Source organism: Vibrio sp. SS-MA-C1-2, assembly GCF_021513135.1.
Classification (GTDB): Bacteria; Pseudomonadota; Gammaproteobacteria; order Enterobacterales; family Vibrionaceae.
In genome coordinates this window covers 576,716-1,499,461 of the sequence record NZ_CP090981.1, presented here as the reverse complement: position 1 = coordinate 1,499,461, position 922,746 = coordinate 576,716, and the positions used below count along the sequence as shown (strand labels likewise).

The 922,746-nt window shown below is 40.1% G+C and carries 730 protein-coding genes, 52 tRNA genes, 25 rRNA genes, 34 pseudogenes, 1 riboswitch and 1 other annotated feature (1 of these 843 running past the window's edge); of the genes and pseudogenes, 318 read left to right on the top strand and 523 right to left on the bottom strand.

All coding sequences use genetic code 11. The features are described from left to right. Window positions 1-65 precede the first annotated feature (65 nt). Both L0B53_RS11400 and L0B53_RS11395 read left to right on the top strand, forming a co-directional pair. A complete protein-coding gene (locus L0B53_RS11400; RefSeq protein WP_235062145.1) occupies window positions 66-512 on the top strand; it encodes a DoxX family protein in 447 nt (148 codons plus the stop codon). A gap of 193 nt (window positions 513-705) precedes the next feature. Then, the gene (locus tag L0B53_RS11395) at window positions 706-1,689 is read left to right on the top strand and encodes a glutathione S-transferase family protein (RefSeq protein WP_235062144.1); all 984 of its coding nucleotides are present in this window, start codon (window positions 706-708) and stop codon (window positions 1,687-1,689) included. Window positions 1,690-1,888: 199 nt separating this feature from the next. Here the strand turns inward: L0B53_RS11395 and L0B53_RS11390 are convergent, their stop codons facing one another. Continuing rightward, window positions 1,889-2,806, bottom strand: a complete 918-nt coding sequence (locus L0B53_RS11390) for a LysR family transcriptional regulator (protein ID WP_235062143.1) — start codon at window positions 2,804-2,806, stop codon at window positions 1,889-1,891. A 253-nt stretch (window positions 2,807-3,059) separates the two neighbouring features. On the opposite strand from L0B53_RS11390, the gene L0B53_RS11385 reads away from it, so the two are divergent. Both L0B53_RS11385 and L0B53_RS11380 read left to right on the top strand, forming a co-directional pair. Then, the gene (locus L0B53_RS11385; RefSeq protein ID WP_235062142.1) at window positions 3,060-3,266 is read left to right on the top strand and encodes a hypothetical protein; all 207 of its coding nucleotides are present in this window, start codon (window positions 3,060-3,062) and stop codon (window positions 3,264-3,266) included. Window positions 3,267-3,498: 232 nt separating this feature from the next. After that, window positions 3,499-4,536: an AbrB family transcriptional regulator gene (locus L0B53_RS11380; protein WP_235062141.1), complete on the top strand. Its 1,038-nt coding sequence runs from the start codon at window positions 3,499-3,501 to the stop codon at window positions 4,534-4,536. A 152-nt stretch (window positions 4,537-4,688) separates the two neighbouring features. Here the strand turns inward: L0B53_RS11380 and L0B53_RS11375 are convergent, their stop codons facing one another. From L0B53_RS11375 to L0B53_RS11360, 4 genes are all read right to left on the bottom strand, one after another. Continuing rightward, on the bottom strand, window positions 4,689-5,636 hold the full coding sequence (locus L0B53_RS11375; protein WP_409202836.1) for an FUSC family protein: 948 nt from the start codon (window positions 5,634-5,636) through the stop codon (window positions 4,689-4,691). A gap of 422 nt (window positions 5,637-6,058) precedes the next feature. Then, window positions 6,059-6,676 carry a DUF1440 domain-containing protein gene (locus L0B53_RS11370; RefSeq protein ID WP_235062139.1) on the bottom strand — a complete coding sequence of 206 codons (618 nt, stop codon included), beginning with the start codon at window positions 6,674-6,676 and terminating at the stop codon, window positions 6,059-6,061. 331 nt (window positions 6,677-7,007) lie between these two features. After that, complete coding sequence (locus tag L0B53_RS11365; RefSeq protein WP_235062138.1) at window positions 7,008-8,609, bottom strand: BCCT family transporter; 1,602 nt, start codon at window positions 8,607-8,609, stop codon at window positions 7,008-7,010. Window positions 8,610-9,212: 603 nt separating this feature from the next. After that, complete coding sequence (locus L0B53_RS11360; protein ID WP_235062137.1) at window positions 9,213-9,824, bottom strand: DsbA family protein; 612 nt, start codon at window positions 9,822-9,824, stop codon at window positions 9,213-9,215. Between the two features lie 184 nt (window positions 9,825-10,008). Between L0B53_RS11360 and L0B53_RS11355 the strand changes: the two genes are divergently transcribed. Together L0B53_RS11355 and L0B53_RS11350 are read left to right on the top strand one after the other, a co-directional pair. Then, window positions 10,009-10,551: a heme NO-binding domain-containing protein gene (locus L0B53_RS11355; RefSeq protein WP_235062136.1), complete on the top strand. Its 543-nt coding sequence runs from the start codon at window positions 10,009-10,011 to the stop codon at window positions 10,549-10,551. A 41-nt stretch (window positions 10,552-10,592) separates the two neighbouring features. Continuing rightward, window positions 10,593-12,317 carry an ATP-binding protein gene (locus L0B53_RS11350; RefSeq protein ID WP_235062135.1) on the top strand — a complete coding sequence of 575 codons (1,725 nt, stop codon included), beginning with the start codon at window positions 10,593-10,595 and terminating at the stop codon, window positions 12,315-12,317. 44 nt (window positions 12,318-12,361) lie between these two features. Here L0B53_RS11350 and L0B53_RS11345 read toward each other — a convergent pair whose 3' ends face one another. Beyond that, a complete protein-coding gene (locus L0B53_RS11345) occupies window positions 12,362-13,114 on the bottom strand; it encodes an RraA family protein (RefSeq protein WP_235062134.1) in 753 nt (250 codons plus the stop codon). A 241-nt stretch (window positions 13,115-13,355) separates the two neighbouring features. Here L0B53_RS11345 and L0B53_RS11340 point away from each other — a divergent pair, with 241 nt between their 5' ends. After that, a complete protein-coding gene (locus L0B53_RS11340) occupies window positions 13,356-13,958 on the top strand; it encodes a hypothetical protein (RefSeq protein WP_235062133.1) in 603 nt (200 codons plus the stop codon). 109 nt (window positions 13,959-14,067) lie between these two features. Here L0B53_RS11340 and L0B53_RS11335 read toward each other — a convergent pair whose 3' ends face one another. From L0B53_RS11335 to L0B53_RS11325, 3 genes are all read right to left on the bottom strand, one after another. Further along, on the bottom strand, window positions 14,068-15,672 hold the full coding sequence (locus L0B53_RS11335; protein ID WP_235062132.1) for a BCCT family transporter: 1,605 nt from the start codon (window positions 15,670-15,672) through the stop codon (window positions 14,068-14,070). Window positions 15,673-16,538: 866 nt separating this feature from the next. Beyond that, a tRNA-Ser gene (locus tag L0B53_RS11330) sits at window positions 16,539-16,629 on the bottom strand. Between the two features lie 153 nt (window positions 16,630-16,782). Next, window positions 16,783-17,550, bottom strand: coding sequence for a 5'-methylthioadenosine/adenosylhomocysteine nucleosidase (locus L0B53_RS11325; protein ID WP_235062131.1), 768 nt, complete (start codon window positions 17,548-17,550; stop codon window positions 16,783-16,785). Between the two features lie 324 nt (window positions 17,551-17,874). Between L0B53_RS11325 and L0B53_RS11320 the strand changes: the two genes are divergently transcribed. Next, window positions 17,875-18,540, top strand: a complete 666-nt coding sequence (locus L0B53_RS11320) for a Bax inhibitor-1 family protein (protein ID WP_235062130.1) — start codon at window positions 17,875-17,877, stop codon at window positions 18,538-18,540. A 264-nt stretch (window positions 18,541-18,804) separates the two neighbouring features. Here the strand turns inward: L0B53_RS11320 and L0B53_RS11315 are convergent, their stop codons facing one another. Continuing rightward, on the bottom strand, window positions 18,805-20,397 hold the full coding sequence (locus L0B53_RS11315; RefSeq protein ID WP_235062129.1) for an ABC-F family ATPase: 1,593 nt from the start codon (window positions 20,395-20,397) through the stop codon (window positions 18,805-18,807). Between the two features lie 179 nt (window positions 20,398-20,576). On the opposite strand from L0B53_RS11315, the gene L0B53_RS11310 reads away from it, so the two are divergent. After that, window positions 20,577-20,906, top strand: a complete 330-nt coding sequence (locus L0B53_RS11310) for a TusE/DsrC/DsvC family sulfur relay protein (RefSeq protein WP_235062128.1) — start codon at window positions 20,577-20,579, stop codon at window positions 20,904-20,906. Window positions 20,907-21,017: 111 nt separating this feature from the next. Here L0B53_RS11310 and yccX read toward each other — a convergent pair whose 3' ends face one another. Next, window positions 21,018-21,290, bottom strand: coding sequence for an acylphosphatase (yccX, locus tag L0B53_RS11305; protein WP_235062127.1), 273 nt, complete (start codon window positions 21,288-21,290; stop codon window positions 21,018-21,020). 192 nt (window positions 21,291-21,482) lie between these two features. Here yccX and L0B53_RS11300 point away from each other — a divergent pair, with 192 nt between their 5' ends. Both L0B53_RS11300 and L0B53_RS11295 read left to right on the top strand, forming a co-directional pair. Then, a complete protein-coding gene (locus L0B53_RS11300; RefSeq protein ID WP_235062126.1) occupies window positions 21,483-22,673 on the top strand; it encodes a class I SAM-dependent methyltransferase in 1,191 nt (396 codons plus the stop codon). Window positions 22,674-22,894: 221 nt separating this feature from the next. Next, a complete protein-coding gene (locus L0B53_RS11295; protein ID WP_235062125.1) occupies window positions 22,895-23,599 on the top strand; it encodes a DUF2057 family protein in 705 nt (234 codons plus the stop codon). Window positions 23,600-23,816: 217 nt separating this feature from the next. On the opposite strand, the gene L0B53_RS11290 is transcribed toward L0B53_RS11295, so the two are convergent. From L0B53_RS11290 to uvrY, 11 genes are all read right to left on the bottom strand, one after another. Then, window positions 23,817-23,903 (bottom strand) — tRNA-Leu (locus L0B53_RS11290). Window positions 23,904-24,321: 418 nt separating this feature from the next. Next, window positions 24,322-26,457 carry an alpha-galactosidase gene (locus tag L0B53_RS11285; RefSeq protein WP_235062124.1) on the bottom strand — a complete coding sequence of 712 codons (2,136 nt, stop codon included), beginning with the start codon at window positions 26,455-26,457 and terminating at the stop codon, window positions 24,322-24,324. A gap of 439 nt (window positions 26,458-26,896) precedes the next feature. Beyond that, window positions 26,897-26,983: transfer RNA gene (locus tag L0B53_RS11280), tRNA-Leu, on the bottom strand. Window positions 26,984-27,098: 115 nt separating this feature from the next. After that, window positions 27,099-27,174 (bottom strand) — tRNA-Gly (locus tag L0B53_RS11275). Window positions 27,175-27,199: 25 nt separating this feature from the next. Next, window positions 27,200-27,273: transfer RNA gene (locus tag L0B53_RS11270), tRNA-Cys, on the bottom strand. 38 nt (window positions 27,274-27,311) lie between these two features. Then, window positions 27,312-27,398: transfer RNA gene (locus L0B53_RS11265), tRNA-Leu, on the bottom strand. A 79-nt stretch (window positions 27,399-27,477) separates the two neighbouring features. Further along, window positions 27,478-27,553 (bottom strand) — tRNA-Gly (locus tag L0B53_RS11260). 26 nt (window positions 27,554-27,579) lie between these two features. Then, window positions 27,580-27,653, bottom strand: a tRNA-Cys gene (locus L0B53_RS11255). A 212-nt stretch (window positions 27,654-27,865) separates the two neighbouring features. Beyond that, the gene (gene pgsA, locus L0B53_RS11250) at window positions 27,866-28,435 is read right to left on the bottom strand and encodes a CDP-diacylglycerol--glycerol-3-phosphate 3-phosphatidyltransferase (protein ID WP_235062123.1); all 570 of its coding nucleotides are present in this window, start codon (window positions 28,433-28,435) and stop codon (window positions 27,866-27,868) included. A 59-nt stretch (window positions 28,436-28,494) separates the two neighbouring features. Then, window positions 28,495-30,321 carry an excinuclease ABC subunit UvrC gene (uvrC, locus tag L0B53_RS11245; protein ID WP_235062237.1) on the bottom strand — a complete coding sequence of 609 codons (1,827 nt, stop codon included), beginning with the start codon at window positions 30,319-30,321 and terminating at the stop codon, window positions 28,495-28,497. Window positions 30,322-30,327: 6 nt separating this feature from the next. Then, window positions 30,328-30,972, bottom strand: a complete 645-nt coding sequence (uvrY, locus tag L0B53_RS11240; protein WP_235062122.1) for a UvrY/SirA/GacA family response regulator transcription factor — start codon at window positions 30,970-30,972, stop codon at window positions 30,328-30,330. A gap of 471 nt (window positions 30,973-31,443) precedes the next feature. On the opposite strand from uvrY, the gene rihA reads away from it, so the two are divergent. Next, the gene (gene rihA / locus L0B53_RS11235) at window positions 31,444-32,385 is read left to right on the top strand and encodes a pyrimidine-specific ribonucleoside hydrolase RihA (RefSeq protein ID WP_235062121.1); all 942 of its coding nucleotides are present in this window, start codon (window positions 31,444-31,446) and stop codon (window positions 32,383-32,385) included. 126 nt (window positions 32,386-32,511) lie between these two features. Here the strand turns inward: rihA and L0B53_RS11230 are convergent. From L0B53_RS11230 to L0B53_RS11220, 3 genes and pseudogenes are all read right to left on the bottom strand, one after another. Continuing rightward, a pseudogene (locus L0B53_RS11230) lies at window positions 32,512-34,671 on the bottom strand (zinc/cadmium/mercury/lead-transporting ATPase); the annotation flags it as partial. A gap of 337 nt (window positions 34,672-35,008) precedes the next feature. Then, entirely contained in the window at window positions 35,009-36,484 is a 1,476-nt protein-coding gene (locus tag L0B53_RS11225; protein WP_235062120.1) for an MATE family efflux transporter, read from the bottom strand. A gap of 258 nt (window positions 36,485-36,742) precedes the next feature. Beyond that, window positions 36,743-37,159, bottom strand: coding sequence for a CBS domain-containing protein (locus L0B53_RS11220; RefSeq protein WP_235062119.1), 417 nt, complete (start codon window positions 37,157-37,159; stop codon window positions 36,743-36,745). 464 nt (window positions 37,160-37,623) lie between these two features. Here L0B53_RS11220 and L0B53_RS11215 point away from each other — a divergent pair, with 464 nt between their 5' ends. The 3 genes from L0B53_RS11215 (at window position 37,624) to L0B53_RS11205 (ending at window position 40,982) form a co-directional block, all read left to right on the top strand. Further along, window positions 37,624-39,594: an ATP-binding protein gene (locus tag L0B53_RS11215; RefSeq protein WP_235062118.1), complete on the top strand. Its 1,971-nt coding sequence runs from the start codon at window positions 37,624-37,626 to the stop codon at window positions 39,592-39,594. Window positions 39,595-39,637: 43 nt separating this feature from the next. Further along, complete coding sequence (locus L0B53_RS11210) at window positions 39,638-40,138, top strand: response regulator (protein WP_235062117.1); 501 nt, start codon at window positions 39,638-39,640, stop codon at window positions 40,136-40,138. 289 nt (window positions 40,139-40,427) lie between these two features. Next, complete coding sequence (locus L0B53_RS11205) at window positions 40,428-40,982, top strand: hypothetical protein (protein ID WP_235062116.1); 555 nt, start codon at window positions 40,428-40,430, stop codon at window positions 40,980-40,982. An 80-nt stretch (window positions 40,983-41,062) separates the two neighbouring features. On the opposite strand, the gene L0B53_RS11200 is transcribed toward L0B53_RS11205, so the two are convergent. Both L0B53_RS11200 and L0B53_RS11195 read right to left on the bottom strand, forming a co-directional pair. Further along, entirely contained in the window at window positions 41,063-41,701 is a 639-nt protein-coding gene (locus tag L0B53_RS11200) for a TfoX/Sxy family DNA transformation protein (RefSeq protein WP_235062115.1), read from the bottom strand. A 433-nt stretch (window positions 41,702-42,134) separates the two neighbouring features. Then, window positions 42,135-42,809, bottom strand: coding sequence for a hypothetical protein (locus tag L0B53_RS11195; protein ID WP_235062114.1), 675 nt, complete (start codon window positions 42,807-42,809; stop codon window positions 42,135-42,137). A gap of 548 nt (window positions 42,810-43,357) precedes the next feature. Between L0B53_RS11195 and L0B53_RS11190 the strand changes: the two genes are divergently transcribed. Beyond that, the gene (locus tag L0B53_RS11190; protein WP_235062113.1) at window positions 43,358-44,257 is read left to right on the top strand and encodes a lysine exporter LysO family protein; all 900 of its coding nucleotides are present in this window, start codon (window positions 43,358-43,360) and stop codon (window positions 44,255-44,257) included. Window positions 44,258-44,411: 154 nt separating this feature from the next. On the opposite strand, the gene punR is transcribed toward L0B53_RS11190, so the two are convergent. Then, window positions 44,412-45,311: a DNA-binding transcriptional activator PunR gene (gene punR / locus L0B53_RS11185; protein ID WP_235062236.1), complete on the bottom strand. Its 900-nt coding sequence runs from the start codon at window positions 45,309-45,311 to the stop codon at window positions 44,412-44,414. Between the two features lie 109 nt (window positions 45,312-45,420). On the opposite strand from punR, the gene punC reads away from it, so the two are divergent. Then, window positions 45,421-46,614: a purine nucleoside transporter PunC gene (punC, locus tag L0B53_RS11180; protein ID WP_235062112.1), complete on the top strand. Its 1,194-nt coding sequence runs from the start codon at window positions 45,421-45,423 to the stop codon at window positions 46,612-46,614. 174 nt (window positions 46,615-46,788) lie between these two features. Here punC and htpX read toward each other — a convergent pair whose 3' ends face one another. Continuing rightward, complete coding sequence (gene htpX / locus L0B53_RS11175) at window positions 46,789-47,673, bottom strand: protease HtpX (RefSeq protein WP_235062111.1); 885 nt, start codon at window positions 47,671-47,673, stop codon at window positions 46,789-46,791. Window positions 47,674-47,932: 259 nt separating this feature from the next. Between htpX and L0B53_RS11170 the strand changes: the two genes are divergently transcribed. Further along, the gene (locus L0B53_RS11170; RefSeq protein ID WP_235062110.1) at window positions 47,933-48,151 is read left to right on the top strand and encodes a hypothetical protein; all 219 of its coding nucleotides are present in this window, start codon (window positions 47,933-47,935) and stop codon (window positions 48,149-48,151) included. Window positions 48,152-48,300: 149 nt separating this feature from the next. Here L0B53_RS11170 and ribA read toward each other — a convergent pair whose 3' ends face one another. Further along, a complete protein-coding gene (ribA, locus tag L0B53_RS11165; protein WP_235062109.1) occupies window positions 48,301-48,900 on the bottom strand; it encodes a GTP cyclohydrolase II in 600 nt (199 codons plus the stop codon). Between the two features lie 414 nt (window positions 48,901-49,314). Between ribA and L0B53_RS11160 the strand changes: the two genes are divergently transcribed. Further along, the gene (locus tag L0B53_RS11160; RefSeq protein WP_235062108.1) at window positions 49,315-50,220 is read left to right on the top strand and encodes a manganese-dependent inorganic pyrophosphatase; all 906 of its coding nucleotides are present in this window, start codon (window positions 49,315-49,317) and stop codon (window positions 50,218-50,220) included. A gap of 213 nt (window positions 50,221-50,433) precedes the next feature. On the opposite strand, the gene L0B53_RS11155 is transcribed toward L0B53_RS11160, so the two are convergent. Next, entirely contained in the window at window positions 50,434-51,642 is a 1,209-nt protein-coding gene (locus L0B53_RS11155) for a patatin family protein (RefSeq protein WP_235062107.1), read from the bottom strand. A 695-nt stretch (window positions 51,643-52,337) separates the two neighbouring features. Here L0B53_RS11155 and L0B53_RS11150 point away from each other — a divergent pair. Continuing rightward, window positions 52,338-53,825, top strand: coding sequence for a sodium-dependent transporter (locus L0B53_RS11150; protein ID WP_235062235.1), 1,488 nt, complete (start codon window positions 52,338-52,340; stop codon window positions 53,823-53,825). Beyond that, the gene (locus L0B53_RS11145) at window positions 53,822-53,926 is read left to right on the top strand and encodes a MetS family NSS transporter small subunit (protein WP_235062106.1); all 105 of its coding nucleotides are present in this window, start codon (window positions 53,822-53,824) and stop codon (window positions 53,924-53,926) included. Before L0B53_RS11150 ends, L0B53_RS11145 begins: the two co-directional genes overlap by 4 nt. 199 nt (window positions 53,927-54,125) lie before the next feature. On the opposite strand, the gene L0B53_RS11140 is transcribed toward L0B53_RS11145, so the two are convergent. Beyond that, window positions 54,126-54,695 carry an acetate uptake transporter gene (locus tag L0B53_RS11140; RefSeq protein WP_235062105.1) on the bottom strand — a complete coding sequence of 190 codons (570 nt, stop codon included), beginning with the start codon at window positions 54,693-54,695 and terminating at the stop codon, window positions 54,126-54,128. A 144-nt stretch (window positions 54,696-54,839) separates the two neighbouring features. Beyond that, entirely contained in the window at window positions 54,840-56,087 is a 1,248-nt protein-coding gene (locus L0B53_RS11135; RefSeq protein WP_235062104.1) for an iron-containing alcohol dehydrogenase, read from the bottom strand. A 272-nt stretch (window positions 56,088-56,359) separates the two neighbouring features. On the opposite strand from L0B53_RS11135, the gene L0B53_RS11130 reads away from it, so the two are divergent. Continuing rightward, the gene (locus L0B53_RS11130; RefSeq protein WP_235062103.1) at window positions 56,360-56,623 is read left to right on the top strand and encodes a GrxA family glutaredoxin; all 264 of its coding nucleotides are present in this window, start codon (window positions 56,360-56,362) and stop codon (window positions 56,621-56,623) included. 922 nt (window positions 56,624-57,545) lie between these two features. Continuing rightward, on the top strand, window positions 57,546-59,228 hold the full coding sequence (locus L0B53_RS11125; RefSeq protein ID WP_235062102.1) for an aspartate:alanine antiporter: 1,683 nt from the start codon (window positions 57,546-57,548) through the stop codon (window positions 59,226-59,228). Between the two features lie 101 nt (window positions 59,229-59,329). Here L0B53_RS11125 and tyrR read toward each other — a convergent pair whose 3' ends face one another. From tyrR to pspA, 6 genes are all read right to left on the bottom strand, one after another. Then, window positions 59,330-60,865, bottom strand: a complete 1,536-nt coding sequence (gene tyrR, locus L0B53_RS11120; protein WP_235062101.1) for a transcriptional regulator TyrR — start codon at window positions 60,863-60,865, stop codon at window positions 59,330-59,332. A 344-nt stretch (window positions 60,866-61,209) separates the two neighbouring features. Continuing rightward, a complete protein-coding gene (locus tag L0B53_RS11115) occupies window positions 61,210-62,256 on the bottom strand; it encodes a YcjF family protein (protein WP_235062100.1) in 1,047 nt (348 codons plus the stop codon). Further along, a complete protein-coding gene (locus L0B53_RS11110; protein WP_235062099.1) occupies window positions 62,253-63,650 on the bottom strand; it encodes a YcjX family protein in 1,398 nt (465 codons plus the stop codon). Before L0B53_RS11110 ends, L0B53_RS11115 begins: the two co-directional genes overlap by 4 nt. 158 nt (window positions 63,651-63,808) lie before the next feature. Further along, window positions 63,809-64,189 (bottom strand): envelope stress response membrane protein PspC, encoded by a 381-nt coding sequence (gene pspC, locus L0B53_RS11105; protein ID WP_235062098.1) that lies wholly within the window; start codon window positions 64,187-64,189, stop codon window positions 63,809-63,811. Next, on the bottom strand, window positions 64,186-64,416 hold the full coding sequence (gene pspB / locus L0B53_RS11100; RefSeq protein ID WP_235062097.1) for an envelope stress response membrane protein PspB: 231 nt from the start codon (window positions 64,414-64,416) through the stop codon (window positions 64,186-64,188). Before pspB ends, pspC begins: the two co-directional genes overlap by 4 nt. Before the next feature lie 9 nt (window positions 64,417-64,425). Next, entirely contained in the window at window positions 64,426-65,097 is a 672-nt protein-coding gene (pspA, locus tag L0B53_RS11095; protein ID WP_235062096.1) for a phage shock protein PspA, read from the bottom strand. A 333-nt stretch (window positions 65,098-65,430) separates the two neighbouring features. Here pspA and pspF point away from each other — a divergent pair, with 333 nt between their 5' ends. From pspF to L0B53_RS11065, 6 genes are read left to right on the top strand one after another with little or no spacing between them, the layout of a single operon-like run. Then, window positions 65,431-66,546, top strand: a complete 1,116-nt coding sequence (gene pspF, locus L0B53_RS11090) for a phage shock protein operon transcriptional activator (protein ID WP_235062095.1) — start codon at window positions 65,431-65,433, stop codon at window positions 66,544-66,546. A gap of 34 nt (window positions 66,547-66,580) precedes the next feature. Beyond that, a complete protein-coding gene (sapA, locus tag L0B53_RS11085) occupies window positions 66,581-68,242 on the top strand; it encodes an ABC transporter substrate-binding protein SapA (RefSeq protein ID WP_235062094.1) in 1,662 nt (553 codons plus the stop codon). Window position 68,243: 1 nt separating this feature from the next. Further along, window positions 68,244-69,206 (top strand): ABC transporter permease subunit, encoded by a 963-nt coding sequence (locus L0B53_RS11080; RefSeq protein WP_235062093.1) that lies wholly within the window; start codon window positions 68,244-68,246, stop codon window positions 69,204-69,206. Continuing rightward, complete coding sequence (gene sapC, locus L0B53_RS11075; RefSeq protein ID WP_235062092.1) at window positions 69,193-70,080, top strand: putrescine export ABC transporter permease SapC; 888 nt, start codon at window positions 69,193-69,195, stop codon at window positions 70,078-70,080. Before L0B53_RS11080 ends, sapC begins: the two co-directional genes overlap by 14 nt. Further along, on the top strand, window positions 70,080-71,081 hold the full coding sequence (locus L0B53_RS11070; protein ID WP_235062091.1) for an oligopeptide/dipeptide ABC transporter ATP-binding protein: 1,002 nt from the start codon (window positions 70,080-70,082) through the stop codon (window positions 71,079-71,081). The genes sapC and L0B53_RS11070 overlap by 1 nt, the downstream gene beginning before the upstream one ends. Then, on the top strand, window positions 71,078-71,908 hold the full coding sequence (locus L0B53_RS11065) for an ATP-binding cassette domain-containing protein (RefSeq protein ID WP_235062090.1): 831 nt from the start codon (window positions 71,078-71,080) through the stop codon (window positions 71,906-71,908). The genes L0B53_RS11070 and L0B53_RS11065 overlap by 4 nt, the downstream gene beginning before the upstream one ends. A 106-nt stretch (window positions 71,909-72,014) precedes the next feature. On the opposite strand, the gene pyrF is transcribed toward L0B53_RS11065, so the two are convergent. From pyrF to cmk, 6 genes are all read right to left on the bottom strand, one after another. Next, window positions 72,015-72,716: an orotidine-5'-phosphate decarboxylase gene (gene pyrF, locus L0B53_RS11060; RefSeq protein WP_235062089.1), complete on the bottom strand. Its 702-nt coding sequence runs from the start codon at window positions 72,714-72,716 to the stop codon at window positions 72,015-72,017. 94 nt (window positions 72,717-72,810) lie between these two features. After that, window positions 72,811-73,980, bottom strand: coding sequence for a lipopolysaccharide assembly protein LapB (gene lapB, locus L0B53_RS11055; RefSeq protein WP_235062088.1), 1,170 nt, complete (start codon window positions 73,978-73,980; stop codon window positions 72,811-72,813). 7 nt (window positions 73,981-73,987) lie between these two features. Then, window positions 73,988-74,275 (bottom strand): LapA family protein, encoded by a 288-nt coding sequence (locus L0B53_RS11050; RefSeq protein ID WP_235062087.1) that lies wholly within the window; start codon window positions 74,273-74,275, stop codon window positions 73,988-73,990. A 189-nt stretch (window positions 74,276-74,464) separates the two neighbouring features. Then, window positions 74,465-74,752 carry an integration host factor subunit beta gene (gene ihfB / locus L0B53_RS11045; protein ID WP_235062086.1) on the bottom strand — a complete coding sequence of 96 codons (288 nt, stop codon included), beginning with the start codon at window positions 74,750-74,752 and terminating at the stop codon, window positions 74,465-74,467. A 73-nt stretch (window positions 74,753-74,825) separates the two neighbouring features. Then, on the bottom strand, window positions 74,826-76,496 hold the full coding sequence (gene rpsA / locus L0B53_RS11040; RefSeq protein ID WP_235062234.1) for a 30S ribosomal protein S1: 1,671 nt from the start codon (window positions 76,494-76,496) through the stop codon (window positions 74,826-74,828). 101 nt (window positions 76,497-76,597) lie between these two features. Beyond that, on the bottom strand, window positions 76,598-77,281 hold the full coding sequence (gene cmk / locus L0B53_RS11035) for a (d)CMP kinase (RefSeq protein ID WP_235062085.1): 684 nt from the start codon (window positions 77,279-77,281) through the stop codon (window positions 76,598-76,600). Window positions 77,282-77,480: 199 nt separating this feature from the next. Between cmk and yegQ the strand changes: the two genes are divergently transcribed. The 6 genes from yegQ (at window position 77,481) to L0B53_RS11005 (ending at window position 85,056) form a co-directional block, all read left to right on the top strand. After that, window positions 77,481-78,842, top strand: a complete 1,362-nt coding sequence (gene yegQ / locus L0B53_RS11030; protein WP_235062084.1) for a tRNA 5-hydroxyuridine modification protein YegQ — start codon at window positions 77,481-77,483, stop codon at window positions 78,840-78,842. A 226-nt stretch (window positions 78,843-79,068) separates the two neighbouring features. Beyond that, window positions 79,069-80,205 (top strand): thioredoxin domain-containing protein, encoded by a 1,137-nt coding sequence (locus L0B53_RS11025; protein ID WP_235062083.1) that lies wholly within the window; start codon window positions 79,069-79,071, stop codon window positions 80,203-80,205. A 337-nt stretch (window positions 80,206-80,542) separates the two neighbouring features. Next, a complete protein-coding gene (locus L0B53_RS11020) occupies window positions 80,543-81,121 on the top strand; it encodes a DUF2913 family protein (protein WP_235062082.1) in 579 nt (192 codons plus the stop codon). A gap of 302 nt (window positions 81,122-81,423) precedes the next feature. Then, window positions 81,424-82,077, top strand: coding sequence for a vancomycin high temperature exclusion protein (locus L0B53_RS11015; RefSeq protein ID WP_235062081.1), 654 nt, complete (start codon window positions 81,424-81,426; stop codon window positions 82,075-82,077). Window positions 82,078-82,324: 247 nt separating this feature from the next. After that, the gene (locus tag L0B53_RS11010) at window positions 82,325-83,701 is read left to right on the top strand and encodes a DASS family sodium-coupled anion symporter (RefSeq protein WP_235062080.1); all 1,377 of its coding nucleotides are present in this window, start codon (window positions 82,325-82,327) and stop codon (window positions 83,699-83,701) included. Window positions 83,702-83,952: 251 nt separating this feature from the next. Continuing rightward, window positions 83,953-85,056: a ketoacyl-ACP synthase III gene (locus L0B53_RS11005; RefSeq protein WP_235062079.1), complete on the top strand. Its 1,104-nt coding sequence runs from the start codon at window positions 83,953-83,955 to the stop codon at window positions 85,054-85,056. A 120-nt stretch (window positions 85,057-85,176) separates the two neighbouring features. On the opposite strand, the gene serC is transcribed toward L0B53_RS11005, so the two are convergent. Continuing rightward, window positions 85,177-86,262, bottom strand: a complete 1,086-nt coding sequence (gene serC, locus L0B53_RS11000) for a 3-phosphoserine/phosphohydroxythreonine transaminase (protein ID WP_235062078.1) — start codon at window positions 86,260-86,262, stop codon at window positions 85,177-85,179. 250 nt (window positions 86,263-86,512) lie between these two features. On the opposite strand from serC, the gene L0B53_RS10995 reads away from it, so the two are divergent. Further along, entirely contained in the window at window positions 86,513-87,802 is a 1,290-nt protein-coding gene (locus L0B53_RS10995) for a DEAD/DEAH box helicase (protein ID WP_235062077.1), read from the top strand. Window positions 87,803-88,023: 221 nt separating this feature from the next. On the opposite strand, the gene L0B53_RS10990 is transcribed toward L0B53_RS10995, so the two are convergent. From L0B53_RS10990 to gyrA, 5 genes are all read right to left on the bottom strand, one after another. Then, window positions 88,024-89,109, bottom strand: a complete 1,086-nt coding sequence (locus tag L0B53_RS10990) for an ABC transporter ATP-binding protein (protein WP_235062076.1) — start codon at window positions 89,107-89,109, stop codon at window positions 88,024-88,026. Window positions 89,110-89,232: 123 nt separating this feature from the next. Next, window positions 89,233-90,048: a carbohydrate ABC transporter permease gene (locus tag L0B53_RS10985; RefSeq protein WP_235062075.1), complete on the bottom strand. Its 816-nt coding sequence runs from the start codon at window positions 90,046-90,048 to the stop codon at window positions 89,233-89,235. Between the two features lie 2 nt (window positions 90,049-90,050). Then, window positions 90,051-90,974: a carbohydrate ABC transporter permease gene (locus tag L0B53_RS10980; RefSeq protein WP_235062074.1), complete on the bottom strand. Its 924-nt coding sequence runs from the start codon at window positions 90,972-90,974 to the stop codon at window positions 90,051-90,053. 120 nt (window positions 90,975-91,094) lie between these two features. After that, window positions 91,095-92,354, bottom strand: coding sequence for an ABC transporter substrate-binding protein (locus L0B53_RS10975; RefSeq protein ID WP_235062073.1), 1,260 nt, complete (start codon window positions 92,352-92,354; stop codon window positions 91,095-91,097). Between the two features lie 438 nt (window positions 92,355-92,792). Further along, window positions 92,793-95,462: a DNA topoisomerase (ATP-hydrolyzing) subunit A gene (gyrA, locus tag L0B53_RS10970; RefSeq protein ID WP_235062072.1), complete on the bottom strand. Its 2,670-nt coding sequence runs from the start codon at window positions 95,460-95,462 to the stop codon at window positions 92,793-92,795. Window positions 95,463-95,813: 351 nt separating this feature from the next. On the opposite strand from gyrA, the gene ubiG reads away from it, so the two are divergent. From ubiG to yfaE, 4 genes and pseudogenes are all read left to right on the top strand, one after another. Next, a complete protein-coding gene (gene ubiG, locus L0B53_RS10965) occupies window positions 95,814-96,524 on the top strand; it encodes a bifunctional 2-polyprenyl-6-hydroxyphenol methylase/3-demethylubiquinol 3-O-methyltransferase UbiG (protein ID WP_235062071.1) in 711 nt (236 codons plus the stop codon). A gap of 455 nt (window positions 96,525-96,979) precedes the next feature. Beyond that, entirely contained in the window at window positions 96,980-99,256 is a 2,277-nt protein-coding gene (gene nrdA, locus L0B53_RS10960; RefSeq protein ID WP_235062070.1) for a class 1a ribonucleoside-diphosphate reductase subunit alpha, read from the top strand. 78 nt (window positions 99,257-99,334) lie between these two features. Continuing rightward, window positions 99,335-100,467 (top strand): annotated as a pseudogene (gene nrdB, locus L0B53_RS10955) (class Ia ribonucleoside-diphosphate reductase subunit beta). Next, window positions 100,436-100,714 carry a class I ribonucleotide reductase maintenance protein YfaE gene (gene yfaE, locus L0B53_RS10950; protein ID WP_235062069.1) on the top strand — a complete coding sequence of 93 codons (279 nt, stop codon included), beginning with the start codon at window positions 100,436-100,438 and terminating at the stop codon, window positions 100,712-100,714. The pseudogene nrdB and the gene yfaE overlap by 32 nt, the downstream one beginning before the upstream one ends. Before the next feature lie 108 nt (window positions 100,715-100,822). On the opposite strand, the pseudogene rsgA (L0B53_RS10945) reads toward yfaE, so the two are convergent. From rsgA (L0B53_RS10945) to L0B53_RS10905, 9 genes and pseudogenes are all read right to left on the bottom strand, one after another. After that, window positions 100,823-101,877, bottom strand: a pseudogene (gene rsgA, locus L0B53_RS10945) (ribosome small subunit-dependent GTPase A). 170 nt (window positions 101,878-102,047) lie between these two features. Beyond that, window positions 102,048-102,902, bottom strand: a complete 855-nt coding sequence (locus tag L0B53_RS10940; protein WP_235062068.1) for a TPR end-of-group domain-containing protein — start codon at window positions 102,900-102,902, stop codon at window positions 102,048-102,050. Between the two features lie 242 nt (window positions 102,903-103,144). Continuing rightward, window positions 103,145-104,092 (bottom strand): NAD(+) diphosphatase, encoded by a 948-nt coding sequence (gene nudC / locus L0B53_RS10935; RefSeq protein WP_235062067.1) that lies wholly within the window; start codon window positions 104,090-104,092, stop codon window positions 103,145-103,147. Between the two features lie 210 nt (window positions 104,093-104,302). Continuing rightward, entirely contained in the window at window positions 104,303-104,689 is a 387-nt protein-coding gene (locus L0B53_RS10930) for a DUF2750 domain-containing protein (protein ID WP_235062066.1), read from the bottom strand. A gap of 210 nt (window positions 104,690-104,899) precedes the next feature. Further along, window positions 104,900-106,285, bottom strand: a complete 1,386-nt coding sequence (menE, locus tag L0B53_RS10925; RefSeq protein ID WP_235062065.1) for an o-succinylbenzoate--CoA ligase — start codon at window positions 106,283-106,285, stop codon at window positions 104,900-104,902. Window positions 106,286-106,288: 3 nt separating this feature from the next. Further along, window positions 106,289-107,272: an o-succinylbenzoate synthase gene (gene menC / locus L0B53_RS10920; protein ID WP_235062064.1), complete on the bottom strand. Its 984-nt coding sequence runs from the start codon at window positions 107,270-107,272 to the stop codon at window positions 106,289-106,291. Between the two features lie 36 nt (window positions 107,273-107,308). Next, window positions 107,309-108,103, bottom strand: a complete 795-nt coding sequence (menH, locus tag L0B53_RS10915; protein WP_235062063.1) for a 2-succinyl-6-hydroxy-2,4-cyclohexadiene-1-carboxylate synthase — start codon at window positions 108,101-108,103, stop codon at window positions 107,309-107,311. 171 nt (window positions 108,104-108,274) lie between these two features. After that, window positions 108,275-110,008 carry a 2-succinyl-5-enolpyruvyl-6-hydroxy-3-cyclohexene-1-carboxylic-acid synthase gene (gene menD, locus L0B53_RS10910; protein ID WP_235062062.1) on the bottom strand — a complete coding sequence of 578 codons (1,734 nt, stop codon included), beginning with the start codon at window positions 110,006-110,008 and terminating at the stop codon, window positions 108,275-108,277. Between the two features lie 13 nt (window positions 110,009-110,021). Continuing rightward, complete coding sequence (locus tag L0B53_RS10905) at window positions 110,022-111,314, bottom strand: isochorismate synthase MenF (RefSeq protein ID WP_409202829.1); 1,293 nt, start codon at window positions 111,312-111,314, stop codon at window positions 110,022-110,024. Between the two features lie 403 nt (window positions 111,315-111,717). Between L0B53_RS10905 and L0B53_RS10900 the strand changes: the two genes are divergently transcribed. Then, a complete protein-coding gene (locus tag L0B53_RS10900; RefSeq protein WP_235062061.1) occupies window positions 111,718-112,932 on the top strand; it encodes a pyridoxal phosphate-dependent aminotransferase in 1,215 nt (404 codons plus the stop codon). Window positions 112,933-113,144: 212 nt separating this feature from the next. Here L0B53_RS10900 and L0B53_RS10895 read toward each other — a convergent pair whose 3' ends face one another. Together L0B53_RS10895 and L0B53_RS10890 are read right to left on the bottom strand one after the other, a co-directional pair. Continuing rightward, window positions 113,145-115,172, bottom strand: a complete 2,028-nt coding sequence (locus L0B53_RS10895; RefSeq protein ID WP_235062060.1) for an FAD-dependent oxidoreductase — start codon at window positions 115,170-115,172, stop codon at window positions 113,145-113,147. A gap of 142 nt (window positions 115,173-115,314) precedes the next feature. After that, complete coding sequence (locus L0B53_RS10890) at window positions 115,315-116,325, bottom strand: AraC family transcriptional regulator (RefSeq protein WP_235062059.1); 1,011 nt, start codon at window positions 116,323-116,325, stop codon at window positions 115,315-115,317. Window positions 116,326-116,610: 285 nt separating this feature from the next. Here L0B53_RS10890 and L0B53_RS10885 point away from each other — a divergent pair, with 285 nt between their 5' ends. From L0B53_RS10885 to L0B53_RS10870, 4 genes are all read left to right on the top strand, one after another. After that, a complete protein-coding gene (locus L0B53_RS10885; protein ID WP_235062058.1) occupies window positions 116,611-117,927 on the top strand; it encodes an acetyl-CoA hydrolase/transferase family protein in 1,317 nt (438 codons plus the stop codon). 28 nt (window positions 117,928-117,955) lie between these two features. Further along, window positions 117,956-120,097, top strand: a complete 2,142-nt coding sequence (gene fadB, locus L0B53_RS10880) for a fatty acid oxidation complex subunit alpha FadB (protein ID WP_235062057.1) — start codon at window positions 117,956-117,958, stop codon at window positions 120,095-120,097. A 13-nt stretch (window positions 120,098-120,110) separates the two neighbouring features. Then, complete coding sequence (fadA, locus tag L0B53_RS10875; RefSeq protein WP_235062056.1) at window positions 120,111-121,277, top strand: acetyl-CoA C-acyltransferase FadA; 1,167 nt, start codon at window positions 120,111-120,113, stop codon at window positions 121,275-121,277. A 96-nt stretch (window positions 121,278-121,373) separates the two neighbouring features. Beyond that, window positions 121,374-122,585, top strand: coding sequence for a CaiB/BaiF CoA-transferase family protein (locus L0B53_RS10870; RefSeq protein WP_235062055.1), 1,212 nt, complete (start codon window positions 121,374-121,376; stop codon window positions 122,583-122,585). A gap of 138 nt (window positions 122,586-122,723) precedes the next feature. On the opposite strand, the gene L0B53_RS10865 is transcribed toward L0B53_RS10870, so the two are convergent. After that, the gene (locus tag L0B53_RS10865; protein ID WP_235062054.1) at window positions 122,724-123,365 is read right to left on the bottom strand and encodes a YchE family NAAT transporter; all 642 of its coding nucleotides are present in this window, start codon (window positions 123,363-123,365) and stop codon (window positions 122,724-122,726) included. Window positions 123,366-124,120: 755 nt separating this feature from the next. Between L0B53_RS10865 and adhE the strand changes: the two genes are divergently transcribed. Next, a complete protein-coding gene (gene adhE / locus L0B53_RS10860) occupies window positions 124,121-126,793 on the top strand; it encodes a bifunctional acetaldehyde-CoA/alcohol dehydrogenase (protein ID WP_235062053.1) in 2,673 nt (890 codons plus the stop codon). A gap of 183 nt (window positions 126,794-126,976) precedes the next feature. Then, window positions 126,977-127,729 carry an enoyl-CoA hydratase-related protein gene (locus L0B53_RS10855; RefSeq protein ID WP_235062052.1) on the top strand — a complete coding sequence of 251 codons (753 nt, stop codon included), beginning with the start codon at window positions 126,977-126,979 and terminating at the stop codon, window positions 127,727-127,729. Between the two features lie 81 nt (window positions 127,730-127,810). Here the strand turns inward: L0B53_RS10855 and L0B53_RS10850 are convergent, their stop codons facing one another. Continuing rightward, complete coding sequence (locus L0B53_RS10850) at window positions 127,811-128,770, bottom strand: lytic transglycosylase domain-containing protein (protein ID WP_235062051.1); 960 nt, start codon at window positions 128,768-128,770, stop codon at window positions 127,811-127,813. A gap of 22 nt (window positions 128,771-128,792) precedes the next feature. Further along, window positions 128,793-129,062, bottom strand: a complete 270-nt coding sequence (locus tag L0B53_RS10845; protein ID WP_235062050.1) for a YcgL domain-containing protein — start codon at window positions 129,060-129,062, stop codon at window positions 128,793-128,795. A 213-nt stretch (window positions 129,063-129,275) separates the two neighbouring features. Here L0B53_RS10845 and minC point away from each other — a divergent pair, with 213 nt between their 5' ends. Genes minC through minE form a run of 3 tightly spaced genes read left to right on the top strand, consistent with a single transcriptional unit; the run spans window position 129,276 to window position 131,049 of the window. After that, a complete protein-coding gene (gene minC / locus L0B53_RS10840) occupies window positions 129,276-129,950 on the top strand; it encodes a septum site-determining protein MinC (protein ID WP_235062049.1) in 675 nt (224 codons plus the stop codon). A 22-nt stretch (window positions 129,951-129,972) separates the two neighbouring features. After that, window positions 129,973-130,782, top strand: coding sequence for a septum site-determining protein MinD (gene minD / locus L0B53_RS10835; protein ID WP_235062048.1), 810 nt, complete (start codon window positions 129,973-129,975; stop codon window positions 130,780-130,782). Between the two features lie 6 nt (window positions 130,783-130,788). Beyond that, entirely contained in the window at window positions 130,789-131,049 is a 261-nt protein-coding gene (minE, locus tag L0B53_RS10830; RefSeq protein WP_235062047.1) for a cell division topological specificity factor MinE, read from the top strand. Window positions 131,050-131,148: 99 nt separating this feature from the next. Here minE and rnd read toward each other — a convergent pair whose 3' ends face one another. The 4 genes and pseudogenes from rnd to L0B53_RS10810 all read right to left on the bottom strand — a co-directional run bounded on the left by rnd (window position 131,149) and on the right by L0B53_RS10810 (window position 137,408). Further along, window positions 131,149-132,276, bottom strand: coding sequence for a ribonuclease D (gene rnd / locus L0B53_RS10825; RefSeq protein WP_235062046.1), 1,128 nt, complete (start codon window positions 132,274-132,276; stop codon window positions 131,149-131,151). Between the two features lie 238 nt (window positions 132,277-132,514). Further along, a complete protein-coding gene (fadD, locus tag L0B53_RS10820) occupies window positions 132,515-134,200 on the bottom strand; it encodes a long-chain-fatty-acid--CoA ligase FadD (RefSeq protein WP_235062045.1) in 1,686 nt (561 codons plus the stop codon). A 270-nt stretch (window positions 134,201-134,470) separates the two neighbouring features. Further along, entirely contained in the window at window positions 134,471-135,172 is a 702-nt protein-coding gene (gene tsaB / locus L0B53_RS10815) for a tRNA (adenosine(37)-N6)-threonylcarbamoyltransferase complex dimerization subunit type 1 TsaB (protein WP_235062044.1), read from the bottom strand. A gap of 266 nt (window positions 135,173-135,438) precedes the next feature. Then, window positions 135,439-137,408 (bottom strand): annotated as a pseudogene (locus L0B53_RS10810) (ATP-dependent DNA helicase). 224 nt (window positions 137,409-137,632) lie between these two features. Here L0B53_RS10810 and gspS2 point away from each other — a divergent pair. Continuing rightward, complete coding sequence (gene gspS2 / locus L0B53_RS10805; RefSeq protein WP_235062043.1) at window positions 137,633-138,028, top strand: type II secretion system pilot lipoprotein GspS-beta; 396 nt, start codon at window positions 137,633-137,635, stop codon at window positions 138,026-138,028. Window positions 138,029-138,090: 62 nt separating this feature from the next. On the opposite strand, the gene L0B53_RS10800 is transcribed toward gspS2, so the two are convergent. Both L0B53_RS10800 and L0B53_RS10795 read right to left on the bottom strand, forming a co-directional pair. Beyond that, window positions 138,091-139,038 carry a class I SAM-dependent methyltransferase gene (locus L0B53_RS10800; protein WP_235062232.1) on the bottom strand — a complete coding sequence of 316 codons (948 nt, stop codon included), beginning with the start codon at window positions 139,036-139,038 and terminating at the stop codon, window positions 138,091-138,093. 165 nt (window positions 139,039-139,203) lie between these two features. Continuing rightward, window positions 139,204-139,875, bottom strand: coding sequence for a TIGR01621 family pseudouridine synthase (locus L0B53_RS10795; protein WP_235062042.1), 672 nt, complete (start codon window positions 139,873-139,875; stop codon window positions 139,204-139,206). Between the two features lie 155 nt (window positions 139,876-140,030). Between L0B53_RS10795 and cls the strand changes: the two genes are divergently transcribed. Together cls and L0B53_RS10785 are read left to right on the top strand one after the other, a co-directional pair. Beyond that, on the top strand, window positions 140,031-141,500 hold the full coding sequence (gene cls, locus L0B53_RS10790) for a cardiolipin synthase (RefSeq protein ID WP_235062041.1): 1,470 nt from the start codon (window positions 140,031-140,033) through the stop codon (window positions 141,498-141,500). Window positions 141,501-141,785: 285 nt separating this feature from the next. Beyond that, window positions 141,786-141,995, top strand: a complete 210-nt coding sequence (locus L0B53_RS10785) for a cold-shock protein (protein ID WP_235062040.1) — start codon at window positions 141,786-141,788, stop codon at window positions 141,993-141,995. Between the two features lie 267 nt (window positions 141,996-142,262). Here the strand turns inward: L0B53_RS10785 and L0B53_RS10780 are convergent, their stop codons facing one another. The 15 genes from L0B53_RS10780 to yceD all read right to left on the bottom strand — a co-directional run bounded on the left by L0B53_RS10780 (window position 142,263) and on the right by yceD (window position 155,635). Further along, window positions 142,263-142,826 carry a PhnA domain-containing protein gene (locus L0B53_RS10780; protein ID WP_235062039.1) on the bottom strand — a complete coding sequence of 188 codons (564 nt, stop codon included), beginning with the start codon at window positions 142,824-142,826 and terminating at the stop codon, window positions 142,263-142,265. Between the two features lie 404 nt (window positions 142,827-143,230). Then, window positions 143,231-144,661: a PTS glucose transporter subunit IIBC gene (gene ptsG, locus L0B53_RS10775; RefSeq protein ID WP_235062038.1), complete on the bottom strand. Its 1,431-nt coding sequence runs from the start codon at window positions 144,659-144,661 to the stop codon at window positions 143,231-143,233. A gap of 453 nt (window positions 144,662-145,114) precedes the next feature. Then, on the bottom strand, window positions 145,115-145,885 hold the full coding sequence (locus tag L0B53_RS10770; protein ID WP_235062037.1) for a TatD family hydrolase: 771 nt from the start codon (window positions 145,883-145,885) through the stop codon (window positions 145,115-145,117). Then, complete coding sequence (holB, locus tag L0B53_RS10765; RefSeq protein WP_235062036.1) at window positions 145,886-146,875, bottom strand: DNA polymerase III subunit delta'; 990 nt, start codon at window positions 146,873-146,875, stop codon at window positions 145,886-145,888. Window positions 146,876-146,877: 2 nt separating this feature from the next. Continuing rightward, complete coding sequence (gene tmk / locus L0B53_RS10760) at window positions 146,878-147,519, bottom strand: dTMP kinase (RefSeq protein ID WP_235062035.1); 642 nt, start codon at window positions 147,517-147,519, stop codon at window positions 146,878-146,880. Between the two features lies 1 nt (window position 147,520). Further along, window positions 147,521-148,570 carry an endolytic transglycosylase MltG gene (gene mltG, locus L0B53_RS10755; protein ID WP_235062034.1) on the bottom strand — a complete coding sequence of 350 codons (1,050 nt, stop codon included), beginning with the start codon at window positions 148,568-148,570 and terminating at the stop codon, window positions 147,521-147,523. Then, a complete protein-coding gene (gene pabC / locus L0B53_RS10750) occupies window positions 148,564-149,271 on the bottom strand; it encodes an aminodeoxychorismate lyase (RefSeq protein ID WP_235062033.1) in 708 nt (235 codons plus the stop codon). Before pabC ends, mltG begins: the two co-directional genes overlap by 7 nt. 198 nt (window positions 149,272-149,469) lie before the next feature. Beyond that, window positions 149,470-150,708: a beta-ketoacyl-ACP synthase II gene (fabF, locus tag L0B53_RS10745; RefSeq protein ID WP_235062032.1), complete on the bottom strand. Its 1,239-nt coding sequence runs from the start codon at window positions 150,706-150,708 to the stop codon at window positions 149,470-149,472. Window positions 150,709-150,793: 85 nt separating this feature from the next. Continuing rightward, entirely contained in the window at window positions 150,794-151,027 is a 234-nt protein-coding gene (gene acpP, locus L0B53_RS10740) for an acyl carrier protein (protein WP_235062031.1), read from the bottom strand. Between the two features lie 148 nt (window positions 151,028-151,175). Continuing rightward, window positions 151,176-151,910: a 3-oxoacyl-ACP reductase FabG gene (gene fabG / locus L0B53_RS10735; RefSeq protein ID WP_235062231.1), complete on the bottom strand. Its 735-nt coding sequence runs from the start codon at window positions 151,908-151,910 to the stop codon at window positions 151,176-151,178. 18 nt (window positions 151,911-151,928) lie between these two features. Next, window positions 151,929-152,852: an ACP S-malonyltransferase gene (gene fabD, locus L0B53_RS10730; RefSeq protein WP_235062030.1), complete on the bottom strand. Its 924-nt coding sequence runs from the start codon at window positions 152,850-152,852 to the stop codon at window positions 151,929-151,931. Window positions 152,853-152,928: 76 nt separating this feature from the next. Next, window positions 152,929-153,882, bottom strand: coding sequence for a beta-ketoacyl-ACP synthase III (locus L0B53_RS10725; protein WP_235062029.1), 954 nt, complete (start codon window positions 153,880-153,882; stop codon window positions 152,929-152,931). Between the two features lie 5 nt (window positions 153,883-153,887). Beyond that, the gene (gene plsX / locus L0B53_RS10720; RefSeq protein WP_235062028.1) at window positions 153,888-154,913 is read right to left on the bottom strand and encodes a phosphate acyltransferase PlsX; all 1,026 of its coding nucleotides are present in this window, start codon (window positions 154,911-154,913) and stop codon (window positions 153,888-153,890) included. An 8-nt stretch (window positions 154,914-154,921) separates the two neighbouring features. After that, on the bottom strand, window positions 154,922-155,095 hold the full coding sequence (gene rpmF, locus L0B53_RS10715) for a 50S ribosomal protein L32 (protein ID WP_235062027.1): 174 nt from the start codon (window positions 155,093-155,095) through the stop codon (window positions 154,922-154,924). Between the two features lie 18 nt (window positions 155,096-155,113). Beyond that, window positions 155,114-155,635, bottom strand: coding sequence for a 23S rRNA accumulation protein YceD (gene yceD / locus L0B53_RS10710; protein WP_235062026.1), 522 nt, complete (start codon window positions 155,633-155,635; stop codon window positions 155,114-155,116). A 332-nt stretch (window positions 155,636-155,967) separates the two neighbouring features. Here yceD and L0B53_RS10705 point away from each other — a divergent pair, with 332 nt between their 5' ends. Then, window positions 155,968-156,579, top strand: coding sequence for a nucleoside triphosphate pyrophosphatase (locus L0B53_RS10705; protein WP_235062025.1), 612 nt, complete (start codon window positions 155,968-155,970; stop codon window positions 156,577-156,579). 262 nt (window positions 156,580-156,841) lie between these two features. Here the strand turns inward: L0B53_RS10705 and rluC are convergent, their stop codons facing one another. Beyond that, entirely contained in the window at window positions 156,842-157,870 is a 1,029-nt protein-coding gene (rluC, locus tag L0B53_RS10700) for a 23S rRNA pseudouridine(955/2504/2580) synthase RluC (RefSeq protein ID WP_235062024.1), read from the bottom strand. Between the two features lie 556 nt (window positions 157,871-158,426). On the opposite strand from rluC, the gene rne reads away from it, so the two are divergent. From rne to cobO, 3 genes are all read left to right on the top strand, one after another. Continuing rightward, on the top strand, window positions 158,427-161,543 hold the full coding sequence (rne, locus tag L0B53_RS10695; protein ID WP_235062023.1) for a ribonuclease E: 3,117 nt from the start codon (window positions 158,427-158,429) through the stop codon (window positions 161,541-161,543). Window positions 161,544-161,844: 301 nt separating this feature from the next. Further along, window positions 161,845-163,401, top strand: coding sequence for a SulP family inorganic anion transporter (locus tag L0B53_RS10690; RefSeq protein WP_235062022.1), 1,557 nt, complete (start codon window positions 161,845-161,847; stop codon window positions 163,399-163,401). Window positions 163,402-163,549: 148 nt separating this feature from the next. Then, window positions 163,550-164,149, top strand: coding sequence for a cob(I)yrinic acid a,c-diamide adenosyltransferase (gene cobO, locus L0B53_RS10685; RefSeq protein WP_235062021.1), 600 nt, complete (start codon window positions 163,550-163,552; stop codon window positions 164,147-164,149). Window positions 164,150-164,237: 88 nt separating this feature from the next. Here cobO and L0B53_RS10680 read toward each other — a convergent pair whose 3' ends face one another. From L0B53_RS10680 to apbC, 4 genes are all read right to left on the bottom strand, one after another. Continuing rightward, a complete protein-coding gene (locus tag L0B53_RS10680) occupies window positions 164,238-166,370 on the bottom strand; it encodes an AsmA family protein (RefSeq protein ID WP_235062020.1) in 2,133 nt (710 codons plus the stop codon). A gap of 160 nt (window positions 166,371-166,530) precedes the next feature. Beyond that, window positions 166,531-167,121 carry a dCTP deaminase gene (gene dcd / locus L0B53_RS10675; RefSeq protein ID WP_235062019.1) on the bottom strand — a complete coding sequence of 197 codons (591 nt, stop codon included), beginning with the start codon at window positions 167,119-167,121 and terminating at the stop codon, window positions 166,531-166,533. 104 nt (window positions 167,122-167,225) lie between these two features. After that, window positions 167,226-167,870, bottom strand: coding sequence for a uridine kinase (udk, locus tag L0B53_RS10670; protein ID WP_235062018.1), 645 nt, complete (start codon window positions 167,868-167,870; stop codon window positions 167,226-167,228). A gap of 134 nt (window positions 167,871-168,004) precedes the next feature. After that, window positions 168,005-169,087, bottom strand: a complete 1,083-nt coding sequence (apbC, locus tag L0B53_RS10665; protein WP_235062017.1) for an iron-sulfur cluster carrier protein ApbC — start codon at window positions 169,085-169,087, stop codon at window positions 168,005-168,007. Between the two features lie 148 nt (window positions 169,088-169,235). Between apbC and metG the strand changes: the two genes are divergently transcribed. Both metG and L0B53_RS10655 read left to right on the top strand, forming a co-directional pair. After that, the gene (gene metG / locus L0B53_RS10660; RefSeq protein ID WP_235062016.1) at window positions 169,236-171,287 is read left to right on the top strand and encodes a methionine--tRNA ligase; all 2,052 of its coding nucleotides are present in this window, start codon (window positions 169,236-169,238) and stop codon (window positions 171,285-171,287) included. Between the two features lie 432 nt (window positions 171,288-171,719). After that, entirely contained in the window at window positions 171,720-173,027 is a 1,308-nt protein-coding gene (locus L0B53_RS10655) for a dicarboxylate/amino acid:cation symporter (RefSeq protein ID WP_235062015.1), read from the top strand. A gap of 120 nt (window positions 173,028-173,147) precedes the next feature. On the opposite strand, the gene L0B53_RS10650 is transcribed toward L0B53_RS10655, so the two are convergent. After that, window positions 173,148-173,777: a TetR/AcrR family transcriptional regulator gene (locus tag L0B53_RS10650; RefSeq protein ID WP_235062014.1), complete on the bottom strand. Its 630-nt coding sequence runs from the start codon at window positions 173,775-173,777 to the stop codon at window positions 173,148-173,150. 409 nt (window positions 173,778-174,186) lie between these two features. Here L0B53_RS10650 and L0B53_RS10645 point away from each other — a divergent pair, with 409 nt between their 5' ends. The 5 genes from L0B53_RS10645 to L0B53_RS10625 all read left to right on the top strand — a co-directional run bounded on the left by L0B53_RS10645 (window position 174,187) and on the right by L0B53_RS10625 (window position 181,354). After that, a complete protein-coding gene (locus L0B53_RS10645; RefSeq protein WP_235062013.1) occupies window positions 174,187-175,593 on the top strand; it encodes an APC family permease in 1,407 nt (468 codons plus the stop codon). Window positions 175,594-175,668: 75 nt separating this feature from the next. After that, window positions 175,669-176,769: an agmatine deiminase gene (gene aguA, locus L0B53_RS10640; protein ID WP_235062012.1), complete on the top strand. Its 1,101-nt coding sequence runs from the start codon at window positions 175,669-175,671 to the stop codon at window positions 176,767-176,769. A gap of 65 nt (window positions 176,770-176,834) precedes the next feature. Then, on the top strand, window positions 176,835-177,881 hold the full coding sequence (gene argF / locus L0B53_RS10635; RefSeq protein WP_235062011.1) for an ornithine carbamoyltransferase: 1,047 nt from the start codon (window positions 176,835-176,837) through the stop codon (window positions 177,879-177,881). Window positions 177,882-178,667: 786 nt separating this feature from the next. Continuing rightward, the gene (locus tag L0B53_RS10630) at window positions 178,668-179,525 is read left to right on the top strand and encodes an HlyD family secretion protein (RefSeq protein ID WP_235062010.1); all 858 of its coding nucleotides are present in this window, start codon (window positions 178,668-178,670) and stop codon (window positions 179,523-179,525) included. Window positions 179,526-179,581: 56 nt separating this feature from the next. After that, window positions 179,582-181,354, top strand: coding sequence for an FUSC family protein (locus tag L0B53_RS10625; RefSeq protein WP_235062009.1), 1,773 nt, complete (start codon window positions 179,582-179,584; stop codon window positions 181,352-181,354). 137 nt (window positions 181,355-181,491) lie between these two features. On the opposite strand, the gene L0B53_RS10620 is transcribed toward L0B53_RS10625, so the two are convergent. From L0B53_RS10620 to lrp, 6 genes are all read right to left on the bottom strand, one after another. Then, window positions 181,492-182,364 (bottom strand): LysR family transcriptional regulator, encoded by an 873-nt coding sequence (locus L0B53_RS10620; protein WP_235062008.1) that lies wholly within the window; start codon window positions 182,362-182,364, stop codon window positions 181,492-181,494. A gap of 342 nt (window positions 182,365-182,706) precedes the next feature. Further along, window positions 182,707-183,999, bottom strand: a complete 1,293-nt coding sequence (gene serS, locus L0B53_RS10615) for a serine--tRNA ligase (protein WP_235062007.1) — start codon at window positions 183,997-183,999, stop codon at window positions 182,707-182,709. 172 nt (window positions 184,000-184,171) lie between these two features. Further along, window positions 184,172-185,521, bottom strand: a complete 1,350-nt coding sequence (locus tag L0B53_RS10610; protein WP_235062006.1) for a replication-associated recombination protein A — start codon at window positions 185,519-185,521, stop codon at window positions 184,172-184,174. Window positions 185,522-185,719: 198 nt separating this feature from the next. Then, on the bottom strand, window positions 185,720-186,337 hold the full coding sequence (gene lolA / locus L0B53_RS10605) for an outer membrane lipoprotein chaperone LolA (RefSeq protein ID WP_235062005.1): 618 nt from the start codon (window positions 186,335-186,337) through the stop codon (window positions 185,720-185,722). 42 nt (window positions 186,338-186,379) lie between these two features. Further along, the gene (locus tag L0B53_RS10600; protein ID WP_235062004.1) at window positions 186,380-189,562 is read right to left on the bottom strand and encodes a DNA translocase FtsK; all 3,183 of its coding nucleotides are present in this window, start codon (window positions 189,560-189,562) and stop codon (window positions 186,380-186,382) included. Between the two features lie 446 nt (window positions 189,563-190,008). Beyond that, entirely contained in the window at window positions 190,009-190,503 is a 495-nt protein-coding gene (gene lrp / locus L0B53_RS10595) for a leucine-responsive transcriptional regulator Lrp (protein ID WP_235062003.1), read from the bottom strand. 172 nt (window positions 190,504-190,675) lie between these two features. Between lrp and ald the strand changes: the two genes are divergently transcribed. The 7 genes from ald (at window position 190,676) to infA (ending at window position 198,526) form a co-directional block, all read left to right on the top strand. Continuing rightward, the gene (ald, locus tag L0B53_RS10590; protein ID WP_235062002.1) at window positions 190,676-191,791 is read left to right on the top strand and encodes an alanine dehydrogenase; all 1,116 of its coding nucleotides are present in this window, start codon (window positions 190,676-190,678) and stop codon (window positions 191,789-191,791) included. 211 nt (window positions 191,792-192,002) lie between these two features. Then, on the top strand, window positions 192,003-192,983 hold the full coding sequence (gene trxB / locus L0B53_RS10585; protein ID WP_235062001.1) for a thioredoxin-disulfide reductase: 981 nt from the start codon (window positions 192,003-192,005) through the stop codon (window positions 192,981-192,983). Window positions 192,984-193,088: 105 nt separating this feature from the next. Continuing rightward, window positions 193,089-194,876, top strand: a complete 1,788-nt coding sequence (gene cydD / locus L0B53_RS10580; RefSeq protein WP_235062000.1) for a heme ABC transporter permease/ATP-binding protein CydD — start codon at window positions 193,089-193,091, stop codon at window positions 194,874-194,876. Further along, a complete protein-coding gene (cydC, locus tag L0B53_RS10575; RefSeq protein ID WP_235061999.1) occupies window positions 194,869-196,608 on the top strand; it encodes a heme ABC transporter ATP-binding protein/permease CydC in 1,740 nt (579 codons plus the stop codon). Before cydD ends, cydC begins: the two co-directional genes overlap by 8 nt. 31 nt (window positions 196,609-196,639) lie before the next feature. Continuing rightward, window positions 196,640-197,371, top strand: coding sequence for a leucyl/phenylalanyl-tRNA--protein transferase (gene aat, locus L0B53_RS10570; protein WP_235061998.1), 732 nt, complete (start codon window positions 196,640-196,642; stop codon window positions 197,369-197,371). Between the two features lie 66 nt (window positions 197,372-197,437). Continuing rightward, window positions 197,438-198,139, top strand: a complete 702-nt coding sequence (locus tag L0B53_RS10565; protein WP_235061997.1) for an arginyltransferase — start codon at window positions 197,438-197,440, stop codon at window positions 198,137-198,139. Between the two features lie 168 nt (window positions 198,140-198,307). After that, window positions 198,308-198,526, top strand: a complete 219-nt coding sequence (gene infA / locus L0B53_RS10560; RefSeq protein ID WP_005298441.1) for a translation initiation factor IF-1 — start codon at window positions 198,308-198,310, stop codon at window positions 198,524-198,526. A 133-nt stretch (window positions 198,527-198,659) separates the two neighbouring features. Here the strand turns inward: infA and clpA are convergent, their stop codons facing one another. From clpA to L0B53_RS10545, 3 genes are all read right to left on the bottom strand, one after another. Then, window positions 198,660-200,924: an ATP-dependent Clp protease ATP-binding subunit ClpA gene (gene clpA / locus L0B53_RS10555; protein ID WP_235061996.1), complete on the bottom strand. Its 2,265-nt coding sequence runs from the start codon at window positions 200,922-200,924 to the stop codon at window positions 198,660-198,662. Window positions 200,925-201,032: 108 nt separating this feature from the next. Continuing rightward, the gene (gene clpS, locus L0B53_RS10550) at window positions 201,033-201,353 is read right to left on the bottom strand and encodes an ATP-dependent Clp protease adapter ClpS (RefSeq protein ID WP_235061995.1); all 321 of its coding nucleotides are present in this window, start codon (window positions 201,351-201,353) and stop codon (window positions 201,033-201,035) included. Window positions 201,354-201,749: 396 nt separating this feature from the next. Continuing rightward, a complete protein-coding gene (locus L0B53_RS10545) occupies window positions 201,750-203,984 on the bottom strand; it encodes an NADP-dependent isocitrate dehydrogenase (RefSeq protein ID WP_235061994.1) in 2,235 nt (744 codons plus the stop codon). Window positions 203,985-204,171: 187 nt separating this feature from the next. Here L0B53_RS10545 and L0B53_RS10540 point away from each other — a divergent pair, with 187 nt between their 5' ends. From L0B53_RS10540 to L0B53_RS10515, 6 genes are all read left to right on the top strand, one after another. Continuing rightward, window positions 204,172-204,903 carry a pseudouridine synthase gene (locus L0B53_RS10540; RefSeq protein WP_235061993.1) on the top strand — a complete coding sequence of 244 codons (732 nt, stop codon included), beginning with the start codon at window positions 204,172-204,174 and terminating at the stop codon, window positions 204,901-204,903. A 124-nt stretch (window positions 204,904-205,027) separates the two neighbouring features. Beyond that, complete coding sequence (gene mnmA / locus L0B53_RS10535) at window positions 205,028-206,131, top strand: tRNA 2-thiouridine(34) synthase MnmA (protein WP_235061992.1); 1,104 nt, start codon at window positions 205,028-205,030, stop codon at window positions 206,129-206,131. A gap of 11 nt (window positions 206,132-206,142) precedes the next feature. Then, window positions 206,143-206,760, top strand: coding sequence for a high frequency lysogenization protein HflD (hflD, locus tag L0B53_RS10530; RefSeq protein WP_235061991.1), 618 nt, complete (start codon window positions 206,143-206,145; stop codon window positions 206,758-206,760). Window positions 206,761-206,781: 21 nt separating this feature from the next. Next, window positions 206,782-208,149 (top strand): adenylosuccinate lyase, encoded by a 1,368-nt coding sequence (gene purB, locus L0B53_RS10525; protein WP_235061990.1) that lies wholly within the window; start codon window positions 206,782-206,784, stop codon window positions 208,147-208,149. Between the two features lie 128 nt (window positions 208,150-208,277). After that, window positions 208,278-208,607, top strand: a complete 330-nt coding sequence (locus L0B53_RS10520; RefSeq protein WP_235061989.1) for an MGMT family protein — start codon at window positions 208,278-208,280, stop codon at window positions 208,605-208,607. A gap of 87 nt (window positions 208,608-208,694) precedes the next feature. Next, window positions 208,695-209,765, top strand: a complete 1,071-nt coding sequence (locus tag L0B53_RS10515) for an endonuclease/exonuclease/phosphatase family protein (RefSeq protein ID WP_235061988.1) — start codon at window positions 208,695-208,697, stop codon at window positions 209,763-209,765. A gap of 123 nt (window positions 209,766-209,888) precedes the next feature. On the opposite strand, the gene L0B53_RS10510 is transcribed toward L0B53_RS10515, so the two are convergent. Further along, window positions 209,889-210,305: a YbaY family lipoprotein gene (locus L0B53_RS10510; protein ID WP_235061987.1), complete on the bottom strand. Its 417-nt coding sequence runs from the start codon at window positions 210,303-210,305 to the stop codon at window positions 209,889-209,891. Window positions 210,306-210,441: 136 nt separating this feature from the next. Between L0B53_RS10510 and tesB the strand changes: the two genes are divergently transcribed. After that, the gene (gene tesB, locus L0B53_RS10505; RefSeq protein WP_235061986.1) at window positions 210,442-211,311 is read left to right on the top strand and encodes an acyl-CoA thioesterase II; all 870 of its coding nucleotides are present in this window, start codon (window positions 210,442-210,444) and stop codon (window positions 211,309-211,311) included. Window positions 211,312-211,335: 24 nt separating this feature from the next. Here the strand turns inward: tesB and L0B53_RS10500 are convergent, their stop codons facing one another. The 3 genes from L0B53_RS10500 to L0B53_RS10490 form a co-directional block, all read right to left on the bottom strand. Then, a complete protein-coding gene (locus L0B53_RS10500; protein ID WP_235061985.1) occupies window positions 211,336-211,794 on the bottom strand; it encodes an Lrp/AsnC family transcriptional regulator in 459 nt (152 codons plus the stop codon). 119 nt (window positions 211,795-211,913) lie between these two features. Beyond that, entirely contained in the window at window positions 211,914-215,036 is a 3,123-nt protein-coding gene (locus L0B53_RS10495) for a multidrug efflux RND transporter permease subunit (RefSeq protein WP_235061984.1), read from the bottom strand. Continuing rightward, on the bottom strand, window positions 215,036-216,172 hold the full coding sequence (locus L0B53_RS10490; protein ID WP_235061983.1) for an efflux RND transporter periplasmic adaptor subunit: 1,137 nt from the start codon (window positions 216,170-216,172) through the stop codon (window positions 215,036-215,038). The genes L0B53_RS10495 and L0B53_RS10490 overlap by 1 nt, the downstream gene beginning before the upstream one ends. Before the next feature lie 213 nt (window positions 216,173-216,385). Between L0B53_RS10490 and L0B53_RS10485 the strand changes: the two genes are divergently transcribed. The 7 genes from L0B53_RS10485 to L0B53_RS10455 all read left to right on the top strand — a co-directional run bounded on the left by L0B53_RS10485 (window position 216,386) and on the right by L0B53_RS10455 (window position 220,534). Next, a tRNA-Tyr gene (locus L0B53_RS10485) sits at window positions 216,386-216,470 on the top strand. 98 nt (window positions 216,471-216,568) lie between these two features. Next, window positions 216,569-216,653: transfer RNA gene (locus tag L0B53_RS10480), tRNA-Tyr, on the top strand. A 62-nt stretch (window positions 216,654-216,715) separates the two neighbouring features. Then, a tRNA-Tyr gene (locus tag L0B53_RS10475) sits at window positions 216,716-216,800 on the top strand. 116 nt (window positions 216,801-216,916) lie between these two features. After that, a tRNA-Tyr gene (locus L0B53_RS10470) sits at window positions 216,917-217,001 on the top strand. 184 nt (window positions 217,002-217,185) lie between these two features. Beyond that, a complete protein-coding gene (gene xthA, locus L0B53_RS10465) occupies window positions 217,186-217,995 on the top strand; it encodes an exodeoxyribonuclease III (RefSeq protein ID WP_235061982.1) in 810 nt (269 codons plus the stop codon). Window positions 217,996-218,235: 240 nt separating this feature from the next. Further along, complete coding sequence (gene rnt, locus L0B53_RS10460; RefSeq protein WP_235061981.1) at window positions 218,236-218,916, top strand: ribonuclease T; 681 nt, start codon at window positions 218,236-218,238, stop codon at window positions 218,914-218,916. Window positions 218,917-219,241: 325 nt separating this feature from the next. After that, window positions 219,242-220,534, top strand: coding sequence for a Na+/H+ antiporter family protein (locus L0B53_RS10455; RefSeq protein ID WP_235062230.1), 1,293 nt, complete (start codon window positions 219,242-219,244; stop codon window positions 220,532-220,534). 123 nt (window positions 220,535-220,657) lie between these two features. Here L0B53_RS10455 and L0B53_RS10450 read toward each other — a convergent pair whose 3' ends face one another. Next, the gene (locus L0B53_RS10450; RefSeq protein ID WP_235061980.1) at window positions 220,658-220,990 is read right to left on the bottom strand and encodes a Grx4 family monothiol glutaredoxin; all 333 of its coding nucleotides are present in this window, start codon (window positions 220,988-220,990) and stop codon (window positions 220,658-220,660) included. Window positions 220,991-221,513: 523 nt separating this feature from the next. Between L0B53_RS10450 and sodB the strand changes: the two genes are divergently transcribed. Continuing rightward, window positions 221,514-222,098 carry a superoxide dismutase [Fe] gene (gene sodB / locus L0B53_RS10445; protein WP_235061979.1) on the top strand — a complete coding sequence of 195 codons (585 nt, stop codon included), beginning with the start codon at window positions 221,514-221,516 and terminating at the stop codon, window positions 222,096-222,098. A gap of 245 nt (window positions 222,099-222,343) precedes the next feature. Here the strand turns inward: sodB and asd (L0B53_RS10440) are convergent, their stop codons facing one another. The 3 genes from asd (L0B53_RS10440) to yejK all read right to left on the bottom strand — a co-directional run bounded on the left by asd (L0B53_RS10440) (window position 222,344) and on the right by yejK (window position 225,255). Further along, entirely contained in the window at window positions 222,344-223,459 is a 1,116-nt protein-coding gene (gene asd, locus L0B53_RS10440; protein ID WP_235062229.1) for an aspartate-semialdehyde dehydrogenase, read from the bottom strand. A gap of 308 nt (window positions 223,460-223,767) precedes the next feature. Beyond that, a complete protein-coding gene (locus L0B53_RS10435) occupies window positions 223,768-224,127 on the bottom strand; it encodes a nitrous oxide-stimulated promoter family protein (protein WP_235061978.1) in 360 nt (119 codons plus the stop codon). Between the two features lie 114 nt (window positions 224,128-224,241). Then, entirely contained in the window at window positions 224,242-225,255 is a 1,014-nt protein-coding gene (gene yejK / locus L0B53_RS10430; protein WP_235061977.1) for a nucleoid-associated protein YejK, read from the bottom strand. Window positions 225,256-225,327: 72 nt separating this feature from the next. Here yejK and L0B53_RS10425 point away from each other — a divergent pair, with 72 nt between their 5' ends. Then, entirely contained in the window at window positions 225,328-225,543 is a 216-nt protein-coding gene (locus L0B53_RS10425; protein WP_235061976.1) for a DUF1414 domain-containing protein, read from the top strand. Between the two features lie 85 nt (window positions 225,544-225,628). After that, on the top strand, window positions 225,629-227,482 hold the full coding sequence (locus L0B53_RS10420) for a DUF3413 domain-containing protein (protein WP_235061975.1): 1,854 nt from the start codon (window positions 225,629-225,631) through the stop codon (window positions 227,480-227,482). Window positions 227,483-227,546: 64 nt separating this feature from the next. Here L0B53_RS10420 and L0B53_RS10415 read toward each other — a convergent pair whose 3' ends face one another. The 6 genes and pseudogenes from L0B53_RS10415 to L0B53_RS10390 form a co-directional block, all read right to left on the bottom strand. After that, complete coding sequence (locus L0B53_RS10415; protein ID WP_235061974.1) at window positions 227,547-227,948, bottom strand: hypothetical protein; 402 nt, start codon at window positions 227,946-227,948, stop codon at window positions 227,547-227,549. 201 nt (window positions 227,949-228,149) lie between these two features. After that, the gene (locus tag L0B53_RS10410; RefSeq protein ID WP_235061973.1) at window positions 228,150-230,105 is read right to left on the bottom strand and encodes a DNA topoisomerase III; all 1,956 of its coding nucleotides are present in this window, start codon (window positions 230,103-230,105) and stop codon (window positions 228,150-228,152) included. Window positions 230,106-230,238: 133 nt separating this feature from the next. Beyond that, complete coding sequence (gene mnmH / locus L0B53_RS10405; RefSeq protein WP_235061972.1) at window positions 230,239-231,333, bottom strand: tRNA 2-selenouridine(34) synthase MnmH; 1,095 nt, start codon at window positions 231,331-231,333, stop codon at window positions 230,239-230,241. Further along, on the bottom strand, window positions 231,333-232,370 hold the full coding sequence (gene selD, locus L0B53_RS10400) for a selenide, water dikinase SelD (RefSeq protein WP_260115584.1): 1,038 nt from the start codon (window positions 232,368-232,370) through the stop codon (window positions 231,333-231,335). Before selD ends, mnmH begins: the two co-directional genes overlap by 1 nt. Before the next feature lie 280 nt (window positions 232,371-232,650). After that, the gene (locus L0B53_RS10395) at window positions 232,651-233,199 is read right to left on the bottom strand and encodes an NAD(P)H nitroreductase (RefSeq protein ID WP_235061970.1); all 549 of its coding nucleotides are present in this window, start codon (window positions 233,197-233,199) and stop codon (window positions 232,651-232,653) included. A 120-nt stretch (window positions 233,200-233,319) separates the two neighbouring features. Next, a pseudogene (locus L0B53_RS10390) lies at window positions 233,320-235,326 on the bottom strand (FAD-dependent oxidoreductase). A gap of 349 nt (window positions 235,327-235,675) precedes the next feature. Here L0B53_RS10390 and sppA point away from each other — a divergent pair. Beyond that, a complete protein-coding gene (gene sppA / locus L0B53_RS10385; RefSeq protein WP_235061969.1) occupies window positions 235,676-237,526 on the top strand; it encodes a signal peptide peptidase SppA in 1,851 nt (616 codons plus the stop codon). A gap of 262 nt (window positions 237,527-237,788) precedes the next feature. Then, on the top strand, window positions 237,789-238,799 hold the full coding sequence (ansA, locus tag L0B53_RS10380; protein WP_235062228.1) for an asparaginase: 1,011 nt from the start codon (window positions 237,789-237,791) through the stop codon (window positions 238,797-238,799). Window positions 238,800-239,042: 243 nt separating this feature from the next. Here ansA and L0B53_RS10375 read toward each other — a convergent pair whose 3' ends face one another. Both L0B53_RS10375 and msrB read right to left on the bottom strand, forming a co-directional pair. Beyond that, complete coding sequence (locus tag L0B53_RS10375) at window positions 239,043-239,318, bottom strand: YeaC family protein (protein WP_235061968.1); 276 nt, start codon at window positions 239,316-239,318, stop codon at window positions 239,043-239,045. 19 nt (window positions 239,319-239,337) lie between these two features. Beyond that, window positions 239,338-239,742: a peptide-methionine (R)-S-oxide reductase MsrB gene (gene msrB, locus L0B53_RS10370; RefSeq protein WP_235061967.1), complete on the bottom strand. Its 405-nt coding sequence runs from the start codon at window positions 239,740-239,742 to the stop codon at window positions 239,338-239,340. Window positions 239,743-240,116: 374 nt separating this feature from the next. Between msrB and gap the strand changes: the two genes are divergently transcribed. Continuing rightward, a complete protein-coding gene (gene gap, locus L0B53_RS10365; RefSeq protein ID WP_235061966.1) occupies window positions 240,117-241,112 on the top strand; it encodes a type I glyceraldehyde-3-phosphate dehydrogenase in 996 nt (331 codons plus the stop codon). 124 nt (window positions 241,113-241,236) lie between these two features. After that, window positions 241,237-242,106, top strand: coding sequence for a D-hexose-6-phosphate mutarotase (locus tag L0B53_RS10360; protein WP_235061965.1), 870 nt, complete (start codon window positions 241,237-241,239; stop codon window positions 242,104-242,106). Window positions 242,107-242,230: 124 nt separating this feature from the next. Here the strand turns inward: L0B53_RS10360 and L0B53_RS10355 are convergent. Beyond that, window positions 242,231-243,108: pseudogene (locus L0B53_RS10355) on the bottom strand (MipA/OmpV family protein). Window positions 243,109-243,415: 307 nt separating this feature from the next. Here L0B53_RS10355 and L0B53_RS10350 point away from each other — a divergent pair. From L0B53_RS10350 to L0B53_RS10340, 3 genes and pseudogenes are all read left to right on the top strand, one after another. Then, on the top strand, window positions 243,416-245,350 hold the full coding sequence (locus tag L0B53_RS10350; protein WP_235061963.1) for a PrkA family serine protein kinase: 1,935 nt from the start codon (window positions 243,416-243,418) through the stop codon (window positions 245,348-245,350). Between the two features lie 131 nt (window positions 245,351-245,481). Further along, window positions 245,482-246,758, top strand: a pseudogene (locus tag L0B53_RS10345) (YeaH/YhbH family protein). A 26-nt stretch (window positions 246,759-246,784) separates the two neighbouring features. Continuing rightward, window positions 246,785-248,299: a SpoVR family protein gene (locus L0B53_RS10340; protein ID WP_235061962.1), complete on the top strand. Its 1,515-nt coding sequence runs from the start codon at window positions 246,785-246,787 to the stop codon at window positions 248,297-248,299. Between the two features lie 71 nt (window positions 248,300-248,370). Here L0B53_RS10340 and fadR read toward each other — a convergent pair whose 3' ends face one another. Then, entirely contained in the window at window positions 248,371-249,216 is an 846-nt protein-coding gene (gene fadR / locus L0B53_RS10335; RefSeq protein ID WP_235061961.1) for a fatty acid metabolism transcriptional regulator FadR, read from the bottom strand. Between the two features lie 313 nt (window positions 249,217-249,529). On the opposite strand from fadR, the gene nhaB reads away from it, so the two are divergent. Continuing rightward, complete coding sequence (nhaB, locus tag L0B53_RS10330) at window positions 249,530-251,122, top strand: Na(+)/H(+) antiporter NhaB (protein ID WP_235061960.1); 1,593 nt, start codon at window positions 249,530-249,532, stop codon at window positions 251,120-251,122. 165 nt (window positions 251,123-251,287) lie between these two features. Continuing rightward, on the top strand, window positions 251,288-251,809 hold the full coding sequence (gene dsbB / locus L0B53_RS10325) for a disulfide bond formation protein DsbB (protein WP_235061959.1): 522 nt from the start codon (window positions 251,288-251,290) through the stop codon (window positions 251,807-251,809). Window positions 251,810-251,996: 187 nt separating this feature from the next. Here dsbB and L0B53_RS10320 read toward each other — a convergent pair whose 3' ends face one another. Then, complete coding sequence (locus L0B53_RS10320) at window positions 251,997-252,620, bottom strand: UPF0149 family protein (protein WP_235061958.1); 624 nt, start codon at window positions 252,618-252,620, stop codon at window positions 251,997-251,999. A 521-nt stretch (window positions 252,621-253,141) separates the two neighbouring features. Between L0B53_RS10320 and dusC the strand changes: the two genes are divergently transcribed. Then, on the top strand, window positions 253,142-254,095 hold the full coding sequence (gene dusC / locus L0B53_RS10315; RefSeq protein ID WP_235061957.1) for a tRNA dihydrouridine(16) synthase DusC: 954 nt from the start codon (window positions 253,142-253,144) through the stop codon (window positions 254,093-254,095). Between the two features lie 18 nt (window positions 254,096-254,113). Here dusC and L0B53_RS10310 read toward each other — a convergent pair whose 3' ends face one another. From L0B53_RS10310 to L0B53_RS10300, 3 genes are all read right to left on the bottom strand, one after another. After that, the gene (locus L0B53_RS10310; RefSeq protein ID WP_235061956.1) at window positions 254,114-254,551 is read right to left on the bottom strand and encodes a YcgN family cysteine cluster protein; all 438 of its coding nucleotides are present in this window, start codon (window positions 254,549-254,551) and stop codon (window positions 254,114-254,116) included. Window positions 254,552-254,677: 126 nt separating this feature from the next. After that, window positions 254,678-254,932, bottom strand: coding sequence for a TIGR02647 family protein (locus tag L0B53_RS10305; RefSeq protein WP_235061955.1), 255 nt, complete (start codon window positions 254,930-254,932; stop codon window positions 254,678-254,680). A gap of 152 nt (window positions 254,933-255,084) precedes the next feature. Then, window positions 255,085-255,984, bottom strand: coding sequence for a Tim44 domain-containing protein (locus L0B53_RS10300; RefSeq protein ID WP_235061954.1), 900 nt, complete (start codon window positions 255,982-255,984; stop codon window positions 255,085-255,087). Window positions 255,985-256,265: 281 nt separating this feature from the next. Between L0B53_RS10300 and L0B53_RS10295 the strand changes: the two genes are divergently transcribed. Both L0B53_RS10295 and L0B53_RS10290 read left to right on the top strand, forming a co-directional pair. After that, entirely contained in the window at window positions 256,266-256,673 is a 408-nt protein-coding gene (locus tag L0B53_RS10295; RefSeq protein ID WP_235061953.1) for a TM2 domain-containing protein, read from the top strand. A gap of 50 nt (window positions 256,674-256,723) precedes the next feature. After that, on the top strand, window positions 256,724-257,080 hold the full coding sequence (locus L0B53_RS10290) for a DOPA 4,5-dioxygenase family protein (protein ID WP_235061952.1): 357 nt from the start codon (window positions 256,724-256,726) through the stop codon (window positions 257,078-257,080). Between the two features lie 144 nt (window positions 257,081-257,224). Here L0B53_RS10290 and L0B53_RS10285 read toward each other — a convergent pair whose 3' ends face one another. Then, the gene (locus L0B53_RS10285) at window positions 257,225-258,418 is read right to left on the bottom strand and encodes a methyltransferase (RefSeq protein ID WP_235061951.1); all 1,194 of its coding nucleotides are present in this window, start codon (window positions 258,416-258,418) and stop codon (window positions 257,225-257,227) included. Between the two features lie 53 nt (window positions 258,419-258,471). Next, window positions 258,472-259,446, bottom strand: a complete 975-nt coding sequence (gene cysB, locus L0B53_RS10280; protein WP_235061950.1) for an HTH-type transcriptional regulator CysB — start codon at window positions 259,444-259,446, stop codon at window positions 258,472-258,474. A 73-nt stretch (window positions 259,447-259,519) separates the two neighbouring features. Between cysB and miaE the strand changes: the two genes are divergently transcribed. From miaE to L0B53_RS10260, 4 genes and pseudogenes are all read left to right on the top strand, one after another. Next, window positions 259,520-260,320, top strand: a complete 801-nt coding sequence (gene miaE / locus L0B53_RS10275; RefSeq protein ID WP_235061949.1) for a tRNA isopentenyl-2-thiomethyl-A-37 hydroxylase MiaE — start codon at window positions 259,520-259,522, stop codon at window positions 260,318-260,320. Between the two features lie 33 nt (window positions 260,321-260,353). Then, the gene (locus L0B53_RS10270) at window positions 260,354-261,322 is read left to right on the top strand and encodes a phosphotransferase (RefSeq protein ID WP_235061948.1); all 969 of its coding nucleotides are present in this window, start codon (window positions 260,354-260,356) and stop codon (window positions 261,320-261,322) included. A gap of 235 nt (window positions 261,323-261,557) precedes the next feature. Next, a pseudogene (locus L0B53_RS10265) lies at window positions 261,558-261,728 on the top strand (permease); the annotation flags it as partial. Between the two features lie 253 nt (window positions 261,729-261,981). After that, window positions 261,982-262,317 carry a hypothetical protein gene (locus L0B53_RS10260; RefSeq protein ID WP_235061947.1) on the top strand — a complete coding sequence of 112 codons (336 nt, stop codon included), beginning with the start codon at window positions 261,982-261,984 and terminating at the stop codon, window positions 262,315-262,317. A gap of 186 nt (window positions 262,318-262,503) precedes the next feature. Here the strand turns inward: L0B53_RS10260 and topA are convergent, their stop codons facing one another. After that, complete coding sequence (gene topA, locus L0B53_RS10255) at window positions 262,504-265,152, bottom strand: type I DNA topoisomerase (protein WP_235061946.1); 2,649 nt, start codon at window positions 265,150-265,152, stop codon at window positions 262,504-262,506. Between the two features lie 402 nt (window positions 265,153-265,554). Here topA and L0B53_RS10250 point away from each other — a divergent pair, with 402 nt between their 5' ends. After that, window positions 265,555-265,797, top strand: a complete 243-nt coding sequence (locus L0B53_RS10250) for a DUF2498 family protein (RefSeq protein ID WP_409202828.1) — start codon at window positions 265,555-265,557, stop codon at window positions 265,795-265,797. A 116-nt stretch (window positions 265,798-265,913) separates the two neighbouring features. Here the strand turns inward: L0B53_RS10250 and sohB are convergent, their stop codons facing one another. Continuing rightward, complete coding sequence (sohB, locus tag L0B53_RS10245; RefSeq protein ID WP_235061944.1) at window positions 265,914-266,975, bottom strand: protease SohB; 1,062 nt, start codon at window positions 266,973-266,975, stop codon at window positions 265,914-265,916. 333 nt (window positions 266,976-267,308) lie between these two features. On the opposite strand from sohB, the gene L0B53_RS10240 reads away from it, so the two are divergent. After that, entirely contained in the window at window positions 267,309-268,052 is a 744-nt protein-coding gene (locus tag L0B53_RS10240) for a YciK family oxidoreductase (protein WP_235061943.1), read from the top strand. 669 nt (window positions 268,053-268,721) lie between these two features. On the opposite strand, the gene L0B53_RS10235 is transcribed toward L0B53_RS10240, so the two are convergent. From L0B53_RS10235 to rnm, 4 genes are all read right to left on the bottom strand, one after another. Further along, entirely contained in the window at window positions 268,722-269,396 is a 675-nt protein-coding gene (locus L0B53_RS10235; protein WP_235061942.1) for a hypothetical protein, read from the bottom strand. 373 nt (window positions 269,397-269,769) lie between these two features. Beyond that, the gene (gene rluB, locus L0B53_RS10230) at window positions 269,770-270,744 is read right to left on the bottom strand and encodes a 23S rRNA pseudouridine(2605) synthase RluB (protein WP_235061941.1); all 975 of its coding nucleotides are present in this window, start codon (window positions 270,742-270,744) and stop codon (window positions 269,770-269,772) included. Between the two features lie 144 nt (window positions 270,745-270,888). Next, a complete protein-coding gene (locus tag L0B53_RS10225; RefSeq protein ID WP_235061940.1) occupies window positions 270,889-271,509 on the bottom strand; it encodes an L-threonylcarbamoyladenylate synthase in 621 nt (206 codons plus the stop codon). A gap of 42 nt (window positions 271,510-271,551) precedes the next feature. After that, complete coding sequence (rnm, locus tag L0B53_RS10220) at window positions 271,552-272,424, bottom strand: RNase RNM (RefSeq protein WP_235061939.1); 873 nt, start codon at window positions 272,422-272,424, stop codon at window positions 271,552-271,554. Window positions 272,425-272,788: 364 nt separating this feature from the next. On the opposite strand from rnm, the gene L0B53_RS10215 reads away from it, so the two are divergent. The 6 genes from L0B53_RS10215 (at window position 272,789) to trpA (ending at window position 279,516) form a co-directional block, all read left to right on the top strand. Further along, entirely contained in the window at window positions 272,789-274,345 is a 1,557-nt protein-coding gene (locus L0B53_RS10215; protein ID WP_235061938.1) for an anthranilate synthase component 1, read from the top strand. Window positions 274,346-274,356: 11 nt separating this feature from the next. Continuing rightward, window positions 274,357-274,980, top strand: coding sequence for an aminodeoxychorismate/anthranilate synthase component II (locus L0B53_RS10210; RefSeq protein ID WP_235061937.1), 624 nt, complete (start codon window positions 274,357-274,359; stop codon window positions 274,978-274,980). Window positions 274,981-274,994: 14 nt separating this feature from the next. Then, window positions 274,995-275,993, top strand: a complete 999-nt coding sequence (trpD, locus tag L0B53_RS10205; RefSeq protein WP_235061936.1) for an anthranilate phosphoribosyltransferase — start codon at window positions 274,995-274,997, stop codon at window positions 275,991-275,993. Window positions 275,994-275,995: 2 nt separating this feature from the next. After that, complete coding sequence (trpCF, locus tag L0B53_RS10200; protein WP_235061935.1) at window positions 275,996-277,390, top strand: bifunctional indole-3-glycerol-phosphate synthase TrpC/phosphoribosylanthranilate isomerase TrpF; 1,395 nt, start codon at window positions 275,996-275,998, stop codon at window positions 277,388-277,390. A 126-nt stretch (window positions 277,391-277,516) separates the two neighbouring features. After that, entirely contained in the window at window positions 277,517-278,707 is a 1,191-nt protein-coding gene (gene trpB, locus L0B53_RS10195; RefSeq protein ID WP_235061934.1) for a tryptophan synthase subunit beta, read from the top strand. After that, entirely contained in the window at window positions 278,707-279,516 is an 810-nt protein-coding gene (gene trpA, locus L0B53_RS10190) for a tryptophan synthase subunit alpha (protein ID WP_235061933.1), read from the top strand. Before trpB ends, trpA begins: the two co-directional genes overlap by 1 nt. A gap of 120 nt (window positions 279,517-279,636) precedes the next feature. On the opposite strand, the gene L0B53_RS10185 is transcribed toward trpA, so the two are convergent. Next, the gene (locus L0B53_RS10185) at window positions 279,637-281,676 is read right to left on the bottom strand and encodes a S9 family peptidase (RefSeq protein WP_235061932.1); all 2,040 of its coding nucleotides are present in this window, start codon (window positions 281,674-281,676) and stop codon (window positions 279,637-279,639) included. Between the two features lie 380 nt (window positions 281,677-282,056). On the opposite strand from L0B53_RS10185, the gene L0B53_RS10180 reads away from it, so the two are divergent. The 11 genes from L0B53_RS10180 (at window position 282,057) to hisIE (ending at window position 291,533) form a co-directional block, all read left to right on the top strand. Then, on the top strand, window positions 282,057-282,629 hold the full coding sequence (locus tag L0B53_RS10180) for a septation protein A (protein ID WP_235061931.1): 573 nt from the start codon (window positions 282,057-282,059) through the stop codon (window positions 282,627-282,629). Between the two features lie 206 nt (window positions 282,630-282,835). Next, window positions 282,836-283,234, top strand: a complete 399-nt coding sequence (gene yciA / locus L0B53_RS10175) for an acyl-CoA thioester hydrolase YciA (RefSeq protein WP_235061930.1) — start codon at window positions 282,836-282,838, stop codon at window positions 283,232-283,234. A gap of 158 nt (window positions 283,235-283,392) precedes the next feature. Continuing rightward, window positions 283,393-283,692: a YciI family protein gene (locus L0B53_RS10170; RefSeq protein ID WP_235061929.1), complete on the top strand. Its 300-nt coding sequence runs from the start codon at window positions 283,393-283,395 to the stop codon at window positions 283,690-283,692. A gap of 183 nt (window positions 283,693-283,875) precedes the next feature. Beyond that, window positions 283,876-284,000, top strand: a sequence feature (His leader region). 120 nt (window positions 284,001-284,120) lie between these two features. Beyond that, the gene (gene hisG, locus L0B53_RS10165; RefSeq protein WP_235061928.1) at window positions 284,121-285,014 is read left to right on the top strand and encodes an ATP phosphoribosyltransferase; all 894 of its coding nucleotides are present in this window, start codon (window positions 284,121-284,123) and stop codon (window positions 285,012-285,014) included. A gap of 4 nt (window positions 285,015-285,018) precedes the next feature. After that, window positions 285,019-286,329 carry a histidinol dehydrogenase gene (hisD, locus tag L0B53_RS10160; RefSeq protein WP_235061927.1) on the top strand — a complete coding sequence of 437 codons (1,311 nt, stop codon included), beginning with the start codon at window positions 285,019-285,021 and terminating at the stop codon, window positions 286,327-286,329. Beyond that, window positions 286,330-287,379, top strand: coding sequence for a histidinol-phosphate transaminase (gene hisC, locus L0B53_RS10155; RefSeq protein WP_409202827.1), 1,050 nt, complete (start codon window positions 286,330-286,332; stop codon window positions 287,377-287,379). 33 nt (window positions 287,380-287,412) lie between these two features. Then, window positions 287,413-288,483, top strand: a complete 1,071-nt coding sequence (gene hisB / locus L0B53_RS10150) for a bifunctional histidinol-phosphatase/imidazoleglycerol-phosphate dehydratase HisB (RefSeq protein WP_235061926.1) — start codon at window positions 287,413-287,415, stop codon at window positions 288,481-288,483. Further along, window positions 288,480-289,082: an imidazole glycerol phosphate synthase subunit HisH gene (gene hisH / locus L0B53_RS10145; RefSeq protein WP_409202835.1), complete on the top strand. Its 603-nt coding sequence runs from the start codon at window positions 288,480-288,482 to the stop codon at window positions 289,080-289,082. The genes hisB and hisH overlap by 4 nt, the downstream gene beginning before the upstream one ends. A 236-nt stretch (window positions 289,083-289,318) precedes the next feature. Continuing rightward, on the top strand, window positions 289,319-290,089 hold the full coding sequence (hisA, locus tag L0B53_RS10140; protein WP_235061924.1) for a 1-(5-phosphoribosyl)-5-[(5-phosphoribosylamino)methylideneamino]imidazole-4-carboxamide isomerase: 771 nt from the start codon (window positions 289,319-289,321) through the stop codon (window positions 290,087-290,089). Further along, the gene (gene hisF, locus L0B53_RS10135) at window positions 290,086-290,904 is read left to right on the top strand and encodes an imidazole glycerol phosphate synthase subunit HisF (RefSeq protein WP_235061923.1); all 819 of its coding nucleotides are present in this window, start codon (window positions 290,086-290,088) and stop codon (window positions 290,902-290,904) included. The genes hisA and hisF overlap by 4 nt, the downstream gene beginning before the upstream one ends. Continuing rightward, a complete protein-coding gene (gene hisIE, locus L0B53_RS10130) occupies window positions 290,901-291,533 on the top strand; it encodes a bifunctional phosphoribosyl-AMP cyclohydrolase/phosphoribosyl-ATP diphosphatase HisIE (protein WP_235061922.1) in 633 nt (210 codons plus the stop codon). Before hisF ends, hisIE begins: the two co-directional genes overlap by 4 nt. Before the next feature lie 151 nt (window positions 291,534-291,684). Here hisIE and L0B53_RS10125 read toward each other — a convergent pair whose 3' ends face one another. Together L0B53_RS10125 and L0B53_RS10120 are read right to left on the bottom strand one after the other, a co-directional pair. Then, window positions 291,685-292,899 carry a hypothetical protein gene (locus L0B53_RS10125; protein WP_235061921.1) on the bottom strand — a complete coding sequence of 405 codons (1,215 nt, stop codon included), beginning with the start codon at window positions 292,897-292,899 and terminating at the stop codon, window positions 291,685-291,687. A gap of 280 nt (window positions 292,900-293,179) precedes the next feature. Further along, a complete protein-coding gene (locus tag L0B53_RS10120; protein WP_235061920.1) occupies window positions 293,180-293,578 on the bottom strand; it encodes an H-NS family nucleoid-associated regulatory protein in 399 nt (132 codons plus the stop codon). Window positions 293,579-293,954: 376 nt separating this feature from the next. Then, window positions 293,955-294,169, top strand: a riboswitch (Lysine riboswitch). Between the two features lie 114 nt (window positions 294,170-294,283). Between L0B53_RS10120 and L0B53_RS10115 the strand changes: the two genes are divergently transcribed. Further along, complete coding sequence (locus tag L0B53_RS10115) at window positions 294,284-295,870, top strand: Na+/H+ antiporter NhaC family protein (protein ID WP_235061919.1); 1,587 nt, start codon at window positions 294,284-294,286, stop codon at window positions 295,868-295,870. A 309-nt stretch (window positions 295,871-296,179) separates the two neighbouring features. Continuing rightward, window positions 296,180-296,758 carry a thymidine kinase gene (locus tag L0B53_RS10110; protein WP_235061918.1) on the top strand — a complete coding sequence of 193 codons (579 nt, stop codon included), beginning with the start codon at window positions 296,180-296,182 and terminating at the stop codon, window positions 296,756-296,758. A gap of 408 nt (window positions 296,759-297,166) precedes the next feature. Here the strand turns inward: L0B53_RS10110 and L0B53_RS10105 are convergent. The 5 genes from L0B53_RS10105 to zipA form a co-directional block, all read right to left on the bottom strand. Next, window positions 297,167-297,242 (bottom strand) — tRNA-Glu (locus L0B53_RS10105). A 6-nt stretch (window positions 297,243-297,248) separates the two neighbouring features. Next, a tRNA-Ala gene (locus L0B53_RS10100) sits at window positions 297,249-297,324 on the bottom strand. 334 nt (window positions 297,325-297,658) lie between these two features. After that, window positions 297,659-299,083: a glutamate--tRNA ligase gene (gene gltX, locus L0B53_RS10095; protein WP_235061917.1), complete on the bottom strand. Its 1,425-nt coding sequence runs from the start codon at window positions 299,081-299,083 to the stop codon at window positions 297,659-297,661. Between the two features lie 177 nt (window positions 299,084-299,260). Next, complete coding sequence (locus L0B53_RS10090) at window positions 299,261-301,204, bottom strand: BRCT domain-containing protein (RefSeq protein WP_235061916.1); 1,944 nt, start codon at window positions 301,202-301,204, stop codon at window positions 299,261-299,263. Between the two features lie 441 nt (window positions 301,205-301,645). Continuing rightward, window positions 301,646-302,725, bottom strand: a complete 1,080-nt coding sequence (gene zipA / locus L0B53_RS10085; protein ID WP_235061915.1) for a cell division protein ZipA — start codon at window positions 302,723-302,725, stop codon at window positions 301,646-301,648. A 372-nt stretch (window positions 302,726-303,097) separates the two neighbouring features. Between zipA and cysZ the strand changes: the two genes are divergently transcribed. The 5 genes from cysZ to crr all read left to right on the top strand — a co-directional run bounded on the left by cysZ (window position 303,098) and on the right by crr (window position 308,266). Next, window positions 303,098-303,853 carry a sulfate transporter CysZ gene (gene cysZ, locus L0B53_RS10080; protein ID WP_235061914.1) on the top strand — a complete coding sequence of 252 codons (756 nt, stop codon included), beginning with the start codon at window positions 303,098-303,100 and terminating at the stop codon, window positions 303,851-303,853. 524 nt (window positions 303,854-304,377) lie between these two features. Next, window positions 304,378-305,346, top strand: a complete 969-nt coding sequence (gene cysK, locus L0B53_RS10075) for a cysteine synthase A (protein ID WP_235061913.1) — start codon at window positions 304,378-304,380, stop codon at window positions 305,344-305,346. 334 nt (window positions 305,347-305,680) lie between these two features. Next, window positions 305,681-305,938 (top strand): HPr family phosphocarrier protein, encoded by a 258-nt coding sequence (locus L0B53_RS10070; protein WP_235061912.1) that lies wholly within the window; start codon window positions 305,681-305,683, stop codon window positions 305,936-305,938. A gap of 55 nt (window positions 305,939-305,993) precedes the next feature. Continuing rightward, window positions 305,994-307,721 carry a phosphoenolpyruvate-protein phosphotransferase PtsI gene (gene ptsI, locus L0B53_RS10065; protein WP_235061911.1) on the top strand — a complete coding sequence of 576 codons (1,728 nt, stop codon included), beginning with the start codon at window positions 305,994-305,996 and terminating at the stop codon, window positions 307,719-307,721. A 35-nt stretch (window positions 307,722-307,756) separates the two neighbouring features. Further along, window positions 307,757-308,266, top strand: coding sequence for a PTS glucose transporter subunit IIA (gene crr, locus L0B53_RS10060; RefSeq protein ID WP_235061910.1), 510 nt, complete (start codon window positions 307,757-307,759; stop codon window positions 308,264-308,266). Between the two features lie 282 nt (window positions 308,267-308,548). Here the strand turns inward: crr and L0B53_RS10055 are convergent, their stop codons facing one another. Further along, the gene (locus L0B53_RS10055; protein ID WP_235061909.1) at window positions 308,549-309,457 is read right to left on the bottom strand and encodes a Dyp-type peroxidase; all 909 of its coding nucleotides are present in this window, start codon (window positions 309,455-309,457) and stop codon (window positions 308,549-308,551) included. 453 nt (window positions 309,458-309,910) lie between these two features. Here L0B53_RS10055 and L0B53_RS10050 point away from each other — a divergent pair, with 453 nt between their 5' ends. From L0B53_RS10050 to L0B53_RS10020, 7 genes and pseudogenes are all read left to right on the top strand, one after another. Next, window positions 309,911-310,234 (top strand): DUF2956 domain-containing protein, encoded by a 324-nt coding sequence (locus tag L0B53_RS10050; protein WP_235061908.1) that lies wholly within the window; start codon window positions 309,911-309,913, stop codon window positions 310,232-310,234. A gap of 143 nt (window positions 310,235-310,377) precedes the next feature. Further along, the gene (locus tag L0B53_RS10045) at window positions 310,378-310,824 is read left to right on the top strand and encodes a DUF1499 domain-containing protein (RefSeq protein ID WP_235061907.1); all 447 of its coding nucleotides are present in this window, start codon (window positions 310,378-310,380) and stop codon (window positions 310,822-310,824) included. Between the two features lie 441 nt (window positions 310,825-311,265). Further along, on the top strand, window positions 311,266-311,490 hold the full coding sequence (locus L0B53_RS10040; RefSeq protein ID WP_235061906.1) for a response regulator transcription factor: 225 nt from the start codon (window positions 311,266-311,268) through the stop codon (window positions 311,488-311,490). A 177-nt stretch (window positions 311,491-311,667) separates the two neighbouring features. Continuing rightward, window positions 311,668-312,027 carry an arsenate reductase gene (locus tag L0B53_RS10035; RefSeq protein ID WP_235061905.1) on the top strand — a complete coding sequence of 120 codons (360 nt, stop codon included), beginning with the start codon at window positions 311,668-311,670 and terminating at the stop codon, window positions 312,025-312,027. A 47-nt stretch (window positions 312,028-312,074) separates the two neighbouring features. Continuing rightward, a pseudogene (dapE, locus tag L0B53_RS10030) lies at window positions 312,075-313,207 on the top strand (succinyl-diaminopimelate desuccinylase). A 183-nt stretch (window positions 313,208-313,390) separates the two neighbouring features. Then, window positions 313,391-314,068 (top strand): M15 family metallopeptidase, encoded by a 678-nt coding sequence (locus tag L0B53_RS10025; RefSeq protein ID WP_235061904.1) that lies wholly within the window; start codon window positions 313,391-313,393, stop codon window positions 314,066-314,068. A gap of 12 nt (window positions 314,069-314,080) precedes the next feature. Beyond that, the gene (locus L0B53_RS10020; RefSeq protein ID WP_235061903.1) at window positions 314,081-314,374 is read left to right on the top strand and encodes a DUF2897 family protein; all 294 of its coding nucleotides are present in this window, start codon (window positions 314,081-314,083) and stop codon (window positions 314,372-314,374) included. A gap of 118 nt (window positions 314,375-314,492) precedes the next feature. On the opposite strand, the gene bamC is transcribed toward L0B53_RS10020, so the two are convergent. Together bamC and dapA are read right to left on the bottom strand one after the other, a co-directional pair. Beyond that, a complete protein-coding gene (bamC, locus tag L0B53_RS10015; RefSeq protein WP_235061902.1) occupies window positions 314,493-315,533 on the bottom strand; it encodes an outer membrane protein assembly factor BamC in 1,041 nt (346 codons plus the stop codon). A 13-nt stretch (window positions 315,534-315,546) separates the two neighbouring features. After that, window positions 315,547-316,425, bottom strand: coding sequence for a 4-hydroxy-tetrahydrodipicolinate synthase (gene dapA, locus L0B53_RS10010; protein ID WP_235061901.1), 879 nt, complete (start codon window positions 316,423-316,425; stop codon window positions 315,547-315,549). Window positions 316,426-316,605: 180 nt separating this feature from the next. Between dapA and L0B53_RS10005 the strand changes: the two genes are divergently transcribed. Both L0B53_RS10005 and bcp read left to right on the top strand, forming a co-directional pair. Further along, a complete protein-coding gene (locus L0B53_RS10005) occupies window positions 316,606-317,139 on the top strand; it encodes a glycine cleavage system protein R (RefSeq protein ID WP_235061900.1) in 534 nt (177 codons plus the stop codon). Between the two features lie 53 nt (window positions 317,140-317,192). Further along, the gene (gene bcp / locus L0B53_RS10000) at window positions 317,193-317,660 is read left to right on the top strand and encodes a thioredoxin-dependent thiol peroxidase (protein ID WP_235061899.1); all 468 of its coding nucleotides are present in this window, start codon (window positions 317,193-317,195) and stop codon (window positions 317,658-317,660) included. A gap of 260 nt (window positions 317,661-317,920) precedes the next feature. Here bcp and L0B53_RS09995 read toward each other — a convergent pair whose 3' ends face one another. Both L0B53_RS09995 and L0B53_RS09990 read right to left on the bottom strand, forming a co-directional pair. Continuing rightward, window positions 317,921-319,033 carry an AI-2E family transporter gene (locus L0B53_RS09995; RefSeq protein ID WP_235061898.1) on the bottom strand — a complete coding sequence of 371 codons (1,113 nt, stop codon included), beginning with the start codon at window positions 319,031-319,033 and terminating at the stop codon, window positions 317,921-317,923. A 14-nt stretch (window positions 319,034-319,047) separates the two neighbouring features. Next, window positions 319,048-319,227 (bottom strand): sulfurtransferase TusA family protein, encoded by a 180-nt coding sequence (locus tag L0B53_RS09990; protein ID WP_235061897.1) that lies wholly within the window; start codon window positions 319,225-319,227, stop codon window positions 319,048-319,050. Between the two features lie 184 nt (window positions 319,228-319,411). Between L0B53_RS09990 and L0B53_RS09985 the strand changes: the two genes are divergently transcribed. From L0B53_RS09985 to L0B53_RS09975, 3 genes are all read left to right on the top strand, one after another. Beyond that, window positions 319,412-320,872 carry a M48 family metalloprotease gene (locus tag L0B53_RS09985; RefSeq protein ID WP_235061896.1) on the top strand — a complete coding sequence of 487 codons (1,461 nt, stop codon included), beginning with the start codon at window positions 319,412-319,414 and terminating at the stop codon, window positions 320,870-320,872. A gap of 117 nt (window positions 320,873-320,989) precedes the next feature. Continuing rightward, window positions 320,990-321,337: an arsenate reductase (glutaredoxin) gene (arsC, locus tag L0B53_RS09980; RefSeq protein WP_235062226.1), complete on the top strand. Its 348-nt coding sequence runs from the start codon at window positions 320,990-320,992 to the stop codon at window positions 321,335-321,337. 2 nt (window positions 321,338-321,339) lie between these two features. Continuing rightward, complete coding sequence (locus L0B53_RS09975; RefSeq protein ID WP_235061895.1) at window positions 321,340-321,744, top strand: DUF2069 domain-containing protein; 405 nt, start codon at window positions 321,340-321,342, stop codon at window positions 321,742-321,744. A 91-nt stretch (window positions 321,745-321,835) separates the two neighbouring features. Here L0B53_RS09975 and L0B53_RS09970 read toward each other — a convergent pair whose 3' ends face one another. From L0B53_RS09970 to upp, 3 genes are all read right to left on the bottom strand, one after another. Continuing rightward, the gene (locus L0B53_RS09970; RefSeq protein WP_235061894.1) at window positions 321,836-323,104 is read right to left on the bottom strand and encodes a DUF2066 domain-containing protein; all 1,269 of its coding nucleotides are present in this window, start codon (window positions 323,102-323,104) and stop codon (window positions 321,836-321,838) included. Window positions 323,105-323,194: 90 nt separating this feature from the next. Further along, the gene (locus L0B53_RS09965; protein ID WP_235062225.1) at window positions 323,195-324,400 is read right to left on the bottom strand and encodes a uracil-xanthine permease family protein; all 1,206 of its coding nucleotides are present in this window, start codon (window positions 324,398-324,400) and stop codon (window positions 323,195-323,197) included. 153 nt (window positions 324,401-324,553) lie between these two features. Further along, window positions 324,554-325,180, bottom strand: coding sequence for a uracil phosphoribosyltransferase (upp, locus tag L0B53_RS09960; protein ID WP_235061893.1), 627 nt, complete (start codon window positions 325,178-325,180; stop codon window positions 324,554-324,556). Between the two features lie 187 nt (window positions 325,181-325,367). Between upp and purM the strand changes: the two genes are divergently transcribed. Together purM and purN are read left to right on the top strand one after the other, a co-directional pair. Beyond that, window positions 325,368-326,408: a phosphoribosylformylglycinamidine cyclo-ligase gene (gene purM, locus L0B53_RS09955; protein ID WP_235061892.1), complete on the top strand. Its 1,041-nt coding sequence runs from the start codon at window positions 325,368-325,370 to the stop codon at window positions 326,406-326,408. Next, window positions 326,405-327,040, top strand: a complete 636-nt coding sequence (purN, locus tag L0B53_RS09950; protein ID WP_235061891.1) for a phosphoribosylglycinamide formyltransferase — start codon at window positions 326,405-326,407, stop codon at window positions 327,038-327,040. Before purM ends, purN begins: the two co-directional genes overlap by 4 nt. 104 nt (window positions 327,041-327,144) lie before the next feature. On the opposite strand, the gene L0B53_RS09945 is transcribed toward purN, so the two are convergent. Both L0B53_RS09945 and lpcA read right to left on the bottom strand, forming a co-directional pair. After that, window positions 327,145-327,945, bottom strand: a complete 801-nt coding sequence (locus L0B53_RS09945; RefSeq protein WP_235061890.1) for a class II glutamine amidotransferase — start codon at window positions 327,943-327,945, stop codon at window positions 327,145-327,147. Between the two features lie 26 nt (window positions 327,946-327,971). Beyond that, complete coding sequence (lpcA, locus tag L0B53_RS09940; protein ID WP_235061889.1) at window positions 327,972-328,550, bottom strand: D-sedoheptulose 7-phosphate isomerase; 579 nt, start codon at window positions 328,548-328,550, stop codon at window positions 327,972-327,974. A gap of 301 nt (window positions 328,551-328,851) precedes the next feature. Here lpcA and fadE point away from each other — a divergent pair, with 301 nt between their 5' ends. Continuing rightward, a complete protein-coding gene (gene fadE / locus L0B53_RS09935) occupies window positions 328,852-331,377 on the top strand; it encodes an acyl-CoA dehydrogenase FadE (RefSeq protein ID WP_235061888.1) in 2,526 nt (841 codons plus the stop codon). 143 nt (window positions 331,378-331,520) lie between these two features. Here fadE and dnaQ read toward each other — a convergent pair whose 3' ends face one another. Next, a complete protein-coding gene (gene dnaQ / locus L0B53_RS09930) occupies window positions 331,521-332,243 on the bottom strand; it encodes a DNA polymerase III subunit epsilon (RefSeq protein WP_235061887.1) in 723 nt (240 codons plus the stop codon). 51 nt (window positions 332,244-332,294) lie between these two features. Here dnaQ and rnhA point away from each other — a divergent pair, with 51 nt between their 5' ends. Further along, a complete protein-coding gene (gene rnhA / locus L0B53_RS09925) occupies window positions 332,295-332,759 on the top strand; it encodes a ribonuclease HI (protein WP_235061886.1) in 465 nt (154 codons plus the stop codon). A gap of 44 nt (window positions 332,760-332,803) precedes the next feature. Here the strand turns inward: rnhA and L0B53_RS09920 are convergent, their stop codons facing one another. Further along, entirely contained in the window at window positions 332,804-333,586 is a 783-nt protein-coding gene (locus tag L0B53_RS09920; protein WP_235062224.1) for a methyltransferase domain-containing protein, read from the bottom strand. A gap of 33 nt (window positions 333,587-333,619) precedes the next feature. Between L0B53_RS09920 and gloB the strand changes: the two are divergent. The 3 genes and pseudogenes from gloB to L0B53_RS09905 all read left to right on the top strand — a co-directional run bounded on the left by gloB (window position 333,620) and on the right by L0B53_RS09905 (window position 336,716). Further along, window positions 333,620-334,377, top strand: a pseudogene (gene gloB / locus L0B53_RS09915) (hydroxyacylglutathione hydrolase). 70 nt (window positions 334,378-334,447) lie between these two features. After that, a complete protein-coding gene (locus L0B53_RS09910; protein ID WP_235061885.1) occupies window positions 334,448-336,019 on the top strand; it encodes a LysM peptidoglycan-binding domain-containing protein in 1,572 nt (523 codons plus the stop codon). A gap of 4 nt (window positions 336,020-336,023) precedes the next feature. Next, a complete protein-coding gene (locus tag L0B53_RS09905) occupies window positions 336,024-336,716 on the top strand; it encodes a YIP1 family protein (protein ID WP_235061884.1) in 693 nt (230 codons plus the stop codon). Between the two features lie 38 nt (window positions 336,717-336,754). On the opposite strand, the gene L0B53_RS09900 is transcribed toward L0B53_RS09905, so the two are convergent. From L0B53_RS09900 to lon, 5 genes and pseudogenes are all read right to left on the bottom strand, one after another. Next, a complete protein-coding gene (locus tag L0B53_RS09900) occupies window positions 336,755-337,615 on the bottom strand; it encodes an endonuclease/exonuclease/phosphatase family protein (protein ID WP_235061883.1) in 861 nt (286 codons plus the stop codon). A 160-nt stretch (window positions 337,616-337,775) separates the two neighbouring features. Further along, window positions 337,776-338,090: a ComEA family DNA-binding protein gene (locus tag L0B53_RS09895; protein WP_409202826.1), complete on the bottom strand. Its 315-nt coding sequence runs from the start codon at window positions 338,088-338,090 to the stop codon at window positions 337,776-337,778. Between the two features lie 149 nt (window positions 338,091-338,239). Next, window positions 338,240-340,135, bottom strand: coding sequence for a peptidylprolyl isomerase (gene ppiD, locus L0B53_RS09890; RefSeq protein ID WP_235061882.1), 1,896 nt, complete (start codon window positions 340,133-340,135; stop codon window positions 338,240-338,242). 197 nt (window positions 340,136-340,332) lie between these two features. Further along, window positions 340,333-340,605, bottom strand: coding sequence for an HU family DNA-binding protein (locus tag L0B53_RS09885; protein WP_235061881.1), 273 nt, complete (start codon window positions 340,603-340,605; stop codon window positions 340,333-340,335). A 141-nt stretch (window positions 340,606-340,746) separates the two neighbouring features. Further along, window positions 340,747-343,094, bottom strand: a pseudogene (lon, locus tag L0B53_RS09880) (endopeptidase La). Between the two features lie 475 nt (window positions 343,095-343,569). Here lon and dctP point away from each other — a divergent pair. Next, window positions 343,570-344,619 (top strand): TRAP transporter substrate-binding protein DctP, encoded by a 1,050-nt coding sequence (dctP, locus tag L0B53_RS09875; protein WP_235061880.1) that lies wholly within the window; start codon window positions 343,570-343,572, stop codon window positions 344,617-344,619. Window positions 344,620-344,956: 337 nt separating this feature from the next. Here dctP and L0B53_RS19395 read toward each other — a convergent pair whose 3' ends face one another. The 4 genes from L0B53_RS19395 to tig form a co-directional block, all read right to left on the bottom strand. Then, entirely contained in the window at window positions 344,957-345,082 is a 126-nt protein-coding gene (locus L0B53_RS19395; RefSeq protein ID WP_260115578.1) for a hypothetical protein, read from the bottom strand. Window positions 345,083-345,461: 379 nt separating this feature from the next. After that, on the bottom strand, window positions 345,462-346,736 hold the full coding sequence (gene clpX / locus L0B53_RS09870; RefSeq protein WP_235061879.1) for an ATP-dependent protease ATP-binding subunit ClpX: 1,275 nt from the start codon (window positions 346,734-346,736) through the stop codon (window positions 345,462-345,464). A 97-nt stretch (window positions 346,737-346,833) separates the two neighbouring features. Continuing rightward, entirely contained in the window at window positions 346,834-347,463 is a 630-nt protein-coding gene (gene clpP, locus L0B53_RS09865) for an ATP-dependent Clp endopeptidase proteolytic subunit ClpP (RefSeq protein WP_235061878.1), read from the bottom strand. A 100-nt stretch (window positions 347,464-347,563) separates the two neighbouring features. Beyond that, the gene (gene tig, locus L0B53_RS09860) at window positions 347,564-348,871 is read right to left on the bottom strand and encodes a trigger factor (protein ID WP_235061877.1); all 1,308 of its coding nucleotides are present in this window, start codon (window positions 348,869-348,871) and stop codon (window positions 347,564-347,566) included. Between the two features lie 419 nt (window positions 348,872-349,290). Here tig and L0B53_RS09855 point away from each other — a divergent pair. The 3 genes and pseudogenes from L0B53_RS09855 to L0B53_RS09845 all read left to right on the top strand — a co-directional run bounded on the left by L0B53_RS09855 (window position 349,291) and on the right by L0B53_RS09845 (window position 352,998). Then, window positions 349,291-350,438: pseudogene (locus L0B53_RS09855) on the top strand (sugar diacid recognition domain-containing protein). Between the two features lie 123 nt (window positions 350,439-350,561). After that, complete coding sequence (locus tag L0B53_RS09850; RefSeq protein ID WP_235061876.1) at window positions 350,562-351,827, top strand: GntP family permease; 1,266 nt, start codon at window positions 350,562-350,564, stop codon at window positions 351,825-351,827. 31 nt (window positions 351,828-351,858) lie between these two features. Beyond that, the gene (locus L0B53_RS09845) at window positions 351,859-352,998 is read left to right on the top strand and encodes a glycerate kinase (protein ID WP_235061875.1); all 1,140 of its coding nucleotides are present in this window, start codon (window positions 351,859-351,861) and stop codon (window positions 352,996-352,998) included. A 286-nt stretch (window positions 352,999-353,284) separates the two neighbouring features. Here L0B53_RS09845 and L0B53_RS09840 read toward each other — a convergent pair. Further along, window positions 353,285-353,361, bottom strand: a tRNA-Arg gene (locus L0B53_RS09840). 165 nt (window positions 353,362-353,526) lie between these two features. Here L0B53_RS09840 and folD point away from each other — a divergent pair. Next, a pseudogene (gene folD, locus L0B53_RS09835) lies at window positions 353,527-354,385 on the top strand (bifunctional methylenetetrahydrofolate dehydrogenase/methenyltetrahydrofolate cyclohydrolase FolD). 45 nt (window positions 354,386-354,430) lie between these two features. Here folD and L0B53_RS09830 read toward each other — a convergent pair. Further along, window positions 354,431-355,053: pseudogene (locus L0B53_RS09830) on the bottom strand (tRNA-uridine aminocarboxypropyltransferase). Window positions 355,054-355,056: 3 nt separating this feature from the next. Between L0B53_RS09830 and rrtA the strand changes: the two are divergent. Next, window positions 355,057-355,617, top strand: a complete 561-nt coding sequence (rrtA, locus tag L0B53_RS09825) for a rhombosortase (protein WP_235061874.1) — start codon at window positions 355,057-355,059, stop codon at window positions 355,615-355,617. Window positions 355,618-355,786: 169 nt separating this feature from the next. Here rrtA and L0B53_RS09820 read toward each other — a convergent pair whose 3' ends face one another. From L0B53_RS09820 to gmhB, 15 genes are all read right to left on the bottom strand, one after another. Continuing rightward, window positions 355,787-356,416: a DUF1440 domain-containing protein gene (locus tag L0B53_RS09820; protein WP_235061873.1), complete on the bottom strand. Its 630-nt coding sequence runs from the start codon at window positions 356,414-356,416 to the stop codon at window positions 355,787-355,789. Between the two features lie 418 nt (window positions 356,417-356,834). Next, window positions 356,835-356,911 (bottom strand) — tRNA-Trp (locus L0B53_RS09815). Between the two features lie 38 nt (window positions 356,912-356,949). Next, window positions 356,950-357,026, bottom strand: a tRNA-Asp gene (locus tag L0B53_RS09810). 44 nt (window positions 357,027-357,070) lie between these two features. Next, window positions 357,071-357,186: ribosomal RNA gene (gene rrf / locus L0B53_RS09805) — 5S ribosomal RNA — on the bottom strand. A 149-nt stretch (window positions 357,187-357,335) separates the two neighbouring features. Then, a 23S ribosomal RNA gene (locus L0B53_RS09800) occupies window positions 357,336-360,230 on the bottom strand. A gap of 333 nt (window positions 360,231-360,563) precedes the next feature. After that, window positions 360,564-360,639, bottom strand: a tRNA-Val gene (locus L0B53_RS09795). A 31-nt stretch (window positions 360,640-360,670) separates the two neighbouring features. After that, window positions 360,671-360,746: transfer RNA gene (locus L0B53_RS09790), tRNA-Lys, on the bottom strand. A 31-nt stretch (window positions 360,747-360,777) separates the two neighbouring features. Next, window positions 360,778-360,853, bottom strand: a tRNA-Glu gene (locus tag L0B53_RS09785). 90 nt (window positions 360,854-360,943) lie between these two features. After that, window positions 360,944-362,489, bottom strand: a 16S ribosomal RNA gene (locus L0B53_RS09780). The 16S, 23S and 5S rRNA genes sit together here with 5 tRNA genes alongside, the layout of an rRNA operon. Before the next feature lie 556 nt (window positions 362,490-363,045). Then, entirely contained in the window at window positions 363,046-364,104 is a 1,059-nt protein-coding gene (locus L0B53_RS09775) for an ABC transporter ATP-binding protein (RefSeq protein ID WP_235061872.1), read from the bottom strand. Between the two features lie 9 nt (window positions 364,105-364,113). Beyond that, the gene (locus L0B53_RS09770) at window positions 364,114-365,088 is read right to left on the bottom strand and encodes an ABC transporter ATP-binding protein (protein ID WP_235061871.1); all 975 of its coding nucleotides are present in this window, start codon (window positions 365,086-365,088) and stop codon (window positions 364,114-364,116) included. Between the two features lie 25 nt (window positions 365,089-365,113). Next, window positions 365,114-366,979 (bottom strand): extracellular solute-binding protein, encoded by a 1,866-nt coding sequence (locus L0B53_RS09765; protein ID WP_409202834.1) that lies wholly within the window; start codon window positions 366,977-366,979, stop codon window positions 365,114-365,116. A gap of 160 nt (window positions 366,980-367,139) precedes the next feature. After that, window positions 367,140-368,180, bottom strand: coding sequence for an ABC transporter permease (locus L0B53_RS09760; protein ID WP_235061869.1), 1,041 nt, complete (start codon window positions 368,178-368,180; stop codon window positions 367,140-367,142). Between the two features lie 12 nt (window positions 368,181-368,192). After that, a complete protein-coding gene (locus L0B53_RS09755) occupies window positions 368,193-369,221 on the bottom strand; it encodes an ABC transporter permease (protein ID WP_235061868.1) in 1,029 nt (342 codons plus the stop codon). Between the two features lie 217 nt (window positions 369,222-369,438). Then, window positions 369,439-369,987: a D-glycero-beta-D-manno-heptose 1,7-bisphosphate 7-phosphatase gene (gene gmhB, locus L0B53_RS09750; protein WP_235061867.1), complete on the bottom strand. Its 549-nt coding sequence runs from the start codon at window positions 369,985-369,987 to the stop codon at window positions 369,439-369,441. Window positions 369,988-370,401: 414 nt separating this feature from the next. On the opposite strand from gmhB, the gene metN reads away from it, so the two are divergent. From metN to L0B53_RS09735, 3 genes are all read left to right on the top strand, one after another. After that, window positions 370,402-371,436, top strand: a complete 1,035-nt coding sequence (gene metN / locus L0B53_RS09745; RefSeq protein ID WP_235061866.1) for a methionine ABC transporter ATP-binding protein MetN — start codon at window positions 370,402-370,404, stop codon at window positions 371,434-371,436. Continuing rightward, window positions 371,426-372,112, top strand: coding sequence for a methionine ABC transporter permease (locus L0B53_RS09740; protein ID WP_235061865.1), 687 nt, complete (start codon window positions 371,426-371,428; stop codon window positions 372,110-372,112). Before metN ends, L0B53_RS09740 begins: the two co-directional genes overlap by 11 nt. A 124-nt stretch (window positions 372,113-372,236) precedes the next feature. Next, a complete protein-coding gene (locus L0B53_RS09735; protein ID WP_235061864.1) occupies window positions 372,237-373,049 on the top strand; it encodes a MetQ/NlpA family lipoprotein in 813 nt (270 codons plus the stop codon). A gap of 149 nt (window positions 373,050-373,198) precedes the next feature. Here the strand turns inward: L0B53_RS09735 and L0B53_RS19390 are convergent, their stop codons facing one another. Both L0B53_RS19390 and L0B53_RS09720 read right to left on the bottom strand, forming a co-directional pair. After that, window positions 373,199-376,309, bottom strand: a complete 3,111-nt coding sequence (locus tag L0B53_RS19390; protein WP_260115577.1) for a GEVED domain-containing protein — start codon at window positions 376,307-376,309, stop codon at window positions 373,199-373,201. An 888-nt stretch (window positions 376,310-377,197) separates the two neighbouring features. Continuing rightward, on the bottom strand, window positions 377,198-377,377 hold the full coding sequence (locus L0B53_RS09720; protein ID WP_235061863.1) for a hypothetical protein: 180 nt from the start codon (window positions 377,375-377,377) through the stop codon (window positions 377,198-377,200). Between the two features lie 488 nt (window positions 377,378-377,865). On the opposite strand from L0B53_RS09720, the gene L0B53_RS09715 reads away from it, so the two are divergent. After that, a complete protein-coding gene (locus L0B53_RS09715) occupies window positions 377,866-379,155 on the top strand; it encodes an NCS2 family permease (protein WP_235061862.1) in 1,290 nt (429 codons plus the stop codon). Between the two features lie 357 nt (window positions 379,156-379,512). On the opposite strand, the gene L0B53_RS09710 is transcribed toward L0B53_RS09715, so the two are convergent. Both L0B53_RS09710 and L0B53_RS09705 read right to left on the bottom strand, forming a co-directional pair. Next, complete coding sequence (locus L0B53_RS09710; RefSeq protein ID WP_235061861.1) at window positions 379,513-380,040, bottom strand: phosphoribosyltransferase; 528 nt, start codon at window positions 380,038-380,040, stop codon at window positions 379,513-379,515. A 27-nt stretch (window positions 380,041-380,067) separates the two neighbouring features. Then, the gene (locus L0B53_RS09705; protein WP_235061860.1) at window positions 380,068-380,652 is read right to left on the bottom strand and encodes a hypothetical protein; all 585 of its coding nucleotides are present in this window, start codon (window positions 380,650-380,652) and stop codon (window positions 380,068-380,070) included. 424 nt (window positions 380,653-381,076) lie between these two features. Here L0B53_RS09705 and L0B53_RS09700 point away from each other — a divergent pair, with 424 nt between their 5' ends. The 7 genes from L0B53_RS09700 (at window position 381,077) to L0B53_RS09670 (ending at window position 390,611) form a co-directional block, all read left to right on the top strand. Further along, window positions 381,077-382,666 (top strand): AbgT family transporter, encoded by a 1,590-nt coding sequence (locus L0B53_RS09700; RefSeq protein ID WP_235061859.1) that lies wholly within the window; start codon window positions 381,077-381,079, stop codon window positions 382,664-382,666. Between the two features lie 151 nt (window positions 382,667-382,817). After that, window positions 382,818-383,420, top strand: coding sequence for a flavin reductase family protein (locus tag L0B53_RS09695; RefSeq protein ID WP_235061858.1), 603 nt, complete (start codon window positions 382,818-382,820; stop codon window positions 383,418-383,420). A 411-nt stretch (window positions 383,421-383,831) separates the two neighbouring features. Then, the gene (locus L0B53_RS09690) at window positions 383,832-385,391 is read left to right on the top strand and encodes an AbgT family transporter (protein WP_235061857.1); all 1,560 of its coding nucleotides are present in this window, start codon (window positions 383,832-383,834) and stop codon (window positions 385,389-385,391) included. A 403-nt stretch (window positions 385,392-385,794) separates the two neighbouring features. Next, a complete protein-coding gene (locus L0B53_RS09685) occupies window positions 385,795-387,285 on the top strand; it encodes a SulP family inorganic anion transporter (RefSeq protein ID WP_235061856.1) in 1,491 nt (496 codons plus the stop codon). A gap of 9 nt (window positions 387,286-387,294) precedes the next feature. After that, window positions 387,295-388,146 carry a universal stress protein gene (locus L0B53_RS09680; RefSeq protein WP_235061855.1) on the top strand — a complete coding sequence of 284 codons (852 nt, stop codon included), beginning with the start codon at window positions 387,295-387,297 and terminating at the stop codon, window positions 388,144-388,146. A gap of 743 nt (window positions 388,147-388,889) precedes the next feature. After that, window positions 388,890-389,681: a DeoR/GlpR family DNA-binding transcription regulator gene (locus tag L0B53_RS09675; RefSeq protein ID WP_235061854.1), complete on the top strand. Its 792-nt coding sequence runs from the start codon at window positions 388,890-388,892 to the stop codon at window positions 389,679-389,681. Window positions 389,682-389,726: 45 nt separating this feature from the next. Continuing rightward, window positions 389,727-390,611, top strand: a complete 885-nt coding sequence (locus L0B53_RS09670) for a class II fructose-bisphosphate aldolase (protein ID WP_235061853.1) — start codon at window positions 389,727-389,729, stop codon at window positions 390,609-390,611. Window positions 390,612-390,743: 132 nt separating this feature from the next. Here L0B53_RS09670 and L0B53_RS09665 read toward each other — a convergent pair whose 3' ends face one another. From L0B53_RS09665 to L0B53_RS09655, 3 genes are all read right to left on the bottom strand, one after another. After that, window positions 390,744-391,142 (bottom strand): OsmC family protein, encoded by a 399-nt coding sequence (locus L0B53_RS09665; protein ID WP_235061852.1) that lies wholly within the window; start codon window positions 391,140-391,142, stop codon window positions 390,744-390,746. A gap of 297 nt (window positions 391,143-391,439) precedes the next feature. Then, on the bottom strand, window positions 391,440-391,985 hold the full coding sequence (gene sigZ / locus L0B53_RS09660) for an RNA polymerase sigma factor SigZ (protein WP_235061851.1): 546 nt from the start codon (window positions 391,983-391,985) through the stop codon (window positions 391,440-391,442). A 46-nt stretch (window positions 391,986-392,031) separates the two neighbouring features. Then, window positions 392,032-392,739 carry a glutathione S-transferase family protein gene (locus tag L0B53_RS09655; protein ID WP_235061850.1) on the bottom strand — a complete coding sequence of 236 codons (708 nt, stop codon included), beginning with the start codon at window positions 392,737-392,739 and terminating at the stop codon, window positions 392,032-392,034. 196 nt (window positions 392,740-392,935) lie between these two features. Here L0B53_RS09655 and L0B53_RS09650 point away from each other — a divergent pair, with 196 nt between their 5' ends. The 5 genes from L0B53_RS09650 to L0B53_RS09630 all read left to right on the top strand — a co-directional run bounded on the left by L0B53_RS09650 (window position 392,936) and on the right by L0B53_RS09630 (window position 399,023). Then, the gene (locus L0B53_RS09650) at window positions 392,936-394,258 is read left to right on the top strand and encodes a DEAD/DEAH box helicase (protein ID WP_235061849.1); all 1,323 of its coding nucleotides are present in this window, start codon (window positions 392,936-392,938) and stop codon (window positions 394,256-394,258) included. 294 nt (window positions 394,259-394,552) lie between these two features. Beyond that, window positions 394,553-394,831, top strand: a complete 279-nt coding sequence (locus tag L0B53_RS09645; RefSeq protein WP_235062221.1) for a c-type cytochrome — start codon at window positions 394,553-394,555, stop codon at window positions 394,829-394,831. Window positions 394,832-394,842: 11 nt separating this feature from the next. Then, a complete protein-coding gene (gene ccoN, locus L0B53_RS09640) occupies window positions 394,843-396,252 on the top strand; it encodes a cytochrome-c oxidase, cbb3-type subunit I (protein WP_235061848.1) in 1,410 nt (469 codons plus the stop codon). Window positions 396,253-396,255: 3 nt separating this feature from the next. After that, complete coding sequence (locus tag L0B53_RS09635) at window positions 396,256-396,867, top strand: cbb3-type cytochrome c oxidase subunit II (RefSeq protein WP_235061847.1); 612 nt, start codon at window positions 396,256-396,258, stop codon at window positions 396,865-396,867. Beyond that, complete coding sequence (locus L0B53_RS09630) at window positions 396,867-399,023, top strand: c-type cytochrome (protein WP_235061846.1); 2,157 nt, start codon at window positions 396,867-396,869, stop codon at window positions 399,021-399,023. The genes L0B53_RS09635 and L0B53_RS09630 overlap by 1 nt, the downstream gene beginning before the upstream one ends. A 140-nt stretch (window positions 399,024-399,163) precedes the next feature. Here the strand turns inward: L0B53_RS09630 and L0B53_RS09625 are convergent, their stop codons facing one another. The 5 genes from L0B53_RS09625 to L0B53_RS09605 form a co-directional block, all read right to left on the bottom strand. Continuing rightward, window positions 399,164-400,375 (bottom strand): DEAD/DEAH box helicase, encoded by a 1,212-nt coding sequence (locus L0B53_RS09625; RefSeq protein WP_235061845.1) that lies wholly within the window; start codon window positions 400,373-400,375, stop codon window positions 399,164-399,166. A 241-nt stretch (window positions 400,376-400,616) separates the two neighbouring features. Further along, a complete protein-coding gene (locus tag L0B53_RS09620; RefSeq protein ID WP_235061844.1) occupies window positions 400,617-401,876 on the bottom strand; it encodes a hybrid-cluster NAD(P)-dependent oxidoreductase in 1,260 nt (419 codons plus the stop codon). Between the two features lie 228 nt (window positions 401,877-402,104). Continuing rightward, window positions 402,105-403,763: a hydroxylamine reductase gene (hcp, locus tag L0B53_RS09615; RefSeq protein WP_235061843.1), complete on the bottom strand. Its 1,659-nt coding sequence runs from the start codon at window positions 403,761-403,763 to the stop codon at window positions 402,105-402,107. Between the two features lie 650 nt (window positions 403,764-404,413). After that, window positions 404,414-405,019: a YhgN family NAAT transporter gene (locus tag L0B53_RS09610; protein WP_235061842.1), complete on the bottom strand. Its 606-nt coding sequence runs from the start codon at window positions 405,017-405,019 to the stop codon at window positions 404,414-404,416. Window positions 405,020-405,517: 498 nt separating this feature from the next. Further along, window positions 405,518-406,624, bottom strand: coding sequence for a permease (locus L0B53_RS09605; RefSeq protein WP_235061841.1), 1,107 nt, complete (start codon window positions 406,622-406,624; stop codon window positions 405,518-405,520). 181 nt (window positions 406,625-406,805) lie between these two features. On the opposite strand from L0B53_RS09605, the gene yjjX reads away from it, so the two are divergent. Continuing rightward, window positions 406,806-407,324 carry an inosine/xanthosine triphosphatase gene (gene yjjX, locus L0B53_RS09600; RefSeq protein WP_235061840.1) on the top strand — a complete coding sequence of 173 codons (519 nt, stop codon included), beginning with the start codon at window positions 406,806-406,808 and terminating at the stop codon, window positions 407,322-407,324. Window positions 407,325-407,398: 74 nt separating this feature from the next. On the opposite strand, the gene trpR is transcribed toward yjjX, so the two are convergent. Beyond that, window positions 407,399-407,698, bottom strand: a complete 300-nt coding sequence (gene trpR, locus L0B53_RS09595) for a trp operon repressor (protein WP_235061839.1) — start codon at window positions 407,696-407,698, stop codon at window positions 407,399-407,401. Between the two features lie 108 nt (window positions 407,699-407,806). Then, entirely contained in the window at window positions 407,807-409,750 is a 1,944-nt protein-coding gene (locus L0B53_RS09590; protein WP_235061838.1) for a transglycosylase SLT domain-containing protein, read from the bottom strand. A gap of 155 nt (window positions 409,751-409,905) precedes the next feature. Between L0B53_RS09590 and ettA the strand changes: the two genes are divergently transcribed. Further along, a complete protein-coding gene (ettA, locus tag L0B53_RS09585) occupies window positions 409,906-411,573 on the top strand; it encodes an energy-dependent translational throttle protein EttA (RefSeq protein ID WP_235061837.1) in 1,668 nt (555 codons plus the stop codon). Window positions 411,574-411,770: 197 nt separating this feature from the next. Here the strand turns inward: ettA and L0B53_RS09580 are convergent, their stop codons facing one another. From L0B53_RS09580 to serB, 3 genes are all read right to left on the bottom strand, one after another. Continuing rightward, window positions 411,771-412,763 (bottom strand): M23 family metallopeptidase, encoded by a 993-nt coding sequence (locus L0B53_RS09580; RefSeq protein ID WP_235061836.1) that lies wholly within the window; start codon window positions 412,761-412,763, stop codon window positions 411,771-411,773. A 384-nt stretch (window positions 412,764-413,147) separates the two neighbouring features. Then, complete coding sequence (gene radA / locus L0B53_RS09575) at window positions 413,148-414,539, bottom strand: DNA repair protein RadA (protein ID WP_235061835.1); 1,392 nt, start codon at window positions 414,537-414,539, stop codon at window positions 413,148-413,150. 256 nt (window positions 414,540-414,795) lie between these two features. Further along, window positions 414,796-415,656 (bottom strand): phosphoserine phosphatase SerB, encoded by an 861-nt coding sequence (serB, locus tag L0B53_RS09570; RefSeq protein WP_409202825.1) that lies wholly within the window; start codon window positions 415,654-415,656, stop codon window positions 414,796-414,798. Window positions 415,657-415,855: 199 nt separating this feature from the next. Here serB and L0B53_RS09565 point away from each other — a divergent pair, with 199 nt between their 5' ends. Then, window positions 415,856-416,455 carry an AhpA/YtjB family protein gene (locus L0B53_RS09565; RefSeq protein ID WP_235061834.1) on the top strand — a complete coding sequence of 200 codons (600 nt, stop codon included), beginning with the start codon at window positions 415,856-415,858 and terminating at the stop codon, window positions 416,453-416,455. 173 nt (window positions 416,456-416,628) lie between these two features. Here L0B53_RS09565 and deoD read toward each other — a convergent pair whose 3' ends face one another. The 7 genes from deoD to prfC all read right to left on the bottom strand — a co-directional run bounded on the left by deoD (window position 416,629) and on the right by prfC (window position 425,565). Continuing rightward, entirely contained in the window at window positions 416,629-417,348 is a 720-nt protein-coding gene (gene deoD / locus L0B53_RS09560; RefSeq protein ID WP_235061833.1) for a purine-nucleoside phosphorylase, read from the bottom strand. A 66-nt stretch (window positions 417,349-417,414) separates the two neighbouring features. Then, window positions 417,415-418,635 (bottom strand): phosphopentomutase, encoded by a 1,221-nt coding sequence (locus tag L0B53_RS09555; protein ID WP_235061832.1) that lies wholly within the window; start codon window positions 418,633-418,635, stop codon window positions 417,415-417,417. Window positions 418,636-418,651: 16 nt separating this feature from the next. Then, on the bottom strand, window positions 418,652-419,983 hold the full coding sequence (gene deoA, locus L0B53_RS09550) for a thymidine phosphorylase (RefSeq protein ID WP_235061831.1): 1,332 nt from the start codon (window positions 419,981-419,983) through the stop codon (window positions 418,652-418,654). Window positions 419,984-420,192: 209 nt separating this feature from the next. Next, window positions 420,193-420,966, bottom strand: coding sequence for a deoxyribose-phosphate aldolase (gene deoC / locus L0B53_RS09545; RefSeq protein ID WP_235062220.1), 774 nt, complete (start codon window positions 420,964-420,966; stop codon window positions 420,193-420,195). A gap of 417 nt (window positions 420,967-421,383) precedes the next feature. After that, window positions 421,384-422,649 (bottom strand): NupC/NupG family nucleoside CNT transporter, encoded by a 1,266-nt coding sequence (locus L0B53_RS09540; RefSeq protein ID WP_235061830.1) that lies wholly within the window; start codon window positions 422,647-422,649, stop codon window positions 421,384-421,386. A 196-nt stretch (window positions 422,650-422,845) separates the two neighbouring features. After that, entirely contained in the window at window positions 422,846-423,658 is an 813-nt protein-coding gene (locus tag L0B53_RS09535) for a TatD family hydrolase (protein WP_235061829.1), read from the bottom strand. 317 nt (window positions 423,659-423,975) lie between these two features. Then, entirely contained in the window at window positions 423,976-425,565 is a 1,590-nt protein-coding gene (prfC, locus tag L0B53_RS09530; protein WP_235061828.1) for a peptide chain release factor 3, read from the bottom strand. Between the two features lie 454 nt (window positions 425,566-426,019). On the opposite strand from prfC, the pseudogene L0B53_RS19505 reads away from it, so the two are divergent. Both L0B53_RS19505 and L0B53_RS09520 read left to right on the top strand, forming a co-directional pair. Continuing rightward, window positions 426,020-426,346: pseudogene (locus tag L0B53_RS19505) on the top strand (winged helix-turn-helix domain-containing protein); the annotation flags it as partial. 311 nt (window positions 426,347-426,657) lie between these two features. Continuing rightward, the gene (locus L0B53_RS09520) at window positions 426,658-427,752 is read left to right on the top strand and encodes a hypothetical protein (protein WP_235061826.1); all 1,095 of its coding nucleotides are present in this window, start codon (window positions 426,658-426,660) and stop codon (window positions 427,750-427,752) included. Between the two features lie 36 nt (window positions 427,753-427,788). Here the strand turns inward: L0B53_RS09520 and rimI are convergent, their stop codons facing one another. Then, complete coding sequence (rimI, locus tag L0B53_RS09515; protein ID WP_235061825.1) at window positions 427,789-428,232, bottom strand: ribosomal protein S18-alanine N-acetyltransferase; 444 nt, start codon at window positions 428,230-428,232, stop codon at window positions 427,789-427,791. After that, the gene (locus tag L0B53_RS09510) at window positions 428,225-428,635 is read right to left on the bottom strand and encodes a DNA polymerase III subunit psi (RefSeq protein WP_235061824.1); all 411 of its coding nucleotides are present in this window, start codon (window positions 428,633-428,635) and stop codon (window positions 428,225-428,227) included. Before L0B53_RS09510 ends, rimI begins: the two co-directional genes overlap by 8 nt. Before the next feature lie 347 nt (window positions 428,636-428,982). On the opposite strand from L0B53_RS09510, the gene L0B53_RS09505 reads away from it, so the two are divergent. Then, the gene (locus L0B53_RS09505; RefSeq protein WP_235061823.1) at window positions 428,983-429,237 is read left to right on the top strand and encodes a hypothetical protein; all 255 of its coding nucleotides are present in this window, start codon (window positions 428,983-428,985) and stop codon (window positions 429,235-429,237) included. A 167-nt stretch (window positions 429,238-429,404) separates the two neighbouring features. Here L0B53_RS09505 and L0B53_RS09500 read toward each other — a convergent pair whose 3' ends face one another. After that, on the bottom strand, window positions 429,405-429,905 hold the full coding sequence (locus L0B53_RS09500) for a GNAT family N-acetyltransferase (RefSeq protein ID WP_235061822.1): 501 nt from the start codon (window positions 429,903-429,905) through the stop codon (window positions 429,405-429,407). Beyond that, entirely contained in the window at window positions 429,877-430,419 is a 543-nt protein-coding gene (locus L0B53_RS09495; protein ID WP_235061821.1) for an SCP2 domain-containing protein, read from the bottom strand. Before L0B53_RS09495 ends, L0B53_RS09500 begins: the two co-directional genes overlap by 29 nt. 391 nt (window positions 430,420-430,810) lie before the next feature. Here L0B53_RS09495 and L0B53_RS09490 point away from each other — a divergent pair, with 391 nt between their 5' ends. Further along, complete coding sequence (locus tag L0B53_RS09490; RefSeq protein WP_235061820.1) at window positions 430,811-431,806, top strand: peptidase U32 family protein; 996 nt, start codon at window positions 430,811-430,813, stop codon at window positions 431,804-431,806. A 10-nt stretch (window positions 431,807-431,816) separates the two neighbouring features. Further along, a complete protein-coding gene (locus tag L0B53_RS09485) occupies window positions 431,817-432,692 on the top strand; it encodes a U32 family peptidase (protein WP_235061819.1) in 876 nt (291 codons plus the stop codon). Between the two features lie 95 nt (window positions 432,693-432,787). Here the strand turns inward: L0B53_RS09485 and nlpI are convergent, their stop codons facing one another. The 14 genes and pseudogenes from nlpI to rlmE form a co-directional block, all read right to left on the bottom strand. Beyond that, a complete protein-coding gene (gene nlpI, locus L0B53_RS09480; RefSeq protein WP_235061818.1) occupies window positions 432,788-433,732 on the bottom strand; it encodes a lipoprotein NlpI in 945 nt (314 codons plus the stop codon). A 75-nt stretch (window positions 433,733-433,807) separates the two neighbouring features. Beyond that, window positions 433,808-435,922, bottom strand: a complete 2,115-nt coding sequence (pnp, locus tag L0B53_RS09475) for a polyribonucleotide nucleotidyltransferase (RefSeq protein WP_235061817.1) — start codon at window positions 435,920-435,922, stop codon at window positions 433,808-433,810. 272 nt (window positions 435,923-436,194) lie between these two features. Beyond that, window positions 436,195-436,464, bottom strand: a complete 270-nt coding sequence (gene rpsO, locus L0B53_RS09470) for a 30S ribosomal protein S15 (RefSeq protein WP_235061816.1) — start codon at window positions 436,462-436,464, stop codon at window positions 436,195-436,197. A gap of 112 nt (window positions 436,465-436,576) precedes the next feature. After that, complete coding sequence (truB, locus tag L0B53_RS09465) at window positions 436,577-437,515, bottom strand: tRNA pseudouridine(55) synthase TruB (RefSeq protein ID WP_235061815.1); 939 nt, start codon at window positions 437,513-437,515, stop codon at window positions 436,577-436,579. Then, window positions 437,515-437,910, bottom strand: a complete 396-nt coding sequence (rbfA, locus tag L0B53_RS09460; protein WP_235061814.1) for a 30S ribosome-binding factor RbfA — start codon at window positions 437,908-437,910, stop codon at window positions 437,515-437,517. The genes truB and rbfA overlap by 1 nt, the downstream gene beginning before the upstream one ends. Before the next feature lie 101 nt (window positions 437,911-438,011). After that, window positions 438,012-439,754, bottom strand: a pseudogene (infB, locus tag L0B53_RS19585) (translation initiation factor IF-2); the annotation flags it as partial. A gap of 146 nt (window positions 439,755-439,900) precedes the next feature. Then, window positions 439,901-440,774: pseudogene (locus L0B53_RS19580) on the bottom strand (translation initiation factor IF-2 associated domain-containing protein); the annotation flags it as partial. Between the two features lie 24 nt (window positions 440,775-440,798). Next, window positions 440,799-442,283, bottom strand: a complete 1,485-nt coding sequence (gene nusA / locus L0B53_RS09450; RefSeq protein ID WP_235061812.1) for a transcription termination factor NusA — start codon at window positions 442,281-442,283, stop codon at window positions 440,799-440,801. A 20-nt stretch (window positions 442,284-442,303) separates the two neighbouring features. Then, window positions 442,304-442,759, bottom strand: a complete 456-nt coding sequence (gene rimP, locus L0B53_RS09445; protein ID WP_235061811.1) for a ribosome maturation factor RimP — start codon at window positions 442,757-442,759, stop codon at window positions 442,304-442,306. Window positions 442,760-443,173: 414 nt separating this feature from the next. After that, a tRNA-Leu gene (locus L0B53_RS09440) sits at window positions 443,174-443,260 on the bottom strand. 12 nt (window positions 443,261-443,272) lie between these two features. Then, on the bottom strand, window positions 443,273-443,620 hold the full coding sequence (gene secG, locus L0B53_RS09435) for a preprotein translocase subunit SecG (protein WP_235061810.1): 348 nt from the start codon (window positions 443,618-443,620) through the stop codon (window positions 443,273-443,275). Window positions 443,621-443,880: 260 nt separating this feature from the next. Then, the gene (gene folP / locus L0B53_RS09430; RefSeq protein ID WP_235061809.1) at window positions 443,881-444,717 is read right to left on the bottom strand and encodes a dihydropteroate synthase; all 837 of its coding nucleotides are present in this window, start codon (window positions 444,715-444,717) and stop codon (window positions 443,881-443,883) included. 181 nt (window positions 444,718-444,898) lie between these two features. Next, on the bottom strand, window positions 444,899-446,836 hold the full coding sequence (gene ftsH / locus L0B53_RS09425; RefSeq protein WP_235061808.1) for an ATP-dependent zinc metalloprotease FtsH: 1,938 nt from the start codon (window positions 446,834-446,836) through the stop codon (window positions 444,899-444,901). Between the two features lie 49 nt (window positions 446,837-446,885). Continuing rightward, window positions 446,886-447,454 (bottom strand): annotated as a pseudogene (gene rlmE, locus L0B53_RS09420) (23S rRNA (uridine(2552)-2'-O)-methyltransferase RlmE). Between the two features lie 193 nt (window positions 447,455-447,647). Here rlmE and yhbY point away from each other — a divergent pair. Further along, window positions 447,648-447,944, top strand: coding sequence for a ribosome assembly RNA-binding protein YhbY (yhbY, locus tag L0B53_RS09415; protein ID WP_235061807.1), 297 nt, complete (start codon window positions 447,648-447,650; stop codon window positions 447,942-447,944). 136 nt (window positions 447,945-448,080) lie between these two features. Here yhbY and greA read toward each other — a convergent pair whose 3' ends face one another. Next, window positions 448,081-448,554 (bottom strand): transcription elongation factor GreA, encoded by a 474-nt coding sequence (gene greA, locus L0B53_RS09410; RefSeq protein WP_235061806.1) that lies wholly within the window; start codon window positions 448,552-448,554, stop codon window positions 448,081-448,083. Window positions 448,555-449,073: 519 nt separating this feature from the next. Then, window positions 449,074-450,153 carry a porin gene (locus L0B53_RS09405; protein WP_235061805.1) on the bottom strand — a complete coding sequence of 360 codons (1,080 nt, stop codon included), beginning with the start codon at window positions 450,151-450,153 and terminating at the stop codon, window positions 449,074-449,076. Between the two features lie 423 nt (window positions 450,154-450,576). On the opposite strand from L0B53_RS09405, the gene L0B53_RS09400 reads away from it, so the two are divergent. Both L0B53_RS09400 and dacB read left to right on the top strand, forming a co-directional pair. Further along, the gene (locus L0B53_RS09400; protein ID WP_235061804.1) at window positions 450,577-450,825 is read left to right on the top strand and encodes a hypothetical protein; all 249 of its coding nucleotides are present in this window, start codon (window positions 450,577-450,579) and stop codon (window positions 450,823-450,825) included. Then, entirely contained in the window at window positions 450,759-452,039 is a 1,281-nt protein-coding gene (dacB, locus tag L0B53_RS09395; protein ID WP_311197318.1) for a D-alanyl-D-alanine carboxypeptidase/D-alanyl-D-alanine-endopeptidase, read from the top strand. Before L0B53_RS09400 ends, dacB begins: the two co-directional genes overlap by 67 nt. Before the next feature lie 137 nt (window positions 452,040-452,176). On the opposite strand, the pseudogene carB reads toward dacB, so the two are convergent. The 8 genes and pseudogenes from carB to murJ all read right to left on the bottom strand — a co-directional run bounded on the left by carB (window position 452,177) and on the right by murJ (window position 465,470). Then, a pseudogene (gene carB, locus L0B53_RS09390) lies at window positions 452,177-455,403 on the bottom strand (carbamoyl-phosphate synthase large subunit). A gap of 16 nt (window positions 455,404-455,419) precedes the next feature. After that, window positions 455,420-456,559 carry a glutamine-hydrolyzing carbamoyl-phosphate synthase small subunit gene (carA, locus tag L0B53_RS09385; protein WP_235061803.1) on the bottom strand — a complete coding sequence of 380 codons (1,140 nt, stop codon included), beginning with the start codon at window positions 456,557-456,559 and terminating at the stop codon, window positions 455,420-455,422. A gap of 517 nt (window positions 456,560-457,076) precedes the next feature. After that, complete coding sequence (gene dapB / locus L0B53_RS09380; RefSeq protein ID WP_235061802.1) at window positions 457,077-457,886, bottom strand: 4-hydroxy-tetrahydrodipicolinate reductase; 810 nt, start codon at window positions 457,884-457,886, stop codon at window positions 457,077-457,079. Window positions 457,887-458,229: 343 nt separating this feature from the next. Continuing rightward, the gene (gene ispH / locus L0B53_RS09375; protein ID WP_235061801.1) at window positions 458,230-459,177 is read right to left on the bottom strand and encodes a 4-hydroxy-3-methylbut-2-enyl diphosphate reductase; all 948 of its coding nucleotides are present in this window, start codon (window positions 459,175-459,177) and stop codon (window positions 458,230-458,232) included. A 304-nt stretch (window positions 459,178-459,481) separates the two neighbouring features. Next, window positions 459,482-459,991, bottom strand: coding sequence for a signal peptidase II (lspA, locus tag L0B53_RS09370; protein ID WP_235061800.1), 510 nt, complete (start codon window positions 459,989-459,991; stop codon window positions 459,482-459,484). Next, on the bottom strand, window positions 459,991-462,810 hold the full coding sequence (ileS, locus tag L0B53_RS09365) for an isoleucine--tRNA ligase (protein WP_235061799.1): 2,820 nt from the start codon (window positions 462,808-462,810) through the stop codon (window positions 459,991-459,993). Before ileS ends, lspA begins: the two co-directional genes overlap by 1 nt. 40 nt (window positions 462,811-462,850) lie before the next feature. Continuing rightward, window positions 462,851-463,780, bottom strand: a complete 930-nt coding sequence (gene ribF, locus L0B53_RS09360) for a bifunctional riboflavin kinase/FAD synthetase (RefSeq protein WP_235061798.1) — start codon at window positions 463,778-463,780, stop codon at window positions 462,851-462,853. A 130-nt stretch (window positions 463,781-463,910) separates the two neighbouring features. Further along, on the bottom strand, window positions 463,911-465,470 hold the full coding sequence (gene murJ / locus L0B53_RS09355; RefSeq protein ID WP_260115576.1) for a murein biosynthesis integral membrane protein MurJ: 1,560 nt from the start codon (window positions 465,468-465,470) through the stop codon (window positions 463,911-463,913). A gap of 209 nt (window positions 465,471-465,679) precedes the next feature. On the opposite strand from murJ, the gene rpsT reads away from it, so the two are divergent. Next, window positions 465,680-465,940, top strand: coding sequence for a 30S ribosomal protein S20 (rpsT, locus tag L0B53_RS09350; RefSeq protein ID WP_235061797.1), 261 nt, complete (start codon window positions 465,680-465,682; stop codon window positions 465,938-465,940). Between the two features lie 286 nt (window positions 465,941-466,226). Here the strand turns inward: rpsT and nhaR are convergent, their stop codons facing one another. The 5 genes from nhaR to rppH form a co-directional block, all read right to left on the bottom strand. Continuing rightward, window positions 466,227-467,117 carry a transcriptional activator NhaR gene (gene nhaR, locus L0B53_RS09345; protein ID WP_235061796.1) on the bottom strand — a complete coding sequence of 297 codons (891 nt, stop codon included), beginning with the start codon at window positions 467,115-467,117 and terminating at the stop codon, window positions 466,227-466,229. A 135-nt stretch (window positions 467,118-467,252) separates the two neighbouring features. Beyond that, on the bottom strand, window positions 467,253-468,443 hold the full coding sequence (gene nhaA, locus L0B53_RS09340; RefSeq protein WP_235061795.1) for a Na+/H+ antiporter NhaA: 1,191 nt from the start codon (window positions 468,441-468,443) through the stop codon (window positions 467,253-467,255). Window positions 468,444-468,676: 233 nt separating this feature from the next. Continuing rightward, complete coding sequence (locus L0B53_RS09335) at window positions 468,677-469,528, bottom strand: thymidylate synthase (protein WP_235061794.1); 852 nt, start codon at window positions 469,526-469,528, stop codon at window positions 468,677-468,679. 111 nt (window positions 469,529-469,639) lie between these two features. Then, window positions 469,640-470,434 carry a prolipoprotein diacylglyceryl transferase gene (lgt, locus tag L0B53_RS09330; RefSeq protein ID WP_235061793.1) on the bottom strand — a complete coding sequence of 265 codons (795 nt, stop codon included), beginning with the start codon at window positions 470,432-470,434 and terminating at the stop codon, window positions 469,640-469,642. Window positions 470,435-470,617: 183 nt separating this feature from the next. Then, on the bottom strand, window positions 470,618-471,130 hold the full coding sequence (rppH, locus tag L0B53_RS09325) for an RNA pyrophosphohydrolase (protein ID WP_235061792.1): 513 nt from the start codon (window positions 471,128-471,130) through the stop codon (window positions 470,618-470,620). Window positions 471,131-471,740: 610 nt separating this feature from the next. Here rppH and mutH point away from each other — a divergent pair. Together mutH and L0B53_RS09315 are read left to right on the top strand one after the other, a co-directional pair. Continuing rightward, window positions 471,741-472,433 (top strand): DNA mismatch repair endonuclease MutH, encoded by a 693-nt coding sequence (gene mutH / locus L0B53_RS09320; protein WP_235061791.1) that lies wholly within the window; start codon window positions 471,741-471,743, stop codon window positions 472,431-472,433. A 72-nt stretch (window positions 472,434-472,505) separates the two neighbouring features. After that, the gene (locus tag L0B53_RS09315) at window positions 472,506-473,537 is read left to right on the top strand and encodes an NADP(H)-dependent aldo-keto reductase (protein WP_235061790.1); all 1,032 of its coding nucleotides are present in this window, start codon (window positions 472,506-472,508) and stop codon (window positions 473,535-473,537) included. 108 nt (window positions 473,538-473,645) lie between these two features. On the opposite strand, the gene L0B53_RS09310 is transcribed toward L0B53_RS09315, so the two are convergent. Further along, window positions 473,646-474,989, bottom strand: coding sequence for a sigma-54 dependent transcriptional regulator (locus L0B53_RS09310; protein ID WP_235061789.1), 1,344 nt, complete (start codon window positions 474,987-474,989; stop codon window positions 473,646-473,648). 647 nt (window positions 474,990-475,636) lie between these two features. On the opposite strand from L0B53_RS09310, the gene L0B53_RS09305 reads away from it, so the two are divergent. Continuing rightward, a complete protein-coding gene (locus L0B53_RS09305) occupies window positions 475,637-475,918 on the top strand; it encodes a hypothetical protein (protein WP_235061788.1) in 282 nt (93 codons plus the stop codon). A gap of 317 nt (window positions 475,919-476,235) precedes the next feature. Beyond that, window positions 476,236-476,769: a hypothetical protein gene (locus L0B53_RS09300; RefSeq protein WP_235061787.1), complete on the top strand. Its 534-nt coding sequence runs from the start codon at window positions 476,236-476,238 to the stop codon at window positions 476,767-476,769. Window positions 476,770-477,023: 254 nt separating this feature from the next. On the opposite strand, the gene rrf (L0B53_RS09295) is transcribed toward L0B53_RS09300, so the two are convergent. The 8 genes from rrf (L0B53_RS09295) to xerD all read right to left on the bottom strand — a co-directional run bounded on the left by rrf (L0B53_RS09295) (window position 477,024) and on the right by xerD (window position 488,978). After that, window positions 477,024-477,139 (bottom strand): 5S ribosomal RNA (gene rrf, locus L0B53_RS09295). A 149-nt stretch (window positions 477,140-477,288) separates the two neighbouring features. Then, window positions 477,289-480,183, bottom strand: a 23S ribosomal RNA gene (locus tag L0B53_RS09290). A gap of 312 nt (window positions 480,184-480,495) precedes the next feature. Continuing rightward, window positions 480,496-482,041, bottom strand: a 16S ribosomal RNA gene (locus L0B53_RS09285). Window positions 482,042-482,649: 608 nt separating this feature from the next. Next, a complete protein-coding gene (lysS, locus tag L0B53_RS09280; RefSeq protein ID WP_235061786.1) occupies window positions 482,650-484,152 on the bottom strand; it encodes a lysine--tRNA ligase in 1,503 nt (500 codons plus the stop codon). 20 nt (window positions 484,153-484,172) lie between these two features. Continuing rightward, window positions 484,173-485,271, bottom strand: a protein-coding gene (prfB, locus tag L0B53_RS09275) for a peptide chain release factor 2 (RefSeq protein WP_235061785.1) whose coding sequence is annotated in 2 segments (ribosomal slippage) — window positions 484,173-485,195 and window positions 485,197-485,271 — 1,098 coding nt in all. Because the reading frame shifts where the segments join, the coding sequence is not laid out codon by codon here. 128 nt (window positions 485,272-485,399) lie between these two features. Beyond that, window positions 485,400-487,127, bottom strand: coding sequence for a single-stranded-DNA-specific exonuclease RecJ (gene recJ / locus L0B53_RS09270; RefSeq protein WP_235062217.1), 1,728 nt, complete (start codon window positions 487,125-487,127; stop codon window positions 485,400-485,402). A gap of 159 nt (window positions 487,128-487,286) precedes the next feature. Next, window positions 487,287-487,985, bottom strand: coding sequence for a bifunctional protein-disulfide isomerase/oxidoreductase DsbC (gene dsbC / locus L0B53_RS09265; protein ID WP_235061784.1), 699 nt, complete (start codon window positions 487,983-487,985; stop codon window positions 487,287-487,289). A 96-nt stretch (window positions 487,986-488,081) separates the two neighbouring features. Continuing rightward, window positions 488,082-488,978, bottom strand: a complete 897-nt coding sequence (gene xerD, locus L0B53_RS09260) for a site-specific tyrosine recombinase XerD (protein WP_235061783.1) — start codon at window positions 488,976-488,978, stop codon at window positions 488,082-488,084. 135 nt (window positions 488,979-489,113) lie between these two features. On the opposite strand from xerD, the gene fldB reads away from it, so the two are divergent. Then, complete coding sequence (gene fldB / locus L0B53_RS09255) at window positions 489,114-489,635, top strand: flavodoxin FldB (protein WP_235061782.1); 522 nt, start codon at window positions 489,114-489,116, stop codon at window positions 489,633-489,635. A gap of 132 nt (window positions 489,636-489,767) precedes the next feature. Here fldB and brnQ read toward each other — a convergent pair whose 3' ends face one another. Next, window positions 489,768-491,063: a branched-chain amino acid transport system II carrier protein gene (gene brnQ, locus L0B53_RS09250; protein WP_235061781.1), complete on the bottom strand. Its 1,296-nt coding sequence runs from the start codon at window positions 491,061-491,063 to the stop codon at window positions 489,768-489,770. Window positions 491,064-491,402: 339 nt separating this feature from the next. Between brnQ and L0B53_RS09245 the strand changes: the two genes are divergently transcribed. After that, entirely contained in the window at window positions 491,403-492,116 is a 714-nt protein-coding gene (locus tag L0B53_RS09245) for a tRNA1(Val) (adenine(37)-N6)-methyltransferase (RefSeq protein WP_235061780.1), read from the top strand. Window positions 492,117-492,262: 146 nt separating this feature from the next. Next, window positions 492,263-493,528 carry an ATP-dependent RNA helicase SrmB gene (srmB, locus tag L0B53_RS09240; protein ID WP_235061779.1) on the top strand — a complete coding sequence of 422 codons (1,266 nt, stop codon included), beginning with the start codon at window positions 492,263-492,265 and terminating at the stop codon, window positions 493,526-493,528. Window positions 493,529-493,804: 276 nt separating this feature from the next. On the opposite strand, the gene yaaA is transcribed toward srmB, so the two are convergent. Beyond that, window positions 493,805-494,578: a peroxide stress protein YaaA gene (gene yaaA / locus L0B53_RS09235; RefSeq protein WP_235061778.1), complete on the bottom strand. Its 774-nt coding sequence runs from the start codon at window positions 494,576-494,578 to the stop codon at window positions 493,805-493,807. Between the two features lie 18 nt (window positions 494,579-494,596). After that, on the bottom strand, window positions 494,597-496,021 hold the full coding sequence (locus L0B53_RS09230; protein ID WP_235061777.1) for a sodium:alanine symporter family protein: 1,425 nt from the start codon (window positions 496,019-496,021) through the stop codon (window positions 494,597-494,599). Window positions 496,022-496,389: 368 nt separating this feature from the next. On the opposite strand from L0B53_RS09230, the gene L0B53_RS09225 reads away from it, so the two are divergent. Beyond that, window positions 496,390-496,569, top strand: coding sequence for a DUF3545 family protein (locus L0B53_RS09225; RefSeq protein ID WP_235061776.1), 180 nt, complete (start codon window positions 496,390-496,392; stop codon window positions 496,567-496,569). 95 nt (window positions 496,570-496,664) lie between these two features. Here L0B53_RS09225 and ung read toward each other — a convergent pair whose 3' ends face one another. Both ung and nfo read right to left on the bottom strand, forming a co-directional pair. Beyond that, complete coding sequence (gene ung / locus L0B53_RS09220; RefSeq protein WP_260115575.1) at window positions 496,665-497,339, bottom strand: uracil-DNA glycosylase; 675 nt, start codon at window positions 497,337-497,339, stop codon at window positions 496,665-496,667. 104 nt (window positions 497,340-497,443) lie between these two features. Beyond that, a complete protein-coding gene (gene nfo / locus L0B53_RS09215; protein ID WP_235061775.1) occupies window positions 497,444-498,292 on the bottom strand; it encodes a deoxyribonuclease IV in 849 nt (282 codons plus the stop codon). Between the two features lie 371 nt (window positions 498,293-498,663). On the opposite strand from nfo, the gene grcA reads away from it, so the two are divergent. Continuing rightward, entirely contained in the window at window positions 498,664-499,041 is a 378-nt protein-coding gene (gene grcA, locus L0B53_RS09210; protein WP_235061774.1) for an autonomous glycyl radical cofactor GrcA, read from the top strand. A 181-nt stretch (window positions 499,042-499,222) separates the two neighbouring features. On the opposite strand, the gene thrC is transcribed toward grcA, so the two are convergent. From thrC to thrA, 3 genes are read right to left on the bottom strand one after another with little or no spacing between them, the layout of a single operon-like run. After that, window positions 499,223-500,497, bottom strand: coding sequence for a threonine synthase (gene thrC, locus L0B53_RS09205; RefSeq protein WP_235061773.1), 1,275 nt, complete (start codon window positions 500,495-500,497; stop codon window positions 499,223-499,225). Between the two features lie 22 nt (window positions 500,498-500,519). After that, window positions 500,520-501,464 (bottom strand): homoserine kinase, encoded by a 945-nt coding sequence (gene thrB, locus L0B53_RS09200; protein WP_235061772.1) that lies wholly within the window; start codon window positions 501,462-501,464, stop codon window positions 500,520-500,522. A 1-nt stretch (window position 501,465) separates the two neighbouring features. After that, window positions 501,466-503,925 (bottom strand): bifunctional aspartate kinase/homoserine dehydrogenase I, encoded by a 2,460-nt coding sequence (gene thrA / locus L0B53_RS09195; protein ID WP_235061771.1) that lies wholly within the window; start codon window positions 503,923-503,925, stop codon window positions 501,466-501,468. Between the two features lie 703 nt (window positions 503,926-504,628). Here thrA and arcA point away from each other — a divergent pair. Then, entirely contained in the window at window positions 504,629-505,348 is a 720-nt protein-coding gene (gene arcA / locus L0B53_RS09190; RefSeq protein ID WP_235061770.1) for a two-component system response regulator ArcA, read from the top strand. 101 nt (window positions 505,349-505,449) lie between these two features. Here arcA and arcB read toward each other — a convergent pair whose 3' ends face one another. Next, on the bottom strand, window positions 505,450-507,795 hold the full coding sequence (gene arcB, locus L0B53_RS09185) for an aerobic respiration two-component sensor histidine kinase ArcB (RefSeq protein WP_235061769.1): 2,346 nt from the start codon (window positions 507,793-507,795) through the stop codon (window positions 505,450-505,452). An 18-nt stretch (window positions 507,796-507,813) separates the two neighbouring features. Then, window positions 507,814-508,755: a TIGR01212 family radical SAM protein gene (locus tag L0B53_RS09180; RefSeq protein WP_235062215.1), complete on the bottom strand. Its 942-nt coding sequence runs from the start codon at window positions 508,753-508,755 to the stop codon at window positions 507,814-507,816. A 621-nt stretch (window positions 508,756-509,376) separates the two neighbouring features. On the opposite strand from L0B53_RS09180, the gene gltB reads away from it, so the two are divergent. The 4 genes from gltB to L0B53_RS09160 all read left to right on the top strand — a co-directional run bounded on the left by gltB (window position 509,377) and on the right by L0B53_RS09160 (window position 517,261). Continuing rightward, window positions 509,377-513,915, top strand: coding sequence for a glutamate synthase large subunit (gene gltB / locus L0B53_RS09175; protein WP_235061768.1), 4,539 nt, complete (start codon window positions 509,377-509,379; stop codon window positions 513,913-513,915). Beyond that, window positions 513,908-515,377, top strand: coding sequence for a glutamate synthase subunit beta (locus L0B53_RS09170; protein ID WP_235061767.1), 1,470 nt, complete (start codon window positions 513,908-513,910; stop codon window positions 515,375-515,377). Before gltB ends, L0B53_RS09170 begins: the two co-directional genes overlap by 8 nt. Window positions 515,378-515,730: 353 nt before the next feature. Continuing rightward, window positions 515,731-516,429, top strand: coding sequence for a 5'-methylthioadenosine/S-adenosylhomocysteine nucleosidase (mtnN, locus tag L0B53_RS09165; RefSeq protein WP_235061766.1), 699 nt, complete (start codon window positions 515,731-515,733; stop codon window positions 516,427-516,429). Window positions 516,430-516,649: 220 nt separating this feature from the next. Beyond that, entirely contained in the window at window positions 516,650-517,261 is a 612-nt protein-coding gene (locus L0B53_RS09160) for a TRIC cation channel family protein (protein ID WP_235061765.1), read from the top strand. Window positions 517,262-517,404: 143 nt separating this feature from the next. On the opposite strand, the gene tyrS is transcribed toward L0B53_RS09160, so the two are convergent. Further along, window positions 517,405-518,592 carry a tyrosine--tRNA ligase gene (tyrS, locus tag L0B53_RS09155; protein WP_235061764.1) on the bottom strand — a complete coding sequence of 396 codons (1,188 nt, stop codon included), beginning with the start codon at window positions 518,590-518,592 and terminating at the stop codon, window positions 517,405-517,407. Between the two features lie 259 nt (window positions 518,593-518,851). Here tyrS and L0B53_RS09150 point away from each other — a divergent pair, with 259 nt between their 5' ends. Next, a complete protein-coding gene (locus L0B53_RS09150; RefSeq protein WP_235061763.1) occupies window positions 518,852-520,195 on the top strand; it encodes a peptidoglycan DD-metalloendopeptidase family protein in 1,344 nt (447 codons plus the stop codon). Window positions 520,196-520,342: 147 nt separating this feature from the next. On the opposite strand, the gene erpA is transcribed toward L0B53_RS09150, so the two are convergent. Together erpA and clcA are read right to left on the bottom strand one after the other, a co-directional pair. Beyond that, the gene (gene erpA / locus L0B53_RS09145) at window positions 520,343-520,684 is read right to left on the bottom strand and encodes an iron-sulfur cluster insertion protein ErpA (RefSeq protein WP_235061762.1); all 342 of its coding nucleotides are present in this window, start codon (window positions 520,682-520,684) and stop codon (window positions 520,343-520,345) included. A 100-nt stretch (window positions 520,685-520,784) separates the two neighbouring features. After that, a complete protein-coding gene (gene clcA, locus L0B53_RS09140) occupies window positions 520,785-522,200 on the bottom strand; it encodes a H(+)/Cl(-) exchange transporter ClcA (protein ID WP_235061761.1) in 1,416 nt (471 codons plus the stop codon). Between the two features lie 290 nt (window positions 522,201-522,490). On the opposite strand from clcA, the gene hemL reads away from it, so the two are divergent. Next, a complete protein-coding gene (hemL, locus tag L0B53_RS09135; protein ID WP_235061760.1) occupies window positions 522,491-523,771 on the top strand; it encodes a glutamate-1-semialdehyde 2,1-aminomutase in 1,281 nt (426 codons plus the stop codon). Window positions 523,772-523,947: 176 nt separating this feature from the next. Here the strand turns inward: hemL and mrcB are convergent. Beyond that, a pseudogene (gene mrcB, locus L0B53_RS09130) lies at window positions 523,948-526,328 on the bottom strand (penicillin-binding protein 1B). 129 nt (window positions 526,329-526,457) lie between these two features. Then, window positions 526,458-529,063, bottom strand: a pseudogene (hrpB, locus tag L0B53_RS09125) (ATP-dependent helicase HrpB). A 246-nt stretch (window positions 529,064-529,309) separates the two neighbouring features. Here hrpB and sfsA point away from each other — a divergent pair. From sfsA to panC, 6 genes are all read left to right on the top strand, one after another. Next, window positions 529,310-530,017 (top strand): DNA/RNA nuclease SfsA, encoded by a 708-nt coding sequence (sfsA, locus tag L0B53_RS09120; RefSeq protein ID WP_235061758.1) that lies wholly within the window; start codon window positions 529,310-529,312, stop codon window positions 530,015-530,017. A 152-nt stretch (window positions 530,018-530,169) separates the two neighbouring features. Further along, window positions 530,170-530,619: an RNA polymerase-binding protein DksA gene (dksA, locus tag L0B53_RS09115; RefSeq protein WP_235061757.1), complete on the top strand. Its 450-nt coding sequence runs from the start codon at window positions 530,170-530,172 to the stop codon at window positions 530,617-530,619. A gap of 119 nt (window positions 530,620-530,738) precedes the next feature. Then, complete coding sequence (gene gluQRS / locus L0B53_RS09110; protein ID WP_235061756.1) at window positions 530,739-531,611, top strand: tRNA glutamyl-Q(34) synthetase GluQRS; 873 nt, start codon at window positions 530,739-530,741, stop codon at window positions 531,609-531,611. A gap of 139 nt (window positions 531,612-531,750) precedes the next feature. After that, the gene (gene pcnB / locus L0B53_RS09105; protein WP_235061755.1) at window positions 531,751-533,055 is read left to right on the top strand and encodes a polynucleotide adenylyltransferase PcnB; all 1,305 of its coding nucleotides are present in this window, start codon (window positions 531,751-531,753) and stop codon (window positions 533,053-533,055) included. A gap of 6 nt (window positions 533,056-533,061) precedes the next feature. Then, window positions 533,062-533,553 (top strand): 2-amino-4-hydroxy-6-hydroxymethyldihydropteridine diphosphokinase, encoded by a 492-nt coding sequence (gene folK / locus L0B53_RS09100; RefSeq protein ID WP_235061754.1) that lies wholly within the window; start codon window positions 533,062-533,064, stop codon window positions 533,551-533,553. Window positions 533,554-533,608: 55 nt separating this feature from the next. Further along, entirely contained in the window at window positions 533,609-534,484 is an 876-nt protein-coding gene (gene panC, locus L0B53_RS09095) for a pantoate--beta-alanine ligase (protein ID WP_235061753.1), read from the top strand. A gap of 98 nt (window positions 534,485-534,582) precedes the next feature. Here the strand turns inward: panC and L0B53_RS09090 are convergent, their stop codons facing one another. Both L0B53_RS09090 and L0B53_RS09085 read right to left on the bottom strand, forming a co-directional pair. Continuing rightward, the gene (locus L0B53_RS09090; protein WP_235061752.1) at window positions 534,583-535,353 is read right to left on the bottom strand and encodes an ABC transporter permease; all 771 of its coding nucleotides are present in this window, start codon (window positions 535,351-535,353) and stop codon (window positions 534,583-534,585) included. Beyond that, window positions 535,353-536,276: an ABC transporter ATP-binding protein gene (locus tag L0B53_RS09085; protein ID WP_235061751.1), complete on the bottom strand. Its 924-nt coding sequence runs from the start codon at window positions 536,274-536,276 to the stop codon at window positions 535,353-535,355. The genes L0B53_RS09090 and L0B53_RS09085 overlap by 1 nt, the downstream gene beginning before the upstream one ends. Before the next feature lie 124 nt (window positions 536,277-536,400). Here L0B53_RS09085 and can point away from each other — a divergent pair, with 124 nt between their 5' ends. Then, on the top strand, window positions 536,401-537,051 hold the full coding sequence (can, locus tag L0B53_RS09080; protein ID WP_235061750.1) for a carbonate dehydratase: 651 nt from the start codon (window positions 536,401-536,403) through the stop codon (window positions 537,049-537,051). 125 nt (window positions 537,052-537,176) lie between these two features. Here the strand turns inward: can and hpt are convergent. Then, window positions 537,177-537,722, bottom strand: a pseudogene (gene hpt, locus L0B53_RS09075) (hypoxanthine phosphoribosyltransferase); the annotation flags it as partial. Window positions 537,723-537,891: 169 nt separating this feature from the next. On the opposite strand from hpt, the gene L0B53_RS09070 reads away from it, so the two are divergent. Further along, on the top strand, window positions 537,892-538,533 hold the full coding sequence (locus L0B53_RS09070; RefSeq protein WP_235061749.1) for a TetR/AcrR family transcriptional regulator: 642 nt from the start codon (window positions 537,892-537,894) through the stop codon (window positions 538,531-538,533). 31 nt (window positions 538,534-538,564) lie between these two features. Here L0B53_RS09070 and L0B53_RS09065 read toward each other — a convergent pair whose 3' ends face one another. From L0B53_RS09065 to ampD, 12 genes are all read right to left on the bottom strand, one after another. Next, entirely contained in the window at window positions 538,565-539,623 is a 1,059-nt protein-coding gene (locus L0B53_RS09065; RefSeq protein WP_235061748.1) for an ABC transporter ATP-binding protein, read from the bottom strand. A gap of 2 nt (window positions 539,624-539,625) precedes the next feature. Continuing rightward, the gene (locus tag L0B53_RS09060) at window positions 539,626-541,254 is read right to left on the bottom strand and encodes an iron ABC transporter permease (protein ID WP_235061747.1); all 1,629 of its coding nucleotides are present in this window, start codon (window positions 541,252-541,254) and stop codon (window positions 539,626-539,628) included. Between the two features lie 217 nt (window positions 541,255-541,471). Beyond that, window positions 541,472-542,485 (bottom strand): Fe(3+) ABC transporter substrate-binding protein, encoded by a 1,014-nt coding sequence (locus L0B53_RS09055; protein ID WP_235061746.1) that lies wholly within the window; start codon window positions 542,483-542,485, stop codon window positions 541,472-541,474. 273 nt (window positions 542,486-542,758) lie between these two features. After that, complete coding sequence (locus L0B53_RS09050; protein WP_235061745.1) at window positions 542,759-544,000, bottom strand: ammonium transporter; 1,242 nt, start codon at window positions 543,998-544,000, stop codon at window positions 542,759-542,761. A 67-nt stretch (window positions 544,001-544,067) separates the two neighbouring features. Continuing rightward, a complete protein-coding gene (gene glnK / locus L0B53_RS09045) occupies window positions 544,068-544,406 on the bottom strand; it encodes a P-II family nitrogen regulator (protein WP_235061744.1) in 339 nt (112 codons plus the stop codon). Window positions 544,407-544,669: 263 nt separating this feature from the next. After that, window positions 544,670-545,056 (bottom strand): YacL family protein, encoded by a 387-nt coding sequence (locus L0B53_RS09040; RefSeq protein WP_235061743.1) that lies wholly within the window; start codon window positions 545,054-545,056, stop codon window positions 544,670-544,672. A gap of 244 nt (window positions 545,057-545,300) precedes the next feature. Beyond that, window positions 545,301-547,898, bottom strand: a complete 2,598-nt coding sequence (gene acnB / locus L0B53_RS09035) for a bifunctional aconitate hydratase 2/2-methylisocitrate dehydratase (protein WP_235061742.1) — start codon at window positions 547,896-547,898, stop codon at window positions 545,301-545,303. 593 nt (window positions 547,899-548,491) lie between these two features. Further along, a complete protein-coding gene (lpdA, locus tag L0B53_RS09030; protein ID WP_235061741.1) occupies window positions 548,492-549,922 on the bottom strand; it encodes a dihydrolipoyl dehydrogenase in 1,431 nt (476 codons plus the stop codon). Window positions 549,923-550,105: 183 nt separating this feature from the next. Further along, window positions 550,106-552,004, bottom strand: a complete 1,899-nt coding sequence (aceF, locus tag L0B53_RS09025; RefSeq protein WP_235061740.1) for a pyruvate dehydrogenase complex dihydrolipoyllysine-residue acetyltransferase — start codon at window positions 552,002-552,004, stop codon at window positions 550,106-550,108. Window positions 552,005-552,015: 11 nt separating this feature from the next. Further along, entirely contained in the window at window positions 552,016-554,682 is a 2,667-nt protein-coding gene (aceE, locus tag L0B53_RS09020) for a pyruvate dehydrogenase (acetyl-transferring), homodimeric type (RefSeq protein WP_235061739.1), read from the bottom strand. A 57-nt stretch (window positions 554,683-554,739) separates the two neighbouring features. Continuing rightward, complete coding sequence (gene pdhR, locus L0B53_RS09015) at window positions 554,740-555,519, bottom strand: pyruvate dehydrogenase complex transcriptional repressor PdhR (RefSeq protein ID WP_235062213.1); 780 nt, start codon at window positions 555,517-555,519, stop codon at window positions 554,740-554,742. Window positions 555,520-555,754: 235 nt separating this feature from the next. Then, complete coding sequence (gene ampD, locus L0B53_RS09010; protein ID WP_235062212.1) at window positions 555,755-556,291, bottom strand: 1,6-anhydro-N-acetylmuramyl-L-alanine amidase AmpD; 537 nt, start codon at window positions 556,289-556,291, stop codon at window positions 555,755-555,757. A 299-nt stretch (window positions 556,292-556,590) separates the two neighbouring features. Between ampD and nadC the strand changes: the two genes are divergently transcribed. The 9 genes from nadC to yacG all read left to right on the top strand — a co-directional run bounded on the left by nadC (window position 556,591) and on the right by yacG (window position 563,926). Next, on the top strand, window positions 556,591-557,484 hold the full coding sequence (nadC, locus tag L0B53_RS09005; RefSeq protein WP_235061738.1) for a carboxylating nicotinate-nucleotide diphosphorylase: 894 nt from the start codon (window positions 556,591-556,593) through the stop codon (window positions 557,482-557,484). Window positions 557,485-557,799: 315 nt separating this feature from the next. Continuing rightward, on the top strand, window positions 557,800-558,252 hold the full coding sequence (locus L0B53_RS09000; RefSeq protein ID WP_235061737.1) for a pilin: 453 nt from the start codon (window positions 557,800-557,802) through the stop codon (window positions 558,250-558,252). Then, window positions 558,252-559,976, top strand: coding sequence for a GspE/PulE family protein (locus L0B53_RS08995; protein WP_235061736.1), 1,725 nt, complete (start codon window positions 558,252-558,254; stop codon window positions 559,974-559,976). The genes L0B53_RS09000 and L0B53_RS08995 overlap by 1 nt, the downstream gene beginning before the upstream one ends. 50 nt (window positions 559,977-560,026) lie before the next feature. Next, entirely contained in the window at window positions 560,027-560,983 is a 957-nt protein-coding gene (locus tag L0B53_RS08990; RefSeq protein ID WP_235061735.1) for a type II secretion system F family protein, read from the top strand. Beyond that, window positions 560,926-561,309, top strand: coding sequence for a type II secretion system F family protein (locus L0B53_RS08985; protein WP_311197317.1), 384 nt, complete (start codon window positions 560,926-560,928; stop codon window positions 561,307-561,309). The genes L0B53_RS08990 and L0B53_RS08985 overlap by 58 nt, the downstream gene beginning before the upstream one ends. Window positions 561,310-561,414: 105 nt before the next feature. Then, the gene (locus L0B53_RS08980) at window positions 561,415-562,287 is read left to right on the top strand and encodes an A24 family peptidase (protein ID WP_235061734.1); all 873 of its coding nucleotides are present in this window, start codon (window positions 561,415-561,417) and stop codon (window positions 562,285-562,287) included. Beyond that, window positions 562,288-562,902, top strand: coding sequence for a dephospho-CoA kinase (coaE, locus tag L0B53_RS08975; RefSeq protein WP_235061733.1), 615 nt, complete (start codon window positions 562,288-562,290; stop codon window positions 562,900-562,902). Window positions 562,903-562,925: 23 nt separating this feature from the next. Beyond that, window positions 562,926-563,666 (top strand): cell division protein ZapD, encoded by a 741-nt coding sequence (locus tag L0B53_RS08970; protein WP_235061732.1) that lies wholly within the window; start codon window positions 562,926-562,928, stop codon window positions 563,664-563,666. 56 nt (window positions 563,667-563,722) lie between these two features. Continuing rightward, the gene (gene yacG / locus L0B53_RS08965; RefSeq protein WP_235061731.1) at window positions 563,723-563,926 is read left to right on the top strand and encodes a DNA gyrase inhibitor YacG; all 204 of its coding nucleotides are present in this window, start codon (window positions 563,723-563,725) and stop codon (window positions 563,924-563,926) included. A gap of 169 nt (window positions 563,927-564,095) precedes the next feature. Here yacG and mutT read toward each other — a convergent pair whose 3' ends face one another. Both mutT and secA read right to left on the bottom strand, forming a co-directional pair. Continuing rightward, a complete protein-coding gene (gene mutT, locus L0B53_RS08960) occupies window positions 564,096-564,491 on the bottom strand; it encodes an 8-oxo-dGTP diphosphatase MutT (RefSeq protein ID WP_235061730.1) in 396 nt (131 codons plus the stop codon). Between the two features lie 102 nt (window positions 564,492-564,593). Continuing rightward, window positions 564,594-567,320 (bottom strand): preprotein translocase subunit SecA, encoded by a 2,727-nt coding sequence (secA, locus tag L0B53_RS08955; protein ID WP_235061729.1) that lies wholly within the window; start codon window positions 567,318-567,320, stop codon window positions 564,594-564,596. Between the two features lie 310 nt (window positions 567,321-567,630). On the opposite strand from secA, the gene L0B53_RS08950 reads away from it, so the two are divergent. Further along, entirely contained in the window at window positions 567,631-568,086 is a 456-nt protein-coding gene (locus L0B53_RS08950; protein WP_235061728.1) for a DUF721 domain-containing protein, read from the top strand. A gap of 321 nt (window positions 568,087-568,407) precedes the next feature. Here L0B53_RS08950 and lpxC read toward each other — a convergent pair whose 3' ends face one another. From lpxC to L0B53_RS08865, 17 genes are all read right to left on the bottom strand, one after another. Beyond that, complete coding sequence (lpxC, locus tag L0B53_RS08945) at window positions 568,408-569,325, bottom strand: UDP-3-O-acyl-N-acetylglucosamine deacetylase (RefSeq protein WP_235061727.1); 918 nt, start codon at window positions 569,323-569,325, stop codon at window positions 568,408-568,410. A gap of 115 nt (window positions 569,326-569,440) precedes the next feature. Next, a complete protein-coding gene (gene ftsZ / locus L0B53_RS08940; RefSeq protein WP_235061726.1) occupies window positions 569,441-570,619 on the bottom strand; it encodes a cell division protein FtsZ in 1,179 nt (392 codons plus the stop codon). A gap of 32 nt (window positions 570,620-570,651) precedes the next feature. Beyond that, the gene (gene ftsA, locus L0B53_RS08935; protein ID WP_235061725.1) at window positions 570,652-571,908 is read right to left on the bottom strand and encodes a cell division protein FtsA; all 1,257 of its coding nucleotides are present in this window, start codon (window positions 571,906-571,908) and stop codon (window positions 570,652-570,654) included. An 18-nt stretch (window positions 571,909-571,926) separates the two neighbouring features. Continuing rightward, a complete protein-coding gene (locus L0B53_RS08930; RefSeq protein ID WP_235061724.1) occupies window positions 571,927-572,688 on the bottom strand; it encodes a cell division protein FtsQ/DivIB in 762 nt (253 codons plus the stop codon). 238 nt (window positions 572,689-572,926) lie between these two features. Next, the gene (gene murC, locus L0B53_RS08925; protein WP_235061723.1) at window positions 572,927-574,387 is read right to left on the bottom strand and encodes a UDP-N-acetylmuramate--L-alanine ligase; all 1,461 of its coding nucleotides are present in this window, start codon (window positions 574,385-574,387) and stop codon (window positions 572,927-572,929) included. 2 nt (window positions 574,388-574,389) lie between these two features. After that, window positions 574,390-575,439, bottom strand: a complete 1,050-nt coding sequence (murG, locus tag L0B53_RS08920) for an undecaprenyldiphospho-muramoylpentapeptide beta-N-acetylglucosaminyltransferase (protein ID WP_235061722.1) — start codon at window positions 575,437-575,439, stop codon at window positions 574,390-574,392. Next, window positions 575,436-576,704 carry a cell division protein FtsW gene (gene ftsW, locus L0B53_RS08915; RefSeq protein ID WP_235061721.1) on the bottom strand — a complete coding sequence of 423 codons (1,269 nt, stop codon included), beginning with the start codon at window positions 576,702-576,704 and terminating at the stop codon, window positions 575,436-575,438. The genes murG and ftsW overlap by 4 nt, the downstream gene beginning before the upstream one ends. Window positions 576,705-576,907: 203 nt before the next feature. Next, the gene (murD, locus tag L0B53_RS08910; RefSeq protein ID WP_235062210.1) at window positions 576,908-578,197 is read right to left on the bottom strand and encodes a UDP-N-acetylmuramoyl-L-alanine--D-glutamate ligase; all 1,290 of its coding nucleotides are present in this window, start codon (window positions 578,195-578,197) and stop codon (window positions 576,908-576,910) included. A 60-nt stretch (window positions 578,198-578,257) separates the two neighbouring features. Further along, entirely contained in the window at window positions 578,258-579,340 is a 1,083-nt protein-coding gene (gene mraY, locus L0B53_RS08905; RefSeq protein WP_235061720.1) for a phospho-N-acetylmuramoyl-pentapeptide-transferase, read from the bottom strand. Next, complete coding sequence (murF, locus tag L0B53_RS08900; RefSeq protein ID WP_235061719.1) at window positions 579,337-580,713, bottom strand: UDP-N-acetylmuramoyl-tripeptide--D-alanyl-D-alanine ligase; 1,377 nt, start codon at window positions 580,711-580,713, stop codon at window positions 579,337-579,339. Before murF ends, mraY begins: the two co-directional genes overlap by 4 nt. Beyond that, window positions 580,710-582,197 (bottom strand): UDP-N-acetylmuramoyl-L-alanyl-D-glutamate--2,6-diaminopimelate ligase, encoded by a 1,488-nt coding sequence (gene murE, locus L0B53_RS08895; protein WP_235061718.1) that lies wholly within the window; start codon window positions 582,195-582,197, stop codon window positions 580,710-580,712. Before murE ends, murF begins: the two co-directional genes overlap by 4 nt. A gap of 8 nt (window positions 582,198-582,205) precedes the next feature. Then, window positions 582,206-583,936 carry a penicillin-binding transpeptidase domain-containing protein gene (locus L0B53_RS08890; protein WP_235061717.1) on the bottom strand — a complete coding sequence of 577 codons (1,731 nt, stop codon included), beginning with the start codon at window positions 583,934-583,936 and terminating at the stop codon, window positions 582,206-582,208. After that, on the bottom strand, window positions 583,933-584,253 hold the full coding sequence (gene ftsL / locus L0B53_RS08885; protein ID WP_235061716.1) for a cell division protein FtsL: 321 nt from the start codon (window positions 584,251-584,253) through the stop codon (window positions 583,933-583,935). The genes L0B53_RS08890 and ftsL overlap by 4 nt, the downstream gene beginning before the upstream one ends. Then, window positions 584,250-585,203 carry a 16S rRNA (cytosine(1402)-N(4))-methyltransferase RsmH gene (rsmH, locus tag L0B53_RS08880; RefSeq protein ID WP_235061715.1) on the bottom strand — a complete coding sequence of 318 codons (954 nt, stop codon included), beginning with the start codon at window positions 585,201-585,203 and terminating at the stop codon, window positions 584,250-584,252. The genes ftsL and rsmH overlap by 4 nt, the downstream gene beginning before the upstream one ends. A gap of 567 nt (window positions 585,204-585,770) precedes the next feature. Beyond that, window positions 585,771-585,886: ribosomal RNA gene (rrf, locus tag L0B53_RS08875) — 5S ribosomal RNA — on the bottom strand. Between the two features lie 163 nt (window positions 585,887-586,049). After that, window positions 586,050-589,082 (bottom strand): 23S ribosomal RNA (locus tag L0B53_RS08870). Window positions 589,083-589,429: 347 nt separating this feature from the next. Further along, window positions 589,430-590,975: ribosomal RNA gene (locus tag L0B53_RS08865) — 16S ribosomal RNA — on the bottom strand. Between the two features lie 538 nt (window positions 590,976-591,513). Between L0B53_RS08865 and L0B53_RS08860 the strand changes: the two genes are divergently transcribed. Continuing rightward, complete coding sequence (locus L0B53_RS08860; RefSeq protein WP_235061714.1) at window positions 591,514-591,816, top strand: hypothetical protein; 303 nt, start codon at window positions 591,514-591,516, stop codon at window positions 591,814-591,816. Window positions 591,817-592,005: 189 nt separating this feature from the next. Here L0B53_RS08860 and L0B53_RS08855 read toward each other — a convergent pair. Continuing rightward, window positions 592,006-592,090: transfer RNA gene (locus tag L0B53_RS08855), tRNA-Leu, on the bottom strand. 231 nt (window positions 592,091-592,321) lie between these two features. Between L0B53_RS08855 and L0B53_RS08850 the strand changes: the two genes are divergently transcribed. Further along, window positions 592,322-592,840, top strand: coding sequence for an RDD family protein (locus tag L0B53_RS08850; RefSeq protein ID WP_235061713.1), 519 nt, complete (start codon window positions 592,322-592,324; stop codon window positions 592,838-592,840). 95 nt (window positions 592,841-592,935) lie between these two features. Here L0B53_RS08850 and lptG read toward each other — a convergent pair. Both lptG and lptF read right to left on the bottom strand, forming a co-directional pair. Further along, window positions 592,936-594,005, bottom strand: a pseudogene (lptG, locus tag L0B53_RS08845) (LPS export ABC transporter permease LptG). Further along, window positions 594,005-595,105, bottom strand: a complete 1,101-nt coding sequence (lptF, locus tag L0B53_RS08840) for an LPS export ABC transporter permease LptF (protein ID WP_235061712.1) — start codon at window positions 595,103-595,105, stop codon at window positions 594,005-594,007. Before lptF ends, lptG begins: the two are co-directional and overlap by 1 nt. Window positions 595,106-595,299: 194 nt before the next feature. Between lptF and pepA the strand changes: the two genes are divergently transcribed. From pepA to L0B53_RS08825, 3 genes are all read left to right on the top strand, one after another. Next, window positions 595,300-596,811 carry a leucyl aminopeptidase gene (gene pepA / locus L0B53_RS08835; RefSeq protein WP_235061711.1) on the top strand — a complete coding sequence of 504 codons (1,512 nt, stop codon included), beginning with the start codon at window positions 595,300-595,302 and terminating at the stop codon, window positions 596,809-596,811. 224 nt (window positions 596,812-597,035) lie between these two features. Continuing rightward, window positions 597,036-597,488, top strand: coding sequence for a DNA polymerase III subunit chi (locus tag L0B53_RS08830; protein WP_235061710.1), 453 nt, complete (start codon window positions 597,036-597,038; stop codon window positions 597,486-597,488). Window positions 597,489-597,508: 20 nt separating this feature from the next. Next, window positions 597,509-600,370: a valine--tRNA ligase gene (locus L0B53_RS08825; protein WP_235061709.1), complete on the top strand. Its 2,862-nt coding sequence runs from the start codon at window positions 597,509-597,511 to the stop codon at window positions 600,368-600,370. Window positions 600,371-600,547: 177 nt separating this feature from the next. On the opposite strand, the gene murA is transcribed toward L0B53_RS08825, so the two are convergent. From murA to L0B53_RS08790, 7 genes are read right to left on the bottom strand one after another with little or no spacing between them, the layout of a single operon-like run. After that, the gene (murA, locus tag L0B53_RS08820) at window positions 600,548-601,813 is read right to left on the bottom strand and encodes a UDP-N-acetylglucosamine 1-carboxyvinyltransferase (RefSeq protein WP_235061708.1); all 1,266 of its coding nucleotides are present in this window, start codon (window positions 601,811-601,813) and stop codon (window positions 600,548-600,550) included. 13 nt (window positions 601,814-601,826) lie between these two features. Beyond that, the gene (gene ibaG / locus L0B53_RS08815; RefSeq protein ID WP_235061707.1) at window positions 601,827-602,084 is read right to left on the bottom strand and encodes a BolA family iron metabolism protein IbaG; all 258 of its coding nucleotides are present in this window, start codon (window positions 602,082-602,084) and stop codon (window positions 601,827-601,829) included. Window positions 602,085-602,088: 4 nt separating this feature from the next. Next, window positions 602,089-602,439: a lipid asymmetry maintenance protein MlaB gene (locus L0B53_RS08810; protein ID WP_235061706.1), complete on the bottom strand. Its 351-nt coding sequence runs from the start codon at window positions 602,437-602,439 to the stop codon at window positions 602,089-602,091. 6 nt (window positions 602,440-602,445) lie between these two features. After that, a complete protein-coding gene (gene mlaC / locus L0B53_RS08805) occupies window positions 602,446-603,159 on the bottom strand; it encodes a phospholipid-binding protein MlaC (RefSeq protein WP_235061705.1) in 714 nt (237 codons plus the stop codon). Between the two features lie 2 nt (window positions 603,160-603,161). Further along, window positions 603,162-603,632, bottom strand: coding sequence for an outer membrane lipid asymmetry maintenance protein MlaD (gene mlaD / locus L0B53_RS08800; RefSeq protein ID WP_235061704.1), 471 nt, complete (start codon window positions 603,630-603,632; stop codon window positions 603,162-603,164). 2 nt (window positions 603,633-603,634) lie between these two features. After that, window positions 603,635-604,378: a lipid asymmetry maintenance ABC transporter permease subunit MlaE gene (mlaE, locus tag L0B53_RS08795; RefSeq protein WP_235062209.1), complete on the bottom strand. Its 744-nt coding sequence runs from the start codon at window positions 604,376-604,378 to the stop codon at window positions 603,635-603,637. Between the two features lie 51 nt (window positions 604,379-604,429). Further along, window positions 604,430-605,275 (bottom strand): ATP-binding cassette domain-containing protein, encoded by an 846-nt coding sequence (locus L0B53_RS08790; RefSeq protein WP_235061703.1) that lies wholly within the window; start codon window positions 605,273-605,275, stop codon window positions 604,430-604,432. Window positions 605,276-605,638: 363 nt separating this feature from the next. Between L0B53_RS08790 and L0B53_RS08785 the strand changes: the two genes are divergently transcribed. The 11 genes from L0B53_RS08785 (at window position 605,639) to mgtE (ending at window position 614,612) form a co-directional block, all read left to right on the top strand. Further along, window positions 605,639-606,604 (top strand): calcium/sodium antiporter, encoded by a 966-nt coding sequence (locus L0B53_RS08785; RefSeq protein ID WP_235061702.1) that lies wholly within the window; start codon window positions 605,639-605,641, stop codon window positions 606,602-606,604. 1 nt (window position 606,605) lies between these two features. After that, window positions 606,606-607,577 carry a KpsF/GutQ family sugar-phosphate isomerase gene (locus L0B53_RS08780; protein WP_235061701.1) on the top strand — a complete coding sequence of 324 codons (972 nt, stop codon included), beginning with the start codon at window positions 606,606-606,608 and terminating at the stop codon, window positions 607,575-607,577. Next, entirely contained in the window at window positions 607,577-608,131 is a 555-nt protein-coding gene (kdsC, locus tag L0B53_RS08775) for a 3-deoxy-manno-octulosonate-8-phosphatase KdsC (protein ID WP_235061700.1), read from the top strand. Before L0B53_RS08780 ends, kdsC begins: the two co-directional genes overlap by 1 nt. Continuing rightward, entirely contained in the window at window positions 608,128-608,688 is a 561-nt protein-coding gene (lptC, locus tag L0B53_RS08770; RefSeq protein ID WP_235061699.1) for an LPS export ABC transporter periplasmic protein LptC, read from the top strand. Before kdsC ends, lptC begins: the two co-directional genes overlap by 4 nt. Then, window positions 608,669-609,241: a lipopolysaccharide transport periplasmic protein LptA gene (gene lptA, locus L0B53_RS08765; RefSeq protein ID WP_235061698.1), complete on the top strand. Its 573-nt coding sequence runs from the start codon at window positions 608,669-608,671 to the stop codon at window positions 609,239-609,241. The genes lptC and lptA overlap by 20 nt, the downstream gene beginning before the upstream one ends. Continuing rightward, window positions 609,241-609,966, top strand: a complete 726-nt coding sequence (gene lptB, locus L0B53_RS08760; RefSeq protein ID WP_235061697.1) for an LPS export ABC transporter ATP-binding protein — start codon at window positions 609,241-609,243, stop codon at window positions 609,964-609,966. Before lptA ends, lptB begins: the two co-directional genes overlap by 1 nt. Before the next feature lie 48 nt (window positions 609,967-610,014). Then, window positions 610,015-611,502 carry an RNA polymerase factor sigma-54 gene (locus L0B53_RS08755; protein WP_235061696.1) on the top strand — a complete coding sequence of 496 codons (1,488 nt, stop codon included), beginning with the start codon at window positions 610,015-610,017 and terminating at the stop codon, window positions 611,500-611,502. A 29-nt stretch (window positions 611,503-611,531) separates the two neighbouring features. Beyond that, window positions 611,532-611,819 carry a ribosome hibernation promoting factor gene (hpf, locus tag L0B53_RS08750; RefSeq protein WP_235061695.1) on the top strand — a complete coding sequence of 96 codons (288 nt, stop codon included), beginning with the start codon at window positions 611,532-611,534 and terminating at the stop codon, window positions 611,817-611,819. 2 nt (window positions 611,820-611,821) lie between these two features. Further along, on the top strand, window positions 611,822-612,289 hold the full coding sequence (gene ptsN, locus L0B53_RS08745) for a PTS IIA-like nitrogen regulatory protein PtsN (protein ID WP_235061694.1): 468 nt from the start codon (window positions 611,822-611,824) through the stop codon (window positions 612,287-612,289). A 21-nt stretch (window positions 612,290-612,310) separates the two neighbouring features. Beyond that, the gene (gene rapZ, locus L0B53_RS08740; RefSeq protein WP_235061693.1) at window positions 612,311-613,159 is read left to right on the top strand and encodes an RNase adapter RapZ; all 849 of its coding nucleotides are present in this window, start codon (window positions 612,311-612,313) and stop codon (window positions 613,157-613,159) included. A gap of 97 nt (window positions 613,160-613,256) precedes the next feature. Beyond that, entirely contained in the window at window positions 613,257-614,612 is a 1,356-nt protein-coding gene (gene mgtE / locus L0B53_RS08735; RefSeq protein ID WP_235061692.1) for a magnesium transporter, read from the top strand. 127 nt (window positions 614,613-614,739) lie between these two features. Here the strand turns inward: mgtE and pmbA are convergent, their stop codons facing one another. Continuing rightward, a complete protein-coding gene (gene pmbA / locus L0B53_RS08730) occupies window positions 614,740-616,083 on the bottom strand; it encodes a metalloprotease PmbA (protein ID WP_235061691.1) in 1,344 nt (447 codons plus the stop codon). A 131-nt stretch (window positions 616,084-616,214) separates the two neighbouring features. Between pmbA and yjgA the strand changes: the two genes are divergently transcribed. The 3 genes and pseudogenes from yjgA (at window position 616,215) to rluA (ending at window position 620,887) form a co-directional block, all read left to right on the top strand. Then, entirely contained in the window at window positions 616,215-616,739 is a 525-nt protein-coding gene (yjgA, locus tag L0B53_RS08725) for a ribosome biogenesis factor YjgA (RefSeq protein WP_235061690.1), read from the top strand. A gap of 334 nt (window positions 616,740-617,073) precedes the next feature. Beyond that, a pseudogene (rapA, locus tag L0B53_RS08720) lies at window positions 617,074-619,991 on the top strand (RNA polymerase-associated protein RapA). A gap of 107 nt (window positions 619,992-620,098) precedes the next feature. Further along, on the top strand, window positions 620,099-620,887 hold the full coding sequence (rluA, locus tag L0B53_RS08715; RefSeq protein ID WP_235061689.1) for a bifunctional tRNA pseudouridine(32) synthase/23S rRNA pseudouridine(746) synthase RluA: 789 nt from the start codon (window positions 620,099-620,101) through the stop codon (window positions 620,885-620,887). Window positions 620,888-621,155: 268 nt separating this feature from the next. Here rluA and djlA read toward each other — a convergent pair whose 3' ends face one another. After that, complete coding sequence (gene djlA / locus L0B53_RS08710; protein WP_235061688.1) at window positions 621,156-621,974, bottom strand: co-chaperone DjlA; 819 nt, start codon at window positions 621,972-621,974, stop codon at window positions 621,156-621,158. A 169-nt stretch (window positions 621,975-622,143) separates the two neighbouring features. On the opposite strand from djlA, the gene lptD reads away from it, so the two are divergent. From lptD to L0B53_RS08690, 4 genes are all read left to right on the top strand, one after another. Further along, the gene (lptD, locus tag L0B53_RS08705) at window positions 622,144-624,471 is read left to right on the top strand and encodes an LPS assembly protein LptD (RefSeq protein WP_235061687.1); all 2,328 of its coding nucleotides are present in this window, start codon (window positions 622,144-622,146) and stop codon (window positions 624,469-624,471) included. An 89-nt stretch (window positions 624,472-624,560) separates the two neighbouring features. Continuing rightward, a complete protein-coding gene (gene surA, locus L0B53_RS08700; RefSeq protein ID WP_409202833.1) occupies window positions 624,561-625,853 on the top strand; it encodes a peptidylprolyl isomerase SurA in 1,293 nt (430 codons plus the stop codon). Window positions 625,854-626,013: 160 nt separating this feature from the next. Further along, window positions 626,014-626,829: a 16S rRNA (adenine(1518)-N(6)/adenine(1519)-N(6))-dimethyltransferase RsmA gene (gene rsmA, locus L0B53_RS08695; protein WP_235061686.1), complete on the top strand. Its 816-nt coding sequence runs from the start codon at window positions 626,014-626,016 to the stop codon at window positions 626,827-626,829. A gap of 76 nt (window positions 626,830-626,905) precedes the next feature. Beyond that, window positions 626,906-627,739, top strand: coding sequence for a symmetrical bis(5'-nucleosyl)-tetraphosphatase (locus tag L0B53_RS08690; protein WP_235061685.1), 834 nt, complete (start codon window positions 626,906-626,908; stop codon window positions 627,737-627,739). Between the two features lie 164 nt (window positions 627,740-627,903). Here the strand turns inward: L0B53_RS08690 and folA are convergent, their stop codons facing one another. The 6 genes from folA to rplU form a co-directional block, all read right to left on the bottom strand. Beyond that, window positions 627,904-628,401: a type 3 dihydrofolate reductase gene (gene folA / locus L0B53_RS08685; protein WP_235061684.1), complete on the bottom strand. Its 498-nt coding sequence runs from the start codon at window positions 628,399-628,401 to the stop codon at window positions 627,904-627,906. 71 nt (window positions 628,402-628,472) lie between these two features. Beyond that, complete coding sequence (locus tag L0B53_RS08680) at window positions 628,473-628,937, bottom strand: threonine/serine exporter family protein (protein ID WP_235062207.1); 465 nt, start codon at window positions 628,935-628,937, stop codon at window positions 628,473-628,475. After that, the gene (locus L0B53_RS08675) at window positions 628,937-629,725 is read right to left on the bottom strand and encodes a threonine/serine exporter ThrE family protein (RefSeq protein WP_235061683.1); all 789 of its coding nucleotides are present in this window, start codon (window positions 629,723-629,725) and stop codon (window positions 628,937-628,939) included. The genes L0B53_RS08680 and L0B53_RS08675 overlap by 1 nt, the downstream gene beginning before the upstream one ends. A 170-nt stretch (window positions 629,726-629,895) precedes the next feature. Further along, window positions 629,896-631,071 carry an Obg family GTPase CgtA gene (gene cgtA / locus L0B53_RS08670; protein WP_235061682.1) on the bottom strand — a complete coding sequence of 392 codons (1,176 nt, stop codon included), beginning with the start codon at window positions 631,069-631,071 and terminating at the stop codon, window positions 629,896-629,898. Between the two features lie 238 nt (window positions 631,072-631,309). Next, the gene (rpmA, locus tag L0B53_RS08665; RefSeq protein ID WP_235061681.1) at window positions 631,310-631,567 is read right to left on the bottom strand and encodes a 50S ribosomal protein L27; all 258 of its coding nucleotides are present in this window, start codon (window positions 631,565-631,567) and stop codon (window positions 631,310-631,312) included. An 18-nt stretch (window positions 631,568-631,585) separates the two neighbouring features. Next, a complete protein-coding gene (gene rplU, locus L0B53_RS08660; RefSeq protein ID WP_235061680.1) occupies window positions 631,586-631,897 on the bottom strand; it encodes a 50S ribosomal protein L21 in 312 nt (103 codons plus the stop codon). 294 nt (window positions 631,898-632,191) lie between these two features. Here rplU and ispB point away from each other — a divergent pair, with 294 nt between their 5' ends. Next, window positions 632,192-633,163: an octaprenyl diphosphate synthase gene (gene ispB, locus L0B53_RS08655; protein WP_235061679.1), complete on the top strand. Its 972-nt coding sequence runs from the start codon at window positions 632,192-632,194 to the stop codon at window positions 633,161-633,163. A 168-nt stretch (window positions 633,164-633,331) separates the two neighbouring features. Here the strand turns inward: ispB and mdh are convergent, their stop codons facing one another. Continuing rightward, the gene (gene mdh, locus L0B53_RS08650; RefSeq protein ID WP_235061678.1) at window positions 633,332-634,273 is read right to left on the bottom strand and encodes a malate dehydrogenase; all 942 of its coding nucleotides are present in this window, start codon (window positions 634,271-634,273) and stop codon (window positions 633,332-633,334) included. A gap of 345 nt (window positions 634,274-634,618) precedes the next feature. Between mdh and argR the strand changes: the two genes are divergently transcribed. From argR to L0B53_RS08635, 3 genes are all read left to right on the top strand, one after another. Next, complete coding sequence (argR, locus tag L0B53_RS08645; protein ID WP_235062206.1) at window positions 634,619-635,089, top strand: transcriptional regulator ArgR; 471 nt, start codon at window positions 634,619-634,621, stop codon at window positions 635,087-635,089. A gap of 506 nt (window positions 635,090-635,595) precedes the next feature. Beyond that, a complete protein-coding gene (locus tag L0B53_RS08640) occupies window positions 635,596-638,157 on the top strand; it encodes a TRAP transporter permease (RefSeq protein ID WP_235061677.1) in 2,562 nt (853 codons plus the stop codon). Window positions 638,158-638,260: 103 nt separating this feature from the next. Continuing rightward, window positions 638,261-638,698, top strand: a complete 438-nt coding sequence (locus L0B53_RS08635) for a universal stress protein (protein WP_235061676.1) — start codon at window positions 638,261-638,263, stop codon at window positions 638,696-638,698. Window positions 638,699-638,788: 90 nt separating this feature from the next. Here the strand turns inward: L0B53_RS08635 and mpl are convergent, their stop codons facing one another. Beyond that, a complete protein-coding gene (gene mpl, locus L0B53_RS08630) occupies window positions 638,789-640,144 on the bottom strand; it encodes a UDP-N-acetylmuramate:L-alanyl-gamma-D-glutamyl-meso-diaminopimelate ligase (protein WP_235061675.1) in 1,356 nt (451 codons plus the stop codon). A gap of 309 nt (window positions 640,145-640,453) precedes the next feature. Here mpl and fbp point away from each other — a divergent pair, with 309 nt between their 5' ends. Continuing rightward, complete coding sequence (fbp, locus tag L0B53_RS08625; RefSeq protein WP_235061674.1) at window positions 640,454-641,479, top strand: class 1 fructose-bisphosphatase; 1,026 nt, start codon at window positions 640,454-640,456, stop codon at window positions 641,477-641,479. Between the two features lie 138 nt (window positions 641,480-641,617). Here the strand turns inward: fbp and L0B53_RS08620 are convergent, their stop codons facing one another. Further along, a complete protein-coding gene (locus L0B53_RS08620) occupies window positions 641,618-642,187 on the bottom strand; it encodes a hypothetical protein (protein ID WP_235061673.1) in 570 nt (189 codons plus the stop codon). A gap of 190 nt (window positions 642,188-642,377) precedes the next feature. On the opposite strand from L0B53_RS08620, the gene L0B53_RS08615 reads away from it, so the two are divergent. Continuing rightward, window positions 642,378-644,336, top strand: a complete 1,959-nt coding sequence (locus tag L0B53_RS08615; protein ID WP_235061672.1) for a bifunctional 2',3'-cyclic-nucleotide 2'-phosphodiesterase/3'-nucleotidase — start codon at window positions 642,378-642,380, stop codon at window positions 644,334-644,336. Window positions 644,337-644,480: 144 nt separating this feature from the next. Continuing rightward, window positions 644,481-644,939 carry a GNAT family N-acetyltransferase gene (locus L0B53_RS08610; RefSeq protein WP_235061671.1) on the top strand — a complete coding sequence of 153 codons (459 nt, stop codon included), beginning with the start codon at window positions 644,481-644,483 and terminating at the stop codon, window positions 644,937-644,939. A gap of 41 nt (window positions 644,940-644,980) precedes the next feature. Here the strand turns inward: L0B53_RS08610 and L0B53_RS08605 are convergent, their stop codons facing one another. Beyond that, a complete protein-coding gene (locus L0B53_RS08605; RefSeq protein WP_235061670.1) occupies window positions 644,981-645,613 on the bottom strand; it encodes a LysM-like peptidoglycan-binding domain-containing protein in 633 nt (210 codons plus the stop codon). A 684-nt stretch (window positions 645,614-646,297) separates the two neighbouring features. Here L0B53_RS08605 and L0B53_RS08600 point away from each other — a divergent pair. Further along, window positions 646,298-646,918: an FKBP-type peptidyl-prolyl cis-trans isomerase gene (locus L0B53_RS08600; RefSeq protein ID WP_235061669.1), complete on the top strand. Its 621-nt coding sequence runs from the start codon at window positions 646,298-646,300 to the stop codon at window positions 646,916-646,918. A 203-nt stretch (window positions 646,919-647,121) separates the two neighbouring features. On the opposite strand, the gene L0B53_RS08595 is transcribed toward L0B53_RS08600, so the two are convergent. The 4 genes from L0B53_RS08595 to dusA form a co-directional block, all read right to left on the bottom strand. Then, complete coding sequence (locus L0B53_RS08595; protein ID WP_235061668.1) at window positions 647,122-647,349, bottom strand: thymidylate kinase; 228 nt, start codon at window positions 647,347-647,349, stop codon at window positions 647,122-647,124. A 284-nt stretch (window positions 647,350-647,633) separates the two neighbouring features. Beyond that, on the bottom strand, window positions 647,634-648,272 hold the full coding sequence (locus tag L0B53_RS08590) for a TIGR04219 family outer membrane beta-barrel protein (RefSeq protein WP_235061667.1): 639 nt from the start codon (window positions 648,270-648,272) through the stop codon (window positions 647,634-647,636). Window positions 648,273-648,363: 91 nt separating this feature from the next. Beyond that, complete coding sequence (gene pspG / locus L0B53_RS08585) at window positions 648,364-648,600, bottom strand: envelope stress response protein PspG (RefSeq protein ID WP_235061666.1); 237 nt, start codon at window positions 648,598-648,600, stop codon at window positions 648,364-648,366. Between the two features lie 215 nt (window positions 648,601-648,815). Then, window positions 648,816-649,793, bottom strand: a complete 978-nt coding sequence (gene dusA, locus L0B53_RS08580) for a tRNA dihydrouridine(20/20a) synthase DusA (protein WP_235061665.1) — start codon at window positions 649,791-649,793, stop codon at window positions 648,816-648,818. 210 nt (window positions 649,794-650,003) lie between these two features. On the opposite strand from dusA, the gene zur reads away from it, so the two are divergent. Beyond that, complete coding sequence (zur, locus tag L0B53_RS08575) at window positions 650,004-650,453, top strand: zinc uptake transcriptional repressor Zur (RefSeq protein ID WP_235061664.1); 450 nt, start codon at window positions 650,004-650,006, stop codon at window positions 650,451-650,453. A gap of 83 nt (window positions 650,454-650,536) precedes the next feature. On the opposite strand, the gene pgi is transcribed toward zur, so the two are convergent. From pgi to L0B53_RS08555, 4 genes are all read right to left on the bottom strand, one after another. Beyond that, window positions 650,537-652,186, bottom strand: coding sequence for a glucose-6-phosphate isomerase (gene pgi, locus L0B53_RS08570; protein WP_235061663.1), 1,650 nt, complete (start codon window positions 652,184-652,186; stop codon window positions 650,537-650,539). 164 nt (window positions 652,187-652,350) lie between these two features. Beyond that, window positions 652,351-653,610, bottom strand: a complete 1,260-nt coding sequence (locus L0B53_RS08565; RefSeq protein ID WP_235061662.1) for a BamA/TamA family outer membrane protein — start codon at window positions 653,608-653,610, stop codon at window positions 652,351-652,353. A 175-nt stretch (window positions 653,611-653,785) separates the two neighbouring features. Further along, window positions 653,786-654,871 carry an alanine racemase gene (gene alr / locus L0B53_RS08560; protein WP_235061661.1) on the bottom strand — a complete coding sequence of 362 codons (1,086 nt, stop codon included), beginning with the start codon at window positions 654,869-654,871 and terminating at the stop codon, window positions 653,786-653,788. Window positions 654,872-654,940: 69 nt separating this feature from the next. Further along, window positions 654,941-656,335 (bottom strand): replicative DNA helicase, encoded by a 1,395-nt coding sequence (locus tag L0B53_RS08555; RefSeq protein WP_235061660.1) that lies wholly within the window; start codon window positions 656,333-656,335, stop codon window positions 654,941-654,943. Between the two features lie 169 nt (window positions 656,336-656,504). Here L0B53_RS08555 and L0B53_RS08550 point away from each other — a divergent pair, with 169 nt between their 5' ends. Further along, entirely contained in the window at window positions 656,505-657,302 is a 798-nt protein-coding gene (locus L0B53_RS08550) for a YdiY family protein (protein WP_235061659.1), read from the top strand. 217 nt (window positions 657,303-657,519) lie between these two features. Here the strand turns inward: L0B53_RS08550 and rplI are convergent, their stop codons facing one another. The 17 genes and pseudogenes from rplI to tsaE form a co-directional block, all read right to left on the bottom strand. Continuing rightward, on the bottom strand, window positions 657,520-657,972 hold the full coding sequence (gene rplI / locus L0B53_RS08545) for a 50S ribosomal protein L9 (RefSeq protein ID WP_235061658.1): 453 nt from the start codon (window positions 657,970-657,972) through the stop codon (window positions 657,520-657,522). A 39-nt stretch (window positions 657,973-658,011) separates the two neighbouring features. Beyond that, the gene (gene rpsR / locus L0B53_RS08540; protein WP_235061657.1) at window positions 658,012-658,239 is read right to left on the bottom strand and encodes a 30S ribosomal protein S18; all 228 of its coding nucleotides are present in this window, start codon (window positions 658,237-658,239) and stop codon (window positions 658,012-658,014) included. A 16-nt stretch (window positions 658,240-658,255) separates the two neighbouring features. Beyond that, entirely contained in the window at window positions 658,256-658,558 is a 303-nt protein-coding gene (gene priB, locus L0B53_RS08535) for a primosomal replication protein N (protein ID WP_235061656.1), read from the bottom strand. A gap of 6 nt (window positions 658,559-658,564) precedes the next feature. Next, the gene (gene rpsF / locus L0B53_RS08530) at window positions 658,565-658,951 is read right to left on the bottom strand and encodes a 30S ribosomal protein S6 (protein WP_235061655.1); all 387 of its coding nucleotides are present in this window, start codon (window positions 658,949-658,951) and stop codon (window positions 658,565-658,567) included. A gap of 402 nt (window positions 658,952-659,353) precedes the next feature. Continuing rightward, entirely contained in the window at window positions 659,354-660,097 is a 744-nt protein-coding gene (gene rlmB / locus L0B53_RS08525) for a 23S rRNA (guanosine(2251)-2'-O)-methyltransferase RlmB (RefSeq protein WP_235061654.1), read from the bottom strand. A 28-nt stretch (window positions 660,098-660,125) separates the two neighbouring features. Next, the gene (rnr, locus tag L0B53_RS08520) at window positions 660,126-662,585 is read right to left on the bottom strand and encodes a ribonuclease R (protein ID WP_235061653.1); all 2,460 of its coding nucleotides are present in this window, start codon (window positions 662,583-662,585) and stop codon (window positions 660,126-660,128) included. Window positions 662,586-662,683: 98 nt separating this feature from the next. After that, window positions 662,684-663,109 carry a nitric oxide-sensing transcriptional repressor NsrR gene (gene nsrR / locus L0B53_RS08515; protein WP_235061652.1) on the bottom strand — a complete coding sequence of 142 codons (426 nt, stop codon included), beginning with the start codon at window positions 663,107-663,109 and terminating at the stop codon, window positions 662,684-662,686. A 236-nt stretch (window positions 663,110-663,345) separates the two neighbouring features. Next, window positions 663,346-664,644 (bottom strand): adenylosuccinate synthase, encoded by a 1,299-nt coding sequence (locus tag L0B53_RS08510; protein ID WP_235061651.1) that lies wholly within the window; start codon window positions 664,642-664,644, stop codon window positions 663,346-663,348. A 186-nt stretch (window positions 664,645-664,830) separates the two neighbouring features. After that, entirely contained in the window at window positions 664,831-665,025 is a 195-nt protein-coding gene (locus L0B53_RS08505; protein WP_235061650.1) for a DUF2065 domain-containing protein, read from the bottom strand. Between the two features lie 128 nt (window positions 665,026-665,153). Then, complete coding sequence (hflC, locus tag L0B53_RS08500) at window positions 665,154-666,044, bottom strand: protease modulator HflC (protein WP_235061649.1); 891 nt, start codon at window positions 666,042-666,044, stop codon at window positions 665,154-665,156. Between the two features lie 2 nt (window positions 666,045-666,046). Continuing rightward, a complete protein-coding gene (gene hflK / locus L0B53_RS08495) occupies window positions 666,047-667,222 on the bottom strand; it encodes an FtsH protease activity modulator HflK (protein WP_235061648.1) in 1,176 nt (391 codons plus the stop codon). 41 nt (window positions 667,223-667,263) lie between these two features. Continuing rightward, window positions 667,264-668,573, bottom strand: a pseudogene (gene hflX / locus L0B53_RS08490) (ribosome rescue GTPase HflX). A gap of 18 nt (window positions 668,574-668,591) precedes the next feature. After that, the gene (gene hfq, locus L0B53_RS08485; RefSeq protein WP_235061647.1) at window positions 668,592-668,864 is read right to left on the bottom strand and encodes an RNA chaperone Hfq; all 273 of its coding nucleotides are present in this window, start codon (window positions 668,862-668,864) and stop codon (window positions 668,592-668,594) included. An 84-nt stretch (window positions 668,865-668,948) separates the two neighbouring features. Continuing rightward, window positions 668,949-669,884, bottom strand: coding sequence for a tRNA (adenosine(37)-N6)-dimethylallyltransferase MiaA (miaA, locus tag L0B53_RS08480; RefSeq protein WP_235061646.1), 936 nt, complete (start codon window positions 669,882-669,884; stop codon window positions 668,949-668,951). Continuing rightward, window positions 669,877-671,904 carry a DNA mismatch repair endonuclease MutL gene (gene mutL / locus L0B53_RS08475; RefSeq protein WP_235061645.1) on the bottom strand — a complete coding sequence of 676 codons (2,028 nt, stop codon included), beginning with the start codon at window positions 671,902-671,904 and terminating at the stop codon, window positions 669,877-669,879. The genes miaA and mutL overlap by 8 nt, the downstream gene beginning before the upstream one ends. Window positions 671,905-671,959: 55 nt before the next feature. Next, window positions 671,960-673,705: an N-acetylmuramoyl-L-alanine amidase gene (locus L0B53_RS08470; protein WP_235061644.1), complete on the bottom strand. Its 1,746-nt coding sequence runs from the start codon at window positions 673,703-673,705 to the stop codon at window positions 671,960-671,962. Further along, window positions 673,706-674,164, bottom strand: coding sequence for a tRNA (adenosine(37)-N6)-threonylcarbamoyltransferase complex ATPase subunit type 1 TsaE (tsaE, locus tag L0B53_RS08465; protein ID WP_235061643.1), 459 nt, complete (start codon window positions 674,162-674,164; stop codon window positions 673,706-673,708). Window positions 674,165-674,656: 492 nt separating this feature from the next. On the opposite strand from tsaE, the pseudogene queG reads away from it, so the two are divergent. Continuing rightward, window positions 674,657-675,777, top strand: a pseudogene (gene queG / locus L0B53_RS08460) (tRNA epoxyqueuosine(34) reductase QueG). A gap of 518 nt (window positions 675,778-676,295) precedes the next feature. Here queG and L0B53_RS08455 read toward each other — a convergent pair. The 13 genes from L0B53_RS08455 to orn all read right to left on the bottom strand — a co-directional run bounded on the left by L0B53_RS08455 (window position 676,296) and on the right by orn (window position 678,747). Beyond that, window positions 676,296-676,372 (bottom strand) — tRNA-Met (locus L0B53_RS08455). Between the two features lie 124 nt (window positions 676,373-676,496). Continuing rightward, window positions 676,497-676,572, bottom strand: a tRNA-Gly gene (locus tag L0B53_RS08450). Between the two features lie 35 nt (window positions 676,573-676,607). Further along, window positions 676,608-676,684 (bottom strand) — tRNA-Met (locus L0B53_RS08445). Between the two features lie 124 nt (window positions 676,685-676,808). Then, window positions 676,809-676,884, bottom strand: a tRNA-Gly gene (locus L0B53_RS08440). 35 nt (window positions 676,885-676,919) lie between these two features. Then, window positions 676,920-676,996, bottom strand: a tRNA-Met gene (locus L0B53_RS08435). 123 nt (window positions 676,997-677,119) lie between these two features. Continuing rightward, a tRNA-Gly gene (locus tag L0B53_RS08430) sits at window positions 677,120-677,195 on the bottom strand. Between the two features lie 35 nt (window positions 677,196-677,230). Further along, window positions 677,231-677,307, bottom strand: a tRNA-Met gene (locus L0B53_RS08425). A gap of 123 nt (window positions 677,308-677,430) precedes the next feature. Then, window positions 677,431-677,506, bottom strand: a tRNA-Gly gene (locus tag L0B53_RS08420). 35 nt (window positions 677,507-677,541) lie between these two features. Next, window positions 677,542-677,618: transfer RNA gene (locus tag L0B53_RS08415), tRNA-Met, on the bottom strand. A gap of 124 nt (window positions 677,619-677,742) precedes the next feature. Further along, window positions 677,743-677,818: transfer RNA gene (locus L0B53_RS08410), tRNA-Gly, on the bottom strand. Between the two features lie 35 nt (window positions 677,819-677,853). After that, window positions 677,854-677,930 (bottom strand) — tRNA-Met (locus L0B53_RS08405). 64 nt (window positions 677,931-677,994) lie between these two features. Continuing rightward, window positions 677,995-678,070 (bottom strand) — tRNA-Gly (locus tag L0B53_RS08400). A 131-nt stretch (window positions 678,071-678,201) separates the two neighbouring features. Continuing rightward, window positions 678,202-678,747, bottom strand: coding sequence for an oligoribonuclease (gene orn, locus L0B53_RS08395; protein ID WP_235061642.1), 546 nt, complete (start codon window positions 678,745-678,747; stop codon window positions 678,202-678,204). Window positions 678,748-678,825: 78 nt separating this feature from the next. Between orn and rsgA (L0B53_RS08390) the strand changes: the two genes are divergently transcribed. From rsgA (L0B53_RS08390) to L0B53_RS08380, 3 genes are all read left to right on the top strand, one after another. Next, the gene (gene rsgA, locus L0B53_RS08390; RefSeq protein ID WP_235061641.1) at window positions 678,826-679,869 is read left to right on the top strand and encodes a small ribosomal subunit biogenesis GTPase RsgA; all 1,044 of its coding nucleotides are present in this window, start codon (window positions 678,826-678,828) and stop codon (window positions 679,867-679,869) included. Between the two features lie 212 nt (window positions 679,870-680,081). Further along, on the top strand, window positions 680,082-680,930 hold the full coding sequence (gene asd, locus L0B53_RS08385) for an archaetidylserine decarboxylase (RefSeq protein WP_235062205.1): 849 nt from the start codon (window positions 680,082-680,084) through the stop codon (window positions 680,928-680,930). A 160-nt stretch (window positions 680,931-681,090) separates the two neighbouring features. Continuing rightward, entirely contained in the window at window positions 681,091-682,506 is a 1,416-nt protein-coding gene (locus tag L0B53_RS08380) for a DASS family sodium-coupled anion symporter (protein WP_235061640.1), read from the top strand. A 193-nt stretch (window positions 682,507-682,699) separates the two neighbouring features. Here the strand turns inward: L0B53_RS08380 and epmA are convergent, their stop codons facing one another. Then, the gene (epmA, locus tag L0B53_RS08375; protein ID WP_235061639.1) at window positions 682,700-683,683 is read right to left on the bottom strand and encodes an elongation factor P--(R)-beta-lysine ligase; all 984 of its coding nucleotides are present in this window, start codon (window positions 683,681-683,683) and stop codon (window positions 682,700-682,702) included. A gap of 420 nt (window positions 683,684-684,103) precedes the next feature. Here epmA and frdA point away from each other — a divergent pair, with 420 nt between their 5' ends. Genes frdA through frdD form a run of 4 tightly spaced genes read left to right on the top strand, consistent with a single transcriptional unit; the run spans window position 684,104 to window position 687,422 of the window. Further along, on the top strand, window positions 684,104-685,921 hold the full coding sequence (gene frdA, locus L0B53_RS08370; RefSeq protein ID WP_235061638.1) for a fumarate reductase (quinol) flavoprotein subunit: 1,818 nt from the start codon (window positions 684,104-684,106) through the stop codon (window positions 685,919-685,921). Continuing rightward, entirely contained in the window at window positions 685,921-686,661 is a 741-nt protein-coding gene (locus L0B53_RS08365) for a succinate dehydrogenase/fumarate reductase iron-sulfur subunit (protein ID WP_235061637.1), read from the top strand. Before frdA ends, L0B53_RS08365 begins: the two co-directional genes overlap by 1 nt. Window positions 686,662-686,663: 2 nt before the next feature. Beyond that, window positions 686,664-687,047, top strand: coding sequence for a fumarate reductase subunit FrdC (gene frdC / locus L0B53_RS08360; RefSeq protein ID WP_235061636.1), 384 nt, complete (start codon window positions 686,664-686,666; stop codon window positions 687,045-687,047). A 12-nt stretch (window positions 687,048-687,059) separates the two neighbouring features. Next, window positions 687,060-687,422 (top strand): fumarate reductase subunit FrdD, encoded by a 363-nt coding sequence (frdD, locus tag L0B53_RS08355; protein WP_235061635.1) that lies wholly within the window; start codon window positions 687,060-687,062, stop codon window positions 687,420-687,422. Window positions 687,423-687,541: 119 nt separating this feature from the next. Here frdD and efp read toward each other — a convergent pair whose 3' ends face one another. Then, window positions 687,542-688,108, bottom strand: a complete 567-nt coding sequence (efp, locus tag L0B53_RS08350; protein ID WP_235061634.1) for an elongation factor P — start codon at window positions 688,106-688,108, stop codon at window positions 687,542-687,544. Window positions 688,109-688,139: 31 nt separating this feature from the next. Here efp and epmB point away from each other — a divergent pair, with 31 nt between their 5' ends. Further along, window positions 688,140-689,162, top strand: coding sequence for an EF-P beta-lysylation protein EpmB (epmB, locus tag L0B53_RS08345; RefSeq protein ID WP_235061633.1), 1,023 nt, complete (start codon window positions 688,140-688,142; stop codon window positions 689,160-689,162). Window positions 689,163-689,171: 9 nt separating this feature from the next. On the opposite strand, the gene L0B53_RS19385 is transcribed toward epmB, so the two are convergent. From L0B53_RS19385 to L0B53_RS08335, 3 genes are read right to left on the bottom strand one after another with little or no spacing between them, the layout of a single operon-like run. Further along, window positions 689,172-690,698: an efflux RND transporter permease subunit gene (locus tag L0B53_RS19385; RefSeq protein ID WP_260115583.1), complete on the bottom strand. Its 1,527-nt coding sequence runs from the start codon at window positions 690,696-690,698 to the stop codon at window positions 689,172-689,174. After that, window positions 690,653-692,281, bottom strand: coding sequence for an efflux RND transporter permease subunit (locus tag L0B53_RS19380; RefSeq protein ID WP_260115572.1), 1,629 nt, complete (start codon window positions 692,279-692,281; stop codon window positions 690,653-690,655). The genes L0B53_RS19385 and L0B53_RS19380 overlap by 46 nt, the downstream gene beginning before the upstream one ends. Further along, window positions 692,278-693,519: an efflux RND transporter periplasmic adaptor subunit gene (locus L0B53_RS08335; RefSeq protein WP_235061632.1), complete on the bottom strand. Its 1,242-nt coding sequence runs from the start codon at window positions 693,517-693,519 to the stop codon at window positions 692,278-692,280. The genes L0B53_RS19380 and L0B53_RS08335 overlap by 4 nt, the downstream gene beginning before the upstream one ends. Before the next feature lie 293 nt (window positions 693,520-693,812). On the opposite strand from L0B53_RS08335, the gene uvrA reads away from it, so the two are divergent. The 3 genes from uvrA (at window position 693,813) to lysC (ending at window position 700,203) form a co-directional block, all read left to right on the top strand. Continuing rightward, entirely contained in the window at window positions 693,813-696,638 is a 2,826-nt protein-coding gene (uvrA, locus tag L0B53_RS08330; RefSeq protein ID WP_235061631.1) for an excinuclease ABC subunit UvrA, read from the top strand. A gap of 264 nt (window positions 696,639-696,902) precedes the next feature. Further along, window positions 696,903-698,681, top strand: coding sequence for a PglL family O-oligosaccharyltransferase (locus L0B53_RS08325; protein WP_235061630.1), 1,779 nt, complete (start codon window positions 696,903-696,905; stop codon window positions 698,679-698,681). Window positions 698,682-698,847: 166 nt separating this feature from the next. Next, window positions 698,848-700,203, top strand: coding sequence for a lysine-sensitive aspartokinase 3 (gene lysC / locus L0B53_RS08320; protein ID WP_260115571.1), 1,356 nt, complete (start codon window positions 698,848-698,850; stop codon window positions 700,201-700,203). Window positions 700,204-700,316: 113 nt separating this feature from the next. Here the strand turns inward: lysC and L0B53_RS08315 are convergent, their stop codons facing one another. Both L0B53_RS08315 and metH read right to left on the bottom strand, forming a co-directional pair. Next, window positions 700,317-700,685 carry a MazG nucleotide pyrophosphohydrolase domain-containing protein gene (locus tag L0B53_RS08315; protein WP_235062203.1) on the bottom strand — a complete coding sequence of 123 codons (369 nt, stop codon included), beginning with the start codon at window positions 700,683-700,685 and terminating at the stop codon, window positions 700,317-700,319. Window positions 700,686-700,776: 91 nt separating this feature from the next. Further along, window positions 700,777-704,460 (bottom strand): methionine synthase, encoded by a 3,684-nt coding sequence (gene metH, locus L0B53_RS08310; protein WP_235061629.1) that lies wholly within the window; start codon window positions 704,458-704,460, stop codon window positions 700,777-700,779. Window positions 704,461-704,783: 323 nt separating this feature from the next. Between metH and L0B53_RS08305 the strand changes: the two genes are divergently transcribed. Next, window positions 704,784-706,073, top strand: coding sequence for a sodium:proton antiporter (locus L0B53_RS08305; protein ID WP_235061628.1), 1,290 nt, complete (start codon window positions 704,784-704,786; stop codon window positions 706,071-706,073). 157 nt (window positions 706,074-706,230) lie between these two features. Here the strand turns inward: L0B53_RS08305 and metA are convergent. From metA to L0B53_RS08285, 4 genes and pseudogenes are all read right to left on the bottom strand, one after another. Continuing rightward, a pseudogene (gene metA, locus L0B53_RS08300) lies at window positions 706,231-707,168 on the bottom strand (homoserine O-succinyltransferase). An 82-nt stretch (window positions 707,169-707,250) separates the two neighbouring features. Beyond that, a complete protein-coding gene (locus tag L0B53_RS08295) occupies window positions 707,251-709,737 on the bottom strand; it encodes a translocation/assembly module TamB domain-containing protein (protein WP_235061627.1) in 2,487 nt (828 codons plus the stop codon). Then, window positions 709,704-711,041: a hypothetical protein gene (locus tag L0B53_RS08290; RefSeq protein ID WP_235061626.1), complete on the bottom strand. Its 1,338-nt coding sequence runs from the start codon at window positions 711,039-711,041 to the stop codon at window positions 709,704-709,706. The genes L0B53_RS08295 and L0B53_RS08290 overlap by 34 nt, the downstream gene beginning before the upstream one ends. Before the next feature lies 1 nt (window position 711,042). Further along, window positions 711,043-712,785, bottom strand: a complete 1,743-nt coding sequence (locus tag L0B53_RS08285) for an autotransporter assembly complex family protein (RefSeq protein WP_235061625.1) — start codon at window positions 712,783-712,785, stop codon at window positions 711,043-711,045. A 198-nt stretch (window positions 712,786-712,983) separates the two neighbouring features. Between L0B53_RS08285 and msrA the strand changes: the two genes are divergently transcribed. From msrA to L0B53_RS19575, 3 genes and pseudogenes are all read left to right on the top strand, one after another. Next, on the top strand, window positions 712,984-713,565 hold the full coding sequence (gene msrA, locus L0B53_RS08280; RefSeq protein WP_235061624.1) for a peptide-methionine (S)-S-oxide reductase MsrA: 582 nt from the start codon (window positions 712,984-712,986) through the stop codon (window positions 713,563-713,565). Window positions 713,566-713,680: 115 nt separating this feature from the next. Beyond that, window positions 713,681-714,241 carry a YtfJ family protein gene (locus L0B53_RS08275; RefSeq protein ID WP_235061623.1) on the top strand — a complete coding sequence of 187 codons (561 nt, stop codon included), beginning with the start codon at window positions 713,681-713,683 and terminating at the stop codon, window positions 714,239-714,241. A 94-nt stretch (window positions 714,242-714,335) separates the two neighbouring features. Further along, window positions 714,336-714,644 (top strand): annotated as a pseudogene (locus tag L0B53_RS19575) (hypothetical protein); the annotation flags it as partial. Between the two features lie 71 nt (window positions 714,645-714,715). Here the strand turns inward: L0B53_RS19575 and brnA are convergent. The 8 genes from brnA to L0B53_RS08230 form a co-directional block, all read right to left on the bottom strand. Then, entirely contained in the window at window positions 714,716-714,961 is a 246-nt protein-coding gene (gene brnA / locus L0B53_RS08265; protein WP_235061622.1) for a type II toxin-antitoxin system BrnA family antitoxin, read from the bottom strand. Beyond that, the gene (locus L0B53_RS08260; RefSeq protein WP_235061621.1) at window positions 714,948-715,214 is read right to left on the bottom strand and encodes a BrnT family toxin; all 267 of its coding nucleotides are present in this window, start codon (window positions 715,212-715,214) and stop codon (window positions 714,948-714,950) included. Before L0B53_RS08260 ends, brnA begins: the two co-directional genes overlap by 14 nt. Before the next feature lie 166 nt (window positions 715,215-715,380). Beyond that, a complete protein-coding gene (locus L0B53_RS08255) occupies window positions 715,381-715,911 on the bottom strand; it encodes a GNAT family N-acetyltransferase (protein ID WP_235061620.1) in 531 nt (176 codons plus the stop codon). Beyond that, complete coding sequence (locus L0B53_RS08250) at window positions 715,908-716,177, bottom strand: DUF1778 domain-containing protein (RefSeq protein ID WP_235061619.1); 270 nt, start codon at window positions 716,175-716,177, stop codon at window positions 715,908-715,910. The genes L0B53_RS08255 and L0B53_RS08250 overlap by 4 nt, the downstream gene beginning before the upstream one ends. 240 nt (window positions 716,178-716,417) lie before the next feature. Next, complete coding sequence (locus L0B53_RS08245; RefSeq protein ID WP_235061618.1) at window positions 716,418-716,912, bottom strand: hypothetical protein; 495 nt, start codon at window positions 716,910-716,912, stop codon at window positions 716,418-716,420. 11 nt (window positions 716,913-716,923) lie between these two features. Then, on the bottom strand, window positions 716,924-719,365 hold the full coding sequence (locus L0B53_RS08240; protein ID WP_235061617.1) for a hypothetical protein: 2,442 nt from the start codon (window positions 719,363-719,365) through the stop codon (window positions 716,924-716,926). A gap of 676 nt (window positions 719,366-720,041) precedes the next feature. After that, entirely contained in the window at window positions 720,042-721,691 is a 1,650-nt protein-coding gene (gene groL / locus L0B53_RS08235) for a chaperonin GroEL (RefSeq protein WP_235061616.1), read from the bottom strand. Between the two features lie 42 nt (window positions 721,692-721,733). Further along, on the bottom strand, window positions 721,734-722,024 hold the full coding sequence (locus tag L0B53_RS08230; protein WP_235061615.1) for a co-chaperone GroES: 291 nt from the start codon (window positions 722,022-722,024) through the stop codon (window positions 721,734-721,736). A gap of 199 nt (window positions 722,025-722,223) precedes the next feature. On the opposite strand from L0B53_RS08230, the gene L0B53_RS08225 reads away from it, so the two are divergent. Beyond that, window positions 722,224-723,576: an MATE family efflux transporter gene (locus L0B53_RS08225; protein WP_235061614.1), complete on the top strand. Its 1,353-nt coding sequence runs from the start codon at window positions 722,224-722,226 to the stop codon at window positions 723,574-723,576. 51 nt (window positions 723,577-723,627) lie between these two features. Here the strand turns inward: L0B53_RS08225 and L0B53_RS08220 are convergent, their stop codons facing one another. Then, window positions 723,628-724,149, bottom strand: a complete 522-nt coding sequence (locus tag L0B53_RS08220) for an FxsA family protein (RefSeq protein ID WP_235061613.1) — start codon at window positions 724,147-724,149, stop codon at window positions 723,628-723,630. Window positions 724,150-724,485: 336 nt separating this feature from the next. Between L0B53_RS08220 and aspA the strand changes: the two genes are divergently transcribed. The 3 genes from aspA to L0B53_RS08205 all read left to right on the top strand — a co-directional run bounded on the left by aspA (window position 724,486) and on the right by L0B53_RS08205 (window position 728,187). Beyond that, window positions 724,486-725,925, top strand: a complete 1,440-nt coding sequence (aspA, locus tag L0B53_RS08215; protein WP_235061612.1) for an aspartate ammonia-lyase — start codon at window positions 724,486-724,488, stop codon at window positions 725,923-725,925. A gap of 196 nt (window positions 725,926-726,121) precedes the next feature. Beyond that, window positions 726,122-727,423 (top strand): anaerobic C4-dicarboxylate transporter, encoded by a 1,302-nt coding sequence (locus L0B53_RS08210; protein ID WP_235061611.1) that lies wholly within the window; start codon window positions 726,122-726,124, stop codon window positions 727,421-727,423. A gap of 278 nt (window positions 727,424-727,701) precedes the next feature. Continuing rightward, complete coding sequence (locus L0B53_RS08205) at window positions 727,702-728,187, top strand: protein-disulfide reductase DsbD domain-containing protein (RefSeq protein ID WP_235061610.1); 486 nt, start codon at window positions 727,702-727,704, stop codon at window positions 728,185-728,187. A 68-nt stretch (window positions 728,188-728,255) separates the two neighbouring features. On the opposite strand, the gene L0B53_RS08200 is transcribed toward L0B53_RS08205, so the two are convergent. Continuing rightward, entirely contained in the window at window positions 728,256-729,869 is a 1,614-nt protein-coding gene (locus L0B53_RS08200) for an NAD(P)/FAD-dependent oxidoreductase (protein WP_235061609.1), read from the bottom strand. Between the two features lie 179 nt (window positions 729,870-730,048). On the opposite strand from L0B53_RS08200, the gene L0B53_RS08195 reads away from it, so the two are divergent. Further along, on the top strand, window positions 730,049-730,783 hold the full coding sequence (locus L0B53_RS08195; protein WP_235061608.1) for an RNA methyltransferase: 735 nt from the start codon (window positions 730,049-730,051) through the stop codon (window positions 730,781-730,783). A gap of 184 nt (window positions 730,784-730,967) precedes the next feature. Here L0B53_RS08195 and fdxA read toward each other — a convergent pair whose 3' ends face one another. From fdxA to L0B53_RS08175, 4 genes are all read right to left on the bottom strand, one after another. After that, window positions 730,968-731,291 (bottom strand): ferredoxin FdxA, encoded by a 324-nt coding sequence (gene fdxA / locus L0B53_RS08190; protein ID WP_235061607.1) that lies wholly within the window; start codon window positions 731,289-731,291, stop codon window positions 730,968-730,970. Window positions 731,292-731,912: 621 nt separating this feature from the next. Further along, window positions 731,913-732,028, bottom strand: a 5S ribosomal RNA gene (rrf, locus tag L0B53_RS08185). Between the two features lie 149 nt (window positions 732,029-732,177). Further along, a 23S ribosomal RNA gene (locus L0B53_RS08180) occupies window positions 732,178-735,073 on the bottom strand. Between the two features lie 314 nt (window positions 735,074-735,387). After that, a 16S ribosomal RNA gene (locus tag L0B53_RS08175) occupies window positions 735,388-736,933 on the bottom strand. Window positions 736,934-737,497: 564 nt separating this feature from the next. Between L0B53_RS08175 and L0B53_RS08170 the strand changes: the two genes are divergently transcribed. Further along, window positions 737,498-737,995 (top strand): peptidylprolyl isomerase, encoded by a 498-nt coding sequence (locus L0B53_RS08170; protein ID WP_235061606.1) that lies wholly within the window; start codon window positions 737,498-737,500, stop codon window positions 737,993-737,995. Between the two features lie 211 nt (window positions 737,996-738,206). Here L0B53_RS08170 and L0B53_RS08165 read toward each other — a convergent pair. After that, window positions 738,207-739,108 (bottom strand): annotated as a pseudogene (locus tag L0B53_RS08165) (DMT family transporter). A 215-nt stretch (window positions 739,109-739,323) separates the two neighbouring features. Here L0B53_RS08165 and L0B53_RS08160 point away from each other — a divergent pair. Next, window positions 739,324-739,947, top strand: a complete 624-nt coding sequence (locus L0B53_RS08160) for an HD domain-containing protein (protein ID WP_235061605.1) — start codon at window positions 739,324-739,326, stop codon at window positions 739,945-739,947. 110 nt (window positions 739,948-740,057) lie between these two features. On the opposite strand, the gene L0B53_RS08155 is transcribed toward L0B53_RS08160, so the two are convergent. The 48 genes from L0B53_RS08155 to L0B53_RS07920 all read right to left on the bottom strand — a co-directional run bounded on the left by L0B53_RS08155 (window position 740,058) and on the right by L0B53_RS07920 (window position 773,746). Further along, the gene (locus L0B53_RS08155; RefSeq protein ID WP_235061604.1) at window positions 740,058-740,684 is read right to left on the bottom strand and encodes a deoxynucleoside kinase; all 627 of its coding nucleotides are present in this window, start codon (window positions 740,682-740,684) and stop codon (window positions 740,058-740,060) included. A 988-nt stretch (window positions 740,685-741,672) separates the two neighbouring features. Then, window positions 741,673-741,788 (bottom strand): 5S ribosomal RNA (gene rrf / locus L0B53_RS08150). A 149-nt stretch (window positions 741,789-741,937) separates the two neighbouring features. Next, a 23S ribosomal RNA gene (locus L0B53_RS08145) occupies window positions 741,938-744,833 on the bottom strand. Between the two features lie 333 nt (window positions 744,834-745,166). Beyond that, a tRNA-Val gene (locus L0B53_RS08140) sits at window positions 745,167-745,242 on the bottom strand. Window positions 745,243-745,273: 31 nt separating this feature from the next. Beyond that, a tRNA-Lys gene (locus L0B53_RS08135) sits at window positions 745,274-745,349 on the bottom strand. A gap of 31 nt (window positions 745,350-745,380) precedes the next feature. Then, a tRNA-Glu gene (locus tag L0B53_RS08130) sits at window positions 745,381-745,456 on the bottom strand. Between the two features lie 90 nt (window positions 745,457-745,546). Then, window positions 745,547-747,092 (bottom strand): 16S ribosomal RNA (locus L0B53_RS08125). 374 nt (window positions 747,093-747,466) lie between these two features. Then, window positions 747,467-747,582, bottom strand: a 5S ribosomal RNA gene (gene rrf / locus L0B53_RS08120). A gap of 16 nt (window positions 747,583-747,598) precedes the next feature. Next, a tRNA-Thr gene (locus tag L0B53_RS08115) sits at window positions 747,599-747,675 on the bottom strand. Between the two features lie 37 nt (window positions 747,676-747,712). Continuing rightward, a 5S ribosomal RNA gene (gene rrf / locus L0B53_RS08110) occupies window positions 747,713-747,828 on the bottom strand. A 149-nt stretch (window positions 747,829-747,977) separates the two neighbouring features. Further along, window positions 747,978-751,011: ribosomal RNA gene (locus tag L0B53_RS08105) — 23S ribosomal RNA — on the bottom strand. Between the two features lie 333 nt (window positions 751,012-751,344). Beyond that, a tRNA-Ala gene (locus tag L0B53_RS08100) sits at window positions 751,345-751,420 on the bottom strand. 44 nt (window positions 751,421-751,464) lie between these two features. Further along, window positions 751,465-751,541: transfer RNA gene (locus L0B53_RS08095), tRNA-Ile, on the bottom strand. A 71-nt stretch (window positions 751,542-751,612) separates the two neighbouring features. Then, window positions 751,613-753,158: ribosomal RNA gene (locus L0B53_RS08090) — 16S ribosomal RNA — on the bottom strand. 780 nt (window positions 753,159-753,938) lie between these two features. After that, on the bottom strand, window positions 753,939-754,319 hold the full coding sequence (rplQ, locus tag L0B53_RS08085; RefSeq protein ID WP_235061603.1) for a 50S ribosomal protein L17: 381 nt from the start codon (window positions 754,317-754,319) through the stop codon (window positions 753,939-753,941). Between the two features lie 40 nt (window positions 754,320-754,359). Next, the gene (locus L0B53_RS08080; protein ID WP_235061602.1) at window positions 754,360-755,349 is read right to left on the bottom strand and encodes a DNA-directed RNA polymerase subunit alpha; all 990 of its coding nucleotides are present in this window, start codon (window positions 755,347-755,349) and stop codon (window positions 754,360-754,362) included. Window positions 755,350-755,372: 23 nt separating this feature from the next. Beyond that, the gene (gene rpsD / locus L0B53_RS08075; RefSeq protein ID WP_235061601.1) at window positions 755,373-755,993 is read right to left on the bottom strand and encodes a 30S ribosomal protein S4; all 621 of its coding nucleotides are present in this window, start codon (window positions 755,991-755,993) and stop codon (window positions 755,373-755,375) included. A 27-nt stretch (window positions 755,994-756,020) separates the two neighbouring features. Beyond that, a complete protein-coding gene (gene rpsK / locus L0B53_RS08070; protein WP_235061600.1) occupies window positions 756,021-756,410 on the bottom strand; it encodes a 30S ribosomal protein S11 in 390 nt (129 codons plus the stop codon). Between the two features lie 21 nt (window positions 756,411-756,431). Continuing rightward, a complete protein-coding gene (rpsM, locus tag L0B53_RS08065; RefSeq protein ID WP_235061599.1) occupies window positions 756,432-756,788 on the bottom strand; it encodes a 30S ribosomal protein S13 in 357 nt (118 codons plus the stop codon). Between the two features lie 147 nt (window positions 756,789-756,935). Further along, window positions 756,936-757,049, bottom strand: a complete 114-nt coding sequence (gene rpmJ, locus L0B53_RS08060; RefSeq protein WP_000868186.1) for a 50S ribosomal protein L36 — start codon at window positions 757,047-757,049, stop codon at window positions 756,936-756,938. A 25-nt stretch (window positions 757,050-757,074) separates the two neighbouring features. Beyond that, a complete protein-coding gene (gene secY, locus L0B53_RS08055) occupies window positions 757,075-758,400 on the bottom strand; it encodes a preprotein translocase subunit SecY (protein ID WP_235061598.1) in 1,326 nt (441 codons plus the stop codon). Between the two features lie 21 nt (window positions 758,401-758,421). Further along, window positions 758,422-758,856 carry a 50S ribosomal protein L15 gene (gene rplO, locus L0B53_RS08050; protein WP_235061597.1) on the bottom strand — a complete coding sequence of 145 codons (435 nt, stop codon included), beginning with the start codon at window positions 758,854-758,856 and terminating at the stop codon, window positions 758,422-758,424. A 4-nt stretch (window positions 758,857-758,860) separates the two neighbouring features. Continuing rightward, window positions 758,861-759,040, bottom strand: a complete 180-nt coding sequence (rpmD, locus tag L0B53_RS08045) for a 50S ribosomal protein L30 (RefSeq protein WP_235061596.1) — start codon at window positions 759,038-759,040, stop codon at window positions 758,861-758,863. 4 nt (window positions 759,041-759,044) lie between these two features. Further along, window positions 759,045-759,542 (bottom strand): 30S ribosomal protein S5, encoded by a 498-nt coding sequence (rpsE, locus tag L0B53_RS08040; RefSeq protein WP_235061595.1) that lies wholly within the window; start codon window positions 759,540-759,542, stop codon window positions 759,045-759,047. 13 nt (window positions 759,543-759,555) lie between these two features. Beyond that, on the bottom strand, window positions 759,556-759,909 hold the full coding sequence (gene rplR / locus L0B53_RS08035; RefSeq protein WP_235061594.1) for a 50S ribosomal protein L18: 354 nt from the start codon (window positions 759,907-759,909) through the stop codon (window positions 759,556-759,558). Window positions 759,910-759,918: 9 nt separating this feature from the next. Then, window positions 759,919-760,452 carry a 50S ribosomal protein L6 gene (rplF, locus tag L0B53_RS08030; RefSeq protein ID WP_235061593.1) on the bottom strand — a complete coding sequence of 178 codons (534 nt, stop codon included), beginning with the start codon at window positions 760,450-760,452 and terminating at the stop codon, window positions 759,919-759,921. A gap of 10 nt (window positions 760,453-760,462) precedes the next feature. Further along, on the bottom strand, window positions 760,463-760,855 hold the full coding sequence (gene rpsH / locus L0B53_RS08025) for a 30S ribosomal protein S8 (RefSeq protein WP_235061592.1): 393 nt from the start codon (window positions 760,853-760,855) through the stop codon (window positions 760,463-760,465). 32 nt (window positions 760,856-760,887) lie between these two features. Then, on the bottom strand, window positions 760,888-761,193 hold the full coding sequence (rpsN, locus tag L0B53_RS08020; RefSeq protein ID WP_235061591.1) for a 30S ribosomal protein S14: 306 nt from the start codon (window positions 761,191-761,193) through the stop codon (window positions 760,888-760,890). Window positions 761,194-761,208: 15 nt separating this feature from the next. Next, a complete protein-coding gene (gene rplE / locus L0B53_RS08015) occupies window positions 761,209-761,748 on the bottom strand; it encodes a 50S ribosomal protein L5 (protein WP_235061590.1) in 540 nt (179 codons plus the stop codon). Window positions 761,749-761,764: 16 nt separating this feature from the next. After that, window positions 761,765-762,079, bottom strand: a complete 315-nt coding sequence (gene rplX, locus L0B53_RS08010) for a 50S ribosomal protein L24 (RefSeq protein WP_235061589.1) — start codon at window positions 762,077-762,079, stop codon at window positions 761,765-761,767. Window positions 762,080-762,090: 11 nt separating this feature from the next. Next, window positions 762,091-762,462, bottom strand: a complete 372-nt coding sequence (rplN, locus tag L0B53_RS08005) for a 50S ribosomal protein L14 (protein WP_235061588.1) — start codon at window positions 762,460-762,462, stop codon at window positions 762,091-762,093. A 175-nt stretch (window positions 762,463-762,637) separates the two neighbouring features. Beyond that, entirely contained in the window at window positions 762,638-762,892 is a 255-nt protein-coding gene (gene rpsQ / locus L0B53_RS08000; protein WP_235061587.1) for a 30S ribosomal protein S17, read from the bottom strand. Beyond that, window positions 762,892-763,083, bottom strand: a complete 192-nt coding sequence (gene rpmC, locus L0B53_RS07995) for a 50S ribosomal protein L29 (protein ID WP_235061586.1) — start codon at window positions 763,081-763,083, stop codon at window positions 762,892-762,894. Before rpmC ends, rpsQ begins: the two co-directional genes overlap by 1 nt. After that, on the bottom strand, window positions 763,083-763,493 hold the full coding sequence (rplP, locus tag L0B53_RS07990) for a 50S ribosomal protein L16 (protein WP_235061585.1): 411 nt from the start codon (window positions 763,491-763,493) through the stop codon (window positions 763,083-763,085). The genes rpmC and rplP overlap by 1 nt, the downstream gene beginning before the upstream one ends. Before the next feature lie 11 nt (window positions 763,494-763,504). Beyond that, window positions 763,505-764,197, bottom strand: a complete 693-nt coding sequence (gene rpsC, locus L0B53_RS07985) for a 30S ribosomal protein S3 (RefSeq protein WP_235061584.1) — start codon at window positions 764,195-764,197, stop codon at window positions 763,505-763,507. 19 nt (window positions 764,198-764,216) lie between these two features. Continuing rightward, on the bottom strand, window positions 764,217-764,549 hold the full coding sequence (rplV, locus tag L0B53_RS07980) for a 50S ribosomal protein L22 (protein WP_235061583.1): 333 nt from the start codon (window positions 764,547-764,549) through the stop codon (window positions 764,217-764,219). A gap of 10 nt (window positions 764,550-764,559) precedes the next feature. Beyond that, window positions 764,560-764,838 carry a 30S ribosomal protein S19 gene (gene rpsS, locus L0B53_RS07975; RefSeq protein ID WP_235061582.1) on the bottom strand — a complete coding sequence of 93 codons (279 nt, stop codon included), beginning with the start codon at window positions 764,836-764,838 and terminating at the stop codon, window positions 764,560-764,562. 18 nt (window positions 764,839-764,856) lie between these two features. Next, window positions 764,857-765,681 (bottom strand): 50S ribosomal protein L2, encoded by an 825-nt coding sequence (gene rplB, locus L0B53_RS07970; RefSeq protein WP_235061581.1) that lies wholly within the window; start codon window positions 765,679-765,681, stop codon window positions 764,857-764,859. A gap of 17 nt (window positions 765,682-765,698) precedes the next feature. After that, on the bottom strand, window positions 765,699-766,001 hold the full coding sequence (rplW, locus tag L0B53_RS07965; protein ID WP_235061580.1) for a 50S ribosomal protein L23: 303 nt from the start codon (window positions 765,999-766,001) through the stop codon (window positions 765,699-765,701). Continuing rightward, window positions 765,998-766,600, bottom strand: coding sequence for a 50S ribosomal protein L4 (rplD, locus tag L0B53_RS07960; protein ID WP_235061579.1), 603 nt, complete (start codon window positions 766,598-766,600; stop codon window positions 765,998-766,000). The genes rplW and rplD overlap by 4 nt, the downstream gene beginning before the upstream one ends. 15 nt (window positions 766,601-766,615) lie before the next feature. Next, the gene (gene rplC / locus L0B53_RS07955; protein WP_235061578.1) at window positions 766,616-767,245 is read right to left on the bottom strand and encodes a 50S ribosomal protein L3; all 630 of its coding nucleotides are present in this window, start codon (window positions 767,243-767,245) and stop codon (window positions 766,616-766,618) included. Between the two features lie 17 nt (window positions 767,246-767,262). Continuing rightward, entirely contained in the window at window positions 767,263-767,574 is a 312-nt protein-coding gene (gene rpsJ / locus L0B53_RS07950; RefSeq protein ID WP_235061577.1) for a 30S ribosomal protein S10, read from the bottom strand. Window positions 767,575-768,327: 753 nt separating this feature from the next. Continuing rightward, window positions 768,328-768,443: ribosomal RNA gene (gene rrf, locus L0B53_RS07945) — 5S ribosomal RNA — on the bottom strand. Between the two features lie 149 nt (window positions 768,444-768,592). Then, window positions 768,593-771,488 (bottom strand): 23S ribosomal RNA (locus L0B53_RS07940). A 332-nt stretch (window positions 771,489-771,820) separates the two neighbouring features. Beyond that, window positions 771,821-771,896, bottom strand: a tRNA-Val gene (locus L0B53_RS07935). A 31-nt stretch (window positions 771,897-771,927) separates the two neighbouring features. Then, window positions 771,928-772,003: transfer RNA gene (locus L0B53_RS07930), tRNA-Lys, on the bottom strand. A 31-nt stretch (window positions 772,004-772,034) separates the two neighbouring features. After that, window positions 772,035-772,110: transfer RNA gene (locus L0B53_RS07925), tRNA-Glu, on the bottom strand. Between the two features lie 90 nt (window positions 772,111-772,200). Beyond that, window positions 772,201-773,746 (bottom strand): 16S ribosomal RNA (locus L0B53_RS07920). A 791-nt stretch (window positions 773,747-774,537) separates the two neighbouring features. Here L0B53_RS07920 and L0B53_RS07915 point away from each other — a divergent pair. Further along, window positions 774,538-774,999: an RNA-binding protein gene (locus tag L0B53_RS07915; protein WP_235061576.1), complete on the top strand. Its 462-nt coding sequence runs from the start codon at window positions 774,538-774,540 to the stop codon at window positions 774,997-774,999. On the opposite strand, the gene murI is transcribed toward L0B53_RS07915, so the two are convergent. Next, a complete protein-coding gene (gene murI / locus L0B53_RS07910; protein WP_235061575.1) occupies window positions 774,962-775,789 on the bottom strand; it encodes a glutamate racemase in 828 nt (275 codons plus the stop codon). The genes L0B53_RS07915 and murI overlap by 38 nt on opposite strands. Before the next feature lie 309 nt (window positions 775,790-776,098). On the opposite strand from murI, the gene trmA reads away from it, so the two are divergent. After that, the gene (gene trmA / locus L0B53_RS07905) at window positions 776,099-777,205 is read left to right on the top strand and encodes a tRNA (uridine(54)-C5)-methyltransferase TrmA (RefSeq protein WP_235061574.1); all 1,107 of its coding nucleotides are present in this window, start codon (window positions 776,099-776,101) and stop codon (window positions 777,203-777,205) included. Between the two features lie 189 nt (window positions 777,206-777,394). On the opposite strand, the gene L0B53_RS07900 is transcribed toward trmA, so the two are convergent. Beyond that, window positions 777,395-777,769 (bottom strand): YijD family membrane protein, encoded by a 375-nt coding sequence (locus L0B53_RS07900; RefSeq protein WP_235061573.1) that lies wholly within the window; start codon window positions 777,767-777,769, stop codon window positions 777,395-777,397. 101 nt (window positions 777,770-777,870) lie between these two features. After that, on the bottom strand, window positions 777,871-778,479 hold the full coding sequence (fabR, locus tag L0B53_RS07895) for an HTH-type transcriptional repressor FabR (RefSeq protein WP_235061572.1): 609 nt from the start codon (window positions 778,477-778,479) through the stop codon (window positions 777,871-777,873). Between the two features lie 268 nt (window positions 778,480-778,747). Between fabR and sthA the strand changes: the two genes are divergently transcribed. The 3 genes from sthA (at window position 778,748) to L0B53_RS07880 (ending at window position 780,773) form a co-directional block, all read left to right on the top strand. Beyond that, window positions 778,748-780,166, top strand: coding sequence for a Si-specific NAD(P)(+) transhydrogenase (sthA, locus tag L0B53_RS07890; protein ID WP_235061571.1), 1,419 nt, complete (start codon window positions 778,748-778,750; stop codon window positions 780,164-780,166). A gap of 14 nt (window positions 780,167-780,180) precedes the next feature. Continuing rightward, window positions 780,181-780,411, top strand: a complete 231-nt coding sequence (locus tag L0B53_RS07885) for a hypothetical protein (RefSeq protein WP_235061570.1) — start codon at window positions 780,181-780,183, stop codon at window positions 780,409-780,411. Between the two features lie 110 nt (window positions 780,412-780,521). Next, window positions 780,522-780,773, top strand: a complete 252-nt coding sequence (locus tag L0B53_RS07880; RefSeq protein WP_235061569.1) for a hypothetical protein — start codon at window positions 780,522-780,524, stop codon at window positions 780,771-780,773. A gap of 147 nt (window positions 780,774-780,920) precedes the next feature. On the opposite strand, the gene cysQ is transcribed toward L0B53_RS07880, so the two are convergent. The 14 genes from cysQ to gspC form a co-directional block, all read right to left on the bottom strand. Further along, a complete protein-coding gene (gene cysQ, locus L0B53_RS07875) occupies window positions 780,921-781,736 on the bottom strand; it encodes a 3'(2'),5'-bisphosphate nucleotidase CysQ (protein ID WP_235061568.1) in 816 nt (271 codons plus the stop codon). Window positions 781,737-781,786: 50 nt separating this feature from the next. Next, window positions 781,787-782,338, bottom strand: coding sequence for an ADP compounds hydrolase NudE (gene nudE, locus L0B53_RS07870; protein ID WP_235061567.1), 552 nt, complete (start codon window positions 782,336-782,338; stop codon window positions 781,787-781,789). Between the two features lie 247 nt (window positions 782,339-782,585). After that, window positions 782,586-783,365, bottom strand: coding sequence for a type II secretion system protein N (locus L0B53_RS07865; protein WP_235061566.1), 780 nt, complete (start codon window positions 783,363-783,365; stop codon window positions 782,586-782,588). Then, window positions 783,365-783,835, bottom strand: coding sequence for a type II secretion system protein GspM (gspM, locus tag L0B53_RS07860; RefSeq protein ID WP_235061565.1), 471 nt, complete (start codon window positions 783,833-783,835; stop codon window positions 783,365-783,367). The genes L0B53_RS07865 and gspM overlap by 1 nt, the downstream gene beginning before the upstream one ends. Before the next feature lies 1 nt (window position 783,836). Beyond that, window positions 783,837-785,156: a type II secretion system protein GspL gene (gene gspL / locus L0B53_RS07855; protein ID WP_235061564.1), complete on the bottom strand. Its 1,320-nt coding sequence runs from the start codon at window positions 785,154-785,156 to the stop codon at window positions 783,837-783,839. Then, entirely contained in the window at window positions 785,125-786,183 is a 1,059-nt protein-coding gene (gene gspK, locus L0B53_RS07850; protein ID WP_235061563.1) for a type II secretion system minor pseudopilin GspK, read from the bottom strand. The genes gspL and gspK overlap by 32 nt, the downstream gene beginning before the upstream one ends. Further along, complete coding sequence (gene gspJ, locus L0B53_RS07845; RefSeq protein WP_409202824.1) at window positions 786,176-786,907, bottom strand: type II secretion system minor pseudopilin GspJ; 732 nt, start codon at window positions 786,905-786,907, stop codon at window positions 786,176-786,178. Before gspJ ends, gspK begins: the two co-directional genes overlap by 8 nt. After that, window positions 786,894-787,292 (bottom strand): type II secretion system minor pseudopilin GspI, encoded by a 399-nt coding sequence (gene gspI / locus L0B53_RS07840; protein ID WP_235061562.1) that lies wholly within the window; start codon window positions 787,290-787,292, stop codon window positions 786,894-786,896. Before gspI ends, gspJ begins: the two co-directional genes overlap by 14 nt. 12 nt (window positions 787,293-787,304) lie before the next feature. Beyond that, window positions 787,305-787,898 carry a type II secretion system minor pseudopilin GspH gene (gspH, locus tag L0B53_RS07835; RefSeq protein ID WP_235061561.1) on the bottom strand — a complete coding sequence of 198 codons (594 nt, stop codon included), beginning with the start codon at window positions 787,896-787,898 and terminating at the stop codon, window positions 787,305-787,307. After that, window positions 787,898-788,347, bottom strand: a complete 450-nt coding sequence (gene gspG, locus L0B53_RS07830; RefSeq protein WP_235061560.1) for a type II secretion system major pseudopilin GspG — start codon at window positions 788,345-788,347, stop codon at window positions 787,898-787,900. The genes gspH and gspG overlap by 1 nt, the downstream gene beginning before the upstream one ends. A gap of 132 nt (window positions 788,348-788,479) precedes the next feature. Further along, complete coding sequence (gspF, locus tag L0B53_RS07825) at window positions 788,480-789,703, bottom strand: type II secretion system inner membrane protein GspF (protein WP_235061559.1); 1,224 nt, start codon at window positions 789,701-789,703, stop codon at window positions 788,480-788,482. After that, complete coding sequence (gene gspE, locus L0B53_RS07820) at window positions 789,703-791,178, bottom strand: type II secretion system ATPase GspE (protein WP_235061558.1); 1,476 nt, start codon at window positions 791,176-791,178, stop codon at window positions 789,703-789,705. Before gspE ends, gspF begins: the two co-directional genes overlap by 1 nt. Next, window positions 791,178-793,202, bottom strand: a complete 2,025-nt coding sequence (gspD, locus tag L0B53_RS07815; protein ID WP_409202823.1) for a type II secretion system secretin GspD — start codon at window positions 793,200-793,202, stop codon at window positions 791,178-791,180. Before gspD ends, gspE begins: the two co-directional genes overlap by 1 nt. A gap of 163 nt (window positions 793,203-793,365) precedes the next feature. Further along, window positions 793,366-794,259, bottom strand: coding sequence for a type II secretion system protein GspC (gene gspC / locus L0B53_RS07810; protein WP_235061557.1), 894 nt, complete (start codon window positions 794,257-794,259; stop codon window positions 793,366-793,368). A gap of 279 nt (window positions 794,260-794,538) precedes the next feature. Between gspC and hslR the strand changes: the two genes are divergently transcribed. The 4 genes from hslR to L0B53_RS07790 all read left to right on the top strand — a co-directional run bounded on the left by hslR (window position 794,539) and on the right by L0B53_RS07790 (window position 800,156). Further along, window positions 794,539-794,958: a ribosome-associated heat shock protein Hsp15 gene (gene hslR / locus L0B53_RS07805; protein WP_235061556.1), complete on the top strand. Its 420-nt coding sequence runs from the start codon at window positions 794,539-794,541 to the stop codon at window positions 794,956-794,958. Window positions 794,959-794,974: 16 nt separating this feature from the next. Continuing rightward, window positions 794,975-795,838, top strand: coding sequence for an Hsp33 family molecular chaperone HslO (gene hslO / locus L0B53_RS07800; protein ID WP_235061555.1), 864 nt, complete (start codon window positions 794,975-794,977; stop codon window positions 795,836-795,838). A gap of 336 nt (window positions 795,839-796,174) precedes the next feature. Then, entirely contained in the window at window positions 796,175-797,809 is a 1,635-nt protein-coding gene (gene pckA / locus L0B53_RS07795) for a phosphoenolpyruvate carboxykinase (ATP) (protein WP_235061554.1), read from the top strand. A gap of 298 nt (window positions 797,810-798,107) precedes the next feature. After that, window positions 798,108-800,156, top strand: a complete 2,049-nt coding sequence (locus L0B53_RS07790) for an AsmA family protein (protein WP_235061553.1) — start codon at window positions 798,108-798,110, stop codon at window positions 800,154-800,156. On the opposite strand, the gene L0B53_RS07785 is transcribed toward L0B53_RS07790, so the two are convergent. From L0B53_RS07785 to typA, 4 genes are all read right to left on the bottom strand, one after another. After that, a complete protein-coding gene (locus L0B53_RS07785; RefSeq protein WP_235061552.1) occupies window positions 800,081-801,031 on the bottom strand; it encodes a bifunctional GNAT family N-acetyltransferase/thioesterase in 951 nt (316 codons plus the stop codon). The two genes, L0B53_RS07790 and L0B53_RS07785, sit on opposite strands and share 76 nt — an antisense overlap. A gap of 130 nt (window positions 801,032-801,161) precedes the next feature. Beyond that, window positions 801,162-801,599 carry a D-aminoacyl-tRNA deacylase gene (dtd, locus tag L0B53_RS07780; RefSeq protein ID WP_235061551.1) on the bottom strand — a complete coding sequence of 146 codons (438 nt, stop codon included), beginning with the start codon at window positions 801,597-801,599 and terminating at the stop codon, window positions 801,162-801,164. Beyond that, window positions 801,596-802,516 carry a virulence factor BrkB family protein gene (locus L0B53_RS07775; RefSeq protein WP_235061550.1) on the bottom strand — a complete coding sequence of 307 codons (921 nt, stop codon included), beginning with the start codon at window positions 802,514-802,516 and terminating at the stop codon, window positions 801,596-801,598. Before L0B53_RS07775 ends, dtd begins: the two co-directional genes overlap by 4 nt. Before the next feature lie 284 nt (window positions 802,517-802,800). Continuing rightward, on the bottom strand, window positions 802,801-804,627 hold the full coding sequence (gene typA, locus L0B53_RS07770; RefSeq protein ID WP_235061549.1) for a translational GTPase TypA: 1,827 nt from the start codon (window positions 804,625-804,627) through the stop codon (window positions 802,801-802,803). 525 nt (window positions 804,628-805,152) lie between these two features. On the opposite strand from typA, the gene glnA reads away from it, so the two are divergent. The 3 genes from glnA to glnG all read left to right on the top strand — a co-directional run bounded on the left by glnA (window position 805,153) and on the right by glnG (window position 809,351). Continuing rightward, window positions 805,153-806,562: a glutamate--ammonia ligase gene (gene glnA, locus L0B53_RS07765; RefSeq protein WP_235061548.1), complete on the top strand. Its 1,410-nt coding sequence runs from the start codon at window positions 805,153-805,155 to the stop codon at window positions 806,560-806,562. Window positions 806,563-806,835: 273 nt separating this feature from the next. After that, window positions 806,836-807,882, top strand: a complete 1,047-nt coding sequence (glnL, locus tag L0B53_RS07760; RefSeq protein WP_235061547.1) for a nitrogen regulation protein NR(II) — start codon at window positions 806,836-806,838, stop codon at window positions 807,880-807,882. A gap of 62 nt (window positions 807,883-807,944) precedes the next feature. Further along, a complete protein-coding gene (gene glnG, locus L0B53_RS07755) occupies window positions 807,945-809,351 on the top strand; it encodes a nitrogen regulation protein NR(I) (protein ID WP_235061546.1) in 1,407 nt (468 codons plus the stop codon). A 132-nt stretch (window positions 809,352-809,483) separates the two neighbouring features. Here the strand turns inward: glnG and hemN are convergent. The 5 genes and pseudogenes from hemN to L0B53_RS07730 form a co-directional block, all read right to left on the bottom strand. Next, window positions 809,484-810,856 (bottom strand): annotated as a pseudogene (gene hemN / locus L0B53_RS07750) (oxygen-independent coproporphyrinogen III oxidase). 167 nt (window positions 810,857-811,023) lie between these two features. Next, window positions 811,024-811,476 (bottom strand): DUF2489 domain-containing protein, encoded by a 453-nt coding sequence (locus tag L0B53_RS07745; protein ID WP_235061545.1) that lies wholly within the window; start codon window positions 811,474-811,476, stop codon window positions 811,024-811,026. A gap of 4 nt (window positions 811,477-811,480) precedes the next feature. Continuing rightward, window positions 811,481-812,047, bottom strand: coding sequence for a Der GTPase-activating protein YihI (yihI, locus tag L0B53_RS07740; RefSeq protein WP_235061544.1), 567 nt, complete (start codon window positions 812,045-812,047; stop codon window positions 811,481-811,483). Further along, a complete protein-coding gene (locus L0B53_RS07735; RefSeq protein WP_235061543.1) occupies window positions 812,044-812,691 on the bottom strand; it encodes a class I SAM-dependent methyltransferase in 648 nt (215 codons plus the stop codon). Before L0B53_RS07735 ends, yihI begins: the two co-directional genes overlap by 4 nt. Before the next feature lie 901 nt (window positions 812,692-813,592). Next, complete coding sequence (locus tag L0B53_RS07730; protein WP_235061542.1) at window positions 813,593-814,213, bottom strand: cytochrome c; 621 nt, start codon at window positions 814,211-814,213, stop codon at window positions 813,593-813,595. Window positions 814,214-814,360: 147 nt separating this feature from the next. On the opposite strand from L0B53_RS07730, the gene yihA reads away from it, so the two are divergent. Further along, the gene (gene yihA, locus L0B53_RS07725; protein WP_235061541.1) at window positions 814,361-815,026 is read left to right on the top strand and encodes a ribosome biogenesis GTP-binding protein YihA/YsxC; all 666 of its coding nucleotides are present in this window, start codon (window positions 814,361-814,363) and stop codon (window positions 815,024-815,026) included. 362 nt (window positions 815,027-815,388) lie between these two features. Here the strand turns inward: yihA and polA are convergent, their stop codons facing one another. Then, window positions 815,389-818,196 (bottom strand): DNA polymerase I, encoded by a 2,808-nt coding sequence (polA, locus tag L0B53_RS07720; RefSeq protein WP_235061540.1) that lies wholly within the window; start codon window positions 818,194-818,196, stop codon window positions 815,389-815,391. Window positions 818,197-818,618: 422 nt separating this feature from the next. Next, entirely contained in the window at window positions 818,619-819,284 is a 666-nt protein-coding gene (locus tag L0B53_RS07715) for a 7-cyano-7-deazaguanine/7-aminomethyl-7-deazaguanine transporter (protein ID WP_235061539.1), read from the bottom strand. A gap of 448 nt (window positions 819,285-819,732) precedes the next feature. Between L0B53_RS07715 and glpX the strand changes: the two genes are divergently transcribed. The 3 genes from glpX to L0B53_RS07700 all read left to right on the top strand — a co-directional run bounded on the left by glpX (window position 819,733) and on the right by L0B53_RS07700 (window position 822,472). Beyond that, on the top strand, window positions 819,733-820,740 hold the full coding sequence (gene glpX, locus L0B53_RS07710) for a class II fructose-bisphosphatase (protein ID WP_235061538.1): 1,008 nt from the start codon (window positions 819,733-819,735) through the stop codon (window positions 820,738-820,740). Between the two features lie 346 nt (window positions 820,741-821,086). Then, window positions 821,087-821,710 (top strand): metalloregulator ArsR/SmtB family transcription factor, encoded by a 624-nt coding sequence (locus L0B53_RS07705; RefSeq protein ID WP_235062200.1) that lies wholly within the window; start codon window positions 821,087-821,089, stop codon window positions 821,708-821,710. An 18-nt stretch (window positions 821,711-821,728) separates the two neighbouring features. Then, complete coding sequence (locus tag L0B53_RS07700) at window positions 821,729-822,472, top strand: ferredoxin--NADP reductase (RefSeq protein WP_235061537.1); 744 nt, start codon at window positions 821,729-821,731, stop codon at window positions 822,470-822,472. 109 nt (window positions 822,473-822,581) lie between these two features. Here L0B53_RS07700 and L0B53_RS07695 read toward each other — a convergent pair whose 3' ends face one another. Both L0B53_RS07695 and L0B53_RS07690 read right to left on the bottom strand, forming a co-directional pair. Beyond that, window positions 822,582-823,136 (bottom strand): DUF805 domain-containing protein, encoded by a 555-nt coding sequence (locus tag L0B53_RS07695; RefSeq protein WP_235061536.1) that lies wholly within the window; start codon window positions 823,134-823,136, stop codon window positions 822,582-822,584. A 219-nt stretch (window positions 823,137-823,355) separates the two neighbouring features. Then, a complete protein-coding gene (locus L0B53_RS07690) occupies window positions 823,356-823,673 on the bottom strand; it encodes a 5-carboxymethyl-2-hydroxymuconate isomerase (RefSeq protein ID WP_235061535.1) in 318 nt (105 codons plus the stop codon). Between the two features lie 212 nt (window positions 823,674-823,885). On the opposite strand from L0B53_RS07690, the gene tpiA reads away from it, so the two are divergent. Continuing rightward, window positions 823,886-824,656 (top strand): triose-phosphate isomerase, encoded by a 771-nt coding sequence (gene tpiA, locus L0B53_RS07685; protein WP_235061534.1) that lies wholly within the window; start codon window positions 823,886-823,888, stop codon window positions 824,654-824,656. Between the two features lie 114 nt (window positions 824,657-824,770). On the opposite strand, the gene pfkA is transcribed toward tpiA, so the two are convergent. The 3 genes from pfkA to L0B53_RS07670 form a co-directional block, all read right to left on the bottom strand. Then, a complete protein-coding gene (gene pfkA, locus L0B53_RS07680) occupies window positions 824,771-825,742 on the bottom strand; it encodes a 6-phosphofructokinase (RefSeq protein ID WP_235061533.1) in 972 nt (323 codons plus the stop codon). Between the two features lie 192 nt (window positions 825,743-825,934). Continuing rightward, the gene (gene fieF / locus L0B53_RS07675; RefSeq protein ID WP_235061532.1) at window positions 825,935-826,828 is read right to left on the bottom strand and encodes a CDF family cation-efflux transporter FieF; all 894 of its coding nucleotides are present in this window, start codon (window positions 826,826-826,828) and stop codon (window positions 825,935-825,937) included. Window positions 826,829-826,973: 145 nt separating this feature from the next. Then, window positions 826,974-827,528, bottom strand: coding sequence for a Spy/CpxP family protein refolding chaperone (locus L0B53_RS07670; RefSeq protein ID WP_235061531.1), 555 nt, complete (start codon window positions 827,526-827,528; stop codon window positions 826,974-826,976). A 225-nt stretch (window positions 827,529-827,753) separates the two neighbouring features. On the opposite strand from L0B53_RS07670, the gene L0B53_RS07665 reads away from it, so the two are divergent. From L0B53_RS07665 to L0B53_RS07655, 3 genes are all read left to right on the top strand, one after another. Further along, a complete protein-coding gene (locus L0B53_RS07665; RefSeq protein WP_235061530.1) occupies window positions 827,754-828,437 on the top strand; it encodes a response regulator in 684 nt (227 codons plus the stop codon). Between the two features lie 12 nt (window positions 828,438-828,449). Beyond that, complete coding sequence (gene cpxA / locus L0B53_RS07660; RefSeq protein ID WP_235061529.1) at window positions 828,450-829,862, top strand: envelope stress sensor histidine kinase CpxA; 1,413 nt, start codon at window positions 828,450-828,452, stop codon at window positions 829,860-829,862. 68 nt (window positions 829,863-829,930) lie between these two features. Beyond that, window positions 829,931-830,395: a tRNA (cytidine(34)-2'-O)-methyltransferase gene (locus L0B53_RS07655; RefSeq protein ID WP_235061528.1), complete on the top strand. Its 465-nt coding sequence runs from the start codon at window positions 829,931-829,933 to the stop codon at window positions 830,393-830,395. 193 nt (window positions 830,396-830,588) lie between these two features. On the opposite strand, the gene yigB is transcribed toward L0B53_RS07655, so the two are convergent. The 6 genes from yigB to lptM all read right to left on the bottom strand — a co-directional run bounded on the left by yigB (window position 830,589) and on the right by lptM (window position 835,221). After that, on the bottom strand, window positions 830,589-831,320 hold the full coding sequence (gene yigB / locus L0B53_RS07650; RefSeq protein ID WP_235061527.1) for a 5-amino-6-(5-phospho-D-ribitylamino)uracil phosphatase YigB: 732 nt from the start codon (window positions 831,318-831,320) through the stop codon (window positions 830,589-830,591). Window positions 831,321-831,341: 21 nt separating this feature from the next. Then, a complete protein-coding gene (xerC, locus tag L0B53_RS07645) occupies window positions 831,342-832,256 on the bottom strand; it encodes a tyrosine recombinase XerC (protein WP_235061526.1) in 915 nt (304 codons plus the stop codon). Between the two features lie 6 nt (window positions 832,257-832,262). After that, a complete protein-coding gene (locus tag L0B53_RS07640) occupies window positions 832,263-832,940 on the bottom strand; it encodes a DUF484 family protein (RefSeq protein WP_235061525.1) in 678 nt (225 codons plus the stop codon). Then, window positions 832,937-833,767, bottom strand: coding sequence for a diaminopimelate epimerase (dapF, locus tag L0B53_RS07635; protein WP_235061524.1), 831 nt, complete (start codon window positions 833,765-833,767; stop codon window positions 832,937-832,939). Before dapF ends, L0B53_RS07640 begins: the two co-directional genes overlap by 4 nt. Window positions 833,768-833,783: 16 nt before the next feature. After that, window positions 833,784-835,037: a diaminopimelate decarboxylase gene (gene lysA, locus L0B53_RS07630; protein WP_235061523.1), complete on the bottom strand. Its 1,254-nt coding sequence runs from the start codon at window positions 835,035-835,037 to the stop codon at window positions 833,784-833,786. Between the two features lie 76 nt (window positions 835,038-835,113). Next, entirely contained in the window at window positions 835,114-835,221 is a 108-nt protein-coding gene (gene lptM, locus L0B53_RS19570; RefSeq protein ID WP_409202822.1) for an LPS translocon maturation chaperone LptM, read from the bottom strand. 79 nt (window positions 835,222-835,300) lie between these two features. Between lptM and cyaY the strand changes: the two genes are divergently transcribed. After that, the gene (gene cyaY, locus L0B53_RS07620) at window positions 835,301-835,618 is read left to right on the top strand and encodes an iron donor protein CyaY (RefSeq protein WP_235061522.1); all 318 of its coding nucleotides are present in this window, start codon (window positions 835,301-835,303) and stop codon (window positions 835,616-835,618) included. Between the two features lie 139 nt (window positions 835,619-835,757). On the opposite strand, the pseudogene L0B53_RS07615 reads toward cyaY, so the two are convergent. Then, window positions 835,758-838,315 (bottom strand): annotated as a pseudogene (locus tag L0B53_RS07615) (class I adenylate cyclase). 343 nt (window positions 838,316-838,658) lie between these two features. Here L0B53_RS07615 and hemC point away from each other — a divergent pair. The 4 genes from hemC to L0B53_RS07595 are packed head-to-tail and all read left to right on the top strand — an operon-like array spanning window position 838,659 to window position 842,853. Continuing rightward, a complete protein-coding gene (gene hemC / locus L0B53_RS07610) occupies window positions 838,659-839,591 on the top strand; it encodes a hydroxymethylbilane synthase (protein WP_235061521.1) in 933 nt (310 codons plus the stop codon). Window positions 839,592-839,597: 6 nt separating this feature from the next. Next, window positions 839,598-840,359, top strand: a complete 762-nt coding sequence (locus tag L0B53_RS07605; RefSeq protein ID WP_235061520.1) for a uroporphyrinogen-III synthase — start codon at window positions 839,598-839,600, stop codon at window positions 840,357-840,359. Next, complete coding sequence (locus tag L0B53_RS07600; RefSeq protein ID WP_235061519.1) at window positions 840,356-841,675, top strand: uroporphyrinogen-III C-methyltransferase; 1,320 nt, start codon at window positions 840,356-840,358, stop codon at window positions 841,673-841,675. Before L0B53_RS07605 ends, L0B53_RS07600 begins: the two co-directional genes overlap by 4 nt. Next, window positions 841,672-842,853, top strand: coding sequence for a heme biosynthesis HemY N-terminal domain-containing protein (locus L0B53_RS07595; protein WP_235061518.1), 1,182 nt, complete (start codon window positions 841,672-841,674; stop codon window positions 842,851-842,853). Before L0B53_RS07600 ends, L0B53_RS07595 begins: the two co-directional genes overlap by 4 nt. A 92-nt stretch (window positions 842,854-842,945) precedes the next feature. On the opposite strand, the gene fre is transcribed toward L0B53_RS07595, so the two are convergent. The 5 genes from fre to trxA form a co-directional block, all read right to left on the bottom strand. Then, window positions 842,946-843,656, bottom strand: coding sequence for an NAD(P)H-flavin reductase (fre, locus tag L0B53_RS07590; protein ID WP_235061517.1), 711 nt, complete (start codon window positions 843,654-843,656; stop codon window positions 842,946-842,948). Between the two features lie 97 nt (window positions 843,657-843,753). Next, window positions 843,754-843,996 carry a 2Fe-2S iron-sulfur cluster-binding protein gene (locus L0B53_RS07585; RefSeq protein WP_235062199.1) on the bottom strand — a complete coding sequence of 81 codons (243 nt, stop codon included), beginning with the start codon at window positions 843,994-843,996 and terminating at the stop codon, window positions 843,754-843,756. 59 nt (window positions 843,997-844,055) lie between these two features. Further along, window positions 844,056-845,525 carry a 4-hydroxy-3-polyprenylbenzoate decarboxylase gene (gene ubiD, locus L0B53_RS07580; protein ID WP_235061516.1) on the bottom strand — a complete coding sequence of 490 codons (1,470 nt, stop codon included), beginning with the start codon at window positions 845,523-845,525 and terminating at the stop codon, window positions 844,056-844,058. 257 nt (window positions 845,526-845,782) lie between these two features. Continuing rightward, the gene (gene rho, locus L0B53_RS07575; RefSeq protein ID WP_235062198.1) at window positions 845,783-847,042 is read right to left on the bottom strand and encodes a transcription termination factor Rho; all 1,260 of its coding nucleotides are present in this window, start codon (window positions 847,040-847,042) and stop codon (window positions 845,783-845,785) included. Between the two features lie 201 nt (window positions 847,043-847,243). Continuing rightward, window positions 847,244-847,570: a thioredoxin TrxA gene (trxA, locus tag L0B53_RS07570; protein WP_235061515.1), complete on the bottom strand. Its 327-nt coding sequence runs from the start codon at window positions 847,568-847,570 to the stop codon at window positions 847,244-847,246. Between the two features lie 113 nt (window positions 847,571-847,683). Between trxA and rhlB the strand changes: the two genes are divergently transcribed. Further along, a complete protein-coding gene (gene rhlB, locus L0B53_RS07565; RefSeq protein WP_235061514.1) occupies window positions 847,684-848,976 on the top strand; it encodes an ATP-dependent RNA helicase RhlB in 1,293 nt (430 codons plus the stop codon). An 8-nt stretch (window positions 848,977-848,984) separates the two neighbouring features. Beyond that, window positions 848,985-850,466: a guanosine-5'-triphosphate,3'-diphosphate diphosphatase gene (gppA, locus tag L0B53_RS07560; protein ID WP_235061513.1), complete on the top strand. Its 1,482-nt coding sequence runs from the start codon at window positions 848,985-848,987 to the stop codon at window positions 850,464-850,466. 163 nt (window positions 850,467-850,629) lie between these two features. Here the strand turns inward: gppA and dinF are convergent, their stop codons facing one another. Both dinF and lexA read right to left on the bottom strand, forming a co-directional pair. After that, window positions 850,630-851,964: an MATE family efflux transporter DinF gene (dinF, locus tag L0B53_RS07555; protein WP_235061512.1), complete on the bottom strand. Its 1,335-nt coding sequence runs from the start codon at window positions 851,962-851,964 to the stop codon at window positions 850,630-850,632. A gap of 277 nt (window positions 851,965-852,241) precedes the next feature. Continuing rightward, entirely contained in the window at window positions 852,242-852,862 is a 621-nt protein-coding gene (gene lexA, locus L0B53_RS07550) for a transcriptional repressor LexA (protein ID WP_235061511.1), read from the bottom strand. A gap of 217 nt (window positions 852,863-853,079) precedes the next feature. Here lexA and plsB point away from each other — a divergent pair. Continuing rightward, window positions 853,080-855,586 (top strand): annotated as a pseudogene (plsB, locus tag L0B53_RS07545) (glycerol-3-phosphate 1-O-acyltransferase PlsB). Window positions 855,587-855,705: 119 nt separating this feature from the next. Here plsB and asnC read toward each other — a convergent pair. After that, on the bottom strand, window positions 855,706-856,167 hold the full coding sequence (gene asnC / locus L0B53_RS07540) for a transcriptional regulator AsnC (protein WP_235062197.1): 462 nt from the start codon (window positions 856,165-856,167) through the stop codon (window positions 855,706-855,708). 330 nt (window positions 856,168-856,497) lie between these two features. Between asnC and L0B53_RS07535 the strand changes: the two genes are divergently transcribed. Beyond that, a complete protein-coding gene (locus L0B53_RS07535; RefSeq protein ID WP_235061510.1) occupies window positions 856,498-857,253 on the top strand; it encodes a class I SAM-dependent methyltransferase in 756 nt (251 codons plus the stop codon). A 114-nt stretch (window positions 857,254-857,367) separates the two neighbouring features. Here the strand turns inward: L0B53_RS07535 and prlC are convergent, their stop codons facing one another. Next, window positions 857,368-859,407, bottom strand: a complete 2,040-nt coding sequence (prlC, locus tag L0B53_RS07530; RefSeq protein WP_235061509.1) for an oligopeptidase A — start codon at window positions 859,405-859,407, stop codon at window positions 857,368-857,370. A gap of 154 nt (window positions 859,408-859,561) precedes the next feature. Here prlC and L0B53_RS07525 point away from each other — a divergent pair, with 154 nt between their 5' ends. Then, window positions 859,562-860,401, top strand: coding sequence for a 23S rRNA (adenine(2030)-N(6))-methyltransferase RlmJ (locus tag L0B53_RS07525; RefSeq protein ID WP_235061508.1), 840 nt, complete (start codon window positions 859,562-859,564; stop codon window positions 860,399-860,401). A 144-nt stretch (window positions 860,402-860,545) separates the two neighbouring features. Beyond that, window positions 860,546-861,901 carry a glutathione-disulfide reductase gene (gene gorA, locus L0B53_RS07520; RefSeq protein ID WP_235061507.1) on the top strand — a complete coding sequence of 452 codons (1,356 nt, stop codon included), beginning with the start codon at window positions 860,546-860,548 and terminating at the stop codon, window positions 861,899-861,901. Between the two features lie 131 nt (window positions 861,902-862,032). Here gorA and guaD read toward each other — a convergent pair whose 3' ends face one another. The 16 genes from guaD to L0B53_RS07440 form a co-directional block, all read right to left on the bottom strand. Then, on the bottom strand, window positions 862,033-863,385 hold the full coding sequence (gene guaD / locus L0B53_RS07515; RefSeq protein WP_235061506.1) for a guanine deaminase: 1,353 nt from the start codon (window positions 863,383-863,385) through the stop codon (window positions 862,033-862,035). Between the two features lie 110 nt (window positions 863,386-863,495). Then, window positions 863,496-864,305 (bottom strand): xanthine dehydrogenase accessory protein XdhC, encoded by an 810-nt coding sequence (gene xdhC / locus L0B53_RS07510; RefSeq protein WP_235061505.1) that lies wholly within the window; start codon window positions 864,303-864,305, stop codon window positions 863,496-863,498. Window positions 864,306-864,344: 39 nt separating this feature from the next. Further along, window positions 864,345-866,729 (bottom strand): xanthine dehydrogenase molybdopterin binding subunit, encoded by a 2,385-nt coding sequence (gene xdhB, locus L0B53_RS07505; RefSeq protein WP_235061504.1) that lies wholly within the window; start codon window positions 866,727-866,729, stop codon window positions 864,345-864,347. Then, entirely contained in the window at window positions 866,722-868,170 is a 1,449-nt protein-coding gene (xdhA, locus tag L0B53_RS07500; protein WP_260115570.1) for a xanthine dehydrogenase small subunit, read from the bottom strand. The genes xdhB and xdhA overlap by 8 nt, the downstream gene beginning before the upstream one ends. 325 nt (window positions 868,171-868,495) lie before the next feature. Then, a complete protein-coding gene (locus L0B53_RS07495) occupies window positions 868,496-869,116 on the bottom strand; it encodes a TetR/AcrR family transcriptional regulator (RefSeq protein WP_235061503.1) in 621 nt (206 codons plus the stop codon). 404 nt (window positions 869,117-869,520) lie between these two features. Beyond that, window positions 869,521-870,840: a serine dehydratase subunit alpha family protein gene (locus L0B53_RS07490; RefSeq protein WP_235061502.1), complete on the bottom strand. Its 1,320-nt coding sequence runs from the start codon at window positions 870,838-870,840 to the stop codon at window positions 869,521-869,523. A 359-nt stretch (window positions 870,841-871,199) separates the two neighbouring features. Further along, window positions 871,200-872,207 carry a peptide ABC transporter ATP-binding protein gene (locus tag L0B53_RS07485; RefSeq protein WP_260115569.1) on the bottom strand — a complete coding sequence of 336 codons (1,008 nt, stop codon included), beginning with the start codon at window positions 872,205-872,207 and terminating at the stop codon, window positions 871,200-871,202. Next, the gene (dppD, locus tag L0B53_RS07480; protein ID WP_235061501.1) at window positions 872,204-873,184 is read right to left on the bottom strand and encodes a dipeptide ABC transporter ATP-binding protein; all 981 of its coding nucleotides are present in this window, start codon (window positions 873,182-873,184) and stop codon (window positions 872,204-872,206) included. Before dppD ends, L0B53_RS07485 begins: the two co-directional genes overlap by 4 nt. A gap of 10 nt (window positions 873,185-873,194) precedes the next feature. After that, a complete protein-coding gene (gene dppC / locus L0B53_RS07475) occupies window positions 873,195-874,136 on the bottom strand; it encodes a dipeptide ABC transporter permease DppC (RefSeq protein WP_235061500.1) in 942 nt (313 codons plus the stop codon). A gap of 29 nt (window positions 874,137-874,165) precedes the next feature. After that, complete coding sequence (locus L0B53_RS07470) at window positions 874,166-875,179, bottom strand: ABC transporter permease subunit (RefSeq protein WP_235061499.1); 1,014 nt, start codon at window positions 875,177-875,179, stop codon at window positions 874,166-874,168. A 67-nt stretch (window positions 875,180-875,246) separates the two neighbouring features. Further along, a complete protein-coding gene (locus L0B53_RS07465) occupies window positions 875,247-876,842 on the bottom strand; it encodes an ABC transporter substrate-binding protein (protein ID WP_235061498.1) in 1,596 nt (531 codons plus the stop codon). Between the two features lie 721 nt (window positions 876,843-877,563). Beyond that, window positions 877,564-877,640, bottom strand: a tRNA-Pro gene (locus tag L0B53_RS07460). A 46-nt stretch (window positions 877,641-877,686) separates the two neighbouring features. Then, a tRNA-His gene (locus L0B53_RS07455) sits at window positions 877,687-877,762 on the bottom strand. Window positions 877,763-877,840: 78 nt separating this feature from the next. Next, window positions 877,841-877,917 (bottom strand) — tRNA-Pro (locus L0B53_RS07450). A 46-nt stretch (window positions 877,918-877,963) separates the two neighbouring features. Further along, window positions 877,964-878,039 (bottom strand) — tRNA-His (locus L0B53_RS07445). A gap of 29 nt (window positions 878,040-878,068) precedes the next feature. After that, a tRNA-Arg gene (locus tag L0B53_RS07440) sits at window positions 878,069-878,145 on the bottom strand. 319 nt (window positions 878,146-878,464) lie between these two features. On the opposite strand from L0B53_RS07440, the gene L0B53_RS07435 reads away from it, so the two are divergent. Beyond that, window positions 878,465-878,872, top strand: a complete 408-nt coding sequence (locus tag L0B53_RS07435) for a cytochrome c5 family protein (RefSeq protein ID WP_235061497.1) — start codon at window positions 878,465-878,467, stop codon at window positions 878,870-878,872. A gap of 112 nt (window positions 878,873-878,984) precedes the next feature. Here the strand turns inward: L0B53_RS07435 and L0B53_RS07430 are convergent, their stop codons facing one another. Both L0B53_RS07430 and uspB read right to left on the bottom strand, forming a co-directional pair. Further along, window positions 878,985-880,187 carry an NAD(P)/FAD-dependent oxidoreductase gene (locus L0B53_RS07430; protein WP_235061496.1) on the bottom strand — a complete coding sequence of 401 codons (1,203 nt, stop codon included), beginning with the start codon at window positions 880,185-880,187 and terminating at the stop codon, window positions 878,985-878,987. 128 nt (window positions 880,188-880,315) lie between these two features. Further along, entirely contained in the window at window positions 880,316-880,642 is a 327-nt protein-coding gene (gene uspB, locus L0B53_RS07425) for a universal stress protein UspB (RefSeq protein WP_235061495.1), read from the bottom strand. 387 nt (window positions 880,643-881,029) lie between these two features. Here uspB and L0B53_RS07420 point away from each other — a divergent pair, with 387 nt between their 5' ends. Beyond that, window positions 881,030-881,452 carry a universal stress protein gene (locus L0B53_RS07420; RefSeq protein ID WP_235061494.1) on the top strand — a complete coding sequence of 141 codons (423 nt, stop codon included), beginning with the start codon at window positions 881,030-881,032 and terminating at the stop codon, window positions 881,450-881,452. Between the two features lie 96 nt (window positions 881,453-881,548). Further along, window positions 881,549-882,430: a carboxylate/amino acid/amine transporter gene (locus L0B53_RS07415; protein ID WP_235061493.1), complete on the top strand. Its 882-nt coding sequence runs from the start codon at window positions 881,549-881,551 to the stop codon at window positions 882,428-882,430. A 115-nt stretch (window positions 882,431-882,545) separates the two neighbouring features. On the opposite strand, the gene hemB is transcribed toward L0B53_RS07415, so the two are convergent. The 9 genes from hemB to rmuC form a co-directional block, all read right to left on the bottom strand. Beyond that, the gene (hemB, locus tag L0B53_RS07410; protein WP_235062195.1) at window positions 882,546-883,544 is read right to left on the bottom strand and encodes a porphobilinogen synthase; all 999 of its coding nucleotides are present in this window, start codon (window positions 883,542-883,544) and stop codon (window positions 882,546-882,548) included. A 124-nt stretch (window positions 883,545-883,668) separates the two neighbouring features. After that, entirely contained in the window at window positions 883,669-884,430 is a 762-nt protein-coding gene (locus tag L0B53_RS07405; RefSeq protein WP_235061492.1) for a TatD family hydrolase, read from the bottom strand. A 293-nt stretch (window positions 884,431-884,723) separates the two neighbouring features. Continuing rightward, on the bottom strand, window positions 884,724-885,467 hold the full coding sequence (gene tatC / locus L0B53_RS07400; protein WP_235061491.1) for a twin-arginine translocase subunit TatC: 744 nt from the start codon (window positions 885,465-885,467) through the stop codon (window positions 884,724-884,726). Window positions 885,468-885,469: 2 nt separating this feature from the next. Continuing rightward, window positions 885,470-885,841 (bottom strand): Sec-independent protein translocase protein TatB, encoded by a 372-nt coding sequence (gene tatB, locus L0B53_RS07395; RefSeq protein ID WP_235061490.1) that lies wholly within the window; start codon window positions 885,839-885,841, stop codon window positions 885,470-885,472. Between the two features lie 3 nt (window positions 885,842-885,844). After that, window positions 885,845-886,099, bottom strand: a complete 255-nt coding sequence (tatA, locus tag L0B53_RS07390) for a Sec-independent protein translocase subunit TatA (RefSeq protein WP_235061489.1) — start codon at window positions 886,097-886,099, stop codon at window positions 885,845-885,847. 116 nt (window positions 886,100-886,215) lie between these two features. Continuing rightward, complete coding sequence (ubiB, locus tag L0B53_RS07385; RefSeq protein WP_235061488.1) at window positions 886,216-887,847, bottom strand: ubiquinone biosynthesis regulatory protein kinase UbiB; 1,632 nt, start codon at window positions 887,845-887,847, stop codon at window positions 886,216-886,218. After that, window positions 887,844-888,449 carry an SCP2 domain-containing protein gene (locus tag L0B53_RS07380; protein ID WP_235061487.1) on the bottom strand — a complete coding sequence of 202 codons (606 nt, stop codon included), beginning with the start codon at window positions 888,447-888,449 and terminating at the stop codon, window positions 887,844-887,846. The genes ubiB and L0B53_RS07380 overlap by 4 nt, the downstream gene beginning before the upstream one ends. Window positions 888,450-888,464: 15 nt before the next feature. After that, window positions 888,465-889,220 carry a bifunctional demethylmenaquinone methyltransferase/2-methoxy-6-polyprenyl-1,4-benzoquinol methylase UbiE gene (ubiE, locus tag L0B53_RS07375; RefSeq protein ID WP_409202832.1) on the bottom strand — a complete coding sequence of 252 codons (756 nt, stop codon included), beginning with the start codon at window positions 889,218-889,220 and terminating at the stop codon, window positions 888,465-888,467. 63 nt (window positions 889,221-889,283) lie between these two features. After that, window positions 889,284-890,777, bottom strand: coding sequence for a DNA recombination protein RmuC (gene rmuC, locus L0B53_RS07370; protein WP_235061485.1), 1,494 nt, complete (start codon window positions 890,775-890,777; stop codon window positions 889,284-889,286). A 440-nt stretch (window positions 890,778-891,217) separates the two neighbouring features. Between rmuC and L0B53_RS07365 the strand changes: the two genes are divergently transcribed. Then, entirely contained in the window at window positions 891,218-892,105 is an 888-nt protein-coding gene (locus tag L0B53_RS07365; RefSeq protein ID WP_235061484.1) for a DMT family transporter, read from the top strand. A 118-nt stretch (window positions 892,106-892,223) separates the two neighbouring features. On the opposite strand, the gene L0B53_RS07360 is transcribed toward L0B53_RS07365, so the two are convergent. Continuing rightward, window positions 892,224-893,426, bottom strand: a complete 1,203-nt coding sequence (locus L0B53_RS07360) for a multidrug effflux MFS transporter (protein WP_235061483.1) — start codon at window positions 893,424-893,426, stop codon at window positions 892,224-892,226. Between the two features lie 362 nt (window positions 893,427-893,788). Between L0B53_RS07360 and L0B53_RS07355 the strand changes: the two genes are divergently transcribed. Continuing rightward, a complete protein-coding gene (locus tag L0B53_RS07355) occupies window positions 893,789-895,576 on the top strand; it encodes an aminopeptidase P family protein (RefSeq protein ID WP_235061482.1) in 1,788 nt (595 codons plus the stop codon). A 77-nt stretch (window positions 895,577-895,653) separates the two neighbouring features. Here L0B53_RS07355 and L0B53_RS07350 read toward each other — a convergent pair whose 3' ends face one another. From L0B53_RS07350 to dprA, 16 genes are all read right to left on the bottom strand, one after another. Beyond that, window positions 895,654-896,847, bottom strand: coding sequence for a thiamine phosphate synthase (locus L0B53_RS07350; RefSeq protein WP_235061481.1), 1,194 nt, complete (start codon window positions 896,845-896,847; stop codon window positions 895,654-895,656). A 148-nt stretch (window positions 896,848-896,995) separates the two neighbouring features. Then, window positions 896,996-897,379 carry a fluoride efflux transporter CrcB gene (crcB, locus tag L0B53_RS07345; RefSeq protein WP_235061480.1) on the bottom strand — a complete coding sequence of 128 codons (384 nt, stop codon included), beginning with the start codon at window positions 897,377-897,379 and terminating at the stop codon, window positions 896,996-896,998. Window positions 897,380-898,390: 1,011 nt separating this feature from the next. Further along, window positions 898,391-898,467, bottom strand: a tRNA-Asp gene (locus L0B53_RS07340). A 105-nt stretch (window positions 898,468-898,572) separates the two neighbouring features. Beyond that, window positions 898,573-898,688 (bottom strand): 5S ribosomal RNA (gene rrf, locus L0B53_RS07335). Window positions 898,689-898,851: 163 nt separating this feature from the next. After that, window positions 898,852-901,747: ribosomal RNA gene (locus tag L0B53_RS07330) — 23S ribosomal RNA — on the bottom strand. Between the two features lie 333 nt (window positions 901,748-902,080). After that, window positions 902,081-902,156, bottom strand: a tRNA-Val gene (locus tag L0B53_RS07325). A 31-nt stretch (window positions 902,157-902,187) separates the two neighbouring features. Further along, window positions 902,188-902,263, bottom strand: a tRNA-Lys gene (locus L0B53_RS07320). 31 nt (window positions 902,264-902,294) lie between these two features. Then, window positions 902,295-902,370 (bottom strand) — tRNA-Glu (locus L0B53_RS07315). A 90-nt stretch (window positions 902,371-902,460) separates the two neighbouring features. Then, window positions 902,461-904,006: ribosomal RNA gene (locus tag L0B53_RS07310) — 16S ribosomal RNA — on the bottom strand. Window positions 904,007-904,737: 731 nt separating this feature from the next. After that, window positions 904,738-905,007: a DUF1488 family protein gene (locus L0B53_RS07305; protein ID WP_235061479.1), complete on the bottom strand. Its 270-nt coding sequence runs from the start codon at window positions 905,005-905,007 to the stop codon at window positions 904,738-904,740. Beyond that, the gene (gene aroE / locus L0B53_RS07300; protein WP_235061478.1) at window positions 905,007-905,831 is read right to left on the bottom strand and encodes a shikimate dehydrogenase; all 825 of its coding nucleotides are present in this window, start codon (window positions 905,829-905,831) and stop codon (window positions 905,007-905,009) included. Before aroE ends, L0B53_RS07305 begins: the two co-directional genes overlap by 1 nt. 40 nt (window positions 905,832-905,871) lie before the next feature. Beyond that, window positions 905,872-906,429 carry an L-threonylcarbamoyladenylate synthase gene (locus tag L0B53_RS07295; RefSeq protein ID WP_235061477.1) on the bottom strand — a complete coding sequence of 186 codons (558 nt, stop codon included), beginning with the start codon at window positions 906,427-906,429 and terminating at the stop codon, window positions 905,872-905,874. Window positions 906,430-906,624: 195 nt separating this feature from the next. Next, window positions 906,625-907,131, bottom strand: coding sequence for a 5-(carboxyamino)imidazole ribonucleotide mutase (gene purE / locus L0B53_RS07290; RefSeq protein ID WP_235061476.1), 507 nt, complete (start codon window positions 907,129-907,131; stop codon window positions 906,625-906,627). 113 nt (window positions 907,132-907,244) lie between these two features. After that, complete coding sequence (locus L0B53_RS07285) at window positions 907,245-907,814, bottom strand: type I DNA topoisomerase (protein ID WP_235062194.1); 570 nt, start codon at window positions 907,812-907,814, stop codon at window positions 907,245-907,247. 29 nt (window positions 907,815-907,843) lie between these two features. Further along, on the bottom strand, window positions 907,844-908,323 hold the full coding sequence (locus tag L0B53_RS07280; protein ID WP_235061475.1) for a DUF494 family protein: 480 nt from the start codon (window positions 908,321-908,323) through the stop codon (window positions 907,844-907,846). Next, complete coding sequence (dprA, locus tag L0B53_RS07275) at window positions 908,323-909,447, bottom strand: DNA-processing protein DprA (protein WP_235061474.1); 1,125 nt, start codon at window positions 909,445-909,447, stop codon at window positions 908,323-908,325. Before dprA ends, L0B53_RS07280 begins: the two co-directional genes overlap by 1 nt. 172 nt (window positions 909,448-909,619) lie before the next feature. Between dprA and def the strand changes: the two genes are divergently transcribed. The 5 genes and pseudogenes from def (at window position 909,620) to L0B53_RS07250 (ending at window position 915,392) form a co-directional block, all read left to right on the top strand. After that, complete coding sequence (gene def, locus L0B53_RS07270) at window positions 909,620-910,132, top strand: peptide deformylase (RefSeq protein ID WP_235061473.1); 513 nt, start codon at window positions 909,620-909,622, stop codon at window positions 910,130-910,132. A gap of 11 nt (window positions 910,133-910,143) precedes the next feature. Further along, window positions 910,144-911,091 carry a methionyl-tRNA formyltransferase gene (gene fmt / locus L0B53_RS07265; protein WP_235061472.1) on the top strand — a complete coding sequence of 316 codons (948 nt, stop codon included), beginning with the start codon at window positions 910,144-910,146 and terminating at the stop codon, window positions 911,089-911,091. A gap of 155 nt (window positions 911,092-911,246) precedes the next feature. Beyond that, a complete protein-coding gene (gene rsmB / locus L0B53_RS07260) occupies window positions 911,247-912,530 on the top strand; it encodes a 16S rRNA (cytosine(967)-C(5))-methyltransferase RsmB (protein WP_235061471.1) in 1,284 nt (427 codons plus the stop codon). Between the two features lie 38 nt (window positions 912,531-912,568). After that, entirely contained in the window at window positions 912,569-913,945 is a 1,377-nt protein-coding gene (trkA, locus tag L0B53_RS07255) for a Trk system potassium transporter TrkA (protein ID WP_235061470.1), read from the top strand. 2 nt (window positions 913,946-913,947) lie between these two features. Next, a pseudogene (locus L0B53_RS07250) lies at window positions 913,948-915,392 on the top strand (TrkH family potassium uptake protein). 158 nt (window positions 915,393-915,550) lie between these two features. On the opposite strand, the gene trhA reads toward L0B53_RS07250, so the two are convergent. The 3 genes from trhA to L0B53_RS07235 all read right to left on the bottom strand — a co-directional run bounded on the left by trhA (window position 915,551) and on the right by L0B53_RS07235 (window position 917,802). Beyond that, a complete protein-coding gene (trhA, locus tag L0B53_RS07245; protein ID WP_235061469.1) occupies window positions 915,551-916,222 on the bottom strand; it encodes a PAQR family membrane homeostasis protein TrhA in 672 nt (223 codons plus the stop codon). An 81-nt stretch (window positions 916,223-916,303) separates the two neighbouring features. Next, on the bottom strand, window positions 916,304-917,068 hold the full coding sequence (locus tag L0B53_RS07240; RefSeq protein WP_235061468.1) for a sporulation protein: 765 nt from the start codon (window positions 917,066-917,068) through the stop codon (window positions 916,304-916,306). Between the two features lie 65 nt (window positions 917,069-917,133). After that, complete coding sequence (locus tag L0B53_RS07235; protein ID WP_235061467.1) at window positions 917,134-917,802, bottom strand: FadR/GntR family transcriptional regulator; 669 nt, start codon at window positions 917,800-917,802, stop codon at window positions 917,134-917,136. A 278-nt stretch (window positions 917,803-918,080) separates the two neighbouring features. Between L0B53_RS07235 and L0B53_RS07230 the strand changes: the two genes are divergently transcribed. The 4 genes from L0B53_RS07230 to L0B53_RS07215 all read left to right on the top strand — a co-directional run bounded on the left by L0B53_RS07230 (window position 918,081) and on the right by L0B53_RS07215 (window position 921,858). Continuing rightward, window positions 918,081-918,350: a YihD family protein gene (locus tag L0B53_RS07230; protein ID WP_235061466.1), complete on the top strand. Its 270-nt coding sequence runs from the start codon at window positions 918,081-918,083 to the stop codon at window positions 918,348-918,350. 350 nt (window positions 918,351-918,700) lie between these two features. Further along, complete coding sequence (gene ccoG, locus L0B53_RS07225; protein WP_235061465.1) at window positions 918,701-920,098, top strand: cytochrome c oxidase accessory protein CcoG; 1,398 nt, start codon at window positions 918,701-918,703, stop codon at window positions 920,096-920,098. A 137-nt stretch (window positions 920,099-920,235) separates the two neighbouring features. Further along, window positions 920,236-921,222 (top strand): serine/threonine protein kinase, encoded by a 987-nt coding sequence (locus L0B53_RS07220; protein WP_235061464.1) that lies wholly within the window; start codon window positions 920,236-920,238, stop codon window positions 921,220-921,222. 33 nt (window positions 921,223-921,255) lie between these two features. Next, window positions 921,256-921,858 carry a thiol:disulfide interchange protein DsbA/DsbL gene (locus L0B53_RS07215; protein WP_235061463.1) on the top strand — a complete coding sequence of 201 codons (603 nt, stop codon included), beginning with the start codon at window positions 921,256-921,258 and terminating at the stop codon, window positions 921,856-921,858. Between the two features lie 123 nt (window positions 921,859-921,981). On the opposite strand, the pseudogene L0B53_RS07210 reads toward L0B53_RS07215, so the two are convergent. After that, window positions 921,982-922,746, bottom strand: a pseudogene (locus L0B53_RS07210) (YifB family Mg chelatase-like AAA ATPase); it runs 776 nt beyond the window's last position.

The window sequence follows — 922,746 nt, the reverse complement described above, 5'->3', positions numbered from 1 at the left end:
ATGTATTACCTCTATTTGAGCGATATTTCAGCTTCAAACAGAAAATCAATTATTAAGGATCAATAATGTCTAACTCAATAATGAACAAAATCTTTTCATCTAATTCCACACTTGCACCCTTGGTTTTACGCATTCCCGTTGGTATCACTTTTATGTTGCACGGTAGTCAAAAATTATTTGGTTGGTTTGGTGGTTATGGACTTGAAGCTACTGGGCAATGGATGGCATCTATCGGTTTAGAACCTGGATATTTAATGGCACTCTTAGCCGGTGGTGTTGAGTTCTTTGGCGGCATAGTATTGATTATTGGATTACTCACTCGTCCTGCCGCATTTGGGCTTGCGATGACGATGCTTGTTGCCATTGTTACCACTCACTTAGCCAATGGATTCTTTATGTCCAATAATGGTTATGAGTTTGCTTTAGCGCTTCTTGCTGCTTCAACTTCATTAATATTTAGTGGTGCAGGAAAGGCATCCATTGATCAGTTAATCAATCAACGAGCGAATTAACTCGGAGGCAATATGACCCAAGGCTATCAAAAAGTCTCTGCATCTGAACTCTATTGTCGGCTATTCCGAGCTCAATGAAAAAGAGAGTTTCGAGATCACGGAATCAACCACTTTAACCTTTAAAGCTAAAGATCATCACGCGCACTTTATTATTATTGAAATGAAACAGTAAGCCAGAAAAAAGGAGCACAGCATGACTGAATTAAAATCCACATGGAATAGCAGTATAAAAGAAGGAGAATATCGTCGAAAAGAGTCTCAATTTCGCCATTGGATAACCGATGATGGCAGTGCTGGACCCACGGGTGACGCCGGATTTAAAGCAGAAGCAGACCGATATCATCTCTATGTTTCTTTGGCTTGCCCTTGGGCTCATCGTGCATTAATTTTTCGTCAATTAAAAGGACTTGAAGCACTAATTACTGTCAGTGTTGTTCACCCTGATATGCATGGTAATGGTTGGAGTTTTACGCATAATATAGAATCTGAGGCTGAATTTGAAACCACTGGCGATACACTATTTCATGGTCAATTTCTTTCTGAGCGTTACCGTCAAAATGTGCCTGACTATAACGGTGTAGTCAGTGTTCCTCTGCTTTGGGATAAGAAATTACAAGTTGCGGTCAATAATGAATCGTCAGAAATCATTAGAATGTTCAACTCCGCATTTAATGATTTAACGGGCAATATGGATGACTATTACCCGGAAGAGTTACAACCTGAAATCGATAAAATTAATGAACTCGTTTACCATACGGTGAATAACGGTGTTTATAAATCAGGGTTTGCGACAAGCCAAGAAGCTTATGATAAAAATGTCACTCCGCTTTTTGAAAGCTTAGAATATCTTGATCAATTACTGGGTACACAACGCTATTTGGTTGGATCTACATTAACGGAAGCAGATTGGCGATTATGGACAACCTTGATACGATTCGATTCGGTTTACCATACTCATTTCAAATGTAATTTAAAGCTATTAAAAGAGTTTGATAATATTTACCACTACATGATTGAGCTATATCAAATGCCCAATATTGCCAAAACCGTCAACATGGCACACATTAAACGTCATTATTATGCCAGTCATTTAGCGATTAATCCTTATGGTATTGTCCCCGCTGGACATCAACAAGATTGGTCTATTCCACATAACCGAGAAAAAATGAGTGATTAATCTTTTATATTCTCAGTCTATCTGCGATATCAGTGATACCTAAAATAATTGGCGTTGCTAGTTGGCGGCAAGTGAATGAGGCCCCATGAGTATAGGTGTACTATATGATTGGGCCGAGCAAGTGCAGCCATTTTTGTTATAAACCTAGCCTAGCAACTTCAACTATGAAGGGTATAGGCTGAATTAATTAGCCTTTGAATCAGCCAACTGATTGAATAAGTAATTCCTGACAATTGGCCGTCTTAAGTTTATTTATAAACCAAGCGAGTGCCTTTCCTTTATTCTTTTTATTCCAAATAGCGTAGAGCTCGCTTTCTCTTGCTTCTCCTTTTTCAACCAATAATGTGACTAACTCACCCGATACTAATTCATCTGATATACGATGCATCGGCAAGTAACCCACACCCATTCCTTTAGCTTGTAGTGCTATTTTAGTCTCAATATTGGGGACGGTAATACGAGGCTGTCCATCTAGTAAGCCCACTGAACTTAACTTTAAAACTCTTGAACTATCGGCAACAACAATAGAGGGGTATTGTTTAATACTCTGAAGTGACAGTGGTTGTTGTTCTAAACAAAGAGGATGGGATTTTGCCACGGTAAAAAGAAAATGAACATTTCCAAGCTTATAACTTTCAAAATTTTTATCGCGAGTATCCCCTGTTGCACCAAGTACTAAATCGCAACGATGACTTGCAAGTGCATCCCATGTTCCACCAAAAGATTCTTCGAGTACTTTAATATCTACCCAAGGATATGCAGCGCGGAATTCAGAAATGAGTCGATATATGGGTTCGCTTCTGAGCACCGAATCAATCGCAATACTCAACTCCAGCTCCCACCCATCGGCTGACTGTTTCGCTCTATTTGTAAGTTCTTCTGTGGCAATTAAAATCAGTCTTCCCTGTTCTAATACCATTTTTCCAACATCGGTTAATTCTGCTTTTCGTTTGGTTCGATCAAACAATTTAACACCAAGATCATCTTCCAACTTATTAACCGTATAAGAGATAGCTGACGGGACACGAAAGAGTGCATCTGCCGCTGCAGCAAAACTTTTCTTTTTCTCAATGGCATCTAAAACTCTTAATGCATCAAGGGTGATTGGCGATTCCATCGATAAACCTTCATTGTGATTTTTATCGATTAATTATGGCAAAGTCAGCTTAAATAAAATAGAGTCGCAACTAAAAATTAAAGAGGCAGTGACATTTTATTTTTTATAAAACAACAAGATATTGAGCCAGATTAAAGTAATTACAATTTAATGTTCCAATGAATCTCTATCAAGATATTTCTATTGCAAATATGCGCATAGTTATTTTAATATTCAAATTTTCTCAATTTAGTTCATATAATTAGGAAATGACATGTTTAATAAAATAACAAATAAAAAGACTCAAGACATTGATTTTGAAAATTTAATCATCGAACTAAAGGAAGTGATAGCCCATCACTATCAATCAAAAGAAGTCGAGTTTTCTCATATTGAAACTCAGGATGAAGTAACTAAACTCTGTTTCAATGTAGAAAATGAAGAACCAGTTTCATTCAATTTCTGTAAAAAATCAGCTTAATGACACCGCTATAATCCGCGATGCTTTCGTAAAAACGGGTGTCGCAGTCTATTTTAAAACCTAAGATAAAAAATTCCCATTGACTTTGCTAGTCGACTGTAAATAAATAGGTTTTCTACATTTTCCACTGAAATTGTGGAAAACTTTTTTCTCATTTATACCTAGGTAAATCCTCAAAATAATGCCTACCGTGGTAATATACAATCTCCCATATTTAAAGGATTAAATATTCATGCTGTTTTTAATAACAACAATTACCATTGCAATGTTTGGTGCGTATCTAGGTCTCTTAACAACGTTACCTCTTGCCCACCTATTTGGTGCTGCCCTTGCTGTTATTACTTATTTAAAGGTATCGAATAAACAAATCACACTGCCCAAACCATTCATCACTATTATTCAACTCTTCCTTGGGCTTAGCATTGGCATTACCGTCGATATATCGACATTATTAACGGCATTTTCACCAATTATTATTGTCGGGTTACTACTTTGTATCATCAGCCAAATCACCGTGAATTACTTTTGGCTAAGTAGAATAGAGAAATGGAACCCTTTTGATTCTTTGTTAGGTTCAATTCCAGGGGCATTAGGCGCAATAATTTCCGTTGTTGAGGAGCGAGGAGCGCCCGCTGAAAAAATTATTTTCTCCCATTCGGTTAGATTATTGATTTTAGTCTGTTTAGCTGGGTTTATCGCGCAAGCGTCGCCCCCAACAAATATCGTCACTCACTTTCAGTCGCAATATATTATTGATTTAATTTGTATCTTAATAGTAAGCCTATTGGGTGGTAACTTATTAAAACGTATAAAAATTCCTGCTTCTTATATTTTATCTAGTTTAATCACCACTATTCTTTACCTTCATATTTTCTCAATTAACGATATGATTTTACCCCCAGAGTTTATGTTGATCATCACTGCAATTTTAGGCCTTATTATTGGGGTAAGATTAGCGGATACAACGCTAAAAAATGCAATCAAATACTCAAAATCAGGCATAATTATTACTTTACTTGCTGTTTTAGTTTCAGTGATATTTGCTTTACTTTTTTCATCGTTAACTGGATTAGATTGGAAGGTTCTTCTATTAGCTTGGTTACCAGGCAGTGTTGAGGCAATGGTTGCTGTTGCGCTATTATTGAATTTAGAAGCCGCCTTTGTTGCAATCAATCATGTAATGCGTCTGCTGGTATTGTTCTTTTTACCTTTGATATTCAAAAAACAATTACAGACAATGGACTCGATTAATCAAGTTAATGAGTCTTGATTGGACGATACCTAAAATAATTGGCGTGGCTAGTTGGCGAACGAGTACAGTCAACAACCTAGCGACTTCAAGTATGAGGAATATACCTAAAGTAATGAAGGTTGCGAGTAAGTTAAGCTAGCAATTCCTATTAAGAAAGAGTAAATCTACTTTTAAATTAATTGATGTTGTTTTAATACCGCTGAAATATGAGCATCCATTTTTCTAAATTCATCAACAAGTTGAATGTTTAACCACAGATAACTTTGCGACGACAAGGTGAGATCTGTTTTATGGATATGGCTTATCTCATTTAATTCAACAATCAACAAAGAAAATCTCTGCTTATCCATCTGATTCTCACTTGTTCCGGTTGTTAATAGCTTAATTAACTGGCTAAACTCAACAACTATTTGTTGTTGGTATCCGACTAAAGTATCGTATAAATGACTAGGCAGCCTTTCCTGTTGCTTATTCAATTGAGGCATGAGTTCTAATATATGAAGAATATTTTTTAAACTAAGTTGAATTCCATCAATGAAATCAGGCTTTATTTTTGTCTCTTTTACTACCGCTGAATTAAGCTCTTGAATTTTAGTCAAATATTTCATTAATTTTTGACGATCTGTAGAAGATTGAATGCTACTGTCTGCAAATAAATGATACTGTTTTTGATACTCTTGTAAAATATGAATAATGCGAATTCGCCAATGAATAAACGCATTTTGCGGAATAATCTGACAAAAAATAAGTGCTAATATACTCCCAATTAAAATATCTACTCCTCGCCATACGCCAATCGCAAAACCTTGATGTCCCTGAGAACCAATAACAAAAACAGAAGTAATCCCGCATATAACACCAATTTGGGAATATTTACCAACAGAGAGATAAGCACAGATAAAAATAATGATAACAAACCAAACTATCATTAACGTAGATGAAAGTGTGGAGAGATAAAGGGCGATAGCGCAAGAGGCTAATCCACTTAATGTTCCAATAATTAAATTTGAAGTTTTAAGAAGAATATTACCCAAATATGACGTCGGAAGTAATATCGCCAATAAGGTAGCTAAAATCCAGCCTGTTTTTGCCATATCCAAATGACTCTTAAAAATCATCAATACTATATATGTCACTAAAAAGGCAAGAATAACATGCAGACTATGAATCAATCGATAGTGATTAAAAGAGAGGTAGTTGAGTTTTGAGATAGTGATACTTTTCATTTGGATTTTTAATACGTATTATTTTTCCTTTAACAAGTATATCCTCAATTCTTTTTATTACAGGTTTATCTCCTCTAAACTTAAATCATATATACCCTCCATACTTGAAGTCGCTAGGTTGTTGGCGTCGCTCATTCACCTCAATCATAGAGTATACCTATACTCATGGGGACTCATTCACTTGCCGTCTACTAGCAACGCCAATTATTTTAGGTATAAACAAAAAACCACCAATATGACCACTCTTTAAATTAAGAGGATATTGGTGGTTTTATTATCACTTCAAATTTACCGCTTCAAACTTACAGTTTCAATTAACGAAACTTAGTATCTAAAGGAATTTCCGCATCAGGTTCATGTGTCATACGGTTACGTAGATCACGACGGATAATTTCAATCGACCAGAACCAAATTAGGTGACCAACAATTTCAGAAATCCACTCATAAGTAGGTAAATCTGTTAGCGGTGGTGTTAAGTGCATTAATGGGAAAGAGACCATATGTACAAAGAATTGAGCTAATGCACCAGCAAGTAAACCCTGCCATAACTTAAATTTAGGGAAGACTTCAACAACGAGACAGTAACCAATACCAAATACAATAGAGAAGGTAATATGCGTAACGCCAACCCAGTTAAATACGTGACCAGCAAAAGTATAAACAGCTGCATTTGGATCCGCAACATGTAACCAATCTCGTAAGAAAACGTACGGAGGATTTAAAAAGTTTCTTGAACAATCAATCTGATCAGCCGCACGAATTAACTTTTCAGGGATACAACCCGCATTCCACATATCAAATGGACTACGTGGTGCTAATGGATTTTCTGCTCCCCATTTTACAAAAGCAGAAACGATACCACTAATTAAACCAATAAATGCTGCTATTAGATAGTGTCTTCTTGATGGATCAGTTTGCTGGAAAAATTTCATTATTTGTTACTCAAAAATGTAAATAAACGTTGGCAGTAATAATTTCAAAATTAATAATTATTGCTGCCCCCAAAAGATAGATACTACTATATGGGTATATTCGTGTTATTTATATGTTTCATTTATAAACCTAATTTTTCACTGCAATGTAAATTAATATTGCATTTTTATTGGTTAGTTAAGTCTTACTTAACCTACTGTTTTGTATAATTTATACCTATTTAGTCTCAATTTTTAACCATAAAAAAAGCCCGATAGATAAATTTTCTATCGAGCTTAGTCTTGATTTTTTAAGTAATTTACACTCGTATATTGAGTGTCATATCGCCGATTACGCTAACTTATTGGTCACTGGTGCTTTTTCTCGCTCCGTTAGCATACCTTTCACTAAACTCACACAACCAATTAAAAGAATAATGGTAAATGGTAGTGCGGCAATAATGGTAATTGACTGTAACGCCTGAATTGATTGTGTACCACCAATCCACAACATCACCATTGCAATCAGGCCAGAGATAATCGCCCAAACCACTTTCTGTGCAACCGGTACTTCTAATTTTCCACCCGCCGTCATGCTATCAATAACAATTGAACCTGAATCTAATGTTGTGACAAAGAACACAATAATCAATGTAATAGCAATTAGCGAAAGAATATTACCCATTGGATAAGCATCTAACATATAGAATAAGCTCAATGACACATCAGTAATACCTTGATCGATGCCTAACTGGCCCATTTTGTCGATAACTTGCTCAATTGCAACACCACCAAAAATAGACATCCAAGCCGTTGTTACTAATGTTGGAATAATCATGACACAAACAAGGAACTCACGAACGGTACGCCCTTTTGAAATACGCGCTACAAACATACCAAAGAACGGTGCATATGCTACCCACCAAGCCCAGTAGAATACAGTCCAGCCATGTAACCAAGTCGTATCTTCACGACCACTGGTTTGACTCAATGGGATGATATTTTTCACATATCCCACAACAGCTGTCGCAACTGAATCAAGAACCGTAGTAAAGTTCAACACAGCAATAAAGCCTAAGAATACAAATGCGATAACCATGTTCAAGTTACTTAAGAACTTAACACCGCCATCCATACCACGTAATACCGAAATAATCGCCAGCCCCATGATCAGTACAATAACTAATTGCTGAAGGAATAAATTATTTTCGAAACCGAAGACATAACTGATACCACTTGCAGCCTGAGTACCACCTAAGCCTAATGATGTTGCAAGACCAAATAAGGTAACAAGTACTGTCATCACATCGATAACATCACCGGTTCTACCCCAAACACGATCACCTAGAATTGGGAAGAAAACCGAACGCATAGAAAGAGGAAGACCTTTGTTATAAACAAAATATGCTAAACAAAGTGCTGCCATGCCATAAATAGCCCAAGCATGTAATCCCCAGTGGAAAACAGTCGCACCCAATGCGGCTTCACGCCCAGCTTCCGTGTAAGCTTCTGCATTTAGAGGCGTACCAAACCAGTTAGTAAAGAAAGCAGTTGGTTCTGCAACCCCCCAGAAAATCAGTCCAATACCCATACCTGCTGCAAACAGCATCGTAATCCATGACATGGTTGAATATTCTGTTTTTGCTTCATCACCACCAAGGCGAATTTTACCTAGAGGTGAAAATGCTAAACCGACAGCAAAAAGTAAAAATAAGTTGGCTCCCCACATAAATAAGAAGTCAAAATTTGAAAGTACGGCGCCTTTAACTGAGTCAATGGCCGCTTTGGCATCTGCGGGATTTAATACTAAGAGGGTAACAATAAAAAGAATGGATAAGCCTGCAGAAGCAGTAAAAACTGTGTTGTGGACGTCTAAGCCCCATTTGTTGATGTTATCTTGACCAACTTGATAATCTGTAGATTCAATACTATATTTTTTTGATTTAAAACTCATAAACTAGAGGCAAACATATTCGATTTTACGAATATAAAGACCAACTCCATAGTCAATTAATATTCAATTAGGCGGCTCATATCATACAAAAAATATGATAAAAAAATTTCTTTTATAAGAAAAATCTTGGCTTCTCACCCAATCTCCACGTTCATAATCTAACATAATCAGAATTAAACTGCTAATTTAAATTCTTAGCCTAAATTCATCAAGAAATAATAAAACATTATTTCATACTAAAAAACTTAACTTTATACAAATATATTAACCCTGAAATCTCAATATATAACAACCAAAAAATATACCACTTAAACAGTTGATTAATAACAAATAAATCATAAAATCTAGGCGAGATAAAATTAATAATAAAATTAGATAATATTAAAATAAAAAAGTTGTTTAAATATGTTAAAGCACGAAATTTTCTCTGTGTAATTTAACGGGAATTCTAGTCAGATATCAGAGAGGAAATTCAGATTATGATATATTCAATGTGACAAATTTTAAGGTTTCTAGCCCCCTTTTTTCAGATACAACAAATCAATTAACCATATATAAAAAAGGGGAAAGTGATAGCTTAAATAACAACCGCTAAAACACGTTTTATATTAGTTGTTTTATTTTATCTATTGTTGATTTTGAGTTGATATAATCAAGAGGTAACGATAAAAACTGACCGTTAAAGTCAACAATTAATGATGGGAAGGAATTACCACCAATAGAACGAGCAAATTTCAGTTCATCACCAAACTCTTGATTCAATGTTTCTGAGTAATAATCCAGTTTAAAACACTCAATATCTAACGCTATCGAAGCCGCGGCTGCAATCAATATTTCATCATCACTCGGGTTTTTTGCTTGTAAATAATAGGCTTCTTGAATAGCCGCATACATCTGCAATTCTCTATCTTGTTTCCTAGCAGCCAAAACCGCACGACAAGAAGGATAAGTTGAACGGCGAGGAGTGTTTAATTGCCAAAATTGATGATTAAACTCTGTCCCCAGTTTTTCTGTTATGGTATACCAATAACTTTCTATCGCTTGTCGTTGCTGGATTGGCATTGGTTGATCTGAATCTGGCGCTAATCCTCCCAGTACATAAATAACGTCACACTGCTTCGGTAGTTGTGCTTTGATTTTCTGCCACGTTGGTTTAAACCCCCAACACCAAGCACACATTGGATCATAGACATAATAAAGTTTAATTTGACTCATCTTCTTACTCCTTTCAATTCAATTATCATCGATAACAAATAGATAATAAGAGCGTAACATAAGAGTTTATCTTAAATCTTGAGTTTCCTTCTATTATTGCCTATTTTTATGAAAGAGATATGCATACTGATCCACCTTTGCTTTTACTGGTTTAACAAGTTTAGTCATGTAATAAGGGATATATATGAAAGGTATAATTTTTACTGAGTTTATGGATCTCGTAGAGCAGACATTTGGGCTCGATATTTTAGATAAAGTCTTAGACGACGCCAAAGATGAAGGGATCTATACATCCGTAGGGAGTTATGATCATCGTGATCTGGTTAAATTAATTATCCATTTAAGTAAAACGACCAACATATCTCCTGAACAGCTTCAAGAGGTATTTGGTGAAGCCGTTTTTTTAAATTTGTTAAATACAGTGCTGCCCGATATTCAGTTAAGAGAGAGTGACTCTTGCTTCCAGTTTATTCGTCATGTTGAAGAGTATATTCATGTTGAAGTCAAAAAACTCTATCCTGATGCAAAGCCTCCTTGTTTTAAGTTTATCTCAGAAAATGAAACACAATTAGTGATGGAGTATGCCAGCGCTCGCTGTATGTCCCATGTCTGTTTAGGCTTAATAAAAGGGTGTGCTAAACATTTTAACCAAAAGGTTGACGTTCAATTGGACCCCGTCACTCAAGATGGCAGCCAAGTACAATTTACTATCACCTTGATTAACTAACTGATTGAGCTAGTTTGAGCCCGATCTAAATGGCTAAAATTATGAGTGAAATTGACAATACGCCGTCACCCAAAGCCTTGATGCGAAAAATCGCACGTGAGTCGGGTGCTCGTAAGCAAGCAGAGCAACTACTAGAACAAAAAAGTCGCGAGCTTTTCGATAGTAATAAGCAACTCGAATTAGCCATTCAACAGTTAGAGAAATCATCGGCTGAAAATTTAATTAAACTCGACTTTCAGCAGAATATTGATAAGTTATTGATCTATTTTGGTCGTGTCTTCCTAAATACCAATATTGATGATCACTTATTAACTCGCTTTATATCTCGTTTACAAGAAAATAGGCTCATTACAGGTGCCAAATTAACGGTTAATCCCAACCTAGGATTAGAACTACATCACCGCTTTTATGGCGGTGAAAAGTTTCATACCCCTTCTATTTCACAACTGAATCCACAATGGCAAGATGGTGAGTTATTTCTTCCTTTAATAATTAATGACGAACAAATTGGAACGTTGACGGTCGAAGTCTCTACAGAGTTTATCGAAGCCGAATTTGTAGAAGGATCACTAAAATTAGTCAGTGATATATTATCTTCAGCACTGAATCGGCAACACGTTATTTATCGCAATATTGAATCGCGTAAGATGGCAGAAAAATCTGAACGTTCAACTCGAGATTTCTTAGCGATGATAAACCATGAGTTAAGAACGCCACTCAACGGTTTGTTAGGCAGTTCCGAATTACTCAAAGAGTCACCTCTCAACTCAGAACAACAGCTTCTACTTAATAATATATCCCAATCAGGGGAATTATTACGTGCCATTATCAATGATCTCCTTGATTACAGTAAGATTAACTCTGGTGTCTTTGAGTTGATTATGGGTAACTTCAAACTTAACGCCCTACTTCAAACTATCGACAGTATTTTTCAATCTAAAGCAAAAGAGAAAGGCATTCAGCTCATTATTATTAATCATTGTCCACAAGCGATGATTTTACAGGGAGACCTTGAACGTTTAACTCAAATTATGGTCAACTTAATCGGCAATGCGGTTAAGTTCACTGATAAAGGTTCAGTCACCATAAGTCTAAGCTGGGAAAGTGAAAGACTTAACTTTGCCGTCAAAGATACCGGCATTGGAATCAGTAAAGAGGCACAAACGAAACTTTTTCGACCCTTTACTCAAGTCGATCGTTCTAGCTCCCGAAACTATGAAGGGACAGGACTTGGACTGGCTATCTGTCTGCAATTAGTTCAATTAATGGAGGGAGAGATTTCATTAACCAGCAAGGTTGATCAAGGTAGCGAATTCTTTGGTTCAATTCCGATTAAAAAAGGAGTACTTGAAGAGACGGATTTACAGATCGCCAATCCCCTTCAGCCAATCACTTTTGAGCATCTCTCACTCCTTGTTGTAGAGGATGTAAAAATGAACCAAATCGTCATCAAACGTATGTTAGGTAAATTAGGTATCACACCAGACTTAGCCATCAATGGAGTAGAAGCAATATCTTATTGCGAAAATAACACCTATGATCTGATTTTAATGGATTGCCGAATGCCAGAAATGGATGGATTCGAGGCGACATCTACCTTGAGGTCACAAGATTTTAGCAAGCCGATTATTGCACTGACAGCGGGAACAACATTACCAGAACGGGAGCAATGTATAGAATCAGGGATGGATGATATTTTGACTAAACCCTACAATATTGAGGATTTGCGAGCAATGTTAACAAAATGGGGATCTACACACCAATAGTCAGCATCAAAACCAATCCCCAACAGCTTTACCTTCTAATTAACTCAACAAAGACGATCATTCGACTCGACCAACTTCGTTACCTCTTTTCGCGCTTCTTCCATTGCTAAACGCCACTCTTTTAGCTCATCAACCGTTGGCATTCGTTGATCTTCTATCGCTTGCCGACATGGTGTTAAAACAGGCATTTCTGCCGCGATTATCCGCTCACAAGCCAAATGGATCACGGAGAGAAATTGAGGTGGAATAACAACCACGCCATGATGATCGCAAAACAATAAATCACGAGGGTTAACAACTAATCCACCAACCAAGACAGGACAATTAGAAGTCTCTACATGAATATAAGCATGACTCGACATCACGTATTTTGAGTACATTGAAAAGCCTAAATTAGCACACTCTTTAATATCTCGAACCCCACCTTCTGTTAATGTTCCAACAGAACCTAGAGATTTATGAACCGTGGCTTGAACTTCCCCCCAAAATGATCCAATGGGTTCTGGGTCGATATCCTGAATGACAGCAATCGTTGGCTTACTCATTTCACGGACATGATGATAATAGTCCATTAATGGAGCAATCTTGTCGCCTTTTCCTGCTAATTGAGCACTGACTTTTGCGGTCGCTGCGTAACCAACCATTGGCACTTGATAAACACCTCCTGTTCTCGGCAGCATCCCAGGCTTCATAAAACCACCCAGCCGATCCCCCGTTAAGGCTTCTAATGCATTACAGACGGTTGGTACATCAAATTTCTTTAATTCATCAATCCATTGCTGAGTAACTATATCCATGTTTTCCCTGCTATAAAATTTGAGTGGATTTTAATATATATGAACTAAGCTAAATTCATTTTCATTTAATGTAAAAGTAATTGTTACAAAATTGTTAAGTTGAACCGGTTTTTTGTTGAATTAAAACGTAAATAAGCCAAATTACGATTTAAATTTTTTTTAGTTTATATTATCAATAGGCTAGATATAATATCGTTGTTAATGTCACTGAAGTATCGTTAACCAACAGTAAGGGCAAGGATTGAATATTAAATTGTTAACCATTGGGTTGAGTATTGTTTTACTCGCAGGCTGCTCCACTGCTCCACCTAAAAATCAAGAGGATATCTGTGAGATCTTCCGTGAAAAATCAGGTTGGTATGATGATGCTACAGATATGGAAGATGAATGGGGTACGCCAATTAATGTTGCGATGGCCATTATAAAACAAGAGAGCAGCTATCGCCATGATGCCCGACCACCTAAAGATTATGTATTAGGCTTTATTCCTTGGGGAAGAGTCAGCAGCGCTTATGGTTACGCTCAAGCTCAAGATCCTGCTTGGGAAGACTTTCAAAAAGCGACTGACCAGGGTGGATCGAGGACTAGTTTTGATGACGCTATGATGTTTGTTGGTTGGTACACTCATGAAACTCGTCGCCAATTAGGTGTTTCATTATGGGATCCTTACAACCAATATCTAGCTTATCATGAAGGTCGCGGCGGCTATAAACGTGGCAGTTATAAAGGCAAACCAACGCTAATTCGGATTTCTCGCAAAGTAGAAAAACAAGCTAAAACCTATGGCTGGCAATTAAAGCAATGTCGTGAAGAATTAGAAGATAATCGCAGTTGGTTCTTTTAGCGTTACTTGTTAATAAAAAATAACGTTATCTCATCGAAAAAAGCCTGGTCACTCTCTAAATATCTAGAGGTGAATCAGGCTTTTATTTTTACTGTGATTGAAAAATGACTTAACGATTCATTTTCAATGCTGATCTTTTATATTCAGGCATTTCAGATAACAGCCCTTTGGTTAAACTGACACACATCATTAATAACACAAAGGCAAAAGGAAGTGCTGTTGCCACAACCCCAGATTGCAATGCTTGAAGTGCATCTTTACCACCAACCCAGAGCATAACAGCCGCTATCGCACCACCAATACACGTCCAAAAAACGCGTTGTGGCGCAGGTGAATCGACCTTACCGCCCGCTGTAATACTATCAATAACTAAAGCACCAGAGTCTGCTGAAGTAACAAAGAACACAAGAATTAAAGCAATTGAAAGAACAGAAAGCACCGAGCTAAACGGTAATGCATCAAAGACATAAAAGAGCGTCAAAGAGATATCCGTTAATCCATTAGCACCAAGCAGACCTATTTTATTCACGACTTGATCAATAGCAATACCACCAAAAATGGACATCCATATCAACGTTACAGACGTTGGAATTAAAACAACGGCAATTAAGAATTCACGGACTGTACGACCTTTAGAGATACGCGCAATAAACATCCCAACAAATGGTGACCATGATATCCACCAAGCCCAATAGAATACAGTCCAGCCATGCATCCAACTGATATCTTCACGTCCATTAGGACTACTTAGTGTGATGAAGTTAGCTGCATAACTGGTTAACGTTTCCCAAATAGACGGTAATACGGTACGCCAGCCAACTATCGTAATGAAAACTAATAATCCAAAAGCGGCAACCATATTAATATTACTTAATAGTTTAACACCACCATTAATCCCTCTAATTACAGAAATTGAAGCAATAATAGTGACAATGGCAATAATCACTAGTTGTAAACCAATGCCACCTTCTAAACCGAAGACATGGTTCAAGCCGCTCGTTGCCTGTTGAGCCCCTAAACCAAGAGATGTCGCTAAACCAAACAACGTAGATAATACAGCCAAAATATCAATAACATGACCTAACCATCCCCAAGATCGATCACCAAATATAGGGTAAAAGGTAGAACGAATAGAGAGAGGTAGACCTTTGTTATAAGCAAAGAATGCGAGTGATAAGGCAACGATGGCATAAATACTCCAACCATGTAGCCCCCAATGGAAAATAGTCGCGCCTAATGCAAGTGATTTAGCCTCTTCACTATAAGCTTGGACGTTTAATGGTGTTCCCCACCAATCCGTAAAGTATGCAACAGGTTCTGCAACACCCCAGAATAAGAGTCCAATCCCCATACCAGCAGCAAAAAGCATCGCTAACCAAGATAAGCGGCTGTGCTCAGCATTCGCATTTTTACCACCAATACGAATTTTACCTAATGGTGAAAGAATAAGAAGAAATGCAAAAAGAAGAAATAAGTTGGTTGACCACATAAAGAACGAATCAAATTGTTCTATGATGCTATTTTTGACTGCATTCAGGGAAGTTAAAGCAATTTCAGGTCCAACATATAATAGGCTGGCTAAAGTAAGTATAATTAAAATCGCACTGGTTCCAAATACTGGATTATGTATATCAAAACCCCATTTTTGGATATTATCTTGACCAACTTCATAGTCAGTCGTTTCTATACTGTATTTTTTATTTTGATTACTCATGTATATTAAATTAGGTTGTTTTCAGCATCTAAAAATAGCCACCAAAGTAACAACAGAACATACCTCCGTTTAGGTTCCGCATAAAATCATGCGGGGATATACTAACAAAAAAATTAAACTTAACAACAAGCAATGATGCTATTAAATATGAATAGTAAATTTCATTGTGATTTACACAACATTGGAAATAGTATATCCGCAATAAAATATTAAAAATAAAAAACACAAAAAAGCCACACAACAAAAATGAAAATAACAATAAAAAACAACAAATTAGATTAACCCAGCTTTCCATTATCAAATTGAAAAATATAGATAAATTTCAAAAAAAACATTTTAAGTACACGATGAAAAATAAAAATTAAAAAATTCGTATATTTTATTTTTATGTCTACTTTTTATTAAAAGCATCAAATAAACCAGCCGATATCAACAATTAAAATATGGTTATTATATCTATTTACTACTTCCTCGCATTGATTAAAATATACCTCAGATCTGATTCCATATAGAGTCATTAAAAATAACCATAAGATGAGTTTAAATTAAGTTTTAAAGTTCCAGACCTAAAATAATTAGAGTTGCAAACAAACACAGCCAACAGCCGAGCAACATCAAGTAATAAAAGTAATAAAAGTAAATATGGATGAGGTCAACGGATATGACCAACAATCTAACAGTTTCAAATATGAAGGATATACCAGTGATATAACAGAGATAGCGGCAGGGATTAATCAAAGAGACTCAATAAATAAAAGATCATTCTAACAAGTATACTTGGCTAAAAGATTACTTTTTAGATGAGTTCACAGTCATTCCGATAAAACGCAAAAAAGCCACTGATAAATCAGTGGCTTTTTTAAATGTGGCGGAGAGATAGGGATTTGAACCCTAGAAGGGCTACAAACCCTTGCCGGTTTTCAAGACCGGTGCTTTCGACCACTCAGCCATCTCTCCGCGGAACAGGGCGAATAATACGGAGTTCTTATTCTATTGTAAATAGTTTTTTTACTACTTTAAATCAAGTGACTAAAAATAGATCAAACTACCGCTTTTTTAAGCAAGAAATCGGCTAATCATCCACCTCTACCTCGAAAAGCATAAGTGACACTACAGACCTTGTAGCATTTTTAATGTAATTGCTGCAGAGTTATCCGCCGTTGCTTTTTTCAGTTCACTATAAACCATATGAGCAGAACCATCCGCTTTATCTGAAATTGTTCGAATGACAACAAAAGGGACGTTAAAGTTAAATGCTGCTTGAGCAACAGCTGCGCCTTCCATCTCTACGGCCATTGCATTGAATTCAGTATAAAGATGATGAACAACCTCTTTATTGGCAATAAATTGATCACCTGTTGCAATCACGCCTTGGTAAACCGCATGTTTTTCTGTCGAATCTTGAACTACTGCACTTGCTGCATCAAACGCAATTTTATTTAATGCTTTGTCACTATAGAAAAAACGGTCATCATATTCAGGAAGTAGACCTTTTGGACGGTTAAATGCCGTTAAGTCAACATCGTGTTGTACAAGTCCTGTAGAGACAACCACATCAAGCGGATTTAATTTAGGATCAACGGCTCCCGCAATGCCTGTGAAGATGATTTTATCGGCATTAAACTCACGAATAAGCACAGTCGTCGTAATAGCAGCATTGACTTTCCCCACCCCTGAACGAGTCACAACGACATTTTTATCTTCAATCATTCCGGTATAATAGCTGTGTCCACCAATTGTCTTCTCTTGGCTATTCTGAATACTAGGAAGTAAAGCTTCAATTTCAACATCCATCGCTCCCATTATCGCAATCGTTTGCGTAGCGTGAGCAAAAAAAGAGGTACTAAATAAAATAAAAGATAAAAGGTATTTTTTCATTGGGGTAATTTCCATATTACTGATTGAGAAGCCGAACAGTGTATAGATTTTTTCAATAAAGTGAACCAAATTAGCCTGTAGGTTGTATAATTTGTTATAAACTATTATTTATAAAATGATAATTTGTGAACCATCAGCGAGTTGAAACATTCTTTTACAAAATGGCTATCACAACCTTTAGAATATTGAGTATCATTGCTAATAGACTTATCACAAATAATCAACAAGCCATTTATTATTAGAGGTTGAAAATTGAACTTTTGACCCCATAAATGTCTTAATACTTAGTTAGATTTAATAATAAAACCCTAAAGGGGGAGTAATATGTCAGATCGTATAGTTTCACATGGTTCTTCAGGCCAGAGTGTACTTGCTACCAATAAGGTGCTTCGTAATACCTATTTCCTTTTATCGTTGACACTATTATGGTCAGCGGCAATTGCAGGTATCTCAATGGCACTTAACCTTCCTCGTCCAGGGTTAATCATTATGCTAGTCGGCTTTTACGGCTTACTTTTCTTAACGGAAAAAAACCGTGACTCTGGATTAGGTATTGTCTTTACGTTCCTATTTACCGGTTTCTTGGGCTATACCTTAGGGCCAATCCTAAACATGTATGTTAGCGCGGGTCTTGAAGAGTCTATCATGTTAGCTCTTGGTGGTACTGCATTAACGTTCCTAGCATGTTCAGCTTACGCACTAACAACTAAGCGTGACCTCTCGTTCTTAAACGGTATGCTACTTGCTGGCTTCATCGTATTAGTGATCGGTGTCGTTGCGAACATCTTCCTACAGCTTCCTATGCTTTCATTAGCAATTAGTGGCTTATTTGTCCTTTTCTCTACCGGTTCAATTCTTCTGACCACTCAGTCGATTGTACGTGGTGGCGAGACAAACTACATCTCAGCAACCATTACGCTGTATGTATCAATCTACAATCTATTTATCAGCCTACTTTCAATTCTAGGTATTATGGGTAGTGACGATTAATTACCACTTTAGAAAATATTCTAATATGTAATTAATTATGGATAATAAAAGCCAACAGAGTTAACTAGCGATAGTTAATAATGTTGGCTTTTTTGTGCTTTTTATTCACTAAAAACACCGAGCTCAACTTGAATAAAACGTTTAAAGATAAGTATGACTATTTCTAATCATACAGACATAAAAAAAGGCAAGAGCAATGCCCTTACCTTCTTATTCATTTATTGATTAGCTATGTATTTTAATCAGATAATCATTAACGAATAATTAATCAGCAATACCTTTCGCGGCTAAGAACTCACTGTAACTTCCTTTGAAGTCAACAATCTTGTCCTTTTTAATTTCAATAATACGTGTTGCTAGTGAATCAACAAAAATACGGTCATGCGAAACGAAGAATAACGTTCCTTTGAACTCTTCTAACGCCATATTTAATGATTCAATCGATTCCATATCCATGTGGTTGGTTGGTTCATCCATTAATAGGATATTTGGCTTATGCATTTGGATTTTACCCAATAACATACGGCCTTGTTCACCACCAGAAAGAACTTTAATCGACTTGTTGATATCATCTTGAGAGAACAACATACGACCAAGGAAACTACGAACAGTCTGCTCATCATCGCCAGTCTGACGCCATTGCCCCATCCAGTCCATTAAGTTCATGTCAACGGCAAACTCTTCAGCATGATCTTGCGCATAATAACCAATATTGGCATTATCAGACCACTTATATTCGCCAGATCTTGGTACAAGGTTACCGGCTAATGTATTCAGTAAGGTTGTTTTACCTACCCCATTCTCACCGATAATCGCAACACGTTCACCCACTTCAAAAATCGCATTAAAGTCAGTAAATAGATCGTCTTCAAAACCTTGAGTTAAGTGTTCTAAAACTAAAGCATTACGAAATAGCTCTTTCGTCTGTTCAAAACGGATAAATGGATTCTGGCGGCTTGATGGTTTAACTTCATCAAGTTGAATCTTATCAATCTGTTTAGCACGAGATGTCGCTTGTTTTGCTTTTGATGCATTTGCCGAGAAACGAGCAACAAACTGTTGTAAATCAGAAATTTGTGCTTTTTTCTTAGCGTTGTCAGAAAGTAGACGTTCACGCGCTTGTGTCGCCGCTAACATATACTCATCATAGTTACCGGTAAATAGACGTAGTTCACCATAATCAAGGTCAGCCATATGAGTACACACTGAATTCAAGAAATGACGGTCATGCGAGATGATGATCATCGTACAGTTACGTTCATTCAGCGTATGTTCTAACCAGCGAATGGTATCCATATCCAAGTTGTTGGTTGGTTCATCAAGAAGTAAGATATGCGGGTCAGCAAAAAGTACCTGAGCCAATAGTACACGCAGTTTCCAACCTGGCGCGACTTCGCTCATTAAGCCGTAATGTTGCTCCTCTGGGATACCAACGGCTAATAAAAGTTCACCTGCTTTTGAATCGCACATGTAGCCATCCATCTCAGCAAACTGAACTTCTAGGTCTGCCACTAGCATCCCTTCATCTTCAGTCATCTCAGGTAAACCATAGATGCGATCACGCTCTTTTTTTACTTCCCACAGCTCTTTATAGCCCATGATTACCGTATCAATAACGGTAAATTCTTCATACTCAAACTGATTCTGGTTAAGCTTTGCAACACGCTCATTAGGATCGGTACTGACATTACCACCGCTTGGTTCCAGCTCCCCACTCAAAATTTTCATAAAAGTAGATTTACCACAGCCATTTGCGCCGATAAGACCATAACGGTTACCTTCACCAAATTTTACTGAGATATTTTCAAAAAGTGGCTTCGCGCCAAACTGTTGTGTAATGTTAGCTGTAGAAATCAATGTTTATAATCCTAATATTTTTTCGAAAAAAAGCTGCGCAAGCCTACAGGGACTCGGTTCAATGTGCAAGGTGATTGGCAACTATTTAACCAATAAACTCGCCAAATTGATAACAAACTTGCGTCGATATAGAGAAATCTCTATCCTATCTTAGTCAAAATTTCGCTTTGAGAGTAAAAATGCTGCTATTTAATGGTCAAGAAATTGAAACCGATGCCCACGGCTATTTAAAAAACGTTATCGATTGGCAACCAGAGATGGTTGAACTGCTAGCCCTAGAAGAGAGTATTGAGTTAACGCCTTCACATATTGAAGTGGTCAACTTTGTTCGTGATTTCTATTTAGAATATAAAACCTCTCCTGCGATTAGAATGCTCGTAAAAGCGATGGAGAAAAAGTATGGCCCAGAAAAAGGCAATAGCCGTTACCTCTATCGTTTGTTTCCAAAAGGACCAGCAAAGCAAGCGACAAAGTTAGCAGGATTACCCAAGCCGGTTAAGTGTATTTAAGCTCAATGTTGATTAAGTACAGTTAATATTAAAGAAGAGAAGAGGCTTTATGTTATTCTACTCTTCTTATTACTTTTCATATTGAAGAACCATCTATTCCATTCAGAGAGGCTACTTTATTGTAAAACTCTTATAATGCAGCCATTCAATCGACTCAATATCAATGTTATCGACACGAGCGGTTATAGGGCCTTCTTCTAACCACTTCACTAATATCTCTATCTGAGCAACGTCACCAAATGCTTGAACTTCAACACGCCCATCGACAAGATTTTTAGCAAACCCTGTTAAATCAAGTTTTAACCCTTCATGAGCAGTATGGTAACGGAACCCAACACACTGCACATGACCCGTTACTAAAACTTTTACGCCAACTTTTGACATATTGTTCTCCTTTTTAATCCATTATTTTATTGTTTATAAAATAATTCATTAAGTATAAATAAGATAAATCAAAGCTAAAATAGATACCAGCTCATCAATTACGAAATACAATAAAGTCAGCGGTAAATTTGCTTTTTATCACCATAAACATCACAATACGCCACCTTATTTGTGAGCTACTGGATAGATATTATGACTGCTTCAATTCACCTTGTTAAAGGTCGAGAAAAATCACTGCGCCGCCGCCATCCTTGGATCTTTTCACGAGGCATTCAAAAGGTAGAAGGTAATCCTGAACTGGGTGAAACAGTTAGTGTCTTTGATGCTCACGGAAATTGGGTTGCTTATGCCGCTTTTTCTCCAAAGTCACAAATTCGTGCTCGCGTTTGGAGCTTCAAAAAGAAAGAGAAAGTCGATAAAGCATTCTTTATTAACCGCCTTAACCGAGCTCAACAGTTGCGAACAACCCTTGCTGATCGTGATGGATTAACAGGTTACCGTTTAATTGCAGCTGAATCTGACGGTTTACCAGGTATCACCATTGATCGCTATCAAAACTTTTTAGTCTGTCAGCTATTGAGTGCTGGTGCAGAATTCCAGCGTGAAACCCTTATTGAAGCATTAAAAGAGTGTTATCCAGAGTGCAGTATTTATGAACGCTCTGATGTTTCGGTTCGTAAAAAAGAGGGATTGAAAGAGCAGGTTGGCGTACTGCACGGTGAAGAACCACCAAAATGGGTTGAGATTGAAGAGAACGGTATCAAAATCAGTGTTGATATTGTTGGTGGTCATAAGACAGGTTTCTACCTTGACCAGCGTGATAGCCGTTTAGCTGCCATGAAGTATGTTAATGGTAAACGTGTACTTAACTGTTTCTGTTATACCGGTGGTTTTGGTCTATATGCCTTAAAAGGAGGGGCGGATGAAGTACAAAATATCGATGTCTCGCAGCCAGCTTTAGACTGTGCAGCACGTAATGCAGAAATTAATCAGCTAGATAGCAGTAAAGCGCAATTTATTAATGCAGATGTCTTTAAATTACTACGTCAATATCGTGATCAAAATGAACTGTTTGATGTGATTATTATGGACCCACCTAAATTTGCTGAATCTAAAGCGCAATTGAACGGTGCATGTCGTGGTTATAAAGATATCAACATGCTCGCAATGCAGTTACTAAAACCAGGCGGTACGCTATTAACTTATTCTTGTTCTGGTTTGATGGATCAAGGATTATTCCAAAAGATCATTGCCGATGCGGCACTAGATGCGGGTCGTCATGCTCAGTTTATTGAGCGATTTGGTCAAGCTGCCGATCATCCTGTCGATACTGCTTACCCTGAAGGTTTTTACCTAAAAGGTTTTGCTTGCCAAGTTAACTAATTTTATTTGAACGTCATTGGCGCTATTTTCTTAATTTTAGACACAGAAAATAGCGCTATTAATATAACCAATAATTTTTATTCTCACCAAAACCGCAAACTGATTTACCATCTTTAAAACCAAAGATACTAACCATTCCAGCACTCTATTGTAGAATTCACACAATCTAATGTTATAATTTCATTATAATATGACGCTATTAAGCTATAGGAATATCCATAATGAACCTAAAAAAGCTCTCTCTACTTTGTGCTTCACTTACTGCTATTACTTCTTTCTCAAGCCTTGCTGAAGTAGAATTAAAATTGCCAACCAGTGCTGATATTCTAGTGATTAATGGCCATAAAGCATCTAATGACTTCTTCAATACCAAATCTAAATTAAAACTTCCAGATGGTACTCAACAAATTGTCTTTCGATATGATGACTCTTATGGTCGTGGTGATAATGCCGAGCAATTTACGTCTGATACTATTATTATCAAATTCCAAGCGACAAATGATACGGTAAAACTAGCCCTTCCTAGAATTAATGACAATTTTGATTTTACTGCCTTTAATAAAAAACCATCAGTGACTTTAACGGACTCTTCTGGTCAAAATATTCGTTATGAAGTGAATAAACTAATGCAGAGTGGTTTTCAGTTAAACCGTAACTATCAACAAGAGATGTTAGCATTCAATCAGACAGCCGCTTCTGCTGCTGCACCGAGCTTTGTGACAATGCCTGTAGCGACAGTCCCTGTTGCAACAGCAACCGTTGCGACAACTGCGGCAGTGACCACATCAGCGGCATCGACAGCGCCAGTAGTTCAACAAGTACCGGCTTCAGCACAAACAACGGAAGAGCAGATGCTTCACTTTTGGTACCAGAAAGCAGACGCAGCAACTAAAGCGCGTTTTAAAGCGTTTGTTAATGGTCAGTAATTACTGAGCTACCTCACGTTCTGACGTTATCTAGATTCTATTTAAATAATATTAAGCCTACTTTCTTTTCACTCTATATTTGAGAAAAAAGTAGGCTTTTTTACACCCAGAATATTCGATACTGGAAAAATAAGACAAAAAAGAGAGAGGGGAATAAAAATAGAAAAACAACAGACGAAAAAAAACCTCAACATGACTGTTGAGGTTTCTTAATAGATGGTGCCCCGGGCCGGACTTGAACCGGCACAGCGCGAACGCCGAGGGATTTTAAATCCCTTGTGTCTACCAATTCCACCACCAGGGCACGCAATTCTTTGCGATGCACCCAACTCTGTTAGTTAGACACCATCTTAAATATTGATGACTCAATATTTTTTAAATTGTTATCTCAAATTGGCTTTGCCTTGAGAACGAGATGTACTTTACCTGATTACAGAAATGAGTCAATAAAAAATTAATCTTTTCAATTCAAATGATTAAAAACTCTACGAGTTGGGTGAAATCACATCAAATAACCGGTTTAAGCCCTCCTCCCTTGAAGTCAATTCCCAAAGTCATTGGCGTTGCTAGGCGATAACAAGTAAATGAATACAGCCTAGCAACGTCAAGTAAGAAAGTGATACTCTTTTTACCATAAGTTGCTAGGTTAGATTGATATTACCCTAATATCTTAAATATGAAGAGTAGAACGTTTATCCGATCAGCAGGTACAACACGTTATTTTACACCGCTTTTAAATGGATCAACATTGCAGACTCGGGATCAAGCAAAGGTAAAGAAAGTCCAACTTCATTTAACCATTCTCCACTAATCACGACGGGCTCATTAACCCAATCTGGGCGCTTTTTCATTAGCTGGAAGCTTGCTGTTGGTTCATCAATAATTGTCACCTGATACTGTTTTGTCGGATCAAGCAAACCAAAACGTAGAGGTTCTGCAATCGCATAATCTGGCATAGTTAACTGGCAAACCGTGACTAACGCTTCATTTTCAGATTGAACACCATAGACATTACGAGAAGGATCATAAGAGTCTAAACGGAAGCTAGTTCCACTATGTAGTAGTTCTCGATACTGTTTATGAAGCGCAATATAGTGTGCAAAGCCTTGCTTCTGCTCTTCACTCTCTTTAACAGGATCAAGCTCAACCCCCATATGACCACCTAATGCTGTCACACCGCGTAAATTGATGTGATGACTACGGCGAGTTGTATGACTCTCTTGTGGACCAATATGCGCACCCATGACTTCGGGTGGGAAGAAATATCCCATGCCTTTCTGAATAGTCTGACGTTCTAATGCATCGTTACAATCAGATGCCCAAAAACGATGAGTACGTTTCAGTACTTCAAAATCGATGCGACCACCACCTGAAGAGCAAGACTCAATCTCAACATTCGGATGACGATCACGAAGCTGATCGACTAAATCGTAATATCGCTTAGTTTGTCCATGTACTGCCGCTTTATGGTTATGTGCAGGCTGAACCAGTTCGCGATTCATATCCCACTTAAAGTAACCAATATTGTACTGAGTCAACAGATCATCCAAACACGTTAGTAAGTAATCGAAACAGTCATCATTTTGTAGGTTTAAAACATATTGATAACGACCTGTTGGCTGCTCATAACCCTCTAGTGCTAATAACCACTCTGGATGTGCACGAAAAAGATCAGAATCTGGATTCATCATCTCTGGCTCAACCCATAAACCAAACTCCATGCCACGGTTATTAACATGCTCAATAACCGGCTCTAATCCATCAGGGTATTTCGTGGTATCAAGGAACCAATCCCCGAGTGCGGCTTTATCGTGATCTCGTCCTTTGAACCAACCATCATCGATAATAAAACGTTCAACACCAATTTCTGCTGCTTGCGTCGCCATATCCATAATATATTTAGGATCATGTTGGAAATAGATCCCTTCCCATGTATTAAGATGGACAGGGCGAGGTTTTGGCTGATTCGTTTTTGGATCAAGAGGGAAACGCACAATATGATCACGAACAAACTGATGGAAGCTGGTTGTAATGCCATTTAACCCTTGCTGACTATAGCAAGCATAAAGAGTCGGTGTTGTGAACGATTGATTCTGTTCAAGCACCATTTCACCCGGATAGAACAGCTCCCCTGCTTGCATAAAACGGCGACCATCACTTTTCACTTCAGCACGGATCTGGTGGTTACCACTCCAGCCTAAATGGAATCCCCATACTTCACCTGTTTGCTCAGTAAAGTTTTTACTTCCTGCCATAAAGCCAGGAAAATATTCATGTGATGTACGACCACGACGGTTCTCTTGAACAAAAGCACCATGAGTAATATTAACGCGATTTGGTTGAAACTCACGGCTCCAGCGTCCATGGAATGTTTGCAGTTCCATCACGTTTGCTGGCAGCGTTAATGTCGACACCAGTTTATCTAATTGATATGAATGTTTAGAAAGGTTAGTAACAGAAATCGACTTCTCTAACACACCTGAGATTTTGTCGAGTTTAAGCTTAATGATTAGCGCCAGTTGAGCTACATCATCTTGGCAGATAAACTCAACGTCTTGACCATTTAGTTTTACTTCATTGCAAGTAAACACAGGCGCCCAATCTTTACTTTCCCGGTGTCCTTCAATACCCGGTGAGCTATAAAGGCCTCGACTATTTTCAGGACAAAGTGTAACTGCGATATCATTATCAATACGCGCTTGAGGAATGGCACGGTTTGTTGTTAATTGCATCGCCTGTGAAGAATCAGGATCAAAGTGGTTTAAACGTTTTCCCCAGTACAGAATTTCTGGCATAGGAAGTGGCTGAATAACAAGGCTTGAAGTGGCACTTTGTAGATGAATAAGCTGATTTTTCATTTTCAAATCTCTATTTTTTATCAAGTAATCTTTATTCGCAATAATCTATAAAATAACAGCTATACCTTTCATACTTGAAGTCGCTAGGTTGTTGGCTGTACTCGTTCGCCTACTAGCAACTCCAATTATTTTAGGTATATATCCCCATTTCACTTGGGTATAACCAATGTTAGTTCAAGACGCTAAGTTCAAAATAAACACTCTGATTAACCTCAGAGGAAGCAATTGTAAACGTTTACAATCCAATGGTTGAACAATACTCGCTATCGATAATAACGGCAACTCTGTTGATAATAATTTTATTGTGAGATCACACTTTATTTAGAGCTGGTTAATAAGAGATTGTTCGTAATAAAACAATAGAAACAAGACAACGTTAGGTAGGACAAATTGCAGACGAAAAAAAGGCTCAACATTGCTGTTGAGCCTTCTTAATAGATGGTGCCCCGGGCCGGACTTGAACCGGCACAGCGCGAACGCCGAGGGATTTTAAATCCCTTGTGTCTACCAATTCCACCACCAGGGCACGCAATTCTTTGCGATGCACCTAACTATGTTAGTCAGACACCATCTTGAAATATTGAATAGTCAATACTTCTTATTTAGTTTCATTATCATCAAAAGACAATAACGATTTAATTTGGAGCGACACACGAGGTTCGAACTCGTGACCTCGACCTTGGCAAGGTCGCGCTCTACCAGCTGAGCTAGTGTCGCTAAATACCATTTCTTAAAAAGAAATTGGAGGCGCGTCCCGGAGTCGAACCGAGGTCCACGGATTTGCAATCCGCTGCATAGCCACTCTGCCAACGCGCCTTATTTTTTATTCGCTAAATATAATTTAGCAAATTAGATGGTGCCCCGGGCCGGACTTGAACCGGCACAGCGCGAACGCCGAGGGATTTTAAATCCCTTGTGTCTACCAATTCCACCACCAGGGCACGCAATTCTTTGCGATGCACCTAACTATGTTAGTCAGACACCATCTTGAAATATTGAATAGTCAATACTTCTTTAATTTGGAGCGACACACGAGGTTCGAACTCGTGACCTCGACCTTGGCAAGGTCGCGCTCTACCAGCTGAGCTAGTGTCGCTTAAATACCATTTCTTAAAAAGAAATTGGAGGCGCGTCCCGGAGTCGAACCGAGGTCCACGGATTTGCAATCCGCTGCATAGCCACTCTGCCAACGCGCCTTTGTTTTACTTAGTTCCGTTTGGGAACAGGACGCATTCTACGGATTAGAGCTTCATAGTCAACATAAAAATGTTGTTTTTTAACTGCTTGCTGTTTTTTCAAGCAACAGATTCTATTTTTTAATCAACTTGTTCAAACAAACAACAGTTAACTACAAATTTAAGCTCAATTTTATAGAATGTTATTCTCTAATATTTCAATCAGATATCGATTATGAATTAAGAGAGTCATCTTCTGAGTTAAGAAGATCATCTTTTGCAGCTTTAATATACTGATACATGGACCAGTAAGTCAACGCTGTTGCGATATACAAGAATACATACCCAGCCCAAGTCACATAATCATGAGGATGCCAAAGTAACAGAACAAGCGCAAACATCTGAGTCGCTGTTTTAAATTTTCCAATCCATGAAACAGCAACACTTGAACGTTTACCAATTTCTGCCATCCATTCGCGAAGGGCTGAAATAATAATTTCACGAGCAATCATCGTTATCGCAGGAATAGTCACCCAAATAGAAGCATAATGCTCTGTCACTAAAACCAAAGCAACTGCAACCATCACTTTATCAGCAACGGGATCTAAAAAAGCACCAAATCGTGTCATCTGCTTCAGTTTTCTTGCTAGATAACCATCGAACCAATCGGTCACAGCAGCGATAACAAAAATCAATGAAGCAACAAAGGCTGACCACGGATAAGGCAAGTAAAAAACAACAACAAAGCACGGTATAAGTGCAATACGTATAAATGTTAAGATATTTGGGATATTCAAGCGCATGATAATCGTTCTGTTATGAATCACCCGACCATGTTGCCGTATTGTCGGTGATCATGCAATCAGTGTTTGAGATTAGCATGAATTTTTTCCGCTAATTGATAACTTATGCCAGGAACTTTAGCGATTTCATCGATACTCGCTTTCTTAAGTTCTTGCATACCACCTAAATACTTTAACAACGCTTGACGTCGTTTAGGTCCAACCCCTTCGATCTGCTCTAACTGACTCTGCTTTCTTGCTTTATCACGTTGTGCTCGATGCCCACCAATGGCATGGTTATGACTCTCATCTCGAATGTGCTGAATCAAATGCAGTGCGGGGGAATCTTCTGGCAGAGAGACCATTTTTCCAGAAGTGAAAACTAAAGTTTCAAGTCCTGCTTTACGTGTCACTCCTTTTGCAACACCAATTAAAAGCGGACGTTTAGGCCAGTTATCCATATAAGGCGTCACAATTTCATCTGCACGATTGAGCTGCCCTTTGCCACCATCAATAAAGATAATATCTGGGATCTTTTCAGGTTCCATCTGCTTGCCATAACGACGAGTTAAAACCTGCCCCATTGCGGCGTAATCATCTCCTCCGGTGATCCCTTCGATATTATAACGACGGTACTCTTTTTTCAGTGGCCCTTCTTGATTAAAAACCACACAAGAGGCAACGGTTTTCTCCCCCATGGTATGACTGATATCAAAACATTCCATTCGCTGTAAGTTATCAAGAGAGAGCTGCTTGGATAAAGCACTGAAACGCTGTTGAATGGTCATTTTATGATGGAGCTTACTCACTAGCGCCGTCATCGCGTTAGTTTGTGCTAATTTCAGGTAACGCGCTTTTTCACCACGAGGCTTTAATAGAATAGAGACTTTCCGTCCTGCCACTTCCGAAAGTGTCGCTTTGAGTAAGTTGAGATCTTCAATGTCGCTATTACCCACCAGCACTTGAGACGGCATCGTTCTTCCTTGCTCTTGACTGAGATAAAACTGCCCCATAAAAGTGGTCATAATTTCGGATGGCTCAGTATTGGCTGGAACTTTTGGAAAATAGCTGCGACTTCCCAAAATTTTGCCTTGTCGTAAAAATAGCACATGGATACAAGCCATCCCATTTTTAAAACCAACCCCTAATACATCAAGATCTTCGTCATCTCCAGAAACAAACTGCTGCTCTTGCACTCGCCGTAAAGCTTGGATCTGGTCTCGATAGGTTGCGGCTTTTTCAAACTCAAGGGTATTACTCGCCACTTCCATTTTATTCACCAACATATCGATGATCTGACGATCTCGGCCTTGCAGAAAGAGACGCACTAATTCTACTTGCTCTGAATAGTCTTGATCTGAAATGGTATCTTTAACACAAGGGGCATTACAACGTCCAATTTGATGCATCAAACAAGGGCGACTTCGATTGCTGTAAACTGAATCTTCACATTGACGAATAGGAAATATTTTCTGTAATAGATGAAGACTTTCTCTGACTGCACCAGAATCAGGGTAAGGGCCAAAGTAATCACCTTTACGATATTTAGCACCACGATGTAGGGTTAGCCGTGGATGTTTATGCTTGGTAATTAATATATAAGGGTAGGATTTATCATCTCTTAATAAAACATTATATTTTGGTCGATACTGTTTTATTAAATTATGTTCAAGGAGTAGCGCTTCCGTTTCACTGTGGGTAACCGTCACCTCAACTTTAGCGATATGGCTAACAAGGGCTTCCGTTTTTTTATTATTTAACTGTTTACGAAAATAGCTTGCCAGTCGTTTTTTGAGGTTTTTTGCTTTACCAACATAGATAACATCATCAACCTGACTATACATCCTGTACACACCAGGCTGATCTGTTATTGTCTTTAAAAAGCTATCTGCATCAAAAGTGGAAATTGACAATTATAATTTCTCTGTATTTAGCATACCGTGACGTATGGCTAAATGTGTTAACTCAACATCACCACTAATATTCAACTTATTAAACAGTCGATAGCGATAACTATTTACGGTTTTCGGACTCAGGCTTAACTGCTCAGAGATATCGGTCACCTTCTCTCCCTTAGTGATCATTAACATGATCTGGAGTTCACGCTCGGATAACTCTTTAAATGGATTTTCAGCTGCGGTTGTAAATTGACTTAATGCCATTTGTTGGGCTATTTCTGGTGAGATATAACGTTGACCAGCATTGACCATTCGAATTGCATTAATCATTTCATCTGGTGCTGCACCTTTTGTTAGGTAGCCTGCTGCGCCAGCTTGCATTACTTTAGTTGGAAATGGATTTTCAGTATGGATCGTTAACACAATCACTTTTACATCTGGGTTAAATCGCAATATCTTCCTCATTGCATCTAAACCACCAATACCAGGCATATTCATATCCATCAATATGACGTCTGTGAGATTCGCACGGTTCCATTTTACCGCCTCTTCACCACTTTCTGCCTCACCAACAACTTTAATACCACGGATGTCTTCAAGTATACGCCTTATCCCTGTGCGAACCAGTTCATGATCATCTACCAGGAATACATTTATCACTCTTGTATCTCCGTCATATACACATTTTGTTCGATCACCTGATCAAACATATTTAGTGACATATTACCCAAGTTTGCCCAAAACTGAAATCATCATCTTGATTGAATTTGTGCTCTATCTCAAAAAACTCACTAGTCGCTGTTTTTTTGAACAAAATAATTCAAAAAATGCGATTTTATCTCACTTTTAATAGGCGCTTGAAAATTAATCATAAAAACAGCATGGATCATATTTGTTATCTATATCACCTTTATTAATGATAATGCATGCTAGTTTATATTTTTATTTTTGATTCGCCCAAAGTGATTGGAGTTGCGAGTAAGCAAACATACGCTGAAACATCTTAGCAACTTCAAGTAAGTAGGGTATATACCTAAAATAATTGGAGTGACTAGTAGACGGCAAGTGAATGAGCGACGCCAACAACCTAGCGACTTCAAGTATGAAGGGTATACGCAGTTTGGAGGATGTATGAGTAGACCAATAATTATCGATTGTGATCCAGGGCATGATGATGCTATTGCTTTAATATTGGCAGCAGCAAGTCCTGAACTAGAAGTGTTAGCAGTAACCACCAGCGCAGGAAATCAAACACCTGATAAAACACTCAATAACGCATTACGCATCTTAACACTGCTTGGAAGAACGGATATTCCGGTTGCCGGAGGCGCAGCAAAACCATTAGCCAGAGAGTTGATCATTGCGGATAGCGTACATGGTGAAACTGGATTAGATGGTCCAATACTTCCATTACCAAGCTTTGCTCCACAACCTTGTGATGCAATTACATTAATGGCTGAAAAGATCAGTCATTCACCAGAGCCTGTAACGCTGGTTCCTACAGGACCTTTAACCAATATCGCGCTATTCTTAGCGGCACACCCAGAGCTGCACGATAAGATCGAGCGTATTGTATTGATGGGAGGAACTGCTCGAGAAGGAAACTGGACACCGGCGGCAGAATTTAATATTTACGTTGATCCTGAAGCTGCTGATATTGTCTTTAAATCAGGGGTTCCTATCACCATGTGTGGCTTGGATGTCACTCATAAAGCTCAAATCATGCATCATGATATTGACTTGATCAAAGAGATAGATAATCCAATATCGACCGTTGTTGGTGATCTTTTAGACTTTTTCATGATCTACCACCGTGACCCTAAATGGGGCTTTAAAGGCGCTCCATTACACGATCCTTGTACTATTGCTTGGTTAATTGCGCCCGAGTTATTTGTCACTCACGACTGTTGGGTTGGCATTGAAACAAAAGGTGAGTTCACTCAAGGGATGACGATTGTTGATTATTATGAATTAACCGATAACCCAGCCAATACAACAGTGGTAATGGATATTGATCGCCAAGGGTTTGTTGATTTACTGATTGATCGTCTGCGTTTTTTTGATCAAGAATAATACGTGACCTAAAATGGTTCTAATAAAAACCACGTAACTATTTTTTATTCTCATTCATTAAAAATAGAGAGAGTTACGTGGTCTATTTTTTACATTTTATGTTCCAGTAAAAATTGAACATTAATTTCACTTATCATCAATAATTTTCAGTAGCCTTAATGCATTCATTGTCACTATCACTGTTGCACCAGTATCTGCCAATACCGCCATCCATAAACTTACCATTCCAAAAAGTGTCATCACTAAAAATAGCCCTTTTAACCCTAATACAATGGTGACATTTTGTCGAATAATCGTAAGCGTCGCTTGTGATAACTTCACCATCGATGAGAGTTCAGATACTCGATTATGAGTGATCGCTGCATCTGCAGTTTCTAATGCGACATCTGTTCCACCGCCCATTGCAATACCGACTGTCGCCGTTTTCATCGCAGGTGCATCGTTAATCCCATCCCCTACCATGGCCGTTGACTCTTTTTCTGTCAGTTCTTGAACATAACGAACTTTATCTTCAGGAAGTAGGCTTGCTTTAAACTCAATATTCAATTCATCAGCAATGGCGTGTGCCGCTCTTGGGTTATCTCCCGTTAACATAATAGAATTAACGCCCATGCTATCTAGCTGTTTAATGGCTTGCTTAGCATCTGAGCGGATCTCATCTCGCCACGCAATTACACCCATTACCATGATTTGTTGTCCGATATTGCCATAGAGTGCAACAACCAATGTTTTTCCTTGTGACTCCAACTTAATCACCTCAGCCTGCTGTTGCTCAGATAACTCAACACCTTCAGGTAGACGATCAGCGGCACTGAGTCGTAACAGTACGCCATTCACCTTACCTTGAATGCCTTTACCAACAATGACTTCTCGCTCCTCAGCCTCAACAACGTTGATTGATTGCAGTTCTGCTCGATTAATGACCGCCTGAGCTAAAGGGTGATGAGACCCCATCTCAACAGCCGCTGCATCCGCTAACAATTGATCGTCAGAAACCCCCCAGCCATTAAGATCAGTCACGATTGGTTTACCTTCGGTTAAAGTCCCTGTTTTATCAAAAGCGATATTTTTAATATTACCAATCTGCTCTAGTGTTGCTCCGCCTTTAATCAAAACACCCCGTTTTGCTGCTGCCGCTAACCCTGATGTAATCGCAGCAGGAATTGAGATAACCAAGGCACAAGGACAAGCAATTAATAGTAGAGTCAATCCACGATAGAGCCAAACATCCCACAAACCACCAAATAATAAAGGTGGAATAATCACAACCATTAACGCTAACACCATCATCATTGGCGTATAAATACGACTAAACTTATCAATAAATCGTTCAAGTGGTGCTTTTCTGAGTTCAGCCTCTTCAATTAAGTGCAGAATACGATCAATGGCATTTTCTCCTTGCTCAGAGACAATTTTTATCTGAACAACACGATCGGCAACCATTGCTCCTGCCATCACTTTATCGCCAATATTTTTCTCAACAGGCAGTGACTCCCCTGTTAATGCACTCTCATCAAAACTGGCATAGGTATCAAAGAGCAAACCATCAGCAGGTAATCGGGATCCTGGAGAGATTTCAATAATATCACCTGGAATTAATGACTCGGCTGCAACACGTGTTTTTACTCCATCGACGACTTTATCTACCTCTTCTGGAACCAGATCCATTAAGGCTTTAACCCCTTGACGAGCTCGTCCCGCTGCAAATGCTTCTAATTGCTCTCCAATCATAAAGAGCAATAGCACTAAAGTCGCCTCAGCCGTTTCCCCCAAATAAAGTGCGCCAATCGCAGCCACACTCATCAAGGTTTCAATAGCAAACGGGGTATCACTTTTAATTAAACTGATCGCTTTCTTGCCTACGGGATAGAGTCCCCATAATGTTGCAGCAATAAATGTAATACTTCCTAACTTGTCAGAGAACAATGAACAGAAGAAAGCGATGATGACAAACAGAGTATAAGAGAGGATCCCTCGGTATTTATCAATAAAGTGACGTTTAGAGCCATTATCATTTTCTCTGCTCATCGACGATTTAGTCTCTAAAAACTGAAAACCTAAACTTTTTGCGACGCTTTTTATCTCAAGTTCAGCTTCATCATTATAGTCAGAAAAGCTCACCACTAACTTCTCTGTTGCAAACTTTACTTGAGCACCTTCAACCCCCTCAACAGAAAGTACGGCATTCTCAATTTTCTGCGCACAACTAGGACAATCCATTCCTTTAATAAACCAACTACGGGTTGCTTGTCCTTCTGAAATATCCGTTTTTTCTCTGTCATCTGTTGATGATTATGCTGACATTGTTTGCTACCCATCGTTTTACTCCTTCAAGCGATTTAACGTAAGAATCCTCACTTTAAACATTGGAGTTAACTTCAAGGTCAATAACAGATATAAAAAAACAGACTCAATGGGTCTGTTTTTAATATTTAAAAATGTTTTGTAACTACTCTATACCCAAAATAATTGGAGTTGCTAGTCGGCGGCAAGTGAATGAGGCTCAATGAGTATAGGTTTACTATATGATTGGGGCGAACGAGCGTAGCCAACAACCTAATAGCTTCAAGTATGAAGAAGGCAGTTGATGTAAAAACAGATCACGCCACACTGGGGTTTCAAACTATTTAATGTTAACAGGTTTCTTTTCTGACGCTAAAACTTGCATATCTGCGGCTGCCATATAAGCCCTTGAAGAACAATAAGGGGTCATTGGCATTCCGGTTTCTAAACAGGTTTTTCTCTCTTTCTCTTTTTCTCGTTCATGCTTATCAGTCATTCTTTTCACTCTATAACGCACTAAGAAATAACCAATAATACCAAAAAGAATCCCTCCAATCGCTTGCCCAATTAAAATACCAATCGCGCCATACCATAACCCACCAAAATAAACAAAAGGGAGGGTACCAATGGTTGCTTTTCCGATATTTAATAGCATTGACCAAGCAGGACGTTGTAAATTATTAAAAACGGCATTGGCAATAAATAACATCCCATTAAAGATAAAAGTCACCGCAATATAAGTACAAAAAACAGTTAACACTTCAGCCGCATCTCCTGTTAAGTCAAAACCAATAATAATAAAATCTTGCACAAAGTAGAGAATGATTGAAACGCCGATACAATAAAGTGAAGTAAAAATCACCGCATCATTTAATGCCTGACGAACACGATCCCAGCGTTCTGCACCAAAATTTTGCCCGATAATAGGACCAATAGCGCCAGATAACGAGAAAATAATCGCAAAACAAACTGGCATGATCCGCCCCATTACGGCAAAGCCAGCGACATAATCATCACCAAAAACAGCGACACTTTTTGTCACATAAGCATTGGCGATAGGCGTTGCCACATTGGTAAGAATTGCGGGAAAGGCTATTTTAACAATTAAACGTTGGTGTTCGATAAGATGAGAAAAAGAGGGAGGCGCTACCAACTTATGGTAAGAGAGCAACTTATATAACGCAAAGAAGAGAACAGTAAATCTAGCAATAACAGAGGCAATCGCTGCACCTTCAACATTGAGATTTAAAACAAAAATAAAAATAGGGTCAAGTACCGCATTAACCGCTCCACCTGCCAACGTCGCATACATGGCATTTTTAGCATCACCAACACCACGAAGTGCTGCCATTGCCGCCATTGAAATCGCAATCACCGGTGAACTAGGCAATAAAATATAGAGATAGTCTAAAGCTTTTTGATGAGCTTCCCCTTTTGCGCCTAATAGCGTCACTAATTCAGGAAGAAAATAAAGCATGATACTGACAATAATAATATTAAAGGTCACGGCAAAGACCAAGACACTGCCAGCTAACTCTCTCGCTTTCTCTCTATTTCCAGCCCCTAATTCCTTAGAGACCAATGCACCCATTGCAATAGAAGATCCAATCGAAATAGACGTCGAGAAAAAGAGTAATGACCCCGCATAACCAATCGCAGCCGCAAGTTCCACATGACCAAGTTGACTAATAAAAAACATATCGAGCAAATCAACAGCAAATAGCGCCATCAAACCGATAGCGCCAGTTCCTGACATCACCATAATATGTTGCATTAAAGATCCGTCTAAAAACTTCGCTTGATTTTTATTAGCCATAAAGAACCTTATTGAAAACAATAAAAAAGAGAGGTGGTTACCCTATCCTCTCTTACTTACAATCACAGACTAAAACATGCAACTGAGCTCTAAATTATTTTAAGTTACAAGAAAAGATCGTTGCAACGTTTAATAGAAGAGTCTTTATATTGTAGTGCAATCTTGCATAAAAATAGCAATTAAATGTGACAAAGATCACCACTATCTATTATACAGAATTGATCACACAGCTTAACGACGAATAAAATCAGCGTTTAATTAGACTGGTTGCTTGAAACAGACCTTAATTTGCTCTGAAATCGCTTTTAGCACATCACGACGAGTAATCACGCCTACAACAAAGCCATTATCAACGACTGGGTAAACTTTTGGTTTTTCTCCCGTCATTGTTTCAGCCAAATCGACAATAGATGAATCAGGTGTTGATGATAAAACATCTGTTCGCATACATTCACTGACCAATGTCGTGTCTTCACAGTGATAACTCATTTTTAAGAGTTTATGCAACATATCTTGTTCAGAAAGGAATCCAATTAAGCGATTATTTTCATCAACAACTGGACCACCTGTTTGATTTGAGTTCAGTAACTTTTCTAATGCAATAGCAACGGAAGTGTTTGGGTTAAATGTTACTGGACGAGAATTCATATATTCTTTAACTTTTAATGATTGCATAATTCACCTCTTTGTTTATGGCGACTCACACCATAAATCCATTTATTTCAACCAAGTACAGAACTGCACTCGTTAAAGTTCCAATTTTATAGTTGGCAATAAATGATAATGTGTATCATTTATCACTTACTGTTAACTCAATTATTAACCAACTATCGCCACTTCGCCAATTGTTAAATCCTATTTTAAGAATAGGTGAAACTTTACTTATTAGATATAGCACCTTGTTTCAGTGAATACGGTGTATCTCTATCATTCCAATTATAGAGACATCAAAAATCATATTTATTATGGAACGATCTCAATTATCCGCTCCAACTATTGACGATAATTTTTGTTAAAAAAGAAAAAATTACTGTGTTATGTCGAGGATCTCTCAGACTCTACACTATTATTTAAGCTAAACTAATAAAGAAAATAATGATAATAATCAATGAACTCTCATTACTAAAAGGGGCAGCCTAGTGCATAAGTTTGCGATTATTTGTCTTGATGATGACCCTATGGTTGTTCATCAACTTACGGTTGATCTCACTCCATTTTCCTCTCTCTTTGACGTTATTTGTGCATATACCATCGAAGAGGCTGACTTAAAAATAGAAGAGATTGAACAAAAAGGGCAACATCTCGCCTTAGTTATTTGTGATAATGAACTCAATCAACAGCGGGGGGTGGACTTTTTAATTAAACTCTCTCACCAAGATAAAACTCGCCCAGCACGAAAAATTCTTCTCAATGATCTGCTACAACTGGAAACAATTATGGCGGCGGTCAATGAAGGACGGTTAGATCACTGTATGACCAAACCCTGGCAGCCAGAAGATATTCAACCCGTTATTCGCCGAGAATTAACTAACTTTATATTAAAATCTGCCCCTGATAATTGGTTAAAGTACAGTCCGATTTTAGATACTCAGAGAATATTAAAAAGTTACTTTGAACAAAAAATGGCCAACTATCGTTCAGGCTTTCTTAACTATCATGATTTAGATGATCAAGACTTATCCAATCAAGTCATCTCTGCACTTTATGACTTTTTCGATGGTAACGATGACGGCCATGCTTGTCGAACTTACAGCAAAAATCACCACTTAACGATTGAGGGTGATCCCAACTACTATCTCTGGTTTATTGTTGAAGGTTCCGTCGCACTTTTTAAACAAGATAACCATGGTGAGAAACATGAAGTTATTCGTCATGGTAGTGGTGCTTTAGTAGGAGGAATGTCTTTTATTTCTGGTGAGCCCTCTTTTTCCACAGGAATTACACTTGCTCAGACCAAAGTGATTAAATTAGATAAAAAGCTATTCGCTAAAGTCATGCATACTCGTAGTGAATTACTACCGCTATTTACTAACTTACTGTTGCGTCACTTTAACCGTCGAATCAAAAGCAGTATTACGACGGAAATGGCATTGCAATCCACGTTAAAATCTTTAGAAGTTGCTCAACAAGAATTAATCAATAAAGAAAAAATGGCGATGCTCGGTCAATTAGTGTCAGGCGTTGCTCATGAACTCAATAATCCTATATCGGCCATTCTTCGAGGTGCAGACACCTTAAAAAAGAGTATTCCCTCTTTGCTGAATAACACGTTAAACGAGCAACAACAACAGCAAGGAATTAATATATTACAACAAGCCTTAGTGTCAAAACCAATATCAACAATGGTCATGAGAGAAGAATCGAAAAAGCTCACACCGATTATAGAAGATCGCCACTTAGCAAAAAAAGTCGTATTAATGGGATTAAGTCGTGACCAACAAATAGAACATTGGATAAAACCACTGGGTAGCCAACGTAATCAGGTGATCCAGCAGTGGCATGAATTTTATCAAGCAGGAAATTTTCTTCGTTCAATAAATGTCTGCTCTCAACGTATCTCTGATCTGGTAAAAAGCTTAAAGAGTTATGCTCGACAAGATTTAGAGATGATATCAACCATAGATATCCATGAAGGGCTAGAAGATACGCTCACCATTTTTGATAATCAGTTAAAAAAAATAACGGTCATCAAAGACTATGCAGATCTTCCTTTAATCGAATGTCACCCCATTGCTTTGCAACAAGTTTGGACCAACTTAATTTCCAATGCACTTGATGCGATGAACGCACTTAAACGATCCAATTTGCAAGAAAATATTTTAACTGTGTCCACTCAATATATCCATGACTCTCTTTCACCAAGATTAGTCATCATAATTGAAGATAATGGTGAAGGTATTTCTCCTGAAAAAATTGAACGTATTTTTGAGCTCAATTTTACCACAAAGAGTGAAGGTAATTTTGGTCTCGGTATTGGCTTATCGATTTGTCAGCAAATTGTTCATCAACATAACGGTTCGATTACCGTTCATTCTAAACTCGATCAATTTACAAAAATGGTGGTCACTCTTCCTCTGCAATCGAATATCTTTAACCAACCAGAGACCTAAGTCACAAAACTTAACCTAAATTTATAATTAATAAGGAGCTCGTATGAATAAATATTTAATTATCTGTATCGATGATGAAAGAGAAGTTTTAGACAGTGTATTACATGATATCACCGACCTTGAGGCTCACTTCATGCTCGAAGCTGCAGAGTCTGTTGCTGAGGCAAGAGAGGTTATTATTGATGCTCAAAAAGAAGGGGTGACACTCGCTCTTGTTCTTTGTGATCATCAAATGCCAAAAGAGACCGGTATTGATTTTTTAATTGAACTAACAGAGAAAGATGAAACGAAAAATGCCCAAAAGATCTTATTAACTGGGCAAGCAGGACTACCAGAAACAATTACCGCAATTAATAATCATAGTATCGACTACTTTATCGCTAAGCCTTGGAATAAAGATGAACTAAAAGCCGTTGTCATCGAGCAACTCACCGAGTTTGTTATCCAACATGATAAAAATCCAATGACATGGGCAAGTACGCTTGATACCGGTAAAATTTTGAATGCTATTAGCCAAAATCGTCAAAGCTTATCTGATTATTAAGTCGAATAAAATGTGGGGGAGCAAGACCGTCCCCCTCTCTTTAATCTATTTACATACAAGGTCGATATAATTTATCTAAATAGCACATCGATATTGATGGGATCTCACTGACCATTTGTATAAAAAATCCAATTTTTTGAACATATAATAATATTAACCACACCACATTATTAATTAAAAATTTACAATTTCTTGCCTTTTACCCTCTTTCATATTTACCAAAAATTAACCTATACTATTGAGAGTAAAGATAATATTTAAAATAACCATTCAAGGAATAGAATCCCCTATGCGTAAATCGCTAATAACGACGCCTCTAATGATCGCCCTTTTCTCTTCAGCTGCGGTTGCTATGGATGACCATCAAGCCCCACAGATGAGTAACTTCAATTATGACTATGTTGATGCTCGAATTGGTGCGAGCCCATTAACCTACGGTGCTGAAATCAGTAAATCTATTCACCCAAATGCTCACGTTGTCGCTCGATTTGACTCAAAGTTTGATAATGATTGGGATTTTGCTGCTGGTGCTGGTTTTCATGCCCCAGTCACAAATTGGGCCGATATCACCGGAGAATTGTTAGCTAGAGGGTTAAAAACCCGTATGAGTGACCATGATGATGCTTACGGTATTGAAATTAACTTAGGTTATCGTCAATGGTTAGGTGCTCAAATAGAAGTTGGCGGTAAAATTGGTCACCTATCTGCGGATGATGTAGAAGAGACTACTGGATCTATTTTTGGACGGTTTCATACCTCTGAACTATTCTCCTTAGGTGCAGAATTCCGAATCAATGAAGCTTACAATGAACAACTTATGTTTACTGCACGCTTTAAGATTTAAGATTTAAGATTTATTATAACAATAACGAAAAACCATCATTAAAACTCCATGAATACTCTATGAAAATAGATAACATATACTCATGGAGTTTTTATTAACTTGTCTTTCTGTTGAAGCTCTATCATTAACTCAGCCTTGATTTCATTAGGTAGTAGTTGCCAATGATAGTTGTAACATGCTCCCGCGAACTTCCACAACAATTCTCTATTTGCACCTCTTCCATAGATCTTCTTGACTCTCAGGTAAGACTCTAAAGGCCCTAATGATTTAAAGCTCTGACAATCTGTTATTTTAGCTCGAATCAACATGCGCTCTAAAGAGAGTTGTAGATTAGGTAAATCTCTAAGTCGACTCCCCTCATTTCGCTCTTCAACACACTTATCAACTCGAGATATTATAATGGCTGTCAATACCCAAGAGTTAACTCTAATCTGGCAGCTAAGAGCGGTATCATTAAAATAACGACTAATATCATAATACCTTACTCTGGTTATTGTGGATTTCTTTTTAAAATCAAAAGCTTCACAATCATGTTCAAGCAATAGTTGATCAAGTCCGCCTCCTCCACGTAAATAGAGCCTGTCTTTATGGTGCCAAAAATAAATTGCACCATGAATAAAAAAACCCGTATCACCAAACATCGTCCGAGTCTGAACTGGACCAAATTGATGACAATATCGACTTACTCTTTCTTTGGTAATCTTATTTATATTAATCATAACTTCTCCTTAAGTTCGCTTATCTTCCTTAATTGAGACTGGTTTACAGTAGAAAATAAATTCAAGTCAGGTATCTATTTACGACAACAAGTACTTTAAATAGAATAAGTTAACACACTATTTATTCTGTCGCGTTAAAAGTATACTTACCATAAATATTTACATTTATTGCAATTTCAACCTCACATATTTAATGTAATAAATAGGTATTTGTCATTATATTGCATGAGCACTTTCCATTTTAAAATCATTATTCCAATTAAATCCCCTCGTATTCTTATTATTAAGAATATATCATCAAGGTTATTCTCGGTTACGTATCTGAAAGGTTCCCTATAAAACCACCACTAAAACTTATATATCAGACATAAAAAAAAGAGCCCAATTAATTATTGGACTCTTTCTATTAATTAATAATTAAATATTTAAATGATTAATTAAGTATTTCTACTTTCACAATGTCAGCACTCACATAACAACCACGACTCAACTCTTTTATATTGCTCGATTCTGATTTAACTAAACGCTGATGACAATTCACTGGGTAGCCAACATAACTTCCATGACTGACAGAATAAAGCTCTGCATTACTAAGAGTAAAATAGACTCGCTCTTGATGATTTAGTATCGATTGCTTAACATCTTTAGATACCACATGATGTGTGGAGTTTTCCTCAGTGTTAATTTTTTTCTTGTTATGCCAGTATTTTGAGTCATTATCAAAAACAACATAGTCATTAGGATCAGTAATTAGAGCCTGTTTACCTTGCTGTTCTTTTGTAATAGGCTGATTAGTGACTGCAATTGAGTTTTTAATAAAATAACCATCACCTGATTTTTCATTTAACTGATGCCACTCATCTTGAGTAAAAGTAGTATCAATATAATAAATATTATCATTATCTATATAGTGAGCGTACTCAGCAGTGAAATCATTATAACCATTATACTTAGGTGCATTAGTCATTAGCTGTTGAAACTTTTCAACGCTCATTTTTTGAGCATTGGTTGTGTTTACTTGGCTATCATTATTTGAATGGTTTGTTGTTTGGCAGCCAGCAAGTAATAATGTTGCAGAGATGCATGTTGTTAGAAGTACTTTTTTCATTTTTGCTCCTAACTTCAAATATAGACTCATCGTTATATTAGGTAAATATTATATTTGAAGTTCTTTATTACAATTTATAATTATTCATCCTTGTTGCTATATCTCCCTTTGGTTATCATTTTTATCTATTTTGATTATCACTGCAATTTATTTATATGGTTTTGTGATTCAAATTCCAGTTCCAATATTGAGGCCAATTAGTTAAATCACTCTAACTTATGAAATCAACTCTTTAACTTTATAATTTCATTGTAAAAATAAGGGGAGTTTTTAGTTGACGACAAGTAAATCACAGTCTATGAGCATATACCTAAAATAATTGGAGTTGCTAGTAGGTGGCAAGTGAGTGAGGTTCCATGAAAATGATTTTTCTATATAATTGGAGCTAACACAGTCAACAATCTAGTCGCTTCAAGTATGACGATGATATAGCAAAAAGCATCATAAATAGAAATGATTCGATATCAAATAAGTTAATGATTGACCAACTATTTAACTGACTGTTACCCTGAAATCACTATCCATCTATCAACCAATAAGCGACAATTATGTACACAGGGATGCTATACATTTTTTTACCACTGATTATTGGGTACCTCATTCCAATAAAACAAAAAAACCATCTTGAGCAGATTAATAGTTTAACTAGCCGACTGGTTTTTATCATTTTAGGTTTAATGGGACTAAGCCTTGCGAGCTTAGATAACTTAACCGAAAACCTCAACCAGATCCTCACTTATACATTAGTTTTCTTTAGCTGTATTACATTGGCCAACTTTGCAACCTTACCCCTGATCGATAAAATCATGCCGATGGATACCGAACAACATCATAAACAACTGCCTATTCTCACAATGGTAATGGAGTCGCTGAAATTGATGTTTGTTGTTATTGGTGGTCTATTTATTGGGCTATTTATTCCAGATCATCTGGGATGGGTTGATGCAGCCAGTGAAATGGTATTATTAATTTTACTTTTTTTAATTGGCATTCAGCTTAGAAATAGCGGTATGACACTAAAACAGATCATCTTAAATAAGCATGGTCTTGCGATCGCAGTGGTGATTATCCTTAGTTCTTGGATTGGTGGTTTAGTTGCTGCAAAATTTTTGTCTATTCCTTATAACCACGGTTTAGCGATGGCTTCAGGCTTTGGCTGGTACTCTTTAGCGGGAATATTAATGGGTGATGGATTGGGCCCCATTTATGGCGGTGCATCATTTATGAATGAACTCTTAAGAGAATTAGTGGCAATTGTGGTCATTCCTTTACTTATTCGCCGCTACCCTCATACCGCTATTGGTTATGGCGGCGCAACAGCAATGGATTTTACTCTTCCTGTTATTCAGAATTCAGGCGGCGTTCGCTGTATTCCTGTTGCAATTGTTAGCGGCTTCTTATTAAGCTTACTTGTTCCTGTTTTTATTCTCTTTTTCTTATCACTCTAATCAATATTTACACCTAAAATTATTGGCGTTGCTAGTAGGCGGCAAGTGAGTGAGGCTCCATGAATATAGATGTGCTATATAATTGGGGCGAACGAGTGTAGCCAACAACCTAGCAACTTCAAGTATGGAGGGTATAGACGTCGGATCAAAAAAGTTATAACCACTCATCTTGCAACTTTGAACTATCACCTAAATAGTTTAATAGCCACTCGATGGGTGGATTAATCTTGTCTAAATTCCAAGCTACACAACATGGACTATCAGGGCAAGGCACCGCTAACTCTTTCTCAACCACCAGCCCACTTGCAATCAATGGTTCAGCGATATGAGCAGGCATTACACCAATGCCTAATCCTGCATTAAAACATTGAATTGCACTATACCAATTAGGTACAGTCAAACGGCGTTGATTATCAAATAACCACGTATTTCGTTTTGGCAGCCGACGACTGGTATCTTCTAAAGTAATCGCTGGATATTGATACAGCTCATCTTCACGTAAAGGTTGTTGGTGGTGGGTTAATGGATGGTGTTGACTCACAACAAATTTCCATTTCAAATAGCCCATCTCACGATAAGCAAAGTTTCCACCAACAGGTATGGCTGTCGTTGCACCAATGGCTAAATCTACACGCTTATCTGCTAATGCATCCCAAACCCCATTAAATACTTCCATCGTAATGGAGAGTTCAACATTAGGAAATTGAAGATAGAAGTCCCGCACTAAAGCACTGACTCTATCCTCTCTAACCACATTATCTAATGCGAGAGAGACAGTATGCTCCCAACCATTTGCAACTCGCTGAGTTTGTCGACGAAGATCATCCATCGATTTCATCATTTTTCTTGCCTCTTTGACAAAGTAGTCTCCGGCAGGGGTTAACTTAACTTGTCGATGAAGCCTTTCAAATAAATTGACTGATAAACGCTCTTCAACCAATTTAACGGTATAACTAATTGCACTAGGTACTTTATGAAGTTCCTCTGCCGCAGCAGAAAAGCTTTCACGCCTAGCAACCACGTCAATAACTTGTAATTCTTGATATGAAAACATACGCATCAAATTTTTTGAAACCATGCATCAAATAATACTGTTTCACACGGGAAACATCTAGCCCTAGAATAGCGCCGATTATAATTAATAATGAAAAGAGTATGATTTAATGAGAGTAGCAATAAACACATTTACTTTTATCTGGTTTGCTGGTTTGAGCATGTTAGGTTTTATCGCCACTGATATGTACCTTCCAGCGTTCCATTCTATGCAACAAAGTTTAATGACAGATAAAAGCATGATCGGCTGGACAATGAGTATCTTTTTACTTGGTATGGCACTCGGTCAATTGGTCTATGGTCCGTTATCAGATCGTATTGGTCGTAAAAAAGCACTAATTTTTGGTTTAACCCTTTTTGCTATTACGAGTTTTGTTTGTGCGACAACTGAATCTATCTATGTTCTTCTGACAATGCGATTTTTTCAAGCATTGGGGGCATGTAGTGCTGCAGTTATCTGGCAGGCTGTTGTTATCGACCGTTACGATAGTATTCAAAGTCAGCGTATCTTTGCGACTATCATGCCACTTGTTGCGCTATCACCAGCGTTGGCTCCACTTTTAGGTTCATTCCTTGATGCTCACTTAGGCTGGCGATCAATCTTTTATACTTTAATTGGACTTGGTGCTTTATTAGCTTTAGCAACTGCTTTCCAGCCAGAATCTTTACAGAAAAAAGCCATTTCTCAATCTTGGTTTAAGCAGTTAAAACAAGATTATCGTGAAATCTTCAGTTCAAGCAATTTCAAAGGTAACATGCTGATTTATGCGGGCTGTTCTGCAGCATTCTTTGCATGGTTAACAGGTTCACCATTTGTCATGTCTGCGATGGGCTATTCTGGTGCAGATATTGGCTTAAGCTATATTCCACAAACAATTGCATTCATTATTGGTGGTTATGGTTGTCGTTCTTTATTAAATAAAATTGAGGGACCAAAACTTCTCCCTTGGCTATTACTTGTTCTAGCGGTAAGCATCTTATCAATGGTGGCGATTGCATTAACTCAACCAACAACCATTGTTTTAGTGTTAATTCCATTTTGTGTCATGGCAGCATGTAATGGTGCTATCTACCCGATTGTTGTTAACCAAGCCTTAAGCGAGTTTAAACACTGTAGTGCAACGGCAGCGGGATTATTAAATGTCCTACAGACACTGTTAAGTTTTGCTGCAAGCGCGTTAGTTTCTAGTTTAGCTAATACCGGTTTAATCGGTGTGACATTCGTAATGGCAGGGCAATTACTGTTTATTACTTTTGGTTTCTCGCTATTTAAAAAAGGACGTAAACAAGCGGCTATCGCTTAAACTTACCCCCAACTGATAACGATGAATCAAATAAAAGGCCACCTATTACTGTTCGAAATTATCGCTCAGTTTAGGTGGCCTTTTTAGAACCAAATAACAGAATCAATTTAAATGGTAATTGATCATTTCAGTTGTATTGGTACTCTTCTCTTTAATACTGTTTACACTCTTTAATTAAAGATGATCTTCATTACGTAATGCATTAATACGCTTATCAAGAGGTGGATGGCTCATAAATAGCTCACTTAAAGAGCGCTTACCATTAATACCGAATGCCATCATAGAGCCTTCTAATTGAGGTTCGTGACTTATCTTTAAACGCTCAAGTGCAGCGATCATCTTCTGCTTACCAACCAAATGAGCAGAACCTGCATCGGCTTTATATTCACGGTAACGGCTAAAGTACATCACGATTGTGCTTGCTAAGAAGCCAAACAAGATTTCCATGATAGAAGAAACAATAAAGTAAGTTATATAGCTACCGCCACTCTCTTCACCATCATCGTTATTGCTCATCACACCACTAACAAGACCAGCAACTAAGCGAGCAATAAAGATGACAAAGGTATTAACGACACCTTGAATCAACGTCAATGTCACCATGTCGCCATTAGCAATATGACTAATCTCATGAGCTAATACTGCTTCTGCTTCATCACGCGTCATGTTTTGCATCAATCCAGTTGAAACAGCAACTAAAGCTTCATTCTTTTTTGCACCGGTGGCAAAAGCATTGATATCCGCTGATTGATAAATCGCAACTTGAGGCATACCAATACCAGCTTGCTGAGCCTGTCTTGCTACCGTTGTCATTAACCAATGTTCCGTCTCATTTCTTGGTTGTTCAATCACTTGACCACCAACAGAGCGAAGAGCCATTGATTTGGACATAAAGAGTGAAATCAACGATCCACCAAAACCAAATATAACGGCCATCACCAGTAAACCAGATAAGCTACCAGCTTGAATGCCAGTAAAAGCATAGACAATATTTAATACGATACTGAAAACAATCAATACGGCAAAATTGGTCGCTAAAAATAGAGCGATACGTTTCATAGCTGTTTATATCCTTTCATTAATCATTGGTAATCAACTAAATGTTTTATTACCGGTTATCTCACCCTGCTATAATATAAAGGCTCAGAAGTAATACAAGAGAATGTAGCATTTTGTTACGTTTCTTTAATGAATTAAGGAAGTTTTTTATTTTATAGCAAATACTGATATAATTTCACCTTTATGAATAAGGTTTATTTTATTAATGAATCAAGTAAGCATATAAACCTTATAACCACTTTTAATATAGTGAAACTTTATGAGCGATAATAACGACAATATTTATCAGAAGTTCATGGAAAAATATCAGTTATCTGGTACTGAATCGGCGAAGGTACTTGGGATTAAACCAAGTAAATTTAGTGAGTTTAAATCGGGTGCTAGAGAGAGTAGAACCTATATTCTTCACCATATTGATACATTTTTTGCGCTCAATGATGAGATTGCACAAGAGATAATAAAGCAAAGACTTAAATAATATCAATCTACGCGCTAAAAAATAGAAAAGCCTCTGATTAATAACTCTATTCTGTCTATTAATCAGAGGCTTTTTTTGTCTTTAACTGTTCGTATCATCAAATTTATGACGAATAAAATGAAATGAGACAAGGTGAATAAAGTCGTCGCTTATTCATCGATATCAAGATCGTGATGACCGTGAGACTTTTTCGCCTTTAAATAACCTTCATTACCGTCTTTAATATGGACACCTGTACCAACAACCTCTTCAATCTCAATTCCATACTCTTGAATTTCAGTGATTTTTTTAGGGTTATTGGTGATTAAACGAATTTTATTGATGCCCATCGCTTTAAACATTTGCGCCGCTTCAGAGAAATCTCGTAGATCATCCCCAAAACCTAAATGATTATTCGCTTCATAAGTATTCATTCCTTGGCTCTGTAGCTGATAAGCATCAATTTTATTATAAAGACCGATACCACGCCCTTCTTGGCGTAAATAAAGTAGCACACCACCCTCTTGGCCCATACGCTCAATGGTTTCATCAAGCTGTTCGCCACAATCACAACGAGATGAGTGGAATACATCACCGGTTAAACATTCAGAGTGCATTCTAACTAGAGGGGCAGCTTCACTATCCGCGCCTTTAAAAACCATCGCAATATGTTCTTTATCTGATGACAACCCATGAAAAGATGCAATCTCAGCAGGAATGTGGCTGCGCTTTCCAACTTTTAATCCAATGCGCGCTCGTACTTTTGCCATATCTGTTTATACTCATTCTCAATAAAATTTATGCTAGGGCGATTATAAAATAAAACCCACTCATTTTCTTCTTAATGTTATCAAGGCTATTAAGACAATCTAATCAGCACGTTTTTTCTCTCAAATAAAAATAGCTCATCCATATCATGAGACAGAAAAACGTAGTCAAAAATAGCGGTTAATGTAACTATATTAATTAAGGAAAATAAGAGGGTTAAGCATATTCATTACTCATGATCCCAGCGATTATGCTCTCTATTATATTTTCCTTTTTACCAGATCGTTAGTTTTTTTTACTCTTTTTTTGTTAAGTTAATATTTATTTTCCGTAAAAGTGATTACAATAGTTAGGTGATATTGACTCCAAGCTGAGAGAACATTAACTCAGAAACTAAGAATTGAAAGGAAAAAACGATGATCCAAGTGGTTGGTCACAAAAACCCAGATAGTGATAGTATCTGTTCTGCACTTGTTGCAACAGAACTTCTTAAAGCACGCGGCCTAGAAGCAAAAGCTGTTCGTCAAGGCGAGTTAAACCGTGAAACTCAGTTTATATTAAACAAAGCTGGTGTAGAACAGCCAGAGATGTGTCACGGTGTTGCTGGGCAATCTGTTTGGCTTGTTGACTATTCAGACCTATCTCAAGCACCTGACGATATCGCTGATGCAGAAATTTTAGGTATTGTTGATCACCACCGTTTAGGTGATGTGACGACAACTCATCCATTAGAAGCATGGATTTGGCCTGTAGGTTGTACTTGTACTATTTTATTTAATCTATTCAAAATGGAAGAAGCGACAATCACTCGTGAATTAGCAACATTAATGATGTCTGCAATTTTAAGTGATACCGTTGGTTTTGCTTCTCCGACTTGTACGCAAAAAGATAAAGATGCAATCTACGAGTTAGCTCCCATTGCTGAAGTCACTGATCTTGATCTATTCATCAAAGAGCTACTTATTGCAAAGACCGATATTGAAGGTTTAACTGCGACTCAACTTGTTGATAAAGATCTTAAAGGTTATCCGTTCAATGGTCGTGACGTTATTGTTGGTCAAATTGAATTAGCAACACTAGAGCAAGTTGATGGCATGATCGCAGAGCTACACGCAGATCTAGAGCGTCGTTGTAAGGAAGAAAACTTTGCTTTTGCTGCACTAATGCTAACAGACATTACCACGAGCACAACTCGCCTGCTATTCTGTGGTGAATGGGCTGAGAAACTGGCTTCTCATGTTGTTGATGGCCAGCTAATGATGGAAAATACCCTAAGCCGTAAAAAGCAGGGTTGGCCTTGGCTACAAGAAATATTAGCGTAAGACATATTAAATAAGAGGCTTATACCTAAAATAATTGGAATTGCTATTAGGTGGCGAACGAACGTAGTCAACAACCTAGCAACGCCAAATATAAAGGGGATAAACTGCTTTAGTTAGCGCGCTGAAAACCAATTAAGCTCAACGATAATCATTGTATCGTTGAGCTTTTTTCAATATCACAACACTTATCCATGATCATTACCCCCCTCCTCATTAAATAACAGTATTAGGTTGAAGAACCGAAGAGAGAATGTGTAAAAAATTTTCTCCCACATCTTTACCTAACTGATAATCTAGATCTAACCACATAGATTGACTAAGCAGTGCTCGACTCTGTAACTCTGCAGAAGGAGCTAACTCAATTATCGTTAAATCATCGGGTGGGTTAAGTAGAAACTGTTGTGTCTCACGATAACTTACATAGTGGACCCAAAGCATGTCCAAAAAATCTGCCATCGCTGGACGATTATTTAAAACAGCGAGACGATAAATTTTATCTTGACCAAATAGCCAACGCTCCCCATTTAACAACGCTTGTTCAATAAATTTAGGCGTTTGAGGGATCGGTATAGGCTCACTATTCTGTTTTTTTTGCTCGCCTTGAAACTGTTCCATCTTCTGGCTTAACTCTTGATGAAAGCGCTGCCAGCGTGTTAGGTTATCACTCAAGTTTAAACGTTTTAAATAGTTAGGAAGATGTTGTTCAAACTGATGTTGTAATTGTTGAATAAATTCTAAGTCCCCATCGTATTGATTAGCAGGTTCTGTACGAACAACCACAATGATATTCGCGCCTTGCTTATAGGCTTCTTGCGCTGGAATTCCAGCAGATACGCCTCCATCAATCCAGCTGTAGCCTCTCATATTGACGGGTTCAGGGTAGAGAATCGGAATCGCACTGGTCGCCTTGAGCACCTCTTGCCAATCGCTTTGATAAAGAGGGAAATAATGATCATGTAGAGAATCCACACGAGTCGCACTAGCAAAGGCTTTTTTTCCTTTCAAAACCTGTCGTGCAGTGGAAACATCAAGAGCAAATTCCCCTGCCTGTTGACTCAGACCAATAGCCCAATCTAAATCCATCGCTTGGTTATGGCGAATAAAACGAAATAGATCAAAGAAACGCTTATCGCCAATCACTTCTCGTATAAAGCGATAGCCGTACCCTTGCTGTCTCGATAAGAAAGCACTCAAATTTAATGCACCTGCCGATGTTCCAATATAGAGTTCAAAGGGATCAAATTGTTGCTCTAAAAAAGTATCCAGAACACCGGCAGTAAAAATACCCCGCTCACCGCCACCTTGAGTCACCAATGCAACTTTTTTTGGTATTGCTCCTCTCTCTTCTTTTAATTTTGCAAGGGTGTTGAGCAGCTCAACTGTTTTTTGATCTTTTTCAGTAATAACTACTCTTTGTCCCATCCGATATACTCCGATCAAATATCTAAGATTTACTCACCTAATAATCTAAAGTTAAGCGACTGAAACTTCAAGCATTATGAGAGGCTATCGTTAATTAAAAAGCGTTAATAGACTATAAATACCGATTGATAATAGAGCTGCAGTAACGATAATAAGTGCAATTTTAAGATCACTATCTAACATTATATTTCCTTATATCAACGTTAATCAATTGAGAATACATGTCGTCTTTGAGTGGACGTTGCTAGGTTGTTGGCTATAGCCATTCGCCCCTACCATATAATTCATGGGACCTCATTCACTTGCCGTCGACTAGCAACTTCAATTACTTTAGGTATATATGAGTAAGAATAAAAGGAGGACGATCACAATATAAAATGAATTGAATCGAAATAACCATTCAACGTTTATCTCAGACTCTTTTGTCTTATTTTTAATATTCAATAGAAATAACAATAAATAAGAGAACAATAAAGACAAACTAAAAATCAATAAATACACAGTGTACTCCACCACCATTCTTCCTATTACAAACCAAGTTACCTTTTATTGCTGAGGACTCCATCACATTAAACTAAACGACCATTTTTTCTCAAAAATTAGACATTATTGATCTCGACACTTCAGCTCGTTAACCTTAGTTTTTCACCTAATATTCTGGTCAGAAAAAAAACAAATATAAGGATATAACTATGATAAAACGAGAACAGTGGGGCTCTCGGATCGGCTTTATTTTAGCCGCTGTTGGATCTGCAATTGGATTAGGGAATATTTGGCGCTTCCCTTATATGGCTTATGAAAATGGAGGTGGTGCGTTTTTTATTCCTTACTTGGTTGCAATGCTAACCGCTGGCATTCCCTTTATGATTATTGAGTTTGGATTAGGTAATAAGTTTCGCGGTTCTGCACCTAAAATCTGGAGTAACATTCACAGTAAATTAGAGTGGCTAGGTTGGTTTCAGGTCTTTATTGCTGCCGTGATTGCTGTTTATTATATCGCGATTATTGGCTGGTCTATCTCATTTTTTGGCTTTGCTTTCAATCAAACATGGGGAACAGATACTAATGCCTTCTTCTTTGGTCAATATTTAAAGTTAGGGGATGGTCACTCGCCAAGTCAGTTAGGCTCAATTCAAATCCACATCGCACTGCCGATGGTTTTAGCTTGGGGAGTAACTTTTATTGCGGTGTTTAGAGGGGTTAAATCAGGTATTGAGCGTGCAAACAAGATCATGATGCCTCTGCTCTTCTTAATGATCTTAGCGCTAATTTTACGGGTTCTATATTTACCTGGAGCCATGACCGGATTAAATTATCTGTTTGAACCTGATTTCGATAAGATTTGGGATATCAACGTTTGGGCCGCTGCTTATGGACAAATATTTTTTACTCTTAGTGTCGGTTTTTCCATAATGCTAGCTTATTCCAGTTACCTTCCTGACAAATCAGATATCAATAATAACGCCTGTATGATCGTATTGATCAATTGTGGTTTCTCTATCATATCTGGGGTCTTAATTTTTGCCGTTTTAGGCTATATGGCGCAAGATCAAGCTAAACCTATTACTGATGTTGTCAGTGCTGGTGTTGGGTTAGCTTTTGTCACTCTGCCTGAAGCAATAAACCTTCTTCCTATCCCTTATGTTTTAGGTCCTTTACTCTTTTTAACCTTAATGATGGCAGGACTCAGCTCGCATATTTCAATCACTGAAGCGGTGGTTTCTGCGATCATGGATAAAACGGGCTGGCAGAGAAAGAAAGTCGCTTTCACCACCTGTGGCGTAGGCCTTGTTGTCTCATTAGCCTTTGCTTGTAATGGTGGTCTGTTATTACTTGATTTAGTCGACTATTTCATTAATAACATTGCGATTCTAACCAGCTGTTTAGTTGAGCTCATTCTTATTGGTTGGGTATTTAAAAATATTGATATCCACAATTATGTTAATCAACAATCGGAATTTACATTGGGTCAAGGTTTTGCGCTCTGCTTCCGTTTTATTAGTCCGTTGATCTTAACGTTTATCGTTATTAGTAAATTTGTCAGTACCATCTCAACTGGTTATGGCGGCTATGACCATTTAGACTTACTCATTTTAGGTTGGGGAGTCCTTGCAGTGATGTTACTGGTTGGACTATTTATCAACTCAACAACCAAACCGATTACCATGGAGGAAGAAATATGACAACTAGCGCAATTGTGATGATGTTCATTGGATTGGGGGTGACTTGGGGCGGTGCAGTTTACTGTATTAGGAAGGCGATGCGCTCATCAATAAAATCCTAACATCTCATTTTGACGATAATTAAAGACCAAAAGTTTAACGCTAAAAGAAAAAATGGCGAACTGAATACGTTTAATATTATTCATATTCGCCATCTTTATTCATTACTTCACTATTATTGATAGATAACAGTGGATATCACGGCTTTACCGGTTATTAATCAACTTATACTTCAAGTAAGAAGGGAGTAAGTCGCTTAAATTACTTCTTTAGTTCACCAATTGGTAGCACAGTACGACCTAGCTCACCATTGATTACAGTTGCAACTGCTAAATAAATAGCACTTGCTCCACAAATAATACCTTCAAAACCAGCGATACGACCAATTATTGCGCTACCAGTAAACTCACTTAGAGCTAATAGTGCAAAAAGAACCGTCAAGCTTGCAAAAATAAATTGTTTTGCACGAGGTAAACGTAATGTACCAACAAACATAAATGCAGTGAAGATGCCCCACATTAACAGATAGAAACCCATGCCTGTCGCAGATGTCGCTGCACCAAGACCTAATTCAGGAAGAAAAATTAAAGCAACAAGAGACAACCAAAATGCGCCATAAGAAGTAAATGCGGTTGTACCAAAAGTGTTACCTTTACGGAATTCTAGGATACCAGCGATAATTTGTGCAATACCGCCATAAAAAATTCCCATAGCAAGAATCATTGAATTCAAAGGCATGAATCCAGCATTGTGGATATTAAGTAGAACAGTTGTCATCCCAAATCCCATTAAACCTAAAGGACCAGGATTTGCATATTGGTTGGTTGACATGTGAAACTCCATAAAAATTGAATAATTAAAATATCTGCGCATAAGCAAGCGCGTCATTATTCATTTTATTGCACAAGAGTCAACCAATTATTCCAATATTCAATAACAAGAATGAAGTTTTACAATAGTTGTAAATCAGCTAGACTAAATGTTACCAAGTTGTGGCGTTGAATCATGGTTTATCACTTGATCTTTTTTGCACTGTTGAGCACTACTTTGTTCTTGATTTCGTTCAAATGGACACAAAATTGAAGCCTGTTGTAGAATGTTTTTTAAACGTTGTTGATTTAATGGAATCGGATTTCCTCGAATAGCATTCGCTCTAAGTGCATCATTAGCGACTTGATCTAAATTGACTTCACACAAGCCATACTCCACTAAAGTACCTAACTCTAACCGTTTTAATAATCGCGATGTCCATAAAATACAATCATCAACATCAGCATCCATGCGTCCGGTCAACAACACGGATAATTGACGGTAGCGATTTAAAATATCGCTTCTCCCTGCTTCTGTTGCTGCATCAATGTTCTCTTGCATGACATAAGGCGATAACTCTGCTGTGATCAGGCCATGTGGTGCTGATATACGTCCCCCTAATGAAGATGCAAGGGCATGAGCAGCTCCTAATTTAGCATTTGTAAGCGCCATTCCACCTAACATTGCCACAAAAGACATATCAGATCTCGCTCTAGGATTATCATCCTCACAAGCAAGCAGTATCGCAGAAGAGAAACGTCTTAATCCTTCTTCGCAAATCATATCAGTAATTGGATTTGGTTCACCGCAAACATAAGATTCAACCAAATGAACAAAGGCATCCATCCCTGTTCGCCCACTAAGGCTCTTATCCATACCATAAGTTAATGTAGGGTCAATAATCGCTAAATTAGGTAGCATTTCGGGGTTTCGAATACTGACCTTTACATTTTCTTGTGCTGATTTCAAGACCGCATTTTGTGTGACTTCTGCTCCGGTTCCTGCTGTCGTTGGAATCGCGATAAACGGAAGCGGTTCTGCTCGTAACGGCATATTTCGCCCAACAACTTCAATATAGTCATACACACTACCTTGATTGGGAATTAACCCCGCAAGGGCTTTTCCCGCATCAATCACGCTTCCACCGCCAATCGCAATTATCATTTCTGGGTTTAGTTTACGTCCTTTTGCTGCTAGCTCTTCAATCATTGCAATCATAGGTTCACCTAAAATGGCAACCTGTTGATAACGAATATTTTGTTGTTTAAAGTAGCGAATAATTGACTCACTACGTTGACTATCTTCTCCTGTTAACAATAATGCGCTATAACCAAATTGGTTTAATAAGGTTAATGAGTTATCAAGCGAGCCTTCGCCAAAAACAATTTTTGTTGATGTCATAAATTGAAACATAGCTATCCTTAAATGTTTTAATACCCTTTTGACTTGAAACAGCTCAGTTGTTAGTTACATCATTAACCTATTAACAGTTTTAATAACTAAAGGGTACTTAGTAAATATTAAGTCCTATGCACTACCAATCATAAATTCCAACCTCTTAACTGCTGTTTTTTAGCTGAAAATAGATTAATTGGTTTTATCTATTAAATTAAAAGGCAGTGCCTACTATAATATTAGACCCATCTAGGGCATAGTAAGACTATTATATGTAAGGAGATTAAAAAATGTTTGTCGTTATTTTTGGCCGCCCAGGCTGCCCATACTGTGTACGTGCAAAAGATCTAGCTGAAGACTTAAAACAGAGCCGTGAAGATTTTAATTATCGTTATGTTGATATTCATGCAGAAGGTATCTCTAAAGCAGATTTAGAGAAAACAGTTGGCAAACCTGTAGAAACCGTTCCACAGATTTTTGTTGACCAAGATCACGTTGGCGGTTATACCGAATTTGAAGCTTATGCAAGAGAGAACTTAGGTCTTTTCCAATAAGCTTAATGACTTAATCGTAATGTTGAATTAACCTAACCTTACGATATGCCTAAAGTCATTGACGTTGTTAGTCGGTGGTAAGCAAGTACGACCCCATAAGTATAGGTGGACTATATGATTGAGGTGAACGAGTGCAGCCAACAACTTAGCGACTTCAAGTATGAAGGGTATATACCTAAAATAATTGGTGTTGCTAGTAGGCGGCAAGTGAGTGAGGCCCCATGAGTATAGGTGTGCTATATGATTGGGGTGAACGAGTGTAGCCAACAACCTAGCGACTTCAAGTATGAAGGGTATATACCTAAAATAATTGGTGTTGCTAGTAGGCGGCAAGTGAGTGAGGCCCCATGAGTATAGGTGTGCTATATGATTGGGGTGAACGAGTGTAGCCAACAACCTAGCGACTTCAAGTATGAAGGGTATATACCTAAAATAATTGGTGTTGCTAGTAGGCGGCAAGTGAGTGAGGCCCCATGAGTATAGGTGTGCTATATGATTGGGGTGAACGAGTGTAGCCAACAACCTAGCGACTTCAAGTATGAAGGGTATATACCTAAAATAATTGGTGTTGCTAGTAGGCGGCAAGTGAGTGAGGCCCCATGAGTATAGGTGTGCTATATGATTGGGGTGAACGAGTGTAGCCAACAACCTAGCGACTTCAAGTATGAAGGGTATAGTTATTTAAACTCAAAATGGTAGGTAAATAAGCATTTTTATTTCTCTACCATTTTTTCACATCAACTATTCTACAAATCAGCAACACTTCTTGAAAAATAATCACTTAAATAAAACACTTCTATTTTAATCACGTTTTTTACCAGAAAACTGACAAAAAATAGTGGCTTTATCAAGATATCAAGCATACCCTACTCGCAAATTTGTCCTATTATTTATTTTACTCTAACCATTCTGGACCACTGCTTTGAATATTGATATTGGCGCACTACTACACCAAAACAATACCCTACTACTTTTTGTTGTTCTCACTTTAGGGCTCTCTATCGGAAAGATCCGTTTAGGAAGTGTTCAATTAGGAAGCTCAATTGGTGTTTTAATTGCCGCACTGTTAATGGGAAATCTGGGCTTTCAATTTGATGCCGAGTCACTCTCTATTGGCTTTATGTTATTTATCTACTGTGTTGGCATTGAAGCTGGCCCTAACTTCTTTGGTATTTTCTTCCGTGACGGTAAGCATTATCTTATCCTCTCATTAACCGTCATTCTTTCTGCTGTGGCTCTAACAATAGGATTATCGCACTACTTAGAGTTAGGCATTGGTATCTCAACAGGGATGATGGCAGGAGCATTAACGGCGACACCTGTATTAGTCGGTGCAAAAGATGCATTAAACTCTGGGTTATTAAACTCAGCAGGACAACAACAACTCGCCTCTATCATTAATGATCTAAGTGTCGGTTATGCGATGGCTTATTTGGTCGGCTTGGTCAGTCTAATTATGATGGCTCGCTTACTACCAAAATTACAAAAAGAGAGTTTAGAAGACAGTGCTCAACAGATCGCCAGAGAACGTGGTCTTGATGCATCCAGCAAGCGTAAGGTTTATCTCCCAATTATTCGCGCTTATCGAGTCGGTGAAGATCTTTTAAAATGGACGGATGGGAAAAATTTAAGAGAGCTCGGAATCTATCGTCAAACTGGCTGTTATATTGAACGTATTCGACGCAATGGTATTTTAGCTCACCCAGATGGTGATGCCATTTTGCAACAAGGCGACGAAATCGCTTTAGTTGGCTATCCTGACAGCCATGCTCGCTTAGACCCAAGCTTTAAGAATGGCAAAGAGGTATTTGATCGCGATCTGCTCGACCTCCGTATTGTTGATGAAAGTATTGTCGTGAAAAATGATAATATTTCCGGTAAACGTCTCTCTGAGTTGAATTTGTCTGATTATGGTTGTTTCTTAAATCGAGTCATTCGTGCCCAAATTGAAATGCCTCTTGATCATAATATCGTGTTAGATAAAGGAGATATCCTGCAAGTCAGTGGCGAAAAATCTCGCGTATTAGCGCTAGCAGATAAAGTGGGATTTATCACTATTCATAGTCAAATCGCTGATCTTCTTGCCTTCTGTTCATTCTTCATTTTTGGCTTATTAATGGGAACCGTCACCGTTACTTTTGGTCAATTTAGTGTTGGGTTAGGAAATGCTGCCAGTCTATTAATCGCGGGGATTACATTAGGATTTCTACGAGCAAACCACCCGACATTTGGCTATGTCCCTCAAGGAGCATTAAACCTGCTCAAAGACTTTGGTTTGATGGTGTTTATGGTTGGGGTTGGCTTAAGTGCTGGAACCAAGCTATTAGATTATTTACCATTAATCGGTGTCGATGTTTTAATTGGCAGTTTACTCATCAGTATTGTTCCTGTATTAATTGCCTATTTGGTTGGTGCTTATATCTTAAAAATGAATCGCGCATTACTCTTTGGTGCCATGATAGGTGCCCGAACTTGTGCTCCAGCGATGGATATGATCAACCACTATGCACGTAGCTCGATTCCTGCTTTAGGTTATGCAGGAACCTATGCCATCGCCAATGTCTTACTTACCTTTGCTGGAACCTTAATCATTATTTTCTATTAAGATTGAATGCAGACAGATACTGGAAGATCAATGACAAGGATGTCAGATCTCACTGTTCAGATATTTAAAACTTTGAAGACCTTAAATATCTCGTCATTTATCTATTTCTTATTTATCCCATACTCACGTAGTTTATTGGCAATCGCAGTATGAGAAACACCTAACCGTGTTGCTAACTTTCGTGTTGATGGGTAATTTTTATAAAGATTACTCAGTACACTTCTTTCGTGCCTTTTCATTATATCATCAAGAGAGCCATCAATATTATCTGACGTTGTCGAACTAATAGTGTCAACATCCGGTAACTGAATATGTTCAACACGCATGACATCATCGGTAAGTTGCGTTAATGCTCGGTAAATAACATTTTTTAACTGTCGAACATTGCCTGGCCAAGAGTAATGACTAAGGAAATCAACTAACCCTGCATCCAACCTTGGTTGTTTAATTTTCATCTCTAGGCTAATTTGACTAATAAAGAGATTTAACAGAGATTCAATATCACTCGCACGCTCTCGAAGTGGTGGAATTGTTAACGTTAATACATTTAAACGATAAAAGAGATCTTCACGAAATTTCTGTTGCATAACCAATTCAGTTAACTGCTTTTTAGTTGAACAGATCACTCGGACGTTGACATGAATTTCATGTTCTTCACCGACACGACGGAAAGTACTATCTTGCAAAAAACGAAGTAACTTCTCTTGTAGGTGTGATGACATCTCCCCCACTTCATAAAGAAACACCGTCCCACCATCGGCTTGTTCAAAAATGCCTTTCTGTACCACACCATCTTGAATGGAACCAAAAATCTCACTTTCTGCCGCAGAATCGGGCATTGATATACAGTTTAAGACTAAAAAAGGCGAGCTTCTGCGCTCTGAACGTTGATGGCAAGATCGAGCCAACATCTCTTTGCCGGTTCCTGTCTCACCTTGAATTAAAAGAGGAGCATCAAATAAAGCTAGCTTTTTCGCTTGATTGATCAATTGAAAATGTCGATTGGAGTTACCAACAAAATGTTCAAAGCCCAAATTAATATCTGGATTAATCATATATTGGCTCGTTGCTTTTTGAGCGTTTACAGGCTTGAGAGTGATGATAATATTCGCTAAAACTTTGTGCTGACTCTCTTCATCGATAAATAGTGGTCGCGCTGTTAATAAGTAGTCTTCCCCGGCAACTTCTGTCGCATAAGACTCACTCTTCACTAACTTAGAATCTAACCAACGGGCAAACTGAGGTTGAGGAATATAATGCTGGATCATTTTACCGATAATCTGTTGTGGACTCTCTGTGAAGGCCTGACAAGCAGCGAGATTAACAAACTCTATTTTGCCACTCGGTGTAATAGTGAAAACAGGCTCATTAAACGTATTTAAAAGTAGCTCAACGCCGGCCTTATCACGCTCAGAAGGCATAAACACGACTTTCTTAACATCATTAACACCTGGGATTAAACGAATGGCTGACATTAAATGACTAAAGAGATCAAAATCAATTTCAGGGAAGTGAATATAAACAATACCTTGTGAATTGACTTCCATTCCCAATAGATCGATCTGTTTTTTGACTAGAAGCTCGAGCAACTCTTGAGCTAAGCCTAAACGTTGAGTACAAAAGACTTCCAGTTTCATTTATTACCACCACAACACAATGTTACACATTAGAGTAAACCGTCAACAAATATTGACACCTTAGTAAATTGTGCGATAGCGATAGATCATCGTCAAGCCATTCTCTTTGTTTTTATCGATGAAAGAGAGCTAAACCACAAATAATGGGCTCTTGTTCACTTAATTGCATTGAAATTAAGCAATTAACGCATTTATTAGTAACAAAGTACTGTTACTCTACCCAAAGTAATTAGAGCGGCGAGTCGGCTGCAAGTGAATGAGGCACCATGAATATAGATTAACGATATGATTGAGGTGTATGAGTGCAGCCAACAAGCAAACAACTTCGAGTAAGAAGGGGATATCTATTCTACATCATGCCGCTTTTTAGGTACTAACTGTCCAATTAATTGCTTTCTAATATCACTCAACTTCGGTTTATTCTCAGAGAGCCATGGTAGAGGACGAGTCAGTCCCATTGCTTTATAACCTAAACGTGCGGTCAATAGACCCACACCGACGCCTTGTGCGACACGAGTTGATACCCGCCCAACCACATCCATTGAGACCATATCCATACCAACATCAGCCACCAGATCAGAGACCCCAACAAAAGCTAAATTAACCATCACTAAACGGAACAGTCGAATACGAGACCAATAACCGAGTTCAACGCCATAGACCTGAGCGATCTTTTCAATTAAAACAAAATTACGCCATGCAACCAATAAAATATCCAAGATTGCCAATGGGCTAACGGCGACCATCATCGCTGATTCATTGGCATATTTAGTGATCATTTTTTGCGCCAATTTATCTTGTTGACTGACAACAAAATCATCATAAAGGGTAATGACTTCATGGTCTGTGTGACTATCTATTACAGCATGTTGCCAACGGTCAAACCCTACATTTTCTGGAGAAACACCTCCCTGTTGAGCTAACTTTCGGCAAAAAGCCTGAGCAGAACCTAATCCATCTTTCTCTAATAATTTTTCGGCTTCATCTCGTTCATTTTGACGCTGTTTTAATCGACGGAGTCCTATTAACTCTTTAACTATCGCCGCAGCACCTGCCATGGCAAAAATAGTACAGATCCCAGCCCAACCCAAAGATAACCAGCTCTGTTCTTGAATAGCCGTAGAGACATAGCTCACCAATTCGGCAATTGAAAGCCCAACACCGGCAACCAATGAAAAACCGATCCACTTTTTCCAACGACTAGGCTTCTTATGTTGACTTAAAAATTGAGCGAGTTCTTCCTCAGCTTGACTCTCGCTTTCTGTTTGTACTTCAACTTCAAATTGTTGCTTCTCATTAAATATTTGGTTACCGGCTAACTCTTCAGGTTCTTTAGGGCGAGAGCTAAACTGCTGTTGCTCGAATAACTGTTGCTCTTTCAATTCGGTCATACTAATTTATCCCCTAATAAAAACTGTAAAACTTTATCAATTCGGTAATGAGGTAACGGCTCATCATGTTGATAAGGCAGCGGTCTAAAGCTATTAAACTTAAATCCTTGTGCATTCCAAAATGCCTGACTAGGTAGTCGTTTCGGCACATCTCCAGGATAAACCGTTAATGGGAGACCTTGTAAACTAGTCCCTCGAATAGCGGGAACCGGTTTTCCTTGCTGATCAACATATCCAGCTTGAGTCGCTGCAATAGAGGCAATGCTTTGACACTCCATTTTGATCCCTTCAAACGAGGCGGTATTCCATGCTTCTTGAGTCATCTGTTGTAATAAACTGACTAAATTACTATGTTGATCGGGAGTAATATGGTCAGCTTTAGTCGCCGCAAACAGCAACTTATCAATTTTAGGTGAAAATAGACGGCTTAATAATGAACTGCGGCCATATTTAAAGCTCTGCATGAGTTGCTCTAAAGCTTGTCTCATATCATTAAAGGCTTCAGCACCACTATTTAAAGGCTGAAGACAATCGACTAAAATAATCTGGCGATCAAACTGAGAAAAGTGTTGATTATAGAACTGTTTCACTACCTTTTTTTGGTAATGACGATAACGTTTATTTAAGATCCCATACATGCTCTCTTTATCCGCTTTAGCCAATTGATCTTCGCTGTATTGTTCAAGCCAAATAAAGGGGAAAAATTGCAATACGGGTGCCCCTTCTAACTCTCCAGGAAGCACAAAACGTCCCGGCTGAACCCAATGAAACTCGCCTTTATCTTTACAGTCATGAAGGTATTGGGTAAATAGTGCAGATAGTTCAGCAAGTTTAGATTCATCGACTGCCGCTAAAGGGTCGAAATCTTTACAAGCTTCTAACCATGGTTGAGCATATTGACCTCGACCACCAGCAAGAAGCTTTTGTTGTTGTTTAGACCAAGTGAGATAATCTAAATCTAACAATGGAAGATCTAATAACCACTCTCCAGGATAATCGACAATATCAACATACAAAGTAGAAGTATCTTGCAGATATTTCAGTGCTCCTGATTTTGCTTTATAACGAAGAGCAAGTCGGATCTCACTAACATCACGAGTGGGTTTTGGCCATTCAGGTGGATCTTTTCTCAATGAATTCATTGCTGAATCATAATCAAAACGAGGAGTACAGAGATCAACTTGAGGAATACGTTTAGCCCCAATCAATCGTTTATCTCTCGTAGGAGCAAAAAGCGGCAATTGTGAATGACGACTACTATGAAGAAGTTGATTAACTACTGAGGTAATAAATGCTGTCTTTCCTGCTCGAGATAGCCCTGTCACAGCTAATCGAATATGTCTATCGAGTCCTCGGTTAACGATATTATTTATCTCATTAGTGATACTTTTCATTGTCATTCCTAAATTGCGCTAAAATAAACATGCTCAATAGTAAAAGCCCAGCATCTTGCTGAGCTTTCTATACCCTTCATACTTGAAGCTGCTAGGTTGTTGCCGTCGCTCGTTCACCTACTAACAACTCCAATAATATTAGGTCTAGTTTAATTATATTATAAGTTCTTAAACTCACGATTAACTTGGAATGAAGTTGACGTTACATAACGCTCAATTTGGCGCACTGAATCTTCAACATCATTTAATACTTTTTCTGTTTGCTGTAATGATTGCTGTGGTGTATTACCATTTTGCCATGGCTTTTTCTTCACCGTATGTTGACGTTGATACTCTGTTTGAGAGTACTCCTCTTCGGGCATTTTATCTAACATCAAACTGGCAACAATGTAAGCCAAAATAACAATAAAACTTCCCCCTAGCAAAAGGGCACTAATGGCTAAGATTCTGACTAGCCAGACTTCAATACCCAATTTAGCAGCAATCCCTGCACAAACCCCTTTAATTTTGCCATTTTTTGTGTCGCGATATAGATTCATTTCCGTCTCCAATCTGGCACTTCAGCATCTAAAATCTTCTCTAAGGATTGAACACGTTGCTGCATCATTTCTGCTTTTTCTGTTAATGATTGCAACTTTTCATAATCTTCGTTATTTAATCCTTTTCCCATCTTATTTTGACTACGGTAGTAAAGCACTAACCACAGTGGGGCGACAAAGATGAAAAAGACCATTAATGGTAGTGCAATCATAATCCCCGTTGACATAACAACTCCTTATTTATCCGTCGATGATTTCATTTTAGCTTTCAGTTTCTCGAGTTCTTTCTCGATCTCATCTTGAGCTTCTAATTCTGCAAATTGATCTTCTAATTTTTGCTCTTTACCCAAGCTATAACTATCAGCTTCTGCTTCTAAATCATCAATTCTACGCTCATATTGGGCAAATTTCGCCAGTGCTTCGTCAGTTTTATTGGTATCTAGGTGACGTCTGACATCTTTACGATTACTTGCTGCTTTGTGTCGTATAATTAGAGACTGTTGACGGGCACGAGTTTCATCTAATTTACCTTCAAGCTCATTAATTTCAGTTGTTAATTTATTAATAGTCTCGGCTAATAATGTATGTTCTTGTTCCAGTGTTTCTAATGTTTCACTCATTTTTTGCTTTTCAATCAAGGCTGCTCGTGCCAGGTCTTCACGTCCTTTTTGAATAGCAAGTGATGCTTTGTCCTGCCAAGTTGACATCTGCTTTTGGTAATAATCTATTCGACGTACCAGTTCTTTTTGATCGGCTAATGCTTTTGCCGACGTAGAGCGAACTTCAACTAATGTGTCTTCCATTTCTTGGATTATCAAACGTACCATTTTTTGAGGATTCTCAGCTTTATCAAGTAGAGAGGTGATGTTTGCATTTATAATATCGGTAAAACGTGAAAAGATGCCCATGATAATTCTCCTAACTATTTTTATCATTTTTAATTATTTTAAGATTCAGATTTTGAGAATGAAAGATAATCATCTGTAATCTGTAACTACAAATACTATATAGCAGATTACATGCCAACTTTTAAAACCATTTGTTATCAATAATTTATAGATTCACATGAATTCAGCCAATAAAAAAATGCTCTATAAAACCAATTTATGGTAAAAAAAACCATTTATTGGTTAAATTAACATTAATGCCATTTAAACTGATTGAAAGCTTCACAATAACAGCGTAATTTGAATCGATAATACGTGAAAAAACTCAAATCGTTTTCATTAACAGAGAAGATTATGGCAAAATTAGATAACTTACTTGGTGAGTCTGAAAGCTTTTTAGCGATTTTAGATGATGTATCCCGATTGGCTAAACTCAACCGCCCGATTCTGATTATTGGTGAACGCGGTACGGGTAAAGAACTCATAGCAAAGCGTTTACACTACTTATCAAAACGTTGGGATCAGGCATTAATTACCATCAACTGTGCCGCATTGAGTGAAGGTGTCTTAGATTCTGAACTATTTGGTCATGAAGCGGGATCATTTACAGGAGCAAAACGTCGACACCAAGGGCGTTTCGAACGAGCTCAACATGGTTCTCTATTTCTGGATGAGCTGGCAAACTCCCCTTTAGCCGTACAAGAGAAGTTATTGCGTGTGATTGAATATGGTGAGTATGAACGTGTAGGCGGGAACCAAACCTGCTTTGCTGATGTTCGTCTTATTTGTGCGACTAATGCAGACCTTCCTGAAATGGTTGAAAAGGGGAAGTTTCGTGCTGATCTACTTGATCGCCTCGCTTTTGAAGTAATTCATATCCCCCCATTAAGAGAACGAAAAGAAGATATTTTATTACTCGCTGAACACTTTGCGATTAATTTATGCCAAGAGTTAGATCGAGATTACTTTCCCGGCTTTACCCTACTGGCAAAACAGCAACTTTTATCTCATCACTGGTCAGGCAATGTTCGTGAATTAAAAAATGTTGTCGAGCGCTCTCTCTTTCGTCATGAGCCAGAACAGATGGTTGAGACCATTACCATTAATCCTTTTAACTCTTCGAACCCAGTTCCCCAAGCAAACGCGCTTAGCACAAATATCCTTAACGCTGATATTCTTAAAACCAATAGCCCCGATTTATCTCCAGAAAAGACAGTGATGAATGACGATTCAACTCGCATCAAAACCAGTCACACTTATCCCCATTCATTAAGTTATCAGCAACCGGAATTACCTATTGATTTAAAAAAGCATATTCAACAGCAAGAAATTGAGTTAATCAAATTTGCATTAAATGAGGCTCGCTATAATCAAAGAATTGCCGCTGAATCGCTAGGATTGAGCTATCATCAATTAAGAGGATTATTACGAAAACATCAATTAGTTGGCGATGGTAATAGTGATAGTTAAAGATAAGTAATTAAATAGACCTCAAGGTAGGAAAATGGAAAATAAAACGAGAAATAGAGCAACAACTTTCATTCATACTTCCATTTTCCGGTTTTTTATTGCTGTTTATAGTTTACTGTTATTAACAGGCTGTAAAGAGTCAGAGCCTAATCAACATGTCAAAGAACGGGGATTTATTTACTGCACTCAAGGTATCCCAAACACCTTTAATCCCCAGTTAGTCGATGGGGGGATTGTTATCGATACGTTATCACTTCAATTATATAATCGTCTACTCGACTTCGATCCAGTGACACTTCAGCCAACGCCGTCATTGGCAAAAAGTTGGGAGGTATCCTCCGATGGCTTAACCTATACTTTTCAACTTCGTCAAAATATCACCTTTCATACGACACCGTGGTTTAAACCAAGCAGGTACTTTAATGCTGACGATGTCGTTTTTTCATTTCAACGTATTCTTGATAATAAAAGCCCTTATCATAATATTTCAGGTGGTCGCTACCCATGGTTTGAAAGTGTCGGATTAACCACTCTGATCAAGAACGTTACCGCTTTAGATGAAAATCATGTTCAATTTCAATTAGAGGAGGCGAATAATAGCTTCCTCTCTAATCTTGCAACTCATTTTGCCGTTATCCATTCACAAGAGTATGCTCAACAAATATTACGAACTGGGCGTGCTAATGATCTTGATAATAAGCCGATCGGAACAGGACCTTTTAAGTTAGATGACTATCAACAAGGTTACCTTATTCGCTTAAAAAGGCATTGGGGGTACTGGCAGCAATCGGTTTCTCTTGAGCAAGTCGTTATCGATATTTCAGCCAGAGGGACTGGATCATTAGCGAAATTGATCCGTCATGAGTGTGATGCTTTGGCTTCCCCTCTGGCTAACCACTTACCGACCATTAATCAAAGTGAAGACATCACTTTAGTTTCTGCGCAAGGATTAAACACAGCCTACTTAGCATTAAATACTCAGCACCCAATATTAAAAAAACATCAAGTTAGAGAGGCTATTCAGCTGGCGATTGATAAACAAGCCCTCATTAATTCAGTTTTTTATCGCCACGCTTCGGTGGCCAGTTCATTGCTTCCATTAGAACGCGCGATTGATAATATTCAATCCATTGATATCCGATCAAATATCGCTCATGCTAAACAATTAATTGATGATGCAAATATTAAGAAACCGATTAACCTTACTCTTTGGTACCCGATAGATTCTAGACCTTATAATCCACAACCCAAAAAAGCAGCTGAAATAATCCAACAACAGCTAGCCAAAATAAGTATTAATGTCACCATTAAAGGTATTAATTTATCAACATTAAGCTTAAGCCATAAGAATAAAGATCATGATATGACATTAAGCGGTTGGATTGCTGATAATAATGAACCTGAAAATTTTTATCGTCCACTTTTAGCATGCCCGACTAAAAAGAGTAGCCTTAATTATGCCAATTGGTGCCAACCAAAATTTGACCAATTGTTGAATAAAGCGATTACCACAACCTCAACAACAGAAAAAAATCATCTTTATCGTCAAGCAGAAAAGATAATTTCACAAGATATCCCTATCATCCCTCTTGCGCATGGATTACAATTTCTCACCTATAATAATTCAATCAAAGGGTTAACAATGAGTCCATTAGGTACAAACTCATTTGTTACGGTTTCTCGGAGTTTCGAGTAATATGCTGATATATACAATTAGGCGTTTAATCTTATTTATTACCACACTGCTATTAATCACAGTGGTTGGATTTAGTATTTTAAGACTAGATACCGAGTCACCTTGGTTTTATCAATCGGCAGTCTCTGGTTGGTGGAACTATCTCCTACAAGTGTTGCAAGGAAATTTTGGTCGTTACCCTAATGGAGTTCCTGTTGTCAGTGATATCATCGTTTTGTTTCCAGCAACATTAGAGCTGATATTTATCGCTTTCTGTGTTTCATTACTAATCGGGATCCCTGTTGGTACCCTTGCAGGCATGTCTCGAAATAGTTTGCTGGATAAAGTCATTACGTCAATTTCTTTAGTCGGTTATTCGATTCCAATATTCTGGTTAGCCATTATCTTAATCCTTTTTTTCTCAATCAATCTAGAGTGGCTCCCTGTCTCAGGTCGTTATAATTTACTGTATGATATCCCTCATATTACAGGGATATCGATCATTGATATCTTATTGTCCGATATTCCTCATAAACAAGAATTATTACAAAATGTGATTGAGCACCTTGTTCTGCCTACCATTGTATTAGCCGTTGCTCCAACCACTGAAGTGATCGGCCAAATGCGCTCTTCAGTGGCCGAGGTCATGACTCAAAACTACATTAAAGCTGCAGCAACAAAAGGCTTATCGCGTTTTAACATCGTCTTCCGCCATGTGTTAAAAAATGCAATTCCACCAATAATTCCTTCGATCGGAATTCAATTATCAACGATGCTAACGTTGGCAACACTCACTGAATTTGTATTTAACCGACCAGGAATTGGTCGTTGGCTATTAGATGCAGTTGCCCAGCAAAACTATCTCGCTATTCAAGCTGGAATTGTAACGGTTGCAGTATTTATTCTTGTTGCAAGCATCATCTCTGAGTTGGTCGGCGCTATTGTTAATCCATTGCTTAGGAAAGAATTTTATGCCATCCGATAATATCTATGCTGAAAATAGAATTCCAACTCAACGTCAACGTTCTTGGTTATTATTTCGTAAAAACTCACTCAGTATGTTTGGTTTTTGGTGCTTGCTCTTGATTATTGCTTTAACAATTTTTGCACCACTATTCGCTCCTTATTCACCTTTTGAACAACACCTTACCCCACTAACGCCGCCATCTTGGAGTAACGATGGTCATATTGAATACTTTTTAGGTACTGATGATTTAGGGCGAGATATTCTCTCTCGTCTTTTATATGGTGCACAAATTACCTTTGGATACACGGTCCTGATTACACTTGCAGCAGCAGTGGTTGGCATATTAATTGGTGCTGCAGCAGGAATGACTCAAGGTGTAAAATCAAGCATTTTAAATCACTTACTTGATACTGTTCTATTTATCCCGTCACTGTTATTGGCGATTATTCTTGTTGCGTTTATGGGGGCAAGCCAAACAACCGTATTAATCTCTATTTGGTTAGCTTTAATCCCTCGATTTATTCGTTCAACCTATACCGCCGTTCATGAAGAGATAGAAAAAGACTACACGGTAGCGGCAAAACTCGATGGTGCGAGTAGTTTTTATATATTCTACCACTCAATTTTGCCGAATATTCTTCCCGCTATTGCAACCAATGCAACTCGCGCTTTTTCTATTGCCATTTTAGATTTTTCTGCCCTTGGATTTTTAGGATTAGGGGCACAGTCACCCTCTCCTGAATGGGGAACGATGTTGGGAGATTCGATTGAACTAGTCTACAACGCACCTTGGACTGTCACGCTTCCGGGCTTTAGTATTATGCTTACAGTTTTAGTGATTAATTTAGTCGGTGACGGGATTCGTCAGGCAATTAATGCAGGAACAGATTAATGCCATTATTAGATATTAAACATTTAACGATTGAAATTGATACCCCACAAGGTCGAGTCAAAGCGGTCGACCGAGTAAGTTTAACCCTTGCTGAAGGGGAAATTCGTGGCCTAGTGGGTGAATCAGGTTCAGGTAAAAGTCTGGTTGCCAAAGCGATTGTTGGTATTACTAAAGATACTTGGAAGGTAACAGCTGATCGCATGCAGATCGGTAATATTGATCTATTAAAATTGTCAGCCAGAGAACGTCGTAAAGTTGTTGGTCGTGAAATGGCCATGATTTTCCAAGAAGCTTCATTAACGTTAGATCCTTCAGAGAAGATCCTTGAACAGTTAGAAGAATCAATTCCTATTTCTGTATTTAAAGGAAAATGGTGGCAACGTTGGCGCTGGCGGCGTCGACAAGCCATTACTTTGCTCCATAAGGTAGGGATAAAAGATCATAAGAGCATCATGAATAGCTACCCTTATGAATTAACTGAGGGACAATGTCAGAAAGTCTGTATCGCGATGGCAATCGCTAACCGTCCTCGCCTATTAATTGCTGATGAACCAACCAATGACCTCGATGCGCTGACTCAAAGTCAGATTTTTCGTTTATTAAGTAATATGAATCAACTTAATAATACTGCAATATTGTTGATCAGCCATGATTTAACCGCCGTGACTCACTGGGCAGATCGAATTACCGTGATGTATTGTGGCCAATCCGTAGAGTCGGGAAATAGAGAACAGTTAGTCAATAATACTCGCCACCCTTATACCGCTGCGTTATTGGCGGCCAATCCTGATTTTGATAATGAAACAGAGATTGTCCATAAATCAAAGTTACCAACACTGCCGGGGTCTATTCCTCCCTTGCAACATTTACCTATCGGTTGTCGCTTAGGACCTCGTTGCCCTTATGCACAACGAAAATGTGTTGAGGTTCCTTACCGCGTGATAGATAAGAATCACAAGTATAGTTGCCATTTTCCACTCAATATGGAGGCTGAAAAATGAGTGCATTACTTGAAGTTGAAAACTTAGCCAAAGACTACCATTATCGATCGGGTCTCTTCCATCGTCGAGTGATTCAAGCGGTGAAGCCCCTCTCATTCTCTCTCAATGCAGGAGAGACCATCGCGCTGATAGGTGAAAATGGCTCAGGTAAATCTACCTTGGCAAAAATGTTAAATGGCATGGTTGATCCAAGTTCAGGATCGATTAAAGTAAATGGCGAGAGGCTTCATCCTAAGGATTATAGTACTCGTTGCAAACTGATCAGAATGATCTTTCAAGATCCCAATACATCACTAAACCCAAGACTACGTATTGGGCAAATACTGGAAGGCCCACTCAAAAGAAATACCAATATGTCACCTCATGATAGAGAGCGTCGTATCGCGGCAACCTTAAAGCGAGTTGGATTATTGGAAGAGCATGCTTACTTTTATCCTCAAATGCTGGCAACAGGACAAAAGCAACGTATAAATTTAGCTCGAGCTCTAATATTACAACCTTGTATTATCGTTGCTGATGAAGCATTTAATGGCTTAGATATGTCAATTCGATCGCAGATACTCAACTTACTGTTAGAGCTGCAAGAAGAGATGGGGCTGGCTTATGTCTATGTATCTCAACACCTTGGTTCAGTAAAACATATATCAGATAAAGTTTTGGTGATGCAAAACGGTCATGTTGTGGAACAAGGAGAGACACGAGATATTTTTGCAAACCCTCAACATAAGCTCACTCAGAAATTGATTCAAAGTCATTTTTCTCCGCCAACCAGAGATAATAAAAAGCAAATTCGTCGAGATATGTATACGCCTAAAATCGAAATCTAGAGAGGTATAAAGAATAGGGCGTAGAGAATAATAAGTAAGAAATAACAAGTAGAGTTAGGAGCTAATCTCTCCTCCTCAACTCTACTTATTAAAACTTTAAAGATGATTAAAGTGCGGCGAGCTGTTGGTTGATTGTTGCCAGTACTTTATTAGGTTGTTCTGATTGAGTAATCGGGCGTCCAATCACTAAATAATCAGAACCTGCAGTAACCGCTTCAACCGGTGTCATAATTCGACGTTGATCACCACTATCACTTCCTGCTGGACGGATCCCCGGAGTTATCAATTGGAAATCTGCGCCTAATTCCGCTTTTAATAGTGAAGATTCATGGGCAGAACAAACCACACCATCTAACCCACTATTTTTAGTTAATGTCGCCAGATTCATAACTTGCTGCGCAGGCGTTACTTGAATACCAAGACCTTGCAAGTCTGACTGCTCCATACTGGTTAAAACCGTTACAGCAATTAATAGCGGGCGTTGTTCACCATAAGGCTGTAGCGCCTCTCTTGCTGCAACCATCATCCGCTCTCCGCCACTCGCATGTACATTGACCATCCATACACCTAGCTCTGCAGCAGCCGCCACCGCTTTTGCCGTTGTATTCGGAATATCGTGGAATTTTAAATCAAGAAAAACAGAAAAACCACGTTGATGTAATTGTCTTACAAATTCAGGCCCATAAAGAGTAAACATCTCCTTACCTACCTTTAAACGGCAGCTTTTAGGATCAATGCTATCGACAAACTGTAGTGCCTCATTTTGGTTATCATAATCTAAGGCAACAATAATTTTAGAATTATTCAATTTATTCATCCTTCTTTAACAACTGAATTTACGTCTTTATTTTTAATGTATCTTTACTTTAAGAACTAAATGTTATGCGCTTAATTTAAATTCTTTACTCGCCATCTAATCCTCGAATTGGCTTTACTGTTCCCCAGCCTTTACAAGATGGGCAGTGCCAATAAAGAGAGCGAGTTGAAAATCCACATTTAACACACCGATAATGTGGCTTGATTTTTAATTGCTCTCCAACAAGTTTTCGTAACGTGGTTAAGCTTTCTTTTGCTCGACCATCTTCCGCCTCTTCCAAATGATAATCCATCAAATGATAGAAGCCTTTCATTGTTGGGTTTTTGACTAACTGCTTAGTTAAAAAGCTCTGAGCAACACCAACCCCTTGGGTGTGATCAATCATCTCTGCAAGTTGTAATTCAGCGGTTGCTCCAGCTTTTCCATCAATACAGCGTTGCAGGAATTTAATATATGCCAACTCTTTATCCATCTTGGCATAACAGATCTCAATCAATGGTAATGCTTCACTAATAAACTCTTTATTTAACTCTAAAATCGGCTCTAAGTATTTTAATGCTAATTTAAAATCTTGATTATCAATCGCTAATTGCGCAGAAATAAGTGCAGCACGCACACACGCTTTATCGCTATTTATCGCTTTCTTTAAACGCTGCTTCGCTTGTGGGATATCATTGACATCTAAGCTTTGAATGGCAAGCTCGCAATAAAAGTGAGCGATATCCATTTTTAAAGCACTTTGCCCTAATTTAATGAGCTTATTGGCTACCTCAATAGCTTTGTCCCAATCGCGCATTTGTTGATAAATAGTCAGAAGTTGTTGAAGAGAAGATTTTTGATGTTCGGGCTCATCGACAAGCTGATCGAGAATAGAGACCGCTCGATCGAAAAATCCAGCAACAAAGTAGTCTTTTGCTAACTGTTCTAAAGCTAGGTTTTTTTCATCAATAGAGAGGTTGGTACGTGCTATTAGATTTTGATGAAGTTTAATCGCACGATCGACCTCACCTCGGCTTCGAAAAAGATTTCCAAGTGCCAAGTGAGTATCAATAGTTTCACTATCGACCTGAAGAAGATCGATAAAGTGATCAACAGCCTTATCAGCTTGATCAGACAATAGTAGGTTTAAACCTGCCACATATTGTCTAGACATGTGATTAGACTGCTGTTCTTTTTTCTGATGAGCACTTCGGTAACCCATATACCAACCGTATGCGGCAGCAATAGGTAACAGAAGAAATAACAGCTCTAGCATTTAACGGTTAACCTTTTACCGCCGGTTCAGTACGTAAAGTATCGATCTCTTTTTGTTGTTTTAATACTTTTTTACTTAAGCGACGACGATCATATCTTGCTTTGAGATAAAGTAGGCCACATAAAATGCCTCCAAGAACGAAGCCACTACCAAATGCACCACCTAATAAAGTCGATAATTGGAAGTCACCTTGAGCAAACAGGTAATTAAAATTCACCAGCTCTTGATTTTGAGAACCTAGAGCTAGGGCTATAACAAAAATGGCAGTTAAAATTATGATGCCTAAGATTTTCACTATAAATTCCTCTTTTTTTAATAACTCTAAGATTATGCAGTAAATCCGAGTTTCACACTACGATTTTTCATCAAAATATTTTTTTAAAGCAAAAACTCTTATCTATATCAAATTCAGTCCACTAAAAATGGGATTTTTAAGCAAAAAAAAACGACATGCAATTGCATGTCGTTTTTATTCTAACAGTGTTTAGCGATTATACACGTCTACACGTTCGCGTAATTCTTTACCTGGCTTAAAGTGAGGGACGTATTTACCATCTAACTCAACTTTTTCACCCGTCTTAGGATTACGACCTACACGAGGTGCTCGATAATGTAGAGAGAAACTACCAAAACCGCGGATCTCAATACGTTCATTACCGTCTAAGGTTGAAGCCATCTGCTCAAGAATTTCTTTTACAGCGTCATCAATTTGCTTAGTTGATAAATGTGGTTGTTGAGTACATAGTCGTTCAATTAATTCTGACTTGGTCATAGACCCTCCGTTTATTTAGCCTGTTACATTCAGTATAATCGCATTAGGGGAATTTTCTTCCCCTAAACACAAATTATTCGCTTTTTGCTGCTTTAAATGCGTCAGCCATAGCGTTGCCGAATGAACTTTCATCTTTCTTGTTCAGGCTAGCCATTGCTTCTTGCTCTTCAGCTTCATCTTTCGCACGGATAGATAAGTTGATTACGCGGTTCTTACGATCAACGCCAGTGTACTTAGCTTCAACTTCGTCACCAACATTTAGGATAAGAGCTGCATCTTCAACACGGTCACGTGATACTTCAGAAGTACGGATGTAACCTTCAACACCTTCACCTAGCTCAACAGTTGCGCCTTTAGCGTCTACTGCTGTTACCTTACCTTTAACAAGAGCATTTTTCTTGTTGTCAGCTAGGTAGCTATTGAACGGGTCGTCTTCCATCTGCTTAACACCAAGTGAGATACGCTCACGCTCAGCATCAACCTGTAGTACAACAGCTGAAATTTCGTCGCCTTTCTTGAATTCGCGAACAGCATCTTCACCTGTAGCATTCCAAGAAATGTCAGATAGGTGAACAAGACCGTCAATACCGCCTTCAAGACCGATGAAGATACCGAAATCAGTGATAGACTTGATCTTACCAGTTACGCGATCACCCTTGTTTTGGGTTTCTGCGAATGACTGCCAAGGGTTCAGTTTACACTGCTTAAGGCCTAGAGAAATACGACGGCGTTCTTCGTCAATCTCAAGAACCATAACTTCAACTTCATCACCTACGTTAACAACTTTAGATGGGTGAATGTTCTTGTTAGTCCAATCCATTTCAGATACGTGTACTAGACCTTCAACGCCTTCTTCGATTTCTACGAAGCAGCCGTAATCAGTTAGGTTAGTTACGCGACCAGAAAGTCTTGCACCTTCAGGGTAACGCTTAGCGATTGATACCCATGGATCTTCACCAAGTTGCTTAAGACCAAGAGATACACGAGTGCGCTCGCGATCAAACTTAAGAACTTTAACGTTGATTTCGTCACCAACATTAACGATTTCACTTGGGTGCTTAACGCGTTTCCAAGCCATATCAGTGATGTGAAGTAGACCGTCAACACCGCCAAGATCAACGAATGCACCGTAGTCAGTAAGGTTCTTAACGATACCTTTAACTTCCATGCCTTCTTGTAGTGATGCAAGAAGTTCGTCACGCTCAACACTGTTTTCAGATTCGATAACAGCACGACGAGAAACAACAACGTTGTTGCGCTTCTGATCAAGCTTGATTACTTTGAACTCTAGCTCTTTACCTTCAAGGTGCAGAGTATCACGTACTGGGCGAACATCTACCAATGAACCAGGTAGGAACGCACGGATGCCGTTAAGTTCTACGGTGAAACCACCCTTAACTTTACCGTTGATAACACCAGTAACTGTTTCAGCTTCTTCGTATGCTTTTTCAAGAAGAATCCAAGCTTCGTGACGCTTAGCTTTTTCACGAGAAAGTTGAGTCTCACCGAAACCATCTTCAACAGCATCAAGAGCTACATCAACTTCAGAACCAACTTCAACTTCAAGTTCGCCTTGAGCGTTCTTGAACTGTTCTGCTGGTACAGCTGATTCAGATTTAAGGCCTGCGTCAACAAGAACGAAACCGTTCTCGATAGCAACAACAGTACCTTTTACAATAGCACCTGGGCGTGTTTCAATTTCGTTTAGCGACTCTTCAAAGAGTTGAGCAAAAGATTCAATCATATTAATCTTCATAAGTTAAACTACCATGGGTATCCTACCGCATGGGGTTGATAAAAAAGTCGGAATGCAATCCTTGCGACCAACGCCGTTATACGAAAGAATTAACGTATAACTAGCTTTTCAGTAATATATTCATATGCCTGATTCACCACCTCTTCAATAGAAAGTGATGTAGAATCAAGCACAAGAGCGTCATCAGCAGGACGTAATGGAGCAACCGCGCGATTGCGGTCACGAAAATCACGTTCTTGGATTTCACTCAGAAGTTCGTCAAATTTACCATCAAAGCCTTTCGCTTGCAACTGCTTCAAGCGTCTATCGGCTCTTTCTTCTGCACTAGCATCGAGAAATATTTTCGCCGTTGCGTTAGGGAAGACTACCGTTCCCATGTCGCGACCATCAGCAACAAGGCCTGGTTCCATAGCAAATGCTTGCTGTCGTTCAAGCAATGCAGATCGAACTAAAGGAAAGGCTGCAACCTTAGATGCCGTCATACCGACTTTTTCGGTACGAAGCGTCCTTGAAACATCTTCACCCTCTAAAATAACTTTAACTAAATCGCCTTCCGCCACAAACTCAACATTGAGATTTTGAGCCACTGGAACCAGCGAAGCTTCATCTTCAAGGTCAACTTGCTGGTTTAATGCAGCTAGCGACAACACACGATAAATAGCACCAGAGTCGAGTAATTTCATCCCCAACTTATCAGCTAATAACATACATAAGGTTCCCTTCCCGGCGCCACTCGGGCCATCTACCGTAATTACCGGTGCATTAGAGGACATATTTTTCTCCAGCAAAGTGTTGATTATTTAATCTGCAAATTTTTATATTTCCAGATTATACTCGAAAAATGACGGGTTCGCGGAAATTAATTTTTTGTGATTATTTGCTATTTACAGGCCGATCACTATAGAATCGCCGCCTCATCTACACCATTTGGTGGTGTAGCCTGACTTACAATCAGATATAAGAAGATAAAAAATGACTTTTACACCTGAATTACTCTCTCCTGCTGGTAGCCTTAAAAATATGCGTTACGCCTTTGCTTATGGTGCTGATGCCGTTTATGCAGGACAGCCACGTTATAGCCTTCGTGTGCGTAATAATGAGTTTAACCACGAAAATTTACAGATTGGTATTAATGAAGCGCATGCTCTAGGTAAAAGACTTTATGTTGTTTGTAATATCCAACCGCATAACTCAAAACTAAAAACCTTCATTCGTGATCTTAAACCAATCGTAGAAATGGGTCCAGACGCACTGATTATGTCTGACCCAGGCCTAATTATGATGGTTCGTGAAAACTTCCCTGACATGCCAATCCATTTATCCGTTCAAGCTAATGCGGTTAACTGGGCAACAGTAAAATTTTGGTCAACGCAAGGTATTGAGCGTGTCATTCTTTCTCGTGAACTATCATTAGAAGAAATCCAAGAAATCCGCGAAAAATGCCCTGAAACAGAGATTGAAATCTTTGTTCACGGTGCGCTTTGTATGGCGTATTCAGGTCGCTGCCTACTTTCTGGTTATATCAATAAACGTGATCCAAACCAAGGTACTTGTACTAACGCATGTCGTTGGGATTACAAAGTTCACAAAGCAGAAGAGAACGATGCAGGTCAAATCGTTGAAGTTCAAGAAGCAGTCAAAACTGTTGAGCCAACGCTGGGTGTTGGTGCACCGAGTGATGAAGTGATCCTACTTGAAGAAGGTAAACGTCCTGGTGAAATGATGGCAGCTTACGAAGATGAACATGGTACTTATATCATGAACTCTAAAGATCTTCGCGCAATTCAACATGTTGATCGCTTAACTAAGATGGGTATCCACTCACTAAAAATTGAAGGGCGTACTAAGTCATTTTATTACTGTGCGCGTACTGCTCAAGTATATCGTAAAGCAATCGATGATGCCGTTGCAGGTAAACCATTCGATGAGAGCCTAATGTCAACACTAGAGAGCCTTGCTCACCGTGGTTATACTGAAGGTTTCTTACGTCGTCACACTCATGACCAATACCAAAACTACGATTATGGTTACTCGATCTCTGAACAGCAGCAGTTCGTGGGTGAATTTACAGGCAACCGTAAAGGCGATTTAGCTGAAGTTGAAGTGAAAAACAAATTTATCATTGGTGACAGCTTAGAACTGATGACTCCACAAGGTAACATTGTCTTCCCATTAGAAACAATGGAAAACCGTAAAGGTGAAATCGTTGAATCAGCCAAAGGTAATGGACACTTTGTCTTTATCCCGGTTCCAAACGATGTTGATCTTGAGTATGCGCTTCTAATGCGTAACTTGAATACAGGTCAAGATACTCGTAATCCGCACGGAAAATAATAAAACAGAAATAAGCTAAAATTCGTTTTTCAGTAAAGCCTAATAATATTTATTAATAAACATCGAGTCCGTTTTATTAATGAAACAATTATTAGGCTTTTTTCTTTTAAAAGATTAAATATGATTATTAATCAACGTATTTATGGCTACTAAATCTGAAATTCATGTTTAACTTTACGGTGTTTCACGCCACACGTATGTTAAATATCATTCATAAGGATTTAGTATGAAAAGTTCACTCTTAGCCGTGACATTAATGGCTCTCTTATCAACAACCAGTTACGCCAATCCAGCTAATAATCAAAACGACAATAGTCAGGCGGCCGTCAAACTTACCGCGGCAAAAAAAACACAAACCACAGATAAAAGAGATGAAGACGGACTCACTGATCTCTTCACTTCAGCTCAACAAGACGCGATTGCTCAAATAGCGACCGAATACCTAATCAATAATCCTGAATTCCTCGTTAAAGCCAGTAATAACTTGCGAAAAAAAGAGGCTGAGAAAAAAGCCGTTCAACAGAAGCAGAAAGTTCAACTATTTAAAGATATGCTACTTAATGACAAAGAGACCCCTTATAAGGTAGAAAAAGGAAGCTCAGAAGAGAGTACCAATGTCGCTGTCATTAAATTTCTTGATTATCAATGTTCTTACTGTATTAAATCGGTACCGATTGTCGATAACATTCTAGCTGCCAATAAAAACGTTAAATTGATCATTAAAAATTACCCCGTTCTAGCTGGACGATCTCCTCTTTCAACGACATTAGCTCAAGCCAGTTTAGAAGCTTATAAACAAGGAGGTGTGGAAGGTTTTACACTATATCATGATAAAATCATGGCATTAAAACTTGCCAATACACCAGTGAATGAAGCTGAAATTCAAACAGCAATGGAAACCTCTAATCTCATCTATTCCCCAGAAGCACTAAAAAATTGGGCTAGTGAGATCAATCAAAACAACCAGATAGCAAAAGCGCTCTATTTTTCTGGAACTCCGGCTTATATCATTATGCCATTGAAAAATATTACATTTGAAAATACAACGATTATTCCGGGCTTTGCAACCCAAACTCAACTACAACAAGCGATCAAAAAAGCGACACCGCAGAAAACGACTAACTCTGCCGTTACCTTTACCCAAAGTAAGCATGAACCACAAAAAGGGGTTCGCGTTCAATTTAAAGATGGCGTAAAAATTATTCCAATGACGCCTGCGAAAGCAACCTATCAACAAGCTAAGCCCGAAAATAAGCCACAGCAGCAACCACAATCGAAACCAGTTAAAATAGAAAAACCGATCCCAATGACAGAACAATTAAAACGTCAAGTTGATAAAACAGGCATCAAGTTAGCAAACTGATCATAGCTAATTTAACATTTAGAGTTACTGGTATACCCAAAGTAATTGGCGTTGCTAGTAGACGGTAAGTGAATGAGGCCCCATGAGTCTAGGTTTTCTATATGATTGGGGCGAATGAATATAACCAACAACCTAGCTGCATCAGGTAAACAGAAAATACATTTATTGATAACTCTATCTCATAAGTAAATAAAATTAGATATTGGGTTAAGTTATTCAAAGCATGGTTAATCACGCTAGATGTTACTTTCAAAGGCACTCAGAGTGTTCTATAATAAATTAAATATCATACAATTATCTTGATATATCATCTGCACTCCTATCTAATTTGGATATTATGAATTACTCCCAACAGCTAAACCAACTTGCTCTTTATGCTCTGCTTCATATGAATAGTTTGCGAGTAACCACGTCTAAATATAATACAATTACAGCAACAAATACCCTGATAATAAAATACTTAAAAAAGCAGCAGCTAAATCAAAAATACAACTTAATTAATAAAGATATTAAAAAATTAATTAAAAAAGGACGTCATGGATCCATTAATTTAGAGCAACGCCTAAATGAAATTTTAACCATGAGTTTTTCATCAGGAAAGACCGATGTCGAACTGTTTGTTACATTAGTGCAAGAGATTGAGTCAGACCTGTCGGTCGCAGTTAACTATTTCGATCAAGCCAGCCAATCCTTATCTCATACTCAAGATGATAAAACGATTTTTATCTATGTCGATGAACTTACGGCTGCTTTTGACGGTAAAATAATGGTTAAACCTCTTACATTCATCTTTACCAGTTCACTAACTAGGCAGCAACAGTTAGTTGATTTGATGGAAGAGTCACCATTCTTTAGCTCAACGATAAAATCTCAATCATCACAACGCATTGCTCTCTCTATCTTCGTTGTCTCTTAATCAACTATTTCATTCAAACCATTAGAAATATTCTCAAACGTATGATTTTCATTGTTAATAAAAAAGCCCTTCTTGATTAGCTTAACGAACTAAATTACGATAGATGTATTATATGATTAGGGTAAATGAGTACTATCGTTACGACTATACCCAAAATAATTGGAGTTGCTCGTCGGCGGCAAGTGAATGAGTATAGCCAACAATCTAGCAACTTCAAGTAAGAAGGGCATTAAGTCTGCCTTATCACCTCAAGTAAAGGGTATTAAACCCTTATCAGGACAACGAAAGAGGAGTAATATTTTATGATTATCAAAAAATTAGCTCTCTCAATAACGGTTCTATTCATCACGGCTTTCTTGACATTACTTGCGATTGATAGAGCATTTAGCTGGCAATCCTCAGAGAAGATCTATACCGATATAAATACACTTCCTTCTCGTCCTGTTGCATTGATATTAGGAACCAGTAAATATGTAAAAGGTGGAAATATTAATGCCTATTATTACTACCGAGTAAAAACTGCCACTGATCTTTATAAAGAAAAAAAGGTAAATTATCTACTATTGAGTGGTGATAATGCCCATCGCTCATATAATGAACCCTGGACAATGAAACGAGATTTACTAAAAGCGGGAATTCCCGAGCAAGCGATCTATTTAGATTATGCAGGGTTTCGTACTTTAGATTCGATAGTAAGAGCAAAGCTAGTATTCCAAAGTAATAACTTTATTATCGTGACTCAACGCTTTCATTGTGAGAGAGCTCTTTTTATTGCTAAGCACCGAGATATCGATGCTATTTGTCTTGCGGTTCCAGGCCCACAAGGTTCTTCTGGGTTAAAGGTTAGAATTCGTGAAGTTTTTGCCCGAATTAAAGCAATTCTCGATATTTATATCCTCAATCAACAACCTAAATTCTTAGGTCCTAGTGAACCAATTGGTCAACAACCTCAATAGATACTCTTTTATCTATTATTTTCTTCGCATAACACTTTTCACTTATCTTTCACCTTTCACACCAATAATAATTTTCCAATTTTTATTTTATCCACCCAGATCACGTTTATTAATACCATACAACTTATAATACAAAACAATCACATAGATGTGACAAGACAATAATTTTATAGCAACAAATAGAACCAAGAAATACAGACTAGTTCGATCTGGCATTTAATTTAACGAATAATAAAAAGGAATGTTTATGCAATCATCACCAACTCCCACAACAACAAAAGAGTGGTTTTTACAAAAAAACACCTTAATCTTTCTTGCTGACTGTTTACTGTTGATTATTCTATTAACAACACTGCCTTTTGAGCCAGATGTCGTTAAAGGGCTAAGTATTTTAGTCTTTGTTGCTATTCTTTGGTTAACCGAGGCAATTCATGTCAGTATCACGGCTATTTTAGTCGCAGTACTTGCCGTCGTTCTCGGAGTATTTAAAACGCCTCAAGCATTAGCAAATTTCTCCAACCCCATTATATTCCTCTTTTTAGGTGGATTTGCTCTTGCTGCGGCGCTCCATAAGCAGAAGCTTGACCAAGTTATTGCTGATAAAGTTCTGGTTGTTGCTAAAGGAAAAATGTCTGTCGCCGTATTGATGCTTTTTGCTGTCACTGCGGGTTTGTCGATGTGGATAAGTAATACGGCAACAACAGCGATGATGCTACCATTGGTATTAGGTGTTCTGAATAAAGTGGATGCTAAAAATGAACGTAATACATTAGTCTTTGTATTACTAGGAATTGCTTATTGTGCCAGTATTGGTGGAATTGCAACTATCGTTGGTAGCCCACCAAATGCGATTGCAGCAGCCGAAGTTGGCTTAACCTTTACAGAATGGATGGCATTTGGACTGCCGATATCTTTAATTCTTCTTCCTCTTGCGGTTGGCGTTCTTTACCTACTACTAAAACCAAATTTAAATCATACATTTGAATTAGACCACACTCCAATTGAATGGAATAGCCAACGTAAGATTACCCTCGCGATCTTTGCACTGACTGTTTTCATGTGGATATTTAGTAAACAGATTAATGGATTCTTAGGTGGAATTAGTAAATTCGATACTATTATTGCCCTAAGTGCCATTGTACTTTTAGGTATTGCCCGAGTCGTTGAGTGGAAAGATATTGATAAATCGACGGAATGGGGAGTTTTAATCCTATTTGGTGGAGGTATCTGTTTAAGTAATGTTTTAAAAGCGACGGGGGCGAGTCTATTTCTTGCGCAGAACTTAAGTGTATTCCTTGATCAAGCAGGGATGTTAATTACCATTATCGCCGTTGTCACCTTTGTGGTTTTCTTAACGGAATTTGCCAGTAATACCGCCAGTGCCGCGTTATTAATTCCGGTCTTTGCCACAATTGCAGAGGCGCTAGGTATCTCTCCAATTATTTTATCTGCATTAATTGCAGTGGCCGCATCTTGTGCATTTATGTTACCTGTTGCAACGCCACCAAATGCGATTGTCTTTGGTTCTGGGCACATTAAACAAAGAGAGATGATGCGTGTAGGTATCGTATTGAATGTTATCTGCATTATTGCTCTGACACTTTTTGCTTGGTTATTTTGGTAAACTAACGTCGATCTATACCTAAAATAATTGGCGTTGCTAGTCGGCGGCAAGTGAGTGAGTGAGGTCCCATGAGTATAGCTGTACTCTATGATTGGGAGAACGAGTACCGCCAACAACCTAGCGACTTCAAGTATGAAAGGTATATATGTCTAAGGTGAACGAGTACAAGCAATGCTGTAATAAACCTAAACTAGTAACTTCAAGTATGACGGGTATAAACTAGACTTAATTTTATTTAAACGAGTATCAATATGAACCAGACTAACTACTTTGCAGAAATCACAGGTTGGGGTAAGTGCCTCCCTCCAACCAAGTTATCAAATACTGAGTTAAGTACTTTTGTTGATACTTCAGATCAGTGGATTACCTCACGAACAGGGATTGAATCTCGCCGTGTTAGTCATGTTGAAACATCTGAATTAGCTTATGTCGCTGCTCAAAATGCCATCAATTGTGCAGGCATTAAAGCAGAAGAGGTGGATTTACTAATTATTGCGAGTTGCACACCAGATACCATTATTCCGAATATCGCATCAAAAGTACAAATCAAACTTGGTGCAAAAAATGCGGCGGTATTTGATCTTAATGCCGCTTGCAGTGGGTTTATCTATGGTTTAGAAGTCGCCACTCGAATGATTCAAGCGGGTAATTACCGTAACGCCATCATTGTTGGTGCCGAGCATTTAACTTGGCTCTTATGTTGGGACAAAAGAAAAACTGCGGTTCTTTTCGGAGATGGGGCTGGAGCCGTTGTCCTTAGTCGAACAGATAAACCGAGTGGTCTTTTACAAGCACAGCTAGGTTGTGATCCCTCTGGTCGAGAGTCGCTTTGTATTCCAGATTTTGGGACAGGAATGGATCGTTTTGCTAAAGATAACGGTTTATACACCTTCCAATTCAATGGCAAAGATATCTTTAAACGTGCCGTTAAAGGAATGGCAACCGCAGCTCATATTGTCTTAGAAAGAGCAAAGATAACCAATGAGGATATTGATCTCGTTCTTCCTCATCAAGCCAATAAACGGATTATCGAAGCGCTTTGTGATCATGCCAAGATTCCATTAGAAAAAGCCTTTATCAATATTCAGCAATATGGCAATACTTCGGCAGCAACAGTGCCAATTGCTTTATGTGAAGCGGCAGAACAAGGTCGAATCACACCTAATAGCAATATCCTGTCTGCCGCATTTGGTGCGGGATTAACTTGGGGAGCCGCTTATATTAAGTGGGGTGACCGAGTGATGCCTATCAACGCTGAGATTGTTGAATTACCACCGTGTGATCAAAGTGCATCAGAAATTTTAGCCGAATCTATCGCGGTTTATAGAAACCTTAAAGAGCAAGCGACTGATTAGATCAATCTCCTTCTGGCTTGACGTTATTAGGTATATAAAAAATATGAATAAGCCCGATAAATTCATCGCTATTTACAGCGTATTTATCGGGCTTATTGATCTAATTAATGGCAATATCAATTATTTATGATGACGTCTTTCAAACTCTACCATAAAGTTGACTAATGCCTGAACACCTTCAATTGGCATCGCGTTATAAATAGAAGCTCGCATTCCTCCTACCACGCGATGTCCTTTTAATGCATGAAGCCCGGACTCGGTCGCCAGCTTTAAAAATTCACCATCAAGTTCTGGATCGCTCAACTGAAAAGGGATATTCATCAACGATCGGTTATCAGAGTGGACAGAGTTATGATAGAAGTCAGAGTTATCAATATAGTGATAAAGTAAATCGGCTTTTTGCTGATTCTTCGCTTCAATAACCGGTAAACCACCCTGCTCTAATAACCATTTAAACACTTCGCCTGCTAAATACCATGCAAAAGTGGGTGGCGTATTGAACATTGACTCTTTATCAACAGCGACTTGATAGTTAAGAATGGTTGGAAGATGCTGCTGAGCTAACCCAAGAAGATCATCACGCACAATCACAATGGTTAAGCCTGCGGGACCAATATTTTTTTGTGCCCCGGCGTAGATGATGCCGTAACGACTTACATCAATCTGTCGAGATAAGATAGTTGAGGACATATCAGCAACAATCGGCTTATCTGTCACGGGAAGATCACGGATCTCAATGCCATCAATCGTTTCATTAGGGCAGAAATGAAGATAAGCCCCTTGATCGGAAATAGGCCATTCTGAGGCAGGAAGAATCGCTTTTTTTCCATCTCTCATACAGGTGATATCGCTGCGAATGGGGGTGCAATATTTTTCTGCTTCGATGATTGCACTATGAGCCCAGAAGCCGCCATCCATATAATCTGCACATTGTTTATCACCCAGAATATTCATTGGTACAGCGGCAAACTGTGCTCTTGCTCCACCTTGAAAAAATAGCACACGATAATTATCAGGAATCGAAAGCAGAGTTCGAAGATTTTGTTCCGACTCTTCAGCCACCTTCATAAAAGGTTGGCTACGGTGGGAGATCTCCATCACCGATGTTCCTAAACCTTGCCAATTAACTAACTCTTTTTGAGCTTGTGCCAAAACAGCACTCGGTAGCATTGCGGGTCCTGCGCTAAAGTTATATACCTTGTCCATTGTTTATTCTGCTCCTATTTGTTAATTATTGCCTTTATTGAGTCTACCACGCTTTAATGAATATAAAACCTTGAATTCAACTTGTTAATTCGTTAGTTAAAGCGGCTAAGTTGTGGGTTATACTCATAGAACTTATTTCACTGCCGCTTACTCGGCGTTTCAATTATTTGGGATGTACTCTTTTGCTTGTCGCAGAACTGACTCTGATTTGCTACACTTGCCGCCTATTTTTGCTATAGGTTTGCTGATAATGTCTAACTCCATCCCCTCTTTTGACTCTCTAGGTTTAAGTTCTCAACTACTGGAAAATATTACTCAAGCAGGATTTAAAGTACCAACTGAAATTCAACTTACAGCTATTCCTCATGTATTTTCTCATCATGACCTTTTAGCCGGTGCACAAACAGGAACAGGAAAAACAGCCGCTTTTGGATTACCAATGATCCAAATGCTTGCACAACTTAACCAGCAAGAAGAGAATCAATCAACGCTAAAAAATCGAGTTCAAGGCCTTATTTTAGTACCAACCAGAGAACTGGCTCAGCAGGTTTACGATAGTCTAAAAACCTATTGTGGTGAAATCGAGCTGATCATTGAAGTTGCTTACGGCGGAACTAGCCTGAATGTCCAGAAGTCACGACTACGTCAAGGTGCAGATATTCTAGTGGCAACACCAGGACGACTAATCGACCATATCTTTACCAAAACCATTTCACTTGCTGAGCTAAAGATGTTGGTCATTGATGAAGCTGACCGTATGTTAGATATGGGATTCCTTCCTGATATTCAACGTATTATGCAGCGCCTTCCTAAACAGCGTCAGACCCTATTCTTCTCTGCGACCTTTGAAGAACAGATCAAAAAATTAGCTTATAAGATCTTAGATAACCCTAAAGAAGTTCAAGTTTCACCGCAAAACAGTACGGCAGATACTGTCTCTCATATTGTGTATCCTGTCGACAGAAAAAGAAAATCAGAGCTTCTGGCCTACCTGATTGGATCAAGAAATTGGCAACAAGTTCTGGTCTTTACAAAAACAAAACAAAGTACTGATGCGTTAGTCAAAGAGTTGAAATTAGATGGCATCAAAGCCGCCTCTATTCATGGTGATAAAAGCCAAGGCGCACGCCAGAAGGCATTGGATGATTTTAAGTCAGGAAAAGTTCGTGCACTTATCGCCACGGATGTTGCTGCCCGAGGTATTGATATTATTGAGCTAGAACATGTGATTAATTATGATCTGCCTTATAAAGCTGAAGATTATATCCATCGTATTGGACGTACAGGGCGAGCAGGAAAAGCTGGGAATGCGGTTTCCTTTATGGCTCATCATGAAGAGTATTTGCTAAAAGCTATCGAAGATCTATTAGAGAAACCTTTACCACAAGAGTGGTTAAAAGGGTTTGAGCCAAGTTTACTCGAAGATATCGTGGAAGAAACCGAGCAGCCACGCCGTAAATTAAGCCGTTCTGAAGAGAAACGAAAAATGAAAGCGAAACTCAATATTCATAAGAATCGTGGCAAGAAAGCCAAGAGATAAGCAGATAAATAAAAAACCCGATGGTTAACGAGAAAGAGGTTAACATCGGGTTTTTTATACTTTGTAACGTTGAAAATGTCTAACGTCTATACCCTTCTGACTTAAAGTTGCTAGGTTGTTGGCGATATTCATTCACCCCAATCATATAGAAAACCTATACTCATGGGCCTCACTCACTTGCTGTCGACTAGCTACGCCAATGACTTTAGGTATAAATCAGTTTAAAGATTTGAAATACACTTTTGATTGAAGAACAAGTGGCAATCGTCAACCTGGAAGCTTAAAGAGATCTTATCACCACGACCAACCTCTTTATCACCAGACACATGAACTTTAAAGTTTTCTTGCCCACCAACACGACCGAATAGATAAGTACTCGCCCCTAAACGCTCAACCGCATCCGTCACAAACTCTAACTTTTGCTCACCTTCACCATTCACTTCCATATGTTCAGGACGTAAACCAAACATCACTCGATCACCATTTGAAAGCGCCGTAGCATCAACAGGAATGGTCACCACTTGTTGATCAGGTAATTGAACTGTCGCAGTATTGCCGCTGATTTCAACCACCGTTGCGGGTAACATATTCATTTTTGGTGAACCAATAAATCCAGCGACAAATTCATTCGCCGGACTATTATAAAGCTCTAAAGGTGAACCGACTTGCTCAATTCGACCATCACGTAATACCACAATCTTATCCGCTAAGGTCATCGCCTCAACTTGATCATGGGTAACATAAACCATGGTTGTTGCAAGCTCACGGTGAAGACTTGAAATCTGCAAACGCATATCGACACGCAGTTCTGCATCCAAGTTAGACAATGGCTCATCAAATAGGAATACTTTAGGATCACGAACAATTGCTCGACCTATTGCAACACGTTGACGCTGACCACCTGACATATCTTTTGGCTTACGATCCATCAATTTTTCAAGTTGCAGTGCCGTTGCAGCACGAGTGACTCGTTGTTTAATTTCATCTTTCGGGAAGCCATTCATTTTCATCCCAAAGCCCATGTTCTCTTCCACTGTCATATGTGGATACAGCGCATAAGATTGGAATACCATCGCAATACCACGTTCAGCGGGATCAACATGGTTAACGACTTTATTATCAATCTCTAATTCACCATCAGTGATCTCTTCAAGACCGGCTACTAGTCGCAATAACGTTGACTTACCACAACCTGATGGTCCAACAAAGACCACAAACTCGCCATGTTTAATATCGAGATCTACACCATGGATTACTGTGGTATCACCGTAACTTTTTACCACATTTGAAAGTTTAATATCCGCCATGATTATTACCTTAAATTCCTAAATTTTCATCTTTTGCTCTTTATTCAAAAAATTAATAAGCAAAAGGAATCGTTATTTTTTCTCACGCCTTATCGACGCGAGCATATTTAATTTTTTATTCGACTATTTAACTGAGCCCGTCATCCCGGCAACAAACTGTTTCTGCATTAAGAAGAACACAGCCAGTGTCGGTATTGTTGCTATTACTGTTCCTACCATAATCATGCCAAAATCAGGGAAATAGGCAGAAGATAGAGAAGATAGCACTAAGTTAATGGTTTTTAGCTCAGCCGATTGCAATACAATCAATGGCCATAAAAATGCATTCCATGACGCCATAAAGACAATAATAAATGCGGCTGCATAGGTCGTTTTCATCACAGGCATATAGATATAAAGATAAATTTTCCAATCTTTAACACCATCAACTCGTGCTGCATCAATCAATTCTGCAGGGAATGCTTTAGTACACTGTCTAAAGTAAAAGACAATAAATACTGAAGCAATTGTTGGCAACATAACCGCTAAATGGGTATCTAATAAGCCAATTTTTGCCATTAAGGTAAACAGTGGAATCATCAGCGCCGCAAATGGGATCATCATGGTCAATAACATCGCGCCATAGACACGGTCACGATTTTTGCTTTTATAAACTTCAAATCCATAACCTGCCATTGAAGAGATCAGCAGTGTGAAAATGGTGCTAATAATCGCAATTTTAGAGGTGTTATAGAAAATAGTGCCCAAATCAACTTGTTGGCTTAATCGGGTAATATTCTCAATTAATTGGTCACCAAAGGTAAACTTACCCGTATTGATATCCGTTGTTGTATTGGTGCTTGATACAACCATCCAATAAAATGGGAACAGTGAAATCACAGACATCCCAATTAAGAACAGATACATACAAATGCGAGAGATTCGATTCTTATTATTCATGCTTATTTATCCTTCGCGACTTTGAATTGAAGTAATGCTAAAACAGCAGCAAAGAAAACAATCACATAAGAAACCGTTGATGCATAACCAAAGTTTGGTACAAACTTAAATGAAAGATCATAGATGTACATCGAAAGTGTCATTGTCTCATTTGCAGGGCCACCTTGAGTAATATTCATCACTTCATCAAATAGCTGCAGTGTCCCGATCGTTGACATCACCGTGGTAAAGAGAATGACAGGTTTTAATAACGGCACGGTAATAAATAGAAATTGTTTTAGAGGGCTAACACCTTCGATTCGCGCTGCTTCATAAATCGACTTATCGATATTTTGCATCGCTGATAAATAGAAGATCATATTATAGCCAGTCCAGCGCCAAGTGATTGCGATAATAATCATCACCTTAGCCCAGAAAGGATCCGCCATCCAAGGGATCGGATCCGAAACGATGCCACTCCACATTAAGAAGGTGTTAATGATCCCTTCGTAAGCAAACATACTCTTAAATAGAATCGAGTAAGCCACTAATGAAGTGACACATGGCAGGAATATCGCTAATCTAAACAGACCGCGAAACTTTAAATTGGGTGAATTCAAGCACGATGATAAGATCAGTGAAAGTAAAATCATGATCGGCACTTGAATAATTAAAAAGATAAACGTATTAGAAAGTGCTTTTAAAAATACCGGATCATGGAACAATCGTTCTATATTGCCAAAACCGACAAACTCAACTAAGACACCACGTCCAGAATGAAGGGAGATCCAAAGTGAATTAGCTATCGGATAAAGCATAAAAACAGCCACTAACAGAACAGCAGGTAGAACAAAACCCCAACCATTAATATCATAGAAACGCTGAAAACTGTTTTTATTATTTTTTAGAGACTTTACCTTGTCTCGTTTTTCGACGCCTGTCGACATAATAAATACCAAATATAATGAAAGTGAAAAACCAATAATATTGCTTTCGATTCAAACTAAAAATAGAGGTTAAGATGAAAAGAAAGCAAATATAGTCGGTCGATTTATTGAAATACCAAATTAACGAATTTGATATTCAAGTTGTTGCTGAACAGCAGTTAGAGCTTTATCTATTGGCATGCCTTGCATAATCGCTGGGATCTGAGCAGCTAATGCCGCATCAACTTCTGCAGTAAACATCCCATAGTTAACCGCTGGGATTTGAGTCATCCATTTGCTAAAGTCAGAGTAAATTTTCTGTCCACCAAAGAACTGATCTGAATATTGGTAAGCTTCTGTTTTCTCTGCTGGCAAATACGATGCCACCGCACCACGCTCTTTTAAGATTTGATTATATAAACCAACATCTTCACCAAATGTTTTAGCAAGAAAGTCAACGGCAGTCGCTTTCTCTTTTGATGCTTCTAATACGTACCAGCTAGAGCCACCTAAGTTTGATGCATTGACGGCACCTTCGGTTTCTAAACGAGGTACTGGCGCTATTTTCCATTTACCGGCTTGATCCGTTGCAGCTGTCACTGATGGTGTAATCCAAACACCGGTGATCATTGAAGCAACATTGCCTTTATTCGCTGCACCCACCCACTCAGACCAACCGATAGTTGCACGAGTAATTCCAGTTGCGTAAAGCTGCTTATAATCCTCTAATGCTTGTTTAAGTGCAGCATTATTTTCAATATTTAACGAACCGTCATTATTAAAATACCACACACCCGCACTTTGAATCATAATGCGAATTAACCCCATATCCGATGGGTTATTACCTAACATAGAGATGCCAGTTTTTGCCTTAACTTGTTGGCCAATTTTTATAAACTCTTGCCAAGTGATATTCTCAAGATCTTCCGCTTTAAAACCAGCTTGCGCTAAAATATCGGTACGGTAATAGAGGCCAGCAACCCCTGAATCAAAAGGAACGCCGTAGTTTTCTGTCCCTACTTTTGTTAAATCAACTTTATAAGGGGCAAAATTGTCGTAATTAATTTTTCCGGAAAGAGAAGCAAATGAACCAGGATAAGATTGTAGGTATTTCTGCGCGCTATAATCCTCGATAAGGGTAATATCAGGCAGTGATGAAGTAACACCAGAAGCGAGCATGGTATGGAGTTTTTGCTCAATATTTTCACGAGCAAAATCGACAACTTTAATCTCTACATCAGGATGTGTTGCTTCGTAACGAGTCGCCGCTTCTTCCATAATTGCAACGTTAAAATTAGGATCCCACGCCCAAACAGTTATCTCTTCTGCATTTACTGTTGATGTAAAACATCCCATTGCCACAGCAGCCGTTAACAACCCTTTAGCTAGAACTTTACTCATTAATAACTCCATCCATCAATACATTCACTTAATAAGATCATCTTCATTTACATAACCTCATCTATTAATGTAAACGTTATCATTTATATTACAAGTAATGCTATGACCAATATCTCAAAAAAGAGAATAAGAACTTTAATTCATGCATTCGCTGTCTATTTTTGTAGGTTATCGCTCATTTTAGATATAAAAAATACACATAATTAAACACTATATACCTAAAATAATTGGAGTTGCTAGTAGGCGGAAAATGAGTGAGGCCCCATGAGTATAGATGTATGATTAGGGCGAACGAGTGCAACCAACAACCTAACAACTTCAATATGAAGAGTATAAATGACGTAAATACAGCGAATGACGGGCATAAAAAAAGGCTCACCTATTTCTAGGTAAGCCTTTATTCGTTACGTATTTTTATTTTTCAGTTACAACGTGATATTACTCACTGTCTGAACTTGGCTGATCTTTAGACTCATCGTCTGAAGCTTGTTCATCGTTCTCTTGTGAACTTGGTTCTTGTGATACAGCTACCGAGTTTTCTTCAGAGAGCTCTTCAGATTGATCTTCTGATAAAATCACTTCATCAGGCTCATCGATACGTTGTAAACCAACAACCAGCTCATCTTTAGTGGTTCGAATTAGCGTCACACCTTGAGTGTTACGTCCAACTTGACTCACTTCAGAAACACGAGTACGAACAAGTGTGCCACCATTAGTAATCATCATGAACTCATCGCCTTCGTCAGCTTGGATTGCGCCAACAACACGACCATTACGCTCACTTACCTTAATAGAGACAACACCTTGAGTTGCACGCCCTTTCTCTGGATATTCGCTTAACACGGTACGCTTACCATAACCATTCTCTGTAACAGTTAGAATATCGCCTTCACTGTTTGGAATGATTAAAGAGACAACGCTATCGGTCTCATTAAGCTTCATACCACGAACACCTGCTGCTGTACGTCCCATTCCACGAACATGCGATTCAGCAAAACGCACCACTTTACCAGCTTCAGAGAACAGCATGATATCGTTTTCACCATTGGTAATATCAACACCAATCAGCTCATCATCATCACGTAAGTTAACCGCAATAATACCGGCACTACGCTGGTTACTAAATGCAGTTAATGGCGTCTTCTTCACGGTACCGTGAGCGGTTGCCATAAAGACGAACTTATCTTCTTCATACTCTTTAACCGGAAGAATTGCGGTAATACGCTCATTTTCTTCAAGAGGAAGTAGATTAACAATTGGCTTACCGCGTGCAGTTCGACTTGCTAATGGTAATTGATACACCTTCATCCAATACATACGTCCACGGCTTGAGAAGCAGAGAATCGTATCGTGAGTATTGGCAACCAGAAGTTTATCGATGAAGTCTTCATCTTTCATGCGAGTAGCAGCTTTACCTTTACCACCACGACGCTGAGCATCATAGTCGCTAAGTAACTGATACTTAACATAGCCTTCATGAGAAAGCGTGACAACCACGTCTTCTTGGTTGATCAGATCTTCAAGATCAATATCATGAGTTGCAGCAGTAATTTCAGTACGACGCGAATCGTTAAATTGCTCTTTCACCGCTTCTAACTCTTCACAAATTACTTCCATTAGACGTTCAGCACTACCTAGGATATAAAGTAGTTCTTTAATAACGTCTAAAAGACCTTTGTACTCATCAAGAATTTTCTCATGCTCAAGCCCAGTTAACTTCTGTAGACGAAGATCTAGGATTGCTTGTGCTTGTTGTTCCGTTAAGTAGTACTCACCTTCGCGAATACCAAACTCGGGAGCTAACCAATCAGGGCGAGCCGTATCAGTACCTGAACTTTCAAGCATTGCAGCAACGCTACCCAACTTCCAACCGCGAGATTGTAGTTCAGTACGAGCAACCGCTGGCGTTGGTGCGTTACGAATAAGTTCAATAATCTCATCAATGTTCGCTAATGAAATAGCTAAACCTTCTAAGATATGAGCACGGTCACGGGCTTTCTTCAATTCAAAGATAGTACGACGTGTTACCACTTCACGGCGGTGGTTCACAAAGCACTTAAGGATCTCTTTTAAGTTGAAGAGTTTAGGCTGACCATTATCTAGGGCAACCATATTGACACCGAATGTCGTTTGAAGCTGAGTCTGACTATATAAGTTATTTAAAACTACTTCACCCACAGCATCACGTTTACATTCGATAACAATACGCATGCCATCTTTATCAGATTCATCACGTAGCGCTGAAATGCCTTCAACTTTGCGATCTTTCACTAGATCGGCAATTTTTTCAATCAAGCGAGCTTTATTAACTTGGTATGGTAACTCAGAAACAATAATGGTTTCACGACCATTTTTTGCCTCTTCTATATCGGCTTTCGCACGCATATAGACTTTACCACGACCAGTCTTATAAGCATCAACAATCCCTTTACGGCCGTTGATTTGAGCTGCTGTTGGGAAATCAGGACCTGGAATATACTCGATCAATTGATCAATAGTAATATCTTCATTGTCGATATACGCTAAACAACCATCAATCACTTCACCTAGGTTATGCGGTGGGATGTTAGTTGCCATACCAACAGCGATACCTGAAGAACCATTGACTAATAAGTTAGGTACTTTAGTCGGCAGAACTTCTGGAATTTGCTCTGTACCATCATAGTTTGGTACATAATTTACTGTGCCTTTATCAAGGTCTGCCAGTAATTCATGGGCAATTTTAGACATTCTGACTTCGGTATAACGCATTGCTGCGGCAGAGTCACCATCGATAGAACCAAAGTTACCTTGGCCATCAACAAGCATATAACGCAATGAAAACGGCTGCGCCATACGGACAATAGTGTCATAAACAGCAGTGTCACCATGGGGGTGATACTTACCAATAACGTCACCAACCACACGGGCTGATTTTTTGTAGGCTTTGTTCCAATCATTACCTAATACATTCATAGCGAATAGTACGCGGCGATGAACCGGTTTTAAACCATCACGCACATCTGGAAGAGCACGACCAACGATAACGGACATCGCATAGTCTAGGTAGGAACCTCTTAATTCTTCTTCAATGTTGACGGGCGTAATCTGTTGTGCAATATCGCTCATAGAGCCAAATTCCCTCAGCTGATTTTTGTCGTATTTTTATACGTGCAAGGAGCCAGAATATACCACAAATCAACCGTTGAGCGTATACCTTTACGTAACAAACATCGGTTATTTCGGGATTCTATATTCAAATAGTCAATTTATTAGATTAATTCTCTTTTAACTTTACTTCAAGATGCAAAATATAACTAGTTTTGCTCTAAAATAGTCAATTTTGCTTGCTTTTTAAACAGCAGCTAAAATCTGAAATAACTCAATTTTTCTACTTTATTGTTTCTATCTCATCTCTCTTTTTAGATTGCTGCTTTTTATATATACTGTGAAAAAATCTTATTATCAATAGTAAAAATTATGACTCAAAATGTAGATCCTGCTGAAATAAAAAAATTTGAAGATATGGCGTCCCGCTGGTGGGATTTAGATGGCGAGTTTAAGCCGCTTCATCAAATCAATCCGCTTCGCCTAAATTATGTCATCGATTGTAGCCAAGGTATTTTTGGTAAAAAAGTGCTCGATGTGGGCTGTGGCGGCGGAATTCTTGCAGAAAGTATGGCAAAAGAAGGTGCCGATGTAACAGGGCTTGATATGGGCGCAGAACCATTGAATGTTGCCCGACTTCATGCATTGGAAAGCCAAACACCATTAAAGCTTGAATATATCCAAAAAACTATCGAAGAGCATGCAGAGCAGTTTCCTCAACGATATGATGTTATCACCTGTATGGAGATGTTAGAGCATGTTCCAGACCCTCTCTCTATCATAAAATCGTGTGCTAAATTAGTGAAACCTGGTGGTCAAGTCTTCTTCTCAACGTTAAATCGAAATATCCAATCTTACTTATTTGCGATTGTTGGTGCTGAGCAGTTATTGAAGATTGTTCCACAAGGGACACATGATCATCAAAAGTTTATCCGTCCATCAGAGTTAATGCGGATGATTGACCAAACAGAGTTAAAAGAACAAGGGATTACTGGGCTGCAATACAATCCACTGACCGACCATTACTCATTAGGTAAAAGTGTTAAGGTCAACTACATTGTTCATACCACATTAAAACAGTAACGATTACAACCCGACACAAAAAGATAAGTTGCATAGGCTCTGAAGGCGAGCAATTAACCTTCAGAGTGATTACTCTATCAACTGTATAATTTACAAACAATTGCGCTAACAATAATCAACTTGTTCTCTTCTCATTCAGTTTCTAGATATTCACCAAAAAGCAAGAAATTTAATTTTTATTTCTTTTCAATCAATCCTCTTTTTATCCTTATTTATCTAAGTTAATTCCCCCTTAGCGAGAGAAGTTAGCAAATACTAACTTATAGCAAGAAAAGTAAAAAAAATGCTAAATCCATCAATATGACGCCCTTGCATTACTTAGAATAAAGATCTATCTTTTATCTCGCAGATTAGAAATAGTTACTACATATAGTGTCAATATGGATTTTGAGTCACTATTTATTGTATTTTTGATGTCTGCAAGAATCGCCACGCTCTTTTAGGAATTTATAAAAATGAACCAACAACTGTTAGTTACTAAGCGTAATGGTCGTCAAGAAAGTATCGACTTAGAAAAAATTCATCGTGTAATCACTTGGGCAGCTGAAGGACTAGAAAATGTCTCGGTATCACAAGTCGAACTTAAATCTCATATCCAATTCTATCAAGGTATCAAAACTGAAGATATCCATGAGACTATTATCAAATCAGCCGCAGATCTGATTTCAGAACAGTCTCCAGACTATCAATACCTTGCTGCTCGCTTAGCTGTTTTTCATCTTCGTAAAAAAGCTTATGGCCAATTTGAGCCACCAGCACTTTATCAACATGTTTCCGATCTGGTTGCTAAAGGTAAATATGACGCTCATTTACTTGAAGATTTTAGTGAGCAAGAGTTTGCTGAAATGGATGCGATCCTTGACCACTCAAGAGATATGAACTTCTCTTATGCTGCAGTTAAACAGTTAGAAGGTAAATATTTAGTTCAAAATCGCGTTTCAGGTGAAATTTATGAGAGTGCTCAGTTCTTATATATATTAGTCGCTGCTGCACTTTTTTCTAAATATCCAACAGAAACAAGAATGGGATATATTCGTCGTTTCTATGATGCGGCCTCGCTATTTAAGATCTCATTGCCAACCCCAATTATGGCCGGTGTTCGTACCCCGACTCGTCAGTTTAGCTCTTGTGTTCTTATTGAGTGTGACGATAGCCTTGACTCAATCAATGCAACAGCAAGTTCAATTGTTCGTTATGTTTCTCAACGTGCAGGTATCGGGATTAATGCAGGGCGTATTCGTGCGCTAGGCAGTCAAATTCGTAATGGCGAAGCTTTCCATACCGGATGTATTCCATTCTATAAATACTTCCAGACAGCAGTGAAATGTTGTTCTCAAGGTGGTGTTCGTGGTGGTGCAGCGACTCTATTCTATCCACTATGGCACCGTGAAGTTGAATCACTGTTAGTGTTAAAGAATAACCGTGGTATTGAAGAGAACCGTGTTCGTCATATGGATTACGGCGTCCAGATCAACAAATTGCTTTATACTCGCTTAATCAAAGGTGGCAATATTTCGCTATTTTCACCGTCTGATGTTCCGGGTCTTTATGATGCCTTTTTTGCTGACCAAGATAAATTTGAACAGCTTTATCTTCAATATGAACAAGATTCATCTATTGAGAAAACGACAGTAAAAGCGATTGAACTATTCTCATTGATGATGCAAGAACGTGCATCAACGGGTCGAATTTATATTCAAAATGTCGACCACTGTAATACCCATAGCCCATTTAATGCTGAAGTTGCACCTATTCGTCAATCTAACCTCTGCATGGAGATTGCGCTACCAACCAAACCATTAACCAATGTTGATGATCCTGATGGTGAGATTGCACTTTGTACCCTATCTGCATTCAACTTAGGGGCAATTAAAGATCTTGACGAATTAGAAGAGTTATCAGACTTAACGGTTCGTGCATTAGATGCATTACTGGATTATCAAGATTATCCACTGCCTGCCGCACGCAGAGCAACGATGGAGCGTCGTACTTTAGGTGTCGGTGTTATCAACTATGCCTACTATCTTGCTAAGCATGGTGTTCGCTATTCAGATGGCAGTGCTAATAATTTGACACACCAAACCTTTGAAGCCATTCAATATTACTTATTGAAGGCATCGATGAAATTGGCAAAAGAACAAGGTAAGTGTCCATCATTTGATGAAACAACTTATGCTCAAGGCATTTTACCGATTGATACTTATAAAAAAGATATCGATAAAATCTGTAGTGCCGAGCTTTATTATGATTGGGAAAGCCTACGCAGTGAGATTCAAAAATACGGATTACGTAACTCAACATTAACCGCGTTAATGCCATCTGAGACCTCATCACAGATTTCAAATGCAACGAACGGTATTGAGCCACCACGTGGTTTCGTCTCAATCAAAGCGTCGAAAGATGGAATTTTAAAGCAAGTTGTTCCTGATTTCGCGAAATATAAAAGTAATTACCAGCTACTTTGGAACCAAGGTGGTAATGATGGTTACCTTCAGTTAGTCGGAATTATGCAGAAATTTGTCGATCAATCGATATCGGCTAATACGGCTTATGACCCAAGTATCCAAGCTAATGGCAAAGTGCCAATGAAACTGCTCCTTAAGGATCTCTTAACAGCCTATAAATTAGGGGTTAAAACTCTTTATTATCATAATACTCGTGATGGCGCAGATGATAGCCAAAACGATATTGAAGCAGAAGATGATTGTGCAGGCGGCGCATGTAAGATCTAATCTTGCGTCAAACAGAACGATTTAAATTTTGGAAAAGGAAGTGTTCACTTCCTTTTCCATGGATAACTGGAGGAAATAATGACTTACAGTACTTTCTGTCAAAAGAATAATGACCAACTACAAGAACCAATGTTTTTTGGCCAATCTGTAAACGTTGCCCGCTATGATCAACAAAAGCACCCAATATTTGAACGCTTGATTGAAAAACAACTGAGTTTTTTTGGCGTCCAGAAGAGGTCGATGTTTCTCAAGATCGTATTGATTACCATGCGCTACCTGAGCATGAAAAGCACATTTTTATCAGTAATCTAAAATACCAAACCTTACTCGATTCAATTCAAGGACGTAGCCCGAATGTCGCGCTTCTACCTTTAGTTTCACTGCCTGAGCTTGAAACGTGGATCGAAACTTGGTCTTTCTCTGAAACGATCCATTCACGTTCATATACCCATATTATTCGTAATATTATCAATGAACCTGCAACGATCTTTGACGATATTGTTGCCAATGAGCATATTATTAAACGTGCGACCGATATCGCTTATTACTACGATGATCTCATTGAAGGCACTCGCCTATTTCATCAGTTTGGCGCTGGAACTCATCAAATTAATGGTGTAACAGTTAAAATCAGTGAGCGAGAACTTAAGAAAAAGCTCTACCTCTGCATCATGTCAGTGAATGCCTTAGAAGCGATCCGTTTCTACGTTAGCTTTGCCTGTTCATTTGCCTTTGCTGAACGCGAATTAATGGAAGGTAACGCCAAGATCATCAAACTTATCGCTCGTGATGAGGCCCTTCACTTAACCAGCACCCAGCATATGCTCAATATTATGGGTAGTGGTGAAGATGATCCAGAAATGGCTGAAATTGCGAAAGAGTGTGAACAGCAAAGTTACGCGATATTTAAACAAGCGGCCGAGCAAGAGAAAGAGTGGGCAGAGTATCTCTTTAAAGATGGCTCAATGATTGGGCTGAATAAAGATATTTTACGTCAGTACGTTGAGTACATTACTAACTTACGTATGCAAGCTGTCGGACTTGTACCCGCATATGAAGGTGTCACTAATAACCCAATTCCTTGGATTAATACTTGGCTCTCTTCTGATAATGTTCAAGTTGCACCCCAAGAAGTTGAAATCAGCTCTTATTTAGTCGGTCAAATTGACAATGAAGTCGATGCTGAAGACTTCGGTGATTTTGAACTTTAAGATGCCAGTGATTAATGTGAAGGGTTCGAACTTTAATACTTCAGGTAATAAAACCATTCTTGAAGTGTTAGAGGTAAATCAGGTTCAGATTGAGTCCCAGTGTCGAGAAGGTTTTTGCGGTGCTTGTCGCTGTAAACTGATTAAAGGTGAGGTTAAATACATTAATGAACCTATCGCCTTTCTCAAAAAAGGAGAGTTTCTTGCTTGTAGTACGATTCCTTCTTGCGATATTGTCATTGAAATCTAATACATTGTATTATTCTCATATTGTTTGTATAAAAAAGGCCACCGATTAGGTGGCCTTTTTTATCTTTAAACTAAAGATTTAATATTAAGTAAGTTTAATTATCATAACTTAACTTCGTCCTTGTTTCATTGCTCGTCCAGCGGATTGCACACTACTGTACATTTTGCTTAACGCTTTCCCTTTTGCTCGCTTTTCTGCGATCGATGCACTGTTGATCTCTTGCTCACGCTGTAATTTTAAATAGTTATTAAAACGACGCGGATCAAGCTCACCACTCTCTAAGGCTGACACCACGGCACATCCCGGTTCATTACCATGATGACAATCATTAAAGCGACACTGCTGAATTAATTCAACAATATCAGAAAAAGTCTGTTCTACTCCTTGCTCACAATCAGCAAGTTGTAACTCACGCATTCCCGGAGTATCGACCAAAATAGCCCCAGACTCAGTCCAATGCAGTGAACGAGAAGTCGTGGTATGCTTACCTTTACTATCATCTTCACGAATCGCACCAGTTAGCTGAGTTCCCCCCCCAACAAGGTATTAATCAAGGTTGACTTGCCGACGCCAGAAGAACCGAGAAATGCGATAGTTTTCCCTTTACCACACCAACTTTCTAAAGGCTGAATAGAGTCAGAGTCTAAACCGTTAACCGCTTCAACCATCAACATTGAATCAATACTACGTACCTGATCGATAAACGCGTAGGGATCATCGACACAATCCGCTTTTGTTAATACCACGACGGGCTCAACTTCGGCTTCATTGGCTAATGCTAAATAGCGCTCAATACGGCTCAAGTTAAAATCATCATTCATTGAGCAAACGATAAATACCGTATCAATATTGGCAGCAATCCTCTGCTCTGCCACTTTACTTCCAGCGGCTTTTCGGCTGAATAACGAGAATCGCTCCAGTAGTGTCTCTGCTTGGGGCTGTTCTTGCTCTGTAATAAGCACCCAATCGCCAACAGTTGCTTCACTCAATAGCTCACTCATTGGAATTGAAAACTCACCTTGCTCATTAATCAGAACCATCGATGATCGATGATGAGCAATGATTCGAGCGGGTATTAATAGAGAGTCCCATTCAACTTGTTGTTGAAAATAAGGGCGCCAACCAAGTTGAGGTAAATTATATGTTGTCATTGTTTTTTCCATAAAGTACCGATATTGCTATACTTGAGTATATTGTACCGGTGATAATAATAAAATCATTCGTTGTTCCTTAAACAAAAACGTTTATTACTATATCCTTCTGTTTTCTCATTAATTTCGTGTTAAGCATAAAATTTAAACCTTCTTTTTATTTTTCAATTGCGCCCTTTTTACTAACTCTCTGATGATAAGATCTTTTCAAAGCGTTCATTACCATGAAGTTGCTCAAAGTCTGCTTCTTCAGCAACTAACTCTTTCAACGATGTACTAAAGTGAATCGCCTGTTCTAAATCAGTTATCGCTTGTTCTTCCCAACCTAAACAAGAGTAAGCACAAGCACGCTGATAATAAGCATAAGCATTGTTATTATCGACATCTAACACGCGATTACAGAGACTTAAGGCCCAGTGAAATTCTCGCATCTCCATCGCTGCATCTGCTTTATGGGTCAAAGCTTCTAAATCTCCGGGACGAATAACCAGTATTTCATCATAAACTTCCATTTTTTGCTCTGCAGTTTGTGAGTTTTGTGCTCTAAGCCACAGATTATGGATCTCATTGATGATCTCTATCTCTTTATTATTTTCAGCGATAATGCGAGTTTTTCGTTTCAGGTCTCGCTCTAATGCTTGGAATTTTTTCTCATATTGCTGGGTAATTCCATTTAATTGCTGTTCAGCCATCTTTTTAGTATTAATCTTTATTTCTTTAAATGATTGCCAACCCACTAATGCAATTAATGAAGCAGCACCAGCAATGAGGTAGAAAAAGTAGGTAACTGTCACATTAGCATAATTCATCGATTTATCGGCAACCGCCAGTTCACGGTCGGTCATTTCAATCACTAAACGGCGTTCCAGATCTTGCTGATCAGTACGTAATGACTTAAGTTCATCAAGTACATAGCGTTCCATTAAGGGTTTATCATAAAGACTTTGTTGAGAATAGGCGATATCCTCTGTAGCAAAGGTCATCGATGACAAAAAGACAGAGAGAAGCGTAAACAATAGTAAATATATTTTTGTCATAATGACTCCATTAATAGGGTGAAAAAGTACCCTATTAATTATAGCCATAGAAAGAATAAATACTGTTTATACCCAAAGTAATTGGCGTTGCTAGTAGGCGCCAAGCGAATGAGGCCCCATGAGTATAGATGTGCTATATGATTGGGGCGAATGAGCGACGCCAACAACCTAGCAACTTCAAGTAAAAAGGGTATAGCCGTTCTTTTTTAAGCAAGTATAATCAGTTGAATAGCGTTAGGTCATTATGCTTGATCAAGCCACATTTCGATAAGAAGACGAGAAATTGATATTTTTGAAGGTAGTTTATAGCATTCTGTTCCGTCATGCTCATTGGCCGAAGAGACTTCACCAAATGTCTTCACCTCTTCTCGAGTAAACCATTTTGCATCTGCAAGTTCATCTTTATCGACCTGAATCTCTTCACTTGTCGCTTCAGCAAAGAATCCTAACATTAAGCTTGATGGTAATAACCAAGGCTGTGAGGCAATATAATGAACTGCGCCAATCTCAATACCTGACTCTTCTTTCACTTCACGTTTAACGGTTTGCTCTAATGTTTCACCTTGATCAACAAAACCAGCCAAACAAGAATACATTCCTTCAGGCCAACTGCTTTGTCTTCCCAATAAAACACGTTCAATACCATCAGAAAAAATCCGTTTAACCACCATGATGACAGCGGAATCAGTACGTGGGAAAACTTGATATTCACAAGAAGCATTTAGACATTGACGAGAATGTCCTAAATCATAGGTTTCAGTTTCTTCTCCACATGCACCACAAAACTGACTGTGGCGATGCCAATGGAGTAAACCTCGTGCTAGCATTAATAGCGATGCAGTTTGGTTATCAAGATTTGGTGCAATCTGACGAAGCTCAACCCAGATCTGTTTTTCTGTCTCTAACGGTTGCGGTATAGAAGAAGATAATGTCTCTCTTTCGGTTAGATCGAGAGCAAAGATATTTTGACTTTCGTTTGCGCCTAAAAGATAACGAGGGTGCTCTGTTAATCCTAATTCTAAAACTTGTTCCCAACCCAAAAAAACAGGCTGAAATGTGTCACTATTGACCAAGTGCTGATTTTTTAAAAGAAGTAAGAATTGCCCATTTCGATGGCTATTATTCACCCATTCGCTATTTTTGCGTTGAGAGAAACATCTATCTAACTCCATCTGAGTAAACTTCAACAATTCTAACTCCTTTTTATTAAAACAGCTTTAATATAACTAGCCTATAGCATTGATTAACTTGATTATTGACTAGCTTATCCCTTCTTACTTGAAGTTGCTAGGTTATTGGCTACTAGCAACTCCAATTATTTTAGGTATAGACGATTAAAAAGAACATATAACAATAAGTCTAGCGCAATTTATCGCCATTTTAATTATCGATTTAAATGATTATTTCTTACTTTGCTTTCTTAATTCAAAATCAAGTTCATCAGGAGAAATAACTACACCTTCTTCACTTTGATTCGGGAACACTGCGACTGCAAGCTCATCATCTTCTAAACCCACAGTCCAACGACTATGCCATTTATTTAAAGAGATTGATTTTGGCTCACACGCTTTCCAATCACCGGTTGCCCACAAGCTAGCAAATTGCTCTGAAGGCCAAACAGGTACGCAATCTTCGTCATCACTATTTAACATCACGCAGCCATGCTCATCGGTTAAAATCCAAACTTCAGAATGAGTAACCACTTCTTTAATAAAGTAGCTTAAACGTTTTTCTGAGTCATAATTTTGGATTTTCGTTAGCTGTTCTGGAGATAATATTTCTGACATTGTATATCCTCGATAAAGGGGGAAATTCATCGCTCAGCCATACCAAGCGAATTGAATAATAGTATACCCTTCTTATTTGAAGTTGCTAGGTTGTTGATTATGTCCATTCGCCTCATCTATTCTCATGAAGCCTCACTTTCTTGCTACCTATTCACAACGCCAATTACTTTGGGTGTCAATATCCGTCTTACTTAAAACTGGTTATCATTATCACTGTTTACTCAGCCACTCTTTGATCTGAAAACGAGAGGGCTTAATTCCTCCAGCTAACAAGCGCTCTGGTAAAATATAATAATGGTCAGGATGCATAAAACGAACAAGTTTTCCTTCTAACCATGTCGATAACTGCTCGGTTAATTGATGGTTTTGAGTACTTATGACTGCGACTGGACGTTGACCAAACTGCTCACTCTTTATTGGAAAAACAAATGCTTGTGATATTTCCGGATGACTCAGTAATACTTTTTCAATATCTTCAGGCTGGATTTTCTCACCACCTGACTTAAACATATTATCAATTCGACCATGAATATGAAGCTGACCATCAATGATCTCACCACGATCTTTGGTTTCAAACCAACTATGTTCATTAACAACAGGCAGAATAATTCCTAAACGATAATATCCCATACAGAGTGAATCACCGCGTACAAGGACTTCTCCCTCTTTCAACATCAGTTCTCTATTTGGTAACACGAGTCCAACGCCATCTAAACCATCAGCAGGTTTTGCAGTTACCGTTGATGCCATTTCCGTCATTCCATAACCAGACCAACAACTAATTCCTAGCTTATTAGCCTTATCTGTTAATGAGACAGGGATCGCAGCACCACCTAATAGAACCTGTTTGAGTTGAGTCTTATTTTCACCACTCTCTAACAGCTTAATTAACTGGGTCGGAACTAATGAGGCGTGAGAAACTTGATTGATTTCTGGTTGTAAATGGCGGCTTTCTGGAATAACTAAGGTTGCTCCTTTTAATAAGCAGCGCCAAATGATAGCTAATCCTGACACATGAAAGAGAGGTAATGAAAGTAACCAACTGTCTGTCGCTTCAAATGGGAGTTTTTGTAATAACCCCTCAGCACTCGCTAAATGATTATCGATACTATGAACAACGGCTTTTGGTCGCCCACTGGACCCAGATGTCAAAACAAACGTCGCTGGACGATTTGAACGCCATTTAACAGGAACCGTAATCGGTTCATGTGTCTTACATTCACATTCTGATAATGTTAATGACGATAATGATATACCTATATTCTCATTGTCTTCAGGCTGCCAAAAATGACGAATATTAAGTTGTTTTATATGTCCTTCAACATCATTGGTGGTCAATCTTGGGTTTAAAGCGATAAAACGTGCACCCAAACGTAACGTTGCTAAAAATAACCAATATTGCTCAATACTATTATGACAATACGTTGCGACTAAATCGTCACGTTGCACTCCCTGATCAGCAAAATTTTTCGCCATGCATTCGACTTTATTACTGATCTGTTGCCAAGTGTACGTCTGCGCCTCAAATTTCAATCCAATCGCATCAGGTGTTTTTTCTGCCCAAACTTGCCAAGGCCAATTAGAGAAATGCTTCATAGCTTAAACCGTTTCATTCTGTTGGTAAGCGAGCGTTAATTGCTCTAGTGTGGTAATTGGCAGAGAGCAATCAGGCCACGCAGTCACAAGCTGTGATTGGAAAAGTTGCATAGTATCCAATCCAGGAACCATTTCAGGTAGCTGCCATTGAGCAAAACGCGCTAATTGAGTTAAACCAAGACTAGACTCTAAACTTGAGCTAATCACAACGTCAAGTCCTAGTGATTTCGCTTGTTCAATCAAAGTTAAACAGTATGCGATTGAGCCTACTAATGTTGGTTTAATCACAATAGCTGAGACTCTAGGATCTGCTTTTACAATAAACCCTTCATCACGAACCGTTTCATCCCATGCAATGGCAATACCGGTCTCTTCTGCAAAATGAAGACTCTGTTCAGGGGTATGGCATGGCTCTTCAATGAAAGCGATACGATCTCGATATTGAGGGTTCACGTACTTTGCAAACTGTTGCGATTTTAATGGCGTCCAACCACGGTTAGCATCTAAACGTAATTTTAGTTCAGGTATTGCTTCCAGAAACATATTTGCGACCATTCCGTCACGAACCGCTTCATACATACCCACTTTAATTTTTGCAACTTTATCTCCAGACATTTCACTTAGTCGTTCCACCAGTTCATCAGGATCGCCAGAACAAAGAGGGGCAACTCGGTAATTCGCTTCCGCGGGTAATCCATTAGCCAATTCTAACTTTGCCATACTAAAGCCAAAAGCAACAGAAGGATAAAGATCCGTTAATTCTGGCTGACGATTTACCCATTGATTTAAAATCTGTTGTAACTGCTGTCCAGCTTGTTCAAAAGTCTCTTCACTAAATTCGGGAAGAGGTGCAACTTCACCAAAAGCCTGCATATCTCCATCATTAAGCTCAATAATCCAGCCCTCGCGAGTTGCAAGGCGCTGATTACGGAGAATGACTCCACTGTCCATAGGTAAGGAGTATTGATATAGCTTAACACTGCGCATGAATTGTCTTCCTAATCAATTACGAAAACCGTAATTTTATCGATGAATAAGTTGAAGAATAACGCTAGAAAATAGCGATGGTTGTTCACTATGGGTATTATGTCCAGCCTCTTCAATGACACGAACAGAGAGATGAGACTGCTCTGCTAATGCTAGAAATTTTGTGTCCCGATTGCCAACTATATAATCGACAAGGTATCTTAATTGTTTGAGAGGTAATAATAGCTCGGGTTGTCGAGCTAATGAAGTAGAACACAACATTTTTGCGATCTTTTCGCCACTATTATGAGTACGTTTCGCTACTTGTTGCTGTTTTTGTTGTAAATCTAAAGAATTAAATACTGGTTGATGATACCAATCTATTAACACTTTGTTGATCGCTTCATTTTTGAAGCGTAATGCCCAACCATTATCATTACTCCAACGTAAATCTCTCTCGGCTTTAGTCGCTAAACCAAAGTTTCCACCTTCAATAATTAACTGTGAAATAGGAAATGAAAAAAGGTGAAAAGCCGCCCCAAACATCGCGATACGCGCACCTAATGAGTAACCAATCACCACCACATTCGTTAATGAATAACTATCAATGGTACAATTGATTAAATCAACGGTTTGTTCAAAACTATCTACTTCAATATCACGGCTCACACCATGTCCAGGAAGATCGATAGCGATACAATGATAACGATCACTGAGTAAATCAATCACTGCTTTCCAATCTTGATGATCGCCAAGTAAACCATGAATAAACAGCAATGTTGGGCGTTCTGAATTAAAAATACCAAACTCTACACTGAATAGTGACATGCCTATTTGAGATTGATTGCTCATAATAACTCCAGAGTAAATTCTAAATCAGAGAAAATACTCAATATAAAATGGAGTACTCTCTGTTGAATTAAAGAAGCGAGAAGTGTCGTTCAAATGAACCGACACCAAAAGATGTCGATCAAGTGATCAATTTACATCCAACCGTAAGGTATATTGGATTAAAAAACACGATTAAGAGATTGGCAGCAGTTTGATCTCTGTAACCAGTTTAGCCAACTCTTGATTTGCTTCCCCCGCAGGCGTCACAACCTCAATCAATGTCGTTTTATTTTCTAACAATGATGACTGCAACATACTTTGATACTGCGAGCTATTTTGTGGCTGTAAATAATCAAGACCAAACATCGAAGCGGCATCTTTAAACTGCAGCCCATGAGGCATTTGATAAAGTGACTGCTTTTGCTCATGTGGCACGGGCAATAGATCAAAAATAGCCCCACCATCATTATTGGTGACAATCACGACAATGGGTTTATGCTGCTGTCTAAGTAAAGCAAGAGAATTTAAATCGTACAGTAGCGATGTGTCTCCAATCATAATACAAATCGGGTCATCATCTCCTGCTGAAACACCAGCACTGGTCGCAATTAAACCATCAATCCCTGAGGCACCTCGGTTGCTGTAGACCTTAGGAAGATCAATGGAAGCGACCATATCCAATAAACGCACAATTAAGCTATTACCAATAAACAGTGTGCAGTTTTCACCCAATAATTTAGGTGTCACTTTAGCAACCACCAGCTCAGTTAACTTATCAAAACTGAGTAATTGTTGCTGATTTATCTGCTCAACTTGCTCAATAAACGGTAATAGCGTATCGGCCCAACCAGAATTTTTCATTTTCAACGCTGATTGTTGAAAATCAAGCTGTTCAATCCACGTAATAGGTGAGCTTTCAACTTGAGTTAACGCTAAATGATGAGGATCTAAGCGTCCAGATTGTGTTGAGATCAACCAATAGTTTTGGTGCTGATTATCTGCACTACTATCGATCTCGGCTTGACGATGTTCAATAAACTGTAACGCTCTTTTTGAGACTAAACGGCAACCCAATTGCAGCACCACTTCCGCTTTGTTTAATTGTTCATAAGCCTCGTTATTTTGTAGCCAAAGATCAGAGTAGTGCCAAAGGGAAGAGATCCCACTTTGGGGATCGACCAATAAAGGCCAACCCAACTGCTTCGCTAACGTCATTATCGGCTGTTGATCCTCTGCATCGATTTGACCAACAATAATCACTCCACGTTTATGCCAAAAGTTAGATTCTGGTTGTGCATCACAAACAGCATGTTTCACTTTATGACAATAGCTAGCGTTCCCTTTTAACCAATGTTGGATCGGTTTTAGGTAATCAGTAAATGCGTCTTCTTCACCATATAGTGGCTCAGGAAAGGCACAGTTAATATGAATGGAGCCTCCCTGCTGTTGCTGCTCAGACAAAGCTTGTTCTAAAGTTGTTAATAACCAGCGTGGAGAAATATCTAAACTTGGCGTAGGAAGGTAAATATCAGAAGTAACATGGGAACTAAAAATACCCTGCTGTTGAATTGCTTGATTTGCACCACAGCCAACTAACTCAACGGGTCTATCCGCCGTTAATGCAATCAGTTTCTCTCTTGTTAAACCAGACTCAACTATCGCAGGGAGAAGATTTGCCACCGCCGTTCCCGATGTGACAACAATGGCAACAGGACGCTGAGTGCGCTTCGCTAAACCTAATGCAAAAAAGCCTAAGCCGCGTTCATCAAAATGAGTATGGATCGTTAACTTTTGTTGCTGTTGAGCTTCTAAAGTTAACGGTGTTGAACGAGAACCCGGTGCAATACAGATATCACTAACACCTTGACGAACGAGCACCTCTAAAGTTAATTTCGCCCATAATCGATTTAAACTTGCACGACTCATTTTCTACTCTCAATTACATTAAATTATTTTTTAACAAGCTATAGAGGGTGGCTGTTTTTTTATTCAGCTCTTGCCACTCGGACTCAGCTTCTGAACCAGGAACAATGCCAGCGCCAGCAAAAAGGTGAAGCTCATCACTTTCGATAACTGCACTTCGAATAGCAACACAAAATTCACTATTTTCTTTACCGATCATCCCAATTGCCCCACTGTACCAACCTCGGGAAAAGGGCTCATTTTTAGTAATGAAATTCAGGGCTGCACTTCTTGGTAACCCAGCAATCGCTGCTGTGGGTTGTAGTTTTTGTAAAACATCACTGTCTTTTGCCGCCAGATTAAGTTCAGCATTAATGGGACGTTTAAGGTGTTGAACTTTTCGTAGTTGATAAAGCTCCGTTTCATCTGATGGCGTTACACTGACACAATCATTACTTAGACGATTTAAGATATCCTCAACAACGAGGCGATTCTCATAACAGTTTTTTTGATCATGAAGTAACCAATCCGCAAGTTTGTTATCTTCCTCAATCGTATCACCACGGCCTGTTGTTCCAGCCAATGCTTCCGTTTTAATTTTTCGCTGGTCTCTGCGGAATAAGCGCTCAGGAGTAGAACCTATAAAACCGTGATGTTGATCAAATGAGACTAAAAAATGAAAGCTGTTTTGATTCGCTTCTCGGCTCGCTTTTAAAAGTTGTGTTGCAGAAATTGCTTTTTCAAGAGTCAGTGTGGTTTTTCTTGCCAAAACAACTTTAACAAATTCTCCTTTATCGATCTCAGAAAGTGCTTTATCCACCATCTTTTTCCAACCAAGGAAGTCTGGACTATAACGTTGGTTAATAATGTCACACTCAAGTTCAGCAAGAGGAACAAATGTTGTTTTTAACTGTTCGAGCTCTAGTAAAACACGTTGTAAATCATGTTGAAGGTTAACAGAGAGTGTCCACTCATCATTTTGACGCTTTAATTCAATACGAGGAAGGCAGAAAAATGATTTTAAAGGGTGTTGATTACTCGCCATCTGACAATCAAAAGAGCATCCCCCCCAAACAAACTGACCTTCATCAACAACAAATTCGGCATATCGAATATCATTAAATATTTCAACCTGCCCAAGAGCAATCGTCTCTTCTTCACCATCTCTAGATTGCCAATAAAACTTAGGAAATAAGGTTTGATCGGCTAACCAATCGATAGGATCGACATCACCAGACTTTTTAAGTGATGCTGTAATTCGACTTGGTAGCTCTTCAGCTAGCTTTAATTCTTCAATAATGGCATTAATTGCATTTGATAACGCTATCAAAATCACCTCTCTCAACTTGCGCCATTTTTCTAATACTTTCAATATCTCAGCAAGGAAATAGAAATTAAATTAGATGTTCTATTTAAGATTAGAAACAAAAAAGGCATTCTACATGATGTTGTTTCATTTATAAAAATGATATGGTCAATTAACCCTTAAAATTAACTATTTTAAGATTGCTATATAAATTATAGACTGACAATTGCCCAAGCTTTTATCTATTCGTTAATATAGTGTAAGTTTATACCCAAAGTAATTGGCGTTGCTAGTCGGCGGCAAGTGAATGAGGCTCCATGAGTATAGGTGTACTCTATGATTGGGGCGAATGAATATAGCCAACAACCTAGCAACTTCAAGTAAGAAGGGTATAGTGTTGAAATTCATATAAGGTAGGATAACCGTTATGCAAAATGTAGGGATGTCATCAAAGCTCAGCAGTGTCTGCTATGACATTAGAGGCCCAGTATTAAAAGAGGCAAAACGCCTTGAAGATGAAGGTCATAAAATTCTAAAGCTCAACATTGGTAACCCTGCCGCCTTTGGTTTTGAAGCCCCTGATGAAATTTTAGTTGATGTGATCCGTAATATGCCTGAATCTCAAGGTTATTGTGATTCAAAAGGGATTTACTCCGCTCGTAAAGCCGTTATGCAGCATTATCAAAAAAAGGGCGTTTTCTCTTTAAGTGTGGATGATATCTATATTGGTAATGGTGTTTCTGAGTTAATTGTCATGGCAATGCAGGCACTACTCAATAGTAATGATGAGATGTTAATTCCCTCCCCGGATTATCCACTTTGGACAGCGGCAGTTTCACTCTCTGGTGGCAATGCGGTGCACTATGTTTGTGATGAGCAATCGGGATGGATGCCAGATATTGATGATATCAAAAGTAAAATCACCCCTAATACCAAAGGGATTGTTTTAATCAACCCAAATAATCCAACAGGTGCCGTTTATAGTCGAGATTTGCTACTAGAGATTATTGAAGTTGCTCGCCAACATAACTTAATTATCTTCGCTGATGAGATTTACGATAAAATTCTTTATGACGGTGCTCAACATACCTCAGTTTGTACGCTTGCTGATGATGTATTGGTAATGACCTTTAATGGCTTATCAAAATCGTACCGTGTTTGTGGTTTTCGAGCAGGCTGGATGTTTATCTCAGGTCCTAAACAGCGAGCAAAATCATACATTGATGGTTTAGATATGCTGGCATCGATGCGACTTTGTGCCAATGTGCCGATGCAACACGCTATCCAAACAGCCTTAGGTGGTTATCAAACAATTAATGATCTGGTATTACCCGGTGGTCGTCTATTAGAGCAGAGAAATAAAGCGTGGGAGTTGATCAATCAGATCCCCGGTGTCTCTTGTGTGAAACCTAAAGGTGCACTTTACCTGTTCCCGAAGTTAGATCAAAAAATCTATAACATTCAAGATGATCAAAAAATGGTTTACGACTTCTTAATGCAAGAGAAGGTTTTATTAGTACAAGGTACTGGCTTTAACTGGAAAACCCCAGACCATTTCCGCATTGTCACTCTACCATCAGTTGATCTATTAGAGACAGCCATTGGACGTTTAGAGCGTTTCTTGCATAATTATCGTCAATAGTGATCATGAACCGGCATTGTATATAATCTAAAAAAGCGAATTAAAAAATAAAAGCCCCAGATAAGTATTCACTATTTAGGGCTTTATATCCAAAGTAATTGGCGTTGCCAGTAGGCAGCAAGTAAATGAGCGTAACCAACAACCTAGCAACTTCAAGTATGAAGGGTATATATCTTTTGTACTTGAAGAGAATATTAATGATTTAAGGATATTTATAAGCTACGAGCAACCTCATAACCATCCCAAATGGCCGTCATAATGGTTCTTGCTGACTGGCTATCACCAATATTATAAATTTCATTAGCCTCTAATTGATTGGAGAAGTTATCATAAAAATCTCTATCTGATTGATACCCCATGGCTATAATCACATGTTCACTTTCAATTAAAGAGAGATGAGTAGGCTCACCAGTTGGGTACACATTAACACCACTTGTAGTAATGCTCTCTAGCCATGTTGAGGTTTTTACGTCAACTTGTTCATCAACTAATAACTCTTTTAGCATTTGATAATTAGCAAAACAAGTACCATGAGGTCCACCAATAATATCGTCATCGGCTTCAACTAAAGTGACATTTTTTCCTTTTTGAGCAAGCCATAAAGCGACTTCAGACCCGACTAAACCCGCACCAACGACTGTGATATTTTTACCGCTAACCACATCGATGTTCATTAAAGCATCTTCAGCAATCATGACATTAGGCAATGTCATCCCTTGAATATTAGGGAAAGAAGGACGAGAGCCTGTCGCCATAATGACGCTATCAGGATTTTCGGCGTTAATTTTTTCTACAGTCGCTTCAGTATTTAAGCGTAGATCAACAGATTTTCGCTTTAACTCTCCACTAAACCAATTAATTAGTGTTGCATCATCATGTTTAAATGGTGCTTGACTACCAGGAATCACATTGCCGCCTAACTCACATGATTTCTCCATTAAAATCACCTGATGACCACGCTCTGCACTAATTCTTGCCGCTTCCATTCCAGCGACACCGCCACCGATTACAACGACTTTTTTGATCTTATGAACTGGCTTTAAACGATACTCTTCTTCACGGCCACAGACAGGGTTAACAGCACAAGAAATATTTCCAACTTCAACCATTCGCCCCAAGCAACCAAGATGACAAGAAAGGCAAGGACGAACTTCATCAAACCGACCCGCTCTTATTTTATTAACGACATCAGGATCTGCCAGCAATGGTCGTCCCATTGAAATACCATCGGTTACTCCATCGTTAACAGCTTTGGCAGCCAAATCCGGATTTTCCATTCTTCCCGCCATAATAACCGGAATATCTACAACCTCTGACACCGATTTACAATGCGGTTGATACATTCCAGGAGAAAAATAATTAGGCGGGTGATTCCAGTACCAAGAGTCATAGGTGCCAGCATCCACATTTAAGGCGTCAAAGCCGACGTCTTGTAAATATTTAGCCGCTTTGATCCCCTCTTCAATATTACGACCCACATCTTTTGCGGTTTCACCAGGTAAAATACCTTCACCCACAGCCTTCATATGGCTTTTTGCTGAATAACGAACGCTAACTGGAAAGTTTTCGCCACACACTGCTTTTATGCCTTGAACAATTTCTGCAGCAAAACGGTAACGATTTTCGAAACTGCCACCATATTGATCTGTTCGTTGATTAAAGAACTCAAGAGCAAATTGGTCAAGAAGATACCCTTCATGAATGGCATGAATTTCAACACCATCAAAGCCCGCTTTTTGTGCAATCGCTGCAGACTCAACAAATTTTGTAATATAGTGTTGAACCTCTTCTGTTGTTAACTCTCGGTGCTCAATAGCTGGATCAAAACGATTAACGGCTTTTGATGGTGCAATGGCTGATTCAGGTTTAATAAAACCAGGTAAGCAGGAGCGCCCCCAACCTGCGGTTAACTGAGCAAAAATCTTACAGTCATGCGCATGCACACGTTCCGTCATCTCTCGAGCGCTACAGATATAAGAAAAAGGGTTCAAGGTTGGACTAGGTAATGAAGGGAGTGGAAAGGCTTCCACGTCATTTTCTACCATATTGACGCCCGTAATAATTAAGCCAACACCACCTTTGGCTCGCTCGACATAATATTCTATTCCTCGTTGATTATAAGCACCAAGGGCATCGACACAGCCTAACGTCCCCATTGGCGCCATTGAATACCGGTTTTTCAATTTGAGCTTGCCAATATGCATCGACTCAAAAAGAACACCGTGTGACTTATCTAACATAGTACTTTCTCCATTTTTATTAAGGTTTCCCTCATTGGAATCTGGCACTATTAAAACAGCTAACTAATCACTATTTTGTACAATCACCGCCATTATTTAGGCTATATCAGCCATGATATTAAGATGAGATTTAAGTCACATTTTAAATCTCTTTATCCATAAGACGCCTAGGGGTACTCCCTGTCCACTTTTTAAAAGCTCGAGAGAATGCACTAACATCAGAGAAGCCTAATAAATAACTTATCTCACTGATACTCTTATTCCTAAAATTCAGGTAATAAATCGCTTTTTCTAATTTATACTTTTCTAAAATATCTCGATATGAGGTATTTAAAGCCATTAGTCGCCGATTTAACGTTCGAACACTCATGGATAAAGACTTGGAAATGTCTTCTATCGTAAAATACTCGGTTAGACTTCTATCATCAAGTTGCTTATAAATTTGTAATATCGTATCGTTCTCTTCAATCTCAGCTGCTTGATGACGCAATAATTCTAGTGCGTAATGGTAGATATCTGGATCGTGGTTTTTGAGGGGATGATGCAGATATTTCTTATCTATGCAAACCTTACAAATCATTGAATCTAAAGTGATTTCACACTGCATCAGGTTTTCAGCTTTATTTTGATAACCATCATTGTAAGGCCAATGATTCATCTTAACCGCCAGATTACCCATTTTATATTCCGTTACTTCATGAATAATATGAATGATAGTCGCTATATATAACGTAGAACCATAATGGGTCACTTTTGCATCTTCTTCATTTCTTTCGTAATTATTAATCCATAACTCTACATTGCCTTTTATGGTGTAATTTAAATGCAACCGTATTGGAGAAGCTATCGCAACACAATATCGTTGAGCATTTTCTAATAATGCCAGTAGTGTTGGAGAACTCCACAATGTCAAACTGAAGCTCCCTAAACTCAGTGCCGTGACTCTTTTAGCGGCATAGAATGAGAATGAAATATCCTCCGCCTCCAACACCATTTTACTCTGTATTTCTCGTATCACCCTTATATCTGACTTACTCTCCTCACTTAATGAGTTGATACACTCATTAAAATCTAAATCAAACTGTTTTGCCGTGACTTCTAAAATATTTAACCAACCCCGATGGATATAAAAAGAAGAATTGAGCAGTTTCATTATCAACTCCTTAATTAAAAAAAATCATAAAACTCAAACTTTTAAAATATTTACCATCTCTTATGAATATTTAATTCATGCATAAGTGTGAACGACAGCGCAGTTTGAAGTCTTGACCAACATTGAACAATTTTTGGCGTGAAATGTACAAAAAACAGTCTGATTTACTTCTATTCTACCTCCTCTCTTTCGTTATACCTCAATATAAAATAACGAAAAAAATGACGGCAAAGAATACTCTTCCATGATTTATAAAACTTAATAATAAATAGGAGTGCAAGGTATATGAATACATTAAGTAACTGGCAAGATAACTTCCAATGCAAATTACTACCAATGATTGAAGCTGTTGATCTCATTCAATCAGAAGATGTTATCTGGGCTGGTGGGTTATTAAGTTCCCCTATTCACTTTCTGCTTGAATTAGAGAAGCGTACTTCAAAATTAAAAGAGTGTGTACTTTATACCGGTTTACTGACCCACCCTTTTAAATTTCTACAACCAGAATATAAAACAAGTCTTAAACATAAAAGTTTATTTATGGGGCCTCTCGAGAGAAAACTACAAAAGAGTGGCAACATTGAAATGCTTAATTTTCATTTCTCTCAATTTGCAGAACTATTTGATCACATAAAGCCAAATGTCACCGTCATTGAAATGACACCCCCTAATGAGCATGGCTATATGAGTATGGGAGCATGTGGTGGAATCGCCAATAATGAAGCAATTCGTCACTCTAAAACAGTCATTGCTGTTATCAATAAACATCAACCCTTTCTCTATGGAAAGGACAACCTAATCCATGTTGATGATATTACTGCGGCAACAGAAGGACATCACCCTATTGCCGCACCAAGATCTGAAGAAAAAATATCTGACTTAGAACAAAAAATCGCAAGTAACGTTCTGCCATATGTAAACAATGGAATGACAATACAAATTGGTATCGGAACAATATCAAACGCCATTGGCTTTGCCTTAAAAGACCACAAAGACTTAGGCATCCACACTGAAATGTTTACCGAATCAATGATGGATCTGTGTAAGTCAGGTGCGGTAAACAACAGTAAGAAAAATCATCTACCGAATAAAATAGTCACGTCATTTACTGCAGGTTCACAAGAGTTAATCGACTTTGTCAATAACAATAAAGAGATTGAAATCGGCAATGTTATTGATGTTGTGAATGCTCAAGAGATAGGAAAGAACGATAATTTTATCTCTATAAATACCTGCGTCATGGTCGATGTAACAGGTCAAGTTGCTTCTGAAGGCGTAGGGCATCATCAAATATCTGGTTCTGGTGGACAACTCGACTTTGTTCGAGGAGCGGGGTTATCTAAAGATGGTATTAGTATTATCGCTTTATCATCAACCTTTAAAGGTAAAAATGGTATCGAGTCGACAATTAAAGTCGCACTTCCATCGGGAACACCAATCACAACACCTCGTAATGACACTCAAGTTATTGTCACTGAATACGGCAGTGCTGATCTTCGTGGCCTTTCTGTTCCTGAACGCGTTGAAGCACTATCCGCTATCGCTCATCCAGATTTTCGTCAAGCAATAAAAGATGAATCTCTCGCTGTTGGCCTCTGTTAATTATCATTAGATAACTAGGAAGAATAATATGTATCAAGGTAATAGTTTTCAAGTAAATCAACGTGGCGTCTTCGCTGAATTAGTTTTTAATGACCTCAATGATCCTGTCAATACACTAAGAAAATCAGCGCTTGAGGAGTTAGAAAAGTGTGTTTCTCTTCTTGCGAATAGTGATATTAAAGGGTTAATTATTCGATCAGGGAAACCGTTATTTAGCGCCGGCGCTGATGTAAAAGCCTTCAGAGAATTATTTAAAGAGGGTGAGCCTGCGATTTCTGAGTATCTGACTTGGGCTCATAGCATTTACAATAAACTCGAAGATCTCCCATTCCCTAAAGTGGCTATCGTTAATGGTGTCGCTGCCGGTGGTGGTGTCGAACTGTCACTACTTGCAGAGTACCGCCTAGTCACCGAAGATGTTAAGGTCAGTTTACCTGAAGTAAAGTTAGGAATTTTACCGGCTTGGGGAGGCGCTACTCGACTACCTCGTATTTTAGGGGTTGATACGGCCTTACAATGGTTAACCACGGGGAAAACCTTTAAAGCAACCTCTGCATTAACATTGCACTATGCTGACGGCATAATCAGTCGAGATGCAGACCCTATCGCACAAGCTGAGAAATTATTAACGTCATGCATCAATAACGAGTTTGATTGGAAAGCTCGTCAGAAAGAGAAGGGGGAGCCATTAACCCTTAATCAACATGAGTTGGCACTTTCAATCAATACTGCCAGAGGAATGACAGCCAAAGCAGCAGGAAAACATTATCCTGCACCTTATATTATCTTAGATTGTATAGAGCACTCCGCTTATTGTCATCGTGATGAAGCACTTTCTATCGAGAGAAAAAGTTTAAATCAGTGTGTAGAAAGTGGGGTTGCTGATGCACTTGTTTCCATCTTCTTAGCTGATATGGCCGTCAAAGGTAAAAGCAAAAAACTATCTAAGAACGGTGAAAAAACTGACGTTGTCGGTGTCATTGGCGCAGGTATTATGGGCGGAGGCATTGCTTATGTTTCAGCTTATCGCAAGATGGACATTGTATTAAAAGATATCAATAAAGCCGGTTTAGATTTAGGGTTAAATGAAGCCAACAAGCTACTTGCAAAACAAGTCACCCGAGGTAAAAAAAGCCCTCGACAGATGGGAGAAACTTTAAATCGTATTCAACCAACACTTCACAATGAGCCATTAGAAATAACCGACTTAATTATTGAAGCTGTTGTTGAGAATCCAATGGTTAAAGAGAAAGTCCTCGCTGAATTAGAGACGATTGCCCCTAATGCAATGATCGCATCCAACACCTCAACATTGATGATCAGTGGTCTCGCTCAAGCGTTGAAAAAGCCAGAAAACTTCTGTGGTATTCACTTCTTTAACCCAGTTCCAAGAATGCCTCTGGTTGAGGTTATTCGAGGAGAAAAAAGTTCAGATCAAACCATCGAAAAAGCCGTTAAATATGTCACCTCATTAGGTAAAACACCGATTGTTGTCAATGACTGTGCCGGCTTCTTGGTCAACCGTTGCTTGACACCTTATTTCTTAGGGTTTAATCAATTATTAATCGATGGTGGTGATATTCCAACCATTGATAAAGTCATGAGTAAACAATTTGGTTGGCCAATGGGACCTGCGCTCCTACTTGATGTTATCGGTCTCGATACAACAGCACATTGTATTGATGTGATGGATGATGCCTTCCCTAATCGTTTAACGAAGCCTGAGGTAAATATCTTCACCGCCCTACTTAATAACGGTAAGCAAGGACAGAAAAACAGTGAAGGTTTCTATTCTCATGTTACCGATAAACGCGGTCGATTACGCCCACAAACCTCAGAGTCAAGCCATCAACTTATTGAATCACTTCGTCATGGTATCAAAGAGTTCTCCACCGATGAGATCACGATGCGTCTTATGATTCCAATGATGTTTGAAGCGATTCGTTGTTTAGATGAAGGGATTGTTGCCTCACCAGAAGAAGCGGATATTGCGATGATTTATGGCACAGGATTCCCTGCATTTAGAGGCGGCTTGTTCTATTACATGGATCTCTATGGTTTAGATAAGTTAGCTAACGTGGCGAAAACTTATCAGCATCTTGGCGCACTGTATCATCTACCTGAAGGTTTAATCTCTCGTATCAACAACAATCAAAAATTCTACGCATAATTGGGGTATTAAAATGAAAAATGTTGTAATTATCGATGCAATCCGTACCCCAATGGGGCGTTCAAAAAATGGAGTTTACCGTCATATTCGCGCTGATACACTTTCAGCTCACTTAATGAAAAGCATGATCCACCGTCACCCAGAAGTGTGTGAAGAGAGTATTGATGACATTATTTGGGGCTGTGTGCAGCAGACAGGTGAACAAGGGATTAATGTTGCAAGAAACGCCGCATTACTGGCTGGATTACCGGTAGAGATCCCCGCAGTCACCGTTAATCGTTTATGTGGCTCATCAATGGAAGCATTACACTCAGCAACAAGGATGATTAAAGCTGGAGATGCCGATACTATTTTAGTCGGTGGTGTTGAGCATATGGGACATATCCCAATGACAACCGGTATTAGTCTAAACCCAGCCACAGATAAAAAGGTTGCTCAAGCATCAGCAATGATGGGGCTTACTGCAGAAAAATTAGGACAAATGTATAATGTCACACGTCAAGAACAAGATAGGTTAGCAGCCCGTTCTCATAAACTGGCTCACCAAGCACCAATTGAGGGACGTTTTGATAATGAGATCATACCCACGATGGGTCATAACGAAGAGGGTCTACCAACCTTAGTTAAAAGTGATGAGGTTATCCGCCCAGAAACAACTGAGAAATCACTCTCTCAACTGCGCCCAGCATTTGATCCTATCAATGGCACGGTTACCGCAGGAACCTCTTCAGCTTTATCAGATGGTGCGTCTTGTTTACTGGTGATGAGCGAAGAGAAAGCATTAGCACTCGGACTCAAACCTAGAGCCAGAGTTATTTCACTGGCCGCCGCAGGCGTTCCTGCCGCAATTATGGGATATGGTCCTGTTCCTTCAACAGAAAAAGCACTGAAAAAAGCGAATCTAACGATTGATCAGATCGACTTTGCTGAAGTCAACGAAGCTTTTGCAGCGCAAGCAATCCCTTGCTTAAAAGATCTCGGTCTTTGGAATGAAATGGACAGTAAAGTCAATATGAATGGCGGCGCTATCTCTCTAGGACACCCATTAGGCTGCTCTGGAGCTAGAATCATTGGAACCTTAATCAATGTCATGGAGCAACGAGGTGGCAAATATGGTTTAGCCACAATGTGTATCGGTATGGGACAAGGAATCTCAACGATTATTGAACGAGTCGAATAAATTTCATTCGTACATAACCTCCCTCTTCATCATTGATATAACAATAATAATCACATCAGGTAGAGAGGGAACCTAATATAGTGAGAGATAACTCTAATGAATAATAAAAAACCACTAGATGGCGTCAGAATTATAGAAATGTCCACCTATGTTGCAGCTCCCGTTGCAGCAAAAATGTTAGCAGATTGGGGGGCTGAAGTGATCAAGATAGAGCCTAAGTTTGGCGATGAATATCGTATTATTGGTCGCAGCTTAGCCATGCCTACATTTGATGATCAAAACCCCTGCTTTGATTTAGAAAATGCCAATAAAAAAGCGATCTCTATCGATATCAGAACGCAAGAAGGACAAGAGATCCTTCATAAGCTCCTAAAAACGGCTGATGGGTTAATTACAAATTATCGAAATCAAGCACTAGAAAAACTACATTTAACCTATGAAGAGATCCATCAAAAGCACCCAAGTTTAGTCTACGGTATCGTTGCAGGATATGGAGAAAAAGGACCAGATAAAGATAAACCCGGCTATGATCTTACTGCCTTTCTTGCTCGCTCAGGCATGATGATCGATACCGTAGAAAAAGGGGGAAACCCAATGAGCATTTACGCCTCATTTGGTGATCACATAACAGGCACAAGCTTAGCAGCAGGAATGTGTGCTGGGCTATATAAAAGAAGTAAAACCAATATAGGCGACAAAGTGATATCTGGCCTCTATCAAAATAGTCTTTACTGCTTCTCGACCATGTTAGCCGCCACAAGCTATGGTTTAAAATACCCAATTAGTCATAACAACTCTCCAACTCCAATTGTTAACTCCTACCAATGCAAAGATGGTGAGTGGTTATTACTCGCCGCCACAAACTTTGAACGTCAATGGACCCAAGTCTGTAAAGGTGTTTTAAAGCGCCCAGATCTAGCTGAAAATGAGAATTACAGTTCAATAAAGGGGATGTTGAAAAACAAAAAAGAGATCATTGACATATTCGATGCTGAATTTGCAACAAAAGATCGTCAAGAGTGGGAAGTGTTACTTATCGAAAATGACATTGCTCATGAAAAGATATTACATTGGGAAGATGTCTTAAACGATCGACAAGCATGGGAAAATGATTACTTAATGGAAGTCGAGCATAAAAATGGAACAAAGAGCGTTTTAGCCAATACGCCCGTCTCATTTAGCTCAATAGAAAAACCTACCTTTACTCAAGCGCCAAAAATTGGTGAGCATACGAATGAAATCTTACAAAGTTTAGGTTATCAATCCGAACACATTAATCAGTTAAGAGCTAACAATAAAATTCATTAATCAGCTTAAAAATTGAAAGTTGACAATAATTTGAAGACAAAAAAGCCACAATACTCATTCATTAACTCTTTCTAGTTAAAAACAGAGTGTGGCTTCTTCTTTACAGTTTCATTATTTAGCTGAATATTCGCGTCTTAACTAACCACCTAAGCCTGGCAACAAAACTTTCAAGCCTGTCGTAATAAACTCAATTCCTAGTGCTGCAAGAATCAAACCCATGATACGGGTAATCACGTTGATCCCCGTTTGACCTAGAAAGCGAACAATCAAAGGTGCTGCACGGAACAGTAACCAGACACAAAATGCAAACAATAAAATGGTACCGGCTAACCCCATTAAATTTAAAGGCTGTGGATAGCGTGCAGCATAAACAATGGTTGAGCTGATCGCACCAGGGCCTGCCATTAATGGCATTGCAAGAGGAACGACACCAATTTGTTCACGACCAATCGATTCTGACTCTTCTTGTTTGTTCTGCTTATCTTCACCTAGCTTACCGCTCATCATTGAAAATGCGATACTTAATAGCAGAAAACCACCCGCAACGCGGAAAGAGTCGAGAGAAATACTGAACATATCCAGTAACATCTGCCCAGCAAGCAGTGAAATGGTCAAGATCACAGCAACGGCAAGATTAGCAATATAAGCGGTATGATTACGTTCTTTCACCGACATAGAGCTACACAGAGAAACAAAGACAGGCATTACACCTACCGGATTCACCGCAGCCACTAAACCAAGAAAAAATTGTAGAAAAATTGCAAAATTAAGTGTTTCCATTTAGCCAAATACCAAAAGATTAATAAGAAAAAGTGTGTATTTATTAGCAAATAAATTTATTAATACACTTTAATCTAAAATAATTCACTAATCCAATCAATTATATTGAATGAGATCGTTAGTAAAACTAATGCTAAAGAGCTTATGTTAACTATATGCTTAAAGCCATTGCAATAACGAGTAGATGACAACTGAATTCCCCTTATATATGTATACCCTTCATACTTGAAGTCGCTAGGTTGTTGGCTGCATTCGTTCGCCTACTAGCAACGCCAATTATTTTAGGTATAGCAGCCCTGTTCTATATGATTGGAGTGATTAAAAGTAACCGTGCCGTCATAAACCTAGTCTAGTCCTTTAAGCACGAAGGAGATAAAACAGAGACATATCAATCATCAACCTTTTTTATTTTATGGTTATTTTCTTACATTATGAGGTTTAAGTTCATAGCAAAATTTGAACCAACTATGAAATAAAAGGAGAATTACCCACATTTACAATAAACATTATACCCATAAAGTGATATGGATCATAAAAATCATCAGTTCCTGAAATATTATTACAGAAAAGTTGAATTGAGGGATATAATAACTGCCATAGAACGAAGCTTAATTACAGAATCGTTTTAAAGCAATAATTTAAGTGTTATAAAAGTACAAATATGTAAGAAACTATAATCAATAAAAACCTTTCAATAAATAAGTACCTATAATTAGGTTGTTTATTAAAAAGTTTTCATAAAATTAGGAGTTACCATGCCTGTTACAAATTTAACTGAATTAGACGCTTTAGTTGCTCGTGTAAAAGCCGCACAGAAAGAATTCTCAACGTTCTCTCAAGAGCAAGTTGACAAAATCTTCCGCGCTGCCTCTCTTGCTGCTAACCAAGCGCGTATCCCTCTAGCTCAACAAGCTGTTGCTGAGTCAGGTATGGGTATCATCGAAGATAAGGTTATTAAAAACCACTTCGCTTCAGAATTCATTTATAACAAATATAAAGATGAAAAAACTTGCGGTATCTTAGAAGAGAACGAAGAGTTCAATACGATGACAATCGCGGAACCTGTAGGTATTATCTGTGGTATTGTTCCAACAACAAACCCAACCTCTACAGCGATTTTTAAATCTCTTATCTCTTTAAAAACACGTAATGCGATTATCTTCTCGCCACATCCACGTGCTAAAAACTCAACAAATGATTCTGCAAAACTTGTTCTTGATGCGGCAGTCGCAGCTGGTGCACCAAAAGATATCATTGGTTGGATTGACCAGCCTTCAGTTGAATTATCAAATGCATTAATGAAGCATGACGATATCAACCTTATCCTTGCAACTGGTGGTCCAGGCATGGTTAAAGCGGCTTATTCATCAGGTAAACCCGCTATCGGTGTTGGTGCAGGTAACGTTCCTGTTGTTATCGATGAAACCGCTGATATCAAACGTGCGGTTGCTTCTATTCTTATGTCTAAAACATTCGATAACGGTGTTGTTTGTGCATCAGAGCAGGCTGCTATCGTTGTTGATGAAGTTTATGACGAAGTTAAAGAGCGTTTTGCTTCTCACAAAGCGTATGTTTTAAGCAAATCAGAAGCAGATAAAGTACGTAAAATTCTTCTTATCGATGGTGCATTAAACGCAAAAATCGTTGGTCAACCAGCTTCTGCTATCGCTGAAATGGCGGGTATAACTGTTCCTTCAGATACTAAAGTATTGGTTGGTGAAGGTCTGGGTAAAGTTTCTTATGACGACTCATTCGCTCATGAAAAACTATCTCCAACACTAGGTCTATTCCGTGCAGATAACTTCGAAGATGCCGTTGCTCAAGCAGTAACCATGGTTGAAATCGGTGGTATCGGTCATACATCTGGTCTATACACTAACCAAGATACGAATGCAGACCGTATTCGTTACTTTGGTGATAAGCTAAAAACAGCACGTATTCTTGTTAACATCCCAACCACTCACGGCGGTATCGGTGATCTGTACAACTTTAACGTTGCACCATCACTAACATTAGGTTGTGGTTCATGGGGTGGTAACTCTATCTCTGAAAACGTAGGTCCTAAGCACCTTATCAACAAGAAAACAGTAGCGAAGCGAGCTGAAAATATGTTGTGGCACAAACTACCAAAATCAATCTACTTCCGTCGTGGTAGCCTTCCAATCGCAATGAGTGATTTAGAAGATAAGAAACGTGCATTCCTAGTAACAGACCGTTTCCTATTCAACAATGGTTATGCTGATGAAGTGGTATCTCTACTTAAAGCACAAGGTATCGAAGTTCATACTTTCTTTGATGTAGAAGCAGATCCAACGTTATCTGTTGTTGAAAAAGGTGCTGCAGCAATGCAGAGCTTCCAGCCTGATGTTATCATCGCGCTAGGTGGTGGTTCACCAATGGATGCAGCGAAGATTATGTGGGTTATGTACGAGCACCCAGAAACTCACTTTGAAGAGCTTTCTATGCGCTTTATGGATATCCGTAAACGTATTTACAAGTTCCCTAAAATGGGTAAAAAAGCGGAGCTAGTCTGTATCACAACAACATCGGGTACAGGTTCTGAAGTGACACCATTTGCGGTTGTTACTGATGACAAAACTGGCGCTAAATACCCATTAGCAGATTACGAATTAACGCCAAATATGGCAATCGTTGATGCTAACCTTGTGATGAACATGCCTAAGTCACTAACTGCATTTGGTGGTTATGACGCAGTGACTCACGCACTTGAAGCTTATGTTTCTGTTCTTGCGAATGAATACTCTGACGGCCAAGCGCTACAAGCACTTAAGATGCTAAAAGAGTACTTACCATCAAGCTACGCAAATGGTGCTGCTGACCCAATTGCTCGTGAGAAAGTACATAATGCAGCAACAATCGCAGGCATCGCGTTTGCTAACGCATTCCTAGGTGTATGTCACTCAATGGCTCACAAAATTGGTGCTGAGTTCCATGTACCACACGGCCTAGCTAATGCACTACTTATTTCTAACGTCGTTCGTTATAACGCAAACGACAACCCAACTAAGCAGACTGCATTCTCTCAGTATGACCGTCCACAAGCACGTCGTCGTTACGCTGAAGTTGCTGACCACTTAGGTCTAAGCCAAAAAGGTGACCGTACTGCTCAGAAGATTGAACGTCTATTAACATGGTTAGACGAGCTAAAAGTGGCTCTAGATATTCCAATGTCTATTCAAGCGGCTGGTGTTAATGAGTCAGACTTCCTAGCGAAGCTTGATGATCTTTCTGTTGAAGCGTTTGATGACCAGTGTACGGGTGCAAACCCTCGCTACCCATTAATCTCTGAGCTAAAAGAAGTATTAACGGCTGCTTACTATGGTAAAGCTTATGTTGAAGGTGAGACATTCGAAGGCACGACAGTTATTAAGAAAAAAGCTGACCAGAAAAAACCAGCTAAAAAATAATGTTTTTATAGCAGATTAATCAGCTAAAGAACAAAAAATTAAAACGCCCTGAACTATTCATTAGTTTGGGGCGTTTTTTATTAATATATTCACAGAGTCATGAGAAAACGACCCCATCTTATTGAATTCACCTCAAACCAAGCTTACATTGAGACAAGAGTCAATAAGTAAAGGGATACCATCATGAGCTTGATTCAAGTTAAAGATATAAATAACATTCGTGTTATTACAATTAATCGACCAGAAAAGAAGAATGCGATCAACTTTGAGATGTATGATCTTTTAACTCAAGCATTACAATCTGGAGAGCAAGATCTAAGTATCAACACCTTTGTTCTTCAAGGCCAAATAGACTGTTTTACGTCAGGTAATGATTTAACGGACTTTTTGAGCCATAGCCAGAAAGAAAATGCTCAGATTGATCAACATCACCCCGCTTTTAATTTTCTTTTTACCCTATTAGATCTAACTAAACCTATTATTGCTGCGGTCACTGGACTTGCAATTGGTATTGGCACTACAATCTTGTTGCATTGCGATTTAATCTACAGTGGGCCCAATACTCAATTTCAACTTCCTTTTGTTAAGTTATCTCTCTCACCAGAAGCAGGGGCTAGTCAGTTGTTACCTCAAATAGTCGGTCAAACTAGAGCTAATGAGCTGTTAATGTTGGGAGAACCATTCTCGGCACAACAAGCCCTTGATGATGGTTTAATCAATAAGATCATTGAAACAGAGCTAGTTTTTCAATTTGCTTTTACTCAAGCTGAAAAGTTAGCCTCCCAACCACAAATCGCATTAGCAGCAACAAAACAGTTAATAAAATATAATAAAGAAGAGATCAGAGAACAGATGAAAAAAGAGTTAATCATTTTTGACAGACTATTAAAAAGTAAGGAAGCAAAAGAGATTTTTGCTAAATTTCTTCGCCATTAAATGAATCAAAAAAGATATATTATTCATGTTTGAAGCTGCTAGTGCAGTTAAATCCGCCTAGCAACCTCAAATAAGACAAGACTACTTAATATTATCAGCAAGATTACTTACTGCTAATGCAAAATAGTGAGAGCGATTCCAACGTAATAACGCTTCATAATTACCATAAACAAGGTAAGAAACGCCATTTCCACCGTCAGGTTGAATCAAACGTGCTTCAATATCCGCTTTAGGCAATACCATTTTATTTGAGCGACGCACACCTAAATATTGCCACTCCACCAATTTTTTCGTCTCATTTTTAAGATGATTGAGACGTTCAGGTACGATAACTTGTCGTCCCCAAATATATTTATCATCCCACCCCACTTGCTTTAAGTAGTTAGCAGTCGAAGCAAAGACATCGGCTTTATTATACCAAATGTCCATTTTACCATCGTTGTCACCATCAACAGCATAGTTTAAAAATGAACTTGGCATAAACTGATTCTGTCCCATCGCACCAGCCCAAGATCCTTTTATTTTTTCGACAGAGATATGTTTTTGTTGAACGATATCTAATGCTGAAAAGATCTCAGATCGAAAAAATGCTTCACGACGCCCTTCATAAGCTAAGGTCGTTAATGCTTGAAAGACATTATGATTTCCCATTAAACGACCAAAATTACTCTCAACCCCCCATAAAGCAACAATAAAACGAGGTTGAACCCCATACTCCTTTCCAATTTCCTGGAGTACCTGATAGTTTTGTTGATACAGCTGGTTTGCTTGCTTTATTTTCCAAGCAGGAACCGCTTTAGGAATATATTCTTGTAGGGTTAAACGCTTTTCTGGTTGATTTCTATCTGCTTTTACCACTTTTTCTTTATAGGTTAAATTAGCAAATGCCTGATTAACCAATATATTAGAGTACCCTTTATCTAATGCTTCTTTTTTTAATTCTGAGACATACTGCTCAAAAGTTGTCGCGATCGAGACAGTGGGCGTTAACAAAAACGAAAACCCCACACTTAGTACCAATGCTATTTTTTTTATTCTCATTGCGACTCCTTTCTATAAAAAATCACTGTTTTGATTTTTTATACTCTTCTAAATAATTTACTGGTGGTGGCGGTAATTGTAAATAATAGCCTTTTTCATCCAGTGCTTTTTTAACCACTTCAATATCAGCTTGCGCTAATTTTCGCTCTCCCATCAGTTTTATCAACATTGTAAACTCTGGACGACCAAAAGTTTTCATCAATTCAGCCGGGACAGCAGAGAAGTCATCTCTCTGTTTGACGTATAAATATGTAGATAGTTTCTTTGGACTACGATAAATCGCACAAATCATAATTATTACCTAAAAAGTTTAAAAAATTTTAAAAAAAACTGTATTATTAATATATAACGATGTTTTTTTAATGTCTCAATAAAATAACAACTACTTCATGTTTTAAAAAGTAAAATAGTATTATTCAACCAGTTGTTAGCTAGAATATAGCACGCTCAATTGACAGTAGGAAATTTTTGCATTTTATCACTAAAGTAAATGGATATTTAAACCATGACAACACCTGCAGAGCTAAAAGGAAGTAGTTTCACACTATCTGTCCTTCATTTACACAATACTGATATGCAACAGACAAAAGAGATGCTCACAAAAAAAGTTGCACAAGCTCCGCTTTTTTTTCAAGGTGCTCCAGTTGTCATCAATATTGAAAAAGTCGACACAGAGATTAATAGTAAAATTGACTTCGTTTCATTAAAAGAGGTGGTCACTGAGGCAGGCTTTATCCCTGTTGGTATTTCTGGCTGTTCAGACCAAGAAAGGCAAGCTGAAGCGAAATCAGCTGGATTTGCCATCATGAATACGGCAAAAGCCATAAAAGAACAACAGAATACAATGACACCAACCAAGGTTATTTCAACGCCAGTGCGCTCTGGACAACAGATTTACGCGAAAGATAGTGATCTAGTTATCTTAACGCATGTAAATCCTGGGGCTGAGATCATTGCAGATGGTAGTATTCATATCTATGGATCATTACGTGGTCGAGCAATTGCTGGTGCATCAGGGCAAGAGCAAGCTTCTATTATTTGTAAAGATATTCAGGCAGAGCTCGTTTCAATTGCGGGTCAATATTGGCTCAGTGATAAGATACCAAAAGAATTTTGGAAGAAAAGTGGTCGATTTCAATTAGTTGACGATCAAATAAAACTCACGCCTCTCGTATTATAGGTTTCATCAATAAGGAAAGAATATGGCACGTATAATTGTCATCACATCAGGCAAAGGCGGTGTTGGTAAAACCACCAGCAGCGCTGCCATCGCTTCAGGATTAGCAATGGCGGGAAAGAAAACAGTTGTTATCGACTTTGATATTGGTTTACGTAACTTAGACCTTATTATGGGATGCGAGCGTCGAGTTGTTTATGATTTTGTTAACGTAATCAATGAAGAGGCAAATCTCAATCAAGCTCTAATCAAAGATAAGCGCACAGAAAACCTCTTCATTCTTCCAGCGTCTCAGACTCGAGACAAAGATGCCCTAACCCAAGCGGGTGTAGAAAAGGTGCTGAATGACATGGATGAAATGGGATTCGACTTCATTATCTGTGATTCCCCGGCAGGGATTGAAACCGGTGCTTTAATGGCACTCTATTTTGCGGATGAAGCCATTGTGACCACAAATCCAGAGGTGAGCTCAGTACGCGACTCTGACCGTATTCTAGGTATCCTTGACTCAAAATCTCGCCGAGCTGAAGCGGGTGAGCAAGTTAAACAACACCTTTTATTAACTCGATATAATCCAGCCCGTGTGAACCAAGGCGAAATGCTAAGTGTTGAGGATGTTGAAGAGATCCTACATATTCCATTATTAGGTGTGATACCTGAAAGCCAAGCGGTACTGAACGCATCAAATAAAGGGGTTCCTGTTATTTTTGATAATGAGTCAGATGCAGGCTTAGCATATACCGATACTGTTGCTCGCCTTTTAGGTGAAGATGTTGCTTTTCGTTTCTTAGAAGAAGAAAAGAAAGGCATTTTCAAACGTCTTTTTGGAGGATAATACATTATGGCACTATTAGAGTTTTTTCTTCCTCAGAAAAAGAAAACAGCAAATGTAGCAAAAGAGCGTTTACAAATTATCGTAGCAGAACGTCGTGGTATGGGCAGTACTTCACCTGCATACTTACCTCAGTTGAAAAAAGACATTCTGGAAGTGATTCAAAAATATGTTGAAATCACCCCTGAACAAGTTTCAGTATCATTAGAGCAGAAAGAAGATGATCTTTCTGTACTAGAACTGAATGTCACATTACCTGAAGATAAGTAAGCTCAAAGGTGATAAAAAAGGCGTACAGAAAGTTTAAACTAGGATTAGTTAAAAAACCTCTGTACGCCTTTTTGAGCATCAGATAAAGATGAAAACGACTTATTCCTCCGGTGAGAGTAATTCTAAAAGCTCTCGACCCACCAATTCTAATCGCCACCCTTTAATCACTTCAGGGCGCTTATCATCCGCACATTGGTACTTCCACGCCCAACTTAACAACTGATTTAGCTGACGCTTTGATGCAATAAACTCAGGTGCTAACTGATACTTTGTAGCAACAGTCGAAACTATTTGGCGCAGTTTTGTCATCAACTCTTTGTAGTTTGGATAATCAATAATTCGTGTGATTTTTTCTGGATACTCACTTTCCGGTAAAATTTTACCTTGTTCAACCATCTGTAATAGGCGACCACCATGGTAATGGATCTCCATCTTTTCAAAACCTAACTCAAACAGTTCAGACTTATTGGTTGGTTGATAACGAGCTAATTTCCATAAATTTGCCTCTTTTACGACAAAATTCAATGCCAAGTTACGCTTTCTTGCTTCTAATTGTCGCCATTTTGCAACAATCTTCAAAATAGCCAGTTCCTTTGGATCAAGTTGCCAGCTATTTTTAATATCTAAATAGGCACAATCTAAATCTGCAACTTTACGCTTTTTATCGAGCATAGCCTGACATTCATAATCTAACGCCTGCTTTTTACCTTCTTTATTCACTTTTTGTTGTAACACTTCAAAAAGTGGATACAGATAATAAACATCTGCCGCGGCGTATTTTAACTGCTTATCAGACAGGGGACGTGCCATCCAATCAGTACGAGACTCCCCTTTATCTAACTCTACCTCAAAGTATTCTTTAACAAGAGCAGCAAACCCTGTTGATAATCCATGACCAAGAAATGCCGCCATAATTTGAGTATCAAACATTGGTGTTGGTAATTGACCACACTCATTAAGAAAAACTTCTAGGTCTTCACTACAGGCGTGCAACACTTTTAATACATCAGGGTTAACCAAAAGATCCCATAGCGAAGACATATCTTCAATTGCGATCGGATCAATCAAAGAGAGATTTTCACCATCATAAAGCTGAATCAGCCCTAAGCGAGGATAAAGTGTTCGAGTTTTTACAAACTCAGTATCGAGCATAATGGTTGGATGCGTTGATGCAGTTAAACAGGCTCGATTGAGCTGCTCTGTATCCGAGATAATTGTAAAATTCACACTTAATACCTATATTATTTAATGGCTATATCATTGAAAGTTTATGTTATTTAACACCAAGATTAGCTTTAGTTTATTGATAAACAGCGCAATATCATTGTTAAATATCAACAGCCTGACTAGATTATTATTAAAAAGCCAGCAATAACGCTGGCTTGAATAAAGATGTTACCGTATTACAGGAGTGGTTATCATCAATCTCCAATAATACGAATACAGACAGTAGAACTAAAGTTAATTACTTTTTCTCTTTGGCTGCAATATTTTCATCTCGTAATAATCGACGTAAAATCTTTCCGACATTCGACTTTGGTAATTCATCATAAAACTCAACGGCACGAGGGATCTTATAGCCTGTTAAATACTCACGACAATGAGCAATTAACTCCTCTTTCGTTAAGCTATCATCTCGCTTAACGACACAAAGTTTAACTATTTCACCAGAAATATCACTCGGCTCACCAATCGCAGCCACTTCAAGTACTTTACCATGTAATGCGACAACATCTTCAATTTCATTCGGGTAAACATTAAACCCAGAGACTAAAATCATGTCTTTTTTACGATCAATAATTTTGATGTAGTTATCGTCACTCATTATGACAACATCGCCCGTTGACAACCAACCATCATGAGTTAATACTTCTCGGGTTGCTTCTGGTCGTTGCCAATATCCTTGCATCACCTGAGGACCTCGGACTTGAAGCTCACCAGGTTGATCAAATGCCACTGGCTCGCCTTCATCATCAACCCAACGAACTTCCGTTGAAGGAACGGGTAAGCCAATAGATGAAGTGAATGCTTCTACATTAAATGGATTTACAGCAACTAAAGGTGAACACTCGGTTAATCCATATCCTTCTAGTAATCGCTGCCCCGTCGTCTGTAGCCAGTTCTCAGCAACGGACTGCTGAACGGCCATGCCACCGCCAATTGACAGTTTTAAACGAGAGAAATCAAGCTCTTTAAAGTCTTCATTATTCAATAAACCGTTAAATAATGTGTTAACACCGGTTAATACGGTAAATGGAACCTTTTTAAGTTCTTTAATAAAGCCCGGCATATCTCTTGGATTCGTAATCAATAAGTTACGCCCACCAATTTCGATAAATAACAAACAGTTTACCGTCAAAGCAAAAACATGGTAAAGCGGCAATGCAGTAACAACATACTCTCGACCATCATCTAATACAGGGTTATACATCGATTTAGCCTGCATCACATTGGCGATCATATTACGATGGGTTAATACAGCACCTTTTGCTACCCCTGTCGTTCCACCCGTATATTGTAAGAATGCGATATCTTCGGCATCAATAAAAGGTTTCACATACTGCATGCGATAGCCTTTACGTAATGCCACTCTCATTGAAGTCGCATGTGGTAGGCTATATTTAGGCACCATTTTTTTGACGTATTTCACGACAAAATTAACGATTTTACCTTTAGCTGTTGGTAGTTGATCGCCAAGCTTAGTTAAAATAACGTGTTTTACCGCAGTTTTATCAACAATTTGTTCTAATGTATGAGCAAAGTTAGAGACAATAACAATTGCTGCGGCACCGGAGTCATTTAATTGATGCTCTAACTCTCTAGGGGTATACAATGGATTAACATTAACTGCAATACAACCAGCACGAAGAACACCAAACAGAGCAATGGGATATTGCAGTAAATTTGGCATCATTAATGCGACACGATCGCCTTTTTTCAGTTTCAATTCATTCTGTAAGTAAGCAGCAAAAGCACGACTGCGCTCCTCCAACTTACGAAATGTCATCACTTCACCCATATTAATAAATGCTGGCTGATCAGCGTAACGTTGTACTGAACGCTCAAACATTTCGACTAATGATGAATAACAATCAGGGTCGATTTCTGCGGGCACACCTGCTGGGTATTGGTCAGTCCAAATTTTATCCACTGCACTCTCCTTATCTTCTTTTTTATATATTGTATTTAAGGGACAATGATTTTATTCGATCATCAGATAAATACTATCCTACCAGTGAAAATTTGTGTTATTAACAACAACTTTATTGCTAACGCAACAATAACGAAGCTTTGTTATTTCAACATACTTGATATTTTTTTATTTCCTAATAACAACTGGTATCATACCTACACGATTAAAATTCATGATAAAAACACCGACAGTCATAGAGCCCGGTGCTATTTAACATATTGACCGACTCTATTCTCGACCAGGAAGCTTTTTCCAAGTAACCGTATCTCGAAGGTAAACAGGTGTTGCATCCTCAGCAGAAACCACTTCTCCACGAGCTAGAGCAAATTGTGCTAAATGCACCATATCTTGTGCATCAGGGTAAAGCAGTTCAGTAGTTACGCTATTTTTCGCTAACGTAGATAAATCGGGATAAGCTTGCCAGCCTGTTCCAACTTGAAACCACTCTCTCTCTTGATCAAGAGAGACCCGCTCTAAAATTAACTCTGGCGTTGAGACAACTTCTTGCTCATTTAACTGCCAATCGCCATTGATTAGACGCTGGTATTGCCCCCAATAGATTTCTGACATACGAGCATCAATCGAAGATAGCACATGCTCAGCGCCAAATTGACGGTAAGCCCCTTGCGCCATCGCTGCAAGTGTAGAAACACCAATCATTGGCAGATCAGCACCAAATCCTAGACCTTGAGCAATACCAATCCCAATACGAACCCCAGTAAAGCTACCGGGACCACGACCAAATGCCAAACCATCTAGCTGAGAAAGTGAAACTTCTGCTTCAGAGAGAACTTGATCCACCATCGGCAAAATTTTAATGGTATGTTCTCTTGGGGCTAACTCAGAACGAAAAATGATTTGATCATCAATCAAAAGTGCTACAGAACAGTTTTCAGTTGCAGTATCTACCGCTAAAATTTTCTTTGTCATAGGTATGCCAATGTTGGTTTTATAAAAAATCATATACCCTTCTTACTTGAAGTTGCTAGGTTGTTGGCTATGCTCATTCGCCCCAATCATATAGTACGCCTATACTCATGGGCTCTCATTCACTTGCCGCCTACTAGCAACTCCAATTACTTTAGGTATACATCTTGATGATGCCTCTAAATCGAATCATCAATCAATTTGGTTCAGCATTAAAAAGAGTCTTTACTTTTAATACAGTGACTTGTTAATACTATCATTTATTAATACTATAGCTCGATTTCTCGTTGCCCTTTTTGTTTAAGGTTCTTTTCTTTTTCTGGTTCAGGTATTGCTGCCAAGAACTGTATTGCTAACTCCAAATCTCGCGTACGAGGGATCGGAGGCAAACTGGCTAAAAACGTTGCGCCATACTGACGAGAAACCAATCGATTATCACAAATAATCAACACACCGCGATCGGATTCATCACGAATCAGTCGCCCAACCCCTTGCTTTAAGGTGATCACCGCATCAGGGATCTGAACTTGTTGAAAAGGATCACCGCCATTGAGTCGACACTCCTCTATCCGTGCTCGTAATAAAGGATCATCAGGAGCCGTAAAAGGAAGTTTATCAATGATAACACAGCTTAGTGCTTGCCCTCTAACATCAACGCCTTCCCAAAAAGCCCCAGTTGCCACTAATATCGCATTGCCATGTTCAAGATACTCATTGAGCAGTTTGTGTTTTGGCATCTCTCCTTGAGCCAGAACGGGTAGAGATAATTTTTCTCGAAACCCCTCAGCAAGCTCTCGAACCATTTGATGAGAAGTACATAAAAAGAAACAGCGACCTTGATTCACTTCAACAATCGGTTGCAGCATTTCAATCAATTTATCCGCTAAGCCGTAACTGTTCGCCTCAGGTAAAAAACGAGGAACACAGAGCAAAGCTTGAGATTGGTAATCAAATGGACTCAACAGAGAGAGTTGCTGCTTAGGCTTTAATCCTAATCGTTGATTAAAATGGTTAAAATCATCATCGACGGTTAACGTTGCTGAAGTAAAAACCCAACTTCCGGCATAATTGGCAATCTGTTGACTGAACTTTTCGGCCACAGATAATGGTGTAATATTAAGGCTAAAATGACGGTTATAACACTCATACCAATAGGAGTAGCCCATAATCGACGTATCACACACTCTGGCTAATTGAGCTTTTAATTGGGTAGCACGATCAAAGGCACTATCAATTAATTCACTTCTTCCTACCACCAGCTTTAGCACATCGTAAGTTAACGACAAAACATCGGTTAAACGTTCGACTTCTCGACTAATGGCACTGTTATTTAGCGCCTGTCGCCAATTTCCTCGATAGCCCGGCTCTCCTAACACAATCTGCATCTCCATTGACGCTTGAAGAAGTCGATCTGCGGTTTTCTGTAATTGTCGAACATCTCTTGCTTCGGTTCGATATGCTAATTCGATATCTTTTGCTAGGGCTTGCAGTTGACGACTGCTAAACGTAGAACCAAAGTATTGACTGGCAATGTCGGGAATTTGATGGGCTTCATCAAAAACAAACAGTTCTGCTTCTGGAATTAACTCGCCAAAGCCCGTCTCTTTAATCGCCATATCCGCTAAGAAAAGATGATGATTCACCACCACTATGTCCGCTTCCATCGCTTTAGTTCGAGCTTTAACAATAAAACAGTCACTAAAACTTGGGCACTCTTTACCTAAACAGTTATCGTTCGTTGAGGTAATGGTACGAATAACCGGACTATCTTCAGGTAAACTTTCACATTCAGACAGATCACCATTTTTACTTTCTGACTGCCAACGACGAACCTGAGTTAATTGATGAAAAAGAGTTCGATCCGCTTGAGGACGATGACTTTCTGCCAACTCTCGATCTAAGCGTTCAATACAAAGATAATTGGATCGTCCTTTTAGTAGCGCAATCACCCCGGTATACCCCAAGGAGGAGACCATCAACGGTAAATCTCGATGAAATAGCTGCTCTTGTAAATTTTTTGAGCCTGTACTGATAATACTTTTTTTCCGCTCATTAAAATTGGAACTAAATAAGCGAAGGTTTTCCCTGTTCCCGTTCCCGCCTCAATCACCAATTGGGATTGGTCTTCAATCGCCTGAGCAATTGCTTCTGCCATTTCAGTTTGCGAGGTTCGAGGCTGAAAGCCCTTAATTGCTTGGGCTAAGACGCCATCTGATGAAAAATAGTTTTTTATATTCATTATTAATCCGTTGTATACCCTTCATATTTGAAGTCGCTAGGTTGTTGGTTGTACTCGTTCGCCCCAATCATAGAGTACATCTATATTCATGGGGCCTTACTTGCTTACCGCCTACTAGCAACTCTAATTATTTTAGGTATATACCTATACTTTCTATTCAGAAACCTTGGCGGATAACCCAAATACATGGCACAATCTCTTTTTTAGGGACTCAGAATATTATTATGAAATTATCTTATATTATTACATTTTTTATGGCTTTTTTTCTGCTTAGTGGTTGCGCCAATAAAAACAGTGAAGCAGAAGCATTAGCTAGCCATCGAGCTAGTGTATTAAAAAATCTACCAATGCCGATGGATCTGGGTCCATTTAAGCTCTTAGATGTTAAATCTAAAGAGACGATGGTCGAGTTGATTATGTTAGATACAGGTAATGATCACAACGGTATTTATGCGACAGAAAGTGCCCTAAACTATTGTCGAGATCCCGAGCTTCGCTCTCTATTAACAAAAGGGGTCACTTACCGAATTATTATCAAAGATAATCGTGGCCGAACGATTGTTGAGCGCAATATTGCAGAAGCTGATTGTCAGAAGCTTCAACAAGATAAGATGCTATAAGAAAAAGGGAGTACCTGACTCCCCTTTGCTAATTATTAACAATCACTATCGATTTTTGTTAGTTAAGCTTGATCCTTAAAGAGTAAAACTTTTAAAGCGGCTTCAGAGTCAATATCAGCAAAGATAGCTGGATTCTCTAACCGACGAATAAAGGTTAAATCAGGTGCTTCTCGCGCCATTTCATCGATTAGAAATTGAGATGTTAGTGACGGTGCATTGACACAAGCCAGAACGTGTCCTCCCGCATTAAGTAGATCTGGCAAGCGACGTAAAATACGCTGATAATCCTTAGTTGCCGCAAAACTGCCTTTTTGGAAAGAGGGCGGATCGATAATAATCAGATCATAGCCGCCTAATTTTTTAATCTTTCCCCACGATTTAAAAATATCATGCCCCAAGAAAGAGACTTTCCCGCTAATATCATGTTGATTTAATTTGTGGTTATCACGACCACGGCTGAGGGATGATTTAGCCATATCAACATTAACAACACGATCCGCTCCTCCTGCAATTGCAGCGACTGAAAAACCACACGTATAAGAGAAAAGATTCAAAACTGCGCTATTTTTTGACTGTGACTTAACCCAACTACGGCCATCAACCATATCTAAAAACAGACCAATATTTTGGTTCGTCCCTAAGGAGAATTTATAGTTGAGTCCGCGCTCTTGCGCCACAAGTGTCGAAGGGATCTCACCAACTAAGGTATCAATAGTAATTGGATTTTGATAGCGATGTTGAATATAAAGCCCTTGCCCATGAATTTGTGGCCATAATGGGCTATTACTCAACTCAAGAAGCTGTGCTTTTAAACTATTAAGAAAATCATCTTCACAGGGTTTAAACAGTGAAACTTGCAAATATCCACCAATCCAGTCAGCAGTAATCTGCTCTAACCCAGGCCAAACTTGTCCTCGACCATGAAAAACCCGAACAACTTCATCTGGTTGAACTGAATTTAAATGACTGGTTAAATGTGTGATAAAAAGTGGAAGTTGTGTTGAATTCATCATCATTAATCTACTACGGTAATCTACTAAAAGTGGAGGAAATTATTTTATATTTAAGGCGAACAAGTTAATACAATGATTCCTAAAGTAATTGATATTGCTAGTCCGTGTTAAAATGTGATTAACACCCTAAAAATCTCAAATAAAAAATAAAACAGATTAAATTTACTTATTCAGTTTTGGCCATGGTAACTGTATTGGATTTGCCCATTCAGCTAATTGTTCTTTTGTTGGCCAGTGTTCTCCATCGTCTGGGATCTCAACAAAACAGTACGCTTTATCTAAGTAGTTAAATGAGAGGCTATACGCATGAAGGTAACCGCGATCAGCTTTCGCACCAGCATAGGTTTCATCACCTAATATTGGCGAACCTACACTTTTTAAAGCAACACGAATTTGATGGGTTTTTCCAGTATGAGGACGACAAAGGAAAAGGCGTTCACCTGCTTTCACACTAAGACTATAGAATTGAGTAATTGCAGGGTTCTCTTTACTACTGATCAACTTCCAGCCACTACGGCGACCTTGAGCCATATCACCAATGACCACTCCTTGCTTTTTCTTCGGTTTTTTACCACTAATTGCAAGGTAATATTTTTCAACTTGGCGGTTGGCAAATAATTGAGAGAGTATCGAGGCTGCTTGTTTATTACGCCCAATCAATAAAAGGCCAGAGGTCATTTTATCTAAGCGATGAATCAAATAAAGTTGCTTATCACCCAATTGTTGACGCATACGATCTAACAACCCACATTCAAGCTCATCACGATGCACACTCACGCCTGCTTGCTTATTAATTAAATAAAAATCGGTGGTTTGAAAGACGACTTTATACATGTCATGCTCTTTTAGTTAATTGAGAACGATATTATAACGAATAACCATAATTTATCGAAATTTATTACAAAACATACCATTTTTTCATCTACATATTTTATATTTCCAATTATACTAAAATTTAATATTAGTGATTAATGGTAACAAACTTTACTATGGAACAATTTTATCAAGTTCTTGCATGGATTGCTCTTTTTGCCTACTGGTTAATGGTTGCCTCTGTCACGCTTCGTATCGTATTCAAACGCCGTGCTATTGGTGTCTCTTTAGCATGGTTAATGATTATATATATTCTTCCTATTGTCGGTGTGATCTGTTACCTCCTATTTGGTGAACTTAACCTCGGCAGTAAACGAGCAACCCGTTCTAAAGAGATGATTCCCCCTTTTGCAGAGTGGTTCAAACAATTAAATACCTGCGCAGTGCATAAACCTGAACGTATGAGTTTTCATGCTCGCCCTATCCACCAACTCTGCCTTAATCGTACTGAAATTCCGAGCCTGACAAATAATCAATTAACCCTAAAACAAACCCCTGAAGACATCATTCGTTCAATGATCGCTGATATTCAACAAGCGACCACGGCGGTTCATCTGGAATTTTATATCTGGCATCATGGCGGGCTTGCTGATGATATGGCGGCAGCCTTAATTCAAGCAAGTAAACGCGGTGTCAATGTTAAATTACTCCTTGATGGCGCAGGAAGCCGACAGTTTTTAAACTCTCATTGGCCAGAAATAATGAGGAAATCGGGTATACAATTAATTGAAGCACTCTCAGTTTCACCATTTCGCGCTTTTTTTCGCCGTCTTGATCTACGATTACATCGTAAAATTGTCGTTATCGATAATCACATAGCCTATACAGGCTCAATGAATATGGTGGATCCCCGCTTTTTTAAACAAGATGCCAATGTCGGTCAATGGGTGGATATCATGGTCCGTTTAACAGGACCGACAGTATCAGCTTTAAACTGTATCCAAGCCTGGGATTGGGAAGTTGAAACGGGCGAACGCGCATTCCCTCCACTTCCAGATTGTAGTAAACCCATTATTCAAAATAAAAACGATGATGCCGATTCAACCATTCAAGTTATCCCTTCAGGTCCAGGCATGCCAGAAGGAATGATCCAACAGGTTCTGTTATTAGCTATTCATCAAGCGAGAGAATCTCTGGTTATTACCACACCTTACTTTATTCCGAGTGAACAACTCTTACTTGCCTTAACGACATCAGCACAACGCGGTGTACAAGTTGATATTATTGTTCCCGATAAAAATGACTCATTAATGGTTGAATGGGCTAGTCGTTCGTTCTTCACAGAGCTATTTGAAGCTGGAGTCAATATTCATCGTTTTAAAGGTGGATTATTACATACAAAATCCGTCGTTATTGATAATGAATTTTGCTTAGTTGGTACGGTTAATTTGGATATGCGGAGTTTATGGTTAAATTTCGAAGTGACGCTAGCGATTGATGAGCCTGAATTCTGTCATCAATTTACTCAACTACAACACCAATATCTAAAGCAGTCAGAACAAGTTGACCCTCGAACATGGCAACAACGAGCATTAATAAATAAACCTGTTGAGCAGTTTTTCTATCTTTTTGCCCCGTTACTTTAACAATAAATAGTCACCGAGATCATATTATTGCAGGTTGAAAATTACCTTTCTGCTTAAAAATATTTCGGTGCATCACACTTTAGAGTAAATAGCAGCAAAAACAGCAACTTTATATTGGATAACGATTGACATGACTAGCGCCTAACGTAAAATAGTTACTACTTGAGAATCTTCTTATTTGTAGTGTGTTTCATTTCGAGTTTTCGGTCTGTCATTCATTAAATGTAATAAGAGTTATTTTGCAAGTCCATATACATTTTTTATTAATAATGACAGGACAATATCATGTCTAACACAGTTACTGGCGCAGTTAAGTTTTTCAACGAATCTAAAGGTTTTGGTTTCATCACTCAAGATAACGGACCTGATGTATTCGTACATTTCAGCTCTATCCAATCTGATGGTTTCAAAACTTTAGCTGAAGGCCAAAAAGTAGAGTTCACTATCGGTTCTGGCCAGAAAGGTCCACAAGCTGAGAACGTTCGTCCACTATAAGGCTTGCCTCGTAGCTACACGAATAAAGCAAAAAATCGTACATATTAATGTGCGATTTTTTTATTTATATAAGATAAAAGTATAATTAAATCTCCTCTTCTATCCATATTATTTATTTTTAATAATAAAAAACACGCAACTTTAACTTTTATCGCCAGATAAAAAATCAAAAATGCGTGCCTCTACATCTAAAGTAATTGGAACTGCTAATAGCCAATCAGTGGATGATCCCAAATAATACGACAATATACGCTTATCAAAAAGACCTTACTTCTTACGAGAATATTCCGCAATAATATACATAGATTGACCATTTGCTTTGCCAGAGACAAGTTTAGGATCATCACTTAAACGAATTCCTCGTACTACTGTCCCCTGTTTGATCACTTGGTTAGTGCCTTTAACCGGAAGATCTTTAATGATAGTAATATCATCGCCTTTCTTCAGTTCAACACCATTAACATCGCGCGGCTTCTCTGCATCATCATCAACAAGACCTGCGGCAGCCCAAGTTTGAGCGTCATCATCAAGATACATCATATCCAGCAGATCAAGTGCCCATGATTCAGAAGAAAGGCGTTTTAGCATACGCCAAGACATGACTTGTACCGCTAATTCTGGCGACCACATACTATCATTTAAACAACGCCAATGATTAGGATCTAGCTCTACAGATGGCTCCATCTGTCCACGACATGTCGCACAAGCTAAAATGGCTTCATTTGCAGTGCCATCACTTGGTGAAACTTCAAATACTGCTAAATCAGAATCTGCACCACAAAGTTCACATTTAGCGCCACTGCGCTCCATTAATATCTTTTCAACTGCCATGATAGTTATAACCTTAACATTTATGAGAGCATTATTATAAGATCGATTCTCTTCAAATGAAAATCAGATCGAGGTTACTTGCAAAATCAATTTCAAATCAGAAGAGAATATAGTCAAAGTCATTGACGTTGTTAGTTGACGATAAACAAATATATCCCCTTCATACTTGAAGTCGCTAGGTTGTTGGCTGTAAACGTTCGCCCCAATCATAGAGTACACCTATACTCATGGGACCTCACTCACTTGCCGCCTACTAGCAACGCCAATTATTTTAGGTATAGTCAACATCTTAACAACTGCAAGTAAGAAAGGGATAAATAGTAAAAGGGAAGCTCAAAATAGAGCTTCCCTTTTATGTTAATTAAAATATCTATATCTTAATTAAGTGATGTGTTAATCCACAATTAGTTATTGCGAATCCACTCATCCATATCTGTTTTAAGGTTGTCAGATTTAGTACCGAAGATAGCTTGAACACCACCGCCAGCAACAACAACACCTGCAGCACCTAGCTGCTTAAGACGGTGTTGATCAACTTTGTCAACACTTGCTACAGCAACACGTAGACGAGTGATACAAGCATCAAGACCAGTGATGTTATCTTTACCACCAAACGCTTCAACAAGATCTTTCGCCATTTCAGAATCAGAACCTACAGAGATGACTTTCTCTTCTTCATCTTCACGACCAGGCGTCTTAAGGTCTAGTGCTTTGATAACTACACGGAATACAACGTAGTAGATAACAGCATAAACAAGACCACAAACAATCATTAGGCCTAATTTTTGTGCATGGCTTGATAGGACTAAGAAGTCAATCAGACCGTGAGAGAAAGATGTACCGTGTACGATACCTAGTGCGTTAGTCACCATGAATGCAGAACCAGCGAGTAGTGCGTGGATTGCATAAAGAACTGGAGCAACGAATAGGAAAGAGAATTCGATTGGTTCAGTAATACCTGTCAGGAATGAAGTTAACGCAGCAGATGCCATGATACCCATTACTTTCGCGCGGTTTTCTGGCTTAGCAGAGTGTGCGATTGCGATAGCAGCAGCAGGAAGACCAAACATCTTGAACATGTAACCGCCAGCTAGCTGACCGAAACCATTACCAGCTGCACGAGATGCATCATCAGCAGATAGGTAACAAGTTAAGATACCGTGAAGTTCTTTACCGTCAAGGTTAGTACAAGTACCCGCTTCGAAGAAGAACGGTACGTTCCAAACGTGGTGTAGACCAAATGGGATTAAAGAACGCTCAACAACACCGTAAATACCGAATGCTAGAACTGGGTTCTGGTGTGCAGCCCAATCAGAGAATGCTGCGATACCGCCACCAATTGGCTGCCATACGAATGCAAGGATGATACCTAGTGCAATAGATAGGAAACCTGTGATGATTGGCACAGCACGCTTACCAGCGAAGAAGCCTAAGTATTCAGGAAGTTGAATACGGTAGAACTTAAGGAAAGTCCACGCTGCAACACCACCCGCTAGGATACCACCAAGTACGCCAACATCAATGTTATCTACACCTAGAACAGTAGACATCACTTTCAGTGTTGCCGTCATGATACCGTAACCAACAATCGCTGCTAGAGCAGCAACACCGTCGTTATTTGTAAAACCTAAAGCAACACCAACTGCAAATAGTAGTGCCATCTGGCCGAATACTGAACCACCCGCTTGTTCCATCATGTTAGAAACAATATCTGGTAACCAGCTAAAGTTGGCAGCACCAACACCTAATAGAATACCCGCAACTGGCAATACCGATACAGGCAACATTAGCGCCTTACCGACTTTTTGCAAGTTTGCAAACAAGTTCTTAAACATTATTAACTCCTAATTAATACTTAAATTTACTTAAAATAAAACTAACTTGATGCTTATTTGTTATTCCATTCACATCAAGTGAGAAAAATGTGCTCTTTAAAAGATTAGGTATATGGTAATCGATATTGTCTTATTTGTTTGATTCTTTATCTCAAAACCTAAGATAGATCACATTTTTTCGCAGCGTAAAATAAAGAAAAGGCAAAGATACAAACACTAACAAAACAATATAACACCATGAAATAAAAGAAATTAGATTGTTAAAGCATTATTAATTCATAGCGTGAAATAAAAAACAGATAAAACCACCACTTAATTTGCAGCGTGAAATTAATTTTCATCTCAAGATTGAAACAATCATAACAATAGAGCAAGAATCAACCATAAATAGGAAGAAAAAAGGGAAATAAAAGATCCATTTCACACTATCTATTATTTCCTCTAAAAAGTTATTTATCGATTAAAAAAAAGATTCTTGAAGTTTTCGCTAGTTTGTTCAGCAACCTCTTCAAAGGAGATCCCCTTTAATAGCGCGACATACTGAGCGACCTCTTTAACATATGCTGGTTGATTCTCTTTACCGCGATAAGGAACCGGTGCTAAATAGGGTGCATCAGTTTCCACTAATAGGCGCTCTAAAGGCAGACGACTGACCACATCTTTTAACTCTGAAGCTTTATTAAAGGTCACAATCCCTGAGATAGAGATATAAAAACCTAGAGCCATTGCTTGTTGAGCAAACTCCCAATCTTCGGTAAAGCAATGAATAACGCCACCAACTTGATCGGCTCCTTCTTCACGCAATAGACGTAAAGTATCTTCACGAGCTTGTCGAGTATGAATGATCAGCGGTTTGTTTAACTCTTTGGCAATCCTAATCTGTTGACGAAAGGCATGCTGCTGAATTTCCGCATGTTCAGGATGATAATGGTAATCTAACCCCGTTTCACCAATAGCAATCACTCTTGGATTACTGGCCAACAGTGAGAGCATTTCAGCATCAAAACCATTTTCCAAATCTAAAGGATGAACACCACAAGAGGCAAAAACCTCTGGATAAGGTTCAATCATCTCCAACATTGCAGGAAAAGAGGCCAACGTCACCCCAACAGAAAGGATATTAGTGACCCCTTGCTGTTTTGCTTTCTCCAGTACATCATCAATGCCTGTGTGTAATTCGTCATAATTTAATTTATCTAAATGACAATGTGAATCGATTAACACCTATTGCTCTCCTGTAATACCAAGTAGCCACTCACCAATGAGTAATTCACTGTTTAAGCCTGAATTTGTCACTAATGTTCGTTGTAACTGATTGAGTGTTCGTATTTGATTGAGAATATCAATAGAACTAAATTTCATGGTGATCTGAACTAATGCTTCAGTCATATCACAATGAACTAAACCTTGATTAACCCCTTGCTGCCATTTAGTAACATCAAGCAATAAATAGGATAGCCACTGTAATGAATCAGGATAAAACTTCGCTAAGACACTCGTTAATAGCTGCCACCCTTGGCCATTATTAATCAAATACTGAGAAAAAAGTTCAACAACCTGTTGGTGTTCGCTCTCTTTACCTTGCTCCAAAAAAGAGAGTGTTGCCAATGGTGCGCCACGATTCAATCTTAATAATTGTAGACTAACTGACGCATTTCTGTTGGCTTCTACCCAATTTTTTATCTCAACTTCATCAGGTTGAGGAAGGTGCCAACGGTTGCAGCGACTAACGATAGTTGGTAATAGACGATCTAAATGGTGACAAGAAAGCAAAAAGTAACACTGTTCTGGTGGCTCTTCTAAGGTCTTTAATAATGCATTTGCTGCTGCTTCACCTAACTGCTCCGCTTGAGAGAGCAAAATAACTCGCGCTCCCCCTAGTTGAGACGTTTTTCTCGCTAACTCGTTACTTTTTCGAATAGTATCGACAGCGATCTGTTTGACACTATTTTCAGACTCAATCAAATGAAAGTCTGGATGATTATTGGCATCAAACAGCTGGCAACTATGGCACTGTTGACAAGGTTCAACCGTAGAGTGAGGACAGAGTAGCGTTTTCGCTAAATAGCTTAATAACACCTTCTGCCCCATTCCTTCAACACCAGACAACAAAATCGCATGATGAAGACGCTGCTGTTGTAATAACTGCTGCCATTGACTCAATAATGTCTGCTGCCAAGGATAAGGAGATACCGGAGAGACTTGATTGCTCATTATCATAAGCTTGTTAACCATTTCGTCAGCGCAGCTTTAATATCTCTTGTCACATCATCAAGAGATTGCTCAGCATTAATAATTACAATCGTTGGATCATCTTGTGCCAACTCTAAGTAACGTTGACGGCTACGTTGGAAGAATTCAATATTCATCTGCTCAATGCGGTCAAGTTCTCCACGACTACGAGCTCGTTGTAAGCCAACTACAGGGTCAATATCCATATAAATAGTAAAGTCCGGATAAAAATCCCCTAGTACCATATCTCGCATATTTTGCATCAATTGCTGGTCAAAACCTCGCCCTCCACCTTGATAGGCTTGCGACGAAAGATCATGACGATCACCAACGACCCATTGACCACGATTTAACGCAGGTTTTATAACGTTATTGACTAACTGAATACGAGCAGCATAAAGAAGCAGTAATTCAGCCATATCTGTTAATGGTTCATTATCATCCCCCTCTTTAACTAGCGCTCGCATCTTTTCAGCTAACGGCGTTCCTCCAGGTTCTCGCGTTGTCACTGGTGATGAAATATTAAACTCAGCCAGTAATGAAAGTACTTGGCTAATGGCGGTACTCTTTCCAGCACCTTCTAACCCTTCAATGACGATAAACTTGGCTTTTTCTGTATTGATCATATTATTTCTTTTTTAATGTTTTTAAATATGCACGTACAGCTTGGTTATGCTGTCGTAATGTTGTAGAAAACTTATGCCCACCGGTTCCATCAGCAACAAAATAGTAATAGTTACTCTTTTCTGGATTTAAGGCGGCGATTAATGAGGCTCGACTCATCATCGCAATCGGTGTTGGTGGCAGTCCATTAATGACATAAGTATTATAAGCAGTTCGAGTCCGTAAATCTTTACGAGTAATATTCCCGTTATAGCGCTCTCCCATGCCATAAATAACCGTTGGATCAGTCTGTAATCTCATCCCTTTTTTCAAGCGGTTATTAAATACAGACGAAACAAGGCCTCGTTCGCCACTGATTCCGGTCTCTTTTTCGATGATAGAGCCTAAAATAAGCGCTTGATAAGGTGTTTTAACTCTCGCAGTATTTTTACGCTTTTCCCACTGTTGTTGTAGTAAGCGATCCATCTGTTGATAGGCTCGCTTTAAGATCTCTAAATCTGAAGTCCCCATGGTGTAATGATAGGTCTCAGGCAAGAGTAATCCTTCCAGTTTTTTATGAGAACTCCCTAGATACTGCGCAATATCAGCTTCACTCATGGTGTCCGTTTTATGTTCTATGGAGTCCACACCTTTAAAATATTGACGCCATTGTTTGAATGTTTCCCCTTCAACTAACGTCATTGTAAACTGATACTCTTGCCCCTTAACCAAGGTATTAAGTGCTTGTTGTACACTCCCGCCAGTTTCAATAGCAAAAGTGCCCGCTTTAAATTGAGTCAGTTCAGGATGAATATAGCGTATTAACACTTGCGTTAAGTTTGGGTGTAGCCATTGGGTCACCTGATCTAATTTTGGCGAAGAGATAACTTTCTGCTGTTCCAATTGAGAAAGTAACTGGTTAAACGATGTTCTTGGTTTCACCGTCATTAATGCTTGTTCAACGTTCAATGTTGGTGATGAAAGGTAGTTATCAAACTGAGCTTTTCCCCAAAATAGAGCGCCAGCAACAAGTAAAGTAATAACAACAAACATCCAAATGAGTTTTTTTAACATTGAATCAGTTCCTTTTGTATCTGTAATGTTCTTTTCATTGAAAATGAGTAATGACAATTTTGTTGATTAATAAAGGTATTAACGGGCACAATCCCCATTAGTGCATTAGTGATAAATATTTCATCACATGCATCAAGGGTTTCTATTTGACGATTAACAATCTTAATCGTCTGATTTTGTTGCGCTAAATAATCAATAACTTGCTGTCTCATTATGCCTAATACACCCGCCAATTCTAGATTAGGAGTATAGAACACATTATCCTTTAACCAAAAGATATTACTGGCACTAGTTTCGATAATATTGCCCTTAAAATCACAGACAACGCTATCATCATGAGGGGTTTGTTCTAATTTCTGTTTAATCAATACTTGCTCTAAACGATTACAATGTTTATAGCCTGCAAGTTCTGGATTTTGTCCTAATCGGTAGCTGTTAACCCCCAGTGTAATCCCTTTTTTCTGCCAATCGTGATAATAAGAGGGCCAAACAGATTGAGAGATAATGATTGTCGGTTGATGACACCCTATTGGACTATAGCCTCTGCCTCCAATACCACGAGTTAATGTTACTTTTAAAACGGCAGGTTCAATACATTTTTGGGCTTTTTCGCTGATAAATAGACTTAATTTATTCCAATCTATTTCGCCAAGTTGTAAAAATTGTGCACTTTTTTTAATCGATTTAAGTGAGCAGACCAATTAATCGCTATTTCTTGGCAACAATAAATCGTTGTAAAACAGCCATCGCCATATTGAGTTCCACGATCAAGTGGATTGATGCTGTCATCTTGTCGGTAATTCACCCAAATTGTCATAAGCCTCACATTCAATTCATAGGTATAAAAAAAGGTTCGCTCTGACAACCAGACCGAACCTTTTTATAATATCAGTGCCGTATTAGATTTTCTTCAGCAGAAGAGAACCATTTGTACCACCAAAGCCAAAAGAGTTACACATTGCATACTCTAAGTTAGCTTGACGCGCTTCACCTGGTACATAATCTAAATCACACCCTTCGTCTGGGTTTTCTAGATTAATGGTTGGCGGCACAGCTTGATCAACCAGTGACATCGCAGTGATAATCGATTCAACAGAACCTGCAGCACCCAATAAGTGACCGGTCATTGATTTGGTTGAAGAAACCATAACACGATTTGCAGCATCACCCATTGCACGTTTAATGCCTAGGGTTTCTGCAACATCACCGCTTGGTGTTGAAGTACCATGAGCATTGACATAGCCAATCTGCTCTGGAGAGATACCTGCATCACGAATCGCTGCTTCCATGGCTAACGCACCACCAGAACCATCTGGCGTTGGTGTTGTCATGTGATAAGCGTCACCACTCATACCAAAACCAACGATTTCACAATAGATATTTGCACCACGTGCTTTTGCATGCTCATATTCTTCAACAAACATCATGCCAGCACCGTCACCCAGTACGAAACCATCACGGTCACGATCCCAAGGGCGAGATGCGCCTTGTGGGTCATCATTACGAGTAGAAAGTGCTTTAGCGGCAGCAAATCCACCCATGCCTAGTGGCGTAGAGGCTTTTTCAGCTCCACCCGCTAGCATGGCATCAGCATCACCATAAGCAATCATGCGCGCTGCATGGCCAATGTTGTGTAAGCCTGTTGTACATGCTGTAGAGATAGCAATATTTGGACCACGAAGACCATTCATAATAGAAAGGTGTCCAGCAATCATATTGACAATGGTTGATGGAACAAAGAACGGACTGATCTTACGAGGACCTTTTTCAATAAGGTTATGATGATTTGCTTCAATTAAGCCAAGACCACCAATACCAGAACCGATAGCTACACCAATACGGTGAGCATTTTCATCTGTCACATTAATGCCAGAATCGTTTAGGGCTTGAATACCAGCAGCAACACCATATTGGATGAATAAATCCATTTTACGAGCATCTTTTTTTGACATGTAGTCTTCGCAATTGAAGTCATTAATAAGACCTGCAATGCGGGTTGCGAAACCAGTTGTATCAAAATGATCGATTGTTGTAATTCCGCTTTTGCCAGCTAAAAGTGCTTGCCAAGAAGATTCAACAGAGTTGCCAACCGGGGACAACATACCCATGCCTGTAACTACTACGCGACGTTTGGACACGATAACTTTCTCCGGAGTGAGAGAGGGGGAGTTTTGAAATATAAATAGAACTCAGGCGATCATGTTGATCGCCTGAGTGATTTTATTACTGTTGGCTGTTTACGTAATCGATAGCAGCTTGAACAGTGATGATCTTCTCAGCGTCTTCGTCTGGAATCTCAGTATCAAATTCTTCTTCTAGAGCCATTACTAGTTCAACTGTATCTAGAGAGTCAGCACCAAGGTCATCTTGGAAAGAAGATTCATTTTTCACTTCTTCTTCTTTAACACCTAGTTGCTCAATGATGATTTTTCTTACGCGTTCTTCGATATTGCTCATGCTATTTTTTTCCTTTCAAGATTCGCAGATGCGATTACTTATGATATTTTATTCAATACTGATAACTTTGCAACAACCATGATTCTGGTCGAACCAGGTTTTTCCCAACAGAGTTTGACCTTAGTTGGCAATAATTGCAACTTTTTATCTACACCATGTACATTCCACCGTTCACATGCAGAGTTTCTCCTGTCATGTATGCGGCTTCGTCAGCAGCTAAAAATGCAACTACTGATGCAATTTCACGCGGATCACCTAAGCGACCAGCAGGAACTTGTGACAGAGTCGCAGCACGTTGTTCATCGTTTAGCGCCTTTGTCATATCTGTTTCAATAAAACCAGGAGCCACTGTATTCACGGTAATACCTCGTGATGCGACTTCTCGTGCTAATGATTTAGTAAAGCCAATCACGCCTGCTTTTGCCGCAGCGTAATTTGTTTGACCTGCATTACCCATCGTGCCAACAACAGATCCGATATTGATAATACGACCAAAACGTTTCTTCATCATTGGACGAAGTACCGCTTTAGAAAGACGATAAATTGGCGTTAAGTTAGTATCAAGGATATCTTGCCACTCATCTTCTTTCATGCGTAACATCAGGTTATCACGCGTAATACCGGCGTTATTAACCAAAATTTCAATATCACCGAACTGTTCTTTAATCGCTTTAAGCACAGATTCAACCGATTCTGGTGATGTCACATCTAACATCATACCTTTACCGTTATCACCAAGGTAAGCACTAATAGCTTCAGCACCTTTCTCTGATGTTGCTGTACCAATAACTACCGCACCGCGCTCAACAAGCAGCTCTGCTGTTGCACGACCGATACCACGGCTTGCACCTGTAATTAGGGCGATTTTACCTTCTAAACTCATCATCAATCCTTACGATTTTTATTTAGCCGCATCTAACGCTTCTGGAGTATTCACAGCAACGCTACTTAAGCTACGGTTAATACGTTTGGTTAATCCAGTTAATACTTTACCTGGACCTTGCTCTACAAGTGTTTCAATACCTTGTTGTGCCATATACTCAACACATTCTGTCCAACGAACAGGGCGGTAAAGTTGACGAACAAGCGCATCTTTAATTGCTGCTGGATCCGTTTCAACAGCAACATCCACATTATTAACAACAGGGATAGTGGGTGTTTTAAATTCGATTTCAGCCAATGCTGTAGCCAATTTTTCAGCAGCAGGTTTCATCAGTTCACAATGCGATGGCACAGAAACTGGAAGCGGAAGAGCACGTTTAGCGCCAGCTTCTTTACACAGTACGTTTGCACGTTCAACTGCCGCTTTGTTACCCGCAATAACCACTTGACCTGGTGAGTTATAATTAACAGGAGAAACCACTTCACCTTGTGCTGCTTCACTACATGCTGTCGCAATCGCATCATCAGCTAAACCAATAATAGCTGACATTGCACCAATACCTGCTGGTACTGCTTCTTGCATGAAATGTCCACGTTGCTCAACAAGTTTAACCGCTTGTTCAAAGTCAATCACATCCGCACAAACTAATGCAGAGTATTCACCTAAACTGTGACCTGCTAGTAATTCAGGTTGTGGTAATTCTTGCTGTTGCCATACACGCCAAATCGCGACAGATGCTGTTAATAGAGCTGGTTGAGTACGGAACGTCTCACCTAATTGCTCAACTGGGCCATCTTGAACCAATGCCCATAAGTCATAACCTAGTACATCAGAAGCTTGTTTAAATGTATCAATAACAATCGGATACTGTTCAGCCAACTCAGCTAACATACCTACCGTTTGAGAACCTTGACCCGGAAATACCGCAGCAATCTTACTCATTTCATTATCCTTATAATCTCGAAATTTCTTGCAACAATAGACAGTTTTCACTCTGCACTTAGAGATAAACCAGCTCTTAGAAACGAACCAGCGCAGAACCCCAAGTGAATCCACCACCAAAGGCTTCTAATAAAATCAGCTGTCCTCGTTGAATACGACCATCACGTACCGCTTCATCAAGAGCTGCCGGAACAGATGCTGCAGAAGTATTGCCATGGCGATCTAATGTGATGACAACTTGCTCCGCTGACATACCCAGTTTTTTCGCCGTCGCATTAATAATTCGAACATTTGCTTGATGAGGAACAAGCCAATCTAACTCGGTTTTATCAAGTTGATTATGGGCTAATGTCTCTTTTACAATATTAGACAGTTGAGTGACAGCCATCTTAAAAACTTCGTTTCCTGACATATGCAACCAAGCATCATCGCCACTCTCACCACGAGATGGAGTAGGAAGGCTTAATAAGTCACCATATCGGCCATCGGCTTTTAAATGCGTCGAGATAATTCCCGGCTCTTCACTTTGGCCAATAATACAAGCACCAGCACCATCACCAAAGATAATGATCGTTCCACGATCTTCTGGATTACAGGTTTTAGATAGAGCATCAGACCCGATCACGAGGGCATTTTTCACCGCCCCACTTTTCACATACTGATCGGCAACGCTTAAAGCATAACTAAAACCGGCACATGCCGCACCAAGATCAAACGCAGGGCACTCACCGAGGCCTAACATACCTTGAACTTGACATGCAGAGGATGGGAAAGCGTGACTTCCGCTCGTGGTTGCAACAATGACTAAACCAATTTCTGACTTATCAATATTCGCCATTTCAATCGCTTTTAGGGAAGCTTCATAAGCCATTGTCGCAACAGTCTCATCTGGGCCAGAGATTCTTCTCTCTTTGATACCCGTGCGCGTTACAATCCACTCATCGCTTGTATCTACCATTTTCTCTAAATCGGCATTAGTGCGGATTTGAGACGGCAAGTAGCTGCCTGTACCTAGAATTTTACTAAACATGAAGACTAATAATGCCTCTCAATTAAGACGGTTTCTAAACGGTCTCTGATTTTATCAGGAATTTTCCGTTCCACTTCTTGTATCGCTTCTTCTATTGCATTAAAAAATGCACTATGGTCTGCACGTCCATGGCTCTTTACAACAATTCCCCGCAATCCTAACAGACTTGCACCGTTATACTGGTCGGGGTTCAACTGTTCTATCTCCTTAAATAGTTCACTAAACAGCCATTTAGCAATAATTCCTTTGATTTTATGCCTATTTAAGTGATTTCTAAATTTATTAACAAAAAGATCGGCAACGCCTTCACTGGTTTTTAAACAGACATTTCCAACAAATCCATCACAGACAATCACATCAACTTTATCGTTATAGATATCATTCCCTTCAATATAACCAATATAGTTAATATCTTTAGTTTCTGAAAGCAATTGACTACAGTGACGAATCGTATCATTACCTTTATTCTGTTCAGAACCAATGTTAAGTAACCCAACTCTTGGTTGATAATTCAGGTGTTCCTCAGCTAATACCGATCCCATCAATGCAAATTGATAGAGCATATCAACATCACAATTTACATTTGCCCCTAAATCTAATAGCCAAACGCGTTTATTATCATTGGTTGGCAGTACAGAAACTAAAGCTGGACGCTCGATAATTGATAATGATTTAAGTTTTAGACGAGAAAGTACCATTAATGCACCAGTATTACCTGCACTAACACACGCATCCGCATGACCACTTTCAACATAATCAAGGGCAAGAGACATCGAACTATTTTTACTGGATCTTAAGGCTTTAGAGGGTTGCAACTCATCGGCAATAACCTGTTCGGTATGCACAATAGTTAATCGTTCAAGAATAGAGGAATCGTCAGCAATTAGCTGCTCAGTAATCAGGGAGTGATCACCAATAAGAATGATTTTGAGCGAAGGGAAATGTGATAATGCCTGCACAGAGGCAGGCACTATAACTAAGGGACCATGATCCCCACCCATTGCATCAATAGCAAGGGTTATACCAGTCAAGGTTCAACCTACTTGTTGATTACCTTGCGGCCACGGTAGTAACCGTCAGCAGTCACGTTATGACGAAGGTGAGTTTCGCCAGAAGTGCTGTCTACAGACGTTGCTGCAGTGTTAGTTAGCGCATCGTGTGAACGACGCATGCCACGGCGTGCGCGTGACTTTTTACTTTTTTGTACGGCCATTGACCCTACTCCTACTAATTACTTTGTTTTCAATGTTTCCAAAACAGCGAATGGATTTGGTTTCTCTTCGACTTCTGGAATAATTCCAAACACCATGTCACCTTCATTCACTGAACAATCGCTCAGTTTATGCATAGCAACTTGTGGTAGTGCGAGTAGTAACTCATCCTCGATGATTTCTAGTAAGTTAATCTCACCATTTTCATCAAGATCCGTCGGCTCGTAAGCTTCTGGTAAATCCTCAATCTGTTCAGGCTTAAACAGCGGACTGTATATGAATTCAATTTTATAGTTATGAGTAAAACCTTTAGTACAACGCTGACATGTTAACGTCACTTCTGCTTCCGCTTTACCACGCATCACAGTTAGTTTCTGTTCATCAACATCGAACGAGAGTGTTACACTCACATCACTATTTACGCTCTGGACTGATTCATTAAGGCGCTTAAAAAGTGATGACTTAACAATACCATTATAGTCAAGTCGCTTTTGAGCAGCTTTTATCGGATCAATCGTTAGCGGTAACTTTACCTTTTGCATAGGGCGCGCATCTTATCTTTCTCTGTCAATTTAGTCAAAGGAAATGGAAGAAATTCTTCTCTTTTTTTCATTCTCTCTGCTGGTGATATAAAATATTAATCATCGATCAAACTATAATCAACCTGTAATCATCGAATAAATGATCAATAATCTAGAGATAAATACTGATTGTTGATAAGTTAACCATATTTATTACTATCAAACAGCCGTATTCTCAGTATCAGAATATCAATATATCACCGGATTATCATTGTTAGATCAATAATGATAAAAATTTAAAAGTACTTATAAAATCATTAAAAATAATACCCCAAATAAAAAAGAGGTCTCATTTGCAATATCATCTTATTTTAGCATCGACATCCCCTTTCCGTCGTCAAATATTGGAAAAGTTATCGATTCCTTTTGTTTGTCAAAACCCTGAAACGGATGAGACAGTAAAAGAAAGTGAATCCGCAGTGGATCTCGTCACTCGCTTGGCAAAAAATAAAGCCTTAGCGGTTGCATCTACCGTTAAAATTCATTCAACTAAACAAACAACCTTAGTGATCGGCTCAGATCAAGTTTGTGTCATAGATGAGCAAATTATCGGTAAACCCCACACCACAGAAAAAGCATTTCAACAATTGAAAAATGCCAGCGGTAAAACGATCACATTCTATACGGGTTTAGCATTACATAATTGTAAAACCAATCAAACAGAAACCAGATGTGAACTTTTTCATGTCCACTTTCGAATATTAACTGATAATGAAATCCATCGCTATATCGCACAAGAACAACCCTTAAATTGTGCTGGTAGCTTTAAATCTGAAGGGTTAGGAATTACCTTATTTGAACGTCTAGAAGGCAAAGATCCAAATACATTAATTGGTCTCCCATTAATTACACTCACTGAATTATTGAGAAATCAGGGCTTTAATGTGTTAGAACAGCTAAATTAACCCCATTTAAGATTGATACCCTTCATACTTGAAGTCGCTAGGTTGTTGGCTGTATTCGTTCGCCCCAATCATATAGTACATGGGGCCTCACTCACTTGCCGCCGACTAGCAACGCCATTTATTTTAGGTATAGATTAACGTCTTGACGATAAATATAGCTTATTCAGCCAACTATCAATGGAGAGAAGACACCTAAGAAAAGCGTTCTAAAAAAGTGAATCCTCAAACTCACTCTTTTTATTATTAATTAAAGCCGTAAAAATTAACGCTTTTTCTTGGTTTTAATTCTAGCTCTTAACGCGGCAGCAGACTTAGTTGATGTAGATTTAGCGTTTTCTTTCATTGGACTTTGTTCGCGTAACTTATCAATACACCGCAATAGTGTTGCTTCCATTGGCGCTTCAATGGTCATTACCTCTTCCGTTGAAGGATGAGTAAATCGAATGGAATGAGCATGTAAAAATAGTCTCGTCATGCCTGTTTTTTTCGTATAAGCGTCAAAACGAGGATCACCATAACGATCATCCCATGCAATAGGATGCCCTTTATATTGGCAATGAACTCGGATCTGATGAGTACGTCCAGTAATTGGACTTGCTTCAACTAATGTTGCGTGTTCAAAGTTTTCAATAATTTTATAACGCGTTTCTGACTCTTTACCATTAGGATTGACACGAACAATGCTGTTAATTTCATTCTTCAACAATGGCGCATTCACACGACGGTCTTTTGGATCCCAATGACCTGCCACTAATGCATAATAGTATTTTTGTACCGTTTTATTACGAAACGTCTCTTGTAAACGACGAAGTGCTGAACGTTTTTTTGCAATCAACAGAATACCAGAAGTATCTCGATCGATTCGATGAACCAATTCAAGATAATGAGCTTGAGGGCGCAGAGCTCGCATTGCCTCAATGACGCCAAATTTCAATCCACTTCCGCCATGAACTGCAGTTCCTGAGGGCTTATTTAAGATTAGCAAATGCTCATCTTCATAAATAACACAGCTTTCTAATTCAGAAACTTTATCTAACTTTGTACTTGGTAATTCCGTTTCAACGGTGTCAGGAATTCGCATGGGCGGCACGCGAACGACATCTCCCGGTTGCAATTTATATTCCGGTTTTATTCGTTTTTTATTCACTCGCACTTCGCCTTTACGCAAAATACGATAAATTAAACTTTTCGGAATATTTTTTAGTCTTGCTCGTAAGAAGTTATCTACTCTTTGACCTTCAAAATCATCGCTAACTTCAACAAATTGTACTGCTGATTTTTGTTCATTCATCGCTTTTCATTCATCTCAATACTATAATGCTGATTGCCGCAAAAATGCGACCCTGTTATAGTTGCACCGAAAGTGGCAAAATATCCACTTTTTAAGCTATTACGTATAAAAACACGCCAATAGCCGACTAAATTTCATCCAGAGTCACAAAAGTTCGATGATATTAGCATAAGGTTGAGAAAAAGTGCTCACTATAAATAAATATGAGTATACTCTTAATTAGTATCAATCTATCGATAACTTTTGCGATTTTAAATAAACCGCTTTGATTTTACTTCGCTGCAGTTGGCATAAGACGAAGAATTTCAAAGTACCGTCTATTTTTGACATCACTCTCTCCAATGATAGGAGAGACAGCCGCAAAAAGTGCGGAAGAACAATTGTTGGTAAGGACAGCCACTTCGTCTTCTCAATTGATTCTGAATTGGATGCTTATCGAGCGCCTCTAATACCCAGCCGTGAGGTTGCGTTAGTGAAGACTTGAGGTCATAGCACCTATTATTGGATGTGTGATAGAAAAAATAGAACTACAACGTATGATATGAGTAGATAACGAATGAAAAGAATGTTAATCAACGCCACTCAAAAAGAAGAGTTGCGCGTTGCTTTAGTTGATGGGCAACGTCTATATGATCTAGACATTGAGAGCCCAGGTTTTGAGTCAAAAAAAGCCAATATTTATAAAGGTAAAATCACCCGAATTGAGCCAAGCTTAGAAGCCGCTTTTGTTGATTATGGTGCAGATCGCCACGGTTTCCTTCCTTTAAAAGAAGTCGCTCGTGATTATTTCCCTGCGAATTATACCTACAAAGGTCGTCCAAACATTAAAGAAGTGTTAACCGAAGGCCAAGAAGTGATTGTTCAAGTTGATAAAGAAGAGCGTGGCAATAAAGGCGCAGCTTTAACAACTTTTGTCTCTCTAGCTGGTAGTTATTTAGTGCTGATGCCAAATAACCCTCGTGCAGGTGGTATTTCTCGCCGCATTGAAGGTGATGAGCGTACTGAGCTAAAAGCGGCATTAAGCTCACTTGAACTTCCTCAAGGTATGGGGTTAATTGTTCGTACCGCAGGTGTAGGAAAATCGGCTGAAGAATTAGATTGGGATTTAAAAGTTCTATTAAATCACTGGGCTGCGATTAAACAAGCATCAAAAACAAACCCAGCACCATTTCTAATTCATCAAGAAAGTAACGTGATTGTTCGTGCAATTCGCGACTATTTACGTCGTGATATTGGCGAAATCTTAATTGATGATCCAAAAATTTATCAACGTGCACTTTCTCACATCAAGCTAGTACGCCCTGACTTTGTTAGTCGCGTAAAACAATATGATGGTGAAATCCCACTATTTAATCACTACCAAATTGAAACTCAAATTGAGTCAGCATTCCAGCGTGAAGTTCGTCTACCATCTGGCGGTTCAATTGTTATCGACCCAACAGAAGCACTAACTTCTATCGATATCAACTCAGCGAGAGCAACAAAAGGCAGTGATATCGAAGAGACAGCTCTTCACACTAACCTTGAAGCGGCAGAAGAGATTGCTCGCCAGCTACGTCTACGCGACTTAGGTGGTTTAGTGGTGATCGACTTTATCGATATGACACCGGTTCGTAACCAACGTGAAGTTGAGAATCGTCTACGTGAATCTGTTCGAATGGATAGAGCCCGCGTTCAAATCGGTCGTATATCTCGCTTTGGTCTATTAGAGATGTCTCGTCAACGTTTAAGTCCTTCTTTAGCTGAAGCTAGCCATCATATCTGTCCTCGCTGTACAGGTACTGGGGTTATTCGTGATAATGAATCACTATCTCTATCTATTCTTCGTCTATTAGAAGAAGAGGCATTAAAAGATAATACGGCGCAAATTTTAGCGATTACGCCGGTTGAAATTGCCTCTTACCTATTAAATGAGAAGCGTAAATCAATCCAGCATATTGAGTCTTATCACAAAGTTAATATTGTGATTGTGCCAAATGCAAATATGGATACACCACACTTTGAAGTATTACGTGTAAGAGCTGGCGAAGAAAACAACGGTTTATCGTATGCCATTCCACAGAAACTAGAGCAACTTCGTGAGGCTGAAAGTCGTGAAGATGTTCAACAAGAGCGTGTACAGCGTAAACGTGAAGAGCCAGTATTACACGGTTTCTCTGCACCAACTCAGCCAGCACCCGTATCTGAACCTGAAGTTAAAAAAGTAGAGCCTGTAGCTGCACCAACCGCTGCAGTAACACAGCCAAGCTTCTTTACTAAGCTATTTAGTGCGATTTCATCTTTCTTCTCTGGCGCTCCAGCTCCTGAGAAAAAAGAAGAGAAAGTGGTAGAGCCGGTAAAACCAGCAGCAGAAAAACGTGCACCTCGCCGTGATCTTGATGATAACCGCCGTAACCGCAATAATCGTAACCAACGTAATAATCGTAATAATCGCAATGAAAACCGTAACGACAGTCGTAATGACAACCGTAACGCTCAAAATGCCAATAAACCTAACGGGACACCACTAAAAGAGAGTGTTGTTGACGCGAAAGCTGAAGAGCAGCAACGTCCAAGAAAAGAGCGCCAACCTCGTCAGGATAAAAATCGTCAAAACCAAAACACCAAGCCGCAAGAAAATGCTGCTCAAGCGCCGAAAGCTGAAAAGCCACAAGTGAAAAAACAAGAGCAAGAGCAGGTTGTTAAGGTAAAGCAACGTCGTCAACGTCGTCAGCTACAACAAAAAGTTCGTAGTGCCGATGCTGAAGCTGAAATATTAGCGAAGAAGCATGAAGAACAGCAAATGGCAACGAAAGTGACCATTATTCCTGCATCAGACGTTGATAAAAAGACGCCTAAGCAAGATGATCTGAATGTAGTTGAAAATAACGGCGAACAGAAATCAGATAATCAAGAGCAAGGCCGTGACTCACAGCGTCGCAATCGTCGTTCACCACGTCACCTGCGTGCAAGTGGGCAGCGTCGCCGTCGTAACCGTGATACCCATAAAGAGCAAATCACTCAACCTATCGTGATTACTTTGCCAGGTGTCGCCTCTCCTGAAGCTGCAATGGGTAAAGTATGGCCAATCGCAACCCCTAAAGTTGCCAATGCCGTTGTTCCTGTTCCTGTGACAAAACCGGGTAAAGTTTTTATCCCTGTCGCTGAACAAGCAGAAGCTGAAGCTGAAGTTGAAGCGAAGACACAGGTTAAGGTGAAAGCTGAAAAGCCAGCTCAAGCTTCTACGCAAGAAACATTAGCGTCTACAACATCGGCTCCAACAACACCAGCTCCGACAACGTCGACTCCAGCAATCAGTGGTGTGGCTATTCCTGAAGCAGCAATGGGCAAAGTATTACCATTATCTGAGAAAACAGAAGAGAATAGTGAAGCGCCAGTGATTGAAGCACCTGTAGTTGAAGTTCCAGTAACCGCACCTAGAGTTAAGGTTGAAGCAAAAACTGAAGCTAAGGTTGAAACTAAGCAAGAGGTTAAAACATCTGCTCCGGTTCAAGCGAAAATTCACGTAACTGCACCAATGACTAAAGCAAGTGCGATTGTCTCAGAGAGTTCAACGCCGTTAGTGATTACTGCAGCAAGCTTTAATCCTAAAAATAGCAATGCGAAAGCAGCGGGTAGTCAAACAGCAACTAGCTCAGCTCAAGCGGGAATGACTAAACCTAGTGGATACTAAACTAGCGAGAGTCTATTTTCTCAACTAAGCTACTGAAGGTCACACTTATTTAGTGTGACCTTTTTTTATACTCCTTATTGCTTTGCTTGCCATCTCCGTATAGGATGCCGAGCTTTGTTTTACCTTCTTTTACACAGATGTTATTTATATACCCTAGATAATTGAAATTGCTGATAAGTGGTCAATATGTAAATCCCAAGAACATAGATGTATTATCTTCTCATAGGGGTGAGCAAACACATCAACACTCTAACGGCGTCAAATATGAAAGGTATAATTCATAAGGATTTAATTTAAAACTATGTTTGATATTACCTCAAACCCCAACCAAAGCATCAAAAATGATCTTTTATCGGGCTTAACCGTTGCTTTGGCACTTGTTCCTGAAGCTGTGGCATTTGCTTTTGTTGCTGGCGTTGACCCAATGGTTGGTTTATATGCCGCTTTTATCATGGGGTTTGTCACCTCATTAATCGGTGGTCGTCCCGGAATGATCTCTGGTGCAACCGGTGCAACGGCCATTGTTATGGTGAGCTTAGTCGCCATTCATGGTGTGCAGTACTTGTTTGCCGCCGTCATGTTAGCCGGTGTACTACAAATTATTGCTGGGCTATTTAAATTAGGTAAATTTATCCGTATCGTGCCGCACCCGGTAATGATCGGATTCGTCAATGGTTTAGCCATTGTTATCTTTATGGCGCAATTGGGGCAATTTAAAGTTCCTGATATAAGTGGAAGCCTCGTCTGGATGCAAGGTTCACAACTCTACGTCATGTTAGGGCTTGTGGTATTAACCATGGCGATTATCCATTTCTTGCCTAAGTTTACAAAAGCAATTCCATCCTCTTTAGCTGCGATTGTGACGGTTACTCTTTTAGTCCACTTTTTAAACTTAGACACTCGCAGTGTTATCGATTTTGTAAAATCAATGAGTGGTAACGTAGAAGCAACGCTTGCGGGTGACCTTCCCTCGTTCTCTATTCCATCGGTTCCATTCAACTTAGAAACATTACAGATCATCTTTCCTTATGCCTTAATTATTGCTGCAATTGGCTTGATTGAATCACTATTAACACTCACTGTTGTTGATGAAATGACCAATACTCGCGGTCAAGGTAACCGTGAATGTGTCGGTCAAGGTATTGCGAATATGACTTGTTCTGTATTTGGTGCAATGGGGGGTTGTGCAATGATCGGTCAATCGATGATCAACATTAACTCTGGAGGCCGTGGTCGTCTATCTGGTATTTTTGCTGCCGTTGCTTTACTACTATTTATTTTATTCGGTTCAACCCTGATCGAAATGATCCCACTAGCCGCATTAGTAGGTGTCATGTTTATGGTGGTCATTGGCACGTTTGAATGGGCAACCTTTAAACTGGCTCGTCGTGTACCAAAACAAGATTTCTTTGTCATTATATTAGTAACCGTAGTCACCGTATTAACCGATTTAGCTGTTGCCGTTGCAGTGGGGGTTATCGCTTCAGCACTGATGTTTGCATGGCAACACGCTAAGCATATCTACGCAAGCAGTGAAACCAATGCAGAAGGCAGTAAAGTTTATAAAATCAATGGCCCGATCTTTTTTGGTTCTGCAGCTAACTTCTTAGAATTATTTGATGCCTATAATGATCCATCGGATGTAATCATCGACTTTGGTAACTCTCGTGTTGTTGACCATTCAGCCATCGAAGCAATTGAGACATTAGCGGAACGTTACAGCTCTCAAGGTAAAAAATTACACTTATTACATCTAAGTCAAGATTGTCGTGCCCTACTTCATAAAGCCGGTAGTCTTGTTGAGATTAATGTAAAAGAAGATCCAAGCTATAAAGTGGCAACCGATATTTTAGGTTAATGCACTCTTCCTATTAAAAGAGTTTTATATAAAATCTAACTCTAAAATAGAGTAAAAGGCTCATCATTTCGGTGAGCTTTTTTTTACTTCACTTTTTAGTTATTTCCCACTACTCTAGATTTCTATCATTTATTGAGTAAGGAATACCATGTCTGAACAAAGTCAAGATCGCCACCAGCAACGCCAACAGCGACTAAAAGAACAGGTTGATGAAAAGATTGCTCAGGCGCAAGAAGAAAAGAGTTTACTTTTAGTCATTACAGGCAATGGTAAAGGAAAGTCAACGGCAGGATTTGGTATCATTACCCGCGCCGTAGGTCACGGTCAAAAATGTGGTGTTGCCCAATTTATTAAAGGAACCTGGGAGTGCGGTGAACGAAACCTACTCCAACAACACGACGTCGATTTTCATGTCATGTCTACCGGCTTCACTTGGAATACGCAAGATAAAAGTACCGATACCGCAGCGGCACAAGAGGTATGGCAACAGTGTAAGTTAATGCTTGCTGATGATCGCTATGATGTCATATTACTTGATGAGCTGACTTACATGGTAACTTATGGTTATATTGAACTTGATGACGTTGTCGCTGCACTCAATAACCGCCCTAAAGAGCAGAGCGTCATCATTACTGGCCGAGCTTGTCACCGTACCTTAATTGAGATGGCAGATACCGTCTCTGAAGTAAAAAACACCAAACATGCATTTGAGTCCGGCGTTAAGGTTCGTAAAGGAATTGATTGGTAATTTATCACCGATTTAAAAACAGACCAGTAATAAAAAGCGTCAGAAAAACCTTTTACCTGACGCTTTTTCTATTTTGATCCGCTAGATATTAAAACAGTTTATTAAATAGGCTCTCGACGGCTTTATTAACCTTCTCATCTTTACTCTTATCACCAATAATTTTTTTCAGCCCTCGCTCTGCCTCTTTTTCCACTTTCTTTTTGAGTAGATCATCAATCACAATGCTGTATTTTGGATTTTGCCAAGTATTGGTCACTTTAATTGGAATCGTGATCCCTTTTAACTCATTAAGATCACGCCCTTCTTGCCCTTCAAGGGTGCCAACAATCGAGGTTTTCATCACCATATTAACCGTTTCATCAACAATATTAGTCGTTCCACTTCCCTTCACTCTCAATAGCGGTGAAGCCATATTGATATTACTTACCGTTGCAATCCCTTTATTTAAAGTTACATTAGCAGTTAAAGCACTAAAGTCGGTTTTCTTCTCAGACTTCTCTTCAGGTGGTAGGGTTTTTCCTTTTAGTTTCGCTTGAGCATGACGAATCATTTGAGGGATATTAACCCCATAAATAGCACCATCAGTAAACTTAGCTTCAACTTTCCCCTTACTGTCCCCTTTTAATCGCGCTTCACTCAACCCTTGTCCAGAAAGGGCTGCAGAGATATTCATGGTACCCGCAAGATGATCAAAATCTGCTAAATCGATCAATAGCGGACGAGCATTGACTCCAATCAACTGTTTATTAACGGTATAAGTGGCTAATTTTCCATTACTGTTTAATGTTGCCTTGGTGACAACCTTTCCACCATATAAGTTGGCACTCAAGTTCTCCAGTTTTGCGATCCCCTGATCTAATGTCATATGACTTTGGATATTATTGAGTTTTAGGTGATTAGCGATAAGCTGTTTGATCTGTAATTTAAGATCCAGATCAACCAATTTTAATCCTGCTAAATCGGGCTCTTGGTTAGATTTAACGACTGTCGTATTTGTAGGTTTGTTACCTTGATTATCAGGAGAATGAGATTTTCCTGTCGTCTCAGGAGATGCTGATATCGCTAACAATTTATTTAAATCAATTTTTTCACTGGCTAAATTTAATGTCACCCTTGGGCGAGACTTCGATTGAAAAGAACCTGAACCTGTAATCGTTGTATCATCAATATTAATAATCAAACTTGAAAGTTGTGCTAGCTGTTTGTCTAGTTGATATTGAACATTAGTTGATAGGTTTAGTGCCGTTTTACCGTTAGGGACCGAATCTCCCGCTACATGACCATTAATAATTAGCTGCTTTAAATTAACGTCATTTTTATTCTCATCCAGTTGAATATTAGTTTGAGTTTTAATATCAAAGGTTAAATCATTACTTATCCCATTGACCTTCATTGCAATCGTTGCTGGTGAATTAGGATTAATCAGATCGGCTGTCGCTCTAAAGTTTTCAAGATTGAAACCTTGATTATCATTAAAGCTTCCTTCAATCTCAATGTTTTTAAACGTGGCACTTTTTAAGTCTTCAGCAATATTAATCTCGCCAGTACTGCTGATAGAAAAGGTCGATAAGTTTTGCTTACCTTGAGCAGAAAAGCTCACTTGACTCCATTCTCCGGGTAAGAAATGACTTAAATTAAAATTAACTTGTTTAATCTCTGTCGACATATTAGTACGATCATCTTGGATTTTTAGCTGACCATCAACCACAGAGATCCCTGCTATCATGATCTTCCATTTCGAATTCTTGGTGTTTTTTATCTCTGTTGTCTCTTTACTCTTGATATCTTGAGTGGCGCTTTTATTCTGCTGTTCTTTCGAAGAGTCGTCTTGATTGGTTAAATTATCAAGGTTAGAGCGTCCATCACTTAATGTATGAAGAGATAGATTAGCCCCCAATAGCTCAACATTTCCGACTTCAAGCTGTTTTGAGAATAATGGCAGTACTGAAACACTCAGCTCCATACTCTTTAATGCTAATAAGTTAGGATCACTGAATTCACTGCTATTTTTCAATATCGTTTCACCGACATTGATCCCTAAACTGGGAAAAAATCGCCAACTTAAATCACCAGTGATAATCAACTCTTGTCCAGTTGATTTTTTAACTTGCTCCACCAACATTGGCTTAAACTGATTAGGATTCACTAACGTCACTAATGCAACAGCCGCACCTCCAACAATGAAGATAACCGCTAAGATAAAATAGAGTAATTTTTTCATGATGTTCCTTTCCCTGTTCTATGCCTGTATTACTGATTCAAATAGAGTCGCTGTAATAATAGATAAAAAAATAGCGCTTTGATCTACACTTTCAAATTGAAAGAATATAGATACAACGCGCTACCTTCAATGTAAATATAATTATGCTAAATCGCTAAACTTACGACTCTTTATCTTCACTTATGCGACTTGCAACTGCACCTTGCTGGTCTTTATATTTTGCATCATCACGCTTATTATAAGGACGGTCGGCAGAACCTGAAAGTGTCTCAAAACTTAACGCTCCAATTGGCATCTCTGGGCGTAATGCTAAAGGTAAGCGACCGCTATTATAAAACTCTAAAACAATTTTTCCCGACCAGCCCGGATCAATTCGGTGAGCGGTCACATGAACCATTAAACCCAAGCGAGCAAGGGATGAGCGCCCATCTAACCAACCCACAATATTATCTGGTAATGTCACCGACTCATGAGTCACCGCTAACGCAAGTTCGCCAGGGTGAAGATAAAAAGCTTCATCATTTTGAATAACAATTTCATCACTCATGATCTTTTCTAACTGCGCATTAACGGTCTCTTTAGGGCCAGACAGGTCGATATAAGGCGCTTTATGATCAGTAAAAACACGGAAACTATTCCCCAGTCTCACATCCACAGTTAGGCCACTAATCGCATCATCGGATGGACGAGGAGACATCTCTATTAATCCGTCATTAAGGTGCTTTTTAATATCTCGATCACATAGTCTCACTGTTCTTTCTCCGTTGTCGATGAAGCCATATAGCTAATCAATAAATTGGATCCCATCTTAAATTGCAGATATAAAAAAGGCTAATTAAATTAGCCTATTTTTTATTATGATTTTAGCTCTTTAGCAATATGCGCTTTGAGAACATCAATCGCAATTCGGTTTTTACCGCCGCGAGGGACGATAATATCGGCATACTGTTTTGATGGTTCAATAAATTGCATAAACATTGGACGAACGGTCGTTTGATACTGAGTCAATACCGAATCCATTGTACGACCACGTTCTTCAACATCACGTTGAACACGACGCAGTAGACAAACATCAAGAGGCGTATCCATAAAGATACTGGTATCCATAATCTTACGCAGACGTGGATCCGTTAATAATAGGATACCTTCTAGAATAATCACTTTTTTTGGTGTTAATTCTGTTGTTTCAGTAAGACGGGTATGCTCTGTATAACTATAATTAGGAACTTGGATTGTCTCGCCGTTCACTAATGCCGTTAAGTGCTCACAAAGCAGGTCATGATCGAGTGCACTTGGATGGTCGTAATTGGTTTTTACGCGCTCTTCCATACTCAAATCACTTTGATCTCGATAGTAACAATCTTCCGTAATTACACCAATCTGATGATCACCAACTTGTTCACGTAGCTCATCATAAATAGTGGTTGCAATTAAGCTCTTGCCTGAAGCAGATGCTCCTGCAATTCCGATAATAATGCACTGATTCGAGTTGTCTGACATAATTTAGCACCTAAAAATGGGTCGTTAAGTATAAAACCGAGCAAGTATAAGGAGTAACGTGTAGTGATTCCAGAATTAATCGCGTTTATTATAATAAACTTTAATTTGACTGGAATCATGTTACCAACTTGCAACTAAACCGCAGTAAAACTGATCTGATCTGCAACAACTTCACCTTGCCAATAGAGACGTGCAGCAATCGTTGCAGCGAGTCCTAGATAATGAAGAGAAGCTTCACTTTCAGGAGCTGCAATCACGGTTGGCTGACGCGCATCAATATCACTACGGATCTGAATATCAAGCGGAAGTTGTGCCAATAATGGAAGATCCATTGCTTTTGCCATCTTAATCGCACCGCCTGTACCAAAAATGGCTTCTTGATGACCACAATGACTACAAATATGGTAGCTCATATTCTCAACCACCCCTAAAACTGGGACTTCGACCTTATCGAACATGGTAACGCCTTTAATCGCATCAGCCAGAGCTAAGTCTTGCGGTGTCGTAATAACAACCGCACTGGTGACTGGGATATTTTGTGAAAGCGTCAACTGAATATCACCGGTGCCCGGTGGCATATCAATAATTAAATAGTCTAAATCAGGCCAAATGGTTTCACTCAACATTTGATGAAGTGCTTTTGATGCCATTGGTCCACGCCAAACCGTTGCATTATCAGCAGGAACCAAATAGCCAATCGAATTGGTATACAGTCCATATGCCTCAACTGGGTGCATCCCTTTTTCACTCTTCGCTGGCTGTGGTTTCAACTCTTCCGCATCTAACATCATAGGAACAGATGGGCCATAAATGTCCGCATCTAACATTCCTACTTTAGCACCTTGCAGTTCTAAAGCTAAAGCAAGGTTGACTGCGGTTGTTGATTTACCGACACCACCTTTAGCAGAACTAATCGCAATGATATTTTTAATCCCTTTAACGGCGGGGGTTCCATGTACGGCAAGAGTAGCAACTTTAGTTGAAACAGAAAATTGAATACCGTCAGGATATTGTCCAGCTTCTTTTTGTGTCTCTAACCACTCGGTTAAACGTAAATTTAACTCTGCATCAGCAAAAGGGATTTCAATGTTAAATGTTCCATCAGCTGTAACACGCACCATATTTTTAACGGATGCCCACTGTTCAATCAGATGGGGATGACTAAATTGATTAAGCCATTGTTGAAGCTGTTCCATGTCTTTAAATGTCTGTGTCATAAATCGTCATAACCTTTTCTATTTTTTATTGGCAATAATATGTTCACTAATCCCTTTTGATAGGATTAGTCGCTAGGCATTACTGTAACTATAAGGTAATATTCTCACTATTAAACCTATTCTTTATCAAAAAAAGCGAAATTATAAAATGGCTGCTAATCCAAGAAAAATTCTGGTTACTTGCGCCCTGCCGTATGCCAACGGATCTATCCATTTAGGTCACATGCTTGAGCATATCCAAGCGGATATTTGGGTGCGTTATCAACGTCTAACTGGCAACGATGTCAACTTTATCTGTGCAGATGACGCTCACGGGACACCTATTATGCTGAAAGCTCAGCAACTAGGTATTGAACCTGAAGAGATGATCGCTGAAGTCAGTAAAGAGCACCAAGCTGATTTTGCTGGTTTCAATATCAACTTCAATAACTATCACAGCACTCACAGTGAAGAGAACCGAGAGCTTGCTAGCCATATTTATACTCAACTTAAAAACAATGGCTTTATCACGTCTCGCACTATTTCTCAGCTTTTCGATCCTGAGAAAGAGATGTTCCTACCTGATCGCTTCGTAAAAGGCACATGCCCTAAATGTAAAGCTGAAGATCAGTATGGTGATAACTGTGATAACTGTGGTGAAACTTATAGCCCAGTTGATCTGATTAACCCTAAGTCTGCTGTTTCTGGTGCAACCCCAGTGATGAAAGATTCACAACACTTCTTTTTCGATCTGCCACAGTTCGAAAGCATGTTAAGTGAGTGGACCAAATCAGGTGCACTACAATCAGAAACTGCAAATAAAATGCAAGAGTGGTTTGAGTCTGGTCTGCAGCAATGGGATATCTCTCGTGATGCCCCTTACTTTGGTTTTGAGATCCCAGGTGAAACAGGCAAGTACTTCTACGTATGGCTAGATGCTCCTATCGGCTACATGGGCTCATTCAAGAACCTATGTGATAAGAGCGATAACCTAGACTTTGACGAGTACTGGAAAAAAGATAGCACCACCGAACTTTACCACTTCATCGGTAAAGATATTGTCTATTTCCACAGCCTATTCTGGCCTGCAATGCTAGATGGTGCTGGTTACCGTAAGCCAACTAACGTTTTCGTTCACGGTTATGTGACAGTCAATGGTGCGAAGATGTCTAAGTCTAAAGGGACATTCATCAAAGCGAGTACTTATCTCAATCACTTAGATCCTGAATGTCTACGTTATTATTATGCTGCTAAACTTAACAGCCGTATCGATGATCTCGACCTTAATCTTGACGATTTCACTCAACGTGTAAACAGCGATGTGGTGAACAAGATTGTTAACTTAGCCTCTCGTAACGCTGGCTTTATTACTAAGCGTTTTGATGGTCAGTTATCTGAGACTTGTGCCGAGCCTGAATTGTATAATGAGTTTGTTGCCGCTGCCGATAAAATTGGTGAGTTGTACAATACCCGTGAATTCAGTCGTGCTATTCGTGAAATTACTGCACTTGCAGATAAAGCAAATCAGTATATTGATGATAAAGCCCCGTGGGTTCTGGCTAAAGAAGAAGGCAAAGAGCAAGAGCTACAAGATGTTTCTTCTGTCGGTATCAACTTGTTCCGCGTATTAATGACTTATCTGAAGCCAGTAATGCCAGAACTAACTGCTCGTACTGAAGCGTTCTTAAATGAAACTCTCACTTGGGATGGCATAAAAGCTCCCCTTGTTGGTCATAAGATTACTAAGTTTAAGGCGTTATTTAGCCGCATCGACAGCAAAAAAGTTGAAGCTATGGTTGAATCTTCTCGAGAAGAAGCTGCAGCGGAAAAAGCAAAAGCAGATGCTGCCGCAGCAAAACAAAATTCAACACCATTGACAGATGAACCAATCGCCGATGAGATTGAGTTTGATGACTTTGCTAAAGTCGATCTTCGTGTTGCTAAAATCATTAGCTGTGAAGAAGTCCCTAAATCTAAGAAGTTACTAAAATTCCAATTAGATCTAGGTGGTGAAACTCGCCAAGTCTTCTCTGGTATCAAGTCTGCTTATAAACCAGAAGATCTAGTTGGTAAGCATACCGTGATGGTGGCAAACCTTAAGCCGCGTAAAATGAAATTTGGTCTATCTGAAGGAATGATCTTGGCAGCAGGCCCAGGTGACGATGAGATCTGGCTACTTGAGCCTCACGAAGGTGCTCAAGCTGGTATGCGTATTATGTAATAAATAGCGAATCGTTATTAACTATTTTCGATATCCCAAAAAACAGAAGTTCAATTACCTTTTATGCTCAAATAAAAAGAGTGAAAATGGATAACTGATAACTTCTGTTTTTTTTCGCTTAAAAAATAGCAAAAATACGCCTTAATCTCTCATCTTTCAGTCCCCCTGTTGTTCAACAAATAACCTTGTAATTACATATTGTTATCTTTTTATTGTGTAAAACCTTTTTTAAAGTGTGGGGATAAAACAACCTTAATGTAAGTAACTATGTTGTTTTTATGTAAAACAGGTCATATTCTTCTTATGTGTTTATGTGATATTTATCGCACAAATACTCATTCGTTACATTTAGACACACTTATTTACAGATTCAACTGCTAGGCTTTCCTCGACTTTGAGGAGTTTTCATTGTCATCACAGAAAGGAAAATCCATGAATAAAACAAAGAAAAAAATGACATTAACCGGTCGCGTCATCACAGGGATGATCGCTGGTATATTGACAGGTTTTGCAATTCAAGCCTTCTTTTCAACTAACTCTTTTGTTGATGCATACCTTGTTAACGGCCTATTTGAAGTCGGTGGTAAAATCTTTATCGCCAGTTTAAAAATGCTTGTTGTTCCTTTAGTGTTTGTCTCACTGGTGTGCGGTACTAGCTCATTAAAAGATATTAGTACTCTTGGTCGCTTGGGTGGAAAAACTCTCGCGTTCTATATTGTCACAACAGCGTTAGCGATCTCTTTAGCTATCGGTATGGGTGTACTATTCCAACCCGGTGCAGGTGCAGATCTGACTGCCGCTTCATCATTTGCGAGCACAGAAGCGCCATCATTAGGTAGCGTCATTGTTGGCATGTTCCCAACCAACCCAATTAGTGCAATGGCGGAAGGTAATACGCTTCAGGTTATTGTCTTTGCTGTCCTATTTGGTATCGCAATCAGTGCTGCTGGTGAACCCGGTCAACGTATTGCAAAAGTCTTTAGTGATCTTAACGAAGTGATCATGAAGTTAGTGGCACTATTAATGAATATTGCCCCTTACGGTGTTTTCTTCTTAATGGCTAAATTGTTCACTGGCTTAGGTGTCCATGCCATTGTCAATTTAGGCTCTTACTTCTTAGTATTAACAGGCGCATTATTAATTCACGGTTTAGTCACATACAGTGTGATGTTAAAAGCCTTTTCTGGTCTAAGTCCAATTACCTTCTTACGTAAAATGGAAGATGCGGTGATGTTTGCTTTCTCAACCGCATCATCAAATGCCACGATTCCGGTCACCATGGAAACCGTTACGCACCGTTTAGGGGTTAAAAATAGTATCGCCTCTTTTACGGTTCCATTAGGGGCAACCATCAACATGGATGGTACGGCTATCATGCAAGGGGTGGCAACCGCATTTATTGCTCAAGCATTCAATATCCCATTGACCATGAATGATTACTTAACCGTGATTATGACAGCTACTCTTGCCTCTATTGGTACGGCGGGTGTTCCGGGTGTTGGCTTGATTATGTTAGCAATGGTACTAAACCAAGTAGGTCTGCCGCTTGAGGGTATTGCATTGATTATGGGTGTTGACCGTCTATTGGATATGATTCGTACTGCGGTAAATATCACCGGTGATAGTGCAGTAAGTTGTATTGTGGCAAAGTCTGAAGGTAAGTTTGATGTTAATGTCTTCAACGATCCAAATGCCGGCGAAAAAACCGAGCATGTTGATTTTCATAATGTGAAAAATTAATTAGGCAAATTAACGTTCAGATAAATTTATAGTTCAAAAATACCTAAAAAGTTAATACAAAAGTCACCTTACTTACTTTTACGATAGCCGACAATTCAATAATAGTCTGCTATTAAAAAGCTAAGTAAGGTGACTTTCTTGTTTTACTTCCACCCTAGGTAGATAACAAGGTAAATATAGCCCTAAATACGCTTGAGTGACCTTAACAGCCTCAGAAGCAAGATCATCACTAATCTCACCATATTCTCGATAACTCAGACTGTAGACCTTGTCAGCCACTTGCAGCGCAATAGCAAAGATATTAATCTGCTTAGGTAACGCCGGTAAAATAAAGTATTGCCGATATACAGCTTCAACCTCTTTCGCTAATCGAAGATCATTTTCACAATCCGCGTGTCGAATCGATTTAAAAACATGCTGGCTCAATAAGAGTTGCTGTGCCATTCGATTATCACGGTAGTAAGTGACATAACTGCTCTCAATCATGCGATTAATATCTTGCCAAACATTCACTTTAGTCGGCTCAATTGCCTCCGCTAATACCAGATCAAAGTCATTAAATACTTTTTCTATTTGGGTATAAAAAAGTGACTCAATATTAGGGTAATGATGGTAGATCGTCGATGTGGCGATTGAAGCTTCTTTAGCGATATCATAAATTGAGATCGTATGAGCGAGTCGTCTTTGCAGCAACTGCTCTACCGCATGATCAATTCGATTTAACTTCTCAGTAGTACTCTCTTTTTTCATGACTGTTTTCCCTCAATACCCTCACCCATATCAACCGTTAAAACTGACTTATATCAACAAATAAAATGTACTTATCATTTCACAAAACATTAATTATTATTCATTTCATAAAGTTAACAACCAATCTATCGTAAGGCTATCACCATAAAACAGTTGATAAAAATCAAAAATCGGCTTTTCCCTCTTATCTCCTCTCTATTTTGAATAGTGCCTCACAAATAAGTCATCGCTTTTTCATCTTCAGTCGACATGTGATTTCAATAACTCCATTCATGGTTTTTATTTGTGAAAATAGATTTATTCAAAAAAGATCAAATGATCAATAACCCAACGTTCAATCTACATGATCTGCGGTTTTTTATCGGAATATCTATTTTTAGTATTGAAATTTAATCACATCGGAGGATGTATGGAATTCCCTGAACAAAGTACCAATCAAACACAAGGAAAGATGGGAGTCACCAGTATTGCACTGTTTACACTTTGTGCCGTATTGGTGGTTGATACCCTAACCGCATCAGCAAGCATTGGTGTCAGCGCCATTGGTTGGTGGTTGGTCATGCTGATATTTTTTGTTATTCCTTATGGATTAATGACCTCAGAACTCAGTACCACTTACCCAGGAGATGGCGGGATTTATGACTGGGTAAAAGCGGCATTTGATTTTAAGTGGGCGGTTCGAACCACCTGGTTTTACTGGATCAATGTCGGGCTTTGGATGCCTGCGGTCTATATCCTTTTTGCTGGAATGTTTGCCGAGCTCTTTATTCCAGATCTTTCTCTCTGGTGGCAAATCGCGATCTGTATTCTTCTAACGTGGTTTACCATCGGAATCTGTAATGTCTCATCAGATATTGGGGTTTGGGTCACCAATATTGGCGCCATTCTTAAAATTATTGTTATCTCGGTGATTGGGATCGGCGGATTTATCTATGCGATGAAGAATGGGGTTGCCAATGAATTTTCATTTGTCGCAATGATGCCAACCCTTGATTCTGCCGTCGCCTTTTTACCGGCGATTGTCTTTAACTTAATGGGATTTGAATTGGTTGCTACCATGACCAAAGATATGAAGGATGTCAGAGATATGCCGAAAGCGGTTTTCCTCTCGATTGCTATCACTGCCTTTCTTTATATCTTCGGCACACTTGGAATTTTACTTGCGCTTCCTGTTGAGAGCATCGGTTTAGTCTCAGGCTTAATTGACACCTTTAAAACTTTATTTGGTGACAGCGCATTCGGCTCAGCGATGGTCTATCTATTTGGTACATGTGCCATGTTAACCCTAATCGGAAATATGGTCAGTTGGACGATGGGAGCCAGTCGAGCAGCAGCCGAAGCGGCACAAGAAGGAGAACTGCCCGCGCCTGTCGCCAAAATGTCTGCCAACGGTTCTCCTATTGGCGCCAACAATATTACAGGGGCAATCTCGACCATTGTTATCGTCTCTTATGCGCTATTTGCCCAAGCTAATGATGATCTTTTTTGGTCTATTTTCGCGTTCTCTAGCTGTATTTTTCTCCTTCCTTACCTCTTTATGTTTCCAGCCTACCTCAAACTGCGTCTAAAAGATGGGGAGAGAGAACGCCCATTTAAAGTACCCGGTGGCATCGCGGTGCAGTGGCTAATCACCATTGTCTGTTTCTTGATTGTTCTGCAAGCGGTGGTGCTATTTATTTTCCCTGAAGCGTTAGAGTTTACGGTCGCCAATTGGGGTTACACCGCGCCAGTCTTAATCGGTGTCATCATTACGGTATTGGTTGGTGAGTGGATATTACTCGGTGCACTGAAACGTAAAAAAGAGTCAGCTCATTGAGAGTCAAACACATAAAAATCATTACTGACCAAATAGTTAAATATCAATAATTAAAATTCGATCAAGGAGATGATAATGAAAATTAATAAAAAATTACTCTCAGGTTGTCCCAAAAATGATGGTTTTAGAATGCCAGCAGAACATGAAGCACACAGTGAGATCTGGATTGCATGGCCAGAAAGAAGCGATAACTGGAGAAACGGAGCCAAGCCAGCTCAACAGACATTTATCGACGTCGCAAAACAGATTAGTCGAACAACGCCCGTCACGGTATTAGTCAATGCTAACCAATATGACAATGCGGTATCACGTCTACCTGAACATATTCGAGTCATTGAAATCTCAACGGATGATGCTTGGATGCGAGATATTGGTGCGAGTTATGTGGTTAACGATCAAGGCGAGCGTCGTGGCGTAGACTGGGAGTTCAATGCTTGGGGCGGATTGGTTGATGGTCTCTACTTCCCTTGGAATCGAGATGATCAAGTAGCACAAAAAATGTGTGAAATCAGTGGCGATTCTCGCTATCCCGCACCGATTGTTTTAGAAGGTGGCTCAATTCATGTCGATGGTGAAGGCACGCTGTATACCACCGAAGAGTGTCTGCTCCATGAAAGTCGAAATCCGGATCTTAGTCGTGAAGAGATAACTGCGATACTTTGCGATTATCTCAATATTGAAAAAGTTATCTGGCTACCACAAGGGCTTTATAACGATGAAACCAATGGTCATGTCGACAATATTATTCATATCGTCAAACCCGGAGAAGTCGTCTTGACTTGGTGTGATGATCCAAGCGATCCGCAATATCAAATTAGCAGAGATGCATACGACTATTTAACTCAACAAACGGACGCTAAAGGTCGAAAAATTGTTGTCCATAAACTGCCTATGCCGGGCCCGCTATTTATGACAGAAGAGGAAGCAGCTGGCATCGACATTGCCGAAGGAATGGAGCGAGAAGCGGGTGAACGTTTAGCTGCATCTTATGCCAATTATCTGATCACCAATAATCAAATTGTCTTGCCGCTACTCGATGAGCGATACGATAACGATGTCAAAGCCATTTTATCTCACCTCTATCCCGGCTATCAAATTAATGGTATTCCCGCCAGAGAGATCTTATTAGGTGGTGGCAATATTCACTGTATTACCCAACAAGTTCCAAAAATTTAATCTCTGACTCATTAAAGAAAAAATGAAAGAGAAAGAATCAAATAAAAATTTAACAGGAGTTTACGATGAAATTACCCTCTTCAAGTGCAACTGACCTTAATAAAGCTCATCTTGAGCATATGGTTTCAATGAAAGATTTCTCGGTAAAAGAGATGAATAACATGATGGAGTTGATGACCTACTTAAAACAGGCTCGTCAAGATAATGCGATTCCTCCACTCTTCAAAGATAAATCCGTAGCGATGATTTTTGAAGCTGGCTCAACTCGAACCCGTGTCTCTTTTGAAGTTGCCGCAACACTGCTGGGTGGGCATGCTCTCTTTTTATCACCTAAAGATATTCACCTCGGAGGCAAAGAGTCCATTGATGACACTTCTCGCGTACTCTCAAGAATGTGTGACATTATTATGGCGCGCACCAATAGCCCTGAAACCTTAGATGGTCTATTGTCCATGTCGACAGTTCCTGTGATTAATGGCTTAGATACTCGCTTTCACCCCACTCAGATGCTAGCGGATCTTTTCACCATCCAAGAGCACATTACCGATGGTCGCAAGCTGTCGGATCTGACCCTCGCCTTTATGGGGGATGCAACGGATGTCTGTCGCTCGTTAATGTTAACCTGCGCTAAATATGGCATGGGCTTTAAACAGATTGGCCCGAAAAAATATCAGATGGAGCAAGAGTGGATCGATTTAGCCGAGGCATTCTGTCAAGAATCAGGTGGGAAAATTGAAATTACGGATGATGTAGAAAAGATTTCAGAGTGTGATGTGGTGTATGGCGATAGTTTCTACTGGGTCACTCAGATGGATGAGAAACAAGAGCGTCTCAATGCCTTTATGCCAGATTACGTCATTACTGAAGAGTTAATGGCAAAAGCGAAACCCGGAGCAATGTTATTGCACTGCTTACCCGCCAATGATAAAGAAGAGGTAACACGAGGGGCGCTAGAGAGCCAATATTCCGTTGCATTTGATGAAGCCGAAAATAGATTAACTGCACAGATGGCGATTTTGGTCTACTTTACCCATAAAGATGCCATCAATCCAACACCAGAGACCGTGGCATACCACCAGCAGAAGATCGATGATTTTTTAGCTAAATTATAAAGATCTATACCTAAAATAATTGGAGTTGCTAGTAGGCGAATGAGCGTAGCCAACAACCTAGCAGCTTCAATTAATAAGACAATATCAATCAATATTATTGCTTTTTCTTTACCTAGAAATTACATTTAACCGACTAAAATATTACTATCAAATGTAAAGTTAACATAAATACAACGAGTTATAACTCTCTCCTTTAGTAATTGCAAAAATAGGATTACTACTCTTATTACATCCCATATACCCTCTATTTTCATCACGGTAATATATCCCTTCAGACATGAAGCGGTTAGATGGCTGGCTATGTTTATTTATTCCAATCACATAAAACACCGGCGCGATACCCTTCTAATTTGAAAATGCTAAGTTGTTAATATTGTTCACTTACTACCGACTAGCAACTCCAATGACTTTAGATATACCCTTCATACTTGAAGTCGCTAGGTTGTTGGCTGCACTCGTTCGCCCCAATCATAGAGTACACCTATACTCATGGGGCCTCACTCACTTGCCGCCTACTAGCGACTCCAATTATTTTAGGTATAGACATAAATATCAACTGAAAAGAGGCATTATGCTTGACTGGATTATAGATGGAGATTATTACCTCCCACCACTATGGCGATTGATGTTATTAAGCTTAGGGATATGGATGTTAATAAGAAATGCGTATAAAAAGAAACTGTATTCAGGGAATCACTGGCACCCTCATTTATCTGAGTTAGCTATTTACCTTCTAATTTTAAGCTTTTTAATTTTAAAAATTTAAAACACTTTATTGGTTCCTATATGAAAAAATTAATGCCTTTTATCTTTCCAGTTATTTTAATTTCAACTTCAGTGTTCGTTGGTAACCAAGCTATCAATAAATATATGAATTCACCATGGACAAGAGATGGTCGAATTCAAGCTGAAATAACTCAAGTAACGCCTTTAATTAGTGGACAGGTTATCGATCTAAAAATAAAAGATAACCAACTCGTTAAAAAAGGGGAACTACTTCTTGAAGTTGATCCTACAGATTTCCAATTAATCGTTAATGAAAAAGAGCAAGAACTTGAAAGTAGTCAAATTGCCTTAAATGTGGCTCTTGATGACTACCGTCGAGATACCGGTGCAAAAAAATTCATTACGAATAAACAGCTAACTATCGATAAATTTAATATCCAAAGTGCGAAGGTTTCGCTCAATTTAGCTAAAAATAAGTTAGACACTGCAAAATTAAATCTATCAAGAACAAAAATATATGCAAAATCTGACGGTTACATTACAAATCTATCACTTCGTAGTGGCAATTATATCCATGCTGGAACCCCTATTTTTGCATTAGTAGAAGAACACTCATTCTATGCTATTGGATATTTCTCGGAAAGTCAGATGAATAGAATTCATATTGGAGATCAAGCCGTGATCTCTTTAATGTCTGGAAACAGTGAAATCAAAGCTAAGGTTGAAGGATTTGGTCGCGCCATCTCTAATGCCAGTGCTAATAATTCAGGTTTAGTTGCATCGATAAATCCCACTGTTCCATGGATTCGTCTGAGCCAACGTGTACCAGTCAGACTTACATTCAATGCTATTGATAAAACTATTCCGATTATTGCAGGTTCGACGGTATCCGTCGTCATTAAAGAAGATAATCAATAATTCAAAACGAGTGAATAGCAACACCAGTCTCTCTATCGATACATAAGGCGATTATCATGTTACAACGAGGATTCATCAATCCAATAACAATATTACAGAATGAACCTGTAAGACAAGCCATTAGAGTCGGTGTTGCATCAATGATCTGCTGGTTAATGAGCATGGAACAAGGCTCTAGTTTTGCGACGAGTTCAATTATTAGTTCGGTTATATTTTTACAAGAGTTGAATAATGGTGCTCGTTTAAGCCGAATCACCTCTCGCTTATTAGGAACAACCACTGTTTCAATCTTTTTAATCAGTATCAGTGGATTAGTTTTTATCGATATCTATCTTTATAATATTATTATTGTTATTGCCTTAACTATCACCGGAATGCTGGCATTTCTCTTTAAACATCGCACCTACTTTGGTAGTTTCTTCTCTATTCAAGGATTAACACTCTGTTTTGTTGGCTTTCCATCCACTTTTAATCCAACCATTATGTCAATGTGGGATCATGGTTTTGCGAGAACAACTGGCGTCTTTATTGCGATAGTCACTGTTGAGCTGGTTATGGCATTAATTCCCATAAGAAAAAGCAATCAAAGTCATATAGACACTAACCAACTGCATCAAAATATGCTTAGTTTTGCACGGCACCGCCTTGTTAATAATAATATTGACTACAAGGAGCCAATTGAAATAAATAAAAAATTATTGCATCTGTCGAAGTCAATTTCTGAATACAGTATATTCTCTACATTAGGAATGGGAGTAACATCTGTTACCAAAACTCAAATTGATAACGCGATAGAACTCTTATCTCTAATTGAGTCAATCAATAATGATGATTACCGCGACCTTAGTCAGATACAAATTGATCAAATTAATCAATATTTCTCTCGAGTATTAAATAATCAAGAAAGTAATATTAATACTCAGTTACTTGATATTCCAAAGCCAATAAAAAAGAAGTGTCAACGAATAACTCGATTACTCAACAAAGAGCTAAAAACAGAAACTGGCAATTATTTTGAAACGCTATTCTTAGCATTAAATTATAAAGAAACGATGATCTATGGGCTTCGTGCTTTCAGTACTCTAACTTTAATCACCCTACTTTGGCAGTTTGGTCAGTGGGAATTAGGGGCTTCAGTTATGATGATAGCTGGTACGTTTTTCGTCATGAGTGCCACGATTCCAGCTCCAAGTTTAATGTTAAATAAAGCCGCTTTTGCTGGCCACTTACTAACCGCGTTATTAATGTTTATTGTGCAGTTTGGGTTAATGCCAATGATTCACTCCCCTTTCGTTATGTTAATTTCTATGGGGATATTAACGGCATACTTAACTTATAAAGCAAAGACAACCGGTCCACTAGTCGGGATTTTATATTTCTTTATTACAATATCTTGGCCTGCATACCTAAATCTCAATAATGTGATGACTTATGATATCAGTAGTTATATTAATGGCTCTATGGCTAATTTATTTGGCATCATATTTGTTGTAATTTCATTCATACTGATCCCAGATATGACTAAGTCTGATGAAAAGAATAAAATGTTTACTCAAATCAAGCAGAATCTAGTCACCAGTATAAAGCACCAATCCCCATTAGATTGGAATTTGATTGCATCTCAATTTTCTTATCAATTTTCACAAATAGGTGAAAATCATCTCGATGAAAATTTAAAGAAGATCAGAGATATTGGCTTAAAGATCAATCAGATTATTGCGTTAAATCAGGGCGCTCAGAGTAAAGATCTATTTAATACTCATCAGTTATTGCCATTAATCGAAAATGAACAGTGGACATCAGTCAATGACTATTTATGCCTAAAATAATTGGAGTTGCTAGTCGGCAGCAAATAAATGGGAGCCCATGAGTATCGGTTTTCTATATGATTGGGGCGAATGAATATCGTCAACAACTTAGCGTCTTCAAGTATGACGTTTATATTCAAATAAAGAGGTTCTGAGTTTTAAATAAATATATCATTTATTGCTTTTATCACCACTTTTTGAGCTTGAGATTGAAGATCTCGGTTTCTATACATAATAGAGATCTTCATTTGAGACATATTTAGATCAGGAAATACATTAATAACAGAGTCGCCTAAATCATCCTGACACAGTAGTTCGGGGAAAAGCCCATACCCAGCCCCTTTCTTAACGGCATCATAGGCGAGATGGAGATCCATTAATGACAATTTCAAATGTGGTTTTATCTTAATTTGTTTATTAGACTTCTGGTCATAAAAAGTAAACTCTGGGTGTGCCCACGTCGTCACATAAGGAAGTTCCTCGAGAGAATCAATCTTTTTATCTTGGTATTGTTGATGTAAATGAGGCGCAGCGATAAATAGTACATTAACATCAGTCAAACGTTTGGCAATTAAATTGCTCGAGGGTAAGTTCCCCATAACAATCGCAATATCAACCCCTTCATTAATTGAAGATGAAGTGGTTGGACTATAGATTTCAAGGCTCAACTTTGGATATTGACGCAGTAGTTCAAGAAATGTATCTGATAAATACTGAGCATAAAAATATTTAGGCACCGTCAATACAACTTTACCTGTAACTTCACCTAATTCATCATTTATCGTCTGAATTGACTGATAAAAAGAGTCACACTGCTCAACAACGCGTTGATAGTATTTTTGACCTTCATTGGTCGGAATGATCTTATTTTTTGTTCTAATAAAAAGTTTCACATCTAGATGCTCTTCTAAAGCACCAATTCTTCGACTTACCGTTGAAATAGGTAAATCTAATAATTCACCGACTTTTTTCATACTGCCAAACTTAACAACTTGGCAAAAAACATAATAATCATCTAAAGGGTTTTTCATTATTGATATCTATATAAAATCACTCATCCTATTACTGTAGATAAGATTGAGAAAAAAAATAGGATTAATGAGCTGAAATCTATTTATATACCCAAAGTAATTGGCGTTGCTAGTAGGCGGCAAGTGAATGAGGCCCCATGAGTCTAGGTTTTCTATATGATTGGGGTGAATGAATATCGCCAACAACCTAGCAACTTCAAGTAAGAAGGGGATACACAAAAGAATTGAAGTTGTTATTCAATGGAACTGAGTGAGGGTTCATTATTAGGGTGATCTCTACTCATAAAAAAAGCCATTAGAGCAAATTACTCTAACGGCTTGTATACAGAAAATAATATTCGACTATTTAATTTCAAGGTGAGTCGCGTCACCCATGTACTTACGCAGTACTGTTGGGATAACTATGCGACCATCTTCTAACTGGTTATTCTCAAGAATGCCTACTAGAGTACGGCCAACCGCAAGGCCAGAACCATTTAGGGTATGAACTAACTCAGGCTTCTTCTCACCTTTACGGCGGAAACGAGCTTGCATTCGACGTGCTTGGAAGTCACCACAGTTAGAACATGAAGAGATCTCACGGTAAGTGTTTTGTGCAGGGACCCAAACTTCTAGATCGTAAGTCTTGGTTGCGCCAAAACCCATGTCGCCAGTACAAAGAATCACTTTACGGTATGGTAATTCTAGTAACTGAAGCACTTTTTCAGCATGACCTGTTAGCTCTTCTAGTACATTCATTGAATCTTCTGGTTTAACAACCTGAACAAGCTCAACTTTATCGAATTGGTGCATACGGATTAGACCACGAGTATCACGACCATAAGAACCCGCTTCAGAACGGAAACATGGGGTGTGCGCTGTCATACGAATTGGTAGATCAGCTTCATCGATAATCTCATCACGTACCAAGTTAGTTAATGGTACTTCAGCGGTTGGAATAAGAGACATACCAATGCCCTCTTCCGTTGCTGGTTGAGTATGGAATAGATCTTCACCAAACTTTGGTAACTGACCTGTTCCCATTAAGCTATCTTGGTTAACAAGGTAGGGAACATACATCTCAGTATAACCATGCTCTGTTGTATGTAGATCCAACATGAATTGAGCAATTGCACGGTGTAGACGCGCCATTTGACCTTTCATTACGATAAAGCGAGAACCAGACAGTTTAACTGCGCTTGCAAAATCAAGACCACCAGAAAGTTCACCAAGATCAACATGATCTTTGACTTCGAAGTCGTACTGCTTAGGTTCACCCCAAGTTAATACTTCAACATTTTCATTTTCATCACGACCAGAAGGTGCTGAGTCATCAGGTAAGTTAGGTACTAATAACGTAATGTTTTGTAGCTCAGCTTGTAGCTCAGACAGCTCAGTTTTCGCGTTATCTAATGCATCACCTAGATTCGATACTTCAGCCAATAAAGGGGCGATATCTTCACCACGTGCTTTTGCTTGACCAATCGACTTAGATCGGGAGTTACGCTCAGCTTGTAGCTCTTCTGTTTTAACTTGTAATGATTTACGTTTCTCTTCTAGAGTACGTAACGCCTCAACATCAAGAGTAAAGCCGCGACGGGCTAATTTTTCAGCGGTGGCGTCAAGCTCGCTTCGTAGTAGTTTTGAATCTAGCATGCTTATCCTAGCTCTATATTATGGAAATTGAACAACAATCTAGCGTGATGAAAATGTCTCTTATTGAACTTAGCAAAGTCCAATATTGAATCGCTTCAGCACGCGAATAAATTCTACCGTTTAAACGTCAAATTAAAATTGACGGAGATCTGTAAACAATACCCAAATTTACTCACTTTTCATAGCGCTTTAATCGGCTTTTCTGGTCTAGATCGGCGAGATAATCTAATTTATCACTAATTTTGGCTTCTAAGCCTCGATTTGAAGGGAAATAGTAACGACTCTCCTTCATTTCAGGTGGAAAGTAACACTCCCCAGCAGCATAAGCACCGGGTTCATCATGAGCATAACGATACTCCGCACCATAGCCCATCTCTTGCATTAAGGTAGTTGGCGCATTACGCAAATGGATCGGAACATCATAATCAGGATGATTCTGCGCATCGGTTAATGCCTGTTTCCATGCGCTATAAACGGCATTACTTTTGGGCGCACACGCTAGATAGACGATGGCTTGAGCAATGGCACGTGTTCCTTCCGCAGCTCCAACTTTCGCAAAACAGTCCCAAGCAGAAACCGCCACTTGCATCGCTCTTGGATCAGCATTGCCTACATCTTCAGAGGCAATCGCTAATAAACGACGAGCAACATAAAGTGGATCACATCCAGCAGTAATCATTCTAGCAAACCAATACAGCGCAGCATCAGGATTTGAACCTCGAATCGATTTATGAACCGCCGAGATCAAGTCGTACCAAAGATCCCCTTTATTATCAAAACGCGCTTGCTTCTCTCCTGCAATGTCTGCCAACAGTTCCGTTGTTAACTGCTTAATACCTTGTTGATCGGTATGCGCCATATCCATCATCACTTCAAGATAATTCAGCGCCATACGTGCATCACCGGCCACAAATGCCGCTAACTTCTCTTTGACGGAATCAGGGCAGTAAAATGACTCACTACCAAGCCCGCGCTCTTTATCATTCAGCGCTTGTTCAATTACCTGCTCAATATCTTGTTGTGTTAAAGATTGCAGCTTATAAACTCGGGCACGAGAAAGCAGGGCATTATTGAGTTCGAATGAAGGGTTTTCGGTGGTTGCGCCAATAAAGGTGATCGTCCCATCTTCGATATGAGGTAAAAAGGCATCTTGCTGGCTCTTATTGAAACGATGGACTTCATCAACAAAGAGAATGGTTTTTATGCCCGCTAAACGGTGCTCTTTCGCCCGTTCGATAGCGAGGCGAATATCTTTAACCCCAGATGTTACCGCAGAGACCCGTTCGACTTCAGCATTCGCATAAAAAGCAGCAACTTCTGCTAACGTGGTTTTTCCTGTCCCCGGAGGTCCCCAAAGGATCATTGAGTGTAAATGTCCGGCTAAAATCGCCCTAGCAAGGGGTTTATCTTTCCCAAGAATATGTTGTTGACCGATATATTCTTCCAACCGAGTGGGGCGCATTCTTGCTGCGAGAGGTCGGAAATCGTTGTCTGAAGAGAAGTCGAGGGAGAAGTTATTCACTATCAGGTCACCATCTAAAATTCACACCTATACCCTTTATATTTGAAGCTACTAGGTTGTTGGCATCGCTCACTTGCCACCGACTAACAACTCCAATTATTTTGAGTATATAACAAAAGAGAGTAGCCTTTGGTTTTTATCAGGGCTACTCTCCAACTCTTTTTATTGTAATTTAAATGCACAAATGCAGTTAATCAACTAATTACGCTGATCGTCTAGCTCAACACCTTCTGGCGGTGTAAAGATAAATTTATCTTGAGCAATCTTCATCGCGTTAAATGCCGATAAGGTAAAGTTACTCTCTTGACCATCTTGCTCTTTAATTGAGAAACGCTCAACCTCACCTTTATCCGTTACCGCAATGGTAAAGCTCGCTAAGTTAGTTGCTTGATTTTTCGCAATCAAAGTAAATTGATCATCCGTTTGAGTAACATTATATTTATTCCACTCTTGCGGATCATTCTTAGTGATCAAAGTAAAAGGTGTTTCTGCTGTCGCACTATCAAGCCACATTGCGGTGACTTGCTCGACAAACGGATTGTAATACCATAATGTCTTGCCATCAGATATTAACAGGTTTTCATCAGGTGTGACTGTATGCCAACGGAAAAAACTAGGGCGCTGTAACCAAAACTTTCCCGTACCGCTATTAACTAGCTCACCATCAGGGCTAATTACATCTTGCTTAAAATTAGCACTAAAACTGTTAACTAAATCTAAACGCTCACTCAAATTCTGTTGCGGCGTCGCAGCAAAGGTCAGTTGAGATGTGAATAGTACAATTGCAACTGCGCTTAATTTAAAAAATATTTTCATTTGTTTTCTGCCTATTCTCTGCCTGTTTCATTCAAGCAATTTTTATTCTGCTGGTGGCGGTGGTGGAGCAAGAACTTCACGATTACTATTATGTCCTGGTGCACTGACAATGCCATGCGCTTCAAGTTGCTCAACAATGCGTGCCGCTCGATTATACCCAATCTTAAATTTACGTTGAACCCCTGAAACTGATCCTCGTCGAGTTTCTGTCACATGTGCGACAACTTGATCAAACAGGGGATCAATATCTTCATCGTCACTGCTGGTTTCACCCGGTAGTAAGGTATCAGCCCCCTGCTCACCACTTAAGATAGCTTCAATATATTGTGGCTTACCACGCCCTTTCCAATCATTAACCACGTTATGAACTTCATGATCATCAACAAAAGCACCATGAACACGAATGGTATGCCCCGACCCTGGAGGAAGGTAAAGCATATCCCCCATCCCAAGTAGCGATTCCGCACCGCCCTGATCAAGAATGGTTCTTGAATCCGTTTTGGTTGAAACCGTAAAGGCCATACGAGTTGGAATATTCGCTTTAATCAAACCGGTAATCACATCAACCGATGGACGCTGTGTGGCTAAAACTAAATGAATACCCGCAGCACGTGCTTTTTGAGCTAAGCGAGCAATCAGTTCTTCAACCTTCTTCCCCACCACCATCATCAAATCAGCAAATTCATCGACGATTACCACAATAAATGGCAACTTTTCTAACATTGGCGCGGTTTGATCCATGCTATCACCCGGCTGCCAAAGTGGATCTGGAATCGGATGACCGGCATCGTTCGCTTGTTGAATTTTATCATTAAAGCCTTTCAGGTTACGAACCCCTAATGCTGACATCAACTTATAACGACGCTCCATTTCACCCACACACCAACGCAGTGCACTGCCAGCATCTTTCATATCGGTAACCACTTCAGTAAGAAGATGTGGAATCCCTTCATACACCGATAACTCAAGCATTTTAGGATCGATCATAATAAATCGAACCTCTTCTGGTGATGCTTTATAAAGGATACTAACAATCATCGCATTGACACCAACAGACTTACCCGATCCTGTTGTACCCGCAACTAAAAGGTGCGGAGTTTTTGCTAAATCAGCAACTTCAGCTTCACCTGATATATTCTTCCCTAATACAATGGCCAATGGGGACTTAGCATTAATAAACTGTTCACTGCCAATCACTTCTGACATATAAACCGTCTCTCGATTGACATTAGGAAGCTCTAAGCCGACATAAGGTTTACCAGGAATGACCTCAACAACACGTACCGCAATAGCAGAAAGAGAGCGCGCTAAATCCTTTGATAAATTAGAGATTCGACTCACTTTGACACCAGGAGCAAGATCAAGTTCAAAACGAGTAATCACGGGTCCAGGATAGATACCAGCAACCCGAGCTTCAATTTTATAATCAGCCAATTTTGATTCCACTAAACGAGCGGTTAACTCTAACTCTTCTCGACTTACTGGCCTTACCGATTTATCAGGGCGATCAAGCAGAGATAAAGTGGGTAATGGCGTGGTTGGAACCGGTAAATTTTGTTCTTTTTTCATCAAAAATGGATGTTGCTCTGCAGCGACGTTCTGTTTAGCACTATTAATTTGCGCCATTAATGCTTGGTGAGCAACATCTTCATTCCCGCTATCTTCGGCTTCTTTCATCGCTAGTTCAGCCAACTCTAACTCAGACAGCTCTGTCACCACAGGTTCCGACTGCTGACTAGGTAGCCCAACATTTTCAGCGACAACTGTAGGTATCACCGACTCAAAAGCAGCAACATCTGGAGCCACTAAATCATCTTGTGGCTGTTGTTGCTGTTGAGCGTCAAACTCATTCAGTGGGTCTTCACTATTTAGTTGGCTATTAAACTGGTTATCTAAAGCTGGATCTGAGCCAGCAAATGAGCTCTCTAAACGATCTAACGCCGCATTAATATTATCAGATGCGGTTGCTGCCTCTGCGGAGCTCTGATTAATGATGGACTCAACAGGTTGGTCAGCGTTTATCTGCTCTTGATTTTGGATAATGTCGGCTTGAGGTTCAATTTCAAAATGAATAGTGGGTTCTATCTTTTGTGATTCACAACTAACCGTATTAGCCAACGTATCGATGCTATTCTCTGGCTTACTTTCGGATTGAGGTTGAGTAAATAAGCTCAAATCTAAAGGTGACTCATCGAGGTTTGACTGACTGGCTGCTGTTGATGCCGTTGCACTCAACGCTGTTGCGCTTAAAACAGCCTCACTTGAAACGTTGCTTGCAGACGCTGGATTAATTGTCGATGAATGAGATTGATTGGCAGCAGAAAACGTTGATGGATGGAGGAGAATATCATCAAAATTATCACTCTCATCTAACGCAGACTTGCCTTGCTTCCCCTTATTTTTAGCGTCTAGAGGCATTGTTCTTTGAGGATTATTCGCTTGATGAGCAAAATTAACCCGACTCGATTTAGAACGATTAGCCCTATCACCAATGAATGGATCGACTTGAGTATCATCATTCTCTGACTCAGAATCGAGTGCAGAGAACTGCTTAGGTTGTTCACCTTTAACTTTATTACGTAGCCATAAACAACTATTTAAGGCTGTTTCACCTAAGGTATCAACAATAGTTAACCACGATATTCCTGTAAATAGCGTAAAACCTGCAGCCCAAGCAAACATAAATATCAGCATTGAACCCAACAAATTAAACAGAGGAATCGCACTATTCGCAATCACATCACCAATCACACCACCAGATGAAAAATACCAAAAATCATCAAAATTAACAGTCGCCAAACTACAACTACTTAAAAACAGTAATAAAATACCGATGATCTTAGTAGCCAAAATCATGAAATCAATCTGCTCACTCTGTTTACGTCGACGGAAAAAGAACCATGCTGCAAGCGTAAAGAGAAAGGGAATCAAATAAGCTAATAAGCCAAATGCAAAAAAGAAAATATCCGCGATATAGGCACCAAATGCTCCACCAGCATTAGAGACACCTTGTTGCCATCCCGTTTGAGACCAAGAGGGGTCAGCAGGGTTGAAACTAATTAAGGAGACCATTAGAAAAATGGAACTAAGGATGCCTAAAATATATAAGCTTTCAAGCAGTCGTTGACCGCCAGATAGTCTGCGTTTGATATTGTCAACAGACTCTACAATAACCGAAGAGGGGGAAGGGGTGATATTTTTATCGTCTGTGGTCTTCTGTTGCAAGGTAATTATCCGTCATAAAAGAGTTATCGTGCTAACAGATAGCACTAACAAAAAAGCGTCGCGCTGATAAAAGAGTTTAAGCTTGAAAAATGATTGCGCTAATCAGTAGTGTAATCCAAAAATAATATTTATTGTTGTTTTACTGTCAGTTACAAGTAACTATCATCAGTTAAAGGTGATTAATTTCATTACACTCTATTTTGCTATTATAATGAATTAAAACAAGAGATAGTGACTAAAAAGCAACCAAGTGGATTTGATTCTACTTGGTTTCTTCAAATAGAGACGACACCCTTCTTATTTGAAGTTGCTAGGCCCAATTTATGGCAGTAACAGTTCTGCGTATTCACCCCAATCACATAGTACACCTATATTCAGGGGGCTTCATTCACTTGCCGCCGGCTAGCAATTCCAATTATTTTGAGTATGCGTATTGATATGAAAGGTTATCGCGTTTTGATGACCAGTTGGTTAGTCTGTTTAACTTCTTCCATAACGACATAAGTTCGAGTGTCATTGACACCTGGAAGTCGTAATAGTGTTTCACCTAATAGCTTACGGTATGCTGACATATCAGATACACGTGTTTTTAGCAGGTAATCGAAATCCCCTGAAACTAAGTGACACTCTTGAATCTCATCTAACTGTTGAACAGCTATATTAAACTGTTCAAACACATCAGGAGCACCACGGTTCAAAGTGATCTCAACAAATACTAATAAAGAAGCATCAAGATATTGTGGGTTTAACAGTGCTGCATAGCCGTTAATGTAACCTTGTCTCTCTAAACGTCGAACACGCTCTAAACATGGTGTTGGTGATAAACCGACACGTTTTGAGAGTTCAACATTTGAAACACGGCCGTCTTTTTGTAATTCATTTAAAATATTACGGTCTATTCGATCCAATTCCTTGGATGGTCGTTTGTTATCTTCTAGCATTTTATTTCCGTCCTTTACGTCCATGCAACAATATACACTATATTATCTGAAAATTAAGAATAAATCACTAGCAACAAAGGTATATACTAGTGAATAATTAATAATAAAAAGCAAAGCAGTAGCATAAAAAACCAATAAAAACATTAAACTAACCCCGAGACGGAGATTCATTATGATTATTGGAATACCTAAAGAGATTAAAAACCACGAATACCGCGTAGGTATGATTCCTGCTAGCGTTCAAGAGCTAGTTTCTCACGGTCATCAGGTTTATGTTGAATCTGATGCTGGGATAGGTATCGGTTTCTCCAATGATGATTATATTAATGCTGGTGCGTCAATTTTAGCTACTGCACAAGACATCTTTACTAAATCTGAGATGATTGTCAAAGTTAAAGAGCCACAATCTGTAGAAAGATCAATGTTGAGGGAGGGACAAATCCTATTTACCTACCTTCATTTAGCTCCAGACTTGGCTCAAACTGAAGATTTAATCAACAGTAAAGCGATTTGTATTGCTTATGAAACCGTCACTGATCATAAAGGTCAATTACCACTTCTTGCCCCAATGTCAGAAGTTGCTGGTCGTATGTCGATTCAAGCGGGAGCGCAAACCTTAGAAAAATCTCATGGTGGCAGAGGTATGCTATTAAGTGGTGTTCCTGGTGTTGAACCCGCTAAAGTTGTCATTATCGGTGGTGGTGTTGTCGGTTCTAATGCAGCACGTATGGCTGTTGGCATGCGTGCTGACGTCACAATATTAGATCGCAATATCGATACATTACGTGAACTTGATTCTGAATTTCAAGGTCGAGCAAACGTTGTTTACTCCACTAAAGAAGCACTTGATCGCTTAGTCTTGGATGCTGATCTGGTGATTGGTGCGGTATTAATCCCTGGAGCGGCCGCACCAAAACTTGTTACAAAAGAACATATTAAAAACATGAAATCAGGTGCTGCAGTTGTGGATGTCGCCATCGACCAAGGTGGTTGTTTTGAAACATCAACAGCGACAACACACGCAGATCCGACTTACATTGTTGATGATGTTGTCCATTATTGCGTTGCTAATATGCCCGGTGCGGTTGCTCGTACCTCAACTTATGCGTTAAATAACGCGACGCTACCTTATATCATTAAGTTAGCAAATTTAGGCTATAAAGAAGCGCTACTATCAGACCAAGGTCTATTAAATGGCTTAAATGTCATTGATGGTAAAGTGACAATTAAAGAGGTCGCAGAAGGCTTTAACTTCGACTACTTTGAGCCACGCGAGCTTCTGAAGTAATAAAAATACGAGGGCATTATCAAAATGCCCTTTCTTTCCCTTGTTAATTTCCCTAAAATCCTTCCTTAGTAAAGAAAAATCTTAATTTATCTATTCAAAGTAATCCGTGTTGAGAACAAGCCAATGCAAACCATTACGGTCATGAACCTCGACTCACTTACTTCAACTAAATAAAATACTATCTGATTCATTTTTAACATTCGGAGACGTCATGAGCAACACAAGACATTGCAATCTACTCATTCTTGGTTCTGGTCCAGCAGGATATACCGCAGCCGTCTATGCGGCTCGTGCAAATCTAAACCCAGTTCTTATCACAGGCATGCAGCAAGGTGGTCAGCTAACCACAACCACAGATATCGAAAACTGGCCAGCGGGAGCAGAAGGCTTAACAGGCCCAGACCTAATGGAAAGCATGAAAGAGCATGCTGAACGTTTTGAAACTGAAATCATCTTTGAGCACATTAATGAGACCGATTTTTCATCAAAGCCTTACCGCTTAAAAGGTGATAACTGTGAATATACTTGTGATGCTCTGATTATTGCAACCGGTGCATCGGCTCAATACTTAGGTCTTGAATCAGAAGAAGCCTTTAAAGGTCGTGGTGTTTCTGCTTGTGCAACTTGTGATGGATTCTTCTACCGTAACCAAAAAGTGGCCGTTGTTGGTGGTGGTAATACCGCTGTAGAAGAAGCATTATATCTTGCTAACATCGCATCAGAAGTACATTTAGTTCACCGTCGTGATACCTTCCGCGCAGAAAAAATTCTGGTTAAGCGTTTAATGGATAAAGTCGCGACAGGTAATATCGTTCTGCATACTGATCGTACCCTTGAAGAAGTTACAGGTGACGAGATGGGAGTAACAGGCATGACGATCAAAGACACGCAATCTGATCAATTAGAAAATGTTGATGTTATGGGGGTCTTTATCGCCATTGGTCATAAACCAAATACCGATATATTCAAAGATCAACTAGAGATGAAAGATGGTTACCTAAAAGTACAATCAGGTACTGAAGGTAATGCGACACAAACAAGTGTTGAAGGTGTCTATGCTGCAGGTGATGTTACTGACCATATCTATCGTCAAGCCATTACGTCAGCTGGAACAGGTTGTATGGCTGCACTCGATGCTGAACGTTATCTCGACGCATTAGCTGCTGATAATTTAGCGAATAAAAACGCTTAATATCGCGTAAAAGATTATAAGCTGAATATCAATTATTCAGCTTATTTTTTATCAACAGTATCACCTCACCCATTTATTATTTCTTTATTACTCTTGGTCTACTCGATGGATAAACAACAAAAAAAAGCCCTATCACAATGGCTTAAAAAGCAGAGTATCCCCGCTAAACGTTGGTTAATGTTTAGTGTTATATTAGGTACAATATCAGCTATTCTTTTAATTTCTCAAGCTGGATTGTTAGCTCATATTCTTCATCAATTAATTATTGAACATGCTGATAAAGCAACATTATTGACCAGTTTTATTTTATTAGTTGTCATTGTTCCACTACGTGCGCTCTGTAGTTGGGGACGAGAAGTAACAAGTTATCGTGGTGGAGAGCTAATCCGCCAACAGATTCGAGAACTATTACTACAACGATTGGAACTCCTAGGCCCCGCTTATATCAAAGGCAAACCAGCTGGAACATGGGCGACTTTATTATTAGAACAAGTTGAAGAGATGCAAGACTTCTTCTCTCGTTACCTTCCTCAAGTCTCATTAGCTGGTATTATTCCACTATTAATTTTGGTCACGGTTTTTCCTATTAATTGGGCTGCCGGATTAATCTTACTGCTTACCGCACCTTTAGTGCCGCTATTTATGGCCTTAGTTGGCATGGGTGCTGCAGATGCGAATAAACGTAATTTCACCGCACTTCAGCGATTATCTGGGCATTTTCTCGACCGTTTACAAGGTATCGCCACCATTAAGCTATTTAATCGTGTCGACGCAGAAACGGAGCATTTAACCAATGTTACGACCGCATTTCGTAAACGTACCATGGAAGTGTTACGTCTGGCTTTCCTCTCTTCTGCTGTGCTTGAATTCTTTACCGCAATCTCGATTGCCATCGTGGCTGTTTACTTCGGCTTTAGCTTGATCCATGAGTTGAATTTTGGTCACTATGATAGCGGAGTCACCCTTTTTACGGGTCTGTTTATTTTGATATTGGCACCTGAGTTTTATCAACCATTGCGAGATTTAGGAACGTTTTATCACGCCAAAGCTCAAGCTATGGGAGCAGCAGAATCCATTGTTGAGTTTTTAGAAGCAGAGGTGGAATATCCACAACAAGGCACAGAAAAACTGTCACAAACCGCAACCATTTCAATAATAGCCGACCAATTTGAAGTGCTCAGCCCGCAAGGGACATCTTTAACTCAGCCTCTATCTTTTACTATTTCACCACAACAGCATATTGCAATCGTTGGTTCAAGTGGTGCGGGAAAAACATCCTTAGTGAACGGGCTTTTAGGTTTTTTACCTTACAAAGGATCATTAAAAATTAACGGCCAAGAGTTACGTGGATTAAAAGCAACCTCATGGCGTCAACAAGTCAGTTGGATTGGACAGAATCCAAAACTACTGCACGGCACAATTGGCGAAAATATTGCACTTTCACAACCAGAACTATTAAAAAGTGCCAATGATAGAGAAAAAGTTCAACAGATAACTAAACTTGCTCACGCTTATGAATTTATTGAATTGTTACCTCAAGGGTTAGATCATCCCGTCGGTGATGGATCTGCAGGCCTTTCTGTTGGACAGGCACAACGTATCGCCTTAGCTCGTGCACTGTTACAACAAGGTCAATGCTGGATCCTTGATGAGCCCACCGCAAGTCTTGATGCCAATAGTGAACGCTTAATCACTGAAACTATTGCTCAAGCGACCAAGAACACCACAACAATAATGATTACTCACCGTCTTGATCAATTGAAAAAACAAGATCTTATTTTAGTTATGGATAAAGGTGAAATCGTTCAAGCGGGACATTTTGAGCAATTAAGTCAAACTGGTCGTCTTGCTGAAATGTTACAACATCAACAAGGAGGCGATTTCGATGCGTAGTCTATTGCCACTTTTAAAACTCTATCGTCATCACTGGTTTAGTCTCTCACTTGGGATCATTTTGGCAATCGCCACCTTAGCTTCAGCGATTGGATTGTTGACTCTTTCTGGTTGGTTTATTGCTGCCTCCGCTGTGGCTGGACTTTCTCCTGTTCTACTAAAAACCTTTAATTATATGCTTCCTGCAGGTGGTGTACGTGGGCTTTCGATGTCCAGAACCGCAGGTCGCTGGGGAGAGCGCGTTGTTAGCCATGATGCGACTTTCCGTTTATTGGCTCGATTACGCGTCCACTTCTTTAGTCAATTAGCACCATTGATGCCAAGCCGTAATAAAACATTACGACAAGGCGATCTATTAAATCGTTTGGTCGCTGATGTTGATGCAATGGATCAAGTTTATTTACGCTTAGTCAGCCCACTCATCGCTGGCGTGATCGTTATTGGTTTATTGACGCTATTCATTAGTGCATTTGATCCTCGCTTAGGGGTGACCTTAGGCGGTATTCTTTTAGCTTTAATGCTGATCTTACCGATTATTTTCTATCAACTGGGTAAAAGTGCTGGGGTTGATTTAACCCTAGAAAAAGCGAACTACCGAATTAAATTACTCGATTGGCTGCAATGCCATAGTGAGTTAGTGATCTTTGGTGCTGAGTCTCGTTACCAAAGCCAGCTAACGGAACATCAACAAAAACTGTTTAATGCTCAACGAAAAATGGCCTCGATCACCGGATTTGCAACGGCTACTCTGGTACTTTTCAACGGTTGGACATTAATCTTCATGTTGTGGCTGGCTTCAGACGGTGTTGCTGGCAATGTTCCTGATCCTAAAATTGCAATGATCACGTTTGCAACGTTGGCCAGTTTTGAATTAATGGCTCCCGTTGCAGGTGCATTTCAATATTTAAGCCAAACACTGACCTCTGCTCGTCGTCTCAATGAGATAACCGAAGCAAAGCCTGATGTTGAATTTGTTCAAGATAAGCAACAAAAGTCCGCTCAAGGATCTATCCAGATTGAAAATGTTAGCTTCAGTTATGATGATCAACATCAAGTGCTTAACCAGATATCCTTAACTGTAGAACAAGGCAGCAAGATTGCCCTTTTAGGTAAAACAGGCTGTGGTAAATCGACGCTACTACAGTTATTAACTCGTAGCTGGGATCCACAACAAGGCGCGATTTCTATCGATCATCGTCCATTGACGGCGTGGTCAGAAAAAGCATTACGAGACTCAATCAGTGTCGTCAGTCAGCGTGTTGATCTTTTCAATGACTCATTACGTGAAAACTTACTATTAGCTTCCCCTTCTGCCAATGATCAACAGCTTGAAATTGTCTTAACTGAAGTCGGATTAGCACATCTTCTTTCTGATGAAGGTTTATCGGCATGGATCGGTGATGGTGGTCGTCAACTTTCTGGTGGTGAGCGTCGTCGTATTGGTATTGCACGAGCTATTCTTCATGATGCGCCCATCCTACTAATGGATGAACCAACTGAAGGACTCGATCAGCAAACTGAGGTTGAAATCTTACAATTGCTTACTCGTCATGCTCAAAAAACGGATCACAGACAAGCAAAAACCGTTCTCTATATTACTCACCGCTTAGTTGGCTTAACGAGTATGGATCAGATATATGTGATGGAAAGTGGTCAAATTGTTGAGTTTGGCAGCCATCATGACTTAATCGATCAACAAGGACGATACGCTCAACTACAGCAGTCAATTTAACACGTAATTATCTAAAAAATAGCGAGCAATAATGACCATCTATTTAACTCAATTATCTCCAATCTCCGTTGATTTCCCCAACGTAGAAACAGCAGTTGACGATCCTGATGGTCTGCTTGCTTTTGGTGGCGACCTTAAGCCTGAGCGTTTAGTTTCGGCTTACCGTCATGGTATTTTCCCTTGGTTTAGTGAACAAGATCCTCTGTTATGGTGGAGCCCTTCCGTTCGCGCCCTGATCAATCCAACCAGCTTTAAACCAAGTAAAAGTTTACGAAAGTTTATTCGAAAAACCAATTATAAGGTAACAGTTAATCAACAAGCGCGTGATGTTATTCGCTTATGTGCTGAGACCCGCAGTGCGGATCAAACATGGATAACAGAAGAGATGCAAGAAGCTTATTATCAACTCCACCAGCAAGGTCACTGTCACTCGATTGAAGTTTGGTCTGATGATCAATTAGTCGGCGGTCTGTATGGCATTCTGGTTGGTGAACTGTTTTGTGGCGAATCGATGTTCTCGTTAAAAGATAATAGCTCTAAAGTTGCGCTTTGGGCGCTTGCGGTTCAACTACTGAAACATGGTGGTAAGATGATTGATTGCCAAATGATCACTCCTCACCTCACCTCTTTAGGAGCTGAAGCGGTACAAAGAGAACCGTTTATTACTCAACTTCAACAGTGGCGAGAAAACCCAATCGACTCACATTGTTTTCAACCACAACAGATAACGATTAAATCATTATTAGAATTCAGTACAAATTAATGAGAAATCGAAAACGAATCACCGATTATCTTAAACTCTCAATCATCAACAAAGAGTCAATACCCCGTGCCTGATAGTTATTCTTTGCAAGTTGGATTTACACCGCCGTCACCATGCTCTTATCTGAAAGAACAGCAGCAACGTCTGGCTATTATTATGGAGGCATCATGGCACTCATCGGATGGTTATAATTTGTTGCTGGCCAATGGTTATCGACGAACCGGTAAAAACATCTATCGTCCAATGTGTGAAAAGTGTCGAGCTTGTCAATCATTACGTGTCGATTGCGAAGCTTTCACACCCAGCCGTAGTCAAAAGAGGCTGCTCAACAAAACCAAACATTTGCGTTGGGAGATGAAAACTGAACTCGATGATAATTGGTTTGAGCTCTACTCCGATTATATCACCATACGACACGCTACAGGTTCGATGTTTCCACCTAATAAAACGGACTTTTTACAGTTCATTCAAGTTGATTGGTGCCCTACTCAATACTTACATATTTACGATCAAGAGAGGTTAATTGCCGTCGCAGTGACTGATACTTTTTCTGATTCAGCCAGTGCGCTCTATACTTTCTTCTCACCAGATTCTTCACTCTCTTTAGGTACGATGGCTGTACTTTTGCAGTTAGAGTGGGCAACAAGTTGCGGAAAAAAATGGCTCTATCTAGGATTTCAGATCGATCAATGCCGAGAAATGAACTATAAAGTCAATTACAGCCCCTACCAACTACTGAGTATAAATGGTTGGATAACAGCAGATTAACAACAATAAAGTAAAATAATGGTCGATTTTTCAGTTAATTTTTCATCAAAAGCTGACAAGTTGGCTATCGGGATGTAGAATAGCGCCCTAAACTTTATACTAAGCGATTTCAGGCATTATAAGCTAACCACTATCTTAAATAGGGTTAAGCAGCCTATAGAGGATTAAATGGCAAAAGAAGACGTAATTGAAATGCAAGGTACCGTACTTGATACGTTACCAAATACTATGTTCCGCGTAGAGCTAGAAAATGGCCACGTTGTTACTGCACACATCTCTGGTAAAATGCGTAAAAACTATATCCGTATTTTAACTGGCGATAAAGTAACTGTGGAGCTGACTCCTTACGATCTAACGAAGGGACGCATCGTCTTCCGTGCTCGCTAGTCTATAAATTTTTAATGTATTAATCTTCACTATCAATTTTCCATGATTAAGATTAATAGATAAAAAAGAGACATAAAAAAACCCCAGTCAATCGACTGGGGTTTTCTTTTACTACTCATTTCACGTTGAACGTCTAATTAACGCTAACCGTTTCAGGTAGATATTCAAACGTAACCTGATTATCAACACAATCTACACGTACCGTACCACCACTCATCAATGAGCCAAATAACAACTCATTGGCTAATGGTTTCTTCAAGGTATCTTGAATCACTCGTGTCATTGGACGAGCACCCATCGACTTATCGTAACCCTTCTCGGCCAACCAAGCTCTGGCAGCTGCAGTCACCTCCATAGAGACACCTTTGGCATCAAGCTGAACTTGAAGTTCGACAATAAATTTATCAACAACTAACGAGATGACATCTCGATCAAGGTGCTTGAACCATAAGATGTTATCTAGACGGTTTCTAAATTCTGGCGTAAATACAGACTTAATTGCGGACATCGCATCGTGGCTATGATCTTGTTGGATCAGACCCATCGATTTCTTAACCGTCTGCTCAACACCCGCATTGGTTGTCATCACCAATACAATATTGCGGAAATCGGCTTTACGACCATTGTTATCGGTTAATGAACCATTATCCATCACCTGAAGAAGGATGTTGAAAACATCTGGGTGTGCTTTCTCAATCTCATCCAATAAAACAACAGCATGCGGGTTTTTGATTACGGCATCCGTTAACAAACCACCTTGTTCATAACCAACATAACCTGGAGGTGCTCCGATTAAACGACTGACCGTATGTCTCTCCATGTACTCTGACATATCAAAACGTAGCAGCTCAATCCCCATCGCTTTTGCTAGCTGAACCGTCACTTCGGTTTTACCAACCCCAGTCGGGCCTGCAAATAAGAAAGAACCAACTGGCTTATTATCCGCAGATAATCCAGCACGATTTAGCTTAATCGCTTCACTTAGCACATCAATCGCTTCATCTTGACCAAAGACCAGCATCTTCAACTTGCGACCTAATTTCTCAAGAATATCACGATCGGTGCTTGAAACAGACTTCTCAGGAATTCGTGCCATTTTCGCAATCATGCTCTCAATATCAGCAACATTAATCGTCTTTTTTCGGCGACTAATTGGCATCAAACGACAACGAGCTCCTGCTTCATCAATGACATCAATTGCTTTATCTGGCAGGTGACGTTCATTAATATACTTAGCGGATAACTCAACCGCTGAACGAATCGCTTTATTGGTATAACGAACTTCATGATGCGCTTCGTATTTGCTCTTCAAGCCCATCAAGATTTTAGTGGTATCATCCAGCGATGGTTCAATGACATCAATCTTCTGGAAACGACGAGCCAATGCTCGCTCTTTTTCAAAAATTGAGCTGTATTCTTGATAAGTCGTTGAACCGATACAACGTAATTTACCACTGCTTAAAAGCGGTTTAATTAAGTTTGCAGCATCGACTTGACCACCTGATGCTGCACCAGCACCGATAATAGTATGAATTTCATCGATAAATAAAATTGCGTGCTCTTCTTGCTCTAGCTGCTTTAAGATCGCTTTAAAACGCTTCTCAAAATCACCACGATATTTAGTACCCGCTAATAGAGAGCCAATATCAAGCGAATAGATCACACAATCTTTGATAATATCTGGCACTTGTTCTTCAACAATACGCCATGCTAACCCTTCTGCAATCGCAGTTTTACCAACCCCAGCTTCACCCACTAATAATGGGTTATTTTTGCGACGACGACACAAGACTTGCACGGTGCGCTCTAACTCTTTATCACGACCAATCAGAGGATCAATGCCGCCCACTTTAGCGAGTTGATTCAAGTTAGTTGCAAAGTTTTCTAACTGATCTTCACCTGCGGTTTCACCGGCTTGTCCAGCTTGTGGTTGTTGTCCAGTCATCCCTTCAGAGTGCTCATCCCCCTTTGAAATGCCATGAGAGATAAAGTTCACCACATCTAAACGACTAATATCATTTTTCTTCAATAAATAAGCAGCATGGGATTCTTGCTCGCTAAAGATGGCAACCAGTACATTTGCACCAGCAACTTCACTACGACCAGAAGATTGAACATGGAACACTGCGCGTTGTAATACACGTTGGAAACTCAATGTTGGCTGAGTTTCTCGAGTTGTATCATCTACAGGAATGAGTGGAGTAGTTTGCTCGATAAATTTACTTAGCTCTACTCGTAGATTATCTATGTCTGCATGACATGCTTTTAACGCTTCATGAGCAGAGCTGTTATCTAACAATGCAGTTAGTAGATGCTCTACCGTCATGAATTCATGGCGCTTTTCTCTTGCAGTTGCAAATGCGCTATTTAGACTAGCTTCAAGTTCTTTATTTAACATTGGGCGCCTCCGTTTACTCCACTTAATCTTGCCTCGACATCGATGGCCTCAATCGAACTCCGATAAAATCACCCTGTTCTTTACTCAAGCATTAGGCTTTTTTAAGGGCTAAGCTTTTTCTAAAGTACAGAGTAACGGATGCTCGTTCTCTTTTGCATATAGATTAATTTGAGCGACTTTCGTTTCTGCAATTTCAGCACTGTATGTACCACAAATTGCTTTGCCTTTATAATGGACTGCTAACATAATCTGAGTTGCGCTATCTATATCCATAGAGAAATAACGTTGCAAAACATCTATCACAAAATCCATCGGTGTATAATCGTCGTTATTAATAATAACGTTGTACATTGCTGGCGGTTTGACTTCTGACTTTACCGCTTCAGCTAAATCCGTGTCCGGTGTAATCCATTCGTATAACTTGCTCATATACTCACATTCCAAACCATCAACGCTATTTTTGCTTAAGCCATCCTCTTTCAAGTGACCAAAAAAGCAACATTTGATGGTTTCTACTATTAGGTTAGTTAATAGATTGATTGTATTCCACCCCTAACCTCATATCTATTCAATATATCGGATCTTTCTTAATTCTTTTTAAAAATGTCGGAAATAAACGAGAAACAGGCGATAAATTCGTATGATTAATGAAAAACTGGCCGAATCCCTAAATATTTTAACGACTAAAATAAAAAAAGCTCATCAACCATACTCACCTGAGTGAATGGTTGACGAGCTTTTTTAAACAAAACTGATAAACAATACTAGAAATCATCATTAAGATAATTGACAGATCATCACATCACGTTTTGGATATGATTTAAATTAGCGATTTAAAGCATCAATAATTGTATTAAGCTTTTGGCTTGGACGCATAAGAGATGACGTTTTTTGCTCATCAAATGCGTAATAACCACCTAGCTCACCAACCACACCTTGTGCTTGATTTAGCTCAGCAACAATTTCATCTTCTTGATTGTTTAACTGCTCTGCAACTAATGCAAATTGCTCTGCAAGCTCTGCACTCTCAGTTTGTTGAGCAAGCTCTTGCGCCCAGTAACTCGCTAAGTAGTAATGGCTACCACGGTTATCAATCTCACCGACACGACGAGAGGGTGAACGGTCATAATCTAAGAACTTGCCTGTTGCACGATCTAACGTATCCGCTAAAACTTGTGCATTACTATTGCCTGAAATCGTACTTAAATGCTCAAGAGATGCTGCTAGAGCTAGGAACTCACCTAATGAATCCCAACGTAGATGATTCTCTTTTTCAACCTGCTGAACATGTTTAGGCGCTGAGCCACCCGCCCCTGTTTCAAACAGACCGCCACCGTTCATTAATGGTACGATAGAGAGCATTTTTGCAGAAGTCCCCAACTCTAGAATTGGGAATAGATCCGTTAGGTAATCACGTAATACGTTACCCGTTACCGAAATCGTATCTAAACCTTGCTTAATGCGCGTTAATGAAAGCTTCGTTGCTTCGACTGGTGAAAGGATCTGAATATCTAATCCTTCGATGTTGTGCTCTGGCAGGTAAGCATTCACTTTCTTGATTAACTCAGCATCATGATCACGATTTTGATCTAACCAGAAAATCGCAGGAGTTTGAGTGGCTGTTGCACGATTAACCGCTAACTTAACCCAATCTTGGATCGGTGCATCTTTTACCTGACACATACGGAAGATATCGCCTTCAGATACGGTTTTAGCTAATAAAACCTCACCTGCGCTATTTACCACACGAATCGAACCTGCACCTGATGCAATAAACGTCTTATCGTGAGAACCATACTCTTCCGCTTTTTGTGCCATCAAACCAACATTTGGCACGGTTCCCATTGTGGTTGGATCAAATGCTCCGTTCTCTTTACAGAAATCAATCACAGCTTGATAAATGCCAGCATAGCTACGATCAGGGATCATCGCTTTGGTATCTTCTAGTTGGTCGTTAATATTCCACATCTGACCTGACGAACGCAGCATCGCAGGCATAGAAGCATCAACAATCACATCACTTGGTACATGAAGATTAGTAATACCACGGTGAGAGTCCACCATTGCTAATGCAGGTTGTTGTTGATAAACCGCTTCAACCGCTGCTTTAATCTCTTGCTGTTGAGCTTCTGGCAATGAAGCTATCTTAGTATAAAGATCGCCAATACCATTATTAACATCCACACCTAACTCAGCAAATAATTCAGAATAGTTCTCTAATACCGAGCGGTAGTAAACACTAACTGCATGACCAAATATAATCGGATCTGACACCTTCATCATGGTCGCTTTTAGGTGAAGTGAAAGTAGAATATTTTGCTCTTTCGCTTCTGCAATCTGCTGTTCAAAGAAAGAGACTAATGCCGACTTACTCATGGTCGAAACATCAATGATCTCTTTATCTTGTAATGGGAAACTCTCTTTCAATGTTGAAATTTCACCATTATCTGAAACAAATTCAATTTTAACTTCCGTTGCACCATTAAGCGTTAATGATTCTTCACTTGAGAAGAAATCGCCTTCTTGCATACTAGCAACGTGAGAGCGAGAATCAGAACTCCATACACCCATTGAATGAGGATTCTTTTTCACGTAGTTTTTAACCGAAAGTGGTGCTCGGCGATCCGAATTACCTTCACGAAGAACTGGGTTTACGGCACTACCTTTCACTTTGTCATAAGCCGCTTGAATTGCACGGTCTTCATCAGTGATAATTTCTGAAGGGTACTCAGGAAGGGCATAACCTTTTGTTTGAAGCTCTTTAATTGCCGCTTTTAACTGGGGAACTGAAGCTGAAATATTAGGCAACTTGATAATATTCGCTTCTGGTGTTTGCGCTAACTCACCTAATTCAGTAAGTGCATCACCAATTTTCTGCTCTGCGGTTAAGTAAGATGGAAAGTTAGCCAAAATACGACCAGCTAAAGAAATATCACGAGTTTCAACATTAATATTAGAAGAGCCAGTAAATGCACGGATAATAGGCAATAATGAATAAGTAGCTAAAGCGGGTGCTTCATCGGTAATCGTATAGATAATCGTTGGTTTATCTTGATGCATGATATTTCCCTATATAATAACGTCTTTTGAATTATCTGAGTAAGAGCGGTAAAATCTGATACTAATCTTAGTAAAGTTGTTAGCATCACCTCTCTATCCTTTTATTTGTGGCTAAATGATAGCCTAATTAATAAAATGATTAAATGTCAAAATTACACTTTATTTACAAAACACTACGGCACTTAACATGACTTCTCATTCTAATAACAGTAAGAGCAAAAAGAACAAAGCCAGTAAAAATAGAGCCTCATCTCAAAATAGAGGGGGAACTCAAGGTCAAGCAAAAAACCAACGTTCCGCTCATTCCCCTTCTTCATCCCGTGATAGAAAACGTGCACTCAGTCACAAAAAACCAGTAAAACTGACTGTAGAAGAGCGCAAGATTATTATCTTTAATAAGCCATTTGACACCTTGAGTCAGTTTACGGATGGCGATGGCCGTAAAACCTTAGCGGATTATATCCCAATAAAAGAGGTGTATGCCGCTGGGCGATTGGATCGTGATAGTGAAGGATTAATGGTATTAACCAATGACGGCGCGCTGCAAGCTAAAATCACTCAACCTAAATCTAAATCGAGTAAGATTTACTGGGTACAAGTTGAAGGAGAACCAACGGAGGAATCATTAGCCCAGCTTCGTAAAGGGGTAGAGCTTAAAGATGGCATGACACTACCCGCAAACGTTGAAGTGATGGAAAGCCCTTTGATTTGGACACGCATTCCCCCGATTAGAGAAAGAAAAAACATTCCAACCACATGGCTACAAATTTCGATTATTGAAGGACGAAATCGTCAAGTTAGGCGTATGACGGCCCATATCGGCTATCCAACTCTTCGCTTAATCCGTTATCAAGTCGCAGGCTTTCAATTAGGTGATTTACAGCCGGGAGAGTGGCGAGATATCTCGCAGGTAGAATAGTTATTCTGCACAATAAATCAGGGCGAGAAATGGGGTTAATTAATTTTCCATTTCAGCTCTCTATTTACTGCTTAATAATTCTGATAGAATCCCAACCAAGATCTCAATAAAGTGTAACGTTATTATGTCAAACAACAGCAATAAAAAAGTCATCGTCGGTATGTCTGGTGGTGTGGATTCCTCTGTTTCAGCCTACCTATTACTAGAACAAGGCTACCAAGTTGAAGGCCTGTTCATGAAGAACTGGGAAGAAGACGACACGGATGAATACTGCTCTGCTTCAGAAGACCTTGCGGATGCTCAAGCTGTCTGTGATAAGTTAGGTATCACCCTACACACCATTAACTTTGCAGCTGAATATTGGGATAATGTTTTTGAACATTTCTTAACCGAGTATAAAGCTGGTCGTACACCAAACCCAGATATTCTGTGCAATAAAGAGATAAAATTCAAAGCATTTCTTGCCTTTGCGGATGAAGTGTTAGAAGCAGACTATATTGCAATGGGTCACTATGTTCGCCGAACTTTCCCTGCTGCGGGTGAAAAACCACAAATGCTACGTGGTATCGACAACAACAAAGATCAAAGTTACTTCCTCTATACATTAAGTCATGAGCAGGTAGGGAGAAGTCTATTCCCTGTTGGTGAGCTAGAGAAACCAGAAGTACGTCGTATTGCTGAAGAGCAAGATCTTATCACCGCGAAGAAAAAAGATTCAACAGGAATTTGCTTTATTGGTGAGCGTAAATTTACTGAATTTTTAGGTAAATATCTACCCGCACAACCAGGCCCAATTGAAACTGACAAGGGTGACGTAATTGGCGAACATCAAGGTTTGATGTACCACACTTTAGGTCAACGCAAAGGCTTAAAAATTGGTGGCTTAAAAAATGCCTCTGAAGAACCATGGTATGTGGTAGATAAGGAAGTGGCTCGTAATGTGCTTGTTGTTGGTCAAGGTCATGACCACCCTCGCCTGCAATCTCATGGCTTACTTGCCAAGCAGCTTCACTGGGTGGATCGTACACCAATTAAAGAGCCGGTAACCTGTACTGTTAAAACTCGCTACCGCCAGCAAGATTCTGCTTGTACTATCATTCCTGTTGATGATGAGACAATTAAAGTAATTTTCGACCAGCCTCAAATCGCAGTAACACCGGGGCAATCAGCCGTATTCTATCAAGGTGAGGTTTGTCTTGGTGGCGGCATTATCGAACAACGATTTTAAGGAGTAATATCGTGGCTAACCGTCTACTGGATCAAACAATGGCCTTCGCTGCTATCTGTCAATCTGTGAAATTAGTTCAACAGGTTGCTAGAGATGGTAGCTGTGATCAGGACGCTTTAACTGCTTCATTAAATAGTATTTTGGTGACGGATCCAAAATCGACAATGGATGTCTGTGGTAATGAAAGAGATCTTGCTATTGGTTTAAAGGCAATGGTTGAAGAGCTAAATAATGGCCAGTCGGGTAATGAGTTGACTCGTTACTTAGTCAGCTTGATGGCACTTGAGCGTAAGTTATCTGCCAACAAAGAGGCAATGTCTCTACTTGGTAATCGCATCTCTACCGCTCAACATCAACTTGACCACTTTGAGCTACTCAACCCTCAAATGGTTTCAAACCTAGCTTCAATCTACCTTGATGTCATTAGTCCATTAGGCCCTAGAATTCAGGTCACTGGAACCCCGGCTTATTTACAGCAAGAAGGCGTTCAGCATCAAGTTCGCTCGCTTTTATTAGCCGGAATCCGAAATTCAGTATTGTGGCGTCAAGTAGGTGGCAAACGTCGTCATCTACTCTTTAGCCGTAAAAAAATCATCGAACAAGCCAACATTCTTTTAGCGCGCATTTAACACTCATTAGGAGAGAGTATCATGGAGCTGTCAGCACTAACTGCTGTATCACCAATTGACGGTCGTTATGGAAGTAAAACCGCTCAATTACGTCATATTTTTAGTGAATTTGGTCTATTAAAATACCGTACTATCGTAGAGATCCGCTGGTTACAAAAGCTGGCTGAATGCGACCAAATTAGTGAAGTTCCAACTCTTAGCGAAGATGCTAATCAGTATCTTGACCAAATTGCGGCTAACTTTTCAGAGCAAGATGCCAATCAGATCAAACTGATCGAACGTACAACCAATCACGATGTAAAAGCGGTTGAGTACTTCTTAAAAGAGAAAGTTGAAGCTCATCAAGAACTGGCTGCATTAAGTGAATTTATCCACTTTGCTTGTACGTCAGAAGATATTAACAACCTATCTCATGCCCTAATGTTAAAAGAAGCGCGTGATACCGTATTGCTTCCAGAGGCACGTAACGTTATTAATGCGATTCGCAACCTTGCAGAGCAGTATCGTGATATTCCACTATTATCAAGAACCCATGGTCAACCAGCCTCTCCTTCAACATTAGGGAAAGAGATGGCAAATGTTGCTTACCGTCTGGAACGTCAATTTAAGCAGATCACTCAAGTTGAGATGCTGGGTAAAATCAATGGTGCAGTAGGTAACTATAATGCTCACATCTCTGCTTACCCAGAGATTGATTGGCATCAGTATAGTGAAGAATTTGTGACGTCATTAGGCATCGATTGGAATCCATACACCACTCAAATTGAACCACATGATTACATTGCAGAGCTATTTGATGCTTTTGCTCGCTTTAACACCATCTTAATCGATTTCGATCGTGATGTTTGGGGGTATATTGCGCTAGGTCACTTCAAACAGAAGACCATTGCCGGTGAAATTGGTTCATCAACCATGCCACATAAAGTTAACCCAATCGATTTTGAAAACTCAGAAGGTAACTTAGGTTTAGCCAATGCCATCTTTGGCCATTTAGCCACTAAACTGCCAATTTCTCGTTGGCAGCGTGACTTAACCGATTCAACGGTTCTACGTAACTTAGGTGTTGGTTGTGGCTACTCAATCATAGCTTATACTTCAACCCTAAAAGGGATTAGCAAGTTAGAAGTTAACCAAGCTGCATTAGAAGCTGAACTTGATAAGAATTGGGAAGTATTAGCAGAGCCGATTCAAACTGTTATGCGTCGTTATGGTATTGAAAAGCCCTATGAGAAACTAAAAGAATTAACTCGAGGTAAGCGTGTTGATGCTGAAGGCATGGCGATCTTTATTGACGGTTTAGCACTACCTGAAGACGAAAAGGTTCGTTTAAAAGCAATGACACCAATGAACTATATCGGTGATGCCGTCAAGTTGACTGATCAGCTTTAATCCATCTAATTATCAGTAGCTTAAATGAGCAGCTGTGCACTTACTATTTGGGAGTCCCATAGTTTAAGTGTCATCTGCTCTTTTTTTGTCTTCAAATGAGATAAATAATCTGAAACAAGTGAGCTCAAATGAGTCTTAATCATCGTGAATTTGCTGAAAAGATCTATGCTACCCTCAATGCGATTCCCTTTGGTAAAGTCACCACTTATGGGACAGTCAGCCGTTTAGCAGGTTATCCCAAACATGCTCGCCATGTAGGAAAATTACTCGCTAACCTCCCCTCAAACTCTTCATTGCCTTGGTATCGCGTTATTAATAGTCAAGGTAAAATCTCACTAACGGGTGTTGATTTCGAGAGGCAAAAAACCGCATTAATCGTTGAAGGGATTACTGTTTCTCTTGAAGGAAAAATCAAATTAAAACAGTATCTTTGGAAAATTGAAGATAATGGGAGATAACGGTATTAATTTGTTCTAATAATCTCAAATATATACAATAAAACTCAGTTATACTGTAAGAAACACACTCTCTTATTAGGTCTCTTCTTGTCTTTTAATTCATCATCTAGCATTAAAATTGCCACGCTAAATCTATTTAACTTTATTGAGCCACCTAATGCTTTTTATGACTTTGCCAATATTTATGGTCGAGATGAGTGGGAGAAAAAACAGACTTGGATTAAAAATCTACTCGATGGTGCTCAACCTGATATTATTGGTTTCCAAGAAGTTTTTAGCCCTGAAGCACTCAAAACATTAATGGCTTCTATTGGCTACCCTTATTTTTCCACACTCGATACACCCACCGCCATTGATGATTATATCTACCGCTCTCCTGTCGTTGCCTTTGCATCAAAATATCCAATATTAGAGCAAGAGCTAGTTCAGCATAGCCCTGAATTAAGCCAAGCTCTGTGTCTCTCAGAAGATTTCTCATTTAGCCGTCAACCACTAAGAGTCGCGATCAATTTACCAGAAATAGGGATCTGTGATTGTTACGTCATTCACTTTAAATCTAAGCGTGCACTATTTGATGTTGAATTAATTGATGAACCAAAGACGAACAAAGAAGATAATCCCACTATTTTAAATACCAAAAAGACGGTATTAGAAAAGTTGGCGATTGAATCTGCTGCAAAATGGGGAGCATCAATGCTTCGTGGTTGGGAGGCATCACAATTAAAATATGCAATGATAAAACAGAAAAGTAACACTCGCCGCCCAATGATATTAATGGGGGATTTTAATGATGAGTTACACTCAGATCCATTATCACCATTAATCAGCAGTGATAGCTTTCTTAAACGCTCGGTGAGTGAGAGTACTTTTGAGAGCCAACGTCTTTTTAATAGCTTTTCACTCAATCAACATAATGAGAGTGAAAGTGAACATAAACAGCAAAATATATGTCCGCCAACTCATTATTACTTCGCAAAAGGAAGCGTTCTCGATTATATATTGCTATCTAATGAATTTAATCGTGGCAATGTATCAAGTATCGCTGAAGTGACGAATTACCAAACCTTTGATAAACATCTCATCAATCCGATCTTCTCTGAAGATAGTCAAGCCAGTGATCATGCGTGTGTGATGATTACCCTTCAGACTAGAAAGTAACCTGTCATTTATCTCTGATGGTTTCAATAACCTCAAAAAGTAACTGACAGGTTTTTTATGATTGGGACGAATGAATATACATTCAACAATCTAGCAGCTTCAAGTACGAAGGGGATAACAGACTTAACCTCGAGGAGCTCGTACTAACACAAGTTCAACCTTATCTGTATTACTTGGATCATTAATAACAGGATAAGCTTTGTCAGTGGTAAACATCAATTTGTCATTCATGGTAATCGTTGCACGAACCACGTAACGATTATTTTCTTTAATCTGAGATTTATCATACTGAAGTTCAAATGGAAATGGTGACTGCTTTCCATCGCTATTAAACACTAACGCTGTTAACTCTTCAGCCGGCGCATCGACACGAGACACATCTGATAATGTGACAGTAACAACCGCCTCGGCAGGAATGGCGATCTTTGATAAATAACTCACTTCACCAGAGACTGTACTCATTTCCACTTTATCTTCACTGCCACACGCAGTAACAAACAGTGCAATAAATGCTAAAAATAGATAACGAAAACCTTTCATCTTTACTCTCTCAGTTTACAAATCGAAAAAGGGATAGTAACGTGTTTATCTGAATAGATTTGTCTCATCTATGAGCAAATAATGACAATATACCCAAGTATGAAGGGTATAAAACAAATTATGGATAAATAAAGCGATGAGCAAACCCTTAAATGATTTACTTTCCCTGCTAAATTTAGAGCAAATTGAAAAACTTATTTTCCGAGGCCAAAGTGAAGATCTAGGTTTTCCTCAAGTCTATGGTGGTCAAGTTATTGGACAGGCACTTTCTGCGGCAAAAAAAACCGTTCATGATGGATTAACCGTTAATTCATTTCATAGTTATTTTTTACGTCCCGGCGACTCTGCTAAACCCATTATTTATGATGTCGATATTCTTCGTGATGGCCGAAGTTTCTCAACTCGTCGTGTTAAAGCGATTCAAAATGGCATGCCGATATTTTATCTCACCGCCTCTTACCATATTCAAGAGGAAGGATTTTATCACCAAGAGAGCCAAATGCCCGATGTACCCGCACCTGAGACTTTACAATCAGAACAACAATTGGCTCAACAGCTTTCCACCTATTTACCTGAGAAATTAAAAGCCATCTTTTGTGGTGAAAAGCCGATTGAAGTGCGTCCAGTGGTTGTTCAAAACCCACTAAATCCTGAGGTTAAAGAAGCAAAACAGTACCTATGGATCAAAGCGAATGGCGATATGCCAAACGATCCTAGAGTTCATCAATATCTCTTGGGTTATGCTTCAGATTGGGGTTTTTTACCTACCGTACTCCATCCCCATAGAGCGAGTTTATTAACACCTAAGTTAAAGATTGCCACCATTGACCATTCAATGTGGTTTCATCGACCGTTTAAGATGGATGAGTGGCTACTTTACTCTATCGATAACTCAATTACTAATGGTGCTAGAGGGTTTGTACGCGGAGAAATATTTAATCAACAAGGTGAACTTGTGGCATCAGCAGCTCAAGAGGGCTTAGTTCGTCCACCTCGTAAAGATTAAAGTATTCATTATCTTATTTGAATATTAAAGCTCAAAAGCCGTTGTATATTTCAGCGGCTCCATCGCAAAACTAGAGGTGACATTGGTTAGCCCTTCAATGCTATTGACCAACTTTTTATAGAAATAGTCAAAGGCTTGCATATCTTTTACCTGTACCTTCATCATGTAATCATACTCACCTGCCATTCGGTAAAATTCCATCACTTCTGGCAATTCTGTCACGGTATTAACGAATTGATGATACCAATCTTTTGAATGATTACTGGTCTTAATCTGCACAAAAGCGGTAAATGAGAGATCGAGTTTTTGCGGGTCGAGTAACGCAACTCTCTCCCTTAAGACTCCAGAATTCTCTAATTTCCGTAGTCGTTTCCAACAAGGTGTCGTCGTTAAGTTTACCGCTTCAGCAAGATCATTAAGAGACAAAGAGGCATCTTTTTGTAGCAATCTCAATAGTGTTTTATCTATTGTATCTAATTTCATCTTCTTTCACCTAAGATAACCAACATTCTGTTTTATATAGCTATATAATAAAGAGGATACTCAAAAGATTGTCTATCCTCTCAATATCCCCTTCTTACTTGGGTATATTATTATATGATTTAGCCTTTTTTCAGATTTTTCTCTTTTTCAAATTGAACCAATTGCTGATTTAATTGATCTTCAACATAGCCCGGTGAATGTGTTTTCGCTGCAATTAAACGATACATCGCAGGGATAACAAACAGAGTCACTAGAGTAGCAAATGCCATTCCACTAAAGACCACAACACCAACAGAGATTCGACTTTCAGAGCCTGCACCTGTTGAGAAGATTAATGGTAAAGCACCAAATAAAGTGGTGAATGCTGTCATTAAGATCGGACGTAGACGACGCGCTGACGCATCAATAATCGCTTGCTCAAACTCGATACCACGATCTCGTAATTGGTTAGCAAACTCAACGATCAATATACCATTTTTGGTTACCATCCCGATCAACATCACCATCCCAATTTGGCTATAGATATTAAGTCCTTGCCCAGTTAACCAAAGCCCAGCAAAGCCACCAAAAATCCCCATAGGTACCGTTAACATCACAACCAATGGATTAATAAAGCTTTCAAACTGAGCAGCTAACACTAAATAAGCCACTAACAAAGCAAGACCAAAGACAGCCAAAATACTGCTCTGATTTTCTTTATACTCTTTTGACTCTCCCGCATAGCTAATCGAGATATCCGCTGGTAGTTGCTCTTTTGCTTTACTCTCTAAGAAATCTAGAGCTTCACCCAAGGTATAGCCAGCCCCAATTGAGGCACTCAAAGTAATAGATTTTTGTTTAAAAGTATGGCTTAAACGAGTAGCTGAAGCGACCTCTTCAATTTTGGTAACGGAATCCAAAGAGATCAAATCACCACGATTGGTACGCATATAGATCTGACTTAAATCAGCAACGCTATTAAAGCTATCCTCATCACCACGAAGATAAACATCATATTCCTCACCGCGCTCAACAAAGGTCGTTTCACTGCGTCCGCCCAACATGACTTCTAGAGTCTCAGCGACCTCTTCAACACTCACACCTAACTCAGCGGCACGTTGACGATCGACCTCAACCACTAATTCTGGTGTAGTCTCAGCATAATCAAGATCCGCATTTTCAATAATAGGTGAATGGTTGGTATCTTCTTGTAACACCCGAGCCCAATGATTTAACTCTTGATAATCCGAGCCACTCAATACAAACTGAATCGGATCACTTGATCGTCCTCGGAAACCCGGCATAAATGGACGAACCATGACATCAGGGATCCCAGCCAGCTTTTTACGTACTAAACCTAACGCTTGTTGTGCATTGATATCACGATTTTCCCACTCCTCAAGCTGCATAATAACATAACCAGTCTGATCTCCAGCTCGCCCTCCAAACGCAGGCGTCTGAATACTAAAGGATTTTAAAACACCTTGGCCAAGCATTGGAAGAAGTCGCTGTTCAACAATATCCATATTATGAACCATTCGATTATAACTGGTTCCTTCAGCGCCTTTAATAAAGGCAAGTAAGACACTACGATCTTCTTGAGGGGCAAGTTGAGATGGGATCATCTTCATCAGTCCCACACTGCCACCAATACAGAGAATAATAACAATAGGCGCCGCATAACGTAACTTAACCGCAACAGTAACAACCCGACGGTACCCACTCTCTAATCTAGTAAAGAGTACCTCAACCACACGATTAAATGCATTCATCTTAGTTTTTGAGTGACTACGTAAGATTTTACTGCCGAGAACAGGAGTCAGAGTTAGAGCTATAATCGAAGAGAAAACCACTGACATGGCTAATAAAACCGCAAACTCTGTAAATAATTTACCGACCATCCCTTCCATAAACGAGATAGGCAAAAATACCATGACTAGGACAAAGGTGGTTGCAACAACCGCAAAACCAACCTCACGCGTCCCTTTATACGCTGCAACTAATGGCGTTTCACCGCGATCTAAATGGTGAAAGATATTCTCAACCACCACAATCGCATCATCAACGACTAACCCAATGGCCAGAATCAGTGCCATTAATGTCAATAAATTGATTGAGAAACCAAAAAAATAGGCAGCCATAAATGCCGAGATCAATGAAACAGGTACGGTCACCGCAGGGATTAATGTTGCTCGTAATTGACCAAGGAAGATATAGAGGATCAGAATCACTAATCCAGCAGTCATTAATAGGGTTTTATAAACCTCATCAATGGAGCGATCAATAAAGACAGTGGCATCATAATCCACCACTAACGTCGTCCCTTTTGGTAAGAAGCTTTGCATTCGCTCAACCTCTTTTCTTACCCCTGCCGCCACCGTTAATGGGTTGGCATCCGATTGAGCAATCACCGCTAAACTTAAATTATTAACGCCATTACTTTTAAATGTCGAATTCTCATTTTCAGCACCAATATAAACAGACGCCACATCTTGTAAATAGATAGGTGAACCATCTGATGCGTAACGTACTACCAGATAATTAAAGTCTTGAGGATTGGCATAAAGGCGCTTAGTTCTAACCGACATGACAATACTGTCATTTCGGACCTCACCTCCTGGATTTTCAACATTTTCTGATTTTAATGCCGAGAGAATATCGGCAACCGTGACACCTCGCCCAGCCATCATTTCAGGCTTAAGCTTTACATACATTACTTTATACAGTGCGCCACCAAGATCAATCGAACTAACACCATTAATCAGGTTAAAACGATCGACTAAAACACGCTGAGCATAATCGGTTAGCTGAGTTCTGTCCATTTCAGAAGACGCAAGATTGACATAAACAGAGGCTTCACCTGAGCCATTATCTTTGGATACCACAGGATCATCTGCTTCATCGGGTAAGCGTCGCTGTCCCCGAGCAACCGCATCGCGAACATCACTCACCCCTTCAGTGAGATCCCAATTAAGAAAAAATTCCACTATAATTCGAGAAGATCCATTACGACTGACCGAGGTAATATCTTTAATACCACTAATTCCAGTTAACTCATCTTCTAAAACTTGAGTCACCTGACTCTCCATAATCGAAGCTGATGCCCCTTCATATCGAGTACTGATTGAGACGACTGGGTTTTCAACATCAGGCATCTCTCTAACAGCAAGCTTAGTAAAAGAGACATAGCCAAAAACGGTTAACAATAAACTCAGAACGATGGCAACAACCGGGCGTTTAACGGAAACATCTGAAATCCACATTAGCTATTCCCTGCTTTATCTGTCACTACTGACTTATCTATTTTTGATGGTTTGTCTGTTTCTGATGTAGAGTCTGTTGTTAACGTTGATTGCTGAGTAAGATCTTTAATTTTTAACCCATCACGCATATTGACCAAACCTTGAACAACAATACGATCCCCCTCTTTTAAGCCTTCTTCAATGACGACTTGATTATCAACTCGAGCACCTAGTTTCACTTGAGTTCGATTAGCAATATTCATTTGATCGACAAGATAAACAAAACGTTTAGTCCCAGAATACTCTAACGCTTGAGCAGGAATAATGACATTAGTCTCAGCAGCAAATCTCGCCTTCGAGCTCATTAACATACCCGGTTTTAGTTGGTTATTTTTATTTTCAAATAGAATTCGAACACGAACATTGAGTGAATCGGGGTCAATACGAGTATCAATCACTGAAATTTTGCCATGAAAGATAATGCCTGGCCAAGCTTGTGTCGTCGCCGTCACATCCATCCCTCGATGAAGTTGGGAAAGATAACGAGCAGGGACAGGAAGATCCAATCGCATAATCGAGAGATTATCTAAAGTAAATAACTCTTCACCTGTTGTAATTAATTCGCCACGACTAAAGTCAATTAACCCTAAGGTCCCCGCAAAAGGCGCTCGAATATAGTGATCTTGTAACTGAGCTTCCGCCGCTGCAAGACGAGCTTTGGCTATATCAACACTGGCTTGTTGTGCATCTAATGCCGTTTGAGTTATCGCTCCTTTAGTCACCAACGTTCGATACTCATTTAAAATTCGGATTTCATCTTGTAAGAAGGCTTTTGCCTCAATCTGTACAGCCTTTGCCTTGTCATCTTCAAGTTGAATCAGAAGTTGCCCTTGTTTCACATTGCTATTGGCTTTAACTAAAATTTCATCAACTTTAGCTGAGGTTTCAGAGGCAATATTCACTGACTGTTCAGCATTTAATTTACCAATTAAAGAAAGCGATTGACTCATCGATTTAGTGCCAACGTCCGCTGTTGTTACAGGAACAGTACGAATTTTAGCCGGTTTTACAGAGGGTTTAGCTGCGTGAGTTGGATATTGGCTATAACCAACAACTGCTGCAACAAGAATAAGGGCGGTAAATAGAATTTTTTTCATTACAAATAACCATAATCCATTAAGTATTTACATCATACATAAATAAATAAAATCTATTCGTTAATTACTGTGCATTTGAAGTAAAGAAGTGTAAATATTACTATGATTGCTTAATAATCCGCTAATTCGTTGAAAAAAGCGACAAAAGAATTTTTTTCTAACTAAAACACTTTACAGAAGCGTCAAGTTTGTTATTATGCGCTCCGCACTTGTGGAGGGGTTCCCGAGTGGCCAAAGGGATCAGACTGTAAATCTGACGGCTCCGCCTTCGAAGGTTCGAATCCTTCCCCCTCCACCATCTTCTCTTCTGCCACGAAGTGATGGTGTATAAAGAACATGTTCTTCGTTATGTGCAACTGATTTGAGAAAATCATACAATGTAAAGATAGACCCCGTGGAGGGGTTCCCGAGTGGCCAAAGGGATCAGACTGTAAATCTGACGGCTCCGCCTTCGAAGGTTCGAATCCTTCCCCCTCCACCATCTTTAACGTCAATCTTTTATTTATATAATTATCTTAAACAGAACAATTTGTGATACCCCGTGGAGGGGTTCCCGAGTGGCCAAAGGGATCAGACTGTAAATCTGACGGCTCCGCCTTCGAAGGTTCGAATCCTTCCCCCTCCACCATCATTTAATAAAATGCTTAATTATCTATTCTAAATAGTAATAAGGATTTTAGACCATAGTGTCATTAATTTTCAAATAGTTAATGAGCTAAAAAAGTACAATTAGTAAGACCCCGTGGAGGGGTTCCCGAGTGGCCAAAGGGATCAGACTGTAAATCTGACGGCTCCGCCTTCGAAGGTTCGAATCCTTCCCCCTCCACCATCATTTAAAGCCAGTTGCATTTGCAGCTGGCTTTTTTCATGCTTCCAATTCAATCTCGCAAGTAAAAAGAAAAAGACGCCTGCCATCAACAGATATCTTCATCGAGAGATTGACTTTCATGACAATCATTTCTATCTTGTAACGTTACGTTAACCATCAACTTTAACAACAAGTCGAACTAAAAATGAAAATCATCTCTTTTAATATCAATGGGCTTCGCGCAAGACTTCATCAACTTCAAGCTATTATCGATAAGCATCAACCTGATGTCATTGGTCTGCAGGAGATCAAAGTTCATGATGATGCATTCCCTTTAGCCGATGTTGAAGCTATGGGTTACAAGGTTTTTCACTTTGGACAGAAAGCACACTACGGTGTCGCGATGTTATGCAAAAATGAACCTCTTTCCGTTCAACGAGGGTTTGATAGCGATGATGACGAGGCTCAACGTCGAATTATCATGGCAACGTTTGAGCAACCTAATGGCAAACCTTTAACAGTGATTAATGGATATTTCCCACAAGGTGATAGCATTAAACATGAGACGAAATACCCAGCAAAACGTAAATTTTACCAAGACTTAATGACTCATTTAGATACTCACCATACACCTGAAGATGATGTAGTCGTCATGGGAGACATTAATATTAGTCCATTGGATCTCGATATTGGTATTGGTGAAGTCAATGCGAAACGTTGGTTAAAAACAGGAAAATGTTCTTTTCAACCAGAAGAGCGTGAATGGTTAAAACGTTTGATGGATTGGGGATTTATCGATACTTATCGTCAACTTTATCCAGAGGTCAACGATCAGTTTTCATGGTTTGATTACCGTTCAAAAGGTTTTAATGACAATCGCGGTCTTCGTATTGATGTGGTGTTAGCAACCAAGCGTTTTGCTGAGCGCTGTACTGATGCTGGTATCGATTATCCATTACGTGGGATCGAGAAGCCATCAGATCATGCCCCAATTTGGTCAACGTTTAGCGAATAACCCCCTCTTTTCTTACTTTAAACTTATCCCCTTCTTACTTTGGGTATATAAATAAAGAAGACAAAAAGGCCAGAAAAGTAGAGAGCATACAATCAAACTCTCTACTTTTATTACCGCCAATTAAACAAAAGAAACATCATGACTACCAACCCAGCCAAGTAATTTGTCGATAATCTTTTGCCGACAGTTCCTTTCTGGCATAATAGCCGCCCTAATTCCAGTAATGCTTAGAGCTAATGAATGAACGACGATAATTCAGCAAACTTACTAAAAAACCGTTTCCGTGGTTACTTCCCAGTTGTGATTGATGTAGAGACGGCAGGCTTCAATGCCAAAACAGATGCATTACTTGAAATTTGCGCGGTTACTTTAAAAATGGATGATGATGGTTGGCTATCCCCTGCATCAACAATTCATTTTCATGTTCTCCCTTTTGAAGATGCCAATATTGAACAAGCGGCGTTAGATTTTATCGGTATTCGCGACCCATTTAGCCCATTACGTGGTGCAGTCACTGAAGATATTGCCCTTAAAGAGATATTTAAGCTAGTTAGAAAAGAGCAAAAAGCGGCAGGTTGTCAACGTTCGATGATGGTTGCCCATAATGCTAATTTTGATCTTAGCTTTGTGATGGAAGCGGCTGAACGCTGTAAATTAAAGCGTATCCCTTTCCACCCATTTGGTAGTTTTGATACTGCAGCACTCAGCGGTGTTGCTTTTGGTCAAACCGTATTAGCAAAAGCTTGTGCGACGGCAAAAGTCGAATTTGATAACAAAGAGGCTCATTCTGCTCTTTATGATACAGAAAAGACCGCTGAACTCTTCTGCAAAATTGTTAATAAATGGAAAGCATTAGGCGGTTGGCCGCTTTTTGATGAAAATGACGAACAACCCGATGATAATCGTGAAAAAGATAACTAAACAGTTCATTCAATAGAATCAATAAAAATAAGCGCAGTTAACTTACGACTCAATGTAAAGTGGCTGCGTTTTTTATTATTTTGAAACAACACCTTACTTCCAAGCTCACTATAAAACCACAAAACACTCAGTTTTATTACTAATAAAGCTACTCTTTTACCCATTTCAAAACAAATCTACTATAAAAGCCTCGAATATAAAATTAAATGAAAATTTCACTCGACTTTTATAAAAATTTAAGCAAACTGTGATCTAGTTCATACGAAAATAAAAAATAAATAAAGGAGCTATTTTGACAAATCCAATTGTAATATCAGTATGTGTGATGTTATTCCTCTCATTAATGAGAATAAATGTAGTTATTGCCCTTACCTTCAGTGCTATCTTGGGTGGCGTTGTGAGTGGCATGAGCATCAATGAAACTATTTCAGCCTTTGAAGGTGGATTGGGTGGCGGTGCGACTATCGCCTTGAGTTATGCGATGTTAGGAACATTTGCAGTTGCCATCTCTCGTTCCGGTATCACAGACTTGCTTGCTCAATCAGTGATTAAACGTATAAATGGTAAAGAGAATGCAAGTGCTGCCACCGGTCTGAAATACACAATTTTAGCTGTACTTGTTCTCATTACTATCTCATCACAAAATGTGATTCCTGTTCATATCGCATTTATCCCCATTATTATCCCACCGCTATTACATGTTTTTGCCAAGCTTAAGCTAGATCGTCGCCTAATTGCTTGTATCTTAACATTTGGCTTAGTCACTCCTTATATGGTGTTGCCGATCGGTTTTGGTGGGATTTTCTTAAACAATATTTTGTTAGCCAATCTTCACAGCAATGGTTTAGATGTCAATGCAAGTCAAGTGCCGATGGCAATGTTGCTTCCAGCATTAGGAATGATGACAGGATTATTAATCGCAGTCTTCTTCAGTTACAGAAAACCTCGTGAATATAATATTATTGAGATTGAAGAAAAAACTGAGAGCCATAAAGCAATTAACATGCGTCACGTGGCGATTGCTGGTATTGCTATTGTTGCAACCTTAGCGGTACAGCTATCCACAGGATCGATGATTATTGGTGCGTTAGCGGGCTTTATGGTCTTTACGTTTGGTGGTGTTATCAAATGGAAAGAGACTCAAGACGCTTTCTCTCAAGGTGTACAAATGATGGCAATGATCGGATTTATTATGATCTCAGCCGCTGGATTTGCCGCTGTGATGAAAGCGACAGGTGGTGTTGAGACGTTGGTTTCATCGCTATCTCATAGTATTGGGCACAACAAACCATTAGCTGCGTTATTGATGCTGATTGTTGGTTTATTAGTGACAATGGGGATTGGTTCATCATTCTCAACAATTCCAATTATTGCGACTATTTATGTTCCTTTAGCGATTGCATTTGGTTTCTCTCCAATGGCAACCATTGCGCTTGTTGGTACGGCTGCAGCCCTAGGAGATGCAGGTTCGCCGGCATCAGATTCAACCTTAGGTCCAACATCTGGCTTAAATGCTGATGGTCAACATGAACATATTTGGGAAACGGTGGTTCCAACCTTTATTCATTATAACCTCCCGCTCATTGCAGCTGGTTGGGTTGCGGCGATGATTTTATAACCCACTTTTCACCTAAATAATTCAAATAAAAAAGAGCCTGGCATAATAATGTCAGGCTCTTTTGATATGCTTCACTTTTTTGTATTAATAAATAGTGTTATTAACTAAAAAAGAGTCAATTAATTACTCTGGTTGAGCGTATTTAGCGGCAGTCTCTTTAATTAATGACTGCAACTCACCCTTTTGGAACATCTCAAGAATGATGTCACAACCACCGATTAGCTCACCGTCAATCCATAGTTGTGGAAATGTTGGCCACTGTGCGTACTTAGGAAGTTCAGCACGAATATCTGGGTTTTGTAAAATATCAACAAAAGCAAATTTTTCGCCACAAGACATTAATGCTTGAGATGCTTGAGAAGAGAAACCACAGCTTGGTAGCTTTGGAGAGCCCTTCATGTAAAGTAGGATTGAGTTCTCGCCAATTTGTTGCTTAATCTTATCAATCGTTTCCATAATTCCCTCAGTTTTAATTCTATTTGTGTTGCAGATACTCAAACTAATTGATGCTGTTAGTCGATAGCAAATGAATGTCACACCATAAACATAGGTCTTCTATGAGAGTGGATCCGACGAACACAGTTAACAGCCTAGCAGCTTCAAATATGAAGAGTATATACAGTTTATAGATAAGTTCTAGATGTTCAGATAGATTCTACCTAGCAATTCAATCAAAAAAAACACCTATATTTCTTATGGATATAGGTTATATTAATAATAAGGCTGCTTTTCGAACAGTTGTTAAACTTGTTACAACATAAGAATAGATTAGTATATCTATTTTATTTTTATTGATAAAAGCCTTTTAATAAAGGAAAAACTTTATTAATATAGTCACCAAGATAAGGCTTCCTTGGGATTTTTCTTAAAAAACAACAAGGATAGCTGAAAAACCTCAAGTAATAGACGTAATGTCTGTACTTTTTAAACCTAGCTTATAGGGAACACTTTCCCTTTTACATTAAATGGAGTGTCAGTAATGGCTTTTGAACTTCCTGCTCTACCTTTTGAGATGAATGCATTAGAACCACATATTTCTGCAGAAACTCTTGAATATCACTATGGTAAGCATCACAACACATACGTTGTTAAATTAAACGGTTTAGTTGAAGGTACTGAACTTGAAAATAAATCACTAGAAGAGATCGTTAAAACTTCTTCTGCTGGTATTTTCAATAACGCAGCTCAAGTATGGAACCACACGTTCTACTGGAACTGCCTAAGCCCGAACGCGGGTGGTGAACCAACTGGCGAAGTTGCTGACGCAATCGCTAAATCTTTCGGTTCATTTGCTGAATTCAAAGCAAAATTCACTGATTCTGCAATCAACAACTTCGGTTCATCTTGGACTTGGTTAGTGAAGAATGCTGACGGTTCTCTAGCAATCGTAAATACTTCTAACGCAGCAACGCCTCTAACAGAAGAAGGTGTAACACCACTTCTAACCGTTGACCTGTGGGAACATGCTTACTACATTGACTACCGTAACCTACGTCCGTCTTACATGGATGGCTTCTGGGCACTAGTTAACTGGGAATTCGTTGCTAAAAACTTAGCTGCTTAATCTCAAGATAACCAAGATGAGGCTATTCATCATCATTTAATAGCCAAATCTAGTTATAAAAAAACCGCAACTCATTGAGCTGCGGTTTTTTGTTTTTATCCCCTTCTTACTTGAAGTTGCTAGGTTGTTGGCTACGCTCATTCGCCCCAATCATATCGTACACCTATACTCATGAGGCCTCATTCACTTGCCGCCGACTAGCAACGCCAATGACTTTGGGTATATGACCTAGTTATAGGGGATAATTACTCTTTTTCAGCCAAGATAATGCGAAGTGTACGACGTAGAGGCTCTGCTGCGCCCCATAATAGCTGATCACCGACAGTAAAGGCATTTAGGAAGTCGTTACCCATTGCCATTTTGCGTAAACGTCCAACCGGTACAGAAAGCGTTCCAGTGACTTTTGCTGGGCTAAGCTCTTGCATCGTGATATCACGATCATTTGGAATCACTTTAACCCACTGGTTGTGGGAGGCAATGATCTCTTCAATTTCATCCATTGGCACATCTTGCTTTAACTTGATGGTTAATGCTTGAGAGTGACAACGCATCGCACCAATGCGTACACAAGTCCCATCAATCGCAACAGGGTTATCTTGTAGACCTAAAATCTTATTGGTTTCAACCGTTCCTTTCCACTCTTCTTTACTTTGTCCATTATCAAGCTTCTTATCGATCCATGGGATCAATGAGCCAGCTAATGGAGCCCCAAATTCTGAAGTTGGAAAATCGGAACTACGAATGGTCTCTGCAACACGCTGATCAATATCAAGTATCGAACTTGCAGGGCTTGCTAACTGTTCAGAAACAGAGTGCTGAATCGTTCCCATTTGAGCGATTAACTCACGCATATTTTTTGCGCCTGCACCAGACGCGGCTTGATAAGTCATGGCACTAACCCAATCAACCATACCTGCTTGATATAGACCGCCTAGCCCCATCAGCATTAAACTCACGGTACAGTTACCACCAGCAAAGGTATTACTACCAGAGCGAATACCTTGTTGAATCTGAGTTAAGTTTACGGGATCAAGCGTAATAATCGTATCTTGCTCCATACGCAGTGAAGAAGCAGCATCAATCCAATACCCTTTCCACCCGGCTTGGCGAAGTGATGAATAAACAGCTGTCGTATAGTCACCACCTTGACAGGTAATGATAATGTCCATTTGCTTTAAGCTATTAAGATCGTAAGCATCTTGCAACAAACCTGCATCTTTGCCTAAATTAGGCGCAGGAATACCGACTTGTGAAGTCGTGTAAAAAACAGGATCAATATGGTCAAAATCTCGCTCTTCAACCATTCTCTGCATTAAAACAGAACCCACCATTCCACGCCAACCAACTAAACCCACCTTCATCATAGCTACTCTCCATGTTATTCATTTATTCAGTAATAAAATTATATAACTACATCTATAAAAGTTTAAGCACCGATTTACAAGTAAAAATTAACAATTTGTTATTATTTATATAAAAATCATCAACAAAAGTATTTGTGAGGTTGGTCACGCCTCCTCTTATTTTTAATATAAAAAGTGAGGAAATAAGTAAGCGAGTAGTTAAATAGAGAATAAAAGAAGTGTTAAGTGGAATTTTATACTATTAAAAAAACAAAAACTCACGATAATCTATAAAGTTATCGTGAGTTTTCAGAAGTGTGGCATTTTTACGCCCGAGTAGCAGTCACTGATTTACTCGATGTTAAGGACCAATGTTGATTAAGGCGAATTGATAACGCTTTAATTGGGTGCTTTTTCCATAATCGTGGTTCAGCCCACTGTGTAATATGTCGAATCTCCAAACGTTTTGCTGCTTGATAGCAAGAGTTAGAACAATTATTACAGCTCGGTTTCGCCTGTTCAGATTTACACTGCTCAATACGCTCTAACGCATAATTTAACAGTGCATCACAATCTGGGCATAACTTCGCGCTTCGATGTAAAGTGTGGCAATAGAGGTTGAATTTAGCCTTCAACGCAATTTGTTCCTGCTTTACTAAATTAGGACGTAATGTATATGCTTTCATAGCCGCTTATTATCTAGATTTTTAACCACAATAAAATGATCAAGATCACACTTTTTTGTCACAATGTCGCCTTTAAAACCGTAAAAATGGCTATTTGAACAAAAAAAGCGCGATTTAATCCTCTGCAGTCAAACGTCGTTGTAGCTGATCTTTCAAATTTGGCGGTGTTCCTTTGATCGTTAGCGTGTCTGTTTCAGGATCATAGCTAATACGTTCATTTAGCAATTCAGCATCAAAACTGATTGATAAGCCACCACCACCACCCACGTATTTGGTCAGTTTACGGACGGCTGCACGATCAACAGGAAATGATTCTTCTAACTCATAGCCTTGTTGATTAGCAAATTGATAAAAGTCCGTACCTTCATCACCAACGGGGAGAGTATCTGCTAGCTCTTTTACGATAAGCTCTTCACCAGACTTTAACTGTTCATTACAGTACTGATGCACATTCTTCATGTATTGCTGCTTTTCTTCACGATCAAGACGAGAATCAGTGCAGTAATCATCAACAGCTTGGATTAACACTTGGTTCTGAACTTTGCTATCCATTCCAACATCAGCTTGTAAGAAGTCTAAAAAGAAATCTCCAACCTTACGACCAACCCGCCCTTTTATGAACGTCAGATAACGGTTTGATTCAGGGTCGCTATTCCAAGTAGAAAGATCAATACGTGCCGCAATATCCATTTTTGCCACATCAAGGTATTCGGTACTGCTGACATCAAGCTGCTCTGTCACTTTCATACTTGGACATGAGCTTAAAAGACCAATAAATAGATAATCAGTCGCCAGTGATTGATACTCTGCCAACACGAGAATCCCCTCATCAGCAAAAGGGTATTTAATTAACTCATCTCTTAGTTTTGCAGCAGATTGGCTAGAAAAATCAACAAAGTTAAGTTGTTGCTGCTGTAGGTCGACTAATAGTTGCTTAACTTCGCTTTGTGGTGCAAAATTAGCAAAACCTTTTGCTGGCTTAGCGCTGTATACTCTATGTATTTCAGAGACTAAGTGTTCACTTGATGGAGTCAGTTTTAATAACTCCGGACGTAATTGGACTTGTAATTCGCCCTGTTCATCACGCTTGATTTGGTGAAGAATTATATTTGCAACAGAAAGAGTCATGAAAGTATTACCCAGAATTGTAGAGTGTAGGGTATTATAGTCAGCTAAAATAATTATTGAACAAGTTTATTTATGCCTATTACATCAAAATACAACAACAAAGACGTCGAGCGAATTCTAGATCAACTGGTTGACGTACTCGAAGAAAATAACGCAACAGCAGAATTATCACTGATGCTGGTGGGGAATATCGCCACGAATATCTTAAATCAAAATGTACCGCAATCACAACGTAAAGCGATTACAGATAAGTTCGTGCAAGCACTACTAACATCAATTGACGATTAAGTGTTTAGTTGATTATTAAACGAAATTTAAAATTAATCTGATACAATTTAGAGAGATGAGATCATTAAAAAATGAATAGGTTCGAATGGTAGCACATCCAACGCCCTACAAGGACAAAGTATCCCGACTGATTAGTTGGGGACATTGGTTTGCATTTTTTAATATTATTATCACTATGTTACTCGGAACACGATACATCATCGGTTCTGAGTGGCCTGCTACCTTTTTAGGCCAGTTCTATCTGATTATTAGTTGGTTTGGTCATTTCAGTTTCCTGACCTTTGCTATCTATATTCTGATTATTTTTCCTGCAACATTTTTACTGCCATCGCAACGACTGCTTCGACTATTTAGTGTTTTTATCGCCACCTTAGGTGCAACAGCACTTCTACTGGATAGTTATACCTATAATACCCTTCATTTACATTTAAGTATGATTGTTTGGGATCTACTCAATAGTGGTGAAAACACAGCTCAGAATAGTAATTGGCAACTTATCTTTATCGCTGTACCTATTATATTTATCGTTCAACTGGTACTTTCTGAATGGGTGTGGCGTAAACAGCGAAAACTCAGCGCTAAACATATTGGTGGCACATTAACCATCATCTTAGGTATCTGTTTTGCTACTAGTCATATTATCCATATCTGGGCAGATGCCAATTTATATCGTCCGATTACCGTCCAAAAGTCGACCTTCCCGCTCTCCTACCCTATGACAGCAAAATCATTTATGGAGAGACATGGCTTACTCAATAAGACTGAATACCTTGAGCGAGAAGCCAAGCAAGGAAGTATAGATAGCGAAAAGATGAACTATCCATTAACTCGCTTAAGTTTTAATGATCAGGGTGTGAAAAAAAATCTATTAATCATTATGGTTGATAGTCTACGCAGTGATGCTATATCTTCATTTATCACACCAAACCTGAATAGTTTTGCTGCAGAAAACATCAATTACACTCAACACTTTAGTGCCAGCAATAGCAATCAAGCTGGTGTATTCAGCCTCTTTTATGGCCTTCCTCCAACGTATATGGAAAGCTCAAAAGCAGATAACTTAACGCCAGTATTAATTCAAACATTGCATAAAAGAAATTACCAATTTGGTCTTTTCAGTGGCGATGGGTTTGATGATTCTGTTTACCCAACAGCAATATTTAATCATAAAGAGCTTGTTCAATCGTCAACTGAAGAAAAAACTGAAAAGCCAAATACTCAGCAGTTCAATGACACAATGGCAATAGATGACTGGAAATCATGGTTAACCCAACAAAAAGAGAATAAATGGTTTGGTTATATCGACCTCAAAACAGTTTCTCATTACGATGATCAATCTTCTTCGACTGACACTATCTCAGGTAACTCTCAAAGTAGTACCACTGCAAAACTGAAAGAGCACTACTTAAAAGCCGTTTCAACGGTAGATAACGACTTCCAACAGATTATCGATACATTAAAATCACAAGGTCAGTTTGAGAATACGATTATTGTCGTAACCTCAAACCATGGCATTGAATTTAATGATACCAAGAGCAACAGTTGGGGTTCAAAAGGTAACTATAGTCGATATCAAATCCAAGTTCCGATGATGATCCATTGGCCAAATCAACAACCTCAGGTCGTAACACGAAGAACCAGCCATCTCGATCTTGTTCCAACATTGATGGAGAATATGTTCCATACTTCGTCTTCGAGTCGTAATTACAGCAGTGGTGTTAACTTATTTAATAGCAACAGTGAACGCCCTTGGTTACTGGCTGGTGATAAGAAAGATATTGCAGTATTAGCGGAAGATAAAACAACGGTTGTCGATCAGTATGGTAACTATAAGGTTTATGACCAAAATTTCCAGCAGCTCAAAGATGAGAAGACCAAACTGTCCACTCTTTTGCAAGTGATCCAAGAGTTAAAACGCTTTTACCACTCAGAGAAATAAGACTTTTTTAGATAAAACTTGAAGTTGTCAATCACAGTGCAACTTCAAGTTAAAAAACTAAAGACTAAAAGCGATAACGAACACCTAAAACACCTTCGACATCAATATCAACATCTTCAACCACATAAAGTGTCGGTCCAATCTCGGCATAAAGCTCAAAACTCTCAATTGGAAATTGTGCTCCAATCCCAGATCTGACTCCCACTTTATGATGGTGCTGATCAACATACTGTACCCCAGCAAAAAGATAAGCAGGATTTAATTTTTGATTATTAACCAGTGATCCTAAATTAAAAACTTTATCGACAGCTAACCCAAAATCATCAAGCCCGACAGAAAACCGTAAATCATTATGCTTATATTGAACACCCGACATCGGCGTACCTAAAAAACCACCAATACTATCAGCAAAAGCTGGGGTAGAAAGACTCGAAATGAGTAGAGTTGTGAACGCTATTTTTTTCATTATTACCATTCCTTTGTAACGTCGAGTGCCAAGTAAAATATAATACTGAGCAAAATAGCGCATAACTTAACGCAAGAAACAAAATAGTGATAGTGAAAATCTGATAACTAACAGTAAGTTGACATATCTCTAGACTCTTATTATTAGAACTATCTAGTAAGCTGAATCGAAAAGAACAAGGTTAATATTCAAATTAAATATCTATTTACCTGTTGGCTTTTTCTTTGATGCCACTCGCCTTTTCTTTTTAAAACTTTTTACAGGCGCTTGATTTTTTAAGCCTTGAAAAACATCAGGAACCGGGTTTGATTTTACGTTGCTAATCATGCCATTAAGTTTTAAGGTCAAATTATCAATGAAGGGGGCATAAGCACACTTTTTATCTGTAATATCTTGTAGTTGATGCTCCCAATGCGCTGTCATATCAGGATAAGTCACTTCATTTGGCAGCGCAGTAATCAAAGCAATCGCAGCATCAGAGGCGTTAATCACTTTTCCCTTTCGTAATAACAGTTGACGCTTAAACAGCAGCTCTAATATATGTGCTCGGGTCGCTTCCGTCCCTAACCCATCGGTATCTCGAAGGATCTTCTTGAGCTCGCTATCCAAGACAAAACGACTGATTCCAGTCATTGCTTGCAACAGTGAGGCATCAGTAAACATTTTTGGTGGCTCAGTCATCTTATCTAACACTTGACCTTCAATGCAGTGCAGCTCAGTTCCCTCTTTTAACGCTGGGACTTTTGGTTGTTCTTCCTCTCTATTATTCTGAGATTTTACTGTCTGGCTTCCGCTCTTTGTCAGTAACTCTCGCCAGCCCGCTTCGATTAAATCTCGTCCTTTGGCAATAAAATGACCATTAGCGATAATAAAAACTAAACTCGAATCAGCATATACAGCCGCTGGATAAAACTGAAACAGATATTGTCGAGCAATCAATCCATACACTTTAGCTTCAGTGGCATTAAGTGTTGATGATGAGACTTTTTTAGGGGTTGGAATAATTGCGTGGTGAGCTTCGACTTTTTTATCATTCCACGCCTTAGAGCGAAGAGTTAAATCTGCAGAGTTGACTGCTGAAGTTAGTTCCGTATTATTACTACTAATCGCTGAAACAACCTCTTTTGCCTGTTTAAAGTGCTCATTAGGTAAGTAACGACTATCACTTCTCGGATAAGTGATCACTTTATGTCTTTCATATAATGATTGGCAGCTCGTTAATACATCAGCAGCATTGATCCCGTAACGTTTTGCCGCATCAATTTGTAACGCAGAGAGAGAGTATGGTAATGGTGGGGCTTGTTGACTGTTCTTCTGCTGGCTTTGACTCACCACCGCAGGTTGGTTGGTAATTCTTTCGGCAACATTCTCTGCTAATTTACGGTTTAATACTCGCCCTTGTGGATCTTGCCAAGGTTGACAAGCTTCACTAGGTTGCCACTTCGCAATAATATTTACATTCTGATAGGGGATCACCGCTTCCACTTGATAATAGGCTTGTGGAATAAAGTTAGCGATCTCTTGATCTCGACGAACCACGAGCCCCAAAATTGGTGTCTGTACCCGACCCACGGAGAGAACGCCTCGATAACCACTTTTCTGCCCCAATAAGGTATAGGCTCGCGTCATATTCATGCCATATAACCAATCGGCACGAGAGCGTGCTAATGCAGAGACAGAAAGAGGTATAAATTCACTGTTACTCCTCATCTGCCCTAACGCTTTTTTTACGGCGCTGGGGTTAAGATCATTAATCAGCAGGCGTTGAATTTCGGTTCGTTTTTTTACAGGATATTTAAGATGTGAAATCACCTCATCTACCAGCAATTGTCCCTCTCGATCAGGATCTCCTGCATGAACAACAGAGCTCGCCTCTTTAAGCAGCTTTTTGATCACCGTAAGTTGCTTACTAGCACCTTTGCGGGCTTTCAGTTTCCATTGCTCAGGAATGATAGGAAGATCATCTAATCGCCACACTTTATATTGCGGATCATAAGCATCAGGTTCTAACTGTTCAAGTAAATGCCCAACACACCAAGTCACAATATCACCATTACCCGTCGTAATATATCCGGTATGGTTTTTATGAGGTCGAGGTAGAACATTGGCAATCGCTCTGCCTAAACTCGGTTTTTCTGCAATAAAAAGGCGTGACATAATTCGTACAGCTTAATAATCAAGAATAGAAATCAAACTGTACAGGAGTTTAGATTAGACAGCAATAAAACACTGTGTAAATCAACAGTGTTAAATCAAAAAAAGAGTATTGATCTTAATACAGATAATTTAATTATCCGAGTAAATGACACTCAGCTTTCACTTGCTGATAATCGCCAGTAAATATCACGCGCTCAGCTTTTCGACTCAACTGATATTGATACATAGGATCATAATACTCGGACAACAAGGGTTCTAACCATCCTAAGTGACCATCAATCGATCCTGTTGCTTGATGTATATGCACTGCAGAATCAATATTCTTAATTAATGTATCGTGGCGTTCAACACCTAATCGACGTTTAATTCCAGAGATGCCAGACTTCAAATAATCAGAAAATTGTTGCCAACCTTGTTCCTCTCCAGAGAGAGCAATAAAGTCATGCTGCATTCTAATCACATAATCATCTAACAAACGTTCAAGGCGAATATCTAAAGGATCAGCTATCACCATAACAGGGGCACTCTGCATCGCTTTGTAAATAGAGTGCGGCAGATGAAGTGCGCCGATATTGCGTCCTTCATCCTCAATAATTAGCTGAGAAAAACCCGCATCTTCTTTTTTCAATAACTCAACCGCTAAATTATTTTCAAAGTTTATTTGAGTGGGTTGCTCAGTCACGTAGCGACCAAACGACGAGCCTCGATGATTAGCAAAACCTTCTAGATCGACACCTTGAGCGACTTGATTAATCAGGGTTGTTTTTCCACTACCAGTATTACCGGCAATAATAGTCATCGGTTTTTGAGCTGCAATTTCAATCTGTTCAAGTAGGTAATTACGCAGTGCTTTGTAGCCACCTTGAACATATTTGCACTCAACGCCCGCCTCTTTTAGCCATTGCTGACTAATTCGACTACGTTGACCCCCTCTAAAACAGTAGATAACTAAATCAGGGTTATGCTTATAATGCTCAACCCATGCATTTACACGTTGCGTTTTAATGCATCCGCTCACTAATTGATGTCCGAGTTTTACCGCTGCGTCAGCACTTTCTTGCTTGTAGCAAGTACCGACCGCTTTGCGCTCTTCATCATTCATCAAAGGTAAATTCACTGACGATGAAAAAGTACCTTGAGTAAATTCAATAGGTGCTCGAAGATCAATAAGAGGTGTTTGGTTCAAAAATAGAGATTTAAAATCATCTACGGTTTCAGTGTGTGGCATTAAATAACCTTAACGAGTAAAGAGTCTTGTTTCTCAACCATCTTCCCGATTGGTTGTAGTAACAAGTTATGTTCTTTTGCGATAGCTTGTACTTGCTCATCGCCATCGGCAGAAACTGCCAATAAAAGTCCACCAGACGTTTGTGGATCACAAAGTAGAGATCGTTGTTCTCTACTCATTTCAGACACTAAATGCCCATAACTGGCAAAGTTGCGATCAGTTCCACCAGGGACACAACCTTCTGCAATGTATTCCATAACAGCAGGAAGAGTTGGCACTTTATCAAACCACAGCTCTGCCGTTAAGTCACTTCCTTCACATAACTCGGTTAAATGTCCTAATAGCCCAAAACCGGTCACATCTGTCATCGCTTTAACACCAGCGACATTTGCAAAATCACTACCAACACGATTTAATTGACACATCCAGTCACGCGCAACACCTTGGTGCTCTTCTCTCAGCTTACTTTTCTTTTCTGCTGTGGTTAACACACCGATACCCAATGGTTTAGTCAAATAAAGTTGACAATCAGCTTCAGCCTGATCATTTTTCTTCACTCGATCGGTCGGAACCATACCTGTAACCGCAAGACCAAAGATAGGTTCAGGTGCATCAATAGAGTGACCACCAGCAAGGGTGATTCCCGCCTCTTTACAAACTTGGCGTCCACCTTCTAAGACTTGCTGACCAATTTCTGAAGAAAGGAGATTAATCGGCCAGCCAAAGATAGCGATAGCCATGATTGGCTTCCCACCCATAGCGTAAATATCACTGATCGCATTAGTGGCAGCAATACGGCCAAAATCAAATGGGTCGTCCACGATAGGCATGAAAAAGTCAGTCGTACTCACAACCGCTTGTCCATTACCAATATCATACACCGCCGCATCATCTTTACTTTCATTTCCGACCAGTAAGTTTGGATCAATCACTGGGCTAATATCTGAGTGAAGAATTTTTTCTAGCACTTGAGGGGATATTTTACAGCCACAACCTGCACCGTGACTATATTGAGTAAGACGAACCTTTTCCATAATAACACTCCAATAAATAGTAATAGCAAGATACTACTCTGCCAATTGAGTATTGTCATGACATCAATCAATTGAGTTTGAATTTAAGGGAAATTTAAGCAAGAATTGTTACACATAAAACATAATTACATGTTTTATAAGGGAAAACAAAATCCTATTATATACGCTATTTTTAATGGAAGAGATAAACCAATTATTCAATAACACGAGAGGGCATCCATGATAAGAGAAGTTGTAGATAAAAAATGACAACTTCAATTATCAAGAATATAGATAAATATGGTTATAAATAGGAGACAAACTTATCTAGCTCTTTTTCTTTTAGTGCCGATGGTGTGCAAGTTGGTGTTCCTAGGTAGAGAAAACCTATTATCTCATCATCTTTTTGTAGTGAAAAAGCATGACGAACAGAACGGTCATAAGTCCATTTCCCGGTACGCCAAAAACCAGAAAAACCTTGAGCAACCGCAGCCATCTGCATCGATTGAGTAGCACAACCCGCTGAGACATATTGTTCAATTAAAGGCACTTTTTCATGTTCAGTCACTTTTGCGATAACCACTATAATCATTGGTGCTCGAAAAGGGGCATTCTTGGCTTTCTCGATCACTTTTTGCTCCTCACCAGAGGCGATGGCAGCTTCAGATAAAATCGTAGAAAATCTGTCTAAGCCTTCACCTTCCACCACAACAAATTGCCATGGCATTAATCCACCATGATCGGGGGCTCTTAATCCAGCTTGTAGGATATTTTTTAACTCTACACCTTTAGGAGCAGGTGCGGTTAATTTTGCAATAGAGCGGCGAGTCAATAACAGGTTTAACGCATCCATACGAAATTCCTCAATCTAATAAATGATAATAATTTATATTAACATTTATCATCAACATTGAATAGTGATTGGATAATAACTGAATAATGATTGTCTACTGAAACCAAGCAAAGTTACAAGTCATAATGAAAGAGCGCATTTCACACCTGATCTAATCGCATATTTCGCATCAATTTTTGTTGATTTTTCAGCACCACCTATTAAATGAACATTCTCTTGTTGTTCGCTTAATTGCTGATAAAGGTCAGCCACAGATTGTTGACCCGTACAGATAACAATGTTATCTACTGGGATAATCTGATGCTCTAAGTGGCGAATGATATGCAAGCCTTGATCATCTATTTTCCTAAACTCAACACCATCTAATAATTTAACACCACGATGCTCTAAGGTTTTTTTATGGATCCAGCCCGTAGTTTTACCTGGCCCTTTACCCACTTTTCCAACTCTTCGTTGTAGTAACCAAACATCCCGAGAACTGTTATATTTTTGATTAGGAAAAACCCCTCCCGGTTGCGCTATCGTTGGGTCAATTCCCCACTCATCAAGCCAATCGCTGAGTTGTCTATCTTCCGGCTCCGTCAACATGGTGGAAACATCAACTCCAATCCCCCCGCGCCAATCACTGCAACTTTATACCCTAAAGAAATCTCATTGCGAATCAAACTCTGATAATCAACAACTTTAGGATGTTCAATACCTTCAATTGGTGGCATTTGGGGTTTTACACCAGAGGCAATCACCACATGTTGATACTCTTTTAGCTGTTCAGGGGTCGCTCTGGTATTAGTTAAAATATTGACACCAAAACGCTGCAGCTGACTCTGATAATAACGAATGGTCTCTTTAAACTCCTCTTTCCCCGGAATCTGCATCGCTAACCTAAACTGACCACCAATCTTAGAGCTCGCTTCATAAAGATCAACCTTGAAGCCCCGCTCCGCCGCTGTGACCGCACAAGCTAATCCCGCGGGTCCAGCACCAATCACCGCAATCCGACGATGTTTATCTTCGTCAGCTAACGGTTTTATTTGGAGTTCAGTCTCATAACAGGCAAAAGGGTTAACTAAACAACTTGCTCGTTTTCCCTTAAAAACATGATCCAAACAGGCTTGGTTACAGCCAATACAGGTATTGATCTCATCACTACGATTCTGTTCAGCTTTCGCGATAAAATGCGGATCAGCTAAAAATGGACGCGCCATCGAGACCATGTCTGCTTGCCCTGACGCTAATATTTCTTCAGCAACTTCAGGGGTATTGATTCGATTACAAGCGACAACAGGAATAGAGATATGTTGTTTAACTTTCTCTGTTACCCAACTAAAAGCGGCTCGTGGAACTTGAGTTGCAATGGTGGGTACTTGTGCCTCATGCCAACCAATTCCACTGTTAATAATCGTCACACCGACCTGCTCTAAGGTTTGAGCTAAGGAAATAACTTCCTCAATAGTACTTCCTTGTTCAACCAGATCTAACATTGAGAGTCTGAATATGATAATAAACTCTTCACCAACTTCTGCTCTCACCTTTTTAACCAGTTCAACAGCAAAACGGATACGATTTTGATAACTTCCCCCCATTCATCGTAACGATTATTAGTGCGAGAACAGATAAATTGATTAATCAGATAACCTTCTGAACCCATTAACTCAACCCCATCATAACCTGCTTTTTGGGCTAGTTTCGCACTGCTAGCAAAATCATCAATAGTGGCAAGAATTTGACGTTCGGACATCTCCGATGGAGTGAACTTAGAGATAGGGGCTTTAATCGCTGATGCACTTTGAGAAAGCGGATGCATTGCATAACGTCCCGCATGAAGCAGCTGCAAGACAACTTTCCCCCCTCTTGATGTACTTGCTCTGTTAAATATTGATGGGAAGGGAGGTGATAAGAAAAACTAAATTGAGCACTAAGAGGATGAAGGCGACCTCTAAAATTAGGTGAAAATCCACCCGTAATAATTAAACCAACCCCACCTTTTACCCTTTCAACATAAAAAGCCGCTAATTTTTCAAAACTATCGTTGAGATCTTCTAACCCAGTATGCATCGAGCCCATTAATACTCGATTGGGGAGTTGAGTAAAGCCTAAATCAAGAGGCGCTAATAAGTGGGGAAATATACTCATTACAAATCCTTATTTTTTAGAGATCATCAATAATAGAAATAGAAACCTTATAATTATTCATACTTTCATTAGTTTTAATTTGTCGATTCCTCAAAAGGAAAAGGGTTATTATCTATTTAGAATAAACTGGTCTGAGCTGTTTTTCAAACCATAAAAAACAAAAAGATAACAAAAAATAAACATTTTCAATCAATGTAAAAGGAACAACACTCACTAAAAAAATAATGCTTTGCCTTTACGTTTAGATAAAAAAGATCACTATTTAACAAATAGATGCTGTATTTATTATTCGACAAACTATTATACTCTCTATAATACGGAACTTTTATTATCTTGGAATATTATGAAAAAACTCTTTCGCGGCATTGGCTGGATACTAAAATGTATCTGGGGTGTCATTAACTTTTCCCGTAAATTAATACTTAACCTTGTTTTCTTCTCATTTCTTGCAGTCGTGCTCTATATGCTCACTAGTGAAGTAGAGACACCAAGCCTGCCAGCCAAATCCGCTTTGGTGGTCAAAATTTCAGGCCCACTTGTTGAGCAAGCCAGTATTAAAGACCCAACCACCGAGATTTCAAACTCATTATTAGGGAAACCTGAGCGTAAAGAGGTGGTTATCAGTGATCTCATTTCGACATTAAGACACGCTAAAGATGATCCAAATATTACAGGTTTAGTACTTAGCTTAAGTAAAATGCCAAGAACCAGTATAAGTAAACTTTCTTACGTGGCTCAAGCTGTGAACGAGTTTAAAGAATCAGGAAAACCCGTCTATGCCGTGGCGGATAATTACTCACAAAGCCAATATTACCTAGCGAGTTATGCCGATCAAATCTTAATGAATAAAGGCGGTGCAATTTTACTGGAAGGCTATGGTAGTTATCGTCTCTATTATAAGACATTGTTAGATAAGCTTGATGTCACCACCCATGTATTCCGCGTTGGTACTTATAAATCCTTTGTTGAACCATTCATTCGTGACGATATGTCCGCGCCAGCAAAAGAAGCGACATTAAATTGGCTTAATCAACTGTGGCAAAGCTACCTTCAGACCGTAGCAAAAAATCGTAATATTACCCCTGATACTTTATCTCCAGAGGTTGATACTCTACTCAGCAACCTTAAAGAAGCCAATGGTAGCTTTGCCGATATGAGCCTAAAATTGGGTTTGGTCGATCAACTAGCCACTCGAAATGAGATGACAAGCACTCTGGCTAAAGCGTTTGGCTATCAAGATAACCATAGCTTTAAACAAGTCTCTTATTCTCAATATTATGCAGCGATTAAGCCGACATTAATTAAGCCACAGGCAGATAAAATTGCTGTTGTTGCCGTCAGTGGTGCAATTGTTGATGGCCCTACTCAGCAGCCAGGTAATGCAGGTGGTGATACTGTTGCATCACTATTACGACAAGCCCGATTAGATAAAAATGTTAAAGCGGTTATTCTTCGTGTTGATAGCCCAGGGGGCAGTGCCTTCGCTTCTGAGATTATCCGTAATGAAGTAACGGCTCTTCAAGCGGCAGGCAAACCGGTTATTGCTTCGATGTCTAGTGTTGCTGCCTCTGGCGGTTATTGGGTTTCCGTCAGTGCCGATAAGATCATTGCTCAGCCCACAACGATTACCGGTTCAATTGGTATCTTTGGCTTATTTGCAAGTTTTGAAAATATCTTAACTGATGTGGGTGTAACCAGTGACGGTGTAGGTACCACTCCATTTGCAGGTTTGTCCGTGACTCGCGCGCTACCAGAACAAGTCGGTGACGTGATTCAGCTTAGTGTAGAAAATGGTTATCAACGTTTTATTGGTTTAGTGAGTCAATATCGTCACATGTCTTTAGCTGATGCAGATAAAATTGCTCAGGGTCGAGTGTGGACAGGTAAAGATGCTAAACGTTTAGGGTTAGTCGATCAATTAGGAAACTTTGATGATGCTATCACCTCCGCCGCTGCATTAGCAAAAGTTGATACCTATCAAGTTGAATGGATGAAAAAACCATTGACGCCATTAGAAGAGGTAATGCAGGAGTTTAATCAATCTGCGAGTAGCTTTATTGGTCAAAATATTGATATTCAATTACCAAGTATCTTTGCTCCTGCGATCAAAGCAGCATCAAATGAGCATTCATTCTGGCAAAGTTTTAATGATCCAAAAGGGCAATATACACTCTGCTTAAATTGTGTGAATTAGATCCTTACCCCTTCTTTACTTTAGGGATATTTTCACTCTCTCTTAATTTTTTCACCGTGCTTTAATCCAAACGCCTCAGCCCATCATCCAACTGATGGGCTGTTTATTTTAGCACGTAGATATTCACTTCAAGGTTGAACCTACATATTGATTTAAAGCACGATTAGCGCAAAATTTCAGATTAAAGCTTTTATCTATATTTTCCATCTGACAAAAGCGTCGTATACTAGTGACAACTACTATTATAAAGATGCTAAACATGATGGAAAAGAAATCTATTTACATCGCCTACACTGGCGGTACTATCGGTATGGTCAAATCAGATCACGGTTATATTCCTAAGTCAGGGTTTATGCCTAATCAATTGGCGATTATGCCTGAGTTCCATCGTCCAGAAATGCCCTCTTTTACCATCCATGAGTATGACCCTTTAATTGACTCTTCAGATATGACGCCTCTTGATTGGCAACGTATCGCCGATGATATTAAAGCTAATTATGATAAGTATGATGCCTTTGTCATTTTGCACGGTACAGACACCATGGCATATACCGCATCTGCACTCTCATTCATGTTTGAGAATCTAGATAAGCCAATTATTGTCACAGGCTCACAGATCCCGATTGCTGAATTACGTTCCGATGGTCAAAGTAACCTATTAAATTCACTTCACATTGCGGCAAATTATCCCATTAATGAAGTTACTCTTTTCTTCAATAATAAGTTAATCCGTGGTAATCGTAGCACCAAAGCTCATGCTGATGGTTTTGATGCCTTTATCTCTCCAAATATCCCACCACTTTTAGAGGCTGGGATCAGCATCAAAGTCAATGATATTGAGTTAGACAAAAAACCAGAAGGTCACTATCAGGTTCATCGCATTACCCCACAACCGATAGGAATCGTAATGCTCTACCCTGGGATATCGCCAGATGTCATTCGTAATGTGCTTAGACAACCGGTTAATGGTTTAATTTTACTCACTTTTGGTGTCGGTAATGCACCTCAAAATAGAGATATTTTGGATGAACTCTACGCAGCTCATCAACGTGGCGTAGTCGTGGTTAATTTGACTCAGTGCTTCTCGGGTAAAGTCGATATGGATGGTTATGCTACGGGTGCTGCCCTAGCAGATGCAGGCGTTTTAAGTGGTTTAGATATGACGCCAGAAGCAGCTCTGGCTAAGTTACACTATTTATTGAGCCAAGAGCTTCCCATTGAAACAGTTCGTGAGATGATGAAACAGGACTTACGTGGTGAACTTTCACTGTAATTTATAACTAATTCATCCCTATACCTAAAGTAATTGGCGTTGCTAGTCGGCGGCAAGTGAGTGAGGCCCCATGAGTCTAGGTTTTCTATATGATAGGGGCGAATGAATATAACCAACAACCTAGTAACTTCAAGTAAGAGGGGGATAAAAAAGAAAAAGAGCGTAAAATAATAATAGTTATTATCTTGCCGCTCTTTTTTTGGATACTGATTTTTTTAGATAATCACAGAAGTGAACAATCAACTACACTTTGACACGTACAATATCTTCTTCTTTTTGGCTAAACTGCTGCACCAATTCACGCTTTGATTTCAGCACCATCTCCCCACCTTTAGCGATAGACAAATGCTGAGGATCAACATTATTTCTTGATTGATAAAGCATTACACCTTGCATACAAGCATCTATCTGCTCTTTCGTTAATTTTTCACCGGTTGGCCACTTGCCAATTTCAACGGCTAGTTGCAAAGCTTGGTACACTTCAGGTGTCATTGAACGACACAATTTTTCAATATCCATATCATGAGATCCTTGTTATTTATTTTATATCATCTTGTTTAGGAAGAAAATTCAGCGAAATAGAGTTAACACAAAAACGCTCTCCCGTTGTCTCTTGGGGGCCATCAGGGAAAATATGCCCTATATGACTATCACAATTAGAGCAACGTACTTCAATACGTCGCATACCATGACTATTATCTTCTAAGTAACGCATCGCTTCTGTAGAGATCGGCGCATCAAAACTTGGCCAGCCACAACCTGAATCAAATTTTGCATCAGATTTAAACAGAGGTTGCTGACAACAAGTGCAGTTATAAGTACCTTGCTTACTATTATGAAGTAGTTTACCAGAATAAGGGGCTTCGGTACCTTGTAAGCGACAAACTCTGTACTCTTCTTCCGTTAATTGCTCTTTCCACTGTTGCTCGCTGTTTTTATTCATTCTAACTCTTCTTTATTTATAATTAACATCTATCTGATTGACTTGAACATGAATAATGAGATCAATGATTTCAGATATTTATATAAGTATTATAATATAATTTTAAATATTCTTTATATGCATATAATTTAGCCTAGCATGTACTATATTATATACTTCGTTAATAAAAAATTAGACTTATTGAATAATCAGTCTAATCTAAAAATGATTTAAATTTGCTTATATATTGAGCTTAAAATGTAATGTGTAACTAAAATTCATGTTTTTTTTGACATTACGCAACTAAATAACCAATTTAGCTTGCAGAAAGCGTCAATATTTTGTAATTTTACACCAGTTTCATTTAATCAAATATTAAATTGTGGAGCAACATCATGACTATTAAAGTAGGTATTAACGGTTTTGGCCGTATTGGACGTTTCGTTTTCCGTGCAGCACAAGAGCGTAACGACATCGAAGTTGTTGGTATCAACGACCTTATCGACGTTGAATACATGGCTTATATGCTTAAGTATGACTCAACTCACGGTCGTTTCAACGGAACTGTTGAAGTTCAAGACGGTAACCTAATCGTTAATGGCAAAACTGTACGCGTTACAGCTGAGCGCAACCCAGAAGATCTTAAGTGGGATGCTATCAATGCTGACGTAGTTGCAGAAGCTACTGGCCTATTCCTAACAGATGAGACTGCTCGTAAGCACATCACTGCTGGTGCTAAGAAAGTTGTTCTTACTGGTCCTTCAAAAGATGCAACTCCTATGATCGTTATGGGCGTTAACCAAGACACTTACGCTGGTCAAGATATCGTTTCTAACGCTTCTTGTACTACTAACTGTCTAGCGCCTATCGCTAAAGTACTTAACGACAACTTCGGTATCGTTTCTGGTCTTATGACTACAGTACACGCGACTACAGCAACTCAAAAAACTGTAGATGGTCCTTCAGCTAAAGACTGGCGTGGCGGTCGTGGTGCTTCTCAGAACATCATCCCATCATCAACTGGTGCTGCTAAAGCTGTAGGTGTTGTACTTCCTGAGCTAAACGGCAAACTAACTGGTATGGCTTTCCGCGTACCTACTGCTAACGTTTCTGTAGTTGACCTAACAGTTAACCTTGAAAAAGGTGCTTCTTACGAAGCTATCTGTGCAGTAATGAAAGAAGCTTCTGAAGGCGCTCTTAAAGGTGTTCTTGGTTATACTGAAGATCAAGTTGTATCTCAAGACTTCATCGGCGAAACTCAAACTTCTGTATTTGATGCAAAAGCGGGTATCGCACTAACTGATAACTTCGTTAAAGTTGTATCTTGGTACGACAACGAAATCGGTTACTCAAACAAAGTTCTTGACCTAATCGCTCACATCTCTAAGTAATTTTTACTTAGTTAAGTGATATGAAAGGCGGCTAATTAGCTGCCTTTTTTTATACCTACAATACACTGATTCATTAAGTCTCCCACCTATTTTTATCTTTTTAATGACTTTGGAGCTCAGCACTATGGATATTTTTTCTCTGCCTACCCTGACCTATCTTTCAGATAATGTCACTATTTGCCAACTAAATGACATTAAAGTTGTTCGCGTTAACCATCCGTTAGCTCAAGCAGCAATCTCTCTTCATGGTGGTCACCTCATCGCTTATAAACCAACAGATCAAAATGATATTATCTGGTTAAGCGAAAAAGCAGATCTAGATAGCCAACACGCAATTCGTGGTGGTATTCCAGTTTGTTGGCCTTGGTTTGGTAAGGTAGCAACCCCTTCTCATGGTTTTGCTCGTAACACTGAATGGAAATTAAACCAGCATCGTGAAAATGAAGAAGGGGTAATCATCAGCCTTACTTTAGAAAGTAACGATGAGACACTCGCGATTTGGCCACATCAATTTAGTAATGAACTGCAATTTGAGATCGGATCAAAATTGAACGTCTCTTTAATCACTAAAAATACCGATGAAACCCCTTGGTCTTTTAGTGGTGCATTGCACAGCTATTTTAATATTAGTGATATTAGCCAAATTTCGATTACCGATATGGGACAAACATACCAAGACAGTACTCAAAACGGTAAATCGATGACCGGAGATACAGAACTCACATTTGATGGTGAAGTTGACCGTGTTTACAGTAACCCAGCAGAAATCGTCAATATTCATGATGTAAATCGTACGATTGCAGTGAAAAATAGTGGTTCAAATAGCGCGGTAATTTGGAATCCGTGGAAAGATCTTAGCCATTCGATGGCCGATATGGCTGATGATAGCTACCAAACGATGGTCTGCGTTGAAGCAACAGTAAGTAGCGAATCTCCGATTGAGCTAGCACCGCAACAGACTCATATCTTATCAACCGAGATTTCAATCAAGTAATCTCTAATTAAAATGTTAAAAAGTTAAAAAGTTAAAAAGCCACTGAAGTTTTATTTCTTTGATGAATGAAATAAAGATTTAGCGGCTTTTTGTTTATCTTCTCTTTTTTCGTTATCTATCAAAATTAAAAAGAGTAAGTTAAACCAAGGTATCCCGTATACGCGGTTGATTTTGTCACCATTGGACTATCAGCAATTTCTGAGTCTAAATTGGTATAACGGACTCCCCCATTAAACGAACCCGTTCACCTAACATAATGTAGCTGTTCAAACTGATAAAAAATTGCCCTGATGATCCTGGAGAGTAAGAATCAAAGCCACTTTTTTCTGATTCAGAATCTGAAATCCCATAATAACGCGCGTTTAAATCATCATTATTATAAGAGTAACCAATCTCTGGTGTGACTCCCCAAAACCCGTGATAGATAGAATATTTCCACCCAACTTGGCCATAAACACCATTATTGAGACCAGAAAGATCAATCCCTCCCCCTAACTCAATGGTTCCTAGTTCAATTTGGTTATAGCGAATGCGTTGTTGATAATTGAGATAACCTAATCCTGAAGCATCACGCTTATCGAGTTTTTTCATCATCTCATTATCACTATCATCGGGATCGAAACGACGAGGATCATAAATGGCCCCAAGAGTTAAATTGTATCGACTCTCTCGAGGGAAGATTCGATAGCCCGCAACCAGTCCCCGTAAGAAGAAGTGCTCACCTTCGTAGCCAACCGCAGGCACAACTAAAACCGCATTATCCGTATCTCGATAAGGACCTGGAGAAAACGCAGCTAAAACACCCAATGACCACTTTCGTGGCACATAATTTCCCTTAGTTGCAGAGGTATAGCCGTCGACATCTAAATTATTCTTCTCTTGAGGCTCAGAGCTCTCTCCTGTAGAGAGTGGTGGGTCTTCATTCGCGCTAACAGGCAGAGTAACTTGAGTGATAAATAATAACGATAAGAACGTTACCACTATTTTGCTGATCTTTTCCATGTCTTCCCCATTATGAAATAGCAAGCAGATAAGAATATATTCCCTCTTTACATTATTAGCCAAGTTATTTTTTTTATCCTGCTTGATCGGCTAATTAATTGGGATTGCACGATTTTTTTTGTATTTTTTTTAAGCAAAGTTCAAAAAACGTTCAAAAGTATGCCTAGACTATATTTGATAAAGAGATGTATCTCACAAGTCACAAAAAACATATTGACTGAATCAGAAATAGACTGCTCGACATAATAATTGTGGTTCTTTGATCGAGGCATAGATTCAGTAATCTTTAATTAAGGAGAGTAAAGCTATGAGTATTTTTGATTCCTATCGTCAACGTTATGAAGAAGGCAAGGACGAAGAACTATCTATTCAGGAATTTCTAGAGTTATGTCGTGATGATCGTAGTGCCTATGCTAACTCTGCCGAACGCCTGTTAATGGCTATCGGTGAACCTGAAATGATTGATACTGCACAAGACCCTCAATTAAGTCGCCTATTCTCAAACCGTGTTATTTCTCGTTATGAAACATTCAAAGATTTCTACGGGATGGAAGAAGCGATCGAACAAATTGTCTCTTACCTAAAGCATGCTGCTCAAGGGTTAGAAGAACGCAAACAGATTCTTTATTTATTGGGTCCAGTCGGCGGCGGTAAGTCATCATTAGCTGAGAAATTAAAAAGTTTAATGCAGCAAAAACCAGTCTATATTCTGACAGCAAATGGTGTCCGGAGTCCGGTTAATGACCACCCTTTCTGTCTTTTTGATGTTAATGAAGATGGGCGCCTCCTTGAAGAGGAGTATGCAATACCAAACCGTTATGTTCGCTCAATTATGTCGCCATGGGCTGCAAAACGCCTAAAAGAATTTGGTGGTGACATCACACAATTTAAAGTAGTAAAAGTTCGTCCTTCTATTTTAGATCAGTTAGCAATCGCCAAAACTGAGCCAGGAGATGAGAACAATCAAGATATCTCAGCATTGGTTGGTAAAGTCGATATTCGTCAGTTAGAACATTTCTCTCAAGATGATCCTGATGCTTATAGCTATTCAGGTGCATTATGTCGAGCAAACCAAGGCTTGATGGAGTTTGTAGAGATGTTTAAAGCACCGATTAAGGTATTACATCCCCTACTAACAGCAACTCAGGAAGGCAACTATAACGGTACAGAAGGGCTTTCTGCACTACCTTATGACGGTATGATTTTAGCTCACTCTAATGAATCTGAGTGGCAGACATTCCGAAATAATAAAAACAATGAAGCGTTTTTAGACCGTGTTTACATTGTTAAAGTCCCTTACTGTCTACGTGTTTCTGAAGAAGTTAAAATCTACGAGAAACTGGTTCAAAGCAGTGAATTAGCCAATGCGCCTTGTTCACCAAGTACACTTGAAACCTTGGCACAATTTGCCATTTTATCGCGCCTAAAAGAGCCTGAAAACTCAAATCTATTCTCTAAAATGCGTGTTTATGACGGTGAAACATTAAAAGATACCGATCCAAAAGCGAAATCTTATCAAGAGTATCGTGATTATGCCGGTGTTGATGAAGGAATGAACGGTCTTTCAACGCGTTTTGCATTTAAGATTTTATCTCGTGTTTATAACTTCGACCATGCAGAAGTGGCCGCAAACCCAGTTCACCTATTCTTTGTTCTTGAACAACAGATTGAGCGTGAACAATTTCCACAAGAAATTGCAGAGAAATACCTAGAATTCTTAAAAGGTTACCTTGTACCTAAATATGTGGAATTCATTGGTAAAGAGATCCAAACCGCTTATTTAGAGTCTTACTCTGAATATGGTCAAAACATCTTTGATCGTTATGTTATGTACGCTGATTTCTGGATTCAAGATCAAGAGTATCGTGATCCTGAAACAGGCCAACTATTTGATCGCAGTGCACTAAATAGTGAGCTAGAGAAGATCGAAAAACCAGCGGGGATCAGTAATCCAAAAGATTTCCGTAACGAAATCGTTAACTTTGTTCTTCGAGCAAAAGCCAATAATTCTGGCAGAAATCCAAACTGGACCAGCTACGAGAAACTTCGCACCGTTATTGAGAAGAAGATGTTCTCAAATACCGAAGAACTATTGCCAGTTATCTCGTTTAACGGTAAGACCTCAACGGATGAACAGAAGAAGCATGACGACTTTGTCGCTCGTATGATGGAGAAAGGCTATACCCAGAAGCAAGTTCGTCTACTATCTGAATGGTATTTACGAGTGCGCAAATCTTCTTAATCAATCATAGGTCTCTGTGCCTAAATAGTTGAAGTTGCTAGTAAGCGAAATAACGCCAACAACCTAGCAACTTCAGTAAGAAAGATACAAGAAGAGTTGGTAAACCTTAATTAACGAATATACGAGGGCATATGGCGCATTTTATCGATCGCCGGCTCAATGGGAAAAATAAAAGTACTGTCAATCGACAGCGTTTTTTACGACGTCATAAGCAAAAGATTAAAGAATCGATTGCGGATGCCGTCAATAAACGCTCGATTACCGACATTGAGAGTGGAGAGGATATCTCTATTCCATCCCATGACATTATAGAGCCGAGTATTTATCAAGGGAAAGGGGGGATCGTCACATGGTTCACCCCGGTAATGACCAATTTACCGCAGGAGATCGTATTGAACGTCCACCGAGCGGCGGTGAAGGTGGTGAAGGTCAAGGTGATGGCGATGCCAGCCAAGATGGTGAAGGTAACGATGAGTTCACTTTCCAGATATCGAAAGAAGAATACCTCGATATGCTATTTGAAGATTTAGAACTTCCTAATATGGAGAAAAATCAACAAAATAGACTAGTCGAGTATCAGACATTTCGTTCTGGATTTAAGTCTAGTGGCGTACCATCGAATATTTCTATCGTTCGTTCTCTACAAAACTCTGTGGCACGTCGAACGGCAATGACCGCAGGAAAAAAACGTCAGTTACATGAGTTAGAAGAAGAGTTAGAACGCTTACAAAATAGCGAACCCGCTCTATTACTAGAAGAAGAGAAGATCAAGAAAGAGATTTTAGCACTACGTAAGAAAATTAGTGCGACCCCTTTTATTGATACCTTCGATCTTCAGTTTAAAAATTATGATAAACGTGCGATACCAAGTAGTCAGGCTGTCATGTTCTGTCTAATGGATGTTTCAGGTTCGATGGATCAGGCGACCAAAGATCTAGCAAAACGCTTTTATGTTCTGCTCTATCTTTTCTTATCACGTAAATATAAAAATATTGATGTGGTATTTATTCGTCACCATACCCAAGCAAAAGAGGTCAATGAGCAGGAGTTTTTCTACTCTCAAGAGACTGGAGGCACCATTGTGTCGAGTGCATTAAAACTAATGGATGAGATTATCAAAAAACGATACTCACCCACAGAGTGGAATATCTATGCAGCTCAAGCTTCCGATGGTGATAACTGGGCAGATGATTCTCCGACCTGTAAAGCGATACTGGAAAAAGAAATTTTACCGGCTTGTCGTTATTACACTTATATCGAAATCACACGCCGAGCACACCAAACATTGTGGCGAGAATATCAAGAGTTAACCAAGAGTCATCACAACTTTGCGATTGAGAATATCCATAGTGTTGATGACATTGTTCCGGTATTCCGAGAACTATTCAAACAGCAGATAATGCAATAATAGTCAATGAAATGAGGGAGGTATCGATGGCTACAGCAACAAAAACCAAGCGTCTTAGCGATGGGCCTGATTGGACATTCGATCTATTAGAGCAATATCACACTGAGATAAAACGAATTGCGGAAGGGTATCGTTTAGATACCTACCCAAATCAGATTGAAATAATCACTGCCGAACAGATGATGGATGCTTACTCAAGTGTCGGTATGCCCATTAATTATAGTCACTGGTCTTTTGGTAAGAAATTTATCGAAACTGAGCGTAACTATAAGCATGGTAATATGGGGCTTGCATATGAGATCGTGATCAACTCAGATCCTTGTATCTCCTACTTAATGGAAGAAAATACCATCACAATGCAAGCATTAGTTATTGCTCATGCTTGTTATGGTCATAACTCATTCTTTAAAGGAAATTACCTATTTAGAACGTGGACTGATGCCAGCTCAATTATCGATTATCTTCTATTTGCTAAGAAATACATTAGTGATTGTGAAGAGAAGTACGGTATTGATGAGGTTGAACCGTTATTAGACTCGTGTCATGCCTTAATGAATTATGGGGTTGATCGGTATAAACGGCCACAAAAGATCTCAATTCAAGAAGAGATAGCGCGTCAGAAAAGCCGAGAAGATTATCTTCAAACGCAAGTCAATGCTCTATGGCGCACAATTCCTACCCGCGAAGAGAATATGCAGAAAGCTGAAGCTCGTTTTCCATCAGAGCCTCATGAAAACATTCTCTACTTTATTGAGAAGCATGCACCTCTATTAGAACCTTGGCAACGAGAGATCATCCGTATCGTTCGTAAAGTGAGTCAATATTTCTATCCGCAAAAACAGACTCAAGTGATGAATGAAGGCTGGGCAACATTTTGGCACTATACCATCATGAATCATCTCTATAGTGATGGCTTAGTGACTGAGAGCTTTATTATGGAGTTCTTACACAGCCATACCAATGTTGTCGCGCAGCCTGCTTACAATAGTCCTTATTATAGTGGAATAAATCCTTATGCTTTAGGGTTTGCTATGTTCCAAGATATTCGTCGTATTTGTGAAAACCCAACAGAAGAAGATCGTCGATGGTTCCCTGAATTTGCGGGATCAGATTGGCTTGAAACCGTTCACTTTGCGATGGAAAACTTTAAGGATGAAAGCTTTATTAGTCAATACCTATCACCAAAAGTGATGCGAGACCTAAAACTGTTTGCCGTTCATGATGATGAGCGAAATAACTTTGTTGAAATTGATGCAATTCACAATGATGAAGGGTATCGTCAAATTAGAGAGCGACTATCCGCGCAGTATAACTTAAGTAATTTAGAACCAAATATTCAAGTTTGGAATGTTGATATTAAAGGGGATCGCTCAATGGTGTTACGTCATGTTCCTCATAATCGTATTCCACTTGCAGATAGCTACCATGAAGTGTTAAAACATTTGCATCGCTTATGGGGATTTGAAATTCAATTAGAGGAAGAGATGCCAAGCGGTAAAACGCAAATTATTGGTAACTGTCCACCTCGAACTTCATCTTAATATCTGGCTTAATCAAGCATAAAAAAAGAGAGGCTAACACCTCTCTTTTTTTGAATAGTCACGAATATCAATTAATCTTCATCAAGAATATATTTGGTAATCTGTTCTTTATTTTCATCCCAAATCACCGCACTAGCACGACCATATTGTCGAAGCAGTGCTGGTACATTAGTAAAGTCATTGTTATTACATAATGTCGCCATATCACGATAAAATTGCATCGCTAGCTTTCTAGCTTCAGGTAACATGAAGTAGTAACTACCAATACGGGAATAAATTTTACGCATTCCATTAATTGTTAAAACATACACTTTATTACCAGAATTAAATGCTAACCCTTGGAATAGTAGATAATCATAATAGTTAAATGCTTTTGCTAAACAGATTTTTTCACAAAGCTCAGGATTGTCCTTATACTGCTCAGTGATCTTCTTAACTTCTTGTAATAAATCAAGCTTCTCTGGACGCTGTTGAATAAAGTCAGAAAATGAGGAACTTGCTGTTAATTCTTCACATGCTGAAATCACATCATTAATTGTTATTGCAGCATCTTCTGAGTGACGCTGAATCGCATGACGCATATAGATAGAGCTAATGTCTGTTCTTGCCACTAACAGATCTTCAAGTACCGAGGTAACATCTTGCCCCTTTAACGTAATCAAAGTATCTAAGATATTTAACCCAGAAGTATGCATAAAATCATTCACACGAGTCGGTTTACCATGTTGAATAGTTAACCAACCATCTCTGGATAGACGCTGTAACACCTCACGCAAAGTCGTACGTGTGACGCCAATAAGCTCTGAAAGTTCACGCTCTGCTGGCAAAATTGAGCCTTGAGGGAAATGGTCATTCCAAATACTTTCAATAATATACTTTTCTGCAAAGGTAGCAGGGCTGTTCGCCTTTATAACCATGATAATCAACTTCCACGTTAGGTGTTTTTCTCTATATCTTTACTGATCATACCACTTCTAAGAATAACAGAGAACCCATGATTATTAACAATATAAATATCCCCTCATTTATTGATTGATAATTAATCATAATTCTTTGATCATAAACAACAATAATAATAATTTAATCTTTTAATTATTAATAAATACATAGATAATGTAAATAAAGGTTTCATAAAATAAGCCAGAGTGGCAAAGGTTATTACTTTTATCGTTAAAGTTTTAAATCTAAAACCCGAAAATTTTACTTATTTTTCTAAATACTTGGAGAGTTATGCATCATGTATCGCTAGGGAGAGCATTTATCAAGAATTTTCTTGGTAAAGCCCCAGATTGGTATAAAATCGCTATTGTTGCTTTTTTAATTATCAATCCAATCGTATTCTTTTTTATCAATCCTTTTGTTGCTGGTTGGTTACTGGTTGCTGAGTTTATCTTTACTTTAGCGATGGCGCTAAAATGTTACCCTCTCCAACCAGGCGGTTTATTAGCGATTGAAGCCGTTGCCATTGGAATGACAAGTGCAGAGCATGTAAAGCATGAGTTATCGGCAAATATAGAGGTGTTGCTACTGTTGATCTTTATGGTGGCTGGCATCTACTTTATGAAACAACTGCTGCTGTTTATCTTCACTAAGTTACTTATCAATATCCGCTCAAAAACTTGGCTTTCTCTGGCATTCTGTTTCTCTGCTGCTTTCTTATCTGCATTTTTAGATGCATTAACTGTGATTGCGGTAGTTATCAGCGTCGCAGTAGGCTTCTATAGTATTTATCATAAAGTCGCTTCAAATAGTCATGGTAATAATCATGACTACACCAGTGATAAAGACATTAAGCAGATCAGTAAAGATGATTTAGAGGATTATCGCGCATTTCTTCGTAGTTTAATGATGCATGCTGCTATCGGTACCGCGCTTGGTGGGGTGATGACCATGGTGGGTGAACCGCAAAACTTAATTATTGCAGAACAAGCGCACTGGTTTTTTATTGAATTTATGCTGCGAATGTTGCCTGTTACTTTACCCGTACTTATCTGTGGCCTATTAACTTGTGTGGTTGTCGAGAAGTTTAAGATCTTTGGTTATGGAGCAAAACTACCGCAGAATGTACGTAAGATCTTAGTCGATTTTGATGAAAATGAAACAAAGCGCAGAACTAATCTTGATTACGCTAAATTGATCGTGCAAATCATTATTGGGATCTGGTTGATTATCGCATTAGCATTACATTTAGCGGCGGTCGGTTTAGTGGGCTTATCGGTCATTGTTTTAGCCACGTCATTGACGGGAATTACCGAAGAGCACGCACTGGGTAAAGCATTTGAAGAAGCATTACCATTTACCGCCTTATTAGCTGTTTTCTTTTCAATTGTTGCGGTGATAATTGATCTCCAACTGTTTGCTCCGATTATCGACTGGGTGTTGCATATGGAAGGAACCAGCCAATTAACCATGTTCTACATCGCTAATGGTCTGCTTTCGATGATTTCAGATAATGTCTTTGTCGGCACGGTTTATATCAATGAAGTAAAAGCGGCATTACAGCATGGCGTAATCACCGCGAATCAATTTGATCTGCTCGCCGTTGCCATAAATACTGGAACGAATCTTCCATCGGTGGCGACACCCAATGGTCAAGCCGCATTCCTATTTATGCTAACTTCAGCAATTGCACCGCTTATTCGTCTCTCTTATGGAAGAATGGTCTGGATGGCATTGCCGTACACCCTCGTTTTAACGGTTGTTGGCCTGCTTGGTATCCAACTGTTTTTAGTACCAGCCACCGAGTTAATGTATCACTGGGGCTGGTTATCTCACGCTTCAGAAGTGATTCAGCATGCCGCTCCTGTGGTAACCGGTCACTAATAACTTAACAAGGCCGTGCACTTAATTAAAAAGTAGTTGATAATAATCATAAATAATGAAAAGTCTCCTTTATCGGGGACTTTTTCACGATATACTACTGGTTTTACAAGTGTGTTCTCTTCTTTGAGGCCGATCCAACATCAACTAATCAAATGGAATTTAGTCATGGCTATTTTGTATTACTTTAACACTCTTTCAAAAGGCCGTGCCGCATGGCTTCTGCTTTCTTTAACAGCTCTATTTTGCGAGTTATCTGCCCTTTTCTTCCAACATATTTTAAAACTTGATCCTTGTGTTATGTGTATCTATGAGCGTGTCGCAATGGCTGGGCTTATTTTTAGTGGCTTAATTGGTGCAATAGCTCCTTACTGGACTCGTTTTCCAGCTTTAATACTTTGGCTAGTCAGCTCAATTTGGGGCGCTCAACTGGCGTGGGAGCATGTGGGCTATCAGTTTGATCCATCACCATTTAATACCTGTGATATGTTCGTCACCTTCCCAGATTGGCTACCATTGAATCAATGGATGCCTAATATTTTTGAAGCAACAGGAAGCTGTAGTGATATTGTTTGGAATTTTGTTGGTTTATCTATGCCACAATGGTTACAGATCATCTTTTCAGTGTTTATTATTGCTGCAATTATCGTAACAATTTCACAGTTAACCTCTCGTCATTCGCAAAAATAACAAGAAAGCCCGTTCGTTTTCATCCACTGACTTTTTTAGTTAGCGAGATCTAAATTAACGGGCTTTATACCCTTCACACTGAAGAGGCTAGGCCTATACATAAAGAAAGGTGAGACAGCTTTAGCTCACTTTCCACCAGCTAGCAACGCCAATTATTTTAGGTATATTTGAGTGGAGATATAAGGAATTATTTACCACAGCACTGTTTGAACTTCTTACCACTACCACAAGGACAGGGATCGTTACGACCAATCTCTTTATAAGGATTAACGCTTTGTGCTTGAGCTGAACCAATAATTAACTCATCCGCAGCTTGTGCAACTTCATTAAGCATCATAGGGAGCTGCTGATAGAGTGTCGATAACTCAGGATAAGCAAACTCTGCGGCTTCCATTTGAGCAATCGTCCCCTCTTCATCCCACCACAACATAATTGTCATCATTAATGCCGATAGCATATTGGTCGTGCCATCACTGACGGATTTTTCATGCCACTCTGGCTCAACAAAAGGCCATACTAAGAGGAACCCTTCTGCAAACTCATTATGTTGAACTTCTAAAACCTCATTCAATGCTAACTCAGCAGGAAGCTGATACTCACCGACTTTTAATGCTTCATATTGAGCTTGAAGATGATCGATGATCGCACGATTTAGTTCTGGCGAAAGGCTCTCAGCCCCCTCAGTTAGCGCTGGTAGCCAAAGTTCTGGAACTAAAGGTGTTGGTGAGCAGTTTGCTGCTAATAACGCACCTTCTAGCTGAATGGCACTACACCCTTGCCATTGCTCTGGAAATTGATTAAACAAATTCATCTTTACTACTCCAAATGACTCTTACACTATTTATTTTTGCTCGTTAACTGTCTATACCTAAAATAATTGGCGTTGCTAGTAGGCGGCAAGTGAGAGGGGCCCCATGAGTATAGGTGTACTATATGATTAGGGCGAATAAGCGTAGCCAACAACCTAGCGACTTCAAGTATGAAGAGTATATCTAGTTAAAGCGAATGAACCTTGCCATTTTAGCTTTTTTTGCTCGTAACTACTATTGTATCCACTATACCCAAAATAATTGGAGTTGCTAGTAGGCGGCCAATGAGTGAGGCCCCATGAGTATAGGTGTACTATATGATTAGGGCGAACGAATGCAGCCAACAACCTAGCGACTTCAAGGATGAAGGGTATAAACCTTATTTAAACCTCTCACCTTTTTATTTTTCAGATCAAAACGAGAGAAGATTAATCAATGAAATAATCGTGACAATCTTTCTATTACTCACTAGAATCGCAGCTACTTTTTAGCCCCAATTGATTAATAACGGTAATATAGATAAATGCGAGTAATATTAGGTCCAATGGAGGGAGTGATTGACGCTTTAATGCGTGAACTTCTCACTGAGATAAATGACTATGATCTCTGCGTCACTGAATTTATCAGAATCGTTGATCAACGTCTGCCAACTCGAGTATTTAAACGCTTTTGCCCTGAATTAGATCATCACTGTCTGACCCCTTCAGGCACGCCAGTCCGTATTCAATTGTTAGGTCAAGATCCCATCTGGATGGCTGAGAATGCAGTTAAAGCATTGGAACTTGGATCTCATGGTATTGACCTTAACTTTGGTTGCCCGGCTAAAACCGTGAATAAAAATCGGGGCGGTGCCGCTCTACTTAAGGATCCTGAAGCGATCTATAACGTCATTCATTCAGCGAGAGAAGCCATTGGTAAAGAAGCGACGTTGAGCGCGAAAGTCCGCTTAGGTTGGGATGACCCCGCAGATGCTGAAGAGATATATGATGCAGTTGCCAATGCAGGTGCGTCTGAGATAGTTGTTCATGCTCGAACTAAGGAAGATGGCTACAAAGCCGAGAAAATTAAATGGGAGCGTCTTGGAGAGCTAAATAAAAACCAGCGTTTACCTTTAATCGCCAATGGTGAGATTTGGAACTATCAAGATGGCCAAAAATGCCAACAAATGACCAATTCTGAAGATTTAATGATCTGCCGTGGTGCCCTTGCAACGCCGAATCTAGGCAATGTAGTTAAAAATAATCAACCACCAATGAGTTGGTCTGAGCTGCTTGAATTGCTTGATAAGTATTCACAATATGAGCTTGCAGGCTATAAGAGCCTCTATTTCCCAAATCGCTTGAAACAGTGGTTATCTTACCTAAAACGTAGCTATCCAGAAGCTCATACGCTATTTTCCGATATTCGACGCTTAACGACTCAAGAAGCGATACTGCCAATTTTACAGCAGCATCGAGAGAAAAATAGCGATATCTAATTACTTTTTAATTAAATATTACTTATTCGGGTGGTTGATGATGTGATTTTCCCAATCAATCACCTCAATTTCATACACTGCTTTATTGCGGACAGACATACCTGCCGCATGCATCGCAGATTTTGAACCCGTGATCAGAGGGTGCCACTCAGGAAGCTCGCTACCCTCAGCAAGTAGACGGTAAGCACAGGTTTCAGGCAACCAGACAAATTCATCGATCTTATCTCGTGTTAGCTTTAAACACTCTTCTCCAGACTCAAAACGGTTAGGATAATCTTTGCATGAACAGGTTTTTAAATTGAGTAGGCTACAAGCAACATTGGTATAATAGATTTGATCGGTATCATCATCGATTAACTTATGAAGGCAGCACTTTCCACAGCCATCACAAAGGGATTCCCATTCAGAATCTGTCATTTGCTCTAAAGATTTTTGTTGCCAGAAAGGTGTGGTCATTGACGTGCTCTCATGAATTAACGTGTTCAAAGCGCCGTTATAACCATGATAGAGCAAAAGTGCAAGTGTAATTTATCAAGAAAGGTCACTCCTGCACTGATGTGGATTGCATTTCGTCGTTAGAATTTACTCAGGTGTATGCTCTGGACGACTAGTCAGGATTGAAATCATTGTTTGTGCATGTTCTGCTGCATCAATACCTAAATTAGTTAGATAACCGCCATCCTTTTCTGTCACTAGCCCTTTTTCAAAAAGACTCTCAACCGCTGCAACCATCTCTGGAGATGCGCTACTTCCAACTTTCAAACCTTGCTGACTATTATTGATATCAAACTTGATAAGAAGATTTAATTCGTCAATCATTTTATTGTTAAATGGCATCACATGTTCTCCGATTTATAGATTAACTTTAGCCTATCCCTATTTGGTTAGAAGTACAAATAGAAACATTGCGCCAGATAACAAAAAGCCGCTAAAGTTAGCGGCTTTGGTTATTATATCAGCACTCGCGACCTTGATTGGTCAATAAGTGATTAGCTATTTTCAATACCGACGATTAACCATGGTGCATTTGGCGCCAACAAATCACGCTCAAGATGCCAGATATCTTTAATACCTTCTTCCACTTTTTCTACCGTATCACGGTAACGACCAGAGAATTGGATACTCACTTGAGCAATACTTGTATCATGTTCAGCACGAACAAGCTCAGCATCAACAAACATCACTTCTGTATGTTGTTCACCTTCTAAGCTTTGACGCTCCTCTTTAAGGGCTGCAAATAGCTCAGGAGAGACATATTCTTGAATCGTATCAATCTGGTTAAAGTTCCATGCTCCTTGGATAATACGGTAATGTTCACGGGAACCATTAAGGAAAGCCGTTAGATCAAAACCAGGAGGCAGATTAAATGGAACATCACTGGCTGGTTGACCAAAGCCAGCTGAATTATTTTGTTGACCAAAACCGCCAGATGGCTGGTTAAAGTCGGCGTCTTTAGTATTGTTAAAGTCAGGCTGTTTGTATTGTTGCTGATTGCCGTGAGCGTATGCCTGCTTCTGTTGTCGCATTGAATCAAATTTCGCTCGATTCAGGTGCTTAAATAGTTTGAATAAAGCAAATGCAATTAGACCAAAGATCAGAATGTCCATGAATTGAATGCCATCAAACGCACCACCAAACATAGCAGCTAATAAGCTACCTGCCAGTAGACCGCCTAATAGACCACCGATTAACCCTTTCTTACTACTTGCTGGTTTCTGGGTTTTGCCATTTAAGCTTGACGTATTAGTCGTTTTAGCTGCTGGCGCAGGAGCTGTTTTAAAGCTCTTACCAAAAGACTTACCACCACCAAACTTTTTTGCATCTGCATGAGGAGTCGTCACAAAGACCAATGCCATAACGACGGTAAAGAGTGTAAGGAAACGCTTCATTAATTTTTAGCCCTGTAGTTAATATTTACACCTTAGATGCTAGTATCCTCAGCTCTAAAGTCAATTGTTTGCTTATTGTTAAATTGTAACTATATATTTTCTTTTTAAATATCACATTGCTGCGACAACCATTACTATTCACTTTCCTGACTAAAAAGCAATTTTTTCATTGGTAACTGTTAACCATCCAGCATATTATCTATTTTATTACACCTATTTCCTTACCCAGCTATCTTTTTTGAATAGGTACATTTTTCCCTTTAAGATGAAGGAATTTTATTATGAATAATGATAATCAGACTCACAGTCGAATTATTGGTTATCTTCTTTGGATTTTTGGTTTTACTGGCGCTCATCGTTTCTACTTCGGTAAACCAATAACGGGGACTTTATGGTTCTTTACCTTCGGGTTATTCGGAATCGGCTGGTTAATTGATATATTCTTAATCCCAGCGATGGATAGAGAAGCCGAATCACGTTTTGTTGCAGGGGAGATTGATTACAATATCGCGTGGTTATTGCTGGGGTTCTTAGGTATTTTAGGGATTCATCGTATGTATATGGGGAAATGGCTCTCTGGTATCTTATATTTATTCACCGGAGGCTTTTTCTTAATCGGTTGGTTAGTCGATTTCTGGACGTTAAATGATCAAGTTTCAATTAAAAATAACGAAAATCGATTTAACTAAATCAAGCCATTTACCAATCAAAAGTTTAAGTAGAAATATAAGGGTATTAGATGAGCAAAAAACAAGACAAAACACCTAAAAATAGCCACCAACACTACCACGCTCATCTCTATTTTGATCAGAAAACTCAAGATCACGCTAAAGAGTTACGTCATTTATCTGAAGAGATTTTTGGTTTAAAAGTGGGACGTTTTCATCAAAAATTAGTGGGACCACACCCTTGCTGGAGTTGTCAAATTGAATTTAATGCTGAAGATTTTGACCAATATATTGCATGGCTAGAAAGTCAGCGTCAGCAGTTATCTGTGCTTATTCATCCTGTGACCGGTGATGACCTAATAGATCACACAGATTATGCTTACTGGTTAGGCCAAGAGATCCCGCTCAATTTAGCGCTTTTCCGATAATAAGAAAAAATCTATACCTAACATAATTGGAGTTGCTAGTAAGCGACAAGCGAGTGAAGCCCCATGAGTATAGGCGTTCTATATGATTGGGGTGAACGAGCGACGCCAACGACCTAGCAGCTTCAAGTATGAGAAGTATAAAGATTAACGGACGCCTTGAATAATAATATTTCTTGGCGTCATCTCTCTTTGACAAAATGTTGCTAACGACACCTGATAGCCATGCTGCTGGAGATAATTAGCACGATCTAACGCTAGCCAGATCTCTAATGGTCGTCGGAAAAGTTGTCGAATTAACTCTATTTTATCGATTAATAATACTCGTTCTTCGCCAATTTTTAACCACTCTCCCACATCAATATCATCAGGAAGATCAATCCTCTTTTTCTCCGCAGCCCATTCGACAAACTCAGTAAAACCTCGAGTTAAAATTGCTTTAGGAAAACTCGGGACTGGCAGATAATCATCGCTTCCCGTTAGATGACGCTGCAAGCTATCAAAGCCAAGGCGAAAACTCAGTTCCAGTTCACGCTTTCGACGCACACCTGCGCCTGCGGTCACCGTCTCATGAAGCGGCATTTTAAGATCTAATTTAGATAACAATAATGGGCTCGCTTTAGCTAAATCACTCAATGGCTGATAATGACTGTCTTGAATTAAATGGTAACAGCAAGGTGAGATCGAAACCGCGAGAGTCTGCTTATCACAACAGTGTTGCAATAAGGTTTTATGAAGATCACCACAGGCATGAAGCGCAACGGCATGCTGGTTTGATTTAACATATTTTTTCGCGCTATCACTAAAAGCGTCAGCCTGAATAAAGTGCATTGGTAAAGCAAATTTATCCGCTAGTAACCTTCCCTCCTCACATAACACTTGTTGCCATTCAACACTATCAACCGACTGTTGAGAACTTGCCGCTAATACGCGTCCTAAATGACCTTTACCTGCACACCACTCAAGCCAAGGAGCTTGACGATATGAAAGTGCTTGATTGAAAGCGGTAATCTGTTGCCATTTTCGTCCCGGAATATTGCTATCTAAAAAACGAGGGATCGATTCATCTAATGATAATTTTTCTACTTCGGAGAGCTGCGATAGCTGATAAATAGCCATCGCATCTGGAATAAAAGTAGCTAACTGTTCCGCCAGCTTTTTTGGTTCATTAACTAACTCAGCAACATCATTTTCAGAAAGGCGTTCAAGCCACAGTGAGAGTTGAGGGTAACTTTGTAACCACGGTAACTCAGTCATAGCAAAAGGCTTTAATTGCCAAAGATCTCGATACTGAGTTAAATAGTTATCTAAGGCGGTAAACCACGGCTTAATATCCTGCACACTGTCTCTCTTTTTACGATAATACCCATCTTACTTGGGTGATATGACTAACTTTAACGTAGAGGAAGGTTAAGCGATGAGAATATTTCCATCGCTTCACTACAATCTCGCGCTAACATCACCTTCTCAATCTGATTTTTCGTTAAATGTGGTGCAAATTGAAAAATAAACTCATACATATAGGAGCGTAAATAAGTGCCACGACGAAAATAGAGGTAGGTGGTTGAAGGAGGGATTATATGGCTAGTATCAATAAAAACCAACTCCCCATGGTGGTCATCATTCACCGCCATATTGGCAATCAAACCAATTCCAACGCCAAGTTTAACGTACGTTTTGATCACTTCAGCATCTGTCGCAGTAAAAGCAAGATTCGGCTCTAATCCTTTATCTTTAAAGATACGATTCAATCCTTGGCTACTTTCAATACTAAATGCATAGGTAATCAGAGGATAATTAGCTAAATCCGTCAAGGTGATCCGCTTTTTCTTTGCCAGTGGGTGATTTTTTGTGACCACCAATGAACGACGCCACTGATAACAAGGCAACATCATGATCTCTTGGCTATTATCAATAATCTCTGTCGCTATCGCAAACTGCACTCGCCCTTTGGTCACTGAGTCTAAAATTTGTTTTGTTGTACCTTGATGCATATTAAGGCGAACATCAGGATACTTTGCTTTAAATACTTTAATGGTTTCAGGCAGTGCATAACGTGCTTGCGTATGAGTCGTTGAGATAGAGAGCTCACCTTGTTCTGGTGCAACTTCTTCTTCAGCAACTCGCTTAATACTGTCGACTTTTGCTAGAACTTCTCGCGCTAACTGGATCACTTTCTCACCAGACGCGGTCACTTCCGTTAGATGCTTTCCTGTTCGCATAAAGATCTCAATACCGAGCTCGTCTTCTAATATTTTTATCTGTTTGCTAATTCCAGGCTGCGAAGTAAACAAATGTTCTGCCGTTGTTGAGACATTTAGTTTATTATTACTCACTTCGACAATATAGCGTAACTGTTGTAGTTTCATTGATTACTCTCTGCTGTCCCTAACCAAATAGATGAGTACTCATTCGATATTAACCATCAATAAGAAAAAAACAATGACTAAAGCTGAATTACTTCAACCTATTCTGCAATTTCTTCAAGCACCTACGCCTGATCAATGGATTGACAAAGCGCGCCAACCAGAAAATCTTGCTGTCATTTTACAGGATCACCTACTCTGTGAACTTAAAGCGGCGCAAAGTGCGATGTTTTTAATCCGCAAATATGCCGTGGATGATGAAGGGAAACAGCAATTAGCGCAGTGGATTAAGCCTTATGAAGACTTTGCTTACAAATATATTGGTGACCTCAATACCTTGAAAGGAAAGAGCAATATTTCAAAAAAGATCACTGCAAGAACAGACTCCCCTTATAGCCAAGACCTGATCGATAAAATGGTGTTGCTGATCAAAGAAGAACTGCATCATTTTTATCAAGTCCTTGAGATCATGGATCGTAAAGCGATTCCTTATCAAGGTTTAAGTGCAGGACGCTATGCCAAAGGGTTGATCAAACAAGTTAAAACTTATGAACCTGATGCTTTAGTGGATAAATTAATTATCGGTGCTTTTATTGAGGCGCGTTCTTGTGAGCGTTTTGCAAAATTAGCCCCTTACTTAAGTGAAGATCTAGAGCGTTTTTATATCTCGTTACTACGTTCAGAAGCCCGTCATTACCAAGATTACCTGACATTAGCAGAACAAGTTGCGGGGAAAGATATTACAGAACGCATCAACCATTTTGCACAGGTTGAAGCCGAGTTGATCAGCGCACCAGATAGTGATTTTAAATTCCACAGCGGTTGTCCTATCGATGAGAGTATAAGCGCAGCAGATCAAATAACAGCAGAAGCTTAATCCCAAAATAAGACAACTTAGTGAGGCGAGGTAATGAAGATAGAGTGGCATCAAGCCTGTCAGTTAGAGCCGAGTTTACAAACACTCAACTCTTACTTTTCTGCGCCTCACTTATTATCACCAAGTGATCAGCACGCCACTTATTATCATCCTAAATATGCAGAACCACTTTCTGGTGGCCTCACTAATCGTTGTTGGCGCATTGATCTCCAAAAAAGCGATGAAGAAAACACCAATCAACACGTTATCTCTTTTGTGTGGCGCCCTCACTCAGCAATATTAACCGCTTTTGATATTTCAAGAACCCAAGAGTTTGAAATATTGAAACAACTTAGCGAACATTCAACTTTCCGAGCACCACGGCCACAACTGCTCAATAACCAAGGTTTACTCGTCGAGTGGATCATGGCTGAGACTGCATCAATAAATCCACATTCGTTGACTCTAACGTCTATAGTAAACACCATACCTTCTGTTGATGAGCAATTACAACTTTTGGCAAGATTACATCAAGTTAAATTGAATCCGCAAAATCAAGATCAGTTAAGACAATTTAGCTTTACCGATCGCGTCGACCATTATTGGCATCAACTAACTGAGAAGTATCAACAGACTCGTTTTTCAGATCTCTATCATGCCTACCGTCAACTCCCTTTTGAGATCGAATCTACCGCACTTTGTCATTTTGATTTAGGGGATCACAACTTAATTGCTCACCATAATAGATGGGTTGCTATCGATTGGGAGTACGCAGCCATTGCCGATCCTAAATTAGATTTAGCCATCACATTAAGTTTGCTTGATATTCCATTAGAAGAAGGTGTTGAGCGTTATTGTCACTTTGCTAAAATTGATGACTCACAATCTTGGATAAAAAAAGTCAATGCGTATCGCCCTCATCTTAATATGATGGTGATGCTCTGGTATTTAATTCATGCCGAGTTTTATCCTCAGCAAGAGGGGATTAAAATGGCCAACTATTTTGCCGACAAATACTCTTAAACTCTCTTATTCAACAATTGTCTCAGGTCTTTCATTAACAAATATTTTTAATTATACAAAATTATCTCTGAGAACAAAAATACACGAATCAAATTGAGATAATAGGTTAGCAATAAACATCAATCTTAATCTACTTTTAAAATTAATTATTTCGATAATAATGGAAATGCATAGATTAACTCAAATCCATATCAAGCCTATAATTCTACATATACTGAAATAAGAGGTTGATCACATGAGTCCTGAAATTATTGAAATGGCCAAAAGCGCCGGTCATATGTTCCTATTTTTAGCAACAGAATTAGTTATTTTATTTATCGCTGTCAGTTATTTAGTCGGCATCTTACAAGAGTTTCTTACCCCTAAAAAAATCCAATCAATCCTAAGCTCACGTAAAGGAAAAGGGGATATAGAAATAAAATAGGCTATTTGCATTTAAATATAATGAACTAAGCTCTTGATAATCATAAAGTTGATATCAAGAGCTTTTTTACAGCTACCCAACCAGTTTCCTATCTATTGATAAAGTGACATTTGCTGCTAATAATTTACTCTATACCTAAAATAATTGGCGTTGATAGTAGGCGAACGAATATAGCCAGCAACCTAGCAACTTCAAGTATGAAGGGTATACCTTATCAAAAATAAAGGATTATAAAGTGAGTGTGAAAATTGAATGTTTATTCGTTATTATCATGAGTACCTTACTGTTAATTACCGCTCAACTCTCTATCTATACCACTGCAATATCACTTAGCATCAGTTTTGTCGTGATCTTATTCGGATTAATGCTTTATATCTTAATCAACAATAGAGCTGTAACAACTATTTATGGCATAATTATTTTAATAAAGCTCAGTTATGCTTTGTATTACGGTTATCACCATGGCGTATTACAGACTCCGTTAAGAATGACAATTATCACCCTATTTTTTATGACCGTTTTGGGCCTTGCCACTTGGGCTAAGTTGAAGTTGTGGCGCAAACAACAATAAATAATCCTAGTTCCTCTTTTAATACTTAAAACTGATAGGCCGTTGGTTGTTGGTTGTTGGCGTTTGATTCTCTGACCGACGATAGGTAACGCTATTTATTTTAATAATATTCTTTATTTGAGAGATATAAAAAAACCACAACAAACGTTGTGGTTTCTTGTTAGTTATCAAAGAGAAGCCTTTTAATTACTTCTTCTTATCTTCACTTTTCTCTTCTTTAGGCTTTTTACGCTTATCGGTAATCTGCCATTTTCCATCAATAAATAGCCCAGTCCAACCACTTGGCTTACCATCGATCTCAGAACGAATATAGTTCTCTTTGGTTTTACGACTAAAGCGAACAACGCTATCTCGACCATCAGGATCCGCCAATGGAGCATCAGCTAAGTATTTAAACTTATCAGAGATACGATCTTTATACTGAGCAAGCTCTTTGACTAATGGTGCACGAGTTTCACGAGATTTAGGGAAGTTACTTGCCGCCATAAATAGGCCTGAAGCGCCATCTCGTAACACAAAATAAGCATCTGAGTTGCTACAAGGAAATTCAGGGAAGTGAACCGGATCTTCTTTTGGTGGAGCAACTTCACCATTTTTAAGGATCTTACGGGTATTTTTACACTCTTCACTGGTGCAATCCATGTACTTACCGAAACGGCCGTTTTTCAACACCATATCAGAACCACACTTATCACACTCAACCACAGGGCCATCATAGCCTTTTAGTTGGAACTCCCCTTTTTCGACGATATAGCCATCACAATCAGGGTTATTACCACAAACATGTAGCTTGCGTTCTTGGTCAATCAAATAAGCATCCATTGCGGTGCTACAAATTGGACAACGCTTTTTCGCTCTTAATGCCGCAGTTTCTACATCTTCTTCAAGAACATTAATAATTCCATCTTCATCACCTAAGTTGATGGTGGTCTTACAACGCTCTTTTGGTGGTAATGCATAACCAGAACAACCAAGGAATACCCCTGTTGTTGCAGTACGGATACCCATAGGACGAGAACAAGTTGGACACTCAATATCAGTGACAACGATATGATTTGGACGCATACCGCCTTCAGAGTCATCAAGTTCTGCTTTTTCTAACTCTTGGGTAAAATCAGTAAAGAAGTCATTTAATACCTCTTTCCATTTCTCACCGCCTTCAGCCACTGAATCTAAGTGACCTTCAAGGCGAGCCGTAAAATCAAAATCTAATAGATCTTCAAAACTTTCATTCAGACGATCGGTAACAATTTCACCCATCTTTTCGGCGTAAAAACGGCGTTGTTCAACTCGAACATAACCACGATCTTGAATGGTTGAGATTATGGCAGCATAGGTCGATGGACGACCAATTCCACGTTTCTCTAACTCTTTCACTAACGCCGCTTCAGTAAAACGTGCTGGTGGCTTAGTAAAGTGCTGTTTAGGATCGATAGTGAGCAGTGATAACTCTTCACCGACAGCAACATCAGGTAGAATGACATCATCGATTTTACCTAATGGACGTTGTACACGCGTCCAACCATCAAAACGTAAAATACGTCCTTTGGCTTTTAAGCTAAAGTCATCCGCACTCACTGTAATCGTACTTGAATCGTATTTCGCAGGAACCATCTGACAGGCGACAAACTGATTCCAAATTAACTGGTACAGTTTATGGGCATCGGGATCCATGCTCAGTAAGTCACGCTCAAGAACAGCAACATCTGAAGGACGAATCGCTTCGTGCGCCTCTTGGGCATTTTTTTTGCTACCGTATACGATCTTATCTTTTGGCAGATAGTTATTGCCGTAGTTGTCAGCAATATACTCTCTAGCAGCCTCTACAGCCTCAACATTCAAGTTAGTTGAGTCTGTACGCATATAAGTGATGTAACCGCCCTCATAGAGGCGCTGAGCTAACATCATGGTCTTTTTCACCCCATACCCTAAACGAGTACTAGCTGCTTGTTGCAGTGTTGAGGTGATAAAAGGAGCAGAAGGCTTACTTTGAGTCGGGCGATCTTCACGCTTTGCAACTTTGTAAGTGGCATTTTCTAACAACGCAACCGCAGCATCAGCTTCCGCTTTACTGGTCGGCTTAAATGGATTACCCGCCTGCTTTTTTACTTGCAGGCGAAGATCATCTTGCGCCGTTTTTAGATCAGTATGAACATCCCAGAATTCTTCAGGAATAAACGCATTGATTTCACGTTCACGCTCAACCAACAGTTTAACTGCGACAGATTGAACTCGACCCGCTGATAATCCTCGCGCCACTTTTTTCCAAAGCAGTGGCGAAACCATAAAACCAACAACACGATCTAGAAAACGTCGAGCTTGTTGTGCATCCACCATAAATTGGTTTAGTTCACCGGGAGTTTCGAAAGCTTGAGTGATCGCATTTTTAGTTATTTCGTTAAAAACAACACGTTTGTAGCGCGACTCATCTCCACCAATGATCTCTTTCAGATGCCATGCAATTGCTTCCCCTTCTCTATCCAAATCGGTTGCGAGATAGATATAGTCGGCTTTTTCAGCAAGTGCTTGTAATTCGTTAACGACTTTCTCTTTGCCTGGTAATACTTCGTATTTGGCATTCCAATCGTTATAAGGGTCAACTCCCATTTTATTAATTAGAGATTTGCGGTCTTTCTCTTTTTTAATTCGAGCTTTTTCTTCAGGACTCATCCCTGCTGTTGAAATAGCAGGCGCTTTTTTTCCGTTGCTACGAGAACCCGTAGGTAAATCACGGACATGACCGACGCTTGATTTAACAACGAAGTCTTTACCAAGGTACTTATTTATCGTTTTAGCCTTAGCTGGAGACTCCACAATAACTAGAGATTTTCCCATAGTGACTCTCAATTATCCTCGTATTCACATCAAAAAAGTAAGTTAACTATTAAACAGTTTAAACTTGTCGTTATACCGTAGAGGTATCGTATCTCTAATATAATATTGAGCCTGTAGCCAATAAGGTCAACCTGTTTTTATAAATAAATATCTAACTGTTGCTGTTTTATCCAATAATCACGACAAAGTGAGCATAATTAACACTTATCAACAAGATGAGTCGACTACAAATAAAAACAATCAGTTACAAATCATTCTTGTGTCATCCATCGTGGTTTAACGGGCATTTTTATTAATAATCTAAATTAATCAATAAAAATGAAAATTTAATTTCTCATCTTGCTCATCATTATGAAACGGGTAAAATATATTCATTATGGTTAATTAAGTATGGTATTCCTAATGAGCAAACAAGCTATTTCATCACAAGATTTATTAATGATCGCAAACCAATTAATCCAAGATCACGACGCTTATATAGAGGGAATGAGAACAACCTCTGTTGAAGAAAAAGAGGGTGTTCTCGTCTTTAAAGGCGAATATTTTTTAGACGCGGAAGGCTTACCAACCATGCAAACAACCGCCGTATTTAATATGTTTAAGTTTTTAGCACATAAACTTTCACCTGAATTTACGATTAAATAAATAGATTCATTGATAGAAATTACAGGTTAAAATTTATCGAAGAACAGCCATTTAATCACAAATAGAAAAGGAGCTATTTCAGCTCCTTTTTTCATTTAATGTATACTTTTTTCACACTACATAAATGGGCGTTGACCACGACTAATCCACTTAAGTAAAACCGTATCAACCACTTCCGAACCAACTCCAGCTAACTTTTCAGTCAGCTTTTTAGGTTGCTGATAATTAACACTTAAAACCTCACGATCTTGGCACGCTTTAATCAAGAAATCATCGCTGGTATTAATCTCATCAACTAAACCTAAATCCGCAGCTTGAGTACCAAACCAATGCTCACCTGTCGCGACTTTTTCCAGATCTAAAGCAGGACGATTTTGATGAATAAAGTCTTTAAAAAGTACATGAGTCTCTTCTAACTCTAACTGGAATTTTTCACGGGCTTTATCGGTATTTTTACCAAACATCGTTAACGTTCGCTTATACTCACCGGCAGTTAATTGTTCAAACTCAATATTATTTTTCTTTAATAGCTTACTGAAGTTCGGTAATTGAGCAACAACCCCAATCGAACCGACAATAGCAAAAGGTGCTGAGATAATATGATCGGCAACACAGGCCATCATATAACCACCACTCGCTGCGACTTTATCAACAGAGATAGTCAACTTGATATTTGCGTCACGTAAACGTTGAAGTTGAGATGAAGCAAGACCGTAACCATGCACCATACCACCGCCACTCTCTAAACGAACAAGCACTTCATCATCAGCAATCGCAACCGCAAGGATAGCACTCACTTCTTCTCGTAGTTCAGTGACTTCGCGAGCGTCAATACTGCCTTTAAAATCTAACACAAACAGGCGAGGTTTGCGGCTATCACTCAGATTCCCCGCTTTTGCTGCCTTTTTAATTTCCGCTTCTTTTTGTTTATTTTGCTCTTTTTCTGCTTTTTTCTCGGCTTTCTCTTTCGCTTTTAAATGCGCTTTATCATAAAGATGCTCTTCAAGCTGTTCAACACGATCTTTATATTGTTCGGTTAAGTTTTTAACTTTTAACTCGCCTTTACTACCACCAGACTTACCACCGACAATTTTAACTAACACAATTGTGCCAACTATTGCGATGACAAAGGTAATAATTTTGGCTAAAAATAGTCCATATCCACTAATAAATTCCAATGTTGTCTCCTGTTAATGATCAACGTCTGCTCTAAAATAAAAGCAGAAAAACTGACGTAAGCTTATTTTATCGACAGTTTTCTATTATTTATACTCAAAGTAATTGAAACTGCTAATAGGCGGTAAGTGAATAAGGCCCCATAAACATAACGGTACTATGTCATTGGAACGGATGCTGGCAACAACCGAGCAGATTCAACTAAAAAGGGTATTTACCTGCCATTGTAACCATCTTCTTAGCTTCTTCGCTACGATAATCTATCAGATACTCGCAACTGAGCCCAATTTCAGTATAAAATAGAGGTTAATCTCCCATTAATAAGGAAAATAAAGGTGAATTATCAAGTTGCAACAGACTGTTTAGCAGGAAAAATTATCTTAGTCACTGGCGCGGGTGATGGGATTGGAAGAGAAGCGGCATTACAGTACGCTAAACATGGCGCAACGGTGATCTTGCTAGGTCGTACCGTAGCAAAATTAGAAGCAGTTTATGATGAGATTATCGCATTAAATTTACCTCAGCCAGCAATTATTCCTCTTGATTTAATGGGAGCAACGGCTCAAAACTATATCGATATGGCGGATACCATTGAAGGTCAATTTGGTCATTTAGATGGTGTGCTTCACAATGCCGGACTTTTAGGCACACTGGAACCTTTCGAACAGATCGATGAAAAAACCTTTGATGAGTTAATGCAGGTCAATGTTAAAGCTGAATTTTTAATGACTAAAGCACTGCTTCCATTAATTCGCCAATCAACCAATGGTCGTATTATTTTTACCACCTCAACGGTGGGTCATATTGGTCGTGCTTTTTGGGGAACTTACGCAATTTCTAAATTTGCGGTTGAAGGAATGATGCAAGTTTTAGCGGATGAATTAAGTGATACCAATATTCGAGTTAATGCGATCAACCCTGGCGGCACTCGTACCAAAATGCGCGCTCAAGCTTTCCCTGCTGAAGATCCAGGTTTACTATTAACCGCTGCAGATTTGATGCCTCTTTATCTATTCCTGATGGCACCAGAGAGCCAAGAGGTGAATGGACTCTGTATTGATGCACAACCGAAAAAGTAACCTATGATTTTGATGTTAATCTAAATACTATTTTAATCATAAAACGTTTATTCGTTTGACTATACCTAAAATAATTAGCGTTGTTAGTATGTTAGTAGGCGGCAAATGAGTGAGGCCCCATGAGTATAGGTGTACTATATGATTGGGGCGAACGAGTGCAGCCAACAACCTAGCGACTTCAAGTATGAAGAATATAGTTACTAACTTCTTTTACAATATTGGAGTATTCTCTTATCCAAACTTATTAATCTAAGTATATTCTCATTAGGGAAATCTATTTTATTTTCATACACGCCATAAATATCCGCATACTCTACCTTCATATCATTAATAAAATAATTAAAAGTATCAGAAATAACATAATACATTATATCTTTATAATTTGACTCGAACAAAATGCCTCTATCTTTCAATTCCCAGTCACCTTTAAAAGTCAAGCCATACTCACCATTAAAATCATCATCTGCAAAGGTGTATTTTGCATTATAAATAAATGTCCCATCAATTAAAAACTCTTGAGTCGCATTAATGGTAAGAACCTCTGAATATTTAGACTGGCACTCCCAACTACCTAATAATTTATTTTAATACTCATTATGGCTATATTGTTCACAACCAGATAAAAATATAATCACTGAAAAAATTAAACATTTAGTAGCATATGAGCGATTACTGATCGTCCTTATCAAAGTAATAGTTATAAACATTTTTTCTATTATTTCCTCCCTTACAATTGGCGTTATCACCAATAGAATATGAATACGATATATCTTCTATTGGCGCTGACTCAACCATAATTGAAACTTTATTACCACAAATTGAAAATTCATTATGAAACGCACCAGACAAGTGACCAGACTCATGCTCAAGAATATGATCATCAGCATTAGCATCAATTATAATAGAGTAAGGGTACACCGTCGGTTTTGTATAGCCAAGGAGTTCACTTTCATCTGATAAATCCATAATATAGACCATTAAACTCCACTTAGATAACAATATAAATTTCTCATCTTTAATTTCATCCATTAATAGGAAACCAATAGATGGATTTCTCTTATTTACATAATCACTAATACTATTTTCATTAAAATAAATACTATTAACTCTTTTATGTATAGGTATACAAGAATTAGACAGTATATCGTTTGATGTTCTTAACCATAAATTTACTTTCTCTAATACTTCTACATTATTTAAACCATCGTCAACTATAAAGTTTAAATTAACAATTTCTTTCGTGTTATTGCAATAATTATTTAAGGTATTACCTTTTAACTCATCAACACCTGAAAATAAAAAAAGGAGAAATAAAAAAGCACCTCTATTAATATGACTCCACATATACCCACCTATTTTTTATATTACACTACCGAATAACTCGCTATACACTTCATACTTTAAGCGACTAGGTTGTTGGCTATATTTGTTCCCCCCTATCATATCTTCTACCTATACTCATAGAAACTCACTTATTTACCGACTACTAGCAACTGCAATTATTTTAGGTATAGATGTAATTAATGCATAGATTTAATATAATAAAAAGTAAAAAACATGAATTATTAATATTTATGCTTAATATCTCAATTTCAATACGAGCTACCAGACTGAACATACTATGATAAAAAATAGACAAAAAAATAGCCAATACTGATTAACTAATCTTAGTTAAAAATGTATTGGCTATCTTAATTCACCTAATCAGAACAGCGAATTATGCTTGTCCTGCACGGCTCTTCGGTTTATTCGAAGGCTTACGACGATTCGTTGACTTAGGTTTTGCTGCTACAGCTTGTCCACGACGTGCTGTACGCTGCTTATCTTTCTTATTACGTCCTGATTTCTCAGAATCAACGCGTTCTTCATGACGACGTACCGCACGGCGGATCTGTTGAACACTACGTTTCTTACGCTGATCTTTACGCTCAATTAGCATCGTTTCAGTTTCATCAGGTAATTCAACTAACCCACGTAAGTAGTTCACATCAGGAAGCTCTAACTCTTTCCAACCACCACGAGGAAGCTCGCTGTTTAGGAAAATATTACCGTAACGAACACGTTTTAGACGGCTTACTGTTACACCTTGAGATGCCCATAAACGACGAACTTCGCGGTTACGACCTTCTGCAATCACAACGTAGAAAGTGTGGTTCATTCCTTCACCACCCGCATAAACCACATCTTCGAAGCGACCTACACCATCTTCCAATTCAACACCTTTAACGAGGTTTTGAACCATTTTATCGTTGATTTCACCAAATACACGAACCATATATTCACGTTGAATTTGATTTTTTGGGTGCATTAAGCGATTAGCTAGTTCACCATCGGTAGTAAATAACAGTAGACCACCGGTATTAGCATCAAGACGACCAACAGAGATCCAACGAGAATCTTTCATGTGTGGTAAACGATCAAAAACGGTACGACGACCTTCTGGATCGTTACGAGTACAAAGCTCACCTTCAGGCTTATTGTACGCTAAGACACGACAAACTTGTTCAGCGCTACCACCAAGGTTGACATTGTGCCCATCAATACGAACTTGGACATGAATATTTTCTAAACGATCGCCCAACTTAGCCACTTGACCATCGACAATAATACGACCTTTTTGGATCATATCTTCAATTTCACGGCGAGAACCATGTCCTGCTCGTGCTAATACTTTATGTAATTTTTCGCTCATTTTTAGACCTTTGTCGCCTTCACAGGCGTCGAAAACCATTCACTGTCAGTGGATTACTTCAATTAGCATCCACTAACTCATATAGATTAATCAGATATTTCGTGATTAGAATCACATTATCTCATTAAAAGCGTTAATTCTCTACTATAAAAATGGGGCTGTATCACCCGCACCTTCTCGTAAAATCTCAATTCCATCTTCACTAAAGTCGATAACCGTTGTCGGTTGCTGACCTAAATACCCACCATTAAGGATGACATCAACGACATTATCCAGCTGATCACGAATATCTTCAGGGTCTGACTCTGCAAAATCATTGCCAGGCAGAATCAAGGTTGTCGACATTAATGGCTCACCGAGGGCTTCTAATAATGCTAACGCAATAGCATTATCTGGAACTCGAATACCAATCGTTTTACGTTTAGGATTTAATAGACGACGCGGCACCTCTTTCGTTCCTTTCAAAATAAACGTATAAGCACCGGGGGTATTATTACGGATTAATCTGAACGCATCATTATCAACCCGTGAATAAAGTGATAACTCTGATAAATCTCGACATAGCAGAGTAAAGTTATGTTTGTCATCTAACTTTCTAATTCGACAAATACGCTCTAGTGCTGACTTATTTCCCATCTGGCAGCCAAGAGCATACCCAGAATCGGTTGGGTAAATAACAACACCACCATTACGAATAATCGCAACCGCTTGGTTAATTAAGCGAACTTGTGGTGTTTCAGGGTGTACATAAAAAAACTGACTCATATTTCCTCCAAAAATGGTTGAGTATCATGACTCAAACCACCGTTAATTCTCAATATTTGATTGCTGTGGCTCAATCACCTTAGGAAGATTCCAATCATCCCAAATTGCGGTTGCTCCCGCAGGAAGCCATAAATTCCGGCCTAAATCAGACCAAGCAGATGGATAATGGAAATCAGAACCTTGTGACGCTAATAAGTTATAGTCGTTCGAGTATTGCACTAATAGTCGTCGATTATCTTGTGTCTGTTGAGGTAGTGCGACTTCCATTCCATCACCGCCCGCTTGCGAAAAATCATTTAATAGTCGTTTTGTCCACTTAGGCGTTAGCTTATAACGATGAGGGTGAGCAAGAACTGCTTGTCCTCCCACTTGATGAATAATCTCAATGGCTTCAGAAATCGAACACCATTGTGGTGGAACATAACCGATTTTTCCACGACCTAAATATTTCTTAAATACGTTTTGCATTGTATTTGCATAGCCATGTTCAACGAGCCATTGAGCGAAGTGTGAGCGGGTTAAACTTCCGTCACCTGCGAGTTTTTTTGCCCCTTCATAGGCACCTTCAATATTGGCTCGCGCTAACCGTTCACCCATAAGTATAGCGCGCTGATCTCTTCTTTCAGCTTGCTCAACGATAAACGATTGTAAAATAGGATTGTTTTCATCCACATTTAATCCCACAACATGAATATCTTTATTTTCCCATACTGTGGAAATCTCAATTCCAGCAATAAGATGAAGGGGAAGGTTATGCTTTTTAATCGCCTCTCTCGCACTCGGCAAACCAGCAACGCTATCATGATCAGTAATCGCAAGCACTGAAACTCTATGTTCTACCGCTCTTAATACCAATTCTTCAGAAGTAAACTTTCCATCAGAAGCAAGAGTGTGGCTATGTAAATCAAAAATCATTTATTGGTGGCCTTTACTACTAACTTAAAAATAACGAATAAAAATACAAAAAATAAGATTGACACCCAAGCCAAATACTAGTTAACTAGTACATGAATTATCTATCTCTCTTTTTAACATAGGTTTTGTATGATACAGCAAAATAACCGCAATTGTTCAATTAACAAAAGTTGGTGGTGGCCATCCTAATAACTAGGCGGCTGAATTTTGTGTATCTAATACCTTGTACAGTCCGCTTATTGCGGGCTTTTTTTACAAAAAAATAGACAGTTCTAACGATATGTTGTAATAGTATTAACCAAACTAACAACAACTTAACCTGACTTAGCGTTGATAATGATTAATTATGGAGTCTCTTAGTACCATGCCTACAAATACTATCGGTCAATTGGATGTTATTCATTTAACAATTCCTTACTACTCAGATCCAACCGAACTCTACTTTAATCTTTGTAATGACAGTAATTGCAGTTTATTACTTGAATCAGCAGAAATTGAGTCAAAAGAGAATTTACAGAGCTTAATGCTCATTGATGCCGCCGTTCGTATCACTTGTCGTGGTAAGCAGATAATACTAACAGCCTTAACAACCAATGGTGAAAATGTATTAACTCACCTGCAACAAAGCATCAATTCATTATTTAATCCAATATTAGAAGGTACAACCTTACAATTAACGGTACCGAATATTGAACCCGCTTTAGATGAAGATAGCCGTTTAATACAATTGTCTGCTATGGATCCACTGCGTGCGATTCGTCATTGTTATCAACTTGCAGGGCTACCAGATAAAGCACTCTTCCTTGCTGGGCTGTTCGCTTACGATCTGGTTGAAAATTTTGAACCAATGCCGACCATTGCAGAAGGAAATAACTGCCCTGATTACCTTTTCTATATCGCAGAGACTTTATTAACGATTGATCATCAAAAGCAGACATCAGAATTACAAGGTACACTGTTCTCTGGTGAAAATGAGCAATTAAATCGTGAAAAGTTAACCTTACGTCTTGAGCAAATTAAGTCAACTCAAGTGACTGAAATTCCACCAGCAACAATTGTTGAAGATATCAGTGTCGAAACCAATATTTCAGACTCTGATTTCTGTCAAATTGTTGATGACTTAAAACAATCAGTGATTAAGGGCGATATTTTCCAAGTGGTTCCTTCTCGTCAATTTACACTGCCTTGTCCATCTACATTACAAGCTTACCGTACATTGAAAGTACAAAATCCAAGCCCATATATGTTCTATCTAAAAGATAGTGATTTCACACTCTTTGGCGCCTCTCCTGAAAGTGCATTGAAATATGATGCCAAAGATAATCAAGTGGAAATTTACCCTATAGCGGGTACTCGTCGTCGCGGCAAAAACAGTGATGGTTCTATCAATAAAGATCTTGATGGCCGTATCGAGTTAGAACTACGTTGTGATAAAAAAGAGCAAGCAGAACATATGATGTTGGTCGATTTAGCTCGTAATGATGTCGCTCGAATTAGCCAAGCAGGCACTCGTCACGTAGCAGAACTGCTAAAAGTTGACCGTTATAGCCACGTTATGCATTTAGTCTCTCGCGTTGTTGGTCAGCTTCGCCCAGAATTAGATGCGCTGCATGCTTATCAAGCCAGTATGAACATGGGAACACTAACGGGTGCACCAAAAATTCGTGCGATGCAGTTAATCCGTCAAGTCGAAGGCCAACGTCGAGGCAGTTATGGCGGTGCGGTGGGTTATTTAACCGGAACAGGCAGTATGGATACCTGTATTGTTATCCGATCTGCTTATGTTGAAGATGGTATGGCAACGATTCAAGCGGGTGCAGGTGTGGTTTATGACTCAATACCTCAAGCCGAAGCCGATGAGACCCGAGGTAAAGCTCAAGCCGCGATTAACGCGATTAAACATGCGCATTCAATCAACTAGGAGTCAACATTATGTCAGCCCAACAACAAATTATTTTACTCGATAACTTTGACTCTTTTACCTATAACCTTGTGGATCAGTTCCGCTCTTTAGGTCATAACGTTGCGATTTATCGTAATAACTTACCTGCCGAAGATATCGTTAAAGCTATTCAAAGCTTAGAAAATCCAATACTGGTTCTTTCACCTGGCCCTGGAGCGCCATCAGAAGCGGGCTCTATGCCTGAAGTAATTCATCGTTTAAAAGGTCATGTACCTATGATTGGTATCTGCTTAGGTCATCAGGCAATTGTTGAAGCTTATGGTGGCAAAGTTGCGGGTGCTCAAGAGATTATGCACGGCAAGCCCTCTTTAATGGAACACAATAGTGAAGCGATGTTTAAAGGGTTAGATCATCCCTTACCGATTGGTCGCTATCATTCACTCGTGGCAACAGATCTAGGAGATGAACTTGACTGTGTGGCATCGGTAGATCAACTGGTTATGGCCGTTGTTCATCCTAAAGATCGCGTTTGTGGATTCCAATTCCACCCGGAATCAATCTTAACCACTCAAGGTGCTGTATTACTAACCCAAACATTAGCATGGGTAACAGAACAACAAACGACAAAAAACAATCAAACTGCTGCTCATTGATAAGGAGAGTCAATATGGAACAGATTATCGAAAAGTTATACCAACAACAGTCACTCTCTTTTGCGGAAAGTAATCAGCTGTTTGACGCGATTATTAAAGGTAATGTTGAACCGATTCTTTTAGGCGCTATTTTAACTGCTCTTAAAATTAAAGGAGAGACACCAAGTGAAATTGCTGGTGCTGCAAACGCATTACAATTAAATGCTAGCCCTTTTCCAACACCTGATTATGACTTTGCCGATATTGTCGGTACAGGGGGAGATGGTGCGAATACTATCAACATTTCGACAACGTCGGCATTTGTAGCGGCGGCTTGCGGCTTAAAAGTCGCTAAACATGGTAATCGTGGTGTTTCAAGTAAGTCAGGCTCTTCTGATCTTCTTGATGCTTTTGGTATTAATCTGGCGATGGATGCAGAAAGTTCTCGTCAAGCTTTAGATGATTTAGGTCTATGTTTTCTATTTGCCCCTCACTATCATCAAGGGGTACGCCATGCAATGCCTGTTCGTCAAGCCATGAAAACACGCACCATCTTCAATATCTTAGGTCCACTCATCAATCCTGCAAAACCAAAAATTGAGTTGATGGGTGTTTATGATCCCGCCCTTATCGATCCCATTGCACAAACCATGGTTGAATTAGGCATGAAGCGAGCAGCTGTCGTCCATGGTTCAGGACTTGATGAAGTGGCAATTCATGGTGAAACCCACGTTGCAGAGATCATTAATGGTGAAATTAACCGTTATAGCGTTAAACCTGCTGATTTTGGATTAAAAGAACACTCTCTGCTTTCCATTGCGGGTGGTACACCAACAGAAAATCGAGTAATTACTGAAGCGATTCTGCAAGGTAAAGCGTCAGATGCCCAACAAAGTGCAGTCGCAGCCAATGTGGCATTATTAATGCGTCTGTTTGGCCACCAAGATTTAAAAGCCAATGCAGAACAAGCGATCGAAGTGATGCGCAGTGGTAAGCCTTTAGAATTAGTTTCTCAATTAGCAGAGCGAGGATAGAAATGGAAACGGTATTAGCAGAAATTGTTGCAGATAAGAAGATCTGGGTTGCCGCACGAAAAGAGGCTCAACCACTAGCCAGCTTCCAAGATGAGATAACACCAAGTGATCGTGATATGTATGCCGCACTGGGTGAATCTCAAACCAGTTTTATCCTTGAGTGTAAAAAAGCCTCGCCTTCTAAAGGTTTAATCCGCGACCATTTTGATCTTGATTATATCGCAGGCATCTATGGTCGTTACGCCACGGCGATTTCCGTCTTAACCGATGAGAAATACTTCCAAGGTGATTTTGAGTTTATCAATCAAGTCCGCTCTCAAGTTAATGTTCCCGTTATTTGTAAAGACTTTATGGTAGATCCTTATCAAGTCTATTTAGCTCGCTATTATCAAGCCGATGCGATTTTATTGATGCTTTCGGTACTGGATGATCAACAGTATCGTGAGTTATTCGATCTTGCTCACTCTCTCAATCTAAATGTTTTAACCGAAGTGAGTAATCAAGAAGAGCTTGAACGTGCCATTGCCCTAAAAGCTCCGTTGGTAGGAATTAATAACCGAAACTTAAGAGACTTGTCCGTTGATCTTAATCGCACCAAAGAGTTAGCGCCACAACTGCCTGAAGGTGTCATTGTTATCTCTGAGTCTGGGATTAATAATCATCAACAAGTTCGCGATATTGCTCAATTTGCTAATGGCTTCTTAATCGGCAGCTCATTAATGGGTGAACAAGATTTAGAGCGTGCGGTTCGTCGTGTTCTTTTAGGTGATAATAAAGTCTGCGGTTTAACTCGCCCTGAAGATGCCATTACCGCTTATCAAGCTGGGGCGAACTACGGTGGATTGATTTTTGTTCCACAGTCAAAACGTGTTATCAGCGTCAATCAAGCCAAAGAAATTAAAGCTGCTGCACCATTGAGCTATGTCGGTGTTTTTCAAAATCAAGAGATTAATGAAGTATCACAAATTGCTGCCGCATTAAACCTTAATGTGATTCAGTTACATGGCGATGAAGATCAACAATATATCGATCAACTTCGAGACTTATTACCGAAAAGTACTGAGATTTGGAAAGCCCTTGCTGTTTCTAAGCAGCTACCTGAGTTCAATTACCAACAGGTTGACCGTTACCTATTAGACAGCAAAGTCACTCAGGTTATCGATAACAAAACCGTAACCCAAACCGGTGGTACTGGTGAAGTATTTGATTGGCAGTTGATCTCAGAAGAGAACAAAAAGCAGATAATGTTAGCGGGCGGCATTTCACCAGAAAATGCCAAACAAGCGAGTCAATTAGCCTGTTTAGGACTAGATATAAACTCAGGGGCTGAGAGTGCTCCAGGAATCAAAGAGTCAGAAAAATTAACTCAAATATTTAGTCAGATTAGAGCTTACTGAAACATAAAGTAAATAAATTAAACAGAATTTCAACCCAAATGTCTTAAAGCTAAATTGAGAATCATCGATAAACCTCTAACTTCAAGCATAATGGGTATCAACAAATTAAAATTTAAAGGAAAAGTCATGAGTCAGTTAGATGCCTATTTTGGTGAATATGGTGGTCAATTTGTACCACAAATCTTAGTTCCAGCTTTAGACCAACTTGAACAAGCATTTATTGATGCTCAAAAAGATCCTGAGTTTCAAGAAGAATTTATTACCCTATTAACCGAATATGCTGGTCGTCCAACGGCATTAACGCGTTGTCAAAATTTAGCGTCTCACAGTAAAACTCGTCTTTACTTAAAGCGTGAAGATCTCCTCCACGGCGGTGCTCATAAAACAAACCAAGTTCTGGGTCAGGCACTTCTTGCTAAACGTATGGGTAAGAAAGAGATCATTGCTGAAACAGGGGCTGGACAACATGGCGTAGCTACAGCGCTAGCGTGCGCACTATTAGGATTAAAATGTCGTGTCTACATGGGTGCAAAAGATGTTGAACGTCAAAGCCCGAACGTATTCAGAATGAAACTGATGGGTGCTGAGGTAATTCCTGTTCATGCAGGCTCAGCAACCTTAAAAGATGCTTGTAATGAAGCACTACGTGACTGGTCGGCAAACTACGACACAGCACATTATCTATTAGGCACGGCTGCGGGCCCTCACCCATTCCCAACTATCGTTCGTGAATTCCAAAAAATGATTGGTGAAGAGACTAAACGCCAAGTCTTAGCAAAAGAAGGGCGCCTTCCTGATGCGGTTGTAGCTTGTGTTGGCGGTGGTTCAAATGCTATCGGTATGTTTGCTGATTTTATCGATGATCCAGAAGTCCGCTTAATTGGTGTCGAGCCAGCAGGTAAAGGGATCGATACCCCGATGCATGGCGCACCATTAAAGCATGGCAAGATGGGGATCTTCTTTGGAATGAAAGCACCACTAATGCAAGATAAAGATGGTCAAGTTGAAGAATCTTACTCAGTTTCAGCTGGACTTGATTTCCCATCTGTTGGTCCTCAACATGCTTACCTAAATTCAATTGGTCGTGCTGAATATGGTTCAATCACCGATGATGAAGCATTAGAAACATTCCAATTACTGGCTCGTAAAGAAGGTATTATTCCAGCACTTGAGTCTGCTCATGCTTTAGCTTATGCCCTTAAATTGATTGATGAAGAACCAGAAAAAGAGCAGATCATGGTGGTTAATTTATCCGGTCGTGGAGATAAAGATATCTTCACTGTTCACGATATCCTACAACAACAAGGAGTGATGTAATGGATCGCTATCAAACCCTATTTGCTGAATTAAAACAGAAAAATGAAGGGGCTTTTGTCCCATTCGTCACGTTAGGTGATCCCTCACCGGAAGTTTCATTGCAGATTATCGATACCCTTGTTGCCGCAGGTGCAGATGCTCTTGAGCTAGGGATCCCATTCTCTGATCCTTCAGCAGATGGCCCAACGATTCAAGGGGCAACGATTCGCGCATTAGAGGCTAAAACAACCCCAACGGTTTGTTTTGAAATGCTGACTAAAATTCGTGAAAAACACCCTACCGTCCCAGTTGGCCTATTGATGTATGCTAACTTAGTTTATACCGATGGTATTGATAACTTTTACGCTAAATGTCAAAAAGCCGGCGTTGATTCAGTATTGATTGCGGATGTTCCGACCGGTGAATCTGAAGTGTTTGTTGCTTCTGCGAAAAAGCACAATGTACATCCTATCTTTATTGCGCCGCCAAATGGTGATCGAGAAACCCTGTCTCAAGTGGCTAAATTAGGTGGCGGGTACACTTACTTGCTATCAAGAGCTGGCGTAACAGGTGCAGAAACGAAAGCGGGTAAACCAATTACTGCATTACTTGATAACTTACAACAGTTTGATGCACCACCTCCTCTGCTTGGCTTTGGTATTTCAGCACCAGAGCAAGTGAAAGAAGCGATTGAAGCGGGTGCAGCCGGTGCAATTTCTGGTTCTGCGGTCGTGAAAATCATCGAACAGAATAAAGATAATACGCCTGTGATGCTTGAAAAATTAGCGGCTTTTATCACCCCAATGAAAGCAGCAACAAAGAAAGCTTAAGAACGTAAACTTCAAAAAATTAAGTGCTAAAACATAATATCTACAAAAAGCCCATTACCCACCAGCTGCCTAAATATCTATTTAAGCGGCATAAGGGAAATGGGCTTTTTATTACTAAACTTACTTTAATCCATAAACCTTAAGAATAAAGCTATAGACCATCGCCTCTTCTACCAAGTAAGCAAAGCGTCCCGTAGCTCCTCCATGACCACCTTCCATATTGGTATGCAGTAGCACCATATTATCTGAAGTCACCGTATCTCGAACTTTCAGCGCAAACTTAGCCGGTTCCCAATAGGTCACTCTTGGGTCAGAAATCCCCGCCGTTAACAGTAGATGAGGATAATCATTGTGAGGAATATTATCGTAAGGTGAATAGCCTTTAATATAGTGATAATAATCCATCTGCTCAGGATTACCCCACTCATCGTACTCTAATTGAGTTAAAGGAAGATCGGGATCTAACATCGTCGTCAAGACATCAACAAAAGGTACTTCGGCTACAACGCCACAGTAAAGATCAGGTCGACGGTTAGCTGCAGCCGTAACTAATAGTCCACCTGCACTACCCCCCATTATCATCACTTGCTCTTTAGCGCCGTAATTACGCTTAACTAAGGCTTCAGCACAGCAATTCAAATCATCAAAACTGTTCTCTTTTTGCTTAAATTTACCGGTTTCATACCACGCTCTGCCAAGGGTCGAACTACCTCGAACATGACAGATTGCGTAGACAATCCCTCGATCAACTAACGATAAAACATTCGCCGAAAAATCAGGCTTAATATTGACACCATAAGCACCGTACCCATAAAGCAACAAGGGCGCCTTACCATCAACTTTTGTCTGTTGGTGATAAAACAGTGTGACCGGAATATCGACACCATCGAGACTTTTTACCACGGTTCGTTCGACCTTATAATCTTCAGCACAAAATCCAGCAATCGGTTCTTGTTTTAATCGTTCTGAACGTCGCTCTTGTCGGTGATAGTGGTAAAGTGATGGCGGCGTCGCAGGAGAGGAGTAACCATAACGCAACTGTTGAGTATCAAATTCTGGGTTATCACCTAAATAGCACGAGTAAGCTTGTTCAGGAAACTCAATATAATGGCGTTCGCTGTACCCTTCTAACAGACTAATCTGCGGTAGTCCCTGATACATTTCAGTGACCGCCATAAACTGCTTAAAACAGATAAAACTGGTCAACATTCTTTCTGAAGATGGTGCAATAAGCTGCTGCCAGTAAGCGCTGTGACTTTGCGTCACGCTGGTTTTCACCATTCTAAAGTTAGGATCGATATCATTGGTTTGAATATAAAAGTAACCGTCACAATGATCGACATAATACTCATGTCCGATTCGACGAGGTTCAATGACCGTGGGTACTTGCTGTGGGTCATTAGCATCAATCCAATGAATTTCGGTACTGATTGCTCCTTCCGCCTCAATCAACAGATACTTTTCATCTTGCGTTTTATCTAAACCGATAAAAAACTCACCGACTTGCGCTTCACAATAGATAGTAGGATCAAGTTCCTTCGGCTGCCCTAATGTGTGGGTTTTTACTTTATACGGGCGATGATGTTGATCTAAAAGTACATAAGCTAACGTTTGACTATCAGCAAACCAAACAAATGAACTTGATGCGCCTTCGATAACCTGATCAAATTCATTTCCCGTTGCTATATCCATAAAACGAATCTGATAACTCTCATCCCCTTCGGTATCAACAGCATAAGCTAATAATGTTTGATCTGGCGTCACTTCAAAACCAGCGAGATCAAAATACGGATGATCTCCTGCCAATTTATTTTCATCTAAAAAGAGATGCTCATCATTTAACTTACTATCAATCGCAGCACGCCAATGCTGCGGGTACTCTTGACCTTTTACATAACGCTCAAAGTAAGAGAAGTTACCCCATGTGACTGGATACGTTGTTTTCTCCTCCTGAATTCGAGATCGTAACTCTTTATAGAGCAATGTCTGTAATTCACGGCAATCACTTAACTGATATTGAGTATAAAGATTCTCTTGCTCTAAATGAGCTCTGACATCAGGATCTTGTTCTAAATTTCGTAACCAATAATAAGGGTCATGACGAGAATCCTGATGTTTTTCCATCAAATGGGGGATGCGTTTTGCTGTGGGTGATATCACAAGATGCCTCTTTAATTGCGGTGCTTATTGATTATGATACTTGAATCATCTTTAATATGCAGAAATGAACATGAAGATTCATGATTATTTATTATATATCCTTCTTACTTGATATATATACTCAAGATAATTGGCGTTGTCAGTAGGCGGCAAGTGAATGAGGCCTCATAAGTATAGGTGTACTATATGATTGGGCGAATGAGCGCAGCCAACAACCTAGCAACTTCAAGTATGAGGGTATGAAGGGGATAAACGGTACCCACGGATAACGACCAACGTTAGCTATGCTTAGTTATGTTTAACTATATTTAGGCACGTTTAGCTAGGAAATCGTTGAGTTGTTGGGTTAGACTATCAAAAATTTATGGACAAGGTCATACATGAAACAACTAATTGAATTTATACCACTCGTTATCTTTTTTACTCTATATAAGATGTACGATATCTATGTTGGAACCGCGGCATTAATTGTTGCAACGGCACTTCAGCTTATTTTTACTTGGTATAAATATCGTAAAGTAGAAAAAATGCAGTTGATTACTTTTATTATGGTGACTGTATTTGGTGGCTTAACCATTTTCCTTCACGATGATAATTTCATTAAATGGAAAGTGACGATTGTCTACGCTATTTTTGCTATCGGTCTACTCGTTTCACAATTAATGAATAAACCGGCAATTAAAGGGATGTTAGGGAAAGAGATCACTCTACCAGATTATGTTTGGAATCGTGTTAATGGTGCTTGGGTTCTATTCTTTGCGATTTGTGCTGTCGCCAATATTTATGTTGCTTTCAAACTTCCATTGGATGTTTGGGTTAACTTCAAAGTTTTTGGTTTATTGATTATTACCTTCATCTTTACCATTCTAAGTGGAATTTATATGTACAAACATATGCCTAAATCCGAAAAGGGTGAAACAGAAGAAAATGAAGCAGATAAAAAAGAGTCATAAAAGTTAACAAGACAGATTGCGGCTTACTTTCTTAATTAATGACTCGTTCTCTCAATATTGATCGCTTAAAAATACTCATAAAAGCTGTCATCAAAAGTCAATGATTTAAAAGTAAGCAGCTATAATCTAATAAAGGCTCTAATTACGATGATGTTCGATCTTTCTCTTTCATAACACAAAAGAGTCGCTCGAAAAAAGGAACAGAAATGAGTACTGAAGATTTACCTAAAGGTGAAACCCTACTTCGCACCCTTGCTATGCCTGCAGATACTAATGCCAATGGTGATATTTTTGGCGGCTGGATCATGTCTCAACTGGACTTAGCCGGAGCAATTTTAGCTAAAGAGATTTGCCAAGGGCGAGTTGTCACTGTTTCAGTGGATAATATTACCTTTTTAGCCCCTGTTACTGTGGGGGATGTTGTCTGTTGTTACGGTGAATGCTCTCGTATTGGTAATACCTCTATCAGTATCGATCTTGAAGTATGGGTTAAGCCTGTCGCTTATGATAAGGTCGGTGAACGTTATAAAGTTTGTAACGCTAGATTTAATTATGTAGCAATCAATGAGCACGGTCGCCCGCGCCCTGTGAAACCTAAAGCCTAAAAATTATCTATACCTAAAATAATTGGCGTTGCTAGTCGGCGGCAAGTGAGTGAGGCCCCATGAGCATAAATGTACTCTATGATTGGGGCAAACGAATACAGCCAACAACCTAGCGACTTCAAGTATGAAGGGTATAATCCCCAATTAAGGAGTTCGTTATGTGGTATGTGATTTTTTCTCAAGATGTTGAAGATAGTCTAGCGCGTCGCCTTTCTGTTCGAGAAGCGCACCTTGCTCGTCTCAATGAGTTACAACAAGAAGGACGTCTACTGGTTGCAGGCCCCAATCCTGCCATTGATAGCGAAGCGCCGGGTAGTGCTGGATTTACAGGTTCTACTGTTATTGCGGAATTTGGCAGTCTAGAACTCGCTCAATCTTGGGCAGATGCAGACCCTTATATCGCTGCTGGGGTTTATCAACAGGTCATTGTAAAACCGTTCATTAAAGTACTACCATAACTTTTTTGATTTATCGTAAAAATAAGGTTGCAATGTTGTGCAACCTTAGTTAAGTTAAATACCTATAAAATGAAGCTTTATTAGGTAGCTTCAGTTTGATAACTAAAGTAACTTAACTAAATAAAAGCATCTTAATCAAATTAAAAGTGAATTTAATCCAATGCGTATTCTTTCTCTATTTTTAAATCATCATCATCCTGATTAAACTTTCAGGAGAATACGTTCACCTGGAAGAAAAGAGACTTCCAGTGGTTAAATAGAACAAATTAGAACCCCTGGAAGCACAAAACTTCCAGGGGTTTTTTACTTTTTAGAATCAAATTATGAATACCCAATGTTATGAATACAGCGACTCAATGTCTCCGTATCGTCAAATAACAAAGGGATAAATCCTCTTAACAGGACAGCGATAAAACAAGGAATTAGATATGACAAACCGTTTACGAATTGCAATTCAAAAGAAAGGACGCTTAAGCAAAGAGTGTCAGGAACTCCTAAAGCGCTGTGGCGTTAAAGTTAACCTTCAAGGCGAGCGTCTGATTGCTCATTCTGAAAATATGCCAATCGATCTACTATTAGTTCGTGATGACGATATTCCAGGTCTGGTGATGGATGGTGTGGTTGATCTCGGTGTAATCGGTCAAAATGTATTAGAGGAAGAGTGCTTAGATCGTGCACAAAGTCAGCAACCTTGTAGCTATAAATTACTTCGTCGCCTTGATTTTGGTGGCTGTCGTCTATCTATCGCAATAGAAAAAGAGCTCGACTACAACGGTCCTCAAGACTTAGAAGGCAAGCGTATCGCAACTACTTATCCTGAATTAGTTAAACGCTTCCTGAATGAGCAATCGATCAATGCAACAACATGTATGTTAAATGGTTCTGTTGAAGTCGCACCTCGTGCGGGTTTAGCCGATGCGATCTGTGACTTAGTATCAACTGGTGCAACACTAGAAGCGAACGGCCTAAAAGAGGTTGAAGTTATTTATCGTTCAAAAGCGGTATTAATTCAACGTGAAGGTGAACTAGAGCCAGAGAAAGCGGCACTTATCGACAAACTCCTTCCTCGAATCCAAGGTGTGATTCAAGCAAAAGAGTCAAAATATATTATGCTTCACGCACCCAAAAGTCGTTTAGACCAAGTTATTGCACTTATGCCTGGTGCTGAGCAACCAACAATTTTACCGTTAGCGAATGAAGATGATCTTGTTGCGGTACACCTTGTCAGTAGTGAAAAGCTATTCTGGGAAACCATGGAGCAACTAAAAGAGTTAGGCGCGAGCTCTATTCTTGTATTACCAATTGAAAAAATGATGGAGTAAGCTGATGAAAACTCTATCTTGGCAGACATTAAGCACTGAGCAAAAACAGCAAGTTTTAACTCGTCCGGCAATCACTAATGAATCAAATATCAATAGCAGTGTCTCTGCAATTATTGACCAAGTAAAGCGACAAGGCGATGAGGCTGTTTTAGCACTTACCGAGCGTTTTGATGGCGTTAAACCCGATGCTTTAATGGTCTCTCTAGCTGAGATAGAGGCTGCATCTGCACGCTTACCAGAAAATATTAAACAAGCACTGCAACAAGCACATAAAAATATCACCATGTTTCACCAAGCCCAGCAACCTCAACCTATTCGTGTTGAAACCCAACCGGGTGTTGTTTGTGAGCAGGTTACTCGACCAATCCGCTCTGTTGGACTTTATATTCCTGGCGGCAGTGCACCATTACCATCAACGGTATTAATGCTCGGTACGCCTGCTCAGATCGCGGGTTGTGGTGAAGTTATTTTAGCGTCACCGCCGCCGATTGCTGATGAGATTTTATACGCCGCATCACTCTGTAATATCGATAAGATCTACAATGTGGGTGGTGCGCAAGCCGTTGCTGCAATGGCTTATGGAACAGAATCAATCACCAAAGTGGATAAGATTTTTGGTCCAGGTAATGCCTTTGTTACCGAAGCGAAACGCCAAGTTAGCAATGACTTTATGGGCGCAGCTATCGATATGCCAGCAGGCCCTTCTGAAGTGATGGTGATTGCTGATAAGAGTGCAGACCCAGACTTTATTGCGGCTGACCTTCTCAGTCAAGCAGAGCATGGTCCAGACTCTCAAGTGATTTTAGTTACGCCATCGAAATTTATCGCGGAAGAAGTAAAAGAAGCGGTTTGGAAACAACAAGCTGAACTGTCACGAAAAGAGATCGCTGAACAAGCACTCACCTCAAGTACCATTGTCGTGACAGACTCGATCCAAACCTGTATCGATATCTCAAACCAATACGGACCTGAGCACTTAATTATTCAAACGCTTGATGCTCGAGAGTTACTGCCTCAATTAGATAACGCAGGCTCAATCTTTGTCGGTCACTGGTCTCCAGAATCTGTCGGTGACTATGCCTCTGGAACGAATCACGTTTTACCGACTTATGGTTATACGCGTACCTACTCTAGTCTTGGTTTAGCTGACTTTAGTAAACGAATGACGATTCAAGAACTCACCCCACAAGGGCTATTAGATATCTCAAATACCGTAGAAACCATTGCGGCAGCTGAAGGTCTTGATGCTCATAAAAATGCCGTCACGCTACGAGTGAAAAAGTTACGAGCAGAGCAAGAATCAAGGGAGTCATAAATGGATATTATCAAATTGGCTCGGAAAAATGTGCAACAACTTACCCCTTACCTTTCTGCGCGACGTATTGGCGGAAGTGGCGACATCTGGCTCAACGCGAATGAATCTCCATTTAATAACAGTGAGCGTTACTCTGGTTCACCACTCAACCGCTATACCGAGTGTCAGCCAAAAGCGTTAATCAATGCTTATGCCGAATACGCAGGAGTCAAACCAGAGCAAGTGATCGCCTCACGAGGTGCTGATGAAGGGATTGAATTACTGATCAGAGCATTTTGTGAACCAAACCAAGATGCAATCCTTTACTGCCCACCGACTTACGGCATGTACTCTGTCAGTGCTGAGACATTTGGTGTTGCACAAAAAGTGGTGCCTCTAACAGCTGAATGGCAACTTGATATTACTGCGATAGAGAAAAATCTTGATAACGTCAAAGTGGTATTTGTTTGTAGTCCAAATAATCCAACCGGTAACTTATTGAAGCGCCAAGATATAGAAACGCTTTTAAAGACGACTAAGGATCGCGCATTGGTGGTGGTTGATGAAGCTTATATCGATTTTTGTCTTGATGCTTCAACCAAAGATCTCCTCGCGACTTATCCAAATTTAGTGATTTTGCGAACCTTATCAAAAGCCTTTGCATTGGCTGGCTTACGTTGTGGTTTCACCTTAGCAAACCGCCAAGTGATTGAGTTACTGCTAAAAGTGATTGCACCTTATCCGGTAGCCGTACCTGTGGCTGATATCGCGACAGACGCTTTGAGCCAAACGGGTATCGCTAAAAAAGATCAGCAAGTTGCAGAGTTAAACCGTCAACGAAGTTTATTACAACAATCACTAGAAGCGTTAGCAGCGGTCACGGTTTACTCTGGCTACGGTAACTATCTACTGGTGAGATTCCCTGATGGCGATCGAATGTTTAAAGCGCTATGGGATAGTGGCATGATCCTTCGTAACTCACCGATTGAAGATTGTATTCGAATCTCAATTGGAACAGAGCAAGAGAATCACGCGGTTTTACAGTTTATTAAGCAACAAATTAACGATTAAGAATTATTGGAAAGTTTCATAAGGAGATGCCCCGTGGCACAACAGAAAATACTATTTATCGATCGTGATGGAACATTAATTGAAGAGCCACCTATCGATTTTCAAGTTGATCGTTTAGACAAACTGAAGTTAGAGCCCAATGTTATCCCTGCTCTATTGTCGTTACAAAATGCAGGCTATCAATTAGTGATGGTCACTAACCAAGATGGTCTCGGTACCGATAGTTACCCACAGGCTGATTTCGATCTTCCTCATAATATGATGATGGAGATCTTCAGCTCTCAAGGGGTTACATTTAGTGATACCTTAATTTGCCCTCATTTTGAAGAGCAGAACTGTAGCTGCCGTAAACCTAAACTTGGCATGGTTAAAGAATATCTCCAACAAGGTCGCGTTGACTTCAAAAATTCAGTGGTGATTGGCGATCGTCAAACCGATCTACAGTTAGCTGAAAACATGGCGATTTCCGGTATTCTTTATAATCGAGAAACACTAAACTGGCAGCATATTGTTGAGAAATTGACAACTCACCCACGAATTGCAAGCGTCACTCGCACCACCAAAGAGACGGATATCTCAATCTCTGTCAATCTAGATAAAAGCGGCGGCAATGAGATCCATACAGGGCTAGGCTTTTTTGATCATATGTTAGATCAGATCGCCACACACGGCGGTTTCCAGATGATTGTTAACGTCTCTGGCGATCTTCACATTGATGATCACCATACCATTGAAGATACTGCCCTCGCTCTTGGTTCTGCATTAAAAGAGGCTTTGGGTGATAAACGTGGTATTGGTCGTTTTGGCTTTTCTTTACCAATGGACGAATGTTTAGCTCAATGTGCTCTTGATCTTTCTGGTCGTCCGTACCTTAAATTTGAAGCAGAGTTTGGTCGTGAGCAAGTCGGTGATCTATCAACAGAGATGGTAGAACACTTCTTCCGCTCTTTAACGGATACCTTAGCGTGTACCTTACACCTTAGCTCTAGTGGTCATAATGATCATCATATTGTTGAAAGCCTATTTAAAGCTTTTGGTCGAACTCTACGCCAAGCAATTGAGATCAAAGGTAATGAACTACCAAGTAGTAAAGGGGTTTTATAATGGCAAATGTTGTAATTATTGATACCGGTTGTGCCAATATATCCTCGTTACGGTTTGCTATTGAACGCTTAGGTTTCTCCGTTGAAATATCTCGCGATCCCGCAACGATTCTAGCCGCCGATAAGTTATTTTTACCCGGTGTAGGCACTGCGTCTGAAGCGATGAAAAATCTAGAACAGCGAGATCTGATCTCTCTGATCAAACAAGTCGAGAAACCGCTACTTGGTATCTGTTTGGGTATGCAACTTCTAGGTCAAATTTCTCAAGAAGGTAAAAGTCCCATTACCTGTTTAGGGATCTGTCCTGCACCAATTAATAAAATTCAGTCGGGTGATCTTCCACTTCCACATATGGGCTGGAATAAAATCTCAGTTAAAGATCAGCATCCTCTATTTGCAGGTATCGACAGCGATAGTTACTTCTATTTTGTTCATAGCTTTGCAATGCCAACTAGCCCTGAATATACCATTGCAAGCTGTCAATATGGTCAGGATTTTACGGCCGCAATTCAGTGTGGTAACTACTTTGGCGTGCAATTTCACCCAGAGCGTTCAAGTAAAGTTGGCGCAAAGCTGATTCAAAACTTCTTACTTATGTAATGAAACTCAGAATTAAAAATAGATTAATCATGTAATTTGAAACCATATATACCTAAAATAATTGGCGTTACTAGTCGGCGGCAAGTAAGTGAGGCCCCATGAGTATAGCTTCTCTATATGATTGGGGTGAATGAATACAGCCAACAATCTAGCGACTTCAAGTATGAAAGGGATAACATTAAGCCAACATTGGCTTTGATTACATCGATACACCAAATTTAAAATAAGGAACACGGATGATTATTCCAGCATTAGACCTTATCGATGGCAAAGTAGTTCGCCTTTTCCAAGGAGATTACGGCCAAAAAACAGAATATCAAGTTGATCCTGTTGAGCAGTTTAATCTCTACTATAATGCAGGTTCAAATTGGCTACATTTAGTTGATCTGACTGGTGCAAAAGATACCTCAGCTCGCCAACTCGACCTGATCGCTGAACTGATCTCAAAAACCCCAGCCAATATCCAGATTGGTGGCGGAATTCGTAGTGAAAAAGATGTCTCAGACTTACTAAAAACTGGTGCTAAACGTGTCGTTATCGGTTCATTAGCCGTCAAAGAACCAGAGTTAGTTAAAAGCTGGTTTGAAAAATATGGCGCAGACTCTATTGTCTTAGCATTAGATGTCAAAGCCGATGGTATGGGTAATTTCAATGTCGCAGTATCAGGTTGGCAAGAAGATTCCGGTATCAGTATTGAGAAATTAATCAATGATTTCCAAACAGTTGGCTTAAAACATGTCCTTTGTACCGATATCTCTCTAGATGGCACATTGGCGGGATCAAATGTCGATCTTTATCGCTACCTTTGCCAGCAATACCCTGATATTGCATTTCAATCCTCAGGAGGCATCGGCGATCTCAATGATATTGCAGCCTTAAAAGGGTTGGGATTATCTGGCGTCATTGTTGGTCGTGCTTTACTAGAAGGTAAATTTACCACCGAACAAGCGATTGATATATGGCAACAAGGGCAGTTATCAAATGAGCAACAAGAGGTAACGTCATGAGTTCAGATCCTTTAAAAACAGGCTTGTTAAATAAAACAAGCCAATTAGCAAAACGTATTATTCCTTGCCTAGATGTTCGTGATGGCCAAGTGGTTAAAGGAGTTCAATTCCGCAACCACGAAATTATTGGCGACATTGTTCCACTGGCAAAACGTTATGCTGATGAAGGTGCGGATGAATTGGTCTTCTACGATATCACCGCTTCGAGTGATCAACGAGTGGTTGACAAAAGCTGGGTTCAAAAAGTTGCAGAAGTCATTGATATTCCTTTTTGCGTCGCAGGTGGGATAAAAACGGCTGAGGACGCAGCAAAAATCCTTCAATATGGTGCCGATAAAATTTCAATCAACTCCCCGGCTTTAGCTAACCCTGAATTAATTACCGAACTGGCTGAAAAATTTGGTACTCAATGTATTGTTGTCGGTATCGACTCTTATTTTGATAAAGAGACAGGTAAGTACCAGGTTTACCAATTTACCGGAGATGAAACTCGCACCCAATTAACACAGTGGGAAACCGCAGATTGGGTAGAAGAAGTTCAGAAGCGTGGTGCCGGTGAAATTGTATTAAACATGATGAACCAAGACGGCGTGAAAGGTGGATATGATTTAACTCAACTTGGCATGGTTCGTCCCATCTGTCATGTTCCACTAATTGCTTCTGGTGGTGCCGGTGCTATCGAACATTTTGTTGATGTATTTAAACAAACCAATGTTGATGGTGCACTTGCCGCTTCCGTATTCCATAAACAGATTATTGAAATCCAAGCGTTAAAACAACAATTAGACGCTGAAAATATTGAGGTAAGATTATGAGTTCATTTGATGTAAGCCAGATCAATTGGGAAAAAGTGGATGGTTTGATCCCTGCGATCATCCAAAATAGCAGCAGTGGTCAAGTATTGATGCTCGGTTATATGGATCAAGCCGCGCTAAATAAGACTTTAGACTCAAAGCTAGTTACCTTTTTCTCTCGTACCAAGCAACGTCTATGGACCAAAGGTGAAAGCTCAGGTAACCATTTATCATTAAAGAGTATTGCTGTCGATTGTGATAATGATACTTTATTGATCCAAGCGGAGCCAAAAGGCCCAACTTGTCATACTGGAACAGAGAGCTGTTTCGATCAGCAACAAGACTCAATCACTGAGAATAACCACTCTTCTCTGCTATTTTTAAGTCAACTAGAGCAGCTATTAAAAGCACGAAAAGGGAGCGATCCTAAGTCATCTTATACCGCCAGCCTTTTTGAACGAGGCACAAAACGTATCTCTCAAAAAGTGGGTGAAGAAGGCGTTGAAGTGGCGCTTGCTGCAACATCGGGTGATAAGCCTGAACTGATCTGTGAATCTGCCGATCTCATCTACCATTTATTAGTGCTCTTACAAGATCAGGATCTTTGTTTAGATGATGTAATTGCTAAATTGAAAGAGCGTCATCAATAATAAAGATTTCTATTCTTAATAGTTATTGAACAACACGGTTTTAAGGGATGATAGGGATCATCCCTTTTTATTTTATCTTTTCCTTCAAGATAAGTACCAAACTAATTAGAATTTCTACTCGATAGCAAGTGAATATAAATAGGCAACTATACTAAATAAAATCGATAACGATTCCTTTCTTTATTGATTTCAACTTATTTAATCGTTCTCTCTGTCCTTCATTACTATATCGAAAGTAGCACGTCTTTAGTGATGTATTCATCCCCTCAATGAGAGTTAACAACTGTTCAAAAGAAGCATACCGTTGACTACCTGCTATTGTATAATTTTCGGTTCGAACAGGAATAGACTGATTAAATATCTCTATTTTTTGTTGTTTATTTTGTATTTGTAAAGCAATTTTATTCTTTGACTTATCGCCAACGAATATAAACTGGCTATTGTTTTCTGGTAACAATCTGACAAGATAATCAATCATTCGTCCATAAAGACTGCGGTCTAAATTAAGGAAGATAAAATAGTTCTCTTGCTGTTTTTTAATTTGATTCGCTAATAATAGATGTTGAGAATAGAAAGAGATCGGTACCAATTCATCAATTGAGTATTGTGTTAACTCTGTTAATTGCACCTCTTGCTGCCAAAACCAAGCTTTTAACTTCTTCAACCAAAGAGCAACGTTATCTAACACATATTTCTCTGTTTTAATTGGTATATTGAATCCAAAATCTCTTATATCATTATCATTATTTATGATATTTTCAATATCGAATAACAACTCAACCAAATCGGCACTTGACGATAAACAAAATATAGCGCTCTGCTTTTGATATAATGTCTGATAAATAACTTTATGGAGAATTTCATTTCGATCTTGATAACAAAAAGGTAGGTTAAAAGCTCTATTCTCTAATACTAACAGATCAGCTTGTGTCGGCAGGGTTAAATTATAAAAGTGAAGCTTATCGATATCTCCGAGTCCATGAACAAACAATGCCTTCTTATTGTCAGGAAATTTAAGTTCGATATAAGAAGCATCTGCACTATAGCCGTTTAGATTAAAACGGTAATAGATTGGATAATTGGGGGTATGTAAGAGAAGGCTCCAGAGATTATAAGAAGCATGAATAACTTGAGCGTCAATATAGCCTAGAATACTTTTTATCTTTGATGGTGAAAATTGATACTCTGATAATAACTGAAATAGCAATTCTGGTAACCTTGCTGCTGTTACATGATTACAGTAGATTGGGATGTGAGAATTCATAGCAAGAAGCCATGGAAGACCACCTATGGATTCTAGTGTTGCTTGGGTCACAAATAACGCATCAATCTGGTTGATCACCTCATTCGTTAAGCATGGGCTCATCCCCGAATCCCCCGCATAACCACAATCTATTAGTAGTCGTGTGTTCAAATATCTCAGTTCATAACAAGAGTAAATGTGACTATTTGAAGTATTATGATTAATTAATTCCATGCAGACCTCTTACGTTAATTAACGGATGAAGTTTCACAGTGGCAAATTATCGAAAGTAAAGCTTAAAAAAAAGCAAGTTTTGGGAAATAGTTCAATGATAAACACAAAAAAGCTGATTATTGTCATCAATAATCAGCTTTCATTAATTTAATCTAATTTTTAATTAATATTAAAGAAGGAAATCATCTAAAGATTGACCAGCATCTAAAATAGTTTTTAAAGCTGATGGAGTACGGCCTTGACCAGTCCATGTTTTCTCTTCACCATTTTCATCGATGAATTTATATTTAGCTGGACGAGGTGCACGTTTCTTTTTAGGTTGCTTTTCAGTTGCAGCCGCTAGTAATTCTTCTGGATCAATTCCATCTGCAATTAACATTTCACGGTACTGTGCAAGTTTAGCATCACGTTCTTTATTATTTGCAGCTTCAGCAGCTTCTGCTTCTTCACGCTCAGTAACAACTGATGTTAGTTTTTCTAACGCTTCTTGTAACTGCTCTAGCGTTAATTCACGAGATAATGCACGTAGGCTACGTAGATTAAGTAATGCTTTTAATGTTTCGTTCATTTCAATATTCCTTAACGTTTACTGTAAATTTATCGCAGACTTTTCTATTCATCAGAGCTTTAATTCTTAAGAACTTTCAAAATTAAGGAAAGAAGCTGCTTTATATAATCAATCAATGCCCAAATTCTAGCACTTAATAATTGGAACTCAAATAAATTTAATTAGATTTTTAATAAATAAAAGTTAAAGTTATTAAGAGTGAGATTTAAATCATGTGCAATATACCGAATATTAGGTATTAACTCGAATAACTATCGCCTATTTTTTGATATTAAATCTTGAGATCAGTCAATTTTTAAGCAGTTAATGAAATATTAAATAATCTGTAATTATCCTGTTGCAATACAATTAAATATACGTAGAATGAAAATCCCTTAACAAAGGTAGAGGTGCATTAGCTATCAGTCGTAACTCTTAGGGTGAAACCAGAGAGGAGTTATTAAAGGAGTTAATGCCGAAGTTGGAACCATGGTCACATGCCCAACTGGGGTGGTCTTCGAATAGAAACCACACTGTCATAGTATATAACTTTTAAGTCTCTTTGGTTTGAGCTTAAATAGAAAATAATAACTATGGGGCGCTACTGTAAGTTAGGATACATCCAAATTATTACTATTAAAATCATATGGATAGTGGACTAACAAACCAAAAACGGACTTCGTTTAACAGTAGATCTCCAACCTAATACAGGTATTTTTTGAGATCATGGACATTACAAATTACTCTCAATCCGCACTATCATTACTCCCCCCAATCATTGCTCTAGGTTTAGCGATCGCGACTAAACGCGTAATCCTTTCACTTGGTGTTGGTATTTTACTTGGCTCACTTTTATTAACTGATTTTTCCATTGTAAATACTGCGACCTACATTTTTAATTCGGCAACGGGTCTATTTATTGATGACGGAAGCATTAATAGTTGGAATATGAGTATTGTTGCTTTCCTTATTTTACTTGGAATGATGACTGCACTATTAACTTTATCTGGTGGTACTCGCGCTTTTGCTGAGTGGGCACAAACAAAAATAAAATCGAAACGAGGAGCCAAACTTCTTGCCGCTTTCTTAGGGATGTTTATTTTTGTAGATGATTATTTTAACAGTTTAGCGGTAGGTTCTATCTCTCGCCCAGTAACTGATAGTTATAAAGTTTCTCGCCCTAAATTAGCCTATATTTTAGACTCTACTGCTGCACCTATGTGTGTTATTACGCCAATTTCTAGTTGGGGTGCCTACATTATTACCATTATTGGTGGCATTCTATTAAGCCACGGAGTAACAGAATATAGTCCTCTTGGTGCTTTCTTAATGCTTGCGCCTATGAACTTTTATGCCATTTTTGCACTATTAATGGTATTTGCCGTTGCTTGGTTCTCAATTGATGTTGGTCCAATGCGTCGTCATGAACAACTTTCGACGACAGATCAAGAGACAGCAAGCAGCCAAATTGCCCACGATTTAAATGATGAATTAGATATTGAAGAGAGCCAAAATGGCCAAGTCAAAGATCTGGTTAATCCAATTATTGTTTTAATTGTTGCGACTGTATCTGCGATGATCTTTACTGGCAATCAATCTCTGGCTGCTGACGGTAAAGCTTTTTCGCTACTTGGGGCATTTGAAAATACAGATGTAGGTATGTCTCTTTGCTACGGCGGTTTAATTGGTCTGATTGCAGCGGCAATTCCAGTTGCTCGTCAACGTATACCATCAACTCAAGTATTTAATGCATTATGGTTAGGCGCTAAGTCGATGTTTGGCGCAATTCTAATCTTATTCTTTGCTTGGACAATTGGTGGCGTTATTGGTGACATGGAAACCGGTAAGTTCTTATCAACATTAGTGGAAGGTAATATCGATCCTCGCCTACTTCCTGTTATTCTATTTGTGTTATCTGGCATCATGGCATTTTCAACAGGTACCTCTTGGGGCACATTCGGTATCATGCTACCTATCGCGGGAGATCTTGCAGCGGCAACCGACATTGCACTTATGCTACCGATGTTAGCGTCAGTACTTGCAGGCTCTGTATTTGGCGACCACTGTTCACCAATCTCAGATACAACAATCCTCTCTTCAACGGGAGCGCGTTGTAACCATATTGATCACGTATCAACTCAGTTACCTTATGCACTTTCTGTAGCCGGAATTTCAATCTTCGGTTTCTTAGTACTTGGCTTTACCGATTCGCTACTCATCTCGTTCGTTAGTACTTTTGCTGCGTTTGCTGTTGTTGTGGTCCTACTAACAAAAAGCAGTCGTCGTATGGCGGTTGTTCAGAGTAATGCTTAATCGTTACCTATTGATTATCATAGCTTAATGTAATCAATAAACAACTCAGAAAGTAAAGCGAAAAAAGATCGATAAAATAGACTCAAACCGACAGCTTGAGTCTATTTTTTTGTCTAAATTTAAGCGCTATATTTTGACTTTCATCGACCGTAAAAACAGATAATCTACCGACTAAATCCTTTGGATAAATCCGGCTTCAACTTCACAAATTTCATTTAATTTATCTCTAATATCTGCGTGTTGTTCTTTCTATTTGCTCGGTAATTCTGTAGCATTATTAATTATTATCATCACTACTGAGACACTGCTGTGGCGCAAATGTACTTCTATTACTCTGCAATGAATGCAGGTAAATCAACAACATTATTACAATCATCGTTTAACTATATAGAAAGAGGTATGAACCCTCTTATTTTTACCGCAGCAATTGATACTCGTTATGGTGCAGGGAAAGTCAGCTCTCGAATTGGTTTAGAAGCAGATGCAACATTGTTTAACCCTAGCGATGATCTTTTCGAAAATATATCTCAACTGAATGAAGAGAATAAAGTTGATTGTGTATTAATCGATGAGTGCCAATTTTTAACCAAAGAGCAAGTTTATCAGTTAACAGAAGTTGTCGATAAGCTTCACATCCCAGTGCTTTGCTATGGTTTACGTACCGATTTTGTTGGTGAATTATTTGAAGGTAGCCGCTATTTACTGTCATGGGCAGATAAATTAGTTGAACTAAAAACTATCTGTCACTGTGGTCGTAAAGCCAATATGGTTATTCGTCAGGATGAGAATGGCAAAGCAATCGCTGCTGGCGATCAAGTCGCTATTGGTGGCAATGAGTTATATGTTTCAGTATGTCGTAAACATTATAAAGAAGCCTTAAATAAATAAGGGTTTTCTCCTCTGCATCATAAAGTAAAAAAATACTTAAGGTCTGATTCATCAGGCCTTTTTCTTATCTCATTTTTATACCTAAAGTAATTGCCCAAATTAATTGACCACTACACTAGTAGCGGGCAAATGAGTGAAGATCTATAAATATAGACTCAAAGTAATTGGAGTTGCGAGTAGGCGGCAAGTGAATGAGATCCCATGAGTATAGATGCGCTATATGATCGGAGCGAATGAGCGTAGCCAACAACCTAGCAATTTCAAGTAAGAAGAGTATATATGATCGGGGCGAATGAATGATGCCGTTACTGTTATAAACCTAGCCTAGCAACTTCAAGTAACAAAGGTATAAGAATAAAAAGGTATAAAAGCAAAAAAGCCTTGTCATAACGACAAGGCTTTTTTATTTGGCGTCCCGTAGGGGAGTCGAACCCCTGTTACCGCCGTGAAAGGGCGGTGTCCTAGGCCTCTAGACGAACGGGACAGAATTTGGTGGAGCTATGCGGGATCGAACCGCAGACCTCTTCGCTGCCAGCGAAGCGCTCTCCCAGCTGAGCTATAGCCCCAAATGCTGATAAGTTATAGAGTTAACTCAAACAACGGAAGAGATTTTATGCGTTAACGAAAAAAGTGTCAATATCATTTTCAGTAAATTTAGACTGATTAATCACTGAATAGCTAAAAAATAGTCAACCGAAGCGTTAACTGTTTATTTTTTATCCATATATTATCACTAGCATAAAAAAACTCTAATAAATTACTGCCTTATCTCTATAAGATATCTCAGAATTTATTAGAGCTAATCATCAATAGGTGATAAACACTCTATTATCACCTATTTATATTCTCTACGTTGATCAACCAAATACATCTATTTAGTTAGCACTTCAAAGTGAAAATTTATTGAGCAGCTTCTCGCGCTTCAATAAATGCAATCGCTTTCTCGATACGTGCAATGCTGTTATCCTTACCTACTAGGTGGATAACGGCATCAATTGAAGGAGACTGACCAGCGCCAGTAGCAGCAACACGTAGTGGCATACCCACTTTACCCATGCCAACTTCAAGTTCAGCTGCACTGTCTTGAATCACTTGATGAATCGCTTCAACAGTCCATTCAGTCAATCCAGATAGTTTCTCTTTTACTGTTAATAAAGGTTGTTTAGCGACAGGACGAAGGTGCTTTTTCGCTGCTGCTGCATCAAACTCTTCATAATCATGGTAGAAGTAACGACATTGTGTAGCCATCTCAACCAAGGTATTACAACGCTCTGCAACAAGAGTAATCACCTCTGTAATTGCTGGGCCAGATGTAATATCAACATTCTGTTGAGCTAAATGCCACTCAAGATGCTTAGCCACTTCTTCTGCAGATTCAGTTTTTAGATAATGGTTGTTTAACCAAAGCAACTTATCCGTATTAAAAGCGGATGCTGACTTACTAATTGACGTTAATTCAAACAGTGAAATCATCTCATCCATAGAGAAGATCTCTTGATCACCATGAGACCAACCTAAACGAACAAGATAGTTTAATAATGCTTGTGGTAGATAACCTTCATCACGATATTGCATCACATTTACCGCACCATGACGCTTAGATAGTTTTGCACCATCATCACCAAGGATCATTGCACAGTGAGCAAATACTGGAACAGGTGCGCCTAATGCATTATAGATATTGATCTGACGAGGTGTATTGTTGATATGATCTTCACCACGAACAACATGAGTGATCTCCATATCCCAATCATCAACGACAACACAGAAGTTATAAGTTGGGCTACCATCGGTACGACGAATAATAAGATCATCTAATTCACTGTTTGCGATCTCAATTTTACCGCGCACTTGATCTTCAAATACCACCGTTCCTTCTTTAGGATTACGGAAGCGGATAACAAAAGGTGAATCTTCAGTTGCAGCCGCATTCGCTTTAATGATCTCAGGGTGATTCGCATCATAACGAGGTTTAACACCTGCCGCCATCTGCTCTTCACGAATTTCATCAAGTAGATCTTTTGGACAGTAACACTTATAAGCTTTATCTTCGGCTAATAACTGATCAACAAGTTGGTTATAACGGTCAAAGCGTTTAGTCTGATAATAAGGACCTTCATCCCAATCCAGGCCTAACCACGACATTCCTTCTAAGATCGCATCAATAGCTTCTTGAGTTGAGCGTTCAATATCAGTATCTTCAATACGCAATACAAATTCACCGCCAAGGTGTTGTGCATATAACCATGAATATAGGGCAGTACGAGCACCACCTACGTGAAGAAAACCTGTTGGACTAGGCGCAAAGCGTGTTTTTACCGTCATTCTATTTGCCTTTATTGATGATAAAACAGCAATCAAATACTGCTGCTTTAATGTTTATTTCAAGTAAAATTGATTATTCTTGTTCTATTCTAACATTAGATAGCTAATACCTGTCTATTGTCTTAGACAAATTATCTTCTATTCAAAATAAATAACGAGAAAAAATTAAAGCCCCCATTAGTCAATCATCTCCAAATATTGAGCTTCACTGATCACCGTCACACCTTTCGCTTCAGCGGCATTAATCTTATTCGCGCCTACTTTTGCTCCAGTGATCAAATAATGGGTTTTGCCTGAAACAGACTTTGCAACTTTAGCACCAAGCTCTTTGGCTTTTTTCTCCATATCACCACGGCTGCCACTGCTCATCGCGCCAGTAAAGACCACAATTTTTCCTGCAATGACTGAACCTAATTGCTGAGAATCTAAAATATTTGGCGTGATCTGTAAGTTAAAACCTAGACCATAAATCGCATCAAATTGTGATTTAATTTCAGCTAAGCCAGCAACAACTTGTAACGCGGTCTTTTCAGCAAAGCCATCAATCACTTTGATATCATCAACACTCAAAGAGAATAGCTGCTCGATACCATGATGCTGTAATAGTTTTTCTGCAACCCCTAACCCTAAACGATTGACACCAAATGCCGCTAAGAAACGCCAATCTTCAATTTCTATTTGACGACTCTTATTGAGTGCATCAACTAAATTATTTACCGTCTTCTCTTTATAACCCATCTCAACTAACTGTTGGGGATCATCAGCAAATTGATAAACATCAGCAATAGTACGGATCTGGTGGTCAAATAAGATCGAAATTGTCGCGGGACCAAATCCATCATTATTTCCAAGCGTATCAAAGAAGTGGATGATGCTCTTTTCGATCTGGTCACGACAACCTTGTGTATTAAGACAAAATAAGTTGTCATCGACCCACGTTAAAGGTTGATCACAACAAGGGCAATTATCAGGAATATCAGGTGTCGCAGGTTTGAGTACTTTCTCTATTTTAGGTATAACCAAACCACTTCTCACTAACTGAATAATGGTTCCCTTGCCAATTCCTTTTTCACGTACCATGCCATAGTTGTGCGCTGTTGCTCGCGTAATTTCAGCACCAGAAAGACGAGTAGGTTCTAATTGAGCAACAGGGGTAATTTTACCATTACGAGACGTTTGAGGGATCACGGCTAAAATTTTCACTTCCGCTTTCTCATCATTAGATTTTAATGCTATCTGCCAGCGATGATGATGGCGTGTTGCCCCCATCTCCTCTTTTATGGCTTGATGGGTGGTTTCAATAATCACACCATCAACATCATAATCACTAGAGGTTAAAATATCATTAGTAATAGAGGTGAAATTGGCGATGAAATCAGCGATCGAACCTTGCCAGTTAGGCAGTTTTGCAAAAGGAAAGAAAACAGCTGCGCCACAATTCACCGCTTGCTGAACACGTTCATCGACATTTTTTTCTGCAATAATTGAGGCTTGAATATTACGAGAGTTCTCAAAATGCTCCGCCAAATTTTCAGCAAAATAGCTTTTCGAGATAACAATTTCTCCTGCTCCTAAACCACGCTCATTACCTTCTGCTGTCATTAAGCCACGATTAAAAACAAAAGAGATATCTCGACCTTGTAAGCCATTACCTCGAGTATAAAGAATATTACCGTCATCGTAAGCGGCATAACCATCGAGTTTTGGCGTTACTCGAAGCTCAATATCACGCTCTAGGATCTTTAAAGAGAGCGCAGCTTTTTTAATACGCTTTATCCACTGTTGGATCTCTTTTTCACTATAAGCTTTATCTGTTGATAACATTTTAACGGGTAATGCAACGGTTTTACCCTCAACAATCACCTCGTCTTCAACTTGATTAACAAAAGGGTGATCTGGATTATTGCTCTTAAAATAATTTTGGTGAGCATCATAACTAATATCATCCAACAACGGATAACCTGCTCGATATAAACTATTTGTTAGTTTAAGAACAGCCAGTTGCTGACCATTATCTAAAGACTCAAAACTCTGGTTACCATTTGTTACTTCAATAAGCAGTGTTTCACTGATAGTTGGATCTAGTTGCTTGAATATCTCTTGCTGTTGGCTATTTAACACAATCACATCTCTCTAATCTAGTCGACCTAATGAATAATATAAGCCCTTCATACTCGAAGTTACTATCCCCTTCTTACTTGAAGTATAGGTTGTTGGCTGTACTCGTGCGCTCCAATCATATAGGACGCCTATATTTATGAAGCCTCACTCACTTGCTGCCTACTAGCAACTCCAATTACTTTAGGTATATACCCTTCTTACTTGAAGTTGCTAGGTTGTTGGCTGCGCTCATTCGCCCCAATCATATAATTCACCTATACTCATGAGGCCTCATTCACTTGCCGCCTACTAGCAACTCCAATTACTTTGAGTATAAGTACACGCTTGAAACCTTATTGAGGCACAAAATTATCCACCATAAAATAAGGCTCCCTAATTGGAGCCTTATTTCTAATTTTTCTATTGTAACTAATTATCAGATTTTCTTTAAGTCACTGTCGATTAATAGGACTTAATTTTATGCCTAATTTCATCTAACTTTTGCGATGAAATAACGTGACGCTTCTCATCCATAACCAAACCACCCATATCATCGGCAAGTTGTTGTGCGGTTTGTAGCATCAGTTTGAAGTTTTGCTCTGCATTCCCATAGCAAGGAACAGACATAAAGAAGGTAACACCAGGCGTAGTGAAAGTCTCGACTGAATCAGTAATAAATGACCCTGGATTTACTGAGTTAGCGACACTAAAGAGCACTTTCCCAGCCCCAACTAAATCGGCGTGCCGATGGTAAATCGCCATTTCGCCCAAATGAAGACTATGTTGCTCCATGGCATTAAATAGTTGAGCTCCATTAAATTCCATCCCCTTACTAGCATGGACATTTAAGATAATAACTAGAGGTTCTTTCTCTTCTGGCTCAGTAACTATAGGCTGCTCGGCCATTGGCTGTTCAACCACAATTGCGTCAGCCGTTTCATTTACGGTATCGTCAACTCGTTCATCAATAACAGACTCTTGAGTTACAGCAGAAAATTCCATCAACTCTTGATTTGGATGACGATTCACTGGTTGAGGCTGTTGTGCGTCAAACTCCATCGTTAAAGCGTTATTTGTTGATGATGTAGCTACAGATGAAAAGTTTTCATTCTTATTTAAATTCATCGCCGTTTGATTCGCAACTTCTTGCTCTTCAGCTGAAAAGCTTGGTTGAGCTGCACCAGTAAATGTGACATCCGCTGCTGACGAACTCTGACTATTTAGAAGTGGATCATCAGTAACAAGATCATCGGAAAAGTTAAAACCAGGTTCTTTTCTCGCACTTTTTTCTGGGGAGACTGCCTTCTTTTCTGGTGGCACATTGGATTCAGAAGAATTAGCACGACTCACGACACGTACTTCACCGATACCATCATCATCAAAACCTGTATTATCTTGAGATTTATCTGCAAATTTCTTTAATGGTTTCTCACTGAATTTTGTTGGTTTATCTTTTCTGTTTGTCCATAACCCATGAAAAAGAAGCCCTGCAATAGCAAGCGCTCCCACTATAACTAAAACCAACCGTAAATCTTCTTGCATTGACGTCATCTCTGCTTATCGATTACCCAACAGGGGTAAATTAATTTCCATTGTTAACAATCCATTTTTAGTACTGTAATGCTCTTTAAATGAAGAGAATTTAAATTTGATTGCTAACAGCGACTTTTATAAATCTATTTTTATACCCTTTTATTTTAGGTACATACTATCAATGTATCAAATTTTAAAGCAAAATCTGTCTTATATTAGCTGTTGTTTTCTATTATTTTTAACAAATTTGATTTTTTTACCTATTTTTAACTTAACTACGATCTAATCTATCATAAATTTTAACTCCATTTAGAAATCAATTTGCAATTGGCTATAACAAAACAGTAATATCGCAAAATAATTTTCAATAACGAGAACCCTATGAAGAGAGCAAAATTAATCACAGAACCAGCAAGTGGAGCTGGGTACCTACTGCAAGGGTTCAAACTTGCTTTGCAACCTGGAGTGAGGCGATTTATTTTAATCCCGCTATTGATCAATTTTCTCCTTTTCGGTGCTGCTTTTGGCTTTCTATTGACGCAACTTGGAGGGTGGATTGACTATTGGCTTTCGTATCTACCAACATGGATGGAGTGGCTTTCTTATCTTTTATGGCCACTTATTACCATTTCTATTTTGGTGACCTTTTCTTACTTCTTTAGCATGGTAGCGAATTGGGTTGCCGCCCCTTTCAATGGTCTGCTATCGGAATACCTTGAATCTCGCTTAACCGGAGAACAAGCTCCGGATACTTCAATGGGTGCATTAATCAAAGATATACCTCGTGTATTTCGTCGTGAATGGCAAAAACTTTGGTATTACTTACCGAAAGCTCTAGGCTTATTGATTTTATTATGGATCCCAGGCATAGGTCAGACGATTGGTCCCGTACTGTGGTTCTTGTTTAGTGCTTGGATGATGTCAATTCAATACAGTGACTATCCATTCGATAACCATAAAGTTCCTTTCCATAACATGCGTAAAGCGTTAAGAGAACAGAAAGGGACTTCAATTAGCTTTGGCAGTTTGACGATGTTGTTTGCAATGATTCCATTTGTAAACTTAATTATCATGCCAATTGCGGTGTGTGGTGCAACAGCAATGTGGGTAGATAAGTTTCGACATCGCGTTTTATAACCTTCATTAAATTAGTTTTCTTGATAAATAAAGACTTCAAAAAACAATCTTAAAGCAAACTGGCTCAAAGAGTCAGTTTGTACCTCCCTTTATTAGTCAATCTATTCAGAATTGTGACTGCATTAAGACTCATCATCGACAAACTATAATTCAACATACTCTTAGTTTTTGTTAAATTTAAATAAATCCCCTTCTGACCTGAAGACGCTAAATTGTTATCTGTATTCATCAGGTATAATCATATACACCCAAAATAATTGAAGTTGCTAGTAGGCGGCAAGTGAGTGAGGCCCCATGAGTATAAATGTACTATATGATTAGGGCGAACGAATGCAGCCAACAACCTAGCGACTTCAAGGATGAAGGGTATAGTACACCGCTAACCATTGGGGTTCTACTCACTTGTCACCAACTCGTAACGTCAATGACTTTAGATATAAGATATAACGTTTTAGATGTTTTACTCTTTGCAGAATAGAACTAAGCTATAACTCTATCAGTATGAATAAAAAGGAATTGAAAAAATGAGTCGCATTTATGATGATAACTCCTACACGATTGGTCATACCCCATTAGTCCGTTTAAATCATGTCAGCAATGGAAATGTTTTAGCTAAAGTCGAAGCAAGAAACCCAAGCTTTAGTGTGAAGTGTCGTATTGGTGCCAATCTAATTTGGGATGCAGAAAAGTCAGGTAAATTAAACTCAGATATAGAAATTGTTGAACCAACCAGCGGAAATACAGGTATTGCTCTAGCCTACGTTGCCGCGGCGAGAGGCTATAAGCTAACATTAACAATGCCTGATACTATGAGCCTAGAGCGTCGAAAGCTACTTGCAGCTCTTGGTGCAAACCTTGTTTTAACTGAAGGTGCAAAAGGAATGAAAGGGGCCATTGCTACAGCCGAAGAAATTGTCGCATCGGATCCAAGTAAATACCTGCTTCTTCAACAGTTCAATAACCCTGCTAACCCAGAAATTCATATTAAAACTACAGGCCCAGAGATCTGGCAAGACACCGATGGTGAAATTGATATCTTTGTTGCCGGCGTGGGGACTGGTGGTACTATTTCTGGTGTCACTCAATACATTAAAAATGAGCAAGGCAAAGCGATTAGCGCCATTGCCGTTGAGCCGACAGAGTCACCCGTAATTACGCAAGCCTTAGCAGGAGAAGAATTAACACCTGGCCCTCATAAAATTCAAGGTATCGGTGCTGGATTCATTCCTGGTAATCTCGATCTATCACTGCTTGACGGTGTAGAACAGGTAACATCAGATGAAGCGATTGAAATGGCACAACGCTTAATGAAAGAAGAAGGTATTCTGGCGGGGATCTCATCTGGTGCTGCTGTTGTTGCGGCAAACCGTTTAGCGGCACGTCCTGAAAATAAAGGTAAAACTATTGTCACAATATTACCGAGTTCTGGTGAACGTTATTTAAGTACCGCACTTTTTGCAAATATATTTTCTGAAAAAGAATTACAGCAATAATGTAATCTTATTAATCTAAATCGAAATTATGGCTCAAGATAACAACATATCTTGAGTCATATTTATGCAATTGAAATAATACAACCAAATAAAGCATGACCCAAATCACATTTTCGGCTTATTTATAGAAATACGCAAAATAAAATGTAATAAAACTACCTTTTTTCATTATACAAGAGGGGTATATTTCAGATAGAATTGATCTCAAGAAATATCTTTACGCTATTATGTATTATAGTACCTATGCGTATAGCTACTTTGTAGAAATACATAAAATTAATAGCTAGATTAAATTAAGTTTAAATATTAATAGTAAATTTCATTGAGGTTCAATATGTATCAGAAAGATGTAGTAATCACAGCAGAAAACGGTCTTCACACTCGCCCAGCAGCACAGTTCGTTAAAGAAGCAAAAAGCTTTGACGCGAAAATCACTGTAATTTCTAACGGTAAAAGTGCAAGTGCAACAAGCCTATTCAAGCTACAAACTTTAGGTCTAACTAAAGGTACTGAAATCACTATCTCTGCTGAAGGCGCTCAAGAGCAAGAAGCAGTTGACCATTTAGTAGCTCTAATGGATACGCTGGTTTAATATCTAGCTTATATTCATCTAACTCTTTATGTTCAATTAACTTTAAGGTATCGCTATGACTTCAGGTATTCTAGCATCCCCAGGTATTGCTTTCGGTAAAGCTCTACTCCTTGCTGAAGATGAAATTGTAATCAATAAAAATTCGATCTCTGCAGATCAAATTGACACTGAAATTCAGCGTTTTATTGACGCTCGAAGCAAATCAGTTGCGCAATTAGAGGTTGTAAAACAGAAAGCTCTTGAAACTTTTGGTGAAGAAAAGGAAGCTATCTTCGAAGGGCATATCATGCTGCTTGAAGATGAAGAGTTAGAAGAAGAGATTATTGCTCACATCAAAGACAACAAAGCTTCTGCTGATGCGGCTATTTACGCAATCATCGAAGAACAAGCGGTTGCTCTTGAATCTCTAGATGACGAGTACTTAAAAGAACGTGCTACAGATATCCGTGATATCGGTTACCGCGTTGTTAAAAATGCGTTAGGGATTGAGATTGTATCTTTAAGCTCAATCAATGAAGAAGTTATTCTGGTTGCTAACGATCTGACCCCATCAGAGACTGCACAGATTAACCTAAACTACGTTCTTGGCTTTATCACTGATATTGGTGGTAGAACATCGCATACTTCAATCATGGCACGTTCATTAGAACTACCTGCTATTGTTGGTACTGGTGACATTACACAAACAGTTAAGAATGGCGATATGCTCGTTCTTGATGCGATCAATAACAAAATCATCGTTAACCCTTCTGAGCAAGAGTTAGCCGATGTTAAAGTGATTCGTGATCAGTTCATTGCTGAAAAAGAAGAACTAGCAAAATTAAAAGACCTTCCAGCCATTACACTTGATGGCCATCAAGTAGAAGTTTGTTCAAACATCGGTACACTGAAAGATTGTGACGGTGCTGAGCGTAACGGTGCTGAAGGTGTTGGTCTATACCGTACAGAATTCCTATTTATGGATCGCGATAGCCTGCCAACTGAAGAGATTCAGTTCCAGTCTTATAAAGCTGTCGCTGAAGCGATGACTGGTCAAGCAGTCATTGTTCGTACGATGGACATCGGTGGTGATAAAGATCTGCCATATTTAGATCTTCCTACTGAAATGAACCCATTCCTTGGATGGCGCGCAATTCGTATCTGTTTAGATCGTCGTGAAATTTTACGTGACCAGTTACGTGCAATTCTACGTGCATCTGCATACGGTAAGCTACGTATCATGTTCCCGATGATCATCTCTGTAGAAGAGATTCGTGAACTAAAAGCAGCGCTAGATACTTACAAAGCAGAATTACGTGCTGAAAATATCGCATTTGATGAAAAGATTGAAGTTGGTGTCATGGTTGAAACACCAGCAGCAGCGGCAATTGGTCATCACTTAGCGAAAGAAGTAGACTTCTTTAGTATTGGTACTAACGACTTAACACAGTATACTCTAGCAGTAGACCGTGGTAATGAACTTATTTCACACTTATACAACCCACTATCACCTGCAGTATTAACTGTAATCAAGCAAGTGATTGATGCCTCTCATAAAGAAGGCAAGTGGACTGGTATGTGTGGCGAATTAGCTGGTGATGAGAGAGCAACTCTTTTATTATTAGGTATGGGATTAGATGAATTCAGCATGAGCTCAATTTCAATTCCACACATTAAGAAGATTATTCGCAATGCGAACTTCGAAGATGTTAAACTAATGGCTGAACAAGCATTAGCGATGCCAACAGCGGCAGAAATCGAAGCCCATGTTGATAACTTTATCGCTGAAATGACAAACTGCTAATTTGTAATATAGACAATAAATTTGAGGAGTAAGATATGGGTTTATTCGACAAACTGAAGAAAATGGTTTCAGACGATAGCAACGATAGCAACGTAATTGAGATTATTGCACCTCTTTCAGGTGAAATTGTAAATATTGAAGATGTGCCAGATGTTGTTTTTGCTGAAAAAATCGTTGGTGACGGTATTGCTATTAAGCCTGCTGGTAACAAAATGGTTGCTCCAGTAAACGGCACAATCGGTAAAATTTTCGAAACCAACCACGCATTCTCTATTGAGTCTGATGATGGTATTGAGCTGTTTGTTCACTTCGGTATTGACACAGTAGAACTTAAAGGCGAAGGTTTCACTCGCATCGCTTCTGAAGGTCAATCTGTAAAAGTTGGCGATACAGTTATCGAATTTGATCTTGCTGTTCTTGAAGAGAAAGCAAAATCAACACTAACGCCTGTTGTCATCTCTAATATGGATGAAATCAAAGAGTTAAATAAACTTTCTGGCGCTGTAACTGTTGGTGAAAGCCCAGTAATCCGCATCAAAAAGTAATCAATCACCTAGCTTAAGTGACTAACGATGTATCGTTAATCTAACTTAGATAGTGATCAAAAAAGCCGCTTATTTGCGGCTTTTTTATGTTTGCTATTTAGCTGTTGCTGCAATATATACTTCAAACAATATGAGCATATATACCCTTCTTACTTGAAGTTGCTAGGTTGTTGGCGATATTCATTCGCCCCAATCATATAGAAAATCTATACTCATGGAGCCTCACTCACTTGCCGCCTACTAGCAACGCCAATTACTTTAGGTATAAGCATTCGATAGAAATTATGACTTAATTGATAAGTTATCTAATACTGTCAACGATGGAGCAAATAAATAGCTACCTGTCACCGCTTTAGTGTAGTTCAATAACTGATCACACTGCCCATCCTCACCTTCACCATACATACTCTTTAACATCGCATCAAAGTTATGAATAGAGTGACAATAAGCAATAAAGAGTAAACCATGATCACCACTGACCGTACCATACGGCAAACTATGACGAACAATTTTTAACCCTTTGCCATCTTCTTTCAGATCAACACGTCCAACATGCGAACAAGGTGGAACATCCTCTAACTCAACTGAATCATCTTTGGTGCGTCCAATCACTTGTTCTTGATGCTGTTGGCTCTCTTGACTCCACGGACTCAACGTATGAATAAAACGCTGTAGCATGACATAACTACCACCAGCATGCTCACCATCAGCAACCAATGCGACATCTCTACGCTGTTGCTCAATCGTTGGATTCTCAGTCCCATCGATAAAATCCGTCATATCACGAGAATCTAAATAACGGAACCCATAAGTCTCATCTTCTATTTTAACTTTATCGCTAATTGGCTCGATAAATTCCTTTAAAAGAGCAAAATTCAAGTCATGACGAACAGAGTGAACATGCAATAACAGATCGCAAGATGTCGACGGTGCAACAATCTCTCCAGAGCCGTAAGCTGGGAATGGAATTAACTCGGCAGGCATTGCCACATTAAATTGCTGCCAAAAAGCATGACTAAAAGCAACAGATGCTGAAAGCTCACTGCCAGAAAATCGTTGATTAAATGTAGACACTTGAGCAGCTAAAGCCTGACACTGTTGCAGAACGGCTTTACTATCCTTAATCACACTCATTGTTGCATAGAGAGCAAACGGGCTTGCGAGAGGTATAATACCTGACTGTTCATTCATATAATTAACTCCACATAATGTTATATTATTATCACTATTTTGCACGTAATCACCTTACCCTAATTACTTAAAGCATATTCCCTTCATACTTGAAGCTGCTAAGCTAGGTTTGTAACAGTAACACCTACATTCGTTTATCCCAATCGTATAGCACACTGATACTCATCAAACCTTACTCACTTGCTACTTATTAGCAATTCCCATTATTTTAGGTCTATAATTGCTGAAAAGTATCAATTGATCGATATATTCAATAAAACAAACAACCTTAGCAACAATAAGTTAAAGAAATTTAAAAATAACTACCAACAGTTATCCAGATCACCTTTATCAATAGAATCGGTTGAAATCTAAAGCCGTTAGAATCATGATACGGTCATAAAAGTGTTAAGATATGCTTTCACTCTTATATTTCACCAGTTTATCACTATAGTAAAAAAGATTGGATCTATCATGGCGCAAAACAGTTCACCAGAAACACAGTCAGAAGCCTTAAATATTGCAAAAGCAACTCAAAAGCCGGGACAAACTAAAGAACAGACAAAACTGATTGCTCAAGGCGTTCAAAAGGGGATCGATCTCTATAAAAAGCAGCAAAAAGCAAAAGCTAGAGAACGTGATAAACTTAAGAAAAAAGAACAAAAACAAAAATTAAAAGCGGAAGATAATATTCAAACTCCTACCATCAATGAACCAGAAGAAGTGAAACAGCACTGGTTACCTTGGGTTTTATTGTTGGCAAGTTGGGTTGGGTTCTTTTTTATATACCCAAAGTAATTGGAGTGGCTAGTAGGCGGCAAGTGAATGAGGTCTCATGAGTATAGGTGTACTCTATGATTGGGGCGAATGAGCGTAGCCAACAACCTAGCAACTTCAAGTATGAAGGGTATAATGGGTAATAAATAGCACAGGATGAAGCAATGAGCAGATACTTACTACTCCCTTTAATGCTGGTACTGCTAACGGGATGCAGCAGCCAAAGCCAAGAAATCAAAGGTGATAATATCAAAAATCAATTATCAGAGTGTCAAGGTGATCCCAACTGTATATCAAGTAGCGATAAGCGTGAAAAGTTTTACTTTGAGCCACTAACCTTGAAAAAAGACAGTTATGATAACTGGCGTAAACTGTCAGTTGCCATAGAAAGTATTCCCCATGCCACATTAGTTTCATCTTCAAATGAGTATCTTCATTTTACCTTTACTAGCCAAGTCTTCGGTTTTGTCGATGACTTTGAGTTATTAAAAAAAGGAAAAACTGTTGAGGTAAGATCAGAGTCTAGAACAGGAAAGTATGACTTTGGGGTTAACCGTAAACGTGCAGATAGCATCAAGAAAATGCTAGAGAAAAAAGCACTGATTCAATAAGGTTAAAATAGATGATAAAAACGCAGTTATGCTACACGCATCACTGCGCTTTTTTATCCTCTGTAACTACGCTCTCAACTTTAACGGCGCACTTTTTAAACTCTCTCTCTTTTCCTCAAGATAAATATAAAGCACGTCCCCACCTCTTTGTTCTGCCCACATTACCATCGGTAAAATCAGATCACATCTATGAGTAAATTCGAAAATATTAATGACCAATAACAAATGAAGAGAAAAACAATAGGAAATTCTCACTTTTAAAGCGAAATAGAACCAATCAGATAGAGAAATAAAGATATAGTAGATCAGTAAAACCAGCGCAGTCAGATATTTTTTAATTTCATTTTTCTTAATTTAGAAAGTCTATTTTTACTCAAAATTATTGGAGTTACTAGTAGACGGCAAGTATGAAGGGGATAATGACAATCAATGAGTCGCTTTATGATTAATCGTAAAAAGATCACAGCTCAAGAATTACTTCAGCAACTAACCTCTCGAGAAAAAGAGGTTTTAGAAGCATTATCTCTAGGGCTAAATAATCGAGAAATTGGGCAGGAACTGTTTATTTGTGAAACAACGGTTAAAGTACATCTTAGGCATATCTTTAAAAAATTAAAAGTAAAGTCGAGAACCGAAGCCCTTTTGTTCTATCTACAATATAAGTAATCAATGCACATCTACTAGCATAAAACTCTGTATGGGTATTAATGTCAGCCCTTTGACTTAAACCCTATATTATTAATAAATGAAATTTTCCCCATTAACAACAGTAACAACTGCTGATAATTCTATCTGAGTATGATTTAATAACTCATCATTAAATATTATTTGGAAAATGAAAAAATGAGTGATATCACCCTCTATGGATTGAGCGCATCAACCTGCGATACCATGAAAAAAGCTTGCAAATGGCTAGAGAACAACGGTAATAGTTATTCTCTCCATAATTACCGTGTTGAGGGTTTAACGTTAGAACAATTGACGATATTTGAGGCAAGTATTGGTTGGGAAACACTGGTCAATAAACGCAGTACAACTTATCGTCAGTTGAGTGATGCACAGAAAAAAGGATTAAATAAAGAGAGTGCGATAACATTAATGTTAGAACAACCGACATTAATCAAGCGACCATTATTATCTTATCAAGGCAATTATTACGTCGGCTTTAAAGCGGATCAATATAATTCAATTTTCAATGGATAATCACCATTAACCCCCACCTCTTTATCTTTTAGTAAAAGGATTTATTTATGCAAGATAGCCCAGTACTCCAACTAGCTAAACAACTGATTAATCAAAAGTCAGTCACCCCTGATGATGCTAATTGCCAACAGATGATGATTGAACGACTCGAAAAACTTGGTTTTATTATTGAAACCATGGTATTTGAAGATACCACCAACCTTTGGGCTCGTCGTGGTACTGAAGCCCCCTATTTACCTTTGCCGGGCATACCGATGTGGTTCCCGCTGGTAATTTAGCAGACTGGAACACTGACCCTTTTCAAGCAACCATTATTGATGATGTTCTTTATGGTCGTGGTGCAGCGGATATGAAAGGCTCATTGGCTGCGATGATTGTTGCGGTTGAAACTTTTGTCACAGAGAACCCAGACCATCAAGGATCTATTAGCTTTCTTATTACCTCAGATGAAGAAGGTCCCTTTATTAATGGTACAACTCGCGTAATTGATACTTTAATGGCGCGTAATGAGATCATCGATATGTGTATTGTCGGTGAACCATCAAGCACAAACGTCGTCGGTGATGTGATCAAGAATGGCCGTCGAGGTTCTATTACCGGTGACTTGATCATTAAAGGAATACAAGGGCATGTAGCCTACCCTCATCTTGCTAGTAACCCAATTCATAACGCGTTAAAAGCTCTCTCCGAACTAGCAGAATATGAGTGGGATAAGGGAAATGAATTTTTCCCACCCACTAGCTTTCAAATTCCAAATATTGCCGCAGGGACAGGAGCTTCAAATGTCATCCCTGGGGAGTTATCCGTTCAGTTTAACCTTCGCTTTAGTACGGAAGTAACGGCAGACCTTATTAAAGAGAAAGTGCAGCAAATTCTTGATAACCACCAACTCGATTATCAACTAAAATGGACATTAAGTGGCAATCCATTTTTAACGTCAAGTGGCTCGCTGGTTGATGCTGCGGTTAAAGCCATTAATGATGTTAATCAACAACAACCTCAACTTTTAACAACCGGTGGGACTTCTGATGGTCGCTTTATCGCAACAACAGGGGCACAGGTTATCGAATTAGGACCAACCAATGCAACGATTCATAAAGTCAATGAATGTGTTGCGGTTATTGAGCTTGAAAAACTCACTGTAATGTATCAAAAAACGTTAGAAAACTTATTAAAGTAATCTTATTTTGAATCCAAAAACATTGGCTTATACCTAAAATAGTTGGAGTTGCGAGTAGGCAACAAGTGAGTGAGGCCCCATGAGTATAGGTGTATTATATGATTGGGGTGAACGAGTGCAGTCAACAACCTAGCGACTTCAAGTATGCAGGGTATAATAACCGACTTAAAAAAGTAGCCAAAAATGAAGCGATTAACCACTAAAGAATTAACCGGACAAACTGAACAGCACATTGATCCAGATATTGGATTGCATCATGATGTGATACCTGCTTTCTTAGCGTTAAAACAAGCCGCAAAAGAGGCAGGATTTGAGTTAGCTATTGCCAGTGGTTTTCGCTCATTTGAACGACAAAAAGTCATTTGGAATGCCAAATTTAATGGTCTGCGTCCAGTTCTTAACAATCAAAGCCAACCTATTGATATTAGAACACTATCCGAGATAGAACTGATTCACGCTATTATGCGTTGGTCAGCCCTACCAGGTGCAAGTCGCCACCATTGGGGGACAGATTTTGATATCTACGCCAAAAACTTACTGCCCGAAGGAGAAAAATTAGCATTGGAACCTTGGGAGTATCAATCTGGTGGGCATCAGTTTCTTTTTTCACAATGGTTAAACTCTTATCTTCAAGATTCTCCTTTTTTCCTTCCTTATATCAAGGATAAGGGCGGTGTAGCGACGGAGCCTTGGCATATCAGTTATGCGCCTATCGCAAAAAAAGCACTACAAGATATCGATATAAAACAACTTACTACCCTATTTTCAATCGAAGATGTTGCTGGGAAATCGCAAATAATCAAAAATATTGATATCCTATATGACAGGTATATATCCAATATAAATAAAACATATAACTAAAAAGGTAAATAGATGGAATGGTTAACTAACCCTTGGGTTATCGGTATAGTTGTATTTAGTTTTATCCTTAGCCAGATGATGACTTTTTTAAAAGCGCCGAAGCCAAAACTTCCTCAAAGCTATATTGATCGAAAGAAAAAAGAAGCGGAAGAGTTAGAACAGCAGCAGATAGAGCAAGCAAATCGACGTGAAAAGTTTGCGCAGCAACAACAAACAGAACAACAAGCTCAAGAGGCTTTAAGCCAGCAAGGAAAGAAAAACTTTGCACAAGAACAGAAACGTGCTGAGCAAAAGAGTGATAAATAACGATCGTTAAGATCATCAATAAAATTGAATGAAAATAGAAAAAACCATACTAAACCCAATATCGATAAGTGGTTAGTATGGTTTTTTTATATTCAGATTACGTTGATAAACTCAAATTCTATTTTGACTTATCTTTGCTATTTTCACGCTCAACAACAGCAGATAAAATAGGTGCTAAAGACTTTAAGATCTCTTCATTTACAGGCTTGCCATCTTTATCCGTCACATTTAATGACGTTCGGTTGCCTAAATCTCCTAACTGGATTTTATATTCATTATTATCCAATTGAAGTGGTGAAGTCCCTAACTCCTGCCAAAACTCATCATCTGGTGATTTATATTTAACATCAATCATACCTTGTGAGCTATTTCGACTGGTAATCTCAAAACCAAAATTATCAAGTAATTTAGGTAGGCGAGCCCAGAAAATATTATAAGGGGCACGCGCAATAATAACAGGTAAACCACTACGATCATGCCCTAATGAAATCGGGATCCGTTTAATTAACTCATCCGCTTTCTTTTGAGCAATGATACGTTGTTGAGTATCATAATATGAGGTCACCATATTTGCCATTTGAATACTATAACGATCTCTAGAAAGTGTATCCGCAGAGGTCTCTTGACCATTACGCTGCCACTCTAACGTACTAAAACGTAACCCTAGTTGGTCATCTTTATTAATACGTTCAATTAAATAGCGCACACCATATTCAAGATCTTCATCTTCAATATTCCAACGAACCCAATCGGTTTCAATTTTATCGATTGACTGACTACGAATCTTAATTTTCTTATTCGCAATGGCTTTAATAATCGAGTTCCAGATATCATTGGTCTCTTGCTCTCGAATAGTCCAGATAGTGACAACACCATCTTGCTCTTCTGAACGCGCACCTGGAATTAACTCCAAAATCTGTAATGGCGGGCGAATGTCAACTTGCTTACCAACAAACCCACTTTTCTCACCTGATGGAATCATATAATGAGTTGAAAAATAAACAGGCTCATCTTGAGGAACAACCAAAGGCTTTAAATTAGGTGTATCCATGTATTTAAAATCTTGCTTTGCTTGACGACGCTGTTCCGCACCACCTGAACAGGCTGCTAGAGTACCTGCAACGGTAAGACAAAGTGCGACTCGATAGAAAGAGTTCATGAATGCTCCTGCATTACAGTAAATTGGCTTTTTTCAAGGCATCTCTCACTGTTTGATGATAACCATCTTGCAGTGGTGTTAAAGGAAGGCGTAACGTACCATTAGTGATAAGTCCTAACTCTTTTGTTGCCCACTTAACTGGAATTGGATTCGCTTCAATAAACAGATCTTGATGGAGTCCCATTAATCGGTCGTTAATCTCTTCGGCTTTAGTGAACTCACCTTCAAGAGCAGCTTGGTAAAGCTTAGCCATATCTGATGCCGCTACATTAGCAGTAACAGAGATAGTTCCATGACCACCGACACGCATAAATTCAAGACCCGTTGCATCATCACCTGTTAATTGGACAAAGTCATCGCCACATAATTCACGGGTTTTTGCCACTCGACTTAAATCCGCAGTCGCATCTTTGATACCAACAATATTATCTAATTTCGCTAAACGAGCTGCCGTTTCAGGTAATAAGTCACAAGCCGTTCGACCTGGAACATTATAAAGAATAATTGGCACTTCTGATGCTTCAGAAATCGCTTTGAAATGAAGATAAAGACCTTCTTGAGTTGGCTTATTGTAATAAGGTGTCACACTCAAACAACCAGCCACGCCGGTACCATTAAATAATTTAGTAAATGTCACTGCTTCGTGAGTTGCATTCGCGCCAGCACCCGCAATAACAGGAATACGACCAGCAGCAAATTCGAGAGTCTTCATGACGACTTTAACATGTTCATCAACCGTTAATGTTGCTGACTCTCCTGTGGTTCCCATCGCTACAATACCATCAGTGCCCGAAGCAATATGGTATTCGACAAGTTTTTCTAAGCTTGCATAGTCAACTTCGCCAGAAGAATCTAATGGGGTTACCAGTGCAACAATACTTCCTGAAAACATCTTTACTCTCCTTTAAACTAGATTTCTCATGTTACTTTTGCTCTTAAGTAAAAACAAGTAGAGATCTAATTTTAAACAACAATATTCAGTAATATATTGGTTATTTTGTCATTAACTCTACAGTGATACTGTTACTTTGCTGTGATACTATAAATTATCTCGTTTCTCGTAGAGCATTTTATGGAACATTATCTAGTTATTACCGCCGTTGGAACTAATCGCCAAGGAATATCAAATCAGATCACTCACCATATCAGTGAGTGCAACTGTAATATTGTTGATAGTCGAATAGCCAATTTTGGTGCAGAATTTACTTTAATTATGCTACTTTCTGGCAATAATAATTCACTTTCGAGAGTAGAAGCGACATTACCTCTTGTCGGTCAGCAGCATGACTTATTAATTGTCATGAAGCGTACCAGTAAACATACAGCGATAGACTCATCTCATCGTGCCGTGATTAAAGCGCAACTTGACGATACTCCTGGAATTATTCAGCAGTACACGGAATTTCTTGCATCAAGAACGATAGATATTTCAACATTAAAAACGGATACTGAACAATCTAATCAAGAACACTCTGCCCCTCAGCTTCATATCGAGATCACGACTCGGCTTCCCGATTCAATTGATTTAGATAAGTTGGAGCAAGATTTTATGGCTTTAGGTGAAAAGCTCAATGCCACAAGCTCGATTAATTTTATGCCTCGATAATTAAACATCGCCATATCATTATCTCTAAGTAGACAATAAATAGGAAAAACCAGATGGATACTCTAGTTGCAGGAAGTGTAGCGCCTAACTTTACACTTCAAGATCAAAATGATACCTCAGTCACCCTGTCTGATTTTGCAGGCAAGAAAGTACTGATCTATTTTTACCCAAGAGCTTCAACTCCGGGTTGTACCACACAAGCTAAGGGCTTACGTGACAGTAAAGCTGAACTAGATGCACTGAATGTTGTTGTCCTTGGCATCAGCCCTGATACTCCAAAAAAATTGACTAACTTTATTAATAAGCAAGAGTTAAATTTCACTCTGCTTGCTGATGAGGATCATGCAGTTTGTGAAAGCTATGGTATATGGCGATTAAAGAAATTTATGGGCAAGGAATTCATGGGCGTTGTTCGCACCAGCTTCTTAATTGATGAAAAAGGCAAGATTGAACATGTCTTTGATAAGTTCAAAACTAAAGATCATCATCAAGTCGTGTTAGATTATCTGAACGCGAAATAAGCGTTAACTTGTCTTATACCCAAAGTAATTGGCGTTGCTAGTCGGCGGCAAGTGAGTGAGGCCCCATGAGTAATAGGTGTACTCTATGATTAGGGCGAATGAGCGACGCCAACAACCTAGCAACTTCAAGTAAGAAGGGAATATACAAAAAAGCGAGAAGGTTAACTTGATAAGCTAACCCTCTCGCTTTTTAATTTGTCATCTTCACTTTTAACAGCTCAGCCAACTAACGCCCCCCACCTAAGGTAAGCCGCAACGTCTTACTTCTCTGAGTTATCACTAATTCTTGCTAAGACTTTCTGCTCATGGCTAAGTGGTTTTTTTTCATCATGAACTGACAAGGCAGTCCAAACCGCTTTTACCAATGTCGCGAGTGGAATAGCGAAGAAGACACCCCAAACACCCCACAAACCACCAAAGAATAACACCGCTACAATGATCCAAACTGGATGGAGATTTACCGCTTCAGAAAAGAGAATCGGCACTAACACATTGCCATCTAATATTTGAATCAGCATATAAGCAGAAAGTAACCACCAAAACTCAGGTGAAATACCCCACTGGAAAAGAGCCACCATAGCAACCGGAGCGGTAACTGCCGCCGCACCTATGTAGGGGATCAGAACAGATAAACCAATAGCGACACTTAATAACGCCGTATAGCGAAGATCCATCACAGAGAAAACAACATAACTCACACCACCAACAATAATTATCTCCGTCACTTTACCGCGAATATAATTAGAGATTTGTTGATTCATTTCACTACCAACACGGTTAGCTAAACGACGATTTTTCGGTAATAAGTCAGTTACGTTCCTTAGCATCTCATTTTTATCTTTTAATAAGAAGAAGGCGAGAAGAGGCACTAAAATCAGGTATACACCTAATGAAGCAATATTAATCAATGAAGAGACAGACCCTTTCACCACACTTTCGCCTAAGCCGAGCAGTTTATCTCGAGCAGTATCCATTACAGAAACAACAACATGAGGCGCAATCAATTCGGGGTAACGTTCAGGTAAGCTAACTGCAAAATGTTGAAGATCATTAAACATATTGGGTAAATCAGCGATAAAATTAGCAACTTGATGCCAAATAGTTGGAACTAAACCAAAGACGGCCAACAACATAACCCCAACAAAAAGAAGTAACGTTAATGTTGTTGATAGAGAGCGAGGTAACCCTAGTTTACTCAGCTTTGCTACTGGCGCTTCGAGTAAATAAGCTAAGACAATCGCAGCAAACAATGGAGCCAGTAAGCCACCTAAGAAATAGACAACTAAGGCACCAACTAAAATAATAAGCACGAGTGCAACCGCATCTGGATCAGAGAAGCGGCGTCGATACCAACGAGTAAACATTTCCATCATAGTGAATTCACATCTTATTTAATTATAAAAATAGACATAATGCCTTCAACATCATGTTGTACTTGAACAGAAGAAACGACGGTGTGCAGGTAACGAGGTATATCTTGCTTTGCACCACTATCAGCAACCAGAATGGTTAACGATTCCCCTTTTGAAAGTTCTGCTACGCGTCGTTTCGCTAACAAAAGAGCCATAGGGCAACGTTGATTTATTATATTCAGTTCCAATTTAGTCATAATAGCATGTACACTCTAAGGAAATAATAGTTATTGTCATTAAGATGAGTTAAATGAGAAATGAACAATATAAATTAATTTAACTCTAAATATTGTTTACACTTCTTAAATAGAATTTTATTAAACGGTTGGATAAAGTTTAATGTTTATATTGAAAAAAATAACATCATATCTACTGATTGGAAGCTTGTTAACCCCCTCTTTCGCTTTTTCAGCACCTGGGGATTATAATCTGCCTGATATAGGGACAACAGCATCAGGAACGCTATCAATCAGTAAAGAGCTTGAATATGGTGATGCTTATATGCGGATGCTACGAGCCAGCAGCCCCTTAATTACCGATCCGGTATTAAGTGAATATATTCAAAATTTAGGTCATACCTTAGTCGCTAATGCTGATGGAGTAAAAACCCCTTTTCACTTCTTCTTACTCAATAACAGCCAGATTAATGCGTTTGCCTTTTTTGGTGGGTATATTGCTATTCACTCAGGACTGTTCTTATATACCAAAGATGAAAGTGAATTAGCTTCAGTGATGGCGCACGAAATCGCCCATATCACCCAACGCCACCTTGCTCGACATATGGAGGACCAAGCGAAGAAAAATCCAGCGACAATTGCAGCGTTGGTTGGCTCTCTCATGTTAGCGATTGTCTCTCCTCAAGCTGGTATTGCAGCACTGCAAACGACAACGGCAGCTTCAATGCAGAGTCAAATTAACTACACAAGAAGCAATGAAAAAGAGGCCGATCGTATTGGTATTCAAACCTTAGCGCGATCCCATTTTGACGTTGAGGCTATGCCAACCTTTTTTGGTCGTTTAGCTGATCAATACCGTTTCGCGAGCAAGCCACCTGAGATGCTGTTGACTCACCCCCTTCCAGCTTCTCGTTTAACTGACAGCCGATTACGAGCGGGGCAATATAAGCGCTTTATTCCTGCTCTATCTGAGCCTTTCCATCTTGCTCAAGCTCGAATTATTGCCCGCTATTCTCCTTACAGTCAGCAAGCTAAATTTGATTGGTTTAATCGTCGCATAAAAAGCAGTCAATCATTTTCATTAACAAACAGCTTAAATTATGGCAAAGCGTTGCTCTATATCGATAGCCGTCAATATGGAAAAGCAAGAGATCTACTTGCACCATTGATTGCAAAAGAGCCATTGAATCATTTTTATCTCGATAGCATGACTGATTTAAGTCTTGGTGAGAAAAAGTACGATCAAGCGATTAAACGGTTGAAACATGCCTTAAAAACTCAACCTGATAATAGCGTCATCCAGTTAAATCTTGCTAATGCATTATTGGATAAAGGTAAAGCACGAGAAGCAGAAACAATTTTAAATCGAGAAACACATAATAATCCCCAAGATATTAATGGTTGGTCACTGCTAGCTAAAAGCGCAGCAATACAAGGAAATCGAGCTGGAGAGCTTGTTGCACGTGGTGAAATATTTGCACTGAGAGCTCGATGGGATGATGCAATAAATAATTACATAAATGCGAGTCAGTTAAGCCCGTTAGGAAGCTTAGATCAAGCCAGATATGATGCCAGAATCGATCAACTTCGGCAGCAAAGACAGCGATTTCTTGCATTAAAGTAAACAAAAACAGTAAAAAAGTCACACTCATCACTCATGAGTATGACTTCTTTACTTGTAGCTAAACTATTTTTCATTACAATACAGCAAAATTAATCGGTAAAACTCAAGGAATAGATGATGCCTGTTACTATTTATCACAACCCTCGCTGCTCAAAGAGTCGTCAAACACTCGCTCTACTAGAAGAAAAAAATATCCAGCCAACCGTTGTGCTCTACCTTGACATAAATCCAACAGCGGATGAGATAAAAAACCTGATTCAACAACTTGGTTTTGATTCAGCTCGTCAATTGATGCGCACCAAAGATGAGCTCTATAAAAGCTTGAACTTAAAAACAGTTGAAGATGAAGGGCAACTGATTGAAGCGATGGCAAATAACGCAAAGCTGATTGAACGTCCAATTGTTGTGACAGAGAAAGGGGCTCGCATTGGTCGTCCACCAGAGCAAGTATTGGAAGTTATTTAATAATGGCGAGTAAAGGAAATAGCCCACTAACAAGGCAGATTTATTATATTTCATTAGCCAGCACATTAGGCTTATTGGTCTGGGTAGTGTTGTGGCATATTTTTATCTCTCCACCTGCAGAGCTTAATCCTTATGTTTTAGCGGCAGTTTGGACCATTCCCTTGCTTTTTCCTCTCCCGGGAATCATCAAAGGAAAACCCTATACTCACGCTTGGATTAACTTCTGTTTAATGCTCTATTTTCTTCACAGTTTAACTCTACTTTATACCGATGAAGGTGAACGTTGGTTAGCAGCGATAGAATTAGTCTTAACCAGTATCGCTTTTGTCAGCCATAGTTTTTATGCGAAAAAAAGAGGCCAAGAGTTAGGGTTAAGTATTCGTAAGAAGAAAAAGAAGAAAGAATAGAATCAATAAAAAAGAACAAAATAATCAAATAAACAAAAAAAACCGACAACATAAGCTGTTGTCGGTTTTTTATTACTGCATTAAAAATTGATTAACTCTGCCATTGATAAAGTGGTGATATTTTCACCTCTTCTTGTATTGCTGTGGCATCGGGACTGTCTATCTCCGCTTGCTCATCAGTTATTTGAATCGCACTATCCGGTGCAGTATCACTCATAGTAAGGCTTTGTTGTGAATCTGAAGCAATGGCATTGCCTTGTATTCCGGTTGAAGGTGTATTATCTGCCGGTGAACCATTCACAATTTGACTCGTGCTAGCGACATCACTTTCTTCAATCTCAGGTATGCTCTCTTCTTTAACAAAGATTAAACGAGGATCCAGTAATAACTCACGAGCAAACTCTTCTTTATTTGCCAACAAACTGACGGTTAATGTCAATTCATCAGCTTGGAAGCTATCAACACTTAACGTAGCAACTGCCTCTAGATTGGTAATAAGCTGCTCTAACTGATAATAATCTTCACTTGATTCAATGTGATTAACACGTAATGTCAATTTAGACTGCGAGTTATCAGCTAGAGAGATCGAGTACTTTTGAGCAAAGTGCTGAGTCACATTACCCATCACCTCTTTCACACTATTGGCAGTAACACCTCGACTTTGACCTGAAATAGGCAATGTCTGTTCTGCCATAATTTTTGTCGGATTATTATCGAATAGTTGCCAATCGAGTACGGTGTTTTGTCCCTGTTTTTTCGCTTTAATGAGTAAAATGGCATCGGGTGAATAACGCTCACTCGCTTTAGCAACAGGGTTAATAAAACCGCCCCAAAGATCAGTTACGTTCACTGATGTCACATCGGTTAAATCACCAATTGGAGAGATTACCGGTAATCCTCGTTGATCGGCTTGGTCAGAGATAGCCTGTAAAATAGAGTCACTGCCTTGATCCCACGCAATGGATCGAGAACCATTCTGATCCTCAACTAACCAAACTAAAACGAGCGGACGATTGCTGCCCCATAAATTAGCTTTAGCTTGTGAAAGAAGCACTCGAATAGGGGTGTCATTAAATGTAAGCTGCACTGAGCGCTGATTGTCAGCATCATCTTGATAGCTTACTGAACTAATGTAGGAGTTTGGATTACGAAGTGCTTTTTGAACAATAGGATTAGAGATAATCGCTGATTGCCCAGAAACTTTTATCAAGACTTGTTGCAAGCCTTGAACTTTGGCTGTAGCTTCTGCCTGCTTATCATTACTTGATAACAGTACATTGGCGTTATAGAGATCATTTACCTTTGCCGCTTGAGTTGGCAAGGAGAAAAGTATTAATAGCAAATATCCAATTCGTTTCATAACTGATTACCAAATAGAAAAACCTCACCTGATCATAAGCTGAACAGGTAAGGTTGGGCAACAGTAGTTATCAATTAATTTTAATTATTCTTAATGTTCAACACTCTTCGGTAAGAATAAGTTAAGTAATACCGCAAGAACCGCACACAAAGCAATGCCTTGCATCTTATAATCACCAATATTGACAACCATGCCGCCAATGCCGAAAACTAGAATAACCGAGACGATACACATATTACGTGGATCAGTTAAATTTACTTTAGAGCGAATCAAGGTATTCATCCCAACAACCGCAATTGAACCAAACAATAGAGTCATGATGCCACCCATTACCACGACAGGAATGGTATGCAAAAAAGCCCCCACTTTAGCGGTAAATGCAACAACGATAGCAATACATGCAGTCCACGTCATAATCACAGGATTAAAAGATTTAGTTAGCATCACTGCGCCAGTCACTTCAGAGTAAGTGGTATTTGGTGGTCCACCAAATGCTGAAGCTGCCATCGTCGCTAAACCATCCCCTAATAAGGTGCGATGTAAGCCTGGCTTTTTAACATAATCTTTGCCCGTTACAGAACTAATTGCTAACACATCACCAACATGCTCAATAGCTGGCGCAATAACCACCGGAATCATGAACAGAACCGCTTCCCACTGAAATGTTGGTGCTGTGAAATTTGGTACTGCAAACCATGCAGCTTCTTTGACCGGTGAGAAATCAACAATCCCAAAGAAGAGAGAAAGTATATAACCAACAACAATCCCCCCCATGATGGGAATTAGCTTGAAAATACCTTTCCCCACTATCGCAATTAATAATGTCGTAATTAAGGTCGCCAAAGAGATAATCAATGCCACATTAGTTGGAAACATCGGTTGACCATCACCACCCAAGCCTAAAGCCATATTTACAGCTGTAGGTGCTAGATTTAAACCAATCACGATAATAACAGGTCCAACAACCACAGGTGGTAATAGACGATGTAAAATCTCAACACCACGCAGCTTTACTAGTAGACCAAAGAGTGGGTACATTGCCCCTGCCGCCATTAAACCACCAAGGGTTGCTGATAATCCCCAGGTTTGTACGCCATAAAGAATTGGTGCAATAAAAGCAAAAGAAGAGGCGAGAAAAACAGGGACCTGTCTTTTAGTGCACACCTGAAAGATTAATGTTCCGATACCGGCAGTAAAAAAGGCAACGTTTGGATCTAACCCTGTAATTAAGGGAACTAAGACTAAAGCACCAAAGGCAACAAATAGCATCTGCCCCCCTGTTAATGCATCCTTCATTGTTCGCCTACTCATAAATGCCATGAGTTATCTCCTCTCTTTTATCGTTATTTTTTATTTTTATTTTTTATTTTTTATGAACATTAAGCATTGTACTCACTGCCCATTTTATTTTGCTCAAAAAAAACCGGCTTTCGCCGGTTAATTAAAAACTTATTGAGTACCGAAGATCTTATCGCCGGCATCACCTAAGCCAGGGAGTATGTATCCCTTGTCATTTAGGCAGTCATCAATCGCAGCAGTAAAGAACTCTACATCTGGATGCGCTTTCTCAAGGGCTGCAATACCTTCAGGTGCAGCAACCAAAACCAACACTTTAATCTGGTTACATCCGTTCTCTTTTAGAAGATCAATCGTTGCGATCATCGAACCACCTGTCGCTAACATTGGATCAATAACAAGCGCAACACGCTCTTCAATATTTGGTGCTAGCTTATGGAAATAAGGTACTGGCTCAAGTGTCTCTTCATCACGATAAATACCAACAACACTAATACGTGCACTTGGAATGTGTTCTAACACACCATCCATCATACCTAGACCAGCACGTAAAATAGGAACAACTGTTACTTTTTTACCTTTAATTTGGTCAATTTCAACAGGGCCATTCCAGCCTTCAATCGTTACTTTTTCAGTTTCAAAGTTTGCAGTTGCTTCATAAGTTAGTAAGCTACCAACCTCTGTAGCAAGTTCACGGAAGCGTTTTGTACTAATATCACCTTCGCGCATTAATCCAACTTTATGCTTAACCAGTGGGTGTTTCACCTCTACGACTTTCATATATAGCTCCAATCCTGCAAAAAAAAATCGATGTATTATATATAAATAAACGGATAACGGATAGCATTAATATTGCGATGATTATGATCATTTAATCGTTTGCGTCTTTTTTACGCAAACGTTTCCCTTTTGATTCACAGCTGTTAATATAATGTGGTTTTTTCTTTCTATTCTGGTAGGGAACACCATGGAATCCAATAAAAAATCGTTAAGTTATAAAGACTCAGGCGTTAACATTGATGCCGGTAACGCGCTAGTCAATAGAATTAAACATGTGGTAAAGAAAACCCACAGGCCGGAAGTGATGGGTGGATTTGGTGGTTTTGGTGCACTATGTCAATTACCCACTAAATATGAAAAGCCTGTACTGGTTGCAGGTACTGATGGCGTTGGTACTAAATTACGTTTAGCGATGGATCTTAACCAACATCAATCTATTGGTATTGATCTGGTCGCTATGTGCGTCAATGATCTGATTGTTCAAGGTGCTGAACCCCTCTTCTTCCTTGATTATTATGCAACAGGCCAATTAGATGTTGATACCGCGACAACCGTTGTCACCGGAATCGGTGAAGGTTGTCAGCAATCAGGTTGTGCACTGATTGGTGGGGAAACCGCTGAAATGCCGGGGATGTATCACGGTAATGACTACGACTTAGCTGGTTTTTGTGTTGGTGTCGTTGAAGAGAGTAAAGTGATTACAGGGCAAAATGTACAGCAAGGTAATCACCTTATCGCCCTTGCTTCATCAGGCCCTCATTCAAATGGTTATTCTTTAGTTCGTAATATCATCAACCACAATAACAGCGATTTGAATCAAGAACTCGAAGGGCGCACGCTAGCAGAGCATCTACTCGAGCCGACAAAAATCTACGTTAAATCCATTCTTTCCCTACTCGAACAACATACTGTCCATGCAATATCACATATTACGGGTGGCGGATTTTGGGAGAATATCCCTCGTGTTCTACCAGAAGAGACCAAAGCTGTCATTAATGGGGAGAGTTGGCAGTGGCCAGTCATCTTTAATTGGTTACAACAACAAGGCAATGTGACTACCCATGAAATGTATCGTACTTTCAACTGTGGTGTGGGGCTTATCTTGGCTGTTTCTGTGGAAGATAGTGAAGCAATAATTGAACAACTTAACCAGAGTGGTGAAAAAGCATGGTTAATTGGCCACGTTGCCTCTCGCGTAGAAAATGAAGAGCAGGTAGAGATCCAATGAAAAAAATCGTGGTACTGATTTCAGGTGGCGGATCAAACTTACAATCGATTATTGACCACCAAGCCAGTGGCAAAATTGATGGCGAGATCTGTGCCGTTATCTCAAATAAAAGTGATGCTTATGGATTGGAAAGAGCAAAAAAAGCAGGAATAGCGACTCATGTATTAACAAGAGATGATTATAGTGATCGTCAAGCTTACGATGCCGAACTGCTCTCATTAATCAAACAACAGCAACCACAGCTGATTGTGTTAGCCGGTTTTATGCTGATATTACCTCCAGTTATTGTAGAAGCTTTCGAAGGTAGAATTCTCAATATTCATCCTTCTTTGTTACCTAAATACCCAGGTTTAAATACCTATCAACGGGCAATTGAAGCTGGCGATAAAGAGCACGGTACTTCGGTTCATTTTGTTAATCAAGAATTGGATGCGGGAGCGGTCATCCTTCAAGCTAAAGTCCCTATTTTTGATGATGACACCCTTGAAGAAATCCAGACCCGGGTCCAGCATCAAGAACACTTGATCTATCCACTTGTTGTTAGCTGGTTTATGGCTGGTCGTCTAATCTGTGAAAATGGCTATGCCGTTCTAGATGAGAAAATCCTCCCTGAAAACGGCTATGCTGATTAATTTAAAATCTAAAAATTAAAGCCAATAAAAAGCTAAGTCCGTCTTTCAATTTAAAATTAACGGGTTTAGCTTTACTCTCTCATTCTTAACCAAAGAGAAATGACTTAACTCGCTTTAGCTTGAAGCTCTTCTTTATTCGTTAGCAGACGCTTACCAAAATGGAAAAGATTAAATTCCCCCTCAACCATTTTATGCCACTGCTCATTATCCGTTAATGGTTGTGTGGTAATAACTGTCACCACATCATTGTCCGTGGTCTCTTTACTAAAATCGATTGCGACATTATCGTCAATTAATGATGCTTCACCAAAAGGCGCACGACGAGTAATCCAATGCAAATTATTACTACAATAAGTCATGACATACTCGCCATCACTTAACAGCATATTGAAAATACCCAACTCTTTTAATTGGTCACAGCATTGAGCAATAAAATGGTATAACTGATCTTTATCTTCAGGATAACTAGGAAAACGCTGTTGCATTTGAGCAAGTAGCCAGCAAAAAGTCATTTCACTATCAGTTTCTCCAACTGGCTGATAAATACCTGTATCTAAATTTTCATAGCCACTCAATTGACCATTATGGGCAAACGTCCAATAACGCCCCCAAAGCTCTCGAGTAAAAGGATGCGTATTTTCAAGTGAAACATTACCACGATTAGCCTGACGAATATGACTAATAACAGAGCAGCTCTTAATTGGGTAATTTTGCACTAACTCAGCAATTTTAGAGCGATAACTTGGTTGAGGATCTTTAAAAGTACGAAAACCTTTCCCCTCATAAAACGTAATTCCCCACCCATCACAATGAGGCCCAGTATTACCACCTCGCTGGACTAAACCTGTAAAACTAAAACAGATATCAGTAGGTACATTTGCACTCATGCCAAGTAACTCACACATTGCTGATTTATCTCCTATTTACGATGCTATTTTTCCATTTCTTTTTCAATCAATTGAATTAAGATATGGATAATTTTGATATGGATCTCTTGAATTCTATCTGCATAACCAAAGTGAGCAACTCGAATCTCGATATCAGCCAATCCAGCCATCGCACCACCATCTTTACCGGTCAATGCAATCGTCTTAATGCCTTTATTTTTTGCCGCTTCAATTGCTTTAATAATATTTTTCGAGTTACCGGATGTTGAAATACCCAGTAGCACATCACCTTGGCTACCAACCGCTTCAAGGTAACGAGAGAAGACAGACTCATAGCCAAAATCGTTACTCACACAAGATAAGTGACTTGGATCTGAGATAGCAATTCCAGGGTATCCAGGACGATCTTCACGGTAACGACCGGTCAATTCTTCTGCAAAATGCATCGCATCACAATGAGAACCGCCATTACCACAAGAAAGAACTTTTCCCCCTTGTTTAAATGAGTCAGCAATCATCACAGCAGCCGCTTCAATATCGGCAATATTTTTATTATCACTCAGAAATTTATTCAGCACATCGGCAGCTTCTTGTAGCTCATGATGAATCAGATCTTGATACATAATATCTATCTCTATTGTTATTATTTGTCGGGAATGACACTTTTTATATAGTAACGCTAATTAAATAGCATAATAAAGCCTTAGAGAGGAAATTTCTCTCTTTTTTGCTACGATTACAAGCAACAAGTTGTTAATAATTTACCCCTCTCTTCTGCTTCACTCTTCACTCTCAATATAATAATGGTCACATTTCAAACAAAAAAATGTTAATTAATTTTACATTTACGCAAGATTAGAGCTACAATTTAACTACTGGTATGACCTCGTACCATTATTTATATCTAATGATAAGGAGAATCTTATGACTGTAACGGTATATCTACTTCTATTTATATTGATGCTTGGGGTGCTGGCTTACCATCATTCAAGTTTAAAGTTCTTTACCGCAGCTATCACTATTGCGTTATCTATCGGCTCTGTCTTGGGTATCGTCGGAGTGATAAGTTGGGCACTGTTTGTTTCCGTGGCTATTATCCTCAATACACCTTCGCTGCGTAGTAAACTCATCACCTCTTACTTGTTAGGTAAATTCAAAGCCGTGATGCCAGAAATGTCGAGAACAGAAAAAGAAGCGATCGATGCTGGAACAGTTTGGTGGGAAGCCGAATTATTTAAAGGTTCTCCCGATTGGAAAAAAATGCATGCGATCCCTAAAAATTCACTGACCATTGAGGAGCAAGCATTTTTAGATGGTCCCGTTAATGAAGTTTGTCGAATGGTCTCTGATTTTGACACCACGCATACTAATGCCGACCTCTCTCCTGAAGTATGGCAATACTTAAAAGATAATAAATTCTTCGCCATGATCATCAAGAAAAAATATGGTGGCTTAGCGTTTTCAGCTTATGCCCAATCTTTAGTCTTACAACGCTTAACGGGTGTATCAGGCGTACTATCATCAACGGTCGGTGTTCCAAACTCTCTTGGGCCCGGTGAATTACTCCAGCACTATGGGACAGAAGAGCAACAAGATTACTATCTTCCTCGGTTAGCTGAAGGTACAGAGATTCCCTGTTTTGCTCTAACAAGTCCTGAAGCGGGTTCAGATGCAGGTTCGATCCCAGATTTTGGTACCGTCTGTTACGGGCAATGGGAGGGTGAAACAGTTTTAGGTATGGAACTAACGTGGAATAAACGTTATATCACTCTGGCTCCTGTCGCAACAGTATTAGGGTTAGCATTTAAACTCTTTGATCCGAATAAATTACTGGGGGAAACCGAAGAGCTCGGGATTACTTGTGCCTTAATCCCAACCGATATGGAAGGGGTTGATATAGGTCAGCGCCACTTTCCCCTAAATGTTCCCTTCCAAAATGGTCCAACTCGTGGCGAAAAAATATTTGTACCATTAAGCTTTATTATTGGTGGGCCAGAGATGGCTGGACAAGGCTGGCGTATGCTTGTTGAATGTTTATCTGTTGGACGAGGAATTACATTACCGTCAAACTCTACCGGTGGATTAAAGTCCTTAGCAATGGCAACAGGTGCATATGCCCGTATTCGTCGTCAATTTAAGATGCCAATTGGTAAAATGGAGGGTGTCGAAGAGCCTTTAGCTCGTATTGCAGGTAATGCCTATATGATGGATGCTGCAAGTGCGTTGACAGTAGCAGGTATCGATCAAGGCGAAAAACCCGCAGTTATCTCTGCAATCATTAAGTATCATTGTACTCATCGTTCACAGCAATCGGTCATTGATGCGATGGATGTTCTGGGTGGTAAAGGGATCTGTATGGGGCCAAATAACTTTGCTGCCCGTGCATATCAAGGCGCTCCTATTGCCGTCACCGTTGAAGGAGCCAATATTCTGACCCGCTCAATGATTATATTTGGTCAAGGGGCGATTCGTTGTCACCCGTATGTTATTGAAGAGATGAAAGCAGCTTATAACCCAGATAAGGTACAAGCCACCAGCCAATTTGATTCTGCTCTATTTAGTCATGTCGGGTTTGTCATTAGTAACCTAGTTCGTAGTATCTGGTTTGGTATTACCGATGGTCGAGGTTCATCTTCGCCATTTAATGACCAAACAAAACGCTATTATCAGCAGCTCAACCGCTATAGTGCCAATATTGCCTTATTAAGTGATTTATCAATGGCGTTACTAGGTGGTTCATTAAAACGTAAAGAGCGCCTATCAGCTCGCCTTGGTGATGTATTAAGTCAGCTCTATTTAAGTTCAGCTACGTTAAAACGTTATCATGATGAAGGGCGAAATAGTGAAGATTTAGCCTTACTTGAATGGAGTATGCAAGATTCACTTTATCAAGCTCAACGAGCAATCGATCAATTCTTGGTGAATATGCCATTTCGATTTATCGCATCAACGTTAAGAGTATTACTATTCCCACTCGGCCGTAATCGTCGTCAACCAAGTGATAAATTGGATCATAAAGTCGCGCAGATTATTCAAACACCGTCAGAAACCCGTAGCCGTTTAGGCCGAGGACAATTCTTAGAAGCCTGTGCTAATAATCCTGTAGGGAATGTCGAACTTGCTCTGCATGATATTTTAACCGCAGAGCCTATTTACGATAAAGTCTGTAAAGCAGCAGGTAAACGCCTACCCTTTATGCAACTAGAAAAAGTCGCAAAACAGGGTTTAGATCTCGGTGTCATTACGCCTCAAGAGGCAAATTTATTACAAATTGCTGAACACAGCCGTTTAAAAACCATCAATGTTGATGACTTTGATCCAAGAGAGTTAGTCACTCAAGCCGCAGCAGATAAACAGATAGTACAATCAAGTAGCCATCACTCTGCCAACGGAGAAGTGAATGAGGCAGATAAACAGAAGAGTAAAAAAGGGGTCCATCACGCAGCTTAATCTAATATTCTCAAGATTAAAGGTGAACCTTTGAATCAAAAATACCCCAATCCTCGCTATCGAATAGATAAATGATGATTGGGGTATTTTCTATTTATGGCTTAATATTTTCTTATTTAATAATCTGCTCACTCAAAAGCAGATTAGCGCCATAAACAGCTGCCACTCTTTTCAACTAAATCGAGTCGACTTTGGTGCTCGGCTAACTCACTGTCAGTAGCTTTTTGTACTTTTAAATTCTTTCTATTCTTATCTAAACGACGAATTGCACCAGAATCTGCACCTTCTTCACCTTGAGATAATGCCAATTTAGTCTGTCCACCCGTCATTAACAGGTAGACTTCTGCTAGGATCTCGGCATCCAACAGTGCGCCGTGGAGTGTACGGTGTGAATTATCGATACCGTATCGATCACAGAGAATATCTAAATTGTTACGTTTTCCCGGAAATAGCTTACGCGCCATTGCCAAAGTATCTGTCACGGTACAGTAATCGGTTGTCTGACCAATACTTGGATCAAGCATACGAAACTCATGATCCATAAAGCCGACATCGAAGGGGGCATTATGAGCCACTATTTCAGCGCCTTTAATAAACGCTAAAAAGCTGGCATGAACCTCTTTATATTCTGGCTTATCCGCTAAAAATTCATCTGTTAAACCATGTACACGAATTGCTTCAGGATCAACTTCACGATCAGGCTTTAAATAGACATGAAAATGATTACCGGTTAAACGGCGATTTACAATCTCTACCGCACCGATTTCAATGATTCTATGTCCTTCATAATGAGGACCACCACTGGTATTCATACCGGTTGTTTCGGTATCAAGGACAATTATTCTTTGATTCTGGCTAGTATTCATAATTCAATCTATGTCAAACTGGTCAATTAAGTTCATTGTATATTAATCGATATGATAAAACAGGTAGAAATTTTCACAGATGGTTCTTGTCTCGGAAACCCAGGACCAGGTGGTTATGGTGTTGTAATGCGTTATAAAGAACATATCAAAGAGTTAAAGGGCGGCTATACGCTTACCACCAACAATAGAATGGAGTTATTGGCTGCGATTGAAGGTCTAGCAACGCTGAAACAGCCATGCCACGTCTCACTTACCACTGATAGCCAATATGTTCGCCAAGGTATTACTAAATGGATCATTAACTGGAAAAAGAGAAACTGGCAAACTGCAGCGAAACAACCGGTTAAAAATGCGGATCTCTGGCAACGTCTAGATAAAGAGAGTCAACGTCATACTGTCTCTTGGTTCTGGGTTAAAGGTCATGCTGGTCATCCAGAAAACGAGCGTTGTGATCAACTCGCACGAGCAGCAGCAGAGTCGCCAACACAAGAAGATAATGGATATATACCTAATTAAACCGTTATCCTTGCTGATTCTCTATTAAAATCGGTAACGTTCAATTAACGACGTAATTTTAACTGTTCGCAATAACAGTGTTGACGATAAAAAAACTGTTGGCTAAATCCGACTCTAAAGTTAGCACTGGCTGGTTTAAAGTTTTTTTGAAATATCCATTTAGACTTGATCGGCTTTATCGGTAACGTTCGTTTTCTCGCGACAATAAAATAGAGTCCACCAAAACGAGAAAAATAATCAGAGAGTAAATTTTCAGCCCATGTGGCACACGGCCAATATTTAGTTGTCGGTAAAATGGCAAAGGTATCATGACAACTAATCTCATAATTGAGCAACTGTAACCAATCAACAACACGTCCAGGTGTAAACATTCGACCTTTCCATGGATATTTTTTTCGCCTCCATGGTAAAAATCGCGATAAACCACCTAAACTCATAGGATTAAAACCAGTAAGAATAAGATAACCATCTGCCACTAACACACGATCAACCTCTCTAAGTAGTTGATGTGGATCTTCAGAAAAATCTAATTGATGAGCTAATAAACAGGCATCGATCGACTTATCCGTTAAAGGTAGATGATCTAGCTCTGAGGTAATATTTCGTAATGGATTGAGTTTATCGACACAAACTTGATGACGAATGCTACAATGACAGCTTGCTAACTCAGCACTAAGTCCACCGAGTTTCAGCAGATGAAAACCAAAAAGACGAGGCCACCACTCATCGAGTCTGGTTTGAAGTTGATCTGCAACCCATTCACCATTTACAAGCTCTTGCCAACTTGATGGGGGAACCATTTTCTTAGTCATTCGTGCTGGTTTTATCACAATAAAAAATCATCCATAGTGGAGAAAACAATGCTTACTATTAAAAGCATACCCGCATTTTCAGATAATTACATCTGGGCGATCACAACTAATGAAAATCATTGTGCCGTTGTTGATCCAGGTGACAGTAAAGTGGTTCTTAAATGGTTACAAGACAACGAGATGACCTTAGATGCGATTCTATTAACTCACCATCATCATGATCATATTGGTGGGGTTGCAGAACTATTGCATCAATACCCTACAATCAAGGTGATCGGCCCAGAAAAAGAGCCAATCTCTGGCGTTAACATCACCGTTTCTGACGGCGAACAAGTCGAACTCTTTGATGAACGTTTTATGGTACTTGATCTACCTGGCCATACTGCTGGACACATTGCTTATATTGGTGATGGTAAGCTTTTTTGTGGTGATGTTTTATTCTCGGGTGGCTGTGGCCGTTTATTAGGGGGACTGCCGAACAGATGTTTTCATCATTAGAGAAAATCTTAACGCTACCATCGGAAACAGAAATTTATGCGGCTCACGAATATACCGCAGCAAATCTAGTTTTTGCCTGTGCCGTTGAACCAGAAAATGAACATTTATTAAAATATCGTGATGAAGTAAACCGCTTACGAGCAAATAGCGTGATGACATTACCTTCAACACTAAGCAGAGAAAAACTAATCAACCCATTCTTACGTTGTGATCAACCACAGTTGAAATCAGCAGTGACTAACCGAGCTAAAAATAGTAGCGATGTTGCGACCTTTACCGCACTTAGACAATGGAAAGATGAATTTTAACCTTATTTTACTTGTAAATTAGTCGACCTACCCCTTATTATCAGCCTCTTGTTTAATAAGGGTAGGTGAAATGAAGTTCAAAATTGTATGTGCTAGTGCGCTGTTATTAGCCGGTTGTCAGTTAACGCAAGTTCAAAGTCAAAATATAAAAGAGACCAATAGTCCAGCAACAGCAAAAGATAATTCAACACCGCTAGCAGAGCAAAATACAACAATAAAAACCGTTGTAGCTGAACCTGTTGTCGTCACTCCCCAACAACAGCAAGATGTTTGGCGTCGTATCGGTATGCAACTGGATATGACCGTACCAGAAAATAGTCGTGTAAAGTATTATCGAAATTGGTACCTAAAGCACCCGAGCCACCTTTATACCGTTTCTAAACGTGCTCAGCCTTTCCTTTATATGATCACTGAAAAAGTCGAAGCACGAGGATTACCATTAGAATTAGCCTTACTTCCGATTGTGGAAAGCTCATTTGATCCTTTTGCTTATTCCCATGGTCGCGCTGCAGGCTTATGGCAATTTATCCCAGATACAGCAACTCGCTTTGGACTAGACCAAAACTGGTGGTATGACGGTCGTCGTGATGTCGATAAAGCTACCGATGCCGCATTAGATTTAATGGTTTACTTAAATAAGAAGTTTAATGGTGATTGGTTATTAGCATTAGCTGCTTATAATACCGGTGAAGGTCGAGTATTTAGAGCAATAAGAAAGAATAAGGCACTAGGCAAACCTACCGATTATTGGTCATTAGACCTACCTAAAGAGACGAGCGGTTATGTACCAAAATTATTAGCGTTAAGTGATATCATTGCGCATCCAAATAAATATAAACTCGATATTCCTGCCATCTCGAATAAACAGCAATTAGCTTCTGTCGATCCCAAAATTCAAATGGATCTCGCTGTCGCCGCCTCTTATGCCGGCATTTCAACCACGGAATTACAAAGCTACAACCCAGGCTATAACCGTTGGGCAACCGCACCATCAAAACAGACTGCTTTCTTATTGCCGGTAAGAAGTGTTAGCCGTTTCAATCAACAATTAGCCAGTCATAATAATCAAGGCCTTAATGTTATTCGCTATAAAGTTAAGTCTGGTGATACGTTAAGTGTGCTTGCTGAAAAACATAAAACAACAACGGCTCTAATTAAAAAAGCCAACCAATTAAGCAGCAACAATATTCGTGTTGGTCGATACTTAATGATTCCAGTATCAACACAGAGTCTTGATAGCTACACATTGAGCATGTCTCAACGTTTAGAGAAAATTCAATCCACCAACCGTGGTGGAAAAATTAAGATGACGCATACCATTAAATCTGGTGATAGTTTCTGGACAATTGCGAAGAAATATAATGTCTCTTACAAATCAATACCTAAATGGAATGGTATGAGTCCAAGAGATCCATTAAAAGTGGGTCACAAGCTGGTTATTTGGCAAAAAGCCCCGAAAGGTGGAATTATTCGTCCTGTCACCTACAAAGTCAGAAATGGTGATTCATTAGGTGCAATTGCGAATAAATTCAAAGTATCTGTCAGCAACATCATCAAATGGAATCAAATTAAACAAGATGCCTACTTACAACCTGGGCAAAGATTAAAGCTGTATGTTGATGTCACAAAGGTAAGTATTTAATCAAATGAATCAAGTATCAAAAAATCCATTTACTCTATTAAGAGATGTCGTTTTAGCGCCCTCATCGGCTTTTGCGACGGTTTACCATGCGCCAAAACTGACATGGCTGCCCTATTTCTTACTACTTCTATCATCCTTTATTCTCTGGAATAACTATTTTCAGGATGTCAATTTTCACTGGCTTCATGGCGTGCTATCCCAGCAATTAAGCATGACGCCAGAAGAGCAAAGTAAGTGGTTAGTTAAAGGGGTATTATTGGCAAGTGAGTTCATTAAGGACTTTATTGGCCGTACCGCGATGATCCTGTTAATGGCCGCATGGTTAAAAATTGCGACAAAGCCAAGCCAGCATCAGCATAGTTACTGGAAATGGGTAGCAGCCAGTACCCTCATTTTCTTGCCGATGTTGATTGGTGATTTAGCGAGTTACGTTAATTTTAGCCTTAGCAACGACAATATCACCATGGCAGCGATGGATCTAAACAGCTTAAATGGGCTACTAAAATTAGCTCCAACCAGCCATTGGATTGCCTATTGCAGCAGCTTCCCGTTATTAATGCCTTGGTATATAGTTTTAACTTATGCCGCGTTAGGGACTTGGACTGATTTTGATAAAGCAAAATCTCTGGTTATCGCTGCGCTACCTTGGTTATTCATCTATACCTTGTGGCCTATCGTGATCCTATTTAGTTACTAACATCACGGTAGCAAAAGGATACGGACAGAGATGTAAGATTAATGCGGTAACATAAAACTGGCAATCAATGGATTATGATCGGAAGTTTCTAACATGGGAACTTCCGATTTTTTTAACATTAAACCTCGATAATATAGGTGATCAAGGGGAAACTTAAATACTTTAATCCGATTATCTTGCTGAAAATCAACCTGTATTAATGACAGAGATTCAACCATGTTATTTAAAACGGAGACTCTCTCATGACGCCAAGTATTAAAATCACCACTCAATAACATCGGCCCATGATGTAGCGCCAATTCTGATTTAACTTCATTTAACTGACGAGAGAACTCTTTTAATCCCATCGAAAAATTAATTCCATGAAGATTTGCCACCATGATCGTCTCGCCATTGGAAAGTGGATAACTAGAAATAAGGGCAGACTTGGGTAACCTTAACCAAGGTTCTTTAACTCGATAGGCACAACTCTTTAATGCAGGAATTGTTGCTAGTGTCATCACTCCAGCGGTTATCCCTTGAATATCAAAAGCACGAGCCATATTACCATTTAACTGGTGTTGCTCAATAAAGCCTTTCATTTTATGCGTTAAGCTCGCTTCTTGTAACAACGTAATCTGACTTTTAGCCGTAAACTTCTCAAGTGAACGATATACCCCAGGACGTTTCTGCTTATAGATATTCCAGACGGTAACATCAAGCTGACCATCAAGATCAAGAGGGACTATCTGTTGACGATCAGCCTGACATTGCTGCTGAGGCTGATTCGGTTGATAAGGCATGTTTAATACTTGCGTTGTACTCGGTACGCTAAAGACTCTTTCAAACCCCACTCCTGTGATGACGATAAAAACCGTGACAATCCCTGATCGTTTAAGCCATGATTTTAATTGATTCATTCAGTAATAATTCTTAGTGAGTTAATATCGATAATAAAGGCATTAATATGGTGAAGGATTGTACTATTAAAAGTTGTTAAAAGGAAAGTCACAAATGTGAGTTTCCTTTTTACATTATTGAAATACAATAACCACTTAAACTAAAATTATTTTATAACAACTAGTTAAGCTTAATTCTCTCTCTGTTCTTTTCAATGGTTGCTTTGCCTATTCCACTGACTTCCGCTAATTGATCAATAGAGATAAATTCACCATTTTTCTCCCGCCAATCAATAATAGCATCCGCTTTTGATGGACCAATACCTAATAACAGCTTATCTAGCTCTTCGCTATCCGCTTGATTAATATTAACGGTAATTTCAAATTCTTGAGTTGAAGACACTTCCTTTTCAGCATGAAGCATAGGTGAAAAGAGTAAGGTTGTCCCCAACAACAATGTCGCAATTGATTTAAATGATAATAGATAGTGTTTCATTATCTCTCCTATAGAATATTTTATTCTTAACTAAATAAATGATATGTGCAGAGATAGTTAAACAGAAACAGAGTTGAGATAGCATTTATGGGGGCAGAAATAGAACGAGCCACATAAAGTGGCTCGTTAATTATGACATATAGCTTAGATTACTGTGCAGTACCTTCCAGTATATCTGAGTTAATTGATGCCGCTTTCTTCATGGACTCTAAAGAATAAGTCAAATCTGATTGAGCTTGCATTTGACCAACTTGTTGACCAAATTGTGCTTGCTGCTCAGCCGTTAATGGTTGAGGATCATTCACTTGGTTAAGCTCAATAACCACGCTATCACCTTGTTGGTTCTGCGTCATACCATATGTCGCTTTACCTTCAACAGGTTTCGCTAAACGATATACCACTTGGCTAATTGCAGCTTCAATACCACCTTGACGAGTGACTGTTTGCTCTTCACCAAAACTAACATGATCAGCTTTTAATAGTTCAGTTGCATCTCCAGCTTTTAAAGCTGCAAGTAATTTACCGGCAGTATCAACGGCCATATCATGTGCTTTCGTTGCGGTTAAGCGTGCTTTTACGTCTGCTTTAACATCAGTAAAAGGGCGTACAGAAGCCGCTCTAGAGTCATCAACACGAACAACAATCACGTGCTCAGAACCTAAATCGATCACATCAGAATTTAGCCCTTGATCTCGAACATCAGAGCTAAATGCAGCACTCATTACTTTAGAGTCAGCTAGCGTACCTTTTGCACTTTCAGGTGAAATAAAGTCTGTCGTCTCTACTTTAGCATTAATGGCTGCCGCTGCATCATCTAGACTATCTGGAGATTCAAACGCTTTATCCGCCAGTTTTGTTTGTAGCTGATAGAACTCATCAATTGCTTTCTTATCTTTAATTTGAGCAATAATAGATTCTTTCACTGACTCAAATGGTTTAGCGTCAGGCGCTTTAACCTTGTTAAGCTCAATAATATGATAACCAAAATCAGACTTAACAACGTCAGTGAAATCACCGGCATTCTTTAATCCAAATGCTGCTTTTTCAAAGGCAGGATCGGTTACACCACGCTCAATCCAACCCAAATCACCACCATTTTTAGCACTGTAGTCATCTGAATTATCTTCTGCTAAAGTCGCAAAGTCTGCACCCGCTTTTAATTCAGTAAGTAGCTTTTCTGCTTTTGCTTTCGCATCACTCGAATCGCCTTTAATTAAAATATGGCTAACATCGCGCTCTTCGGTTGTGCTGTATTTACTGATATTTTCATCGTAATACGTTTTAGCTTCTTTATCCGAAACAGTAACAGTATCTTTTAATTTATCAGCAGAAAGTTCAATGTAGGCCATTTTAACTTGATCTGGACGCATGAACATTTGTTGATTATCGTCGTAAAACTTTTGAATTTCATCATCATTGACAATCACTTTATTGTTAAAGTCATCACTCTTAATGATCGCAGTACGAATAGCACGCTCTTGGCCTTGTAGTTTAAATACATGGTCTGTTTCACTTGGTAGTGTGAACTCTGAGCCTTCAACTGCAGCAATTAACTGATTACGGGTCATATCAAGGCGCATCTGCTCAGCAAACATATCAGGCGTCATGCCCATGTTGCGGATGAGTGCCATATAGCTATCGTTATTAAACTTACCATCAACCTGAAATTGTGGAGTTTGGAAGATAGCTTGCTTAATCTGCTCATCACTCACACGTAAACCTAAATCACTGGCTTGTTGATCAAGAAGCAAATTGTTGACCATCTGATTTAAGACACTTTTTCTCAATTGCTGAATATAAGCTGGATTTCCTGCAAGTTGATTGAATGCATCACCATATTGCTGCTGCATACGGTTACGATCATTTTGATAAGTTCTTTCAAATTGACGTTGCGTGATCTTTGTCCCATTAACGTTTGCTGCAATCTGTTCTGAGCCGCCACCTAAATAGCTTCCTACACCAGCAAAAACAAAGGAGAAAATAATGATGCCCAGAATAATCTTAATAACAAGACTATTAGCACCCTCTCTTAGTCGATCCATCATAACGTGACGTTACTCCTATATTGGACGCGAAAAATAAAAATAAAAATAAAGTTTAAGATGACTTATACAACAAAATGACTACTAATTTTGATCACAGTATAAAAAAGCGCATCGGTTATTGATGCGCTATTCTCATTCTATGGTGTAGCTTCTAAAGAAGATAATTAAGATCACCGTACATCGGTGTCTATTTTAACTTAATTTAGCGCATCTTTTAATGCTTTACCTGCTTTAAAACCAGGAACTTTTGCTGCCGCGATCTCAATCTCAGCACCTGTTTGTGGATTACGACCAATTCGAGCCGCACGATCTTTAACAGAGAAAGAACCAAAGCCAACAAGTGAAACCTGCTCACCTTCTTTTAATGTGTCAGTGATTGATTCAATAAAGACGTCAAGTGCACGTCCTGCCGCTGCTTTAGAGATATCTGCTTTTTCTGCGATTTGATCAATTAATTGAGATTTATTCACACTATCCATCCTATCTAGTTATAAAGTTCAAAGTTATCAATAATTAAAATCATCTTTATAAATTATTAATAATTAACAATCTTGATACGCTGAACCTATCTTAATATGGTTCAGCCTATCTTTCACTGTTATTTTTACGCGTTACTTACTCTCAAGCTCAATTCCTAACGGATTATTGACTAATGCAAGCTCTAAAACCTCATCAATCCAACGAACAGGCTTCACTTTCAGATCAGCAATCACATTTGCAGGAATCTCTTCAAGATCACGTTCGTTCTCTTTTGGAATAATAACAGTCTTAATTCCCCCCGATGCGCAGCTAATAATTTCTCTTTTAAACCACCAATTGGGAGCACTTCACCACGTAATGTAATTTCACCTGTCATCGCAACATCTGCACGAACAGGGTTACCCGTTAAGCTTGAAACTAGCGTAGTACACATGCCAATGCCGGCACTTGGGCCATCTTTCGGCGTTGCACCTTCAGGAACGTGAACATGGATATCGCGTTTCTCATAAAAACTCTCATCGATACCCAGTTTCTTCGCTCGACTACGAACAACGGTCATTGCGGCTTGAATCGATTCACGCATTACATCACCTAAAGAGCCCGTTTGCGTCATTTTACCTTTGCCTGGCATAGATTCAGCTTCAATCGTCAATAGATCGCCACCGACTTCAGTCCAAGCTAGGCCAGTTACTTGACCAACACGGTTCTCTTCGTCAGCTTTGCCGTAATCACAACGCTGAACACCTAAGTAATCTTTTAGGTTATCTAGATTAATTGTAACTTGTTTCAACTCTTCATTGAGTAAGATCTCTTTAACCGCTTTACGACATAATTTTGAAATCTCACGTTCAAGACTACGTACACCAGCTTCTCGAGTATAGTAACGAATAATGCCAATCAATGCTGAATCTTCAACCGTGATTTCACTCTCTTTTAGACCGTTACGCTTAATCTGTTTATTTAACAAGTGGCGCTTAGCAATATTGAGTTTTTCATCTTCGGTATAACCACTTAAGCGAATCACTTCCATTCGATCAAGTAGCGGTCCGGGAATATTCATTGAGTTAGAGGTCGCAACAAACATCACATCAGAAAGATCGTAATCAACTTCAAGATAATGGTCATTAAACGCACTATTTTGCTCAGGATCTAGTACTTCAAGTAACGCTGAAGAGGGATCACCACGCATATCTGATGACATCTTATCGATCTCATCCAATAAGAATAATGGATTTTTCACTTCAACTTTTGCCATCTTCTGAATCAACTTACCCGGCATCGAGCCAATATAAGTACGACGATGACCACGGATCTCAGCTTCGTCACGAACACCACCCAGCGCCATGCGGGTATACTTACGTCCTGTCGCTTTAGCAATAGACTGACCTAATGATGTTTTACCAACACCAGGAGGCCCAACTAAACAGAGGATTGGACCTTTCAACTTATTGATTCGAGCTTGAACGGCTAAATACTCAAGAATACGTTCTTTAACACGCTCTAAACCGTAATGATCTGAATTTAAAATTTCTTCAGCTTTAGCTAAACTCTTCTTCACTTTAGATCGTTTAGTCCAAGGTACAGAAATCATCCAATCGATATAACTACGAACAACCGTTGCTTCTGCCGACATCGGAGACATCATCTTAAGCTTTTGCAGCTCTTGTTCTGTCTTCTCTTTTGCCTCTGCAGGCATTTTGGCGTCTTCGATCTTCTGTTTTAACGCTTCAAACTCATCAGGTGCATCATCAAGATCACCCAACTCTTTTTGAATCGCTTTCATCTGTTCGTTAAGATAATATTCGCGTTGAGATTTTTCCATCTGTTTCTTCACTCGACCGCGAATTCGCTTTTCAACTTGAAGTAGATCAATCTCAGACTCCATCTGCGCCATTAAGAACTGTAAACGTTCTGCTGCATCAACCACTTCTAATGCTTTCTGCTTATCTTCTAACTTAAGCGGCATATGGGCAGCAATGGTATCGGCGAGGCGTGTTGCGTCGGTAATCCCATTTAATGAGGTAAGGACTTCTGGTGGAATCTTTTTATTGAGTTTAATAAAAGACTCAAATTGGCTGATCGTCGAACGAATTAATGCATCTTCTTCACGATCATCAATTTCAGGTGTTACTTGAAAATGCGCTTCTGCAATGAAGAACTCATCTTCTTTTAAATTATCAACATAAGCGCGTTGCTGACCTTCAACCAACACTTTAACGGTACCATCAGGAAGCTTTAATAATTGTAGAATCGTCGCAACAGTACCAACAGAATACAAATCATCAATGGTTGGCTCTTCTGTCACGGCTTCACGCTGGGCTATTAACAGAATCTGTTTATCATTATTCATCGCAGTTTCTAGGCAATGAATCGACTTTTCTCGCCCCACGAATAGGGGAATGACCATATGGGGATATACAACAACATCTCGGAGTGGTAATACCGGGATTTCAATGCGCTCAGAACGCTCCAAGTTCATATAATTATCTCTTTCCGTTTTAGGGGGTATTATCGAGTATATGGGGGTTAAGTGGATTTATTCAACGATAAAGTGATTTTTATTTAGTAAACAGTTAAAAAATTGGCTGATAGATGAAAAATAAGGCAATTTTTACATTTTTCAGCTCTTTATGACTATTTTTATCACTATCAAAAAAAGTCGCTATTCGAAACTAAAAAATAGTGCCTAGATTGACAAATCTATGATGACCTATTCGATGACTTCCCCTTCATACTTAAAGATAGTCAGTCATTAATTAATGAGAAAATACCCGAGAATTAAAGAGAATCTTGTTATTGATATGAGATTAAAATCATAATTCATTATGTAACCGACATCTCAAGCTTGAGAATAAAACAACAATAAAGATCAAAATGAGACATCAAGCCTATGTGAAACTGATCGCCAATGTCAAAATTAATTCACAAATGATCAACGCATCAAAGGGAATGATATGAAATTACAAAAAATGACACCATTACTTCTCGGGTTACTTGTTTCAACATCAGTGACGGCGGCTAAATACCAATTTAATGTCCCGCATTTAACTAACCCAGAAGGGTATAATCATCAATCGTTATTGGTTTTTAAAAACCATGTAGAAACTCGATCAAATAATCTAATTGAAGTTAATATTTACCCAAGTGGGCAAGTTTGTGGTACCGGTAAAGAGTGTATTGCTGGAGTACAAGCGGGGATTTTTGATTATTTCCCAACAACGGTGTCAGAAATTGCTCATTATTGGAAGCCTGCAGAAGCTTTTGATCTTCCTTATTTATTACCTAATGACCGTGTTGCTGAATGTGTTTATAACAACAAAGAATTTATTAAAGATGTACGCCAGAATATTTTAAATCAAGCTCCTAATGTCCGATTAATGATGGTATCTAACTCTGGAGGCTGGCGTAGCTTTGCTACCACAGATAAGCAGATAAAATCACCAGAGGATATTAAAGGACTTAAGCTAAGAACTGTTCCAGCAAAAATTCAACAAGACTTGGTCGCTTCTTTAGATGGCGCACCCACACCCATCGCTTTTCCCGAAGTTTATACTGCTTTATCAACAGGTGTTGTTGATGGGACTAAAAATGGGATTGTAGATATAATTCAGAGTCGATTACATGAAAGTCTAGATTATCTAATTCTAGATGGTCATGCATATATGGGCGGAGCGTGGGTAATGAATGATACTAAGTTCAAGTCTATGCCAAATGAATTACAACGCATTGTGCTTGATGCTATTGATGCTCAAAATCAATACCTTTTATCTTATCCAAAGCATAATGAGTACACCGCTTATCAAGCATTTATAGAGAAAAATGGCACAATTTATAATCCTTCACAAAGTGAAAAACAGGCTTTTAAACTATCAAGTGACAATGTCATAAAAGATTGGTCAGATAATGCATCGAAAGACCAAAAAGTCTGGCTTGACCGTTTTCAGACTGAAATCAAAACCTGTGAATCTCAAATTAACTTAAGCTATGAGATAGAACAGCTTTAACCTTTATGATTTAAAATAATCGATGGATGCCTAAAATAATTAGAGTTGCTAGTTGACTGCAAGTAAGTGAGGCCCCGTGAGTATAGGTGTACTATATGATTGGGGCGAGCGAGTCCAGCCAACAACCTAGTGACTTCAAGTATGAAGGGTATATATAATTGGGGCGAATAAAAGCAGAGCGAATTACTATCAATCTAGTCGAGCCACTTCAAATAAGAACGAGGGTGTTTTTATTGATCAAATGGTTTATTGACAACTATTTAGCCGATTATTCATTTAACGCTGAGCTTAATTTGTAATTTACATTACAAATTAACAGCACTAGATTATCAATTGATTATTCTTGTTCATCAGATTTTTTAGTGTAATTTTCACTGACATACAAACCTGCCTCTAATGAATCCAAGGACTCTAACGTCTCTTCAGTACTGGCTTTGTTTAACTTCATTTCTTCTTTCTGCATGATAATAAACTCCTTTTAATTATTCTAAATTATCATTTGTATACTCTTAAAGTAAAAAGTATATCCCTTAATCACTACAATCCAATAGCTGATGATAAATTGTGCCGTGTAACTTCACGCTATACTCACAATAGCATAAACTCAATCTAGCACAATAAAAGAAATCATCACGACACTTAACTAAATAATATCAATTAGTTAAGAAACAAAGAAAGGATAAAATAGATAGGAGTAAAAAGGAGGCTAATGCCTCCTTTTCTATACCTAAAATAATTGGAGTTGCTAGTAGGCGAACGAGTACAGCCAACAACCTAGCGACTTCAAGTATGAAGGATATATTTAAGATAAATTAAACAAGCATGTTCAGCTTATCTTAGCGTTATTCCGCTTGACTGATTTGAGCTTGCTCTTCTTCTTTATAAATAAGCAGAGGTTCTGATTCGCCATTGATCACTGAAGCATCAACAACAACCTTACTCACATTATCGGCAGAAGGTAGATCAAACATCGTATTCAGTAGTGCTGCTTCAACAATTGATCGCAATCCACGAGCACCTGTTTTACGATCCATGGCTTTTTTAGCAATCGCATTTAATGCATCATCACGAAACTCAAGCTCAACACCATCAAGATCAAGAAGCGCTGCATATTGTTTAGTCAATGCATTCTTAGGTTCTTTTAGGATCTGAATCAATGCGGTTTCATCAAGCTCAGTTAACGTTGCGGCGACAGGTAATCGGCCAATAAACTCGGGAATCAAGCCATATTTAACCAAATCTTCAGGTTCAACTTGCTGTAACAGATCGCCGACTTTTTTCTCTTCTGATTTAGAACGAACTTCCGCCCCAAAACCAATGCCAGAACCTTTTTCAACACGTTGCTCTACGACTTTATCAAGACCCGCAAATGCGCCACCACAGATAAATAGAATCTTAGAAGTATCAACTTGTAAGAACTCTTGTTGAGGATGCTTACGTCCACCTTGTGGCGGAACAGAGGCAACAGTACCTTCAATCAACTTCAATAATGCTTGCTGAACACCTTCACCTGAAACATCACGGGTAATAGATGGGTTGTCAGATTTACGAGAAATCTTGTCAATCTCATCGATATAAACAATACCGCGCTGTGCTTTCTCAACATCATAATCACATTTTTGAAGAAGCTTCTGAATGATATTCTCAACATCTTCACCAACATAACCGGCTTCAGTTAATGTAGTTGCATCAGCCATTGTGAATGGTACATCCAGTAGACGCGCTAACGTCTCTGCCAGTAACGTTTTACCACTACCTGTTGGACCAATTAGCAAAATATTACTTTTACCTAGTTCTACACCATTATTAGTATCACCATGACGTAAGCGTTTATAGTGATTATAAACGGCTACAGATAATACTTTTTTCGCGTGCTCTTGACCGATAACATAATCGCCCAAGTGAGTGCGAATCTCTTGTGGTGTAGGTAGCTCGCTACTTTCACGCTTAGGCATCACATCTTTAATCTCTTCACGAATAATGTCATTACACAACTCGACACATTCATCACAGACATAAACAGATGGACCCGCAATCAGTTTACGAACTTCATGTTGGCTTTTGCCGCAGAAAGAGCAGTAAAGCAATTTGCCACTGTCTTTACTCTTATCTGTCATTCGCTAACCTCATATAGAAGACTTTAATTATTTTAGTTTACCGTTATCAGTTATAGATGAGTGACTCAAATAGAGCCACTTCAAAGAACAATTAACGTTAAACTAAATCTCGTTTATTTAATACAGAATCGACTAAACCATACTTAACAGCCTGATCTGCAGACATAAAGTTATCTCTGTCTGTATCTTTCTCGATAATGTCAAGCGGTTGACCGGTATGACCAGCAAGAATTGTATTTAATGTTTTCTTGATATGCAGAATCTCTTGAGCATGGATCTGAATATCTGAAGCTTGACCTTGGAATCCACCTAATGGTTGGTGAATCATCACTCGTGAATTTGGTAAACAGTAACGCTTACCTTCAGCTCCACCAGCTAATAAGAAGGCACCCATAGAACAAGCTTGCCCCATACATACTGTACTCACGTTCGGTTTAATATACTGCATAGTGTCATAAATAGACATGCCTGCAGTCACTGAACCACCAGGAGAGTTAATATATAAGAAGATATCTTTATCTGGATTCTCTGACTCTAAAAATAGCAACTGAGCAACAACTAAGTTTGCCATGTGGTCTTCGACTTGACCGGTCAGAAAAATAACACGTTCTTTTAATAGACGTGAATAGATGTCATAAGAACGTTCACCTCGCGATGTCTGCTCGACAACCATTGGTACTAATGCATCAACAATTGGTGACATTGCGTTGTTTTCTTGGTAGCTCATATTTTTTATATCCCTCTTAAAATAAATGACTCGAGTGAAATACTCACACGAGTCATTGTAAGCAGATGATGTTCAGTAAATCGCTACTTAAAAAAACAAATTATGCTTGCTGTTGGTTCATAAGTTCTGTGAATGGAACTTCAACATCAGATACTTCTGCTTTTTCAAGGATTGCGTCAACCGCTTGCTCTTCTAGAGCGACGTTACGCATGTTACCCATCATTTGCTCGTTGTTCTCGTAGTATTTAATCACTTCTGATGGATCTTCGTAAGCTGACGCCATTTCAGCGATCATTGCTTTAACACGCTCGTCATCAGCTTTAAGCTCATTAGAAGAGATAACCTCTCCTAATAATAGCCCAACTTTCACGCGACGTACTGCTTGTTCTTCAAACAATTCACGTGGAAGCTCAGGTTTTTGACCTTCAGGCATTTGACCTGCAAAGCGTTGATATGCTTGCTCACGCAGTGCATTAACTTCTTGCTCAACAGCAGCAGAAGGAACATCTAGTTCGTTAGCATCAACAAGACCGTTGATTGCTTGCTCTTTGATGCGAGCTTGAACAGCTTGCTTCATTTCGCGTTCCATGTTCTTACGAACTTCAGCTTTAAGACCTTCAACATCGCCGTTCTCTACGCCGAAACGCTGAACAAACTCTTCAGTTAGTTCAGGAAGCTCACGCTGCTCAACTTTAATCACTTTAACTGCGAAAGATGCTGCTTTACCTTTTAGGTTTTCAGCGTGGTACTCTTCAGGGAAAGTTACTTCAACAGTTGTCTCTTCGCCTGCTTTCTTACCAACAATACCGTCTTCGAAACCCGGAATCATGCGACCAGCACCCATCTCTAGTGGGAATGCTTCTGCTTTACCGCCTTCGAATACTTCACCGTCGATAGTACCAGTGAAATCAATAGTTACACGACTATCTTCTTTCGCTGCTTCTTCAACTTCAGCCCAAGTTGCTTGTTGCTTACGAAGAGTTTCAATCATCTCTTCAACATCAGCATCTTTAACTTCAACAACTGGCTTCTCAACTTTGATTGTTTCTAGACCAGCTAGAGCAATCTCAGGGAATACTTCATAAGTTGCTGTAAATACAAGTTCTTCACCTGCACCAAAAGATACTGGCATGAACGTTGGAGCACCAGCAGGGTTGATCTGCTCTTTAACGATAGCATCGATAAAGTTACGCTGCATAGTTTCGCCTAAGATATCTTGACGAACAGATTGACCAAACATTTGATCAACCATTTTCATTGGAACTTTACCTTTACGGAAACCATCAAAGCGGCGGTTCTTAGCAATGTTGCGTAGTTCCTTTTGAACTGCTTTTTCAACAGCTTCAGATGGAACAGTAATTGTCATACGGCGCTCTAGGCCTTGAGTGGTTTCTACAGAAACTTGCATTTTAATTAACCTCAAAACGGACTCAGTTTAAGCTGAGTTGTATTGCCAGACTAGCCTATTGGCGAAAGTGGCTTTCTTATTATATTACGATATAACAGCCGTAATACCTGAATTTGATTTCATCCCCCTACAATGAGGGTAGAAATAAGACGCAGCATTATAACGATGCTTGCCCTATGAGTCGAGAAGCACTCGAAGAAACATAAGTTAACTGTGAAGTATGGTCACCTTTTATCATTTTCAAGGCATAAACTAAAATAAAGTTAAATTTTTATCGATTTGAATAAAAAAACGCATCCTCTACAGTAAAACAGGATTAATTAGCTGAAAATATAACCGTCATTTCAGCGTCTTTTCTTAAAATCGTATAAAATGAAATAAATCTTTTATTTATAGTTTTCTTTAAAAGCGAGCCAACAATGCAACTAACTTCGACTATTGCCAATCAAATTGTTGAACGTTCAATGAAGATCATTAAGCACTCAATTAATGTGATGAACGAAAATGGAATTATTATAGGGTCAGGAGAAGGTGCTCGTTTAGGTTATCGTCATGAAGGCGCCATTATTGCAATCAATGAGAACAGGGTTGTTGAAATTGATCAAGCGACAGCACAGCAACTGAGAGGAGTGAAGCCGGGAATCAACCTCCCTATTCTCTTGAAAGGTAAAATTATCGGTGTTGTCGGTATTTCAGGATCACTTTCTGAAGTCGAACAATATGGTGAATTAGTTAAAATGAGTGCAGAGCTCATTATTGAACAAGCCGCTCTTATCTCTGAATCTCAATGGAAAAAAAGACATGAAGAAGAGCTAATTCTACAATTAGTTAACCGTGAATTAAGCGAAGATAAGCTGACATCAATTGCAAATCGTTTAGATTTCAATATTGAACAGCCTCGTGTAGCTTGTGTCATTAAAATAATATCAGTAAAAGGACAAGCACTTTCACTGAACCACCTGCAACGATTAGTCGAACTGCTTGAGTATCCCAAGCGAAATAATTTAGTTGCCATTAGCTCAGTAATGAATAATGAAGTCATGGTATTAAAACCGGTCACACTCAAAAATGGTGAGTGGGAAAAAGAGCGAGAAATAAAAAAAACGACCCAACTGATCAATCAAATTGCAAAACAAGAAAAATTCACTATTAATATCGCTATGGGTGGCTACTTTCCTGGGCTCAAAGGGCTTGCCCTCTCCTATTTAACTGCCAAAGCGACCATGACAATGACATCAGAAAAAGATCGAGTGATGTTTTATGAAGATCACTCCCTTACTGTCCTACTTTCTGGCTTAAAAAAAGCTCATGGCGTTATCCTCAATTACTCATTCCTTTGGCAAAAATGGATGATACCAATGCAAATCGGGTCTTAATCAAAACATTGAAAGTTTTTTTCGATCAGAACTGTGACACAGCTCAAACTTGCAAAGTGCTACATATTCACCGTAACACTCTCCGTTATCGACTAGACAAAATAACCGAAAAAACCAACTTGGATATCAACAAGATACATGACAGAACTCACCTTTACATTGCAACATTAATGTCAGGTGAAAAAGAATAAAAATGTGCAACTTGCACAAAAGTAGAAACTATCCTCTCTTAACATTTGTTCATATGCCTAAAGACTGTTTCTTGATTCACGGATAAATTAGTTGTCAGTTTATTCATTATCGGAAATAAGAACATGGTTGAAGTATCCATTTTAGGCGCATTAGCTGCACTTGTTGTTGCCATCGTATTAATTTTGAAAAAAGTCCCACCTGCATACGGTATGATTATCGGTGCACTTATCGGTGGTATCGTTGGTGGTGTATCGTTAACAGATACCGTTCAACTAATGATTGGGGGTGCTCAAGGCATTGTCACTGCAGTACTTCGTATCTTAGCAGCAGGTGTTCTAGCTGGTGTCCTTATTGAATCAGGCGCAGCAACCTCTATCGCTGAAACGATTGTAAAGAAAGTTGGCGAAACACGTGCTCTATTAGCTCTAGCAGTAGCAACAATGATTCTAACTGCAGTTGGTGTCTTTGTTGATGTTGCTGTTATCACCGTTGCACCAATCGCATTAGCAATCGCTCGCCGTGCTGATCTATCAAAAATGGCAATCTTACTTGCGATGATTGGTGGTGGTAAAGCCGGTAACGTTATGTCACCAAACCCAAATGCAATTGCCGCTTCTGATGCATTCCATGTTCCTCTAACTTCTGTCATGGCTGCGGGTATCATTCCGGGTTTATGTGGTATGTTCTTCGCTTACTTTATTGCTAAAAAATTAGTCAATAAAGGAACTAAAGTAAAAGAGCATGAAGTTGTCGCTGTTGATACTAGCCGTCTGCCTGGTTTTGGTCCATCAATCGTTGCACCTTTAGTGGCTATCGGCCTACTCGCATTGCGTCCTCTAGCTGGTATCAATGTTGACCCACTTATTGCCTTACCTCTTGGTGGTCTGTTAGGTGCCGTTGCAATGAAGCGCTTTAAAGATGTTAACCACTTCGCAGTATCTGGTTTGTCTCGCATGGCTCCCGTTGCCGTTATGTTATTGGGTACAGGTACTCTTGCTGGCATCATTGCTAACTCGGCACTAAAAACCGGTCTTATCGACGTATTAACTGTCTCTGGTTTACCTTCATACTTATTAGCTCCTATCTCAGGTGCAATGATGTCTCTTGCAACCGCATCGACAACCGCAGGTACAGCCGTTGCTGCTAGCGTCTTTAGTCATACTATTTTAGAACTTGGTGTTCCAGCTCTAGCGGGTGCAGCAATGATTCATGCGGGTGCAACAGTACTTGACCACATGCCTCACGGTAGCTTCTTCCACTCAACGGGAGGTTCAGTTCACATGGATATCAAAGAGCGTCTAAAGCTTGTTCCTTATGAATCTGCCGTTGGTCTGGTTATCGCAACAATCTCGACACTAATCTTTGGTGTGTTTGGTTTCTTCGTTTAAGTCACTTGATTAAAGTTAAAGGTTTTTAGTTATGAAAATTATTATTGCTCCAGACTCATATAAAGAAAGTTTAACCGCAATGGAAGTTGCAACCGCGATCGAAGCTGGCTTTAAACAAGTTTTACCCGATGCTGAATATGTAAAACTACCAATGGCTGATGGTGGAGAAGGGACCGTTCAATCTCTTGTTGATGCAACTGATGGTCAAATTATTGAACAACAAGTAACAGCACCACTTGGCAATCAAGTCACAGGCTTTTATGGCTTAATGGGTGATGGCGAAACAGCCATTGTTGAAATGGCTGCCGCATCTGGTTTACATCTTGTTGAACCAGAAAAACGTAACCCATTATATACAACAACTTACGGCACAGGTGAGCTAATTAAAGCAGCACTTGATCGTGGTGTAAAACATATTATTGTCGGTATTGGTGGTAGTGCAACAAATGATGCTGGTATCGGTATGGCACAGTCATTAGGAATTAAATTCTTAGATGCTAACGGTAAGGAGCTGGGGTTCGGTGGTGGTACATTATCTGAACTTGCAACTATCAATACTGATGGTTTAGATCCTCGTTTAGCCAATGTGAAACTAGAAGTGGCTTGTGATGTTGATAACCCACTTTGCGGTGAAAAAGGAGCATCTCATGTGTTCGGCCCTCAGAAAGGTGCGACTCAAGATATGGTTCAAACACTCGATAATAATCTTGCTCATTTTGCAAACGTCATTAAGTTCCAGTTAGATAAAGATATTAAAGATGTTGCTGGTGCAGGTGCTGCAGGTGGTTTAGGTGCAGCTTTAATTGGCTTATTTAATGCTACGTTACGACCAGGCATCGAAATTGTCATGGATGCAGTTAATCTATCTGATGTTGTTGCAGATGCCAACTTAGTTATTACGGGAGAAGGTCGCATTGATAGCCAAACAATCCACGGCAAAACACCGATTGGGGTGGCTCGTACTGCTAAGAAATTTAACCTACCAGTCATCGGTATTGCTGGGTGCCTTACTGATGATAGTTTCGTTGTGCACGATCACGGTATTGATACCATATTTAGTGTTGTACCTCGTTCAGTTTCTTTAGAAGAAGCATTGAAAGAGGGGGCAATAAATGTTGAGAATACCTCTCGTAATATCGCAGCAATGTATAAATTAACTCATAATTTATAATTGAACAATTAGTGCTAGAGTCTCAGTAAACAACACTAGCAATTCAGTAAATAAAAAATTAACCGCAAATTCCTTAGTCCAATAGACTAATTCAGGGGTTTGCGGTTTTTTTCTATTCGCTCATTCAGTACTTGTGAGATGGCTTAATATACCGAAAACCCTGATTAAAAAAGGATAGGAAAAGTATCAGGATAAATATTAGGAAGGAAAAGAGTTCATAGGTTGTACTATCAGAAACAACAAACCCCTGACAACTCAAAGAGTAATCAGGGGTTTGTCACCAAAATGGCGCGCCCTACAGGATTCGAACCTGTGACCCACGGCTTAGAAGGCCGTTGCTCTATCCAACTGAGCTAAGGGCGCACTGTTTGGTACATGGCGATTATACGGAGCTGAACCTTTTCGTCAATAGATAACTTAAATCATTTTAACTACTTGCTTAATCTGTAATCGATATTAAACAACTACTGACAGCCTTGTTACTTTCTGCGACAATCACACCCTCCACGTCATTAAAATAGGAATTGTATGTCTGCTCATATTATTGATGGAAAGTTAATTTCAAAAACAGTTAGGGAGGAAGTAGCGGCACGAGTAAAAGCTCGCCTAGAAAGTGGCCATCGAGCGCCGGGACTTGCAGTTATCCTTGTCGGTGCAGATCCAGCATCTCAAATTTATGTAGGAAGTAAAAGAAGAGCCTGTGAAGAAGTTGGGTTTATCTCTAAATCTTACGATCTTCCGATCCAGACTAATGAGAGAGATCTTCTCGCTCTGATCGATGAATTAAATAACGATGACACTATTGATGGAATTTTAGTTCAACTACCGCTTCCAGCTGGGCTTGATTCTGTAAAAGTATTAGAGTCGATCTCCCCAGAAAAAAGATGTCGATGGCTTCCACCCTTATAATGTCGGTCGCCTCTGTCAACGTATTCCTAAATTGCGCTCATGTACACCCAAAGGCATCATCACATTACTTGAACGCTATAATATTGAAACTCGAGGTAAGCATGCTGTTGTGGTTGGAGCTTCAAATATTGTTGGACGACCAATGAGTTTAGAGTTTCTTCTTGTAGGTTGTACGACAACAATTTGTCATCGCTTTACCCAAGATCTAGAAATGCATGTTCGCCAAGCAGATATTCTTGTTGTTGCTGTTGGTAAGCCTAACTTTATTCCGGGTGAATGGATTAAACCTGGAGCCGTTGTATTAGATGTCGGGATTAACCGTGGTACAAATGGTAAATTAATTGGTGATGTTGAGTTTGATAAAGCCAAAGAACGCGCTGGCTATATTAGTCCTGTTCCCGGTGGTGTAGGCCCTATGACGGTGGCTACATTAATAGAAAATACCTTAATGGCATGTGAACAATTCCACTCTAAATAAAGAGTATTAGGCTCAATTAATGCCCATTATATAAAATCAGCAAGGTTATTTTTTTAAATAGTTTTGCTGATAAACTTTTTCTGGCATCGCTGAAATTTGAAAGTTAATCATCTTTTCAAATACGGATAATAGCGGCTGAAATTGAGCTTTATTCTTTGGTTCTAATTCAACTAAAGCTTGATACCCAGCCTCTACCGTTGAAAAGCTATCATCTCGCTTCGCTTTTCTAATTCGATATTCTGTCGTAACATGACTTGCAAAGGTCACTGTGGGTAGGTGATGTAAATTAGTCGATAATAGCCAAATCTTGTAAGCTTTTTTCCACGTTCCATCTAATAGTATTACCGCTTTTTTCTCTTATCTTCAAATTGAGAATAATAGTCAGAGATCGATAGTGCTTTATCATCAGGATAAAGAATAGAAATTTCATAATTAGGATTATTAAGTAATTGATTCAACGCTTGATGCTCAGAAAAATCCTCTCCAATAAATAGCTGACAATTAGTTAATGAAAGGCTCAATATTCTCGCTGTGCCAATTGCTCTTTTCACCTCGCTAGGATGCTGTAATATAATCAATTCAGTCGTTGGTTTAATTGACTCTATCCAAGGACAAATACAAGCAACTTCAGCTTTACCGCATTTTTGACATATTTTTCGGGTGGACATATTTTGCCTCTTATTATTACAACATTACTGATTGCTCTAACTTCAATTCTCGCTCAATATACTGCACTGTATAATGTACTCATTTGGCAACGAAGTGCTATTTATCAAGGTGAGTGGTGGAGGATCATAACAGGAAATATGGTTCATACCAACGGCTGGCATCTGATAATGAACCTTGCTGGTCTATTTTTATTAGTCATCCTTTTTCAACGCTACTTAACAGCAAAAAGGTTGCTTTTATTGTTACTTTACTTCTCTACTGTTATTGGATCTTTATTATTAATTACACAACTCAACTGGTATGTTGGTTTGTCTGGTATGCTTCACGGTCTCTTTTTCTGGGGAATTGGCTTAGATATCAAAAATAAGCTAAAAGGTGGTTGGCTATTTTTAATCGCAGGCATATTCAAAGTCGTTTGGGAACAAATTTATGGTGGTAGCAGTTACTCTTCAGAGTTAATCAATGCCCAAGTTGCGACACAAGCTCATTTTGCAGGAATGGCGGCGGCATTTTTCTTGTTATTATTTACTCGATTAAAAGAAAAAAGTCATAACCTTTTATAAGTATACCCAAAGTAATTGAAGTTGCTAGTAGGCGGCAAGTGAGTGACGCCCCATGAGTATAGGTATACTCTATGATTGGGGCGAATGAGCGACGCCAACAACCTTGCAACTTCAAGTAAGAAGGATATAGAGGCTATGACTCTTATAATAAGTACCTTCAGTTTAATGTTTATCTAAAAGGTGAATCTAACGGTACTTCAGGATCAGGTTCTTTTGTCCATCGATTACGAAGATCACGACGCATAATTTCTATCGACCAGAACCAAATTAAATGCCCTACAATCTCAGAAATCCATTCATACGTAGGCAAGTCAGATAATGGTGGTGTTAGCCCCATTAATGGGAAAGAAACCATATGAACAAAGAATTGAGCTAACGCACCAGCTAACAGACCTTGCCAAAGTTTAAATTTAGGGAATATTTCAACAACAATACAATAACCTAAACCAAATACAATGGAAAAAATAATATGTGTGACACCAACCCAGTTAAAGATATGCCCTGCAAAGGTATACACAGCTGCATTTGGATCTGCAAGATGTAACCAGTCACGCAAAAAAACATAAGGTGGATTTAAAAAATTACGAGAACAATCTATATGCTCTGCAGCACGAATTAACTTTTCAGGAATACATCCTTCAGCCCACATATCAACAGGGCTTCTAGGTGGTAGAGGATTTTCAGCACCCCATTTCACAAATGCCGAAACAATACCTGTAATAACCCCAATAATAGCAGCAATACCAAAACGACGTCGAGTCGGATCGGTTTGAACAAAAAACCACTTAAAAAACCCCATACAATCAACTCCTATTAATTAGACAACTTCTTTAGCCTAGTTGATTATTTTCATAATACTCACCTAATTGAATATTTTTATTAAAATAATATAAAGTATTTATCACCTTAATATTCTCCCAACACGCCTGATCTTCGGTATGGTGGGATCCGCTGCTCTGCCAATATCCCCTCACTTTATACATCTACCCATATTTTTATTTACACGTTTAAACGCAAAAAAGGCTTAATCCGAAGATTAAGCCTTTCTTTAAAATGATAGAGGTTGAGAGATTCAAACGCCTAACACGCCTGATCTTCGGTATGGTGGGATCCGCTGCTCTGCCAATATCCCTTCACTTTATACATCTACCCATATTTGTATTTACACGTTTAAACGCAAAAAAGGCTTAATCCGAAGATTAAGCCTTTTTCTAAAGTGGCAGGGGTGGAGAGATTCGAACTCCCAACACGCGGATTTGGAATCCGCTGCTCTGCCAATTGGAGCTACACCCCTAGCGTATAATTTTTAAGAGTTATACAACTCTAAATAAGTGGCGGAGCGGACGGGACTCGAACCCGCGACCCCCGGCGTGACAGGCCGGTATTCTAACCAACTGAACTACCGCTCCACTCAAGTTAATGTGTGTTCAAAGCACAAAAACTTAAATTTGAAGCCTGGCGATGACCTACTCTCACATGGGGAGACCCCACACTACCATCGGCGCGATTGTGTTTCACTTCTGAGTTCGGAATGGAATCAGGTGGGTCCACAATGCTATGGTCGCCAAGCAAATTTTGTTGTTAACCGCGAATATTCGCGTTTAACGAAATTTGGAAAGTCTGATAAATCGTAATAATATTCTCAATACTTCATTCAAGTATCTTTTGACTCGTCGAGTCGTATTCTTTTGAGTCCATCAAAACCCTTTGGGTGTTGTATGGTTAAGCCTCACGGGCAATTAGTACAGGTTAGCTCAACGTATCGCTACGCTTACACACCCTGCCTATCAACGTTCTAGTCTCGAACAACCCTTTAGGACACTTATAGTGCCAGGGAAGACTCATCTCAGGGCTCGCTTCCCGCTTAGATGCTTTCAGCGGTTATCGATTCCGAACTTAGCTACCGGGCAATGCCATTGGCATGACAACCCGAACACCAGTGGTTCGTCCACTCCGGTCCTCTCGTACTAGGAGCAGCCCCCTTCAATCTTCCAACGCCCACGGCAGATAGGGACCGAACTGTCTCACGACGTTCTAAACCCAGCTCGCGTACCACTTTAAATGGCGAACAGCCATACCCTTGGGACCGACTTCAGCCCCAGGATGTGATGAGCCGACATCGAGGTGCCAAACACCGCCGTCGATATGAACTCTTGGGCGGTATCAGCCTGTTATCCCCGGAGTACCTTTTATCCGTTGAGCGATGGCCCTTCCATTCAGAACCACCGGATCACTATGACCTGCTTTCGCACCTGCTCGAATTGTCATTCTCGCAGTCAAGCGGGCTTATGCCATTGCACTAACCTCACGATGTCCGACCGTGATTAGCCCACCTTCGTGCTCCTCCGTTACTCTTTGGGAGGAGACCGCCCCAGTCAAACTACCCACCAGGCACTGTCCGCAATCCCGATTAGGGACCAACGTTAGAACATCAAGCATACAAGGGTGGTATTTCAAGGTTGACTCCACCGCATCTGGCGACGCGGTTTCAAAGTCTCCCACCTATCCTACACATGTAGGGTCAATGTTCAGTGCCAAGCTGTAGTAAAGGTTCACGGGGTCTTTCCGTCTAGCCGCGGGTACACAGCATCTTCACTGCGATTTCAATTTCACTGAGTCTCGGGTGGAGACAGCGTGGCCATCATTACGCCATTCGTGCAGGTCGGAACTTACCCGACAAGGAATTTCGCTACCTTAGGACCGTTATAGTTACGGCCGCCGTTTACCGGGGCTTCGATCAAGAGCTTCTCCGAAGATAACCCCATCAATTAACCTTCCGGCACCGGGCAGGCGTCACACCGTATACGTCATCTTTCGATTTTGCACAGTGCTGTGTTTTTAATAAACAGTTGCAGCCACCTGGTATCTGCGACTGCCAGCAGCTTAGGGAGCAAGTCCCATCACCGCCGGCAGCGTACCTTCTCCCGAAGTTACGGTACCATTTTGCCTAGTTCCTTCACCCGAGTTCTCTCAAGCGCCTTGGTATTCTCTACCCGACCACCTGTGTCGGTTTGGGGTACGATTTCTTACGACCTGAAGCTTAGAGGCTTTTCCTGGAAGCATGGCATCAATGACTTCACTACCTTAGTAGCTCGACATCGTGTCTCAGCGTTAAAAAAGGTCCGGATTTACCTAAACCTTCCGCCTACGCACTTGAACCTGGATAACCATCACCAGGCCCACCTAGCCTTCTCCGTCCCCCCATCGCAGTCGTAAAAAGTACGGGAATATTAACCCGTTTCCCATCGATTACGCTTCTCAGCCTCATCTTAGGGGTCGACTCACCCTGCCCCGATTAACGTTGGACAGGAACCCTTGGTCTTCCGGCGAGGGGGCTTTTCACCCCCTTTATCGTTACTCATGTCAGCATTCGCACTTCTGATACGTCCAGCATACCTCTCGATACACCTTCAACCGCTTACAGAACGCTCCCCTACCCAATATAGCAAGCTATATTGCCGTAGCTTCGGTGTGTGATTTAGCCCCGTTACATCTTCCGCGCAGGCCGACTCGACCAGTGAGCTATTACGCTTTCTTTAAATGATGGCTGCTTCTAAGCCAACATCCTGGCTGTCTGAGCCTTCCCACATCGTTTCCCACTTAATCACAACTTTGGGACCTTAGCTGACGGTCTGGGTTGTTTCCCTCTCCACGACGGACGTTAGCACCCGCCGTGTGTCTCCCGGATATTACTTACTGGTATTCGGAGTTTGCAAAGGGTTGGTAAGTCGGGATGACCCCCTAGCCTTAACAGTGCTCTACCCCCAGTAGTATTCGTCCGAGGCGCTACCTAAATAGCTTTCGGGGAGAACCAGCTATCTCCGAGTTTGATTGGCCTTTCACCCCTAGCCACAAGTCATCCGCTAATTTTTCAACATTAGTCGGTTCGGTCCTCCAGTTGATGTTACTCAACCTTCAACCTGCCCATGGCTAGATCACTCGGTTTCGGGTCTATATCCAGAGACTGTGTCGCCCAGTTAAGACTCGGTTTCCCTACGGCTCCCCTAAACGGTTAACCTTGCCACTGAATATAAGTCGCTGACCCATTATACAAAAGGTACGCAGTCACCCCATAAAAGAGGCTCCCACTGCTTGTACGTATACGGTTTCAGGTTCTATTTCACTCCCCTCACAGGGGTTCTTTTCGCCTTTCCCTCACGGTACTGGTTCACTATCGGTCAGTCAGGAGTATTTAGCCTTGGAGGATGGTCCCCCCATGTTCAGACAGGATACCACGTGTCCCGTCCTACTCGATTTCACTTAATTAGACTCTTCGGCTACGGGGCTATCACCCTCTATCGCCACGCTTTCCAGCGTGTTCACCTAACTCTAACTATGCTTAAGGGCTAATCCGAGTTCGCTCGCCGCTACTGTCGGAATCTCAATTGATTTCTTTTCCTTCGGGTACTTAGATGTTTCAGTTCCCCGAGTTTGCCTCCTATAGCTATGAATTCACTATAGGATACCTAGCTTATGCTAAGTGGGTTTCCCCATTCGGACATGGTTGGTTAATAACGCTTCTTACCAGCTCACCAACCCTTTTCGCAGGTTAGCACGTCCTTCATCGCCTCTGACTGCCAAGGCATCCACCGTATACGCTTAGTCACTTAACCATACAACCCGAAAGGGTCTTTATGTATGTTCAAACAACCAAGGTTTTTGATTGTTGATAATCAACAGGGTAATGTTAATTATCGTTTGCCGGACTCAATATAGAATTAACATCAATGATGTTAATTTGAATACAAGACACTTGAATGTGTATTGTGTTGAGAACTCGTTTATTCTTTCGAATAAACAATTATTACTTTTCAACTTATTAATGATTAAAAAATCACTAATGAGTTTACTAGTCAGCTTTCCAAATTGTTAAAGAGCATGTCTTTTTCAAGACCGTGATAATAAATACCACTTTTTAAATATTCTAAATAAAAACACTTAGAAAGTGGTGGGCGATACTGGGCTCGAACCAGTGACCCCCTCCTTGTAAGGGAGGTGCTCTCCCAACTGAGCTAATCGCCCACGATAGTTTTAATTCCATCGTGAGATAGAATGGTGGGTCGTGCAGGATTCGAACCTGCGACCAATTGATTAAAAGTCAACTGCTCTACCAACTGAGCTAACGACCCTTCTTTATTCAGGCCAAAAGCCAGAAGAAAGTGGCGTCCCGTAGGGGAGTCGAACCCCTGTTACCGCCGTGAAAGGGCGGTGTCCTAGGCCTCTAGACGAACGGGACTAAGTGTTTTGATGTGTTGGGCACATCTTCTCTTTAATTTTTTAACTTAATTCAATCTGTGTGGGTACTCATCACGAAATATCAAATCGTTAAGGAGGTGATCCAGCCCCAGGTTCCCCTAGGGCTACCTTGTTACGACTTCACCCCAGTCATGAACCACACCGTGGTAAACGCCCTCCCCGAAAGGTTAAGCTATCTACTTCTGGTGCAGCCCACTCCCATGGTGTGACGGGCGGTGTGTACAAGGCCCGGGAACGTATTCACCGTGGCATTCTGATCCACGATTACTAGCGATTCCGACTTCATGGAGTCGAGTTGCAGACTCCAATCCGGACTACGACGCACTTTTTGGGATTCGCTCACTATCGCTAGCTTGCAGCCCTCTGTATGCGCCATTGTAGCACGTGTGTAGCCCTACTCGTAAGGGCCATGATGACTTGACGTCGTCCCCACCTTCCTCCGGTTTATCACCGGCAGTCTCCCTGGAGTTCCCACCATTATGTGCTGGCAAACAAGGATAAGGGTTGCGCTCGTTGCGGGACTTAACCCAACATTTCACAACACGAGCTGACGACAGCCATGCAGCACCTGTCTTACAGTTCCCGAAGGCACACCTGCGTCTCCGCTGGCTTCTGTAGATGTCAAGAGTAGGTAAGGTTCTTCGCGTTGCATCGAATTAAACCACATGCTCCACCGCTTGTGCGGGCCCCCGTCAATTCATTTGAGTTTTAATCTTGCGACCGTACTCCCCAGGCGGTCTACTTAACGCGTTAGCTCCGAAAGCCACGGCTCAAGGCCACAACCTTCAAGTAGACATCGTTTACGGCGTGGACTACCGGGGTATCTAATCCCGTTTGCTACCCACGCTTTCGCATCTGAGCGTCAGTCTTTGTCCAGGGGGCCGCCTTCGCCACTGGTATTCCTTCAGATCTCTACGCATTTCACCGCTACACCTGAAATTCTACCCCCCTCTACAAGACTCTAGCCTACCAGTTTCAAATGACCTTCCGGAGTTGAGCTCCGGGCTTTCACATCTGACTTAATAGGCCGCCTGCATGCGCTTTACGCCCAGTAATTCCGATTAACGCTCGCACCCTCCGTATTACCGCGGCTGCTGGCACGGAGTTAGCCGGTGCTTCTTCTGCAGCTAACGTCAAGTGGCAAGCGTATTAAGCTTACCACCTTCCTCACTGCTGAAAGTACTTTACAACCCTAAGGCCTTCTTCATACACGCGGCATGGCTGCATCAGGCTTTCGCCCATTGTGCAATATTCCCCACTGCTGCCTCCCGTAGGAGTCTGGACCGTGTCTCAGTTCCAGTGTGGCTGATCATCCTCTCAGACCAGCTAGGGATCGTCGCCTTGGTGAGCCATTACCTCACCAACTAGCTAATCCCACTTGGGCGTATCTTAATGCGCAAGGCCCGAAGGTCCCCTGCTTTGCTCCGTAGAGAATTATGCGGTATTAGCTATCGTTTCCAATAGTTATCCCCCTCATTAAGGCAACTTCCCAAGCATTACTCACCCGTCCGCCGCTCGTCAGCAGAGTAGCAAGCTACTCTCTGTTACCGCTCGACTTGCATGTGTTAGGCCTGCCGCCAGCGTTCAATCTGAGCCATGATCAAACTCTTCAATTAAAGTTTTGTTGTTTCTTTCGAAACGGCTCAACGAATACTGACTTCAAAACTAAATCCAACCTTATAAATAAAGTTAGACTGTAATCTTAAAGCTACTATCATTCCAACAGAATGATAGTGAATTGACTGTGCCAGTATAATTCATAATAAATTATGTCTTACACTGTATTGGTCACTCAGTTCATTGAGTAATCTTTTTGTTGATTCTCGATAACGAGTGCCCACACAGATTGAATAAGTTAAATTGTTAAAGAGCTTGCTAGCTTTGCCAGCGAGAAAAGGATTCTACTCACTTTTCATATTGAGTCAAGAACTTTTTAAAAGTTTCTTAATCAACGTGTTATCAGCGAGCTTCCCCGTGACAACGAGAGCGCATTATAGAGATCCATTTCACTTTGGCAACTACTTTTTTTAAATAAATTGTACTTTTTTATCGTTCGAACAAATAACCACCAAAAAGGTGAATATAGCAACAAAAAATATATGAATCATGTGGCGCTTCATACTAATTATAAGAGAATGAAGCCGATTCTAATGATTCAATCATCTAACCACTTTAAGTACAAAGAGAAGATAATGGATAATGACAAGCAACATTGTGTTGTTTATCTAACTTAGCTCTATTGTGGTCTGGCTCATCGTTTCTCTCTTTACTGCGTTGTTCTAAGCCTAATAATGTCGGTGATTCACTTCGACACTTATCTGTCGCATAACGGCAACGTGGATGAAAGTGACAACCTGTCGGTGGATTGAGTGGAGAAGGCACATCCCCTTGCAGAATAATTCTTTCTCGCCCACGATCTTTTGGATGCGTAATTGGAATAGCAGAAAGCAGTGCTTCAGTATAAGGGTGCTTGGGGTAATGAAAAATATCCTCTGTCGTTCCTGTCTCTACAATTCGTCCTAAATACATTACAGCAATACGATCAGACATATGTTTAACGACAGAGAGATCATGTGCAATAAAGATCATCGCTAATGATAATTCCTGTTGTAGAGTAAGCAGCAGATTGAGAATTTGCGATTGCACTGAAACATCTAATGCTGACACGGCTTCATCACACACCAATAATTTAGGTTTTAACGCTATCGCCCGCGCAATACCAATCCTCTGGCGCTGACCACCAGAAAACTCATGAGGATACTTCTCTTTTGCTGCCAGATTCAAACCTACTTTTATTAATAACTGCTCTATCCATTGCTGGCGCTCTTCAGTTGTACCGACATTATGAATGATAAAAGGCTCTTCTAAAATCTGATAAACCGTTTGTCGACTGTTTAATGACTCTAGCGGATCTTGAAAGACAATTTGTACTTTCTGTCTTAGATCCCTCATCTCTTTATTATTCAGTTTGGTTAGATCTCGCCCTTCAAAACAGATTTCACCTTTTGTGGCTGCATGAAGATTTAATATCGTTTTTCCTAACGTTGATTTACCGCAGCCCGACTCACCAACAATACCGAGAGTTTCACCTACATTGACATGAAGTGAAACATCATCAACAGCATGAACCACTCTCTTCGGTTGCAAAAATCCCCCGCCACTCACAAACTGCTTTTCTAAACCATCAACAACCAATAGAGGTGACGATGATTTTATTTCTGTTTCACTCATAATCACCTCTTAATGAATATGCCAACATGCCACTTGATGTTGCGCTGCATATGATTCGGTTATCGGCTGCTGCTTACATTGTTCAGAGACTTTTTGACAACGATTAGAGAAACGGCACCCTTTTGGCATTTGGTCTAAACTTGGGACAGTCCCTTGAATGGTATTAAGCTGGCTCTTCTCAATAGTCGTCAATTTAGGGATTGAAGCGTGTAACCCCTGGGTATAAGGATGTAGCGGCGAATCAAACAGAGTGACAACATCCGCTTTTTCAACGACTTTCCCCGCATACATCACCACTACGTCATCACACATCTCAGCTATCACACCAAGATCATGGGTAATAAAAATAATCGCCATCCCAGTCTCTTGCTGCAATTGGCGCATTAACTCTAAAATTTGAGCTTGAATCGTCACATCCAGAGCTGTAGTCGGCTCATCGGCAATCAATATATCGGGTTTACAAGCGAGGGCGATCGCAATCATCACCCTTTGTCTCATACCACCAGAAAGTTGATGCGGATACTCAGACAAACGTGCTTGAGGAGAAGGAATACCAACTTTCGTTAATATCTCCACCGCCTGTTGTTCACGAGCTTGCTTGGATAACTTAGGTTGATGAAGTTGGTACACCTCAAAGAGCTGTTGTCGAATCGTTTGAACCGGATTCAATGCGGTCATCGGATCTTGAAATATCATCGCAATTCGATTTCCCCGCAACTGATATAGATCCTTGAGCGACAATTTCAACATATCTTGCTGATGAAATAGGATCTCCCCCGATTCAACTCTCCCCGCAGGTTGAGGCAGTAGACGCATGATCGACATCGCCGTGACACTTTTGCCACAACCTGACTCACCTACAATTCCTAATGTTTTTCCTGCTTTTAAAGAGAAACTCACGCCATCTAAGACATTCACCACCCCATTGTCAGTGGCAAATGAAGTCGTCACCTCTTTTATTTCCAATAAAGGTAAGTCAGTCATACTCGACTCCTTTCGTTTTATCACCTTACAGAGCCTCTTGGTTCAAATAAGTCTTATCAATAATCAAAGAAGCCGGAAAGCTTTTACCTTCATCCATTGCTTTTAACGTGGCGCGTTTTTCATCTTCATCAAACCAAAAGGTTGATGGCGTCCCACTAAAACCACCCTCATAGAAAAGGGTCGTTGATAATTTCGTTGCTGGCTCTTCAGGCAGCTTGACCCAACGCCAGTAAGCGGCACGCGAATACGGCACGCCATAACCCGGTACAATAACGGCCGCATCTGTCACTAACTGTTGAATTTGCTGTGAGAGGTTTTGTTTAGTATCAATATCAAACTCATTACGATACTGCTCAATTAATTTATCCATTTCTGGCGAGCTGTAATTAGTGAAATTATTTGATTGAGGTTTATTGGCATTAGCCGAGTGGAAATATTGCCAATAAGCTGGAATTAAACCTCCATTCATACCAAGCAAAGCTAATTGATGCTTCTTCTCTAAAATATACTTAAAGCCTGTTGAACCTTCCACTAGCTTCAACTGCAGATCTAATCCAGCCAGTTTTGCTTGTTCTCGTAGTACCACCACTCGTGGAGTATGAATTTTAGCTAGATAAGTTAATTCAAACGCTAAACGTTGACCTTTTTCATTGATTCTTATGCCATCAGAGTCAATTTTATTAAATCCCGCTTTAACAAAATACTCCGCCGCTAATTTTGGATCAAATTTCGGTGGGTGATTATTCGGATTATCATATTTTCCATGTCCAGACCCTAAACCATGAGGTTTTTGAACATAATCCCCTCGTAGCACGGTTTTTATCATCGTCTGAATATCGATGGCATGCATCACTCCTTGACGAAGATCAATATTATTTAATAATGGTTGCGCGGTATTCATCCATACGCCACCAGCACCATCGGGCGCTTGATTATAGAGCCACGCTTTATTGATATACCCTTTGTCGTAGCGTTCACCTTTGGCTTTTTCATGCCAAATCGAAGGGAATAACATACTAAAGGTGTCAAATTGACCTTTTTCAAAATACTTTAATGCTATATCTCGATCTCGAACGATTTTGATATTAATTCGTTCAAAGTTATAACGGTGTTGAAAATAGCGGTTTTCATATCCCCACCAATTTTGTCCCACATGCTTTAACTCGATACTTTTGCCTTTTTTGATTTTGCTCACATAATAAGGGCCAGTAACCGGTTCAGCTTTAAAGTTGTAATAACGAACATATTTATCTTCAATGCCATCCTTGTTTTTATCATTTTTCGGATTCGCATAGAAATGGGCTGGACGAGGAGTCATATTGACAAACATCATTAATTCATCGCGATTACGAGGTTTCGAAGAGACCACGGCCAAGGTATGCGGATCAAATTGAATAATCTCTTCCAGTTCTGAGCGATAAAAATCATTATACCAAGGAGCAACAATATCTTTAGAGCGCATAAATTTGAGCATAAATTGAAAGTCGGCAGCAGTAACAGGTTTGCCATCACTCCACTTTGCATTAGGATTTAACTTAAAATAAACCGTTTTATGATCATCACCATATGCCCAGCTACTGGCTAGTGCAGGTAACCACTTACCATTATTTGGATGCATATCAACAAGGGCTAAATTCCCTCCGGTTAACCAAGCTCGAAACGATCCATTAGAATCCGGTCCAACTGTTCGAAATGTTTGCGGAAAGCTGGTATCAAAAGTACGATAAACACCTCCAAATTTGGCTTTATCAGAAGAGAATAACGGCTCATTCAAATTACTGATCCATGTTAGATGACTTGGAAGTGTATTATTAGTTGGAACCGTTGTTTTGGATCCCTCTGTTGTCCCTTCCGCAGCCGAAACTTGAGAGCTCAGGAACAGTAACGTCAATATTGCACCGCCTATGGCTGAAGGCGAAAATTTTATTAAAGACAAAAATGGTATTAAAGGCCAAAGTCGTTTATTCATTCTACTCTCCTTGCTGTTTTACTTATCAAGACCGATTGTTGAATATATTTCACTGTTTTATCGATTGAGTATTGATAATAGATTATTGATAGCGGGTATACCTTTTGGGATCGAAAGCTTCACGCAGCGCTTCACCAATAAATGTCACCATCATTAATACTAAAATGATTGCCGCAACCACCGAGCTAACAATCCACGGTGAATCTAAATTGGATTTGCCTTGTTGCAACAGCTCTCCCCAACTGGGTGTCGGTGGCATCAAACCTAACCCTAAGTAATCTAATGCCGTTAATGCCGAGATATTTGCCACTAAGGTAAATGGCGCTAAGGTCAAAATCATGACTGCCGTATTAGGTAAAATATGTTTAAAAATAATCCGAAAACTCGATGCACCGATTGCTTTCGCTGCCATCACATATTCTCGTGCTTTCTCTTTGTAGGTCATGGTTCGCATATACCATGTCATTCCCATCCAACCAAACAGCACATTAATCAGTACGAATAACATAAACGTCGGCTGCATAATCGAGACTAAAATCATAATCACATAGAGAAATGGCACCATCGACCACACTTCGATAAAACGCTGAAAAAAGAGATCAAACTTACCACCAAAAAATCCCATGGCAGAGCCAATTGTCACCCCAATTAAATAGGAGATCGCCATGGTTAACACTGCAAATGCAATCGCAATACGGAAGCCATAAATCAAACGGGCTAAAATATCTCGCCCAATGGTGTCTGTCCCTAGGTAATGTTTGGCTTTTGCATCGGGAGCTGTCGGAGGAAAGTCACCATTAAAATCTTGTTGATAAGGATTCCATGGCACTAACGGCATCAAGACAAATCCGTCATTTGATTCTTGATTTAACTTTTTTGCTAACTCTCGATAATTCACTTCAGATTGATAGTCATAACCAAAATCTGTTCCGAGATAGACATCACTATAAGTGGGAAAAAACCACTGTTGATTGTATTTCACCACCAGCGCACGGCTATTGACAAACAGTTCAGCAAACAGTGAAAGGACAATTAATAGCGATAATAAAATAAAAGACCAATAGCCACGGCGAATGCTCTTAAAGCGGTTAATTTTCTTGAGGGTTAATGGATTCAGTTTCATGTTTTATCCCTATTATGAAAACTTAACGCGCGGATCAACCAAGGCGACACAGATATCTGACAAAATATTTCCTATCATTAACATCACCGCATTGATGGCTAAAATCCCCATCACCACCGGGTAATCACGTTCCATAATCGATTCATACGCCAATAAGCCAATACCATCGATATCAAAAATAACTTCGATTAAGAAAGAGCCGCTCATAAAGAACATTAAAGAATTACCAAAATGGCTAGCGATAGGAATTAAACTATTACGCAATGCGTGACGACGAACCGCTAAAGAAAAAGGCAAACCTTTAGCTAGCGCAGTTCGAACATAATCTGCGGCGAGGTTTTCCATTAAATTATTTTTCATCGTCATGGTTAAGAGGGCAAAATCCCCCAACAGATAACAGATCAGCGGCAAGATACTGTGCCAAAGTAGATTTTTAACTTGCTCAAATGTCGAGAGGTAATCAAAATCATCCCCAACAAACCCACCCATCGGAAACCACTCTAATTGATAAGAGAAGTAACTAATTAATAGAACGCCGACGACATAACCGGGCAGTGCAAAACCGATAAAAATAAAGATCGACGAGATCGCATCAAATGAGCCACTGTGTCGCAACGCTTTAAAGTAACCAAGAGGAATTGAGATCAAATAACTGATAAAGAAAGTCGTAAAACCATAGAAAAGCGAGATCGGCAGTCGTTCTGCGATCATATCAATAACGGGTTCGTAATATCGTGTCGATTCACCAAAATCAAACTTAACCAATTTACTAATCCAATCGATATAGGCAGGGATAATGGGTTTATCTAGACCATAAAATGCATTAAGTTCGGCAAGTTGATCTTCAGAAAGGGCACTTTGGCTATTTGATGGGCTGCTAAAAGAACTCGATTGGCTGTCTGCACTTTGCATTTGAGCGGCGAGTAACATTCGCTCCACCGGACCACCGGGCACAAAACGTGTCATCGCAAAAACCAGCAATGTAATCCCAATAAATGTTGGAATCACCAACAACAGTCGGCGAACTAGATAAGCTTGCATCTCTGATTAGGCTCCTTCCTGAATGCAAAGTATCAACAAAAATTGCTGATATAAAATAAATAGCATGAGAAAAATCAATTACATCTATTCATTCTAGTGGTCTATTGTTGATCTTTTTTGCTTTTCCTCTTTTATCGCATAAAAAAGCCACAATATCGATAACAATCATATGATTGAGTCAACATCATGGCTAATCTTTATCAGAGATAAACGTCGATTATTTTAATTGCCCAGCAACATCAACAATACTGTCAACCACTGCAGTAGCTAGCGCTTCACCCTCTTCTGTTACCGCTTTTCCTGTACGAACTAGGATTCGAGTACCGACATTTGCCGCCTGAGCTGCGCGCATATCATCGGCTTTATCACCAATCATGACCGATTTGTCCATATCGATATCTAAAAATGATTGTGCCGATAGCAGCATACCTGGGTTTGGTTTACGACAATCACAGGTTTGGCTATATTGTGCAACTGAACCGTCAGGGTGATGTGGACAGTAATAGATACCATCAAAATCCACGCCTTTGTCAGCGAAATTCCAATCCATCCATTCCGTTAATGTCATAAACTGATCTTCGGTGAACATACCTCGTGCAATCCCCGACTGGTTAGTCACTAAAACTAAGAGATAACCCATCTCTTTTAGCTTTTTACACGCTTCAAAGACACCATCAATATACTCAAATTGATCCACAGTATGCACATAGCCATGGTCAACATTAATGACGCCATCACGATCGATAAAAATTGCAGGATTAGACACAGTTTAGCCTTAAGATAATTAATTCTATTATCTTATGAGTATATCAACTCTTAACGGCTAATTCTCTTTTCATTTAAAATCGCGATTTCAACTGCTCCGATCTATCCCCGTTTAGACGTCTAGACGTAAAAAATAGTTGACTTAGACGTCTAGACTCCTTAACATCCAGAACATAAACACAATCTATTTACGGAAACGTCGAGCCGTTATCATTAATGCAACAATCATTAGTGTTATAAACAGCGACAATATATACCTAAAATAATTGGAGTTGCTAGTAGGCGGCAAGTGAGTGAGGCCCCATGAGTATAGGGGGACTATATGATTGGGGCGAACGAGTGCAGCCAACAACCTAGCGACTTCAAGTATGAAGGGTATAATAGATAACAATAATAATAAGAATTAGGGTAAGCGATGATCTCGATTGGAGCTGTAAATAAAATTTTTGATCAAGGGGAGCAACAAATCCATGCTCTTCGTGATATTAATCTCACGATTGCTGAAGGCACGATTTTTGGTGTTATCGGCTCTTCGGGTGCAGGTAAAAGTACATTAATCCGTTGTGTTAATTTACTAGAACGCCCGACAAGTGGTGATGTCATCGTTGATGGTACTAACTTAATGAGACTCTCTTCTCAAGAGTTAACCCTTGCTCGTCGCAAAATCGGGATGATATTCCAACATTTTAATCTTCTCTCTTCTCGTACCGTTTTTGACAATATCGCATTACCATTAGAGCTGGCAAATATGCCAAAAGAGACCATTGAAAAGCGTGTAACTTCTCTGCTTGAATTAGTTGGTCTCTCAGATAAGCGTGATGTTTATCCAGCAAATTTAAGTGGTGGACAAAAACAGCGTGTTGCCATCGCTCGTGCATTGGCGTGTGAACCGAAAGTTCTGCTTTGTGATGAAGCCACCAGCGCACTTGATCCCGCAACCACTCAATCCATTTTGAGACTGCTAAAGAAAATTAACCAAGAACTGAACATTACTATCTTGATCATCACCCATGAGATGGAAGTGATTAAACGTATCTGTCATGAAGTTGCTATTATTGGTGGCGGTGAGTTGGTCGAAAAAGGGGCGGTGAGTGAAATCTTTGCTCACCCTAAAACGGCACTAGCAAAAGAGTTTATTCGCTCTACCTTGGATCTTTCTGTTCCAGATGATTATCTTAACCGTCTTTCTGGAGAGTATATTCCTCAAAGCTACCCATTAGTGAGATTAGAGTTTACTGGTGCGTCAGTGGATGCGCCATTAATAAGCCAAGTTGCACGAGAGTTTAATATCGACATTAGTATTTTAAGTTCAAATATGGATTACGCTGGCGGCACCAAGTTCGGCATTATGTTAGCGGAGTTTTTTGGTACTCAGCAGTCATTTGAACAAGCGATCGATTTCTTACGTCAACATAAAGTACAAGTGGAGGTACTCGGCTATGTCTCTTAATTTAATCACTGAATGGTGGATGAATAATGAACGCCTTGTTGCGCTACTTATCGATGCATTAATCGATACATTAGTGATGGTTTTCTCATCAGGTATTATCGGTTTTCTATTTGGTATTCCAATTGGCGTGATTCTACACACCACGAAAAAACGTGGCTTACTTGAAAATAAAACATTAAATAAAATGCTTGGTGCGGTCGTTAATACCGGTCGCTCGATTCCATTTATTATTTTAATGGTGGCGATTATTCCATTTACTCGTTTAATTGTTGGCAGTTCAATTGGTACAGCAGCCGCCATTGTTCCTCTCACTATTGGTGCGATTCCTTTTATTGCTCGCTTAGTCGAAGGCGCACTATTAGAAGTGCCAAATGGTTTAGTTGAAGCCGCTCAAGCAATGGGTGCTAAACCGAAACAGATAATTACTAAAGTCTTACTACCAGAAGCTCTACCGGGCATTTTAAACGGCGTCACCATTACCCTTGTGACGTTAGTGAGTTATTCAGCAATGGCGGGAGCTGTTGGTGGTGGTGGTTTAGGGGATGTTGGTATCCGCTATGGTTATCAGCGCTTTGATGGCACCGTGATGGCAATTACCATTGTGATGCTGGTTATCCTTGTACAAATTATTCAATCCGTGGGTGATCACTTCGTTAAGAAATACGATTACAGATAAAAAATAAGCATCAATAAATATGATCAGTGGCTAATATCCCACTGAAACAGTTGAAAATTAAACGTAATAACAAACAGATTTAATAGATTTGACACCTAGTCAGTCAACATTATGGAGAAATACGATGAAATTAGGCTTAAAGAAACTTATTAGCATTGCCGCATTAGCAACAACGGTTCTACTTGCAGGTTGTGGCGAGAAAGAAGCAGAGAAAAACTCAGTGTTAAAATTGGGTGTAATTGCAGGCGCTGAAGCACAGGTGGCAGAAGTGGCGGTTAAAGTTGCAAAAGAGCAATATAACTTAGATGTAGAGTTAATCACATTTACAGATTATATCTCACCGAATGCCGCGCTAGACGAAGGTTCTATCGATATTAATGCCTTCCAACACAAACCATACCTTGATCAGCAGATCAAAGATCGTGGTTATAAATTTGCTATTGCTGGAAATACCTTTGTTTACCCAATCGCAGCTTACTCAAGTAAGATTAAATCTCTTGATGAACTACAAGCAGGCGCACAAATTGCGGTTCCTAATGATCCAACTAATCTTGGCCGTTCACTGGTACTTCTTGAAGCTCAAGGCTTAATTGGTCTTAAAGAGGGTGCGGGTATCCAAGCAACGGTACTGGATATTGTTAAAAATCCAAATGATTACCAAATTGTAGAATTAGAAGCGCCACAGCTTCCTCGCTCATTGGATGATGTAGAACTAGCAATTATCAACACCACTTACGCAAGCAGCATCAACTTAACGCCAGAGCGTGATGGTATCTTCGTTGAGAGCAAAGAGTCTCCTTACGTTAACTTAATTGTTGCTCGTGAAGATAACGTCAATGCTGAGAATGTTCAGACGTTCATCAAAGCGTACCAAACGGATGAAGTTGCTGAAGCAGCGAAAAAGATCTTTGATGGTGGCGCAGTAAAAGGCTGGTAATAATTTACCGTGACTAAACAGTAATAACGCCCAGAATAGATAATCAATAACGGCCTCGCGATCTTATCGTGAGGCCATTTTTTCACTTAACGTTTTCTTTTACTTATCATTTCCTTTTATTTACTGTTTTCACTTAGTTAGCACTGTCATTAATTATCAATCCTCACTCGGAAAACCACGTACCCCTTCTCTCCCGCTTCAATTCTACCGCCAATAATCCACTCTAATTGACCTTGATAGCCCGTTGTTACCGATGCTGGGATCACACGGCAACTCAATGTATCAGGGACATTATCGGTTGTTGGTGTATAAGGATCATCGCAAGATGCGCCGCCTTCTAATTGAGAGAATTCAGGGACATAATCATAAATATTTAAGTCTTTAATAAATTCTGATGTCCCATTCTCGAAGTAAAGCCGATACTCCAACACATCACCTGATTTCCCACTATTATCGGTGGTTTCTATGCCGTTTTGCGTGATATTTTTGACGGTTTTTCTTAGGGTGACTAAACCACTTCCGGTTGTTCCTGCAATATTGATCCGGTCTTGATTTGATTTATTGTCACTTTGGCTGTGCCCTGTACCGCTACCGTCTAAAAAGTCACTTAATGCTGCTATCTGATAATGAACTTCATCGGCCAAATGAATATCATTCGACAGATCCACTTTAGATATCAGACAGTATTCTTGATTATCAATCAGCACAGCAACAGGCACCTCAACCTCGGTTCCTTCTAACTTTCCGTTACAGTTTGAATCATGATAAAGGGTGGTTACAAAATTCTGTTCACTGGAGGTTTTATTCATCGAAAACGTGACGTTTGCTGGGCTAAAGTTGGTATAAACATGAGGAATATATAACGTCCCACCTTGGTTGCCATTCTGTTGAGTATTGGCCGTTAACAAGGGTTGATAAATTTTACCAAAGTTAATGTTTTTAATTTGGTCGCCCGATGAAACATTAAGAGGGATCTCACTGTCTGTCACGATGCTGTTTGAAGGGAAGTTCACACCCGTCGCTTCACTAATGGCGATGGTATTACTTTGCGGAAGAACTTTAATTGTGAAAGCTTGATCCGTCAATCGCCCTTCTAAGTCAAATTGATAGTAGCCAGCCCCATCACTCCTTGTCGTTGCAAATAAAACGTCATCACGATAAAGATCAACAATATAATGAGTTAACCCTGATTCATTCGTGTTTTTGATACCATTGTGAGCCGTTGTTCCTCCATCTATTCCATTATCATTAAAGACATACCCTGATAACGTTGTTATCGCAATAATAGGAAAATAGTAATCCTCTACCTCGCCATTCTCAGCAGGGCTACCTTGAGCCTGATCTGTTGGCTCATTACACATATCAACCATTGAACAGAAACGAACTCGTACCAAAGCGGCATCTGAATAGTTCGCTTTGGTGACATTAATCGTCACGCTATTCTCTCCTGCATTGACAGGTTGATCGCGAATAACCTGTCGCCAAACCCCATCGCCATTATCATCAATCCAGATATTAAGTACACCTTGTTGACTCACTGAGAGCGTTACTGGGTTATCCCCTAACAGTAAATCTGAAACATGATTTAAACTGTCTTCATCATCCATTCCCTCTTGGTCATCACCCAGCGCTTGATCATCATGGTGTTGATTTTTGTCAGGCTCCCATGTCTGGCCTAAATAATAGGTAGTTGGAAAGTTACCCGCAGGAGAAAGGGGGTCATTATGAGGATTATAGTAGTAGTGAGAAACCTCACCATAATTGAGTGCGGCATCACCTAAATCTCGAGTGTAGGCGGAAAAAGAGATAATTTTAAAGTAACCATCATCACCATCTGACGCGGGCTCACTGCCATGACCATCTTTACCCGTAATCATTTGAGTCAAGATTCCGAAATAGCGCTTATCCTTTTGATCATATTCATAAGTCTCTCTATCACGGAAAAAAGAACCACCACCGCCACCAGCCCCAGTAATGATTCCAGCACCATTATCGGAGAAGGTATAACCAGTATAGTCTTCACAGCGGTTCTTCATTTCCGCAACATTAACAGATCCGCTTGGCCCTACACCACTGGCACAGGAGTTACCCCCGCCACCTCCACCAGAAAATCCACCACCGCCACCGGCAAGTTTGCGCCCTGCACCGCCTCCACCAGTAAAGCCACTACCGCCATCTCCTGCAATTTTACCCGCCCCCTGATCGGTATATCCTTCACCACCAGAAGCGATAGGTAATAAGCCGTTTGGATCGGTAAATGAAGTGATTAAGCTATTCGGTGTAAAGTTTTTTCTCGCCTTGCCTCCTCCTCTGGCAGGAGGTGACGCTGCAAAAGGTCGAGTGCCTCCATCGGTTCTAAAACCTCCCCACGCATTCACTTCCCCCCCCTTAGAGAAAACTCCGCCACCTCCAGCTGCACCCCAGTCAAAAGCGCCTGAATTTCCTCCACTATCAAAAATAAAAATAGATTGCCCGCCCCCTTCACCACCTAAACCGCCAGCTCCTCCTCCGCCATAAGGATAATAGCCATGAGCATCAGTCGGTCCAACATCAGGCCAATTACCAAACATATTGCCAAGACGAATGTCTACAGGAGTAGTTCCACGCACTGGTAGTTGTTGTCCAGCTGGAATATTAACAATCGGATCACTGGTTGCTCGACTCTCTCCTGTTCGTCCATCTTTCGTTTCTGAAGCACCTAAACCATGTTGATTTAGCTGGTTATCCGCTCCACCGCCTCCCCCTGCGACCATTGCCAGATAGTTATCGATAGTCACTGCAGAACTGCCTCCCCCTCCCGCCGATGAACCTCGTCTTAAAACTCGAATTAATTTAGGATGAATCTTTTCACCACCACTCTCGCTGCGATAATCAGCAAGTTTTGTCGTTGGAGACATTTTGCCACCCTCACCAAGGAGATAGCGGAGAACTTGGTTATGCTCTATGAGAAAATACCCACTAACAGTCGCGCCTTCCCCTCCTTTATTAACATCGGTGGCATTAAGGGTTGGACTACCTAATGTACCTGTTCCTCCACCATAACCAATTCCCCCGCCACCAGCGCCTTTTATTTCGACATGAACCACACCTTTTACTTTTGCTCGGCATAAGCCAGACTGACTATGATTCGATGTACCATCATCAGTACAGGTAATATATTGTGGAAATAGGTTATCAGTCATGAATGCGGTGGCGGAAAATGTGGGCAGTATGAGTAATGGGAATACAGGCCATAGTTTATCTATTTTTATTCGGTTCATAGAAACCTCTTTATTTATTATTCAGAATATTATTTAAATAACGTCAAAATTCATAAAAAATCATTATTCACTTTTTATTTTTAATTAGTCATTTTAAAAAGTAATCATGATATAAGTGGTCATTACGTTTGATTTATTAAGGAGGTGAGATTTCGATGTAGTAAAGAATAAAAAAGACAGAAATAAAAAGTATAAAAATAATTAATAATAATCCCATCGGGCCATCGGGCCATCGATTCCCAATTCCCAATTCCCAATTCAACTCCATTTGGTATTGTCTATTCATAAACGTCCTTTACCCACTGACTCATTTGAGGTTACTAGGCTAAGCTGATAACAGTCACGGCTATCTTGGTTCGCTCCAGTCATATCGTACATCTATACTCATGGGTTCTCATTCACTTGTCGCCTACTAGCAACGCCAATTATTTTAGATAGAGTTAAAGTAACTGTTATTTTTTTAACTAACAATTAGCAACGAAATTTATAATGCTTAATAAATAAAAATTATTTCCAAAATATATACTTTGAAAAACTTAACGTTTATTCAGTTCAATAAATAGGCGTAAATGTTACAAAAGTAATCTATGACGTGCTGTATAGACCGAAAGTAATTATACCCTTCATACTTGAAGTCGCTAGGTTGTTGGCTGTATTCGTTCGCCCCAATCATAGAGTACACCTATACTCATGGGGCCTCACTCATTTGCCGCCTACTAGCAACGCCAATTATTTTAGGTATAGAATTGCCAATAGGTGAACGAACTAGCAACGCCAATGATTTTAGATATAGAATTGCCAATAGGTGAACGAACTAGCAACGCCAATGATTTTAGGTATAAGGGGATAGGGAAATAAGAGAATAAGGAAATAAGTTATGTGAGCGGATTATGCACTCAAGCAATGCTTATCATCACTCTGTTGTTTGATCAGATCAATGCGATAGATATCAGAAGGGTAAAAACCATACTCTTTGACTTTTGCTTTTAGCTCTTTCTGATCATTAGCAAATATGGTCGCCGATGTCATTTTCATACCGTCAAAGTAGATTACTTGATATTGATTCACATCGCCCCCTTTAATTAGTCGAATAAAACTTAAGATAGAGTGAAATTTCAAAGAAGATAAAAACATAATACTATCAGTTAGAAACAGAACCTAATGTCATATCTAAGCAAGAGAGATGTTAAATTATCAACAGGTTTAATACATATGTACTTGATTTAATGTTTCCTTTCCCTCGATCTTAAAGCATTACAATAATAAATAAAGTATTTTAAATCAACATATTGACTATTTAAATCACTTTTTTGTCTAACATCACGCAGTTTTGTTTAGTTATCCAGCAAATCAACAAGCAACTAAATATTATCTTATTTTAAATTAGTTAGTTAACCATCTTAATTATCTACAAATAGATATATAACCATAAAATAACTAAAATTATTAAAATTTATAAAGAACAAGGCTAGTAATTCTTTTTTTAACGCTCTATAATCCGCACCAATCGATTGCGCAATCGATTGCTAATAATTTAATCTATATAAGGAAATATCATGTTAGAGAAGCTGTTTAAGCTTACGGAACATAAGACAACGGTAAAAACTGAAATTATCGCCGGTCTCACAACATTCTTAACCATGGCTTACATCATTTTTGTTAATCCTTCAATTTTAGCCGCTACGGGCATGGATCGAGATTCAGTGTTTGTGGCAACGTGTGTCGCTGCGGCAATTGGTTGTTTCATTATGGGCTTTGTTGCTAACTTTCCAGTTGCTCAAGCACCAGGAATGGGATTAAACGCCTTCTTTACTTATGCGGTTGTTCTAGGAATGGGCTACACATGGGAAGTGGCGTTAGCGGCGGTATTCTGTTCTGGTGTTCTCTTCATTTTATTAAGTGTTTTCCGTATTCGTGAATGGATTATTAACTCAATTCCTTTAGCATTACGTGTCGGTATCTCTGCGGGTATCGGTCTTTTCTTGGCTTTTGTTGCTTTAAAAAATGCAGGCATTATTGTTGCTAATCCCGCGACATTTGTTTCAGTGGGTGATATCTCTTCTATCCACGCGGCATTAGGTGCATTGGGTTTCTTTATTACCGTTGCCCTTGCTCATCACAATGTCAAAGGTGGCGTGATGATTGCCATCTTAATCATTACGGCGCTAGGTCTACTTTTTGGTGATGTGCAGTATGCTGGAATCATGAGCACGCCGCCAAGTGTCGCCCCTACCTTCTTACAACTCGACTTCTCAGCCATTTTTGAAGTGGGTATGTTGTCGGTTATTTTTGCTTTCTTATTTGTTGATCTCTTTGATACCGCAGGAACGTTAGTTGGTGTTGCTCAAAAAGCCAATATGATCGATAAAGATGGTCGCATTCCTGGCATTAATAAAGCTCTTCTTGCTGATTCAACAGCAACAACAATCGGTGCATTATTCGGAACATCAAACACCACCTCTTATATTGAGAGTACTGCGGGTGTAGCAGAAGGTGGACGAACGGGTTTAACCGCTGTGACTGTGGGTGTTTTGTTCTTATTAGCGCTTTTCTTCGCACCATTGGCAGGGATGATCCCCGCTTATGCCACGACTGGCGCACTTTTTTACGTTGCTGTATTAATGCTCTCTGGCTTAAAAGATATCGATTGGTCTGATTTAACAGAAGCAGCACCCGTTGGCGTGACTTGTCTATTAATGCCGTTAACGTTCTCTATCGCGGAAGGTATCTCTCTTGGTTTTATCACTTACGCAGCAATTAAAGCGGCAAGTGGTCGAGGAAAAGATGTTTCGTTAAGTGTTTGGATTCTGTCTGCGATTTTTGTTCTTAAGTATATCTTTGGTTAACATTGACATGATAGGTACTCTCATATCTGAAGTTGTTTGGTTGTTGGCTACTAGCATCACCAATGACTTTAGATATATTCAGACTCTATTTAACCATTAATGTCAGACCTAGAAGTATAAAAAGACGATGCGAATTTAAGGTATATCTTAAACTCACATCGTCTTTTTTATTCTTTCTTTTTTGTATCACCATCTTACAAAAGATAGACATCAAATGGGATGAAATTAAAAGTTTGTTATACCCTTCTTACTTGAAGCTGCTAGGTTGTTGGCCGCCCCAATCATATAGAAAACCTAGACTCATGAGGTCTCATTCACTTGTCGCCTACTAGCAACGCCAATTACTTTGGGTATAAATTAACGAATCAACTTAGAGATATAAGGCATATTTCTTAGTTTGTCTTGCCATGGTAAACCATAGCCAACAAGCAATTCATCCGTTTCCATTTCATACGCGTAATATTGCGTGATTGGAATATCTACTCTGCCCGGCTTAACAAAAAGAGTCGCAATAGAAAGTGATTTAACTGCAAAATTAGCGGCTAAATACTCAACCAAACGTTTCATTGTTCCGCCTGACTCAATAGCATCATCAATAACAATCACATCTTTACCTTCTATATTAATATTTTGATGGTAAACAATCGTTGAGCTGTTATTACGATCTCCAGGCGTATGAGGACAAGAGATATAGTCCATTGCAATATCAAAATCTAATGCTCGAACTAAATCAGCGGTAAATAGAATTCCACCAGGAACAACGCTAATAATCACTGCATCTTTAAATTGAGCATTTAATTTTTGCGCAACGATTTTGACACCGTCCTGAATATCCAATTCACTTAAAACCAAATCACCAATAGGATCATTTTTTTTATTTTCCATTTTCATATTCCTATTAAAAATAAAAGGTTACTTCTTCAGTTCATAATTATCTTTCATTTCTTGTGGTGCAATGCCGTATTCATAATCAGCAAGGTAACCATTTAGGTAAACCTTCATCCCATTCACGTCCCAACCGATTTTAATTGTCGCTGTCTTACCATCAGTGCTTCCTAATAGTGTCAGTAACTCTTTATCAATTTTAACTGCTTTAATCGCTTTAGTGCGTTTGAATGGCTTAAATTCGGTTGTTGAGGTTGGTAGCTTGCCATAAAGTTCTTGCCAGATATCGTTTTTGATCAACCATTGATTATAGACATCACCAACAATCGGTTTTGGCATACTGGCAATGACAACATTATCTGTCATCATATTTTTGGTCTCTTCTTTATAGCCACCCTCACCATTTGAAACATAGGTAATAAATTCTTTACCCATTTCATCTTTAGTTGGAAGGCGTCCTAAAGTGACACTTTTTTTGACATATAACTGAGCGTTATTTTCAAACATATTCATCACTTGAGGGATTTTTTGAAATTCAATAGGTTGTGCAGCATAAGCAAATGGTGAGCTCACTGCGATAAAAAGAAGTAGGGATTTTAATAACTTATTCATTTTTAGCTCTATTTATTCCGTTAAAAAAAGAACGGTTATTATAATTAATTTTATCTATAAAGTAACCAGAATATGCAATACCACACCAATATCCCGATACCTAAAATAGAGATAAATATTAACTATAAAAGAATCAACCGGTTAAATTTCGAAGAATCAATCAAGACAAAAATCATCAACCAAACAATAATTCACTCTAATTACCTTGATTTACATCACGTTATTACATTATGTTACAAATACAGCTAACATAATGATAATAAATAAAAATAACATCTAATAATCATTAATTTTTACACTTTATTAACTAGTTTATCGACAAATAACAACACGAAAAACTTTAAAATCTTCTTTTTATCGAGTAATCTCTTGCCGCAATCACATGTAAGTGATGTTTATAATAAATATAACAAGGAGGAAACAGATGAGTTCATCTGCTTCAATAAAACAAACACAACCTAAAAAACCTCTTTTTACTCGATTTTTAGATGGCGTTGAATATTTAGGGAATCTTCTACCTCACCCTATTACCCTATTTGCAACGTTCTGTTTAGCGATCTTGATTATGTCTGGCATTGCTGGATATTTCGAAGTTGCTGTTGTTGACCCACGCCCAGAAGGTGCAGCAGGTCGCGCAGCCGATGGTATGATTCGCGTTGTTAGTCTATTAAATGCTGAAGGCATCAGCTTAATTGTGACTAGCCTTGTGAAAAACTTTACTGGATTTGCACCATTAGGTACCGTACTTGTTGCGATGCTTGGTGTTGCGATTGCTGAGTACTCAGGTCTTTTATCTGCTGCAATGCGTGGCATGGTAATGGGTGCATCTCACCGCATGGTAACTGTGACGGTTGTTTTTGCTGGTATCATCTCAAACACGGCATCTGAATTAGGCTATGTTGTTCTAATTCCACTTTCTGCCATGTTATTCCACTCTTTAGGGCGTCATCCTTTAGCGGGTCTAGCGGCTGCATTTGCGGGTGTTTCTGGTGGTTACTCTGCAAACCTACTCATCGGTACGGTTGATCCACTGCTTTCTGGTATTACTCAGACTGCGGCACAGATGATTGATCCAAATTATACCGTTGGCCCAGAAGCTAACTGGTACTTTATGTTTGTTTCAACCTTCTTCATTGCTATTGCTGGTGCATTTGTTACTGAGAAAATTGTTGAGCCAAAACTTGGCAAGTATAACGATGAAGATGCAGCTGAAGATTTATCAAATGATAAGATGGGCGGCTTAACGGCAACAGAGAAACGTGGTCTTAAATTTGCCGGTATCTCAATTGTTATCGTTGGTGCAATCCTAGCTTATACTATCGTTCCTGAAGATGGCATTTTACGTAACCCAACAACAGGTCTAGTTGCTGGCTCACCATTCCTGAAAAGTATCGTGGCATTCATCTTTGTCTGCTTTGCGATTCCAGGTTTTGTATACGGTCGCGTAACGGGTTCAATGAAGAATGATCGTGATGTTATCGACGCAATGGCAAAATCTATGTCATCAATGGGTCTATACATTGTATTGGTCTTCTTTGCAGCTCAGTTTGTTGCATTCTTTAAGTGGACTAACTTCGGCCAAGTCTTTGCCGTTGGTGGTGCAGACTTCTTACAGTCTATCGGTTTAACTGGTCCATCTCTATTCTTCGCATTTATCTTAATGTGTGGTTTCATTAACTTAATGATCGGTTCAGCATCTGCACAGTGGGCAGTAACCGCACCTATCTTTGTACCAATGTTAATGCTTGTGGGTTATGCACCAGAAACGATTCAAGCGGCTTACCGTATTGGTGACTCAACAACTAACATTATTACGCCTATGATGAGTTACTTCGGCTTAATCCTAGCCGTTGCGACACGATATATGAAGAATCTAGGGATTGGTACGCTGATTGCTACCATGGTTCCTTACTCTATCGTCTTCATGTTTGGTTGGAGTATTCTGTTCTATGTTTGGGTATTCGTATTTGGCTTACCTGTAGGACCGGGTTCAGAGACGTTCTATACGCCTTAGCGCTAACGAGTCGAACAATAAAACTGAATAACAAGTAAGAAGGAGGCCTCACAAGGGTCTCCTTTTTTTATGACTAACTTCTACCCCCTTTTTTACTTTGGGTCTATATTACAAATAATTAAAGACTACATACTTTAAAGGTAGAAGTATTATGATTATCGATCCCAAAAAGATCACGCCACAGGAAACGTATAAACTATTAATTGGTGGTATTACCCCTCGCCCGATAGCTTGGGTTTCATCTATCTCCTCTGAAGGTATTGTGAATCTCGCGCCTTTCTCTTTCTATACCGTTGCCAGTGCTAACCCTCCTGTTCTTTGTTTTAATCCTATGTACAACAATGATGCAGAAGCAAAAGATACTCTACGCAATATTCGCGAACAGAGAGAGTTTGTCATTAATAGCGTCAGTGCGAAAGATTTAGAAACGATGAACATGACTTGTCATGATCTGCCTTTTGAACAAAATGAATTTCAATATGCTAGTGTTGAGCCTGCTAATTCGTCATTGATTAGACCTCCAAGAATAAAAGATGCCGTTGTCAGTTATGAGTGTCGCTTAAATCAAATTGTCGATCTTGGTGATGATGCACTGTCAGGACATTTAATATTAGGAAATGTCGTTGCCATTCATGTTCAAGATAGTGCTTTCGATAACTACCGTATTTCATCTGATGAATTAGATAGTATTGGGAGAATGTCAGGGAATGATTACAGTCGAACTCGGGATCGTATTCAGCTTTCACGTAAATAGATGCTCGTCAGTCATCAAATATATTATGACCAAGCAGTAGGGTGTTGATGCTATCTTCTCGCCCTCTCCCATCAAGAAAAGCGGCCGACAAATTTATTCGGTTTATCCTATTCGAGCTTTAACGCATCGGCTGAAACTTACAATTTGACACACTTTATCTTATTCAGTAACAGCTATTGCAACCTTCCTTACTATTTGTATGTAAAATTTTAAAATCTTGCTAATAAACAGACGTTATCACTACTCATTTTTGCAATCTAAGTCTTAATTTTTGATAAATACCTCATCATGCAATATATCCCCCCTCTTCTGAACGGTATAATTATCACCGCAAAACGTTAACTTTTTAACGCTTAGTAATAACTATAAAAATATAACTCTAAAAATTACAAACAATAAAGTGAATGAATTATGAACAGTGAAGCAATTAAAGATTCATCAGTTCAAAAGCAGAGTGGTATGGACCGCTTTTTAAATGCGATTGAACGCGCTGGTAATAAAATACCAGATCCTGCCCTACTCTTTTTATGGGGCTTAGTTATTGTATGGGTAACATCAGCACTACTTTCTCACGTATCTTTTGATCTGGTTAACCCAAGAACTAACGCACCTTTAGAAATAAGTAATCAGTTAACTGGTGAAGCGCTGGCAACTTTCCTTGCGAGCATGGTTAAAAACTTCTCAGGATTTGCACCTTTAGGTATCGTATTGGTTGCGATGCTAGGTATCGGTGTTGCTGATGCTTCTGGTTTCATCAATACTGGCCTGAAAAAGATGCTACGTGTGACACCAGCTAAACTATTAACACCAATGTTAATTTTAGTGGCTATCGTTTCTCACACTGCAGCAGATGCTGGTTACGTATTAGTTATCCCTCTTGGTGGTATTATCTTCCATGCGGCAGGTCGTCATCCATTAGCGGGTATTGCTGCGGCATTCGCTGGGGTATCAGGCGGTTTCTCTGCAAACTTTATCCCTTCTGGTATCGATCCGCTACTTGCTGGCTTCACACAAACTGCAGCTCAAGTTCTTGATCCAAACTATGTGATTAATCCATTGGCGAATATTTTCTTCACTGGTATCTCTTCAATCTTAATCATTGGTATTGGTTGGTATGTGACTGAGAAAATCATCGAGCCTCGTTTAGCAAGCACACCCATTGATGAAGATGCTGAAGAAGCACCAGACTTAGGTACGTTTACTCAAACAGAATCAAAAGCTTTCCGTTTTGCGGGTTGGGCAATGATGGCTGGTATCGCACTTCTTATCCTTGCGATTATGCCTGAAAGCTCAGCGCTTCGCTCTCCTGATGGTGAAATCACCGCGTTCTCTGCACCACTGATGAAGTCAATTGTTCCATTGATCTTTATTCTGTTTGTTATTCCGGGTGTAGTTTACGGTCGTATCTCGGGTACATTTAAGAACAGCAACGATATAATCAAGTCAATGTCTGCCACCATGTCGACAATGGGCGCATACATCGTAATGTCATTCTTCTGTGCTCAGTTCCTATTTGCATTTGGTCAATCCAACATCGGTACCATGCTTGCACTTTATGGTGCAGAAGGCTTAAAAGCACTTAACCTTCCAGGACAGTTCACCATTGTTGGTATGATTCTACTAACAGCATCTGTTAACCTTCTGGTTGGTTCTGCATCAGCGAAATGGGCACTAATTGGTCCAATTCTAGTTCCAATGTTAATGGCTGTTGGTATCTCTCCAGAGCTATCTCAAGCGGCTTATCGTGTCGGTGACTCTGTCTCTAACATCATTTCGCCTATGATGGTCTTCTTCCCATTAGTGGTGGTCTACTGTCAGCGTTATGTTAAGACAACAGGTATCGGTACACTGGCTTCATTAATGATGCCATTCTCAATTGCAATGTTAATTGGCTGGACAGTATTCCTACTACTTTACTGGACACTAGGTATTCCTCTAGGTATCCAAGCGCCGTACACATATACAATGTAATTGATCTTAAAGCTGATTAATTACAGATAAACTAGACAGCGCACATGGCATGTCACCTGATTCTTCTCTTAATTGAATCGCGTGGCATGCCATTTTTTATACCAATGCTAATCAATAAAAAACTCATCTCTCTTTTTTATTTCCAGAAACACAAAAGTAAATATACATATTCAATCATAATTAATGTAAAATGCGCACCATTATTAACCAGTTCAGGAGCAGTTTTGACACTTACGCCGCCTTAGCGCATCCCCTCTCCCTTTTTTGTCATTTACATTGAATGACACCTATATCACTGGATCTTTTCCAGTGGGACTGAACACATCAAAAAAATTTAATTGTCATGGAAAATTTACACCCTTTAACTGGGCGGTTTTTGACGATCTAAATTTATGGAAATTACATGTTAACTCAATTAAAAAAAGAATGGTTTTCAAATACCAAAGGCGATCTTTTAGCCGGAACGGTTGTTGCACTTGCCCTTATTCCTGAAGCAATAGCTTTCTCCATTATTGCTGGTGTTGATCCAAAAGTTGGCTTATATGCCTCATTTTGTATCGCGGTGGTGATATCAATTGTTGGTGGACGCCCAGGAATGATCTCCGCGGCAACTGGCGCAATGGCACTGTTAATGGTCACTTTGGTTAAAGATCATGGATTACAATATTTATTAGCCGCGACGATATTAACGGGTGTATTACAGATACTTGCCGGTTACCTTAAGCTCGGCAGTTTGATGCGATTTGTTTCTCGCTCAGTTGTCACAGGTTTTATCAATGCATTGGCTATATTAATTTTTATGGCGCAACTTCCAGAACTGACGAATGTGACATGGCATGTTTATGCAATGACCGCCGCAGGTCTCGGTATTATTTATCTATTTCCTTATGTCCCTGTTATTGGTAAATCCATTCCGTCACCGTTAGTCTGTATTATTACCTTAACCGTTGTCGCAATTGGTCTCGACCTTGACATTCGAACTGTCGGAGATATGGGACAACTGCCTGATACTTTACCGATCTTTTTATGGCCTGAAGTGCCTCTAAATATTGAGACGTTATTGATTATTCTTCCTTATTCAGTTGGTCTTGCTGTTGTCGGTCTACTAGAATCAATGATGACGGCAACAATTATTGACGATTTAACCGATACTAAAAGTAATCGTAATAAAGAGTGTAAAGGGCAAGGTATCGCCAATATTGGTGCGGGTTTACTTGGTGGTATGGCGGGTTGTGCCATGATAGGCCAATCAATCATTAACGTGAAATCGGGTGGTCGAGGTCGATTATCAACCTTTACAGCCGGTCTGTTCTTGTTGATCATGGTGGTCTTTTTAAGTGACTGGTTAAAACATATTCCAATGGCAGCCTTGGTTGCTGTGATGATTATGGTTTCAATCGGTACGTTCTCTTGGCAGTCGGTTGTTGATTTAAAAAAGAACCCGTTATCCAGCAGTATTGTGATGATCACAACGGTTATTATTGTGGTATTTACCCATAATTTGGCGATTGGTGTGCTAGTGGGTGTATTATTGGCGAGTTTATTCTTTGCTCATAAGATCAGCCGTTTTATGGTGATCAAAACAGAACAATCACAGCCAGAAACAACGCGTACTTATCAAGTAATAGGACAAGTATTCTTCGCCTCATCTGAACGTTTTATCGACTCATTTGATTATAAAGAAGTGGTAGAAACGATTTATATTGATCTGTCACAAGCTCATTTTTGGGACATTACATCGGTATCGGCATTAGATAAAGTCGTCATCAAATTTAGACGAGAAGGTGCAGATGTCGAGATTATCGGAATGAATGAGGCAACAACGACGGTTGTCGATAAATTTGGTGTTCACAATAATCCAGAAGAAGTTGAAAAATTACTTAACGGACATTAAGAAGGTTTTATGAATAAAATTATTACATGCATCGACGGATCGATCACGACTAACGCAACCTATAATGCTGCAACTTGGACAGCGGAACAGTTGCAAAAGCCGATTGTTTTTCTTCATGCACTAGAGAAGCAACAACAACATGGTGCCGATGATTTTACCGGCGCTATCGGTTTAGGCGCACGCTCTGCTCTACTTACTGAAATGGCGAGCCTTGACGCTAAAAAATCTAAACTGCAACGACAACACAGTAAAGAGATGCTTACGGCTCTACAAAGTAAAGCCATTGAACAAGGACTCACTGAGACTGAAATCAAACAGTGTCATGATGATCTGATTGATGCATTAGTCGATTTAGAGCCTGAAACTCGCCTTGTTATTGCAGGGCGAGCAGGTAATCACGGTTCTGCGGGTGTCGGTTCTCACATTGAAACCCTCGTTCGCTCAGTAAAAAGCTCAGTCCTGTTAGTACCTAGTCATTTTACGGCACCAACAAGCTTTATTTTGGCATATGATGGCAAAGAGACCGCAGATAAGGCAATTATCAAGATCATTAATAGCGATCTACTTAAAGGGTTAACTTGTCATCTTGTGATGGTGAAACCGACTGAAAATAGTCAAGACGTCGATGTAACTAAACTACCATTAGCACAACAGCAGCTAGAAGAGTGTGGCTTTAAGGTTGAAAGCAATATCCTTGAAGGCGATATCTTTGAAGTATTAAACCACTATAAAGATCAACATCAGATTGATATGGTGGCGATGGGCGCATTTTCTCACAATAAGATCCGCCAGCTATTCTTGGGAAGCAATACCATGAAGATGATTGAGAGTATTAATACACCATTGATCATTTTGCAGTAATACATGACTTAATCCACGAATTCAGTCAATAACCAATAAGCGAAAGCCGACACTATCATTCACTATGTTGAGTGATAGTGTCGGCTTTTTGTTTCAAAGACTCTTCAACCCTTTGGTTATATACCCGAAGTAATTGGCGTTGCTAGTAGGCGGCAAGTGAGTGAGGCCCCATAAGTATAGGAGTACTCTATGATTGGGGCGAATGAATATAGCCAACAACCTAGCAACTTCAAGTAAGAAGGGGATATTCTCAATGTCACCGCGATCCGATTCCTCTCTATTTATCGATACCATCAATAAAAAAGACAAAACTGTGATCCCTGTTAATCCCTAATGGAAAATAATTAATTATTACTTTTATTTTAACATTTCGATTCTTTCTATACCTAAAGTAATTGGAGTCGCTAGTAGGCGGCAAGTGAGTGAGGCCCCATGAGTATAGGTGTACTCTATGACTGGGGCGAACGAGTGCAGCCAACAACCTAGCGACTTCAAGTATAAAGGGTATATTTCATTGTTATATCTTAAGGGGGGTTATTGATAGACCACTCAATAACAACTTTTTTAGCGCTTTCGATTCCATAAATCGAAAGCAAAACTTTCAAATTTCTCACTAAAGCTAACTTGTGATCGCACTTTTATTTTTTTGTTATTGGGCATGATTGAATAACCATGTTTGATAGAACGGCGTATGGATATATCAAGAACATCGATAAAGAGAGAAAATAATCGGGTCAGAAGAGATGAATAGACACTCAGTAAGTAAACTAAAAACGAATGAACGTAGAGAGCAAATTTTAGCTACCATAAAAAAACAAGGTTCAGGTCGAGTCTCTCATTTATCGAGATATTACGCCGTTTCATCAGTCACTATTCGCCAAGATCTTGGTATTTTAGAGCAGCAAGGAAAAGTGATTCGCTTCCACGGCGGAGCAAGGATAAATCCAGAATATCTCTTTCCTCCCGACTTCTTGCCTCTCAAAGAGTCAATATTACAGGAATCTAGCCGATCTTTAGCACTAGTCGCAGCAAAGCTATTAAAACAAGGAGATCGTGTTTTTTTAGATTCTGGTCATGCAATACTGAATTTGATTCCTTATATCAACAAAAACGTAAAAATTACCGTCATGACTTATGATCTGGCCGTGGCTTTTCAACTTAGTTATTTAGATAACATTCAGTTAATTGTGCTCGGAGGAGAATTACAGGAAAAAAGTCACGCATTAATTAGCAAAATCGGAGAGTCACAACTCAAACATTATCGTTTCAACAAACTCTTTATATCAGCAGAAAGCATTGACTTGAACACAGGTGTGACTTCATCTAAACCATATAAAGCACGATTACTGCAAGAAGCAATAACCCTCTCTCAGCAACTAATTGTCCTTTTTGACACGACAACCTATGACCATAGACAACTGTATCAAGTCGCATCATTTTCAGAAATAAGCACGTTAATTAGTTATCATTATCTACCACTTAAATATAAAGAAGCCTGCTTAGCATCTGGAATCGAGCTAATAATGTCTCATTAATCGCTATTGAATCCATTAAATTTATTTCAGCCTAAGGATTGAGTTATGTTCCTTGTTTCATCAAAAGAGATGCTAAAAAAAGCCCAACGAGAATATTATGCAATACCATCATTTAATATTTATAATTTAGAAATGATTCAAGTGATTACAGAGACGGCATCAGAAATGCGTTCCCCTGTGATTATCTCCGTTTTACCTTCAACAATTAAGTATATTGGATTAGAGTTCTTAATCGCTATTTGTCAACAAGCCGCTCATAAACATGCTCTACCTTTAGCTCTTCATTTTGAACAACAACAAAGTTATCAAGATGCCATCTATTATATTCAAAAAGGGATCCGCTCAATAAGCTTAACGATCCCTCAAGCTACGTACCAAAAACATGTCGATAAATTACAAGAAGTCGTCAAACTCAGTCGTGATTATGAAGCCAATATTGAAGTTGAGATAAGCTTAAACAACGCATTACTCAAGAAGAAATCATTACATGAAGATCAATCATCCTTAGATAAACCCAGCCCCCTTGATACTGAGAAACTAAATATTAAGATCATCAATCAATTAGCGAATCAGATAGATATTGATGCCATTTCAATTCCTATAGGAGAGCATCAAGGTCTACATCAATTTAAGCCAACCTTAAATTTCATCACATTACGTAAACTACAATCTCAAATTACTCAACCATTAGTACTATCGAGTATTTCAAACTATCCAGATTCAATGATCAGAAAAGCAATCTCTTTAGGCATTTGTAAAATCAATATACAGGAGGAGTTATCTATCGCTTTTTCGGATGGAATTAAACGCCACTTTATGGAGCATCCAAACTCGAAGGATCCTCGCTTCTATTTAGTCCCCGCTAAATCAGTAATGAAGCGTGTTGTGATTGATAAAATAAATCTTTGTCAGAGTGCGGGAAGGATTTAACGGTGGGTTTAAATCACTAATGAATAGAGTCAAAGATTATAAATAAAAAAGAAGAACAAAGAAAATTCATTGAAAAAAGTGAGTAATTAATACATTACTCACTTAATTAAACGATGTAATTAAAGAAGTCAGCTAAACGATTTCCCAGCTATGCCCCATTTCAATACCTGCACCTAGCATTAAACAAACAGAGCAATATTTTTCTAATGAATCTTTACAAACTTGAGCCACGATTTCAGCATCAAGGTTATCACCACTCACTTCAAAGTGAATGTTAATATGCGTAAATAATTTAGGTGCAGTTTCACGACGTTCTGAAGAGAGTTTAGCCACACAGCTCGTAACTGCTTGATTCGCTGATTTCAATCCATCAACCACATCAACAGAACTACAACCACCAGCAGCCATTAAAACCGCTTCCATTGGACTTGGGGCTGTTGCACCGCCACTGCCATCCATGACCATTGAGTGGCCTGAATTAGACGTGCCTAAAAACTTAAAACCTTCAACCCATTTAACTTCTGCTTTCATGATACTCATCTCTATTTGTCATATGAATATACTCTTCATACTTGAAGTCGCTAGGTTGTTGGCTGTATTCGTTCGCCCCAATCATAGAGTACACCTATACTCATGGGGCCTCACTCACTTGCCGCCTACTAGCAACGCCAATTATTTTAGGTATAACAAGCAAACTACGCTTAATAGCTATCGTTATCAACTCAAAATCTGATTAAAATCCTGCTAAAATACATTAACTGATTAATATCAAAGCAAGATTTATTGAATCACGTTTTCTCACACTCGACCCACTTTATGAATGAACCGTCACCGACAATAATGACACTCATTTCCTTTACTCTCAATCTTGATTAAATTGCCCTTTTCATCAAGAGATAATGCACAACATTCATCAAACAACGAGAAGAGAGAGCGACGTCCTTTTTGTACTCGTGATTTTAAAGTGGAATAGTTTATCCCACTCTGTTTTGCATACTCTTTTTGAGAAAGCCCATTAATCTCAATCGCAGTTAATATTTCAGCTTCCTCTTTGGGCATAGCATCAATAAAAGGTTCAACACAGGAGGACAATTGCTGTAAAAGATCTGGATCATCATCTTTATACCAAAGATCATCTTCAGATAACTCTCGTTGAGATCCTCGTTTACGATAAAAGTCGATAATTGTATTATTCGCGATTTGAAATAACCAAGACTTAATTTTTTTACTCTCTTTTACTGAATCTAATTTTTGATAGACCTTAATTAAGATTTCCTGAAGAAGATCATCAACATCCGCAGAATTTGAAACATTACGATGTAAAAAAGCCTTTAAGCTTGCTTGATATTCTTGCCAGATCGTTTCAACATTCATCAACCTATACCTTTTGATTATCTATTTTTTATTTTTAAAATAGAGATTAGCCACAACATGAAGACATTGGCTTATTTTTACATTGCTGAGAATGATCCTCCAGTAAATCTCCCGCTAAAAAGGTATTGATAAGATAAAAATCACAAAACATTGGCTCAAAATCATCACTAACACTTTTTTCAACTAATCCGGTATCAAGTAATGCCGCTTGCCACGCTTGCATTTTTGGCATACCGTCAAGAAAATCAAACCCACTTTTATTGCTAATAATAGCGGCACGATGTAAAAGAGGTAACCATGCAATATCAACAGTTCCAATTTCATTAGAACGGAAAAATTGGGTATCACCAGATAATTCAGCCTCTACTTTAGCGAAATCTTTTAATAATTTAACCTTTTTCTCATTAAATTGTTGTTCGCTTTTGCTCGACATCACACCACATTGCACCAAATAATTCTTTGCAGCTAAGTAACTCCATGCACGCTCCAAGGCACGTTGTTCATGGCTTATTTTAGCGTCAAAGGCACCATATTTATCGCTGATGTATTCAATAATTGCATCAGATTCAAAAAGTACCGAATTATCTTCAGCAATAAGGATGGGAACTTGCCCATTTGGAGAGACATCTAAAAACCATTGTGGCTTATCCGATAAACTAATGTACTCAATCTGATAAGGGATATTCTTTGCTTCTAACGCTGCAGTCACTCGTTGTACAAATGGACAAATTTTAAAGCTAACAATTTTGATCATTTTTCTACTCTCTATTCGATTCAGAATATTGTTTAAATTCAGATGCGCTTTGAAAAGAGATAATCATCCATCAAAGTACAATTCTTTTACCTATAAGACGAGCATTCTTGAAAAAAGACGACGAGATACAAAATTTTTTTGCATTATTTAAAAGAGGGGTTAGACTGCCGATATTATTTTGTTACGAGCCTTGCTTATGTCATTTTCATCACTTTCTCTCAATACGACACTTACCACCCAGCTGCCAGCAACGTTGACAAAAACAACCCCTATTCAGCAGCAAGCGATTCCAGCCATATTAAAGGGTGATGATCTCATTGCATTAGCGCAAACAGGGAGTGGTAAGACTTTTGCTTATCTTTTGCCGATATTAAATCGTTTACTCAGCCACAATACTAACGCTGAATCAGTAAAAGACATTCAAGCGATAATTATTGTGCCAACACGAGAACTGGCTAGCCAAGTAAGTGGTTCCTTACTTTCACTCATTCAATCTCTTAATATTACCAGTGCAATTTTGTCTGGTGGTATACCGCTAACGGAGCAACAGCAGCAGTTAGACAGTCAGCCTCAAATTATCGTTGCAACACCCGGACGTCTGCTTGATCTGCTTAACAATGAAATCATCTCGGTCGACACGGTCAATTGTTTAGTGCTGGATGAAGCGGATCGCTTGTTAGAGATGGGGTTCTTGCCAGACATTGAAAAGATTATTCACTCTCTTCCCAATCAGCGACAAACCCTGCTATTTTCAGCGACCTTTGCCGAACCATTACAAAAGCTAACAAAACAAATTTTCACCAAAACGCCAACTCGAATTGAATTAGCTAACCAAATAGAGCTTAAGCCTGAAATTAATGAAACCTGTTATTTAGTCAATAAAGGGAGCAAACCTCAAGTACTGATCTCTCAGCTTAAGAAACTCGATCACAACTGCCAAGCGCTAGTCTTTATCAATAGTAAAAGTGATGTTGATAAGCTGACAAAACGGATGATTAAAGCCGGTTTTTCTGTTGCAGCACTTCATGGTGATAAAGAACAAATAGTACGTGAACAAACACTTACAGACTTTAAAAACCGCAAGATAAATTTTCTAATCACTACCGATCTATTAGCGAGAGGGGTTGATATTGAGGCTCTGCCTTTAATTATTAATCTCGAACTACCAACTCAAGCCGAAAATTATGTTCATCGAATTGGACGTACAGCAAGAGCTGGAAAGTCAGGGGAGGCAATATCATTAGTCTCTCACAGTGAAATGGAATACTTCACTGCGATTAAAAAATTGACCCAGAGAGAGCTGCCACTGTTAGAGTTAGATGATTTCCCTGTAACAGATAAACCGACGTCGGGTGAAAGTAAACGCTCACCTAGAGATAAAAAAGCCAACCGTCGAACCGCTCAAAAAAGTAGTATTAAGCAGTTTTCTAATAAGAAGAAAGTCTCCAGTAATAAAGCGGTTTCTAGTAATAAACCGGTCTCTAGTCATAAAAAAGCCAATGGAAATCGTTCAAAATAATACCTAATATTCACGGTAACCAACGCTGAGTAACGGTCAATTTTAACAATGAGTTAAGCCTGTTTTAGTTTATCCATAACTCAACAATAAGCAGGCGTCTCATCACCTATCCATGAATGAAAATACGAATCCATATCAACTAGCCATTAACAACAGATAAACAACCCATTCACCTTGAATTTACCCAGTTTCTTTATTATACCTTATATATAAATCTCATTATTGATACTGGAACTTATCATGAAATATTCTGTTTTAAGTACGCTACTATTCGGATTACTTTCATCTCATGTCATGGCTGATCAATCTAAACAGTTTGAAATAGGAAAGCAGAAAGCTAAAGTCTGCATGACCTGCCATGGTGTCGATGGAATATCTCTTTTAGATCCCTACCCTAATCTTCGAAGCCAAAAGCAAGGTTATATTGTCTCTGCTCTCAAAGATTATAAAGCTCGTGAACGCACCAGTGGATTGGCGGTATTAATGCAACAACAAGCCGATGCACTGACAGAACAGGATATGCAGGATATTGCATTCTATTACTCGAAGCTAGGCAGCGAATTAGATAAGTAGGGAACAATACTATGACGCAATCCGACACTATGTATGACACTAAAGTTGTACGTTATTTTATTATTGCTGCCGTTATCTGGGCTGTTCTTGGGATGACCATTGGGGTTATTCTTGCGGCACAGCTCTATTGGCCAGTGTTAAATTTTGATTCAGAATATTTTCAATTTGGACGCTTACGCCCACTTCATACCTCTGGGGTGATTTTTGGTTTTGTCGTCAACATTTTGATGGGTACCTCACTCTATATTGTTCAACGCACAGGAAATACGCCACTCTTCAATAAAAGCTTATCTTGGATGGTTTTTTGGGGCTGGCAATTAGTTCTTTTCTTAGCGTTGATCACCCTCCCTTTAGGTTACACCACATCAAAAGAGTACGCTGAGCTAGAGTGGCCAATCGACATCTTAATTGTTTTAGTTTGGGTGCTTTATGCGGTCTTATTCTTTGGCACGATAGCGATTCGACGCGTTCACCATATCTTTGTTGCTAACTGGTTTTATGCTGGATTTATCATCGTTATCGCGATGATATTTATCTTAAATAACTTAGCACTGCCTGCTTCAGCTATGAAATCTTATTCTGTATTTGCAGGGGCTCAGGATGCTGTTATCCAATGGTGGTGGGGACATAACGCGGTAGGTTTCCTATTAACTGCGGGTGTAATTGGGATGAACTACTATTTTATTCCTAAAATCACTGATCGACCAATCTACTCATATCGTTTATCGATTATTCACTTTTGGGGTTTAGTCGGTTTCTATACTTGGGCGGGTACTCACCATCTTATCTACTCTTCCGTTCCTGTTTGGGTTCAGAATATCGGGATCGTGATGTCATTGATTCTTTGGCTCCCTTCCTGGGCAGGCGCATTTAACAGCTTTATGACACTGCTATCGAATAAGCAGAAGTTGAAAAATGATTACATTATGTTGTTCTTCTTCTCTGCGATTGTTTACTACTGTTTAGCAACCTTTGAAGGTCCTCTGCTTGCGATTCGTTGGTTCAATATGCTGGCTCACAATACGGAGTGGGTAATTGGTCATGTACATTCTGGGGCTTTAGGCTGGGTGGCACTTTCAGGTATTGCTGTCTTCTACTATTTCATACCTCGTCTCTGGAATAAAGAGCAATTGTGGTCAAACAAACTACTGAAACTTCACTTCTGGCTCGCCCATATTGGTATTGCACTGTACGCTATTGCACTCTGGGTTGCGGGTATCGGTGAAGGTTATATGTGGTTAGCTCAAGATGATAATGGCGAGCTTCTGTATAGTTTTGTACAAGCGATGGACTTTAAAGCGCCATGGTTATTTGTACGCTTCTTTGGTGGCGCACTGTTTGTATTAGGACTATTGGTTATGGTGTTCAATATCTATAAAACGGTCACTTCACCAAAAATTACTGCGGTAAAGGAGGCGTAAATTATGTTTAATAAAGATTTTACGCAATCGGTATTTATCTTAATTGTCTCAACCATCGTGGTTGCAAGTTTTTCTGTACTGAGTTGGGTTGTGCCTAACTTATTAAAAACAGAGGAGCTACACGCTAAATCGACGGCAAAGCCTCTGACCCCTATTGAGTTGGAAGGCCGAGATATCTATATCAGTGAAGGGTGTCATGTCTGTCATACTCAGATGGTTCGCCCTTTAGATCCTGAAATTAAACGTGATGGTGAACCGAACCAAGAGGCGGATGATATTTATGAATTCCCTAATCTGTGGGGATCGAAGCGAACAGGGCCAGACCTAACAAACTTAGGACGTAAGTATTCTGATCGCTGGCATGAATTGCATCTTTATAATCCAAGAGATGTCGTTCCAACTTCAATTATGCCTTCTTATCCGTGGTTATTTGAGCAACGTTTATCCGGTGATGATATCCAGAGTAAGATGGAGACACTGCGTACTTTAGGGGTTCCTTATACCGATAAAGAGATTGCAGATGCACGTATTGAAGTTCGTGGTAAAACCAAGGCGGAAGCACTGGTTCGTTACCTACAGAGCTTAGGTGTTGATACCGCAGAGGAGATGAAATAATGGGTACTATTTTAAATTTTGTCGTCGTTATTTTAATCCTGCTGTTTTTAGCCATCATGTTCTATGTGATTCTAAAATACTGGCGTTCAAATAACACCGCAGATAAAAATAAGGTACTGGATACGTTTGATGGAATTGGAGAAACCGATGCTCCACCGCCAAAATTGTTCTTTATCTCTATGTTTATCGCCTTTGCTATGGCTGTGGGATATTTAATTCTCTATCCGGGACTAGGCAATTGGAAAGGATTGGTGGAATGGCAGCAATCTGATGATAAGTTAAGTGCCCCAACCACCACCTTAGATCATCAGATGGCACAGCTCTCTAATCACTCTTTATCAGCCTTAGCTAATGTTGAAGAAGTTGTACGAAGTGGTGAAGGACTATTTCAGACCCATTGTGCCGCTTGTCACCGCGATAATGCACAAGGACAGAAGCACTTCCCTAACTTAATTGATAATGATTGGTTATATGGCGGCAGTGATGCTGAGATCATTCACTCAATCAAGCATGGTCGTAATGGTGCAATGCCAGGTTGGGAAGAGGTATTATCTAATGAAGAGGTAACCAATGTCTCTTATTACCTAGCCGCTCTGGATAATCGTCACATCAATGCACCAAGCGTCAAAATTGCTCAAGGCAAAGAGACCTTTATCCAAAATTGTTCAAGTTGTCACCACGATGGTACGGTCGCTAACCCATTAATTGGCGCTCCCTTATTATCGGATGATATCTGGTTACATGGCGGAAGTATCGAAGAGATTCAAACGACAATTCGCGGTGGTTTAAACAATGTAATGCCCGCATTTGGTAATCAACTGTCTGATAATAAGATTTTAGCGATTGGTGCTTATCTTAATCGAAGTAAAATTGATTATGAAACTCGTATGTCCGCATTAGATCAAGAACAGATTAAACGTGGTGAATATCTTGCCTATGCTGGTGACTGTGTGGCTTGTCATAGTTCAGAAGGCGGCGAACCTTTTGCTGGTGGCTTGCCATTTGTGACACCATTTGGTACCGCTTATTCCACCAATATAACTCCACATGTTAGTGAAGGTATTGGTGATTATAACTACCAAGAGTTCAAAGATGCCTTGTATAAGGGGAAAGGAAAGCACGGTTATCTCTACCCTGCGATGCCTTATACCTCTTATCAGTATGTGACTGAGGAAGATGTTCAGGCTCTGTGGGCTTACTTGCAATCTATTACACCAGTTGCCCATAGAAACAGCACAAACCAAATGATGTTCCCATCAAATATTCGTTTAGGGCTTCTTGGTTGGAATATTGTCTTTATGGATACTGACCCACTAAATATTGATATTCCGACGGAATTAAATATTCCTGAAGATAAGCAAGAATTATGGCAACGTGGTAAATATTTTGTGATGGGGTTAGGTCACTGTTCTGAGTGTCATACACCACGAAACCTTGCTCAAGCGTTAGAGTCAGACAAAATCTTCCAAGGTAATATCATTGATGGTTGGAATGCGCCAAACATTACGGCTAACGAGCTTTATGAAGATGCATGGGATCTTAACTCTCTCTCTGATTTCTTACATACCGCTCACTCTGACAAAGGGACTGCTTTTGCTGGAATGGCAGATGTTGTTAAGAACAGTACCAGTAAGATGACCAGAGATGATGTCGAAAGTATGGCTTATTACCTACTAAAAGGGGATAAAGGTAATACCCTAGATCCAACTATTAAGCAGTTAAAACCATCTGGATTTACTGCTGAAGCCCTTCAGTCACCGCAATATGCTCTTTATAAAGAGACCTGTGGCGCCTGTCATGGTGCAGATGGTAAAGGTCGAGACCCAATCGCACCAACATTGCTGCATAACGGTATTATCATGCATAGTGATCCGTTTAATACCATTGCGGTAGCGGTACGTGGACTCTCTCCAACTTATATTGATGAAGAGCGTAACTTCATGCCAATGGTTAGTTTTGAAGATATCTTATCTGATAAAGAATTGGCCGATATGATTAGCTTTGTTCGTTATTATCTTGGTGACCGTAAAGACCCAGTCACAGAACAACAGGTAACTGATGTTCGTGAGCGTCTTGAAAAAGCCGGATACACTCAAGGTCTACACAGTACCCCTGATATGTATGAACAGCGTGATGGAAATATTAATGTCGATTAATTATATCAATTAATTATATCAATTAATTCATTCGATAATTCCAATAAAAATGCCACCTCAATGACTAATCATTAGGTGGCATTTTTTATTTGCATAACTTTACTTTCTCAAGCCAATTAAAATTCAAACAAAAAGTTTCATTATTTCTCTTGTTTTGGCTTCTGATTTGAACGCTTTTCTTTGCTTTTATGATAATTCAAGATCGAGATTGGTAGCTCTTTACGCGGTTCAAAACCTTCAATTTCACGACGCTTAATTAAATGCCCTAAGCGGCTTTCTATCATACAAAGGTTTTTAAAGTTATCTCTAGATACCAAAGAGATTGCCTCCCCTTTTGCCCCTGCACGACCTGTACGACCAATACGGTGAACATACTCATCAGCAGGATATGGCAGATCGTAATTAACGACACGAACTAGGTTTTCAATATCAATACCACGAGCAGCAACACCTGTTGCCACTAAAAATTGAAGTTTTCCTGATTTAAAATCTTCCATCAGTTGAGAACGAATTGCTTGGCTACGTCCACTATGGAATGATTCCGCTTTAATGCCACGTTTCTCTAATTGAGTCACCAACTTAGCTGCACCATGTTTAGTCTCAATGAAAATCAACGCTTGTTGCCATTCACCGTCTGTAATGAGATGACTTAATAGTGCCGATTTCTGATCTTTGTCGACACCAACTAGCCATTGATCAATTTCAGATTTAGATGCGGCATTGGCTGCAATTGAGATTTCTACCGGATTCTCAATTGCCGTTTTAGCAAGATCTCTGACACGAGTCGATAACGTTGCTGAAAAGAGCAAATCTTGACGTTGATCAGGTAGGCGAGCAATGATCTTGTTAATATCTTCGATAAAGCCCATATCCAACATACGGTCAGCTTCATCTAATACCAAAACTTCAAGTTCATCAAAATGCATTGCACGTTGACCATACATATCTAACAGACGTCCCGGTGTCGCAACCAGAATATCCACCCCATCAATCAAACGTTGCTTCTGAGCTTGATACTCAACGCCACCATACATCGCGAGAGAGGTAATATCTAAATAACGGCTATATTGGGCAATGTTCTTTTCTACCTGCACCACAAGTTCACGGGTTGGCGCTAAGATCAATGCGCGAACTCGTTTTGCTCGCACTTTTTTACCATCACTAAACTTCTCTAGCAAAGGTAAAACAAAGCTCGCGGTTTTTCCGGTTCCGGTTTGCGCCGCTGCCAATAAGTTATTCCCCTTTAAAATCTCAGGAATCGCTTTGTTTTGAATGGTGGTTGGCTTTTTATAGTCTGAGTCAGCAATCGCTTTTAAAATCGGATCGCTTAATCCTAAGTGGCTAAATGGCATCTAAAATCTCTTTAAATAGGTCAATTATCGTTAAGGCGACAGCCAATAACAGGATAGAAGTGGCGCTATTCTAGCATGAATTATTGTTTATATAAGACAATCTCTTCTATACCGAAAGGAATTGGAGTTGCGAGTAGGCGGCAAGTAAAAGGAATAAACAAAAACAGCAGAGAAGAAAAACCACCCTGCTGTCTGATATTGATATTTCTATTTATATTTATATTTATATTAAAAATAAAAGTTAACTCGCAGAGTCTTCCAACTCCACCGTCACATCGCTTTTCACTCGACTAGAACAAGCAAGTACATAACCACCAGCAATCTCTTCTTCCGTTAATGTTTCAGTGCTCGTTGAGGTCACTTTACCTTTGGTCACTTTACATTTACAAGAGCCACAAACACCAGTACGACATGCACCAATAATCGGTAAACCATGTTTTTCAAGATCATCCAGTAATAGACTATTTTCACCGACTTCTTCTGCAAGATCGTAACCATTAACGGTCATTGTGACTTTTTCATCACTCTCCAGCTCTTCAGCTGCAGGGGTAAAGCTTTCATGAAAAAAGTGATTAGCCGATAAACCTTGTTCATCTGCCATCGTTTTAATGTTCTCCATAAACTCAACAGGTCCACAAAGGAGCAGAGAACGATCAGCAAGATCTGGGCAGATTACTGCCATTTTCTCGCGATTAATTCGCCCTTGAGTAACTGGCAATTGAACTTGATTATCAGGATCAGCGATATCGCGCAGAACGAGTGCAACATGGAACTGAGGGTATTGCTCACTTAACGCTAAAAGCTCTTTATGGAAGATAATATTATCTTTATCGCGAGCACAATGAAGGAAAGTAATATCTAACTCTGGTGATTTCACTTTTGCCGTTAACAGTGCTTTGGCCATCGATAAGACCGGTGTGATGCCACAACCTGCACTCACTAATAATAACTTCTCTTTGTGGGTGTTATCGCTTAAGTTAAATTGCCCTGCGACGTTAAATACCGTAATTTGATCATCAATGGCTAAATGGTCGATCATCCAATTAGAGACGACTCCATCTTCAACACGTTTGATCATTAACTGAAGTTGTTTGGTTTTTGGCGCAGAGCTAATCGAGTAAGCGCGATAATGTGTTTTACCTTCAATTTCAACGGAGATAGTAACAAATTGCCCCGCTTTGAAGTTAAAACTGTGCCCCTCTTTTGTTTCAAAGATAAAGCTAACAGAGTCATGCGTCTCATCATTTCGCTGTTTTAATACTAAAGGGGCTTTTTCAGGTGACCAGATTGGTGCAACCGTTGATTTGGCAAATTGGAACTTGCCTTTTTTCGGACTATTGCCAGAATCGTTACTCTCACTGGTTTTTTTACCACCTAACGTTAGTCCACCTAATGGTGATCCACCAAGCGATGATTTTCCACCTAAACCGCCAGTAGAAAGTTTCAATGGCGATAAACTAGGCTTTGAAAAAGGAGATTGAGTCGGTTTTGATGATGACATGAAAAAGTACCTATAACGTTCGATACTGAAAAATACCGAGAACAGAAACTAAAAAGAAAAAACCGCTGTCACTTAATGATTTATCCCCTTCTTACTTGGGTATACATTGTGACAACGGTGATATATTAACTAAATAATGACTTATACCCACCTTACTTGAAGTTACTAGGTTGTTGGTTGCACTCGCTTGCTACCTACTAGCAACTCCAATTATTTTAGGTATATCGATTAGCCTAGCATTTCAGCAAGATCTGTATCTACATCAGTAATACCACGTAGACCGAAGTTATCTTGAAGTGCTTGCATTAAATTATCAGTTAGGAATGCTGGCGCTGTTGGTCCAGTACGAATTCCTTTAACACCCAGTGCTAATAGCGTTAATAATACAACGATTGCTTTCTGTTCAAACCAAGAAAGAACAATGTTTAATGGTAAATCGTTAATGTCACACTCAAAAGCTTCTGCAAGAGCAAGAACTAACTGAATAGCAGAGTAAGTGTCATTACACTGACCGATATCAAGTAGACGAGGGATACCGTTGATATCGCCAAAATCTTTCTTATTGAAGCGGAACTTACCACAAGCCAGTGTTAATACAACGCTATCTTCAGGTACATTCACCGCTAAGTCAGTGAAGTAGTTACGCTCTGCTTTATCTCCGTCACAACCACCGATTAGGAAGAAGTTTTTGATGTTACCTGCTTTCACTTCTTCAACAACGGCTGGAGCAGCTGCCATTAGTGCGTTTCGACCAAAGCCAACGGTGATGAAGTGTTCAATCTCTGTGTGTGCAAAACCAGCTTGAGCTTGTGCACATTCGATAACTTGGCTGAAGTCATCACCTTCAATGTGAACAACACCCGGCCAACCTACGATGCTACGCGTAAAGATACGGTCAGCATAAGCACCAACTTCTGGGTTAATCAGACAATTAGATGTCATCACGATTGCACCAGGAAATTTAGCAAACTCTTCTTGCTGATTCTGCCAAGCACTACCGTAGTTACCTACAAGGTGCGGGTATTTTTTAAGTTCTGGGTAGCTGTGTGCTGGAAGCATTTCACCATTAGTATAAACATTGATGCCTTTACCTTCAGTCTGCTGAAGAATCTTCTCTAAATCGTGAAGATCGTGTCCAGACACTAGGATACATTTACCCGCAGTAGTCTTAACGTTGACTTGAGTTGGTTCAGGGTGACCAAATGTCGCTGTCTCACCGTGATCAAGCATTTCCATGATACGGTAGTTTAACAGACCAATTTTCATTGATGTTTCAAGTAGTGCATTAGCATCGGTAGGATCAGTACCTAACCATGCCATAATTTGGTGGTATTCAGCATAAACATTCTCATCAGTTTGACCAAGAACGTGGGCATGTTCCATGTATGCCGCTGCGCCTTTAAGACCGTATAGGCATAATAGACGTAGACCAATAATATCTTCATGTAACTCTTCGTGACCACGATTTACCGCAACAGAAGGTGCAATTTCTAATAACTCTTCTGCTGTTTCTGGTAAAACAAATGCTGCTGCAGGAGAAAGTTTAGGTAGTTCATCACCTGCCGCTAAAGCCGCTTCAATCACTTGGTCTTTTAGCTTGTTCTTATAAACTTCAGCCGTTTGAGTGTACTCAGTGATGCGCTCAGGAACAAAGTTAACATTGGTTAGTGTTGAGAAGAATGCGCGAGGAGCCCATGCATCAATTTCACTATCAACGATATTGTATGTGCGAGCAAGTTCAGCCCAAAAAGAGACACCCTGAAGGTTATAAACTAGCACATCTTGTAAATCAGATACGTCAGCAGTTTTACCACATAGGCCTTGAGCGAAAGTACAGCCTTTAGCTGTTGGTGTTTCAGCAGTTTGTTCACATTGAATACAAAACATTAGATAGACTCCGTTAAAATCATTATTGGTCAGCCCATTTAGACTAACAATCAACCATGATCATATACAAGCACTTTTTATGCCAATTTTAAACAATCAATGATAAGCCACTAATTTAAAACACTAAATAAATCAAAATAACTTTAATCCACTTTATAAAGGCCTAAATTGATGTATATATGACAACAACAAAAAACCCAGGCGATGTAAAAAAGACATCGTAAATTTATTCGCAAAAATGGTGTATTTTTTAATGATAAAAAAGGGAAGTAAAAATGATCGAGATCAAATTGAAGTGAATTGGTTTTAGCAATATCTATGTTTGAGACTGTTTTAGCAATGACTCTGCGCTCTAAAATATCCATCTAATGATGTAAAATAAACATCAAGAAAAATTAATCTTATTCTGCTTAGACTAATTAGGATAAATTTTGATATCTATCGGTAAGGTAAATAAAAAAATGACCACCAGAAAAATGGCAGTCATTATTGATTAGTCTATTTATTGTTTATTTATAAGCCAATCTAAACTTTAAAACTTGAACCCTCTTACTTGAAGTTGCTAGGTTATTGGCTTCATTTATTTGCCAATTAGCCACTCCAATTACTTTCGTTATCGATATTCAAAAACAATAAGCAAAAGAGTTCACCTATAACGCAAGATATTTAATATAACTCTCAATCGCATTCAGGAACATTTGAATAGAGATCATAAGTAGCACCATTCCCATTAAACGTTCTAAAGCCGTTAAACCTTTTTCCCCGACAAGCTTTTCAAAGAACTCACCTAGAGAAAGAATGACAGCTGAAGCTCCCCAAGCTAGAACAACGGCAATCGTCCAATCCCCCATTCTAGTCGTATCTTGGTGAGCAAATAAAATAAGGGTTGCAATAATAGATGGGCCAGCAAGCATAGGCATTGCTAATGGCACAATTAATGGTTCTTCACCTGCCGCACCACCAAAACCACCTCCCTCAGAGTCACCAGAAGGGAAAATCATTTTTAGCGAAATGATAAACAGTATAATGGCACCAGATAGAAGTATCGCTTCCTGTTGGAGGCCTAAGAAAGATAATATTGCTTCGCCTCCATATAGAAATACAAGCATGATCACTAATGCAATCAACAGCTCTCGTATCAATACAATACGGCGACGTTTTTTGGGTAGATGCCTTAGAACAGAGGAAAAAATAGGTAAATTACCCATTGGATCCATAATCAAGAAAAGTGTAACGGCAGCAGATAAAATATCCATTAATTCGACCTTAAACTGTGTATAAAAAGGAGTTTGTCAAATGACAATAAAAATCAAGAAAGATGGAGTGATTCCCTAATCATAAAGCCTAAAGCTCTATGTCTCACAATGACGATAAATCTATATTTATCTGCCTATTTTTCACGGACACTAAATAGATAATCAACCATTCCAATGGTTTTCGTCTTCTATACACAAATGACTTGGAACGACCGAAACTGAGAGTTGAACAGGTTCAGCATGAAGCAGCTACAAGTACCAAGGTATGTTGATCTTACTTTGCCACGCATACTACATTACTTTACTTAAAGAAGTCTTACTATATTGTCCTTTCTATTTAGATTAGTCGACTTATCTCTAAAATATAAAAAAATAGCCATACTCTCGAACTAAAAGTGATAATTCACTTTCAATTGAGACCATGGCTATTATTAGCATTGCAAATAACTCACTGATTAATTAACTAGTTATACCCTGAATAATTGAAATAAATTATTTTTATCCAAAGATGAACGTGTAAAGGTAACCTGCACCAATTGCCATAGAAATAATGACAAATAAGAATGCTGCTATCATCTGGTTTTTAAAGATAGACTTCAGCAAGATAACTTCCGTCAAACTTGCTCCGGCACTACCAATAATCAACGCCATAACTGAACCTAATGCCATCCCTTTTTGCACTAAAGCTGCACTTAATGGAATCACTGCTTCAGCACGAATATAAAGTGGGATACCGATAATCGCTGCCACTGGAATTGCATACCAATTACCTTCACCAGCATATTTAGCAATCAAATCAGTTGGAATAAAGCCATAAATAAATGAACCTAGTAAGATACCAATTAACAAATAAGGAAGTACCTGTTTAAAGTCACTCCAAGTACCTTGCCAAATGCGTAACCAACGACCAACAGGTTTTGCTTCTGAAGCCGCTGCTGGAGTATCGCCACAACAACTGGTTTCAACAGGGGCTGGTTCACTGGTTCCACAACAGCTTGTTGCTGCTACTGGCTCTGGCTTACTTGGTGCACAACAGCTCGTTGCCGCTACTGGCTCTGGCTTGCTTGGTGCGCAACAGCTTGTTTCAGCGACAGGTTCTGCTTTTTTAGCTGGCGTGCTATCACAACAGCTTGGCTCAGCAATTGAAGAATCATAAGCCTCTTTGCGTACATAACGCTCAAAACCTAATTTTTCTAGCACATAGCCTGCAGTTACTGACACAATCAGGGCGATAGCAAAGTAAAATACCGCAACTTTCCAGCCAAATGTCACCACAAATAGACCGATAATAATTGGGTTAAGTAGTGGACTTGAGAACAAGAAGACCATCATTGGGCCAAAACCCGCTCTTGCACGTAATAACCCTTTTAAGAATGGAATGGTTGAACATGAGCAAAAAGGGGTAATCGCACCAAGAAGGGCAGCAATGATATAGCCTTTGCCTTTTCTTGAGCTTAAAATTGATTGCACTTTTTCTGGGGTAATAAATTCTTGTAGGATACCCACTAAATAACTAATACCCAAGAATAGGATAATTAATTCAGTTGCTAAGAATGCAAACATATTGGCTGCATTTTTAGCCATTTCGATAAATTCAGGACTCATAACTGGCTCTCAAGTAAAATTCTTAATTTCTAAGTTGATGGAATTATATATGTGAGTCATAAATAGTCAACATTTACTTCCAATATTTTGGAAATAAGGTAATAGTGAAATACCTAGTCATAATTAACACCATATTGTATAAAGGGATTCTCCTTTATTAACCTTTAGAGTCATCATTTTTATGTTTAATATTGTCGTCTCATCCCTTAATCCCGCAAAATTTTCAGCTGTTGAAGCGGCTTTCAAACAGGTATTTCCAGATATTGAGCTCAATATCGAAGGTGTGAGTGTGAATAGTGGCGTACCTGATCAGCCCATGAATAATGAAGAGACGTTATTAGGTGCCAATAACCGAGTAGATAATGCCATTTTAGCGAAGCCAAATGCTGACTTTTATGTTGGTTTAGAAGGCGGTATAGATAATCAGACCACATTTGCTTGGATGGTAATTGAATCTGCAACAAAAAAACGCAGTCAATCTCGTTCAGCGTCTTTACCTTTGCCCCCTAAGGCCATTGATATGGTTCATGGCGGATTAGAACTTGGTGACGTAATGGATATTATGTTTCAGCAAAAAAACATCAAACAGAAAGGTGGTGCGATGGGATTGTTGACCGATGGCGTTCTAAGTCGCAGTGCCGTTTATCATCAAGCACTTATTTTGGCTTTAGTGCCATTTATTCATCCGGAACTATTCTAATTTACACTCCCTTCATTCATTCATTTATTAGGCATAAGCTTTTTCCAATGAATAAGGGAGCATTAATCTGGCCGTTATTTACTCTCATCTAACAGTTGAGATAACCACGCTTTAGATTGATCAGATTGCTGTTTTAACTCATTTGAACCACGAGTAATCGTCGCAACACCAACACCAAGCATCTGGCTAATTTGACGTTGGCTTAATTCACCTCTTAATAACTCATTAATGATATTAATCCGAGTGATTAAAGCTGAGCGCTCATCTTGAGTCATCAAAACTTTAAGAAAGAGATCCTCCTTCTCTTCTGCAATTGCTGTTTTTAACAGTGTCGATATCTGTTCCCATTCTTTATATGTTGGTTCAGTTGACATGCTAATTCACTCCTTTTATTACCGATTAACTCTGTTATCTTAAAGTAATTTATCGCTACTTCACAGAAGAAGAAGATGATTAAGTCCTTATTTACTTCAATATTTCAATTAATAGCGTCGTTTTAACTCGGAGTTAGAGAGAAATTGATGATCTAAACCAAGTCGGCGACTGTAATAAAGTTCAAACATCAGCACATTTTGTACATAACCTCGCGTCTCTTTATAAGGAATTGACTCGATAAAACTATAAATATCCACTTGGCTATCGGTACGTTTTAACCAACGACTTACTCGTCCTGGCCCAGCATTATAAGAGGCAAAAGCCAAAATACGATTATCATCATAACGACCGAGCATCTCTTTAATATAGGCACTCCCTAAACGAATATTTTCTGTTGGGTCCCTTAGGCTTAATGGTCCTTTATAAGGGTGTTTGAGTTTTTTAGCGGTCTCTTTTGCCGTTGCTGGCATCAACTGCATTAAGCCTCGAGCTCCAACATAAGATTGTGCATGGCTATATAACGCACTCTCTTGACGCGCTAATGCCATAAGCATAGGTGGAGAAAGTTGGTTCTCTTTCGCAAAAAAATCAAATAACCAGTGGTAACCAAGAGGGAAACGAAGATCCATATAATCCCACATTTTTCCACGAATCGTTGCTTGTACTGTAAAGTGGGACCATTTTTGTTCCGCAGCATAAGCAGCTAACTCAACCATCTCCTCTGATGTACTTAACGTTAATAAATATTCCCACTCTCTTTTTGCTGCCAAAATTTTATTTGCATCAAGCAGTTCATCAACACGAGCCAGTGCATTAACTTTATCTGGATTTAATAAAATACGGCTTTTTTTATTAATTAACGGTGCCAGCTGGATTGGATATTCAATAGGCTTATTTAAAATAAATGCCGCCATCGCACTATAAAAATTTCGCTCACCCAACATCGATTGATAAAGTATGGTTGCCGTTTTTATATCATTATTTGTTTCTGCTGCTTTTGCTTGCCAAAATGTCCAACGGAGTGAACTTTGCTCTTTTTCTGGTAGTTTATTAATCCATGTTTTCGCCTCTAAAAGCTCACCTTGTTCAATCGCCAACCGAATACGCTGCTCAATTAAAGGTAGGGACGACGTTTTTGTAATCGCCTGATCACGCCACGCAATTAATTCAGGCTCCTCAGCCCTTATTAATTGGCGAGCTAGGTAATCATTAATATATTGTTTTTGCTTACTAGTGAGTTGTTGTTTCGTAGCAACTTGATCAAACAGATCAACCGCAACTTGAGGCTTTTGACGAGAAAGGCGCTTAAACGCAGTGAGTGTTAATTCTTGAGTGAAAGGCGTCACTTGATTATCGCTCGCAAACTCCCCCACTAAGCTTGGATTGGTAAATAACCTTTTAGTCTGATCACCTTGCTCCTTTTGCTGTTGAGATAACATTTTAGAGAGATATTTTAAGCGGCTACTGTTTCCCTCATTAAAGACTAATAGCATACGCTCAAGGATAATATCATCATCTCGCTCACCGGCTTTGCTCCAGAGATCGAATAACTGATTGCAGGTTTTATTCGTCGACTTTCCCGTTAACCACAGTTTTTCCGCGCCTTGCCACGCTTGATCGAATGCCCCTGTTTCGGCTTTGGCTTGATAATAACGACACTTAAGCCAGCCACTTGTCGGTTCCTTCGGTTGAAAAGCGAGGAACTCACTCCATTTATCTTCCCGCACTAATTGAGCAAGATAACTTTGACGCAATGAATTAATAAAAGGCATTGTCCGATGCTTTTCGATAAAAGCTTCAACCTCTGGGCGATCAACACTACCTAAACGAGTTAAAAGCTCTCGGTATTCCAAATACGGGGTTAATGGGTAACTTTGTAAGCGCGTTAATTGAGTTTGATAGGTTTGATAATCACCCGCAGAGATAGACTCAATGGCTTGATGATAAAGATCACGATAATGCTGATTTTTATTGATGCTTGAAGTCGCACTAGGAGAAAGAATAATCGCGCTCGTCAACAATGCTTTTATCAATGTTCGGTAATGTCTCACTAATACATCCTTGAGTCATAAGTAAATAGAAAACAACAAATAGAAAAACTTGATGCCTCTTTCATAATACTCACGATTTTTAATTAATACTGTTAAACTTTTAACTAATAGAGGTAAAATAACCAATTCGTTCCTGATATGAGATTAAATTAGCGATGGCTGAATACGTTTATACAATGTCTCGGGTGAGCAAAATCGTGCCACCTAAACGACAAATTATTAAAGATATCTCCCTTAGTTTCTTTCCTGGCGCCAAAATCGGTGTTTTAGGCTTAAATGGTTCAGGTAAATCAACCTTACTTCGCATAATGGCGGGTATCGACTCTGAATTTGAAGGTGTGGCTCGTCCACAATCTAACCTTAAGATCGGTTACCTTCCTCAAGAACCAGTACTAGATGAAGAAAAAACGGTTCGTGAAATTGTTGAAGAAGCGGTTGCGGATGTAAAAGATGCATTAACGGCATTAGATCAAGTTTATGCAGCGTATGCTGAACCTGATGCTGACTTTGATGAATTAGCTAAAAAGCAAGGTGAACTTGAAGCGCTGATTGAAGTGAAAGATGGTCATAATTTAGAGAATGCGCTAGAGCGTGCCGCAGATGCACTTCGTCTTCCTGAGTGGGAGACTAAAATTAAAGTACTTTCTGGTGGTGAACGTCGTCGTGTGGCGATCTGTCGTCTACTGCTTGATCATCCAGATATGTTACTTCTTGATGAACCAACCAACCACTTAGATGCAGAATCTGTTGCTTGGCTTGAACACTTCTTATGTGAATATAACGGCACGGTTGTGGCGATCACCCATGACCGTTATTTCCTAGATAACGCTGCGGGTTGGATCCTTGAGCTTGACCGTGGTGAAGGTATTCCATGGGAAGGAAACTATAGCTCTTGGCTTGAACAGAAAGATGAACGTTTAAAGCAGGAATCTTCTCAAGAGCGAGCGCATCAAAAAACCATCGAGAAAGAACTTGAGTGGGTTCGCTCAAACCCTAAAGGTCGTCAAGCGAAAAGCAAAGCACGTATGGCACGTTTTGAGGAGTTAAATACCTCTGACTACCAACGTCGTAATGAGACCAATGAACTGTTTATTCCACCTGGCCCACGTCTAGGCGATAAGGTTATTGAAGTCAATAATCTAACTAAATCATTTAATGATCGTGTCTTGATCGATGATCTATCATTTAGTATGCCAAAGGGTGCCATTGTCGGTATTATCGGTGCCAACGGTGCAGGTAAATCGACGCTTTTCAACATGCTTTCTGGTACTGAACAACCTGACTCAGGTTCTATTGTATTAGGTGAAACTGTACAGCTTGCTTCTGTTGAGCAGTTCCGCGATAGCATGGATGACAGCAAAACTGTCTTTGATGAGATCTCTGAAGGTCAAGATATTCTACGTATCAATAACTTTGAAATTCCGGCGCGAGCTTATGTCTCTCGCTTTAACTTCAAAGGCTCAGATCAACAGAAGCGTATTGGCGATCTTTCTGGTGGTGAGCGTAATCGTGTCCATTTAGCGAAACTGCTAAAAGCGGGCGGTAACGTCTTGTTACTCGATGAACCGACTAATGACCTTGATGTCGAAACGCTACGAGCACTCGAAGAAGCGCTACTTGAGTTTCCTGGTTGTGTCATGGTTATTTCGCATGACCGTTGGTTCCTTGACCGCATTGCTACTCACATTATCGATTACCGCGATGAAGGTGAAGTGAGCTTCTACGAAGGTAACTATTCTGAATATATTGAATGGTTGAAGAAAACTCACGGCGCACAAGCTGCTGAACCTCACCGTATCAAATATAAGCGTATTAAGAAGTAGTATTTTTTGCTCTTATTTTAAGCCTGAAAGCTTAAGTTAAAATAATTGGAGTCGCTAGAACGTAGCCAACATCCTAGTAACGTCGATTAAAAAGAGTATAAAATATAAAAAAAGCAGTGGCAGGTGACTCATCACCACTGCTTTTTTATGTTTAGTTCAAGTCGAAACGGATGAAAGAAAAGAAAACAGAAAACGTATTACTTCGTCACAGTGTCAAACTCAGTTGCATTTTTTACTAAGAAGCCATTTAACTCGGTATAGTCAGTTAATGAATTCAACATGCCATTCCAATCAAACGCCAGTTTTGAATCCAGTACCGATTTAACCCCTTTATCTTCAACTAAGATATAAGGTACAGGGTCAATTGCACGGTTATTCCAACGAAATTCTAAATGAAGATGGGAAGCAGTAGAGCGCCCTGTATTGCCACACTGAGCAATAACATCCCCTTTCTTAATAAATTGTCCGCGTTTAACCAATGCTTTATTTAAATGAGCATAAACCGAAGTAAAACCAAAACTATGACCTAATTTTACCGTACGTCCATAACCACCGCGCTGATAATTTACCGTTGTCACCACACCATCAGCTACCGCTTTCACTTCATCTCCGACCTTACAGCGATAATCGAGTCCCTTATGGAATTTTTCTTCGCCCAATACAGGGTGCTCTCGCTTACCATAACCGGAAGTCACAACACTCCCTTTAGGCAATGCTCTGGCACTTGGAATTAACGATAAAAACATCTCATTTAATGTTGCAGAAGACTCTAAATAACTGATTCGTTCATCTAAATTATCGAAATTATTACCTGATTCATCAATCGTTAAATTTTCAGCAATATTTGCATTCTCGAAATCAAGTACGCCTTCAACATCACCAATTCGTTCAGCTAATTTCTCAATAACAGCTTGTTCATCAGCATAAGTATTCGCTAATTGTTGATAAGTGCTTTGAGATTCAGATAACTCATCTACCGTTCTTAAGTAATTATTTTCTAGATGATCGTAATTATTGACCAATTTCTTATATCGAGACTGAAGATCTTGATTGTTCATATATGAGTAACTAGAAAAACCAATGACACCAACGAACAAAGTACAGATAGCGCCCACCACTAACTTTATTTGTTTGGTGGAGATAACCGCTCCTTTACTGCCCTTCGTGGATGAAATTGAAATTCTGTACATAAAAACAAATTACCTTCTAACGCATGACTAAGCTAAAAATTTAAATTCATAACTATACCTAAAGTCATTGCAGTTGCTAATCAGCGACAAGTGAATGAGGCGAGCAAACGCAGAAACAATCTAGCAACTTCAAACAAGTCGGGTATAAATTAAAAATGATATGATTATCCACACTCACAACTAAAAAAAAACAGAAATATTTCATAGTTGATAAATCAATCAACATTTACTGTTATGTGTTAATTTTGTGTTTATGGAAGCCAGCAAATATTGTAGTGCATAAGTTAAAAATTACTGCTTATTGGGATGAAAAGTTAAAAAAAGAGCGTTCTTTTATCATTGTTCATTAGCTCGCTGTTTCAAATGTCATGTATATAACCCGAATTAATTAATCAATTCAATCAACTCATGGATGGTTTTTACTGGAGTGATTTTTGCACCTAGACCTTCCATCGATTTATGGTAATTACGAAATGGAATAAATATTTCAGTGAAACCATGTTGTGCGGCTTCTTTTACACGAGGCACCCCACTATCAATCGGTCGAACATCACCATTTAGACTCAACTCTCCCATAATGCAGGTTGTTCGTGGCACAACGAATTCATTTAGGCTGCTTAATAGTGCTGTCACCAACGCTAAATCAATACACGTTTCTGACTCATCAATCTTTAAACCACCGACAATATTAAAAAAGGTATCGTGAAAGATCTTGGTTTTAGTATGTTTACGCAAGATCCCCGTCAGCATTTTAATTCGGTTCATATTTAAACCGACGCAGACTCGTTGGGGAAATTCTGACTCTGTATCAGTTGTTAGACACTGAATTTCTAATAAGATATTGCGATTCCCTTTACGGATACAAGTAATCGCAGAACCTGAAGATTCCGTCGTAGAACCAGAAAGAAAGATCTCACTTGGATTATCAACACTGAGCATTCCCCGCTCGCTCATTCTAAAGATCCCCACTGTATCTACGTCACCAAAACGGTTTTTGTTCGATCTTAAGGTTCTGACTTGTCCATCATTAGTATCAATATGAAGCAGTGAGTCGACAATATGAACTAAGGTTTGTGGCCCAGCTATCTCATTGTTTTTATTGACATGAGCGATAATAAACATAGTGACATTATTCTGTTTACAGTATTGAGTCAAAGCTTGCGCTGCACTTTTCACTTGAGAAGGGGAACCAGGACTACCGTTAGCATTTTCTGTCACAACCGCTTGAATTGAGTCAATCACTGCAAACTTTATCTTTTTCGCCTCAAGTTCTTCAATGATCGCTTCAACACTGGTTTCTGAAAGTAGATAAAGATTCTCTTCGTTATAATTTAGTTTAAGGCGATTGACGCGATTTTTAAACTGAGAAAGGGACTCTTCAGCAGTACAGTAGAGCGATGCCATTTCTTGTGAGAGACGAGCCACCAAGTCAGAAAGTAGTGTTGTTTTACCCGCCCCAGGATCGCCAGAGATGATGTTGACTGACCCTGTCGTTAAACCACCACTGAGAACACGGTCTAATTCTCCAATCCCCGTTAAGCGCTTTTCTGCTTCGATTGACTCAACTTCACTAAGTTTCTTAGAACCGCCACCCGATACCCCTGCATAGCCAGCTGACGCAGCGCTACGAGTTGCCGTTCGGCTGTTACTTTTAGTTGCTGACAGTTTTACCTCAACTAAGGTATTCCATGCACCACAGCGACATTGACCTTGCCAACGAGGAAAATCCATTCCGCAATCATTACAGACGTATGCCATTTTTGGAGCTTTTGCCATTTGAATTTCCTACTCTCTTCTTTTATTATTTCTGCGTGCTTTTTTCTTTGTTTTTGGTAAGCCAGACAGCTTTATTAAACCAATAGTTTTATTGCATTAATGGCTTTATTACATTTATAGCTTTATTACATTAATAGCTTTATTACATTAATAGTTTTATTACTTCAGTGGCTTCATCATAATAGATGCCGATAAAATAGCTAAAATTGCCGTGAGATCGGTAAACTTAACCGCAATATCAGCTTCTAATTCCACTTTAGGTTTCGCGTGGTAGGCAATTCCCCCCCGCAGTTGACATCATCGGCAGATCATTGGCGCCATCTCCCACCGCAATGGTATTACACATTTCAATATTTAATTGTTCCGCGAGTTGCAACAAAATATCACTCTTTGTTTGGCTATCGACAACCTTTCCGATCACTTTTCCTGTTAACTTGCCATCAATGATCTCAAGTTCATTCGATTGAGCAGAAAAGAGCTTTAATTGGTCTTTTAAATAGTCTGAAAAATAGGTAAAACCACCCGACGCAATGGCTGTTATCCAACCGTAATGTTGGAGTGTTGCAAAAAGCGATTCTGCACCCGGCATTAAGGGAAGATTATCTCGAACTTCGGATAAAATCTGTTGATCACTCCCCGCTAACAGTGCCACACGTTGCCTTAAACTCTGTTCAAAGTCTAATTCACCTTGCATTGCTCGTTCTGTAATCTCAATCACTTGCTCGCCAACACCAGCTAACTCTGCGATCTGATCAATACACTCAATCTGGATAGTTGTTGAATCCATATCAAAAAGAGCAATTCCCGGTTGATTCAGATTTGGTAACATTGAATAGTTTGAGTATTCAATCGACTTTTCGGTTAACGCTTTCAATACGTTTTCCGTCGGCTGACCTGAAAGCGCAACAACTCTAAACTCGCCAGCGTGCCAAATATTTAGACAATCAATAGAATCAGATTGAGAAATTAAGCGAGCCAAGTCACTATAGGAGAGCCCCTTACCATAAACTAACCAGAAACTATCATTTATTTGTTGGGGATCATCCGTATAACTCAGCTCTTTTAATAAATGAATATCTTCTGGTGTCTGAATAATCTCTAGCACTTTGTTCTTCATAACAATCCTTGTTAGCCATCACGACTATTGCCAATTCATCGTATCATATCAAAGTGCAGCCATTAGGTTGACGGCAACTCCAATTACTTTAGGTCTCTTTTATGTATATAATAAAGAGATTGGCAATAGATCTTATCTTTCAAACCATAATAGACAACCTAGCCATAAGATCAAAGGAAATGATGATTAAGGAGTAGCAATGCGATTCTCTCAAATGCGCTGGAAAAATATATTTCGATTGATATCACTATTGATTATAGTCGGGTTAGTGGCGGTAATGATGCAGTTATCAATTCAGATAACCAAAGCCAATCAACAAGAGTTAAATCAACAAACTGATAAAATGGCAGCTTTGGTCTTAAATCAAGCAAGCCTCTCTGCCAGTGATCTTATTCGAGAAAAGAAACAGAAACAGTTAGGTCAGTTAACAGAGCAATTGGCGTCGAGTGAGTTATTATTGGATGCCACAATTTATGATTCCACCGGTGTTATTTTGGCTCAATCACATTCAGCACGTCCACTCGACTCTCTACTTGGCCTTGCTACGCCTCTTGGTGTTGAAGGTTATGGACGGCAGCAACTCGCTAAAGATGTGATCAGTGACGGTGAGTTAATTGGTTTTATTCGACTAACTTTAAATCATCATTTAGTTGTCAGCCAAACAGAAGCTCAGCTTGAAAAGAATAGCCAATCGACTCAAGTAATGATCATCATTGCACTGATTTTAGGTTTTTCAATTTCTCGAATATTTATTCGTAGAAACAGAAATCTAACCATTCCATTGCAGCTTTCAAAATAGCAGTGTTAATGACTAACGATATGTGATGAGTCAATACTGGTCAATTCACTAAATTAAAAGCATAAAAAAGGGCTTTATCGCAATAACTCAACGTTATGACGATAAAGCCCTTTTACTTTTTTATCAACTGAAGCAGAATGACAACGTCAGATTGATAAAGAAATGGTCATTAATTATTCAGCATCGCCAAGTAATACAGACTCAAGCGCAATCACCATCATTTCATTAAATGTAGTTTGACGCTCGTCAGAAGAGGTTGCTTCACCACGTAAAATGTGGTCAGAAACCGTACAGATAGTTAAAGCTTTAGCGCCAAACTCAGCAGCAACACCGTAGATACCTGCCGCTTCCATCTCAACACCTAAGATGCCGTACTTATCCATCGTTTTGAAGAATTCAAAATCTGGGTTGTAAAATAGGTCAGCAGAGAAGATGTTGCCCACACGAACATCAACGTTCAGTGCTTTTGCAGCATCAACTGCGTTTTTAGTCATATCAAAGTCAGCAAGTGCTGCGAAATCGTGACCACCAAAACGCATACGGTTTACTTTAGAGTCAGTTGAAGCACCAACACCGATAACAACATCACGTAATTTAACATCATCACGTACTGCGCCACAGCTACCTACACGGATAAGTTTCTTCACACCAAAGTCTTTAATTAACTCTGTTGCATAGATTGAACATGAAGGAATACCCATACCATGTCCCATTACAGAAATTTTACGGCCTTTATACGTACCCGTAAAACCTAACATGCTACGAACATTACAAACTTCTACCACATTCTCTAAGAAGTTATCAGCAATATATTTAGCACGTAGCGGGTCACCCGGCATTAGTACTACGTCAGCAAAATCACCCATCTCAGCATTAATATGTGCAGTTGCCATTTTTCTTTCCTTTATGTTGATTCAACAATAAAAGTGGCCAGTTCAAACAACTAACCACTAAATTTTTTATAAGAATGACTTACCATAAGCCATGTCTGTTGTGCCAAAGTATTCTGCTAAGCTTTGACCAATATCTGCAAATGTTTCACGGCGTCCTAATGAGCCAGCAGCCACTTTATGGCCATAAACAAGTACAGGGATATGCTCTCTTGTGTGGTCTGTACCCGGCCAAGTTGGATCACAACCGTGGTCAGCAGCAAGAATTAACACATCATCTTCTTTCATCATTGCTAAAATTTCTGGTAGACGACCGTCAAAATATTCCAATGCCGCGGCATACCCCGCAACGTTACGACGATGGCCATAAGCAGAATCAAAATCGACAAAATTAGTAAATACGATACTGTTATCGCCTGCTGCTTCAATCTGCTCTTTGGTTGCATCAAAAAGATCAGCAATACCCGTCGCTTTCACTTTTTGAGTGATACCACAGTTCGCATAAATATCAGCAATCTTACCAATTGAGATCACTTCACCTGCTTTTTCGTCAACTAGCTTCTGTAACACCGTTACAGCTGGCGGCTCGACAGAAAGGTCACGACGATTACCGGTACGAGCAAACTCACCGCTCTTAGGTCCTGTAAATGGACGAGCGATAACTCGACCAATGTTGTAATCTTCTAGCTCTTCACGAACAATGTGGCAAAGCGTCATTAGGTTATCTAAGCCATACGTCTCTTCATGACAAGCAATTTGGAAAACAGAATCTGCTGAGGTGTAAAAGATTGGCTTACCTGTTGCCATATGCTCTTCACCTAAATCATCCAAAACTTGTGTTCCTGATGCGTGACAGTTACCTAAATATCCCGGCAAATTAGCACGTTTAACGATACGATCTAGCAGTTCTTGAGGAAAGCTATTTTCAAGATCCGTAAAGTAACCCCAATCAAACAGAACCGGAACACCGGCCATTTCCCAATGTCCAGACGGAGTATCTTTACCTGAAGATAACTCTTTAGCATGACCATAAGCACCAATGATTTCAGCATCGTTATCAAGACCAATCGGGAATGAACCTGTCGATTCTTCCGCTGCTTTACCTAGCCCTAAACGAGAAAGGTTGGGTAATGTTAAAGGGCCATTTCGATCAGCATTATTGGCTTTACCTTCTGCACAATATTCAGCAATATGTCCTAATGTATCAGAACCAACATCACCAAACTTGACTGCATCTTCTGTTGCACCAATACCAAATGAATCTAAAACTAAAATAAATGCACGTTTCATTTTATTGCCTCTTAAATTAGATATCTTCAGGTCGAACTTGACGATAAACTTCTGGAGTCGCTTCTGGTTTTGACTCCGCAATTGTCACCGCATCACGAACAGCTTGTGCTGCTTGCTCCCACTGCTCTTCATTTCTTGCATGAATAACAGCTAATGGTTGCTGATTATCAACCTGGTCACCTAAGCGAATCATATCACTTAAACCGACTGCATAATCTATTGTATCAGAGGCAACACGGCGACCGCCACCCATACCGACAACTGCCATTCCAAGATCTCGAGTATCCATGGTATTAACAAAGCCAGTTTCTGTTGCAAATACAGGTTTTACAATCTCTGCATTCTCAAGGTAATTATCATAATTCTCAACAAAATCAGTTGGACCATTTAAGCCTGCAACCATTTTACCAAAACATTCTGCTGCTTTACCATTATCTAATACGTCTTGTAAGCGTTGACGCCCATGAGCGGTATCAGTCGCTAAACCTGACAGGACTAGCATTTCAGCACATAATGCCATTGTGACTTCATAAAGACGTGGATTTCGATATTCACCAGTTAAGAACCTGACTGCTTCACGCACTTCTAATGCATTACCTGCCGTAGAAGCAAGAACTTGGTTCATATCCGTTAACAGTGCCGTTGTTTTAGTACCGGCGCCATTGGCTACCGCAACAATTGACTTTGCTAGATCTTCAGAAAGCTCATACGTTGGCATAAATGCACCAGAACCGACTTTAACATCCATCACCAAAGAGCCTAAGCCCGCTGCCAATTTTTTAGATAAAATAGAGGCTGTAATTAATGAGATGTTATCAACCGTTGCCGTCACATCACGCGTTGCATAAACACGTTTATCTGCAGGTGCAAGATCTCCTGTTTGACCAATAATGGCGACACCAGCATCTTTAGTCACCTGACCAAAAACCTCATTGGTTGGTGTAATGTCATAACCAGGAATAGACTCTAATTTATCTAATGTTCCACCAGTATGTCCTAAACCACGACCAGAGATCATAGGAACAAAACCACCACAAGCAGCAACCATCGGACCTAACATTAAAGAAGTCACATCACCGACACCACCTGTTGAGTGCTTGTCGACAATAGGCCCATCAAAATTCATATGTTCCCAATTAATGACCATCCCAGAGTCTCGCATTGCACATGTCAAAGCAACACGCTCATCCATTGTCATATCATTGAAATAGATTGCCATCGCAAATGCAGCAATTTGACCTTCAGAGACAGTATTGGTCGTGATACCTTGGATGAAGAAGTTGATCTCTTCTGCCGTTAATACTTCCGCATCACGTTTTTTTCGAATAATTTCTTGAGGTAGGAACATATCAATTTTCTCTACATTAAGTAAAAGAATAGTTATGACGTCTTAATTATTTATTTTACATTGTCTGTAATGTATCGCCATAAGGAAAGAGAGCTAAAAGTCAGCTTCTAGCTCTATACTCTTGATACTTGAGGTTGCTAGATTATTGGCTACAATCGCTCATCTGCTAGCAACTTCAATTATTTTAGGTATAACTTAGAGTAGGTTGATTAGTAGCCGCCTTCCGCAGCTTTATCACCCTCACCTAGAGTGTGAAGAAGGTTTGCTAATAAGCTAGATGCACCGAAACGATAATGCATATTATCAGCCCAATCAGCACCTAAAATGCGGTCAGCCATATCAAGGTAAGCTTTAGCATCATCAGCTGTACGAACGCCACCAGCAGGTTTAAAACCAACTGTTTTAGCTACGCCCATATCTTTAATCACATTAAGCATGATTTCAGCAGACTCAGGCGTTGCATTAACCGGCACTTTACCTGTTGATGTCTTAATAAAATCAGCACCAGCTTCAATTGATAGCTCAGAAGCGCGTTTAATTAATGCTTCATCTTTCAGCTCGCCCGTTTCGATAATCACTTTTAATAGTTTACCGTCACACGCTGCTTTACACTGCTTAACAAGCTCAAAGCCACAGGTTTCATCACCCGCAATCAACGTACGGTATGGGAATACCACATCAACTTCATCAGCACCGTAAGCAATCGCCGCTTTAGTTTCAGCAACAGCGATATCGATATCATCATTACCATGAGGGAAGTTAGTTACCGTTGCAATGCGAACATCAGGTGTACCTTGTTCACGAAGTGCTTTTTTCGCTACTGGAATAAAACGTGGATAGATACAAATCGCAGCTGTGTTACCAACAGCAGTTTTAGCATTTCGACAAAGTTCAATAACAATTTCATCAGTATCATTGTCATTTAAAGTTGTTAAATCCATTAATTTTAACGCTCGTAATGCTGCTGCTTTTAATTCACTCATCATTATCTCCAGTATAATTTTTAATGTTACTTTCAAATTAAATAGGTTTTATCTCTTAACGAATGGGCAGACCTTGATGTAATAACTCATGTCATCAATGATGGTCATTTAGCCCTAACATTATCATAGTCTAAATATATTCAATTTGATTAGTATTTTATCTTATCTATCATTAACAGTAATTATAACAAATGAGAAAAGAAACAAATAGACATCATTGTTTCCCTACGGAAAAACAGAGTATTTAAGCAAACGTTCAAATTACAATAAAAACAAACATAAATGTTAAAAAACAGAAGCTTAATGTTAAATGCAATTTGTTAGACAATAAAAAAGGCATAATGAGAAAACTCATTATGCCTTTTATAGAAACAGTTAAGAAAGAAACTTGCTCAACTATCGCCTATTATCTAGCGATTAACCTAGAGAGATAAATAGACCTGCAATTGTTGCAGCCATTAAGTTAGATAGTGTACCTGCAGCAACAGCTTTCATACCCATCTTAGCGATATCACTACGACGATTTGGCGCAATGCTACCTAAACCACCAAGAAGAATCGCGATAGAAGAAAGGTTAGCAAAACCACATAGAGCAAATGATACGATAGCTTTAGTCTTCTCAGTCATCTCAACACCCGTTGCAGCAACAACTTGTGCATTATCACCAACGTACTTAACGAAATCTAAGTAAGCAACAAATTCATTAACGATAGTTTTCTGACCGATGAATGAACCAGCAAGAACCGCTTCGTTCCATGGAACACCAATAACCCATGCTAAAGGAGCAAACACATAACCAAGCAGTAACTCAAGCGTGATATGTGGCATTCCGAACCAACCACCGATACCGCCAAGCATACCGTTAATTAGTGCGATTAAACCGATGAATGCAAGAAGCATTGCACCAATATTTAATGCTAATTGTAGACCCATTGCAGCACCACCAGCAGCAGCATCGATAACGTTAGCTGGCTTATCGTCGCCACCATCGATATCAGACTCTAGCTCTTCAACTGGCTTATCTGTTTCAGGAATAATAATTTTAGCAAACAGTAGACCACCCGGTGCAGCCATGAATGATGCAGCAACTAAGTATTCTAGTGGAACACCCATTGCAGCATAACCTGCAAGAACACCACCAGCAACAGAGGCTAGACCACCACACATTACAGCAAATAGTTCTGATTTAGTCATACGTGCGATAAACGGACGAACAACTAAAGGCGCTTCTGTTTGGCCAACAAAGATGTTTGCCGCAGCAGATAGTGACTCTGAACGTGAAGTACCTAATACTTTCTGAAGACCACCACCAAGGATTTTGATAACCCACTGCATGATGCCAACATAGTAAAGTACAGCAATAAGAGATGAGAAGAAGATTACTGTTGGTAAAACTTGGAAAGCAAAAATGAAACCAACGCCTTCAACAGAGAAGTTAACTAGGCTACCAAATAGGAATCCAATCCCGTCTTTACCGTAATCAATTACACTTTGAACACCTGCTGAGAAACCAGCAAGCAAGTCCTTACCCCATGGAACATAAAGAACGAAAGCCCCTAAACAGAACTGAATAATAAAAGCACCGATAACAGTTCTAACGTTAATCGCTTTGCGGTTTTCAGAAAGTAGGTAAGCAATAAATAGCAATACCACCATTCCGATTAAACTCATTAGCACGCTCATGATTTATAGCATCCTTAGTTATAAATTAAGTAAAATCTAAATTAGATAAAAAGTCAGTAGCTATTATACGCCTCAACATCGGGATATAGTGAGTATAACTTCACGTTTATATATCCTTTTACCGTATCAATACCACCAAATTGTGATGCGCATCTCACTTTGCTATTTTAAAGAAAAGATAAGGGGAACTTAATTCTCAAAGATTAAACAACCTCCTACCATTTTCGAACAATAAATATGCAACTTGATTATCCTCTTCATCACGAATCGATAGCAAAGCCTTAAATGTCATTACAACCCTTTCACTTCGATTCGCTTCGCCTTGAAAACCATTAACGGGCATATCAGGGGCGTCACTTTCCAGTAATAAAGCAGTTAAAGGGAGATTTTTTATTGTCGAAATGGTTTTTTTAGCTCTTGGATAAGTAATGGTTCCACCAACACCAATATAAAAACCTAACTCAATAAACTGTTCAGCTTGTTGTAAACTGCCAGAAAAGCCATGAATAACGCCCCCTCGCGTAACAGGATGACGACGTAATAATTGAATTAATTGGTGGTGGCTCTTTCTCGAGTGGCAAATCAAGGGTAATTGGTATCGGTTGGCGATCTCTATTTGATAAATTAACCACTCTACTTGCTGATCATGTGTTTCTTGAGGAAGAGAAAAATCTAGACCACTTTCCCCGATGGCAACACAACTAGAACGATATTCATTGTTTACCAGGCTTGCTATTAGGCTCTCAAATTCAGTCTTTTGTTCTACACGATGCTGGTCAATATAATAAGGATGAAAACCAAGTGCACAATAAATACCTATATTTAGATCAGCTAACTGTATGACTGAATGCCAATTTTTGGCACCAATACTAGGCACCATGATAAACTTAACTCCCCCCGCTCTTGCTCGCGCTAGAGTTTGTTGGAGATCATCACAAAAAGGAGGAAAATCAAGATGGCAGTGGGTATCAAAAAAGGTATATTCACTTTCGACTTTATATTCAAACATACAGCATCCTTATTATAATCACAGTAGCGATCAAAAAACGCATTTAAATGATAAACAAAAAGCCACCCTAATTCATTGAATAAAAATGAATTAAAGTAGCTTTAGAAAGTATATACCCAAAGTAATTGGAGTTGCTAGTAGGCGGCAAGCAAGTGAGGCCCCATGAGTATAGCTGTACTATATGACTGGGGCGAACGAGCGTAGCCAACAACCTAGCAACTTCAAGTATGAAGGTATATCTCATCTTTTTTGAAGCAATAGCAATATTGAATTCAATAGAAGAGAATCGGTAAATTTACCGGCACAATATCCACTAATTAATGTTCACGTGTACTACGGAAATTAACTTCAGGAAAACGCTCATGAGCAAGGTTTAAATTAACCATTGTTGGTGCGATATAAGTTAAGTTATCACCGCCATCTAATGCTAAGTTTGACTGACATTTACGTTTGAAATCTTCAAACTTCTTCACATCATCACACTCAACCCAACGAGCAGTCGCGACATTGACTGACTCATACAATGCTTCAACGTTATATTCGGCTTTTAATCGTGCAACAACGACATCAAACTGAAGAACACCAACAGCACCCACAATCAGATCATTATTCTGCAGTGGACGGAACACCTGTACCGCACCTTCTTCTGATAGCTGAACCAAGCCTTTTAATAGCTGCTTCTGCTTTAGAGGATCGCGTAGGCGGATACGACGGAATAGTTCAGGTGCAAAGTTAGGGATACCACTAAACTTCAATTTTTCGCCTTGAGTAAAGGTATCACCAATCTGAATCGTACCGTGATTATGTAAACCAATGATATCCCCTGCATAGGCTTGTTCAGCTCGCGCACGATCCCCTGCCATAAAGGTTACTGCATCCGAGATACTGACATTTTTGCCCGTTCTCACATGGTTCATCTTCATACCTTGATTATAAGTACCCGACACAATACGCATAAACGCGATACGATCTCGGTGCTTAGGATCCATATTCGCTTGAATCTTAAAAACAAAGCCAGAGAATTTCTCTTCAGTGGCAACAACTTCACGCTCATTTGCTTGACGAGGCATTGGTGTTGGCGCCCACTCCGTTAAGCCATCAAGCATGTGGTCTACACCAAAGTTACCCAGTGCCGTACCAAAGAATACAGGGGTTAATTCACCTTCAAGGAATAGCTCACGATCAAACTCATGCGCAGCCCCTAAAACTAATTCTAATTCTTCACGAACAGATTCAGCTAATTCATCACCAATCGCTTGATTAAGATCTGGATTGTCTAATCCTTTGATGATCTGCTTCTCTTGAATCGTGTGGCCTTGACCTGTTTGATAAAGGATCGTCTCATCACGGTGGATATGGTAAACCCCTTTGAACTCTTTACCACAACCAATCGGCCATGAAACTGGCGCACAAGCCATATTTAGCTCGCTTTCAACTTCATCAAGCAGTTCCATTGGATCACGAGTATCACGGTCACACTTATTCATAAAAGTGACGATTGGCGTATCACGAAGACGAGTGACTTCCATCAATTTTCGAGTACGATCTTCGACACCTTTGGCTGCATCAATCACCATAAGACATGAATCAACTGCGGTTAGTGTACGATAGGTATCTTCTGAGAAATCTTCGTGTCCGGGGGTATCCAAAAGATTAACTAAACAATCATTATACGGAAACTGCATCACAGAAGTTGTTACGGAGATACCACGCTCTTTTTCCATCTCCATCCAATCAGACTTTGCATGCTGCTTAGATCCTCGACCTTTAACAGTACCCGCCGTTTGAATGGCGTTGCCGAATAACAGTACTTTTTCTGTAATTGTCGTTTTACCTGCATCGGGGTGAGAAATAATCGCAAACGTTCTACGTTTCGATACTTCAGTGGTCATTACACTATTGGTCATAATTCAGGATCTTCTAATTAATAAATATATACCCTTCACACTTGAAGTCGCTAGGTTGTTGGCTGCACTCGCTCTCCCTAATCATATAGTACATCTATACTCATAGGGCCTCACTCACTTGCCGCCTACTAGCAACTCCAATTATTTTAGGTATAGATAAACAGTGTCGACAGTTATTATTTAGTAACTATTGACGCCCTCAGGCCATTTTTATCTCAACATTATACAAGGCAACTGTACAAAACGGCGGTTATTGGCTGGCATTTTACAAACAGCTGCATTAAATCTCAACTATCAAAGTTAATAACTCGATAACTATCGAAGACGAATAAACTAAAATCACGATTAAGTTGCCATCTTTTTGATTAAATATCAGCGCCTGCAATGCTTTTTAAAAACATTGAGTCATACTGAAATAAGATAATAAGAAATCTCATTAAGAAAGGTTTAAGTAATGCCCAAGTATCAATATCGCTATCAGATCAATGATTGGCTTGTAAAAGCTAACGAAAACAAGCTCGAAAGAGAAGGGAAAGAGATCTCGGTAGAGCCAAGAATTATTGATTTACTCTGTTACCTTGCGGAGAACAATGGGCATGTTATCTCTCGTGATGAACTTATTGAACATATTTGGAAAGGTGCTATTGTTTCAGATCAGGTTGTCACCCAATCTATATTTGAATTAAGAAAAATCCTTAGAGATGGACGAGATGATCAACAAAAATATCTTGCGACGATTCCTAAACGAGGCTATCAACTCAACGCCAACATTACAAAGTTACCATTACCACAGCAAGAGCCTAAAATTGATTCACCTCTAAACCAAAAAAGTGAGAGCGTGCAGGATGATGAGATGAATCAGTTCTCATCGCCGACCGAATCACAAAACTTAAATGAGAAAAAAGACGATAATACAATTCTCCCCACGAATGTTGCTACAAATACTCATCATCAAAAAAAAACTATTCAGCATAACGACAGTTTTCTTGGGTTAATCAAAACTGAATTAACGTTCTTTTATCAACTTATTCATTTAAATATTAAGACATCGACTCGTCTGATGGTTTTTTATTTGATGTTATTATTTTCTTATTGATAGCAACCATTGGCTATCAAGGATATCAATACTACAATCCTAAACTTGATCATATTGTTGATGTTAATGATATTGAGTTTATCACACTACCTTCAGATAAAGAGCTCTCTTACGGTGCGATTGCTGGCGGAGTGACTCAAAAATTAATTGCTGATATTGTTTCGATTACGGATTTAGAGATATCGCCAAGTGGATTAAATTTTGATAGTAATAACATTCCGGGAAAAAGTGTTTATATACATATATCTGAAAAGAATCATAAGCAATATTTACATATAAAGTATGTTAATAACGCTTCTCAACGGATCTCTTATTCACACCACTATTTATTGACTGAAAGTAATATCAAAGAGACGATAATTAACGCCTCTCAAGATTTACTGATTGCAATGGATATTCAGCTCACCGATAAACAGAAAGCATTAATGAGTTATGGGATTATCGATGATCAAAAAGCCCTTATTGATCTCCTTAGGATCAGTGAGTTTAGTCTATTTTCCAATCATGGCGATAATTCGCTTATTCCTTTCAAGGAGCGTATTGAGGTTCTGGATAAATTGACCGCAAAGTATCCTAATAACAACTATATTCTGGCGCAAAATTATCTCTACCATAATATTTATGCATTAACCTCCGAAGGAAGTGACGATAAAACTAAAGCTCAAACGATTAAACTAGGTGAAATGTTAGTCACAAGATATCCAGGGCACGTTGATGGGATCATCAAACCGACCATTATTGAAGCCATAGCCCTTCAAGCTTTAGTCACTGGTGATAATAAGCGAGCCAACTTTTATATTAATGGATCACTGAAAAGTCGTAACTCATTTCTCTCTTTAGTTTTGAGTGGGAAAATGGCAGAATTGAGAGCAAATTTTGAGTTAGCAGGCAATTTCTACAGTGAAGCGTTTTATATCCGTCCCTCAAAAATCACCTACCAATTTATTCAGAACATTGTTTTTTATACTGAACTAGATGTCGTTGCACCAACCATAACTAAAAACTTAGAAACTTATGGTTCTATTTATAATCGCACGTCATTATGTTCTCTTGCAAATATAGTAAGTAATCAAAAATGCGGTAGTAAGTAGTAATTACCGCTTAAGTAAACTGCTCATCATATAGACTTAAAAATGAAGATACGACATAACAATCGCATCTTCATGTCCATTTTCTGTTGGATAATAGTCATAACGACGAGTCACTTCATTAAACCCCTCAGCTTCATAAAGTGCAAAGGCTGCAAGATTACTTGAGCGAACTTCAAGCCAAGACGAATCAGCCTTTAAGCTCTCAACTGTCTCAATGTAGCCTTGTAAGAGCTGACGACCAAACCCGTTACCTTGTTGGCTTGGTTTTACGGCAATATTCAATAATGTTGCCTCACCAACAATACATTGCGCATAGAAATACCCCACAACGTTGCCATCAACCACAAGCACTCGGTGACAATGAAACTTGCCATTGATATCGTCTAAGTGACGATTAGACCATGGGACAAGATGTGCTTGTTTTTCAATTTCTTTTACTTGTGGTAAGTATTGCTCAGTCAGCTTTTCTAAATTAGTCATTATAAGAACAGATCTTTTTCCATAGTTGCTTTTTATCAGCAGGGTTATCATTTAACTGTTGCAGTGATGGAGATCTCAGCACTTTACAGTCACTAAATGGATGTTCAATAGGCTCCACACCACAAAACCAACACCACTCTATCTGTTGAACTGAAAGTCGATTTAATCCTGCTAATGGAACATAGAAGACATCTTCCGGTTGTAACTTCATACTTTTAATAATCCGTCCCAACAACCATGCTTGATGTCCTTCTGGTTTATTTTCTGCAATAAAAGCTACTCGACAATGCTCAGGAAGCATACCTTCACTCTCATCACTTGCTTGTCTGTCTTGATACAGTTCAGGACGACGAAGCTGCCAAATGGGAATCCCCATCTCCTGTAACAGTGCAAAGTTTCGCATAATATTCATTCCAATAAAGGGGATACAATACCCTCACGCTAAAAGCAGTTAGGTTGCTGATTATATTCACTCATCCCAATCATATAGCGCACCTATACTCATGAAACCTCACTCGCTTACCGCCAATGATCAACGCCAATTATTTTAGGTCGACACTTATTTATAGCCGTTATGCTAACAAACTTTATCACGTTATAGCCAATAATTATCATCGTAAGTAAGGTCAAAAAAAGAAGATGCTAATCTAACTTAAATAATCGAAAAATAATATTACAACGATGCAATATCAATACGCTGCTTTTTTGACTACTCTGTATAGAGTTATATTATCAAAAAGGTGAATGAAAATGGAATACAAAGCTGGAAATCTAGATTATCGTGGAAAAGTGAGTGGCGTACATACATGGCTTGTTGATGGTAAGAATTCACTGTATTGGCACCCAGATTGGCTAAGTATTGCAGAAGATCAAATGGGATTACACCCAAAGCAACCTCTTGAAGTTGGTGAGAATGAACAACCAACAGAGCATCATGCCGTGTCTGCAATTTTAAAGCACTTAAATGATAAACTTGTTGATGGGATCAATAAGATCAACAAATAATCATAACCTAATATACCAATATTCTTCATATTTGAAGCTGCTAGGTTGTTGACTGCATTCACTTGTCACCGACTAGCAACGCCAATTATTTTAGGTATATGTAATTGGGGCTCACGTAGCCCCTATGTTAATCTTATCAGCCATTCAGTATCTAGCAAATACCGGTGTTATAGAGAAAACTCTTCGCTATATTCAATGGTTCCTTGATGACAACTCAGATCGATATCTAATATATTCTTCAACATAAAATAGTCCGAAGGAATATCCCATTGAGACTGTAAGTTTTCATTGGTTGTGGTCACAAAACCAAAGCGATGATAATAAGTCGGTTCACCTAAAACGACAGCTAACGGATAACCAAATTCAGCCAACATAGTTACCCCTTCATTGATTAACGCCGCAGCCACACCTTGCTTTCGATATTCTTCTTTGACAGCAACAGGCGCTAACCCTTGCCAACCAATATCTTCACCATTGACGGTAACAGGAGTAAATAAAAGATAGCCAATTAACTCCCCTTCATCATTTGCGGCCACCATAGAGAGAGTAAATCGACTATTTTCTCTCAATTTCATCACTAATAAAGCTTCTTCATCCGTTGGAAAAGCGTTTTTTAACAGCTGATTGATCGGTAAAATATCAGCTGGTGCTTCGGTTCTGATTAACATATTGATGATTCATCTCATTATTGGATAAAGGGGTCAGTCCTTGTTGGACAAAACTGGAAAATTTATCTAATACTACCGTTAATGAGGAGGGAAAGTTATCAAATTCAATCGCACCAATTAGATTTTTAATCTCTAACCCAAGTTCAGTATCACCTTCAATACAGAGGCGACGTTGGAAAAAGAGGGTATCAGGATCTTCTTTGCGTCCGGCAATTAAGATTAAATCATTAAGTTCGGCGCTAAAAGTAACATCTGGTGCAACACACTGCTCAGCCATCACTAATTTACCCTGTTGGCTGCTAATATGCCAGACCAGATTAAGATCTCGAACCTCAACTTTAAGCCATTTACCCTCTAAGAACTCAAAATCTCCATCTTCAATCGCCTCTTTAAAGACTAACGCTAGCGATTCTAACATCACCTTTTTTTGTACAGAGAAAGGCATAAGCTGTGCAGGATGACGCAAAATCTTTGGTGCAGAACTGACTAATAAATGTTGTATTTGATGTAGCATGAATCAAGTCCCTATTATTCAAGATAAGGCATCATTTTAAAGCGAATGAGACAATCTAAAGGCTGTTTTAAATCAAAGTTTGGCTAAATATACGCCCCTAACGTTGCTATTATCGATTTTTTCTTCTTCAATGTATTTTTCATTAAATAAATACTTAAATTTATTTTAATTTCTCATCTACTGATCATCGAATCACAACACCTATGATTTGTTGTATATTATTTATTTTTCAATAAAAATATTGTAATACATCAATAAAATGACCGGCTTCAACCATTACAATTTATTACTAATTTTAATTCATATATACGCTGAATATTTGAAACTAAAGAAAATCATCAATGATTAGGTTTTAGTATTAAGAGTATACCTCGCTTAGGATGGCAACAATATGGAGCTACTTTGCCCCGCTGGTAATTTACCTGCATTAAAAACGGCAATAGATAATGGCGCAGATGCTGTTTATATTGGTTTTAAGGATGATACAAATGCTCGTCATTTCGCTGGCCTCAATTTTACGGGTCGTAAATTAGAAAAAGCCGTTGAGTATGTTCATCAAAACAATAAAAAAATTCATGTCGCTCTCAACACGTTTGCCCACCCTGATGGTTTTGATCGTTGGACAAAAGCAGTGGATAATGCCGCACAACTTGGTGTAGACGCTTTAATTGTCGCAGATATTGCGGTTTTAGAGTATGCCTCGACTCACTATCCAGAATTAGAACTCCATTTATCAGTGCAAGCATCGGCAACCAATGCAGCTGCGATTGATTTTTATAAACAAAACTTCAATATTCAGCGAGTTGTTCTTCCTCGTGTTCTCTCTATTCATCAAGTGAAGCAACTTTCTCGTCACTCCAATGTTGATCTAGAAGTCTTCGCTTTTGGTAGTCTCTGTATCATGGCTGAAGGTCGTTGCTATCTCTCGTCTTATTTAACGGGCGAATCACCTAATACAGTCGGGGCTTGCTCACCAGCTAAATACGTTCGCTGGCAGGAAACTGATAACGGTTTAGAGTCTCGTCTTAATGATGTGCTGATCGATAGTTACAGTCATGGCGAAAATGCAGGCTACCCGACACTCTGTAAAGGGCGATATGATATTGGAGATAAACGCTTCCATACATTAGAGGAGCCAACTAGCTTAAATACGCTTTCATTGCTGCCTGAACTTTTTGCCGCGAATGTCAAATCTGTCAAGATAGAAGGACGTCAGCGTAGCCCTGCTTATGTAGAGCAAGTGACAAAAACATGGCGAGCCGCGATCGACCGTTATTTAACTGATCCTGACAATTACCGTGTTGAAGAGTCATGGAATAGCACCCTAGCAAATCTTTCTGAGGGGACACAAACAACCCTTGGCGCATACCACAGAAAATGGCAATAAGGAGCCAATTATGAAATATTCCCTTGGCCCTATTCTTTATTTCTGGCCAAAAATGGATGTCGAAAACTTTTACCATCAAGCAATGAAAAGCGACACGGATATTATCTACCTTGGTGAGAGTGTCTGTTCAAAAAGGCGAGAGCTAAAAACCAAAGATTGGTTAGGGCTAGCGACTGAACTAGCTCAAAGTGGAAAGCAAGTCACCTTATCAACTATGGCGCTGTTAGAAGCTCCCAGCGAAGTTAATTTGATGAAGCGTTACATTGATAATGGTGAGTTCAGTATTGAAGCTAATGATGTCTCTGCTATCCAACTAGCCAGTGAAAAGAAAATCCCTTTTGTCGTAGGCTCAGCGGTTAACTGCTACAATGCACAAACCCTCAAACTGTTTAGCCAAAAGGGGATGATTCGTTGGTGTATGCCCGTTGAATTGTCACGAGATTGGTTAGTCAAAACCCTCAATCAATGTGATGACCTCAATATTCGAAATCAGTTTGAAGTTGAGTTATTTAGTTATGGCTATCTGCCTTTAGCTCTTTCTGCTCGTTGTTTTACAGCACGCTCAGAAAATAGAGCCAAAGATGAGTGTGAGACCTGCTGTATTGATTACCCAACTGGCATTCAAGTGGCCAGCCAAGAGGGGCAAACGGTGTTTAACCTTAATGGCATTCAAACTCAATCGGGCTACTGTTATAACTTGATTAATGATCAGCCATCAATGGCAGGTTTAGTCGATGTTATTCGCTTAAGCCCACTGGGTATAGAGACACTGGATACCCTTGCGCAATTTAAAGCAAATCAACACGCGAATAAACGCTACCCATTACAAGATCAACATCAATGTAATGGCTATTGGCATCAAATCCCAGGATTAGAGTCAGTTTAATTAAACCAACAAACTAGCTCTATCAAAAAAATGGACTAAATAAGCCGTCATCAAGCTTATTTAGTCCACGTCTTTTTTCTTTATGACTTAAGTGACTACTTGGTCTTTTTAGGTTTAACGCCTTCAGGAACCACAGTAGAGATTGGTTTTTCGGGTGCTCTTGCGGTTACACTTTCACGACTCTTATTGTAAATTAAACTCTGCAACTCTAATAACGCATAGCGATGCTCAATAAAATCATAAACATTACCTGCTAACGCCATTTTATAGAGCTTAACGGCATATTGATGATTCCCTTTCGCTTGCTCACGTTTAGCAATATAGAAATAAGCTTCTGTCAAACGCTCCGCTAACTCTCGATTACTGCTCACATCAGAGACTAAATCAGACATGATCTCTTTATCTGAACGATCTTGAGTCAAAAATTCAGTAATCAACCAATGCCAACTATCACCATAATTCGCATTATATTCTGCTTTAAGTTGCGTTAATGCCGTTTCTGGCTTTAATTTTAATTCTGAAAAATAGAGCCAAATTAAACTATAAGGATCACTCTTATCTTGTTGATAAACTGTATTCAGATCTTGAAAGGCAAGATGAGGTCGACCGCCGTAATAAAGTGCAATACCACGATTACGCTGAGCGAACTTATGCTGTTCAGGATTAAGATCAATCGCTGAATCAAAGGACTCATAAGCTAAGTCAAACTGCATACTCTGAGTATAATAGACACCAATAGCATTAAAAACATTCGACTGATCAGATTTATATTTCAGCGATTGCTCAAAGTCTAGTTTAGCAAGATCACGCAGACCAATACTGTCACGTAGCAAGCCTCGTTCATAAAAGATCGAAGCCAGAGTTTGATCATCAAACTTTTTGTCAGAGTATAGCGCTTGCTCAATCTGTGCTAATTTAATTTCTTGTTTTAGCGTCGGTTGAATAGGAACAGCTAAAAGAGGGGGACTTATTTGTTGGCTTGCACAACCAGATAACAACAATAAGCTAAAACTAATAAATATATGATTCCATCTAATCAACGCATGTCACTCCTATAAAAAATGGGGACATTTTTCAATGCCCCCATATTTATATCATATTTTTAACAAAAAGCATTATTCTGCTTTTGGTTCAGCCGCTTTAGCTACATCAGCATTTGCTTCTTTCATGCTTAGACGGATACGACCTTGGCGATCAACTTCGATAACCTTGATTTTAACTTCTTGACCAACTTTTAGGTAATCAGCCACTTTCTCTACACGCTCTTCAGCGATTTGAGAAATATGAACCAGACCTTCTTTAGGACCAAGAACGGTAACGAATGCACCGAAATCAACAACACGGGTAACTTTACCCGTATAGATACGGCCAACTTCAACTTCAGCAGTTAGCTCTTCAATACGAGCAATCGCTGCGTTTGCCGCTGTACCTTCAGTTGCTGCAATCTTGATTGTACCATCGTCTTCAATTTCGATTGTTGTGCCAGTTTCTTCAGTAAGCTGACGGATAACCGCGCCGCCTTTACCGATAACATCTTTGATCTTCTCTGGGTTGATCTTGATAGTATGGATACGTGGAGCAAACTGAGAAATCTCTTCACGGTGACCACCGATAGCTTGATCCATAACGCTAAGGATATGAACACGAGCACCTTTCGCTTGGTCTAGTGCGATCTGCATGATCTCTTTAGTGATACCTTCAATCTTGATATCCATTTGCAGAGCAGTCACACCTTCAGATGAACCTGCAACTTTAAAGTCCATGTCGCCAAGGTGATCTTCGTCACCAAGGATGTCAGAAAGAACAACAAAGTCATCGCCTTCTTTAACAAGACCCATTGCGATACCAGCAACAGAGCGTTTGATTGGAACACCAGCATCCATTAATGCTAGAGATGTACCACAAACAGACGCCATTGAAGATGAACCATTTGATTCTGTGATTTCAGAAACAACACGCACAGTGTACGGGAATTCTTCAACTGTTGGCATTACAGCAGCAATACCACGCTTAGCTAGCTTACCGTGACCAATTTCACGACGCTTAGGTGAACCTACAAAACCAGTCTCACCTACACAGTATGGAGGGAAGTTATAGTGTAGTAAGAAGTGCTCTTTACGCTCACCGGTTAGCTCGTCAATGATCTGAGCGTCACGTTGTGTGCCTAAAGTTGCTGTTACTAATGCCTGAGTTTCACCACGAGTAAATAGTGAAGAACCGTGAGTACGAGGAAGAACACCAGTACGTACGTCTAGTCCACGAACCATATCTTTCTCACGACCATCGATACGTGGGTGACCCGCAATGATGCGACCACGTACAACGTTCTTCTCTAGAGAACCCAGCATACCTTTAACTTCATTAGCGTTTAGTGTTTCATCTTCTGCTAATAACTGCTCAGTGACTTCTGATTTTAGTGCGCCAACTTGCTCGTAACGCTCCATCTTTTCAGTGATCTGGTATGCTTCTGACATACGAGCTTCAGCTAATTCAGCAACGCGTGCTTTTAGTGGTTCGTTAACTACAGGTGCAGTCCAATCCCACGCCTCAGTTCCCACTTCTTCAGCAAGTTCTTTAATCGCATTGATAACAACTTGTTGTTGGTCATGACCATAAACAACCGCCGCTAACATTTGCTCTTCGCTTAATTGGTCAGCTTCTGACTCAACCATTAATACTGCGTTATCAGTACCCGCAACAACAAGGTCTAGCTTGCTTTCTTTTAGTTCTGTAACACTTGGGTTAAGTACTAATTCTTCGTTGATGAAACCAACACGAGCAACACCGATAGGACCATTGAATGGAATACCAGAGATAGACAATGCAGCAGACGTACCGATCATAGCGACAAGATCAGGGCTAACATCAGGATTTACAGAAACAACCGTTGCAATAACTTGAACTTCGTTTTTGAATGCGTTAGGGAATAATGGACGAATTGGACGGTCAATTAGACGAGCCGTTAATGTTTCGCCTTCAGAAGGACGACCTTCACGCTTGAAGAAACCACCAGGGATTTTACCTGCAGCATAAGTACGCTCTTGGTAATTAACTGTTAGTGGGAAGAAGTCTTGACCTTCTACTGCTTGTTTTTTACCAACAACAGAAACGAATACTGAAGTATCGTCCATGCTAACCATAACAGCAGCAGTTGCTTGACGTGCGATAACGCCAGTCTCGATAGTGACAGTATGGTTACCATACTGAAAGCTTTTTACGATTGGATTCACAAATATTTCCTTTTAATAAACTTACTCACAGAGGTAAGTAAATAGATAACACTCTACTCAATCTTGGCCACAAATCGCGACTAATGATAAGAAAATAGTATTAAATTCCTATCATTAGCCGCGACCTTAAGGTCGACAGTGGTGACTGTGGTCAAATTAAATAAAGACTACGTTCACCATTATACACGAGTAATCAGTAAATATGTTCAATTGCTTTATTTTAGATAAAAAAAGGGACTCCATAGGAGTCCCTTTTCAGCAATAAAACGATATTAGCGACGTAGGCCAAGACGTTTGATTGCAACGTGGTAACGATCAAGATCTTTACCTTTTAAATAATCAAGAAGCTTACGACGGCGAGAAACCATACGTAATAGACCACGACGGCTGTGGTGATCGTGTTTGTGATCAGCGAAGTGACCTTGTAGGTGGTTGATTTGTGCAGTTAGCAAAGCAACCTGTACTTCTGGTGAACCAGTGTCATTTTCGCAAGTTGCGTATTCAGCAACGATTGCAGCTTTTTTCTCAGCGCTCAGAGACATAATCTCTCCTAATATAAGAGTAAGTTTTAAATTTGTGTCAGCCAATCTCTGATCCAGCCGACACCCAAGACGCAGGATTCTAACCGTATCCTAGCGATAACGCAAGTGGATTTTAATCTCTAAAAACCACAAGTCGACGTGGCGCGACTAAACCTTCTTTATCAATCTCACCGACACCAATAAATTGATGTTCTTCACCACGCGTCATACGAACTAAACCTGACTCTGGTACTTGTGAGATTTGAACCGGTTGACCATTTAGCACATAACCTGCTAGTACCGGAAGCATGTTCACTTCAGGTAGGTCTTGAACCGCAGAATCCATTGGTAATAACAGTGGATCAAGCAATTCTTTTGGCTGAATATCTTGCTCTTTAGCTTGCTCAAGTAACGCTTCAAGTTCATCAAGCGTCACGACTTTGTCCATTGGATAATTAGATACGCCAATACGACGAAGTGCAGTAACATGAGCGCCACAGCCTAGCATTTCACCCAGATCATCAGTAATCGTACGGATGTAAGTGCCTTTTGAGCAATGTACTTCCATCTCAATTTCATCACCAGTAAAGTTCAGTAATTCAATAGAGTAGACCGTAATCTTGCGAGACTCACGAGGGACTTCAATGCCTTCACGAGCATACTCATACAGTGGACGACCTTGATATTTCAATGCAGAGTACATTGACGGGATCTGATCGGTTTCACCACGAAACTTAGCAATACAACGCTCAAGTTGACCACGATCAACTTTAACATCACGACGACTAATGATCTCACCATCAGAATCAGAGGTATCCGTTCTTTCGCCGAGTTTAGCGACAACTTTATAACGCTTATCTGAATCTAATAGATATTGTGAAAACTTGGTAGCTTCACCAAAACAGAGAGGAAGCATACCTGTTGCTAATGGATCTAGCGCACCAGTATGTCCAGCTTTTTCAGCAAAATAGATGCGTTTTACTTTTTGCAGCGCATCATTTGAGGTGATACCAGTTGGCTTATCGAGTAGGATAATTCCATCAACTGGACGTCCTTTTCTACGACGAGCCATTATTTATCACCTTCCACGCTATCATCTTGATGACGATCTTCATCATCTTTAATCACTTGGCTTACAAGGTTTGACATACGCATACCTTCAACCAAAGATTGATCGTAGATAAAAGTAACTTCAGGAACGATACGTAGGCGCATTGCTTTACCTAGTAATGAACGAATATAACCTTCCGCTTCATTAAGCGCTTCTAAACCTTGTTCAGGTGTCTGATCACCAATGGTTAAAAAGGTTACAAATACTTTTGCATATGCGAGATCGCGTGAAACTTCTACGTCAGAAATGGTTACCATTCCAATACGAGGATCTTTAATTTCACGTTGCAGGATAACTGCTAACTCTTTTTGAACTTGCTGTGAAACACGCTGAGTTCGACTAAATTCTCTTGCCATACCAATATCTCTCTATGAAAGAATGGGGGGCTAAACGCCCCCCATGGTGTATTAAAACAACCTTGAGTAAAGGTTATTGTCGATAATTACAACGTGATCGATTAATCGATAGTACGTTTGATTTCAACAATTTCAAATACTTCGATCTGGTCACCAACGCGAACATCATTATAGTTCTTAACGCCGATACCACATTCGTAGCCACTCTTAACTTCTGCAACGTCATCTTTGAAGCGACGTAGCGACTCTAACTCACCTTCGTAAATTACAACGTTTTCACGTAGTACACGAATTGGGTTATTACGCTTAATTGTACCTTCAGTAACCATACAACCAGCGATTGCGCCAAGTTTAGGTGACTTAAATACATCACGAACTTCAGCAAGACCAATGATCTCTTGCTTAAATTCTGGCGCAAGCATACCGCTCATTGCTTGTTTAACTTCGTCAATTAACGCATAGATAACTGAGTAGTAACGTAGATCTAGGTTTTCGTTATCGATCATACGACGCGCCGTTGCATCAGCACGAACGTTGAAGCCAAGGATGATAGCGTTAGAAGCTGCTGCAAGTACTGCATCAGTTTCTGTAATACCACCAACACCAGAACCCACAATCTTAATCTTAACTTCATCAGTTGAAAGTTTAAGTAGAGAATCTGTGATTGCTTCAACAGAACCTTGAACATCACCTTTTAGTACGATGTTCAGTTCAGCGACATCACCTGCAGTCATGTTGGTGAACATGTTCTCAAGCTTCGCTTTCTGTTGACGTGCCAGTTTAACATCACGGAACTTACCTTGACGGTAAAGTGCAACTTCACGAGCTTTACGCTCATCACGTACAACCGTTGCTTCATCACCAGATTGTGGCACACCAGATAAACCTAAAATCTCAACCGGAATCGAAGGACCCGCTTCAGTAATTTCTTTACCTAGTTCATCACGCATTGCTCGAACACGACCGTACTCTAGACCACAAAGAACGATATCGCCTTTGTTTAGTGTACCTTCTTGAACAAGAACAGTTGCAACAGGACCACGACCTTTATCAAGACGAGATTCAACAACAACACCACTAGCCATACCTTCTTTAACAGCAGTCAGTTCAAGAACTTCAGCTTGTAGAAGAACCGCTTCTAGTAATGCATCAATGTTTAGACCTTCTTTTGCAGAAACGTGAACAAACATGTTCTCGCCGCCCCACTCTTCAGGAATAACATCATACTGTGCAAGTTCGTTCTTAACTTGATCAGGATTAGCCGCTTCTTTATCGATCTTGTTTACTGCAACGATAAGTGGAACGCCTGCTGCTTTAGCATGCTGTACCGCTTCTACAGTTTGTGGCATTACACCATCATCTGCTGCAACAACTAGGATTACGATATCCGTCGCTTGAGCACCACGAGCACGCATAGCGGTAAACGCGGCGTGTCCAGGAGTATCAAGGAACGTGATCATACCATTGTCAGTTTCAACGTGGTAAGCACCGATATGCTGGGTAATACCACCCGCTTCGCCGCTTGCTACGTGAGCTTTACGAATGTAATCAAGTAGAGATGTCTTACCGTGGTCAACGTGACCCATGATAGTTACAACAGGAGCACGTGGCTCTTTCTTCGCTGTATTATCACGATCAGATAGAACAGCTTCTTCTAGCTCATTCTCTTTACGTAGAACAACTTTGTGTCCCATCTCTTCAGCAACAAGCTGAGCAGTCTCTTGGTCAATCACCTGATTGATGGTTGCCATGATGCCCATCTTCATCATTGTCTTGATAACTTCAGTTGTTTTCACAGACATCTTGTTAGCAAGTTCTGCAACAACGATAGTTTCGCCAATCGCAACATCTGCTTTTGCAACGGTCGCTGTTTTATCAAAACCGTGCTGCATTGAAGTTGGCTTAGCTAACTTGCTCGTGTTATTACGATTATTTCTGCCGCGACCGTTACGATCAGCTGCTTTCTTCTTACCACCACGACGGCGACGAGGAGCTTGCTCTTCACGACGATCAGCTTCATCTTCAGCTGCGCGAGCATGTTGAGATGTTGTTGTATGGTGGTCAACTTTAGCCATAACATCAGCAGTAGTATTCTGCTCTGACCAACGCTCTTTATTATTTTCTGCCATTTTGCGTGCCTCTTCTAGCTGTCGCTGACTTTCTGTTTCGGCTTTACGCTTGGCTTCCTCTTCCTGTCGACGCTTCAGCTCTTCAGCTTCTTTTGCGGCGGCGAGCGCTTCTACCTTTTCATGTTTTTCTTTCTCAGTTGCTTCGGCTTTCTGCTGTTTCTTCAGCGCATTTTGTGCTTCTTTTTCAGCATTTGCTTTCGCATCTGATTCACGTTTAGCTTCATCCTCAGCCGCACGTTTTACTTGTTCTTCAGCATCACGTTTCGCTTTTTCCTCAGCGTCACGTTTTGCTTGTTGTTCAGCTTCTGCTTTCGCTTGCTCTGCTGCTACTTTATCTTCAGCGTCACGAGCTTGCTTTTCTGCTTCACGGACTTTTTCTTCCGCTTCACGAGCAACCGCTTCTTCACTTTGTCGTTGTTCATCTTCCAATACACTACGTTTAACGTAAGTACGTTTCTTACGAACTTCAACTTTCACGTCTTTACTTTTACCACCTGCACCCGCAACACTTAATGTACTACGAGTTTTACGTTGTAATGTTAAACGAGTTGGTGCACTTGATGTATCTTTCTCACCGTGTTCTTTCTTTAGGAAAGTTAACAATGATTTTTTTTCATCTTGTGTCACGCTATCTTCTGCAGACTTTTTCATACCTGCATCTGAAAATTGTTGTAATACACGCTCTAGTGGCGTATCAATCTCAGCGGCCAATTCTTTTACAGTGACTTTTGTCATCTAGCCCTTCCTTGTTGATTTTTATTAATCGTTAAACCAACAGATGTTACGAGCAGCCATAATTAATGCGCCAGCTTTCTCTTCCGTTAAGTCTTCGATATCCATTAGGTCATCTGTTGCTTGTTCAGCTAAGGCTTCAAGATCAGCAATACCTTTTGCAGCAAGTTTAAATGCTAAATCACGCTCTAGACCTTCAAGGCTTAGTAGGTCTTCAGCTGGCTCTAAACCATCAAATGATTCTTCTTGTGCAAGTGCTAACGTCGTCAATGCTTCTTTTGCACGAGAACGTAGCTCATTTGCTAAATCTTCGTCTAAACCATCAATCGTTAATAGCTCAGAAAGAGGAACGTAAGCAATCTCTTCTAGTGTTGTGAAGCCTTCTTCTACTAATAACGTTGCAAAATCATCTTCAATAGATAGATGTTTAACAAACGCATCAATAGAACCTTGAGCTTCTTCTTGGTGTTTCTTATGTAGCTCTTCAACGGTCATCACGTTTAGTTCCCAACCCGTTAGTTGAGAAGCTAAGCGTACATTTTGACCGCTACGACCAATGGCTTGAGCTAGGTTGTCAGCTTCTACTGCGACATCCATTGTATTGTTATCTTCATCAACAATAATTGATGCAACTTCTGCGGGTGCCATTGCGTTAATAACAAGTTGCGCTGGGTTATCATCCCAAAGTACGATATCAATACGCTCACCGCCTAGTTCACCAGAAACGGCTTGAACACGAGCGCCACGCATACCAACACAAGCACCGATTGGATCAATACGCTTATCGTTTGTCTTCACGGCAATTTTTGCACGAGAACCTGGATCACGAGCAGCCGCTTTAAGCTCAATCATCTCTTCGCCAATTTCAGGCACTTCCACTCGGAATAACTCGATTAACATCTCAGACTTAGAACGAGTCATAAACAACTGGAAACCGCGAGCTTCAGGGCGTACTGCGTACAAAAGACCACGAACTCGGTCACCTGGACGGAAGTTTTCACGAGGAAGTTGATCATCACGTTGGATAACGGCTTCTGCGTTGTTACCAAGGTCAACAATCACTGCATCACGGTTTACTTTTTTAACGATACCGGTAATTAGCTCACCTTCGTTATCAATAAACTGCTCAACAATCATCATACGTTCAGCTTCACGAACTTTTTGTACGATAACTTGCTTCGCTGTTTGAGTCGCAATACGGTCAAACTTCACTGAATCAATTTGATCTTCAACGAAACCACCTAGCTCTGCCGTTTCATCATCAAAAACCGCAGCATCTAGTGTCATTTCCAATGTTGGTTGTGTTACTTCATTCACAATAACCCAACGACGGAAGGTATCGAAATCACCGGTTTTACGGTCGATCTCTACACGGACTTCAACTTCAGATTCGTACTTTTTCTTAGTTGCTGTTGCTAATGCTATCTCTAACGCTTCAAAGATCTTCTCACGAGGAACACCTTTTTCATTAGATACCGCTTCAACAACGGCTAATATTTCTTTGTTGTTCATGATTAAATGCCTTATTAACCTTAAAACTTCGGTACTAGGTTTGCGTTAGAGATATTACTAAGCGCAAATTCTTGTAATCCACCATCCACATCAAGGGTGATTGTTTCACCTTCTACAGCAGTGATAATACCTTTCCACTTACGACGATTATCCATCGCCATCTTTAATACGATTAACACTTCACTTTCGATGAACTGTTGATAATGCTCCACTTTAAATAGTGGACGCTCAAGACCTGGAGAAGATACCTCTAAGCTATATGCTACTGTAATTGGATCTTCAACATCCATAACAGCGCTAACTTGATGACTTACTTCTGCACAACCGTCTACGGTAATGCCGTCTGGATGGTCAATATAAACACGTAACGTAGAGTGCTGACCTGCACGAATAAATTCAACGCCTACTAATTCAAAACCTAAAGCAATAACTGGAGATTCCAGCATTTCTGTAAGTTGTCTCTCTAAACCCGTCATTTATAACCCCTAAAAACAAAAAAAGGGCCTTTATTAAGCCCAGTTGGTACCCGAATGGTCAGTTTCAGATAATAAAAAACCCCAAATTGGGGCTCTATATAACTGGACCCTGATAGCTGACTGTCTTAGAGTATAACGCTAAAACAGACACTTGGTCATGACTCTAAAAAAAAGATTTAACTCTTTAAATTTAAGAGAGATAACGCAATGCAATCAAACCCAACAAGATTCATTCGATTACAAATTATTTTATTATGATTATCAATATGGCGATGCTTATTGTAAATGAGCAGCAGAGATAACAACAATAAAAATCAAATTCGCAGTCAAAAATGCGCGCGAATTATACCGCTAACGGTAGTTTTCTTCAAGAAAAAAGGAGAAATCATCGCTGATTTCTCCTTCTTAAAAGTATGGTGCCGAGAGCGGGACTTGAACCCGCACGCCTAAAAAGACTCTACCCCCTCAAGATAGCGTGTCTACCAATTCCACCACCTCGGCTTAACTCTTTAATTACTGAGGAATATCACTATTCGGTGCAGCTGGAGCTGCTGGTGTTTCCGCAGTTTTCTCAACAGACTGAGTTGTCGCCGGTTGAGTCAAATTTTCCCAACCTGATTCCACATCACCATGGTTAGTGCTTAAGTTGCCAAGCGCCAAACTAATGATAAAGAAAACGGTTGCTGATACAGCTGTCATTCGGGTTAAAAAGTTTCCAGAGCCGCCAGCGCCAAATACTGTATTTGATGCACCAGCCCCAAATGAGGCTCCCATGTCTGCGCCTTTACCTTGCTGAACCAAAACTAGGCCAATTACTGCCAGTGCGGCCAACAGGTAAATCACAAGTAGAATTTCGTACATTTGTTCCACCTATGTTCCAATTTGTTGAGCCAGCTTCATCTTAATTCGACAGGCCAGCGAGCACTCCCACGAGAGAGACCGATGCATACTAACGAAAGAATCGTTGTATCTCAAGTAGATTTGCTAAAAAAAAGCAAGATTAATGTTAACTGTACAACAAAACAGCAATATCACTCTATTTTTAAAGAATTGTCTTTTAAAAGAGAGTCTTTGCTTCCCTGCTTGCTTAAGTATTTGCATCGTTTAATTTAATCAGCACTCTATTCATTTAATTGTTCTTGAGTCGCTCGGCAAATGGCTAATGCATCCAATGTCTCTTTTGCATCATGGACTCGGATTATCTGAGCCCCTTTTAATGCCGCGATGGTTGCACAAGTTACACTGCCAATTAAGCTTTTCTGAGGTGTTGTCTCTAATAAATTATAGATCATCGACTTCCGAGACATACCAACCAATAAAGGTAAACCAAAACGATGAAACTGTTCTAATTTTGCCAATATTTGATAATTATGCGCCAAAGTTTTACCAAAGCCAAAACCAGGATCTAATAGCAGCTGACTCTTGTCGATTCCCACGGCTTGGCATGCGGTTACTCGTTCTGTTAAAAAATCAGAAACATCATCAATAATTGAGTAATAATCTGGATTATCTTGCATATTTTTTGGTGAACCTTTCATATGCATTAAACAGACAGGAACCCCCATTTCAGCAGCCACTTGTAGCGCATTAGGCTCCTGCAGTGCACGAACATCATTGATCAGATCCGCACCTGCATTCACAGCATGTCTCATCACATCAGCTTTACTGGTATCGATGGAAATCCAATGATCAAAACGTTGATTTAATGCTTCAATAATCGGAATGACACGATCTAACTCTTGCTGTAATGAGACTTCATCAGCACCTGGACGTGTTGACTCACCACCGATATCCAATAAAGAGACACCAGCCTTAACCATGGACTCTGCATGATAGAGTGCATGATCTAGCTGATTAAATTTACCACCATCAGAGAAAGAGTCAGGTGTTACATTAATAATGCCCATAACATGACTTTGCGTTAAATTTAATGATTTTTTTTTGCTGATTAAATTCACTCTGTTGCTCTCCTTATCCTTATTAAATCAATACCTTTTCATTTACTATCAACTAAAAACCACAATGACTCGGTATACATAATTATTTCGGCTGAATATTTCCTAACCAACCATAACAAAAAACCCCACTATAATAGCGGGGTTTTTATCAATCACAATTCAATGTTAAGCGATTACACGATTATGCGTCTGGCTTATCATTTGAATCTGATTTACTCTCTTCAGCTTGAGGCTCTGCTTTAGCTTCTGGTTCGGTTTTAGGTGCTTCTTGAGCTGGCTTAGCCGTGCTCTCTTCACCCCAACCTTGTGGATCTCTAATTTCAGTTTTACGTTCCATCAAATCTTCAATTTGACCAGCATCGATGGTTTCAAACTTCATTAGTGCATCTTTCATGCTATGCATGATATCCATGTTATCCATCAAGATTTGGCGTGCACGTTCATAGTTACGGTCAACCAGAATCTTAATTTCAGCATCAATCAGCTTAGCTGTGTCATCAGACATATGCATTGATTTTGATGATGAACGTCCCATGAAGACTTCACCCTCTTCTTCAGCATATAGCATTGGACCTAACTTCTCAGAGAAGCCCCACTGAGTCACCATCTTACGGGCAATTTCAGTTGCTCGTTCGATATCGTTTGATGCACCAGTAGAAACCTTATCAACACCATAGATAATCTCTTCCGCTAAACGGCCACCATAAAGGCTTGAAATCATCGACTCTAAATGCTGACGAGACATGCTAACACGATCTTGTTCTGGTAAGTACATGGTTACACCAAGGGCACGGCCACGAGGAATAATCGATACTTTATAAACAGGGTCATGTTCTGGCACTAGACGACCAACAATTGCGTGACCTGCTTCGTGGTAAGCGGTTGAAGCTTTAACTTCTTCAGACATAACCATTGATTTGCGCTCAGCACCCATCATGATCTTATCTTTTGCTAATTCAAACTCAACCATAGAAACAACACGCTTGTTACTACGTGCAGCAAATAGTGCCGCTTCATTCACAAGGTTGGCTAAATCAGCACCAGAGAAGCCCGGAGTACCACGTGCAATTAAGTCTGGAGCAACATCGTTACTCACTGGAACTTTACGCATGTGAACTTTCAGAATCTGCTCACGACCACGTACATCTGGAAGACCAACCACAACTTGACGGTCAAAACGACCCGGACGAAGTAATGCAGGGTCAAGTACGTCTGGACGGTTGGTTGCAGCGATAACGATAATACCTTCATTACCTTCAAAGCCATCCATCTCAACCAGCATCTGGTTCAATGTCTGCTCACGTTCATCGTGACCACCACCAACACCAGCACCACGTTGACGACCGACTGCATCGATCTCATCGATAAAGATGATACAAGGTGCAGATTTTTTCGCTTGTTCGAACATGTCACGCACACGAGATGCACCAACACCAACAAACATTTCAACGAAATCTGAACCTGAAATAGTAAAGAATGGAACCTTCGCTTCACCAGCAATCGCTTTTGCTAATAATGTCTTACCCGTACCTGGAGGACCGACAAGTAGAATACCTGTTGGGATTTTACCACCCAGCTTCTGGAAACGGCTTGGATCACGTAGATAATCAACAAGCTCTTTAACATCTTCTTTTGCTTCATCACAGCCAGCAACATCCGCAAATGTTGTCTTGATCTGCTCTTCAGACATCATGCGCGCTTTACTCTTACCAAACGACATAGCGCCTTTACCGCCACCGCCGCCTTGCATTTGACGCATGAAGAAGATCCAAACACCAATCAGTAGCAGCATTGGGAACCAAGAGATAAAGATTGATGCCAATACGCTTGGCTTCTCTGGTGGTACACCAATTACGCGAACTTTAGCGCTAATTAGATCATCAAGTAATTTAGGATCTTGAGCTACAGGCATGTAGGTAACATAACGAGTATTATCACGTTTTTGCACGTGAATCTCTCGCCCGTCAAACTTTACTTCCTGTAATTGCTGTTGACCAATCTCATTTACAAATGTTGTATAGTCAGTACGGTTTCCATTATTGTCATTTGGACCAAAGCTTTGGAAAACCGACATCAATACAACGGCTATTACTAGCCACAAAATTAAATTTTTTGCCATGTCACTCAAGGTGTTAGCCTCGCGAAAACTAAAAGATATGAATAGGGTACTACAGTTTAAAACCTGTAGCTACAATATAGACCTCACGAGAACGAGCTCGCGATGAATCTGGTTTACGGATCTTTACTACATTAAACATACTTCGAACTTCATTCAAGTATTGATCAAAGCCTTCGCCCTGAAAAACCTTTACAACAAAGCTCCCTTTTGGTGCCAAAACTTGACGACACATATCTAATGCTAGTTCAATAAGATATAAAGCTCTAGGTTGATCTATCGCTACATTTCCACTCATGTTTGGTGCCATATCAGACATTACAACATCAACCTTGTTAGGTTCAATACGTTGTAGTAGTGCATCTAACACCGCTTCTTCGCGAAAATCACCTTGTAGAAAACTAACACCTGCGATGGAGTCCATCGGCAGAATATCACAAGCGATGACTTGTCCTTCATCACCAACTGTTTTAGCTGAATATTGAGACCACCCACCAGGAGCTGCCCCCAAATCAACAACTAACATGCCTGGTTTCAGCAGCTTATCTTTTTTTGAATCTCTTCAATCTTAAAGATAGCCCGAGAACGATAGCCTTTTTTCTGAGCTTCTTGGACGTAAATATCATCAAAATGTTCTTTTAACCAACGTCCAGAGCTGGCTGAATGCTTTTTTTACTCATTTATTACCTAATAAAGCAAATATAGATGCAAACAAAAAATTAGTCATCCATGATAGATGGGGTTAGAATACTAACTTTTCAACCCTTGTTAATAAACTTAGTTAATAAACTTAGTTTAAATCTATCGAGTTATTATGAACCTTAGTACCAAACAAAAGCAGTTTTTAAAGGGCCTTGCTCACGATCTTAAGCCTGTAGTATTAATGGGTGCAAACGGTCTAACTGAAGCGGTTATCGCTGAGATCGAAATTGCCCTAAACTACCATGAACTGATTAAGATAAAAGTTGCCGCCGAAGAGCGCGAAACTAAGCACTTAATTGTTGATGCTATCATTCGTGAAACAGAAGCTGAAAAAGTTCAAGTCATCGGTAAAACATTGGTGTTATATCGCCAATCTGAAGACAAGAAAATCGAGCTGCCACGTAAATAAACTGATGCTATTTGTTATCCAACAGGTAACTTATCATATTGTTTATCATCACTATACAAAAGAAGGTCGCTTGCGACCTTCTTTCATTATAACCTAAGTTTTTAATATTTTAGCGTCTGAAATTGATTTATATCAACTATATATATTCAACCGCATCAATTTCAAACTCTTTTACACCACCAGGGGTCGTAATTGTCACTTCATCCCCTTCCATTTTGCCGATTAAACCACGTGCAATTGGAGAGTTAATTGAGATTAAGTTCTTCTTAATATCTGCTTCATCATCACCGACAATACGATAGGTCACTTCATCTTCAGTATTCACATCAACAAGTGAAACCGTTGTTCCAAAGATCACTTTTCCGTTGTTATTCATCTTAGTGACGTCAATAACCTGCATATTTGACAGTTTATATTCGATATCTCTGATTTGAGCTTCACACACACCCTGCTCTTCACGTGCTGCGTGATATTCAGCATTCTCTTTTAAATCACCTAGCTCACGTGCTTCACCAATAGCAGCAGAGATAATAGGACGTAGCTTCATTAGACGCTCAAGCTCTTCTCTTAGCTTTAGCTCGCCCTTCACAGTCATTGGGATGCGTTCCATAATTTTTTAACCTCAAAGCTTAACTGGCTCTATAAATAAGCCAATTTAGAAAAAAAGAATACCGACCTACTTTCAGTAAGTTGGCTAATTTATCTATTTATTACTAATAAATTCGATGATTGATAGTTATTCTAAACAAAGTTGACATTAAGATCACCTCCAATTCAGAATAAAAATTATATCTCTATTTTATAATCTTACAGGAGGCAATGGTTAAAAAAGCCCTCTACGACCACCGTTGCATAATATGACGTCAAAGAGCAAAGGTATATAAAGGTAGGATAACCAATTCAATGAGGCAACTCTAAACAATGCCCTCCTCTATATTTGGATCAATTAGGTTGTTTATTATTAGTCACTCCAACGATTTTAGCGATAAAAAGTGGAACTAGAGATAGAGATAAAAATAGGGATAATAATAAGAATAGAGATAATACCAAGATCGAAAAAGCCACCGCATAGTGCAGTGGCTCAAAAGTATAAGGTGCTTAAATTTACACTTTTAAATCTAGAAACATCTTAGAATGTGAAGTAAACACCCATGATACCAAATTGTTGAGTGGTATCTTCTTGATCAATATCGTAGTCGTAATTTGCTTGAGAGTATTCAACAAATGCCGTTAGGTTGTTAGTGATTTGGTAATCCGTACCGACAGTAAAGAAGCTCAAATCAGTATCACCTTGAGATAGCTCGTTACCCTCGGTATCAACAGCATCAGCCGATGCTAAACCGCCAGAGAAGTAAACGCGAGCATTTTGAATTTGGTAGGCAGCTGATAGACCGACTTGATTACCTTCGGCATTATCAGCATTAGCCGATTCACCATTAGCAAAACCATAACCTTCAAATGCGACATAGTTTACTTTCGCAGAGAAGTTACCAATCGCATAACCGACAGCAACACCGGTGTTATAGTAATCAACATCAGCAACCTTTTGACCACCTTGGTATGTTGCACCTACTGTAAACCCTGCAATATCATATTCGGCAGAGATACCATAGCTCTGGTCAACATCAGTATCTTGGTTAAAATAAGTATCAGCAACAACGGTTACACCAGCTACTTTACCTTTAACACCGATAGCGTGACCACGAGACTCAACAGAAGCTGCGTTATAGTCATCCATGAAACCTAAACCTTCATTGGTGTTATCGATAGTAATTGCATCTAAAGAGTCACCCACATCACCAATCTCACCAGCCGCAGCAACCCAGTTGTCACCCATTGATAAAGCTACATAAACATCATCAGCTTTCATGCTGTTACCTTTATCTTCACTTAGGTCTGCGTTAGATAAGTTGTACTTAGAGAATGGGTTCGAATAACCAGAATCTGATTCAATTTCGAAAGAACCTTTTAAGCCAAAAGTATCATTGATCTTGTGGTTGATATCCATCTGGATTTTTGCCCACATATCAACATCAGCATCTAAGTCATCTTTTGCACCAGCTTCTGCACCATCGATACTAGACTTACTCATTGTTGCATCAATTTCACCTTTAAGGCCAACTGATGTTGTATCGTTTTGGTAGATGTTTGCTGCCATTGCGTTTGAAGCTGTTGCTGCGACTAAAAGTGCTAAAAGTGTTCTTTTCATCTTAAAATCCTATGACTACTATTTATGTAATTATTTATAATTTTTATCTATGCAACCTTGTAAAAAGTCGCTAGTTATAGGTATCGACTTGTTATTATTATTATCGATAACTAATATTCCGTTTCCTTGTTGAGATGAAATATGCATGGATTCAAAACTAAAAACACAAAAGTTCCGTAAAAGATCGTGAAAAAATGTTTTTTTATATAAAAAATAACTAAAAAGGTGACCTGAATCCCAACTTTTGATTGACTTCGGCGCTATTCAGGTGTCGGTCAAGTAAAGAAATCAGAAAAAATACGCATCACTTCATCGATAAATGTTAGTTTTTAACTCAGAATTACGTCATTCTCATTTCTAAGCAAACCAAGAAAGAGTAAGGTAAACTATACTTTCGCTTCTTTTTCTGGATGGATTATCAATATGCAAACCTTTGCGAAGACTTTTTTTATCTTTTTAATCACGCTTTTTTCGGTAGTGAGTTATAGTTCAGCATCATCGAGAATCGATAATAGTCGATTAAATGAACTTGCAACGCGTCTTCCAGAAGGTAGTGATTTCGCCCTTATTGTGATGCCATTAACTCAACAAGTTGAAAAAAAACTATTGATGATCTCTACACAAGCCAACGTCAAAAGCTACTACCACCAGCCAGTACCCAAAAACTGCTGACGGCACTAGCAGCCAAACTCTATTTAGGGGAACAATTTCAATTCCAAACCTCACTGATTCCATTAGCTAACGATGATCTACAGCTACGTTTTAGTGGTGACCCGACGTTGACAAGCAAAGATATCCGAAAACTGTTTTCACAATATAAAGCTCAATATGGCAATGAAATTTTAGGGGATATTTGGTTAGATAACTCAGCATTTAGTGGTTATCAAAAAGCCAGTGGTTGGCCGTGGGATATTACTGGGGTTTGCTACAGTGCACCAAGCGCTGCAATTAGCCTTGACCATAACTGTGTTCAAGGAGCTATTTACAGTGATAATGCAGTTGGAAAGTTAACTCGAGTACATGTACCAGACTTTCAACCGATTACGGTAACCAGCACAGCGAAGATTACGGCCAAACAAGAAAATACACCTCAATCCCCCCAACCTGAATGCCAATTAGAACTCACTCCTTCCCCTGATAATCACTACTTAATTTCAGGCTGTTTACAACAACGAAAAAAACCGCTGCCTTTAAAATTTGCCATTCAAAATACAGAAAAATATAGCCAGTTTGTGATAAGTCGTGAACTAAAATCACTCAATATCCAATGGCGTGGTCATTTCAAATTAGGTCAGCCACATAGTGAATCAATAAACCAAGCAATCACTCACCACTCAGCACCGTTACCTGAGTTACTTTCTGTGATGCTAAAAAAGTCAGACAACCTTTATGCCGACAATATAACGAAAACTATCGGTGCGAGGTTTTATCAACAAGCAGGCACATTTAGTAATGGTATTGCTGCAATCAAAGCCATTTTACAACAACATCATATTGACCTAAGTAATGCGGTAATCGCTGATGGTTCAGGGCTTTCACGAAATAATCGCTTAACCGCCCAACAACTCAGTGACGTAATGAGCTATATCTATCACCATGACCAACAACTCAAACTGATCGATTTATTACCAGTTTCAGGAGTGAGCGGAACGTTAAAATATAGAAAGTCTATTAACCAAGCGCCATTTAAAGGTCAAATTCAAGGAAAGAGTGGCACTATCTACGGTAGCCATAACTTAGTCAGTATTGTTACGTCAAAAAATGGAGAAAAATACTTAGTGGTACAATTGGTGAGTAATTACTTCCCTTCTCAACCCGAAGAGCCAAGAAATTGGCAGTTAATTAATTTTGAGCAAAGCCTTTACCGCTCTCTAATTAATCATTAAATACAGACAGAAGAAGTAAACAGAAAAAAAGCCCCTTTAACTATCGCAAGTTAAAGGGGCTTTTTTGTGGCTTAAATTAAGAGCTGATTAAATCAGATTCAAACAGCGCTCATTAAGCATTGCCAAAGAAAGAGGCTTTATTTATTTGCTTCAATCTGAGCATGTAACTCTTGAACCGAAGTCACATTCGCACGTGCATCAGCGGTATGACCCATACAAGTAGCAAATGCTGCATTCAATGTCGTTGTATAGTTAACTTTTTCAGCAAGTGCGCCACGACGTAATACTTTTGAATCCTCAATCGCTTGACGACCCGCAGCAGTGTTGACGATATAGGTGTACTCATTATTCTTAATACGGTCAAGAATATGAGGGCGGCCTTCATGCACCTTGTTAACTAAACGTGGGTTGATACCTGCTTCACCAAGAACAATCGCGGTACCGTGTGTTGCATCTAACTGATAACCTAACTCAATTAACTTAGATGCGACATCAACTGCACGCTGCTTATCACCTTCACGCACAGAAAGCAGTGCGCGCCCCCTTCAGGATAAACATTGCCACAACCTAGCTCTGCTTTAGAGTAAGCTTCAGCAAACGTTGCACCAACCCCCATCACTTCACCTGTTGAGCGCATTTCTGGCCCTAACAATGGATCAACACCTGGGAATTTATTGAATGGTAACACCACTTCTTTTACTGAGTAATAAGGAGGAATAATCTCTTTAGTGAACCCTTGAGACTCTAAAGATTGTCCCGCCATGACGCGAGCTGCAATTTTCGCTAGTGGTGCGCCTGTTGCTTTTGATACAAATGGAACAGTACGCGCAGCACGTGGGTTAACTTCGATAAGATAAACTTCATTATCTTTAACTGCGAACTGGGTATTCATTAGTCCACGTACACCCAATTCAAATGCTAGTTTTTCAACTTGTTGACGCATTTTGTCTTGGATTTCTTGGCTCAATGTATAAGCTGGCAGTGAACATGCTGAGTCACCTGAGTGAACACCCGCTTGCTCGATATGCTCCATGATACCGCCGATAACCACGCGCTCTCCATCACAGATAGCATCGACATCAACTTCAACGGCATCATCTAGGAAGCTATCAAGAAGAACCGGTGATTCATTCGATACACTAACCGCTTCATTAAAGTAGCGACGTAGATCTTGCTCATCATAAACAATCTCCATCGCACGACCACCTAAGACATAAGATGGACGAACAACCAGAGGAAAGCCAATTTCACGTGACTTCTCAATCGCTTGCTCCATTGTTGTTACGGTTGCATTTTCTGGCTGTAATAAACCTAAACGGTCAACTGCGACTTGGAAACGCTCGCGATCTTCTGCTCGGTCGATAGCATCCGGACTTGTACCAATAATTGGAACACCAGCGGCTTCAAGTGCACGTGCCAATTTCAATGGCGTTTGACCACCGTATTGAACAATGACCCCTTTTGGTTTTTCAACACGAGCAATTGCCAATACATCTTCTAATGTTACAGGTTCAAAGTAGAGGCGATCTGACGTGTCATAATCGGTAGAAACAGTTTCAGGGTTACAGTTAACCATGATCGTTTCGTAACCATCTTCACGTAGAGCCAATGATGCATGAACACAGCAGTAATCAAATTCGATACCTTGACCAATTCGGTTAGGACCGCCGCCCAGAACCATGATCTTATCTTTATCGGTTGGGTTTGCTTCACACTCATCATCATACGATGAGTACATGTAAGCGGTATCTGAAGAGAATTCAGCAGCACAAGTATCAACGCGCTTATAGACTGGATGAATATCATGCTGGTCACGAAGACGACGAATTTCACTTTCAGCCACGCCAAGTAGCGCAGAAAGACGACTATCTGCAAAACCTTTACGTTTCATCATGTGAAGAACATCTTTGGTTAAGCTAGCAAAACCGCCCGCTTTAACTTGTTCTTCTAGACGTACAATCTCTTCAATCTGAACCAAGAACCAACGATCAATTTGAGTAAGATTAAAGATGCCATCCACTGACATACCTGCACGGAAAGCATCAGCGATATACCAAATACGTTCAGCACCCGCCTCTTTTAACTCATGACGAATGGTTGTTAATGCATCAGGAGCATCTAGATCGACCATTTCATCAAAGCCAGATACGCCAATTTCTAATCCGCGAAGTGCTTTATGTAAAGACTCTTGTTGGTTACGACCAATTGCCATTACTTCACCAACAGACTTCATTTGAGTTGTTAGTCGATCATTGGCACCGGCAAATTTCTCGAAGTTGAAGCGAGGGATCTTAGTGACAACATAATCGATAGTCGGCTCAAATGATGCTGGAGTTGCACCGCCAGTAATATCGTTCTGAAGTTCATCAAGGGTATAGCCAATCGCTAATTTCGCAGCGATTTTTGCAATTGGGAAGCCCGTTGCTTTAGAAGCAAGTGCAGAAGAACGTGAAACACGTGGATTCATCTCGATGATAACCATACGGCCATCTTCAGGATTAATACCAAACTGAACGTTAGAGCCACCCGTTTCAACACCGATTTCACGAAGTACCGCTAAAGATGCATTACGCATTAGCTGGTACTCTTTATCCGTTAATGTCTGAGCGGGTGCAACGGTAATGGAGTCACCGGTGTGGATTCCCATTGGGTCGAAGTTTTCAATGGCACAAACGATAATACAGTTATCTGCCTTATCTCGAACCACTTCCATCTCGTACTCTTTCCAACCGATAAGCGATTCATCAATCAGAAGCTCATTGGTTGGTGAAAGGTCAAGACCACGACGACAGATCTCTTCAAACTCTTCTTTATTATAAGCAATGCCGCCGCCTGTGCCGCCCATCGTAAATGAAGGACGAATAATACAAGGGAAGCCAACCATATCAAGAACGCCATAAGCTTGTTCCATGGTTTTTGCTGTATCGGCACGAGGACACTCAAGACCGATAGATTTCATTGCTTTATCGAAACGAGAACGATCTTCTGCTTTGTCGATTGCATCAGCGGTTGCACCGATCATTTCAACATTAAATTCAGCTAATACACCGTGCTTTTCAAGCTCAAGAGCACAGTTTAGTGCCGTCTGGCCACCCATAGTTGGAAGCACGGCATCTGGACGCTCTTTAGCGATAATATTGCGAACAACTTCCCACTCAATTGGTTCGATATAAGTCGCATCGGCCATATCAGGATCAGTCATAATCGTTGCAGGGTTAGAGTTAACAAGAATAACTCGGTAACCTTCTTCTCTTAATGCTTTACATGCTTGAGCACCAGAGTAATCAAACTCACACGCTTGACCGATAACAATTGGTCCTGCACCAAGGATTAGTATGCTTTTAATATCATTACGTTTAGGCATTTTTCAATTCTCTTTATTAGGCTTTAGCAGCTTTAATTAAATCAATAAAGTGGTCAAAAAGTGGCGCAGCATCATGCGGGCCTGGGCTTGCTTCTGGGTGACCTTGGAAACTAAATGCAGGCTTATCCGTACGGTGGATGCCTTGCAGTGTTCCATCAAACAATGATTTATGCGTCGCACGTAATGTTTCTGGAAGTGTTGCTTCATCCGCAGCAAAACCGTGGTTTTGGCTGGTGATCATCACAACATTTCGATCTAAATCTTTAACTGGGTGGTTGGCACCGTGATGGCCAAACTTCATCTTCACTGTTTTAGCGCCGCTTGCTAGGGCTAAAATTTGGTGACCTAAACAGATACCAAAGATAGGAAGATCTTTTTCTAAGAATACTTTTGTTGCTTCGATAGCGTAGTCACATGGTTCTGGATCACCAGGGCCATTTGATAAGAAAACACCATCAGGATTCATTGCTAATACTTCTTCTGCTGAAGTTTGAGCAGGAACCACAGTTAACCGACAACCGCGATCCACTAACATTCTTAAAATGTTACGTTTTGCACCAAAGTCATAAGCAACAACATGAAATGGCAATTCAGAATCAGGCTTCGCTTCAGGTAAGCCACCCGTTAATGTCCATGAACCTTGTTTCCACTGATACGCTTCTTTAGTGCTCACTTCTTTCGCTAAATCCATTCCTTTTAAACCCGGAAAAGCTTTGGCTTTTGCTAGTGCTAATTCTGAATCTAAATTATCACCTGCAAGAATACAGCCGCTTAATGCCCCTTTCTCACGCAATAAACGTGTTAATTTACGGGTATCAATATCAGCGATGCCAACAACATTTGAGGATTTAAGATAATCAGAGAGAGATTTTTCAGAGCGGAAATTACTAGCGATTAAAGGAAGGTCACGAATAATGAGGCCTTGAGCGTGGACAGATGAGGATTCACAGTCTTCGCTATTTGTTCCAGTATTGCCAATGTGGGGATAAGTGAGAGTCACGATTTGTTGAGAGTAGGAAGGATCAGTAAGAATTTCTTGATACCCTGTCATCGAGGTATTAAAAACAACTTCACCAATTGCCGCGCCATCAGCTCCGATGGATATACCTTTAAACACTGTCCCATCTTCTAGGACTAAAAGTGCTGAGTTAGTCAAAACAACCTCCAGTTGCATTAATCTTGCACATTCACTGAATAAATAACACTTATCCATTCTTATCGTTATGTCTTGCCATTTTTATCAAATTTTGACAAATTGCGCGAATTCTAGAGATCTTAGCTTTCTTTGTCAACAAGTGATAAAAGTTATTTTGCAATTAACTCCACCTTACAAGCCAAAAGAAATGAAAGCAATAAAAACAACACAAAAACAGATGAATACTTACAATATGAAATTAAAGTGATATTAAATAGAAAAAAACAAGAATGGAAATGAGATAAAAAACAAAACAAGGTAAAAAAGAAGGGACAAACGAAAGATAACAACCAATTTTACTTATTACAACTGGAAATTAGAACAAAAGGCTAAAAATAAGCAATAAACTAAAGTGAAAAAATCGGAACAAATCTTCACTAAATATTATATCACATCAATATAACATAATTAAAACACAACCAAAAATGCATACTTATGCATTTCTGGCTATTTTTTAATTTAGCCGTTTAAAGCAGAGTTAAAGTTGCTCTAAACCTAAAACATCCGTCATGTTATAAAGGCCTTTTGGTTGTGCTTGTAACCAAATAGCCGCTTTAACTGCACCATTTGCAAACGTCATTCGACTTGAAGCTTTATGAGAGATTTCAACTCGCTCACCAATATCAGCAAAAATAGCAGTATGCTCTCCGACAATATCACCCGCACGAATAGTAGCAAATCCGATCTCTTCTTGTTTACGTTCACCGGTAATACCTTGGCGAGCTGTAACCGCAACATCATTCAGATTTTTTCCCATCGCGCCAGCAATCGCTTCGCCCATTCCTAATGCAGTGCCAGAAGGTGCATCAACTTTATGACGGTGATGAGCCTCAACGATTTCTATATCACTATAATCACCCATAATTTTCGCGGCTTTTTCTAGTAACTTAAAAACGAGATTAACACCGACACTATAATTTGGAGCGAGCACGACTGGCGTCGTTAAAGCAAACTCTTCAATCTGCTTTTTCTCTTCATCACTAAAGCCTGTCGTTCCAATTACGACCATTTTTTGCTCTGCTGATGCTAAAGCAAGGTGAGTTAACGTCGTTTGTGGAGTTGTAAAATCAATAATAAGGTCAAATTGCTCACTCACAGAGGCTAAATCATCAACAATAGAGACATCTAAACAACCAACTCCAGCGAGTTCACCAGCATCTGCACCTATTAAAGTTGAACCTGGACGTTCACTTGCTGCTGCAACATAAGCACCTTCACTGTTTGTTACTGCTTCAATTAAATTACGTCCCATGCGACCAGCTGCGCCCGCAATTGCTATTCTTATCATTTCAATCTCCATAATATGATTACTTGTTCTCCTAGCTTTACTCTAACAACCTGAATCAAAAAATCTATACTAAATTACCCAATAACCAAAACTTTACCACTTAAGGTTGCTATATACCCAAAGTAATTGGCGTTGCTAGTAGGCGGCAAGTGAATGAGGCCCCATGAGTATAGGTTTTCTATATGATTCGGGCGAATGAATACAGCCAACAACCTAGCAACTTCAAGTAAGAAGGGTATAGAAGTCATATAAAAAAAGCCTCTGATCGATAATAGACAATCAGAGGCTCTCTTTAATATTCAATTTATCTTTGGTAGCTTAGTTAGCAAGCTCTCTTCGGAAGTTAAAGCTGCTTAACTTGCAATTCCTTTGGTACTTCGAAGAACATATTCTCTTCTCGTCCGGTTAGCTCTTCAACTTCACCACCAACCTGTTCTTTTATTCCGGCAATAATTTGATTCACTAACTCTTCAGGAGCAGATGCGCCAGCTGTCACACCAATGGTTTTACAACCCGAAAACCAACTTGCTTTTAAGTCGGTTGCACAATCGATAAGGTAACTAGACGTCCCTAACTTTTCTGCTAACTCTTTTAAGCGTGTGGAGTTTGATGAATTTTTCGATCCAACAACGACTAAGCAATCGCACTTTTCAGCCATTTCACGTACTGCATCTTGACGATTTTGCGTTGCATAGCAGATATCATCTTTACGTGGCCCTTGAATCGTTGGAAATACTCGACGTAACTCAGTAATAACATCAGCAGTTTCATCAACAGATAAGGTTGTTTGACTTACATAATGCAAATTATCCACTGATTTTACGGTATCAATAAGTTTGATGACATCGTCTGGCTTCTCGACTAAATACATTCCACCGACATCACTTTGATACTGTCCCATCGTACCTTCAACTTCTGGGTGTCCAGCATGACCAATTAAGATCACTTCTCCGCCTTTACGACTTGCGCGGGCAACTTCCATATGAACTTTAGTCACCAAAGGACAAGTTGCATCAAAAACCGTTAATTGACGAGCCTTCGCTTCTGCTCGAACTGCTTGAGAAACACCGTGGGCTGAAAAAATCACAATATTATCATCCGGCACTTCTGAGAGTTCTTCAACGAAAACAGCCCCTCTTTCTTTTAAGCCATCAACAACAAAACGATTATGTACAACTTCATGACGAACATAAATAGGAGGCTGATACATATCTAGCGCACGCTCGACAATACTGATTGCTCTATCTACGCCAGCACAAAAGCCGCGAGGGTTAGCGAGAACTATTTTCATGGGGGTTACTCTCTCTATTTATTATCTAATCACAAAAATATTTATTAACATTAATTTATACCCCAAATAATTGAAATTGCTAGTAGGCAATAAATCAATGAGATCCCATGAGTATAGGTGTTCTATATGATTGAGGCAAACGAACATAACCTTTACTTTATTCATCTCGGGGCCTAGCAATTTCAAGTTGGAGGGGAATAACAAGCTTATCTATATAATAAAAAAAACGCTACTCGTTATAACGAATAGCGCCTTAATATCTTACTACAATCTAGAGATAGATCCAGCATCTCTCAGGTCGTGATTATTTCTTATCCTTACTCGGAGAAATAAAACCTTCAAGAATTAATAATGCTGCGCCAATACAAATTGCCATATCGGCAATATTGAACGCAGGCCAATGATAACTTCCAGCATAAAAATCCAGAAAATCGATCACAAAGCCATGCACGGTTCGATCATAAAGATTGCCAATTGCTCCACCAATCACTAATGCATAAGCGATATTCGGTAGTTTATCGGTTGCAGGCGTTTTTCTCATCCACCAAAGCAGAAGTACGCAGACTGCCACCGCGATCCCAGTAAAGAACCAACGTTGCCAGCCACCAGCATCACTTAAAAAGCTAAACGCAGCACCGTAATTATGAACATAGGTCAGATTGAAAAAAGGCAGTACCTCAATTCGATTATTCCAACCATAGGTCATGGTATCGAGTACAATCAGTTTGCTGACAAAATCGAGAACAAACGCCAGAATCGCCAGCCAAAGCCAGCGTATTCCAGATTTTTTGATAGAAAGTTGGCTACTGCTCATTAAGCAAATTGGCGAACTTCGCCTTCACCGTCAATGTTACTAGCACAGCGACCACAAATCTCTTCATGCCCAGCAATAGTGCCTACATCAGCAACATGGTGCCAACAACGCTCACACTTCTCAGCTTCAGAAGCAGAGATTGATAACCATAATCCTTCAACTTCAGTTGCTTGACTATTTTCTGGTTGAGCATCAACAGCCACAACGTTTGCTTTTGATGTTAATAATACAAAGCGTAGTTCATCATCAAGTAGTGCCAGTTTTTCTGCTAGCTCTTTCGTTGCATACAGAGTCACTTCAGCTTGTAGTGCTCCACCGATCTCTTTGTTACTACGCGCACTTTCTAATGCTTTATTAACAACACCACGAACCGTTTGAACCTGCTGCCAGAATTCATTGTTCATCGCTTCGTCATTATCTAGACCAAATAGACCTTGATACCACTCGCCCGTAAAGACGAATTCGCCACGTTCACCCGGCATTTCATTCCAGACTTCATCTGCTGTGAATGAAAGAACAGGTGCCATCCAACGAACCATCGCTTCAACAATGTAGTAAAGCGCTGACTGACAACTACGGTGAGCAAGGCTACCTTTCTTCGCCGTATATTGACGATCTTTAATGACATCTAAATAGAAAGAACCCATTTCAATTGAACAGAATTGCATTAACTTCTGAGAAACTTGTAAAAAATTATACTCTTCGTAAGCAGTTACAATATCTTGTTGCAATGCTTCTGCACGACCTACAGCCCAACGATCAAGCACAACCATCTCTTCTGGCGCAACAAGATCAGTCTCTGGATTGAAGCCATTCAGGTTAGCTAATAAGAAACGTGCCGTGTTACGAATACGGCGGTATGAATCGGCACTACGTTTTAAGATCTCATCCGAAACGGTCATTTCACTCGTATAATCGGTAGAAGCAACCCATAAGCGTAGAATATCGCCACCTAGCTTGTTCATCACTTCTTTAGGTGCAATAACATTACCTAAAGATTTAGACATCTTACGACCATTGCCATCTACGGTAAAACCATGAGTCAATACTTGGTTATAAGGTGCTTTATTATTAATCGCAACCGAAGTTAACAATGAAGATTGGAACCAACCACGGTGTTGATCCGATCCTTCGAGGTAAAGGTCAGGTGCATGACCATTAAACTCTTTACGTTGGCCAACCACTGAGTAGTGAGTAGAACCTGAATCAAACCACACATCTAAAGTATCTAATACTTTTTCGTAGCTATCAGCTTCATCACCTAATGCATCTGCAAGATCAAGATCCCACCATGCTTGAATGCCTTTTTCTTCAACACGTTGAGCCACTAATTCAAAGAGCTCTTCAGTGCGAGGATGCAGTTCTTGTGTCTCTTTATGAACAAACAGAGTGATTGGCACACCCCATGTTCTTTGACGAGAGATACACCAATCAGGACGACCATCAACCATCCCTTCGATACGGTTTTGACCCCACTCAGGGATCCATTGTACACGCTTAATTTCATCTAATGCTTTGCTACGTAAGCCCGCTTTCTCCATAGAGATAAACCACTGTGGCGTTGCGCGGAAGATAATTGGCGTCTTATGTCTCCAGCAGTGTGGATAACTGTGCTCATACTCAGCATAATGAAGCAGTGCATCATGCTCTTTTAACACTTCAACCACTAATGGATTGGCTTTAAATACGTGTTGACCTGCAAATAGTTCAGTATCAGGTAAGAATACACCGTTACTGCCTACTGGGTTTGCAATTTCTAAACCGTACTGTTGACCAACCACGAAATCTTCTTGACCATGGCCAGGGGCTGTATGTACACAACCTGTACCTGATTCAGTCGTTACGTGCTCACCTAAAATCACTGGTACGTCGAATGCGTAGAATGGGTGATTAAAGCGCAATAGTTCTAAATCACTGCCTTTACAGAAACCTAATGAACGGTAGTTTTCAATACCTGCACGCGCCATCACTTGAGATGCTAATTCATTCGCAAGAATTAAACGAGATGGTTTATCACCTTCAACCTGAATTAACACATATTCAAGGTCAGCAGCAACGGCAACCGCACGGTTAGCTGGAAGAGTCCATGGTGTTGTTGTCCAGATAACAATTGAGATATCACCTTCACCTTCAGTAGAGCCAAATTTAGCAGCAACATCTTCAGGATTCACTGCGCTAAATTTAACGTCAATTGATGGCGATTTTTTGTCGTAATATTCAACTTCTGCTTCTGCTAGTGCCGAACCACAATCCGTACACCAGTGAACAGGCTTGAAACCTTTATGTAGGTGATCATTCTTAGCAATGTTACCTAGGGCGCGAATAATATTTGCTTCGGTGTTAAAGTCCATTGTTAGGTATGGGTTTCCCCAGTCACCTAATACACCTAGACGCTTGAAACTCTCTTTCTGACCTTCAACTTGCTTTGCTGCGTACTCACGACACTTTTGACGGAACTCAGCGGCTGTCACTTTATGACCAGGCTTACCAACTTTCTTTTCCACCATTAATTCGATTGGTAGACCATGACAGTCCCAACCTGGAATATAAGGTGCATCGAAACCCGATAACGTTTTAGACTTAATAATAATGTCTTTTAAAATTTTATTAACTGAGTGACCAATATGAATATCACCGTTTGCATAAGGAGGGCCATCATGCAAAATAAATGATTTTTGACCTTTTTTCGCATTACGGATTGCACCGTAAAGATCTTGATCGTACCAGCGTTTAAGCATTTCTGGCTCACGCTTGGCTAAGTTGCCTCGCATTGGAAATTTAGTTTCCGGGAGGTTTAAGCTATCTTTATAGTCACTCATTGTTAATTCCGTTCCAAGACGTCTTAGACATTAATAAAATTTAGTGGGAGGAGAGCCAATCTCTAGCTTCCTGTGCATCTTTGACAATTTGATCTTTGAGATCATCGAAAGATGCAAACTTGATTTCGTCACGCAGTTTATAACGCAACTGGACTTCAATTTGTCGACCATAAAGATCTTCATTGAAATCAAAAATATGTACTTCTAACTGTTGGCGTAGACCATTGACGGTAGGTCGACTGCCAATATTGGCGACACCATTAAGAGGCTTGTCACCTAAACCAAGGATATTCACAGCAAATACGCCAGATACTGGAGAAACTCTGCGTTTTAATGGGATATTTGCTGTAGGAAATCCAATGGTTCGCCCAAGCTTTCGTCCATGAGCAATACGACCACTGATACTATAAGTTCGGTCAAGCATCTGTTCAGCTGTCGATAGATCACTATTCGCTAACGCATGACGAATTGCCGTACTGCTAATTCGTTTATCTAATAAACGGAAGCTTTGAGTACTTGCCACCTCAAATCCAAACTGTTCTCCAGCTTGTTTGAGAGTAGAGAAATTACCCGCTCGTTGACGACCAAACTGAAAATCATCACCAACAACTAGAAATTTAACACCCAACCGTTCAACCAACAAGTGTTGAATAAAATCATTTGGTGCCATTTCTGCAAAGTGAGCATTAAAATTGATACAAAGTAAACGTTCAACCCCTAACTTCTCTAACTGAACACATTTATCTCGTAGTCGTGTCAGCCTTGCAGGTGCGCTATTGCCAGCAAAAAACTCACGGGGTTGTGGCTCAAAGATCATCACAACAGCGGGCAAGTTAAGCTCTTTCGCTTTTGCTAAGACTTTTTTTAGTACCTCTTGATGACCTAAATGTACGCCATCAAAATTACCAATTGTCAGTACACAACCTTGATGATAAGGCTGTATGTTGTGAATTCCTCTAATGAGTTCCATAACCCTGCTTGCTGTCAATAATAACCAAACTAACGGATTATATACTTAAATCCTATTAAGTTGCGAGTATCAAGACCATTTGATCTTGTTTTGAGATTAAATATTACTAAAAATAGCGCTTCTATCACAACTAAGCGATTGATTTAAGATGCTTAGTGCGAACACCTAATAATAGAGCGACAAAAATATAACTGATCGCCCCTGCACCAATTAAACCAAAGAGATGCAATGTTCGCTCAAGAAGTGTCCATTCTTGCCAAGCTAAGATGTCAGGCATTAAATAACCAAGTAAACACGCCATTGAAATCCCAGCAATCACCAGACGCAATACAAACAACAAAGTGGTCTTTGATACTTGATAAACATTCGCTAAGTGTAATCCTCGGTACAATAATCCAGCATTGACTAATGCCGAAAGTGACGTGGCCATCGCTAAACCAACATAACCATAAAACCATGCGAAAATAGCGTTAAAAAACATATTAGTGACCATCGCTATAATTCCATATTTTACTGGCGTCTTGGTGTCTTGGCGTGCGTAATAACCAGGGGCTAATACTTTAATCAGCATGAAACTCAATAGACCCGACGCATAAGCAAACAAAGATAACGACGCCGCATTAACATCATGCAAGCCAAACTCACCACGCATAAAAAGAACAATTAACATCGGTTTAGCTAAGATAATTAAACCAATCATTGCTGGAATACCGAGCAACATAATCATTCTTACTCCCCAATCCATGGTTTCTGCAAATTGATTGCCGATCTTCTCTACATGCTTTTTAGAGAGTGTAGGCAAAATTACCGTTGCAATCGCAATACCAAATAAACCCAGAGGAAATTCCAATAAGCGATCAGAATAATAGAGCCAACTGATTGAACCTGTCGCAAGAAAGCTGGCAATAAACGTATCAAACAGTAAGTTAATTTGACTAACAGATACCCCAAATAGTGCAGGGATCATTAATTTTCTGATTTTTACGACACCAGGGTCACTCCATCCCCATTTAGGGCGAACTAGCATACCTTCTCGTTTTAAAAACGGAATTTGAAATAGAAACTGAACTAAACCACCAGCAAAAACACCAATCGCTAATCCAACTTCAGGCTCAGCTAAATACGGAGAGATAAAAATCGCCGCAATTATCGTGGTGATATTGAGAAAAACAGGGGTAAACGAAGAGACCGCAAATTTACCTAAGGTATTTAAGATCGAACCAGAAAGTGCAACAAAAGTGATAAACCAAAGGTACGGGAAGGTGATCTTCAACATAAATGCCGCTAATTCAAATTTTGCACCATCTGGGCCACCATTTAGCCAATCCATGAACCAACCCGCACCAAATAGAGCCGCAAGCACTGGAGAGGCAATCACGCCAATTAAAGTCACAATAGTCACGATGACTCCTAACGTACCTGAGACCTTGGCTATCAATTGTCGAGTCTTATCGATATCACCTTGCGCTTGGTATTCTGTCAGTACAGGAACAAAAGCTTGAGAAAAAGCCCCTTCAGCAAAAAGTCGACGTAAAAAGTTAGGAATTTTATTTGCGAAGAAAAAAACATCCGCAGCGGCTCCTGCGCCAAGTAGGTTTGCAACCACCACATCTCGGACTAAACCTAGCACTCGAGAGACCAATGTCATGGTACTTACAATCAGTCCTGAACGTATCAGACGTTTACTCACAAAAAAACCTCAAAAATAGGGACCAATAAAAGCTTACTTACTTGGTCGAATACTGTTAGAATTGGCCGCTATATTAACCGTGATAGCTCGCAAGTGCCAATTTTGTATCGGCACGGCGGTTATTTGCACAAATAAGTTGACAATTTGTTCAGAAAGAGGCATATTCCTCGGCCTTAAATTGTCACCGAACTAGATTTGGGAGTTAACCCTTGGCAAATATCAAGTCTGCTAAGAAGCGTGCAATCCAATCTGAGAAGCGTCGCCAGCATAATGCAAGCCGCCGCTCTATGATGCGCACTTATATCAAGAAAACTATCGCCGCTATTGCAGCTGGTGATAAAGCAGCTGCAACTTCAGCTTTCGCTGAAATGCAGCCAATCGTGGATCGTATGGCATGTAAAGGCCTACTTCACAAAAACAAAGCTGCACGTTATAAATCACGTCTAGCTGCTAAAATCAGCGCTCTTTAATTTTTTAAAGAATACTGATTTTCTAATAAAAAACCGGCCTCGGCCGGTTTTTTTATATCTGAAATTTGGCAGTCTTATAAAATTTCATCTCAATTCAATATAAAAAGCATAAAAATATTATAGCTTGTCTTCCCTTTTCTACCTGACAAAGCGCTGTCATTTCCACAGTCACCCCTCGCTGCATCTAATATAATTGGCATGACTAGCCAGCTAAAAGTGAGTGAGTTATGCCTCAGCAATAAAAAAACAACCTAACAACTTCAGGTAAAAGCAGAATGAGTATCGATTAATAATGACCAAAAATTGTTGAAAAATTGGCATCATAAATACGTTGAACCGCAGGGTGCTTAATCATTCGCTCCGCAAAAATTAGATAATACTCTTCACTAATCGAAGGAAGTTTGGTCACCAATTGGATATTTGACTTAACAATTAACTCTTCTGCATAAATATCAGGCGCAATAAATAGAGCAGGATAATCCATGGCAAAGGCTTTCATCAATGCCGCATCATCAAACTCCCCCATCACATTGAGTCTCAAACCTTGCTGATCAAAGTATTGATGAATTTTACGTCCCATTGCCGCTCGACGACTAGGAAGTAACACGCTATATAGTTCTAAACATTGAGGGTAGGCAAGTTCTTCACCAACAGAACTAAAAATACTCATTCCACACTCACCTAACTTCTTGCTGAAGAGACCGGCATTTTGCGTCGAGTCAACAGGACAGTCTGAAATAATCATATCTAGTTTATGTTGCGATAATTGCTCTAGGAGTAACTCATGGGTCGATTCGAAGCAACAAATATGGAGGTTGTCTTCCTCTGTCATCGCTTCTTGTAGCACTTTACTGACAAGGCGTTTTGATAAGCCATCAGCTACACCCACTTCTAATAAAATATTATCTCGTTGGCTGTAATTAACAATATCAAGCATCTCATAGCTTAAACCAAACATCTTATCGGCATATTTAAAAACCATCTGTCCTAGTTCAGTGGGTTCGATATTACGTCCAGCTCGTTTGGTTAACTTGCCATTAAAGCGCTCTTCTAGTGCTCTAATTTGCCCTGTAACGGTTTGAGGAGCTAAAAACAGAGCTTCGGCTGCCTTGGTGACGGATCCTTGCTTGCAGACCATCCAGAAGTAGTAGAGGTGATTATAATTGAGATGGGACATAGCTTCCTTTAACAAAAAAAGTCCAGAGTCGCAGATTACTCCGCCACTCTGGACTCATCAATCACTATTTTAATAAATCAGAAAAATAGCGTCTTTTTTTATTAAAGTTACCTGCTTATCAGATAATGTTTGCAGTTAAGCGACTTTCGCAGGCTCTTTAGGCAGTGTCTTATGTAATAAGAAGTAACCAATCACTGCAGCTAACAAGGAACCAATCAAGATACCTAAACGAGAATAGGTGCCAAAATCTGCCGATGCCTGTTCAAATGCTAATGATGAGATAAACATCGACATGGTAAATCCGATACCACACAGTACAGAAACCGCAACAATATGAATAAAGGTAACACCTTCAGGTAATTTCGCCATGCCTGATTTCACCGCTAACCAGCTCGCTAAAGTGATACCGATCGGCTTACCGAATAACAAACCAAAAATAATCCCGAGTGGTAACATTGAGGTTAATCCGCCCATCGAAACGCCTTGTAATGAGACCCCCGCATTAGCAAACGCGAAGATAGGCAGAATAAAATACGCGACATACGGGTGTAGTGCATGTTCCATCGTTTTTAGTGGTGAATACTCTTTATCTTTTTTGCTATCGCCCTTCAGAGGAATAGCGAAACCGATAACAACACCTGCTAATGTTGCATGAACACCTGACTTTAATACACTGACCCAAAGGATAATACCAACCACAACATACCAAGATATCTTAGTTACATCTTTTATGTTCATCCAAAATAGCAGTGCTGTAGCTGCAAACGCAATAACTAATGCCATCACAGAAAGATCACTGCTATAGAAAAGCGCGATAATCACAATTGCGCCTAAATCATCAATAATTGCCAATGCTAATAAAAAGATTTTTAAACTAATTGGCACACGGCTGCCTAATAGCGCCATGATACCTAATGCAAACGCAATATCAGTTGCAGCAGGAATAGCCCAACCGTCACGAGCGATATCGTCACCAAAGTTAAACATTAAGAAAACAAGCGCAGGGATGACCATACCACCAACTGCAGCCACAGCGGGGAAGATTGCTTGTTCTTTGGTTGCTAACGAACCTTCTAACAGCTCTCGTTTAACTTCCAAGCCAATAACAAGGAAGAACACCGCCATTAATCCATCGTTAATCCATAAGATAAGAGGTTTATCGATAACCAACGCGCCAACTCCAACTGTCACTGGCGTGTTTAAAAATCCATGATACAAGCCTTGGAAGGCGGTGTTAGCGAAGACCATTGCAAGAATGGAAGCGATAATCAGCAGAATGCCACCCGCTGATTCTAGCTTTAAAAATTGACGAATAGCGTCCTTCATAAACAAACTCTCTTTCCTAAAATAAATACTCCTAACAATATAATAGGATAGTTGAACTTTAAAAAATCGTTTGTTTAGAAACAAAACCTCGGAAAAACCGAGGAATATGTAGGTATTGTCGTATTATATCCGTGCAATACTCAGTAATAATTGTCAATGAACTCTAAAATACCGAGTATTCACTCTTTTAATTGTAACTATTTAATACTGAGTAATACGTTATATTATTAATATTACACTGAAAAAGGATACTTTATTGGCTCATGATGCTGATAACCTTCAACTTCAAAGTCATTTGTCGTCACCCAAGTCTCAACATCTTCTAATGTTTTAATTTTAGGATTAATCTTGAATGTTGGTAAAGGAAGAGGCTCGCGTGTTAACTGTACATCACGCATCAACGCTAATTGATCTTCATAAATGTGAGCGTTAACTAACTTATGATAGACCTTTCCCGCTTTATGACCGGTAATTTGTGCCATTAATGCTAAAAACACATAACATTGCACTTGATTGAAGTTAATCCCTAATGGAACATCCGCAGAACGTTGAGTGCTATTTAAATAAAGCGTATCACCCAATAATGAGAAGTGATGAGTATGCATACAAGGACGCAAACAACCTAACTCAAACTCTCCTGGATTATAAAATGTAATAATTTCACCACGATCATCAACACCTCGTTTGAGATCATCATAAACTTTCTTTAGTTGATCAAGATGAGTGCCGTCTAATTTCGCCCATGAGCGTCCTTGAACACCATAAACACGCCCCATATCATCTTCACCTTTACGATGCGGGTTATTCAGCCATACCGGATTGTCATTGGCGTTTGCATTCCACGTATTACAGCCTATTGCACGAAATTGCTCTGCATTATCATATCCTCGAAGATAACCTAATAATTCTGCAATCGCTGACTTCCAAAAGCTCTTACGCGTCGTAATAAGAGGAAATTGATTATTTGCGACATTATACTCTAAATCGGCATTAATAACGGTTAAACAGCGTTTACCTGTTCTTTCATTGGTTACCCAAACACCGTTATCTATGATTCGCTGACAAAGATCTAAATACTGTTTCATCTGATATACCTTCGATGATAAATGATAGAAATAAGGAATAAAAAGAAAAAAGAGGCACGAAAATCATCTCATACCTCCATCGTTAATATGATAAAAAAGAGTGTATTTAATTTAAACCGTTTTTCTCTTGTATGCCCACACCAAGATTGCAATACCACCAATCACCATAGGTAAAGATAAAATCTGCCCCATACTAATGAATCCACCGTACAACCCTAATTGAGCATCCGGTTCGCGGAAATACTCAATGATAAATCTAAATGAGCCATAACCGAGTAAAAACAGACCTGATACAGCCCCTAATGGGCGAGGTTTCCGAATAAATAGATTTAAGATCAGCAGTAAAACCACGCCCTCTAAGAAGAATTCATATAACTGCGATGGGTGTCGAGGTAATGGTCCTCCGGTAGGAAAAATCATTCCCCAAGGCATATCCGTTACTCGCCCCCAAAGCTCGCCATTGATAAAGTTACCTAAACGACCTGCACCTAGACCAAATGGAACAAGCGGTGCGATAAAATCAGCAATGGTGAAAAATTTACGGCTGGTTTTTCGACCAAACCATAACATTGCGGTAATAACACCCAATAACCCGCCATGGAATGACATTCCCCCAGTCCAAACTTTAAATAAATAAAGAGGATCAGCTAGAAAAAGATCAAAGTTATAAAAAAGTACATAGCCAACTCGACCACCCACGACGACACCTAAAAAGCCAGCAAACAGTAGATCGCTCACTTCATCACGTGTCCAGCCACTGTTAGGCTTATCTGCTCGACAATTTGCTAACCAAATAGCAAAGGCAAAACCCAATAAATACATCACGCCATACCAATGAATAGCGAGAGGTCCAATAGATATTAATATAGGATCAATAGTTGGAAAGGTTAAAAAGTGTTGTGACATGCCAAATTCCCATTAAGCAAAAAAATAAATTAAGATTGCATATACAATGAACGCTACCTTTAACAATAGAAAAGAGAGTATATTTCAATTCATTACTGTTAAAGATAGCGTATTCATTATATCTATTCGGTCATAAACGAATCAATTGCATAATATATGACAATAACATTGGAAAAAGTTGCACTATTTTTTGCCTTTCGTCTTCCTAAGTTGACGTTCACTAAAAGGCATAGCGACAGAAGCAAACTCTTTCATTGCTCGTCGATAGACATCACGTTTAAATGAGACAACTTGACGTACTGGATACCAAAAGCTTACCCAGCGCCAACCATCAAACTCAGGCGTTTTGCCTCTTTTCATATTAACTTTTGATTCATCACATTCTAAATGGAGTAAGAACCATTTTTGTTTCTGTCCAATACAGACAGGTTTAGAGTCCCAACGGACAAGACGTTTTGGTAATTTATAGCGTAACCAATTACGGCTACTCGCTAAAATTCTCACATCATCTTTTGTTAACCCAACCTCTTCAAACAATTCTCGAAACATGGCTTCTTCAGGAGTTTCTCCATCATCAATGCCACCTTGAGGAAATTGCCAAGAATGCTGTCCATATCTTTTAGCCCAGAATATTTGACCATGATCGTTACAGATAACAATCCCTACATTTGGACGGTAACCATCGCTATCAATCACTGGATTTCCTCGATAGTAAATTTAATTAATCTAATTTTTTCACAGTGCGGCGTTGCGGTAAACCATTAAGCGAAAAAAGTAGCAAAAAGAGAGAAAAAAGAACAAGATCCAATCACCCGATAAATGTTGATTAAATGATCTTGCAAATACAAGTTATTAACAATTATTTTAATAATACAAAAAATTATACACTAAATCTGTGGATATCTTTGTGTGAAAGATCGGGATTTAAGAATATTATGAATAACATTTCATTTTATATTTTTATAAACAATTAAATAAAATTAAAAAAAGCTTATTTATCATTAATTAATCGCCATCAATTCGATATAAAAAGATCTTCTATTGTCCATTTTAGCCTTTAAAATAAGATCGGTTAAAGATCCACCACAAAAGATGTTATCCACATTCAATCTAATTACAATCGATTAAATTTCTAATTTTTGTGTATAAAACCCCATCAAACCTCTGTATGCATGATCAGGTAGTGATTTATGTCACTTTTTCAATCGATTCCTTATACTTTAGTTGTGGATATCTTTAAATGATCCAGACTAGAGGATCCTTTCGAGATAAATTATACTTTCTCTCTCCACTCTAATCCGAAATATTGAAAAGAGAACTGTGCAATGAAGCCATCCCCCCGATTAATGCTCAACAACTCATCGATCGAGCAGAAGGTATCGCTGGTCTTACTTTTGGTGAATTAGCAGCAATCAACAAAATACCAGTGCCTAATGATTTAAAGCGAGATAAAGGTTGGGTTGGTCAACTAATAGAGTGGCATTTAGGCGCTTATGCTGGAAGTCGTGCTGAACCAGATTTTCCGCATTTAGGCATTGAACTAAAAACGATCCCGATTGATCATAACGGCAAGCCCTTAGAAACAACATTTGTTGCCGTTGCCCCTTTAGTGAGTCTTCATGGTTTAACTTGGAAAAACAGTTACGTAAAGAAAAAGTTATCACACGTGCTTTGGGTGCCAATTGAAGGTATTAGGGAGATCCCATTAGCAGATCGACGAGTTGGGATGCCTTTTCTCTGGTCACCGAACACAGAACAGGCGTTCGCGCTACAACAAGATTGGGAAGAACTCGTTGATATGATTGTATTAGGCCGAGTTGAATCAATTACAGCTCGCATGGGAGAGTACTTACAAATCCGCCCTAAAGCGGCCAATAGTAAAGCATTAACAGAAGCTTATGGTATCAACGGAGAATCAATAAAAACACTTCCTAGAGGATTTTACCTAAAAACTCGATTCACACACCAAATTTTAAAAGATCATTTTGATCTAATTTAGTGCTATTATCGTTAATATAATTAAAGGAATGATAATTAATAAGATTTAATCTAGTTTAGAAAAGGAGCTTAAATGAAATATCAAACTTTGGCAGGAACACAGTTAAATGTTAGTAAAATCTGTTTAGGCACCATGACCTACGGTGAGCAAAATAGTGAAAAAGAGGCTCATCAACAATTAGATTTTGCAATAGAAAAAGGGATCAACTTCATCGATACAGCCGAAATGTATCCTGTTCCTCCAAAACAAGAAACTCAAGGTTTAACTGAGCAATATATTGGTAGTTGGCTGAAAAAATCAAGAATGCGTGAAAAAGTGGTGTTAGCAACCAAAGTTGCAGGTCCACAACGTAACCCTTATATTCGTGAGAATATGGCTCTTGATCATAGAAATATTAATGATGCGATTAATGATAGCCTTCAACGTCTACAAACAGATTATATCGATCTGTATCAACTTCATTGGCCACAACGTGAAACAAATTGCTTTGGAAAATTAAACTATCAATACAGTGATGAAGCGTCAGATGTCTCTTTATTGGATACTCTAGAAGTGTTAGATCAACTAGTTAAAGCAGGAAAAATCCGTCACATTGGTGTATCAAATGAGACACCATGGGGATTAATGAGTTATTTAGCACTCGCTGAAAAGCATAATTTACCAAAAATGGTTTCCATACAAAATCCATACAGTTTATTAAACCGCAGTTTTGAAATTGGTCTTGCAGAAATTAGTCAACATGAAGAGATCGGCCTACTCGCTTACTCGCCAATGGCATTTGGTGCACTCTCAGGAAAGTATATCAATCAACAACCTGCAGATGCTCGTTGTACGCTTTATCCTAGATTCTCACGCTACTTTAATGAACAAGGGAAAAAAGCAACGGAAGCTTATGTTAATTTAGCTCGAGAGTTCAATATCTCTCCTGCTCAAATGTCTTTAGCCTTTGTCAATCAACGCCCCTTTGTTGCTTCAAATATTATAGGCGCCACAACAATGGCGCAACTGGACGAGAATATTGAAAGTATCAATCTAACACTCTCTGATGAGTTAATGAGTGAGATTGAAAAGATTGGTGTAGAGTTTTCAAATCCTTGCCCTTAGCCACCAAGTTTGACCACCTTAGATCTTATTAGGCGCTATTTTATTTGCTTCAATAAAATAGCGCCTTCAAGTATGAATGAATATTAATGCTATCAATAATGATTAATGTTAAATACTCACTTTTTTAAACACGTCATTAGATTCTGTAATTAATTGATGCTTATTCAATAGTCTATACATTGTCGCTCGAGAAACACCTAGCTCTTTAGCTGCAGCAGACACTTGACCATCATGAGACTCAAGTACCGATATTAATGCATTTCTTTCAGTATCTTCTCTTATATCTCGCAAACTTAGCCTTGCTTCAGGTTGAGAAGGAAGATCTAAATGCCAACTTTCAATCATATTACCATCAGCCAATAAGACGGCTTGTTTAATTTGATTGACTAACTCTCTAACATTCCCAGGCCAAAGATGAATCATCAATTTCTGCTTCGCATCTTCTGTAAAATAACGTGCTTGAGTATTATATTGTTGGGAAAATTTAAACAGATAGTGCTCTGCTAATAACATAATATCCGAATTCCTCTCACGCAGTGTTGGCACCTTTATTCTTAAAACATTTAAACGATAGTAGAGATCTTCACGGAACCGCTTTTCGACCGTCAATTTGGCTAAATCAAAATGAGTTGCAGCAATAATACGGATATCAATAGGCTCTTTCTGTTGATGATGATGATCAATTGAACGATCTTGTAAAATCTGAAGTAAATGAGCTTGTTGCGAATAAGTTAAGTCCGCAATCTCATCAATAAATAACGAGCCATTATTGGCTAATTTAATCGCTTGATCGAGAGTTTCATTACTCTCTAATTGGTAACTGTGCTTAAATGATCGCTGACGACAGTTTAGAGTGATGAATGGGGCTTTATTCCTTACCGAATTTTTATGGATAGCACGAGCTACCAATTCTTTTCCTGTCCCGCTTTCTCCTAAAATTAAAACTGAAACATCCGTTGGAGCGACTCTTCGAATTTGATCTTTCACTTTTCTAATCACAACCGAATTACCTAAAATACCTAAGTCATGATGAACATCAATTTGTGGCCAGATTTTACATTTCAGCTCGAGCATGGCTAGTTGATGCCCAATCGAACTCAATAATAAGGAATCAGCAACAGGATGAACAAAATAATCGACACAGAAATTGACAATAAACTGGCAGACAGCATCAGATTTAAGCTGCTCCTGACGAATTAGAGCCAACCAGCGAACTTGACGGTGGCCATGAGCTAATTTAGCCATTCCATCAATACTGAAGTCGTCATGGCTCATATCCATAATACCAATGCAAGAGCCAACCTCATTAAAAAAAGCTTGTGCCGCTCTTAAATCATAACAGCGATGATAAGACCAACCAGTTTGATCTAATAACGTTAACCAAGGTTCATAGACACCACCCACAATAATTAATGGTCGAGTATAACGTGAGCCAGTTTTTTTAACGTTCATTTATAGACACCTATATATTCAGCCTTATTTAATAATAATAATTAAAATCAAATAAGAATCTTCAAGAAAAGTAATTAAACAAAATAAGTTAATTCCTATTTTTAAGGATTCTCAAAAACAGGTCATATTTATACTTACATGCTATAGGTAAATAATAAATTATCAATAATGAAACACTCAGCGGCTAGTTAAATAATATTTAATAAAAATCCACCATGAAATTTAAAATAAACTATTATTAATATTTCATTGATAGTTAACTATCATTGAATACTTTTGTAACTGTTGCCCTGTTTATTATTAGTGAAGCATTTAAATAGAAATAATAATTAAACATTCAATCATTTGGTATAAGTTAACTTTTAAATATAAATAATCTTTAATAAGAGGTCTTATTTAAGGAGTAAGGAAAATGAAAATAACCTACTTAATTCCATTATGTTTGCTCATTGCTATAACTGGTTGTCGTGATACCTCCTCATATCACCCCTGATCCTGATGGTTAAGGTAAACGAACTATCGAAGGTGTAGACAGCAATAACAATAGATTTCGTGATGATGTAGAACATAAGGTTTATCGCTTATTCCCTGATAATCCTGAGTATCAAGAGAATTTAAATTTAGCGAGTGTTATTGAGACTAGACTAATGCTAGCTGGCGAGAGTGGTAATATTAATGCTGGGCTAAAAGCAATTGAATACTTAAATCATTCATATGCATGTATTCATCAAGTAATTTTTAATAATGACTTTGGTACAATAAGGAATGGTTATAATATAAATGATATATATATTAAAATTGATCTTTTTAATTATGACACGAGTAAACGTCGTAATGCATTAGATAAATTTGGTGAAATGATCAGTGGCCAAGTTATCAGTACTATTTCTAAGGAGGATGCATGCGAGCTTATCAAAAAAAGTATGTAGTATGGCCTTTAAATGCCAACCACATCGATAATAGGAAGTTTTCTCTACTTTATCACTCTATTTATATTTATAACCTCACTCTGCCTTTCTATCTTATTTTAATTAATTATTTATTTAATCTTAAAAAATACTATTAATTAACTAACTGCCACCTTGCTTCAGGTTATTTATTGAACAATATGTAATCTACGCTTACTCAATAAGATCTATTTATTTGTATCAACTTACAGCTATATACAGCCATCATCAGAAACCGAAAAGGTGCATATAACAAGAAAATTTATTTTTAAGATCATTAATTAATAAGGAATATTAATATGAAAAAAATCAAAACGACTCTCCTCATTACTTTGCTCATCATACTGTCTGGTTGTCGTGATAGTGGAGGCTTTTATCCTGATTACCTTCCTCCCGATCCCGGAGAAGCAGGAAAAGCAGCACTTGAAGGAGTAGACAGTAATAACAATGGATTCCGTGATGATATAGAAAGAGCAGCTTATCGCCTATTTCCTGATAATCAGGATTATCAAAAAGCAATTAATTTAGCGAGCGTCATTGATACACGATTAATGCTTGCTGGTGAAAAAGGTGATTTTAACGAGGCTTTTCAACTGATTGAGTATTTCTTTCACGCTAAAACATGTGTAAGTAAAACTATTTTTAATCTTAATATTGATAAAAAAGTTAATGACTTAAACTTTGTAGATATTTTAGATTTTATAAAAAAAGAGAATTACAACACTTACCAAAGAAGAAAAGCATTAGACAAATTTGGCGAGCTGATGGATGGGCAACAATTAGGGGTTATAGTTAAGGAGGATGCATGCGAATTAATCGAAAAAAGTATGTAGTTCTATTTATCACATTTATCTGAAATAAAAAACTGACACAATAATGAATATTACATAAGGTTTAATTAAAAATGAAATATCAAAGAAAAATTAATTGGTACGGCAGTAAAACATTATTTTTTATAGCGATAAAAATACTTATTTTAATAAATACCCAAACGCAAAAAACCCAGCCAAAGGCTGGGTTCTTTACTGTCTGCATAAGCAGAACTGGTTTGCTTTCAGATATCTAAAATCTGAAGACATAAAGCGAAGCCTGGCGATGACCTACTCTCACATGGGGAGACCCCACACTACCATCGGCGCGATTGTGTTTCACTTCTGAGTTCGGAATGGAGTCAGGTGGGTCCACAATGCTATGGTCGCCAAGCAAATTTTGTTGTTAACCGCGAATATTCGCGTTTAACGAAATTTGGAAAGTCTGATAATTCGTAATAATGTTCTCAATACTTCATTCAAGTATCTTTTGACTCATCGAGTCGTATTCTTTTGAGTCCATCAAAACCCTTTGGGTGTTGTATGGTTAAGCCTCACGGGCAATTAGTACAGGTTAGCTCAACGTATCGCTACGCTTACACACCCTGCCTATCAACGTTCTAGTCTCGAACAACCCTTTAGGACACTTATAGTGCCAGGGAAGACTCATCTCAGGGCTCGCTTCCCGCTTAGATGCTTTCAGCGGTTATCGATTCCGAACTTAGCTACCGGGCAATGCCATTGGCATGACAACCCGAACACCAGTGGTTCGTCCACTCCGGTCCTCTCGTACTAGGAGCAGCCCCCTTCAATCTTCCAACGCCCACGGCAGATAGGGACCGAACTGTCTCACGACGTTCTAAACCCAGCTCGCGTACCACTTTAAATGGCGAACAGCCATACCCTTGGGACCGACTTCAGCCCCAGGATGTGATGAGCCGACATCGAGGTGCCAAACACCGCCGTCGATATGAACTCTTGGGCGGTATCAGCCTGTTATCCCCGGAGTACCTTTTATCCGTTGAGCGATGGCCCTTCCATTCAGAACCACCGGATCACTATGACCTGCTTTCGCACCTGCTCGAATTGTCATTCTCGCAGTCAAGCGGGCTTATGCCATTGCACTAACCTCACGATGTCCGACCGTGATTAGCCCACCTTCGTGCTCCTCCGTTACTCTTTGGGAGGAGACCGCCCCAGTCAAACTACCCACCAGGCACTGTCCGCAACCCCGATTAGGGGCCAACGTTAGAACATCAAGCATACAAGGGTGGTATTTCAAGGTTGACTCCACCGCATCTGGCGACGCGGTTTCAAAGTCTCCCACCTATCCTACACATGTAGGGTCAATGTTCAGTGCCAAGCTGTAGTAAAGGTTCACGGGGTCTTTCCGTCTAGCCGCGGGTACACAGCATCTTCACTGCGATTTCAATTTCACTGAGTCTCGGGTGGAGACAGCGTGGCCATCATTACGCCATTCGTGCAGGTCGGAACTTACCCGACAAGGAATTTCGCTACCTTAGGACCGTTATAGTTACGGCCGCCGTTTACCGGGGCTTCGATCAAGAGCTTCTCCGAAGATAACCCCATCAATTAACCTTCCGGCACCGGGCAGGCGTCACACCGTATACGTCATCTTTCGATTTTGCACAGTGCTGTGTTTTTAATAAACAGTTGCAGCCACCTGGTATCTGCGACTGCCAGCAGCTTAGGGAGCAAGTCCCATCACCGCCGGCAGCGTACCTTCTCCCGAAGTTACGGTACCATTTTGCCTAGTTCCTTCACCCGAGTTCTCTCAAGCGCCTTGGTATTCTCTACCCGACCACCTGTGTCGGTTTGGGGTACGATTTCTTACGACCTGAAGCTTAGAGGCTTTTCCTGGAAGCATGGCATCAATGACTTCACTACCTTAGTAGCTCGACATCGTGTCTCAGCGTTAAAAAAGGTCCGGATTTACCTAAACCTTCCGCCTACGCACTTGAACCTGGATAACCATCACCAGGCCCACCTAGCCTTCTCCGTCCCCCCATCGCAGTCGTAAAAAGTACGGGAATATTAACCCGTTTCCCATCGATTACGCTTCTCAGCCTCATCTTAGGGGTCGACTCACCCTGCCCCGATTAACGTTGGACAGGAACCCTTGGTCTTCCGGCGAGGGGGCTTTTCACCCCCTTTATCGTTACTCATGTCAGCATTCGCACTTCTGATACGTCCAGCATACCTCTCGATACACCTTCAACCGCTTACAGAACGCTCCCCTACCCAATATAGCAAGCTATATTGCCGTAGCTTCGGTGTGTGATTTAGCCCCGTTACATCTTCCGCGCAGGCCGACTCGACCAGTGAGCTATTACGCTTTCTTTAAATGATGGCTGCTTCTAAGCCAACATCCTGGCTGTCTGAGCCTTCCCACATCGTTTCCCACTTAATCACAACTTTGGGACCTTAGCTGACGGTCTGGGTTGTTTCCCTCTCCACGACGGACGTTAGCACCCGCCGTGTGTCTCCCGGATATTACTTACTGGTATTCGGAGTTTGCAAAGGGTTGGTAAGTCGGGATGACCCCCTAGCCTTAACAGTGCTCTACCCCCAGTAGTATTCGTCCGAGGCGCTACCTAAATAGCTTTCGGGGAGAACCAGCTATCTCCGAGTTTGATTGGCCTTTCACCCCTAGCCACAAGTCATCCGCTAATTTTTCAACATTAGTCGGTTCGGTCCTCCAGTTGATGTTACTCAACCTTCAACCTGCCCATGGCTAGATCACTCGGTTTCGGGTCTATATCCAGAGACTGTGTCGCCCAGTTAAGACTCGGTTTCCCTACGGCTCCCCTAAACGGTTAACCTTGCCACTGAATATAAGTCGCTGACCCATTATACAAAAGGTACGCAGTCACCCCATAAAAGAGGCTCCCACTGCTTGTACGTATACGGTTTCAGGTTCTATTTCACTCCCCTCACAGGGGTTCTTTTCGCCTTTCCCTCACGGTACTGGTTCACTATCGGTCAGTCAGGAGTATTTAGCCTTGGAGGATGGTCCCCCCATGTTCAGACAGGATACCACGTGTCCCGTCCTACTCGATTTCACTTAATTAGACTCTTCGGCTACGGGGCTATCACCCTCTATCGCCACGCTTTCCAGCGTGTTCACCTAACTCTAACTATGCTTAAGGGCTAATCCGAGTTCGCTCGCCGCTACTGTCGGAATCTCAATTGATTTCTTTTCCTTCGGGTACTTAGATGTTTCAGTTCCCCGAGTTTGCCTCCTATAGCTATGAATTCACTATAGGATACCTAGCTTATGCTAAGTGGGTTTCCCCATTCGGACATGGTTGGTTAATAACGCTTCTTACCAGCTCACCAACCCTTTTCGCAGGTTAGCACGTCCTTCATCGCCTCTGACTGCCAAGGCATCCACCGTATACGCTTAGTCACTTAACCATACAACCCGAAAGGGTCTTATGTATGTTCAAACAACCAGGTTTTTGATTGTTGATAATCAACAGGGTAATGTTAATTATCGTTTGCCGGACTCAATATAGAATTAACATCAATGATGTTAATTTGAATACAAGACACTTGAATGTGTATTGTGTTGAGAACTCGTTTATTCTTTCGAATAAACAATTATTACTTTTCAACTTATTAATGATTAAAAAATCACTAACGAGTTTACTAGTCAGCTTTCCAAATTGTTAAAGAGCTAAAACTTATGTTATCTGTGTGGGTACTCATCACGAAATATCAAATCGTTAAGGAGGTGATCCAGCCCCAGGTTCCCCTAGGGCTACCTTGTTACGACTTCACCCCAGTCATGAACCACACCGTGGTAAACGCCCTCCCCGAAAGGTTAAGCTATCTACTTCTGGTGCAGCCCACTCCCATGGTGTGACGGGCGGTGTGTACAAGGCCCGGGAACGTATTCACCGTGGCATTCTGATCCACGATTACTAGCGATTCCGACTTCATGGAGTCGAGTTGCAGACTCCAATCCGGACTACGACGCACTTTTTGGGATTCGCTCACTATCGCTAGCTTGCAGCCCTCTGTATGCGCCATTGTAGCACGTGTGTAGCCCTACTCGTAAGGGCCATGATGACTTGACGTCGTCCCCACCTTCCTCCGGTTTATCACCGGCAGTCTCCCTGGAGTTCCCACCATTACGTGCTGGCAAACAAGGATAAGGGTTGCGCTCGTTGCGGGACTTAACCCAACATTTCACAACACGAGCTGACGACAGCCATGCAGCACCTGTCTTACAGTTCCCGAAGGCACACCTGCGTCTCCGCTGGCTTCTGTAGATGTCAAGAGTAGGTAAGGTTCTTCGCGTTGCATCGAATTAAACCACATGCTCCACCGCTTGTGCGGGCCCCCGTCAATTCATTTGAGTTTTAATCTTGCGACCGTACTCCCCAGGCGGTCTACTTAACGCGTTAGCTCCGAAAGCCACGGCTCAAGGCCACAACCTTCAAGTAGACATCGTTTACGGCGTGGACTACCGGGGTATCTAATCCCGTTTGCTACCCACGCTTTCGCATCTGAGCGTCAGTCTTTGTCCAGGGGGCCGCCTTCGCCACTGGTATTCCTTCAGATCTCTACGCATTTCACCGCTACACCTGAAATTCTACCCCCCTCTACAAGACTCTAGCCTACCAGTTTCAAATGACCTTCCGGAGTTGAGCTCCGGGCTTTCACATCTGACTTAATAGGCCGCCTGCATGCGCTTTACGCCCAGTAATTCCGATTAACGCTCGCACCCTCCGTATTACCGCGGCTGCTGGCACGGAGTTAGCCGGTGCTTCTTCTGCAGCTAACGTCAAGTGGCAAGCGTATTAAACTTACCACCTTCCTCACTGCTGAAAGTACTTTACAACCCTAAGGCCTTCTTCATACACGCGGCATGGCTGCATCAGGCTTTCGCCCATTGTGCAATATTCCCCACTGCTGCCTCCCGTAGGAGTCTGGACCGTGTCTCAGTTCCAGTGTGGCTGATCATCCTCTCAGACCAGCTAGGGATCGTCGCCTTGGTGAGCCATTACCTCACCAACTAGCTAATCCCACTTGGGCGTATCTTAATGCGCAAGGCCCGAAGGTCCCCTGCTTTGCTCCGTAGAGAATTATGCGGTATTAGCTATCGTTTCCAATAGTTATCCCCCTCATTAAGGCAACTTCCCAAGCATTACTCACCCGTCCGCCGCTCGTCAGCAGAGTAGCAAGCTACTCTCTGTTACCGCTCGACTTGCATGTGTTAGGCCTGCCGCCAGCGTTCAATCTGAGCCATGATCAAACTCTTCAATTAAAGTTTTGTTGTTTCTTTCGAAACGGCTCAACGAATACTGACTTCAAAACTAAATCCAACCTTATAAATAAAGTTAGACTGTAATCTTAAAGCTACTACCATTCCAACAGAATGATAGTGAATTGACTGTGCCAGTATAATTCATAATAAATTATGTCTTACACTGTATTGGTCACTCAGTTCATTGAGTAATCTTTTTGTTGATTCTCGATAACGAGTGCCCACACAGATTTCATAAGTTTTAAATTTTTAAAGAGCATATCGACAGTAAAGGTTAGCTTCTAACTAACTCTCGGTCACTTCGCTAACCGTTGTTTGCGTTGTGCCCCGTGTCGATGGATGTGCATTATAGGGAGTTCTGATCAGTTGGCAAGGGCTTTTTTGAAATAAATCACACTTTTTTAATCAAGCGGTTAAAAAAGGGGCGTAACGCTGTTTTTTACAACAAAAAGCACGGTTTTTCTATGATTTTATCGAAGAAAAGTAATAAAAATAAAAAGCCGCTCATTTAAACCTTTCAATTAAGGCTCAAATAAAGCGGCTTTTTTATATAATATTGAATGGCTAATGCAAAAATTTTACAGCAATCATTCCTTATATCGATTCCATTATGCTTGAGGACGCATTGCTGGGAATAGAATTACGTCACGAATAGTATGTGTGTTAGTTAACAGCATCACTAAACGGTCAATACCGATTCCTTGACCCGCTGTTGGTGGTAAACCGTGCTCTAATGCAGTGATATAATCTGCATCATAGAACATCGCTTCATCATCACCAGACTCTTTTGCTTCTACTTGTGCTTTAAAGCGTGCATCTTGATCTTCTGCATCATTAAGCTCAGAGAAACCATTTGCAACTTCACGACCACCAATAAAGAACTCAAAACGGTCAGTAAAGAATGGATTGCTATCACTGCGACGAGCCAGTGGCGAAATATCCGCTGGGTAACCTGTAATGAATGTTGGCTGCATCAGTTTAGGCTCTGCCGTTTCACCGAAGATCTCTTCTAACAGCTGACCACATGTCCAGAATGGTTCTACGTCAACATGAACAGATTTAGCAATCGCAACCATTTTGTCACGATCCTGAATATCTTCTTCTGTTAATGCTTGGATTTCTGTATGGTCTGGATTGTACTGTTTAATCGCATCAAACATGCTTAAACGCGCATAAGTTCCACCAAACTCAACAGTATCTTCACCATAAGGCATAGACGTTGAACCTAATACATCTTTTGCTACTGAGCTTAATAGCGCTTCAGTGAAATCCATCAGATCATTATAATCTGCATACGCCATATAGAATTCCATCATGGTAAATTCTGGGTTATGACGAGGAGATAGACCTTCGTTACGGAAGTTACGGTTAACTTCGAATACACGATCAAAACCACCGACAACTAAACGCTTAAGATATAGCTCTGGAGCAACACGTAGATACATTGGCATATCTAGTGCGTTATGATGCGTGATGAATGGACGAGCAGTTGCGCCACCCGGGATCACGTGCATCATTGGCGTTTCAACTTCCATGAATTGATTGTCATTCATGAAAGTACGAATTGATGCGATCACTTTAGAGCGAATAATAAATGCTTCGCGTGAATCTTGATTAACAATCAGGTCAACATAACGCTGACGGTAACGCATCTCTTGGTCAGTTAAACCATGGAACTTTTCAGGTAATGGGCGAAGTGCTTTGGTTAATAGCTCATACTCTTCCATATTAACGTAAAGGTCGCCTTTACCAGACTTATGCAAAGTACCTTTAACACCGATGATGTCACCGATATCTAAACCTTGATACTTATCTTTAAGTACTTTCTGCACATCTTTTGCCGCGTAAGCTTGAATACGACCTGATGTTTCTTGGATAGCAAGGAATGGACCACGCTTAGCCATAACACGACCAGCGATAGCGACTACGTGTTTGAGTTCTTCTAGCTCTTCTTTAGTTTTGTCACCAAATTGAGCTTGAAGATCACCGGCAAGTGAATCACGACGGAAATCATTTGGGTGACCATTTGCTTTACATGTTTGACGAATGGCAGTTAATTTTCCGCGACGCTCACTAATAAGCTTGTTTTCATCTTGTACTTGTTCAGTCATTTTTTTTAACCTTACCTATCTTATAAACCTGATTTAAGACTAGCTTCGATAAAGCGGTCTAAATTGCCATCCAGTACGGCTTGAGTATTACGATTCTCAACACCTGTACGTAGATCTTTAATTCTTGAGTCATCTAATACGTATGAACGTATTTGGCTGCCCCAGCCAATATCTGATTTTGCATCTTCGTTTGCTTGCTTCTCTGCATTCTGCTTTTGTAGTTCAAACTCATACAGTTTAGCTTTTAATTGTTTCATTGCTTGATCTTTGTTCTTATGTTGAGAACGATCATTCTGGCATTGAACAACTATATTTGTTGGTACGTGGGTAATACGGACCGCTGATTCCGTGGTGTTTACGTGCTGACCACCAGCTCCTGATGCTCGATACACATCGATGCGTAGATCCGATGGGTTAATATCAACATCTATATTGTCATCAATCTCTGGATAGATAAATGCAGAGGCAAATGAAGTATGACGACGACCACCTGAATCAAATGGTGATTTTCTAACTAGACGATGAACACCGGTTTCGGTTCTTAACCAACCATAAGCGTATTCACCACTGATACGTACTGTTGCTGATTTTAAACCGGCAACATCACCAGCAGAAACTTCAATAATTTCTGTTTTAAATCCTTTATCTTCTGCCCAACGTAGATACATACGAAGAAGCATAGACGTCCAGTCTTGAGCTTCTGTACCTCCAGAGCCCGACTGTAAATCGAGGTAACAATCAGCGCTATCGTGTTGACCTGAGAACATACGACGAAATTCAAGTTTAGCGAGTTTCTCTTCTAACATCACTAATTCTGGTTCAATCTCATCAAACGTCTCTTGATCTTGCTCTTCAATAGCAAGTTCAAGTAAGCCCTCAATATCATCAATACCTTGAACCAGTTGGTCTATGGTATCAACAACCGCTTCTAATGATGCACGTTCTTTACCTAACGCTTGCGCTCTTGCTGGTTCATTCCAAACATCTGGTTGCTCTAACTCTGCATTAACTTCTTCTAGATGCTCTTTCTTTGCATCGTAGTCAAAGGTACCCCCTAAGAATTTCTCTTCTATTAGAGACATCCTCAAGTCGATTTTTAATAGGATTTATTTCGAACATTATTACTCATCTTAATTAAAATAAGCGATAAAACAGTCATTCTGTTTTACCTCAGTCTAAAAAAATATCATAGTCGTAAAAAAGTAATCTAATTATACGCACTTCATCGTTATATCAACACTTATTCACTATTTCGCTTCAATATAATCAACCAGTAATTGAACAGTTTGATTACCTCTAAAACGATTAATATCTAATTTATAAGCTAAATAGACTGATTTAACAGAAAAATCAGGCCATAATTTTAAATCTATATTAAACGCGATGGCATCTAACATTGCACCACCTTGAACAGGTTCTAACATCAATTTTAAATGTTTCTCTCCCACAAGGCGTTGCTGTAATACTTTAAACTCGCCTTCAAAGATAGGTTCTGGGAAACCTTGCCCCCATGGACCACCAGCTTGAACTTCATCAGCTGTCTCTAAAGTTAATAGATTTGGGGCTAACTCACCATCCGTTAATATCACGCCCTTTAATGCATCAGCATCCAGAGATTGACGAACTGCACTATCAAACGCATGATTAAAACGCTCTAAGTCTTTTGCTGCAATCGTTAACCCTGCCGCCATGGCATGACCACCAAACTTTAAAATTAAACCAGGATTACGGGTATCAATCAGATCTAAAGTATCTCTCATGTGAAGACCGGGAATAGATCGACATGATCCTTTGATTAAACCTTCATTACCATCAGCAAATGCAATGGTCGGACGGTGATACTTATCTTTAATTCTTGAAGCGACAATACCAATGATACCTTGATGCCAATCAGATTGAAATAGCACCAATCCATATGGCATCTCTTCTTGCTCATTAAATTTTAAGCGTTCACAAATCGCAATCGCTTCTTGCTTCATCCCTTCTTCAATCTCTTTTCGAGACTGATTCAAACTATCTAATTCACTGGCCATACGACGTGCAGCTTCGATATGGTTTGAAAGTAACAGTTCAATACCAAATGACATATCATCTAATCGGCCAGCCGCATTGATTCTGGGCCCTAATGCAAAACCCAAATCACTTGATGTTAGATGTGTAATTTCACGATTAGAGACTTCAATTAATGCTTTAATACCGGGACGACATTGACCCGCACGAATTCGTTGTAGACCTTGATGAACAAGAATACGATTATTTTTATCTAATGCTACTACATCCGCAACTGTCCCTAATGCGACCAGATCAAGTAATATCGCTAAATTTGGTTTAGGTATACCTTTTTCAATGAACCATCCTTTTTTCTCTAAATGTGCACGTAATGCCAGCATTAAATAGAAAGCAACGCCAACTCCTGCAATCGATTTTGAAGAGAAAGCACATTGAGATAAGTTAGGATTAACAATAGCTGCTGCATCAGGTAACGTAGAGCCAGGTAGATGATGATCGGTGACAAGGACTGGAATATTTTCACGCTTAGCTTCTTCGACACCATCGATAGAAGAAACGCCGTTATCCACGGTCATGATAAGTTCTGCACCTTTCACTTTTGCTTGTTGTACCACATCAGGACTTAAACCATAGCCATCTTCAAAACGATTAGGCACAAGATAATCAACATTACTGCACCCTAACGTTCGTAATGCTTCAACAGAAAGCGCCGAGCTTGTCGCACCATCAGCATCAAAATCACCCACCACAATAATACGTAAATTCTTTCGTAACGCATCTTCAAGTAACTCAACCGCAGTTTCAATATTGGCAAGATGATTGTAGGTAATTAAACCTTTTGCCGTTTTCTCTAATTGCTGCTCAGAGCTTAATCCTCTTGCTGCATAAATACGCTGCATTAAAGGAGGCAAAGAGTCAGAAAAACCTGAGGTATCTCCAACAGAGCGGCGCTTTATTTCAATCATCATCACTATTTTGTCCCAAAAAGTTTAACTGGTAAGAAACATAACAAAAAGCTCGAATAAAACCGAGCTTAATCGACAGTTTGTAGCAAAATCTAACCAATAAGATGACTCAATTGAATAACAGGATTCAATATTATTTTAAATTGTAGTCAGTCAAATTTAGTCTTTTTCCTTAAGTAGGGTTAATAACTCATCGCTCGTGTAGTAACCCGGTAGAACCGTACCATCTTTAAGTATCATCGCGGGTGTTCCTGCTAATCCCATTTTAAGCCCTAAATTAAATTGCTCAGTTACCCATCTCTCACAAACTAAGCCATCGTTTCTTGGGTATTTGTCATTTTTAGCGTCGGTTAATGCTTGGTTTTTATCTGTTGCACACCAAACTTGACTCATCACTTTAAAGGATGATGACTCTAATCCTTCACGAGGAAAAGCAAGATAACGGAGGGTAATTCCTGCGTCATTGTATTGGGCAATATTATGGTGTAACTCTCGGCAGTAACCACAACTAATATCAGTAAATACGGAGACGACATACTTTTCATTTTTAGCCGGATAAGTAATCATCTGCTTGGTCATTGTCTCAATCTGTTTTGCAAAACTCTTCGCGGTTAAATCAACCAGTTTCTCTCCCTGAGCTTGGTATAGCTGACCATAAAAAAGATATTTTCCATCGTCAGTCAGATAAAACAATCCATCGGTTGTTTGAACCTCTTTAAAGCTCACTAATGGTGAGTCATCGATAGACTCCACAGTCATACCTAACTGTTCCATCGCTTGATGAATTTTACTGTTATTTGCTAAGGCAGAACTAGAAAATATGAAAAGTATAAAAGAGATAAAAATATTAAGATGCATAAAAGGATCCTTGTTGAGTGACTGTGTGATTAATACAAGTAACTCAACATTTGATACCATAAAAACGGCAAGATCCAATTAAGTTCTATTAAAATTTTATGCCCTTGGGTGATGTTCTTGGTGCAAGCTTTTCAAACGCTCTGTCGCAACATGGGTATAGATTTGAGTGGTAGAAAGATCACTATGACCCAAAAGCATCTGTACTACACGAAGATCGGCACCATGATTTAATAAGTGGGTGGCAAACGCATGCCTTAAAACATGTGGTGAAAGTTTTTCAACATCAATATTTGCGCGAATAGCGTAGTGTTTAATCCGATGCCAAAACGTTTGACGGGTCATCATATTGCCACGACGACTAGGAAAAACCACATCCGAAGTTTGATCCGATAATAAAGCTGGGCGTCCATTTGCCATAAACTGTTCAATCCAATCGACTGCATCTTCCCCCATAGGAACCAGACGTTCTTTATTCCCTTTACCAATAATACGTACCACACCCTGTCGTAGACTTAGATTTTCAGTGGTTAAACTGACTAATTCTGTCACACGTAGACCCGTCGCATATAGAAGTTCAATCATTGCACGATCACGGAGCTCAATCGGTTCATTAGGATCGGGGGCTTCAAGCAGATCATCAATCTCTTCTTCTGAGATCGCTTTAGGGAGACGTTTGGCTAATTTAGGGCTGATCATCGTGGCACTAGGATCATCATCACGCATTTTTTCTCGGAACAAGTATTGAAAAATCCGACGAATTGCCGACACCATCCGAGACTTACTACTGGCTTTATAGTCTAGATCTGATAACCAAAGCTGATAACGTTGAAGATCATCGGCTTTGGCTGTTAGAAAGCTCAGGTTTTCTTGCTCTAACCAATTCGTTAATTTTACCAAATCAGTTCGGTATGAACTTAAGGTATTTTCAGACAAACCACGCTCCATCCACATGCTATCTAAAAATTGCTCTAACAGTAATTGATCGCTCTCCATATCCGCCTCAATATTCTTCTAATTATTATTAGCATTACGGTAACCTAATTAAACAAAAAGGCAAGCTTGGCGAATAACGTGAACAGAGGTAACATATTGTCCATTAATCATAAGAGCAGAGATAGGTACACCGCGATGAATATTGGTTTATTTTACGGGTCATCGACCTGTTACACAGAGATGGCTGCAGAGAAGATTCGCGACCATATCGGGAAAGAGATTGTCGACATCTATAACATCAAAGATATTAATAGCGATAAAATGCTCTCTTATGATCTGCTTATTCTTGGAATTTCAACCTGGGACTTTGGTGAAATTCAGGAGGATTGGCAAGAAGTTTGGCACCAACTTGATGCATTAGAATTGAATAATAAAGTAATCGCCCTTTTTGGTCTTGGTGATCAAGAAGGCTACGGCGAATGGTATTTGGATGCAATGGGATTACTTCATGATGAACTTGCCGCAACTGGCGCTTCATTTATCGGCTACTGGCCAAATCAAGGTTATGAGTTTACTGCCTCAAAAGCTTTAACCCAAGATGAAAGCCACTTTGTCGGCTTAGCACTTGATGAAGATAGTCAATATGAGTTAAGTGATGAACGTATTACGACTTGGTGTGACCAAGTTCTCGTCGAAGCGGCAACAATTTTAGAATAACACTCGACTTCCATTCATCATACTTTTCCTAAGCTAAAATAATTCACAGATAAAAAAAGCCTAATAAGATCAATCTTATTAGGCTTTTTTATTATCAACATCACATCATTACGATGAGATATCAATAAGTCATTATGCTTGCTCTCGCTTACCAATAAAGCATGATGCAATAATCGCAACCGCCGTTGGAATTAACCAACCTAATCCCTCTTTAAATAGTGGTAGGAAGTTAAAACCACTCACATCAATACCGACAATTTTAGCTGCATCAAGCAAGGCTAGTAATAAAGCAATCGTCAATACTGAGCGATAAGCCACACGAGGATTTGGAATAAACTTGCGAACTAATGCTAGAACCACTAATGCAATTGCAACCGGATAAAGTGCAAATAGTACCGGAATAGACAAACTAATTAACTGATTTAAGCCAACGTTGGCGACAACCGCACTAACCACGGCAACAACAACTGCCCACGTTTTATATGAAACGTTCTTAGTTAATGAGCTGAAGTAATCTGCACATGCACTAATAAGACCAATTGCTGTGGTTAAACATGCTAACAATACAATGATTGAAAGAATCACCTGTCCAGCCTGACCAAACAATGCCTGAACGTAGATAGATAAAATTGCGCCACCATTACCCGCATTAGCAGCAACAGAAGAACTCGTCGCACCTAAGTAGAATAGTGAGATATAAACGAATGACAGACCAACAGCGGCAATTAAACCAGCAATGATGAGATATTTACATGTTGCTTTACCGTCAGTGACACCTTTTTTACGTAGGATATCAACCACCAGCATACCAAACATTAATGCACCAAAAGTATCCATGGTGTTATAACCTTCAAGGAAACCTTTTGTTAATGGTTGAGCAATATATTCACCTTGAGCGGCTAAAATATCACCTTGAGGATGCATAAAGACTGCAATCGCTAATACCGTTAATGCAACAAATAGTGCAGGCGTTAAAATCTTACCAATATAATCAATTAATTTACCACTTGACCATGCAAAGTAGAGTGCCACACTAAAGAAGATAATTGAAAAAACCGTTAAACTTGTTTGTCCGGGTGCGGTTAAAAAAGGTTTTACCGCCATTTCATAAGCGACTAAACCTGTTCGAGGTGCAGCAAATGCAGGGCCGATAATAATAAAAATGAGTACAGCAATAACAGCAGCAATCTTAGGAGGTAAGTCACGAGTTAATCCCTTCCAACTACCACCAGCAACAGCGATAGCAATAATACCAGAAAGAGGAAGACCCACTGCCGTCACTAAGAAACCTAACATCGCAGGAATAAAGTGATCACCGGCTAGCTGTCCAGCTTGAGGAGGAAATATGATATTACCTGCACCAAGGAAAAACGCGAAGGTCATAAAACCTACCGCTAATATATCAATTGCTTTCAACTGTTTACTCATTTATAACCTCGATCGCACATGTTGTTTGTTCTATATTTATCATCATAATTTAGCATAATCATCTAAGTGTGATTACTATCACAAAATAATGAACAATATCCAGCTAACAAGCAATAGCAGAGACTAAAACACTCGTATCTTTTGCATTTGGTGTTAAAAAATGGAATAAAAAACCAAATATATAGGTATAAAACAAAATAAAACACTTCAAAATAGACAGTTATAAAAATAAAAGAAAAAGATAAAAAAATATTAAAATCACAATTTAACCCATAATTAACAGAATTAAATATCGATTTAACACCATTGAAACACAGTTTAGTCTAAGAGGTAAATTTAATGACAAGATGTTTTAAATTTAAACAATTTTCCATCGATGATAAAGGGTGCGGTATGCCAGTCAGTACTGATGGGGTACTATTAGGATCATGGGCAGCAATCCCCACTAAAGGGATGTTACTTGATATTGGCACAGGAAGTGGATTACTCTCATTAATGGCAGCTCAGCGAGAGAGTGATATTAAAATAACCGCCATCGATATTGATGATGCTGCAATAAAAGCCACCCAGTACAATATTTCTAATACATCATGGAGCGATCGTATTACCGCCATTCAACAAGATATTACTCTCTGGGCAAAGCAACAACCAAAAGCCAGTTTTGATGGCATCATTTGTAATCCCCCCTACTTTGTTGCAGGTGAAAGTGCGCAATTAGAAAACCGAGCGATAGCTAGACACACCCTAACCCTCACTTTTTCTGCATTAATTGAGGTAACTGCTTATTTATTAAAAGATCGAGCTGAAGCTTCATTCATCCTCCCTACCCTTGAAGCTAAACTATTTATTGAACAGCTTTCTCAACACCACCTTTATTGTTGTCGACAGTTAGCCATTCAAACTACAGAGAAAAAAGCGGTATCACGTCTTCTCTTTACAGTGACAAATCAGCAATGTGATAACCAAAAACCTTTCACTTTAACCATTCAAAAATCTGGTCAATATAGTGATGAATTTAAAGCATTAACTCGGGATTTTTATTTAAAGTTTTAGCATGTCAAAAGCGATCTATAATATAAGACAGATAATATATTGATGAGATCGCTAGGATCTTGCCGTTATTATCTCTATAATGCCGCTCTTTGTGATATTTTGTATAAACAAGTACCATTATTTAAATCTCGGTATGGAGAAAACCTGTGAGAGAATTTGCTGATCTAGAGCTCGATCCATTACTACTTAAAGCCATTGAAGATATTGGTTTTAGCCGACCAACTGCCGTACAAGCAGAAACTATCCCTTATGCAATGGACGGTCGTGATATTTTAGCTTCTGCTCCAACGGGTACGGGTAAGACAGCGGCATTCGTACTGCCAATGTTACAACACCTTATCGATTTCCCACGCCAAAAGCCGGGACCAGCTCGCGTATTGGTATTAACACCAACTCGTGAACTTGCGATGCAAATTGCTGAACAAGCACAAGCATTAGCTAAGTACACCGATCTGAAAATCACGACAGTGACTGGCGGGATCTCATACGATGCCCACGCAGAATGGTTAGGTAAAACGCAAGATCTTGTGGTTGCGACTCCAGGTCGTCTGACTGAATATATCAATGCAGAACGTTTCGATTGTCGTGCAATCGAGTGTTTAGTGCTTGATGAAGCTGACCGTATGCTAGATATGGGTTTCACCTCAACAGTAAATAAACTGTCTGATGAGTGTCGCTGGCGTAAACAGACTCTTTTATTCTCTGCAACCTTAGAGGGTCGTGGTGTTGACGGGTTTACCGCTGATCTACTCAATGATCCAGCAAAAGTTGAAGCCGATGCATCACGTCGTGAGCGTAAAAAAATTAACCAGTGGTACTACCGTTGTGACAATATGGAGCATAAAATTGCAATCTTGAAAAATATTATTCAAGAGCAAGCTCAACGTACTATTGTTTTTGTTAAGACTCGAGAACGTCTTGCTGAACTGCGTAGCCTTCTTGATGCTGAAGGGGTTAAGCAGTCTTGGATCCAAGGTGAAATGCAGCAAGCAAAACGTAATAATGCGATTCAGCGCTTTAAAGATGGCGAAGTGAACGTATTAATAGCAACGGATGTTGCCGCTCGTGGTATCGACCTTCCTGATGTTAGCCATGTTGTGAACTACGATATGCCAAGAACTGCTGATGTCTATGTTCACCGTATTGGTCGTACTGCTCGTGCGGGTAAGAAAGGGGCTGCAATTTCATTAGTTGAAGCTCATGACCAACCAATGATGGATCGTGTTCAACGCTATACGGATGAACAGATCAAAGAGCGTTATATTGAAGAATTAAAGCCTAAGCACAAGAAACCAACCTTTGTGAAGAAAAAGAAAAAATCGAGCAAAGATAAAGTGAAAAGTGCCGCTAAAAAGAAAAAAGTGAAGAAGAACGTCGGTAAACGTCGTACTGCAAATAACGAAAGTAAATAGCACTATAGCCAAAGTAATTGAAGCTGCTAGTAGGCGACAAGCAAGTGAGGCTCCATGAGTATAGGTGCGCTATATAATTGGGGCGAACGAGCGTAGCCAACAACCTAGCAACTTCAAGTAAAAAGGGTATATCAATAACGACGGCTCTAGATTCACCGAGTCAACAATAAAAAAGCGAACTCACTTTCTGACTATTTCAGAAACGAGTTCGCTTTTTTGTATCAGTCGATTTTCAATAAGGGTTTGTATCAATCAAATTTAAGCAAGAAAGAAATTTTATTGCTCTTCACGTTTAAAGACAAACTCTGTCTCATTTGACTCGGCAGGAACAAAGTAGTAACCCGCGGTATCAAACGCTTTTAACTGCTCAACATCGGTTAACTGATTTTCAATGATATAACGTGACATCATGCCTCTGGCTTTTTTAGCGTAAAAGCTGATCACCTTATATTGTCCTTTTTTACAATCTTTAAAAATAGGGGTAATGATTTCTGCCGCTAGTTTTTTACTGTTTACCGCTTTAAAGTACTCATTAGAGGCGAGATTAATTAAGGTATTATCACCTTGTAGATCTAATGCTTCTCGTAGCGTATCGGTAATAATATCGCCCCAGAATTGATAAAGATTAGTCCCTCGTTCATTACTTAAGCGAGTCCCCATCTCTAAGCGGTAAGGTTGCATCAAGTCTAAAGGTCGCAGTAGACCATAAAGTCCAGATAACATACGAAAGTGCTGCTGTCCCCACTCAATCTGTTGATCACTCAATGAGTAAGCATCTAAGCCACTATAAACATCTCCTTTGAATGCAAATAGTGCAGGTCTGGCATTTGCAGATGTAAATAGAGGCTGCCACTCAGCAAATCGAGCAGCATTTAAACCGGCAATTTTATCACTGACCTTCATCAGTTTAGCGATATCCATTGGAGTTAACTCACGACAACGCTCAATCAGAATCTCACTTTGTGGTATCAACATCGGTTGAGTGAATTTTTCTGTGGTTAGCGGTGTTTCATAATCTAGCGTTTTGGCTGGTGAAACGACGATCATCATAACGTTAATCTCCTTAATCTATTTTTTTCCATCCCAAATCCCGTCTTCTAACTGGTTATAAAGCTCAGGATATTGGCTGCGGTCAAACTTAGGAACTTTTCCGAGTTTGAGCTGAGTATTATAATCTTTGGCTAATTTAATCACAGTACCAGATAGCAGCATAATTGCCATTAGATTAATAATAACCATCGCTCCCATCGAGAGATCAGCAAGTGCCCATACTGTTGGTAATTTTGCTAAAGCACCAAACATCACCATACCTAAAACTAAAATACGAAAAACATTAAAACCGAATCGTTTATTTAAGTTAAGAAAAATAAAATTGGTTTCGGCATAAAAATAATTAGCAATAATCGAAGTGAAAGCGAAAAAGAAAATAGCAACCGCAATAAATACTGCGCCAAAATGTCCAATTTCACTACTTAAAGCTAATTGTGTAAGTTCAATACCTTTCATATTAGAATCCGTATCTAATTGTCCAGAAAGAAGAATCACCGCGGCTGTGGCAGTACAGATTACAATGGTATCGATAAAGACCCCTAACATCTGAACATACCCTTGAGAGGCAGGATGATGAGGATAAGGGATTGCGGCGGCAGCAGCATTAGGAGCCGATCCCATCCCTGCTTCATTAGAGAATAGACCTCGACGAATCCCATTAATCATCGCCTGTCCAATGGTATAACCAATCGCTCCTGATGCCGCTTCATTGAATCCGAATGCACTTTTAATCACTAATACAAAAACATCGGGGATCTTTTCTATGTTCAAAAAAACCACAATTAATGCCATTAATAGATAAGCGATCGCCATAAATGGCACAACTAACTCAGCCACTCTCGCAACCTTTTTCATACCGCCAAAAATAATAAGACTGGTAAATAAGACTAACCCAATGGCGATGTAAAGCGGTTCAAAGCCAAATGCAACATGAAGGGCAACACTGATCGAATTTGCTTGTACGGAATTAAAGATAAGACCAAATGCGATAATAAGAAGAACAGAAAATGCCGCGCCCATTCCATGCATTCCTAATCCTTTCGACATGTAATAAGCTGGCCCTCCTCGAAAGCGACCCTCTTTATCTTTAACTTTATAGAGTTGAGCTAAAGTACTTTCTGCGAACGCCGTCGCCATTCCAAGAAAAGCAATGACCCACATCCAAAAAATAGCTCCTGGCCCCCCCAAGGTTAAGGCAACAGCAACCCCTGCCATATTTCCTGTACCAACTCGAGCAGCAAGGCTGGTACACAGCGCTTGGAAAGGTGAGATTCCTTCATGATTAGCACGACGACTATTTTTCATCACTTTAAACATATAGCTAAAGTGTTTTATTTGAATAAAGCCCAACTTAACGGTAAAGAATATGCCAATACCAAGCAATAAATAAATCAAAACCGACCCCCAAAGCAGGCCGTTGATGATAGTAATTAGGCTTAGCATATCCTCTCCTTAGATGATTAAGTCATTTTTACAGATAAGTAACAAAATAGTGTGCGTATAGTAGTCGTTATGAGTTAGAGGTGAAAGAAAAAAGATCTCGAATTAACTCAATAAAATGATGAGTTAAACCCTTCAATTTGTTTAATCCACATTAAAAAATTATTTTTTTGTGAGCTCTGCCTGCAAAATTTTTTCTTACAATTCACAATTGAGAATTAGGTCAACTTTTTTATCCTCAACTTTATGGTACTTAATAGGCACACAAAATAACAACTCTGTTCTAAACTGAAAAGAAGCACGATGATAACATCACAAATACATTGCTAACGTTTAGATAAACAGACCAATAAAATAGATAGAGGTTTAAGATGGACGAAACAATATTTGATGAAATTCTAGCTGGAAAGAAAAACGGTGGGGAGAAAGGTAAACCACAAAAGCGTGTTTGGCGTGAAATTGAAGCACTAAAAGATAAGCAACGTCTACGTAAAGAACTGGCTGATATTGATCTTTTTGATGATATTTATGATGAAGACTTAGACTACTGAACTCCGCATAATTAAATTAGTTGAAGAATCTAATCTCTCTTCAACTAATTTTTATTGAGGTAAGTAAACTTTCTCTCTAGCTTCAAAACGCTCGATTAAATTGGTGCAACTTGCCAGTTAATCTCAGTTTTACCTTGCTGCTTTAACAATACATTACTTTTTGAAAAATGTTGGCAACCAAAGAAACCTCGATATGCCGAAAGTGGCGATGGGTGAACCGACGTTAAAACATGATGTTTATCACGATCAATTTTAGCGCCTTTCTTTTGAGCATGTGCGCCCCATAATAAAAATATCACACCACTATTTTGTTGATTTATTAACTCAATCACCCCACTAGTAAAGCGCTCCCATCCCAATTTAGCATGAGAATGAGCATTTCCTTGCTCGACGGTTAAAACGGTATTGAGCAACAAAACCCCCTGTTCTGCCCATGACGTTAAATAGCCGTGATTAGGTACTTCAAAGCCATCAATATCTTGAGCTAGCTCTTTATAGATATTAACCAGAGAAGGCGGAACCTTTATTGATGGTTGAACAGAAAAGGAGAGCCCATGAGCCTGTCCTTTACCATGGTAAGGGTCTTGGCCTAAAATCACAACTTTGACATCAGTCAGTTCGGTATAGTGAAAGGCATTAAAAATATCTTTATCTTTAGGATAAATAGTGACACCTGAAGCACGCTTCTCTGCAATCGTCTCTTTGATATGTTGAAAATATGTTTCTGTCTGTTGCTGTTCAATAAATTCAGCCCAATTTCTTATTGTCACTTCTGTTATCCTTAGCGACTAATTTTAAAGTCAAAGTGGTTTAAAGTATTAAAAAATAGTACGTTGACACTATTCCTAATGTCATTAAAGTTGCTAGTAGGCACTTAACTTTCTTCAGCTAACTTTTTTAAATAGCTAATCTCTTGCTGCCAAATATCGGGGTTTATGGTTTCTAACACCAAAGGAATACCGTCAAACCGAGAGTCTTTCATAATAAATTCAAAGCAGGCCAATCCAATATGTCCTTCTCCTAACGAGTGATGACGATCAACTCGACTACCTAATGGTGTTTTAGAGTCATTCAGATGCATCCCACGTAAGTATTCAAATCCAATCAAGCGTTCAAATTCAGCGAAGGTTTTTTCACATGTTTCCGTTGTAGAAAGATCATATCCCGCAGCAAACGTATGGCAGGTATCAATACAGATCCCAACCCGACTTTTATCTTCAACTTGGTCAATAATGGTTGCCAACTGCTCGAAACTCCACCCTAGATTAGAACCTTGCCCCGCTGTGTTTTCTATTACTGCACAGACAGTGGGAACTTGTTGATGAGCTAAATTAATAGATTCTGCAATCAGAGCTAAACAAGCTTCAGGATCAATTTTCTTTAAGTGGCTACCAGGATGAAAATTAAGCAACGTTAAACCTAACTGATTACAGCGCTCCATCTCATCAATAAATGCGGCACGAGACTTATCTAATTTCTCTTGTTCTGGGTGCCCTAAATTAATTAAATAAGAGTCATGAGGAAGGATCTGTTCTGGCTTAAAGTTATATTTTTTACAATTCGTTTTAAACTCTGTAATCATTGAGCCTGTCAGTGGTTTCGCAACCCATTGGCGCTGATTTTTAGTAAATAATGCAAAAGCAGTCGCGCCAATTTTTGCCGCATTTAACGGAGCATTTGCAACACCGCCAGCGGCGGATACATGAGCACCAATAAACTTCATTTTTATACTCTCTATATTCTAGTTATCACTAAATAGATAGTTATTATATCTATCATCTATTTAGTGAATCAATTCATTAAAACCTCTATTTTACTCTAAATAACAGGTGACACAACAAAGGTTAACCACTAGTTTCCACGTGGTTATAAAAACATCAAAAAGATGATAACCAATTGATAAAAAAGATTATTGAAAATAATAAATGCAAAAAAATTGATTCAACTCAAAGAAAAACCCTATTGAACTAATGGTTAATCTGGTGTAAATTGACCCACATCAAAATAATTCTTCCGAAGTTAATGTAAGTGAAAATGTTCAGTTCGTTGACTTTAAATATAAATTAATTACCCCGATAGGGATGGAGATTCAAAATGGTTAAAGGTATTCAAATTACATCAGCAGCAAACACTGATCTAGTTAACTCAATCTGGTTACTGGACGAAGAAACTAAGCAAGCTCGTTGTGTGGCTGCACTATCTGGCTTCACAGCCGATCAAGTTGTTGCTGAATCAGATCTTGGTGATATCGAATATCGTGAAATTGCAATCGAAACACCTGCAGTTGTTGAAGGCGGTCAGCACTTAAACGTGAACGTTCTTAAGCGTGAAACTCTTGAAGATGCCGCTAAGCACCCTGAAAAGTACCCACAGCTAACTATCCGTGTTTCTGGCTATGCAGTACGTTTTAACTCTTTAACTAAAGAGCAGCAACAAGACGTAATCTCTCGTACATTCACAGAAAGCCTATAATTTATAGTCGCAAAATTCTGTTAATCACTAGCTCCACCAGCGAGCTAGCGATAATAAAAGAGACTTATCCCTCAAAATTTTGAGAGGTAAGTCTTTTTTTTCAACGATTTTGGATATAAAAAAAGAGACCTAGAAATGGTCTCTTTTTATTGATTTAGAAAGTTAAATATTACTTAGAAAGTTAACTACGTAGTAGCGTCACCAACTGAGAAAAATCATTATCTAATTCAACAGAAAGCAGCGGCAATTTCGCATGCTTTGCTAATGGTGCAGGTAATGGAATGTCTGAAGCTAATATCTCATCAACGACTTCTTTGAACTTCGCTGGATGAGCAGTACAAAGGAATACTCCCGTTTCCCCCGCTTGAAGGTTCTCTTCTAATAGACGGAAAGCTATCGCTCCGTGTGGTTCAGAAAGATAATCAATCGCCGACAACTGTTTCACCGTCTCAGCCGTCTCTTCATCACTGACTGAACCAGAAACAATAGAGCTCAAATCCCAACCTTGTAAACGACACAGCTCTTCAATACGTGGCCAATTATTTGGCTGGCTCACATCCATAGCATTGGAGATCGTCGCAACGGTTTTATTGGGTGTCCACTCACCGGTTTCCAAGTAACGAGGCACAGTATCATTAGCATTAGTTGCTGCAATAAAACGCTTAACCGGTAATCCCATCGCTTTTGCAAATAGCCCTGCTGTTAAGTCACCAAAGTTACCACTTGGTACACTAAATACCACGTCATTACGCTTCTCTTTGGCGATTTGAGCAACCGCTTCAAAGTAATAACAAGTTTGAGCGAGTAAACGACTGATGTTGATTGAGTTTGCAGAATTCAAACCGATATCTTGGCGTAATGCTTGATCATCGAACGCTTGCTTAACCAGTGCTTGGCAATCATCAAATGTTCCATTAATGGCAACAGTACGAATATTTTCACCCAATGTACAAAATAGCTTCTCTTGCAACGGACTGATCTTGCCTTTTGGATAAAGAATAACAACTTCTATATTTTCCATACCTAAAAAAGCATGAGCAACAGCCGCCCCAGTATCACCAGAAGTTGCCGTCAAAATCGTAATCTTTTCACCATTTGACACAGCCGCTAAAGATTGCGCCATAAAGCGACCACCAAAATCTTTAAATGCTAATGTTGGGCCATGAAACAGCTCTAATGCATAGATATCATCGGTAACCGATACAATAGGTGCTGGAAATTGGAAAGCAGTGCTAACCATTTCAGCTATTTTTTCAGGGGATAACTCATCACCAATAACGGCACTTAAAATCTGACTACTACGCTCAACAAAGCCAAGCTCAAGCAGTGCATCCATATCATCAAATTTTGGCAATTCGGTCGGATAAAATAAGCCTTGCTGACGGCCTAAACCTTGACGTACAGCTTGAGAAAATGAGACCTGCTCTTGATTGTCTTTTAAATTATATAATTTCATCTTAAATATCCTATCTAATCCATTAAAGTACTTTTGATCCTTGACGATCCAAGTGACAAATATGGACAAACCCTTCTTGGTTCTGTACGTAGTTTTCTGTTAACCAGCGACTTACTCGCTCAGCAATCTCTTTTGTAGGACAGAGGCTGAATAGCGTTGGCCCTGAGCCTGAAATACCGGTTGCGACGGCTCCTGCACTTTTCGTGTAACGACGAGCTTCGGCAAAATTCGGCAGTAACTTTTCACGATATGGTTCAGCAATCACATCATTAATCATGGTGGCCGCTAAATCAGGTTGATTGGTGTGACAAGCGTGAATAAAGCCGGCTAAGTTACGTCCATGAGCAATCACATCTTGGCGAACATATTGAGCGGGCAAAATCGCTCTTGCTTCTGCTGTTGGGACTTTAATTCCCGGATACGCCATCACCCAATACCACTGTTCAAAACAAGGAACTGGCTGACTGATATAGCCTAACTCTTCAACAATAAGCTGCAAACCGCCTAAGTAACATGGTGCGACATTATCAAAGTGAATACTGCCGGAAATCTCACCTTCCATCTCACCCATCAATTGCAGTAACTCTGTCTCTGATAGTGGATTGTCATGGAACTGATTTAAAGCATCTAATGCTGCAACCACAGAGCATGCGCTTGAGCCTAAACCGGATCCAATTGGCATGTTCTTCTCAAGCCGCATTGCTAATGGCTTTAGCGCTAACGCCTTAAGATCTAACTCACGAGCAAATACCTGCCAGCAGCGATAGACGATATTCTCTTCCGCTTTTTCTGGCAGCTTATCAACAAACTTCCCTTCACATTTAAGAGAGAAAGCTTGGTCACTCGCTGAAACAGTGACTTTATCCCCTAGCAACGAACCATCGATAGGCGAAACCGCAGCACCTAGAACATCAAATCCAACACTCACATTGCCAATAGAGGCCGGAGCATAAACAGAAATTGTCATTTTACACCCCTAATTTCCAGCCTAGAGTACGCATTAAGTCAGAGAAAACACCTGCAGCAGTTACTTCAGTACCCGCACCGTAACCTCGAAGAACTAGCGGAATTGGTTGATAATAACGACTATAAAAAGCAAGGGCATTTTCACCATCTTTGACTTTATACATCGGATCATTGGCATCAACTGCTTGAATACAAACACGACACTTACCATTATCAATTTCACCCACATAACGTAGTACTTTATTCTCAGCTGCCGCTTCAGCAACACGCTGTTTAAAGTATTCATCCGCTTCAGGAAGTCGCGCTAAAAACTCAGCCACACTACCTGAATCATCAAAACCTGGTGGTAATGCTTTTTCAACCACCACATCATCAAGCTCTAAAGATAAACCTGATTCACGAGCAAGGATCAATAATTTTCTTGCTACATCCATACCAGAAAGATCATCTCGAGGATCCGGCTCAGTAAAGCCATTATCATCCGCCACTAATGTTGCTTGGCTCAAGCTCATACCTTCATCAAGTTTGCCAAAGATATAAGAGAGTGAACCAGAAAGGATTCCGTTAAATCGCTCTAATTCATCACCTGCAGCAATTAAGTTTTGAAGATTTTCCATCACAGGGAGACCTGCACCAACCGTCGTTTCATACATAAATTTACGACGAGAAAGACGAGCAGCATCACGCAACTGATGATAATAAGCCATGGTATCCGTATTGGCTTTCTTATTTGGCGTGATCACATGGAAACCTGCCAATAAGAAATCAGCATACTGACTAGCAATCGCTTGTTCTGATGTACAGTCAATAATCACCGGATTAATAATGTGATTTTCTTTAACTAATTTAGCAATCGTTGGAAGATTAAAGCCTTCTGTCGCAGAGTTAATCTGATCACTCCAGTGATTAAGGTCGATCCCTTTAGGGTTAACTAACATTTTACGACTGTTGGCTAAACCACAAACACGGATTTCAATGCCTTTTTTCGCCAATACTTTTTGTTGACGACGGATTTGATCGACCAAGGCTCCACCTACACCGCCAACACCAACCATAAATACATCAATAAAGTGCTTACTATTAAATAGATTAATATGACAAGCTTGTACCGCTTCTGAGACTTTATCTTCAGGAATAACCGCAGAGATTGCGCGTTCAGATGAACCTTGGGCAATCGCGATAATATTAATATTCACTTCAGCAAGAGAGCTAAAGAACTGTGAAGCGATACCTTGAGATGTTCTCATCCCATCACCAACCAGAGAAACAATCGCTAACTGATCAATAAATTCAACAGGATCTAATAGGTTATCTTTTAGTTCTAGCTCAAATGCCGCATGAAGCGCTTTTTCGGCAGCCTCTTTCGCATCACTTTCAATGCAGAAGCTAATGCTATATTCAGAAGAAGATTGAGTGATTAAAACAATGGAGATACCTGCTACCGACATCGCACCAAAGACACGAGAGGCCATGCCTACCATTCCCTTCATACCTGGGCCTGAAACATTAACCATAGTTAAATTATCAAGGGTCGTAATTCCTTTAACCGCTAAGTTGTCGCTACCCGAATCAACACCAATTAATGTGCCACGAGCTTGAGGATTAAAGCTATTTTTAATAAGACATGGAATATGGAATTGTGCGATAGGAATAATAGTTTTTGGGTGCATCACTTTAGCACCAAAATAAGAGAGCTCCATCGCTTCTTGATAGCTTAATGATTTTAATAAACGCGCATCAGAGACTAAGCGAGGGTCACAATTATAGACACCATCTACATCTGTCCAGATTTCACAACAGTCCGCGCGTAAACATGCCGCTAATACTGCCGCAGAGTAGTCAGAACCATTACGACCTAGAGTAACGAGTTCACCTTTTTCATTACCAGCGGTAAATCCAGGCATAAGACCAATATGGTTTTCAGGAATCGGATTAGCTTGGAAGCGCTTAGTAGACTCATCAATATCAACCATAGACTCTAAATAATCATCACTACCTGTAAGATAACTAACAGGGTCGATAACATAAACGTTATGTCCTTTTGCTTCTAATACCGCACTCATGGTGGCAATCGAAAGGCGCTCACCTTTGCTAACTATGCGGGCATAAACATTATCAGGACAAACCCCTAATAGCTCGATACCATGAAGATATTGCTTAAGTTGGTAGGTTAATGCATCTAACTTGACAAGAAGCGCTGACTTATCAAAGTTTTCTAAATTTTGATCTAATCCATTAAACAGGTCAGTAAAAATGTTCTCAATTGTTGCTAATTGCTGCAACGCATCTTGTTTTTCAACAACCTGATTAATCACAGCAACCAAACTATTGGTAATTTTAGCGGGTGCAGAAAGTACTGCAGAAACTCCACTTTGTTCACCATTATTAGCAATAATATCTGCCGCTCTTAAAAAGCGTTCTGTATTTGCTAAAGAAGTACCACCAAATTTTAGAACTCGCATCCTTTCCTCCAAAAAATCCCTATTTAGCTCACTTATTTTGCTACAAAAAAAGCCCGCACCAACGATTGGCGCGGGCTTTTTCAGTTTGTTTACTTATTAGCCCGCCCAAACATGTAAAATGCTTGTCATAATCATCATGATGGTGGTACCAATGTAACGTTTCATCAAAAAAGTTGCTCACTAAAAATTACATTTATAAAATATTTTTTCAACCTGCCTATATCAATACCCTATCATTATTTTTTAGTCAATAAAGAATTACTATTTAATGACGACAATTGAAATTTATTTTGAATTTTAACCGTCCTTTTTTATCAGCCACCCTCGCTCATAGTTATTATCATTATTGCTTATAGCTGTAATAAAATGACGTAAATAAAGACAAAAGGTTATCAAAAATTGACCTCAATCAACAACAATGTAAAAATATCACCATATAAAATATGCTACTCCTTGTTAGCGAGCTGTTAAATGCGATATAATTGACTCAGGATATTATGGATATATATATGCCACCTCCTATTAACTTATAGGGCTTTTGCGAAATAGAATGATTATACTCTGATCGCGGTTGTGGACGGCAAACTGATGACGATTTCAAATATATATGTTAAGATATTGTTAACAATATTAGAATTGTCACTTTAACTCAAAATTTAACCGATGGTACGAGATAAGCTCTCGTCAGATTTTAGGTAACGTCATGCAAACCCCTCAAATATTGATCGTTGAAGACGAACATGTAACACGTAATACATTAAAGAGTATCTTCGAAGCTGAAGGTTATACCGTTTTTGAAGCAAATAACGGTGATGAGATGCACTCTATCTTATCTGAAAACTCTGTAAACTTAGTTATTATGGATATCAACCTACCAGGTAAGAATGGTCTTCTACTTGCTCGTGAGTTACGTGAGCATGGAGATATGGCACTTATGTTCCTAACTGGGCGTGATAACGAAGTTGATAAGATTCTAGGTCTTGAAATTGGTGCAGATGATTACATCACAAAACCATTCAATCCACGTGAATTAACGATCCGTGCTCGTAACTTGCTTCAACGTTCTATGAACAAAAACAAGCAAACTGAAGAGAAACTATCTATTGAGCGTTATACGTTTAATGGTTGGATCCTTGATATCAACAGTCGCTCTTTAGTTAGTCCTCAAGGTGATTCTTTCAAATTACCTCGTTCTGAGTTCCGTGCACTACTTCACTTCTGTGAAAATCCAGGTCAAATCCAGACTCGAGCTGAACTACTGAAGAAGATGACAGGTCGTGAGCTTAAGCCACATGATCGTACTGTTGACGTAACTATTCGTCGTATCCGTAAGCATTTCGAGTCAATGACAGATACGCCAGAAATTATTGCAACAATCCACGGTGAAGGTTACCGTTTCTGTGGAGAAATCGAAGAAGCATAAGCTTTTACGATAATTGATTACAATAAAAAGCCCCGAATTAATCACTCTCTATTGAGAATAATTAATTCGGGGCTTTTTTATTTTATCCCAATCAAGTCAGCTTATTGTTTATTGGCAGCATAATCGGCTAACCATACTTTAAGCAAATTAATGTCATTCTGATATTCGTTTTTGATCTCATCAATCCAATCATCAATATTTTCCCACCATGTTGGAATATTTGGCGATTGTGCTTGTTGAGCCACTTGTTGAATACGCTTCAACCCAATAGAACCTGCAGCTCCTTTGATCTTATGTGCTTCAGAGACAATACTATCTTGATCTTTGGCGATTAAGTTCGACTCAAGGATATCAACGTAACCTTCCATCATCTCTTCAAATAGAGAAATACTACCGAGGACAGGATCGACACCAACAATATCGATATATGAAGTTAGCATCTCGACATCTAACACAGATTCTTCATTAATTAACGACTCAGGCTCCTCCTCTTCAGGTGCCTCTAAATGACAAATTAGCGCATGATTTTTAATCACCTCACTAATTGCTTTAACACTCAATGGTTTACTTAGCGCTTCATCCATACCTTGCTCTAAGTATTCATTCTTATCTTTCAATACATTCGCTGTTAGTGCAATGAGTGGCGGTAAATTATCGTAATCTTGACGTAGCTTTTGTGCAATATCAAAACCTGTCATATCTGGAAGCTGAATATCCAATAGTACCAGATCAAATTTATTTGGCTCGAAGCAAGCGAGGGCATCCTCACCGCACATTGCAACCGTTACTTGGTGCCCTAAATTTTCCAGCAAGGTTTTAGCGACCAAGACATTCAGTTCAATATCTTCAACCATTAATATACGCAAACTTGATTGTGGTAACGCTGGCATCGCCTCTTCATCTTTCGGCATATCGACCAACGGCACTTTAATGGTAATAATAAAACAACTACCTTCACCTTCATCACTTCGGACAGTAATATCCCCATCCATCAATTGTATGATCTCACGAGAAACAGCCAAACCAATCCCAGTTCCTACCGCATGAAGATTGTCTTTACCACTCTTCACTTGATAATACATCGCAAAGATATTTTCAATTTCCTCTTCTGGAATACCTATCCCAGAGTCTTCTACCTCAAATTCAATTTCAGCATAGTCATCATAAACATCAGCACCAACTCGGAGCCAAACTTCGCCCTCTTTAGTGAATTTCACGGCATTACTTACAATATTCCATAACACCTGACGTAAACGAGTTCCATCAACACTAATGTACTGCGGTAAATCTGTTAATCGATCAAGGGTAAATATCAGCCCTTTTTGTTCCGCCATCAATCCGACTAAATTTTCAATTTCACTAATAAATTCAATAAAATCCATCGGTGTATTCATCAATTCAAGTCGACGACGATCAAACTTATCCATATCGATAATGTCATTAAAGATATGACCTAAAGTAATTGCACTGACATTAATCGTACGCAGGTAATCTCGCTGTTCATCATTCAATTTAGTATCAAGTAGCATGCGACTTAATCCAACAATACCATTAAGTGGAGTACGTAACTCATGGCTAATTGTTGAGATAAATGTCGTTTTATCTCGGCTCGCTTTCTCTAAAGCATCTTGGTAGCGATGACGTTCAGTAATATCTCGTCCAAAACCAACCAATCCAAGACGGGTGCCATTTTTATTATAAAATGGCACCTTACGAAGTTCGAAGTAGGCTTTTCGTCCATCGGTATACTCTAACCACTGCTCATAGGTAACGGCAATATCGCCGCTAAATACTTGTTCATCCGTCTCTACAATCTTCTCTGCAATCTCTTTTTTATAAAGATCCCAAGGCGTCAAACCAATCATTTGATCTTGAGCCATTCCTGTCAGCTCTTCCATCGCCTTATTCGCACCAGATAGCTGTCCTTTCTCATTACGATAATAGATAAGATCAGGGGAAGCATCGATAAATGAACGTAATAAAACCGTCTGCTCATTTAACTCTAATTGCGCTTTTTCTCTCTCATAAACCTCATTTTCAAGATCGATAATCGCCTCATTTCTGGCAATTTCTGCTTTCTTTCTCTCATCAATCTCAAGGTTTAATTGATTAATATTTTCTTGTAATTGATCATTAAGATCCATGTCTCGGGATCGCATCTCTTCAAGTTTTCCGACTAATTTAGAGAGTCGCTGACGAGATTCTTCTAATTGATCCACCACGATCGAGAGGAAGTAGACAGCCCAAGGGGTAATTAAAAGACCAAAGAAAACCGAACGAACAATATCGATATCTTCAATCACACCTTGGAGTGCGAGGGTTATCCCTATCTGTACAATTAAAGCTAAGGCCACTAACCCTAATGCTAATAATAAGCTAAATCGCACAATCCCAAGCTTAACCAATAAATCGACATAATATTGGGCCAATAGTTTTATCTGCTTCATCTGTTAATTAACCACCTACTACAAATTATTTTTAACTGGCGAAAAGATAAATGAGTCATCAATCGCACTTCCTTGCACACCATCTTTTGTTAAATTCCTGCCGATCTCAGTCATTGCTGCCCAACGATTTTCACACCATAACGGCGCAAGCAAAGTCGGTCTCCTCGCCGCAGCCGATACTCGATGATAAACCACATCAGCAGGAGTATTCCTGATCATTTTTGCCGCTATATTACTATAAGTCTCTAGAGATAACTCATTCATGCGCCCAGCTTGCCACGCTTGTCCCATTTTACTCCCTTTAACAATGTGTAAAGGGTGTAATTTAATGCCATCTGTACCTGTCTCAAGTACTTTCTGTAACGTGTTCATATTGTCTTGTTCACTATCACCAGGAAGCCCAACAATTAAGTGGGTGCAGACTTTTAATCCTAGAGCACGGGCTCGCTGAGTAATATCATGATAACACTGATAGTTATGGCCCCGATTAATACGTTTTAAGGTTTTGTCGTTAGCCGTTTGTAAGCCTAATTCTAACCACACTTCATAACCTTGCTGTTGATAACCAGACAGAAGTGATAATACAGAATCAGGAACACAATCAGGGCGAGTTCCAACGCAAAGACCGACAATATCACTAGTTTCTAATGCTTGTTGATACATTTTCTCTAGTAACTGCACTTCGGCATAAGTACTAGTATAGGCTTGAAAGTAAGCTAAATAACGTTTTGCTCGATTTACGCCTTTCGCTTGTTGCTGCAGTTGTTCTGAAATAGAAAGGTGTTGCGCTTGCTCATCAGAAAAAGAGGCAACATTACAGAATGTACAACCTCCTCGACCGATCGTTCCATCACGATTGGGACAGCTAAAGCCACCATGCAACGTGAGTTTATGTACCTTTTCCCCATAACGGCGCTGAAGGTCTTGACCAAAGGTATTAATATAGTGATGTAACTGCATAAATTTAAAGTGCCAATATAAAAGAGGAGACGTCACTATTTTAGCACTTTATTAAACACAATAGAAAATTGAACCGTAACTCATAAAAACTCAAGATTTCACCCAATCACATCAAAGAGCTAATCAACCAATAAAAGCCACAAAGACAAGATTTCACCCCAGAAAAGTGAAAATATAAGTCACTTAAACTGCCAAAGTTGAGCTTGAAAGTATAAACAACCTAAAAAAGCAATAATAAACACCACATTTATTTTCATCATATTTACATTTTTATCACCTAATAGTTGAAATCTACCTGTGATATTGGTATTTATTGAGTAGGTATGTAGGAATTTCACTCAATAGATCGTAATCAATGCGAAAAAAACACTAATTTTCCCTCTCAATCCATGAGCAGAAGATTAATTTCGCCTTTATCAGAATAAATATAGCCAAGCGTAAAGGCAGCTCTGATACCGAAACCACAATTACGATATACCTGAAATAATTAGAGTTGCTAGTAGGCAAACGAATGTAGCTAGCAACTTTAAGTTATGAAAGGTATAACCAAAGAATTAATTACATTATTTAAAGGACTAAGGTACCGCAATTGGTATCTGATTTTTATAGGAAGGACACTCTATGTCGCATGTCGATTCAAAGACTCAAGGATTATATGTCCCAGAAATGGAACATGATGCTTGTGGTATCGGATTTGTTGCCCATCTAAAGAATAGAAAATCACACCGTATTGTTACTGAAGCACTTGAAATGCTTGCTCGAATGGAGCACCGAGGTGGTCAAGGTTGTGATCCAAGTAGTGGTGATGGCGCTGGTATCTTACTGCAAAAACCGCATGAATTTTTATTAGAAGAGACTCAGAAGTTGAATATTAAACTTCCCTCTTTTGAGAAATATGGTGTCGGTGTTGTACTTTTCCCTAAAGATGAATATAAACGTCAACAGTGTCGCGACATTTTAGAGCGTAATGCTAAACGTCTTGATCTAGATATTATTGGCTACCGTGTTTTACCTGTCGATAATTCAATGATCGGTGATGATCCAAAGAGCACAGAACCTCAGTTTGAGCATGTATTTGTCACTGGCGGTAGCTCTATGGAACCAGAAGTACTAGAGCGTAAACTTTATGTCCTTCGTAATTACACCATTCGTGTCTGCCTAGAAAGCATCTCTGACATTGGTGAAGATTTTTACATTAACTCACTCTCTTATAAAACTTTAGTTTATAAAGGCCAGTTAACGACAGAGCAAGTTCCTCAGTACTTCCTCGATCTCAATAGTCCAACAATGGTAACGGCATTAGCGCTTGTTCACTCTCGATTCTCGACAAATACATTCCCGAAATGGCGTTTAGCGCAACCATTCCGTTATATTGCTCACAACGGCGAGATCAATACTGTTCGTGGTAATATCAACTGGATGAAAGCTCGTGAAGCGATCATGCAGTCAGAGCTATTTACTGAACAAGAGATGAGCATGCTATTACCGATTTGCCAAGATGGCAGCTCGGATTCAGCAAGCTTTGATATGGCACTAGAGCTATTAGTTCTATCTGGTCGTTCTCTTCCACATGCCTTAATGATGCTAATTCCTGAAGCATGGCAAGAAAATGAACAACTGAGTAACCAACGTCGCGCTTTCTATCAATACCATGCCAATATCATGGAACCTTGGGATGGCCCTGCGTCAGTCTGTTTTACCGATGGTGTACAAGTCGGGGCAACATTAGACAGAAACGGCCTGCGTCCTTCCCGTTATACCATTACAAACGATGATTTCCTTATCATGGCATCTGAAACCGGTGTTGTTGAAATCGAGCCAGAAAATGTGCGTTACCGTGGCCGTTTACAGCCTGGGCGTATCTTTGTTGCCGATTTAGAGCAAGGTCGCATCATCTCAGATGAAGAAGTCAAAGAGTCTGTTGCCTCATCGAAACCTTATGAGCAATGGATCACTGATAACCTATTAAGCTTAAACAAGCTGCCAGAATCAGAGACAGGCCATCAACTACCATCAGAAGAGCGTCTACTTTGCCACCAGCAAGCCTTTGGTGTCAGTCGTGAAGAGATCAATGAGATCATTCTCCCAATGGCAAAAGATGCTAAAGAGCCACTCGGCGCCATGGGTGCAGACTGGCCATTAGCGATCTTATCTCACCAGTCTCAACACTTATCAAACTACTTTAAGCAGCTGTTTGCTCAGGTCACTAACCCGCCGATCGATCCAATTCGTGAGCGTATGGTAATGTCACTAAAAACCTATTTAGGTCGTGACCATAACTTACTGACTGAGACACCAGAACACTGTCAAAAAGTTGAGCTAGAGAGCCCAATTCTAAGTAATTCTGAATTAGAAAAACTGCGTGCTATCGATAACGATCATCTACAGGCAAAAGTATTAGATATCGTATTTAGAGCAAGTGGTGAAGAAGGGAAGCTTGAGCGTGCCTTAAAACGTATCTGTCAGTACTCAGAAGATGCGGTTGTTGATGGTTACTCAATCATTATCCTAACTGACCGAGCAGTGAACTCAAACCACGCAACGATCCCTGCAATGTTGGCGGTTGGTGCAGTTCATCACCACCTAATCCGTAAAGGTTTGCGTGCTAAGTGTGACATCGTGATTGAGACGGGTGATGCGCGTGAAACTCACCACTTTGCCACTCTATTAGGTTATGGCGCAAATGCGGTTAACCCATACTTAGTGACCGAGACATTAGCACAATTACAAACAACGGGTCGTTTGGATCGTGAGAAGCCATTAGATCAACTATTTGATAACTACCGTAAAGCGATTAATGCGGGCTTGTTGAAGATCTTCTCAAAAATGGGTATCTCGACACTACAGTCTTATCATGGTGCTCAAATCTTTGAAGCGCTAGGTATTAGCCGCTCAGTGGTCGATAAATACTTTACTGGCACCGTTTCTCGTATTGAAGGTTTGACTATCGACGATATCGCCAAAGAAGTATTAATCCGTCATCGCTTCGGTTATCCAACCCGTGAAGTTCCATCGCAAACATTAGATGTCGGTGGGGTTTATCAGTGGAAACAACGTGGTGAAAAGCACCTATTTAACCCTGAAACTATCTCTCTACTTCAAGAATCAACTCGTGAAAAGAGCTACGATACGTTCAAAAAATATTGTCAGACTGTCGATTCACAAGGCGACGATGCAGCAACATTACGTAGCCAGTTAGACTTTATCCGTAACCCAGCAGGTTCAATCCCTATCGAAGAGGTTGAGTCAGTTGAAGGGATCTTAAAGCGTTTTGCTACTGGCGCGATGAGTTTTGGTTCAATTTCTCATGAAGCTCACTCAACCTTAGCGGTTGCGATGAACCGTATTGGCGCGAAATCAAACTCGGGTGAAGGTGGTGAAGACCCAATCCGCTTTGAGAAGAAAGAGAACGGTGACTGGGAACGCTCAGCAATCAAACAGGTAGCTTCTGGCCGTTTCGGGGTAACGTCTTACTACTTAACAAATGCAGCTGAACTACAAATTAAAATGGCTCAAGGTGCAAAACCGGGAGAAGGTGGTCAGCTTCCAGGTCATAAAGTGGATGATTGGATCGGTGCAACTCGTCACTCGACGCCGGGTGTAGGTCTAATTTCACCACCACCTCATCACGATATCTACTCTATCGAAGATTTAGCTCAGCTAATTTATGATCTGAAAAATGCGAACCGCGAAAGCCGTGTTAACGTTAAGCTGGTATCAGAAGCGGGTGTTGGTACTATCGCCTCTGGTGTTGCTAAAGCAAAAGCTGACGTTGTTCTGATTGCAGGTTTTGATGGTGGTACTGGTGCTTCACCAATCTCATCTATCCGTCATACCGGTCTGCCATGGGAATTAGGTCTAGCTGAAACCCACCAGACACTGATCAAAAATGGACTTCGTAACCGTATTGTTGTTCAGTCAGATGGTCAGATGAAGACCCCTCGTGACCTTGCAATTGCAACGTTACTGGGTGCGGAAGAGTGGGGTGTTGCAACCGCTGCATTAGTCGTTGAAGGTTGTATCATGATGCGTAAGTGTCATCTAAATACCTGCCCTGTCGGTATCGCAACCCAAAACAAAACATTACGTGAGCGTTTTGATGGTCGTGTCGAAGATGTTGTTACTTTCTTCAATTACATGGCTGAAGGTCTACGTGAAATGATGGCTGAGCTAGGTTACCGCACTATCAATGAGATGGTGGGTCAATCACAACGCTTGAAGATCCGTGACGATATCAAGCATTGGAAATATCAAAACTTAGATCTTTCTCCGGTTCTACATAGAGAGAAGCCGCGTGAGCAAGATGGTTTATACAACCAGTGTTCCCAGCAGCATGGTCTTGAAGATGTGCTTGATCGACAACTAATAAAGAAGGCACAACCGGCACTGAAAAGTGGCACCGCAGTTAATGCATGCTTCCCTATCGTTAATACCGATAGAAGTACAGGTACCATGCTCTCAAATGAAATTTCAAAAGTCTATAAAGACCAAGGCTTACCACAACCAATGCAAGTTAAGTTCAATGGTTCTGCGGGTCAAAGCTTTGGTGCATTCCTCGCTAAGGGCGTAACCTTTGAAGTTGAAGGTGATGCGAATGACTACTGGGGTAAAGGTTTATCTGGCGGTAAGTTAGTACTTTATCCAAGTAAGACAAGTAACATTGTGGCAGAAGATAACATCATCGTAGGTAACGTCTGTTTCTACGGTGCAACATCAGGTGAATCTTATATTCGTGGTGTCGCAGGTGAACGTTTCTGTGTTCGTAACTCGGGTGCCAAGGTTGTTGTTGAAGGTATTGGTGACCACGGTTGTGAATATATGACAGGGGGTATCGCTGTTATCCTTGGTCAAACTGGTCGTAACTTTGCCGCAGGTATGAGTGGTGGTATTGCTTATGTTTGGGATCAATTTGGTGACTTTGATCAGAAAGTAAATCAAGAGTTAGTTGATCTTGATCCACTAGATGCCGAAGATATCACGTTATTGAAGACGATGATCCAAGAGCATCACACATTAACTAACAGTCACGTTGCAGCTACATTCATAGATAATATCGAACATAACCTACAACAAATCGTTAAAGTTATGCCGAGAGATTATAAAGCTGCACTGAAAAAGAAGCAGCAGTCTGAGCTAGATATGGAGGTCGTAAATGGGTAAGCCAACAGGTTTTCTAGAGGTCGGTCGCGAGCTACCAGGGAAGCGCGACCCTCAACAACGTATTCAAGACAATAAAGAGTTTGTCTTAAACCAAGATTTTGGTGAGAAAATCACTGACCAAGCGTCTCGTTGTATGGATTGTGGCGTACCGTTTTGTCATAACGGCTGCCCAATCGGTAATATCATTCCTGAATTTAACGATGCGGTTTATCGTAAAAGCTGGAAAGAGGCCTGGAATATCCTTAGTAGCACCAATAATTTCCCAGAGTTTACAGGTCGTGTCTGCCCTGCACCTTGTGAAAGTGCGTGTGTGTTAGGGATTAATCAAGATCCAATTACCATCTGTAATATTGAAAAGACCATTGTTGAAACTGCTTACGAAAAAGGATATGCACAACCGAAAATCCCTAAACGTCGTAGTGGAAAAACTGTTGCTATTATTGGTTCAGGCCCGGCAGGTTTAGCCGCTGCTGAACAGTTAAATAGTGCAGGTCATTGCGTCACTGTTTTTGAACGTGATGAAAAAGTCGGTGGCCTACTTCGCTTTGGTATTCCTGATTTTAAACTTTCGATGGAAGTGATCGATCGTAAGATTAATATCATGGAAGAGGCGGGGATCCAGTTTAAAGTTAATGCCCATGTTGGTGTTAACATCAATGCTCGTCAACTTCGTCAAGATTTTGATGTCATCCTACTAACGGGTGGTTCAACAGTACCTCGTGATCTACCCATTAAAGGTCGTGAGCTAAATGGCGTTCATTTTGCTATGGAATTCCTTGGCCAAAACAACCGTCGTGCCAATGATATGGATCTAAAAACAACGCCGATTCATGCCAAAGGTAAACATGTTGTTGTTATTGGTGGTGGTGATACAGGTTCTGACTGTGTTGGTACTTCAAATCGTCATGTTGCAGCATCAGTCACCCAAGTTGAAATCATGCCTTGTCCACCAGAGAAACGTCCAGCATCTCAACCATGGCCAAGCTACCCAATGATCATGAAAACCACGACTTCTCATGAAGAAGGTTGTGAGCGTCACTGGAATATTTTAACCAAAGAGTTTATTGGTGATGAAAACGGCAATGTTAAGTCATTAAAGATTGCGGATATTGAGTGGCTACCAGCAGAAAAAGGAGCTCGTCCAGAGTTCAAAGAAGTTGAAGGTAGTGAACGTATCATTCCATGTGATCAAGCATTCCTTGCCATGGGCTTTTTACACCCAGAACCAACAGGTGTTTTAGCTCAACTGGATATTAAACTTGATGAGCGCGGTAATGTAGCGAGTCAAGGTTATGCCACTAACCAGAAAGGTGTTTTTGCTGCGGGTGATATGCGTACTGGTCAATCACTCGTTGTGCGTTGTATTAATGAAGGTCGTGAAGCGGCAATTGAGATCGATACCTATCTAATGGGTAACTCAAACCTTGAAGCGAAAGCAGACTCGTTAATGCTTGCAAACTAAGATCCATAATGAGTTTAAGTTGCGCTACTAATTAATGGTTGAATAAGCATAATTAATAGATAGCAGCATCAAGTAAACAAGAAATAAAGACCCATCCCTTTAGTGAAATAATCACGCTCAAGGGATGGGTCTTTTTTATTGTTGATAAAATAGCGCATTAAGTACTTCAATCACTCAAAACAGTTATAAACACCATATAACTAAACAAAAAGATCACATTTAATATAAGTTAATTTAAAAGTAGTGCAAAAAACACCCATTTAAAAATAGTAAACTCCCCGTTTTTGATGATCTGATCTTGTTTTCTATGTGCTACAATTCTGGGCATTATCGCGTTACTAGAGAAAATAAAGATGAAAATTGCTATTATCGGTGCAATGGAACAAGAAGTTTCTATCCTAAAAACTAAAATTGAAAACCTACAAACAGATAACCGTGCTGGTTGTAACGTCTATACGGGGCAACTCAATGGTCAAGACGTTGTATTACTCCAATCAGGTATTGGTAAAGTTGCTGCCGCAGTGGGTACTTCAATGCTTCTTGAAAGCTACAAGCCAGATATGGTTATCAATACGGGCTCTGCTGGCGGCTTCGATGCCACACTTTCTCTTGGTGATGTGATTATCTCAAATGAGGTTTGTTACCATGATGCTGATGTAACCGCGTTTGGTTATCAGATGGGGCAATTACCGGCAATGCCGCCACGCTTTAGTTCTGATGAAAACTTAATGACTATCGCTGAAAAAGCATTAAAGATGATGGATGAAGAAACGCATGCCGTGCGTGGCCTAATCTGTACCGGTGATGCTTTTGTCCATACTACTGAACAACAACAATATATCCGTACTCACTTCTCTGATGTTATTGCTGTTGAGATGGAAGCGGCTGCAATTGCTCAAGCTTGCCATCAATATAAAATACCCTTTGTTGTTGTTCGTGCTATTTCAGATGTCGCAGATAAAGAGTCACCAATGAGCTTTGAAGAGTTCTTACCCCTTGCGGCTAAAAGCTCATCCGAGATGGTTGAAAAGATGGTTGAATTGCTAAAATAAATAACATTAAATAGCAATCAGAGCAAATAAAAAGGGCTAAGTTTGTCTAATAAACTTCGCCTTTTTTGTTGTTCGAAGTGCAATAAGTTTCTTATTATGCCAGTTATATATTTTTTAAGTGAGTATCATCACATTTTAACGGTTATTAGTGGAGATGCTTTTTTTTAATCGTACAATCCCCTCCTTATTAAAAATATTTTTCTCTTTTTAGGTTTTCGTTATGCTTATCTACATGCTTGATCTTTTCGGCACCGCTATTTTTGCGGCATCTGGAGTCCTAGTTGCTGGGCGTTTGAGAATGGACCCTTTTGGGGTTGTCGTTCTAGCTAGTGTAACCGCGATTGGCGGTGGAACTATTCGAGACATGGTTTTAGGGGCAACGCCGGTATTTTGGATCACCAACCCGATGTACCTTTGGGTCATTTTTATCACTTGTCTTTTTACTATGGTATTGGTTCGACAACCTAAACGCCTTCCTTGGTATATTTTACCGGTTTCCGATGCGATAGGTTTAGCGGTTTTTGTTGCGATTGGTGTAGAAAAAGCGCTGAGATTTGGCGCATCGCCACAAATAGCTGTTGTGATGGGTGTATTAACAGGCTGTGGTGGCGGTATTATTCGTGATGTTCTTGCTCGTGAAGTACCGATGGTATTAAGAACAGAAGTTTACGCAACAGCTTGTATTATCGGAGGTACGGTACACACCGTCGGTCTATCTCTTGGTTTAGATACAACAGTTGCGACACTTGCTGGTATTATCACAACATTAGCAATCCGTTTAGCCGCTATTCGTTGGCATTTATCGTTACCTACTTTTGCCTTATCACGCTAATGTAATTCCACTCCCATATGAAATAAAAAAGCCCTGAGTTAAACGATAGATATTCATCATTTTACTCAGGGCTTTTTAATAACGGCGACTTATTCGTTGAGTATATAATCTGTTATTTATACTTTTCGAACTTAAAGTAGCAATTAAGCAATCGTTACGCGAGCAAACTTACGCTTACCCACTTGATATATAGCTTGACCTGCTGCTGGTGCAAGTTTGGTATCAGTAACCTTCTCGCCATCAATTTTCACCGCGCCTTGGCGGATCATACGCATGGCATCTGACGTCGAATTAACAAGACCCGCATCTTTTAGTAAGTTTGCAATCGCGATGCCTTGAACCATTTCAAACTCAGGCATTTCATCTGGCATTGCACCCTTTTGGAAACGATTGATAAACTCTTGCTCTGCCGCTTCTGCATCTGCTTCTGTGTGAAAGCGAGCGATGATCTCTTTTGCCAGTAAGATCTTCACATCACGAGGGTTCGTTCCATTTTCAACATTTTGCTTTAACTGAGCGACTTCTTCCAGTGGACGGAAAGAGAGAAGCTCATAGTAACGCCACATTAGGACATCAGAGATCGACATGATCTTACCGAACATCTCACTAGGTGCTTCACTCACACCAATGTAGTTATGCTTAGATTTAGACATCTTATCAACGCCATCTAAGCCTTCAAGTAGTGGCATCATTAAGACGGTTTGTTGTGATTGACCATGAGATTTTTGTAGCTCACGTCCCATCAATAGATTAAAGCGTTGGTCAGTTCCCCCCAACTCCACATCCGCATCTAGTGCAACTGAGTCATAACCTTGTAGTAATGGATAGATAAACTCATGGATAGCAATTGGTCGATTTGAAGCAAAACGCTTTTTAAAATCATCACGCTCAAGCATACGAGCAACCGTTGAGCTAGCCGCTAGACGAATCATCCCTTCTGTACCCAACTCGGATAACCAAGTCGAGTTAAATTCAATGCGTGTTTTAGCAGGATCTAGAATTTTAAAGATCTGTTCTTTATAGGTTTCAGCATTTGAAAGAACTTGTTCACGTGTTAACGGTGGACGAGTTGAATCTTTACCACTCGGATCACCAACAGTTGCAGTGAAATCACCAATTAAGAAGATAACTTCATGACCTAACTCTTGGAATTGACGAAGCTTATTTAAGATAACCGTATGGCCTAAATGAATATCAGGGGCTGTTGGATCTGCACCTAGCTTAATACGTAGAGGACGATTTTCTTTTAATTTCTCAATCAGCTCACTCTCAGGAATAAGGTCTTCAACGCCTCTTTTAATCTCTGCTAAAGCAGCTTCCATGGTTGTCATTGCTATCAACTCCAAATAATAAAAAATATTCCTCTATCATACCAATAGATAACTCGGATTGCTTTAGTTGTTTACGATAATCAACACCACCTCTGATGACAACATGCATCATTATCGTTAGGTTTAGTGAGAATCAGGTTAAAGATCGTCAAAAAAAGGTTAATCAATGACAATTTTAATCCTATGCCTCATAAATAATATTATTACTCTACTCTTAATAGAGATATCCAATTAAAGAAGTTACAATCAAATATAAATTATGCACTTATTAAACTCTTTATTATCCATGTCATCACAAAAATATAAAAAAGCATTGCCTCATTTTCATCGTAAACTTATCGCTATTATTGGCTTATTGTTAATCGTTATTTTAATTTTTCCAACCATGGATATTGAAAAGCCAGAAACCAAATGGATTATTGGTAAAGCTTACTCCCTTCCAATTTCACCATTAACAGAAAAAATAACCGAAGTAGAACAACCATCAGAGATACTTAGTTGGAAAACGATTACCATCAAGTCTGGGGATAGTTTAGCGCTACTTTTTGAGCAACAAGGGCTATCCGCGAATACCCTTTATCGTTTAGTTAATGCTGATAAAAAAAATAAAGCTCTCACTCGTATTAAACCCGGTGATACCTTTAAATTAGGATTAAATTCTGATAATCAGTTAATGACATTAATTAAACCGCTTTCCAAGACATCTGAATTAGTCATGATGAAACATGGTGATAGCTATCAAACGGAAACAGTGAATAGTGAAGTAGAAACAAGAGATAATTTTGCTCAAGCCACGATATCATCAAGCTTTTGGGCAGCCGCAGAAAATATTGGCTTAACACCAAATCAAATTATGGAATTAGCCGGTATGTTTGGTTGGGATATCGATTTTGCACTTGATATTCGCAAAAATGATCACTTCTCAGTGCTTTATGAAGAGCGTTATGCTGATGGTAAATATATTGGCCCTGGTCATATCTTAGCGGCACAATTTACCAATCAGGGAGAAACATTCACCACGATTCGTGATAAGACAGGTAAATATTACACCCCAGAAGGAAAAGCGATGCGTAAAACCTTTTTGCGCTCTCCTGTCAATTTCCGATATGTGAGCTCAGGGTTTAATCCTCGTCGTTTACACCCTGTAACCGGCAAAGTACGCTCACATCGAGGAACAGATTATGTCGCTCCGAGAGGTACACCGATTTGGGCGGCTGGCGATGGTGTCGTGATGAAAGCCGGCTATAACCGCTTTAATGGTAATTATGTCTTTATTAAACACAGCTCCACCTACATCACTAAATACCTTCATTTAACGAAAAGAATGGTTAAAACAGGGCAGCGAGTGAAACAGGGACAAACAATTGGAACATTAGGCAGCACGGGACGTGTTACCGGTGCTCACCTACATTATGAGTTTTTAGTTAACGGTGTTCACCGTAATCCAAGAACCGTCAAGTTACCTCAAGCAGCCTCGCTTAAAGGTGAGAAGAAAAAAGAGTTTCAACTACTCGCTGCGAAACAACAAGCACAATTTGAGCAGTATAAAAGCATCTCAACAAACTTAGTCTTATCCCGCTTAATTGTGTCGGAAGAAGGTTAACACTCAACATAGTATCTTAACTTTCTCATTTATAGATGAGTAAAGTTGCTGGCACAAAAAAGCCTCAAGTAAGATGACTCATGTCGAGTTATTCTTACTTGAGGCTTTTTTTATATTCTATTTTGAATTTAGTATTAAAAAAGGTTTTTAAACACTAAATGATGCACCACAACCACAAGTTGTTGTTGCATTTGGATTATCAACGAAGAAACGTGCACCTTCAAGACCTTCTGTATAATCAACAGCTCCGCCCATCAGATACTGAAGACTCATTGGATCAACAACCAGAGTCACCTCTTGGTTTTCAATAACCATATCACCTTCATTGACTTTTTCATCAAATGTAAAGCCGTACTGGAAGCCACTACAACCACCACCTGTGATATAAACACGTAGCTTTAAATTTGGGTTTTCTTCTTCTGCTATCAATGTCTTCACACGTAGCGCCGCTTTATCAGTAAAACTTAGCGGTATAGGAGCATCGCTCATCTCAACCTCACATCAATATTAACTTATATCGAATTATCTAATACCTGAGTGATTCGTTCAAGTACTATCCATCAATCTATTGTCATGATAGAGCAATTGATCACAATTTACTTGCTTCTTCCGCCAATTCTTTCTCTTTTCTCGCCTTCGCTTCATTATCTAACGTTCTTTCAAGTAACTGGGAGTATATTGGTTTGCCACCTAACGCTTGCGCCAAAATTGTCGCACCAATTGTGGTAATAATAAGAGGGAGAATCAACTCATAATTCCCTGTCATCTCAATAACTAATAGGATTCCAGTCACAGGTGCACGTACTGTCGCAGTAAAAAGCGCGCCCATTCCTGCAATAGCAAACATCCCTGGCTCAAGTCCTAAAGATGGAAAGAAGTGAGAAGCAACGACACCAAATACCGTACCAAACAGAGTACCTAGTGCCAGCATGGGTGCAAAAATGCCTCCCGGTGCACCAGAACCAAAACTGATTAATGTTACGGCTAAACGTGCTAAAAAGAGCATTAATAGTAATGAAATAGATAAATTACCCGCAGCAACTTCAGGAATTAAGAATATTCCACCATTCGTTAATTGAGGTAAATAGATGATCAGTAGACCAAAGAATCCACCAATTGATGCAGCCATAATCAAGTAACGTTTAAAATCATGACGATGGAACTTAACAAATCCATCCAAGGTCATGACCACTAATTTATTAAATAGCACGCCAAAAACACCAAATAACACACCAAGTAACAAAAATAGCCATAAAGACTCTAACTGAGGGGCAATATAAGATGGCATTGAGATAATAGCTTCTTGTCCACGTAGAGAACGAAAGACAACAGTAGAAAGTACCGCCGAGATGGTGACACATTTAATTGAAATTAAACTGTACCGAAATTGAGGACGCATCTCCTCAACCACAAACATAATCCCCGCAAGTGGTGCATTAAATGCTGCCGCTAAACCACCCGCAGCACCGGCTGCAAGGAGTGAGTGACGACCTTCTTTATCTCGAAGACGAAAAATATCAGAGATCATACTCCCGATATTCCCCCCCATTTGTACGGTTGGCCCTTCACGTCCCAGTACCATGCCTGAACCTAAAGCCCCTAAACCACCAATAAATTTCGCAGGAAGAACACGCCACCAACGCACAGGCCGAATCTCATCCATCGCACCTTCGATTTCAGGAATACCTGAACCACCAGACTCAGGAGCCATATGACGAACTAAAACAAAACCAATAACCGCTAAAACTGCACTGACTAAAATAGATGCCAGAACCAAATACAGATGATCTCCAACGCTCTCTTTTAATAGTGAGGTTCTATTCTCAGAGATCCAAGAAACCGCCATTTCAAAGAAAGTACCTATATAACCAGTGACAACACCAACAACGGCAGATAGCAGTAAAACCGAGATAGGAGTTCTATCCCGACTTAAAAAACGGCGCACTAAACCACTAGGATGTAGTTGCTCTTGTTGAACGGAATGAGTCTTAGTTGAGTTAGTCATCTGGGTTTGGCCGGCATAAAAGATTAAATGGAGAACTAGATAAAAACAATTGATATTAAACAAGCACTTAAAACAAATTAACATCTTAAGTAAAGACCTAAATGAAAGGCGATCAACTATCCATAAATAGATAAGGCGATATTATGACCTGTTCATGTCACTTTTTAGACAGGAAATAATAGAAAATTAGGTTCCATTAATATATTTTCCTCTTTAACTTAGCTGCATTAATTTCATTTCAGTATAGAATAGCTATAAAATTTATTTGCATTTAAATAGGAAAATAGAAAATGTCTAAATCATCAGTGTTATTTCACCAAGCACAAGAAATTATTCCAGGTGGCGTAAACTCTCCAGTTCGCGCTTTTGCTGGTGTAGGCGGTGATCCCGTATTTATCGATCATGCTGATGGAGCTTACCTATACGATGTAGATAAGAACAAATATATCGATTATGTCGGTTCTTGGGGACCAATGATTTTAGGTCACAACAACCCGAAAATTCGTGACGCCGTGATTAAAGCCGCGCAAAATGGTTTAAGCTTCGGTGCACCAACTGAAGTTGAAATCACAATGGCAAACCTTGTTTCTAAGATGGTACCGTCGATGGAACAGCTACGTATGGTGAGTTCAGGTACAGAAGCAACCATGAGTGCAATTCGTCTAGCGCGTGGTTTTACCGGTCGTGACAAAATTATTAAGTTTGAAGGTTGTTATCATGGTCATGCTGATTGCCTATTAGTAAAAGCAGGTTCAGGCGCATTAACACTTGGTCAACCTAACTCTCCAGGCGTTCCTGCTGATTTTGCAAAGCACACACTAACTTGTACTTACAATGATATCGAATCAGTTAAACAGGCATTTACAGAATACCCAGGTGAAATTGCTTGTATCATTGTAGAGCCAGTTGCCGGAAACATGAACTGCATTCCACCCGTTGATAATTTCCTACAGAAGTTACGTGAAGTCTGTGACCAACAAGAGTCTCTATTAATTCTTGATGAAGTGATGACTGGTTTCCGTGTCGCTCAAGGTGGCGCTCAAGATTACTACGATGTAAAACCAGATCTAACCACACTAGGTAAAGTGATTGGCGGTGGTATGCCGGTTGGCGCATTTGGTGGTAAGAAGGAAGTGATGCAGTATATTGCTCCGACGGGCCCTGTTTATCAAGCGGGCACACTTTCTGGTAATCCAATCGCCATGGCTGCTGGTTTAGCATGTCTAACTGAATTAGATGGTAAAGAAGCGCAATTAGCTGCCCTGACCAAGAAATTAGCCGATGGCTTTGCAACCGCTGCAGAGAAACATAACATTGATCTGCTTGTTCATGTGGTTGGTGGTATGTTTGGTTTCTTCTTTACTGACCAAAAACAAATCACGTGCTACCAAGATGTCGCTAAATGTGATGTTGATAAGTTTAAAACCTTCTTCCACCTAATGTTAGATCAAGGAATTTACCTAGCACCATCAGCATTTGAAGCCAGCTTTTTATCACTCGCTCATACTGATGAAGATATTGAAGCGACACTTGTTGCTGTCGATCACGCTTTTGCTGAGATGGCGAAGTAAGTTAAAACCGATAAAATGACAAAATTCAAAATCGGTGAAACAACATCATAACCGTTGTTGATTCATACAAATAAAAGTGAGGCAAAATGTCTATAAATCATAGATAAAAGCCTCACTTTTTCATTTCAATACTCCGACTAACCAGATCAGTTTTTTATCCGCCTTTATCAACAAAATCAGTCACCAATATGAAAAATAGACTTGATCCATTTTAACGGTTTACGTTCGCATTTTTTCTTCCAGTGATTACTCTCATCCCAGACTGGTAATGATGTTGTGCCGCTACAATCTTCAATTAATGTATTCTGACCATTCAAATGATACTTATAGGTTTTAATTCCTTGTGGCCAACCTATTTGGAGTGGTGTCGCCCCTCGTAAAGAAAGATATTCACGGTAAATTTTGAGTGCACCAGATGCCCCTGTTAATTTCGTTGGTTTATTATCATCTCGCCCCACCCAAATGGTCGCGACTTCTTTACCATCAATGCCAACATACCAACTATCACGGTTATTATCCGTTGTCCCCGTCTTTCCAGCTAACTGATAAGAGGAAAATTTACTCTGTAATGAACGAGCTGTTCCTTGCGTCACCACTTTCTTCATTCCGTATAGGGTTAACCATGATGCTTGCTTAGCAACAACCTGTTTGCTTTTCGGCCAATACTGATAATGACTAATGCCATCTAAACCCACCACTGAACGTAATGCCGTTAATTGACTACGCCCACCAAGATTACCAATGGTTTGAAACATTTGGCTTACCTCCAATGGTGTCAAAGTATAAGAACCTAATAGAATTGACGGCACATCAGGGATCTCTTTACGATCGACGCCTAACTTGGTTAACGTCGAAATGACATTATCTAAACCATCGCTCATCCCTAAATTTACTGAGGGAACATTTAATGATTTAGCTAATGCCAAATAAAGAGGAACTTCACCTTGATATTTACGATCATAATTTCGTGGCGTCCACGTTTCGCCATTATCCATTTTTATCGACAAGGGTTTATCTTGCAATGACGTCGCCAATTGGTATTTTTTCGGCTGACTCAATGCTGATAGATAAACAGCAGGTTTGGTTAATGAGCCTATCTGACGGCTGGCATTAATAGCGCGATTAAATCCAGCATAGCCCGGCTTACTACCTCCAACAATGGCTCGAATCTCTCCAGTTTGACGATCGACAATCACCCCTGCGGTTTCGATTCCTTTGCCCGATCGACGTTCAAGTTGTGGAATCATCATTGAAACAGATGAATCAAGCGCTTCTTGAGAAATCGGATCAAGTGTCGTAAAAACTCTAAAACCCTGCCCAGGTTTAAATATACTGCCTAATTTCTCTTTCAATTCATTTTTAACTAATTGAAAGTATGCTGGCTGGCGACTCGCCACTTTTGGTGATGATTGAATATCAAGAGGGCGAACCACCGCTGATTCGTATTCATTTGGCGTTAAAATATTCTGTTGTAACATCAGCTTTAACACTAAGTCACGACGATTAAGCGCACGTTCTGGGTAGCGCCATGGGTTATAAAATGAAGGCCCTTTCACTAAGCCGACTAAAAAAGCCAACTGATCAATTCGTAATTCTTGGATTGGGCGTCCAAAATAGAGGCGTGCCGCCAAACCAAAACCATGTACTTCACTGCCTCGATTTTGCCCTAAGTAGACCTCATTTAAGTAAGCTTGAAGAACACGATCTTTGCTATAACGATGATCAATAACAACAGCGATATAAGCTTCTTGCAACTTACGCCAGATTGTTCTGTCACGAGTTAAAAACAGATTTTTTGCTAACTGTTGAGTAAGAGTGCTTCCCCCTTGTACCGTTCTACCTGCTTTTAAATTCACAACCATAGCACGTAAAATAGCTAGAGGAGAGATGCCATCATGCTGATAAAAACCACGATCTTCCGTCGCAATCAAAGCATCCACTAAGATCTCAGGGAATTGCTCTCTTGGAATAAAGATCCGTTGCTCATCACTGCCTGTATTTAGCATCCCTAACATTTTAGGTTCAATACGTACAAAGCCTAATGGTTTCTCATTAGTCACGCTTTTTATCGATTGTAATTGATGATCGGCAAAGATCAGCATTACATGACGAGAAGGTGAAGGCCCATCTTCAAAATCAAAGGGACGACGGATCAATTCAATCTTTGTTTTGGAAGAAGAATACTCTCCCGGACGACGAGGATGTTGAACTTTTAAGTATTTTAGAGAATCTAATTCACGCTTCACATCGGCATGACTAATATTCATACCTGGTTCAAGATAAAGTACACGTCCATAAACGGTGGCAGGAAGCTGCCACATTTGACCATCGAACTTATTTCGCACCATGCTATCGAGGTAGACACCAACTGCAAATAAAATCACGATGACTACCACCGAAAGTTTTAAACCTAATATAGAAAGTCGAAAAAGTCGGCTTCTTGCTGGTTTACTTTTTTTCTAGTACTTCTTTTATTAGTATTGGCTTTTTTAGTCGGCGCTTTCCTGGTCGTTTTAGGCTTACTAGTTTGCGTCGTACTCGGTTTTTTGGCAGTCATATACGTTCTAATTAATATTCAACAAATAAGGGGCGTAACTCGTTCAAAACGCGCCATAGAGGATGATAACTCTAACACTGTTCTCACTATAAATTGTCTTTTTTCTGTCATAAGGCACTAAATACCCCGTTAATGACGTTGAAAATTTCGTTTCGTTTTCGCCGTTGGTTGATGCTCTGCGGGGTTATCTGGCCAAATATGTTTAGGATAACGTCCTTTCATCTCTTTCTGCACCTCTTTGTAGCTCCCTTGCCAAAATGCGGCTAAATCTTGAGTAACTTGTAATGGTCGTTGAGCAGGAGAAAGAAGCTCTATCACCAATTTAACTTTTTTATTGGCAATACTTGGGGTTAACGGTTCACCAAACATCAACTGCAATCGAACTGATAATGTTGGTGCTTGCCCAAGCTGATAACGAATTCTCATCCGATCCCCTGTTGGAACTTGGTAATGGGTCGGTAAGAGTTTATTTAGTTGCTGAACACGATCCCAACCAAACCAATTCTCTAGAGCTTGATAAATATCAACCCCCTTTAATCCTTTTAACGAATTAACACCATTTAAATAAGGGAGCAGCCACTGATCTAAATGATCTAATAACCATTGATTATTGATCTTATCCTTTGTCTCTTTCGTTTTGTCTAGGATCTCTTCGGGCACCCAATCACACGCACATTGATAACGTAACCATAAGCTTTCACTCTTATCTTGCCAATTGAGCACTGATAACCCTTTACGTCGAACCGCTTTAATTAACGCGTCAGCGACAAGATCTTGACTCGGATTATTTAACGCTTTTTTACTGATCACTAATGTCCCTAATTGCTCTCTTTTTTCAGCAATCAGGCGGCCTCGTTTTTCGTCCCATTCTGCAACTTCTTGCCATTTAATCAGATAAGGAAAAGCGGCATTTAACTGCTCAAGGTCAACCGCTGCAGCAGTAAATATTTTGCTCTCACTTCGCCCTTGGTTAAGCATTAAATGATTAACCACGATTATCTTTTCTTGTGCTAGTCGCGCCGTCTCATCTAATAACGCACCTTGACCATTTGCCAACAAGTAATGAGAAAACTGATCCTGATTATTTTGTGATCGCTGTTGAGCAATACGATCGGGGAAACCTACCGCTAACAATAGACCAATCCACTCAGCAGAAATTTGCCACTTTTTATTTAAAGGTGCTTGGCTATTTAAACGATGATGAAGCTGCTCCGCTCGACGATAGATTAGCTCTTTCTGTGGAAAATAGTGCCCACTTGAATGAGTTGTGAGTTGTTGCAACTGAACAACAAGATCAACGGAAGAGTGTGATAAATTTTGTTCCAGCAGCGCCACCAACAACAATGCAGAAGTTAAAATAATCGGATTTTTTTCTGCTGAGATAAACGTAATCCCTGAGTCAAAATAACCCCGAATCGAGGATCACTACCAATCTCAACCACCTGACGACCAATCGTCGTGATCTTTCTTTGCTGATCAAGAATACCAAGTTGAATTAATAACTGATAACCCTGATCCAAAGCGCGACCATTTGGTTGATCTAACCATTGTAATTCATCAACGGAAGTACATCCCCACTGAATAAGATCTAAAGCGAGAGATGTGAGATCAGAACGTAAAATCTCTGGAGAAGCGACTTCAGGTTGGCGTTCAAATTGATCGATACTGTAGAGACGTAAACAGTATCCCGGCTCAATACGTCCAGCACGACCTGCTCGTTGAATCGCCGATGACTTAGCAATGCGTTTGGTCTCCAATCGAGAAATACCACTTTTTGGATCCCAGCTTGCTATACGTTCCAATCCGCTATCAACCACTAATCGAATACCTTCAATGGTCAAACTAGTTTCAGCAATATTGGTCGCTATCACTACTTTCCGTTGACCTTTTTTAGACGGTTCAATCGCTTGCTGTTGTTGCTTTGAGGATAACTTGCCATACAAAGGAGCGATGATCACGTCGCGTTGTAGTTGAGCATTCTGTTTTATACACTCAATTAATCGCTGTTCTAATTGTCGGATCTCATAAGTCCCCGGAGCAAAGAGTAATAACGATCCTTCTTGAGTTAGTAGTAACTTTTCCACCGCTTTAATGGTTTGATCAAAACGATAACTTTGCGAAAGGTTTCGAGAAAGATTTTTATCTCCAGTGATCGTTTGATACGCAATCTCTACGGGATAACTGCGCCCTTCTGATTCAATATAACTAGCCTCAGGAAGAAGAGATTGTAATGCCTGTTGATCAAGGGTTGCAGACATCACCACCAATTTAAGATCATCTCGTAATGCAGCTTGAACATCGAGAGAAAAAGCTAATGACAAATCAGCATGAATACTGCGTTCGTGAAATTCATCAAAGATCACCATGCCAATACCAGATAACTCAGGATCCTGCTGTAGCATTCGAGTCATCACACCCTCGGTAATAATCTCGACTTGGGTATTACCACTAACTTTATTCTCCCCTCTAACCCGAAATCCAATCGAATCACCCACCATTTCACCACGTTGAGAGGCTAGGTAATTCGCAATATTCTTTGCTGCTAAGCGACGGGGCTCTAAGATTAATATGCGCCCATTTAATGTTAATCGACCATGATTAACCGCATCCAATAAAGCAAGAGGCAAGCGTGTTGACTTACCCGCGCCTGGAGGTGCTTTGATAATTAATTGAGTATTGCTCGCTAATTGAGCAATGATTGGATCTATTACTTGATCAATCGGTAATGTCGTCACAAAAACACCTTAAAAGTCAGAGTTATCTCGGTTATTTTACTGCTATTCGATGGATAGCTAAACATTTATACCTAAAGTAATTGGAGCCCCTAGTCAGCGGTAAATGAGTGAGGCTCCATGAGTATAGGTGTATATTATATAATTAGGCCGAACGAATGATGCCAATACCCTAACAACTTCAAGTAGGAAGGAGATAGGATAAAATAATTACACGCTGATGATTAGAAGATTTAATAAAGGATGACTATGTATTTTTCACCACCACTTCAAGCTGCAAAATTGATAAAACGCTACAAACGTTTCTTAGCCGATATTGAACTAGAAAATGGCGAAATCACCACGATTCATTGCGCTAACACAGGAGCAATGACGGGATGTGCTACCCCCGGTGATACCGTTTGGTATAGTGACTCTAACAATCCTAAACGTAAATACCCTTACAGTTGGGAACTCACCGAGACTCAAGAGAGTGCATTTATCGCCATTAATACGGTTAAAGCAAACAGTTTAGCAGAAGAGGCGATTCTCAATGGTGTGATTCCCCAACTACAAGGGTATGACACCCTTAAACGTGAGGTAAAGTATGGGCAAGAAAATAGTCGAATTGATATACTTTTGACAAACCCTGAACGTCAAGATTGCTATATTGAAATTAAGAGCGTCACTTTATTAAAGGATCAAGGTCATGGTTATTTTCCTGATGCTAAAACGGAGCGAGGACAAAAACACCTTCGAGAACTAACCGATATCGCACAACAAGGAAAAAGAGCCGTTTTGCTCTATACTGTTTTACATTCGGCTATCAAAGATGTTGCCGTTGCTAAGGAGATAGATCCTCAGTATGCCACTCTGTTAGGTTTAGCCATAAAAGCAGGAGTTGAAGTCATTGCCTACAAAGCAGAACTCTCTCCAAGTGGAGTATCTCTCACTCATGAAGTGATTTTTATTAATTAATGAAAACCTTAATTTTTGCAAAAACGTTCACAACAGTTAACTTAATTAACAAGAATAATTTGCTTATACTGTTTGTTTCTGATATAGATACCGCCCTATTTTGACCCTAGGTCAAAAAGCCTAGGTAAAAAAGAGTTTAGGAGAAGAGCTATATGCCAGGTACAACGTTAAAAAAATCGCTTGGAATTATGGCGATTGCTGGAGTTAGTCCTTACCAAGCGAAAGCCGGTGAGGAATATATGAATGAAGCACAAGTTGCTCATTTTTATAAAATATTAGACGCATGGCGCAATCAACTTAGGGAAGAAGTTGAACGTACTGTAAACCATATGAAAGACGAAGCAGCAAACTTCCCTGATCCAGTCGATCGCGCAGCGCAAGAAGAAGAATTTAGTCTTGAACTACGTAACCGCGATCGCGAACGCAAGTTAATTAAAAAGATAGAAAAGACATTATTGAAACTAGAAGACGATGACTTTGGTTTCTGTGACCAGTGTGGTATTGAGATCGGTATTCGTCGCCTAGAAGCGCGTCCTACCGCAGATCTTTGTATCGACTGTAAAACTCTTGCTGAGATTAAAGAGCGTCAAATGGCGGGCTAAGCTATTTTGTTTTTTATCTCATCAAATGAAAAAGGAGCATTAGTGCTCCTTTTTTGTCTTTTATTTATACGTTCATTTGTTTTATTATTCTATTATTGTTGATAAGTTGTTTATCTTTTATGTCATATATTGGTCGCTTTGCACCATCTCCATCTGGTGCGTTACATTTTGGTTCTCTTGTCGCTGCTTTAGGAAGCTACCTTCAAGCTAAAGCCAATAACGGATTATGGCTCGTTCGGATGGAAGATCTTGATCCACCTCGAGAACAACCAGGAGCCGCTGCAGACATTCTTTCAACATTAGAAAAATTTGGTCTTCATTGGGATAAAACTGTTGTCTATCAAAGTCAGCGTCACGACCTTTATCAACACTATATTGATCAGTGGCTAGCAAGTGGAGAGGCTTATTATTGTCAATGTACTCGTAAGCAAATTAAAGTATTTGATGGTTATTACCCGGGTACTTGTCGTGATAAACAGCTTTCAACCAAAGATACCGCGATAAGAATTAAAGTAAAGCAACCTGAACTCTCCTTTAATGACTTACATTATGGTAGAGTAGCGATTCCGTCACGGCTGGCTGAAGAAGATTTTATTATCCGTCGCCGAGATGGCTTATATGCCTATAACCTTGCCGTCGTTATTGATGACATTGAACAAGGGGTGACTGAGGTTGTGCGTGGCGCTGATCTCATCGAGCCAACAGGTAGACAGATAACGCTATATAAAATATTGGAACATCAGCCAGTAAATTATCTACACTTACCTTTAGCGGTAAATAGTGAAGGTAATAAGTTATCGAAACAGAATCATGCTCCTGCAATTAGTGAACATGATCCCGTCGAAATGTTGATTTTAGCACTACAGTTTTTAGGTCTCTCACCGCCAATGGAGCTTCGTTACCAAACAACCGAAGCGACTCTAAACTGGGCGGTACATCATTGGGATATATCTCAACTACCTAACTCAACCGAAGTGACATCAACGTTTTAATAAATAGTAACTGATTGATCTATAATTAACAGTTGTGATTTGATTTTTTTATATCTTGGGGTGTTTTATCTTTAGTCGTGTTGCTAAATTTTGTCGTAATGTTCTAACCAAAAATGACAATAATAAAATTGTAGAGGAGATGTCGCTACAGATATTCCCTCGAGACCAACATTGTGTCTCCCGTAAAAACATCAGTGATAATGCATTGAAGGTACTATTTCGCCTCCATAAAGCCGGTTATCAAGCCTATCTTGTGGGTGGTGGTGTTCGCGATCTTCTTTTAGAGTTACCCCCTAAAGATTTCGATATTGCAACGAATGCTACACCCGACGAGATCAAAAAATTATTCCGTAACTGTCGTTTAATTGGTCGTAGATTTAGACTTGCCCATATTCTATTTGGTCGAGAAGTTATCGAAGTTGCGACGCTTCGCGGTCATCATGATAGCGATAAATTAGCGCAACAAGTCTCTTCACAATCGGATGAAGGCATGTTGCTCAGAGATAATGTTTACGGCTCAATAGATGAAGATGCTGAACGTCGTGATTTCACCATCAATGCAATGTATTACGATATTGCCGATTACTCAATTCGAGATTACGCGGGTGGTATTGCAGATTTAGAACAAGGTATTATTCGACTGATTGGTGATCCTGACGTTCGCTATCGTGAAGATCCGGTACGCATGTTGCGTGCTGTTCGTTTTGCTGCAAAGCTTGATATGACAATTGCGGCAAGAACGGCTGACCCAATCCCTCATTTAGCATCACTGCTTCATGAGATCCCAGCAGCTCGTCTATTTGAAGAGTCATCAAAACTTTTACAGTCGGGTCATGGTGTTGCAACTTATCAATTACTGCGCCAATACCAACTCTTTGAACCATTATTTCCACAAGTTCACCAATACTTAACTGAAGATGGGCAAAGTGAAACAGAACAAATTATCAATATTGCTCTAGCATCAACAGATAAGCGAATAAACCAAGGGTTACGTGTCAACCCTGCCTTTATGTTTGCCGCACTACTGTGGTACCCACTGACTAGTGAAGCGAAACGTATCTCGACCGAGAGAAATATTCCTTATTATGATGCCTTCTTAATCGCAATGAATGAGGTTATCAGTAAGCAAGTTAAAGCCATTGCGATACCAAAACGCTTTACTGCGATGATTCGTGATATTTGGTTGTTACAACTTCGTCTCCCTCGTCGTAGTGGTAAACGTGCTTTCCGCTTGATGGAACAAGACAAATTTAGAGCTGCTTATGACTTTTTAGAGATGCGTGGAAAAGTCGAGGGGGGTAAAACTGAGGAGTTAGCTAATTGGTGGACATTGTTCCAAGATAAAGGGCATAACTACCGTCAATACATGGTGCAAAATATGAATGAGCACCCAGCAAAACGTCCTCGTAAACGTAAAAAGAAACAACCTGAAAGTGAAGGATAACAAGCAATGAGTCACACCGTATATATTGCGATTGGTAGTAATCTAGGATCTCCCATTGAGCAAGCCAAACTCGCAATATCTGCGCTGGAGATGATACCGAACACAACTCTTGTTAAGGTATCATCGCTCTATACTAGCAAGCCGATGGGACCTCAAGAGCAACCCGAATATGTCAATGCAGTTGCAGAGATTAATACCGAACTATCCCCTCTTGAACTTCTAGATCAAACCCAAAAGATTGAGCAACAACAAGGTAGAGTGAGAAAAGCGGAACGCTGGGGACCAAGAACCTTAGATCTCGACATGCTGCTTTATGATCAACAGATCATCGAAGATGAGAGATTAACCGTACCTCATTACGGGATGAAATTACGTGAATTTGTCCTGTATCCGTTATCAGAAATTGCATCAGACCTTATTTTACCGGATAATGTTCACTTATCTGAATTATTAAAGCAAATCCCATTAAATGGATTAACAAAACTAGAGAGTCATTAAAGTCTCCTTATTAATTAAAACGTCAACACAACTAAAATTACAAGGGGATACATCCATGCACACCGTTGCTGAAATAGCTGACGTCCGTCAACAGATCCAACAATGCAGACAAAGCGGACTACGCATCTCATTTATTCCAACAATGGGTGATCTACATGATGGACACATCTCATTAATCAAAGCAGCAAAAGAGCGTGCAGAGATTGTCGTGGTATCAATTTTTGCTAACCCTCTACAGTATGATAATCCTGAAGAAGCCGTTCCTCTTAAAAACCTTGAAAGTGACCAAGCTAAACTCATTGAAGCAAATGTTGATATTCTCTATACCCCATCAACAGAGTCGCTCTATCCTAATGGTTTTGACCTGAAAACCTATGTCGGTATGCCTGACCTTTTTCAGCTACTCGATAATAGTTACCGTCCTAATTACTTTCGCGGTGTCGCAACAGCAACTCTAAAACTGCTCAATATCGTTCAGCCAGATATGATTGTATTAGGTAAAAAGAACTATCAACATTTGACAATTATTCGTCAAATGATTACCGACCTATCGCTAAATATAGATGTCGTTACTGTTCCGATTGTGAGAGATATGGATGGTGTCGCGATCAGTTATCGCAATGAATTCCTCACCATTGATGAACGCCAAAGAGCTCCTGTTGTAGCTCGGACTATTCGCTGGGTCAGCAGTCAAATCCGTGGCGGACGTAATGATTATCAAGAATTAGTGTTAGATGCTACCGATCAATTAAGAGCGGCAGGTTTCTACCCGAAAGGCATTACAATTTGTGACGCTTATTCATTACTCCCTGTGAGCTCAGAAAGTAATAAATTAGTCATATTAATGAAAGCCTCTATCGGTCATATTACGTTAACCGATAACCTCTCTGTCGATATTGTTTCTAAAGAAGAGTTAACAGAAGCAGAATAACTCTCCACCTTATTTTGACATAAAAAAACCACAATCCAGCTATCGATTAGCCAATAAGATTGTGGTTTTTTATATTTACAACTTTAAAGACCTAGAGATTAACTTCTCAGACCAACACCTTTAGAGATTAAACGCCATGCGACAGTATACAGTACAATAATAAAGCCAATTAAGACGCTAAAGGCCGTAGTAATGCCCACATCAGAAACCCCTAAAAAGCCATAACGAAACGCATTCACCATATAGATAATTGGATTAATCTTAGAAACGCCCTGCCAAAACTCAGGTAACAAACTAATTGAGTAAAAAACACCGCCTAAATAAGTCAGTGGCGTCAGAATAAAGGTAGGAATAATACTGATATCATCAAAAGACTTCGCATAAACGGCATTAATCAGACCGCCTAATGAAAAGACAATTGAAGTTAAAATCACCGTTGCAACTATAATAAACCAATGGTTAATTTGCAGTGGCACAAAGAATTGTGAAACCGCGGTGACAATAATCCCCACCCCTAAACCTCGTGTAACACCACCGCCAACAAAGCCAGCAATCAACACATAAGTTGGAACAGGTGCCACCAATAACTCTTCAATATTACGCTGAAACTTTGAACTAAAGAAAGAAGAGGCAACATTAGAATAAGAGTTAGTAATCACCGACATCATGATAAGACCCGGCACGATATACTCCATATAGCTGAAGCCATCCATCTGGCCAATTCGACTGCCAATTAAATTACCGAAAATAATAAAGTAAAGTGTCATCGTAATAGCTGGTGGAATCAACGTCTGTATCCAGATTCGAGTAAAACGATTGATCTCTTTTGTTAAGATACTTCGAAAAGCAACCCAGTATAAATGGTTCATTATACTTTCTCCTTATTACTATTTTGGACCAAAGAAACAAATAGCTCTTCTAATCGGTTGGCTTTATTTCTCATTGATAAGACTTGAATATTCATACTGTTTAATTTAGCAAACAACTGATTTAGGCCTTCATTCTTATCAATATCCACTTCAATGGAGAACTCATCGACACGCCGAACATCAAATCCTTCAATTTTATTTACTGGGTTCTCAGAGGTGATATCAAGGATAAATGTCTCTTTTTGAATTTTCGCTAACAGTGACTTCATTGTGGTATTTTCCACTAATTCACCACTATTGATGATACCAATATTACGGCATAGCATTTCAGCTTCTTCCAAATAGTGAGTCGTCAGTATAATAGTCACTCCTTCCTTATTGATCTCTTGTAAGAAACTCCACATTGAACGTCTTACTTCAATATCAACACCAGCCGTTGGCTCATCAAGAATAAGTAGTTGTGGCTCATGCATTAACGCTCTAGCAATCATTAAACGACGCTTCATACCACCAGATAGGTTACGAGCACGCTCTTTCCGCTTACCCCAAAGCTCAAGCTGAGTCAGATACTTCTCTGCTCGTTTCTTTGCTTCAGGACGCTCGACACCATAATAACCCGCTTGGTTAATCACGATCTGTTCAACGGTTTCAAATGGGTTAAAATTAAACTCTTGAGGAACTAATCCCAACTGACTTTTCGCCAGCTCTAAATCTTTATCAAGGTCATAACCAAACACTTTGACACTACCCGAACTCTTATTAACTAATGAGCTAATAATGCCGATAGTCGTCGACTTCCCAGCCCCATTTGGACCCAGCAAAGCAAAAAAGTCACCTTTCTTAACGTTAAGTGATAACCCTTTTAATGCATGAATATTGCCTAAATAGGTCTTAGTTAAATTTTCTATTTCTAATGCGTACATAATCTCTATTTTGCCTATTTATTAAAAATGAGTACTCTGTTTAACCAAAAAAAGCGCACTAATCCGATTTGCTATGATAAGATTTCGTGTATATTAGTTAAATAATTAATTCAAAGATATTAACATGTCAGATATAAAAAAGTTATTTGCAAATAATAAAAATTGGTCCAACATGATCAAAGATGAAGAGCCGGGCTTCTTCACCAACCTTGCTCAAGAACAACATCCTGACTATCTATGGATTGGCTGTTCTGACAGTCGTGTTCCTGCTGAACGCCTTACCGGCATGCGTTCTGGTGAGTTATTTGTTCACCGAAATGTTGCTAATCAAGTGGTTCATACCGATTTAAACTGCTTATCCGTCATTCAGTATGCTGTTGATGTATTAAAAGTTAAACACGTCATCATTTGTGGACACTATAATTGCGGTGGCATTAATGCTGCCATTGAGAATCCACAGCTAGGCTTAATTAACAATTGGCTTCTACATATTCGTGACATCTATCGTCAACATAGAACTTGGTTAGATCAACTTCCGTCTCAAGAACGTGATAATAAACTTTGTGAGCTGAATGTAGCAGAGCAAGTATATAACTTAGGGAACTCTACCGTGATGCAAAATGCATGGGCAAGAGGACAAGAAGTTAAAGTTCATGGTTGGGTTTATGGTATGGATAATGGTGTTTTAAGAGACCTTGGTATGACATCAACCAGCCGAGATCAATTAGAAGAAGCACATCAAGCCGCAGTTAAAGCAATTATCCCTAACAAATAAACGCCATCAAGATTGCTGATAAATCAAGCAAATGACCTTAATGACTCTTACAGCTAAAATAAAATGGAGTAACGTGACTATCAAATCACTGTACTCCATTCTTTTATACCTAAACTGTTGGTAAATTACTCTTGTGGTACGACTTTTCCAATATAAGGAAGATGACGATACTTCTGAGCATAATCAATGCCCACACCAACAACAAACTCATCTGGGATGATAAAACCATACCAACGAACATCAACGTTCACTTCACGTCTCTCAGGCTTATCTAGCAAAGTACAGATTTCAATCGAAGCAGGATCACGCAGAGAAAGGATCTCACACACTTTACTCAACGTATTTCCAGTATCAATAATGTCTTCGACGATTAGAACATGCTTACCCGCAATATCATCATCTAAATCTTTTAAAATTCTAACATCACGTGAACTGTTCATGGTATTACCATAACTAGACGCAGTCATAAAATCCACTTCATGCATCAGTTCAATTTTACGCGCTAAATCGGCTAAGAAAACAAAAGAGCCACGTAATAACCCAACAAGAACAAGATCTTTTTTACCTTGATAATGTTCAGTAATCTCTTTCCCTAATTGCTCAATTCGCTTGTTGACGTCCTGCTCTGAAATCAATACGTCAATAGTATGTTTCATCATAATGTTTCCCCATCTCTTTAATGCTAATCGCTATTACGCACATTCTAACAGAGAACAGAATCGTAATCTTGCAAGAAAAAAATGATTTCTGCGAGGCAGTTCATTCGTTTAAATTTGTTGTTACATCAGTATCAGAATATTCTTTATAAAATAAGCAGATAACTAAAAGGGCACACAGAGCATGGTAAGTATTAGAAGGGAGAATAAAGATAAAATAACATTAAATACAATAATTAAAATATCAAAAAATCGCTTAAGTGCAGAACAACGTTCAGAACAGATATTAAATAGCGCAATGATACTTTTTGCCCAACAAGGATTAACTAAGATTAATTTTAACCATATCGCAGATGCCAACTCAATTTCACCAGGCACTGTTTTCCATTACTTCAACAGTAAGAATAAGCTCATTTCCACCATACTTACACTAATAGAGAAAAAGCTGGCGGGATTTATCGTACAAAGCTTTCAAGATAGAGAAGCATCATTGACTCAACAGATCCATCAACTGCTTCATCTTTTTATTGACCAATGTTATTTGCCCAATAATTATTGGTTAGCGATCTGGTTTGAGTGGAGTACATCTAAAGATATCGAGTTCAATCAACAATTTAATCTGACTCAAAAAAAGGTCAATCAACTCTTATTCATTCATTTAGAGCCGGCATTAAAACCTTATCAACATACCATTGATAGCAAAAACTTAATAACACTACTTCAAGGTGCATTTTATATGCTTTACTTACAATATCATCATCAAGTTGAGCAGAAAAAGATCGACGATACGGCAACCGATTTCGCTCAACTTATTACATTCAATTAGCTTTATATAGCAACTCTGTTCAAAAAGAAAATCAAGAGAAAATAACAGGCTGATGCTCTGTAATTGATACGGTTACCTGCTGACCGTTAGACAAAGCTAACTCACTGTTTGCAATCAAGGCTGCATCTTCAACTTGTATGGTATAACGACAACTATCCCCCATAAAAGCAACATCTATTACCTCACCGACTTGACACTTATTTTCTCTAGCTTCCGTCATTGAACCCATCATTTTTTTTAGTGCCACTGCTTGAGGCCTTAACAGTAGTTCCCCTAACTGTTGAGCTTTAACGTCAAACGTCAAAAATTCCTGAGCTAATGGATGTTGTAATGGTAAATAAGAGGTAGTACCAAGAAAATTCGCTACAAAACGACTTGCCGGTTGATGATAAATATCCATCGGCGCACCAAATTGCTCAATCACACCACGGTTCATTACCGCCAGCTTATCAGCAAAGGCAAACGCCTCTTCTCGACTATGAGTCACAAAAATGGCTGCAATCCCCTGATCTTTAAAGATCTGACGGATCTCTTTGATTAAGCTTTGACGAACTTGGGTATCAATATTAGAGAACGGTTCATCAAGTAATAACAAATCAGGTTCACAAGCTAAAGCACGAGCAATCGCGACGCGTTGTTGTTGACCACCTGACAATTGATGAGGATAACGTTCAGACAAACCTTGAAGTTGAACTAACTCAAGCATCTGCTCTACTTTCTCTTGCTGACGTTCACGGCTCCACTCTCGTAGACCAAAACGGATATTCTCAGCAACGGTTAAGTGAGGGAAAAGCGCATAATCCTGAAAAATCATGCCAATATTGCGATCTTCCGGCTCAACAAAATAATCATCGTCACTGACATTACGACCACAAATCGCTACTTTGCCCGCACTCAGTGGTAATAAGCCGGCAATGGCCTTTAATAAGGTTGTTTTCCCACATCCACTCGCACCCAGTAAGCAGACAATTTCATTTTCACTCACCGACAATGAAAGTTGTTCTAAGATTAACTCGCCATGATAACTGCAGTTAATACCGTTAACATTAAGGGCTAAGTCGCTGCTGTTTGATGAAGATAACGTTGTCATAATTAATGCGCCTTCTCTAGGGAGCGGTTAACGATAATAAGAGGAATAATGCCGACTAAAATAAGTAAAACCGCAGGCAGTGCTGCAATTTCTAGTTGTTCATCTGATGCAAAGTTATAAACATAAGTCGCTAAAGTTTCAAAGTTAAAAGGGCGTAAAAGTAGCGCCGCATTCAGCTCTTTCATCGACTCAATAAAAACTAAAAATAGCGCAGTTAAACAACTTCGACGTATCAACGGCACATGAATATAGCGCAACATTGCCATTGCCTTGTACCCCATCGTTTTTGCCGCCATATCCAATGAGGGCGAAACCTTAGCAAGGCTACTTTCAATGCTTCCAACCGCTACGGCTGTAAAGCGACAAACCAGCGCACAAATTAAAGCAAAAACGGAACCTGAAAGTAGTAACCCTGGCGGCTTACCTCCAAAATCACGTACTGTTACATTGATAAAGTAATCTAAACCTGTGGTTGGCAACATCACACCAATCGCTAAAACTGTTCCTGGAACCGCATAGCCCATTGAGCTAATACGCATTGGAATCACTGTCCATTTACGAGCATCCAATCGACGATAAAAGTTAACCACTAAAGCTATTATCACGGCGATGACAGCCGCTAATAATGAAGTATAAAGACTGTTTAAACTGTATTGCTGAAACTCGGGAGTCCATGATTGTCCAAAATAATCATAAACAAAGAGTAATAACTGCAAAACAGGAAAGATAAAAGCCAGTGAAACGAGTCCCCAACACCACGTTAATGCTAACCACTTTTTCACCCCAGTTAAGGTATAGCGCATATCTTCTGGACGAGTCACATTCTGTTGAAACAACTTCTGCTTACGGCGACTGTAACGCTCTGCCGATATCAGTAAAAAGATCGCTAATAACATCAATGCTGAGATTTTCGCAGCAACCGTTAAATTCGAGTACCCTAACCAAGTATCATAAACTGCGGTTGTTAAGGTATTGACCGAAAAATAACTTACCGTGCCAAAATCCCCTAATGCTTCCATTGCCACCAATGACAGTGCAACGGCAATCGATGGGCGAGCAAGAGGCAGAGAGATACGAATAAAACTTTGCCAAGGGGTACATTTTAATAAGCGAGCAGACTGTAAAACACTGGCATTTTGTTCCATAAAAGCGGTGCGAGCTAACAGATAAATATAAGGGTACAGCACCAAAGCAAGAACAAAACAAGCACCTGCCACAGAACGCATTTCAAAGAACCAATAATCATGAGGAGAGTTCCAACCGAACATGGCCCTTAACGTATTCTGTATTGGTCCGGCATAATCAAACCAATCGGTATAAATATAACCCACAATATAAGCAGGCATAGCAAGAGGAAGAACCAGTGCCCATTGCAACCATTTTTCACCAGGTAAGCGACACATTGCCATTAACCAAGCAGCAGGAAGACCAAAAAGAAGAGAAAGAATAACCACACCAACAACGACTAAAATAGTATTGCTAATATAAGTCGGCATGACCGTAGAGAATAGATGGCTAAATAGCTCATCAGAAGCACCTGTTGCTGTATAAAAAATAGCAACAATCGGTAAAAGAATAAGTAGGGAAAGCCCCCACGAAAATAGAGTCCAGCTAGGTTTTCTGTTTTTCATTCGTCACTATTTATTATTATCTCACTATACGAAAATCACTCACCATTGCTGGAAAACCAGAAAATAACAGAAGCCAAATCATTATAGGTTTTCTCTCTATTTTAGAAAGGCAACACCACTGCATTTTTAAGTAAAAAGCGTATATATTGAAAGCAAAAAATAAGGGAGTGAAACACTCCCTTATCTCATTTTGAGTACCAATATGACTCAACGCTCATTATAGATCAAATTTCACTTCGTCTAGCATTTTCACTGCAGTAGTGTGATATTTAGCAACATCTTCTAATGGTAAAGTGTCGGCTTTGAACTCACCCCAAGATGACACAAGCTCAGATGGCTTCACTTCTGGGTTAACTGGGTACTCATAGTTCACTTCAGCGTACATGCTTTGTGCTGTTTTCTCAGTTAGGAATGTCATTAGCTTCTCTGCATTCTCTTTGTTTGGTGCGTATTTAGCCAGTGACATCCCACTGACATTCACGTGAGTACCAAATGAATCTTGACCAGGGAAGTTAATATAAACAGAGTCTGCCCATGCTTTTTGGTTCTCGTCATTAATCATCTTACCGAGGTAGTAACTATTGCCTAATGCAAGGTCACAAAGTCCTTCTTTAATTGCTTTAACTTGTGCACGATCATTACCTTGTGGTTTACGCGCCAAGTTTGCTTTTAAGCCTTCTAGCCATACTTTTGCTTTCGCTTCACCATAATGAGCAATCATCGAAGAGATGAGAGAAACATTGTATGGGTGCTTACCAGAACGCATACAAATCTTACCTTCCCATTTAGGATCAGCTAAATTGATGTAATCAAAGTCATCACCTAAACGGCCAACACGCTCTTTTGAAGAGTAAACATTACGAGTACGTAGCGTGAGTGCAAACCAACGATCTTCTGAATCACGGTATTGAGTTGGAATATTCTTTTCTATTTCAGCACTATCTAAAGGTTGAACAACATCTTTGTCAATGAACTCAACAAGGCGGCTAATGTCGGTTGTTAACAATACATCAGCAGGACTAAACTCCCCTTCTTGCTTTACTTTTTCAGCTAAGCCTTTTTTTGCAAATTTAACATTAACTTTAATCCCAGTCTCAGCAGTAAACTCTTTGAACATAGGTTCAATTAAGAAAGGTTGGCGATAAGAGTAAACATTCACTTCATCAGCAGCTTGTGCAGTTAGTGGGGCAAATGTAGAAAACAGAAGAGAAGCTGCGAGTAGTTTTTTCATTGAAGAAGTCCTTTATCTATCGTATGAATATAGAGGTGCGAATGGTAATAGTTATCAATAAGTTTATTATATACAAAATCATTTGATAAACAATGATTCATATCATAAAAAATAAAAAGACCTTATAATAAATCATAAGGTCTTTGAGGGAATACACCTAAAATAATTGAAGTTGCTAGTAGGCGAACAAGAGTAGCCAACAACCTAGCAACTTCAAATAAGAAAGGTATAGATTAAATTTAAGTCATAAATCACTATGACTACTGATAAAAATTAACGTGAAAGTTTACCATGCACCATAAATTCAGGATAAGCATCAATACCACAATCATGGATATCCATACCTTCTAACTCTTCTTCTTCACTAACTCGAATACCAATTGTACGCTTTAAAATAGACCAAACGACAATACTTGCTATAAATACCCAACCAAAGATAACCAGCGCCCCTATTAACTGAGCACTAAAGCTTGCATCACCATTGCTTAGAGGAACAACCATCAAACCAAAGAATCCACATACACCATGAACAGAGATTGCACCTACTGGATCATCAATTTTAATTTTGTCCAATGCGACGATACTAACGATAACAATTCCACCCGCGGCTAAGCCAATAAGTAGTGCTGTAATAGGTGTCGGCGAGAGAGGGTCTGCCGTAATTGCAACTAAACCTGCTAATGCTCCATTAAGAATCATCGTTAAATCCGCCTTTCCCCACGTCAATTTACAAAATGCTAGTGCCCCAATTGCACCTGCGGCAGCTGCTGCATTAGTATTTAAGAATACCTGTCCTACCGCCGTTGCGTTCTCAAAGTCAGACACCATTAACTGTGAACCACCGTTAAAGCCAAACCAACCTAACCATAAGATGAATGTACCTAAAGTCGCTAATGGCATGTTTGAACCTGGTATCGGATAAATCTCACCTCGCTTACCATATTTGCCTTTTCGAGCACCCAGTAATAGAACGCCTGCTAATGCCGCAGCGGCACCCGCCATATGAACAATACCTGAACCAGCAAAGTCACTAAAGCCCAGCTCTGAAAGGAAACCACCACCCCAAGTCCAGTAACCTTCTAGTGGATAGATAAAACCCGTTAAAACAACCGAAAAGATAAGAAAAGCCCATAACTTCATACGCTCTGCAACGGCACCAGATACAACAGACATCGCCGTTGCGACAAACACCACTTGGAAGAAGAAGTCAGATTCTAATGAATGGGAGGCATCAGCGCCTTGCTCACCAATCAAAACGCCTAAAGAGGGGATAATTCCGCCGCCTGTATTATCGACATACATGATGTTGTAACCCACCAATAAAAACATGGTGCAAGCAATCGCGTATAGACAAAGGTTTTTGGTTAAAATTTCAGTGGTATTTTTAGAGCGAACTAGCCCAGCTTCTAACATGGCAAACCCTGCTGCCATCCACATGACTAACGCCCCTGAAATGAGTAAGTAAAAGGTATCTAGCGCGTATTTTATTTCTGTGACTGTTAAGATAATATCCATAATATTTCCTTTCATATTTGCTTAAATCAAAGTCTGATTCGGCCTTACTGTTCTCAGCAATGCCTTTTTATAACGCTTCAGTGTCCATCTCACCGGTACGAATTCGAACCGCTTGCTCTAGGTCGTAAACAAATATTTTCCCATCGCCAATTTTTCCAGTATGGGCTGATTGAGTGATCGCATTAATCACCTCTTCGACATTATCTTGTACTGTCGCTATCTCGATTTTCACTTTAGGTAAAAAATCCACTTGGTACTCAGCTCCTCGATAGAGTTCAGTATGTCCTTTTTGACGACCAAATCCTTTTACTTCAGAAATCGTCATCCCTTCAATACCAACATCAAATAGTGCTTCTCTTACATCTTCTAATTTGAATGGTTTAATAATTGCGTGAATCAGCTTCATACACATTCCCTACCCAAGTTCATCTCTAAATTATTAGGACTGTTCAATTAAGTTATGCCCGGTCTCTGATTAAATACAATCAATAATCATGCCAACTTTTATTACCATTAAAAATCAAAAAGTTAAGTAAATGTTAAAAAGTAATTTATTTTTATTTATTCAAAACAAAAAAATGCCGCACCAAATTGGTGCGGCATTTTCACAAGATAGGTGCATGTTAAGAGCTTTAGTTAGGGAGGAATATACCTAAAGAAATGGAGAGATCAATATCGCAGAACAAACGCCAACCAAGAATCAATCACTTCAATAAAGTCTTCACGGCCACATAAAGAGACACTCTCTTCATCGTAGTAACCAAAGTGACTTTCTTCTTCGATACTCTGCTGATCAGTAAGATCTGATTCAACAAAAGTGCTATTTGCTTGAACTAGAATCTCCTCACTATTGATGGTAATCGTTAACTCTTTCCCTTTCTGTTGCCACTCTTCACTACTGCCTTGTAATTGTTCAACTTGCTCTAACAATAATTTGATCGCTTTGGGATCACTTCCTAACTCTTCAATGATCCAGCGACCTAATGCTTCATGTCCCATTGAAAAGATCGCGCGATAGTTATCATCTAAGGTACTTTTTCTAAATTCAAAATCCACAAGGTTATCCAAATAACGATTAATACTCTGCCCTATAATAGGAAATATTTGCCACAATCTCTAGCAAATAAAAAAGCTCACACTTTCAGGTCTAATCAACCAAAAAAATATGAGCTTTAATATTATAGTGTTACCGTCTTTTATGACTTAACGTCGCCGTAATATATCGCCTACTGACTTGAAGAGACTAGGTTGTTGACGACGAGCAATTCCAATTACGTTAAGTATAGACGTATTAATAAACTTAAACTGTTTGTTGAATAATCACTTTTTCTGCTTTGTCAGTGTACTGTGTCAACTGATCAAAGTTTAAGTAGCGATAAGTATCTGCCGCTGTCGTATCTAACTGACTAGAATAAGTTAAATACTCATCAACCGTTGGTAACTTACCTAAAATTGCAGCAACCGATGCTAATTCTGCAGATGCTAAGAATACATTAGCCCCGGTTCCTAAGCGGTTCGGAAAGTTACGCGTTGATGTAGAAACAACCGTCGCCTTCTCTGCAACACGAGCTTGGTTACCCATACAAAGAGAACAACCTGGGATCTCTATACGTGCGCCAACACGACCAAAGATACCGTAATATCCTTCTTCGATAAGCTGATCTTTATCCATCTTAGTCGGTGGTGCTATCCACATTCGAGTTGGCAACTGCCCTGTAAACTTATCAAGTAACTTACCTGCGGCACGGAAATGACCAATGTTTGTCATACATGAACCGATAAAGACTTCATCAATAGTTTCACCTGTGACATCCGATAACAGACGCGCATCATCAGGATCGTTTGGCGCGCATAAGATTGGTTCTTTGATATCCGCAAGATCGATCTCAATGATCTCCGCATATTCTGCATCTTTATCTGCTTCCATCAGAACTGGATTGGCTAACCACTCTTCCATCTCGCTAACACGACGTTCAATCGTCTTACGATCACCGTAACCTTCGGCAATCATCCACTTCAACATGGTGATATTTGAGGTTAGGTATTCGGTGATTGGCGCTTCATCTAGTTTAATCGTACAACCCGCCGCTGAACGCTCAGCAGAGGCATCTGCAAGTTCAAATGCTTGTTCAACTTTCAGAGTTGGTAGACCTTCAATTTCAAGAATACGACCAGAAAATGCATTTTTCTTTCCTGCTTTCTCTACCGTTAGTAAACCTTGTTTGATAGCAAAGTAAGGAATCGCATGAACAAGATCACGTAGTGTAATACCAGGCTGCTTTTCACCTTTAAAACGCACCAAAATAGACTCAGGCATATCAAGAGGCATCACCCCTGTCGCAGCAGCAAATGCCACTAAACCTGAACCGGCTGGGAATGAGATCCCTAATGGATAACGAGTATGGGAATCACCACCAGTACCAACAGTATCAGGCAGTAACATACGGTTTAACCATGAGTGAATAACACCATCACCAGGACGCAAAGAAACGCCACTACGATTCATAATAAAGTCAGGTAGAGTATGATGAGTATTAACATCAATCGGCTTTGGATACGCCGCCGTATGACAGAAAGACTGCATCACTAAATCAGCAGAGAAACCTAAACAAGCGAGATCTTTTAGTTCATCGCGGGTCATTGGGCCTGTTGTATCCTGTGAGCCAACAGTTGTCATCTTAGGTTCACAATATTGCCCCGGACGAACACCTGTTACACCACACGCCTTACCGACCATTTTTTGCGCAAGAGTATAGCCCTTATCGCTTTCAGCCACATCTAAAGGACGACGGAATACATCAGTTGCTTCTAAGTTCAATGATTGACGAGCACGATCTGTTAAACCACGACCGATAATCAATGGGATACGACCGCCAGCACGAACTTCATCAATTAATACTTCTGTCTTTAAAGAGAAATCAGCTAATATCTCGCCACTATCATGATTCTTCACGACACCTTGATATGGGTAAATATCGATAACATCACCCATGTTCAATTTACTGACATCAACTTCAATTGGTAGAGCACCGGCATCTTCCATGGTATTGAAGAAAATCGGTGCAATCTTACTACCTAGACAGTAACCACCAGCTCGCTTATTTGGTACATTTGGAATATCGTCACCCATGAACCATAATACCGAGTTAGTCGCTGATTTTCTTGATGAACCTGTACCAACAACGTCACCAACATAAGCAAGTGTGTAACCTTTTTTCTGTAACGCTTCGATGGTTGCAATCGGCCCGACTTCTCCTGGTTTATCCGGTGTAATTCCATCACGGCTATTTTTTAGCATCGCTAACGCATGAAGAGGGATATCAGGACGCGACCATGCATCAGGAGCTGGAGAAAGATCATCGGTATTGGTTTCGCCAGTGACTTTAAAGACAGTCAGAGTGATTTTCTCAGCTAATTCTGGCTTAGATAAAAACCACTCAGCATCAGCCCAAGATTGAATGACTTGTTGAGCTAATACGTTACCCGCTTTTGCTTTCTCTTCAACGTCGTAAAAGGCTTCAAACATTAATAGTGTATGAGATAATGCTTTAGCTGCAATCGGTGCTAGCTTGTCATTATCTAAGAGCGAAATAAGGGGTTCGATATTATAACCACCTTGCATTGTGCCAAGTAGTTCAGTTGCTTTCTCTGCTGAAATAATTGGTGATTCCGCTTTGCCTTGTGTTATCGCAGCAAGAAAGCCGGCTTTAACATAAGCGGCTTCATCAACACCGGGTGGAATTCTGTTTTCAAATAGATCTAAAAGAAAGGACTCTTCGCCAACAGGAGGCTGCTGGAGTAACTCGACAAGAGATGCGGTTTGAGTTGCATTTAATGGCTGTGGAACAATCCCTTCCGCTGCACGTTCTGCAACATGATTTCGATAAGCTTCAAGCACGACATTTTTCCTCTAATTACGATTCACTTGTAGTAAGTGAATATCCTTGGAAGGTTACTCACTACACGCTGAGTGAATAACGCAAAGTAAAGGGCAAGCTATTTGAACTGCCTATTTATCATCGATATATTTAGTTTTTCTCTATTCTAAATATATTTACATATAAAACAGTTAACTAACTCAATAAAAAACCCATTTATTGGCACTAAGATACCATAAAATTAACTAAAAATTAAAAAACAATCCAATCTTGCAACATATTTACACTCAAAATAATTACCGTTGCTAGACGGCTGCATGTGAATAAAGCCTCAAAGTATAGGTTTACTATATGATTAAGGGCAAATGAGTGCAGCTTTTACAGCTATACCCAAAGTAATTGACGTTGCTAGTAGACGACAAATGAATGAGGCTCCATGAGTATAGATTTTCTATATGATTGGGGCGAATGAACATAGCCAACAACCTAGCAACTTCAAGTAAGAAGGGGATATTAACCTAGTATCTTCAAGTATCAATATTGTAGGTAAAAAAATAGGCACTTTAAAAAGTGCCTATCTATTTATTCATCTGACCAATTGCATCAAATCAGCTTATTTACGTTTAACTGCTTTAGGATTTGGAAGGTCAGTCACTGTCCCTTCAAATACTTCAGCCGCAAGGCCAATTGATTCATGTAGCGTTGGGTGAGCATGAATAGTCAATGCGATATCTTCTGCATCACAACCCATCTCAATCGCTAGGCCAATTTCACCCAATAGCTCACCACCGTTAGTACCAACGATAGCACCACCAATGACACGATGACTCTCTTTATCAAAGATAAGCTTCGTCATACCATCTGCACAATCTGACGCGATTGCACGACCAGAAGCAGCCCAAGGGAAAGTCGCAACTTCGTAGTTGATACCTTCTGCTTTCGCTTCTTTCTCTGTTTTACCCACCCATGCAACTTCTGGCTCAGTATAAGCAATTGAAGGAATAACTTTAGGATCGAAGTAGTGCTTCTTACCAGAGATAACTTCAGCAGCAACATGACCTTCATGCACACCTTTGTGAGCAAGCATTGGCTGACCAACGATATCACCAATTGCATAGATGTTTGGAACATTAGTACGCATCTGCTTATCTACTGCGATAAAGCCACGCTCATCAATATTGATTCCCGCTTTTTCACCGTCGATAAGCTTACCATTTGGTACACGACCAATAGCAACAAGAACCGCATCATAACGCTGAGGCTCCGCAGGTGCTTTTTTACCTTCCATAGAAACATAAATGCCATCTTCTTTTGCTTCAACGGCAGTCACTTTAGTTTCTAATAGTAAGTCGAATTTCTTCTTGATACGCTTAGTGAAAACACGAACGATATCTTTATCTGCCGCTGGAATCACTTGATCGAACATCTCTACAACGTCAATCTTAGAACCCAATGCGTGATAAACGGTTCCCATTTCTAGACCGATAATACCACCACCCATAACTAATAGGCGCTCTGGTACTTCTTTTAGCTCTAATGCGTCAGTTGAATCCCAGATACGTGGATCTTCATGAGGGATAAATGGAAGCTGAATTGGACGAGAACCAGCAGCAATGATGGCATCATCAAAGGTAATTGTCGTTTCGCCGTCTGCACCACCGTCAACAACGATAGTGTTAGAGCTTGTAAATTTACCATAACCGTTAACAGTTTGAACTTTACGCATCTTAGCCATACCGCCAAGACCACCAGTTAACTGGCTAATTACTTTTTCTTTCCACAGACGAATCTTATCGATATCTGTTTGTGGTTCGCCAAACACAATACCGTGCTCGGCAAGGGCTTTAGCTTCTTCAATTACTTTTGCAACGTGAAGTAGTGCTTTTGATGGGATACAACCCACATTCAAACATACGCCACCTAGTGTATCGTAACGTTCAATAATTACAGTATCCAAACCTAAATCTGCACAACGGAATGCAGCAGAATATCCAGCAGGACCGGCACCAAGTATTACTACTTGAGCTTTAATCTCTTTGCTCATTTTGACCTCGTTAATCGTCATTAATCCCTGACAGGCTTTATACCCTTATGACTTTAGATATAAGTGTAAAGCTTCCACCTAAAAAATAGTTTAACGCTATGTTAATAGATTGAAAAGAAAAATAATAAAGCCTGTGAGCTAAACCAAAAATTCCGACTCATATGAGTCGGAATTACATCTAAATTACAATACTAAACGACGGATATCAGATAATACGCCATTTAAGTAAGTAACAAAGCGAGCACCTTCAGCACCATCGATCACTCGGTGATCATAAGATAGTGAAAGTGGCAGCATTAGACGTGGTTCAAAATCTTTACCATTCCATACTGGCTTCATTTCAGATTTAGATACACCTAAGATACCGACTTCTGGTGCATTTACGATTGGAGTAAATGCTGTACCACCTAGACCACCAAGGCTTGAAATAGTGAAACAACCACCTTGCATATCGCCAGCAGTTAGTTTGCCTTCACGTGCTTTCTTAGAGATAGCTTTTAGCTCATTTGATAGCTCGTGAATCCCTTTCTTATTCACATCTTTAAAGACAGGAACAACTAAGCCATTTGGCGTATCAACCGCAATACCGACATTGATATATTTCTTCAGGATTAGACTCTGACCATCTTCAGATAGTGAAGAGTTAAATGCTGGGAACGCTTCTAATGCTTTAGCAACCGCTTTCATGATAAACACAAGTGGCGTAATCTTCATGCTTGTCTCGCGCTTAGCTTCCATCGCATTCTGCTCTTTACGGAACGCTTCTAGTGCGGTGATATCTGCATTATCCCACTGTGTAACGTGCGGGATCATGACCCAGTTACGGTGCAGGTTTGCGCCAGAGATCTTCTTGATCTTAGATAGAGGCTTAGTTTCAATTTCACCAAACTTAGTGAAATCAACTTTCGGCCAAGGTAGTAAACCAAGCGCTGAACCGTCGCCTTTACCTGATGCTGCACCAGACTCTAGACGTTTCAGTGCGTCTTTAACGAAAGATTGAATATCTTCTTTAAGTACGCGGTTCTTACGGCCAGTACCTTTAACTTTAGCAAGGTTAACACCAAATTCACGCGCTAAACGACGAACAACAGGTGATGCATGTGCATACTCATTGTTTTCAACAAAGTTATCTTTGCCGCTATTAGTCGGAGCTGATGAAGCAGGTTTTGATGCCGCCGTAGGAGCTTGCGCTGCAACAGGAGCAGCCGCTTGCGCTACAGGCGCTGCTGGAGCTGACGCAGAAACCGTTTCAAATACCATAATTAGAGAGCCAGTCGAAACCTTATCTCCAGTATTGATCTTAATCTCTTTAACTACACCTGCAAATGGAGCTGGTACTTCCATCGATGCTTTATCGCCTTCAACGGTAATGAGAGATTGCTCTTCTTCAACCGTATCACCAACTGAAACCATCACTTCTGTTACTTCAACTTCATCATCACCGATATCAGGAACATTCACTTCCTGTAGTGATGCAACTGCTGGTGCTGCTTGAGGCGCTGCGGCTTGAGCAACAGGTGCAGCTGGAGCGCCAGATCCTGCTACTTCAAAGACCATAATTAAAGAACCCGTTTCAACACTGTCACCAGTAGCAACTTTAATCTCTTTAATTACACCAGCGAAAGGTGCAGGGACTTCCATTGAAGCTTTATCGCCTTCAACTGTCAGTAGTGATTGCTCTTCTTCAACAGCATCACCCACTGCAACCATGATTTCAGTAACTTCAACGGCATCACCGCCGATATCAGGAACATGAACTTCTTTTAGTTCAGCTGATGCTGCCGGAGCGACTGCTGCCGGAGCGACTGCTGCAGGTGCAGCCGCGACTGCAGGCGCTGATTCTGTTGCGCCTTCAGCTTCAAAAACCATGATTAAAGAACCGGTTGCAACATTGTCGCCAACATTGATTTTGATCTCTTTTACTACACCAGCTTGAGATGCTGGAACTTCCATAGAAGCTTTATCGCCTTCAACCGTAATTAGTGACTGCTCTTCTTCAACTTTGTCGCCAACGTTGACTAAAATCTCAGTAACTTCTACTTCATCGGCACCGATATCTGGTACGTTAATTTCAATTGCCATTGTTCCAGCCCTTATGCGTGTAGTGGGTTTAATTTATTTGTATCGATGTCGAATTTAGCGATCGCTTCAGTCACAACGCTCTTCTCGATATCACCACGTTTAGCCAACTCAGTTAATGCTGCAACAACAACGTAGCTTGCATTGACTTCGAAGTGACGACGTAGGTTTGCACGGCTATCTGAACGACCAAAGCCATCAGTACCCAGTACTTTATATGAATCAGCAGGAACGAATGCACGTACTTGCTCAGCGTAGTTTTTCATATAATCCGTTGCAGCAATTGTTGGCTCATTGCCTAATGCTGTTGTGATATATGGTACTTGCTGCTCAGCTTCTGGATGTAGCATATTCCAACGCTCAACTTCTTGACCATCACGAGTCAATTCATTGAAAGACGTCACAGAGAATACATCAGAACCGATACCGTACTCTTCGCTTAAGATTTCAGCCGCTTTACGAACTTCGTTCATTATCGTTCCTGAACTTAGTAGCTGAACTTTGCCTTTCTCACCAGCGTAATCTTCAAGCTTATAGATACCTTTACGGATACCTTCTTCAGTGCCTTCTGGCATTGCTGGCTGATGATAGTTTTCATTCATTACTGTTAGGTAGTAATAGATGTTCTCTTGATCTTTACCATACATGCGACGTAGACCATCTTGCATGATAACAGCAACTTCGTATGCGAAAGTTGGGTCATAAGAGATACAGTTAGGAACCGTATTTGCCATGATGTGGCTGTGACCATCTTCGTGCTGCAGACCTTCACCGTTTAGTGTTGTACGACCCGCTGTTGCACCAAGTAGGAAACCACGAGCTTGTTGGTCACCCGCCATCCAAGCCATATCACCTACACGTTGGAAACCAAACATTGAGTAGTAGATATAGAACGGGATCATCGGTAGATCATTGGTGCTGTATGATGTTGCAGCAGATACCCATGAAGACATTGCACCTAGTTCGTTAATACCTTCTTGTAAAACTTGACCTGATGTTGCTTCTTTATAGTAAGAAACGATATCGCGATCTTGAGGCGTATAATTCTGACCATGTGGGTTATAGATACCAATCTGGCGGAACAGACCTTCCATACCGAATGTACGCGCTTCATCGGCAACGATAGGAACGATATTCTTACCAATGCTCTTGTTCTTAAGTAGGATATTCAGACCACGAACAAATGCCATAGTGGTAGAGATATCACGCTTCTGCTCTTCTAGTAGCGGTTTGAACTCTTCAACTTCAGGAATCGCTAGATCTTCTGTGAAGTTTGGTAGACGCTGTGGAGTATAACCATTTAGCGCTTCACGACGTTGGTGAAGGTAGTTATATTCTGCGCTGCCTTTCTCAAGTGTTAAGTAAGGTAGATCTTTCACTGCTTCATCAGAAACAAGATCCTGAAGGTGTAGACGATCACGTAACTGTTGAACGTGAGTCATGTCCATCTTCTTAACTTGGTGAGCGATGTTCTTACCTTCAGCAGCATCACCCATGCCATAACCTTTAACGGTCTTAGCTAGGATTACAGTTGGACGGCCTTCAGTCTCTTGAGCCGTTTTAAATGCACTGTAAAGTTTAGATGGCTCATGACCGCCACGCTTAAGCGCATAAATTTGGTCATCAGTCATGTCAGCAACAAGTGCTGCTGTTTCTGGGTACTTACCGAAGAAGTGTTCACGAACGTAAGCACCATCTTTAGATTTCAGTGTTTGGTAATCACCATCTACAGTTTCATTCATAAGCTGTAGTAGTTTACCTGTTGTATCTTTAGCAAGAAGCTTATCCCAACCGCTACCCCATACAACTTTAATCACATTCCAGCCTGCACCTTTAAATAGGCCTTCTAGCTCTTGAATGATCTTACCGTTACCCATTACAGGGCCATCTAGGCGCTGTAGGTTACAGTTGATAACAAAACATAGATTGTCCAGTTTTTCACGGGCAGCGAATGAGATTGCACCACGTGATTCTGGCTCATCCATCTCACCATCACCTAGGAATGCATATACACGCTGGTTAGAAGTCTTTTTAAGACCACGACCATCAAGGTACTTCAAGAAGCGTGCTTGATAGATAGATGAGATTGGACCAAGACCCATCGAAACGGTTGGGAACTGCCAGAATTCAGGCATTAATTTCGGGTGAGGATAAGAAGGGATACCTTTGCCATCAACTTCTTGACGGAAATTATCAAGTTGGTCTGCCGTTAAACGTCCTTCAACGAATGCACGTGCATAGATACCAGGAGAGATATGACCTTGATAATAAACTAAGTCACCACCATCAACTTCGTTTGGAGCACGGAAGAAGTGGTTAAAACAAACTTCATAGAATGCTGCTGACGATTGGAAAGAAGCCATGTGGCCGCCAAGCTCTAAATCTTTTTTAGAAGCTCGTAGAACAATCATAATCGCATTCCAGCGAATGATTGAACGGATGCTACGCTCTAGATTTACATCACCAGGATAAGCAAACTCTTTATCCGCAGGGATAGTGTTTACATAGTTTGTAGTGATGCCCGTTGGCATATCTACACCATCTAAACGAGCTTTATCCATCACTTGCTCTAATAGATATTGAGCGCGCTCAACACCTTCTTCACGAACAACTGATTCAAGTGCTTGTAGCCAATCTTGAGTTTCTAGTGCATCTACGTCGTTTTTAATGACTTCAGACATGTGATATATCCTTTCTTTTGTTATCGATACAAAACAGGTAATTTAGGTAGTAATGGGTTAAAAAATATTGCCCGTTACATCTCGTTGTTGGACTCGGCGTAAAGAGCGCTCAATGCGGCTATCTTCACGATCCAACTCTAATAAAGTTTCTTCTATATAAGCTAAATGGTCATGGGAAGCAGCTCTAGCCTTTTCAGGTTTTCCAGAGATAACCGCCTTGACGATATTCGCTCGGTGAGCACGAATTTTTTCTGCTAAACCTTCTCGGCGGTAAAGCGATTGCAAGTTGTGGCTAACATTTTTTTCAAGTAGCGGTGATAAGCTCTTCACTATATGAAGGAGAACCACATTATGCGCCGCTTCAGTTACCGTGACGAGATACTGAACAATCGCCTTCGATTCTAGTGCTAAATCACCACTTGCTTGTGCATTATTGATGGTTTCATTGGCATCTAGAATTTGGGAAAAATCTTGTTCAGTTCCACGCAATGCAGCAAAGTAGGATGAAATCCCCTCTAAAGCATGTCGAGATTCAAGCAGGTCGAGCTGAGCATCAGGATAATCTGAAAGTAGGTTAGTCAATGGATCTGTAAAGCTTGGCCATAAAGAGTCACTGACAAACGTACCTCCTCCTTGACGTCGAACGACTACATTCTTCGCTTCTAGACATTGAATTGCTTCTCGAATTGAAGGTCGAGAAACGTCAAAACGCAACGCTAACTCTCTTTCTGGAGGCAATTGCGAGCCAGGAGAAAGTGCCCCTTCAACGATCAACTGCTCTAACTTCTGCTGAATCACATCCGATAGCTTGCGTTGTTTAATCCTTTGATAGGCCATTTGTCTACTTGCGCTCTCTAATTGATATTCAATGACTCTAAAGTAAATTGGTAATACCAATTTTCTATCCTGTGAAAAAAGTTAACAAAATAGTCGCTAAGTGTCCAGAAAAAAGTTGATTCAAATCATGAATACATATATTCCACCATTGATAAGAAACGAAAAGCCAACAAAAATAGATCAAATGATTAACAATGAGGCGTGTTAATACCCATAAAGAAATAGGTTAAATACCCTATATTTGATACTTTAATTTTGACCAATCAAAAATTAGTCCAGGATCAGTTTTTCGGTCTGCAGCAATAAATTGATGTCCTGTCATTCTCTCCTTGGTTATCTTTGGGTATTTTTTAACCAGCTTATTAGCCAGATGTTGTAATACTTGATATTGAATTTCGGTATAAGCAGTCGTATCCGTCCCTTCAAGCTCAATACCAATCGCAAAATCATTACAACGTTGCTGTCCAGCAAAAGAGGATTTTCCTGCATGCCACGCTCGACCGTTAAATGGTACAAACTGAATCACTTCACCATCTCGACGAATCAAACAATGAGCAGAAACTTCCAGCCCTTCTAAAATAGAAAAGAAAGGATGTTGTTTGGTATCAAGAGTCCCCAGAAAAAGATCTTCAATATAAGGACCACCAAACTCACCAGGAGGTAAAGAGATGTTGTGGATAACTAATAATGAGATCTCTTCATTCGGCCTTTGATCATAAAACGGCGACTCTCGCTTTGTTACCCCCACCAGCCAGTGCTGATCATCGATCATTAACATAGTCAACGCCTTTACAGGTTATTGGAAAAGTTCACCTAATTTTAATTAAAACTAAGTCCATGATAAATATTAAATCATCAAAATGAGATGATTGTTACTGCATTAACTTATCAGCAAGGGTATTATTTATATACCCTTCTTACTTGAAGCTGCTAGAGTGTTGAACACGTTCGTTCACCCCAATAATATAGTATATCTATAGTCATGGGCTTTTACTCTCTGCCGACTAGCAACTCCAATAATTTGGGCTATAACCCTATCCTCATCTTTTTAATCACTAACGAATAATCAATATGAAAGAAAAAAATCACGATAACAATGCTCGATTAGCTTACTTACAGCAACAACTCCCTCATGAGGTGTCTCGATGTGTCGCTGATACTTTAAAAGAGGATTTAGGTGGTGCAATCGACCTTAATTTAGATATTACTGCCAATTTAATCGATTTAACTACCGAATCAACTGCAACGATTATTACGCGAGAACACGGTGTCTTCTGCGGAAAAATGTGGGCTGATGAAGTCTTCAAACAGTTAGGAGGGCAAGTTTCGATCACTTGGTTTGTTGATGATGGCGACACAGTCACACCAAATGAGACATTATGTGAATTAACTGGTCCAGCTCATGTTTTGCTCACTGGCGAACGTAATGCCATGAACTTTATTCAAACCCTTTCTGGCTGCGCGACAACAACCGCGACCTATGTCGAACAGCTTTCGGGCACTAATACAAAATTATTAGATACCCGAAAAACCATTCCTGGTCTTCGTAGTGCCCTAAAATATGCAGTCACTTGTGGTGGTGGTTACAATCATCGTATCGGTGTGTTTGATGCTTACTTAATTAAAGAGAATCATATTCTTGCATGTGGTGGCATTGATAAAACAATATCAAGAGCAAAGTCACTTCACCCAGGGAAATCTGTGGAAGTAGAAGTCGAAAGCATTAAAGAGCTTGAATTGGCAATTGATGCTGGAGCGGATGTGGTCATGCTGGATAACTTCACCGTTGATATGATGGCTGAAGCTGTGACATTAAACCAAGGACGCGTTGCCCTTGAAGTCTCTGGTGATGTCACACTGAAAACTATCAGTACATTTGCAGCAACAGGGGTTGATTATATCTCAGTTGGTGCACTAACTAAGCATCTTAAAGCGATGGATCTTTCAATGAGATTCAACTCTTAATCGATACCGCAACCCAACGATAAATCTCAACAAGGCTTCTATTTTCTTGCCAGCAATAGCAAAAGAAGCCTTTTCATTATAATAGTAAACCTAACGTTTCAATCGGTTAACTTAAAATCAATTACGTAACCACTTTCCAATCCAGCTCAACCTATTAACTAAGTCTACAACACTTATTTCATTATAGATGGTTAGTCCGCTGCCAAAATTAATCTCTCCTCAAGATCAATCACCATACTAAGCAGTAACCTCTTTTCACATCGACCTTAAATAAAAAAAAATGTCTGATATTTGAAATATAAAAGGGGAATAAAGATGAACCGTAATAAATTTCTCATAAAGTTTATTCGAGGCTTTACATTATTAGAATTAATGATCGTTATCGCCGTTATAGGCATACTTGCCTCTATTGCGCTGCCGCGTTACGACAACTATGTAAAACGTTCTGAAGCCAATGCAGGGTTAGCAACACTATCCGCGCTCAAAACTAATATCGAAAGTCACCTATCAACTCAGGGGAGTTTTCCAACACTAACGGCAGGAAGCGAAGCTCAGTTTACTCAACTCGGGACAACTGAAAATCATCAACTTGGGATACTCTCTGTTACAGCAACAGGATCACAAGGAGATGAAGGAAAAATTGCACTGACGTTTAACCAAAAAAGTAGCAATCGAGATCACATCATATCGCTTTCTCGTAATCTACATGGTGGTTGGCTTTGTGAAACAGACCTCAATAGTGAAGTTACCCCCAAAGGTTGCAATTAATGACACCCCATAACTATCGAGAAAATGAAGGTCTCTTACTGGAACGTCTCTATATGGATAGGAAATTAGCCGCTACTGACTATCATCAGATATTAAAAGAGCGAAAAGATCAGAGCAATAAAGAGAATGAACGGAATCTTTCATTGATTGATCGCCTTTATCAAATTAAAGAGATTGAACAAGAAACATTATTTCAACAGCTTATTGATTATTATCAATTAGAAGAGATCACTTTTTCCCAACAACCGCTGATACCAGCTCCAATGGAGATCGTTTCAATCATCGAGGCGTTAAAATTACTGCCTTTAAACCTCAATGACAACCAGATTGATCTACTGACTTATGACCCAACAATTTGTCATCAAGCTCACTTATTAATCTCTTTTATATTGCAACGAAGAACTAAAATCTATCTCGTTCGCTACTCTGATTACCTTATTTGGCAACAAGGGTACCAACAACAGAATCAAACACTGTCATCCTCTTCAACTTCTGAATCGTTTGCTGTACTGGAGCAACTGATTGAAAGTCATCCAAATAAAAATCAAATGGAAAGTGATATTGAAGATGATTCATCACCGATAGCTAAAATAGTAACAGAGCTTATCCTCAAAGCACTTTCTAGCAAAGCGTCAGATATCCATTTTGAAGCTCAACATAATGGCTTGTTAATCAGACAAAGAATCGATGGTGTGCTCACCCAGTTATCTCACTTACCTCAGCACTATATTAAACCTGTCATATCAAGAATAAAAATTGTGTCTCAACTTGATATATCGGAGCGAAGGCATCCACAAGATGGGCGATTTCAGCTCAATTATCAGCAAAAAAAATGCGATATTCGCGTGGCAATCTTACCCACAATTTATGGTGAAAAAGCCGTACTAAGATTACTAAATACAGATAATACTCTACTTACAATTGAACATTTAGGTCTCACACCGCTTCAAGAAAAAGTATTCATCCATAACCTAAACCAACAACAAGGCTTAATTTTAGTCACAGGTCCAACAGGAAGTGGTAAAACTCAAACCCTTTATGCCGCTTTACAGTGTCTCAACAACGATAATGTCAATATATCTACCGCCGAAGATCCTGTTGAGATCCGTTTACCTGGCTTAAACCAAGTTCAGATCAATCCAGCCATCAGTTTTGATTTTTCTGATGCATTAAAAACATTCCTGAGACAAGATCCCGATATCATCATGATCGGTGAAATTAGAGATTTTGAAACCGCCGATATTGCAATGAAAGCTGCACAAACAGGGCATTTAGTACTATCAACACTCCATACCAATAGTGCCTATCAAACGATTCTTAGATTAGAAAATATAGGTGTTCAACGCTTTAATATTGCCGCAACAGTCAGATTAATTATTGCCCAACGTTTAGTTAGAAAACTTTGCATCCATTGTCGGATTAACATGAAAAACAACATTTATCGCGCTAACTTACCGGGTTGCCCTTATTGCCAAAAAGGATACAAAGGACGTCATGGCATATTTGAACTTCTTCCTGTCACTCCCCAATTGATAGAAAATTTATCGGATACACATATTAAACCACCCTCACTAAATAAGCCGTCACGACCAAGAACTATATTGGAATCATCAGAAATGATTGAGGAATCATCTGGTTTTATTCCATTACGACAGCAAGCCCAAGAGTTAGTTTTTAAAGGAATCACTGATCAACAGGAAATCTGTCGCGTCTTGGGTCAGTGATATGACGGCGAGAAAAAGATCCGTTATCAGTAATCATGCAAGGATTTATAATGATTCAGAAAAGTCATCGCTATCATTGGGTAGGTATTACCCAGCAAGGAGAACAAAAAAGTGGCTATTTCAATGCCCCATCAAAAGTAATTTTACAAGAAAACCTTTATCAACAGGGGATCATTCTCACCCATTGCATTGAAAAAAAAGATAATCAAGAAAAAGATATTAATAAGAATAAAATGAAATCTGGAAGCAGAAGAATACAAAATATTACAAAAGAAAAATTACAAACAGGCAAAAAATTAAAAATAAACGGCGTACAGCTAACTCAACTCACGAGCCAACTCTCCTCAATGGTTTCAAATAATATTCCTTTGTTAGATAGCTTAAAGTTATTAAAAAGCTCAGCACCAACACCACAACTTGTTCAACTACTAACTCAGTTAATTAGTCACCTAAAAGCAGGCGATTCACTATCTAAGAGCCTACAATATTATCCCTATATTTTTGATTCTCTTTATATTCAATTTATAGAGATTGGTGAAAAAACAGGACAGCTAGATATTACATTAAAGCAGCTACTCAATAATCAAAAACGTAATGAAGCACTGCAACAACAGATTAAAAAAGCGATCTCTTATCCTATCTTTATTACATTAATTTCATTCGTCATTACGGTTGTTCTTTTAATTGTTGTAGTTCCTCAATTCGAACAGATCTTTGCCTCATTTGATGCTCAATTACCGTCATTAACTATGATGATCATTACACTATCAACAACCATTCAAACTTATGGCGTAATATTATTGATTACGATTTTTTTTACCATCGGACTCTTTTACCTTCTTTTTTCTCGTATTCTGATTTTAAAATATCTATTGCAGAAAGTTTTATTTAAAATTCCTATTATTGGTCAAGTCATCCATTTCGCAGTTTTGGCCCGCTTTAGTCAAACATTGGCACTATTGCTAAAGCTCACGTCCCCATCCCTGATAGCTGCGATCAAGCACTAAAAGCCAGTGGTAGTCTCTATCTTACAAAACAATTGCAGGCGCTACCTCATTTATTGCGGAGTGGTTATACCCTCGCTAATAGTTTACAAAATAATCTTATCCCTGCACTCTTTTTACAAATGGTGATCATTGGTGAAGAGTCAGGGGAGTTACCCGCAATGCTCAACAACGTAGCAACTTATTATCTCGAGCAACTTCAACTAAAAACAGATGCATTAACCATGATGATAGAACCGATCGTAATGAGCTTATTAGGCTTAATTATTGGCACCTTAGTGATTGCTCTCTATCTTCCTATTTTTGAATTAATGGTGGTTATTGGTTAATAAATAACGACTATTGGTTAATTTATTGTCAGTTACTCTTTTCGCCATTACTATTTAAACAGAAAAAAGTCATAATCAAGATAGTCTGATTGAAGAGAGTACTTAATGGAACTGTTGATACTACATCCCTGGTTGACGATATGCTTCGTCGCACTATTTTCACTCATCATGGGTAGCTTCTTAAATGTCGTGATTTACCGCTTACCTATTATGATGGAAAATCAGTGGCAAAGTGAGTGTCATGTTAGCTTTCCAGAGGCCAATATCCCTGCGCCAGAGAAGCAATTATTTAATTTAAGCTTACCAGCTTCACATTGTCGACAATGCCAAACGCCTGTACGTTGGTTTGATAATATCCCTCTTTTTAGTTGGTTATTATTAAAGGGGCAGTGTCGTCATTGCCAGAAAAAGATCTCAATTCGTTATCCTTTTATTGAGTTACTAACGACTGTTATTGGAATTGTCACTTTTTTAGCGTTTCCTCCATCGATTTGGAGTGCCTCTCTGTTATTTTTTTCATTTACTTTAATTGTTTTAAGTTTTATTGATCTTGATACCTTATTGCTACCCGATAATTTGACTCTCCCTTTAATGTGGGGAGGAATAACACTCTCTCTACTTAATATCAGCCCAGTCTCTCTCAATGATGCTATCTTCGGTGCTATTTTTGGCTATGGATTTTTATGGTCTCTCTATTGGTTGTTCAAGTTATTAACCGGTAAAGAAGGGATGGGATATGGTGACTTTAAATTATTAGCCGCACTTGGTGCATGGCTTGGTTGGCAGCAACTCCCTTTTATTTTGCTAGTTGCCTCGATTTCGGGGGTGATTTTTGGTCTTATTGAATTAAAGATTCTCCGCTCTCGTCAAGGTACTCAATTTCCGTTTGGTCCTTATCTCGCATTTTCCGGTTGGATTTGCTTAGTGGCAGGCGATCAAATAACTCATTGGTATCTATTATCATTTTGGGGGTTATAAATGAAAAATACGCATAAGCTAATTATTGGTGTAACAGGTGGAATTGGCAGTGGCAAATCAACCGTCACGGATAAATTTTTTGAACTTGGAATTGAACATGTCGATGCTGATATCGTAGCAAGAGAAGTGGTCGCGATTGGAAGCTTTGGATTAGCGGAGATCACCTCCCACTTTGGTTTGGGGATTCTATTAAGTGATGGCAGTTTAAATCGCGCCAAATTGCGTGAAATCATATTTTCTTATCCCGAAGAGAAAAAGTGGTTAAATCAACTGCTTCATCCTATGATTAATAAAGAGATCATTAAAAGAATTGGCGAAATTTCATCATCTTATGGGTTATTAGTTGTTCCTCTATTACTTGAAAATAATCTTCAATATTTAGTTGATCGGATTTTGGTTATCGATGTCTCTGAAGCGACTCAGATATCACGTACAACGCAACGAGACCAAGTATCAGTTGAACAAGCACAAACGATTATAAACGCACAAATCAGTCGCCAAGATCGCTTAAGTCAAGCTGATGATATTATCGATAACGAAAACGAACCGTTACAATTAACACAAAAAATTGCGGACTTACATAAAAAGTATCTCGCATTAGTCGCTGAAATATAATTATGTTTATGGTGTAGGTATCAATGCAAACAACCCGATTTGAACATCCTCTAACAGAGCAAGTGAGAACTTATCTACGAATAGAATTCTTACTGCAACAAATTGAGCAAAGCCAAGAGCTCACCTCTCCCTGGATGGCTCAGTCACTATTTAAAGGTGTGATTGAGTTATTAGAATTACTTGAACAAGGGCAGTTAAAAACTGAAATATTAAAAGATCTTGAACGTCAAAAAGGAAAGCTCGAACTCTGGCTTGGCGTCCCTAGCGTTAATCAAGATGTATTAAAATCTATCATCAGTAAAGTCAGTTCATGCTCTCAACAGCTATCACGCGGCCCTCGTCTTAATTTGTTATTAAAGGATCAACGTTTATTAAAAAGTGTTCGACAACGGATTTCAATTCCCGGAGGCTGTTGCAGCTTCGATTTACCACTATTCCATCTTTGGCTCAATAAACCGGTAATCGAGCGTCAACACTTGAGCCACAAGTGGTGGCAACAACTCTCACCACTTCGAGAAGTTATCACTCTATTACTACAACTTATTCGCTCCTCAGGTCAACAACAGACTCATATAGCTAAGAATGGATTTTTTCATATAGAGACTAAAGATGCGCTATTATTACAGTTAAATATTGAGTCAAAACTTGATATATACCCAATAATTTCAGGTAACTCTAAACGCGTAGCTATTCGCTTTTTACCTTTTAATGATGATAGTCATCCACCAGAAGAGCTTTCTTTTCAGCTCACTGTCTTTCGCTAGTCATTAGATTTAAAATACGCTGAAATAAAAAACCGTAAGCAGAGTAAGGTAGTATTGTGACAAAAAGTAATCAAGATTCTAAAAACAGAGTGAAATGCCCAACATGTCGAGTTGATGTACTTTGGGAAGAAAAAAGTGTTTATCGACCTTTTTGTAGTAAAAAGTGTCAATTAATTGATTTTGGTGATTGGGCTAGCGAACAAAATAATATCGCAGGTGCAGCCGATCTCTCTGATGGTGAAGAGTGGTCAGAAAAATAATTTAAGAATTAGACTTAAAATTATTCGAGTTACGAGTAAGCGGTAAGTGAGTTAAGCCCCATGAGTATAGGTGCACTATATGATTGGGCGAACAAATGCAGCCAACAACCTAGTAACTTCAAGTAAGAAGAGAGTAGCCATTATCAATGAGCGGCGACTCTCATTAAATTTATGCCCAGGCTTTTAGTTTTTCTATCAATGCTAAATTAGCCGCGGGAAACTGTTTAGGATCAAGGTCAGCAATAGTTAACCACTCCCCTTTTTGCCCTTCGTGACCACAAGCCTTACCACTAAAATCACTCACAATGTATGCGTCAAAGGTCAGTTCTTTTTCTGGGTATTTATGCTCAAAGTGCATAAAGTGCTCCATCTTTTGAGCGATGATGTTAACCTCTTCTTGTAATTCTCGGCGCAATGCTTGCTCTTGAGTCTCTCCCTGTTCTATCTTGCCACCAGCAAACTCTAATAAACCAGCAAAATCACTCCGATCCATTCGGGTGGTAATAAAGACTTGATCTTTTTTGCTGTTCAGAATAATCCCGATAACAATATGCACTTTTTTCATTTCATCCCTCTGAAAATTGATCAAAATAAAAATCTAATACTAAAAAAAGAGCCGCTCAAGGCGACTCTTTTCTTTTTACTAACTCAGTTTATGCAAATTGAATTAGTTAATCTTCCCATGACACTGCTTATACTTTTTACCCGAACCACAAGGACAAGGCTCATTACGTCCAACTTTACGCTCTTCTCGAACGAATGTGCTTGGGTCTGCAGTATGCTCTTCGCCATCAGCAAGTTGATTTTCAGCGTCTGCATGTTGGAATTGCTGCTTACGAGCAATCGCTTCTGCTTCGTGTTGACGTTGCGCTTCTAAACGATCAACTTCTTCTTGCTGATGAACCTGAACTTTACTTAATACTGAAATCACATCCAGTTTCAAGTTCTCAAGCATCTCTTCGAAGAGTTCAAAAGATTCACGCTTATATTCTTGCTTTGGATTCTTCTGAGCATAACCACGTAAATGAATGCCCTGACGTAGGTGATCCATTGCAGATAAATGCTCTTTCCATAGCGTATCAAGTGTCTGTAGCATCACTGACTTTTCGAAGTTACGAAGAACAGCAGCACCTACAGTCTCTTCTTTCGCTTTATAAGTCTCAATCGCTTGTTCAATAATACGTTCACGAAGCAGTTCTTCATACAGCTTATCTTCGTTATCTAACCAAGATTGAATCGGTAAGTCTAGATCAAAGTCGCCTTTCAAACGCTCTTCTAGTCCAGCAATATCCCACATCTCTTCTAACGATTGTTGAGGAATATATTGATTGATCACATCACTGTAAACATCTTGACGGTTGGCTGCCAACATTTCACTGATATCATCAGTTTCCATCAGCTCATCACGTAGTTCATAAACCACCTGACGCTGGTCATTCGCGACATCATCAAAATCAAGTAGTTGCTTACGAATATCAAAGTTACGACCTTCAACTTTACGCTGTGCATTCTCAATCGCTTTGGTTACCCAAGGGTGCTCAATCGCTTCACCTTCTTCCATACCCAGCTTCTTCATCATGTTTGATACACGATCAGAGGCGAAGATGCGCATTAAGCTATCTTCCATCGATAGATAGAAACGTGAAGAACCTGCATCACCCTGACGACCAGAACGACCGCGTAACTGGTTATCAATACGGCGTGATTCATGACGCTCAGTACCAATAATATGTAAGCCACCCGCTTCGATTACCGCATCGTGATCTTTTTGCCATTCAGCTTTAATTGTTTCAATCTGTTCTTCAGTTGGATCTGTCAGCTTTTCAATTTTACTCTTCCAGCTACCACCTAAAACGATATCTGTACCACGACCCGCCATATTCGTTGCGATAGTCACTGCGCCCGCAGAACCCGCATCAGCGATAATATCGGCTTCTCTCTCATGGAATTTGGCATTTAAGACTTCATGCTTAATCTTCATCTTGCTCAGAGCATTTGAAAGCAACTCTGATTTTTCGATAGAAACGGTACCAACAAGAATCGGCTGACCTTTCACCACTCGCTCTTGAATATCAGCAATGATCGCATCGAATTTTTCAGCTTCAGTCATATAGACCAAATCACCCATATCATCGCGCATCATCGGTTTGTTGGTTGGAACAACCACCGTTTCTAAGTTGTAGATAGATTGGAATTCGAATGCTTCTGTATCAGCAGTACCCGTCATACCTGATAACTTCTCGTAAAGACGGAAGTAATTCTGGAAAGTGACCGATGCTAATGTCTGGTTTTCATTCTGGATCTTCACCTTTTCTTTCGCTTCAACTGCTTGGTGTAGACCTTCAGACCAACGACGACCTGGCATTGTTCGACCTGTATGCTCATCGACGATAACAACTTCATTATCTTGTACGATATAATCAACATTTCGTTCAAATAACGCATGAGCTCGGAGTGCGGCATTGACATGGTGAAGTAAACTGATGTTTGCTGGAGAATAAAGCGTATCCCCCTCTTCCATCATGCCATGCTTTTGTAGAAGTTCTTCGATAAACTCCTGACCATTCTCTGTTAGGTGGGTCTGTTTTGATTTTTCATCAACAGTATAGTGACCCTCACCACGATATTCTTCACTGTCTTCTTGATCTTGTTTTTCAAGTAGAGGGATCAGTGCATCGATACGGGTATACATATCTGAGCTATCTTCAGCTGGACCTGAAATAATCAGAGGAGTACGAGCTTCATCAATTAAGATGGAATCAACTTCATCGACAACAGCAAAATAACGCTCACGTTGTACACGGTCTTCAGCACGGAATGCCATATTGTCGCGTAGATAATCGAAACCAAATTCATTGTTAGTTCCATATAAGATATCAGCCGCATAAGCTTCTTTCTTCGCCGAAGGGTCCATTCCAGAAAGGTTGATCCCAACCGTCATACCCAAGAACTCAAATAGCTCGCGGTTAGTTTCTGCATCACGCGCTGCTAGGTAATCATTGACGGTAACGATGTGGACGCCTTTACCAGTTAAGGCATTAAGATAGGCAGGAAGAGAGGCTGTTAAAGTTTTACCTTCACCAGTGCGCATTTCTGCGATTTCACAATCGTTAAGGACCATTCCACCTATAAGCTGAACATCAAAATGGCGCATGCCAAATACACGGCGAGAAGCTTCTCGAACCGTTGCAAATGCTTCTGGTAATAGTGAATCAAGGTTCGCACCGTCATCTAAGCGTTGACGAAATTCGACGGTTTTAGCTTTTAGCTCTTCATCCGCTAAGCTTTCAAACTCTGGTTCTAATTTATTAATTTGGTCTGCGATTTTACGTAGACGACGAAGTGTTCGGTCATTTCGGCTACCGACAATCTTGGTAAGCAATTTTGATAACATGGCGTTGTCGTGTTCTCTTGGTTTATCCAGCTATAATCAGCCGATTGATGGAATACTTATAAGGCACTACTTTTGTAGGCGTAGTATATTAATTTTTTATACACTCAATGTATATTAAAGCGCTAATTGTTATATTGGGCTCTATCTGCTTATTTTCAAGATAGATTTTGTAGATCTTTATTATATTTACAACAATATGAACTTAATCACTATATAATAAGCGATCTCGCTAGTGGCGACTATGCTTAATCAGCTAATTAGTAGAGTTTGATCAATAATTTTCTACTTAAATCGACTAATAGGTACTGTTATGCGTGACCATAGACCGAAAACAACCGATAAATTAATGGAGAAATCGGGGTTAGCAAATATCCAACAACGCGCAGTTGCTTTGGCTAAATTAAACAAAACTATGTTGAAGCATCTACCACCAGAAGCTCAAGCTTATTGTCACATCGCAAACTACCGTAACAATACATTGATTATTGAAGTTGCCTCTTCAGCATGGTTAACACGACTCAATTATCAACGCCTCGATCTTATCTCAAAACTTAGATACTCTGATCTACCTTCGTTAGTTAGTATCGAATTAAAAATAAATCCTAGCTTAATGAATCAAACAGTCATTAAGAAACAGACTGAAAAAAAGAGAGAGCCAATCAGTGAACAATCTGCCGAATATCTGCGGATGGTAGCAGAAAATGCACCAGAAAAGATTAAAGTTAGATTAGAAAGGATTGCAGCGATGAGTCAGAAGAAAAAATAACCGCTATAAATTCAGTCAAAAAATAGTATCAAAAAAGACAATGACAAAAAAAAGATAAAAAAATAGTGAGATATCAATAATAACATGTAGTTACCAAAGAAAATCTCACTATATTTATACCTGAAATAATTGGAGTTGCTAGTAGGCGGCAAATGAGTGAGGCCCCATGAGTATAGGTGTACTCTATGATTGGGGCGAACGAGTGCAGCCAACAACCTAGCGACTTCAAGTATGAAGAGTATATTATTGAAACCTTAGTAATAGGATATACCCACAACCACGGGATCAATGTCACCCATTCAGTTTAATTAACTAATTAATTTAATTAAACAATAATGCAGGGTTAATTAACGCAACAGGTGATTTAGCTTCATCTTCATAAGTTGTCCATTCCCACGCTTCTTGATTAGCAAGAACTGCACGTAGTAATTGATTATTGAGTGCATGGCCTGATTTATAGGCGCGAACTTCACCAACAATACTGTGTCCACACATGAAGAGATCGCCAATAGCATCTAATACTTTGTGACTAACAAACTCATTATCATAACGAAGACCATCATCATTTAAGATTCGGTAATCATCCAGAACGATTGCATTATCAAAGCTACCACCTAAACAGAGGTTTTGAGATTGTAAATACTCAATATCACGCATGAAGCCAAAAGTACGAGCACGGCTGATATTTTTGATAAAGTCTTGAGTTGAGAAATCCATCACTAAGCTCTGTTGTTCGCCATCAATTGCAGGGTGTGCAAAATCAATCGCAAAATCTAGACGGAAACCATTATATGGACGAAGTTCTGCCCATTTATCGCCATCTTCAACACGAACCGTTTTCTTAATACGGATGAATTTCTTCGGACTATTTAATACATCAATACCCGCTGATTGAATTAAATAGACAAATGGGCTGGCACTACCATCCATGATTGGAATTTCTGGCGCATCAACCTCAATAATAGCATTATCGATTCCCATTCCAGCTAGGGCAGCATTTAAGTGCTCAACTGTTGAGATACGAACACCGTCATCATTAACCAGTGCAGTACATAGCATAGTATCTCTTACTGAGTTTGCATCCGCTTTAAAATCGACTGCTGGCTCGAGATCCGTTCGACGGTAAATAATACCTGTATTCGCTGCAGCAGGTCGAAGGATCAGCGTCACTTTACGACCAGAGTGTAAACCCACTCCAGTTGCTTGAACAATAGTTTTTAGCGTACGTTGTCTAATCATCAACTTTTACTCTCACGAAATATAAAATTACTCGGTATACAAAAACGACCACCTAATAATAAGCGGTCGTCTATAATAACACGCCATTTATATAAAATACAAATTTGACGATTATTTAGTCTGCTTGTTTACGAAGAAATGCAGGAATATCTAAGTAATCAGGCTCACTTTTAGGTTCACTTTTCTTCGCTGTACTTGTTGTACCACCAACGCTAGGTGCCTGTTTTTTAGGCTCAATAGTCGGGGTTACTTTAGGTGCTACCGGTGTTTCAACTGGTGCTGGAGTCACAGGTTGAGTTTTTGGAGCTCCAGCAACTAAAGTAATGTCAGGTTTCTTCTCATTACCGATACCAGTAGCCACTACAGTTACTCGTAGCTCATCTGATACATCAGGATCTAACGAAGAACCAACAACAACCGTCGCATTATCTGAAGCAAATGCCTTAACCGTGTTACCAACAGTCTCAAACTCATCCAAACGAAGATCAAAGCCAGCAGTAATATTAACAAGCACTCCGCGAGCACCAGCAAGATCAATATCTTCTAGAAGTGGGCTTGAAATTGCCATTTCAGCAGCCTCTTCTGCACGATCTTCACCACTCGCAACGCCACTACCCATCATTGCATGTCCCATTTCTGACATCACGGTACGCACATCGGCGAAATCGACGTTAATCAGACCAGGGCGAGTAATCAGTTCTGCAATACCTTGAACGGCATTTTTAAGAACATCATTGGCTTTTGCAAATGCATCAAGTAGCGAAATCCCACGACCTAATACTTTAAGTAGCTTTTCATTCGGTATAGTAATTAATGAATCAACGTGCTTTGATAATTCATCAATACCTTGCTCTGCAAAGGCTAAACGTTTTTTGCCTTCAAAATTGAAAGGTTTAGTGACAACAGCTACAGTAAGAATATCAAGCTCTTTAGCGACCTCAGCAATAACTGGTGCGGCCCCCGTGCCGGTACCGCCCCCCATTCCAGCGGCAATAAAGACCATATCAGCACCTTCTAATGCTGCTTTGATCTCTTCTCTATTCTCTAGTGCTGCTTCGCGACCTACCTGTGGGTTTGCACCCGCACCTAGACCTTTTGTAATGGTAGAGCCAACTTGTATCACATGACTAACACTGGTTTTCCTTAATGCTTGAGCATCAGTATTCACGGTTAGAAATTGTACGCCTTCAATTGATTCACGTACCATATGCTCAACGGCATTACCGCCGCCACCACCTACACCTACGACTTTAATGACTGCTTCGTCAGATACATCCATCATTGGTTCAAACATCTGTTATCTCCATCATTCTCATTAGAGTTTGATTAAAATTCTTTTTTAAGCCAACCGGTTAATTTTGAAAAAACGCTCGTCACAGATCCTTTTTGTTCTGATACGCTTTCATCCTCCAGTTGGATATCTTTTCCGTAATGTAATAAACCTGCGCCTGTCGCATAAAACGGAACTTGCACATAATCAGTTAAACCAGTTAAGCCTATTGGCTGCCCTACTCTAACTTGATTTTGAAATACTCGTTCAGCACAATCCACTAATCCATCAATTTGAGATGCACCGCCTGTTAAAACGATACCTGCGGCTAAGTGGTGTTTAATACCTTTCTCTCTTAATTGTTCTTGTATAGTTGTTAATTTAGCATTAACTAGACCAAATAACTCACTATACCTCGGCTCAATGACCTCAGCTAATGTTTGGCGATGTAAACTACGAGATGGTCGACCACCAACACTTGGAACGTCGACTTTATCATCTTTACTGACCAATTCACTCAATGCGCAACCATACTTCACCTTAATACTTTCAGCATCACCTAATGGCGTACCAAATGCATAAGCAATATCACCCGTCACTGCATTACCAGCATAGTGCATCACTTCTGTATGTCGAAGTGCACCACCTGTCCAAACGGCAATATCCATTGTACCGCCACCAATATCAACAACACAAACGCCTAACTCTTTCTCATCTGACGTAAGCACTGCTGTACTTGCAGCTAATCCAGAGAATATTAACTGTTCTACTTTTAAATTACAGCGTTCAACCGCTTTAATAATATTTTTTGCCATATCATTATGACAAGTAATCAGGTGAACATTAACTTTCATTCGCACACCTGACAAACCAATTGGGTTTTTAATCCCCTCTTGATAATCAATCGAAAATTCTTGGGGAATAACATGCAATATTCGATGTTCATCGCTAATCTTTACAGATTTAGCGGTATGAATAACGCTATCAACATCTTCTTGAGTCACTTCATCATCTGAGATAGGGAATGCCCCTTCTTCAGTCTGACATTCAATGTGTTTACCCGATAAAGAGAGAAAAACAGACGAGATCTGACAATCTGCCATTAACTCTGCTTGATCAATCGCCCTTTGTACTGACTTCACGACAGATTCAAGATCGTTCACACCACCTTTATCCATACCTTGTGAAGGACAACTACCTACACCAATTACATTAACGCTATTATCAGGTAATACTTCGCCTACTAATGCGGCAACCTTCGATGTACCAATGTCTAATCCTACAATGAGTTTTTTATCTGTTGCTTTTGTCATTTGGTACTAAATCTCATTTTATTTTTTGTCGGTGTCAGGTAACCACTTAACAGCCGCCCCTGTATCATAACGCAAGTCAACATGCTCAATCAGTTGCCGGTTTGGTAGTTGAGGATAGAGAACCATAAAGCGCTCAACTTTTGCAACTAATTGACTGCGTCCCAACTCCAGTTCAATTTGATTATTTAACTTCACTCGCCAAGAGTACCGCGGTGATAGCCAAACTTGACTAATTGATAGTTGATCTTGTGCAAATATTGCAGACAACTTTTGCCATGTTTCTAATATCACTTCGCTTTGAGCGTCATCTCCATAAAAAGAGACAAGAGAGTGATCATTGATATCTTCTGCATTACCAAAAAACACGGTTCCATCAGGACTAACCAGTGCACTATCATTCCAAATCGCACTAGCTTGATGCTCACGAATATATAATTTAATCTTATCCGGCCACTGTTTTCTCACTGAAACCTGTTTAACCCAGGGTAGTTGATCTATTGCAGATTGGATATCGTCAACATTCTGAGTCATAAAACTCCCTAGGCCACCTAAAGAGCTTATTGCATAACGTATATCAGATTCACTCGTATAGTGAAGTTGATTTTGAATGAGTAATTTTGACAATGGAAGCCGGTTTGCATCCGTCATCCAATTAACCGTCCGCCAACCCAAGAAAACAACCATCGCTACAACAGATAGAAAAAATAGGAAACCTAATCGATGAAAACGATACGATATAGGAGACTCTATCTTTGGGTCAGCTTTAACCTTTCTCTTCATGCTATCGCTCTGACTATTGCACCAACCGATAACATCATCACTGATTATTCTTCGTTATCATTTATTACAAATAGAATGAATTGATTATAGCCAGCTATGATGAACTCTCCAACCGAGATCATGTGTTCAATCATATTAATAATTTATTAGCTAACTTTTTAATCGCTAACTAATTTACTGATTCCGACTATACGTTTTTAAATAATAGTGCAATTTCTCAATTAAATTAAGCTTATTGCTAAATTTCTTTCATCTTTTCAATAGATAATCGAAGTTCTGCGAGTTTTTTCGCAATTGTACCCACATTTCCCGCACCTTGAGTTAAGACTAAGTCGCCTTCTTGTAAAGTTTGAGTTAATGATTTCGATAATTGATTGATATCAGAAACAAATACAGGTGAAATTTTCCCTCGTTGTTGCAATGAGTTGCAAAGATCTTGGCTAGTCGCTCCAGCGATTTCATCTTCACCTGCGGCATAAACATCTAAAATAAAGAGCTGGTCAACGTTTTCAAGTACATTCACAAAGTCGTCATAAAGATCGCGAGTACGGCTATAACGATGAGGTTGGAAAATCATGACTAAACGTTTTTCAGGCCAACCTGTTCTTGCCGCTTGAATAGTGACATCGACTTCACTTGGGTGATGACCATAATCATCCACCAACATCACTTCACCATTACCACAATCAAAGGTACCTAACTGATCGAAGCGACGTCCCGTGCCTTCAAATCCTAATAAACCTGAAACAATAGAGAGATCATCAAGATCTTCTTCAACCGCAACCGCAATAGCTGCCGTTGCATTAAGCGCATTATGACGCCCAGGAACATTGAGACAGATATCTAAATTCGGTTGGTCTTTTCTCTTAACCGTAAAAAAGCTCTGCTGTCCTTTCTGTTGATAAGCAATAATCTGAACATCTGCATCATCAGAGAAACCATAAGTCACCACTTGACGATTAATGCGAGGCAACAATTCACGGACGATAGGATCGTCAATACAAACTACGGCCAAACCATAAAATGGCAAATTATGAAGAAAATCAACAAACGTCTGCTTCAAGACTTCAATATCACCGCCATAGGTCTCCATATGATCAGCTTCAATATTCGTCACAATGCTGACCATTGGTTGAAGATGTAAGAAAGAAGCATCGCTTTCATCGGCTTCTGCAATCAGGTAACGGCTATTTCCTAATCTTGCATTGGTTCCTGCTGATTTAACTAGACCGCCATTGATAAATGTGGGATCAAGACCGGCATCAGAATAGATCTGTGTTACCATCGCTGTGGTTGTTGTTTTACCGTGGGTACCAGCAACAGCAATGCTATGACGATAACGCATTAACTCTGCCAACATTTCAGCACGACGAACAATCGGAATACGTGCTTTTTTAGCAGCAACAATCTCTGGGTTATCTTGTGGAATCGCAGTCGACGTCACAACAACACTCGCACCAAGAACATTACTGGCTTGGTGGCCTAGCATGATCTCAGCGCCAAAAAACTCTAAACGTTCAGTAACACTACTTTTAGCGATATCAGAACCACTCACTTGATAACCTTCATTGGCGAGAACTTCTGCAATGCCACTCATCCCAGCACCGCCAATTCCAATGAAGTGAATTCGTTCAACTCGACGCATTTCAGGAACAATAACTCGAACTTGAGCTAGCTCTTGGGTGTTAAATTTTTTCATGATTAATTCTTCTTTGTCAGTGATGAGATCACAGTGGCAACTCGACTTGCCGCATCAGTAATAGCCGACTTTCTCGCCGATGTGGCCATTTGAAAAAGTGTCTCATCATCAATATTTTTAATCGTCTCAACTAAGCCATCAACCGTTAACTCTGGTTGTTCAATTATAATCGCAGCACCTGACTCAACAAGGTGTGCTGCATTTTTCGCTTGTTGGCGATCTTTATGCATAAATGGGATAAAAATAGCCCCTAACCCGGCAGCAGAAACTTCAGAAACAGTTAAAGCACCAGAACGGCAAATAATTAGATCTGCCCAGTGGTATGCTTCTGCTACATTATAGATAAAATCATCAACACGATGTTTATCGGCATTTTGATAAAGAGCTTTAGTTTGTTGACTATTTCCTTTACCGGTCTGATGCCAAAACAGCGCGTTATCACCCAATTTGTTGGCAGCTAAAGGAACCGTTTGATTAAGAATTCGAGCACCCTGACTTCCGCCCATCACCAAGATCTGTAATGGTCTATCTTGAGATTTTTTCGATGGAGTAGGAAGTTCTACGACATCTTCACGTACAGGATTACCCACAACTTCAGCAGTTTTAAATGCCCCTGGAAAGGCTTGTAGTACACGTTTCGCTATTTTGGCTAACCATTGATTGGTTAATCCTGCAACGGCATTCTGTTCATGTAACACAACAGGAATTCCACTCAACCAAGCAGCAACACCACCGGGACCGCTCACATACCCTCCCATCCCTAAAACAACATCAGGTTGCCAAGCTTTAATATAACGTTTAGCTTGAAGAATCGCTTTAAAAATACGGAAAGGAGCCGTGATTAAGCCTGCAATTCTTTGACCCCGTAGACCCGATACTTTAATAAAATCGATCTCAATACCATGTTTAGGGACAAGATCGGCTTCCATTCGATCTGCCGTTCCTAACCAACGAATTTCCCAACCTTGTTGTTTTAGCTGTTCAGCAACCGCTAAACCAGGAAAAACATGTCCGCCAGTACCACCAGCCATTACTAATAATTTTTTACTCATTCTGCTATTTGTTCTTCTTTATCTGAATTAGTTTCATTTTGAGTACTATTTTTGTCAATACTCTTCAATTTTGATCGTTCGGACTTCGAATGATTTGATTTAGGATCAGCTTGTGTGGTGACTAAGCGATACTCAAAATCAATCCGTAATAACAAAGAAACGGCTACAGCCATCACTAATAAACTCGAGCCACCATAACTAATTAGCGGTAAAGTTAACCCTTTTGTTGGAATCATACCAGAAGCCGCACCAACATTAACCATGGTTTGAAATGCTAACCAAATGCCAATTCCAAAGGAGAGAAAACCGCTAAACATCATATCATTCTGTAGACAACGCCAGCTGATAATTAACGCCTTTGCAACTAAAGCAAAAACCAATAACAGCACAAAACAGACGCCAATCAGACCTAACTCTTCCCCCAAAATAGCAAAGACAAAGTCAGTATGCGCTTCTGGTAAGTATTCGAGCTTCTGTACCGAATTACCTAAGCCTTGGCCAAACCAACCACCACGGCCAAAAGCCATTAATGATTGAGTTAACTGGTAGCCACTACCAAATGCATCTTGCCAAGGATCAAGAAAAGAGGTGACACGACGCCAACGATAAGGCTCAAAGACAATCAACAGTACGATACTGCCTAACCCCATCATGATTAAACCGAGGAACTGCCATAGTTTCGCCCCTGCAACAAACAGCATCCCCACCACAGCAACGAACATAACAATAACGGTACCTAAATCAGGTTGAAGCAGTAAGAGAAATGCAAGAACAAAAAAGACCATTAAAGGTTTTAAAAATCCTCGAAACGTTTTGACAACTTCACCATGTCGACGCTCTAGGTAACCAGCAATAAAGACAAATAAAGAGAGTTTAGCGATCTCTGCAGGCTGAAGATTAATCACTCCTAAAGGTAGCCAGCGAACAGCACCATTAACAGAGCGTCCTATGATCAAAACCGCAATCAATAGTATAATTGAGACAACGAGAAGAGCTGAACTATATTTCTGCCATAGATTGACAGGGATCGTTAAAGTAATGGTTCCAACAAGAAGTGCGCCCACCAAAAAGATACCATGACGATAAGCGTAATGAAATGAAGAATCAAAGTGTCGAATCGATACAGAGATAGAAGCAGAGGAGACCATGACCAGACCAGAGACCATTAATGCAAATGCGATCCAAAGAATTTGACGATCATACATCGCAGGCTCAGCAGGTTTTAGTAGCCACTCTTTCATTGAATGCATGATTGAGTTTGACATAATCAGGCGATCTCCCTCTCTCCAGATAAAAATAGAATAAATAAAGTGAATCAAATAGACTCTTCATACTTGAAGAGTTTAAAACCAAAGATTTAACTGTTAAGCGACCATCATTATTATTTTTTATATTGAAAGCCGCTAAAGTGAATCAATCGCCAGCAAATTGTAAGTATTAAATGCTCGCTGTCTCACTTATTCTATCCTCAATTCTCAATATAGCGACAAAAAGCCTCACCTCTGGCCATAAAATTAGCAAATTGATCAAAACTGGCACAGGCTGGTGATAACATCACAATATCTCCGCTTGAAACCTGCAGTTTAATTAAATCAATCGCCTCAAACATCGTGTCAACACGAATAGAGTTAGCATGAAGAGAGAGTAGTTGCTTACCATCACGACCAAAACAATAAAGCTGTAAAGGAAGTTTAGCCATAATTGGCGCTAATTCGCTAAAGTCAGCCCCTTTACCATCACCACCAACCAGTAAATGTAGAGTGCCAGCAACGTCTAAACCATCTAACGCAGCAAGCGTACTCGCGACATTGGTCGCCTTAGAGTCATTAACCCATTTCACACCATCAATAACAGAGACTAGCTGACAACGATGTTCTAATCCGGTATAACTTTTTAATGCTCGAATTCCAGCATCAAGAGGAATGTTAACCTTTAATGCCAACGCTAACGCAGCTAAACCATTGGCTATATTGTGTCGTCCAACTAAAGCGATATCGCAGCTTTTCATTACAGGTTGGTCATCAATCATTAACCATTGATCATCATCAATTGAACTTAAGCCAAACTCTTGATGGTCAAAACCAAAACTCACCGTCTCAGCATCAAGATATGGAGTATCGGGATACGTTTCTCGATCATCACGATTAACGATAATCCGTTCTGCGCCACTAAAGATAGATAACTTGGCAGCACGATAATCGGCCATACCAAGATAGCGATCCATATGATCTTCGGATAAATTGAGAAATACGGCTGCGGCTGGTTTTAATGATGTCGTCGTTTCAAGCTGAAAACTTGATAACTCTAATACATACAAATCATGTTTAAATAGCATATCAAGTGCAGCAAAACCGATATTGCCACCCACACCCACATTGATTCCAGCTTCTTGTGCCATAGCACCCACTAGGCTCGTCACGGTACTTTTACCATTTGAGCCAGTGATTGCCAAAACAGGCGCATCGACATACCAAGCAAATAACTCTATATCACCGATAATTGGAACATGATGCTTTTTCGCTTGCTGAAGTGCTGGGGTAGCTAAGGCAATGCCCGGACTTGAAATAATGAGATCTGCACTATTTAGCCACTCTTGCTGCCAACCACCGCTAAACAGTTGGATCGCTTCGGTGAGCTGATCAGCACCTGGCGGCTTCTCTCGAGTATCGATAACCCGAATATCTAAATTCAGCTTTTGTTGTTGAAGAAAATGGACAACAGAGAGCCCTGTCATCCCCAAACCAACTACAACCACCATACTATTGGGTTGTAACTTAGTGCCAAGTTCAAGCTGGTGCTGAGGAATAACGGTACTCATCTATCGAACCTTTAATGTTGCTAAACCAATAAGAACCAGCATCAGAGAGATAATCCAAAAGCGCACGATAACACGAGGCTCAGGCCAGCCTTTCAATTCATAATGGTGATGAATTGGTGCCATTCTAAAGATCCGTTGGCCACGTAGTTTATAAGAGCCAACCTGCAAAATAACAGAAACGGTTTCCATCACAAACACACCGCCCATAATCACTAATAGCAACTCTTGACGAACCAATACAGCAATTGTACCCAGTGCGCCACCGAGCGCTAAAGAGCCAACATCGCCCATAAAGACTTGAGCTGGATAGGTGTTAAACCACAAGAAACCAAGCCCTGCACCGACAATTGCGGTACAGAAGATCACCAATTCACTAGCATCTCGTAAGTAGGGAATATGGAGGTATTCGGCAAAGTTAACGTTGCCTGTCGCCCATGCTATCAATGCAAAACCGCCAGCAACCATAATGGTCGGCATAATCGCTAAACCATCTAAACCATCGGTAAGGTTGACCGCATTACTGGTCCCCACGATAACAAAATAGGTAAGAACGATATAAAACAGTCCAAGTTGTGGCATCACATCTTTAAAGAAAGGAACCACAAGTTGCGTCGCTGCGGTATCTTTACCATAGGCATAAAGTGCAAAAGCGACCACTAATGCAATGGCAGACTGCCAAAAGTACTTCCAGCGCGCAATCAAGCCGTCGGTATTCTTTCTCACCACTTTACGGTAATCATCGACAAAACCGATAGCACCATAGCCAAGGAGTACAGTTAACACCGCCCAAATATAAGGGTTGCTTAAATCAGCCCAGAGTAAAACGGTTAATGTAATCGAAGCTAAGATCATCACTCCGCCCATTGTTGGCGTGCCTCGTTTACTAAAATGGGATTCTGGACCTTCATTACGTACAACCTGACCAATCTGCATCTTTTGTAAATATGCGATTAATCTTGGTCCCATCCAGAGAGAAAACAGCAGTGCTGTTAAAATACTAAGGATCGAGCGGAACGTCAGATAGTGAAATAGACGAAAGAAAGGAAAATATCCTTCAAGATGTCCAGCTAACCAAATAATCATTGAATATGCCCCTTAATCGCCGTAATGATCTCTTCCATCTTCATACTTCTTGCTCCTTTAACCAACACAGTTATTTCACTGCGATTATCTTTATTATTATTTTCAATTAAATCGCTCACTGCCGCGATTAATTTAGATTTATCTGTAAAGTGTAGACCACCATTATCTCGACTAATAACTTCGCTGTATTCGCCAAAAGTTAAGACATTATCTATATTCATCGTTTTAATATAATCAGCAACCTCTTGATGCATTGCTAAGCTTTCATCTCCCAGCTCTGCCATATCGCCAACGATAAATACTTTCTTTCCTTTATAGCTACTTAACAAGTCTGCAGCGGCTTTAACCGCGGCAACACTGGCATTGTAAGTATCATCAATAACACGCAGAGTATCCGTTAATTGCATCACTTCAACACGGCCTTTAACCATCGCCATCTCTTCTAAACCCTGAGCAATATCTTTTAACGATGCACCAACCGCAAGACTCATTGCCGCCGCCGCCACAGCATTTGCAACATTATGCTTCCCCGGTACAACAAGCTGGATCACTTGTGATCCTTGCTTTGAATTTAATACAAAGCGTGCACAACCTTGTGAATTTAGCTGGATATCAGACCCAAATAGATCGGCTTGGTTATTCTCAAGAGAGAAAGTCATCACCTTTTTACCGGCTAAATCTTGCTGCCAAAAATCGACATTATGGCTCTCAAGATTATAAATTGCAGTATCACCGTTGTTTAATCCTTTGAAGATTTCACCTTTCGCTTTGGCAACGCCTTCTAAAGAGCCAAATCCTTCAAGATGAGCGGCTGCTAAATTATTAATCAGCGCAACGGAAGGTGCGGTTAAATTAGCCGTATAATCAATCTCACCAATATGGTTAGCCCCTAACTCAATCACCGCAAAATGGTCCTGAGGCGTCAGGCGTAATAAGGTCAGCGGCACACCAATATCATTATTAAAATTACCCAGTGTCGCCAATGTTTGTGCTTTGCGACTTAGGATCGCGGCAACCATCTCTTTAACGGTTGTTTTGCCACAGCTTCCCGTTAAAGCCAAAGTGATCGGTGCAGTTTGATCTTTTACCCACTGCCCTAAACGTCCTAATGCCAATAGTGTATCTTCAACGATCACTTGCGGAATCGAAAGCTCAAGCTGACGATTAACTAAGAGTGCGGATGCACCATTTTCTTCTGCGACAGAAGCAAAACGATGCCCATCGAAGTTTTCACCTTGCAAAGCAACAAAAAGTGATCCCCCATTAAGGGTTCGACTATCCGTCGAGATCTCGGAGATCATCTCATTTGAATCAATGACTGTTAATTCACCGCCTACAATTTCAGCGACTTTATTTAATGATATTTCAATCACAATGTAATTCCTAACCAACGACTTACCGTTTCTCTATCAGAGTAGTGAATCGTTTTATCTGCTAAAATCTGATAATCCTCATGGCCTTTACCAGCAATCAAGATAATGTCATCAACATCAGCACGAGAGAGTGCATAATGACATGCCTGCTCACGATCTTGTTCAATAACAATCTGGTCTTTGCTTTCTACGCCAGCCATCATATCGTCAATGATCTGGGAAGGATCTTCATTTCTTGGATTATCATTAGTAAAAATAGTGTAGTCTGACAGCCCAACCGCTGCGGCTGCCATTAACGAACGCTTGCCTCTGTCACGATCACCACCACAACCAACAATCGCCCAAAGCTTACCTTTACAATGCACTCGCAACGCCATTAATGCTTTTTCTAAAGCGTCAGGGGTGTGAGCATAATCAACTACGGCAAGCGGTTTGTCAGTTTGTTGAAAAAGCTCCATTCGACCAATCACTGCTTTTAATTGTGAAGCTGTCGCGATCAGCGTTGATAATGAAAAACCAAGAGAAAGTAGCGTTGCAAGTGCCAGCAAAAGGTTACTGACATTAAACTTACCAACCAATGGTGCAGAAAAAGAGCCATCTCCCCAACTAGATGAGAATGAGATCATCACCCCTTGTTGACTATATTTAATCTCTGTGGCGTAGAGATACTGTTGCTCTAGATCAATATTGTCACGACTCGTTGCTACCGATACGGCTGGCGATATTTGATTAATCCAACCACGAGCAACTGGATCGTCACAATTTAAGATCGAAATATTTGGTTGATGAGTGGTAAAAAGAAGTTTTTTCGCTTCTTCATAACTCTCCATATCACCATGATAATCAAGATGATCACGACTTAAATTGGTAAAAAGTGCCGCGGTAAAGTTAACGGCACTAACACGTTGCTGAATCAAACCATGAGATGAGATTTCCATCGCCACTAGCGTTGCATTCTGTTGCTCCATTAACGCTAATTGTTGTTGTACTTCAATCGCATTTCCAGTGGTATTTGCAGCAGTTTTCATATCAGATAGAAATCCATTCCCCGTTGTCCCCATCACACCAGCTTGACCATCAATTAAGTCTCGCCACTGTGCAATCAACTGGGTAATGGTTGTTTTACCATTGGTTCCTGTTACACCGATCACTGACATCTTAGTTGACGGGTGATCATAAAACTTATTGGCAATATCAGAGAGTAATGAAGATAGGTGAAAGACAGAGATAATCGGAATCTCACCAATATAGTTAATATCGCCATGTTGTGAAGCATCATTCGCATCACTTAAAACAGCCACCGCACCCTCTGTAATCGCTCGATTAATAAACTGACGACCATCAACTTGATGCCCTTTAATTGCAATAAAGAGTGCACCCGACGAAACTTCACGACTATCTAAAGTCATCGTTTCAATTGCCGTATCGTGGGGAATATGGAACCACGAAGAGAGAAGTTTATTTAATGGATAAGATTGCTTCATACAGCCTCTTAATTAATAATTTCTAGTTTTTCATTATTGGCATCAGGCGCAATATTTTTTAACTGTAATGCGCTCTGCATGATGGTAGAAAAGAGCGGTGCTGCCACCTGACCACCATAATATTTATCACCTTGAGGTTCATTAACAACGACCACTAAAGCGAATCGAGGATCACTAATGGGTGCTATTCCTGCGGTTAGAGCCACATACTCATCACCATAACCTCCAGCAATCGCTTTTCTTGATGTGCCAGTTTTAGCACCAACACGATAGCCACTCACTGCCGCTTTTGTCGCACTACCGCCTTTATGAGTTACCGCTTCAAGCATATGCAAGACTTCATCTGCTGTTTTCTCTGCGATTACTCGCTTACCAGCAGGAACTTCATCATGTTTCAAAATAGAAAGTGGGCGATTGATCCCTTTTGCTCCTAGTGTGGCGTAAGCTCTAGCGAGTTGCACTGGTGTAACAGAAAGACCATAACCAAAAGAGAGGGTCGCACGTTCAAAGTCAGACCATCGGTTTCTAATTGGAAATGCACCCAGTGTTTCACCAATCAAGTTCACACCACTATAATCGGAGAGCCCAACACTGCTATACATCCCTAAAAGATCATTAACCGGCATACCCAATGAGAGTTTACTCACTCCAACATTACTCGACTTTTGCAAAATTTTAGTTAATGAAGCTTTGCCCGCTTTAGCACTGTCTCGAACCTGACTACCGCCAATTCTTAACCTGCCATTACCGGTATCAATAACGGTATCGAGTTTTGCACTTCCATCTTCTAAAGCAGCTAATACCACAAAGGGTTTAACCGTTGATCCCGGCTCCATCACATCGGTGATTGCACGGTTTCTCATTCGAAAACTTTGAAGATTACTTCGATTATTTGGATTATAAGAAGGCGCATTAACCATAGCGAGTACGTCACCACTATGAATATCAACTAATACAGCAGAAGCAGAGGTCGCTTGATAATCCGCTTTCGCTTGCTTCACCGCTCGATAAGCTGCAGCTTGGATACGCTGATCAATGCTTAACGTTAACGATTTTCCTTTTTTACGCTCTTCAACTGCGATATTTTCCACCACACGATTAAAGCGATCCTTTCGAACGGTTCGACGTCCTGATTCACCCATCAACCACTCATCGTAACTACGTTCAATTCCTTCAAGACCATGACCATCAATTCCTGTCATCCCGATCACATGAGCAGAAACCTCACCCGTTGGATAAAAACGACGAGACTCATCTTTCAATCCAATTCCAGGAAGCTTTAATTTTTGAACATATTGTGCCATTGCAGGACTAACTTGACGTTGTAAATAGATAAAGCGACGTGTTTTATTGTCAGTGAGTCTTTTAAGTAGATATTGACGCTCCAAACCCAACACATCGGCCAATGCATACCAGCGATCAATCTCATTAAAACCACCATCTCGAAAGATCACTTTAGGATCAGCAATCACTGCCCGTACAGGGACACTAACTGCTAATTGCTCGCCATTTCGATCGTAAATAATTTCACGCGCAGATTCTAATGCTTTAACACGTACAGAGCGCATATCCCCTTCACGCAATAATTTTCCTGGCTCTATCACCTGTAAAAAAGCAACACGACCAATTAAAGCCAATAAAACTGCAACAATTACAACAATAGCAAGTTTAAAGCGCCATGATACAAAAGTTGAAGGTGGTTTTGGTTTACGTTGATTAGCAACAGACTTCTTCTTCATGGCATTTTCACCACAACTTCACTCTCTTTATTCGGGCGAACCATTTTCAGTTTTTTTCGTGCCATATCTTCAACACGACTATGTTCAGAAAGCGTACTCTCTTCTAAAATAAGATTACGCCATTCAACATCTAAGTTGTCTCGTTCAATAAGCAAAAACTCTCGTTCACTAATTAAAACACGAGTGTTTTGGGTAGTATATACAATGCCGACAGCTAATGAGATAGCCACAACGAGCAATAAAATAGAGGAACGGTGATAATAGAAGAGATCACGTTTAATCTGGATTATTAATTCATTATGGCTAAATAGTTTCACTGTTGGAGTCTCTTCGCTACACGTAAGACTGAACTACGAGAACGAGTATTCTCTTCAACTTCATTCTCTGTTGGTTTAAATGCTTTCCCTATTGGTGCTAATGCTGCGGTACCTAATTCTCTAATTTGTGCTTCCGTTAATGGTAAACCAGGAGGAACATCAGGTCCTTTACTCTGTTTACGAATAAAGCGCTTAACTAAACGATCTTCTAAAGAGTGGAAACTGATTACCGATAAACGACCATCAACACAGAGAGCCTCTAAAGTTGCATCTAGTGCTTTTTCAATCTCTTCTAATTCACTGTTAATATAGATTCGAATAGCCTGAAAACTGCGAGTTGCTGAATGTTTTTTCTTTTCACGATTAGGCGTTACTGCATCAATTAACATTGCAAGTTGACGAGTACGAATTAACGGCTCTTTTTCTTCATCTTCACGATGAGCAACAATGGCACGGGCGATTCGCTTAGCAAAACGTTCTTCACCAAAAACTTTTAAAACCCAAGCAATATCATCGGCATCAGCTTCAGCTAACCATTCTGCGGCTGAAATTCCCGCTGTTGGATCCATTCGCATATCTAATGGGCCATCACGCATAAAACTAAACCCGCGAGAAGCATCGTCTAGCTGTGGCGATGAAACACCTAAATCCATCAAAATACCATCAACACGACCAATAAGATCATACTCAACGATATAATCAGCCAAGCCAGAAAAAGGGCCATGAATAATTGTAAAACGTGGGTCATCAATCTTATTAGCTTCTTCAATCGCTTGTGGATCTCGATCGATAGAGAATAGACGACCATTGTCACCAAGTTTAGAGAGGATTAAACGAGAATGACCACCACGACCAAATGTACAGTCGATATAAGTACCATCAGGCTTTATTGCTAAACCATCAACTGATTCATTTAGTAGTACAGAGATATGCTCAAATTGATCTGACATAATTAGTATTCTTAATAATAAAGGGTTATTGAGCTAAGATAATCATCAATCATGACGATCTTACGTTTTTTATAACTTTAAATTCTAACATAACAGGTAAACTGTTCTGCAACTTTGTTGTTAGTAATCACTATTTTTTTAATGCTTAATCTTATAAATAACGGTTTCTACCTAACGATATAACTCAAGTAATTAAAGTTACAAATAGATAGAAAATGAATAAAGCCTCATTTGTTATAGATACGCTATATGATGAAAGTAAACAAATACTAAATTAATTGCTTTATGTAAACCCTATACCAAATGACTTAAGATTGCCTTTACTCTATCTATTATGAATGATTGAAGTATAGACCCAAAGTAATTGGAGTTGCGAGTAGAAGAACGAATGCAGCCAACAACTTAGCAACGTCAAGTAAGAAAGGGATAACCAAACGAATGAAAGTCATCTTTAAGGCAATAAATCACTTCAAAAATAGATTGTCTATATTTTCCATCAAATTCAAAACGCAAAAAACCCAGCCAAAGGCTGGGTTTTTTACTGTCTGCATAAGCAGAGAATTTGAAGCCTGGCGATGACCTACTCTCACATGGGGAGACCCCACACTACCATCGGCGCGATTGTGTTTCACTTCTGAGTTCGGAATGGAGTCAGGTGGGTCCACAATGCTATGGTCGCCAAGCAAATTTTGTTGTTAACCGCGAATATTCGCGTTTAACGAAATTTGGAAAGTCTGATAATTAACTTTTTTGTTTAAGTAATAATATTCTCAATACTTCATTCAAGTATCTTTTGACTCGTCGAGTCGTATTCTTTTGAGTCCATCAAAACCCTTTGGGTGTTGTATGGTTAAGCCTCACGGGCAATTAGTACAGGTTAGCTCAACGTATCGCTACGCTTACACACCCTGCCTATCAACGTTCTAGTCTCGAACAACCCTTTAGGACACTTATAGTGCCAGGGAAGACTCATCTCAGGGCTCGCTTCCCGCTTAGATGCTTTCAGCGGTTATCGATTCCGAACTTAGCTACCGGGCAATGCCATTGGCATGACAACCCGAACACCAGTGGTTCGTCCACTCCGGTCCTCTCGTACTAGGAGCAGCCCCCTTCAATCTTCCAACGCCCACGGCAGATAGGGACCGAACTGTCTCACGACGTTCTAAACCCAGCTCGCGTACCACTTTAAATGGCGAACAGCCATACCCTTGGGACCGACTTCAGCCCCAGGATGTGATGAGCCGACATCGAGGTGCCAAACACCGCCGTCGATATGAACTCTTGGGCGGTATCAGCCTGTTATCCCCGGAGTACCTTTTATCCGTTGAGCGATGGCCCTTCCATTCAGAACCACCGGATCACTATGACCTGCTTTCGCACCTGCTCGAATTGTCATTCTCGCAGTCAAGCGGGCTTATGCCATTGCACTAACCTCACGATGTCCGACCGTGATTAGCCCACCTTCGTGCTCCTCCGTTACTCTTTGGGAGGAGACCGCCCCAGTCAAACTACCCACCAGGCACTGTCCGCAATCCCGATTAGGGACCAACGTTAGAACATCAAGCATACAAGGGTGGTATTTCAAGGTTGACTCCACCGCATCTGGCGACGCGGTTTCAAAGTCTCCCACCTATCCTACACATGTAGGGTCAATGTTCAGTGCCAAGCTGTAGTAAAGGTTCACGGGGTCTTTCCGTCTAGCCGCGGGTACACAGCATCTTCACTGCGATTTCAATTTCACTGAGTCTCGGGTGGAGACAGCGTGGCCATCATTACGCCATTCGTGCAGGTCGGAACTTACCCGACAAGGAATTTCGCTACCTTAGGACCGTTATAGTTACGGCCGCCGTTTACCGGGGCTTCGATCAAGAGCTTCTCCGAAGATAACCCCATCAATTAACCTTCCGGCACCGGGCAGGCGTCACACCGTATACGTCATCTTTCGATTTTGCACAGTGCTGTGTTTTTAATAAACAGTTGCAGCCACCTGGTATCTGCGACTGCCAGCAGCTTAGGGAGCAAGTCCCATCACCGCCGGCAGCGTACCTTCTCCCGAAGTTACGGTACCATTTTGCCTAGTTCCTTCACCCGAGTTCTCTCAAGCGCCTTGGTATTCTCTACCCGACCACCTGTGTCGGTTTGGGGTACGATTTCTTACGACCTGAAGCTTAGAGGCTTTTCCTGGAAGCATGGCATCAATGACTTCACTACCTTGGTAGCTCGACATCGTGTCTCAGCGTTAAAAAGGTCCGGATTTACCTAAACCTTCCGCCTACGCACTTGAACCTGGATAACCATCACCAGGCCCACCTAGCCTTCTCCGTCCCCCCATCGCAGTCGTAAAAAGTACGGGAATATTAACCCGTTTCCCATCGATTACGCTTCTCAGCCTCATCTTAGGGGTCGACTCACCCTGCCCCGATTAACGTTGGACAGGAACCCTTGGTCTTCCGGCGAGGGGGCTTTTCACCCCCTTTATCGTTACTCATGTCAGCATTCGCACTTCTGATACGTCCAGCATACCTCTCGATACACCTTCAACCGCTTACAGAACGCTCCCCTACCCAATATAGCAAGCTATATTGCCGTAGCTTCGGTGTGTGATTTAGCCCCGTTACATCTTCCGCGCAGGCCGACTCGACCAGTGAGCTATTACGCTTTCTTTAAATGATGGCTGCTTCTAAGCCAACATCCTGGCTGTCTGAGCCTTCCCACATCGTTTCCCACTTAATCACAACTTTGGGACCTTAGCTGACGGTCTGGGTTGTTTCCCTCTCCACGACGGACGTTAGCACCCGCCGTGTGTCTCCCGGATATTACTTACTGGTATTCGGAGTTTGCAAAGGGTTGGTAAGTCGGGATGACCCCCTAGCCTTAACAGTGCTCTACCCCCAGTAGTATTCGTCCGAGGCGCTACCTAAATAGCTTTCGGGGAGAACCAGCTATCTCCGAGTTTGATTGGCCTTTCACCCCTAGCCACAAGTCATCCGCTAATTTTTCAACATTAGTCGGTTCGGTCCTCCAGTTGATGTTACTCAACCTTCAACCTGCCCATGGCTAGATCACTCGGTTTCGGGTCTATATCCAGAGACTGTGTCGCCCAGTTAAGACTCGGTTTCCCTACGGCTCCCCTAAACGGTTAACCTTGCCACTGAATATAAGTCGCTGACCCATTATACAAAAGGTACGCAGTCACCCTATCCCAAAATGTCCTCTGCTTGATTGGGCGGTTAAATATCGATGACGATATCTGACCTTTCAAACAAATTATTGATGATATCGTCATCAATATTACCTTTAACCATTCTATAAACGGTTAAGGTTGACGAAGTCATTTTGGTGATAGGGCTCCCACTGCTTGTACGTATACGGTTTCAGGTTCTATTTCACTCCCCTCACAGGGGTTCTTTTCGCCTTTCCCTCACGGTACTGGTTCACTATCGGTCAGTCAGGAGTATTTAGCCTTGGAGGATGGTCCCCCCATGTTCAGACAGGATACCACGTGTCCCGTCCTACTCGATTTCACTTAATTAGACTCTTCGGCTACGGGGCTATCACCCTCTATCGCCACGCTTTCCAGCGTGTTCACCTAACTCTAACTATGCTTAAGGGCTAATCCGAGTTCGCTCGCCGCTACTGTCGGAATCTCAATTGATTTCTTTTCCTTCGGGTACTTAGATGTTTCAGTTCCCCGAGTTTGCCTCCTATAGCTATGAATTCACTATAGGATACCTAGCTTATGCTAAGTGGGTTTCCCCATTCGGACATGGTTGGTTAATAACGCTTCTTACCAGCTCACCAACCCTTTTCGCAGGTTAGCACGTCCTTCATCGCCTCTGACTGCCAAGGCATCCACCGTATACGCTTAGTCACTTAACCATACAACCCGAAAGGGTCTTATGTATGATACAAATTTGCCTTCACTTTTAAAAAGTGAAAACAAAAAGCAACCAAGGTTTTTGATTGTTGATAATCAACAGGGTAATGTTAATTATCGTTTGCCGGACTCAATATAGAATTAACATCAATGATGTTAATTTGAATACAAGACACTTGAATGTGTATTGTGTTGAGAACTCGTTTATTCTTTCGAATAAACAATTATTACTTTTCAACTTATAATGATTAAAAAATCACTAACGAGTTTACTAGTCAGCTTTCCAAATTGTTAAAGAGCTAAAACTTATGTTATCTGTGTGGGTACTCATCACGAAATATCAAATCGTTAAGGAGGTGATCCAGCCCCAGGTTCCCCTAGGGCTACCTTGTTACGACTTCACCCCAGTCATGAACCACACCGTGGTAAACGCCCTCCCCGAAAGGTTAAGCTATCTACTTCTGGTGCAGCCCACTCCCATGGTGTGACGGGCGGTGTGTACAAGGCCCGGGAACGTATTCACCGTGGCATTCTGATCCACGATTACTAGCGATTCCGACTTCATGGAGTCGAGTTGCAGACTCCAATCCGGACTACGACGCACTTTTTGGGATTCGCTCACTATCGCTAGCTTGCAGCCCTCTGTATGCGCCATTGTAGCACGTGTGTAGCCCTACTCGTAAGGGCCATGATGACTTGACGTCGTCCCCACCTTCCTCCGGTTTATCACCGGCAGTCTCCCTGGAGTTCCCACCATTACGTGCTGGCAAACAAGGATAAGGGTTGCGCTCGTTGCGGGACTTAACCCAACATTTCACAACACGAGCTGACGACAGCCATGCAGCACCTGTCTTACAGTTCCCGAAGGCACACCTGCGTCTCCGCTGGCTTCTGTAGATGTCAAGAGTAGGTAAGGTTCTTCGCGTTGCATCGAATTAAACCACATGCTCCACCGCTTGTGCGGGCCCCCGTCAATTCATTTGAGTTTTAATCTTGCGACCGTACTCCCCAGGCGGTCTACTTAACGCGTTAGCTCCGAAAGCCACGGCTCAAGGCCACAACCTTCAAGTAGACATCGTTTACGGCGTGGACTACCGGGGTATCTAATCCCGTTTGCTACCCACGCTTTCGCATCTGAGCGTCAGTCTTTGTCCAGGGGGCCGCCTTCGCCACTGGTATTCCTTCAGATCTCTACGCATTTCACCGCTACACCTGAAATTCTACCCCCCTCTACAAGACTCTAGCCTACCAGTTTCAAATGACCTTCCGGAGTTGAGCTCCGGGCTTTCACATCTGACTTAATAGGCCGCCTGCATGCGCTTTACGCCCAGTAATTCCGATTAACGCTCGCACCCTCCGTATTACCGCGGCTGCTGGCACGGAGTTAGCCGGTGCTTCTTCTGCAGCTAACGTCAAGTGGCAAGCGTATTAAGCTTACCACCTTCCTCACTGCTGAAAGTACTTTACAACCCTAAGGCCTTCTTCATACACGCGGCATGGCTGCATCAGGCTTTCGCCCATTGTGCAATATTCCCCACTGCTGCCTCCCGTAGGAGTCTGGACCGTGTCTCAGTTCCAGTGTGGCTGATCATCCTCTCAGACCAGCTAGGGATCGTCGCCTTGGTGAGCCATTACCTCACCAACTAGCTAATCCCACTTGGGCGTATCTTAATGCGCAAGGCCCGAAGGTCCCCTGCTTTGCTCCGTAGAGAATTATGCGGTATTAGCTATCGTTTCCAATAGTTATCCCCCTCATTAAGGCAACTTCCCAAGCATTACTCACCCGTCCGCCGCTCGTCAGCAGAGTAGCAAGCTACTCTCTGTTACCGCTCGACTTGCATGTGTTAGGCCTGCCGCCAGCGTTCAATCTGAGCCATGATCAAACTCTTCAATTAAAGTTTTGTTGTTTCTTTCGAAACGGCTCAACGAATACTGACTTCAAAACTAATTCTTTATAAATAAAGAATGTAATCTTAAAGCTACTACCATTCCAACAGAATGATAGTGAATTGACTGTGCCAGTATAATTCATAATAAATTATGTTTTACACTGTATTGGTCACTCAGTTCATTGAGTAATCTTTTTGTTGATTCTCGATAACGAGTGCCCACACAGATTTCATAAGTTTTAAATTTTTAAAGAGCTTCGCGTTACAGCAGTGCCGTGCAGCGAGGAGGCAGATAATACAGTGCAGTGATTTTAAGTCAACTATAAAAGTCATTTTTTTTTATTTAATTTTAAATAACTTACTCAAAGCTGAGTTTACGTAGAAAAAACAGCCAATCGACCCATGAATCGCAACATGAATAACACTTACACCACAATTATGATATCTTCTTTCGTTATCCTATCAACGATTAACTCTTTTTCTAAGTTTAAAATTAATCGACTAAACTTAAAATATCCACTTTAATACCAATCAGAATAACCCGATGTCGAACTTAAATAGAACTCTTTTAGTCTCTAGCGTCTTATTACTATTATCTGCATGTAGTCATCATTTAGTTAAAGAGCCTAATCGCATCACCGTAATGACCATTAATGCAACTCAAACAGAACAATGCCTATTTTTAGGTTCAACGGAAAGCAAAGGTGACTCTAGAAATGGGGCGATTAACTTAGCCATCAATATTCTAAAAAACAGATATCAGACGATTGATTCTGTAGAAATAGTCAGAGCATATAAAGTTGAGAATGTTTATCACGCGACAGCTAATGGTTACCAGTGTCAATAATAAACATTAACTCTAACTTAGGGATGTGAAATAAAAACAAAGATGGTCATTCTACCACTACTTCTGTTTTATTAACTTTTGCAGTCAATACAAAGGTCGGAAGAGCAAGAGAATGGATATGAAAAGTGAATATTAAATATATTAGATACAAAAAAGCCCCAACATCAGTTGAGGCTTTTTTGTTTTATCTGGTGCCCGAGGACGGACTTGAACCGTCACGCTCGAAAGCAACGGATTTTGAATCCGTCGTGTATACCAATTTCACCACTCGGGCAGATTTGGCTTATTATACGGATGTTCGTGATCAGTGCAACTATTTATTTAATTCAACTTGTTAAGTGTTGTTTTTTTAATCTCAAGGTAAGTAATGCAATGACTTTAGCTGACAAAAACCGCTGCCTGATTAACACTCTTACACTTTTAGGGGTGACTTTCGCTCCTTTATTTCGTCATGAACTGGTAAACTTCCCTCAATACTGTTTTAGGGAATAATAAAGAGTGACTCATGGGAAAACCGAGAAAGAATCAACAAAAAGTCCAGCCAAAAGAGACTGAAGTTAAGAAAAAACCTCTCAATGCCGGATTTTTCCGCCGTATTGGAGCAATGATTTATGACACATTAGTCGTCGTTGCTATATTAATGTTTGCCGGCGGTCTAGGTGTTGGTGTCATTGCGGGATTAGCTCACTTTAATGTCATTGATATCTCGGGTTATCAAGATATTGCAGACTATATTGTCTTCTCTCCAACGGGTATTTTTTATCAGCTTTATCTACTGGCTATCTATATTGGCTTTTATCTCTATTTTTGGTGTAAAGGTGGACAAACATTAGGAATGCGAGCATGGCGATTAAAAGTCGTCTCACATGACGGATCGACCATTACCGTTATGCAGGGAATTATTCGTCTAGCCTCTGCTGCATTTGGTTTAGGTAATTTATTAGTCCCGTTTGATGGCAAGAATGATGCATTCCAAGATTTTATCTCTGGAACGCAAATGATTGTAATGCCTTCGGTAAAATAAATAACGCTATAAATCATTCTCAATAAAAAAGCCGCCTTATCACTGTTCAAATAGTGATAAGGCGGCTTTTATTTTATCTATTGATAGTTTCCTATTTACAGCTTTCTATTTAATAGATAAAGCGTAATCATTAAAAAGATCAAGCTAGGTCCAATAGCACCAACGATGGGGGAAGATTATAAACTAAACTCATGGGCCCCAAGACTTCATTTGAGATATAGAAAGCAAAACCAAACACAACACCGGATAAAACCCTCGCTCCCATAGTGACGCTTCGTAATGGGCCGAAAACAAATGAGAGAGCCAGTAACATCATAACGCCGATACTGACAGGCTGTAATGCTTTACGCCAAAATGCTAACTCATACCGACTTGGATCTTGTTTTGACTCTTTAAGATATTGAACATAATCATAAGAACCACTTAACGAGAGCTCTTCAGGCTTAACGGTCACAACAGCCAACTTACTTGGCGTTAATGTTGTATCCCAATGATGATCCTTGTAAGTCTCTTTACCTATTTTACTCTCATTGACATGAGTGACTGTCACACCTTTTAGCGTCCAACCACTCTCTTGATTATATTTAGCACTTTTAGCAAAGGTATAAGTCTCAAGCTTAGATTGATCATTAAACTGCCATACATTAACAGCATTGATATCACCGTCATTTGAGACTCGCCCTAAATAAATATAATTATTATCATCTTTAGCCCAAACCCCTCGCTGCACTGCCATCAAGTTTCCGCCTGAAATCGCGACAGCGCGCATCTCTCTCGCTAATTGTTGAGTAATCGGCGATCCCCACTGACCCAGTGCCATAACAATCAAGATTAAAGGTATTGCTGTTTTTAAAACTGAAACACCAATATCTAATTTAGAATAGCCGGCAGCTTGCATCACCACCAGCTCTGAACTTGAAGCTAACATTCCTAATCCAATCAACGCCCCTAGTAACACAGCCATAGGAAAGAACATTTCAATATCACGAGGAATACTCAGTAACACATATAAGAATGCCGTCCAAAGATCATAAACACCATCCCCGACCTTGCGAAGCTGTTCAACATATTTAATGATTGCCGAAAGCCCAACCAGCATAGAGAGAGTCAATGCACTGGTCGCAATAATCGTTCGCCCAATATAGAGATCAAATATCTTAAACACTATTTACGCCCTCTTATTGATGCTTTTAATTTGCGGATCGGCATACTGTCCCAACTGTTTATCCCTATTGCAATAAAGAAGAGTAAGAGGTTTATACTCCATAAACCTATCTCTGGCGGTAAACCACCATCTTCGATAGCCGATTTCCCTGCACTAATCGCCAAGAAGTAAAGCAAATAAAGGAAGATAGCTGGCATTAATTTAGCAAATCGCCCTTGTCTTGGGTTAACCGATGATAGTGGTACAACGATCATCGTTAATAATGGAATACACAAAACTAGAGAGGCACGCCATTGAAATTCCGCTTTCGCCGAAAGATCGTCACTAGCTAAAAGATCCATCGTCGAATGTGCTCGCCATTTTCTTTTCTTTTCTTGAATTTCTCGCTGGCCAATCAAAGCTTCATAATCACTAAAATTGGTGATCATCATATCTTGTTGAGTCGGTGTTCCCTCATAACGAGTACCATCTTTTAAATTCAAAACCTGACGACCATCAGGAGATTCAGTCACCGTACCTGTTTTTGATAACAGAACACTCGGTCTTGCCGATGCAGAAAGCATTGGTTGAGCAACAAAAATGTTGTTTAAATCTCTCCCTTTATTTTCAATATCTTGGACAAAAACGACTGCTTGGCCATTAGGTGCTGATTGAAATTGCCCTTTGACGAGTAACTCTAACCCACTATCAGCTTTAACTGCTTCAAGTACTTGAGTTGTTTTTTCTTGACTAACAGGCGCTAACCAAAAAGAGTTTACAGCTGCAATACCACCGGTAATAACCGCTAAAAAGAAGGCAGCACGAATTAAGATGGTATTTCCCATCCCAGTTGCATTCATCACGGTAATTTCACTTTCAGCGTATAAACGGCCAAAAGTCAGTAAAATACCAATATAAATACTGAGAGGCAGCATCAAAAGTGCCATGGTTGGCATATTTAGTGCAACAATCTGCAAAATAAGATCACCTGGGATCTTACCGTCGGTCGCATTTGCCAATTCTCGAATAAATTTTTGACTAATGAAGATCAAAAATAGTACAAATAGCACTGCAAATTGACTTTTTAATGTCTCTTTAATCAAATAACGGATAATTATCACGTTTTAATACCTATAGAAAACTTGTGTTTTTACTGGAATCACTATAGTTTTTTGTTTAATAGCTGATTTTTTAAATTATTTAGCTTAAGTGACGATAAACTTACTTATGATCGTATATGGAATAATCAATTTAGCAAGTAAGTTTGATATTATCTAACAATTAACTTTATTTGTCTTTAAACATAGGAGTTCCCATGGAGTTTAATGTAAAAAGTGGCAGCCCGGAAAAACAACGTAGCGCTTGCATTGTAGTTGGCGTATTTGAACCTAGGCGTCTATCTCCGATCGCGGAACAACTAGATAAAATTAGTGATGGCTATATTAGCTCACTTTTGCGCCGTGGTGATTTAGAAGGAAAACCAGGGCAGATGTTGTTACTTCACCATGTTCCTAATATTTTATCAGAGCGTATATTATTAGTTGGCTGTGGTAAAGAACGTGAACTGGATGAACGTCAATACAAACAGATTATTAAGAAAACAATCAGCACCTTAAATGAAACTGGATCGATGGAAGCGGTCTGTTTCTTAACAGAATTACATGTTAAAGGTCGTGATACTTATTGGAAAGTACGCCAAGCGGTTGAGTCAACTCAAGATAGCTTGTACACCTTTAACCAATTTAAGAGTGCAAAACCTGAAACTCGTCGACCTTTACGTAAATTAGTTTTCAATGTACCTACTCGTCGAGAGCTAAACTTAGGTGAGCGAGCTATTGCTCATGGTCTTGCTGTTGCCTCAGGAACCCGTATCGCGAAAGACCTTAGCAATATGCCACCAAATGTTGCTAATCCTGCTTACCTTGCTTCTCAAGCGCGTCGTCTAGCCGATGACTACTCAACAATTAAAACAAAAATTGTTGGTGAGCAAGAGATGGAAGAACTTGGCATGGCCTCTTATCTTGCTGTCGGTCGTGGTTCAAACAATGAATCTATGATGTCTATTATAGAGTATAAGAATAATCCTGACGAAAATGCCAAACCCATCGTTTTAGTCGGTAAAGGATTAACTTTTGACTCCGGCGGTATTTCACTTAAACCAGGCGCAGGCATGGATGAGATGAAATATGATATGGGCGGTGCATCATCGGTCTTTGGTGCAATGAAAGCCCTCGCTAAGCTTAACCTTCCAATAAATGTTATTGGTGTGATTGCGGGCTGTGAAAATATGCCAGGCGGTAATGCTTATCGTCCAGGTGATATTTTAACCACCATGTCAGGTAAAACCGTCGAAGTACTTAATACTGATGCAGAAGGTCGTTTAGTTTTATGTGATGTTTTGACTTACGTTGAACGCTTTGAACCTGACTGCGTTGTTGATGTAGCAACCTTAACGGGTGCTTGTGTTGTTGCTTTAGGTCACCATATTAGTGGACTTATCGCCAACCATAACCCATTAGCACATGAACTGGTTAATGCATCCGAGCAAGCCGGTGATAGAGCTTGGCGTCTTCCAATGACCGAAGAATACCAAGAGCAATTAGCTAGCCCATTTGCTGATATGGCAAATATTGGTGGTAAATCAGCAGGTACAATTACTGCCGGTTGTTTCTTATCAAACTTTGCTAAAAAATATAACTGGGCACACTTAGATATCGCTGGAACTGCATGGGTATCGGGTGCAAATAAAGGTGCAACAGGTCGTCCTGTCCCACTTCTTGTTCAATTTATGCTCAATAAAGCAGATTCTTCGGACTCTCAAGAGTAAAAAAACTAACAAGTAACAAAGGAGCTGAAAGGCTCCTTTATTGTTTGTATACCCTTCTTACTTGAAGTTGCTAGGTTGTTGGCTATATTCATTCGCCCCAATCATATAGAAAACCTAGACTCATGGGGCCTCATTCACTTGCCGCCTACTAGCAACTCCAATTACTTTGGGTATAATTGATGAATTAGCAACAATACTTCTCTGATTACAGGTTTTCGACTATTATGGCAGTAGTAACCTTTTTTACTGTTAGTCCTGATGCTCCACCACTAACAACAGTGCTAATCGAACAGTTTATCTGTCAAAAAACAGTTGAATTGGCTCAAGCAGGAAAAAAGATATTTGTTGCTGCTCAAGATAAACAACAAGCACTTAGCATTGATGAGCAGCTATGGCAGCTCGAACTCTCATCCTTTGTTGCTCACAATTTAGTGGGTGAAGGTGGAAAGTATGGTTCGCAAGTTGAAATTGGCTGGCCAGGAACAGCAACGCCACAACGGCGGGATGTTTTAATTAATTTAGCCGAATATGCACCAAATTTTGCGATATCCTTCCATCAAGTGATAGAATTCGTTCCCTGTGATGAAAATAAGAAGCAGCAAGCAAGAGAAAGGTACAAGCAGTATCGTCTTGCTGGGTTTACATTAGAAACCACTGCTATCCCTCCAACACTTTAATTAATATCCATAAGAGTACGATGGAAAAGACATATAACCCAAAATCAATCGAACAAGCGCTATATCAGCGCTGGGAAGAGGCAGGTTACTTTAAGCCTCATGGTGATACAACTAAAGATGCTTATAGCATCATGATCCCACCGCCAAACGTCACTGGTAGCTTGCATATGGGCCATGCTTTCCAGGATACCATTATGGATACCTTAATTCGCTGCGAGCGTATGAAAGGGAAAAATACCTTATGGCAGGTTGGTACTGACCATGCAGGTATTGCCACTCAAATGGTTGTTGAACGCAAAATTGCGGCAGAAGAAGATAAAACTAAACATGATTACGGTCGTGAAGCGTTTATCGATAAAATCTGGGAATGGAAAGCAGAATCTGGCGGTAATATTACTCAACAGTTACGCCGTTTAGGTGCATCTGTCGATTGGGATCGTGAACGATTCACAATGGATGCTGGCTTATCAAATGCGGTTCAAGAAGTGTTTGTTCGTCTATATCAAGACGATCTGATCTACCGTGGTAAGCGCCTAGTTAACTGGGACCCAAAACTACACACCGCTATCTCAGACCTTGAAGTTGAAAACAAAGACAAAAAAGGTCATATGTGGCACTTCCGTTATCCATTAGCGGATGGTGTGCAAACGCCAGATGGCAAAGATTATATTATTGTTGCCACGACTCGCCCAGAAACGATGCTGGGTGATACTGGTGTTGCCGTCAACCCTGAAGATCCTCGTTATAAAGATCTTATCGGTAAAGAAATTCTACTTCCTATCGTTAACCGTCGCATCCCTATCGTCGGTGATGAACACGCAGATATGGATAAAGGAACGGGTTGTGTGAAAATCACGCCTGCTCATGACTTCAATGACTATGAAGTAGGCAAACGTCATCAATTGCCGATGATCAATATCCTTACTTTTAATGGTGATATTCGTGATTCAGCAGAAGTTTTCAACACCAATGGTGAGCTAAGTGACGCTTATGACACAACGCTACCTGAAAAATACCACGGCATGGAGCGTTTTGCTGCACGTCGAGCAATTGTTGCTGAATTCGAAGAGCTAGGTATTCTTGATGAGATAAAAGATCACGATTTAACGGTACCTTATGGTGACCGTGGTGGTGTTGTTATCGAACCAATGCTAACGGATCAGTGGTATGTTCGTGCTGCACCTCTAGCAGAAACTGCAACAAAAGCCGTTGAAGATGGCGAGATCCAGTTCGTCCCTAAGCAGTATGAAAATATGTACTTCTCTTGGATGCGCGATATTCAAGATTGGTGTATCTCACGTCAACTTTGGTGGGGACACCGTATCCCAGCATGGTATGACAACGACGGTAATGTTTATGTTGGTCGTACTGAAGATGAAGTTCGTGCCAATAACAACCTAGCACCCGTTGTGGTTCTACGCCAAGATGACGATGTGCTTGATACATGGTTCTCATCTGCGTTATGGACATTTGGTACCCAAGGCTGGCCAGAAAATACTGAAGACCTTAAAACCTTCCACCCATCTGATGTGTTGGTCACTGGTTTTGATATTATCTTCTTCTGGGTTGCTCGTATGATCATGATGACCATGCACTTCATGAAAGATGAAAATGGCAAACCACAAGTTCCATTTAAAACTGTTTATGTTACCGGCCTCATTCGCGATGAAAATGGCGATAAGATGTCAAAATCGAAAGGTAACGTTATCGATCCAATCGATATGATCGACGGTATTGGTCTTGAAGATCTTGTTGAAAAGCGCTGTGGCAACATGATGCAGCCTAAGCTAGCCGCTAAGATTGAAAAACAGACACGCAAAACGTTTGAAGATGGCATCGAAGCTTATGGTACGGATGCATTACGTTTCACCTTGGCTGCTATGGCATCAACCGGTCGTGATATCAATTGGGATATGAAGCGCCTTGAAGGTTACCGCAACTTCTGTAACAAGTTATGGAACGCGAGTCGTTATGTATTGATGAACAGTGAAGATCAAGATTGTGGCATGGCTGAGGGTGCAGAACTTGAATTCTCTTTAGCTGACCAATGGATTGAATCTCAGTTCGAACTTGCAGCGAAAGACTTTAACTCTCATATCGATAACTACCGTTTAGATATGGCGGCTGGAACCATCTATGAGTTTATTTGGAACCAATTCTGTGACTGGTACTTAGAATTAACTAAGCCTGTTTTATGGAAAGGGACTGAAGCGCAACAACGTGGTACTCGTTACACATTAATTACAGTTCTTGAGAAGACGCTACGTCTGGCTCACCCTGTACTGCCTTATATTACAGAATCTATCTGGCAGAGCGTAAAACCATTAGTTAAAGATGTTGAAGGCGAGACAATTATGACTCAAGCCCTTCCACAATTTAACATGGAAAACGTGAACGAAAATGCGGTTGCTGATATTGAGTGGGTTAAATCATTCATTACCGGTATTCGTAACTTACGTGCAGAGTACGACATCGCACCAAGTAAAGGTCTTGAGGTGATGGTACGTGTGGTTGATCAAAACGATGCTGATCGTATCGAAGCAAACAGCCTAGTACTTCAATCATTAGCGAAATTAGATGCGATTCAAGTTTTAGCCGACGGTGAAGAGACGCCAGCATGTGCGACCGCATTAGTGGGTAAATCTGAACTACTTATCCCAATGGCAGGTCTTATTGATAAGGATGCAGAACTTGCGCGTCTAGACAAAGAGATGACTAAAATTGGCGGTGAGATCAAACGTATCTCTGGTAAATTAAACAATCAAGGTTTCGTCGCAAAAGCTCCTGAAGCTGTGGTAGCAAAAGAGCGTGAAAAGCTTGAAGGTTACCAAGAGACGCTAACTAAACTTGAAGAGCAGAAAGTCACTATCGCTGCACTTTAAGAGATTAACGCTATGGCAGAGAAGATGATGTCATCTTCTCTGTTGCTAAAGTTACTGCCTAAGTTTAGACCTACGTTTAATACCTAGGTTTGATACAAAAAAAGAGCCGATACCCAGTTAACGATTTATCGTCATTTGAGTATCGGCTCTTTTTTATTTTATTGATTGAGTTACCGACTAAGGCGTAACACGTTCAATATTCGCACCTAGCGCACGAAGTTTATCTTCGATATGCTCATAACCACGATCAATATGATAGATACGGTCAACAATCGTTTCACCTTCGGCAATACAACCCGCTATCACTAAGCTCGCAGAAGCTCGCAAGTCAGTCGCCATCACTTGTGCGCCACTCAAACCATCACAATCATTACAGATGACGGTATGACCTTCAATATCAGCATGAGCGCCCATGCGTTGCAGTTCTGGAATATGCATAAAACGATTCTCAAAGATCGTCTCTTTAATTATACCAGTACCTTTCGCCATTAAGTTTAATAGACTGAATTGTGCTTGCATATCTGTTGGGAAGCCAGGATGTGGCGCGGTTGTTATATCAACAGCTTTTAGCTCACGATCAGTCATATCTAACGAAATCCAATCATCACCAATCTCAACGTTAGCACCCGCCTCAGTTAATTTGGCTAATGCCGCCTCAAGCAGACTGGCATCGGTATTATGACAGATGATTTTACCGCCAGATACAGCGGCTGCAACTAGGAATGTTCCTGTTTCAATCCGATCAGGAAGTACTTTATGAATACCACCCGTTAAACGCTCAACACCATGAATTGTAATCGTATCTGTACCTGCGCCTTCAATCTTAGCCCCTAAGGTATTTAAGAAATCAGCAGTATCAACAATTTCTGGCTCACGTGCGGCATTATTAATAACAGTCGTACCTTCCGCTAATGTTGCCGCAGACATAATCGTGACCGTTGCTCCAACGCTCACTTTATCCATCACAATTTTAGCGCCTTGAAGACGACCATCAACCGATGCTTTTACATATCCTTCTTCTAAAACGATAGTTGCACCGAGCTGCTCTAAACCATGAATATGCAGATCAACGGGACGAGCACCAATTGCACAGCCACCTGGCAATGAAACTTGACCTTGTCCAAAACGAGCCACTAATGGCCCTAATGCCCAGATCGAAGCTCGCATTGTTTTTACAAGCTCATAAGGGGCACAAAATTGATCAACGCCGCCAGCATCAATGAAGATAGAACCCGATTCACCACGAGAAGCTTTAGTTCCTAACTTTTTAAGCAGCTTTAATGTGGTCTCAATATCACGAAGTTCAGGAACATTAGTAATTTCAACAGGCTCTTCCGCCAATAGTGCTGAAAATAGAATAGGCAACGCCGCATTCTTTGCACCTGAAATGGTCACATCACCACTTAATGGCTTTGGACTACCTTGAATATGAAATGTTTGCATAGTCATTCTCTAATTAGAAAAGCTGATTCAATTTCTTATCACGCGCCCACTCTTCAGGCGTAAATGCTTTAATGGAGAGAGCATGAATAGTATTTGCTGAGATATGTTCCATAAGTGGTCCATAAATAGTCTGCTGCTTTTTCACTCGACTCATACCAGCAAAAGATTCACTAACAGCAATCACTTCAAAATGACTACCTTCACCTTTTACATGTACTTCATCTAAGTTAAGTTCAGATTCTAATAGCGCTTTAATTTCACTCGGTTCCATTTACTTATCCTTCTGCTGAAATCTCAAGGTATTCAGCTAATGCTGTGTGTGCGTAACTTAATTGAATCAACCCTAGTAGTTGGTTCGGGATTGCGCATAATAATACATGACAACCTGCCAAACGAGAATGTTTAAGTAGCAGTATTAATACTGCTAAACCAGCAGAATCCACTTTTGTCATGCTTTTTAACGATAAATTGACACTTTTACCATCAATCATTTGAAATTGTTGTAGCCACTGCTCTCGCTTCTGCCAAAATGCTAAAGCCGTATCACGAGTTAATTCGCCATAAAGTCTCGCTTCTTTAGCCTTTGACGAAGTGGAGTTCTCAATTTCAATTATGACTTGATTCATCAATATTTACTCTTTATTACTATCAACATGACCACCATCAACGGCTTTTAATTGTGCAGTTGATAAATTTTGTAGTCGTTCGGTGAGGGCATTTATACCATCTGTTCTTAAAATTGGGCTCCACTCACTGGTTTTAGTAGTCAATAAACTCACCCCTTCTGCCACAACATCAAACCCTTGCCACTCTCCTGTTTTCTTATTCTTTCTTAATTTAAAAACAAGATTAATCGTTGGTCGACTTTTATCAATAATATTGACCTGAATAGAGGTGATAGTGGCACTGCTAGTTATCGACTTTGGTTTGATAACTTCAACTTTTTGATCTTCATATTGCAACAATACTTGGGCATAAGAGAGCGTTAAATATTGGCTGAATGCAGAAATGAAAATATCTCGTTCTGTTTTACTGCTACTTTTTAAGTAACGACCTAAAACTTTGTAGCCTGCGTAGCGAACGTTGATATAAGGCATTAGCTCTTCTTCAACAATAACACGTAGCATTTCAGGATCATGACTAATCGTAGATTGATTGGCTTTAATGGTGCTAAAAAGTTGCTCTGATACCGCCGTCATCATTTTATAAGGATCAGTGCGATCGATGTTATTTCCGTTAAGCCTTTCCGATGCCATTGCTGAGCCCAATAGGGATTGAGCGAACAAAACCAGCAACACAGTCGATAAGAAAGAACCTATTTTTCCTCTCATACGTTTAAATGTCATGATTAATCCTCTCCTAAACTATATAAAACTTGACCAATTAACTCTTCTAATACAATCGCTGATTTAGTGTCTTCAATTAAATCGCCATCCGCCAACATTTCAATATCATCATCTTCAAAACCAGGGACTAAACCAAGATATTGCTCACCTAACAACCCTGAAGTTAAAATCGTTACCGACGAAGTTTCAGGGAAATAACCAAATTCTTGATCGATAGTAAAGGTAATTTCTGGAATATGAGTGATGGGATCTAAAGTCACCGAGCTCACTCGCCCCACGACCACACCTCCCACCTTGACTGGAGAACGTTCTCTTAAACCACCAATATTGTCAAATTGAGCCCTTAATTGATAACTCTGACCTGAGCCACCACGCTGATAATTTGTCATTTTTAAGGTAATTAGAACAATGGCCAGCAGACCAATAATCATAAAAAACCCAACCCAAAGCTCACTCTTTCTTGTCTGCTGCATATTTAATTCCCAAACATCAATGCGGTTAAAATAAAATCCAAGGCTAAGACCATTAACGATGAATGTACAACGGTCCTAGTTGTCGCTAAACTAATTCCTGAAGAGGTCGGCTCCGAATCATAACCGTTAAAAAGTGCAATCCAAGTCACGGCAATCGAGAAGATAAAGCTCTTAATTAAACAATTTAAAACATCATATTGAAGATCAACGGCTGATTGCATTGATGACCAAAAGCTCCCTTGATCAATCCCTTTCCAATTGACTGCAACCATTTCTGCACCATAAATACCCACAATAATAAAAATCATTGTTAATAGCGGCATTGAAATAACTCCCGCCCAAAAACGAGGAGCGACAATCTGACGTAACGGATCAACCGCCATCATTTCCATACTTGAAAGCTGCTCTGTTGTTCGCATCAAGCCAATTTCAGCCGTTAGTGCAGAACCTGCTCGCCCGGCAAAAAGTAGTGCAGTGACGACAGGCCCCAATTCTCGTAATAAGGAGAGCGCCACCATCTGTCCAACACTCGCTTCAGCACCATAATCAGTCAGGACTAACACACCCTGTAGACTTAAAACCATCCCAATAAAAAGACCAGAGATAATAATAATAACAAGGGACAAAACCCCTACTGAGTATAGTTGACGAATTAAGAGCGGAAACATTTTAACGGGCTGGGGTCGACAGATAATAGCGCCAGCCAACATAAAGCCTGAACGCCCTACCCACCGACAAATATTCATCCCTCTTGCACCTAAAGATTGGATCCAATTAATCACCACTTGTCACTCTCCTTACTTAACCTGTTGCCTAGCTTGCTGATTAACTTGTAAAGCGTTATCAGAGAAAATAGCGGTGGTTAAATCTTGACTGGAATAGTTAAAAGAGACAGGACCATCGGCTCGTCCTTGCATAAATTGCTGAACCATCGGATCGCGATTTGCTAACAACTGCTCAGGTGTGCCTTTGGTTAACACTTTGCCATCGACAATAATGTAAAGGTAATCAGCAATACTCATCACTTCGGGTACATCATGAGTTACAATGACTGAGCTGATCCCTAACGTATCATTTAAACTTTTAATCAATTTGACTAATACCCCCATCGTAATGGGGTCTTGGCCAACAAAAGGTTCATCGTACATAATTAAATCTGGATCTAGGGCAATGGCACGCGCTAATGCGACTCTTCGAGCCATTCCGCCAGAAAGCTCTGATGGCATCAATTTTTCAGCGCCTCGCAAGCCAACAGATTCCAGCTTAAGTAACACCATCATCTCAATAATATCGTCAGAAAGATTGGTATGCTCTCGGATAGGAAAGGCGATATTATCGAAGACATTCATATCGCTAAATAGTGCACCAGATTGAAACAGCATTCCCATCTGATCCCGTGCTCGATAAAGATCTCGTCGGTTTAACGTAGGTATATTCCATTGTTGAAAATAAATATCACCACTATCAGGTAACACTTGACCACCGATTAATCGAAGCAATGTGGTCTTACCAATTCCAGAAGGTCCCATAATGGCTGTAATTTTTCCTTTTGGGATCGTCAGCGAGATTCGATCAAAGATCACTCTCTCCCCTCGAGAAAACGTTAAATTTTCTATTGTGATAATATTTTCACTCAATGCCACTTAGTCAACTCTCTATATCCTTATTTACTATCATAAAAGAGTAGTATAAATAACTGACAAATATAGTTATTACTCTCCTTTATTTTAATATCAATAAAATAAACCACACCTTATTCTCGATTTAATGACACTTTTTTTTCTTACCTCTGTGAGATGTTTTTTATCAATTCCGTTGTGATTAATAAATTTAACAACATTATTCTTGTGATAGCTCTTCCCTTTTGCTGCTTGAGAGGTCAAAATTACTCTAATTATATATACCTAAAATAATTGACGTTGCGACTAGGCGAGCGAGTACAGCTAACATCCTAACGACTTCAAATATGAGAGGTATAAAAATACCAATACAATTAAGGGTCATTAATGCTAGAAGCTGTCGTTTTTTTGATTATAGGACTTGTACTATTAGTATGGAGTGCAGATAGATTAGTTTATGGTGCCGCGGCACTTGCTAGAAATGTTGGCATATCTCCCTTAGTTATTGGTATGACGATTCTTGCTATGGGATCATCTGCACCTGAAATGGTGGTTTCTGCGACAGCTGCACTGGCAGGAAAAACTGATACTGCGGTGGGAAATGTACTCGGTTCAAATATTGCCAATATTGCATTAATCCTTGGTTTAACTGCATTAATCAAACCACTGGCAATCAGCTCAACGATTATTCGTCGTGAATTACCCCTGATGATTATTGTCACCGCGATTGCTGGTCTAATTTTATGGGATAATCGATTAGGCTTTATCGAAGGCGTCTTGTTGGCTGCACTCTTTGTTATTTTCTTATTGGCGATGTTAAAAATTAGTCGTGATGAAAAGAATAATAATGACCCATTAGAGTCAGCTCACGACTCAGAGATCCCCACTGGCGTCAGCAATCTCTGGGCAACAATTTGGGTTGTTGTTGGCCTAATTATTCTTCCTGTTAGTGCCAGTATTTTAGTCGATTCTGCAGTGACTATTGCACACTTCTTTGGCATGAGCGATCTCGTTATTGGCTTAACCATCATCGCTATCGGTACTAGCTTGCCTGAACTTGCAGCTTCGATTGCTGGGGTGTTAAAAGGTGAAGATGATATGGCAGTGGGTAACGTTATTGGTTCTAATGTCTTCAATATTCTCGCCGTGATGGGCATTCCTGGATTAATACACCCATCGACAATAAATCCACTAGCCATGAGCCGAGACTATTATGTCATGCTTGGTGTATCACTATTATTGGTGGTGATGGCATTAGGTAAAAAACGTAAAATTAGCCGCTGGCACGGTATTATTTTATTAATGACATTTATGGCTTATCAAGTTTATCTTATTTCGACGATGGCAGCATAATATGAATACTGATTTCGACTTTTGCACTTATGGCAAGCATGTTTTAAAAATTGAGATTGATGCTTTAAAACAGATAGAGCAATATATTAACGATGATTTTGCTAAAGCATGTGAACTGATCTTAAACTGCAAAGGTAAAGTTGCCGTCATGGGGATGGGCAAATCAGGTCATATTGGTAATAAAATTGCAGCGACTCTAGCCAGTACTGGCACGAGTAGTTTTTTTGTTCATCCAGGTGAAGCAAGTCATGGCGATCTTGGGATGATCACCCCTGATGATATTGTGATTGCGATTTCAAATTCAGGTGAAGCATCTGAAGTCTTAGCGCTAATCCCAGTAATTAAACGCCTAGGCATTCCGCTGATCACCATGTCTGGAAAGCCAAATTCAACCATGGCACAGCATGCTATCGTCAACTTACAAATTAGTGTGCCACAAGAAGCTTGCCCACTTGGATTAGCTCCAACATCAAGCACCACTGCCACTTTAGTAATGGGTGATGCATTGGCTATCGCACTTTTAGAAGCGAGAGGCTTTACTGCCAATGATTTTGCACTATCTCATCCAGGTGGCGCTTTAGGTCGAAAATTGCTGCTAAAATTAGTGGATATTATGCGCAGTGGTGATGCACTTCCTATGGTTAAAGAAGAGGCAACAGTAAAAGATGCCCTTTTTGAAATATCGCAAAAAGGGTTAGGTATGACGGCGGTTGTCAATCAACATCAGCAACTGACAGGCATCTTTACCGATGGTGATCTTCGTCGTCTGCTTGATAACAAATTTGATATCCATACTACCCCGATTGTTGATGTTATGACTGCCAACCCAACCACGGCAAATCCCAATCAGTTAGCCGCCGAAGGGTTAAAGATCATGGAAGATAAACAGATTAATGGCCTATTATTAGTCGATGGTGGAGCATTAGTTGGAGCAATCAACATGCATGATCTACTGAAAGCAGGAGTAATGTAATGACAACAGTAAACACTCTTTATGGTCCGGTCTCTCAAGATATTTGGCATAAAGCCCAAGAGATTAAACTATTGATTTGTGATGTTGATGGTGTTTTTTCTGATGGTCGTATCTATATGGGTAATCAAGGGGAAGAGCTAAAAACGTTCCATACTCGTGATGGTTACGGCATTAAATCAGCAATGGGATGTGGTATCGACGTTGCCATTATTACGGGTAGAAAATCTCAAATAGTTGAGAATAGAATGTCAGCATTAGGTATCGAACATATCTATCAAGGACAAGACACAAAACTCGACGCCTACCAAGACCTGTTATCCCAACTCAACATTGCACCAGAGCATATCGCTTACGTTGGTGACGACTTGATTGATTGGCCGGTTATGGAGAAAGTTGGTCTCTCGATTTGTGTTGCAGATGGACACCCACTTCTGGCTCAACGTGCAGACTTTGTCACCACGATTCAAGGTGGTTATGGTGCAGTTCGTGAAGTCACCGATCTTCTTCTTGCATCAAGAAACCAATTAGAACAACATGCAGGTTTAAGTATATGACCTTAAAAAGGCTCACCCTCTGTCTAATTATTATTTGTGGATTTCTTGGCTATTATCTGGCTGAAAAACACCTGCAACCTGATATTCAAGTGCAGCCTGATACTGAAAAACCTACCCTGATTGGTCACGATATCACCAATAATAGTTTTACCTTAAAAGGATTACTCAACTATCAAATCAAAGCGCAAAAGCTAGAATACTTTGAGGCAGCCAGTAATACCCTATTTCAACAACCTGAAATGACACTATTCCGTTTAGGCACAGATAAAGAATGGGTACTTACCTCGGATAGAGCAACCTTAACCAAAGAACAGATATTGATTTTAAATGGCAACGTAAAAATAAGAAATCTTCTGCCCGATAGCCCATTAAAATTGATGACCACCGATTACTTGGTCGTTGATCTTATAAGTAAAGATTTCAGTTCAGATCAACCGATTAAATTTACTGGTGTTAACTTCTCTAGTTCAGGCAATGCGATTCAAGGAAACTTTGATAGGAATGAAGCAGAATTAAAGGATCAGACCCGAGGGATATATGAAAATATTAAAAAATAGTTTATTACTTATCGCACTGATTAGCGCACCAACATGGGCTAAAACTGGCGATACAGAGCAACCAATTCAAATAGATTCTGCGACTCAAAAACTTGATATGGCATCCAATACCGTTACCTTTACTGGTGATGTGGTATTAACTCAAGGCTCAATTTTGATGAAGGCTGATCATGTCGTCGTCACTCGTTCAAGTGGAGAAGCTGGCGCACAGGTGATGGAAGCTTTTGGTAATCCAGCGACTTTCCAACAACAGCAAGATAATGGCAAGCTAATTCATGGAGAAGCTGAAAAGTTACGCTACCAAGTCAGTGAAGAGCTGCTAGAAATGTTTACCAAGGCACTATTGGTCCAAGAAGATAGTCAAATCAGTGGTGATAAAATCAGTTATCGTATCGATAAACGTGAACTGGTTGCCAAAGGTGACAAAAAACAAGGTGAACGAGTTACTACGATCTTAACACCCGCGAAGAAAACAGAAACACCAAAAGAAATCACACCTCAAGCAAAAGAGCAAATTACCGAACAACCATTACCACAGACGGAAGATCAATAATGGCAACCTTAAAAGCAGAACACTTAGCAAAAAGCTATAAGGGCAGAAAAGTTGTCTCTGATGTGAGCATCGAAGTAAAATCTGGTGAAATTGTTGGATTATTAGGGCCAAATGGTGCAGGTAAAACAACGTCTTTTTATATGATTGTTGGCTTAGTTGCTCGAGACGAGGGAACTATCTCTATCGATGGTAATGATATTAGTCTTCAGCCTATGCATACTCGTGCTCGTATGGGAATCGGCTATCTACCACAAGAAGCCTCTATTTTCCGTCGTTTAAGTGTCTTTGATAACTTAATGGCCGTCTTACAAACACGTCCAGATCTCACAAAAGAACAAAGAACGGATAGATTAAACGAATTACTTGAAGAATTTAACATTGAGCACATTCGTAATAGCCAAGGTATGGCATTATCAGGGGGTGAGCGTCGTCGTGTAGAGATCGCTCGCGCATTAGCTGCAAATCCTCAATTTATTCTTCTTGATGAACCATTTGCAGGTGTTGACCCTATCTCTGTAAAAGATATTAAAAAAATCATTAAACACTTACGAGACAGAGGTTTAGGGGTATTAATTACCGATCATAATGTAAGAGAGACACTGGATGTCTGTGAACATGCCTACATAGTTAGTCAAGGTCATTTGATTGCTCATGGTTCGCCAAGTGACGTACTGAATGACGAGCATGTTAAACGTGTTTATCTTGGTGATGAGTTTAGGCTATAACAGACAGTAAGGCTCTTTCTCTGAAAACAGCAAGGCGTAAAGTAACGTATGAAACCATCTCTTCAATTAAAAGTTGGTCAACAGCTTGCGATGACTCCCCAGTTACAGCAAGCTATTCGTCTATTACAACTTTCAACTCTTGAACTCAATCAAGAGATCCAGCAAGCCCTAGAGGAAAATCCACTGCTAGAGCGTGATGACAATAGTGAAGAGTCACAATCATCCGAAGCGACTCAATCAATAGAAAGCATTCAATCAACGGCAGAGAGTAACGACTCTGAGATACCAGAATTAACGCAAGATCAATATGATGTAACGTCTGCCATCAGTCAAACAGAAATGCCTAATGAGCTTCCTGTCGATACAACATGGGATGATCTTTATAGTGCCAATACCGGCAGTGTTGGTATTGCATCCAATGAAGATATTCCTGTTTACCAAGGCGAAACAACCGAAAGCTTACAAGATTACCTTATTTGGCAGTTAAATCTCACGCCGTTTAGTGCCATTGATAACTCTATTGCCATCGCCATTATTGAAGCGATAGATGAACAAGGCTTTTTAACCGTATCAACGGATGAGATTTTAGAAAGTGTTGGGCTATCAGACATAACGATTGATGAAGTTGAAGCGGTATTAAAACGTATCCAACAATTTGACCCTCTCAGCGTCGGCTCTCGAAATCTTCAAGAGTGTCTACTTTTACAACTTGCCACTTACCCAGAGACAACAGATGGACTTGAGTGTGCTAGGCTAATATTAACAGAGCACATAAATTTACTGGCAAATCGAGATTTCCGTCAATTAATGCGTGTCACTAAACTTAAAGAGCCTGAGTTAAAAGCAGTCATGGAGTTAATCCATCACCTTAATCCAAGGCCTGGAAATCGCCCCATTGCATCAGATACGGAGTATGTTATTCCTGACGTTTCGGTATTTAAACACCAAGGCGAATGGCAAGTGACGATAAACCCTGATAGTTCACCACGTTTACGGGTTAATCAGCAATACGCCGCATTAGGAAAAAGCTGCACTAACAGTGAGGATTCATTGTTTATTCGCAATAATTTACAAGATGCAAAGTGGTTAATAAAAAGCTTAGAGAGTCGTAACGAAACACTGTTAAAAGTTGCACGTTGTATTGTTGAACATCAAGTCGATTTTTTTGAACTTGGTGAAGAAGCAATGAAACCAATGGTACTGAATGATATTGCGACGATTGTTGAAATGCATGAATCGACGATCTCTCGAGTCACCACTCATAAATACATGCATACACCTCGTGGCATCTTTGAGTTAAAATACTTTTTCTCAAGTCACGTGAGTACAGCTGATGGTGGTGAATGTTCATCTACGGTGATCAGAGCCTTAGTCAAAAAACTTATTGCAGCCGAAAATAGTGCAAAACCGCTCAGTGATAGTAAGATAGTCGCTCTGTTAACCGAACAAAATATTAAGGTGGCACGAAGAACCATAGCAAAATACAGAGAATCATTAGGTATCGCGCCATCAAATCAGCGAAAACGCCTTATTTAACGTAAGGGCAACCAGAAGGAAAGAGCGCTATGAATATTAATTTAACAGGACACCATGTTGAAATTACTTCATCAATTCGTCAATTTGTTGAAGAAAAATTTGTAAAATTAGAACGCTTTTTTGACCCTATCAATAATGTTCACGTTGTTCTTAAAGTAGAAAAGAACACTCAACAAGCGGAAGCCATTCTGCATGTCAGTTCAGGAGAGATATACGCATCATCACAATCTGAAGATATGTATACCGCGATTGATACACTTATTGATAAACTGGTTCGCCAATTAAATAAACATAAAGAAAAACTGAATAGTCATTAATCATGAATTTAAACTCTATATTAAGTTTGGACTGCACCAAGTCAGCAGTCCAATGCTCAAGCAAGAAACGCGCATTAGAAATTATCAGCGAACTCGCCGCTAAAAAGTTGGAGCAGAACCCACAAAAGCTATTTGACTCCATGTTAAGTCGCGAAAAAATGGGGAATACCGGTATAGGGAAAGGAATAGCAATGCCACTGGGGCGAATTCACCACAGTGATCATGCGATTGCCATTTTATTACAGTGCGAAACACCCATTGAGTTTGATGCAGTAGATAACAGACCTGTTGATCTTCTTTTTGCACTTTTTGTGCCAGAACAGCAGTGTAAAGATTATCTGGTCACTCTCTCCGATATTGCTGATAAATTAACAGATAAAAACCTTTATCGCCAACTTCGTTATGCTAAGTCAGATCAAGAGCTTTATCAGATCATAACTCAAGCGGAACCTCAAGTTGCCAGTAAATAATATGACGGTGGAAGATCATCCATGGCATTAATGATATTAAGTGGACGTTCAGGTGCAGGTAAGAGTGTAGCACTTGGGGTATTAGAAGATCTCAACTACTATTGCGTTGATAACTTACCAATCAGTATGTTACCTCAACTCATTGAGACACTTGATGATGAAAAATCGATAGCAGTTAGTATTGATGCTCGAAATGTGCCCGAAGATCAAAATATCTTAACTGAGATCTTGGAGCAACGACCAAACAAAGATGATTCAACCATCATTTTTCTCGACTCAACTGACGATGTATTGATTAAACGCTACAGTGAAACTCGACGTCTGCATCCATTAACTCGCTTGAACATGACATTAGAGCAAGCTATTCACTTTGAATCATCTCTGCTGTCGCCAATAAAAGCACAAGCAGATTTAGTCATCGATACCAGTAAAAAGTCGATTCATGATCTTAGTGAGACCATCAGAGCACGAGTTCTAGGCAAAAAAGAGCGTGAGCTAGTGATGGTTTTTGAGTCCTTTGGTTTTAAACATGGCTTACCCTCCGATGCTGATTTTGTTTTTGATGTTCGGTTTTTACCTAATCCACATTGGCAAGTGGAACTAAAGCCATTAACTGGACTCGATCAACCGGTTATCGATTTTTTATCACACCAAGATGAAGTGAATAAATTAACCGATCAATTACGGTATTTTATTCAAAATTGGCTACCCTCTTTAGAGCGCAATAATCGAAGTTACTTGACTATCGCTATCGGTTGTACTGGAGGACAGCATCGCTCAGTCTATGTTGCCCAACAACTGGCAGATTTTTTCCGTCATTCAGGTCAAAGCGTTCAAGTAAGGCATAAAACACTAGAGATCAGCAGTTAATCTCATTTACGATTAGCAATCATTCAAGATTGTAATTTAATTAAAAGATTCCACTGCAATCAACACACTTGATTGCAGTTTTTTTAAGGCTTAGCCTATGGCTGAATTAAAAGAACAAGATCAGACTCACCAAACATTACAAGAAGTCAATCAAGCCCTCGATGATGGTCGTTTCGTCCATGTCCGTCGCCTTCTTCAGAGTATGGAACCTGAAGATGTCGCCGATCTTCTTGAAGCCTCGCCACCGAAAGAACGTCAAGTTCTTTGGCAATTAACCGATCCTGAATTTTATGGCGAGATCCTTGAAGAACTTGCCGAAGATGTAAAAGATGGCATTGCCGCTAAAATGGATGTGGAAACCTTAGCTGCCGCAACAGAGGGAATGGACACCGATGATGCTGCTTACGTTTTACGTAGCTTGCCAGATGGTAAATCTCAAGAGATTCTTGCGCAATTAGATGATCAAGAGCGTCATAAGATTGAAACAGCTCTTGGATATCCAGAAGATACCGCTGGCGGTATGATGAGCACAGATGTTGTCACTATTCGCTCTGATATTGATGTTGACGTCGTACTGCGCTACCTTCGCATTCGAGGTGAGATCCCTGAATCAACAGATTCACTCTATGTTGTCGATCCTAATGAGTATCTTATTGGCTGTATTTCACTTGCAACACTATTAACCAGTCAGCCTGACGAGCAGATTGCCGATATCATGGGAACCGCTGACGAAGCGATACCGACAGATATGAAAGATAATGATATCGCCAGCCTGTTTGAACGACGAGATTGGGTCTCAGCCCCCGTCGTTGATGAGAATAATCGCTTAGTAGGACGAATTACTATCGATGACGTGGTTGATATTATTCGTGAAGATGGTGAACACTCAATTATGACCATGGCGGGGATGGATGAAGAGCAAGATACTTTTGCTCCTGTCTTTATCTCAGCACGTCGCCGTAGTATCTGGTTAGGTGTCAATATTTTAGCTGCATTAGCCGCAGCCTCGGTTTCAAATATGTTCGAAGGAACGCTAGAACGAATGGCGTCGATTGCGGTATTAATGACCATCGTTCCATCCATGGGCGGTGTCGCAGGTAATCAGACAATCGCAATTATGATCCGAGGTTTAGCCGTTGGCCATATCGGTGATACCAATACTCGATTTTTGCTCTACCGTGAAGCGGCCGTTGGACTGTTAAATGGTCTATTATGGGCATTAATCATTGGTACTATTGTCTACTTCTGGAAAGGCGAAATAGAACTAAGCTTAATTATTGCTGCGGCGATGATCACCAACTTGATCATGGCGGGTATTGCTGGCGTATCAATCCCATTAGTATTAAAGAGGCTCAATATCGATCCCGCATTGGCCGGCGGAATGGCATTAACCACGGTGACAGATGTTGTCGGACTTTCGGTCTTCCTTGGTTTAGCGACCATCTTTATGTAATCCACATTAGAATAAAATAAAAAAGCCGCAGATCTTTTCGCTTGATAGCAAAGAGTCTGCGGCTTTTTGTTTTTCTTTTTAAATTTTTTCTTTTTAAAATAACAGTGATGACGGTATCAATACCCGTTTATTCACCAGCTATCTGCATCGACTCAATCAAAATAGAACCGGTCTGAATTTGGCTTCTGGTTTCAACATCGCTACCAATTGCAACAATATTATTAAACATATCTTTTAAATTACCTGCGATAGTAATTTCGCTGACAGGGAATTGAATTTCGCCATTTTCAACCCAGAAACCCGCCGCACCGCGAGAGTAATCGCCAGTGACAATATTAACCCCTTGTCCCATCATTTCAGTGACAAGTAGACCACGCCCCATCTGTTTTAGCATCGCATCAAAATCCCCACCATTGGCTTTGACAAACCAATTATGAATACCACCAGCATGCCCAGTTGGCGTTAATGACAATTTACGAGCAGCATAAGTGGTCATCAAATAGCTCTGTAATACACCGTCAGTAATAATTTCACGATCTTGAGTGAAAACACCTTCGCTATCAAATGGTGTACTCGCCATCGCTTGATGAATATGAGGACGCTCACTGATATTTAACCATGATGGTAATACCTGCTCACCCACTTTATCTAATAAGAACGAGGATTTTCGATAGATATTGGCACCACTAATTGCCATCACTAAATGACCGAATAACCCAGTCGCAACGTCAGCAGCAAACAGCACTGGCGCTTCCATGGTCGACAAGCGCTGGGCATCGATACGGCTTACCGTTCGTTCTGCTGCATGCTGTCCGACGCGTTCAGGAGTCCAAAGTTGGTCAGGAAGACGAGAAACAGTATAACTATAATCTCGCTCCATCACGCCATCTTGTCCTGTTGCGATGACACAACTACTAAGGCTATGACGACTTGAAGCAAAGCTTGCTAGCATTCCATGACTATTTCCGTACACCTTAACGCCGTAATGGCTGTCAAAACTTGCACCGTCACTCTGTTTTATTCTTGGATCAAAATCTAAAGCAGCTCGTTCAGCGGCAATCGCCAGCTCTGCGCCTGCATCTGGATTTAATTCGCTAGGATGGAATAGATCTAAATCAGGAATATCCGTCGCCATTAATGCTTTGGGCGCTGGACCAGAAAAAGGATCAGGAGAAGTATAACGAGCAATATCTAAAGCAGCTTCCACTGTCTGTTTTATCGCTTCAGCACTAAGATCTGAGGTCGATGCACTGCCTTTTTGTTGATTGTTATAAACCGTGATGCCTAATGCACCATCGCTATTAAACTCAACATTCTCAACTTCACACATACGACTGGAAATACTAATGCCTGTCGTTTTGGTGATAGCGACTTCCGCAGCATCGGCTTTTGCCCCAGCCATCTCTAATGCTTTAGCAACAGCGGCCTCTAATTCGACACGCTGTTGAGCAACTTGTTGCTTTATATCCATAGAAAACTTCATCTCTAGTCAAACATTACCTAAGGATAACACTGCTTTAGCCTTTTTTACTCTTCAATCCTCCCAATTATTGTGGAAACTGATAAAATAAGAGTATTCCACCTCAAAATGTGTTTAAAAATATGGCTAGAAAAAATCAAAAAGCCCCTTGGGATGAAGAAGAAGAAATCATCTGGGTCAGTAAAACAGAAATGAAACGTGATATGGAAGAGTTGCAAAAATTAGGAGTACAGCTTGTCAACCTAAAACCTGCAGCACTGGCAAAGATTACGTTAGATGATCCGTTACGCACCGCTATTATGGATGCGCAGCGATTTAAAGCAGAAGCCAAACGTCGTCAATTACAGTTTATTGGTAAAATGATGCGCTATGTCGATATTGACGAGATCCAAGCTTCTTTAGACAAACTTAACAATAAACATTCACAATCAACATTAGCTTTGCATAAGTTAGAAGAGTTACGTGATCGTATTATTGAAGAAGGCGATAGTGCAATTAACCAAGTCATGGACCGACATCCAGAAGCGGATCGTCAAAAGTTCCGCCAATTGGTACGCCAAGCAAATAAAGAGAAAAAGATGAGTAAGCCACCACGAGCTTACCGAGAAATCTTCCAATACCTAAAAGAGTTAAGCGACGACTTTTAACTCTGAAAACCAGAGAAACGCAAAGGTGCTTCCGACGCCTTTGCGTAATCGACTTTCCAGCACTAAGCTAAGTGAAGCAGCGCCTTTGATACTTTTATCATCAATAGGCGTTGAATTTCATAAACATAACTGTATTTATCAATAATTAACAGTATGATGGCGAGTTTTTTAAAGTGGTAGTAACCCATCAGCGATGACTATCACTGCTTTCAGACTAAAAAATATACCCCAAATAATTGGAGTCACTAGCTGGCCAATGAACATTGCCAATCACCTAGTTGCTTCAAGTATCAAGGTTATAACCATACAACGATAAGATAGAGGTTTAAAATAGATGCCATTCGCATTGGGACAACGTTGGATCAGTGATACTGAAAATGATTTAGGTTTAGGGACGGTTGTTGCACTTGACGACCGTACCGTCTCTCTCCTCTTTGCCGCAAGTGAAGAGAATCGTCTATATGCCAGAAGTGATGCACCCATTACTCGTGTGATGTTTAATGTCGGTGATGAAATAGAAAGTCATGAAGGGTGGAAACTTGCCATTGAAGAGATTCAAGAGTCGCAAGGCGTTTTCACTTACGTCGGTACTCGTTTAGACACCGGTGAAGAGAATGTATCGCTACGAGAAATACTCCTCAATAATCAACTTCGCTTCAATAAACCGCAAGATAAGCTGTTTGCTGGTCAAATCGAAAGAATGGATCGATTTGCTCTTCGTTATCGTGCATTAAACAAACAACTGCAGCAACACCAAAATCCATTACGTGGTTTAACCGGTGTTCGCGCCAGTCTGATCCCTCATCAACTCTATATTGCAAAAGAAGTGGGTCGTCGTCATGCACCTCGTGTACTGCTTGCAGATGAAGTTGGCTTAGGTAAAACCATTGAAGCAGGGATGATCATCCACCAACAAGTTCTGTCTGGTCGTGCTCAACGTGTTTTAATTCTTGTTCCTGAGACACTACAGCATCAATGGTTAGTTGAGATGATGCGTCGCTTTAACCTTCATTTTTCTATCTTTGATGAAGAGCGCTGTATCGAAGCTTACGCGGATGCTGAAAACCCATTTGATACTGCACAACTGGTGCTTTGTTCTCTGAATTTTGTACGTAAGAGTCGTCGTCGTTTTGAACAAGTATTAGAGGCCGATTGGGATCTTCTTGTGGTCGATGAAGCACATCATTTAGTTTGGGATGAAGAGAAACCAAGCCGTGAATATCAGGTGATTGAAGCGCTTGCAGAAGAAGTTCCTGGGGTATTATTACTTACCGCAACACCAGAGCAGTTAGGTCATCAAAGTCACTTTGCTCGTCTGCGCCTGCTTGATCCTGACCGTTTCTACGACTATCAAGCTTTTGTTGATGAAGAACAACAATATCAACCCGTCGCTGACGCTGTCAGTGAGCTATTATCAGAAAAAAGCCTTTCTAGTACGGCAAGCAACAGTATTTCAGAACTTCTTTCAGAACAAGATGTTGAACCGCTGCTTCGTATTATTAATGCGGAAAATAGCCATACCGAAGATAAACAAAATGCTCGTGAAGAGCTAGTCTCTAATTTAATGGATCGCCATGGTACAGGCCGTATTCTCTTTAGAAATACCCGTGGCGGCGTAAAAGGTTTTCCACAACGCCACCTAAATATGTACCCATTACCGATGCCTTCACAATATCAAACCGCACTTCGTGTTGCCAACATGATGAATAAGCGCCTTGATGAGCAGCAAAAAGCGATGCAACTTCTCTATCCAGAAGAGCTTTTCCAACTTTATGAAGATGAAAAAGCGACGTGGTGGAACTTTGATCCTCGTGTTGAGTGGTTAATCGAATTCTTAAAAGCTAATCGTCACGAAAAAGTCTTGGTTATCTCAGCCAAAGCAGAAACAGCCCTACAATTAGAGCAAGCATTACGTGAGCGTGAAGGTATTCGTGGCACCGTATTCCACGAAAACATGTCGATCATTGAACGTGATAAAGCAGCGGCTTACTTTGCAGAACCTGAAGCAGGGGCACAAGTATTGCTCTGTTCAGAGATTGGTTCAGAAGGACGTAACTTCCAGTTTGCTAACCAACTAGTGATGTTTGATCTGCCGATCAATCCAGACTTACTTGAACAACGTATTGGTCGTTTAGATCGTATTGGTCAAGAGCGTGATATTGAAATCCATATTCCGCATATTGAAGGCAGTGCTCAAGCCTTATTAGCAACGTGGTTTGACCGTGGTCTGCAAGCATTTGAAGAGACATGCCCAACAGGTCGTGCGATTTATGATCAGATTGAGTCTCGTCTATTTAGCTTATTAGCCTCACAAGAACCTGACCTCGCTCTACTCGAACTATTGATTGAAGAGAGTAATGAGCAGAACCAGAAGCTAAAAGCACAGTTGGAACAAGGACGAGATCGTCTACTAGAAATGCACTCCAATGGTGGCGAGAAAGCAAAAAAACTGGCGGCAGAGATTGAAGCGCAAGATGGTGATACCGATCTGGTGAGCTTTGCCATTAGCTTATTTGATGTCATTGGATTAAACCAAGATGATCGTGGTGACAATGCAATTACCATTACTCCATCAGAACACATGATGGTGCCGAGTTATCCGGGCTTGCCTGCTGATGGTGGAACCGTTACCTTTGATCGTCCAACGGCTCTTTCTCGTGAAGATCTTCATTTTATGAGCTGGGAGCATCCAATGATCCAAGGGGGATTGATCTGCTATTAAGTGAAGGCGTGGGTATTGCTTCTATTTCTCTACTTAAGAATAAAGCCCTACCTGTTGGGACGCTCTTCTTAGAGTTAGTCTATGTCATTGAAGCTCAGGCACCAAAAAATAGTGGTATTACTCAATTCTTACCGGCAACACCAATTCGTCTAATGCTTGATAGTAATGGCAATAATTTGGCAGAGCAGGTTGAATTTGAAAGTTTCCATCGTCAATTGAGCCCTGTTAATCGTCACTTAGGCAGTAAGTTAGTTAACTCTATTCAACCACAAATTCATGCTTTGATTACTAAGGCAAATAATAGTGTTGATGGTGCACATCAAGAAGTTATTACGGCAGCTCAAGAGAATATGAATAAAGTCTTAGGTGCTGAACTTGATCGCTTACAAGCACTGAAAGCGGTGAACCCGAATATTCGTGATGATGAATTAACGCAAATTGAAGAGCAGATTGCGACGCTATCGGGCTATATCGCTCAAGCTAGCATCCGCTTAGATTCACTGCGTGTTATTGTTGTTAGTCATAATTAAATACCGGTTAGTCTCACAATAACCGTAGATATAACAAAATAGTCCAGGTGGTATGAATATGATTCATGCCACCTTTTTCATTAATAAACCGTGAAAGAATTGATATTATGGCAATCGATCACTACGCCCCTCCTACCAATCCATGGTTAGATATTCTCTACTGTGATCAGGATATTATCGCAATTAATAAACCTGCAGGACTTCTTTCTGTTCCCGGTCGAGATCCTGCCCATAGCGACAGTTGTTGGAATCGAGTTCGTGAACAATACCCTGATTGTCAGGTGGTTCATCGTCTTGATATGGCGACATCAGGTTTAATGATATTAGCACTCCATAAACAAGCCGAGCGCCACCTCAAAATCCAGTTTGAACAACGAATACCGACGAAGCTCTATTACGCAAAAGTGTGGGGAGAATTAGAGGCCAAAGAGGGATTAATCGATCTTCCTTTGATCTGTGACTGGCCAAATCGTCCTCGACAAAAGGTCTGCTTTGAAGATGGAAAACCTTCTCAAACCCGTTATCAATTCGTCAAACAAGAAGGTAACAACAGTATTGTAAAACTTCTTCCTGTTACTGGACGCTCCCACCAGCTAAGAGTCCATATGATGTCTCTAGGTCATCCTATTCTAGGTGATGAGTTTTATGCGCATGATGAGGCTGAGGCGCTATCAGACAGATTGCAACTCCATGCGGCAGAGCTTTGTATTTTACATCCTACAACAGAGAAGCCTTTGCACCTTTTCGCGCCTTGTGATTTTTATCTTAATGCGCCACAGCAAACACTGGATTTGAGCAAGTTACCGCCGATGTATGTTAAAGAAAAGAGAGAAAAAAGGCTCACAGCAAAAGAAGCAAGAAAAGCAAAGATTCGAGAATTAAAGAAACAGATATAAATCTAAATTAATTGGCGTTGCTAGTAGGCGGCAAGCGAATGAGGCCCCATGAGTATAGGTATTCTATATGATTGGGGCGAACGAGTGTAGCCAACAACCTAGCAACTTCAAGTAAGAAGGGTATATATGATTGGAGTGAATAAACGTAACTAATAACCTAGCAGCGTCAGGTATGAAGGATATAAAAAAGCTCCGTGTTATTGATAATCATAAAGAACACGGAGCTGTAATTCAGAGAGTTAGATTCAATCCATAATACCGATTGGGATTATTTAAATCCTTTTTCTTTGCGGATTAATTCATAAGCAGCTTGGATTTCTTGTGCTTTCTCTTTTGCTACTTCCATCATCTCTGGCGGTAAACCTTTGGCGACCAATTTATCGGGATGATGCTCATTCATTAATTTACGATAAGCACGCTTTACTTCCTGATTCGACGCTGACTCCTCAATCCCCAACACAGTATAAGCATCCGCTAATTGATTTTGAGTTGGAGCTTGCTGCCAATTGCCTCCGCCTTGGTATGAACCACCACCTTGTTGAAAACGAAAAGCTGCTTCTTGCATCTGTAAACGCTGTTCTAATTGTTGCTCAGAGAACCCAAGTTTACGTGCAATAGTATGCAGAATTTGACGTTCTGATGGATGTAAATCACCATCAGCAAAAGCCGCTTGAATTTGAACCTCTAAGAAGAATTGCAGAAGATCAATTCGTCCAGCACTGGCAAACCGAACCTTCTCTAGCATCTCTTCAAGTGGGAAGTCGTCACTTTTTCCTTCACGAAAAGCTTCTTGTGCCTGCTGTCTTGACTCTCCTTGCAGGCGCATTCGATCCATAATCGTACTAGCAACTCGAATTTCATCTTGTGTGACATGGCCTTTGGCTTTGGCTACATGTCCCATAACGGCGAATGTTGCAGTAAAGAATGCCGATTGACGTGCTTGTTGATCACCTCTACCTTGACCAAAATAAAGTCGTCTTTTTGCTTTGTCAAATTGATGCCCAAGAAAGAGTCCTAATAATAGGCCAAAAGGACCTCCCATTAGCATCCCAAAAAATGCACCTATAATTTTGCCCCAAATTTGCATATATAACTCTCTCGTATTGAATTTATTGGTAACTTTATCTTAATTACTCTCGCCTAAAATAGTGCGAGTCACTCAAAATTGCATTATTATAATAAGAATAACAGGGAATACTTACTAAATTCAGGCCTCACAGCTTAATATTCAGTATCTAATAGGACAAATATAATCGATGAACTTCCCATCACGCTCACTGCTTGCGACATTAATCACTTTATCATTATACGGTCCCGCTCAAGCAGATGAAATATCTACTGAGAAGAAACCTAATTTCACTGCGGTCTGCATTGCCCCTAACGATCGCGTAAAAGACGGAAATAATCAACCTATTAAAGTTGTTTCTGATAGCGCAAAAGCCATTGATAATAAGAAAGCAGTTTATCAGGGTAATGTAGTTATCACTCAAGGCGATCGCAAACTTTCTGCTGATAAAGCCACCATGACACCTGGAACTAACCAAGTGGTTGCCGAAGGGAATGTCAATCTGCAAGATCCAACCATGGAGATCTTCAGTGATAAGGTGGTGTCAAACTTAGATACCCACACCAGCGAAGCCACTAACGTTGATTATCAACTTACTTGTCAAGCAGGTCGAGGGGAAGCTTATAAAGTTTATCAAGATGGTAAATCAATCTATCGCCTACAAGATGGTACCTTTACTACCTGCCCAGCTGAGGATAAAAGTTGGCGCTTTACTGCCACCAAGATTACCCACGATATGGATAGCCATTTTGCTAACTTTTATAATGCAAAGTTTGAAGTCTTTGATGTACCGATTATGTATGCACCGTGGTTACGTCTTCCTGTTGATGATGCGCGCTTAACCGGTTTCCTTTACCCGGCAATTGGACTCAGCTCCCGAGATGGTTTTGAAATAGAAACCCCATTCTATTGGAATATCGCCCCTAACTACGATATGACCATTACGCCAAAATATATGTCAAATCGTGGCCTTCAACTTAACACTCTTTTCCGTTACCTCAATACAACAGGCACCGGTCAATTAGAGTACGAGTACCTTGGCACTGATGATGCACATCAAGACCTAGATAGCCGTTGGGCATTTAACTGGTCACATACAGGCCGCTATCATGATCATTGGTACTTAGATGCCAACTATAGCAAGGTGAGTGATCGTAATTATTTCGGGGATTTAAGCTCTAATGTTGGTGATCGTGAAGATAACCAATTAACTCAAGAAGCCTCTTTGGCTTATAAAGACACCAACTGGAACTCAAGTATTCGAGTGAGAAGCTTCCAAACTCTTGATAGCGATACAGAACCGTATAAATTGCTACCTCAGTTAAATTACACCTATTACGCTTCATTGCCTTATAGTTTAGATTTTAAAATCCCAACCAGTTTCAGTAATTTTGATACCGATGCAGATAATAAACCAACAGCACAACGTGTTCATTTAGAGCCAACCTTAACGTTACCTATTGCTTCAACTTGGTGGAATATGACCACTGAAGCCAAGGTCTATTATAGTTACTACAATCAAGATAATATTGATAATGTATTAGATTATAATGGTAATGCAAGCTTAAAAAGTACCGTTTCTCGTGCCATTCCAAGTATTAAATGGAATGCAGGGTTAGAGCTTGAGCGTGATACCAACGTCTTCAATAATGATTACACTCAAACATTAGAACCAAGAGTGCAATATTTATATGTGCCAGACCGAGATCAGTCCGATGTTTATCAACCATTTAATTACAGTGGTGGCGGTTATGATACAACCTTAATGGAAAGTGATTACTACGGGTTATTCAGAGACCAAAAGTACAGCAGTGTCGATTATATTTCTGCGGCTAATCAATTTACCCTTGGTGCCACTACTCGTTTTCTTGATGATGCGTACCGTGAACGATTTAATCTCTCGTTTGGTCAAATTTTCTATATCGATCCGGCCAATGATGACAATACATCAGTTAATACTGGCTCCCACTACTCTGCGTGGGCATTAAACTCAGAATTCAACTATCAAGATTGGCTCTACTTTTATGGCGGAATGCAATATGATTCCAATACCAATAAAATGCAGCAAGCCAACAGTGCCGTTGAGTACCGACAAAATCATAGTTTCGTTCAATTAAACTATCGCTATGTATCAAAAGATTATATCGAGCAAACCATTGACTTAGATGATAATGAAAATACCATCACCAATGATGGGATTTCACAATTAGGTTTAATCACTCAATTCTCACTTACGAAAAAAGTCAATCTTTCTGCGGGTTACTACCAAGATTTAACAGAAAACATTATGCTAGAGAGCTATATTGGCATGCATTACGCTGTTGATTGTTGGGCCTTTGGTATTAACTTTAACCGTAATATTATCAATCGTGATGATATCAACACAGAATCAGAAGATTACGATAATAATGTTACCTTCTCTTTCTCTCTACTGGGCTTTAGTGATAAGCCAGAATTTACAGTGGAAGACAGTGATAGCTCAATTGATTACACGAGTCCTTTTGATCTCAATAAATAATTTAAAGCAAAATGTGATAAAGTCGCTTTTCTGTGGTCAATCATAAATAGATGCTTTATACCGGATAAAATTTTATGTCGCCAAAAACTATAAAAAATTGGAAGTTTCAATGTGCAGGTATTTTACTTGCACTGGTTAGCAACATGGTCAGTGCTGCACCACAAGCCTTAGATGGCGTGGCTGTGATAGTCAATAATGGTGTTATTTTACAAAGTGATATTGATTCGGCATTAGCCAGTATTCGTTATCAAAATAAGGATAATGCAAAGCTGCCACCAACAGACGTGTTGAAAAAACAGGTGATTGATAAGCTAATTCTAGATAGTTTACAAGAACAGCAAGCAAATGCGATGGGGATTCAAATTGATGACACTCGACTAGATCAAGCGATTGAGAACATTGCTAAACAAAATAAAACAACTGTCGAACAACTACGTAAAAATGTTGAAGCAGAAGGGATCACTTATACTCAATATCGCTCACAAGTTAAAAAAGAGATGATAGTCAGTGAAGTAAGAAATGCTCAGGTACGCCACCGCATTAATATTATCCCACAAGAAGTTGAAGCATTAGCAAAAACAATGGAGCAACAAAGCTCCGAAGCAATAAAGTATAACCTTGGTCATATTCAGATTAATGTTGATACCAGTAATCAAGCGAGTAAAGTGGCCGCCAAAGAGAGTGCTGATAAATTAGTTGCACAATTAAAAGATGGCGCTGACTTCTCCAATCTTGCTTATACTTACTCAAAAGGCCCGAAAGCTTTACAAGGTGGTAATTGGGGTTGGTTAAGTCAAGATGAGATGCCAACCTTGTTTGCTGATCAAGTTGCCGGTCATCATAAAGGTGATGTTGTAGGCCCTTTCTTATCTGGAATTGGCTACCATATTTTAAAAATTGAGGATGTTAAAGGACAAGTTTCAGTTGCAGCAACCGAAGTTAAGTCACGTCATATCCTACTAAAAACCTCGATTATCTTAAGTGATCAAGGGGCGAAAAAAGAGTTAAATAAATACCTTGCTGAAATAAAGTCAGGTAAAGCGACCTTTGCTGAGCTAGCGAAAAAATACAGTGACGATCCAGGTTCAGGCGTCAATGGTGGTGAATTAGGTTGGCAAGCCCCTGAAATTTACGTTCCTGAATTCAGAGATATGATTAAGAAATTGCCAATTGGACAAATTAGTCAGCCATTTAAAACCGTTCATGGCTGGCATATTGTCGAAGTTGAAGGTCGTCGCACCGTTGATAAAACCGATGACGCACTAAAAAATAAAGCTTACAACGTATTAATGCGCAGAAAGTTCAATGAAGAAGCTCAAGCTTGGTTAAAAGAGCTAAGAGCAAGTGCTTACATTGACTACGTAAATCAAGACGAATCTTAAGCTCACTCCTATTTATCTTTCTGATAAACAGGAGTCGCCACTTAAGCGACAAGTGGTAAAAATAACGATGTACCGCACGGAAAGTTAGCGGGTACTTACAAATAGAAATAGCGACCATTTGGATTGTGGTCGCCAACTCAGAATATATTAAGCAGATAACATGAATGACGTTCATTTAGGCCATAAAGCAAGAAAACGCTTTGGTCAAAACTTTTTAAACGACCCTTACATTATAGATAGTATTGTTGCGGCAATAAATCCTTTACCTGGTCAAAACTTGGTTGAAATCGGCCCTGGTTTAGGTGCTATCACTGAGCCTGTGGGTCGTCTTGTTGATAAATTTACCGTTATCGAATTAGATAGAGACCTTGCTCAACGCCTGCGTGTTCACCCAGAACTAAAAGATAAGTTAGAGATCCGAGAAGGTGATGCAATGCGTCAAGATTTCGGTGAACTGGTTAAACCCAATACTAAATTACGTATTTTTGGTAACTTACCTTATAACATCTCAACCCCTTTAATGTTCCATATCTTTGAGTACCACGATAAGGTACAAGATATGCACTTTATGCTACAAAAAGAAGTGGTTAATCGTCTAGCAGCAGGCCCTGGTCGCAAAGCTTACGGACGTTTGAGCGTAATGGCACAATACTATTGTCGTGTAACGCCTGTTTTAGAAGTGCCACCAGAAGCGTTTACACCACCACCTAAGGTTGATTCTGCGATTGTTCGCTTAACACCTTATGAAGTGATTCCTTACCCTACAACCAGCTTAAAATGGTTAGATCGCGTCTGTCGTGAAGGGTTTGGCCAGCGTCGTAAAACGGTTCGCAACTGTTATAAAAAATTATTTACGGTTGAACAGTTAGAAGCTCTTGGCGTCAATCCAGCATTACGTCCTGAGAATTTAACCTTAGAGCAGTTTGTTGATATGGCTAATTGGTTAGATGCCAATTATCAACATCCAGAACAATAATTAAAAAGTGATAACATAAAAGAGTGGATTAAATACCGCTCTTTTTTTTGCTTCATCAATCTATTAAAGGGGTATTATGGCGACCTATCTTGTCGGAGATATACAAGGCTGTTTAGATGAGCTTCAGCAACTACTTAGCTTAGTTGAATTTTCGCCAGAAACGGATACTTTGTGGCTCGCAGGAGATCTCGTTGCTCGAGGACCTCACTCTTTAGAAACCCTGAGATTTATTAAATCATTAGGAAAGAGTGCAATCACCGTACTTGGTAATCATGACCTCCATTTACTCGCAACTGCTGCAGGTTTTATGCGTGTTAATCCAAAAGATAAAACCCAACCTATCTTTGATGCTGATGATTGTGATGAGTTACTCACTTGGCTCCGTCATCAACCTTTGATTGCTCAACATCCAGAATTTGTGGTTAGCCATGCTGGTATTCATCCACATTGGTCGATTGAACAAGCGATTGATGCAGCAAGAGAAGTTGAAACGATCTTAAAAAGTGATGATTATCTTTGGCTAATCAAAAATATGTATAGCAATGAACCTAAGCTTTGGTCTGATAATCTAGAAGGGATTGAACGTTACCGATTTACCATTAATAGTCTCACTCGAATGCGTTACTGCTACCTTGATGGTAGATTAGATATGGCTTGTAAACTTCCACCATCAGAATTGGATGATCATCGATTCATCGAATCGGAAAAGTTAGTTCCTTGGTTTGAGTTGCCTCTAGCTTCTAGCTCTGAAAATAAGCGTTTAATTTTTGGTCATTGGGCAGCATTAATGGGTTATCAAGATAAACAAGTTATCGGTTTAGATACCGGGTGTGTCTGGGGTAATGCAATGACATTATTAAGATGGGAAGACAAAAAGCAATTTGTTACTCAATGCCCTATTTATGCATAAATTCAATCAGCCAATAATATTCCAGAGATTAGAGTTAATCTTTTATTGTTGATAAGAATCACTCACTTTCTCAAAAGGCATGATACCTTTTAGGCTTGAAGCGACTAGATTATTGACTGTGTTTATTCGCCTACTAGCAACTCCAATTATTTTAGAGATAGATTTTAGATATTTCGCTGGTAAATGGTAAATTGATAATTATAGTGATTTTTTTCATCTTTTTGATGCTCTTCACTATAAGTTAATTGCCACTCACTTCCCCATTCAGGAAAACAGCTATCACCTTCTGTTTGTAGATCAATAAAGGTTAAATAGAGCTGATCAGCCTCTTTTAAATAGAGTTCATAGATCGAGCTACCACCAATAATCATCAACTCATCAACGCCAGTGGTTGCCTCTATAGCCGCACTTTTTGCTTGCTCTAGGTTCTGAACAACAGTGACACCTTCAATCTTTAAATCGAGGTTTCGGCTAATCACAATATTATGACGACCAGGGAGAGGCCGACCAATAGAATCAAAGGTTTTTCTCCCCATCACAATCGGTTTACCTAAAGTTTGTTTTTTAAACCAAGCGAAGTCGGCAGGTAAATGCCATGGCATTTGGTTATCTCGCCCAATAACACGATCGTTTGCCATTGCCGCAATCATACTAATTTTCACTTCACTCTCTCCACCTTCAGTTTATGAATTAAATTGTAATTCAAACCGCTATGTAAAGTCATCACTTCAGATTAAACAACCGGCCGACTACGGTAAAAAAGTAAGCCAGGCATTGCCAGACCGATTGCTAACGCGCCTACCGTAAACATGGTTGTTAAGCTATTTTCAATAAAAACAGCCCATAGTTCAGGATTAAAACCTTGGCTATTTATCTGTACTAACGCAATCATGGCCTTAAAAGCGAAAACACCAGGGACCATAGGAATCATCGCGGCAACGGTAAATACTTTCGGATGAGCTAAAAAACGGTGCGACCAATGAATACCGATCATCCCGACCGTTGAGGCAGCAATTAATGTTGACCACTCTAACGAGAGACCAAAATGAAGACCAATATAACGTAATCCATGTCCAATGGCGCCACCAATAGCACAATATTTTAGTGCTTTAACTGGGACATTAAATACCAAAGCAAAACCTACCGCAGGGATCATGGCAAAGAACATATCATTAATCAGCCCAAGTAACAGTGTCATCATGATATCCAGCCCCAAACGCCAGTAATGTTCATCGCACCGACAATTCCTAAACTGGTCGCCAAAGTAAGTAAGGTTGCCATCACAATACGAGCTATCCCCATATTACTAAAACCTTTAACCATATCTGATACGCCATTGATCAAAGGAAAACCGGGAACTAACATCAAGACTGAAGAAGCCATTGCAATAAAAGGCTCATCTCCGAGAGAAAAAATAACCCCTAATGAAGAGACTAATGTGGTCACAAACGCCGTACAAGCAAAGTTTAATAGTGGATTAAAATGGCGGGAAGCGATCTCTTGGCGGATAAACATTCCACTACAAGAGGCAAGAAAAGTCATAAAAAAGACCCACCAATCTCCACCTGCAAGACGGCTAAATGAGGCACAAGAGAGGCCTATCATCAATAACACTAGCCAACGGTTATAACGAAGTGGTTGTAACTTCTCAATCTGATTATGGACATCTTGGATATCTAAGAGTTTACGTTCGGTTAAAATACAGATCCTCTGGATCTCGGTGATCATCTGCATATTAATGCCACGATCAGGACTACGCCTCGTAGTCGTCATACATTGATCATCAATAATCGTCGTTAAGGTGACTGAACTTGCCGATAGAGAAATTTCAACACTATCCGCTCCTAATGCTAAACCTATTCGTTGACTAATTCCTACCACTAACCGGCTCTCAGCACCATGTTGTAACAGGATTTGTCCGACTGTTATCGACAATCGAGAAATCTCTCGCTGACGATCTACTCTTGTTGATACCTCAACCACCACTAATTACTCCAAAAATAAAACCTTAGATATAATAAGGGTTTTCTGATTATCAACAATAGTGTTCTGAAAAATAGATACAAAAAAACCGCTTTACCATCCTAGAGTTAGGACAAAGCGGTTTTTAATAATATTTATACGTACGTTTTTAAGAGCGAGCTTTTAAGCTTGAACTAGTCTCGTACGTAGATAACATTTGGATGATCGTCATCTTCATCATCCCAATCGTCGTCATCCCAATCATCACTTTCAGCATTGGCTTCACGGATCTGTTGATCGTGGTAATCATCCCACTTAAATTCAACTTTCTCTTCCGCTTTCTCAATCTCTGGAATTTCTGTTGGTAACGTCTCGATAAAGTCCATCAGATCATAACAAAGCGCTTTCGTTCCATCACGATTAATTGCCGAGATAGTGTAGTAGTCATCTTCCCATGCTAATGCATCAAGAATCTGTTCGATCATCTCTTTCGCTTGATCTTCTGGTAGTAAATCGATCTTATTAAAGATCAACCAACGCGGCTTATCAGCTAACTTTTCACTATATTGTGCAAGCTCATCAATGATAGTTAACGCATTCTGAATTGGATCTGATTCATCAGAAGGCATTAAATCAATCATATGAAGTAGAATACGACAACGCTCTAAGTGTTTTAAGAAGCGAATACCTAAACCTGCACCTTCAGCGGCACCTTCAATTAGACCTGGAATATCAGCAACAACAAATGAACGTTCAGCACCCACACTCACAACACCTAGACTAGGGATTAATGTAGTAAATGGATAATCTGCGACTTTAGGTTTAGCTGCTGATACTGCACGGATAAAGGTTGATTTACCTGCATTTGGTAGACCAAGCATACCCACATCAGCAAGTAGTAGTAACTCTAAACGAACACTACGAACTTCACCTTCAGAACCCATGGTCTTTTGACGAGGAGCTCGGTTTACCGATGATTTAAAACGGGTATTACCTAATCCGTGGAAACCACCTTTTGCCGCCATGATCTTCATACCATGCTCAGTAAGATCGGCAACAATTTCACCCGTATCTTCATCAACAGCACGAGTACCGACAGGCACTTTTAGTACTAAATCATCACCACGTTTACCGGTACAGTTACCACTACGACCATTTTCACCACGCTCAGCCGCATAGAAGCGAGTAAAGCGATAATCAATTAAGGTGTTAAGGTTTTCGTCAGCAAGTAGGTAAACATCACCACCATCACCACCATCACCGCCATCAGGGCCACCTCGAGGTACATATTTTTCGCGACGGAAACTACTTACACCGTTACCACCGTCACCTGCATCAATCTTAATTACCGCTTCATCAACGAATTTCATTGTTCTCTCCGCTTACGCGTATATCGTTACTACTTTATGTCGATTGTTATCATCAATATTGAACATAGTATAGCTTATCTTATGCTATCACTCGCTTAATACTTCAACCTATTTCAGGTGATGATAATTGACAATCCTATATCCACGACTGCAAGTAGATATAGGATTATCTTACTTTCCAGCATATAAAAAGCCCCGCCAATTTGGCAGGGCTTCGGTATCGTTATCGAATTGCTAATTACTCAGCTTCGATGCTCACGAATTTGCGGTTTTTAGGACCTTTAACTTCAAATTTAACCTTGCCTTCAGCAAGAGCAAATAGAGTATGATCTTTACCACAACCTACGTTAGTTCCAGCATGGAATTTAGTTCCGCGCTGACGAACGATGATGTTACCTGCAAGAACAGATTCGCCACCAAAACGCTTAACGCCTAGACGTTTGCTTTCTGAATCGCGACCGTTACGAGTAGAACCACCAGCTTTTTTATGTGCCATTTCTTCGTCTCCTTCTAATTAAGCGCTGATGCCAGTAATTTTGACTTCAGTGAACCACTGACGGTGGCCCATTTGCTTACGAGAATGTTTACGACGACGAAACTTAACTACCTTGATCTTGTCTCCACGACCATGGTTCACTACTTCAGCAGTGATTTTTCCGCCTTCAACGAAAGGTGCACCAACATTGACGTTTTCGCCGTTGGTTACTAGCAGAACATTGTCAAACTCAACAGATGCGCCTGTTTCAACGTCCAGCTTTTCCAAGCGAACAGTTTGACCTTCGCTTACTCGGTGTTGTTTACCACCACTTTGGAAAACCGCGTACATTACTTAACTCCGCTTTTTCCGCATAGCCTGTTAGCTAATAAATGTATAAATATTGCTAAGGGGTATGCGATAATCTTATCTACAATAGGGCGCGAATTCTACGTTACTTTACCCAAGATGACAAGGATTAAAGTAAATAAAATTGGCGAAAAGCTGTTCAAATATGATGAATGGCAATAATAGTCACCATCAAATATGATTAACCCTCTGTCCCTCCTTTACTTTTCGTGTAAAATATTAACATAATATTTTCTTTTATTAATGCCAAAGATGGTATCACTAGTCGGGTAAACAATGAATTTCAAAGCAATTCAAGCGCTAACAGCCGAAGATATGTCTCATGTTGATAATAAAATCATGGCTCAACTCAATTCTGATGTTGTTCTGATTAATCAACTCGGCTTCTACATCGTCAATAGTGGTGGTAAACGAATCCGTCCTGTATTAACTATACTTGCAGCCAAAGCTCTCGACTATCAAGGCGAAGCTCATACTACAGCCGCAGCTTTTGTTGAGTTTATCCATACGGCAACGCTACTTCATGATGATGTCGTTGATGAATCGGATATGCGCCGAGGTAAAGCAACCGCCAACGCAACCTTTGGTAATGCAGCCAGTGTATTAGTCGGTGACTATATTTATACGCGTTCGTTCCAAATGATGACCAGCTTAGGATCATTAAGGATCCTTGAGTTAATGAGTGATGCGGTTAACGTCATTGCAGAGGGGGAAGTTCAACAATTAATGAATTGTAATGATCCAGAAACCACTGAAGATAACTATATGCAAGTGATCTATTCAAAGACAGCGCGTTTATTTGAAGCTGCCACTCAGATCTCAGCGATCATTTCGGATCAACCTCAAGAGATTGAGATCGCACTGCAAGATTATGGTCGTTATCTTGGTACCGCATTCCAGCTCATTGATGATCTATTAGATTACAGCGCCAGTGAAGAAGAGATGGGCAAAAATGCTGGCGATGACCTTGCAGAAGGAAAGCCAACTCTTCCTCTATTACATGCAATGCATAACGGCACCGCCGAGCAGAGTGCGGTAATTAAAACAGCAATTGAACAGGGTGATGGTCGTGATAAGCTGACTGAAATCTTAGAGACCATGGAACAAACCGGTTCTCTTGCTTACACACAACAACGCGCAGAAGAAGAAGCTGACAAAGCGATAGCAGCATTATCAATCATCCCTGAAAGTGAATATAAACAAGCTCTCATCGCTTTAGCTGAGATTGCAGTCCACCGCCGTAGCTAATTTGCTATTGTCGTCACTAGCATTAGGGTGATACACAACAAGTTAAAAATAAAAGTATCGATATTGCTTTGAGATATCGAAAACAAAAAAGCGAGATAGGTTTATGACCTGATCTCGCTTTTGTATTTTCAGATAATCATTAAATTATCATGCTGTTAAAACAATCAATTAAGCTGTTGCAACAAACTCTTCACCGATACGGATATCTGATGATAATGTCTCTTGCATCTCTTCCAATGCTTTTTGCTCATAAGCACTTAATTCACCGTAACCAAGAACTTCTTCAACGCCCTCTTTACCTAAACGAACTGGTTGTGCAAAGAAACGTGTATGCTCACCGTTACCTTCAACATAAGCACACTCAACCACATTCTCTTCGCCTTGTAGACCACGAACTAAAGATAGACCAAAGCGGCATGCTGCCTGACCCATTGATAATGTCGCAGAACCACCACCCGCTTTAGCTTGTACAACTTCGGTACCTGCATTCTGAATGCGCGGAGTTAATGCAGCGACTTCTTCTTCAGTAAACTCAACACCTTCAACCTGAGAAAGTAGAGGAAGAATCGTTACGCCAGAGTGACCACCGATAACAGGTACACTAATCTGACCTGGATCTTTGTTTTTTAGCTCAGCAACAAATGTTTCTGAACGAATAATATCGAGTGTAGTTACACCAAACAGTTTGCGCTTATCATATACGCCCGCTTTTTTCAGTACTTCAGCAGCAATCGCCACTGTCGTGTTCACAGGGTTTGTAATAATCCCCACACAAGCTTTTGGACAGCTAACTGCAACCTGCTCCATTAATGACTTAACAATACCAGCATTGATATTGAAAAGATCGGCACGATCCATTCCTGGCTTACGTGCAACACCCGCAGAGATCAATACCACATCCGCATTATCTAATGCAGGTGCAAGATCATCACCACAAAATCCACTAACAGCGACCGGCGTCGGGATATGGCTTAGATCTGCAGCGACACCTGGTGTTACTGGTGCAATATCATAGAGGGACAGATCAGAACCCGCAGGAAGGCGGTTCTTAAGTAATAATGCTAACGCTTGACCGATACCACCAGCGGCACCTACTACAGCAACTTTCATTTTCATTCTCCTTAATGTACAAAATGTTATCCGCATTGTTCTACTTAGTTACGTTATAGTAACTACAAAATAAAAACAATACGTGAACATAAGCTTTGCGATATTGAGCAAACTAACAACTAAAATCTCACACCCAATTTACAAAATAGTTATATTGTTGCTTATATTTATATATCTATTCATAAAATAATAATAGTGAAAATTAATAATTCTTTAATTTCAAATAGATAATAACTTACCAAGTTTTATTCTCTGCTTAAATAATAAATTTTAGTAACTAGAGTTGCAGCAACCTGTTTAGCTATGCGAGAATACCTCCACCTTATTTTCCACACTAAACCTATTATGCGAAATTCAGATAAACAAGATCGACTAACGAAAGCATTCAAATCTATTTTAAAAGATGAAAAGTTTAGCTCCCAGAGTGAGATTGTGGATGCATTAAAACTTCAAGGGTTTGATCACATAAATCAATCCAAAGTATCCCGTATGCTAACCAAATTTGGTGCAGTTAGAACACGAAATGCCAAAATGGAGATGGTTTATTGCCTTCCGGTTGAGCTTGGAGTCCCAACGGTTAATAGCCCATTAAAAGATCTGATCATGGAAGTGGATTTTAATGATTCACTGATTGTGATCCATACAGGTCCAGGTGCGGCGCAATTAATTGCTCGTCTTCTGGATTCATTAGGAAAAACAGAAGGTATTTTAGGTGTAGTGGCAGGTGATGACACTATTTTTGTCACACCAACTCAAGGAACGACGACAGAAAAACTGTTTAACTCAATCTGCGATCTATTTGACTATATTCGTTAACAGAATCGTCGCTTTTATGTTTTAAAAGTAATAATAATTCAAAATCCCCCCAAACAAAAAAACATAACCCAATGATTAATAAGGAGTTATGTTTTTTGTTTTTGCACTCTATTCCCAAAAACATCAAAATAATGTAAATTGATCATTAAATTACACACCTCTATTAGTTTAAACTTTGTTGATAACTTGATGCATTATGCCTTCAATATTCAATCAACAAGCTAAAAATCTTATGTTTTACTGAACTATAATCTGTTGCCTCAAATAAGGGATAATGACGGATAAAGCTAAATTCGCTTTCAATTCAGTATCAAGATTATCGACAAAAAACGAATAGGGACAGATAAAATGACGTTAAGTTTTCGTTAGTTTAATAAATAAAAGACGACTATAACGTCAAGTCAAAATATATATCCAAACTCATTGAAGCGACTAGTCGACGAATCATTATCGTCAATATATTCGTGGCCTCAATTTAGAGGGTATACTCATTAAAGGACATTAATATGAGTAAGACACAGTCAACAGCGGATGTGCAAGAAATGGTTGCACAATCCGATACTGGCGCAAGGAATCCCAAAGGATTAAGTGGAAAAATCATCTGGTTTGTTCCGCTTTGCTGGGCGCTATTTCAACTTTGGTACGCCTCTCCTCTGCCTTTTATTTTCAACTTTGGCGTACTTAACGACACAGAAGCTCGTTCAGTACACTTAGCTTTTGCTATCTTTTTAGCATTTACCGCCTACCCTGCTATAAAAAGCTCACCTCGTGATCGAATTCCAGTTCAAGATTGGATACTGGCACTTTTGGGCAGCTTTGCTGCGGGTTATCTTTTTCTCTTCTATGACCAATTAGCCGATCGTTCTGGCGCACCAACAACAATGGATGTGACGGTTTCGGTTATCGGCATGCTTTTACTACTAGAAGCAACTCGTCGAGCATTAGGTCCACCATTGATGGCGATTGCCGCAATTTTCTTATTCTACACTTTCGCTGGCCCGCATATGCCAGATGTTATTGCTCATAAAGGTGCAAGCTTGAATAAAGCCATGTCCCACTTATGGCTAACAACTGAAGGGGTGTTTGGGGTTGCGTTAGGAGTTTCAACTTCTTTTGTTTTCCTCTTTGTCCTTTTTGGTGCCATGTTAGATCGAGCTGGCGCAGGCTCTTACTTCATTAAAGTAGCATTTTCATTACTCGGTCATATGCGTGGAGGCCCAGCAAAAGCTGCGGTTGTTGCATCAGGTTTGTCAGGGTTAGTCTCTGGCTCTTCGATTGCAAACGTTGTGACTACCGGAACATTCACAATACCGTTAATGAAACGTGTTGGCTTCCCTGACTATAAAGCAGGTGCAGTAGAAGTGGCGGCGTCAACTAATGGTCAGTTAACGCCACCGATTATGGGAGCTGCGGCTTTCTTAATGGTTGAGTACGTTGGAATTTCTTACGTTGAAGTTATTCAGCATGCGATTCTGCCCGCTTTAATCTCTTACATCGCATTACTTTACATTGTGCATTTAGAAGCATGTAAAGCTGGCATGGAAGGATTACCGCGCCGTACAACAACGCGTTTAACTCATACTCTGATGTCATTTACTGCCACCATTCTAAGCTTGATAATTCTCAGTGGTGCGGTCTATTACGGTATCGGCTGGACCAAAGATGTCTTTGGTGATGCCGCGACTTATATCGTGGGAATTTTTGTTTTAATTGCCTATATTGGACTAGTTCGTTTCTCTGCTGGTTATCAAGAGTATGCTCAGCAAGATTTAAATGATGAGATCACTGAAGTTCCAGATGCAGGGCCAACGATTAAATCAGGCCTGCATTTCTTGCTGCCTATTGTGGTTCTAATTTGGTGTTTGACGGTTGAGCGATTCTCAGCAGGACTCTCTGCCTTTTGGGCGACGTTATTTATGATCTTTATCTTGATCACTCAACGCCCTCTATTTGCGATTTTCAATAAACAGCAACAGATGCAAGATGCCATCAAAGCCGGATTTGTTGACCTTATTGAGAGTTTAGTCAGCGGCTCTCGTAATATGATTGGTATCGGTGTAGCGACAGCAGCAGCAGGTGTGGTTGTTGGTGTAGTAACATTAACAGGTATCGGTTTTGTGATGACCAACTTTGTTGAGTTTGTCTCAGATGGTAACGTTATATTGATGCTGATCTTCACTGCGATCATCAGCTTAATCCTTGGTATGGGGTTACCGACGACAGCAAACTACATTGTTGTTTCAACCTTAATGGCGCCAGTAATTGTTACTTTAGGTGCACAGAATGGCTTGATCATTCCATTAATTGCCGTTCATCTATTTGTGTTCTATTTTGGCATTTTGGCTGATGATACTCCGCCAGTGGGCTTAGCTGCCTTTGCCGCTGCTGCTATTGCTAAATCAGACCCGATTCGTACTGGTTTACAAGGTTTTACCTACGATATCCGTACTGCCATTCTACCCTTTATGTTTATCTTCAATACTCAATTATTGTTGATCGGAATTGATAGCTTGTGGCACCTATTCTTAACCGTCAGTTCGGCAACTATTGCGATGCTGGTTTTCTCTTCGGCAACTCAAGGATGGTGGATGACGAAGAATAAGTGGTGGGAAACCATTCTACTATTGTTGATCACTTTTACCCTATTCCGCCCAGGCTTCTGGTGGGATAAAGTTTATGCGCCAAATATCATCCATAATGGTACTGAGATAATTGAAGTGGCGGGTGATGTCCCTGCAAACCAGCCTTTAATATTACGTGTTGCGGGTGAAAATATTGATGGAAAGATCATCACAAAGACAGTTCAACTACCCTTTGATGAAAACCTAACTGATGGTCAAGAGCGTATCGATTCAACCGGTCTTATGTTAAGTCAGCAAGATGATAAGATGATCGTCGATATGGTTCAATTCAGTAGTCCAGCTGAGATGGTAGGGATTTCTTTTGATTGGCAGATTATTGATATTGCGACACCAACCGATAGACCGATGAAAGAGTGGGTATTTGTACCAACTTTACTTCTATTATTTGGCATTGGTTGGAATCAAAGAAGACGATGTGTGAAATAATAGCGTCATCATAACGTTTAATGGGGATACCGAATATCCCCATTAAACCAACTTTTTTCGACCAAAGAATTCATCATTAACGATGGGTAAGAATGAGAAAACTATGTATAAGAACATCCTAGTTCCAGTCGATTTAAATGAAGAGAGTTTTGCCGATAAGGCGCTAGAACAAGCACAAGCATTAGCAGCCACAATGGGGGCTGAGATCCACCTGCTCAACGTACTGCCTGGGATCCATATGTCAATGGTCGCAAGCTATTTTCCACAAGAAGCCGCGCAACAGATGAAAGCAGATGTAAAAATTCAATTAGAAAAATTTGCGGCTAAGTACATCACGGAAAACGTTAATTACCATCTTCATATTGAAGAAGGAAAACCCTACACCACCATTCTAAAACAGAGTGCAAAAATTAACGCTGATCTTATTATTATCCCAAGCCATAAACGTTCACGATTAGATAAAGTAATGCTCGGTTCTGTGGCGGCAAAAGTGGTTGAGAACTCACCGATTAACGTGATGGTAATAAAACCACAAGGCTAATCAGTTTTGTTAATCCTGAATCGTTAGATTTTTTGTATCAGGGCTAAATTGAGATTATTCAATCAGCCCTGATTTATTAACCTCACTCTTTTACTCGCGACCCAGTGCCTTAAGTAATTTGAGATGAATACCACCAAAGCCACCATTACTCATCACTAAGATATGATCCTCAGGTTGCGCTTGTTCCTTAATCGCCATCACCAATTTATCAATATCATTATAGACTTCAGTGGGTTGTTGACACTCTGCTTTTATTTGTTCCAGCGACCATGAAAGATGATCATCTTGATAGAAGAAAACCTGATCCGCTAACTCAAGTGCAGGGGCAATCTTGTCATTAAAGACACCCGACTTCATGGTATTTGATCTCGGCTCAAGTACCGCAAAGATACGTTGTTCTCCGACCTTAGCTCTCAATCCTTCAAGAGTCAGTTGAATCGCCGTTGGGTGATGAGCAAAATCATCATAAACTGAAATATTATTGACGCAGCCCCTTAACTCTAAGCGTCGTTTAGCATTAATAAATGTTTCAAGTGATTGACAAGCAAGATCAGGTGTCACGCCAACATGACGAGCAGCAGCCACCGCCATTCTTGCATTCGCCATGTTATGCTCACCAATCAATGACCATTTGACCTTTCCTACCACTTGTTGATCGAATAAAATCTCAAATTCAGAACCATCCGCCGTCACTTTTTGACTCTGCCACTGCCCTGTTTCTCCGGAGCTTTCTAATTCACTCCAGCACCCCATCTCAATCGTCTCTGCAACATTCTGGTTATCCAATGGCGCTAAGATCCGCCCCTCACTTGGAATAGTGCGAATGAGATGGTGGAATTGACGTTGGATATCAGAAATATCATTAAAAATATCGCCATGATCAAATTCAAGATTATTAATAATTAAAGTTCTTGGGTGGTAATGGACAAACTTAGATCGCTTATCAAAAAAGGCGCTGTCATACTCATCCGCTTCCACCACAAAAAATGGCGTATTACCTAAACGGGCTGAGACATCAAAATTACCTGGCACACCACCAATCAAATAGCCTGGCTGATAACCACAATCCTCTAGAATCCATGCTAACATGCTGGCGGTAGAGGTTTTACCATGAGTTCCTGCAACGGCGAGTACCCAACGATCTTTAAGAAGAAAATCAAATAACCATTTCGGTCCTGAGTCATAACGCAAACCTTGATTGAGAACATATTCAACACAAGGATTACCACGACTTAATGCATTACCTATAACTACTAAATCAGGTGCAGGTTCTAATTGAGAAGGATCATAACCTTGAATAATTTCCACACCTTTTGATTCAAGAAGCGTGCTCATTGGAGGATAAACATTGGTATCACTCCCGGTCACTTTATGTCCCAGCTCTTTGGCTAAAATAGCAGCACCACCCATAAATGTGCCGCAAATACCTAAAATATGAATATGCATAATCACTACTTTTTAATTATGTTATAAATGACATTGAAAAACATCACAAAACAGTTACATTAGATCGAAATTTGACCTTTCTTTATCTACTGAATCATGTATTGTTCTAAGACAGTAGTTCCCTATTTATTAACTGTAATTGATCTTCAAATAAATACCTATAAGAAGTGAAAATTACCTTAATCTTTCCCTGATTTATTCCATTTTGGCTGATAGCAGAGTTAAGTAACTCGCAACAAAAATATCAAGGTCGAGTAATGAACAGGGATATTTCACTTTATGATAGTTTAACATTATTAAGGAAATCGGATGTCTGAAATAAGAACACTAGGTGAATTTATTATAGAGAAGCAAAATGATTTTCCACATGCCAGTGGTGATCTCTCTTCTCTTCTTGGTTCAATTAAATTGGCTTCTCAAATCGTCAATCGTGAGATCAACAAAGCGGGTTTGGTTGATATTACAGGAGCCGCTGGTAATGAAAACATTCAAGGCGAAGAGCAACAAAAGCTGGATCTTTACGCCAATGAAAAATTTAAAGCAGCCCTAGAAGCACGAGACCAAGTTTGTGGTGTTGCCAGTGAAGAAGAAGATGAAGCGGTTGCTTTCAACAAGGAATTAAACCGTAATGCGAAGTATGTCGTATTAATGGATCCCCTTGATGGCTCTTCAAATATTGATGTCAATGTCTCTGTTGGTACCATTTTCTCTATTTATCGTCGCGTTTCTCCTGTTGGTACACCACCAACTCAAGAAGATTTCCTTCAACCAGGGAATCAACAAGTTGCCGCTGGTTATGTGATTTATGGTTCATCAACCATGTTGGTTTATACCACGGGTAATGGAGTACACGGTTTTACTTATGATCCGTCGCTTGGTGTTTTCTGTCTCTCTCATGAAAACATGACAATCCCTCAAGATGGCACGATTTATTCTATTAATGAAGGGAATTACATTCGCTTCCCGACCGGAGTTAAAAAATATCTAAAATATTGTCAAGAGGTTGTACCGTCGGATAATCGTCCTTATACCTCGCGATACATTGGTTCTTTGGTTGCCGATTTCCATCGTAATCTATTAAAAGGTGGTATCTACCTTTATCCAAGTACGCATTCTCACCCACAAGGTAAATTACGCCTGTTGTATGAATGCAATCCAATGGCTTTCATCATGGAACAAGCAGGTGGTATCGCTTCTGATGGCGATAAACGTATTATGGATCTCAAACCAACCGAACTACATCAGCGTGTTCCGTTCTTTGTCGGTTCTCGCAATATGGTGCTCACAATTGAAGAGTTCCTTGCTGCAGAAGAGAGTAACCCAGGATCAGAATAAATTAATTATCCCGTATCACCTCCAAAATAAAGATACTGAAGGTTATAGATAAGAAATATATACCGAAAGTAAGAAAGGCATAATAACCCCAGTATAAACTCTGGGGTTATTATTAATATGATAGACATATCGTGATAACTAAACTTTCGAATTCAATGATTGATGATCAATTTGGGTAAATAGAGATTCGCCTTGCAATAACTCATCCATTACACTGCCGACCAATAAGTTAAAGTCAAAATTATCTGCTTGATAATGGGCTTGGGACTCAAAAACACGACGATTAAATAATGACTGAGATAGTTCACTTTCTTTAAGCTTTAGCTCACTAATTCGACAATATGGCCAACGATGAATAAAATCACTACTTGTTAGTTGGTCATTGAAGCACCCCACAATCAAAATTAATACACCTTGCTGTTGATAAAGCTCAATCAAACAGAGTAATTTCTGTAACTCCAAATCCGCGGTTAATAATGGATCGTCTAACTCAATAGAGACTTGAGAAATCGTATGGTAGCAAGCTTGTCTGTCTATTATTTGATTTTGAATTGCCTCTTGAAACGCTACAGAATCAAATACTGCAATAGAAGGTGCCTTTAATATAAATAACCGTCCATATGCTTCACTCCATTTCACTTCGGGCAATAAACGATCATTAGGCCAAATAAAATAGAGTTTATAATGTAATAATTGCTCTTTTTTCACAGTTCCTCTCCTTATTTTGAGATCTAAGGTTCCTTTTTTAAAAATAAATATCAACATTAGAACGATTGAGAGATAAAATGCGCAGTTATAAATGGGACTTAGAACTCAAAATTAAAAGAGAATTATTTTCAAGATTCTTTTTTTTGTTACCTTATGCAAGTTTTTGCACAATAATTAATGGAGTTGATTTATGAAGCAAGCAATGAAGCCACTTTCAATTGCTGTCTTAGGTGGTTTATTAACGATGGCTGGTCCTGCATTTGCAGAGACGATTAAGCTACGCGTTATCGAAACTACAGATATTCACACAAATATCATGGATTATGATTACTACAAGAATAAGCCAACTCAAAAAATCGGTCTTGTTCGCACAGCAACAGCCGTAAAAGAAGCGGAAGCTGAAGTTGTAAACAGCGTATTAGTTGATAATGGCGACCTACTTCAAGGTAGTCCAATGGGTGATTACATGGCTGATCGTGGCCTAACCCCGACGGATGTTCACCCCGCTTATAAAGCAATGAACTTATTGGACTACCAAGCAGCGAACTTTGGTAACCACGAGTTCAACTACGGTTTAGACTTCCTAAAAGAAGCGATTAACGACGCAAAATTCCCATACATCAATGCCAACGTGTATGATGCAAAAACTGGCGAAAACTTCTTCACACCTTACGTTATCAAAGATTACAAATTTAAAGATACTGACGGTAAAGAGCACAATATTAAAGTCGGTTATATCGGTTTTGTGCCACCTCAAATCTTAACGTGGGATAAGAAAAATCTTGAAGGCATCGTTGTCGCAAAAGATATCAAGCAAACCGCTGAAAAGTTTGTTCCACAAATGAAAGCTGAAGGCGCAGACGTTATTGTTGCGATCCCTCACTCAGGTCTATCAACAGAACCTTATAAACTATTAGCTGAAAACTCGGTTTACTTCCTATCTGAAGTGAAAGATATTGATGCGATTACATTTGGCCACTCTCACGGTACTTTCCCTGGAAAAGGCTTTGATGGTATTCAAGGTGTTGATAACGAGATGGGCACCGTAAATGGTGTTGCTTCTGTTATGCCGGGTCGCTGGGGTAACCATGTTGGTGTTATCGATCTAGAACTTAAAATGATTGATGGTAAGTGGGATGTTGTTAAAGGTGAATCTGAAGCACGTCCAATCTATGATGCTAAAAATAAAGCACCATTAGTTGAAGCTGACAAAGAGATGATTGCTGTTATTGCAGAAGAGCACCAAGGAACACTTGATTTCGTTAACCAACCAATTGGTAAGTCTAACGACATCATGTACAGCTACTTAGCGTTAGTTCAAGATGATCCAACGGTTCAGATTGTTAACCTTGCACAAAAAGATTATGTAGAACGCTTTATTCAAGGTGATCCAGACTTAGATGGTACACCTGTACTTTCAGCTGCAGCACCATTTAAAGCCGGTGGTCGTAAGAATGATCCAGGTAACTTTACTGAAGTTGAATCAGGTCAACTAACGTTCCGTAACGCAGCGGACCTTTATCTTTACCCGAACACATTAGTGGCGCTAAAAGTAACTGGTAACGAAGTTCGTGAATGGTTAGAGTGTGCTGCTGGTCAGTTCAATCAAATTGATCCAAATAGCACAGAACAACAGCAATTAATCAATTGGGATGACTTCCGTACCTATAACTTTGATGTCATTGATGGTGTTGATTATCAAATTGATGTCACTCAACCGGCTCGTTATGACGGTAACTGTAAACTGGTTAATGCAGATTCTCACCGAATTAAAGGATTAACTTTCCAAGGTAAAGCGATTGATCCTAAGCAAACGTTCCTAGTCGCGGCAAACAACTACCGTGCATACAGTGGTAAATTTGCAGGTACAGGTCCAGAGTTCATCGCTTTTGCATCTCCAGATGAGAACCGCTCAATTGTTGCTAGCTATATCTCTCGCGTAAGTAAAGAGAAAGGCGAAGTCACACCAAGTGCTGATAATAACTGGCGTTTTGCTCCAATTGAAGGTGAAAACCTAAATGTTGTTTTTGAAACGTCACCATCAGAGAAAGCGGCTAAGTTTGTTAAAGAACGAGGTCAGTACCCAATGACTGAAGTCGGTCATGATGATGTTGGTTTTGCAGTTTATAAAGTTGATCTAACTAAGTAACTCTAAACAACGCAACATTAAAATCTTAGGTATGAAAATTAACGTGCCTAACTAAAAATAAAAACCTCATTTTGATTTCTTTTCAATCTGAGGTTTTTTATTATGTGGCAATTAATTTTTTAAAATGAAAAAAGAAGGTAGATCATGATCTCTTGGCAAACAGCGACATTTAACCAGCTCGATATCAATGCGCTTTATGAAATAATGAAACTACGCTCAGAAGTTTTTGTCGTTGAGCAAAATTGTGTTTATCTCGATATGGATGACAAAGATAGAGTCGAAGGTGTTTACCATTTAATGGGTTATGTCGATGACAAGCTTGTGGCTTATATGCGTCTACTTCCCAAAGGCGTGAGCTTTGCTGATTCAGTGAGTTTAGGTCGTGTGCTTGTCTGCCCTACTGCTCGTAAAGATGGTTATGGCCACCAGCTATTAATTAAAGGATTAGCATTAGCTGAAGAGTTATGGCCACAACAAAGTATCGAGATCGGTGCTCAACAATACCTAATGGATTTTTATCAGAGTCACGGTTTTGTGATTACCTCTGATATGTATTTAGAGGATGGTATTCCTCACCTTGATATGATCATCTCTAAAGGCTAATAATTTAAAATCATCATTAATATTATTCTGTATCTTAGCGATTATTTCCCCTGAGAAAATGAACCATTAGAGAGTCGAAAATACATCACCGGCTCTTTTTTTATGCGTTCAATCTGTAAAACATCGACCTCACCACTAGGCAGTCGTTTAAAACGTAATGTTGCCCCAGGACTAATTCTAGATAGAGGTTTAGATTTCCCTTCAATAGCCGTAATCGCATAAAGGTCTGGAAGAGGGAGGTTATGCTTACGAAATACCGCGCTCAACGTATCTCCCGCTTGAATCTGGTAACTCTGCCAATCGGTATTAACAACTTTATCAATAACCTGTCTTTGTTCACGATTTGAATATGACGATGAATTCTGTCCAGTTGCCAATGTGGCAGACTGTTCACTTAAGCCAATGACAGAGATCGGTAGCTCTTTTTCAACTGTTGATGAGCTTGTTCCCAAATTATCTTTATCATCCAATGACGATTGTGGCCAAATAATCACAATAAACAGCACAATAACAAGGCCTAAAATTCCTCGGCGATGACGCTTTGGTAACTGATGATAATAATGATCCAACAAGGCTCGACACGCTTGTAAGCGATGAGATACGTTTAACAATAAATCAGATCTTTTCTTCTTATCATTTATTAGGCGAGATAACCTCTGCTTTAAATTTAGCACTGATATACTCCATTCCATTTCAAATCACGATTCCACATCAATCTTTTGACTCTTGGTACTTTTTATATAAAAAAGGCAAAGAAAACTCTTCAAAATGATAGCTAAATCATTATAACCTAATCTATCGTTTTTGCCGTTTATCAAGTCGCCATCCTCTATACCTAAAGTCCATGCGTTACTCAACGACAGCCAATAAATACACCTATCTCAGCTATAATGCTAACCGTTCAACTTCAAATAATAAGGTATATTCTATATTAATATCTTAAAAATAAGCACGATAGAGTTCAAAGTTGACACACTCTTAACTTGATTTACCCTATGATTAGCGAACGTTTATCCCTTTATTACTTGATGTGCTAGGTTGTTGGCTGCATTTGCTCGCATCAATCATCATTAAGTCATCAGACTTGAGTAACAAGACTTAAATAATATTTAGAGTGTCATTCTTTAATCACAATCATCATAGAGTCTAATTAAAGAATAAAGTTCGTTCGAACCAATCAGATTGTGCAGACATACTGATAAACTTCCACTTTCCACCGATTAGTCACTCCCATTATTTTGAGTATAAAATGAGGTGTAGATCAAAAATAGTTGACTGTTTCTTTTCGATAACATTTACCCATAACTCTCGAACTGTTATTCTCACCCCCTTGATTAAATTTAATTAAAGAGAAGACAATGTCTGACATTAAACTAGATACAGTAGAACTAAAAGCAAGCTATGGTATTGGCTTACAAATGGGTCAACAGCTACAGAGCAGTGGCCTAGAAGGATTAAACGTTGCAGCTATCGCTAAAGGTATTGCAACTTCAATGGCTGGCGAAATGCCTGAAATCGAAGTAGATGATATCAACAACGCATTACGTGATATCCACACTCGTGCAGAAGAACAACGTAAAGAAGTTGCTAAAGTAGCAGCTGCTGACGGCGAAGCTTTCTTAGCTGATAATGCACAGCGCCCAGAAGTTACTGTAACTGAGTCAGGTCTTCAGTATGAAGTTCTTGTTGAAGGTACAGGTGAAATCCCGACTAGCGACAAGCAAGTACGTGTTCACTATCACGGTATGTTAACTGACGGTTCTGTATTCGACAGCTCTGTACAGCGCGGTCAACCTGCTGAGTTCCCTGTCACTGGTGTTATCCAGGGTTGGGTTGAAGCTCTACAAATGATGCCTGTTGGATCTAAGTGGAAACTATACATCCCTCAAGATCTTGCTTATGGTGAGCGTGGCGCAGGTGCTGCTATCCCTCCATTCGCAGCACTTGTATTTGAAGTTGAATTATTAGATATCCTATAATTCTTCCTCATTAAAAAAAGCCCATGTGTTCTATTTAATCATAGAAATCACATGGGCTTTTTTATTATCCATACTTTAAATAATGGGCATGAATAGGAGGCGAAACAACATTATCCACAACCTAGCCGTTTCAAGTATCAAGTATCAAGTATCAAGGGAATATCATCCGCAATGACCTTTTAGTTACGACAATATTTATCAACTTAATCAATAATTCTGGCTTGCTTAAAACCAACCTGGTTTGCTAAATCAGTGGCAGTATCTATTGAGTCACAATATTGCTCTGATCCTGAGCTATCAGTAAGAGGTACAAGATTTCCTTGATTTAAGCGAAACTCAACAATCCACCCTTCATGCTGCACAGCAGGTTCTATAACCGCCTCTGTCAGTAGATTGTCCCCATATAATCCTTTTAGCTCTGATAATGTCATACCAACTCCACACGGTAATACGAATAACGATGCTCTAAATATAACGTTGCCTGTTGGCTATACCTAAAACCATTCACATTGTTAGTCATTGGTAAATGAGCTAAGCCCTATAAGTATCGATTCATAGAGCCAAATGAGTGCAGTCTTTACTGCAATAAACCAAGCCTAGCAACTTCAAGTAAGAAAGGTATATGCATCAACCTGATGGTGAGAATAGATTGTTGCTGTTATTAATTTTAGTACATCAATCACTATCGTGCAGAATTGTTCAATAAAAGCTCAATTTAGAAATCAAAATCTAAACCAATCAGGAAACCATCTTGACGATATTTTCCTGTAAAGTTATCAAAATCATCATAATCATTGTCGATAATACGATAGCCTGCTCGAATATTAAGATCAAAGGCGGCTAAGCCTAATCCCCACTTAATACCAGCTTGAGCATCTAACGTTGAGGTGTTATCAAAGCTACCAAAATTAGCTTCAGTATAAAAAGAGATAGGGGTAGCAGGGATTGAAAAATCAACATTCGCATAGACACTTGGTGCGAATCCACTGAAGTTTTTATGGTAGATTTGACTATCAATATAAGTGGCGGCGACACCAAGATCGACACTTAAGGCATCAAGATCCAAGATTTCATAATAGGCAATAAGATCGCTATTGGTTAATTCTGCATCATTAACATCAAATTTGTTATAACGAACTTTAAAATTTGGTACAAGAGGAATAAAGTGCTCAATGGCAACAAATCCTCCATAACTTGGATCATCACCCGTATCATCAGAGCTACCATGCTGTTTAATTTCACTATCTACAGCCCACGCTGACACACCGGCTTTAACACCAAGAACCGTTGCAGCATTGGCAGTTGTCGCCACTCCCATCGTTGCCAACAAGGCAATAACCAGTTTATTCTTCATTATTTAATTCCGTTTATTCAAATAGATAGGTTCAAACAATCAATATAGCAAAAATTTATTTTGTTTATCATCTATTTGTATTAAAACTTACCTATCGATCTCGATAAGAAGAATAGTAATCTGACTTTTTGCCTTTTTTATCGTTATAAAACCAAACCGCCACGCAGATTAATAAGATCCACGGCAGTAACTTAAAGATCAAGCCAACCATACCGGCTATCGCCATAATAATAAAACCCACAATCATAGCAACGATGATCCCAACAACACTCACGCCAGTCATCACTAAAATCATTGCAAAGCCGATTAAAAACAGTAGTTCAAACATATCTACCTCTATCCTTTTTAAATTTATATTAATGATAGAGCACAAACTAAGCCAACCTTTTCAAAAAACTTTCAAGATACTGATTTATAAACATAAAAAAAGCCAAGCGTAATTCACCCAGCTTTTTCATGTATAGTTTCGCTACTTATTGGTTAATTTGACCAATCATTTACAAGATATATGAATGAATCAACACTAAATAAAAAGAGCAAGTATCAATCGATGTCATCAGGAATAAAACTCATCGCTTGTTGCAGTACTTCAATCCCTGAACCCGGTTTATGGGCATTCTCACTAATGTAGCGACGCCAACCTCTCGCGCCCGGCATATTATGAAAAATACCTAACATATGACGAGAGATATGATTTAAATAACTTCCGTTAGCAATCTGTTGTTCTATATAAGGGAACATCGCTTCAACGGCTTCTTTACGGCCGATCATTGGCTTATCTAAACCAAAAATTTTCTGATCAACTAGCGCTAAAATATAAGGGTTTTGATACGCTTCTCGACCTACCATTACGCCATCAAGATGCTTCAAATGCTCTAAAGTCTCTTCTAAGGTTTTTACGCCACCATTAACACCGATAGTCAAATGTGGGAAATCCTGCTTAATTTGATAGGCACGAGGATAGTCTAGCGGTGGAATTTCACGGTTCTGTTTTGGGCTTAGTCCACTCAGCCACGCTTTGCGCGCATGGATAGTAAAATCTTTACATCCACCTTTTTCTGATACCGTAGAGATAAAGTCAGTCAAAAATTGATAAGAATCTTGATCATCAATGCCGATACGTGTTTTCACGGTAACCGGAATATCAACCACCTCTTTCATTGCAGCGATACATTGTGCGACTAGTTCGGCTTCTCCCATTAAACAAGCACCAAATTTACCATTTTGTACACGATCGGAAGGACAACCTACATTAAGGTTCACTTCATCATAGCCTCGTTCTTGCGCTAACTTTGCACAATGCGCTAAATCAACCGGATTAGAACCGCCAAGTTGTAATGAAAGCGGGTGCTCCTGTTCGTTATATTGCAAGTAATCACCTTTGCCATGAATAATCGCGCCTGTTGTCACCATTTCGGTATAGAGCAACATTTCACGACTTAATAGACGATGAAAAACACGACAATGACGATCGGTCCAATCGAGCATTGGTGCAATTGAGAAACGGGAAGAATGATACATGGCTTAACTCTCGGTGAACTCTAGAAGTAATTATTGACTCAATGTCGTGAACAATAGTATCGAACAAGGCGCGATATGGCGACAAGATGCGCGATTATACCGTGGGAGTTAACACTCTTCAAATAAGATCTTACAATAGAAAGAAAACAGATCGCATATCAATGATAAGCTAAGGTAAACTAGCTTATCTTTTATTATGGCGTACTAAATATGGCTTCGATAGAAAAAAACATAACGACAGCACAGGCTTTATGCCAGCAACGAGGGGTGCGTTTAACGGCTCAGCGTGAACAAGTATTGTCGCTATTACTACAAGAAAAGAGTGCCATCAGTGCTTATGATCTATTAGATAAACTCAAAGAAATTGAGCCTAATGCCAAGCCACCAACGGTATATCGCGCTCTAGACTTCCTTTTAAGTCAAGGCTTTGTTCATAAAGTTGAATCTACCAATAGCTATATTTGCTGCTGTAGCATTGGTCATGACCAACACTGCTCACAATTATTAATCTGTGATAGTTGTGGTTACGTGCAAGAGTGTCATTATGATCAACTGGCTCAGATGCTCAATCATCAAGCGCAACAAACGGGTTTTAAAATCTACCATCATGTAATTGAAACCCATGGCCTTTGCCAAAGCTGTCAATCTATCTCAAGCTAACTAGAATCACCTCTCAAGTTTATTAAGCTCAAATAAAAAAGGTCACTCGAAAGTGACCTTTTTATGATTAAGTATCAATGCGACTAACTCATCGCTTTAAAGCTGTTGATTAAGCCGTTTGTTGAACTATCGTGACCCGTCACTTCTTTATCACTGTTTAATTCAGGTAAAATTTGGTTTGCAAGCTGTTTACCTAGCTCTACACCCCATTGATCAAAAGTACAGATATTTAAAATAACACCCTGTACAAAGATCTTGTGCTCATACATTGCAATTAAACTGCCTAAAGAGCGTGGTGTCACTTTCTTCAATAAAATTGAGTTAGTTGGACGGTTACCTTCAAATACTTTAAATGGTACCAGATCAGCCACTTCTTCAGCCGTTTTTCCAGCGGCAATATATTCAGCTTCAACTTGCTCTTTAGACTTACCGAACGCTAATGCTTCAGTTTGAGCAAAGAAGTTAGACATCAGTTTTGGATGGTGATCGCCTAACGGATTGTGGCTTTGTGCCGTTGCAATAAAGTCACAAGGCACCATTTTTGTACCTTGGTGAATAAGCTGATAGAACGCATGTTGACCATTTGTTCCTGGCTCACCCCAAATGATAGGACCCGTTTGGTAATCAACTGCTTTACCATCACGACCTACATACTTACCGTTTGATTCCATATTACCTTGCTGGAAGTAAGCAGCAAAACGATGTAGATACTGATCGTATGGAAGAATTGCTTCGGTTTCTGCACCATGGAAGTTGTTATACCAAATACCAACAAGCGCTAAGATAAGTGGAATACTCTGTTCTTTTGGCGTATTAACAAAGTGCTGATCCATATCATGAGCACCCGCAAGTAACTCAACAAAGTTATCAAAACCGATAGCTAATACAATCGATAGACCGATAGCTGACCATAGTGAATAACGACCACCGACCCAGTCCCAGAACTCAAACATGTTATCAGTATCGATACCAAACTCTGAAACCGCTTTACCGTTTGTAGATAGTGCAGCAAAGTGTTTGGCAACGTGAGCTTCATCGCCTGCTTGCGCTAAGAACCAATCACGACCGGAAAGCGCATTAGTCATTGTCTCTTGAGTGGTAAACGTTTTAGAGGCAATTAAGAATAACGTTGTTTCTGGGTTTAACTCTTTTAGCGTCTCAGCAACATGTGTTCCATCTACATTTGATACAAAGTGCATGTTTAGGCGTGTTTTATATGGCAATAGTGCTTCACTCACCATATATGGGCCAAGATCTGAGCCGCCAATACCGATATTCACGATATCTGTGATCTCTTTTCCGGTATAACCTTTCCACTCACCACTGATAATACGTTCAGAGAATGACTTCATCTTATCTAAAACGGCATTCACTTTAGGCATTACATCTTCACCATCAACGATGATAGGTGTATTACTACGATTACGTAATGCGACATGAAGAACAGCACGGCCTTCTGTCTGATTAATCTTCTCACCACTAAACATTGCTTGTGTTGCTGCTGCGACGTCAGTCTGTTCAGCAAGAGCAAATAACTTATCTAACGTCTCTTTTGTTACTAAGTTTTTTGAGTAATCAACTAAAAAATCTTCATTAAACTTTGTTGAGAAGTTAGCAAAGCGATGACTATCTGCAGCAAAAAGATCGGCAATCTTCATGTCGTTATTGGCAGAGAAGTGCGTTTCTAACTCTTTCCAAGCAGCTGTTGTGGTTGGGTTAATACTACGTAACATAATGTACTTCCTAATAGATAGAATGAAATTAATGAATCGGTTTTAACAAAAAATGATTATTTATTATTACTGATAATAATACTACTGGCATTGCGTCATGTCATAAAAAGAAGTCGATTTAATTCGCACTTCGTAATAAATAATAGGGTTCAGCATCCACACCATTAAAATGGTTGGTTAACCATCACTTTAAAAGAGCTTCCTTCTTCACCCCAAGAGACACCAGCACGAACGACAACGCCTTCAACTTGTAGACGAACACCACCGCCCGCACTCCAATGCATATCTTGATTGAGTTTAGCAAAATCATACTGATCAGCAACACCACCAGCATCAATAAATAGTACCCACTCCCACCAAGGAATATCGTACCAATTGAATACAGGCCAATCTTCTAATGGTTGCCATTCAGGAATCACGCGATACTCGGCACTGTAACTTAAGACAGAGCGATCATGGAAACGACCACCAGAGAAGCTTCGTAATCGATAAAGACCGCCGAGTTTTAACCCTGCGAAGTCAGGTGGTCGGCCACCATCTTTATTCCAAGTTGGTGTATCGCCAGTATAAACATTAAATGCTAATGTCTGTTGGTCAAACAGGTTACCTAATTCCCCTAAAGACCAATAAGCACTTTGATTATAGACCCAAGTCCACCAATCTTGGTTATCGTTCATGCCATGCTTGGTGATCAACTGTGTTCGATACCCTTGGGTTGGATTACGAATATCATCACGACTATCGATATCTAACATTAATTCAACACCCAATGATTCAGTGTCTTGATCTTGAGGCTGCTGTTCACCCAGATCACGGTACTCATAAAATGGTTTGATAAGAAATGAAGTAACACCACTATCAAGAGGATTCAGCCCATTGAATTGACGTTGAGGTTTCATCGCTTGTAAGAAGTTATGATCCTCTACGTTACCTATTGGCAAGATATAACGAGCAGAAAGCTTAGCAAAGCCTTCACGTCCATCGGCAAAGGTTGCATCCTCTTTATCAGAGCTGTTACTACCCGCACTACCGATGTAATAGTCATACTCATTAAATTGACTCGCCATCAACTCAGCACTAAATAACCAAGGGACATCCCGCGATATAAGGTAGTTACTTCCATTAAGGTAACTTAACCAACTCTTATTGGTAGAGACTAACCCGACGCCTAACAGAGAGGCTTGAGGTTGACCAGCACCTTTAACAACGCCGGCGACACCTGTCGTAAACCCCATGGTGTCTGAAGTATAGAAAAAAGGAACTGCCGCCACTTTTGAATCTTTCTCACCGGCGGTTGAAACGGTTGAATCTGTCACATCTAAGTCTTTCGCTACCGAATCGGAAGAATTAGATAAAGCAGGCATTGAAATAGCGAGGAGCAAAAAAAGTGCGCCTAATCTTTTAAATGAAGAGGGAATGAGCAATGAAAGCCCCTTAATTATTATTCTAATATTTATCACCAAATCACTTGGCTTTATTGTAATTCAACAAATGAATAGAGCACACCTCAAATCAATGCTTGATAAGTACAGGGGCTCTTAAACTTCATCAATAAAATAGTAACGTCAAAACAGAGGAAGAAAAAACTGAAAATAGTGATTAATTTTTATTATTTATATATTTCATTTTAACGCGAGGAGTGAGTTTAGTGACCAACTCATAAGCGATAGTACCGATGTGCTCCGCTACCTCTTCAGCTGGTAATTCAGGTCCCCATAAAGTCACTTGATCACCCACTTTTTCACTCGCATTTGGGCCTAAGTCAACCGTCAACATATCCATCGAAACTCGACCCGCTAAAGGGACTTTGCGACCATTGATCCAAACTGGCGTGCCTGAAGGTGCCATTCTTGGGTAGCCATCACCATAACCAATCGCAATCACACCAATCTTAGTATCATGCTGGCTTTGCCAAACACCACCGTAGCCAACTTTATCGCCTTTTTTAAGATTTCTTACTGCAATGATACTAGAAGTTAAGCGCATAACTGGCTTAAATCCAAGGTCTGAAGCATTATTATCTTTAAATGGTGAAACACCATACATAATAATCCCAGGGCGAACCCAATCAAACTGACACTCCGGCCAAGCTAATAATCCCGCAGAAGCAGCGAGTGAACGCTCACCTTGATAACCATGAGTTAAGCTTTTAAAGGTTTGGCATTGCTGCACTGTTACCGAACTATCCAACTCATCAGCACAGCCTAAATGGCTCATATAGCGTAATGGTTCAACCACATTTCGACAGGCGTCTAATCGCTGTACAAATTCAGGCAGTTGCTCGGGTAATATACCTAAACGATGCATTCCCGTATCAACCTTTAGCCAGACAACAACTGGGGCAGATAACTGTGCTTGTTCTAACGCTTCAAGCTGTTCATAACAGTGAATAACAGTCTGGATATTATTGGCGACAAGAATCGCAAGGTCTTTAGGCTCATAAAAACCTTCTAATAAAAGAATTGGCTTCACTACACCACCCGCCCTTAAAGAAAGCGCTTCTTCGATTCGTGCGACACCAAATCCATCAGCCTCTTCAACCGCTTCTGCTATTTGTACTAATCCATGTCCATAGGCATTGGCTTTTACAACAGCAAGAACTTGACTCATAGGAGCCTTCTCTTTAATGCGTTGTAAGTTGTATTTTAACGCATCACGATCAATGTGCGCTGTTGCTGATTTCATACTTTATCCTTGGCTATCGATTTCGCCATTACACTTGTTGTTATTTTTATTACTTCACCAAATTGGCGATTACTCTTCGTCGTAAGCAGGTCCTGCATAATTATCAAAACGAGAGAACTGACCTTGGAAAGTTAAACGAACCGAGCCAATAGGACCATTACGCTGCTTACCTATAATAATTTCAGCCATCCCTTTCATTGGACCTTCTGGGTTATAAACTTCATCACGATAGATAAACATGATTAAGTCGGCATCCTGCTCAATCGCACCAGATTCACGTAAATCTGAGTTAATTGGACGTTTATCTGCACGCTGCTCCAAGCTTCGGTTAAGCTGAGAAAGTGCAACAACCGGTACTTGTAACTCTTTCGCTAAGGCTTTTAATGAGCGTGAAATTTCAGAGATCTCTAGAGTTCGGTTATCTTGCATTCCCGGTACTCTCATCAGCTGAAGATAGTCGACCATGATCATACTTAATCCACCATGCTCTCGGGCAATACGACGAGCACGAGAACGAACATCAGTGGGAGTTAGACCTGAGCTATCATCGATATACATATTCTTCTTATTCATCAACAAGCCCATTGATGAAGAGATACGCGCCCAATCCTCATCATCAAGCTGCCCTGTACGAATCTTCGTCTGATCAACACGAGAGAGTGACGCTAATATACGCATCATTAACTGATCAGCTGGCATCTCGAGAGAGAAGATAAGAACAGGCTTTTCTTGGTCCATCGCCGCATTCTCACACAAGTTCATCGCAAAAGTGGTTTTACCCATCGATGGACGAGCCGCAACAATAATCAGATCTGAGGGCTGCAAACCTGCTGTTTTTTTATTCAGGTCATTAAAGCCAGTTGAAACGCCAGTCACTCCATCTTGTGGTGTCTGATAAAGGATCTCGATTCGTTCTAACGTCTTCTCCAACACACTCTCAACGCTAATTGGACCTTCATTCTCACTAGTCCTCTGTTCTGCTATCGCAAAAATCTTACTTTCAGCCATATCGAGCAGATCTTCACTTGCTCGTCCTTTCGGTTCATAACCTGCATCAGCAATTTCATTAGCCACAGAGATCATGCTACGTATTAATGCTCTCTCCCTAACTATCTCTGCATAAGCAGTAATATTGGCAGCACTTGGGGTGTTTTTAGCAAGATCGGCAAGGTAAGCAAAACCACCGATATCGGTTAATTGCTCATGTTGCTCCAAGTATTCAGACAGTGTAATCAGATCGAGAGGCTGACTATTATTCAACAGCGCCGTAATCGACTCAAAAATAAGGCGATGTGGTCGACTATAAAAGTCACTGGCAACAACCTTTTCCGCAACGCTATCCCAGCGCTCATTATCAAGTAATAAGCCGCCGAGTACTGATTGCTCAGCCTCTAAGGAATGTGGTGGCATTTTCAACGCTTCAACTTGAGCGTCCTTTATCTTATTTGTTCGATTGTCGGCCATATGATTCTATGAATGATAGTCAGTGAGAGGAGTAATCAATAAGTATACCTCTAAGGCTTGGTCAGAACAAAGTCTGGTGAGCAATAATAAATAATTAACTATTAAATGACACATTTAACCCTTTTTTTAGTAAAGTAGATCTTTTTCAACTTATAAAACAGGGGGCATAGTGAAGTTAACAATTAAAACACCAATATTACTTGCGATAATTGCCGCTCAAAGTTATACAACGCAAAGTCAAGCGACTGAAAGTCAACCCACACTAACAGAAGATGCACCCACTGAGATTGAATCACCTTGGGGTTTAGAAGTCGAGCTAGGGTATCAATCTCAAAGTGGCAATAATGATAGTCGTTCTATTAACTCTCGCTTAGCGGTGGATTATCATCACGGATTATTCAATAACAGCGGTGAGTTTAAATATTACCAATCTAAAAGTGACGGTATAAAAGACAATCAACGTAATCAATTTAAGGGACAAACCAGTTATTACTTAACTGAAAGGTCAAGACGCTACCTTTTCGCTAACATTGACTACTTAAATGACCGCTTTGGTTCTTATTATAAAAATATGACTATTTCTAGCGGTGTCGGTTTCCAAGTGCTTGATAATGATAAGATGGGATTACAACTTGAATTTGGTCCAGGTTTTCGCCATCAAGAACCAAACTTAGATGAGATTGATGATGATGACTTAATCTATCCAGATACGGTTAATGAAGGGATAGCTAAAGGGACGGCTAAGTTTTCATGGAATATTGTTAAAAATATCAATTTAGATACTGACTTGATTGCCGTTTATGGCGAGAGTAATACCAGCTTTGAAAATGGTGTAGATATCACAACCGCTGTCACCGAATCATTTGCGATTAAGCTTTCAAATACGCTTCGTTACCAAACTTGGGTACCAGATGGGCTTGATAATAAAGACAATACAACAACGATTAATCTATTGTATCAGTTTTAACTTCCCCCACTCCCTCCACCATAGTGCCTATATCATTCGGCGCATAATACCTATATCAAAAATGATTAGAGGTGCGAGTAAACAGCAAGCGAATGAGTGACGTCAAAACAACCTAACAGCTTCAAGCATCAAGAGTCTATATCATCCAGATACAAAAAAGCCCCAACCGAAGTTAGGGCTTTTATCGACAATAAAGAATTATTGTCTAACGGTCAACTTACTCAGCAGCTGCAATGTTAAGATTAACAGTTGCAAATACTTCAGAGTGTAGTTGTACGCTGATTTCGAATTCACCAGTGTTACGTAGAACGCCTTCAGGAAGACGAACTTCGCTCTTCGCAACTTCAACGCCAGCTGCAGTAATTGCATCAGCGATGTCACGAGTACCGATAGAACCGAATAGTTTACCTTCGTCGCCAGATTTAGTTGTAATTACAACTGCTTCTAATGCGTTAACTTTTTCAGCGCGAGCTTGAGCTGCAGAAAGAACTTTAGCTACTTTAGCTTCTAGTTCAGCGCGACGCTCAGCAAACATTTCAACGTTAGCTTTAGTTGCCATAACTGCTTTACCCTGTGGGATTAAGAAGTTACGAGCATAACCAGCTTTAACAGAAACTTGGTCACCTAAGTTACCTAGGTTACCGATCTTATCAAGCAAAATTACTTGCATTACCTTGTCCTCTTTAACTTGTTGTTAAACTATTGCCGATTACTGATGGTTGTCAGTGTATGGCAGTAGTGCTAGGTAACGAGCACGCTTGATAGCGCGAGCTAGCTGACGTTGGTACTTAGCGCGAGTACCAGTGATACGGCTAGGTACAATTTTACCTGCTTCAGTGACGTAGTTCTTAAGAGTTACTACATCTTTGTAATCGATTTCGGTCACGCCATCTGCAGTGAAACGGCAGAATTTACGACGACGGAAGAAACGTGCCATGGGCTTATCTCCTGATCTAAATATTTTCGATGTTGTCGGCATGTAGGACAATTTTATTCAGGCCATTTCGACCTGTTTGATAAGCGACAAATCCGCCTACCTTGACACTACTGCCTTCGACTAAGTTTTGTGTAAGAGCTTGTGACCTTTGCCCACTAAAAACTACCTGCATACGACAATAAACTTGTCTCGGTAGATCAGCTTCCCACTGTTGCGATTGATGCTCTAAAACCAGATGGCAATGAGGCACTCCCGCGGGGCTAAGGCTTCGAACTGGTGGTTTGACGATAACGCCAGATATCACCAATCGATTGGTCATCAATAATTACTCTGCTGCTGCTTCAGACTGTGCTGGAGCTTCTGCACGCTCTTCACGACGAGCTGGACGCTCATCTTTAGCCTTCATCATCGGAGATGGCTCAGTGATAGCGGCCTTGGTGCGCATAACCATGTTGCGTAGAACAGCATCGTTGAAACGGAAGTTAGTTTCCAGTTCATCAATAGCAGCCTGCTCAGCTTCAACGTTCAGAAGAACGTAGTGTGCTTTGTGCAACTTGTTAATTGGGTAAGCCAGTTGACGGCGACCCCAATCTTCTAGACGGTGGATAGTACCGCCAGCTTCTGTGATAGCACCAGTGTAACGCTCGATCATGCCAGCAACTTGCTCGCTTTGATCAGGGTGCACCATAAATACGATTTCGTAATGACGCATTTGTTGCTCCTTACGGATTAGTCAGCTTCCACGATGGGTCTCAGTCAGCCCAAAGGAAGCAAGGAACGAGTTAGATGACTGAGAATTCGGACGCGGAATAGTACAAAACTCCGGCATATTAGGCAAGATAAATTCGTTCTAATTGGCAAATTAATTGCTAAATACCAAAAAATAATCAGTTAAGCATAAAAAAACGCCACTATTCACTATTGATGATAATTTAATCAACCAGTGATATACCCTTTATACTTGAAGTCGCTAGGTTGTTGGCGTCACTCATTCGCCCCAATCATATAGTACACCTATACTCATGGGGACTCATTCACTTGCCGCCTACTAGCAACTCCAATTATTTTAGGTATAGTGGCGCTATTTAAGGGATAAATCATTCCCCTGTTATCATTAAGCTTTTACTTGACGCTGACGCACTGCTTCAAAAAGACAAATACCCGTTGCGACAGAGACATTCAAACTGGAAACCGATCCAGCCATTGGAATCGAGATCAATTCGTCACAAGTCTCTTTAGTTAGTCGACGCATGCCATCACCTTCTGCACCCATGACAATCGCTAATGGGCCTTGCAGTTTACTTTGGTAGAGGTCGTGAGTCGCTTCCCCTGCCGTTCCAACAAACCAGACCCCTTGCTCTTGAAGGTGGCGCATAGTACGAGCTAAGTTAGTCACTCGGATCAATGGCATCACTTCTGCTGCGCCACACGCAACTTTACTCGCAGTGGCTGTCACTTGGGCTGAGCGATCTTTGGGTACAATCACGGCGGTGACACCCGCTGCATCCGCATTTCGTAGACAAGCCCCTAAGTTATGAGGGTCTGTGACACCATCTAATACCAGTAATAGAGGTGCTTGTTGTCCTTCAAGTAATTCATCAAGGTCAGTTTCATTTAACTGCTTAGCGGCTTTTACACGCGCAATCACACCTTGATGGGAAGCGCCTTTAGATTTGTCATCTAGCGCTTTACGTCCCATCTGCTGAATAGATATCCCAATCTGCTGCAGCTCATTAAGAAGTGGCAGCAGACGATCATCTTGACGTCCCTTTAGAACAAATACTTCAATAATACGTGCAGGATCATTCTCTAATACCGCTTTAATGGCATGAATACCATAAATCATATTGTTACTCATCAGTATCAATTACCTTATTGCTTACTGGTTATTTTTGGCTATTACGGCTTCGTTTTTCTGAAGGTTTGCTTTTTCGCTTTCCCTTATTAGGGTCAACCTTCTTTTTACGCTTCGTGGTTGGCTTTTTACTCTTTTCACCACGAGCAGCATTGCTGACCTCTTCCTTCATCTGTTGACGAACGTCTTTACGCTCTTGCTTAGATTTAGGATCTTTTTTTGATTCAGCTAACCCTTTTTTTGCTCGCTGCTTGGCGGTTTTACCTTCACCACGCGCTTTGCGATTCGTGCCTACAATTTCAAAATCAATCTTGCGATCTTGTAGGTTAACCCCTAACACTTTAACTTGAACGGTATCACCTAGACGATAAACCTTACCGCTTGCTTCACCGATCAGACGCTGACCCACAGGATCAAACTGGTAATAATCATTATCTAGTGACGAGATATGCACTAAACCATCAATATGCAGATCATTTAAACGAACAAAGAAGCCGAAACCAGTCACGTTAGCAATCACACCTTCTAACTCATCACCAATATGGTCTTGCATATATTCGCATTTTAGCCAATCAGAGACATCTCGCGTTGCATCATCTGCACGGCGTTCAGTCATTGAGCAGGATTCACCTAATTTATCCATCTCATCAACTGAGTAATGGTAACCACCTGTGGCTGTCCAAATATCCTTATTCGCATCATTATTTTTAGCGATCAAATACTTAATCGCACGGTGTAATAACAGGTCAGGATAACGGCGAATTGGTGATGTAAAGTGAGCATATTGTTTCAATGCTAAGCCAAAGTGACCTTCATTATCGGCTTGGTAGACCGCTTGCTTCATCGAACGAAGCAACATCGTTTGAATCAACTCTTTATCACTACGCTCCTGAATTGCACCCGCAAGTTCCGCGTAATCTTTTGGTGATGGATCTAAACCACCACCAAGGTGCAAACCTAGCTCACCAAGAAAATCTCTAAATCCAACTAACTTCTGCTCGCCTGGTGTTTCATGGACACGGAATAGAGAAGGCTCTTTATGCTTTTCAACAAAACGCGCTGACGCCACATTGGCTAAAATCATACACTCTTCGATGATCTTATGAGCATCATTACGAACAACAGGAACGATACGATCAATCTTACGTTCCGCATTAAAAATAAATTGAGTTTCAATGGTTTCAAACTCAATTGCACCGCGTTCAGCACGCGCTTTCTTCAACACTTTATACATGCTGTTTAACTGATGTAAATGAGGAACAACGTTATTATAACGCTCACTAAGTTCTTCATCACCATCAAGAATTTTGGCTACTTTAGTATAAGTTAAGCGAGCATGAGAGTTCATCACCGCTTCATAATGCTTATAACCTGATAGACGGCCTGAATCAGAGATGGTCATTTCACAAACCATACAGAGGCGATCAACTTGTGGATTCAATGAACAGAGCCCATTTGAAAGCACTTCAGGTAACATTGGAATGACCTGTGCTGGGAAGTAAACAGAGTTTCCTCGTTTTACTGCTTCATGATCCAGAGCGGTTCCTTTTCGAACATAGTAACTAACATCCGCAATCGCGACCCATAAACGCCAGCCACCTGACTTTTTACGCTCACAGTAGACCGCATCATCAAAGTCACGCGCATCTTCACCATCGATAGTGACAAGAGGCAAATCTCTAAGATCAACACGTCCTTCTTTGGCTTTCTCAGGCACTTCTTCACCAAATTGCTCAATCTGTTTTTCAACCTCAGAAGGCCAGACATGAGGAATATCATGAGTTCGTAATGCAATGTCAATCTCCATTCCCGGTGCCATATCTTCACCCAGAACTTCCACCACTTTACCTGATGCACTGTATTGACGATTAGCGCGATGTGTCACCTCAATCACCACGATATTGCCCATGCGAGCGCCTAAACGCTGGTCTTGGGGGATCATAATATCTTGTGGGATACGAGAATCATCAGGCACCACAAAACCAGTATTATTTTCGACAAAGAAGCGACCGATAATTTGAGGGTTACGCTGTTCTAAAATACGAACAACACGCCCCTCTTTGCGACCACGCTTGCTATTACCTTGAGCTTGAGCCAACACAAAATCACCATGCATGAGTCCACGCATTTGGTGTGCAGGTAGCATTAAGTCGTTATCTTTGCCGATACTACCTTCAGGGCGTAAGAAGCCGTAGCCATCTTTATGGCCTAATACATAGCCTTTGGTTAAATCTAATTTTTCTGGAAGGGCATAGCAGTGCTTACGAGTGTAAATAAGCTGACCATCTCGTTCCATCGCTTTTAAACGGCGACGTAACCCTTCGTATTGATCTTCGTTTTGCAGATCTAAATCAACAAATAGTTGATCTCGATTAACCGGTGTTGAGTACTGTTTGATAACTTCCAGTAGATGCTCTCGGCTTGGTACTGGATTTTCATACTTCTCGGCTTCGCGATCTTTGAACGGATCAACGGACATATCTTTTGACATAGGGAGATCCTTGCTAATACTTCTTCTCTTTAATAAGAAGTATAGATAAAAGGTGAGTGATGATTAGCTTACTTTCTCAATATTAGTCAAGAGAGTGACTATAAGTTAATCAATAATTTTTGTAATGGTTCGTTGTCTTTAACCATATCAGCGAGTGTCTGTTTATCTAGTTCCGCTAAAAATGCAGCTTCGGCTTTAGCGAACATCCCTCTTAATCGACAAGCAGGCGTAATGTGACAATACTCCGGAGAACAATCAACAATCTGTGTTGGCTCTAGTTCTCGAACTACATCACCAATAACGATTTGACGAGCAGGCTTCCCTAATTTAATACCACCATGCTTGCCACGAATAGCATGAATGTAGCCAAGCTGACTTAATTTATTTACGATCTTTACCATGTGATTTCTAGAGATACCGTAAACTTCAGTAACCTTAGTTATACTGGTTAGTTCACCCTCTGGCAATGATGCTAAATAAATTAAAGCTCGGAGACCATAATCTGTAAAGCTAGTTAATTGCATCGACAATGACTCCTTTTCCTATGAATAACATTTAATCTGACTTCTTCTATTTTATCTCTTTATGATGAGATAAGTAGGGAGAATGTACTTTTATTTACCTTTAATCCTGATATTTCTATCTGCTTAATGATTTAAAACAAAAATGTACAAATAAAAGATAACAATAAAGTTATAGCCAAAAAATAAAAGCCAGCTAATTAATAGCTGGCTTTCTTATCATTTAATACTCATTCGTCTTATTCAGAAAATGGGTGTACTTTGATAATTGTTTCGATACGATCAGGGCCTGTTGATACGATATCAATCGGAACACCCGTTAGCTCTTCGATACGTTTAATATAATCTAGCGCAGCTTGTGGAAGATCATCCAGTGACTTAGCGCCAAAGGTATTTTCACTCCAACCCGGTACAGTTTCATAGATTAACTCAATGTTTTCATAAGCATCAGCAGCCATTGGTGAAACATCTACGATAGTACCATCAGCCAGTTTATAACCCGTACAGATCTTAATTTCTTTTAAGCCATCCATTACGTCAAGCTTAGTTAGGCAGAAACCCGTAATTGAGTTAATTTGTACTGCACGACGCATAGCAACAGCATCGAACCAACCACAACGGCGTTTACGACCTGTCGTTGCACCAAACTCATTACCTTTAACACCTAAGTGGTTACCGATCTCATCATCAAGTTCAGTCGGGAAAGGACCTGAACCTACACGAGTACAGTAAGCTTTAGCAATACCTAAGATATAACCAAGGTGTTTAGGGCCAAAACCAGAACCCGCAGCAACACCGCCAGCAGTTGTGTTAGAAGAGGTTACATATGGATAAGTACCGTGGTCGATATCAAGAAGTGTACCTTGTGCACCTTCAAACATGATCTTATCGCCATTTTTACGAGCCGTATCAAGTTCAGAGGTAACGTCAATAATCATACTTGTTAGCAGATCGGCTTGAGCCATTACATCGTTAAGTACTTTCTCGTAGCTAACTGGTTCAACTTTATAGAAGTGCTCTAACTGGAAGTTATGTAATTCCATCACTTCTTTTAATTTTTGAGCAAATGCTTCTTTATCTAGAAGATCACCAACACGTAAACCACGACGTGCGACTTTATCTTCATAAGCTGGACCGATACCACGACCGGTCGTACCAATCGCTTTATTACCACGAGCAATTTCACGAGCTTGATCAAGTGCAATATGGTAAGGAAGAATTAGAGGACATGCTTCAGAGATGAAAAGACGCTCTTTAACCGGAATGCCGCGCTCTTCCAGTTGACCCATCTCTTTTAAAAGTGCATCAGGTGAAAGTACAACACCATTACCAATGATACCTTTTACATTGTCACGTAAGATACCTGAAGGAATAAGATGTAAAACTGTTTTCTCACCGTTAATAACTAAAGTATGGCCCGCATTATGACCACCTTGGTAGCGAACAACATATTTTGCATCTTCAGTTAAAAGGTCGACAATTTTCCCTTTGCCTTCGTCACCCCATTGAGTGCCAAGAACTACAACATTATTACTCATGATTAATCTCTGCTAGCAGTTAAAAATCGATTCTATCATCTTTTTTCTTGCTTTGGGATAGTAATAATGAGTAAAAAATAACAATTGTGTATATAAATCAATCAATCAGATTGCGTGGCATCACAATTTATATTGAATAAACTTTACACAACAAACACTATTCGATAAAGCCTTTAACCAATAAACTCAAAGTAACATCATATAAATTATGACAATTCCAGTGACAAATAGGCAACCACCAATACGACGCAGTAGATTATCTGGCTGACTGCTTAATTCTGTCATCATTGCACGCCACCCTTTAGGAAAAAATAAGGGGCCAATACTTTCGATGATTAATAAGAAGCCAATGACGGCCCATAGCATGCTGCTCTCTGACATAATTTATTCCTAATTGAAGTCGATTGATAACCGTCATTGTACAGATAAAAAAAAGAGAGCGCAATTTTGCGCTCTCTTTTTCATTTCTACAATGATATTAAGCAATCGTATTCACGATGACTTACTCTCTATTTAATTGCAGCACCTGTATTGCTCTTCATGTATTGGAAGAACTCAGTATTCGGGTCAATCACTAAGATATCATTCTTACTATTAAAGCTTTTTTCATAAGCTTGTAATGAACGTAAGAAGTCAAAGAACTCAGGGTCTTGGTTATAAGCATTTGCATAGATTGAAGCAACTTCTGCATCTGCATCACCACGAGTGACACGAGCCGTTAAATCTGCGTCAGCTAATGTTTTAGCCACTTCAAATTCAGCATCTGCACGGATAACTTCGGCTTTTTCACGACCTTGAGAACGGTGCTTACGAGCCACAGTTTCACGCTCTGCACGCATACGACGGTAAATTGATTCGCTGATCTCATCAGGAAGGTTGATCTTCTTGATTCGAACGTCAATCACTTCAATACCTAAGTCACCCGCACTCTCTTGTGCTTCAACTAAGACGTGCGCCATGACTTCATCACGCTTCTCAGAAACGATCTCTTTAATGGTTTTACCACCGACTTCAGCACGTAGACCATCACCGACTTTACGCTTTAGAAGCGCTTCAGCAGTTAAGATATTACCGCCACCTGTTGAGAGGTAAAATTGACCAAAATCTTTGATACGCCACTTAACATATGAATCGATAAGTACATCTTTTTTCTCAGATGTAACATAACGGTCAGATTGATCATCCATGGTTTGAATACGTGAATCTAAAACTTTCACGCTATCAAACATTGGCATTTTCAGGTGTAATCCTGGTTGATAAATACGAGCAATCTCATTGTTATCTTTTAGAATTCGACCGAAGCGAACAACGATACCGCGTTCGCCTTCAGGAATAACGAAAAGAGACATCAACAGAGTTGCAATAACAATAACAACAACTGGAATCGCTAACTTACGCATAATTAGTTTCTCCCTTGTCTTGTTGATGTATTACGAGAGGCAGAAGGCTCAGGCACAGGTTGAGTTGTGTGATCCTCTACTTGAATACCGTAACTTGAAAGTCCTTTATCATGTGACGACTTAGTTACCGGCACTTGATTCGAGTTATTTTGATTCATCATCTTATCTAGTGGTAAATAGAGTAAATTGCCGCTCGCTTTACTGTCGATCAACACTTTACTTGTATTTGAATAGACACGTTCCATGGTCTCTAGGTATAGACGTTTACGCGTCACTTCTTTCGCCACTTCATACTCAGGAAGTAGTTTCTCGAACTGAGCCACTTCACCCTTCGCAGAATTAACGGTACGTACAGAATAACCTTCAGCTTCAGTCTTCACACGTTCTGCGCGACCTTTCGCTTTTGGTAGGATGTCATTACGATATGCTTCGGCTTCACGGATGAAACGTTCTTCATCTTCTCGTGCCGAAATCGCATCATCAAATGCATCTTGTACTTGTTTAGGTGGACGAGATGTCTGGAAGTTCACATCTACAACCAAAATACCCATATCGTAACGATCGATAATACGGTTAATTTCAACTTGAGTACGTTCACGGATCTCTTGACGACCACGTGTTAACGCATCATCCATCGTCGCATCACCAATAACTGCTCTTAAAGCAGAATCAGTGGCTTGACGTAGACTGTCATCCGCATTAACAACACTGAATAGGTATTTTTGTGGTTCAACAACACGGTATTGAACATCCATTACGATGTTTACCACGTTCTCATCCTTGGTTAGCATTAAGCCAGAACCACGAAGTGAGCGAATTGCTTGAACGTTAACGGTTTTAACTTCATCAATAAAAGTTGGCTTCCAGTTAAGACCAGGATCAACCATACGATCATATTGACCAAAACGAAGTACTACACCTCGCTCAGCTTCACCTACGGTATAGAAGCCCGAAAAGCCCCAGACACCTAATGCTGCAACTAAAATAACTCCGGCACCGATCATGCCGCCGTTACCACTTTTACCAGAAGATGACTTACCGCCACCAAAGATACCATTTATCTTTTTAGTGACTTGACTAAATACTTCATCTAAATCTGGTGGTCCTTGTTCTCGGCCTTTCTTATTACCCCAAGGGTCTTTATCTTGGCCGTTATTACCAGGCTCATTCCACGCCATTTTATAACTCCATTAGTGTGATATGACGACAGCGTAATGCGCTATGCTGTCGATGGCTCATTGCTACCGACTATAAAGTGATTTAGCTGATCACCTTCTCGTTTTAAAAGTCTCATCCAGTCTGGTTGAGATAGTCGAACATCTAATAATAAACTACCATCGGGTTCGAAAGATTCTTGTTCGATAGCATTTAATTCAAAGAAACGATTACGAATTTTACCAATCACTTCAGGCGGTAAACGTAAGCGATAATTAACCATTTGGCTAGCTAAACGCTCAGTTAATGCCTTAAAGATTAGTTCAATTCCGATATCCTTCATAGCCGAAACCCAAACTGTATGAGGAATACCTTCTTCATCATATTCAATTCGAGGTTGCTGATGTTCCAAACAGTCAATCTTATTCATGATCAACAGGGTTGGAATTTCATGCGCATCAATTTCAATCAATACATCATCGACAGCTTGGATATTTTCACGGAAGCGATCATCACTTGCATCAATCACATGCAAAAGAATATCGGCTTCTTGTGTCTCTTGCAGGGTTGCTTTAAAAGCTGCCACTAAGTCATGGGGTAAATGACGAATAAAACCTACTGTATCAGCAAGTATCGCACTTCCCACATCTTTCACTTCAATCTTTCTTAACGTTGGGTCTAACGTTGCGAACAGCTGATCTGCGGCATAAACGCCAGCTTCAGTGATCCGATTAAAGAGTGTTGATTTACCTGCATTGGTATAACCGACTAACGAGATTGTCGGCATTTCTGCTTTATTTCGAGCTCGACGTCCTTGCTCTCGCTGCTTAGCAACTTTCGCTAAACGGCGTAAGATCGCTTTAACTCGATCTCGCAATAGACGACGGTCAGTCTCTAGCTGAGTTTCACCTGGCCCTCGTAGACCAATCCCCCTTTTTGACGCTCTAGGTGAGTCCACCCTCGAATCAAACGGGTTGATAGATGACGCAGCTGTGCAAGCTCGACCTGAAGTTTACCTTCATGAGTACGCGCTCGCTGAGCAAAGATATCAAGGATCAACCCTGTTCTATCCAACACTCGGCACTGACAAAGATGCTCTAAATTTCGCTCTTGTGCGGGTGAAAGCGCATGGTTAAAGATCACAATATCTGCATCAAGTGCTTTTACTGCTTCTGAAATCTCTTGGGCTTTACCTTCACCAACATAATATTTAGAGTGTGGGGCCTGACGGCTACCTGTTACCACATTAAGAGCATTAACTCCGGCAGATGAAACAAGCATCTGAAATTCATTCAGATCCTCCCACTCTCCTTCTTGAGTGAAGTTGATATGAACAAGAATAGCCTGTTCACCGGCTTCATAACGGTCAAACAAGTGACCAACTCCTTATTATTATTCTTCTATCTGATCAGCTGGTCGATCAAAGCCGCCACGCTGTTCAGATGGATTAGTATGATGATTCACAGGACGTGCTGGAACCACCGTTGAAATCGCATGCTTATAAACCATCTGGTTTACAGTATTTTTAAGTAGGATAACAAACTGATCAAAGGACTCAACTTGACCTTGCAGTTTAATACCATTCACTAAATAGATAGATACAGGAATGCGCTCTCTGCGTAACGCATTCAAGAACGGATCTTGTAAAGATTGTCCCTTAGCCATTTTTATTCCTTTTCTTTTAATTTATATTTATGTTTCGCAAACAAAAAATAAATCCCACAAGTTAGTTATTATTATACACAGAAATCAATGAGCTGCATGAATTGAGTTCACCATCTTCTCGATCGCTTGCTCTGGCTGTTCAGAATCTAACCAAGTTAATTCTTTCCAGCTACGCAGCCATGTAATCTGCCGTTTTGCTAACTGTCTTGTAGCACATACACCTTTAAATATAGCATCATCGAAACTGGTTTTACCTTCAAGATAATCCCACATTTGACGATAACCAACACAACGGATCGAAGGAAGATCGGGATGAAGATCACCACGAGCCATCAATGCTCTCACTTCATCTTCAAACCCCAACTCAATCATTTTATTAAATCGTTGTTCAATGCGTTTATGCAACAGGGGTCTTTCTATCGGTGCAATTGCGAATTGATGTACATTATAAGGTAGCTCAGATCCTTGAGTTTTTGTTAGCTCTGTTATAGTTTTACCCGATATTCTGAAAACTTCCAATGCTCTCGACAAGCGTTGAGGATCATTTGGATGAATTCGTTGAGCTGCTACCGGATCAACAGCCATTAACTCTTGATGGAGTGCCTGCCAACCTTTCTCTTTTGCCTGTTGTTCAATTTCAGCTCGAATAACAGGATCAGCTGCTGGTAATGGTGACAAACCTTCAAGTAATGCTTTAAAGTAAAGCATAGTTCCGCCAACAAGTAGCGGAATTTTTCCAGATAAAACAATCTTATTCATCTCATCCAGAGCATCTTGTCTAAAATCCGCCGCAGAATACGCTGCTGAGGGATCTAAAATATCTATCAGTCGATGTGGTGCAACAGCTAACTCTTCTTTAGTTGGTTTTGCTGTTCCAATGTCCATTCCCTTATAGATAAGGGCGGAGTCCACACTAATCAACTCTACAGGTAGCCGTTCTTTTAACTTTATCGCTAAATCAGTTTTGCCGGAAGCCGTTGGTCCCATTAAAAAAATTGCGTTTGGTAACTGTTTAGTCATTGTTGAATGCTTTTATCTCTACTGAGTAATCCAATGAACGTAACATTGGTTGAATTTGAAGTATAAGCTGAGTTTGCCACAACTGCTCTAATTCTGCGATCAATTGTATCGCCTCTGATAGTGTGAAACTCTTTTTATGCCACTCAATTAACTCAACCAACTTAGGTAACAGAGTTAATAACTCGCTACTTTCATTAAGATAATTTAATAATCTAGGGACTATATCAGGTAAATTCTGTTGACGTAATGGCTGAGAGACAGCTTTTACAATTAACTCTGACTTTCCCTTCGTTACAATGGTGAAACCTAATGCATCAAGTATCGCTTGAAAGTCGTTTGTCGCTTGATATTGCTCAGCATTAACAGTAAAAACGACAGGGATAAGGAGCGGTTGTTTTGCCAACCCATTAACTAAAGCTCCTTGCAGTTGTCCAAGAGCTTTTAACTTCTGAGCTTGAAAGAGATCCAATAGTTGTAATGAATTGTCTGCTTCCAAGAGTAAATAGTGTTGTTGAAGCACAGTTAAACCACGCCCTAAGTAATCATTTTTCTGTACTGTTGTCGATAATGTTTGTCGTTTAGGTGTGGGAAATATCTTACTCGCTGCACTGTCGACTTGTGGGGCAGAATACTTCTGTTTTGATTCTTGTGCTTGTCGCGTTCGCTGATATGAGCTATCCGCATGACTATCAACGGTTTTCAATAACGTTTGATACGCTTCAATTTCAGCTCGAGAAGGCGTTAACTCGTTCTTTCTTCCACCCTGTGAACCCATACTACGATTCGATACATTTTTTTGGGATTGGTATTGATTAGATTTCTCTTGTAAATCTTGTTCAGCAGAACTGAACGGGTTTTGTTGCTCTCTTACTGAGCCTATCGAGTGAAGATCGTCATTTTCGCCTGGCTCTCTTCCACTTTTATTTTCAGCACCTTGAACCAAGTTAGGGTAATGATGATCAGCAAAAGCCGTTTGACGCGACTCTACAACCAAAGCGGCACGATCTTGATGATCAAGCAGTTCTGATTGTTCGAGTGCTTGGTGAATACCTTGATAAATAAAGTCATGGACAAGACGAGAGTGGTGAAAACGGACTTCGTGTTTCGCTGGATGAACATTAACATCAACTTGATGGGGATCTATTTCAATAAATAATACATAAGCTGCGTATTGATCTGAAGATAACAGACGTTCATAACCTTGTCGGATCGCATGATTAATTAACTTATCTCGCATCATTCGACCATTGACATAACAATATTGCAAATCATTTTGCTGTCGAGAACCAGAAGGCATGGACGTCCAACCAAATAACTTCATGCCGTCATGTTCTAGCTCAATAGCTACCGCATTTTGAACAAAGGCGTTACCACAAACCGCAGCTAACCGTTTTTCTTTTTGCGCGGTTGTCGTCGCAGCTCGATATTGTCGAACGACTTTACCATTATGTTTTAGCGTTAACGAAACATCAACGCGACTAAGGGCGATACGACGGAGCAATTCATCAATATGACTAAATTCAGTTTTTTCGGTTTTTAGAAATTTTCTTCGTGCCGGTGTATTAAAGAACAGATCGTACACTTCAATGGTCGTACCGATTGGGTGAGCTGCAGGTTTAATCTCTACCGCCATATCTCGACCTTCTGCGATAGCCGCCCAAGCTTCAGGTTGAGTGGTAGTCCGCGAAGTTAGGGTTAAACGAGAAACAGAGCTAATACTGGCCAGTGCTTCCCCACGAAAGCCTAAACTCATGATCGCTTCCAGATCATCTAATGTATGGATCTTAGAGGTTGCGTGTCGGCTCAATGCCAAAGAGAGCTCCTCTTTTGCAATGCCTTTTCCATTATCTCGAATTCGAATTAAACGACTACCGCCTTTTTCTATATCAATGTCGATTCGAGTCGCACCTGCATCAATACTATTCTCTACTAGCTCTTTAACTACCGAGGCTGGGCGCTCAACCACCTCTCCCGCTGCAATCTGGTTTGCAAGACGTGCGGGTAAAATTTTAATCGCCATTACAACTCTCTTCTTTTTTAATCGCAGGAAATAGGACGCTATCAATCAGATATATTTATACTTTAGGGATTTTTAGTTTTTGCCCTACCAGTAATTTATCACTCTTTAACTGATTCGCGGCTCGCACTTGGCTAAGAGAGACCCCGTATCTCGATGCTATTTTTGATAAGTACTCCCCTTTTTTTACCGTATGGTAAGCATACTGAGGTTTTGTAGTGGTAATCTTTAGCTTTTGACCGACTAATAACTTATCGCTCTTTAATCTATTCTGTTTCTTAATACTCGAAACAGAAACACCATATTTACTGGCAATTTGACTTAGAAATTCGCCACTGCGAACTTTATGAGTCACAACATAACTGCTTGATACTTTTTTAGGTGGTGCTTTCTTTGTTGTTGGCTTAGCCACAGCGGATTGGCTAACAGCCGTTGTTAATTTAACCTTAGGTATCACCAATACCTGACCCACATTAACTTGGTTAGATTTAAGTTTATTGCTGGCTTTTAATTGACTAACAGAGACACCATAACGATTGGCAATTAAAGAGAGTGACTCTCCCGATTTGACCTTATGTTTTTGATTACTTTTTTGCGTAGCTAATAATGTTCCTGCCGGGGGATTACCATTGAAATAGGTCATAATACCTTTATAAATAGCATTGGCTAATTTATTTTGATAGGCATTATTGGTTAATAAACGCTCTTCCGTTGGGTTAGAAATAAAGCCAGTCTCTACTAACAAAGAAGGGATATCTGGAGATTTTAAAACGGCTAAACTGGCGTGCTCTGGCTTTTTCTTATGTAAGCGAGCCATTTTACCCAACTCACCTAAAATATCAGAGGCCGCTTGATAACCTTCTTTTTGAGAATAACTAAATTGCAGATCTAACACTGTATGACTTAAATATTGATCATTATTATTTTGTGATAATACCGAACCACCCCCTAATAACTCTGATTGCTGCTCATGTTTCTCAATCCAACGACCAATTTCATTGTTGGCTCGACGTGTAGAAAGCACCCAAACAGATGCACCTCGAGGTTGTGGTTTACGAAATCCATCAGCATGAATAGAAACCAATAGATCGGCTTTGTTTTTCCGTGCAATCGAAGATCGTTTATTTAGATTAACGTAATAATCGCTATGACGGGTTAATACCCCTTGCATGCCATAAGTTCTATCTAATTTAGCCTTCACTTTTTTGGCAACAGATAACGTAATATACTTTTCATATTTACGAGTCGGGCCAATTGCACCGGGATCTTCACCACCATGTCCCGCATCAAGGGCTACAACAATTTTTCGACTTCCTGTTGGCGTTTGTGCTTGAACATTTGGCTTTGAAACCGATGGTGTCACTTTAGCTTTTATTTGATTTGGAATATCAATAACCAAGCGATGACCATAAGTCCCATCAGGAGTAGGCTCTAATGTGAAAACGTTTGGAACAATCACATTTTTCAACTCAAAAACTAAACGTACTGAGCTTTTATCGGGTGCCGAGCTCTGACGAACTTTAGTCACGATGTTACTATCTGTAATCTTCATCGGTAACTTGGCTTTCAATCGCGTATTTTGAATATCAACGACTAAGCGATTAGGGTTTACTAATGAAAAATAACTGTACTTAGCCTTTGCATCCAAATCAATCACAATACGAGTTTCATCTGGCGCTGGCCAAACTCGAATATTTTTAAGATCATTAGCTAACACCACTCGACTATTGAATAAAACTAAGCAGAGTAGTGTAAATAAGCAAATGAAGTTTAAAGTATTGTTGAAAAAATTCCGTTTATACATCTATTTAATATGTTCCAGTAAATCTTCGCCATTTGCTGTTTTAGCACTTAATGTTGCGACTCTTCCGTGATCTCGATAACGCATATCAATCTCTAAATCAGGTGCAGGTAGCAGGTCGCCACCTTGTTCAGGCCATTCAACTAAACAAATTGCATCCGATGAGAAATAATCACGAATGCCCATAAATTCTAACTCTTCAGGATCTGCAAGGCGATAAAGATCAAAATGATACACTTGCCAAGGTGGTAAGTTATAAGGCTCAACTAAAGTATAAGTTGGACTTTTGACATTTCCTTGATGCCCTAACCCTCGAATAAAGCCACGACTAAAAGTCGTCTTACCAGCACCCAGATCACCATGAAGAAAAATGGTTGTTTGTTGCTGGCAAGAACGTGCTAAATTTGCACCAAGATCGACGGTTGCCTGCTCATCATCTAAAATCATCTCTATTTTTTTCATTATGTTATCTTTTCTACCTAATTAATCTAAAAGAAGAGCGCTCGATAGCCAATTTGATTCAATAACAGTGGAATATTTGATGGGTAAACCATTTGGACAACAATAAAAAGCCCCTGTTCATTATCAATCGCTTTAAAATATCGCTAACTTTAATACTTAATCCATTATCACATCAATAGCCGCTGTCTATTTTAATTATTATATATAAGTAATTATCTTTTTTAAGGAAAATAGTCGATTCTATTAACAAGTTTTACTCTACGCTGATAATCTTCTCATACCTAAAATAATTAGAGTTGCTAGTAGCCAGCAAGCGAGTGAGGCACCATGAGTATAGATATTCTATATAATTGGGGCGAACGAGAGTAGCCAACAACCTAGCAACTTCAAGTAAGAAGCGGATATGTGTTAAACTGAGACTAATATTCATTACTCGCCTACTTGCTTATGCCAAACTCATTAGAACCTTTTTCCTTATCTTCCTATCCAAATATTAACTATGATCAGCTCGCGACTCAAATTAAAGAGTGGGGGCACGCCCTTGGATTCCAACATGTCGGAATTAGTGATGTTGACTTAACGCAGCATGAAACTCAACTACAGCGCTGGCTAGATCATGGTTATCATGGGTCAATGGAGTGGATGGCAAGACATGGCATGATGCGAGCTCGCCCAGCGGAACTTCATCCTAATACTATACGAGTGATTAGTGTAAGGCTTGATTACCTGCCACCAGAAGCCGGATTTGCAACAAATTTAGAGAATCCACAAACCGCCTATATTAGTCGTTATTCATTAGGCCGTGATTATCATAAATTAATTCGTAATAAATTAAAGAAACTAGGCGAACAGATCGAAGATTATATTGGTGCCTTTAACTTTCGACCATTTGTTGATTCGGCTCCGATACTTGAACGCCCCTTAGCCGAAAAAGCAGGTCTTGGTTGGGTGGGTAAACACTCATTACTTATCAATGAAAATGCAGGATCTTGGTTCTTTATTGGGGAGCTGCTTATCGATCTACCTATTCCAACTGATAATCCGGTTGAAAATCAATGTGGCAAATGCGTTGCTTGCATCACAAGTTGTCCCACTAATGCTATTGTAGAACCTTATGTCGTTGATGCTCGCCGCTGTATCTCTTACCTTACGATTGAATTTGATGGCGTGATTCCTCTTGAATATAGAGAAAAAATGGGAAACCGAATTTATGGTTGCGATGACTGTCAACTTGTCTGCCCTTGGAATAGAACATCTCCGATTACTGAAAATAAAGACTTCCATTGTCGTTCAACCCTAGAACAACAAGATTTAGTGACACTTTTTCTTTGGGATGAAAAGACATTTTTAAAAAACACAGAAGGGTCTGCAATTCGACGCATAGGCCATCTTCAATGGTTACGTAATTTATCCATCGCAATGGGGAATGCACCTTACCAAGCTGATATTGTTGAAGCGCTATCACAGAGACGTGGTCTTTCTAATGTTCTTGATGAACATATCGAGTGGGCGCTCTCTTGCCAAAAGAAAAAAGCCAAGATACCAAAAATATTACCATAAAGACGGAACGCTTAATTAGAATCATCAAAAAGGGGCTACCTAGGGATGCCTAATTAGATACTTAACTTACTTATCCACTGTTTATAAAAAGATCACTATATTGTGCATAACTTGGTAATATTTGTTGATCAATGGGACTAAACTGTGGATTAGTTTGGGATATTTAGCGAATATTTTTTAGTTACCCGCAAGCATCTCTCCACGGGGTGTGGATATTAAGTTTACAAGCAGTGAAAATAGATCAGCAGGATCTACATTACCCTTAAAAAACAACAAGATAAAGCAAGAAAGTCACTTCACTTTGATGTGGATAACTCTGTGCAAATTAAAAATTGATATGTTCAGTCAGTGCTGAATCGCCTATAAGTTGGCAATATCATTGAAACGAATGAAATGTATTTTTTAGAAGTGATAATAACTAAATTATCATAATGCAGTTTAAAAATTGTAGCGAAAGATGAGGAGTCTTAACTTCAAGGCCTCGATATAACCTTGACCTTAGTCAGGTCGTGCTCTACCAGCTGAGCTAGTGTCGCATAATCGACTGTTTAATGAACAATCAATATAAAAGTGGTTGCGGGAGCCGGATTTGAACCGACGACCTTCGGGTTATGAGCCCGACGAGCTACCATGCTGCTCCATCCCGCGTCCGGATGACATCGTTAAGGTGATGTAGCCTTTAAAATTGTAGCGACACATGAGGTTCCTGAACTTCAAGGCTTAGTGTGACCTCGACCTTGGCAATACTTCTCAATGTTTATCGACTTCAAATTGGAGCGACACACGAGGTTCGAACTCGTGACCTCGACCTTGGCAAGGTCGCGCTCTACCAGCTGAGCTAGTGTCGCATAATCAACTGTCCAACGAACAATCAATTTAAAAGTGGTTGCGGGAGCCGGATTTGAACCGACGACCTTCGGGTTATGAGCCCGACGAGCTACCATGCTGCTCCATCCCGCGTCCGGATGACATCGTTAAGGTGATGTAGCCTTTAAAATTGTAGCGACACATGAGGTTCCTGAACTTCAAGGCTTAGTGTGACCTCGACCTTGGCAATACTTCTCAATGTTTATCGACTTCAAATTGGAGCGACACACGAGGTTCGAACTCGTGACCTCGACCTTGGCAAGGTCGCGCTCTACCAGCTGAGCTAGTGTCGCATAATCAACTGTTCAATGAACAATCAATTTAAATGTGGTTGCGGGAGCCGGATTTGAACCGACGACCTTCGGGTTATGAGCCCGACGAGCTACCATGCTGCTCCATCCCGCGTCCGGATGACATCGTTAAGGTGATGTAGCCTTTAAATTGGAGCGACACATGAGGTTCCTGAACTTCAAGGCTTAGTGTGACCTCGACCTTGGCAATACTTCTCAATGTTTATCGACTTCAAATTGGAGCGACACACGAGGTTCGAACTCGTGACCTCGACCTTGGCAAGGTCGCGCTCTACCAGCTGAGCTAGTGTCGCATAATCAACTGTTCAATGAACAATTAATTAAAATGTGGTTGCGGGAGCCGGATTTGAACCGACGACCTTCGGGTTATGAGCCCGACGAGCTACCATGCTGCTCCATCCCGCGTCCGGATGACATCGTTAAGGTGATGTAGCCTTTAAAATTGTAGCGACACATGAGGTTCCTGAACTTCAAGGCTTAGTGTGACTCGACCTTGGCAATACTTCTCAATGTTTATCGACTTCAAATTGGAGCGACACACGAGGTTCGAACTCGTGACCTCGACCTTGGCAAGGTCGCGCTCTACCAGCTGAGCTAGTGTCGCATAATCAACTGTTCAACGAACAATTAATTTAAATGTGGTTGCGGGAGCCGGATTTGAACCGACGACCTTCGGGTTATGAGCCCGACGAGCTACCATGCTGCTCCATCCCGCGTCCGGATGACATCGTTAAGGTGATGTAGCCTTTAAAATTGTAGCGACACATGAGGTTCCTGAACTTCAAGGCTTAGTGTGACCTCGACCTTGGCAATACTTCTCAATGTTTATCGACTTCAAATTGGAGCGACACACGAGGTTCGAACTCGTGACCTCGACCTTGGCAAGGTCGCGCTCTACCAGCTGAGCTAGTGTCGCATAATCAACTGTTCAATGAACAATCAATTTAAATGTGGTTGCGGGAGCCGGATTTGAACCGACGACCTTCGGGTTATGAGCCCGACGAGCTACCATGCTGCTCCATCCCGCGTCCGAATGGTATAATTTACGGCTTATACTTACCTATCACAACTTAGAGTCAACAGAATCTAAATTGGAGCGACACACGAGGCTCGAACTCGTGACCTCAACCTTGGCAAGGTTGCGCTCTACCAGCTGAGCTAGTGTCGCATCACATTTCCTGTAACCTGCAAATTATTATAGATGCCTGTCACAGGGGTGCGAATTATACGAAGAAATGGACTCGATGCAAGTCAAAATAGAAAAAAAATGCATTTTTTTTCTATTTGCTCATTTTACAATCAAATTTTGAAGAAATGTTGACGGTAATACTGTAATTCAGCGATAGAATCACGAATATCATCTAAAGCCAAATGCGTTCCCTTTTTAACAAGCCCATCAAGTAGTTCCGGCTGCCATCGTCTTGCAAGCTCTTTTATTGTACTCACATCTAAATAACGATAATGAAAATATTGTTCTAACTTAGACATATGCTGGTATAAAAAGCGTCGATCTTGCCCAATACTATTACCACAAATTGGTGAACTTCCCGCAGGAACCCACTGCTTTAAAAAATTAATTGTTTCTTCAACCGCTTGATCTTCAGTTATTGAGCTTTGTTGTACACGCTCAACTAATCCTGTATTAGTATGCGTTGTTGTACACCACTCATCCATTTTATCTAATTCAGCTTGTGATTGATGGATGGCTAATACTGGTCCTTCTGCTAGAATGTTGAGATTAGCATCAGTGACAATAGTCGCAATCTCAATAATTTTGTGATTATCAGGATTAAGACCCGTCATCTCTAAATCGATCCAAATTAAATTTTGTTCATTTATTGTCATTGTAATTATCCACTCTGTTGGTAATAGATGTATCATACTAAGCTTACATCGAAAGCCAACTAATGAATTGAAGCGAACGTGGCAAAACAAAAAAAATTGACCAAAGGTCAGATTCGTCGAGTACGAACGAATCAAAATAGACGATTAAAAAAGAATGAGACAACGACCGAATGGGATGAGTCTCTACTTGAGAGTGCCCGTGAAGGTACCGTCATAACTCGATTTGGTCAGCATGCTGATATTGAAGATGATGAAACTCAAAAAGTTCATCGTTGTAATTTACGTCGAAGCATTGAGAGCCTAGTTAGTGGCGATCGGGTTGTTTGGCGTCCAGGCGTTGAAGTTCTCGCTGGAATATCTGGTGTTGTTGAAGCGGTACACGAACGTCAATCAGTATTAACTCGTCCTGATTTCTATGATGGTGTTAAAGCCGTTGCAGCCAATGTTGAACAGATTGTTATTGTTTCAGCTATTTTACCTGAACTCTCTTTTAATATTATCGATCGTTACCTTATTGCAGCAGAAGAGACTCACTTAAAGCCTTTAATCGTACTTAATAAGATCGACCTTTTATCACCATCAGAACAACAAGATGTGTATAAAAAACTACAGATCTATCGCGATATTGGTTATAAAACTTTAATGGTAAGTAGAGAAACTGGCGCGGGTTTACCTGAACTTGAAATTGAATTAAAAGATCAGGTCAATATTTTTGCAGGGCAGTCTGGTGTAGGTAAATCAAGCCTAGTCAATGCACTAATGCCTGAAGTTGACGCTGAAATTGGTGATGTCTCTGAAAACTCAGGACTTGGACAACACACCACAACTGCAGCACGTCTTTACCATTTCCCTCATGGTGGTGATCTTATCGACTCGCCAGGCATTCGTGAATTTGGTTTATGGCATTTAGAACCAGAACAAGTAACAAACAGCTTTATCGAATTTAGAGATTATATTGGCGGCTGTAAATTCCGTGATTGTAAACATGGTAACGATCCTGGTTGTGCTATCCGCGAGGCAATGGAGGCGGGGAAAATATCATCAATCCGCTATCAAAGTTATCACAAAATTATTGAAAGCATGAAAGAAGGACGAGCAAATCGTCAATTTGCTAAGAAATAATCTTCAATAATGATAATCACCCGCTCTAATCAAAGTGGAACCTAGTGCAATTTTTACTAGGTTTCCCCTTCTAACTATTATAAAGTCGCTATAACATCTTATTAAAAATTAGATATTCTTAAAAAATACCTAATTATCAAAAACATTCAAATACAGACAAAAGGTACCTTGTAATCGTGTTAGATAAAATCAAAATTGGCCTACAATACAGCATGCCTAAACATGCACTGACTCGACTTGTTGGTAAATTTGCAGCGGCTGAAGCTGGGGCTTTTACTCAGTTATTTATTCGCTGGTTTATAAAACAGTACCGAATCAACATGGCCGAAGCTAAAATTTCAGATCCAAAAGGTTTTAAAACATTTAATCAATTCTTTACCCGAGAATTAAAAGATGGAGCTCGTGATTGGGTTGATTCAGCACAATTAATTGCCCACCCTGCCGATGCGAAAGTTAGTCAGTGTGGTCCAATTAAAGCAGGTAAATTAATTCAAGCTAAAGGGTTTGATTTTACAGCTCAGGAATTATTAGGTGGCGATAGTCAATTAGCCGATCAATTTGCAGATGGCGAATTTGCTACGCTTTACCTTTCACCAACAGATTATCATCGTGTTCATATGCCAATGGATGGAACTCTGCGTGAAATGATTTACGTCCCAGGTGATCTTTTTTCTGTAAACCCATTAACAGCAGAAAATGTACCTAATCTATTTGCTCGTAACGAACGTGTTGTCTGTATTTTTGATACCGCTATTGGTCCAATGGCACAAGTTTTAGTCGGTGCAACCATTGTTGGTAGTATTGAAACGGTTTGGGCTGGCACAGTCACACCTCCAACAGGTGCTCATATCCAACGCTGGTACTACCCTGAAGCTGGTAACAAAGATGCGATTACTTTTAAACAAGGTGCAGAAATGGGACGCTTCAAGTTAGGCTCAACTGTTATTAATTTATTCCCTAAAAATAGCATCCGCTTCGTCGACGCAATGCAACCAGGTGAAAGAACTGTACTTGGTACTCCTTATGCAGTTATAGAAAAAACGGAAACAGAATTAAATTAATTTTTAATCAGTGGTGCCATTAAACAATAATCAGGATCACATTCTACCTAAAACGGAGTAATATAACTCCGTTTTAGGCTCAATTCTTGTTACATCTCAATTATTTTGTTGCTTATTTTCAGTATGCTGTCTTTAGGATCTTACTTAAAGAAGGCAAGGCATGCTAAAAATTAATTTCAACTTACTAATAAGAATATTGATATCATTCGGTATCCCATTACTCATACTTTTTATTCCCATTGATCTTATTCCGATCGATAATCTCACCTTAATTCAACACCGTTTATTGGCAATTTTTGCCCTTGCTGCATTACTCTGGGTTTTAGAGCCCGTCCCAGTTTTTGCAACATCTATCCTCATTATTACTCTTGAAGTCGTGATGCTATCGGATAAAGGACTACTGCTGTTCCGTCAACCTCCCACTGGTCATGAGATGGGGAGTTTAATCCCTTATACCGATATATTTCATGCTTTCTCATCTCCTATTATTATTCTATTTATGGGGGGGTTTGCTCTAGCTATTGCTGCCTCTAAATACCAATTAGATAATAACTTAGCGCGAGTTTTGCTGCGCCCATTTGGGACTCAACCAAAGTTTATCATGCTTGGTTTGATGCTGATTACGGCGGTCTTTTCGATGTTTATGTCGAACACGGCGACAACCGTAATGATGCTAGCTTTATTAGCACCAATTGTTGCATCAGCCCCTAAGGGTGACCTAGGGATCAAGGCATTGGTTCTCTCTATTCCAGTTGCAGCGAATACCGGGGGTATTGGTACGCCTATTGGTACTCCACCCAATGCTATCGCGCTGCAATATTTAACGGGTGAAAATAGTATCGACTTTTTAAGCTGGATGATGATGGGGGTTCCATTTGTCATTATTCAACTCGCCTTTGCATGGTGGTTACTACAAAAACTATTCCCATCAAGTCAGACCCATATGCAACTAAAAATGGGGGGCGAATTCTTAAAAAGCTGGCGTGCGATTGTCGTTTACATCACATTTGCAGTGACTATTTTATTATGGATGACCACTAAGATTCATGGCATGAATACCTATGTTGTCTCTATTATCCCGCTTGCTGTCTTTACCTTAACGGGAATTATGGGTAAAGATGAGATCAAGATGATCAACTGGGATGTCTTATGGTTAGTTGCCGGAGGAATTGCGATAGGGATTGCACTTGATAAAACAGGGCTTGCAGTTGCATTAGCACATGCCGTCGATTACGAGTCACTTTCACCACTAGCTGTTGTATTAACGCTTTCCATTGTCTGCTGGCTAATGGCTAATTTCATGTCAAACACAGCCACCGCCAACTTGTTAATGCCGATCGCTGCTGCTGTGGGTGCTTCGATGGAGAGCCTATCTGCCATTGGTGGCTTACAAGGACTACTTGTTGTTGTCGCATTCTCAGCGTCTCTCGGCATGATATTACCTGTTTCAACACCACCAAACTCACTGGCCTACTCAACAGGATTTATTGAAAGTAAAGATATGGCAAAAACCGGTATTATCTTAGGATTATCAGGTCTAGCTTTAGTCTATATCGCGATGTTTTTCTTAACTTAAATCATCACCCGCTATCACTTAAAAAAGATCAATAACAATAAAAACAGATCATTGTGATAGCTAAAAAGTGACATTGTAAAACAAAAGGCGGTGATGAATGTTGAACTCAACCTTCATCATCGCCTTTCTATGCCTATAACGTGGGTGCGATCTTAACGAAAACTTGCCACTTAAATCTTAGTAAAAAACAGCATTATGCACGAGTCACCGGAAAAGCGATCACCTTATCAATATGATCAAGATTAAGTGCTAACATAATCAAACGGTCAACCCCCAATGCAACACCCGCACAATCAGGGAATTCACCCAACTTAAGTGCATCAATCAAATGATAATCAATCGGCTGTTGCTGTAATCCCATTTTTTGACGCTTATAATTATCGGCTTCAAATCGAGCCAGCTGCTCTTGAGGATCACTCAATTCATGAAAACCATTTGCTAACTCAATCCCTTTAAAATAGACCTCAAAACGCTCAGCTACGCGGTTATCTTGCGGATTGATTTGCGCCAATGCCGATTGAGAAGCGGGAAAATCGTAAACAAATACAGGCTGTTCTAAACCTATTTTACTTTCAACACCGACACTAAAAAGCAATTGTAGTAAGGTATCCCTGTCTTGCTCATCGTTGGTTATGTCCGCTAACCCTAATGTTGCCGCTACCTGCTTAAGCGCTTCCAGAGAATCGTCTAAAGGACAGACATTTAACTGTTCAATAAATGCTTGTTGATAAGTTATCCGATCAGCGGTGTGAGTTTTTAATGTCGTTTGCAGTAACAAATCCATCTCATCCATTAATTGATGATGATCAAATCCCGGACGATACCATTCCAACATCGTAAATTCAGGATTATGATGGCGCCCTGCTTCTTCATTTCTAAATGCCTTATTAATTTGAAAAATAGATCCACTCCCCGCGGACAGTAAACGCTTCATATGAAACTCAGGACTGGTCATCATATAAAGTGTCTTACCATCAGCAAAACCCGGACCGACAAATTCAGTCTGAAATGTATGAAGGTGGATATCCGTTACCGTAGCTTGACTCAAACTTGGTGTATCGACTTCTAGTACATCTCGTTCAATAAAAAAGAGTCGAATTTCTTGAAGAAGCTTCGCTCTCTTTTTTAACTCAATAATTGGCGCAGAAGGCATCCACAATGTTGATCGATTACTCATGATATTCTCAAAATAACGGAAAAATCAGATGATAAATTATTCAAGGTTATTTCACTAATAAAATATTGCGCTTATCAAAATAACTGACAACCAACTTCTTCATACTCGAGCAACTACTACTAAAGTTATACAAAACACACAGAAATCGTATAAATAGAGAGGGTGATTCACAATAAAAAACCAACATCAACACAAGTAACAAACAAAAAAAACAAAGTATCAACATTAAGAAAAACAACAATCTGTGATGCTTATCGCATTTGCAGAAACAAATACCTCGAAATGGCTAGTTTTGTGAAAAAAACGCGACAAAAGAGGTCACGAAAAGCTCATCATCCTCTACAATATGCATAGAATTTTTCGGTGGGTGTTACTTAATAAAACATCCATTCTATTTTTATCTTTTTCCGGAGGATAACTGTGAAGATATTAACCACAGATGTCGCTGTAATTGGTGCTGGCGGTGCTGGCCTACGTTCAGCTATCGCGGCTGCTGAAGCAAACCCAGAAATGGAAATCGCATTGATTTCTAAAGTTTACCCTATGCGCTCGCACAGCGTTGCTGCAGAAGGCGGTTCAGCTGCTGTTATCAAGGATGAGGATAGCTTTGACAATCACTTCAACGATACCGTTGGCGGTGGTGATTGGCTATGCGAACAGGATGTTGTTGAATACTTCGTAGAGAATGCCCCTCGTGAAATGACTCAATTAGAGCAATGGGGTTGTCCGTGGAGCCGTAAAGAAAATGGCGAAGTTAACGTTCGCCGTTTTGGTGGTATGAAAGTAGAACGTACTTGGTTCGCTGCCGATAAAACTGGCTTCCACATGCTACATACCTTATTCCAAACTTCAATAAAGTATGAGCAGATCAAACGTTTTGACGAGTACTTCGTTATCGACCTAATTGTTCACGAAGGTGAAGTTCAAGGTCTAATCGCGATTCATATGTCTGAAGGCGAACTTGTTACGATTAAAGCAAAATCTGTCATTCTAGCGACAGGTGGTGCAGGTCGTGTTTACCACTGTAATACCAATGGTGGCATCGTAACGGGTGACGGAATGGCCATGGCTTATCGTCATGGTATTCCACTACGTGATATGGAATTTGTTCAGTATCACCCAACCGGTCTTCCTGGTACAGGTATCTTGATGACAGAAGGTTGTCGTGGTGAAGGCGGTATCATGTTAAACAAACATGGTTATCGTTACCTACAAGATTACGGTCTAGGACCTGAGACTCCCGTTGGCGAGCCTAAGAATAAATATATGGAGCTAGGTCCTCGTGACAAAGTTTCTCAAGCATTCTGGCATGAGCAGCAAAAAGGCAACACTATTGAGCACCCTCTTGGTGATGTTGTTCATCTTGATCTTCGTCACTTAGGTGCAGATTACTTAAATGAACGTCTACCGTTCATCTGTGAACTAGCAAAAGCTTACGTTAACGTTGATCCGGCAAAAGAGCCAATTCCAATTCGTCCAACGGTACACTACACCATGGGTGGTATTGAAACTAACAAGCACAATGAGACGCGTATTAAGGGTCTATTTGCTGTGGGTGAATGTTCATCTGTTGGTCTACACGGCGCAAACCGTCTAGGTTCAAACTCATTAGCTGAATTTGTGGTATTTGGTCGCCCTACTGGTGAAAATGCCGTTAAACGTGCTGAAGAGTTCCAAGGCTGGAATCAAGAAGCTATCGACGCTCAAGTTAAAGTTGTTGAAGATCGTATCGACGTTCTAATGAACCAACAAGGCGATGAGAATTGGTCTGATATCCGCACGGAAATGGGTCACTCAATGGAAGCAGGTTGTGGTATCTACCGCGAAGAGAGCCTAATGCAAGAAACAGTTGATAAACTTGCAGAGCTCCGTGAGCGTTATAAAAACATCAGTATCCAAGACAAAGGCAAAGTATTTAACACCGATCTACTCTATGCATTAGAAGTGGGTTACGGTCTAGAAGTTGCTGAAGCAATGGCTCACTCAGCGCTATTACGCCGTGAATCTCGTGGTGCACACCAACGTTTAGATGAAGGTTGTACAGAACGTGATGATGTGAACTACCTAAAACATACATTGGCATTCTTCGATGGTGATAACGCACCTCGTATCGAATACAGCGATGTCACTATTACTAAGTCACAGCCGAAGGCACGTCTATACGGTGCAGCAGCAGAAGAAGCGGCAGCAAAAGAAAAAGCAGCGGAAGAAGCTAAAAACGCAGAGGAGCAAGGTTAATGTTAGCTAATCGTATCCAGAAAGTTGAAATTATGCGTTACGATCCTGCAAAGGATTCGGAACCATACCTACAGACATTTGAAGTTCCATTTAATGAAACAATGTCAGTACTTGATGCGCTAGGTTACATCAAAGATAACCTAGATAAAGATCTTGCTTACCGTTGGTCTTGTCGTATGGCGATCTGTGGCTCTTGTGGCCTAATGATCAATAACGTGCCTAAGCTAGCATGTAAAACCTTTTTACGTGACTATCCAAAAGGCGTTCGCATTGAAGCATTAGCTAACTTTGCGATTGAGAAAGATCTGATTGTCGATATGACGCCATTTATCGAGCGTTTAGAAGCAATTAAGCCGTATATTATCGGTAATGATCGTAAACCTGAAGATGGGCCAAATAACCAGACACCTGAACAACTTGCTAAATATAAGCAGTTCTCTGGCTGTATCAACTGTGGTCTTTGCTATGCGGCATGTCCTCAGTTTGGTCTAAATCCAGAGTTTATCGGCCCAGCCGCGCTTACGTTAGCACATCGCTATAATCTAGATAGCCGTGATAATGGTGCAGCAGAACGTATGGCACTGATTAACGGGGATAATGGCGCTTGGGGCTGTACATTTGTCGGTTACTGTTCTGACGTTTGTCCTAAGAGTGTCGATCCAGCCGCAGCGGTAAACCAAGGAAAGATCGAGTCATCAAAAGACTTTGTGATCGCAATGATGAAGCCACAGGAGGCATAAGGATGAGCAACCGTAAACCTTACGTTCGTACGATGAAACGCACGTGGTGGAAAGATCACTCTTTTTACCGTTTCTATATGTTACGTGAAGCAACTGTATTGCCTCTGATTTTCTTTACTATCTGTCTAACATTTGGTTTAGGCTCATTAGTGAAAGGACCAGAAGCATGGCAAGGCTGGCTAAACTTTATGGCTAACCCAATCGTGGTTATTCTAAATGTATTAGCACTATTAGGAAGCTTATTCCATGCACAAACTTTCTTCTCAATGATGCCACAAGTGATGCCAATCAAAGTGGGTGGCAAATTACTCGAGAAAAAAGTTGTTGTCTTGGCACAGTGGGCAGTTGTTGCACTCATTACGCTTATTGCGCTTATTCTGGTTTAAGGAGAATTAAAGATGGTTAACCGTAATCCAAAACGTTCAGACGAACCAGTATGGTGGGGACTATTTGGTGCTGGCGGCTCTTGGTTCGCTATGATTACACCAGTGACTGTGCTTATTTTAGGTATCATGGTGCCACTAGGTATGATCGATGCTGATGCACTAAGCTATGAGCGAGTATCTTCATTTGCTACTTCATTCATTGGTGCACTATTTGTTATCGGAACACTAGCGCTTCCAATGTGGCATGCAATGCACCGTCTACACCACGGTATGCATGACCTTAAGTTCCACACAGGAACGGCAGGTAAAATCGCATGTTACTTTATCGCTGGTCTAGTAACGGCATTATCAATTATCTTCATCTTTATGATCTAACCCTCTGTTAGAGTCAAAAGATGGATAATAAAAAAGGCACCGATTAAGGTGCCTTTTTTGATCCTAGCGATAAACGCTAGCTTCATTTTCATTCATTCCATTAAGGTGATGAAGATGAATTATTTAATACGACCAACGTATTCAGCAGAACGAGTATCAACTTTGATTACTTCACCAATTTGGATGAATAATGGTACGCGAACAACCGCACCTGTTGATAATGTTGCTGGTTTACCACCTGTTCCCTGAGTATCACCTTTTAGGCCAGGATCAGTTTCTGTTACTTCTAACTCAACAAAATTTGGTGGAGTCACCGCAATTGGGTTACCATTCCACAACGTTAGCATGCAGCTGTTATTTTCAACCAACCACTTTGCACTTTCACCAACCGCTTTTTCATCAGCAGCAATCTGCTCAAATGTTTCAGCGTTCATGAAGTGGAAGAACTCACCGTCGTTATAAAGATAATCGAGATCGATTTCCATAATGTCGGCAGCTTCAACGCTTTCACCTGATTTAAATGTTTTTTCTAGAACTTTACCTGAAAGGTACTTACGAATTTTCACACGGCTAAACGCTTGTCCTTTACCCGGCTTTACAAATTCGTTATCGATAATGACACAAGGCTCATTATCTAGCATAATTTTCATTCCGCTACGGAATTCATTGGTGCTGAAAGACGCCATTTTTTCCTCTTAACATCTCAGAGTTGTAGTTATGTCGCATATAATACCCTTAAATTCAGCATCTGTTGAGCAAAACTGGTTAAATGAGCTTGCTAATGCGATCTCCGACCCTTTAGAGCTACTGCAGCAGCTAAAACTTGATCCAAATCAGTGGAAAAAGGATATTCCTGCCAGAAAACTCTTCTCACAACGCGTACCACTCAGCTTTGTCGCAAGGATGGAGCAAGGCAACCCTAATGACCCATTACTGCGTCAGGTGATGCCTTGTGCTGATGAATTTAATCATACTTTAGGGTTTAGTCACGATCCCCTTTTAGAACAGGATAACCCAATTCCTGGATTGCTGCACAAATATCATAATCGTGTTTTGATGATTTTAAAGGGTGGCTGTGCCATTAATTGTCGTTATTGTTTTCGTCGTCACTTTCCTTACTCAGATAATCCAGGAAATAAGAAACAGTGGTCTGTCGCCATTGATTACATCAAAACAAAACCTCAAATCAGTGAAGTTATTTTATCTGGTGGTGATCCCTTAATGGCAAAAGATGTTGAATTGAGTTGGCTGTTTGAACAACTGGAAGCGATTCCTCATGTTAAACATCTTCGCATTCATAGTCGCCTCCCTGTTGTTATTCCCTCACGTATTACCGAGCCATTGTGCAGCCTAATAAAAAACAGTCGATTTAACGTGGTCGTCGTCACTCATATCAACCACCCGAATGAGATTGATACCACCTTAGAACAGGCGATGGAAAAACTAAAAAAAGCAAATGCCACGCTATTAAATCAAAGTGTCTTGTTAAAAGGAGTTAATGATAATGCTCAAACACTGATCGCGTTATCCGAACGTCTCTTTGAGGTTGGAATTCTTCCTTACTATCTACACCTTTTAGATAAAGTACAAGGGGCTGGACATTTCCTAGTGAGCGACCAGCAAGCTCGACAGATTATGACAGAAGTGGTTCCTAACCTTTCGGGCTATCTTGTTCCGCGTTTAATGCGGGAGATTGGAGGCCGTAGCAGTAAGACACCGATAGACCTCCACTTAGAGTAAGCACAATCATTAATCTTTACTTGGCTGCCACCACCAAGTCAGCAAACGTTTAATATCATCTAAGATAATATAAAGCAGTGGAACAAGTAACAGTGTTACCAAGGTTGAGAATAAGATCCCAAAGGCTAATGAGGCTGCCATTGGGATCATAATCTGTGCTTGTAGACTAGTTTCGAGCAGAATCGGCACTAAACCAAAAAAGGTGGTTAATGAAGTTAAAATAATCGCTCTAAATCGGCGAACACCTGATTCTAATGCCGCCTCTGCTATCGACTTTCCTCGTGCCCGCTCTTTATTGACATAATCCACCAGCACCAATGAATCATTAACCACGACTCCTGCCAACGCAATAATACCAAATAGACTTAACATGCTCATTGAAAGACCAAGCAATAAATGTCCCACTAACGCGCCAATCATGCCAAATGGAATCACGGACATAATAATCAAAGGCTGGGTATAAGATTTTAACGGCACCGCCATTAAGACAAAAATAGCAAATAAGACAAACACTAACCCTTGCGCCATCTTCACTAATGCTTCTTGCTCTTCCAAGCTTGAGCCACCTAAATCAGCACTGACATCAGGAAAATCAATGTGTAGCTGCGGCATAAACTCTTTATTGATCTCTTTGACAACTTTAGTCGGTTCAATAATATTAGTATTCACACTGGCAGTCACCGTTAAAGAGCGACGACCATCAGCACGATTAATGGATGCGGCTGACTTACCTAATTGAATATCAGCCACAGAAGAGAAAGGAATCGCCGTGCCATCTGGCGTTCGAATCAACATATCCTCTAAATGGCCAATCGTCGTACGTTGATTTAGAGGGAAACGAATCATCACTTTAACTTCTTCTTTATCCCTTAAAATTCGTTGCGCTTCATAACCATAAAAGGCATAACGAACCTGACTAGCTAAATCATTTAAGGTTAATCCACGTGCCTCTGCTTCAGGTTTTATGCTCAGTTGAATTTCATTATTACCCGAGGAGTAATCATCAGAAATATCGTATAAGCCCGCATAGGTTGCTAACTGAGCTTGTAATTGTTCAGATGCTTTTGTCAAATCAGAGAAATTGTCTGAACGGAGCTTAAAAGTAATATTACTTCCTTGATCTTGCTCTCCTGCACTCACAGTTATTTTCTTAACCCCCACTAAATTAGGGATCTTATCTCGCCAAGCATCAGCAATCGACACACCATCAATCGAACGCTCTTCAGCTTTAGTCAGCTCGGCAAACATTAATAATGATGTGGTTGATGTTTTAGCAACAAAGTCATGCTTAATAACAGATGCACCTGTCTCTTTAGTGAGTTCATCATCCATATCGTACAACGCTTGCTCTATTAATTTTGCAGTTGCAACCGTATTATCATCGGAACTGGAGCTATCCATCTCAACATTGACTTGAATAAAATCAGAGGGGATTTCAGGGAAAAACACCCAACGAACCTTACCGCTGACCACCAAGGCTACGGCTAAAATCAAGCCACCGACAAATACTGCAAGAACATTATAACGTTGAGTAATACACCCTTGTAGTAAGCGACGATAACGAGTCTGAACAAATCGATCGACACCAAGGTTAAACTTGACTTTAGCGCGATAGATAACATTTTTCGGGGGGATTTGGCCAGTTTCATATGAGCTAAGTGAGCAGGAAGAATTAATTTGGATTCAACCAACGAAAAAATCAGACAGAGAATAACAACCCAACCAATAGAAGCGCTAATCGTTCCTAATGAACCACTGACTAACAACATTGGAATAAAGGCAACAATGGTGGTCAATACGCCAAATGTCGCCGGCGTTGCAATGTTATGGACGCCACGAACAACATTTTCAATCGTATGTCCATGTTGTTCAATCTCATAACTCACACTTTCACCAGTCACAATGGCGTCATCGACGACGATACCGAGTACCAAAATAAAGGCAAACAGACTCAAAAGATTAATGGAGAGAGAAAAAGGCTGATAAGGCATCAACATCGTCGCCCCAAGGAAACAGATAGGGAGTCCCATCATCACCCAAAAAGCGAGTTTAAGGTTCAAAAATAGCCCTAAAATTAAAAAGACCAAAATTGAGCCATACAACATATTCTCCTGCATCATGGTCATTCGACCTTCAAGGTAGAAGGTTAAATCCATCCAAACATCCATTTTCGCCCCAATAGGCAAAGCAGCACGATAACTATCCACCCATTGATTAACTTGGGTCGAAATATCTAATGCATTTTGATCATCGACACTGCTCACTTGAATCATAGCAGCGGGTTGACGATTAAATCGAACATAGCTTTTCCAATCAACAAAGCCATCGTTAATGGTTGCAACTTGAGATAAGAGAACGCGTCCGCCATCAGGTCGGCTTGCCACTACGATATTGGCAAAATCCTGCTGATTATAAGCTTGAGCTTTGGTGCGAAGCATAATATTGCCATCATTGGCACGGATAGAACCACCCGGCAAATCAAGTGAAGAACGTTGGACAGCTTGTGCAACTTGGGTGAATGTCAGTTGATACTCTCGTAACTTATCTTCTGTCACTTCAATCGAAATTTCATAATCTAAAGCGCCAATAATTTCAGCATTAGAAACGCCAGGAAGTTGGGTTATCTCATCACGCGCTTTTTTGGTAAGCTCTTTCATCTGGAAAGGGTTTAGATCACCATAGACCGAAACAAACAGCACCATATTCTCAGGTTTGACCTGAATAATACTTGGACTTTCAATACTATCGGGGAAAGTAGAGATAGCATCAACTTCGAGCTTAATTTCATCGAGAATATCTTTAGGATCATAGTTGTCCGAAACCTCAACGGTTACCGTTCCCGAACCATCACTGGCAATCGAGGTAATCTCTTCGATCCCTTGAATCTCTTTGATCGCCTCTTCGATCTTGATGTTAATGCCTTCTTCTATCTCTTCGGGTGCGGCTCCCGGGTAGGCAACAGAGACCCGTACAAAATTGAGTTCAAAGGAAGGAAAAACTTCTTTATTAATAGTAAATGCACTAAATATCCCACCAAGAATAAGTAGCCACATTAATAAATTAGCAGCGACGGAATTATTAGCAAACCAACCAATAATACCCCGATTGGTTTGACTCATACTCCCTCCTCCATATTGCTCTTATTTTCTTGCTCCAGAAGAGTCGGGCTTGCTTCGATAACAACAGGAGATTGATTTTCAGTCGCGTTTTCTAAGCTGTTTTTAAGTTGTACCTTGTCACCTTCAGCAATGGTACTCAACACAATTGAAGAGACCATTTCACCTGATTGCAAGCTATCCTGAATATACGCATTATCAATATCTTGATGAACAATATTAACAGGTTTAAAGTGAGCCGTTTGTTGCTCTGAAATCACCATTACCTTGCCATCACGAACAAGGTATCGAGGTAACGTAACAATATTTTTTATCTCTGGGCCTAAAATTGTCGCATTAACAAACGTGCCAAACTTTAAGATAACACTGTTATTTTTTTTACTCTTCTTATGATAAGGGTCAACAATTTCAGCAACCAGATAGGTCATCCGGTTAGTCTCATCCACCACGCCCTCGGAACGAACAATTTTGGCTTGCCATTTAAACTGTTGACCTCCTCGCTCTGCGGTTAACCTTACCTCAGAGTTCAATTCAAATCGTTGCTCAAAATTATTTATCTGTTTAGCGGTCAATGGCAACCTAATCTCTGCAATATCAGTACTGTAAATACGACCCACTTGGCTGCCAATCGTCAGATATTGTCCCATATCGATATTTTTCTCGATCACTAACCCTGAGTAAGGTGCTTTGATGACGGTACGGCTTACATTGCGTTCTGCTCGTTCTAATGCAGCACGCGCATAAGCGACATTCGCTTGCTCCTTTTGTAATTGCGGAACCCTTAAACCGAGTTTAGGCGCTTCTGATACGCTCACATGCTGCCAATCTTTTTTGGCAACTTCGACGCGCGCTTTCTCTTCTTCTAATTGTGCTAACGCTTGGGCTAATGAGGCTTTAGCTTGAATAAGATCCGTTTGGTAGTCGGCAACCTCAATTCTCGCAAGCTCATCGCCTTTATTTACATAACCACCTGCAATAAAGTTTTTCGAGAGCGCAACAATTTTCCCTTGAACTTCAGAAACAATATCTGTTTTGTGTTTGGCATTAACCACCCCATAAGAATCGATAGTTAATGGAATTGATTGAGGATTAACCGTGATCACATCGACAGTGGGAAGAAGCACAACGGGATCGGTTTTTATTGGTGGTGTTTTATTTGAGATCAACCACTTAGCGCCCAACCCAAAAAGAGCAAGAATAATAAAAGGGGAAGTACGCCTGATTAGCTTTTTTATATTCACAATAAGATCCTTATATTGCTAATTATTTTTATTATTTTTTAACTATTTATTTAAATTAAACAAGCTTAAATTCTTTATATATTATGACAGCATATCAGTGAAAATAATCCGCTGATTAACCACAATCTGAGTAAAAGTTCTTATTTCCTATAAAAAGAGAACCAATCACACTCTCTTTCTCTCATCATTTTATGTCATTTAAAAATAACCTGTCTTTTTATACAGTGACGGTTTTCAGACTTTCATTGCTGTGCGATACTCTATTGACTACGGCCAAATGAGAAGCGAGTAAAATGGATAAGATTGAAGTCAGAGGGGCGAGAACCCACAACCTAAAAAATATCAATTTAACCATCCCTAGGGATAAGTTAATTGTGATTACAGGGTTATCAGGATCCGGGAAATCATCTTTAGCATTTGATACTCTCTACGCTGAAGGACAACGTCGATATGTTGAGTCCCTATCTGCTTACGCCCGTCAATTTTTATCCTTAATGGAAAAGCCTGATATTGACCATATTGAAGGCCTTTCTCCTGCTATCTCTATTGAGCAGAAATCGACATCTCATAATCCTCGATCGACGGTAGGAACCATTACTGAGATTTACGACTATCTACGTCTACTTTATGCCCGTGTTGGTGAGCCTCGCTGCCCTGAACATGATGCCCCTCTAGCGGCTCAGACAATTAGCCAGATGGTTGATAATGTACTCACCGCCCCACAAGGCAAAAAGCTTATGCTGCTTGCGCCCATTGTTGATGGCCGTAAAGGTGAACATACTAAGACATTAGAAAACCTCGCTGCACAAGGCTATATTCGCGCCCGTATTGATGGTGAAGTTTGCGATCTTTCTGATCCACCCACATTGGAACTCCACAAAAAGCACACCATTGAAGTCATCGTTGATCGCTTTAAAGTCAGAGATGATCTTAAGCAACGCTTGGCTGAGTCCTTTGAAACTGCAATTACCTTATCAGGCGGAATCGTTAAAATAGGTTCCATGGATGATAAAAATGAGCCTGATACCTTATTCTCGGCTAATTTTGCTTGTCCGCACTGTGGCTACAGCATGCAAGAGTTAGAGCCTCGTCTCTTTTCTTTTAACAATCCAGCAGGCGCTTGTGAAACCTGTGACGGTTTAGGCATACAACAATACTTTGATCCTTCAAAAGTGATCCAAAATACTGATCTGAGTTTAGCTGATGGGGCGATTAAAGGCTGGGATAAACGTAATTTTTATTACTTTCAGATGATGAAGTCTTTAGCTGAACATTATCAGTTCGATATTAAAACGCCTTTTTCTCAACTTCCAAACAAGATCCAAAAAGTGATCTTAGAAGGATCAGGAAGAACTGAAATTGAGTTTAAATATACTAACGATCGTGGTGATTCTGTTATTCGTCGTCATGTTTTTGAAGGTATTTTAAATAATATGAATCGTCGTTATCGTGACACCGAATCAAACTCGGTACGTGAAGATCTTTCTAAGTTTATCGCCAATAAAACTTGCAGTGATTGTCAGGGTTCACGACTTCGTTCGGAGGCTCGTCACGTCTTTATCGATCAAACGCCAATTCATGATATTTGTGAAAAAAGTATCAGTGATGCGTTAGATTTCTTTAAGCAACTCGCACTCACCGGTCAACGAGCAAAAATTGCGGATAAAATCTTAAAAGAGATTAATGAACGCTTACACTTCTTGGTCAATGTCGGGCTTAATTACCTTAATCTATCTCGTAGTGCAGACACTTTATCTGGTGGTGAAGCACAACGTATTCGCCTTGCAAGTCAAATTGGCGCAGGTTTAGTTGGTGTGATGTATGTACTTGATGAACCCTCTATTGGTCTGCATCAACGAGACAATGAACGCCTACTCAAAACCTTAACCCATCTTCGCGATCTCGGTAATACGGTTTTGGTGGTTGAGCATGATGAAGACGCCATTCGAACTGCTGACCATATTATTGATATTGGTCCCGGAGCTGGGGTTCACGGTGGTGAGGTTGTCGCAGAGGGCGATTATAAAACCATTATTAATAGTGAGCGTTCATTAACGGGCGATTATCTATCAGGTAAGAAAAAAATTGAAGTGCCGACTGAACGTACGGTCATGGATCCAGAAAAAGTGGTCACGCTTTATGGCGCTAGTGGCAATAATCTGAAAAAGATCGATGCTACCATTCCAGTGGGTCTTTTTACTTGTGTCACTGGCGTGTCAGGCTCAGGAAAATCAACGCTGATTAATGACACCTTCTATCCTCTAGCTCATCAGCAATTAAATGGTGCAACGACGGGTGAAGCCTCTCCTTACAAGAAGATCGATGGTTTAGCGCACTTTGATAAAGTTATCGATATCAACCAGAGCCCAATCGGACGAACTCCTCGTTCAAATCCTGCAACTTATACTGGAATCTTTACTCCGATTCGAGAACTGTTTGCTGGTACCCAAGAAGCCCGAGCTCGTGGTTATAAACCAGGAAGATTTAGTTTTAATGTTAAAGGTGGACGATGTGAAGCTTGCCAAGGTGATGGCGTTATCAAAGTCGAGATGCATTTTTTGCCTGATGTTTATGTCCCTTGTGATACCTGTCATAGTAAGCGTTATAACCGTGAAACATTAGATATTAAGTACAAAGGCAAAAGTATTGATGAAGTCCTATCAATGACGGTAGAAGATGCACATACTTTCTTTGCACCAATCCCTGCTATTGCAAGAAAACTCAAAACTTTAATTGATGTTGGACTCTCTTATATCTGTTTAGGGCAAGCAGCAACAACCCTGTCTGGTGGTGAAGCTCAGCGTGTAAAATTAGCGAAAGAACTATCAAAGCGCAGCACAGGAAAAACCCTTTATATTTTAGATGAACCAACAACCGGGCTTCATTTCCATGATATTCAACTGCTGTTAACGGTACTTCATCGTCTCAGAGAAAAAGGCAATACTATTATTGTGATCGAACATAATCTTGATGTCATTAAAACTGCAGATTGGATTATTGATCTTGGGCCAGAAGGCGGTGATGGTGGGGGTAAAATTGTTGCATCTGGCACACCAGAAGAGGTAGCGAAAGTAAAAGGTTCTCATACAGCTCGCTTCTTAAAACCACTATTAAAATAATAATGCTGTGTTATTTGAAAATCTCAAGTTATTTGAGAAAACAAGTAACTTGAAGATCCAGATTACTTAAAAATCCAAAGCAAATAGCGCAATAAAAAATAAAAAAATGAAGCCTCATGAGCATAGACGGACTATGTGATTGAGGCGAATCAGTGCAACCAACAACCTAGCGACTTCAAGTATCAAGAGTATACTTTAGATTGAAGTTAAGCGTTAAATCAGCAACAATCAAAGAACTTATCATCATGGAGTGTGATTAATCTCGTGAGTATCCTGCATTTACGTGGTACAACATTAGCAGCAAGAGGCGTTCGAAAGCCATTGATAAAACCCTTAATTATTACATTAGGGCTATTCTTTGTTGCGGCTATGCACTTCTATATGCGGAATTTAGGGGGGACTGGACTTTCTCTTCCTTTTAACAGCTTTGGCTGGATCTTTATTGCCGCGGCTATCTCAATTGGTTTTATTGAAGCTGGCAGACAACATAAACTTCGTTATAACAGCTTAACCCTCAAACTGATCTTCTGCGCCATACTACTGACAATCCCTCTTAGTTATAGTAATGCTAATATTTCTGAAAGTTATCCTCGAATAGTCGGTCTATGGGCTGGTGTTCTATTCTTCTTTTCATTGCAGCAATTTTCATTTAACTACCGTCAGAAACAAGCAATATTATGGTTAATTATTGTCGCTGTTTGGATTGAAGCTGTATTGGGTTGGGCACAGTTTCTTCTTTTTGATAGTCGAAACAGTGGCGGTTATGAGCTATTGGCTAATCGCCCATATGGTATTTTCCAACACTCAAATCTTATGGCTAGCTTTCTTGCAACCGGGTTGGTTATTTCAGGTTATATGTTAGCCAGAGTACCGATGTATCGTGGGAAAATTAATTTTCGTCATACCCTATTACTAATCACTCCAATCCTCACTATTCCCCTACTTATCGTCCTATTTTCAAGAGTTGGCTGGATTGGTGCCTTTGTGGGTTCTCTGCTTTTAATCCCTTATTTAATAAAGTTTGCACCTAAAAAGCTTATCTATTTATGGGTGGCAACATTAGTTATCGCGGCAACGATGACTATTATTGGTGAGGGATATATCAATAGTGAAATACCCTCTCAACACTTAGGGTTTGAGAGTGCTCGTTGGTATACATTCCCACAAACCTTGCACCTCTTTGCTGAATACCCATGGATGGGGGTTGGTTATGGTAACTTTGAGTCTGCATACATTATTAATACCGCACAATGGCAGCAAGCAAATTATCTTCCATACTATGGCTTACCTGGCTTTACCCATCCTCATAATGAACTTCTTTACTGGATCTCAGAAGGCGGCCTTATTCCGTTAATGGCTTTGCTTTATGCGTCATGGTTAGTCTTATCTCGGATATTAAAAGCAGTAAAAGGGACACGTTTAGCTTTAGTCGCGCTTTTTTTCCCTATCGTTATTCATACGCAATTAGAGTTCCCTTTTTACCAATCGCTCCCTCATTGGGTCATCTTCATTGTTTTAATTTATTGGATTGATAGCCTTAATCCAAAACGTAAACAGTTTGAATTAAAACACTACCAGATAATGAAAGTCCTCGGTGTTATCTTATTTTCAATCACATTTCTTTTGATGGCGACAACCTTATACCAAGGCAGTTATGTGGTTCGTTATCAACAAGGGGATATTAGTTTAAATAAGCTAGAACGCCGTCTTCACACGATTATTATTTGGCAAAACTCCCTTGATCAGATTCAATATGAGAGCAAACTTGAACGTGGTATCGCATCACAAAACCGCCAGTTACTCGATGAATACATTGTCTGGGCGACAGAGCAGGCAAAAAGGCACCCTCGTCCTAAAATCTATCAACAGTTATTTAGAGCTCATCAAGCGCTTGGGCAACAACAGCAAGCTGAACTAATAAAGTTAGAAGGTAATTACCTCTTTAACCACTTTACTATCACCGATCCTGATTATCATCCAAGTAACGCTACAAAAACAACACCTAAGAATGTGTTAAAGACATTAACCGGGACATCTCAATAACGATAAATTACCCATTAACCCAATATAAGCATTGACATTTAATCAACAAATCATTATCAATTAGGTAATGGATAAAAATACCGATCTGAACTGAAATGACTGGATTAATTATTTCTCAATGGATTAGTAAAAAAATAAAGTGCTTAAATAGTTAAGGGAGTCGACATTGAAGCAACAAAATATAACCGTCGCTAAATTTGGTGGCACGAGCGTCGCTGATTTTACCGCGATGAGTCGCAGCGCCAGCATTATTGAAAATAACCCAAATACACGCTTAGTCATCATTAGCGCTTGCTCAGGAGTCACTAACCTATTAGTTGAACTCGCCTCTGGTATTGATACTGTAGAAAAACGAACAGATATTATTAGCAAAATTACCGCCATCCATGATTCAGTTTTAAGTAACTTAAACCAAGGATCTGAGCTAAAACCAACCATCGATTTATTGCTTGCCGATATCGCTCAATTTTCCGAGCAAGCTGCAAACAAAACCAGTGCTGAAATAACTGATCAACTCGTCTCTTGTGGCGAATTATTATCCACTCTCCTTTTTGCTCAACTTCTGAGAGAACGAGGAAACAATGCTGTTCGTTTTGATATTCGCCAGGTATTAAAAACAGACAGTCAGTTTGGTCGAGCGCTACCAGATATTGAACAAATCAAGAATCACTGTTTGGCCGATTTACGTCCAGCATGTGAAAACGCCATTGTTGTTTCTCAAGGTTTTATTGGTTCAGACCAAGAGGGCAAAACCACAACCCTTGGTCGTGGTGGTAGTGACTATAGTGCGGCGCTTTTAGCTGAAGGTATTAATGCGGCTTGTTTAGAAATTTGGACTGATGTTCCAGGTATTTACACCACCGATCCTCGAATAGCTCCTGCGGCACGACCAATTCCTGAAATTAGTTTTAGTGAAGCTTCAGAAATGGCAAACTTTGGGGCGAAAATTCTCCACCCTTCAACTTTGATCCCAGCAGTTCGTCATCAAATCCCCGTGTTTGTTGGTTCCTCAAAAGATCCAGAAGCAGGAGGAACTTGGGTAAAAGAGAAGTCAGAAACGCTACCATTATTCAGAGCGCTTGCACTACGTGGTAATCAGACGATGATAACCCTCCATAGTTTGAATATGTTTCACTCTTACGGTTTCTTAGCAGAAGTCTTCACTATCTTAGCGCAACATAAAATCTCCGTTGATTTGATTACCACATCAGAAGTGAGTGTGTCGTTAACCTTAGATCAACCAGATACCTGTGGAGGCTCGCCACAACTTCCTCAAGAGGCTTTTGATGAATTATCTAAGCTTTGTCGTGTTGAAGTCGAAAGTGATCTCAGTTTAGTTGCGCTTATTGGTAACTCAATGAGTTCAACTAAGGGAGCGGGAAAACAGGTCTTTGGTACATTGGAAGATTATAATTTACGAATGATTTGTTACGGTGCAAGTCCACATAACCTCTGTTTCTTAGTCAATGAAACCGATGCGAAAAATGTGGTAAAAGAGCTTCATCAAGCTCTGTTTGAATAAAAAAACAGATAAAAGCGTTAATATCTCTTATAACTTCCTCGTTGGAAATGTCTCGTTGGAAATGGAAGTATTAACGCTATTTTCTTTATCCAGTTAATCAAGCGATAATTGACTCAACTCTCTTGTGCTAACTCAAGAGCTAATTTCGCTTGCTGTCTTTCTTTGACTGCTTTCCAGCCTTCACCCGACTCTAATGCGGCGACTCTCTCTTGGTATTTATTACAAGCTCTTGCAATCACTGACTGAGGATCAATCCCCACCTCTTCTTCTAAGGCCAATAACAGGTTACTGTAGTCCCACAACACATCTGCTAATTCATCTTCTAAATAACAGCGGCGATTTTTAGGTAACTCTTCAGCGACTTCATCAACCTCTTTTTTGATCTCAACTAAATAGATATCAGATCGATTAGACCAATTATCTTTTTGATTAATCGTTGACTTATAACGTGCAATTTCCAATAGTCGATTTAAGTCATTCATCATTATCACCTCCATTAAGTTTTATACTTTTTATTTTAATGATGAGTATAAAATAAAAAAGGCTCTTATAAAAAGAGCCTTGCTGTTTAGTCTACAGATTAGGCGCTAGCCATTTATCAATATCACTCTGTTGCCAATCTTTTCGTTGTCGATACTCTTCAGCTTGATCCGGTTGAATCTGAGCCACAGCAAAATAACGGCTTTCAGGGTGAGAGAAATACCAACCTGAAACTGAAGCCCCCGGCCACATAGCAAAACTTTCAGTCAGCTTCATACCAATATTCTCTTCAACACCTAAAAGCTGCCAAATAGCTTCTTTCTCGGTATGCTCAGGACAAGCAGCATAACCCGGAGCAGGACGAATACCTTGATACTTTTCACGGATAAGATCATCGTTACTCAATTGCTCATCTGCAGCAAACCCCCACTGCTTGATTCTCACTTGTTGATGAAGATATTCCGCAAAGGCTTCAGCTAAACGGTCAGCGATGGCTTGTACCATAATCGCATTATAGTCATCTCCTGCCTCTTTATAGTGACGAGCAATATCATCCTCACCTACCCCGCCTGTTACAGCAAACGCACCTAACCAGTCAGCTTTGCCACTCGACTTAGGGGCAACAAAGTCACTTAAACAGTAGTTTGCCCCTTTGGCTTTTTTGGTCTGTTGACGTAAATGGTGAACGGTTTTAAGTACCTTATCGCGTTTCTCATCATAGTAAATTTCAATATCATCGCCAACACGATTCGCTGGGAAAATGCCACAGATACCATTGGCACTCATCTCACCATTTGATTCCAATTGATCGAGCATAGTATTGGCGTCATCAAAAAGCTTAGTCGCTTCCCCACCCACTAATGGATGGTCAAGGATTGCAGGGTATTTCCCCATCAATGACCACGTCATAAAGAAAGGCGTCCAATCAATGTATTTTCTCAACTCAGAAATAGGCTGATTCACAATCACCGTCGATTCGGTTGTCACTGGTTTTGGTGGCGTGTAGTTCTGCCAATCGATTGAATAAGCGTTATCTCTTGCTTGTTGCAGAGTCACAGGAACAGAAGGCTTACGCTTGCGGGCATGCTGCTCTCGAACGGTTTGGTGCTCAGCAGTTAATCGTTCAACAAATTGAGGTTTATGTTCTTCAGATAGTAATGAACTACAAACACCCACCGCGCGTGAAGCATTTGAAACGTAAGCAACAGGCCCATGATAGTTATGCTCAATTTTCACGGCAGTGTGTGCTTTAGAGGTTGTTGCGCCACCAATCAATAATGGGATATCGAATCCTTGACGCTCCATCTCTTTTGCCACATAAACCATCTCATCTAATGAAGGGGTAATGAGTCCACTTAGACCAATAATATCAACATTCTCTTCTTTAGCGACTTGAAGGATCTTATCGCACGGCACCATCACCCCAAGATCGATAATCTCAAAGTTATTACATTGCAGTACGACACCAACAATGTTCTTACCGATATCATGAACATCACCTTTTACCGTCGCTAATAAGATCTTACCGTTGCTCTGCCCCTGCTCTTTACTGGCATTAATATAAGGTTCAAGGTGGGCGACAGCTTGCTTCATTACTCGAGCTGATTTCACCACTTGAGGCAAAAACATTTTTCCCTCACCAAACAGATCACCGACAACATTCATCCCATCCATCAAAGGACCTTCGATGACATGTAAAGGACGTTCAGCATTTAAACGTGCTTCTTCAGTATCCTCGACAATAAATTCAGTAATGCCTTTAACTAATCCGTGTTCTAGTCGTTTTTCTACTGACCAACTTCGCCACTCTTGAGTTGAACTCTCTTGCTCTTGCTGCCCACTATCTCGATATTTATTCGCGATATCTAAGAGACGTTCAGTACCATCACTTCTGCGATTTAACACCACATCTTCAACCGCATCTTTTAACTCAATAGGAAGATCATCATAAATCGCTAACTGTCCTGCATTAACAATCCCCATATCCATACCAGCTTTAATCGCATGGTAAAGGAAAACCGCATGAATCGCTTCTCGAACAGGATTGTTTCCACGGAAAGAGAAAGAGACATTAGAGACACCGCCAGAGATCATCGCATAAGGAAGAGTCTGTTTAATTTCAGCCGTTGCTTCGATAAAATCTAAGGCATAGTTATCATGCTCTTCAATGCCTGTTGCCACTGCAAAAATATTGGGATCGAAAATAATATCTTCCGCAGGAAAACCGACCTTATCCACCAGCACATTATAAGCACGAGTACAGATCTCCACTTTACGAGCTTTGGTATCAGCCTGACCTTCTTCATCAAATGCCATCACAATCACTGCCGCACCATAGCGACGGATTAACTTGGCCTGCTGAATAAAGTTCTCTTCTCCCTCTTTAAGTGAGATAGAGTTAACAACACCTTTACCTTGAACACACTTTAACCCAGCTTCAAGGACATCCCATTTTGAGGAGTCAATCATGATTGGCACACGAGAGATATCAGGCTCAGAAGCAATTAAATTGAGGAAACGAACCATACACGCTTTAGTGTCGAGCATTCCCTCATCCATATTGATATCAATAATCTGAGCGCCACTTTCTACTTGTTGACGAGCAACATCTAATGCTTCATCGTAAAGTTCATCACGAATAAGACGTTTAAAACGCGCAGAACCAGTAACATTTGTTCTCTCACCGACATTGACAAATAACGTTTCAGCGGTAATGTTTTGTGGTTCTAAACCAGATAAACGACAGATAACGGGGAGATCAGCCGCAACCCTTGGCGTGACATTTGCTACCGATTCAGCGATAGCTTTAATGTGTTCTGGCGTTGTGCCACAACAGCCACCGACAATATTCACAATGCCACTCTCTGCCCACTCTTTAATATGGGCTGCCATCTCCTCAGGCTCTAAGTCATACTCACCAAAAGCATTTGGTAGACCGGCATTTGGATGCACAGAGACCGCACATTCACTAATATTCGAAAGATCAACCAAGTACTGGCGTAGTTCAGCAGGGCCTAATGCACAGTTCAAACCAAATGAGAGAGGGTTAATATGACGAAGAGAGTTATACAATGCTTCTGTTGTTTGCCCCGATAGCGTTCGTCCTGATGCATCAGTAATGGTGCCAGAGATCATCACAGGTAAGCGGCAATTAAGTTTTTCAAAAACAGATTCAATCGCAAAGGCCGCTGCTTTAGCGTTTAAGGTATCGAAGATGGTCTCTATCATGATGATATCAGCCCCGCCTTCAATTAAGGCTTTTGTTGACTCTTGATAGGCTTCAACGAGTGTATCGAAATCAATATTACGAAAACTGGGATCATTAACTTCTGGTGACATCGAGCAAGTACGATTTGTTGGTCCTAAAACACCGGCAACATAACGCGGTTTATCGGGTGTAATCGCACTCCACTTATCTGCAGCCTGACGGGCTAATTTTGCGGCTGCTAAATTAATTTCAGCACTGATGTCTGCCATCTCATAATCAGACATCGCAATGGAAGTCGCATTAAAGCTATTGGTTTCGATAATATCAGCGCCAGCTTCCAAATAAGCATCATGGATCTCAGTAATCACTTGTGGCTGAGTTAAGACTAATAGGTCGTTATTACCTTTGACATCTAAAGTCCAATTTAAAAAGCGCTCACCACGAAAATCGGCTTCTTCTAACTGGTAGCCTTGGATCATTGTCCCCATGCCACCATCAATAATTAAGATCCTTTGTGCTAAAGCATCTTGAATTTGTAACGTCCTATCACATTTGAATTGAGTACTCATCAACCCTTACTCCTTTATTTGATGGCATTAATTATTTTAGATATAAAAAGGTATTCTGCTTATATTTCTATCGCTAATCACCATCCTAACATATTAGCAACAGAAGTATAGATGGCTAAAAATAACAACGATCAGAAATGATTTTTAATTAATTGCTCTTTTTTATAGTCTTTATTGCAAAGTAGATCTATATTCTAGCTCTTTAAGTTATACCCTTATAATTGTGGTTGTTACGAAAGTGTTATTCTCACTTACTTGCCACTCATCAATAGCTCTAAAGCTTTTGGATATCAATCTAGATTAATCATCACTAGGAACGAAATATGTCGGTTTACAGTACACTCTGTTTTCTCGCCGCGATATCGATGTTTATCGCCTTTATCAACAGTAAAATTGGTAAAATGCAAACAACAATCGCCATTACTGCGGGTGCGATAATCCTCTCATTAGGCATTGTTATTGCTGGTCATAATGGCTGGTTTCATCTCGAAGAACTTGCTGAAAGCCAATTGGTTAAAATTGATTTTCAGAGCTTTCTTTTACAAGGTATTTTAGGATTTCTACTTTTTGCGGGTGGGTTAGGAATTAAACTTCCCCACATGAAAGATCAAAAGTGGGAAATTACCGCTTTGGCTTTAGGTGCGACTCTATTCTCTACTTTTTTTATCGGTATCGCTTTATGGGGTATCGTGCAACTTCTTGGGTTCCCACTTGATTTTATCTATTGTTTACTTTTTGGCGCACTTATTTCACCGACGGATCCCATTGCAGTTCTGGCTATTGTCAAAAAACTTGATGCTCCACGTCGAATCTCAACTCAAGTAGAGGGAGAATCTCTCTTTAACGATGGTTTTGGTTTAGTCATCTTTGTGACGTTATTAACCATTGCATTTGGTAGCGAAACACCCACTGTCGGTGGCGTGATTGAGTTATTTTTGCATGAAGCCGTTGGCGGGATCTTATATGGTTTTGTTTTAGGGCTTATCTTCCATTATTTAATCAGCTCTACCAATGATCACTCAATGGAACAGTTACTCACTTTAGGTATTCCTACTGCAGGTTATGCCTTTGCTGAAGTTATCCATGTTTCGGGTCCTCTTGCAATGGTCGTTTCGGGTATCATGATTGGTAACTGGACACGCTATATTGGCTTCTCTAAAGAGAGTGAAGATCACTTAGATCACTTTTGGGAATTGATTGATGAGTTCTTAAACTGCATATTATTCTTATTGATCGGTCTAACCATGCTTCAATTCCAATTCCACCAAGAAGACTGGATCTTAATGGTGCTTGCAATTCCGTTAGTCCTACTTGGTCGCTACCTTAGTGTTAAAATGTGTTATATCGGCTTCTCACGTCATCGTAAATATAACTACTACTCCGAGCGCATATTAACTTGGGGCGGCCTACGTGGTGGCTTAGCATTAGCCATGGCGATGTCGGTACCCGCAGGAGTGATGGTGATTCCAGAGAAGAACATTGATGTCCGAGAAATTATTCTCGTGATGACCTACTCGGTGGTAGTTTTCTCTATTTTAATACAAGGCTCAACGATTATTCCTATGATTGAAAAAGCTAAAATATGGGAAAGAGAGAATAAGAAAAGTGATTAATAAAAATCAATAAAACGTTGATTAAAAACTAAAAAAGCTCAGTTTGCTATTAAATAGCAAGCCGAGCTTTTTATTATTTTCAATATAGATACAAATAGCTATTCAAACATAAAATAGTAACTCAGACGCTAATAAAACTATTCATACGTAAATAAAACTACTCAGACGTAAAGTAGCTATGATCAAGAGAAGAGAGATCAAACGGTGTCTGCTGATAAACGCAATAATTTAACCAATTAGAAAAGAGCAGATGGCCATGACTACGCCAACTCGCTTTTGGTCTATTTTCAGGGTTATTATCAGGATAGTAATTTTCAGGAATTTGAGGGCTAATACCTTCACCTAAATCTCGTTGATACTCAGCATCTAAGGTTAATGGGTCATATTCAGGATGTCCTGATACATACACTTGTCGCTTATTTTTACTCGCTGCAAGGTAGACACCTGCTTCATCAGAACTCGCTAGGACATCTAAGTCGGTATGTTGCTCAATAAAGTCGACAGGAAAATCAGCATTTCTTGAGTGTGGTGCTAAAAATTCATCATCAAATCCACGCAATAATGGATGTTGAGGAACCTGTAGTTGATGTTGAAAAACCCCTGATAACTTATTCGTTCTCGTTTTTTTCTCCAATTGATAATGGAGTTGTAATCCAGCCTGAACTGCCCAGCAAACATACATGGTCGAAACCACATGATCTTCTGCCCAAGTAAGAATTTTTTTATTTGATCCCAATACACCACATCTTCAAATGGTACCAATCCCAAAGGTGCCCCAGTGACAATCATGCCATCGAAGTTACGATCTTGGACCATTTCAAATTGACGATAAAAGTTATTTAAATGCTCGGTTGGGGTATTCTTACTTGGTCGATTATCAATACGAAGTAACTCTATATCAACTTGAAGTGGGCTATTTGATAATAAACGCATAAACTGAGTTTCTGTCTCGATCTTCTTTGGCATCAAGTTCAGCAACAGCACTTTAAGTGGACGAATATCCTGGTGCATTGCGCGACTTTCCGACATAACGAAGATATTTTCATTACGTAATATATCGCTAGCAGGCAATAAATCAGGAATTTTAATTGGCATAATGGTCTCCTTACCATCAAATAGACATCTAGACTTCTAGATACTATATTGCCAATCTCTTAATGTCGAGTCCTGAAAATAATTAATCAAAATTAAACTGATAAAGAATATCCACCGCACTGTCTAATCCTGACACAGCTTCTAAGTAGAGATCTTCTAAAACTCGATATCGTAACGTGAACTCCCCTAATGAATTAAATAGCCCAACACCGTATTTAACTTGTAAGTCATCAGTAACATAGCCACTGACAGTGACTTGAGATGAATCCCCAGAACCTTCGGTATCGAGAGCTAATTGATCAACACCAAATGCATCACCAATCTGATTAACCAACTTACCACTACGTGATAATCCCATCCCTAATAGTGCCGTTGTCATCGAGTTATTACCGCTATCACTATCAAGTTTACGTCCTCGCACTAAATAAGAGAGCGCTTCAGTTTGAGGTAAGCTTGGTTCAGAGAAGACTTCAACCGTTGGATCATCAATAGAACCATTAACCCGAATACCAGCAATCACATCATCGTTGGTATTGGCTGGATTTCTAATCGCTTCTACCTCTAAAAATGGCTGATCAAGAGGACCATTAAAAAGCAGCTTTCCTTTTCGAATCACCAAGTCTTGAGCAAAGGAGTTATATGTCCCTTTTTCAACATTGATATGACCAACAACTCGAGGTTCACCACGATTCTGTTTGATCTGTAATCGTCCAGCCAGATTACCTTTTAAGCCGAAAGCTTTAATTCTGACATCATCACCAATATCTAATTTAATATCTGCATCAATATTAAACTTGGTGGCAGCCTCATCTTGTATGGGTTTTAACTGCTCATCTAATAATACTTGGTCATCACTAACAGAGTATGCCCCTTCTGGAATCTTACTCACCTCGATTCGCCCCCAAGGAATAGAGAGATCTCCAGTAACATAAGTTCGACCAGGTTTGGCATTAATCTCAATATCAGACGTGAGTTTAAGATCAACCAAGGAATCCACTTTCACTTCCAATGCTTTACTATTTACAAATAACTTCGCTTCCCAGGCTTTAAGGTCTCGCCAGTCTCCAGTCCCTGTAATATCTAGCTTTCCTTCATTGGTGGTGATCTCACTCTTCAAGTCTGCATCATAACCATGAAGCTTAAGATCGATGTAACCATCATTCACCACCAAAGGTGAAATGACACTATTAAAAACTAAGGTGCTGAGATTTAAATCTCCTTTGACTTCAGGCTTTAATAGCGTACCTCCTAACATGAGCTGGCTATTTAACTCTCCTGAAAGTTGAGCTCCATCATCCAGTAAATTTGAGAAGCGATGAATGTTTACGTTATCAATAACCAACTGCCCTTTTAAGGGTTTATTCGCAGCAAAGAGATCGTCAATAATCAACTGACTTTTAACACTGCCGTTATCTTGCAGATCGATCATAAAATCGAGTTCGAGTTGCTGTCCTTTAAATTGACTCGTTAATGTTATGTCATTCCATGCTATCAATGTAGTTGCTGTTGTATTACGCTTTAGCTCGCCCTCTTTGGTGGTTAGCTTTCCTTTTAATTGAGGTTTTTCATCTCCTCCCCATTGCGCTAAAACATCACCATTAAGTATGGTGTTGAGAGTTAAGTGAGCTGGCAAAAGAGGTTGTAATGCTTTTAATGACAGCTGATTGATTACAACATGGCTCTGGCTTTTTTCTCCAGCAAGAGAAATAGACGCATCGTTAAAGCAGATTGTTCCATTATTTTGTCGCCAGCAATGATTATTAGTGGTGATTTTTTCTTCTTTAAAGAGCAGATTAAATTGACTGTTTTTATCAATTGTCCATTGGCCTACGGGAGTGATAATACTATTTTTAGCGAATGTTCCTTGCCAACCGGTTTCACGATTGAGCTTTCCCTTCAATTTAATATTTACACCAACAGGCTTACCTTTCGCCTCCACCGATAAGTTGTGCTCATTTTCATCACCAGATAAAGAGGCACTTAATGACTGAATTGACTCCCCTTCCATATTTAACTCAACAATATCAAGTTTAAGATCTCCAGCAATTAATTTACTTTGCTCTATTTTTCCTTGTAACTTTAACTGCTTTAATGAAACCAACTTCTGCCAAGAGAATTGATTCGCAGTAAGATCCACCACTGCCTGAGGATTATTCACCGAGCCTTTAATATCAACTTTACCAACAATAGAACCACCAGCATCAGGAATTGAGCTGGTTAAGTTCGGTGCATTGATATCTAAAGAGAGTGCTAACTGTTTTTTTAACGCTCCTTTAGCAATCAGATGATTATCACCATGGACGAGTTTTAGTCCTTGACTGATAAAAGTTGGAATATCTTGTTGATCAGTCGCGTAAACTTTTAAATCACCAGCTAAATCTAGAGGAAGTTTTTGATATAAGCCATTAATTTTAGCCTTAGGGATATCAACCAACCAACTGCCATTCTCTTCTAATTTTCCTGTTGTTGAAATGTCACCAGAAAGTACAGCAGCAATATCAGGCCAATAAAGTTGTGGGTTAATATTATCTGCCGTTAACTCCCCCCCCAACGCATTGGGTATTGCCAAGAAAAGTGTGCCCGCCCCTGAATTGTGCCTCCAAGCCCATCAAGTTTTAATTGATCGAGCTTAATTTGATCAATATCTCCACTGCCTGAAGCGGCTAATTTTGCTTTAGGGATCTCTTTGCCTTCAGCTGTCGTCGATAAGTGATAACCATAACGCGTAAGATCACCTTGAACGCTAACATTACTATTATGAAGCTGGTAATCGGCTTGACCTTGCAATGGCCACTGAAAATAACGGCTCACTAATACTGCATCGAAAGGAATATTTGGATCTAACAGATTAACTTGCCCTGTCAAACTAAGATCCGTTTTAGATGGCTTTGTCGTGGTGAGTTTTGAATCAACATCTAAATCAGTCAGATCACCTTTGGTTTTTAATATGACTTGGTAATCTTTCAAGGTGGAGTCTTTAAACCTGCTGTTTAAATTTAGCGCTAGAGGATAGTTATCTTTCAGGGTTATCGCCGCTTTACCTTCAAGATCCAGATCGGCCATATCCAGCTTCATCTTATTGATAGAGATATCTTCATCTTTGGCAAATGCGGTAATTTGAAGTCGATTAACAATCACTGGATCAGAATTATCGCCTTCCGTTCCTTGATAAATAAATTGAGTGATATCGAGATTATCGAGTTTAATTGTCAACGGTAATACCACTTCAGGTAACACCATAGGCGAAGTCGATTTTGTGCTGCTAGATTTTTTGCTATTAGAGTTAGCGGTTGTATTCTTTGGGTCAGGTTTAGGGTCAGCAGGTAACTGTAATCCAATGGTATGCCACTGACCATTGGTAACAATAATATTTTGTCGTTGTAATTTAAGACCGGTATTCAATGACTGCCAATTTAACTTTGTTCCCAAAATATCTAGGCTCACGTCAGTGAGTTTAATATCGGGTGAATCAATAGTGATAGGGAAACGAAATGGAGCACTTTCATCTTTTTCGGTTGAATCATCATGATAATTATCGTCAGTATTATCTTGATAACCCACATAAACCCCTAAGGCATACAGCTTATCAGCACTCACTCGCCCCATGAATAAAGATTTAATATTAAGTTTTAGCTGTAATTCTTGTACTCGAATACTCAAGCCATCACTCTTAACCGTAATCCCTTCAATTTTAGATTCAGTTAATAACGCGCCATCAATGCTATCAATATTCACTACGGGTACATAATGGTTAACTGCACTGCGTATTAATTGTGACCCTAATTCAGTAAACAACAACCAAGTGGAAAAAGCGAAAATCAAAGAGATCAGTAATATGATAATTAATGTTAGGCGTTTAATAAATTTAACCATATTAAAGTTCAGGCCCTAATGAGAAGTGTATTTGATACTGAGCATCATCTTTTGGTGCATCAAGTCCCCATGCTAAATCAATTCGCACCGGTCCTACTGGCGAGGCCCATCTAACACCAACACCCGTTCCTTTATACCAAATAGGAGCATCAGTCCAAGCACTACCAATATCAAAGAAAAGCGCTCCCCACCACTTACCCATAATCCGACGTTGATATTCTAAAGAGGAAGTCGTTTGGTATTGACCACCGATCAATTGATCATCACTATCTTTTGGTGCAATCGACTCATAACGATAACCTCGGATACTATTATCACCACCAACGAAAAAACGGATAGAAGGTGGAGCATTAGTTATATCATCAATAAAAACTGCACCCGCATCGAGGCGAAATAAACCTCGATTATTGTTATTTCCTTGAATCCATGCGGTACCTAATTGAACACGTGCAAAACGCGTATCCGACCCCCAAGTAGGATCTGAGAGCTCTAAGGTCATCTGTTGCTTATTACCCCAATCAGGCATCGGTTTTTTCTGTAGCTGTGTACGAGTATAGGTCAGCCCTGGCATTAAAAGTAAGGTCTCATCTTCTTCATCTGCCTGAATATAGTCTTCATATGAGATACGCAAAAACGCAGTACGATGCCAATCATTATCAAAGATCCAATCCCGTTCAAAGCCGAAGGTATATTCTTGGCTATCGGTATCTAGATTATCAACCCCTTTAAAACCTAACTGGAATTGATAATAATCTTTTAAGACATCTTCAAGAGGAATTTTATAACTAAACTCGGCCAGTTGTTCAGGTTTAGAGAGAGAAAATGCCGAGTGTAAACTGTGTCCTTGTGCATTGATCCAAGGTTTATCCCAATTTAATTTCAATCGAGTTTGAACATCGGTAGAGTAACCGATACCGACTTCGACCTTATTTCGCTTACTGGGTGCAAGTTGAACATCGATTGGCAGTTCATAACCCGCCATATTATCCGTATCGCCACTGACAACGATAGAAGAGAACCAACTGCTACCTGATAATGATTGATTAAATTCACCCAGTTTGGTTGATAGGTAAGGATCACCTTCATTGAAAGGCGTTAAACTAGACAAGCGATCTTGCTCAATTTGGCTACCAGTAAACGTTACGGGACCAAAGTTATAACGATGCCCGGAATGAAACTCTAACTTTAGAAAAGCCATATGACGAGAAGGTGCGACTTCTAACCTTTTTTTAATAAATTTCGCGTCAAAATAACCTTTTTTAGAGGCAATTCTTTGTAGCTGTTTTTTTATATTATCGTATTTTTTATGATTGAGAATATCGCCTTTTTTAGGTGCACCTTTAAGCACTTTTTTAAAATTAGGGTCATCTAAAGCAAAAGAATCAAAAACAATATCAATCTCTTGATAACGAACAGGTTTGCCAGCTGAAACATTAATCGTTCCGACCGCATGTCGCCCACTGGAATCTATCGTGATATTAATAATAGGTTCATAGTAGCCATCAGCTTGAAGTGCACTTCTTACCGCTTCAGCTAATCGAGCTTGAAATTGTTTAGAGGTATTAAAGTCATCTTCAGGAAGTCCCTTAATATGCGCATCGACATTGACTGTTAGCTCATCACTCAGACCTTTAAGCTGATAGACTGTTTTTGCTGAAGAGAGAATTGGACAAAGTAATAAAGACGTTAATAACAGATAACGAAGTAATATTTTTTGAGTAGCGATGGGAACGATATTTTTCATTATTTGGCTGCTATTTTAACTGTTCATCATTAAACACACTCATTACTTGTCGGTAATTGAAATTAATATATTTAATAATATACCAACAATATAAGGTTTCGCTATTTTCGTCGATATATTAATGTGCTACAACGTATAGAAAGCTATAAATAATAGTATATCTAATTTATCTCACATTTGATTCAACATGGAGTTGTTATGTCATCTCAACCAAATAAAACAATGCTTCACCATATCTTTAATCGCCCATTAGAGACATCTACACCAAAGGAATGTCAAGCAATCACAGTAGCAATGGGCTGTTTTTGGGGAGCTGAGCGCCTATTTTGGCAGCAAGATGGTGTCTATTTAACGATGGTGGGATATTCCGCTGGCACAACGGAAAACCCGACTTATAAAGACGTTTGTACCGACACAACAGATCATGCTGAAGTGGTTCGAGTTATCTTTGATCCTAAGATCATTTCATTAAACGAACTATTGGCACTTTTTTGGCAGAATCATATTCCCACTCAAGGAATGCGTCAGGGGAATGATATTGGTAGCCAGTACCGTTCTGCTATCTATCCTCATAATTCAGAGGATTTAGCTTTAGCCGAAGAAAGTTTAAAACACTATCAACAAGCATTAATCGCCAATGGTGACAGCTCACCGATTACCACTGAAATTAAATTAGTCTCTGAATTTTTCCTTGCAGAAGAAGAACATCAGCAATATTTAAGTAAAAATCCAGCAGGTTATTGTGGTTTAGGTGGTTCAGGCGTTTGCTATCCAGCCTAGTCATCATTAGTAAAGTTACAGTGATTTTTAAGCACGAAATTTGACATCTCTAATATTATCAACAATCCTATAGCGGATATTTATATCTTAATAAATTCTACTGTAGGAATATAAAATGAAGAACAAACTGCTATTAATCTTGAGTTTATTCGCTTTCTCTTTTTCAGTTTCAGCTAATAATTTAAAGGTTGGCCAACCATTACCGGCCGTCACTGTTTCTGATTATGGTGAACTACTACTAACAGATGGTGATATCAGCTATACAACTTGGAACAGCTCAGAACTACCAGGAAAAGTAAGAATTATTCAAGCAATTGCTGGCCGTACTGCAGCAAAAGAGCTTAACTCTGCGACCATCGATGCAATTACCGCAGCGAAATTCCCTGAAGGTAGCTATCAAACAACGACAATCGTCAACCAAGATGATGCGGTTTGGGGAACCGGTGCTTTTGTTAAGTCATCAGCTAAAACAAGTAAAGAGGACTTCTATTGGTCTTCTGTGGTTTTAGACTCCGATGGTAAAGTACAAAAAGCATGGCAGTTAGAGAAGAAAAACTCGGCAATCATTGTGCTGGATAAAGCGGGGAAGGTGCTTTTTGTTAAAGAGGGACTACTATCTGCTGACGAAGTAAAACACGCAATGGATTTAGTTAAAGCCGAGATTGCTAAAAAGTAGCGTTGTTGTTAATACTCAACAAACAGACTTGTTAATACGTCCAATAAAAAACCGCGAATACTTAAACTATTTTTAGTTAAAGCATTCGCGGTTTTTTTATCGCTTATGGCTACCCTTTGACCTAAATGCACTAGCAGGAAAGTTATAAAAAAAGCACCAGTCTTCAACTTCAGGTGGTCTTATTGCTCACCTTACTATTGATGAACGATATATACCTAAAATAATTGGAGCTGCTAGTAGGCGGCAAGTAAGTGAGGCCCCATGAGTATAGATGTACTATATGATTGGGCGAGCGAGCATAGCCAACAACCGAGCGACTTCAAGTATAAAGGGAAAGGTTTTGATGAATGGTTACTTCATAGATGCGCTGAGAAAACGATTAGTCGCTACATCTTATTCTTAAAGATGTTCACCCGAGAACCTGAAGTATGAGTGTAGTAAATCGTATTGATACATTTTTTAACCGTTTTGATATCAGTGGTTTGCTGTGTGATTCGCCGCTACACTTTCTAACTTTTCAGCTAACCAAACTTTAATAATCGATTGGCGGGTTACACCAACACGATTAGCCTCACGATCTAATGATTCAATCATCCATGTAGGAAAATCAACATTTACTCGTTTTTGACTTTGCATTGGACGCTTAGATTTAGATAAATCTAGATCGCCTAGGATATCTTGGCCATCGTCAAATTTTGCATCAAATTCATTCGCTTTCATAAATCTTTACCTCACCTTTTCTTGAGCGTCGAACCGAAATTATTCGGATATTTTGACCTCGATATGTAATAACGCCTGTCCAATGTTTGCCATTAAGCATACCTATTACAATATATCTTGGTTCATCGTGAGTATTTACTGGGATCTCAATTAAATCAGGATCATTCCAAAGTAATTGAGCTACATTGAAATCCAAACCATGTTTTTTAAGATTCGAGTTACTCTTAATTTCATCAAATTCAAAATCACCCATAGTGTTAAAATTATACCATTAATACTCAAAAGGCAACTTTTGATAATATGTCGAAAAGATGGTGAATAGTTACTAGGTCGAAAAATGCACTTTAATTCTCTAAAAATTTAGAATATATACACCTAAAATAATTAATAATGCAATACTTCGCTCTTTCACTTTACTCCTAAGTGAATAACTGGCCAACTGTTTTCATCGGAATGAACATTCTTACACGACCATTGATTTCACAAAGAACGTCGAAGCCATATTTCGCATAAAATGACTCCGCTTGTTCAGTTAAACAATCAACCACGATGGCATAAGCTCTCATGTGAGAATTGATTTCCCAAAGATATTCAAGCGCTTTAATTAAGCTTACTTTACCTAGCCCGCTTCCTTGAAATTCTTTATGAACCGCAAGTTGAGCTAAAAGAAAAACAGGAATTGGATAGCGTGGTAATTTTTTAGCCACTTTTTGTGGCAATGCATCACGGCTAATTGAACTTGGTGCAATACTATAAAACGAACAAATTGGATACTTTTGATTTGGTAGAGGCACAGATGCAGGCAAAACCATTGTACGGCTAATGCCGGCTTGCATCTGTTTAGCGGCTTTAGTTTTGATAAAGTCATTTAACTCTTTTTCACCACAGTCAAATGAAACCCTATCGTGTTGTGATTTATCCAATTCTTTAAACGTCTTGGAATAACTCACTTAAAGTCACCATTTTTAGTAAATTCAGCAGCCTCAAGTAATGCGTTATTCGGAGCCTTAGCCTCATCACAAGCCATCATGAACTGATCAAATACATTTGTTTCAACCTTGATGCATTCATGTTCAGAGATCACCTGAGTTGCATCTTCATCCATTAGACGAACAACGTATTCAGTTAAGCTTTTTAAACCAAGTAGTGCTGATGCTTTCTCAGCTTTCGCTTTGATTTCTTCATCTAAACGGATATCAAGTCTTGCATTCGCCATAAAAACCTCCAATGGTACGGATTTATTCCGTCATTAATTTAGTATAAGTTTTACACAACCAAAGCGCAAACTGTACGGAGATTATACGGATTTAATTTCGACTCGGTTTTGTGGTTAGAGGTTTAGGGCTTATTGAAGAACTAGCTCGACATTCGATTATGGTGGAATATACCTATCCAGCGAATACTTATTACCAATAAAAAAGACGCCCTAAGACGCCTTTTTATCTCTAATCTTCAATCACTTCACTTCCACCAGCCCGAAATAGAACACATCATCCACTTTGCCGATCAACTTGCCGTCGGTTTGAGTGGGTAACGCCTCTTTTGCCATTGGTCGTCCGTTGAACGATTTACTGATGTTCCGCCAACGGTATTTTTGCTCATCATTGACGGGACTGAGTGAGATCTTAATTTTTTTATTTTTAGCCTCTAGTGGAATAGACTCCGAGAAAGCCCCTTGTTCATTGGTCTCAACGGTGCTGTAGGTATTATCGTACGACACCAATACCCAACGTTGTGCTAACCCTTGCTCACCGTTATCTAAAATGCCATTTCCTCGCCCTTGCTCGCTGTTATCATTAAAGATGAACCCTTTGACTATTAATGTATTTTCTCGCGTCCAACCTTCACCCCGTTTCTCCTCATCACTTAATGAAGGGAACGCGATAACCCCTAAAATAAGGGGACAAATAACCAAACGATCACGAACTATTTTATATATTAACTGATTCATGTTTATTCCCTCTAATCATCGACTTTGATTTGAAAACTCACGACACCACGGTCCGTTGGATTTAGCGGCTCAGGGAGTACCCAACGAATTTTCCCTTGGTACCCAGTATTATTCTCTGCACCGAGTGGTTGTTTTAATTCACATTCAATAGTTTTTGACAAACCACAATTGTGTTTGACGGGTAAACTCCCCCCCACTAACTGGCTAAATTCAGGCACATAATCTAAGAGCACCACATTGGAAATGGGATGCTCTGACTCATTAGAGAAGTAGAGTTTATATTCCAAGGTATCTCCCGATTTTGCGGTGTTATTTTTACTCTCTACACTGCCCTCTTCACTCATGTTTCTTACGGTCTTTTCTAGGGTCAGTTTGCCAAAATTCGTTAAACTCAAAATATCTTGATTACTGAGATAAAAAGTGACCCCGTGGCTTGTTCCGACGTCTTGCGGCTTGACTTCAACATCAAGGTAATAATAAAAATCAGCATCGACGCCGCTGGCTGAAAATTGAGGGGTCACTTCCGTCACGATACAGAATGTTTGTTCTGGCTGGGTGGTTGTGATATCGGCGGTGATTTTGGTGTCCCCCGCCTCTAACTCCCCATTACAATTATTATCTTGGTAGATTTTAATCGGCCATGCTCTGTTTTGTTCTTCAACCATGATTTTAAGGGTAGAAGGTGAATAGAGTTGAAGTTGATGAGCAAAATATTGCGTCCCTTCATTAGCAGCAATGCTTCTTTTATGATCCTGGGTTAATACGGGCTTTTTAATTTGACCGAAGAGGAACTGGGTTTGCTCACCTAATAAACCGCTAAATTGGCTATCGGTGGTATTAACGCCTTCATTCCCTGAACTATCTTGGGTTGATGAACCGTCGATAGATTCACTGATCGCTTGCCAGCCTGCGGTAGGTTCAACCGTTAAGGTAATGTTTTTGGTTTTCCATTCGTTAGGTAAGGGATAAGAAAAACGGCCACGTCCATCGGTAACGGCACTTAAGGTTTCAGTGGCGTTATCTGTGTTCGTTAAGGTCACAACACGGTTGGCTAACCCCTCTTCCCCTGTCTCTTTTAAACCGTTATGAGGTGTGGCGGAACTGTTGTCGTTAAAGGCATGGTCATTGAACACATAACCGTCAAGGGTGATGGTTGCGGCAGGTAAAGGCGGCGCTTCACCCACATAGAGTAACGCCAGAGTAATTGAGCAAAGAATATCGGTATTTTTTACATTATCAGCAGTATTCGTGTTGCTCGCACAAACTCGATAATAGAACTCATCCTCATCGTTATGAGCTATTGGTGGAGTGTATGTTATTGTTTCAATTTTAGAAAGATTCTTAAAACCAGAAGCATTATTACTTTCTGTGAATTCTTTTCTCGTTATTTTTAATTCTCCCCCTTTAATGGTTGTTATTTTTGTTGTCGAGCTTTCAATCCCAGCTTGCCCTGTACCTGCATCCAGGTGATCCTTACCCAAGGTAGTAATAAACAACTCACCCGAATGTTTTGCCGCGTTAGCTGAACCGCTATCAGGATTAAAGTTTATTTTTGAGTCATTCGCCATTAGGGTGGCGACTGATATATCATGCTCCGGTACAGGACTATCACCAGTGCTGTAATAAGGAAAGACAAACCCACTGATCGGATTGTCTACATTATTATACCGATCAGGTTTTGCATCTACATGAGGAGCTGGGGTATAACAGCCATTTTCACTCGCCTTAATATCTGAACCAAACATCAGCGGCAGTATTCTTCTGATTATTCCTCTACCTGCATCATCACCACTATTAGGAAACTCATAAGCTGCACCCATTAATTCAGGGAAATTCAATAACATCACACAAGCCCCCTGTTCAACTTTGGTTGTCGTCGAGTTATAAAACCGCATCTCATCAAAGCCCCAAATACTCAGTAACGCATTCTGAGTCGTTTGGAAAACCATATTTAATTTAGGGACACGATCCGTGAAAAAATATCGCGTTGATCCGATAGAGTAATGAGAAAATTTATTAGGATTCACATGTGCCGTGTATGCCGAGTATTCTTTTGACATGACACCAAAGGGTCTTGTATAGTCAGCCGTTGATCCAGTATCAAGTCTAATACCAACAGGTAAAACCTTATTGAGCTCAGCGATTCCTTCTTGAAAATTTCGAGGCTTTTCAAAAGTACCAGAAATTTTTGTCTTCTGATCAATAACAAAGACATAGAGTCTTCCTTCTCCACTTCTTATCCCATCTAGAATCGTAGGCCAAACATCTGGGTTATATTTATCCAGTTTACTAAAATAAAAGACATTAACAGGGTGAGTCTTTAAGTCTGCTAGTGATAATGTTTGCTCTGAACCTAATGCATTACTAACATCTTTTATTTTCTGATTAACTTTTGGACTTTGACTAAACTCTTTAATAATACGCTGGTCTATAACATTACTGCTGTTGTCCAAATTACCATTATTACGAGTATGAAAAAATTTGATGTCATCACTAGGAATAAGGGCTGAAGAAGCGATTGGTACCCCGCCCAGCAAAGTGGCTAAAAACAGCGCCCTCAGTTGAAGCCCTTTAAAACGAGTGGGGGTATTTTCCCGCCTATTTCCATTACCCCTCGTGGGGAGCCTAAGAGAGTAATAAGGTATTAATAATAATTTGGTTAAACGATTTTTATTGCGGCTTGCGGCTTGCGGCTTGCGGCTTGCGGCTTGCGGCTTGCGGCTTGCGGCTTGCGGCTTGCGGCTTGCGGCTTGCGGCTTGCGGCTTGCGGCTTGCGGCAGAACACGCTATCGCTCTATCTAAAAAACTCAAGAACTTATTCATTAAATTCCCTCTTTTTATTCTAAATTCGCAATATCAACACATTCCTAATCTGCTGATATAAAATGAAATATTTTGTTTTTACTGTTTACAAGAAAACCAGTATGCGACGATTAAAAGGGATTACAAGAGATGGGGAAATTAATAAAAATTGATAAGAGAAAGCAATATAGAGAGCAGAATATAGTGGTAAGAAATTAGGGGTTCATAGAAAATGATGAGACACAATAAGACGAGTAGTCAATAAAAAAGCCCGTAAATAAGATACTTACGGGCTTCATTGGAAGTACTAGGATGTGGGTATGATGATTACATCATGCCGCCCATTCCACCCATACCACCGCCCATGCCGCCCATATCAGGCATCGCTGGAGCATCTTTCTGTGGTCGATCAGTAATCATCGCTTCAGTGGTGATCATCAGACCCGCAACAGAAGCTGCAAACTGAAGTGCTGAACGCGTTACTTTCGTTGGATCAAGGATACCCATTTCGATCATGTCGCCGTAAACACCCGTTGCTGCGTTGTAACCGTAGTTACCTTCACCAGCTTTAACGTTGTTAGCAACCACTGACTCTTCATCACCTGCGTTGGTGGTAATTTGACGAATCGGCGCTTCCATTGCACGTAATGCAACACGGATACCGACATTTTGCTCTTCGTTATCACCTTCAAGGTTTGATACTTTAGACGCTGCACGGATAAGTGCAACACCACCACCCGCAACCACACCTTCTTCTACCGCTGCGCGAGTTGCGTGAAGTGCATCTTCAACACGTGCTTTCTTCTCTTTCATTTCAACTTCTGTTGCTGCGCCAACTTTAATCACCGCAACACCACCAGCTAATTTAGCAACACGCTCTTGAAGTTTTTCTTTATCGTAGTCTGATGTTGCATCTTCAATTTGCTGACGAATTTGAGCAACACGACCAGCAATAATCTGCTCTTCACCGATACCATCGATGATTGTCGTGTTTTCTTTCGTAATGGTAATGCGCTTCGCTTGGCCTAGATCTTCAAGTTGAACTTTTTCTAGATCCATACCCACTTCTTCAGAGATAACCGTACCGGCAGTCAGAACGGCAATATCTTGTAGCATTGCTTTACGACGATCACCAAAACCAGGGGCTTTAACTGCTGCAACTTTTACGATGCCGCGCATGTTGTTAACCACAAGTGTTGCTAGTGCTTCACCTTCAACATCTTCTGCAACGATAAGTAGCGGACGAGATGCTTTAGCAACGGCTTCTAATGTTGTTAGTAACTCACGGATGTTCGATACTTTTTTATCAACCAATAGAATGAATGGGTTTTCTAGATCAACACTGCCCGCTTCTTGATTGTTAACAAAGTAAGGAGATAGGTAACCACGATCGAACTGCATACCTTCAACCACATCAAGCTCATCTTGTAGTGCTTGACCTTCTTCAACCGTAATAACGCCATCACGGCCTACTTTTTCCATCGCTTCAGCAATGATATTACCGACAGTTGCGTCAGAGTTCGCAGAGATAGTTCCTACCTGAGCAACCGCATTCGTATCTAAACAAGGAACAGAAAGTGCTTTTAGCTCTTCAACCGCAGCAACAACCGCTTTGTCGATACCACGTTTTAGATCCATTGGGTTCATACCCGCAGCAACCGCTTTTAGACCTTCATTAACGATAGACTGAGCTAATACCGTTGCCGTTGTTGTTCCATCACCCGCCGCATCATTAGCTTGTGAAGAAACTTCTTTCACCATTTGTGCACCCATGTTTTGGAACTTATCTTCAAGTTCGATTTCACGTGCAACTGAAACACCATCTTTAGTAATGGTTGGTGCGCCAAATGACTTATCTAAAACAACGTTACGACCTTTAGGACCTAAAGTCACTTTTACTGCATCAGCAAGAATATTTACGCCTTCTAGCATTTTTACTCGTGCATCATTACCAAATTTTACATCTTTTGCTGCCATGTTCTTAAATTCCTTTAATTAAATTTCACCGGATAACGGGGCTTACTCAACGATCGCTAATACGTCATTTTCAGACATGATTAGCACTTCTTTACCATCGATTTTCTCGGTTTTTACGCCGTAGCCTTCGCTAAAAATAACCGTATCGCCAACTTTTACATCTAGCGCTTGTACTTCACCGCTTTCTAAGATGCGACCTTTACCAGTAGCCAATACTACACCACGAGTTGATTTTTCTGCTGCTGAGCCTGTTAAAACAATGCCGCCAGCGGACTTAGATTCAACTTCTTGGCGCTCTACAATTAAACGGTCGTGCAAAGGACGAATGTTCATCGGTTGTCTCCTGATTATTTGGTTTTTATTAAAAATGAAGAGAGGCTTCATTACCTATCCATCTGTGAATATTGATCTTGGGGTTATTTCAGCCAAACTCAAGGTATAGTAGAGTTTTTTTCATTTTATTTAGTCATTTTTTTGCTCAATCACTCAGTTTCGATTACCGTATCTCCCAATACACACTCTTAAGGCTGTAATGCAAAAACAAAAGCTCAAATCAAATCAAAATCGATTGCTGCTCGACCCTATCGATAAACTGTTAACCCAACTCACCATTCCATTAATTTTTGGTATGGTCGCGGTGTTGACATTTAATTTGGTTGATACTTTTTTCATCTCGCTTTTAGGGACAAACTCTCTTGCAGCCATCAGCTTTACCTTTCCGGTTATTTTTGCCATTAATTCAATGACGATGGGAATTGGTGTTGGTGTCTCCGCTCATCTTGGTCGTATTTTAGGGAAGAAGTTAGAAATAAAAGCCAAAAGGTTTGCTTCTCACGGCTTGTTATTAATTGCAGTATTAAGCACGTTACTTTCAATTATTGGCTACTTTACGATTGATCCGCTTTTCGCTCTGCTTGGTGCAAATCAAGAACTTCGGCTTCTCATCGAACAATATATGGCAACCTGTTATCTATTTATTCCATTATTAGCAATTTCAATGGTGGGAAATAATATTCTTCGAGCAACAGGTGACACCAAAACGCCAGCGGTCATCTTAATTATTTCTGGCGTCATCAATAGCATTTTAGATCCTTTATTTATCTTTGGTCTTGGTCCTATTCCAGCGATGGGTGTACAAGGTGCAGCGATAGCCAGTGGCATCAGTTGGACGATTGCCGTTGGTTGGTCTTTTTATATTCTGATCCATAAAACGCAACTACTCGGCTTGTGGTGTATGACAGAAATTATTGATGATTGGAAAAAAATCCTTCACATCGGAACTCCAGCTGCTTTTTCTAATGCGCTACTTCCAATATCAGGGGCTATTTTAATGGCATTATTAGCGAGCCAAGGAACAGAATCTGTTGCCGCTTATGGTGCAGCACAGCGTATTGAGTCATTCTTATTGATTATTGTGATTTGTATGACTTCTGCTTTAACACCGATAATGTCGCAAAATTTAGGTGCAAAACAAGACCAGCGAGCTTTTCTTGCCCTCTTTACTGGGATCAGATACTCCTTGTTAATCCAGTTTTTGATTTTTATTGCGATGGTGCCATTAAGCTCCCCTTTCTCAGCGCTATTTAGTCAAGATATCGAGGTTCAGAAGCAGATCTGGCTCTACTTAATTGTTGTTCCATTAAGCTATGGTTGTCAGGGAATTGTCATGATGTTAGTGAGCAGTTTAAATGCGCTTCATCAGCCCAAGCAGGCATTAGGTTGGAATCTATTTAGATTGTTTGGATTATTGTTGCCTTTCGCTTGGATCGGAAAGCAATTAAATGGCACGGAAGGATTATTTATAGGCATTATGGTCGCTAACTTTATTTCAGGATTTGCCGCCTACTTCTTTGCAAAAAAAATAAGAGCCCATCACTTAGGTTGATGAGCTCACTGATCGGTTCTAAATAAAGAGTATTGCACTTTCAAAGATCAATTAATTTAAACGATTTTGATCATTATCATCACGCTTGTTTTTCTCATCATATTTATCTTTTCGCTCGAACTCACCATCAAACGTATTATCATCACGTTCAAATGGGTTATGTCCAGATCCAAAGCCGCCACCAAATTGACCACCAAAACCTGATCCACTCATTGATTTTAAGCTAACTCGTTGCATCAACTTTTTGGCTAAGATTGCACGCGGTCTTGGTAATAGAACAAGCATCCCTAAAAAGTCAGTCATAAATCCAGGTGTTAATAGCAAAACACCCGCAACAGCAAGCATCACACCTTCAACAATCTCTTGTGCAGGAAGTTCTCCTTGTTGCATTTTATTCTGAACAGATAGAAGCGTCATCAATCCTTGGCTGCGCACAAGCGAGGCGCCAACAATCGCCGTGGTAAGTACAATTGCAATGGTAGGCCAAAGCCCTAAAAAACCGCCAACTTGAATAAATAGCGATATTTCAATAATTGGAACTAAAATAAATAGAACGAGTAAAATAGGAAACACTACTGACCTCGGTAATTAAGTTTACATTCATGTTTAATTTACTCTTAATCGTAACACATTATTTTACATTGCGATGAATATCTTTATACCAAGATTAATACCTAAAAATGGGTACTATTAATACCCCTTTGTTATGTAATGAGATGCTCATCACATTTATTGATAATACTCAATCTAGAGTGATAAAAGTGATCAACATTAACTTTTATTTTTATTTTTACATTGTATGATCATAGTCAATCAGTTGGAATGATTGCTAATACCCAACACTAAAGAATGGATGCCTACAATTAGTGTTAACTATCAGATTATTTGTCTTTATTTAAGGTTAACCTCATGGCTAATTTAGAACAGCAAGCTACAAACACTCGTATTGAAGAAGATCTATTAGGCTCTCGTCATGTACCTGCTGACGCGTATTACGGTATCCACACTTTGCGCGCAATGGAAAACTTTAATATCTCATCAACAACGATTTCAGATGTTCCTGAATTTGTTCGTGGCATGGTCTTTACTAAAAAAGCTGCCGCGCTAGCGAATACTGAATTAGGCGCGATTCCTGCAGAAGTTGGCCAATATATCGTAAAAGCATGTGACCTGATTTTAGAAACAGGCAAGTGCATGGATCAATTCCCATCGGATGTATTCCAAGGTGGCGCAGGTACTTCTGTAAACATGAATGCTAACGAAGTGGTTGCTAACTTAGCACTGGAGTTAATGGGTCATAAGAAGGGTGAATATGACATCGTCAACCCTAACGATCACGTTAATAAGAGCCAGTCAACAAACTGTGCTTACCCAACAGGTTTCCGTATTGCTGTTTTCAATAGCATTACAACATTAGTTGAGTCAATTGGTTACTTACAAACTGCATTCGATAATAAGAGTGTTGAGTTTGATAACATCATTAAGATGGGTCGTACTCAGCTGCAAGACGCGGTTCCAATGACAGTAGGGCAAGAATTTAAAGCATTCAGCATTCTACTAAAAGAAGAAATTAAAAATTTACACTATACCGCTCAGCTTCTACTTGAAGTAAACCTAGGTGCAACGGCTATCGGTACTGCACTAAATACTCCAGGAGGTTACCAACCTCTAGCAGTAACTAAACTAGCTGAAGTCACTGGTTTGCCTTGTACTCCTGCAGAGAACTTAATCGAAGCAACCTCGGATTGTGGTTCATACGTGATGGTTCATGGCTCACTAAAACGCCTAGCGGTAAAACTGTCTAAGATCTGTAACGATTTACGTCTACTTTCATCTGGTCCTCGCTCTGGCTTTAATGAGTTGAACCTTCCTGAAATGCAAGCGGGCTCTTCAATCATGCCAGCTAAAGTTAACCCTGTTATTCCAGAGGTAGTTAACCAAGTCGCATTTAAAGTTATCGGTAACGACACAACGCTAACATTTGCAGCAGAAGCGGGACAGCTACAGTTAAACGTAATGGAACCTGTGATTGGTCAAGTTATCTTTGAATCTATTCAATTACTTTCTAATGCGTGTAAAAACTTACGTGATAAGTGTATTGATGGTATCACAGTGAATAAAGAAGTCTGTGAAGCATTCGTACATAACTCTATTGGTATCGTCACTTACTTGAATCCATTAATCGGTCACCACGAAGGTGATATCGTTGGTAAGATTTGTGCGGAAACAGGTAAGAGCGTTCGTGAGGTGGTGTTAGAACGCGGGTTATTAACAGCAGAAGAGTTAGATGATATTTTCTCTATCGAAAACTTAATGCATCCACAATATAAAGCGAAACGTTATAACTAATATGATTAATCTTTGATTTTATATCGCGATGTATTACAAAAAAGAATACAATATAAAATCAAATAGTTAAAAATAAAAAATAATCATTAAATACGATTTAGGGCACTATTTAAATAGTGCCCTAGACTCCGTTCATCCACATTTTTTTAAGTATTAATTTTTGATTTTAATGTTTAAAAAAATGGAGATAATAAGCATGATTGCTGTTGAATTATTTATTGTACTGGCCTTTATATTTCTAGGGGCTCGAATTGGTGGTATCGGTATTGGTTTTGCCGGTGGTGCTGGTGTTTTATTCCTTTCCCTTATTTTAGGTGTCGATGCAGGAAGTATCCCTGTTGATGTTATCCTAATTATTATGTCTGTGATTACCGCCATTGCTGCGATGCAGGTTGCTGGCGGCATGGATTGGCTTGTCGATTTAGCTGAGCAATTTCTACGAAAAAACCCTAAACGTATTACATTTTATGCCCCGATAGTTACCTTCTTTATGACGGTATTAGCAGGTACAGGACATACGGCATTCTCAACGCTTCCGGTTATTGCCGAAGTTGCGAAAGAGCAAGGTGTTCGCCCTTCTCGCCCACTTTCTATTGCTGTTATCGCCTCACAAATAGCGATTACTGCCTCACCTATCTCTGCAGCGGTTGTCTTCTTCTCTGGAATTCTTGAGCCATTGGGTGTGGGTTATTTAACGCTACTGGCTATCTGTATTCCAACCACATTTGTTGCTTGTATGGTCGGTGCATTTATCTCTAATTTCTTGGGTTGTGAATTAAAAGATGATCCTATCTATATTGAACGCATGAGCAAAGGGTTAATCAAAACTCAAGGTGCAACCAAACGTGAAATTCTGCCAACGGCTAAGATGTCTGTATATATCTTTATCGCTGCCATTATTGCCGTTGTTAGTTATGCAACTGTCATCTCTAAAGCGGTTGGTATTATTGAACACCCAACAATTAGCCGTAACTACGCTATCATGGCATTTATGCTTACCGCCGCGATGGCAATTGTTATTTTCACTAAAATTGATGCCTCTAAAATTGCCAATGCTGCTACGTTTAAATCAGGTATGAGTGCGTGTGTTTGTGTTCTTGGTGTCGCATGGTTAGGTGATACTTTTGTTTCTGCTCATATTGGTGAAATCAAATCATTCGCAGGCTCTATCTTAGAGCAATACCCATGGATGCTAGCGGTAACACTGTTCTTTGCATCAATGCTTTTATATTCTCAAGGTGCAACAACGACCGCATTAATGCCAGCAGCCCTCGCTATTGGGGTATCACCTTTAACTGCCATTGCTTCTTTTGCAGCTGTAAGTGCACTGTTTGTTCTGCCAACATATCCAACGTTATTAGCTGCGGTAGAAATGGATGATACAGGTTCAACACGTATCGGGAAGTGGGTATTCAACCATCCATTCTTTATCCCAGGAGTAGCAACCATTACAACAGCCGTTGCTTTGGGCTTCCTTGTGGGTGGCATTGTTTTGTAATTAATAACATTTTTACCAAAAATAATTGGCGTTGCTAGTAGGCGGCAAGTGAGTGAGGCCCCATGAGTATAGCTGCACTATATAATTGGGGCGAACGAATACAGCCAACAACCTAGCAACTTCAAGTATGAAGGGTATAAAACAATATAAATAGAGATGATGAAATAGCTACCGACTTTTAGTCAGTAGCTGTTTTTTTATGGATTATAAATTTTAAGACAAAAAAGAAGAGTCAGTTCGATACAATAAGCACAATAGATAATGATAAGGATCATGATGTGCTTAATACTAAAAGTCCAATAAGAACGGGATTAATCACCGTCCTTTCTATAACCGCAATTTTATTATTTATCAGTAGTAACCTTAATGCTAATCCAATACTCAATAAATCTACAAAGTTAAACCATCAAGTTCGTTTCTTGCCTGCCTCAGAAGCTTTTATTATTGATTTTAAGCAGCAAAATCACAGCAAATTAAATATCCGTTGGCAGATTAAACCGGGTTACTATCTCTATAAAGAAAAAATCAAAGTTATAGTCAATAACCAAACTATTGAATATTTTACTCTGCCTGAAGGTATCACACATCAAGATCCTTATTTTGGTATTGTTGATATCTATAAGGACAGTTTAGCGATCGATATCCCAATCGCAGATATCAAACAAAAAAGCATAACAATTCATTATCAAGGCTGTGCTGAGGCTGGATTGTGTTATCCACCAGAAAAGAAAGTCATTCCAATAAAAATAATAAGTCATGGGTAATAAAAAAGCCGCAGTATTAAAAAATCACAGCGGCTCATTAAGTATCTGAATTAAATTATTGGTACAAACTAACTCTCTGCAGACTCTACCATTGAAATAGCTAATGCTTCAGCGGCTTTAATCCCATCAATACCTGCAGATAGAATTCCACCGGCATAACCCGCACCTTCACCTGCTGGGAAGAAACCTTTCAAATTGAGGCTCTGGTAATCTTTGCCACGTTTAATACAAACAGGGGAAGATGTACGCGTCTCAACACCTGTTAAAAGACCATCAGCATCCGCAAAGCCTTTAATCTTCTTATCAAAGGCTGGAATCGCTTCTCTGATCGCTTCAATCGCAAAGTCAGGCAGTGCTTTTGAAATATCCGTGAGTTTAATACCCGGTGTAAATGAAGGTGCAACATCACCTAACTCACTTGGATCGCTCCCTTTTAAGAAATCACCAATTTTTTGTGCTGGGGCATCATAGTTCTCTCCGCCGAGATTAAAAGCACCCGTCTCTAGTTGACGCTGTAAACGAATACCCGCCAATGGGTCACCTGGGTAATCTTTTTCTGGAGAGATACCAACTACAATCGCACTGTTCGCGTTACGTTCTGCACGTGAGTATTGGCTCATACCATTTGTCACAACACGACCTTCTTCTGACGTTGCTGCAACCACTGTGCCACCTGGACACATACAGAAGCTATACACCGTACGACCATTTTTACAATGATGAACCAATTTATAATCAGCAGCACCAAGAATTGGGTTGCCTGCATTCGAACCAAAACGCGCTTTATCAATAACAGATTGTTTATGCTCAATACGGAAACCAACAGAAAATGGTTTAGCTTCCATATAAACACCGCGTTGATGCAGCATTTCAAAGGTATCACGAGCACTATGACCTACGGCTAAGATAACATGACGAGACTGTATCTCTTCACCATTAGAGAGTGTTAAACCCGTAATTTGCCCATCTTCAATATGTAAATCATCAACTCGCGTGCTAAAACGAATTTCGCCACCCAGTTCAATGATTTTTGCACGCATCTTTTCAATCATGGTGACCAATTTAAAGGTACCAATATGCGGTTTACTGACATAACGGATCTCCTCAGGGGCACCCGAAGCGACAAACTCTTCAATAACTTTACGACCATAATGTTTAGGATCTTTGACTTGGCTATACAGCTTACCGTCAGAGAATGTACCGGCTCCGCCTTCACCAAATTGAACATTTGATTCTGGATTAAGTTTACGTTTACGCCAGAAGCCAAACGTATCTTTAGTACGCTCACGAACCTCTTTGCCACGCTCAACAACAATCGGCTTGAAACCACTTTGAGCAAGAATAAGGGCAGAAAACAATCCACAAGGGCCAAAGCCAATAACAACTGGACGCTCAGTCAAACCTTCAGGGGCTTGAGCAACAAACTTATAGTCCATATCAGGTGTTAACTTGACATGCTGATCACCAACAAACTGCTCAAGAAGCTGATCTTCGTTCTCGACAACCACATCAAGAGTATAAATCAATAAAATCTTACTTTTTTTACGAGCATCATAGCCACGCTTAAACATATTGAATGACAAAACTTGCTCTGCATTAATGCCTAGTTTATTAGTAATTGCCGTAAGAAGTGCATCTTCCTGATGATCTAAAGGAAGCTTAATTTCGGTTAAACGTATCATATATCTCGATGTCTCGTGTTAATGGTGTCTTAGCAAAGTGAACAAAATTCGTTCAGCAGCTCACAATGAGGGGGATTCTACGTGAAGTTCTTTTTGTTGTCATTGTTGTTTATCAGCAATACTCGCATCTCCAAGTTAATTCAGTATATAATGCCTGCGCTTTCAACTGGGATATAACTATGATTTCAAAAAACCAAATTAAATTACTTCGAGCTCTAGGGCAAAAAAAACAGCGTAAAGTACAAGGCTTATTCTTAGTTGAAGGCGAGAAGAATGTAATTGAACTTCTTGATTCTTCATTAATTATTAAGCAAATTTTCGGTACGGCTGAATTTTTATCTGCTAATCAAGAACGATTACAAGCTTTTCAATCTATTGAAGCCTCATTAGAAGAGTTAACCAAAGCAAGTAGCTTGGTGAGTAATAATGCTGCTGTTGCGATTGTTGAAATCCCAAAAGATAAAATCCCTCAAGCAAAAGGGTTAATGATTGCCTTAGATGGTGTCTCTGATCCAGGTAATCTAGGTACTATTATTCGTCTTGCGGATTGGTATGGTATCAAACATATCATTGCTAGCCGTGATTGCGCTGATCCTTATAACCCAAAAACAATTAGAGCAACCATGGGCAGCTTTGGGCGGGTCACGGTCACTCTGACTGATTTACCGCTCTATCTAGAACAAGCCGATATTCCGGTTTATGGTGCTTTTCTTGAAGGTGAAAATATCCACAAAACTGATTTTTCACCAGAGGGGATCTTATTGATGGGGAGTGAATCTCATGGTGTTCGAGAAGAGGCAGAGCAGTTTGTCACTGATAAAATTACGATTCCTGCATTCGGTGGCGCTGAATCATTAAATGTCGCGATGGCAACAGGAATTATCCTTGATAATCTACGTCGTCAACATCATTAAATAAAGATGGGGCATTACGTATATACTCTTCATACTTGAAGTCGCTAGGTTGTTGGCTACGCTCATTTACCGCCTACTAGCAACTCCAATTATTTTAGGTATAAGATCACGAATGCCTCTCAATATTTGCAAAAGAGCTGCCTAGATGAATAATCAAGATAATTAACTATATAAATAGACGACTTTATTTCTCAAGCATACCGAGCTTATTAGGAACCCCATTCCACTTTTCCGCTTCATCCATTGCAGATTTTGCTTCTGTAATATTTGGCCATATTTCTGAGAGTTCTTCATTCAACTCAATAAAGATTGTCTGCTCAGGCTCAAGTTCGTCTTCTTGAAAGATCGCTTCTGCATCACATTCAGGTACACACAGTCCACAATCAATACAATCTATCGGGCTTATTACCATAAAATTTGGACCTTCATAGAATGCATCAGCAGGGCAGACAGCAACACAGTCGGTATATTTACATTGAATACAGTTATCTGTTACGACAAATGCCATGATATTTACTCTCTTTTAAAGATATATAGTGACGAAATTAATTGTCCTATCCCTTCTTAATTGAAGTTGCTAGGCTAGATTTATAATGGCAATGGCTACGTTAGTTCTCCTCAATCATATAGAATATCTATACTCATGAAGTCTCTCATTTACCGTCAACTAGTAGCTCCAATTACTTTGGGTATACATGAAATTCTGCATAATAAAGCTTAATATAAGCAGGGTTATATTAAAGTAAAAATAGCCAATCAAGTACCAAACTATTATATACCCTTCAGACTTGAAGCAGTTAGGTTTGTATATGAATAAAAGTAACCGTTACGGTTACGCTTGTTAGCCCTCAATCATATAGTACACCTATACTCATCACTTGCCACCAACTAGCAACACCAATTATTTAGGGGATAAGCAATCTAATTTAAAACAGTAGCAATAAGTAGGTAATCATAATTGCATGATAAAACCCACTTTATCTAAGCTGGCTACATTGATCCTATTTTCATTCATTTTTTAATAAGTCTTAAACGCAAAAAACCCAGCCAAAGGCTGGGTTTTTTACTGTCTGCATAATGCAGAACTAGTTTGCTTTCAGATATCTAAAATCTGAAGACATAAAGCGAAGCCTGGCGATGACCTACTCTCACATGGGGAGACCCCACACTACCATCGGCGCGATTGTGTTTCACTTCTGAGTTCGGAATGGAGTCAGGTGGGTCCACAATGCTATGGTCGCCAAGCAAATTTTGTTGTTAACCGCGAATATTCGCGTTTAACGAAATTTGGAAAGTCTGATAATTCGTAATAATGTTCTCAATACTTCATTCAAGTATCTTTTGACTCGTAGAGTCGTATTCTTTTGAGTCCATCAAAACCCTTTGGGTGTTGTATGGTTAAGCCTCACGGGCAATTAGTACAGGTTAGCTCAACGTATCGCTACGCTTACACACCCTGCCTATCAACGTTCTAGTCTCGAACAACCCTTTAGGACACTTATAGTGCCAGGGAAGACTCATCTCAGGGCTCGCTTCCCGCTTAGATGCTTTCAGCGGTTATCGATTCCGAACTTAGCTACCGGGCAATGCCATTGGCATGACAACCCGAACACCAGTGGTTCGTCCACTCCGGTCCTCTCGTACTAGGAGCAGCCCCCTTCAATCTTCCAACGCCCACGGCAGATAGGGACCGAACTGTCTCACGACGTTCTAAACCCAGCTCGCGTACCACTTTAAATGGCGAACAGCCATACCCTTGGGACCGACTTCAGCCCCAGGATGTGATGAGCCGACATCGAGGTGCCAAACACCGCCGTCGATATGAACTCTTGGGCGGTATCAGCCTGTTATCCCCGGAGTACCTTTTATCCGTTGAGCGATGGCCCTTCCATTCAGAACCACCGGATCACTATGACCTGCTTTCGCACCTGCTCGAATTGTCATTCTCGCAGTCAAGCGGGCTTATGCCATTGCACTAACCTCACGATGTCCGACCGTGATTAGCCCACCTTCGTGCTCCTCCGTTACTCTTTGGGAGGAGACCGCCCCAGTCAAACTACCCACCAGGCACTGTCCGCAATCCCGATTAGGGACCAACGTTAGAACATCAAGCATACAAGGGTGGTATTTCAAGGTTGACTCCACCGCATCTGGCGACGCGGTTTCAAAGTCTCCCACCTATCCTACACATGTAGGGTCAATGTTCAGTGCCAAGCTGTAGTAAAGGTTCACGGGGTCTTTCCGTCTAGCCGCGGGTACACAGCATCTTCACTGCGATTTCAATTTCACTGAGTCTCGGGTGGAGACAGCGTGGCCATCATTACGCCATTCGTGCAGGTCGGAACTTACCCGACAAGGAATTTCGCTACCTTAGGACCGTTATAGTTACGGCCGCCGTTTACCGGGGCTTCGATCAAGAGCTTCTCCGAAGATAACCCCATCAATTAACCTTCCGGCACCGGGCAGGCGTCACACCGTATACGTCATCTTTCGATTTTGCACAGTGCTGTGTTTTTAATAAACAGTTGCAGCCACCTGGTATCTGCGACTGCCAGCAGCTTAAGGAGCAAGTCCCATCACCGCCGGCAGCGTACCTTCTCCCGAAGTTACGGTACCATTTTGCCTAGTTCCTTCACCCGAGTTCTCTCAAGCGCCTTGGTATTCTCTACCCGACCACCTGTGTCGGTTTGGGGTACGATTTCTTACGACCTGAAGCTTAGAGGCTTTTCCTGGAAGCATGGCATCAATGACTTCACTACCTTAGTAGCTCGACATCGTGTCTCAGCGTTAAAAAAGGTCCGGATTTACCTAAACCTTCCGCCTACGCACTTGAACCTGGATAACCATCACCAGGCCCACCTAGCCTTCTCCGTCCCCCCATCGCAGTCGTAAAAAGTACGGGAATATTAACCCGTTTCCCATCGATTACGCTTCTCAGCCTCATCTTAGGGGTCGACTCACCCTGCCCCGATTAACGTTGGACAGGAACCCTTGGTCTTCCGGCGAGGGGGCTTTTCACCCCCTTTATCGTTACTCATGTCAGCATTCGCACTTCTGATACGTCCAGCATACCTCTCGATACACCTTCAACCGCTTACAGAACGCTCCCCTACCCAATATAGCAAAGCTATATTGCCGTAGCTTCGGTGTGTGATTTAGCCCCGTTACATCTTCCGCGCAGGCCGACTCGACCAGTGAGCTATTACGCTTTCTTTAAATGATGGCTGCTTCTAAGCCAACATCCTGGCTGTCTGAGCCTTCCCACATCGTTTCCCACTTAATCACAACTTTGGGACCTTAGCTGACGGTCTGGGTTGTTTCCCTCTCCACGACGGACGTTAGCACCCGCCGTGTGTCTCCCGGATATTACTTACTGGTATTCGGAGTTTGCAAAGGGTTGGTAAGTCGGGATGACCCCCTAGCCTTAACAGTGCTCTACCCCCAGTAGTATTCGTCCGAGGCGCTACCTAAATAGCTTTCGGGGAGAACCAGCTATCTCCGAGTTTGATTGGCCTTTCACCCCTAGCCACAAGTCATCCGCTAATTTTTCAACATTAGTCGGTTCGGTCCTCCAGTTGATGTTACTCAACCTTCAACCTGCCCATGGCTAGATCACTCGGTTTCGGGTCTATATCCAGAGACTGTGTCGCCCAGTTAAGACTCGGTTTCCCTACGGCTCCCCTAAACGGTTAACCTTGCCACTGAATATAAGTCGCTGACCCATTATACAAAAGGTACGCAGTCACCCCATAAAAGAGGCTCCCACTGCTTGTACGTATACGGTTTCAGGTTCTATTTCACTCCCCTCACAGGGGTTCTTTTCGCCTTTCCCTCACGGTACTGGTTCACTATCGGTCAGTCAGGAGTATTTAGCCTTGGAGGATGGTCCCCCCATGTTCAGACAGGATACCACGTGTCCCGTCCTACTCGATTTCACTTAATTAGACTCTTCGGCTACGGGGCTATCACCCTCTATCGCCACGCTTTCCAGCGTGTTCACCTAACTCTAACTATGCTTAAGGGCTAATCCGAGTTCGCTCGCCGCTACTGTCGGAATCTCAATTGATTTCTTTTCCTTCGGGTACTTAGATGTTTCAGTTCCCCGAGTTTGCCTCCTATAGCTATGAATTCACTATAGGATACCTAGCTTATGCTAAGTGGGTTTCCCCATTCGGACATGGTTGGTTAATAACGCTTCTTACCAGCTCACCAACCCTTTTCGCAGGTTAGCACGTCCTTCATCGCCTCTGACTGCCAAGGCATCCACCGTATACGCTTAGTCACTTAACCATACAACCCGAAAGGGTCTTTATGTATGTTCAAACAACCAAGGTTTTTGATTGTTGATAATCAACAGGGTAATGTTGATTATCGTTTGCCGGACTCAATATAGAATTAACATCAATGATGTTAATTTGAATACAAGACACTTGAATGTGTATTGTGTTGAGAACTCGTTTATTCTTTCGAATAAACAATTATTACTTTTCAACTTATTAATGATTAAAAAATCACTAACGAGTTTACTAGTCAGCTTTCCAAATTGTTAAAGAGCAAAAACTTATGTTATCTGTGTGGGTACTCATCACGAAATATCAAATCGTTAAGGAGGTGATCCAGCCCCAGGTTCCCCTAGGGCTACCTTGTTACGACTTCACCCCAGTCATGAACCACACCGTGGTAAACGCCCTCCCCGAAAGGTTAAGCTATCTACTTCTGGTGCAGCCCACTCCCATGGTGTGACGGGCGGTGTGTACAAGGCCCGGGAACGTATTCACCGTGGCATTCTGATCCACGATTACTAGCGATTCCGACTTCATGGAGTCGAGTTGCAGACTCCAATCCGGACTACGACGCACTTTTTGGGATTCGCTCACTATCGCTAGCTTGCAGCCCTCTGTATGCGCCATTGTAGCACGTGTGTAGCCCTACTCGTAAGGGCCATGATGACTTGACGTCGTCCCCACCTTCCTCCGGTTTATCACCGGCAGTCTCCCTGGAGTTCCCACCATTACGTGCTGGCAAACAAGGATAAGGGTTGCGCTCGTTGCGGGACTTAACCCAACATTTCACAACACGAGCTGACGACAGCCATGCAGCACCTGTCTTACAGTTCCCGAAGGCACACCTGCGTCTCCGCTGGCTTCTGTAGATGTCAAGAGTAGGTAAGGTTCTTCGCGTTGCATCGAATTAAACCACATGCTCCACCGCTTGTGCGGGCCCCCGTCAATTCATTTGAGTTTTAATCTTGCGACCGTACTCCCCAGGCGGTCTACTTAACGCGTTAGCTCCGAAAGCCACGGCTCAAGGCCACAACCTTCAAGTAGACATCGTTTACGGCGTGGACTACCGGGGTATCTAATCCCGTTTGCTACCCACGCTTTCGCATCTGAGCGTCAGTCTTTGTCCAGGGGGCCGCCTTCGCCACTGGTATTCCTTCAGATCTCTACGCATTTCACCGCTACACCTGAAATTCTACCCCCCTCTACAAGACTCTAGCCTACCAGTTTCAAATGACCTTCCGGAGTTGAGCTCCGGGCTTTCACATCTGACTTAATAGGCCGCCTGCATGCGCTTTACGCCCAGTAATTCCGATTAACGCTCGCACCCTCCGTATTACCGCGGCTGCTGGCACGGAGTTAGCCGGTGCTTCTTCTGCAGCTAACGTCAAGTGGCAAGCGTATTAAGCTTACCACCTTCCTCACTGCTGAAAGTACTTTACAACCCTAAGGCCTTCTTCATACACGCGGCATGGCTGCATCAGGCTTTCGCCCATTGTGCAATATTCCCCACTGCTGCCTCCCGTAGGAGTCTGGACCGTGTCTCAGTTCCAGTGTGGCTGATCATCCTCTCAGACCAGCTAGGGATCGTCGCCTTGGTGAGCCATTACCTCACCAACTAGCTAATCCCACTTGGGCGTATCTTAATGCGCAAGGCCCGAAGGTCCCCTGCTTTGCTCCGTAGAGAATTATGCGGTATTAGCTATCGTTTCCAATAGTTATCCCCCTCATTAAGGCAACTTCCCAAGCATTACTCACCCGTCCGCCGCTCGTCAGCAGAGTAGCAAGCTACTCTCTGTTACCGCTCGACTTGCATGTGTTAGGCCTGCCGCCAGCGTTCAATCTGAGCCATGATCAAACTCTTCAATTAAAGTTTTGTTGTCCCTCTTGTCAAAAGGCGACCGGCTCAACGAATACTGACTTCAAAACTAAATCCAACCTTATAAATAAAGTTAGACTGTAATCTTAAAGCGACTACCATTCCAACAGAATGATAGTGAATTGACTGTGCCAGTATAATTCATAATAAATTATGTTTTACACTGTATTGGTCACTCAGTTCATTGAGTAATCTTTTTGTTGATTCTCGATAACGAGTGCCCACACAGATTTCATAAGTTTTAAATTTTTAAAGAGCAATTCCGACAATGTTAACTCAATTTTTCATTAAGTTTCGGTGACGTTGCTAATGGTTGTTAGCGTCGTTCTCCGTGTCGGTGGATGCGCATTATAGGGAGTTTTCAAAGGTTGGCAAGGGCTTTTTTGAAATAAATTACATTTATTTTATCAAGTGGTTAAAAAGAGATCTTAATGAGCATTTAACCTTCTTTATGACTATTTTTCGAACGCTATTTTTCTTACATCTAAAAATGATTCCATAAAAAGCATATTCACCTTTATACTTCAAAACATCTTTTTATGGGCTTTTTCTTATATGATTACATTAAAAACAAACTATGGTGATATTTCTATTGCTTTAAATACAGACAAATCTCCCGTCACATGTCGAAATTTTTTAAATTATTGTCAACAAGGGTTTTATCAAGGCACAATATTTCATCGAGTAATCAAAGGTAAAATTATTCAAGGTGGTGGCTTTACTGATCAAATGATAGAAAAAGAAGGTAACTCACCGATTGTCAATGAAGCTAATCGTGGTTTAAGAAATACAACAGGTACGATAGCGATGGCAAGAACAGATGCCCCTCACTCAGCAACAAGCCAATTTTTTATCAATATAAGTAACAATAAGTCCTTAAATTACCATTCAGCAACAAATAATGGATGGGGATATACTGTTTTTGGTCAAGTAACTTTAGGAATGGATATAGTCAAAGCAATAGCTGAAGTTGAAATAATTAATACTGCAGAACACGATCATCTACCAAAGCAAACCGTCATTATTGAAGAGGTCGTGATTAAAGAAGCTTAATCCCCACTTGAAGTTGCTAGGTTGTTAGCTACGTTCGTTCGCCCCAATCATATAGCGCACCTATACTCATAGGGCCTCACTTGCTTGCCGCCTACTAGCAACGCCAATCACCTTGGGTATAGGCAATTCAGATAAACATTGAAAAATATAGATTAAATCTATAACTAGATCTATAATTTATAAGTTCTTTTCCCAAAGATATATTTGCCACTCATATTATTGAGTGGTTTTTTTTATCTCCCTTCTTACTCCATCGGATGACCCTATCAGATAAGCGATAATAAAGAAGAGATAATAATAATAGACTGCATCCTATCATTTTATTCATCGGCATATCTTCATCGTATATCCAAATACTTAATAGCACTGTCCAAATTGGCTCCAATAACATTAATATCGCTGCACTTGTTGGATTTGCAAATTTTTGTCCAAACGTTTGCATCAAATACCGCAAACTAGTCGCGAGTAAAACACTTAATGCTAACCACTTCCATGTCACTATTGGTATATCTTCGGGCCAAACTTCAATAAATAATGATAATAATGAGCCAATACAGCCTACCGTAAATAACTGGACAGTTGTTAATAGTAGAGGAGGTAGCTTTGATGCATATTTATGGTTGAAATTAAAATGCGTTGCCAAAGCAATAGCAGATATGAGAAACCAAACTTGATTGGCTTCTAAATTAAACTCGCCATCCCATGCCAGTAAAAAAAGACCTGAAATTGCAATCGGTAAACAGAACCAAAAGGTTCGTTTTGGTCTATTACCAAAAAAAGCCAAGCCAATAAAGGAACAAAAAGCATCGATAAACTATTAATAAAGGCTCCTTCTCCTAATGAGTGACTAATAGAAATCGCATGGATCCAACTAAATAGGACTAATGATAATAATCCACCTATCATCATTGCTCTTATAATTTCACTCTTTTTAGCTCTTTTTATATGCTGGTAACAAAAAGGAAATAGGCAGAGAGAGGCTAAAACAAAACGAATTCCGACAAAACCAAATGGTGGCAATCCATTAATCGCTTCTTTAGAAAAAACCCAACCTCCTGCCGCAAATAAGGTTGTTATGATAATAATCAAATCACCTCGATACTTAGAAACCATCCGTTTGTTCTCATCTTCATCAAAATTAACACTTAAAATTCATAATACGTATTTATCAAGGAATTAAAAAGCTCCATATCTAAAGTAATTTAAATTGATAATAGGCAAGCATATATAGCCTACAATTTAGTGCTTTTGAAGGTAACGAGTACATACCTAGCAACTTCAAGTAAGAAGAGTATAGTGATAACTCAATTATAATAGAGGGATTTACCATGTTAGAGCAGCAGTTATTAAAGTTTATTAAGGAAGAAATGACTCAAGATTTAGCCCACGATATCAACCATGTTCTGCGTGTTGTAGAGTTGGCAAAAAAGCTCGCGATTGAAGAAGGCGCAAATCTTGCCGTTATTCTTCCTGCTGCTTATCTTCATGACTGTTTCTCTTTCGAAAAGAATCACCCTCAACGAAGTCAAAGTTCTTTGTTTGCTGCAGATAAAGCGATTCATTTCCTTCAAACCATCAACTATCCTGATCAATACTTAGCTGATATTCACCACGCGATTCTTACCCATAGTTATAGCGCCAATATCAAAACTGAGACTTTAGAAGCACAAGTTGTACAAGACGCAGATAGATTAGATGCTTTGGGGGCAATTGGTATAGCTCGCTGTATTCAAGTGAGTTGTAAATTTAATACTCGACTTTACTCAACAGAAGACCCGTTTTGTGAACATAGAGAATTAGATGATAAACATTTTACCGTCGACCACTTCTATAACAAGTTATTTAAATTAGAATTAAAGATGAATACTCAAAGTGGAAAAGAAGAAGCACAGAAGAGAACGGAATATATGAAAGGGTATTTAGCACAATTAGCGAATGAGATATCCAGTTAGTACGTCATAAATTTAGTACCAGCAACCTAATACCCCCATTTATTAGAGTGTAAAAAAGGGTGAATTTTATAAAAACTCACCCTATCAATACAGATTAACGACAGAAACGCTTATTCAGCAAGCTTTGCTTTTATCGTCTCAACTAAATCATCAATATTACTTTGAGGCTGATCCCAATTAACTGTAATTAGGTGAGTGCCTGATTTACGACATGCTTGTGGCAATACAGCATCATGGAAAGTTGACAAATCTTCAATATAACTTAATGGTGTCTTCATCTCAGCTTCACGGCCGCGATTATACATACGGTCATAACTAATTTTTGGTGTGGTACGAAGATAGACACAAACATTTACAACTGGATAATCAAGTAAACGCCCAATCAGATGCTTATAACAATCCATGTGTTGACCCGCATCTTCCGCAGTCTTCTCATAATTAGCCATTGTTGCATGGGTAAAAACAAGATCACTTAATAGGCTACGTTCAATGATATAAGAACCATTTTGGTCAACATTTTTAAGCATATCCGCGCGTAAGTTTGTCATATAACGCTGAAAGTTATTACGTGCACTAACACTGTCCGTTTCTTTATTAAACTCAGTCAATAGACGCAAAAACTCAGGATCTGAGTCTACAGGCTCTAACAAGTAATGGAAGCCAAGTGCTTCTGCAAGTTTTGGGAGTAGCGTGCTTTTGCCCGCGCCAATATTTCCTTCGACACTAATAAGTTTCATTATCTTCCAGTTATTGTTTGCATTGATATGTGGATTCGAATACAAGATCAAATCAAGTGTAAATATCATATCCCAATAAGATGTATTATGAAATCTTATTGAAAATAATTAGGCGGGCGAGAATAGCTTAAATGACCGAAAGTGGTCAAGTAAAACCAATAAACAGTGACTAATTCTACTCTGTTTCGAGCTTAAAATCCCATTATCAGCAAAAATATCACATCAATCCCCCTTAGATATCACGTGTTAAATAACAACCAACCCAACAAATAATCCGACAAACGATAACAACAAAGCAACGAATGAATAAAATAAGAGCGATAGTTAATAGAAAAAATCATTAATAATAAACATATAACGAAGCCTGCTACATAATCTATACAATTTAATAATCGTATCTAAAAATTCATCAAAATAAAATATGCAGATAAATTCAATATTAAAATCACCTTATTATAGTTAGACGATAAATATTAACTTTTCATACAGATTAGATTTGTACATTTCAACCATATAGAACGCTTACACATTTTCCACCTTATGACTAACAGCTAACATTATCTTAGATAATCAGAATACTTTAAAGATAGAGCTGTATATAAACAAAAATATATCGTCATTTTAATAACAATAAATACGCTGAAAATGATAAATAAATATTCGGGAGATTAGAGTGATAATAATAAAATAGATTAATCAAAGATGGAATTAATAGCATTAGAAGTATATTTAGAGGGTCTATACCTAAAATAATTAGAGTAGTTAGCAGGTGGCAAGCAAGTGAGGCCCCGCTGTGCTATATGATTAGGGCGGACAAGTACAGCCAACAATCCAGTAACTTCAAGTATGAAGGATATAAAATAGGTAAGTTAAGTATCAACTAAAAATTAAACGCAAAAAACCCAGCCAAAGGCTGGGTTTTTTTACTGTCTGCATAAGCAGAACTAGTTTGCTTTCAGATATCTAAAATCTGAAGACATAAAGCGAAGCCTGGCGATGACCTACTCTCACATGGGGAGACCCCACACTACCATCGGCGCGATTGTGTTTCACTTCTGAGTTCGGAATGGAGTCAGGTGGGTCCACAATGCTATGGTCGCCAAGCAAATTTTGTTGTTAACCGCGAATATTCGCGTTTAACGAAATTTGGAAAGTCTGATAATTCGTAATAATGTTCTCAATACTTCATTCAAGTATCTTTTGACTCGTAGAGTCGTATTCTTTTGAGTCCATCAAAACCCTTTGGGTGTTGTATGGTTAAGCCTCACGGGCAATTAGTACAGGTTAGCTCAACGTATCGCTACGCTTACACACCCTGCCTATCAACGTTCTAGTCTCGAACAACCCTTTAGGACACTTATAGTGCCAGGGAAGACTCATCTCAGGGCTCGCTTCCCGCTTAGATGCTTTCAGCGGTTATCGATTCCGAACTTAGCTACCGGGCAATGCCATTGGCATGACAACCCGAACACCAGTGGTTCGTCCACTCCGGTCCTCTCGTACTAGGAGCAGCCCCCTTCAATCTTCCAACGCCCACGGCAGATAGGGACCGAACTGTCTCACGACGTTCTAAACCCAGCTCGCGTACCACTTTAAATGGCGAACAGCCATACCCTTGGGACCGACTTCAGCCCCAGGATGTGATGAGCCGACATCGAGGTGCCAAACACCGCCGTCGATATGAACTCTTGGGCGGTATCAGCCTGTTATCCCCGGAGTACCTTTTATCCGTTGAGCGATGGCCCTTCCATTCAGAACCACCGGATCACTATGACCTGCTTTCGCACCTGCTCGAATTGTCATTCTCGCAGTCAAGCGGGCTTATGCCATTGCACTAACCTCACGATGTCCGACCGTGATTAGCCCACCTTCGTGCTCCTCCGTTACTCTTTGGGAGGAGACCGCCCCAGTCAAACTACCCACCAGGCACTGTCCGCAATCCCGATTAGGGACCAACGTTAGAACATCAAGCATACAAGGGTGGTATTTCAAGGTTGACTCCACCGCATCTGGCGACGCGGTTTCAAAGTCTCCCACCTATCCTACACATGTAGGGTCAATGTTCAGTGCCAAGCTGTAGTAAAGGTTCACGGGGTCTTTCCGTCTAGCCGCGGGTACACAGCATCTTCACTGCGATTTCAATTTCACTGAGTCTCGGGTGGAGACAGCGTGGCCATCATTACGCCATTCGTGCAGGTCGGAACTTACCCGACAAGGAATTTCGCTACCTTAGGACCGTTATAGTTACGGCCGCCGTTTACCGGGGCTTCGATCAAGAGCTTCTCCGAAGATAACCCCATCAATTAACCTTCCGGCACCGGGCAGGCGTCACACCGTATACGTCATCTTTCGATTTTGCACAGTGCTGTGTTTTTAATAAACAGTTGCAGCCACCTGGTATCTGCGACTGCCAGCAGCTTAAGGAGCAAGTCCCATCACCGCCGGCAGCGTACCTTCTCCCGAAGTTACGGTACCATTTTGCCTAGTTCCTTCACCCGAGTTCTCTCAAGCGCCTTGGTATTCTCTACCCGACCACCTGTGTCGGTTTGGGGTACGATTTCTTACGACCTGAAGCTTAGAGGCTTTTCCTGGAAGCATGGCATCAATGACTTCACTACCTTAGTAGCTCGACATCGTGTCTCAGCGTTAAAAAAAGGTCCGGATTTACCTAAACCTTCCGCCTACGCACTTGAACCTGGATAACCATCACCAGGCCCACCTAGCCTTCTCCGTCCCCCCATCGCAGTCGTAAAAAGTACGGGAATATTAACCCGTTTCCCATCGATTACGCTTCTCAGCCTCATCTTAGGGGTCGACTCACCCTGCCCCGATTAACGTTGGACAGGAACCCTTGGTCTTCCGGCGAGGGGGCTTTTCACCCCCTTTATCGTTACTCATGTCAGCATTCGCACTTCTGATACGTCCAGCATACCTCTCGATACACCTTCAACCGCTTACAGAACGCTCCCCTACCCAATATAGCAAGCTATATTGCCGTAGCTTCGGTGTGTGATTTAGCCCCGTTACATCTTCCGCGCAGGCCGACTCGACCAGTGAGCTATTACGCTTTCTTTAAATGATGGCTGCTTCTAAGCCAACATCCTGGCTGTCTGAGCCTTCCCACATCGTTTCCCACTTAATCACAACTTTGGGACCTTAGCTGACGGTCTGGGTTGTTTCCCTCTCCACGACGGACGTTAGCACCCGCCGTGTGTCTCCCGGATATTACTTACTGGTATTCGGAGTTTGCAAAGGGTTGGTAAGTCGGGATGACCCCCTAGCCTTAACAGTGCTCTACCCCCAGTAGTATTCGTCCGAGGCGCTACCTAAATAGCTTTCGGGGAGAACCAGCTATCTCCGAGTTTGATTGGCCTTTCACCCCTAGCCACAAGTCATCCGCTAATTTTTCAACATTAGTCGGTTCGGTCCTCCAGTTGATGTTACTCAACCTTCAACCTGCCCATGGCTAGATCACTCGGTTTCGGGTCTATATCCAGAGACTGTGTCGCCCAGTTAAGACTCGGTTTCCCTACGGCTCCCCTAAACGGTTAACCTTGCCACTGAATATAAGTCGCTGACCCATTATACAAAAGGTACGCAGTCACCCCATAAAAGAGGCTCCCACTGCTTGTACGTATACGGTTTCAGGTTCTATTTCACTCCCCTCACAGGGGTTCTTTTCGCCTTTCCCTCACGGTACTGGTTCACTATCGGTCAGTCAGGAGTATTTAGCCTTGGAGGATGGTCCCCCCATGTTCAGACAGGATACCACGTGTCCCGTCCTACTCGATTTCACTTAATTAGACTCTTCGGCTACGGGGCTATCACCCTCTATCGCCACGCTTTCCAGCGTGTTCACCTAACTCTAACTATGCTTAAGGGCTAATCCGAGTTCGCTCGCCGCTACTGTCGGAATCTCAATTGATTTCTTTTCCTTCGGGTACTTAGATGTTTCAGTTCCCCGAGTTTGCCTCCTATAGCTATGAATTCACTATAGGATACCTAGCTTATGCTAAGTGGGTTTCCCCATTCGGACATGGTTGGTTAATAACGCTTCTTACCAGCTCACCAACCCTTTTCGCAGGTTAGCACGTCCTTCATCGCCTCTGACTGCCAAGGCATCCACCGTATACGCTTAGTCACTTAACCATACAACCCGAAAGGGTCTTTATGTATGTTCAAACAACCAAGGTTTTTGATTGTTGATAATCAACAGGGTAATGTTAATTATCGTTTGCCGGACTCAATATAGAATTAACATCAATGATGTTAATTTGAATACAAGACACTTGAATGTGTATTGTGTTGAGAACTCGTTTATTCTTTCGAATAAACAATTATTACTTTTCAACTTATTAATGATTAAAAAATCACTAATGAGTTTACTAGTCAGCTTTCCAAATTGTTAAAGAGCATGTCTTTTTCAAGACCGTGATAATAAATACCACTTTTTAAATATTCTAAATAAAAACACTTAGAAAGTGGTGGGCGATACTGGGCTCGAACCAGTGACCCCCTCCTTGTAAGGGAGGTGCTCTCCCAACTGAGCTAATCGCCCACGATAGTTTTAATTCCATCGTGAGATAGAATGGTGGGTCGTGCAGGATTCGAACCTGCGACCAATTGATTAAAAGTCAACTGCTCTACCAACTGAGCTAACGACCCTTCTTTATTCAGGCCAAAAGCCAGAAGAAAGTGGCGTCCCGTAGGGGAGTCGAACCCCTGTTACCGCCGTGAAAGGGCGGTGTCCTAGGCCTCTAGACGAACGGGACTAAGTGTTTTGATGTGTTGGGCACATCTTCTCTTTAATTTTTTAACTTAATTCAATCTGTGTGGGTACTCATCACGAAATATCAAATCGTTAAGGAGGTGATCCAGCCCCAGGTTCCCCTAGGGCTACCTTGTTACGACTTCACCCCAGTCATGAACCACACCGTGGTAAACGCCCTCCCCGAAAGGTTAAGCTATCTACTTCTGGTGCAGCCCACTCCCATGGTGTGACGGGCGGTGTGTACAAGGCCCGGGAACGTATTCACCGTGGCATTCTGATCCACGATTACTAGCGATTCCGACTTCATGGAGTCGAGTTGCAGACTCCAATCCGGACTACGACGCACTTTTTGGGATTCGCTCACTATCGCTAGCTTGCAGCCCTCTGTATGCGCCATTGTAGCACGTGTGTAGCCCTACTCGTAAGGGCCATGATGACTTGACGTCGTCCCCACCTTCCTCCGGTTTATCACCGGCAGTCTCCCTGGAGTTCCCACCATTATGTGCTGGCAAACAAGGATAAGGGTTGCGCTCGTTGCGGGACTTAACCCAACATTTCACAACACGAGCTGACGACAGCCATGCAGCACCTGTCTTACAGTTCCCGAAGGCACACCTGCGTCTCCGCTGGCTTCTGTAGATGTCAAGAGTAGGTAAGGTTCTTCGCGTTGCATCGAATTAAACCACATGCTCCACCGCTTGTGCGGGCCCCCGTCAATTCATTTGAGTTTTAATCTTGCGACCGTACTCCCCAGGCGGTCTACTTAACGCGTTAGCTCCGAAAGCCACGGCTCAAGGCCACAACCTTCAAGTAGACATCGTTTACGGCGTGGACTACCGGGGTATCTAATCCCGTTTGCTACCCACGCTTTCGCATCTGAGCGTCAGTCTTTGTCCAGGGGGCCGCCTTCGCCACTGGTATTCCTTCAGATCTCTACGCATTTCACCGCTACACCTGAAATTCTACCCCCCTCTACAAGACTCTAGCCTACCAGTTTCAAATGACCTTCCGGAGTTGAGCTCCGGGCTTTCACATCTGACTTAATAGGCCGCCTGCATGCGCTTTACGCCCAGTAATTCCGATTAACGCTCGCACCCTCCGTATTACCGCGGCTGCTGGCACGGAGTTAGCCGGTGCTTCTTCTGCAGCTAACGTCAAGTGGCAAGCGTATTAAGCTTACCACCTTCCTCACTGCTGAAAGTACTTTACAACCCTAAGGCCTTCTTCATACACGCGGCATGGCTGCATCAGGCTTTCGCCCATTGTGCAATATTCCCCACTGCTGCCTCCCGTAGGAGTCTGGACCGTGTCTCAGTTCCAGTGTGGCTGATCATCCTCTCAGACCAGCTAGGGATCGTCGCCTTGGTGAGCCATTACCTCACCAACTAGCTAATCCCACTTGGGCGTATCTTAATGCGCAAGGCCCGAAGGTCCCCTGCTTTGCTCCGTAGAGAATTATGCGGTATTAGCTATCGTTTCCAATAGTTATCCCCCTCATTAAGGCAACTTCCCAAGCATTACTCACCCGTCCGCCGCTCGTCAGCAGAGTAGCAAGCTACTCTCTGTTACCGCTCGACTTGCATGTGTTAGGCCTGCCGCCAGCGTTCAATCTGAGCCATGATCAAACTCTTCAATTAAAGTTTTGTTGTTTCTTTCGAAACGGCTCAACGAATACTGACTTCAAAACTAAATCCAACCTTATAAATAAAGTTAGACTGTAATCTTAAAGCGACTATCATTCCAACAGAATGATAGTGAATTGACTGTGCCAGTATAATTCATAATAAATTATGTTTTACACTGTATTGGTCACTCAGTTCATTGAGTAATCTTTTTGTTGATTCTCGATAACGAGTGCCCACACAGATTGAATAAGTTAAATTGTTAAAGAGCATTGACATCGCAGTCGTTATCGCTAACAGTTGCGAAGCAAGGAGGCGTATAATACGCTACTTTGCATTAATATCAAGATAATATTCTAATAAAAAATATTATTTTGATATAAATGAATGCCTAGCGATGACCTACTCTCACATGGGGAGACCCCACACTACCATCGGCGCGATTATGTTTCACTTCTGAGTTCGGAATGGAATCAGGTGGGTCCACAATGCTATGGTCGCTAAGCAAAATTTTTATATTCTGGTGCTGATACCCAGACTCGAACTGGGGACCTCACCCTTACCAAGGGTGCGCTCTACCGGGCTGAGCTATATCAGCATAATCGTTAGATTAAATCTAATGATTTAAATTTGAAGCCTGGCGATGACCTACTCTCACATGGGGAGACCCCACACTACCATCGGCGCGATTGTGTTTCACTTCTGAGTTCGGAATGGAGTCAGGTGGGTCCACAATGCTATGGTCGCCAAGCAAATTTTGTTGTTAACCGCGAATATTCGCGTTTAACGAAATTTGGAAAGTCTGATAATTCGTAATAATATTCTCAATACTTCATTCAAGTATCTTTTGACTCGTAGAGTCGTATTCTTTTGAGTCCATCAAAACCCTTTGGGTGTTGTATGGTTAAGCCTCACGGGCAATTAGTACAGGTTAGCTCAACGTATCGCTACGCTTACACACCCTGCCTATCAACGTTCTAGTCTCGAACAACCCTTTAGGACACTTATAGTGCCAGGGAAGACTCATCTCAGGGCTCGCTTCCCGCTTAGATGCTTTCAGCGGTTATCGATTCCGAACTTAGCTACCGGGCAATGCCATTGGCATGACAACCCGAACACCAGTGGTTCGTCCACTCCGGTCCTCTCGTACTAGGAGCAGCCCCCTTCAATCTTCCAACGCCCACGGCAGATAGGGACCGAACTGTCTCACGACGTTCTAAACCCAGCTCGCGTACCACTTTAAATGGCGAACAGCCATACCCTTGGGACCGACTTCAGCCCCAGGATGTGATGAGCCGACATCGAGGTGCCAAACACCGCCGTCGATATGAACTCTTGGGCGGTATCAGCCTGTTATCCCCGGAGTACCTTTTATCCGTTGAGCGATGGCCCTTCCATTCAGAACCACCGGATCACTATGACCTGCTTTCGCACCTGCTCGAATTGTCATTCTCGCAGTCAAGCGGGCTTATGCCATTGCACTAACCTCACGATGTCCGACCGTGATTAGCCCACCTTCGTGCTCCTCCGTTACTCTTTGGGAGGAGACCGCCCCAGTCAAACTACCCACCAGGCACTGTCCGCAATCCCGATTAGGGACCAACGTTAGAACATCAAGCATACAAGGGTGGTATTTCAAGGTTGACTCCACCGCATCTGGCGACGCGGTTTCAAAGTCTCCCACCTATCCTACACATGTAGGGTCAATGTTCAGTGCCAAGCTGTAGTAAAGGTTCACGGGGTCTTTCCGTCTAGCCGCGGGTACACAGCATCTTCACTGCGATTTCAATTTCACTGAGTCTCGGGTGGAGACAGCGTGGCCATCATTACGCCATTCGTGCAGGTCGGAACTTACCCGACAAGGAATTTCGCTACCTTAGGACCGTTATAGTTACGGCCGCCGTTTACCGGGGCTTCGATCAAGAGCTTCTCCGAAGATAACCCCATCAATTAACCTTCCGGCACCGGGCAGGCGTCACACCGTATACGTCATCTTTCGATTTTGCACAGTGCTGTGTTTTTAATAAACAGTTGCAGCCACCTGGTATCTGCGACTGCCAGCAGCTTAAGGAGCAAGTCCCATCACCGCCGGCAGCGTACCTTCTCCCGAAGTTACGGTACCATTTTGCCTAGTTCCTTCACCCGAGTTCTCTCAAGCGCCTTGGTATTCTCTACCCGACCACCTGTGTCGGTTTGGGGTACGATTTCTTACGACCTGAAGCTTAGAGGCTTTTCCTGGAAGCATGGCATCAATGACTTCACTACCTTAGTAGCTCGACATCGTGTCTCAGCGTTAAAAAAGGTCCGGATTTACCTAAACCTTCCGCCTACGCACTTGAACCTGGATAACCATCACCAGGCCCACCTAGCCTTCTCCGTCCCCCCATCGCAGTCGTAAAAAGTACGGGAATATTAACCCGTTTCCCATCGATTACGCTTCTCAGCCTCATCTTAGGGGTCGACTCACCCTGCCCCGATTAACGTTGGACAGGAACCCTTGGTCTTCCGGCGAGGGGGCTTTTCACCCCCTTTATCGTTACTCATGTCAGCATTCGCACTTCTGATACGTCCAGCATACCTCTCGATACACCTTCAACCGCTTACAGAACGCTCCCCTACCCAATATAGCAAGCTATATTGCCGTAGCTTCGGTGTGTGATTTAGCCCCGTTACATCTTCCGCGCAGGCCGACTCGACCAGTGAGCTATTACGCTTTCTTTAAATGATGGCTGCTTCTAAGCCAACATCCTGGCTGTCTGAGCCTTCCCACATCGTTTCCCACTTAATCACAACTTTGGGACCTTAGCTGACGGTCTGGGTTGTTTCCCTCTCCACGACGGACGTTAGCACCCGCCGTGTGTCTCCCGGATATTACTTACTGGTATTCGGAGTTTGCAAAGGGTTGGTAAGTCGGGATGACCCCCTAGCCTTAACAGTGCTCTACCCCCAGTAGTATTCGTCCGAGGCGCTACCTAAATAGCTTTCGGGGAGAACCAGCTATCTCCGAGTTTGATTGGCCTTTCACCCCTAGCCACAAGTCATCCGCTAATTTTTCAACATTAGTCGGTTCGGTCCTCCAGTTGATGTTACTCAACCTTCAACCTGCCCATGGCTAGATCACTCGGTTTCGGGTCTATATCCAGAGACTGTGTCGCCCAGTTAAGACTCGGTTTCCCTACGGCTCCCCTAAACGGTTAACCTTGCCACTGAATATAAGTCGCTGACCCATTATACAAAAGGTACGCAGTCACCCTATCCCAAAATGTCCTCTGCTTGATTGGGCGGTTAAATATCGATGACGATATCTGACCTTTCAAACAAATTATTGATGATATCGTCATCAATATTACCTTTAACCATCATATAAAAGGTTAAGGTTGACGAAGTCATTTTGGTGATAGGGCTCCCACTGCTTGTACGTATACGGTTTCAGGTTCTATTTCACTCCCCTCACAGGGGTTCTTTTCGCCTTTCCCTCACGGTACTTGTTCACTATCGGTCAGTCAGGAGTATTTAGCCTTGGAGGATGGTCCCCCCATGTTCAGACAGGATACCACGTGTCCCGTCCTACTCGATTTCACTTAATTAGACTCTTCGGCTACGGGGCTATCACCCTCTATCGCCACGCTTTCCAGCGTGTTCACCTAACTCTAACTATGCTTAAGGGCTAATCCGAGTTCGCTCGCCGCTACTGTCGGAATCTCAATTGATTTCTTTTCCTTCGGGTACTTAGATGTTTCAGTTCCCCGAGTTTGCCTCCTATAGCTATGAATTCACTATAGGATACCTAGCTTATGCTAAGTGGGTTTCCCCATTCGGACATGGTTGGTTAATAACGCTTCTTACCAGCTCACCAACCCTTTTCGCAGGTTAGCACGTCCTTCATCGCCTCTGACTGCCAAGGCATCCACCGTATACGCTTAGTCACTTAACCATACAACCCGAAAGGGTCTTTATGTATGTTCAAACAACCAAGGTTTTTGATTGTTGATAATCAACAGGGTAATGTTGATTATCGTTTGCCGGACTCAATATAGAATTAACATCAATGATGTTAATTTGAATACAAGACACTTGAATGTGTATTGTGTTGAGAACTCGTTTATTCTTTCGAATAAACAATTATTACTTTTCAACTTATTAATGATTAAAAAATCACTAACGAGTTTACTAGTCAGCTTTCCAAATTGTTAAAGAGCATGTCTTTTTCAAGACGAGTGATGGTAAACACCACTTTTTAAATATTCTAGATAAAACACTTAAAAAGTGGTGGAGCTATGCGGGATCGAACCGCAGACCTCCTGCGTGCAAGGCAGGCGCTCTCCCAGCTGAGCTATAGCCCCATCTAGTATTGCTTTCATCTAACTGCTACCACTTCAAGAAGAAGTGGTGGGTCTGAGTGGACTCGAACCACCGACCTCACCCTTATCAGGGGTGCGCTCTAACCACCTGAGCTACAGACCCATTAGATGCTCTCTTTACTTTATTAACTTAATTCAATCTGTGTGGGTACTCATCACGAAATATCAAATCGTTAAGGAGGTGATCCAGCCCCAGGTTCCCCTAGGGCTACCTTGTTACGACTTCACCCCAGTCATGAACCACACCGTGGTAAACGCCCTCCCCGAAAGGTTAAGCTATCTACTTCTGGTGCAGCCCACTCCCATGGTGTGACGGGCGGTGTGTACAAGGCCCGGGAACGTATTCACCGTGGCATTCTGATCCACGATTACTAGCGATTCCGACTTCATGGAGTCGAGTTGCAGACTCCAATCCGGACTACGACGCACTTTTTGGGATTCGCTCACTATCGCTAGCTTGCAGCCCTCTGTATGCGCCATTGTAGCACGTGTGTAGCCCTACTCGTAAGGGCCATGATGACTTGACGTCGTCCCCACCTTCCTCCGGTTTATCACCGGCAGTCTCCCTGGAGTTCCCACCATTACGTGCTGGCAAACAAGGATAAGGGTTGCGCTCGTTGCGGGACTTAACCCAACATTTCACAACACGAGCTGACGACAGCCATGCAGCACCTGTCTTACAGTTCCCGAAGGCACACCTGCGTCTCCGCTGGCTTCTGTAGATGTCAAGAGTAGGTAAGGTTCTTCGCGTTGCATCGAATTAAACCACATGCTCCACCGCTTGTGCGGGCCCCCGTCAATTCATTTGAGTTTTAATCTTGCGACCGTACTCCCCAGGCGGTCTACTTAACGCGTTAGCTCCGAAAGCCACGGCTCAAGGCCACAACCTTCAAGTAGACATCGTTTACGGCGTGGACTACCGGGGTATCTAATCCCGTTTGCTACCCACGCTTTCGCATCTGAGCGTCAGTCTTTGTCCAGGGGGCCGCCTTCGCCACTGGTATTCCTTCAGATCTCTACGCATTTCACCGCTACACCTGAAATTCTACCCCCCTCTACAAGACTCTAGCCTACCAGTTTCAAATGACCTTCCGGAGTTGAGCTCCGGGCTTTCACATCTGACTTAATAGGCCGCCTGCATGCGCTTTACGCCCAGTAATTCCGATTAACGCTCGCACCCTCCGTATTACCGCGGCTGCTGGCACGGAGTTAGCCGGTGCTTCTTCTGCAGCTAACGTCAAGTGGCAAGCGTATTAAACTTACCACCTTCCTCACTGCTGAAAGTACTTTACAACCCTAAGGCCTTCTTCATACACGCGGCATGGCTGCATCAGGCTTTCGCCCATTGTGCAATATTCCCCACTGCTGCCTCCCGTAGGAGTCTGGACCGTGTCTCAGTTCCAGTGTGGCTGATCATCCTCTCAGACCAGCTAGGGATCGTCGCCTTGGTGAGCCATTACCTCACCAACTAGCTAATCCCACTTGGGCGTATCTTAATGCGCAAGGCCCGAAGGTCCCCTGCTTTGCTCCGTAGAGAATTATGCGGTATTAGCTATCGTTTCCAATAGTTATCCCCCTCATTAAGGCAACTTCCCAAGCATTACTCACCCGTCCGCCGCTCGTCAGCAGAGTAGCAAGCTACTCTCTGTTACCGCTCGACTTGCATGTGTTAGGCCTGCCGCCAGCGTTCAATCTGAGCCATGATCAAACTCTTCAATTAAAGTTTTGTTGTTTCTTTCGAAACGGCTCAACGAATACTGACTTCAAAACTAAATCCAACCTTATAAATAAAATTAGACTGTAATCTTAAAGCTACTATCATTCCAACAGAATGATAGTGAATTGACTGTGCCAGTATAATTCATAATAAATTATGTTTTACACTGTATTGGTCACTCAGTTCATTGAGTAATCTTTTTGTTGATTCTCGATAACGAGTGCCCACACAGATTGAATAAGTTAAATTGTTAAAGAGCATTGACATCGAAGTTGTTATCGCTAACAGTTGCGAAGCAAGGAGGCGTATAATACAGCTCCCTAATTTTAAGTCAAGAAGAAATTTTAATTTATTTTCAATTCCTATTTGAATCGAATTTAAAACGTCTTATTGACCTTTCTCAAATAATGAAACACCGCGTTTTGACGCTTAGTGACTTATCATTTAAGAGGACGGCTATTTTACTCAGCAAACTCTTGCTGTCAACCGCTTTGTTCATTAATTAAGTTATCTTTTTAGCCTCACCAATTCACGCCTTGCATTGATTAATTTGGGCTCTATCAATGGTGAGGGCGCATTATAGATAGAAGCAGTTTTGATGCAAGTCCTTTTTGAATAAAAAGATAAAAAAAAGAATAAGTGTTCAATATTAAATCATACCGTATATTTTTAGTACAAATCCGATTGAATATACTTTTATATTTCTTCTTTATACTTTTTATATTTGCTAAAAAGCAAAAAAGGCCAGACTAATGTCTGGCCTTTTTATTACTTAAGCATTGCTTATTCAGCAGCTGCTTCTACTTCTGGGCGATCTACAAGCTCAATGTAAGCCATTGGAGCTTTATCACCAGCACGGAAACCACATTTCATAATGCGAGTATATCCGCCTGGACGACCCGCAAAGCGTGGGCCGATCTCAGTAAATAGTTTTGCAACAACTTCGCTATCACGAGTTCGTGCAAATGCAAGACGACGGTTAGCAACACTGTCGTTCTTTGCTAAAGTAATTAAAGGTTCAACTACTCGGCGTAACTCTTTAGCTTTTGGTAAAGTCGTCTTGATGATCTCATGACGAACTAATGAGCTAGCCATATTACGGAACATAGCCTGACGATGGCTGCTGTTACGGTTGAGTTGACGACCACTCTTACGATGGCGCATGACCTAATCCTTCTAACTAAGCCTGTTAATCAGTGATTGATTAATCTTCAGCGATTGATGCAGGCGGCCAATTTTCTAGGCGCATACCTAGAGATAGACCACGTGATGCCAGAACATCTTTTATTTCAGTCAAAGACTTCTTACCAAGATTTGGCGTTTTAAGAAGCTCGACTTCAGTACGCTGAACCAAATCACCAATATAGTGGATCGCTTCTGCCTTCAAACAGTTAGCAGAGCGAACGGTTAGTTCAAGATCGTCGACTGGACGGAGTAGGATCGGATCAAACTCTGGTTTCTCTTCTTTCTCTTCTGGAACACGCACATCACGTAGATCCACGAAAGCATCAAGTTGTTCTGCAAGAATTGTTGCAGCACGACGAATTGCTTCCTCAGGGTCAAGAGTACCGTTAGTCTCCATGTCGATAACAAGCTTGTCCAAGTCGGTACGTTGCTCAACACGCGCTGCATCTACATTATAAGAAATGCGGTCAACAGGGCTAAATGTTGCATCAACTAATAGACGACCAATAGGACGCTCATCTTCTTCGGTATGGATACGAGCCGAAGCAGGAACGTAACCACGACCACGTTCTACCTTGATTCTCATGCTGATATCAGCATTATCATCAGTTAAATGGCAGATTACATGCTCAGGGTTTACGATTTCAACATCACCATCATGAGTGATATCACCTGCTTTAACAGGGCCCGCACCAGACCTATTAAGGGTTATAAAGACTTCGTCTTTACCTTCAACCTTAACAGCTAAACCTTTTAGGTTTAGAAGGATTTCAAGAATATCCTCCTGAACACCTTCTTTGGTGCTGTACTCGTGCAACACACCTTCAATTTCTACTTCTGTTACAGCACAACCTGGCATAGAAGATAGAAGAATGCGGCGAAGAGCATTACCTAGTGTGTGGCCAAAACCACGCTCTAGTGGCTCAAGAGTTACTTTTGCGTGCGCATTTGACACTTGTTCAATGTCAACAAGACGCGGCTTAAGAAATTCTGTTACAGAACCCTGCATTATATCCTCTCTTTAATTTAACTTTACTTAGAGTAAAGTTCGACGATCAAGTGTTCGTTGATGTCCGCTGACAAGTCGGAACGTTCTGGTTGACGCTTGAAAGTGCCTTCCAGTTTACCGCTGTCTACTTCAATCCAAGTTGCTTTCTCGCGCTGCTCAGAAATTTCTAGAGCACCTTTAATACGAGCTTGTTTCTTCGCTTTTTCACGAATGCTAACAATGTCGTTAGCTGAAACTTGGAATGAAGGAACGTTTACAACACGACCATTAACAAGAATGGCTTTGTGGCTTACCAACTGACGAGATTCAGCGCGAGTTGCACCAAAGCCCATGCGGTAAACTACGTTGTCAAGACGACCTTCTAAAAGCTGAAGCAGGTTTTCACCTGTGTTACCCTTAAGGCGGGCAGCAGCTTTGTAGTAGTTACGGAATTGTTTTTCTAATACGCCATAGATGCGACGAACTTTTTGCTTCTCACGAAGCTGAACGCCATAATCTGATAAGCGACCACGTCGAGCACCATGCTGGCCCGGCGCGTTATCAATTTTACACTTGGTATCTATTGCGCGAACACCAGACTTAAGGAATAAGTCTGTACCTTCGCGGCGGCTAAGCTTTAGCTTAGGACCCAAATATCTTGCCATGTTCTTTCTCCAACTATTCCTGAAACGTTATACGCGACGTTTCTTAGGAGGACGACAACCGTTATGAGGGATCGGAGTTACATCAACAATATTTGTGATGCGAAAACCAGCCGCGTTTAACGCACGGATAGTTGACTCACGACCAGGACCAGGTCCCTTCACCATAACTTCCAGGTTCTTAACGCCATATTCTTTGGCCATTTCACCACAACGTTCAGCAGCAACCTGTGCAGCAAACGGAGTAGATTTACGAGAACCGCGGAAACCCGAACCACCTGCAGTAGCCCATGATAGAGCATTGCCTTGGCGATCAGAGATAGTCACGATAGTGTTATTGAAAGATGCATGGATGTGCGCTACGCCATCTGCAACTTGTTTGCGGACGCGTTTGCGCGCGCGAGTTGGTTGTTTAGCCATTGTACTCTCTACCTTATCCGATTATTTTTTGATCGGCTTGCGCGGACCCTTACGGGTGCGAGCGTTGGTTTTAGTACGCTGCCCACGTAAAGGTAGACTGCGACGATGACGAATTCCACGGTAACATCCTAGGTCCATAAGACGCTTGATGTTCATAGAAACTTCACGACGTAAATCACCTTCAACAGTGTATTTGGCAACACCATCACGCAGAAGATCAATCTGCTCTTCACTTAATTCACTGATCTTAACATCTTCAGCAATACCAGTCTCAGCAAGGATTGCTTGAGAACGAGTTTTACCGATACCGAAAATTGCAGTTAATGCAATTACCGCATGTTTATGATCAGGAATGTTAATGCCTGCTATACGGGCCACTATTCACTCCTAGAGTATCTTAGAAGAAACCGCAGCAAAGCCCGTTGAGGATACGCTGCGGTCATATACCACTTCTTTTGAATGCAAAAGCAAGGGGACGCTAATGTACCGACCCTTGACTCATTTTGCAAGTAAAATTTCTGCTTTTTAGCCTTGGCGCTGTTTGTGCTTTGGCTCGCTGCAAATAACGCGTACAACACCGTTACGCTTAATTACTTTGCAGTTACGGCAGATTTTCTTAACGGAAGCGCGAACTTTCATTGCTAAACTCCGTAAACGTAATCTGTTATCGGCCTGGGCCTTTCAGATTAGCTTTCTGTAATACAGACCCATATTGTTGAGACATTAATAATGTCTGAACTTGGGCCATAAAGTCCATGATAACTACGACTACAATCAGTAGCGAAGTACCGCCAAAATAGAAACGGACATTCCATGCACTCATCATGAATTGGGGGATCAGGCAAATAAATGTAATGTAAAGCGCGCCAGCTAATGTTAGACGAGTCATTACTTTATCAATATATTTGGCAGTCTGTTCACCCGGACGAATACCAGGTACGAACGCACCCGACTTCTTCAAATTATCTGCTGTTTCACGCGGATTGAAAACCAATGCCGTGTAGAAAAAACAAAAGAAGATTATCGCCGCTGCATAAAGCATAACATATAAAGGTTGTCCTGGGCTAATTGCTAAAGCAATATCACTTAACCAACCTAAATTGTCACCTTGACCAAACCACTGAGCTAGTGTGCCTGGAAACAAGATAATACTTGATGCAAAAATTGCAGGGATTACACCAGCCATATTTATTTTTAATGGCAGGTGAGTGCTTTGCGCTGCGAAGACACGACGGCCTTGTTGGCGTTTTGCATAGTTAACAACGATACGTCGTTGACCACGCTCCATAAACACTACAAAGTAAACTACTGCAAAGGAGATAACGACTAATAATAGAAGAAGAAGCACATTCAGTTCACCTTGACGTGCTTGCTCGATAGTTTGTCCAATCGCAGGTGGCAAACCAGCAGCGATACCCGTGAAAATAATCAACGAGATACCATTACCGATTCCGCGCTCAGTAATTTGCTCACCTAACCACATTAAGAACATGGTACCAGTAACCAAACTTACTACCGCTGTAAAATAGAAAGCCATATTTGGATTTGCAACCAAACCTGGAATCATATTTGGCAGACCTGTAGCAATACCAATTGCTTGGAATGTTGCCAGAACAAGCGTCCCGTAGCGAGTGTATTGGCTTATCTTACGACGACCAGCTTCACCCTCTTTTTTCAACTCAGCTAATGCTGGGTGAACTACGGTTAGCAACTGGATAACAATTGACGCAGAAATATACGGCATGATACCCAGTGCTAATATAGATGCTCGCTCAAGAGCACCACCAGAGAACATGTTAAACATCTCTATGATGGTACCTTTTTGCTGATTGAGCAAATCGGCGAGTACAGCAGCGTCAATACCAGGGATAGGTACAAAGGATCCTGCTCTGAAGACTAAAATTGCGCCTATTACAAAGAATAGTCGTTGTTTCAGTTCAGCCATTCCACCTTGTGCACTCTGTTGTTTATTTCCCGGTTGTTTTGCCATCTGTACCTCGTCCTCGAGTTACTATTCTTCGATTTTGCCGCCCACAGCTTCAATAGCCGCTTGAGCGCCTTTTGTTACGCGTAGACCTTTAACAGTCACTGAGCGAGCAATCTCACCAGAAAGAACAACTTTAACAAATTTGATGTTCTTAGTGATTAGGTTTGCTTCTTTCAGCGTGTTTAGATCAATAACGTCACCAGTAACTTTAGCTAATTCGCCTAAACGAACTTCTGCAGTTACTAGACCTTTGCGTGATGTAAAACCAAACTTAGGTAGACGTTGTTTCAAAGGCATCTGACCACCTTCAAAACCGCGACGAACATTACCGCCAGAGCGAGACTTTTGACCTTTGTGACCACGGCCACCAGTTTTGCCTAGACCAGAACCGATACCGCGACCAACACGTTTCTTAGTCGGTTTTGAGCCAGCAGCTGGTGATAGAGTATTCAAACGCATGCGATTACTCCTCAACTTTAACCATGTAGTAAACTTTATTGATCATACCGCGAATACACGGTGTATCTTCAAGTTCAACTGTATGGTTGATGCGACGTAGTCCCAAGCCACGCAGAGTAGCACGGTGTTTTGGTAAACGGCCGATAGAACTACGAGTCTGGGTTATTTTAATTGTATTAGCCATATGATTACTCCAGAATTTCCTTAACAGAAAGGCCACGCTTTGTTGCAACCATTTCTGGAGATTTCATTCCACCAAGACCATCAATTGTTGCGCGAACAACGTTGATTGGGTTAGTAGAACCATAAGCTTTCGCTAGTACGTTGCGAACGCCCGCAACTTCTAGCACAGCACGCATAGCACCGCCAGCGATGATACCAGTACCTTCTGCAGCAGGTTGCATGTACACTTTAGAACCAGTGTGGCGACCTTTAACAGCGTGGTGAAGAGTACCTTCGTTTAGTGCAACATTTGTAATGTTACGGCGTGCTTTTTCCATAGATTTTTGGATCGCAGCAGGTACTTCACGGGCTTTACCGTAACCGAAACCTACTTTACCATTACCATCACCAACTACTGTTAATGCAGTAAAAGTAAAGATACGACCACCTTTAACCGTCTTAGATACACGGTTAACAGCGATTAGCTTTTCTTGCAAATCACTTTGTTGTTTTTCGTTAGCCATCTTCCACTCCGCCTTAGAACTTCAGACCAGCTTCACGGGCAGCATCTGCCAGTGCAGCTACTCGACCGTGGTACTGGAAACCAGAGCGATCAAAAGCAACATTAGAAATGCCTTTTTCGATTGCACGCTCAGCAATTGCTTTACCAACTACTTTTGCTGCATCTGCATTACCAGTGCTTTTAACTTGCTCACGGATTGCTTTTTCTACTGTAGAAGCAGAAGCTAGAACCTCAGAACCGTTTGGTGCGATAACCTGTGCGTACACGTGACGTGGAGTCCGATGCACTACAAGACGAATTGCTTCCAATTCAGCAATCTTGCGACGTGCGCGGGTTGCACGACGGATACGAGTTGTTTTCTTATCCATAGTGATACCTTACTTCTTCTTAGCCTCTTTAGTACGCACGATTTCATCGGCGTAACGAACACCTTTGCCTTTGTAAGGCTCAGGTTGACGATAAGCGCGGATATTCGCAGCTTCTTGTCCAACAACTTGCTTATCAGTACCCGTAAGTATGATTTCAGTTTGACTTGGACACTCAGCTTTGATACCTGCAGGTAATTCGTGGTTAACTGGATGGGAGAAACCCAACGTTAAGTTAACAACGTTACCTTTAACAGCAGCACGGTAACCAACACCTTTTAGAAGTAGTTTCTTAACGAAACCTTCTGTTACACCAGTAACCATGTTGTTAATTAATGCGCGAGCTGTACCAGCTTGTGCATTAGCTTTAGCAACACCATCACGAGGTGCAAAAGTAATGTTGTTTTCTTCCACTGTAATCACAACTGCGTCGTTGATTACACGTGTAAGTTCACCATTCTTACCTGAAATAGTAATTTCTTGGCCGTTAAGTTTAACCTCTACGCCAGCAGGAATTACTACGGGTGCTTTAGCAACACGAGACATTTCCTACTCCTTACGCTACGTAGCAGATGATTTCGCCGCCTAAACCTGCCTTGCGAGCAGAGCGGTCGGTCATCAGACCTTTAGAAGTGGATACCACAGCAATTCCAAGTCCACCCATAACAGAAGGGATATTTCCCTTGTTCTTATAGATGCGTAGGCCTGGACGGCTTACACGTTGAATTTGCTCGATAACCGGATTCGCGTCGAAGTACTTTAAAGTAACTTCTAGCGTTGATTTAACTTCGCCTTCAACTGCGAAGTCAACGATGTAACCTTCTGCTTTAAGTAGAGTTGCAATTGCTACTTTAAGCTTGGAAGAAGGCATTTTTACAGCAACTCTGTTTGCTGCTTGTCCGTTACGGATGCGTGTTAGCATATCCGCGATAGGATCTTGCATGCTCATAAGTTTATACTCCCATGATTCTTAGTTAGCAATTACCAGCTCGCCTTGCGCAAACCAGGAATTTCGCCTTTCATACAAGCTTCACGAACCTTGATGCGGCTAAGACCGAATTTACGTAAGAAACCGTGTGGACGGCCAGTTTGGTTACAGCGATTGCGTTGACGCGAAGCGCTTGAATCACGAGGTAAACCCTGTAGCTTAAGAACAGCATTCCAACGGTCTTCTTCTGAAGCGTTTACATCGTTAATGATAGCTTTAAGTGCACTACGCTTTTCAGAGAATTGTGCAACAAGCTTAGCACGCTTTGCTTCACGCGCTTTCATTGATTGTTTAGCCATTAGTAACCCTTCACTCTACTTACGAAATGGAAAGTTAAATGCAGCAAGCAATGCTCGTCCTTCCTCATCGTTAGACGCGGTAGTAGTGATAGTAATATCAAGACCACGAATACGATCGACTTTATCATAGTCAATTTCAGGAAAGATGATTTGCTCACGAACGCCCATGCTGTAGTTACCACGACCATCAAATGATTTCGGGTTTAAACCACGGAAATCACGAATACGAGGTACAGCAATAGAAATAAGACGCTCAAAGAAGTCCCACATGCGTTCGCCACGTAAGGTTACTTTACAGCCTATAGGGTAGCCCTCACGGATCTTAAAACCAGCAACAGATTTGCGAGCTACAGTGATTAATGGCTTCTGACCTGCAATAGCAGTCATGTCAGATGCAGCATTTTCTAGTAGCTTTTTGTCGTTGATAGCTTCGCCCACACCCATGTTAAGTGTGATCTTTTCGATCCTTGGGACTTGCATGATGCTCTTGAAACCGAACTCTTTCGATAATTCAGCTACAACAGTCTCTTTATAGTAATCATGCAGTTTCGCCATTGTACTACTCCAAGAATTACTTGATTAATTCGTCATTCGATTTGAAGAAGCGAACTTTTTTGTTCTCTTCAAAACGAAAACCTACACGGTCAGCTTTGCTAGTTTCAGCGTTAAAGATAGCCACGTTAGAAACGTCAATTGCAGCTTCTTGCTCTACAATGCCGCCTTGAACACCCATTGCCGGTTGAGGCTTCTGGTGTTTCTTAACCATGTTAATACCTTCAACGATCACTTTGCCAGTAGCTAGGACCTTTGATACTTTACCGCGCTTGCCTTTGTCTTTCCCAGCAATTACGATTACTTCGTCATTCTGACGGATTTTAGCTGCCATTTTTTCGCTCCTTACAGTACTTCAGGTGCTAGTGACACGATCTTCATAAACTTATCGTTACGAAGTTCACGTGTTACTGGACCAAAGATACGAGTACCGACTGGTTGCTCAGTAGTGTTGTTTAACAATACACAAGCATTACGGTCAAAGCGAATGACAGAGCCGTCTGGACGACGAACGCCTTTACGGGTACGTACTACTACCGCCTTTAGAACATCACCTTTTTTTACTTTACCGCGAGGAATTGCTTCTTTCACAGTAACTTTGATGACGTCGCCAATTTCAGCATAACGACGGTGAGAGCCGCCCAAGACCTTAATACACATTACGCTGCGCGCGCCGGAGTTATCCGCTGCGTCCAGCCTACTTTGCATTTGGATCATTTTAGTGCTCCGCTATTTACTTTCAAAAGACCCCAATTGGGTCAAGTGCCTTTCACAAGGGTGTCGAATATTAACACTATTTTTCACCGATGTGTAGAAAAAAATAAACGACTCGGACGAGCCGTTTATTTTAAGATTGAAAATCTCTGTTAAATTATATAGATAACTATATTAATTAAACGCGAGCTTTTTCAATGATACGTACCAATTTAAAAGACTTAGTCTTAGACATTGGACGACACTCGATAACTTCAACTTTGTCGCCTTGGCCACATTCGTTGTTTTCGTCATGAGCGTGGATTTTGGTCGTACGCTTGATGAACTTACCGTAAAGTGGGTGTTTCACCTTGCGTTCGATCGCAACAACAATAGACTTATCCATTTTGCTGCTGATCACGCGACCTTGCAAAGTACGAATAGTTTCGCTCATTATGCTTCAGCCTTCTCGGTCATTACGGTTTTTACACGCGCGATATCACGGCGTACGATTTTTAGTGTATGAGTTTGCTGTAGTTGACCAGTAGCAACTTGCATGCGCAAGTTAAACTGTTCACGTAGCAAGCTCAACAACTCAGCGTTTAATTCTTCAACGCTTTTTTCACGTAGCTCTTGTGCTTTCATTACAACACCTGCTTAGTTACGAAAGTTGTCTTTACAGGCAGCTTACGTGCCGCAAGGCGGAACGCTTCGCGAGCCAACTCTTCAGGTACACCGTCCATTTCGTACAATACTTTACCTGGTTGGATTTGGGCTACCCAGTACTCAACGTTACCTTTACCCTTACCCTGACGAACTTCCAACGGCTTGCTCGTAATCGGCTTGTCCGGGAATACTCGAATCCAGATTTGACCTTGACGTTTTACATGTCTGGTCATTGCACGACGCGCAGCTTCGATTTGGCGAGCAGTGATTCGGCCACGGCCGACTGCTTTAAGTCCAAAAGTACCGAAACTTACATCTGTACCATTTGCTAGACCGCGGTTACGACCTTTAAAGGCCTTGCGGAATTTAGTGCGTTTTGGTTGCAGCATCAGTCGACTCCTTACTTACGGCCTTTACGCTGCTTCTTAGGGGCTTTTGGAGCCACCTGCTCTTCAACTGGCATTCCGCCTAGAACTTCACCTTTGAAGATCCAAACTTTAATACCAATTACACCATATGTGGTGTGAGCTTCAGAAGTTGCATAATCAATATCAGCACGAAGTGTGTGTAGTGGCACACGACCTTCACGATACCATTCGGTACGAGCAATTTCAGCACCGCCTAAACGGCCGCTTACTTCTACTTTAATACCCTTAGCACCAAGACGCATAGCGTTCTGTACCGCGCGCTTCATAGCACGACGGAACATAACACGGCGTTCTAGTTGTGACGCGATGCTGTCAGCAACTAGTTTACCGTCTAGCTCAGGCTTACGAATTTCAGCGATATTAATTTGCGCTGGAACACCTGCGATTTTAGCTACACGTGCGCGTAGTTTCTCTACGTCTTCACCTTTCTTACCGATTACGATACCTGGGCGAGCAGTGTGAATAGTCACACGGATACTCTTAGCAGGACGCTCGATAACGATGCGTGAAATAGACGCTTTTTTCAGTTCCGCATTTAGGAACTGACGTACCTTGAAGTCGCCGTCTAGGTTGTCAGCGAAATCTTGGCTGTTAGCAAACCAAGTAGCATTCCAAGGCTTAACAATGCCTAAACGAATACCATTAGGATGTACTTTCTGACCCATTGCTTACTCTCCTAGCCTATTAGCGATCAGCAACAACAACACTGATGTGGCTGCTGCGCTTAAGGATACGGTCGGCACGGCCTTTCGCACGAGGCATAATACGCTTCATGGTTGGACCTTCATCAACGCAGATTTTTGAGATTTTAAGATCATCAATATCTGCACCCTCGTTGTGCTCAGCGTTGGCAATGGCTGACTCTAGCACTTTCTTAATTAACTCAGCAGCTTTTTTGTTGCTGAAAGTTAAAAGTTCAAGTGCCTGAGCGACGTCTTTACCGCGAATCTGATCAGCAACTAAGCGAGCTTTCTGTGGAGAAATGCGAGCAAAACGATGTTTAGCTATAGCTTCCATTATCTACCCCTTAGCGCTTTTTCGTTTTCTTATCAGCAGCATGGCCGCGATAAGTACGAGTTGGTGCAAATTCACCCAGCTTGTGGCCGATCATTTCGTCGGTTACGTATACTGGAACGTGCTGACGACCATTATGGACAGCGATGGTCAAACCGATCATTTGTGGAATGATCATTGAACGACGGGACCAAGTCTTTACAGGCTTCTTGTCTCCGCTTTCCACCGCTTTCTCTACCTTCTTCAGCAAGTGTAGGTCAATAAAAGGACCTTTCTTGAGAGAACGTGGCATGGCGTTATCCTCTGATAATTACTTGTTACGACGACGTACGATGTACTTGTCGGTGCGTTTGTTCTTGCGAGTTTTAAAGCCTTTAGTAGGCACACCCCAAGGAGATACTGGGTGACGACCGCCAGATGTGCGACCTTCACCACCACCGTGTGGGTGATCAATTGGGTTCATCGCAACACCGCGAACGGTTGGACGAACACCACGCCAGCGACGAGCACCAGCTTTACCCAGTTCACGTAGCATATGCTCAGCATTACCTACTTCACCAATCGTTGCACGACCTTCAGATAGGATTTTACGCATTTCACCGCTACGTAAACGTAGAGTAACGTAAGCACCATCACGTGCAATGATTTGAGCGTAAGCACCAGCAGAACGTGCAACTTGTGCACCTTTGCCAGGCTTAAGTTCGATGTTATGAACTGTTGAACCCACAGGGATATTACGCATTGGTAACGTGTTACCAACTTTGATTGCAGCATCTTCGCCAGATTGAATCATGTCACCAGCTGTTAAGCCTTTCGGTGCAATGATATAGCGACGCTCACCATCAGCGTATAATACTAGTGCAATATTTGCACTACGGTTTGGATCGTATTCAAGACGTTCAACTTTCGCTGGAATACCATCTTTATTACGTTTGAAATCAATCAAACGGTAATGATGCTTATGACCACCACCGATATGACGAACCGTAATACGACCGTTGTTGTTACGACCACCTGACTTGCTGTTTTTCTCCAGCAAAGGTGCGTAAGGCTTGCCCTTATGCAGGTCAGCATTTACCACTTTAACTAAGTGGCGACGACCTGCAGAAGTAGGCTTACATTTTACAATAGCCATTCTTCTTACTCCTCAGCTTATTCAGCGCCTTCGACGAAATCGATGTCTTGACCTTCTTTCAGCGTAACATATGCTTTCTTGACGTCGCTACGACGACCCATACGCATACCTTGACGCTTAGTCTTACCTTTAGTGATAAGAGTTCGGACAGTATCAACTTCAACTTCGAATAGCTTCTCAACAGCTTTCTTGATCTCTAATTTAGTTGCATCAATTGCTACTTTGAAAACAATAGTGTTGTTTTTTTCAGCAGTCATTGTTGCTTTTTCAGAGATGTGCGGAGCACGCAATACTTTCAGCAGACGCTCTTCACGAATCATGCTAGCATCTCCTCAACTTGCTTAACTGCATCAGCAGTCATTAGAACTTTGTCGAATGCGATTAGGCTAACAGGATCAATTGTTTCTGCGTCACGTACATCAACCTTATAAAGGTTGCGTGCTGCTAGGAACAAGTTCTCATCTAGCTCACCAGTTACAATAAGAACATCTTTAAGCTCAAGCTCATTAAGCTTAGCTAGAAGTTCTTTTGTTTTTGGTGCTTCCACTGAGAAGTTATCAACAACGATCAAACGATCTTGACGAACTAATTCAGACAAAATGCTCTTAAGAGCACCACGGTACATTTTCTTGTTAACTTTCTGGCTGTGGTCCTGAGGACGAGCTGCAAAAGTTACACCACCCGAGCGCCAAATAGGGCTACGGATTGTACCTGCACGGGCGCGACCAGTACCCTTCTGACGCCATGGCTTAGCACCACCACCGGACACTTCAGAACGAGTCTTTTGAGCGCGAGTACCTTGACGGGCACCAGCTGCGTATGCAACAACCACTTGGTGTACAAGTGCTTCGTTGAATTCACGCCCGAAAGTAGTCTCGGAAACAGTCAGCGCGTCAGCGCCTTTTACTACCAATTCCATACTATCTCCTCGACGTTACGCTTTAACTGCAGGTTTGACAATGACGTTGCCACCGATAGCACCAGGGACTGCACCTTTAATAAGTAGCAGATTGCGCTCAGCGTCAATACGTACGATCTCTAGGTTCTGAGTCGTTACACGCTCAGCACCCATGTGACCTGCCATCTTCTTGCCTTTAAATACGCGACCTGGAGTTTGACATTGGCCAATTGAACCCGGAGCACGGTGAGACAAGGAGTTACCATGAGTCATATCTTGAGTGCTAAAGTTCCAACGCTTAACAGCGCCCTGGAAACCTTTACCTTTAGATTGACCCGTAACGTCAACTTTCTTAATTTCTGCAAAAAGTTCTACATTTAGCTCAGCGCCAACTTCAAACTCTTCGCCATTTTCAAGGCGGAACTCCCACAAGCCACGACCAGCTTCAACGCCAGCTTTAGCAAAGTGACCAGCTTCAGGCTTAGATACGCGGCTAGCTTTTTTAGCGCCGGCAGTAACCTGGATAGCTTGGTAACCGTCTGTTTCTAAAGTTCTTACTTGAGAAACACGGTTTGGTTCTACTTCAACAACTGTTACAGGAATTGAAGCGCCTTCTTCGGTGAAGATGCGGGTCATGCCCACTTTACGACCGATTAAACCAATCATTATCTACACCCTCTCTCTTAACCCAAGCTAATCTGAACGTCAACGCCAGCAGCCAGGTCTAAACGCATAAGAGCATCAACAGTTTTATCTGTAGGCTCAACAATGTCGATTAGACGTTTATGGGTACGTAACTCATACTGGTCACGTGCATCTTTATTAACATGCGGTGAAATCAGTATGGTAAAACGCTCTTTGCGAGTAGGCAGTGGAATAGGACCACGAACCTGCGCGCCAGTACGCTTTGCAGTTTCTACAATTTCCGCTGTAGACTGATCGATCAAGCGATGATCGAAAGCTTTTAAGCGGATACGAATACGTTGGTTCTGCATCAGACAGAGCTCCAATTTAATAAATTACACAAACAATATCGCCACTCAAACTTAAAAAGATAAGTGAATGCCGATTGATTTATGTGAAACCGTAGCACCTTAATTAGGTACATTGTCAGTCATCGTATTGTAATGACCGCGAACATAAGCGGAGTTTACATTGTAGGAATTTCTTCCTCTCCTCCAGAAGCTCATTGGTTCACACACCGTCACTATCTGTGACAGCGAGGTGAATTATACAGAGCAATGCGTGAGATGCAAGCACCAATTGAATAAAGTTACTACCTCACACATTCCACGAACAAAAAAACACCAAATAACAATCAATTAATCGATTAAAAAATATTCATATGTTAACCAAAACCCTACTTATGATACTAATTACCTTCTTTCTATACACAAATTCATTAGGATTATGTGTAGATAATTATTCATTGCCACCTAATCACATAGACCTAATATAGAATGTAGATTAACTAAAGGAATTGGAACGACTAATAGACGTACAGCGGATAAGTCTCTTAATTATAGTTTCACTATATAAGTAAGGTAAACGAATGTAGCCAACAGCCTTGCAACTCGAAGCACAAGTGGTTTAACCCAACTATTATTAGTACAAAAAACACCCAGCCGATTTATTAATCAGTTCTATTTTCATCAAAGCCCAAACGACTAATTTTAACAAAGACCTAAACGCAAAAAACCCAGCCAAAGGCTGGGTTTTTTACTGTCTGCATAAGCAGAGAATTTGAAGCCTGGCGATGACCTACTCTCACATGGGGAGACCCCACACTACCATCGGCGCGATTGTGTTTCACTTCTGAGTTCGGAATGGAGTCAGGTGGGTCCACAATGCTATGGTCGCCAAGCAAATTTTGTTGTTAACCGCGAATATTCGCGTTTAACGAAATTTGGAAAGTCTGATAATTCGTAATAATGTTCTCAATACTTCATTCAAGTATCTTTTGACTCATCGAGTCGTATTCTTTTGAGTCCATCAAAACCCTTTGGGTGTTGTATGGTTAAGCCTCACGGGCAATTAGTACAGGTTAGCTCAACGTATCGCTACGCTTACACACCCTGCCTATCAACGTTCTAGTCTCGAACAACCCTTTAGGACACTTATAGTGCCAGGGAAGACTCATCTCAGGGCTCGCTTCCCGCTTAGATGCTTTCAGCGGTTATCGATTCCGAACTTAGCTACCGGGCAATGCCATTGGCATGACAACCCGAACACCAGTGGTTCGTCCACTCCGGTCCTCTCGTACTAGGAGCAGCCCCCTTCAATCTTCCAACGCCCACGGCAGATAGGGACCGAACTGTCTCACGACGTTCTAAACCCAGCTCGCGTACCACTTTAAATGGCGAACAGCCATACCCTTGGGACCGACTTCAGCCCCAGGATGTGATGAGCCGACATCGAGGTGCCAAACACCGCCGTCGATATGAACTCTTGGGCGGTATCAGCCTGTTATCCCCGGAGTACCTTTTATCCGTTGAGCGATGGCCCTTCCATTCAGAACCACCGGATCACTATGACCTGCTTTCGCACCTGCTCGAATTGTCATTCTCGCAGTCAAGCGGGCTTATGCCATTGCACTAACCTCACGATGTCCGACCGTGATTAGCCCACCTTCGTGCTCCTCCGTTACTCTTTGGGAGGAGACCGCCCCAGTCAAACTACCCACCAGGCACTGTCCGCAATCCCGATTAGGGACCAACGTTAGAACATCAAGCATACAAGGGTGGTATTTCAAGGTTGACTCCACCGCATCTGGCGACGCGGTTTCAAAGTCTCCCACCTATCCTACACATGTAGGGTCAATGTTCAGTGCCAAGCTGTAGTAAAGGTTCACGGGGTCTTTCCGTCTAGCCGCGGGTACACAGCATCTTCACTGCGATTTCAATTTCACTGAGTCTCGGGTGGAGACAGCGTGGCCATCATTACGCCATTCGTGCAGGTCGGAACTTACCCGACAAGGAATTTCGCTACCTTAGGACCGTTATAGTTACGGCCGCCGTTTACCGGGGCTTCGATCAAGAGCTTCTCCGAAGATAACCCCATCAATTAACCTTCCGGCACCGGGCAGGCGTCACACCGTATACGTCATCTTTCGATTTTGCACAGTGCTGTGTTTTTAATAAACAGTTGCAGCCACCTGGTATCTGCGACTGCCAGCAGCTTAAGGAGCAAGTCCCATCACCGCCGGCAGCGTACCTTCTCCCGAAGTTACGGTACCATTTTGCCTAGTTCCTTCACCCGAGTTCTCTCAAGCGCCTTGGTATTCTCTACCCGACCACCTGTGTCGGTTTGGGGTACGATTTCTTACGACCTGAAGCTTAGAGGCTTTTCCTGGAAGCATGGCATCAATGACTTCACTACCTTAGTAGCTCGACATCGTGTCTCAGCGTTAAAAAAGGTCCGGATTTACCTAAACCTTCCGCCTACGCACTTGAACCTGGATAACCATCACCAGGCCCACCTAGCCTTCTCCGTCCCCCCATCGCAGTCGTAAAAAGTACGGGAATATTAACCCGTTTCCCATCGATTACGCTTCTCAGCCTCATCTTAGGGGTCGACTCACCCTGCCCCGATTAACGTTGGACAGGAACCCTTGGTCTTCCGGCGAGGGGGCTTTTCACCCCCTTTATCGTTACTCATGTCAGCATTCGCACTTCTGATACGTCCAGCATACCTCTCGATACACCTTCAACCGCTTACAGAACGCTCCCCTACCCAATATAGCAAAGCTATATTGCCGTAGCTTCGGTGTGTGATTTAGCCCCGTTACATCTTCCGCGCAGGCCGACTCGACCAGTGAGCTATTACGCTTTCTTTAAATGATGGCTGCTTCTAAGCCAACATCCTGGCTGTCTGAGCCTTCCCACATCGTTTCCCACTTAATCACAACTTTGGGACCTTAGCTGACGGTCTGGGTTGTTTCCCTCTCCACGACGGACGTTAGCACCCGCCGTGTGTCTCCCGGATATTACTTACTGGTATTCGGAGTTTGCAAAGGGTTGGTAAGTCGGGATGACCCCCTAGCCTTAACAGTGCTCTACCCCCAGTAGTATTCGTCCGAGGCGCTACCTAAATAGCTTTCGGGGAGAACCAGCTATCTCCGAGTTTGATTGGCCTTTCACCCCTAGCCACAAGTCATCCGCTAATTTTTCAACATTAGTCGGTTCGGTCCTCCAGTTGATGTTACTCAACCTTCAACCTGCCCATGGCTAGATCACTCGGTTTCGGGTCTATATCCAGAGACTGTGTCGCCCAGTTAAGACTCGGTTTCCCTACGGCTCCCCTAAACGGTTAACCTTGCCACTGAATATAAGTCGCTGACCCATTATACAAAAGGTACGCAGTCACCCCATAAAAGAGGCTCCCACTGCTTGTACGTATACGGTTTCAGGTTCTATTTCACTCCCCTCACAGGGGTTCTTTTCGCCTTTCCCTCACGGTACTGGTTCACTATCGGTCAGTCAGGAGTATTTAGCCTTGGAGGATGGTCCCCCCATGTTCAGACAGGATACCACGTGTCCCGTCCTACTCGATTTCACTTAATTAGACTCTTCGGCTACGGGGCTATCACCCTCTATCGCCACGCTTTCCAGCGTGTTCACCTAACTCTAACTATGCTTAAGGGCTAATCCGAGTTCGCTCGCCGCTACTGTCGGAATCTCAATTGATTTCTTTTCCTTCGGGTACTTAGATGTTTCAGTTCCCCGAGTTTGCCTCCTATAGCTATGAATTCACTATAGGATACCTAGCTTATGCTAAGTGGGTTTCCCCATTCGGACATGGTTGGTTAATAACGCTTCTTACCAGCTCACCAACCCTTTTCGCAGGTTAGCACGTCCTTCATCGCCTCTGACTGCCAAGGCATCCACCGTATACGCTTAGTCACTTAACCATACAACCCGAAAGGGTCTTTATGTATGTTCAAACAACCAAGGTTTTTGATTGTTGATAATCAACAGGGTAATGTTAATTATCGTTTGCCGGACTCAATATAGAATTAACATCAATGATGTTAATTTGAATACAAGACACTTGAATGTGTATTGTGTTGAGAACTCGTTCATTCTTTCGAATAAACAATTATTACTTTTCAACTTATTAATGATTAAAAATCACTAACGAGTTTACTAGTCAGCTTTCCAAATTGTTAAAGAGCATGTCTTTTTCAAGACCGTGATAATAAATACCACTTTTTAAATATTCTAAATAAAAATACTTAAAAAGTGGTGGGCGATACTGGGCTCGAACCAGTGACCCCCTCCTTGTAAGGGAGGTGCTCTCCCAACTGAGCTAATCGCCCACGATAGTTTTAATTCCATCGTGAGATAGAATGGTGGGTCGTGCAGGATTCGAACCTGCGACCAATTGATTAAAAGTCAACTGCTCTACCAACTGAGCTAACGACCCTTCTTTATTCAGACCAAAAGCCAGAAGAAAGTGGCGTCCCGTAGGGGAGTCGAACCCCTGTTACCGCCGTGAAAGGGCGGTGTCCTAGGCCTCTAGACGAACGGGACTAAGTGTTTTGATGTGTTGGGCACATCTTCTCTTTAATTTTTTAACTTAATTCAATCTGTGTGGGTACTCATCACGAAATATCAAATCGTTAAGGAGGTGATCCAGCCCCAGGTTCCCCTAGGGCTACCTTGTTACGACTTCACCCCAGTCATGAACCACACCGTGGTAAACGCCCTCCCCGAAAGGTTAAGCTATCTACTTCTGGTGCAGCCCACTCCCATGGTGTGACGGGCGGTGTGTACAAGGCCCGGGAACGTATTCACCGTGGCATTCTGATCCACGATTACTAGCGATTCCGACTTCATGGAGTCGAGTTGCAGACTCCAATCCGGACTACGACGCACTTTTTGGGATTCGCTCACTATCGCTAGCTTGCAGCCCTCTGTATGCGCCATTGTAGCACGTGTGTAGCCCTACTCGTAAGGGCCATGATGACTTGACGTCGTCCCCACCTTCCTCCGGTTTATCACCGGCAGTCTCCCTGGAGTTCCCACCATTACGTGCTGGCAAACAAGGATAAGGGTTGCGCTCGTTGCGGGACTTAACCCAACATTTCACAACACGAGCTGACGACAGCCATGCAGCACCTGTCTTACAGTTCCCGAAGGCACACCTGCGTCTCCGCTGGCTTCTGTAGATGTCAAGAGTAGGTAAGGTTCTTCGCGTTGCATCGAATTAAACCACATGCTCCACCGCTTGTGCGGGCCCCCGTCAATTCATTTGAGTTTTAATCTTGCGACCGTACTCCCCAGGCGGTCTACTTAACGCGTTAGCTCCGAAAGCCACGGCTCAAGGCCACAACCTTCAAGTAGACATCGTTTACGGCGTGGACTACCGGGGTATCTAATCCCGTTTGCTACCCACGCTTTCGCATCTGAGCGTCAGTCTTTGTCCAGGGGGCCGCCTTCGCCACTGGTATTCCTTCAGATCTCTACGCATTTCACCGCTACACCTGAAATTCTACCCCCCTCTACAAGACTCTAGCCTACCAGTTTCAAATGACCTTCCGGAGTTGAGCTCCGGGCTTTCACATCTGACTTAATAGGCCGCCTGCATGCGCTTTACGCCCAGTAATTCCGATTAACGCTCGCACCCTCCGTATTACCGCGGCTGCTGGCACGGAGTTAGCCGGTGCTTCTTCTGCAGCTAACGTCAAATGGCAAGCGTATTAAACTTACCACCTTCCTCACTGCTGAAAGTACTTTACAACCCTAAGGCCTTCTTCATACACGCGGCATGGCTGCATCAGGCTTTCGCCCATTGTGCAATATTCCCCACTGCTGCCTCCCGTAGGAGTCTGGACCGTGTCTCAGTTCCAGTGTGGCTGATCATCCTCTCAGACCAGCTAGGGATCGTCGCCTTGGTGAGCCATTACCTCACCAACTAGCTAATCCCACTTGGGCGTATCTTAATGCGCAAGGCCCGAAGGTCCCCTGCTTTGCTCCGTAGAGAATTATGCGGTATTAGCTATCGTTTCCAATAGTTATCCCCCTCATTAAGGCAACTTCCCAAGCATTACTCACCCGTCCGCCGCTCGTCAGCAGAGTAGCAAGCTACTCTCTGTTACCGCTCGACTTGCATGTGTTAGGCCTGCCGCCAGCGTTCAATCTGAGCCATGATCAAACTCTTCAATTAAAGTTTTGTTGTTTCTTTCGAAACGGCTCAACGAATACTGACTTCAAAACTAAATCCAACCTTATAAATAAAGTTAGACTGTAATCTTAAAGCGACTATCATTCCAACAGAATGATAGTGAATTGACTGTGCCAGTATAATTCATAATAAATTATGTTTTACACTGTATTGGTCACTCAGTTCATTGAGTAATCTTTTTGTTGATTCTCGATGACGAGTGCCCACACAGATTGAATAAGTTAAATTGTTAAAGAGCATTGACATCGCAGTCGTTATCGCCAACAGTTGCGAAGCAAGGAGGCGTATAATACAGCTCCCTAATTTTAAGTCAAGAAGAAATTTTAATTTATTTTCAATTCCTATTTGAATCGAATTTAAAACGTCTTATTGACCTTTCTCAAATAATGAAACACCGCGTTTTGACGCTTAGTGACTTATCATTTAAGAGGACGGCTATTTTACTCAGCAAACTCTTGCTGTCAACCGCTTTTTTCATTAATTAAGTTATCTTTTTCCCCTTCACCAATCGATGACTTATCTCTTAAAAGTTAAGCATTAGCCTTGGTGAGGGGCGCATTATAGAGAGAACTTTATTGTTAGCAACCATTTTTTTAAAAAACATTACCATTTGATTAAAATGTCATCTATTATTATATAGTGCGTGTGATAGCGCACATTTTTTACACTGAGTAATTACACATAAATCACATATTTTATCTCTATTGAACAATGTATTAACTGAAATAGAGTATAATCTAATTTTTCATTATAATAATTTATAGACACTACTTATGAACTCACAATCTCGTGCAACTATATCAATAATTGTTATCGCTATTATTGGTGGAATTCTAATTGGACTTACAGGTATCTCAGCATCCATCGCGTTTGCTCTTGGTGCTGTTGTTTCAGGCTTTATTACTTTAACGGTTTCTAAAAAACAACCCCCTTCTACCTCTAATATTGAAACACCAGAAGAAATCGCAAGTAAAACCATCTACGTAGGTAACTTACCTTACCGAGCAAATGAATCAGATATTAAAACTTTATTTGCACAACATGGTGAAGTATTTGCAGTTCGCCTAATGAAAGATAAAAGAACAGGAAAACGTCGCGGTTTTGGTTTTGTTGTCATGGCAAAGAATGACGCTGATGTTGCAATTGAAGCATTAAGTAATAGTGATTATGGTCAACGAACACTAAAAGTTCGTGAAGCTAATGATCCGAAGAGAGACGATAATCAAGAGATCTAATCTCACTCAGTCCTTCTGTGATTAAATAATTAAGTAGTGTTGCTTCATTGTTGATAGCAACACTACTATATACTCTTCCTACTTCCTTTCTTTTTTTATCTGCATTCAATAATTCAAGACACCCAGAATCCACGTTATCTTTTAATAAGCTTTCAACTCGATTAGCAACTGCTTTCCCTGAGTCAATTAAATAAACACGATGATTAAAAGCACAATTAAGTTCTGTTTTAATTAATGGGAAATGAGTACAACCTAAAACGACACTATCTACACGCCCTAGCCAAGGTGCAATAATACTTTCAAGCTCAATCATATCAACCTCGTGCCCTTTTATTTTATCTTCAGCCATTTCCACCAGCCGTGTACTACCAATCATCTTAATTTGGCAATCAGCAGCAAAGTTTTCTACCAATTGATGCGTATATTGTCGCTTAATCGTCGCGGGAGTAGCCAATAAACCAATCACTTTCATCTTACTAATAGCAGCGGCGGGTTTGATTGCTGGCACAACACCGACGACAGGAATATTATTTAAAGCACGTAAATGAGGTAGGACAATCGTACTCGCCGTATTACAAGCGATAACGATAATATCGATAATGTGCTTACTTTTAACTTGCTCGATAATATGTATCGTTCTTTCTATTAACGTCTGATCAGATAACTCTCCATAAGGAAAAGCACCGTTATCAAATGCATAGATATAATTTTGCTCAGGAAGCAGCTTATAGATCTCTTTATAGATCGATATCCCACCGACACCAGAATCAAAAATAAGTATTGTCTTCACATTTCCCCTTCTACTTCTTTACTGAAACTTAAGCATAATAACACTTGTTCTTCTACTATTAATAAAATGATTGTTAAGGTGATATATTACGATAGTCTAAAAAATATAATAGTAGATAATTTGATTACTATCCCATCATAATTTTAAGTTACTCAGTCATTCGTGTTATTTAACCCACGGCGAGCAACTTCAAGTAAGAAAGGGATATATTATAATAATTTTTCAGTCATAAAATCATTAAATGGTAGACATCACCTCACTTTTGAATACAATCTCCGCTCTCCATTTTAGTAGGAAAAAGGCGCGAACATGTCAACATCTCAGATAAATGTCTCAGAATACCAACCTCAACTAGAGGAAAAAACCACTCGCTTACAGAGCCTTTTTTCTCATTTAACAACACCTGAGTTAGAAGTATTTCCTTCTCCACCGCAACATTACCGTATGCGTGCAGAGTTTCGTGTTTGGCATGAAGGTGAAGAGCTGTATTACATCATGTTCGATCAGCAAACAAAACAGAAGTATCGTGTAGATCAATTTCCAATGGCAAGTCGTATTATCAATGATTTAATGCCATTAATTGTTGATGCTGTAAAACCGATACCGGCATTGCGTCATCGTCTTTTCCAAGTTGATTTTCTTTCTACTTTGAGTGGAGAGATCTTGGTTTCGCTGTTATATCATCGCCAACTTGATGATGAGTGGACAGTTGAAACTAAGAAGTTAAAGCAACGTTTACAAGATGAAGGGTTTAATATCAATATTATTGGTCGAGCAAGAAAGCAAAAGATCGTATTAGACCAAGAGTTCGTGATTGAAAAATTAAAAGTTCATGATGATATTTTAACTTATAAACAAGTTGAGAATAGCTTTACCCAGCCTAACGGTGAAGTCGCTCAGAAAATGTTAGAGTGGGCTGTTGACTGCACCGCAGAAAGTGAAGGTGATCTACTGGAACTATATTGTGGTAATGGTAATTTTTCACTGGCACTTGCTAAAAACTTTAATCGTGTATTAGCAACTGAATTAGCCAAACCTTCTGTTGAATCGGCTCAATACAACATTGCAGTTAATAATATAGAGAATGTCGATATCATCCGTATGTCAGCAGAAGATTTTACTGATGCAATGGAAGGAAAACGCGAGTTTCGTCGTCTAAAACAGCAAAACATTGACCTTTCAAGTTATCAATGCAATACCATCTTTGTCGATCCACCACGTTCTGGCATGGATGATGCGACCTGTAAAATGGTGCAAGGCTACCAGCGTATTATCTATATCTCATGTAATCCTGACACCTTAATTGAGAATTTACATATTTTAGGTGAGACTCATAATATCACTCGATTTGCTCTTTTTGACCAGTTCCCATATACCCATCATATGGAAGCCGGTGTGATGTTAGAAAGAAAATAAATCATTCACACCTAATTATCTTGATATAAAAAGATACAGGTCTTAAATAGCCAGATACAAAAAGCCACCCTCTTTTAAAGATAGATGGCTTTTTTTATTGAATCTATTTTGCTATATACCCAAAGTAATTGGAGTTGCTAGTAGGCGACAAGTGAGAAGGATATAGGAATCCGCTCGACGGCAATAAACTTACTCAGCGGTTGTTGCTGTTTTACCAGAGAAAAGTCCCTGCTTATAAGCAACCCAACATAACAAAACAAGAACAATCATTAATGAGATAAAGTTAGTCCCAATTTCTGGGTGCTCTGTACGGACAAATGATGAAAAACCAAACACGCCAATAAAAAAGCATGCTGCGGCTAATTTAGATGTCCCTTCAACCATACGCTGACTAGCATACGACTCATATAAAGTATAAAGCGCGAGTACTAAACCGATGATTGGAAAGATAGAAAATGTTGCATAGCTACTGAATAATGCTGCCCATGAACCGGCTCCACAAGCTCCAGCAATAAGTGAAAGTACAAGTGTCTTCTTCTGACTTGCAACTGAACTAGTTGTCATTGTTATCTCCTGGCAATCTTATTTATTGTTATATACGTTTTTTATATTGGATTTACAATCGATGTCGACTGCAAGCCCGAATCCTTTTAGAGCAATATTATTTACGCTTCTATTTTCTGATAACTTTCTGCGCCCTTCGCGATCATTCTTAATTGAATAATCAGTCGCTCGGCTTGCTCTTCTCGATAAATGCTATCCATGTCTAATGCATCAGCTGCAGCACTAAATACCAAAGTTACCATCGCTTCAGCTTGAATATAGGCTTGTTCCCTCGATTGTTGATTAACCTCTTCTAAATAATCAGTTAACTCTTCAATAAAGTGCCTAATCTCACGAGCCACCGCCGCACGAAAAGCTAGAGAGGTGCCTGAACGCTCTCGGAGTAGCAAGCGAAATACATTTGGACTACTCTCGATAAACTCCATAAATGTTTCAACAGAGGTCGCAATAACACTCCCTTCAGCAACAATACGCTGTCGAGCTTGTCGCATCAATTGACGAAGGATTAGTCCTCCTTCATCAACCATGGTCAACCCAAGTTCATCCATATCTTTAAAGTGTCGATAAAATGAGGTTGGTGCTATACCCGCTTCTCTTGCCACCTCACGAAGGCTTAAATTCGAGAAACTTCGCTCTATACTTAATTGACTAAATGCCGCATCAATTAAAGAGCGTCGCGTTTTCTCTTTTTGTTCAGCTCTTACACCCATGAATATCAATAACTCTCAAAAACCCAGCATAATACTATACTTTTTATTGTTAAATTATGCAGCTCAAATGATGGTATTTATTCTATCTACCTGCAACTTTTTCAACATAATATAACGGTTTTATCTTCTCAAATATGCTTTTTCAGAGTGAAGCGTGATCTTTATCCGCCATTTTAGACACTAAGCCCCTATTATTGTTCATTTCGTAATACACTAAAGTAGCCAAAAATCGCGAGATTACAAGTTCAATAAAAAACAGGATGAAATAATGACGGAAAAAATAAATATCAAAATCAAAGAGTCATTTGATGCCATAGTCATTGGTAGTGGCCCAGGAGGAGAAGGTGCTGCAATGGGATTAACCAAAGCAGGACTAAAAGTCGCCATTATTGAACGTTATAATAGTGTCGGTGGTGGCTGTACCCACTGGGGAACGATTCCATCAAAAGCATTACGCCATGCTGTTAGTCGTATTATTGAATATAACCATAATCCACTCTACTGCCGCGACAATAAAACATTAAACAGTACATTTGCTCAAATTCTTGGTCACGCTGAAAATGTTATCGATAAACAGACTCGAATGAGACAAGGCTTCTATGATCGTAATAAATGCAGTTTGATTTACGGCCACGCTCAGTTTATTGACTCAAATACCATCGCGGTACGTAACAATGATGGAAGCACAGAATATTATCACGCCAATAATTTTGTAATTGCTTCCGGTTCTCGACCTTACCATCCGAATAATGTCGACTTTAATCACTCCCGTCTCTACGATTCCGACACCATACTTTCTCTTGCTCATAACCCACGCAGTATCATTATTTACGGTGCAGGTGTTATCGGCAGTGAGTACGCTTCTATTTTCAGAGGATTAGGGGTTAAGGTTGATTTAATCAATACCCGCAGTCGTCTACTTGAATTTCTTGATAGTGAAACCTCTGACTCACTCTCTTATCATTTTTGGAATAGTGGAATTATTATTCGTCACGATGAGACCTTTGAGTCAATTATTGGTCGGGACGATGGAGTGATCTTAGAGCTTGAATCAGGCAAGAAAATGAAAGCGGATTGCTTACTTTTTGCTAATGGCCGAACCGGTAATACCGATACCCTTAATCTTGCAGCAGCAGATCTTACCGCTAACTCCCGTGGCTGCTTAGAGGTTAACAATAACTACTGTACAAACCAACCTCACATTTATGCGGTTGGAGATGTTATTGGTTATCCAAGCCTAGCCAGTGCTGCTTATGACCAAGGACGAGTTGTTGCAGAGGCCATCACATTAGGCGAGGCTCAAGTTCGTTTAATTGATAATATTCCAGCAGGGATTTATACCATTCCAGAGATCAGTTCTGTCGGTAAAACAGAACAAGAACTGACGGCAGCAAAAGTCCCTTATGAAGTTGGCCGAGCTGACTTTAAGAGCCTAGCAAGAGCCCAAATTGCTGGAATGAATGTAGGTAGCTTGAAAATTTTATTCCATCGAGAAACTCGTGCCATTTTAGGTATTCATTGTTTTGGTGAAAGGGCTGCGGAGATTATCCACATCGGTCAAGCAATTATGGAACAGAAGGGTGATGCCAACACGATTGATTACTTTATCCATACCACATTTAATTACCCAACGATGGCTGAAGCTTATCGTGTTGCGGCATTAAATGGGATAAATCGGTTGTTCTAATCAAGAGAGACCACTTGCTTTATATTCAACACCTAGCTAAATCAGCTGGGTGTTTTTCTATTCTCTATTCTCTATTCTCTATTCTCTATTCTCTATTCTCTATTCTCTATTCTCTATTCTCTATTCTCTATTCTCTATTCTCTATTCTCTATTCTCTATTCTCTATTCTCTATTCTCTATTCTCTATTCTCTATTCTCTAGAACAAGAAAACATAATTAATAATAAGAGCAAATTAATCATGTAACTACATGTAAGTATGGATTATTTATTAAGACATGCAATTGAGTGAGTCGCCAATATATGGTGCTATCTATGACTTGAAGTTCTGTTATCTAAATTTAAGGATTTATAACAATGGAAAGTTTGATATTTGGTAGCGTAGTGATTGGTGTCATTATTGGATCTGTTGTCGGGGCAGTTATTGGTGGTGTTGTTGGGGGGGTGGTTGGTGATACACAAGAAAACCCAGTTGCAGGAGGTGTTGTCGGCGGTGTTGTCGGCGGTGTTGTCGGGGCGCTAACAGGGGCGATTGTTGGTGGTGTTATTGGTTCAACAACCTCAGAGACAACCACTCTAATTATCCAACAGGCACTCCTTATCAGTTAATTCTCAGTCGTTAAGGCTTAGCCATTAAGTATTAGGCAATAAATGAAGAGCCAGTTAATTCATGATGAGTATCAACAATCGACTTAAATTACTTGAAGTTGCAGGTAATATCGCTACAGCTTCAAGTCGTCAATCATCAAACGATGTTTATTCATTAAGCCTTAACACTCGGGACCAATTGATTCCACCATCACCCATCGCAATAAAATTCGGATTCTCTAATGACTCGCGTCGATTATAACTTAAAGGTTCTAGCTCTGTAGATCGTAGGGTTCCCCCTGCTAACTCCAAAATACATTGAGTGGCTGCGGTATCCCATTCTCCCGTTGGTCCTAATCGAATATAAGCATCAACCGCACCTTCTGCTACATAACAGGCTTTCAATGCCGCAGAACCTAACGGTGTACAACGATATTGGTACTCAGTAGAGAGCTTATTGAGGAGAATATTGACATTTTGTCGGCGACTTATCCCCAACCGAATAGCTTTGGGATCATCATGATCTTTAGCGATCGAAATCGTTTCTGGATCATTGTTTCCTTGTTTTTTCCATACCCCAACATCATTGGCACCATAATAGACTAAGTCCAGCATTGGCGCATAAACAACGCCCATAACAGGTTTATTATCTTCAACCAATGCGACAACTGAAGCGAAGTCACCACTTTTAGCAATAAATTCTTGGGTTCCATCAAGAGGGTCCACCAGCCAGTAACGATGCCATTGTGCTCGTTCTGAAAAAGAGATGCTGGTATCTTCTTCTGATAAGATTGGGATATCTGGGGTAAGTTGTTGGAGTTGCTCTAACATCAATTGATGGGCTGCAATATCTGCACTGGTTACTGGTGTTTGATCCTGCTTTATTTGATGTTGATATTGGTCTTTTTGGTAAATGTCCGCAATAAGGTCACCCGCGGCTTTGGCGATATTAATCACATCAGGTAATAGTTTTCCAAGATCCATCGTGATTCTCCACTCAATTCTGTTTTAGACTAAATAGTTAAATTAAGTCATTAGGTTAAATTCAAATGCAATACTGTCATCATTAATGCAGTAATTGAACGCGCTTCATTAAACTCATCTAACTCTAAAAGTGATTTCCAATCTTTGAGAGGCCAATGGAGGATCTCTAGCGGTTCGGGTTCGTCTCCCACCGCTTCACAAGGATAAAGATCTTGCGCTAAAAAGAGCGTCATCTCACTAGAAAAATAGGAAGGGGCTAAAATCACTTTCTTTAATGGCAACAGTTGGTTTGCACTAAAGCCAATTTCTTCGGCTAACTCTCGGTTCGCTGCTTGTTCTGGCTCTTCACCAAGATCAATCAATCCTTTTGGAAACCCTAAAGCATAGCTTTCTGTCCCTGCTGCATATTCCCGAATTAACATTAATCTTCCATCATCAGTGACGGGAACAGACATGACAGCATGACGATGACTAGGTTTCATCCTTTCATATGTCCGTTCTTCACCATTACTAAAACGGAGATCAAGAGATTCAATAGTAAAAAGTTGTGAGGACGCCGCCACTCTTTTACTTAAAATGTCCGGTGGGGAATGTTTTTTCAACTCGCTCTCCTATTTACAGTTACTGCTCAATACCTTGAGTAATCGCGCTGAACTTTTACTCTACTGATTTAATTCTAGCTGGGTTTATAAGATAGTTTTAACTATACCTAAAATAATTGGCGTTGCTAGTAGACGGCAAGTGAGTGAGGCCCCATGAATATAGGTTTTCTATATGATTGGGGCGAACGAAGACAGCCAACAACCTAGCGACTTCAAGTATGAAGGGTATAAATCATCTCAATAGTAACTATAATCGCCCTTGATACTTCAGACGATAACGCCCTTTTGAATCTGGTTGGCCTAGCCACTTCAATTGAGATCGTAATGAACTGGCGAGTCCACCTTTTGGCTCTAACCAACCCGATAACTGGTAACCCATTTTCGGTGAAAGAGACAGTGAAAGTTCACTGGCTACCGCTTTTGATACTTGAGTTGTCTCAAGAGTAACACTACTATTTTGACAACCAAGTTCTCCTTGAACCGTATCCAATGGAAGTTCACCTAACGGAGTCGCAACACTACCCTGCTGCCATGATAGTCCACCCTTTAAGGTTGAACATAACGGTTTACTCATCTGCCATTGATTGATCACTCCATCAACCCGACCAGTAACTGAAACAGGAAGCGGCATTGGCGATAAACCAATCAATGAACTTGCAGGAAGAGAAAACAGTAAATTTTCAACAGTGAGCTGTTGTTGGTAATTAACCGCAATTTTACCTCGTCCATCTAAGCCTAATGAACTACCACGACCAAAACGAACATCTGCTTCAACATTACCGGTTAGTAATGAAGTAAAAGAGAGCTGCCAGTCTAATTGACCAAGAGATATTGAGCCTTGTGGCACACCTTGAATCATTAATCGTTTAACCGATCCTTGCCATAATGTGCCAGAGACCTCTTGTAGTCTTACGGTATGAGGTAAGGGAAGTTGTTTAATTACCCACTGAGCAGGAAGATGAACCACCAAACTAATGATAAAACTTAAAAGAACCACAATAATAATCAGCCAGCGACACTTTTTCATTATCCTCTCCCTAGCTGTAACCGTTTAACTTCAACCATACCAGAGACTTCTGAACGATCAAGATCGATAAAGTTCACCGAAATTCCTTGTTGTTGCAGGTTATCTAACCACTGTAATAATTGATTAAATGGAGCGGGTTTTACCCACACATCGAGTTTATCTCCGCGAGGTTGTAATCTCACCAATTCCAGTTTATAACGACCAAGACTTTGAGTCACAATGCTATTAAATGAGCCGGTTGATTTAACCGTGCCTTTTTTAACGCCACCCAAATTGATAATCTTTTGCACCTGTTGTTCGGTCCAAGAGTAAAGTTGTTTCTCTGACTGAACTCGAGATTGCGCCAACTGCTCTCGTTGTTGCAATGGCTGTAATACTCCCCAGTAGAGAGTCGCAATAGAGAGGGCAACTGCTGCAATGATAACAAGACGTTTCTCTCGTAAAGAGAGTGCTAACCACCACTGTTTCATTCTACTCTCCTCCATTGGTTAAAATAAAAGTACCGACAACTAAGCCTTCATTATTACGATTTAACTGCCCTAAATTAACGGAACTAATCTCACTCAGCTCAGATTTTAATTTCTCAAAACGTTGGAAATTATCCGCTTGCATTAATACTCTTAACTCAGCTCTGTTGTCATCCCATTTCAGGTTTTGGATCTGGAACTGTGGATTCTTTTGCAACACGGGTTGAAGTCGATCTAACTCAGCCAATAATCCAGAGCTCTTTGAGCCGCCATCTAATTTCGCTAATTCACCTTTTAACTGAGATCGTAAGTAACTCGCGGTTGGAATTCGTTTTTTATTGGGTAGAACTTGATGAAATAGGGCTTCACTTTGCTGACGATAACTTGCAGCCTGGGCTTCTAATTCATTAAGGGTCAGTAATCGATCCCCAGCCATAACCGCAAAAAGAACGCCCAATGCAATTAATGCTTTGCGCCAAGGTTTAAAATGAGTGCGCCACTCGCTTTGAGGTTTATAACGTCCAGTTAAAAGATTTAAACCATGATTTTTCAGTGACGATCCTGCCAATGATTGTGCAAGTATAGCCATCGGTAATTCAGCAGGCTGTTCTCGACACTCGATACTATCAAATTCGGCCACTTGCTCTGTTAACTGTGAACTAAAACTATGAATTAACCATGGCTTCGCGGATTGATCATCATCTAGCGCTTGATCAACATCCGTTGCGAGTTGTGTTTCAGAACTAGGTTTTAGCTTATTTGTTAGCTGTTCAGCTAATTCACTTGATAGCCATGAGCCTAACCAACTCCCCTCAACTGAAGCACCAATAAATGTTGAACGACGAATTAACCACTGTTCATCCATTAGTAATGCACTACTCTGCCCATCAATAAGAGGCAGAGCTAAACAGTCAGGAATCATAGCACTTGGCGTAATATCAACGGCATTCAACTCTTCTAACCAGCGCTCCATCAACTTATTGGCAACAATTGCAACCTCGACTCTATCACCTTGACGTTGTAATACAGAGAAATGAAGATCATCCACATCCTGAGCTAAATCTTCTTCCATCAAATAAGGCAGGACTTGATTGATCTGACGAGCGGTTCCTTCAGGTAATGCTACTTCAGTTAACAATAAATCGCTCGCTGGAGCTAAAATATAAACAGCTCGACTTTGGGCATAAGGGGTTAATAATGATAATTCATCAGAATTACTCAACTCGCCAGATGCAATAACCTCTTGCTGATCGGTAGACCATACAATCCATTGAATCTTCTCTTCTGATCGACTATTCAGTCTTATGGTGAGAAACTCGCTCACTCAATCCTCCATATAGGCGACGAATCACCGTCACCTTATTATTATCATCTCGCACAAATAACGATGCGACACGCAGATTTATTCTATCCACCGTTACCACACCTTCTAATTGAAAGTAGTGACTATCAACGGCTAAATACTCTTTAATTTTATTTGTTGTCTCGTCATTAAGGCCAGAAATCGCAGGTTCAGCTAAAAACGCTTCAACCGTATCCCAGCCATCAAAAGGTCGATCTTCAATGACACGTTTGGCATCATCTAAACTTAATGCCGGTGAAAATAGCGCACTTAATAGGACTGCATTGTCTGCCGTGATCGTATTCACATTAAGAATGAAATCCGACGAAGGCAGAGCGCATAAATATGGACGTAATAAGAAATAGTTTGGCGCATTTATACCATTAATGGATCGAAATTCACTGACATCAGCAACCCAACTATTACTCGGTAGATAGGGAGGGTTCTTACTCTGATACTCACTATCTTCTGCACCATAGCTCGATTGCGTTTCACTATCGCTATCGATAAAATCACGAGCAGACTCCGCTATCACTTCCGCTTGGTAACTTTCAATTCCGCTCTCTTCAGCGAGATTTTTTAAGTACTCAACCAGAAAGGGGGTTGTTCCATCATCGCCATTATTGCCTGCCGCAGACAAACTGTTTAGATTAAAACAGCTCGACATATCAAAAATTTGTCCTTCCGCTTGACCACGATCAAGAGGGAATATTTGGTTTTCAGTCGCCCATGCTTGATTTAAATTAACGGTATCGCTGTCATCTAAACTCTGTTCGATAACCACTTTGGTTAATGCTTCAACCCCAACCCCATACCAATAAGCTTGTTGATGGTTGATGACGCCTTCAGTGCGATAAAAACCACGCCATAATCGATCAGACATTTGAACCGCTACGGTTGTCATCAATGCCACCAGTAACAAAACAATAATTAACGCAACACCGCGCTGCTTATTGAGTGGTGAGTTGGATGATGAATTAAGTGATGAATTGGATTTCAAATTAGTCATTATCCTCTCCATCACTGCTTAATGTTGGTAAGTTGGCTTCAGGTAGCAGATAGATACGAGAGATCTCACCATAATCAGAGAGTGTTAATTGAACTTCAATACCTTGAGGAAGTGCCGCGGCTTGATCCCACTTATCTTGCCATTGTCCCTCAACAAAAAAACGGAAAGAGAGTTTATCAACATCAGGAATCATTAGTTGTTCACTGGGCTCAGCACCAGAAACTGTATCAGGGTAGCGCCAACGTAAACGTTCAAGCCCTTTTTCGGTTAGTCGATAACCCACTCGAGTCACTTCACTGCGATTAAACATCTTTTGTGGATTTCGCCAACCGCCACGAATAAACATGATTCCTTGATCTAGAGAGTCTAAATAATACTCTCCAGTGACTAATACTTTATCCGAAGGTTCTTCACCATCTTGCCGATGATAACGCGCACTCATTTGACGAAAGTCTTGATCGATAACCACCATTGCTCGCTGTAATACTTCGATGCGATGAAGCTTTTGTTGAGAAATTTGATTACTCAGTTGGACATTAGCAAAGATCTGATACGCCCCTAAGCTCAACATGGTAAACACCACCATCGCCACTAATACTTCAAGCAATGTAAAGCCGCCTTGTTGTGACACTTTATGGTGACACATCCGTTGCCGGCGTAATGGTTTCAAGTGTCGCGGTGTTGATCCTTGCTGTATAGATTGAGATGAATTAGTTAGCAACATAAGACATCACCTCAGCGTCTGCAGATTTACTGGATCGATTTTTTCTTACTGAGACTTCAACGCCTTTTAAAAGAGAGTCGGTTGTATCGACATATTGCACTTGCCAATACCATTTTTGTCCGGCTAATTCAGTGCTGCCTTTTTTGCTACTTTTCGCATCACCATCAAGTAAAGTTTGTGCCATTTGATTATCAGCAACCCAAGAAGCAAAGGTTTTATCTTCTAAATAACCTAATGTATTAATATGTTGGCTGACGGCTTTCATAATCGCTAATGTAGCGGTCGCAAAGATCGCTAAAGCCACCAACACTTCAATGAGCGTAAAACCTTTACTACGTTTTACTTTACGATGATTGACTATCGAATGATTGAGATCTCGCTTCATGATTGCACCAAATTATTGCACCAAATCAGCCGAAAAAGGAGAAGAGAGAAAGAGTTGTCCTAGCTCATCACCTTTCACTGTCCACTCTTCATTGCGATTCGCACTCAGTAGATCGACAAAGCTCAACGTAAAAGGGGTCATTTCACCACTGGAAAGCAGCAATATTTGTGGGGGTTTAGGTTGTTTCTTCTTAGTTTCTGCAAATAATTCATCATCAAATAACGAATTAAAATCAAGAAAGTCATCATCTTTGCCTTGCCAACTAAAACCATCGACGGTTAAGTTCAATCGCAAGTTCTCACCCACATCGACTTTATCGATATAACGCCCTTGTTGATAAGGTTTCCACCCCTCTTCGGTCAACTGTACAAACTGATATTCACTACGATCAATTTCAATACCTAAATCAACACCATTAAGAACAGCATCGTCACTCACTAAACGAGTTAACTGATAAAATCGCTTAGCCTGCTCTGCTATCTCATCTTTATGGTTAGTGGGCAAGTTAACCACAACAGCAAATGCCATTGCAGACATGACCACCAGCACTAACATGATCTCTAGCAGAGTAAAACCTTGAGCTTGATGCTGAACTCTATTTCTCATTATTGAAAGTCTTGAATGTTCCAATTGCCGATATCAGCAGCGGTACCTTCACCACCTTCTTGACCATCAGAGCCCAATGTAAACACATCGATATTCCCTTTATCACCAGGGCTTAAATATTGATACTCATTACCCCAAGGGTCATTTGGAAGGCGCTTAATATAGCCACCATCACGGTAATTACGTGGTGCAGGTGTCCCTTGTGGTTCACTGACTAACGCTTCTAAACCTTGATCCGTTGTTGGGTAAACCGAGTTATCAAGTTTATACATGTCTAAGGTATTTTCGATGGCAACAATATCAGTAATCGCTTTCTGTTGATCGGCTTTATCTTTGTTTCCGAGTAAATTAGGTACAACTAAGCTTGCTAGTACCCCTAAAATCACAATAACAACCATGACTTCTAATAGGGTAAAGCCACCTTGCTTTTTACGTCGCTGCTGTTGCATTTTTCTCTCCAATCTAAACATTATTTTAAAGGTTAAGTGATTCAGTTTTAAATCGATTTACTTTGTTGCCAGTAAACAGAGTATCTAAAAGAAGTATGGTTCAATTCAAATCATTTAATAAGTCAGGCTCAATTAGGTGACTAAGTTATTCAATTCAATAATCGGCATTAAAGTGGCGACAACAATAAATAGAACTACTCCCGCCATCGTAACAATTAAAAGAGGCTCAAAAATACCTAGCGCCATATTCACTTGAGATTCAAAATCGCGATCTTGGTTATCAGCCGCACGAGTCAGCATGCCTTCCAATTCACCACTTCGTTCACCACTGGCGATCATATGCAGCATCATTGGAGGAAATAATTTACTCTGCTCTAATGACTGACGCAGGCTTGTCCCTTCTCGAACCCGATCTGCGGCAATTAATACCTGCTGATGGATATATTTATTGGTCATGACATCGGCGGCAACTTTCATTCCATCAAGTAATGGAATTGCACTTGAGCTACAAATTGACAGTGTTCGAGCAAAACGAGAGGTATTTAGCCCACGAATCACTGTACCAATCACAGGTAGAGCCAACAATCCACGATCCCAATTCATTCTAAAAGCCGGTCTCTTCAACATCTGTTTTAATAGAATAATGACAGTGATAATAATACCTAAGCAGAGTAATCCCCAGTTTTGAACAAAGTTACTCACCACCAATAGGATTTCGGTTGAGTTAGGTAACCCTTGTCCCATCTGAACAAACTGATTCACGATCTTAGGTACAACGGTTGCCAATAGAAAAGCAACCACAGACACCGCCACCAAAGTTAAAATGGTCGGATAGATCATCGCCTGCTGAATTTTGCCACGAATATGCTGACGCTGCTCAGTGTAATCTGCTAGTCGATCGAGTACTGTATCAAGATGACCAGAACGCTCACCCGCTGACACCATCGCACGATAAAGCTGATCAAAAACATGGCTATATTCTGCCATGCCATCCGCTAAGGTATAACCTTCAACGACTCGCGCTCTCACCCCTAACAACATATTACGAATACGAGGTTTTGAGGTCTGTTCAGCGACCGCGCGTAAACACTCTTCTAACGGCATGGATGCTTGAACTAAGGTAGATAGCTGACGAGTAATCAATGCCAGCTCAGGCGTACTGATCCCACGCTGAAATCCACCACTTTTACCTGAAGACGTTTTGCTCTTCGTTTTACCTTGAATCGCATTAACTTCTGTCGGGATCAGATCTTTTTCACGCAATAGTTGACGAACCTGACGAGCATTATCGCCCTCAAGCACCCCTTTTTTCTGCTTGCCTTTTTTATCTAATGCTTTGTATTCAAACGCTGCCATTAGACCTCCTTGGTCACTCGAAGAACCTCTTCAATTGAAGTGATCCCCTCGCGAACCTTAGCCAACCCATCATCACGAATACTTGGCGTCGTTGAGCGAATATGTTGTTCAATATCAAGCTCACTGGCTTCAGTATGAATTAGGTGTTGAACCTCATCAGTCATAACCACTAATTCATGGATACCTGTTCGCCCACGATAGCCTTTATAGTTACATTTTGGACAACCATCAGGTTTATAGAGGGTTAACTCTTGATGATCAGAAAGATTAAACAGTGCTTTATGTTCAGTGTTTGCTTGATAAGGTACTTTACATTCTTGACAAAGGCGACGCACCAAACGCTGTGCTAATACCCCTAACAATGATGAAGAGATCAAGAAAGGCTCAATCCCCATATCACGAAGACGAGTAACAGCGCCGACAGCAGTATTGGTATGCAGGGTTGAAATCACCATATGACCCGTTAATGATGCTTGAACGGCAATTTGTGCGGTTTCAAGATCTCGGATCTCACCTATCATGACCACATCGGGATCTTGACGTAAAATCGCACGAAGTCCTACCGCAAAGGTCATGTCCACTTTTGGGTTGACTTGTGTTTGACCAATCCCATCAATATCAAATTCAATAGGATCTTCGACGGTTAGGATATTCAGCTCTTTGCTATCCAGCTCTTGAAGCCCAGCGTAAAGGGTAGTGGATTTACCAGAACCCGTTGGACCGGTGACTAAGATAATGCCATGAGGACGTTTGATTAACTGCTTAAAGGTTTTATGATTTTCAGCCGTCATCCCTAGACTATGGAGATCAAGCTGAGTTTGGTTCTTATCAAGTAGACGCAATACAATCCGTTCACCATGAGATGAGGGCATGGTAGAAACACGCACATCAACCGCTCGCCCACCAATTCGTAATGAGATACGGCCATCTTGGGGAACTCGCTTCTCAGCAATATCCAATTTAGCCATAACTTTAATACGCGACACCAACAGAGAAGAGAGCTTTCGACTTGGGCTTAATACTTCACGTAACACCCCATCGACACGAAAACGGATCGATAAAGAGCTTTCAAAGGTTTCGATATGGATATCAGAAGCCCCTTCTTTAATGGCTTCACCCAGCATCGCATTAATCAATTTAATGATGGGTGCGTCATCATCAGACTCTAACAGATCTTCCGTTCCAGGAAGCTCTTCCGCTAAGGCAAAGAAGTCATCACTATCTGAGCTGATATCCTCCATTAACTGACGCGCTTCCGAAGAGTCTCGTTGATAAGCTGTCGTCAATTTCTTAGCAAACTCATCTTCCGTCAATTGCTCAATAGAAAACGGCTCACCAAGAAAGCGTCGCACTTCTTGTAGCACAACCGATTGAGTTGGTGCGCCACAAAAGAGGATCCAGTTATCATCATGTTGCTCTATCGCCACTTGAAAACGTTTAGCAAAGGCGAAAGGAAGACGAGTTAATTCTGCCATTACTGCTGTTCCTTCTGACTCTCTAAAAAGGCACGGACTTCAGCCGGAAGTTGGCGAGTCTGTCCATATTCAGGAAGTACAGGCGCTGGGGTATTCGGCATTAATGCGATACCTTCCTGTGCCTTAAATAACTGCTCGGCTCGGATATAGTTATATTTGCGTTGAGTAATACCATCAGCAGTCACCACATCACGAATAATCGTCGGCTTAATAAAGATCATTAAGTTACGCTTAGAGACTGAACTTGAGGTCGATTTAAATAGATTCCCGATCCAAGGGATATCACCCAATAATGGAATTTTTTGTACACTTTCGTTAGTCTGCTCATCAATCAAACCACCAAGTGCAATCATTTGACCATCTTGAACCAATACGTTGGTGGTTAACTGACGTAGAGCAAAACGAACATCGACGGCACCATTAGCACCAAGGACATTGGAAACCTCTTGTTCGATCTTCATCTGTACCGCATCCCCTTCGTTAATCTGAGGGGTTACTTTTAGTTTGATCCCGACATCTTTACGTTCAACGGTTTGGAATGGATTTGAGTTGTCTGAACTCGCGGTTGAACCAGTTAAAACCGGGACTTCTTCACCAACAATAAAGGAAGCTTCATCGTTATCCAGTACCGTTAAGCTTGGCGATGACAGAATATTTGAACTTGAATCACTGGCAACCGCATTGATCAACATGTTCCAATCCCCCAACACCACACCAAGCACCGCGCCATTGGCACCTGCAAGCACATTAGCAAGGTCAGTGTAGTCACCCTCTTCTGTAGTACTTGCCGTATGTGGTGTTCCATTATCATCATAGACAACAGTATCTGAGGTTGTATCTTGCGCCTGATCTAATGCCGCACCATAAGCACTGATCGGCACACCGGTATTACCAAACTGGATCACCGAACCATCTTCCATTGAGCCATACTGAACACCAAAGTTGATACCATCACCTTCAGATAGTTCAACGATCATCGCTTCAACAAGGACTTGGGCACGACGAATATCTAACTGAGCAATCACCGACTCGAGTTCACGCATCACATCAGTTGGGGCTGTAATAACCAATGCATTGGTATCGGGTTCCGCACTGATAGTCACTTTTAAGTTTTGCGCTGGGCTGCCTTTGGTGGAACCGCCTTTTTTACTTTCGACAATATTATCCGAGACACCTTGCAGTACATCGACAAGATTTTCAGCTTTGGCATATTTCAGATAGATAACTTTATTATTGCCGCGAGAGGCCATCTCTTTATCTAATTGACGGATCAATTTTTTCAGACGATGACGAACTTTAGGATCACCTGAAATAAGGACAGAATTGGTACGTTCATCGGCAACCACTTTGGGCTCTAAGAACTCAGGTCCTTTTTTCGCACCACCACTTTTATTCAATGCCGTCACAATTCGAACCATTTCTGCCGCAGAAGCATTCTCAAGCTCAACGATCTCAACAGATTTATCACCCGCACGGTCAACACGTTCAATAATTTCAGCCAGACGATTCACTACCGCAGCACGGCCTGTAATCATAATGACGTTAGCAGGATCATAGTGGACAACATTACCGGCACCGGCATTGTCATTTAATTGACGAAGGAGAGGAGAGAGTTCACGAACAGAAACATTTCTTACCGCAATGACACGAGTCACAACCGCATCACCTGGGGTATTGGTCGTATCATCAACCACAGGAATCGCAGCGGTTTTTGCATCTTTATCTTTGATAATTTTTAATACGCCATTATTCATATCAACCGCGGCGTAACCATAAACTTCTAAGACATTCAAAAAGAAGCGATAATATTGTTCATCATTAAGTAAATCATAACTGCGGACATCAATTTTGCCACGCACCGCAGGATCGACAATAATGGTCTTTTCTAAATTACGACCAACAATATTGATAAACTCTTGAATATCGGTTCCTTTAAAGCTGGCGCTATACTCATTGGCAAACACCGATGAGCACAATAAGCTACTTAACAGTGCTAACCCTCGCAAACTCTTCCACTTTTTCACAATATTGCTCCTGTTGTTGTTTTAACGCGATGAACATAATCGTTACGTTAAAACACTCTCCAAAACGATAAACTCATTGTGAATATCCTTATCACAATGAAAAATTAATATTTTCAGTCACTCTTAGTATTCAAGATAAATTAACGTTAAATATCAGTCTGACTTATAAGCCGACATAAATATCGTACCGTTGACCATCACGTTCAACGGTTAAGTTAAATTCACTCATCGTCGATAACTGTTGCCAGATTTGGCTTATCTCTTGATTATTCGTGAGATCAAAACCATTTAAGCTAACGGCTAAGTCATTGGCTTTTAATCCAACATCATCAAATAAACGACGGTCTCTACCTGGATTAACTCTGAACCCTTGAATTTTGTTATTCTTTTTCACTTGAGATAGGCGAATGTAGTTCATTAAACTACCTGGATTTTTCACTATCTCTTGCTTAATTTTGGCTAACTCTTGACTGTTTTTGTCGCCGCTACGTGTGTTTGGGCTACGGCTTGGTCTTTTTGATGTCGACTCCTCTTCTTTTACACCCGCCATCATCAAGGTTTCATCTCGGCCATTATTTTTAATAATCACTTTATTGGCATAGATGGCAACTAAAGAAGCTCGAGTTCCTTTAATCGTATCTTCAATACCATAAGTCTCCTGTTTACCTTTATGAGCAATAACAGCCAGACTAAATTTAGGGTTATTACTGGCAACAATCCCCACTAAAGAGACATTTAACTTGGTCTTCGGTGCTTGGATAACCGCTTGGGTTTTAGGTGGAGCCTTGACCGCTTTATTCACTTCACCAAACAGTGACAGTTTTTCAAGCTCAGATAAATTATAAGATTCATCTTGCAACGCACTAGAATTACGACCAGAAGCGGTAATTTTTTGAGTGGAAACAACAGCACTATCAGGTTCAACCGTGCGCCAAATCAGATCACCTAAGATCCAAGCGGCACTAGAAAGCAGTAGTGTTGTCGCAATGGCTGAGTATAAGCCGTGATTAATTCCCAGCTTTTTTAACTGGCCTCCAAGCCTAATAATTTTTTCCATCATATCTCTTATTATTTCAACTAATCGGGAATTAAATGACTTCTGTAACTAAATTTACATTATTACTAGTAATATTAGCACTTTATCCTCTTGGATAAATAATAAAGTCCCTATATATACTCAACAATTATCTTAAATAGCGATATAGCTCTAATTAAAGTTAATGGCCTAAGCCTTGAATTTATCCAATGACTCCCCCATTTAGAGGACATCATGGTTAAATTTATTCTTAACTATTTAAATAAGCGTTAATTCAACTTCCTTCTAATAGGAATCATCATGGCAAAAAAGTCTAAAAACGAGACTAAACAGAGCCAGTCAGGCATTCGACTCGATAAATGGCTCTGGGCTGCACGCTTCTATAAAACTCGCTCTATCGCACGAGAAATGGTGGATAGCGGCAAAGTACAATACAATAATCAACGATCCAAACCGAGTAAGCTTGTCGAAACTGAAGCTATCATTAGCCTTCGACAAGGTAATGAAGAACGAACAGTGGTCATTTTAGAGCTGTCCGACAGAAGACAAGGTGCACCAGAAGCGCAAAAACTCTACCAAGAGACCGAGGAAAGCATCGCTAAACGCGAAGAATATGCAAAGATGCGCAAGCTAAATACATATTATAGCCCAAGCCCGGATAAACGACCGGATAAAAAGCAACGACGCGATATCATTAAATTTAAAAATAGTAATGACTAATACTGGAGATAATCTAATGGCACAAGATAGCCTAAATCGATATTTGTTTGATAATGTATCTGTTCGTGGTGAACTAGTACAACTTAACGACACTTATCAACAAATCGTAACAAGCCAAGAATACCCGGCTCCAGTAAAAGGATTACTTGGTGAACTACTTGTTGCAACAAGCCTATTAACGGCAACCCTTAAATTTGAAGGCTCAATTACTGTACAGTTACAAGGTGATGGTCCAGTTTCTCTAGCTGTTATCAATGGTACGCATGATCAAAAGCTTCGTGGCGTTGCTCGTTGGGAAGGTGAAGTACCAACTGAAGGCAATATTCATCAGTTGATGGGTAAAGGTCACATGGTTATCACCATTACACCGAATAAAGGTGAACGTTACCAAGGTATTGTTGCTTTAGAGGGCGATGATCTAGCAACGGTACTAGAGAACTACTTTGCACAATCAGAGCAGCTAAATACCAAGCTTTGGTTCCGTCAAGATGAGACTCATGCAGCAGGTATGCTTTTGCAAGCTCTTCCTGGTGCTGATGATAATGGCGAGGCGATGGATCATCTGACTCAATTAACTTCTACGGTTAAAAATGAAGAGTTATTTGAACTACCCGCAGAAGAAGTTCTTTACCGTCTATATCATCAAGAAAACGTTCAGCTTTTCCCTGCTCAAGAAATTGAATTTAAGTGCACTTGTTCAAAAGAGAAATGTGAAGCGGCAATCATCACTTTGCCAAAAGATCAACTTGATGAGATCTTAGCTGAAGATGGTGCGATTGCAATGAACTGTGACTATTGTGGTTCAAGCTACAGTTTTGATGCTATTGATGTTGCAGCATTACAAAACAATGCTCAAAAAGGCAGTCAACAGCAGCACTAATTGAACATTGTTATTCAAAATAATCAAACCAAAAGAGTGAATTCGTTCGCTCTTTTTTTTGTCTCATTTTACTGTGATTATCTTGTACTTTTGATCACTCTCTTCTTCGAAGTTTTATCTCGATATTATCAATTAGCGTACATATTCCAACCCAAAACTGCCCGCACACTCATATCATAAAAATTCACAAAATTAACACTTCTTTTTCAACTAAAATAATAAAAACATGATGGATATCCCTTTATTTATTCCACTTCATTGCTAGGATGGATTCATTGGTTCAAAAGTGAACATTTATCGCTTTAAAAATATACATTTTGTTGCTTAGGAGTTGTTATGAGTGTTATGGAAATGAAAACAGAAAAAACAGCAAAGTTAGACCTATCTCGTTATGGCATTGAAGGTGTAAAGGAAGTTCTTCATAACCCATCATATGATACATTATTTGAAGAAGAGACCCGTGCTGACTTAGAAGGTTATGAACGCGGTATCGTCACTGAACTCGGTGCTATATCCGTAGACACAGGAATTTTCACTGGTCGCTCACCAAAAGATAAATTTATTGTTGATGATGCAACGACTCATGACACCATGTGGTGGACGGGTGATGTAAAAAATGATAATAAACCTCTATCTCAAGCCGCTTGGAATGATTTAAAAGAGTTAGTTACTCATCAACTTTCAGCGAAACGTCTCTTCGTTTTAGACTGTTTCTGTGGTGCCAATCCAGAAACTCGTCTCCGTATTCGTTTTATTACTGAAGTCGCATGGCAATGTCACTTCGTGAAGAATATGTTTATTCGTCCTACCGAAGAAGAACTCGCAACATTTGAACCTGATTTTGTGGTGATGAATGGCGCTAAATGCACGAACCAGAAATGGGAAGAGCATAACATGAACTCAGAGAACTTCACGGTATTCAACCTTACTGAGAAAATACAGCTTATTGGTGGTACTTGGTATGGCGGTGAGATGAAGAAAGGAATGTTCGCCATGATGAACTATTTCCTTCCTCTACAAGATATTGCATCAATGCATTGTTCAGCCAATATGGGTAAAGAAGGCGATGTCGCTATCTTCTTTGGTCTATCCGGTACAGGAAAAACAACCTTATCTACCGATCCAAAACGTGCGTTAATCGGTGATGATGAGCATGGTTGGGATGATGATGGTGTCTTCAACTATGAAGGCGGTTGTTATGCGAAAACCATTAACTTATCAAAAGAAGCAGAACCCGATATCTACAATGCAATTCGTCGTGATGCGCTTTTAGAGAATGTAACAGTTCGCTCTGATGGCTCAATTGATTTTGATGATGGCTCAAAAACAGAGAACACTCGAGTCTCTTATCCGATTAATCATATCGATAATATCGTTAAGCCCGTATCAAAAGGCGGCCATGCACAGAAAGTGATCTTCCTTTCAGCGGATGCGTTTGGTGTACTACCTCCGGTCTCTAAATTGACACCAGAGCAGACAAAGTATCACTTCTTATCTGGCTTTACTGCTAAATTAGCAGGTACTGAACGTGGAATTACAGAACCAACACCAACCTTCTCTGCATGTTTCGGTGCTGCATTCTTAACACTACATCCAACTAAATATGCTGAAGTATTAGTAAAACGTATGGAAGCAGCGGGGGCGGAAGCTTATTTAGTCAATACTGGCTGGAATGGTTCGGGTAAGCGTATCTCAATTCAAGATACTCGTGGTATTATTGATGCAATTTTAGATGGTTCAATTGAACAAGCTGAAATGAAAGATATTCCAATCTTTAATCTTCAAGTCCCAACTAAGTTGCCAAATGTTGACCCTGAAATTTTAGATCCTCGTGATACTTATGTCGACCCACTACAATGGGAAAGCAAAGCGGAAGATCTTGCAGAACGCTTTATCAATAACTTTGCTAAGTATACTGATAACGCTGAAGGTCAATCATTGGTTTCAGCAGGTCCTCAGATCACCAAGTAATAGATGATAATCTGATGATAAGGTGGCAAATTAAGTAAATAACAACCCAACATTGACCATCACTCATAAGCTCTTAATTTTTTGGTGTATCCTTAAAATTAAGGGCTTTTTTCTATTATTCACGGGTATTTCTCTTAACTCGTCACCTTACACATTGAATTTTAATATTTTTTGCGTCAATCTTTATATACCCTTCTGGCTAGAAGATGCTAGGTTGTTGACTAGCAGCGCCAATTCATTTGGGTTTAACAAGATATGAAAGTAGAAAATAGAAGCAAAATTATTGAGGGAATATCCAATGCGACATTTAAGTCTATTCATCATTAAATTGATTAGCTCCCTATTAATTATTGCGACCTTGTTTGTAAGTTTAACACTTGCTCTTTTTCATACTTCCCATGGACTTCCTGCTTTACAGTGGGTAATCAAGGAGGTGAGCTCTTATCAACTTCATGCTGACTCCCTCGACTACAATATTGAGGATCCACTCTTCGTTGAACTAGAAAATCCAATTTTAATTCAACAAAAGAGTGATAATACTGAGCAATCTATTTTCGCTAGCCAACAACTTAGACTGTGGTTTTCTACCAATAACTTATGGCAAAAAGGGTGGCATTTTGATTCGATCTTAATTAAAAAAATCGATTTAACAGCAAACGAGTCATTAAACCTTCCTTTTTCCCTCTTTACCAAGCGATTAGCGATAACTGATGCTAACTACCAAAGTAATCACCTCTCTTTAGAAGACGTGAAGCTTGAGCTCGATGATTGGTCATATCACCCGAATAGTCACCAAAAATTCACAGGCGACTTTCGTTTAAGTGCGGAGAAAGGTACATGGAAGACCACTCAATCTCATCAATCTGTTCATTCACTCCCTAATCAATCATTTACTCAGTTATTAATCGACGGTCATCATCAGGCACCAAATAGTTGGGACATCCCTGTTCTTTCCTTACAATTAGAACGCAGTAGCATTACGGCAGCACTCTCTGTCTTCGATAAAAACATTAAAATTGAGCAATTAAATATTAGTGATCTTCAGCTTAATCACTCTCTTTACTACCAAGAAATAAAATCGAATCTAGATACTTTAGGCTATCACTGGAGTATTAAACAATTAGATATGTTAAATGCTAGCTTAAGCAGTTCAGCGCTCTCCTTTTCTAGTGCAAATATCTCAATTGGCAACTTACAGTCTCTCCCGTTAAACCAACAAACATTAAGTTTATCGTTTAATAGTTCTGATCTCGCTTGGAAGGATTGGCAACTGTTAGATCCTCTGTTTGATTTAACTTTAAAACAGGGTGTCTTAGATATTTCAGGGGCTTCCGCAAAAACTAAACAGGGCTTTATTCAGCTTTCTGGCTCATTTAAAGACCAACACGCTGCGATGATTCGAAATCTAACTATCAATGGATTACGCTGGACGCTTCCGACTCAATGGCGCAAAAAACTCACATCACTTTCAAATCAATTTAATCGGGTGTCGATTGATAAACTGAATATCGCTAATAGCCTATTTGTCGATCCTAATCCTCAATTACCTTTTCAAGTCACGGCACTCAATCTTTCAGGTGAAAATTTAATCTTAAAGAAGGAAAATAGATGGCGTCTATGGCAGGGGAATTTAATGGCTAGTGCGCCTCTTGCAAGCTATAACAAAGTCGATCTTCGTGGTTTATCTCTTTCAATGACCAGCCAACAAAATATGTGGAATAATCAATTTTCAATGGCTTTTGAACAAGGATTTGTCGATATAACGAGCAATATTGACCTTAATCACTTCAGCGAACCCACCACAATAGATATCAACGGAAGTGCCATTCCTCTAGAGATACTCACTAACTGGTTTAATTTACCATTACCAATTACAGGAGAGCTTGATATTGCAGGGGCTCTGTCAGGATTAACAGGGGACCGTTTATCATTCAATTATTCATTAGATGGTCAGCTCAACGGCGAAGTGAGAGATCTCATGTTACCAAAAACCGACAGTAAAAAACTCAGCCAATTAATAAAAGCAGAAAACGAAAGTGTAGGCGATCAACAAGAGAAGAGTGATAAGAGTATCTCAACAATGGCATTTAAAGCCACGCCTTGGCAACTTTCGGTTTATCGTGGAAGATTACATATTCCACAACAATCTCTAGAAAGCCAAGATAAAAAGTTAGCTTTAAGCTTCAATGCTGATTGGGATCTAGCTCAACCGAAATCAACGAAGGCTGAGCTAATATTGAATCATTGGCAACAATGCCAACAGCTATCGCGTTATTGGACAGCTTCTGATTCAGACTGGTCTGTTAAAGATTTTTCAGCAAATGAGTGTAAAGGTAATAGTAAATAAGTTCCTTTAAACTCCACGGCTTCATTATCACCGCTATAGACGATCGTCGTGAGGTCAACGCGACTTTTGCTATTGCTTTGTAATCTGTCTAAATCTCCAGAAAGTGAGTCTAACGAGGTCATAGCCGTTGGTTTTTCTGTGATTGGAGCTCGATAACGGATCTGACTATCGACCAACACAATATCGGTTTCCAAACCCCGCTCTTTTAGCATCAACCATATCATCCCCCAACTCGCCAACATCGCGATAGAAAAAATACTGCCAGAAAACATGGTGTTATGAGGATTAATATTCGCATCCAACCCTGCCGTCACAGAAAAACTATAACCATTATATTGACTAATTCTAATGCCCATTTTATCGCTAATCGGTAACTGTGTTTCCCAGCGTTGTTGTAATTGCTCACACCATTTAGGGTGGCGAACAACACCCGAAAATTGATCCAGCTCTTTTAGCATTTGTTGATGACGAACACTGCCTGGCTCTTCGGTTAATTCGCCAATTAAAGCAAAGTGATTATGGCTATAAAATGGGATAGCTTCTTCATGGGCATTACAGACTAAACGTTTTGCTCCTTCTTGGTGCGCTAAATTCTCTAATGCAGAAAGTAGTAATCGCCCAAGTCCACGCTGACGATGTTCAGGATTCACCGCCATATAACGGATCTGACCATCATCATCAGCATTAATATAGAGACGTCCTACCGCAATCACTTGTTGATTATCATCCAAAATCATCTTATGAAAACTACCTTCGTCATAAGCATCACGCTCCGAACCTTTAGGATGACGCCAAGGCTCTCTTAGCATCAGCCAACGAAAGTGATAATAATCTTCTAATTGCTGTTCTGTTTCTGGAGTGATCAGTCGAAACATTCCATTGCCTCTTCTATACCTAAAATAATTGGAGTTGCTAGTAGGCGGCAAGCGAGTGAGGCCCCATAATGATTGGGACGAATGAGTATACAACCTAGCAGCTTCAAGTATAAAGGGTATATTCAGTTAATTAAACTTGTAGCCAAAAAGTTGATGGCCCATCATTGACTAAACTAACTTTCATATCAGCCGCAAATTGCCCAGTCTCAGTCACTATACCTGATTCTTGACACTGCTTTGTAAAATAGTCGTAAAGACGCTCAGCCTCATCAGGATCTGCACCGTAATAGAAGCCCGGTCTCATCCCTTTTTTAGTGTCGGCAGCAAGGGTAAATTGAGAAATAACTAACACGCTTCCCCCCACTTGTTGAACGTTAAGGTTCATTTTATCACTATCATCATTAAAAATACGATAACCTAATACTCGTTCTTTTAAGCGTTTTGCCTTGGCTTCATCATCACCTCGCTCAACACCCAATAAAACTAATAAGCCATGACCAATTTCGCCAATTATCTCGCCTTCAACTTTAACACTGGCTTCACTTACTTTCTGAATTAATGCAATCATTTATCTTTATCACGCTCAGTTAATTGTAATAGTTTTGTCTCATCACCGATTAGGATTTGAATTCGCTTCTCTTCTCTTCTCTCACCTAAACTGGCCGTGATCTCTGCACCGATTAACACAATACACCAACAAAGATAAACCCAGACAAATAAGATAGGAACAACCGCTAATGCCCCATAAATTAACTGATAAGAGGGGAAGTTAGCAAGATAAAGCGCAAATCCTTTTTTTGCTAATTCAAACATTAAACTGGTAATTAATGCACCAAAAGCAGAGTGCCAGATTTTCACACGCTTATTAGGCACTAATTGAAAAAGCCCTAAAAATGCCAAAAAGGAGGATAGAATGGGTAATAGAGACAACAATCGGTGAGCTAATGTATCTACAACCTCGTTATGAATAATGTTGAGAGATAGAATATAAGAGCTCGCAACCAAACTCGCGCCTACCAGCAGTGGCCCTAAGGTTAAAATCATCCAATAGATAGAAAATGAGATAACTCGACGACGTTTCTCTTGAACTCGCCAAATATAATTTAAACTATTGTCGATATTAGAGATCAACATTAAAGCGACCACAAAAAGAAAGCCCACCCCAACAAGGGTCATCTTTCCTGCATTAGCAACAAACTCATTGAGATATTGTAGTAATACATCTCCAGCAGCAGGAACAACATGTGAAATTACCGTTTTTTGTAGTTCTAAGCCAATACCCGCAAATTCAGGAAAACGAGAGAGAGTCGATAAGATAACCGTCACTAATGGCACCACTGAGAGCAATGTTACATAAGCAAGATATCCAGCGGTCACCGTTAAGCGATCATGTTGAATTCTTTCAATTAAGTGACGAAAGAAACTGTACAGTGATTTTACGAATTGAGTTACCTGAAACTTACCATGTTGAATGCGATTATCCATATCCACCAAAAAATTAATAACTGAATAGTATTAGTTTATGCAAAATGAAAGGGAAATGCCCGATTTGCTCAGATTATTATTATCAATAATAATATTAACAGAGAAATGCCTCATTGATTACTCAATCATGAAGCAGATACAAAATAATAGACCAATCTCAATCATCAAAAAGCATCAGATAAAAAAATACCCGACAAAGATAACGATAACTCGCTGTCTTGTTCGGGTATTTTATTTTATTCAGAGCAACTAGGTTAACTCTGAATAAGTTCTAAATGGAAAGCTTACTTAGAACGGCTTGCACGCTTACGGTCATTCTCAGTAAGAAGTTTCTTACGGATACGAATGCTTTCTGGCGTTACTTCTACTAGCTCATCATCATCGATAAACTCAAGTGCTTGCTCTAGCGTATATTTGATTGCTGGAGAAAGAACCTGTGCTTCATCAGTACCTGATGCACGAACGTTCGTTAGCTGCTTACCTTTCAGACAGTTTACTGTTAGGTCGTTAGAGCGGTTATGAATACCGATAACCTGACCTTCATAAACTTCATCAGCATGCTCTGCGAATAGACGACCACGCTCTTGTAGGTTAAACAGTGCGTAAGTTAGTGCTTTACCTGTTGCATTAGAGATAAGAACACCGTTGTTACGCTGACCAATGTTACCGCCTTTGTGTGGGCCGTAGTGATCAAATGTATGGTAAATCAGACCAGAACCAGACGTTAATGTCATGAATTCAGTTTGGAAACCAATAAGACCACGAGAAGGCATAACGAAGTCAAGACGTACTCGACCCTTACCATCAAGACTCATGTCTGATAGCTCACCTTTACGTAGACCGATGTTTTCCATAACACCGCCTTGGTTCTCTTCTAGAACATCAATCGTTACCGTTTCATACGGTTCCATTAGCTGACCATCGTCTTCACGAAGGATTACTTCTGGACGAGATACTGCTAACTCATAACCTTCACGACGCATGTTTTCGATAAGGATCGATAGGTGAAGTTCACCACGACCAGATACGCGGAATTTATCCGGATCTTCAGTCTCTTCAACACGTAGTGCAACGTTATGTACAAGCTCTTTTTGTAAACGCTCAAGAATGTTACGTGAAGTAACGAACTTACCTTCTTTACCTGCGAAAGGAGAAGTGTTTACTTGGAAAGTCATGGTTACTGTTGGTTCATCAACAGAAAGAGGCTTCATAGCTTCAACGTTGTTGATATCACAAATGGTATCAGAGATCTTTAGCTCGCCAAGACCAGTAATTGCAATGATGTCACCCGCTGTTGCTTCTTCAATCTCATGACGCTCAAGACCAAGGTAGCCTAATACCGTACCGACTTTACCGTTACGTTTTTTACCATCAGCACTAACAATAGTCACTTGCTGGTTTGGTTTAACCGAACCACGAGTAACACGTGCTACACCGATAACACCAACATAAGAGTTGTAGTCAAGCTGAGAGATTTGCATCTGTAGCGGACCATCTAAGTCAACGCTTGGTGCTTCAACAGTATCAACAACCGCTTGGAATAGTGGTTCCATGTCTTCGCCAACTTCACCTTCTTCAAGGGTAGCCCAGCCATTCAGTGCTGATGCGTAAACAACTTGGAAGTCTAGCTGCTCATCTGTCGCGCCAAGGTTATCAAACAGATCAAATACTTGATCCATAACCCAATCAGGACGTGCGCCCGGACGGTCAATTTTGTTGATAACAACGATTGGCTTCAAGCCGTGAGCAAACGCTTTTTGAGTTACAAAGCGAGTTTGAGGCATTGGGCCATCAACTGCATCAACGATTAGAAGTACAGAGTCAACCATCGACATGATACGTTCCACTTCACCACCGAAATCGGCGTGTCCCGGAGTATCAACGATGTTGATGCGGTAATCATTCCAACGAATTGCAGTATTTTTTGCGAGAATGGTGATTCCACGCTCTTTTTCAATATCGTTGGAATCCATTACACGTTCTTCAACTTCACCGCGAGTTTCTAATGTGCCAGATTGTTGAAGTAGCTTATCTACCAACGTTGTTTTACCGTGGTCAACGTGGGCAATAATTGCAATATTTCTTAAGTTATCTATTTGAGAAGTAGACATGGATTCAATTTCACTCAGAACGTGGTGTGCTCGCCACAATGGTTCGCAACTTGGTTAAAAAAGCGACCATAATTTACCAGATTTTAAAATAAAACCTAGTAAATTGTGATTTAAGTCACCTGATTTTACTAATTTTCAGTTTAATTGTAGAAAAAATATTCAATTTTGCGAAAAAAAACGCAATTTAAATCGACAATGGTGAGAAAAAATAGTGATGATAGGCTGTTAGTCTACCTTATTTCGGTTTATATTTACATCAAGCATTATATTATCATCACAAAGATGCACCAAAATGATCCATGTAGCGATTCAAAACAGTGCAAAAAAGAGGTTACACCTTGATGAATTTTAATATATTTGCTTATAAATAAAGGACTTAAAAAGTTGGCACTATTTATGCTTTATAGGTAGTAAGTATAAAAAATAATTTAAATTTACTATCTATTTGTCGCAATACATGGGCTTTAACCGGTGTAAAAGTAAATAGTTAGCGCCATATAGAATTAACATTGGAGGTTATGCGAAATGTCGATTGAAAACGTACTAGCAATGATTGAAGAGAATGAAGTTAAGTTTGTTGATTTACGCTTCACGGATACGAAAGGTAAAGAACAACACATCTCTATTCCATCTCACCAAGTAGATGAAGACTTCTTCGAAGAAGGTAAAATGTTTGATGGTTCATCTGTTGCTGGTTGGAAAGGAATCAACGAATCAGACATGGTAATGATGCCAGATTCAACAACGGCGGTATTAGACCCATTCACTCAAGATGTCACACTAAACATTCGTTGTGACATCTTAGAGCCTGCAACACTACAAGGTTATGATCGTGATCCACGTTCAATTGCTCAACGTGCTGAAGAGTATATGCGCGCATCTGGTGTTGCTGACACGGTATTAGTCGGTCCTGAACCAGAGTTCTTCTTATTTGATGATGTTCGCTTCTCTACTGATATGTCGGGTACTTTCTTCAAAGTTGATGACAAAGAAGCCGCATGGAACTCAGGTACTGAGTACGAAGATGGTAACAAAGGTCACCGTCCAGGCGTTAAAGGTGGTTACTTCCCAGTAGCACCAGTAGATTCAGCTCAAGATATCCGCTCTGCAATGTGTTTAATCATGGAAGAGATGGGGCTTGTTGTTGAAGCTCACCACCATGAAGTTGCAACAGCGGGTCAGAACGAGATCGCAACACGATTCAACACACTAACTTATAAAGCGGATGAAATTCAAACTTATAAGTATGTTGTACATAACGTTGCTCATGCTTACGATAAAACAGCTACCTTCATGCCTAAGCCATTAGTGGGTGATAACGGTTCTGGTATGCACGTTCACCAGTCTTTAGCTAAAGATGGTGTTAACCTATTCGCAGGCGATAAGTACGGCGGTCTATCTGAAATGGCCCTTTACTACATCGGTGGTGTTATCAAACATGCTCGTGCAATCAATGCATTCGCTAACGCATCGGTTAACTCATACAAGCGTTTGGTTCCAGGGTTTGAAGCACCTGTTATGTTAGCTTACTCAGCACGTAACCGTTCTGCATCTATCCGTATTCCTGTTGTACCAAGTGAAAAAGCGCGTCGTATCGAAGTGCGTTTCCCTGACCCAACAGCAAACCCATATTTATGTTTCTCTGCGCTACTAATGGCAGGTCTTGACGGTATCAAAAACAAGATCCACCCAGGTGAAGCAATGGATAAAGATCTTTACGACCTTCCTGCAGAAGAAGCAGCTGAAATCCCAACAGTTGCTGAATCATTCCAGATTGCTTTAGAAGCATTACGTGATGATAGTGAATTCTTAACCGCTGGCGGCGTATTCAGTGAAGACTTCATCAACTCTTACATCGATCTTAAGATGAAAGAAGTTGAGCAATTAAACATGGCAGTACACCCATTAGAATTTGAACTTTATTACTCAGTATAAGTTCAGGCTTTAATCTAGTGAACACCCTCTGTTTAAAATAAAAACAGTAATAAGGCCTGCAATGCGGGCCTTTTTTACCTCTATGATTCACCATGACTCATCCATTCAAGAGAGATACCTAAGGAACATGGCGTTATTCGTTGGCGAACGAATAACGCCAACAACCTAGCAACTTTAAGTAAGAAGGAGGTAACCTCCATTAAGTCACTTGCTATCTCTATTACCTCGACTTAAACTGAAACGCACCATTTTAGTGCAAGGCCAAAACATCACATGAATGAACTATCAACAGCAATGCTTGACCACCAATTAACTGCGATTTTAGTACTCAATCGCGATCTTTCGGTCAGCTACAGTAATTCAGCCATGAACCAGTTGTTAGGAACCAGCAGTAAACGCCTCCTTAACCTCCCTTTTCACCAGTTAACTCATCTTATTTCATTAAAAAAAGAATTCGTCCTGAAAACATTCGATGAAGGGATTAGCTTTACCGATAGCCATGGTTGGGTTATTCATGAAGCTCGCCCTCACCTTGTCGAACTATCAGGAACGACGATGCAGTTTGAACAACAGCAATTTGTCATTATAGAGTTACGACAAATTGAACAGCAACGTAAGATAAACCAAGAAAGTGTTCAACACGCTCAACAGCAAGCAGCAAAAGAGTTAGTTCGAGGTTTAGCCCATGAGATAAAGAACCCTTTAGGAGGTCTCAGAGGTGCCGCTCAATTATTAGAAAAAGAGTTGCCTGACCCAGCTCAAAAAGAGTACACACAGATTATTATCGAACAGGCTGATCGATTACGTAAACTGGTGGATCGATTACTTGGCCCCCAACAGTTAGGTACTAAGAAAAACGATAATATCCATGCAGTTTTGGAGCGTGTTTGTCAATTAACCCACCTAAATAATCCAGATTCAATAAAGATAACTCGAGATTATGATCCTAGCCTGCCTGAGTTTGTGATGGACAGTGAGCAGATTGAACAAGCGATACTCAATATCGTTAATAATGCCGCCCATGCATTAGAAAATCAAAACCAAGGTGAAATAATCATTCGCTCACGAACAGAACACCAAGCTACTGTACATGGAAAACAATTTCGTCTAGTTGCTCGAATCGATATTATCGATAATGGCCCCGGGATTCCTGATCATATTCAAGATACCCTCTTCTATCCGATGGTAACCGGAAGAAAAAATGGGACAGGATTGGGGTTATCAATCGCACAAAATCTCATCGATCAACATCAAGGAAAAATTGAAGTATCAACGGTGCCAGGTAACACTAAGTTTAGTCTCTACTTACCGATTCAATAGCTGATATTTAACTTAGATAATCACAACCTTGAGTAACCAATATCAGAATTAAAGGACACACTATGAGCAAGAAAGAACAAGTATGGGTTGTTGATGATGACAGTGCTATCCGTTGGGTACTTGAACGCACATTAACGTCAGATAGCATTGAGTGCCGAACCTTTGAAAGTGCAGACCAAGCAATTGCTGCATTAGATAATGCAGTACCAGATGCCCTGATCTCTGATATAAAAATGCCCGGTACAGATGGCTTATCATTGCTGCAATATACTCAACAACACTTTCCTCAATTACCCGTCATTATTATCACAGCTCATTCCGATTTAGATGCGGCGGTAAATGCTTATCAAAAAGGCGCATTTGAATATCTGCCAAAACCGTTTGATATTGATGAAGCGATGACCTTGGTTGAGCGAGCACTCAGTCATGCCAGAGAACAAAATCGTAAATCTGTGCCACAAGACAAACCACAAAATGATCCCGAAATTATTGGTGAGTCTCCCGCGATGCAAGAGGTATTTCGAGCGATTGGTCGACTCTCGCGTTCCTCTATTTCAGTTTTAATTAACGGTGAATCAGGTACCGGTAAAGAATTGGTTGCTCATGCACTACACCGTCATAGCCCAAGATCTAGCGCGCCATTTATTGCTTTAAACATGGCAGCTATTCCTCACGATTTAATAGAGTCTGAATTATTTGGTCATGAAAAAGGGGCATTCACGGGTGCCAACAGTGTTCGTCATGGGAGATTTGAACAGGCTAATAATGGCACACTCTTTCTCGATGAAATTGGAGACATGCCATTAGATATTCAGACTCGTCTACTACGTGTACTTTCTGATGGCCAATTTTATCGTGTAGGCGGTCATTCACCCATCAAGGTTGATGTCCGTATTGTCGCTGCAACCCACCAAAACCTCGATAAACGGGTGGCAAATGGTAAGTTTCGTGAAGATCTCTACCACCGACTTAATGTTATCAAGATACAAATCCCTTCATTAAGAGAGCGTCCTGACGATATACCCATGTTAGCCAACCGATTTTTAACTCTCGCGGCAGAAGAGTTGGCGGTTGAAAAGAAAACTCTCCACCCAGAAACCATTAAGCTGTTAATGCAACTACCGTGGTCGGGTAATGTTCGTCAATTGGAAAATAGTTGCCGTTGGTTAACCGTGATGGCGGCAGGGCAAGAGGTGCTTCCATCTGACCTTTCTGATGAGTTACTTCCTGATTCAAAAGATACGTCTACAAAGCCGCTCTCATCATGGCAAATTGCATTACAACAAGAGATCACGGGTTCCCTCAATTCAGGAAAAGAGCAGCTTCTAGATACCTTACAGCCAGAATTTGAAACAATCTTAATTAAAGCGGCACTTGAGCATACTCAAGGTAAAAAGCAGTTAGCCGCTCAACTGTTAGGTTGGGGACGTAATACGTTGACCAGAAAAATAAAAGAATTAAATTTGTAATAGAAGATAGGTAAAAAAATACCGCTTACTGAGAAATCTGATAAATATCATTCAGAACATCAGTAAAGCGGTACTTTTATTCAGTCACTCATCTTAAAAAAGATTAGCTAACCTAAATCAATATAGCTGGAATTAAATCACACGAGAGAACTGTTGCTGACGCGCACGATCTCTTAAATATTTATCAAAGCACATACAGATATTACGAATTAACATGCGCCCTTTTAACGCCACATCAATACGCCCATCTTCAATTGACACTAACTCATCATCAATAAACGTTTGTAGTAATTTGATGTCTTCAGCAAAATATTGATCAAATTCAATATTAAATTGCTGTTCAATCGCTTTAGTATCAAGTGTGAAATTACAGATCAACTGCTTTATCACTTCACGACGTAGAATATCATCACTATCAAGACCGACACCACGCCATAATGCATGCTGTTGTTCTTCAACTTGACCATAATACTCTTTTAGCTCTTTTTTATTCTGAGCATAACAGTCACCGATCATTGAAATGGCAGACACACCCATTCCTAGTAGGTCACAATCACCTTGCGTCGTGTAACCTTGGAAATTACGGTGAAGAATACCGCTGCGCTGTGCAATGGCTAATTCATCATCAGGCTGAGCAAAATGGTCCATTCCGATAAATTGATAATCAGCACCCGTTAGCGTTGAAATCGTGTCATGCAAAATAGCCAGCTTTTCATTGGCACCCGGCATATCGTCTTCATTTAACTTACGTTGAGCTGCAAACATTTTCGGTAAATGCGCGTAGTTAAAGATAGATAGACGACCTGGTTTTAGTTTTAACACTTCTGCCAATGTTTCAGCAAAGCTCTCTTGAGTCTGCTTTGGTAAACCATAAATCAGATCCAAGTTGGTCGAGCGGAAACCAAGATCTTTTGCTCGCTCTACCATAGCAACAATAAAGTCTTCATCCTGTTCACGGTTAACCAATTTCTGAACTTCTTTATTAAAGTCTTGAACGCCGATACTTAAACGGTTAAAGCCTTCACCACGAAGGTGGTCTAATGTTTCAAGGTCAATTTCACGAGGATCAACTTCAATACTGATCTCTGCATCATCCGAGAATGTGAATAGTTCACGCGTCAGATCCATCAAGCGAGAGATTTGAGGTTTAGTCAAAAATGTTGGTGTGCCACCCCCCAATGAAGTTGGCTAACCGTACGGTTACCAAGCAGGGTTGCACGCTGGCGCATCTCTTTCTCTAACATATCAAGATAGATGTCGGCTTTTTCTTGGTGGCGCGTAATGATCTTATTACAACCACAGTAGTAACAAAGCTTATGACAAAAAGGGATATGGATATAAAGAGAAAGCTTACGATCGGGATAACGTTGACACTCAACTTCAAATTCTGCTTCTGTATATTCCGGGTGGAACTCTAGCGCGGTAGGATATGATGTGTAACGAGGGCCTGAGTAGTTATACTTCTCGATTAAAGCCTGATCCCAAATAATCTGTTGAGTAGACATATTAATTTCCAAATGACGGTAAGATAATGGCGGTTATTTTGACATAACTGAGTGAATTACCCAGTATTAGTTATAAAAAATGCTAACTCTGTAGATAAAAACCGCCAGATAAACAATAAAACACAGTAAAACCAACTGCACACTCGGTGCAATTGGCTTTAAATGCATTATACCGTTAAGGTTGCTATCTTTTGATATTCAAGTTCAATCGCCTCTAATAGGCGAGCTTCTGCTTTTAGACGTAGCAAATTAAACTTCATCCGTTCCTGCTTACTATACTCTTTTCGAGCATCGGCACGAGGCATATCTTTTACCACTTCATACAATTCAGCCATCGCTGGATAGTCCTGAGTAAAATCAGGAAGTGGCTGTAGATGGTCATATAAACCACGAATTCGAATCACCAGCTCTGAAGGATCACACTGTTTCTCGCGTCCAACCGCCGCTAATGAATGAATATTATCTAATAGCGTCTTATTTCGTTTAGCAATCGCTTGTTCCTTAAGCTGTTGCTGCATCAACTTTTGCTGATGTAACCGATAAAATAGAGATCCGGCATAACCTGCCAACCCTAAAACAATAATCGTTCCAACAATAAAAACTATTGTAATCGGCTCCATACAGTTAGTCCTTAAACTGGTCTAAATCAATATTCTCGAAGGTATCAAGCATATCTTCATCAGAAGATGACTTACCGCTTTTGACAACAACAGGTTCAATTTCTTCAACGTCTGCATCATCTTCTACTAATAAACCAAGTTGATTCATTAGTCGTTCCATACGGTTCAACTTCTCATCAACATAGCTTTGAAGACCAGCACCTAAATGCTCACCCGCTTCAATACGGTCGATCAACGTCATTAATTGAGCATCATTCTCAATTGCTTCAAGCTCTTGCTCTGCTGACAGTTTACGTGCTTTTTTCGCCGCCGCTGACTTAGGATGAGGCTTAGCTTCAAGAACTAATTGAATAGGCTTTTTACTCCCTAATCGTGGATCTTTTCTGCCGCGATTTTGGTTTGCTTTTTCAGTTGCAACAACATCAACGTTACGGCTGCCTGCTTTTAAACCTTTCTTTTTACGTTCTTTCTGTTTACGACGACCTTCAACTTCTGATTCTGAAGTGGTCTTTTCATTAAATACCGCAGGGCCTTCTGAGCCAATACGGCGAGATCTTTTTATACGAGTCATGACTGACATTTCCTAAATAGTATTACATCACTTCCAACAAACTCTAATTCTAGACCATCTCGGCGAGCAAGAAACATAAAGGTTTCTCGGCTAAAAAAGCTGACATGGGTTGGATCATTTTTATAGTGCCATTTTGCAAAAGCATCTACATTGGTAGCCATTTTCGTCATGATAGCTAACCACCCTCCCTTTTTAACTAAAGAGAGTAATAGCTGCCACTCAATCGAGGGCTGATAAAAGTGTTCTATCGCTTCGGTGCAAGTAACAAAATCATATTTCCCAGCTTCAAGCACCGTTTTATCTGGTGAGAAGTAAGGGTCATAAATTGCCATCTGATGGCCGGCTTCCTGTAACATAATCGATAATGTAGGGCCGGGACCAGAACCAAAATCTAGACCTAGCAAAGGCGGATGACCTAAATGATCTAATAATGGTTGCGCTAAACGATTTAAAAATTGGCGATATCCCTGATCCTCTGGGTTGTTCTCATGTTGGTTATAAACTTCTTTCTCCAACTCGGGTGAGAGCAACTTAGCAGGATCAGCAAATACTAAATGACACTGTGAACACTGGAAGTACTGTCGATTTTTATCTTCAAAAAAAAGACGTGATTGTTGATCATCACACAACGGACATGAGTGCACATTATCACCTTTGTATAAATTAAAAGCGCAACATACTACACTGCTTACGACTTAACAACCAGAGATTGACGATAAATCATCGGTGATAATCATGCTTGAACAACAAATATCAGACAAGAAAAAAGGCGCTAGGTAGATACCTAGCGCCTCTAAAAATTCATCAAACTGATGACAATAACGTATTTTTATATAGTCAATCCGTAACTAATTAGTCAACTTCCCGGTTATTGCGTTTATCCATCTATTATTTATGCTTTCCGTGCAAATTTATATTTTCTTCATCATCCTGATGAGTTTTGTTCTTCCGTGTACATTCCGTGTTTATAGCAGTCAATCATTGACTGGCTTATCCATTAAGCGGTCTATCTTCCTGATAGAGAGTGAACCATCCTTATTAGATATAAGCATCCTACTTATATCGTGCTAATATCCTTTAGCGAAACCTTCCTGGTCGTCCTAGTAAATCCATCACATCAATGAGCTCAACCTTAAGCTCTACCTCCGTGTTGTTCCTTTAAGCATCCTGCTTAGCTATCCTAGCGTTTCCTGTCCTGTGTTGATGTCCCTTCAACACAATCTAATTTACGTTATTTACGTTTTATCACAAGCGACAGAGATCTCACTTTTTTATTCAACATTAGGCGTATATTTTCATTCTCTTTTTTATTCAATGAGTTAGAACCTTCAAAATGAACAATTAAGGTTTCTACCTCAAAATACAATAGCAGATCTCTTACAAAGCAATTCGCTATACGCCTAAAATAAAAAAACAGCAATGGCATAATGCGATTGCTGTTTAGAATTAAACAGTTAGTTCAAGTGTAAATATCAACCACATTGATTAATTATTGAACTACAACTATTCTTGATGATCTCAAATAATCGAGTGTTATCACTAAAATTAGTGTAAACCACCGACATATTGAGATAGAGCAGTAATCTCATCATCTGTTAACTTGGCTGCGACATCACGCATCATGCCATTTAGATCGTTAGCACGTTGGTCTGATCTAAATTTCGTTAACTGTGAAGCAACGTACTCAGCGTGTTGACCTGAAATCTTAGGAAAGCCTGATAAGCTTAAGCCATTGCCTCTTGGGCCATGACAAGCAGTACAAGCAGCAATCCCTCGTTCAGCATCACCCGCTAAATAAAGTTGCTTACCCACATCCAATGACTCAGGCGATGAGGTATTGGCTGAGATAGGTAAACTTGCGAAGTACGCAGCAAGATCTGCCGCATCTTGTTCAGTTAACGCCATCGCCATGCCGCCCATCACTGGATCAACTCGGCCTTGCTCTCCACCAGAGGTCATTCCAAGCTTAAATTCCTTTATCTGCTTTTCTAAATAACCTGGATGTTGTCCAGCAAGTTTAGGGTATTGAGGTAACTGTTGACTATTGCCGTCAACACCATGACAAGCTGCACAGGTGGCAGCTTTTGCTTTACCAGCTTCTACATCGCCCATAGCCATGGCAGAATAACTAGTAAATAGAGTTAATATCAATGCTAATATCTTCATCACATTCCGTTATAATTATTAGGACTTCCACTTCCGCAACTATTTTACTGCTGACAGTGATAGAATGACTATCATTGAGCAGTTTGTTTATTTTACACAAATTCACATAAAAGTAATCATTTGACTACATTTGAGGCCAGTTAAATTATGAGTATCACGCTTCACTACCAAAAAACCCACTTTATCACCAGTGCTCCTGACATTCGTCATATGCCACCTGATGAAGGGATTGAGATCGCTTTTGCTGGTCGTTCTAATGCAGGCAAGTCTACTTCACTGAATCGACTAACCAATCAGAAGTCATTAGCAAAAACCAGTAAAACACCAGGCCGAACTCAGCTTATTAACGTTTTTGAAATCGAAGAAGGCTATCGAATCATTGACTTGCCTGGTTATGGGTTCGCGCAAGTACCATTAGAGATGAAACTTAAGTGGCAAGCGGCATTAGGTGAATACCTACAAAAGAGAAGCAGTCTAAAAGGATTAGTTGTGTTGATGGATATTCGCCATCCCATGAAAGATCTCGATAAGCAGTTAATCTTTTGGGCTATCGATTGTCGCCTTCCAGTACTTGTTCTGTTAACCAAAGCGGACAAACTAAAGAGTGGCGCACGTAAAGCCGCATTATTAAAAGTTCGTGAAATGTCGTTAACATTTGGCGGTGATGTCTCTGTTGAGCTCTTCTCTGCACTGAAAAATATTGGTACAGATAAGCTAAAAATGAAATTAGACACTTGGTATGCCCAAGAATCTGAGGCCATTATTGAGCAATTAGAAGACGAAGAAGCACAAAATAACGACGCAGAAGAGTAAATCTCTCAAAAAATTGTTTAAGGCATCATCGCAAAGATAAAGAATAAAGATAAAAAATATATAAAATAAAAAACCCTATCAAAAATAGAAATTGATAGGGCTTAAAAAAGAGAAGAAGATAAAACTTCTTTTCTGAATATGTTGTTATTTTTTATGCATGATGATGAATAAAACAAGATTGTGCAAGTCACTAACTTTCAGAGTGCTGGCTGCTCGACAAATATTAACTCAAATTTGTCGTTTAATTTGATACTCCTCACACTCAGAAATAAAAAAGAGAGCGGAAATATGCGCTCTCTTTTTATTTAATTTTGCGTTGAGGTTATGATGGTTTAGCCGTACTCAATCAAGGTGATTAAAGCTTAATGAGCTTGTTCCCAGTTTTCACCAAATCCGATATCGGCCACTAAAGGCACATCTAGATCTGCCGCTGATTCCATTACCACTTTTAATGCCTGACTCACTGACTCCATCTGTTCCGTTTTCACTTCAAAAACCAATTCATCGTGAACTTGCATTAATAGTTTCACATCATCTTGCTGCTGAGCTGAAATCCACTCACCGACTAAAATCATCGCTTTTTTAATAATATCAGCTGCCGTTCCCTGCATCGGCGCGTTGATTGCAGCACGTTCAGCGGCTTTTTTACGCATCCCATTACTAGATTTAATTTCTGGCAGATAGAGGCGACGCCCCATCAGTGTTTCAACAAACCCGGTTTCACTCGCAGATAGACGCGTACTTTCCATATAGTGTTGAACACCCGGATAACGCTCAAAATAAAGAGAAATATAGCTCTGTGCTTCCCCTCTTGAAATTCCTAACTGTTTCGCTAAGCCAAATGCACTCATACCATAAATCAGACCAAAGTTAATGGCTTTTGCCCTACGACGCTGCTCTGAGGTCACATCTTCTAAATCAACGGCAAAAACTTCTGATGCAGTGACGGAGTGAATATCTTTTCCTTCCGCAAAGGCATCTAGCAGCCCTTTATCACCCGAAAGGTGCGCCATAATTCGCAATTCAATTTGAGAGTAATCTATCGCTAAGATCTGCGAACCTTCAGGCGCAATAAATGCTTGACGAATACGACGGCCTTGTTCGTTACGAACAGGAATATTTTGTAGGTTTGGATCGCTTGAAGAGAGACGCCCAGTCGCCGTGACCGCTTGATGATAAGAGGTATGAAGACGACCACTTCCTTTATTCACCATCTTCGGTAATTTATCAGTATACGTTGACTTAAGTTTCGCTAAACCACGGTACTCTAAAATCAATTTAGGCAATGGGTAGTTTAATGCTAACTCTTGTAGAACTTCTTCATTGGTTGAAGCTGCACCAGAAGGCGTTTTCTTAATAATTGGCAGTTCCATTTTTTCAAATAGAATCGCTTGTAACTGCTTTGGCGAACTTAAATTAAACTCTTGTTCTGCAATCTCGTGCGCTTTCTGCTCTAACTCAATCAGACGAATACCAATCTCTTTCGATTGTTGAAGCAGTTTAGTCGAATCAATTAACACTCCCGTTCGCTCAATTTTAGATAGCAGAGGAACAAGAGGAACTTCTAACTCTTCAAAAACGGTATTAAGCTTTTGGTCTGCGGTTAACTTTTCTATTAAACGATTATGTAGACGAAGGGTAATATCGGCATCTTCGGCTGCATAAGGTGCGGCTTGTTCTAATTCAATCTGATTAAAAGTAAGCTGCTTTTTACCTTTACCTGCAATATCTTCAAAGCTAATGGTACTGTGCTTCAAATAACGTTGAGCAAGGCTATCCATATCATGACGACCCGCCACGCTATTGACGACATAGGATTCAAGCATGGTATCAAACTTGATCCCTTGCATCTCAATGTCATAACGCGCCAACACGCTCATATCATATTTTAAATTCTGCCCTACTTTAGCAAGATTTGGATCTTCTAATAGCGGCTTCAGTTGCGCTAATACCCAGTTACGATCTAACTGCTCTGGCGCACCAATATAGTCATGAGCAACAGGTACGTACGCGGCTTCACCTTCTGTAACAGCAAAAGAGAGTCCAACTAAATTGGCTTCCATATAATTTAAGCTGTCAGTTTCGGTATCAAACGCAATCAGAGCGGCATTTTTTAGTTTCTCAAGCCAAAGGGTAAACTCTTCTTTGGTTGTTACCGTTTGATATTGGCTCCGATCAACCTCAATTGCACTGTCGTCTTCCGTTGAGTTCATACTCGCAATATGGCCTTCAACAGAAGCTGTTGCGCGATTTTTCTCCGCGCTATCACCCGCAATAATGTTATCGGCGCCATCAAGTAGCTCATTGAGCCAACGTTTAAATTGATACTGACCAAATAGCGAGATTAATTGATCTTTATCTGCATCGGTGACAATCAACTCTTCTGGCGCAAATTCTAATTCAACATCGCACTTAATAGTAGCCAACTCATAGGATAGATACGCACCTTCCCGATTATCAACCAGCTTCTTAGCCATCGTTTTTGAGCCACGGAAACCAAGTTCGGCAATTTTATCTAAGTTGTCATAAATGGTCTCTAAACTACCCAAACCGGTTAATAAAGCTTTGGCTGTTTTTTCACCAACACCAGGAACGCCAGGAATGTTATCGACTTTATCGCCCATTAGCGCTAAATAGTCGATAATTAATTCAGGGCCAATCGAGAACTTATCAACCACCCCTTGAGGTCCCATCACTACATTGGTCATGGTATTGATCAACGTAACATTCTCATCAACCAGTTGCGCCATATCTTTATCACCCGTACTAATCAGCACTGGGATCCCTTTTTTCGACGCTTGAGTTGCTAATGTACCGATCACATCATCTGCTTCAACACCACTGACAGCTAAAAGAGGCAGCCCCATCGCTTTAATGATTTTATGTAACGGTTCAATTTGGCTACGAAGATCATCCGGCATCGATGGACGATTAGCCTTATATTCTGGGTAGATGTCATCACGGAAAGTCTTACCCTTCGCATCGAAGATCACACCGATGTGAGTGGCTGGAAACTTATGAATTAGGCTGCGAAGCATATTAACCACACCAAAAATAGCGCCTGTTGGCTCTCCATCACTATTAGAGAAGTTAGGTGCTGCATGATATGCACGATATAAATAAGAAGATCCATCAACTAGGATCAGAGGGTTGTTCGGTATGCTCGTCATCGTCTATAAACCACTTTCCATCATCTGAGATTACTCATTCTAACCAATAAAAATCAATTGAGCGATCAAGATCGATAGGATACTCAAGATTTATATTCACCCCCTGTGGATAAGTTTGTTGGTATCTATTTTTTGAAATTTTATCGGAAAAATAAAATTAACAAAAAAAATCATATTAATCATAAAGATAAAAAGATAAAAAACTAGTTGATCTTGATCCAAAAATGATCATGCTGTGTGGAAAAACTTTTATAAACCAATTTATTGACTAATAAAACCAAAGATATTCACAACTATAAAAAATTAAAGGTAATAAATAAGTTAATCTTTTGATTTATCTATTTAAAGCTGATTATCAAATAAAAAAATAGGCCATAACAGCCTACTTTTAAAATTAATTTTATAAGTTACAAATCAATAAATTAGATAACTTTTGGTGAGCTATCTTGATTAACCTTAGTTAGACGACGAATAATATAGTTCAAAAATACCCCATACATAGGGACAAATAGCGTAATACTAATGAAAAGCTTAAATGAGTAATCTAACAGTGCTAACTCTTTCCAATGTTCCGCCATAAACGGATCTGGACTTTGGTAAAAAGCAATAAAGAAGAAGGCGACCGTATCGCAAATATTACCAAAGATCGTCGAGAACACGGGTGCAACCCACCACTTTTTATTTTGTCGCAACTTATTAAAGACATTTACATCTAAGATCTGCCCCAATAAGTACGCCATAAAACTAGCGATCGCGATCCGAGCAACAAAAAGATTAAACGTTAATAACTCGCCTATTCCTTGATAGGTTCCATTCTGGAATAAGACCGAAAGTACATAAGAGACCACTAACGCAGGGAGCATCACTAAAAAGATAATTTTTCTTGCCATCGGTGCGCCAAAAATACGTACCGTTAAATCCGTAGCAAGAAAGATAAAAGGGAAAGTGAATGCACCCCATGTGGTATGGAAACCAAACAAGGTTAAAGGGATCTGAACTAAGTAATTACTCGATGCGATAATAATTAAATGGAAAAGAACTAAAAAACCTAGTGCTTGTCTTTTCTGGACAGGTGAAAATGTTTTCATTTATGACCTTTTTGTTTTTGGGGGCGAGGGAACCCAAGGTGAATAAAAAAATAGTGATGAACAAATTATCGTTCAATATTCCACCACTATCAAATAAAGAGCGCTGATTATACATTAACTCAATTAATTGCAAAGTTTATCTACAAAATAAACAGGATGTAAGTATCAAATAACTCGGATTATTAATAGACAGAAAGTCAATGAGACACCAACAACCTCGCAACTTCAAATAAGAAGGGGATATATGATTCGAACGACGAGTGTATCCCAGCTTCTAGTATGAAAGAGAACAGCCTAATGAATAAAGTCATCAAGTAAAGCTGGGATATTTGATACAAGAAAAATTGATCTATGTAAATAAACCCTCAAAAAGTTCCACGCAAACGTTTCCCTTACATGATAAAATCCCTTCGTTAAAATCTTCCCCCTTAATAGAGATGGAGCAATCATGAAACGCGAATTAGCGATTGAGTTTTCACGAGTTACAGAAGGTGCGGCACTAGCTGGTTATAAATGGTTAGGCTGTGGTGATAAAAATGCAGCAGATGGTGCCGCTGTAAATGTAATGAGAACCCTACTAAATCAAACAGAAATTAGTGGCGAGATCGTAATTGGTGAAGGTGAAATCGACGAAGCACCCATGCTATATATTGGTGAAAAAGTCGGTACTGGTGGCGATGCTGTTGATATTGCCGTTGATCCTATCGAAGGAACTCGCATGACAGCACTTGGGCAATCAAATGCCCTTGCTGTTCTTGCTGTCGGTGAAAAAGATACCTTTTTACGCGCCCCTGATATGTATATGGAAAAATTAGTCGTTGGTCCTCAAGCGAAAGGCATTATCGATATTGATCTTCCTCTTTCTCAAAATTTACAAAACATTGCTACAGCCTTAGGAAAAAGTATCAATGAGCTTACAGTGATTACACTGGCTAAGCCTCGTCATGATGAAGTGATTACTGAGATCCAAGCTATGGGGGCACGCGTTTTTGCCATTCCTGATGGTGATGTTGCAGCATCGATTCTAACTTGTATGCCAGAAAGCGAAGTTGATCTTCTTTACTGTATCGGTGGTGCACCAGAAGGCGTGATTTCTGCTGCCGTTATTCGTGCTTTAGATGGTGATATGCAAGGTCGTCTACTTCCTCGCCATGAAGTTAAAGGAGATACTGAAGAGAACCGTAAACATGGTGAACTAGAGATCTCTCGTTGTACCGAAATGGGTATCACAGCTGGCGACAAATTACGCCTTGAAGATATGGCTAAAAATGATAATGTGATTTTCTCTGCAACAGGCATTACTAAAGGTGATCTTCTTGATGGCATCCGCCGTAAAGGCAATGTCGCCACAACAGAAACGCTATTAATTCGTGGTAATTGTCGCACTATTCGTCGTATTCAATCGACTCACTATTTAGATCGTAAAGATAAAGAAGTGAGAGATATTATTCTTTAATCTCTAAATTTATCAAATTACTCAAAAGCCATATTAACGAGAGACAATCCGTTGATGTGGCTTTTTTACTTTACCTTCCAACCCCATCATCACTCCTCAATAAAAATTTAAAGTTATTTTATTTAGTTAAGAGATTGCTTTATTAACCCCCTTCGCAACATAATATAACTATTCATATATACCTAAAATAATTGGAGTTGCTAGTCGGCGGCAAGTGAATGAGGCCCCATGAATATAGGTGTACTCTATAATTGGGGCGAATAAGCGACGCCAACAACCTAGCAACTTCAAGTATGAAGGGTATAAAATCACTAAGTCCCTATTTATCTTTTGATAAGAAATTATGATGAAAACGACAGATAAAATATTAGCAATCATTAAGCGTCAAGGCCCTCAAACGGCGAAGATGTTGGCAGATTCTCTAAGCATTACAACCATGGGTGCTCGACAACACCTACAAAGCTTAGAGAAAAGTAATTTATTAGACGCTTATGACGTCAAAGTAAAAATTGGCCGTCCCAATCGTTATTGGCAACTTTCAACGCAAGGCCATGCCTTATTCATCGATAGTCATAATGATTTAAGTGTCCAGATTATCGAATCTATACACGAGAACTTTGGACCTGAAGGTTTAAATAAAATAGTTAAGCAGCGAGAAGAAAAAACCTATCAAAATTATAAAAAAGCGATGACACAGTGCTCTACACTGAAAGAGAAACTTACAGCAATTAGCTCATTAAGAGAACATGATGGTTACATGACTGAACTATCAGAACTGAATGAAAATGAATTCCTATTTGTTGAGAATCACTGCCCTATTTGCCAAGCTGCGACGGCATGCCAATCGTTATGTCTTTCTGAATTAACTGTATTTCAGCGATTACTCGGGAAAGATTATCGAATTATACGAGAAGAGCACATTATTGCAGGTCAACGCCGCTGCGCTTATAGGATTACCACTACAAAGTAATATTATGAGGAGCAATGTATGAGTCATTGGATTTCAGCCACTGTTACTAAAAATCGCCATTGGAATAACACCCTTTTTAGCTTAGAACTTGAAGCACCTATCGATCCTTTTATTCCTGGTCAATTTATTAAATTAGGTATGGATATTGATGGGCAACGTGTTCAACGCGCCTACTCATTAGTCAATCCACCTAGCGATAATAAATTTGAAATTTACGCCACCAGCATTGCCGATGGTCTGCTGTCTCCAAAGCTTTTTTCATTACAGCCAGGGGATACCATTGAGGTCACACCAGAAGCGAGTGGTTTCTTTACTTTAGATGAAGTTCCTCAAGGTGAACACCTTTGGATGCTTGCAACAGGAACCGCTCTTGGGCCTTATCTCTCTATCTTAAGAACCGCAGAACCTTGGAGTCGATTTAGACGTATCGTTCTGGTTCATGCGGTTCGTTGTGCATCAGATTTAAGTTATCAAGCCGAAATTGAAGAGTTAAAAAAGAAATACCCTAGTCAACTCGTGGTTCAACCATTTGTCAGTCGAGAGCCTGGCCCTAATGCACTTTCAGGTCGAATTACTCATGCTTTAAATGATGGTATGTTAGAACGAATTATTGATCTTCCCCTCTCATTAGATAAAAGCCAGATCATGTTATGTGGTAACCCACAGATGGTAAAAGATACCAAAGCAATATTAGAACAGAAAGGCTTTATTAAAAACTTAAGAAGTAAACCTGGACAGATAACGATGGAGCACTATTGGTAAGCTTTTTACGTAAGATAAGTCATAACGAATAAAGAGAAAGCCATCATTATCTATTTGTGATGGCCAAAATCTCTTTAATCTCTATTTAGTCAGCTAATTCAAAGGCTAACTATTTTTTGAAAATAGAACGCACTTTATCTTTTGCTAATTCTTTAACCACACTCGCTTTCTCCAAGGTCTCATTATGTGGTGCTTTTTGTTGCGTCTTAGCCCCCTTCTTGGGAGTTAATGGTGTAACAGCTGAGCCATAACGATTACTTTCAGGTTTTCCTTTTAATAATCCACACTCAACTAAAATCCACAAACTGCATGCCGTTGAAATTAAGAAAATTCCATTTTCCATTGGCGTTAATGGCGTCGTCGCTGCACCTTCAACACCTGCTGCCGGCAATAGAATTCGCCCAGCAAAGACAGGGATATTAAGCAGTAACCAGTAGTTCGAACGATTGCGATCATGCCAACGTCTTGCTTGCACAGCGAGATCGGGATAAACAAGAATAAAAGGGACGATTAAAGTAAAAACGGATTGCAGCATTGGGTTAGGCAGTTGTGCACCTAAAAATAGCAATGCCGTCATCGCAATATAATAGATGGCAAACCATGTCCAATAATGTTGACGGCCAATTCGACCACGAAATGAAAATAGCCACTCTGATTTAGTCATTCTTCTTTAATCTCTATAAATATAAATAGGTAAACCCAAAATAATTGGAGTTGCTAGTCGGCGACCAATGAATGAGGCCCCATGAGCATAGGTGTTCTATATGATAGAGGCGAATGAACGCAGTCAACAACCTAGCAGCTTCAAGTATGAAGGGAATATATGCGCTTATATTAAGAGATCTATCCCTAATGAAACAGAAGATTATTTATTATTTCTTAATTATGTGGCATTGATATCTACCGTGAGGCTAGTAATTCCTTCAGCTTGCTGCTGTAACTGGGTCATAAAACGAGCAATTAGCTGTTTTTTCTCTCCAATATCTAAACTCAAGGACGTATTTAACGTTAAATGGATAAAATCTTCTCTCTCTAGCGCACTACCTACAAACCAGTTATGTGCCGAGTAACTACGAGAGACCACTAACTCATTGTTAAAGTAACCACTCTCAACCGCAATTAAGTGAAGATCTTCAAGCAGCGAAACGGTATTCATCCGTTCTGTAACAGGATCTGAATATTCCATAATCAAATGTGGCATAATCATTGTCCTTAATGATCGATAATAAAACCAGCTTTATATATCAATCGAAAACGATGTAAAAGTAAACAATCTTACTCATTTTTTTTGTTTTTATTATAAACTATGTGTATCTAACCACATTTATGATTTTAAACATTATATCTGTGGTCAAAACCTGTTATATTTTTACTTAAATTGGTTAATTATTTACATTTAATTGGAGAACTATTATGCGTCGTCCTGTTGTTATGGGTAACTGGAAATTAAACGGTAGCAAAACAATGGTAACTGACCTAATCAAAGGTCTAGATGCTGAACTTAACGGTGTTGAAGGTGTTGATGTTGCTATTGCACCACCTGCAATGTACTTAGATCTAGCTCAACAGCTAATCGAGAAAGCAGTAAACCCAATCGTTTTAGGTGCACAAAATGTAGACGTTAACCTAAGCGGCGCATTCACAGGTGATATCTCTCCTGCAATGCTTAAAGACTTTGGTGCTTCTCACATCATCATTGGTCACTCTGAGCGTCGTGAATACCACAACGAATCAGACGAGTTTGTTGCTAAGAAATTCGCATTCCTAAAAGAGAACGGTTTAACGCCAGTTCTTTGTATCGGTGAATCTGAAGCACAAAATGAAGCGGGTGAAACTGTGTCAGTATGTGCTCGTCAAATCGATGCAGTTATCAAAACTCAAGGTGCTGAAGCGCTAAATGGTGCAATCATCGCTTATGAACCAATCTGGGCTATCGGCACAGGTAAAGCAGCAACAGCTGATGACGCACAGCGTATCCACGCAGCAATCCGTGCTCACATTGCTGATCAAGATGCTGAAGTTGCTAAAAACGTTGTTATCCAATACGGCGGTTCTGTTAAGCCAGAAAATGCTGAAGCTTACTTCGCACAGCCTGATATCGATGGCGCGCTAGTTGGCGGTGCAGCTCTAGATGCAGCTAGCTTTGCTGCTATCGCTAAAGCAGCAGCTGAAGCTAAGAAGTAATCTCTTCTTAAAGAATATTAGGTGTCACGCCATCGTGACATTTAATCATAAAAAAAGGCGACCTAATAGTCGCCTTTTTTATGATTAAATTTTTCTACTTGAAAACAATCAAGATTAGAATAATTTCTCAGCAAGTTCATAAAGCTCAGTTTTCACTGGACGCTTCATGTTTTCAATTGCGTCGATGATATCATGGTGAACCATGGCATCATTCTGAATACCAACACAACGACCACCTTCACCTTTAAGAAGAAGATCAACCGCATATGCACCCATACGTGAAGCAAGTACTCGGTCAAACGCTGTTGGATGTCCACCACGTTGAATATGACCAAGAATCGTTGCACGAGTTTCTCTGCCTGTCTCTTCTTCAATAAACTTAGCTAACTCATTACTGTCTGTCATTAATTCAGTAATGGCAATAATTGCATGCTTCTTACCTTTATAAATGCCATCTTTGATGTGAGAAATAAGTTTATTTTTATCTAAGCCAACGTCAGGAGTGATAATATATTCACAACCACCTGCAATTGCAGCCATCAACGTTAAATCACCACAATAGCGACCCATAACTTCAACAATCGATATACGTTGATGAGAAGATGAAGTATCACGTAAACGGTCAATCGCATCGATAACGGTATTTAACGCGGTCATATAACCAATAGTGTAGTCAGTACCTGCAACATCATTATCGATTGTGCCTGGTAGACCAATACATGGAAAGCCCATTTCAGTTAGTTTTTTTGCACCCATAAATGAACCGTCACCACCGATAACAACCAATGCATCAATGCCGTGCATTTTCATGTTTTGGATAGCTTGTTCACGTACTTTTTCATCCTTAAACTCAGGGAAGCGAGCAGAACCCAAGAACGTACCACCACGGTTAATGATATCTGAAACACTTGAGCGATTTAGTTTCTCAATGCGATTCTGATGTAAACCTTGGTAGCCATCGTAAATGCCACAGACTTCAATGCCTTCCGTTAATGCAGCACGAACAACACTACGAACAGCAGCATTCATTCCAGGTGCGTCACCACCACTAGTTAATACACCAATCTTGTTAATCTTACGAGTCATGGTTACCTCTAATTATTAGAAACTAAAAAAATCGAGCATAAAGAAGAAAATTATCATGTAAATAATCAACATTTATGAGACTGAATAATGTAATTTTCTTACTTCTGTCATCGGATTACAACTTTATTTACTTATTTAGTTGATATAAGTCATCACTATTTAATTTATTATTAATAATAGTCTTAAATCTGCTCAATCGTTCTCTTTTTCAGCAATAAGAACCGATAAGGGATCTTGATGAATAATAATATCAGCACCAACAAAATGACGACCTAATATTGCTTCAACACTATCTGCAATTTTATGCGCTTCGATTAATGGCATATAGTCATCTAACTCTAAATGAAGCTGAATAAACTTAACTGCACCGGATTGACGAGTACGGAGATCATGCAACCCTTGAACACCCTCTATCGTTAATGTTAACTCGATAATTTTATCTCGTTCACCAAAAGGTAACTGTCGATCCAATAGGGATTGCGTCGCGTCATATCCTATTTTTCCTGCTGAAAATAAAATATAAAAACCAATTAAAATAGCAAAAACACTATCACTCCAAAGCCACCCAAACCAACTCAACCCTAATGCAATAATAATCGCAATATTCATATAGAGATCGGTTTGATAATGAAGAGAGTCCGCTTTTATCGCTTGACTATCCGTTTTTGCAATTACCCACTTTTGAAATAGTATCAATATCGCCGTTATCACAACCGCAATACTGCTGACAATCAACCCTAATTCTGGTGATTGTAATGGCTCTGGACGCATTAAACGTTCAACGCCATTAAGAATCAGAAAGATAGCAGAACCAGATATGAAGGCTGCCTGAGCCAATGCGGCTAAAGATTCTGCCTTACCATGACCAAAACTGTGTTCATTATCGGCGGGTTGCACGGCATAACGAATCACTAAAAGATTAACCAGTGAGGCCGCCATATCTAGAATTGAGTCAAGAAGAGAAGCCAGTAAACTCACGGAACCTGTATTCCACCAAGCAAATAGTTTCATCACCATTAACACACCCGCGACACATATCGCCGCAATAGCTGCTAATTGAACCCACTTTGCATATCCATTTGTCATATTAATCAATCACTCAAATAAGGTGTTATTATGCAAAGTATAGCTTTTTTATCTCAATCAATGGAATGTTACTCCAATAAATTAAACGAAAAAAACCGCAATGAATGTTTATGTTCATTGCGGTTAAGATGACAGTGCAAGTAAATTAATAGTGGTTATTATTTCCTCGACTATTTTTCATCTGTTGCTGCTGTTCTGGTGTTAGTAGATTAAACATCTCATTACGATATTTTGCTTTTGCTACTTTACGCTCAACTTGAATCGCTCCAATTTGATTGGCTAAGTCAGTAACGGCTTGTTCATCAAACTGCTCTTGTTGAATTTGATCTCGCTCGTTTTGACGAAGTGATCTCAATGCATCTCGATGTTGATTCATCTCTTGCTGATAACTATTGCGTATCGTCTCCATCTGACCCTGTTGCTCTGCCGTTAAATTTAACTGCCCATATAACCCATTGTGACTTCTGTTTCCTTTATGGCTATCCGACATTTTATTATGACCATTATGGTTATCCGACATTTTATTATGACCATTATGGTTATAGCCATCATGAGATTGTCCGCAATCACTGCTGTAATTAGTTGAATGTCCAGAATTCGAATTGTGATGATTTGAATTGTTATAAGCAAAGACAGCGGTCGAGCCTAAAGCAATAGGAAGAATACATGCTGCGATTAATGTTTTATTGATCTTTTTCATTACGATACCCTCTTTTTAAATTGTCATTATTTAGGATTACAGTTGTTTAATATTTAAGCGATGGAGATAGTCTACCTCTTGCAATGTAAAGAGATGTACAACCTACGTAAAGAAGCGTAAAGCAATAAAAAATAAGTAGCATTATCCCTCCATTGCACGATATCTTATAGTGAGAAAACTACGCTTAAGTACTGTTATTGAGTGTCATATATTGAGGATGAAAAGATGAGTCATATTTTATTAGTCGACGATGATATTGAGTTAACTTCACTGTTAAATGATATCTTAACCCTCGAAGGATTTACGGTATCTGAAGCCAATGATGGAGAGGCTGGACTCGCCGCATTAACACCCGACGTTGACCTGATATTATTAGATATCATGATGCCAAATATGAACGGCTTAGAGATGTTAAGTCAGCTACGTAAAGAGCATGAAACCCCCGTGCTCATGTTAACTGCAAAAGGGGATGAGATTGATCGCGTTTTAGGTCTTGAATTAGGGGCCGATGACTATTTGCCCAAACCTTTTAGTGACCGTGAATTATTAGCCAGAATTCGAGCTATTTTGCGCAGAAGTCAGCAACGAGAAAACCAATCAAATACAGATACGATTACTTATCAAGGCATTACTATTGAGCTTGGTAAACAAGAAGTCTATTGCCAAAATACACTCATCGACCTCACCTCAACGGAGCTTATTCTTCTAACTTATTTTATTAATCATCCAAGTACTATTATCTCTAAATCAGATTTGAGCTTAAATGTATTAGGTAAACATCTTGCGCCTTTTGATCGTGCAATCGATGTCCATGTCTCGAATATCCGAAAAAAACTTCCTCCACGAGAAGATGGTAAAGATCGTATCAAAACCTTACGTGGTCGCGGCTATATGCTAATTGAAGAGTAAGATAAACTGATTATGATTAAACTTCCGCGCGTCTCTAATTTATACGGCCAGATCTTTGCCATATTCTGGTTAACACTTCTTATTGTGTTGATTGCCATCACTGTTGCACCTCATTTTGATCCTCGAAATCAGCAGTTAATTAATCAAAAACAGATCGAAAAATTTAGCTTAATTACCAATAATATCCATGATCGTTTAGACCCAGATCAGCCTCTATTAAAAAATATTCAGCGGATTCAAAAGGAGGCCCAAAAGCGAAGCAATGGTGAACTCTCAATTTATGTCTCAAATTCTGAAGGTGAGTTATATAGTTGCTGTAAACCTAAAACTGAACACAGTCATCATAGTAAAAAGTATCAGGGAAAAATCAGAGCTGTTCGTAATTTTATCACTCTTTCAGATAATCCTAATTCACCACAACAAAAAGGGTATGGCCGCTTTTTAATTTCAGGCCCTTTTAAAACTGAAGTAAGCAATGAACCCGTATGGTTTTACTTTAGCCATAGCAGTAAACCTTCCATGCCGTTTATCTATCAAGTGTTAGATCGCCCAATTTCGCTACTGCTATTAACCATGTTAGTCAGCACTCCCTTGTTATTATGGTTAGCGTGGGCATTAAGTACTCCAGCTCGCCGATTACAAGTTGCTGCTGAACGGGTTGCCAAAGGAGAGATATCGACCGATCCAGATTTAGAAAAAGGAGCCACTGAATTTAAACAGGCAGGTATTAGCTTTAATTTAATGGTCAGTTCAATCAATCAATTGATGTCTGGCCAACAGCGCCTTCTTTCTGATATCTCCCATGAACTGCGATCACCGCTCACCCGCTTGCGAATGGCAACGGCACTGGCTGTAAGAAAACAAGGAGAGAGCAAAGAGTTAACCCGCATCGAGTTAGAAGCCGAACGCTTAGAGAAGATGATCGCGAGTCTACTCTCTTTATCAAGAATGCAGGTTGATAACCACCAAAACCGTGAACAAATCACCATTAATGAACTGTGGCAAGAGATGCTAGATAATGCCCTTTTTGAAGCCGAACAGTTAGATAAAACACTCACCTACCACCAGCTTGATCAGACCTTAATTAGCGGTAATCTAAACCTATTGGTCAGCGCACTCGAAAATGTCATTCGTAATGCCATCAAATACAGTGATTATAAAATTAATATCGATTTTACCACTGAGCACCATCAACTAAAAATTACCATTGATGACGATGGATTAGGTGTTCCTGAGCAAGAGTTAAAAGAGATATTCCGCCCTTTTTATCGAGTATCCACTGCCAGAGATCGTGAAACAGGTGGTACTGGCTTAGGTTTAGCCATCACAGAAAATGCAATTATCCAGCATCAAGGAACAATTTTAGCCAGTAAAAGTCCATTAGGTGGTTTACGGATTGAAATTACCTTGCCGACAATTAAATGAGTTGCCACACCACGCCACTGTCAATAAAATAGTGGCTATCTATCCATTACTTGCAAGTTGATATAACCATGATTGAGATCGCCCTTTATGAACCAGAGATAGCCCCAAACACTGGAAACATCATGCGTCTTTGCGCCAACATGGGAGCAAAACTGCATTTAATCGAGCCTTTAGGTTTTGATTTAGAAGAGAAGAAATTACGCCGTGCAGGTTTAGATTATCGTGATCTCGATAATGTGGTTCGTCATCCTGATTTTGCAGCTTTTCTAGCAGCAACGAAAGGAAAAAAATTGTTTGCTTGTACGACCAAGACTACGGGCTTCCATACTGATGCAAAATTTGACCAAGATGCCGTTTTACTTTTTGGTCCTGAAACTCGAGGGCTTCCTGCTGATGTTATCGAAAGCCTACCAATGGAACAGCGTGTTCGTATCCCAATGATCCCAAGTAGCCGGAGTTTAAACTTGTCAAACTCCGTAGCCGTTATTGCTTATGAAGCGTGGCGTCAACTCGGCTTTAATCACGCAGTTTAAATCACTCCATAACAAATGAATAAAAAACAGCCCAGATAAATCATTTATCTGGGCTGTTTCTTTTTTCTATTAATCTACTGACTGATACCTAAAATAATTGGCGTTGCTAGTCGGCGGCCAATGAGTGAGGCCCCATGAGTATAGGTGTACTCTATGATTGGGGCGAACGAGTGCAGCCAACAACCTAGCGACTTCAAGTATGAGGGGGATAAACCAGATCTAATAGCGACGTCAAAGAACTAATTTCTAAGTGGGGCAACAAAGAGGCATGTTTATCTTTTCTTACATCACGCTGCTGATCGTTAAACCAACACCCTTGATAACCCGCTTGAATTGAACCTGCGACATCGGTTTTTAGATGATCACCAATATGCAGGATCTCATTAGGCTTAATATTTAACAGCTCTGAGGCTCTGTTATAAAGATCAGGGGCCGGCTTCGATATACCATCTACACCCGCCATTAAAGCAAACTGAAAATAATCCGCCAATCCAATCCGTTTAAAGTCGACATTACCGTTGGTTATCGCCACCAATGGAATTTTCTTTGCGAGCTCCCCCAGTACATAGTGAGTCTCATCTGGCATATCAATCCGGCAGCGATCATCCATAAAGCGAGTCATCAGTTCTTGAGTCGCTGTTTCTGCTTGATGAGGAAGATAACCACTCTGAATCAAGCCAAGATAGAGAAACTGCTGTCGCCAAGCTGTCACATCATGACGTAACATCGGATACTTTTCCCCTAACTCATCTTTAATCATCATCCACTGTTCATGAGAAAGCTGTTGGCTAATCGGATGTAATTGAGCTAAATTGTCCCACATGTTCTTTACAGCGCGGGTGATGACTGGCCCATTGTCATAAAGAGTATCATCAAGATCAAACGTCATAGCGCGAATGGTATTCAGTGGTCGATAAAGATGCATAAGATTTAGCTCCAATAAAATTTAAGACTTGTTACGTTTTGCTCGTGGGTGAGCTTTATCGTAAACATCAGCGAGATGTTGAAAATCTAAATGAGTATAGATCTGAGTTGTTGATAAGTTAGCATGCCCTAATAACTCTTGAACGGCACGCAGATCACCACTCGACTCCAACATATGAGTCGCAAAAGAGTGACGCAATTTATGAGGATTGATATGACTAGAGACATCTTGCTTCTGCCCCCATTCCGCCATTCTTTTTTGAACATTACGATTAGAGATCCGCGAACCCAACTTAGAAACAAAAAGTGCGACTTCACCGCTATCGGCAAGTTCACCTCGCACCTTTAACCAACGATTGAGCCACTCTTTTGCTTCACCAGAAAATGGAACTAATCGCTGTTTATCCCCTTTACCGGTGACAATCAATTCACCCGCTCTGAAGTTAATGTCTTTGATATTTAAGCCGACTAGCTCAGAAAGACGTAAACCCGCGCCATACATCACCTCCATCATTGCACGATCACGAATCGCTAATGGATTATCTTCGGTCACGTCGAGTAATTGACCAATCTCATCAACATCTAAATTTTTTGGCAAACGACGCTCTTGTCTTGGTGCTGAAACCCCTTTAGCTGGATTTGCACTCAATACACCTTCTCTGATTAAAAAATCAAAAAAGCTTCGTAATGCAGAAAGACGCATCGCAATACTGCTGGCCTTTAATCCTTCCCTCATTCCTTTACTGGCAATTTGTCGTACCCATGCCGCATCAACTTGTTGCCATAAAGAGAGTTCAGATGTTGTTAAAAATTCAGCGATAGCCGTTAACTGGCGTTGATAATTTCGTTGGGTATGGAGACTTAATCCTCGCTCGGCATGAAGATAAGTATAAAACTTAAGTAAGGGCTTCTCTAGGCTTGAGGCAATAGTCGACATAATCGTTTAACGACTCCAAGATGAAATAAGATAACTAACGACTGAAGCAAGTTGAGCCAAAAATAACGTATCCATATTGGGTTGAAAATGTGCCCCGTCAGGACTGTAAAAAGCCATAATGCCCAACTCTTGTTTATGTCCAAGAGGAAGCAGGGCAGCAGAACCAAATTCAACACTGTCATCAAAAAACAGAGAAGCTTCTCGCTGACGTAAGCGTCCAAGGTACAGTGCATTTTGTGGAAAGCGAGTAGCTTTTAATGTCTGATACTCATTTCGGTCTAAGCGATACTCCGCAACAGGGGCATCAAAGAGAACAATTGCCGCGGTCAAATTAAGCTTATCCGCTAACTGAGTTAAAACTTTATCAATCTCATGAAGATTAGTGGTAGTAAAAAGTTGTTGTTGCGTTTCAGCTAGCAGAGCGAATAGACGATCATTGGTAGAGGCGATCGACATAAACTGCGTCACCTCCTCTTCTAACTCACTAATTCTGATTCGTAATCTCTCTTGTTGCAGTTCAACTAAAGAGATTGCACCTCGTTGCTGATGGGAAATCTGTAACGAAGCAACGACATCAGGATAACGGGCAAAAAAATCAGGATGATTCATCAAGTATTCAACAATCATCTCTTCATTAAGCTGAGCCAATTGATGTGGTTCTAACAGTGACTCGACGTTACTCATAATACAATTTGTCCATCATAAATATGCGCTGTCGGCCCTGTCATATAAAGCGGTTCACCCTCACCTTGCCAACGGATTCGTAACTCTCCACCAGGAAGCGTCACTTTTACATCTTTGCCTAAGAACCCTTGATATTGTCCAACGGCAACCGCAGCACACGCTCCCGTTCCACAAGCTTGAGTCTCTCCAGCTCCACGTTCATAAACGCGCAACTTGATCTCATTCTTATTAATAACCTGCATAAAGCCAGCATTAACGCGTTGTGGAAAACGCTCGTGAGATTCAATTTGAGGTCCAAGTCGCTTCACATCAGCTGTATTTATATCATCAACAGTAATAACACAATGTGGATTCCCCATACTGACCACACCACTAAATAGCGTTGATTGATTGACTCTTAATAGATAGGTTTTCTCTTTCTGTTTCGCTTTAAAAGGAACTTTACTTGGATCAAAGACAGGCACCCCCATATTAACGGTGACTTGACCATCATCTTCAATCTTCAAAGTGATCTTTCCGGCTTTAGTGCTCACAAAGATCTCATTCTTATTAATCAACCCTTTCATACGTACAAAGCGAGCAAAACAGCGAGCACCATTACCACATTGCTCCACTTCACTACCATCCGCATTAAAGATTCGATAGTGAAAATCACTTTCTGGATCGTAAGGCGGTTCAACAATCAATAACTGATCAAAACCAATTCCAGTATGACGATCTGCTAACCGACGGATACAATCCGGTGAGAAGAAAGCGCTTTGTGTCACGCTATCCACCACCATAAAATCATTACCCAAGCCATGCATTTTAGAAAAATGGATTTGCATGCTGTTTATACTCTCTCTACTCTGGCAACAACTGTTCTAGCTGCCATAATTGTTGTAATTCTTCACGCTGTCGAACAACATGACTCTCAGCACCATCAACCATAATTTCAGCTGGACGACAGCGGGAGTTATAGTTAGAGGCCATAGTAAATCCATACGCACCAGAAGAGCGAATCGCTAATAGATCATCAGGTTGAATCGCTAAATCGCGATCTTTTCCTAAGAAGTCCCCTGTTTCACAAATTGGACCAACAATATCATAGCTTTTCGTGGATTCTTCTCTTGGTACGACAGGAATAATCTCTTGCCACGCTTGATAAAGAGCCGGACGCATTAAGTCATTCATTGCAGCATCAACAATTGCAAAGTTTTTATCTTCTGTTGGTTTCAGATACTCAACCTTGGTCACCAAAATCCCGGCATTAGCCGCAATTGCGCGTCCCGGTTCAAAAATGAGTTCTAGTTCAGGGTAATCACTCAAACGAGACATTAATGCAGAAGCATACTCAGAAGGAGTTGGAGCGACTTCATCAGAATAGCGTACCCCTAAACCCCCACCCACATCTAAATGTTTAATTGAAATCCCAGCTTCAGATAGTATCTCGATTAATGTCAGAAGTCTGTCTGTTGCATCAATAAATGGTTCGATATCAGTCAATTGAGAACCAATATGACAATCAATACCGACAACATTAAGGTTCTCTAATGTTGCAGCATGACGATAAATATCAGGCGCGCGTTCAAATGAGATACCAAATTTATTCTCTTTCAATCCAGTAGAGATATAAGGGTGAGTCTTAGCATCAACATCAGGATTAATACGGATAGACGTCGGCGCTTTAATGCCCATTTCTCCAGCCACCTGATTTAAGCGTTCGAGCTCGGGTTCAGACTCAACATTAAAACACTTAATCCCGACGGTTAATGCACGTTGCATCTCTTCAACGGTTTTACCAACGCCAGAAAATACCACGCGATCCGCACGCCCTCCCGCCGCTAACACACGCTCTAACTCACCCATAGAGACAATATCAAAGCCAGAGCCTAAACGAGCCAATACATTCAATACCGCAAGGTTTGAATTTGCCTTAACGGCATAACAAATAAGATGTGGATGTTCAGCGACAGCCTGATCAAATGCCTTCCAATGACGTTCTAATGTCGCTCTAGAATAAATATAGAGGGGTGTGCCATATTGTGAAGCTAATTGAGGTATTGAGATATCTTCAGCCCACAGCTGACCATCATCCTTATAATTAAAATAATCCACGTTTCTTCCCTGTTCTTGATATTAAAAGACAACTTTCCTAATTTCAGTGTTGCCTGTTTTCATTACTTATTCAATATTATTTCTGCTGTTCGCCTTTATCTGGCATATATAATGGCCCAGATTGCCCACAACCCGCTAATGAGAGGGTAAATGTCACTAATATTGCTAAAATAATTTTATTCATTCTCTTACCACTAGTGATTATAAAGTTAATGACTACTATAATCGCATTAACAAAATGAAAAGCAATAGGACTTTGTAAGATGAATGATACTGAGTTTCACCAAGTTGTCGATAAACAGTTGATGGCCATTGAAGAGATGATTGATAATTCAGGTGCTGACATCGATTATGAAACCACAGGGAATGTGATGACCCTAGAGTTTGAAAATCGCAGCCAAGTAATTATTAACCGTCAAGAACCACTGCATGAGATTTGGCTAGCAAGTAAAGAAGGCGGATACCACTTTCAACTTTCTAATGATCAATGGTTATGTACACGCTCTGGATTAGAATTTGTCAACGCAGTAAAAAAAGCGTGTGATGTACATTCCGACGAAGAGATTGAGTGGGAAGAGTAACCCTCACCTACAGGTTGGTATAAAAATAGAGCCAGATACAATAAAAAGAGCCCTCATGATGACTGCTTTATCAATCATTATGAGGGCTCTTTAAACTCTTATCTTTAAAAAAGATACCTTGAAAAAGAATTCAGAAAAACTAATCAGCTTGAAGTTTTAAACTAGCGTCCACACGATTCTCTTCTTTATTTCGACACTCTGATGGTCGACCATTACCGGTACGATAAGGAATAATGCTTGGATTTTTTTCATCGTCATAAAAGATGTCATAAAATTGAGGCAAGTTGAAATTAGCATTATCATCCCCCCTTGTGAAGCAGTATAAAAACGGTTAACTTCTGATACCATCTCCTCTTTCTCACCGGTACATTGATGATAGGTCTCTAAGGTATTCGTCTCATCCAAAATGTAGAGACTAAAGTTGTCACCTCGATTATCAAAGAAGAATTGAATCAACCCTTCACTGGCAAAATTATCGACGACATCAGGCAATTGATAGCTAACATTATCATTGGCTTTTACTTGAGTAGAACCATTGAGCTTATTGGTGGAAATACTACGATAAAAATCGACAGAATTTTCTAGTTTCTGCACCGAAACACCACGACGCTCAAAAAAGAGACCAAAGGTTTGATTAGCAATTTTTATCGCTTTAAAACGACGACGATGAGTTGGGTCAACTGGCTTCAATCGCATTTCAATGCACTCCGTTAACAGTTGATATACGTAGTTTTTTATTAAACCTCGCATATTTTTACTATAACAGAACACATCAATCGATTCAGGAGATAACGCATCTTGGTGCATTTTTCCTAACACTGTTTTCAATGCATCTAGGAGTGCATTTTCACCACTAAAATTTAAAGTACGAACTTCATTCCACGAATTTCGGTAAATGAGATCAATACTGCCAATTAATGACTTTTGCTGCTCACCGTATGAGAGCACATCAATTTTATTCGATTCCGCCGCCGCATGACGCGACTTTAGCTCTGTCGTAGGGTCATTCTCTAAATTAATCGATAGAGAGAGCTGACGAATTTCACACGGACTGGCTAAATCTTGCAAACTCGGTTGAGAGCGATTAATTGAAAAAGTATTTCGAATATCGCCAACAAATTGATACAACTTATCAATGTCTAGATCCGCTTGACGAACCACATTATGAAGCTGAGTTGACTCGGTCAATAAGCCATTAAAAAATGCCCAAGCGACCAACTTGCTGGCATAGCGATTATGCTCTAATGGTGCTCGACCAATCAATTCATAAGGAGAAAGTCCACAATTATAGAGGTACCAACCAGCAGTATTACCTCGATTCTCTTCGACTTGAATCAAGGTTAATGAATCCTCATGAAGACCTAAAGAGATTTGAGGATTAAGTAAGGTCACTTTACCCGGCAGAACTTCAAATGAAGCATAAAGTTTACGGGCTAATATACTAATATCTTCAGGGCTAATGGTAGAGGTAATATCATTACGGCGAGCAAAACGAATCAAGTTGCGATAACTCAACATTAACGCTTCAAGTAACTCATTATGAGCAACGCGTACCTGTTCAACCTTCCAATAAGCACGATTATCAAGCTCTTCTAGTGTCTGTTGCGACCATTGCCACTCATCAACTAATTCTTGTAAAACTTCACGTCGCCAAGGCATCGAACCTTTACCAGGCTGCTGAGTTAAACGCTCTTCTGTCTTAAAGTAGAAGCAGCGACGAACCAGATCAAGTCGACGTTGATCATCAATCGTTTCTAAATAATGAGTGACTTTATGTAACATCAAAAAGTAAGAGTCGAGACAGGTTTCAGTCTGGCTTTGTGAATCAGCATAGATTTGGCGTTTAATATCGATACTGATCAGATCGGTATTGGGGTATTCCCAAGAGTAAGCTTCTAATAACAAGGCTTTTAATACCGATTTATAAGGCGCATCAATACTTTTATAAAGCTGCCAAAGGCTAGAACCAAAATACTCTTCAGCTGGGATTTGTGGTAATCCACCAAAATCGACCCAACGATCTTGGTCATAGGCAAAGTTCTTCTTAATATCTTTTAAATAGATATCGTATTTAAATTCACTTTCAAGCGGAACAATAAACCATAAAATACGACGTCCAGCTAACTGCACAACAGAACGATAAAACTCATCAAGTAATAGATAGTGTTGAGCAGAGCCGCAATTCTCACCTGACATAGTGTCAGAAGTTTGTTCTCTAAACCGATTAGGATCGACAATGAAAAAGTTTGCTTCCACTCCTTGGTTCATTGCCCAAAGAGAGATTTGCTCACACTTAGCTTCTAACTGTTTGCGATACAAACTAGACATTGAGGTGTTCACACAAACCCAGATATCAAAATCACTGCCCAACGTTTGCCCCATTGATGAGGTACTGCCCATTGCATAAAGGCCAATAATCTCATTTTCTGGTGGCGTCAGGCCTTCAACGCTATTTTCAATCTGTAAATGACGATCAATAAATAGTTTCTGCTCATCTGTTGCTTCAAACAGATCAATACCATGGGGAGTTGTTTCAGAGATGTAACCTGGGAGCTCAGGATGATTAAAATGGAATAGCGCAGGCAAAAGGCGAAAAACCTCTTTCCCTTGTGAAGGCATGGCTAATTCAGCTCGAGCAATCCGTTTGCTATTGAGTGCATCAACTTTACTAATCAATTTCCTGATATGTGTATGCAAAATGTTCATCCAGAAGAAAGCGAGAATCAATAACCATCAACAACGTAAATATGTGAGGTGAGGTATCTTATCTATGATTTTAAAACGTGACCAATGTAACATTTCTCTGATTATAGGTAAAGTTTCTAGCCATAAAGCTCTCCTTTTGAAATTAAAAAAGGATCTTTATTGAGTCAAAAACAACAGTTTTTACCTTAAGACAAATACGTGATCTGCGTCACATTATCACTTAGAAGGTAAATTTATCTTATGATGTAGATAGCTGAGTTGTCCATTTGCATTATCATCAGATTCTAACCAGTGGTAGGATTAGCTATTATTGATTAGTTTGTAGGTAGATATCATGGAAAACCGAGTTCGAATTGCAACCCGTAAAAGCCCATTGGCATTATGGCAAGCATATTTTGTTAAAGCTAAACTGGAACAAGCTCATCCAGATCTCACAGTAGAACTCGTTCCAATGGTCACTAAAGGCGATATTATTCTTGATACGCCTCTAGCAAAAGTGGGCGGTAAAGGGCTGTTTGTTAAAGAGCTTGAAGTGGCAATGTTAGAAGATCGTGCCGATATTGCGGTTCACTCAATGAAAGACGTTCCTGTCGATTTCCCTGAAGGGTTAGGACTTGTCACCATTTGTGAGCGTGAAGATCCACGTGATGCCTTCGTTTCAAATAACTATGACAGCCTTGACCAGCTTCCAGAAGGAGCCGTGGTTGGGACATCAAGCCTGCGTCGTCAGTGTCAGATTCGTGCACTCCGCCCTGATTTAGTTGTCAAAGATCTTCGAGGCAACGTGAATACTCGTCTACGTAAGCTTGATGAAGGCCAATACGATGCCATTATTTTGGCTTGCGCTGGACTTAAACGTTTAGAGTTTGAATCTCGCATCAAATCATCTCTAGCACCAGAAGTATCACTTCCAGCCGTTGGTCAGGGCGCAGTGGGTATTGAATGCCGCCTAGATGACCAGCGAATCATTGATCTATTAGCTCCGCTAAATGATACAGAAACAGCAACCCGTGTTCTTGCTGAACGAGCAATGAACTTAACACTCGAAGGTGGATGCCAAGTTCCAATTGGTAGCTATGCACTATTAGAAGGTGATGATATTTGGCTGCGCGCCCTCGTCGGTGAACCCGATGGCAGCAAAATGGTTCGCGGTGAAATTCGTGGTGCACAAGCAGATGCTGAAGAGTTAGGTGTCACATTAGCAAAACAGCTACTTGCTGATGGCGCCAAAGAGATCCTAGAAAAACTCTACAGTGAACACGAATAACTGATAATGTCTGTATTAATACTGCGTCCCAAATCTGAGGCAAAAAAGTTAGTTGCAGAGTTGCAGCGAGAAAATATCCCCGCGACCTACTGCTCTCTGTTCTCAATTATGCCCGGAAAAGCGTTAAATCAGTTAAAATCCCAACTCGATACATTACGATCGAAAGATTTTCTGATCGCAGTCAGTGTCAATGCAGTCAAAGAAGCGGATAGTTGGCTGAAAAGTCAAAATAGCCGTTGGCCGACAGAGGTAAACTACTATGCTGTTGGCCAAAAAACAGCACAAGCACTCTCTCAAATGACTCAATGCAAGGTCGTTGCACCTCAACAGCAACAGACTAGCGAAGGGTTACTTGAGATAGCGGCACTGAAAAATACAACCACTGGAAAAGCCCTGATTTTAAGAGGTAACGGTGGAAGAGAACTAATTAAGACGCAACTAGAAGAACAAGGAATTGATGTTCAATATTGCGAAACTTATCAACGAAAATGGTTAGAAAGAGATTTCGATCAATTAGCGCAACACTGGCAACAATCGGTAAAAACGGTTGTCGTAACCAGTGGTGAACAATTACTTTTTCTTAATCGCAACTTAAGCTCAGCGTTACAGCAATGGCTACACGGTTGTCGCCTTTATGTTCCAAGTGAGCGAATAAAACAACAAGCAAAACAATTAGGTTTTACTTCAATAACTTCGGTTGGCAGTGCTGCTAATAGTACGCTTATAACCGTATTACGTGATGATAAGCAGAATGGGATTATCGAATGACTGATACGAAAAATACCAACAAATCTGATGCGAAAGCAGATAATAAGCTAGCATCATCGATTAAAAAAACAGATAAACCAGAAGGCAAAAAGCCTTCTACACCATCTAACAAAGCTTCATCGATGACAACTAAAGCTGTGAATAAACCAAACAGTAATGTGAACGAGTCTGCCAAGACTAAGACAGATTCTGTTACTCCAAAGGTGACTCCGTCATCAAGTGCCGCAGCATCAACAGCAAAAACAACACCAAAGACCACCGCTCCTGCCGCACCGAAACAGTCTGGTAATAAACTCAGTATTGTGGCTATCGCTCTTGCTATTGCGATTGGTGGCGGTCTTTACTACTTGGGTCAACAACAAGTAGCCGCTCAAGCAGAACAGGTATCGGTACTAAAACAAGAGTTAGCACAGCTAAAAGGTGAGCTAAATGGCCAGTTGAGCTCAAGCTTAAAACAGACCCAAAATACGTTAGCCGCTTCAACAGAACGCACAACCAAAAATAGCGTTGTGATCGAACAGCAATCAGCCGATATTGCTAGCATTCAGCGCAGCATTGCTGAATCTAAAGGCCATAGCCCAAGTGATTGGTTGCTAACCGAGTCAGATTATCTAGTTAAAATGGCGGGCAGAAAACTGTGGTTAGAGCATGACTTAGCCAGCGCGAGTCAACTACTTCTTGCCGCAGACAAGCGTATCGCTGAACTTAATGATCCAAGCTTAACTAATCTTCGTCAAGCATTCGCTACAGACATCACAACGCTACGTGCAATTCCTGTGATTGACCGTGACGGTTTAGTGCTTCGTTTAAGTAGTCTTGAGCAAGAGATTGATGCTTTACCTCTGAAGAGTGTCCTTCTTCCTGACGCTCTAGCGACTGAAGATAAAGCTGTTTCTACATCAGCAGCAGATTGGAAAGAGAACCTACAAACCTCAGCCAAACAGTTTATGGACAGCTTCATCACTTATCGAACTCGTGATGGTAGTGTCACACCGCTGCTTTCTCCGAAACAAGATTTCTATCTGCAAGAAAATCTAAAATCGAAGTTAGAAACGGCGATTAAGTCTGTGTACCGTGAGCAAGGCGACCTTTATCGTCAATCACTCACCATGGCAAAAGAGTGGGCATCAGAGTTCTACAACTTAGATGATCCTAAAGTCCAAAGCTTTATTGCAACATTGGAACAGTTAGAGAAGCAGCAGATCCAAGTAACTTACCCGACTGAGCTAAAGAGCCAACCAATTATTACTGACGTTATCAGCCAACGTCTACGCAATAAAGTGCTCACTATCGGTAGCTCGGAGGATCCAGCATGATTAAACTATTCCTCTTAGTCGCAACTCTCATTGCTGGTTTAGTGATCGCCCCTGAAATAGCCGGTAATCAAGGTTATGTTCTTATCTCAATTGCAGATAAAACCGTTGAGATGAGTGTCACAACGTTAGCGATTTTCATTTTAGCGTTATTAGCTGCACTTTTTGTCTTAGAGTGGATTCTGAAGCGGGTTTTCTCTGTCGGTGGTTCAACTCGTAGCTGGTTTATTGGTCGTAAAGCACGTAAATCAAGAACCAATACCGCATTAGGCATGGTGAAATTACGTGAAGGTGAATGGCTACAAGCAGAAAAACTTACAGCAAAATCAGCCTCTCACAGTGATGCTCCATTACTTAATTACCTTGTTGCCGCAGAAGCTGCTCAAGGTCGTGGTGACGTCTACCAGCGCGATGAATACCTAAAATTAGCGTCTGAACAGAGCGGTAATAATATTCTTGCTGTCGGATTAACTCGCGCACAATTAGAGATCGACAACAGCCAGTTTGAGCAAGCATTAGCGACCTTAAATGAACTAAAAATCAATCACGTTAGAAATCCAATCATTCTAAAGCTACTAAAACAGGTTTACTTACAGCTAGAAGACTGGAGTTCAGTTATTGAAACATTGCCAACATTTGAGAAAAATCAAATAGTAACACAAGAAGAAGCTCTAACCCTTAGCACGCAAGCATACAGCGGTAAGATGACTCAAATAGCTCATCAATCTGGTAGTGCAGGTTTATTAAGCTACTGGAACGATCTGCCTCGTAAAAAGCGTCATAATGTTGAGCTTATCGTCGTATTTGTTCAGCAAATGGTATTACGAGATGCAGATGAAGATGCGTATATGATTCTTCGTGACAGCATGAAAAAGATTATCGACCCGCGCCTAATCACTCTTGCAGCATCATTAAACTTAAAGGATTACCATCCATTAATTCAGCGTATTACCGCAATGCTTAAGTATGATGAGAAGAGTATTGAGACTTATCGTTCTCTTGCTCTACTTTATATGAAAGAGAGTCAATGGGGTGAAGCGAAAACAAACTTAGAGAAGGCGATCGAACTTGGGCACGATCTTAATGATTATGCCAGCCTAGCTACCGTATTAGAAAAGCTAGATGATAAGCAGGGTGCCGCTGAAATATCAAGAATTGGTATGCAGCAAAAAATCAGCTAAAGAATGATTTAATACATTAATCTATATAAAAAAGACATTAACTTCTATATCGAAATTAATGTCTTTTTTTATCTCAACATCTAAGCTAATTCTTAAATAAAAGAGAATGCATCAGAGAATATCTGATCGCGAGTGACATTACGTTGCTCAGTAAATAACGTTCTTGCTGCACCCGCCATCTCAAAACGACCGGCAATGTAGATCTCATGGTCAGCCAGTGAATCAAAATCTTCCATCACCGCTTCTAGTACATTTCCCACTTTACCTGACCACTCAGAATCTGGGTTTTCAACCACAGGAGTAAACTGAATATTATCGTATTGATCAGCAATACTCTGTAGCTCTTTGCTTGCATAAAGCTGATAACTATCACGCCCGCCCCAGTAAACAGCAATGGGCTGAGTTAAACCTCGACTCACACACTGATCTAAAATGCTGCGAACATAAGAGAAGCCAGTACCGCCTGCAATTAATAGAAGAGGTTTATCACTCTCCTCTTTTAACCATGCACTACCATGAGGGCCGTCAATAACAAAAAGCTCTTCATTCTCTAAGCACTGTTTTGCTTTATCAACCACTTCGAGTGCATAAGGGTTATGATCAGCGGCACCAATATGAAGCTCAAGGATACCTTCACGGCACGGGCTATTTGCAATGGAGAAAGCACGTTTATCTTTCTCGCCTAAAACCGCTAATAAATACTGTCCCGCTTTAAACGAAACCGCTTCTGTTGGCTTCAAAATAATTCGATAGGTATTACTTGCTAAAGATTCAATTAGCTCTACTTTACACTCAATAGTCATTTCATCCTCAATGGTGGAGAATCCACCGCTCTACTTTTAGTCTTACTGCAACGATTAGTCTTATTACAGTGTTCGCCTTACTACAGTAATGAAGATATTAATCTAGCAAAGTGACTTCAATGTCTGTTCTAGGTTGTGCTAAACAAGCCATAACCCATCCTTGTTGTTGTTCTTTTTCCGTTAATACTGGCGCAAGATCGTAGTGAACTTCACCAGAAATCATCCGACATAAACAGCTGGCACATGCACCAATTTGGCAACGGTTTGGCCAATTAATCCCAGCATTTAATGCCGCATCAAGAAGAGTCTGATCTTCCGATACATTAAAAACGGTTCTTATTTCTAACTCTTTCTCTGTCGTACTATCTTGCTCACGACCGATCAATGTGACTTGATAGCTCAATCAAAAATCCCTAGATCTTTCCACATTTCATCGACTTTTGCTGTTACGTCAGGATCTTTAACAATAGGAATACCCCATTCACGATCGGTTTCTGTCCCAATTTTGCTGGTTGCATCAAGCCCCATTTTAGAGCCTAGGCCAACCACTGGAGAAGCAAAGTCGAGCGAATCAATCGGTGTATTATCAATCAAAACGGTATCACGACTTGGGTCCATACGTGTCGTAATTGCCCAGATAACATCTTGCCAGTTACGCGCATCAACATCATCATCACAAACAATCACAAATTTGGTATACATAAACTGACGCAAGAAAGACCAAACGCCCATCATCACACGCTTAGCATGCCCTGGATACTGCTTCTTCATGGTCACAATCGCCATACGATAAGAGCAACCTTCAGGTGGCAAGTAGAAATCAACAATCTCAGGGAATTGTTTTTTTAAGATCGGGACAAAAACCTCATTAAGAGACACCCCTAATACTGCAGGCTCATCCGGTGGACGTCCTGTATATGTGCTGTGATAGATAGGATCTTTTCGCATCGTCATATGAGTCACGGTAAAGACGTTATGTTGCTCAATCTCGTTATAGTAACCCGTGTGGTCACCATAAGGTCCTTCATCCGCAAACTCATCGGGATCGATATATCCTTCCAAGACAATTTCAGCACCAGCAGGAACATCTAAATCATTGGAGATAGATTTGACCACTTCACTCTTACTGCCACGTAATAGACCCGCAAATGCGTATTCAGAAAGCGTATCAGGCACCGGTGTCACTGCCCCTAAAATAGTCGCAGGATCCGCACCAAAGACGATAGATACAGGGAATTTTTCACCCGGATGCTCTTGCTTCCACTCACGAAAATCAAGCGCGCCGCCACGGTGAGCAAGCCAACGCATGATAATCTTATTCTTACTCAACTTCTGCTGACGATAAACACCAAGATTTTGACGTTTTTTCAATGGCCCTTTAGTGACGGTTAATCCCCAAGTAAAAAGAGGTGCAACATCATCTGGCCAACAATGCATAACAGGGAGCTTATCAAGATCGACGTCATCGCCTTCCAATACAATTTGTTGGCAAGGGGCATTACGTAGTCGCTTAACAGGCATATTGAGAACTTGCTTGTAGACGGGCAGTTTATCTACCGCATCACGAAATCCGCTTGGTGGTTCAGGTTCTTTCAAGTACGCCAATAGCTCGCCCACTTCACGTAGCTCTTTTACCTCAGTACGCCCCATCCCCATCGCAACACGCTCGGGTGTACCGAATAGGTTAGCTAAAACGGGAATGTTGTAGCCCTTTGGGTTTTCAAATAACAGGGCCGGTCCACCAGCTCGTAAGGTACGATCACTGATCTCTGTCATTTCAAGGTGAGGGTCAATCTCTTGACTAATGCGCTTAAGTTGCCCATTAGTCTCAAGGTAGGAGATAAAATCTCTCAAATCGCTGAATTTCATGAGTTAGCCAATTAACGTAATAATTTTTACCAGTATAACGTTTTGTTAACCCTTGTTCAGCCCTGATAACCAGAATTTAGTAAAGAAAAATGATTATTTAAGTCTTTTTCCTCTTTTACCCATAATTTTTAGGACACAAAAACAAAAAACGCCACAATTTAAATCAACTCAATAACGAAATCGTTAATCAAATTGGTTAAATTGTAGCGTTTTAAATTAAGGCTATTTTAGGTTTAAATTAGCCCTAAATATAACGATTACTGACGGCGCATTGCGTCAAAGAATTCATTATTTGTTTTAGTCATTGATAGCTTACTTAGTAAGAATTCCATTGAATCGATTTCACCCATAGAGTGAACAATCTTACGCAGGATCCACATCTTCTGTAGCTCATCTGACTTAGTCAGTAGCTCTTCACGACGAGTACCAGAACGGTTAAAGTCAATCGCAGGGAAGACACGCTTCTCAGCAATTTTACGAGAAAGATGCAGTTCCATATTACCTGTACCTTTAAATTCTTCGTAGATCACTTCATCCATCTTAGAACCGGTATCAACAAGTGCTGTTGCGATGATAGTCAAGCTGCCACCCTCTTCAACATTACGTGCTGCACCGAAGAAACGCTTAGGACGGTGTAGAGCATTTGCATCAACACCACCAGTTAGAACCTTGCCTGAAGAAGGAACAACGGTGTTATAAGCGCGAGCAAGACGGGTGATGGAGTCAAGAAGGATAACTACATCTTTCTTATGCTCAACAAGACGTTTTGCTTTTTCGATAACCATCTCAGCAACTTGTACGTGGCGAGATGCTGGCTCATCAAACGTAGAGGCAACCACTTCACCTTTAACAAGGCGTTGCATTTCAGTTACTTCTTCTGGGCGTTCATCGATAAGTAATACCATTAACTCACACTCAGGGTGGTTATAAGCAATACTTTGAGCGATATTCTGTAGCAACATGGTCTTACCCGCTTTTGGCGGAGCAACAATCAGACCACGTTGACCTTTACCAATTGGAGAAGCAAGGTCTAAAACTCGAGCGGTAATATCTTCAGTCGAACCATTACCACGCTCCATCACCATGCGCTCGTTGGCATGTAGTGGAGTTAAGTTTTCAAATAAAATTTTGTTACGTGCATTATCTGGCTTATCAAAGTTAACTTGATTCACTTTTAGCAGGGCAAAATAGCGCTCACCATCTTTTGGCGGACGAATCTTCCCGGCAATGCTGTCACCAGTACGTAAATTGAAACGACGAATTTGGCTTGGAGAAACATAAATATCATCTGGTCCAGCAAGGTAAGAGCAATCTGCTGAACGTAAGAAACCAAAACCATCTTGAAGAATCTCTAAGACACCATCACCAAAAATATCCTCACCACCCTTAGCATGTTGCTTGAGAATGGAAAAAATGATGTCTTGCTTTCTAAGGCGCGCCAAATTTTCTAAGCCCAAGCTTTCGCCAAGTGCAACTAAATTTGAAACTTGACGGTTTTTTAACTCTGTTAGGTTCATAGTGGTAGGTTTTTTGTCGGTCACGATAAGAGGTCTATATAAGTTAAGAAAAAATATAACCCTGAATGGGGTTAAGAAAGTGTTATCTGTTTTCGTCTAAAATACGCGCAACAAGTTATCATCAAAATTGGCTAACGTCTAGTCATTGTGTGTATAAAACCGTACACAATGGAATTTTGCATACGGTTTTATCACTTTTTGTTACAGGTTTGCGTCAAGAAACTCTTTAAGTTGAGTTTTTGATAACGCACCAACTTTCGTTGCTGCAACACTGCCATCTTTAAATAACAATAGCGTTGGAATTCCACGAATTCCAAATTTAGGTGCTGTTGCACTATTTTGGTCAATATTCAGTTTAGCTACTGTCAATTTACCTGCGTACTCTTCTACGATTTCATCCAAAATAGGAGCAATCATTTTACAAGGGCCACACCACTCCGCCCAAAAATCTACTAGTACTGGTCCTTCAGCTTTGATCACATCGTTTTCAAAACTATCATCAGTTAGATGTACAATATTGTCGCTCATTTTCCACTCCAATGTGTGTTTTAAGATACTATTTTATGATTATCTAGCAATTTGTTCCCCTATTTCAAATGATTCAGTTTCGTATTGCAAGTCTAAGCTGATATTCTATATAAATGAAAAACACACACATCACAGAGCAAAAGTTTGCTGAACTAGGGTTAAATCCTTTAGTTTTAAAGGGCTTAGAGTCAAAAGGGTACCATAATTGCACCCCGATTCAAGCCTTAGCATTGCCAGTACTGCTCGCTGGCCAAGACATCGCAGGACAGGCCCAAACGGGAACTGGGAAGACTTTAGCCTTCCTTACTGCTACTTTTAACCATTTATTGACTCATCCAGCAGATGAAAGTCGCAAGGATAATCAACCGCGCGCAATTATTATGGCTCCGACTCGTGAACTTGCGATTCAGATCTATAATGATGCAGCTCCGTTATTAGAATCGACCGGTTTAAAAGCAGGTTTAGCTTACGGCGGCGAAGATTACGAAAAACAGCAGAAGAAATTACAAGACGGCGTCGATATCTTAATTGGTACAACTGGTCGTATTATCGATTTCTTCAAAAAAGGTGTTTTCGATCTAAAAGCGATTCAAGCGGTTATTCTTGATGAAGCTGACCGTATGTTTGATCTTGGCTTCATTAAAGATATTCGTTTCTTGTTCCGTCGTATGCCAGAACCGAAGCAACGTCTAAGCATGATGTTCTCTGCAACCCTCTCTTACCGAGTGCAAGAGTTAGCGTTTGAGCACATGAACGAGCCAGAGCATGTGGAAGTTGAACCTGAGCAAAAAACAGGACACCGAATCCAAGAAGAGCTGTTCCACCCATCAAACAATGAGAAGATGCGTCTACTGCAAACACTGATTGAAGAAGAGTGGCCAGATCGAGCGATTGTTTTTGCTAACACCAAACATGTTTGTGAAAGCGTATGGGGACACCTTGCCGCTGATGGGCACCGCGTTGGTCTACTAACTGGTGATGTACCTCAGAAGAAGCGTGTACGCGTCTTAGAGCAGTTCACTAAAGGTGATTTAGATATTCTTGTAGCAACCGATGTTGCCGCTCGTGGTCTTCATATTCCACAGGTAACTCACGTCTTTAACTATGACCTACCTGATGACTGTGAAGATTACGTTCACCGTATTGGTCGTACAGGTCGAGCAGGCGCAAGTGGACACTCAATCAGCTTTGCTTGTGAGCAATATGCACTGAACCTTCCAGCAATTGAAGCCTATATTGGGCATACTGTTGCGGTATCAGGCTATAATTCATCGGCTTTATTAGACGATTTACCGGCTCCACTGCGTCTTCAACGTCGTCGTGGACCAAATACGCAACGTCGTTCTAATAATCCACGTTCACAAAACCGTGGTCGTCAGCCGCGCCACAACAACGCTAATAAGTAAGTGATTATATGCAGACGTCTCCTTCTCTCTATGTTGCCATCGATTTAGGCTCAAATAGTTTCCACATGCTTGTGGTACGTCAGGTTTATGGCAGCATTCAAACTGTTGCAAAAATAAAACGTAAAGTCCGTTTAGCGGCGGGACTAGATAGTAAGAACCAACTTAGCGAAGAAGCAATGCAACGAGGCTGGCACTGTTTACGCCTATTTGCAGAACGTCTGCAAGATATACCATCAGAAAATATTCAAATTGTTGGTACGGCTGCGATGAGAACCGCAACCAATATTGAACAATTTATCGAGCCTGCTGAAGAGATCTTGGGACATAAAATTAATGTGATCCCAGGTAAAGAAGAGGCACGTATGATCTACCAAGGGGTGGCGCATACATCTGGTGGTAAAGATAACCGATTTGTCGTCGATATCGGTGGTGCGAGTACAGAGTTAATCATTGGTAAAGGCTTTCAAGCTGAAGCGCTCAACAGTCTCCATATGGGCTGTGTGACTTGGCTTGAGCAGTACTTTAACGACCAACGACTAACCAAAGAGAATTTTGAACGTGCTATTACGGCGGCAAAAAAGGTGTTACAACCGATTGTTTCTGAATATACCTCATTAGGTTGGGATGTCTGTATCGGTGCAAGTGGAACGGTACAAGCACTGCAGGAAATAATGCTCGCTCAAGGGATGGATGAAATTATCACCCTGAAAAAACTCTATCGTCTACAACGTCAAGCGATGGAGTATGAGCAGTTATTAGAACTTGATATTGAAGGACTAACGTTAGAGCGTGCGTTAGTTTTCCCAAGTGGTCTTTCTATTTTGATTGCTATTTTCGAGACATTTGAGATAAATGCAATGACACTCGCTGGCGGTGCGATTCGTGAAGGGATCGTCTATGAGATGATTTCTGATATGCGTCATCAAGATATCTGCCAGCGAACATTAACCAGCTTACAACAACGCTATCAGCTCGACAGTCAATATGGTGAGTTGGTTTCTAATTTTAGTCAGGCACTATTAAAGCAATGCGAAGAAGAGTGGATCCCTGAATCTCAAGGTGCCAGTCTTCTTCATGCCGCTGCACTTCTCCATGAAATTGGAATGAACATCAGCTATAAAAATGATGGTGAACACAGCGCTTACTTGATTAAACACTTAGATTTACCCGGCTTTACTCAAGCTCAAAAAATGCTCTTAGCTGAGCTACTTCGTCGCTATAGGGAGAGTTTTACTCCTCTTCCTAATCAGCATGCGATATCAAAGCTAAGTGCCGACCGTATTCTTCAACTACTGCGTCTGTCTGTTATTTTATCTCATCGTCGAGATAAGGATAAATTACCGAAGGTGACCATAAAAACCGTCGGTGAACAGATGCAAATAACGCTACCAGAGACTTGGTTGGCAAATAATCCGTTAATGAATGCAGAGTTAGAATTAGAGTTAGACCGAATGACAGACTTAGGATGGGAGTTGACTATCACAAGTTAACGTTAATGATGACCAATTAGTCACATTTAACCACTGTCAGTCCGTTAATAAAAAAAGAGTCGAGAACAGGAAATAATATCTTATGAAAAGATATATTCTGTTCTCAACTTTCTATATTTAGTTCTTAGTTATCAGCTTTAAATTATCAATGCTTTAATCAGATTTATTCTGCGATAAAACGTCCAGTCTGCCACTGACGATAAAACTCGCCCCCCAATGTCACTCCTCGCATCGCCATAAAGATCAACATGCCAGACCAAAGGGCATGATTACCAAACCCTTGCAATAACCACCAACCAATAAAAAAGCTTATCGTGGCAATAAACATGCTATTTCGCATCTCTTTTCCTTTTGCAGCTCCCACAAAAATACCATCGAGCAAAAAGCACCACATAGATACCAAAGGTAAAATCGCTAACCAAGGCAAGTAAATCGCTGCATCATGCCGCACTTCAGCAATATTTGAAATCAAACCAATCAGCTGATCACCAAAAATAAAGAAAATCACACTCATCACTAAACAGATAATCAAACACAAAAAAGTACTGCTCTGCATCACACGGATTAATTGATTCTTATTTTTAGCGCCGACGGCATTGCCCACCATCGCTTCCATCGCATAAGCAAAACCATCCATAGCATAAGATATCATCATCAAAAAGCTCATTAATACCGCATTTGCTGCCACAATATCATCCCCTAACGCCGCCCCTTGAAATGCCATAAAAGCAAAAACAACTTGTAAGCAGAGACTACGTAGCATGATATTTTTATTGAGATGAAGTAGCTGTCCAATATTAGTAAATATCGCAGAAATTTGCTTTTTCCATGAAGGTAGACTTAAATTTCTCCATTGTTTTGCGACAAACCAGAGCCCTAAACCAAAGCTACTGTAATCCGCAATCACAGAAGCAAAAGCAGCACCTTTCACTTGCCAGCCAAATCCCATCACAAACAATAGATCGAGAAGAATATTGACTAAATTAGTAAAAATCAGCAACCACATAGGGTAGCGAGAGTTTTGAGTTCCCAACAACCACCCCATAATCACTAAATTGGCAAGTGCGGCGGGAGCACTCCAGATCCGAACTTCAAAATATTGTTGACCATAAAAGATCACTTGTTCACTGGCATTGCTCAAAGAGAAAATAAGCTGGCTTAAAGGTTGATGTATCAACAATAAGATCCCAGCTAAAATCCACGCTAACGTGACACCTTGCAGCAACATCACGGCTATCTGTTGACTGTTTTTTCGTCCAAAAGCTTGAGCGGTTAATCCTGTTGTTGCCATGCGTAAAAAGAGCAGCAACATAAAGACCATGCTGATCATCGAACCGCCAATCGCGACGCCACCGAGATACCAAGATTTATCAAGATGACCAATCACCGCCGCATCCACTAATGACAAAAGTGGAACCGTAATATTGGACAACACCATTGGAAGAGCAAGGGAAAAAACATGGCGGTGCAATTTAATGTCTTTAATAACAGAGATCATATTTACTTAAACACTCCCATTCATACTTAAAACTGTTCGGTTGTTGATATCGCTAGTTTACCGACTAACCACGCTAATCATTTGGGGGATATACCCTTCTTACTTTGGGTATAGAACACTAAGAATTTAAAAACAGACAAAAAAAATACTGCCTAACTACTCTAAAATAGAGCAGTGAGACAGCATGATTATATTCTAGTGAATTGATATTACTCGCCAGTTACCCAGAATAATTTACAAATGCCATAACGCTAACTGTAAACTGTAATTCAGCGTCTTACATCCAATCTGCATTGCGAATAACACCAACGGCTAAACCTTCAATAGTGAAAGGTTCATTAGCAAGATCAACGACAATCGGATCAAACTCAGGGTTTTCAGCATGAAGATAGACTATTTGCCCTTTTTGCTCAATACGTTTTACCGTAACCTCTTCATCTAAACGGGCAATAACAACTTGGCCATTGTGAAACTCTTGAGTTTTATGTACAGCAAGCAGGTCACCATCCATAATCCCAATATCCTTCATACTCATTCCATTTACACGTAATAGAAAATCTGCACTACGCTTAAATAAGTTTGGATCAACTTGATAATGCGCTTCTACATGCTCTTGAGCTAAAATTGGCTCACCTGCGGCAACTTTACCAATTAATGGTAAGCCTTCGGGTTCTGCAACCTCATTATCAATCAATAAACGCAAACCACGAGATGCGCCGGGAATAATTTCAATCGCGCCTTTGCGAGCAAGGGCTTTTAAATGTTCTTCAGCTGCATTCGCTGAACGAAAACCCAACTCTTTAGCAATTTCTGCACGAGTTGGTGGCATTCCAGAAAAATCAATTTTTGCTTTGATTAAATCAAAAACTTGTTGCTGTCTTGGGGTTAATGGCTTCATCACTTCACCTGTTTTTTTATACAGTTACTTGTGAGTATATCCAGTATTACTGTTATTGAAAAGCGCTATCGTCGATTATTTATTCAAGTTAACTAAACTTGGTTGTGATCTAGTTGTGGAAATTAAGAAAATTAAGCCAATTATGCTGCAATGTGTTAGTCGTTTTCTGATATCCTTGAAATGAAAATATAAGAATATAAAAGGTAAAACAAAAATCATGCCGCAACCCAAACATGAGCTATCTCTTTGGCAGAAGATCTATTTTCCGCTATTAAATCTGCCCTTATCATTGATGGTTAAAAGCAAACCTATCCCTGCTGATCCAATTGCTGATCTCGGGTTAGATCTTTCGCGGCCGATTGTTTATGCTTTGCCTTTTAACTCCCCCACCGATCTTTTGGCTTTGCAAAAAAAGCTAAGATATTGGGATTACCGGATCCTTTGACTCCAATTGTCATTGGTGAACAGTCACTGCCACGTTATGTCTTCATTGCGAATGGCCCGAGTATTTTTGGTACCGACAAACAGCTGCCAAAAGAGTCAAAGCAGATTTTTGGTCAGCTACTCGATTACCATCAATTAGATCCTGAATTGGATATTCAACTTGTCCCTACCTCAATCTTGTGGGGAAGAAAACCTGGCCATGAATCAAATCCAGCACCACGACTTCGAGCGCTCAATGGGATTGAAAAGTTCTGGGCAATATTAACCTTAGGCCGAGATTCAGTCGTCCGTTTAAGCCCACCAGTTTCATTGCGCTATATGGCTGATAGTCACGGTACTGACGAGTCTATTGCCAACAAACTAGCTCGTGTGGCTCAAATTCACTTTTCTCGTCAACAACTTGCGGCAGCAGGCCCTAAACTACCTGATCGTCAAGCACTATTTGAGCGCCTTCTTGACTCAAAAGCAATTGATAAAGTCGTCAAAGATGAAGCAAAATCTCGTGGCGTACCAGAAGAGAAAGTACGTAAAGAAGCTCATGGAATGATGGAAGAGATCGCCACTGATTTCTCTTATACCTTGATCCGTTATGGTTCTCGTATTTTAGGTTGGTTGTGGAACCGTCTCTATCAAGGGATTAATGTTAACAACGCTGAACAAGTTCGTCGTCTGGCACAAGATGGTCACGAAATCGTTTATGTGCCGTGTCACCGTAGCCACATGGACTATCTACTACTCTCTTATATTCTTTCTGAAGAAGGACTTGTTCCTCCCCATATTGCTGCAGGAATTAACTTAAACTTCTTCCCTGCCGGACAAATTTTCCGTCGTGGTGGCGCATTCTTTATTCGTCGAACATTTAAAGGCAATAAGCTTTATTCAACGGTATTTCGTGAATATCTAGCCGAACTTTTCACCAAAGGTTACTCTGTTGAGTACTTTAGTGAAGGGGGGCGTTCACGTACCGGCCGTTTACTTCCTGCCAAAACGGGTATGTTGTCGATGACAATCCAAGCGATGTTACGAGGCTTAAATCGCCCTGTCACATTGGTCCCAGTCTATATCGGCTATGAACATGTAATGGAAGTCTCTACTTACGCCAAAGAGCTACAAGGTAAGAAAAAAGAGAAAGAGAATCTAGGCCAAGTTTTTCGTACCATTCGTAAATTAAGAAACTTGGGACAAGGCTACGTGAACTTTGGTGAGCCAATCTCAGTTAACCATTACCTCAATAAAAATGCGCCAGATTGGAACAATGACATTAATCCTATTGAGCCGCAAAAACCAACATGGTTAAACCCTGTCGTTAATGATCTTGCGGTTAAAATGATGACCCATATTAATGACGCAGCAGCAGCAAATGCACTGACATTAACCGCCTTGGCTATTCTCTCTTCTCGTCAGCGAGCGTTAAGTAAAGAAGAGTTGATTGAACAAGTCGATTGCTATCTAAAACTACTCAAAAATGTCTCTTACTCTAATAATGTGACGATTCCTGAAGGGAGTGCTGAAGAGTTAGTTAAGCATGCGACGGGTATGGATAAATTTGTCGTTGAGCACGATTCTCTTGGGGATATTTATTCACTGGATCGTCACCAATCGATCTTAATGACTTATTACCGTAATAATATTATCCACCTATTTGCACTGCCGTCATTAATTGCTCGTATTATTATCTCCCATGACGAATTAAGTCGCGCTGAGATTCAACAGCAGGTCTCTTTACTCTATCCATTTGTAAAGGCGGAATTATTCTTAAATGTTGAAAAAGAGCAACTTGAAAGTGTCGTAGATCACTATATTGATGAGTTAATTACCCAAGAATTATTGTGGCAAAATGGCGACAAAATTGCGATGAACAGAGCCAATATCGGTACCGTTCAACTTCTTGGCGCCACCATTAACGAGACTTTACAACGTTATAATATCGGGTTTGTATTACTCAAAACCAAGCCAACACTCTCTCGCAAAGAGTTCACCAATGAAAGCCTTGTTCTCGCCCAGCGTTTAAGTCGTTTACATGGTATTAATGCGCCAGAGTTCTTTGATAAGGCGGTATTCTCACTCCTCATCAATACACAAAGAGAAGAAGGATACATCACAGAAGATAATGATATAGTCAGTAAAAAAGTGGATACGATTCTGCCAATTTTAGCTGACCTTATCTCTCCTGAAATAAAACTTACTATCCATGCTGTCATGAACCGTAAAGAGATAGAACAAGAAGAACTTGAGAAAGACAAACTTGAAAAGAAAGAGCGAGAAAAAGCAGATAAATAACGTAATTTAACGTAACGTTATTAGTCAAAAAAAGAGCTATAAGAGTCAATCTTTTAGCTCTTTTTTTAAAAGAAAAAATCACCATTTAGCCGCTTTAAGCCAGCAACAAACCTCAGCAGTTATGGATGAACACTACGTTTAATTGGATTCTGTAAAGAGATAAGTGTTTCGGTAGATTGCACCTCTTTTATCACTTGTAATTTATCGATTAATACCGCTTGTAACTCCTCAATAGAGCGACACATTAATTTGACGAAAATATTATAAGCGCCAGTGGTATAGTAAGCTTCCACCACTTCATCGAGTTGATTCAACTTATCAATAGCAGATTGATAATCACGAGCAGAGTTTAAATTAATACCAATAAAACAACAGACATCATAACCGAGCTTTTTCTCATTAACGACGATATTAGTTCGTTCAATAATATCTGCTGAACGCATTTTTTCAACACGAGCATGGACAGTAGCAGGGCTAACATGAAACCGCTTACCAAGTTCAGCATAAGGTGTTCGAGCATCATCGATTAAAGCTTGTAAAATCTGTCGGTCTAAATCATCTATTTTGTACTCGCTATCCATCGCCATTTTCAATCCATTTTTTATCTGCTGTAATGTTTAAAGCTAACAGAGATAACGGAAGGGATAAACACAATTTATCTTAAAGCATCTTAAATATCTTACAAAACCCAATAAGCTTACTCATCAAGCACCATAGTATGGATATCACCCACAATGGTAATTAATGCTATACCCTTTTTACTTGAAGTTGCTAGGTTGTTGGCGTCGCTCATTCGCCCCAATCATATAGCACATTATACTCATGGGGCCTCATTCACTTGCAGCCTACTAGCAACTCCAATTACTTTGGGTATATAATCGTTTCTGTCTTGATCTTAATTGGAGTTTTTTGTGCAGATCCGCCTTATTAGTCAACAACCAGAGCATCAACAACAGCTCGAACAACTTGCTGAACGTTGGCAACTTGTCGATGATGAAACCAATGATTTTGCCTTAGTATTAACTCCAACTCACCTTGAACTACAAAAGTTAGATGAGCCTAAACTCGGTGCGATATTTGTTGATTGGGTTTCTGGTGCATCAAATCATCGACGTAAGTTTGGTGGCGGTAAAGGTCAAGCCATTGCTAAAGCGGTTGGATTAAAAAATGGCGTGGTTCCAACGGTATTAGATGGCACAGCAGGCTTAGGTCGAGATGCTTTTGTTCTTGCTTCCCTCGGCTGTAAAGTGCAGATGTTTGAACGTCATCCTGTTGTTGCGGCACTGTTGGATGATGGATTACGACGAGCCAAAGACGATCCAGAAATCGGTTCATGGGTCAGAGAGCGTGTCTCTCTACTTCATGTTTCTAGCCTTGAGCAGCTAAAAGAGCATGATGATAAGCCCGATGTTATCTATCTTGATCCTATGTATCCCCATAAGAAAAAGTCAGCATTAGTAAAAAAAGAGATGCGGGTATTTCAAACCTTAGTGGGTGCGGATCTTGACGCCGATGGGCTACTGGAACCTGCATTGAAATTAGCCACAAAACGCGTCGTGGTTAAACGCCCTGATTATGCTGAACCCTTAGCCAACATTCAGCCATCAACGGTTATTGCAACTAAAAAGAACCGCTTTGATATCTATGTAAATAGTGCAATGAAATAGAAGTAGAACAAAAGAATCAATACAAAACCTCACCATGACATCTCGGTAATATCACTATCGAGAAATCATCAGTGAGGCTTTACGTTTTTAACTCAGTTTATTAAACCTTAATAACTAAGCAATTCCTTTATCATGAAGCAACGCATCGATTTGCGGCTCACGACCACGGAAGCGCTTAAATAGCTCCATCGGTTCTTCACTGCCCCCCATTTCAAGAATGGCATGTAAGAAGTCTTGCCCAACTTCCTCATTGAAAATTCCCTCTTCACTAAAGCGTGAGAATGCATCTGCAGAGAGCAGTTCAGCCCAAAGGTAGCTGTAGTAACCGGCACTATACCCACCAGCAAAAACATGACTAAAGCCGTGAGGGAAGCGATTCCATTCAGGGCTAGGCACCACTGAAACTTGCAACTTAACTTGCTGTAACGTTTCAAGGATTTTTGCACCCAACTCAGGATCGTAGTTAGTATGTAGCGTGAAATCGAACAAGCCAAACTCTAACTGACGTAGTACAAACATCGCCGCTTGGAAGTTTTTACTCGCAAACATCTTATCAAGTAAGGCTTTTGGTAACGGCTCGCCCGTCTCATAATGACCAGAAATAAACGACAGTGCCTCTTCCTGCCAACACCAATTTTCTAAGAATTGACTTGGTAGCTCTACCGCATCCCAAGGAACTCCATTGATCCCTGAAACCGCTGGCACATCGACTTTAGTCAACATATGATGAATACCATGACCAAACTCGTGGAACAGTGTCGTCACTTCGTTATGAGTAAAGAGTGCAGGCTTATCACCAATCGGCTTATTGAAGTTACAGGTTAAATAAGCGACAGGTGTTTGATGTTCACCGTTAATGGTTGTGCGACCAACTCGGCACTCATCCATCCATGCCCCGCCACGTTTGTGTTCGCGAGCATAGAGATCTAAGTAGAAAGAGCCTCGTAATTCACCACTTTGATCAAAGATATCGTAATAAGAGACCGACTCATGCCACACATCAATATCATCACGTTGCGTAATCGTCATCCCAAAGACTCGATTAACGACCTCAAATAGACCAGAAACGACCGTTTGCTCTGGGAAGTAAGGGCGTAGCTCTTCATCAGAAATATTATATTGATGCTGTTTCAATTTCTCTGAGTAATAGGTGAAGTCCCACGGTTGTAACTCGGTAGCTTGATAATGTTCAGCAGCAAACGCCGTTAATTCCGCGACCTCTTTTTCACCTTGTGGTTTTGCACGCACCGCTAAATCATTCAAGAAGGTTAATACTTGATCCGGTGTTTCAGCCATTTTGGTTGCCAATGACTTTTCACTGTAATTATTAAAATCGAGTAGTCGAGCTAGCTCATGACGAAGTTGTAACTCCTCAGCCATAATGTCGCTGTTATCCCACTGACCGGCGTGTGGACCACGATCAGAAGCACGAGTCACAAAGGCTTGATACATTTCAGCTCGTAGTTCACGGTTATCACAGTAGGTCATCACAGGAAGGTATGATGGAAACTCTAAGGTCAATAACCAACCGTCAAGATCTTTAGCTTGAGCACCAGCTTGTGCTGCAGCCATTGCTGATTCAGGCATACCAGATAACAGTGATTCATCGGTAATATGTTTACTCCAACCCATGGTGGCATCTAATACATTATTACTAAAAGTTGAGCCTAGCTCAGAAAGACGCTTAGTAATTTCACCATAGCGATGCTGTTTATCCGCCGTTAATGCGATACCAGATAGGGTAAAGTCACGCAGTGCATTGGTGATCGACTTTTTCTCAGCTTGGTTTAATGACGCAAACTGCTCACTACTCTTAATTGTTTGATAAGCTTGAAACAACCCTTTGTGTTGCCCCACCCAAGTTCCGTATTCTGAAAGCAAAGGAAGGCAGCTTTCATACGCTTCACGCAACTCAGGACTATTCATGACTGAATTCAAATGGCTCACGGGTGACCAAATACGACTTAAGCGATCATCAACCTCAGCGAGAGGCTGGCAAATAGTTTCCCAACTTGGCGCTGCATTGTTAGCTAACACCTCTTCTACTTTGGCACGACAATCAGCAATTGCTTGCTCTACCGCTGGTTTTACATGTTGAGGCTCTATCTGAGAGAAGAGCGGAAGATCAGTAAATGTAAGCAATGGATTTGTCATTCTAAATTCCTTATCTGTCAGTTATTTATCATAGATGGTTACGATTAGACTAAAATTCAATGGTAAAGATACAAACTTAAATCTGTCTCATTGCTGCATCTTGCTAATGAATAGGTAATAATAACGGTAAGACACCTACTTAGGATTATGATTCATGCTTAGTTATCGCCACAGTTTTCATGCTGGCAACCACGCCGATGTTGTTAAACATATTGTACAGAGCCTTATTATTGAAGCGCTCAAACAGAAAGATAAACCCTTTGTTTATCATGATACGCATTCTGGCGTCGGACGTTACGATCTCAACCATGAATGGTCTGAGAAAACGGGCGAATATAAAGATGGCATAGCTAAAATATGGCAGAAAAATCAAATTCCAGAAGGGGTAGAGACATATTTACAGGCAGTTTCTGCACTAAATGAGAACCATACCCTACGTTATTATCCTGGCTCACCAAAAATTGCTCGTGCATTACTTCGCCCTCAAGACCGAATGATGTTAACCGAGTTGCACCCGACGGACTTCCCTCTGTTATGCCAAGAGTTTCGTGGTGATCGCCAAGTTAAAATGTTCAATGAAGAAGGCTTTACTCGTCTAAAAGGAAGTTTACCGCCAAAAGAGCGCAGAGGCTTAGTTCTTATCGACCCCTCTTATGAAGTGAAAACGGAATACCGTGAAGTCGTTAATATTATCGGCCAAGCTTATAAACGTTGGGCTACCGGTATTTACGCAATTTGGTATCCGGTTGTGCAACGAGAAAATATTGATCTCATTACAACAGGGCTAGAAAAGCTTGGGATCAGAAAAATTCTTCAGATTGAACTCGGTGTCAGCCCTGACAGCACAGAACGAGGAATGACCGCATCGGGAATGATTGTTATTAATCCACCGTGGAAACTAGAGCAACAGATGAAAACAATTTTACCTTGGTTACAACAAATGATCGCACCAGAAGAAGGTCATTGCACCGTTAAATGGATTGTGCCAGAGTAAAGCGAGTGTTTGAAAAGTAGATATAAAATTAAACCGTACTATGCCCACCTGACTTTAAACAGCGATAGTATCAGTGCCCTTAATGCACAAACTAATAGCGATGATGTTGGGTATAAAATAATTTAAAGAAAATGGAGTAATTTCATGACAAAGCATTTTGATTATATCTGTATCGGTGGTGGTAGCGGCGGCATTGCCTCAGCGAACCGAGCTGCAATGCATGGCGCAAAAGTTGCGCTGATTGAAGCTCAACACTTAGGCGGCACTTGCGTTAATGTCGGTTGTGTTCCAAAAAAAGTGATGTGGCATGGCGCTCAAATTGCTGAAGCCATTAAGATGTACGGTCCAGATTACGGTTTTGATGTGAAACTGAACGGTTTTAACTGGGAAAAACTGGTTGAAAATCGTGAAGCGTATATTGGTCGCATTCACCAATCTTATGATCGTGTTTTAGGAAAGAACAAGATCGACGTTATCAATGGCTTTGCGACCTTTGTTGATGCAAAAACGGTTGAAGTGAATGGTGAGCAATATACTGCAGACCATATTCTGGTTGCTGTTGGTGGTCGTCCTACTATACCTGCCGTGCCAGGTGCTGAGTATGGTATCGATTCAAACGGTTTCTTTGAGCTAAATGAGCAACCAAAGCGTGTTGCTGTTGTCGGTGCAGGTTATATCGCCGTTGAGATTGCAGGCGTATTAAGCGCATTAGGGACAGATACTCATCTATTCTGTCGTAAAGAATCCCCACTTCGTAGCTTTGACCCAATGATTATCGATACATTAGTTGAAGTAATGGAGCAAGAAGGTCCAACTCTTCATACTCACTCAACGCCAAAAGAAGTGGTCAAAGAAGCGGATGGTAGCCTAACTCTGCACCTTGAAAATGGCAAGAGTCAGAATGTAGACACCCTTATTTGGGCTATTGGTCGTCATCCAGCAACCGATACCATTAACTTAGGTGTGACCGGTGTTGAAACCAATGATCGTGGTTATATCAAAGTTGATGAATACCAAGAAACCAATATCAAAGGTGTTTACTGTGTTGGTGACATTATGGAAGGTGGCGTAGAACTAACACCTGTTGCAGTTAAAGCGGGTCGTCAACTGTCAGAGCGTCTATTCAACAATAAGCCGACAGCTAAAATGGATTACAACTTAATCCCAACGGTTGTATTTAGCCACCCACCAATCGGCACCATCGGCTTAACAGAAGCTGAAGCTATCGATCTACACGGTAAAGAGAACGTTAAAGTCTACACATCTGGCTTTACAGCAATGTACACCGCGGTGACTCAACATCGTCAACCATGTCGCATGAAACTTGTTTGTGCAGGTGAAGATGAGAAAGTTGTTGGTCTACACGGCATCGGTTATACCGTCGATGAGATGATTCAAGGTTTTGGTGTTGCTATGAAGATGGGCGCCACAAAAGCTGATTTTGATAGTGTTGTTGCTATTCACCCGACAGGCTCTGAAGAATTCGTTACCATGACATAAGCCAGTAATGGCTAAATCATAAAGCAAATAATAAATAGAGCCATTTAACTGATATCTAAGGGATACTGAAGTTAAGTGGCTTTTTTCTATCTCCTTCAGACTTGAAGTCGCGAGGTTGTTGATTGCTACAATTAACTCGCCAATGTTGTTGCTTGCGCTTTAATATCAACATTATCACCGTCTCTATCAAACGCCTTATTGCCGAATAGATACGTTTTACTCACTGCTCTATCGTCCCCTAAACTCATCAAGACAAATAATTTTTCCTCAAGAGTTTTAGCCTGTTTAATTCTAAAGCGCATCAACTGAGTCGCCTCAGGATCAAGAACCACAAAGTCTGCCTCTTTTCCGATAGATAAATTACCGATCTTATCGTCAAGATGTAATGCTCTCGCACCACCTAATGTCGCTAAATAGAGGGACTTTAAAGGGTGTAATTTTTCTTGTTGCATCTGCATCACTTTGTACGCTTCCCCCATTGTTTGGAGGATAGAGAAGCTGGTTCCTGCACCAACATCTGTGCCCATACCGACACGAACATTAAACTGCTCAAGTTTTGGTAATTTAAAAAGGCCTGAACCAAGAAATAGATTTGATGTTGGACAAAATGCAATCGCTGAATCTGTTTCCGCTAAACGTTGGCACTCACAATCAGAAAGGTGAATACCGTGAGCAAAAACAGAACGAGGATGTAAAAGCCCATGATGATCATAAACATCAAGATAGCTTTCTCGCTGAGGAAAAAGATCTAAAACCCAATCGATCTCTTTCTTATTTTCGGAAAGATGAGTATGCATATAAACATCGGGATACTCTTCTAATAATTTACCTACTGTATCCAACTGCTCTGGTGTACTAGTAGGAGCAAAACGTGGCGTCACCGCATAGAGCAGACGTCCTCGGTTATGCCATTTTTCAATAAGGGCTTTTGACTCTAAATAACCAGATTCTGGGGTATCTGTTAAATAGTCAGGAGCATTACGATCCATTAAGACCTTGCCAGCAATCATACGTGCTTGTCGTTTTTCAGCTTCTTCAAAAAAAACATCAACGGACTCTTTATGAACCGTACCAAAAACTAAAGCGGTTGTGGTGCCATTTCTTGCAAGTTCATCTAAAAAAAGTTTGGCGACTTGATGGGCATAAACCGGATTCTTAAAACGACGCTCTTCTGGAAAAGTATAGTTTTCTAACCAATCTAATAACTGCTCACCATAAGAGGCAATCATCCCTGTTTGCGGGTAATGGATATGGGTATCAATAAAACCTGGTGTGATCAATTTATCTTGATAATCCGTCACTGACATTTGACTAGAGTGACGCGCAAGAACCTCATCAGCAGAGCCAATATCAACGATATGTCCATCAGCAACAACAATCACACCATCGTCAAAATACTCATAAGAGTTTTCAATTCCCACATCTTTTGGATCGGCAATGCTATGTAGGATGCTAGCGCGAAACGCTTCCTGTTTCGTTTGCATATGTAACTCCTTAATATTCTGATCTTCTCTTTTATTACGATAATTTTTAATATTAATTATGGTGCTAATTTTTTATACATTTTGCGATGAATAAAAATAAAGAGAATAAATTATGCAACCATCTCAATCGTCTTGTTCTTTTTGATCTCAACCCCTTGGTAATGTGCAATCAGCTCACCCGCAACAGAGATAGCAATCTCAGCTGGAAGCTTTCCTGTTACCGTACTCATTCCAATCGGGCAAGTCATGGTCTCTAACTGGGTTGTTGAATAACCCCGTTGCTCTAATCGAGCATCAAATTTTTTCCGTTTTGTTTCTGAACCAATTACGCCAAAATAGACGCTATCTCCACGATCAAGAATGGCACGAGTAAGGTCGAAATCAAGGTGATGATTATGGGTCATAACCAGCACATAACTATTGACAGGCAGGTCGACGACATCAGCAATAGGATCATCGGTAACCACCGTCTTAACCCCTTCAGGAATAGGGTCAGAAAACATTTCAGCTCGCTGATCAATCCATGTCACTTCAAAAGGCAAGGTGGCGACGACATTGACTAACGCTTTAGCCACATGACCTGCGCCAAAAATAGCTAAATGACGTTTATTGGTGCCAATCGGCTCAAAGCAGAGTGTTGCCATTCCACCACAACATTGACCTAAACGAGCGCCAAGGTTAAAACGTTCAACTTTCATCTTGTCTTGATTGGTTGCTAATATTTCACGCGCCATTCGAGTCGCAATATGTTCAAGATGTCCGCCACCGATAGTTGCAATTAACCGATCTTCAGTCACTAGCATTTTTGTTCCAGCCCCACGAGGAACCGAGCCTCGCTCCTCCAGAACGGTTACCATGACACAAGCTTCTCCTTGTGACTCTAGTTTTGCAAGTTCATGTATCCAATTGTCTTTTTGCATTCCTCTATCCTTATGACTGACTGCTCACTCATTCATTGATTAGGCTGTCTGTTCCGACTCTTTTGTTTCCATTTCTGTCGTCACATCTTGAATGGCCATCAATACACGCTCTGGTGTTGCAGGGGTATTTAACTTGGCTACTTTTCCTTTTTTTGCGACCGAGGCTATCGCATCTCGCAATGCACTCCAGACTGAAATTCCCAACATAAATGGAGGCTCTCCCACTGCTTTAGAATTAAAAACAGTATCTTCTGGATTAGCGCGGTTCTGCAATAAATGGGTGTTAAATTCAATGGGCATATCAGCAACAGTGGGGATCTTGTAGCTTGCTGCACCGCTGGTCATCAAACGACCTTGGTCATTCCAAACTAACTCTTCTGTCGTCAGCCAACCGGCACCTTGAACAAATGCCCCTTCAATCTGACCAATATCCAATGCTGGATTCAGAGATGCTCCTACATCATGAAGAATATCAACACGTAGAATTTTGTATTCTCCCGTTAAGGTATCAACGACCACTTCAGAACAAGATGCGCCATAAGCGAAGTAATAAAATGGTCGACCACGCGCTTTCTCGTGATCATAGTGAATTTTAGGTGTGCGGTAGAAGCCCGTGCTCGACAATGAAACTTGATTAAAGTAAGCCAACTGAACAAACTCAGTAAAAGTGAAAATCTGATCAGCCACCAGCACCATATTATTTTTAAAGCTCACCTGTTCATCGGTGACGTTAAAGTGTGCCATGGCAAAATCGATCAAACGTTGCTTGATTGTCAACGCTGCATTTTGTGCCGCCTTACCATTCAGGTCGGTTCCTGAAGATGCAGCAGTTGGCGAGGTATTAGGGACTTTATCAGTATTGGTTGCCGTGATCTGAATGGTATCAATATCAACTTGAAACTCTTCAGCAACAATCTGAGCAACCTTAATATTTAACCCTTGTCCCATCTCAGTACCACCATGATTGAGATGAATACTGCCGTCGGTATAAATATGGATCAATGCACCCGCTTGGTTTAAGAAAGTCGCGGTAAAAGAGATACCAAACTTCACCGGTGTAATCGCTAACCCTTTCTTTAAAATTGGGTTCTCTTGATTAAATCGTACAATCTCTTTTCGACGTTGATGATAATCTGCATTCTGCTCTAGCTGTTCAGTGATCTCTGGCAGAGTGTTATCTTCAACCTCTTGATAGTAATGCGTGATGTTGCGACCTTCACCGCCATAATAGTTGGCTTTTCTCACCTCTAAAGGGTCTTTACCTAAGGTCAGTGCTATTTCATCCATAATGTGTTCAATGGTCATCATTCCTTGCGGACCACCAAAACCACGATATGCCGTATTTGACGCAGTATTAGTCTTACAGCGATGACCCGTAACAGTAGCATCGCCAAGGTAGTAAGCGTTATCGGAATGAAACATGGCGCGATCAACAATAGATCGAGAAAGGTCAGGCGAATGTCCACAGTTACCAGATACCGTAATATCGGCACCTTGAATCACGCCATTATCATCAAACCCAATACGATACTGATTATAAAATGGGTGACGCTTACCGGTCATCATCATATCTTCAACACGAGGAAGACGCATTTTTGTTGGGCGGCGAGTAAGATGGGCAATCACCGCAGCTAAACAGGCAGGTGCAGCAGCTTGGGTCTCTTTACCACCAAAGCCCCCTCCCATACGGCGCATATCGACCACAATTTTGTGCATTGGCACGCCAATAACCTCTGCGACCAACTTTTGAACTTCAGTGGGGTTTTGAGTCGAAGTATAAACAATCATCCCACCATCTTCAGTCGGCATGACGGTGCTAACTTGAGTTTCAAGATAGAAGTGCTCTTGTCCTCCAACTTCTAGTGCGCCTTCAATAATATTTTTCGCTTGTTTCAAAGCAGACTCAGAATCGCCTCTTTTCTGTTGATGACTCTCAGTAACAAACAGTTTTTTCTCTAATGCTTCTTTGACATCTAACACTGGCGTTAAAGCTTCATACTCAATGATTGCCGCATGAGCCGCCTTACGAGCAGTTTCAAGATCTTTCGCGCCGACAGCAATAACAGGCTGACCATAATAAGTAACGTATTTATCTGCCAATAGTGGGTCACCAGGCGCAATAGCACCAATATCAAGCTGACCAGGAATATCCTCACTGGTAATCGCAATCGTCACACCTTCAAACTGATAACATGGCCTAAGATCTATCTTGGTAATTTTCGCATGAGCTTGAGTACTTAAACGAGCATAAACATGGAGCTGGTTAGGAAACTCTAAACGGTCATCGATATAAACCGCCTCCCCTGTTACCTGTTTTGGCGCACTATCATGTTTAACACTTTTGCCCACACCGGTTTTTAAATCTTTGTTGGCAATCTTGAGCATTTCGTCATAACTCAATGAATTTTTTGCTGCATTAGACATATGACGTGACCCTCGTTTCAATTTTATTGTTCTGATTATTCAGCTCGATAAAGTATCGACGTAGCATATTAATCGACGTTAACGTTCGGTATTCAGAACTGGCTCGGAAGTCATCTAACGGTTTAAAGTCCGTTTTTAACGCCGCCATGCCTTTCTCAATTGTTTCATTACTCCAACTCGCACCAGTCAAGATTTTTTCACAGTTAACGGCACGTTGAGGAATCCCTGCCATCCCACCGAAAGCAATACGAGCACGGACAATTTTGTTATTTTCAATGTGAAGATTAAAAGCCCCACAAACCGCAGAGATATCATCATCAAGACGTTTTGATAGTTTATAAACGTTAAAATTAGCGTTTTCTTCAGGCTTAGGAATCACAATTTCTTCAATAAACTCACTCTCTTTCAAAGAGGTGACTTTATAAGTAATGAAGTATTCAGAGAGTGGAATCGTACGAGCCTTATCGCCTTGACGTAATTTCACTTCAGCATCGAGAGAAAGTAATATCGGTGGCATATCTCCAATCGGAGAAGCATTAGCAATATTGCCCCCAATAGTGCCTTGGTTACGAACTTGCAAAGAAGCAAATCGATGAAGTAACTCTTTCAAATCAGGGAAGTGTTGAGTGAGTAGTGAATAAGCATCGCTAATTGTGGTATTTGAACCAAGATGTAAAGCGTGCTCACTCTCTCGGCATGTTTTCATCTCGTCGACTTGATTGACCGAAATAAGTGTTTTAATTTCACGATGAAATTGCGTCACTTCAAGCGAGAGATCTGTCCCTCCTGCCAATAATTTTGCTTTTGGATTTTGCTGATATAACTGAGAAAGTTCATCGATAGTACGAGGAATAAAGGCTTTTAACCCCTTATAAGCAAGAGAGGCTGGTTGCTTATCAATATCAATAAGGCGATCAATTGTTTGTTGCTCAAGCTGAGTAAATTGATCAATTAAATCAGGCTGGCTACTAAGAGAGAGTGCCGCATCCACAATTGGACGATACCCCGTACAACGACATAAATTCCCCGCTAACGATTCAATCACATCCTCTTTGTTAGCATTAGGACGATTCTTACCAAGGGCAAACATCGACATAATAAACCCAGGTGTGCAGAAACCACATTGTGAGCCATGAAATTCAACCATCGCTTGCTGGACTGGGTGTAAGCTACCATTATTTTGTTTAAGATCTTCAACGGTAATTAACTGTTTACCATGTAAGGAAGTGACAAACGTTAGGCATGAATTGATACTTTTATATTTTAATTCGCCATCAATCACCTCTCCAACAACAACGGTGCATGCACCACAGTCACCAGACCCACACCCTTCTTTGGTGCCCTTTTTCTCTACGTTTATTCTTAGGTAATTTAACACCGTCATATTCGGTGATAGCTCATTCTCAACCTTGAGCTCTTGATTCAATAGGAATGAAATCAAGCTTCCTCCTTACAATATAATCTTGTCCATCACGACAATTTCTTGACCCACTGGTCAAGAAATTAACTCTAAATGAGGTAAATATCAACAAAATATTAACAATAATTGCATTTAGATCACCTTACATAAGCAATGAAATGCAGAAAAATAGCGAAATAAACTAAGGAAGAAATAATTAACAAGAAAAGATATTAGGTTACAGGTAGGAGAAAAACATAATAAATCATTATATTAGATTACTTTTATATTAATAAATAATGCCTATTTTTAAAAATAAATTTCAAGTTGGCAGCATAAACAAAAGAAAAAAGCGATGAGGCTAATTTTAAGCAGTCGGCATCGCTTTTATATTACAGCCATTAATCACCAGTTTAATAATTAACTCCGCAGCCCGCTCAAAATCAATCTCATCCAATTCACTCTTACCCATCACCGAGCAAATCTGCCAACTAAAATCCGCATAGGTTTGCGTCATTGCCCAGATCATAAATATTAGATGCTGCGGATCAATATCATCCATTAACCCTTGTTGTTGCCATAGCTTAAACTTATTAACAATCATCTTTGATTGCCCTAAAAGTTGTTGATGAATATCAACAGGCAGTGACTTAGCGCCTGAAATCACTTCATTAGCAAAAACTTTTGATGCATAAGGGTAATCACGAGAAATATTAAGCTTTGTAATAATGTAGCGATTTAATGCTTCGACAGGATCATCAATACTTTCAAGTGATTGTGATGCACTTAATAATGGTTTAGTAATGGTATTTAAGACTGAGAGATAAAGTGCTTCTTTAGAATTGAAGTAGTAAAAAATATTAGCCTTCGGGATATCCGCTTTTTTGGCAATATCAACAATTTTAGTCGCGGCATATCCTTGTGTTGCAAAAAGTTGGCTTGCAACTGAAATAATTAACTCTTGATTATGGCGTCTTATCCGTGACATAGCTTTCCTGCGTTTAAACATGATTTCCAATTACTATTTATAATGACATAAATTAATAACAAATAAATGGTGATAACAAAAACTATTCTGTTAATACTGAAGAATAGAGCACATACACCTAAAATAATTGGCGTTGCTAGTTGGCGGCAAGTGGGTGAGTGAGGACCCATGAGTCTAGGTGCACTATATGATTGGGGCGAACGAAGGCAGCCAACAACCTAGCGACTTCAAGTATGAAAAGTAAGTTAATTGACAATAAGGCGTATAATTAATAAATAAAAAACACTTAATTATCAATAAAATAAAAACAAAAAAACGAGAGAAAGAAGAAGTAGTAAGAGGGTGAATAGGAGAGAGGATATTCCCTCCTACCTGTTAAAACAAAAATTTAATCAGCACAAACCTTATGCTTTATGAACCATAATATCCAAAATCTGAGCATCAGTTTGGGTCATTGAACCATTGGCTAATGCTGATAAATTTGCAATCGAGTGATCAACATCATCAGCAACAATCCCTTCATTACCCGTAACTCGAATATTATCTAACGCCATTAATGCGGCTTTCACTGCCGCACTTGCTGAAGATGACACCTTCATTGCACAGCCAGTTTTTGCCCCATCACAAACCATACCAGAAACATCACCAATCATATTATTGATCGCGTTATTCATCTGATCTCGATTACCGCCTAGTAACCAAGTAATCGCCGTTACCGCCCCCATTGATGCGGTACTTGCACCACAAAGAGCAGATAATTTATTTTGATGGCTTTTAATATAAATCGCCATTAGATGAGATAACATCAGAGCACGAACCGTCTGCTCATGAGAGGCTTTAATAAACTCCGCTGTCACCACCACAGGCATGGTTGCAGCAATTCCCTGATTACCAGAACCCGAGTTACTCATTGCTGGGAGCATTGCACCATCCATACGCGCATCAGAAGCGGCTGAGGTTCGAATCAAGACTTCCGTTAATAAACCACCTGCTAATAGACCACGATCAACATTGCGTTTAAACGTTGCCCCCACTTGAAGGCCATAATCGTGACTTAAGCCTTCTGCTGAGAGTGCATTATTTAATTGGTAGGCTTGAGAGATAAACTCAATCTCTTTTAAATCGACATTGAGTACAAAATCATAAAGATCATCCACACTGCAATCAGAAAAAACAGTAGGTTTAGGCGTCTCTACCAGATCACAAATTTCAACAGTAGATGCGATATAGGTGGTCATGCCATCAACTTCAATAGAGAGAACTTTAGTATGACTATCTGCAATGGTTACAGTAGCAAAGTGCCCTGCACGATTGACGGTTACTTTTGCATATAAAATATTACTGACATCAGCAACCGCAACGGTCACTCGTTCTTCCGTTAGAAGCTTTTTAGCGACATCTACATCTTGATCAGTAATGTTTTTTAATACTTCTAACTCAGCGTCAGTATCTCCAGCTATCGCACCAACGGCGGCAGCAATAGGTAGACCAACCATTCCCGTACCAGGTACACCAACTCCCATGCCATTTTTCATTAAATTAGGAGAGACAAAAACAGCGATAGAATCAATAGTGGCAGATATCGTATTAGGTGAAACTTGATCTAATTGCTCTACGGCTAAAGCTGAAGCTAAGGCAACAGAAACTGGCTCAGTACAACCTAAAGCCGGAACAACATCTTGCTTAACCTTTGCGATAAAGTTTACCCAGTTTGCTCTATTCATCTCATCACCTCATCCATATCTAATTGATAAACTATCTCTGTTTAATCTTGTGCCATTGCACTTAAGTACCAGTAATTGAAGTTCTGTACTGGAAACAACAGGTAATATATTAAAGGAGAGTGAAGAGAAGAACTTTGCTTTATTTCCCACAACAAAACAAATTATAGAAAAAAATCCCAATTAAAATAACATAAAGAGAAATATTTACTATAAAAATACAAAATGAGAGATTTATCACATAAAAAAAGCAAAAGTACATAATGAAATTTTCATCGGTACTTTTGCTTATATTCATCAACAATCCGGGGATAACTTCTGACTAGTTTACATCTTCAGTTAAAGCCGTTATCAGTCAACGATTAGCTCGCTTGTTGTTCTAAACCATTAATACGAGCTTCTTCTATTGCAAAACAAGAAACTTCCGCACCTTGGCTTTGAGTTAAACCCGGTTGGTTATTATTACAACGATCATTGGCATAACGACAACGCGCATGGAACGCACACCCTTTTGGTGGGTTTAATGGGCTTGGTAGCTCACCGGTTAATTTAATACGCTCGCCACGATGGTCTGGATTTAAACGCGGTGTCGCTGAGAGTAGTGCTTGTGTATAAGGGTGTTGTGGATTTGAGAAGATCTGTTCTTTACTTCCCTTCTCAACACAGCGACCTAAATACATGACCATCACTTCATCGGCAATATGCTCAACCACAGAAAGATCATGAGAGATAAAGATATAAGAAAGTCCCATCTCCTCTTGCAGATCCATCATTAAGTTCAGCACTTGAGCTTGAACCGACACATCGAGCGCAGAAACAGGTTCATCGGCAATCACTACATCAGGTTCTAGCATTAAACCACGTGCAATGGCGATACGTTGACGCTGACCACCAGAGAACATATGCGGATAACGATCATAATGTTCAGTCTTCAACCCCACTTTACTCATAACAGCAAGGGCGCGTGACTTACGCTCTGCCGCACTCAGTTCACTGTTGATAATCAACGGCTCTTCTAATATCTGTCCCACTTTTTTACGTGGATTCAATGAACCGTATGGATTCTGAAAAATAATCTGAATTTTCTGACGACGCAGTTTATCTGATTCAGGATCACGCTTTAGCAGATCTTGACCATGAAACGTTAAATCCCCGCCCGTTGGTTCTTCAATCATCGTAAGTAGTCGACCAAGGGTTGATTTGCCACAACCAGACTCACCCACTACCGCTAATGTTTTACCACGTTCTAATTTAAACGAGACGCCATCTAATGCTTTAACTAACGCATCAGGTTTAAACATCCCCTGCTTAATTGGGTAATGTTTTTTTAAGTTTACCGCATCTAATAACGGTATTGCGACTTCACTCATACTGTTGGCTCCCCGCGATCATCTAAAGGATAGTGACATTTAACTCGACGTTCAGTTGGCCCTTGAGAATAAGGTTCTTCGCTACGACATTTATCTGTTGCATAAGGACAACGAGGATTAAGCAGGCAGCCCATTGGACGGTCATACTTACCAGGAACCACACCGGCTAAAGACTCTAATCGATCTGCACCAATTGCAGATTCAGGAAGAGAACGCAGTAGCGCTTGAGTATAAGGGTGCTTCGGCGTTTTAAATATCTCATTTGCAGGGCCTGTTTCAACAATCTGACCTGCATACATCACCACGACACGATGACATGCTTCAGCAACGAGAGCTAAGTCATGGGTAATCAGAATCAACGCCATATTCTGCTCTTTTTGCAGATTTAGCAGCAGATCAATGATCTGAGCCTGAATGGTTACATCCAGCGCCGTTGTTGGTTCATCAGCAATCAATAGGCGGGGATTACAAGCAATCGCCATCGCAATCATCACACGCTGACTCATACCGCCAGATAATTGGTGAGGGTAAATGTTCAAACGTGAACGAGGATCAGGAATACCCACCATGTCTAGCAGCTCAATCGTTCTCTCTTTTCGTGACGATTTTGTGCCACCAAAGTGAACTTTTAATGCTTCCATGATCTGATAACCGATACTAAAACAAGGGTTCAAACTGGTCATTGGATCTTGAAAAATCATTGAGATATCTGAACCTGTCAGCTTTTTACGCTCTTTCTCAGACAGCGATAACAGATCTTTTCCATCAAAGTGTAACTGGTCGGCCATTACGCGCCCAGGATAATCAATCAACCCCATCACAGCTAAAGAACTTACTGATTTACCAGATCCAGACTCTCCTACAATACCAAGAACTTCACCCTCATTGACGTGATAGCTGATCTGATCCACTGCTTTAAATGGTGATGATTGGTCACCAAAGTGGACAGACAGTTGGTTTACTTCAAAAATAGCCATTGTCATATCCTTATTGTTTTAGTTTTGGATCAAGTGCATCACGTAAGCCATCACCCATCAGGTTAAAAGCCAATACTGTTATCAGAATAACCACACCCGGGAAGGTCACAACCCACCATGCTGAGTTAATGAACTGACGAGCATCTGCTAGCATTACGCCCCATTCTGGTGTTGGTGGTTGAGCACCTAGACCTAAGAAGCCAAGTGCAGCCATATCTAAAATTGCGGTAGAGAAACCTAGCGTTGCCTGAACGATCAACGGAGCTAAACAGTTCGGTAGGATAACCACAAACATAAGGCGCATTTTACTCGCCCCAGCAACACGAGAAGCCGTCACATAATCACGGTTTACTTCTGCTAATACAGAGGCACGCGTTAGACGAACATAGTGTGGTAGTGAAACAAATGAGATAGCTAATGAAGCGTTAAATATCGATGGACCTAAAATCGCCACAATCGCAATCGCTAATAGTAAGCTTGGTAGTGCCAACATAATATCGACAACACGCATGATCGCAGAGTCAATCATGCCACCAAAGTAACCTGCTGCTAAGCCCATAAATACGCCAACAACCAATGATAGCGTAACGACTAAACAGCCAATCAATAGCGATAACTGAGCACCATGAATAAGACGAGAAAGAATATCACGCCCGACATCATCGGTGCCTAAAATAAATTCCCAACTACCACCAACACTCCATGCTGGCGGTTGAAGTAGTGCATCACGAAACTGCTCTGTAGGATCATGAGGAGCAATGAAGCTCGCAAAGATAGCCACAACAACCACTAAAACAATATAAATAAGCCCAGCGTATGCGCCTTTATTTTGTGAAAAGTAGAGCCAAAATTCAGCAAATGGAGACAGTGGCACCATCTCTGGCGTTGAGTTTGTAGGCTGTACTGGCGCTACCTCAACTTCCGTGTCTATAGTCTTAATATTATCAGACATGTTTAAACCTTTAATTCCGTTTAAAACGTTTATTTCGTGTGACGAATACGAGGATTCACAACACCATATAAAATATCAACAATCAGGTTCACAACAATAATCAATGTTGAAACCAATAAAATACCACCTTGAACAACCGGATAATCACGGCGACCAATCGATTCGATGAGCCACTTGCCAATCCCCGGCCAAGCAAAAATCGTTTCAGTTAAGATCGCACCAGACAGAAGAATACCCACCTGTAAACCAATAACGGTAATAACAGGGATCAATGCATTACGTAGACCATGCACTAATACCACACGCCATGCCATTAAGCCTTTTGCACGCGCCGTTCGAATATAATCCTCACCGAGTACTTCAAGCATTGATGAACGAGTCATACGAGCAATAACGGCTAATGGAATAGTACCAAGAGCAATCGCGGGTAAAATTAAGTGGTGAATAGCCGCTCCAACCGCTCCCTCTTCACCCGATAACCATGCATCAATAATCATGAAGCCAGTGACTTCATCGATCCAATAGGTTGCATCATCCATTCGACCAGAAACAGGGGTTAAATCTAAGCCCAGCGAGAAGAATAAAATTAATAGCAATGCCCACCAGAAGATCGGCATTGAGTACCCAGTGAGTGAAACAGTCATAACCGTATGGTCAATGAATGACCCACGTTTCACCGCTGCGATAATGCCAGCAGGAAGACCAATAACAATCGCAAAAATAGCGGCACTTAGAGCCAATTCAACAGTTGCAGGGAAAAGGGTAAAGAATTCACTAAGTACGGGTTCTTTGGTAATTAAAGAGGTGCCAAGATCACCTTGTAATAAGTTTTGGATATAGACAAAATATTGTTCAAATAGTGGTTTATCTAATCCTAGCTCACTCATTAGTTGAGCGTGACGTTCTGGGGATACCCCTCTTTCACCCGCCATAACTTCAATGGGGTCACCCGGTATCATTCGGATCAAAGAAAAGGTTAGTAAGGTAATACCAATAAAAGTCGGAATGACTAAGGCAAGACGCTTGAATATAAATTGCAGCATAGAGTTGTGCTCAAAGTAGATCAAAAATAGGCGGCCGCAATCAGGCGGCCGCAAGGTTCAGAAGAGATTATTCTTTTATATCTACACCGTAGAAGATGTGACCGCCAAATGGGTCAACTTTATAGTTCATCACTTCTTTACGCACTGGTTCAAATACAACCGAGTGAGCCACTGTTACCCAAGGAGCTTGCTCTTTGAATACAACTTGAGCTTGCTCATACAGCGCTGTACGCTCTGCAATATCTGACGTTACTTTAGCTGATTGAATTAGTTCTTCAAAAGGTTCATAACACCACTGTGCACGGTTACCACCGCCAACAGCTGAACAACCTAGTAGAACCGCTAAGAAGTTATCTGGATCACCATTATCACCCGTCCAACCTAATAGTGCTGCATCATGCTCACCGTTCTTACTACGCTTAAGGTACTCACCCCACTCATAAGTCACGATATTTGCTTTAACGCCAATTTTAGCGAAGTCAGCTTGCATGATTTCAGCCATACGACGAGCATTCGGGTTATATGGACGCTGTACAGGCATTGCCCATAGATCCATAGTGAAACCGTCTTTGTAGCCCGCATCAGATAAAAGAAGTTTTGCCGCTTCTAGATCATAAGCGTAATCTTTTACATCATCATTATATGACCACATTGTTGGTGGGATTGGGTTTTTAGCCGCTGTGCCAGAACCTTGGAACACCGCGTCGATAATCGCTGGCTTGTTAACTGCCATGTTTAATGCTTGACGAACACGAACATCCGTAAATGGTTCTTTTTGAGTATTAAACGCTAAGTAACCAACGTTTAGACCTTCTTGACTCAGAACATTCACTTCTTCATCTTTCTGCATACGTGCGATATCCGCTGGGTTTGGATAAGGCATGATATGACATTCACCCTTCTGTAGCTTCGCATAACGAACAGAAGCATCAGGAGTGATAGAGAATACTAGACGATCGATTGGTGCTTTGCCTTCGTAGTAATCTGCGTTCGCTTGGAAACGAATCGTTGAATCTTTCTTATAACCCACTAATTGGAATGGGCCAGTACCAACAGGATTCATGTCTAGCTTTTGAGGCGTACCTGCCGCTAACATTTTGTCTGCGTACTCTTTTGACATGATAGATGCAAAATCCATCGCGATGTTTGCAATAAATGGTGCTTCAGGACGTGAAAGATGGAACACAACAGTGTGATCGTCCGTTTTCTCGATAGATTCGATGATCTTATCCATTTCCATCCCAGCGAAGTACTCATATGAGCCGCCAGAAACTTTATGGTATGGGTTAGACGCATCTTTCTGACGCATAAATGTAAAGATTACATCGTCCGCATTAAAGTCACGAGTAGGTTTGAAGTTTTTCGTGGTGTGGAATGACACACCTTCACGAAGGTGGAAAGTATAAGTCTTACCATCTTCAGAGATATCCCAAGAGGTCGCTAGACCAGGAACGATTTCTGTAGAACCGCGTTTGAATTGCGCTAAACGGTTAAATACTTGACGAGAACTTGCATCAAAAGTTGTACCCGCAGTATAAAGTGCTGGGTTAAAACCTTCCGGTGATCCTTCAGAACAATAAACAAGTGTCTTTGCAGCTTGAACACCAGTCGCAACTGATGAAGCAAGTAGTAAAGCACTTAACTTCCATATGCCTTTTTTCATTATAGGGCTCCATTGTTATAAAAGACTCATACTTTTAATCATTAAAAATGTATTGAGTCATGTCCATATCCATTTCATTCATCTTGAAGATGTCTAACTTCGGCTTACTTAACTCAAAGATAAATAAGCAAAAAAGAGTAAACATTAAGTTAGCTCAAGACTAAAACCCTATTAATTTGTCAAAAATCTGACAAATATGCAACATTTAAAGAGATTTATATCACAAAGAGTAAGCTAAGCAGAATAAAGATGCGCATAGGAAATGGATAACAACAAGCACATAAGGCACTGAATATAAAGGACTTGAGGTCAACAGTGGTTTATTTATCAGCTATTTAAGCTTAAAATAAACAAACTGGTTAAAATAACCACAAGATACCACATTAGTTAACATTAAATAAACATAACACCAATTAATCATAATTTGACGATATAAAATATCGCCAATTGATAGACATCACAAAACTATCCGCCTATTTTTAATATCAAATAAGCTTGCAATATTTAATATCGCATAAATAAGATAACACCGAGATAAAACTTTGACAGAGATCAAGAATTAACAATAAATATAGTGAAATAAAGAAGAGGCTATATGGAAGAGAAAACAGTGTTTATTACAACGTAATTGCTACAGAAAAATCGTCATTGCATAGAAATAGAAATGATAAAAGCATAAAAATAAAAAAGCCTCATTATCACTAATGAGGCTTTCTTTGATTGGTCGGTGAAGAGGGATTCGAACCCCCGACCCTCTGGTCCCAAACCAGATGCGCTACCAAGCTGCGCTATTCACCGATAATCTTTTTTACTTAAGCTGACTGAGAATCAGCTTAACTATGTATGGGGTGGCTAACGAGGCTTGAACTCGCGACAACCGGAATCACAATCCGGGACTCTACCAACTGAGCTATAGCCACCATTGTTTTTACTTCATATGCATAGGCATAAAATTAGAAGTAAAAAAGCCTCATTATAGCTAATGAGGCTTTTTTGATTGGTCGGTGAAGAGGGATTCGAACCCCCGACCCTCTGGTCCCAAACCAGATGCGCTACCAAGCTGCGCTATTCACCGATAATCTTTTTGTCTTAAGCCGATTTAAAATCCACTTAACTATGTATGGGGTGGCTAACGAGGCTTGAACTCGCGACAACCGGAATCACAATCCGGGACTCTACCAACTGAGCTATAGCCACCAATGTTTCTTTACTCCGACCAGTCCAACTGGCGCGCCTGAAAGGATTCGAACCTTCGACCTTTGGCTCCGGAGGCCAACGCTCTATCCAGCTGAGCTACAGGCGCTTGTCCTGTCGGCGGAAAGGATAATACGGATATCCGACACCAACGTCTAGTCTTTTTTGTGTTTTTTTTTGCAAATGGTCTATTTTCCTACAACTCGATTACTTTTCAGACAAAATAGGTCATAAGTAAGGGTTTATGTAAATAATAGTTCCATATATAATAACGTCAGGTTTACATCATAGAGTGATAGCCATAAATTCTTTATGATTATCAATTTGATGCAAACGTAAAAATAATAAAACTCTGCACATCACTCGGATAAATATATCCTTCATTTGTTGCAGATGACTCTACTACATAGGAATTGTAAGGTAACCTTATGGAAAAGCTATATCGCCAAGCTATTTTATTGATCTCTGCACTATTTATTTTCACATCCCAAGCGGTTGCGTCTGATATGTCACATGATGCTATCGAACAACGAATTAAACCAGTGAGCTCTGTATATGTAACGAGTGACGCACCAGCACAAGAAAGTAACGTACCAGCAGCACCAAGAACCGGTGAGCAAGTTTATAATACTTTTTGTGTTGCTTGTCATAGCACTGGCGCAGCAGGTGCACCAAAAATGGGTGATACAGCAGCATGGGCACCACGTATTGCACAAGGTATGGATACATTAACTCAACATGCACTTAATGGCTTCAATGCGATGCCACCAAAAGGAACGTGTATGGATTGTAGTAACGATGAGATCATCGCAACCATTAAGTTTATGACTAAATAAAAGTAAAAACTAAAAATAATTAACTAGTTAAACGGCTAAGAAATAAAGCCCCAAATAACACTCGGCTATTTGGGGCTTTTTAATTTTTCTCTTTCAGAAAAGAGCCAATTCGTTAAACGTTTTGCCCAGCAACCCAACCAGATGACCACGCCCACTGGAAATTATAACCGCCTAACCAACCTGTTACGTCCATCACTTCCCCCACAAAGTAGAGGCCAGAAACTGACTTAACCTCCATGGTTTTTGATGATAATTGATCGGTATCAACCCCACCTAATGTCACTTCGGCGGTGCGATAACCTTCTGTGCCATTGGGAGCAATATCCCACATTTCAATCGTGGTGATCACTTGTGCAATCTCTTTATGATTTAGCTGTTTTAATGGTTTATCCACCAGCTCTTTACGATCAATCAACGCTTCAATTAAACGTTTTGGGAGCAATTGAGCAAGGGTATTCTTTAAGCTTTGATTTGGACGCTTCTCTTTTATCGTCTCAATAAAACTTTCAATATCGTTATCAGGAGAGAGGTTAATCGTTACCTTTTGCCCTGCTCGCCAATAGGATGAAATTTGTAATATCGAAGGGCCTGATAAGCCACGATGAGTAAATAACAGCGCTTCCCTAAACTGAGTACCATCTTCAGCAGTCACTTCTACTGGGATCGCAATACCCGACAGTTCAGCCAAACTCTCTTTATCTTCTTTATGTAGAGTAAATGGCACAAGTCCAGCAGTCGTTGGTAACACAGAAAGACCAAACTTCTCGGCAACTTGATAGCCAAACGGTGTCGCCCCTAATTTTGGCATTGATAAACCACCGGTTGCGATAACCAGAGATTCGCACTCAAGCATCTCGCCGCTCACATCAAGTTGAAAGCCTTGTTCTGTTTTACTGATATCGGTGATATTACAACGGTAACGTTGCTCAATATTTGGCTGATTGCACTCTTGCAATAGCATATCAACAATCTCTTTTGCTGAGTCGATACAGAAGAGCTGACCATGCAAGCGTTCTTCAAATTCAATACCGTACTCAGAGATCATGGCAATAAAGTCCCAATGACTATATTGCGATAAAGCAGACTTAACGAAGTGAGGGTTCTGACAAAGATAATTTGCAGGCGTGACATCATAGTTAGTGAAGTTACAACGCCCCCCACCGGAAATAAGGATTTTACGCCCCGGCTTTTTTGCATGATCTAAAATAAGAACACGACGTCCACGCTTTCCGGCTTGAGCTGCACACATCAATCCAGCAGCACCCGCCCCAATGACAATAACGTCATAGGTCGAGGTATCACTATTTTTAGCCATCTTCAGGTTACCTTTAAACAAACAGAAAAGGGATGCTCAATGCACCCCTTTATTAACTTGGTATATTACTTATTGATTATCGTTAGTGTACCTAATCTCAAAGGCAATAACCATGCTACTAGTTTGTACTATGCGACCATAGGAAGAGTAAATACTAGGATAAGTACTAAAAATGTTGTTAATACAAATAGGTGGCGTACTTTGTCACATTTAGAGATAAAAATAGGATTATGATGCTTAACATATTGATGACTGCGGATGTAATGAAATAGGCGGATCTGCTTAGAGACATTACCTTGACTGCTAAAGAAACCACGACCATCAACCGATTGATACAGCAGTGGATCGGCATCTCTCATCACCAGAAGAAGTGTACGTAACGTGCTGACATAACGGGCACCATTAATGACAGTCACAACAAACAATGCTAAATATAGAGAATTCATGCTAAACATAATAAACCTCCCAAATAAGATTTTGGTGAGATGAGTGAATAATGTAACTTTGGTTAAGTACAAACTCCTTTTATTTTTCTCATCTGATACTAAATTAATTGAGCAAATAACCAACTTTACCTACTCTCCTTTATTATAAGTGTAATCAAGGCTTGTTGATTATCCAGAGTAACTCAACTATTTTAATAAAAATAATAACGATCAAATCAAACTATTTTTTGTTGAGTTAAATCAAAATAATAAAAAACTCATACAAAATAAACAATTAGCTTGAGATCCAACCTACACTTTTTTCTAATAAATCGTGATAACATATTAAAAATAGTTTATAAAATAGACAAAAAAAAGTTTTGAGCATTTTATTTTCCATCAAAAAAGGAGTTAAAGATGGCATATCAGCATATATTAGTGGCAGTAGATCTCTCTGATGAGAGTGAAATGTTAATCCAACATGCCGCCGCATTAGCAAAACCACTTAATGCTAAACTCTCTCTGATTCATATTGATGTAAACTACGCCGAATTATATACCGGCTTTATCGATATCAACTTGGCAGAAACGCAGCACAAGGTTGCAGAAGAAGCGCTAGAGCAGCTAAATAACTTTACCAGTAAGATTGATTACCCAATCCATAAAACATTATTAAGCAGTGGTGATTTTTCTCATGAGGTCTGTGCAGCGATAAAAGAATACTCTATCGATTTAGTTGTTTGCGGTCACCATCAAGATTTTTGGAGTAAGTTACTTTCTACATCTCGTCAATTGATCGACTGCTCGACAACTCATTTACTGGTTGTTCCGTTCAAGTAATTTATTATTCAATGAAAACAAGTAAACCTTTTTGATATTAAAATGTTTACAATGTATGCTTTGTCCACTTATTCAAACTGGCTAAATGGACAAAGCATGCTGTACCTATCATTCACCACCCTATTATGGGCATTCTCTTTTAGTTTAATTGGTGTTTATCTTTCAGGCCAAGTTGATGCCTGGTTTTCAGTATTTATTCGCATTGCTTTGGCTGCAGTTATCTTTTTGCCATTTTTACGCTTTAAAGAGACACCTCGACCTCTTGCAATTAAACTGATGGCCATTGGTGGGTTTCAACTAGGATTAATGTACTGCTTTTACTATCAATCTTTTCTCTATTTAACGGTACCTGAAGTTCTCCTCTTTACTATTTTCACCCCCATTTATGTCACTATTATCTATGATCTACTCCATAAACGTTTCTCTGCTTGGTACTTTCTCACTGCGTTGATTGCTGTTTCTGGTGCTGCTGTAATTAAATTTTCTGACATTAATAACAATTTTTTATTTGGCTTTATGGTGGTTCAAGGCTCTAATTTCTGTTTCGCACTAGGGCAAGTGGCATATAAATCATTAATGGAGAAGCAACAAACTCACTTACCACAAAAAGCGATTTTTGGTTGGTTTTATCTTGGGGCATTAGTGGTTGCGACAATTGGATTTTTACTATTTGGACGTTTCGACAAAATGCCAACCACCTCGACTCAATGGGGAATATTAATCTACTTAGGGGTTATCGCGTCAGGTTTAGGCTACTTTCTTTGGAACAAAGGTGGCTGCTTGGTCAATGCTGGGGCATTAGCGATTATGAATAACGCATTAGTGCCAATGGGGTTAATTGTAAATATTGCTATCTGGAATCGAGATGTCGATCTACCGCGTTTAATGATTGGTGGCGGGATTATCTTCTTCTCATTGTTTATCAATGAGACTTGGATCAAACGTAAAGTTGCAAAGCAGTATCAAGATAAAATTTAATTATTATTTCTGCTTATTATCAGTGTAAATAAAAAAGCCTAGGGTTAATAACTCTAGGCTTTGATTCTTTATGATTGAGAGTCTTGAATATACATCTCGTCACATTAGATCTAGTTTACTTTTTAGCGTCTTCCACCAGCCATTCAGCAACTTGCTTAGCAAAGTACGTTAATACGCCATCAGCACCAGCTCGCTTAAAGCAAAGCAGTGATTCAAGAACCGTTTCACGCTCTTTTAACCAACCGTTTTGGAAAGCCGCTTTGTGCATCGCATACTCACCAGAAACCTGATAAGCAAAAGTAGGAACTTGCAGTTCAGATTTAACACGGCGTACGACATCTAGATATGGCATTCCCGGCTTAACCATCACCATATCCGCACCTTCTTGAATATCCATTGCCACTTCGTGAATCGCTTCTTCACCATTGGCTGGATCCATCTGATAAGTCTTCTTATCTGCACCTTTTAGGTTACCCGCAGAACCGACTGCATCACGGAACGGTCCGTAGTAATGAGATGCATATTTTGCTGAGTACGCCATAATTTGAGTGTTAATAAATCCAGCTTGCTCTAATGCATCACGAATAGCACCAATTCGACCATCCATCATATCTGAAGGTGCAACAACATCTGCCCCCGCTTCTGCATGAGAAAGCGCCTGTTTAATGAGAACTTCTGTCGTCTCATCATTCAATACATAGCCGCTTTCATCAATGATGCCATCTTGACCATGTGTCGTGAATGGGTCTAACGCAATATCAGTGATAACCCCAAGCTCAGGCACTTCTTTCTTTAACGTACGAACGGCAATTTGGACTAAACCATCAGGATTATATGCCTCTTCGGCTAGCAAGCTTTTCACGTCTTGCCCAACAACAGGGAACAATGCAATTGCAGGAATGCCTAATTTGACTAAGTACTTTGCTTCTTCAATTAATAAATCAACAGACAAACGCTCAATACCCGGCATTGAATCAATCGTCTCACGCTGTTCTGCTCCCGGAAGAACAAACATTGGATAGATTAAATCATTTGCTGTTAATACATTCTCTGCCGCTAAACGACGACTAAAATCGTGTTTACGTAAGCGACGTGGACGGCGCGCTGGAAACATTCCATGAGATAGAGTAGTCACAATAACCTCTTTAATTATTATCGTTTTGAAGATCGAATGACCTTCTAAATTAACAGAGTGTGATGATAATGCTAGTTAGCGCATCACACGATAAATATCTATTTTATAACTTAAAAAGCTGCTTGGTATTTTTTGTCGTAATGCGATCAATTTCCGCTAAGGTAAGCCCTTTGCTGTCTGCGAGTTTTTGACCTATCAATTGTGTATAAGCAGGCTCATTACGTTTGCCTCGATTAGGCACTGGAGCAAGGTAAGGGCTATCGGTTTCGAGAATCACTCTACTTAAATCCAACTCAGGTAAAACATCATTCATGCCTGAGTTTTTAAAGGTCGAAACACCGCCTAAACCAAGATGAAAGCCTAATGCATTAATCGCCTGCGCTTGTTGCAGCGTACCGCCAAAACAGTGAAAAACCCCCGTTAAAGAGCCATCTTGCTCTTTCTCTAATAACGAAAGTACCTGATCAATGGAATCACGGGTATGGATAACAACAGGCAAATTACGTGCTTTAGACCAATTAAGTTGAGTCACAAAAGCGTGTTCTTGTTCCGCTTGATAGGTTTTATCCCAATAAAGATCGATACCAATCTCACCCACCGCAATAAAATTATGTTTATCAAACCACGATTCAATAATCGCTAACGTTTCATCGACATTACCGTCGACATAGCAAGGATGCAGTCCCATCATTGAACGACAAAATCCGGGATACTTTGCTTCCGTCGCTAACATTGGCTCGATAGATTCTAAGTCAATATTGGGTTGTAAGATCATTTCAATCGATTGTTTTTTAGCTCTAGCGACAACCTCATCGCGATCGTCATTAAACTCTGAACCATAAATATGCGCGTGGCTATCAATCATGATAAGTCCCTAACTAAAAATTAATGATATACATTACCGCGAAGTGATAAAGATAAACAGAAAAAATATCTGATAAAAATAACGAATAACCAAAGCACTATACCCAAAGTAATTGGAGTTTCTAGTCGGCGGCAAGTGAATGAGGCCTCATGAGTATAGGAGTACTCTATGATTGGGGCGAATGAATATAACCAACAACCTAGCAACTTCAAGTAAGAAGGGGATTAATGGCTCAAATCTCAGATAGAAAAAAACCGACAACAAGGTGTCGGTTTTTTATTGAAAATAAGGTGTTACTCAGCAACTTCATCTTCTTCAGGCTTGGTATAGAAACGAGCAAAAAACAAGCCAATTTCAAATAGCAGACACATTGGAATTGCCAATAGAGTTTGTGAAATCATATCTGGTGGTGTTAAGAACATCCCAACGACAAATGCAGCAACAACAATATAAGGTCGTTTTGTCTTTAAGCTTTCAATATCTGTCACCCCTGTCCAGCACAATAAAATAATCGCGACTGGGATTTCAAAGGCAATACCAAATGCCATAAAGAGCGCAAGAACAAAGTCGAGATAATTCGCAATATCAGTAGCAACCTCTACCCCAACCGGAGCAACTTTAGTAAAGAAACTAAAGACTAATGGAAATACCACGTAGTATGCAAATGCCACACCAAGGTAAAATAGTAGCGAACTAGAAAAAAGCAGTGGCATCACTAGCTTCTTCTCATGCTTATATAAACCAGGAGCAACAAATGCCCAAACTTGATATAGGATCACCGGTACAGCAATAAAAACGGAGACCACTAAAGTTAGTTTTATTGGTGTAAAAAACGGTGAAGCAACATCTGTTGCAATCATCGATGCCCCCGCAGGTAGCTTTGATATTAAAGGTGCAGAAATAAATGCATAAATATCATTAGCGAACCAAACAATGACAAGAAAAACTGCCACAACAGCAGCAATTGCTCGCATTAAACGGTTTCTTAGCTCTAGCAAGTGACTGATTAAAGGTAAAGTATCTTCGACAGCTGACATAATTACTCAGATTTCTCTTGTTTTGCCGCTTTCGGCTCTGGCGATTCTGCAGTTTGAGCCGTAGTCGTAGAACTAGCACTCTCACTATATGGACGCTGAACTTCACTCGCAGCTTTCTTTAACTCATTAACAGAGTCTTGTAACTCCGGAGAAAGATCTTTCATCCCCATATTTTCGGCTTTTTTGAGATTCTCTTGTAGCTCTTGAATTTTTAACTCTTGGCTCAATTCATCTTTTACTGAATTTGCCATGCTACGTGCAGCACCCACCCACTTTGCAACAGAACGTATTGCAATAGGTAGACGCTCAGGTCCAAGAACTACCAATCCAACGACGGAGATCAGCACTAACTCCCAGAAGCCAATATCAAACACAGATTAAACCTGCTCTTTGTCTTTAGATTTAGTTTTTTCTGATTCTTCTTTCATCTCTTCAGAGATCTGTTTTGGATCAAAATCAGCATCTTTATCAGATTTCTTTGCAGCAGCAGCATCTTCATCACTGATGGCTTTTTTGAAGCCTTTAACTGCAGAACCTAAGTCTCCACCTAATGTACGTAGTTTTTTTGTACCGAATAACAATACAATAATTAGCGCTATAATCAGCAACTGCCAAATACTAATACCACCCATTTTATTACCTCTATAGTAGTGTGGAGAGACCCACGATATTTAATGTAAATCAAAAATGTTTGCTAAGTGTACTCATTCATATAACAAGTAACAATGACTCAACTCAAAGTTAACCATCAGCGTCGATAAAAACGCCAACCTATAATCCAGCTTACAGTACCGATAACCGATAAGATGATAGGAACCACCTCAGCATAACTACTTATAATTGCGGTACAAATAAACATTGTAGCACCAATACCAAAGAAAAACTTACCTTGGCTCTGTCTCTGCTGCTGTGCAACATAATTTTGCGATATTGAGTCGATCTTATGACTAAGTTCTTGCCCTTGTTTTAAATTATTGTAAATAAGCTCAGGAAGCTCAGGAATTTTCTCCAACCAAAACGGCGCCTTCTCTACTACTTTAGTAACAAAGGCTTGTGGTCCTAATTGTTGATCCATCCAATCTTGTAAAAAAGGCTTAGCTGTATCCCATAAGTTTAGTTGAGGATAAAGCTGTCGTCCAAGCCCTTCAATATAAAGTAATGTCTTTTGAAGTAAGACCAATTGAGGCTGCACTTCCATATTAAAGCGACGAGCAGCATTAAAAAGATTAAGTAAAACGTGGCCAAATGAGATCTCACCTAATGGTTTTTCAAAAATAGGCTCACATACGGTACGAATAGCAAATTCAAACTCATCAACATTGGTATCAGCAGGAACCCAGCCAGATGCAACATGAAGTTCGGCCACCGTTCGATAATCTTGATTAAAGAAAGCCAATAAATTACCGGCAAGATAACGTTTATCTTCTTTATTTAAAATCCCAACAATGCCGCAATCTAAGCCAATCCATTGTGGATCTTCTGGATGGTCATAAGAGACAAAGACGTTCCCCGGATGCATATCAGCATGAAAAAAACTATCACGAAAAACTTGAGTAAAGAAGACTTCAACACCACGCTCAGCCAGAAGCTTCATATTGGTGCCATTGGCTTCTAAAGCAGGAATATCTGATACTTGAATTCCATAAATTCGCTCCATAACCAATAAATTTTCACGACAGAGGTCGGTATGAACGGCAGGAACATAAAGAACTGGGCTACCTTCAAAATTACGACGAAGTTGCGTCGCATTGGTCGCTTCTCGTAGTAAGTTAAGTTCATCGAGAAGTGTATTTTCATATTCTCGTACCACTTCAACAGCGCGTAAACGTCGAGTCTCAGGTAGAAACTTAGAGACCATACGAGCCAAACGGTACATTAACCGAATATCCGCCTGAATCACTTTTTTAATATCAGGGCGGATAACTTTTAATACAATTTCTTCACCGCTCTCTTTTAAGGTTGCGGTATGAACTTGCGCGATAGATGCCGATGCTAAAGGATTAATATCAAAATCATCAAACCACTTTTCAATCGGTCCACCTAATGCCTGCTCTATCTGCTTCTTAGCGACGGCACCATCATAAGGAGAGACTTGGTCTTGCAGCAGTGCGAGTTCGTCCGCAATATGAGGAGGAAAAAGATCACGGCGCGTTGACATCATTTGACCGAATTTAATCCAAACTGGCCCTAACTCTTGTAGCGCAAGACGAAGGCGTTCACCCAAGGCTTTCTCTTGATGGCAGTTTTTAATCCAGAACAATCCTTTGCGAAAAAAAGCGGCTTTTTCTGTTAATTCTGTCTCAGGAAGAAGTTGATCAAGACCATAAGTGAGCAACACTGAGGTAATTTTATATAATCGCTTTAATTCAGCGGGTCTCATAGAGTCTCACTTATTTTATTGAGACGTGCTTCAAGGATTGATACTTTTTCACTGATATCTTCGATCTGATCAAAGTGATATAAAGCTTCGAGTCGACTCGGCGCTAATTGCCATTCATCTGTCACAACACGGGCTAATCTTGCCACCTGCTTTTGATGTTGAGATTCAATAAACTGCTTTCCTTGTTTTGCACTACGCACTAATTTATGCGCAACAATATCACCCGTATAACGAGAGAGTAACTCTTCAATATCGGGCTTAATCATCGAAAGCAATAACGAGAAATCTTGTGCCGTTTGCAACTCGCCATCTAAAACCAATCTGCCTTGTTGAATGAGTTGAGTGATATTATTTTTATCACGTAATTCAGGCAAAATGGAAAGATTAAGTGTCAGACGACAATCTGGCTCACCTTCAAAGTTGGTTAAAATATCGACTTGATGACTGAAAACAAAAAAGAGCTGCTTTTCAAGTTCAACAACAGTGACCGCTAAAATCTTGCCTTTTAATTTCATCATTAAGCGAGAAGTATCAGCGCTCTCTTTTAATAACTGATTAAAGCCAGTCTCAATAACTCCAACAGCAAATGTATCTATCGGCATCCCTAGCTCAGCTCCTTAAAACTTATATCCACGGTGAAGTGCAACGACACCTGCAGTTAAGTTGTAGTAACTTGTCTGCTCAAATCCCGCATGCTCCATCATCTCTTTTAACGTATCTTGATCTGGATGCATGCGAATAGATTCAGCAAGGTAACGATAGCTTTCACCATCATTAGCAATCATTTCACCCATTTTTGGTAATAAGTGGAATGAGTATTGATCATAGACTTTTGAGATCACTTCATGAATCGGTTTCGAGAACTCAAGCACCAATAGACGACCACCGGGCTTTAATACACGAAACATCGAACGTAGCGCACGATCTTTATCGGTTACATTACGCAGACCAAAACCGATAGTGATACAGTCAAAGTAATCATCAGGGAAAGGCAGCTGTTCCGCATTAGCTTGAACATATTCTACATTGCCGACAATACCAATATCACGTAATTTATCACGACCAACGGTTAACATTGAGTTGTTAATATCCGCTAAGACAACTTGACCTTTATCACCGACAATACGTGAAAATTTAGCCGTTAAGTCACCGGTTCCTCCTGCAAGATCAAGTACTCGTTGACCCGGGCGAACGCCACTACAATCGATAGTGAAACGTTTCCAAACACGGTGAATACCGAATGACATTAAATCATTCATAATGTCATATTTTGCCGCTACAGAGTGAAACACCTCTGCAACCATCTCTTCTTTTTGATCTTTTTGAATGGTTTTAAAACCGAAGTGTGTTGTATCTTCTGTTTTGTTTTCCATGATATCAGTCATTTTATCTCCCCTTAATAACCTTGCTAGTGTACTGTATGGGGCGCTTTTGCTCTAGCTTTGATTTGATCTGTCGACCAATCTGTTGGGTATATCTTGTTTTACTTCAACACCTAACTGCTTAAAACTCTCAGCTTGACGAATGACATTCCCTCTACCTGTTGATAACTTATTGATTGCACTCTGGTAACTCCCATTCGCTTTATCAAGCGCTAAACCTATATTCTCCATATCACTGACAAACAGCCTCACCTTGTCGTAAAGCTTACTGGCACGCTCTGCAATAATTTGAGCATTTTGATTCTGTTTTTCATGCCGCCACAAATTATTAATGGTTCGAAGTGCCACCATTAATGTTGTCGGACTAACTAATAATATGTTGTGATTAAGGGCTTGGTTCACTAATGAGGGATCGGCTGAAATGGCCACTTGAAATGCAGGCTCAACCGGAATAAACATTAAGACATAATCAAGACTATTAACGCCATTCAGCAATTGGTAATCTTTTTTTGCTAACCCACGAATATGGGCTTTAAGTGCAGCAACATGATCATTCAGTGCCGTTTCTTGCTCATCAAAACTTTCAGCATTAAAATAACGCTCATACGCGACTAGTGCCATTTTTGCATCAATAATGACATCTTTATCATTAGGAAGATGCACCACAATATCAGGTTGATAACGTTTACCTTGCTCACTATCAAGATTAACCTGAGTGTCATACTCATACCCTTCTCTTAGACCTGAGCTTTCAAGTACCTGACTCAAGACCATCTCTCCCCAGTTACCTTGTTGTTTATTATCACCTTTAAGGGCCTTGGTTAGATTGAGAGCCTCTTGGGACATTTTATCGTTGAGTTGTTGTAAGTTTCTTATCTCATGGATTAAGGTATGACGCTCTTTTGCTTGATCACCAAAACCATCATTTACTTGTTTTCTAAAACCTTCTAACTGCTCTTTAAGCGGAGTTAAAATACCATCTAAACTTACCTTATTCTGTTCATCGACAGATTGGGTTTTCTGTTCAAATAGCTCATTAGCTAAATTAGTAAACTCACTCTTTAATCGCAACTCTGCATTCTCTAATAAGGCGATTTTTTCATTCGCGCTTTGTTGTTGCTCATAAAAGCGAGCAACTTGTTCACGATGTTGAGCATCTTGTTCTGCATGACTTTGTTGTAATAAACGATAATTACTTTCTAGATCGAGCTTCTCTTGACGTAACTGATCAAATATCCGTAATTTTTCTATGGCTGCCGTAAGCTTGCCATGCATTTGTCGTTGATCCGCCATCAAACGATCTCGCTCCATATCGAGCTGATCGATCTCTTCTTGCTGTTGATCATTTTGCTGTTGATAATGATCAATCTGTTGTTGGGTTAGATTTTTGATCTCTTCGATCTGACGCTCAGCCCAACGTTGTTGCTCTTTCGCTTTTTGGCTTATCGACCAACGCGCGAGCAATAAACTGACAATAAAAACTGCAACACCAAAACCAATTAAACCGACCTCTAAACTCATTCCATTACTTATTAACCAATTTGACATGAATACTCTCAATTCTATCTTTAATCCCTAAAAGGTATAAATGAACTGGATAAATGTCCAGTACCATTTCACTATTATAATGATTTCTTTATAAATAAATCGATAAAAGTGTGATTTGTCGTCATTGATAAAATCACCGATAAAAATCAGTTAAATTTGCCCCGAAGATTTAATACCTTATACCCAAATGAATTGGAGTTACTAGTGGGCGGCAAGTGAGTAAGTCTCCATGAATATATACCTAAAATAATTGGAGTTGCTAGTAGGCGGCAAATGAGTGAGGCCCCATGAGTATAGATGTACTCTATGATTGGGCGAACGTATAACCCATTACTTTCACAAACCTAGTCTAACTAGCAGCTTCAAGTAAGAAGGGCATATATTCAATAAATGTAATAGACTAACACCTTAAAATTAAACTTATTAGGATTTATTACCTCATGAATGAGCGCTCTGCTTTAGGGTATGGTTTGGCTGCAGTTTTACTTTGGTCAACCGTTGCTACCGCATTTAAAATTACGTTGCAATACTTTACCCCTAGCCAAATGTTAGTCGGTGCGAGTGCGGTTTCGGTGATTACATTAGTCATAATTGCCGCTAAAAAGGGCGTGTTATCCCAACTATCAACCACATTTAAAAAGCGTCCTCTCTATTTTTTGATTCTAGGATTAATTAACCCTTTTGCCTATTACTTAGTCCTTTTTCAAGCCTATGAGTTACTTCCAGCTTCTCAAGCTCAACCTTTAAATTACAGTTGGGCAATTACCTTAACCTTAATGGCGGCGGTTTTTCTTGGTCAAAAGATCCGTAAACAAGACTGGGCAGCCTGTGCATTAGGTTATTTTGGTGTGATTGTGATTGCCACCAAAGGCGATCTCTTGGCTCTTCAGTTTGATAGTCCACTAGGCGTAGGGTTGGCGCTTTTTTCTACCTTACTTTGGGCACTTTATTGGATATTAAATGCTAAAAACAGTGCCGACCCTATTTTAAGCTTGTTACTAGGCTTTGCACTTTCATTACCTTTTTCTATTGCTGTTAGTTTGTATGAGGGGGAATGGAGTTCTGTGCCTTGGCAAGGATGGGCTGCAGTGAGTTATGTTGGACTTTTTGAGATGGGAATTACCTTTGTTCTTTGGTTAACGGCATTAAAGAAAACACAAAATACAGCCCGTATTAGTAATTTGGTGTTTATCTCTCCATTTATTTCATTGCTGCTATTAAGCCAGATTATTGGAGAACAAATTTATCCATCAACGTTAATTGGACTCGGTTTGATTGTTTGTGGTTTGGTGATCCAGCAGCTGAAATTTAAAGAAAAATCCCTTTAAAGAAAAAAGCTTTAGGAAAAATAATTACTTCTCTTTAGATATAAAAATGGCGCTACGATTTCAATTAAAATCTTCAGCGCCATTATTTTAAACTAATTCTCATCTTAGCTTGAATCGACTAAGAACTAATCACCGATTGAGGGTGCCAACGTTGACCAGATTTACTCCAGAGAATAATCAATCCAGGCAATAACAGCCACATTTGAGCTGTTAGCAATAGACTATCGGTTAAACCAAAACGCTGAGTAATCCCAACCAATAGACCTGAACCACTCATCTGAAATAACCCTAATAATGCGGCTGCAGTACCGGCACAATCACCAAAAGGTGCCAATGCTCGCCCAGCTGAAGCCCCCATAATCAGTGCAAAGCTCACCGAGGTAATAAATATTGGCCCCATAAATGCGAGAGGAGTATTTACCTCTCTAAAGATAAACATTAATGCTCCTGCAATCAGTACCAAGACTAACCCTACAGTTAATGCATTACGGCTACCAAATTTATCAATATAGCGTGGAGCCAATAGACAACCCACAATATTTATTACGGCATTAATTCCAAACCAGATACTAAACTGCTGCATATCTAAGCCAAGATTGACAATCAAAAATGAAGGGGCTGCGGTAACGTAAGATAAAATCACTGCCATTCCTAACATACATAGAGAAGCATGGAAGAGAAAAACCGGTGACTTTAAAACGACTAAATAGCGATCTAAACTAATTAACTTACCTTGCGATTGCGTTGATGTAGGACGAGTTTCACTAAAAAAGATCATCAACAATACGCCAGCAATTACGCCATAACCAAACATAAAACTAAAGTTTGAACGCCAACCAAAGTGGAAGCTTAACCATCCTCCCAATAACGGAGCCAAAGCAGGAATAAAACAGATCGCGCCATTTAAATAACTAATCATGCGACCGCTACGCTCAGGGCCAAAACTATCACGAACAGCAGAAAAAGCAGCGACTGAAGTACAGCATGCTCCAAAGCCTTGAATTAATCGTGCAAATAACATTAGATCTAAGCTTTTCGCCCACCATGCTAGCAGTGCACTAGCGGCATAAATTACTGCACCAATCAGTGCAATCGGGCGACGACCGTAACGATCTGCCAAAGGTCCTGCAAATAACTGCCCTAACCCTAAACTAAAAATAAATAGCGTCACGGTATCTTGAATATTTGTTAAATCAACCTGATAACTCTCCGCCATCATTGGCAGTGCAGGTAGGTAAATATCAATCGCTAGTGGGCTAAATAGCACCAGCATAATCATCAAAATAATTAACTTTGATGAGGGTGATTGTGTTGTGTTCATACATCTCCTTATTCATTCGCGGCAAGTCTACTGGGTAATAGGAGAAAGTTAAATTAATTTCGATATTCAATTGCAGATAAGTTAAAAAAAGAATAGGTTAGAAGATTAAACAAGGATGTTATTTTAAATAGAAGACAGTAATCTCGTCACCTTAATAAAAACACATCGATATATACCTAAAGTAATTGGAGTTGCTAATAGGCAAGGCCCCATGAGTATAGGTTTTCTATATGATTGAACGAATGAATAAAGCCAACAAGCAACTTCAAGTAAGAAGGGTATAAAGGTATAGAATAAAGTTTAACCTAAAAGGTTAATCACTATCAATCACCCATTTTTTATAAAATAGAAGGTTTACTTTTATGGAAGCAATTACTACTCAACGAGTCGAAGAGCTACGTCAATGGCTAGTTGAAAACAATCTTGATGCGATTTTAATTCCTCATGAAGATGAATATTTGGGTGAATATATTCCAGCACACAATGAGCGTTTACATTGGCTAACTGGATTTACTGGTTCAGCTGGCGCAGCAGTAGTAACTCAAGATAAAGCAGCCATTTTTGTTGATGGTCGTTATGTTGTTCAAGTGACAAAGCAAGTACCGTCTCCGCTTTTTGAATACCGTCATCTAATCGAAGAGCCAGCATTGGGTTGGCTAGAACAAAATTTAGCTCCCAATGCTTCAGTTGCCATTGATCCTCGTCTACATAGTACGGCGTGGTTAGCGAAGGCAAAAGAGAGTACTGGAGGTAAACTCTCTCTGGTTTCATTAGAAAAGAATCCAATTGATACATTGTGGCGAGATCGCCCTGAGCCACTACTTTCTTCAGCGCGTTTAATGGGATTAGAGTATGTCGGTCAATCATCGAGTGACAAGCGCGAAAATGTGGCAAAAGAGCTTCAAGCTAAAGGTATAGATGCTGCATTACTAACACAACTAGATACGATTTGCTGGTTACTTAATATCCGTGGTGAAGATGTTTCTCGTTTGCCTGTTCTGCTTTCTCATATCGTGATTAATCGTCAAGGTGACGTTGATTTCTATATTGATGCTGATCGTTTACCTAGCGAATTTTCAGCTCATGTTGGAACTGGTGTTTCCGTTAAGTCACCAGCAGAGCTGCAAAGTGGGTTAACTTCATTAGCTGGTAACAAAGTCTTAGTAGACTCGGCAAATAGCAACGCTTGGTTAAGTCAAATTTTAGTTGATGCTGGCTCAACAATTATTGAAGGTGCAGATCCCTGTCTATTAGCAAAAGCGGCAAAGAATCCGACCGAAATTGCAGGTATGAAAGCATGTCATATCCGTGATGGTGTTGCGGTGAGTCGTTTCTTAGCATGGCTTGATAGTGAGGTCGCTGCAGGTAATCTACACGATGAAGCAGTACTGGCTGATAAGCTAGAAGCATTCCGTCGTCTTGATGAGACTATTGTAGACTTAAGTTTTGATACCATCTCAGCAGCAGCCGGTAATGCAGCAATGTGTCACTATAATCATGAGAACCAACCAGAGCCAAGCCGATTAGAGATGGACAGTGTTTATCTTGTTGATTCAGGTGGTCAATACCCAGATGGAACAACAGATATCACACGTACTATTGCTATTGGCACGCCAAGTGATGAATTGAAGCAACAGGTTACGCTCGTACTAAAAGGGCATATTTCTCTAGCAAGTGCCCGCTTCCCACAAGGCACTGTTGGCTCTCAGCTTGATGTACTCGCTCGTCAACACTTATGGGCTCGTGGTTATGATTACGATCACGGTACTGGTCATGGTGTTGGTCACTTCTTAAGTGTTCACGAAGGGCCACAACGTATATCTAAAGTATATAACAGCACCGCATTATTAGCAGGAATGGTGGTATCGAATGAGCCGGGTTACTACCGTGCCGATGAATTTGGTATTCGTATTGAGAATTTAGAGCAAGTGGTAGCAATTGAAACCAATGGTGACAATTCAATGCTAGGATTCGAGTCACTTACTCGTGCTCCGATTGATAAGCGCCTTATCAATGTCGATATGCTAAATCGTCCAGAATTAACTTGGTTGAATCATTATCATCAGATGGTGTGGGATGATCTAAGTCCATTAATAAGTGGGGATGAACTAAAATGGCTAGAGCAGGCAACAGCGGCTATTAGTTATTAGTTAACTATTTAAAAAATATAAAAAGAGCAGTGATGGCTAAATCACAGCTCTTTTTTTATTCATTATTCGACACGAACTCAAGCCATAATGGCGTTAAACGCAGCAACCGTCTGCTTAAGATCTTTACTCTCTTTTAAAGCGTGCTCAATCGTAAAGCCAACGACACCAGTGCGAAAAATTCGATCTGCATTCTCTAAATTAATCCCACCAATTGCTAACGTTGGAGTTGTTTTCACCAATTGACGATAAAGTGCTAAATGATTTATCCCTTCTGGATCAGTTTCTGCCGTTGAGAATCTATGCTTCAATGCGATATAGCTTGGACGAAGAGGCAATGCTTCTATGACTCCAAAATACCCATTAATCGAAATCCCTAACCTAACAGCTGCTTGTTTTACTTGTAAAAGATCAACACTATCGAGATCTTTCTGATGAAGATGAACACCATATGCATTATGTTTTAATGCCAATTGCCAATGGTCACAAATAAAGAGAAAGGCTTGATACTCTTCAGAGAGCTCAACCGCGGCGACAATCTTTTGTTCTACACTTTCACTTTCAGGCTTAAATTGAACCGTTTTAACGCCCAACTTAAAAAAAGCTTCCAACTCTTCTAGACTGCTTACGACCGGATTCAAACCAATGTTAGGCTCAAGTAGGCTCGGGAAAGCACAGGTCTCTTCTGCAATCTGATGTAATTGATTTAAAGTTGAGTCAGATTTATTGTAAAACGATTTAGGAAACAATTCTAAGTTAACAGGCCATGAAACTTTTTTTATCTCATCACTGTTACTATGTGCAATATTATTTGAAAAGGCGCGAGCAAGTACCAGTGAATCATCAAGGGAAAAAGAGAGTGCCAGTGCGGTCAAAAGCATTGCTCGATGATCTTCAGTTCGACAAGTTGGATGGCTTTTTAGCATTCGAAGTTGTCCACCACTAAACCAGATATCAACAATATCCTCATTAGAAAGCGGGAAGCTACTAATAATCAGATTAGGATTTTCTTCTACTTTAGCAATTAATGTATCAATCTTTGGATAAGGTGCAATCCAACTATCTTGTATCACTAAGTGCTCTTTTTTAGGAAGTGCTCGGTTATCAAACATAATAGAGGTCTGAATTTGACTACCTGTGAGAACGATAGAATCTCCATCACTTACCTCTATTTCAACTTGCTCACCAAGACTAAATTGATCAGCAATAGAAAGCAGTGGTTCAATCTTCATTAACAGAGGAATAAACTTATCAGGTAACCGTAAAACACTCATTATATATCCCTTATGACAAAAATAATAAAATTGTTGCTATTGACGATAAAGAAAGCAGTCATTTAGGTTAGCACAATTAAGATAACAGCAATAATCAAATAAATTGACTACCCTGTTATCTTATCGTTTATAACTTAGGGAGGGAGGCTTATGATTTAGTTAGTAATTGGAAACCAGCCCATGCAGCAAACACACAGATAGTTACGTTAAGAATGATGTTTAATCCCATTTTTAAGAATGCTGATTGCTGCATCAGAACAACATTATCCATTGAGAACGTTGAGAATGTGGTTAAAGCGCCAAGGAAGCCTAATCCAATAATTTGACGCCAAGGTGAAGAAGCAATAATGCCTTGCTCCATTGCCGACATCAAAAGTCCCATAATAAATGAGCCTAAAATATTCACTGTTAGTGTACCGTATGGGAAACCACGTCCCAATAACATCACACAGAATTCAGAGATAAGAAAGCGAGAACAAGCACCAAATGCACCACCCACTGCAATAAAACCTAAAACGGTTAATTGACCCATAGCTATAAAACCTTATTTGTAATTTATGTCTTAAAATATCGTTATAAAAACCATCTAAATATAAGTTCGATTAGATAATATGTAACGCTATTACGAAAAAGAGTAGACGATTATTCATAAAAAAAACAAAAATACTAGCTCAAAATTCAACCATTATTAATACTAATAATAAATACCTTTTAAATCAGCTTGATAAGTTTTTATTAAAATATCAATGTTATCTTTTATATTTGATCACTATCAATATAGTGCAATTCAATAGAAAAAACTGGCTAAAAAATAATAATCAAATAAGAAAATACTTAAAAAAAAGAAACCAACTTAAAGCAATCTCAATATAAAAAAATCGAGTGATAAGGGGTTAACTTACCTATATAAAATAATTGGAGTTGCTAGTAGGCGGCAAGTGAGTGAAGCCCCATGAGTATAGGTGTACTCTATAATTGGGGCGAATAAGCGACGCCAACAACCTAGCGACTTCAAGTATGAAGGGTATATATCTAAATAAGATCGTAGAGTAAAAAAGGCAATAACTAAAATAAAATCATTTTTGATATCTACTACAATAAATCAATTATTATAAATAAATGATTTATCAATTAAACAACGACTCAAGAATCAACTCTATTAGTGCTTCTTTATCCATAAAAAGTTCTATCTCATTGTTGAGCTATCAATCTAGCTTCACTTTTCTACAGACGTAAAAAAGCCCAAGTCGTAAGACTTGGACTTTGCTGTTTATCAATGAAGGTTGCGGAGCGAACTAACGATCCTTAAAAAAGAACCCGCGCCCCCGGAGTGACGGCCGCTGTGTTTTAAATAAATAGCTAATCAACTGAACGACCGTACTACTCGATAGCTTCAGTTACTTTGTTAATTGTCGATATAACATTGAATATCAGAAAATGTTTAGGCGAGATAAAGTGAAGTAATTAGTCATATTATAAACTTCATATGTTATTTTCTACAGACGTAAAAAAGCCCAAGTCGTGAGACTTGGGCTTAGTGTAGTGGCGGAGCGGACGGGACTCGAACCCGCGACCCCCGGCGTGACAGGCCGGTATTCTAACCAACTGAACTACCGCTCCTTTAGCAAAGTGCTTACGCATAATGCTAAATGCTTTTATCGTCACTAACGTGTCAAAGTTAGAAGACGTGCGTTTAGATTTTTCAATCTAAAGCATAAATTTGAAGCCTGGCGATGACCTACTCTCACATGGGGAGACCCCACACTACCATCGGCGCGATTGTGTTTCACTTCTGAGTTCGGAATGGAGTCAGGTGGGTCCACAATGCTATGGTCGCCAAGCAAATTTTGTTGTTAACCGCGAATATTCGCGTTTAACGAAATTTGGAAAGTCTGATAATTAACTTTTTTGTTTAAGTAATAATATTCTCAATACTTCATTCAAGTATCTTTTGACTCATCGAGTCGTATTCTTTTGAGTCCATCAAAACCCTTTGGGTGTTGTATGGTTAAGCCTCACGGGCAATTAGTACAGGTTAGCTCAACGTATCGCTACGCTTACACACCCTGCCTATCAACGTTCTAGTCTCGAACAACCCTTTAGGACACTTATAGTGCCAGGGAAGACTCATCTCAGGGCTCGCTTCCCGCTTAGATGCTTTCAGCGGTTATCGATTCCGAACTTAGCTACCGGGCAATGCCATTGGCATGACAACCCGAACACCAGTGGTTCGTCCACTCCGGTCCTCTCGTACTAGGAGCAGCCCCCTTCAATCTTCCAACGCCCACGGCAGATAGGGACCGAACTGTCTCACGACGTTCTAAACCCAGCTCGCGTACCACTTTAAATGGCGAACAGCCATACCCTTGGGACCGACTTCAGCCCCAGGATGTGATGAGCCGACATCGAGGTGCCAAACACCGCCGTCGATATGAACTCTTGGGCGGTATCAGCCTGTTATCCCCGGAGTACCTTTTATCCGTTGAGCGATGGCCCTTCCATTCAGAACCACCGGATCACTATGACCTGCTTTCGCACCTGCTCGAATTGTCATTCTCGCAGTCAAGCGGGCTTATGCCATTGCACTAACCTCACGATGTCCGACCGTGATTAGCCCACCTTCGTGCTCCTCCGTTACTCTTTGGGAGGAGACCGCCCCAGTCAAACTACCCACCAGGCACTGTCCGCAATCCCGATTAGGGACCAACGTTAGAACATCAAGCATACAAGGGTGGTATTTCAAGGTTGACTCCACCGCATCTGGCGACGCGGTTTCAAAGTCTCCCACCTATCCTACACATGTAGGGTCAATGTTCAGTGCCAAGCTGTAGTAAAGGTTCACGGGGTCTTTCCGTCTAGCCGCGGGTACACAGCATCTTCACTGCGATTTCAATTTCACTGAGTCTCGGGTGGAGACAGCGTGGCCATCATTACGCCATTCGTGCAGGTCGGAACTTACCCGACAAGGAATTTCGCTACCTTAGGACCGTTATAGTTACGGCCGCCGTTTACCGGGGCTTCGATCAAGAGCTTCTCCGAAGATAACCCCATCAATTAACCTTCCGGCACCGGGCAGGCGTCACACCGTATACGTCATCTTTCGATTTTGCACAGTGCTGTGTTTTTAATAAACAGTTGCAGCCACCTGGTATCTGCGACTGCCAGCAGCTTAGGGAGCAAGTCCCATCACCGCCGGCAGCGTACCTTCTCCCGAAGTTACGGTACCATTTTGCCTAGTTCCTTCACCCGAGTTCTCTCAAGCGCCTTGGTATTCTCTACCCGACCACCTGTGTCGGTTTGGGGTACGATTTCTTACGACCTGAAGCTTAGAGGCTTTTCCTGGAAGCATGGCATCAATGACTTCACTACCTTAGTAGCTCGACATCGTGTCTCAGCGTTAAAAAAGGTCCGGATTTACCTAAACCTTCCGCCTACGCACTTGAACCTGGATAACCATCACCAGGCCCACCTAGCCTTCTCCGTCCCCCCATCGCAGTCGTAAAAAGTACGGGAATATTAACCCGTTTCCCATCGATTACGCTTCTCAGCCTCATCTTAGGGGTCGACTCACCCTGCCCCGATTAACGTTGGACAGGAACCCTTGGTCTTCCGGCGAGGGGGCTTTTCACCCCCTTTATCGTTACTCATGTCAGCATTCGCACTTCTGATACGTCCAGCATACCTCTCGATACACCTTCAACCGCTTACAGAACGCTCCCCTACCCAATATAGCAAAGCTATATTGCCGTAGCTTCGGTGTGTGATTTAGCCCCGTTACATCTTCCGCGCAGGCCGACTCGACCAGTGAGCTATTACGCTTTCTTTAAATGATGGCTGCTTCTAAGCCAACATCCTGGCTGTCTGAGCCTTCCCACATCGTTTCCCACTTAATCACAACTTTGGGACCTTAGCTGACGGTCTGGGTTGTTTCCCTCTCCACGACGGACGTTAGCACCCGCCGTGTGTCTCCCGGATATTACTTACTGGTATTCGGAGTTTGCAAAGGGTTGGTAAGTCGGGATGACCCCCTAGCCTTAACAGTGCTCTACCCCCAGTAGTATTCGTCCGAGGCGCTACCTAAATAGCTTTCGGGGAGAACCAGCTATCTCCGAGTTTGATTGGCCTTTCACCCCTAGCCACAAGTCATCCGCTAATTTTTCAACATTAGTCGGTTCGGTCCTCCAGTTGATGTTACTCAACCTTCAACCTGCCCATGGCTAGATCACTCGGTTTCGGGTCTATATCCAGAGACTGTGTCGCCCAGTTAAGACTCGGTTTCCCTACGGCTCCCCTAAACGGTTAACCTTGCCACTGAATATAAGTCGCTGACCCATTATACAAAAGGTACGCAGTCACCCCATAAAAGAGGCTCCCACTGCTTGTACGTATACGGTTTCAGGTTCTATTTCACTCCCCTCACAGGGGTTCTTTTCGCCTTTCCCTCACGGTACTGGTTCACTATCGGTCAGTCAGGAGTATTTAGCCTTGGAGGATGGTCCCCCCATGTTCAGACAGGATACCACGTGTCCCGTCCTACTCGATTTCACTTAATTAGACTCTTCGGCTACGGGGCTATCACCCTCTATCGCCACGCTTTCCAGCGTGTTCACCTAACTCTAACTATGCTTAAGGGCTAATCCGAGTTCGCTCGCCGCTACTGTCGGAATCTCAATTGATTTCTTTTCCTTCGGGTACTTAGATGTTTCAGTTCCCCGAGTTTGCCTCCTATAGCTATGAATTCACTATAGGATACCTAGCTTATGCTAAGTGGGTTTCCCCATTCGGACATGGTTGGTTAATAACGCTTCTTACCAGCTCACCAACCCTTTTCGCAGGTTAGCACGTCCTTCATCGCCTCTGACTGCCAAGGCATCCACCGTATACGCTTAGTCACTTAACCATACAACCCGAAAGGGTCTTTATGTATGTTCAAACAACCAAGGTTTTTGATTGTTGATAATCAACAGGGTAATGTTAATTATCGTTTGCCGGACTCAATATAGAATTAACATCAATGATGTTAATTTGAATACAAGACACTTGAATGTGTATTGTGTTGAGAACTCGTTTATTCTTTCGAATAAACAATTATTACTTTTCAACTTATTAATGATTAAAAAATCACTAACGAGTTTACTAGTCAGCTTTCCAAATTGTTAAAGAGCATGTCTTTTTCAAGACCGTGATAATAAATACCACTTTTTAAATATTCTAAATAAAAATACTTAAAAAGTGGTGGGCGATACTGGGCTCGAACCAGTGACCCCCTCCTTGTAAGGGAGGTGCTCTCCCAACTGAGCTAATCGCCCACGATAGTTTTAATTCCATCGTGAGATAGAATGGTGGGTCGTGCAGGATTCGAACCTGCGACCAATTGATTAAAAGTCAACTGCTCTACCAACTGAGCTAACGACCCTTCTTTATTCAGGCCAAAAGCCAGAAGAAAGTGGCGTCCCGTAGGGGAGTCGAACCCCTGTTACCGCCGTGAAAGGGCGGTGTCCTAGGCCTCTAGACGAACGGGACTAAGTGTTTTGATGTGTTGGGCACATCTTCTCTTTAATTTTTTAACTTAATTCAATCTGTGTGGGTACTCATCACGAAATATCAAATCGTTAAGGAGGTGATCCAGCCCCAGGTTCCCCTAGGGCTACCTTGTTACGACTTCACCCCAGTCATGAACCACACCGTGGTAAACGCCCTCCCCGAAAGGTTAAGCTATCTACTTCTGGTGCAGCCCACTCCCATGGTGTGACGGGCGGTGTGTACAAGGCCCGGGAACGTATTCACCGTGGCATTCTGATCCACGATTACTAGCGATTCCGACTTCATGGAGTCGAGTTGCAGACTCCAATCCGGACTACGACGCACTTTTTGGGATTCGCTCACTATCGCTAGCTTGCAGCCCTCTGTATGCGCCATTGTAGCACGTGTGTAGCCCTACTCGTAAGGGCCATGATGACTTGACGTCGTCCCCACCTTCCTCCGGTTTATCACCGGCAGTCTCCCTGGAGTTCCCACCATTACGTGCTGGCAAACAAGGATAAGGGTTGCGCTCGTTGCGGGACTTAACCCAACATTTCACAACACGAGCTGACGACAGCCATGCAGCACCTGTCTTACAGTTCCCGAAGGCACACCTGCGTCTCCGCTGGCTTCTGTAGATGTCAAGAGTAGGTAAGGTTCTTCGCGTTGCATCGAATTAAACCACATGCTCCACCGCTTGTGCGGGCCCCCGTCAATTCATTTGAGTTTTAATCTTGCGACCGTACTCCCCAGGCGGTCTACTTAACGCGTTAGCTCCGAAAGCCACGGCTCAAGGCCACAACCTTCAAGTAGACATCGTTTACGGCGTGGACTACCGGGGTATCTAATCCCGTTTGCTACCCACGCTTTCGCATCTGAGCGTCAGTCTTTGTCCAGGGGGCCGCCTTCGCCACTGGTATTCCTTCAGATCTCTACGCATTTCACCGCTACACCTGAAATTCTACCCCCCTCTACAAGACTCTAGCCTACCAGTTTCAAATGACCTTCCGGAGTTGAGCTCCGGGCTTTCACATCTGACTTAATAGGCCGCCTGCATGCGCTTTACGCCCAGTAATTCCGATTAACGCTCGCACCCTCCGTATTACCGCGGCTGCTGGCACGGAGTTAGCCGGTGCTTCTTCTGCAGCTAACGTCAAATGGCAAGCGTATTAAACTTACCATCTTCCTCACTGCTGAAAGTACTTTACAACCCTAAGGCCTTCTTCATACACGCGGCATGGCTGCATCAGGCTTTCGCCCATTGTGCAATATTCCCCACTGCTGCCTCCCGTAGGAGTCTGGACCGTGTCTCAGTTCCAGTGTGGCTGATCATCCTCTCAGACCAGCTAGGGATCGTCGCCTTGGTGAGCCATTACCTCACCAACTAGCTAATCCCACTTGGGCGTATCTTAATGCGCAAGGCCCGAAGGTCCCCTGCTTTGCTCCGTAGAGAATTATGCGGTATTAGCTATCGTTTCCAATAGTTATCCCCCTCATTAAGGCAACTTCCCAAGCATTACTCACCCGTCCGCCGCTCGTCAGCAGAGTAGCAAGCTACTCTCTGTTACCGCTCGACTTGCATGTGTTAGGCCTGCCGCCAGCGTTCAATCTGAGCCATGATCAAACTCTTCAATTAAAGTTTTTTTGGCCGCTCTTGTAAAAAGGCGACCGGCTCAACGAATACTGACTTCAAAACTAAATCCAACCTTATAAATAAAGTTAGACTGTAATCTTAAAGCTACTACCATTCCAACAGAATGATAGTGAATTGACTGTGCCAGTATAATCCATAATAAATTATGTCTTACACTGTATTGGTCACTCAGTTCATTGAGTAATCTTTTTGTTGATTCTCGATAACGAGTGCCCACACAGATTGAATAAGTTAAATTGTTAAAGAGCATTGACATCGCAGTCGTTATCGCTAACAGTTGCGAAGCAAGGAGGCGTATAATACAGCTCCCTAATTTTAAGTCAAGAAGAAATTTTAATTTATTTTCAATTCCTATTTGAATCGAATTTAAAACGTCTTATTGACTTTCCTCAAAGAATGAAACACCGCGTTTTAACGCTTAGTGGCTTATCATTTAAGAGGTTGGCTATTTTACTTAACTAACTCTTGCTGTCAATCGCTTTTTTCATTAATTAAGTTATCTTTTTAAAGCCTTACCGAATCGTTTAACTTGCTCTATTTGCTCGTTATCTGTGTCGGTGGATGCGCATTATAGAGAGATGAATAAACTTGGCAACCCTTTTTTGTAAAAATAGTTTCAAAAGCTCATTTATCAATCAAATGACCTGTTTTTGATCAATAAACACGCTATTTCCCATCGATTCCTATCTCTCTACTTGTTAGTGTTCCTCTTTCTATAACCAAATCTCACCTTTACTATTAAATGATTCATCCTCAATGAGATTTTCAAGCTCTTCTTCAATGTCAAACCACAACGCTTTAAAGCATATTAATATTTGAGACTCATCACTCTCCGAATGATCAATACCCGAGGATGTCGAAAAAAGCCAAGCAAAAGAGACAAAGCAGTCGATTTGATATCCACCTTGGTGAGCGGTCACGTTAATCGCCTTTAAATTTGGCAGACAACGATAATCATCAGAAAAAAGAATCGATTGGTTCATTATACGCCCTCTAAGTTTTTTCTTAATTCACGTAAGACTTGTTTTGTACCTGGTCGAATACCACGCCACAACATAAAACTTTCAGCAGCTTGTCCAACTAGCATACCTAAACCATTTAACGATTTTTTTGCTCCCAAATCTAACGCCCATTGATTAAAGATAGTTAACCCAGGACAGTACATCATGTCATAAACTGCACAATGGTCACTAATAATAGATTCAGGTAAAGGAAGTAATTGTTTATTTAAACTCGATGCTGTTGAGTTAATAATTAAGTCAAAACTCTCACCAGCAAGAGCTTCAAATGATTTAGCTTCGATATGACCGGTTTGAGAGAATAGATCTGCTAACGTTTCTGCTTTAGAAAAAGTGCGGTTAGCAACCACTACGTGGCTAGGTTGTTGTTGCAGTATTGAGTAAAGAGCTCCTCTAGCTGCACCACCAGCTCCAAGCATTAAAATCTTAGCGTCTTTAAGGGATATTTGATGATTAAGCAGATCTTGAACAACACCTTCACCATCGGTGTTATCACCTAAAACACCGCCATCATCAAGTTTCTTTAATGTATTAACCGCTCCAGATAAGCGAGCTCGTTCTGTCAACTGAGTGGCATACTGAAACGCGTCCTCTTTAAAAGGTACGGTTACATTACAACCGCGCCCACCACTATTAAAGAATGCGTCTATATTATGATTGAATTGACCGATAGGGACTTCAAGTAATGTGTATTCCATTTTCTGCATCGTTTGACGGGCAAACAATGTATGTATAAAAGGCGACTTACTATGTCCTATGGGATTGCCAACAACAACATATCGATCCATATTATTAATTCCTATTTAAAATACTTATTGAGTTTTGAGACTAACCTTCTCTCAACACTTTCCCTGTCATTGCATCGATAATTTGACTTGGTTTGCGACGGCCACTGGTTTTCCCCATCACAATAGCATCTAACTTATCACCTAACTGCTCTGCCACCTCTTCCGTTGTCATACAAGAAGGCTCCCCCGTTAAATTTGCACTGGTTGAAGTAATGGGTTTATCTAAAGCTAAACACAACTCTTGAACAATAGGGTGATCGGAGACTCGCACCGCTAAGCTATTAAACGCACCCGTTAAATGGTTAGACAAATGAGGTTGGCAAGGCATAATCCAAGTCACGGCTCCCGGCCAACTACGTTTAATTTGAGATAACTGATCCACACTCAACTGGCTCTCATCTATATAAGAGAGGAGTTGTTGATAGTTAGCAGCAATTAAAATCAGCCCTTTTTCAATTGGTCGCTGCTTAATGGCCAACAACTTTTCAATCGCATCTTGATTATCTGGATCACATCCTAGGCCAAAAACGCCTTCAGTGGGGTAAGCGATAACGCCACCCTCTGATAGTGCTGCGACTGATTGTTTAATATTACTCATGATGATGTTCTCTACAGATAAATAAAAAGACGCACATTGGCGTCTTTTATGAAACAAGTGGTTATCTATTTAAACTCAAGACTAAAGGTCTCTCATAAAAGAAGACGAATAGCAGAGATGAAAACCACGATACACACACATTACTTGAGATTACGGTCAACATGGCTGAACTTCAAGTAAGACGGGTATATTAATTTACTGAAATAACTGCTGTTGTAAAGCAGCATCTTTCGCAATAATTTCTTCTGCATTCTTCTGGCGTTCTGCTTTCACAGCCTGAGCTAGTTCAGGATCGGCAATAGATAGCATTTGAGCAGCTAGATATCCTGCATTTTTAGCGCCAGCCTTACCAATTGCAACAGTTGCAACAGGGACACCACCCGGCATCATTACCGTTGAAAGAAGCGCATCGATACCATCTAATGGGCCGGCATCGATAGGAACACCAATAACGGGTTTCGTTGTAATCCCAGCAACAGCACCTGCCAAATGAGCAGCCAATCCAGCAGCACAGATAAAGACTTGGCAACCTCGTTCTTCAGCATCTGTCACATATTGATGAGTTGCAGCAGGAGTACGGTGAGCAGATGTCACTTTAACCTCAACGCTAATATCAAACTTTTTTAGCGTATCAATAGTAGACATCATGACAGGAAGGTCGGAATCAGATCCCATTAAGATTGCAACAAAAGGTTTATTCATCTATTTATCGTCCATAATAGTTTAAATTAGGCAGTTTAAACGGCCACGTAAACGTTTGCTTCACTATTATAGGATCGAACGTGGATAAAAATCGACCTTATTTTGAATTTTTATTAAAAAGAAGATGACTCTGGAGTTTGATAGTGATGACACTTTTTATCTGCACACTGTAATTTCATACCTGAGGCTAGTTTTTTCTCCATCAACACCCCAAAACCACACTCCTGACAATGACCTAGCACTGGTTTAAAGTTAATAGCAAACTGACACTTAGGATAACAATTACAAGCATAAAACCGCTTACCATAACGACTTTTACGCTCGATCAGTTCCCCTTTATGACAAACAGGGCATGGAATTTCAGTTTCATCTGGCTTATCGATAGGCTCAATATGATGACACTCAGGATACGCTGAACATCCAACAAACATACCGTAACGTCCTTGACGTAAAACTAAATATTGCTGACATTCTGGACAAGGAATATCTAACTCTTTGACGATATGGCCGTCATTATGATTTAACGAGCCGATATAATGACAAGATGGATAATTTTCACATCCAAGAAATGGCCCATTTTTTCCATGACGAATAGATAATTGGCCTTGGCATACGGGACAAATTTTGTCATTTAGCGCATGCTCATGCATAGAAAAAAGTGGGGTTCGATTATTTTCACTCATCATTTACTCATTATTTCACATAGGTAACATTAGTGAGAAGGCCACGCGTCATCACCATCATAAAGAAGATCTTCCATCTGCTGGTAAGCGCCTTCATAACCAGAAGCGTTAAATAATACCATTAACACAATCCATTTAAGGTCATTTAAACTAAATTGTTGAGTATCCAAAGCCATAATTTGATCGATAACCATCTCTCGTAGTTCTGAATCAAGAATTTTCACCTGTTCAAGGTGCAACATAAAACCACGACTTTCACAATCGATACGGTACATTTCATCTTCGGTATAAATACGAAATGACCTGTTTGAACAAGGGGTTGTAAGATAACTTTGTCCTTCATTTTCTTGCAATCCCGCCAAACTCTCTAGCCAGTCATAAGCTTTATATATTTCATTCTCTTGGAAGCCTGCACGAGTTAGCTCATCAGTTAACTCATCTTGATCCATCAATAACTCAACGTCACTGTGAATATATGTTTCAAATAGATACATCAAAATATCCATCATTAATTGCCACTCCTCGTTTTAACGTAGCCTCCGGGAACGGCGAGCACCCACCCCTCTAACTCCAGCTCTAATAAGCGCATCATGACATCACTGACCGACATGTTCGATCGTGTTGCAATGATATCCACAGGCGTCATTTCATCACTCACATTATCCAAAACAGGACATAATGGCGACAATAGGTCTGAGTTTACCATTTTAATAGCGCGCTGTTTACTACTAGAACTGGCTATTATAGGCGCAATTTCAACAAAAATATCTTCAATATCCTCAACTAATTTTGCTCCTTCTTTAATTAGAGCGTGGCAACCTTTTGATAAGGGATTATGGATAGAGCCAGGAATAGCAAAAACTTCTCGATTTTGCTCTAATGCATAACGCGCAGTAATTAATGAACCACTAGTCACTGCAGACTCAACAATAAGAACCCCTAAAGATAAGCCTGAAATAACGCGATTTCGACGAGGGAAATTGACAGCATTAACGGGTGTTGAAGGAATAAATTCAGAAATTACCGCGCCTCCAGTTTCAACAATTTCATCCGCTAATGGTTGATGTCTTTTGGGATAAATATGATTTAATCCGGCCCCTAAAACTGCAACTGTTTTTCCTGTACCTTGAATTGCACTATTTTGAAGCGCACCACGATGAGCCTGACCATCAATTCCTAAAGCCAATCCACTGGTAATGCCATAGCCTTGTTCGCTTAATTTTCTCGCAAAATAAAACGCATTCTCTCGTCCACTCACACTAGAATTTCGGCTGCCGACAATAGCTATTTGTGGTTCAGAGAGCAGAGCACAACGACCTCGAACAAAAAGAAGCGGCGGAGCAGAGGTTAATTGCTTTAATTGAGGAGGGTAACGAGCATCAGTAGTGGTTATAATTGTCTGGTACTCATTCTGCCATGCCAAACAGTGCTCAATCCGTCGCATATCCGGTTTAATAATGGCACTCGCTTGTTGTTGGTTAAAGCCTATCTGTAATAACCTACCGGCATCAGCCCCCATCAAATCATTGATAGAATAACAATTTAGCCAGTTTTTGATAAAAGCAGGGCCAATTCTAGGTGCAAAAGTGAGAGCCAACCACAATGCTAATTCTGTTTCCTTAGGACACCCCATGTCAGTTCCCTCTATTTGTCTCTCTTTTCGCGACAGTCAGAGAGGCTTGATTATTTTTTAAACTAGATTGATAAAATATCCTGTCTGATGCTGTCATTTGGGCACTAAAATGTCTAGAATCTACCTTATAGCAATTTATTTCTTTCGATTCAGTTCAATATTTTGAGATCTTATGGCACTTTTATCCGTTTTAATTTACCCAGATGAGCGTCTTCGTACAGTGGCAGAACCTGTAAAAGCCGTGACATCTGAAACAAAAAAAATCATCGACGATATGTTTGACACTATGTATGAAGAAGAGGGTATTGGCCTTGCTGCAACGCAAGTCGATATTCATCAACGCATCATCGTGATGGATCACAGCGAAGACCGCAGCGGTCAGCTTGTTCTTATCAACCCTACAATCACGGAAACTCATGGTGAAGATGGAATTGAAGAAGGCTGCCTTTCAGTTCCAGGTTCTCGAGCTTTAGTTCCTCGTGCTTCAACAATTAAGGTGAAAGCGCTAGACCGTAATGGTAAAGAGTTTGAATTTGAAGCTGATGAGCTTTTATCAATCTGTGTTCAACATGAAATTGACCACTTAGATGGTAAACTGTTTGTTGATTACATCTCGCCATTAAAACGTCAACGTATTAAACAGAAGCTTGAAAAACTAAAGCGTTTTAACGATAAACACCAATAATAGAGGCTACCTTGAGCAAATCATTACGTATTGTCTTTGCTGGTACCCCAGACTTCGCCGCCCGTCATTTGGCGGCGTTGTTGTCTTCTCAGCATGAAATTATCGCCGTTTATACCCAACCAGACCGCCCTGCCGGACGTGGTAAGAAATTAACGGCTAGTCCAGTAAAAAGCTTAGCACTTGAACATGATATTCCTGTCTATCAACCGGCATCACTAAGAAACCAAGAAGCACAGCAGCAACTTGCAGAACTTAATGCTGATCTCATGGTTGTGGTTGCTTACGGACTACTATTACCACAAGAAGTTTTAGATACGCCAAAACTAGGTTGTATCAATGTTCATGGTTCTATTCTTCCTAAATGGCGTGGTGCTGCACCAATCCAACGCTCAATTTGGGCGGGTGATAAAGAGACCGGTGTGACAATCATGCAGATGGATATCGGTCTAGATACGGGGGATATGCTAAAAATAGCCACCTTACCGATTGACGCAACCGATACCAGCAGTAGCATGTATGAAAAACTGGCTGAATTAGGGCCTACTGCTTTAGTGGATTGCCTAACAGATATTGTAGATGGCAACGCGACACCAGTTAAGCAAGATGATGAGCTGGCTAATTACGCCCATAAACTCAGTAAAGAAGAAGCTAAAATTGATTGGACAATGCCAGCAGCTGCGATTGAGCGCTGTGTTCGTGCATTTAATCCTTGGCCATTTAGCCACTTCACGGTGGCCGATAAAACGATAAAGGTTTGGCAAGCTGAAGCTTTAGATGTTGAACATAACCAACAACCTGGCACAATTTTAGCTGCAGATAAGAAAGGCATTCAAGTGGCGACCGGAGAAGGTGTATTAAATCTTCTTAAGATCCAAGTGCCCGGTAAAAAAGCGATGTCGAGTGCAGATGTACTCAACTCTCGTAAAGAATGGTTTGACGTTAACGCTATAATCGCTTAAATCATTCACTCTTTTATCTTGAGACTCAAAAAGTCATAACGAGTAACAATACAAGATAGAAAAGTCATCAATTGAGATGGAAACTATAAATCTTATTTTCTAAGTATAGTTTCTTTCTCTTGCTCTCCAAATTTACCTCCGAAAGGAAAATAGTGATGAACGTTCGCGCAGCTGCTGCCAAGGTTATCTATCAAGTGGTCGATCAAGGCCAATCTCTTTCTAATGCTCTTCCTGCTGCTCAACAACAGATCCAACCAAGAGATGGCGCTCTACTTCAAGAGATCTGTTTCGGTATTCTTCGTTGGTTACCGCAATTAGAGTCTGTTGCAAATCAATTGATGGATAAACCATTAAAAGGAAAGCAACGTGTTTTTCATCACCTTATTTTGGTTGGTATTTATCAATTAAAATATATGCGAATTCCTGCTCATGCAGCAGTAGCTGAAACGGTAGATGCGACAAAAACCTTGAAAAACCCTCGTTTAAAAGGATTAATTAATGCGGTGTTAAGAAACTATCAGCGCAGTCAAGAGCAGCTCGATCAAGCCGCCATTAGTCATGATGCAGGTCGTTATGGTCACCCTGGTTGGTTATTAAAACTATTAAAGAGTAGCTATCCCGAGCAGTGGCAAGAAATCACAGCCAGCAATAACACCAAGGCACCAATGTGGCTTCGTGTAAACAGTAAACACCATACTCGTGACCAATATCGTCAATTGCTGACAGAAGCAGGAATTGAAACAACCTTGCATTCACAAGCAACAGATGCATTAAAGCTCGCGAAACCTTGTGATGTTCATTCACTGCCAGGTTTCGCTGATGGTTGGGTTTCGGTACAAGATGCAGCAGCTCAGCTTTCTGTTGAATACCTAAAACCACAAGCAGGTGAGTTAATTTTAGATGCTTGTGCGGCTCCAGGTGGCAAAACGGCTCATATTTTAGAGCGTCAACCAACAGCTCAAGTTGTCGCTATTGATTGTGATGAAACTCGATTAACTCGCGTCCATGAAAATTTAGCGCGCCTTAATCTTGAAGCAGAAGTGATCTGTGGAGATGCAAGAAAACCAGAGCAATGGTGGAGAAATGAACTGTTCGATCGTATCCTTCTAGATGCGCCTTGTTCAGCGACAGGAGTTATTCGTCGTCACCCTGATATTAAGTGGCTACGTAGAGCGGAAGATATTGCAGCTCTAGCTGAGTTACAAAAAGAGATTTTTGATGCGATGTGGCAACAGCTAAAACCGGGTGGCCAGTTAGTTTATGCTACCTGTTCGATTACTCCACAAGAGAACAGTCATCAAGTATCCGCTTTCTTAAAACGAACCGCAGATGCAAAATTAGAAAATGGGACAGAGTCACAGCCTGGACGACAAATATTACCAGGTGAAGAAGATATGGATGGTTTCTATTATGCTGTCCTAACTAAAGCAGCAAATTAAAGCAGCTAACTAAAATCATTAGATAATCGGTTTAAATCATGAAGATAATCATTCTGGGTGCAGGTCAAGTCGGTGGTACGCTGGCAGAAAACTTGGTTGGTGAGAATAATGACATTACTGTCGTTGACCAAAATATTGATAGCTTAAGGGAATTACAAGATAAGTATGACCTTCGCGTTGTACATGGTCATGCAAGCCACCCTCGTTCACTACGAGAAGCCGGTGCTCAGGATGCAGATATGTTAGTTGCAGTAACCAGCTCTGATGAAACCAATATGTTGGCGTGTCAGTTAGCATTTACTCTCTTTAACACCCCAAACCGCGTTGCTCGTATTCGCTCTCCGAGTTATTTAAAAGAGAAGGATCGTCTATTCCAGCCTGATGCTGTTCCTGTTGATCACTTGATTGCACCAGAAGAGTTAGTGACCAACTATATCGATAAACTTGTGAAGTACCCTGGTGCGTTACAGGTTGAAAGCTTTGCGGGTAATCGTGTTGGATTGGTGGCAGTGAAAGCCTATTACGGTGGTCCATTAGTCGGAAATGCTCTTTCAACATTACGTGAGCATATGCCTGATGTTGATACTCGAGTCGCTGCAATTTTCCGTCAAGGTCGCCCAATTCGACCACGCGGAACAACGATTATAGAAGCCGATGATGAGGTATTCTTTATCGCTGCAAGTATCAATATTCGTTCTGTAATGAGCGAACTTCAGCGACTTGAGAAGCCCTATAAACGTATCATGATCGTTGGTGGAGGTAATATTGGTGCAGGTTTAGCTTTTAGGTTAGAGAATGATTACAAAGTTAAGCTGATTGAGCGAAATCATGACCGTGCATTACATCTTTCAGAAAAACTGAATAATACCATTGTATTTTGTGGTGACGCATCTGATCAAGAATTACTGAGTGAAGAAAATATCGAACAAATCGATGTCTTTATTGCCGTAACGAATGATGATGAAGCCAATATCATGTCTGCCATGCTCGCCAAAAAGATGGGCGTTAAAAAAGCGATGGTACTGATCCAGCGCGGCGCGTATGTCGATTTAGTACAAGGAGGCAGCATTGATATCGCGATATCTCCTCAACACGCCACCATTTCGGCGCTATTAACCCATGTTCGAAAAGCGGATATTGTCAATGTCTCATCTCTGCGCCGTGGTGCTGCAGAAGCGATTGAAGCGATTGCACATGGTGATAAAAACACATCCAAAGTGGTAGGAAAAACGATTGGTGATATTCGATTACCACCTGGCGCAACCATCGGGGCCGTTGTTCGTGGACAAGAGGTATTTATTGCTCATAATAAGATTGAAATTCAACAAGATGATCATGTTGTGATGTTCCTCGTTGATAAAAAATACGTGCCAGATATTGAGCGCCTTTTCCAACCTAGTTCATTCTTTTTATAATTATGATCCATTTTCGTCCGATCCTTTTCGTCATTGGGCTAGTTTTATCAAAGCTAGCTCTCTTTATGTACATTCCAACAATCATGGCATTAGTGACTGGCACACCGGGTTTTATCGACTTTGGTTCCGCGGTCATCATCACCCATCTTGCTGCTTTTGTCTTCTTAACCGCAGGAAAAACTAAGAACTTTTCATTGGGTGTTAGAGAGATGTTCTTACTCACGACATTAGTTTGGACGATTGCCAGTGCTTTCGCTGCCCTCCCCTTTGTTTTCATTAACCACATTAGCTTTACTGACGCCTACTTTGAAACCATGTCAGGGATCACCACTACTGGTTCAACGGTACTCAGTGGTTTAGATTCAATGGCACCTAGCATCCTCTTATGGCGAAGTACCTTACAGTGGTTGGGGGGGTTGGCTTTATCGTGATGGCGGTAGCAATTTTACCCATGCTCAACGTGGGTGGTATGCGCCTATTCCAAACGGAGTCATCAGATTGGTCAGAAAAAAGCTCACCAAGAACCGCTAATGTCGCTAAAAATATCGTATTGGTTTATGTGGTACTCACTCTACTTTGTACCATTGGCTACTCTTTAACGGGGATGACGTGGTTTGAAGCGATCAATCATGCTTTTACGACATTATCAACAGGAGGTTATTCGACTTCCGATGGTTCAATGAATCACTTCTCTAACTCTGCACACTGGATAGCCATTATCTTTATGTTTGCTGGTGGGCTACCCTTTTTACTCTTTGTTCAAGCTCTACGTAAAAAACGGGTCAACTTACTATTTAGAGATGCTCAAGTGAGGGGGTACTTCTATATCGTGATTATATCTTCACTGACTATCGCCATTTGGCTAACTGAAACACATCAATACCAATGGTTAGATGCAGTCCGTATCTCGCTCTTTAATATTATATCGGTCATGACAACAACAGGATTTGGTTTGGGTGATTTCTCGGCTTGGGGGGCTTTCCCAAGTATCATCTTTGTCTTTGTTTTATTGATGGGAGCATGTTCAGGTTCAACCGCTGGCGGGATAAAGATATTCCGTTTTCAAATCGCGTTTGCCTTGTTGAAAAAACAGATAATGCAGCTAATTCACCCATCAGGCGTTTTTGTTCAACGATACAATAAACGCCCTGTAACAGAAGATATTGTTCGCTCTGTTGTCGCATTTGGAATTACCTATATTCTAACAATCGTCGTGATTGCTGCTATTCTGGGTGCTTTAGGACTCGATCCCACCACTAGTATTACTGGTGCAATTACCGCGGTTGCCAATGTTGGCCCAGGAATGGGGAATATTATTAGCCCTGTTGGTAACTTCGCCAGCCTACCAGATGTAGCAAAATGGGTGTTAAGTATTGGAATGTTGATGGGTCGTTTGGAGATATTAACGGTTCTAGTGCTATTCTTTCCTGCTTTTTGGAAAAACTAACTCTTCATCCATTAAAATCAAAAAAGGTATTAACCATAAGCTATACCCAAAATAATTGGAGTTGCTAGTAGGCGAACGAGTGAAGCCAACAACCTAGCGACTTCAAGTATGAAGGGTATAACACCTTTCTATTTTTAGTGATGATGATAACTCTGGCATTAAAATGAGATCACAGGAACAACGTAAAGGTAGATAGCAAAAAAATGACAAATCGCCCCACCTAAAACAAATAGATGCCAAATTGCATGGTTATAAGGGATAGCTTTAATCGCATAGAATATCGTACCAACCGTATAAATGGCTCCACCAACGGATAATAATACCAATCCACCCAAGCTCATCACGCCTGCTAATTGATAAATCACAATCACGGATAACCATCCCATAATCAGATACATCGCTAAAGATGATTTTTTTAGCTTATCAATAAAAAACAGTTTTAAAATAATCCCGATGCAGGCAGTTGCCCAGATCCCGATCATCAAATAATTGGCTAATGGTGTTTTTAATGCAATCAATAAAAACGGCGTATATGTTCCCGCTATTAATAAAAAGATTGCACAATGATCGACGGTTTTTAGCCGCTTTTTAAGCTTAGGTTCAGTCGCTGCATGGTAAACCGTTGAAGCAAGAAACAGTAAAATAAAGCTAATCCCATAAACGACATAGCTAATCATAGTCTGGGCAGAATCATCATTATAGATACTTTTAATGACCAGTAGTGTTAAAGCAACCGCCCCTAAAATAACGCCAATACCATGGGTAATGGTGTTTATTTTCTCTTCTTTGACCATAACATCCGACTCATCAGTAAACGATAATACCCTCATCTTGCTTTAGGGCATCTCTGTAATAAAATCAGAGTATGACACATTGAGCGTACAAGTGTAAGCTCAATGTGATATTATCGGTTAAAGCTCATGGTGTAAGAAGTTAACCACTTGCAGAGCTGCATCTTGCGGGGAACTTTTCGTTGAAATAGAGAGATGATAGTGTGCTTCATTACGATCCACTAAACTAGAAAGCATGCCTCTCATCCCTTTTAATTGTCGATCGACTTCAAACCAGAAATGAAGTTGCTGATCATCATGATAACTCACCACTTCGATCTCTCTCCATAAACCATGGAAAGGCCCAGCAACAGGAACAAATTCAAATTCTTGAACAAAAGGAAGTGCGAATCCAGAGACAGCTTCACACTCGACATTACGAATTCTTAACCCTTCACTTTCCAAAGCATCAAAAATAGCATCTTGTAATAAATCAGGGCGAATCGTTAGTTGATCTTTTTCTTTGGGATCAAAGTTGTCTTCTATCTTAGAAGAAATCTCCAACCAAACTTGAGCATCACCAATCGTAATCGGTGTATTAGGGGGCAAAGAGAGTATGGCATCAAACGTTCGCTGCTCATTCTCATTTAATCTAAAAGCATAAGGTAGTTGCCATTGCGTTAAGGCATAGCTTTTTTTGACTCGCTCTTCAATCTCTTGTTGTTCAATATATTGACAACAAAGGCTAACAACAAGATGGCTAACCTCTTGCTCTTCACTACCCGCTTGAGCATGAATTTTTAATTCAACATGACTTCCCGGGATAATATTTGACTGTTCAATTGTCGCATCAACTTGGGTGGTGCCCAGTGAAAGAGATGCTGTTGCTTTGTTAAATAAAGACATAAATCCTCCCTTTTACTTATACTATTCTGATACAAAACTGAGTAAATAGACAGGATAAATATGTCTCATTTTAATAATGTTAAACAGCACTCCTGAATCTTATCTCGTTGTTGCTCTTGTATCGCTTTAACAAGCTGAAAATAAACAGTCAGTTGGTAGTTGCTCGTTCGAAAATCTTTTTTAGGGAAAATAAGAGGGAATAGATTGCCAATTGGGATAAAAAAACGATTTCTCGCTTCAAGGTAAATTAGTTGATAAAACTCAACTTGGGTTTGATACCATTGCAGTTGATCTTTCTCTTCTTTAAACCTTGTCATTTTATCGAGAAGTAAAGTCAGTTGCTTTAATTGCTGACCATCACCGTTTATTGCAAATTGATATATAACCTCAGGTTCGATGACTCTTCGTAATCTTTCAAACTCTGCTGATAATTGAGAATTCTTACTGACTCCAATCCATAACAGCAGGTCATAATCGAGAAAGTTCCAATACTTTTGCGGCAGAACACGAGTTCCAATTTTAGGCCGCGGTAAGACCATCCCTTTTGCGGTTAAAATTTTAATCGCTTCTCTGACAGCGGTACGGCTTAATTTATGTTTTTTACAGAGTTCTAATTCTCCAGGAAGAATACCTTCTTGATCGAACTTGCCAGTTAAAATACCTATCCCTAATTTTTTTGCTAGCTGGTAGGATAAATTTCGATTAGACGCAGCTAACTGTATTCCATGATCCATAATATCCTCAATTGTTCTAAATCACTCATGGGTATAGTTCTCTTACCTGAAAACTATATCGATATACCTTTCTTGATTACTTCTTTAACTCAAAAAAGCAGAAAGTAACAATTAAGTTAGATTAAGTTTTTTTGCTGTTGTGCTATAGCTCGGATTAACTAATAAAAATCTGTATCAATTATGAACCCTTGTTCGTTTTTCTCGTCGCAAATTATCATTGCTCACCTAATCTAATCCCTTTATTATTGCAGGGAGATAAACCAATAAGGATTTTCCCAATGAAGTGTCATCGCGTTAATGAGTTAATCGAATTAATCCACCCTGAGTGGCAAAAAGATTCAGATCTTAACCTTATTCAATTTTTAGTTAAGTTGGCTGAAGAAGCGAAATATGAAGGCCCATTAGAAGAGTTAACCGATGATGTTTTAATCTATCATCTAAAAATGAGAAATAGCCAAAAAGATGAGATGATTCCAGGGCTAGCAAAAGATCAAGAAGATGACTTTAAAACGGCGATTCTTAAGGCTCGCGGTATTATCACTGAGTAACCCTGACATCACCTGATTCAGATTATAGAGAGCTCTTGTTCTAATAAGAGCTCTATATCATGCTTACTTGAAATTGCTCGGTTGTTGGCTACGCTCATTCGCCCCAATCATAGAGTACACCTATACTCATGAGGCCTCATTCACTTGCCGCCGACTAGCAACTCCAACTACTTTGAGTATATAAACAACTAAGACCCTTCTAAAATCCAGCAAAATAGTTCAAAAAATACCACACCGCTCGCATCATAATAATTAACAAATAATGTATAATCGAACCGATTTATTACATTAAAACAACAAGTCAGTTAGACAAAGAGTCAATACCACTTTTTGTCATTACAAGGGATGTTATGAGCAAAGAACGGATTAAAATTAAAGATATTACTGAAGAGTCAAAATCCCCAAAGAGTCATCACTCTTCAAGTAACCACATCTATGTTCGCGCATCGAAAGGGATATACCAGCAATTAAGAAAAAAAGTCGGCTGGTTCTTTATGTTGCTTTTTTTACTTATCCCTTGGATTAACTATGGGGATAGACAGGCGATCTTATTAGATATTGGCGGTCAAAAGTTTAATTTTTTTAGCGTGACTCTATGGCCGCAAGATCTCACTTTGCTTGCATTACTGTTTATGATTGCCGCTTTTGCACTGTTTTTTATAACCACCTTCTTAGGACGTGTTTGGTGTGGTTATATGTGTCCACAAACTGTCTGGACCTTTATCTATATCTGGTTTGAAGAAAAAATAGAGGGCGCGGCCAATAAAAGAAAGAAACAGGATCAACTGCCGTTAACGGGCTCAATACTACAGAAAAAGTTATTAAAACATTTAGCATGGATTTTTGTCGCGTTAATAACAGGGCTTACCTTTGTGGGTTACTTTATACCTGTTAAACAACTTATCACCGATTTTATCACCTTAAATAGCACATTCTGGCCGACATTTTGGATCCTATTTTTTGCTGCTTGTACTTATTTCAATGCAGGTTGGATGCGTTCGATTGTCTGTACCCATATGTGTCCTTATGCTCGCTTCCAATCTGCAATGTTTGATCAAGACACCTTTATTGTTGGTTATGATGCGAAACGTGGTGAAAGTAGAGGCCCAAGATCAAGAAAAACCGATCCTGAAACTTTAGGATTGGGGGACTGTATTGACTGTGATCTCTGTGTTCAAGTCTGTCCAACTGGTATCGATATTCGAGATGGACTTCAATATGAATGTATCAACTGTGGTGCTTGTATTGATGCTTGTGATACCACTATGCAGCGGATGAACTACAAAAAAGGGTTAATAAACTACACCACAGAACATCGTCTACTTGGTATCGAAACAAAAGTATTAAGACCAAAATTATTAGGTTATGGCGCAATATTAATACTAATGGCAGGACTCTTTATCTCACATCTATTGACTATTGAGCCAATGGGATTAGATGTGATTCGAGATAGAAATCAGTTATCACAACAGAATAGCCAAGGTTTAGTGGAAAACAGCTATACATTAAAACTACTCAATAAAACACAGCACCCTCAAACCTTTGAACTATCAATAACAGGACTCCCTGAGTATCAATGGTATGGCGAGAAAAAAGTCGATCTACGAGCTGGTGAAGTATTCTCACTTCCTATTAGTATTGGCGTTGAACCCCGTGACTTAAAACAACCCGTCACGATAATTCAGTTCAGCCTATCTAATGGTGATGAACAACTAATGACAGAGAGCCGCTTCATTAAGCAATTATAACGTCAAACAACGTTCATCAATTCAAGAGTCAAAGCCCGTGCTTTGGCTCTTTTTTTTATAGAGAAGATTTTTTTTACCACAGACATTTTTCTGCTTGTATACTGTATAAAAATATTCAATAAAGTGAAGTAATAACGATGAGCCAACAAGACTTTAGCTTTACTAATTTAACACCTGACGCATTATGGTTTGCACTTGAAAGTGTCGGTGTTCGTGCCGAATCAGGGCTACTAGCATTAAATAGTTATGAAAATCGCGTTTATCAATTTACTGCTGAGGATGGGCAACGTTATGTTACCAAATTCTACCGTCCACAGCGTTGGTCTTCTGAACAGATTATTGAAGAGCATCAGTTCACCCAACAACTCGCCGATCATGAAATCCCTGTTGCCGCACCAATTTCAATAGAAGGGAGTACTCTATTCAATCATCAAGGTTATAAATTCGCCCTATTTCCGAGTATGGGGGGAAGACAATTTGAAGTGGATAATCTGGATCACTTAGAGTGGGTTGGCCGCTATATGGGGCGAATTCATAGCGTGGCAAAACAACAGCCATTTATTCATCGTCCCACCATGAGTTTAGATGAATACCTCTATCAACCGCGTAAAATACTGGAAAACTCAAACTTCATTCCATCACATATCGAAAATGCCTTTTTTAACGATCTTGATCTACTGATTAAAGAGATAGTACAGCAATGGCCGAGTGAAATTAATCATATGCGCCTACATGGAGATTGCCATCCAAGTAATATTCTATGGCGCGATGGCCCCTTCTTTGTCGATCTTGATGACGCCAGAAATGGCCCGGCAGTACAAGATCTCTGGATGCTATTAAATGGCGACAGAGGAGATAAGATGTTACAAATGGAGACTTTACTCGAAGGCTATGAAGAATTTTGTAACTTTAATCATCAAGAGTTGAAACTTATCGAACCTTTACGTGGTCTTAGAATGGTATATTATATGGCGTGGCTTGCTCGTCGCTGGCAAGACCCTGCATTTCCAATGGCATTCCCTTGGTTTGCAGACCCAAAGTACTGGGAAGGTCAAGTTCTTGCAATTAAAGAGCAACTCTCTGCAATTGCAGAACCCCCACTACAATTAACACCTCAATGGTAATTATTTATTGATAATAATGGAGCTATACATTCAATGTTAAAGAAACTACTTATTTTAGCCAGTACCTTAATATTCTCACTTTCTGTGCAAGCAGCAAAGTTCTCTGAAGGTGACTACTATAAAGTGTTAAGTACACCAAAGTCTGAAACATCTCAAGTTACTGAATACTTTTCACTATTTTGCCCTCACTGTAAATCATTTGAACCGATCATTGGCGAGCTGAAAAAAACACTTCCAGAAAATACTAAGTTTAATAAAAACCATGTTTCATTCATGGGTGGCGCACTAGCTCCAATGATCAGCAAAGCATACGCAACCAGCGTTGTTCTTGATGTTGATAGCAAAATGACACCAATATTATTCCATCGTATTCAAGATCTACGTCAACCACCACGCAATGATGCAGACGTTCGCCAACTGTTTATCGATAACGGTGTTACAGGTGAAGAGTTTGATGGTGCTTACAATAGTTTCATGGTTAGCTCAATGGTTAAACGTTTTGATAAAAGCTTCCAGGATGCAGGTTTAACGGGTGTTCCAGCTATTGTTGTTAATAACAAATACCTTGTTGTGACAAACAACATCAAATCAACAGCAGAATATTTTGACCTCGTTAATTACCTATTAACGCTGTAGTCCAAATATAAAAGAAAAAAACATAAAAAAGGAGCCACAACAGGCTCCTTTTTCTATGATTATATAGATAATATTTTCAACTCATTACAAAAATAAAATCGACTTTTTCCGTATAAATATCCGTTATAAGGTTAACTGTTTTAATAATCGATCCATCGCTCGATATCCTAAAGCCTCGGCTAAATGACGCTTTTCTATCACCTCCTCTCCCGCAAGATCAATAATAGTTAAAGCCACTTTAATAATGCGATGATAGGCACGAACAGAGAGTCCTAATTGATGAATTGCCGACTCTAAAAATATCGCATTATCTTCGGTTAATAGAGCAAGTTTATTCAATTCTTGTACTGAAAGGTGAGCATTAATTTTTCCATTTCTTGTTAACATTTTTTCCCGAGCTTGACTAACTCGAGTCGCAATATCAGCACTACTTTCGCTCTGTTGCTCACCACTCCCCCTTTTGCTAACACCCCTTTCGGTAATAATGGAATTTCAACAGAGAGATCAAACCGATCCAATAACGGACCAGATAACCGACTTAAATAACGTAAAATAGCTTGAGGGTTGGTTCGAGTCGCATTACCTTCGTAGAACCCTGTTGGTGATGGGTTTAATGCACCAATCAATTGAAATCGAGCAGGAAAACGGGTTTTACCATTGGCTCGGGAAATAACAATCTCACCAGACTCTAATGGCTCTCTTAATGAATCTAATACTTTACGTTCAAATTCAACCATCTCATCCAAAAACAGAATCCCATTATGTGCTAATGAGATTTCTCCTGGGCGAGGAATAGACCCACCTCCAACTAATGCCGCCATAGAGCTTGAGTGGTGAGGGGTACGAAAAGGTCGTTGTCGCCAATTATTAATATCGAGTTGGCTATCG

Excerpts from the sequence above, each read along its gene's own strand:
- L0B53_RS11400 (WP_235062145.1), top strand. The coding sequence starts at position 66 with ATGTCTAACTCAATAATGAACAAAATCTTTTCATCTAATTCCACACTT.
- L0B53_RS11395 (WP_235062144.1), top strand. The coding sequence starts at position 706 with ATGACTGAATTAAAATCCACATGGAATAGCAGTATAAAAGAAGGAGAA.
- L0B53_RS11390 (WP_235062143.1), bottom strand. The coding sequence starts at position 2,806 with ATGGAATCGCCAATCACCCTTGATGCATTAAGAGTTTTAGATGCCATT.
- L0B53_RS11385 (WP_235062142.1), top strand. The coding sequence starts at position 3,060 with ATGTTTAATAAAATAACAAATAAAAAGACTCAAGACATTGATTTTGAA.
- L0B53_RS11380 (WP_235062141.1), top strand. The coding sequence starts at position 3,499 with ATGCTGTTTTTAATAACAACAATTACCATTGCAATGTTTGGTGCGTAT.
- L0B53_RS11375 (WP_409202836.1), bottom strand. The coding sequence starts at position 5,636 with ATGATTTTTAAGAGTCATTTGGATATGGCAAAAACAGGCTGGATTTTA.
- L0B53_RS11370 (WP_235062139.1), bottom strand. The coding sequence starts at position 6,676 with ATGAAATTTTTCCAGCAAACTGATCCATCAAGAAGACACTATCTAATA.
- L0B53_RS11365 (WP_235062138.1), bottom strand. The coding sequence starts at position 8,609 with ATGAGTTTTAAATCAAAAAAATATAGTATTGAATCTACAGATTATCAA.
- L0B53_RS11360 (WP_235062137.1), bottom strand. The coding sequence starts at position 9,824 with ATGAGTCAAATTAAACTTTATTATGTCTATGATCCAATGTGTGCTTGG.
- L0B53_RS11355 (WP_235062136.1), top strand. The coding sequence starts at position 10,009 with ATGAAAGGTATAATTTTTACTGAGTTTATGGATCTCGTAGAGCAGACA.
- L0B53_RS11350 (WP_235062135.1), top strand. The coding sequence starts at position 10,593 with ATGAGTGAAATTGACAATACGCCGTCACCCAAAGCCTTGATGCGAAAA.
- L0B53_RS11345 (WP_235062134.1), bottom strand. The coding sequence starts at position 13,114 with ATGGATATAGTTACTCAGCAATGGATTGATGAATTAAAGAAATTTGAT.
- L0B53_RS11335 (WP_235062132.1), bottom strand. The coding sequence starts at position 15,672 with ATGAGTAATCAAAATAAAAAATACAGTATAGAAACGACTGACTATGAA.
- L0B53_RS11325 (WP_235062131.1), bottom strand. The coding sequence starts at position 17,550 with ATGAAAAAATACCTTTTATCTTTTATTTTATTTAGTACCTCTTTTTTT.
- L0B53_RS11320 (WP_235062130.1), top strand. The coding sequence starts at position 17,875 with ATGTCAGATCGTATAGTTTCACATGGTTCTTCAGGCCAGAGTGTACTT.
- L0B53_RS11310 (WP_235062128.1), top strand. The coding sequence starts at position 20,577 with ATGCTGCTATTTAATGGTCAAGAAATTGAAACCGATGCCCACGGCTAT.
- yccX (WP_235062127.1), bottom strand. The coding sequence starts at position 21,290 with ATGTCAAAAGTTGGCGTAAAAGTTTTAGTAACGGGTCATGTGCAGTGT.
- L0B53_RS11300 (WP_235062126.1), top strand. The coding sequence starts at position 21,483 with ATGACTGCTTCAATTCACCTTGTTAAAGGTCGAGAAAAATCACTGCGC.
- L0B53_RS11295 (WP_235062125.1), top strand. The coding sequence starts at position 22,895 with ATGAACCTAAAAAAGCTCTCTCTACTTTGTGCTTCACTTACTGCTATT.
- L0B53_RS11285 (WP_235062124.1), bottom strand. The coding sequence starts at position 26,457 with ATGAAAAATCAGCTTATTCATCTACAAAGTGCCACTTCAAGCCTTGTT.
- pgsA (WP_235062123.1), bottom strand. The coding sequence starts at position 28,435 with ATGCGCTTGAATATCCCAAATATCTTAACATTTATACGTATTGCACTT.
- rihA (WP_235062121.1), top strand. The coding sequence starts at position 31,444 with ATGAGTAGACCAATAATTATCGATTGTGATCCAGGGCATGATGATGCT.
- L0B53_RS11225 (WP_235062120.1), bottom strand. The coding sequence starts at position 36,484 with ATGGCTAATAAAAATCAAGCGAAGTTTTTAGACGGATCTTTAATGCAA.
- L0B53_RS11220 (WP_235062119.1), bottom strand. The coding sequence starts at position 37,159 with ATGCAATCATTAAAAGTTAAAGAATATATGAATTCTCGTCCAGTAACA.
- L0B53_RS11210 (WP_235062117.1), top strand. The coding sequence starts at position 39,638 with ATGAATAAATATTTAATTATCTGTATCGATGATGAAAGAGAAGTTTTA.
- L0B53_RS11205 (WP_235062116.1), top strand. The coding sequence starts at position 40,428 with ATGCGTAAATCGCTAATAACGACGCCTCTAATGATCGCCCTTTTCTCT.
- L0B53_RS11200 (WP_235062115.1), bottom strand. The coding sequence starts at position 41,701 with ATGATTAATATAAATAAGATTACCAAAGAAAGAGTAAGTCGATATTGT.
- L0B53_RS11195 (WP_235062114.1), bottom strand. The coding sequence starts at position 42,809 with ATGAAAAAAGTACTTCTAACAACATGCATCTCTGCAACATTATTACTT.
- L0B53_RS11190 (WP_235062113.1), top strand. The coding sequence starts at position 43,358 with ATGTACACAGGGATGCTATACATTTTTTTACCACTGATTATTGGGTAC.
- punR (WP_235062236.1), bottom strand. The coding sequence starts at position 45,311 with ATGTTTTCATATCAAGAATTACAAGTTATTGACGTGGTTGCTAGGCGT.
- punC (WP_235062112.1), top strand. The coding sequence starts at position 45,421 with ATGAGAGTAGCAATAAACACATTTACTTTTATCTGGTTTGCTGGTTTG.
- htpX (WP_235062111.1), bottom strand. The coding sequence starts at position 47,673 with ATGAAACGTATCGCTCTATTTTTAGCGACCAATTTTGCCGTATTGATT.
- L0B53_RS11170 (WP_235062110.1), top strand. The coding sequence starts at position 47,933 with ATGAGCGATAATAACGACAATATTTATCAGAAGTTCATGGAAAAATAT.
- ribA (WP_235062109.1), bottom strand. The coding sequence starts at position 48,900 with ATGGCAAAAGTACGAGCGCGCATTGGATTAAAAGTTGGAAAGCGCAGC.
- L0B53_RS11160 (WP_235062108.1), top strand. The coding sequence starts at position 49,315 with ATGATCCAAGTGGTTGGTCACAAAAACCCAGATAGTGATAGTATCTGT.
- L0B53_RS11155 (WP_235062107.1), bottom strand. The coding sequence starts at position 51,642 with ATGGGACAAAGAGTAGTTATTACTGAAAAAGATCAAAAAACAGTTGAG.
- L0B53_RS11145 (WP_235062106.1), top strand. The coding sequence starts at position 53,822 with ATGACAACTAGCGCAATTGTGATGATGTTCATTGGATTGGGGGTGACT.
- L0B53_RS11140 (WP_235062105.1), bottom strand. The coding sequence starts at position 54,695 with ATGTCAACCAACCAATATGCAAATCCTGGTCCTTTAGGTTTAATGGGA.
- L0B53_RS11135 (WP_235062104.1), bottom strand. The coding sequence starts at position 56,087 with ATGTTTCAATTTATGACATCAACAAAAATTGTTTTTGGCGAAGGCTCG.
- L0B53_RS11130 (WP_235062103.1), top strand. The coding sequence starts at position 56,360 with ATGTTTGTCGTTATTTTTGGCCGCCCAGGCTGCCCATACTGTGTACGT.
- tyrR (WP_235062101.1), bottom strand. The coding sequence starts at position 60,865 with ATGAAACTGGAAGTCTTTTGTACTCAACGTTTAGGCTTAGCTCAAGAG.
- L0B53_RS11115 (WP_235062100.1), bottom strand. The coding sequence starts at position 62,256 with ATGACCGAATTGAAAGAGCAACAGTTATTCGAGCAACAGCAGTTTAGC.
- L0B53_RS11110 (WP_235062099.1), bottom strand. The coding sequence starts at position 63,650 with ATGAAAAGTATCACTAATGAGATAAATAATATCGTTAACCGAGGACTC.
- pspC (WP_235062098.1), bottom strand. The coding sequence starts at position 64,189 with ATGAATCTATATCGCGACACAAAAAATGGCAAAATTAAAGGGGTTTGT.
- pspB (WP_235062097.1), bottom strand. The coding sequence starts at position 64,416 with ATGTCAACGGGGATTATGATTGCACTACCATTAATGGTCTTTTTCATC.
- pspA (WP_235062096.1), bottom strand. The coding sequence starts at position 65,097 with ATGGGCATCTTTTCACGTTTTACCGATATTATAAATGCAAACATCACC.
- pspF (WP_235062095.1), top strand. The coding sequence starts at position 65,431 with ATGGCAAAATTAGATAACTTACTTGGTGAGTCTGAAAGCTTTTTAGCG.
- sapA (WP_235062094.1), top strand. The coding sequence starts at position 66,581 with ATGGAAAATAAAACGAGAAATAGAGCAACAACTTTCATTCATACTTCC.
- L0B53_RS11080 (WP_235062093.1), top strand. The coding sequence starts at position 68,244 with ATGCTGATATATACAATTAGGCGTTTAATCTTATTTATTACCACACTG.
- sapC (WP_235062092.1), top strand. The coding sequence starts at position 69,193 with ATGCCATCCGATAATATCTATGCTGAAAATAGAATTCCAACTCAACGT.
- L0B53_RS11070 (WP_235062091.1), top strand. The coding sequence starts at position 70,080 with ATGCCATTATTAGATATTAAACATTTAACGATTGAAATTGATACCCCA.
- L0B53_RS11065 (WP_235062090.1), top strand. The coding sequence starts at position 71,078 with ATGAGTGCATTACTTGAAGTTGAAAACTTAGCCAAAGACTACCATTAT.
- lapB (WP_235062088.1), bottom strand. The coding sequence starts at position 73,980 with ATGCTAGAGCTGTTATTTCTTCTGTTACCTATTGCTGCCGCATACGGT.
- ihfB (WP_235062086.1), bottom strand. The coding sequence starts at position 74,752 with ATGACCAAGTCAGAATTAATTGAACGACTATGTACTCAACAACCACAT.
- rpsA (WP_235062234.1), bottom strand. The coding sequence starts at position 76,496 with ATGATTGAATCTTTTGCTCAACTCTTTGAAGAGTCGCTAAACGAAATT.
- cmk (WP_235062085.1), bottom strand. The coding sequence starts at position 77,281 with ATGTCCTCTAATGCACCGGTAATTACGGTAGATGGCCCGAGTGGCGCC.
- yegQ (WP_235062084.1), top strand. The coding sequence starts at position 77,481 with ATGACTTTTACACCTGAATTACTCTCTCCTGCTGGTAGCCTTAAAAAT.
- L0B53_RS11025 (WP_235062083.1), top strand. The coding sequence starts at position 79,069 with ATGAAAAGTTCACTCTTAGCCGTGACATTAATGGCTCTCTTATCAACA.
- L0B53_RS11020 (WP_235062082.1), top strand. The coding sequence starts at position 80,543 with ATGAATTACTCCCAACAGCTAAACCAACTTGCTCTTTATGCTCTGCTT.
- L0B53_RS11015 (WP_235062081.1), top strand. The coding sequence starts at position 81,424 with ATGATTATCAAAAAATTAGCTCTCTCAATAACGGTTCTATTCATCACG.
- L0B53_RS11010 (WP_235062080.1), top strand. The coding sequence starts at position 82,325 with ATGCAATCATCACCAACTCCCACAACAACAAAAGAGTGGTTTTTACAA.
- L0B53_RS11005 (WP_235062079.1), top strand. The coding sequence starts at position 83,953 with ATGAACCAGACTAACTACTTTGCAGAAATCACAGGTTGGGGTAAGTGC.
- serC (WP_235062078.1), bottom strand. The coding sequence starts at position 86,262 with ATGGACAAGGTATATAACTTTAGCGCAGGACCCGCAATGCTACCGAGT.
- L0B53_RS10995 (WP_235062077.1), top strand. The coding sequence starts at position 86,513 with ATGTCTAACTCCATCCCCTCTTTTGACTCTCTAGGTTTAAGTTCTCAA.
- L0B53_RS10990 (WP_235062076.1), bottom strand. The coding sequence starts at position 89,109 with ATGGCGGATATTAAACTTTCAAATGTGGTAAAAAGTTACGGTGATACC.
- L0B53_RS10985 (WP_235062075.1), bottom strand. The coding sequence starts at position 90,048 with ATGAATAATAAGAATCGAATCTCTCGCATTTGTATGTATCTGTTCTTA.
- L0B53_RS10980 (WP_235062074.1), bottom strand. The coding sequence starts at position 90,974 with ATGTCGACAGGCGTCGAAAAACGAGACAAGGTAAAGTCTCTAAAAAAT.
- L0B53_RS10975 (WP_235062073.1), bottom strand. The coding sequence starts at position 92,354 with ATGAGTAAAGTTCTAGCTAAAGGGTTGTTAACGGCTGCTGTGGCAATG.
- gyrA (WP_235062072.1), bottom strand. The coding sequence starts at position 95,462 with ATGAGCGATATTGCACAACAGATTACGCCCGTCAACATTGAAGAAGAA.
- ubiG (WP_235062071.1), top strand. The coding sequence starts at position 95,814 with ATGACTCAAAATGTAGATCCTGCTGAAATAAAAAAATTTGAAGATATG.
- nrdA (WP_235062070.1), top strand. The coding sequence starts at position 96,980 with ATGAACCAACAACTGTTAGTTACTAAGCGTAATGGTCGTCAAGAAAGT.
- yfaE (WP_235062069.1), top strand. The coding sequence starts at position 100,436 with ATGCTGAAGACTTCGGTGATTTTGAACTTTAAGATGCCAGTGATTAAT.
- L0B53_RS10940 (WP_235062068.1), bottom strand. The coding sequence starts at position 102,902 with ATGACAAAAATATATTTACTATTGTTTACGCTTCTCTCTGTCTTTTTG.
- L0B53_RS10930 (WP_235062066.1), bottom strand. The coding sequence starts at position 104,689 with ATGTCAGAAATATTATCTCCAGAACAGCTAACGAAAATCCAAAATTAT.
- menE (WP_235062065.1), bottom strand. The coding sequence starts at position 106,285 with ATGAAGCATTTCTCTAATTGGCCTTGGCAAGTTTGGGCAGAAAAAACA.
- menC (WP_235062064.1), bottom strand. The coding sequence starts at position 107,272 with ATGCGCAGTGTTAAGCTATATCAATACTCCTTACCTATGGACAGTGGA.
- menH (WP_235062063.1), bottom strand. The coding sequence starts at position 108,103 with ATGAGCAATCAATCTCAAATAGGCATGTCACTATTCAGTGTAGAGTTT.
- menD (WP_235062062.1), bottom strand. The coding sequence starts at position 110,008 with ATGAGTCGTGCAAGTTTAAATCGATTATGGGCGAAATTAACTTTAGAG.
- L0B53_RS10900 (WP_235062061.1), top strand. The coding sequence starts at position 111,718 with ATGCAAAATGTAGGGATGTCATCAAAGCTCAGCAGTGTCTGCTATGAC.
- L0B53_RS10895 (WP_235062060.1), bottom strand. The coding sequence starts at position 115,172 with ATGTTAGATAAGTCACACGGTGTTCTTTTTGAGTCGATGCATATTGGC.
- L0B53_RS10890 (WP_235062059.1), bottom strand. The coding sequence starts at position 116,325 with ATGAAACTGCTCAATTCTTCTTTTTATATCCATCGGGGTTGGTTAAAT.
- L0B53_RS10885 (WP_235062058.1), top strand. The coding sequence starts at position 116,611 with ATGAATACATTAAGTAACTGGCAAGATAACTTCCAATGCAAATTACTA.
- fadB (WP_235062057.1), top strand. The coding sequence starts at position 117,956 with ATGTATCAAGGTAATAGTTTTCAAGTAAATCAACGTGGCGTCTTCGCT.
- fadA (WP_235062056.1), top strand. The coding sequence starts at position 120,111 with ATGAAAAATGTTGTAATTATCGATGCAATCCGTACCCCAATGGGGCGT.
- L0B53_RS10870 (WP_235062055.1), top strand. The coding sequence starts at position 121,374 with ATGAATAATAAAAAACCACTAGATGGCGTCAGAATTATAGAAATGTCC.
- L0B53_RS10865 (WP_235062054.1), bottom strand. The coding sequence starts at position 123,365 with ATGGAAACACTTAATTTTGCAATTTTTCTACAATTTTTTCTTGGTTTA.
- adhE (WP_235062053.1), top strand. The coding sequence starts at position 124,121 with ATGCCTGTTACAAATTTAACTGAATTAGACGCTTTAGTTGCTCGTGTA.
- L0B53_RS10855 (WP_235062052.1), top strand. The coding sequence starts at position 126,977 with ATGAGCTTGATTCAAGTTAAAGATATAAATAACATTCGTGTTATTACA.
- L0B53_RS10850 (WP_235062051.1), bottom strand. The coding sequence starts at position 128,770 with ATGAGAATAAAAAAAATAGCATTGGTACTAAGTGTGGGGTTTTCGTTT.
- L0B53_RS10845 (WP_235062050.1), bottom strand. The coding sequence starts at position 129,062 with ATGATTTGTGCGATTTATCGTAGTCCAAAGAAACTATCTACATATTTA.
- minC (WP_235062049.1), top strand. The coding sequence starts at position 129,276 with ATGACAACACCTGCAGAGCTAAAAGGAAGTAGTTTCACACTATCTGTC.
- minD (WP_235062048.1), top strand. The coding sequence starts at position 129,973 with ATGGCACGTATAATTGTCATCACATCAGGCAAAGGCGGTGTTGGTAAA.
- minE (WP_235062047.1), top strand. The coding sequence starts at position 130,789 with ATGGCACTATTAGAGTTTTTTCTTCCTCAGAAAAAGAAAACAGCAAAT.
- tsaB (WP_235062044.1), bottom strand. The coding sequence starts at position 135,172 with ATGACAAAGAAAATTTTAGCGGTAGATACTGCAACTGAAAACTGTTCT.
- gspS2 (WP_235062043.1), top strand. The coding sequence starts at position 137,633 with ATGAAATTATCTTATATTATTACATTTTTTATGGCTTTTTTTCTGCTT.
- L0B53_RS10800 (WP_235062232.1), bottom strand. The coding sequence starts at position 139,038 with ATGAATTCAACACAACTTCCACTTTTTATCACACATTTAACCAGTCAT.
- L0B53_RS10795 (WP_235062042.1), bottom strand. The coding sequence starts at position 139,875 with ATGTATAAAGTCGTCTTTCAAACCACCGATTTTTATTTAATTAATAAG.
- cls (WP_235062041.1), top strand. The coding sequence starts at position 140,031 with ATGGAACAATTTTATCAAGTTCTTGCATGGATTGCTCTTTTTGCCTAC.
- L0B53_RS10785 (WP_235062040.1), top strand. The coding sequence starts at position 141,786 with ATGTCTAACACAGTTACTGGCGCAGTTAAGTTTTTCAACGAATCTAAA.
- L0B53_RS10780 (WP_235062039.1), bottom strand. The coding sequence starts at position 142,826 with ATGGCAGTTGAAAAGATATTAATGGAGCGCAGTGGCGCTAAATGTGAA.
- ptsG (WP_235062038.1), bottom strand. The coding sequence starts at position 144,661 with ATGTTTAAGAACTTGTTTGCAAACTTGCAAAAAGTCGGTAAGGCGCTA.
- holB (WP_235062036.1), bottom strand. The coding sequence starts at position 146,875 with ATGAGCAATCAAGTCTCTCCGGTATCTCCTTATCCTTGGCAGCAGACA.
- tmk (WP_235062035.1), bottom strand. The coding sequence starts at position 147,519 with ATGATCAATACAGAAAAAGCCAAGTTTATCGTCATTGAAGGGTTAGAA.
- mltG (WP_235062034.1), bottom strand. The coding sequence starts at position 148,570 with ATGTTAAAAAAACTCATTTGGATGTTTGTTGTTATTACTTTACTTGTT.
- acpP (WP_235062031.1), bottom strand. The coding sequence starts at position 151,027 with ATGAGCAATATCGAAGAACGCGTAAGAAAAATCATCATTGAGCAACTA.
- fabG (WP_235062231.1), bottom strand. The coding sequence starts at position 151,910 with ATGAGTTTAGAAGGTAAAATCGCCCTAATTACAGGTGCAAGCCGTGGT.
- fabD (WP_235062030.1), bottom strand. The coding sequence starts at position 152,852 with ATGAGTAAGATTGCTGCGGTATTTCCGGGTCAAGGTTCTCAAACGGTA.
- L0B53_RS10725 (WP_235062029.1), bottom strand. The coding sequence starts at position 153,882 with ATGTTTAGTAAAATTCTAGGTACAGGCAGCTACTTGCCGTCTCAAATC.
- rpmF (WP_235062027.1), bottom strand. The coding sequence starts at position 155,095 with ATGGCCGTACAAAAAAGTAAAAAGTCACGCGCACGCCGTGGCATGCGT.
- yceD (WP_235062026.1), bottom strand. The coding sequence starts at position 155,635 with ATGCAAAAGGTAAAGTTACCGCTAACGATTGATCCGATAAAAGCTGCT.
- rluC (WP_235062024.1), bottom strand. The coding sequence starts at position 157,870 with ATGAATGAACAAAAATCAGCAGTACAATTTGTTGAAGTTAGCGATGAT.
- rne (WP_235062023.1), top strand. The coding sequence starts at position 158,427 with ATGAAAAGAATGTTAATCAACGCCACTCAAAAAGAAGAGTTGCGCGTT.
- L0B53_RS10690 (WP_235062022.1), top strand. The coding sequence starts at position 161,845 with ATGTTTGATATTACCTCAAACCCCAACCAAAGCATCAAAAATGATCTT.
- cobO (WP_235062021.1), top strand. The coding sequence starts at position 163,550 with ATGTCTGAACAAAGTCAAGATCGCCACCAGCAACGCCAACAGCGACTA.
- L0B53_RS10680 (WP_235062020.1), bottom strand. The coding sequence starts at position 166,370 with ATGAAAAAATTACTCTATTTTATCTTAGCGGTTATCTTCATTGTTGGA.
- udk (WP_235062018.1), bottom strand. The coding sequence starts at position 167,870 with ATGTCAGACAACTCGAATCAGTGCATTATTATCGGAATTGCAGGAGCA.
- apbC (WP_235062017.1), bottom strand. The coding sequence starts at position 169,087 with ATGACACAGACATTTAAAGACATGGAACAGCTTCAACAATGGCTTAAT.
- metG (WP_235062016.1), top strand. The coding sequence starts at position 169,236 with ATGGCTGCTAATCCAAGAAAAATTCTGGTTACTTGCGCCCTGCCGTAT.
- L0B53_RS10655 (WP_235062015.1), top strand. The coding sequence starts at position 171,720 with ATGAATAAAACAAAGAAAAAAATGACATTAACCGGTCGCGTCATCACA.
- L0B53_RS10650 (WP_235062014.1), bottom strand. The coding sequence starts at position 173,777 with ATGAAAAAAGAGAGTACTACTGAGAAGTTAAATCGAATTGATCATGCG.
- L0B53_RS10645 (WP_235062013.1), top strand. The coding sequence starts at position 174,187 with ATGGAATTCCCTGAACAAAGTACCAATCAAACACAAGGAAAGATGGGA.
- aguA (WP_235062012.1), top strand. The coding sequence starts at position 175,669 with ATGAAAATTAATAAAAAATTACTCTCAGGTTGTCCCAAAAATGATGGT.
- argF (WP_235062011.1), top strand. The coding sequence starts at position 176,835 with ATGAAATTACCCTCTTCAAGTGCAACTGACCTTAATAAAGCTCATCTT.
- L0B53_RS10630 (WP_235062010.1), top strand. The coding sequence starts at position 178,668 with ATGAAAAAATTAATGCCTTTTATCTTTCCAGTTATTTTAATTTCAACT.
- L0B53_RS10625 (WP_235062009.1), top strand. The coding sequence starts at position 179,582 with ATGTTACAACGAGGATTCATCAATCCAATAACAATATTACAGAATGAA.
- L0B53_RS10620 (WP_235062008.1), bottom strand. The coding sequence starts at position 182,364 with ATGAAAAACCCTTTAGATGATTATTATGTTTTTTGCCAAGTTGTTAAG.
- serS (WP_235062007.1), bottom strand. The coding sequence starts at position 183,999 with ATGCTAGATTCAAAACTACTACGAAGCGAGCTTGACGCCACCGCTGAA.
- lolA (WP_235062005.1), bottom strand. The coding sequence starts at position 186,337 with ATGAAAATATTTTTTAAATTAAGCGCAGTTGCAATTGTACTATTCACA.
- lrp (WP_235062003.1), bottom strand. The coding sequence starts at position 190,503 with ATGCTAGAAGATAACAAACGACCATCCAAGGAATTGGATCGAATAGAC.
- ald (WP_235062002.1), top strand. The coding sequence starts at position 190,676 with ATGATTATTGGAATACCTAAAGAGATTAAAAACCACGAATACCGCGTA.
- trxB (WP_235062001.1), top strand. The coding sequence starts at position 192,003 with ATGAGCAACACAAGACATTGCAATCTACTCATTCTTGGTTCTGGTCCA.
- cydD (WP_235062000.1), top strand. The coding sequence starts at position 193,089 with ATGGATAAACAACAAAAAAAAGCCCTATCACAATGGCTTAAAAAGCAG.
- cydC (WP_235061999.1), top strand. The coding sequence starts at position 194,869 with ATGCGTAGTCTATTGCCACTTTTAAAACTCTATCGTCATCACTGGTTT.
- aat (WP_235061998.1), top strand. The coding sequence starts at position 196,640 with ATGACCATCTATTTAACTCAATTATCTCCAATCTCCGTTGATTTCCCC.
- infA (WP_005298441.1), top strand. The coding sequence starts at position 198,308 with ATGGCAAAAGAAGACGTAATTGAAATGCAAGGTACCGTACTTGATACG.
- clpA (WP_235061996.1), bottom strand. The coding sequence starts at position 200,924 with ATGTTAAATAAAGAACTTGAAGCTAGTCTAAATAGCGCATTTGCAACT.
- clpS (WP_235061995.1), bottom strand. The coding sequence starts at position 201,353 with ATGAGCAAGTTATACGAATGGATTACACCGGACACGGATTTAGCTGAA.
- L0B53_RS10545 (WP_235061994.1), bottom strand. The coding sequence starts at position 203,984 with ATGCATCAAGATAAACCAACGATTATCTATACGATTACCGATGAAGCA.
- L0B53_RS10540 (WP_235061993.1), top strand. The coding sequence starts at position 204,172 with ATGACTTCTCATTCTAATAACAGTAAGAGCAAAAAGAACAAAGCCAGT.
- mnmA (WP_235061992.1), top strand. The coding sequence starts at position 205,028 with ATGTCAAACAACAGCAATAAAAAAGTCATCGTCGGTATGTCTGGTGGT.
- purB (WP_235061990.1), top strand. The coding sequence starts at position 206,782 with ATGGAGCTGTCAGCACTAACTGCTGTATCACCAATTGACGGTCGTTAT.
- L0B53_RS10520 (WP_235061989.1), top strand. The coding sequence starts at position 208,278 with ATGAGTCTTAATCATCGTGAATTTGCTGAAAAGATCTATGCTACCCTC.
- L0B53_RS10510 (WP_235061987.1), bottom strand. The coding sequence starts at position 210,305 with ATGAAAGGTTTTCGTTATCTATTTTTAGCATTTATTGCACTGTTTGTT.
- tesB (WP_235061986.1), top strand. The coding sequence starts at position 210,442 with ATGAGCAAACCCTTAAATGATTTACTTTCCCTGCTAAATTTAGAGCAA.
- L0B53_RS10500 (WP_235061985.1), bottom strand. The coding sequence starts at position 211,794 with ATGAAATTAGATACAATAGATAAAACACTATTGAGATTGCTACAAAAA.
- L0B53_RS10495 (WP_235061984.1), bottom strand. The coding sequence starts at position 215,036 with ATGTGGATTTCAGATGTTTCCGTTAAACGCCCGGTTGTTGCCATCGTT.
- L0B53_RS10490 (WP_235061983.1), bottom strand. The coding sequence starts at position 216,172 with ATGAAAAAAATTCTATTTACCGCCCTTATTCTTGTTGCAGCAGTTGTT.
- xthA (WP_235061982.1), top strand. The coding sequence starts at position 217,186 with ATGAAAATCATCTCTTTTAATATCAATGGGCTTCGCGCAAGACTTCAT.
- rnt (WP_235061981.1), top strand. The coding sequence starts at position 218,236 with ATGAACGACGATAATTCAGCAAACTTACTAAAAAACCGTTTCCGTGGT.
- L0B53_RS10455 (WP_235062230.1), top strand. The coding sequence starts at position 219,242 with ATGTTATTCCTCTCATTAATGAGAATAAATGTAGTTATTGCCCTTACC.
- L0B53_RS10450 (WP_235061980.1), bottom strand. The coding sequence starts at position 220,990 with ATGGAAACGATTGATAAGATTAAGCAACAAATTGGCGAGAACTCAATC.
- sodB (WP_235061979.1), top strand. The coding sequence starts at position 221,514 with ATGGCTTTTGAACTTCCTGCTCTACCTTTTGAGATGAATGCATTAGAA.
- asd (WP_235062229.1), bottom strand. The coding sequence starts at position 223,459 with ATGAAGGTGGGTTTAGTTGGTTGGCGTGGAATGGTGGGTTCTGTTTTA.
- L0B53_RS10435 (WP_235061978.1), bottom strand. The coding sequence starts at position 224,127 with ATGAAAGCATATACATTACGTCCTAATTTAGTAAAGCAGGAACAAATT.
- yejK (WP_235061977.1), bottom strand. The coding sequence starts at position 225,255 with ATGACTCTTTCTGTTGCAAATATAATTCTTCACCAAATCAAGCGTGAT.
- L0B53_RS10425 (WP_235061976.1), top strand. The coding sequence starts at position 225,328 with ATGCCTATTACATCAAAATACAACAACAAAGACGTCGAGCGAATTCTA.
- L0B53_RS10420 (WP_235061975.1), top strand. The coding sequence starts at position 225,629 with ATGGTAGCACATCCAACGCCCTACAAGGACAAAGTATCCCGACTGATT.
- L0B53_RS10415 (WP_235061974.1), bottom strand. The coding sequence starts at position 227,948 with ATGAAAAAAATAGCGTTCACAACTCTACTCATTTCGAGTCTTTCTACC.
- L0B53_RS10410 (WP_235061973.1), bottom strand. The coding sequence starts at position 230,105 with ATGTCACGCCTTTTTATTGCAGAAAAACCGAGTTTAGGCAGAGCGATT.
- mnmH (WP_235061972.1), bottom strand. The coding sequence starts at position 231,333 with ATGCCACACACTGAAACCGTAGATGATTTTAAATCTCTATTTTTGAAC.
- L0B53_RS10395 (WP_235061970.1), bottom strand. The coding sequence starts at position 233,199 with ATGGATGCGTTAAACCTGTTATTGACTCGCCGCTCTATTGCAAAATTA.
- sppA (WP_235061969.1), top strand. The coding sequence starts at position 235,676 with ATGAAAAAACTCTTTCGCGGCATTGGCTGGATACTAAAATGTATCTGG.
- ansA (WP_235062228.1), top strand. The coding sequence starts at position 237,789 with ATGGAAAAGAAATCTATTTACATCGCCTACACTGGCGGTACTATCGGT.
- L0B53_RS10375 (WP_235061968.1), bottom strand. The coding sequence starts at position 239,318 with ATGGATATTGAAAAATTGTGTCGTTCAATGACACCTGAAGTGTACCAA.
- msrB (WP_235061967.1), bottom strand. The coding sequence starts at position 239,742 with ATGAATAAAAACAGCGAGCAACAGTGGAAAGAGCAATTAACGGAAGAA.
- gap (WP_235061966.1), top strand. The coding sequence starts at position 240,117 with ATGACTATTAAAGTAGGTATTAACGGTTTTGGCCGTATTGGACGTTTC.
- L0B53_RS10360 (WP_235061965.1), top strand. The coding sequence starts at position 241,237 with ATGGATATTTTTTCTCTGCCTACCCTGACCTATCTTTCAGATAATGTC.
- L0B53_RS10350 (WP_235061963.1), top strand. The coding sequence starts at position 243,416 with ATGAGTATTTTTGATTCCTATCGTCAACGTTATGAAGAAGGCAAGGAC.
- L0B53_RS10340 (WP_235061962.1), top strand. The coding sequence starts at position 246,785 with ATGGCTACAGCAACAAAAACCAAGCGTCTTAGCGATGGGCCTGATTGG.
- fadR (WP_235061961.1), bottom strand. The coding sequence starts at position 249,216 with ATGGTTATAAAGGCGAACAGCCCTGCTACCTTTGCAGAAAAGTATATT.
- nhaB (WP_235061960.1), top strand. The coding sequence starts at position 249,530 with ATGCATCATGTATCGCTAGGGAGAGCATTTATCAAGAATTTTCTTGGT.
- dsbB (WP_235061959.1), top strand. The coding sequence starts at position 251,288 with ATGGCTATTTTGTATTACTTTAACACTCTTTCAAAAGGCCGTGCCGCA.
- L0B53_RS10320 (WP_235061958.1), bottom strand. The coding sequence starts at position 252,620 with ATGAATTTGTTTAATCAATTTCCAGAGCAATGGCAAGGGTGTAGTGCC.
- dusC (WP_235061957.1), top strand. The coding sequence starts at position 253,142 with ATGCGAGTAATATTAGGTCCAATGGAGGGAGTGATTGACGCTTTAATG.
- L0B53_RS10310 (WP_235061956.1), bottom strand. The coding sequence starts at position 254,551 with ATGACCACACCTTTCTGGCAACAAAAATCTTTAGAGCAAATGACAGAT.
- L0B53_RS10305 (WP_235061955.1), bottom strand. The coding sequence starts at position 254,932 with ATGCCATTTAACAATAAAATGATTGACGAATTAAATCTTCTTATCAAG.
- L0B53_RS10300 (WP_235061954.1), bottom strand. The coding sequence starts at position 255,984 with ATGAAGCGTTTCCTTACACTCTTTACCGTCGTTATGGCATTGGTCTTT.
- L0B53_RS10295 (WP_235061953.1), top strand. The coding sequence starts at position 256,266 with ATGAATAATGATAATCAGACTCACAGTCGAATTATTGGTTATCTTCTT.
- L0B53_RS10290 (WP_235061952.1), top strand. The coding sequence starts at position 256,724 with ATGAGCAAAAAACAAGACAAAACACCTAAAAATAGCCACCAACACTAC.
- cysB (WP_235061950.1), bottom strand. The coding sequence starts at position 259,446 with ATGAAACTACAACAGTTACGCTATATTGTCGAAGTGAGTAATAATAAA.
- miaE (WP_235061949.1), top strand. The coding sequence starts at position 259,520 with ATGACTAAAGCTGAATTACTTCAACCTATTCTGCAATTTCTTCAAGCA.
- L0B53_RS10270 (WP_235061948.1), top strand. The coding sequence starts at position 260,354 with ATGAAGATAGAGTGGCATCAAGCCTGTCAGTTAGAGCCGAGTTTACAA.
- topA (WP_235061946.1), bottom strand. The coding sequence starts at position 265,152 with ATGGGAAAATCTCTAGTTATTGTGGAGTCTCCAGCTAAGGCTAAAACG.
- L0B53_RS10250 (WP_409202828.1), top strand. The coding sequence starts at position 265,555 with ATGAGCAAACAAGCTATTTCATCACAAGATTTATTAATGATCGCAAAC.
- L0B53_RS10235 (WP_235061942.1), bottom strand. The coding sequence starts at position 269,396 with ATGTGGAGTCATATTAATAGAGGTGCTTTTTTATTTCTCCTTTTTTTA.
- rluB (WP_235061941.1), bottom strand. The coding sequence starts at position 270,744 with ATGAGCGAAAAATTACATAAAGTATTAGCACGAGCAGGACATGGTTCT.
- L0B53_RS10225 (WP_235061940.1), bottom strand. The coding sequence starts at position 271,509 with ATGAGTCAGTTTTTTTATGTACACCCTGAAACACCACAAGTTCGCTTA.
- rnm (WP_235061939.1), bottom strand. The coding sequence starts at position 272,424 with ATGATTTTTGATTTACATAGCCACACTCTTGCTTCTGATGGAAAGTTT.
- L0B53_RS10215 (WP_235061938.1), top strand. The coding sequence starts at position 272,789 with ATGCCTACAAATACTATCGGTCAATTGGATGTTATTCATTTAACAATT.
- L0B53_RS10210 (WP_235061937.1), top strand. The coding sequence starts at position 274,357 with ATGTCAGCCCAACAACAAATTATTTTACTCGATAACTTTGACTCTTTT.
- trpD (WP_235061936.1), top strand. The coding sequence starts at position 274,995 with ATGGAACAGATTATCGAAAAGTTATACCAACAACAGTCACTCTCTTTT.
- trpCF (WP_235061935.1), top strand. The coding sequence starts at position 275,996 with ATGGAAACGGTATTAGCAGAAATTGTTGCAGATAAGAAGATCTGGGTT.
- trpB (WP_235061934.1), top strand. The coding sequence starts at position 277,517 with ATGAGTCAGTTAGATGCCTATTTTGGTGAATATGGTGGTCAATTTGTA.
- trpA (WP_235061933.1), top strand. The coding sequence starts at position 278,707 with ATGGATCGCTATCAAACCCTATTTGCTGAATTAAAACAGAAAAATGAA.
- L0B53_RS10180 (WP_235061931.1), top strand. The coding sequence starts at position 282,057 with ATGAAACAACTAATTGAATTTATACCACTCGTTATCTTTTTTACTCTA.
- yciA (WP_235061930.1), top strand. The coding sequence starts at position 282,836 with ATGAGTACTGAAGATTTACCTAAAGGTGAAACCCTACTTCGCACCCTT.
- L0B53_RS10170 (WP_235061929.1), top strand. The coding sequence starts at position 283,393 with ATGTGGTATGTGATTTTTTCTCAAGATGTTGAAGATAGTCTAGCGCGT.
- hisG (WP_235061928.1), top strand. The coding sequence starts at position 284,121 with ATGACAAACCGTTTACGAATTGCAATTCAAAAGAAAGGACGCTTAAGC.
- hisD (WP_235061927.1), top strand. The coding sequence starts at position 285,019 with ATGAAAACTCTATCTTGGCAGACATTAAGCACTGAGCAAAAACAGCAA.
- hisC (WP_409202827.1), top strand. The coding sequence starts at position 286,330 with ATGGATATTATCAAATTGGCTCGGAAAAATGTGCAACAACTTACCCCT.
- hisA (WP_235061924.1), top strand. The coding sequence starts at position 289,319 with ATGATTATTCCAGCATTAGACCTTATCGATGGCAAAGTAGTTCGCCTT.
- hisF (WP_235061923.1), top strand. The coding sequence starts at position 290,086 with ATGAGTTCAGATCCTTTAAAAACAGGCTTGTTAAATAAAACAAGCCAA.
- hisIE (WP_235061922.1), top strand. The coding sequence starts at position 290,901 with ATGAGTTCATTTGATGTAAGCCAGATCAATTGGGAAAAAGTGGATGGT.
- L0B53_RS10125 (WP_235061921.1), bottom strand. The coding sequence starts at position 292,899 with ATGAGCCCATGCTTAACGAATGAGGTGATCAACCAGATTGATGCGTTA.
- L0B53_RS10120 (WP_235061920.1), bottom strand. The coding sequence starts at position 293,578 with ATGAACGAAACATTAAAAGCATTACTTAATCTACGTAGCCTACGTGCA.
- L0B53_RS10115 (WP_235061919.1), top strand. The coding sequence starts at position 294,284 with ATGGACATTACAAATTACTCTCAATCCGCACTATCATTACTCCCCCCA.
- gltX (WP_235061917.1), bottom strand. The coding sequence starts at position 299,083 with ATGACGGTAAAAACACGCTTTGCGCCTAGTCCAACAGGTTTTCTTCAC.
- zipA (WP_235061915.1), bottom strand. The coding sequence starts at position 302,725 with ATGCAAGAAGATTTACGGTTGGTTTTAGTTATAGTGGGAGCGCTTGCT.
- cysZ (WP_235061914.1), top strand. The coding sequence starts at position 303,098 with ATGAAGAGAGCAAAATTAATCACAGAACCAGCAAGTGGAGCTGGGTAC.
- cysK (WP_235061913.1), top strand. The coding sequence starts at position 304,378 with ATGAGTCGCATTTATGATGATAACTCCTACACGATTGGTCATACCCCA.
- L0B53_RS10070 (WP_235061912.1), top strand. The coding sequence starts at position 305,681 with ATGTATCAGAAAGATGTAGTAATCACAGCAGAAAACGGTCTTCACACT.
- ptsI (WP_235061911.1), top strand. The coding sequence starts at position 305,994 with ATGACTTCAGGTATTCTAGCATCCCCAGGTATTGCTTTCGGTAAAGCT.
- crr (WP_235061910.1), top strand. The coding sequence starts at position 307,757 with ATGGGTTTATTCGACAAACTGAAGAAAATGGTTTCAGACGATAGCAAC.
- L0B53_RS10055 (WP_235061909.1), bottom strand. The coding sequence starts at position 309,457 with ATGAATGAACAGTCAGGTATTATACCTCTCGCAAGCCCGTTTGCTCTC.
- L0B53_RS10050 (WP_235061908.1), top strand. The coding sequence starts at position 309,911 with ATGGCGCAAAACAGTTCACCAGAAACACAGTCAGAAGCCTTAAATATT.
- L0B53_RS10045 (WP_235061907.1), top strand. The coding sequence starts at position 310,378 with ATGAGCAGATACTTACTACTCCCTTTAATGCTGGTACTGCTAACGGGA.
- L0B53_RS10040 (WP_235061906.1), top strand. The coding sequence starts at position 311,266 with ATGATTAATCGTAAAAAGATCACAGCTCAAGAATTACTTCAGCAACTA.
- L0B53_RS10035 (WP_235061905.1), top strand. The coding sequence starts at position 311,668 with ATGAGTGATATCACCCTCTATGGATTGAGCGCATCAACCTGCGATACC.
- L0B53_RS10025 (WP_235061904.1), top strand. The coding sequence starts at position 313,391 with ATGAAGCGATTAACCACTAAAGAATTAACCGGACAAACTGAACAGCAC.
- L0B53_RS10020 (WP_235061903.1), top strand. The coding sequence starts at position 314,081 with ATGGAATGGTTAACTAACCCTTGGGTTATCGGTATAGTTGTATTTAGT.
- bamC (WP_235061902.1), bottom strand. The coding sequence starts at position 315,533 with ATGAACTCTTTCTATCGAGTCGCACTTTGTCTTACCGTTGCAGGTACT.
- dapA (WP_235061901.1), bottom strand. The coding sequence starts at position 316,425 with ATGTTTTCAGGAAGTATTGTTGCACTGGTAACCCCATTAGATTCTTCT.
- L0B53_RS10005 (WP_235061900.1), top strand. The coding sequence starts at position 316,606 with ATGGAACATTATCTAGTTATTACCGCCGTTGGAACTAATCGCCAAGGA.
- bcp (WP_235061899.1), top strand. The coding sequence starts at position 317,193 with ATGGATACTCTAGTTGCAGGAAGTGTAGCGCCTAACTTTACACTTCAA.
- L0B53_RS09995 (WP_235061898.1), bottom strand. The coding sequence starts at position 319,033 with ATGATGGAAATGTTTACTCGTTGGTATCGACGCCGCTTCTCTGATCCA.
- L0B53_RS09990 (WP_235061897.1), bottom strand. The coding sequence starts at position 319,227 with ATGGCTCTTTTGTTAGCGAAACGACGCGTAGCAGAACTTTCAAAAGGG.
- L0B53_RS09985 (WP_235061896.1), top strand. The coding sequence starts at position 319,412 with ATGTTTATATTGAAAAAAATAACATCATATCTACTGATTGGAAGCTTG.
- arsC (WP_235062226.1), top strand. The coding sequence starts at position 320,990 with ATGCCTGTTACTATTTATCACAACCCTCGCTGCTCAAAGAGTCGTCAA.
- L0B53_RS09975 (WP_235061895.1), top strand. The coding sequence starts at position 321,340 with ATGGCGAGTAAAGGAAATAGCCCACTAACAAGGCAGATTTATTATATT.
- L0B53_RS09970 (WP_235061894.1), bottom strand. The coding sequence starts at position 323,104 with ATGAAACGAATTGGATATTTGCTATTAATACTTTTCTCCTTGCCAACT.
- L0B53_RS09965 (WP_235062225.1), bottom strand. The coding sequence starts at position 324,400 with ATGAAGGATGCATTAACAGGGGGGCAGATGCTATTTGTTGCCTTTGGT.
- upp (WP_235061893.1), bottom strand. The coding sequence starts at position 325,180 with ATGAAAGTCGTAGAGGTGAAACACCCACTGGTTAAGCATAAAGTTGGA.
- purM (WP_235061892.1), top strand. The coding sequence starts at position 325,368 with ATGGAATCCAATAAAAAATCGTTAAGTTATAAAGACTCAGGCGTTAAC.
- purN (WP_235061891.1), top strand. The coding sequence starts at position 326,405 with ATGAAAAAAATCGTGGTACTGATTTCAGGTGGCGGATCAAACTTACAA.
- L0B53_RS09945 (WP_235061890.1), bottom strand. The coding sequence starts at position 327,945 with ATGTGTGAGTTACTTGGCATGAGTGCAAATGTACCTACTGATATCTGT.
- lpcA (WP_235061889.1), bottom strand. The coding sequence starts at position 328,550 with ATGTATCAAGATCTGATTCATCATGAGCTACAAGAAGCTGCCGATGTG.
- fadE (WP_235061888.1), top strand. The coding sequence starts at position 328,852 with ATGACTGTAACGGTATATCTACTTCTATTTATATTGATGCTTGGGGTG.
- dnaQ (WP_235061887.1), bottom strand. The coding sequence starts at position 332,243 with ATGAATACTAGCCAGAATCAAAGAATAATTGTCCTTGATACCGAAACA.
- rnhA (WP_235061886.1), top strand. The coding sequence starts at position 332,295 with ATGATAAAACAGGTAGAAATTTTCACAGATGGTTCTTGTCTCGGAAAC.
- L0B53_RS09910 (WP_235061885.1), top strand. The coding sequence starts at position 334,448 with ATGAAGTTCAAAATTGTATGTGCTAGTGCGCTGTTATTAGCCGGTTGT.
- L0B53_RS09905 (WP_235061884.1), top strand. The coding sequence starts at position 336,024 with ATGAATCAAGTATCAAAAAATCCATTTACTCTATTAAGAGATGTCGTT.
- L0B53_RS09900 (WP_235061883.1), bottom strand. The coding sequence starts at position 337,615 with ATGAATCAATTAAAATCATGGCTTAAACGATCAGGGATTGTCACGGTT.
- L0B53_RS09895 (WP_409202826.1), bottom strand. The coding sequence starts at position 338,090 with ATGAAACACTATCTATTATCATTTAAATCAATTGCGACATTGTTGTTG.
- ppiD (WP_235061882.1), bottom strand. The coding sequence starts at position 340,135 with ATGATGGATCGACTAAGAGAGGGTGCTAATAGTCTTGTTATTAAGATT.
- dctP (WP_235061880.1), top strand. The coding sequence starts at position 343,570 with ATGAAATTACAAAAAATGACACCATTACTTCTCGGGTTACTTGTTTCA.
- L0B53_RS19395 (WP_260115578.1), bottom strand. The coding sequence starts at position 345,082 with ATGCAGAAAGAAGAAATGAAGTTAAACAAAGCCAGTACTGAAGAGACG.
- clpX (WP_235061879.1), bottom strand. The coding sequence starts at position 346,736 with ATGACAGATAAGAGTAAAGACAGTGGCAAATTGCTTTACTGCTCTTTC.
- clpP (WP_235061878.1), bottom strand. The coding sequence starts at position 347,463 with ATGAGCTACCAAGAAAACAACGCAATGTCACCAATTGTTGATGCATTA.
- tig (WP_235061877.1), bottom strand. The coding sequence starts at position 348,871 with ATGCAAGTTTCTGTAGAAACCACTCAAGGCCTAGAGCGCCGTATGACA.
- L0B53_RS09850 (WP_235061876.1), top strand. The coding sequence starts at position 350,562 with ATGGTTGAAGTATCCATTTTAGGCGCATTAGCTGCACTTGTTGTTGCC.
- L0B53_RS09845 (WP_235061875.1), top strand. The coding sequence starts at position 351,859 with ATGAAAATTATTATTGCTCCAGACTCATATAAAGAAAGTTTAACCGCA.
- L0B53_RS09820 (WP_235061873.1), bottom strand. The coding sequence starts at position 356,416 with ATGGGGTTTTTTAAGTGGTTTTTTGTTCAAACCGATCCGACTCGACGT.
- L0B53_RS09775 (WP_235061872.1), bottom strand. The coding sequence starts at position 364,104 with ATGAGTGAAACAGAAATAAAATCATCGTCACCTCTATTGGTTGTTGAT.
- L0B53_RS09770 (WP_235061871.1), bottom strand. The coding sequence starts at position 365,088 with ATGACTGACTTACCTTTATTGGAAATAAAAGAGGTGACGACTTCATTT.
- L0B53_RS09760 (WP_235061869.1), bottom strand. The coding sequence starts at position 368,180 with ATGAAACTGAATCCATTAACCCTCAAGAAAATTAACCGCTTTAAGAGC.
- L0B53_RS09755 (WP_235061868.1), bottom strand. The coding sequence starts at position 369,221 with ATGCAAGCTTATCTAGTTCGCCGACTGTTGTTGGTGATTCCAACATTT.
- metN (WP_235061866.1), top strand. The coding sequence starts at position 370,402 with ATGATCTCGATTGGAGCTGTAAATAAAATTTTTGATCAAGGGGAGCAA.
- L0B53_RS09740 (WP_235061865.1), top strand. The coding sequence starts at position 371,426 with ATGTCTCTTAATTTAATCACTGAATGGTGGATGAATAATGAACGCCTT.
- L0B53_RS09735 (WP_235061864.1), top strand. The coding sequence starts at position 372,237 with ATGAAATTAGGCTTAAAGAAACTTATTAGCATTGCCGCATTAGCAACA.
- L0B53_RS19390 (WP_260115577.1), bottom strand. The coding sequence starts at position 376,309 with ATGAACCGAATAAAAATAGATAAACTATGGCCTGTATTCCCATTACTC.
- L0B53_RS09715 (WP_235061862.1), top strand. The coding sequence starts at position 377,866 with ATGTTAGAGAAGCTGTTTAAGCTTACGGAACATAAGACAACGGTAAAA.
- L0B53_RS09710 (WP_235061861.1), bottom strand. The coding sequence starts at position 380,040 with ATGGAAAATAAAAAAAATGATCCTATTGGTGATTTGGTTTTAAGTGAA.
- L0B53_RS09705 (WP_235061860.1), bottom strand. The coding sequence starts at position 380,652 with ATGAATAAGTTATTAAAATCCCTACTTCTTTTTATCGCAGTGAGCTCA.
- L0B53_RS09700 (WP_235061859.1), top strand. The coding sequence starts at position 381,077 with ATGAGTTCATCTGCTTCAATAAAACAAACACAACCTAAAAAACCTCTT.
- L0B53_RS09695 (WP_235061858.1), top strand. The coding sequence starts at position 382,818 with ATGATTATCGATCCCAAAAAGATCACGCCACAGGAAACGTATAAACTA.
- L0B53_RS09690 (WP_235061857.1), top strand. The coding sequence starts at position 383,832 with ATGAACAGTGAAGCAATTAAAGATTCATCAGTTCAAAAGCAGAGTGGT.
- L0B53_RS09685 (WP_235061856.1), top strand. The coding sequence starts at position 385,795 with ATGTTAACTCAATTAAAAAAAGAATGGTTTTCAAATACCAAAGGCGAT.
- L0B53_RS09680 (WP_235061855.1), top strand. The coding sequence starts at position 387,295 with ATGAATAAAATTATTACATGCATCGACGGATCGATCACGACTAACGCA.
- L0B53_RS09675 (WP_235061854.1), top strand. The coding sequence starts at position 388,890 with ATGAATAGACACTCAGTAAGTAAACTAAAAACGAATGAACGTAGAGAG.
- L0B53_RS09670 (WP_235061853.1), top strand. The coding sequence starts at position 389,727 with ATGTTCCTTGTTTCATCAAAAGAGATGCTAAAAAAAGCCCAACGAGAA.
- L0B53_RS09665 (WP_235061852.1), bottom strand. The coding sequence starts at position 391,142 with ATGAAAGCAGAAGTTAAATGGGTTGAAGGTTTTAAGTTTTTAGGCACG.
- sigZ (WP_235061851.1), bottom strand. The coding sequence starts at position 391,985 with ATGAATGTTGAAACGATCTGGCAAGAATATCAAGCAAGCTTAAAGGCT.
- L0B53_RS09655 (WP_235061850.1), bottom strand. The coding sequence starts at position 392,739 with ATGATCAAAATTGTTAGCTTTAAAATTTGTCCATTTGTACAACGAGTG.
- L0B53_RS09650 (WP_235061849.1), top strand. The coding sequence starts at position 392,936 with ATGTCATTTTCATCACTTTCTCTCAATACGACACTTACCACCCAGCTG.
- L0B53_RS09645 (WP_235062221.1), top strand. The coding sequence starts at position 394,553 with ATGGCTGATCAATCTAAACAGTTTGAAATAGGAAAGCAGAAAGCTAAA.
- ccoN (WP_235061848.1), top strand. The coding sequence starts at position 394,843 with ATGACGCAATCCGACACTATGTATGACACTAAAGTTGTACGTTATTTT.
- L0B53_RS09635 (WP_235061847.1), top strand. The coding sequence starts at position 396,256 with ATGTTTAATAAAGATTTTACGCAATCGGTATTTATCTTAATTGTCTCA.
- L0B53_RS09630 (WP_235061846.1), top strand. The coding sequence starts at position 396,867 with ATGGGTACTATTTTAAATTTTGTCGTCGTTATTTTAATCCTGCTGTTT.
- L0B53_RS09625 (WP_235061845.1), bottom strand. The coding sequence starts at position 400,375 with ATGCCATTTAGCCACTTAGGATTAAGCGATCCGATTTTAAAAGCGATT.
- L0B53_RS09620 (WP_235061844.1), bottom strand. The coding sequence starts at position 401,876 with ATGTCATCATCAAAACCGACTCAATCTCCTTTTTCAAAGCCTAGTTTA.
- hcp (WP_235061843.1), bottom strand. The coding sequence starts at position 403,763 with ATGTTTTGTATTCAATGTGAACAAACTGCTGAAACACCAACAGCTAAA.
- L0B53_RS09610 (WP_235061842.1), bottom strand. The coding sequence starts at position 405,019 with ATGGATATTTTATCTGCTGCCGTTACACTTTTCTTGATTATGGATCCA.
- L0B53_RS09605 (WP_235061841.1), bottom strand. The coding sequence starts at position 406,624 with ATGAGTCCTGAATTTATCGAAATGGCTAAAAATGCAGCCAATATGTTT.
- yjjX (WP_235061840.1), top strand. The coding sequence starts at position 406,806 with ATGTTTAATATTGTCGTCTCATCCCTTAATCCCGCAAAATTTTCAGCT.
- trpR (WP_235061839.1), bottom strand. The coding sequence starts at position 407,698 with ATGTCAACTGAACCAACATATAAAGAATGGGAACAGATATCGACACTG.
- ettA (WP_235061837.1), top strand. The coding sequence starts at position 409,906 with ATGGCTGAATACGTTTATACAATGTCTCGGGTGAGCAAAATCGTGCCA.
- L0B53_RS09580 (WP_235061836.1), bottom strand. The coding sequence starts at position 412,763 with ATGTACAGAATTTCAATTTCATCCACGAAGGGCAGTAAAGGAGCGGTT.
- radA (WP_235061835.1), bottom strand. The coding sequence starts at position 414,539 with ATGGCAAAAGCTCCAAAAATGGCATACGTCTGTAATGATTGCGGAATG.
- serB (WP_409202825.1), bottom strand. The coding sequence starts at position 415,656 with ATGAAGAACAAAGTGCTAGAGATTATTCAGACACCAGAAGATATTCAT.
- L0B53_RS09565 (WP_235061834.1), top strand. The coding sequence starts at position 415,856 with ATGCGATTCTCTCAAATGCGCTGGAAAAATATATTTCGATTGATATCA.
- deoD (WP_235061833.1), bottom strand. The coding sequence starts at position 417,348 with ATGGCAACTGCACATATTAATGCTGAGATGGGTGATTTTGCTGACGTA.
- L0B53_RS09555 (WP_235061832.1), bottom strand. The coding sequence starts at position 418,635 with ATGAAACGTGCATTTATTTTAGTTTTAGATTCATTTGGTATTGGTGCA.
- deoA (WP_235061831.1), bottom strand. The coding sequence starts at position 419,983 with ATGTTCCTACCTCAAGAAATTATTCGAAAAAAACGTGATGCGGAAGTA.
- deoC (WP_235062220.1), bottom strand. The coding sequence starts at position 420,966 with ATGAGTGAATTAAAAGCAGCAGCATTACGAGCGTTAAAATTAATGGAT.
- L0B53_RS09540 (WP_235061830.1), bottom strand. The coding sequence starts at position 422,649 with ATGAGCGTGCTAATGAGTTTAATCGGAATGGTGGTATTGCTATTTATT.
- L0B53_RS09535 (WP_235061829.1), bottom strand. The coding sequence starts at position 423,658 with ATGTTTGAATATAAAGTCGAAAGTGAATATACCTTTTTTGATACCCAC.
- prfC (WP_235061828.1), bottom strand. The coding sequence starts at position 425,565 with ATGACCAATAGTGTAATGACCACTGAAGTATCGAAACGTAGAACGTTT.
- rimI (WP_235061825.1), bottom strand. The coding sequence starts at position 428,232 with ATGACTAATTTAGAAAAGCTGACTGAGCAATACTTACCACAAGTAAAA.
- L0B53_RS09510 (WP_235061824.1), bottom strand. The coding sequence starts at position 428,635 with ATGCGAAACTTTGCACTGTTACAGGAGATGGGGATTCCCATTTGGCAG.
- L0B53_RS09505 (WP_235061823.1), top strand. The coding sequence starts at position 428,983 with ATGGAATACAAAGCTGGAAATCTAGATTATCGTGGAAAAGTGAGTGGC.
- L0B53_RS09500 (WP_235061822.1), bottom strand. The coding sequence starts at position 429,905 with ATGTTAATCAGAACCGAAGCACCAGCTGATATTTTACCGATCAATCAG.
- L0B53_RS09495 (WP_235061821.1), bottom strand. The coding sequence starts at position 430,419 with ATGCTACATCAAATACAACATTTATTAGTCAGTTCTGCACCAAAGATT.
- L0B53_RS09490 (WP_235061820.1), top strand. The coding sequence starts at position 430,811 with ATGGAGCTACTTTGCCCCGCTGGTAATTTACCTGCATTAAAAACGGCA.
- L0B53_RS09485 (WP_235061819.1), top strand. The coding sequence starts at position 431,817 with ATGAAATATTCCCTTGGCCCTATTCTTTATTTCTGGCCAAAAATGGAT.
- rpsO (WP_235061816.1), bottom strand. The coding sequence starts at position 436,464 with ATGTCTCTGAGCGCTGAGAAAAAAGCTGCAATCGTTGCTGAATACGCA.
- truB (WP_235061815.1), bottom strand. The coding sequence starts at position 437,515 with ATGGCTCGTCGTAGAAAAGGACGTCCAGTTGATGGAATTATCCTACTC.
- rbfA (WP_235061814.1), bottom strand. The coding sequence starts at position 437,910 with ATGGCAAGAGAATTTAGTCGAACTCAGCGTGTTTCACAGCAAGTTCAA.
- nusA (WP_235061812.1), bottom strand. The coding sequence starts at position 442,283 with ATGAACAACAAAGAAATATTAGCCGTTGTTGAAGCGGTATCTAATGAA.
- rimP (WP_235061811.1), bottom strand. The coding sequence starts at position 442,759 with ATGACGGGTTTAGAGAGACAACTTACAGAAATGCTGGAATCTCCAGTT.
- secG (WP_235061810.1), bottom strand. The coding sequence starts at position 443,620 with ATGTACGAAATTCTACTTGTGATTTACCTGTTGGCCGCACTGGCAGTA.
- ftsH (WP_235061808.1), bottom strand. The coding sequence starts at position 446,836 with ATGGCAAAAAATTTAATTTTGTGGCTAGTAATAGCCGTTGTATTGATG.
- yhbY (WP_235061807.1), top strand. The coding sequence starts at position 447,648 with ATGAACCTTAGTACCAAACAAAAGCAGTTTTTAAAGGGCCTTGCTCAC.
- greA (WP_235061806.1), bottom strand. The coding sequence starts at position 448,554 with ATGGAACGCATCCCAATGACTGTGAAGGGCGAGCTAAAGCTAAGAGAA.
- L0B53_RS09405 (WP_235061805.1), bottom strand. The coding sequence starts at position 450,153 with ATGAAAAGAACACTTTTAGCACTTTTAGTCGCAGCAACAGCTTCAAAC.
- L0B53_RS09400 (WP_235061804.1), top strand. The coding sequence starts at position 450,577 with ATGCAAACCTTTGCGAAGACTTTTTTTATCTTTTTAATCACGCTTTTT.
- dapB (WP_235061802.1), bottom strand. The coding sequence starts at position 457,886 with ATGATAAGAATAGCAATTGCGGGCGCAGCTGGTCGCATGGGACGTAAT.
- ispH (WP_235061801.1), bottom strand. The coding sequence starts at position 459,177 with ATGAAAATAGTTCTCGCTAACCCTCGCGGCTTTTGTGCTGGCGTAGAT.
- lspA (WP_235061800.1), bottom strand. The coding sequence starts at position 459,991 with ATGAGCAGTAGCCAACTTTCTATCAAAAAATCTGGAATACGCTGGCTT.
- ileS (WP_235061799.1), bottom strand. The coding sequence starts at position 462,810 with ATGAGTGACTATAAAGATAGCTTAAACCTCCCGGAAACTAAATTTCCA.
- ribF (WP_235061798.1), bottom strand. The coding sequence starts at position 463,780 with ATGGAACTCATTAGAGGAATTCACAACATACAGCCTTATCATCAAGGT.
- nhaR (WP_235061796.1), bottom strand. The coding sequence starts at position 467,117 with ATGTCCCATCTCAATTATAATCACCTCTACTACTTCTGGATGGTCTGC.
- nhaA (WP_235061795.1), bottom strand. The coding sequence starts at position 468,443 with ATGAAGGACGCTATTCGTCAATTTTTAAAGCTAGAATCAGCGGGTGGC.
- L0B53_RS09335 (WP_235061794.1), bottom strand. The coding sequence starts at position 469,528 with ATGAAACAGTATTTAGATCTTTGTCAGCGAATCATAGATAACGGTGTT.
- lgt (WP_235061793.1), bottom strand. The coding sequence starts at position 470,434 with ATGTCACAACACTTTTTAACCTTTCCAACTATTGATCCTATATTAATA.
- L0B53_RS09315 (WP_235061790.1), top strand. The coding sequence starts at position 472,506 with ATGAAATATCAAACTTTGGCAGGAACACAGTTAAATGTTAGTAAAATC.
- L0B53_RS09310 (WP_235061789.1), bottom strand. The coding sequence starts at position 474,989 with ATGAACGTTAAAAAAACTGGCTCACGTTATACTCGACCATTAATTATT.
- L0B53_RS09305 (WP_235061788.1), top strand. The coding sequence starts at position 475,637 with ATGCTAGCTGGCGAGAGTGGTAATATTAATGCTGGGCTAAAAGCAATT.
- L0B53_RS09300 (WP_235061787.1), top strand. The coding sequence starts at position 476,236 with ATGAAAAAAATCAAAACGACTCTCCTCATTACTTTGCTCATCATACTG.
- lysS (WP_235061786.1), bottom strand. The coding sequence starts at position 484,152 with ATGACTGAACAAGTACAAGATGAAAACAAGCTTATTAGTGAGCGTCGC.
- recJ (WP_235062217.1), bottom strand. The coding sequence starts at position 487,127 with ATGATTGAAATAAAGCGCCGCTCTGTTGGAGATACCTCAGGTTTTTCT.
- dsbC (WP_235061784.1), bottom strand. The coding sequence starts at position 487,985 with ATGCATCTTAATATTTTTATCTCTTTTATACTTTTCATATTTTCTAGT.
- xerD (WP_235061783.1), bottom strand. The coding sequence starts at position 488,978 with ATGGAGAGCGATCAATTACTGTTAGAGCAATTTTTAGATAGCATGTGG.
- fldB (WP_235061782.1), top strand. The coding sequence starts at position 489,114 with ATGAATATTGGTTTATTTTACGGGTCATCGACCTGTTACACAGAGATG.
- brnQ (WP_235061781.1), bottom strand. The coding sequence starts at position 491,063 with ATGAGTAAACAGTTGAAAGCAATTGATATATTAGCGGTAGGTTTTATG.
- L0B53_RS09245 (WP_235061780.1), top strand. The coding sequence starts at position 491,403 with ATGACAAGATGTTTTAAATTTAAACAATTTTCCATCGATGATAAAGGG.
- yaaA (WP_235061778.1), bottom strand. The coding sequence starts at position 494,578 with ATGATGATCGTCGTTTCACCAGCCAAAACGCTAGATTATGAAACACCG.
- L0B53_RS09230 (WP_235061777.1), bottom strand. The coding sequence starts at position 496,021 with ATGCTAAGCCTAATTACTATCATCAACGGCCTGCTTTGGGGGTCGGTT.
- L0B53_RS09225 (WP_235061776.1), top strand. The coding sequence starts at position 496,390 with ATGGACGAAACAATATTTGATGAAATTCTAGCTGGAAAGAAAAACGGT.
- nfo (WP_235061775.1), bottom strand. The coding sequence starts at position 498,292 with ATGAAGTTTATTGGTGCTCATGTATCCGCCGCTGGCGGTGTTGCAAAT.
- grcA (WP_235061774.1), top strand. The coding sequence starts at position 498,664 with ATGGTTAAAGGTATTCAAATTACATCAGCAGCAAACACTGATCTAGTT.
- thrC (WP_235061773.1), bottom strand. The coding sequence starts at position 500,497 with ATGAAATTATATAATTTAAAAGACAATCAAGAGCAGGTCTCATTTTCT.
- thrB (WP_235061772.1), bottom strand. The coding sequence starts at position 501,464 with ATGACAATTTCTGTTTATGCTCCGGCCTCTATTGGCAATGTGAGTGTT.
- thrA (WP_235061771.1), bottom strand. The coding sequence starts at position 503,925 with ATGCGAGTTCTAAAATTTGGTGGTACTTCTTTAGCAAATACAGAACGC.
- arcA (WP_235061770.1), top strand. The coding sequence starts at position 504,629 with ATGCAAACCCCTCAAATATTGATCGTTGAAGACGAACATGTAACACGT.
- arcB (WP_235061769.1), bottom strand. The coding sequence starts at position 507,795 with ATGAAGCAGATAAAACTATTGGCCCAATATTATGTCGATTTATTGGTT.
- L0B53_RS09180 (WP_235062215.1), bottom strand. The coding sequence starts at position 508,755 with ATGCAGTTACATCACTATATTAATACCTTTGGTCAAGACCTTCAGCGC.
- gltB (WP_235061768.1), top strand. The coding sequence starts at position 509,377 with ATGTCGCATGTCGATTCAAAGACTCAAGGATTATATGTCCCAGAAATG.
- L0B53_RS09170 (WP_235061767.1), top strand. The coding sequence starts at position 513,908 with ATGGGTAAGCCAACAGGTTTTCTAGAGGTCGGTCGCGAGCTACCAGGG.
- mtnN (WP_235061766.1), top strand. The coding sequence starts at position 515,731 with ATGAAAATTGCTATTATCGGTGCAATGGAACAAGAAGTTTCTATCCTA.
- L0B53_RS09160 (WP_235061765.1), top strand. The coding sequence starts at position 516,650 with ATGCTTATCTACATGCTTGATCTTTTCGGCACCGCTATTTTTGCGGCA.
- tyrS (WP_235061764.1), bottom strand. The coding sequence starts at position 518,592 with ATGACAACCATGGAAGCTGCTTTAGCAGAGATTAAAAGAGGCGTTGAA.
- L0B53_RS09150 (WP_235061763.1), top strand. The coding sequence starts at position 518,852 with ATGCACTTATTAAACTCTTTATTATCCATGTCATCACAAAAATATAAA.
- erpA (WP_235061762.1), bottom strand. The coding sequence starts at position 520,684 with ATGAGCGATGCTCCTATACCGCTAAGTTTTACTGATAAAGCGGCGCTA.
- clcA (WP_235061761.1), bottom strand. The coding sequence starts at position 522,200 with ATGACTAACTCAACTAAGACTCATTCCGTTCAACAAGAGCAACTACAT.
- hemL (WP_235061760.1), top strand. The coding sequence starts at position 522,491 with ATGTCTAAATCATCAGTGTTATTTCACCAAGCACAAGAAATTATTCCA.
- sfsA (WP_235061758.1), top strand. The coding sequence starts at position 529,310 with ATGTATTTTTCACCACCACTTCAAGCTGCAAAATTGATAAAACGCTAC.
- dksA (WP_235061757.1), top strand. The coding sequence starts at position 530,170 with ATGCCAGGTACAACGTTAAAAAAATCGCTTGGAATTATGGCGATTGCT.
- gluQRS (WP_235061756.1), top strand. The coding sequence starts at position 530,739 with ATGTCATATATTGGTCGCTTTGCACCATCTCCATCTGGTGCGTTACAT.
- pcnB (WP_235061755.1), top strand. The coding sequence starts at position 531,751 with ATGTCGCTACAGATATTCCCTCGAGACCAACATTGTGTCTCCCGTAAA.
- folK (WP_235061754.1), top strand. The coding sequence starts at position 533,062 with ATGAGTCACACCGTATATATTGCGATTGGTAGTAATCTAGGATCTCCC.
- panC (WP_235061753.1), top strand. The coding sequence starts at position 533,609 with ATGCACACCGTTGCTGAAATAGCTGACGTCCGTCAACAGATCCAACAA.
- L0B53_RS09090 (WP_235061752.1), bottom strand. The coding sequence starts at position 535,353 with ATGAACCATTTATACTGGGTTGCTTTTCGAAGTATCTTAACAAAAGAG.
- L0B53_RS09085 (WP_235061751.1), bottom strand. The coding sequence starts at position 536,276 with ATGTACGCATTAGAAATAGAAAATTTAACTAAGACCTATTTAGGCAAT.
- can (WP_235061750.1), top strand. The coding sequence starts at position 536,401 with ATGTCAGATATAAAAAAGTTATTTGCAAATAATAAAAATTGGTCCAAC.
- L0B53_RS09070 (WP_235061749.1), top strand. The coding sequence starts at position 537,892 with ATGGTAAGTATTAGAAGGGAGAATAAAGATAAAATAACATTAAATACA.
- L0B53_RS09065 (WP_235061748.1), bottom strand. The coding sequence starts at position 539,623 with ATGACAACGTTATCTTCATCAAACAGCAGCGACTTAGCCCTTAATGTT.
- L0B53_RS09060 (WP_235061747.1), bottom strand. The coding sequence starts at position 541,254 with ATGAAAAACAGAAAACCTAGCTGGACTCTATTTTCGTGGGGGCTTTCC.
- L0B53_RS09055 (WP_235061746.1), bottom strand. The coding sequence starts at position 542,485 with ATGAAAAAACTACTCGCAGCTTCTCTTCTGTTTTCTACATTTGCCCCA.
- L0B53_RS09050 (WP_235061745.1), bottom strand. The coding sequence starts at position 544,000 with ATGGATATTATCTTAACAGTCACAGAAATAAAATACGCGCTAGATACC.
- glnK (WP_235061744.1), bottom strand. The coding sequence starts at position 544,406 with ATGAAGCTGATTCACGCAATTATTAAACCATTCAAATTAGAAGATGTA.
- lpdA (WP_235061741.1), bottom strand. The coding sequence starts at position 549,922 with ATGAGCAAAGAGATTAAAGCTCAAGTAGTAATACTTGGTGCCGGTCCT.
- aceF (WP_235061740.1), bottom strand. The coding sequence starts at position 552,004 with ATGGCAATTGAAATTAACGTACCAGATATCGGTGCCGATGAAGTAGAA.
- aceE (WP_235061739.1), bottom strand. The coding sequence starts at position 554,682 with ATGTCTGAAGTCATTAAAAACGACGTAGATGCACTAGAAACTCAAGAT.
- pdhR (WP_235062213.1), bottom strand. The coding sequence starts at position 555,519 with ATGGCCTATCAAAGGATTAAACAACGCAAGCTATCGGATGTGATTCAG.
- ampD (WP_235062212.1), bottom strand. The coding sequence starts at position 556,291 with ATGATCGATGATCAGCACTGGCTGGTGGGGGTAACAAAGCGAGAGTCG.
- nadC (WP_235061738.1), top strand. The coding sequence starts at position 556,591 with ATGAAAGAAAAAAATCACGATAACAATGCTCGATTAGCTTACTTACAG.
- L0B53_RS09000 (WP_235061737.1), top strand. The coding sequence starts at position 557,800 with ATGAACCGTAATAAATTTCTCATAAAGTTTATTCGAGGCTTTACATTA.
- L0B53_RS08995 (WP_235061736.1), top strand. The coding sequence starts at position 558,252 with ATGACACCCCATAACTATCGAGAAAATGAAGGTCTCTTACTGGAACGT.
- L0B53_RS08990 (WP_235061735.1), top strand. The coding sequence starts at position 560,027 with ATGATTCAGAAAAGTCATCGCTATCATTGGGTAGGTATTACCCAGCAA.
- L0B53_RS08980 (WP_235061734.1), top strand. The coding sequence starts at position 561,415 with ATGGAACTGTTGATACTACATCCCTGGTTGACGATATGCTTCGTCGCA.
- coaE (WP_235061733.1), top strand. The coding sequence starts at position 562,288 with ATGAAAAATACGCATAAGCTAATTATTGGTGTAACAGGTGGAATTGGC.
- L0B53_RS08970 (WP_235061732.1), top strand. The coding sequence starts at position 562,926 with ATGCAAACAACCCGATTTGAACATCCTCTAACAGAGCAAGTGAGAACT.
- mutT (WP_235061730.1), bottom strand. The coding sequence starts at position 564,491 with ATGAAAAAAGTGCATATTGTTATCGGGATTATTCTGAACAGCAAAAAA.
- secA (WP_235061729.1), bottom strand. The coding sequence starts at position 567,320 with ATGTTATCAAAATTGCTTACCAAGATTGTCGGTAGCCGAAATGACCGA.
- L0B53_RS08950 (WP_235061728.1), top strand. The coding sequence starts at position 567,631 with ATGCGTGACCATAGACCGAAAACAACCGATAAATTAATGGAGAAATCG.
- lpxC (WP_235061727.1), bottom strand. The coding sequence starts at position 569,325 with ATGATTAGACAACGTACGCTAAAAACTATTGTTCAAGCAACTGGAGTG.
- ftsZ (WP_235061726.1), bottom strand. The coding sequence starts at position 570,619 with ATGTTTGAACCAATGATGGATGTATCTGACGAAGCAGTCATTAAAGTC.
- ftsA (WP_235061725.1), bottom strand. The coding sequence starts at position 571,908 with ATGACAAAAGCAACAGATAAAAAACTCATTGTAGGATTAGACATTGGT.
- L0B53_RS08930 (WP_235061724.1), bottom strand. The coding sequence starts at position 572,688 with ATGAAGAGAAAGGTTAAAGCTGACCCAAAGATAGAGTCTCCTATATCG.
- murC (WP_235061723.1), bottom strand. The coding sequence starts at position 574,387 with ATGAAAAAATTTAACACCCAAGAGCTAGCTCAAGTTCGAGTTATTGTT.
- murG (WP_235061722.1), bottom strand. The coding sequence starts at position 575,439 with ATGAGTAAAAAATTATTAGTAATGGCTGGTGGTACTGGCGGACATGTT.
- ftsW (WP_235061721.1), bottom strand. The coding sequence starts at position 576,704 with ATGTCAAACTCAATCATGCATTCAATGAAAGAGTGGCTACTAAAACCT.
- murD (WP_235062210.1), bottom strand. The coding sequence starts at position 578,197 with ATGGTGGTTGTAGTTGGTTTGGGGATGACAGGGCTCTCTGTTGTCCAT.
- mraY (WP_235061720.1), bottom strand. The coding sequence starts at position 579,340 with ATGATTATTTGGTTAGCTGGACATCTTGAAGGATATTTTCCTTTCTTT.
- murE (WP_235061718.1), bottom strand. The coding sequence starts at position 582,197 with ATGAAGCAATCTTATCCATTAAATAAACTTCTCTCTTCGTGGTTCCAT.
- L0B53_RS08890 (WP_235061717.1), bottom strand. The coding sequence starts at position 583,936 with ATGAAGAAGAAGTCTGTTGCTAATCAACGTAAACCAAAACCACCTTCA.
- rsmH (WP_235061715.1), bottom strand. The coding sequence starts at position 585,203 with ATGTCAGATCAATTTGAGCATATCTCTGTACTACTAAATGAATCAGTT.
- L0B53_RS08860 (WP_235061714.1), top strand. The coding sequence starts at position 591,514 with ATGTCGAACTTAAATAGAACTCTTTTAGTCTCTAGCGTCTTATTACTA.
- L0B53_RS08850 (WP_235061713.1), top strand. The coding sequence starts at position 592,322 with ATGGGAAAACCGAGAAAGAATCAACAAAAAGTCCAGCCAAAAGAGACT.
- pepA (WP_235061711.1), top strand. The coding sequence starts at position 595,300 with ATGGAGTTTAATGTAAAAAGTGGCAGCCCGGAAAAACAACGTAGCGCT.
- L0B53_RS08830 (WP_235061710.1), top strand. The coding sequence starts at position 597,036 with ATGGCAGTAGTAACCTTTTTTACTGTTAGTCCTGATGCTCCACCACTA.
- L0B53_RS08825 (WP_235061709.1), top strand. The coding sequence starts at position 597,509 with ATGGAAAAGACATATAACCCAAAATCAATCGAACAAGCGCTATATCAG.
- murA (WP_235061708.1), bottom strand. The coding sequence starts at position 601,813 with ATGCAAACATTTCATATTCAAGGTAGTCCAAAGCCATTAAGTGGTGAT.
- ibaG (WP_235061707.1), bottom strand. The coding sequence starts at position 602,084 with ATGGAACCGAGTGAAATTAAAGCGCTATTAGAATCTGAACTTAACTTA.
- L0B53_RS08810 (WP_235061706.1), bottom strand. The coding sequence starts at position 602,439 with ATGAATCAAGTCATAATTGAAATTGAGAACTCCACTTCGTCAAAGGCT.
- mlaC (WP_235061705.1), bottom strand. The coding sequence starts at position 603,159 with ATGACATTTAAACGTATGAGAGGAAAAATAGGTTCTTTCTTATCGACT.
- mlaD (WP_235061704.1), bottom strand. The coding sequence starts at position 603,632 with ATGCAGCAGACAAGAAAGAGTGAGCTTTGGGTTGGGTTTTTTATGATT.
- mlaE (WP_235062209.1), bottom strand. The coding sequence starts at position 604,378 with ATGAATATTTGTCGGTGGGTAGGGCGTTCAGGCTTTATGTTGGCTGGC.
- L0B53_RS08785 (WP_235061702.1), top strand. The coding sequence starts at position 605,639 with ATGCTAGAAGCTGTCGTTTTTTTGATTATAGGACTTGTACTATTAGTA.
- L0B53_RS08780 (WP_235061701.1), top strand. The coding sequence starts at position 606,606 with ATGAATACTGATTTCGACTTTTGCACTTATGGCAAGCATGTTTTAAAA.
- kdsC (WP_235061700.1), top strand. The coding sequence starts at position 607,577 with ATGACAACAGTAAACACTCTTTATGGTCCGGTCTCTCAAGATATTTGG.
- lptC (WP_235061699.1), top strand. The coding sequence starts at position 608,128 with ATGACCTTAAAAAGGCTCACCCTCTGTCTAATTATTATTTGTGGATTT.
- lptA (WP_235061698.1), top strand. The coding sequence starts at position 608,669 with ATGAAAATATTAAAAAATAGTTTATTACTTATCGCACTGATTAGCGCA.
- lptB (WP_235061697.1), top strand. The coding sequence starts at position 609,241 with ATGGCAACCTTAAAAGCAGAACACTTAGCAAAAAGCTATAAGGGCAGA.
- L0B53_RS08755 (WP_235061696.1), top strand. The coding sequence starts at position 610,015 with ATGAAACCATCTCTTCAATTAAAAGTTGGTCAACAGCTTGCGATGACT.
- hpf (WP_235061695.1), top strand. The coding sequence starts at position 611,532 with ATGAATATTAATTTAACAGGACACCATGTTGAAATTACTTCATCAATT.
- ptsN (WP_235061694.1), top strand. The coding sequence starts at position 611,822 with ATGAATTTAAACTCTATATTAAGTTTGGACTGCACCAAGTCAGCAGTC.
- rapZ (WP_235061693.1), top strand. The coding sequence starts at position 612,311 with ATGGCATTAATGATATTAAGTGGACGTTCAGGTGCAGGTAAGAGTGTA.
- mgtE (WP_235061692.1), top strand. The coding sequence starts at position 613,257 with ATGGCTGAATTAAAAGAACAAGATCAGACTCACCAAACATTACAAGAA.
- pmbA (WP_235061691.1), bottom strand. The coding sequence starts at position 616,083 with ATGGATATAAAGCAACAAGTTGCTCAACAGCGTGTCGAATTAGAGGCC.
- yjgA (WP_235061690.1), top strand. The coding sequence starts at position 616,215 with ATGGCTAGAAAAAATCAAAAAGCCCCTTGGGATGAAGAAGAAGAAATC.
- rluA (WP_235061689.1), top strand. The coding sequence starts at position 620,099 with ATGGCAATCGATCACTACGCCCCTCCTACCAATCCATGGTTAGATATT.
- djlA (WP_235061688.1), bottom strand. The coding sequence starts at position 621,974 with ATGCAAATTTGGGGCAAAATTATAGGTGCATTTTTTGGGATGCTAATG.
- lptD (WP_235061687.1), top strand. The coding sequence starts at position 622,144 with ATGAACTTCCCATCACGCTCACTGCTTGCGACATTAATCACTTTATCA.
- rsmA (WP_235061686.1), top strand. The coding sequence starts at position 626,014 with ATGAATGACGTTCATTTAGGCCATAAAGCAAGAAAACGCTTTGGTCAA.
- L0B53_RS08690 (WP_235061685.1), top strand. The coding sequence starts at position 626,906 with ATGGCGACCTATCTTGTCGGAGATATACAAGGCTGTTTAGATGAGCTT.
- L0B53_RS08680 (WP_235062207.1), bottom strand. The coding sequence starts at position 628,937 with ATGACACTGTTACTTGGGCTGATTAATGATATGTTCTTTGCCATGATC.
- cgtA (WP_235061682.1), bottom strand. The coding sequence starts at position 631,071 with ATGAAATTCGTTGATGAAGCGGTAATTAAGATTGATGCAGGTGACGGT.
- rpmA (WP_235061681.1), bottom strand. The coding sequence starts at position 631,567 with ATGGCACATAAAAAAGCTGGTGGTTCTACTCGTAACGGTCGCGATTCA.
- rplU (WP_235061680.1), bottom strand. The coding sequence starts at position 631,897 with ATGTACGCGGTTTTCCAAAGTGGTGGTAAACAACACCGAGTAAGCGAA.
- ispB (WP_235061679.1), top strand. The coding sequence starts at position 632,192 with ATGAATTTCAAAGCAATTCAAGCGCTAACAGCCGAAGATATGTCTCAT.
- mdh (WP_235061678.1), bottom strand. The coding sequence starts at position 634,273 with ATGAAAGTTGCTGTAGTAGGTGCCGCTGGTGGTATCGGTCAAGCGTTA.
- argR (WP_235062206.1), top strand. The coding sequence starts at position 634,619 with ATGCGAAATTCAGATAAACAAGATCGACTAACGAAAGCATTCAAATCT.
- L0B53_RS08640 (WP_235061677.1), top strand. The coding sequence starts at position 635,596 with ATGAGTAAGACACAGTCAACAGCGGATGTGCAAGAAATGGTTGCACAA.
- L0B53_RS08635 (WP_235061676.1), top strand. The coding sequence starts at position 638,261 with ATGTATAAGAACATCCTAGTTCCAGTCGATTTAAATGAAGAGAGTTTT.
- mpl (WP_235061675.1), bottom strand. The coding sequence starts at position 640,144 with ATGCATATTCATATTTTAGGTATTTGCGGCACATTTATGGGTGGTGCT.
- fbp (WP_235061674.1), top strand. The coding sequence starts at position 640,454 with ATGTCTGAAATAAGAACACTAGGTGAATTTATTATAGAGAAGCAAAAT.
- L0B53_RS08615 (WP_235061672.1), top strand. The coding sequence starts at position 642,378 with ATGAAGCAAGCAATGAAGCCACTTTCAATTGCTGTCTTAGGTGGTTTA.
- L0B53_RS08610 (WP_235061671.1), top strand. The coding sequence starts at position 644,481 with ATGATCTCTTGGCAAACAGCGACATTTAACCAGCTCGATATCAATGCG.
- L0B53_RS08600 (WP_235061669.1), top strand. The coding sequence starts at position 646,298 with ATGTCTGACATTAAACTAGATACAGTAGAACTAAAAGCAAGCTATGGT.
- L0B53_RS08595 (WP_235061668.1), bottom strand. The coding sequence starts at position 647,349 with ATGACATTATCAGAGCTAAAAGGATTATATGGGGACAATCTACTGACA.
- L0B53_RS08590 (WP_235061667.1), bottom strand. The coding sequence starts at position 648,272 with ATGAAGAATAAACTGGTTATTGCCTTGTTGGCAACGATGGGAGTGGCG.
- pspG (WP_235061666.1), bottom strand. The coding sequence starts at position 648,600 with ATGTTTGAACTACTGTTTTTAATCGGCTTTGCAATGATTTTAGTGATG.
- dusA (WP_235061665.1), bottom strand. The coding sequence starts at position 649,793 with ATGTATCATTCTTCCCGTTTCTCAATTGCACCAATGCTCGATTGGACC.
- zur (WP_235061664.1), top strand. The coding sequence starts at position 650,004 with ATGGCTTCGATAGAAAAAAACATAACGACAGCACAGGCTTTATGCCAG.
- pgi (WP_235061663.1), bottom strand. The coding sequence starts at position 652,186 with ATGTTACGTAGTATTAACCCAACCACAACAGCTGCTTGGAAAGAGTTA.
- alr (WP_235061661.1), bottom strand. The coding sequence starts at position 654,871 with ATGAAATCAGCAACAGCGCACATTGATCGTGATGCGTTAAAATACAAC.
- L0B53_RS08555 (WP_235061660.1), bottom strand. The coding sequence starts at position 656,335 with ATGGCCGACAATCGAACAAATAAGATAAAGGACGCTCAAGTTGAAGCG.
- rplI (WP_235061658.1), bottom strand. The coding sequence starts at position 657,972 with ATGCAAGTAATTTTGCTTGATAAGATCGGTAACCTAGGTAACTTAGGT.
- rpsR (WP_235061657.1), bottom strand. The coding sequence starts at position 658,239 with ATGGCACGTTTCTTCCGTCGTCGTAAATTCTGCCGTTTCACTGCAGAT.
- priB (WP_235061656.1), bottom strand. The coding sequence starts at position 658,558 with ATGACCAATCGATTGGTGATATCTGGCGTTATCGTCAAACCACCAGTT.
- rpsF (WP_235061655.1), bottom strand. The coding sequence starts at position 658,951 with ATGCGTCATTACGAAATCGTATTTATGGTGCACCCTGATCAAAGCGAG.
- rlmB (WP_235061654.1), bottom strand. The coding sequence starts at position 660,097 with ATGAGTAACAATATGATTTATGGTATTCATGCCATTAAAGCGGTATTA.
- rnr (WP_235061653.1), bottom strand. The coding sequence starts at position 662,585 with ATGTCAAAAGATATGTCCGTTGATCCGTTCAAAGATCGCGAAGCCGAG.
- nsrR (WP_235061652.1), bottom strand. The coding sequence starts at position 663,109 with ATGCAATTAACTAGCTTTACAGATTATGGTCTCCGAGCTTTAATTTAT.
- L0B53_RS08510 (WP_235061651.1), bottom strand. The coding sequence starts at position 664,644 with ATGAGTAATAATGTTGTAGTTCTTGGCACTCAATGGGGTGACGAAGGC.
- L0B53_RS08505 (WP_235061650.1), bottom strand. The coding sequence starts at position 665,025 with ATGTCAGAGAGCAGCATGCTATGGGCCGTCATTGGCTTCTTATTAATC.
- hflC (WP_235061649.1), bottom strand. The coding sequence starts at position 666,044 with ATGCGTAAGTTAGCGATTCCAGTTGTTGTTATTGTTATTGCAACTCTG.
- hflK (WP_235061648.1), bottom strand. The coding sequence starts at position 667,222 with ATGGCGTGGAATGAGCCTGGTAATAACGGCCAAGATAAAGACCCTTGG.
- hfq (WP_235061647.1), bottom strand. The coding sequence starts at position 668,864 with ATGGCTAAGGGACAATCTTTACAAGATCCGTTCTTGAATGCGTTACGC.
- miaA (WP_235061646.1), bottom strand. The coding sequence starts at position 669,884 with ATGACTAAACAGTTACCAAACGCAATTTTTTTAATGGGACCAACGGCT.
- mutL (WP_235061645.1), bottom strand. The coding sequence starts at position 671,904 with ATGGCGATTAAAATTTTACCCGCACGTCTTGCAAACCAGATTGCAGCG.
- L0B53_RS08470 (WP_235061644.1), bottom strand. The coding sequence starts at position 673,705 with ATGTATAAACGGAATTTTTTCAACAATACTTTAAACTTCATTTGCTTA.
- tsaE (WP_235061643.1), bottom strand. The coding sequence starts at position 674,164 with ATGAAAAAAATAGAGATGATTTTAGATGATGAGCAGGCAACCGTCGAT.
- orn (WP_235061642.1), bottom strand. The coding sequence starts at position 678,747 with ATGACAATAAATGAACAAAATTTAATTTGGATCGATTTAGAGATGACG.
- asd (WP_235062205.1), top strand. The coding sequence starts at position 680,082 with ATGCCTAAACATGCACTGACTCGACTTGTTGGTAAATTTGCAGCGGCT.
- L0B53_RS08380 (WP_235061640.1), top strand. The coding sequence starts at position 681,091 with ATGCTAAAAATTAATTTCAACTTACTAATAAGAATATTGATATCATTC.
- epmA (WP_235061639.1), bottom strand. The coding sequence starts at position 683,683 with ATGAGTAATCGATCAACATTGTGGATGCCTTCTGCGCCAATTATTGAG.
- L0B53_RS08365 (WP_235061637.1), top strand. The coding sequence starts at position 685,921 with ATGTTAGCTAATCGTATCCAGAAAGTTGAAATTATGCGTTACGATCCT.
- frdC (WP_235061636.1), top strand. The coding sequence starts at position 686,664 with ATGAGCAACCGTAAACCTTACGTTCGTACGATGAAACGCACGTGGTGG.
- frdD (WP_235061635.1), top strand. The coding sequence starts at position 687,060 with ATGGTTAACCGTAATCCAAAACGTTCAGACGAACCAGTATGGTGGGGA.
- efp (WP_235061634.1), bottom strand. The coding sequence starts at position 688,108 with ATGGCGTCTTTCAGCACCAATGAATTCCGTAGCGGAATGAAAATTATG.
- epmB (WP_235061633.1), top strand. The coding sequence starts at position 688,140 with ATGTCGCATATAATACCCTTAAATTCAGCATCTGTTGAGCAAAACTGG.
- L0B53_RS19380 (WP_260115572.1), bottom strand. The coding sequence starts at position 692,281 with ATGAGTCAAACCAATCGGGGTATTATTGGTTGGTTTGCTAATAATTCC.
- uvrA (WP_235061631.1), top strand. The coding sequence starts at position 693,813 with ATGGATAAGATTGAAGTCAGAGGGGCGAGAACCCACAACCTAAAAAAT.
- L0B53_RS08315 (WP_235062203.1), bottom strand. The coding sequence starts at position 700,685 with ATGAATGACTTAAATCGACTATTGGAAATTGCACGTTATAAGTCAACG.
- metH (WP_235061629.1), bottom strand. The coding sequence starts at position 704,460 with ATGAGTACTCAATTCAAATGTGATAGGACGTTACAAATTCAAGATGCT.
- L0B53_RS08305 (WP_235061628.1), top strand. The coding sequence starts at position 704,784 with ATGTCGGTTTACAGTACACTCTGTTTTCTCGCCGCGATATCGATGTTT.
- L0B53_RS08290 (WP_235061626.1), bottom strand. The coding sequence starts at position 711,041 with ATGGTTAAATTTATTAAACGCCTAACATTAATTATCATATTACTGATC.
- L0B53_RS08285 (WP_235061625.1), bottom strand. The coding sequence starts at position 712,785 with ATGAAAAATATCGTTCCCATCGCTACTCAAAAAATATTACTTCGTTAT.
- msrA (WP_235061624.1), top strand. The coding sequence starts at position 712,984 with ATGTCATCTCAACCAAATAAAACAATGCTTCACCATATCTTTAATCGC.
- L0B53_RS08275 (WP_235061623.1), top strand. The coding sequence starts at position 713,681 with ATGAAGAACAAACTGCTATTAATCTTGAGTTTATTCGCTTTCTCTTTT.
- brnA (WP_235061622.1), bottom strand. The coding sequence starts at position 714,961 with ATGAAAGCGAATGAATTTGATGCAAAATTTGACGATGGCCAAGATATC.
- L0B53_RS08260 (WP_235061621.1), bottom strand. The coding sequence starts at position 715,214 with ATGGGTGATTTTGAATTTGATGAAATTAAGAGTAACTCGAATCTTAAA.
- L0B53_RS08250 (WP_235061619.1), bottom strand. The coding sequence starts at position 716,177 with ATGGCGAATGCAAGACTTGATATCCGTTTAGATGAAGAAATCAAAGCG.
- L0B53_RS08245 (WP_235061618.1), bottom strand. The coding sequence starts at position 716,912 with ATGAATCAGTTAATATATAAAATAGTTCGTGATCGTTTGGTTATTTGT.
- groL (WP_235061616.1), bottom strand. The coding sequence starts at position 721,691 with ATGGCAGCAAAAGATGTAAAATTTGGTAATGATGCACGAGTAAAAATG.
- L0B53_RS08230 (WP_235061615.1), bottom strand. The coding sequence starts at position 722,024 with ATGAACATTCGTCCTTTGCACGACCGTTTAATTGTAGAGCGCCAAGAA.
- L0B53_RS08225 (WP_235061614.1), top strand. The coding sequence starts at position 722,224 with ATGCAAAAACAAAAGCTCAAATCAAATCAAAATCGATTGCTGCTCGAC.
- aspA (WP_235061612.1), top strand. The coding sequence starts at position 724,486 with ATGGCTAATTTAGAACAGCAAGCTACAAACACTCGTATTGAAGAAGAT.
- L0B53_RS08210 (WP_235061611.1), top strand. The coding sequence starts at position 726,122 with ATGATTGCTGTTGAATTATTTATTGTACTGGCCTTTATATTTCTAGGG.
- L0B53_RS08200 (WP_235061609.1), bottom strand. The coding sequence starts at position 729,869 with ATGATACGTTTAACCGAAATTAAGCTTCCTTTAGATCATCAGGAAGAT.
- L0B53_RS08195 (WP_235061608.1), top strand. The coding sequence starts at position 730,049 with ATGATTTCAAAAAACCAAATTAAATTACTTCGAGCTCTAGGGCAAAAA.
- fdxA (WP_235061607.1), bottom strand. The coding sequence starts at position 731,291 with ATGGCATTTGTCGTAACAGATAACTGTATTCAATGTAAATATACCGAC.
- L0B53_RS08170 (WP_235061606.1), top strand. The coding sequence starts at position 737,498 with ATGATTACATTAAAAACAAACTATGGTGATATTTCTATTGCTTTAAAT.
- L0B53_RS08160 (WP_235061605.1), top strand. The coding sequence starts at position 739,324 with ATGTTAGAGCAGCAGTTATTAAAGTTTATTAAGGAAGAAATGACTCAA.
- L0B53_RS08155 (WP_235061604.1), bottom strand. The coding sequence starts at position 740,684 with ATGAAACTTATTAGTGTCGAAGGAAATATTGGCGCGGGCAAAAGCACG.
- rplQ (WP_235061603.1), bottom strand. The coding sequence starts at position 754,319 with ATGCGCCATCGTAAGAGTGGTCGTCAACTCAACCGTAACAGCAGCCAT.
- L0B53_RS08080 (WP_235061602.1), bottom strand. The coding sequence starts at position 755,349 with ATGCAGGGTTCTGTAACAGAATTTCTTAAGCCGCGTCTTGTTGACATT.
- rpsD (WP_235061601.1), bottom strand. The coding sequence starts at position 755,993 with ATGGCAAGATATTTGGGTCCTAAGCTAAAGCTTAGCCGCCGCGAAGGT.
- rpsK (WP_235061600.1), bottom strand. The coding sequence starts at position 756,410 with ATGGCTAAACAACCAACTCGCGCGCGCAAACGCGTCCGCAAACAAGTT.
- rpmJ (WP_000868186.1), bottom strand. The coding sequence starts at position 757,049 with ATGAAAGTTCGCGCTTCCGTTAAGAAAATCTGCCGTAACTGCAAAGTA.
- secY (WP_235061598.1), bottom strand. The coding sequence starts at position 758,400 with ATGGCAAAACAACCGGGAAATAAACAACAGAGTGCACAAGGTGGAATG.
- rplO (WP_235061597.1), bottom strand. The coding sequence starts at position 758,856 with ATGCGTTTGAATACTCTATCACCAGCTGCTGGCTCAAAACCGACTAAG.
- rpmD (WP_235061596.1), bottom strand. The coding sequence starts at position 759,040 with ATGGCTAATACAATTAAAATAACCCAGACTCGTAGTTCTATCGGCCGT.
- rpsE (WP_235061595.1), bottom strand. The coding sequence starts at position 759,542 with ATGGCTAACGAAAAACAACAAAGTGATTTGCAAGAAAAGCTAATCGCT.
- rplR (WP_235061594.1), bottom strand. The coding sequence starts at position 759,909 with ATGGATAAGAAAACAACTCGTATCCGTCGTGCAACCCGCGCACGTCGC.
- rplF (WP_235061593.1), bottom strand. The coding sequence starts at position 760,452 with ATGTCTCGTGTTGCTAAAGCACCCGTAGTAATTCCTGCTGGCGTAGAG.
- rpsH (WP_235061592.1), bottom strand. The coding sequence starts at position 760,855 with ATGAGCATGCAAGATCCTATCGCGGATATGCTAACACGCATCCGTAAC.
- rpsN (WP_235061591.1), bottom strand. The coding sequence starts at position 761,193 with ATGGCTAAACAATCAATGAAAGCGCGTGAAGCAAAGCGTGCTAAGCTT.
- rplE (WP_235061590.1), bottom strand. The coding sequence starts at position 761,748 with ATGGCGAAACTGCATGATTACTATAAAGAGACTGTTGTAGCTGAATTA.
- rplX (WP_235061589.1), bottom strand. The coding sequence starts at position 762,079 with ATGGCAGCTAAAATCCGTCAGAATGACGAAGTAATCGTAATTGCTGGG.
- rplN (WP_235061588.1), bottom strand. The coding sequence starts at position 762,462 with ATGATCCAAATGCAAAGTAGGCTGGACGCAGCGGATAACTCCGGCGCG.
- rpsQ (WP_235061587.1), bottom strand. The coding sequence starts at position 762,892 with ATGAGCGAAACTATTCGTACTTTGCAAGGTCGCGTGATCAGCAGCAAA.
- rpmC (WP_235061586.1), bottom strand. The coding sequence starts at position 763,083 with ATGAAAGCACAAGAGCTACGTGAAAAAAGCGTTGAAGAATTAAACGCT.
- rplP (WP_235061585.1), bottom strand. The coding sequence starts at position 763,493 with ATGCTGCAACCAAAACGCACTAAATTCCGCAAGGCCTTTAAAGGTCGT.
- rpsC (WP_235061584.1), bottom strand. The coding sequence starts at position 764,197 with ATGGGTCAGAAAGTACATCCTAATGGTATTCGTTTAGGCATTGTTAAG.
- rplV (WP_235061583.1), bottom strand. The coding sequence starts at position 764,549 with ATGGAAGCTATAGCTAAACATCGTTTTGCTCGCATTTCTCCACAGAAA.
- rpsS (WP_235061582.1), bottom strand. The coding sequence starts at position 764,838 with ATGCCACGTTCTCTCAAGAAAGGTCCTTTTATTGACCTACACTTGCTG.
- rplB (WP_235061581.1), bottom strand. The coding sequence starts at position 765,681 with ATGGCTATTGTAAAATGTAAGCCTACTTCTGCAGGTCGTCGCCACTTA.
- rplW (WP_235061580.1), bottom strand. The coding sequence starts at position 766,001 with ATGATTCGTGAAGAGCGTCTGCTGAAAGTATTGCGTGCTCCGCACATC.
- rplD (WP_235061579.1), bottom strand. The coding sequence starts at position 766,600 with ATGGAATTGGTAGTAAAAGGCGCTGACGCGCTGACTGTTTCCGAGACT.
- rplC (WP_235061578.1), bottom strand. The coding sequence starts at position 767,245 with ATGATTGGTTTAATCGGTCGTAAAGTGGGCATGACCCGCATCTTCACC.
- rpsJ (WP_235061577.1), bottom strand. The coding sequence starts at position 767,574 with ATGCAGAACCAACGTATTCGTATCCGCTTAAAAGCTTTCGATCATCGC.
- L0B53_RS07915 (WP_235061576.1), top strand. The coding sequence starts at position 774,538 with ATGAACTCACAATCTCGTGCAACTATATCAATAATTGTTATCGCTATT.
- trmA (WP_235061574.1), top strand. The coding sequence starts at position 776,099 with ATGTCAACATCTCAGATAAATGTCTCAGAATACCAACCTCAACTAGAG.
- L0B53_RS07900 (WP_235061573.1), bottom strand. The coding sequence starts at position 777,769 with ATGACAACTAGTTCAGTTGCAAGTCAGAAGAAGACACTTGTACTTTCA.
- fabR (WP_235061572.1), bottom strand. The coding sequence starts at position 778,479 with ATGGGTGTAAGAGCTGAACAAAAAGAGAAAACGCGACGCTCTTTAATT.
- sthA (WP_235061571.1), top strand. The coding sequence starts at position 778,748 with ATGACGGAAAAAATAAATATCAAAATCAAAGAGTCATTTGATGCCATA.
- L0B53_RS07880 (WP_235061569.1), top strand. The coding sequence starts at position 780,522 with ATGGAAAGTTTGATATTTGGTAGCGTAGTGATTGGTGTCATTATTGGA.
- cysQ (WP_235061568.1), bottom strand. The coding sequence starts at position 781,736 with ATGGATCTTGGAAAACTATTACCTGATGTGATTAATATCGCCAAAGCC.
- L0B53_RS07865 (WP_235061566.1), bottom strand. The coding sequence starts at position 783,365 with ATGAAAAAGTGTCGCTGGCTGATTATTATTGTGGTTCTTTTAAGTTTT.
- gspM (WP_235061565.1), bottom strand. The coding sequence starts at position 783,835 with ATGAAACAGTGGTGGTTAGCACTCTCTTTACGAGAGAAACGTCTTGTT.
- gspK (WP_235061563.1), bottom strand. The coding sequence starts at position 786,183 with ATGACTAATTTGAAATCCAATTCATCACTTAATTCATCATCCAACTCA.
- gspJ (WP_409202824.1), bottom strand. The coding sequence starts at position 786,907 with ATGTTGCTAACTAATTCATCTCAATCTATACAGCAAGGATCAACACCG.
- gspI (WP_235061562.1), bottom strand. The coding sequence starts at position 787,292 with ATGAAGCGAGATCTCAATCATTCGATAGTCAATCATCGTAAAGTAAAA.
- gspH (WP_235061561.1), bottom strand. The coding sequence starts at position 787,898 with ATGAGAAATAGAGTTCAGCATCAAGCTCAAGGTTTTACTCTGCTAGAG.
- gspG (WP_235061560.1), bottom strand. The coding sequence starts at position 788,347 with ATGCAACAGCAGCGACGTAAAAAGCAAGGTGGCTTTACCCTATTAGAA.
- gspF (WP_235061559.1), bottom strand. The coding sequence starts at position 789,703 with ATGGCAGCGTTTGAATACAAAGCATTAGATAAAAAAGGCAAGCAGAAA.
- gspE (WP_235061558.1), bottom strand. The coding sequence starts at position 791,178 with ATGGCAGAATTAACTCGTCTTCCTTTCGCCTTTGCTAAACGTTTTCAA.
- gspC (WP_235061557.1), bottom strand. The coding sequence starts at position 794,259 with ATGGAAAAAATTATTAGGCTTGGAGGCCAGTTAAAAAAGCTGGGAATT.
- hslR (WP_235061556.1), top strand. The coding sequence starts at position 794,539 with ATGGCAAAAAAGTCTAAAAACGAGACTAAACAGAGCCAGTCAGGCATT.
- hslO (WP_235061555.1), top strand. The coding sequence starts at position 794,975 with ATGGCACAAGATAGCCTAAATCGATATTTGTTTGATAATGTATCTGTT.
- pckA (WP_235061554.1), top strand. The coding sequence starts at position 796,175 with ATGAGTGTTATGGAAATGAAAACAGAAAAAACAGCAAAGTTAGACCTA.
- L0B53_RS07790 (WP_235061553.1), top strand. The coding sequence starts at position 798,108 with ATGCGACATTTAAGTCTATTCATCATTAAATTGATTAGCTCCCTATTA.
- L0B53_RS07785 (WP_235061552.1), bottom strand. The coding sequence starts at position 801,031 with ATGTTTCGACTGATCACTCCAGAAACAGAACAGCAATTAGAAGATTAT.
- dtd (WP_235061551.1), bottom strand. The coding sequence starts at position 801,599 with ATGATTGCATTAATTCAGAAAGTAAGTGAAGCCAGTGTTAAAGTTGAA.
- L0B53_RS07775 (WP_235061550.1), bottom strand. The coding sequence starts at position 802,516 with ATGGATAATCGCATTCAACATGGTAAGTTTCAGGTAACTCAATTCGTA.
- typA (WP_235061549.1), bottom strand. The coding sequence starts at position 804,627 with ATGTCTACTTCTCAAATAGATAACTTAAGAAATATTGCAATTATTGCC.
- glnA (WP_235061548.1), top strand. The coding sequence starts at position 805,153 with ATGTCGATTGAAAACGTACTAGCAATGATTGAAGAGAATGAAGTTAAG.
- glnL (WP_235061547.1), top strand. The coding sequence starts at position 806,836 with ATGAATGAACTATCAACAGCAATGCTTGACCACCAATTAACTGCGATT.
- glnG (WP_235061546.1), top strand. The coding sequence starts at position 807,945 with ATGAGCAAGAAAGAACAAGTATGGGTTGTTGATGATGACAGTGCTATC.
- L0B53_RS07745 (WP_235061545.1), bottom strand. The coding sequence starts at position 811,476 with ATGGAGCCGATTACAATAGTTTTTATTGTTGGAACGATTATTGTTTTA.
- yihI (WP_235061544.1), bottom strand. The coding sequence starts at position 812,047 with ATGACTCGTATAAAAAGATCTCGCCGTATTGGCTCAGAAGGCCCTGCG.
- L0B53_RS07730 (WP_235061542.1), bottom strand. The coding sequence starts at position 814,213 with ATGAAGATATTAGCATTGATATTAACTCTATTTACTAGTTATTCTGCC.
- yihA (WP_235061541.1), top strand. The coding sequence starts at position 814,361 with ATGAGTATCACGCTTCACTACCAAAAAACCCACTTTATCACCAGTGCT.
- polA (WP_235061540.1), bottom strand. The coding sequence starts at position 818,196 with ATGACGAGCATACCGAACAACCCTCTGATCCTAGTTGATGGATCTTCT.
- L0B53_RS07715 (WP_235061539.1), bottom strand. The coding sequence starts at position 819,284 with ATGAAAACATTTTCACCTGTCCAGAAAAGACAAGCACTAGGTTTTTTA.
- glpX (WP_235061538.1), top strand. The coding sequence starts at position 819,733 with ATGAAACGCGAATTAGCGATTGAGTTTTCACGAGTTACAGAAGGTGCG.
- L0B53_RS07705 (WP_235062200.1), top strand. The coding sequence starts at position 821,087 with ATGAAAACGACAGATAAAATATTAGCAATCATTAAGCGTCAAGGCCCT.
- L0B53_RS07700 (WP_235061537.1), top strand. The coding sequence starts at position 821,729 with ATGAGTCATTGGATTTCAGCCACTGTTACTAAAAATCGCCATTGGAAT.
- L0B53_RS07695 (WP_235061536.1), bottom strand. The coding sequence starts at position 823,136 with ATGACTAAATCAGAGTGGCTATTTTCATTTCGTGGTCGAATTGGCCGT.
- L0B53_RS07690 (WP_235061535.1), bottom strand. The coding sequence starts at position 823,673 with ATGCCACATTTGATTATGGAATATTCAGATCCTGTTACAGAACGGATG.
- tpiA (WP_235061534.1), top strand. The coding sequence starts at position 823,886 with ATGCGTCGTCCTGTTGTTATGGGTAACTGGAAATTAAACGGTAGCAAA.
- pfkA (WP_235061533.1), bottom strand. The coding sequence starts at position 825,742 with ATGACTCGTAAGATTAACAAGATTGGTGTATTAACTAGTGGTGGTGAC.
- fieF (WP_235061532.1), bottom strand. The coding sequence starts at position 826,828 with ATGACAAATGGATATGCAAAGTGGGTTCAATTAGCAGCTATTGCGGCG.
- L0B53_RS07670 (WP_235061531.1), bottom strand. The coding sequence starts at position 827,528 with ATGAAAAAGATCAATAAAACATTAATCGCAGCATGTATTCTTCCTATT.
- L0B53_RS07665 (WP_235061530.1), top strand. The coding sequence starts at position 827,754 with ATGAGTCATATTTTATTAGTCGACGATGATATTGAGTTAACTTCACTG.
- cpxA (WP_235061529.1), top strand. The coding sequence starts at position 828,450 with ATGATTAAACTTCCGCGCGTCTCTAATTTATACGGCCAGATCTTTGCC.
- L0B53_RS07655 (WP_235061528.1), top strand. The coding sequence starts at position 829,931 with ATGATTGAGATCGCCCTTTATGAACCAGAGATAGCCCCAAACACTGGA.
- yigB (WP_235061527.1), bottom strand. The coding sequence starts at position 831,320 with ATGCATCTTTATCGACCACTGAATACCATTCGCGCTATGACGTTTGAT.
- xerC (WP_235061526.1), bottom strand. The coding sequence starts at position 832,256 with ATGTCGACTATTGCCTCAAGCCTAGAGAAGCCCTTACTTAAGTTTTAT.
- L0B53_RS07640 (WP_235061525.1), bottom strand. The coding sequence starts at position 832,940 with ATGAGTAACGTCGAGTCACTGTTAGAACCACATCAATTGGCTCAGCTT.
- dapF (WP_235061524.1), bottom strand. The coding sequence starts at position 833,767 with ATGCAAATCCATTTTTCTAAAATGCATGGCTTGGGTAATGATTTTATG.
- lptM (WP_409202822.1), bottom strand. The coding sequence starts at position 835,221 with ATGAATAAAATTATTTTAGCAATATTAGTGACATTTACCCTCTCATTA.
- cyaY (WP_235061522.1), top strand. The coding sequence starts at position 835,301 with ATGAATGATACTGAGTTTCACCAAGTTGTCGATAAACAGTTGATGGCC.
- hemC (WP_235061521.1), top strand. The coding sequence starts at position 838,659 with ATGGAAAACCGAGTTCGAATTGCAACCCGTAAAAGCCCATTGGCATTA.
- L0B53_RS07605 (WP_235061520.1), top strand. The coding sequence starts at position 839,598 with ATGTCTGTATTAATACTGCGTCCCAAATCTGAGGCAAAAAAGTTAGTT.
- L0B53_RS07600 (WP_235061519.1), top strand. The coding sequence starts at position 840,356 with ATGACTGATACGAAAAATACCAACAAATCTGATGCGAAAGCAGATAAT.
- L0B53_RS07595 (WP_235061518.1), top strand. The coding sequence starts at position 841,672 with ATGATTAAACTATTCCTCTTAGTCGCAACTCTCATTGCTGGTTTAGTG.
- fre (WP_235061517.1), bottom strand. The coding sequence starts at position 843,656 with ATGACTATTGAGTGTAAAGTAGAGCTAATTGAATCTTTAGCAAGTAAT.
- ubiD (WP_235061516.1), bottom strand. The coding sequence starts at position 845,525 with ATGAAATTCAGCGATTTGAGAGATTTTATCTCCTACCTTGAGACTAAT.
- rho (WP_235062198.1), bottom strand. The coding sequence starts at position 847,042 with ATGAACCTAACAGAGTTAAAAAACCGTCAAGTTTCAAATTTAGTTGCA.
- trxA (WP_235061515.1), bottom strand. The coding sequence starts at position 847,570 with ATGAGCGACAATATTGTACATCTAACTGATGATAGTTTTGAAAACGAT.
- rhlB (WP_235061514.1), top strand. The coding sequence starts at position 847,684 with ATGAAAAACACACACATCACAGAGCAAAAGTTTGCTGAACTAGGGTTA.
- gppA (WP_235061513.1), top strand. The coding sequence starts at position 848,985 with ATGCAGACGTCTCCTTCTCTCTATGTTGCCATCGATTTAGGCTCAAAT.
- dinF (WP_235061512.1), bottom strand. The coding sequence starts at position 851,964 with ATGATCTCTGTTATTAAAGACATTAAATTGCACCGCCATGTTTTTTCC.
- lexA (WP_235061511.1), bottom strand. The coding sequence starts at position 852,862 with ATGAAGCCATTAACCCCAAGACAGCAACAAGTTTTTGATTTAATCAAA.
- asnC (WP_235062197.1), bottom strand. The coding sequence starts at position 856,167 with ATGGATAGCGAGTACAAAATAGATGATTTAGACCGACAGATTTTACAA.
- prlC (WP_235061509.1), bottom strand. The coding sequence starts at position 859,407 with ATGACAAATCCATTGCTTACATTTACTGATCTTCCGCTCTTCTCTCAG.
- L0B53_RS07525 (WP_235061508.1), top strand. The coding sequence starts at position 859,562 with ATGCTTAGTTATCGCCACAGTTTTCATGCTGGCAACCACGCCGATGTT.
- gorA (WP_235061507.1), top strand. The coding sequence starts at position 860,546 with ATGACAAAGCATTTTGATTATATCTGTATCGGTGGTGGTAGCGGCGGC.
- guaD (WP_235061506.1), bottom strand. The coding sequence starts at position 863,385 with ATGCAAACGAAACAGGAAGCGTTTCGCGCTAGCATCCTACATAGCATT.
- xdhC (WP_235061505.1), bottom strand. The coding sequence starts at position 864,305 with ATGCAAAAAGACAATTGGATACATGAACTTGCAAAACTAGAGTCACAA.
- xdhB (WP_235061504.1), bottom strand. The coding sequence starts at position 866,729 with ATGTCTAATGCAGCAAAAAATTCATTGAGTTATGACGAAATGCTCAAG.
- L0B53_RS07495 (WP_235061503.1), bottom strand. The coding sequence starts at position 869,116 with ATGTCACGGATAAGACGCCATAATCAAGAGTTAATTATTTCAGTTGCA.
- L0B53_RS07490 (WP_235061502.1), bottom strand. The coding sequence starts at position 870,840 with ATGAATAGAGCAAACTGGGTAAACTTTATCGCAAAGGTTAAGCAAGAT.
- L0B53_RS07485 (WP_260115569.1), bottom strand. The coding sequence starts at position 872,207 with ATGAGTGAAGTCGCAATACCGTTATTAGATGCGGTAAACTTAAAAAAA.
- dppD (WP_235061501.1), bottom strand. The coding sequence starts at position 873,184 with ATGGCTATTTTTGAAGTAAACCAACTGTCTGTCCACTTTGGTGACCAA.
- dppC (WP_235061500.1), bottom strand. The coding sequence starts at position 874,136 with ATGTCTGATAATATTAAGACTATAGACACGGAAGTTGAGGTAGCGCCA.
- L0B53_RS07470 (WP_235061499.1), bottom strand. The coding sequence starts at position 875,179 with ATGCTGCAATTTATATTCAAGCGTCTTGCCTTAGTCATTCCGACTTTT.
- L0B53_RS07465 (WP_235061498.1), bottom strand. The coding sequence starts at position 876,842 with ATGAAAAAAGGCATATGGAAGTTAAGTGCTTTACTACTTGCTTCATCA.
- L0B53_RS07435 (WP_235061497.1), top strand. The coding sequence starts at position 878,465 with ATGGAAAAGCTATATCGCCAAGCTATTTTATTGATCTCTGCACTATTT.
- L0B53_RS07430 (WP_235061496.1), bottom strand. The coding sequence starts at position 880,187 with ATGGCTAAAAATAGTGATACCTCGACCTATGACGTTATTGTCATTGGG.
- uspB (WP_235061495.1), bottom strand. The coding sequence starts at position 880,642 with ATGTTTAGCATGAATTCTCTATATTTAGCATTGTTTGTTGTGACTGTC.
- L0B53_RS07420 (WP_235061494.1), top strand. The coding sequence starts at position 881,030 with ATGGCATATCAGCATATATTAGTGGCAGTAGATCTCTCTGATGAGAGT.
- L0B53_RS07415 (WP_235061493.1), top strand. The coding sequence starts at position 881,549 with ATGCTGTACCTATCATTCACCACCCTATTATGGGCATTCTCTTTTAGT.
- hemB (WP_235062195.1), bottom strand. The coding sequence starts at position 883,544 with ATGTTTCCAGCGCGCCGTCCACGTCGCTTACGTAAACACGATTTTAGT.
- L0B53_RS07405 (WP_235061492.1), bottom strand. The coding sequence starts at position 884,430 with ATGATTGATAGCCACGCGCATATTTATGGTTCAGAGTTTAATGACGAT.
- tatC (WP_235061491.1), bottom strand. The coding sequence starts at position 885,467 with ATGTCAGCTGTCGAAGATACTTTACCTTTAATCAGTCACTTGCTAGAG.
- tatA (WP_235061489.1), bottom strand. The coding sequence starts at position 886,099 with ATGGGTGGTATTAGTATTTGGCAGTTGCTGATTATAGCGCTAATTATT.
- ubiB (WP_235061488.1), bottom strand. The coding sequence starts at position 887,847 with ATGAGACCCGCTGAATTAAAGCGATTATATAAAATTACCTCAGTGTTG.
- L0B53_RS07380 (WP_235061487.1), bottom strand. The coding sequence starts at position 888,449 with ATGCCGATAGATACATTTGCTGTTGGAGTTATTGAGACTGGCTTTAAT.
- ubiE (WP_409202832.1), bottom strand. The coding sequence starts at position 889,220 with ATGGAAAACAAAACAGAAGATACAACACACTTCGGTTTTAAAACCATT.
- rmuC (WP_235061485.1), bottom strand. The coding sequence starts at position 890,777 with ATGTCAAATTGGTTAATAAGTAATGGAATGAGTTTAGAGGTCGGTTTA.
- L0B53_RS07365 (WP_235061484.1), top strand. The coding sequence starts at position 891,218 with ATGAATGAGCGCTCTGCTTTAGGGTATGGTTTGGCTGCAGTTTTACTT.
- L0B53_RS07360 (WP_235061483.1), bottom strand. The coding sequence starts at position 893,426 with ATGAACACAACACAATCACCCTCATCAAAGTTAATTATTTTGATGATT.
- L0B53_RS07355 (WP_235061482.1), top strand. The coding sequence starts at position 893,789 with ATGGAAGCAATTACTACTCAACGAGTCGAAGAGCTACGTCAATGGCTA.
- L0B53_RS07350 (WP_235061481.1), bottom strand. The coding sequence starts at position 896,847 with ATGAGTGTTTTACGGTTACCTGATAAGTTTATTCCTCTGTTAATGAAG.
- crcB (WP_235061480.1), bottom strand. The coding sequence starts at position 897,379 with ATGGGTCAATTAACCGTTTTAGGTTTTATTGCAGTGGGTGGTGCATTT.
- L0B53_RS07305 (WP_235061479.1), bottom strand. The coding sequence starts at position 905,007 with ATGAACCAATCGATTCTTTTTTCTGATGATTATCGTTGTCTGCCAAAT.
- aroE (WP_235061478.1), bottom strand. The coding sequence starts at position 905,831 with ATGGATCGATATGTTGTTGTTGGCAATCCCATAGGACATAGTAAGTCG.
- L0B53_RS07295 (WP_235061477.1), bottom strand. The coding sequence starts at position 906,429 with ATGAGTAATATTAAACAATCAGTCGCAGCACTATCAGAGGGTGGCGTT.
- purE (WP_235061476.1), bottom strand. The coding sequence starts at position 907,131 with ATGAATAAACCTTTTGTTGCAATCTTAATGGGATCTGATTCCGACCTT.
- L0B53_RS07285 (WP_235062194.1), bottom strand. The coding sequence starts at position 907,814 with ATGAGTGAAAATAATCGAACCCCACTTTTTTCTATGCATGAGCATGCG.
- L0B53_RS07280 (WP_235061475.1), bottom strand. The coding sequence starts at position 908,323 with ATGATGGATATTTTGATGTATCTATTTGAAACATATATTCACAGTGAC.
- dprA (WP_235061474.1), bottom strand. The coding sequence starts at position 909,447 with ATGGGGTGTCCTAAGGAAACAGAATTAGCATTGTGGTTGGCTCTCACT.
- def (WP_235061473.1), top strand. The coding sequence starts at position 909,620 with ATGGCACTTTTATCCGTTTTAATTTACCCAGATGAGCGTCTTCGTACA.
- rsmB (WP_235061471.1), top strand. The coding sequence starts at position 911,247 with ATGAACGTTCGCGCAGCTGCTGCCAAGGTTATCTATCAAGTGGTCGAT.
- trkA (WP_235061470.1), top strand. The coding sequence starts at position 912,569 with ATGAAGATAATCATTCTGGGTGCAGGTCAAGTCGGTGGTACGCTGGCA.
- trhA (WP_235061469.1), bottom strand. The coding sequence starts at position 916,222 with ATGAGGGTATTATCGTTTACTGATGAGTCGGATGTTATGGTCAAAGAA.
- L0B53_RS07240 (WP_235061468.1), bottom strand. The coding sequence starts at position 917,068 with ATGTCTTTATTTAACAAAGCAACAGCATCTCTTTCACTGGGCACCACC.
- L0B53_RS07235 (WP_235061467.1), bottom strand. The coding sequence starts at position 917,802 with ATGGATCATGGAATACAGTTAGCTGCGTCTAATCGAAATTTATCCTAC.
- L0B53_RS07230 (WP_235061466.1), top strand. The coding sequence starts at position 918,081 with ATGAAGTGTCATCGCGTTAATGAGTTAATCGAATTAATCCACCCTGAG.
- ccoG (WP_235061465.1), top strand. The coding sequence starts at position 918,701 with ATGAGCAAAGAACGGATTAAAATTAAAGATATTACTGAAGAGTCAAAA.
- L0B53_RS07220 (WP_235061464.1), top strand. The coding sequence starts at position 920,236 with ATGAGCCAACAAGACTTTAGCTTTACTAATTTAACACCTGACGCATTA.
- L0B53_RS07215 (WP_235061463.1), top strand. The coding sequence starts at position 921,256 with ATGTTAAAGAAACTACTTATTTTAGCCAGTACCTTAATATTCTCACTT.